General features: G+C 64.6%; 865 protein-coding genes, 17 tRNA genes, 2 other RNA genes and 14 pseudogenes (2 of these 898 running past the window's edge). 435 read left to right on the top strand and 463 right to left on the bottom strand.

Going from position 1 to position 895,015, the window contains the following annotated elements:
• The 21 genes from ACZZZM_RS11320 to ACZZZM_RS11420 all read left to right on the top strand — a co-directional run.
• A protein-coding gene (locus ACZZZM_RS11320; RefSeq protein WP_463596433.1) for a biotin--[acetyl-CoA-carboxylase] ligase crosses the window boundary here: on the top strand, positions 1-276 show its 3' portion. Its footprint begins 492 nt before the window's first position; the window shows 276 of its 768 coding nt (coding positions 493-768); its start codon lies beyond the left edge, outside the window; it ends in the stop codon at positions 274-276.
• 11 nt (positions 277-287) lie between these two features.
• Positions 288-1,064 (top strand): type III pantothenate kinase, encoded by a 777-nt coding sequence (locus tag ACZZZM_RS11325; protein ID WP_463595199.1) that lies wholly within the window; start codon positions 288-290, stop codon positions 1,062-1,064.
• A 19-nt stretch (positions 1,065-1,083) separates the two neighbouring features.
• Entirely contained in the window at positions 1,084-2,721 is a 1,638-nt protein-coding gene (locus tag ACZZZM_RS11330) for a ribonuclease J (protein ID WP_463595200.1), read from the top strand.
• A 1-nt stretch (position 2,722) separates the two neighbouring features.
• Complete coding sequence (locus tag ACZZZM_RS11335; protein WP_463595201.1) at positions 2,723-2,983, top strand: DUF1467 family protein; 261 nt, start codon at positions 2,723-2,725, stop codon at positions 2,981-2,983.
• A gap of 50 nt (positions 2,984-3,033) precedes the next feature.
• On the top strand, positions 3,034-3,762 hold the full coding sequence (locus tag ACZZZM_RS11340; protein WP_463595202.1) for a phosphatidylserine decarboxylase: 729 nt from the start codon (positions 3,034-3,036) through the stop codon (positions 3,760-3,762).
• Positions 3,759-4,580 carry a CDP-diacylglycerol--serine O-phosphatidyltransferase gene (pssA, locus tag ACZZZM_RS11345; protein ID WP_463595203.1) on the top strand — a complete coding sequence of 274 codons (822 nt, stop codon included), beginning with the start codon at positions 3,759-3,761 and terminating at the stop codon, positions 4,578-4,580. Before ACZZZM_RS11340 ends, pssA begins: the two co-directional genes overlap by 4 nt.
• 420 nt (positions 4,581-5,000) lie before the next feature.
• Positions 5,001-5,939, top strand: coding sequence for a 30S ribosomal protein S2 (gene rpsB / locus ACZZZM_RS11350; protein ID WP_463595205.1), 939 nt, complete (start codon positions 5,001-5,003; stop codon positions 5,937-5,939).
• An 86-nt stretch (positions 5,940-6,025) separates the two neighbouring features.
• Complete coding sequence (gene tsf / locus ACZZZM_RS11355) at positions 6,026-6,964, top strand: translation elongation factor Ts (protein WP_463595206.1); 939 nt, start codon at positions 6,026-6,028, stop codon at positions 6,962-6,964.
• A gap of 230 nt (positions 6,965-7,194) precedes the next feature.
• On the top strand, positions 7,195-7,512 hold the full coding sequence (locus ACZZZM_RS11360; RefSeq protein ID WP_463595207.1) for a hypothetical protein: 318 nt from the start codon (positions 7,195-7,197) through the stop codon (positions 7,510-7,512).
• 112 nt (positions 7,513-7,624) lie between these two features.
• Positions 7,625-8,344, top strand: a complete 720-nt coding sequence (gene pyrH / locus ACZZZM_RS11365; protein ID WP_463595208.1) for a UMP kinase — start codon at positions 7,625-7,627, stop codon at positions 8,342-8,344.
• Between the two features lie 11 nt (positions 8,345-8,355).
• Entirely contained in the window at positions 8,356-8,913 is a 558-nt protein-coding gene (gene frr / locus ACZZZM_RS11370; RefSeq protein WP_463595209.1) for a ribosome recycling factor, read from the top strand.
• A 114-nt stretch (positions 8,914-9,027) separates the two neighbouring features.
• Positions 9,028-9,759 carry an isoprenyl transferase gene (locus ACZZZM_RS11375; protein WP_463595210.1) on the top strand — a complete coding sequence of 244 codons (732 nt, stop codon included), beginning with the start codon at positions 9,028-9,030 and terminating at the stop codon, positions 9,757-9,759.
• Positions 9,756-10,523: a phosphatidate cytidylyltransferase gene (locus tag ACZZZM_RS11380; protein WP_463595211.1), complete on the top strand. Its 768-nt coding sequence runs from the start codon at positions 9,756-9,758 to the stop codon at positions 10,521-10,523. The genes ACZZZM_RS11375 and ACZZZM_RS11380 overlap by 4 nt, the downstream gene beginning before the upstream one ends.
• Positions 10,523-11,680, top strand: coding sequence for a 1-deoxy-D-xylulose-5-phosphate reductoisomerase (locus ACZZZM_RS11385; RefSeq protein WP_463595212.1), 1,158 nt, complete (start codon positions 10,523-10,525; stop codon positions 11,678-11,680). The genes ACZZZM_RS11380 and ACZZZM_RS11385 overlap by 1 nt, the downstream gene beginning before the upstream one ends.
• The gene (gene rseP, locus ACZZZM_RS11390; RefSeq protein WP_463595213.1) at positions 11,677-12,810 is read left to right on the top strand and encodes an RIP metalloprotease RseP; all 1,134 of its coding nucleotides are present in this window, start codon (positions 11,677-11,679) and stop codon (positions 12,808-12,810) included. The genes ACZZZM_RS11385 and rseP overlap by 4 nt, the downstream gene beginning before the upstream one ends.
• Positions 12,811-12,904: 94 nt before the next feature.
• Positions 12,905-15,694, top strand: a complete 2,790-nt coding sequence (gene bamA, locus ACZZZM_RS11395) for an outer membrane protein assembly factor BamA (protein WP_463595214.1) — start codon at positions 12,905-12,907, stop codon at positions 15,692-15,694.
• The gene (locus ACZZZM_RS11400) at positions 15,694-16,443 is read left to right on the top strand and encodes an OmpH/Skp family outer membrane protein (protein WP_463595215.1); all 750 of its coding nucleotides are present in this window, start codon (positions 15,694-15,696) and stop codon (positions 16,441-16,443) included. The genes bamA and ACZZZM_RS11400 overlap by 1 nt, the downstream gene beginning before the upstream one ends.
• Positions 16,440-16,919 (top strand): 3-hydroxyacyl-ACP dehydratase FabZ, encoded by a 480-nt coding sequence (gene fabZ / locus ACZZZM_RS11405; RefSeq protein WP_463595216.1) that lies wholly within the window; start codon positions 16,440-16,442, stop codon positions 16,917-16,919. The genes ACZZZM_RS11400 and fabZ overlap by 4 nt, the downstream gene beginning before the upstream one ends.
• A gap of 98 nt (positions 16,920-17,017) precedes the next feature.
• Entirely contained in the window at positions 17,018-17,248 is a 231-nt protein-coding gene (rpmE, locus tag ACZZZM_RS11410) for a 50S ribosomal protein L31 (RefSeq protein WP_463595217.1), read from the top strand.
• Between the two features lie 140 nt (positions 17,249-17,388).
• Positions 17,389-17,724, top strand: coding sequence for a PilZ domain-containing protein (locus tag ACZZZM_RS11415; protein WP_463595218.1), 336 nt, complete (start codon positions 17,389-17,391; stop codon positions 17,722-17,724).
• Between the two features lie 162 nt (positions 17,725-17,886).
• Positions 17,887-18,366 carry a hypothetical protein gene (locus ACZZZM_RS11420; protein WP_463595219.1) on the top strand — a complete coding sequence of 160 codons (480 nt, stop codon included), beginning with the start codon at positions 17,887-17,889 and terminating at the stop codon, positions 18,364-18,366.
• A gap of 116 nt (positions 18,367-18,482) precedes the next feature.
• Here ACZZZM_RS11420 and ACZZZM_RS11425 read toward each other — a convergent pair.
• Positions 18,483-18,569, bottom strand: a tRNA-Ser gene (locus tag ACZZZM_RS11425).
• 105 nt (positions 18,570-18,674) lie between these two features.
• Here ACZZZM_RS11425 and ACZZZM_RS11430 point away from each other — a divergent pair.
• From ACZZZM_RS11430 to mazG, 9 genes are all read left to right on the top strand, one after another.
• Positions 18,675-19,721 carry a lytic murein transglycosylase gene (locus ACZZZM_RS11430; protein WP_463595220.1) on the top strand — a complete coding sequence of 349 codons (1,047 nt, stop codon included), beginning with the start codon at positions 18,675-18,677 and terminating at the stop codon, positions 19,719-19,721.
• Between the two features lie 175 nt (positions 19,722-19,896).
• Positions 19,897-20,940, top strand: coding sequence for an SPOR domain-containing protein (locus ACZZZM_RS11435; protein WP_463595221.1), 1,044 nt, complete (start codon positions 19,897-19,899; stop codon positions 20,938-20,940).
• Positions 20,941-20,954: 14 nt separating this feature from the next.
• Entirely contained in the window at positions 20,955-22,121 is a 1,167-nt protein-coding gene (locus tag ACZZZM_RS11440) for a D-alanyl-D-alanine carboxypeptidase family protein (RefSeq protein ID WP_463595222.1), read from the top strand.
• A 143-nt stretch (positions 22,122-22,264) separates the two neighbouring features.
• Entirely contained in the window at positions 22,265-23,239 is a 975-nt protein-coding gene (locus tag ACZZZM_RS11445; protein WP_463595223.1) for an AAA family ATPase, read from the top strand.
• 23 nt (positions 23,240-23,262) lie between these two features.
• Complete coding sequence (metG, locus tag ACZZZM_RS11450; RefSeq protein WP_463595224.1) at positions 23,263-24,759, top strand: methionine--tRNA ligase; 1,497 nt, start codon at positions 23,263-23,265, stop codon at positions 24,757-24,759.
• Between the two features lie 82 nt (positions 24,760-24,841).
• Complete coding sequence (locus ACZZZM_RS11455) at positions 24,842-25,642, top strand: TatD family hydrolase (RefSeq protein WP_463595225.1); 801 nt, start codon at positions 24,842-24,844, stop codon at positions 25,640-25,642.
• A 106-nt stretch (positions 25,643-25,748) separates the two neighbouring features.
• Positions 25,749-26,516, top strand: coding sequence for an MBL fold metallo-hydrolase (locus ACZZZM_RS11460; RefSeq protein WP_463595226.1), 768 nt, complete (start codon positions 25,749-25,751; stop codon positions 26,514-26,516).
• Positions 26,513-27,202 carry a retropepsin-like aspartic protease family protein gene (locus ACZZZM_RS11465; protein WP_463595227.1) on the top strand — a complete coding sequence of 230 codons (690 nt, stop codon included), beginning with the start codon at positions 26,513-26,515 and terminating at the stop codon, positions 27,200-27,202. Before ACZZZM_RS11460 ends, ACZZZM_RS11465 begins: the two co-directional genes overlap by 4 nt.
• Positions 27,203-27,292: 90 nt before the next feature.
• Complete coding sequence (gene mazG, locus ACZZZM_RS11470) at positions 27,293-28,036, top strand: nucleoside triphosphate pyrophosphohydrolase (RefSeq protein ID WP_463596434.1); 744 nt, start codon at positions 27,293-27,295, stop codon at positions 28,034-28,036.
• A 294-nt stretch (positions 28,037-28,330) separates the two neighbouring features.
• On the opposite strand, the gene hflX is transcribed toward mazG, so the two are convergent.
• From hflX to dusB, 7 genes are all read right to left on the bottom strand, one after another.
• Positions 28,331-29,623, bottom strand: coding sequence for a GTPase HflX (gene hflX / locus ACZZZM_RS11475; RefSeq protein ID WP_463595228.1), 1,293 nt, complete (start codon positions 29,621-29,623; stop codon positions 28,331-28,333).
• A 6-nt stretch (positions 29,624-29,629) separates the two neighbouring features.
• A complete protein-coding gene (hfq, locus tag ACZZZM_RS11480; protein WP_463595229.1) occupies positions 29,630-30,121 on the bottom strand; it encodes an RNA chaperone Hfq in 492 nt (163 codons plus the stop codon).
• Positions 30,122-30,252: 131 nt separating this feature from the next.
• Entirely contained in the window at positions 30,253-31,632 is a 1,380-nt protein-coding gene (gene ntrX / locus ACZZZM_RS11485) for a nitrogen assimilation response regulator NtrX (RefSeq protein WP_463595230.1), read from the bottom strand.
• Positions 31,629-33,884, bottom strand: a complete 2,256-nt coding sequence (locus ACZZZM_RS11490) for a sensor histidine kinase NtrY-like (protein WP_463595231.1) — start codon at positions 33,882-33,884, stop codon at positions 31,629-31,631. Before ACZZZM_RS11490 ends, ntrX begins: the two co-directional genes overlap by 4 nt.
• A gap of 59 nt (positions 33,885-33,943) precedes the next feature.
• Positions 33,944-35,392: a nitrogen regulation protein NR(I) gene (gene ntrC, locus ACZZZM_RS11495; RefSeq protein ID WP_463595232.1), complete on the bottom strand. Its 1,449-nt coding sequence runs from the start codon at positions 35,390-35,392 to the stop codon at positions 33,944-33,946.
• Positions 35,389-36,492, bottom strand: a complete 1,104-nt coding sequence (locus tag ACZZZM_RS11500; RefSeq protein ID WP_463595233.1) for a two-component system sensor histidine kinase NtrB — start codon at positions 36,490-36,492, stop codon at positions 35,389-35,391. The genes ntrC and ACZZZM_RS11500 overlap by 4 nt, the downstream gene beginning before the upstream one ends.
• Positions 36,468-37,466, bottom strand: a complete 999-nt coding sequence (gene dusB, locus ACZZZM_RS11505; RefSeq protein ID WP_463595234.1) for a tRNA dihydrouridine synthase DusB — start codon at positions 37,464-37,466, stop codon at positions 36,468-36,470. The genes ACZZZM_RS11500 and dusB overlap by 25 nt, the downstream gene beginning before the upstream one ends.
• Before the next feature lie 82 nt (positions 37,467-37,548).
• Between dusB and ACZZZM_RS11510 the strand changes: the two genes are divergently transcribed.
• Together ACZZZM_RS11510 and ACZZZM_RS11515 are read left to right on the top strand one after the other, a co-directional pair.
• Positions 37,549-38,676: a bifunctional 2-C-methyl-D-erythritol 4-phosphate cytidylyltransferase/2-C-methyl-D-erythritol 2,4-cyclodiphosphate synthase gene (locus ACZZZM_RS11510; RefSeq protein WP_463595235.1), complete on the top strand. Its 1,128-nt coding sequence runs from the start codon at positions 37,549-37,551 to the stop codon at positions 38,674-38,676.
• Positions 38,677-38,716: 40 nt separating this feature from the next.
• Entirely contained in the window at positions 38,717-39,229 is a 513-nt protein-coding gene (locus ACZZZM_RS11515; RefSeq protein ID WP_463595236.1) for a CinA family protein, read from the top strand.
• Here the strand turns inward: ACZZZM_RS11515 and ACZZZM_RS11520 are convergent.
• Both ACZZZM_RS11520 and lipA read right to left on the bottom strand, forming a co-directional pair.
• Complete coding sequence (locus tag ACZZZM_RS11520; RefSeq protein WP_463595237.1) at positions 39,178-39,651, bottom strand: type II toxin-antitoxin system RatA family toxin; 474 nt, start codon at positions 39,649-39,651, stop codon at positions 39,178-39,180. The genes ACZZZM_RS11515 and ACZZZM_RS11520 overlap by 52 nt on opposite strands.
• 5 nt (positions 39,652-39,656) lie before the next feature.
• Complete coding sequence (gene lipA / locus ACZZZM_RS11525; RefSeq protein ID WP_463595238.1) at positions 39,657-40,583, bottom strand: lipoyl synthase; 927 nt, start codon at positions 40,581-40,583, stop codon at positions 39,657-39,659.
• 58 nt (positions 40,584-40,641) lie between these two features.
• Here lipA and ACZZZM_RS11530 point away from each other — a divergent pair, with 58 nt between their 5' ends.
• A complete protein-coding gene (locus tag ACZZZM_RS11530; protein ID WP_463595239.1) occupies positions 40,642-41,271 on the top strand; it encodes a carbonic anhydrase in 630 nt (209 codons plus the stop codon).
• Positions 41,272-41,324: 53 nt separating this feature from the next.
• Here ACZZZM_RS11530 and aspS read toward each other — a convergent pair.
• Positions 41,325-43,122: pseudogene (gene aspS, locus ACZZZM_RS11535) on the bottom strand (aspartate--tRNA ligase).
• A 177-nt stretch (positions 43,123-43,299) separates the two neighbouring features.
• Between aspS and rnd the strand changes: the two are divergent.
• Positions 43,300-44,472: a ribonuclease D gene (gene rnd / locus ACZZZM_RS11540; protein ID WP_463595240.1), complete on the top strand. Its 1,173-nt coding sequence runs from the start codon at positions 43,300-43,302 to the stop codon at positions 44,470-44,472.
• Positions 44,469-44,759 (top strand): I78 family peptidase inhibitor, encoded by a 291-nt coding sequence (locus tag ACZZZM_RS11545; protein WP_463595241.1) that lies wholly within the window; start codon positions 44,469-44,471, stop codon positions 44,757-44,759. The genes rnd and ACZZZM_RS11545 overlap by 4 nt, the downstream gene beginning before the upstream one ends.
• On the opposite strand, the gene ACZZZM_RS11550 is transcribed toward ACZZZM_RS11545, so the two are convergent.
• Entirely contained in the window at positions 44,756-45,355 is a 600-nt protein-coding gene (locus tag ACZZZM_RS11550; RefSeq protein ID WP_463595242.1) for a P-loop NTPase family protein, read from the bottom strand. The genes ACZZZM_RS11545 and ACZZZM_RS11550 overlap by 4 nt on opposite strands.
• The gene (locus ACZZZM_RS11555; RefSeq protein ID WP_463595243.1) at positions 45,352-46,599 is read right to left on the bottom strand and encodes a heavy-metal-associated domain-containing protein; all 1,248 of its coding nucleotides are present in this window, start codon (positions 46,597-46,599) and stop codon (positions 45,352-45,354) included. The genes ACZZZM_RS11550 and ACZZZM_RS11555 overlap by 4 nt, the downstream gene beginning before the upstream one ends.
• Before the next feature lie 64 nt (positions 46,600-46,663).
• On the opposite strand from ACZZZM_RS11555, the gene purM reads away from it, so the two are divergent.
• The 9 genes from purM to ACZZZM_RS11600 all read left to right on the top strand — a co-directional run bounded on the left by purM (position 46,664) and on the right by ACZZZM_RS11600 (position 53,661).
• Positions 46,664-47,758: a phosphoribosylformylglycinamidine cyclo-ligase gene (purM, locus tag ACZZZM_RS11560; protein WP_463595244.1), complete on the top strand. Its 1,095-nt coding sequence runs from the start codon at positions 46,664-46,666 to the stop codon at positions 47,756-47,758.
• Positions 47,759-47,833: 75 nt separating this feature from the next.
• Positions 47,834-48,400, top strand: coding sequence for a phosphoribosylglycinamide formyltransferase (gene purN, locus ACZZZM_RS11565; RefSeq protein ID WP_463595245.1), 567 nt, complete (start codon positions 47,834-47,836; stop codon positions 48,398-48,400).
• Complete coding sequence (locus ACZZZM_RS11570) at positions 48,397-48,765, top strand: MmcQ/YjbR family DNA-binding protein (RefSeq protein ID WP_463595246.1); 369 nt, start codon at positions 48,397-48,399, stop codon at positions 48,763-48,765. The genes purN and ACZZZM_RS11570 overlap by 4 nt, the downstream gene beginning before the upstream one ends.
• 93 nt (positions 48,766-48,858) lie before the next feature.
• Positions 48,859-49,053 carry a hypothetical protein gene (locus ACZZZM_RS11575; RefSeq protein WP_463595247.1) on the top strand — a complete coding sequence of 65 codons (195 nt, stop codon included), beginning with the start codon at positions 48,859-48,861 and terminating at the stop codon, positions 49,051-49,053.
• Between the two features lie 43 nt (positions 49,054-49,096).
• Positions 49,097-49,792 carry an endonuclease/exonuclease/phosphatase family protein gene (locus ACZZZM_RS11580; RefSeq protein WP_463595248.1) on the top strand — a complete coding sequence of 232 codons (696 nt, stop codon included), beginning with the start codon at positions 49,097-49,099 and terminating at the stop codon, positions 49,790-49,792.
• Positions 49,793-49,800: 8 nt separating this feature from the next.
• On the top strand, positions 49,801-52,077 hold the full coding sequence (locus ACZZZM_RS11585; protein WP_463596435.1) for a patatin-like protein: 2,277 nt from the start codon (positions 49,801-49,803) through the stop codon (positions 52,075-52,077).
• Between the two features lie 76 nt (positions 52,078-52,153).
• Complete coding sequence (locus ACZZZM_RS11590; RefSeq protein ID WP_463595249.1) at positions 52,154-52,480, top strand: lipopolysaccharide assembly protein LapA domain-containing protein; 327 nt, start codon at positions 52,154-52,156, stop codon at positions 52,478-52,480.
• On the top strand, positions 52,477-53,151 hold the full coding sequence (pyrF, locus tag ACZZZM_RS11595) for an orotidine-5'-phosphate decarboxylase (protein ID WP_463595250.1): 675 nt from the start codon (positions 52,477-52,479) through the stop codon (positions 53,149-53,151). The genes ACZZZM_RS11590 and pyrF overlap by 4 nt, the downstream gene beginning before the upstream one ends.
• A 3-nt stretch (positions 53,152-53,154) precedes the next feature.
• Positions 53,155-53,661 (top strand): GNAT family N-acetyltransferase, encoded by a 507-nt coding sequence (locus ACZZZM_RS11600; RefSeq protein ID WP_463595251.1) that lies wholly within the window; start codon positions 53,155-53,157, stop codon positions 53,659-53,661.
• Here the strand turns inward: ACZZZM_RS11600 and ACZZZM_RS11605 are convergent.
• The 3 genes from ACZZZM_RS11605 to ACZZZM_RS11615 form a co-directional block, all read right to left on the bottom strand.
• Positions 53,626-54,153, bottom strand: a complete 528-nt coding sequence (locus ACZZZM_RS11605) for an AAA family ATPase (RefSeq protein ID WP_463595252.1) — start codon at positions 54,151-54,153, stop codon at positions 53,626-53,628. The genes ACZZZM_RS11600 and ACZZZM_RS11605 overlap by 36 nt on opposite strands.
• Before the next feature lie 113 nt (positions 54,154-54,266).
• Positions 54,267-54,707 (bottom strand): hypothetical protein, encoded by a 441-nt coding sequence (locus ACZZZM_RS11610; protein WP_463595253.1) that lies wholly within the window; start codon positions 54,705-54,707, stop codon positions 54,267-54,269.
• Between the two features lie 122 nt (positions 54,708-54,829).
• Positions 54,830-55,570 carry an SDR family oxidoreductase gene (locus tag ACZZZM_RS11615; RefSeq protein ID WP_463595254.1) on the bottom strand — a complete coding sequence of 247 codons (741 nt, stop codon included), beginning with the start codon at positions 55,568-55,570 and terminating at the stop codon, positions 54,830-54,832.
• A 97-nt stretch (positions 55,571-55,667) separates the two neighbouring features.
• On the opposite strand from ACZZZM_RS11615, the gene ACZZZM_RS11620 reads away from it, so the two are divergent.
• From ACZZZM_RS11620 to ACZZZM_RS11655, 8 genes and pseudogenes are all read left to right on the top strand, one after another.
• Positions 55,668-56,054, top strand: a complete 387-nt coding sequence (locus tag ACZZZM_RS11620; protein ID WP_463595255.1) for a winged helix-turn-helix transcriptional regulator — start codon at positions 55,668-55,670, stop codon at positions 56,052-56,054.
• Positions 56,055-56,120: 66 nt separating this feature from the next.
• A pseudogene (locus ACZZZM_RS11625) lies at positions 56,121-56,757 on the top strand (phosphoribosylanthranilate isomerase).
• Entirely contained in the window at positions 56,754-57,986 is a 1,233-nt protein-coding gene (trpB, locus tag ACZZZM_RS11630) for a tryptophan synthase subunit beta (RefSeq protein ID WP_463595256.1), read from the top strand. Before ACZZZM_RS11625 ends, trpB begins: the two are co-directional and overlap by 4 nt.
• Before the next feature lie 160 nt (positions 57,987-58,146).
• Positions 58,147-58,428: a hypothetical protein gene (locus tag ACZZZM_RS11635; protein WP_463595257.1), complete on the top strand. Its 282-nt coding sequence runs from the start codon at positions 58,147-58,149 to the stop codon at positions 58,426-58,428.
• The gene (gene trpA, locus ACZZZM_RS11640) at positions 58,425-59,201 is read left to right on the top strand and encodes a tryptophan synthase subunit alpha (protein WP_463595258.1); all 777 of its coding nucleotides are present in this window, start codon (positions 58,425-58,427) and stop codon (positions 59,199-59,201) included. The genes ACZZZM_RS11635 and trpA overlap by 4 nt, the downstream gene beginning before the upstream one ends.
• Positions 59,198-60,058 (top strand): acetyl-CoA carboxylase, carboxyltransferase subunit beta, encoded by an 861-nt coding sequence (accD, locus tag ACZZZM_RS11645; protein ID WP_463595259.1) that lies wholly within the window; start codon positions 59,198-59,200, stop codon positions 60,056-60,058. Before trpA ends, accD begins: the two co-directional genes overlap by 4 nt.
• A gap of 82 nt (positions 60,059-60,140) precedes the next feature.
• On the top strand, positions 60,141-61,454 hold the full coding sequence (locus ACZZZM_RS11650; protein ID WP_463595260.1) for a bifunctional folylpolyglutamate synthase/dihydrofolate synthase: 1,314 nt from the start codon (positions 60,141-60,143) through the stop codon (positions 61,452-61,454).
• A 154-nt stretch (positions 61,455-61,608) separates the two neighbouring features.
• The gene (locus tag ACZZZM_RS11655) at positions 61,609-62,034 is read left to right on the top strand and encodes a DUF6628 family protein (protein WP_463595261.1); all 426 of its coding nucleotides are present in this window, start codon (positions 61,609-61,611) and stop codon (positions 62,032-62,034) included.
• Here ACZZZM_RS11655 and ACZZZM_RS11660 read toward each other — a convergent pair.
• The 3 genes from ACZZZM_RS11660 to ACZZZM_RS11670 are packed head-to-tail and all read right to left on the bottom strand — an operon-like array spanning position 62,031 to position 64,182.
• A complete protein-coding gene (locus ACZZZM_RS11660) occupies positions 62,031-62,528 on the bottom strand; it encodes a DUF2939 domain-containing protein (protein ID WP_463595262.1) in 498 nt (165 codons plus the stop codon). The two genes, ACZZZM_RS11655 and ACZZZM_RS11660, sit on opposite strands and share 4 nt — an antisense overlap.
• Complete coding sequence (locus ACZZZM_RS11665) at positions 62,528-63,490, bottom strand: MFS transporter (protein WP_463595263.1); 963 nt, start codon at positions 63,488-63,490, stop codon at positions 62,528-62,530. The genes ACZZZM_RS11660 and ACZZZM_RS11665 overlap by 1 nt, the downstream gene beginning before the upstream one ends.
• Positions 63,412-64,182 (bottom strand): MFS transporter, encoded by a 771-nt coding sequence (locus ACZZZM_RS11670; protein ID WP_463595264.1) that lies wholly within the window; start codon positions 64,180-64,182, stop codon positions 63,412-63,414. The genes ACZZZM_RS11665 and ACZZZM_RS11670 overlap by 79 nt, the downstream gene beginning before the upstream one ends.
• Positions 64,183-64,238: 56 nt before the next feature.
• On the opposite strand from ACZZZM_RS11670, the gene ACZZZM_RS11675 reads away from it, so the two are divergent.
• On the top strand, positions 64,239-65,378 hold the full coding sequence (locus ACZZZM_RS11675; RefSeq protein WP_463595265.1) for an aromatic ring-hydroxylating oxygenase subunit alpha: 1,140 nt from the start codon (positions 64,239-64,241) through the stop codon (positions 65,376-65,378).
• Positions 65,379-65,472: 94 nt separating this feature from the next.
• Here ACZZZM_RS11675 and ACZZZM_RS11680 read toward each other — a convergent pair whose 3' ends face one another.
• Positions 65,473-65,910 carry a response regulator gene (locus tag ACZZZM_RS11680; protein ID WP_463595266.1) on the bottom strand — a complete coding sequence of 146 codons (438 nt, stop codon included), beginning with the start codon at positions 65,908-65,910 and terminating at the stop codon, positions 65,473-65,475.
• A gap of 105 nt (positions 65,911-66,015) precedes the next feature.
• On the opposite strand from ACZZZM_RS11680, the gene ACZZZM_RS11685 reads away from it, so the two are divergent.
• Both ACZZZM_RS11685 and rsmD read left to right on the top strand, forming a co-directional pair.
• Positions 66,016-67,389 carry a pseudouridine synthase gene (locus ACZZZM_RS11685; protein ID WP_463595267.1) on the top strand — a complete coding sequence of 458 codons (1,374 nt, stop codon included), beginning with the start codon at positions 66,016-66,018 and terminating at the stop codon, positions 67,387-67,389.
• Positions 67,386-67,925, top strand: a complete 540-nt coding sequence (gene rsmD / locus ACZZZM_RS11690; RefSeq protein ID WP_463595268.1) for a 16S rRNA (guanine(966)-N(2))-methyltransferase RsmD — start codon at positions 67,386-67,388, stop codon at positions 67,923-67,925. Before ACZZZM_RS11685 ends, rsmD begins: the two co-directional genes overlap by 4 nt.
• A gap of 24 nt (positions 67,926-67,949) precedes the next feature.
• On the opposite strand, the gene ACZZZM_RS11695 is transcribed toward rsmD, so the two are convergent.
• The 5 genes from ACZZZM_RS11695 to ACZZZM_RS11715 form a co-directional block, all read right to left on the bottom strand.
• Positions 67,950-69,212 (bottom strand): MFS transporter, encoded by a 1,263-nt coding sequence (locus ACZZZM_RS11695; RefSeq protein ID WP_463595269.1) that lies wholly within the window; start codon positions 69,210-69,212, stop codon positions 67,950-67,952.
• Positions 69,213-69,223: 11 nt separating this feature from the next.
• A complete protein-coding gene (locus ACZZZM_RS11700) occupies positions 69,224-70,414 on the bottom strand; it encodes a DUF418 domain-containing protein (RefSeq protein ID WP_463595270.1) in 1,191 nt (396 codons plus the stop codon).
• Positions 70,415-70,496: 82 nt separating this feature from the next.
• Positions 70,497-72,140 (bottom strand): inorganic phosphate transporter, encoded by a 1,644-nt coding sequence (locus ACZZZM_RS11705; RefSeq protein ID WP_463595271.1) that lies wholly within the window; start codon positions 72,138-72,140, stop codon positions 70,497-70,499.
• A 98-nt stretch (positions 72,141-72,238) separates the two neighbouring features.
• Positions 72,239-72,427 (bottom strand): hypothetical protein, encoded by a 189-nt coding sequence (locus ACZZZM_RS11710; RefSeq protein WP_463595272.1) that lies wholly within the window; start codon positions 72,425-72,427, stop codon positions 72,239-72,241.
• A 66-nt stretch (positions 72,428-72,493) separates the two neighbouring features.
• Positions 72,494-72,895, bottom strand: coding sequence for a GFA family protein (locus ACZZZM_RS11715; RefSeq protein WP_463595273.1), 402 nt, complete (start codon positions 72,893-72,895; stop codon positions 72,494-72,496).
• Positions 72,896-73,000: 105 nt separating this feature from the next.
• Here ACZZZM_RS11715 and ACZZZM_RS11720 point away from each other — a divergent pair, with 105 nt between their 5' ends.
• From ACZZZM_RS11720 to ACZZZM_RS11730, 3 genes are all read left to right on the top strand, one after another.
• Positions 73,001-75,322 (top strand): ATP-dependent helicase, encoded by a 2,322-nt coding sequence (locus tag ACZZZM_RS11720; protein ID WP_463595274.1) that lies wholly within the window; start codon positions 73,001-73,003, stop codon positions 75,320-75,322.
• A 276-nt stretch (positions 75,323-75,598) separates the two neighbouring features.
• Positions 75,599-76,150, top strand: coding sequence for a glycine zipper 2TM domain-containing protein (locus ACZZZM_RS11725; RefSeq protein ID WP_463595275.1), 552 nt, complete (start codon positions 75,599-75,601; stop codon positions 76,148-76,150).
• A 99-nt stretch (positions 76,151-76,249) separates the two neighbouring features.
• Positions 76,250-76,564: an REDY-like protein HapK gene (locus ACZZZM_RS11730; protein WP_463595276.1), complete on the top strand. Its 315-nt coding sequence runs from the start codon at positions 76,250-76,252 to the stop codon at positions 76,562-76,564.
• On the opposite strand, the gene ACZZZM_RS11735 is transcribed toward ACZZZM_RS11730, so the two are convergent.
• Together ACZZZM_RS11735 and ACZZZM_RS11740 are read right to left on the bottom strand one after the other, a co-directional pair.
• Positions 76,561-76,911, bottom strand: coding sequence for a hypothetical protein (locus tag ACZZZM_RS11735; protein WP_463595277.1), 351 nt, complete (start codon positions 76,909-76,911; stop codon positions 76,561-76,563). The genes ACZZZM_RS11730 and ACZZZM_RS11735 overlap by 4 nt on opposite strands.
• Before the next feature lie 80 nt (positions 76,912-76,991).
• Positions 76,992-77,204 carry a hypothetical protein gene (locus ACZZZM_RS11740; RefSeq protein ID WP_463595278.1) on the bottom strand — a complete coding sequence of 71 codons (213 nt, stop codon included), beginning with the start codon at positions 77,202-77,204 and terminating at the stop codon, positions 76,992-76,994.
• Between ACZZZM_RS11740 and ACZZZM_RS11745 the strand changes: the two genes are divergently transcribed.
• The 5 genes from ACZZZM_RS11745 (at position 77,197) to ACZZZM_RS11765 (ending at position 82,263) form a co-directional block, all read left to right on the top strand.
• Positions 77,197-78,063, top strand: a complete 867-nt coding sequence (locus ACZZZM_RS11745) for an alpha/beta fold hydrolase (protein WP_463595279.1) — start codon at positions 77,197-77,199, stop codon at positions 78,061-78,063. The two genes, ACZZZM_RS11740 and ACZZZM_RS11745, sit on opposite strands and share 8 nt — an antisense overlap.
• Before the next feature lie 68 nt (positions 78,064-78,131).
• Positions 78,132-79,451: an MFS transporter gene (locus ACZZZM_RS11750; protein ID WP_463595280.1), complete on the top strand. Its 1,320-nt coding sequence runs from the start codon at positions 78,132-78,134 to the stop codon at positions 79,449-79,451.
• Entirely contained in the window at positions 79,448-80,368 is a 921-nt protein-coding gene (gene cysK / locus ACZZZM_RS11755) for a cysteine synthase A (RefSeq protein WP_463595281.1), read from the top strand. Before ACZZZM_RS11750 ends, cysK begins: the two co-directional genes overlap by 4 nt.
• A gap of 166 nt (positions 80,369-80,534) precedes the next feature.
• Positions 80,535-80,786 carry a hypothetical protein gene (locus tag ACZZZM_RS11760; protein WP_463595282.1) on the top strand — a complete coding sequence of 84 codons (252 nt, stop codon included), beginning with the start codon at positions 80,535-80,537 and terminating at the stop codon, positions 80,784-80,786.
• Positions 80,787-80,883: 97 nt separating this feature from the next.
• Positions 80,884-82,263, top strand: coding sequence for a cell wall hydrolase (locus ACZZZM_RS11765; protein WP_463595283.1), 1,380 nt, complete (start codon positions 80,884-80,886; stop codon positions 82,261-82,263).
• 25 nt (positions 82,264-82,288) lie between these two features.
• On the opposite strand, the gene ACZZZM_RS11770 is transcribed toward ACZZZM_RS11765, so the two are convergent.
• The 5 genes from ACZZZM_RS11770 to ACZZZM_RS11790 form a co-directional block, all read right to left on the bottom strand.
• Complete coding sequence (locus ACZZZM_RS11770; protein ID WP_463595284.1) at positions 82,289-84,091, bottom strand: acyl-CoA dehydrogenase C-terminal domain-containing protein; 1,803 nt, start codon at positions 84,089-84,091, stop codon at positions 82,289-82,291.
• Between the two features lie 12 nt (positions 84,092-84,103).
• Positions 84,104-84,523, bottom strand: coding sequence for a MerR family transcriptional regulator (locus tag ACZZZM_RS11775; protein ID WP_463595285.1), 420 nt, complete (start codon positions 84,521-84,523; stop codon positions 84,104-84,106).
• Between the two features lie 31 nt (positions 84,524-84,554).
• On the bottom strand, positions 84,555-85,022 hold the full coding sequence (locus ACZZZM_RS11780) for a hypothetical protein (RefSeq protein ID WP_463595286.1): 468 nt from the start codon (positions 85,020-85,022) through the stop codon (positions 84,555-84,557).
• A gap of 121 nt (positions 85,023-85,143) precedes the next feature.
• The gene (gene hisI, locus ACZZZM_RS11785; RefSeq protein ID WP_463595287.1) at positions 85,144-85,503 is read right to left on the bottom strand and encodes a phosphoribosyl-AMP cyclohydrolase; all 360 of its coding nucleotides are present in this window, start codon (positions 85,501-85,503) and stop codon (positions 85,144-85,146) included.
• Positions 85,504-85,618: 115 nt separating this feature from the next.
• Positions 85,619-85,858 carry a DUF7218 family protein gene (locus tag ACZZZM_RS11790; protein WP_463595288.1) on the bottom strand — a complete coding sequence of 80 codons (240 nt, stop codon included), beginning with the start codon at positions 85,856-85,858 and terminating at the stop codon, positions 85,619-85,621.
• 128 nt (positions 85,859-85,986) lie between these two features.
• Between ACZZZM_RS11790 and purF the strand changes: the two genes are divergently transcribed.
• Both purF and ACZZZM_RS11800 read left to right on the top strand, forming a co-directional pair.
• Complete coding sequence (gene purF / locus ACZZZM_RS11795; protein WP_463595289.1) at positions 85,987-87,444, top strand: amidophosphoribosyltransferase; 1,458 nt, start codon at positions 85,987-85,989, stop codon at positions 87,442-87,444.
• A gap of 17 nt (positions 87,445-87,461) precedes the next feature.
• Entirely contained in the window at positions 87,462-88,169 is a 708-nt protein-coding gene (locus tag ACZZZM_RS11800; RefSeq protein ID WP_463595290.1) for an SDR family NAD(P)-dependent oxidoreductase, read from the top strand.
• A 40-nt stretch (positions 88,170-88,209) separates the two neighbouring features.
• On the opposite strand, the gene ACZZZM_RS11805 is transcribed toward ACZZZM_RS11800, so the two are convergent.
• The 5 genes from ACZZZM_RS11805 to ACZZZM_RS11825 form a co-directional block, all read right to left on the bottom strand.
• A complete protein-coding gene (locus ACZZZM_RS11805; protein WP_463595291.1) occupies positions 88,210-89,385 on the bottom strand; it encodes a serine hydrolase domain-containing protein in 1,176 nt (391 codons plus the stop codon).
• Complete coding sequence (locus ACZZZM_RS11810) at positions 89,385-90,608, bottom strand: class I SAM-dependent methyltransferase (protein WP_463595292.1); 1,224 nt, start codon at positions 90,606-90,608, stop codon at positions 89,385-89,387. The genes ACZZZM_RS11805 and ACZZZM_RS11810 overlap by 1 nt, the downstream gene beginning before the upstream one ends.
• Positions 90,609-90,664: 56 nt before the next feature.
• Entirely contained in the window at positions 90,665-91,699 is a 1,035-nt protein-coding gene (locus ACZZZM_RS11815; protein WP_463595293.1) for a 2-oxoacid:ferredoxin oxidoreductase subunit beta, read from the bottom strand.
• Positions 91,700-91,710: 11 nt separating this feature from the next.
• The gene (locus tag ACZZZM_RS11820) at positions 91,711-93,693 is read right to left on the bottom strand and encodes a 2-oxoacid:acceptor oxidoreductase subunit alpha (protein WP_463595294.1); all 1,983 of its coding nucleotides are present in this window, start codon (positions 93,691-93,693) and stop codon (positions 91,711-91,713) included.
• A gap of 105 nt (positions 93,694-93,798) precedes the next feature.
• A complete protein-coding gene (locus ACZZZM_RS11825; protein WP_463595295.1) occupies positions 93,799-94,701 on the bottom strand; it encodes a histone deacetylase family protein in 903 nt (300 codons plus the stop codon).
• Between the two features lie 117 nt (positions 94,702-94,818).
• Between ACZZZM_RS11825 and ACZZZM_RS11830 the strand changes: the two genes are divergently transcribed.
• From ACZZZM_RS11830 to ACZZZM_RS11845, 4 genes are all read left to right on the top strand, one after another.
• Positions 94,819-95,295 carry an RNA pyrophosphohydrolase gene (locus ACZZZM_RS11830; RefSeq protein WP_463595296.1) on the top strand — a complete coding sequence of 159 codons (477 nt, stop codon included), beginning with the start codon at positions 94,819-94,821 and terminating at the stop codon, positions 95,293-95,295.
• Between the two features lie 41 nt (positions 95,296-95,336).
• A complete protein-coding gene (locus ACZZZM_RS11835; RefSeq protein WP_463595297.1) occupies positions 95,337-96,242 on the top strand; it encodes a DUF481 domain-containing protein in 906 nt (301 codons plus the stop codon).
• A 66-nt stretch (positions 96,243-96,308) separates the two neighbouring features.
• Positions 96,309-97,517: a hydrolase gene (locus ACZZZM_RS11840; protein WP_463595298.1), complete on the top strand. Its 1,209-nt coding sequence runs from the start codon at positions 96,309-96,311 to the stop codon at positions 97,515-97,517.
• A complete protein-coding gene (locus ACZZZM_RS11845; RefSeq protein ID WP_463595299.1) occupies positions 97,514-98,527 on the top strand; it encodes an arginine N-succinyltransferase in 1,014 nt (337 codons plus the stop codon). The genes ACZZZM_RS11840 and ACZZZM_RS11845 overlap by 4 nt, the downstream gene beginning before the upstream one ends.
• 80 nt (positions 98,528-98,607) lie before the next feature.
• Here the strand turns inward: ACZZZM_RS11845 and ACZZZM_RS11850 are convergent, their stop codons facing one another.
• Complete coding sequence (locus ACZZZM_RS11850; protein WP_463595300.1) at positions 98,608-98,925, bottom strand: DMT family transporter; 318 nt, start codon at positions 98,923-98,925, stop codon at positions 98,608-98,610.
• Positions 98,926-99,038: 113 nt separating this feature from the next.
• Between ACZZZM_RS11850 and ACZZZM_RS11855 the strand changes: the two genes are divergently transcribed.
• The 4 genes from ACZZZM_RS11855 to ACZZZM_RS11870 all read left to right on the top strand — a co-directional run bounded on the left by ACZZZM_RS11855 (position 99,039) and on the right by ACZZZM_RS11870 (position 103,587).
• Positions 99,039-100,286, top strand: coding sequence for an N-succinylarginine dihydrolase (locus ACZZZM_RS11855; RefSeq protein WP_463595301.1), 1,248 nt, complete (start codon positions 99,039-99,041; stop codon positions 100,284-100,286).
• A gap of 64 nt (positions 100,287-100,350) precedes the next feature.
• Positions 100,351-100,563, top strand: a complete 213-nt coding sequence (locus ACZZZM_RS11860) for a hypothetical protein (protein ID WP_463595302.1) — start codon at positions 100,351-100,353, stop codon at positions 100,561-100,563.
• A 70-nt stretch (positions 100,564-100,633) separates the two neighbouring features.
• Positions 100,634-101,935 carry a sensor histidine kinase gene (locus ACZZZM_RS11865; protein WP_463595303.1) on the top strand — a complete coding sequence of 434 codons (1,302 nt, stop codon included), beginning with the start codon at positions 100,634-100,636 and terminating at the stop codon, positions 101,933-101,935.
• Positions 101,936-102,000: 65 nt separating this feature from the next.
• On the top strand, positions 102,001-103,587 hold the full coding sequence (locus ACZZZM_RS11870) for a pectate lyase (protein ID WP_463595304.1): 1,587 nt from the start codon (positions 102,001-102,003) through the stop codon (positions 103,585-103,587).
• Here ACZZZM_RS11870 and ACZZZM_RS11875 read toward each other — a convergent pair.
• Positions 103,584-104,285 carry a DUF72 domain-containing protein gene (locus tag ACZZZM_RS11875; protein WP_463595305.1) on the bottom strand — a complete coding sequence of 234 codons (702 nt, stop codon included), beginning with the start codon at positions 104,283-104,285 and terminating at the stop codon, positions 103,584-103,586. The genes ACZZZM_RS11870 and ACZZZM_RS11875 overlap by 4 nt on opposite strands.
• Before the next feature lie 27 nt (positions 104,286-104,312).
• Positions 104,313-104,389 (bottom strand) — tRNA-Arg (locus tag ACZZZM_RS11880).
• Between the two features lie 84 nt (positions 104,390-104,473).
• Here ACZZZM_RS11880 and ACZZZM_RS11885 point away from each other — a divergent pair.
• The gene (locus ACZZZM_RS11885; RefSeq protein ID WP_463595306.1) at positions 104,474-104,980 is read left to right on the top strand and encodes a hypothetical protein; all 507 of its coding nucleotides are present in this window, start codon (positions 104,474-104,476) and stop codon (positions 104,978-104,980) included.
• Positions 104,981-105,163: 183 nt separating this feature from the next.
• Here ACZZZM_RS11885 and ACZZZM_RS11890 read toward each other — a convergent pair whose 3' ends face one another.
• From ACZZZM_RS11890 to hemB, 4 genes are all read right to left on the bottom strand, one after another.
• Positions 105,164-107,416: a fused MFS/spermidine synthase gene (locus ACZZZM_RS11890; protein ID WP_463595307.1), complete on the bottom strand. Its 2,253-nt coding sequence runs from the start codon at positions 107,414-107,416 to the stop codon at positions 105,164-105,166.
• A 58-nt stretch (positions 107,417-107,474) separates the two neighbouring features.
• The gene (locus ACZZZM_RS11895) at positions 107,475-108,002 is read right to left on the bottom strand and encodes a GNAT family N-acetyltransferase (RefSeq protein WP_463595308.1); all 528 of its coding nucleotides are present in this window, start codon (positions 108,000-108,002) and stop codon (positions 107,475-107,477) included.
• Positions 107,999-108,532 (bottom strand): GNAT family N-acetyltransferase, encoded by a 534-nt coding sequence (locus tag ACZZZM_RS11900; RefSeq protein ID WP_463595309.1) that lies wholly within the window; start codon positions 108,530-108,532, stop codon positions 107,999-108,001. Before ACZZZM_RS11900 ends, ACZZZM_RS11895 begins: the two co-directional genes overlap by 4 nt.
• 108 nt (positions 108,533-108,640) lie before the next feature.
• Complete coding sequence (gene hemB, locus ACZZZM_RS11905; RefSeq protein ID WP_463595310.1) at positions 108,641-109,627, bottom strand: porphobilinogen synthase; 987 nt, start codon at positions 109,625-109,627, stop codon at positions 108,641-108,643.
• A gap of 65 nt (positions 109,628-109,692) precedes the next feature.
• Between hemB and ACZZZM_RS11910 the strand changes: the two genes are divergently transcribed.
• Positions 109,693-110,130: a hypothetical protein gene (locus ACZZZM_RS11910; RefSeq protein ID WP_463595311.1), complete on the top strand. Its 438-nt coding sequence runs from the start codon at positions 109,693-109,695 to the stop codon at positions 110,128-110,130.
• Here ACZZZM_RS11910 and ACZZZM_RS11915 read toward each other — a convergent pair.
• The 5 genes from ACZZZM_RS11915 to ACZZZM_RS11935 form a co-directional block, all read right to left on the bottom strand.
• Positions 110,127-112,802: a valine--tRNA ligase gene (locus tag ACZZZM_RS11915; RefSeq protein WP_463595312.1), complete on the bottom strand. Its 2,676-nt coding sequence runs from the start codon at positions 112,800-112,802 to the stop codon at positions 110,127-110,129. The genes ACZZZM_RS11910 and ACZZZM_RS11915 overlap by 4 nt on opposite strands.
• A 134-nt stretch (positions 112,803-112,936) precedes the next feature.
• Positions 112,937-114,970, bottom strand: coding sequence for a S9 family peptidase (locus ACZZZM_RS11920; protein ID WP_463595313.1), 2,034 nt, complete (start codon positions 114,968-114,970; stop codon positions 112,937-112,939).
• Between the two features lie 166 nt (positions 114,971-115,136).
• Positions 115,137-115,619 carry a DUF2497 domain-containing protein gene (locus tag ACZZZM_RS11925; protein ID WP_463595314.1) on the bottom strand — a complete coding sequence of 161 codons (483 nt, stop codon included), beginning with the start codon at positions 115,617-115,619 and terminating at the stop codon, positions 115,137-115,139.
• A 37-nt stretch (positions 115,620-115,656) separates the two neighbouring features.
• Complete coding sequence (locus ACZZZM_RS11930) at positions 115,657-117,237, bottom strand: TolC family outer membrane protein (RefSeq protein WP_463595315.1); 1,581 nt, start codon at positions 117,235-117,237, stop codon at positions 115,657-115,659.
• A gap of 18 nt (positions 117,238-117,255) precedes the next feature.
• Positions 117,256-117,936: a protein-L-isoaspartate O-methyltransferase family protein gene (locus ACZZZM_RS11935; protein ID WP_463595316.1), complete on the bottom strand. Its 681-nt coding sequence runs from the start codon at positions 117,934-117,936 to the stop codon at positions 117,256-117,258.
• 165 nt (positions 117,937-118,101) lie between these two features.
• On the opposite strand from ACZZZM_RS11935, the gene ACZZZM_RS11940 reads away from it, so the two are divergent.
• Positions 118,102-118,175, top strand: a tRNA-Cys gene (locus tag ACZZZM_RS11940).
• A gap of 68 nt (positions 118,176-118,243) precedes the next feature.
• Here ACZZZM_RS11940 and ACZZZM_RS11945 read toward each other — a convergent pair.
• The gene (locus ACZZZM_RS11945; protein ID WP_463595317.1) at positions 118,244-118,657 is read right to left on the bottom strand and encodes a glycine zipper 2TM domain-containing protein; all 414 of its coding nucleotides are present in this window, start codon (positions 118,655-118,657) and stop codon (positions 118,244-118,246) included.
• A 239-nt stretch (positions 118,658-118,896) separates the two neighbouring features.
• Between ACZZZM_RS11945 and ACZZZM_RS11950 the strand changes: the two genes are divergently transcribed.
• The 7 genes from ACZZZM_RS11950 (at position 118,897) to ACZZZM_RS11980 (ending at position 124,088) form a co-directional block, all read left to right on the top strand.
• A complete protein-coding gene (locus tag ACZZZM_RS11950; protein ID WP_463595318.1) occupies positions 118,897-119,118 on the top strand; it encodes a hypothetical protein in 222 nt (73 codons plus the stop codon).
• A gap of 64 nt (positions 119,119-119,182) precedes the next feature.
• A complete protein-coding gene (locus ACZZZM_RS11955) occupies positions 119,183-119,446 on the top strand; it encodes a hypothetical protein (protein ID WP_463595319.1) in 264 nt (87 codons plus the stop codon).
• Positions 119,447-119,489: 43 nt separating this feature from the next.
• Positions 119,490-120,914 (top strand): cysteine--tRNA ligase, encoded by a 1,425-nt coding sequence (cysS, locus tag ACZZZM_RS11960; RefSeq protein WP_463595320.1) that lies wholly within the window; start codon positions 119,490-119,492, stop codon positions 120,912-120,914.
• A 199-nt stretch (positions 120,915-121,113) separates the two neighbouring features.
• A complete protein-coding gene (locus ACZZZM_RS11965) occupies positions 121,114-121,872 on the top strand; it encodes a hypothetical protein (RefSeq protein ID WP_463595321.1) in 759 nt (252 codons plus the stop codon).
• A gap of 121 nt (positions 121,873-121,993) precedes the next feature.
• Complete coding sequence (locus ACZZZM_RS11970; RefSeq protein ID WP_463595322.1) at positions 121,994-122,929, top strand: NAD(P)-dependent oxidoreductase; 936 nt, start codon at positions 121,994-121,996, stop codon at positions 122,927-122,929.
• 11 nt (positions 122,930-122,940) lie between these two features.
• Positions 122,941-123,510: a hypothetical protein gene (locus ACZZZM_RS11975; protein WP_463595323.1), complete on the top strand. Its 570-nt coding sequence runs from the start codon at positions 122,941-122,943 to the stop codon at positions 123,508-123,510.
• Positions 123,510-124,088, top strand: coding sequence for a hypothetical protein (locus ACZZZM_RS11980; protein WP_463595324.1), 579 nt, complete (start codon positions 123,510-123,512; stop codon positions 124,086-124,088). The genes ACZZZM_RS11975 and ACZZZM_RS11980 overlap by 1 nt, the downstream gene beginning before the upstream one ends.
• On the opposite strand, the gene ACZZZM_RS11985 is transcribed toward ACZZZM_RS11980, so the two are convergent.
• Together ACZZZM_RS11985 and rnk are read right to left on the bottom strand one after the other, a co-directional pair.
• Positions 124,085-124,312 carry a hypothetical protein gene (locus ACZZZM_RS11985; RefSeq protein WP_463595325.1) on the bottom strand — a complete coding sequence of 76 codons (228 nt, stop codon included), beginning with the start codon at positions 124,310-124,312 and terminating at the stop codon, positions 124,085-124,087. The genes ACZZZM_RS11980 and ACZZZM_RS11985 overlap by 4 nt on opposite strands.
• Positions 124,309-124,725 carry a nucleoside diphosphate kinase regulator gene (rnk, locus tag ACZZZM_RS11990; protein ID WP_463595326.1) on the bottom strand — a complete coding sequence of 139 codons (417 nt, stop codon included), beginning with the start codon at positions 124,723-124,725 and terminating at the stop codon, positions 124,309-124,311. The genes ACZZZM_RS11985 and rnk overlap by 4 nt, the downstream gene beginning before the upstream one ends.
• A 249-nt stretch (positions 124,726-124,974) precedes the next feature.
• Between rnk and ACZZZM_RS11995 the strand changes: the two genes are divergently transcribed.
• Positions 124,975-126,573, top strand: coding sequence for a class II 3-deoxy-7-phosphoheptulonate synthase (locus ACZZZM_RS11995; RefSeq protein WP_463595327.1), 1,599 nt, complete (start codon positions 124,975-124,977; stop codon positions 126,571-126,573).
• Positions 126,574-126,682: 109 nt separating this feature from the next.
• On the opposite strand, the gene ACZZZM_RS12000 is transcribed toward ACZZZM_RS11995, so the two are convergent.
• Entirely contained in the window at positions 126,683-127,060 is a 378-nt protein-coding gene (locus ACZZZM_RS12000; RefSeq protein ID WP_463595328.1) for an STAS/SEC14 domain-containing protein, read from the bottom strand.
• 104 nt (positions 127,061-127,164) lie between these two features.
• Between ACZZZM_RS12000 and ACZZZM_RS12005 the strand changes: the two are divergent.
• The 9 genes and pseudogenes from ACZZZM_RS12005 to ACZZZM_RS12045 all read left to right on the top strand — a co-directional run.
• A pseudogene (locus ACZZZM_RS12005) lies at positions 127,165-127,511 on the top strand (3-deoxy-7-phosphoheptulonate synthase); the annotation flags it as partial.
• A 77-nt stretch (positions 127,512-127,588) separates the two neighbouring features.
• A complete protein-coding gene (locus ACZZZM_RS12010; RefSeq protein WP_463595329.1) occupies positions 127,589-128,719 on the top strand; it encodes a DNA cytosine methyltransferase in 1,131 nt (376 codons plus the stop codon).
• Between the two features lie 7 nt (positions 128,720-128,726).
• The gene (locus ACZZZM_RS12015) at positions 128,727-129,143 is read left to right on the top strand and encodes a very short patch repair endonuclease (RefSeq protein WP_463596436.1); all 417 of its coding nucleotides are present in this window, start codon (positions 128,727-128,729) and stop codon (positions 129,141-129,143) included.
• Positions 129,144-129,209: 66 nt separating this feature from the next.
• The gene (locus ACZZZM_RS12020) at positions 129,210-130,547 is read left to right on the top strand and encodes an ATP-binding protein (protein WP_463595330.1); all 1,338 of its coding nucleotides are present in this window, start codon (positions 129,210-129,212) and stop codon (positions 130,545-130,547) included.
• Entirely contained in the window at positions 130,547-131,506 is a 960-nt protein-coding gene (locus tag ACZZZM_RS12025; RefSeq protein ID WP_463595331.1) for an O-methyltransferase, read from the top strand. The genes ACZZZM_RS12020 and ACZZZM_RS12025 overlap by 1 nt, the downstream gene beginning before the upstream one ends.
• A 212-nt stretch (positions 131,507-131,718) precedes the next feature.
• Complete coding sequence (locus ACZZZM_RS12030; protein ID WP_463595332.1) at positions 131,719-132,501, top strand: OmpA family protein; 783 nt, start codon at positions 131,719-131,721, stop codon at positions 132,499-132,501.
• Between the two features lie 141 nt (positions 132,502-132,642).
• Positions 132,643-133,434, top strand: a complete 792-nt coding sequence (locus tag ACZZZM_RS12035) for a hypothetical protein (protein WP_463595333.1) — start codon at positions 132,643-132,645, stop codon at positions 133,432-133,434.
• 108 nt (positions 133,435-133,542) lie between these two features.
• Positions 133,543-135,144 (top strand): NAD(P)/FAD-dependent oxidoreductase, encoded by a 1,602-nt coding sequence (locus tag ACZZZM_RS12040; RefSeq protein WP_463595334.1) that lies wholly within the window; start codon positions 133,543-133,545, stop codon positions 135,142-135,144.
• Complete coding sequence (locus ACZZZM_RS12045) at positions 135,138-135,674, top strand: pseudouridine synthase (protein ID WP_463595335.1); 537 nt, start codon at positions 135,138-135,140, stop codon at positions 135,672-135,674. Before ACZZZM_RS12040 ends, ACZZZM_RS12045 begins: the two co-directional genes overlap by 7 nt.
• 10 nt (positions 135,675-135,684) lie before the next feature.
• On the opposite strand, the gene ACZZZM_RS12050 is transcribed toward ACZZZM_RS12045, so the two are convergent.
• The 3 genes from ACZZZM_RS12050 to ACZZZM_RS12060 are packed head-to-tail and all read right to left on the bottom strand — an operon-like array spanning position 135,685 to position 137,132.
• Entirely contained in the window at positions 135,685-136,074 is a 390-nt protein-coding gene (locus ACZZZM_RS12050) for a VOC family protein (protein WP_463595336.1), read from the bottom strand.
• A gap of 10 nt (positions 136,075-136,084) precedes the next feature.
• On the bottom strand, positions 136,085-136,516 hold the full coding sequence (locus ACZZZM_RS12055) for a DUF488 domain-containing protein (RefSeq protein ID WP_463595337.1): 432 nt from the start codon (positions 136,514-136,516) through the stop codon (positions 136,085-136,087).
• Positions 136,491-137,132, bottom strand: coding sequence for a lysoplasmalogenase family protein (locus ACZZZM_RS12060; RefSeq protein WP_463595338.1), 642 nt, complete (start codon positions 137,130-137,132; stop codon positions 136,491-136,493). The genes ACZZZM_RS12055 and ACZZZM_RS12060 overlap by 26 nt, the downstream gene beginning before the upstream one ends.
• 46 nt (positions 137,133-137,178) lie before the next feature.
• Between ACZZZM_RS12060 and trmFO the strand changes: the two genes are divergently transcribed.
• Positions 137,179-138,504 (top strand): methylenetetrahydrofolate--tRNA-(uracil(54)-C(5))-methyltransferase (FADH(2)-oxidizing) TrmFO, encoded by a 1,326-nt coding sequence (trmFO, locus tag ACZZZM_RS12065; RefSeq protein WP_463595339.1) that lies wholly within the window; start codon positions 137,179-137,181, stop codon positions 138,502-138,504.
• A 151-nt stretch (positions 138,505-138,655) separates the two neighbouring features.
• On the opposite strand, the gene ACZZZM_RS12070 is transcribed toward trmFO, so the two are convergent.
• From ACZZZM_RS12070 to ACZZZM_RS12080, 3 genes are read right to left on the bottom strand one after another with little or no spacing between them, the layout of a single operon-like run.
• The gene (locus tag ACZZZM_RS12070; protein WP_463595340.1) at positions 138,656-138,886 is read right to left on the bottom strand and encodes an EF-hand domain-containing protein; all 231 of its coding nucleotides are present in this window, start codon (positions 138,884-138,886) and stop codon (positions 138,656-138,658) included.
• Complete coding sequence (locus ACZZZM_RS12075) at positions 138,796-139,128, bottom strand: hypothetical protein (RefSeq protein ID WP_463596482.1); 333 nt, start codon at positions 139,126-139,128, stop codon at positions 138,796-138,798. The genes ACZZZM_RS12070 and ACZZZM_RS12075 overlap by 91 nt, the downstream gene beginning before the upstream one ends.
• 46 nt (positions 139,129-139,174) lie before the next feature.
• Complete coding sequence (locus ACZZZM_RS12080) at positions 139,175-139,861, bottom strand: squalene/phytoene synthase family protein (RefSeq protein ID WP_463595341.1); 687 nt, start codon at positions 139,859-139,861, stop codon at positions 139,175-139,177.
• Positions 139,862-139,972: 111 nt separating this feature from the next.
• On the opposite strand from ACZZZM_RS12080, the gene ACZZZM_RS12085 reads away from it, so the two are divergent.
• Genes ACZZZM_RS12085 through ACZZZM_RS12095 form a run of 3 tightly spaced genes read left to right on the top strand, consistent with a single transcriptional unit; the run spans position 139,973 to position 143,063 of the window.
• Complete coding sequence (locus tag ACZZZM_RS12085) at positions 139,973-141,781, top strand: TadE/TadG family type IV pilus assembly protein (RefSeq protein WP_463595342.1); 1,809 nt, start codon at positions 139,973-139,975, stop codon at positions 141,779-141,781.
• Positions 141,778-142,404 (top strand): TadE/TadG family type IV pilus assembly protein, encoded by a 627-nt coding sequence (locus tag ACZZZM_RS12090; protein WP_463595343.1) that lies wholly within the window; start codon positions 141,778-141,780, stop codon positions 142,402-142,404. Before ACZZZM_RS12085 ends, ACZZZM_RS12090 begins: the two co-directional genes overlap by 4 nt.
• A complete protein-coding gene (locus ACZZZM_RS12095; protein WP_463595344.1) occupies positions 142,401-143,063 on the top strand; it encodes a TadE/TadG family type IV pilus assembly protein in 663 nt (220 codons plus the stop codon). The genes ACZZZM_RS12090 and ACZZZM_RS12095 overlap by 4 nt, the downstream gene beginning before the upstream one ends.
• Positions 143,064-143,103: 40 nt before the next feature.
• Here the strand turns inward: ACZZZM_RS12095 and ACZZZM_RS12100 are convergent, their stop codons facing one another.
• The 6 genes from ACZZZM_RS12100 to eno all read right to left on the bottom strand — a co-directional run bounded on the left by ACZZZM_RS12100 (position 143,104) and on the right by eno (position 148,105).
• Positions 143,104-143,289, bottom strand: coding sequence for a hypothetical protein (locus ACZZZM_RS12100; protein WP_463595345.1), 186 nt, complete (start codon positions 143,287-143,289; stop codon positions 143,104-143,106).
• 62 nt (positions 143,290-143,351) lie between these two features.
• Entirely contained in the window at positions 143,352-144,749 is a 1,398-nt protein-coding gene (locus ACZZZM_RS12105; protein WP_463595346.1) for a pyruvate dehydrogenase complex E1 component subunit beta, read from the bottom strand.
• 1 nt (position 144,750) lies between these two features.
• A complete protein-coding gene (pdhA, locus tag ACZZZM_RS12110; RefSeq protein WP_463595347.1) occupies positions 144,751-145,800 on the bottom strand; it encodes a pyruvate dehydrogenase (acetyl-transferring) E1 component subunit alpha in 1,050 nt (349 codons plus the stop codon).
• Positions 145,801-145,909: 109 nt separating this feature from the next.
• Positions 145,910-146,293, bottom strand: coding sequence for a hypothetical protein (locus ACZZZM_RS12115; protein ID WP_463595348.1), 384 nt, complete (start codon positions 146,291-146,293; stop codon positions 145,910-145,912).
• A gap of 16 nt (positions 146,294-146,309) precedes the next feature.
• On the bottom strand, positions 146,310-146,630 hold the full coding sequence (locus tag ACZZZM_RS12120) for an FtsB family cell division protein (RefSeq protein WP_463595349.1): 321 nt from the start codon (positions 146,628-146,630) through the stop codon (positions 146,310-146,312).
• Positions 146,631-146,827: 197 nt separating this feature from the next.
• Positions 146,828-148,105 (bottom strand): phosphopyruvate hydratase, encoded by a 1,278-nt coding sequence (gene eno / locus ACZZZM_RS12125; RefSeq protein ID WP_463595350.1) that lies wholly within the window; start codon positions 148,103-148,105, stop codon positions 146,828-146,830.
• A 113-nt stretch (positions 148,106-148,218) separates the two neighbouring features.
• Here eno and ACZZZM_RS12130 point away from each other — a divergent pair, with 113 nt between their 5' ends.
• From ACZZZM_RS12130 to ACZZZM_RS12150, 5 genes are all read left to right on the top strand, one after another.
• Positions 148,219-148,755: a hypothetical protein gene (locus ACZZZM_RS12130; RefSeq protein WP_463595351.1), complete on the top strand. Its 537-nt coding sequence runs from the start codon at positions 148,219-148,221 to the stop codon at positions 148,753-148,755.
• A 12-nt stretch (positions 148,756-148,767) separates the two neighbouring features.
• Positions 148,768-149,112: a phage holin family protein gene (locus ACZZZM_RS12135; RefSeq protein ID WP_463595352.1), complete on the top strand. Its 345-nt coding sequence runs from the start codon at positions 148,768-148,770 to the stop codon at positions 149,110-149,112.
• A complete protein-coding gene (locus tag ACZZZM_RS12140; RefSeq protein WP_463595353.1) occupies positions 149,109-149,429 on the top strand; it encodes a DUF3618 domain-containing protein in 321 nt (106 codons plus the stop codon). Before ACZZZM_RS12135 ends, ACZZZM_RS12140 begins: the two co-directional genes overlap by 4 nt.
• Positions 149,430-149,452: 23 nt before the next feature.
• Entirely contained in the window at positions 149,453-149,779 is a 327-nt protein-coding gene (locus tag ACZZZM_RS12145; RefSeq protein ID WP_463595354.1) for a hypothetical protein, read from the top strand.
• Positions 149,780-149,849: 70 nt separating this feature from the next.
• Positions 149,850-150,077, top strand: a complete 228-nt coding sequence (locus tag ACZZZM_RS12150; protein WP_463595355.1) for a DUF4170 domain-containing protein — start codon at positions 149,850-149,852, stop codon at positions 150,075-150,077.
• 15 nt (positions 150,078-150,092) lie between these two features.
• Here ACZZZM_RS12150 and ACZZZM_RS12155 read toward each other — a convergent pair whose 3' ends face one another.
• The 5 genes from ACZZZM_RS12155 to carA all read right to left on the bottom strand — a co-directional run bounded on the left by ACZZZM_RS12155 (position 150,093) and on the right by carA (position 156,116).
• On the bottom strand, positions 150,093-150,731 hold the full coding sequence (locus tag ACZZZM_RS12155) for a rhomboid family intramembrane serine protease (protein WP_463595356.1): 639 nt from the start codon (positions 150,729-150,731) through the stop codon (positions 150,093-150,095).
• Positions 150,731-151,207 (bottom strand): transcription elongation factor GreA, encoded by a 477-nt coding sequence (gene greA, locus ACZZZM_RS12160; protein WP_463595357.1) that lies wholly within the window; start codon positions 151,205-151,207, stop codon positions 150,731-150,733. The genes ACZZZM_RS12155 and greA overlap by 1 nt, the downstream gene beginning before the upstream one ends.
• Before the next feature lie 77 nt (positions 151,208-151,284).
• Positions 151,285-154,617, bottom strand: coding sequence for a carbamoyl-phosphate synthase large subunit (gene carB, locus ACZZZM_RS12165; RefSeq protein ID WP_463595358.1), 3,333 nt, complete (start codon positions 154,615-154,617; stop codon positions 151,285-151,287).
• Positions 154,618-154,953: a hypothetical protein gene (locus tag ACZZZM_RS12170; protein WP_463595359.1), complete on the bottom strand. Its 336-nt coding sequence runs from the start codon at positions 154,951-154,953 to the stop codon at positions 154,618-154,620.
• A complete protein-coding gene (carA, locus tag ACZZZM_RS12175) occupies positions 154,950-156,116 on the bottom strand; it encodes a glutamine-hydrolyzing carbamoyl-phosphate synthase small subunit (protein ID WP_463595360.1) in 1,167 nt (388 codons plus the stop codon). The genes ACZZZM_RS12170 and carA overlap by 4 nt, the downstream gene beginning before the upstream one ends.
• Positions 156,117-156,242: 126 nt before the next feature.
• On the opposite strand from carA, the gene ACZZZM_RS12180 reads away from it, so the two are divergent.
• The 4 genes from ACZZZM_RS12180 to rpoD are packed head-to-tail and all read left to right on the top strand — an operon-like array spanning position 156,243 to position 161,070.
• Positions 156,243-156,695, top strand: a complete 453-nt coding sequence (locus ACZZZM_RS12180) for a GatB/YqeY domain-containing protein (protein WP_463595361.1) — start codon at positions 156,243-156,245, stop codon at positions 156,693-156,695.
• Between the two features lie 32 nt (positions 156,696-156,727).
• Entirely contained in the window at positions 156,728-157,120 is a 393-nt protein-coding gene (locus tag ACZZZM_RS12185; protein ID WP_463595362.1) for an endonuclease domain-containing protein, read from the top strand.
• Positions 157,117-158,997: a DNA primase gene (gene dnaG / locus ACZZZM_RS12190; RefSeq protein WP_463595363.1), complete on the top strand. Its 1,881-nt coding sequence runs from the start codon at positions 157,117-157,119 to the stop codon at positions 158,995-158,997. Before ACZZZM_RS12185 ends, dnaG begins: the two co-directional genes overlap by 4 nt.
• Positions 158,998-159,039: 42 nt before the next feature.
• Positions 159,040-161,070, top strand: a complete 2,031-nt coding sequence (rpoD, locus tag ACZZZM_RS12195) for an RNA polymerase sigma factor RpoD (protein ID WP_463595364.1) — start codon at positions 159,040-159,042, stop codon at positions 161,068-161,070.
• 33 nt (positions 161,071-161,103) lie between these two features.
• On the opposite strand, the gene ACZZZM_RS12200 is transcribed toward rpoD, so the two are convergent.
• Positions 161,104-161,472: a hypothetical protein gene (locus tag ACZZZM_RS12200; RefSeq protein ID WP_463595365.1), complete on the bottom strand. Its 369-nt coding sequence runs from the start codon at positions 161,470-161,472 to the stop codon at positions 161,104-161,106.
• A gap of 189 nt (positions 161,473-161,661) precedes the next feature.
• Between ACZZZM_RS12200 and ACZZZM_RS12205 the strand changes: the two genes are divergently transcribed.
• The 7 genes and pseudogenes from ACZZZM_RS12205 to ACZZZM_RS12235 all read left to right on the top strand — a co-directional run bounded on the left by ACZZZM_RS12205 (position 161,662) and on the right by ACZZZM_RS12235 (position 167,225).
• Positions 161,662-162,405, top strand: a complete 744-nt coding sequence (locus ACZZZM_RS12205; RefSeq protein WP_463595366.1) for a PDZ domain-containing protein — start codon at positions 161,662-161,664, stop codon at positions 162,403-162,405.
• A gap of 218 nt (positions 162,406-162,623) precedes the next feature.
• Positions 162,624-163,238, top strand: coding sequence for a DUF6975 family protein (locus tag ACZZZM_RS12210; protein WP_463595367.1), 615 nt, complete (start codon positions 162,624-162,626; stop codon positions 163,236-163,238).
• Between the two features lie 39 nt (positions 163,239-163,277).
• Positions 163,278-164,126 carry an AAA family ATPase gene (locus tag ACZZZM_RS12215; protein WP_463595368.1) on the top strand — a complete coding sequence of 283 codons (849 nt, stop codon included), beginning with the start codon at positions 163,278-163,280 and terminating at the stop codon, positions 164,124-164,126.
• Positions 164,123-164,536, top strand: coding sequence for a GFA family protein (locus ACZZZM_RS12220; RefSeq protein ID WP_463595369.1), 414 nt, complete (start codon positions 164,123-164,125; stop codon positions 164,534-164,536). The genes ACZZZM_RS12215 and ACZZZM_RS12220 overlap by 4 nt, the downstream gene beginning before the upstream one ends.
• A pseudogene (locus ACZZZM_RS12225) lies at positions 164,533-165,399 on the top strand (DUF817 domain-containing protein). Before ACZZZM_RS12220 ends, ACZZZM_RS12225 begins: the two are co-directional and overlap by 4 nt.
• A gap of 42 nt (positions 165,400-165,441) precedes the next feature.
• The gene (locus ACZZZM_RS12230) at positions 165,442-166,005 is read left to right on the top strand and encodes a CHAP domain-containing protein (protein ID WP_463595370.1); all 564 of its coding nucleotides are present in this window, start codon (positions 165,442-165,444) and stop codon (positions 166,003-166,005) included.
• 41 nt (positions 166,006-166,046) lie between these two features.
• Positions 166,047-167,225: a vWA domain-containing protein gene (locus ACZZZM_RS12235; RefSeq protein WP_463595371.1), complete on the top strand. Its 1,179-nt coding sequence runs from the start codon at positions 166,047-166,049 to the stop codon at positions 167,223-167,225.
• Here the strand turns inward: ACZZZM_RS12235 and ACZZZM_RS12240 are convergent.
• The 3 genes from ACZZZM_RS12240 to ACZZZM_RS12250 all read right to left on the bottom strand — a co-directional run bounded on the left by ACZZZM_RS12240 (position 167,222) and on the right by ACZZZM_RS12250 (position 169,351).
• Complete coding sequence (locus tag ACZZZM_RS12240; RefSeq protein ID WP_463595372.1) at positions 167,222-168,076, bottom strand: hypothetical protein; 855 nt, start codon at positions 168,074-168,076, stop codon at positions 167,222-167,224. The two genes, ACZZZM_RS12235 and ACZZZM_RS12240, sit on opposite strands and share 4 nt — an antisense overlap.
• A 12-nt stretch (positions 168,077-168,088) precedes the next feature.
• Positions 168,089-168,985, bottom strand: coding sequence for a hypothetical protein (locus ACZZZM_RS12245; RefSeq protein WP_463595373.1), 897 nt, complete (start codon positions 168,983-168,985; stop codon positions 168,089-168,091).
• Between the two features lie 72 nt (positions 168,986-169,057).
• Positions 169,058-169,351, bottom strand: a complete 294-nt coding sequence (locus tag ACZZZM_RS12250; RefSeq protein WP_463595374.1) for an Hpt domain-containing protein — start codon at positions 169,349-169,351, stop codon at positions 169,058-169,060.
• A gap of 109 nt (positions 169,352-169,460) precedes the next feature.
• Between ACZZZM_RS12250 and ACZZZM_RS12255 the strand changes: the two genes are divergently transcribed.
• The 4 genes from ACZZZM_RS12255 to ACZZZM_RS12270 all read left to right on the top strand — a co-directional run bounded on the left by ACZZZM_RS12255 (position 169,461) and on the right by ACZZZM_RS12270 (position 175,672).
• Entirely contained in the window at positions 169,461-171,719 is a 2,259-nt protein-coding gene (locus ACZZZM_RS12255) for a coiled-coil domain-containing protein (RefSeq protein ID WP_463595375.1), read from the top strand.
• Positions 171,720-171,837: 118 nt separating this feature from the next.
• Entirely contained in the window at positions 171,838-172,452 is a 615-nt protein-coding gene (locus tag ACZZZM_RS12260) for a class I SAM-dependent methyltransferase (protein ID WP_463595376.1), read from the top strand.
• Positions 172,453-172,527: 75 nt separating this feature from the next.
• Entirely contained in the window at positions 172,528-173,745 is a 1,218-nt protein-coding gene (locus ACZZZM_RS12265) for an NADP-dependent isocitrate dehydrogenase (protein WP_463595377.1), read from the top strand.
• Between the two features lie 223 nt (positions 173,746-173,968).
• Positions 173,969-175,672, top strand: coding sequence for a M20/M25/M40 family metallo-hydrolase (locus tag ACZZZM_RS12270; RefSeq protein WP_463595378.1), 1,704 nt, complete (start codon positions 173,969-173,971; stop codon positions 175,670-175,672).
• A 148-nt stretch (positions 175,673-175,820) separates the two neighbouring features.
• On the opposite strand, the gene ACZZZM_RS12275 is transcribed toward ACZZZM_RS12270, so the two are convergent.
• Positions 175,821-177,011 (bottom strand): FAD-dependent oxidoreductase, encoded by a 1,191-nt coding sequence (locus tag ACZZZM_RS12275; RefSeq protein ID WP_463595379.1) that lies wholly within the window; start codon positions 177,009-177,011, stop codon positions 175,821-175,823.
• A gap of 43 nt (positions 177,012-177,054) precedes the next feature.
• Here ACZZZM_RS12275 and ACZZZM_RS12280 point away from each other — a divergent pair, with 43 nt between their 5' ends.
• On the top strand, positions 177,055-178,836 hold the full coding sequence (locus ACZZZM_RS12280; protein ID WP_463595380.1) for a cation:proton antiporter domain-containing protein: 1,782 nt from the start codon (positions 177,055-177,057) through the stop codon (positions 178,834-178,836).
• A 70-nt stretch (positions 178,837-178,906) separates the two neighbouring features.
• Positions 178,907-179,419, top strand: coding sequence for a hypothetical protein (locus ACZZZM_RS12285; protein WP_463595381.1), 513 nt, complete (start codon positions 178,907-178,909; stop codon positions 179,417-179,419).
• A gap of 7 nt (positions 179,420-179,426) precedes the next feature.
• Here the strand turns inward: ACZZZM_RS12285 and alaS are convergent, their stop codons facing one another.
• The 3 genes from alaS to ACZZZM_RS12300 form a co-directional block, all read right to left on the bottom strand.
• On the bottom strand, positions 179,427-182,072 hold the full coding sequence (gene alaS, locus ACZZZM_RS12290) for an alanine--tRNA ligase (protein WP_463595382.1): 2,646 nt from the start codon (positions 182,070-182,072) through the stop codon (positions 179,427-179,429).
• 221 nt (positions 182,073-182,293) lie between these two features.
• The gene (locus tag ACZZZM_RS12295) at positions 182,294-182,647 is read right to left on the bottom strand and encodes a hypothetical protein (protein WP_463595383.1); all 354 of its coding nucleotides are present in this window, start codon (positions 182,645-182,647) and stop codon (positions 182,294-182,296) included.
• Positions 182,648-182,711: 64 nt separating this feature from the next.
• The gene (locus ACZZZM_RS12300; protein ID WP_463595384.1) at positions 182,712-183,968 is read right to left on the bottom strand and encodes a M24 family metallopeptidase; all 1,257 of its coding nucleotides are present in this window, start codon (positions 183,966-183,968) and stop codon (positions 182,712-182,714) included.
• A gap of 121 nt (positions 183,969-184,089) precedes the next feature.
• Here ACZZZM_RS12300 and ACZZZM_RS12305 point away from each other — a divergent pair, with 121 nt between their 5' ends.
• The 4 genes from ACZZZM_RS12305 to ACZZZM_RS12320 all read left to right on the top strand — a co-directional run bounded on the left by ACZZZM_RS12305 (position 184,090) and on the right by ACZZZM_RS12320 (position 188,091).
• On the top strand, positions 184,090-185,715 hold the full coding sequence (locus ACZZZM_RS12305) for a hypothetical protein (RefSeq protein WP_463595385.1): 1,626 nt from the start codon (positions 184,090-184,092) through the stop codon (positions 185,713-185,715).
• Between the two features lie 52 nt (positions 185,716-185,767).
• Positions 185,768-187,096, top strand: coding sequence for a dicarboxylate/amino acid:cation symporter (locus ACZZZM_RS12310; RefSeq protein WP_463595386.1), 1,329 nt, complete (start codon positions 185,768-185,770; stop codon positions 187,094-187,096).
• Between the two features lie 98 nt (positions 187,097-187,194).
• On the top strand, positions 187,195-187,761 hold the full coding sequence (locus ACZZZM_RS12315) for a hypothetical protein (protein WP_463595387.1): 567 nt from the start codon (positions 187,195-187,197) through the stop codon (positions 187,759-187,761).
• A 9-nt stretch (positions 187,762-187,770) separates the two neighbouring features.
• Entirely contained in the window at positions 187,771-188,091 is a 321-nt protein-coding gene (locus tag ACZZZM_RS12320; protein WP_463596483.1) for a hypothetical protein, read from the top strand.
• A 137-nt stretch (positions 188,092-188,228) separates the two neighbouring features.
• Here the strand turns inward: ACZZZM_RS12320 and ACZZZM_RS12325 are convergent.
• The 5 genes and pseudogenes from ACZZZM_RS12325 to ACZZZM_RS12345 all read right to left on the bottom strand — a co-directional run.
• Positions 188,229-188,486, bottom strand: a pseudogene (locus ACZZZM_RS12325) (nuclear transport factor 2 family protein); the annotation flags it as partial.
• Complete coding sequence (locus ACZZZM_RS12330) at positions 188,473-189,096, bottom strand: glutathione S-transferase family protein (protein ID WP_463595388.1); 624 nt, start codon at positions 189,094-189,096, stop codon at positions 188,473-188,475. The gene ACZZZM_RS12330 and the pseudogene ACZZZM_RS12325, both read right to left, overlap by 14 nt.
• Positions 189,093-189,923 (bottom strand): class I SAM-dependent methyltransferase, encoded by an 831-nt coding sequence (locus tag ACZZZM_RS12335; RefSeq protein ID WP_463595389.1) that lies wholly within the window; start codon positions 189,921-189,923, stop codon positions 189,093-189,095. Before ACZZZM_RS12335 ends, ACZZZM_RS12330 begins: the two co-directional genes overlap by 4 nt.
• Before the next feature lie 213 nt (positions 189,924-190,136).
• Entirely contained in the window at positions 190,137-191,225 is a 1,089-nt protein-coding gene (gene recA, locus ACZZZM_RS12340; protein ID WP_463595390.1) for a recombinase RecA, read from the bottom strand.
• Positions 191,226-191,375: 150 nt separating this feature from the next.
• A complete protein-coding gene (locus tag ACZZZM_RS12345; protein ID WP_463595391.1) occupies positions 191,376-191,738 on the bottom strand; it encodes a hypothetical protein in 363 nt (120 codons plus the stop codon).
• Between the two features lie 107 nt (positions 191,739-191,845).
• On the opposite strand from ACZZZM_RS12345, the gene ACZZZM_RS12350 reads away from it, so the two are divergent.
• On the top strand, positions 191,846-192,568 hold the full coding sequence (locus tag ACZZZM_RS12350; RefSeq protein ID WP_463595392.1) for an MOSC domain-containing protein: 723 nt from the start codon (positions 191,846-191,848) through the stop codon (positions 192,566-192,568).
• Positions 192,569-192,697: 129 nt separating this feature from the next.
• On the opposite strand, the gene ACZZZM_RS12355 is transcribed toward ACZZZM_RS12350, so the two are convergent.
• The 10 genes from ACZZZM_RS12355 to dapA all read right to left on the bottom strand — a co-directional run bounded on the left by ACZZZM_RS12355 (position 192,698) and on the right by dapA (position 203,676).
• Complete coding sequence (locus tag ACZZZM_RS12355) at positions 192,698-192,934, bottom strand: hypothetical protein (RefSeq protein ID WP_463595393.1); 237 nt, start codon at positions 192,932-192,934, stop codon at positions 192,698-192,700.
• Entirely contained in the window at positions 192,913-193,344 is a 432-nt protein-coding gene (locus tag ACZZZM_RS12360) for a hypothetical protein (RefSeq protein ID WP_463595394.1), read from the bottom strand. Before ACZZZM_RS12360 ends, ACZZZM_RS12355 begins: the two co-directional genes overlap by 22 nt.
• Positions 193,345-193,645: 301 nt before the next feature.
• Positions 193,646-195,217: a hypothetical protein gene (locus ACZZZM_RS12365; protein WP_463595395.1), complete on the bottom strand. Its 1,572-nt coding sequence runs from the start codon at positions 195,215-195,217 to the stop codon at positions 193,646-193,648.
• Positions 195,218-195,309: 92 nt separating this feature from the next.
• Positions 195,310-195,657, bottom strand: coding sequence for a response regulator (locus ACZZZM_RS12370; RefSeq protein WP_463595396.1), 348 nt, complete (start codon positions 195,655-195,657; stop codon positions 195,310-195,312).
• Between the two features lie 39 nt (positions 195,658-195,696).
• Positions 195,697-198,087: a hybrid sensor histidine kinase/response regulator gene (locus ACZZZM_RS12375; RefSeq protein ID WP_463595397.1), complete on the bottom strand. Its 2,391-nt coding sequence runs from the start codon at positions 198,085-198,087 to the stop codon at positions 195,697-195,699.
• Positions 198,088-198,250: 163 nt separating this feature from the next.
• Positions 198,251-200,332: a M13 family metallopeptidase gene (locus ACZZZM_RS12380; protein WP_463595398.1), complete on the bottom strand. Its 2,082-nt coding sequence runs from the start codon at positions 200,330-200,332 to the stop codon at positions 198,251-198,253.
• A 155-nt stretch (positions 200,333-200,487) separates the two neighbouring features.
• Entirely contained in the window at positions 200,488-201,084 is a 597-nt protein-coding gene (locus ACZZZM_RS12385; RefSeq protein WP_463595399.1) for a DUF2062 domain-containing protein, read from the bottom strand.
• Positions 201,077-201,559, bottom strand: coding sequence for an SsrA-binding protein SmpB (gene smpB, locus ACZZZM_RS12390; protein ID WP_463595400.1), 483 nt, complete (start codon positions 201,557-201,559; stop codon positions 201,077-201,079). The genes ACZZZM_RS12385 and smpB overlap by 8 nt, the downstream gene beginning before the upstream one ends.
• A gap of 63 nt (positions 201,560-201,622) precedes the next feature.
• Positions 201,623-202,699: a hypothetical protein gene (locus ACZZZM_RS12395; RefSeq protein WP_463595401.1), complete on the bottom strand. Its 1,077-nt coding sequence runs from the start codon at positions 202,697-202,699 to the stop codon at positions 201,623-201,625.
• 95 nt (positions 202,700-202,794) lie between these two features.
• A complete protein-coding gene (gene dapA, locus ACZZZM_RS12400; RefSeq protein WP_463595402.1) occupies positions 202,795-203,676 on the bottom strand; it encodes a 4-hydroxy-tetrahydrodipicolinate synthase in 882 nt (293 codons plus the stop codon).
• Between the two features lie 71 nt (positions 203,677-203,747).
• Here dapA and ACZZZM_RS12405 point away from each other — a divergent pair, with 71 nt between their 5' ends.
• From ACZZZM_RS12405 to ACZZZM_RS12420, 4 genes are all read left to right on the top strand, one after another.
• Entirely contained in the window at positions 203,748-205,754 is a 2,007-nt protein-coding gene (locus ACZZZM_RS12405) for a lytic transglycosylase domain-containing protein (protein ID WP_463596437.1), read from the top strand.
• A 115-nt stretch (positions 205,755-205,869) separates the two neighbouring features.
• Positions 205,870-206,349 (top strand): transcription elongation factor GreB, encoded by a 480-nt coding sequence (gene greB / locus ACZZZM_RS12410; RefSeq protein WP_463596439.1) that lies wholly within the window; start codon positions 205,870-205,872, stop codon positions 206,347-206,349.
• A gap of 83 nt (positions 206,350-206,432) precedes the next feature.
• Positions 206,433-206,711: an acylphosphatase gene (locus tag ACZZZM_RS12415; RefSeq protein WP_463595403.1), complete on the top strand. Its 279-nt coding sequence runs from the start codon at positions 206,433-206,435 to the stop codon at positions 206,709-206,711.
• A gap of 49 nt (positions 206,712-206,760) precedes the next feature.
• Positions 206,761-206,931, top strand: a complete 171-nt coding sequence (locus ACZZZM_RS12420) for a hypothetical protein (protein ID WP_463595404.1) — start codon at positions 206,761-206,763, stop codon at positions 206,929-206,931.
• Positions 206,932-206,969: 38 nt separating this feature from the next.
• Here the strand turns inward: ACZZZM_RS12420 and ACZZZM_RS12425 are convergent, their stop codons facing one another.
• Positions 206,970-207,902, bottom strand: coding sequence for a DUF2268 domain-containing putative Zn-dependent protease (locus ACZZZM_RS12425; protein WP_463595405.1), 933 nt, complete (start codon positions 207,900-207,902; stop codon positions 206,970-206,972).
• On the bottom strand, positions 207,899-208,555 hold the full coding sequence (locus ACZZZM_RS12430; RefSeq protein WP_463595406.1) for a DUF3108 domain-containing protein: 657 nt from the start codon (positions 208,553-208,555) through the stop codon (positions 207,899-207,901). The genes ACZZZM_RS12425 and ACZZZM_RS12430 overlap by 4 nt, the downstream gene beginning before the upstream one ends.
• A gap of 147 nt (positions 208,556-208,702) precedes the next feature.
• On the opposite strand from ACZZZM_RS12430, the gene ACZZZM_RS12435 reads away from it, so the two are divergent.
• Positions 208,703-209,515, top strand: coding sequence for a transporter (locus ACZZZM_RS12435; RefSeq protein ID WP_463595407.1), 813 nt, complete (start codon positions 208,703-208,705; stop codon positions 209,513-209,515).
• Positions 209,516-209,569: 54 nt separating this feature from the next.
• Here ACZZZM_RS12435 and ACZZZM_RS12440 read toward each other — a convergent pair whose 3' ends face one another.
• On the bottom strand, positions 209,570-211,471 hold the full coding sequence (locus ACZZZM_RS12440; RefSeq protein WP_463595408.1) for a CASTOR/POLLUX-related putative ion channel: 1,902 nt from the start codon (positions 211,469-211,471) through the stop codon (positions 209,570-209,572).
• A 155-nt stretch (positions 211,472-211,626) separates the two neighbouring features.
• On the opposite strand from ACZZZM_RS12440, the gene ACZZZM_RS12445 reads away from it, so the two are divergent.
• Positions 211,627-211,998, top strand: coding sequence for a hypothetical protein (locus ACZZZM_RS12445; protein WP_463595409.1), 372 nt, complete (start codon positions 211,627-211,629; stop codon positions 211,996-211,998).
• Between the two features lie 32 nt (positions 211,999-212,030).
• On the top strand, positions 212,031-212,732 hold the full coding sequence (locus tag ACZZZM_RS12450) for a DUF899 family protein (protein WP_463595410.1): 702 nt from the start codon (positions 212,031-212,033) through the stop codon (positions 212,730-212,732).
• On the opposite strand, the gene ACZZZM_RS12455 is transcribed toward ACZZZM_RS12450, so the two are convergent.
• Genes ACZZZM_RS12455 through ettA form a run of 3 tightly spaced genes read right to left on the bottom strand, consistent with a single transcriptional unit; the run spans position 212,726 to position 215,317 of the window.
• The gene (locus ACZZZM_RS12455) at positions 212,726-213,178 is read right to left on the bottom strand and encodes a GNAT family N-acetyltransferase (protein ID WP_463595411.1); all 453 of its coding nucleotides are present in this window, start codon (positions 213,176-213,178) and stop codon (positions 212,726-212,728) included. The two genes, ACZZZM_RS12450 and ACZZZM_RS12455, sit on opposite strands and share 7 nt — an antisense overlap.
• A complete protein-coding gene (locus ACZZZM_RS12460; RefSeq protein WP_463595412.1) occupies positions 213,175-213,612 on the bottom strand; it encodes a ribose-phosphate pyrophosphokinase in 438 nt (145 codons plus the stop codon). The genes ACZZZM_RS12455 and ACZZZM_RS12460 overlap by 4 nt, the downstream gene beginning before the upstream one ends.
• Positions 213,613-213,637: 25 nt before the next feature.
• Positions 213,638-215,317 (bottom strand): energy-dependent translational throttle protein EttA, encoded by a 1,680-nt coding sequence (ettA, locus tag ACZZZM_RS12465; RefSeq protein WP_463595413.1) that lies wholly within the window; start codon positions 215,315-215,317, stop codon positions 213,638-213,640.
• A 151-nt stretch (positions 215,318-215,468) separates the two neighbouring features.
• On the opposite strand from ettA, the gene ACZZZM_RS12470 reads away from it, so the two are divergent.
• From ACZZZM_RS12470 to dctA, 3 genes are all read left to right on the top strand, one after another.
• Positions 215,469-216,848, top strand: a complete 1,380-nt coding sequence (locus tag ACZZZM_RS12470; protein ID WP_463595414.1) for a M28 family peptidase — start codon at positions 215,469-215,471, stop codon at positions 216,846-216,848.
• A 170-nt stretch (positions 216,849-217,018) separates the two neighbouring features.
• Positions 217,019-217,252: a hypothetical protein gene (locus tag ACZZZM_RS12475; protein ID WP_463595415.1), complete on the top strand. Its 234-nt coding sequence runs from the start codon at positions 217,019-217,021 to the stop codon at positions 217,250-217,252.
• A 136-nt stretch (positions 217,253-217,388) separates the two neighbouring features.
• A complete protein-coding gene (dctA, locus tag ACZZZM_RS12480; RefSeq protein ID WP_463596440.1) occupies positions 217,389-218,717 on the top strand; it encodes a C4-dicarboxylate transporter DctA in 1,329 nt (442 codons plus the stop codon).
• 14 nt (positions 218,718-218,731) lie between these two features.
• On the opposite strand, the gene ACZZZM_RS12485 is transcribed toward dctA, so the two are convergent.
• From ACZZZM_RS12485 to ACZZZM_RS12510, 6 genes are all read right to left on the bottom strand, one after another.
• Positions 218,732-218,808: transfer RNA gene (locus tag ACZZZM_RS12485), tRNA-Pro, on the bottom strand.
• A gap of 54 nt (positions 218,809-218,862) precedes the next feature.
• Positions 218,863-219,189 (bottom strand): PilZ domain-containing protein, encoded by a 327-nt coding sequence (locus ACZZZM_RS12490; RefSeq protein ID WP_463595416.1) that lies wholly within the window; start codon positions 219,187-219,189, stop codon positions 218,863-218,865.
• A 13-nt stretch (positions 219,190-219,202) separates the two neighbouring features.
• Positions 219,203-219,598 (bottom strand): response regulator, encoded by a 396-nt coding sequence (locus ACZZZM_RS12495; protein WP_463595417.1) that lies wholly within the window; start codon positions 219,596-219,598, stop codon positions 219,203-219,205.
• A gap of 62 nt (positions 219,599-219,660) precedes the next feature.
• The gene (locus ACZZZM_RS12500; RefSeq protein WP_463595418.1) at positions 219,661-222,114 is read right to left on the bottom strand and encodes a tetratricopeptide repeat-containing sensor histidine kinase; all 2,454 of its coding nucleotides are present in this window, start codon (positions 222,112-222,114) and stop codon (positions 219,661-219,663) included.
• 104 nt (positions 222,115-222,218) lie between these two features.
• Positions 222,219-225,143, bottom strand: coding sequence for a S8 family peptidase (locus tag ACZZZM_RS12505; protein WP_463595419.1), 2,925 nt, complete (start codon positions 225,141-225,143; stop codon positions 222,219-222,221).
• 144 nt (positions 225,144-225,287) lie between these two features.
• The gene (locus tag ACZZZM_RS12510) at positions 225,288-226,826 is read right to left on the bottom strand and encodes an EAL domain-containing protein (RefSeq protein ID WP_463595420.1); all 1,539 of its coding nucleotides are present in this window, start codon (positions 226,824-226,826) and stop codon (positions 225,288-225,290) included.
• A 159-nt stretch (positions 226,827-226,985) separates the two neighbouring features.
• Between ACZZZM_RS12510 and ACZZZM_RS12515 the strand changes: the two genes are divergently transcribed.
• Positions 226,986-227,062 (top strand) — tRNA-Ile (locus tag ACZZZM_RS12515).
• Positions 227,063-227,065: 3 nt separating this feature from the next.
• On the opposite strand, the gene ACZZZM_RS12520 is transcribed toward ACZZZM_RS12515, so the two are convergent.
• Both ACZZZM_RS12520 and ACZZZM_RS12525 read right to left on the bottom strand, forming a co-directional pair.
• A complete protein-coding gene (locus tag ACZZZM_RS12520; RefSeq protein WP_463595421.1) occupies positions 227,066-228,073 on the bottom strand; it encodes a polysaccharide deacetylase family protein in 1,008 nt (335 codons plus the stop codon).
• Positions 228,070-230,253, bottom strand: coding sequence for a sensor histidine kinase (locus tag ACZZZM_RS12525; RefSeq protein ID WP_463595422.1), 2,184 nt, complete (start codon positions 230,251-230,253; stop codon positions 228,070-228,072). Before ACZZZM_RS12525 ends, ACZZZM_RS12520 begins: the two co-directional genes overlap by 4 nt.
• Positions 230,254-230,432: 179 nt before the next feature.
• On the opposite strand from ACZZZM_RS12525, the gene ACZZZM_RS12530 reads away from it, so the two are divergent.
• On the top strand, positions 230,433-230,894 hold the full coding sequence (locus ACZZZM_RS12530) for an Lrp/AsnC family transcriptional regulator (protein WP_463595423.1): 462 nt from the start codon (positions 230,433-230,435) through the stop codon (positions 230,892-230,894).
• 56 nt (positions 230,895-230,950) lie between these two features.
• Here ACZZZM_RS12530 and ACZZZM_RS12535 read toward each other — a convergent pair whose 3' ends face one another.
• Positions 230,951-232,225, bottom strand: a complete 1,275-nt coding sequence (locus ACZZZM_RS12535) for a tetratricopeptide repeat protein (protein WP_463595424.1) — start codon at positions 232,223-232,225, stop codon at positions 230,951-230,953.
• A 163-nt stretch (positions 232,226-232,388) separates the two neighbouring features.
• Here ACZZZM_RS12535 and ACZZZM_RS12540 point away from each other — a divergent pair, with 163 nt between their 5' ends.
• From ACZZZM_RS12540 to ACZZZM_RS12550, 3 genes are all read left to right on the top strand, one after another.
• Entirely contained in the window at positions 232,389-233,006 is a 618-nt protein-coding gene (locus tag ACZZZM_RS12540; protein ID WP_463595425.1) for a hypothetical protein, read from the top strand.
• 121 nt (positions 233,007-233,127) lie between these two features.
• Complete coding sequence (gene gyrA / locus ACZZZM_RS12545) at positions 233,128-235,872, top strand: DNA gyrase subunit A (protein WP_463595426.1); 2,745 nt, start codon at positions 233,128-233,130, stop codon at positions 235,870-235,872.
• Positions 235,873-236,023: 151 nt separating this feature from the next.
• Positions 236,024-236,368, top strand: a complete 345-nt coding sequence (locus tag ACZZZM_RS12550) for a DUF952 domain-containing protein (RefSeq protein WP_463595427.1) — start codon at positions 236,024-236,026, stop codon at positions 236,366-236,368.
• Here ACZZZM_RS12550 and ACZZZM_RS12555 read toward each other — a convergent pair.
• Entirely contained in the window at positions 236,358-237,296 is a 939-nt protein-coding gene (locus ACZZZM_RS12555) for an alpha/beta hydrolase (RefSeq protein ID WP_463595428.1), read from the bottom strand. The two genes, ACZZZM_RS12550 and ACZZZM_RS12555, sit on opposite strands and share 11 nt — an antisense overlap.
• A gap of 172 nt (positions 237,297-237,468) precedes the next feature.
• Here ACZZZM_RS12555 and ACZZZM_RS12560 point away from each other — a divergent pair, with 172 nt between their 5' ends.
• The 3 genes from ACZZZM_RS12560 to ACZZZM_RS12570 are packed head-to-tail and all read left to right on the top strand — an operon-like array spanning position 237,469 to position 241,214.
• A complete protein-coding gene (locus ACZZZM_RS12560) occupies positions 237,469-237,873 on the top strand; it encodes a hypothetical protein (RefSeq protein WP_463595429.1) in 405 nt (134 codons plus the stop codon).
• A gap of 51 nt (positions 237,874-237,924) precedes the next feature.
• Complete coding sequence (locus ACZZZM_RS12565) at positions 237,925-239,895, top strand: TonB-dependent receptor family protein (protein ID WP_463595430.1); 1,971 nt, start codon at positions 237,925-237,927, stop codon at positions 239,893-239,895.
• A complete protein-coding gene (locus tag ACZZZM_RS12570) occupies positions 239,895-241,214 on the top strand; it encodes a PepSY-associated TM helix domain-containing protein (protein WP_463595431.1) in 1,320 nt (439 codons plus the stop codon). The genes ACZZZM_RS12565 and ACZZZM_RS12570 overlap by 1 nt, the downstream gene beginning before the upstream one ends.
• On the opposite strand, the gene ACZZZM_RS12575 is transcribed toward ACZZZM_RS12570, so the two are convergent.
• Positions 241,209-241,283 (bottom strand) — tRNA-Glu (locus ACZZZM_RS12575). The genes ACZZZM_RS12570 and ACZZZM_RS12575 overlap by 6 nt on opposite strands.
• A 118-nt stretch (positions 241,284-241,401) precedes the next feature.
• Here ACZZZM_RS12575 and ACZZZM_RS12580 point away from each other — a divergent pair.
• Positions 241,402-241,560 carry a hypothetical protein gene (locus ACZZZM_RS12580; protein WP_463595432.1) on the top strand — a complete coding sequence of 53 codons (159 nt, stop codon included), beginning with the start codon at positions 241,402-241,404 and terminating at the stop codon, positions 241,558-241,560.
• A gap of 3 nt (positions 241,561-241,563) precedes the next feature.
• Here ACZZZM_RS12580 and ACZZZM_RS12585 read toward each other — a convergent pair whose 3' ends face one another.
• From ACZZZM_RS12585 to ACZZZM_RS12620, 8 genes are all read right to left on the bottom strand, one after another.
• On the bottom strand, positions 241,564-243,546 hold the full coding sequence (locus tag ACZZZM_RS12585) for an acetyl-CoA carboxylase biotin carboxylase subunit (RefSeq protein WP_463595433.1): 1,983 nt from the start codon (positions 243,544-243,546) through the stop codon (positions 241,564-241,566).
• On the bottom strand, positions 243,546-244,622 hold the full coding sequence (gene bioB / locus ACZZZM_RS12590) for a biotin synthase BioB (protein ID WP_463595434.1): 1,077 nt from the start codon (positions 244,620-244,622) through the stop codon (positions 243,546-243,548). Before bioB ends, ACZZZM_RS12585 begins: the two co-directional genes overlap by 1 nt.
• Positions 244,619-244,960 (bottom strand): hypothetical protein, encoded by a 342-nt coding sequence (locus ACZZZM_RS12595; RefSeq protein ID WP_463595435.1) that lies wholly within the window; start codon positions 244,958-244,960, stop codon positions 244,619-244,621. The genes bioB and ACZZZM_RS12595 overlap by 4 nt, the downstream gene beginning before the upstream one ends.
• Entirely contained in the window at positions 244,957-247,098 is a 2,142-nt protein-coding gene (gene scpA / locus ACZZZM_RS12600; RefSeq protein ID WP_463595436.1) for a methylmalonyl-CoA mutase, read from the bottom strand. Before scpA ends, ACZZZM_RS12595 begins: the two co-directional genes overlap by 4 nt.
• Entirely contained in the window at positions 247,095-247,871 is a 777-nt protein-coding gene (locus ACZZZM_RS12605; protein ID WP_463595437.1) for an enoyl-CoA hydratase-related protein, read from the bottom strand. Before ACZZZM_RS12605 ends, scpA begins: the two co-directional genes overlap by 4 nt.
• A gap of 129 nt (positions 247,872-248,000) precedes the next feature.
• Positions 248,001-248,420: a methylmalonyl-CoA epimerase gene (gene mce / locus ACZZZM_RS12610; protein ID WP_463595438.1), complete on the bottom strand. Its 420-nt coding sequence runs from the start codon at positions 248,418-248,420 to the stop codon at positions 248,001-248,003.
• Between the two features lie 7 nt (positions 248,421-248,427).
• The gene (locus tag ACZZZM_RS12615) at positions 248,428-248,649 is read right to left on the bottom strand and encodes a hypothetical protein (protein WP_463595439.1); all 222 of its coding nucleotides are present in this window, start codon (positions 248,647-248,649) and stop codon (positions 248,428-248,430) included.
• 9 nt (positions 248,650-248,658) lie between these two features.
• Entirely contained in the window at positions 248,659-250,185 is a 1,527-nt protein-coding gene (locus ACZZZM_RS12620) for an acyl-CoA carboxylase subunit beta (protein WP_463595440.1), read from the bottom strand.
• A 103-nt stretch (positions 250,186-250,288) separates the two neighbouring features.
• Between ACZZZM_RS12620 and ACZZZM_RS12625 the strand changes: the two genes are divergently transcribed.
• From ACZZZM_RS12625 to ACZZZM_RS12635, 3 genes are all read left to right on the top strand, one after another.
• Positions 250,289-251,683 (top strand): helix-turn-helix domain-containing protein, encoded by a 1,395-nt coding sequence (locus ACZZZM_RS12625; protein ID WP_463595441.1) that lies wholly within the window; start codon positions 250,289-250,291, stop codon positions 251,681-251,683.
• 143 nt (positions 251,684-251,826) lie between these two features.
• Positions 251,827-252,585 (top strand): class II aldolase/adducin family protein, encoded by a 759-nt coding sequence (locus ACZZZM_RS12630; RefSeq protein ID WP_463595442.1) that lies wholly within the window; start codon positions 251,827-251,829, stop codon positions 252,583-252,585.
• On the top strand, positions 252,573-253,076 hold the full coding sequence (locus tag ACZZZM_RS12635) for a hypothetical protein (protein ID WP_463595443.1): 504 nt from the start codon (positions 252,573-252,575) through the stop codon (positions 253,074-253,076). The genes ACZZZM_RS12630 and ACZZZM_RS12635 overlap by 13 nt, the downstream gene beginning before the upstream one ends.
• 17 nt (positions 253,077-253,093) lie before the next feature.
• Here ACZZZM_RS12635 and ACZZZM_RS12640 read toward each other — a convergent pair whose 3' ends face one another.
• Positions 253,094-253,894, bottom strand: a complete 801-nt coding sequence (locus ACZZZM_RS12640; protein WP_463595444.1) for a DODA-type extradiol aromatic ring-opening family dioxygenase — start codon at positions 253,892-253,894, stop codon at positions 253,094-253,096.
• A 279-nt stretch (positions 253,895-254,173) separates the two neighbouring features.
• Between ACZZZM_RS12640 and ACZZZM_RS12645 the strand changes: the two genes are divergently transcribed.
• The 16 genes from ACZZZM_RS12645 to ACZZZM_RS12720 all read left to right on the top strand — a co-directional run bounded on the left by ACZZZM_RS12645 (position 254,174) and on the right by ACZZZM_RS12720 (position 270,165).
• The gene (locus ACZZZM_RS12645; RefSeq protein WP_463595445.1) at positions 254,174-254,692 is read left to right on the top strand and encodes a (2Fe-2S)-binding protein; all 519 of its coding nucleotides are present in this window, start codon (positions 254,174-254,176) and stop codon (positions 254,690-254,692) included.
• 107 nt (positions 254,693-254,799) lie between these two features.
• The gene (locus tag ACZZZM_RS12650; protein ID WP_463595446.1) at positions 254,800-255,690 is read left to right on the top strand and encodes an RcnB family protein; all 891 of its coding nucleotides are present in this window, start codon (positions 254,800-254,802) and stop codon (positions 255,688-255,690) included.
• A gap of 99 nt (positions 255,691-255,789) precedes the next feature.
• Complete coding sequence (locus ACZZZM_RS12655) at positions 255,790-256,506, top strand: 2OG-Fe(II) oxygenase (protein ID WP_463595447.1); 717 nt, start codon at positions 255,790-255,792, stop codon at positions 256,504-256,506.
• 262 nt (positions 256,507-256,768) lie between these two features.
• Positions 256,769-258,532, top strand: coding sequence for a single-stranded-DNA-specific exonuclease RecJ (recJ, locus tag ACZZZM_RS12660; RefSeq protein ID WP_463595448.1), 1,764 nt, complete (start codon positions 256,769-256,771; stop codon positions 258,530-258,532).
• Between the two features lie 47 nt (positions 258,533-258,579).
• Positions 258,580-259,653 carry an ABC transporter substrate-binding protein gene (locus ACZZZM_RS12665; protein WP_463595449.1) on the top strand — a complete coding sequence of 358 codons (1,074 nt, stop codon included), beginning with the start codon at positions 258,580-258,582 and terminating at the stop codon, positions 259,651-259,653.
• On the top strand, positions 259,650-260,288 hold the full coding sequence (locus tag ACZZZM_RS12670) for an SCO family protein (protein WP_463595450.1): 639 nt from the start codon (positions 259,650-259,652) through the stop codon (positions 260,286-260,288). Before ACZZZM_RS12665 ends, ACZZZM_RS12670 begins: the two co-directional genes overlap by 4 nt.
• Positions 260,289-260,325: 37 nt before the next feature.
• Positions 260,326-260,745, top strand: coding sequence for a cupredoxin domain-containing protein (locus ACZZZM_RS12675; RefSeq protein ID WP_463595451.1), 420 nt, complete (start codon positions 260,326-260,328; stop codon positions 260,743-260,745).
• 161 nt (positions 260,746-260,906) lie between these two features.
• On the top strand, positions 260,907-261,677 hold the full coding sequence (locus ACZZZM_RS12680) for an ABC transporter permease (protein ID WP_463595452.1): 771 nt from the start codon (positions 260,907-260,909) through the stop codon (positions 261,675-261,677).
• A complete protein-coding gene (locus ACZZZM_RS12685; protein WP_463595453.1) occupies positions 261,667-262,398 on the top strand; it encodes an ABC transporter ATP-binding protein in 732 nt (243 codons plus the stop codon). Before ACZZZM_RS12680 ends, ACZZZM_RS12685 begins: the two co-directional genes overlap by 11 nt.
• 159 nt (positions 262,399-262,557) lie before the next feature.
• Positions 262,558-262,734, top strand: coding sequence for a hypothetical protein (locus ACZZZM_RS12690; RefSeq protein ID WP_463595454.1), 177 nt, complete (start codon positions 262,558-262,560; stop codon positions 262,732-262,734).
• Positions 262,735-262,846: 112 nt separating this feature from the next.
• Positions 262,847-263,845 carry a chemotaxis protein CheB gene (locus tag ACZZZM_RS12695; protein WP_463595455.1) on the top strand — a complete coding sequence of 333 codons (999 nt, stop codon included), beginning with the start codon at positions 262,847-262,849 and terminating at the stop codon, positions 263,843-263,845.
• A gap of 69 nt (positions 263,846-263,914) precedes the next feature.
• A complete protein-coding gene (locus tag ACZZZM_RS12700; protein WP_463595456.1) occupies positions 263,915-267,856 on the top strand; it encodes a CheR family methyltransferase in 3,942 nt (1,313 codons plus the stop codon).
• A complete protein-coding gene (locus ACZZZM_RS12705; RefSeq protein ID WP_463595457.1) occupies positions 267,853-268,224 on the top strand; it encodes a response regulator in 372 nt (123 codons plus the stop codon). Before ACZZZM_RS12700 ends, ACZZZM_RS12705 begins: the two co-directional genes overlap by 4 nt.
• 95 nt (positions 268,225-268,319) lie before the next feature.
• On the top strand, positions 268,320-269,069 hold the full coding sequence (locus ACZZZM_RS12710) for a sensor histidine kinase (RefSeq protein WP_463595458.1): 750 nt from the start codon (positions 268,320-268,322) through the stop codon (positions 269,067-269,069).
• Positions 269,070-269,153: 84 nt separating this feature from the next.
• A complete protein-coding gene (locus tag ACZZZM_RS12715) occupies positions 269,154-269,819 on the top strand; it encodes a Crp/Fnr family transcriptional regulator (protein ID WP_463595459.1) in 666 nt (221 codons plus the stop codon).
• Positions 269,820-269,952: 133 nt separating this feature from the next.
• Complete coding sequence (locus ACZZZM_RS12720; RefSeq protein WP_463595460.1) at positions 269,953-270,165, top strand: hypothetical protein; 213 nt, start codon at positions 269,953-269,955, stop codon at positions 270,163-270,165.
• A gap of 37 nt (positions 270,166-270,202) precedes the next feature.
• Here the strand turns inward: ACZZZM_RS12720 and ACZZZM_RS12725 are convergent.
• From ACZZZM_RS12725 to ACZZZM_RS12745, 5 genes are all read right to left on the bottom strand, one after another.
• A tRNA-Glu gene (locus ACZZZM_RS12725) sits at positions 270,203-270,277 on the bottom strand.
• A 48-nt stretch (positions 270,278-270,325) separates the two neighbouring features.
• The gene (locus ACZZZM_RS12730) at positions 270,326-271,330 is read right to left on the bottom strand and encodes a S8 family peptidase (RefSeq protein ID WP_463595461.1); all 1,005 of its coding nucleotides are present in this window, start codon (positions 271,328-271,330) and stop codon (positions 270,326-270,328) included.
• Positions 271,331-271,410: 80 nt separating this feature from the next.
• Positions 271,411-271,878: a YbaK/EbsC family protein gene (locus tag ACZZZM_RS12735; RefSeq protein WP_463595462.1), complete on the bottom strand. Its 468-nt coding sequence runs from the start codon at positions 271,876-271,878 to the stop codon at positions 271,411-271,413.
• 5 nt (positions 271,879-271,883) lie between these two features.
• On the bottom strand, positions 271,884-272,447 hold the full coding sequence (locus ACZZZM_RS12740) for a phage tail protein (protein WP_463595463.1): 564 nt from the start codon (positions 272,445-272,447) through the stop codon (positions 271,884-271,886).
• A 6-nt stretch (positions 272,448-272,453) separates the two neighbouring features.
• Positions 272,454-274,112 (bottom strand): MFS transporter, encoded by a 1,659-nt coding sequence (locus tag ACZZZM_RS12745; RefSeq protein ID WP_463595464.1) that lies wholly within the window; start codon positions 274,110-274,112, stop codon positions 272,454-272,456.
• Positions 274,113-274,218: 106 nt separating this feature from the next.
• On the opposite strand from ACZZZM_RS12745, the gene ACZZZM_RS12750 reads away from it, so the two are divergent.
• The 3 genes from ACZZZM_RS12750 to hppD are packed head-to-tail and all read left to right on the top strand — an operon-like array spanning position 274,219 to position 276,926.
• Positions 274,219-274,485 carry a DUF6356 family protein gene (locus tag ACZZZM_RS12750; RefSeq protein ID WP_463595465.1) on the top strand — a complete coding sequence of 89 codons (267 nt, stop codon included), beginning with the start codon at positions 274,219-274,221 and terminating at the stop codon, positions 274,483-274,485.
• Positions 274,482-275,828, top strand: a complete 1,347-nt coding sequence (locus ACZZZM_RS12755) for an FAD/NAD(P)-binding protein (protein WP_463596441.1) — start codon at positions 274,482-274,484, stop codon at positions 275,826-275,828. Before ACZZZM_RS12750 ends, ACZZZM_RS12755 begins: the two co-directional genes overlap by 4 nt.
• Before the next feature lie 57 nt (positions 275,829-275,885).
• Positions 275,886-276,926: a 4-hydroxyphenylpyruvate dioxygenase gene (gene hppD / locus ACZZZM_RS12760; RefSeq protein ID WP_463595466.1), complete on the top strand. Its 1,041-nt coding sequence runs from the start codon at positions 275,886-275,888 to the stop codon at positions 276,924-276,926.
• Between the two features lie 214 nt (positions 276,927-277,140).
• Here the strand turns inward: hppD and ACZZZM_RS12765 are convergent, their stop codons facing one another.
• A complete protein-coding gene (locus tag ACZZZM_RS12765) occupies positions 277,141-278,481 on the bottom strand; it encodes a dicarboxylate/amino acid:cation symporter (RefSeq protein ID WP_463595467.1) in 1,341 nt (446 codons plus the stop codon).
• 165 nt (positions 278,482-278,646) lie between these two features.
• Here ACZZZM_RS12765 and hmgA point away from each other — a divergent pair, with 165 nt between their 5' ends.
• The 3 genes from hmgA to ACZZZM_RS12780 all read left to right on the top strand — a co-directional run bounded on the left by hmgA (position 278,647) and on the right by ACZZZM_RS12780 (position 281,565).
• Positions 278,647-279,924, top strand: coding sequence for a homogentisate 1,2-dioxygenase (hmgA, locus tag ACZZZM_RS12770; RefSeq protein WP_463595468.1), 1,278 nt, complete (start codon positions 278,647-278,649; stop codon positions 279,922-279,924).
• Positions 279,925-280,024: 100 nt separating this feature from the next.
• Positions 280,025-280,378 carry a Rieske (2Fe-2S) protein gene (locus ACZZZM_RS12775; RefSeq protein ID WP_463595469.1) on the top strand — a complete coding sequence of 118 codons (354 nt, stop codon included), beginning with the start codon at positions 280,025-280,027 and terminating at the stop codon, positions 280,376-280,378.
• Positions 280,379-280,416: 38 nt separating this feature from the next.
• A complete protein-coding gene (locus ACZZZM_RS12780; protein ID WP_463595470.1) occupies positions 280,417-281,565 on the top strand; it encodes an isovaleryl-CoA dehydrogenase in 1,149 nt (382 codons plus the stop codon).
• A 138-nt stretch (positions 281,566-281,703) separates the two neighbouring features.
• On the opposite strand, the gene ACZZZM_RS12785 is transcribed toward ACZZZM_RS12780, so the two are convergent.
• Positions 281,704-283,764, bottom strand: a complete 2,061-nt coding sequence (locus tag ACZZZM_RS12785) for a M13 family metallopeptidase (RefSeq protein ID WP_463595471.1) — start codon at positions 283,762-283,764, stop codon at positions 281,704-281,706.
• A 137-nt stretch (positions 283,765-283,901) separates the two neighbouring features.
• Here ACZZZM_RS12785 and ACZZZM_RS12790 point away from each other — a divergent pair, with 137 nt between their 5' ends.
• The 7 genes from ACZZZM_RS12790 (at position 283,902) to ACZZZM_RS12820 (ending at position 289,681) form a co-directional block, all read left to right on the top strand.
• On the top strand, positions 283,902-285,503 hold the full coding sequence (locus tag ACZZZM_RS12790; RefSeq protein ID WP_463595472.1) for a carboxyl transferase domain-containing protein: 1,602 nt from the start codon (positions 283,902-283,904) through the stop codon (positions 285,501-285,503).
• A gap of 14 nt (positions 285,504-285,517) precedes the next feature.
• Positions 285,518-286,003, top strand: a complete 486-nt coding sequence (locus ACZZZM_RS12795; protein ID WP_463595473.1) for a nuclear transport factor 2 family protein — start codon at positions 285,518-285,520, stop codon at positions 286,001-286,003.
• On the top strand, positions 286,000-286,428 hold the full coding sequence (locus ACZZZM_RS12800) for a nuclear transport factor 2 family protein (RefSeq protein WP_463595474.1): 429 nt from the start codon (positions 286,000-286,002) through the stop codon (positions 286,426-286,428). The genes ACZZZM_RS12795 and ACZZZM_RS12800 overlap by 4 nt, the downstream gene beginning before the upstream one ends.
• On the top strand, positions 286,425-286,745 hold the full coding sequence (locus ACZZZM_RS12805) for a DUF3088 family protein (protein WP_463595475.1): 321 nt from the start codon (positions 286,425-286,427) through the stop codon (positions 286,743-286,745). The genes ACZZZM_RS12800 and ACZZZM_RS12805 overlap by 4 nt, the downstream gene beginning before the upstream one ends.
• Positions 286,742-287,251 (top strand): hypothetical protein, encoded by a 510-nt coding sequence (locus ACZZZM_RS12810; RefSeq protein ID WP_463595476.1) that lies wholly within the window; start codon positions 286,742-286,744, stop codon positions 287,249-287,251. The genes ACZZZM_RS12805 and ACZZZM_RS12810 overlap by 4 nt, the downstream gene beginning before the upstream one ends.
• Position 287,252: 1 nt before the next feature.
• Positions 287,253-289,115, top strand: a complete 1,863-nt coding sequence (locus ACZZZM_RS12815; protein WP_463595477.1) for an acetyl/propionyl/methylcrotonyl-CoA carboxylase subunit alpha — start codon at positions 287,253-287,255, stop codon at positions 289,113-289,115.
• A 113-nt stretch (positions 289,116-289,228) separates the two neighbouring features.
• On the top strand, positions 289,229-289,681 hold the full coding sequence (locus ACZZZM_RS12820; RefSeq protein ID WP_463595478.1) for a MaoC family dehydratase: 453 nt from the start codon (positions 289,229-289,231) through the stop codon (positions 289,679-289,681).
• On the opposite strand, the gene ACZZZM_RS12825 is transcribed toward ACZZZM_RS12820, so the two are convergent.
• The 11 genes and pseudogenes from ACZZZM_RS12825 to ACZZZM_RS12875 all read right to left on the bottom strand — a co-directional run bounded on the left by ACZZZM_RS12825 (position 289,678) and on the right by ACZZZM_RS12875 (position 304,391).
• A complete protein-coding gene (locus tag ACZZZM_RS12825; protein ID WP_463595479.1) occupies positions 289,678-291,141 on the bottom strand; it encodes a flavin-containing monooxygenase in 1,464 nt (487 codons plus the stop codon). The genes ACZZZM_RS12820 and ACZZZM_RS12825 overlap by 4 nt on opposite strands.
• A gap of 47 nt (positions 291,142-291,188) precedes the next feature.
• Entirely contained in the window at positions 291,189-295,391 is a 4,203-nt protein-coding gene (locus ACZZZM_RS12830; RefSeq protein WP_463595480.1) for a translocation/assembly module TamB domain-containing protein, read from the bottom strand.
• Positions 295,391-297,523, bottom strand: coding sequence for an autotransporter assembly complex protein TamA (locus ACZZZM_RS12835; protein WP_463595481.1), 2,133 nt, complete (start codon positions 297,521-297,523; stop codon positions 295,391-295,393). The genes ACZZZM_RS12830 and ACZZZM_RS12835 overlap by 1 nt, the downstream gene beginning before the upstream one ends.
• Positions 297,524-297,585: 62 nt before the next feature.
• Positions 297,586-299,637, bottom strand: coding sequence for a malate synthase G (locus ACZZZM_RS12840; RefSeq protein ID WP_463595482.1), 2,052 nt, complete (start codon positions 299,635-299,637; stop codon positions 297,586-297,588).
• 76 nt (positions 299,638-299,713) lie between these two features.
• Positions 299,714-300,163, bottom strand: a complete 450-nt coding sequence (locus ACZZZM_RS12845; protein ID WP_463595483.1) for a MarR family winged helix-turn-helix transcriptional regulator — start codon at positions 300,161-300,163, stop codon at positions 299,714-299,716.
• Between the two features lie 428 nt (positions 300,164-300,591).
• On the bottom strand, positions 300,592-302,001 hold the full coding sequence (locus tag ACZZZM_RS12850; protein WP_463595484.1) for a coniferyl aldehyde dehydrogenase: 1,410 nt from the start codon (positions 301,999-302,001) through the stop codon (positions 300,592-300,594).
• Positions 302,002-302,004: 3 nt separating this feature from the next.
• Positions 302,005-302,739 carry an SIMPL domain-containing protein gene (locus ACZZZM_RS12855; protein ID WP_463595485.1) on the bottom strand — a complete coding sequence of 245 codons (735 nt, stop codon included), beginning with the start codon at positions 302,737-302,739 and terminating at the stop codon, positions 302,005-302,007.
• Position 302,740: 1 nt separating this feature from the next.
• Complete coding sequence (locus ACZZZM_RS12860) at positions 302,741-302,956, bottom strand: hypothetical protein (RefSeq protein ID WP_463595486.1); 216 nt, start codon at positions 302,954-302,956, stop codon at positions 302,741-302,743.
• Positions 302,953-303,366, bottom strand: a pseudogene (locus tag ACZZZM_RS12865) (SIMPL domain-containing protein); the annotation flags it as partial. The gene ACZZZM_RS12860 and the pseudogene ACZZZM_RS12865, both read right to left, overlap by 4 nt.
• Before the next feature lie 13 nt (positions 303,367-303,379).
• Entirely contained in the window at positions 303,380-304,144 is a 765-nt protein-coding gene (locus tag ACZZZM_RS12870; protein WP_463595487.1) for a prepilin peptidase, read from the bottom strand.
• Entirely contained in the window at positions 304,131-304,391 is a 261-nt protein-coding gene (locus tag ACZZZM_RS12875; protein ID WP_463595488.1) for a hypothetical protein, read from the bottom strand. The genes ACZZZM_RS12870 and ACZZZM_RS12875 overlap by 14 nt, the downstream gene beginning before the upstream one ends.
• 86 nt (positions 304,392-304,477) lie before the next feature.
• On the opposite strand from ACZZZM_RS12875, the gene ACZZZM_RS12880 reads away from it, so the two are divergent.
• A complete protein-coding gene (locus tag ACZZZM_RS12880; protein ID WP_463595489.1) occupies positions 304,478-305,665 on the top strand; it encodes an acetyl-CoA C-acyltransferase in 1,188 nt (395 codons plus the stop codon).
• A gap of 2 nt (positions 305,666-305,667) precedes the next feature.
• Here ACZZZM_RS12880 and ACZZZM_RS12885 read toward each other — a convergent pair whose 3' ends face one another.
• The 3 genes and pseudogenes from ACZZZM_RS12885 to ACZZZM_RS12895 all read right to left on the bottom strand — a co-directional run bounded on the left by ACZZZM_RS12885 (position 305,668) and on the right by ACZZZM_RS12895 (position 308,674).
• Positions 305,668-306,876: an alginate export family protein gene (locus tag ACZZZM_RS12885; RefSeq protein WP_463595490.1), complete on the bottom strand. Its 1,209-nt coding sequence runs from the start codon at positions 306,874-306,876 to the stop codon at positions 305,668-305,670.
• Between the two features lie 56 nt (positions 306,877-306,932).
• A pseudogene (locus ACZZZM_RS12890) lies at positions 306,933-308,300 on the bottom strand (cation:proton antiporter).
• Between the two features lie 284 nt (positions 308,301-308,584).
• Positions 308,585-308,674, bottom strand: a tRNA-Ser gene (locus ACZZZM_RS12895).
• 133 nt (positions 308,675-308,807) lie between these two features.
• On the opposite strand from ACZZZM_RS12895, the gene hspQ reads away from it, so the two are divergent.
• Positions 308,808-309,188, top strand: coding sequence for a heat shock protein HspQ (hspQ, locus tag ACZZZM_RS12900; RefSeq protein WP_463595491.1), 381 nt, complete (start codon positions 308,808-308,810; stop codon positions 309,186-309,188).
• A 16-nt stretch (positions 309,189-309,204) separates the two neighbouring features.
• Here hspQ and ACZZZM_RS12905 read toward each other — a convergent pair whose 3' ends face one another.
• A complete protein-coding gene (locus ACZZZM_RS12905; RefSeq protein ID WP_463595492.1) occupies positions 309,205-310,068 on the bottom strand; it encodes an alpha/beta fold hydrolase in 864 nt (287 codons plus the stop codon).
• Positions 310,069-310,086: 18 nt separating this feature from the next.
• Between ACZZZM_RS12905 and ACZZZM_RS12910 the strand changes: the two genes are divergently transcribed.
• The 13 genes from ACZZZM_RS12910 (at position 310,087) to ACZZZM_RS12970 (ending at position 320,572) form a co-directional block, all read left to right on the top strand.
• The gene (locus ACZZZM_RS12910; RefSeq protein ID WP_463595493.1) at positions 310,087-311,439 is read left to right on the top strand and encodes a protein adenylyltransferase SelO family protein; all 1,353 of its coding nucleotides are present in this window, start codon (positions 310,087-310,089) and stop codon (positions 311,437-311,439) included.
• Positions 311,440-311,498: 59 nt separating this feature from the next.
• Positions 311,499-312,914 carry a succinylglutamate-semialdehyde dehydrogenase gene (gene astD / locus ACZZZM_RS12915; protein ID WP_463595494.1) on the top strand — a complete coding sequence of 472 codons (1,416 nt, stop codon included), beginning with the start codon at positions 311,499-311,501 and terminating at the stop codon, positions 312,912-312,914.
• A gap of 323 nt (positions 312,915-313,237) precedes the next feature.
• Entirely contained in the window at positions 313,238-313,453 is a 216-nt protein-coding gene (locus ACZZZM_RS12920) for a YdcH family protein (protein WP_463595495.1), read from the top strand.
• Positions 313,454-313,543: 90 nt separating this feature from the next.
• Positions 313,544-314,179, top strand: a complete 636-nt coding sequence (locus ACZZZM_RS12925) for a Bax inhibitor-1/YccA family protein (RefSeq protein WP_463596442.1) — start codon at positions 313,544-313,546, stop codon at positions 314,177-314,179.
• 5 nt (positions 314,180-314,184) lie between these two features.
• On the top strand, positions 314,185-314,484 hold the full coding sequence (locus ACZZZM_RS12930) for a TFIIB-type zinc ribbon-containing protein (RefSeq protein ID WP_463595496.1): 300 nt from the start codon (positions 314,185-314,187) through the stop codon (positions 314,482-314,484).
• Positions 314,485-314,556: 72 nt separating this feature from the next.
• Complete coding sequence (locus ACZZZM_RS12935) at positions 314,557-315,852, top strand: glycoside hydrolase 5 family protein (RefSeq protein ID WP_463595497.1); 1,296 nt, start codon at positions 314,557-314,559, stop codon at positions 315,850-315,852.
• A 67-nt stretch (positions 315,853-315,919) separates the two neighbouring features.
• Positions 315,920-316,705 (top strand): uroporphyrinogen-III C-methyltransferase, encoded by a 786-nt coding sequence (gene cobA / locus ACZZZM_RS12940; RefSeq protein ID WP_463595498.1) that lies wholly within the window; start codon positions 315,920-315,922, stop codon positions 316,703-316,705.
• On the top strand, positions 316,702-316,998 hold the full coding sequence (locus ACZZZM_RS12945) for a DUF2849 domain-containing protein (RefSeq protein ID WP_463595499.1): 297 nt from the start codon (positions 316,702-316,704) through the stop codon (positions 316,996-316,998). Before cobA ends, ACZZZM_RS12945 begins: the two co-directional genes overlap by 4 nt.
• Before the next feature lies 1 nt (position 316,999).
• A complete protein-coding gene (locus tag ACZZZM_RS12950; protein ID WP_463595500.1) occupies positions 317,000-318,634 on the top strand; it encodes a nitrite/sulfite reductase in 1,635 nt (544 codons plus the stop codon).
• Positions 318,627-319,082 (top strand): DUF934 domain-containing protein, encoded by a 456-nt coding sequence (locus tag ACZZZM_RS12955; RefSeq protein ID WP_463595501.1) that lies wholly within the window; start codon positions 318,627-318,629, stop codon positions 319,080-319,082. The genes ACZZZM_RS12950 and ACZZZM_RS12955 overlap by 8 nt, the downstream gene beginning before the upstream one ends.
• A complete protein-coding gene (locus ACZZZM_RS12960; RefSeq protein ID WP_463595502.1) occupies positions 319,075-319,848 on the top strand; it encodes a phosphoadenylyl-sulfate reductase in 774 nt (257 codons plus the stop codon). Before ACZZZM_RS12955 ends, ACZZZM_RS12960 begins: the two co-directional genes overlap by 8 nt.
• 60 nt (positions 319,849-319,908) lie before the next feature.
• A complete protein-coding gene (locus ACZZZM_RS12965) occupies positions 319,909-320,124 on the top strand; it encodes a hypothetical protein (protein ID WP_463595503.1) in 216 nt (71 codons plus the stop codon).
• A gap of 121 nt (positions 320,125-320,245) precedes the next feature.
• Positions 320,246-320,572 carry a hypothetical protein gene (locus ACZZZM_RS12970; protein WP_463595504.1) on the top strand — a complete coding sequence of 109 codons (327 nt, stop codon included), beginning with the start codon at positions 320,246-320,248 and terminating at the stop codon, positions 320,570-320,572.
• Positions 320,573-320,733: 161 nt separating this feature from the next.
• On the opposite strand, the gene ACZZZM_RS12975 is transcribed toward ACZZZM_RS12970, so the two are convergent.
• Positions 320,734-322,224, bottom strand: a complete 1,491-nt coding sequence (locus ACZZZM_RS12975) for a replicative DNA helicase (protein ID WP_463595505.1) — start codon at positions 322,222-322,224, stop codon at positions 320,734-320,736.
• 82 nt (positions 322,225-322,306) lie between these two features.
• Between ACZZZM_RS12975 and ACZZZM_RS12980 the strand changes: the two genes are divergently transcribed.
• From ACZZZM_RS12980 to dcd, 5 genes are all read left to right on the top strand, one after another.
• Positions 322,307-322,789 (top strand): UPF0262 family protein, encoded by a 483-nt coding sequence (locus ACZZZM_RS12980; RefSeq protein ID WP_463595506.1) that lies wholly within the window; start codon positions 322,307-322,309, stop codon positions 322,787-322,789.
• Positions 322,790-322,791: 2 nt separating this feature from the next.
• On the top strand, positions 322,792-323,484 hold the full coding sequence (locus ACZZZM_RS12985; protein ID WP_463595507.1) for a GH25 family lysozyme: 693 nt from the start codon (positions 322,792-322,794) through the stop codon (positions 323,482-323,484).
• Positions 323,481-323,921: a cytidine deaminase gene (locus ACZZZM_RS12990; protein WP_463595508.1), complete on the top strand. Its 441-nt coding sequence runs from the start codon at positions 323,481-323,483 to the stop codon at positions 323,919-323,921. Before ACZZZM_RS12985 ends, ACZZZM_RS12990 begins: the two co-directional genes overlap by 4 nt.
• Positions 323,922-324,003: 82 nt before the next feature.
• Complete coding sequence (locus tag ACZZZM_RS12995) at positions 324,004-325,956, top strand: sialate O-acetylesterase (protein ID WP_463595509.1); 1,953 nt, start codon at positions 324,004-324,006, stop codon at positions 325,954-325,956.
• 99 nt (positions 325,957-326,055) lie between these two features.
• Positions 326,056-326,610 (top strand): dCTP deaminase, encoded by a 555-nt coding sequence (dcd, locus tag ACZZZM_RS13000; RefSeq protein WP_463595510.1) that lies wholly within the window; start codon positions 326,056-326,058, stop codon positions 326,608-326,610.
• Positions 326,611-326,619: 9 nt separating this feature from the next.
• On the opposite strand, the gene ACZZZM_RS13005 is transcribed toward dcd, so the two are convergent.
• The 5 genes from ACZZZM_RS13005 to ACZZZM_RS13025 form a co-directional block, all read right to left on the bottom strand.
• Positions 326,620-326,922 (bottom strand): tetratricopeptide repeat protein, encoded by a 303-nt coding sequence (locus ACZZZM_RS13005; RefSeq protein WP_463595511.1) that lies wholly within the window; start codon positions 326,920-326,922, stop codon positions 326,620-326,622.
• 217 nt (positions 326,923-327,139) lie between these two features.
• Positions 327,140-327,565 carry an ExbD/TolR family protein gene (locus ACZZZM_RS13010; RefSeq protein ID WP_463595512.1) on the bottom strand — a complete coding sequence of 142 codons (426 nt, stop codon included), beginning with the start codon at positions 327,563-327,565 and terminating at the stop codon, positions 327,140-327,142.
• Positions 327,566-327,587: 22 nt separating this feature from the next.
• Positions 327,588-328,067, bottom strand: a complete 480-nt coding sequence (locus tag ACZZZM_RS13015; RefSeq protein WP_463595513.1) for an ExbD/TolR family protein — start codon at positions 328,065-328,067, stop codon at positions 327,588-327,590.
• A 95-nt stretch (positions 328,068-328,162) separates the two neighbouring features.
• Positions 328,163-328,918, bottom strand: a complete 756-nt coding sequence (locus ACZZZM_RS13020) for a MotA/TolQ/ExbB proton channel family protein (RefSeq protein ID WP_463595514.1) — start codon at positions 328,916-328,918, stop codon at positions 328,163-328,165.
• 61 nt (positions 328,919-328,979) lie between these two features.
• Positions 328,980-329,645 (bottom strand): energy transducer TonB, encoded by a 666-nt coding sequence (locus ACZZZM_RS13025; RefSeq protein ID WP_463595515.1) that lies wholly within the window; start codon positions 329,643-329,645, stop codon positions 328,980-328,982.
• 219 nt (positions 329,646-329,864) lie between these two features.
• Between ACZZZM_RS13025 and ACZZZM_RS13030 the strand changes: the two genes are divergently transcribed.
• Positions 329,865-330,701 (top strand): hypothetical protein, encoded by an 837-nt coding sequence (locus ACZZZM_RS13030; RefSeq protein WP_463595516.1) that lies wholly within the window; start codon positions 329,865-329,867, stop codon positions 330,699-330,701.
• A 2-nt stretch (positions 330,702-330,703) separates the two neighbouring features.
• On the opposite strand, the gene ACZZZM_RS13035 is transcribed toward ACZZZM_RS13030, so the two are convergent.
• Positions 330,704-331,072: a dihydroneopterin aldolase gene (locus ACZZZM_RS13035; RefSeq protein ID WP_463595517.1), complete on the bottom strand. Its 369-nt coding sequence runs from the start codon at positions 331,070-331,072 to the stop codon at positions 330,704-330,706.
• Between the two features lie 154 nt (positions 331,073-331,226).
• On the opposite strand from ACZZZM_RS13035, the gene ACZZZM_RS13040 reads away from it, so the two are divergent.
• The 4 genes from ACZZZM_RS13040 to ACZZZM_RS13055 are packed head-to-tail and all read left to right on the top strand — an operon-like array spanning position 331,227 to position 334,121.
• Positions 331,227-331,748, top strand: coding sequence for a GNAT family N-acetyltransferase (locus ACZZZM_RS13040; protein WP_463596443.1), 522 nt, complete (start codon positions 331,227-331,229; stop codon positions 331,746-331,748).
• Between the two features lie 32 nt (positions 331,749-331,780).
• Entirely contained in the window at positions 331,781-332,347 is a 567-nt protein-coding gene (locus tag ACZZZM_RS13045; RefSeq protein ID WP_463595518.1) for a DUF1285 domain-containing protein, read from the top strand.
• Positions 332,344-332,934 (top strand): CoA pyrophosphatase, encoded by a 591-nt coding sequence (locus ACZZZM_RS13050; RefSeq protein ID WP_463595519.1) that lies wholly within the window; start codon positions 332,344-332,346, stop codon positions 332,932-332,934. The genes ACZZZM_RS13045 and ACZZZM_RS13050 overlap by 4 nt, the downstream gene beginning before the upstream one ends.
• A complete protein-coding gene (locus ACZZZM_RS13055) occupies positions 332,922-334,121 on the top strand; it encodes a CCA tRNA nucleotidyltransferase (protein ID WP_463595520.1) in 1,200 nt (399 codons plus the stop codon). Before ACZZZM_RS13050 ends, ACZZZM_RS13055 begins: the two co-directional genes overlap by 13 nt.
• On the opposite strand, the gene ACZZZM_RS13060 is transcribed toward ACZZZM_RS13055, so the two are convergent.
• The 3 genes from ACZZZM_RS13060 to ACZZZM_RS13070 all read right to left on the bottom strand — a co-directional run bounded on the left by ACZZZM_RS13060 (position 334,067) and on the right by ACZZZM_RS13070 (position 338,453).
• Positions 334,067-335,710 carry a putative bifunctional diguanylate cyclase/phosphodiesterase gene (locus ACZZZM_RS13060; RefSeq protein WP_463596444.1) on the bottom strand — a complete coding sequence of 548 codons (1,644 nt, stop codon included), beginning with the start codon at positions 335,708-335,710 and terminating at the stop codon, positions 334,067-334,069. The two genes, ACZZZM_RS13055 and ACZZZM_RS13060, sit on opposite strands and share 55 nt — an antisense overlap.
• A 160-nt stretch (positions 335,711-335,870) precedes the next feature.
• Complete coding sequence (gene parC / locus ACZZZM_RS13065) at positions 335,871-338,111, bottom strand: DNA topoisomerase IV subunit A (protein ID WP_463595521.1); 2,241 nt, start codon at positions 338,109-338,111, stop codon at positions 335,871-335,873.
• Positions 338,112-338,324: 213 nt separating this feature from the next.
• Entirely contained in the window at positions 338,325-338,453 is a 129-nt protein-coding gene (locus ACZZZM_RS13070; RefSeq protein WP_463595522.1) for a hypothetical protein, read from the bottom strand.
• On the opposite strand from ACZZZM_RS13070, the gene ACZZZM_RS13075 reads away from it, so the two are divergent.
• Both ACZZZM_RS13075 and ACZZZM_RS13080 read left to right on the top strand, forming a co-directional pair.
• Positions 338,452-339,282, top strand: a complete 831-nt coding sequence (locus ACZZZM_RS13075) for a hypothetical protein (RefSeq protein WP_463595523.1) — start codon at positions 338,452-338,454, stop codon at positions 339,280-339,282. The genes ACZZZM_RS13070 and ACZZZM_RS13075 overlap by 2 nt on opposite strands.
• 58 nt (positions 339,283-339,340) lie before the next feature.
• On the top strand, positions 339,341-340,090 hold the full coding sequence (locus ACZZZM_RS13080; protein WP_463595524.1) for a hypothetical protein: 750 nt from the start codon (positions 339,341-339,343) through the stop codon (positions 340,088-340,090).
• A gap of 10 nt (positions 340,091-340,100) precedes the next feature.
• Here the strand turns inward: ACZZZM_RS13080 and gcvA are convergent, their stop codons facing one another.
• On the bottom strand, positions 340,101-341,003 hold the full coding sequence (gcvA, locus tag ACZZZM_RS13085; RefSeq protein WP_463595525.1) for a transcriptional regulator GcvA: 903 nt from the start codon (positions 341,001-341,003) through the stop codon (positions 340,101-340,103).
• 103 nt (positions 341,004-341,106) lie between these two features.
• Here gcvA and ACZZZM_RS13090 point away from each other — a divergent pair, with 103 nt between their 5' ends.
• The 4 genes from ACZZZM_RS13090 to purC all read left to right on the top strand — a co-directional run bounded on the left by ACZZZM_RS13090 (position 341,107) and on the right by purC (position 344,130).
• Positions 341,107-341,256, top strand: coding sequence for a hypothetical protein (locus ACZZZM_RS13090; RefSeq protein ID WP_463595526.1), 150 nt, complete (start codon positions 341,107-341,109; stop codon positions 341,254-341,256).
• Positions 341,257-341,376: 120 nt separating this feature from the next.
• Positions 341,377-342,279, top strand: a complete 903-nt coding sequence (locus ACZZZM_RS13095) for a hypothetical protein (RefSeq protein WP_463595527.1) — start codon at positions 341,377-341,379, stop codon at positions 342,277-342,279.
• 95 nt (positions 342,280-342,374) lie between these two features.
• On the top strand, positions 342,375-343,247 hold the full coding sequence (locus ACZZZM_RS13100; protein ID WP_463595528.1) for a DUF4349 domain-containing protein: 873 nt from the start codon (positions 342,375-342,377) through the stop codon (positions 343,245-343,247).
• Between the two features lie 103 nt (positions 343,248-343,350).
• Positions 343,351-344,130: a phosphoribosylaminoimidazolesuccinocarboxamide synthase gene (gene purC, locus ACZZZM_RS13105; protein ID WP_463595529.1), complete on the top strand. Its 780-nt coding sequence runs from the start codon at positions 343,351-343,353 to the stop codon at positions 344,128-344,130.
• A gap of 7 nt (positions 344,131-344,137) precedes the next feature.
• On the opposite strand, the gene ACZZZM_RS13110 is transcribed toward purC, so the two are convergent.
• Positions 344,138-344,464 carry a hypothetical protein gene (locus ACZZZM_RS13110; protein ID WP_463595530.1) on the bottom strand — a complete coding sequence of 109 codons (327 nt, stop codon included), beginning with the start codon at positions 344,462-344,464 and terminating at the stop codon, positions 344,138-344,140.
• A gap of 262 nt (positions 344,465-344,726) precedes the next feature.
• Here ACZZZM_RS13110 and ACZZZM_RS13115 point away from each other — a divergent pair, with 262 nt between their 5' ends.
• The 4 genes from ACZZZM_RS13115 to purQ all read left to right on the top strand — a co-directional run bounded on the left by ACZZZM_RS13115 (position 344,727) and on the right by purQ (position 348,279).
• Entirely contained in the window at positions 344,727-345,950 is a 1,224-nt protein-coding gene (locus ACZZZM_RS13115) for a transferrin-binding protein-like solute binding protein (protein WP_463595531.1), read from the top strand.
• Between the two features lies 1 nt (position 345,951).
• Positions 345,952-347,310 carry a surface lipoprotein assembly modifier gene (locus ACZZZM_RS13120; RefSeq protein ID WP_463595532.1) on the top strand — a complete coding sequence of 453 codons (1,359 nt, stop codon included), beginning with the start codon at positions 345,952-345,954 and terminating at the stop codon, positions 347,308-347,310.
• A 76-nt stretch (positions 347,311-347,386) separates the two neighbouring features.
• On the top strand, positions 347,387-347,617 hold the full coding sequence (purS, locus tag ACZZZM_RS13125) for a phosphoribosylformylglycinamidine synthase subunit PurS (RefSeq protein ID WP_463595533.1): 231 nt from the start codon (positions 347,387-347,389) through the stop codon (positions 347,615-347,617).
• Positions 347,614-348,279 (top strand): phosphoribosylformylglycinamidine synthase subunit PurQ, encoded by a 666-nt coding sequence (gene purQ, locus ACZZZM_RS13130; RefSeq protein ID WP_463595534.1) that lies wholly within the window; start codon positions 347,614-347,616, stop codon positions 348,277-348,279. Before purS ends, purQ begins: the two co-directional genes overlap by 4 nt.
• A 164-nt stretch (positions 348,280-348,443) precedes the next feature.
• Here the strand turns inward: purQ and ACZZZM_RS13135 are convergent, their stop codons facing one another.
• The 3 genes from ACZZZM_RS13135 to ACZZZM_RS13145 form a co-directional block, all read right to left on the bottom strand.
• A complete protein-coding gene (locus ACZZZM_RS13135) occupies positions 348,444-349,271 on the bottom strand; it encodes an alpha/beta hydrolase (RefSeq protein WP_463595535.1) in 828 nt (275 codons plus the stop codon).
• Between the two features lie 76 nt (positions 349,272-349,347).
• Positions 349,348-349,668: a hypothetical protein gene (locus tag ACZZZM_RS13140; protein ID WP_463595536.1), complete on the bottom strand. Its 321-nt coding sequence runs from the start codon at positions 349,666-349,668 to the stop codon at positions 349,348-349,350.
• Positions 349,665-350,414, bottom strand: coding sequence for a queuosine precursor transporter (locus ACZZZM_RS13145; RefSeq protein WP_463595537.1), 750 nt, complete (start codon positions 350,412-350,414; stop codon positions 349,665-349,667). The genes ACZZZM_RS13140 and ACZZZM_RS13145 overlap by 4 nt, the downstream gene beginning before the upstream one ends.
• 57 nt (positions 350,415-350,471) lie before the next feature.
• Between ACZZZM_RS13145 and ACZZZM_RS13150 the strand changes: the two genes are divergently transcribed.
• Positions 350,472-350,548: transfer RNA gene (locus tag ACZZZM_RS13150), tRNA-Arg, on the top strand.
• A 152-nt stretch (positions 350,549-350,700) separates the two neighbouring features.
• Positions 350,701-351,231, top strand: coding sequence for a dihydrofolate reductase family protein (locus ACZZZM_RS13155; RefSeq protein ID WP_463595538.1), 531 nt, complete (start codon positions 350,701-350,703; stop codon positions 351,229-351,231).
• A 40-nt stretch (positions 351,232-351,271) separates the two neighbouring features.
• Here the strand turns inward: ACZZZM_RS13155 and ACZZZM_RS13160 are convergent, their stop codons facing one another.
• Positions 351,272-351,502 carry a hypothetical protein gene (locus ACZZZM_RS13160; RefSeq protein WP_463595539.1) on the bottom strand — a complete coding sequence of 77 codons (231 nt, stop codon included), beginning with the start codon at positions 351,500-351,502 and terminating at the stop codon, positions 351,272-351,274.
• 96 nt (positions 351,503-351,598) lie between these two features.
• On the opposite strand from ACZZZM_RS13160, the gene ACZZZM_RS13165 reads away from it, so the two are divergent.
• Positions 351,599-352,744 (top strand): aminotransferase, encoded by a 1,146-nt coding sequence (locus ACZZZM_RS13165; protein ID WP_463595540.1) that lies wholly within the window; start codon positions 351,599-351,601, stop codon positions 352,742-352,744.
• On the opposite strand, the gene ACZZZM_RS13170 is transcribed toward ACZZZM_RS13165, so the two are convergent.
• Complete coding sequence (locus ACZZZM_RS13170; protein WP_463595541.1) at positions 352,741-353,442, bottom strand: L,D-transpeptidase family protein; 702 nt, start codon at positions 353,440-353,442, stop codon at positions 352,741-352,743. The two genes, ACZZZM_RS13165 and ACZZZM_RS13170, sit on opposite strands and share 4 nt — an antisense overlap.
• Positions 353,443-353,707: 265 nt before the next feature.
• Here ACZZZM_RS13170 and ACZZZM_RS13175 point away from each other — a divergent pair, with 265 nt between their 5' ends.
• From ACZZZM_RS13175 to ACZZZM_RS13185, 3 genes are all read left to right on the top strand, one after another.
• Positions 353,708-354,412: a murein L,D-transpeptidase catalytic domain family protein gene (locus ACZZZM_RS13175; RefSeq protein WP_463595542.1), complete on the top strand. Its 705-nt coding sequence runs from the start codon at positions 353,708-353,710 to the stop codon at positions 354,410-354,412.
• Between the two features lie 88 nt (positions 354,413-354,500).
• A complete protein-coding gene (locus ACZZZM_RS13180) occupies positions 354,501-355,004 on the top strand; it encodes a CinA family protein (RefSeq protein ID WP_463595543.1) in 504 nt (167 codons plus the stop codon).
• The gene (locus ACZZZM_RS13185; RefSeq protein ID WP_463595544.1) at positions 354,962-357,055 is read left to right on the top strand and encodes an NAD(+) synthase; all 2,094 of its coding nucleotides are present in this window, start codon (positions 354,962-354,964) and stop codon (positions 357,053-357,055) included. Before ACZZZM_RS13180 ends, ACZZZM_RS13185 begins: the two co-directional genes overlap by 43 nt.
• Positions 357,056-357,082: 27 nt before the next feature.
• On the opposite strand, the gene ACZZZM_RS13190 is transcribed toward ACZZZM_RS13185, so the two are convergent.
• Positions 357,083-358,099 carry an oxidoreductase gene (locus ACZZZM_RS13190; RefSeq protein WP_463595545.1) on the bottom strand — a complete coding sequence of 339 codons (1,017 nt, stop codon included), beginning with the start codon at positions 358,097-358,099 and terminating at the stop codon, positions 357,083-357,085.
• 47 nt (positions 358,100-358,146) lie between these two features.
• Between ACZZZM_RS13190 and ACZZZM_RS13195 the strand changes: the two genes are divergently transcribed.
• Positions 358,147-359,364: a cysteine desulfurase-like protein gene (locus tag ACZZZM_RS13195; RefSeq protein WP_463595546.1), complete on the top strand. Its 1,218-nt coding sequence runs from the start codon at positions 358,147-358,149 to the stop codon at positions 359,362-359,364.
• Between the two features lie 128 nt (positions 359,365-359,492).
• Here ACZZZM_RS13195 and ACZZZM_RS13200 read toward each other — a convergent pair whose 3' ends face one another.
• The 3 genes from ACZZZM_RS13200 to ACZZZM_RS13210 are packed head-to-tail and all read right to left on the bottom strand — an operon-like array spanning position 359,493 to position 362,462.
• The gene (locus ACZZZM_RS13200; RefSeq protein ID WP_463595547.1) at positions 359,493-360,842 is read right to left on the bottom strand and encodes a Gfo/Idh/MocA family protein; all 1,350 of its coding nucleotides are present in this window, start codon (positions 360,840-360,842) and stop codon (positions 359,493-359,495) included.
• A gap of 14 nt (positions 360,843-360,856) precedes the next feature.
• Positions 360,857-362,008, bottom strand: coding sequence for a Gfo/Idh/MocA family protein (locus ACZZZM_RS13205; protein WP_463595548.1), 1,152 nt, complete (start codon positions 362,006-362,008; stop codon positions 360,857-360,859).
• Positions 362,009-362,018: 10 nt separating this feature from the next.
• The gene (locus ACZZZM_RS13210) at positions 362,019-362,462 is read right to left on the bottom strand and encodes a cupin domain-containing protein (protein WP_463595549.1); all 444 of its coding nucleotides are present in this window, start codon (positions 362,460-362,462) and stop codon (positions 362,019-362,021) included.
• 167 nt (positions 362,463-362,629) lie between these two features.
• Between ACZZZM_RS13210 and ACZZZM_RS13215 the strand changes: the two genes are divergently transcribed.
• On the top strand, positions 362,630-364,012 hold the full coding sequence (locus tag ACZZZM_RS13215; RefSeq protein ID WP_463595550.1) for a hypothetical protein: 1,383 nt from the start codon (positions 362,630-362,632) through the stop codon (positions 364,010-364,012).
• On the opposite strand, the gene ACZZZM_RS13220 is transcribed toward ACZZZM_RS13215, so the two are convergent.
• The gene (locus tag ACZZZM_RS13220) at positions 364,009-364,338 is read right to left on the bottom strand and encodes a hypothetical protein (protein WP_463595551.1); all 330 of its coding nucleotides are present in this window, start codon (positions 364,336-364,338) and stop codon (positions 364,009-364,011) included. The two genes, ACZZZM_RS13215 and ACZZZM_RS13220, sit on opposite strands and share 4 nt — an antisense overlap.
• A gap of 472 nt (positions 364,339-364,810) precedes the next feature.
• Between ACZZZM_RS13220 and ACZZZM_RS13225 the strand changes: the two genes are divergently transcribed.
• From ACZZZM_RS13225 to lexA, 4 genes are all read left to right on the top strand, one after another.
• Complete coding sequence (locus tag ACZZZM_RS13225) at positions 364,811-365,206, top strand: hypothetical protein (protein WP_463595552.1); 396 nt, start codon at positions 364,811-364,813, stop codon at positions 365,204-365,206.
• A gap of 122 nt (positions 365,207-365,328) precedes the next feature.
• Entirely contained in the window at positions 365,329-366,012 is a 684-nt protein-coding gene (locus tag ACZZZM_RS13230; protein ID WP_463595553.1) for a hypothetical protein, read from the top strand.
• 124 nt (positions 366,013-366,136) lie between these two features.
• Positions 366,137-367,321, top strand: a complete 1,185-nt coding sequence (locus ACZZZM_RS13235; RefSeq protein WP_463595554.1) for a molybdopterin molybdotransferase MoeA — start codon at positions 366,137-366,139, stop codon at positions 367,319-367,321.
• Positions 367,322-367,378: 57 nt separating this feature from the next.
• Positions 367,379-368,056: a transcriptional repressor LexA gene (gene lexA, locus ACZZZM_RS13240; protein WP_463595555.1), complete on the top strand. Its 678-nt coding sequence runs from the start codon at positions 367,379-367,381 to the stop codon at positions 368,054-368,056.
• Positions 368,057-368,089: 33 nt separating this feature from the next.
• Here the strand turns inward: lexA and ACZZZM_RS13245 are convergent, their stop codons facing one another.
• The 3 genes from ACZZZM_RS13245 to ACZZZM_RS13255 are packed head-to-tail and all read right to left on the bottom strand — an operon-like array spanning position 368,090 to position 371,724.
• Positions 368,090-368,719 (bottom strand): EF-hand domain-containing protein, encoded by a 630-nt coding sequence (locus ACZZZM_RS13245; RefSeq protein ID WP_463595556.1) that lies wholly within the window; start codon positions 368,717-368,719, stop codon positions 368,090-368,092.
• A gap of 57 nt (positions 368,720-368,776) precedes the next feature.
• Positions 368,777-369,616: a subclass B3 metallo-beta-lactamase gene (gene bla, locus ACZZZM_RS13250; protein ID WP_463595557.1), complete on the bottom strand. Its 840-nt coding sequence runs from the start codon at positions 369,614-369,616 to the stop codon at positions 368,777-368,779.
• Positions 369,616-371,724: a ComEC/Rec2 family competence protein gene (locus tag ACZZZM_RS13255; protein ID WP_463596445.1), complete on the bottom strand. Its 2,109-nt coding sequence runs from the start codon at positions 371,722-371,724 to the stop codon at positions 369,616-369,618. The genes bla and ACZZZM_RS13255 overlap by 1 nt, the downstream gene beginning before the upstream one ends.
• Before the next feature lie 43 nt (positions 371,725-371,767).
• Here ACZZZM_RS13255 and gltX point away from each other — a divergent pair, with 43 nt between their 5' ends.
• The 3 genes from gltX to ACZZZM_RS13270 are packed head-to-tail and all read left to right on the top strand — an operon-like array spanning position 371,768 to position 374,833.
• Positions 371,768-373,222, top strand: a complete 1,455-nt coding sequence (gene gltX, locus ACZZZM_RS13260) for a glutamate--tRNA ligase (RefSeq protein WP_463596446.1) — start codon at positions 371,768-371,770, stop codon at positions 373,220-373,222.
• Between the two features lie 56 nt (positions 373,223-373,278).
• Positions 373,279-374,562 (top strand): citrate synthase, encoded by a 1,284-nt coding sequence (locus ACZZZM_RS13265; protein WP_463595558.1) that lies wholly within the window; start codon positions 373,279-373,281, stop codon positions 374,560-374,562.
• A 28-nt stretch (positions 374,563-374,590) separates the two neighbouring features.
• Positions 374,591-374,833 carry a hypothetical protein gene (locus ACZZZM_RS13270; protein ID WP_463595559.1) on the top strand — a complete coding sequence of 81 codons (243 nt, stop codon included), beginning with the start codon at positions 374,591-374,593 and terminating at the stop codon, positions 374,831-374,833.
• Between the two features lie 3 nt (positions 374,834-374,836).
• Here ACZZZM_RS13270 and ACZZZM_RS13275 read toward each other — a convergent pair whose 3' ends face one another.
• The 3 genes from ACZZZM_RS13275 to ACZZZM_RS13285 all read right to left on the bottom strand — a co-directional run bounded on the left by ACZZZM_RS13275 (position 374,837) and on the right by ACZZZM_RS13285 (position 378,806).
• Positions 374,837-376,531 (bottom strand): flotillin family protein, encoded by a 1,695-nt coding sequence (locus ACZZZM_RS13275; protein WP_463595560.1) that lies wholly within the window; start codon positions 376,529-376,531, stop codon positions 374,837-374,839.
• Between the two features lie 30 nt (positions 376,532-376,561).
• Positions 376,562-377,179: an OB-fold-containig protein gene (locus ACZZZM_RS13280; RefSeq protein ID WP_463595561.1), complete on the bottom strand. Its 618-nt coding sequence runs from the start codon at positions 377,177-377,179 to the stop codon at positions 376,562-376,564.
• A 112-nt stretch (positions 377,180-377,291) separates the two neighbouring features.
• Positions 377,292-378,806 (bottom strand): serine hydrolase domain-containing protein, encoded by a 1,515-nt coding sequence (locus ACZZZM_RS13285; RefSeq protein WP_463595562.1) that lies wholly within the window; start codon positions 378,804-378,806, stop codon positions 377,292-377,294.
• Positions 378,807-378,925: 119 nt separating this feature from the next.
• Here ACZZZM_RS13285 and ACZZZM_RS13290 point away from each other — a divergent pair, with 119 nt between their 5' ends.
• Positions 378,926-379,246 (top strand): hypothetical protein, encoded by a 321-nt coding sequence (locus tag ACZZZM_RS13290; RefSeq protein WP_463595563.1) that lies wholly within the window; start codon positions 378,926-378,928, stop codon positions 379,244-379,246.
• 239 nt (positions 379,247-379,485) lie between these two features.
• Here the strand turns inward: ACZZZM_RS13290 and ACZZZM_RS13295 are convergent, their stop codons facing one another.
• The 6 genes from ACZZZM_RS13295 to ACZZZM_RS13320 all read right to left on the bottom strand — a co-directional run bounded on the left by ACZZZM_RS13295 (position 379,486) and on the right by ACZZZM_RS13320 (position 385,228).
• On the bottom strand, positions 379,486-379,863 hold the full coding sequence (locus tag ACZZZM_RS13295) for a hypothetical protein (protein ID WP_463595564.1): 378 nt from the start codon (positions 379,861-379,863) through the stop codon (positions 379,486-379,488).
• Positions 379,860-380,210, bottom strand: coding sequence for a hypothetical protein (locus tag ACZZZM_RS13300; protein ID WP_463595565.1), 351 nt, complete (start codon positions 380,208-380,210; stop codon positions 379,860-379,862). The genes ACZZZM_RS13295 and ACZZZM_RS13300 overlap by 4 nt, the downstream gene beginning before the upstream one ends.
• Before the next feature lie 88 nt (positions 380,211-380,298).
• The gene (locus tag ACZZZM_RS13305) at positions 380,299-381,690 is read right to left on the bottom strand and encodes a sensor histidine kinase (protein ID WP_463595566.1); all 1,392 of its coding nucleotides are present in this window, start codon (positions 381,688-381,690) and stop codon (positions 380,299-380,301) included.
• Complete coding sequence (locus ACZZZM_RS13310; protein ID WP_463595567.1) at positions 381,691-382,794, bottom strand: DUF2336 domain-containing protein; 1,104 nt, start codon at positions 382,792-382,794, stop codon at positions 381,691-381,693. It abuts the gene before it with no gap.
• Positions 382,795-382,819: 25 nt separating this feature from the next.
• The gene (locus tag ACZZZM_RS13315) at positions 382,820-384,007 is read right to left on the bottom strand and encodes a hypothetical protein (RefSeq protein WP_463595568.1); all 1,188 of its coding nucleotides are present in this window, start codon (positions 384,005-384,007) and stop codon (positions 382,820-382,822) included.
• Between the two features lie 24 nt (positions 384,008-384,031).
• A complete protein-coding gene (locus ACZZZM_RS13320) occupies positions 384,032-385,228 on the bottom strand; it encodes an exo-beta-N-acetylmuramidase NamZ family protein (RefSeq protein ID WP_463595569.1) in 1,197 nt (398 codons plus the stop codon).
• Between the two features lie 177 nt (positions 385,229-385,405).
• Here ACZZZM_RS13320 and ACZZZM_RS13325 point away from each other — a divergent pair, with 177 nt between their 5' ends.
• Positions 385,406-385,912: a DUF4126 family protein gene (locus tag ACZZZM_RS13325; protein ID WP_463595570.1), complete on the top strand. Its 507-nt coding sequence runs from the start codon at positions 385,406-385,408 to the stop codon at positions 385,910-385,912.
• A gap of 23 nt (positions 385,913-385,935) precedes the next feature.
• On the opposite strand, the gene ACZZZM_RS13330 is transcribed toward ACZZZM_RS13325, so the two are convergent.
• Positions 385,936-386,427 carry a DOMON-like domain-containing protein gene (locus ACZZZM_RS13330; protein WP_463595571.1) on the bottom strand — a complete coding sequence of 164 codons (492 nt, stop codon included), beginning with the start codon at positions 386,425-386,427 and terminating at the stop codon, positions 385,936-385,938.
• Between the two features lie 94 nt (positions 386,428-386,521).
• Between ACZZZM_RS13330 and map the strand changes: the two genes are divergently transcribed.
• The 4 genes from map to ACZZZM_RS13350 all read left to right on the top strand — a co-directional run bounded on the left by map (position 386,522) and on the right by ACZZZM_RS13350 (position 390,552).
• Positions 386,522-387,349, top strand: a complete 828-nt coding sequence (map, locus tag ACZZZM_RS13335; protein ID WP_463595572.1) for a type I methionyl aminopeptidase — start codon at positions 386,522-386,524, stop codon at positions 387,347-387,349.
• A gap of 280 nt (positions 387,350-387,629) precedes the next feature.
• Positions 387,630-388,847, top strand: a complete 1,218-nt coding sequence (tyrS, locus tag ACZZZM_RS13340; RefSeq protein ID WP_463595573.1) for a tyrosine--tRNA ligase — start codon at positions 387,630-387,632, stop codon at positions 388,845-388,847.
• Positions 388,844-390,127, top strand: a complete 1,284-nt coding sequence (locus ACZZZM_RS13345) for a hypothetical protein (protein WP_463595574.1) — start codon at positions 388,844-388,846, stop codon at positions 390,125-390,127. Before tyrS ends, ACZZZM_RS13345 begins: the two co-directional genes overlap by 4 nt.
• A 110-nt stretch (positions 390,128-390,237) precedes the next feature.
• Complete coding sequence (locus ACZZZM_RS13350; RefSeq protein WP_463595575.1) at positions 390,238-390,552, top strand: PilZ domain-containing protein; 315 nt, start codon at positions 390,238-390,240, stop codon at positions 390,550-390,552.
• On the opposite strand, the gene recG is transcribed toward ACZZZM_RS13350, so the two are convergent.
• Positions 390,549-392,600: an ATP-dependent DNA helicase RecG gene (gene recG, locus ACZZZM_RS13355; RefSeq protein ID WP_463595576.1), complete on the bottom strand. Its 2,052-nt coding sequence runs from the start codon at positions 392,598-392,600 to the stop codon at positions 390,549-390,551. The two genes, ACZZZM_RS13350 and recG, sit on opposite strands and share 4 nt — an antisense overlap.
• A 72-nt stretch (positions 392,601-392,672) precedes the next feature.
• Here recG and ACZZZM_RS13360 point away from each other — a divergent pair, with 72 nt between their 5' ends.
• The 3 genes from ACZZZM_RS13360 (at position 392,673) to ACZZZM_RS13370 (ending at position 397,118) form a co-directional block, all read left to right on the top strand.
• Positions 392,673-392,939: an FAD assembly factor SdhE gene (locus tag ACZZZM_RS13360; RefSeq protein WP_463595577.1), complete on the top strand. Its 267-nt coding sequence runs from the start codon at positions 392,673-392,675 to the stop codon at positions 392,937-392,939.
• 138 nt (positions 392,940-393,077) lie between these two features.
• The gene (gene mfd / locus ACZZZM_RS13365; RefSeq protein ID WP_463595578.1) at positions 393,078-396,536 is read left to right on the top strand and encodes a transcription-repair coupling factor; all 3,459 of its coding nucleotides are present in this window, start codon (positions 393,078-393,080) and stop codon (positions 396,534-396,536) included.
• Between the two features lie 117 nt (positions 396,537-396,653).
• Positions 396,654-397,118 carry a GAF domain-containing protein gene (locus tag ACZZZM_RS13370; protein WP_463595579.1) on the top strand — a complete coding sequence of 155 codons (465 nt, stop codon included), beginning with the start codon at positions 396,654-396,656 and terminating at the stop codon, positions 397,116-397,118.
• Here ACZZZM_RS13370 and ACZZZM_RS13375 read toward each other — a convergent pair.
• Genes ACZZZM_RS13375 through ACZZZM_RS13385 form a run of 3 tightly spaced genes read right to left on the bottom strand, consistent with a single transcriptional unit; the run spans position 397,105 to position 400,372 of the window.
• Positions 397,105-397,977 carry an alpha/beta hydrolase family protein gene (locus ACZZZM_RS13375; protein WP_463596447.1) on the bottom strand — a complete coding sequence of 291 codons (873 nt, stop codon included), beginning with the start codon at positions 397,975-397,977 and terminating at the stop codon, positions 397,105-397,107. The two genes, ACZZZM_RS13370 and ACZZZM_RS13375, sit on opposite strands and share 14 nt — an antisense overlap.
• A complete protein-coding gene (locus ACZZZM_RS13380; protein WP_463595580.1) occupies positions 397,977-398,381 on the bottom strand; it encodes a hypothetical protein in 405 nt (134 codons plus the stop codon). Before ACZZZM_RS13380 ends, ACZZZM_RS13375 begins: the two co-directional genes overlap by 1 nt.
• Complete coding sequence (locus ACZZZM_RS13385) at positions 398,378-400,372, bottom strand: putative bifunctional diguanylate cyclase/phosphodiesterase (protein WP_463595581.1); 1,995 nt, start codon at positions 400,370-400,372, stop codon at positions 398,378-398,380. The genes ACZZZM_RS13380 and ACZZZM_RS13385 overlap by 4 nt, the downstream gene beginning before the upstream one ends.
• Positions 400,373-400,454: 82 nt before the next feature.
• On the opposite strand from ACZZZM_RS13385, the gene moaA reads away from it, so the two are divergent.
• The 5 genes from moaA (at position 400,455) to ACZZZM_RS13410 (ending at position 404,711) form a co-directional block, all read left to right on the top strand.
• On the top strand, positions 400,455-401,453 hold the full coding sequence (gene moaA / locus ACZZZM_RS13390) for a GTP 3',8-cyclase MoaA (RefSeq protein WP_463595582.1): 999 nt from the start codon (positions 400,455-400,457) through the stop codon (positions 401,451-401,453).
• Positions 401,453-402,217 carry an NAD kinase gene (locus ACZZZM_RS13395; protein WP_463595583.1) on the top strand — a complete coding sequence of 255 codons (765 nt, stop codon included), beginning with the start codon at positions 401,453-401,455 and terminating at the stop codon, positions 402,215-402,217. Before moaA ends, ACZZZM_RS13395 begins: the two co-directional genes overlap by 1 nt.
• 103 nt (positions 402,218-402,320) lie before the next feature.
• Positions 402,321-402,395, top strand: a tRNA-Asn gene (locus ACZZZM_RS13400).
• A gap of 170 nt (positions 402,396-402,565) precedes the next feature.
• Entirely contained in the window at positions 402,566-403,813 is a 1,248-nt protein-coding gene (locus tag ACZZZM_RS13405; RefSeq protein ID WP_463595584.1) for a tyrosine-type recombinase/integrase, read from the top strand.
• Positions 403,814-403,838: 25 nt separating this feature from the next.
• Complete coding sequence (locus ACZZZM_RS13410; RefSeq protein WP_463595585.1) at positions 403,839-404,711, top strand: helix-turn-helix domain-containing protein; 873 nt, start codon at positions 403,839-403,841, stop codon at positions 404,709-404,711.
• Between the two features lie 209 nt (positions 404,712-404,920).
• Here the strand turns inward: ACZZZM_RS13410 and ACZZZM_RS13415 are convergent, their stop codons facing one another.
• Positions 404,921-406,150 carry a tyrosine-type recombinase/integrase gene (locus ACZZZM_RS13415; protein WP_463595586.1) on the bottom strand — a complete coding sequence of 410 codons (1,230 nt, stop codon included), beginning with the start codon at positions 406,148-406,150 and terminating at the stop codon, positions 404,921-404,923.
• A 229-nt stretch (positions 406,151-406,379) separates the two neighbouring features.
• Between ACZZZM_RS13415 and ACZZZM_RS13420 the strand changes: the two genes are divergently transcribed.
• On the top strand, positions 406,380-406,898 hold the full coding sequence (locus ACZZZM_RS13420; RefSeq protein WP_463595587.1) for a hypothetical protein: 519 nt from the start codon (positions 406,380-406,382) through the stop codon (positions 406,896-406,898).
• Between the two features lie 617 nt (positions 406,899-407,515).
• Entirely contained in the window at positions 407,516-407,947 is a 432-nt protein-coding gene (locus tag ACZZZM_RS13425) for a hypothetical protein (protein ID WP_463595588.1), read from the top strand.
• On the opposite strand, the gene ACZZZM_RS13430 is transcribed toward ACZZZM_RS13425, so the two are convergent.
• From ACZZZM_RS13430 to ACZZZM_RS13560, 27 genes are all read right to left on the bottom strand, one after another.
• Positions 407,934-408,245, bottom strand: coding sequence for a hypothetical protein (locus ACZZZM_RS13430; protein ID WP_463595589.1), 312 nt, complete (start codon positions 408,243-408,245; stop codon positions 407,934-407,936). The genes ACZZZM_RS13425 and ACZZZM_RS13430 overlap by 14 nt on opposite strands.
• 23 nt (positions 408,246-408,268) lie before the next feature.
• Entirely contained in the window at positions 408,269-408,751 is a 483-nt protein-coding gene (locus ACZZZM_RS13435) for a glycoside hydrolase family protein (protein WP_463595590.1), read from the bottom strand.
• Between the two features lie 126 nt (positions 408,752-408,877).
• A complete protein-coding gene (locus ACZZZM_RS13440) occupies positions 408,878-409,105 on the bottom strand; it encodes a hypothetical protein (protein WP_463595591.1) in 228 nt (75 codons plus the stop codon).
• 137 nt (positions 409,106-409,242) lie between these two features.
• Positions 409,243-411,687 carry a hypothetical protein gene (locus ACZZZM_RS13445; protein WP_463595592.1) on the bottom strand — a complete coding sequence of 815 codons (2,445 nt, stop codon included), beginning with the start codon at positions 411,685-411,687 and terminating at the stop codon, positions 409,243-409,245.
• A 17-nt stretch (positions 411,688-411,704) separates the two neighbouring features.
• Positions 411,705-413,912: a Hint domain-containing protein gene (locus tag ACZZZM_RS13450; RefSeq protein ID WP_463595593.1), complete on the bottom strand. Its 2,208-nt coding sequence runs from the start codon at positions 413,910-413,912 to the stop codon at positions 411,705-411,707.
• Positions 413,905-414,252, bottom strand: a complete 348-nt coding sequence (locus tag ACZZZM_RS13455) for a DUF6950 family protein (protein ID WP_463595594.1) — start codon at positions 414,250-414,252, stop codon at positions 413,905-413,907. Before ACZZZM_RS13455 ends, ACZZZM_RS13450 begins: the two co-directional genes overlap by 8 nt.
• Entirely contained in the window at positions 414,249-414,824 is a 576-nt protein-coding gene (locus ACZZZM_RS13460; protein ID WP_463595595.1) for a hypothetical protein, read from the bottom strand. Before ACZZZM_RS13460 ends, ACZZZM_RS13455 begins: the two co-directional genes overlap by 4 nt.
• Positions 414,821-415,528, bottom strand: a complete 708-nt coding sequence (locus ACZZZM_RS13465; protein ID WP_463595596.1) for a hypothetical protein — start codon at positions 415,526-415,528, stop codon at positions 414,821-414,823. Before ACZZZM_RS13465 ends, ACZZZM_RS13460 begins: the two co-directional genes overlap by 4 nt.
• 1 nt (position 415,529) lies before the next feature.
• The gene (locus ACZZZM_RS13470) at positions 415,530-418,625 is read right to left on the bottom strand and encodes a hypothetical protein (protein WP_463595597.1); all 3,096 of its coding nucleotides are present in this window, start codon (positions 418,623-418,625) and stop codon (positions 415,530-415,532) included.
• 161 nt (positions 418,626-418,786) lie between these two features.
• Positions 418,787-419,203 carry a hypothetical protein gene (locus ACZZZM_RS13475; RefSeq protein ID WP_463595598.1) on the bottom strand — a complete coding sequence of 139 codons (417 nt, stop codon included), beginning with the start codon at positions 419,201-419,203 and terminating at the stop codon, positions 418,787-418,789.
• A complete protein-coding gene (locus tag ACZZZM_RS13480) occupies positions 419,200-419,625 on the bottom strand; it encodes a phage tail tube protein (protein WP_463595599.1) in 426 nt (141 codons plus the stop codon). Before ACZZZM_RS13480 ends, ACZZZM_RS13475 begins: the two co-directional genes overlap by 4 nt.
• 18 nt (positions 419,626-419,643) lie before the next feature.
• Entirely contained in the window at positions 419,644-420,060 is a 417-nt protein-coding gene (gene gp17 / locus ACZZZM_RS13485) for a tail completion protein gp17 (protein ID WP_463595600.1), read from the bottom strand.
• Positions 420,057-420,584: a hypothetical protein gene (locus tag ACZZZM_RS13490; protein ID WP_463595601.1), complete on the bottom strand. Its 528-nt coding sequence runs from the start codon at positions 420,582-420,584 to the stop codon at positions 420,057-420,059. The genes gp17 and ACZZZM_RS13490 overlap by 4 nt, the downstream gene beginning before the upstream one ends.
• A complete protein-coding gene (locus tag ACZZZM_RS13495) occupies positions 420,584-420,925 on the bottom strand; it encodes a head-tail adaptor protein (protein ID WP_463595602.1) in 342 nt (113 codons plus the stop codon). Before ACZZZM_RS13495 ends, ACZZZM_RS13490 begins: the two co-directional genes overlap by 1 nt.
• Positions 420,922-421,461, bottom strand: a complete 540-nt coding sequence (locus ACZZZM_RS13500; protein ID WP_463595603.1) for a head-tail connector protein — start codon at positions 421,459-421,461, stop codon at positions 420,922-420,924. The genes ACZZZM_RS13495 and ACZZZM_RS13500 overlap by 4 nt, the downstream gene beginning before the upstream one ends.
• 2 nt (positions 421,462-421,463) lie before the next feature.
• Positions 421,464-421,865, bottom strand: coding sequence for a hypothetical protein (locus ACZZZM_RS13505; protein ID WP_463595604.1), 402 nt, complete (start codon positions 421,863-421,865; stop codon positions 421,464-421,466).
• Between the two features lie 93 nt (positions 421,866-421,958).
• The gene (locus ACZZZM_RS13510; RefSeq protein ID WP_463595605.1) at positions 421,959-423,236 is read right to left on the bottom strand and encodes a phage major capsid protein; all 1,278 of its coding nucleotides are present in this window, start codon (positions 423,234-423,236) and stop codon (positions 421,959-421,961) included.
• Positions 423,237-423,329: 93 nt separating this feature from the next.
• Entirely contained in the window at positions 423,330-423,959 is a 630-nt protein-coding gene (locus ACZZZM_RS13515; RefSeq protein ID WP_463595606.1) for an HK97 family phage prohead protease, read from the bottom strand.
• A complete protein-coding gene (locus ACZZZM_RS13520; protein WP_463595607.1) occupies positions 423,928-425,214 on the bottom strand; it encodes a phage portal protein in 1,287 nt (428 codons plus the stop codon). Before ACZZZM_RS13520 ends, ACZZZM_RS13515 begins: the two co-directional genes overlap by 32 nt.
• A complete protein-coding gene (locus ACZZZM_RS13525; RefSeq protein WP_463595608.1) occupies positions 425,211-426,971 on the bottom strand; it encodes a terminase large subunit in 1,761 nt (586 codons plus the stop codon). The genes ACZZZM_RS13520 and ACZZZM_RS13525 overlap by 4 nt, the downstream gene beginning before the upstream one ends.
• Before the next feature lie 12 nt (positions 426,972-426,983).
• On the bottom strand, positions 426,984-427,487 hold the full coding sequence (locus ACZZZM_RS13530) for a P27 family phage terminase small subunit (RefSeq protein WP_463595609.1): 504 nt from the start codon (positions 427,485-427,487) through the stop codon (positions 426,984-426,986).
• A gap of 102 nt (positions 427,488-427,589) precedes the next feature.
• Positions 427,590-427,904, bottom strand: a complete 315-nt coding sequence (locus ACZZZM_RS13535) for an HNH endonuclease (RefSeq protein ID WP_463595610.1) — start codon at positions 427,902-427,904, stop codon at positions 427,590-427,592.
• Positions 427,904-428,221 carry a hypothetical protein gene (locus ACZZZM_RS13540; protein WP_463595611.1) on the bottom strand — a complete coding sequence of 106 codons (318 nt, stop codon included), beginning with the start codon at positions 428,219-428,221 and terminating at the stop codon, positions 427,904-427,906. The genes ACZZZM_RS13535 and ACZZZM_RS13540 overlap by 1 nt, the downstream gene beginning before the upstream one ends.
• Positions 428,221-428,460 (bottom strand): hypothetical protein, encoded by a 240-nt coding sequence (locus tag ACZZZM_RS13545; RefSeq protein ID WP_463595612.1) that lies wholly within the window; start codon positions 428,458-428,460, stop codon positions 428,221-428,223. Before ACZZZM_RS13545 ends, ACZZZM_RS13540 begins: the two co-directional genes overlap by 1 nt.
• Positions 428,461-428,474: 14 nt before the next feature.
• Entirely contained in the window at positions 428,475-428,990 is a 516-nt protein-coding gene (locus tag ACZZZM_RS13550; RefSeq protein WP_463595613.1) for a host-nuclease inhibitor Gam family protein, read from the bottom strand.
• Positions 428,987-429,145, bottom strand: a complete 159-nt coding sequence (locus ACZZZM_RS13555) for a hypothetical protein (protein WP_463595614.1) — start codon at positions 429,143-429,145, stop codon at positions 428,987-428,989. Before ACZZZM_RS13555 ends, ACZZZM_RS13550 begins: the two co-directional genes overlap by 4 nt.
• 34 nt (positions 429,146-429,179) lie before the next feature.
• On the bottom strand, positions 429,180-429,410 hold the full coding sequence (locus ACZZZM_RS13560) for a hypothetical protein (RefSeq protein WP_463595615.1): 231 nt from the start codon (positions 429,408-429,410) through the stop codon (positions 429,180-429,182).
• 260 nt (positions 429,411-429,670) lie between these two features.
• Between ACZZZM_RS13560 and ACZZZM_RS13565 the strand changes: the two genes are divergently transcribed.
• Positions 429,671-429,904: a DUF6894 family protein gene (locus tag ACZZZM_RS13565; RefSeq protein WP_463595616.1), complete on the top strand. Its 234-nt coding sequence runs from the start codon at positions 429,671-429,673 to the stop codon at positions 429,902-429,904.
• Positions 429,905-429,907: 3 nt separating this feature from the next.
• On the opposite strand, the gene ACZZZM_RS13570 is transcribed toward ACZZZM_RS13565, so the two are convergent.
• From ACZZZM_RS13570 to ACZZZM_RS13615, 10 genes are all read right to left on the bottom strand, one after another.
• Positions 429,908-430,576, bottom strand: coding sequence for a hypothetical protein (locus tag ACZZZM_RS13570; protein WP_463595617.1), 669 nt, complete (start codon positions 430,574-430,576; stop codon positions 429,908-429,910).
• Positions 430,539-430,964: a LexA family protein gene (locus ACZZZM_RS13575; RefSeq protein WP_463595618.1), complete on the bottom strand. Its 426-nt coding sequence runs from the start codon at positions 430,962-430,964 to the stop codon at positions 430,539-430,541. The genes ACZZZM_RS13570 and ACZZZM_RS13575 overlap by 38 nt, the downstream gene beginning before the upstream one ends.
• Before the next feature lie 58 nt (positions 430,965-431,022).
• Positions 431,023-431,910: a hypothetical protein gene (locus tag ACZZZM_RS13580; protein ID WP_463595619.1), complete on the bottom strand. Its 888-nt coding sequence runs from the start codon at positions 431,908-431,910 to the stop codon at positions 431,023-431,025.
• The gene (locus ACZZZM_RS13585; RefSeq protein WP_463595620.1) at positions 431,910-432,605 is read right to left on the bottom strand and encodes a hypothetical protein; all 696 of its coding nucleotides are present in this window, start codon (positions 432,603-432,605) and stop codon (positions 431,910-431,912) included. The genes ACZZZM_RS13580 and ACZZZM_RS13585 overlap by 1 nt, the downstream gene beginning before the upstream one ends.
• An 87-nt stretch (positions 432,606-432,692) precedes the next feature.
• Positions 432,693-434,006, bottom strand: a complete 1,314-nt coding sequence (locus ACZZZM_RS13590) for a hypothetical protein (RefSeq protein WP_463595621.1) — start codon at positions 434,004-434,006, stop codon at positions 432,693-432,695.
• A complete protein-coding gene (locus ACZZZM_RS13595; RefSeq protein WP_463595622.1) occupies positions 434,006-434,605 on the bottom strand; it encodes a hypothetical protein in 600 nt (199 codons plus the stop codon). Before ACZZZM_RS13595 ends, ACZZZM_RS13590 begins: the two co-directional genes overlap by 1 nt.
• Before the next feature lie 97 nt (positions 434,606-434,702).
• Positions 434,703-435,122 (bottom strand): hypothetical protein, encoded by a 420-nt coding sequence (locus tag ACZZZM_RS13600; protein WP_463595623.1) that lies wholly within the window; start codon positions 435,120-435,122, stop codon positions 434,703-434,705.
• 44 nt (positions 435,123-435,166) lie between these two features.
• On the bottom strand, positions 435,167-435,499 hold the full coding sequence (locus ACZZZM_RS13605; protein ID WP_463595624.1) for a hypothetical protein: 333 nt from the start codon (positions 435,497-435,499) through the stop codon (positions 435,167-435,169).
• A gap of 102 nt (positions 435,500-435,601) precedes the next feature.
• Positions 435,602-435,868 (bottom strand): hypothetical protein, encoded by a 267-nt coding sequence (locus tag ACZZZM_RS13610; protein WP_463595625.1) that lies wholly within the window; start codon positions 435,866-435,868, stop codon positions 435,602-435,604.
• A complete protein-coding gene (locus ACZZZM_RS13615; protein WP_463595626.1) occupies positions 435,868-436,227 on the bottom strand; it encodes a helix-turn-helix domain-containing protein in 360 nt (119 codons plus the stop codon). Before ACZZZM_RS13615 ends, ACZZZM_RS13610 begins: the two co-directional genes overlap by 1 nt.
• A 113-nt stretch (positions 436,228-436,340) precedes the next feature.
• On the opposite strand from ACZZZM_RS13615, the gene ACZZZM_RS13620 reads away from it, so the two are divergent.
• Positions 436,341-436,613, top strand: a complete 273-nt coding sequence (locus ACZZZM_RS13620; protein WP_463595627.1) for a helix-turn-helix domain-containing protein — start codon at positions 436,341-436,343, stop codon at positions 436,611-436,613.
• Between the two features lie 33 nt (positions 436,614-436,646).
• The gene (locus ACZZZM_RS13625; protein WP_463595628.1) at positions 436,647-436,853 is read left to right on the top strand and encodes a hypothetical protein; all 207 of its coding nucleotides are present in this window, start codon (positions 436,647-436,649) and stop codon (positions 436,851-436,853) included.
• On the opposite strand, the gene ACZZZM_RS13630 is transcribed toward ACZZZM_RS13625, so the two are convergent.
• Positions 436,834-437,034, bottom strand: a complete 201-nt coding sequence (locus ACZZZM_RS13630) for a hypothetical protein (protein WP_463595629.1) — start codon at positions 437,032-437,034, stop codon at positions 436,834-436,836. The genes ACZZZM_RS13625 and ACZZZM_RS13630 overlap by 20 nt on opposite strands.
• Before the next feature lie 453 nt (positions 437,035-437,487).
• On the opposite strand from ACZZZM_RS13630, the gene ACZZZM_RS13635 reads away from it, so the two are divergent.
• The 15 genes from ACZZZM_RS13635 (at position 437,488) to ACZZZM_RS13705 (ending at position 443,486) form a co-directional block, all read left to right on the top strand.
• Entirely contained in the window at positions 437,488-437,706 is a 219-nt protein-coding gene (locus tag ACZZZM_RS13635; protein WP_463595630.1) for a hypothetical protein, read from the top strand.
• On the top strand, positions 437,703-438,194 hold the full coding sequence (locus tag ACZZZM_RS13640; RefSeq protein WP_463595631.1) for a hypothetical protein: 492 nt from the start codon (positions 437,703-437,705) through the stop codon (positions 438,192-438,194). Before ACZZZM_RS13635 ends, ACZZZM_RS13640 begins: the two co-directional genes overlap by 4 nt.
• A gap of 133 nt (positions 438,195-438,327) precedes the next feature.
• Positions 438,328-438,783, top strand: coding sequence for a RodZ family helix-turn-helix domain-containing protein (locus ACZZZM_RS13645; RefSeq protein WP_463595632.1), 456 nt, complete (start codon positions 438,328-438,330; stop codon positions 438,781-438,783).
• Positions 438,780-438,989, top strand: coding sequence for a hypothetical protein (locus ACZZZM_RS13650; protein ID WP_463595633.1), 210 nt, complete (start codon positions 438,780-438,782; stop codon positions 438,987-438,989). The genes ACZZZM_RS13645 and ACZZZM_RS13650 overlap by 4 nt, the downstream gene beginning before the upstream one ends.
• Complete coding sequence (locus tag ACZZZM_RS13655; protein ID WP_463595634.1) at positions 438,989-439,219, top strand: hypothetical protein; 231 nt, start codon at positions 438,989-438,991, stop codon at positions 439,217-439,219. The genes ACZZZM_RS13650 and ACZZZM_RS13655 overlap by 1 nt, the downstream gene beginning before the upstream one ends.
• Entirely contained in the window at positions 439,216-439,488 is a 273-nt protein-coding gene (locus ACZZZM_RS13660; RefSeq protein WP_463595635.1) for a hypothetical protein, read from the top strand. The genes ACZZZM_RS13655 and ACZZZM_RS13660 overlap by 4 nt, the downstream gene beginning before the upstream one ends.
• Positions 439,485-439,724 (top strand): DUF2312 domain-containing protein, encoded by a 240-nt coding sequence (locus ACZZZM_RS13665; protein WP_463595636.1) that lies wholly within the window; start codon positions 439,485-439,487, stop codon positions 439,722-439,724. The genes ACZZZM_RS13660 and ACZZZM_RS13665 overlap by 4 nt, the downstream gene beginning before the upstream one ends.
• Entirely contained in the window at positions 439,724-439,900 is a 177-nt protein-coding gene (locus tag ACZZZM_RS13670) for a hypothetical protein (protein ID WP_463595637.1), read from the top strand. Before ACZZZM_RS13665 ends, ACZZZM_RS13670 begins: the two co-directional genes overlap by 1 nt.
• Positions 439,900-440,169 carry a hypothetical protein gene (locus ACZZZM_RS13675; RefSeq protein WP_463595638.1) on the top strand — a complete coding sequence of 90 codons (270 nt, stop codon included), beginning with the start codon at positions 439,900-439,902 and terminating at the stop codon, positions 440,167-440,169. Before ACZZZM_RS13670 ends, ACZZZM_RS13675 begins: the two co-directional genes overlap by 1 nt.
• Positions 440,169-440,507 carry a hypothetical protein gene (locus ACZZZM_RS13680; RefSeq protein WP_463595639.1) on the top strand — a complete coding sequence of 113 codons (339 nt, stop codon included), beginning with the start codon at positions 440,169-440,171 and terminating at the stop codon, positions 440,505-440,507. The genes ACZZZM_RS13675 and ACZZZM_RS13680 overlap by 1 nt, the downstream gene beginning before the upstream one ends.
• Entirely contained in the window at positions 440,500-440,799 is a 300-nt protein-coding gene (locus ACZZZM_RS13685) for a hypothetical protein (RefSeq protein ID WP_463595640.1), read from the top strand. The genes ACZZZM_RS13680 and ACZZZM_RS13685 overlap by 8 nt, the downstream gene beginning before the upstream one ends.
• Positions 440,796-440,963: a hypothetical protein gene (locus ACZZZM_RS13690; protein ID WP_463595641.1), complete on the top strand. Its 168-nt coding sequence runs from the start codon at positions 440,796-440,798 to the stop codon at positions 440,961-440,963. The genes ACZZZM_RS13685 and ACZZZM_RS13690 overlap by 4 nt, the downstream gene beginning before the upstream one ends.
• Before the next feature lie 47 nt (positions 440,964-441,010).
• Positions 441,011-441,145, top strand: coding sequence for a hypothetical protein (locus ACZZZM_RS13695; protein WP_463595642.1), 135 nt, complete (start codon positions 441,011-441,013; stop codon positions 441,143-441,145).
• Positions 441,142-443,265, top strand: coding sequence for a ParB/RepB/Spo0J family partition protein (locus ACZZZM_RS13700; protein WP_463595643.1), 2,124 nt, complete (start codon positions 441,142-441,144; stop codon positions 443,263-443,265). The genes ACZZZM_RS13695 and ACZZZM_RS13700 overlap by 4 nt, the downstream gene beginning before the upstream one ends.
• Positions 443,262-443,486, top strand: coding sequence for a helix-turn-helix transcriptional regulator (locus ACZZZM_RS13705; RefSeq protein ID WP_463595644.1), 225 nt, complete (start codon positions 443,262-443,264; stop codon positions 443,484-443,486). Before ACZZZM_RS13700 ends, ACZZZM_RS13705 begins: the two co-directional genes overlap by 4 nt.
• A gap of 127 nt (positions 443,487-443,613) precedes the next feature.
• Here ACZZZM_RS13705 and ACZZZM_RS13710 read toward each other — a convergent pair whose 3' ends face one another.
• A complete protein-coding gene (locus ACZZZM_RS13710) occupies positions 443,614-445,386 on the bottom strand; it encodes a caspase family protein (protein ID WP_463595645.1) in 1,773 nt (590 codons plus the stop codon).
• A 92-nt stretch (positions 445,387-445,478) separates the two neighbouring features.
• Complete coding sequence (locus ACZZZM_RS13715) at positions 445,479-445,682, bottom strand: KTSC domain-containing protein (protein ID WP_463595646.1); 204 nt, start codon at positions 445,680-445,682, stop codon at positions 445,479-445,481.
• A 59-nt stretch (positions 445,683-445,741) separates the two neighbouring features.
• Between ACZZZM_RS13715 and ACZZZM_RS13720 the strand changes: the two genes are divergently transcribed.
• The 3 genes from ACZZZM_RS13720 to ACZZZM_RS13730 all read left to right on the top strand — a co-directional run bounded on the left by ACZZZM_RS13720 (position 445,742) and on the right by ACZZZM_RS13730 (position 447,986).
• On the top strand, positions 445,742-446,758 hold the full coding sequence (locus ACZZZM_RS13720; RefSeq protein ID WP_463595647.1) for an adenosine deaminase: 1,017 nt from the start codon (positions 445,742-445,744) through the stop codon (positions 446,756-446,758).
• Positions 446,755-447,270: a phosphoribosyltransferase gene (locus ACZZZM_RS13725; RefSeq protein ID WP_463595648.1), complete on the top strand. Its 516-nt coding sequence runs from the start codon at positions 446,755-446,757 to the stop codon at positions 447,268-447,270. Before ACZZZM_RS13720 ends, ACZZZM_RS13725 begins: the two co-directional genes overlap by 4 nt.
• Positions 447,271-447,401: 131 nt before the next feature.
• The gene (locus ACZZZM_RS13730) at positions 447,402-447,986 is read left to right on the top strand and encodes a CC0125/CC1285 family lipoprotein (protein WP_463595649.1); all 585 of its coding nucleotides are present in this window, start codon (positions 447,402-447,404) and stop codon (positions 447,984-447,986) included.
• Positions 447,987-448,029: 43 nt separating this feature from the next.
• On the opposite strand, the gene secA is transcribed toward ACZZZM_RS13730, so the two are convergent.
• The 4 genes from secA to ACZZZM_RS13750 all read right to left on the bottom strand — a co-directional run bounded on the left by secA (position 448,030) and on the right by ACZZZM_RS13750 (position 452,280).
• On the bottom strand, positions 448,030-450,768 hold the full coding sequence (secA, locus tag ACZZZM_RS13735) for a preprotein translocase subunit SecA (protein WP_463595650.1): 2,739 nt from the start codon (positions 450,766-450,768) through the stop codon (positions 448,030-448,032).
• A 111-nt stretch (positions 450,769-450,879) separates the two neighbouring features.
• Positions 450,880-451,137, bottom strand: coding sequence for a hypothetical protein (locus ACZZZM_RS13740; protein ID WP_463595651.1), 258 nt, complete (start codon positions 451,135-451,137; stop codon positions 450,880-450,882).
• A gap of 107 nt (positions 451,138-451,244) precedes the next feature.
• Complete coding sequence (locus ACZZZM_RS13745; protein ID WP_463595652.1) at positions 451,245-451,556, bottom strand: energy transducer TonB; 312 nt, start codon at positions 451,554-451,556, stop codon at positions 451,245-451,247.
• A 64-nt stretch (positions 451,557-451,620) separates the two neighbouring features.
• Complete coding sequence (locus ACZZZM_RS13750; RefSeq protein ID WP_463595653.1) at positions 451,621-452,280, bottom strand: energy transducer TonB; 660 nt, start codon at positions 452,278-452,280, stop codon at positions 451,621-451,623.
• A 54-nt stretch (positions 452,281-452,334) separates the two neighbouring features.
• Between ACZZZM_RS13750 and argJ the strand changes: the two genes are divergently transcribed.
• Positions 452,335-453,561 (top strand): bifunctional glutamate N-acetyltransferase/amino-acid acetyltransferase ArgJ, encoded by a 1,227-nt coding sequence (argJ, locus tag ACZZZM_RS13755; RefSeq protein ID WP_463595654.1) that lies wholly within the window; start codon positions 452,335-452,337, stop codon positions 453,559-453,561.
• Between the two features lie 124 nt (positions 453,562-453,685).
• Positions 453,686-454,108, top strand: a complete 423-nt coding sequence (locus ACZZZM_RS13760) for a GFA family protein (RefSeq protein ID WP_463595655.1) — start codon at positions 453,686-453,688, stop codon at positions 454,106-454,108.
• 174 nt (positions 454,109-454,282) lie between these two features.
• Here the strand turns inward: ACZZZM_RS13760 and trxA are convergent, their stop codons facing one another.
• From trxA to ahcY, 9 genes are all read right to left on the bottom strand, one after another.
• A complete protein-coding gene (trxA, locus tag ACZZZM_RS13765) occupies positions 454,283-454,603 on the bottom strand; it encodes a thioredoxin TrxA (protein ID WP_463595656.1) in 321 nt (106 codons plus the stop codon).
• 51 nt (positions 454,604-454,654) lie between these two features.
• Complete coding sequence (addA, locus tag ACZZZM_RS13770) at positions 454,655-458,065, bottom strand: double-strand break repair helicase AddA (protein ID WP_463595657.1); 3,411 nt, start codon at positions 458,063-458,065, stop codon at positions 454,655-454,657.
• Entirely contained in the window at positions 458,052-460,982 is a 2,931-nt protein-coding gene (addB, locus tag ACZZZM_RS13775) for a double-strand break repair protein AddB (protein WP_463595658.1), read from the bottom strand. The genes addA and addB overlap by 14 nt, the downstream gene beginning before the upstream one ends.
• Before the next feature lie 42 nt (positions 460,983-461,024).
• Entirely contained in the window at positions 461,025-461,777 is a 753-nt protein-coding gene (locus ACZZZM_RS13780; protein ID WP_463595659.1) for a nucleotidyltransferase family protein, read from the bottom strand.
• A complete protein-coding gene (locus tag ACZZZM_RS13785) occupies positions 461,774-462,754 on the bottom strand; it encodes an aminoglycoside phosphotransferase family protein (RefSeq protein WP_463596449.1) in 981 nt (326 codons plus the stop codon). The genes ACZZZM_RS13780 and ACZZZM_RS13785 overlap by 4 nt, the downstream gene beginning before the upstream one ends.
• The gene (tsaE, locus tag ACZZZM_RS13790) at positions 462,751-463,194 is read right to left on the bottom strand and encodes a tRNA (adenosine(37)-N6)-threonylcarbamoyltransferase complex ATPase subunit type 1 TsaE (protein WP_463595660.1); all 444 of its coding nucleotides are present in this window, start codon (positions 463,192-463,194) and stop codon (positions 462,751-462,753) included. The genes ACZZZM_RS13785 and tsaE overlap by 4 nt, the downstream gene beginning before the upstream one ends.
• Entirely contained in the window at positions 463,191-465,527 is a 2,337-nt protein-coding gene (locus ACZZZM_RS13795) for a sensor histidine kinase (protein WP_463595661.1), read from the bottom strand. The genes tsaE and ACZZZM_RS13795 overlap by 4 nt, the downstream gene beginning before the upstream one ends.
• A gap of 140 nt (positions 465,528-465,667) precedes the next feature.
• Positions 465,668-468,691, bottom strand: coding sequence for a TonB-dependent receptor plug domain-containing protein (locus tag ACZZZM_RS13800; protein ID WP_463595662.1), 3,024 nt, complete (start codon positions 468,689-468,691; stop codon positions 465,668-465,670).
• A gap of 215 nt (positions 468,692-468,906) precedes the next feature.
• Entirely contained in the window at positions 468,907-470,337 is a 1,431-nt protein-coding gene (gene ahcY, locus ACZZZM_RS13805; protein ID WP_463595663.1) for an adenosylhomocysteinase, read from the bottom strand.
• Between the two features lie 219 nt (positions 470,338-470,556).
• Between ahcY and ACZZZM_RS13810 the strand changes: the two genes are divergently transcribed.
• On the top strand, positions 470,557-471,105 hold the full coding sequence (locus ACZZZM_RS13810; RefSeq protein ID WP_463595664.1) for a hypothetical protein: 549 nt from the start codon (positions 470,557-470,559) through the stop codon (positions 471,103-471,105).
• Between the two features lie 3 nt (positions 471,106-471,108).
• On the opposite strand, the gene ACZZZM_RS13815 is transcribed toward ACZZZM_RS13810, so the two are convergent.
• Positions 471,109-472,617: a TolB family protein gene (locus tag ACZZZM_RS13815; RefSeq protein ID WP_463595665.1), complete on the bottom strand. Its 1,509-nt coding sequence runs from the start codon at positions 472,615-472,617 to the stop codon at positions 471,109-471,111.
• A 138-nt stretch (positions 472,618-472,755) separates the two neighbouring features.
• On the opposite strand from ACZZZM_RS13815, the gene ACZZZM_RS13820 reads away from it, so the two are divergent.
• Positions 472,756-473,124, top strand: a complete 369-nt coding sequence (locus tag ACZZZM_RS13820; RefSeq protein ID WP_463595666.1) for a hypothetical protein — start codon at positions 472,756-472,758, stop codon at positions 473,122-473,124.
• Positions 473,125-473,143: 19 nt separating this feature from the next.
• On the opposite strand, the gene ACZZZM_RS13825 is transcribed toward ACZZZM_RS13820, so the two are convergent.
• The gene (locus ACZZZM_RS13825) at positions 473,144-473,704 is read right to left on the bottom strand and encodes a YqgE/AlgH family protein (protein ID WP_463595667.1); all 561 of its coding nucleotides are present in this window, start codon (positions 473,702-473,704) and stop codon (positions 473,144-473,146) included.
• Between the two features lie 100 nt (positions 473,705-473,804).
• Between ACZZZM_RS13825 and ACZZZM_RS13830 the strand changes: the two genes are divergently transcribed.
• From ACZZZM_RS13830 to ACZZZM_RS13845, 4 genes are all read left to right on the top strand, one after another.
• The gene (locus ACZZZM_RS13830; protein ID WP_463595668.1) at positions 473,805-474,287 is read left to right on the top strand and encodes a redoxin family protein; all 483 of its coding nucleotides are present in this window, start codon (positions 473,805-473,807) and stop codon (positions 474,285-474,287) included.
• Between the two features lie 71 nt (positions 474,288-474,358).
• Positions 474,359-474,655: a hypothetical protein gene (locus ACZZZM_RS13835; RefSeq protein WP_463595669.1), complete on the top strand. Its 297-nt coding sequence runs from the start codon at positions 474,359-474,361 to the stop codon at positions 474,653-474,655.
• An 86-nt stretch (positions 474,656-474,741) separates the two neighbouring features.
• A complete protein-coding gene (locus ACZZZM_RS13840; RefSeq protein ID WP_463595670.1) occupies positions 474,742-476,181 on the top strand; it encodes an AMP nucleosidase in 1,440 nt (479 codons plus the stop codon).
• A gap of 48 nt (positions 476,182-476,229) precedes the next feature.
• On the top strand, positions 476,230-476,370 hold the full coding sequence (locus ACZZZM_RS13845) for a hypothetical protein (RefSeq protein WP_463595671.1): 141 nt from the start codon (positions 476,230-476,232) through the stop codon (positions 476,368-476,370).
• Here the strand turns inward: ACZZZM_RS13845 and ACZZZM_RS13850 are convergent.
• The 3 genes from ACZZZM_RS13850 to ACZZZM_RS13860 all read right to left on the bottom strand — a co-directional run bounded on the left by ACZZZM_RS13850 (position 476,367) and on the right by ACZZZM_RS13860 (position 478,569).
• On the bottom strand, positions 476,367-477,107 hold the full coding sequence (locus ACZZZM_RS13850) for an SIMPL domain-containing protein (protein WP_463595672.1): 741 nt from the start codon (positions 477,105-477,107) through the stop codon (positions 476,367-476,369). The genes ACZZZM_RS13845 and ACZZZM_RS13850 overlap by 4 nt on opposite strands.
• Positions 477,108-477,383: 276 nt before the next feature.
• Entirely contained in the window at positions 477,384-478,145 is a 762-nt protein-coding gene (locus ACZZZM_RS13855) for an alpha/beta fold hydrolase (protein ID WP_463595673.1), read from the bottom strand.
• Positions 478,126-478,569 (bottom strand): GFA family protein, encoded by a 444-nt coding sequence (locus ACZZZM_RS13860; RefSeq protein WP_463595674.1) that lies wholly within the window; start codon positions 478,567-478,569, stop codon positions 478,126-478,128. Before ACZZZM_RS13860 ends, ACZZZM_RS13855 begins: the two co-directional genes overlap by 20 nt.
• Before the next feature lie 85 nt (positions 478,570-478,654).
• Here ACZZZM_RS13860 and ACZZZM_RS13865 point away from each other — a divergent pair, with 85 nt between their 5' ends.
• From ACZZZM_RS13865 to ACZZZM_RS13875, 3 genes are all read left to right on the top strand, one after another.
• On the top strand, positions 478,655-479,101 hold the full coding sequence (locus tag ACZZZM_RS13865) for a MarR family winged helix-turn-helix transcriptional regulator (protein WP_463595675.1): 447 nt from the start codon (positions 478,655-478,657) through the stop codon (positions 479,099-479,101).
• Positions 479,094-480,185: an HlyD family secretion protein gene (locus ACZZZM_RS13870; RefSeq protein ID WP_463595676.1), complete on the top strand. Its 1,092-nt coding sequence runs from the start codon at positions 479,094-479,096 to the stop codon at positions 480,183-480,185. The genes ACZZZM_RS13865 and ACZZZM_RS13870 overlap by 8 nt, the downstream gene beginning before the upstream one ends.
• A 157-nt stretch (positions 480,186-480,342) precedes the next feature.
• A complete protein-coding gene (locus ACZZZM_RS13875) occupies positions 480,343-481,929 on the top strand; it encodes a DHA2 family efflux MFS transporter permease subunit (protein ID WP_463595677.1) in 1,587 nt (528 codons plus the stop codon).
• A 58-nt stretch (positions 481,930-481,987) separates the two neighbouring features.
• On the opposite strand, the gene ACZZZM_RS13880 is transcribed toward ACZZZM_RS13875, so the two are convergent.
• From ACZZZM_RS13880 to soxR, 3 genes are all read right to left on the bottom strand, one after another.
• Positions 481,988-483,016 (bottom strand): aspartate-semialdehyde dehydrogenase, encoded by a 1,029-nt coding sequence (locus ACZZZM_RS13880; protein WP_463595678.1) that lies wholly within the window; start codon positions 483,014-483,016, stop codon positions 481,988-481,990.
• 347 nt (positions 483,017-483,363) lie between these two features.
• Positions 483,364-485,568, bottom strand: a complete 2,205-nt coding sequence (locus ACZZZM_RS13885) for a S9 family peptidase (RefSeq protein ID WP_463595679.1) — start codon at positions 485,566-485,568, stop codon at positions 483,364-483,366.
• A gap of 178 nt (positions 485,569-485,746) precedes the next feature.
• Positions 485,747-486,217 carry a redox-sensitive transcriptional activator SoxR gene (soxR, locus tag ACZZZM_RS13890; protein WP_463595680.1) on the bottom strand — a complete coding sequence of 157 codons (471 nt, stop codon included), beginning with the start codon at positions 486,215-486,217 and terminating at the stop codon, positions 485,747-485,749.
• Positions 486,218-486,296: 79 nt separating this feature from the next.
• Here soxR and ACZZZM_RS13895 point away from each other — a divergent pair, with 79 nt between their 5' ends.
• Together ACZZZM_RS13895 and ACZZZM_RS13900 are read left to right on the top strand one after the other, a co-directional pair.
• The gene (locus tag ACZZZM_RS13895) at positions 486,297-486,677 is read left to right on the top strand and encodes a VOC family protein (RefSeq protein WP_463595681.1); all 381 of its coding nucleotides are present in this window, start codon (positions 486,297-486,299) and stop codon (positions 486,675-486,677) included.
• Between the two features lie 76 nt (positions 486,678-486,753).
• Positions 486,754-487,206, top strand: a complete 453-nt coding sequence (locus tag ACZZZM_RS13900) for a ferritin-like domain-containing protein (protein ID WP_463595682.1) — start codon at positions 486,754-486,756, stop codon at positions 487,204-487,206.
• Between the two features lie 240 nt (positions 487,207-487,446).
• Here the strand turns inward: ACZZZM_RS13900 and ACZZZM_RS13905 are convergent, their stop codons facing one another.
• The 6 genes from ACZZZM_RS13905 to ACZZZM_RS13930 all read right to left on the bottom strand — a co-directional run bounded on the left by ACZZZM_RS13905 (position 487,447) and on the right by ACZZZM_RS13930 (position 490,091).
• Positions 487,447-487,809, bottom strand: a complete 363-nt coding sequence (locus ACZZZM_RS13905) for a hypothetical protein (RefSeq protein WP_463595683.1) — start codon at positions 487,807-487,809, stop codon at positions 487,447-487,449.
• Positions 487,806-488,270 carry a DUF805 domain-containing protein gene (locus ACZZZM_RS13910; protein ID WP_463595684.1) on the bottom strand — a complete coding sequence of 155 codons (465 nt, stop codon included), beginning with the start codon at positions 488,268-488,270 and terminating at the stop codon, positions 487,806-487,808. The genes ACZZZM_RS13905 and ACZZZM_RS13910 overlap by 4 nt, the downstream gene beginning before the upstream one ends.
• Before the next feature lie 80 nt (positions 488,271-488,350).
• Complete coding sequence (gene rplS / locus ACZZZM_RS13915; protein WP_463595685.1) at positions 488,351-488,743, bottom strand: 50S ribosomal protein L19; 393 nt, start codon at positions 488,741-488,743, stop codon at positions 488,351-488,353.
• 1 nt (position 488,744) lies between these two features.
• The gene (trmD, locus tag ACZZZM_RS13920) at positions 488,745-489,473 is read right to left on the bottom strand and encodes a tRNA (guanosine(37)-N1)-methyltransferase TrmD (RefSeq protein WP_463595686.1); all 729 of its coding nucleotides are present in this window, start codon (positions 489,471-489,473) and stop codon (positions 488,745-488,747) included.
• On the bottom strand, positions 489,470-489,844 hold the full coding sequence (locus tag ACZZZM_RS13925) for a PIN domain-containing protein (protein WP_463595687.1): 375 nt from the start codon (positions 489,842-489,844) through the stop codon (positions 489,470-489,472). Before ACZZZM_RS13925 ends, trmD begins: the two co-directional genes overlap by 4 nt.
• Positions 489,837-490,091 (bottom strand): AbrB/MazE/SpoVT family DNA-binding domain-containing protein, encoded by a 255-nt coding sequence (locus tag ACZZZM_RS13930; RefSeq protein ID WP_463595688.1) that lies wholly within the window; start codon positions 490,089-490,091, stop codon positions 489,837-489,839. Before ACZZZM_RS13930 ends, ACZZZM_RS13925 begins: the two co-directional genes overlap by 8 nt.
• An 84-nt stretch (positions 490,092-490,175) precedes the next feature.
• Between ACZZZM_RS13930 and ACZZZM_RS13935 the strand changes: the two genes are divergently transcribed.
• Positions 490,176-491,081 carry an NAD(P)/FAD-dependent oxidoreductase gene (locus ACZZZM_RS13935; RefSeq protein WP_463595689.1) on the top strand — a complete coding sequence of 302 codons (906 nt, stop codon included), beginning with the start codon at positions 490,176-490,178 and terminating at the stop codon, positions 491,079-491,081.
• On the opposite strand, the gene ACZZZM_RS13940 is transcribed toward ACZZZM_RS13935, so the two are convergent.
• The 4 genes and pseudogenes from ACZZZM_RS13940 to ffh form a co-directional block, all read right to left on the bottom strand.
• The gene (locus ACZZZM_RS13940) at positions 491,078-491,800 is read right to left on the bottom strand and encodes a metallophosphoesterase family protein (protein ID WP_463595690.1); all 723 of its coding nucleotides are present in this window, start codon (positions 491,798-491,800) and stop codon (positions 491,078-491,080) included. The genes ACZZZM_RS13935 and ACZZZM_RS13940 overlap by 4 nt on opposite strands.
• A complete protein-coding gene (rimM, locus tag ACZZZM_RS13945; RefSeq protein ID WP_463596450.1) occupies positions 491,797-492,375 on the bottom strand; it encodes a ribosome maturation factor RimM in 579 nt (192 codons plus the stop codon). The genes ACZZZM_RS13940 and rimM overlap by 4 nt, the downstream gene beginning before the upstream one ends.
• A gap of 298 nt (positions 492,376-492,673) precedes the next feature.
• Positions 492,674-493,135, bottom strand: a pseudogene (gene rpsP / locus ACZZZM_RS13950) (30S ribosomal protein S16); the annotation flags it as partial.
• Positions 493,136-493,240: 105 nt separating this feature from the next.
• Positions 493,241-494,725: a signal recognition particle protein gene (ffh, locus tag ACZZZM_RS13955; RefSeq protein ID WP_463595691.1), complete on the bottom strand. Its 1,485-nt coding sequence runs from the start codon at positions 494,723-494,725 to the stop codon at positions 493,241-493,243.
• Between the two features lie 269 nt (positions 494,726-494,994).
• On the opposite strand from ffh, the gene ACZZZM_RS13960 reads away from it, so the two are divergent.
• The gene (locus tag ACZZZM_RS13960; protein ID WP_463595692.1) at positions 494,995-496,644 is read left to right on the top strand and encodes a putative bifunctional diguanylate cyclase/phosphodiesterase; all 1,650 of its coding nucleotides are present in this window, start codon (positions 494,995-494,997) and stop codon (positions 496,642-496,644) included.
• Positions 496,645-496,666: 22 nt separating this feature from the next.
• On the opposite strand, the gene ACZZZM_RS13965 is transcribed toward ACZZZM_RS13960, so the two are convergent.
• Positions 496,667-497,242, bottom strand: a complete 576-nt coding sequence (locus tag ACZZZM_RS13965; RefSeq protein ID WP_463595693.1) for a DUF924 family protein — start codon at positions 497,240-497,242, stop codon at positions 496,667-496,669.
• Here ACZZZM_RS13965 and mtaB point away from each other — a divergent pair.
• Genes mtaB through ispZ form a run of 3 tightly spaced genes read left to right on the top strand, consistent with a single transcriptional unit; the run spans position 497,242 to position 500,002 of the window.
• On the top strand, positions 497,242-498,459 hold the full coding sequence (mtaB, locus tag ACZZZM_RS13970; protein ID WP_463595694.1) for a tRNA (N(6)-L-threonylcarbamoyladenosine(37)-C(2))-methylthiotransferase MtaB: 1,218 nt from the start codon (positions 497,242-497,244) through the stop codon (positions 498,457-498,459). The genes ACZZZM_RS13965 and mtaB overlap by 1 nt on opposite strands.
• On the top strand, positions 498,456-499,385 hold the full coding sequence (gene ftsY, locus ACZZZM_RS13975) for a signal recognition particle-docking protein FtsY (RefSeq protein WP_463595695.1): 930 nt from the start codon (positions 498,456-498,458) through the stop codon (positions 499,383-499,385). The genes mtaB and ftsY overlap by 4 nt, the downstream gene beginning before the upstream one ends.
• Positions 499,382-500,002 carry a septation protein IspZ gene (gene ispZ, locus ACZZZM_RS13980; protein WP_463595696.1) on the top strand — a complete coding sequence of 207 codons (621 nt, stop codon included), beginning with the start codon at positions 499,382-499,384 and terminating at the stop codon, positions 500,000-500,002. Before ftsY ends, ispZ begins: the two co-directional genes overlap by 4 nt.
• Positions 500,003-500,143: 141 nt before the next feature.
• On the opposite strand, the gene ACZZZM_RS13985 is transcribed toward ispZ, so the two are convergent.
• On the bottom strand, positions 500,144-500,767 hold the full coding sequence (locus tag ACZZZM_RS13985) for a superoxide dismutase (protein WP_463595697.1): 624 nt from the start codon (positions 500,765-500,767) through the stop codon (positions 500,144-500,146).
• 188 nt (positions 500,768-500,955) lie between these two features.
• On the opposite strand from ACZZZM_RS13985, the gene ACZZZM_RS13990 reads away from it, so the two are divergent.
• Together ACZZZM_RS13990 and ACZZZM_RS13995 are read left to right on the top strand one after the other, a co-directional pair.
• Positions 500,956-501,522, top strand: coding sequence for a urate hydroxylase PuuD (locus tag ACZZZM_RS13990; protein ID WP_463595698.1), 567 nt, complete (start codon positions 500,956-500,958; stop codon positions 501,520-501,522).
• A gap of 59 nt (positions 501,523-501,581) precedes the next feature.
• A pseudogene (locus ACZZZM_RS13995) lies at positions 501,582-501,909 on the top strand (GIY-YIG nuclease family protein).
• 96 nt (positions 501,910-502,005) lie between these two features.
• Here the strand turns inward: ACZZZM_RS13995 and pspF are convergent.
• Positions 502,006-503,034 (bottom strand): phage shock protein operon transcriptional activator, encoded by a 1,029-nt coding sequence (pspF, locus tag ACZZZM_RS14000; protein WP_463595699.1) that lies wholly within the window; start codon positions 503,032-503,034, stop codon positions 502,006-502,008.
• 401 nt (positions 503,035-503,435) lie between these two features.
• On the opposite strand from pspF, the gene pspA reads away from it, so the two are divergent.
• The 9 genes from pspA (at position 503,436) to ACZZZM_RS14045 (ending at position 506,638) form a co-directional block, all read left to right on the top strand.
• On the top strand, positions 503,436-504,104 hold the full coding sequence (pspA, locus tag ACZZZM_RS14005) for a phage shock protein PspA (RefSeq protein ID WP_463595700.1): 669 nt from the start codon (positions 503,436-503,438) through the stop codon (positions 504,102-504,104).
• A 1-nt stretch (position 504,105) separates the two neighbouring features.
• Complete coding sequence (gene pspB / locus ACZZZM_RS14010) at positions 504,106-504,375, top strand: envelope stress response membrane protein PspB (RefSeq protein ID WP_463595701.1); 270 nt, start codon at positions 504,106-504,108, stop codon at positions 504,373-504,375.
• A gap of 1 nt (position 504,376) precedes the next feature.
• Complete coding sequence (gene pspC, locus ACZZZM_RS14015) at positions 504,377-504,751, top strand: envelope stress response membrane protein PspC (protein ID WP_463595702.1); 375 nt, start codon at positions 504,377-504,379, stop codon at positions 504,749-504,751.
• Between the two features lie 26 nt (positions 504,752-504,777).
• Positions 504,778-505,065: a hypothetical protein gene (locus ACZZZM_RS14020; RefSeq protein ID WP_463595703.1), complete on the top strand. Its 288-nt coding sequence runs from the start codon at positions 504,778-504,780 to the stop codon at positions 505,063-505,065.
• 17 nt (positions 505,066-505,082) lie between these two features.
• On the top strand, positions 505,083-505,349 hold the full coding sequence (locus ACZZZM_RS14025) for a hypothetical protein (RefSeq protein WP_463595704.1): 267 nt from the start codon (positions 505,083-505,085) through the stop codon (positions 505,347-505,349).
• Between the two features lie 39 nt (positions 505,350-505,388).
• Entirely contained in the window at positions 505,389-505,511 is a 123-nt protein-coding gene (locus ACZZZM_RS14030) for a hypothetical protein (protein WP_463595705.1), read from the top strand.
• Positions 505,512-505,545: 34 nt separating this feature from the next.
• Entirely contained in the window at positions 505,546-505,818 is a 273-nt protein-coding gene (locus tag ACZZZM_RS14035; RefSeq protein WP_463595706.1) for a hypothetical protein, read from the top strand.
• Positions 505,819-505,900: 82 nt separating this feature from the next.
• Positions 505,901-506,092 (top strand): hypothetical protein, encoded by a 192-nt coding sequence (locus ACZZZM_RS14040; RefSeq protein WP_463596451.1) that lies wholly within the window; start codon positions 505,901-505,903, stop codon positions 506,090-506,092.
• A gap of 141 nt (positions 506,093-506,233) precedes the next feature.
• A complete protein-coding gene (locus ACZZZM_RS14045; RefSeq protein ID WP_463595707.1) occupies positions 506,234-506,638 on the top strand; it encodes a SufE family protein in 405 nt (134 codons plus the stop codon).
• Here the strand turns inward: ACZZZM_RS14045 and ACZZZM_RS14050 are convergent.
• The 11 genes from ACZZZM_RS14050 to ACZZZM_RS14100 form a co-directional block, all read right to left on the bottom strand.
• A complete protein-coding gene (locus ACZZZM_RS14050) occupies positions 506,635-507,216 on the bottom strand; it encodes a J domain-containing protein (RefSeq protein WP_463595708.1) in 582 nt (193 codons plus the stop codon). The two genes, ACZZZM_RS14045 and ACZZZM_RS14050, sit on opposite strands and share 4 nt — an antisense overlap.
• A gap of 30 nt (positions 507,217-507,246) precedes the next feature.
• An RNA gene (gene rnpB, locus ACZZZM_RS14055) (RNase P RNA component class A) lies at positions 507,247-507,615 on the bottom strand.
• A gap of 39 nt (positions 507,616-507,654) precedes the next feature.
• Positions 507,655-507,912 (bottom strand): hypothetical protein, encoded by a 258-nt coding sequence (locus tag ACZZZM_RS14060; RefSeq protein WP_463595709.1) that lies wholly within the window; start codon positions 507,910-507,912, stop codon positions 507,655-507,657.
• The gene (locus tag ACZZZM_RS14065; protein ID WP_463595710.1) at positions 507,912-508,274 is read right to left on the bottom strand and encodes a hypothetical protein; all 363 of its coding nucleotides are present in this window, start codon (positions 508,272-508,274) and stop codon (positions 507,912-507,914) included. The genes ACZZZM_RS14060 and ACZZZM_RS14065 overlap by 1 nt, the downstream gene beginning before the upstream one ends.
• Positions 508,275-508,283: 9 nt before the next feature.
• The gene (locus ACZZZM_RS14070) at positions 508,284-508,982 is read right to left on the bottom strand and encodes an N-acetylmuramoyl-L-alanine amidase (RefSeq protein WP_463595711.1); all 699 of its coding nucleotides are present in this window, start codon (positions 508,980-508,982) and stop codon (positions 508,284-508,286) included.
• Between the two features lie 175 nt (positions 508,983-509,157).
• Positions 509,158-510,021, bottom strand: a complete 864-nt coding sequence (locus ACZZZM_RS14075; RefSeq protein WP_463595712.1) for a CheR family methyltransferase — start codon at positions 510,019-510,021, stop codon at positions 509,158-509,160.
• Positions 510,018-511,082: a chemotaxis-specific protein-glutamate methyltransferase CheB gene (cheB, locus tag ACZZZM_RS14080; protein WP_463595713.1), complete on the bottom strand. Its 1,065-nt coding sequence runs from the start codon at positions 511,080-511,082 to the stop codon at positions 510,018-510,020. The genes ACZZZM_RS14075 and cheB overlap by 4 nt, the downstream gene beginning before the upstream one ends.
• Before the next feature lie 23 nt (positions 511,083-511,105).
• Positions 511,106-511,471, bottom strand: a complete 366-nt coding sequence (locus ACZZZM_RS14085) for a response regulator (protein ID WP_463595714.1) — start codon at positions 511,469-511,471, stop codon at positions 511,106-511,108.
• Positions 511,472-511,551: 80 nt separating this feature from the next.
• Positions 511,552-511,977: a chemotaxis protein CheW gene (locus ACZZZM_RS14090; protein WP_463595715.1), complete on the bottom strand. Its 426-nt coding sequence runs from the start codon at positions 511,975-511,977 to the stop codon at positions 511,552-511,554.
• The gene (locus ACZZZM_RS14095) at positions 511,977-514,319 is read right to left on the bottom strand and encodes a chemotaxis protein CheA (RefSeq protein ID WP_463596452.1); all 2,343 of its coding nucleotides are present in this window, start codon (positions 514,317-514,319) and stop codon (positions 511,977-511,979) included. The genes ACZZZM_RS14090 and ACZZZM_RS14095 overlap by 1 nt, the downstream gene beginning before the upstream one ends.
• 158 nt (positions 514,320-514,477) lie before the next feature.
• Positions 514,478-515,119, bottom strand: a complete 642-nt coding sequence (locus tag ACZZZM_RS14100) for a histidine phosphotransferase family protein (RefSeq protein ID WP_463595716.1) — start codon at positions 515,117-515,119, stop codon at positions 514,478-514,480.
• A 118-nt stretch (positions 515,120-515,237) separates the two neighbouring features.
• On the opposite strand from ACZZZM_RS14100, the gene ACZZZM_RS14105 reads away from it, so the two are divergent.
• A complete protein-coding gene (locus tag ACZZZM_RS14105; protein ID WP_463595717.1) occupies positions 515,238-516,512 on the top strand; it encodes a serine hydrolase domain-containing protein in 1,275 nt (424 codons plus the stop codon).
• Between the two features lie 146 nt (positions 516,513-516,658).
• On the opposite strand, the gene ACZZZM_RS14110 is transcribed toward ACZZZM_RS14105, so the two are convergent.
• Positions 516,659-516,805 carry a lmo0937 family membrane protein gene (locus ACZZZM_RS14110; protein WP_463595718.1) on the bottom strand — a complete coding sequence of 49 codons (147 nt, stop codon included), beginning with the start codon at positions 516,803-516,805 and terminating at the stop codon, positions 516,659-516,661.
• A 257-nt stretch (positions 516,806-517,062) separates the two neighbouring features.
• Here ACZZZM_RS14110 and ACZZZM_RS14115 point away from each other — a divergent pair, with 257 nt between their 5' ends.
• Positions 517,063-517,530 carry a D-Ala-D-Ala carboxypeptidase family metallohydrolase gene (locus tag ACZZZM_RS14115; RefSeq protein WP_463595719.1) on the top strand — a complete coding sequence of 156 codons (468 nt, stop codon included), beginning with the start codon at positions 517,063-517,065 and terminating at the stop codon, positions 517,528-517,530.
• A gap of 24 nt (positions 517,531-517,554) precedes the next feature.
• Complete coding sequence (locus tag ACZZZM_RS14120; protein WP_463595720.1) at positions 517,555-518,799, top strand: hypothetical protein; 1,245 nt, start codon at positions 517,555-517,557, stop codon at positions 518,797-518,799.
• Here ACZZZM_RS14120 and ACZZZM_RS14125 read toward each other — a convergent pair.
• Positions 518,772-519,194: a M67 family metallopeptidase gene (locus ACZZZM_RS14125; RefSeq protein ID WP_463595721.1), complete on the bottom strand. Its 423-nt coding sequence runs from the start codon at positions 519,192-519,194 to the stop codon at positions 518,772-518,774. The two genes, ACZZZM_RS14120 and ACZZZM_RS14125, sit on opposite strands and share 28 nt — an antisense overlap.
• A gap of 18 nt (positions 519,195-519,212) precedes the next feature.
• Between ACZZZM_RS14125 and ACZZZM_RS14130 the strand changes: the two genes are divergently transcribed.
• From ACZZZM_RS14130 to mtgA, 3 genes are all read left to right on the top strand, one after another.
• Positions 519,213-520,163 carry an RluA family pseudouridine synthase gene (locus ACZZZM_RS14130; RefSeq protein WP_463595722.1) on the top strand — a complete coding sequence of 317 codons (951 nt, stop codon included), beginning with the start codon at positions 519,213-519,215 and terminating at the stop codon, positions 520,161-520,163.
• 53 nt (positions 520,164-520,216) lie between these two features.
• Positions 520,217-521,122, top strand: a complete 906-nt coding sequence (rpoH, locus tag ACZZZM_RS14135) for an RNA polymerase sigma factor RpoH (RefSeq protein ID WP_463595723.1) — start codon at positions 520,217-520,219, stop codon at positions 521,120-521,122.
• Positions 521,123-521,529: 407 nt separating this feature from the next.
• Complete coding sequence (mtgA, locus tag ACZZZM_RS14140; RefSeq protein ID WP_463596453.1) at positions 521,530-522,150, top strand: monofunctional biosynthetic peptidoglycan transglycosylase; 621 nt, start codon at positions 521,530-521,532, stop codon at positions 522,148-522,150.
• Here mtgA and ACZZZM_RS14145 read toward each other — a convergent pair whose 3' ends face one another.
• The 3 genes and pseudogenes from ACZZZM_RS14145 to ACZZZM_RS14155 form a co-directional block, all read right to left on the bottom strand.
• On the bottom strand, positions 522,151-522,444 hold the full coding sequence (locus tag ACZZZM_RS14145; protein WP_463595724.1) for a hypothetical protein: 294 nt from the start codon (positions 522,442-522,444) through the stop codon (positions 522,151-522,153).
• 71 nt (positions 522,445-522,515) lie between these two features.
• On the bottom strand, positions 522,516-522,836 hold the full coding sequence (locus tag ACZZZM_RS14150) for a YbaB/EbfC family nucleoid-associated protein (protein WP_463595725.1): 321 nt from the start codon (positions 522,834-522,836) through the stop codon (positions 522,516-522,518).
• Between the two features lies 1 nt (position 522,837).
• Positions 522,838-524,446: pseudogene (locus ACZZZM_RS14155) on the bottom strand (DNA polymerase III subunit gamma/tau).
• Positions 524,447-524,727: 281 nt separating this feature from the next.
• Between ACZZZM_RS14155 and ACZZZM_RS14160 the strand changes: the two are divergent.
• The gene (locus ACZZZM_RS14160; RefSeq protein ID WP_463595726.1) at positions 524,728-525,132 is read left to right on the top strand and encodes a DoxX family protein; all 405 of its coding nucleotides are present in this window, start codon (positions 524,728-524,730) and stop codon (positions 525,130-525,132) included.
• A 104-nt stretch (positions 525,133-525,236) separates the two neighbouring features.
• On the opposite strand, the gene ffs is transcribed toward ACZZZM_RS14160, so the two are convergent.
• The 6 genes from ffs to ACZZZM_RS14190 all read right to left on the bottom strand — a co-directional run bounded on the left by ffs (position 525,237) and on the right by ACZZZM_RS14190 (position 528,681).
• Positions 525,237-525,334, bottom strand: an RNA gene (gene ffs / locus ACZZZM_RS14165) — signal recognition particle sRNA small type.
• 73 nt (positions 525,335-525,407) lie between these two features.
• Entirely contained in the window at positions 525,408-525,674 is a 267-nt protein-coding gene (locus ACZZZM_RS14170) for a hypothetical protein (protein WP_463595727.1), read from the bottom strand.
• 66 nt (positions 525,675-525,740) lie between these two features.
• Positions 525,741-526,151 (bottom strand): low affinity iron permease family protein, encoded by a 411-nt coding sequence (locus ACZZZM_RS14175; RefSeq protein ID WP_463595728.1) that lies wholly within the window; start codon positions 526,149-526,151, stop codon positions 525,741-525,743.
• A 42-nt stretch (positions 526,152-526,193) separates the two neighbouring features.
• The gene (locus ACZZZM_RS14180) at positions 526,194-526,526 is read right to left on the bottom strand and encodes a 2Fe-2S iron-sulfur cluster-binding protein (protein WP_463595729.1); all 333 of its coding nucleotides are present in this window, start codon (positions 526,524-526,526) and stop codon (positions 526,194-526,196) included.
• Positions 526,523-527,614: a cysteine desulfurase family protein gene (locus tag ACZZZM_RS14185; RefSeq protein WP_463595730.1), complete on the bottom strand. Its 1,092-nt coding sequence runs from the start codon at positions 527,612-527,614 to the stop codon at positions 526,523-526,525. Before ACZZZM_RS14185 ends, ACZZZM_RS14180 begins: the two co-directional genes overlap by 4 nt.
• The gene (locus ACZZZM_RS14190; protein ID WP_463595731.1) at positions 527,611-528,681 is read right to left on the bottom strand and encodes a cysteine desulfurase family protein; all 1,071 of its coding nucleotides are present in this window, start codon (positions 528,679-528,681) and stop codon (positions 527,611-527,613) included. Before ACZZZM_RS14190 ends, ACZZZM_RS14185 begins: the two co-directional genes overlap by 4 nt.
• A 97-nt stretch (positions 528,682-528,778) precedes the next feature.
• Between ACZZZM_RS14190 and ACZZZM_RS14195 the strand changes: the two genes are divergently transcribed.
• On the top strand, positions 528,779-529,435 hold the full coding sequence (locus tag ACZZZM_RS14195; protein WP_463595732.1) for an alpha/beta hydrolase: 657 nt from the start codon (positions 528,779-528,781) through the stop codon (positions 529,433-529,435).
• A 33-nt stretch (positions 529,436-529,468) separates the two neighbouring features.
• On the opposite strand, the gene ACZZZM_RS14200 is transcribed toward ACZZZM_RS14195, so the two are convergent.
• Genes ACZZZM_RS14200 through ACZZZM_RS14215 form a run of 4 tightly spaced genes read right to left on the bottom strand, consistent with a single transcriptional unit; the run spans position 529,469 to position 530,982 of the window.
• Positions 529,469-529,684, bottom strand: a complete 216-nt coding sequence (locus ACZZZM_RS14200) for a DUF2093 domain-containing protein (protein ID WP_463595733.1) — start codon at positions 529,682-529,684, stop codon at positions 529,469-529,471.
• Positions 529,685-529,706: 22 nt separating this feature from the next.
• On the bottom strand, positions 529,707-529,874 hold the full coding sequence (locus ACZZZM_RS14205) for a hypothetical protein (RefSeq protein ID WP_463595734.1): 168 nt from the start codon (positions 529,872-529,874) through the stop codon (positions 529,707-529,709).
• On the bottom strand, positions 529,871-530,047 hold the full coding sequence (locus ACZZZM_RS14210) for a hypothetical protein (protein WP_463595735.1): 177 nt from the start codon (positions 530,045-530,047) through the stop codon (positions 529,871-529,873). Before ACZZZM_RS14210 ends, ACZZZM_RS14205 begins: the two co-directional genes overlap by 4 nt.
• Positions 530,047-530,982, bottom strand: coding sequence for a threonine ammonia-lyase (locus ACZZZM_RS14215; protein WP_463595736.1), 936 nt, complete (start codon positions 530,980-530,982; stop codon positions 530,047-530,049). Before ACZZZM_RS14215 ends, ACZZZM_RS14210 begins: the two co-directional genes overlap by 1 nt.
• A 186-nt stretch (positions 530,983-531,168) precedes the next feature.
• Here ACZZZM_RS14215 and ACZZZM_RS14220 point away from each other — a divergent pair, with 186 nt between their 5' ends.
• Together ACZZZM_RS14220 and ACZZZM_RS14225 are read left to right on the top strand one after the other, a co-directional pair.
• The gene (locus tag ACZZZM_RS14220) at positions 531,169-532,389 is read left to right on the top strand and encodes a type III PLP-dependent enzyme domain-containing protein (RefSeq protein WP_463595737.1); all 1,221 of its coding nucleotides are present in this window, start codon (positions 531,169-531,171) and stop codon (positions 532,387-532,389) included.
• 150 nt (positions 532,390-532,539) lie between these two features.
• Complete coding sequence (locus ACZZZM_RS14225) at positions 532,540-533,598, top strand: 1,9-bis(guanidino)-5-aza-nonane synthase (protein WP_463595738.1); 1,059 nt, start codon at positions 532,540-532,542, stop codon at positions 533,596-533,598.
• A gap of 53 nt (positions 533,599-533,651) precedes the next feature.
• On the opposite strand, the gene ACZZZM_RS14230 is transcribed toward ACZZZM_RS14225, so the two are convergent.
• The gene (locus ACZZZM_RS14230) at positions 533,652-533,996 is read right to left on the bottom strand and encodes a hypothetical protein (RefSeq protein WP_463595739.1); all 345 of its coding nucleotides are present in this window, start codon (positions 533,994-533,996) and stop codon (positions 533,652-533,654) included.
• Positions 533,997-534,056: 60 nt separating this feature from the next.
• Positions 534,057-534,617: a hypothetical protein gene (locus ACZZZM_RS14235; protein ID WP_463595740.1), complete on the bottom strand. Its 561-nt coding sequence runs from the start codon at positions 534,615-534,617 to the stop codon at positions 534,057-534,059.
• 160 nt (positions 534,618-534,777) lie between these two features.
• Here ACZZZM_RS14235 and ACZZZM_RS14240 point away from each other — a divergent pair, with 160 nt between their 5' ends.
• Entirely contained in the window at positions 534,778-535,206 is a 429-nt protein-coding gene (locus ACZZZM_RS14240) for an MAPEG family protein (RefSeq protein WP_463595741.1), read from the top strand.
• A gap of 3 nt (positions 535,207-535,209) precedes the next feature.
• On the opposite strand, the gene ACZZZM_RS14245 is transcribed toward ACZZZM_RS14240, so the two are convergent.
• The 12 genes from ACZZZM_RS14245 to ACZZZM_RS14300 all read right to left on the bottom strand — a co-directional run bounded on the left by ACZZZM_RS14245 (position 535,210) and on the right by ACZZZM_RS14300 (position 550,696).
• A complete protein-coding gene (locus ACZZZM_RS14245; protein ID WP_463595742.1) occupies positions 535,210-537,102 on the bottom strand; it encodes an XrtA/PEP-CTERM system amidotransferase in 1,893 nt (630 codons plus the stop codon).
• Between the two features lie 121 nt (positions 537,103-537,223).
• The gene (xrtA, locus tag ACZZZM_RS14250; protein WP_463595743.1) at positions 537,224-538,759 is read right to left on the bottom strand and encodes an exosortase A; all 1,536 of its coding nucleotides are present in this window, start codon (positions 538,757-538,759) and stop codon (positions 537,224-537,226) included.
• Positions 538,756-540,012 (bottom strand): TIGR03087 family PEP-CTERM/XrtA system glycosyltransferase, encoded by a 1,257-nt coding sequence (locus tag ACZZZM_RS14255; protein WP_463595744.1) that lies wholly within the window; start codon positions 540,010-540,012, stop codon positions 538,756-538,758. The genes xrtA and ACZZZM_RS14255 overlap by 4 nt, the downstream gene beginning before the upstream one ends.
• The gene (locus ACZZZM_RS14260; protein WP_463595745.1) at positions 540,012-541,085 is read right to left on the bottom strand and encodes a FemAB family XrtA/PEP-CTERM system-associated protein; all 1,074 of its coding nucleotides are present in this window, start codon (positions 541,083-541,085) and stop codon (positions 540,012-540,014) included. The genes ACZZZM_RS14255 and ACZZZM_RS14260 overlap by 1 nt, the downstream gene beginning before the upstream one ends.
• Positions 541,082-541,924: an XrtA system polysaccharide deacetylase gene (locus ACZZZM_RS14265; RefSeq protein ID WP_463595746.1), complete on the bottom strand. Its 843-nt coding sequence runs from the start codon at positions 541,922-541,924 to the stop codon at positions 541,082-541,084. The genes ACZZZM_RS14260 and ACZZZM_RS14265 overlap by 4 nt, the downstream gene beginning before the upstream one ends.
• A gap of 2 nt (positions 541,925-541,926) precedes the next feature.
• A complete protein-coding gene (locus ACZZZM_RS14270; protein WP_463595747.1) occupies positions 541,927-543,030 on the bottom strand; it encodes an AAA family ATPase in 1,104 nt (367 codons plus the stop codon).
• Positions 543,031-543,041: 11 nt separating this feature from the next.
• On the bottom strand, positions 543,042-544,658 hold the full coding sequence (locus tag ACZZZM_RS14275; protein WP_463595748.1) for a hypothetical protein: 1,617 nt from the start codon (positions 544,656-544,658) through the stop codon (positions 543,042-543,044).
• Positions 544,655-545,710 (bottom strand): AAA family ATPase, encoded by a 1,056-nt coding sequence (locus ACZZZM_RS14280; protein WP_463595749.1) that lies wholly within the window; start codon positions 545,708-545,710, stop codon positions 544,655-544,657. The genes ACZZZM_RS14275 and ACZZZM_RS14280 overlap by 4 nt, the downstream gene beginning before the upstream one ends.
• Positions 545,711-545,714: 4 nt before the next feature.
• Positions 545,715-547,232, bottom strand: coding sequence for an XrtA system polysaccharide chain length determinant (locus ACZZZM_RS14285; RefSeq protein WP_463595750.1), 1,518 nt, complete (start codon positions 547,230-547,232; stop codon positions 545,715-545,717).
• A gap of 14 nt (positions 547,233-547,246) precedes the next feature.
• Positions 547,247-547,885: an XrtA/PEP-CTERM system exopolysaccharide export protein gene (locus tag ACZZZM_RS14290; RefSeq protein ID WP_463595751.1), complete on the bottom strand. Its 639-nt coding sequence runs from the start codon at positions 547,883-547,885 to the stop codon at positions 547,247-547,249.
• A 139-nt stretch (positions 547,886-548,024) separates the two neighbouring features.
• Positions 548,025-549,209 (bottom strand): pyridoxal-dependent decarboxylase, exosortase A system-associated, encoded by a 1,185-nt coding sequence (locus tag ACZZZM_RS14295; protein WP_463595752.1) that lies wholly within the window; start codon positions 549,207-549,209, stop codon positions 548,025-548,027.
• The gene (locus tag ACZZZM_RS14300) at positions 549,206-550,696 is read right to left on the bottom strand and encodes an acyl-CoA ligase (AMP-forming), exosortase A system-associated (protein ID WP_463595753.1); all 1,491 of its coding nucleotides are present in this window, start codon (positions 550,694-550,696) and stop codon (positions 549,206-549,208) included. Before ACZZZM_RS14300 ends, ACZZZM_RS14295 begins: the two co-directional genes overlap by 4 nt.
• A gap of 74 nt (positions 550,697-550,770) precedes the next feature.
• Here ACZZZM_RS14300 and ACZZZM_RS14305 point away from each other — a divergent pair, with 74 nt between their 5' ends.
• The 3 genes from ACZZZM_RS14305 to ACZZZM_RS14315 are packed head-to-tail and all read left to right on the top strand — an operon-like array spanning position 550,771 to position 552,436.
• Entirely contained in the window at positions 550,771-551,043 is a 273-nt protein-coding gene (locus ACZZZM_RS14305) for an acyl carrier protein (protein ID WP_463595754.1), read from the top strand.
• Positions 551,040-551,660 (top strand): hypothetical protein, encoded by a 621-nt coding sequence (locus tag ACZZZM_RS14310; RefSeq protein ID WP_463595755.1) that lies wholly within the window; start codon positions 551,040-551,042, stop codon positions 551,658-551,660. The genes ACZZZM_RS14305 and ACZZZM_RS14310 overlap by 4 nt, the downstream gene beginning before the upstream one ends.
• On the top strand, positions 551,648-552,436 hold the full coding sequence (locus ACZZZM_RS14315; protein WP_463595756.1) for a hydrolase 1, exosortase A system-associated: 789 nt from the start codon (positions 551,648-551,650) through the stop codon (positions 552,434-552,436). Before ACZZZM_RS14310 ends, ACZZZM_RS14315 begins: the two co-directional genes overlap by 13 nt.
• Here ACZZZM_RS14315 and ACZZZM_RS14320 read toward each other — a convergent pair.
• The 5 genes from ACZZZM_RS14320 to ACZZZM_RS14340 form a co-directional block, all read right to left on the bottom strand.
• A complete protein-coding gene (locus ACZZZM_RS14320; RefSeq protein WP_463595757.1) occupies positions 552,428-553,882 on the bottom strand; it encodes a tyrosinase family protein in 1,455 nt (484 codons plus the stop codon). The genes ACZZZM_RS14315 and ACZZZM_RS14320 overlap by 9 nt on opposite strands.
• Before the next feature lie 69 nt (positions 553,883-553,951).
• Positions 553,952-554,028 (bottom strand) — tRNA-Met (locus ACZZZM_RS14325).
• Between the two features lie 52 nt (positions 554,029-554,080).
• Complete coding sequence (locus tag ACZZZM_RS14330) at positions 554,081-554,611, bottom strand: 2'-5' RNA ligase family protein (protein ID WP_463595758.1); 531 nt, start codon at positions 554,609-554,611, stop codon at positions 554,081-554,083.
• The gene (locus ACZZZM_RS14335) at positions 554,608-556,542 is read right to left on the bottom strand and encodes a potassium transporter Kup (RefSeq protein ID WP_463595759.1); all 1,935 of its coding nucleotides are present in this window, start codon (positions 556,540-556,542) and stop codon (positions 554,608-554,610) included. Before ACZZZM_RS14335 ends, ACZZZM_RS14330 begins: the two co-directional genes overlap by 4 nt.
• A gap of 188 nt (positions 556,543-556,730) precedes the next feature.
• A complete protein-coding gene (locus ACZZZM_RS14340; protein ID WP_463595760.1) occupies positions 556,731-557,198 on the bottom strand; it encodes an Lrp/AsnC family transcriptional regulator in 468 nt (155 codons plus the stop codon).
• A gap of 134 nt (positions 557,199-557,332) precedes the next feature.
• Between ACZZZM_RS14340 and ald the strand changes: the two genes are divergently transcribed.
• The gene (gene ald, locus ACZZZM_RS14345) at positions 557,333-558,436 is read left to right on the top strand and encodes an alanine dehydrogenase (RefSeq protein ID WP_463595761.1); all 1,104 of its coding nucleotides are present in this window, start codon (positions 557,333-557,335) and stop codon (positions 558,434-558,436) included.
• Here the strand turns inward: ald and ACZZZM_RS14350 are convergent.
• The 10 genes and pseudogenes from ACZZZM_RS14350 to ACZZZM_RS14395 form a co-directional block, all read right to left on the bottom strand.
• A complete protein-coding gene (locus tag ACZZZM_RS14350; RefSeq protein ID WP_463595762.1) occupies positions 558,433-559,107 on the bottom strand; it encodes a tetratricopeptide repeat protein in 675 nt (224 codons plus the stop codon). The two genes, ald and ACZZZM_RS14350, sit on opposite strands and share 4 nt — an antisense overlap.
• Positions 559,104-559,508, bottom strand: a complete 405-nt coding sequence (locus ACZZZM_RS14355; RefSeq protein ID WP_463595763.1) for a cytochrome c-type biogenesis protein — start codon at positions 559,506-559,508, stop codon at positions 559,104-559,106. Before ACZZZM_RS14355 ends, ACZZZM_RS14350 begins: the two co-directional genes overlap by 4 nt.
• Entirely contained in the window at positions 559,505-560,026 is a 522-nt protein-coding gene (locus tag ACZZZM_RS14360) for a redoxin family protein (protein ID WP_463595764.1), read from the bottom strand. Before ACZZZM_RS14360 ends, ACZZZM_RS14355 begins: the two co-directional genes overlap by 4 nt.
• A complete protein-coding gene (locus ACZZZM_RS14365; protein WP_463595765.1) occupies positions 560,023-561,945 on the bottom strand; it encodes a heme lyase CcmF/NrfE family subunit in 1,923 nt (640 codons plus the stop codon). Before ACZZZM_RS14365 ends, ACZZZM_RS14360 begins: the two co-directional genes overlap by 4 nt.
• Positions 561,942-562,376: a cytochrome c maturation protein CcmE gene (ccmE, locus tag ACZZZM_RS14370; protein WP_463596454.1), complete on the bottom strand. Its 435-nt coding sequence runs from the start codon at positions 562,374-562,376 to the stop codon at positions 561,942-561,944. Before ccmE ends, ACZZZM_RS14365 begins: the two co-directional genes overlap by 4 nt.
• Positions 562,377-562,529: 153 nt before the next feature.
• Complete coding sequence (locus ACZZZM_RS14375; protein WP_463595766.1) at positions 562,530-562,661, bottom strand: hypothetical protein; 132 nt, start codon at positions 562,659-562,661, stop codon at positions 562,530-562,532.
• The gene (gene ccmC / locus ACZZZM_RS14380; protein ID WP_463595767.1) at positions 562,658-563,383 is read right to left on the bottom strand and encodes a heme ABC transporter permease CcmC; all 726 of its coding nucleotides are present in this window, start codon (positions 563,381-563,383) and stop codon (positions 562,658-562,660) included. The genes ACZZZM_RS14375 and ccmC overlap by 4 nt, the downstream gene beginning before the upstream one ends.
• A gap of 76 nt (positions 563,384-563,459) precedes the next feature.
• Positions 563,460-565,039 (bottom strand): annotated as a pseudogene (locus ACZZZM_RS14385) (M20/M25/M40 family metallo-hydrolase).
• A gap of 242 nt (positions 565,040-565,281) precedes the next feature.
• Positions 565,282-566,331 carry a Glu/Leu/Phe/Val family dehydrogenase gene (locus ACZZZM_RS14390; protein WP_463595768.1) on the bottom strand — a complete coding sequence of 350 codons (1,050 nt, stop codon included), beginning with the start codon at positions 566,329-566,331 and terminating at the stop codon, positions 565,282-565,284.
• A gap of 24 nt (positions 566,332-566,355) precedes the next feature.
• A tRNA-His gene (locus tag ACZZZM_RS14395) sits at positions 566,356-566,432 on the bottom strand.
• 104 nt (positions 566,433-566,536) lie between these two features.
• Between ACZZZM_RS14395 and ACZZZM_RS14400 the strand changes: the two genes are divergently transcribed.
• The gene (locus tag ACZZZM_RS14400) at positions 566,537-567,202 is read left to right on the top strand and encodes a prolyl hydroxylase family protein (protein ID WP_463595769.1); all 666 of its coding nucleotides are present in this window, start codon (positions 566,537-566,539) and stop codon (positions 567,200-567,202) included.
• A gap of 55 nt (positions 567,203-567,257) precedes the next feature.
• On the opposite strand, the gene ACZZZM_RS14405 is transcribed toward ACZZZM_RS14400, so the two are convergent.
• Together ACZZZM_RS14405 and ACZZZM_RS14410 are read right to left on the bottom strand one after the other, a co-directional pair.
• Positions 567,258-569,966 (bottom strand): TonB-dependent receptor domain-containing protein, encoded by a 2,709-nt coding sequence (locus tag ACZZZM_RS14405; RefSeq protein WP_463595770.1) that lies wholly within the window; start codon positions 569,964-569,966, stop codon positions 567,258-567,260.
• 94 nt (positions 569,967-570,060) lie between these two features.
• Positions 570,061-571,686 (bottom strand): hypothetical protein, encoded by a 1,626-nt coding sequence (locus tag ACZZZM_RS14410; RefSeq protein ID WP_463595771.1) that lies wholly within the window; start codon positions 571,684-571,686, stop codon positions 570,061-570,063.
• Between the two features lie 276 nt (positions 571,687-571,962).
• Between ACZZZM_RS14410 and ACZZZM_RS14415 the strand changes: the two genes are divergently transcribed.
• Positions 571,963-572,529 (top strand): alpha/beta hydrolase, encoded by a 567-nt coding sequence (locus tag ACZZZM_RS14415; RefSeq protein ID WP_463595772.1) that lies wholly within the window; start codon positions 571,963-571,965, stop codon positions 572,527-572,529.
• A 54-nt stretch (positions 572,530-572,583) separates the two neighbouring features.
• Here ACZZZM_RS14415 and ACZZZM_RS14420 read toward each other — a convergent pair.
• From ACZZZM_RS14420 to lon, 3 genes are all read right to left on the bottom strand, one after another.
• A tRNA-Val gene (locus ACZZZM_RS14420) sits at positions 572,584-572,658 on the bottom strand.
• 153 nt (positions 572,659-572,811) lie between these two features.
• A complete protein-coding gene (locus tag ACZZZM_RS14425) occupies positions 572,812-573,084 on the bottom strand; it encodes an HU family DNA-binding protein (RefSeq protein ID WP_331015301.1) in 273 nt (90 codons plus the stop codon).
• 299 nt (positions 573,085-573,383) lie between these two features.
• Positions 573,384-575,780 carry an endopeptidase La gene (lon, locus tag ACZZZM_RS14430; RefSeq protein WP_463595773.1) on the bottom strand — a complete coding sequence of 799 codons (2,397 nt, stop codon included), beginning with the start codon at positions 575,778-575,780 and terminating at the stop codon, positions 573,384-573,386.
• Between lon and ACZZZM_RS14435 the strand changes: the two genes are divergently transcribed.
• The 3 genes from ACZZZM_RS14435 (at position 575,779) to ACZZZM_RS14445 (ending at position 578,825) form a co-directional block, all read left to right on the top strand.
• Positions 575,779-576,498 carry a hypothetical protein gene (locus ACZZZM_RS14435; protein WP_463595774.1) on the top strand — a complete coding sequence of 240 codons (720 nt, stop codon included), beginning with the start codon at positions 575,779-575,781 and terminating at the stop codon, positions 576,496-576,498. The genes lon and ACZZZM_RS14435 overlap by 2 nt on opposite strands.
• A 414-nt stretch (positions 576,499-576,912) precedes the next feature.
• Positions 576,913-578,223, top strand: coding sequence for a M1 family metallopeptidase (locus ACZZZM_RS14440; RefSeq protein ID WP_463595775.1), 1,311 nt, complete (start codon positions 576,913-576,915; stop codon positions 578,221-578,223).
• Positions 578,223-578,825 carry a methyltransferase family protein gene (locus tag ACZZZM_RS14445; RefSeq protein WP_463595776.1) on the top strand — a complete coding sequence of 201 codons (603 nt, stop codon included), beginning with the start codon at positions 578,223-578,225 and terminating at the stop codon, positions 578,823-578,825. Before ACZZZM_RS14440 ends, ACZZZM_RS14445 begins: the two co-directional genes overlap by 1 nt.
• Here the strand turns inward: ACZZZM_RS14445 and ACZZZM_RS14450 are convergent.
• Complete coding sequence (locus ACZZZM_RS14450) at positions 578,797-579,825, bottom strand: alpha/beta fold hydrolase (RefSeq protein WP_463595777.1); 1,029 nt, start codon at positions 579,823-579,825, stop codon at positions 578,797-578,799. The genes ACZZZM_RS14445 and ACZZZM_RS14450 overlap by 29 nt on opposite strands.
• Before the next feature lie 300 nt (positions 579,826-580,125).
• Between ACZZZM_RS14450 and ACZZZM_RS14455 the strand changes: the two genes are divergently transcribed.
• From ACZZZM_RS14455 to ACZZZM_RS14465, 3 genes are all read left to right on the top strand, one after another.
• Positions 580,126-580,935: an extracellular catalytic domain type 1 short-chain-length polyhydroxyalkanoate depolymerase gene (locus tag ACZZZM_RS14455; protein ID WP_463595778.1), complete on the top strand. Its 810-nt coding sequence runs from the start codon at positions 580,126-580,128 to the stop codon at positions 580,933-580,935.
• 1 nt (position 580,936) lies between these two features.
• Positions 580,937-581,254 (top strand): hypothetical protein, encoded by a 318-nt coding sequence (locus ACZZZM_RS14460; RefSeq protein WP_463595779.1) that lies wholly within the window; start codon positions 580,937-580,939, stop codon positions 581,252-581,254.
• Positions 581,255-581,318: 64 nt separating this feature from the next.
• Complete coding sequence (locus tag ACZZZM_RS14465) at positions 581,319-582,752, top strand: NCS1 family nucleobase:cation symporter-1 (protein WP_463595780.1); 1,434 nt, start codon at positions 581,319-581,321, stop codon at positions 582,750-582,752.
• On the opposite strand, the gene ACZZZM_RS14470 is transcribed toward ACZZZM_RS14465, so the two are convergent.
• The 3 genes from ACZZZM_RS14470 to ACZZZM_RS14480 all read right to left on the bottom strand — a co-directional run bounded on the left by ACZZZM_RS14470 (position 582,736) and on the right by ACZZZM_RS14480 (position 585,510).
• Positions 582,736-583,395 (bottom strand): hypothetical protein, encoded by a 660-nt coding sequence (locus ACZZZM_RS14470; protein ID WP_463595781.1) that lies wholly within the window; start codon positions 583,393-583,395, stop codon positions 582,736-582,738. The genes ACZZZM_RS14465 and ACZZZM_RS14470 overlap by 17 nt on opposite strands.
• Positions 583,396-583,513: 118 nt before the next feature.
• On the bottom strand, positions 583,514-584,770 hold the full coding sequence (clpX, locus tag ACZZZM_RS14475; protein ID WP_463595782.1) for an ATP-dependent Clp protease ATP-binding subunit ClpX: 1,257 nt from the start codon (positions 584,768-584,770) through the stop codon (positions 583,514-583,516).
• Between the two features lie 101 nt (positions 584,771-584,871).
• The gene (locus ACZZZM_RS14480) at positions 584,872-585,510 is read right to left on the bottom strand and encodes an ATP-dependent Clp protease proteolytic subunit (RefSeq protein ID WP_463595783.1); all 639 of its coding nucleotides are present in this window, start codon (positions 585,508-585,510) and stop codon (positions 584,872-584,874) included.
• Positions 585,511-585,686: 176 nt separating this feature from the next.
• On the opposite strand from ACZZZM_RS14480, the gene ACZZZM_RS14485 reads away from it, so the two are divergent.
• Complete coding sequence (locus tag ACZZZM_RS14485; protein WP_463595784.1) at positions 585,687-586,691, top strand: SDR family oxidoreductase; 1,005 nt, start codon at positions 585,687-585,689, stop codon at positions 586,689-586,691.
• Between the two features lie 129 nt (positions 586,692-586,820).
• On the opposite strand, the gene ACZZZM_RS14490 is transcribed toward ACZZZM_RS14485, so the two are convergent.
• From ACZZZM_RS14490 to ACZZZM_RS14500, 3 genes are all read right to left on the bottom strand, one after another.
• Positions 586,821-587,753 (bottom strand): glycosyltransferase family 2 protein, encoded by a 933-nt coding sequence (locus ACZZZM_RS14490; protein ID WP_463595785.1) that lies wholly within the window; start codon positions 587,751-587,753, stop codon positions 586,821-586,823.
• 114 nt (positions 587,754-587,867) lie between these two features.
• The gene (gene tig / locus ACZZZM_RS14495) at positions 587,868-589,520 is read right to left on the bottom strand and encodes a trigger factor (RefSeq protein WP_463595786.1); all 1,653 of its coding nucleotides are present in this window, start codon (positions 589,518-589,520) and stop codon (positions 587,868-587,870) included.
• A 65-nt stretch (positions 589,521-589,585) separates the two neighbouring features.
• Positions 589,586-589,670: transfer RNA gene (locus ACZZZM_RS14500), tRNA-Leu, on the bottom strand.
• 106 nt (positions 589,671-589,776) lie between these two features.
• On the opposite strand from ACZZZM_RS14500, the gene ACZZZM_RS14505 reads away from it, so the two are divergent.
• The 3 genes from ACZZZM_RS14505 to ACZZZM_RS14515 all read left to right on the top strand — a co-directional run bounded on the left by ACZZZM_RS14505 (position 589,777) and on the right by ACZZZM_RS14515 (position 590,971).
• Positions 589,777-589,956 (top strand): hypothetical protein, encoded by a 180-nt coding sequence (locus ACZZZM_RS14505; protein ID WP_463595787.1) that lies wholly within the window; start codon positions 589,777-589,779, stop codon positions 589,954-589,956.
• Between the two features lie 10 nt (positions 589,957-589,966).
• The gene (locus tag ACZZZM_RS14510; protein WP_463595788.1) at positions 589,967-590,149 is read left to right on the top strand and encodes a hypothetical protein; all 183 of its coding nucleotides are present in this window, start codon (positions 589,967-589,969) and stop codon (positions 590,147-590,149) included.
• Positions 590,150-590,251: 102 nt separating this feature from the next.
• A complete protein-coding gene (locus ACZZZM_RS14515; protein ID WP_463595789.1) occupies positions 590,252-590,971 on the top strand; it encodes a Crp/Fnr family transcriptional regulator in 720 nt (239 codons plus the stop codon).
• Here ACZZZM_RS14515 and ACZZZM_RS14520 read toward each other — a convergent pair.
• From ACZZZM_RS14520 to ACZZZM_RS14545, 6 genes are read right to left on the bottom strand one after another with little or no spacing between them, the layout of a single operon-like run.
• A complete protein-coding gene (locus ACZZZM_RS14520) occupies positions 590,968-591,573 on the bottom strand; it encodes a peptidylprolyl isomerase (protein WP_463595790.1) in 606 nt (201 codons plus the stop codon). The genes ACZZZM_RS14515 and ACZZZM_RS14520 overlap by 4 nt on opposite strands.
• Positions 591,574-591,594: 21 nt before the next feature.
• Positions 591,595-593,097, bottom strand: coding sequence for an Asp-tRNA(Asn)/Glu-tRNA(Gln) amidotransferase subunit GatB (gatB, locus tag ACZZZM_RS14525; RefSeq protein WP_463595791.1), 1,503 nt, complete (start codon positions 593,095-593,097; stop codon positions 591,595-591,597).
• Positions 593,094-593,243: a hypothetical protein gene (locus tag ACZZZM_RS14530; RefSeq protein ID WP_463595792.1), complete on the bottom strand. Its 150-nt coding sequence runs from the start codon at positions 593,241-593,243 to the stop codon at positions 593,094-593,096. Before ACZZZM_RS14530 ends, gatB begins: the two co-directional genes overlap by 4 nt.
• Position 593,244: 1 nt before the next feature.
• A complete protein-coding gene (gene gatA, locus ACZZZM_RS14535; protein ID WP_463595793.1) occupies positions 593,245-594,729 on the bottom strand; it encodes an Asp-tRNA(Asn)/Glu-tRNA(Gln) amidotransferase subunit GatA in 1,485 nt (494 codons plus the stop codon).
• Positions 594,729-595,016, bottom strand: a complete 288-nt coding sequence (gene gatC, locus ACZZZM_RS14540) for an Asp-tRNA(Asn)/Glu-tRNA(Gln) amidotransferase subunit GatC (RefSeq protein ID WP_463595794.1) — start codon at positions 595,014-595,016, stop codon at positions 594,729-594,731. Before gatC ends, gatA begins: the two co-directional genes overlap by 1 nt.
• A gap of 38 nt (positions 595,017-595,054) precedes the next feature.
• A complete protein-coding gene (locus tag ACZZZM_RS14545) occupies positions 595,055-596,836 on the bottom strand; it encodes a DUF4153 domain-containing protein (protein ID WP_463595795.1) in 1,782 nt (593 codons plus the stop codon).
• A 137-nt stretch (positions 596,837-596,973) separates the two neighbouring features.
• On the opposite strand from ACZZZM_RS14545, the gene ACZZZM_RS14550 reads away from it, so the two are divergent.
• The 6 genes from ACZZZM_RS14550 to ACZZZM_RS14575 all read left to right on the top strand — a co-directional run bounded on the left by ACZZZM_RS14550 (position 596,974) and on the right by ACZZZM_RS14575 (position 602,171).
• The gene (locus ACZZZM_RS14550) at positions 596,974-598,071 is read left to right on the top strand and encodes a DUF3089 domain-containing protein (RefSeq protein WP_463595796.1); all 1,098 of its coding nucleotides are present in this window, start codon (positions 596,974-596,976) and stop codon (positions 598,069-598,071) included.
• On the top strand, positions 598,068-598,526 hold the full coding sequence (gene ruvX, locus ACZZZM_RS14555) for a Holliday junction resolvase RuvX (RefSeq protein ID WP_463595797.1): 459 nt from the start codon (positions 598,068-598,070) through the stop codon (positions 598,524-598,526). Before ACZZZM_RS14550 ends, ruvX begins: the two co-directional genes overlap by 4 nt.
• A gap of 131 nt (positions 598,527-598,657) precedes the next feature.
• On the top strand, positions 598,658-599,086 hold the full coding sequence (locus ACZZZM_RS14560; RefSeq protein ID WP_463595798.1) for a hypothetical protein: 429 nt from the start codon (positions 598,658-598,660) through the stop codon (positions 599,084-599,086).
• 108 nt (positions 599,087-599,194) lie between these two features.
• Positions 599,195-600,184, top strand: a complete 990-nt coding sequence (locus ACZZZM_RS14565; RefSeq protein WP_463595799.1) for an aspartate carbamoyltransferase catalytic subunit — start codon at positions 599,195-599,197, stop codon at positions 600,182-600,184.
• The gene (locus ACZZZM_RS14570; protein WP_463595800.1) at positions 600,175-601,407 is read left to right on the top strand and encodes a dihydroorotase; all 1,233 of its coding nucleotides are present in this window, start codon (positions 600,175-600,177) and stop codon (positions 601,405-601,407) included. The genes ACZZZM_RS14565 and ACZZZM_RS14570 overlap by 10 nt, the downstream gene beginning before the upstream one ends.
• The gene (locus ACZZZM_RS14575; protein WP_463595801.1) at positions 601,404-602,171 is read left to right on the top strand and encodes a hypothetical protein; all 768 of its coding nucleotides are present in this window, start codon (positions 601,404-601,406) and stop codon (positions 602,169-602,171) included. Before ACZZZM_RS14570 ends, ACZZZM_RS14575 begins: the two co-directional genes overlap by 4 nt.
• 62 nt (positions 602,172-602,233) lie before the next feature.
• On the opposite strand, the gene ACZZZM_RS14580 is transcribed toward ACZZZM_RS14575, so the two are convergent.
• The 3 genes from ACZZZM_RS14580 to ACZZZM_RS14590 are packed head-to-tail and all read right to left on the bottom strand — an operon-like array spanning position 602,234 to position 604,836.
• Positions 602,234-603,562, bottom strand: a complete 1,329-nt coding sequence (locus ACZZZM_RS14580) for an SPOR domain-containing protein (protein WP_463595802.1) — start codon at positions 603,560-603,562, stop codon at positions 602,234-602,236.
• A gap of 12 nt (positions 603,563-603,574) precedes the next feature.
• A complete protein-coding gene (locus tag ACZZZM_RS14585) occupies positions 603,575-604,120 on the bottom strand; it encodes a hypothetical protein (RefSeq protein ID WP_463596455.1) in 546 nt (181 codons plus the stop codon).
• 2 nt (positions 604,121-604,122) lie between these two features.
• Positions 604,123-604,836 carry an AAA family ATPase gene (locus ACZZZM_RS14590; protein ID WP_463595803.1) on the bottom strand — a complete coding sequence of 238 codons (714 nt, stop codon included), beginning with the start codon at positions 604,834-604,836 and terminating at the stop codon, positions 604,123-604,125.
• A 186-nt stretch (positions 604,837-605,022) separates the two neighbouring features.
• Between ACZZZM_RS14590 and ACZZZM_RS14595 the strand changes: the two genes are divergently transcribed.
• Positions 605,023-605,955, top strand: a complete 933-nt coding sequence (locus ACZZZM_RS14595) for an SPOR domain-containing protein (protein WP_463595804.1) — start codon at positions 605,023-605,025, stop codon at positions 605,953-605,955.
• Positions 605,956-606,003: 48 nt separating this feature from the next.
• On the top strand, positions 606,004-606,801 hold the full coding sequence (locus tag ACZZZM_RS14600) for a MipA/OmpV family protein (RefSeq protein ID WP_463595805.1): 798 nt from the start codon (positions 606,004-606,006) through the stop codon (positions 606,799-606,801).
• A 13-nt stretch (positions 606,802-606,814) separates the two neighbouring features.
• On the opposite strand, the gene ACZZZM_RS14605 is transcribed toward ACZZZM_RS14600, so the two are convergent.
• The 4 genes from ACZZZM_RS14605 to serB all read right to left on the bottom strand — a co-directional run bounded on the left by ACZZZM_RS14605 (position 606,815) and on the right by serB (position 609,719).
• Positions 606,815-607,219 carry an ExbD/TolR family protein gene (locus ACZZZM_RS14605; RefSeq protein WP_463595806.1) on the bottom strand — a complete coding sequence of 135 codons (405 nt, stop codon included), beginning with the start codon at positions 607,217-607,219 and terminating at the stop codon, positions 606,815-606,817.
• Between the two features lie 137 nt (positions 607,220-607,356).
• Positions 607,357-608,415: a serine hydrolase domain-containing protein gene (locus ACZZZM_RS14610; RefSeq protein ID WP_463595807.1), complete on the bottom strand. Its 1,059-nt coding sequence runs from the start codon at positions 608,413-608,415 to the stop codon at positions 607,357-607,359.
• A 78-nt stretch (positions 608,416-608,493) separates the two neighbouring features.
• A complete protein-coding gene (locus tag ACZZZM_RS14615; RefSeq protein ID WP_463595808.1) occupies positions 608,494-608,856 on the bottom strand; it encodes a DUF2200 domain-containing protein in 363 nt (120 codons plus the stop codon).
• Entirely contained in the window at positions 608,841-609,719 is an 879-nt protein-coding gene (gene serB / locus ACZZZM_RS14620) for a phosphoserine phosphatase SerB (RefSeq protein ID WP_463595809.1), read from the bottom strand. The genes ACZZZM_RS14615 and serB overlap by 16 nt, the downstream gene beginning before the upstream one ends.
• Between serB and miaA the strand changes: the two genes are divergently transcribed.
• The 6 genes from miaA (at position 609,712) to ACZZZM_RS14650 (ending at position 615,404) form a co-directional block, all read left to right on the top strand.
• Positions 609,712-610,644, top strand: coding sequence for a tRNA (adenosine(37)-N6)-dimethylallyltransferase MiaA (miaA, locus tag ACZZZM_RS14625; protein ID WP_463595810.1), 933 nt, complete (start codon positions 609,712-609,714; stop codon positions 610,642-610,644). The two genes, serB and miaA, sit on opposite strands and share 8 nt — an antisense overlap.
• 79 nt (positions 610,645-610,723) lie before the next feature.
• A complete protein-coding gene (locus ACZZZM_RS14630) occupies positions 610,724-612,469 on the top strand; it encodes an acetolactate synthase 3 large subunit (RefSeq protein WP_463595811.1) in 1,746 nt (581 codons plus the stop codon).
• Between the two features lie 3 nt (positions 612,470-612,472).
• Positions 612,473-612,988, top strand: a complete 516-nt coding sequence (gene ilvN, locus ACZZZM_RS14635; protein ID WP_463595812.1) for an acetolactate synthase small subunit — start codon at positions 612,473-612,475, stop codon at positions 612,986-612,988.
• Positions 612,989-613,098: 110 nt separating this feature from the next.
• Complete coding sequence (gene ilvC, locus ACZZZM_RS14640) at positions 613,099-614,118, top strand: ketol-acid reductoisomerase (protein WP_463595813.1); 1,020 nt, start codon at positions 613,099-613,101, stop codon at positions 614,116-614,118.
• Between the two features lie 148 nt (positions 614,119-614,266).
• Entirely contained in the window at positions 614,267-614,908 is a 642-nt protein-coding gene (locus tag ACZZZM_RS14645; RefSeq protein ID WP_463595814.1) for a YceI family protein, read from the top strand.
• A 163-nt stretch (positions 614,909-615,071) separates the two neighbouring features.
• Complete coding sequence (locus tag ACZZZM_RS14650; RefSeq protein ID WP_463595815.1) at positions 615,072-615,404, top strand: PilZ domain-containing protein; 333 nt, start codon at positions 615,072-615,074, stop codon at positions 615,402-615,404.
• 85 nt (positions 615,405-615,489) lie between these two features.
• Here ACZZZM_RS14650 and ACZZZM_RS14655 read toward each other — a convergent pair whose 3' ends face one another.
• Positions 615,490-618,159 (bottom strand): TonB-dependent receptor, encoded by a 2,670-nt coding sequence (locus tag ACZZZM_RS14655; RefSeq protein WP_463595816.1) that lies wholly within the window; start codon positions 618,157-618,159, stop codon positions 615,490-615,492.
• A gap of 230 nt (positions 618,160-618,389) precedes the next feature.
• Here ACZZZM_RS14655 and folE point away from each other — a divergent pair, with 230 nt between their 5' ends.
• From folE to ACZZZM_RS14680, 5 genes are all read left to right on the top strand, one after another.
• Positions 618,390-619,010, top strand: a complete 621-nt coding sequence (folE, locus tag ACZZZM_RS14660; RefSeq protein WP_463595817.1) for a GTP cyclohydrolase I FolE — start codon at positions 618,390-618,392, stop codon at positions 619,008-619,010.
• 150 nt (positions 619,011-619,160) lie between these two features.
• Positions 619,161-619,925, top strand: a complete 765-nt coding sequence (locus ACZZZM_RS14665; protein ID WP_463595818.1) for an SDR family oxidoreductase — start codon at positions 619,161-619,163, stop codon at positions 619,923-619,925.
• Positions 619,918-620,268: a dihydroneopterin aldolase gene (locus ACZZZM_RS14670; RefSeq protein ID WP_463595819.1), complete on the top strand. Its 351-nt coding sequence runs from the start codon at positions 619,918-619,920 to the stop codon at positions 620,266-620,268. Before ACZZZM_RS14665 ends, ACZZZM_RS14670 begins: the two co-directional genes overlap by 8 nt.
• Positions 620,265-620,645: a ribosomal maturation YjgA family protein gene (locus tag ACZZZM_RS14675; protein WP_463595820.1), complete on the top strand. Its 381-nt coding sequence runs from the start codon at positions 620,265-620,267 to the stop codon at positions 620,643-620,645. The genes ACZZZM_RS14670 and ACZZZM_RS14675 overlap by 4 nt, the downstream gene beginning before the upstream one ends.
• Positions 620,642-621,766 (top strand): zinc-binding dehydrogenase, encoded by a 1,125-nt coding sequence (locus ACZZZM_RS14680; protein WP_463595821.1) that lies wholly within the window; start codon positions 620,642-620,644, stop codon positions 621,764-621,766. Before ACZZZM_RS14675 ends, ACZZZM_RS14680 begins: the two co-directional genes overlap by 4 nt.
• A 105-nt stretch (positions 621,767-621,871) precedes the next feature.
• Here the strand turns inward: ACZZZM_RS14680 and leuA are convergent, their stop codons facing one another.
• Complete coding sequence (leuA, locus tag ACZZZM_RS14685; RefSeq protein WP_463595822.1) at positions 621,872-623,530, bottom strand: 2-isopropylmalate synthase; 1,659 nt, start codon at positions 623,528-623,530, stop codon at positions 621,872-621,874.
• Positions 623,531-623,764: 234 nt separating this feature from the next.
• On the opposite strand from leuA, the gene ACZZZM_RS14690 reads away from it, so the two are divergent.
• On the top strand, positions 623,765-624,160 hold the full coding sequence (locus tag ACZZZM_RS14690; protein ID WP_463595824.1) for a BLUF domain-containing protein: 396 nt from the start codon (positions 623,765-623,767) through the stop codon (positions 624,158-624,160).
• Here the strand turns inward: ACZZZM_RS14690 and ACZZZM_RS14695 are convergent.
• Entirely contained in the window at positions 624,157-624,390 is a 234-nt protein-coding gene (locus tag ACZZZM_RS14695; protein WP_463595825.1) for a hypothetical protein, read from the bottom strand. The two genes, ACZZZM_RS14690 and ACZZZM_RS14695, sit on opposite strands and share 4 nt — an antisense overlap.
• A 103-nt stretch (positions 624,391-624,493) precedes the next feature.
• On the opposite strand from ACZZZM_RS14695, the gene ACZZZM_RS14700 reads away from it, so the two are divergent.
• The gene (locus tag ACZZZM_RS14700) at positions 624,494-624,700 is read left to right on the top strand and encodes a hypervirulence associated TUDOR domain-containing protein (protein WP_463595827.1); all 207 of its coding nucleotides are present in this window, start codon (positions 624,494-624,496) and stop codon (positions 624,698-624,700) included.
• A gap of 32 nt (positions 624,701-624,732) precedes the next feature.
• Positions 624,733-624,990 (top strand): SWIB/MDM2 domain-containing protein, encoded by a 258-nt coding sequence (locus tag ACZZZM_RS14705; RefSeq protein WP_463595828.1) that lies wholly within the window; start codon positions 624,733-624,735, stop codon positions 624,988-624,990.
• A gap of 112 nt (positions 624,991-625,102) precedes the next feature.
• On the opposite strand, the gene ACZZZM_RS14710 is transcribed toward ACZZZM_RS14705, so the two are convergent.
• The gene (locus tag ACZZZM_RS14710; RefSeq protein ID WP_463595829.1) at positions 625,103-625,501 is read right to left on the bottom strand and encodes a hypothetical protein; all 399 of its coding nucleotides are present in this window, start codon (positions 625,499-625,501) and stop codon (positions 625,103-625,105) included.
• 68 nt (positions 625,502-625,569) lie between these two features.
• On the opposite strand from ACZZZM_RS14710, the gene ACZZZM_RS14715 reads away from it, so the two are divergent.
• From ACZZZM_RS14715 to ACZZZM_RS14740, 6 genes are all read left to right on the top strand, one after another.
• Positions 625,570-625,749, top strand: a complete 180-nt coding sequence (locus ACZZZM_RS14715; protein WP_463595830.1) for a hypothetical protein — start codon at positions 625,570-625,572, stop codon at positions 625,747-625,749.
• A gap of 49 nt (positions 625,750-625,798) precedes the next feature.
• Entirely contained in the window at positions 625,799-626,968 is a 1,170-nt protein-coding gene (locus tag ACZZZM_RS14720; protein WP_463595831.1) for a BaiN/RdsA family NAD(P)/FAD-dependent oxidoreductase, read from the top strand.
• 119 nt (positions 626,969-627,087) lie between these two features.
• Complete coding sequence (locus ACZZZM_RS14725; protein ID WP_463595833.1) at positions 627,088-628,866, top strand: DEAD/DEAH box helicase; 1,779 nt, start codon at positions 627,088-627,090, stop codon at positions 628,864-628,866.
• Positions 628,863-629,336 carry a YaiI/YqxD family protein gene (locus tag ACZZZM_RS14730; protein WP_463595834.1) on the top strand — a complete coding sequence of 158 codons (474 nt, stop codon included), beginning with the start codon at positions 628,863-628,865 and terminating at the stop codon, positions 629,334-629,336. The genes ACZZZM_RS14725 and ACZZZM_RS14730 overlap by 4 nt, the downstream gene beginning before the upstream one ends.
• Before the next feature lie 48 nt (positions 629,337-629,384).
• Positions 629,385-631,847, top strand: a complete 2,463-nt coding sequence (locus tag ACZZZM_RS14735; RefSeq protein ID WP_463595835.1) for a DegT/DnrJ/EryC1/StrS family aminotransferase — start codon at positions 629,385-629,387, stop codon at positions 631,845-631,847.
• On the top strand, positions 631,844-632,899 hold the full coding sequence (locus tag ACZZZM_RS14740) for a glycosyltransferase family 2 protein (protein ID WP_463595836.1): 1,056 nt from the start codon (positions 631,844-631,846) through the stop codon (positions 632,897-632,899). The genes ACZZZM_RS14735 and ACZZZM_RS14740 overlap by 4 nt, the downstream gene beginning before the upstream one ends.
• Before the next feature lie 130 nt (positions 632,900-633,029).
• Here the strand turns inward: ACZZZM_RS14740 and ACZZZM_RS14745 are convergent, their stop codons facing one another.
• Positions 633,030-636,041: a TonB-dependent receptor domain-containing protein gene (locus tag ACZZZM_RS14745; RefSeq protein WP_463595837.1), complete on the bottom strand. Its 3,012-nt coding sequence runs from the start codon at positions 636,039-636,041 to the stop codon at positions 633,030-633,032.
• 267 nt (positions 636,042-636,308) lie between these two features.
• Between ACZZZM_RS14745 and ACZZZM_RS14750 the strand changes: the two genes are divergently transcribed.
• The 4 genes from ACZZZM_RS14750 (at position 636,309) to ACZZZM_RS14765 (ending at position 640,663) form a co-directional block, all read left to right on the top strand.
• Complete coding sequence (locus ACZZZM_RS14750) at positions 636,309-637,889, top strand: MFS transporter (protein WP_463596456.1); 1,581 nt, start codon at positions 636,309-636,311, stop codon at positions 637,887-637,889.
• Positions 637,890-637,935: 46 nt separating this feature from the next.
• Positions 637,936-638,958, top strand: coding sequence for a serine hydrolase domain-containing protein (locus ACZZZM_RS14755; RefSeq protein WP_463595838.1), 1,023 nt, complete (start codon positions 637,936-637,938; stop codon positions 638,956-638,958).
• A gap of 119 nt (positions 638,959-639,077) precedes the next feature.
• Positions 639,078-640,265 carry a dipeptidase gene (locus ACZZZM_RS14760; protein ID WP_463595839.1) on the top strand — a complete coding sequence of 396 codons (1,188 nt, stop codon included), beginning with the start codon at positions 639,078-639,080 and terminating at the stop codon, positions 640,263-640,265.
• A gap of 77 nt (positions 640,266-640,342) precedes the next feature.
• Positions 640,343-640,663: a hypothetical protein gene (locus ACZZZM_RS14765; RefSeq protein ID WP_463595840.1), complete on the top strand. Its 321-nt coding sequence runs from the start codon at positions 640,343-640,345 to the stop codon at positions 640,661-640,663.
• 24 nt (positions 640,664-640,687) lie between these two features.
• Here the strand turns inward: ACZZZM_RS14765 and dacB are convergent, their stop codons facing one another.
• From dacB to ACZZZM_RS14800, 7 genes are all read right to left on the bottom strand, one after another.
• Positions 640,688-642,118, bottom strand: coding sequence for a D-alanyl-D-alanine carboxypeptidase/D-alanyl-D-alanine endopeptidase (gene dacB, locus ACZZZM_RS14770; RefSeq protein WP_463595841.1), 1,431 nt, complete (start codon positions 642,116-642,118; stop codon positions 640,688-640,690).
• A gap of 76 nt (positions 642,119-642,194) precedes the next feature.
• A complete protein-coding gene (locus ACZZZM_RS14775) occupies positions 642,195-642,827 on the bottom strand; it encodes a peptidylprolyl isomerase (protein WP_463595842.1) in 633 nt (210 codons plus the stop codon).
• A gap of 9 nt (positions 642,828-642,836) precedes the next feature.
• Positions 642,837-644,081 carry a dicarboxylate/amino acid:cation symporter gene (locus tag ACZZZM_RS14780; RefSeq protein WP_463595843.1) on the bottom strand — a complete coding sequence of 415 codons (1,245 nt, stop codon included), beginning with the start codon at positions 644,079-644,081 and terminating at the stop codon, positions 642,837-642,839.
• The gene (locus tag ACZZZM_RS14785) at positions 644,081-645,640 is read right to left on the bottom strand and encodes an N-acyl-D-amino-acid deacylase family protein (RefSeq protein ID WP_463595844.1); all 1,560 of its coding nucleotides are present in this window, start codon (positions 645,638-645,640) and stop codon (positions 644,081-644,083) included. The genes ACZZZM_RS14780 and ACZZZM_RS14785 overlap by 1 nt, the downstream gene beginning before the upstream one ends.
• Positions 645,637-646,626 (bottom strand): N-acetyl-D-Glu racemase DgcA, encoded by a 990-nt coding sequence (dgcA, locus tag ACZZZM_RS14790; RefSeq protein WP_463595845.1) that lies wholly within the window; start codon positions 646,624-646,626, stop codon positions 645,637-645,639. Before dgcA ends, ACZZZM_RS14785 begins: the two co-directional genes overlap by 4 nt.
• Complete coding sequence (dgcN, locus tag ACZZZM_RS14795) at positions 646,584-647,618, bottom strand: N-acetyltransferase DgcN (protein WP_463596457.1); 1,035 nt, start codon at positions 647,616-647,618, stop codon at positions 646,584-646,586. Before dgcN ends, dgcA begins: the two co-directional genes overlap by 43 nt.
• Positions 647,619-647,687: 69 nt before the next feature.
• Positions 647,688-648,572: a LysR family transcriptional regulator gene (locus ACZZZM_RS14800; protein ID WP_463595846.1), complete on the bottom strand. Its 885-nt coding sequence runs from the start codon at positions 648,570-648,572 to the stop codon at positions 647,688-647,690.
• A gap of 56 nt (positions 648,573-648,628) precedes the next feature.
• On the opposite strand from ACZZZM_RS14800, the gene ACZZZM_RS14805 reads away from it, so the two are divergent.
• Entirely contained in the window at positions 648,629-649,792 is a 1,164-nt protein-coding gene (locus ACZZZM_RS14805) for a serine hydrolase domain-containing protein (protein ID WP_463595847.1), read from the top strand.
• 17 nt (positions 649,793-649,809) lie between these two features.
• Here the strand turns inward: ACZZZM_RS14805 and ACZZZM_RS14810 are convergent, their stop codons facing one another.
• The 7 genes from ACZZZM_RS14810 to ACZZZM_RS14840 all read right to left on the bottom strand — a co-directional run bounded on the left by ACZZZM_RS14810 (position 649,810) and on the right by ACZZZM_RS14840 (position 661,686).
• Positions 649,810-652,653 carry a M16 family metallopeptidase gene (locus tag ACZZZM_RS14810; protein WP_463595848.1) on the bottom strand — a complete coding sequence of 948 codons (2,844 nt, stop codon included), beginning with the start codon at positions 652,651-652,653 and terminating at the stop codon, positions 649,810-649,812.
• A 69-nt stretch (positions 652,654-652,722) separates the two neighbouring features.
• The gene (locus ACZZZM_RS14815) at positions 652,723-653,784 is read right to left on the bottom strand and encodes a LacI family DNA-binding transcriptional regulator (RefSeq protein ID WP_463595849.1); all 1,062 of its coding nucleotides are present in this window, start codon (positions 653,782-653,784) and stop codon (positions 652,723-652,725) included.
• Between the two features lie 6 nt (positions 653,785-653,790).
• Positions 653,791-655,290 carry a tryptophan halogenase family protein gene (locus tag ACZZZM_RS14820; protein WP_463595850.1) on the bottom strand — a complete coding sequence of 500 codons (1,500 nt, stop codon included), beginning with the start codon at positions 655,288-655,290 and terminating at the stop codon, positions 653,791-653,793.
• Positions 655,287-656,318, bottom strand: coding sequence for a cupin-like domain-containing protein (locus ACZZZM_RS14825; protein WP_463595851.1), 1,032 nt, complete (start codon positions 656,316-656,318; stop codon positions 655,287-655,289). Before ACZZZM_RS14825 ends, ACZZZM_RS14820 begins: the two co-directional genes overlap by 4 nt.
• Positions 656,311-657,024, bottom strand: a complete 714-nt coding sequence (locus ACZZZM_RS14830; protein WP_463595852.1) for a SapC family protein — start codon at positions 657,022-657,024, stop codon at positions 656,311-656,313. Before ACZZZM_RS14830 ends, ACZZZM_RS14825 begins: the two co-directional genes overlap by 8 nt.
• Complete coding sequence (locus ACZZZM_RS14835) at positions 657,021-658,574, bottom strand: tryptophan halogenase family protein (protein WP_463595854.1); 1,554 nt, start codon at positions 658,572-658,574, stop codon at positions 657,021-657,023. The genes ACZZZM_RS14830 and ACZZZM_RS14835 overlap by 4 nt, the downstream gene beginning before the upstream one ends.
• A 112-nt stretch (positions 658,575-658,686) precedes the next feature.
• Complete coding sequence (locus ACZZZM_RS14840; RefSeq protein ID WP_463596458.1) at positions 658,687-661,686, bottom strand: TonB-dependent receptor; 3,000 nt, start codon at positions 661,684-661,686, stop codon at positions 658,687-658,689.
• A 248-nt stretch (positions 661,687-661,934) separates the two neighbouring features.
• Here ACZZZM_RS14840 and ACZZZM_RS14845 point away from each other — a divergent pair, with 248 nt between their 5' ends.
• From ACZZZM_RS14845 to ACZZZM_RS14860, 4 genes are all read left to right on the top strand, one after another.
• Positions 661,935-664,184 carry a beta-glucosidase gene (locus tag ACZZZM_RS14845; protein ID WP_463595855.1) on the top strand — a complete coding sequence of 750 codons (2,250 nt, stop codon included), beginning with the start codon at positions 661,935-661,937 and terminating at the stop codon, positions 664,182-664,184.
• A gap of 78 nt (positions 664,185-664,262) precedes the next feature.
• A complete protein-coding gene (locus tag ACZZZM_RS14850; protein WP_463595856.1) occupies positions 664,263-665,465 on the top strand; it encodes an MFS transporter in 1,203 nt (400 codons plus the stop codon).
• Positions 665,466-665,501: 36 nt separating this feature from the next.
• Positions 665,502-666,353 carry an SMP-30/gluconolactonase/LRE family protein gene (locus tag ACZZZM_RS14855; RefSeq protein WP_463595857.1) on the top strand — a complete coding sequence of 284 codons (852 nt, stop codon included), beginning with the start codon at positions 665,502-665,504 and terminating at the stop codon, positions 666,351-666,353.
• 9 nt (positions 666,354-666,362) lie between these two features.
• Positions 666,363-667,400, top strand: coding sequence for a glycoside hydrolase family 43 protein (locus ACZZZM_RS14860; RefSeq protein ID WP_463595858.1), 1,038 nt, complete (start codon positions 666,363-666,365; stop codon positions 667,398-667,400).
• On the opposite strand, the gene ACZZZM_RS14865 is transcribed toward ACZZZM_RS14860, so the two are convergent.
• On the bottom strand, positions 667,397-668,785 hold the full coding sequence (locus ACZZZM_RS14865; RefSeq protein ID WP_463595859.1) for a family 43 glycosylhydrolase: 1,389 nt from the start codon (positions 668,783-668,785) through the stop codon (positions 667,397-667,399). The genes ACZZZM_RS14860 and ACZZZM_RS14865 overlap by 4 nt on opposite strands.
• 76 nt (positions 668,786-668,861) lie before the next feature.
• Here ACZZZM_RS14865 and ACZZZM_RS14870 point away from each other — a divergent pair, with 76 nt between their 5' ends.
• The 6 genes from ACZZZM_RS14870 (at position 668,862) to ACZZZM_RS14895 (ending at position 674,214) form a co-directional block, all read left to right on the top strand.
• Entirely contained in the window at positions 668,862-669,680 is an 819-nt protein-coding gene (locus ACZZZM_RS14870) for a phytanoyl-CoA dioxygenase family protein (protein WP_463595860.1), read from the top strand.
• 65 nt (positions 669,681-669,745) lie between these two features.
• On the top strand, positions 669,746-670,837 hold the full coding sequence (locus ACZZZM_RS14875; RefSeq protein WP_463595861.1) for an ABC transporter ATP-binding protein: 1,092 nt from the start codon (positions 669,746-669,748) through the stop codon (positions 670,835-670,837).
• Complete coding sequence (locus tag ACZZZM_RS14880) at positions 670,834-671,712, top strand: carbohydrate ABC transporter permease (protein WP_463595862.1); 879 nt, start codon at positions 670,834-670,836, stop codon at positions 671,710-671,712. The genes ACZZZM_RS14875 and ACZZZM_RS14880 overlap by 4 nt, the downstream gene beginning before the upstream one ends.
• Entirely contained in the window at positions 671,702-672,556 is an 855-nt protein-coding gene (locus ACZZZM_RS14885) for a carbohydrate ABC transporter permease (protein ID WP_463595863.1), read from the top strand. The genes ACZZZM_RS14880 and ACZZZM_RS14885 overlap by 11 nt, the downstream gene beginning before the upstream one ends.
• On the top strand, positions 672,553-673,857 hold the full coding sequence (locus ACZZZM_RS14890; protein ID WP_463595864.1) for an extracellular solute-binding protein: 1,305 nt from the start codon (positions 672,553-672,555) through the stop codon (positions 673,855-673,857). Before ACZZZM_RS14885 ends, ACZZZM_RS14890 begins: the two co-directional genes overlap by 4 nt.
• Positions 673,858-673,965: 108 nt before the next feature.
• Positions 673,966-674,214 carry a hypothetical protein gene (locus ACZZZM_RS14895; protein ID WP_463595865.1) on the top strand — a complete coding sequence of 83 codons (249 nt, stop codon included), beginning with the start codon at positions 673,966-673,968 and terminating at the stop codon, positions 674,212-674,214.
• Between the two features lies 1 nt (position 674,215).
• On the opposite strand, the gene ACZZZM_RS14900 is transcribed toward ACZZZM_RS14895, so the two are convergent.
• The 5 genes from ACZZZM_RS14900 to ACZZZM_RS14920 all read right to left on the bottom strand — a co-directional run bounded on the left by ACZZZM_RS14900 (position 674,216) and on the right by ACZZZM_RS14920 (position 678,789).
• Complete coding sequence (locus ACZZZM_RS14900; protein WP_463595866.1) at positions 674,216-675,514, bottom strand: family 1 glycosylhydrolase; 1,299 nt, start codon at positions 675,512-675,514, stop codon at positions 674,216-674,218.
• Between the two features lie 24 nt (positions 675,515-675,538).
• The gene (locus ACZZZM_RS14905; protein ID WP_463596459.1) at positions 675,539-676,261 is read right to left on the bottom strand and encodes a FadR/GntR family transcriptional regulator; all 723 of its coding nucleotides are present in this window, start codon (positions 676,259-676,261) and stop codon (positions 675,539-675,541) included.
• 98 nt (positions 676,262-676,359) lie between these two features.
• The gene (locus tag ACZZZM_RS14910) at positions 676,360-677,277 is read right to left on the bottom strand and encodes a Gfo/Idh/MocA family protein (RefSeq protein WP_463595867.1); all 918 of its coding nucleotides are present in this window, start codon (positions 677,275-677,277) and stop codon (positions 676,360-676,362) included.
• 1 nt (position 677,278) lies between these two features.
• Positions 677,279-677,914, bottom strand: coding sequence for a 2-dehydro-3-deoxy-6-phosphogalactonate aldolase (locus tag ACZZZM_RS14915; RefSeq protein ID WP_463595868.1), 636 nt, complete (start codon positions 677,912-677,914; stop codon positions 677,279-677,281).
• On the bottom strand, positions 677,911-678,789 hold the full coding sequence (locus tag ACZZZM_RS14920) for a 2-dehydro-3-deoxygalactonokinase (protein WP_463595869.1): 879 nt from the start codon (positions 678,787-678,789) through the stop codon (positions 677,911-677,913). Before ACZZZM_RS14920 ends, ACZZZM_RS14915 begins: the two co-directional genes overlap by 4 nt.
• A gap of 124 nt (positions 678,790-678,913) precedes the next feature.
• Between ACZZZM_RS14920 and dgoD the strand changes: the two genes are divergently transcribed.
• From dgoD to ACZZZM_RS14940, 4 genes are all read left to right on the top strand, one after another.
• Positions 678,914-680,050 (top strand): galactonate dehydratase, encoded by a 1,137-nt coding sequence (gene dgoD, locus ACZZZM_RS14925; RefSeq protein ID WP_463595870.1) that lies wholly within the window; start codon positions 678,914-678,916, stop codon positions 680,048-680,050.
• Positions 680,051-680,209: 159 nt separating this feature from the next.
• On the top strand, positions 680,210-683,005 hold the full coding sequence (locus ACZZZM_RS14930; RefSeq protein WP_463595871.1) for a TonB-dependent receptor: 2,796 nt from the start codon (positions 680,210-680,212) through the stop codon (positions 683,003-683,005).
• A gap of 71 nt (positions 683,006-683,076) precedes the next feature.
• On the top strand, positions 683,077-684,594 hold the full coding sequence (locus tag ACZZZM_RS14935; RefSeq protein ID WP_463595872.1) for a tryptophan halogenase family protein: 1,518 nt from the start codon (positions 683,077-683,079) through the stop codon (positions 684,592-684,594).
• Entirely contained in the window at positions 684,591-686,039 is a 1,449-nt protein-coding gene (locus ACZZZM_RS14940) for a tryptophan 7-halogenase (RefSeq protein WP_463595873.1), read from the top strand. The genes ACZZZM_RS14935 and ACZZZM_RS14940 overlap by 4 nt, the downstream gene beginning before the upstream one ends.
• A gap of 22 nt (positions 686,040-686,061) precedes the next feature.
• On the opposite strand, the gene ACZZZM_RS14945 is transcribed toward ACZZZM_RS14940, so the two are convergent.
• Positions 686,062-687,093: a glycoside hydrolase family 43 protein gene (locus tag ACZZZM_RS14945; RefSeq protein WP_463595874.1), complete on the bottom strand. Its 1,032-nt coding sequence runs from the start codon at positions 687,091-687,093 to the stop codon at positions 686,062-686,064.
• 130 nt (positions 687,094-687,223) lie between these two features.
• On the opposite strand from ACZZZM_RS14945, the gene ACZZZM_RS14950 reads away from it, so the two are divergent.
• Positions 687,224-688,300, top strand: a complete 1,077-nt coding sequence (locus tag ACZZZM_RS14950; protein WP_463595875.1) for an aldose epimerase family protein — start codon at positions 687,224-687,226, stop codon at positions 688,298-688,300.
• Positions 688,301-688,357: 57 nt separating this feature from the next.
• On the top strand, positions 688,358-689,089 hold the full coding sequence (locus tag ACZZZM_RS14955; RefSeq protein WP_463595876.1) for an SDR family oxidoreductase: 732 nt from the start codon (positions 688,358-688,360) through the stop codon (positions 689,087-689,089).
• A gap of 3 nt (positions 689,090-689,092) precedes the next feature.
• Here the strand turns inward: ACZZZM_RS14955 and ACZZZM_RS14960 are convergent, their stop codons facing one another.
• The 8 genes from ACZZZM_RS14960 to ACZZZM_RS14995 form a co-directional block, all read right to left on the bottom strand.
• Entirely contained in the window at positions 689,093-690,448 is a 1,356-nt protein-coding gene (locus ACZZZM_RS14960; protein WP_463595877.1) for a glycoside hydrolase family 28 protein, read from the bottom strand.
• Positions 690,445-691,800, bottom strand: a complete 1,356-nt coding sequence (locus ACZZZM_RS14965; protein WP_463595878.1) for a pectate lyase family protein — start codon at positions 691,798-691,800, stop codon at positions 690,445-690,447. Before ACZZZM_RS14965 ends, ACZZZM_RS14960 begins: the two co-directional genes overlap by 4 nt.
• 79 nt (positions 691,801-691,879) lie before the next feature.
• Entirely contained in the window at positions 691,880-695,221 is a 3,342-nt protein-coding gene (locus ACZZZM_RS14970) for a TonB-dependent receptor domain-containing protein (protein WP_463595879.1), read from the bottom strand.
• Positions 695,222-695,529: 308 nt separating this feature from the next.
• Positions 695,530-695,606 (bottom strand) — tRNA-Arg (locus ACZZZM_RS14975).
• A gap of 35 nt (positions 695,607-695,641) precedes the next feature.
• The gene (locus ACZZZM_RS14980; protein ID WP_463595880.1) at positions 695,642-696,070 is read right to left on the bottom strand and encodes a DUF1178 family protein; all 429 of its coding nucleotides are present in this window, start codon (positions 696,068-696,070) and stop codon (positions 695,642-695,644) included.
• The gene (locus ACZZZM_RS14985) at positions 696,067-696,891 is read right to left on the bottom strand and encodes a carbon-nitrogen hydrolase family protein (protein ID WP_463595881.1); all 825 of its coding nucleotides are present in this window, start codon (positions 696,889-696,891) and stop codon (positions 696,067-696,069) included. The genes ACZZZM_RS14980 and ACZZZM_RS14985 overlap by 4 nt, the downstream gene beginning before the upstream one ends.
• A gap of 10 nt (positions 696,892-696,901) precedes the next feature.
• Positions 696,902-697,159 (bottom strand): glutaredoxin 3, encoded by a 258-nt coding sequence (grxC, locus tag ACZZZM_RS14990; RefSeq protein WP_463595882.1) that lies wholly within the window; start codon positions 697,157-697,159, stop codon positions 696,902-696,904.
• 34 nt (positions 697,160-697,193) lie between these two features.
• Positions 697,194-697,922 carry a ComF family protein gene (locus ACZZZM_RS14995; protein WP_463595883.1) on the bottom strand — a complete coding sequence of 243 codons (729 nt, stop codon included), beginning with the start codon at positions 697,920-697,922 and terminating at the stop codon, positions 697,194-697,196.
• Between the two features lie 43 nt (positions 697,923-697,965).
• On the opposite strand from ACZZZM_RS14995, the gene ACZZZM_RS15000 reads away from it, so the two are divergent.
• Positions 697,966-698,817, top strand: coding sequence for a methyltransferase domain-containing protein (locus tag ACZZZM_RS15000; protein ID WP_463595884.1), 852 nt, complete (start codon positions 697,966-697,968; stop codon positions 698,815-698,817).
• Here ACZZZM_RS15000 and ACZZZM_RS15005 read toward each other — a convergent pair.
• A complete protein-coding gene (locus ACZZZM_RS15005; RefSeq protein WP_463595885.1) occupies positions 698,789-699,202 on the bottom strand; it encodes a (deoxy)nucleoside triphosphate pyrophosphohydrolase in 414 nt (137 codons plus the stop codon). The genes ACZZZM_RS15000 and ACZZZM_RS15005 overlap by 29 nt on opposite strands.
• A gap of 74 nt (positions 699,203-699,276) precedes the next feature.
• On the opposite strand from ACZZZM_RS15005, the gene ACZZZM_RS15010 reads away from it, so the two are divergent.
• Together ACZZZM_RS15010 and ACZZZM_RS15015 are read left to right on the top strand one after the other, a co-directional pair.
• Positions 699,277-699,441 carry a Flp family type IVb pilin gene (locus ACZZZM_RS15010; protein ID WP_463595886.1) on the top strand — a complete coding sequence of 55 codons (165 nt, stop codon included), beginning with the start codon at positions 699,277-699,279 and terminating at the stop codon, positions 699,439-699,441.
• Between the two features lie 137 nt (positions 699,442-699,578).
• Entirely contained in the window at positions 699,579-699,746 is a 168-nt protein-coding gene (locus ACZZZM_RS15015; protein ID WP_066793728.1) for a Flp family type IVb pilin, read from the top strand.
• 79 nt (positions 699,747-699,825) lie between these two features.
• On the opposite strand, the gene ACZZZM_RS15020 is transcribed toward ACZZZM_RS15015, so the two are convergent.
• The 5 genes from ACZZZM_RS15020 to ACZZZM_RS15040 form a co-directional block, all read right to left on the bottom strand.
• Entirely contained in the window at positions 699,826-700,137 is a 312-nt protein-coding gene (locus tag ACZZZM_RS15020; RefSeq protein ID WP_463595887.1) for a hypothetical protein, read from the bottom strand.
• Between the two features lie 101 nt (positions 700,138-700,238).
• A complete protein-coding gene (locus ACZZZM_RS15025; protein ID WP_463595888.1) occupies positions 700,239-701,186 on the bottom strand; it encodes an acetyl-CoA carboxylase carboxyltransferase subunit alpha in 948 nt (315 codons plus the stop codon).
• A 100-nt stretch (positions 701,187-701,286) separates the two neighbouring features.
• The gene (locus tag ACZZZM_RS15030) at positions 701,287-702,192 is read right to left on the bottom strand and encodes a tyrosine recombinase (RefSeq protein WP_463595889.1); all 906 of its coding nucleotides are present in this window, start codon (positions 702,190-702,192) and stop codon (positions 701,287-701,289) included.
• Complete coding sequence (locus ACZZZM_RS15035) at positions 702,189-703,976, bottom strand: hypothetical protein (protein ID WP_463595890.1); 1,788 nt, start codon at positions 703,974-703,976, stop codon at positions 702,189-702,191. Before ACZZZM_RS15035 ends, ACZZZM_RS15030 begins: the two co-directional genes overlap by 4 nt.
• Positions 703,957-704,094 (bottom strand): hypothetical protein, encoded by a 138-nt coding sequence (locus ACZZZM_RS15040; RefSeq protein ID WP_463595891.1) that lies wholly within the window; start codon positions 704,092-704,094, stop codon positions 703,957-703,959. Before ACZZZM_RS15040 ends, ACZZZM_RS15035 begins: the two co-directional genes overlap by 20 nt.
• A gap of 87 nt (positions 704,095-704,181) precedes the next feature.
• On the opposite strand from ACZZZM_RS15040, the gene ACZZZM_RS15045 reads away from it, so the two are divergent.
• From ACZZZM_RS15045 to ACZZZM_RS15070, 6 genes are all read left to right on the top strand, one after another.
• Positions 704,182-704,721 (top strand): shikimate kinase, encoded by a 540-nt coding sequence (locus ACZZZM_RS15045; protein WP_463595892.1) that lies wholly within the window; start codon positions 704,182-704,184, stop codon positions 704,719-704,721.
• Complete coding sequence (gene aroB, locus ACZZZM_RS15050; protein ID WP_463595893.1) at positions 704,718-705,818, top strand: 3-dehydroquinate synthase; 1,101 nt, start codon at positions 704,718-704,720, stop codon at positions 705,816-705,818. The genes ACZZZM_RS15045 and aroB overlap by 4 nt, the downstream gene beginning before the upstream one ends.
• Before the next feature lie 1,931 nt (positions 705,819-707,749).
• Positions 707,750-708,190, top strand: coding sequence for a hypothetical protein (locus tag ACZZZM_RS15055; protein WP_463595894.1), 441 nt, complete (start codon positions 707,750-707,752; stop codon positions 708,188-708,190).
• A 316-nt stretch (positions 708,191-708,506) separates the two neighbouring features.
• Complete coding sequence (locus ACZZZM_RS15060) at positions 708,507-708,881, top strand: hypothetical protein (RefSeq protein WP_463595895.1); 375 nt, start codon at positions 708,507-708,509, stop codon at positions 708,879-708,881.
• Between the two features lie 245 nt (positions 708,882-709,126).
• Positions 709,127-711,001, top strand: a complete 1,875-nt coding sequence (locus tag ACZZZM_RS15065; RefSeq protein ID WP_463595896.1) for a M1 family metallopeptidase — start codon at positions 709,127-709,129, stop codon at positions 710,999-711,001.
• A gap of 35 nt (positions 711,002-711,036) precedes the next feature.
• Positions 711,037-712,686, top strand: a complete 1,650-nt coding sequence (locus tag ACZZZM_RS15070) for an MFS transporter (RefSeq protein ID WP_463595897.1) — start codon at positions 711,037-711,039, stop codon at positions 712,684-712,686.
• Here ACZZZM_RS15070 and ACZZZM_RS15075 read toward each other — a convergent pair.
• The 6 genes from ACZZZM_RS15075 to radA form a co-directional block, all read right to left on the bottom strand.
• Entirely contained in the window at positions 712,683-713,024 is a 342-nt protein-coding gene (locus ACZZZM_RS15075; RefSeq protein ID WP_463595898.1) for a DUF423 domain-containing protein, read from the bottom strand. The two genes, ACZZZM_RS15070 and ACZZZM_RS15075, sit on opposite strands and share 4 nt — an antisense overlap.
• Positions 713,021-714,814, bottom strand: coding sequence for a cation:proton antiporter domain-containing protein (locus ACZZZM_RS15080; RefSeq protein ID WP_463595899.1), 1,794 nt, complete (start codon positions 714,812-714,814; stop codon positions 713,021-713,023). Before ACZZZM_RS15080 ends, ACZZZM_RS15075 begins: the two co-directional genes overlap by 4 nt.
• On the bottom strand, positions 714,814-715,236 hold the full coding sequence (locus ACZZZM_RS15085; RefSeq protein ID WP_463595900.1) for an iron-sulfur cluster assembly scaffold protein: 423 nt from the start codon (positions 715,234-715,236) through the stop codon (positions 714,814-714,816). Before ACZZZM_RS15085 ends, ACZZZM_RS15080 begins: the two co-directional genes overlap by 1 nt.
• Before the next feature lie 47 nt (positions 715,237-715,283).
• Positions 715,284-715,841, bottom strand: coding sequence for a CvpA family protein (locus tag ACZZZM_RS15090; protein ID WP_463595901.1), 558 nt, complete (start codon positions 715,839-715,841; stop codon positions 715,284-715,286).
• Between the two features lie 11 nt (positions 715,842-715,852).
• Positions 715,853-716,410, bottom strand: a complete 558-nt coding sequence (locus ACZZZM_RS15095; RefSeq protein WP_463595902.1) for a lipocalin family protein — start codon at positions 716,408-716,410, stop codon at positions 715,853-715,855.
• A gap of 85 nt (positions 716,411-716,495) precedes the next feature.
• Positions 716,496-717,863 (bottom strand): DNA repair protein RadA, encoded by a 1,368-nt coding sequence (gene radA, locus ACZZZM_RS15100; RefSeq protein ID WP_463595903.1) that lies wholly within the window; start codon positions 717,861-717,863, stop codon positions 716,496-716,498.
• Positions 717,864-717,947: 84 nt separating this feature from the next.
• Between radA and ACZZZM_RS15105 the strand changes: the two genes are divergently transcribed.
• Complete coding sequence (locus ACZZZM_RS15105) at positions 717,948-719,099, top strand: glycosyltransferase family 4 protein (RefSeq protein ID WP_463595904.1); 1,152 nt, start codon at positions 717,948-717,950, stop codon at positions 719,097-719,099.
• 55 nt (positions 719,100-719,154) lie between these two features.
• Here ACZZZM_RS15105 and ACZZZM_RS15110 read toward each other — a convergent pair whose 3' ends face one another.
• Positions 719,155-719,478: a DUF2218 domain-containing protein gene (locus ACZZZM_RS15110; protein ID WP_463595905.1), complete on the bottom strand. Its 324-nt coding sequence runs from the start codon at positions 719,476-719,478 to the stop codon at positions 719,155-719,157.
• Positions 719,479-719,549: 71 nt separating this feature from the next.
• Positions 719,550-720,128 carry a PadR family transcriptional regulator gene (locus ACZZZM_RS15115; RefSeq protein ID WP_463595906.1) on the bottom strand — a complete coding sequence of 193 codons (579 nt, stop codon included), beginning with the start codon at positions 720,126-720,128 and terminating at the stop codon, positions 719,550-719,552.
• Between the two features lie 195 nt (positions 720,129-720,323).
• Here ACZZZM_RS15115 and ACZZZM_RS15120 point away from each other — a divergent pair, with 195 nt between their 5' ends.
• From ACZZZM_RS15120 to ACZZZM_RS15135, 4 genes are all read left to right on the top strand, one after another.
• Positions 720,324-721,643, top strand: a complete 1,320-nt coding sequence (locus tag ACZZZM_RS15120; RefSeq protein ID WP_463595907.1) for a replication-associated recombination protein A — start codon at positions 720,324-720,326, stop codon at positions 721,641-721,643.
• Between the two features lie 99 nt (positions 721,644-721,742).
• A complete protein-coding gene (locus ACZZZM_RS15125) occupies positions 721,743-722,090 on the top strand; it encodes a hypothetical protein (protein WP_463595908.1) in 348 nt (115 codons plus the stop codon).
• 17 nt (positions 722,091-722,107) lie between these two features.
• Positions 722,108-722,968 (top strand): hypothetical protein, encoded by an 861-nt coding sequence (locus tag ACZZZM_RS15130; RefSeq protein WP_463595909.1) that lies wholly within the window; start codon positions 722,108-722,110, stop codon positions 722,966-722,968.
• 16 nt (positions 722,969-722,984) lie between these two features.
• Positions 722,985-723,060: transfer RNA gene (locus ACZZZM_RS15135), tRNA-Thr, on the top strand.
• Here the strand turns inward: ACZZZM_RS15135 and ACZZZM_RS15140 are convergent.
• Positions 723,061-724,089, bottom strand: a complete 1,029-nt coding sequence (locus tag ACZZZM_RS15140; protein ID WP_463596460.1) for a LacI family DNA-binding transcriptional regulator — start codon at positions 724,087-724,089, stop codon at positions 723,061-723,063. It abuts the tRNA gene before it with no gap.
• Positions 724,090-724,221: 132 nt separating this feature from the next.
• On the opposite strand from ACZZZM_RS15140, the gene ACZZZM_RS15145 reads away from it, so the two are divergent.
• Together ACZZZM_RS15145 and ACZZZM_RS15150 are read left to right on the top strand one after the other, a co-directional pair.
• On the top strand, positions 724,222-725,574 hold the full coding sequence (locus tag ACZZZM_RS15145; protein ID WP_463595910.1) for a pectate lyase family protein: 1,353 nt from the start codon (positions 724,222-724,224) through the stop codon (positions 725,572-725,574).
• Between the two features lie 83 nt (positions 725,575-725,657).
• Positions 725,658-725,993: a hypothetical protein gene (locus ACZZZM_RS15150; protein ID WP_463595911.1), complete on the top strand. Its 336-nt coding sequence runs from the start codon at positions 725,658-725,660 to the stop codon at positions 725,991-725,993.
• A gap of 21 nt (positions 725,994-726,014) precedes the next feature.
• Here the strand turns inward: ACZZZM_RS15150 and ACZZZM_RS15155 are convergent, their stop codons facing one another.
• From ACZZZM_RS15155 to ACZZZM_RS15190, 8 genes are all read right to left on the bottom strand, one after another.
• Positions 726,015-727,067 carry a glycoside hydrolase family 43 protein gene (locus tag ACZZZM_RS15155; RefSeq protein ID WP_463595912.1) on the bottom strand — a complete coding sequence of 351 codons (1,053 nt, stop codon included), beginning with the start codon at positions 727,065-727,067 and terminating at the stop codon, positions 726,015-726,017.
• A gap of 14 nt (positions 727,068-727,081) precedes the next feature.
• A complete protein-coding gene (locus tag ACZZZM_RS15160; RefSeq protein WP_463595913.1) occupies positions 727,082-728,620 on the bottom strand; it encodes a carboxylesterase/lipase family protein in 1,539 nt (512 codons plus the stop codon).
• Positions 728,607-729,611: a PfkB family carbohydrate kinase gene (locus ACZZZM_RS15165; RefSeq protein WP_463595914.1), complete on the bottom strand. Its 1,005-nt coding sequence runs from the start codon at positions 729,609-729,611 to the stop codon at positions 728,607-728,609. Before ACZZZM_RS15165 ends, ACZZZM_RS15160 begins: the two co-directional genes overlap by 14 nt.
• A complete protein-coding gene (gene kduD, locus ACZZZM_RS15170) occupies positions 729,608-730,363 on the bottom strand; it encodes a 2-dehydro-3-deoxy-D-gluconate 5-dehydrogenase KduD (protein ID WP_463595915.1) in 756 nt (251 codons plus the stop codon). The genes ACZZZM_RS15165 and kduD overlap by 4 nt, the downstream gene beginning before the upstream one ends.
• Positions 730,364-730,510: 147 nt before the next feature.
• Positions 730,511-731,353, bottom strand: coding sequence for a 5-dehydro-4-deoxy-D-glucuronate isomerase (kduI, locus tag ACZZZM_RS15175; RefSeq protein WP_463595916.1), 843 nt, complete (start codon positions 731,351-731,353; stop codon positions 730,511-730,513).
• A 19-nt stretch (positions 731,354-731,372) separates the two neighbouring features.
• Positions 731,373-732,821: a glucuronate isomerase gene (uxaC, locus tag ACZZZM_RS15180; RefSeq protein WP_463595917.1), complete on the bottom strand. Its 1,449-nt coding sequence runs from the start codon at positions 732,819-732,821 to the stop codon at positions 731,373-731,375.
• The gene (locus ACZZZM_RS15185; protein WP_463595918.1) at positions 732,818-734,131 is read right to left on the bottom strand and encodes an MFS transporter; all 1,314 of its coding nucleotides are present in this window, start codon (positions 734,129-734,131) and stop codon (positions 732,818-732,820) included. Before ACZZZM_RS15185 ends, uxaC begins: the two co-directional genes overlap by 4 nt.
• A gap of 33 nt (positions 734,132-734,164) precedes the next feature.
• Positions 734,165-734,965, bottom strand: a complete 801-nt coding sequence (locus ACZZZM_RS15190; protein ID WP_463596461.1) for a 2-keto-4-pentenoate hydratase — start codon at positions 734,963-734,965, stop codon at positions 734,165-734,167.
• Positions 734,966-735,379: 414 nt separating this feature from the next.
• Here ACZZZM_RS15190 and ACZZZM_RS15195 point away from each other — a divergent pair, with 414 nt between their 5' ends.
• From ACZZZM_RS15195 to ACZZZM_RS15215, 5 genes are all read left to right on the top strand, one after another.
• On the top strand, positions 735,380-738,343 hold the full coding sequence (locus ACZZZM_RS15195; RefSeq protein ID WP_463595919.1) for a TonB-dependent receptor: 2,964 nt from the start codon (positions 735,380-735,382) through the stop codon (positions 738,341-738,343).
• A gap of 168 nt (positions 738,344-738,511) precedes the next feature.
• The gene (locus ACZZZM_RS15200) at positions 738,512-741,067 is read left to right on the top strand and encodes a hypothetical protein (RefSeq protein ID WP_463595920.1); all 2,556 of its coding nucleotides are present in this window, start codon (positions 738,512-738,514) and stop codon (positions 741,065-741,067) included.
• Positions 741,068-741,354: 287 nt separating this feature from the next.
• Positions 741,355-745,080, top strand: coding sequence for a hypothetical protein (locus tag ACZZZM_RS15205; protein WP_463595921.1), 3,726 nt, complete (start codon positions 741,355-741,357; stop codon positions 745,078-745,080).
• Between the two features lie 12 nt (positions 745,081-745,092).
• Positions 745,093-746,211, top strand: a complete 1,119-nt coding sequence (locus tag ACZZZM_RS15210; RefSeq protein ID WP_463595922.1) for a ComEC/Rec2 family competence protein — start codon at positions 745,093-745,095, stop codon at positions 746,209-746,211.
• Positions 746,208-757,277: a hypothetical protein gene (locus ACZZZM_RS15215; RefSeq protein WP_463595923.1), complete on the top strand. Its 11,070-nt coding sequence runs from the start codon at positions 746,208-746,210 to the stop codon at positions 757,275-757,277. The genes ACZZZM_RS15210 and ACZZZM_RS15215 overlap by 4 nt, the downstream gene beginning before the upstream one ends.
• 13 nt (positions 757,278-757,290) lie before the next feature.
• On the opposite strand, the gene ACZZZM_RS15220 is transcribed toward ACZZZM_RS15215, so the two are convergent.
• From ACZZZM_RS15220 to ACZZZM_RS15230, 3 genes are all read right to left on the bottom strand, one after another.
• Positions 757,291-757,375 (bottom strand) — tRNA-Leu (locus ACZZZM_RS15220).
• A 44-nt stretch (positions 757,376-757,419) separates the two neighbouring features.
• Entirely contained in the window at positions 757,420-758,253 is an 834-nt protein-coding gene (locus tag ACZZZM_RS15225; protein ID WP_463595924.1) for a formate/nitrite transporter family protein, read from the bottom strand.
• A gap of 33 nt (positions 758,254-758,286) precedes the next feature.
• Positions 758,287-759,786 carry a YifB family Mg chelatase-like AAA ATPase gene (locus tag ACZZZM_RS15230; RefSeq protein ID WP_463595925.1) on the bottom strand — a complete coding sequence of 500 codons (1,500 nt, stop codon included), beginning with the start codon at positions 759,784-759,786 and terminating at the stop codon, positions 758,287-758,289.
• Positions 759,787-759,963: 177 nt separating this feature from the next.
• On the opposite strand from ACZZZM_RS15230, the gene ACZZZM_RS15235 reads away from it, so the two are divergent.
• The 7 genes from ACZZZM_RS15235 (at position 759,964) to ACZZZM_RS15265 (ending at position 764,765) form a co-directional block, all read left to right on the top strand.
• Positions 759,964-760,293, top strand: coding sequence for a hypothetical protein (locus tag ACZZZM_RS15235; protein ID WP_463595926.1), 330 nt, complete (start codon positions 759,964-759,966; stop codon positions 760,291-760,293).
• Between the two features lie 88 nt (positions 760,294-760,381).
• On the top strand, positions 760,382-760,516 hold the full coding sequence (gene rpmH / locus ACZZZM_RS15240; protein WP_463596462.1) for a large ribosomal subunit protein bL34: 135 nt from the start codon (positions 760,382-760,384) through the stop codon (positions 760,514-760,516).
• Positions 760,517-760,536: 20 nt separating this feature from the next.
• Entirely contained in the window at positions 760,537-760,854 is a 318-nt protein-coding gene (gene rnpA / locus ACZZZM_RS15245) for a ribonuclease P protein component (protein ID WP_463596463.1), read from the top strand.
• Between the two features lie 46 nt (positions 760,855-760,900).
• Complete coding sequence (gene yidD, locus ACZZZM_RS15250) at positions 760,901-761,113, top strand: membrane protein insertion efficiency factor YidD (RefSeq protein WP_463595927.1); 213 nt, start codon at positions 760,901-760,903, stop codon at positions 761,111-761,113.
• A gap of 18 nt (positions 761,114-761,131) precedes the next feature.
• Positions 761,132-762,853, top strand: coding sequence for a membrane protein insertase YidC (gene yidC, locus ACZZZM_RS15255; RefSeq protein ID WP_463595928.1), 1,722 nt, complete (start codon positions 761,132-761,134; stop codon positions 762,851-762,853).
• On the top strand, positions 762,850-763,491 hold the full coding sequence (gene yihA / locus ACZZZM_RS15260; RefSeq protein WP_463595929.1) for a ribosome biogenesis GTP-binding protein YihA/YsxC: 642 nt from the start codon (positions 762,850-762,852) through the stop codon (positions 763,489-763,491). Before yidC ends, yihA begins: the two co-directional genes overlap by 4 nt.
• Positions 763,492-763,661: 170 nt before the next feature.
• On the top strand, positions 763,662-764,765 hold the full coding sequence (locus ACZZZM_RS15265; RefSeq protein ID WP_463595930.1) for an acyltransferase family protein: 1,104 nt from the start codon (positions 763,662-763,664) through the stop codon (positions 764,763-764,765).
• Between the two features lie 152 nt (positions 764,766-764,917).
• On the opposite strand, the gene ACZZZM_RS15270 is transcribed toward ACZZZM_RS15265, so the two are convergent.
• Both ACZZZM_RS15270 and ACZZZM_RS15275 read right to left on the bottom strand, forming a co-directional pair.
• The gene (locus ACZZZM_RS15270; protein ID WP_463595931.1) at positions 764,918-766,198 is read right to left on the bottom strand and encodes an MFS transporter; all 1,281 of its coding nucleotides are present in this window, start codon (positions 766,196-766,198) and stop codon (positions 764,918-764,920) included.
• The gene (locus ACZZZM_RS15275; protein WP_463595932.1) at positions 766,198-766,629 is read right to left on the bottom strand and encodes a MarR family winged helix-turn-helix transcriptional regulator; all 432 of its coding nucleotides are present in this window, start codon (positions 766,627-766,629) and stop codon (positions 766,198-766,200) included. Before ACZZZM_RS15275 ends, ACZZZM_RS15270 begins: the two co-directional genes overlap by 1 nt.
• A 185-nt stretch (positions 766,630-766,814) precedes the next feature.
• On the opposite strand from ACZZZM_RS15275, the gene ACZZZM_RS15280 reads away from it, so the two are divergent.
• Positions 766,815-767,480 (top strand): glutathione S-transferase family protein, encoded by a 666-nt coding sequence (locus ACZZZM_RS15280; RefSeq protein WP_463595933.1) that lies wholly within the window; start codon positions 766,815-766,817, stop codon positions 767,478-767,480.
• Here the strand turns inward: ACZZZM_RS15280 and ACZZZM_RS15285 are convergent.
• Positions 767,477-767,923, bottom strand: a complete 447-nt coding sequence (locus tag ACZZZM_RS15285; RefSeq protein ID WP_463596464.1) for a cupin domain-containing protein — start codon at positions 767,921-767,923, stop codon at positions 767,477-767,479. The genes ACZZZM_RS15280 and ACZZZM_RS15285 overlap by 4 nt on opposite strands.
• Here ACZZZM_RS15285 and dapE point away from each other — a divergent pair.
• Complete coding sequence (gene dapE, locus ACZZZM_RS15290; RefSeq protein ID WP_463595934.1) at positions 767,923-769,068, top strand: succinyl-diaminopimelate desuccinylase; 1,146 nt, start codon at positions 767,923-767,925, stop codon at positions 769,066-769,068. The two genes, ACZZZM_RS15285 and dapE, sit on opposite strands and share 1 nt — an antisense overlap.
• Here dapE and ACZZZM_RS15295 read toward each other — a convergent pair.
• The 4 genes from ACZZZM_RS15295 to ACZZZM_RS15310 all read right to left on the bottom strand — a co-directional run bounded on the left by ACZZZM_RS15295 (position 769,065) and on the right by ACZZZM_RS15310 (position 773,308).
• The gene (locus tag ACZZZM_RS15295) at positions 769,065-770,741 is read right to left on the bottom strand and encodes a putative bifunctional diguanylate cyclase/phosphodiesterase (RefSeq protein WP_463595935.1); all 1,677 of its coding nucleotides are present in this window, start codon (positions 770,739-770,741) and stop codon (positions 769,065-769,067) included. The genes dapE and ACZZZM_RS15295 overlap by 4 nt on opposite strands.
• A gap of 73 nt (positions 770,742-770,814) precedes the next feature.
• Positions 770,815-771,378 (bottom strand): Smr/MutS family protein, encoded by a 564-nt coding sequence (locus ACZZZM_RS15300; protein WP_463595936.1) that lies wholly within the window; start codon positions 771,376-771,378, stop codon positions 770,815-770,817.
• Positions 771,375-772,646, bottom strand: a complete 1,272-nt coding sequence (gene mltA / locus ACZZZM_RS15305; protein WP_463595937.1) for a murein transglycosylase A — start codon at positions 772,644-772,646, stop codon at positions 771,375-771,377. The genes ACZZZM_RS15300 and mltA overlap by 4 nt, the downstream gene beginning before the upstream one ends.
• Before the next feature lie 17 nt (positions 772,647-772,663).
• On the bottom strand, positions 772,664-773,308 hold the full coding sequence (locus ACZZZM_RS15310; protein WP_463595938.1) for a Tim44/TimA family putative adaptor protein: 645 nt from the start codon (positions 773,306-773,308) through the stop codon (positions 772,664-772,666).
• A 165-nt stretch (positions 773,309-773,473) separates the two neighbouring features.
• On the opposite strand from ACZZZM_RS15310, the gene secB reads away from it, so the two are divergent.
• From secB to ACZZZM_RS15330, 4 genes are read left to right on the top strand one after another with little or no spacing between them, the layout of a single operon-like run.
• Positions 773,474-773,980 (top strand): protein-export chaperone SecB, encoded by a 507-nt coding sequence (gene secB / locus ACZZZM_RS15315; RefSeq protein WP_463595939.1) that lies wholly within the window; start codon positions 773,474-773,476, stop codon positions 773,978-773,980.
• Positions 773,981-774,006: 26 nt separating this feature from the next.
• Complete coding sequence (murJ, locus tag ACZZZM_RS15320; protein WP_463595940.1) at positions 774,007-775,584, top strand: murein biosynthesis integral membrane protein MurJ; 1,578 nt, start codon at positions 774,007-774,009, stop codon at positions 775,582-775,584.
• A 2-nt stretch (positions 775,585-775,586) separates the two neighbouring features.
• The gene (gene trpS / locus ACZZZM_RS15325) at positions 775,587-776,594 is read left to right on the top strand and encodes a tryptophan--tRNA ligase (protein WP_463595941.1); all 1,008 of its coding nucleotides are present in this window, start codon (positions 775,587-775,589) and stop codon (positions 776,592-776,594) included.
• The gene (locus tag ACZZZM_RS15330; protein ID WP_463595942.1) at positions 776,591-777,397 is read left to right on the top strand and encodes a ThuA domain-containing protein; all 807 of its coding nucleotides are present in this window, start codon (positions 776,591-776,593) and stop codon (positions 777,395-777,397) included. The genes trpS and ACZZZM_RS15330 overlap by 4 nt, the downstream gene beginning before the upstream one ends.
• 631 nt (positions 777,398-778,028) lie before the next feature.
• On the opposite strand, the gene dnaA is transcribed toward ACZZZM_RS15330, so the two are convergent.
• From dnaA to mutM, 4 genes are all read right to left on the bottom strand, one after another.
• A complete protein-coding gene (gene dnaA / locus ACZZZM_RS15335) occupies positions 778,029-779,369 on the bottom strand; it encodes a chromosomal replication initiator protein DnaA (protein ID WP_463595943.1) in 1,341 nt (446 codons plus the stop codon).
• A 454-nt stretch (positions 779,370-779,823) separates the two neighbouring features.
• Positions 779,824-780,087: a 30S ribosomal protein S20 gene (gene rpsT / locus ACZZZM_RS15340; RefSeq protein ID WP_463595944.1), complete on the bottom strand. Its 264-nt coding sequence runs from the start codon at positions 780,085-780,087 to the stop codon at positions 779,824-779,826.
• 12 nt (positions 780,088-780,099) lie between these two features.
• Complete coding sequence (locus tag ACZZZM_RS15345; protein ID WP_463595945.1) at positions 780,100-780,852, bottom strand: hypothetical protein; 753 nt, start codon at positions 780,850-780,852, stop codon at positions 780,100-780,102.
• Positions 780,853-780,860: 8 nt separating this feature from the next.
• A complete protein-coding gene (mutM, locus tag ACZZZM_RS15350; protein WP_463595946.1) occupies positions 780,861-781,670 on the bottom strand; it encodes a bifunctional DNA-formamidopyrimidine glycosylase/DNA-(apurinic or apyrimidinic site) lyase in 810 nt (269 codons plus the stop codon).
• A 45-nt stretch (positions 781,671-781,715) separates the two neighbouring features.
• On the opposite strand from mutM, the gene ACZZZM_RS15355 reads away from it, so the two are divergent.
• The 8 genes from ACZZZM_RS15355 to ACZZZM_RS15390 are packed head-to-tail and all read left to right on the top strand — an operon-like array spanning position 781,716 to position 789,354.
• Positions 781,716-782,447: a class I SAM-dependent methyltransferase gene (locus ACZZZM_RS15355; protein ID WP_463595947.1), complete on the top strand. Its 732-nt coding sequence runs from the start codon at positions 781,716-781,718 to the stop codon at positions 782,445-782,447.
• Positions 782,448-782,454: 7 nt separating this feature from the next.
• Positions 782,455-783,990 carry a 2-polyprenylphenol 6-hydroxylase gene (gene ubiB, locus ACZZZM_RS15360; protein WP_463595948.1) on the top strand — a complete coding sequence of 512 codons (1,536 nt, stop codon included), beginning with the start codon at positions 782,455-782,457 and terminating at the stop codon, positions 783,988-783,990.
• Complete coding sequence (locus ACZZZM_RS15365) at positions 783,987-785,102, top strand: hypothetical protein (RefSeq protein WP_463595949.1); 1,116 nt, start codon at positions 783,987-783,989, stop codon at positions 785,100-785,102. Before ubiB ends, ACZZZM_RS15365 begins: the two co-directional genes overlap by 4 nt.
• Complete coding sequence (locus tag ACZZZM_RS15370) at positions 785,099-786,385, top strand: bifunctional phosphopantothenoylcysteine decarboxylase/phosphopantothenate synthase (RefSeq protein ID WP_463595950.1); 1,287 nt, start codon at positions 785,099-785,101, stop codon at positions 786,383-786,385. The genes ACZZZM_RS15365 and ACZZZM_RS15370 overlap by 4 nt, the downstream gene beginning before the upstream one ends.
• Positions 786,375-787,133 (top strand): alpha/beta hydrolase family protein, encoded by a 759-nt coding sequence (locus ACZZZM_RS15375; RefSeq protein WP_463595951.1) that lies wholly within the window; start codon positions 786,375-786,377, stop codon positions 787,131-787,133. The genes ACZZZM_RS15370 and ACZZZM_RS15375 overlap by 11 nt, the downstream gene beginning before the upstream one ends.
• A complete protein-coding gene (gene dut / locus ACZZZM_RS15380; protein ID WP_463595952.1) occupies positions 787,134-787,580 on the top strand; it encodes a dUTP diphosphatase in 447 nt (148 codons plus the stop codon).
• Entirely contained in the window at positions 787,580-788,353 is a 774-nt protein-coding gene (locus ACZZZM_RS15385) for a HesA/MoeB/ThiF family protein (protein WP_463595953.1), read from the top strand. The genes dut and ACZZZM_RS15385 overlap by 1 nt, the downstream gene beginning before the upstream one ends.
• Entirely contained in the window at positions 788,350-789,354 is a 1,005-nt protein-coding gene (locus ACZZZM_RS15390) for an NAD-dependent epimerase/dehydratase family protein (RefSeq protein ID WP_463595954.1), read from the top strand. Before ACZZZM_RS15385 ends, ACZZZM_RS15390 begins: the two co-directional genes overlap by 4 nt.
• Positions 789,355-789,693: 339 nt before the next feature.
• On the opposite strand, the gene ACZZZM_RS15395 is transcribed toward ACZZZM_RS15390, so the two are convergent.
• Positions 789,694-793,236 (bottom strand): autotransporter domain-containing protein, encoded by a 3,543-nt coding sequence (locus tag ACZZZM_RS15395; RefSeq protein ID WP_463595955.1) that lies wholly within the window; start codon positions 793,234-793,236, stop codon positions 789,694-789,696.
• Positions 793,237-793,461: 225 nt separating this feature from the next.
• Between ACZZZM_RS15395 and ACZZZM_RS15400 the strand changes: the two genes are divergently transcribed.
• Positions 793,462-793,713 (top strand): hypothetical protein, encoded by a 252-nt coding sequence (locus ACZZZM_RS15400; RefSeq protein WP_463595956.1) that lies wholly within the window; start codon positions 793,462-793,464, stop codon positions 793,711-793,713.
• Positions 793,714-793,756: 43 nt separating this feature from the next.
• Here the strand turns inward: ACZZZM_RS15400 and galU are convergent, their stop codons facing one another.
• Both galU and ACZZZM_RS15410 read right to left on the bottom strand, forming a co-directional pair.
• Entirely contained in the window at positions 793,757-794,626 is an 870-nt protein-coding gene (galU, locus tag ACZZZM_RS15405; RefSeq protein WP_463595957.1) for a UTP--glucose-1-phosphate uridylyltransferase GalU, read from the bottom strand.
• A gap of 72 nt (positions 794,627-794,698) precedes the next feature.
• A complete protein-coding gene (locus ACZZZM_RS15410) occupies positions 794,699-796,822 on the bottom strand; it encodes a S8 family peptidase (protein WP_463595958.1) in 2,124 nt (707 codons plus the stop codon).
• 521 nt (positions 796,823-797,343) lie between these two features.
• Between ACZZZM_RS15410 and ACZZZM_RS15415 the strand changes: the two genes are divergently transcribed.
• Together ACZZZM_RS15415 and wecB are read left to right on the top strand one after the other, a co-directional pair.
• On the top strand, positions 797,344-798,690 hold the full coding sequence (locus tag ACZZZM_RS15415; protein WP_463595959.1) for a nucleotide sugar dehydrogenase: 1,347 nt from the start codon (positions 797,344-797,346) through the stop codon (positions 798,688-798,690).
• A gap of 14 nt (positions 798,691-798,704) precedes the next feature.
• The gene (wecB, locus tag ACZZZM_RS15420; protein WP_463595960.1) at positions 798,705-799,844 is read left to right on the top strand and encodes a non-hydrolyzing UDP-N-acetylglucosamine 2-epimerase; all 1,140 of its coding nucleotides are present in this window, start codon (positions 798,705-798,707) and stop codon (positions 799,842-799,844) included.
• A 62-nt stretch (positions 799,845-799,906) separates the two neighbouring features.
• Here wecB and ACZZZM_RS15425 read toward each other — a convergent pair whose 3' ends face one another.
• The 7 genes from ACZZZM_RS15425 to ACZZZM_RS15455 all read right to left on the bottom strand — a co-directional run bounded on the left by ACZZZM_RS15425 (position 799,907) and on the right by ACZZZM_RS15455 (position 808,821).
• Positions 799,907-800,614 carry a class I SAM-dependent methyltransferase gene (locus tag ACZZZM_RS15425; protein WP_463595961.1) on the bottom strand — a complete coding sequence of 236 codons (708 nt, stop codon included), beginning with the start codon at positions 800,612-800,614 and terminating at the stop codon, positions 799,907-799,909.
• A gap of 209 nt (positions 800,615-800,823) precedes the next feature.
• Positions 800,824-801,858: a beta-1,4-glucuronosyltransferase WelK gene (gene welK / locus ACZZZM_RS15430; protein ID WP_463595962.1), complete on the bottom strand. Its 1,035-nt coding sequence runs from the start codon at positions 801,856-801,858 to the stop codon at positions 800,824-800,826.
• 75 nt (positions 801,859-801,933) lie between these two features.
• Complete coding sequence (locus tag ACZZZM_RS15435; RefSeq protein ID WP_463595963.1) at positions 801,934-803,214, bottom strand: hypothetical protein; 1,281 nt, start codon at positions 803,212-803,214, stop codon at positions 801,934-801,936.
• Positions 803,183-805,393, bottom strand: coding sequence for a GumC family protein (locus ACZZZM_RS15440; RefSeq protein WP_463595964.1), 2,211 nt, complete (start codon positions 805,391-805,393; stop codon positions 803,183-803,185). The genes ACZZZM_RS15435 and ACZZZM_RS15440 overlap by 32 nt, the downstream gene beginning before the upstream one ends.
• 28 nt (positions 805,394-805,421) lie before the next feature.
• Complete coding sequence (locus ACZZZM_RS15445) at positions 805,422-806,135, bottom strand: polysaccharide biosynthesis/export family protein (protein ID WP_463595965.1); 714 nt, start codon at positions 806,133-806,135, stop codon at positions 805,422-805,424.
• 19 nt (positions 806,136-806,154) lie between these two features.
• Positions 806,155-807,540, bottom strand: a complete 1,386-nt coding sequence (locus ACZZZM_RS15450; protein ID WP_463595966.1) for an O-antigen ligase family protein — start codon at positions 807,538-807,540, stop codon at positions 806,155-806,157.
• Between the two features lie 153 nt (positions 807,541-807,693).
• Entirely contained in the window at positions 807,694-808,821 is a 1,128-nt protein-coding gene (locus ACZZZM_RS15455; RefSeq protein WP_463595967.1) for an NAD-dependent epimerase/dehydratase family protein, read from the bottom strand.
• Between the two features lie 54 nt (positions 808,822-808,875).
• Between ACZZZM_RS15455 and ACZZZM_RS15460 the strand changes: the two genes are divergently transcribed.
• Positions 808,876-810,087: an acyltransferase family protein gene (locus tag ACZZZM_RS15460; protein WP_463595968.1), complete on the top strand. Its 1,212-nt coding sequence runs from the start codon at positions 808,876-808,878 to the stop codon at positions 810,085-810,087.
• A gap of 13 nt (positions 810,088-810,100) precedes the next feature.
• Here ACZZZM_RS15460 and ACZZZM_RS15465 read toward each other — a convergent pair whose 3' ends face one another.
• The 24 genes and pseudogenes from ACZZZM_RS15465 to pseB form a co-directional block, all read right to left on the bottom strand.
• Complete coding sequence (locus ACZZZM_RS15465; RefSeq protein ID WP_463595969.1) at positions 810,101-811,051, bottom strand: CgeB family protein; 951 nt, start codon at positions 811,049-811,051, stop codon at positions 810,101-810,103.
• Positions 811,052-811,148: 97 nt separating this feature from the next.
• Positions 811,149-812,429, bottom strand: coding sequence for an O-antigen ligase family protein (locus tag ACZZZM_RS15470; RefSeq protein ID WP_463595970.1), 1,281 nt, complete (start codon positions 812,427-812,429; stop codon positions 811,149-811,151).
• A gap of 19 nt (positions 812,430-812,448) precedes the next feature.
• Positions 812,449-813,036, bottom strand: a complete 588-nt coding sequence (locus tag ACZZZM_RS15475) for an acyltransferase (protein WP_463595971.1) — start codon at positions 813,034-813,036, stop codon at positions 812,449-812,451.
• Complete coding sequence (locus tag ACZZZM_RS15480) at positions 813,033-814,346, bottom strand: lipopolysaccharide biosynthesis protein (RefSeq protein WP_463595972.1); 1,314 nt, start codon at positions 814,344-814,346, stop codon at positions 813,033-813,035. The genes ACZZZM_RS15475 and ACZZZM_RS15480 overlap by 4 nt, the downstream gene beginning before the upstream one ends.
• A 450-nt stretch (positions 814,347-814,796) precedes the next feature.
• Positions 814,797-815,663, bottom strand: coding sequence for a hypothetical protein (locus ACZZZM_RS15485; protein ID WP_463595973.1), 867 nt, complete (start codon positions 815,661-815,663; stop codon positions 814,797-814,799).
• 12 nt (positions 815,664-815,675) lie between these two features.
• Positions 815,676-816,233: a hypothetical protein gene (locus ACZZZM_RS15490; RefSeq protein WP_463595974.1), complete on the bottom strand. Its 558-nt coding sequence runs from the start codon at positions 816,231-816,233 to the stop codon at positions 815,676-815,678.
• 11 nt (positions 816,234-816,244) lie between these two features.
• On the bottom strand, positions 816,245-817,627 hold the full coding sequence (locus ACZZZM_RS15495) for a capsular polysaccharide export protein, LipB/KpsS family (protein ID WP_463595975.1): 1,383 nt from the start codon (positions 817,625-817,627) through the stop codon (positions 816,245-816,247).
• Complete coding sequence (locus ACZZZM_RS15500; RefSeq protein WP_463595976.1) at positions 817,624-818,850, bottom strand: N-acetyl sugar amidotransferase; 1,227 nt, start codon at positions 818,848-818,850, stop codon at positions 817,624-817,626. Before ACZZZM_RS15500 ends, ACZZZM_RS15495 begins: the two co-directional genes overlap by 4 nt.
• Positions 818,847-819,614, bottom strand: coding sequence for a HisA/HisF-related TIM barrel protein (locus tag ACZZZM_RS15505; protein ID WP_463595977.1), 768 nt, complete (start codon positions 819,612-819,614; stop codon positions 818,847-818,849). Before ACZZZM_RS15505 ends, ACZZZM_RS15500 begins: the two co-directional genes overlap by 4 nt.
• Positions 819,611-820,222 (bottom strand): imidazole glycerol phosphate synthase subunit HisH, encoded by a 612-nt coding sequence (gene hisH, locus ACZZZM_RS15510; protein WP_463595978.1) that lies wholly within the window; start codon positions 820,220-820,222, stop codon positions 819,611-819,613. Before hisH ends, ACZZZM_RS15505 begins: the two co-directional genes overlap by 4 nt.
• A complete protein-coding gene (locus ACZZZM_RS15515) occupies positions 820,219-821,349 on the bottom strand; it encodes an N-acetyl sugar amidotransferase (RefSeq protein WP_463595979.1) in 1,131 nt (376 codons plus the stop codon). Before ACZZZM_RS15515 ends, hisH begins: the two co-directional genes overlap by 4 nt.
• Positions 821,346-822,518, bottom strand: a complete 1,173-nt coding sequence (locus ACZZZM_RS15520) for a hypothetical protein (protein WP_463595980.1) — start codon at positions 822,516-822,518, stop codon at positions 821,346-821,348. Before ACZZZM_RS15520 ends, ACZZZM_RS15515 begins: the two co-directional genes overlap by 4 nt.
• On the bottom strand, positions 822,493-823,926 hold the full coding sequence (locus ACZZZM_RS15525; protein ID WP_463595981.1) for an MBOAT family O-acyltransferase: 1,434 nt from the start codon (positions 823,924-823,926) through the stop codon (positions 822,493-822,495). The genes ACZZZM_RS15520 and ACZZZM_RS15525 overlap by 26 nt, the downstream gene beginning before the upstream one ends.
• A gap of 341 nt (positions 823,927-824,267) precedes the next feature.
• A complete protein-coding gene (locus ACZZZM_RS15530; protein WP_463595982.1) occupies positions 824,268-825,035 on the bottom strand; it encodes a hypothetical protein in 768 nt (255 codons plus the stop codon).
• A gap of 104 nt (positions 825,036-825,139) precedes the next feature.
• Positions 825,140-825,664, bottom strand: a complete 525-nt coding sequence (locus tag ACZZZM_RS15535) for a GNAT family N-acetyltransferase (RefSeq protein WP_463595983.1) — start codon at positions 825,662-825,664, stop codon at positions 825,140-825,142.
• Positions 825,661-826,935, bottom strand: coding sequence for a DegT/DnrJ/EryC1/StrS family aminotransferase (locus ACZZZM_RS15540; RefSeq protein ID WP_463595984.1), 1,275 nt, complete (start codon positions 826,933-826,935; stop codon positions 825,661-825,663). Before ACZZZM_RS15540 ends, ACZZZM_RS15535 begins: the two co-directional genes overlap by 4 nt.
• Positions 826,932-827,930 carry a Gfo/Idh/MocA family protein gene (locus tag ACZZZM_RS15545; RefSeq protein WP_463595985.1) on the bottom strand — a complete coding sequence of 333 codons (999 nt, stop codon included), beginning with the start codon at positions 827,928-827,930 and terminating at the stop codon, positions 826,932-826,934. Before ACZZZM_RS15545 ends, ACZZZM_RS15540 begins: the two co-directional genes overlap by 4 nt.
• Positions 827,931-827,940: 10 nt before the next feature.
• Complete coding sequence (locus ACZZZM_RS15550; protein WP_463595986.1) at positions 827,941-828,258, bottom strand: SAF domain-containing protein; 318 nt, start codon at positions 828,256-828,258, stop codon at positions 827,941-827,943.
• Between the two features lie 43 nt (positions 828,259-828,301).
• Positions 828,302-828,988, bottom strand: a pseudogene (locus tag ACZZZM_RS15555) (N-acetylneuraminate synthase family protein); the annotation flags it as partial.
• On the bottom strand, positions 828,985-829,623 hold the full coding sequence (locus ACZZZM_RS15560; RefSeq protein ID WP_463595987.1) for a formyltransferase family protein: 639 nt from the start codon (positions 829,621-829,623) through the stop codon (positions 828,985-828,987). The pseudogene ACZZZM_RS15555 and the gene ACZZZM_RS15560, both read right to left, overlap by 4 nt.
• 5 nt (positions 829,624-829,628) lie before the next feature.
• The gene (pseG, locus tag ACZZZM_RS15565; protein ID WP_463595988.1) at positions 829,629-830,681 is read right to left on the bottom strand and encodes a UDP-2,4-diacetamido-2,4,6-trideoxy-beta-L-altropyranose hydrolase; all 1,053 of its coding nucleotides are present in this window, start codon (positions 830,679-830,681) and stop codon (positions 829,629-829,631) included.
• Positions 830,678-831,376: a pseudaminic acid cytidylyltransferase gene (pseF, locus tag ACZZZM_RS15570; protein WP_463595989.1), complete on the bottom strand. Its 699-nt coding sequence runs from the start codon at positions 831,374-831,376 to the stop codon at positions 830,678-830,680. Before pseF ends, pseG begins: the two co-directional genes overlap by 4 nt.
• A 4-nt stretch (positions 831,377-831,380) precedes the next feature.
• Positions 831,381-832,538 carry a UDP-4-amino-4,6-dideoxy-N-acetyl-beta-L-altrosamine transaminase gene (gene pseC / locus ACZZZM_RS15575; protein WP_463595990.1) on the bottom strand — a complete coding sequence of 386 codons (1,158 nt, stop codon included), beginning with the start codon at positions 832,536-832,538 and terminating at the stop codon, positions 831,381-831,383.
• 23 nt (positions 832,539-832,561) lie between these two features.
• Complete coding sequence (gene pseB / locus ACZZZM_RS15580) at positions 832,562-833,572, bottom strand: UDP-N-acetylglucosamine 4,6-dehydratase (inverting) (protein ID WP_463595991.1); 1,011 nt, start codon at positions 833,570-833,572, stop codon at positions 832,562-832,564.
• Between the two features lie 398 nt (positions 833,573-833,970).
• Here pseB and ACZZZM_RS15585 point away from each other — a divergent pair, with 398 nt between their 5' ends.
• A complete protein-coding gene (locus tag ACZZZM_RS15585) occupies positions 833,971-835,365 on the top strand; it encodes a sugar transferase (protein ID WP_463595992.1) in 1,395 nt (464 codons plus the stop codon).
• 168 nt (positions 835,366-835,533) lie between these two features.
• Here the strand turns inward: ACZZZM_RS15585 and rfbD are convergent, their stop codons facing one another.
• From rfbD to rfbA, 4 genes and pseudogenes are all read right to left on the bottom strand, one after another.
• Positions 835,534-836,433 (bottom strand): dTDP-4-dehydrorhamnose reductase, encoded by a 900-nt coding sequence (rfbD, locus tag ACZZZM_RS15590; RefSeq protein WP_463595993.1) that lies wholly within the window; start codon positions 836,431-836,433, stop codon positions 835,534-835,536.
• A complete protein-coding gene (gene rfbB, locus ACZZZM_RS15595) occupies positions 836,430-837,488 on the bottom strand; it encodes a dTDP-glucose 4,6-dehydratase (RefSeq protein ID WP_463595994.1) in 1,059 nt (352 codons plus the stop codon). Before rfbB ends, rfbD begins: the two co-directional genes overlap by 4 nt.
• A 6-nt stretch (positions 837,489-837,494) precedes the next feature.
• The gene (gene rfbC, locus ACZZZM_RS15600) at positions 837,495-838,058 is read right to left on the bottom strand and encodes a dTDP-4-dehydrorhamnose 3,5-epimerase (RefSeq protein WP_463595995.1); all 564 of its coding nucleotides are present in this window, start codon (positions 838,056-838,058) and stop codon (positions 837,495-837,497) included.
• A pseudogene (gene rfbA / locus ACZZZM_RS15605) lies at positions 838,055-838,935 on the bottom strand (glucose-1-phosphate thymidylyltransferase RfbA). The gene rfbC and the pseudogene rfbA overlap by 4 nt, the downstream one beginning before the upstream one ends.
• 217 nt (positions 838,936-839,152) lie before the next feature.
• Between rfbA and wecC the strand changes: the two are divergent.
• Positions 839,153-840,448 (top strand): UDP-N-acetyl-D-mannosamine dehydrogenase, encoded by a 1,296-nt coding sequence (wecC, locus tag ACZZZM_RS15610; RefSeq protein WP_463596465.1) that lies wholly within the window; start codon positions 839,153-839,155, stop codon positions 840,446-840,448.
• Here wecC and ACZZZM_RS15615 read toward each other — a convergent pair.
• On the bottom strand, positions 840,403-841,104 hold the full coding sequence (locus tag ACZZZM_RS15615; protein ID WP_463595996.1) for a sugar transferase: 702 nt from the start codon (positions 841,102-841,104) through the stop codon (positions 840,403-840,405). The genes wecC and ACZZZM_RS15615 overlap by 46 nt on opposite strands.
• 31 nt (positions 841,105-841,135) lie before the next feature.
• Entirely contained in the window at positions 841,136-842,206 is a 1,071-nt protein-coding gene (locus ACZZZM_RS15620; protein WP_463595997.1) for a M48 family metalloprotease, read from the bottom strand.
• A gap of 429 nt (positions 842,207-842,635) precedes the next feature.
• Here ACZZZM_RS15620 and ACZZZM_RS15625 point away from each other — a divergent pair, with 429 nt between their 5' ends.
• Both ACZZZM_RS15625 and ACZZZM_RS15630 read left to right on the top strand, forming a co-directional pair.
• The gene (locus ACZZZM_RS15625; RefSeq protein ID WP_463595998.1) at positions 842,636-842,863 is read left to right on the top strand and encodes a hypothetical protein; all 228 of its coding nucleotides are present in this window, start codon (positions 842,636-842,638) and stop codon (positions 842,861-842,863) included.
• 149 nt (positions 842,864-843,012) lie between these two features.
• Complete coding sequence (locus ACZZZM_RS15630; protein WP_463595999.1) at positions 843,013-843,813, top strand: metallophosphoesterase family protein; 801 nt, start codon at positions 843,013-843,015, stop codon at positions 843,811-843,813.
• Between the two features lie 58 nt (positions 843,814-843,871).
• Here ACZZZM_RS15630 and ACZZZM_RS15635 read toward each other — a convergent pair whose 3' ends face one another.
• The 3 genes from ACZZZM_RS15635 to ACZZZM_RS15645 form a co-directional block, all read right to left on the bottom strand.
• Positions 843,872-844,552 (bottom strand): FKBP-type peptidyl-prolyl cis-trans isomerase, encoded by a 681-nt coding sequence (locus ACZZZM_RS15635; protein WP_463596000.1) that lies wholly within the window; start codon positions 844,550-844,552, stop codon positions 843,872-843,874.
• Between the two features lie 82 nt (positions 844,553-844,634).
• Positions 844,635-844,841, bottom strand: coding sequence for a 30S ribosomal protein S21 (rpsU, locus tag ACZZZM_RS15640; RefSeq protein WP_019368605.1), 207 nt, complete (start codon positions 844,839-844,841; stop codon positions 844,635-844,637).
• A 176-nt stretch (positions 844,842-845,017) separates the two neighbouring features.
• Complete coding sequence (locus ACZZZM_RS15645) at positions 845,018-845,593, bottom strand: DUF3617 domain-containing protein (RefSeq protein ID WP_463596001.1); 576 nt, start codon at positions 845,591-845,593, stop codon at positions 845,018-845,020.
• A gap of 109 nt (positions 845,594-845,702) precedes the next feature.
• On the opposite strand from ACZZZM_RS15645, the gene ACZZZM_RS15650 reads away from it, so the two are divergent.
• Positions 845,703-846,983, top strand: a complete 1,281-nt coding sequence (locus ACZZZM_RS15650) for an MFS transporter (protein WP_463596002.1) — start codon at positions 845,703-845,705, stop codon at positions 846,981-846,983.
• A gap of 313 nt (positions 846,984-847,296) precedes the next feature.
• Here ACZZZM_RS15650 and ACZZZM_RS15655 read toward each other — a convergent pair whose 3' ends face one another.
• From ACZZZM_RS15655 to ACZZZM_RS15665, 3 genes are all read right to left on the bottom strand, one after another.
• Complete coding sequence (locus ACZZZM_RS15655) at positions 847,297-847,683, bottom strand: response regulator (RefSeq protein WP_463596003.1); 387 nt, start codon at positions 847,681-847,683, stop codon at positions 847,297-847,299.
• Positions 847,684-847,755: 72 nt separating this feature from the next.
• Positions 847,756-850,194, bottom strand: coding sequence for an ATP-binding protein (locus ACZZZM_RS15660; RefSeq protein WP_463596004.1), 2,439 nt, complete (start codon positions 850,192-850,194; stop codon positions 847,756-847,758).
• Positions 850,194-851,642, bottom strand: coding sequence for a putative bifunctional diguanylate cyclase/phosphodiesterase (locus tag ACZZZM_RS15665; RefSeq protein ID WP_463596005.1), 1,449 nt, complete (start codon positions 851,640-851,642; stop codon positions 850,194-850,196). Before ACZZZM_RS15665 ends, ACZZZM_RS15660 begins: the two co-directional genes overlap by 1 nt.
• A 442-nt stretch (positions 851,643-852,084) precedes the next feature.
• Here ACZZZM_RS15665 and ACZZZM_RS15670 point away from each other — a divergent pair, with 442 nt between their 5' ends.
• The 8 genes from ACZZZM_RS15670 (at position 852,085) to ACZZZM_RS15705 (ending at position 860,608) form a co-directional block, all read left to right on the top strand.
• A complete protein-coding gene (locus tag ACZZZM_RS15670; protein WP_463596006.1) occupies positions 852,085-853,398 on the top strand; it encodes a UDP-glucose dehydrogenase family protein in 1,314 nt (437 codons plus the stop codon).
• A 90-nt stretch (positions 853,399-853,488) separates the two neighbouring features.
• The gene (locus tag ACZZZM_RS15675; RefSeq protein ID WP_463596007.1) at positions 853,489-854,376 is read left to right on the top strand and encodes a glucosamine kinase nucleotide-binding domain-containing protein; all 888 of its coding nucleotides are present in this window, start codon (positions 853,489-853,491) and stop codon (positions 854,374-854,376) included.
• Positions 854,373-855,251: an N-acetylmuramic acid 6-phosphate etherase gene (locus ACZZZM_RS15680; RefSeq protein ID WP_463596008.1), complete on the top strand. Its 879-nt coding sequence runs from the start codon at positions 854,373-854,375 to the stop codon at positions 855,249-855,251. Before ACZZZM_RS15675 ends, ACZZZM_RS15680 begins: the two co-directional genes overlap by 4 nt.
• A 137-nt stretch (positions 855,252-855,388) precedes the next feature.
• A complete protein-coding gene (cysD, locus tag ACZZZM_RS15685) occupies positions 855,389-856,312 on the top strand; it encodes a sulfate adenylyltransferase subunit CysD (RefSeq protein ID WP_463596009.1) in 924 nt (307 codons plus the stop codon).
• A 127-nt stretch (positions 856,313-856,439) separates the two neighbouring features.
• Positions 856,440-858,353 (top strand): sulfate adenylyltransferase subunit CysN, encoded by a 1,914-nt coding sequence (gene cysN / locus ACZZZM_RS15690; RefSeq protein ID WP_463596010.1) that lies wholly within the window; start codon positions 856,440-856,442, stop codon positions 858,351-858,353.
• On the top strand, positions 858,350-859,081 hold the full coding sequence (locus ACZZZM_RS15695) for a 3'(2'),5'-bisphosphate nucleotidase CysQ (protein WP_463596011.1): 732 nt from the start codon (positions 858,350-858,352) through the stop codon (positions 859,079-859,081). Before cysN ends, ACZZZM_RS15695 begins: the two co-directional genes overlap by 4 nt.
• A gap of 148 nt (positions 859,082-859,229) precedes the next feature.
• Positions 859,230-860,315 carry an SET domain-containing protein gene (locus ACZZZM_RS15700; protein WP_463596012.1) on the top strand — a complete coding sequence of 362 codons (1,086 nt, stop codon included), beginning with the start codon at positions 859,230-859,232 and terminating at the stop codon, positions 860,313-860,315.
• A gap of 128 nt (positions 860,316-860,443) precedes the next feature.
• On the top strand, positions 860,444-860,608 hold the full coding sequence (locus tag ACZZZM_RS15705; RefSeq protein WP_463596013.1) for a hypothetical protein: 165 nt from the start codon (positions 860,444-860,446) through the stop codon (positions 860,606-860,608).
• Here the strand turns inward: ACZZZM_RS15705 and ACZZZM_RS15710 are convergent.
• Together ACZZZM_RS15710 and ACZZZM_RS15715 are read right to left on the bottom strand one after the other, a co-directional pair.
• On the bottom strand, positions 860,605-862,458 hold the full coding sequence (locus ACZZZM_RS15710) for a sensor histidine kinase (protein ID WP_463596014.1): 1,854 nt from the start codon (positions 862,456-862,458) through the stop codon (positions 860,605-860,607). The genes ACZZZM_RS15705 and ACZZZM_RS15710 overlap by 4 nt on opposite strands.
• Entirely contained in the window at positions 862,458-864,323 is a 1,866-nt protein-coding gene (locus tag ACZZZM_RS15715; protein ID WP_463596466.1) for a two-component system response regulator, read from the bottom strand. The genes ACZZZM_RS15710 and ACZZZM_RS15715 overlap by 1 nt, the downstream gene beginning before the upstream one ends.
• A 417-nt stretch (positions 864,324-864,740) precedes the next feature.
• Between ACZZZM_RS15715 and ACZZZM_RS15720 the strand changes: the two genes are divergently transcribed.
• Genes ACZZZM_RS15720 through ACZZZM_RS15730 form a run of 3 tightly spaced genes read left to right on the top strand, consistent with a single transcriptional unit; the run spans position 864,741 to position 867,753 of the window.
• On the top strand, positions 864,741-866,885 hold the full coding sequence (locus ACZZZM_RS15720; protein WP_463596015.1) for a PAS domain-containing sensor histidine kinase: 2,145 nt from the start codon (positions 864,741-864,743) through the stop codon (positions 866,883-866,885).
• The gene (locus tag ACZZZM_RS15725) at positions 866,882-867,238 is read left to right on the top strand and encodes a response regulator (RefSeq protein WP_463596016.1); all 357 of its coding nucleotides are present in this window, start codon (positions 866,882-866,884) and stop codon (positions 867,236-867,238) included. The genes ACZZZM_RS15720 and ACZZZM_RS15725 overlap by 4 nt, the downstream gene beginning before the upstream one ends.
• Positions 867,235-867,753, top strand: coding sequence for a hypothetical protein (locus ACZZZM_RS15730; protein ID WP_463596017.1), 519 nt, complete (start codon positions 867,235-867,237; stop codon positions 867,751-867,753). Before ACZZZM_RS15725 ends, ACZZZM_RS15730 begins: the two co-directional genes overlap by 4 nt.
• 289 nt (positions 867,754-868,042) lie before the next feature.
• Here the strand turns inward: ACZZZM_RS15730 and ACZZZM_RS15735 are convergent, their stop codons facing one another.
• On the bottom strand, positions 868,043-882,439 hold the full coding sequence (locus ACZZZM_RS15735; RefSeq protein ID WP_463596018.1) for a cadherin-like beta sandwich domain-containing protein: 14,397 nt from the start codon (positions 882,437-882,439) through the stop codon (positions 868,043-868,045).
• A 299-nt stretch (positions 882,440-882,738) separates the two neighbouring features.
• Here ACZZZM_RS15735 and ACZZZM_RS15740 point away from each other — a divergent pair, with 299 nt between their 5' ends.
• On the top strand, positions 882,739-883,365 hold the full coding sequence (locus tag ACZZZM_RS15740; RefSeq protein WP_463596019.1) for a phage tail protein: 627 nt from the start codon (positions 882,739-882,741) through the stop codon (positions 883,363-883,365).
• A 63-nt stretch (positions 883,366-883,428) separates the two neighbouring features.
• On the opposite strand, the gene ACZZZM_RS15745 is transcribed toward ACZZZM_RS15740, so the two are convergent.
• The gene (locus ACZZZM_RS15745) at positions 883,429-883,719 is read right to left on the bottom strand and encodes a DUF6916 family protein (protein WP_463596020.1); all 291 of its coding nucleotides are present in this window, start codon (positions 883,717-883,719) and stop codon (positions 883,429-883,431) included.
• 109 nt (positions 883,720-883,828) lie between these two features.
• On the opposite strand from ACZZZM_RS15745, the gene ACZZZM_RS15750 reads away from it, so the two are divergent.
• A complete protein-coding gene (locus ACZZZM_RS15750) occupies positions 883,829-884,386 on the top strand; it encodes a GNAT family N-acetyltransferase (RefSeq protein ID WP_463596021.1) in 558 nt (185 codons plus the stop codon).
• 3 nt (positions 884,387-884,389) lie between these two features.
• Here ACZZZM_RS15750 and glmS read toward each other — a convergent pair whose 3' ends face one another.
• The 7 genes from glmS to ACZZZM_RS15785 form a co-directional block, all read right to left on the bottom strand.
• A complete protein-coding gene (gene glmS, locus ACZZZM_RS15755) occupies positions 884,390-886,213 on the bottom strand; it encodes a glutamine--fructose-6-phosphate transaminase (isomerizing) (RefSeq protein ID WP_463596022.1) in 1,824 nt (607 codons plus the stop codon).
• Positions 886,213-887,565 (bottom strand): bifunctional UDP-N-acetylglucosamine diphosphorylase/glucosamine-1-phosphate N-acetyltransferase GlmU, encoded by a 1,353-nt coding sequence (gene glmU / locus ACZZZM_RS15760; RefSeq protein WP_463596023.1) that lies wholly within the window; start codon positions 887,563-887,565, stop codon positions 886,213-886,215. Before glmU ends, glmS begins: the two co-directional genes overlap by 1 nt.
• 101 nt (positions 887,566-887,666) lie before the next feature.
• Positions 887,667-888,143: a hypothetical protein gene (locus ACZZZM_RS15765; RefSeq protein WP_463596024.1), complete on the bottom strand. Its 477-nt coding sequence runs from the start codon at positions 888,141-888,143 to the stop codon at positions 887,667-887,669.
• Between the two features lie 60 nt (positions 888,144-888,203).
• On the bottom strand, positions 888,204-889,199 hold the full coding sequence (locus ACZZZM_RS15770; protein WP_463596025.1) for a nucleotidyltransferase domain-containing protein: 996 nt from the start codon (positions 889,197-889,199) through the stop codon (positions 888,204-888,206).
• On the bottom strand, positions 889,196-890,041 hold the full coding sequence (locus ACZZZM_RS15775) for an HprK-related kinase A (RefSeq protein ID WP_463596026.1): 846 nt from the start codon (positions 890,039-890,041) through the stop codon (positions 889,196-889,198). The genes ACZZZM_RS15770 and ACZZZM_RS15775 overlap by 4 nt, the downstream gene beginning before the upstream one ends.
• On the bottom strand, positions 890,038-890,304 hold the full coding sequence (locus ACZZZM_RS15780) for an HPr-rel-A system PqqD family peptide chaperone (RefSeq protein ID WP_463596027.1): 267 nt from the start codon (positions 890,302-890,304) through the stop codon (positions 890,038-890,040). Before ACZZZM_RS15780 ends, ACZZZM_RS15775 begins: the two co-directional genes overlap by 4 nt.
• Positions 890,305-890,308: 4 nt before the next feature.
• Positions 890,309-890,698, bottom strand: a complete 390-nt coding sequence (locus tag ACZZZM_RS15785) for a hypothetical protein (protein ID WP_463596028.1) — start codon at positions 890,696-890,698, stop codon at positions 890,309-890,311.
• A 69-nt stretch (positions 890,699-890,767) separates the two neighbouring features.
• On the opposite strand from ACZZZM_RS15785, the gene ACZZZM_RS15790 reads away from it, so the two are divergent.
• The 4 genes and pseudogenes from ACZZZM_RS15790 to pstA form a co-directional block, all read left to right on the top strand.
• Positions 890,768-891,970 carry an ATP-binding protein gene (locus ACZZZM_RS15790; RefSeq protein WP_463596029.1) on the top strand — a complete coding sequence of 401 codons (1,203 nt, stop codon included), beginning with the start codon at positions 890,768-890,770 and terminating at the stop codon, positions 891,968-891,970.
• A gap of 68 nt (positions 891,971-892,038) precedes the next feature.
• Entirely contained in the window at positions 892,039-893,046 is a 1,008-nt protein-coding gene (locus ACZZZM_RS15795) for a substrate-binding domain-containing protein (protein ID WP_463596030.1), read from the top strand.
• Positions 893,046-894,422, top strand: coding sequence for a phosphate ABC transporter permease subunit PstC (pstC, locus tag ACZZZM_RS15800; protein ID WP_463596031.1), 1,377 nt, complete (start codon positions 893,046-893,048; stop codon positions 894,420-894,422). The genes ACZZZM_RS15795 and pstC overlap by 1 nt, the downstream gene beginning before the upstream one ends.
• Positions 894,423-894,468: 46 nt before the next feature.
• A pseudogene (gene pstA, locus ACZZZM_RS15805) lies at positions 894,469-895,015 on the top strand (phosphate ABC transporter permease PstA); it runs 696 nt beyond the window's last position.

Raw genomic sequence — 895,015 nt, forward strand, 5'->3', positions numbered from 1 at the left:
GTGTACGCACCCCCGCCCGAGCCACAGATCTTCGCCGAAACCCTCGCCGAAATCTTCGCCCGCTGGCTCTCGCGCTGGCGTGACGGTATTGCCCCGGTCCGCGATCGCTGGCTCGCCCGCGCGCACCGACAAGGCACTGCGCTCACTGCACGCCTTGCCGACGGTTCCAGCGTCGATGGCCTGTTCGATGGCCTCAGCGTCGATGGCGCACTGAGGCTGCGCTTGGCCGATGGCAGTTCCCGTGTCATTCACGCCGGCGACGTGTTCCTGCTCTGAAAGGGCCCGCAATGCTGCTCGCGATCGACGCCGGCAACACCAATGTCGTCTTTGCGCTGGTCGACTCCGGCGAGATCCGCGCGCGCTGGCGCATCGCCACCGATCCGCGCCGCACTGCCGATGAATATGCCGTGTGGCTCAGCCAGTTGCTAGCCCTCGAAGGCTATGAAATGGCCACCGTCACCGGAGTGATCATCGCCACGGTGGTTCCGCGCGCGCTCCATAATCTCCAGGTGCTCAGCAGCAAATATTTCAAGACCGACGCGATGATCGCCGGGCAGGGGCAGGCGGCATGGGGTTTCCAGCTCGATGTCGAGGAGCCCCAGAATCTCGGTGCCGATCGTGCGCTCAATGCGATTGCCGGCCATGCCCGCCACACCGGCGACCTGATCATAATCGATTTCGGCACCGCCGCGACCTTCGACATGGTGGATTACACCGGCTCCTATAAGGGCGGCATCATCGCTCCCGGCATTAATCTGTCGCTCGACGCGCTGGTCACCGCCGCCGCCAAGCTGCCACGCATTGCAATCGAGGCTCCGAAGGGCAATCTCTCCGTCATCGGTCGCAATACCGTCGATCAGATGCATATCGGCATCTATTGGGGCTATATCGCGATGATCGAAGGGCTGGTCGCGCGGATGAAGGCCGAGGTTGGCCGCCCGCTCAAGGTGATCGCCACCGGCGGGCTCGCGGTGCTCTTCGAGAAACATACGAACGTGTTCGACGCGATCGAACCCGATCTCACCATTCAGGGGTTGTCGATGCTGTGGGAACGCAGCCGGTAATCCGGTTCAAGGAATTATAGTGACACCTGGTAACGAACTACTCTTCGTCGCGCTTGGCGGCTCGGGCGAGATTGGCATGAACGTCAATCTTTATGGCTGTAACGGCAAATGGCTGATCGTCGATTGCGGCATCACCTTTGGCGACGCGAACTATCCCGGCGTGGACGTGATCCTCCCCGATCTGCAATTTATCGAGGAGCGCCTCGACGAGCTGATCGGCATCGTGCTCACCCACGGTCATGAGGATCATATCGGTGCGCTGCCCTATCTCGCCGCCGATCTTGGCGTGCCGCTCTACGCGACGCCGTTCACTGCCGGCCTGATCCACGGCAAGCTCGAAGAGGAAGGCAATGCCGACCGCATCGAGCTCAACGTCGTCAAGGAAGAAGGGCCGTTCGATATCGGCCCGTTCCGCATCACCTATACACCGCTCGCGCATTCGATTCCCGAGGGCAATGCGGTGTTGATCGAAACACCGTATGGCAATGTCTTCCACACTGGCGACTGGAAGCTCGATGAAGCCCCCGCTCTGGGCGGGGCATCGACCGCCGCCGAACTGACAGCGATCGGCGATAAGGGCGTGCTGGCGCTGGTGTGCGATTCGACCAATGTGTTCAATCCCGAAGCCTCGGGTTCGGAGATCGATGTCCGCAAGGGGCTCGACGAAGTCGTCGCCGCGATCAAGGGCCGCGTGCTCGTCACCACCTTCGCCTCCAACGCTGGACGCCTCCAGACGCTGGGGGAAGTCGCGCAGGATTGCGGGCGCCAGCTCTGCGTCGCGGGGCGTTCGCTCGACCGCATCATCCGCGTCGCCAAGGCCACCGGTTATCTGCGCGATTTCCCGGATACGATCGACTTCGACACTGCCATGTCGCTTCCTGCCAACCAGGTGATGATCGTGGCGACTGGCGGGCAGGGCGAGCCTCGCGCCGCGCTCAATCGGATCGCTGAGGACACCCATGTCCTGAAGGTCCACAAGGGCGACACCGTCCTGTTCTCGTCGCGCCAGATTCCCGGCAACGAGATCGCGATCGGCCGGATCATGAACATCCTCGCGGGCAAGGGCGTCGAGATCATCACCGACCGCCAGGCCTTCATTCACGTCTCGGGCCATCCCGGCCGCCCCGAGCTGGCCGAGATGTACCGCTGGATCCGCCCCGAAATTCTGATCCCGGTGCACGGCGAGGTCCGCCACATGCACGAGCAGGCGCGGTTTGCGCTGTCCGAGGGGGTACCGCAGGCGATCAACCAGGTGAATGGCGACATTTGGAAGCTGGCACCCGGTCGCCCGAAAAAGGTCGGCAACGCGCCGGTTGGCCGGCTCGTGCTCGATGGCGACGTGATCCTGCCGGCCGATGGCTCGACGATCAACGAACGCCGCCGCGTCGCGCTCTACGGCCAGATCTCGGTCGCAGTGGCGATTCGTCAGGGCAGGTTGGTCGGTGAGCCGCAAGTCCGCCTTCAGGGCGTGCCGGTCGAGGAAGACCGCGACAATTTCATCGCCGACGCGTGCCAGGCTGCGGCGCAGGCCGTGAGCAAGGAAAGCAGCCGCGATCTCGAGAAGCTGCGCGAGGCGCTGCGCTTGTCGGTCCGCCGCGTCGCGGTGCGCTATACCGGCAAGAAGCCCGTGGTCGACGTGCTGATCGTACAGGCCTGACATGCAGTGGCAGTCGGCGCTCGCGATCTACATGCTCTTCTGGGCGCTTTCGGTGTTCTTCGTTCTGCCCTTTGGCGTGAAGACCAGCGACGAGGTCGGGGTCCCTCTCATTCCCGGCCAAGCGCCCAGCGCGCCGCATCAGTTCAACGCGAAGCTCGTCCTGATCCGCACTACGATCGTCGCCAGCGTCCTGTTCGGGATTTTCCTGCTCAACTACATCTTTGGCTGGGTAACCACCGATATGCTCGATTGGACGGTTTGAGGCGCGGCGCGGGTCTAGGAATGCCGGGGCAGGCGGGCTAGAGGCGGGGAATGGCATCGCTCGATAAGCCGCCGATCGGCACAACTACGGTCAAATGGCGTTTCCCGGAGATTCACCCCGAGGGGCGCAAATATGTGGCGATTGCCGCTGCGATTGCGCTGCTCAGCCTGTTCGTCTTCGATTTCATCACTTGGCCGCTCGTGTTCCTCACGCTCGGCGTTGCGGCGTTCTTCCGCGATCCGGTGCGCGTCACGCCGCAGGGGGAGGGGCTGATCGTCTCGCCCGCCGACGGCCTGATCACGATGATCGAGCGCGTTCCGCTGCCGCCCGAGCTCAGTGGCCCACATGCGCTGGGCGACCAGCCGATGATCCGCGTCTCGGTGTTCATGAGCGTGTTCGATGTCCATGTGAACCGCACGCCGATCACCGGTACCATCAAGCATGTGATCTACATCTCCGGCAAGTTCATGAACGCCGACTTCGACAAGGCGAGCGAAGAGAATGAGCGCCAGCATTTCGTAGTCGAGGACAAGAGCGGCACGCGCTTTGGCTTCACCCAGATCGCGGGGCTGGTCGCCCGCCGCATCGTCAGCTTCGTCAAGGCGGGCGACATGGTCGTCGCCGGGCAGCGCGTCGGCCTTATCCGCTTCGGCAGCCGCGTCGATGTGTTCCTGCCCGAAGGCTATGGCTGCCAGGTGGCGCTCGGCCAGCGCGCGATCGCGGGCGAGACGATCCTCGCCAAGCGCGGCGCACCCGACGCGGCCGGCATATCCCAGTGAGCCGCCCCCCGCGGGTCCGGCCTGCGCGCGCGGCCCGCCCTCCGCGCGTTCCTCGTGGCATTCCCCTGAGGGCAATCGCGCCGAACGCGGTCACCGCCCTTGCGCTCTGCTCGGGGCTGACGGCAATCCGCTTCGCGATCGACGCCAAGTGGGAACAGGCCGTTCTGATGGTGTTGATCGCAGGCCTACTCGACGGGATCGACGGCAAGGTCGCGCGGCTGGTGCGTGGGGAAAGCCGCTTCGGGGCTGAGCTGGACAGTTTGTCGGATGCCATCGCATTCGGCGTCGCGCCTGCGCTGATCCTCTATCTCTGGTCGCTCCAGTATCTCGGCAATTTCGGCTGGATGGTCGCGCTGGTGCACGCATTGTTCTGCGTGCTCCGGCTGGCGCGGTTCAATGCCGGCATCGACAACGAGCAGCCGCATAAGTCTGCGGGCTATCTCACCGGCGTCCCGGCACCCGCCGGTGCCATCCTGGCATTGGCTCCGCTCTATCTCTGGCTATCGACTGCCGAGCCGCATCTAAACCAGCCTTATTTCGTGGCGCCGTGGAGCCTGGTGGTTGCGTTGCTGATGATATCGAGCATCCCGACTTATGCGCCCTCGATTCGGCTGAAGCAGCGCATTCGTTTCGAAGTGCTGGTAATCCTGGCGGCGTTGGTTGCCGCTCTGGTCGCCGCGCCCTGGCCCACGCTTGCGGGGATCGCACTGCTCTATCTGGCGACGATCCCGTTCAGCATTACCAGCTATCGCCGTATCAGGCTGCTGCGCGCATCGGCGTCCGTGCGGGAGCCCGAACCGGAGCCCATCGCACCGTGACTCGCGTCGGCCGCATCGGCAATGCCGGTGCTGCGGCAGGAGCGAACAAAGCCCGATAGCGGCGAAGCTGCGGCTTGATGCTGATGTAAAGCGTCCATATCGAAGCGGCGAGCGCGGTTCCGAACAACAGTACGCTAAGCAAGATACTCATCGACCCGGTCCCCTTTTTGCCAACGTGGCAGGAATCCTAATGATTCCTTACGCTTGGCGCCGCATGACGTTCCCTGTCCGCGTTCTGGACCCTGTATGTTCCGTGGATGTTCCGATGTCAAGACATGTTCCATCACTGTTCTGGCTTGCAATATGCGGCGGCTCCGGCTAACGGCCCGCCCTCAACCCCACATGGGAAGCAACATAACCCGGTGTCCAGCTAGCTGGATCACTCGCTTCCCAGAGGATCAACCGGAAGGATATATCCCTATGGCGGCACCTGTCGTCTCCATGCAGGCATTGCTCGAATCGGGCGCGCACTTCGGGCACCAGACGCATCGCTGGAACCCTAAGATGAAGCCTTACATCTTCGGCGACCGTAACGGCGTCCACATCATCGATCTTTCGCAGACCGTTCCGCTCTTCGCGCGCGCACTCGAGTTCGTGAACTCGACCGTTGCCGCCGGCGGCAAGGTTCTGTTCGTCGGCACCAAGCGCCAGGCCCAGGAGCCGATCGCAGAGGCAGCGCGCCGTTCGGGCCAGCACTTCGTCAACCATCGCTGGCTGGGCGGCATGCTCACCAACTGGAAGACGATCTCGGGCTCGATCAAGCGTCTCAAGACGCTCGAAGAGCAGCTTTCGGGCGAAACGCACGGCCTCACCAAGAAGGAAGTGCTGAACCTTACCCGCGAGAAGGACAAGCTTGAGCTTTCGCTCGGCGGCATCCGCGACATGGGTGGCGTTCCCGACATCATGTTCGTGATCGATGCGAACAAGGAAGAGCTGGCGATCAAGGAAGCGAACACGCTGGGTATCCCGGTCGTCGCGATCCTCGATTCGAACGTTTCGCCCGATGGCATCGCATTCCCGGTTCCGGCGAATGACGACGCCAGCCGCGCGATCCGCCTCTACTGCGAAGCGATCGCGATCGCCGCCACCCGCGGTGGCCAGGATCGCCAGGCGAACTCCGGTATCGATATCGGCGCGCAGGAAGTCGCGCCCGTCGAGGAAGCCGTCCAGGCTCCCGCACCGGCCGCTGCTGCGGATGAAGCGCCTGCTGCCGACGCTCCCGTGGTGACTGCAGAGGAGTTCGAAGCTCCTGCCGCTGCTGCCGCGGAGCCGGAAGCTGCTGCAGCCGAGCCCGAGGCTCCTGCCGCATCGACCGAGCCGGAAACGGCCGCCGAAGGCGAGCGCCAGATCGACGCGTAAGCGTCGTCACGTACCTGTAAATCGGGGCGGGGCAGGGCATGAAGCGCTGCTCCGCCCGACCAGTTTGAAAACCTAAGGAATTTGAAATGGCAGAGATCACTGCAGCCGCCGTCAAGGAACTGCGCGAGCGTTCGGGCGCCGGCATGATGGATTGCAAGAAGGCTTTGACCGAAACCGCAGGCGACCTGGAAGCCGCCAGCGATTGGCTGCGCTCGAAGGGCCTTGCCGCCGCCGCCAAGAAGTCGAGCCGCACCGCCGCTGAAGGCCTGGTCGGCGTCGCCGTCGCCGGCACCAAGGGCGTTGCCGTCGAGGTCAATTCCCAGACCGATTTCGTCGCCAAGAACGAGATTTTCCAGGGCTTCGTCCGCGAAGTGACTTCGATCGCGCTCGAAAAAGGCGACGATGTCGACGCGCTCAAGACCGCTTCGATGGCTGCCGGCGGCACCGTCGACGAAGTTCTCGTCGCCAACATCGCCACCATCGGCGAGAACCAGGTTCTCCGCCGCGCCAAGGCCGTTTCGGTCATCAACGGTGCGGTGATCCCGTACGTCCATAACTCGGCTGCTCCCGGCCTCGGCAAGATCGGCGTGCTCGTCGCGCTTGAGTCGGATGCCGGCGTCGACGTCCTCGAGCCGCTCGGCAAGCAGATCGCGATGCACATCGCCGCTGCTTTCCCGCTGGCGCTGACGGTCGACGATCTCGATCCCGAAGTCGTGGAGCGTGAAGCCGCGATTCTGCGCGAAAAGAACGCGGAGAAGATCGTCGGCAAGAGCGCCGAAGTGGCCGAAAAGATTCTCAATGGCCCGATCGAGAAGTTCAAGAAGGAGAATGCGCTGATGACGCAGGCCTTCGTCATGGACGGCAAGACGCCCGTCGCCGATGTGATCGCCAAGGCCGGCAAGGATGCCGGCGCGACGATCACCCTCAAGGACTATGTCCGCTTCCAACTCGGCGAAGGCATCGAGAAGGAAGAGAGCGACTTCGCCGCCGAAGTGGCAGCGACTGCCGGTCTCAATAAGGCCTGATAACCCTCCAGGGTTGAATGCGGGCGCGGTTGCTTCGGCAACCGCGCCCGTTGTCGTTTCTGACATCCCTTGTCATTTGTTCGGCCCCGCCTCAGCCGCTAGCTTGGCCATGCTAGAGGGGAATGATCATGATACTCGTAATCGCCGGTTTGTGGAGCTTTGGCCAAGCGCAACCGCAGCCTGCCTGCTCAGCCTTGTTGAGCGAGGGAGCAGCTCTACGCACCCAGGCCATGTCCGCGCGGGAGCCGAATGGTCAGGTCTCTCTGAAGCAGCAAGCGGTGATCTGGTATTCCGCCGCGGCGCTCGCCTGCCGCGATGAAAAGCGTAATCCAGACATGGATTCCGCAATGGCAGTGGCATCGGCAATAGCTGCCGACCTTCGCGTACCGGGCTGGACTGCCGAACAATGCGGCCGCCGGGTCAAGGGGGTTACCGAGGGGCTCGACCGGAGCGACAAGACGCATGCCCAGCAACCCGTAAAGGCCGATTATATCAGGCGGACCATCAGGATCTACGCCGACACGATCAAGCACAACTGCAGATACTGACCAAGGGTCGATAGTCAGCGTTCGCGCACTCGGCTCCCCTTCGTGCTTGTTCCTGCGGCGCGGCTCCTCTAGGGTCCGCGCCGCTTGCTTATCTCCCTTGTTCAAGGCCAAAATGACCGCTCCCCGCTTCAAACGTATCCTGCTCAAGCTCTCTGGCGAAGTTTTGATGGGGGAGGGCGGCCTCTCGATCGATCCCGATGTGATCTCGCGTGTTGCCGAGGAAATCGCGGCTGTCCGCGCCGATGGTTATGAGTTGTGCGTGGTGGTTGGCGGCGGCAACATATTCCGCGGCATTTCAGGTGCCGCACGCGGCATGGACCGCGCCACCGGCGACTATATGGGGATGCTCGCGACGGTAATGAACGCGCTGGCAGTGCAGGATGCGCTCGAGAAGATCGGTGTCTCGACGCGGGTTCAGTCGGCGATCCCGATGGCCAGCGTCTGCGAGCCCTTCATCCGCCGCCGTGCCGAACGCCATCTGGAGAAGGGTCGCATCGTGATCTTCGCCGCGGGCGTCGGCTCACCTTTTTTCACCACTGACTCGGGCGCAGCGCTCCGCGCCGCCGAGATGAAGTGCGATGCCTTGTTTAAGGGCACCTCGGTGGACGGGGTCTATGATGCCGATCCCAAGAAGGTTGCGACCGCGACGCGTTACGAAACCGTGACTTACGACCGTGTCTTGTCCGACAATCTGAAGGTCATGGACGCATCGGCAGTGGCGCTTTGCCGCGATAACAATATCCCGATCGTTGTGTTCAACATCCGCGAGCGCGGCAATCTTGCCCGCGTGCTCAAGGGTGAAGCTACCGCGACGATCGTTCAGGCCGCATAGGAGAGACTTACATGCCCGCTTACGAAAAGGCCGATCTCGAGCGCCGCATGCACGGCGCGGTGGAATCGCTGAAGAGCGACTTGCAGGGGCTGCGCACCGGCCGCGCTTCGGTCAACCTGCTCGATCCGGTAACCGTTGAGGTCTATGGCGCGCAGATGCCGCTCAACCAGGTGGCCACCGTCTCGGTGCCCGAGCCGCGCATGATCTCGGTGCAGGTATGGGACAAAACCAATGTCGGCCCGGTCGACAAGGCGATCCGCTCGGCCGGCCTCGGGCTCAATCCGATCGTCGACGGCCAGACGCTGCGCCTGCCGATCCCGGACCTGACCGAGGAGCGCCGCAAGGAACTCGCCAAGCTCGCCGGCAAATATGCCGAGGCTGCGCGCATCGCGGTGCGCAACGTTCGTCGCGACGGCAATGACAGCCTCAAGACCGACGAGAAAAAGGGCGTATTCGGCGAGGACGATCGCAAGCGCCACGAGACCGAGGTGCAGAAGCTGACCGACGCGACGATCGCCGAAATCGACGCTGCGGCCACCGCTAAGGAAAAGGAAATCATGGGCCGGTGAGGAAAATGGGGACAGTCCCTATTTTTTCAGGCCATGTGGGCGCTGGTGGTTGCGGCTATGACTGGAAAATAGGGACTGTCCCCATTTTTGGGGCGCTCCCGGAATTGCTTGATGATGGCCGCTAAACCCGCTCCCGAAATGCCCGTGACCTCTCCGCCTCGCCACGTCGCCATCATCATGGACGGCAATGGGCGCTGGGCGAAGAAGCGGATGCTGCCGCGTATCGCCGGGCACAAGCAGGGCGTCGAAGCCGTGCGCCGCATTGCCCGCGCCGCGCGCAAGCTCGGTATCGAGGTCCTGACCCTGTACGCCTTTTCCTCCGAGAATTGGCGCCGTCCGGAGGACGAAGTCCGCGATCTGATGGGCCTGCTTCGCCATTTCCTGGCGAGCGAGCTCGACGAACTTGTCTCGGAAGGCGTCAAGCTTCGCGTCATCGGCGATTGGCGCAAGCTCTCCTCCGATCTCGTCGCGATGATCGACGGTGCAGTCGCGCGGACCGCGGACAATCCCGGGCCGACGCTCGTGATTGCGCTCAATTACGGCGCTCAGGCCGAACTGGCTGCGGCCGCGCGCCATCTCGCCGAGCGCGCCCGAAGCGGCGATCTCGATCCGGCCAGCATCGACGAAGCCCTGTTCGAAGCTGCGCTCGACACCGGCGATCTGCCTCCGCTCGATCTGTTGATCCGCACTTCGGGCGAGCAGCGCCTCTCCAACTTCCTGTTGTGGCAGGCGGCCTATGCCGAATTCCTGTTTGTCGACACGCTGTGGCCCGATTTTGACGAGCACTCGCTGGCCGACGCGCTCGCGCATTTCGGCAAGCGTCAGCGCCGGTTCGGTGGGCTATGAGCAAGGGATCGGATCTCGGCACGCGCTTCGGCGTGGCAATGGCGCTGATCGCCGGCGCCGCCTTCGCGCTCTATTGGGGCGGCACGGTCTTCTGGCTGGTCTTGGTCGTTGCCGGGCTGCTAATGATGAGCGAGTGGGGCGAACTGGCCGGGGCCGAGCTCAAGCAGCTTCGCCTGGCTCAGTACGCGCTTTCGGTCCCGCTTGCGGCAATGTGTCCGTGGACGGGGGCGACGCCGTTCCTCGCGCTCGGCCTGATCGGCGCGGCGCTGTTCTTCACCGGCGCCGTGACCAAGAGCTTCCGGTTGGCGCTGGGCACGATCTATGTCGGGGTGCCGGTTCTCGCACTGATCGTATTACGCGATCAGCCACAGGGATTGCTGGTGACCTTCTGGGCGATGGGCCTGGTTTGGGCCGCGGACAGCGCCGCCTATTTCGCCGGCCGCGCGATCGGCGGGCCCAAGCTCGCCCCCGCGATCAGCCCCAAAAAGACTTGGTCGGGCTTTTTTGGCGGGCTCATCGGCGCGACACTAGGTGCATTCGGGCTGGTCTGGCTGTTCGGCCTTCCGGTCCAGCTCGCTTATGTGACGCCTTTGCTCGCGGTCCTGTCCGTGCTCGGCGATCTTTATGAGAGCAATCTCAAGCGCCAGGCCGGCGTCAAGGATTCGGGCAAGGTGCTCCCCGGCCATGGCGGGCTGCTCGATCGGCTCGACGGCCTGGTTTTCGTGGCGCCGCCGGCCGCATTGCTGGTTCTGGCGCTAACCTGATGAAACGCGTGACGATATTGGGCGCGACCGGATCGGTCGGCAGTTCGACGCTCGACTTGATCGAGCGCGATCCGGAGGCGTTCGAAGTCGTCGCGCTCACCGCCAACAGCGATGTCGCCAAGCTTGCGGACGCGGCAATCCGCACGCGCGCCAAGCTGGCGGTGGTCGCCGATCCGGCCAGCCTTCAGCCGCTGCGCGATGCGCTCGGCAGCTCCGGAATCGAGGCGCGGGCAGGGGCCGATGCCGTGTGCGAAGCTGCCCGGATGCAGGCCGATTGGGTCATGGCCGCAATCGTCGGCACCGCTGGGCTCAAGCCGGTAATGGCCGCACTGGAGGCGGGAGGCATCGTCGCGCTGGCCAACAAGGAATCGCTCGTTTCCGCCGGCGACGTGATGACCGCTGCCGCGCGCGCCGCCGGCACAACGCTGCTGCCGGTCGATTCGGAGCACAATGCCGTATTCCAATGCCTCGATCGCACTGCGCCCGAGCGCGTCCGCCGCATCATCCTCACCGCAAGCGGTGGCCCGTTCCGCACCACCTCGCTCGAAGATATGCGTGCGATCACGCCGGCCCAGGCCGTTGCGCATCCCAATTGGTCGATGGGTGCCAAGATCTCGGTCGATTCCGCGACGCTGATGAACAAGGGGCTCGAGCTGATCGAGGCTTTCCACCTGTTCCCCATCCGCGCCGACCAGCTCGACGTGGTGGTCCATCCCCAATCGGTGATCCATTCGATGGTCGAATATGTCGATGGCTCGACGCTCGCACAGCTCGGCCCGCCCGATATGCGCACGCCGATCGCCTATGCGCTGGCATGGCCCGATCGGATGGAGACGCCCTGCGAGCGGCTGGACCTGGCGAAGATCGCGCGGCTCGATTTCGAGGCGCCCGATTATGTCCGCTTCCCGGCGCTCAAGCTGGCCCGCGAGGCGCTGGCGGCAGGCGGCGCGCGTCCCGCCATTCTCAATGCAGCAAATGAAGTCGCGGTTGCCGCCTTCCTTGCCGGCGCCGTCAAGTTTCTTGAAATTGCCGCAATCGTTTACGATACGCTTGACCGCTACGATCCCGCTGCCCCTGAAAGCCTCGATGCCGTGCTGGCAGTCGACGCAGAGGCGAGGGCGCGGGCGACCGAGCGTGTGAAGGACTGCGTCGTTTGATCGAAAATCCCGGCATCCTGCTAACGATCCTGGCGTTTGCGCTGGTGATCGGGCCGCTCGTGTTTTTGCACGAGCTTGGGCATTATCTCGCGGGCCGCTGGTTCGGCGTGAAGGCGGACGAGTTCGCGATCGGCTTCGGCCGCGAGGTCGCGGGCTTTACGGACCGCCGTGGCACTCGCTGGAAGTTCGGCTGGATGCCGATTGGCGGCTATGTCCGCTTCGCCGGCGACATGAACCCTGCCAGCCAGCCGTCGCCCGAATGGCTCTCACTTCCCGCGCAGGAACGCGCGCAGACCTTCCAGTCCAAGCCGCTATGGCAGCGCGCGGTCATCGTCGCTGCCGGACCGATTTCCAATTTCATCATCGCAATCCTGATTCTCGGTGCGTTTGCCTTCGCATATGGCGACAATCGCACGCCGAGCACGGTCGGGCTGGTCGTGCCTGGTAGTCCGGCTGCGGCGGCGGGGCTGCAGCCCGGCGATCGGATCACGTCGCTCGGCGGGCGTTCGGTCGATACCTATCGCGACATGGTAAAATACACCCAGCTTCGGCCAAACGAAGCGGTGCGCGTCGAGTATGAACGCGGCGGTGAGTCGCGTTCGGTCGATGCCGTGATCGGCGTCCGGACCGAGAAAGACCGGTTCGGCAATCAGTTTCGCATCGGTCAGCTTGGGATTGGTCCGTCGGATCCGGTGCTGACGTCGGTCGGCATTCTCGAAGCGCCGCTGATTGGTCTGCGCACCACCGGCGACATCGTCCAGATGACGATCGACGGGCTCGGCCAGATCATCACCGGTCGCCGTTCGCTCTCCGAGTTGGGCGGGCCGCTGAAGATCGCGCAGGTTTCGGGCGAACGTCTCGCAATGGGACCAACCGAGTTCGTCTTTCTGATCGCTCTGATCTCGATTAACTTGGGGTTCATCAACCTCTTGCCAATTCCGGTTCTGGATGGCGGTCACTTGCTGTTCTACGCAGTCGAGGCGGTCCGGCGGAAACCAACCGAACCGCAAGTAATGGAATGGGCGTTTCGTGGTGGACTCATCGCGATTGTGGCACTGATGCTGCTGGTTACGCTGAACGATCTGGGCGCTTTCGGCGTCTGGAAAAATCTGGCCGGGTTGATCGGCTGATGCGGTTGGGGCAGGGCGGTAGATGCCCGGCAAGCCAACCGGTGTATTTGAATTCCGACTGGGGTGGGATGTGACTGCGATAAAGGTGACGAAAATGGGCGCACGCGCCACGGCGACGCTCCTCGCGGGGACGATCCTTTCCGGCTTTGCACTGGGCGGAACTGCGTTCGCGCAGACCGCTCCTGCCGCTCCCGCTCCGACAGCGGCGCCGGCAGCTGCTCCGGCCGCCCAGGAAGCTGCTCCGCCTCCCGTGCAGGAAGTCCGCACGATCAAGACGCTTCGCGTCGAGGGTTCGCAGCGTATCGAGCCGGATACGGTGCTGTCCTACACCCGCCTGCGCGCGGGGGGCGAGTATACCAACGAGACGGTCGATCAGGCGATTAAGGACCTGCTGGCGTCCGAGCTTCTGGCCGACGTCCAGATCGAAGGCGTCGAGAGCGGCAATCTGGTGATCCGCATTCGCGAGAATCCGGTGATCAACCGCGTGATCTTCGAAGGCAATAAGCGGCTGAAGCAGGAAAAGATCGACAAGGAGGTCAAGCTCCGTCCGCGCCAGATCTTCACCCGCACTTCGGTTCGCGCCGATGTCGCGCGCATCGTCGAGCTCTATCGCCGCCAGGGTCGCTTCGCGGCGAATGTCGAGCCCAAGATGGTCAGCCTCGACCAGAACCGCGTCGACGTGGTGTTCGAGATCAACGAGGGCCCGAAGTCCAAGGTCCGCCAGATCAACATCATCGGCAACGAAGTGTTTTCCGACGGCAAGCTGCGCGGCGAGATGGCGACCAAGCAGGCGCGCATCCAGTCGATCTTCAGCTCGAACACGTCATACGATCAAGATCGCCTGGCCTATGACCAGCAGAAGCTGCGCCAGTTCTACCTGACCGAGGGCTATGCCGATTTCCGCGTGATCTCGGCCATCGCCGAGCTGACTCCGGACAAGAAGGACTTCATCATCACGTATGTGGTGGAGGAAGGCCCGCGCTACAAATTCGGCCCGGTCACGGTCGAGAGCGCGATCCGCGATTTCGACGACAAGAAGCTGGCGGCGGCAGTGCCGATCAAGGAAGGCCAGTGGTATAACGCCAAGGCCGTCGAAGACACGGTCGAGCAGCTGAGCGAGACTGCCGGCATCTTCGGCTACGCATTTGCCGACGTCCGTCCCGAATTCCAGCGCGACAAGGAAGCGCTGACGATGACGATGAGCTTCCGCATCGCCGAGGCGAACCGGACCTATATCGAGCGCATCGAAATCACCGGCAACCGCCAGACCCAGGACAAGGTCATCCGCCGCGAGTTCCGCGTGGCTGAGGGCGATGCCTTCAACACCTTCCTGGTCAAGCGCTCGCAGGACCGCATCAATTCGCTCGGCTATTTCCAGGACAAGTTCGAGATCGAGCGCAAGGACGGCTCCGCGCCGGACCGCATCGTGCTTGCAGCGAACGTCGAGGAGAAGGCGAATGGCGAACTGACACTGTCGGCGGGCTTCTCGAGCCTCGAGCAGTTCATTCTCCAGGCCTCGATCCGCCAGCGCAATTTCCGCGGCAAGGGCCAGACGATCTCGGCATCGGTTGATTATTCGACCTATTCCAAGTCGATCGAGCTTGGCTTCACCGAGCCCTATCTGTTCGACACCAATGTCGCGCTCGGCGGATCGGTGTTCCGCCGCGATTACAACGCGTTCAACTATATAGGCTCGGATCGCAGCACGACTTACAGCCAGGTTTCGACCGGCTTCCAGCTCGTCGCCGGCGTGCCGCTGACCGAATATTGGACGCTGTCGGGCCGTTATTCGCTGGTCCAGGACAACGTCACGCTGGACCGCACCAGCTTCTACACCGACTTCAACAGCAACGGCTCGTTTGACGCCAACGAGTGCGATCCGGTCAAGGCCGGCCGCTATTATTGCGAAGCGGTGGGCAACCGCCTGACTTCGCTGGTCGGCCTCTCGCTCATCTATGACAGCCTCAACAGCCGTCTGCGCCCGACGCGTGGCCAACGGCTGACCGTCAGCACCGACTTTGCCGGCCTTGGCGGGGAGGTTCGCTATGCGCGTGCGCGCTTCGATGCCGACAAATATTGGAACGTCGGCGGCGGCTTCATCTTCTCGGTCTCGGCCGAGGGCGGTTATATCCACAGCCTCGAGAAGAGCCGCGGCGCGGGCATCGACACCGTCCGCATCACCGATCGCTTCTATCTGGGCGAGCCGCAGTTTCGCGGCTTCGACATTCGCGGCGTCGGCCCGCGTGTCCAGCGTATTCCCTATACCGGGGATCCGACGTCGGGAACGCAGCTGCTGGTGACCGACAAGGAGCAGATCGTCGATGACGCCATCGGCGGTCGGGCGTATTACCTGACCAAGGCCGAGCTCGAGATTCCGCTCGGCGCCGGTGCTGCCGAAATGGGCCTGCGTCCGTCGATCTTCGTGATGGCGGGCAGCCTGTTCCGGATCACCCGTCCGGGCAAGACGATCGAGTTCCAACAGGCGCGCGACACTAGCGGCGGCCTGATGTTCAACAAGGACGGTTCGCCGACCCTGTTGTTCAAGGACAACTTCATCAACGACGCCAACGGCAACCCTTATTATGTCGTGAGCGGCAGCGACACGACCAATTCGGGCGCGCTGACGACCTGCACGGTCGGCTTCTCGGCCACTGCCGGTGGCCCGTGCGTCGGCACGTCGATCAACACGCGTTACAACATTCCCACCGCGCCCTTCTTCGAGCGCTATGTGGGCGATAGCGCCAAGCCGCGCCTTTCGATCGGCTTCGGCGTGAACTGGAATTCGCCATTCGGGCCGCTGCGGATCGACGTCGCAAAGGCGCTGCTCTCGGCCCCGGGTGATGACACCAAGCTCGTAACTTTCAACGTAGGGACTCAGTTCTAATGACTACCAAGAAGCGCATCATTGCCGCGATGCTCGGCGCGTCCGCTACGGTCGCCGTTGCCGCGCCCGCGCATGCCCAGGTCAACGGCATCGCCTTTGCCAATCCCACCACGGTGGTCGGCAATTCCAAGGCGTTCGCCGCCGCAAACCAGCAGATCTCGACGACGTACAAGTCGTCGTTCGACCAGATGCAGCAGCGCCGCACCGCGCTCGACACCGAGCTCAAGCCGCTCGTGGCGCAGCTCGACACCAATAAGGACGGCAATGTCAGCGATGACGAGCTGAAAGCCGCTCAGAACGCCAAGAACCCGGCGATCGATAAGATCAAGACTGCCCAGACTAATGCGCAGAACGACATGGGGCGCCTCAGCAATCCGGCCGCCCGCGCCGAGCTGTTCGCGATCGAGTCGGTGCTTCGCCAGTATGAGGCAGCGCAGATGCGCGTCGTCACCGCGCGCAAGATCTCGGTCGTGCTTCAGCCCGACGTGATCATGTACGCTCCCGATTCGGCGGATATCAGCCCGGCGATCGTCGCCGAGCTCGACAAGTCGCTTCCCACGGTCAGCATCGCTCCGCCTGCCGATTGGCAGCCGAGCCGCGAGACGCTCGCGATCCAGCAGCAGCTCGTCCAGATCGCGCAGATCCGCGCCTATCAGCAGGCCGCGCAGCAGCAACAGCAGCCCGGTGCCGCTCCGGCTCCTGCCGCTGGCGCACGTCCTGCTCCCGCAAAGCCCGCCGAACCCCGGTGAGCGAAGCCGAAACGGGAGGCGCCAATATCGGCCCGCTCGATATCGGGCGAGTGATGGCGGCGCTTCCGCATCGTTATCCGATGCTGCTGGTCGATCGAGTCGAAGAACTCGTCATCGACCAGCGCATCGTGGCGATCAAGGCGGTCAGCATGAACGAGGAGTTCTTCCAGGGGCATTTCCCCGGAAGGCCGATCATGCCGGGCGTCCTCCAGGTCGAGGCGCTCGCGCAAGCCGCGGGCGTGCTCGCCGTGGAGAGCCTCGGCCTCGCCGGCTCGGGCAAGCTGGTCTATTTCATGTCGATCGACGGCGTGAAGTTCCGCAAGCCGGTCGAGCCGGGTTGCCTGCTTCGCCTCGAAGTGGAATTCATCCAGAAGCGCAGCCGCGTTTGCAAATTTGCCGGCAAGGCGATGCTGAACGGCGAAGTCGCCACCGAATGCGAATTCACTGCCATGATCGCAGATCCGCCCAAGGCCTGATCCCGCAAAGCCGATAGTTGCGCCGCGTGCCTTGCTCTGCTAGGCGCGCGCCTCTCGCTGCTGGTCGGTAACCAGCGGCCATCTCAAGGAATTCGACCGTGAAGAAAGACACGCATCCCGATTACCACATGATCAAGGTGCAGATGACCGACGGCACCGTGTTCGAAACTCGCTCCACCTGGGGCAAGGAAGGCGACACGATGACGCTTGACATCGATCCGCTGGCGCATCCGGCCTGGACCGGCGGCCGCGGTCAGCTTCTCGATCAGGGCGGCCAGGTCGCGCGCTTCAACAAGCGCTTCGGCGGCCTCAGCCTCGCCAAGAAGTAATCGGGGGGCCGCAGACCGCGGCCCTCCATCTTTGCGAACGCCGCTTGGGAAACCGGGCGGCGTTTGTGTTTGTGCAGCACCTACGTGCTTTTCCGGTGTCGTTAACGCGCCATTAGCCACGCCCGCCTATTTTCCTTGTCATGCAAGCACAGCCGAAGCACGCGACGTTCGCCGCTGAATACGAGCCCGCCGAGAAACTCGGCCGCCGGCGCAGCCCGCGCGCGCCGGTTTCGCTGGACGCCCGTATCGGCCGCGGTGGACTCGATCGCGCGCTCTGCAAGGTCACTGACTTGTCGGTGCATGGCGCCGGCATCCAGACTTATTCCGAGCTGCGCCTGGGTACGATGATCTGGCTCGCGCTGCCGAAGATCGGGCATGTCGCCGCCAAAGTGGTCTGGTCGAGCGATTTCGAAGCCGGTGTCGAGTTTCAGGACGCGCTGACACCCGAGGCTTTCGAGACACTTACGACACAGTGAAGCTGTTTCGGGGCAGCCCGATTGCTGCCGCATTGCTTTAACCGCATTCCTGATCCACCATCCTTGGCTCACGGTTGGGGAACGGTGATGGTCAGGGGCCTGTTTATTTGCGCGATCGCATGCTGCGTCGCTACGCCAACCTTGGCGGGCGAGCGCAATGCCGTGACGCCCGCATCCCGCATTCTCCCGCCGCCGCTGGTTCCGGTTTCGGTACAATTTCCCGGCCATGAGGGCACGCTGACGCTTCGCGGCGATGTAGTCGTGCGGCTGCGCAGCCTTCCCACACCGACAGGGGCACTGGCCGAATTCGAAAGCCGCGCCGCAGCGCCATTCGACATCGCTCCCGCAGAAATCGTCGCGGTGGGGCCGATCACGCTGACCTCGCCTTATGCAGCCACCAATTTTCGTACGTTGCGGGCGTGGCGCCTGACCCCGCGGCTCGCCCCAACCACGACCAGCGCCAATGGCTTCTACGCAGTCCGAGACGGGCTGGCGGATTACCGCAAGCCGCGCGCCTTCCGCCCATCCGCACTCACGGCGATGCTAGTGCTGCGAATCGATGGTAAGGACGAAAGTCCGCCCTTCAGCGTCGGCGGGGGCGGGGTCGCTGCCGCCTTGTGGCGGGCCATGCCGCAGCAATAGCCAAGCAACGCGATTCGCAGGCACGCGGCCAGATTTCCAGAGACGCTCGAACCCGCAGGGTTCGCAAGGCCAAACGGCCGCCCGAGCTTATGCGAGGCCCTAAAAACAATAACACGCGGAGAGGGTGGGATTCGAACCCACGGTGAGCTTCCACCCACGGCGGTTTTCAAGACCGCTGCCTTAAACCACTCGGCCACCTCTCCGCGCGAAGGCCAGCTAGCGCCCCCTGCGCCAGTTCGCCACAAAATGTTGGTGAATGGCGGCAATTGGGGATTCACGCGCCCGCCACGCTGTGGCACTGTCTCCGCATGTGGGGTTGGCGTGAGATTTCGAGCTGGACTGCGGCACTGGCGTTAGCGGTGGTTGCCGCCTCGCCTGCGGCCGGGCCTGCGGTCGCGCAGGACGAGCAGGGTTTCCAGGGCTATCTGCAGACGCTGGCGCGCCAGGCCGCCGCGGAAGGGGTGAGCCGGCGAACCATCGATTCGGTGCTCCCCGGCCTCACTTACAATGCCCGCGTCGTCGAGCTGGACCGGCAGCAGCCCGAGAGCCGCCCGAACGCGCCGATTCCCAATTTCGAGCCCTATCGCACCCGGCATGTCGATGCCGCGCGCATTTCGCAGGGCCGCGCCGCCTATCAGCGCCAGCGCTGGCGGTTGGAGAAGATCGAGCGCGAGACCGGCGTGCCCGAATCGATCATGGTCGCGATCTGGGGCCACGAGACCAATTACGGCCGGGTGATGGGCGGGTTCGACCTGCCGCGCGCGCTTGCCAGCCTCGCCTATGAAGGCCGCCGCCGCGAACTGTTCTCGGGCGAATTCATTGCCACCCTCAAGATGATCGATCGTGGCGTTCCGCGCGAAAAATTGGTCGGCAGCTGGGCGGGCGCATTTGGCGGTCCGCAGTTCCTGCCCTCGGTCTATCTGCGCCTGGCGCGAGACGGTGATGGCGACGGCATGGCCGATATCTGGACCAGCGAGGCAGACACGCTGACGTCGATCGCCAATTATTTCGTCAATGCCGGCTGGCGCGCCGGCCAGCCCTGGGGCTTCGCAGTGAGCGTGCCCGCCGGGCTCAACCGCGCGGCGCTTGCTGCCCGCACCAACAGCCCGCGCTGCCCCCGCGTGCATGATCGCCATAGCCGCTGGAAGACTATGGGCGAGTGGCGCGCGCTCGGCTTGGTGCCGACCGGCCGCGCCTGGCCCGCGGACAATGTCCAGGCGACGTTGCTCGAGCCCGATGGTCCCGGAAAGACCGCCTATCTGCTCACGGGCAATTATCGCGTGATCCTCGATTATAATTGCTCGAATTTCTACGCGCTGTCGGTCGGGCTGCTCGCTGACGAGGTCGAGCGCTAGCGCCTGTGAGCTGCCACCCCGGACTTGTTCCGGGATCCATCAGGCGACTGGACGAAAAGCTTGAGCCTCTTGTCCGGTACATGGCGGCACCGTGGCCCCCCGAAACAAGTCCGGGGTGACAAAGAGGTAGTGAGTTGCCCGAATTTTTACGCTTTCCCGCTAGTCCTCCTCCTCGATGATCTGGAAAACGAGCCTCGCAGCCGCCCTCACCCTGACCCTTGCCGCATGTGGCGGGGGACGGAGCTATGCCGATTACGGCCCCGAAACCGCCGCCGGACAGGGTTCGGTCGCGGCCCAAGCCTGGGGAGGGGAGGGCCGGCGTGACGGCTCTCGCCAGCCCGAGCCGGCGCCTCAGCAAGCGGTGCAGCCCGAATATCGCAACGATGGCGCCCCCGGCGCCTCCTACAACGCGCCCGGCGCGTACCGCGAACCGCAACCACAGACCTATGCACCTCCGCCGCAGCGCGAAGCCTATCGTGCGCCAGAGCCGATGCCGCAGGACGTGGCGGATCCGGCGGCAGGGGCCGCGGGCCCCAGCGGCTCATCGCGCCAGGGCAATTCGCGCTACGACGAAGTCGGCTATGCCGGCATCCGCGCGGTTTCCGGCGGGGGAGCGGCGGACGGCGCCGTCGTCGCGGTTCACCGCTCGCTCCCGGCCAACAGCTTTGTCGAAGTGACTTCGCTCGATACCGGCCGGACGATCCTCGTGCTTATCACCGGCGCCATGGGCCCAGGCGCGGACCATCCGATCGATTTGTCCGCAGGCGCGGCGCGCCAGCTCGGCTATGATCGTCCGCAGACCATCGCGGTGCGTGTTCGCGCAGTCACGCCGACTTCCGCTGATCAGGCCGCCCTCAACCAGGGCCGGGCCGCGACTCAGCGTCCGGACACGCCGCCGGTGCTGCTCAATGCGCTGCGCAAGCACATGCCGACCGGCGGATATGCCGCGGTGCAGCCCGCGCAGCCGAGCTACGCAGCCCCCACGCGCACCGTCACTACCACCCGCGCCCCCGCGCGGGGCGGGCTGGTCGTGCAGGTCGCCGCACTTTCGAACGCAGCGAACGCGCAATCGCTTGCCCAAAGCATGGGCGGGTTCGTAAAGCCGGGTGGCGGACTCTACCGCGTCCAGCTCGGACCCTTCGCAACCCGCGGAGAGGCCGAGGCGGCGCGGAGACGGGCCGCTGGCGCGGGCTATGGAGATGCTCGCGTCATCAATTAGATGGACGGAGCCCCATGAAGAAGCTGATCGCCGCCTCGATTCTCGCACTGGCCATTGCGGCCGTTCCGACGAACGCGGCGAACCCGCCCTTCGATACGCCCGCTCCGATCGCCTATATGGAGGATCTGTCCTCCGGTGCAGTGCTCTACGCCAAGGACGCCGATCGCCGCATCCCGCCCGCATCTATGGCAAAGATGATGACGGTCTATGTTGCCTTCGACCTGATCAAGCAGGGCAAGCTCAAGCTCGACCAGCAGGTCGAAGTCATGCCCGAGACCTGGAAGAAGTGGCACAGCCAGGGCTCGACCATGTTCCTTGCCGTCGGCGAGAAGCCGACCGTCACCGATCTGCTCAATGGCATCGTCACGCTTTCGGGCAACGATGCCTGCGTCGTGCTGGCAGAGGGCATTTCGGGCAGCGAGGAAGCGTTCGTCCAGCGCATGAACGAATATGCCAAGAAGCTGGGCCTCTCGAACAGCCAGTTCGGCACTTCGAACGGCTGGCCCGATGAAGGCCGCACCTTCGTCACCGCCCGCGACTTGGCCCATCTCGCCAAGGCGACGATCCTCGACCATCCCCAGCTCTACAAGCAATTCTATTCGCTGCCGAGCTTTACCTGGGGCAAGACGCTGGGCGCGGGCGCCGCGATTAGCCAGTCGAACCGCGATCCCTTGCTCGGCAAAGTTGCGGGCGCCGACGGCCTCAAGACCGGCCACACCGACGAGGCCGGCTACGGCTTTACCGGCTCGGCCGAGCAGGGCGGGCGCCGCCTCGTGATGGTCGTCGCCGGGCTCGACAGTTTCGGCAACCGCGCTTCCGAATCGGTCCGCTTCATGAATTGGGGCTTCCGCGCTTGGTCGCCGCGTCCGATCGTCGGCAAGGGCAAGCCGGTCGGCGATGTCGAAGTCCAGGGCGGCAGCGCCGGCACCGTCTCTGCAATCGCTCCGCGCGATCTTTCCGCCACCGTGCCCGCGGGCACTTCGCCCGAAATGCAGGGCCGCATCGTCTATCAGGGGCCGGTCAAGGCGCCGATCAAAGCCGGCGACCATATCGCCGACCTGGTCATCGATTCGCCCGGCATGCCCCAGCAGACCCTGCCGCTGGTCGCGCAGGCGGATGTCGGCGAAGCCGGCTTCTTCCGCCGCGCCTGGCTGGGGCTGTGGGGTTTGTTCGGCGCCTGACCCCATCCTCCCCGGTACGGGGAGGTGGCACGCGAAGCGTGACGGAGGGGGTTCTCCGCGAGCGAATCGATAGCGGCACGCCCCTCCACCATGCTTCTCATGGTCCCCCTCCCCGTACCGGGGAGGATCGTTATAAGGATGTCATGCTCCCCATCGGCAACGATTCCGCCCGCGAGGCGCTGGCCGCGGCGATGGCGAGTGGGGCGCTGCATCACGCCTGGCTGATCGCCGGGCCGCAGGGGGTGGGGAAGGGCAGTTTCGCCCGTGCCGCGGCGCTGCGGATGCTCGCCGAAGCCGCCGAGCCCGATGCGCTGGCGCCCGGCTGGGAAGTCCCCGAATCGACGCGTACCGCGCATTACGCATCCTCCGGCGCGCATCCCGATTATCGCGAGCTGGTCCGCCTGCCCAAGGATGCCGACAAGCCCGATGAGGCGCTCGCCCGCTCGATCACCATCGCGCAGGTCCGCAATCTCCAGGCGCTGTTTGCCAACAAGCCCTCGCTGTCCTCGCGCCGCGTGATCCTGATCGATTCGATCGACGATCTCGAGCGCGGCGGCGCCAATGCGCTGCTCAAGAGCCTCGAGGAGCCGCCCCAGGGCACTATCTTCCTCCTCGTCAGCCATTCGCCGGGCCGCCTGCTCCCCACGATCCGCTCGCGCTGCCGCCTGCTCCGCTTCGAGGCGCTGCCGCCGAGCCAGGTCGCGCCGATCCTCCGCGAGCGCCTCCCCGATGCAACGCCCGCCGAACTCGATGCCTTGGTCCGCGCCGGCGAAGGCTCGCCCGGCCGCGCATTGGGCTTTGCCGGCCTCGATCTCGCCGCGCTGGAGTCCGAAATGAATGCCCTCGCCGACACCGGCGACACCAGCAATGCCATCCGCGTTCGCCTCGCCAAGCTGCTGGGCACCAAGGCCGCGCAGCCGCGCTACGAAGCCTTTCTCGACCGCGCCCCGACCTTCATCGCCGAACGCGCCCGACTGCAGAGCGGCGAAGCGCTCCGCACTGCGCTCGACGCCTATGCCGCCGCCCGCGAGCTCACCGGCAGCGCGCTAGGCTTGTCGCTGGATGCCAGCGCCACGGTTTTCGAAATGAGCGGGCTGATCGCAAGGTTGGCGCGCTAGCCGCCATGCTCTAAAGCCCGCGCATGGCCGAACCCTATTACATCTCCACCGCGATCCATTATCCGAACGGCCGCCCGCATATCGGCCATGCCTATGAAATGATCGCCGCCGACGCCATTGCACGCTTCCAGCGCCAGCAGGGCCGCGACGTCTTCTTCCAGACCGGCACCGACGAGCACGGCCTCAAGATGGTCCAGACCGCACGCGGCCGCGGCATCGAAACGCGCGCGCTAGCTGACGAAATGTCCGGCTATTTCCATGAGATGGCCGACAGGCTAAATATTTCGTGCGATCGTTTCATTCGTACGATCGAGCCCGAGCATTACAAGGCCAGCCAGGCGATCTGGCAGGCGATGGCCGATGCCGGCGACCTCTATATGGATCGCTACGAAGGCTGGTACTCGGTCCGCGACGAAGCATTCTACGAGGAAAAGGAACTGACCGGGGAGGGCGACGGCCGCCTTTCGCCGCAGGGCACCCCCGTCGAATGGACTGTCGAGGAAACCTGGTTCTTCCGCCTCTCCAAATATCAGCAGCCCTTGCTCGATCATTATGCCGCCAACCCCGATTTCATCCGCCCGGAATCGCGCCGCAACGAGATTATGCGCTTCGTCGAGGGCGGGCTGATCGACCTCTCGGTCAGCCGCACCAGCTTTGATTGGGGCGTGCCGGTGCCGGGATCGCCCGATCACGTGATGTACGTCTGGGTCGATGCGCTGACCAACTACATCACCGGCGCCGGCTATCCCGACGATCCCGAGCGGTTTGCGAAATACTGGCCGGCCGACCTCCATCTGATCGGCAAGGACATCGTCCGCTTCCACGCAGTCTATTGGCCGGCCTTTCTGATGTCGGCCAAGCTGCCCCTGCCAAAACAAGTGTTCGGCCACGGCTTCCTGCTCAATCGCGGGGAGAAAATGTCCAAGTCGGTCGGCAACGTCGTCGATCCGATGGAATTGGCCGATCTCTACGGCAAGGATGCGCTGCGCTATTTCCTGCTGCGCGACGTCAGCTTCGGCAATGACGGGACGTTCAGCGACGAAGCGATCGTCACGCGCGCTAATGCCGATCTGTCGAACAGCTTCGGCAACCTCGCGCAGCGCGTTCTGTCCTTCGTTGCGAAGAATTGCGAAGGTCGGGTGGAGCCGGGGAGGGCGGATCCCGCCGACGAGGCGCTCTTGGCCGAAGTCGGCAATGCGAGCGAAGGTTTCGAGCGCGCTTTCGCCGATCTGGCGCTCAGCCAGGGGATCGAGGCGTGGATGGTCGGCGTCTTCGCCTGCAATCAATATGTCGACACCCAAGCGCCCTGGGCGCTGCGCAAGACCGATCCCGATCGCATGCATGCGGTGCTCGGCACCTTGCTCAAGGCGATCCGCCGTCTTGGCGTCACCATCCAGCCGGTCGTGCCGACGTCCGCGGCTAAATTGCTCGAACAACTGGGTCCCGAAGACGACCCGGCCTTCCGTATCGCACCGCCGACCCCCATCTTCCCGAGGCTGGAGCTGAAGGAAGACGCGTGACCGACACGGTCATCCCCGCGAAAGCGGGGACCCAGGAGTCGCAAGCGGACCCTTGGTGGCTCTGGGTTCCCGCTTTGCGGGAATGATAAATAAGGATGGAAGCGTGAAACTGGCCGACAGCCACTGCCACCTGATCTACAAAGGCCTGGGCGAGCAGCAGCCGGAAGTGCTGGCCCGCGCCCGCGATGCCGGCGTCGTCGCAATGCTGAACATCTCGACCCGCGAGCGCGAATGGGATGAGGTCATCGCCGTCGCCGAACGCGAGGCGGACGTATGGGCGTCAATCGGCATCCACCCCCACGAAGCCGACGAGCATCCCGATGTCGATGCCGCCAAGTTGATCGAGAAAGCGCAGCACTCCCGCGTCGTCGGCATCGGCGAGTCCGGGCTCGATTATTATTACGATCATTCGGACCGCGATCGGCAGCGCGCCAGCTTCCGCGCGCATATCGCTGCGAGCCGCGAAACCCAGCTTCCGATCATCGTCCACACCCGCGACGCCGAGGAAGACACCGCTGAGATCCTGCGTGACGAGATGGGGAAGGGCGCCTTTCCCGGCGTCATCCACTGCTTCACCGCCAGCGGCGCATTCGCCGATATCGCGCTCGATCTCGGCTTCTACATCTCGATCTCGGGCATCGTCACCTTCAAGAACGCCCGCGACCTCCAGGAAACCGCAGCCCGCCTGCCGCTCGACCGGCTGCTGATCGAAACCGACGCCCCCTTCCTTGCCCCCGTGCCCCATCGCGGCAAAACCGGCGAACCCGCCTTCGTAGCAGATACCTGCCGCTTCCTGGCCAACCTGCGCGGGCAGGATGCCGAGGAGCTGGCGGACATCACGCGCGCTAATTTCCACACCCTTTTCTCGAAAACGGTAGCGTGATTCCGGTCCCTAATCGTCATCTCCGCGAAAGCGGGGACCCAGGGTTGCTCGCAATACCCTGCTTGGCTCTGGATCCCCGCTTTCGCGGGGATGACGGAGAGTCGTGTTGAAACTCCGCATCCTCGGCTCGGGCACTTCCTCCGGCGTCCCGCGCATCGGCAACGATTGGGGCGCCTGCGATCCCGCCAATCCCAAGAACCGCCGCACCCGCGCCTCGGTCCTGGTCTCGACCGAAACCACCCGCATCCTGATCGACACCAGCCCGGATATGCGCGAGCAACTCCTCGCCGCCGATATCAGCGATGTCGACGCAGTAATCTGGACGCACGATCACGCGGATCATTGTCACGGGATCGACGATCTCCGTCAGATCATGCACGCGCGCGGCGGCGAGCCCGTTCGCGGGCTAGCGCGATCGTTCACACGCCAGCAGCTCGAGCTCCGCTTCGCCTACGCCTTTTTCGGCCATCCGAATTATCGGCCGACGATCGCGATCGAGACCCTGCCCGACAGCATCCGCATCGGTGACATTGAAATTAGCGTGACCGATCAGCCGCACGGCAACATCACTTCGGCTGGCCTGCGCTTCAATAGTAACGATAAATCAATAGTTTATGCTACAGACTTCCACGCGATGACGAACGAGATGCGCGCGCATTACGCGGATCTCGATCTCTGGGTGGTCGATGCGCTGCGTCGCGCCCCGCACCCCACGCATCCGCATCTGGATTCGGTGCTGGGCTGGGCAGGGGAGTTGGTGCCCCGCCATACCGTGCTTGTTCATATGGATCACAGCATGGATTATGCCGATCTCGCCGCTACGCTGCCACAAGGTGTCGAGCCGGGCTATGATGGCATGGAGGTGCTGGTTTGAACGACGATACGCAGCAGGTGATCTTGCTGGTCGGGTTCCTCGTGCTCGCGATGAGCGCGCTGGCGACGCGGCGCGTGCCGTTCCGAAGTCTGGTCGGCAGCTTCATCGTCTGGCTGATGATCGGGGCCGTGCTGTTCCTGGGCTTCAATCACCGCGATCAGATCGATCAGTTCTTCGCATCGCTTACGGGCAATGAGGAGCAGCGCGCCGAAGGCGGTGTGGTCCGCATCCGCATGGCGCGCGACGGGCATTTCTGGGCGCGCGTGAAGCTCAACGGCTATGAGCGGCGGATGCTGATCGATAGCGGCGCGACGATCACTGCCATGTCGACCAAGACCGCGGAGGCCGCGGGCATCGATACCGACAATGGCCGGCCACCGGCCGTAATTGAGACGGCTAACGGCGAAGTCCAGGCCGCGCAGGCTAATCTGCAGAAGCTCGAGATCGGATCGCTGACGACCGAGGATCTGCACGTGGTGATATCGCCGAGCTTCGGCGAAATGGACGTGCTCGGCATGAATTTCCTGTCGCGGCTCAAATCCTGGCGCGTCCAGGGCAATGAGCTGATCCTCGAGCCCGATGGCGCCGCAAGTGTCGAAGCTGCCGCGCCGGAGCAAACGACCCGTGGCGGCGAACGCAAGCGCCCAGAGATCAAGGCTGAGAAGATCCCCGCCGAGCAGGAATAGATTTTACATAATGTATATTATCGTTCTTACAGATGCGATCTTTCAGGCCCCCCTCGCGTGAATCCCCCGTCCGAAACCCGGTCTTCGAACATTGAGCGCCTCGTGCGCATCATGCAGCGCCTGCGCGATCCCAAGACCGGCTGTGAATGGGACACCGTCCAGACCTTCGAGACGATCGCCCCCTATACGATCGAGGAAGCCTATGAGGTCGCGGACGCGATTGAGCGCGGCGATATGGCCGATCTCAAGGACGAGCTCGGCGATCTGCTCCTCCAGGTGATCTTTCACAGCCGCATCGCCGAGGAAGCCGGCGCGTTCGATTTGGCTGACGTCGTTGCGGCGATCAGCGACAAGATGGAGCGTCGTCACCCGCATATCTTCCTCGGGGCTGCCGAGGGCGGCCATCATCTATGGGAACAAATCAAGGCCGCGGAGCGGGGGGACAAGGGGCATCAGGGGGCTCTGGACGGTGTGGCGATCGGCCTCCCCGCCCTCCTCCGCGCCGAAAAACTACAGAAGCGTGCGGCTCGAACGGGCTTCGACTGGCCCGATCCCAGCGGCGCCCGCGCCAAGATCGACGAGGAACTCGCGGAGGTCGAAGCCGCGGCAAGCGACGCCGAGCGCGAAGAAGAGATTGGTGACCTGCTCTTCGCCATGGTCAATTGGTCCCGCAAGCTTGGCATAGACCCCGAAGCCGCGCTCCGCGCCGCCAATGCCAAGTTCGAAAAGCGCTTCAAGGCGATGGAGACCGAAGCTGGCGATGCATTCGTGGAGCTGGATCTTGACGCCAAGGAAGCGCTCTGGCTGAACGCCAAGATCGCCGAACGGGGTTAGCGACCGAATTCTCCCCGGCGAAAGCCGGGCCCAGCATAAGTTGAAGAGCCTTTCGCTCGGTTGCGCCGTCCCATGCAACCGAGCTCCGGCCTCCCCAGGGATGCTCCACGTCCGACCTACCGCCACACCACGCTTGCAATGTAGGATTTCAAATGCTTGGCCGAGTGGGTCGGCTCTTGGTCGCCGCTCTTTGACATGCTGAATACCATCCCTCGCCGACCCCCATGGCCAGTGCGAACATTGGGAACATTCGCGGGCTAAAGACCGCGTCTCGGGTCTAACTGTCGGCCTCGCTCAGCCGTGGCGAATCGCAAATCGCTCATAATCCCGCGGCGCCATCCGCACTTCATACGATGCACGGTCGCCTTCGACGGTCTGCTCCAGCACTTCGCCATGCTGATGCAGCCAGGCCGCCCCCGCCCCGTCGCCGGCATCGAGCGTCACCGTATAGCGGCGATGCCCTTCGGTCAGCCGCGCAGCGACGGTCTCGATCAGCAGGGCAACGCCCTCCCCGGTCCAGGCCGACAGGGCCACCACGTCCTCGCGCTTGGTCGCCTCGATCAGCGCTTGTTCGCGCCGTTCATCATCAAGCAGGTCGAGCTTGTTCCAAGCCTCGAATCGCGGCGTTTCCAGCGATACGCCAATCTCGCCCAGCACCTTCTCGACGTCGGTCCGCTGTGCTTCGCTATCGGGATGCGCAATATCGCGAACGTGGATCAGCAGGTCGGCGGAGATCACTTCCTCGAGCGTGGCCTTGAATGCCGCGACCAATTGCGTCGGAAGTTCGGAGACGAAACCGACTGTGTCCGAAAGGATCGCCTTGTCGATCCCCGGCAACTGGATTTGCCGCAGCGTCGGGTCCAGCGTCGCGAACAGCAAATTCTCCGCCATGACGTCAGCGCCCGTCAAGCGATTGAAGAGCGTGGATTTTCCGGCGTTGGTATAGCCCACCAGCGCGATTACCGGCCACGGCGTCCGCTGCCGCCGGTCGCGGTGCAGTCCACGCGTGCGGCTGACCTGGTCGAGCTCCTTGCGCAGCCGCGCCATGCGGTCGCGGATCAAGCGGCGATCTGCCTCGATCTGGGTCTCGCCCGGACCGCCAAGGAAGCCGAAGCCGCCGCGCTGACGTTCGAGGTGAGTCCAGCTGCGCACCAGCCGACCTGCCTGATAATCGAGATGCGCCAGCTCGACCTGCAGCCGGCCCTCGGCGGTCCGCGCCCGTTCGCCGAAGATCTCGAGGATCAGCCCGGTGCGATCGATCACCTTGCAGCCGAGACCAGTCTCGAGATTGCGCTGCTGCACCGGGGTCAGCGACGCATCGAACACTGCGACCTGAATCTCCTTGTCGCGCACCGCCTCGGCCAGCGCCTCGACCTGGCCCGAGCCGATCAGTGTCCCCGGCTTGGGCTGGCGCAGGCGGAACGCAGTCTTCTCGATCACGTCGAGCCCGATCGCCAGCGCTAGGCCCGCAGTCTCGTCAAGGCGTGCCTCGGCATCACGCGAAGAACCGCCGGTGTCCGGATAGACGACCGCTGCCTTCGCGCCGCGCGAAAACTCGCTGGCGTCGCGTTCAAATCCAGTGCTCATGGTTGCTTAATCGTCGTCGGACCCGTTCGTTTCCTCGGCCAGGTTCAGCGGGTGCGCCGGCTGGATGGTGGAAACCGCGTGCTTGTACACCAGTTGCGCCATGCCTTCGCGCTGGAGCAGCATGCAGAACAGGTCGAATGCGGCGATCTGGCCCTGCAGCATCACGCCGTTGACAAGGAACATCGTCACGCTTTCCTGCTGCTTGCGCACGGCGTTGAGGAAAATTTCCTGCAAGACTGGGCTCTTGGACTGATGTTCTCCAAGCTGATCGAGGAATTGCGTCAGGTCCATCGGACCCGCGGGCATGATCGTCGAGATCGCGTGCTTGTAGATCAGCTGCGATTGGCCGTCGCGGCGAAGCAGCACCGAGAAATTATCGAACCAGGTGACGATCCCCTGGAGCTTGACGCCCTTGACGAGAAACATCGTGACCGGCGTCTTGGACCGGCGGAGCGAATTGAGGAACAGGTCCTGCAGCGAAGTCTGCTTTTCGGCCATTTTTCCGCATTCCCATATATTCTTGGCGGGATTTTTCCCGCTTGGCGCCGTTTCCCGGCGTCGGAGCGCAAGCCTTTCTGGCCTGCAGGCATCAATCTAGGGATTCGTGCAGCCGTGTCCAGCGGTGGCGCCTATTCGTCGCGCGTCTCGCTGATGCCGAGAAGCTTCAATTTGCGGTGTAGCGCTGAGCGCTCCATCCCGATGAAGCTCGCGGTACGCGAGATATTGCCCGAAAAGCGGCGGATCTGGACGCGCAGATATTCGCGCTCGAAGCTTTCGCGGGCTTCCTTGAGCGGCGCGCCCATGATCGCGCTCGAACCCATGCCGCCGCCCGAATCGGCCGGCTTGCCCAGCACTTCGGCGGGCAGCAGATCCAGCTCGATCCGTCCGATGCGGTCGCCCGGAGCCAGGATCACGGTCCGCTCGACGATGTTGCGAAGCTGGCGGACATTGCCGGGCCATTCATAGCTCTGCAGCGCCACCATCGCGTCGGCCGCCACCTCGGGGGTCGGCACGCGGCGGCCGCTGGCATAATGCGCGACGAAATGCTCGATCAGCACCGGTATGTCCTCGCGCCGCTCGGTCAGCGGCGGGATCTGCACCGGCACGACGTTGAGCCGGTAATAAAGGTCCTCGCGGAAACGCCCCTCGACGATCTCGTTCTGCAAGTCGCGCGCTGTGGCCGAGACCACGCGGACATCGACCTTCACCACCCGCGTGCCCCCCACGCGGCTGAAGCTCTGGTCGGTCAGTACGCGCAAGATGCGCCCCTGTGTCGCCAGCGGCATGTCCGCAATCTCGTCGAGAAACAGCGTGCCGCCATGCGCCTGTTCGAGCAGGCCGGACCGTATCAGGTCCCCGCCCTCCTCCACGCCGAACAATTCTTCCTCGACCCTCTCTGGCTGCATACGCGCGCAGCTGACGATGATGAACGGACCCGTCGCGCGCTGGCTCCAGCCATGGAGCAGCCGCGCCGCGACTTCCTTGCCGACACCCGGTCCGCCGCTGATCAGGACGCGGCTTCCCGTCGACGCCACCCGCTTGAGCGTCGCGCGCACGCCGTTGATAGAACCCGAAGTCCCGGTCAGATCCTCCTCGCGGCCGACAGAGGCCCGCAGCGAGGCCACTTCGCGCTTGAGCCGCTCGGTTTCGGTCGCGCGCTCTACCATCAGCAGCAGCCGCTCGGCCTCGAAGGGTTTTTCGATGAAGTCCGCTGCGCCCCGCCGGATCGCGGCCACAGCGGTATCCAGATTGCCGTGTCCGGAAATCACCAGCACCGGGATCGAGGCATCGCGCCGCTTGATCTCGTCGAGCAGCTCGAGCCCGTCGAGCTTCGATCCCTGGAGCCACACGTCGAGCAGCACCAAGCTCGGCCGGCGCTCGGCAATGGCCTCCAGCGCGGCGTCGCTGTCGCCTGCGCCGCGGGTCGCATAGCCTTCGTCCTCGAGGACGCCGGCGACCAGCTCTCGGATGTCGCGCTCGTCGTCGACTACTAGGATATCGAGGCTCATGACTTGGATTTTCCACTACGCGTTAAAACTATCGGCCGATCATCGGCGCTTTCGTCGTCCGAGAAGCCGCTCATATTGGCGAGCAGCTCGGTATCGAAGCAGATCGTCACCAGCGTGCCCCCGCCCGGCCGGTCTGCGAACGAGATCGTGCCGAAATGCTCCTCGACGATCTTCTTGACGATCGCCAGACCAAGTCCGGTGCCGCCGCTGCGGGTGGTCATATAGGGCTCGACGATGCGATCGCGTTCGTTGGGCAGGCCGATGCCATTGTCCGCTAGTGTCAGCAGCACGCGCTGGTCGCTGCCATGCTCGATGGTGAGGCGGATTTCGCCCTGCGGCAGCGCTTCCCCTTCCCCACGCGCCTCGACTGCCTCGACGGCGTTCTTGACGATATTGGTGAGCGCCTGGCCGATCTGGCGGCGATCGCAGATGATCGTCGGCGCGGGATCGGGAGCGTCGAGCTGGAAGTCGATCGTCGGATGCGCGACTTCGTGGAGGAACATCGACTGCCGCGCGATATCGAGCAGCGATTCCTCACGGAATAGCGGCTTGGGCATGCGGGCGAAGGACGAGAATTCGTCGACCATCCGGCGCAAATCGCCAACCTGGCGCACGATCGTGCCGGTCAGCTTGGTGAACGTCCCGTCGTCGTTCTCGATCTTCTTGCCATACCGACGTTGGAGGCGCTCGGCGGCGAGCTGGATTGGGGTGAGCGGGTTCTTGATCTCGTGCGCGATGCGGCGGGCGACGTCGGACCAGGCTGCGCGGCGCTGGTCGTTCAATTGCTGGGTGATATCGTCGAAGGTCAGCACTTGCCCGGCTTCATCGCGGGTGATCTTGACCGCGAGCGTCAGTGCCTCGCCGCCGGTGGTGATCTGCACCACGGCCTCGCGCTCGTCGCCGTCCAGCATCGCATCGAGCTCGGGAGCGACCTGCCGCAGCGGCCGCCCGACCGGATCCTCGTCGCCTTGCCGTAAGAGAGCGCGCGCTGGCGCGTTGATCAGCCGGACGCTGCGGTCTGCGGCTATCGAGATGACTCCGGCCGACACGCCGGACATCACTGCCTCGATCAGCGCGCGGCGGCTTTCTAGCTGGGCATTGGCGGTCACCAATTCGGTGCGCTGCCCCTCCAGCCGCCCCGTCATGCTGTTGAACGCGCGTGCCAGCGTGCCGATCTCGTCCTGCGCGCGTGGCTCGGGCACGCGCACCGCGAGATCGCCGCCCGCAACCCCGCGCGCCGCGCCGACAAGCTCGCTGATCGGCCGCACCAAGCGGTCCGCCACCGCGATCGCCACCCACACCGCCGTGCCGACGATCAGCAGCGATAGCAGCAACAAGGCGCCATTGAACTGCAGCTGCAGCGAGCGCGAGCGCTGGCGGAGCGAAGCATAATCGTTCTGGATGGCGACGGCGCGCTGCATCTGCGTCGCGAGCGTCTCCTCGAACACACGGGCCGCATAGATATAGATATGATTGGTGCGATCGAGATAGGTGAACACGCCGATCCGATCCGGACTGCGCACGATCACCGCGTCGGTACCCTTGTCGACGCTGGCCACCATATCTGGCTTGATGACTTTTTCGAGATCGTCGCGCTCATAGGGGTTCACGAGCGCAAGCGACTGAATGCCGTTCTTGGGCGAAATCTGGACGATCAGCGCTTCGGAAAGCTCGCGGCGATAGAGCTGATAAGCGAGCCCTTCGGTGAATTCCTTGCCGTCGATCGGCATGGATTTGAGGTAGAAGCGCAGGTCGTCGCGCATCGTTACCGTCTCGCGATTGACCCGGTTGAGCTCCCACGAATAATTCTCGCGCGCCAGCGAACTGGCATTTTCGAGCATTCCGCGCGCCCGATCCGAGAACCAGAATTCGACGCCATATTGGAAGAGCAGCGACGAGACGAGCGTCACCACCAGCACGGGCACCGCGGCGAGGACCGAAAAGAGCGCGACCAGCTTGACGTGAAGCCCGCTGCCCCCGCCCATCCCTGCGCGCGCCGAACGCGCTCGCGCAACCCGGCGGCCGATCAGGACCAGCAACGCTCCACCCGGGAGCAAGTTCGCGACCAGCAGCAGCGCAACCAGCGGGGGCGTAAGCAGCCGCTGCGATGCATTCTCGCCGGCAATGGTGAAGTAAGTGACTGCGCCGAAAGTGATCGCCAGCACGATCACGCCCAGCTCGACCGCGGGGGTTACACCCAATCGCCGCTTTCGCGGCGCGCTTTGATCGAGCGGCTCGGGCGGGGCAGTCATCGTTGCCCTGTTACAACAAGATTGTGGCCGAAAGAACACACAATTCGAGTTAGCTGTCGCTAATTGACACCCTCTGGACGATTTCCATTGGCGTCGATGCCTAGGGTGTCGAGCCGTTTGCGCAAGGTGTTGCGGTTGATGCCAAGCGCGCGCGCGGCACGCAATTGGTTGTGCTGATGGCGTGCGAGCATCGCCTCGATCAACGGCCGCTCGACCTCTCCGATGATCCGGTCGTAGAGGCTGCCATCATCCAGCGCGCGCGGTTCCTCAATCGCAATTCGCTCAAGCCGCGCGCGCACCGCCGCCTCGATTCCAGCATCGCCGGCTCCAGGCTGTGCCTGGCTTGCTTCGCCCAGAGCGCGGCGAATTCCCTCGGCGTCGATCCATTCGTCGCGGCTGAGCGCAGCGATGCGGCGCATCAGGTTTTCGAGCTCGCGGACATTGCCGGGCCAGTCATAGCCTTCGAGCACTGCAACGGCGGCCGCATCAAGCTGCTTGCGCGGGAGCCCGTCCTCGGCTGCCCGATCGAGGAAATGATGCGCCAGCAATGCCACGTCCTGGCGGCGTTCGCGCAGCGACGGGAGTCCGATCGGCACCACGTTCAGCCGGTAGAAAAGGTCTTCGCGAAACTGCCCAGTAGCCACAAGTGCGCCAAGATCCTTGTTGGTCGCGGCGACGATGCGGACGTCCGCGCGGATCGTCCGCGCGCCGCCGACGGTGGTGAATTCGCCCGATTGCAGTACGCGGAGCAGCCGAGTCTGCGCATCCATCGGCATGTCGCCGATTTCGTCGAGGAACAGAGTGCCACCCGCGGCCTGCTCGAACTTGCCGGCGACCCGCGCGGCCGCCCCGGTAAAGGCGCCGCGCTCATGTCCGAACAGTTCTGCTTCGATCAGATCGCGCGGGATCGCCGCCATGTTCAGCGCTACGAACGGCGAACGCCGGCGCGGGCCCAGATCGTGGATCGCCTTGGCCACAAGCTCCTTGCCGGTCCCACTCTCGCCCATCACCAGTACGGTGAGGTCATTGGAGACCACGCGCGCAATGACGCGATAGACTTCCTGCATCGCCGGCGAGCGGCCGATCAGCGAGGTCCCTGCCCCCGCTTCGCCATCGGGCGCATCGAGCGGACCGCGACGCCCCTTGGCGATCGCGCCGCGCACCGCCGCCGAGAGTATGTCGAGGTCGAAGGGCTTGGGCAGGTAATCGAACGCGCCGACTTCGGTGGCGCGCACCGCGGTCGCGAGCGTGTTCTGCGCCGAAAAGACGATCACCGGGAGCGAGGGGTGCTCAGCGGTCAGGCGGGCGACCAGATCAAGGCCGTTGCCGTCGGGCAGCACGACATCGGTGACCAGCACATCGGGCAAGCCTCGCGACAGAATCTCGCGAAGATCGCCTATGCTGGACGCAGTGGTGACGCTGTGCCCTTCGCGCTTGAGCGCGGCGGCAACCACCGTCCGGATTGCGGCGTCATCATCGACGACGAGAACCGAGCCCGGCGCGGTCATGCGGCCCTCGGCAGGAGGATGCGGAATATCGTCACGTGTTCGCGCTCACGGCCTTCTTCGCGGGCATATTGGATGATCCCGCCTTGATCTCGCACGAGTTTCTCCACCAACGGGAGGCCGAGCCCCTTCCCCTCCGGTTTGCCCGAAACGAACGGCTCGAACAGATGCTCGGCAATGTCGGCCGGCGCGCCCGGGCCATTGTCGATCACCGAAATCTCGATCGGCAGCGGCTGGCGCGGGCGTCCCGGGCCAGTGCTGACCGACATGCCATGGCGATATGCCGTCGCCAGCGTTATCCGCGGCTGGGCGAGGCCGACCAGAGCCTCGGCGGCATTCTTGAGCAGGTTGAGCAGCACTTGCTGAAACGCGTCTGGATCGATCAGCACCGATGGCAACGAAGGATCGAAGCGCTCCTCGATCACCATGCCGCGCGCAAAGCCCGCCAATGCCACCTTCCGGGCGTGGTCGAGCAACGGATAGACATTGGTCGGCTGGAGCTTGAGCGGGCGGGTATCGGTAAAGTCCTCCATACGATCGATCAGCGAGACGATGCGATCGACTTCGGCAGTGATCAGGCCGGTCAGTTCCCGATCCTCGCCGCCACTGGCCAGCAACTGGGCGGCGCCGCGAATGCCTGAAAGCGGGTTCTTGATCTCATGCGCCAGCATCGCAGCAGCACCCACCGCCGCGCGCGCGCCGGCAGTGCGATCAGCGCCATGGGCCACCCGGCGCGCATGCGGTGCATGGTGGAGCGTTACGATCCGCCAACCCGGGCGATCGGCGATCAGGCTTTCAACCAGATCGACGCGAATACGCGGTCCGCGCACTGCCTCGACTTCGATGTCGAACGCCGCGAAGCCATGCCCATCGCGGCGGTCGGCATAATCCTGCGGCGGGAGCAGAACCGCTTCATAGGCCTGCCCTACCATCGTGCTTTCGCTGTGATTGAGCATCAATTCGCAGGCCGGATTGGCGTGCGCGACGCGGCCATCGGGATCGATCACCAGCACCGCGACAGGCAACGCACCGAAGAGCTCGGCGAAACCCGGCCCCTGCTCTGGTTGCGGATCGGCCCTCAGGCCGCTTCGCGCGAGCGCCACGGTGCGTAAAATTCGTCGAGCATCTCCAGCACGCGCTTGGGATCGGAGACCTTGTTGACACTGTTGCGGAATTCGGCCGAGCCGTGAATGCCCTTAGTATACCAGCCGACATGCTTGCGCATCATGTTGACGCCGATCTCGTTGCCATAATGGCTAAGCGTATCGGTATAATGCGCTAATATCACACGATATTGCTCTTCGAGCGACGGGTCTGGCCGCTCTTCCTTGCCTGCCAGAGCGTCCATCACCTGACGCAAAATCCAGGGGCGGCCATAGGCACCGCGGCCGATCATGACGCCATCGGCGCCGGATTGCGCCAACGCGGCGCGGGCGTCCTCGATCGTGCAGATGTCGCCATTGGCGATCACCGGAATCGACACCGCATCCTTCACTTTGCGGATGAAGCTCCAATCGGCACTGCCCTTGTACATCTGATTGCGCGTGCGGCCATGAACGGTGATCATCTTCGCGCCCAGATCCTCGGCGATATGCGCAAGTTCCGGGGCGTTGAGGCTCGAATGGTCCCAACCCATCCGCATCTTGACCGTGACGGGCACGCTGACTGCCTTGACGCAGGCTTCGATCAGCCCGGCAGCGAGCTTGAGATCGCGCATCAGCGCCGAGCCGGCATCGCCGCTGGTCACTTTGCGCACCGGGCAGCCCATATTGATGTCGACGATCGCCGCGCCGCGGTCCTCGCTCAGCTTTGCAGCCTCGGCCATCTCGTGCGGGGTGCAGCCGACGAGCTGCATCGAGACGGGGTCCTCTATCGGGTCCCAGGCAAATTTCTGGAGCGACTGGCGCGTCTCGCGGATCGCCGCCTGGCTTGCGACCATCTCGGTGACGTTGAGCCCGGAACCGTATTTGCGCACGACGCGGCGGAACGGCAGGTCGGTGACGCCGGTCATCGGCGCAAGCAGCACCGGCTGGTCGATCCGCACCGGACCGATCTGGATGGGGGCGAGTTCCGTCATGATCTGCCTGAAAAATAGGCACGAGCGCCTATCCGCACAAGCGATCATTGGCAAGGGCAGTGTCCCGCGCTAGCGCGGCGGCATGAAGACTGCCGCGATCATCGTCGCCGCCGGAAGCGGTACGCGCGCCGGCGGGATCCTGCCCAAGCAATATGCGATGCTGGCGGGCAAGCCGATGCTGGCGCATAGCTCTGACGCCTTGAGCGAGCATCCGGCGATCGGTGAAGTCCTGGTCGTGATCGGGGAAGGCCAGCAGGAGTTGCTCACGGCGGCGCTGGGCGATGTGCGCTTCGTCATCGGCGGTGCAACCCGGCGCGAATCCGTGGCCAATGGGCTGGCGGCGATCGAAGCTGATCGGGTCTTGGTCCACGACGCTGCCCGCCCCTTCCTGCCGGCCGCTGTGATCGACAGACTGCTGGAGGCCCTCGATACGCATCAAGGCGCCATTCCTGGGTTGCCGGTGGCGGACACGTTGATTTCGGCGTCGGGCGAGCTCGTGTCGCGCGAGGGGCTGACGCGTGCCCAGACGCCGCAAGCCTTTTGCACCGAGGCACTTCGCGCGGCGCATGCCGCGTGGCCCGTGGATCGCGAGGCGACCGACGACGCGCAGATGGTGCGCGCGCTGGGGCATGACGTCATCATCGTCGAAGGAGCAGCCGAGCTGGAAAAGGTCACCCACCCTATGGATTTCGCTGCGGCTGAGGCGCGCCATACCGCCGATATGCGCGTGCGGACGGCGCAAGGCTATGACGTCCACCGCTTCGCTCAGGGCGAGGAATTGTGGCTCGGCGGCGTGCTGGTTCCGCACAGCCATGGGCTTTCGGGACATAGCGACGCCGATGTCGCTCTTCATGCGATCACCGATGCATTGCTCGGCACGATCGGCGCGGGCGATATCGGGATGCATTTCCCACCCAGCGACCCGCAATGGCGCGGCGCACGCTCGGGGCGCTTTTTGGAGCATGCGGCGGGGCTGGTTGCCGCAGAAGGCGGGATTATCGACTTTATCGACCTGACGATCGTCTGCGAAGCGCCCAAGATCGGGCCGCACCGTGAAGCGATCCGAGCGTCGATCGCCGAGATATTGCGGCTGCCCGTTTCTCAGGTGAGCCTGAAGGCGACCACCACCGAACGGCTGGGCTTTACGGGCCGCGGCGAGGGCATGGCGGCACAGGCGGTGGCTACGGTCAGGGTGCCCAGTACGAACTGACTCGCATCGCGCCCAGGACAGTGGCAGAGGCCGCTCCCTTATGGACACGATTCTCCCGGCCAAGCTGATCGATATGGCGCGCAAGGTGCTCGAGGCGAACCGCGCGGCGGGCCGTCGCATTGCCGTTGCCGAGAGCTGCACAGGAGGGCTGGTGAGCGCCGCGCTGACTGAGGTGCCAGGATCGTCCGACGTATTCGACGCGGGCTTCGTCACTTATTCGAACGAAGCCAAGCATGAAGTGCTCAAAGTGAGCAACGATGTACTCGAAACCTTTGGGTCGGTCTCGATCGCAGTGGCCTGGAGCATGGCCCAGGGCGCACTCCGGCGCTCGAACGCGGATGTGGCGGTGGCGATCACCGGGATCGCCGGGCCCGATGGCGGCAGCGAGAAGAAGCCAGTGGGCACGGTCGTGTTTGCGCAAGCGGTGCGCGAGGCGGATCCACAGCATGTCGTGGCGGATTCGCGGCTGCTGGAGAATAACGGCCGCGGCGGTGTCCGCCTTCAGGCAGCGTTGTGCGCGCTCGAACTGCTGATGCCTGGCGCCGAAGCATAGAGCTTCGCGGCGCGCTCTTCGAATGCGCCGATCATCTTACGCAGCGCACGATCGAACACTTGGCCGGCGAGCATTTCGAACACGCGGTTCTTGAACGCGAAATCGACGCAGAAATCGACATAGCAGCCGCCCTGCCCGTCCGGCCGGAATTTCCAGTCATTGTTGAGATATTTGAGCGGCCCTTCGAGATAATCGACGCGGATATGCTGGGGACGCTGCTTCTCGACCTTCGACGCAAACGTCTCGCGCAGCCCCTTAAAGCCCACGATCAGGTCCGCGATCATCTCGGTCTCGCTGTTCGAGCGGACGCGCACAGCGGTCACCCAGGGCAGGAATTCGGCATAGCGTGGCACGTCCGCGACCAGATCGAACATCTGCTCGGGAGTATAGGGCAGATGGCGGGTTTCGTGGTGCTTCGGCATTGTAGCTAGGCGGGGATCTTCGCCAGCTTTGCCGCACGCGCGGCGCGCATCTTCTCGAAATCGTCGCCGGCATGATAGCTTGAACGCGTCAGCGGCGAGCTGGCCACCAGCAGGAAACCCTTGGCTCGGGCGATGGCGCCATAGCTGTTGAACGCCGCCGGCGTCACGAACTCGGCGACCTTGGCATGGCGCGGGGTCGGCTGGAGATATTGGCCCATCGTCAGGAAATCGATGTCGGCCGAACGCATATCGTCCATCACCTGGTGAATTTCGAGCCGCTCCTCGCCCAGCCCGAGCATCACGCCGGACTTGGTGAAGATAGAGGGGGCGAGCTTCTTGACCGTCTCCAGCAGCCGCAGCGAGGCATAGTAACGCGCGCCCGGGCGGATCGTAGGATAAAGCCTCGGCACCGTTTCGAGATTGTGATTGTAGACGTCGGGCCGCGCCGCGACGATCATTTCCACCGCGGCTTCGTGCTTGTTGCGGAAATCGGGGGTGAGGATCTCGATCGTGGTGGTCGGGTTTGACGCGCGGATCGCCTCGATCACCTTGACGAACTGCTTCGCGCCGCCGTCAGGCAGATCGTCGCGATCGACCGAGGTAATCACGATATGCGCCAGGCCCATCTGCGCGGCGGCGTCGGCAACGTTATTCGGCTCCATCGGATCGACGGCGCGGGGCATGCCGGTCTTGACGTTGCAGAAGGCACAGGCGCGAGTGCACGTGTCGCCCAGGATCATCACCGTCGCGTGCTTCTTCGACCAGCACTCGCCGATATTGGGGCAGGCGGCTTCCTCGCATACCGTGGTCAGGCTCTTCGAGCGCATCAGCGCGCGGGTGGCGGCGAAACCTTCCGATGTCGGCGCCTTGACGCGGATCCAGTCGGGCTTGCGGACGCGTTCTGGACGCGGAAGCGGGGCCATTTCGTTCATGCCCGCCAGATAGCGTTGCAAGGTTGATGACACAACCACGGGCTCCTATTGCGAGCCCATGACAGACTTTACCGACTTGCTCGACGGCTATCAGCGCTTCCGGACCAGCGAATATCGCCGCCATCGCGAGCGGTGGGACGAACTGAGCGAGGGCCAGAGCCCGCGGGTCATGGTGATCGCCTGCTCGGACAGCCGAGTCGATCCGGCGCAGATCTTCGATACCCTGCCCGGGGAGATCTTCGTCGTGCGCAACGTCGCCAATCTGGTTCCCCCCTTCGAGGACGATGCCAGCCGCCACGGGGTCAGCGCTGCGCTCGAATTTGCAGTGACCCAGCTCGAAGTGCCAGAGATCGTGGTGATGGGGCATGGCGCGTGCGGCGGTGTCGCTGCTTCGCTGTCGCAGCGCTTCAAGGGCGCGGCCAATGGAGAAGGCGGGTTCATTGCGCATTGGGTCGACATGCTCGACGAGGCACGCGATCGCGTTGTCGCCGAGCATGGCGAAGGGCCGGAGGCGATCCACGCACTCGAACATGAGACAGTGCGCGTATCGCTGGTCAATCTGATGACCTTCCCCTTCGTCGCCGAGCGCGCTGCGGCGGGCAGGCTGAAGCTGCACGGCGCCTATTTCGCGATCGCCGAAGGAGTGCTGCACGTGATGGGCGCGGACGGAGAATTCGCGCCCGCCTGATACCGACTAAGGCGTAGGGCTACGCGTTCCGGCTCCGCATGAGAGCGGGAATTTCACCCCGCCTTCGGGCCGTCGTTCGCCAGCTTGATGTGCAGTTCCTTGAGCTGCTTGGGGCTGACCTCAGAGGGCGCCTGCATCATCAGATCCTCGGCCTTCTGGTTCATCGGGAAGACGATGACTTCGCGGATGTTGGGCTCGTCGGCGAGCAGCATGACGATACGGTCGACGCCAGGGGCCGAGCCGCCATGCGGGGGCGCGCCGAACTTAAAGGCATTGATCATGCCGGCGAAGTTGGTGTCGACATCAGCCTGGGTGTAGCCGGCGATCTCGAACGCCTTATACATGATCTCCGGGCGATGGTTCCGGATCGCGCCCGACGACAGCTCCACGCCGTTGCAGACGATATCGTACTGATAGGCAAGGATATCGAGCGGGTCCTTGGTCTCCAGCGCCTCGAGCTCGCCCTGCGGCATGCTGAAGGGGTTGTGGCTGAAATCGACCTTCTTGGCGTCCTCGTCATATTCGAACATCGGGAAGTCGACGATCCAGCAGAATTCGAAGCGAGTTCTTGTCAATCAGCTCCAGTTGTTCGGCGGCGCGGGTGCGCGCGAGCCCAGCAAGCTTGGCGGCCTGGGCTTCCTTGCCCGCGGCGAAGAAGATGCCGTCGTTCGGGCCGAGGCCGAGCGCATCGGCAATCGCCTTCATGCCTTCCTGGCCGTGATTGTTGGCGATCGGACCGCCGAACACGCCGTCCTTCTGGGTGGCATAGCCGAGGCCGGGGAAGCCTTCGGACTGCGCCCAGCTGTTCATATCGTCGAAGAACTTGCGGCTCTTCTCGTGCGTGCCCGGCGCCGGGATGGCGCGGACGACGTCGCCGGCATCGACCATCGAGGCAAAGCGGCTGAAGCCAGAACCCTTGAAATGCTCGGAGACGTCGGTGATCAGGATCGGGTTTCGCAGATCCGGCTTGTCGTTTCCGTATTTCAGCATCGATTCGCGGTAGGGAATGCGCTGGAACGGCAGCGGCGAGACAGTGCGGCCCTTCCCTTCCCAATCGGCGAATTCCTCGAATACGCCGTGGAGCACCGGCTCGATTGCCGCAAAGACATCGTCTTGCGTGACATAGCTCATTTCGAAATCGAGCTGGTAGAACTCGCCAGGCGAGCGATCCGCGCGGGCATCCTCGTCACGGAAACAGGGCGCGATCTGGAAATAGCGATCGAAGCCGGCAACCATCAACAGCTGCTTGAACATCTGCGGTGCCTGCGGGAGCGCGTAGAACTTGCCAGGATGGACGCGCGACGGGACGAGATAGTCGCGGGCGCCTTCGGGGCTCGACGCAGTCAGGATCGGCGTCTGGAACTCGGTGAAGCCCTGGTCGATCATCCGGCGGCGCAGCGACGCGATGACGTTCGAGCGGAGCATGATGTTCTTGTGCAGCCGCTCGCGGCGCAGATCGAGGAAGCGGTTCCGCAGGCGGATTTCCTCCGGATATTCGGCATCGCCGAACACCGGCAGCGGCAATTCCTGGGCGTGTGACTGGACGACCACCTGATCGGCGATCACTTCGATCTCGCCGGTCGGAAGATTGGGGTTGGACGCTTCCGGGCCGCGCGCGACGACTTCGCCCGTCACCGTGATCACCGATTCTACGCGCAGGCTGTCGAGCAGCGCCAGCGCGGCGGTGTCCGCCTTGGCGACGATCTGCGTGATGCCATAATGATCGCGCAAGTCGACGAACAGTACGCCGCCATGGTCGCGCTTGCGGTGCACCCAGCCGGAGATGCGGACCTGCTGCCCGACATCGGTGGCGCGCAGGGCTGCGCAAGTGTGCGTGCGATAGGCGTGCATAGCTCAAACTCTCTGTAACTCGTCTCCCCCGCGAACGCGGGGGTCCCGCTGCCTTGCCCGAACAGAAGAAGAAGCGGGATCCCCGCGTAAGCGGGGACGACGGAAAAATATCCGATGGCGCGCGCATCTCTGTCACACACCCTTTTGTCAACCCGAAGGACCGTCTATGGGGCGCCGATGCATATCCATGGTCTGATCGAAGACAGCGCGGCTCTCGCCAATCTCTGCGCCCGTTTTGCCAACAAGCCCTATATCTGCGTGGACACCGAGTTCATGCGCGAGAACAGCTATTGGCCTGAGCTCTGCCTGATCCAGATCGCCGACGATGAGGAAGCCGCGGCGATCGATCCCATGGGCGGAATCGACATGGGTCCCCTGCTCGATCTGCTTGTCGATAACGAAGACGTTCTCAAGGTATTCCATGCCGGCGGGCAGGATATCGAGATCGTCTACAATCTCACTGGCAAGACCCCGCACCCGCTGTTCGACACTCAGGTGGCCGCCATGGCGCTGGGGCAAGGCGAGCAGATCGGCTATTCCAACCTGGTCGATACCTATCTCGGCATCAATGTCGACAAGGGCGCGCGCTTTACCGATTGGAGCCGCCGCCCGCTCGACAAGCGCCAGATCGACTATGCGATCTGCGACGTGACCTATCTCTCCGAAATCTTCCCCAAGATGCTGGAAAAACTGCGCAAGACCGGGCGCGGGGCCTGGCTCGACCAGGAGATGGAAAAGCTCGCCGATCCGGAGAATTACCGCAACGATCCCGATCTCTCCTGGCAGCGCGTGCGCATTTCCAGTCGCAAGCCCGAAGTGCTCGGGCGGCTCAAGGCGCTGGCGCGGTGGCGCGAGCTCGAGGCGCAGGGCAAGGATTTGCCACGCGGTCGGATCGTCAAGGACGAGACGCTGGCCGATCTCGCGGGCAATCCGCCGCGCAAGCAGAGCGATCTCGGCAAGGTCCGCGGGCTCTCCGCTGCCTGGGCGGGCAACGATATCGGCGGGCGGATGATGGATGCGCTCGCCAATGCCGAGCCGATGAGCACCGAGGAAATGCCCTCGCGCGACGATCGTAAGCCATCGCTCGGCAAGGATGGTGCGCTGGTGGCCGACTTGCTCAAGCTGCTGCTCAAGATCCGCGCAAAGGAAATCAATGTCGCGTCTAAGCTTTTGGCGCGGACCGACGACCTGGAGGCGCTCGCCGCGGGACAGCGCGAAGGCCTCTCGATCCTGCAGGGCTGGCGCTACGAGCAGTTCGGTCGCGACGCGGTCGAGCTGGTCGAGGGTCAGCTCGGGTTCACGGTCAAGAATGGCAAATTGAAGATGACTCGTACGGAGGGCCCCGAATGATTCGCTTCGCGCTTCCATTGATTGCCCTCGCCGCCGCCAGTTGCGGTCCGACGCCGCGCCCGCAGACGCCGGCAGCGCCCGGGGTGGAATGCAACGCTAACGGCCTCCAGCATCTGATCGGCCAGCCGCGCAGCGTAGAGCTGGTGGCCGAAGCCAAGCGGCTTTCAGGCGCCAATGCTGTGCGCGTGTTGACGCCGGGCATGATGGTGACGATGGAGTTCCGCGCTGACCGGCTCAATCTGCATCTGAGCACCGACGGCAAGGTCGCCAGCGCCCGCTGCGGCTAATCTTCGGCGGCGAGCAGTCCGGACGCACCCAGCACTTCGCGCACCACGGGAATCGACAGCCGCTGCACGCCAGCGCTTTCCAGCGCATCGGCGACTCGCAGAATCGCGATATGGCTCCGCTCGATACGGGCACCGATCCAAGCGATCACGTCGGGCTTAGCGTGGAGCAAATGCCGCGCAAAGGCGCGTTCGAGGAGCTGGGGCATCAGCGCATCGTCGGGAGCACCGATTTCGAGCAGTGGCGATGCCGCCAGGCGCGAGCGCAGGTCGGGAAGCTTGACGGCCCATTCGGGTGGCGCCGCCTCGGCAACGATCAGCAGCGGACGGCGATCGGCCTGAGCCCGGTTCCAGGCGTGAAAGACATCGGCATCCTTCACGCGATCGGCGTCGTCGAGGATCGCGCCGCCGCTCTTCGCCGCGAAGATGCGCGCGAGCAGGCTACGTCCCGATTTGCGCGGGCCGACAAGCAACGCGCTCATCACCGGCCAGGTCGCCCAGCGCTCAAGCTGTTGCACGGCGCGGATATTCGATTCGCCGACCAGGAATTCCGTCTCGCTCGCCTCGGGAAGCCCGAGCGGCAGGCGTAGCTGGCTCATCCGCCTGTCGGCGCGGCGGGCGTCGGCGAGGGTTGCGGTGCGGGGGAGACCTGGGCGCGGCGGATGCGGAGTACGCCGGCGCCTTCCTGGACCTGCCAGCCGCGTGCTTCCAATGCGGCACGCAGGCTGCTGATCACGCCGTCATAATTGACGCGCATCACCGAAATCCCGCCCAGCGCGATGCTGGTCGTGCTCGCGCCGCGCACGCCGGGCACGCCGCGAACCGCCGATTCGGAGCTGGTGAGCGCATTCGCGGTCGGAGTCTCGACCTGGACGGTGAAGCTGGCGCCAGTCTCCGCAGTCGGGGTCGGAGTCGCCACTGCGGTCGCCTCGTCGGTCGGCTTTTCTGCCTCCGTCTTGGGCACGGGCGGGCGCGTAGCGAGCATACTATCGGTCGCGAGTTCGCCAGTAGCCAACGCGCTCTGGAAGGCCTTGTCGATCCGCTGGATGCCAGCATCGAGCAGCGCATCGAGCGAATCCCCATTGGTAACCCGCAGCGCGAAATTAGTGATCGGGCGCCGATCGGGACCATGGCTGGCGTTGAACACACCCACGATCGGCCCGCCGGGATACTCACGGCGCAATTGTACTTCGGCGACAAGCACATCAGCGGCGCCATATTGGTCGAGCACCGAGCGCCACCAATTGCGCCCGCGTCGGAAGGTCTGGCCGGCATTGATCAGCAGCGCATCCGGGCCGGCTCCGCGAGCGCGGACATAATCGATCGTACTGCCGCCGCTGCGGAAACGCTTCCAGGCACGGCCCCAAGCGGTTTCGCGTTCAAAGACTATCCCCGCGCCGCCCGAAAATTCGATTGGCACCAGCAGCATCGGCGGCGAGCGCATCACTGCTGTCGAAACGCCAAGGATCGCGCCGGCCTTTGCCCGGTCGAACAGCACGCCCAGCGTCGCGATATAGCGGTTGGGACCGATCTGTTCGCGCTCGACGACGATGCTGGTCACCAGCGAATCGAGCGCCGAATCGGAAAGCGACGAGGTCTTGCCGGTCAGCTTCTGCGCGAGCATCTCCCAGCCCTTGCGCTGCGCCACGCGCCAGCCGCCCATCCGCGCCGCATCGGCATTGCCACCTCGCACATCGACCGAAATGCCCGATATCTCGAAGCCGCCCGAAGGATCGATCGCCACCGCGCTGCCGCCGCTGCCCTGCGCAAGCACGGTCCCCACGACGGCTGCTGCCAGCAAGGATGCAATGCCGATACTCAGGGAAATGCGCGAACGAGCCATGGTTGGCGCCCTTTTGGCGAAGCGGGCGTGGAAATCCAAGCGCGGAATGGCTAGGCGCGTCTCCATGAGCGACAGCGATGGCTACACATACGCCCAGGCAGGCGTTTCGATTGCGGCAGGCAATGCCCTGGTGCGCGCCATTGGGCCCCTGGCCAAGTCCACGCGGCGGGCCGGTGCGGATGCCGATCTGGGCGGCTTTGGCGGATTGTTCGACTTGAAGGCCGCTGGGTTCAGCGATCCGCTGCTCGTCGCCGCGAATGACGGCGTCGGCACCAAGCTCAAGCTGGCGATCGAGCATGATGCACATGACGGCGTCGGCGTGGATCTGGTCGCGATGTGCGTCAACGATCTGATCGTCCAGGGCGCCGAGCCGCTCTTCTTCCTCGATTATTATGCGAGCGGAAAGCTCGATCCGGCTGTGGCGGAGCGCGTGATCGCGGGCATCGCGGAGGGTTGCCGTCAGGCCGGCTGCGCGCTGATCGGCGGAGAGACCGCAGAAATGCCCGGAATGTATGCCGATGGCGATTACGATCTTGCGGGCTTCTGCGTCGGCGCAGTCGAGCGCACGCAGTTGCTCGACGGCACGGCGATCCGCCCCGGCGACGTGCTGCTCGGGCTCGGCTCGACGGGGGTACATTCCAATGGCTTCTCGCTGGTCCGCCGTCTTGCCGGGGACAAGGGCTGGAGGATGGATCGCCCTGCAATGTTCGATCAGGACGTCATTCTGATCGACGCGCTGATGGCGCCTACCCGCATCTATGTGAAAAGCTTGCTCCCCCTACTCAACCGCGGCGCGATCCGGGGGCTGGCGCATATCACTGGCGGCGGGCTGCTGGAGAATGTGCCGCGGGTGCTGCCCGAGGGCTGCCACGCCAGGATCGACGCTGGTGCGTGGGAATTGCCGCGGCTGATGGCGTTCCTGCAGGCGCAAGGGAATATCGAGCCGGAGGAAATGGCGCGGACCTTCAATTGCGGCATCGGGATGGTCGCGGTTGTGGCGCCCGAACTGGCTGATAGCATTGCCGCAGAGCTAGAAGCGGCGGGAGAAACGGTCTTCAGGATCGGCGTGGTCGAAGCCGGCGAGCGTGGTTGCACGGTATCTGGCGCGGTGGAGACCTGGAGCGCACGTAGTGACTGGGAAGCGACGCACCATGCCTAGCCTTTCCCCGGCGACGGCCCCAGTTTCAGCGTTGCAAACTTCAAGTCTGGGCCCCGGCCTTCGCCGGGAAAAGTGATGCGGAGAAAATTGGGCATCCTCATTTCGGGCCGCGGCTCGAACATGGCGGCGCTAGTGGAGGCCTCCCGCGCCGCCGATTGCCCCTACGAAGTCGCACTCGTCGCCAGCGACAAGCCCGACGCGCCGGGCCTCGAATGGGCGCGCGAGCAGGGCGTGGCCACCTTTGCCCATTCGCCCAAAGGCATCCCCAAACCCGAATACGAGTCCGCAATCGACTCCGCTCTCCGCAAAGCCGGCGTCGAAGCCATCGCTCTCGCCGGATACATGCGCCTCCTGTCGGACGAGTTCGTCACCCGCTGGCGTGGCCGGATCGTCAATATCCACCCCTCGCTGCTCCCAAAATATAAGGGCCTCGATACCCACCGCCGCGCGCTGGTGGCGGGCGACATGATCGCAGGCTGCACCGTGCATATCGTCACCGAGGAGCTAGACGCCGGCGAAGTGCTCGGCCAGGCCCAGGTCCGCATCGAAGCGCGCGATACGCCGGAGACCCTTGCCGAGCGTGTGCTTGCAGAGGAACATCGCCTCTACCCCAAGGTCATTTCGGAGTGGCTGTCCCGATGAGCGAAAGTACCGAGCCCTTCCTGGAGCGGGTCCGCGCGACCGCCCTCGCCCTCCCCGCTGCCGAGGAGCGCGTCAGCCACGGCCAGGCAACGTTCTTCGCCGCGGGCAAGATGTTCGCGCAGTTCCGGCACGATCATCACGGCGACGGCCGCACCATCGTCGCGGTCAAAACCGGCGATGCCGAGGAAGCGCGAATGCTGATCGAGGCCGCGCCGGGAGATTATTCGCGCGTCGCCTATTTCCGCGCCGAATGGGTCGGACTCGCGCTCAACGCTGGGACTGATTGGGAGCATGTCGGCGATCGCATCGCGCGCAGCTGGGAACTCGCCGCGCCGCGGCGCTTGCTCGAAGCCGGCGGGCGTTAGAGGCACATCCGCGGATTTCCGCGGGTTGCACGGATATTTTTGCCCATATCCTTGTTTTCCTTATCTGCGCCGCAGACGACTAGGGAAGCCAGAATGTCCGAACCCAAACATGTCGAGCCGGAAGCTAGCGGAGGCGTCGCCACCGCCGAGGTCGGAGTCGTGATGCTCGACGGCCCGGACGGCGTTGCGGTGACGATGACCGCGCATGCGGCGGACACCACCGGGCGTGCGCTGATCGACGCGGCCGAAGAGGCATCGGGGCAGAGCCCAGATCCGCAACCGCTTTAATCCCCTTGCCCACCCCCGCTATGCCCCGCGATAAGGGGCCGCAATGATCAAGGTCGCCAGCTACAATATGCGCAAGTCGATCGGCACCGACCGTCGGCGGCGCCCCGAACGCACGCTGGCGGTACTTGCCGAAATCGATGCCGATGTGATCGCGCTGCAGGAGGCCGACCGGCGCTTCGGCGAGCGCGCAGCGGTGCTCACGGATCACTTGCTGGGCGAACATGGCGCATGGAAGGCGATTCCCTTCGGCATCCGCCAGCGCTCGATGGGCTGGCACGGAAACGCCCTGCTCGTCCGTGCTGGCGCCGAAGTGCTGGATTGCGAGGCAATCCACTTGCCTGCGCTCGAGCCGCGCGGCGCCGTAGTCGCCGATGTGCGGCTCGGTGGCCAGATGCTGCGCGTGGTCGGCATGCACCTCGACCTTTCCGGGCTCTGGCGGCGGCGCCAGGCGGCGGCGATCATCGCGCATCTTGCCGCCAGCACGCATCAATATCCGACAGTGCTGATGGGCGACCTCAACGAGTGGAGCGCCAACAGTGGCTGCCTGCGCGATTTCGCCAGCCACTTCGATTTCGCGGAGACCGGCAAGAGCTTCCACGCCCGCAAGCCCGTCGCCCGGCTCGATCGGATCATGGCCTCGCGCGACCTGACGTTCGTCGAGGCTGGCGTGCATGACAGCGCATCTTCGCGGACCGCATCGGACCATCTCCCGGTCTGGGCGACGGTCCAGGCCAGCTGATGAGCGAAATGCGGGACAAGGAACTGCGGCTGGCGCTGGTCTGCTATGGCGGCATCAGCCTCGCTGTTTACATGCACGGCATCACCAAGGAAATCTGGCGACTGGCCCGGGCGAGCGCGGCGGCGCGCGACGGCGAGGGGCCTGACAGCATCTATCGCGAATTGCTCGCCGAAATCCGCGAGAGTGCCGGAATCAACCTCCGCGTCATCGTCGATATCGTGTCCGGCGCCAGCGCCGGCGGGATCAATTCGATTTTCCTGGCGCAAGCGATCGCAACCGGACAATCACTCGACCCGCTGACCGATCTCTGGATGGAGCACGCCGATGTCGAGGCGTTGCTCGAGCCGCGCCAGGGGACCAACCGCTTCGCCAAGATCTGGGCAGCGCCGATTGCCTGGTTCGTTGCCAATCGCAGCAAGACGATCGACGAGACGGTGGAGGCGCCCGCGCGCGATGAGGTTCGGCTCAAGCTCGAACGCTTCGTCAGCGCGCGCTGGTTCGAGCCGCCCTTCGGGGGAAAGCGGCTGCTCGGCACGCTGATTGATGCGCTGGACGCAATGGCCAAGGGCCCGCAGGACAAGCGCCTGCTGCCCCCCGGGCAACCGCTCGATCTGTTCGTCACGGTCACCGATTTCCGCGGCCATCCCGAAGCGCTCAGGCTCAACTCGCCGCCCGAAGTGATCGAGACTGAGCATCGCATCGTCGTGCCGTTCAGTGATCATGGCGCTGGCGGCAAGGAATTTGCCGATCGTATCGGCCTCGCCTTTGCCGCGCGCGCGACATCCAGCTTCCCCGGCGCCTTCCCGCCCTTCACCGTTGCCGAGATGGACGAACTGCTTGCCGAGCGCGGCGTGGAATGGGCCGGCCGCGACACCTTCCTTGAATGCGTGCTGCCTCAGCAGTGGGCCGATAACCGTGCCGAAAAGGCCGTGTTGATCGACGGATCGGTACTTGCCAACGCGCCCTTCCGCCCGGCGATGGAGGCGCTTCGCGAACGCCCCGCGCGCCGCCAGATCGATCGCCGCTTCGTTTTCATCGATCCCTTCCCCAATTCGCGCTTCGATTTCTACGGGGCCCCGGTGGAGAAGCCGGGCTTTTTCCAAACCATCATCGGTGCGCTTTCGGAATTGCCGCGTCAGCAGCCTATCCGAGACAATCTGGAAGCGATCGCCGAGCGGTCTGACACGATCGAGCGGATGCTCGCGATCGTCACCGAGATCCGCAGCGAAGTGGAAACCCAGGTCGAGGGGCTGTTCGGTTACACCTTGTGGCTGGATTACCCGACGCCGAAGCGGCTAGCGGCGTGGCGGCACCGTGCACAGGTTACCGCCGCGGCCAAGGCCGGCTACGGCCACACGGCCTATGGCCTGCTCAAGGTGGATGGCGCGATCGATCGCATATCGCGGTTGATCCATGCGATCGGCGATCGGCGCGAGCCCGAACGACTGCGTGAGCTTCGCGAGGCAGTCGCGCATATTGTCCAGTCGCGCGGCGCAGACCGGTTCGGTGCGACTCTGTCGAATGGCGCGAGCCCCGCAACGCTGGAATTCCTTCGCACCCACGATCTCGGCTTCCGCATCCGCCGGCTCCGGCTGCTCGCGCGCCGCCTCACCGAGATCGACTTGCCGAGCAATCACGCAGCGCTCCAGCCGATGCGCGAGGCGATCTACGAATCGCTCGCTTCCTATCTCGAGCTCAAGCGTGCCGACACCTTCGCGGACCTGCGTGACATGGCGCGCGAACTCATCGACGATGCCGGGCCGATCCTCGACATCCTCGGTGATCGCATGGCGCTGAAGGCGCTCGACCGCGATACCGATGCCCGGCTGTCCGAAGGGTTCAGCGCGCTATCCAAGGAATTGCGCCGCCCGATGCTGCTCGCGCATCTCGGCTTCCCCTTTTTCGACATAGCCACACTGCCCTTGCTCCAGGGCGAGGGCGTCGATGAATTCGACCCGATCCGCGTCGATCGCATCGCCCCCGATGATGCCTGCGCGATCCGCTCGGGTGGCGCCGCGGCCACGCTCAAGGGTACGCAGTTCAATGCCTTTGGCGCGTTCTTCAGCCGGGCCTATCGCGAGAACGACTATCTCTGGGGCCGGCTGCATGGCGCCGACCGGCTGATCGACATCGTTGTTTCCACCCTGCTGGTCGAATCACGGCCGAGCGAGGAGCGTGTCGCCGCCATCAAGCGCGCCGCCTTCCACGCCATCCTCGACGAGGAAGAGCCGCGGCTGAAGGCGATCCCCAAGTTGTTCGAGGAACTGCGCGCGGAGATCGGCTAACTCCCTCTCCAGACGGGAGAGGGAGCATTGGCAAGCACCCAGCTTCGCCCTAGACTTGTTTCAGAGGTGAGGGCGAATGCGGTTTCTGAAGGTGTTGTTCTGGTTGCTGCTGGGCGGGCTCGTCGCGGGCTTCGTGATCTATAATGGCGATCAGCGGGTCAGCATCCATTTGTGGAGCGGGCTGATTGCGGATTTCAGCCTGCCGCTGCTGCTCGTGCTGACTTTCCTTGCAGGCCTCCTCCCCGCAGTTCTCGCCTATCACGCATTGCGCTGGCGGATGCGGCAGCGGCTGGCCGGGCTGGAGCGCGCGCTGGCGGATCTTCGCGCTGTCAACGCACCGGCTGCCGAGCCCGTGACCATTGAGGCGAACTCCGCTCCGCCACTGATCGAGCCGCAGCAATGAGCTCGCCGATCTACGTAGCGATCGACACTCCGGACCTGGACCGCGCCAAGGCGATCGCTGCCCGTGTCCATCACCATGTCGGCGGCATCAAGCTCGGTCTCGAATTCTTCATGGCCAATGGCCGCCACGGCGTGCACGAAATGGCCGAAATCGGCCTGCCGATCTTCCTCGATCTCAAATTTCACGACATTCCCAACACCGTCGGCAAGGCGGTGCAGGCGTTGCGCCCGCTCGAGCCGGCGATCATCACTGTGCACGCCGCGGGTGGCCGGGCGATGCTAGAGGATGCCAAGGCGGCGGCCCCCACCGGCACCAAGGTCGTCGCAGTCACCATGCTGACCAGCCTCGATGCCGACGATCTCGGCTCGATCGGGCTCGCCCCCGATCCGCACGAGCAAGTCATGCGCCTGACCGAACTCGCCAAGTCGGCAGGCGTCGACGGAATTGTCTGCTCGGGTAACGAAGTCGCCGCGGCCAAGCAGGTCTGGCCGCGCGGCTTTTTCGTCGTCCCCGGCGTCCGCCCGGCGAATGGCGCGGTCGGAGACCAGAAGCGGGTGGTCACGCCGCGCGCTGCGCTGGATGCCGGCGCGTCGATCCTAGTAGTCGGGCGTCCGATCACCCAGGCGCAGGACCCGGACCTTGCCGCGCGCGAAATCGAGGCGACGCTCTAGCGTATGCCGACCATCCGCGTTGCCACGATCGACGATTTGCCGCGTCTCCATTCTATGGTCGAGCGCGCCTATCGCGGCGAATCGGCCCGGGGCGGCTGGACGCACGAGGCCGACCTAATCGTGGAAGGCGCGCGCACCGATCTCGAAATGCTGCGCGCCATCGTCGAGGATACGAACCAGCGCCTGCTGATTGCCGAGCGCGACGGTGAAGCCGTCGGCTGCGTCCAGATTAGCGACCAGAGCAAGGGCCTCGCCTACCTCGGCCTGCTCGCGGTCGACCCGACGGTGCAGGCAGCCGGTATCGGCAAGCGCCTTCTTGATGCGGCGGAGCGCGTCGCGAGCCAGGTGTTCGAAGCCAAGCGCATCGAAATGACTGTGATCGACAGGCGCGAGGAGCTGATCGCCTGGTATCGCCGCCGCGGCTATCTGCCCTCGGGCGAGACGCGCGACTTCCCGATCCCGCTCGATCCGCCCTTATTCATGAGCGTCCTCGTCAAGCCTCTGCTCTGAGGCGAGGAAGCGCGCGATCTCGCCCGGCGTGCCGAGCCAGACCAGTTCGCCGCCCCATTTCTCTAGTTGCGCAAGCGCACGCGGCAAGGTGCGGACCCGGAAGCTCAGCGTATACCAGATGAACCCGAGGCTAAATCGCTCGGGACACCCCGCGGCCATGTCGGCGCGGACCTCGCCATATTGCGTGAGCGTGCGGCGAAGGATGCGCCAGGTGCAGCGGAACGGCGAAAGATCCAGTAACACGACCCTGTCAGCCTTGGCGAGGCGGCGCTCCAGCGTGCTCGAATAATTGCCCTCGATGATCCACCGCAATTCTGCCAGTGCCGCGTCGAGCCGCTCCAGCCAAATGGCCTTGTCGACCTCCTTCCAGCCGGCACTCCAGTAAAGCTGATCGAGATGATCAAGCGGCATGTCCTCGCGCGCTGCCAGTTCGCGCGCGAGAGTCGATTTGCCGCTTCCCGGCGATCCGATGATCAGGATTCGCTCCGCCATCACCCTCCTTAGCCGTGAAGCGTTGCGAACACCTCCGGATAATCGCCCCGCGGTTTTCCCATCGCGCTCATCCACCGCTCCACGTGGTAGTGCTGGTCGAGCCCCTGCTGCGATCAGGATTTCAACAGCGCATTCAACCCAGCAATCGGTGCGGCGCCGGTGATAACGCTGCCTGGGTGTTTGATCTGGCTGCGGCAGACATAGTCCGCGACCGCTTCGAACAGCGATCCTGTTGGCGTGGCTTCCCAAGCGAGCGGTTCGAGATCCGCCGGACCCAGCTTGCCCGTTTGATCGTAAATCGCCGTCTCAGTTACGCGGTGCATCTTCCGGCCGCAGTCTATCGTCCAGAATCCGGTCAGCGCAGTCATGTCCGGATCTTTCAGCGTGACCAAGATACGCGCCTTGATCACTGCATCCGGCTTCGGCGCAACGGGTTTCGTTCCTACATCGACAGTCAGCACTCGGCTCAATTCACGATTAATGTCGATAACTTGCCAGCTTGGTGCTGTCTGCGGCGCAAGCAGTATCGTGGCAGCAAGCAGTATATTGAGCATCTCGTCCCCCCGTTAAGCCACGCGCCCGAACCTGCGGCGCGCTGACGCAGCGTAACGAAATGCTCGCTATTGCCAAGGCGGAGCCAGGTCAGGAGATACCCACATCGGGAGATCGGCATGGCTCAGCCGTTGAGCGTCGTGAAGACCTCCGCATAGTCGCCGCGCGCCTCGGCAAAGCGGAGAAACTTGACTCGATCGACCAAATTTTCGGGTGCTCCCGCCTCCAGCTGCGCCATCGTTTCGGCAATATATTCCTCGAGCGGCATGGAGTTGGGGTTCTCGGCATGCCCCGGCATCAGGTCGGTCGCGACGGCGGGCGGCGCGATTTCGATGACTTCGACGCTTGTGCCCTTCAACTGATGGCGTAGCGACTGGCTCCAGCTGTGCATCGCCGCCTTGGTCGCCGAATAAGTCGGCGTCGCGGCGAGCGGGACGAAGGCCAGGCCCGAAGTGACGGTGGCCACGGTCGCCTTAGGCTGGGCGAGCAGATGGAGGAGCAGCGCGGCGTTAAGCCGCAGTGGCCCGAGAATGTTGGTCGCTATGGTGCGCTCGGAATAGTCGAGGGCGTAATCCGGCGCGGCGAGGCTCTCTGCGCCCATGATGCCGGCATTGTGGACGACGACATTGAGCGCAGGGTGTGCGGCCAGCACTTCCTTGGCAAAGCGCACGATGTCGGCCGCGTCACTCACGTCGAACTGCGCCGTCGCCATGCCGGGATTAGCGGCAGCGACCTCTTCCAGCACTGACGCGCGGCGCCCCGCGATGATCACCTTGTTGCCGCGCGCATGCAGCGCCTCGGCCAATCCTCGCCCGATCCCCGAGCCGCCGCCGGTGATGAGGATGGTGTTGCCGGTCATGTCCATATTCGCCTCCATTCGTGTGACTGGACGGGAGATAGGAGCAGCTGGTATAGTTTGGGGAGTAGGCACCCAAAATATTCATACACACTTTTTGGAAACCATGGACCACGATCCCCACGCATATCCCGAAAACCTCGACCCGCGCGTCGAGGGGCTCGTCACCGAGATCATCGGCCGGGTCGCGGACAAATGGACGATGCTCGTGCTTGAAATCCTGACCGAGCATGGCGAACTGCGCTTCTCCAAACTGCGCTGCGAATGCGAGGGGATAAGCCAGAAGATGCTGACCCAGACGCTGCGCGCGATGGAACGCGACGGGCTGGTGGTGCGCACCGTGCACCCGGTGATCCCGCCCAAGGTCGAGTATCGCCTGACCGAACTGGGCGGCAGCCTGGCAGAGGCGTTTTGCGGCGTATGGGAATGGGCCGCGCGCAATCTGGAGCGGATCGAGGAGGCGCGGGTCGCGTTCGACGAGCGTAGCCCCTAAGGATCGTCATCCTCGCTAAAGTTAGTGTTGCTTGCCAAAGCCGCGCACTCCGCCGAAGAGCCCCGCATGCCCGTCACCGTCAAGATCTGCGGCCTTTCGACGCCTGAAACGCTCGACGCTGCAGTCGCCGGCGGGGCGAGCCATGTAGGCTTCGTCTTCTTCCCCAAAAGCCCGCGCAACGTTTCAATCGAACAGGCCGCAGCCCTTGCTGCTCGGGCAGCGGGCCGCGCCAGGATTGTCGGGCTGTTCGTCGATCCGGAGCCGGCGCTGATCGATGCAGTCCGCAGCTCGGTTAGAACTCGACGCCATCCAGCTTCACGGCGAGGAGCACCCGGCGCTCGCCGCTCGCTTGCAGGTGCAGCACGGCGTCGAAGTGTGGAAGGCCGTTCCCGTTCGCACCGCGATGGATTTGGGCGCTTCTCACCGATACAGCGGCCACCGCATCGTGTTCGACGCCAAACCGCCAAAGGGCGCCGATTTGCCCGGTGGAAATGGACTGCGTTTCGATTGGAAGCTGCTCGACGGCTTCCGGCATACGGCGCCCTGGCTCCTTTCCGGCGGGCTCAGCACGGAAAATGTGGCCGAAGCCGCCCGCACCACCGGCGCAACGATGGTCGACGTGTCCTCGGGCGTGGAATCCGCGCCCGGCGTCAAGGATGTGGACAAGATCGCCAGCTTCCTTAAGGCAGTCCGCTCCTTATGAACGCACCCAATTCCTATCGCGCCCAGCCTGACGAGCGGGGGCATTTCGGCCAGTTCGGCGGGCGTTTCGTCGCCGAGACGCTGATGCCGCTGATCCTCGATCTCGAGCGCGAATATCGCGCCGCCAAGGCGGACCCCGCCTTCCAGGCCGAGTTCGATGATCTGCTCGAGCATTTCGTCGGCCGCCCCAGCCCGCTTTATTATGCGGAGCGGCTGACCGGGCATTACCGCGCGCTGGCCGAGCCGGGCAAAGGCGCGAAAATCTATTTCAAGCGCGAGGAGCTGAACCACACCGGCGCGCACAAGATCAACAATTGCATCGGCCAGATCCTGCTCGCGATCCGCATGGGCAAGACCCGGATTATCGCAGAGACCGGCGCGGGGCAGCATGGCGTGGCCACCGCGACGGTCGCGGCGCGCTTCGGGCTGCCGTGCACAATCTTCATGGGCGCCAAGGATGTCGAGCGGCAAAAGCCCAACGTATTCCGAATGAAGCTGCTTGGCGCCGAGGTTCAGCCCGTCACCAGCGGCGCCGAGACGCTCAAGGATGCGATGAACGAGGCGATGCGTGATTGGGTCGCGAACGTCCATGACACCTTCTACATCATCGGCACTGCTGCTGGGCCGCACCCCTATCCCGAGCTAGTTCGCGACTTCCAGAGCGTGATCGGCACCGAGACGCGCGCCCAGATCTTGGATCGCGAAGGCCGCCTGCCCGATCTGCTGATCGCAGCGGTCGGTGGCGGATCGAATGCGATCGGGCTGTTCCATCCCTTCCTCGACGATCCCGACGTGGCGATGCTCGGCATCGAGGCCGCGGGGCACGGCGTCGAGACCGACAAGCACGCCGCGTCGCTCAACGGGGGCAAGGCCGGCATCCTCCACGGCAACCGCACCTATCTGCTCCAGGACGAAGACGGCCAGATCACCGAAGCGCACTCGATCTCGGCCGGGCTCGACTATCCCGGAATCGGCCCCGAACATAGCTGGCTGCATGAGAGCGGCCGCGTCGAGTATGAACCGGTCACCGACAAGCAGGCGCTCGAAGCGTTCCAGCTTTGTTGCGCGCTGGAGGGGATCATCCCGGCGCTTGAGAGTTCGCACGCGCTGGCAGCTTTGGAAACCAAGGCGCTGGAGATGGACGAGGATAAGTTGATCGTCGTCAACGTCTCGGGCCGCGGCGACAAGGACATCTTCACGGTGGCGGAGCATCTGGGGTTCGAGCTGTGATGCCCGCCGCAAAGCTTCGCCTGTTACCCCGGCCTTGTGCCGGGGTCCAGTTGGACACAGGCGATGCCGCTGGAGCCTCTTGTCCCGCCCTCGCGGGCAGATCGACCCCGGAACAAGTCCGGGGTGACGGTACGGTCGTTGCGGCGTTGAGAGTGGCTCCGTGACCAAAGATCGTAGGCTCTTAGTTCCCCTGGGACTGTTCTTGGTCTCCTTTGTCGCCTTGGCCATTCAGTCAGTGATCGTCGGGCACTACATCTGGTCGTCGATCATGGACTCCAATTGGGAGTCGTTCACCAAGATTTATGGCGTGGCTCCGCCTGGCGACCATTGCCTCGACTATTGCGCGCCCGAGCTTCCGTTCCTCGCCGGTTACCTCGTTGTAGGAACATTCCTGAGCGGTTTGATCTCACTTACCTATATCTGGCTCAAGCCCCGACCATGACCCGCCTCGCTTCCGCCTTCCCCGCCGACCGCGCCGCACTCATCACCTTCGTCACCGCGGGCGATGGCGACACCGTCGCGATCCTCGACGCGCTCGTCTCAGGCGGCGCGGACGTGATCGAACTCGGCATGCCGTTCACCGATCCGATGGCCGACGGCCCCGCGATCCAGGCCGCCAATTTGCGCAGTCTCGCCAAGGGCACGCGCACCAGCGATGTCCTCGCCATCGCCGCCGCCTTCCGCCAACGCCACGCCGACACTCCTCTGGTCCTGATGGGCTATGCCAACACCATGACCTGCCCCGGCTTCGCAGCGAAGGCCGCGGACGCGGGCGTGGACGGCATGATCTGCGTCGATATCCCCGCCGAAGAAGCCGACAGCCTCGACGAGTTCACCCATGCGGGCATCGACGTCATCCGTCTCGCCACACCGACCACCGATGCCGCCCGTCTCCCCGCGGTGCTAGAAGGGGCCAGCGGCTTCCTCTACTACGTCTCGGTCGCCGGAATCACCGGCCTCCAGCAAGCCGCGCAATCCTCGATCGCCGACGCCGTGAAGCGCCTCAAGTCCGCCACCTCCCTCCCCGTCGCGGTCGGCTTCGGCGTCCGCACCCCCGAACAGGCCGCGGACATCGCCCGCGTGGCCGATGGCGTGGTCGTCGGCTCGGCGATCGTCGAGCTGGTCGGCCAGCACGGCGATGATGCGCCCGCGTACGTCCGCGCCTATATCCAATCCCTATCGACGGCGATTCACGCCGCAAAGGAAGTCGCATGAGCTGGATCAGCCGCGTCCGCAACGCGCTCGCCTACGTCACCACCCGCACCGGCGAGACCGCCGACAATCTCTGGCACAAGTGCAAGGGCTGCGGACAGATGGTGTTCGTCAAGGAGCTCGAAGAAAATCAGGACGTCTGCCCGCATTGCGATCATCACGAGCGGATCGGCCCGGCCAAGCGCTTCGTGCAATTGTTCGACGCCGGCGCCTTCACTGTGCTCGCCAGCCCGAAAGTGGCGGAGGATCCGCTCAAGTTTCGCGACCAGAAGCCTTACCCAGCACGGTTGAAGGCTGCCCGCGCCGCCACCGGCGAGCCCGACGCGTTCCTCAACGCCAGCGGCACGATCCTGGGGCACAAGGCAGTCGTCGGCGTGCAGGATTTCGCTTTCATGGGCGGATCGATGGGCCAGGCCGTCGGCGAGGCATTCATTGCCGGGGTTGAGGCCGCGATCGGTGCGCGCGCGCCGTATATCGTCTTCACCGCGTCGGGTGGCGCACGCATGCAGGAAGGCATTCTCAGCCTGATGCAGATGCCGCGCACCACCGTGGCGATCGAGATGCTCCACGACGCCGGCCTGCCTTACATCGTCGTGCTCACCGATCCGACTTCGGGTGGCGTCATGGCCGCGTATGCGATGCTCGGCGACGTCCAGATCGCCGAGCCGCGCGCGACTTTGGCCTTCACCGGTCGTCGCGTGATCGAGAACACGATCCGCGAAAAGCTCCCCGACGATTTCCAGACCTCGGAATATTATCGCGAGCACGGGCTGGTCGACATGGTCACCCACCGCAAGGAATTGCGCAAAACGCTCGGCCAGCTGATCGGGCTGTTGTGCGAGGCAAAGGCGGCGGCGTGAGCACTTCGTCTAAGCCCCTCTCCTTCAGGGGAGGGGTTGTGGTGGGGCCTATCCGCGCGCTATCGGTGGGGGGCTAGCAGAAGTGGACCACGCCACCTCCACCGATCCGCAAGTTCAGCGCCAGCTCGACCGGCTCACCCTGCTCTCCCCGGGCGCCGACATTCTCGGCCTGGGGCGGATCATCGAACTGCTCGGGCGCGTCGGTAATCCGCACCTGCGCCTGCCCCCGGTGTTCCACGTCGCCGGCACCAACGGCAAGGGCTCGACCTGCGCCTTCCTCCGCGCTGCGATCGAAGCCGCGGGCCTCACCGCGCATGTCTACTCCAGCCCGCATCTCGTCCGCTTCAACGAGCGCATCCGCCTCGTCGGCGAGCTGATCGAGGACTCGCAACTCGCACCGCTGCTAAAAGAAGTGCTGGATGCAGGCGGCGATATCGGCGCGAGCTTCTTCGAAGTCACCACCGCCGCAGCCTTCCTCGCCTTCGCACGCACCCGTGCGGATGCCTGCATCGTCGAAGTCGGCCTGGGCGGGCGGCTCGACGCGACCAATGTCGTGCGTCCGTTGGTCACAGGCATCGCCCAGCTAGGCGTCGATCATCAGGCGTTCCTCGGCGACACCGCCGAGGCGATCGCTGCCGAGAAGGCCGGCATTGCCAAGGTCGATGTCCCACTGATGACAATGGCATATCCTGAGGAAATCGCGCTCGTCGTCGGTGCCTCGGCCGCAACGCGCGGCGCTCCGGTGCTGGCAGCGGGCGACGCGTGGCATTGGGCAGTACGCGATCGCCGCCTGCATTACCGCGATTCCCGCGGCGAAGTGGAAACACCCCTCCCCGCGCTGGCCGGCCCGCATCAGCCCGCCAATCTAGCGCTGGCGATCGCGATGCTTCGACACCAGCACGCGTTCACAATTCCGGAAGCAGCCCTGGCCCAAGCCGCGCGCAATGCCCACTGGCCCGCACGCATGCAGCGCCTCTCGCCCGGCCCGCTACTCGATCTCCTCCCCAACGGCAGCGAGATCTGGCTCGACGGCGGGCACAATCCAGCAGCGGCGGAAGCAGTCGGTGCCACGGTCGCGCAAGTGTCACAAGGGCGCCCCGTTCACCTGATCCTCGGCATGCTATCTAACAAGGATGCGCAAGGCCTGCTGGCTCCGTTTGCTTCGCTCGCGAGCAGCCTCCAGGCTGTCCCGGTCCCGGGCCACGAGCACCACGCGCCCGCAGCGCTGGCCCAAGTTGCGCAGACGCTGTGCATTCAACGCACCGCCTCCGCCCCGGATGTGCGAGCGGCACTCAGCGCTATCCCCAATGAGGGCGAGGCACCCGTAGTGCTCATCCTCGGCTCGCTCTATCTCGCCGGCACCGTGCTCGAGGCGAACGGCGAACTACCCAACTGAGCCTTCTCCCGAAGACCGCGAGCGGACCACCGCAATCAGCAAACACGAGCAGAACAGCATTCCACCCCGCCTAACAACGTCTCACCTTATTGCGATTGACTATCAATAGCGACTTAGCGACACTGTCCGCGTCAACTCAGGGAGTCGCTCGCGCATGTCCGTCAGTACCACGCTTTCGACTGCCCTCCCCGCCCTCCAGCCCGAGGACGCCGGGGCCAGGCTGTTGCTGTTCGGCGTTCGGCAAATGGGAATGCACGGGCTGCACGATGCCTGCGCCGCGCACGCTTTCGTCACTGCGTTCGGCAAGGATTTCCAGCGCCCGCTGATCCTGCTGCGCGCATTGATGCAGGAGATTTCGGCGATCTCCGCTGGCCCAGTCCAGATCGCACCCTGGTGCTGCCCGCGCATGACCGGCGCGGAAGCCGCGTTGCTCGAAGTGATCGGCCGGGTGCGGACCAACCCTCAGGCCGCGGCAGTGCTGCTCGCGGACATGCTCGGCGTGCGCGACGCGACCGGCGTGCTGGTCACCGCGCATGCACTGGCCAACGCCTTCGCCGATCTGGCGCTGCCGCTAAGCTAGTTTAGCCCTTGCGGCGGCAATTCGATGTCCGTCAGCTTCCAGCCCGCGCCCTCTAGCCGGAAGACCAGCGCCCCCGGCTGGCCGTCCTTGCGGATCATACGGAAGCGATTGAGGCCGTCGCGCTTCACGGTCATGTCGCTCGCCTTGAGCTTGACCCGGCCACGCGCCGGCTCGGCCGCCAGCGGTGCCGCGGCGAAGATCACGCGCATCCCCTCGGGCGTGATCGCGATGTCGACCAATTGCTCCGCGATCCCGCCCGCCACGAGCTTGCCGAGCACGCCGTCCGAGCGCACCCCGCTCTCCATTCGCTGGCGAAGCTGGCGCTTCACATTTTCGCGCAGCACCGGATAATCGACATGGCGCGACAGCGCATCGACATCGCGCGCCTCTGCGGCTTCCTTCATCGATTGCAGCGTCCACCACGGCGATGCCCAATACCAACCGCCTGCCGCGATCACGGCGACCAGCCCCAGCGCGATGAGCAGCCGCTTCATCAGACCGCCGCTTCCTCGACCGGACGGGGCGGCTCGGTCGCCACCCGGGGACCTCGCGCCCATTCGATCGCGACCAGCACCACGGCGATCATCCCGAGCCCGGCGGTGATGTAGAAGACATTGGCATAGCCGTACGTCTCGATCGCCTCGCCGATCGACGCACGGCCGAGCGCCCCCACCAGGAAGGTCATCGATGAGAGTAGCGCATATTGGACGGCGCTATATTCGCGCGAAACGATCGACGAGATATAGGCGATGAACGCCGTGCCGGCCAGGCCGCCGGCAATGTTCTCCCCCGAGATTCCGATCAGCAGGCGCATCATCCGCGGGTCGATGCCGATCGAATCGAGCATCGTGAAATGCATGAAGGCGTTGATGCCCGGCGATCCCATCGCGAGATCTGCAAACAACACATTCGATGCCGCCGCCACGATTCCGCCCACTAGCAAGGTCGGCATCCTTCCGATGGTGGCAAGCATCACGCCGCCGATCACCACGCCCAAAGTCGTCATGATCACCCCGAACACCTTGGAGGCAAAGGCCACTTCGTCATTCGTATAGTGGAGGAAATCCAGATAGAATGGGAAGGCGAAGGGGGCCCAGATCGAGTCCGCGATCCGGTAGAGCAGGATCAGTGCCAGCACGAGGATCGCCCCCCACCGCAGCCGCGAAACGATCTCCGCCAATGGCAGGATCAGCGCGCGATAGCTGTGGTTCGCCGCCGCCTGCGCGCCGCTCGCCTTGATCCCCGCGGGCTCGACATGCTGCGGAATCCGGCTCGTCCAGGCCGATACGATTGCGGGCAGGATCACGGTGGCGAGGATGATCCACGGCCCCCAGAACTTCGTGAACTCGGTCGCGGTCATCTTGACCACGCCGGGCGTCACGGGCTGCAGCGCCGCGGCCATGAAGCTGCCGAGCATGTAGATTGCCCAGAGCCAGCAGGCTGCGACGATCGCCAACGCGATGCTGCGCTCCCTTTTTCGGGAATTCGGTGCCCCGCGAGCGGTGATTCCTCCTGCGTTTCGCTGCGCACCACTTCGGGGGTGAATAAAGTCATCGCGATCGCGCCGAGCATGACAAAGCCGAAGCCGACATAGACCGTCGGCCAGTCCAGCCGCGCCGCGAGCACCAGAGCCAGCGCGCCCCCGGTCAGCGCCGCGAAGCGATTGCCGAGCTGATAGATTGCCGAGAGTAGATCGACCGTCGCGGTCTCGTCGGCGATCTCGATGCGCCACGCGTCGATCACCACGTCCTGCGTCGCCGAGAGGAAAGCGGCGATCACCGCGAGGATCGCGAAGCTGCCGATCGCCGTCAGCGGATCGGTTGCGGCAAGCGCCCAGAGCAGCACCGCGAGCGCGCCCTGGCACAGCACCAGCCAGGATCGCCTGCGCCCCAGCCGCCCGAGCAGTGGCAGCCGCGCGCGATCGACCAGCGGCGACCACAGGAACTTGAAGGCATAAGCCAGACCAATCCACGAAAGCACGCCGATCGTCGCCAGGCTGATCTTGAGCTCGCCCAACCACGCATTGAGCGTGCCGATCAGCAGCACAAAGGGCAGGCCGGAGGCGAAGCCGAGCACCAGCATCGCCGCGGTCTTGCGGTTGCGCAGCGCGGCCTTGATCAGCGCCCAGCCCTTGAGTTTATCAGCCACTCTTGCCCCCTCGGTCTTGTGGCGCGAAACTAGCGCAAATGAAGGAGAGGACAAGGATGAACGCGCCGACCGAAGGCCAGCTCGCGCTCGCCGCCGCACTCGCTGCGGGCGGGACCAAAGGCGACGGCGCAATCACCCATGTCGACGCAGCCGCTTATACCTGCCCGAGGCGCTACGAGGCCGAGCGCGACCGCATCTTCGCGCACGTGCCATTGGTCATCGCACCCTCGGCGCTGCTCCCGGAAAACAACATGGCGGTGCCGCATGACGGCTTTGGTAAGCCGCTGCTGATCACGCGCGACAAGCAGGGCCAGGCCCATGTCTTCCTCAACGTCTGCCGCCACCGCGGCACGCGGCTGGTCGAAGGCTGTACCGCACTGAAGGCGCCGCGGCTGGTCTGCCCCTATCACGCCTGGACCTACGCTCTAGACGGCCGCCTCACCGGCCTGCCCCGCGCCGACACCTTCCCCGGCCTCGACAAGGCCGAACACAATCTGAAGCGCTTGCCGACCTGCGAGGCGGGCGGGCTAATCTGGTTCTCGTTCGACGAGGGCGCCGATTTCACCGAGGCGCAAACGCTCGCACACGACTTCGACGCGTTCGATCTAGCCGGCCAGCACTTCTTCCGCCGCCGCACGCACGACGTGAAGGCGAATTGGAAGCTGATCATGGATGCGTTCCTGGAGGGCTATCATATCCAGCGCCTCCACGCCGGCACCATCGCCCCCTTCTTCCAGGACGGCGTCTCGACCGCCGACAGTATCGGCCCCCACCAGCGCAGCGCAGTCGGCCGCGAAGGTGCGCTGGGGTCGAACGACTGGGCGGCGCTGCGTGCGGCGATCACCTACACTTACCAGATTTTCCCCGGCGCCGTGCTGATCGTCAGCCCCGATTACATCAACCTCATGGTCCTGATGCCCCAGTCCGAAGGCCGCGTGCTGGTCGAGGATTTCATGCTGATCCCCGAGGCTTCCACTACCGAAAAGGCACTCGCGCATTGGGAGCGGAGCTGGGAATTGCTCGACAGCGGCGTCTTCGCGGCGGAGGATTTCCGGGCCTGCGAGCTGGGCCAGCAGGGCTTGGCGTCGGGAGCGATCGATCGCCTCACGCTGGGCACGCTGGAGCGCGGTATCCGGCATTTTCACGATGCTGTGGAAAATTCCCTCTCCCATCGGGAGGGGGAGGGAGGGGCGTAGCGCCGGAAGGGTGAGGGTGACGAGCCACTCACCCTCACCTTCCCACTCGGCCTTGCCTCGCGGGCCCCTTCCCTTTCCCGATGGAGGAGGGAGCCTAGGCCACCTTCGCGAACAGGCTGAACCCCGCGGGCAGCTTCCGCGGCACCTTGCCGCCTTCGATAACCGCTTCGACCACGCCGATCGCGGCGAGCAAATCGCGCTGCGCATAGGGTTTGGAAAGGCAACCTGCGGCGAATTGCTTGGCATCGCCCGGGCAATTGCCGGTCACGAACATCACTGCGATCCCGCGGGCATGCGCCGCCTGCGCCACTTCGATCCCGCTGCCGTCGGACAGGCTGACATCGACGAGCAGCAAATCGATATCCTCGCTTTCGGCGATCACGCTCAGCGCATCGGCCACCGAATCCACCGTGCCGATGATCTCGAAGCCTTCGCCGCTCAGGAAATGCTCGTTGTCGAACGCCACCAGCGGCTCGTCCTCGACGATGAGGAGCCGCTCGATCCGCCGCTTTTTCTTTCCGCCGAACAACATTCGTTACGCTCTCGCCCCTGGAGCCTTGCCTGGGCCTTAACGCGCAAAACGTTTTCCGGGCGCAATAATTTTTGCGAGACCGCGTACAATCGCTATATCGCCGCCGTGCCCCCATCAAAAACAAATGAGCCCGCTCGCGAAGCCCCCCCTGCCGGTCAGCGCATCGCCAAGTTGCTGGCCCGTGCCGGAATTGCGTCGCGCCGCGAAATCGAGCGAATGATCACCGACGGCCGCATCGCGCTGAACGGCAAGACCCTCGACACTCCCGCCACCGTCCTCCCCTCGCTGGAAGGCGTCACGGTGGACGGCAATCCAGTCGCGGCGGCCGAGCCCGCGCGGCTCTTCCGCTATCACAAATCGGCCGGACTGCTCACCGCCGAGCGCGACTTCACTGGCCGCCTGACGATCTACGATCGCATGCCTGAGGGCCTGCCGCGCGTCATGCCGGTCGGCCGCCTCGATCTGAACACCGAGGGACTGCTGCTTCTCACCACCGATGGCGAGCTCAAGCGCCAGCTCGAATTGCCGTCGGTCGGCGTCGAGCGCAGCTATCGCGCTCGGGCCTATGGCCAGGTTCATCAGGAACAGCTCGAGGATCTGATGCTCGGCGTCGAGATCGAAGGCGTCCGCTACGGGCCGATCAATGCCAATATCGAGCGGCGCACCGGCGCCAATGTCTGGATCGAGATGACGCTGACCGAGGGCAAGAACCGCGAGGTTCGCCGCGTCCTCGAATATCTCGGCCTCGAAGTCAGCCGCCTGATCCGGACGCGCTACGGCCCGTTCTGGCTCGGTGATTTGCCGATCGGCGACGTCGACGAGATTCGCCAGAACGACCTGGCGACCTTCCGCACCGTCCTCGCCAAGCCCGGCGGCGGCAAGGCTGCGTCGAACCTGCAATTTGCAGTCCGCCAGCGCGTTCCCGCCGCACCCAAGCCGCAGCCCGTGGCGACCGGCCGCGAGCCCGATGGGCAGCGCACCCGCGCCAAGCCCCCTGCCCGCGTCCGCACCGTCGAGCCACGTGTCGAACCGGCGGAACCCCGCTTCACCCCGCGCGGCGCCCCACCGCGCGCGGAGCGGCCTGCGCGCGAGGATGCAACGAACCGCCGCGGCCCGGCCCGGGGAGCTCCCTCCGGCGAAACCCGCTTCGCACCACGCGGCGCTCCCGCACGCGCTGAACGGCCCGCTCGCGAGGATGCGCCTGCGCGGCGCGCTCCCGCCGGCGAGGCCCGCTTCACCCCGCGCGTCACGCCCGCCCGGGCACCCGAGCGGCCGGCACGTCCCGAGCGTCCCTCGCGCGACGAGGCCATCGCCAACCCCGCGCGCGCCGCACGCTCGCGCGCGCACCGCGACACGCTCGAGCCCCGCGCCGGCGCCATTACCGCCAAGCCGACCAAGGGTCCCTCGGGCGGCCGTGGCAAGCCGTCGCGCCCCGGCAAGCCCGGAAAGCCAGCGCGGCCGCCGCGCACGCGCAAATGAGGATCATCGCCGGGCAATGGCGCGGGCGCCCGCTGCTCGCGCCGAAGGGCGAAATCACGCGCCCCACTGCGGATCGCACGCGCGAGGCGCTGTTCTCGATGCTCGCCAGCCGCGTCGGCAGCTTCGAGGACCTCGCCGTCGCCGATCTGTTTGCAGGCTCGGGCGCGCTCGGGCTTGAGGCTCTCTCGCGCGGCGCGGCTTCGTGCCTATTCGTCGAGCAGGACAAGGCCGCAGTCGACGCGCTTAAGACCAATATCGTCAAGCTGGGCGCCAAGGGTGCGGACGTCCGTCCAGCTTCGGTGATGACCCTCGGCCCCGCGGCCAAGCCCCTCGACCTGATCCTGATGGACCCACCTTATGGCACTAGTGCGGGCAGTGTCGCGCTAGACAAGCTGGCGCGGCTCGGATGGACTGGCCCCGCGACCTGGGTGAGCATCGAGACCGCCAAGGACGAGGAACCCGAAATTGCCGGCTTCACCGCCGACGCCTCGCGCGTCTACGGCAAAGCCCGCATCACCCTGCTCCGCGCCACCTAGTTCTCCTGCTTTCGCAGGTGAGCGCTAAGCCGCCACGCGCTTCCGCAGCGTCATCAGCGCGATCAAGCTAAGCAGCCCTGCCCCGCCCAGATACATCCCGACCAGTCCCAGCCCGCCGCGCTCGACCAAAGCCTGCGCGATCAGCGGGGTAAGCCCGCCCCCGATGATCCCGCCCAGGTTGAACGTCACCGACACGCCGGTATAGCGCACGCGCGCCGGGAACAGGCTCGGCAGCCAGCCACCAAGCGGGCCATAGACCAGCCCCATCGTGAACAACGCGAAGGCAAGCCAGCCGAACAGCATCACCGGCGCGTCAGGCGCCAGCAGCCAGGTCATCGCCAGCCCCGCAAGCATCGTGACGACGCATCCGATCGCCAGCACCCGCGCCGCACTATATTTGTCGGCATAGCTGCTCGCGATCCAGATCCCCGCCGCCATGAACAGGATGGCCCCGAGCTCGAGCCCCAGAAAAGTCTCGCGATCATAGCCCAGCGCCTTGGTGCCGTAGCCGATGATGAACACCGTCGAGACATAGAAGAGCGCGAAGCACGCCACCGTCGCTACCGTGCCGGCCAGCGTCGGACGGAGATGGTCGCGCAGCAATTCGCCCACTGGCACGCGCGGCGGCGGCGCTTTTTCCTGCGCCTCGACGAATGCTGGCGTCTCGGTCAGCGTCAGCCGCACCCACAGCCCGAGCAGCACCAGCACCGCGCTGGCCAGGAACGGAACCCGCCAGCCCCATTCGGCGAATTGCGCATCGGTCAGCAGCCCGCCCAGGATCAGGAAGAAGCCATTGGCGCAAATGAACCCCACCGGCGCGCCCATCGGCGGGAAGGCGCCATAACGGTTCGCCCAGCCCGGCGGCGCATTCTCGACCGCGAGCAGCGAGGCCCCGCCCCATTCGCCGCCAAGGCCCAGCCCCTGCCCGAACCGCAGCAGGCACAGCAGCAAGGGCGCGACCCAGCCGATCATCGCATAGGTCGGCAGGAATGCGATCAGCACCGTCGAGATGCCCATCAGCATCAGCGAGGCGACCAGCGTCGACTTCCGCCCCATCCTGTCGCCGAAATGCCCGAACACCAGCCCGCCGAGCGGCCGCGCGAAGAATGCAACGCTGAAGCTCGCATAGGATGCAAGCTGCGCCACCGTCGGGTCGCTTGCTGGGAAGAACAGCGCCGGAAACACTAGGGCCGCTGCCGTCGCATAAATATAGAAATCATAGAATTCGACCGACGTGCCGACCAGGCTCGCGAACAGGATCCGGCGGTGCGATGCGGGTGCGGTCATGCCAGAGCCTTCTATTTGCGGAGCAGCGGCTGCGCCTTGCCATAAGTCAGCGAGCGCCACGCCCACTCGGCCGGCCCAAAGCGAAATGCCTTGAGCCAGACCGCGCTAGACAGGCACAATCCCATGAAGATTGCCAGTGCCAGCAGGTTGATTGCGGCCAGATTCCATTCGCCGAGCAGGCCCAATCCCCAGCCATACCAGATAAAGGAGCCGATCGCGTTGGACGCCAGATAGCCGGTCAGCGCCATCCTCCCCATCGGCGCCAGGGGCCGTTGCAGGAAGCGCCCCGGTCCGCTCAGCAGCAGGCAGAAGATCGCGATATAGCCGATCGCCGCTACCGACAGGCCTGCATAGGCCGCGGTCACGCCGGCATGGGCCCAGCCTTCAGCCGGAATGCCCATCCGCCGCGTCGCGTGGACGACGCTGAGCGCCAGTCCGATCGGCAGGCACCACCAGGACAGGCGCACCAGCAGCGGACGCCAGCGCGAAACCTCGGCGAGCAGGCGGTTTCGCGCTGCCCAGAAGCCAAGCAGGAACAGCCCCAGCACGCTGAAATCATAGATCACGGCATAGGCGGTGTCGGTCCGGTAATGATCGAGATAATAAGCGAGATTCGCGGCGACATAGGCGGCATAGTCGGAGCCCCGATAGATCGGAGCGGTGGCCGCCACCGCTCCTTCGGCTGCCGCTGGCGACAGCCCCGCCAGATTGGGCACCGCTGCTCCGGTCAACCCTTCGATCGCGCCGGCCACCAAGGGCGGCACGAGAATGAAGGCCAGCCCCAATATCAGCAGCGTACGGTCGCTTGCGTTGCGGAACAGCAGCATCGCCATTCCCAGCACGGCATAAAGAATCAATATGTCGCCCCAGAACAGGAAGGCGAGATTGATCAGCCCGATCGCCAGCAGCACCAGCATCCGCCGCAGATAGAAAGCAGCAAAGCCCTGCCCGCGGGCAGCCGCGCGCTCCATCAATATCCCGAAGCCCAGCCCGAATAGCAGTGCGAAGCATGCCCGGGCCTTCCCCTGCACCAGCACCAGATCGAACGTCGCGAACGCCATGTCGGCCGGAGCGGCGCGCGACATCAGCTCGCCGCCGGCAAACGCCATCACCATCGCCGTGAAATTGAAGGTGATGACGCCGTACAGCGCAACTGCCCGCACCGCGTCGATCAGATGGATACGCTCGTCATTCGGCGTCATCGCGGCCCCCCGGCTACTTCGTTCCGGGGCTAGCAGCAGGCCGCGCCCAAGGCGAGGGCATTCCTGCTTGGCGCCAGACCGCTTACTGCAGCCCCATCGCCTTCACCGCCATCAGCATGAGCCAATAAAGCCCGCCCGAAAGCGCCATCGCCGCAGGCAGCGTCAGCAGCCATGCCAGAGCCAGATGCCCGATCGTCTTGGCCTGCAGCCCGCCGCCATTGCCCACCGAACCGCCCGCCACGCTCGAAGACAGGATATGCGTGGTTGAAACCGGCAGCCCGAAGCGGTCCGCGGCGAGGATCGTGCCCGCGGTGACCAGCCCGGCCGTCGCGCCCTGGCCATAGGTCATGCCGTTCTTGCCGATCTTCTCGCCCACGGTGATCACGATCCGCTTCCAGCCGATCATCGTCCCCAGGCCCAATGCGATCGCGACGACGACCTTCACCCATAGCGGAATGAACCGCGTGCCGGCCTCCAGGCGCGTCTGATATTCCTTCACTGCCCTGGTATCGGCAGCGCTGAAGTCCGCGGGCGGCTTCTTGGTGATCAGCCGCGTCGAATCGAGCACCAGATACATGTCATTGCGAACATTGTGCGTCGCCTCGGCGGGCACGGCGCTCAGCGAGCCATAGCCCGCCACGCGCACGCTCAGGTCGCGCGACAGCGCCTCGAGCGCGGCATAGGTTTGCGGCTTCTCGATCTTGTGATGCTGAAGCGCAGTGGTCAGATCCTTGCGCGCCTGCTCCACCGGCACGTCGAAGCTGCCGCCGCGCACGTTGAACACGGCGGTCGCGACATTCGCGGTCTGGACGAAAGCCGGGGTCTCGCTCGCCGGCAGCGTGCGATTGAGCGCATAGGCGGTCGGCGCGCAGCCGATCAGGATGAGCATGATAAGCCCCATCCCCTTCTGCCCGTCATTGCTGCCATGCGTGAACGAGACCGCGGTGCACGTGAAGATCATCAGCGCGCGGATGCCCTTGGGCGGCGGCGCATTGCCTTCGGGCGAGCGATACAGGCTCGGCTGGCGCACCACCATCCGCATCACCAGGATCAGCAGCAATGCCGCGCCGAAACCGATCAGCGGCGCCATCCACAGCCCCGTCAGCACCTTCTGCACCTGTGCCCAATCGACGCCGGCAGTACCGCCGCGCGAGCCCTGCAGGATCAACTGATTGGCCAGCCCGACCCCGAGCACCGAGCCGATCAGCGTATGGCTCGAAGAATTGGGCAGCCCGACAAACCAGGTCGCAAGGTTCCAGATGACCGCCGCCAGCAGCAGCGCAAAGATCATCGCGAATCCGCCCGCCGAGCCGACATTCAGGATCAAATCCACCGGCAGCAGCGTGATGATCGCATAGGCCACGGCCCCGCTGGAGAACATCACCCCCAGGAAATTCCAGATCCCCGACCAGATGACCGCGACATGCGCCGGCATCGAATTGGTGTAGATCACCGTCGCCACGGCATTGGCGGTGTCATGAAACCCGTTCACGAACTCGAATCCCAGCGCGATCAGCAGCGCCAGCCCCAGGAACGCGAACACCCCGAAGGCAAGCTCCTCGCCCACGCCGCGGGTGTCATCGAGCACGCTCCACCCGGCATAAAGCAGCCCGCCGACCAGCAATGCCGCGAACAGGAACTTGAGGATCGGGTGAGTCTTATAGTCGAATCGCGACCCCCGCGTCGGCGATGCCGGCGAGGCCTGATCGAGAGCGAGAGTGGCCATGTTGGGCCGGGCTCTGGCGGCGCTGTGTGACAATGTGATGACACATAAGTTACAAAGCTGTGGATGGTTTGTGACAGTCGACCAACCGAATTTCGAGGTCAGCCGCGATGGCACTCCACGCGCTTGATCTCGATCACCTTGCCGCTCGCATCCTTGATCTCTTCGCGCCCCGGCGTGCAGGCGCGCGGGTCCTCGCTCGTCGTGCTCGTGCGCCACACGACGAACGCGGCGAACACGGCGATCGCCAGCGCGATGGCGATGCGGGCCTTGCGGTTACGTAGGTTCATCTGCTGCTCCCTGGCGCCACGATACGGCCGCGGCGCAGGCGCCGCAATCGCCGCGGCCCGGAAGCCTCAGTCCATCCCGGGATAAGTCGCGAACTCGGGCAGTTCGTGCGCCTTTTCCATCCAGGGCAGCCGCTCCTTGACCATGATGTGGGCGCTGGGCGCATTGCCGGCGCCATCGTCCAGCGTCCCCGATTGGATATCGACTATCCCGGGCAGGAATTTGGGGTTGCGATAAAACAGCCCCGTCCCGCACTTGCCGCAGAATTCGCGAGTCGCATGTTCGGAAGAGCGATAGCCCACCGGCTCGCCTTCAACGGTGACCTGTTCTTCCTTGAAAGCGATCCACCCCACCATCGGCGCGCCCGACCAGCCGCGGCAATCCACGCAATGGCACAGCGCATGATGTTCGGCCGCGCCTTCCGCAGTATAGCGGATCGCGCCGCAATGGCATTTGCCGGTGATCGCCATGTCAATTCTCTCCCGATGGTCTGGCTTTGTTCTATGCGGATCGTTGCGTATCCGCAACTGCTATTGCCATTGCCTCGCCTCCCCCCGTTCCCTAACTGTTCGCGCATGACTCTTCCCGCGCCTGCGCCAGACGACGCCCCCTATCTCCAGGGCCTGAACGCGCCCCAGCGCGACGCGGTGCTCACCACCGAAGGCCCGGTCCTCGTCCTCGCCGGCGCCGGCACTGGCAAGACCGCGGCGCTCACCGCGCGCCTCGCCCATCTGCTCTGGACCCGCAAGGCCTATCCCTCAGAGTTGCTCGCGGTGACCTTCACCAACAAGGCCGCGCGCGAGATGAAGGAGCGTGTCGGCCGCCATGTCGGGCAAGCGGTGGAAGGCATGCCCTGGCTCGGCACCTTCCACGCCATCGGCGCCAAAATGCTCCGCCGCCATGCCGAATTGGTCGGGCTGCAGTCGAACTTCACCATCCTCGATACCGACGATCAGCTGCGCCTCCTGAAACAGCTCATCACCGTCAACGAACTCGACGAGAAACGCTGGCCCGCCCGGCAGCTCGCCGGGCTGATCGATCAGTGGAAGAATAAGGGCCTCACCCCCGCGGAGATCGGCGCGGCCGAATCCGAGCAATATGCCAATGGCCGCGGCCAGTCACTCTACCAGCAATATCAGGACCGCCTGCGCACGCTCAACGCCTGCGATTTCGGCGATCTGCTGCTCCACATGCTGGTGATCCTCAAGACCCACCGCGACGTGCTGGAGCTCTACCAGCAGCGCTTCCGCTACATCATGGTCGACGAATATCAGGACACCAACGCCGTCCAATATCTCTGGCTGCGCCTCCTCGCCCAGGAGCGCCGCAACCTGTGCTGCGTCGGCGACGACGACCAGTCTATCTACTCATGGCGCGGCGCGCTGGTCGAAAACATCCTCAAGTTCGACAAGGATTTCCCCGGCGCCAAGGTCATCAAGCTCGAACAGAATTACCGCAGCACGCCCCACATTCTCGCCGCCGCCTCGGGCGTCATCGCCAATAATGGCGGTCGCCTCGGCAAGACGCTGTGGACCGAGAAGCCCGAGGGCGAAAAGGTCAAGGTCCTCGGCATCTGGGACGGCCCCGAGGAAGCCCGCCGCGTCGGCGAGGACATTGAGGGCGCCCAGCGGGGCGGCGCCAGTCTCGACGACATCGCCATCCTCGTCCGCGCCCAGCACCAGACCCGCGAGTTCGAGGACCGCTTCATTTCGATCGGCCTCAACTATCGCATCGTCGGCGGCTTTCGCTTCTATGAGCGCGCCGAAATCCGCGATGCCCTCGCCTATCTCCGCGTCGTCGCCCAGCCTGCCGACGATCTCGCCTTCGAGCGCATCGTCAACACCCCCAAACGCGGACTCGGCGACAAGGCGCTCGCCAAGGTCCACCAATATGCCCGCGCGGAGGGCATCCCCCTCACCACCGCATGTGCGCGCATCCTCGACACCGACGAGCTCACCCCCCAGGCCCGCCGCTCGCTAGGCAACCTCGTCGGCGACATCGCCCGCTGGCGCGCCATGGGCGACACCCTCCCCCATCCCGAGCTCGCCCGGCAAATTCTCGACGAAAGTGGCTACACCGCAATGTGGCAGGCCGACAAAACCGCCGAAGCCGCCGGTCGCCTCGAAAACCTCAACGAGCTCGTCCGCGCGATGGAGGAGTATGAGTCCCTCACTGCCTTCCTCGAGCATGTCAGCCTCGTCATGGACAATGAGGCCAATGCCGACGACCCCAAGGTCACCATCATGACCATCCACGCCGCCAAGGGCTTGGAATTCGACACGGTGTTCCTGGCAGGCTGGGAAGAAGGCCTGTTCCCCTCGCAACGCGCCCTCGACGAAGGCGGCCTCGCTTCCTTGGAGGAAGAACGCCGCCTGGCCTATGTCGCGATCACCCGCGCCCGCCGCGCCGCCACCATCCTCCACGCCGCCAACCGCCGCATCTACGGCCAATGGACCTCATCGCTCCCCAGCCGCTTCATCGCCGAACTCCCCAAGGAGCACATCGCCGAAGAAACCACGATGAGCGGTGGCGCTTCCTTATGGCAGGCAAACTGGTCCGAACGCGCCGACCCCTTCGCCGACGTCGGCCGCGGCACCGGCCGAGGCCCCGGCTGGCAACGCGCTGCCGGCACCGGCTTCGATCCCAAGAACCCCGGCGGTGCCTTCCAAAGCCGAACCTTTACCCGCGAAGCCCCCCGGGTGCTCGAAGGCAGAGCCAGCGCAATCAGCGTCGGCGCCAAGCCCCGCAGCGACCTGTCCGTGGGCACGCGCGTGTTCCACCAGAAGTTCGGCTATGGCGAGATCGCCGAAATCGAGGGGAACAAGCTCGAGATCGACTTCGAGCAGGCGGGGCGGAAGCGCGTGATGGATAGTTTTGTGAGTTTGGGCGAAGGTTAGGCCAGGTTTTCCTTAACTGTCCTCCGCAAAGTAATTTATCAAAACTAGATTATTAGAATCAAACCGGCGCAGCTGATCTGGTTTTCATTGATTTTCCACGGCACGTATCGATGGGTATCTATCGCTATCGGCCCCTATCATTCTTCTGACCTACCGCACGCGAGATGCGCGACAAGGCCGCCGCGCGGCCATGGCTGTTCAGCCAGCGCGAATCGTTGCCGGAACGTTTCCACCTGCCCGCTCGTATCCCCCGAGCAGTTTCAGAGGAGAGAAACCATGAAGACCTTCACATGCCTCGCGGCAATCGCTGCAGCCACGCTCGCTGTCGCCACTCCGGCAGCCGCGCAGCGCGGGCCCGGCGGATCGGGCGGGCCAGGCTATGGCCAGCAGCAGGATGAGGAAGCGCGTTTCGATGCCGCGCAGCAGCGCTTCGAACGCGAATATCAGACCTATCAGCAAGCGCTTGAGCGCTATCGCACGTCGCGTCCGCGCGGCGATTGGCGCGGCGGCGGCGGCCCCGCCACCGGCTATGTCGATCCGCGCGACGAGGAAATCTACGATCCCGCCCGCGATTACCGCCAGGGCAATTATCAGGAACGCGTGCTGACTCAGGACGACCGCATCTATCGCGGGCAGGACGGGCGCTATTATTGCAAGCGCAATGACGGCACCACCGGCCTGATCGTCGGCGCCGCGGCCGGCGGCTTGTTCGGCAACGTCATTGCCGGCGGCCGTTCGCGCACACTGGGCACCGTGCTTGGCGCGATTGCCGGCGGTGCGCTGGGCAGCTCGGTTGACCGCAACAACCAGCAGGTCCGCTGCCGTTGATGCTTTCGGGGAGCCGGGTCAGGCGTCCGGCTCCCCGCTTGCCAGCTTGCCCCGCACCGGCCATGTTTGCGGGAATATGAAGCTATTGGGGGGAAGCACATGGCCAAGATCATCCTGACCTATCGTCTGAAGCCCGGCGTCGCGCCGGAAGCGTTCGAGGATTGGGTGCGGACGACCGATTATCCGGCGATGCGCGGGCTATCGCGCGTGGCGAGCTTCGTGAACCACCGGGTCACCGGGTTGCTGATGGGAGAAGGCGAGCCGGGGATGGATTATATCGAGATCTTCGACGTCCCCGATCTCGATGGCTTCGTGACGCAGGACATGCCTGGCGGCGTGATCCAGGGGATCATGGGCGAGTTCATGGACCAGGTGGACGATCCGAAGTTCATCCTCGCCGACGAAGTGGTTTAGGCGGCCGCGGCCTCGGGCTCGATCGCCATCACGGCGCTGGCATATTTCTCAAGCGACGGATCGAACAAGTCGCTCGCCGCGAAGGCTCGCTGGGTGAGCAGGAGCTCGGAAAGCCCGTCGATCTTGAAGGTGCCGATCTTCTCTTCGCGGGCCAGCATGTTCTCACGCGAGATGACCAGCGCGTCGACATAGAGCGCGGCACCCCGCAGATAGGCGATGTGTGGAGCCAGGATCATGCGCTTGCGATTGTAGGTGGCCGAGACGCAGAGCTGGCGGACGATTGCTTCGAGGATCGTGGCGGTCGGGCCGCTTGGCCCTTGGCTCTCCGGTTCGCTGGTCTCGCTCATGCGCATAATATGGCGTTTATGCTGCGTTGCAACAAGAGGGGGCGGCGCTAAAATTTAGCCTGCCGCCCCGCCTCGTCAGGTCAGCGCCAGAAGAGCAGCAACAGGATGATGATCGGAATCGGAATTCCAACCAGCCACAGCAGAATGCCCTTGCCCATCGATCGTCTCCTTGGATGTCCGATGGCATAACCGAGCGTGATCGGTACGGTTCCGTACTGGTAATATGGCGGAGGAACGCAACACGGTGCGGCGGGTTCGCTTGATCGACATAGAAGGAGTTCGATCATGGCCAAGGTGAAGACGCGCGACGGCACGGAGCTGTACGTCAAGGATTGGGGCGCAGGTCGCCCGGTCGTCCTGATCCATGGCTGGCCGCTCTCGGCGGACAGCTGGGATCCGATCGCGATGCAACTCGCCGACAATGGCTATCGCGCGATTTCCTACGATCGCCGCGGCTTCGGCCGTTCGGACCAGCCCTTCACCGGCTATGATTACGATACGCTGGCGGATGATCTCGCCGACGTGATGCAGGAAACCGGCGCGACATCGGACGCTACTCTGGTCGGCTTCTCGATGGGTGGCGGCGAAGTGGCGCGCTATATGTCGCGCCATGGCGGCATGGGCGTGATCTCGGCGGCCCTGCTCAGCTCGGTCGTGCCCTATATGCTCCAGACCGACGACAATCCGAACGGTGTACCGCAGGCGAAGCTGGAGACGATCGCAAAATCGGTGGAGGAAGACCGCGCCGCGTTCTTCGGTACCTTCTTCAAGCAATTCTACGGCGTCGGCCTGATCTCGCATCCGGTTAGCGAAGAGGCGCGCCAGGCGTCGTTCAACGTCGCGATGACGGCGAGCCTAAAGGCGACGCTGGCGGCAGCCCAGTCGTTCGGTTTCACCGATTTCCGGCCAGATCTGGCATCGTTCAACGTGCCGACGCTCGTGCTTCACGGCACCAGCGACACCGTCGTCCCGCCCGAAATCGGCAAGAATGCCGCGGCCGGCATTACGGGATCGCAATATGTCGAATATGACGGCGAACCCCATGGCCTGTTCCTGACCGCGACCGATCGCCTGGCTAAGGATCTGCTCACTTTCCTGAGCGGAACCCCGACTACCGCGAGCAGCCGCCAGGACGCCGACACCTTCGCCTAAAGCCCGGCTTGGCGGTTCAATTCCATTCGCGCATTGCGATGTAGGATTTGAAGCGCCAAGAGGCACCCATGCCTCGACATCCCTTCGCCGTCGCGAACTTCCGCTTTTACTGGCTGGCAAGGCTTTCGACGACGCTGGGGCAGATGGCGATGGTGATCGTCATCGGCTGGCAGGTCTACGACATCGCCCGCCAGACGATGAGCGTGAAAGAAGCCGCGTTCCAGCTTGGGCTGATTGGCGTCGCCCAGTTCCTCCCCCTCCTCGCCCTCTCGCTCTTCGCGGGCTGGGTCGCCGATCGTGTCGATCGCCGCTGGATCGCCCGCGGTGCAGTCGCGCTCGAGGCGTTCTGCGCGCTCAGCCTGTGCGCGCTCACCTATACCGGCACGATCACCCTGCCCGCTCTGTTCGGAATCGCAGCGTTGCTCGGCGTCGCGCGCGCCTTTGCCGGGCCGGCACTCGGCGCGCTCGCCCCCAATCTGGTGCCGCCTGCGATCCTGCCCACGGCGATCGCACTTAGCGCGCTATCCTGGCAAATGGGCAGCGTCGTCGGGCCGGCGATGGGCGGTTACCTTTACGCTGGCGCCGATTGGTTGCCTTATGCGGTGTCGGGCGGGCTGTTCCTGCTCGCCTTGCTGATGCTGTGCCTGATCGGCCCCGTGCCCATCCCGGCAAAGCGGGCGGGAAGCCCCTGGACCCAGATGATCGACGGCCTGCATTATGTCCGCCGCAATCGGCTGGTGCTCGGTGCGATCTCGCTCGATTTGTTCGCAGTTCTGCTCGGCGGCGCGACGGCGATGCTGCCGGTCTATGCCCGCGATATCCTCCAGGTCGGCTCGGAGGGTCTCGGCCATCTGCGTGCTGCTCCGGCGCTCGGCGCGGTAGCGATCGCGGTCTTCTTCGCCTGGCGGCCGCTCAAGACCAATGTCGGCGTCAAGATGCTCGCCGCCGTCGCTGTCTTCGGCGTCGCCACTGCGATATTCGGCCTCAGCGCCCCGCTGCTGGTGGGGATATTCGGGCCCAGCGCGATCGGCCATGATCTGGCGCCTGCAGTGCTGCTCGCGCTCGGCGCATTGTTCGTGCTCGGCGCCGCCGACATGGTCTCGGTCTATGTCCGCCAGTCCCTAATCCAGCTCTACACGCCGGATGAAATGCGGGGGCGTGTCGGCGCGGTGTCGACGCTGTTCATTTCCGGATCGAACGAACTCGGCGAGGCCGAATCCGGCTTTCTCGCCGCAGCGATAGGTCCGGTCGCCGCGGTGGTCGGCGGCGGGATCGGCGCGATCCTTGTAACTTTGCTCTGGGCGCGCATATTTCCCGAACTGAGGCGGGCGCGAACCTTCGATCCTCCGGCCAATCTTGAAATACCTCCCAAGGAGATGACGACATGAAGGCCAATTCGATCCTGGACACGATCGGCAACACGCCGCACATCCGCGTAAGCCGGCTGTTCCCGGACGCCGAAGTGTGGATCAAGTCCGAGCGCTCGAACCCCGGCGGATCGATCAAGGATCGCATCGCGCTGGCGATGGTCGAGGCGGCAGAGGCTTCGGGCGATCTCCAGCCCGGCGGCACGATCGTCGAGCCGACCAGCGGTAACACCGGCGTCGGCCTGGCGATGGTCGCTGCGGTCAAGGGCTACAAGATCGTGCTGGTGATGCCCGAGAGCATGTCGATCGAGCGCCGCCGGCTCATGCTGGCATACGGCGCGACCTTCGATCTCACTCCGCGCGAGAAAGGCATGAAGGGCTCGATCGAGCGGGCCATGGAAATCGTGGAGACAACTCCAGGGGCCTGGATGCCCCAGCAGTTTGAGAATGCCGCGAATATCGAGGTGCACGTCCGCACCACCGCCCAGGAAATCCTCAACGATTTCGGCGACACGCCGCCGGACGTGATTGTCACCGGCGTCGGCACAGGCGGCCACATCACCGGCGTCGCCGAGACGCTCAAGAAGAGCTGGCCGAGCCTCAAAGTCTATGCCGTCGAGCCCGAGCTTTCGCCGGTTATCTCCGGCGGCCAGCCGGGTCCGCACCCGATCCAGGGCATCGGTGCCGGCTTCGTGCCGCGCAATCTCCATACTGACGCGATCGATGGCGTGATCAAGGTCGATGCCGGCGATGCCAAGGATATGGCGCGCCGCTCCGCCCGCGAGGAAGGCATGCTCGTCGGCATCTCGTCGGGCGCGACTCTTGCCGCGATTCGCCAGAAGCTAGCTGAGCTTCCCGCCGGCAGCCGCGTGCTAGGGTTCAATTATGATACAGGTGAGCGCTATTTGAGCGTTCCTGACTTCCTTCCGGAGAGCTGAACCGACTCGACATTGATGTTTGATTTACATTAATGTCGATCAATCGGGGATAAACGCGGGCTTTCCGGGGGGAAACACTCACGTGCGTAACGCAATGATCTGCGTCAGCTGCATGCTGGCGATCTTTTTGGCGTGGCCATATGCTTTTGGGGGCAAGAGCGCGACCATGCCCAGCGCCACCGAGGCGCGCGCCGCGGTCACTGCGGCGGTCGCCGCCGTGCCCGAGGTTCATGTGATCCCGGAAGCGGCGGCGGCGCCCGCGCCGGTGGCCGTTGCCGCGATCAAGCCCGAAAGCTGCTACAAGCGTTTCCAACGCGAAGTGAAGTTGTGCACCAACGGCGCGGAAAGCGCCGCCTGCAAGCTCGGCGCAGCGGACCATTGGGACATGTGCGAAGCCACCGGTTTCTGGCCGGAGTAAGCGCGCAACCGGGATGAGCCGCGCTTGATCCGCGGCGTTTCGGCTGCGAAATGGTTCCTAACCGTGAAGTTGTGCGTTATGGGCCGCGTCCCTGCCCATGGAGCCGCTTCTGTCCTTGTCCGCCGCCGATGTGCCTTCGCCGCGCGTCCCATTCCCGCTTCAGCTGATCCTCGGCCTCGTCGCGCTCGTCGCGATTGCGGTGCCGATCCTGCTCGTCGCCACCACGCCGCGCATAGTAATGCACAAGCGCCCGCATGTCGTCATTTCTAACCGAGTGGTGCCCAAGGCCGAACTGCCACCCGTGGAGCCGGTCAAGCTACAGGAAGTCGCTCCGGAAGACGCCAAGTCGATTAACGCATTGATCCCGTTCTCGACGCTGCCAAATCCTGCTGCACGCGCGTTCCGGATCTCAGGCTCGACTGAGAGCGTCGTCCGCGCCGTCGATTGCCTCGCCGCCGCAGTATTCTACGAAGCCGGCGACGATGCCGTCGGCCAGCGCGCAGTGGCGCAGGTTGTCATCAACCGCGCCCGCCACCCGGCCTTTCCCAAATCGATTTGCGGTGTGGTGTTCCAGGGGCAGGAGCGCTCCACCGGCTGCCAATTTTCGTTCACCTGCGATGGCTCGATGGTGCGCTGGGCGCCCCGCCCCGCCGCCTGGCAGCGCGCCCGTGACGTGGCCCGTCTGGCGCTCAACGGCTCTGTCTATGCGCCCGTCGGCCACGCCACGCATTATCATACCGATTGGGTCGTGCCCTATTGGAGCGCCAGCCTCGAGAAGATCACCGAGGTGCATACGCATCTGTTTTTCCGCTGGACCGGTTGGTGGGGCACGCCGCCGGCATTCAACCGCGGCTATGCCGGTGCCGAGCCTAACGTCCCCAAGATGTCACGGCTTTCCGCGGCGCATTATGGCGACCCCAATGCCCCGCTGCCGACCGATGTGCCGGCCGGTTCGGACGGCCTGATCGTGGATCCCGCGACCATCCCTGCGAGCGCGGTCCCTCCCGCCATGACGGTCGAAAGCGGCGGGAGCGCCGAGGGCAATAATTTCATGCTGACCCTGCCCAAGGGCATGAGCGCCGACGCTTTCGCGGCGCTCGCGATCCGCACCTGCGGCGAGCGGCATTATTGCAAGTTCATGGCCTGGGCCGACGCTCGGCAGACGCCGTCGAAATTGCCGCTGACCAGCGCGCAAGTCTCGGCCATGTCGTTCAGCTATTTGCGCGATCAGACCCAGGGCTTTGCCAAGGCGCTGTGGAATTGCGCGCAGTTCCGCCGCCCCAGCCCCGTCCAATGCATGCGCGCCCAGCCGCCGGTCACGCCGCCGGTCGTGGCACCGGCGGTCGACGCCAAACTGCCCACGCCGCTCACCGGCGTCCGCCGCAAGGACCCCGCCCCTGCTGCGGGCAAACCGCAGGCGACGCTGACGCTACCAGTGGTGAAGCCAAGCCCGACGCCCACCGCACAAGCACGCTAAATTCCCGCTCCATCGGAAGAGGGGCCTACGCCGCCCGGAACATCTCCGGGTCGAGCGCCATCACCGTATCGCTGCCCGCCTCGATCTTGCGGCGTAGCGCGCCGGCCTCGGGGAAGAAGCGCTCGGCATAGAAGCGCGCCGTCACCAGCTTCGCCTCATAGAATTTGGCATTTTCTGCGCCCTCTGCCAGCTTGGCGGATGCCGCAGTGGCCATGCGCAGCCACATCAGGCCAAGCGCGACCGTCCCGGTTAGCTGCATATAGGGGTAAGCCCCTGCGCCGACATGGTTGGGGTTCTTGAAGCCATTGGTCGCGAGCCACATTGTCGCACCCTGAAGATGGCCGAGCGCCTTCTCGAGGCCTTCGGCGAACTCCTTGAGTTTCTCGTCGCCTTTCGCCGTCGCCAGCTCGTCGCCCACCACGCGGAACAGCGCCTGCACCGCGCGGCCGCCATTCTGCGCCAGCTTGCGCCCGACCAGGTCCATCGCCTGCACGCCGTTGGTGCCTTCATAGATCATCGAGATGCGCGCATCGCGGACATATTGCTCCATGCCCCATTCGGCGATGTACCCATGCCCGCCATAAACCTGCTGGCTATCGGTCGCGACGCGGTAGCCGATATCCGTGCCGACGCCCTTGATAACCGGTGTCAGCAGACCGACCAGATCGCCGGCAAGCTGGCGCTCCTCCTCGGTTTCGGCGGCATGTTCGAGATCGACCTGAAGCGCGGCCCACAGGCACAAGGCGCGCAGGCCCTCGGTTAGCGCCTTGCCTTCCATCAGCATGCGGCGGACGTCGGGATGGACAAACAGCGTGTCGGCCTTCTCGCCCGGCTCAGCCGGGCCGGTCAGCGCGCGGCCCTGGCGGCGGTCGCCGGCATATTGCACAGCATTTTGCAACGCGACTTCGCCGACGCCGAGCCCTTGCAGGCCCACGCCAAGCCGCGCCGCGTTCATCATGATGAACATCGCGGCGAGACCCTTCATCTCGTCGCCGACCAGCCAGCCCTTGGCACCGTCATAGTTCATCACGCAGGTCGAATTCGAATGGATGCCCATCTTGTGCTCGATCGAGCCGCAGGTGACGGGATTGCGCTCGCCCAGCGAACCGTCGTCCTCGACCAGGAACTTGGGCACCACAAACAGCGATATGCCCTTGCTGCTCTCCGGCGCGCCCGGCGTCTTGGCGAGCACCAAATGGATGATGTTGCTGGTCAGGTCGTGCTCGCCCGACGAGATGAAAATCTTGGTGCCGGTGATCGAATAGGAGCCATCGGCATTAGGCTCGGCGCGGGTGCGGATCAGACCGAGATCGGTGCCGCATTGCGGCTCGGTGAGGTTCATCGTGCCGCCCCATTCCCCCGACACCATCTTGGGAACGTATTTCGCCTGCTGCTCGGGGCTGCCCTTGACCAGCAGCGAGGCGATCGCGCCGTGCGTGAGCCCCGGATACATGGCGAAGGCCATGTTCGACGAGATCATATATTCTTGAAACGCAGTCGAGATGACGTGCGGCATCCCCTGCCCGCCGAATTCCTCGGGGGCGCTCAGCGTTCCCCAGCCGCTCTCGACGAAGGCGGCATAGGCTTCCTTGTAACCGTCGGGGGTGGTCACGCTGCCGTCCTCGTGGCGCGTGCAGCCCTGCTGATCACCCGAATGGTTGAGGGGAAACAACACTTCGGCGACGAATTGCCCGCCCTGCTCGAGCACCGCCTCGACCATGTCGGGCGTTGCATTCTGGAAGCCGGGCAGGCCTGCATAGCGATCTAGCCCGATCACCGAATCAAGGATGAAGCGCGTATCGCGCACGGGCGGCGTGTATTGGGGCATTTCAGATCCTCTTCAGTTGCCGCTTTTGAGCAGGCTTATGAATTGCTGGAGTTCGGCGATGTGCTCGTCGATGTCACGTTTCTGTTCATCGAGCAGCCGGATGCGATCCTCGCAGCGCGAAAGCGTAACCTGCTTTTGCGTGCTGCGGCCGTCGCCCACATCGTAGAGATCGATCATTTCCTTGATCTCGCCCAGGCTGAAGCCGACGCGCTTTCCGCGCAGGATCCAGGCCAGGCGGGCGCGATCGCGATGCGAATAGACGCGCTGGGTGCCGCGGCGCTCGGGCCCGATCAGCCCCTCATCCTCATAGAAGCGCAAAGCGCGCGGCGTAACGGCAAATTCCGCGCAAAGATCGGAGATCGAAAAGGAGTCGCGGTCGGTACGCGGCTCGATCGGGGCCAGGGCCTCGATGAAGGAAGCGGCGGCGGGCATGGCAGGAATATGCCTTACCTTTACGTGAACGTCAACCTCCGCAAAGCCGCTTGCCGTTCGCGTCGCGCATCGCCGCGGCCTCGGCGGCAGACTCACTCAACCGCGACACTTCCAGCCCCGCATAGGAGGCGCGACGGTTGCACAGCTTGCTGCAGCCCTCCGGCAACGCGCCCGGAAGAACTATCTTCTCACCGTTGAACTTGGCGTCGAAACCGCACTCTCCGCCCTCGCCCAGTTCGATGTGCAGAGTCTCCCCCACCCGGCTCGCCGTGCCAGTCCCGCTGCACGTGATCCCGTCGCCATAATCGACGAACGCACCGATCTTGTAGCCGATCGTCGTAGGCACGATGCAGACGCGGTCGGTATCGCGCGCGTACAGGCCGGCGATTTCGGTATCGCCGGGATTGCGTACCAATCCCCGCTCGATCGCGGCTTTCTCCAGGTCCTGCGGCGCTTCGGCTTTTTCGGAGCCCGGCCCCGAACAGGCTGCAAGGAGCAAGAAGGGCGCTACCCACCAACCGTCATCCCCACGAAAGCGGGGACCCGGATTCATAGACCGTCGCGTGGCGCTCATGGGTTCCCGCTTTCGCGGGAATGACGAAGAGGCGCAGTGGACCGGCTCATGCGTCGCGCACCAACCGTCCAGCTTCGACCACGCGGTAGAAACAGCTGCGCTCCCCCGTATGGCATGCCGGACCCCGCGGCTCGCATTTGAGCCACAAGGCATCCTGGTCGCAATCGATCCGCACCTCGCGCACCTTGAGGACATGCCCGGAGGTCTCACCCTTCTTCCATAGCCGCTCGCGGCTACGCGACCAGAACACCGCATCGCCGCTCTCCAGCGTCGCTGCCAGTGCCTCGGCATTCATATGCGCGACCATCAGCAGCGCGCCGGCCATATCGGTGGCGACCGCAGTGATCAGTCCGGCGGCATCATATTTCGGGTCGAGCGCCAGGCTCGTGTCGCGATCATCAGTCACGGCCCGACCCTACCCCCTTCGTCATCCCCGCGAAAGCGGGGACCCAGAGCCAAGCAGCCCATCATTTGCGATTCAGGGTCCCCGCTTTCGCGGGAGCGACGAAAGGGCCTGAGCGTCAATGAGCCCGAATCGCCTTCACCAGTTCGTCCTTGCTCATCCCCGAGCGGCCCTCGATACCGATCTCCTTGGCCTCGTCGTAAAGTTCGTCCTTTGAACGGTCCTCGAGCCGCGTGCCCTTGTGATCGAGCGTACCCGCTTCCTTGGCATTCGAGATTCTCGCCGCCTTCTCCTTGGAGGCGCCATCTTCGCGCAATTTGTCGTAGAGCTTCTCATTCTTGATCTGGGGACTGGGCATATTTCATCTCCTTATGCCCTGAAAAACCGGCAGAAAGCCGCGCGGTTCATTTCTTTGTGACGAACGGGCGACAAAGCCGGATTGGTCGCCTATAGGCCTCCCGACGACACCGAACCCTTTGAGGGACGATGCTGACCACACATCCATTTGAAGACGACAAGCTGCACGAAGAGTGTGGCGTGTTTGGCGTATCCGGTATGGAGGGCGCGGCCGCGCTCGTGGCCCTGGGCCTCCATGCCTTGCAGCACCGCGGTCAGGAGGCCGCGGGCATCACCAGCTTCGACGGCCACCAGTTCCACACCCATCGCGCAATGGGGCATGTCGCGGGCAATTTCGACCGCGACGACGTGATCCGTTCGTTGGGAGGCAGCGTCGCCTGCGGCCATGTGCGCTATGCCACCACCGGCGGTTCGGCGATCCGCAACGTCCAACCGCTTTATGCCGAGCTTGCTTCGGGCGGCTTCGCGGTAGCGCATAACGGCAACATCTCGAACGCGATGCGGCTACGGCGCGATCTCGTCCGCCGCGGCGCGATTTTCCAGTCGACTAGCGACACCGAAGTGATCATCCATTTGGTCGCGACCTCGCAATATCGCACGCTGATGGACCGGTTCATCGATGCGCTGAAGCAGGTCGAGGGGGCCTACTCGCTGGTCGTAATGACGCCGGAGGGCATGATCGCCTGCCGCGATCCGCTGGGCATCCGCCCGCTGGTGATGGGCAAGCTCGACGACGCCGTGATCTTCGCGTCCGAGACGGTGGCGCTCGACGTGGTCGGGGCGGAATATGTCCGCGATGTCGAACCGGGCGAGCTGGTGATCGTCCAGGGCACCGAAATCTCGTCGCACAAGCCGTTCGCGCCGCAATCGCCGCGGCCGTGCATCTTCGAATATGTCTATTTCTCGCGCCCCGATTCGATTGCCGAAGATCGCTCGGTCTATTCAGTGCGCAAGGCGATCGGCGCCCAGCTTGCGATCGAATCGCCGGTCGAGGCCGATCTCATCGTCCCCGTTCCCGATTCGGGCACGCCCGCAGCGATCGGCTATGCGCAGGAAAGCGGAATCCCGTTTGAGCTCGGCATCATCCGCTCGCATTATGTCGGCCGCACCTTCATCCAGCCGGGCGACAAGGTCCGGCATCTCGGCGTCAAGCTCAAGCACAACGCCAATCGCGAACTGATCAAGGGCAAGCGCGTCGTCCTGGTCGATGATTCGATCGTCCGCGGCACCACCAGTCTCAAGATCGTCCAGATGATGCGCGAGGCCGGCGCCGCCGAGGTGCATATGCGCATCGCATCGCCCCCCACCCGGCATAGCTGCTTCTACGGCGTCGACACGCCCGAGCGGACCAAGTTGCTCGCCGCGAAGCTCGATGTCGGTGGGATGACCGACTTCATCCACGCCGACAGTCTCGCCTTCATCACCATCGACGGGCTGTATAAGGCGTTGGGCGAGGCGCGGCGCGCAGACATCCATCCGCGCTATTGCGACGCGTGCTTCACCGGCGACTATCCGACCACCCTCACGGATCAGGACGAGCTGCAGCCGGTTGACCAGTTCGCGCTTCTGGAGGAACGGGTCGGCTGACCTTTCCGGAGATTCGCGTGACCAAGCCCCTTGCCGACAAGATTGCGCTCGTAACCGGCGCCAGCCGCGGAATCGGCGCGGCCACGGCTCTGGCACTGGGCAAGGCCGGCGCGCACGTGATCCTCACCGCGCGGACCGCAGGCGGGCTCGAGCAGATCGAGGAAGCGATCGACGCCGCGGGCGGAACTGCGACCATCGCTCCGATGGATTTGACCGAGAATGAGAGTATCGCCCAACTCGCCGGCGCAGTGAGCGAGCGCTGGGACGCGCTCGACATGCTGGTGCTCAACGCCGCGACCCTGGGCTCGCTCAGCGCGACCGGCGCCATCGATTTCAAGGAATTCGCCAAGGTCCTGACGCTTAACGTCACTGCACAGGCGGCGCTCCTCGCTGCGTTCGATCCGCTGCTGCGGAAGGCTTCGAGCGGGCGGGTGATCGGGCTGACTTCCAGCGTCGGCCGCATCCCGCGCGCATATTGGGGCAGCTATGGCGCATCCAAGGCGGCGTTCGAGAATCTGCTGCTCAGCTATGGCGAAGAAGTGCGCCACATCTCGGCGATCCGCACCGCGCTAGTCGATCCCGGTGCCACCCGCACCAAGATGCGTGCACGCGCTTTCCCGGGCGAGAATCCCGAGACCGTGAAGGCGCCCGAAGTGGTCGCCGAGCGGATTGCCGCGCTGATGACCGCCGGGTTCGAGACCGGGCACCGCGAGCGGGTGGAGTAATCCCATTCCATCGCCCCCGCGAACGCGGCGATGACGGCTTTTACTTCGCGGCAGCCGCGAACAACTTCTCCAGAAACGCTGTCCGCGCCTTGCCATAGGCCTGGTCGGTCGCCTTGGGCGCCGCCGCCGAAATCGCGATCACCACTCGCGTCTTCGGATCGATCCGGATCGTCTGCCCGAAAATCCCCTGCGCCCCAAATCGCCCCTGGGGATAGGTCCACCATTGATAGCCATAGCCGTAGCCCGAGCCAGCCGGGCCGACATCGGCATGGTTCCGCGTCGATTCGGCGAACCAGTTCGCAGGGACCACGCCCTTCCCCCCTTCGAGCGCCAGCTGCCCCAGTCGTGCATAATCCCGCAGCGAAACCGAAAGGCAGCAGCCGCTGACTTCGTTGCCGCTCGGATCGGTCATCCAGAAGGCGTCCTGCTCCATACCCTTCGACCAGATCTTTTCGCTCAGATAGGTCGCAAGCGGCTTCCTGGTCGCACGCATCACCAGCACGCCGATCAAATTGGTCTCGCCGGTCTTGTAGACCCACTTCTTGCCCGGTTCGAATTCGCGCGGCAGCTTCTTCATATAATATACCGTCGGATCCTCCCCCGCCGGCACCGGCTCGATGAACATCCGCGCCACGTCAGACTTGATGTCGGTATAATCCTCGTTCCATTTCACGCCCGAGGTCATCGTCAGCAATTGCGCGATGCTAACCCCGTCATAGCCGCTACCGGCTAGCTCCGGGATATATTTGGTCACCGGCTCGTCAACCGACTTGATGAAGCCGTCCCTGATTGCCGCGCCGACCAGCGTCGACGTGAACGACTTCGCTACCGAAAAGCTCGTCCAGCGCCCCTGCTGTCCATAGCCACGCGCATAGCGCTCAAGCACCATCTTGCCGTCCTTGAGCACGATCAGTCCGCCGATATTCTGCTCGGCTATAAACGCATCAAGGTCCGCGCTCGCGATCGCCAGTGGCTTACCCGCGGGCAGAGCACGCACCTTCCTGCCCGCTTTGGCGATATGGCCCGGAAAGATCTTCTCCATATGTGGGAAATTGGCGTCGCGCTGGGCCTGGCTCCAGAACAGCACCTCGGCGCCGACCTTTCGCAGCCCGGCATTGTCCTGCGGGTTTGCCTTCACGTCCGGCGAAACCACGGCCTGCGCATAAACAGGCCCGCTTGCCAGCAAGGCCAGCGGCACCATCCAGGTCTTCAGCATCATCCCTCCTTCAGAAGCGTGACCTGGACGACGTCGATCCCGCCGCCTCTGAATCCGCCTTCGCAATACATCAAATAATAGCGCCACAAATCCACGAAGCGCGCATCGAATTGCTTCGGCAGCGAGCCTGCAGCCGCGGCCACATCGAAATTCTCGCGCCAGCGCCGGCACGTCTCGGCATAGCTCGCGCCGAAATTGAGCTGGTCCTGCCACGCCAGGCCGTTCGCTGCGGCGAGTGTGCGAAAGGCGCTTTCCGAGATCAGCAGCCCGCCCGGAAACACGTAGGTCTGGATGAAATCGACATTCGCGGCATAGCCTTCGAACAGGGCATCGTCGAAAATGATGATCTGCAGCGCCGCGCGGCCTCCCGGCTTGAGCGCCTTGGCGATCGCCGAGATATAGGCCGGCCAATATTCGCGGCCTACGGCTTCGGCCATCTCGATGCTTACCACGGCGTCGTAGCGACCCGTAACGTCGCGATAATCGGTCAGGCTGAATTCGCCCGCTGGGTTGCGCGCGCGGGCATAAGCGAGCTGCTCGGTCGAAAGCGTGATGCCGTGAACCTGGCGCCCAACCGCCAGCGCGGCCTCCGCAAACGATCCCCACCCGCAGCCAATCTCGAGGATCGTGTCCCCCGCTGACGTCGCGGTGCGATCGAGCATCGCGTCGATCTTGGCGGCCTGGGCATCTTCGAGCGACTGATCGGGTTGGCCGAACAATGCGCTCGAATAGGTCATGCCGGCATCGAGCCACTGCGTGTAGAAGTCGTTGCCCAGATCGTAATGGAAATTGATGTTCTTGCGCGATCCGGCGCGGCTGTTGCGACGCAGCCAATGGCCAATGCGCCGAGCCACCTTCCAGGGGCCCGTCGCCCTGCCCGGCCGCGCGAGCGCCACCCGGTTGAGGCTGAACACGGCGAACACCTGCACCGGATCGGGGCTCGCCCACTCCCCCGCAGCCCACGCCTCATACCATCCGCCCGAGCCACTGAGGGCAAGCCGCACCAAGGCACGCCAGCTCCGCAGATCGACCACCGCATCCGGCCCGGGCGCCCGCCCCCCGATCCTCCGGCGCGCGCCATCGGGCAGGGTCAGATCGATGCTGCCCTCGGCGATTCCGCTATCGATCCGCTCGATCAGCCGCAGAACGAACGGCGCGAGCATCGGCAACGGCCCGCGCTCGCGGACCGCAGTGCCTCTCTCCCCCGAAAACGGCGCATGCATAGCTGTTTTACATGCACGCCGCGGCGGCTTGGGCAAGCGATTCTAGCGTCCCAAGCTCAAATCGCGTGCGGCTCCTTGTCCACCATCCAGGTCTGGCCCTTTGCAACCAGCTTCTGCAGGTCGGCGACCTTGCCCTCCGCCGCCGCCTTGTTCTGCGCAACGACGGCGCTTTCGAAGGTCGGTGCGGGATCATCATAAAGCACGCCCAGCGCCATCGGGAACGGCCCGAACGGCATCTCGACCAGCATGTGTGCCACGGCGCGATTGCGAACATTGTGAACGATCACGCCCGCCGTCTGCCAATCGCCGTCGACGACATCGACCACCTTGAGGGTCAAATTCTCGACATCGAGCGAAAGCCCCCTGGTCCCGCCCGCGAACAGCAGCGGCTCGCCATCGGTGCACCACATCTGGTTCGCCTGGGCATTGGGCTTCGCAGTGAAAGGCTCGAACACTTCGTCATTATAGACGATGCAGTTCTGGAAGATCTCGACGAACGCCGCGCCCTGATGCGCGTGCGCCGCCTTGAGCACCAACGGCAAATTCTTGTGCACGTCGATCCCCCGCGCAACGAACCGCCCCCCGCTGCCGAGCGCGAAGGCGCAAGGCTTGGCTGGATGATCGACCGACCCGAACGGCGTCGACGGCGAACGCGTGCCTTCGCGCGAGGTCGGCGAATATTGCCCCTTGGTCAGCCCGTAGATCTCGTTGTTGAACAGTAGCACCTGGCAGTTCAGATTCCGCCGCAACAGGTGCATTGTGTGGTTCCCGCCGATCGACAGCGCGTCGCCGTCGCCAGTGATGATCCACACGTCGAGATCCGGATTGGCGAGCTTGACGCCCGTCGCCACCGCCGGCGCGCGGCCATGGATGGTGTGGAAGCCATAGGTCTCCATGTAATAAGGGAAGCGCGACGAGCAGCCGATGCCGCTGACGAACACGGTGTTCTCCGGCGTCGCGCCGATCTCCGGCATCGTGCGCTGCACGGCCTTGAGGATCGCATAGTCGCCACAGCCGGGGCACCAGCGGACTTCCTGATCGGTCTCCCAATCCTTGGGCGTGCTGGGCTTGATGGTGGTGAGTTCGTTCATGTCTTCTTGCCTTATGCGGACTGCGGCGAGGTCTTGCCGTGCAGCGAGCCATCGTCATGGCCGGACGCTGACACTGGCAGCTGCGTGCTATCGGCAGGTAGCTCTTCGGCCCTGTCGCTGCTCAAATGGCGAGTGATCGCGCCTTCGATCTCGCCGATCGTGAAGGGCTGGCCCGACACCTTGTTGAGCGGCACGGCGTTCACGAGGAACTGATCGCGGAGCAGCGTCTTGAGCTGCCCAGTGTTCATTTCGGGCACGAGGATGTGCTCGTAACTCCGCAGCAGATCGCCCAAATTCCTCGGCATCGGCCAGATGTGGCGGATGTGGACATGGCTGACGTCCACGCCTTTGGCCCGCGCGCGGCGTACTGCGGTGGCGATCGGGCCATAGGTCGATCCCCAGCCGACCACGACGAGCTTGCCGCCCACCTGCCCGCACTCGACTTCCTGATCCGGAATATCGATCCCCAACACCTTGTCGCGCCGGATATCGGTCATCGCCTGGTGGTTGGCGGGCGAGTAATCGAGATTGCCGGTGTTCACCGCCTTCTCGATGCCGCCGATGCGGTGCAGCAGCCCCGGCGTGCCCGGCTTGACCCAGGGGCGCTTGAGTTTCTCGTCACGTGCATAAGGCAGGAATTTCTCGCCCTCGGCCGGCAGCTCGGTGTGATGCGTCACCGGGAAGGGCGCGTAGGTGCTCATGTCGGGCACTTTCCAGGGCTCGGCGGCATTGGCGATATAGCCGTCGGTCAGGATCATCACCGGCGTCATATACTGTACCGCAATACGCACCGCCTCGATCGCAACATCGAAGCAGTCGGCGGCCGATCTCGCCGCGATCACCGGCATCGGCGCGTCGCCGTTGCGGCCATACACCGCCTGATAGAGATCCGATTGCTCGGTCTTGGTCGGCAGGCCGGTCGAAGGGCCGCCGCGCTGCGAATTGATGATGATCAGCGGCAGCTCGGTCATGATCGCGAGGCCCATCGCCTCACCCTTGAGCGCGATACCTGGTCCCGAGGACGAAGTGACGCCCAGCGAGCCCGCGTAGCTCGCGCCCAGCGCAGACGCGATCGCGGCGATCTCGTCCTCGGCCTGGAAAGTCGTGACGCCATATTCCTTGTAGCGCGACAGAGCGTGGAGGATCGCCGAGGCAGGCGTGATCGGGTAGCCGCCGAAGAACATCGGCAGGCTAGCCAGCTGCGTGCCCGCAACCAGCCCCAGCGAAATCGCGTCGGCCCCGGTCACGGTGCGGTAAAGCCCCGGCTCGGCGGGCGCCGCAGCAACATTGCGCTGCGAAATTCCCATCGCGCCCAATTCGGCGGTCTCGCCATAAGCATGGCCGGCATTGAGCGCGGCGATATTGGCCTCGGCCAGCTGCGGCGCCTTGGCAAACTTGGTCTTGAGCCACTCGATCAGCGGCTCGCGGTCGCGATCGAACATCCACAACGCCAGCCCCAGCGTCCACATGTTCTTGCAGCGCAGCGAATCCTTGTTGCTCAGCCCAAAGGGCTTCACCGCATCCACCGTCAGCTGCGAGATGTTGAGCTTGAGCAGTTGCCACTTGCCCAGCGAATCGTCCTCGAGCGGGTTGGCCGCATATTTCGCTTTGTCCAGGTTGCGCTGGCCGAACTCGCCCTCGTCGGCGATGATCAGTCCGCCGGGCTTCAACGCGTCGACGTTGGTCTTGAGCGCTGCCGGGTTCATCGCGACGAGCACGTCCGGCTGATCGCCCGCAGTCTCGATCGAAGTCGAGCCGAAATTGATCTGGAAGGCCGAGACGCCAAACAGCGTACCCTGCGGCGCCCGGATTTCGGCGGGGAAATCGGGGAAGGTCGCTAGATCATTGCCGGCCAGCGCCGTCGACAGCGTGAACTGGCCTCCGGTCAGCTGCATGCCATCGCCGGAATCGCCGGCGAAACGCACGACGATCGCTTCTGAAGGGGGGTGCGCCGACGCTTCTTCGGGCGTCAACTGGTGCGCGGCAGTAGCCATGGCCGGATGTTCCTGCGGTTTTATGTCGTTGCCAGCGCTCTACGCCCCACATGCGCCAAGCCCAAGGTAGAAAATCCCCGCGCTCCTGCAAAGGCTGCTTTGTCGTTACGCTTGCGCACCCTGTCCCAACGCCAGGATCGAGGCGACATGACGGCGTGAGACTTCGAGCGCATCCTCGCCATATCCGCCGCCAAGTGCGCTCGCGAACGGGATGCCGCGCCCGGCGAAAGTCTCGCTGATCCAGCGGTCGCGGGCAATGAGCCCTTCATAACTCAGCCCCAACCGGCCCAACCTGTCCCCCGCAAGCGGATCGACGCCAGCCTGATAGAGCACCAGATCCGGCGAGAAGCCGTCGATCAGCGGCGTGAGCGTGCCCACCAAGGTCTCCAGATATTCAGCATCGCCCGTGCCATCGGCAAGCGGCACATCCAGCGTCGAGCGCGCCTTGCGGACCGGGAAGTTCTTCTCGGCATGGATCGAATAGGTCGCGATCTCCGGCCTTCCCGCGGTCAGCGCCGCAGTGCCGTCACCCTGATGCACGTCGCAATCGACGATCAGCACGCGGCTGGCGGTGCCGTCCTCCACCAGCCGGAGGGCAGCGATTGCAAGATCGTTGAAAACGCAGAACCCCGCTCCCGTGTCATGCAGCGCGTGGTGGCTGCCCCCCGCGGTGTTCGCCGCATAGCCATGCTCGATCGCGAGCAACGCGGCCAGATGGGTCCCACCAGGCACATATTGCGCGCGCAGGGCCACCTCTGGCGTGACGGGAAAACCGATGCGACGCTCCTTATGCGCAGGCACGCGCGCTTCCAGAACTTCGGCGACATAATCGGCATCATGCGCAGCTTCGAGCCACTCGCGCGGCGTTCGCTCCGGTTCATGCCAGTCCAACAAGTCGCCAAGATCGCGCAGCAAGTCCCGGACAAGACCGTTCTTGTTCCACTGATATTGGCTGCGCCGGGGCGCGGGCGCGACATAGGCTGGGTGATGGACGATGTGGATGGGCACTGGGGCAACTAGCCACATTCGTCACCCCCGCGAAAGCGGGGGGCCTACTTCTTTCACTTCGCGCAGAAGCGGGATCCCCGCTTTCGCGGGGAAGGCGATGAAGCTAAGCCCAGGCGAATGAACACCGCCTCCCTCCCCTATCGCCCCTGCGCCGGCGTGATGCTGATCAACCGCGACGGGCAGGTCTTTGTCGGCCAGCGCCTCGATAATATTCTCGAGGCCTGGCAGATGCCGCAAGGCGGGATTGATCCGGGCGAGGATTCGCTCGAAGCCGCTTATCGCGAACTTTGGGAGGAAACCGGCGTCAAGCGCGAGCTGGTCGAGCTCGTCGCCTCGGCGCCCGAGGAATTGCTCTACGATTTGCCCGACGATTTGATCGCTACGGTCTGGCAAGGCAAATGGCGCGGGCAACGCCAGCGCTGGTTCCTCTTCCGCTTTCTCGGTGAAGACAAAGACGTCGACATCGCCACCGCCGAACCCGAGTTCCGGGCATGGCGCTGGGCCGCACCGTCCGACCTCCCCGAGCTAATCGTGCCCTTCAAGCGCGACCTCTATCGCCAGTTGCTGACCGTCTTTGCCGCACATCTTGGCTGACTGCCCTTTTCTTGCCGTCTGACAACGCTATCGGAACCTGCATGCGCTATCTGCTGCTCGCCGCGCCGCTGTTCCTTGCCCCGCAGTCCCTATGGGCTGCCCAGGACCCGGACACGATCCCGCCCCCGATCAAGGCGATGCTCGATGCCGCGATGGATTCGGGCAGCGAAGGCGATGTCGCGACGATCGTCAAATACGCCAAGGCAGCCTCGCCCGAGAGCGCCGAGATCGTCATCAAGATGGCGTCGCGCTGGAGCCAGGACCGTCGCGAGACGGCCCAGCGCAAGCTGCGCGAAGCCGATTTCTTCGATCTGATGAAGGCGCGCGCCGAACTCGGCGGCTATGTTCAGTCGGGCAACACCGAGAATGTCGGCCTCACAGCCCAGGTCGAGATCAAGCGCGAAGGGATCGATTGGCGCCACAAGCTGATCCTCCAGGCCGATTATCAAGAGAGCCTGGGCGTGGTGACGCGCGAGCGCTATCTCGCCGCTTATGAGCCCAATTGGAAGCTCGGCGATCGCGCCTATGTCTATGGCGCGAGCCAATATGAGAGCGATCGCTTTTCGGGCTTCACCGATCGTATCTCTGTCTCGGCCGGCGCGGGGTACAGCGCAATCAAGCGGCCGGACCTCAAGCTCGATCTCGAGCTCGGCCCGGCATTCCGCTCGACGCGCCTGATCACCGATGCCACCGAAAGCAACGTCGCGGCGCGCGGCTCGATCGATTTCGATTGGAAGCTCTCGCGCGGGATTACGGTGCGGCAGAACGCCTCGGCCTATCTGCAGGACGCCAACTCGACCGTGTCGAGCAAATCGGCGTTGCTTGCGCGGCTGATCGGGCCGCTTTCGGCGCAACTCAGCTACACGCTTCAATATGAAAGCATGCCGCCCGCGAGCCGCAAGACCACCGACACCACCAGCCGCGCGGCGCTCGTTCTCGATTTCTAGCCGGCTATGGGGCGCGCAACGGCGCGGGGGTGGGATCGCACGGATTTCCGCGCTACTCCCGCACGAATGAACGAGCTTTCGTCAATCGAGCAGGCCGCGATCGCCCATGCCTCAGCCTCGCCGATGCTGGCGCGGACCGAGCAATGGGCAGCCGTCAACAGCGGCACGCGCAACCTTGCCGGGCTCGAGACGATGGCGGATCTGCTCGCCACCGCCTTTTCTCCGCTTCCCGGGCATATCGCGCTGGTCGAGCCGGCCCCTGTCGAGACCGTCAGTGCCGACGGCCGCGTCCAGGAAATCGAGCATGGTCGGCACTTGCATCTCGCGGTTCGCCCAAATGCCCCCGTCCAACTGCTCTTCACCGGGCACATGGACACCGTGTTCCCCGCCGACCATCCATTCCAGACCGGGCAATGGCTGGACAGCGGCCACCTCAATGCGCCCGGCGCGGCGGACATGAAGGGCGGGCTGGCGCTGATGCTCGCGGCGCTCGAAGCCGTCGAGGCCAGCCCGCTAGCGGCGCAACTCGGCTATGAAGTCCTGATCAATTCCGACGAGGAAACCGGCTCGCTCTCCTCCGCTGCGCTGATCGCGGGTGCGGCGCGCGGCAAGCTCGCGGCGCTGACCTATGAGCCCGCGCTCCCCGATGGCACCCTGGCGGGCGCTCGCGGCGGCACCGGAAATTTCTCACTCGTCGTGCGCGGCAAGCCCGCCCATGCCGGCCGCAATCCCGAGGATGGCCGCAATGCGCTGGTCGCCGCCGCCGATCTCGCGCTCAAGCTCGCCGCCGCGCGCGAGCCGATGCTGGCGGTAAACCCCGCCCGGATCGATGGCGGCGGCCCCAACAACGTCGTCCCCGATCTCGCCATCCTTCGTGTCAATTTCCGCCCGCGCGATGCCCAGGCCATCGCCCGCGCCCAGGCCGCGCTCGACGCCGCGGCTGCGCAGGTCTCCGCGACCCACGAAGTCCAGGTCGAAGTCCATGGCAGCTTCAATCGCCCGCCCAAGCCGCTCGATCCCGGCGCGGAAAAGCTGTTCCATCTCGTCAAACAGGCCGGCACCGACCTCGGTATCCCCGTCGCCTGGAAAGCCACGGGCGGCGTTTGCGACGGCAACAACATTGCCGCATGCGGAGTGCCCGTGGTCGATACGATGGGCGTCCGCGGCGGGCTGATCCACAGCGCGGACGAATTCCTCATCCCCGAAAGCCTGGCCGAGCGCGCGGCGCTTTCCGCCGTCACCATCCTCCGACTCGCCGAAAAGGGCTTCGCATGAGCTTCGTGATCCGCGCCGCGCGCGACAATGATCTGCAGGCGCTGTACGAGATGGCCAAGCTCACCGGCGGCGGATTCACCAATCTCCAGCCCGAGAAAGACGTGCTCCGCGCCAAGCTCGCGCGCAGCCATGAGGCGTTCGATCGCACCGATGACATGCCCGTCGACGAACTCTTCCTGCTCGTCCTCGAAAACACCGAAACCGGCGACGTTCGCGGCACCTGCCAGATTTTTACCGCGGTGGGGCAGAAATGGCCTTTCTACAGCTACCGGATCGGCATCGATTCCAAGCACAGCCAGGAGCTTGGCCGCACCTTCCAGTCCGAGCTGCTCAACCTCACCAACGATCTGGTCGGCTGCTCCGAAGTCGGCGGGCTGTTCCTGCATCCCGGCGAACGTGCCGGCGGCCTCGGCATGCTGCTCGCGCGCAGCCGCTATCTCTTCATCAAGCAGCACCGCGCGCGCTTCGCGGATCGCGTGCTGGCGGAACTGCGCGGGGTGATCGATGAGGCTGGCGGATCGCCCTTCTGGGACGGTGTGGCGGGACGCTTCTTCGGGATGAGTTTCCAGGAAGCCGACAGTTTCAACGCGATCCACGGCACGCAGTTCATCGCCGATATGATGCCCAAGCATCCGATCTACACCGCTATGCTCCAGGACAGCGCGCGCGCCGTGATCGGCATGCCTCATCCCTCGGGGCGCGCCGCGATGCGGATGCTTGAAAATGAGGGTTTCGCCTTCGAAAACTATGTCGACATCTTCGATGGCGGCCCGACGATGACCGCCCGCACCGACAATGTGAAGGCGATCCGCGACTCACTCATGTCCCCAGTGGTGACGATTGCCGGCGGCGGCGAGTCGGTGCTGGCCTCGGCGGGCCAGCTGGCAAACTTCCGCGCCGCTTATGGCCGCGTCGCCCCAAGCGAAGGCGGAGTCGCGCTGGACCCCGATTGCGCAAAGCTGCTCGGCGTGACGACCGGCGACACACTGCTCCACGTGCCTCGGCTTTAAGCAACTCCCCTCACGTCATCCCCGCGAACGCGGGGACCCAGAGACAAGCAGGGTTTCGCTGCATTACCCTGGCGTAGGCCTTACGGCGTAGCCGCCTTCATCAGCGCAAGCCCGCCGACGATCATCATCGCCGCCAATATCCGCAGCGCCCCAGCCGCTTCCCCCAGCACGACAACCCCGACCACAAACGCCCCCACCGCGCCGATCCCGGTCCAGATCATGTAGGCGGTGCCCAGCGGCAGCGTCTTCATCGAGATCGACAACAGCCCGAAACTGCCGAACATGAAGGCAAAGGTCGCAATCGTCGGCCACAGCCTGGTGAACCCGTGCGACTGCTTCATGAAATAAGCCCAGACGATCTCGAGGAGACCGGCGACGAACAACAATATCCAGGCCATGCAGCCCTCCTTTGCAAAAGGGCCGGGCCGTCCCGGACTTGATACCCATGAAGGGGGAGGACGTGGCCTCGGCTTTCAGCTAGCCATGCGCGGTCCCTGTTTCAAGCGAAGCCATGCAAACCGAAATCAACTTCGACGGCATTATCGGCCCCAGCCACAATTATGCCGGCCTCAGCCACGGCAACCTCGCCGCAACGAAAAACCGCGGACTCGTGTCCCAGCCTCGCGCCGCAGCGCTCGAGGGCGTGGCCAAGATGCGCGCCAATATCGCGCTGGGGCTGAGGCAGGGCATCCTCCTGCCCCATGCGCGGCCCGATCATCGCTGGCTGGCGAGCCTTTCCACTACCTACGACGCCGCACCCCAGCACCTTCAAGCGCAGGCACTGTCCGCTTCCCCGATGTGGGCCGCCAACGCCGCGACGGTCTCGCCCGCAGCGGATACGCAGGATGGCCGCTGCCACCTGACCGTCGCCAACCTCGTGACGATGCCGCACCGCAGCCACGAATGGCCCGAGACGCTCGCGCAGCTCCGCCTCGCCTTCGCGAACCGCACCTTCGCGGTGCACGGCCCCGTCCCCGCCCCGTTCGGCGACGAGGGCGCGGCGAATCACATGCGCCTGGCGGCATCGCACGATGCGCCGGGGGTCGAAGTCTTCGTCTATGGCCAGGCCGGCGGCCCTTTCCCCGCGCGCCAACATCCCGAAGCGAGTCAGGCCGTCGCCCGCAGCCACGGCGTCCGCCATGCGCTGTTCGTTCGCCAGTCGGAGGAAGCGATTGCGGCGGGCGCCTTTCACAATGACGTTGTCGCGGTAGCCAATGCCCGCGTTCTTTTCGCGCACGAACAGGCCTTCGCCGACAAGCACGCTTTCTACGCCGATCTTCGCGCAGCCCTGCCCGAAGTCGAGATCGTCGAAGTTCCAGCCGCACAAGTCAGCCTCGAAGACGCGATCCGCTCCTACCTGTTCAACGCTCAGCTCGTCACTTTGCCCTCGGGCGAGATGGCGCTGATCCTCCCCGCCGAGGCGCGCGAAACACCCAGCGTATGGAACTGGCTGCAGGCGCATGTCGCCGGCAACGGCCCGATCCGCCGTCTCGAAGTCGTCGATGTCCGCCAGTCCATGGCCAATGGCGGCGGCCCCGCCTGCCTGCGCCTCCGCGTCGTCGCCGATCCTGCCATGATCGATCCTCGTTTCCTCGTCGATGCCGCCAAGCTCGATCTCATTGCGGAGGTGATCGAAGCATATTGGCCCGAGACTATTGGGCAGGACCAGATCGCCGATCCTGCCCTCGTCTCGCGTATCGCAGCTGCCCGCCACGCGCTTCTCGAAGCGCTGGAAATTGTCGAATTAATTGACAGGTAACCATATCTTTTAACCCGAAGTCGCGCGTTTCCGCGATTGGCTCGGCGCTTGCTTAATATCGGTCATGCTCGCACGCCTCGGCCGCCTTTTCACCATCAAGACCAAGTTCGAGGCCTATCTCATCATCTATGGCCTCGCGACCGGCGCCACCGAGCGCGGCGTGCATTATATGAAGCTCTATCCCGGCGCACTCGGCTGGGTCTTCTTCGCGCTATGCCCGATCGCCGTGTTCATGGCGGGCGGCAAGATTCTGAACTCGTTCGATGTCCTCGATTGATATGCAATTGTGCAGGTCTGGCGCGGGCGCTAGCCACAGGGCCGGCCCAGTGGGCGTGGAAGGATAGATTTTGCGCCTATTTCCCGGAATTTTCTCGACCCTCGCTGCCCAGGCGCTGCTCGTCTCGGTAGTGCCTGGCGGCGCGCTCGTGCTGTTCCTGCACCAGACCAGCGCGTTTCAGGTCGAGGCGCGCGACCGCGACCGGCTCGAAGGCTTCGCGCTTGCCGCCGGCCAGGCCGCGGCTGCGGGCCGCCCGCTCGATGAACTCCTCAAAAGCCTCGATCCCAGCCGGCTCGGCGGCCGCGTTTCGCTCGTCACCCCCGAAGGCAAGCTCATCGCGGGTCCCGGCCTCGCGCCGATCGTCGAGCGGCCGGTTCAGGTCGGGGGTCGCACCGTCGCCCTGGCGCGCTTGGTCACGCCCGCCTCGCTGAACGCCGCCGACCGCCGCTATCTGGCGACGCAATATATCGGCATCGGCGTTATCGTGCTGGCGCTGTTCGCCGCCATGCTGGTCGCCGCCTATGTCTTCGCCCGCCGCTGGTCCAAGCCGCAGCTCGACCTGTACCGCCTCAGCCGCGAAGTCGTGCACGGCAATCATGAGATCGATTTTGAAGAGGAAGGCCCGCCCGAAACGGTGGCGACAATGCGCAATTTGCGCCGCATTGCCAGCCAGTTCAGCCGGCTCGAAACAGCGCGCCGTACCTGGCTGGTCTCGATCTCCGACGAGCTCAAACGCCCTGCGGAGAATATGGGCGAGCATTTCATTGCGCTGTGCAAGGCTGAGCCGCCGCTTGCACCCGAACTGCTTGCGGGAATCGAGGAGGACACCCACCGCCTCATCCACATGGCGGAGGATCTCAACGCGATCGCGCTCGCCGATCTCGGGCGGCTGCCCGTGACCTTCGAACAAGTCGATCCGCGCGCACTGATTCACAATGCGATCTGGACCCACAAGAAGCGCGCCGAGGGACAGAATGTGCGGCTCGAGACCAGCACGCTCCCCGAATATACGATCCTGGTGAAATGGGATGGCGCCCGCATCGAGCAATTGTTCGGCGCGCTGATCGACAATTCGCTGCGCTACACGCCGCAAAACGGCCGTATCGTCCTCGGCCTCGAAAGCTCGCGCGACGCCTGGCGGCTGATCATCGACGACAACGCGCCCGGAATCGACGTGATGCTCGCGCAGAGCCTGTTCGAGCCCTTTTATCGCAGTTCGGACCGGGCCGAGGATTCGGCCGCCTCGGGGCTCGGCCTCGCTACGGCCCGCGCCATCGTAGAGGCGCATCACGGTCGCATCGAAGCCAGCCGCTCGCCGATCGGCGGGCTGCGCGTGACGGTTATCCTGCCCGCAAGCCCACCCACGGCGTAATTACTGCTACCGGTGTCATAAACGCTGCGCTATGCTCTGCTCGATAAGAGTCGAAGGAGGCGAGGATGCGGTCCCATTTGCTGAAGGTGTTGCGCTGGGTGCTGTTTGCACTGGCCTTTGCCGCGCTCCCCGCCGCTGCGCAGAACGACAAGCGCATCGAAGACACGATGAAGCGCGCGACGCGGTTTATGGTCGAGACTGCCTCCACGAATGGCGGCTATGTCTGGTCGTACCTGCCCGATATGTCGCGCCGCTGGGGCGAGATGGAAGCCTACCCCTCGATGATCTGGGTCCAGCCCCCGGGCACCGCGACGATGGGGCATCTGTTCCTCGACGCCTATCACGCGACCGGTGACGCCTATTATTACGAGGCCGCCGAAAAGACCGCGAACGCGCTCATCGCGATCCAGCAGGATAACGGCGGCTGGCATTATTTCGGCGACTTCGGCGGCGAGGCTTCGACCAAGCGCTGGTACGAGACGATCGGCAAGAACGCCTGGCGGCTCGAGGAATTCCAGCATTATTGGGGCAATTCCACCTTTGACGATGCCGGCACCTCGGAAGCGATGCAGTTCCTGCTCCGCCTCTATGTCGAAAAGCACGATCCCAAATATCTGCCCGCGCTGAAGAAGGCGCTCGGCTTCGTGCTGGAGAGCCAATATCCGATCGGCGGCTGGCCGCAGCGTTACCCGCTCAAGAGCGACTTCAGCCATCACGGCAAGCCCGATTATACCGGCTTCATCACCTTCAATGACGATGTCGCCGGCGAGAATATCCGCTTCCTGATCATGTGCTATCAGGTGCTCGGCGGCGACGCCAAGGTGCTCGATGCGATCACCCGCGCGATGAACGTCTATCTGGTCACCCAGCAGGGCCAGCCGCAGCCGGGTTGGGGGCTCCAGCACAGCCTCGATCTTAAGCCCGTAGGCGCCCGCACCTATGAGCCGACCGCGCTTGTCACGCACACGACCGCCGCCAATATCCGGCAGCTGATGGAATTCTATCGCCTCACCGGCGAGACCAAGTTCCTCGCCCGCATTCCCGAAGCGCTCGACTGGCTGGAAAGCGTCAAGCTGCCCGAGGCGCAGGTCAAGAATGGCCGTGCCTTCCCGACCTTCATCGAGATCGGCACCAACAAGCCGCTCTACGTCCACCGCCGTGGCTCGAACGTCGTCAACGGCGAATATTATGCCGATTACAATCCCGAGCACACGATCACGCATTACAGCTCGACGCGGGCAATCAACCTCGCCGGCCTGCGCCGCGAATACGAGAAGTTGAAGGCCAGCGACCCCCAGCAGATCGCCAAGGATTCGCCGCTGCGCACCGGCGCGGCCAAGCCGCTACCCCGCTATTGGCTGGTCGAAGAAGTCGCCACGTCGGACCTCAACACCACCGGTGGCAAGCGCGATCCTCAGACGCTGATCAAGTCGCTCAACGCCCAGGGTTGGTGGCCCACCAAGCTGCACGCCACCAGCAACCTCTATGCCGGCGACGGCTCACCCACCCCCGCCCCCGGAGATTTCGGCCAGACCCGCGTCGGCGACGCCACCGATACCTCGCCCTATGAGACCGACAAGCCCGTGACCGGGATCTCCACTGGCACTTATATCGAGAATATGAAGGTCCTGATCGCCGCGCTGAAGCGCTAGGTCAGTGCCAGCAGATCGAGCGCATTGCCCATTGCCGCACCCGAAGCGGTGTTGTCGTAGATCGTCCAGCTCTCGCCAGAGATCCCTGACGCGTGCGCGGCGATCTGCGCATCCTCATAGGATGACCAATAAACCCGCGGCGATCCGTGCAGCCGCCAATAGCTGAGCCCCCGCCAGCCGCCGGGCTCAGCCCCCGCCTCCGGCTTGGGCGGATCCGCCGCCACCCTTGCAATCCGCCGCGCCACCAGCAGCGCATCGACCTCGGGCGCATACCAGCTGGCATGCCGCGGCTCCATCACCATTTGCCCGCCGATCGTCGCGTCAACATCGTCGAAAAACTGCTCCGCCACTTCCCCCGGAAAGGCAAAGCTCGGCGCCAGCTGCACCAGCAAAGGCCCGCGCTTGGCCCCAAGCCCGGCAATCTCCTCGGCAAAGCGCGCCAGCAGGTCGCCATAATCGACCAGCTTGGCCTGATGGCTGATCGTCTTGGGCAGCTTCACGGCAAAGCGGAAATCGTCCGGCACGCTCGCGGCCCAGCGCGCATAGACGCTCGCCCGGTGCGGACGATGAAAGCTGGAGTTGATCTCGGCAGCGTTGAACACCGCCCCATAGCGCTCGAGATGCGAGCCATCCCCCGGAAGCCGCTCGGCGAATGCTTTCGGAATAGACCAACCGGCAGTGCCGATTCTCGGCTTCATCGGTCGTCACCCACGGATGGGGGGAATTGGCGCGCCCGGAACGATTCGAACGTCCGACCCTCAGATTCGTAGTCTGATGCTCTATCCAGCTGAGCTACGGGCGCGCATTGGAGGGGCGTCATTAGAAGCGGTTTCGGCATAGCGCAACCCCGTTGCGCCGCCTTTTCTTACGCCATAGACGCATGGGTATGCGCAGCCTCATCCTGATCGCCCCCGTCGCCATCATAGCCGCCCTTGCCGGCTGCACCCAGAGCGCCACGCGTTACCCCTCTCTGCTGCCGCGCGCCGCGGAAACGCAGAGCCTGGCGGAGCCGGTCCGCCCCGTGCCCGCCGCCGCCGCACCCGATGCCGCGCTCGACAAGCAGGTGGGCGACCTGACCGCCCAGCTCGATGCGCTTTCCACCGCGTTCAACAAGGGCGCGCAGGATGCCGAAGCGCGGATCGCAGTCGCGCGCGGATTGCCCGAAGGCTCGGAGCGCTGGCTCGATGCCCAGGCCGCGCTCGCCAATCTCGATACGCTCCGTGCCCCGGTCTCGACCGTCCTCACCGATCTTGAGGAGCTAGCCATCCAGCGCGGCGCCGCGGGCCTGGTGCCTTATCCCGCGCTCGACGCTGCCGTCGCCCGCGCCCAAGCGCTGGCGACGGAGCAGCAGGATCGCTCGGCCGCGCTCGAAGCGGCACTCGCCGGCGCCTAGGCCGCATCGACATTCAGCAGATTGAAATTTCATTCCTCCCGCGCTTTAGCGGGGGAGGTGGCAGCCGAAGGCTGACGGAGGGGGCTATCCGCATGGGCACCGCGCGTGGTGACGCCCCCTCCACCACTTCGTGGTCCCCCTTCCACGCTGCGCGAGGGAGGATAAACTGAATGGCGATACTGCCTAATCGTCCTTCAGCGACGGGTGCAGCGCGCGCATGACGGGCAGCACCGATGCATAATCGTCGGTCCAGGCCGTGAAACCCGGATAGGGCTTGAGGGCGCGCCAGCCGCCGCCTCGCGCCGCCAGTTTCTGCAGCGTCGGATTGTCGCGCGTGAGCGCAATCCATTCGGAAGCGCTGCCGGGATCGGTTCCAGGCAGCGTCACCGCCCTTTCGTCGCCGGGAACATAGGAAAGCTGCGCGGCGTGCCAGCCCCCCTCGCGCGCCGCCGCGGCGACGATCGGCGCCAGCGCCATGAAGCGATTCGAGATATGGACCAGCAGCAGTCCCTTGGCGCTCAATGCGCGGCCATAAGTGGCAAAGGCCTCGCGCGTGAGCAGATGCATCGGCACGGCGTCTGAAGAGAAGGCATCGAGCGCGAGCAGGTCGAAGCTCCCCACCGGCGCCTGCGCGATCCGCAGCCGCGCGTCGCCGATGATGATCGGTACCTTGGGCAGGCATTGCGGGATGAAGGTGAACTTCCCCGAATCGCGCGCCAGCGACACCACTGCGGGGTCGATCTCGTAGAAGCTCCAGCTCTGCCCCGGCTGCGCATAGCAAGCCAGCGTCCCGCTCCCGAGCCCGACAACGCCTACGCGCGCGGCAGACCCGTAGAGCTCCGGCAGCGCCAGGATCGCCTGGCCGACACCCGAGCCGGCCACATAATAGGTCGTCGGCTGGCGCGAACGCGCGCCCTTAAGCTGGATGCCATGCACCGTGGTGCCATGGGCCAGCGTTCGCTCGTCGGTCAGATCGGTGACTGTATAGACTCCGAAATAGCTGCGCGTCCGCGCATCGGCGAGCGACATCGAGATCGATCGATACCCCCCGAACAGAAACAACGCCCCCGCCAGCGCGACCATATAGGCCCAGCGCTTGCCCACCGCGACCAGGCCCACCGCCGCCACCGCCAGGAACGCGATCTGCTCGTGCATTTCGCCCAGCATGCCGCCGGGATTGGTCACGCCGATCCATACGATCAGCACGACCAGCAGAGTGACCGCCAGGAACTTGATCCGCCGCTCCTGCGCCGTGCCGCGCCACAACCGTCCGATCGCGGGAAGCAGGAAGACCTGCGGCACCAGTGCCCCCGCCGCCAGGATCAGCAGCGGATATTCATAGGTCCAGTCGAAGATGATCGGCGCGAGTAGCCCCGAGAAGACGCCGCCGAGCGCGCCGCCGACCGACATTGCCAGATAGAAGCCCGTCAACCGGTCCGGCGCGGGCCGCAACTGATACATGCGCGAATGACAGGCAACCGCGACCATGAACAGCAGCAGCAGCCCGATCAGCGCGTTCATATAAGCGAGCTTCTGGTGCCCCGCGATCATCGTCGCGCCGAACATCAAAATCGTCACCGGCGCGAACTTGGCGAGCAGATCGGGGATCGTCCGGTCGTCCGAAAATGCTACCGAGAAGCTCAGCAGATAAAGTCCCAGCGGTAGCACCCACAGCATCGGCACCGCCACGATATCGGTGGTCAGGAAGGTCGTCGTCGCCAGCATCAGCCCCGAGGGGACAAAGGCCAGTGCGATCCAGTGCAGCACCCGCCGCCGCGTCGGAGCTTCGGTGACGTGCGGAATGTGCGGCGTATCGGCGGACTTGCGCGGCAGCATCGTTGCGCAGCCCGCGATCAACACGAAGACGAGGAGATAGCCCGCGCTCCAAAGCCAGCTCTGGCCCTTCAGCGCCAGCATGGGCTCGACCAGCAAGGGATACGCGATCAGCCCGCCAAAGCTGCCGACATTGGATGCGGCATACAGCGCGTAGGGGTCGCGCCCGCCTGTCGCTACGCTGTACCAGCGCTGCAACAAGGGCGCCTGCGCCGAAATCGCGAAGAATAGCGGCCCGATCGAAGCGCCGAACAGCCAGGGCACCCAGAAGGCCGGCTCAGCATCGGCGGGCAAATCCATCGCGATCAGCCCGATCGGCAGCCAGAGCGCGGCGAAGGCGAGGACGCCGAGATGGATCCACGCCTGCATCCGCGGCGGTACGCGCCCCAGCCAGTGCGCATAGGCATATCCGCCGAGCAGCAGCGCCTGATAGACCAGCATCGCTGAATTCCACACCGCCGGTGCGCCGCCGAGCTTGGGCAGCGCCATCCGCGCGACCATCGGCTGGACCAGGAACAGCAGGAAGGATCCAGTGAGGATCGCGACGACGAACAGCCAGTGCAGCCGGTTGCGCGGCGCCTCGGCTTCCAGTTCGTCGATCATGCGCACATTCTCCCCCGGCGATCTGGCTTAATCGCGCTGGCTTGCCCGGCGATTAACGTCAAGGCCTGCTGATTCGATAGGTGATGTGCGCGCGGAGCCGGTCGATCGCGTGGGGATGGTCGAAATCGTCCGCGGCCACGCGGACCATGCCCAGCCGCTCCATCAGCCCCCAGCTTCGCACATTGCCCGGCGTCGTGATCGCAGCGACCGATGGGATGCCGTTCGCCCAGGCCCAATCGAGACACGCCTGCGCCGCCTCGCGGGCATAGCCCCTGCCCCAATGCTGGTGCGCCAGCCGCCAGCCGATCTCGACTTCGCCTTCGCCTTCGATAGGCGTGCCTTCGGCGCCCGGCTTGAGCCCGCAAAAACCCAGAAACGCGCGGTCCTCGCGCCGCTCCACTGCCCAGAAGGTATAGCCGTTCTCGGCCAGGATGTGCTGCATCCGGTCGATCAGCGCGTCGCTCTCTTCGCGCCACAATAATGGCCCGAGCGTCGTCATGACCCGCTCATCCTGCCCCATCGCGTGGAACGGCGCGCGGTCGCCTTCTTCCCAGCCCCGCAGGATCAGGCGCTCAGTCTCTATCATGGCCGGTCCACCGCATAGACGATCATCGCGCCAAGCGGATCGCTGGGCGCATATTCCGGGTGATGGAAATCGAGGTCAACGCGTCTGCGCATGCCCAACCGCCCCATCAGTCCCCAGGAGCGCTTATTGCCGATCACGGTCCACGCCGCGATGCGCGCGCGATCAGTATTCGACCAACCCCAGGAGATGCTCGCCTCCGCGGCCTCGCGAGCGATCCCCTGCCCCCAATATTTCTCGCCGATCCGCCAGCCGATCTCGAGCTCCTCCGGCACCCGCGTTCCCGCATGCCCGCCGATCCGCAGCCCGCAAACTCCCGCCAGTTCGCCGCTGTCGCGCATCTCGACTGCCCACATGCAATGTCCGAAACGCGCCTGCTGATCGATCATCCGATCGAGGATCGCATCATGCTTCGCGCGCGGCACCGGCCCGCCGAAATGCTCCATCATCGCCGGCGTGTTCGCCAGAGCATGAAAGACCGGCTTGTCCGCCTCGCTCCAGGGACGCAGCAGCAGCCGCTCAGTCTGGATCACGCCCATTCCCTCTATCATCATCCCCGCGATAGCGGGGACCCAGGGCCACAGATGATGCCGCTCCTGGCTCTGGGTTCGCGCGTCCGCGCGAATGACTATAGAAACAGATCACGCGCCCAGCAGCTTGGCCGCCAGCGGCGCGTGATACGTCAGCACGCCCGAGCATCCCGCGCGCTTGAACGCCATCAGCGTCTCCATCACCAGCGCCTCGCGTTCGCCCGCCCCCGCCGCCGCGGCAGCCTCGATCATCGCATATTCGCCGCTCACCTGATACGCGAACACCGGCACCTGGAATTCGCTCTTCACCCGCAGGATGATGTCGAGATAGGCCAGCCCGGGCTTGACCATCACGCTGTCCGCGCCCTCCGCCAGATCGAGCGCGACTTCGCGCAGCGCTTCCTCACTATTGGCCGGGTCCATTTGGTAGGTCTTCTTGTCGCCCTTCAGCAGCCCGCGCGAGCCGACCGCGTCGCGGAACGGGCCATAGAATGCTGAGGCATATTTGGCGGCATAGGCCATGATCTGGACGTTCACATGCCCGCCCGCCTCTAGCGCCTCGCGGATCAGCCCTATGCGGCCGTCCATCATGTCGCTGGGCGCGACGATATCCGCCCCCGCCTCGGCCTGCACCAGTGTCTGCCGGGTCAGCACCTCCGCGGTGGCGTCGTTGAGCACATAGCCGGTGCCATCGACCAGCCCGTCATGCCCGTGCGCCGTATAGGGATCGAGCGCGACATCGGTGAGCACGCCCAAATCGGGCACCGCATCCTTGATCGCCTTGATCGCCCGGCACATTAGATTATCCGGATTGAGCGCCTCGCGCCCATCCTCAGTACGCAGGTTTGCCGGGGTGTTCGGAAACAGCGCCACGCAAGGAATTCCGAGAGCCGCCGCTTCCTTCGCCCGCTTGGCAATATCAGCCACCGACCACCGCGAGACCCGCGGAAGCGAAGCAATCGGCTCCTCCGCATCCCCCTCAGTCACGAACAACGGCCAGATCAGATCGGCCGGCGTCAGCACGGTCTCGGCATGCATCCGCCGGCTCCAAGCCGAGGCACGGGTGCGGCGGAGGCGAAGCGCGGGATATTGAGACATGCTGGGCTATTGCGGCAGAGCGCCGCGCCGCGCAAGCTGTGCGCCATCGATCGGGGAGGCGGCGAATGAAGCGTATATGGATGCTGGTGGCGATATTGGCGGCGACGCTGGCGAGCGCGGTGCCCGCCAGAGCACAGACCGTGCCCAATCCCATCATCCGGCTGATCGGCACCGAATCCTACAGCGCAGGCGGCAAGAACTGGGTCCGCTACCGCTTCGAAGTCCACAATTACGCCGACTATCCCGCCGCGATGTTCAAGCCCGCTCCCAACCTGCCACCCTGCGGCAGCAACGCCAACTCGTCACGCAGCTGGGTCGATTTCTTCGCCCAGGGCGGCAGGCGGCTCTACGGCTTCTGCGCGCTCGGGACGCCCCAGGATCTCAACAAGATCTGGTTCTCCGTCGAAGAAGGTCAGACCCCGCCGAGCTGGATCTATATCGAGATCATGGACCGCCAGACGGGAGCGAAATATCGCTCCAACCTGGCGGAGACGGCCCTCTAGCCCAAGCGCGCCAGCGCCGCGCTCAGTCGCTCGGCCTCGGCCACCTTCTCGGCATGATCCGCGCGCGCCTTGTCGACGGCCTCCGGCTTGGCCCGCTCGACGAAGCTCGGATTGTTCAGCCGGCCCGCCAGCCCGTCGCGCTCCTTCTCCGCCGCCGCGATCGCCTTGGTCAGGCGCGCGCGTTCGGCTTCGAGATCGACGACGTCGCCCAGCGGCAGTACGAAGGTCGCTTCGTCGACGACGATCTGAAGCGAACCGCCCTCGCCCGGCTCGCCTTCGGCCTGGTTGACACGCGCCAATCGAGCCAGCGCCGCGGTCTGCCGCGACAGCCGTGCCCATGTCTCTCCGGACGCATCACGCACGTGCAACGGCAAGCGCGCGCCCGGCGGCACGTTGAGCTCGGTCCGCGCTGCGCGGATCTCGCTCACCAGCCGGATCAGCCAATCGATTTCCTTCGCCGCTTCTGGGTCGAGCGCCCGCGCATCCGCCATGGGCCAGTGCGCGACGATCAGCTCATGCTCGCGCGCGCCCATCTTCGACCACAGCTCTTCGGTGATGAACGGCATGAACGGGTGGAGCATCACCAAAATCTGATCCAGCACCCAGCCGGCAACGGCCTTGCTCTCGGCATCGATCGTCGCGCGTTCCTCGCCGACCATGACTGGCTTGATCAACTCGAGATACCAGTCGCAGAAGCGGCTCCAGGTGAACTGGTAGATCGTATTCGCCGCCTCGTCGAAGCGCAAATCGGCCAGCGCCAGATCGAGCGCCTGCACCGTCGCCACCGTCTCAGCGATGATCCAGCGATTGACCGCCAGTTCGGCCGCAGGGGGCTCAAGCGTATTGCTCGCCCCGATCCCGTTCGACTGGCAGAAGCGCGCCGCATTCCACAGCTTGGTCGCGAAGTTGCGATAGCCCTCGATCCGCCGCTCATCCATCTTGATGTCGCGGCCCTGGCTCTCCATCGCCGCCATGAAGAAGCGCAAAGCATCGGCGCCATATTGGTCGATCAGCCCGAGCGGATTGACGACATTGCCCTTGGACTTGGACATCTTCTGCCCGTCCGCAGCGCGCACCAGGCCGTGGAGATACAGGGTCTTGAACGGCACTTCGCCGAGGAAATGCAGCCCCTGCATCATCATTCGAGCATCCCAGAAAAACAGGATGTCGAAGCCCGAGATCAGCACGTCATTGGGGTAGCGATTGCTCCACTCGCCCGCATCCGGCCAGCCCATCGTCGCGAACGGCCAGAGGGCGGAGGAGAACCAGGTATCGAGGACGTCGGAATCCTGTTCGAGCTTTATGCCCCCACCGGCCTGTGCCTGCGCTTCGGCCTCGCTCTCAGCGACGTAAATGGTCCCGTCCTCAGCGAACCAGGCCGGAATCCGGTGCCCCCACCAAAGCTGCCGCGAGACGCACCAGGGCTGGATGTTCTCCATCCAGTTGAAATACGTCTTTTCCCAGCTCTTCGGCACGATCTTGGTCGCGCCCGAGCGGACCGCGTCAATCGCGGGCTTGGCCAAGGTCGCCGCGTCGACATACCATTGATCGGTAAGCCACGGCTCGATCACCACCCCCGATCGGTCGCCATAGGGCGTCGCGATCACGCGCGGCTCGGCATCGTGCTCTTCGCCTTCCTTATCGACATGCGGGATCAGGAAACCCTCGGCTTTCAACCGCTCGACCACTGCCTTGCGCGCCGCGAAGCGCTCCATGCCAATAAACTCGTCCGGGATCATGCCATCCGCGGTTTGCGCGATATTCGCCTTGGCATCGAGCATGTTGAGCATCTCGCCGGCCCTGAACCCCGCGCGCTTGCCCACTTCGAAATCGTTGAAGTCATGCCCAGGTGTGATCTTGACCGCGCCCGAGCCGAGCTCGGGATCGGCATGCTCGTCCGTGATGATCGGGATCAGCCGCCCGGTAATCGGCAGCTTCACCTGCTTGCCGACGAGCGCCGTGTAGCGCTCGTCACTCGGATGCACCGCCACCGCCATATCGGCCAGCATCGTCTCGGGCCGCGTCGTAGCGACTTCGATATGGCCAGTCCCGTCGGCCAGCGGATAGCGCAGTCGCCAGAAGCTGCCCTTGGTATCGGTGGTCTCAACCTCGAGATCGCTGATCGCGGTGCCCAGGCCCGGGTCCCAGTTCACCAGGCGCTTGTCACGGTACAGCAGCCCCTGCTTGTACAACTCTACAAACACCTTGAGCACGGCCTTCGAAAAGCCCTCGTCCATGGTGAAACGCTCGTTGGCCCAATCCATCGAGCAGCCTAACCGGCGGAGCTGCTGGGTGATCTCGCCCCCGCTCTCTTCCTTCCACTCCCAGACCTTCGCCACGAATTCCTCGCGGCTGAAATCGGTGCGCTTCTGCTGGCTTGCGTTGAGTTGCCGCTCCACCACCATCTGCGTCGCGATGCCGGCATGATCGGTCCCAACCACCCAGCGCGCATCCTTGCCCTTGAGCCGCGCATGGCGAACGAGGATGTCCTGCAGCGTGTTGTCGAGCGCATGCCCAATATGCAGCGAGCCGGTGACATTGGGCGGCGGATTGACCAGCGTCCACGGCTCGGCGCCCAGCCGCTCGGGCGCGAACAGGCCCTTTTCCTCCCAATGGCGATACCAGCGGGATTCGATTTCGGCGGGGTCGAAGGTTTTGGGAAGCTCGGACATGCCGCGCTCTTAGCTGTGTGTAGGCGATACACACAACCCACCGTCATCCCCGCGAAAGCGGGGACCCAGGGTTATCGAGCGATGCGCCTGTTGGGCTCTGGGTCACCGCTTTCGCGGAGATGACGGGTATGGCCCTATTTCGCCACCTTACCCGTCCACTGATCCAGCCATGGCAGCACGGTCCCATACCATTGCATCGAGTTCTTCGGCTTGAGCACCCAATGGTTTTCGTCCGGGAACACCAGCAGCTTCGACGGGATATCGCGCCGCTGCAGCGCCGTGAAGCTTGCCAGCCCCTGCGTGTACGGAATTCGGAAATCCTTCTCGCTGGTGATCACCAGCATCGGGCTCTTCCACTTAGTCACATGGTTGACCGGGTTCCATTTCTCGAAGGCCTCGGGATCTTCGAAATAGGCCTTGCCGCCATGCTCCCACTCGTCGAACCAGAGTTCTTCGGTCTCGTAAGCCATGGCGCGGGCGTCGAAGACGCCGTCATGCTGCACGAGGCACTTGAACCGGTCGGGCCACTGCCCGGCGATCCAGTTCATCATATAGCCGCCATATGAGGCCCCGAGCGCGCAGGCATTCTGGCCGTCGAGCCAGGCGAATTTCTGCTCCGCCGCGGCCAGACCCTTCTGGAGATCCTCGAGCGGCCAGCCGCCCCAATTGTTCTGGATCGCGTCGGTGAACTTCTGACCATAGCCGGTCGAGCCGTGGAAATCGACTGACACCACGGCATAGCCCGCACCCGCGAACACCGCCGGGTTCCAGCGATACGACCAGCTATTGTTGCTTGATCCCTGCGGCCCGCCATGGACGACGAACGCCACCGGCGCCTTCTGCCCATCCTTCAGGCTCGCCGGCTTTACCGCATAGCCCCAGACCACATCGTTGTTGGCGCCGGTAAAGCTGAACCGCTCGACCTTGGGCAGATCCACGCCCGCCAGCTTCTCGGCATTGACGCTGGTCAGCCGCTCCTGCTTCTTGCCCGCCAGGCGATAGAAATCGTCGGGCCCGGTCAGGCTGTTCATCGAGAAGACGACGCCGGACTTGGTCGGCACCACCGCCGAAACCACCCCCTGCTGCGTCAACCGCGCAACCTTGCCGCTCTGGGGATCGACCGTGAAGATCGGCTCTTCCTGCGTGTCCTGCGCGGTCACATAGATCGTCTTGCCGTCAGGCGCCCAGGCAATGCTCGCGACCGAACGGTCCCAATCCTTGGTCAGCGCGCGCGTCGTGCCGCTGGTCAGGTCGCGCAACATCAACACTTGGCGATCGGCCTCATAGGTCGGCCGCTCCATAGCGAAGTAAGCCAACCACTTGCCGTCGGGCGAGACGGTCGGAAGGTTGTCCATCCCGTCATTGTCCGCAGTCAAATTCACCGGTGCCGAAGAGCCGTCGGCAGGCGCCGAGAAGATATCGAGATTGGTCGAAGTCGCCTCGATCCGTCCCGCCTCGCGCAATGCGAAATAAACTGTCTTGCTGTCCGCGCTCCACGCCAGCTCCTCGCCACCGCCATAAGGCTTCGACGGAGTATCGCCGATCAGCTGCGGCGCGATCGCGACCGACTTTTGCGGCTCGGCGATCGGCACGACGAACAATTGCGAGCGGTCGCCATTCGCCCAGGTGTCCCAATGGCGCACGAAGAGCTGGTCATAGGTCCGGCCCGAACCCGCATTGGCGTCCTTCTTGACCATCGCCGGCTCGATTCCCGGTGCGCCCGGCTTGCGCTCGGCCCAGATCAGCAGCTTGCTGCCGTCGGGCGAGAGCTTGAAGCCGCTGAACCCGCCTTGGGGTTCCGCCACCATCATAAGACCGCCGCCGGTAATCAGGACGGAGTCCACGGCGTCGCTGCCGTCCTTGTCCGATTGGAAATAGACGCGTCCGTCAGGGCCGAACATCGGGCTGGTTTCATTCGCCTCGGGATCGCCGACCAGTTTCTCGGGCATTGCGCCCTTCCGGGTCAGATCGAGCTTCCACAAATCGTAGCGCCCGCGATTAGCCGCCAGATCGGTCTCGCGCTGCTGCCACACCAGCCATTTGCCGTCGGGCGACACCGTAGGCGCGCCGACTCGCGAGAGCGTCGCAACGTCCTGGATGGTGAGATCACGCGCCGATGCCGGCGCCGCGAGAGCGAGCGCAGCGCCCGCAAGGAGGATGTGCTTCATGGCGCGCAGATAAAGCAGATGGTTGCAGGGGTTACAACCTGATCCTCCCCGGCACGGGGAGGGGGACCAGCGAAGCTGGTGGAGGGGGCGTGCGCCAAGGGTTTCGTGTGGGGAGAGCCCCCTCCGTCAGCCTTCGGCTGCCACCTCCCCTACAGGGAGGATCGGATCAATCCCGCCCGGTAATCCGCGAAATTTCCTTCGCCACCATCGATTCCACCACCTGTGGCAGATTCGCATCCAGCCAGTCGCGCAGCATAGGCTTGAGCAGTTCGCGCACGAGCCCCTCCAGCGTGTCCGATCCCGAAACTTCGGGCTTCACCACCATACGAGACAGCGCCTCGAGCGGCCCGCGCGTCGCTTCGGCGGCGCGCTCGGAAAGAATTGGCTCGGCCCGGGCGGGCTCGGGCGGTGTCGGCGAGCCCATCGGCATCGGTGTTTCCTGCAATGCGGGGGCCGGAAGGGCCGGCTCGTCGGGAACCGGCTCGCTAAGTTCGAGCACTTCATCGACGTCGGCACGCGGTACCGCAGCGCCGGTACGTCCGCCGCGCCGGGTGCGCGTCGCCACCGCCGCATCGCCTTCTTCGGCGATGATGCGTTTGATCGAGGAGAGAATCTCCTCCATCGACGGCTCGGTACTGATGTCACCCATCCGGCAGCCTGCTCCCCAATAGCCCCGCCGCGCTCAATCAGGGATTTGTACGGGTGCTGTCAACCGGTCGCTGCAGCAGCGGGTCGAGCGGCGTCGCCGTCACATCCGGATTTTGCGTCGGTGTCCCGCGCGTGCTGGTGCTGACTGCCTCGGGATCCTTGTCATCCGACCAGTCCCAGATCTTGCCGCGGACGCGATTATAATTCGCCACCGGATCGTAAAGCGGCCCGCCTTCGAGCCCCAGATCCTCGGCCTCGGCGCGGCCCATCACTGCCAGCAGCGTGAAGCCGGCGACATAGGCGTCGCGCTCGGCAGTCACGTACTGAACCTGCGAGTTGAGCAGTTCCTGCTCGGCGTTGAGTATGTCGAGGATCGTGCGCGTGCCGACGCTATTCTCGGCGCGGACGCCCTCCAGGCTCAACCGGTTGGCTTCGACTGCGATGCGCGACGATTCGATCACGCGCAGCGCCGACTGGTAGGTCGCAAAGGCCGAACGCGCCTGCGCGATCACGCCGCGTTCGGCAAAGGTCACGCCCTCGAGCGCGGCCGCACGGCGCGCCTGTGCCTGCCGAACCAGCGCCGCCGGGCGTCCGCCCTGGAAGATCGGTAGGGTCACCTGCGCGCCCAGCGTCGTCGAGAAGCCATCGCGGTCGATCGCCGATTGGCTGGGCACCGAGCCGAGATAATTATAATAATCGCCACCCACACCGACGCTGACCTGCGGCAAGCGGCTGGCCCGTGCGACATCGATGTCGAAGCGGGTTGCGTCACGCACCTTCTGTGCGGCTTCGAGGTTGGGATTGTTGGCGAGCGCGGTATCCTCCGCGACCACCACGTCGTCGGGCAGGTTCGGCAGTGCCGGGGGCTGCGCAAGCACGCCGGGAGGGGAGCCGATCACGCGGATGTAGTTCTCGCGGCTGCCGATCAGCCGGGCCTCGGCTTGGCGCAGCTGGCTCTGCGACAAAGCAAGCCGCGCTTCGGATTGCGCCACGTCGGTGCGGGTCAGATCGCCCACTTCGAAGCGGTCGCGCGTCGCCTGAAGGTTGACGCTGAGCACGCGGACGTTCTGTTGGTTGAGCCGCACGATCGATTCGTCGCGCAGCACGTCGACATAGACCGTGACTGCCTGGGTAAAGACGTCCGCTTCGGTGCCGCGCAGATTGGCGCGTCCCGCCTCGATGCGGGTTTCCGCCGCGCGCACCGAATTGCGAACCGAACCGCCGCTATATATCGGCACCGACAGATCGAGCCCGATCGAGCCACGGCGGCTTGGAGAATTGAGCAGCGGGTTGGAGCTCGTCCCCGAATCATACACGCTCTGGCTGAGAGAGCTGGTCGAACCCACGCTCGGCAGGCCCTGCGAACGCGCGATCGGCACATTCTCGTCGTTCGCGCGCTGGTTGGCGCGCTCGCCCTGAAGGTCGGGATTGGTGTTGTAGGTTGCGGCCAGCGCATCGCGCAGCGTCGTCGTCGGCTGCGGTGCGGCCTGTGCCGGCGTGGGGGCCGTTGTCACCACGACATTGGGCACGGTGCCCTGGCGCGTCGTGGTCGTCTGCGCGGCGGCAGGCGCGGCGATCGCGGTGAGGCTCGCGCCCAGGAGCAGAGAAGAAAATCGCATCGTCTGGTTCTTCTTAAATCAGAATTGGAAGGTACGTAGGCGTACGAAACCGGGAAGCACTGCGCACTCGATGTCCTGGAAATCGACCATGCCGAAGCCGCCGGCTGTGCGGCGGCCCGCGGCAAGGCGAGTAACGCCGCGATCGACCACGCCGGACACAGCGCGCCCGCCGGGCTTGATCTGCGCAACCAGCGCCCCGGGCAGGTGTTCCACTGCGCCATCGATAAGTATCAGATCGTAAGGGCCTTTGTCCGCCCAGCCGGCGTTGAGCGGCCCCTCGACCAGCTCGACATTGCTCAGCCCCGCCAGCCCTTCGCGCGCGAGTGCTGCCAGCGACGGCTCCTCCTCGAGCGCCACTACCGAACCGGCAAGCTGCGCCAGCAGCGCCGCGGCATAGCCGCCGCACGCGCCGACGAGCAGCACGCGGTCGGTCACGCGGACTTGCGACTCGGTCAGCAGGCGGCCGATCACCAGCGGCGGATTGTGGCGACGCCCGCCGGCCAGCGGCAACAGGGTGTCGCGATAGGCAAGCCCGCGATGCTCGGGCGGCAGGAAATCCTCACGCGGGACGCGCGCCATCGCATCGACCACGCGCGGATCGTTGACCGCATTGGTCCGCAGCTGGCTCGCCACCATCGCATGGCGCATCGCCTCGCGATCTGCTGCGGCGGGCGCGGGGTCGAGCGAAAGGGCCATCATTGCTCCGCTATCTCGCACAGCCGTGTTAGCTATGCAATACACTTGTTGGTTCCGGCGCTTGTATCGCTTGCGCGCCCGCTCGCCAAGCGAAGTAAGAACCAATTTTTGCAGTGCAATGTTGACAGGCGGCGAGCGCCCTGCGCATTCCCCGCGACCTGCCCGGATGGCCCGATGGCGGAGTGGTGACGTAGAGGACTGCAAATCCTCGCACCCGGGTTCGATTCCCGGTCGGGCCTCCATCCTTTCCGGACACGAAAAAGCGCCCGCGAATTGCTTCGCGGGCGCTTTCGATTCGTTCGGTCTTGGCTTAGCGACGATAGCCGCGGCGGCCATTATTGTTGCAGTCGCCACGATCGATTTCGCGGCCGATCAGCGCGCCGACGCCTGCGCCGACGATCGTGCCGGTGCCGCTGCGCTGGTTGTAATAGCCCGAGCCGCGCCCGACTTCGCCGCCGAGCAGCGCGCCCAGCACGCCGCCGACGATGGTGCCGGTAGCGCCGTTGCCGCAGCGCTGGTTGCCGCGATACTGGCGCTGGTTGCGATAGCCGCGATCGTAATTGTCATAGCCGCGGCGATTGTCGCGATAGCCGCGGTCATATCCGCCCCGGCCCTCATAGTTGGAATAGCCGTAGCGGTCCTGCGCCGCGGCGGGGGTTGCGCTCACGCCCGCGAGGGCGACGGTGGCGGTCAGTGCTGCTGCGAAAAGCGTCTTCATCGTCATTCTCCTCCGGGACGAGAGTGGTTGCCCGTTGATGCCGTTCTAGAGTTGCGCACATGCAACGATGCTGAACGCGCCCGTTAGCTTCCGTTCACCTCAACTGCCTGCAGCAACTTGATCCAGGCTGTTGTAATCCTGTCACTCATCGACAGTGAAACACGATTCATCGCCTGCGTTCCGACCCGGCTGCGGAACAAAGCACGACTCACTTCCGTTGATTCTCCGATTTAGGGAGACGACGAATGTACGATTTCGGCATCCGCCAGGCGCATTCCGGCTATCGCGTCGCTTACCGTCCGCACGAGACCAACCATTGCCCCGGCTGCGGCAACTCGCAGTGGATGATCGGTCGGATGACCGCCGAATGCGCATTCTGCGCCACTGCGCTCCCACTCATCGCCGGCGCCAGCACAGGGATCAGCGCGCTGCGCCGCCCGCCCTACGTCACGCCCCTCGCAGCCTGAGCGGAACGCGCCCGGGCCGCGGGCGTTGCGCGGGTGTAACATCCGCGAAGCTGGAGCAGCATTCATGACCGACATCTCTGTCACCTCGCCCGTCGAGCGCATCGCCCGCGTGATCGCCGCCGAGGCGCTCAGCATCAACGGCCAGGGCGATGACGCCAGCGCCGGCGGCATGGTCGATGCCGTCTGGCGCGAGGAACTCCCCCGCGCCCGCGCCGTGCTCAAGACGCTCCGCGAGCCCACGCCCGAAATGGTCGAGGCCGGCCGTGACGCAGGTGGAAGCCCCGCCGAGATCTGGAGCGCGATGATCGCGACTGCGCTGGAGGATTGAGGCTCCGGTTTGCACCACGGACGGCAAGCGCTATTGCCGCCCCATGTCCGGCCTCACCCTCTACAACTCGCTCACCCGCAGCCTCGAGCCCTTCGAACCGCTCGATCCCGCCAAGGGCGTCCGCGTCTATTCCTGCGGCCCGACGGTCTATAATTACGCGCACCTCGGCAATCTGCGCGCTTATGTCTTCACCGACACGCTCAGCCGCACGCTAACGTGGAAGGGCTATGCCCTCACCCATGTCATCAACATCACCGATGTCGGCCATCTCACCAGCGACGCCGATGCCGGCGACGACAAGATGGAAGCCGCCGCCCGCGCCCAGGCCAGGAGCATCTGGGACGTCGCCGCGCATTATACCGCCGCATTCAAGCAGAACGTCGCCGACCTAAACATCCGCCAGCCCAGCCGCTGGTCGGTCGCCACCGATCATATCGAAGAAATGATCGACTTCGCGAAGCGGATCGCGCCCGAGCATTGCTACGAGCTAGAAACCGGACTTTATTTCGACACCTCCACCGTCACCGATTATGGCCGCCTCGCTGGCTCGCAGGACGACGCCGCCGAGGGCCGGATCGATCCCGTCGCCGGCAAGCGCCACCCCCAGGATTTCGCAATCTGGCGCAAATCGCCCCCCCGCGAGCAGCGCCAGATGGAATGGGATTCGCCCTGGGGCAGAGGCGCACCCGGCTGGCATCTCGAATGCTCGGTGATGAGCCTCAAATATCTCGGCGCGCCGTTCGACATCCACACCGGAGGGATCGATCACCGCGAGATACACCATCCCAACGAGATCGCGCAGAACCAGGCGTTCTGCGGCTGCTCGGATACCGGCGCGCATTTCTGGATGCACAATAATTTCCTGGTCGATCGCCAGGGCAAGATGAGCAAGTCCAAGGGCGGCTTCACCACGCTCCAGTCGCTGATCGACGCCGGCGTGCATCCGCTCGCCTATCGCCTGCTCTGCATCCAGGCGCATTATCGCAGCGAGCTGGAGTTCTCCGCCGAAAACCTCGCCGCCGCGCTCACCCGCCTCAAGCGGCTGGTGATGACTGTCACTGCGCTCAAGGCCAAGGCCGAGGGCCAGGGCACCGCACCGGAAGCCTGGATCAAGCGCCTCGGCGAAGCCATGGCCGACGATCTCAACACCCCCAGGGCTCTCCCGGTCCTCGACGAGCTGCTCGCCGAAAAGAGCCTGTCCTTGGCCGACCGGCTGGCAGCGCTCCAAGCCTTTGACGACGTTCTCGGCCTCAATCTGCTTCACCTCTCGCGCGAAGCCCTCCGTCTCCGCCCGGCCAGCGCAGCCCTCACTGCCGACGACATCGCCGCGCAGCTCGAAGCCCGCAAGGCCGCCCGCGCCGAAAAGGATTTCGCCCGCTCCGACGCGATCCGCGACGAGCTCACGGCAGCCGGTGTCGAAGTCATGGACGGCGATCCTTTAGGCTGGGACTGGAAGCCCGCTATCTGATCCTCCCCGGTACGGGGAGGTGGCAGCGCGAAGCGCTGACGGAGGGGGCTCCCCCATTGCGACTCCTTCGGGGCACGCCCCTCCACCAGCCTGCGGCTGGTCCGCCTCCCCGTGCCGGGGAGGATCACGGAGAAAATCCAGACACTCGCGCATTGCACACTCCAACCACCGGTCCACCCGCCGCAATTCGGAGAGCATGATGAAAACCCTCCCCCTCACCGCCCTCGCCACCGCCCTCGCGCTCGCCGCGTGCAACGGCGAAACCCCGCAGACCACCGACAATGTCGCCGTCAATGTCGGTGACGCCGCCGATCTCGACAATTTCGACGATGATGCACCCCCCGTGATCGAAAACGCCGCCGACGCCGCCGCTGTCGCCGTCCCCGCGGTGCCAAAAGCCCCCGCCGGCGCCCCCGCCGCCGAAACCGCGCCGCTCGCCGACGCCACCCAGATCGAGGAAGAAATCCGCGCAGGCCGCGGCATTCAGCGCATCCGTCATGGCGAAGGCTGGGCGTGGATGCGCGATGGCCGCATCGTCCGCACCGCCGACGATGACGGGGACAATGTCGCCTATTTCCGCCGCGGCGAAGACAGGCCGTTCTTCGTCCAGCATGAAGGGCGCTCCTTTGCCTATCAGGGCGACAAGCCGGTCCGCGAGTTCGACCGCGACGGCCGCGGCCGCACTCCCGACGCAGACCGCACCCGCGAAGCCACCGAAGCCGCGCGTGAGGCGCGCGAGCAGCGGACTCGTGCTGACCGCGCTCGCGACAATGCTGGACGCCCCGATCGCCGCGACGGCAACCGTCCGCAGGCGACACCTACACCCGCGCCCAGCCCCTCGCCGACCGCACGCGGCGAGCGTGACCGCGGCGACCGCCCAGGCTGGAACCGCGGCTCGCCGACTCCCGGCGCTACCGATCGCCCGCGCCGCGAGCGCGATGGCGAACGCAATAGCTAGAACCGAACCGCACCGTCATCCTCACGAAGCGGGGACCTAGAGCCAAGCAGCACATCGCTCGCCCACCCTGGGTCCCCTCCGCGGGGATGACGAACCGGCCACGGCCCGCTAGCCTAGGACGATGAAAGCCGTCCTCCCCGCTCTCGCCCGCCCGCTGGTTGAGCCCCAGCTCCCGCCCGGCCTCCACGTCCATTGGTTCGCATCCGCCGAGGAAGCCGAGGCCATGGCGGCAGACGCCGATATCGGCTGGCTCGATCACAACGTTCCCACCCAATGGGCGCGAAACGTCGCCGCCGCAGGCAAGCTGCAATGGCTTTCCACCATCTATGCCGGGCTCGACGCGCTCGACACCGAAGCGCTCAAGGCGCGCGGCACCCGCGTCACCAACGGGTCGGGCGTCAACGCGCATACCGTGGCCGAATATGCCGTAATGGGCGCCCTGGTCGCGGCCAAGCGCTTCGATCAAGTCGTCCGCGCCGCGGATCGCCACGAATGGCCGATGGATGCGCCGGGCAAGCTTGAGCTGTTCGAAACCAATGCCCTGATCATCGGCTATGGCACCATCGGCAAGCTGATCGGCGAGCGGCTTGCCGGCTTCGGCGTCACTGTCACCGGCGTCACCCGCTCGGGTGCCGAGGGCACGATCGGACCCGATCAATGGCGCGATAAGCTGGGCGATTTCGACTGGATCTTCCTCGCCGCCCCCGCGACCGGCGAAAGCCATGCGATGATCGGCCCGGCCGAATTGCAGGCGATGAAGCCCTCAGCCTGGATCATCAATGTCGGTCGCGGCGAACTGATCGATCAGGATGCGCTGATCGAAGCATGCGCCAAGCGTCGCATTGCCGGTGCGTTTCTCGACACCGTCACGCCCGAGCCGCTGCCGCCCGAGCACCCGCTATGGACCACGCCCAACATCATCCATTCGATGCATTTGTCGGGCCGCAGCCAGACGCGAATGTTCCTACGCGGCACGGCCTTGTTCGTCGAAAACCTCCACGCATTCCTCGAAGGTCGGCCGCTCAAGAACGAAGTCGATCTCGCCGCGGGCTATTGAAGGGACCGTCCATGCGCCTGCTCGCCATTGCCGGACTTTGCCTGCTCGCCTTTCCCGCTTCGGCGCAGCGCGTCGATACACGCGTCATCGAAGTGCGCCAGATGGCCGATGGCCGCGACCGCTGCAAGTTCAACGCCGTTCCGGACCTGCATCTGACCGAGCCCCATCGCGGCGGCACGAATGGCTATGCCGAATGGGCGCACAAGGCACGCGACGGCAACGCCTGGCTCCACGCCCGCTTCACGCAGGCCGAGCCCCAGGGCCGGATCCTGATGGTGGAAGTGCCACTCGCCAAGGCGATCGCCAGGGCGGCGTCGGTACACACCCTTATCGATGGCCAGCGCAGTCCCGTCCCGCTGAAGCTGACGCGCACCTGGCGAGGCTCCAATCGCTGGACGCTGGTGCCCAAGGACGGTGCCGCGCTCGCCGCCGCGATGCGCTACACGGATGTGCTCGCCGTGCGCCTGCTAGATCGGCGCGGCAAGCGGCTGGGCAACTATGAATTCTGGATCGGCGATTTGCAGGACATCGCCGAATATCCGAGTATCACGCGGTGGAGCTGCAACCGAGGGGGTGACTGATGCGCGCATTGCTGGCCTTGGCCCTGCTGCTCCCCGCCATTCCTGCAGGTGCCCAGGAAGCCGACAAGACCCGGATCGAAGTGAAAGAGTTCAACGGCACCACATCGTGCCGCTTCAAGGCCCTGCCCGAGCTCTGGCTGGAGACCGCCACCGGCTATTGGACCGGCCGCTGGCAGGCCGAACCCGCAGGGCAGACGGGCAAGGGCGTCACGATGCTCCTCCTTTACGCACCGGTGTATGACGCGAACCGCACCAAGACCGGCGCACGGCTGGGCGGCGCCGCCTTTACCGTCGCGCGCGACAAGATCGGCGGCGTGATGGCGTCCTCCCGGCTCGAATTCGACGATGGCGGCCCTGCCGTTACCGATCTCCTTCTCACCGATCAGGACGGCAGCATGCGCTTCGGCATCCGCCGCGCCTCGCTGTCCCGCCTCGAGGCCGCGAAGCAGGCCAGGCTGACGCTGCTCGACAAGGCCGGCGGCAAGCTCGCCAGCTTCACTTGGAACATCGCTTCGGTCCGTCGCGCGGGGCCCCTGCTCCACGCGGTCGAGTGGCGGTGCCGCGAGCCCAGGCTTTAGGCCCGGCGCAGCAGCTCCCCGCTGCTCGTCACTTCGAACGTCTCCGCATCCAAATAGCGCACCGGCTCGCCGTTTAGCAGCGACAGCCACGCCGCCCCGGGATGCCGCCGCACCCCGGCCTCGCTTTCGGTCGTGAAGATATAGCGGTATTCGACCACTACCAGCGGCGTGCCATCGTCCCCGGTGCAGCGGTATCGCGCCATCTCTTCCACGGGCGCGCTCAACGTTCGGCCGCAGCGACGCTGACGATGCGCAGCAGCCGCTCATGCCCGTCGCGATCGGGCCACAGGATCGCCCTCCCCGCCGTCATCCCGATCAGCCCGATCCCCACCGGCGTCAGGATCGAGACCTTGCCCGCATCGATATCGGCCTCATGCGGATAGACCAGCTCGACAATCCGCCGCGTGCCGCTGGCCTCGTCGACGAACTCGACGCGGCTGTTCATCGTCACCACACCCGCGGGCAGCGCCGCTGCCGCATGCACTTCCGCCCGGTCGAGCTCGGCTATCAGCATCGCCGCCCGCTCGGGCTTCTTCGACTGAATCGCCAGCGCAAGCGCGTAGAGCGCGTCACATTCGGCATCGACGAGATGGATCGCAGGGCGCTGTTCGCCCCGCACGATATTTGTGCTGTTCACGGGTTCCGCTTTCAAAAGGTGTCGAGGAGTGCAGCTCGGGCCCGGCACTCCGCGGCGAGTGCCGTGCGGAGTCCGGGCTAGACCCGCGCGGCGAGCTGGCCGGAATGCGCGCGGAAGCGCTGGAAGGTCATAATCATCGACACCCCCGCTAGATGGTCGCCCCGCTAACCCCTGTCAACTTAACCCAATTCGGGACATACCCGTGAAATCGCTTGCGCCCATTTACCCAATCAAGGTAAGCGCATGTCCATGACAACCCTAGCAGGCACCAAGATCCGCCGTTTCCGCGAGGAACGCGCCCTCTCCCGCGCAGCTTTCGGCGCATGGTACGACACCCCCGGCTCCACCGTTCAGGGCTGGGAGGAAGACGGCAAGCGCGCCAACGCCCAGGTCGTCAACCAGATCGCCGCCAACGGCATCGCCCACCATGCCGACTGGTACGTCGCCGCCCGCGCGCCCGAGCCGAGCGGCACCAAATGGACGCCCGACAGCTGGACCATGCCCGAATTCCAGGCCCTCCAGCTCCCCACTTACCCCGACGCCGCGGCTCTCGACGCGGCCACCACCACCCTCACCTCCTATCCCCCGCTGGTCTTCGCCGGCGAGGCTCGCGATCTTACCGCCGAGCTCGCCAAGGTCGCCCGCGGCGAAGCCTTCCTTCTCCAGGGCGGCGACTGCGCCGAAAGCTTCGCCGAATTCCACCCCAACAACATCCGTGACACCTTCCGCGTGCTGCTCCAGATGGCGGTGGTCCTCACCTTCGCCTCCAAGCTTCCCACCGTGAAGGTCGGCCGCATGGCCGGCCAGTTCGCCAAGCCGCGCTCCGCCGATACCGAGACCATCGACGGCGTCACCCTCCCCAGCTACCGCGGCGACAATGTCAACGACATCGCCTTCACCCCCGAGGGCCGCACCCCCGATCCGCAGCGCATGCTCCAGGGCTACAGCCAGTCCGCCGCCACGCTCAACCTCCTCCGCGCCTTCGCCGGCGGCGGTTACGCAAACCTCCACCAGGTCCATCGCTGGACCCACGATTTCATGGGCCGCAGCCCCTGGGCGGACAAGTTCGCCAACGTCGCCGACCGCATCGGCGAGGCGCTCGATTTCATGGCCGCCTGCGGGATCGACGCCGACAGCGTCCCCCAACTCAAGGCCACCCAGTTCTTCACCAGCCACGAAGCCCTGCTGCTCCCCTATGAGCAGGCGATGACCCGCCAGGACAGCCTCACCGGCGATTGGTACGACACCAGCGCCCACATGCTGTGGATCGGCGACCGCACCCGGTTCGAGGGCTCCGCGCATGTCGAGTTCCTGCGCGGCATCGGCAATCCGATCGGCCTCAAATGCGGGCCGTCGCTGGAGCCCGACGCGCTCCTGCGCCTGCTCGACACGCTCAACCCCGCGCGCATCGCCGGCCGCATCACCCTCATCACCCGCTACGGCCATGACAAGATCGAGGCCGGCCTCCCCGCCCTCGTCCGCGCCGTCAAGCGCGAGGGCCATCCGGTGGTGTGGAGCTGCGATCCGATGCACGGCAACGTCGTCAAGGCCGCCAACGGCTACAAGACCCGCCCGTTCGACCGCATCCTCGCCGAAGTCCGCGGCTTCTTCGCCGTCCACCGCGCCGAGGGCACATACGCGGGCGGCATCCATGCCGAAATGACCGGCCAGAACGTCACCGAGTGCACCGGCGGCGCGATCGACATATCCGAGCTCGACCTCGCCGACCGCTACCACACCCATTGCGACCCGCGGTTGAACGCGGGCCAGTCGCTGGAACTGGCGTTCCTGCTGGCGGAGATGTTGAATGAAGAAATGCGGCTAAGGCGGCCGGCCGAGGCGGCCTGAAGCCGCGCGAGCTGATTCAGGACTCGCCGACAGCCCGGCCAGCGGTCAGCCGGCTACGCCGGCTGACCCGTCTGACGTGAAGCGTGGGCTTTGCCCGCGCCCTTCGCCCCTACCCCACGCCTTCCACAAGCCACTCCCGCGCCTCGCCAGCCTCGGTAAAGAACCGCATATTGTCCCGCAGCGGCTCGCGCTCGGCCACCCGGCGAAACTGCATGCGCGCCGTCCCCTCCCCGCCCAGGATCGCGATCTTGCGCGATTTGTGCTTGGTCGCCGCGACGAAGTTGGTGAAGATCGCGAAGATCTCCTGCGGCTGGATCCGGAAGTCGCGAATATCCACCAGCGTCGAATGCATATCATAAGGAGGGCCAAGGCTGACCACCGCCGCCTCCTTCGCCGCCGCGCACTCGCGCGCGCTGTCCACATCGAAGATGCCGAACATGCGAAGAAAGATGACACGATCAACGTGGCTGGTCTCGATTTCGTACATGAAACTGTTCGACCCAAAAGCAAAGACCGGCGCCTAAGCCGCGCGTCGTTTAAACTCCGTAAATCTAAGGGTTATTCCGGAGCCAGGGGCCTGTGGAATGGCCGGAAGGGAGCGGCGCCGTGGAGAGCTGCGATCCGATGCACGGCAACGTCGTCAAGGCGCCAACGGCTACAAGACCCGCCCGTTCGACCGCATCCTCGACGTCCGCGGCTTCTACGCCGTCCACCGCGCCGAGGGCACCTATGCCGGCGGCATCCACGCCGAGATGACCGACCAGAACGTGACGGAATGCACCGGCGGCGCGATCGATATTTCCGAGCTGGACCTGGCCGACCGCTATCACACGCATTGCGACCCACGGTTGAACGCGGGGGAGTCGCTGGAGCTGGCGTTTTTGCTGGCGGAGATGCTGAATGAGGAAATGCGGCCGAGGCGGCCGGAGGCGGCTTAGTTAGACGGCACGGCGAAGGTATTCGCTACGGGCTCTGCTATATTGTCGCCGCATCGGCGATGGGGTAAGTCGCTACGATGAAACTGATAGAGCTGTTCTGCGGAACCGGGGGCTTTTCGCGGGGCGCACACGCGGCTGGTTTTGAGGTCGCTGCTGCCTATGATCTCGACAAGATCCTTACCTCTTCGTACCCGTTGAACTTCCCAGGCACCGCTCTTCATCATCGCGACGTCGCGACGCTGACGGGCGACGAGGTCTGCGACCATGTAGGCGGCGAAGTCTTCGGCGTTTTCGGTGGTCCGCCGTGTCAGGGATTCAGCGATATCGGAAAGCGCGACCCCAATGATTCGCGCCGTAACCTGCTCGGCCATTTCTTTCGGATCGTCGCCGAGCTTAAGCCCGTCTTCTTCGTTATGGAAAATGTCCGCGGGCTTGCATACGCAGACGCGCGGCCGGTGCTAGACGCCGCGCTGGCGCTCGTCAGCGACGATTACGATCTGCTCGATCCGGAGATTTGGGACGCTTCCGAGTTCGGTGCGGCGACCAAGCGGCATCGCATGATAGTCGTCGGCGTGCGAAAAGATTGGGCACGACCGTTTCGCCGCGAAGACCTTCTGGCTCGCCGGTGCGAGCCCGCGACGGTGCGGGACGCATTATCGGATTTGATGAAGGTCGAGGCCTTACCCGACGACGAAGACCTCCCTGGTTTCGATCGCTGGCGCATTAAAAAGCGCGGGTCTGCGAACGCTTATGCCAAGCGCCTTCGCACAGCCGATCGAACTTTCACTAGTCATCGCCAGACGGCGCATTCGCCGACGGTCGTGGCTCGCTTCGCCAGGGTGCGCAACGGACAGATGGACAAGATTGGACGGCATCCCCGTCTCAAGCTAGGGGGGCAATGCCCCACGCTCCGCGCGGGTACAGGGTCTGATCTTGGTTCGTTCCAATCGGTACGTCCGATCCATCCTTACGAAAATCGCGTGATTACCGTGAGAGAGGGTGCGCGCCTCCAAGGGTTCCCCGACGCCCACCTGTTCCATCCTACGGTCTGGCACAGCTTCCGCATGATCGGGAACAGCGTGTCGCCGATTATGGCCGAGGCGATCTTCGCAGCCCTCCGAGATCGGCTTGGACTTACTCTTCTTGCTAAGGAGTTGCGCGTGGAAGCGCCGCACGTCTCCGATATCTACGCCGAAGCAGCTGAGTAGAGCGCTGATTGATCGTCTCTCCCCCGAGCGTCGCTCTTGGCTGATGTCGCGGGTTCTCAGCAAGAATACTTCGCCGGAAATTCGGGTCCGCAGAGCGGCCCATGCCTTAGGCTTGCGCTTCCGCTTGCACCGCAAGGATCTGCCCGGAAAGCCCGACCTCGTATTTCCTAAATATAAGGTTGTGATGTTCGTCCACGGGTGCTTTTGGCACCGCCACCAAGGGTGCCCCAAGGCGTCAATGCCGAAATCCCGAACAGAATTCTGGAATAACAAGTTCGAGACGAATGTCTCTCGCGACGCTAAGGTGACCGCACAACTGCTGGCGATGGGATGGCGGGTCGCCACCGTTTGGGAGTGTGAAACTCACGACGGAGTGGCACTTCACACAAATTTGCAAAATTTGGTGATTTGTAAAGCGGAATAACTTTAGCTTGCTTGAAAGTCTGCGTGCGTCATTCTGAGCGGCGCTAGAAAGATTGGGGGAGATGAAATGGCTACTCAGCCGGACGGCAACGAGATCAACGCAGAACCTACGAAGCGGTTTTTCGTGGAGATGTTTACCAAGGATATCCCCCTCGATCAGGCCGTGCTCGATTTGGTCGACAACAGCGTCGACGGCGCGCGCCGAAATCCCGGTCCTGATACGGCAGCTCCCCTAGAACCATATTACGTTCGCATAATGCTGAGTCGCACCGAGTTTCGCATTGAAGACAACTGTGGTGGTTTTGATCGCGAGACCGCGCGGCAACATGCCTTTCGATTCGGACGAGAGGATGCCGGGGCGCGGCCTGCCGGTTCGATTGGGCAGTTCGGCGTGGGAATGAAGCGGGCCCTATTCAAATTCGGGAAGCAGTTCCGGGTTTTGTCTGCAACGCCGACCGAAAGTTGGGCGATCGATGTACCAGTCGCCGAATGGCTCGAAGCCCCAGGCTGGCATTTTGACTGGTCGAGTTTTGCTCCCGAAGGAGCGATCTCTGCAAGCAACCCCGGAACGGAAATTGTTGTAGCACCATTGCAATTTTCGGTCGGGCTAACCTTTGGCTCTCAGCAGTTTGAAAACAAACTAATCGCCCTAATTAAGTCAAAACATCGCAGTTTCATCGCGCAAGGGTTAGCCATTTTCGTAAACGGCACTCGCGTCCAACCCTTGGATTTGACTCTATTTTCAGGCCCGGAGTTTGTTCCCGCGATTTGGTCGAACGTTTACGAGCCTGACGATCCTTATCCCGTCCGAGTAAAGCTGATAGCGGGTGTGGGTGCATCATCGCCAGCGGGTGCAGGGTGGTACGTAATCTGTAACGGTCGCATTGTCCTAGAAGCAGATACGAGAGACGTAACCGGGTGGGGTCAAGTTTTCGGAGAGACTCGTAACCCGAAATTTCATGGCCAGTATTCGAGGTTTCGTGGGATCGCAATGTTCGATTCGGATTCGTCCGCGCGCGTACCGTGGAACACCACGAAGACGGATATCGACGCCGACAATGCCGTTTGGCGAGATGCACGCGAGCACATGATGGAGTTGATGAGGCCGGTTATCGATTTCCTGAACATCCTAGATGCTGACATCGAAAAGCACACCCGCGAGCGCAGCCCGATGAACAAGGCTTTGGTTGAAACTCCTCTAGTGAAAGTGGAGCGGTTGCCCCAGGCTGCAGAATTTTCGGTTCCGGCGCTCGAGGATCTGGACGAGGTCGTACGTTATACGAAAATTCAATATTCGCGCGAGGTAGATGAAGTTGAGGCGCTGAAGCGTGCGCTCAAAGTATCATCGGCAAAAGCGGTCGGCGAAAAGACTTTCGACATGGCTTATCAGCGGGTGGCGGACTGATGTCCGGTAGCTTTGATCGGATCGATTATTCGATTCGCCCGGCGAAATACGCCGAACGCCGAATGTTGCGGGACGTGTTCCGAAGAGTGGCGCCGTTCGGCCCTCCCGAAGACTACCTTTACGTTGGAATGGGCTCCGTGTGGTTTGCGGATTTTACTCTCTTTCACCGCTCGCTTGGAATTAGAGATATGATCTCGATCGAGAGTGCGAAAAAGGCTCTTCAACGGGTTCAAGACAATGCCCCATTTCGCATTGAACTCGCTCCAGGCCGTTCCGAAGCGGTCTTGCCGAAGCTTGATCTCGAACGACGCTGTCTGATTTGGCTAGACTACGATGACGCGCTTTCGAGTAGCATGCTCTTGGATATGCGAACCGTCGCCCGTAGCGTTGCGTCTGGATCCATACTTGCAGTGACGGTGCGTGCTGAGAGCGCGCGCGAACTCGCGCAAGAAGAAACCGATAGTGATGAAACGGGACGAACAGCCATCGAGCGTTTCAAGAGTACATTCGCCCGCGCTCGTGTACCCGAAGGGCTGGACGGCCTAGATCTTATCGGATCGCCGTTTGCAGATCTCAGCCGATCCCTGCTTGCGTCCGAACTCGAGGACGCTTTGGTCGCTCGCAGTCGGAAGGAAGAGACCGAGATGGTTTTCCACCCGATATGTTCGTTCGATTATGCGGACGGCGTTCTGATGACTACGATAGTCGGCATCTTTTGCGCTACCTCGGATCTGAACACCTATCGAGCTTGCGATTTCGATTCCTTGCCTTTCGTTCATCAAGACAGGTCGGTCTTCAAGATCAAAGTACCAAAAATAACGACACGCGAGTTCCGGCTGCTAGAGGCTCAAATGCCTACTGACCAACCCGTCGATCTCGGGTCGATTCCTGAAAAAGAGGCCGAGAATTTCGAAAGGCTCTATCGCTATCTTCCGAATTATGCGGTTCTAGAAACCTAGGCGGTCCTCTCGATCGTTTGTGATGCCTCGACGTACCTGCCCTACACCCCCGACATCCCCCTGCCACCAGCACGCCGCAGGACGACGCCAGATCGCCCCCATCGCCGACCCCCTTCCCCCGCCCCTGAACCTACCCTGTCACCCCTCCTCACCCCCCGTTCAACGCCACGGCGCCACATCCCATCCATGGCGGGGGCCAAAGGAGAGAAAACATGAACCTTCACAAACACGCGCTCCGCGCATTGGCCGCCTCCGCGGCAATCCTCGTCACCGCCACCCCCGCCCTCGCGCAGGAGCGCAATTGGGACTGGTCCGGCGGCCGCTCCGGCGATCGCGAATATCGGCTGCAGGGCGCCGGCGTCCCCCTTCTCCACCGCGAATTACGCAACACCAATCGCGGCCGGGCCTTCGTCATGCGCAATTTCGACGACAACCGCGATGGCCGGATCAATCGCCGCGAGGCCGAGGAAGCCAACCGCGTCTTCATCCGCATCGCCCGTCCGGGCCGTGGCGCCTTCGATTGGTCGTCGCGCGACGTAGTCGTCGTCGTTCAGCCTGGCGACCGCGGTGGCTGGGATCGCAGCGCGATGCGCAACTATCGCTTCCGCCAGACCTCGCTCGGCGCGACGATGACGATGCAGGAAGACGTGCTGTTCCGCACCGACAGCGCCGATCTGCGCCCCGGCGCGATCGAAAAGCTTCGCGCGCTTGCCGGCTATCTGCGCGCCAATCCCGGCGTCCGCGTTGCGATCATCGGCCACACCGATTCGCGCGGCACCGATGCGCATAACCAGGACTTGTCCGAACGCCGCGCCGAGAGCGTGCGCACTGCGTTCGACGAGATGGGCGTGACTCGCGCGCGCTTCCGCGTCGAGGGACATGGCGAAGGCGAGCCCGTCGCCACCAACAACACGCCCGAGGGGATGCGCCTCAATCGCCGCGTCGAGGTCACCTTGCTCGGCGAGCGCGCCGATCGCTTCGATCGCGACAACTGAAAAATCGGGAGGGCGGCTCGCAAGGCCGCCCTCCCCCTCCCGCGCGGCCGCGCACCAGAGCCCGTCGCGCTAAAATACCTGTCCTACATATCCCAGCCTATGCCATGTTCCCTGTTCGTTCACAATCACGGAGCCCGGCACATGGCCAACAAACCCCGCGACGTTCTCCTCCGCTTCACCCCGCACATCCCGCGCCGCGTCCACGCCAATGGCTGGACACCGATGCGCCAGATCGCCTTCATCGCCACCCTCGCCCGCACCGGCGTCGTCAGCCATGCCGCGCGCTCGGTCGGCATGTCGCCGCGCTCGGCCTATGCGCTGCGCACCATCGTCAGGCGCCGTTATTCCAATTGGTCCGATGTACCGATGACGCCGGAGCGGGCCGCGTCGCTGGGGCCGGGCTATGTCTACAGCTTCGCCGCGGCCTGGGATGAGGCGCTGGAGTGCGGCATCAATCATCAGATCGAAGTGGCGGCACCAGCGGCGCTGGGCGGCGAGCAGGTGCCGGTTATCCGCCGCGGCGCGATCATCGGCTGGCAGCGAAAATATAATATGCGTCTCGCGATCACTGCGCTCGGCGCATTCCGGCGCTATCGCGAGGAGCGTTCGGGCGATCACCAGATCCGCGCCTGCGAGAGGACGGCGCATTTCGCCGAGCGGATCGAGGGGTGGTTGCGGCTCGGGCCGCCGCGCTGGCCCGAACCGCCCGAAACCCCCGCCGAGCGCCGCCTGCGCCACGCCGACGAGGCCGAAGCGCGCCGCGCCGGGCGCAAGCACGAGCGCGCGCTCGATCGCATCTATGGCCCGGCCCATGCCGGGCTGCGCGATCCCTTCCGCCCCGCCGGCACTCCGCCGCGTACCCTTGCCGAGCGCAACGCCCGCCCGCTGCCGCCGCCGCTCGAGCGCAATCTGCCCCGCGTGCTGCTGTTATAATGATGCGCCAGCACGCAATGGAATTTCACGATTCACGGGAAAACTGTGAATCCAAGGCGGCGAGCGCCAACAATTGGCGCGCGGCCTCCGCCCCGCTAAAGCGCCGCGATGCTCCGCGTTACCGAATTGAGCCTGCCGCTCCACCATCCTGACGAGGCGCTCCCCGCCGCTTTGTGCAAGCGGCTGCGGATCACCCCGCGCGATCTGATCAAGCATGTCGTCGCCAGGCGTGCCGCCGATGCTCGCGACAAGGCCAATATCCGGCTGGTCTATTCGGTCGACGTCAATGTGAAGAACGAGGACGCGGTCCTCGCCCGCTTCCGCGGCGACCGCAACGTCCAGCGCACGCCGAACACGCATTACAAGATCGTGCCGCGAGTGTTGCCGGCGGGCGTGAAACGGCCGGTGGTGATCGGCGCGGGCCCATGCGGGCTGATGGCGGGGCTGATCCTCGCGCAGCTGGGGCTCAAGCCGATCATCCTCGATCGCGGCAAGGTCGTGCGCGAGCGGACCAAGGATACTTGGGGGCTGTGGCGCAAGAGCGTGCTCAATCCGGAGAGCAACGTCCAGTTTGGCGAGGGCGGTGCGGGCACCTTTTCGGACGGCAAGCTCTACAGCCGGATCAAGGACCCGCGGCACCTCGACCGCAAGGTGCTGACCGAGTTCGTCAAGGCCGGCGCGCCGCCGGAGATCCTGACCGAGGCGCACCCGCATATCGGCACCTTCCGGCTGGTGACGATGGTCGAGAGCATTCGCGAGACGATCGAGGGGCTGGGCGGCGAGTATCGCTTCGAGCATCGGGTGACGGGGCTGGATATCGAGGGCGGACAGGTCCGCGGACTGCACATCCACAATGGCGAGTATCTGGAAGCTGACCATGTCGTGATGGCGATCGGCCACAGCGCCCGCGATACCTTCGCGATGCTGATGGCGGCAGGCGTCCATGTCGAGCCCAAGCCCTTCTCGATCGGCGTGCGGATCGAGCATCCGCAATCGTGGATCGACAAGGCCAGGTTCGGAGCGGATGCGGGCAATCCGATCCTCGGTGCGGCCGAGTATCACATCTCGCACCACTGCTCGAACGGGCGGACGGTCTACAGTTTCTGCATGTGTCCCGGCGGCACGGTGGTGGCGGCAACATCGGAGGAAGGCCGCGTCGCCACCAATGGCATGAGCCAATATTCGCGCAACGAGCGCAACGCCAATTCGGGCTTCGTCGTCGCCATCGATCCGGCCCGCGACTATCCCGGCGACCCACTGGCCGGCATCGCGTACCAGCGCCAGTGGGAGGAACTGGCGTTCGTAGCCGGCGGCTCGAATTACCGGGCGCCAGCGCAGAGAGTGGGGGACTTTTTGGCGGGTAGACCGTCCGAGGCTTTGGGCAGCGTAGTGCCGTCATACCGTCCGGGGGTAACGCCAACCGATCTGGCGCAGTGCCTCCCCGCCTTTGCCGTGGAGGCGATGCGAGAGGCGATCCCGGCCTTCGGCAAGCAAATCCCCGGCTACGACCACCCCGACGTGGTTATGACGGGCGTGGAGACCCGAACCTCCTCCCCCGTCCGCTTCACCCGCGGCGATGATTTCCAGAGCCTCAACGTGAAGGGCCTGTTCCCCGCCGGTGAAGGCGCCGGTTACGCTGGCGGCATCCTCTCCGCCGCGGTCGACGGCATCAAGGTCGCCGAGGCAGTCGCGGCGAGCATGGCATGCTGATCCTCCTCAACAAGCCCTATGACGTCCTCTGCCAGTTCACCGACGAGCAGAACCGCCCGAACCTCTCGCACTTCGTGGATGTGCCGAATGTCTACCCCGCCGGCCGCCTCGACCGCGATAGCGAAGGCCTGCTGCTCCTCACCGACAATGGCCGCCTCCAAGCCCGCATCGCCGATCCGAAGTTCAAGATGCCCAAGACCTATCTCGTCCAGGTGGAGGGCGATGCGCAGGAGGAGGCGCTCGACCGGCTCCGCCGCGGCGTCCAGCTGAAGGACGGCCTCACCCTCCCCGCCGAAGCCGAGCGCATCGACGATCCTCAGCTCTGGCCCCGAGATCCCCCGATCCGCGTGCGCAAGAGCATCCCCGATTGCTGGCTCCGCCTCACCATTCGCGAAGGCCGCAACCGCCAGGTCCGCCGCATGACCGCCGCGGTGGGGCTGCCCACGCTTCGGCTGATCCGCTGGCGCATAGGCGACTGGACGCTGGAGGGTATCCAGCCGGGCAAGTGGAAGGCAGCCGATCCCTCCTAAGCTGACGGCGTCACTCGGCGCGGTGACACACAGCCTCAATGTTGACCCCGTCGGGGTCGAGAACGAAAGCGCCATAATAATTGGGGTGATAGTGCGCGCGGATACCCGGCCCGCCGTGATCGGTGCCACCGGCCGCCATCGCCGCGGCATAGAAGGCATCGACTTCGGCGCGGGAGTCCGCCGCAAAGGCGATGTGAGTGCCCTGCCCCACCCGCTCATTGTCGCCGATCCAGAAAAAAGGATTGGCGTCCTTGCCGAAGCCGAGCGCCGTGCCACCTGCTTCGGTCACGTCGGGCGGAACGGTAATCAGCAGTGTCATGCCCAACGGCGCGAGCGCCGCCTCGTAGAATGTCCTGGAAGCGGCGAGATTGCTCACCGCGAAGCCGACATGATCGATCATGCATCTCTCCTCAGGGATAAAGGTCCACCACTTCCATGCCTTCGCCCTCGGCCTCGAGCAGCAGAGTGCGGTGGCAATGCTCCGGGTTCCGCTCGTAGCACAGCAAGGCGCTCGGCTTCTCCGCCGCCAGCGCGCGCATCAGCGCGGCCTCGGCCTGCGCCTCGGGCAGACCGAGCTGAGTTTCGTACACCGCCTCCAGCGTCGCGACGTCGCCTTTCTTCGCCGCATCGCGGCCGAGCTTAGGCGTGCCGAGATTCTTGAGGTGGACATATTCGATGCCCGCCTCGCCGATGCTGGCGGCAAGGATGTTCTTCGAAAAGCCCGGCCGGCGCGATAGCGGCAGCGCGCGCACGTCGATCAGGCGCTCGACGCCCGCGGCCTTCAGCGCCGCGATGAACTCGCTCATCGTCGTGGCTTCATAGCCGATCGTGTAAATCTTCACGCGCAAGGCTCCGAACTACGCCCCAGGCGATCAACGCCTGACCGGCGAAATAGGTCGGCCAAATAAGCAGTCCGGGCAATTGGGACCCGGCCAAGGGCCCGAGCCGCGCGAAAATGAAAAGGTCGGACAAGACGAACAGCATCGCGCCCAGCCCAACGGTTGCGAGCGGGAATCGGCTGATGAGCGCGGCCCCAGCCATGGCTCCCAGGCCAAGGCCGTAGAGCGCTACGCCCAGATCGCCAGAGAGAAGATATGACGCCAGGGAGACCGACAGCGCGATCCAGATCGCAATAAGCGGCGATGCTCCGCGGCTCCGCCAGTAGAAGCCGACCGCGAGGATGTGCCCCATCAGAAACGCCACAGCGCCGACAGTCAGGCTGACGGCATCGAGCAGCACGTCCCCCAGCGCTCCGAAAGCCAGCACCAGCCCGATCCATGGCCGTCCGCGCGCAAATGCCCAGAGCGAGAGCAAGCCAACACCGGAGCCCTTCCAGGCGATTGCCAGCGGCCCGTCGAGTTCCAGCCAGTGGTCGGCATAATAAGTTGAGCCCGCGATCAGCGCGAGCAGGAGAAGCAAGTCGATCGGGCGAAGGCGCATGGCCGGACCATAACGCACGCGCAACCTTTGTCATCCCGCCGCGGCCCCGCTATCTGCTTCGGCAATGACATATGACGTTCACATTATCGGTGGTGGCCTCGCTGGTTCCGAAGCCGCCTGGCAGCTCGCACAAGCCGGGTTCAAGGTCCGCCTCTCCGAAATGCGCGGCAGCGGCGACATGACTCCCGCGCATCAGAGCGACCGTCTGGCCGAGTTGGTCTGCTCGAACAGCTTTCGCTCCGATGATGCCGAGCGCAATGCAATAGGCCTGCTGCATGCCGAGATGCGGCAGCTTGGATCGCTGATCTTCGCGCAAGCCGACAAGCATCAGGTGCCCGCCGGCTCAGCGCTGGCGGTGGACCGCGACGGCTTTGCCGATGGCGTCACGGCGGCACTGGCGGAGCACCCGAACATCGAGATCGTCCGCGAGCGCGTAGATTCGCTGCCCGATGCGGGCCTGACCATCGTCGCCACCGGCCCGCTCACGGCCCCTGGCCTGGCGGAGAGCATCGGCAGCGCGACCGGCAAGGACAGCCTCGCCTTCTTCGACGCCATCGCCCCGATCGTTCATTTCGAGAGCATCGACATGAGCGTCGCCTGGTACCAGTCGCGCTGGGACAAGGTCGGGCCGGGCGGGACGGGCAAGGATTACATCAATTGCCCGCTCGACAAGGAACAGTATCTCGCCTTCATCCAGGGATTGCTCGACGGCGAAAAATCTGAATTCAAGGAATGGGAAAACGTCCCGTATTTCGAGGGCTGCATGCCAATCGAAGTGATGGCCGAGCGCGGCGTCGACACGCCGCGGTTCGGGCCGATGAAGGGGGTGGGCCTTGATGACCCACGGACCGGTCGCTGGCCCTATGCCTGCGTCCAGCTTCGCCAGGACAATGCCAGTGGCACGCTGTGGAACATCGTAGGTTTCCAGACGAAGTTGAAACATGGAGCGCAAGTCGCTCTGTTCCGTACGATTCCCGGGCTTGAGAATGCCGAGTTCGCGCGGCTTGGCGGCCTCCATCGCAACACTTTCATCAAGTCCCCCGAACTGCTCGACCCAACGCTAAGGCTCAAGGCGCGGCCAAATATCCGCTTTGCCGGCCAGATCACGGGCTGCGAAGGCTATGTCGAAAGTTCCGCGATCGGCATGCTGGCCGGCCGCTTCGCCGCGGCGGAGCTCGGCGGCAAGACACTGTCGCCGCCTCCGCGGACCACCGCGCTCGGGGCGTTGCTCGCACACATTACCGGGGAGGCAGAGGTTGAGACCTATCAGCCGATGAACGTCAATTTCGGTCTGTTCCCGCCCATCCCGGGCAAGAGCAAGAAGGCGGACCGCAAGTTGCTTTACACGTCGCGTGCGCGCGATGCATTTGCGGAGTGGCTGGCAGCCTGAATCAAAGACGCGGTCTCGTGAAGAGAATGCGAATGTTCCCAATGTTCGCACTGAGGACGCGTTTTTCCTACTTCCAAGCAGCGATTCAAAGAGCAGCGGCAATGCCGACCGGCTCAGCCAAGCAGGCCAAATCCTACATTGCAAGAACTGATTAGTCCTCGCCCTCTTCCGCGGGGGCCGCGGGTTTTGGACACGCACATTTGGGTTTGGCGGGTTTGCGCTTGGGTGCGGTGGCCAGGAATTCCTCTCGAGTAAGCGCGCCGGACTTGTCCTTGTCCGCCCCGGCGAACTTCACGACCGTTTTCCCCGCCCATTCTTCGAAGCCCAGCCTTCCGTCGCCATTCTTGTCCAGCTTGGCAAAGGCCTTGCGGCGTGACAGCAAATATCGTCCCGCGTGATCGCCTCATTCCGATCCTTGTCGTAGCGGTCGAAACGCTTCTGCTCGCGGGTCTTGGCGGACGCCGAGGGCGCTTCCTCGGGTAGCCCCTCATCCGAAGCATCGGCCGTGGCGGCAGGTGGTGGAGGTGGGACCAGCCGGATGGGCGCCGCACCGCCGCGAAACATAAACATCCCCGCCACTGCCAGTAGCAATGCCGCGCCCGCGCCCACGAAATACCGCCACATGGCCTGTTCTCCGCCGTCTTGACGTCAGGCTAGCGCGGTCTGACGGCTATCGTCCAGTCAATCGATGCCAGAGCAGCCGCCCGACCCGGCGCGGGGACCCGGTGGCGGGCGGGTTTCCCGGAGGTAGCGCCAGATCCATCCGCGCGAGATGCGCGAGCGCGCCCAATGCGCGGCCCTGACGGGTCCACCGGGCCGTGGTAGCGCTTTCCAGCATTGCCTCGGCCTGCCGCCGGGCCTCAGCAGCTTCGTTTGCCGTCCCGAGATTGCGTGAGAGATCAGCCAGTGCCCAGCCCTGCCCCGCAGCTATCGCGGGATCGGCCTCAGCACCCATGGCCTGCGCGGCGACGGCAAACAGCGCCCCCCGGCCTTCGCCGAACCGGCGAAGTGCGTCGGCATCGAGTTGGTCCTCTTCGATCAGCACTTCCCAGCCATGGACGATAGGCACCAGTGAGGCGCCTGAAATTCCACGGGGCATGACGTCGGCAGCGATTGCCCTGAGCACAGGCTCTGCGGGCGGCGGCGCCGTATCGAGCCGCTCGAGGGCCTCGCGCCACCATGCCAGCCGCATCTGACCCAAGGCAGGCTCTCGTGTGGTCCGCAGCAGTGTGGCCAATGCATCGTCGAGCGCGAGTAACGCCGCCAGGGTCCCCCGCCCCTCGCCCGCATAGCTGAGCGCTAGCGCCCGCTCCGGATCGTCTGGCGTCACGACGCCGCACCCAAAAGCAGGCGGCATAAGCCAAGCCTTAACCATGCGCCTTTAGACGCCATTAGCTGCGCGCGGTGCAGGATGGCGCGTAGTTGGGGGACCGGGGCGATTAGAATGGGCGAAACGGAGGAGCGCAGCTTGGGGAAAGGACGCTCGTTTCTGGGCTCGCTGATCCGTGACGCGCGCGCCAACACGCTCGCGATGATGGCGATGGCGCTGATCCCTCTGGCGGGCATGGTCGGCGGCGGCGTGGACATCAGCCGCATGTACATCGTCAAGACGCGCCTGCAACACGCATGCGATGCCGGCGCGCTTGCCGGCCGCAAGGCGATGGGCGGCGGCACCTGGAGCTTCAACAATTATTCCGCCCGGGCATCGGCAGAGAAATTCTTCGACGGCAATTATAACAGTGCCGCTTATGGCGCTACCGGCGTGACGCGCACCTTCACCGAGAATTCCGGCAAGGTCAGCGGGACTGCATCCGCCATCCTGCCGATGACGCTGATGCGCGTTTTCGGCCGCACCACCGAGACTCTGACCGTGGCGTGCGATGCCGACATGCGCCTGCCCAACACCGATGTGATGTTCGTCCTCGATACCACGGGATCGATGAACGACTATGACGGCGCCGGCGTTCGCAAGATTGACGGCCTCAAGGTTGCAGTGAAGTGCTTCTACGAGATCGTCGCGCGGCTCGATACGACTGCGACCTGCACGACCGGCACGCCGAGCGGCGGCACCGGCAACCAGGTGCAGATCCGCTTCGGCTTCGTGCCCTATGCCACCAACGTCAATGTCGGCCGCCTGCTCAAACCGGAGTGGATGGCGGACAATTGGTTTTATCAGACGCGCCAGCTCGTCTCCGGCGGGCCGGGCGGCACGACCAATGGTTGGGGTGCTCCGGTCAATGGCGGTATCGTCGCTTGCTCGAACGTTCCTACCAGCAACGCGATGTACAAGTATACCGTAACCGGGTCACTCTTCGGCTATTGCTCTTACAGCGTCCAGACCTGGGGCTCGACGACGACCGGCGCGACCACGGCCTTTTGGAAATATGATCGCCTTAGCCTGGACGTCAGCGGGCTGAAGGACGGGACGAACTGGAAAGACGATTTCGAACTGCCTATCGGCGATGGCGGCAATAACAAGACCCTGACTTGGGCAGGCTGCATCGAAGAGCGGCAGACCGTACAGGCGACGAACTTTGCGCCCATCCCAGCCGGCGCCAAGGATCTGGATTTCGATTCGGTTCCGACCACCGACAACACGACCAAATGGGGGCCATCTCTGCCGGACGCGCTCTATACGCGCCAGCAGACCAGCAACGGCACGGGCAATTGGAACACAGCGGCGGTCAACAACACTTCGACCAATTATCGCAACACCTCGAACGCCTATTGCCCGACTGAGGCGAAGAAGCTCCAGACCTGGCCGAGCGCGACCGGCTTCGATTCCTATGTCGACAGCCTGTCGCCATCGGGAAACACCTATCACGATATCGGCTTGCTCTGGGGTGCCCGCCTGGCATCGCCCACCGGCCTGTTCGCCAGCGAGAACGACTTCACCGATCAGGGCGGCGAGATCGAGCGCCACATCATCTTCATGACCGACGGTGACACCAACACCTCGGCGAACGACTATAATGCCTATGGTGTGCCTTGGTTCGACAAGCGGCAGACCAATTCGACGACGCAGGCCGATCTCGACACGCAAGTGGATCTCCGGTTCGCGGCGCTGTGCCAGAAGATCAAGAACACGACGTACAATGGCCGCGCGGCTTATACGTTGTGGGTGATCTCCTTCGGGGCGGTGAGCACCGACACCGAGACGCGCCTGACCAATTGCGCGACATCGGGCCGCTATTTCAGCGCGCTCAACTCGGCCGACCTCCAATCGACGTTCAAGTCGATTGCCGACCAGATCTCGCAGCTGAGGCTCACCCGGTGATCGCGCGCCATTTCCTCCGCCGCCTGCGCCGCGACGAGCGGGGCGCCACGATCGTCGAATTCGCGATCGTCGCGCCCGTGATGGGCATGGTTCTGCTGGGCGCATTCGACGTGGCGCATTCGCTTTACATGCGCGGCGTGCTCCAGGGCATCGTCCAGAAGGTGGCACGCAATTCGACCCTGGAAGACAGCACGGCCGCCAACGCTCAGACCACGCTCGACAACAAGGTCAAGGCGCAGGTCGCCGCTGTCGCGAACAATGGCGAGGTCACGATCTCGCGGCGCTATTACCGCACCTTTTCGACCGCCGCCGCCGCACGCGCCGAGACCTTTACCGATTCCGCGTCCGGCGTCTTTCGCAACGGGATTTGCGACAATGGCGAGCAATATGAGGATGCCAATCGCAATGGCGTGTGGGACCGCGACGGCGGCAATGCGGGCCAGGGCGGCGCCAAGGACGCCGTGTTCTACACGGTGACCGTAAGCTATCCGCGCTTCTTCCCGATCTACCGCTTTATCGGCGGATCGCAGACCACCAAGATCACCGGCTCCACCGTGCTGCGCAACCAGCCTTATGGCGATCAGGCGAGCTATGCCGCGATGCAGGTGCGGAATTGCACATGACGCGCATCGCGGCCGCCATTTCCCGATTGCGCATGCTTCGCCGCGACAAGAGCGGTGCGGCGCTGCTCGAATTCGCCTTCACGCTGCCGATCCTCCTGACGATGGGGCTGACCGGCGCGGAGATCACCAATTACATCATCACCAAGATGCGCATCAGCCAGATCGCGCTGCACCTGGCCGACAATGCCGCACGGATCGGATCGGGCAGCCAGCTCCAGGCCAAGACGATCACCGAGGCGGATATCAACGACCTGTTCACCGGCGCGCAGCTTCAATCGGGCGAGCTCGACCTGAAGACCAATGGCCGCGTCTTTCTCTCGAGTGTCGAGCCATCGACGGTCAATACCGCCAACTCGCGCATTCGCTGGCAGCGCTGCTTCGGCGACAGGACGACCCGGACCTCGACCTATGGAACGGTCGCGAACAAGACGAACGTCACCGGCATCGGCCCCTCGGGACGTGAAGTCGCAGCCACGGCGAACGGCACCGTCATGTTCGTGGAAGTCTATTACGAGTATAAGCCGCTGATAAAGAGCTCGCTGTCGCCGGACACGAGCATGGTCGAAATCGCTTCGATGATGGTCCGCGATCGCCGCGATACCGTTGGCGGCACCAACGGTGTCTACCCCGTCACTGGGGTGACTGCATCCAGCTGCTGACAAGCGAAGGGCGGCCCGCTTCCGGACCGCCCCCTGGTTTTTACTTGCTTGGCGTGTCGATCTTGACGTCCGCGTCGATCTTCTGCGTGCCGCCGTTCAGCAAATTGGTGCCGAACAGGACGTAGAGGATGGCCAGGATCGCTACGATCCCGACAATCACCGCTACCGCAGTGCCGCCACCGCCGCGCCCGCCGGCATCGACCACAGTTACCTTTTCGTCGGCCATGTTGATCACTCCCATGTTGTTGCCGAGGCGAAACTACCGACCGACATGGGTTGTTCCCGGGCCTAGCGGTAGGTGACCTTCTTGACTGCGGCGACAACCTTGTCCGCAGTGATCAGCGCCAGCTTCTCCAGGTTTGCGGCATAAGGCAGGGGCACGTCCTCATTAGCGACTCGGAGCACAGGGGCGTCGAGATCGTCGAAACCCTGCTCCATCACCACGGCGGTGATTTCGCTGGCGATCGAGCAGGTCGGCCAGCCTTCCTCGACCACTACCATGCGGTTGGTCTTCTTAAGGCTCTCCAGCACCGTCGCCGTGTCGAGCGGACGCAGCGTGCGCAGGTCGATGACTTCGCAGTCCACGCCCTCGCCCGCGAGCTTTTCAGCGGCTTCGAGCGCGACGCCCACGCCGATCGAATAGCTGACCAGCGTCACGTCCTTGCCTTCGCGCACGATCCGCGCCTTGCCGATCGGCAGCACATGATCGTCGAGCTTGGGCACGTCGAACGTACGGCCGTACATCAGCTCATTCTCGAGGAAGACGACGGGGTCTTCGGTGCGGATCGCGGCTTTCAGCAGCCCCTTGGCATCCGCCGCGTCGTAGGGCGCGATCACGATCAGGCCGGGGACGCTGGCATACCAAGGCGCGTAGTTCTGCGAGTGCTGCGCGCCGACGCGGCTTGCTGCGCCGTTCGGACCGCGAAACACGATCGGACAGCGCATCTGGCCGCCGGACATGTAATTGGTCTTGGCAGCGGAGTTCACGATGTGATCGATCGCCTGCATCGCGAAATTGAAGGTCATGAACTCGACGATCGGGCGGAGGCCACCCATCGCCGCGCCGGTGCCGATGCCGGCAAAGCCATATTCGGTGATCGGGGTATCAATGACGCGCTTGGCGCCGAACTCCTCGAGCAGGCCCTGGGTCACCTTGTACGCGCCCTGATATTCGGCGACTTCCTCGCCCATCACGAAGATGCGGTCGTCGGTGCGCATTTCCTCGGCCATCGCGTCGCGAAGCGCCTCGCGGACGGTCGTCTTAACCATCTCGGTGCCTTCGGGGATCGCGGGATCGGAAATCGTTGCGGCTTTGTCCGAAGCGAGCTGCTTAGTGCCGCTATCGGCCTTCTTGGGCGCTTCGGCAGTCTCCAATTCGGCGGCCTTCTGCTCCTGCGCGGGCGCTTCGGCAGCGGGTGCGGGGGCGGGCGAGGGCGTGTCCTCCCCTTCCCCGGCAATCGTCGCGATCACGGTGCCGACCTTCACATTGTCGGTACCTTCGGCGATCACGATCGACGCGATCGTGCCTTCGTCTACGGCTTCAAATTCCATCGTCGCCTTGTCGGTCTCGATCTCCGCCAGGATGTCACCCGACTTTACGACATCGCCTTCCTTGACGAGCCATTTGGCGAGCGTGCCCTCTTCCATCGTGGGCGACAGCGCCGGCATCTTCAGTTCGATCGCCATCTCAGTACAACTCCACCAGCACGTCGGTATACAATTCGGCCGGATCGGGCTCCGGCGTGGATTCCGCGAAATCGGCGAAATCGTTCACGATCTTGCGGATTTCCTGCTCGAGCGGCTTGAGGTCGGCCTCAGTGACGCCGAGCGTCTCGAGCTCGCGCTTGACCGCCTCGATCGGGTCGGACTTGTCGCGAACCGATTGGACCTCTTCGCGCGAGCGGTACTTGGCGGGATCGGACATGGAATGGCCGCGATAGCGATAGGTCTTCATCTCGAGGATGATCGGGCCCTTGCCCGCGCGGACCCACGCCAGCGCTTCCTCAGCCGCACCACGGCACGCCAGCACGTCCATGCCATCGACCTGGATGCCGGGAATGCGGAAGCTTTCGCCGCGCTTGTAGAGCTGGTCCTCGGCCGACGAGCGATTGACGCTGGTGCCCATGGCGTATTGGTTGTTTTCGATCACATAGATGATCGGCAGCTTCCACAGCTCGGCCATGTTGAACAATTCATAGACCTGACCCTGGTTCGACGCGCCGTCGCCGAAATAGGCCATCGCGACGCCGCCATCCTCGCGATACTTGTGCGCGAAGGCGAGGCCCGTACCGAGCGAGACCTGCGCGCCGACAATGCCATGGCCGCCGTAAAACTTCTTCTCGGTCGAGAACATGTGCATCGAGCCGCCCTTGCCGCGGCTGATGCCTGCGCCGCGCCCGGTCAGTTCGGCCATGATCACCTTGGGATCGATGCCGTACGCCAGCATGTGGCCGTGATCGCGATAGCCGGTGATCACCGAATCCTTGTCGCCGTCGAGACCCGACTGGAGACCGACCGCGACGGCTTCCTGGCCGATATAGAGGTGGCAGAAGCCGCCGATGAAGCCGAGGCCGTAAAGCTGGCCGGCCTTCTCCTCGAAGCGGCGGATCAGCAGCATCTGCTTGTAGAATTCGAGCAGCTCCTCCTTGGAAGCCTGGTACCGCTGCGGCTCGTTCGGGCGCTCGCGGTTGCTCTTGGGGGGTTCGATCACTTGATTCTTCGCCGGCGCTTTTGCCACGATGAGGAAATCCTATCCCGGGGAGGTCAGAGCCGGGCCTATAGGACTGTTGTTACGCCCGACGCAACGTCAACGCGCGGAGAACCAAGGCGTTCAGTGCCGGCCGGTGTCAGAAAGTATTGTACGTCCCAGGCAGGCCCTTGGGGAGCACATCGCAGCCTTCCCCCTCCTGATCGCCGGGCTTGACGGTGACGGCCCAGCCGGCATCGTTGCCATGCGCATCGGCCACGGTCTCGATCCGGATGGTGCATGGGTCGCCTTCGACAGCGATCGAGCCGTGATCGGTTCCGTCGAAGATCGCATCAAAATACTGGATATAGCCGTTCGGGCCCTTGAAGGTCACCGCAGCGCCCTTCCAGCTCGTATCAGCGTTCCGTTCGATATCGGAGAAGGAGACCGTATAGGCGCCGTTGCGGCCGCGGAAATCCGGATCGTCGGCCTGGGCCGGGATCGCCGCCATGCAGGCCGCGAGAATGGCGAGAAACACCTTCATACCGTTTCTCCGGATATTATTTCTTGAGCGGGATGATCACTTCGTCTGGACGGACGACGTTCAGCTGCTTGCGTGCCATCTCATCGACCAGATCCGGATCGGCACCGCGCTTCGGATCGAGCAGATCGACCTTGTTCTTGAGCTCTGCCCGGCGCTTCTGCAGCGCGGCGAACTCGACCTGCTTCTGCTCAAGCTCAGCCTTGAATTCCTTCGCCGCTACGACGCCGGTGGGACCCAGCGCGGCATTGTAGCCGAAAAAGCCGATGGCAATCAGCGCAGCGGCGGGAACGCCCGCACGGCGGAGCAGGGTCTGGATCGGGGAAGCGGTACGCGACATTCGGTGATTCTTGCTTAACCACGCGCGTTAGGCAAGGCCGTAGTGTTGCGGAACTCGAATTCCTCCCTCGCAAACGGGGGGAGGTGGCATGCGCAGCATGACGGAGGGGGTCGATCCGCAAGCGCATTGATCGCGGATATACCCCTCTCCACCACTTCCTCGTCCCCCTCCCCCACTTCGCGAGGGAGGAAATCAGCTCACGCCTTCAGCACGCTGCGCCCGGCGTAGCGGGCGGCATCGCCCAGCTGCTCTTCGATGCGGATCAGCTGATTGTACTTTGCCAGCCGGTCCGAGCGGGCCAGCGAGCCCGTCTTGATCTGCCCGCAATTGGTCGCGACCGCGAGGTCGGCAATGGTCGCGTCCTCGGTCTCGCCCGAGCGGTGCGACATCACCGCCGTATAGGACGAGCGCTGCGCCAGCGATACCGCTTCCAGCGTCTCGGTCAGCGTGCCGATCTGGTTGACCTTCACCAGCAGCGAATTGGCGGTGCCGCTGTCGATGCCGCGCTTGAGGCGCTTTGGATTGGTCACGAACAGATCGTCGCCGACCAGCTGGATCTTCGCGCCCAGTCTGTCGGTCAGTGCCTGCCAGCCCTCCCAATCGTCTTCGGCCATGCCGTCCTCGATCGAAAAGATCGGATATTTCGCGCACAGCCCAGCGAGGAAATCGACATTTTCGAGCGACGAGAAGGTCTGCCCCTCCCCGACCATCTTGTATGCGCCATCGCGATAATATTCGGTCGCCGCGCAATCGAGCGCGAGCATGACGTCGTCGCCGGGCTTGTAGCCCGCCGCCTCGATGCTGCTCATGATGAAATCGAGCGCATCGGTGGTCGAGCTGAGATTGGGCGCGAAGCCGCCTTCGTCGCCCACGCCGGTCGCCAAGCCCTTTTCGTGCAGCTTCTTCTTGAGCGTGTGGAAAATTTCAGAACCGCAGCGCACCGCCTCGACGATGTTCTCGGCGCCCACCGGCACGATCATGAATTCCTGGAAGTCGATCGGATTGTCGGCGTGCTCGCCGCCGTTGATGATGTTCATCATCGGCACCGGCAGCACATGCGCATTGACGCCGCCGACATAGCGATAGAGCGGCAGGCCGCTCGCCTCCGCCGCGGCCTTCGCCGCAGCCAGGCTCACGCCCAGAATCGCGTTGGCGCCCAGCCGGCCCTTATTCTCGGTGCCGTCCAGTTCGATCATCGCATGGTCGAGATCTGCCTGGTCCTCGGCGTCCAGACCGAGCACCTCCTCGGCGATCTCAGTGTTCACTGCATCGACCGCGGCCTCGACGCCTTTTCCGAGCCAGCGACTCTTGTCGCCGTCGCGCTTCTCGACTGCCTCATGCGCGCCCGTCGAAGCGCCCGAAGGCACCGCGGCGCGCCCCGAACTGCCATCTTCGAGCACCACGTCCACTTCAACCGTGGGGTTGCCCCGACTGTCAAGAATCTGGCGGGCGTGGATGTCGATGATTGCGGTCACGTAACGGTCTCCCTACGTATGTCCGAGAAGGCTTGGGCGCGCCTCTAACGGCTCTGGATGGAACTCGCAAACGCGGTCGTTGTTGTTCGCGCAAGACATGGAGGCTCAAAGCAATGGCTGATAAAAATACCCCCGACGTGACGTTCGATGCCGATCCGAAGCTCGAGAGCGAAACCGGCGCTGCCGATGTGAATTTCCAGCCCGAGGCCAATCTTGGCGGGGAAGAAGCACCCAAGCGCGGCGCTGCCGATACGATTCGCGATGCCGCAGGCAAGTTCGGCACCCAGGCCGCCGATCGCGCACGCGAGTTTGCCGGCGAAGGCAAAGATCGCGCGACCGGCGCGCTCGATGAAGTCGCCAAGCTGTTCGAAGGCGCGGCGCTCGATGTCGATGCGCGTCTCGGCGAGCAATATGGCCAATATGCACGCACGGCCGCGAACGGCATCTCCAGCTTCGCCGAGGGACTGCGCAACAAGGAAGTCGATGATTTGATCAGCGACGCCACCGAACTGGTGCGCAAGAGCCCCGTCATCGCGGTCGGCGCTGCTGCTGCGGTCGGCTTCGTCATCGCTCGCTTGCTGAAGTCCGGGCTGGATGCCGCCGGCGACGCTGCCGATGCGACTGCGGCTGATCCCGCTCCCAAGGCGTGAGGATACAGGGGGGTGGGCTTACCGGATCAACCTGACGAAGAAGGCCTGGGCGAGCTGTTCGGCCGTCTGGTCGACGACGGCAAAGGCTATGCCCGCGCCGAGATCGGCTATTATCGTACGCTCGTCCGCTCCAAGCTTGGCGATGCCACCGCCGGGCTGTGGATGGGCGCCGTTGCCCTGGTTCTAGCCAATGCCGCGGCGATAGCGCTTATCGTCGGCTTGATCCTCACCCTCTCCCCGCTGGTCGGCCCCGGCTGGGCGACGTTGATCGTCGTCGTTGCGATTCTCCTGATCGCGGGCATCATGGGCCTGCTGGCTTGGTCGCACATCAAGCGCGTGATCGGGAGCAAGTCATGACCGACGAACCGGCCGACGTCGCCACTGCAAGAAACGAAGTCGCCGCCGCCCGCGCCCGCCTGTTCGGTACGCTGGCCGAGGTGCAGGATCGGCTCAAGCCCTCGCATCTCGCGCAGGATGCAGTGGAAAGCGCCACCCAGGGCATCGCATCGGTCGCCCGCAAAGGTGCCGATGCAGCGCGCCGGCGGCCGTTTGCGGTTGCGGCGGTTGCGGGAACGGTCGGACTGATCATGGCACGGGGCTGGATCGGCGACATCGTCACCGGCCGCAATGAAACCAGCGCGGCCGATACGGGTTTGAAGAGCAAGAGCGCCTGAGCGCACAGATAAGGACTTTGCGAATGACCACTGCCAACACCGCACGCAAGCCGACCGCCAACTCCGCAGCCGATGACGGCACCAATCCGCTGGCGCTGGTCGCCGGTGGCGTTGCTGTCGGTGTGGTACTGGGCATGCTGCTCCCCCGCCTCGACAAGGAGCGCGAACTGCTCGCCCCGGTTGGCGCCAAGATCGCCGACCGCGCGACGGCGACGATCCAAGCGGCGAAGGAGGCCGGCCGCGCCGAGATCGAGGGCCTGATCCCCAATCGCGACAATGCCAAGGAAAAGGTCGGCGCGCTGTTCGGCAACGTGGTCGAGGCAGCCAAGGGCGCCGCGCGCGGAGCCTGACTGCTTTTGGGGTTGAGCATGATGCCGCAGGCGCTAAGGCCTGCGGCAAATCTCATCCCGGGAGAGTATCGTGAGCAAGCTCCACCTCGTCTTCGGCGGCCGCGTGACCGATCCGCAGACGCTCGATTTCAAGGATCCGTCGGCGCTCGACGTGGTCGGCATCTTCCCCGATTATGCCAGCGCCGAAAAGGCTTGGCGCGGCGCCGCCCAGCGCACTGTCGACGATGCCGAAATGCGCTATGTGGTGGTGCATCTCCACCGCCTGCTCGATCCGGAAACCGGCAAGATCGCAGACTGAGCCCGGAAGCCTGGCTCAGGCCCCGCGCCACCGCCACAGCAGCAGCGGCTTGGCTAAAGCGAGCCCGGCGAGAAAGCCGCCGATATGCGCTGCCGCAGCGACAGCAATGCCGGCGCCCAGGAACGCGAACATCGAGAGCAGGTTGATCGCCGTCCAGGCGAGCGCCAGCCAGATCACATGCACTACCTGCGCGGGGATTGGTCCGATCGCCCTGGCGCGCGAACGGCCGAACAGCAGCGAATAGGCGCCGACCACTGCCGACGCCGCGCCGCTGGCCCCGATCATCGGCATCTGGGACAGCGGATCGACCAGCCACTGCGACGCCGCGGCGGCATAGGCGCCCACGACATAGAGCACGCCGAGCGAAAACGAACCCAGCGCCTTTTCTGTCGGCTGCCCAGTAACCGCGAGCATCAGCATATTCATCGCGAGGTGAAAGAAGCCGGCATGGAGTAGCGCGCAGCTGAGCGGCGTCAGAAACGCGGGCACAGCGACCACACCGCTGAAATCCAGCATGCCGCTCACCCGCGCCGGGATGAAGCCGCCGAGGATGGCTGCGTCGAGTTCGTAGTTGGTGAAGCTGACGATCAGGCTCGTCAGCACGGTGACCGCAACGATCGCGCCGGTCGCCGTGATCCGGCGTCCGGCAAGCATCAGATGAACTCGATCTTGGACACCAGATAATAGCGGTCGCCCGCGGGAACCGAGACCTCGACTTCCTCGTCAACCTTGCGGCCGATCAGCGCGCGGCCGATCGGCGAATTATAGGAGATGCGGCCCTTGCTGGCATCCGCCTCGGTCTCGCCGACGATCTGATATTTGATCGGCTTTTCGTCCTCATCGAGCATCGTCACGGTCGCGCCGAACACGACTTTGTCGCCCGACAATTCCTTGGGATCGATGATCTGGGCGCGGCTCAGCTTGCCCTCGATGTCCGAGATCGTGGCTTCGTTCTGGCCCTGCTGCTCCTTGGCGGCGTGATATTCGGCATTTTCCGAAAGATCGCCATGCGCGCGGGCTTCCTCGATCGCATCGACGATCAAGGGGCGCTCAATTTTCAGGCGCCGCAGCTCGGCAGTGAGCTTCTCATAGCCCTCCTGGAGCATCGGCATCTTGTCGACCGTCGCCATCGTTCACGTCCTTCAATACCCCAGATCCAAGCGTTCCACACCGGAAACGCCCGCACACTAACATCGATTGGGGGAGATCAATTGTGCGAGTGCGAATAATAGGACTGTAAGGGACGCACTGCAAGGCTCTGCCCCGAAAGCGCCTGAATAGCCCGCGCCGCAGCAACGCTGGCCTGCGCCGTCGTGAAGTACGGAATCTTCAGCCCAAGCGCCGAACGGCGGATATCCGCGGAGTCCTTGAGCGACTGCCAGCCTTCGGTGGTGTTGAAGATGATCGCGACATCGCCGTCGACAATCCGATCGACGACGTGCGGACGCCCCTGCGCGACCTTGTTAACGTCGCCAACGACAAGTCCGTTCTCGCGCAGATAGGCCGCGGTGCCGGTGGTGGCGATGATCGTGAAGCCCATCTCGGCCATCAGCCTTACGCCCGGCAGAATCACGGCCTTGTCGCTGTCCTTGATGCTGACGAACAGGCAACCCGCTTCAGGCAACACGGTCCCCGCCCCCAGCTGAGCCTTGGCAAAGGCAGTGGCGAAGTCCTGGTCGATCCCCATCACTTCGCCGGTGCTCTTCATTTCCGGCGACAGGACCGGATCGACGCCGGGGAATTTGTTGAAGGGGAAAACGGCTTCCTTGACCGCGATATGATCGATGTGGCGGTCTATCTTGGGCAGGTTCGCGAGCTTCTCGCCGGCCATCACGCGCGCGGCGATCTTGGCGACGGGCGCACCGATCGCCTTGGCGACGAAGGGCACGGTGCGGCTGGCGCGCGGGTTTACCTCGATGAGGTAGACCAGGTCGTCCTTGACCGCGAACTGGATGTTCATCAGCCCGACGACCTTGAGCGCATGCGCCAGCGCGACGGTCTGCTTCTCGATCTCGGCGATGATCTCCGCCGAAAGGCTGTAGGGCGGGATCGAGCAGGCGCTATCGCCCGAATGGACCCCGGCTTCCTCGATGTGCTGGAGCACGCCCGCGACCACGACATCGGTCCCGTCGCAGATCGCATCGACATCGACTTCGACGGCATCGCGCAGATATTGATCAATAAGCACCGGACTATCCCCGGAAACCTGTACCGCGGTCTGGATATAATCGTCGAGCTGCTGCAGCGTATCGACGATCTCCATCGCGCGGCCGCCCAGCACATAGCTGGGACGCATCAACACCGGGAAGCCGATCCGCTCGGCAGCGGCGACGGCTTCGTCGCGGCTGCGGGCGAGACCGTTGAGCGGCTGGCGGAGGCCGAGCTTGGCGATGAGATCGGCGAAGCGCTCGCGATCTTCGGCGAGATCGATCGCGTCGGGCGAGGTGCCAAGGATCGGGATGCCGGCATCTTCGAGAGCTTGGGCCAGATTGAGCGGGGTCTGGCCGCCGAACTGGACGATGACGCCGACCAACTCTCCGTTCGACTTCTCGATCTCGAGGATCTCGAGGACGTCTTCGGCAGTCAGCGGCTCGAAATAGAGACGGTCCGACGTGTCGTAATCGGTGCTCACCGTCTCCGGATTGCAATTGACCATGATCGTCTCATAGCCCGCATCGGCCAGCGCGAAGCAGGCGTGGCAGCAGCAATAATCGAACTCGATCCCCTGCCCGATCCGGTTCGGCCCGCCGCCAAGGATTACGATCTTGCGGCGATCGGTGGGCGCGGACTCGTTCTCGGGCTCGCCGAAGCTCGCGGCTTCGTAGGTCGAGTACATATACGGCGTCTTGGCATCGAACTCGGCGGCGCAGGTGTCGATCCGCTTGAAGACCGGGCGGACGCCGAGCTTGTGGCGAAGCGCGCGGACGTCGGTTTCGGTGACGCCGCCGGTCATGGCCTTGGCGATCTCGCCGATCAGGCCGTGGCTGCGGGCCATGGTTTCCGAACCACGACGCATGTTGAGCGACTTGAGCGCGAGGAATGCCAGGCGCTTGTCGCTAAAGCCCATCGCCTTGAGCTTGCGCATGCCCTGCGCGTCCTGTGGCAGGCCATTGCGGCAGACATGCTCTTCCGCCGCGATGATCTCGGCAATGCGCTCGAGGAACCAGGGATCATAGGCGGTCAGCGCGTGGATTTCGGCGACGGTGAAGCCTTCGCGCAGCGCTTGCGCCGCGATCAGCAGGCGATCGGGGGAGCGCACCGTGAGCTCCGCCTCGATCTGGTCGCGCGGAGCGCCGGCGAGGCGATCGACATTGTTGAAGCCGCTGAGGCCCGTCTCCAGCCCGCGCAGCGCCTTCTGCATCGATTCATGGATGTTGCGGCCGATCGCCATGACCTCGCCGACCGACTTCATCGCGGTGCCGAGCGTGGCCTCCGCGCCCTTGAACTTCTCGAACGCGAAGCGCGGGATCTTGGTGACGACGTAATCGATCGTCGGCTCGAAGCTCGCGGGGGTCGCGCCGGTGATGTCGTTGGTGATCTCGTCGAGAGTGTAGCCAACCGCCAATTTGGCCGCGACCTTCGCGATCGGGAAGCCAGTGGCCTTCGAGGCCAGCGCCGAGGAACGCGATACGCGCGGGTTCATCTCGATGACGATCAGCCGCCCGTCCTTGGGATTCACCGCGAACTGGACGTTCGACCCGCCCGTCTCCACGCCGATCTCGCGCAGCACCGCGATGCTGGCGTTGCGCATGATCTGATATTCCTTGTCGGTCAGCGTTAGCGCGGGCGCGACGGTTATCGAATCGCCGGTGTGGGTGCCCATCGCATCCACATTCTCGATCGAGCAGATGATGATGCAATTGTCGTTGCGATCGCGCACGACTTCCATCTCATATTCTTTCCAGCCGAGGAGCGATTCCTCGATCAGGACTTCGGTGGTCGGCGAGAGATCGAGCCCATTGCGGACGATGCTCAGGAATTCCTCGCGATTATAGGCGATGCCGCCGCCCGAGCCGCCCATGGTGAAACTGGGGCGGATGATCGCGGGAAGGCCGACCTTGGCCAGCCCCTCCAGTGCCTCGGCCTCGCTGTGCGCGATGGCCGAACGGGCGCTTTCGAGCCCGATCCTGGTCATCGCATCCTTGAACTTCATCCGATCTTCGGCCTTGTCGATCGCCTCGGCATCGGCACCGATCATGATGCAGCCGTATTTTTCGAGAGTGCCGTCATTGGCGAGGGCCAACGCAGTGTTGAGCGCGGTCTGCCCGCCCATCGTCGGCAGCACCGCATCGGGGCGCTCCTTCTCGATGATCTTCGCTACGATCTCGGGCGTGATCGGCTCGACATAGGTGGCGTCGGCCAGCTCGGGATCGGTCATGATCGTCGCCGGGTTCGAATTGACCAGGACGATGCGATAGCCCTCTTCCTTGAGCGCCTTGATCGCCTGCGTGCCCGAATAATCGAACTCGCACGCCTGGCCAATGATGATCGGGCCAGCGCCAATGACGAGGATGGAGGAGATGTCGGTGCGTTTGGGCATCTATTTCGCTTCGAAAGTCGCAAAGGGAACGTTGTGCTTGAGGCACCGTACGCTCTCAGGATTTGCTTGGGGATCGATCTGCAGGCGCGGTTCGCCTGAAAAATCGTCGGGAAGTAGGAAGGACGTACCGCATTTCGCCGCTCGGGCTTGAAAACCGCGCATCGCTTTCGCCATGCCTTCCTTCTCAAGCGCCGCTTTATCGGCCGAAGTCGGCATCGCTTCAATTTCGATGAGCGCTGTCGTGTAGTCCGCGGCTGCTTCGTAATAATCGGCCAAAGCTTCAGCCTGCGTGCCATCCTGCATCGCGGTCACGAACAAGGCGATTGCGAGCATCACGCCTTCATCATCCCCACGAACTTCTCGAACAGATACAGGCTATCCTGCGGCCCCGGGCTCGCCTCGGGGTGGTATTGCACCGCGAACGCATCGCGGTCGGTCAGCTCGAAGCCGGCGTTGCTGCCGTCGAACAGCGACACATGCGTCTCGCGCGCGGTGGCGGGGAGCGTTTCGCTCAGCACCGCGAAGCCGTGGTTCATGCTGGTGATCTCGACCGCGCCGTCGCTGAGGCGCTTGACCGGGTGGTTGGCGCCGCGATGGCCCTGGAACATCTTGCTGGTCTTCGCGCCCACCGCGAGCGCCATCAACTGGTGGCCGAGGCAGATGCCGAACAGCGGTTTGCCGCTCTCCAGCATGCTTCGGATCACCGGCACGGCGTATTCGGCGGTCGCGGCGGGATCGCCGGGGCCGTTGGAAAGGAAGAAGCCGTCCGGGGCGAAGGACATTGCCTGCTCGAAGGTCGCGGTGGCGGGGAGGACCGTCACGCGCGCGCCGGCCTTCGCCAGATTGCGAAAGATGTTTTTCTTGGAGCCGTAATCGATGGCTACGACGTGGGGGCGGCCATCCTTCGGCTCTGCGCCTTCATAGCCAAACCCAAGCCGCCAGACGCCGCCTTCCCAGCCGTAATGCGTCTCGGTGCTGACCGTGATAGCGAGGTCCATGCCCTCCAGCCCCGGCCATTCGCGGGCCATCTGGAGGAGCATCGGAATGTCGAACTCGCCCGAAGCCGAATGCGCGATGACACCATTTGGCGCACCGGCCCCGCGGATGCGGCGGGTGAGTGCGCGGGTGTCGATGCCGGAAAGGCCGATGCGGGCGTGCGCCTTCATCCAGGCATCGAGGTGCTGGTTGCTGCGGAAATTGCTGGGCTCAGTCACGTCTTCGCGGACGATCATGCCGAGGGCGTGGGGTTCGTCGGCCTCCACATCGTCCGGATTGGCGCCGACATTGCCGATATGGGGGAAAGTGAAGTTGATGATCTGGCCCGCAAAGCTCGGGTCGGTCATGATTTCCTGATAGCCGGTCATCGCGGTGTGGAAGCAGACTTCGCCGACCGCCTGGCCTTCCGCGCCGAAGCCGCGGCCCCACACCACATCGCCACTGGCGAGGACCAGAACGCCGGTCGCTCCTGCGGGCATGGGCATGGGATTGGCGTCGGCCATGGGTGAGTGGCGCTCCATTGAAAACTGGCGATGTCGCTAAGCGGCGGGCGCTAAACCCCCTGCCCGGTGGCGTCAACCGCTTGGCCGGTCTATTCGGGGGGCAACCCCGATTCATCGAGAGATAAAATGATCAGAGACGATATCAAGGCCGCGCAGATCGTGGCGATGAAGGCCGGCGACAAGGCAGCGCGCGGCGCGATCACGCTGATCCAGAGCGCCATCAAGAACCGCGACATCGAAGCGCGGACGGGGAAGGCTCCGGAGAGCGACGACGCGCTCGTGGTCGAGGTGCTTCAGAAGATGGTCAAGCAGCGCCGCGAATCGATCGACATGTATGTGAAGGGCGGACGGCAGGAGCTTGCCGATGCCGAGGCCGCGGAAGTGGCGGTGATCGAGCGCTTCCTGCCGACGCAGATGACCGCGGACGAGACCGCCGCGGCAGTCGAGGCGATCAAGGGCGAGCTGGGCGCAAGCGGCATGAAGGACATGGGGCGCGTGATGGCGGAGCTGAAGGCGCGGCATGCGACGGAGCTGGACATGAGCAAGGCAAGTGCTGCGGTGAAGGCGGCGCTTTCGTGAGCCTCCCCTCCCGCTTGCGGGAGGGGTCGGGGGTGGGCACTGTCGAGGGTGTCCGCCGGCCGACGGTGCGCGCGCAACAACTGCGCAGGGATGCGACGCCTGCTGAGCGTTTGCTGTGGCGCGCACTGAGCGGATCGCAACTCGGCTTCAAGTTTAGTCGCCAGATGCCGGTCGGGCCCTATATCTGCGATTTCTTGTGCCGCACGGAGCAACTGGCGATCGAGTTGGACGGCGATAGCCATGCCGAATCTGCCGAGTACGACCAACGTCGCGAGCATTTCATCCGATCGCAGGGCATCCGAACGATCCGCTTCTCGAATTCGGATGTGATGGGCAATCTGGAAGGCGTCGTGCTCGCAATCAGGGCCTCACTGATTGCAAAAACCCACCCCCAACCCCTCCCGCAAGCGGGAGGGGAGTTTTGAGCCTCACGCCGCAATTCCTCGACGAGCTCCGCGCGCGGACCCACCTGTCCAGCCTCATCGCCAAATCGGTGAAGCTGCAAAAGGCGGGGCGGGAGTTCCGCGCCTGCTGCCCGTTCCACAACGAGAAAAGCCCGAGCTTCTACGTCAATGACGACAAGGGCTTTTATCACTGCTTCGGCTGCTCGGCGCATGGCGACGCCATCCGCTGGATGACCGAGCAGCGCGGGCTGCCGTTCATCGATGCGGTCAAGGAACTCGCACAGGCGGCGGGGCTGGAGATGCCCGAGCAGGACCGGCGTTCGGCCGAAAAGGCCGAGCGCGCCAAGGGGCTGCACGAGGCGATGGAAGACGCCGCGCGCTGGTTTTCCGAGCGGCTGCAGGGGATCGAGGGCGCGGAGGCGCGGGCTGTGCTCAAGAAGCGCGGGGTGAGCGAGGAGGTCGCGCGCTCGTTCGGAATGGGGTTTGCGCCCGATTCGCGGGGGAAATTGAAGGACGCGCTCAAGGCATATGGCGATCCGATGCTGGTCGAGGCCGGGCTGCTGATCGCAGTCGAGGAGAAGACACCGTACGACCGTTTCCGCGGTCGACTGATGATCCCGATCCGCGATGTGCGCGGGCGGACCATTGCATTCGGCGGGCGGATCATCGGCGATGGCGAGCCAAAATATTTGAATTCTCCCGAGACGCCGCTCTTCGACAAGGGCCGCACGCTCTACAATCTCGACCGCGCCCAGGCCGCGGCGCGCAAGTCCGGGCGGATCATCGCAGTCGAGGGCTATATGGACGTGATCGCGCTGGCGCAGGCGGGGTTCGGGGAGGCAGTCGCGCCACTTGGCACTGCGCTGACCGAACACCAGCTTGAACGACTGTGGCGCATGGTCGAAATCCCTCTGCTTTGTTTCGATGGCGACAGTGCGGGGCAGAAGGCCGCACTTCGCGCCGCGCACCGGGCGATGCCGATGCTCCAGCCGGGGCGCAGCCTGGCGTTCGTGACATTGCCGGAGGGGATGGACCCCGACGATCTGGTCCGCGCGCAGGGTTCTGCGGCGTTTGAGGCATTGCTGGGCAAGGCGCAGCCACTGGTCGATCGGCTGTGGCAGAGTGAAGTCGCCGCCGAGCCGCTCGATACGCCCGAGCAGCGCGCCGGGCTCAAGCGGCGGTTGACCGAACTGGCGGGCACTATCGGCGATCCCAATGTGAAGTCCGAATATATCGCCGAGTTCCGCGGGCGGATCGATACACATTTCGGGCGGGGTCCCCGCTCCTTCCAGCCGCAGGCGCAGCGAGGTTCGGCGCCGGCCCGGGGCAAACGCGACAAGCGTGGCAATTGGCAGCCGCCCGAAGCGCCGCCCTCGGCCAAGGTCCGCGGTGTCCAGGCGGGCGGGCTCGATCCGATTCTAGCCCGCGCCGTGCTCGCCGGATTGATCCGTCATCCGGCCGAAATCGCCCGCCACATGGAAGTGCTGGGCAGTCTCCGGACGACCAGCGGCGCGCTTGGCAAGCTGTTCGAGGCAGTAATCGATGTCGCGTTGGAGGATCGGCAACTTGATCAGGGTAAAGTCCTCACCATATTGGCCAGGTCCGGGTTCGACTCGGTGGCGAGCGACTTGCTGAGAGCCGATGCCCTGCCCTTCTCGTTCACGCGCTCCGGCGCGGCGGACGAAGCGAGGGCGCGGGAGGATTTGAACGAGGCGATCGCCGTGATGGTGGCGCAGCCGGCAGTCGACGCGGCGCTGGCACGGGCCACCGCGGCGCTGAGCGAGGACACCACGGATGAGGCGTTTGCGCGGCAACAGTCGCTTTCGCGTCAGAGGCAGGAGCTGGAAGCCCGGCTCGCCAATCTGATGCTTGCGGACGACGAGAATTTGGACGAATAGGGCGGCTAGTAAAATAGCCGCCATCTGATTTTGAGGATTTTGATGGCCAAGGCAACCATGGCGGACGTCACCGAGACTGGTGAAGCAGGTGACGCGCCCCTGATCGACCTCAACGAAGGCACGCTCAAGAAGCTTGTCGCCCGAGCCAAGAAGCGCGGATACATCACCGTCGACCAGCTCAACGAAATGCTGCCGCAGGATCAGATGACCTCGGAGCAGATCGAGGACGTCATGTCCGCGCTCAACGACATGGGCATCAACGTCGTCGAGAATGAAGAAGGCGGCGAGGACGGCGAATCCGAGGACGACAAGGCCGACGAGGCCGATGACACGCCCGAGAGCGACGATTCGGCGTTCGAGCCGGTCAAGAAGAAGGAAACCGTCGACCGGACCGACGACCCGGTGCGCATGTATCTGCGCGAGATGGGTGCGGTGGAGCTGCTCAGCCGCGAGGGCGAAATCGCCATCGCCAAGCGCATCGAGGCCGGCCGCGACACGATGATCCTTGGGCTGTGCGAAAGCCCGATCACTTTCAACGCGATCATCGGCTGGTCGAACGCGCTCAACGAAGGCACGATGCAGCTTCGCGAGATTCTCGATCTGGATGCCATGTTGTCCAAAGGCCCCTCGGCCGAGCAGGTCGAGAATGCCGAGGAAGATGATTCCGGCGAGATCAGCGAAAAGACCGCCGGCGCCAGCTTCAAGGAAGAGGAAGAGCCCGAAGAGGCCTCCGCCGACGAGGAGGACGAGGATTCGATGACCGAGCGCCGCGCCCCGCGGATCTCGGACGACGAAGAGGAAGACAACACCCTCAGCCTCGCTCAGATGGAAGAGACGCTCAAGCCGCAAGCTCTTGAGAAGTTCGCGAACATCACTTCGATCTACAAGAAGTTCAGCAAGGTCCAGCAGTCGCGCCTCGACGCGATGGCCGCGGGCGGCGAGCTGGCGACTGCGCAGGAGCGCAATTACCACAAGCTGCGCGAAGAGCTGACGGCCGAAGTCGAGAGCGTTCAGTTCCACAATGCCAAGATCGAATATCTGGTCGATCAGCTTTACAGCTTCAACCGGCGTCTGACGGCGCTGGGCGGCCAGATGTTGCGCCTCGCCGAGCGCCATAAGGTGCCGCGCAAGGACTTCCTCGACCGCTATGTCGATCACGAGCTCGACGAGAGCTTCATCGCGACGGTTCAGAAGCTCGACAAGAAATGGGCCGCGTTCGCCGAGAACGAAGGTGCCGCGGTCGATCGCATCCGTATCGAGATCAGCGAGATCAGCCAGGCGACCGGCATGGCGCTTGGCGAGTTCCGCCGCATCGTCAACATGGTCCAGAAAGGCGAGCGCGAGGCGCGCATTGCCAAGAAGGAAATGGTCGAGGCTAACCTCCGCCTCGTGATTTCGATCGCCAAGAAATACACGAACCGCGGGCTGCAGTTCCTAGATCTCATCCAGGAGGGCAATATCGGCCTGATGAAGGCCGTCGATAAGTTCGAATATCGCCGCGGCTACAAGTTCAGCACTTACGCGACGTGGTGGATCCGTCAGGCGATCACCCGCTCAATCGCCGACCAGGCCCGCACGATCCGCATCCCGGTCCATATGATCGAGACGATCAACAAGCTGGTGCGGACCAGCCGCCAGTTCCTCCACGAGCAGGGCCGCGAGCCCACGCCCGAGGAAATGGCCGAGCGCCTGAGTATGCCGCTCGAAAAGGTCCGCAAGGTGATGAAGATCGCTAAGGAGCCGATCTCTCTCGAAACGCCGATCGGCGACGAGGAGGATTCGCATCTCGGTGACTTTATCGAGGACAAGAACGCAGTGATCCCGGTCGATGCGGCGATCCAGGCGAACCTCAAGGAAACGGTCACCCGCGTCCTCGCCTCGCTCACCCCGCGCGAGGAGCGCGTGCTGCGCATGCGCTTCGGCATCGGGATGAACACCGATCACACGCTGGAAGAGGTCGGCCAGCAGTTCAGCGTCACCCGCGAGCGTATCCGCCAGATCGAGGCCAAGGCGCTGCGGAAGCTCAAGCATCCGTCGCGCAGCCGGAAAATGCGCTCGTTCCTGGATCAGTAACGGCCTTCTCCCCTCCCGCATGCGGGAGGGGGATCAAGAAGATCGCGCGCTCCGCCAGAACAGCGCCGCGGAGATCAGCCACACCGTTACGAACGCGCTGCTGAGCACGATGATCGGCTGCACGTCGCGCGCGTTGGAAGGCGCGATGGCGAGCATCAGCGCCAGGAACGCCTGCACACCCGCAACCGCGAGCATCGCCCGCGCCATCTCTCCGGCCCGACCTCGCGCGACAAACGCGCAGGCGATCGCCGTCACCACAACTCCGAAAAAGCCTTGGTTCGAGGGATTGTCTTCGTTCCCGACGATGCCGACTGCGAGATTGATCCACATCTGGAACAGTGACACGAATATGGCTGCCGCCACGGCGATCCAATATGTCCTGCGCCCTGCTTTGTCCGTCATGGTGCTTCCCCGATTAGCGTGAGGCATCATCCTGCCCCACGCTCTCACGATTGGCATGAGCACGTTGTGAGCCTTTGATAAGCAATCTCTCCAGGAAAGCAGCGCTTAACGCAGCCGCCTTTCATGCTAGCCTGCCAATCCGCGCAGATGCTCGATCAGTGGGCACGGACATGGACATGGGGCGAGCGAATGAAGTTTCTGAAGGCAGTCGCGCTGACGATTTCGCTCATCGCCGGGCTGGGTGCCACGCCCTCCCATGCCCAGTCCGCCTCCGAAATCCAGAAAGCAGTCGCCGAATGCGAAGCGGGAAAGGGCGACTTTTGCCTCGCATTGGCGAAGCTCTACCTTCGCTCCTATGACGACAGCAAGAATGGCAGAAAAGGCTATTACTATGCCGACCGGGGCTGCGAGCTGAAGAACGACGAAGCTTGCGAGGAATGGGCCAATGCAATCTATCGAGGCATAGGGACCGCTGCCAATGTGAAGGATGCCTATGCGCTTTTCCAGGGCATCTGCGCCACGACAAGCCGGGCTGTTTCCTGCAATTTCGCCGCTGCGCTTCGCGATGAGGCCGCCAAGCCACAACCTCCGCGCGGCTATATCGGCGTGAGCCTGGCACCCATGAACGCAGACATTGCGAGCGCCCTGGGCGTGCCCGAAGGCTTGGGCGATCTGATCGCTCGCGTCGCGCCGGAGGGACCCGCGGACCTGGCAGGCATCCGCGCCGGGGATGTGGTCCTCAGCGTCGACAAGTTGCCCGTCAACGACAACCAAACGCTGACGGCATTGGTCGCCCAGAAATCGCCGGGCAGCTCCGGGATTTTCGAAATTCTGCGGGAGGGGCGCCGCCTGCGCTTTACCGTCCAGATTACGCAGCGTCCCCCGGAAGAGGTGCTCGGGCAGGCTGATCCGGCTCCGACCGGTCCACGATAGTCCGCTTTGGTCCGACGCTGGAGCGCCGGCGCTGAATCCCATCCCGGCACACTGTGTTGCGGCACAGTAAACGGCAGCGAAACCACGTCTTTACGCGCTTTGCTATATTCCTTCTGGCATCATCTCTTTTCCGGCATGTCGCCGGTCCCGTAGGTTCTTGGGGGCGTATGCCGTTCGATTCAGCACAAGTTGCACGACTGCGCGGCGGATGGGGCGGCATGGGCGCGCTCGTCGCCGCCGACGGCAGCCACAATCATCCCTATTTCCTTCGGCTGCGCGCCAATGCCGAGCCGGTACGCGATCTGGCCGATGCCGCGCATTATCTGTGCATCCTACACGGGCGCCATCCGGGCGTGATCGATCATGCCGGCGCTCATGCCGTGGCGGGCGCCGAGCAGGGCTGGATCGAGGCGGCGGCCGAGGCCTTTGCGAACGAGCGCGCATTCCTGGTGCGGCTGGTGGCGGCGGCAGGACCGCTTCCGAGCACGCCGGGGCATGCCGAATCGGAGGCTGCTGCGGCGGCGCAGCGCCATGCGCTGGAAATGCTGGCTCGCTCAGACCGCACCGGATGCGCAGCGGGCGCAGCGGTGGCATTGGCAATCGATTGGATTGAAATCCGCACCGTTATCGATGCCGCAGCCAAGCGACTGGGGCTCACCCCGCCCCCGTCCGCGCTACCGGCGATGGAGGAGACGGTGACGGTGGTCGACGCGCTGGTCCGCCAGGCGCCGGTGGAGCGTGCCATGCTGTTTGGCGCGCAGCAATTGTTCGCGCAGCATCGCGGACTGTGGGACTTGCTCGAAGCGCGCGCGAGCGCCCGCGACCGGCACTAAGGGTTGCATCCAGCAACCTGACCCCTCTATCCGGGATCCATGCGTTTCCAAGGCACCCAAAGCTATGTCGCCACCGAAGACCTGAAGGTCGCGGTCAATGCGGCCGTCACTCTCCGCCGCCCCTTGCTGGTCAAGGGCGAGCCCGGCACCGGCAAGACCGTATTGGCCTATGAGATCGCCAAGGCAGTCGGTGCACCGCTGATCGAGTGGAACGTCAAATCGACGACTAAGGCGCAGCAGGGCCTATACGAATATGACGCCGTCGCCCGTTTGCGCGACGGCCAGCTTGGCGACGAGCGCGTCCACGACATCGGCAATTATATCCGCAAGGGGAAGCTTTGGGAGGCGTTCACCGCTCCCGAGGTTCCCGTGTTGCTGATCGACGAGATCGACAAGGCCGATATCGAGTTCCCGAACGATTTGCTCCAGGAGCTCGATCGCATGGAATTCCATGTCTACGAGACCCGGGAGACCGTTAAGGCCGTCGAGCGCCCGATCGTGGTGATCACGTCGAACAACGAGAAGGAGCTGCCCGACGCGTTCCTGCGCCGCTGCTTCTTCCACTATATCAAGTTCCCTGATCGCGAGACGATGCAGGCAATCGTCGATGTCCATTTCCCCGGCATCCAGAAAATCCTGGTCTCGAAGGCGATGGATATCTTCTACGACATTCGCGAAGTGCCGGGGCTCAAGAAGAAGCCTTCGACCAGCGAATTGCTCGATTGGCTCAAGCTGCTGCTCCACGAGGAAATGCCGCTCGACGTGCTCCAGAACCGCGACCCAACCAAGGCGATCCCGCCGCTGCATGGCGCATTGCTCAAGAACGAGCAGGACGTGATGCTGTTCGAGCGGCTGGCGTTCATGGCGCGGCGGCAGCAAGGCAAATGACGATCGGTGCGGGCTGCCTGTGCGGCGCCGTCCGCATCGCGATCGAAGGGGAGCCGGTACGCGCACGGACCTGCTGGTGCCGCGATTGTCAATATTGGGGCGGGGGCAGCGGCACGACCAATGCGCTCTATCGGATCGAGCAAGTCGAATTTACCGGCGAAGTCAGCTGGTACGAGAGCGTAGCCGATAGTGGCAATCTGTCCCGGCGCGGCTTTTGCCCGAACTGCGGCACTGCGTTGTTCACCGGGCCGGCGCGCGACCCGGCCTTTATTGGCGTCCGCCTAGGAGCATTCGACGATCCGAACCTGGTTCGGCCGACCGCAGTCATCTGGACCGACAGCGCGCCGGACTGGGCGTGCCTCGATCCGACCCTGCCCCACAGCGCCCGCCAGCCGGAGCCTATCAAATAAAGAGCTTCGCTGGAGCGACGCGCTTTGCCCGGGTCCGGGCGCGGCTGGAGGCTTTTGCGCCGCGTCCGGGCTGGCGCGCCTGGATTTACGAGTTCCTGCTGTTCGGATTCAAGCAAGGCTGGGCTTGCCTGTTCGGGGCGTTGATGCTGGCGCTGCTGCTCGCGACGCATTTTTTCTACCCGGCGCACGCCGCGCTTGCCCGTTACGACTTCCTCGTCCTCGGCGCAGTGGCGATCCAGGCGGCGATGCTCGCCTTCCGGCTCGAGAGCGTTGAAGAGGCGAAGGTGATCTTTGCATTCCACGTCGTCGGTACGGTGATGGAGCTGTTCAAGACAGCGCACGGATCTTGGCTGTACCCCGAGCCGAGCTTGCTTCGGATCGGCGGCGTGCCGCTGTTCACCGGCTTCATGTATGGCGCGGTCGGGAGCTAGATCGCCCGCGTCTGGCGGATCTTCGATTTCCGCTTTCCGGGTTATCCGCCGCGCTGGGCGACATGGGTGCTGGCAGCAGCGATCTACATAAATTTCTTCGCGCACCATTGGCTGCCCGACATTCGGCTGGCGCTGTTCGTGGTAACTGGGCTGCTGTTCTGGCGCACCTTCACTTGCTTCACGGTGTGGCGTGAAGAGCGGCAGATGCCGTTGTTGCTTGGCTGGTTGCTGGTGGCGATCTTCATCTGGTTTGCCGAGAATCTCGGGACCTTCTCGCGTGCCTGGATGTATCCGGGGCAGGAGCATGGGTGGAAGATGGTGTCGCCGTCCAAGCTGGGCGCCTGGTATCTGCTGATGATAATCTCGTTTGTGCTGGTCGAATGGGTGCACGGGGCACGGCGAAACGCAGTTAACCCAGTGGAAACCAGCTAGCGATACGGTTCGGTCGGGGGGGTGCCGTAAGGGTGCCCTGGTATGCGTTTTTATACCTGTGCCGTAGCCGCCGCGCTGCTTGTTGCTGCCCCGGCGGGCGCAAATTCTCTTCTCGAATATGTCGGCGAATGCGTGCCGTTCGCGCGCGCGGCTTCGGGCATCCAGATCTGGGGCGATGCCTGGACCTGGTGGGATCAGGCCAAGGGCCGCTACAAGCGCGGCCACAGGCCGCATGTCGGCGCCGTGCTGGCCTTCGCCAAGAGCCCCAAGTTGCCGCTCGGGCACGTCGCGGTGGTGAGCCGCGTCGTCGAACAGCGAGTTATCCTGGTGACGCACGCCAATTGGTCGCGGGTGGGTGGCAAGCGCGGTCATGCCGAACGCGACGTCACGTTGTTCGACGTATCGCGCAAGGGCGACTGGAGCGAAGTGAAGGTCTGGTATCGCGACCGCGAAGGGCTCGGCTCCTCGGTCTATGCGGTGGAGGGATTCATCTATGGCGCTCCAGATCCCGCCGCGAAGGCAGTGCGCCCTGCCCGCCCCTCGCCCGAACTTACCAGTCGCCAGCCGGACTATGTCGGATCGCTGATCGACGCATATGGACGCTGAACGGCTGGACGCGTAGCACTGCGCGGCCCTAATGGTCGGCAATGTTCTTCTCCTTCCTCGACGAGCTGCGCGCTGCCGGCATTCCCGCGAGCCTGAAGGAGCATCTGATCCTGCTGGAGGCGCTCGACCGCGACGTGATCGAGCGGACGCCGGAGGCATTCTACTTCCTCGCACGCGCCACCTTCGTGAAGGACGAGGGGCTGCTCGACCGCTTCGATCAGGTCTTCGCCAAGGTCTTCAAGGGGGTCGCGAGCAGTTACAGCGTCGCCCCTGCCGAAATTCCCGAAGACTGGCTGCGCGCAGTCGCCGAGAAGTTCCTGACGCCTGAGGAAATGGCGGCAATCAAGTCGCTCGGCTCGTGGGACGAAATCATGGAGACGCTCAAGCAGCGGCTCGCCGAGCAGCAGGGGCGGCATCAGGGCGGCAACAAATGGATCGGCACCGGCGGCACCTCGCCCTATGGCAATAGCGGCTACAATCCCGAAGGCGTGCGGATAGGAGGCGAAAGTCGGAACAAACGCGCGCTCAAGGTCTGGGACCAGCGCGAGTTCAAGAACCTCGACAGCACGAAGGAATTGGGCACCCGCAACATCAAGATAGCGCTCCGCCGGCTGCGCCGCTTCGCCCGCGAAGGTGCTGCCGACGAATTGGATATCGACGCGACGATAGAAGGCACAGCCAAGCAGGGCTGGCTCGATGTGCGGATGCGGCCCGAGCGGCACAATGCGGTGAAGTTGCTGCTGTTCCTCGATGTCGGCGGATCGATGGACCCGTTCGTCAAGCTTTGCGAAGAGCTGTTTTCGGCGGCGACTTCCGAATTCAAGAACCTCGAATTCTTCTACTTCCACAATTGCCCCTATGAGGGCGTCTGGAAGGACAATCGCCGCCGCTTCGCCGAGCGGACCCCGATGTGGGACGTGCTCCACAAGTTCGGCCACGACTATAAGCTGATCCTGGTCGGCGACGCTTCGATGAGCGCCTACGAGATCACCCATCCGGGTGGCTCGGTCGAGCATTTCAACGAGGAAGCCGGCGCCGTGTGGCTGCAGCGGCTGACCAACACTTATCCCGCAGCAGTGTGGCTCAACGTGCTGCCAGAGGCGCAATGGGGATATACCCAGTCGGTGCGCGTGATTCGCGAGCTGATGAACGACCGGATGTATCCGCTGACGCTCTCGGGCCTGGACGATGCGACGCGGGAACTGAGCCGCAAGCGCTAGCGCTCGGCAGCGGCCTCCTTCGCCGCGGCATAGGCTCGCTGGCGCGCGGTGGCAGTGCCTTCGCCACTGTAAAGCGCCTTGATGAAGCTGCTGTCGAGCCGAGTCAGCGACTGTGGGCGAGATGCGTCTCCGGCATCGAACAGCGACAGGATCGTATCGACCATATTCGGCGCAAGCGGCGGACGGGCGCCCGCCAGGGTGCGCATCGCGGAATAATCGGCGATCTGCGTGAGCGATTTGCCGACCGCAGCCTCATCGTCAATCACCACGATCGATTGCAGTGTGACCTGCTGCGTCGGCATCCTGATGCGAGAAGCGGTGTGAATCTCGAGCGTAGGCGGATCGTCGCCCTCCCCGCCCATCAGCGAATCGCCATCCTCGTTGCGAACCTCGACCGTGTTCCAGGCGTGCACCGGTCCTTCGCGCTTAGAGCGGCGCAACTCGCCTGGTCGAACGCCCGCGAACATTTTAGGGAAGCGTTTGCGGAGCACCTTGGTGAATATATCTGCGTCGGCAGCGATGATGACTACGATATTGGGATCGCAGCGATCCTCGGCGACCTTGGCGCCCGCTTCGGCGGCGATATCGCGGATGCGCCGCCCCACTGCCAGTCCGCTTTCCGGAGAAAGGCCCAGCACGAGCGGGCAGACCGGCTCGGCGAAGCGCGCGAGTTGCCCGTCGACGGTGGTGACTATCTGGCGAAGCTGCCGGAGCGCCTCCTGCTTGGGTGTGCCCTTCGTGCCGGTGATGACGATCGGCCGGTCCTCGACCACCTGGGCATGCGCCGGAGCGCCAGCAAGGATCGCCGGCGCCGCGATGAGCGACAGGGCTTGCCAAAGGCGAGGCAGCAAGACGCGGATGCCCTAGTTCTCTGCGCCCGAGCGCTCGAGCGAATTCTCGCGAATCCGCTTGGCAATCGAGCTGCGCTGCGAAACGCCGCGGCCGTTGGCGCGGACGCGATAGACTCCCTCCAGATAGGAGCGATCGACCAGAGTCAGCCCCGGAGGCGCGACGGCCGCGGGATCGAACAGCGCAAGGATCGTGTCCGCCCCGCCGCCTTCTGCAGGGGGGCGGGCGCCGGCAAGCACACGCATCGCGATATATTCTGCGATCTGGTTGATCGATTTGTCGATCAACGCGTCATCCTCGAGGACGACTACGGACTGGATTACCGCCTGCTGGGTCGAGGCGTTGATCATCGAAACGCTCTTCACCTGCAGCGTCGCCGATCCGGCCATGCCGCCATCAATACCGCCGGTTTTAGCGGTTTGGCCCGCTTCGTTCTGCGTCTCGATCGTGTTCCAGACATGCACCGGGCCATCGCGGAGCGCGCGACGCAGTTCCTTGCTCGGCAGCCCTGCGAACATGCCGGGCAGCTGCTTGCGCAGTTGCTTGACCAATTTGTCGGCGTCGGCAGCGACGATGATGATGATGTTGGGCTCGCACTTGCTCTTGCCCGGCACCTCTGCGCCAGCTTCGGCGGCCACCGTCTGGATGCGCTTCGCGACCATTTCGCCATATTGATCCGGCAGGCCGACAACGACGGGGCAGATCGGATCGTGATAGCGCGCGACCTGTCCATCGAAGGTGGTCGTGACGCTCGTCACAAATTTGCGCGCGACCGGGGCGGGAACTTCGCGCTGGCCGGTGACTGTGATGGTCTGGTCGTCAGGGGGCGTCTGTGCGGTCTGCGCATGGGCGCTGGCGCTCGCGAGCGCCGTCAGGCCAATGGCGATGCTGAGGAAGGACGTACGCGCCACGGGTCGAGTCTCCGACAAAAGAGTGTGCCATATACCTAGCACACTCAGACATTGCCGCAAGATGAATGAAACTTAAAGTCTTTCCACTGCCCGGTGGAGACGGCGCAGCACTGCGCCGTCGTGTGCCTGTGCTGTTGCCGCTTCGGATGCCAGAGCCATCAGCCGGACGGCGCCAAAGCTGGCGGAGAGCCCCTTGAGACGTAGCGCCGCGGCGCTCCACTCGCCGGGATCATTCGCCGCCTTCATTGCCTCGAGACAGCGGCGTACGCCGTCGAGAAACGCCTCGCGCAGTTCGACGATCAGCTGGGGCTCGTCGCCCACCGCCGCCGCCAGTGTCGCATCGATTGCACCGGGATCATACGCCATGTGCAGAAGGTATCGCGGGCAACCTTAACGGTCCGTTTCCTTACGGTGTTGGTCAACGGCGATAATGTGGTAAATGCGCCACATGATTGGGGGAAAACCAGCCGAGCCAATGCTCGTAGCCGAGGCCGACGAGCCTTATGTGCTGTCCGAAGCGGCGGCGCTGCCGACCGGCGCACACAGCGTCGATTTTGAAGAGGACGAGCCGCCGCGCGATCGGAGCTGGATCCTCGCGGCATTGGCGATCTTGGCGGCGCTGGCATCATTCGGCGCTCTAGGCTGGCTGGCGCTCCCGACGGTGCAGGCCGGGATGACGCCGGTGGCGCTGATTCAGTTGATCGCAGCGCTCTGCGTGCCGCCGATGCTGATCGGGCTGCTATATTTGCTCGCGATGCGCACGAGCCGGACCGAGGCGCGGCGCTTCGGCGCGACGGCGCACACGATGCGGACGCAGGCCGATGCGCTTGAACGGACCGTGGCGTCGCTTTCGCTCAAGATTGCCGAAAACCGCGCGGCGCTGGCCGAGCAGACCGATGTGTTGATCGCGATGGGCGATCGTGCAGCCGAGCAGATGTCCGAAGTTGCCGGCACGGTGAGCCATCAGGCGGGGACGCTCGATACCAGCACGCGCAACCTGCTACTGGCGGCCGGCGAGACCGAGCGGCGCGTGGCGATTGTGTTGGCGTCGCTTCCCAAGGCGCATGAGGAAATGCGCGGGCTTTCCGAGCGAGTCGATGCCGCGGGGTTGCTCGCAAGCCAGCGCGCAGCTTCGCTCGACACGCAGCTTACGGCGCTGGCCGAGCGCGGGCGCGAGGCGGATCAGATCGCCGGCGGCGCAGCCGAGCGGCTGGCGGCGCATATCTCGCGGATGGAAGCGACCAGCGAGACGGCTAGCGCGCGGCTCGAATCGGTTACCGGGCAGATGTCGGCCGAAGTCGATGGTGTCCTCGATCGCGCGGCCAATGCGGTGGATGAGGCGCGCAAGGGGATCGCAGCGCAGGGCGAGGCGATCCTAGCGATGCTGAGTGCGAACCAGGCCGCGCTCGACCGCGCCGGCAAGGACAGCGCCGAGGCTCTGGGCGCGCGGATTGCGACGATCGAAGATGCGATCGGGCGGATCGGGACGCGGCTCGGCGAGGAACAGGGCCGCGGGGATGCGCTGTTCGCGGGCCTCTCGACTGGCGTCGATCGGATCGACCGCGAACTGCAGGTACTCCACGCTGCCGGGATGGACCGGACGCAGGGTCTCGCCGCCTCTGTGAGCGCGCTGCATGGCTCGGTGACGGCGATGACCGAAGCGATGAACGTCGGCGACGCAACGGCGCACCGCGTTATCGCCACTTCGGAGGATCTGCTGCTGTCGCTCGATGCCTCGGCGCGCGAGATCGATGAGACATTGCCCGAGGCCTTGGCGCGGCTCGATGCGCGGATCATTTCGAGCCGGCAGGTTGTCGCGGGCGCCAAGCCTGAATTGCTGGCGCTGGTGACGGCAGCAGAGAGCACGCACGACGCGATCGAGGCGATCGCCGACGTGGTCAGCCAGCAGCGCGATACGCTGGCCAAGACCCAGGCTTCGCTGCTCGAAACGCTGGAGACCGGTGGCGAGCGGGCGCAGGCGCTTGAGCAAATCGTCGACGAGACCATCACCACCACCAAGCGCTTTGCCGAGGATGCCGCGCCGCAGCTGGTCGATGCGCTGCTGCGAGTGCGTGAAACCGCGAGCGCCGCGGCCGATCATGCACGCGAGGCGATAGCGGGGATCGTGCCCGGGGCGGCGCGCGCGCTGGAGGAAGCCAGCACCACGGCGCTACGCCGCGCGATGGACGAAACGGTGCGCCGCCAGCTCGGCGAGCTTGCCCAGACCACCGAGGCGGCAGTGGGCGCAGCGACTCGCGCTTCGGAGCGGCTGACCCAGCAGATGCTTCATCTTGCCGAGAGTACGGGTAAGGTCGAGGCGCAGATCGAGGCCGGGCGCGCTGCTCGCGAGGAAGCCAATGGCGACAATTTCGCGCGCCGCATTTCGCTGCTGATCGAAGCGCTCAATTCGAACTCGATCGACATCACCAAAGTGTTTGCCGCCGACGTGACCGACAGCGCCTGGGCGGCGTATCTGAAGGGCGACCGCGGGGTCTTTACCCGCCGCGCGGTCCGTGTGCTCGATTCGGGAGACGCCCGCGAGATTCACAAGCTGTATGATGAAGACGACGCGTTCCGCGAGAACGTCAATCGCTATATCCACGATTTCGAAGCGATGCTCCGCCAGATCCTGGCTTTGCGCGACGGCTCGCCGCTGGGCGTGACCTTGCTCTCGTCGGACATGGGCAAGCTTTACGTCGCGCTGGCGCAGGCGATCGAGCGGCTTCGTAGCTGACCAGCGCACACATGGTTCCCACCGCTTCAGGCACGAAATGAACCTCAACGCTTGAATGTTCGTTCTTTTTTGCGCAGGGCGCGTCGCCGTCCCGCAACAACCGGAAGAAGGTTTTTCCATGCCCGCATCGACCGCTGCCGAGCGCCGTAGCCGCCGCCGCGCCGCAGGGCTGCCGTCGCCTGCGATGATGTTCCTCAAGGGGTTCATCAAGCATCCGGTGATGGTGGGCGCCGTCGCTTCTTCGTCGCAGCGCCTGGTCCGCCACGTGCTCAGCCGAGTCGATTGGGGCAATTGCAAGCTGTTCGTCGAATATGGACCGGGCGTCGGCACCTTTACCCGCCCGATCCTCGATCGCCTCGCGCCCGACGGCAAGCTTATCGTGATCGACACCAACCCCGATTTCATCGCATATCTGAACGCGACGATCATCGATCCGCGACTGATCGCGATTTGTGGATCGGCGAGCGACGTGACGCAGATCGTCAAGGATCACGGCTTCGAGCATGCCGATTTCATTGCATCGGGCCTGCCCTTCTCGACCCTGCCCCCAGGCGTCGGCGACCAGATCGCCAAAGCGACGCAAGAAATTCTGCGGCCCGGCGGCGCGTTCCTAGTCTATCAATACAACCCCAAGGTGCGGAACTTCCTGACACCGCACTGGCGCAAGATCGATCATGCCGTGGAATGGTGGAACCTGCCCCCGGCGCAGCTTTGGTGGGCCTGGAAGGAATAGCGGCGGGGGCGCTTGATCCCCCTCCCCCATCCTCCTAGACGCTCGCCAAACCCTTATCAGAGGAACTAGCGAGCAATGGCGAAGATCAAGGTTGCAACGCCCGTCGTGGAAATTGACGGCGACGAAATGACGCGGATCATCTGGCAGTGGATCCGCGAGCGCCTGATCCTCCCCTATCTCGACATCGACCTCAAATATTACGACCTCTCGGTCGAGAATCGCGACGCCACCAACGACCAGATCACGGTGGATTCGGCCAAGGCGATCCAGCAATACGGCGTCGGCGTGAAGTGCGCGACGATCACTCCGGACGAGCAGCGCGTCGAGGAATTCAATCTCAAGGAAATGTGGAAGTCGCCCAACGGCACGATCCGCAACATCCTGGGCGGCGTCGTCTTCCGCGAGCCGATCGTCATCTCGAACGTACCGCGCCTGATTCCAGGCTGGACCAAGCCGATCGTCGTCGGCCGCCACGCATTCGGCGATCAGTATCGCGCGACCGACTTCAAGGTCCCCGGCGCCGGCAAGCTGCGGATGATCTGGGAAGGCGAGAATGGCGAGAAGATCGAAAAGGAAGTGTTCGATTTCCCGGCCGCGGGCGTGGCCATGGGGATGTACAATCTGGACGATTCGATCCGCGATTTCGCGCGCGCTTCGTTCAATTACGGGCTAAATCTCGGTTGGCCGGTGTACCTCTCGACGAAGAACACGATCCTCAAGGCTTATGACGGGCGCTTCAAGGATATCTTCCAGGAAATCTTTGACAGCGAGGGCTTCGCCGCGAAGTTCAAGGAAGCGGGCATCGTCTATGAGCATCGCCTGATCGACGACATGGTCGCATCGGCGCTCAAGTGGAGCGGCGAATTCGTCTGGGCCTGCAAGAATTATGACGGCGACGTCCAGTCGGACCAGGTTGCGCAGGGCTTCGGCTCGCTCGGCCTGATGACCTCGGTTCTGCTCTCGCCCGACGGAAAGACCGTCGAGGCCGAAGCCGCGCACGGCACCGTCACCCGCCACTATCGCCAGCATCAGCAGGGCAAGGCGACCTCGACCAACCCGATCGCATCCATCTTCGCATGGACCGGCGGCCTCAAGTTCCGCGGCAAGTTCGACAACACGCCCGACGTTGTGAAGTTCGCCGAGACGCTTGAGCGCGTCTGCATCGAGACCGTCGAAAGCGGCGCGATGACCAAGGATCTGGCGCTGCTGATCGGCCCCGAACAGGCATGGATGACGACCGAGCAGTTCTTCGAGCAGGTTCGCGTCAATCTTGAGACGGCGATGGCCGCCTGAAGGCTTCAGCACTGACGGAAAGGGCGGCTTCGGGCCGCCCTTTTTGTTTCTGTGCAGCGCGAATCTTCCCAATGTTCGCAGTGACCATGGGGGTCGGAGGAATGCCTGATCGGGCATGTCAAAGAGCGGGCCGGCAATGCCGACGACTCAGCCAAGCAGACGAAATCCTACATTGCAAGCATGTGATTCCGGCCGCTAGGCTGGCCCCGAAGGGGACGGCGTCATGAAGAGCTGGATACATATATCGATCGCGGGCGTGGTCGCGATCCTGCTGGCGGTGTTCGCGACGACCACCCCCTTCCCCCTGGCTGCGGACGCGCCAGGCGCCGACTTCTCCGCAGCGCGCGCCATGGTCGATGTCCGCGAAATCGCGCGGGCGCCGCATCCGACGGGCAGTCCCGAAAACGCGCGGGTGCGCGCGTATTTGACTGCGCGGCTGCAATCGCTCGGCATGACGGTGTCGACCACGACCGCGCCGGTCAGCCCCGAGGCCAAGGCCCGGTTGGACGCGTGGCGCGGCAACGCAGCAACGGCCGACGCCGTCAATTTGATCGCGACTCTGCCGGGGCGTGATCCCGCCAAGCCGGCGGTATTGCTGATGGCGCATCATGATACGGTATGGGGATCGCCCGGTGCGCCGGACGACACGGCGGGTGTCGCCGCGATCCTGGAGACGGTGCGCGCCATTCGGGCGAGCGGGCAGCCGCCAGAGCGCACGTTGATTGTGCTGTTCACGGACGGCGAGGAACTCGGCCTCGACGGCGCCGAGCAATTCTTCGCGCAGAACCCGGCGCGCAGCAACGTAGGCGTGATCGTGAATCTCGAGGCGCGTGGCGGTGGCGGGCGAGCTTCGATGTTCGAGACCGGCGACGGCAATGGCGCGATGATCGACTTGTTCGCGCGCTCGGTGCGGCGTCCGGTCGGCACATCGCTCAGCGTTTTCGTCTACAACAAGCTGCCCAATTATACCGATTATACCGTCGCCAAGAAGCTGGGCGTTCCGGGCTTCAACTTCGCGTTCATCGGGCGGCCCGGCCTGTACCACTCGCCGCTGGCGACGCCGGATGCGCTCGACCAGGGATCGCTGCAGGATATCGGTCGCCAGACGCTCGACCTGAGTCGTGGCCTGCTCGCAGCACCGGATCTCCCCGGCAAGACGTCTGACCGAGTGTTCTACGACCTGTTCGGGCTGGTTTTCTTCGCATATTCGGCCTGGGTCGGCTGGCTGATCCTCGCGGTTGCCACCGGCGCTTATGTCTATGCCGGTTGGCGCAGGATGACGCTCGCCGGAGTGGCGCGCGGCCTGGGAGCATCGCTTGCCGTGGTGGCGATCGGCGGGGTGCTGCTGCTCCTCGGCAATCTGGCATCGGGCGCCGACGGCCCAGTCAATTATTACGACCGGCTGGCGGCGACCCCGCGGCTGGAGATCCAGGCGGCATTGCTCTGCATTGCGGCAATGGCGCTGGCAGCCGGATTGGTGCTGAATCGCCGGCCGGTCCGCGAACTGGCGCCCGCATTGGCCGCGCCGTTCCTGCTGCTGGCAATCGTCGCGCAGGCGCTGGCGCCGACTGCCGCCTTCCCCCTGCAGATCCCGCTGCTGCTGGGCGGGCTGGCAGCAGCAATGTGGCGTTGGCGCAGCGAGCGAGCGGGCCTGTGGGCGATGACCGCCGCGGCGGCGCTCGGCGTCGGCTATATGCTGACGCTGGGCCATGCGCTGTTCCAGGCCGTGGGGCCGAACCTGCCCTTTGCGATGGTGCTGCCGCTCGGATTGAGCGCGGTGCTGCTGTTGCCGCTGCTTCCGCGGTTTGAGCGTCCACAGGCTGTGAAGCTGGCGGCGCTACTGGTGATGCTCGGGCTGGCGATGGCCTTATGGGTACGGTTCGACGCAGTGGCGCCGAGCGTGGCGGTTTATAGCAGCGATCATTGAGGGGGGGGCCAGCACGTCCCATTGTCACCCCGGGCTTGTTCCGGGGTCCACCGAGCGGCAGACAAAAGCTTAAACCTCTAGTCGACCCTATCGGCGCAATGGCCCCCGGAACAAGTCCGGGGTGACGAGTTTAGGTTGGGGCTGTGCATCAAGCCTTGGGCGAGCGGATATGCTCGCGGCGGACGCCCAGCCCGATAACGCGCGCCGGGATCCGCTGGAGCAGCGGTGTGCTGCCGAGAATACGGACAGGCCAAGGTGCTTTCTGCACCGTGCCGCCCAAGGCCGCGCGGATTACGGTGCGGTGGACGGTGCGCTGGATTGCCTGGATCACGCGGACGGGAAATTCGCGGCGGGCCTGAACCCGCTTCAGCAGCGGATCGGGATTTTCGCCGAGCGCCATCGGGCCGGCAAGGATGTTCGCGGCGGCGACGGCGTCCTGCACCGCGAGATTGATCCCTACGCCGCCCACCGGCGACATCGCATGCGCGGCGTCGCCGATCGCAAGCAGTCCCGCCCGCGACCATTGGATCAACCGGTCGAGCGTGACGCTCAACAATTTGACGTCTTCCAAGCCTGCTAGCCCGTGCATCAGCCCCGCGACGGGCGTGACGACCTTTTCGACTTCGGCGCGGAATGCATCAAGCCCGCGTGCAAGCATCTGCGGGGCGCTACCCTTTTCGATGACACGCGCGCACTGGAAATAATCGCCGCGATCGATCGCCACGATCATCTCGCCGCCCGCAATATAGCCCTGGGTCTGGTTATCTGCCGTGCGCGGCTTGGGGACGCTGAACCACAATACGTCGATCGGCGCGCCGAGATCGTTGAGCGGCAGGCCGGCGCGCAGCTTCGAACCACGCCCGTCGGCGGCGATGACCAGCCTGGCTGTGATTTCCTCGCCCGCTGCGGTGCGCACCCCGGTCACGCGCCCTTCGCGCTCGATCGCGGCAATCCCTTCGGTCTCCATCCGCAGCGTGAAGGCGGGATAGCGCTTCGCTTCCTGCGCGACGAAATCGAGGAATTCCCATTGCGGCATCATCGCGACGAAGCGGCCGCGCCCAGGCAGATGGGTGAAATCGGCGATTCGATAGGCTCGGCCGCCCAGCACCGCGCCGATATCTGCGACCTTGTCGTGCGGGCGTTCGAGCAGCGCATCCATCACCCCGAGCTCGTCGAACAGATTGAGCGTCGAGGGGTGGACGGTGTCGCCGCGGAAATCGCGGAGGAAATCCGCGTGCTTTTCCAGGACCATGGTTTCGACCCCGGCGCGGGCGAAGAGCAGCCCCGCGACCATCCCAGCTGGCCCGCCCCCGACGATGCAAAGTTCGGTCTTCGTCATATCGCCCCATGACATTGCCGCGCGTTGCCGTTTAGATACGCGCATGATCAGCCTTCAGAACAGCGGTTTCAGCGACGCCCTCGTCATATTGGGCGCGGCGGGGATCGTGATCCCGGCATTCGCAAGGCTGCGGATCAGCCCGGTGATCGGGTTCATCCTGGTGGGGGTGCTGGTCGGGCCGGCAGGACTGGGCACACTGGTCGGCCAATATCCGTGGCTTTATTACCTGACGATCTCCGATCCGCATTCGATCGAGCCGTTTGCCGAATTCGGCATCATCCTGCTGCTGTTCTCGATCGGGCTCGAACTTTCGTTCAAGCGATTATGGGCGATGCGCAACCTGGTCTTCGGGGTTGGCGCGGCCGAATTGATCGGCGCGGCGCTGGTGCTGGGGCTAGCGCTGTATCTGACAGGAATGAGCAGCAGCGGCGCGATCGGCATGGGGCTGGCGCTGGCGCTTTCCTCGACCGCACTGGTGATCCCGATCGCGGGAACGACCAGCGCCGTCGGGCGCGCCGCGTTCGCAATGCTGCTGTTCGAAGATCTGGCGCTAGTGCCGATCATCTTCCTGCTCGGCGCGATGGCGCCTGCAGCGGGGGAAGCGGGATGGCTGCCGCTGGTGGGCGTGCTCGGGCGCGGGGCGCTGACCGTGGCCATCCTGTTTATCGGCGGGCGTTTCCTGCTACCGCGAATGTTCGGCCAGGCGGCGCGGACCAAGAGCCCGGAGCTGTTCCTGGCGGCGAGCCTGCTGGTGGTGATCGCTGCGAGCCTTGCGACGACCGCGGCGGGGCTGTCGCCGATCGTCGGCGCCCTGATCGCGGGGCTGCTGATTGCCGAGACGGAGTATCACACCGAAGTCGAGGCGATCACGGCGCCGTTCAAGGGACTGGCGCTTGGTGTGTTCCTGATCACCGTGGGCATGCAGCTCGATCTGGCCTTCGTGCTCGACAATCTGGCGACGTTGCTCGGCGCGGTGTTCATGGTGCTGGTGGTCAAGGCCGGGGTGACGATGGGGCTGCTCAAGCTCACCGGATCGCGCGTGAGCACTGCGGCCGAGACTGGGGTGCTGATGTCGAGCCCGTCCGAGACCACGCTGATCGTGCTGGGTGTCGCGGCGACGGCGGGGCTGATCGCGCCGGCGGATGCGGCGTTCTGGACGACGGTCACGGCGATCGGCCTGACCGCGACGCCGGTGCTCGCTTATGCCGGGCGGCAGATCGCGCGGCTGATCGAGCGCAGGCAGGCGAGCGAAGACGATCCCGCCCATGTCGAGATCGACGAAGCGGGTCCGGGGACGGTGGTGATCGGGTTCGGCCGGGTCGGGCGCACGGTTGCCGACATGCTCAAGCGGCATGGCCTGCCCTATATCGGCGTCGATGCCGACGTCGATAACGTCAAGGCGGCCCGGCAAGAGGGTTATTCGGTGATGTTCGGCGACGTGACGCGCAGCGAGCTCGTCGACCGGCTCAACCTTGGCCATGCCAAGGCGCTGATCCTGACGATGGACGATACCGTGCTGACCGTGCGGCTGACGCGGCGGGTGCGCGGCTGGGTGCCTGAGCTGCCGATCATTACGCGCGCCCGCGATGCGCGGCACGCGGCGGAACTCTATGCGGCGGGGGCCAGCGAGGCTGTGCCTGAGACGCTCGAAAGCTCGCTGCAATTGTCGGAAGCCTTGCTGGTCGATCTTGGCATTGGCGTGGGCCCGGTGATCGCTTCGATCCATGAAGAGCGCGACAAGATGCGCAAGGCGATCAAGGAAGCCGTGGGCATGGAGCGCGAGCCGCGGCTGCGGCGGATGCGCAAGAGTGACGTGGCCGGCTGAGACGCTTTGCGCTTGCCGCCCCATCGGGCGCGGCGCATGAATGCGGCCAACATTTCCACGGAGTTGACCGATGTTCGAAGCCCTTCTGATCCTCGCGGCCGCATCCGCGCCGCAGTCCGCCGATCCGCTCGCCGAGGCGCGCGCGGGCAAGGTCCAGTGCGTGACCCCCAATCGCGACAACAAGACCTGCATGGCGACGGTCAGCTATGTGGTGCGTGCGGATGGTACGTATGATTCGACGACGACGATGCTGATCGTGCCGACGCCATTGGTGACAATGGAGATCCGCGCATCGGGCAAAACCGAAGGCAATAAGGTGTGCAACGTGATCCGCACCGCCGATTTCCAAGCCGCCAAGCTGGCGATGGACGGCGGACCGGTCAACGCCGCGATGGAGCAGGCGATCCGCGCGCAGGTGACTGCGTCGATCGCGCCGTTCGACGGCAAGACCGGCTGCGCCACCGAGAAAGCGGAGGGCGACATCCTGCTTTCCGAAGCGACGGTCGATGGCGTTCCCCGCCCCGAACTTACCCAGCGCTTCATCTGGGTGAAGCCCGAGGACGGCTACAAGGTCGGCCAGTAAGCCCGGACTAGGCCGCGACGCTCGTCAGTGCGTCGCGGACTGCCGCCAGGGCTTCGGCGCCCTTGCTGCCATCAGGGCCACCACCTTGCGCCATGTCGGGTCGGCCGCCGCCGCCCTGCCCGCCCAATGCTGCGACCGCGGCCTTGACCAGGTCCACGGCGTTGTGCGCGATGCCCGGGGTGACCCCGACCGCGACCGAGGCGCGGCCTTCATTGACTGCGACCAGAGCGATCACGCCCGAGCCGATGCGGTTCTTGGCTTCGTCGACTGCGCCGCGCAGTTCCTTGGGGTCGAGGCCGTCGATGACCTGGCCGATGAAATTGGTGCCGGCGATCTGCTCGGGACCAGACGGTGCAGCCGCGCCGCCGCCGCCCATGGCCAGAGCCTTGCGGGCATCCGCCAATTCGCGTTCGAGCCGGCGGCGCTCCTCGACCAGTTGCGCGACGCGGGCCGGAACTTCGTCGGGTGACGATTTGAGCGCGGCTGCCGCTTCGCGAAGGCGCTCGTCGCGGGCGCCCAGCCACAGGCGCGCGGCTTCGCCGGTCAGCGCTTCGATGCGGCGGACGCCCGACGAGACGGCGCTTTCGGAGATGATCTTGAATATGCCGATATCGCCGGTCGCATTGACATGCGTGCCGCCGCAGAGCTCTACCGAATAATGCTGCGCGTCGCCGCGGCCCATCGAGAGCACGCGGACTTCGTCGCCATATTTCTCGCCGAACAGCGCCATTGCGCCGGCAGCGATCGCGTCATCGGGCGTCATCAGGCGCGTGCCGACGGCTTCGTTGTGGCGAATCTGGGCGTTCACGTCGGCCTCGACATCGGCGATCTGCTGCGGCGTCAGCGCTGAGGGGTGCGAGAAATCGAAGCGAAAGCGGTCGGCGGCGACGAGACTGCCCTTTTGGGTCACATGCCCGCCGAGACGATTGCGCAGCGCAGCGTGGACGAGGTGAGTCGCTGAGTGGTTGGCGCGGATCTGGTCGCGGCGCTCGGCATCGACACTGAGATGGACCGTGTCGCCGACCGAAAGCTCGCCGCTTTCGATCTTCGCGTGATGCGCGTGGAGGCGGCCGAGCGGCTTGCTCGTATCCTCGACGATGGCGCTGAGCTTGTCGTTGGTGATCGTGCCGGCGTCGCCCATCTGCCCACCGGACTCGCCGTAAAAGGGCGTCTGGTTGGTGAGGATGGTGACACTGTCCCCTGCCCCGGCGGTCTCGACGCGTGCGCCGCCCTTGACGATCGCGACGACCTGCGCCTCGCCTTCGGTGCCGTTATAGCCGGTGAATTCGGTACCGCCGAGCTCGTCGGCAATGTCGTACCAGACCTCATCCGAAGCCTTGTCACCCGAGCCTTTCCAAGCTGCGCGGGCGGCCGCCTTTTGCTGGGCCATGGCGGCATCGAAGCCGGCGCGATCGACGGTCATGCCCTGGCTGCGGAGCGCGTCTTCGGTCAGATCGTAGGGGAAGCCATAGGTGTCGTAGAGCTTGAACGCAGTCTCGCCGGGCAGCGAGCCGCCTTCGCTCATGCCGGCCGTCGCTTCGTCGAGCAGACGCAGGCCGTTGGCGAGCGTCTGGCGGAAGCGGGTTTCCTCCTGAAGCAAGGTCGCTTCGATCAGCGGCTGGGCGCGGACCAGTTCGGGAAAGGCTGCGCCCATTTCGGCGACCAGCGACGGCACCATGCGGTGCATCAGCGGATCCTTGGCGCCGAGCAGCTGGGCATGACGCATGGCGCGGCGCATGATCCGGCGGAGGACATAACCGCGGCCTTCCGCGGCCGGCAGCACGCCATCGGCAATCAGGAAGCCCGATGCGCGCAAGTGATCGGCGATAACGCGGTGGCTCGCCTGATTGTCGCCAGTCGTAGCCGATCCGGTCAGCGCGCCCGATTGCTCGATCAGCGCCTTGAAAGTGTCCGTGTCGTAATTGTCATGGACACCCTGGAGGACGGCGGCGACGCGCTCGAGGCCCATGCCGGTGTCGATGCTCGGCCGCGGCAAATCGCTGACGATGACGTCGTTTTCCTGCAGATGCTGCATGAAGACGAGGTTCCAGATCTCGACGAAGCGGTCGCCATCTTCCTCGGGGCTTCCAGGAGGGCCGCCCCAGATATGATCGCCATGATCATAGAAGATTTCCGAGCACGGACCGCAGGGGCCATCGGGACCCATCGCCCAGAAATTATCCTTGGTCGGGATGCGGATGATGCGGCTCTCGGGAAGGCCGGCGATCTTCTTCCACAGATCGAACGCCTGATCATCGGTGTGATAGACGGTCGCCGTGAGCTTGTCGGGATTGAGGCCCCATTCCTTGGTCAGCAGCGTCCACGCATGCGTGATCGCCTGTTCCTTGAAATAATCGCCGAACGAGAAATTGCCGAGCATCTCGAAGAAGGTGTGATGGCGGGCGGTATACCCGACATTGTCGAGATCGTTGTGCTTGCCCCCGGCGCGGACGCACTTCTGGCTGCTGGTCGCGGTCGAATATGGCCGGGTCTCGAGCCCGGTGAACACGTTCTTGAACGGCACCATCCCCGCATTGACGAACATCAGCGTGGGATCGTTGTGGGGCACCAGCGGCGCGGAGGCGACGCGGGCATGCCCATGGCCTTCGAAATAATCGAGGAAGCTGCGGCGAATATCGTTCGTCGAGGTCATGGGTGCGACTTAGGGGGTGATGGGGCGTCGCTCAAGCGAAAGGGTGACACAACGAGCGTAGCCCGTCACCCCGGACTTGTTCCGGGGTCCACCGTGCGGCTCAGCGAAAGCTGGACCCTCTTGCTACGTGCCAAGCGGATAAGTGGACCCCGGAACGAGTCCGGGGTGACAATTGAAGTATGGATGGTGGCTATACGAAATCCGACGCTTCGGCGCGTGGTTTAGTGCCCCCACACCCCGAAGTTGCTGTAGCCGACTTCATGGCTTCGGCGGCATTCGGCGACGGCGCGCTTTACGTCTTCGTCATGCTCCCACTCCTGGGCATCATAGCTAAGCGCCTTGTCGACGGATAGGACCTCGTAACCATCTTCCACCAAAGCCGCTTCCCCAGCGTCTATCGCACTTCGGAGGTCGCAACTGGGAACGAAGCAGGTTACAAACCCGCCGGCAAAACCTTGCTCTTTCCATGGCACGCTCCCGCCACCTAACTCGAAGTAAACAAGAAACACTTCTTCGGAGCCGCCCATGGCCATTATTGTGGCCGAGCCTGCGAACGTCCGCAAATCGAATCGCATGTCCAAGCCACCATTCGTAGCCGGGGCTTGAGCCTCCGCCCCTGCCTCGTGAGGAAGGCATTAGTCACTCAAACGGCGCGTCGACCGACTTGGGCGGCACGCTGAACCATTTCGGGCCGCTCTCGGTCATGTGGAAACAATCCTCCAGGCGGATGCCGAAGCTGCCGGGGATGTAGATGCCCGGCTCGTTCGAAAAGCACATGCCGGGCGCCAGCAGCGTCTTTTCGCCGCGGACGAGATTGACGGGCTCGTGGCCGTCCATGCCGATGCCGTGGCCGGTGCGATGCGAGAGGCCGGGGAGCTTGTAGTCGGGGCCATAGCCCTGGCTGACATAGTAACGGCGGACTGCGTCGTCGACGCTGCCCGCGGGCTTGCCAAGCTGGGCGGCCTCGATCGCGACTTGCTGGCCGCGGGCGACCTGGTCCCAGACCTTGCGTTGCTGGGCACTGGCCTCGCCGAACACGAAGCTGCGCGAGATATCGGACTGATAGCCCTGCACGCTGCACCCGCAATCCATCAGCACGACTTCGCCGGGGACGACCTTTTGCGGCTTGCCGCTGCCGTGCGGATAGGCCGCGGCCTCGCCAAGCAGGATCAGGTTCCAGGCATTGGTGCCGCCCAGCTTGGCGGTGGCGGCGCTCATCAGTGCGGCCACGTCGCGGGGCGTCATGCCCGCCTGGATGCGCGAATGCGTCCATCGATAGGCGGCGAGGGTCACGTCGCTGGCGAGCTGCATCAAGGCGATCTCGGGCGCGGTCTTGATCATGCGGCAGCCGCGGACGACCGGATTGCCCGAGACGATCCTGGCCGAGGGCAGCGCCTTTTGCAGGCCATCGACGATGAAATAGCGGTTGGTTTCCTCGATGCCGACCGGGCGGTTGCCCAGCTTGCGATCCTTGAGGAAACCGGCGACGACCTTCAGCGGATCCTCATCCTCCTGCCAGACCCGGACTTCGGCGGGGATCGCAAGGCTTTCGCGCACGGACGGCTCTTCGAAGAAGGGGGTGACGATGCAAGGCTCGCCCTCGACCGGGATCACAACGCAGGTCAGCCGCTCGCTGCGGCCCCAGCGGACTCCGGTGAAATAGATCAGCGACGAGCCCGGCTCGATCAGCACCGCGCCGATGCCATTCGCTTTCATCAGCGATTGCGCGCGCGCGATCCGCGCCTTGCGCTCCTCGGGGCCGATCGGCTGCGCGCCTTTGGTCATGTCCTGAAGATCGGGATCGTCGAACGCGAAGGCAGCGCCGGCATGGAATGCGAGCGGGGCAAGCGCGGCGGCCTGGAGGATGCGGCGGCGCGCGATGGGGAAGCCCGTCATTTCAAAAGTCCTTCGCTGTAGCGATCCGGAGGCAGGGAGCAGATGGCCGGGGTTGATACGGCGCTTGACCATTGGCCCGCAATCCCTTCCCCTATGTGTCGGCGCGACGAAGGGGAATCCGATGCGACGGTTGATGCTGGCTCCGATGATCCTGCTGCTGGGAAGCGCGGCGGCGCCCGAGCCGCTTTCGGAGGCGCCGCGGCTAGGCAATTGGTGCGGTGGCGATTTGCCTGCCGCCGACGAGAAAACCGTGATCCTCGAAGGCTATGGCCAGGGCGGCTTCACGATCGCGACCAAGAGCGCGGAGGCGCAGGCATTCTTCACCAACGGGATGCAACTGGCGCATGCCTTTGCGCACAAGGCGGCGATCAAGGCTTTCCAGGAAGCACGGCGACTCGATCCCGATTGCGCGATGTGCGCCTGGGGCGAAGCGTGGTCATCGGGGCCGACGATCAATTACGGCGTCGATACCGACGAGCAATTGAAGAAACTGGCGGACATGACCGACGCCGCCGCGAAGCTGGCCGAGGGCGGCAGCGTGCGCGAGCGCAATCTGATCGGTGCCTTGCAGCAGCGCTATCGCAAAGGCGGCAATGCGGCGTTCGCCGATGCGATGGAGAAGATCGTGGCGATGGCGCCCGGCGACGACGCCATTGCCGTGCTCGCGGCGGACGCGCGAATGATCGCGGCGAATGACTGGAATGCCGAGACGATGAAACGCCCGGTCGAACTGCTCGAGGGCGTGCTCGCGCGCAATCCGGATTATGCGCCGGCGATCCACTTCTATGTCCACGCCACCGAAGGCGCCGCTTATCCCGAGCGCGCCGAGAAGTTTGCGGACCGCCTTGCGATCGTCGCGCCGGCGGCGAGCCACCTCGTCCATATGCCCTCGCACACCTATTATTGGATCGGGCGCTATGGCGACGCGGCGACTTCGAACTTCAACGCAGTGAAGATCGACAAGGCGAATGCCAAGCGGTTGAACCTGCCTGGCCCGCATGCGGTGTGGAAGCTGGCATATCATGGGCATAATGTGCATTTCGGCCTGGGCGGCGCGCTGATGTCCGGCGATGGGGAAATCGGTCTCAAACTCGCTTTGCCGATGATCGAAATGGCAGCGAATGCCAAGGAGCCCGCGGGCAATTTCATGCAGGCGGTGCTGGGCGAAGCCTATATCGCCGTGGCCCGCTTCGGCACCCCTGAGCAGATGATGGCAATCGCCGATCCGGGCGACAAGAGCGCGGTGGCACAGGCGCTGTGGCGCTATGCCCGGGGCGAGGCGCTGGCACGCAAGGGCGATTTTGCCGGCGTGCGGCGCGAGGCACGCCAGGTTCCGGGCAAGATCGCCAACGACAAATCCGGCATGGCGGCTGCGCTGCTGGCGATCAGCCGCAACGTGCTCGACGGCCGCGTGGCGATGCTCGAAGGCAAACCGGCCAAAGCTGTGACCCTTTTCACTGCCGCCGCGGCGATCGAGGAAGCCAAGCCGCTTTCGAATTATTCGGATCCGCCGCTCTGGTGGTATCCGGTGCGGCGCGACGTGGCGGCGGCGCTGCTGGCGGCGGGCGATGCCAAGGGGGCGATTGCCGCCGCTGATGCTTCGCTCAAGCGCCGCCCGCTCGATCCCGTGGCGCTCGCGATCCGGGGACAGGCGCAGGCGAAGCTGGGCGCGAAGGCGGCTGCGGCGCGCGATCTGGCGCAGGCACGGAGCGGCTGGCGCGGCAGAAAGCTGCCAAACGGCGCTTGACCCGAGCCGCGCAATCCCCTTCCTAGGCGCCAATCAAATCAGAGGATGACGCGTGGGCAAGCGACTGACATGGTGGATCATTGGCGGGCTGCTGCTCGGCGGTTTGCTCGGCTGGGCACTCAACGCGGCCTATGACGATGGCGGCGCGGGCACCGAGCAGCTGAAGACGATCGCGGGATATCTCGACATCCCGACGCAGATGTTCCTCCATTTGATCAAGATGATCATCGCGCCATTGGTGGTCTCCACCCTTGTCGTCGGCATCGCGCATATGGGCGGCGGCAGCGCGATCGGGCGCGTCGGGCTCAAGGCATTCGTCTGGTTCGTCGGCGCCAGCTTGGTCTCGCTGACGCTCGGTCTGATCCTCGTCAATCTGCTCCACCCTGGCACCGGGCTCAACCTGCCTTTGCCCGATGTCGCGGCCGGCAGCGGCGTCGACCGCTCGAACTTCGACGTCGCCAAGTTCTTCATCCACATTGTGCCGACCAGCGCGATCGATGCGATGGCGACCAACGACATCCTCCAGCTCGTGATCTTCTCGCTGTTCTTCGGCGTCGGGCTTGCCGCAGTCGGCGAAAAGGGTGCGCCGCTCGTACGCGGGCTCGAATCGCTGGTCGCAGTGATGCTGACCGTTACCGGCTATGTGATGCTGTTCGCGCCGGTCGCGGTGTTTTGCGCAGTGGCACGGACGCTGGCCACCAAGGGCCTGGGCGTAATCGGCGATTTGGCGTTCTTCATGGGCAGCTTTTACATCGGCCTCGCGGTGCTCTGGACCGTGCTGCTCGCTGCATGCTTCATGTTCGTCGGGCGGCGGACGGGCACGCTGATCCGCTATCTGCGCGATCCGATCCTGCTTGGTTTCTCGACCGCTTCCTCGGAAGCCGCCTATCCGCGGACGCTCGATGCGCTTGATCGCTTCGGCGTGCCGCCCAAGATCGCCAGCTTCGTGCTGCCACTCGGCTATTCGTTCAATCTCGACGGCTCGATGATGTACATGACCTTCGCGTCGATCTTCATCGCGCAGGCTTATGGCATCCATCTCGACTGGGCGACGATGATCCAGATGCTGCTGATCCTGATGATCACCAGCAAGGGGATCGCCGGCGTGCCTCGCGCCAGCCTGGTGGTGATCACCGGCACGCTTGCGCATTTCAACATCCCGGAGGCAGGCATCCTGCTGATCCTCGCGGTCGATCACTTCCTCGACATGGGCCGCACCGCGACCAACGTGATCGGCAATGCCGTTGCCAGCGTCGTGGTCGCCCGCTGGGAGGGGCAGCTCGATCCGCCGCAGGATCCTGCGCTAGAGGTCAGGCCGGTGGGCGCTACGCCGGGGCCCGACGCCGACAGCTTCGAGGATTACGCCGCGCCTAAGGCGTAGCGGAACCGCGGTCCGTCCGACTCGGTCGGGATCGTCCTCGACTCCGTGTGCGCGGCGTGAAACCTTCGCTCTCGCGACAGCGATCGGGGGAATGCGGGATGGTGGCGCTTGCACGGGATTGGAAACGGCTCTGGCAGCGGGCGGCGGCGCTGCTGTTGCCGATGCTGCTGCTCGGCGCCTGCACGGTCACGATGGTGCCCGCCTATGACGAGCAGATCGATACCGGGCTGACGACGCTCTATGGCGACACTTCGGCATTCGTCGATCGGATGGTTGCCGCAGCTGGCACGCCCGCGGGCAGCTACGCGGCCAATACCGGATTCTATGACGATGCCGACGGGCGCGTGGCGGCCCTAGTAGTCCGCGCCGAGGCGCACCGGGTGCTCAAGGATTGCCCGACGAGCAAGGTGGTCAACGCCGCGCTCAGCCTGGCCGCGATCCCAGCCGATGTGCGTGGGCAGATCGGTACCTTGCCCAAGGACGATTGCCAGGTCGTATTGATGCGGCTGGTCCAGAGCGGCTTCAAGCGGATGCGCACGATCCATCAGATTCAGGCCGATGCCGGCTTCCCGCCCTCGGCGCAGGGCCAGTTCATCGAAGGCGGCGTCGGCGCGCAGCTGCGAGCGGCGATCACGGTCGAGATCGCCAAGCGCGCGGCGAAATAGGAGGGCGAGATGGCAGTCGACACCAACAATCTGTTCAACCAGATGGTCGCGGCCGGCCAGGGGCTGGCGGGCGGGATCTGGCAGCAGATGCACAGCTTCGCGATCCCCGAGCTCAAGAAGATCGCCAATCAGATCGGCAGCATCGCGGGAAGCGGGTTCAAGCCCGAGGCGATGATCGAATTGTTCAAGTTGCAGGTCGATGCGGCAGTGGCGGTGATCGTCGCGATGACCGCGCTGGCGATGCAATTAGTGCAGGACGCGATAAACGCGATCCTGGGCGCGGTGAAGGATCTGATCAACGGCGCAGTGGGGATTCCACTGGTGGGGTGAGCGCTCGTTGCGTCACGAAGGCGCGGATGCGGAGCAATGTGCTGCCCTGACCTGCCATCCGGCGCCGGATGGCTCCCAATCCTCGTATAAGCGAAGGCGCCGTCAAACACTTGCCCGGCATATGCGCCAGCCAAGGTCGCTTGCAGCGTAACGATCGCCACATTGCCGAGCGGACGGACTTCGACATTGCTAGTGTCGATGCACTGGATATCCAGCAGCCCGGACTGGTGCGCGGCCAGGTCGTCCTGCTTGCCGAGGCGCATGCCATCCTGGTTGGTGAAAACCAGATCGTCGGCAAGAAGGGCTTCCAGAACGCCGATGTCGCTGGCCAGCATCGCGGTGCGGAGTAGCTCCTCGCATCGCCCGATCTCGGCAAGAATGTCAGGCATAGGCATAGGGCCCGCCGGCAGCGAGGGCAGCCTGGTAGGCGGGGCGGGCGTGGATTTTCGTGAGCCAGGCAGCGATATTCGGGCGACCCTCGGTGGCGCCGGCGCGGGCGACTGCGGCTTCTAGGGGGAAGCTCATCATGATGTCGGCCGCGGTCATCTCGGGGCCGGCGAACCAGGGGCGTGCCGCAAGCTCGGCTTCGACATAGTCGAGATGAACGTCGATCATCGGCTTGATCTTTTTCTGCGCGGCCTTGCCGAACAAAGGCACGCGGCTGAGCACGAGCTTGAGCAGCAAGGGCGGCATCAGCGAACCCTCGGCATAATGGAGGAACTGGCGGTAACGCAGCGCATCTTCGCGGTGCGCGGGCGCGCCGAGGCGGCCATCGGCCTGCTCGACGATATATTCAACGATGGCACCGGTTTCGGCGATAACCCGGCCATCATGTTCGATTACCGGCGACTTGCCGAGCGGATGAATGCGCCGGAGCTCGGGCGGGGCGAGCATGGTCGCCTTGTTCCGCTGATAGCGCTTGACCTCGTAGGGAAGGCCGAGCTCCTCGAGCAGCCAGAGAACGCGCTGTGAGCGGCTGTTTTCGAGATGGTGGACGATGATCATGCGGGGTCTCCGGCTGTTGCCGTCCATATCCATGCGCTGGCGGCAAAAGTCACGACGCCATCGCTGACGTGATCCGCGAATGCGGCGCGGAGCGATCGCTGCATCGCCGTGCGTTGATCGGGCGCGGCGGCGGCGATGGCGCGCGCGGCGGGACCGATGCGCAGAAAATAGCCAAGCGCCTCCTCGACCGGATCGGCACCTGCACCCGCGACATAATCGAAATCCACGATCTCCGCGGTCGCATTGGTCCAGCCTGCCTGGGCCAGCATGTCGCGCGTGAAATCGGCATCGGCCAGACCATAAGGGCCGGGCACATAGCCCGAGGGCGCCGGCGCGGTGGCGCCGATCGCGGCCTCGGTGACCAGGGTCCACTGGTTGAAGGCGCGCCGGCGGAAGCAGGAGAAGATCAGCTTTGCGCCGGGGCTGGCCGCATTGCGCAAGGCGGAGAAGCCGGCGACGGGATCGGCGAAGAACATCACGCCGTGGCGCGAGAAGAGGAGGTCGGCGTTCAGCGGACCTAGTGCCTGTGCGTCAGCGACGCGGAATGTCAGGTTGGAGAGGTCCGCGGCGCGCTGTTGGGCAGTCTCGACCAGAGCCATAGAGAGATCGATGCCGGTTACCGACAGAGCCGGACGCGCGGTGGCTAGCGCGATCGACGTGCCCCCTGCCCCACAGCCGATATCGATGGCAGTGCCGATCTCGGGCGCCTCGGCGAGGATCGCGGCATCGAGGCGACGGGAAAGGCCCGCGAAGCTGCGATCGGTGCGACGCCATTCATCGGCCCAGGCGTCGCCGGTGCGGCCGCTCCATTCTAATCCGACCGTCATGCGCCCTTCCCGGCCTCCGCTATTAGATTCACAGTTTTCCCGCGAATCGTGACATTAAGTTGCGCGCCCGCGACCCAAACGGAAAGACCCGGCGCAGGGCAATGCGCCGGGTCTCCAATGGGAACCAAGTCCCGTGACCGCTGGCCCGGCGCGGGCAAGCACCGTCGCGGCCTCAATCTGAATGTTCCGAATGTTCGCAGTGACCAAGGGATCTTAGAGATCGTCTTCGCTGCCCTCTGCATCAGGCTCGGGGCCGGCCATCATTTCCTCGGCGACCTTCTCGGTGCGCGTGCGGATCGCCTTTTCGAGGCGGGCGCAGACGTCCGGATTTTCCTTGAGGAAAGTCTTGGAATTCTCACGGCCCTGGCCGATGCGGATGCTGTCATACGAGAACCAGGCACCCGATTTCTCGACCAGCCCGGCCTTGACCCCGAGATCGAGGATCTCGCCGATCTTCGACACGCCTTCGCCATACATGATGTCGAACTCGACCTGCTTGAACGGCGGCGCGACCTTGTTCTTGACGACCTTCACCCGCGTGGTGTTGCCGATGATATCGTCGCGATCCTTGATCTGGCCGGTGCGGCGGATGTCGAGACGAACCGAGGCGTAGAATTTCAGCGCATTGCCGCCGGTAGTGGTCTCGGGATTGCCGTACATCACGCCGATCTTCATGCGCAGCTGATTGATGAAGATCACCATGCAACGCGAGCGGCTGATCGAGCCGGTCAGCTTGCGCAGCGACTGCGACATCAAGCGGGCCTGGAGGCCGACATGGCTATCACCCATCTCGCCTTCGATTTCAGCACGAGGAACCAGCGCGGCGACCGAATCAACCACCAGCACGTCGATCGCATTCGAGCGAACCAAAGTATCGACGATCTCGAGCGCCTGCTCGCCGGTATCGGGCTGCGAGACGATCAGCTCGTCGATATTGACGCCAAGCTTCTTGGCATAGACCGGATCGAGCGCATGCTCGGCATCGACGAACGCCGCGACGCCACCGGTCTTCTGTGCTTCGGCAATGGTGTGCAGCGCCAGCGTGGTCTTGCCCGAGCTTTCGGGGCCGTAAATCTCGATCACGCGGCCGCGTGGCAGTCCGCCGACGCCAAGTGCAATATCGAGCCCCAGCGAACCGGTCGAAATCGTCTCGACCTGCATCGCTTCCTTCGAGCCGAGGCGCATCGCGCTGCCCTTGCCGAATGCACGATCGATCTGCGCGAGGGCAGCTTCGAGCGCCTTCTGCTTCTCGGTAGTTGGAGCTGCCATGTTGCTGTCGATGACCTTCAGAGATGCCGCCATTTTCGATGCCCTCGCCACTTGAAGATGTCTACCGTAATCGTTGATGTTGACGCCTTCGTATCGTGTTTGTTCTCATAGAACAAGAGCGGAACATAATTTATTTCGCAGGCATGGACTTGGTTTGCTCAGCGCGCAGCATCTGGCGGGCGCTCAGCCGGGGCAGCGATCGACGATCTTGCCGGTGATTCGCTTGCCGCCGGCGATCAGATCGGGCCTGACGCGCATCCCCGCCGCGAACAATCGGTCTATCGAAGCCTTATATTCCGGGCCGCACATGCCGGAGATGAAATCGGCCGCCCAATCGGTGGCGGCGACTTCGGGCGGGGTTTCGAAGCCGATGATGACCAGCGGCCCCTCTGCCCGCGAATCGCGTATCCACACGCCGGGTTGAACTTCCCTGGGCGCGCCGATCCCCTGGGCGACAGCCGCCGCGGCGGCGACCGGATCGATATCCTGACTCGCAGCCGGAGCACCCAGCCCCATCGCCAGCGCAACAAGCATTTCAAAAATCATGATCGTCCCCTCCCCAAGGCTAGCCAGCTTGTCGCAGACGCCGCACGCGATCAAGGCTTCCGATGCGGCCATTGCAGGCGTGTCGCGACGGCGTTAGCCCGGTATGGATGCAGGAAATCATCGGCACTGTCGCGGCGCTCAACCGCTTTCCGGTCAAATCGATGGCCGGAGAGCCGTTGCAGGTGGCCGAGATCGATTGGCAGGGCGTGGAGGGCGACCGGCAATATGCCTTTTACTATCGCGAGAGCCGATCGCGCTTTCCCTGGCTGACCGCGCGCGACGTTTCGGCGCTGGTGCAGCATTCGGCGCGATTTGCCGATGCCGATGCGCCGCGTACCGCGAAGGTCGAAGTGGTGGCGCCCGATGGCTGGCGTGGGCATATCGACGACCCCGAACTGCTCGAGCGACTCTCGGCGGCGGCGGGTGCACCGGTGGGGCTGATGCAGTTGGCGATCGGCGCATATGATTCGATGCCGGTATCGGTGGTGACCACCGCGGCGCACCATTGGGTCGAGACCGCGCACGGCTCGGCGCTCGACATGCGGCGGTTTCGCTCGAACGTCGTGATCGAGAGCGATCATTCGCAGACCGAATGGGCGGGCAAGCGAATCGCGTTCGGCGAGGCCGATGCGGAAGGCGGCGCGGAACTGCTGATGACCGACGGCATCCCGCGCTGCGCCATGGTGACGATCGATCCGGACAATGCGGCGCGCGACGCGAGCGTGCTGCGGACGGTCGCGCAGCAGTTCGGGAATGCTTACGGGGCGTATGCGGCGCCGGCGAAGAAGGGGCTGGTGCGCGTGGGGGATGTGGTTCGGTTGGTGGATTGAGGGCGGCAGAGCGCCGGGTCTCGTATCATCCGAACGCCGATGCTGAAACCAGGCGCGGGATATTTGAAACTAATGCGTCGCGGCGGCTCCGCGTAAAGCTGCAATGCAGGACCGCCGCATTCCTAGCATTCAGTTCAGCACGCACCTGTTGAGCGAATAACCTTCGCCAAAGTTCTCATTGATGGCTTCGCAAACAAACGAAACTTTGCCACCCTTTTTAAGTGCACCGATTTTGTCGCCGTCGGAAGCCGCGAATGACGCTGAAACCAGCTTCGAAATATATTCCTCGTTCTTACCGACAATCTGGATTGCCGGGCTCGCGGCGTTGCCACTGAAATCATTGATCACTTCATCTTTGAAGGCCAAGCGGTGCCCGCCATACTTTTCCCTGCTGCGATCTTGTTGCCTTCCATATCGGCCCAAACGCCCTTGATGGTCGCTGCCAGAATAGGAGCGGCGGCGTTGTCTACCCGCTTACCGTCGTTGTTGAAGGTATCGGCGCTCATCGCTTGGCCGACTGACTGCATTCCCTTTACCCAACTAAAGCAGATGAAGAGAGCGATTGCCCCGGTGACGACGCCAGCGATTGCCAGTGAGCGTGAGGGTCGGAAAAGGGCGATTATGCCGAAAAGAACGGCAAGCGGCGCCAACAGCCACGACGCTAGGCCAATGATCGGAATAAATGACATAACTAGAGCGATCAGGCCCAGGATAAACGCGGCCTTGCCAAGCGCATTGTGATCCGGCTTCACCTTGTCTTGGAAATCATTTGCCATCGTTTCCCCCATTTCTAGCGAGCGTAATCGCGGAGAACTTGAGTAGTCAATGTTGCGAAATTGATAACCCGCCTCTGAGAGTCAGAGGGCCAACACTGCGGATTGTCAGAAAAAACGCGAGCGGCGCGAGCGGCTGCATGCAATGGGATAACTTCGGGGTAGCTCCATTGGCGTCATCTCCGCGAAAGCAGGGACCAAGGGTTCCAAGCGGTACCCTGCGCGGCTCTGGTTCCCGCTTTCGCGGGAATGACGATTCCCACAGCACCCGGGCCGTTAACCCGATGTGTTCATGGCGCTGAGCCTACCGCTTCGTCTCGGTCGAGAAGATGAAGGTGTAGTCCGAGGCATATTGCGGCGCCGTGGCCGGGCTTTGCATGCGGCGGAGGCCGTTCGGCTGGGCCTGGAGGAGCTTGGGCGACGCGATCGAGGCGTAGACGTGGCAATCCATGCAGGAATTGCTGGTCTGCTGAAAACTCTCCATCGTCGTGTTGGCGACGATCGCGCCGGGTCCGCCGCTCACGCCCTTGGGCATCGGATTGCCCTGCGTCAGCGGGACCTTCTGGCCCGGAGCGAAGGGGTTGCCCGGGCTTTGCGGCCATTGGACGTTGATCAGGCGATAGTAATTGAACACCGATTTGGCGGGCAGCAGGCTCCAATACCAGGCAGTGACTGAGTTCGCTGCGGAATCGACCGGGTTGATCCGCGTGATCTGCATCGGCGCGTTATAGGGCTGGCAGGTCTTGGGATCGGTGCCGAGCAGGCAGCGCGTGGGCGCGGCGTTATGGACGCATTTGAAGGCATTGTTCGCGGGCACGCAGGTGGGGCTGAAGAAGGTGTAGCCCGGCGAAGGCTGCTGGTTGGGATTGGCCGGCAGCGTCGGCGCCTTGAAGCCGCCGCCCGCCGCCTCGTCCGGGCTGTTGTCGATATGCTCGAAGGTCGACCAACTCCATTGGTTGCTCGGGAAGCGCTTGCGGGCGATGTGGAGCCCGGTGAGGCCGACGGTGACGGTGCGCGTCGCCTTGGTGACCGGATCGACGATCTCGGCGGTGGCAGTCTTGTAGCGATAGTTGAGCGAGCCATCGGCGGGGAGCGGGGTCCAGGATGCCTTGATCTCCATCGCGCCGACGCCGTCGCCGAATTGCGTGACGTTCCCCGCGCAATCGGTGTCGCTCCAGCCGGGCTGATTGCCTTCGGGCAGAACGAGGCCACCGCGTAAGGGGCCCTTGGGGGGAGGATTGATCGGGGGACCGTCATTGGGAATGACCTGACCCGGTTGCGTCACGCAGGCGAGCTGGCCCGCGGCGGTGGTAAGGTCAAAGCCCTTTTGGGTGGTGATGAATTCGAACTCGTCGCGGTTCATCATGACTTCGTAATAGGTGATGTCGCCGCGCTGATTGGTCAGCCAGTGATGCCCGCCGCCGGCCTGGGTGATGTCGCTGAGATCGAGCGGGCCGAATTTGGAGGTGCGGCTGAGCTGCTTCACCGCGGGGCGCTTGTCGAGCCATGTGCCCTTGAGCACGGGGCCGAAGACGTTTGCGGCCTCCATATAGGTTTCCCACACCGCCGGCGTGGTGCCGGTGCCGAAAGTGGCGGGGCCGGCGGCGGGATCGGGATAGCCGGGCTTGGCGGGATCGGCCTGCCAGTTGAGCGCGACGAAGCTGGCCCAGGCGAAGCAATCGACTGCGGTTTCGCTGGTGCCGACATTCTGGGGAATCGCCGAGGAAAGCGCCGCAGCGGACGGCCCACAGGGATTCTGCGCCGCTGTGGCCTGCTGCGCGGGCTTGGTGTTGCAGGCGCTGAGGCCAAGCAGAGCGACCAGGCTGGTGCCGATCAGCGCGAATCCACGCGTACGAAGTTGCAATACCGCTCTCATGCCGCCCTCCCCTGCCGCAAATCGATAGGGAGGAAGCTACACTAAACGCCAAGTAACCCCGCGGGGTTTTGCTGCCATTATGGCCGAATTACTTACAGGCCTTCGAGTGCCTTCTGCACCGAATCCATCGTGAAGGGCTTGGAGAGCACGGGGCGCTCGCGATGCGCATCGGCGATGGTATCGCCGCCGCCGCCGGTGGCGATGACGAAGGGAATGCCGGCCTCGGCGAGCTTGTCGGCAATCGGCCAGCTGACTTCGCCGGCGCGCAGATTGACATCGAGGATCGCGCCGTCGCAATTGCCTTCTTCGATCAGCGCCAGCGCCTGCGAAACGGAATCGGCGGTGCCGGCGACCTCATGTTCGAGTGCGTCGAGGAAATCCTCGAGCATCATGGCGATCAGGGGTTCGTCCTCTACGATGAGGATACGCTTGGCAGACATGGCCGCCCAATTGCAGATAAGATTCGTTACGCCAAGCGCTTATTTCGCAGCGAGAACGTCGCGCGCGGCCTCCGCAAGTTGCTGCACCGAAAAGGGTTTGGGGAGGAAGGCGACATTGTCGATGTCGATCGACTTGCGGAGCTGCTCCTCGGCATAGCCGGACATGAACAGGATCGGCAGATCTGGCCATTTGGCGCGGATGTGGCGGGCCATGGTCGGGCCGTCCATCAGCGGCATGACCACGTCGGAGACGAGCAGATCAGGCTTTTCGAGCCCGTCGAGCATCTCCAGCGCGACCTCGCCATTCTCGGCGGCGATGACGGTATAGCCCTGCTTCGCGAGCGCGCGTTCGGCGACGGCGCGGACCATGTCTTCGTCCTCGACCAGCAGGATCGTGCCGGTGCCCCAGGTGTCCGTCGGCTTGGCCTTGGCCGCGGGAAGCTTCGGCGCGACGGTGGCTTCGGCGGCGGCATGGACCGGCAGATAGATGGTGAATTCCGCCCCGCCGCCGGGCTGGTTGTCGGCGAAGATGAAGCCGCCGGACTGCTTGATGATGCCATAGACCGTGGACAGGCCAAGTCCGGTGCCCTTGCCGACTTCCTTGGTGGTGAAGAAGGGCTCCCAGATCTTCGGAAGGATATCATGCGGAATGCCGGTGCCAGTGTCGGAAATGCGCAGCGCCGTGTAATCGCCGACGGGGAGGACATCGTCGTCCATCTGGCGAACTTGCGCGGCACTGACGGCGAGTGTCTCAATGGTGAGGGTGCCGCCGCTGGCATTGGCCGCGAGCATCGCATCCCGGGCATTGACTGCGAGATTGACTACGACCTGCTCGAGCTGGCCGGGATCGGCGCGGACCGGCCCCAGATTGCGGCCGTGCTTGACGTTCAGCACCACGGTCTCGCCAAGCAGCCGCTTGAGGAGGTTGGAGACTTCCGAGATCACGTCGGGAAGCTGGAGGACCTGAGGGCGCAGCGTCTGCTGCCGCGAGAATGCGAGAAGCTGGCGGGTGAGCGAAGCGGCGCGGTTCGAATTGGCGCGGATTTGCTGGATATCGTCATAGTCGCCATCGCCGGGCGAGTGGCGCATCAACATCAGGTCGCAATGGCCGATGATCGCGGTGAGGATATTGTTGAAATCGTGCGCGACGCCACCGGCGAGCTGCCCGACCGCCTGCATCTTGGTGGCCTGCGCGACCTGGCGCTTGAGCTTGCCCTCCTCCCCCGAATCCTTGAGGCTGATCAGCACCGCGGCATCGCCCAGCCCGCGCGCGCCGGCGATGGTGATCGCCACCGGCTCTTCGGGAGCATCCATCAGGCGGACGGTCATCTCGGCAGATTGCGCAGCACCACTGGCGAAGCGGCGGACGGCATCGGCGAGTGCCGTCTTGTCCTCGCGGACGACAAGGTCGCCGGGGTAGAGCGGCGGGGCGGCGGCGTTGACGCGGGTAGCCTTGACGAACGCGTCGTTCATGCTGACGAAGCGCCCGTCGCGATCGACCAAAGCGAGGCCCGAGGGCAGCAATGCGATCAGCGAACGGACATGCGCGGTGGCGCTGCCGCCAATCGCAGGCGCGGCGGCGGCGCCCTGCTCCTCGTCGAGCAGGGTGACGAGGAGCGGCGCGTCTTCGCCGTCGAGGAACGGGATCTGGAGGACGCGAAGCGGGGTTCCGCCCAGCCCTTCGCGTTCGAAGCGGACGAGGCCGGCGCTGTCGGTGATCAGGAAGCGGGCGAAGTCGCGGCCCTCGGCGGGAGTATCGGCATTGCCAAGAGCGCGGAGGCGGAAAACGCGGTTGGCGGAGCGGATGCGGCCCTCGGGCGTGACCATCACGGTCATGATCCCGGAGCTGCCCAATCGGTCACCGGTGCTGCCATCGATGATCGACTCGACTTGTGCGGCGAGATCGAGCGCCTGGACGCCGATGAAGCGCCATACCAGCAATTCCTCACCAACGCGGGCGACGCGGGCCGAGACGGGGGCGCCGAAGACCTGGATATTCTCCGCCCTGCCCTCGCCGTCGCGCCAGGCAGCGCGGGCGGCGGCGCCGAGGGCGGCTACCGATGCGTCGCTGACCGGCAGGCTCGGCGGGGTCGGCCAGCCGGCGAACAGCGCTTCGTAGCGGCTGTTGGCGCAGACCAGGCGGCCGGCGCGGTCGGTGACGGCAAGTGCGTCGTCAGAGGCGGCGGCGAGCGCGTGGGCGACGGCCCAGTCGGTCGGGGCCTCGGCAGTGTCGTCGCTACGGAGCAGGCGGTGCGCGGCGAACAGCGCGCCGGCTGCGAGCAGACCGGCGGCGAGGAAGCCGACCGCCACGGCGCGGTCGTCGAGAGTGAGCAGGACGATCGCGGCCGCGAGGAAGCCGGCGCCGATCGCCGCCGCGAAGGGCAGCAGCGCGCGGGGGTTTTTTGCAGGGCTGAGGGGCAGCGAGGCCATGGGCGTACCGATGTTCGGTCGTGTGGGGTTGGTCAAGCTTCATTCCCTCTCCCGCCGGCAGATGGAGGGAGGTGCGCGGCGCCGGAAGGGTTAGGGTGAGCGGCACGTCGCCCTCACCCTTCCCACGCCTTCCCTCCCCCGATGGGAGAGGGAGTTCAGGACGTCACCAGATCCGGACGCGCTTTTCGGGGGTGAGGAACAGCTTAGAGGCCGGCGCTGGCGCGAAGGCGCCGTACCACGGGTCGAGATTGCGGACGACCCAGGCGCGTTGTTCGCTTGGCGAGTGCGGATCGGTCAGCAGGCGCTGGCGGAGGTTGGCTTCGCGGTAGCTGCGGCGCCAGACCTGCGCCCAGCCGAGATAGAAGCGCTGGTCGCCCGAAGTGCCGTTGATCACCGGCGCCGGCTGATCGCCGAGCATGTGCTTGTACGCGTCATAGGCGACGGTGAGGCCTGCGAGATCGGCGGTGTTCTCGCCCAGCGTGAGCGCGCCCTGCACGAACTTGCCCGGCAGCGCTTCATATTTGTCATATTGGGCGACGAGCTGATCGGTGCGCGTCTTGAACGCCGACACGTCCGCGGGAGTCCACCAGTCGGTAAGGCGGCCGGCCATGTCGTATTTCGCGCCCTGGTCGTCGAAATGGTGGCTCAGCTCGTGGCCGATGACTGCGCCCATGCCGCCATAATTGATCGCGGGATCGGCGTTGGGATCAAAGAAGGGCGGCTGCAGGATCGCGGCCGGGAAGGTGATCGCGACCAGACCGAAATTGGCCTGGGCGTTCACGGTCATCGGGTTCATCCCCCATTCCCAGCGGCGGATCGGCGTGCCGAGCTTGGAGACGCTGTCCTCATGCTTCCACTGGGCGACGCGCAGGCTGTTGCCAAAGGCATCATCGGGCGCGACGCGGATCGCCGAATAATCCTGCCACTGATCGGGGTAGCCGATGCGCGGGGTGAAGGCGGCGAGCTTGGCATGCGCCTTGACCTTGGTTTCGGGTGACATCCAGTCGAGCGCATCGATCCGGCGGTCCATTGCGGCGATGATGTTCTTCACCATCTCGTCGACCGCCTTCTTGGTCTCGGGCGGGAAATAGCGCGCGACATAGATTTTCGAGAGATCGTCGGTCAGCGCGGCAGTGGTGAAGTCGACTGCGCGCTTCCAGCGCAACTGCTGCTGCGGCGTACCGGCCAGCGTCGTGCCGAAAAAGGCGAAGCGCTCATTGTCGAAGGCGCTCGGCAGCACTTGGGCATAGGTATCGATGCTGCGGACCAGCAGCTGATCCCTGAGCACGCCGACCGGCGCATTGTGGATGAGCTTGGCGATGCCGGTGACTGCGCTCGGCTGGGCGACGAGGACATAGGGCGCCTTCTGCGCGCCGATGGCGGCGACATAGGCCTGGAAATCGAAGCCGGGCGCGCGCTTGGCGAGGTCGGCCAGGCTCATCTTGTTATAGGTCTTGTTGGCATCGCGGCTGTCGATCCGCGTCCAGCTGACCTTGGCGATCTCGGTCTCGAACGCCAGGATCGCCTTGGCACGTGCCAGAGCATCGGGCTCGCCGGCGAGCGTCAGCACATTGGCGAGATGCTTTTCATACGCCGCCTTGGCTTCGGCCAGCTTCGGATCGGCCGAGAGATAATAATCGCGATCGGGCATGCCGAGGCCGCTCTGCGACAGGTTCAGCGCATAAGTGTCGGGGTCCTTGTCGTCCTGGCCGACATAGCTGGCGAAGGGCGTGCCAACGCCGTTGCGCTTGGCCTGGGCGGCGAGCGCGGCATAGCCGGTCTTGGACTTCAGGCCCTTGATCTGGCCGAGCCAGGGCTGGATCGGGGCAAGGCCGCGCGCTTCGATCGCGGCGGTATCGAGATAGGCCGAATAAGCGATGCCGATCTTCGAGGCGGGATCGTTCTTGGCTTCCTCGATGATGCCGCGAGTGCGCTCCTGGGAGAGATCGGAGAGCAGGTTAAACGCGCCGTAATCCGCCTTGTCGGCGGGGATCGGAGTGTTCTTGGCCCAGGCGCCATTGGCATAGGCGTAGAAGTCATCGCCTGGCGCGACAGAGCGGTCCATGCCGGCCTCGTCAAAGCCGAAGTCACCGAAAGTGGGCTTGGCGCGCGCGGCCTCGGGGGCGGGCGCGGGATCGGTGATCGGCTGGACTTCGGTGACCGGGGGAGCCGAGTTGTTCTGCGCGCAGCTGGCGAGGAGCATGGGCGCGGCAAGGAAGGTGGTGGCGAGCAATGAGATGCGCATTTTTGTAAATTTCCCTGAGGGATTCGGATGCGCCGTCTTACGCGGATGATACAGGCGGTCAATTCGCCTTTCCCTCTCCCGATGGGAGAGCGGGCTTAGCGAAGCTTAAGAAGGGTTTGGGCAGCGATTTGCCCCGCCCTCATCCTTCCCACTCGCTACGCGAGCGGGCCACTTCCCTCTCCCGATGGGAGAGAGATTTTGGCAGCGCGTTCCCTGCTGCGGCGGCGCCATTTGCCGGCGATCCACAGGCGCCAGCACAAAGCTGCGATGACATAGCTGAGCACGCCACCGATGATGGCGCATTCCGCCATGCCGATTGCCGTAGGCAGCCCGACATCGGCGGCCAGCCAATGCAGCCAGCCGGCATCGACGACTGCGGTCTGCACTTCGGGCGCGTTCCGGCCGGTGAAAGCCAGAGTCCAGCTGCCGACCTTGTAATAGAGGATCAGCAGGAACGGGGTGGTGAGGGGATTGGTGAAGAAGGTGGTGAGCGCCGCGGCGGGCACGTTGGCGCGGAGCGGCAGCGCCAAGATCGCCGATGCAGGGATCTGGCCCATCGGGATGAGGATACCGGTGAACATGCCCAGCGCAATGCCGCGCGGGATCGAGCGCCGGGTCATCCGCCATAGCGACGAATGCAGCACCCGGTGCGCAACGGGCTTCAGCCAGCGGTTCGATTCGAAGCTTTCGGGTGTCGGCCAATTGCGCTGGACCCACGCGCGGAAACGGGGTCCGAGGCCGCGCTCAGCCACGGTCCCGGAGGATGCGACCCTGCTCGCGCTTCCAATCCTGTTCCTTGGCGGTGTCGCGCTTGTCATGCGTCTTCTTGCCCTTGGCCAGCGCGAGTTCGACTTTCGCGCGGCCCTTTCCATTGAAATAGATGGAAAGCGGAACGAGCGTCATGCCCTGGCGCGCCACCGCGCCATGGAGCTTGTTTACCTCGCGCTCATGAAGGAGCAATTTACGGGGGCGCTTGGGCTCGTGATTGAAGCGGTTTCCGTGCGAAAATTCGGGAATGTTGGCATTGACCAGCCAGACCGCGCCTTCGCTGATCTCGGCATAGGATTCCTTGATCGAGCCTTCGCCGCCGCGCAGCGACTTCACTTCGGTGCCAGTGAGCGCAAGGCCCGCCTCATAGACCGTGTCGATGAAATAATCGTACCGCGCGCGCCGGTTCTCGGCGACGACCTTGGTTTTCTCGAAAAGGACTGGACGGGGACGGGCCATGGGAAGCGGGCATGTAGGGGCTTGTGGGCGCTAGGGGAAGTCAGCTTCCGACAGGAAACGGTGTCAGCCGTCACCGATAGGAAGGGGTGTCAGCGCGTTGATGATCGCCTGGGTCGCCTCGGGATAGGTCGCGAGCGGCTTGCCGGGCAGCCTGACCGGGCGCGTGCACAAAGCGCGCGAGAAATCCGAAACCGTGTCGCTCCATTGCATGGCGGCATGCGGCAGCGGCAGCACCTGGTATTTCTGGGGATCCGGGGTGATGCGCACCATATTGTCGAAACGCTGTTGCGGGCGGGCGCCGCAGCGGACCTGGATGACTATCATCTGGAGCGGCTGCAGCTTGCCCACCTTGGTGTGGATCGTGCGGGCCGAAGTGAAATAATTATAGGAATAGATCGTGTCGGCGCCCTGCCAGACCGAACTCAGATCGACAAAGCCGCGCTCGACGACGCTCCTGTAAAGATTCTCGTGGAAGATCAGCGGCTGGGCAAGCGGAACGAAGCCGGTCTCCGCCACGCCGGGCACGCGCTTATAGGTCGGCCAGACCTTGATACCTGCCATCGCCTGACCGCCTGCATGGACCGCACGCGCGCGCGCAAACGCCTCCATCATCCCGCCTTCGCTGGTCCAGGGAAATTTCTGCACGTCGGGATTGGAGAGCGGCGTGGTGTCGGCAGCTTCGGCGAGCATAATGCCATAGGGAGCCCAGGGCCGATCGAGGCTGAGCTTGGCTTCGGGCGGATTGCACATCGCCTTCACCAGCCACGAGTCCACCGGCACCGTCAGCTTGGGCGTGGCGAGGAGCAGGCGCTCCCCTACCGGATCGCCGTCGCGCGTGAGCGGGTGATTGCCGCTTTCGCTCGTCGCGCGGTGATGCGTGCCGGTGGGGCAATGCAGCCGGATGCGCATCCATTTCTGATTGGCGGAGAGGCCGATGACCTTCCAGGGCTGCGCATATTTGATCGTGGCGAGGGCATCGGCCCAATCGCCCGCGCGGCGAACCGTGTAGCGGTTGATCACGAGGATATTATCCAGCGGCGTACCGAGCTGGTATTCCGCCATAACCTGGCCTTGCGCCGCGGCCGGAGGAATCGCGCCGAGCGACAGACCGAACCCAGCCATGAGCAATGCGCGCAACATCCGGCCTCCCCTTATTGCGGAGAAGCTATCGAAGCGTGGCGGGCGTCACAATGGCGAGAGGCTTTCTAACCGGATTTGTCATCCGGCGCCGCGCTTCAGATCAGCCCCGCGCTCGCCAGCGCCGCATCGACTGCGGCGCGGCTCGCTTCGTTGGGCTCAGTCATCGGCAGGCGCAACTCGGTCGGGAAGCCGGGGCGGACCTTGCCGAGCGTGTACTTCACCGGGCCGGGCGAGGCATCGGTGAACATCGCGATATGGACTGCGAACAGCCGGTCGTGGAGTTCGAGCGCCCTGGCATTGTCCCCGGCGGCGCAGGCGGCCTGGAATTCGGCGCAGAGGCGCGGGGCGACGTTTGCGGTGACCGAGATGCACCCCACCCCGCCCATCGCATTGAACGCCAGAGCAGTCTCGTCATTGCCCGACATCTGCGCGAAATCGGGTCCGCAGCCCAAGCGATGCTCGGTGACGCGCTGGAGCTGGCCGGTGGCGTCCTTGATCCCCACGAAACGCCCGGGCAGCTCGCGGACGATGCGCGCGACGGTGGCGGGCTGGATGTCGGTAACGGTGCGGCCGGGCACGTTGTAGAGCACGATCGGCAAGTCGGTCGCGTTGGCGACAGCTTCGAAGTGGCGGAAGATGCCTTCCTGGCTGGGGCGGTTGTAATAGGGCGGCACCATCAGCACGGCGTCTGCGCCCGAATCCCGGGCGGCATTGACGTTGCCGATCGCGACCTGGGTATCGTTCGAGCCGGTGCCCGCAAGGATCTTGACCCTGCCCTTCGCCTGATCGGCGCAGACGCGGACAACCTCGAAATGCTCGTTCTTGGTGAGCGTCGCGGCTTCGCCGGTCGTGCCGACGGGAACGAGCGCCGAGGAGCCCTCAGCAATCTGCCATTCAACCAGTGCGCGGTAATCCTCTTCCGCGAACCGGCCATTGCGGAACGGCGTAACCAGCGCCGGGATCGAGCCGGAGAACATGGTCCCAGAATCTTCCTTAATCGGGGAAATGAGGGCTGGCAGATAGGAGCGACTTGCGTATCATGTCCAGCATGCTGGCTTCGGTGTTGAAGAGTACGTTGCTGCTTGCGGGGGTTTCGGGCGTTGCCGCCTCGTCGCAGCTTACCCAATCACAGGCTGCCTGGTACGCCCAGGCTCTTGAAAGCGGGGTGCCGCGGCTTGCCCCGGCCTATATCCAGTCAGATCAGCTGAGCAACGCGCTGGTCGAGTGGAAGCGGCTCCAGCAGTCCGATAATTATCCTTTCTCGGATTACGCCAATTTCATGCTCGCGCATCCCGGCTGGCCCGGCGAGACGAGCCGGCGCGCGGCGGCTGAAACCGTGCTGGAGAGCGGCACCTTCGCGCCCGGGCTGGTCATGCGCTTCTTCGAGCGCTTCGCGCCGCTGACCGCGGCCGGGCGACTGCGCTATGCCGAGGCGCTGGCGGCATCGGGCAAGCGCGCCGAAGCCGACGAGCAGGCGCGCCGGGCATGGCGGACGGGCTCACTGCGCCCGACCGACGAGACCAGGCTGATGGGCGCATTCATGTCGGCGCTTACGCCCGCCGACCATGACGCGCGCGCCGACATGCTGATCTGGAAAGGATCGACGACTGCGGCGACGCGGCAGCTTTCCTATGTTTCCCCTTCCAGGCGCGCGTTGTTCGAAGCGCGGATCGCGTTCCGCACCAAGGCCGCGGATGCGGCCGAGCGCGGCGCTGCCCTTATGGAGCAAGGGCGCGGCGATCCAGGCTATATCGCCGACCGCGCACGCTGGCTGCGCGATACCGGGCAGAGCATGGCGATGCGCTCCTATCTGGCGCAGCCGCGGCGGCTGGCCGCCTTCCCCGGCGATGTCGAGGGATGGTATGAAGTGCTGCTGCTCGCCGCGCGCGCAGCGGCGGCGGACGGGCAGAACGGTGTCGCCTATCAGATCGCCTCGCAGGTCGATGACGCCTATCCGGCGGGGACCGATATCAGCGACCGGCCCTATGGCGAGCGTGACGATTATACGAGCCTGACTTGGCTGGCGGGCACGGTGGCGCTGGAGAAAGCAGGCCGTCCGCGCGACGCGATCGGCATGTTCGACCGCTATTCGCATGGCTCGAAGACGCCGCAGACCCAGTCCAAGGGGCTGTATTGGGCCGCACGCGCCGCCGATGCGGCGGGCGAGCAGGCGACGGCGCAGGCCTATTACCAGCGCGCGGCGGGTTTCCCCGATCTCTATTACGGCCAGCTCGCCTCCGAACGGCTAGGCAAGTCGCTGCGGCGTCCGCCCGATTTCAATGCGCGGATTGCCGACAATGCGGTGCGCGAGGCGTTCTTCCGCAAGGAGATCGTCCGCGCGGCGCAACTGCTCGGCACGATGGGCAACCGGCAGGACCAGAGCCTGTTCGTCCGCAAGATCGCCGACGACGCGACCAGCGATACCGACCATGTCCTCGCGGCCGAGCTCAGCCGCACGATCGGCCGGCCCGATCTAGGTGTAATGGTCGGGCGCAGCGCGCTCCAGAACGGTCTGTCGGACTATACCGCCGCGGGCTACCCCTCGGTGCGCGTGCCCGAGGCGCAGGCGGATTATTGGACGATCATCCATGCGATCGCGCGGCAGGAGAGCCAGTTCGATCGCGCCGCGGTGAGCCATGCCGGCGCGCGGGGGCTGATGCAGCTGATGCCGGGCACTGCGCGCGAGCAATCGGGCAAGCTGGGCCTCGCGTACAATCGTGATTCGCTGACGGTCGATACCGATTACAATATCCAGCTCGGTTCGAGCTATTTCCAGCGGATGCTCAACCTGTATGGCAGCTATCCGCTAGCGGTGGCGGCGTATAATGCCGGGCCGGGCAATGTGAACAAATGGCTGCGCGCCAATGGCGATCCGCGCTCGGGCGGGATCGACGTGGTAACCTGGGTCGAGCGGATTCCGATCTTCGAGACCAAGAATTACGTGCAGCGCGTGCTCGAGAATGCCGTGGTGTACGACTTGCTCAATCCCGAGCGGGCGCGGAGCAAGGGGCCGGCGAATTTGAGCTGGTATCTTGGGAAGAACCGGCCGGGTTGAGGTCTCTTCCTCCACCGTCACCCTGAACTTGTTTCAGGGTCCAACCCTCTACATGCTATGCCGTCGCGTGTTGCGCGTTGGATGCTGAAACAAGTTCAGCATGACGAAGGTAGAGATGGAACTTCGCCCCAATTACATAACTCCCGCCGGCTATGCCGTCCTCAAGGCCGAGTACGATGCATTGCTCAGCGATGAGCGGCCCAAGCTGGTCGAGGTCATTTCCTGGGCCGCGGGCAACGGCGATCGCAGCGAGAATGGCGACTATATCTATGGCCGCAAGCGGCTGCGCGAGATCGACCGGCGCCTGGGGTGGCTGTCGCGGCGGATGAAGGCGGCGAAGGTGGTCGATCCGTCGCAGCAGAAGGATCGGGCGCGCGTATTCTTCGGGGCGACGGTCACCATCGCCGATGAGGACGACAATCAGCGCATACTGACCTTTGTCGGCGATGACGAAGCCGATGCCAGCGCTGGGCGGGTCGGGTGGAACTCTCCCTTTGCCCGTGCGCTGCGCGGGGCAGCGGTGGGCGACCTGCGCCGGGTGATGCTGCCCGCGGGCGAGCGCGAATATGAAGTGATTGCGCTCACTTACCCTTGAGACGCGGCGAGCCGCTGGCTTGACGGATTCCAACCGGGCGCACAGGCGCTAAGGTCGGGCCAGTAAAGCGCGTAAGGAATGGAATGACGATCAAGCGTATCTTCGTGACCGGGCGGGTTCAGGCAGTCGGCTTTCGCGACTGGGTGGTGCGCACCGCCAAGGCCGAGGGCATTACCGGCTGGGTGCGCAACCGCAATGACGGCAGCGTCGAGCTGGTCGCGTCCGGCGAGAAAGATGCCATCGGCCGCTTCGCCGAGGCTTGCCGTGAAGGGCCAGCGCTGGCGCGCGTAGATAATGTCGAAGTCGTTGCCGCCGACGACGAAAAGCCGGGCAAGGGATTCACCAAACGCTTCACCGCATGACGCGGAACGCGATCTTCCCTCGCGGATTGATGACGCGAGGAGAATGATCGTGACCAACAATCGCTTCGATACGAGCCCCGAAATCGACACGCCGGCTGAGGTCGGCCGCAACGGCGGCGCCATGACCACCGATGCCACGACCCGCTCCGGCTATGATCCGACCGAAGACTCCGCGGCTGCCGAAGAGGTGACAAAGCAGACCGAAGCCGATCAGGCCTAGCCGGGAACGATCGCGTGCACTGACCGCGCGATCGTCGGTCAGCCCTTTGCGCAGGTTCCGAAGCTGTCCATTGCCTTGAGGATGAGCGGCTTGACCTGCGCAGGGCTCATCTTCGCCAATTGATCGAGGCTGTGAGCCTCGCCGACCTTTTCGGCGATGCGAAAGCCGACATAATAGCCAAAGCGGGCAGGAAACACCGAGCCGCTGCCCATGCTCTGGAAATAGTCTCTATAGACATCGCGGTCGGTCGATTCCATGCGCTCTCGCGTGTAGCAGATCGCCTCGGCGATGCGCGGCTCGACTATGGGGCGGATCGGCCTGGGGACGATCAGCAGCAGCGCGCGATCATCGGCCTCGGGGTTCATTTTCGACGCGACATAGGTCGCCAGCCCTTCTTGCCAAACCGAGCACCACAGACCCTCGCAGTCCGGGAAATATTTGGCGTGGTGGAAATGGAACAGCTCATGATCGAGGAAGGGGCCGATCGTGATGCTGTCATGGATGCGGGCGATGATGTCGGCGCCGAACACCGCAACCACCTTGCCGTTCAGCTCGCGCGTGCCGCCGTCCATCTCGCCGAGCGAATGGATCAGGTAGATCGGCATTGCCGGCGCATAATCCGGGAAGAATTTGCGGAAGCGCGTATTGCCGCTGACATAGGCCGCGGAGAAATTGCGCGCGGTCTCGAGAAACTTGTCGCGCCGGTCGGGATAGGCGGCGAGATTGCCCTCAACGCGCTTATTGAATGACTCCTCGGTCGCACCGTCGCGCGGCGCGTAGAAACCGGGGAACAGCGCATTGAAGCGCTCGCGAAACAGCCGCACGCGCTCGGGCATCGGCATCGCCGCGGTCTCGGTGACGAATGCGTCGAACTCGCTGGTCAGCGGCGTGAAGGCCGGAGCGGCCTGGGTCTGCGCCGCAGCTGGAGCGGCAATCGCGATGGCCGCGGCGGCGAGGAGCGCGCGGATCATTCGGCGATTCCGCTGCAATCGCCGCCGAGGCGCTGCGAGAAACCGCCGCCGGCATAGCCGAGTTCGGCATGGCTCTTTTTGCCAATGAAGTAACGGATCTTGCGGCCCCCTCCCCCTTCGGTCTCGACGATCCAGGCATCCTGATCGGCAACCTTGTCGCTGCCGACGACATCCAGGCTGAAGCTGCCCAGCCCCTTGTCATATTGATAGAAAGGCAGCTCGAAATGCGCGCCCTCGGCCAGCGGCAGCGCGGCAAAGGTGAGGCCCCACAGATTGCCGTCCCAGATGGGTCCCGAGAAAGTGGTTTCGGTGACGGGCTTGTCGGGACGGGTGGTGATTGCCTTGCCTGGGCCATAGGCGACGCGGACATGCTCGACGCCCGATTTGCGGCTGTCGAAGGAGATCGGCGTGAGGTCGCGGGCGCGAAGGATGAAATGATCGCGCAGGTCGAACTGGCCGCCTGCCATCCGCTGGTGCACAACAACGTCCCAGGCGGCGTCGCCCTCCTCGAACGTGGCAGCGACGGTCTGCCGCGTCACGCCAATCACCTGCTCGCCGCGCAGGATCGAATAGCATTGCGTGCCCGATTTGAGGCGGGAGCCGTCGATCGCGGGATCGGCAGCGAAGGCGAGGAGCAGAGCGAGCGTAAGCATGTTAGTCGTGTAATACAGCGGATCGTTTCGGCCAAGTGTGTTTTATCTGGATAAGGCAGCGCGGCGGGGACGAGCGCGGCGGGGACGTGCGCAGCGCGTGCGACCGTGCTAGCGGGTTGCAACGACAGGGCTAAGCGGGGGTAAAACATGCGAAAATTTGTGGTTCGGACGGCAGCGATGCTGGCGTGCGGCGTGGCGGCCATCGGGGTGGCGCAAGCGCAGGACGTGCGCGAATTCTGCGCCGACCGCCCAGGGCTCGGCACGCCCGCCTGCACAATGGACAAGGGCCGCGTCGCAGTCGAACTGGGCGGGCTCGACTGGACGCTCGAACGTGATTCGACGCAGCGCACCGATACGCTCGTCGCCGGCGACCTGCTGGTGCGCGTCGGCGTTACCGATACGCTCGAGGCGCAGATTGGCTGGACCGCGTTCGGCCATGCCCGCACGCGCGACAAGATCACCGGTGCGGTCAGCCGTAGCAGCGGCACCGGCGACGTCACGGTGGCATTGCGACAGAATTTGGCGAACCCCGACGGTTCGGGCTTTTCGATCGCGCTGATGCCCTATGCTTCGCTGCCGACCGGGGGCGCGACGATCGGTGCCGGCGATTGGGGCGCGGGGCTGGTCGTGCCGATCAGCTACGAGCTTTCGGACGGGATCGCGATCGGGCTTTCGCCCAGCATCGAGGCCGCGACCGATGGCGACGGCCGCGGACGGCATGCGGCCTATGGCACCGTGGTGGGGCTGAGCGCGCCGATCACCGACGCAGTTGGCGCCGCGCTCGAATTCCAGGCGACCCGCGACGAGGATCCGAGCGGGCATTCGACGCAGGCGCTGGCCAGCCTTTCCTTTGCCTGGGCGCCGCAGGACGGGCTGCAATTCGATGTCGGCGCGGTGGCCGGGCTCAACGATGCGAGCGCCGACCTCGAGGTTTATGTGGGCGTCGCTCGGCGGTTCTGATCCGGCATTCGCCGTCATCCCCGCGAACGCGGGGATGACGGAAAGGGCGGCCGCTCAGCCCTTGGTCAGGACGATCACGCGGTCGCCGGCCTGGTAGACGACCTTTTCGGCCTTGGACGGATTGACGACGATTCCGCCCAGATCGCGGCCGCTAGCGTCGACTGCGGCGAGGCGGTGGTGGCCGATCGCGACTTCGCCGCGGGCGCGGCAGGCTTCGGCGACGGCGTAGAAGTCGGTCGGCGCACCCAAAGCCGTGTAGTTCTCGGCCGGGCGCAGGCAGATTTCCGAACCTTCCTCATCGAGCAGATCGCGGAAGATCGCCTCAAGATGCTCGTTCTCCGAGGCTTGGGCGAGCATCAGGCTGACCAGCTTGTTGCTGACCACGAAATCGTTGATGCCGGTGACTTGCGCCAGCGCGCGATTTCGCACGTCGATCATTTCGCTGACCACGCTGAGCGCGCCGATTTCCTTTTCGCCATGTCCGCGCAGATGGAGCAACGTCACGAGCGTGCGCGTGTCCGCGGCCTGGGCGGCCATATGATCGCTATAGCCGAGCACGAGAATGCTGTCGTAGCTGAGCGGCTCCAGCGTGGCGATCGCAGCGGCGCTGCTCGTATCGATCCGCTGGAAATCGACGCGCAGCGTATCGCGCGAAAGGCGAATGCCGGCGATATCGTCTTCGATCTCGGGCGTGTCGGCTGCGATGGTCAGCACCGAGCCGGCGGCGACATAGCGCGAAAGCTCGTCGGCAATGATCGGGCCACGGCGGTTCCAGCCGAGCACCAGCGTACGCTCGGCCCGGGGCGCGGCGGAGCGCTTGAGGGCAGGCGCCTTGGCCCCCTGCCCCGCCGGACGCTCGGCCAGTTCGATCGCGTCGTCGTCCTCGGCGATGAGTATCGCCTGCATGCCCGCAGTGATCCTGGTCTCCATCGGCGGATTGAGCGCGACCACGCCGGCTTCGTCGCAGATGCCGATCAGCGTCGAGCTTTCATAGGCCAGGATCGCTTCGCCGAAGGTCTTGCCGGTGAGGCCGGGCTGCGGAAGCGCATAGATCTCGCACCCGTCGAAATCGAGCAGTTCGGTGAAGACGGCGCTCAGCCCCGGCTGGCGAGTGGATTGGACGACGATGCGGGCGATGAGATCGTCGGCGAGCACCAGCTGGACTTCGCCGCCGCCGACGACACGCGCGATCTCGGCATTGGCTTCCTCGCGGATTTCGGCGGCGATCTGGTACGGCGCCTCGCGGCGATTGGGATCGTTGACCAGCGCCAGGATCGTCTTGATCACGCGCGAATCCGCATCGTCATCCTCTTCGGGCGAGACGATGATGATCGAGCGGCAGGTCTGCGGATTGACGATGCCGATATCGTACAGGTCGGTCGGATCGCCGCTGCGGCAGATGATCCGGGTGTTCTTGAGATCGGGCACCTTGGCCGCGATCTCGTCCTCCATCTCGACCTTGTCCTTGTCGGACATGATGACGATGCGGGGGCGCTTGCGGCTTTCGTTGGCGACGACGAGCTCGGCGATGATGTCGAAGATCGAAGCCGACCAATTATAGATGATCGTATGGTCGTGCTCGATGACCAGCGAGCGGCCCTTGCGCAGCTGATCGAGCTTTCCCTCGAGCCCCGTGCTCAGCACGCCGATCAGCGCCGACACGACGAAGATGCCCGCCAGCGTGACAAGAAGCATGACGATGCGGAAGCCCCAGCCTGCATCGCCGCCCATCGTGCCCGAATCGAGCGTGCGCATCAGCGAGCCCCAGGTGCCCTCGATGAAGCTGAGCGGCTCGCTGCCCTCGGGCGCGATCTGCGTCGCGGCGAGGAACGCGCCGGCGATCATGATGATTACCAGCGAGACGAGCCCCAGCCATCCGATCAGGGCGATCGGCCCGCCGGACATGCTCTTGTCGAACTGATAGCGCAGACGCGCGCGAAAACCCGGCTTGTTCATGATGTTGAAAATCCCCCTGTTGCGGAGGACGTTAGCACGGGGCTGCGCGTGCGCAATGAGAACGGCGCGCCCGCACGCGCAAAGCTGACAATGATTGTAACTCGACACGCATGCGCGGTCCCAGCAGCCTTCGGGCTCAACGGAGGATGCCCCGCATGTCAATCTTCGCCAGCCTGCTCGCCATCACGGCAACGTGCTCGCCAGTCACGATGCCGCCGCCGCGCAACGACGGCATCGTCCGCAAGTTCTTCGCCGCGATCGCCGCCAATGACGATGACGCGATCGGCGCGCTCCTCAAGCCGGGCGCGCGCTATTTCGAGCCCGACGACAGCAAGGGCCTGCCGCTCGAAGAACTGCTCGGCATGATGACGGAGCAGAAAAAGGGCGGATTGCTCAAGCTGATCGACCTGGCGGAGACTGACAAGCCGGACGAGATCGAGGTGGTGACTCAGGCCGAGAACGCCCCCAAACGCGTGGCACTGTTCAAGCTGGAGGGCGGCTGTATTGTCGAGATGGAGGCGCGGTAGCCAGCAAAGGCAAGCCGGCCAGGGAGAGGCGGATGTCGGATAGCCTTGAGCCTGCAGCGGCAATGGCGGCGAAGCGCGAGCCGGTCTTTCCCGGCGAAAGCGCCGAATATGCCGCAGCCCGCGAGGCGTTGCTGGCAGAGGAGATCGAACTGCGGCGGCACATGACCCGCGCCGTCGCGCAGCGACGGGCGCTGCCCGATGGGCCGGTGATCGCCAAGGACTATCGTTTCATCGACCAGAATGGTGCGGAGTGCGGGTTGCTCGACCTGTTCGGCGAGCATGATGCGCTGATCACTTATTACTGGATGTACGGCCCCGAACGCGAGCGGCCCTGCCCGATGTGCACCAATTGGCTGGGCGCGGTGGAAGGCAACGCCGCCGACATCAAGCAGCGCGTGGCGCTCAAGGTTCTCCAGCGCAGCCCGGTCGCGCGGCAATATGCCTTTGCGGCGGAGCGCGGCTGGCATGATTTGGATTTCGTCCAGACCGTCGGTGCGGACTATGCCCGCGACATCGGCGCATTGCAGAACGATGGCAGCGAATGGGCAGCGATCATCGTCTACAAGCGCGACGGCGATCGGGTGCGGCTATTCTGGTCGAGCGGGATGAGCGCCGAAATGGCCGACCCCGGCCAGGACCCGCGCGACGCGCCGGATATCGCGAGCCTTTGGTCGATGCTGGATCTAACGCCGGGCGGCCGCGGGACGGATTGGTATCCGAAACTGCGTTATTGAGCCTTGCACAGTGGTTTGCGCAGCGTGACAACGGGGACTTCGTTCGCATCGAGCTCGAAACCCGCGACGTGGAAACCATGCCTTAGATTGGCGATCAGCATGGCGTTGTTGGCAGCGCGGGTGCGCGTCTCGACATGGCGATAGCCCTCGGCGGCCGCAGCCTCATGCTGGCGAACCATGAGTTCCGACGCGACCCCCTGTCCCCGTACGCGCGGATGGACGCCGCCTAGCCAACTGTAGAGCGTAGCGCCGCGGCGATAGGCGAGCTTGAACCCGACCCAGCCGCCCGCATCCTCGGCGATCCACAGCATCGGATCGACCAGATCGGGCAGGCGCGAGAGAAGATAGGTGTCGTCGGCCGGTTCGAAGATCGCGCGATAGAGTTCGACTAGCGGCTCGGCTGCGGCCTGGATCGAATTCGGCCAGCGCAGATAGGTGATGGTCATGGTCTTGCCGCCCAATAGTCATACGCTGCTGCCTGCAGCCGCGTCACCAAAGCAGCTGCCTGGGGACCGATCCACTCGCCTGCATAGCCATAGCGCTCTGCGGCGCCGGTCCACCAGCCTTGTCCCGGCAGGCGATCGGTTTCACGGACGACCAGCACGGCCAGTTCAGGCTCGCCCGCAACTTTTGCCGCAGCATCGATCGTGTCGAGCGTCTTGCACACTGCGCGCATCTTCGGGCGGGTGAAGCGGTGGCCGAGTGCGCCGAGCAATTCGGAATAGCTGACCGCGCGGCGCTCGCGGACAGCTGCGATGAGTATCGCGCGCACTCGTGCGACATCGGAGATGCCACCAGTGCCGGTGTCCTCCGGCGCCAGCCCTTCGGCGACCAGCCACTCGCCGAGCGTGTCGCCAAAGCCGGGCGCTTTGCGTCCCATCAGGAAGCGCGCGCCCGGCCGGAGATCAACGGGTCAGTTTCTTGTACGAGAGCGCCGTAGGCCGGTCCGCGGCGTCGCCCAGGCGGCGCTTCTTGTCTTCCTCGTAGCTCTCGAAGTTTCCCTCGAACCATTCGACATGGCTGTTGCCTTCGAAAGCGAGAATGTGCGTGGCGAGGCGATCGAGGAAGAAGCGATCGTGGCTGATTACCACGGCGCAACCCGCGAAATTCTCGATGGCTTCCTCCAGCGCGCCCAGCGTCTCGACGTCAAGATCGTTGGTCGGCTCGTCGAGCAGCAGCACGTTGCCACCGCGCTTGAGCATCTTGGCAATGTTGACGCGGTTACGTTCACCGCCCGAGAGCTTGCCGACATTCTTCTGCTGGTCGCTGCCCTTGAAGTTGAACGCGCCGACATAGGCCCGTGTCGAGGCGTCGTGGCCGTTGACCTTCATGTAGTCGAGCCCGTCCGAGATTTCTTCCCAGACGTTCTTCTTGGGATCGAGATGGTCGCGGCTCTGGTCGACATAGCCGAGACGGACGGTCGAGCCCATTTCGATCGTGCCGCTGTCAGGCGTCTCCTGGCCGGTGATCATCTTGAACAACGTCGATTTGCCGGCGCCGTTGGGGCCTATGACGCCGACGATGCCGCCCGCGGGGAGCGTAAAGCTCAGATCCTCGAACAGCAATTTGTCGCCATAAGCCTTGGAGATGTTCTCGACTTCGATGACCTTGCCGCCGAGGCGCTCGGGCACCTGGATGACGATCTGGCCGCCGGCTGGCTTACGATTCTTCTGCTGCTCGACCAGCTGGTCGAACTTGGCGATACGCGCCTTGGACTTGGTCTGGCGGGCCTTGGCACCCTGGCGGATCCACTCCAGCTCGTTCTTGATCGCAGTCTGGCGGCCCGATTCCTCGCGGTCTTCCTGCTCGAGGCGCTTGGCCTTCTTCTCGAGATAGGTCGAGTAATTGCCCTCGTACGGGAAATATTTGCCGCGATCGATTTCGAGGATCCAGCCGACGACATTATCGAGGAAGTAGCGATCGTGGGTGATCATCAGCACCGCGCCGGCATATTCCTTGAGATGGTTTTCTAGCCACTCGACGCTCTCGGCATCGAGATGGTTGGTAGGCTCATCGAGCAGCAGGATCGAGGGCTTCTGGATCAGCAGCCGGGTCAGCGCGATGCGGCGCTTTTCACCGCCCGAGAGATTCTCGACCGGCCAATCGCCGGGCGGGCAGCGCAACGCCTCCATCGCGACTTCAAGCTGGTTGTCGAGCGTCCAGCCATCGACGGCGTCGATCTTGGCCTGGAGATCGCCCATCTCCTCCATCAGCGCGTCGAAATCGGTGTCGTCCTTGGGATCGCCCATCTCGGCCGAGATCGCATTGAAGCGATCGACCAAGTCCGCGGTCTCGCGCGCGCCCTGCTTGACGTTTTCCAGCACCGTCTTGGTCGGATCGAGCGTCGGCTCCTGCTCGAGATAGCCGACGGTGATGTACTCGCCCGGCCACGCCTCGCCGGTGAAATCCTTGTCCACGCCGGCCATGATCTTCATCAGCGTCGATTTGCCGGCGCCATTGGGGCCGACGATGCCGATCTTGGCGCCCTGATAGAATTGCAGATTGATGTTCGACAGCACCGGCTTGGGCGCGCCGGGGAAGGTCTTGGTCATGTCCTTCATGACAAAGGCGTATTGGGCGGACATCGGGGGACTCCGTTTGCGAAAATTCGAGAGCTGGAAAGTTGGCCGGGCATGTAGCGATGCGCCCGCCGCTTGGCAATTCGCAGCACTGAAACGAAGCGGAAACTAGGCTGCGGATTGGCAAATGTTTCGGGGGTGGCTAGCACCTGCTGCCATGAACAAGCGCACCCTGCTCGCGGCCGCCGCGGCCCTCGCCCTTCCCCTTACCGCTTTTGCCCAGACTACGCCCGACGTGGCGGCGTTGCGCGATGCGGCGCTCAAGGACGATCTTGCCTGGGAAATCACCGAGGGGCTGACGACCGAGATCGGTCAGCGGCTGGCGGCGACCGAGGCGGAAGCGCGCGCGCGCGGCTGGAGCGTGAAGAAACTGACGGCATTGGGCTTCCGGAATGTCCGCATCGAGACCTTCAAGATGCCGGTCTGGGTGCGCGGCGAGGAAAAGGCCGAAGTGCTTGGGAGTTCGGCGCAGAAGCTGACGATCGCGGCGCTCGGCAATTCGGGAAGCACGGGGGCGAAGGGCGTGGAAGGCGAGATCGTCTATTTCCCCAGCCTCGCCGATCTGCAGGCGGCGCCCGACGGCAGTCTCAAGGGCAAGATCGCATTCGTCAGCCACGGCATGACCGCAACGCAGGACGGATCGCAATATGGCGCGTTCGGCGGTGCACGGCGCACGGGGCCGGGCGTGGCGGCGACCAAGGGCGCATCGGCGATCCTGATCCGCTCGATCGGCACCGATTATCACCGCAATCCGCACACCGGCGGCACCGAATGGGCGAAGGACCAGAAGCCGATTGCCGCGGCGGCGCTTTCGGTGCCCGACGCGGAGCAACTCGAGCGACTGCTCAAGCGCGGCCCGGTGCGGATGAAGCTGGTCGTCACTCCCGAATTCAAGGGTCAGGGCGAATCGGGCAATGTTATTGCCGAAGTGCCGGGCAGCGATCCGGCCGCGGGCATCGTCCTCGTCGCCTGCCATCTCGATAGCTGGGATCTCGGCACCGGCGCGATCGACGATGCTTCGGGCTGCGGGATCGTCACCGCCGCCGCCAAGCGCGTGATGGAAGCAGGCCAGCCGCGCCGCACGATCCGCATCCTCTGGGCGGGCGCTGAGGAACCGGGCGTGTTCGGCGGCGCAGCCTATTTCGAAGCCCACAAGAATGAATTCCACGCCGTGGCCGGCGAATCGGATACCGGCGCGGACCGCATCTGGAAGCTGAAGATGTCACTTCCCGAGAGCGCCAAGCCGGTTGGCGATCGCCTTGCCGCGGCACTGGCACCGCTCGGGATCGCCCGCGGCCGCGAGCCATCGACGGGCGGCGCAGACGTGGGCGCAGTTATCCGTGCGGGCAGCGGTGGCATCGATCTCAGCCAATCGGCGCTGCGCTATTTCGATTATCATCACACGCCTGACGACACGCTCGACAAGGTCGATTCCGTCCAGCTTCGCCAAAACGTCGCCGCATGGACCGCGACGATAGCAATTGTGGCAAATGCGGCAGAAGACCTCGGACCCGTAACGAAGGCAGCGCCCAAATGACATGAGGGCAGAACGCTCCCAAAGGCGTCAAATAAGGCAAGAAAGTGTTCTTCTGCCTTCATTTCGTCGAAAATGAGATTGACGACGGCCAAAACCGCGCTATTGCAACATTTCGCGTCGGCCAATCGGGCCGTGTGCGAAACGTTTAAGTTCCACTGGGAGCGACCCGCATGAAGAAGATCCTTATCGTTGCAGCAGCCGCCGGCCTTGCCTCGCTCGCCGCCTGCAACACCACCCCGACCAACACCACTGCCGAGAACGTCGCCGAGCAGCACGAAGCGAACGCCGCGATCTACGACGCAGCAGCCGACAACACCTCGAACTCGACTGCAGAAGCAGTGCTCGAGAACAAGGAAGCCGTCGCCGAGAACAAGGCTGACTCAGCTTCGGCGAACGCACACTGATCTTCGCCCCGGGTCCCAGGATCCGGGCCTGACGATTAAGGAAAGGGCGCTCCCTGCAAAGGGGGCGCCCTTTTTCGTTGGGGCTTCTCCGGGTCGTGCCTATGGTTGCGCGGCCTGAGGGAGAATGATGATGGCAGTGGCGATCGATTATGCAGCGGCGCCCCCGGCGCCCCGCCCCTTCTGGCAGCATCTCTATTTCTGGGTCCTGTTCGGGATCGCCGCAGGCGTAGCGCTCGGGGCCCTGGCACCGGAATGGGGCGCGGCGTGCGAATGGCTGGGGCTGGCGTTCGTCTCGCTGGTCAAGATGGTGATCGCGCCGGTCATCTTCCTGACCGTTGCCACCGGCATCGCCGGCTCGCGCGCGCTGGGGTCGACCGGGCGCGTAGCGCTCAAGGCGTTCGGCTATTTCCTGTTCTTCTCGACGCTGGCGCTGATCGTCGGCCTGATCATCGCGCATGTGATCCAGCCCGGCGCAGGCATGAACGTCGATCCCTCGACGCTCGATGCCAGCAAGATCCACGGCTTCGAGGAAAAGGCGCACGAGACGACGATCACCGGCTTCATCATGGCGATGATCCCGATGACCTTGTTCTCGGCGATGACCAGCGGATCGATCCTGCAGGTGCTGCTCGTCGCGATCCTGTTCGGCGTATCGCTTGCCCTGGTCGGCGAGCCGGCGCGCCCGGTTACCGACATGCTCGAACGGATCGGCGCGGTCGTGTTCCGGCTGGTCCGGATCGTGATGTACGCGGCGCCGGTGGGCGCGTTCGGGGCGATGGCGTTCACCGTCGGCGCTTATGGCATCGGCGCGCTCGCCAATCTCGCCTGGCTGGTCGGCAGCTTCTACCTCACATCGCTGCTGTTCGTGTTCGTGGTGCTCGGTGTGGTCGCGCGCGTCATGGGTTTCTCGATCCTCAAGCTGCTGCGCTACCTGAAGGGCGAATTGCTGCTGGTGCTTGGCACGTCGTCGTCCGAATCCGCCCTACCGGCTTTGGTCGAGAAAATGGAGCGCGCGGGGGTCGACAAGCAGGTCGTCGGGCTGGTGGTGCCGCTCGGCTATTCGTTTAATCTCGACGGCACCAATATCTATATGACGCTCGCGGCACTGTTCATCGCCCAGGCGTGCAATGTCGATCTGACGCTGAGCGAGCAATTGCTGCTACTCGCCGTGGCGATGTTGAGCTCGAAGGGCGCGGCCGGGGTAACCGGTTCGGGCTTCATCACCCTGGCCGCGACTCTGGCGGTGGTGCCGAGCGTGCCAATCGCCGGCATGGCCCTGATCCTCGGTGTCGACCGCTTCATGAGCGAATGCCGCAGCCTCACCAACTTTATCGGAAACGCCGTCGCCACCGTGGTGGTGGGCCGCTGGGAAGGTGCCGTGGACCGCGAAAAGCTGGCAGCGGCGCTCGACGGTCGCCTGCCGGAGGTGCCCGCGCGGATTGCGGAGGAAGCCGATCCGGACTGAGAATATTGGGGAGATGGTCGGGGAGACAGGATTCGAACCTGCGACATCCTGCTCCCAAAGCAGGCGCGCTACCGGACTGCGCCACTCCCCGACGCTGGGCGCGCTTAGAACAGATGATCCCGCGCGGCAAAGCCTTTGATGGATTTCACGACAATCGCCGCAAACCCGGGGGCCGCAGTGCTGCCTTGGCGCGGGCGGCGTCGGGATCGATCGGCACCGCGAACTTCAATCCGGCGACGCCATCCTTCACCCAGATGACCGTCGCGCCGACGGCGTCGAGCAGCCCGACCGACACGAGCACGGTCGCGCCCGAGCCCAGCATCCCAGCCTGATCGATCCGCGCACCGGTTGCGGACAAGTCGCGGATGCGGTGCTTGCTGGGCGCGCCGCCGCCGAACGTGGCGACCTCGGCGCTCAGCAACACGCTTTCGCGCGGGGCACGTGCCTGAATAGAGGGTGCACTCGCATTCATCGATCGTATTGGCTCAGCTCAGGACGATGTCGTCTGCCGACCCCTTGGCGACCATGCGGCCCATCGCGTTGAGCAACGCGCCCATGGCAACGGGCTTGAGGATCACTTCGTCGGCGCCGGCCTGCATGCATTGTTCGCGCAGGTCGATCGCGGTGTCGGCCGTGACGACGATCACCGGGAGCGTGGCCTTGGCCGCCGCAGTGTTCGAGCGGAGATGCTTGATCGCGGTGAGCCCGTCCATGCCGGGCATGCGCAGGTCCATCAGGATGATGTTGTAGGTCCCTTCCTCGATCATCTTGAGGCCGGTCTCGGCGTCCGCCGCTTCTTCCATGTTCGCGCCAACCACGCGCAGCATGTCCTTCACGACACGGCGGTTCATGGCATCGTCTTCGACGAACAGCACTTGCATCGCGATACGCTCCTAACCGGCCAGACTGTAAAAGCTGGGCGTAAACGATTGATTAGCCGCGATCATGCCGCGCTCGAATAGTCTGTAGCCGGCAGCGAATATGCGTCGCGCAGCGTCGCGACCAGCTGGGCGCCGCCAACGGGCTTGAGCACGAACTGAGTCGCTCCAAGCACCGCTACGTCGCCCAACGGCAGCTCCTCGCTAGGCGCCAGCAGCAAGGTCACCGGGATTTCGGCGGCGTGCGCAGCTTCAATCACTGCCTTGAGGCTATCCAGCGGCGACAGGCCTTCGACCGTACCCGAGGCCGCCTCGAGCAGGAGGTGATCGGTAGTGCCGGTGCCGATCGCCGCGATCGCGGCTGCGCCGTCCTCCACGCAATCGACTGCGCCGACCCGCGGCTCGAGCAAGGCGCGGAACACGCCCTGCGTCATCGCATTGCGCTCGACCAGGAGGACGCGAGCAGTCTCAAGGGTCTCGGGCCGGGCAGCCTGGACGCGGTCCTGCTGTGGCTCGGCGAGCACCTCCGCGGGAAAGCGCAGGGTGAAGGTCGATCCCTCCCCTACCCGACTCTCGAGGCGGATCGCGCCGCCCAGTGCCTCGGCGAGGCTACGGCAGATCGACAGCCCCAGCCCGGTGCCGCTGAACTGGCGCGTCGTGCCGCCATCTACCTGATGGAACGCCTCGAACACCAGCTGCTGCTGGTCCTCGGGAATGCCGATCCCGGTATCGCGCACTTCGATCACGACTTCGCCATGCTCGACCCGCGAGGCCAGCCGGACGCTGCCTTCGAGCGTGAATTTGATCGCGTTGGAGAGCAGATTGGCAACGACCTGACGAAGCCGGGCGGCGTCCGAGCGGATCAACACCGGCGCCGCATCGATATCGAGATCGAGCGCCAAGCCCTTGGCGGCGGCATGGCCGCTCCACAGCCGCGCGGCATCCTCGAGGATGCGCTTGAACTCGACTTCCTCGCAGGCGACCACGACTTCGCCGGTCTCCATCTTGGCGACGTCGAGAATATCGTCGACCAGCGCGCGCATCGATTCGCCGGCACCGTGGACGACCTGGACCTGCTCGCGCATCTCGGGATCGAGCTTGCGATTGGTGAGCAGGATCTGAGTCATGCCGAGAATGCCGTTGAGCGGGGTGCGGATCTCGTGGCTGGTCGTCGCCAGGAACTCGGTCTTGGCCTTGAGCGCCTTTTCGAGCGCTTCGTTGGTCTGGCCGAGCACGACGTTGGCCGCGCGGACCTGATTGCGGCTGCGGCGGATGCGCAGCGCGCTGACCAGCAGAAGCGCAAAGACGATGCCGCCGGCAACGATCAGCCCGGTCAGCAGGTTCGAGCGGAACTCGGCCTCCTGTTGCTTGATGCGCGCGTCGCGCTCGACGATCTTCTGCTTCTGGTTGGCGGAGTCGAATTCGGCGGCCATCAGCTGCGAACTGGCCGTCGCGACGAGGTTGCGCGCTTCGCTGTCGAGGCGCTGGAACGCCTTGAGGTGCGCCAGCGCCTGGGTCTGGTCGCCGAGCTTCTCGAACACGCCGGCGGCGAGCTCGTGATATTCGCGGAAGTCCATCGTCGTGGTCGCGACATCGGCGCCGGCAAAGGCGCGTTGGAGCAGGCTGGCGGCCAGCGAGAGATTGCCGCGCGCCGCCGCGATCTTCGCCGCCGCGCCGAGCACGAACGGCTTCCAGCCCGCAGCCTCGCCCGAGCGCGACAAGCGCTGTGCTTCGTCGATGGTGCGCTGCGCGGCTGCCGCCTTGCCGCCCTCGATTTGCGCCGAGGCGAGATTGGACAGGATGCGGGTTTCGAGAAGCGGGCTTTTCAGCTCGCGCGCACTTTTCAGCGCCACCTGGAAATCGGCCTCGGCTTCTCCGAAGCGCTTGAGCTTGCGGAGCACTTCGGCCCGATTGTTGTGGGTGGTCAGGCGGAAAGCCGGCTCCTTGTCGTAGAGCTCGGCCGCCTGGGAATAATATTCGAGCGTGCGCGTATAGTCGCCTGCCTCGGAATAGATCATCCCGATCTCTTGGAGCGCGATCGCCTGGCTGCGCGCCTCCTTGGCGTCGCGGAAGATATCGTGCGCGCGCTGATAGTCGGCCATCGCCGCCACGACATTGCCCTTGGCCGCTGCGATTGCCCCGCGTGAGCGCATCAGATCGCCGTGCAGCTTGGAACGGGGGGCGTTGCGCTCGACGCGGGCAAGCGCGGTGGTGACGAGCGGCACTGCCTTGTCGGCTTGGTTGAGGAACATGAACGACTCGCCCTTGAGCCATTCGGCGGTCGCCAGCGCGACCTCGGCCTTGCTCGACGGCGCCAGTTCCTTGGCGCGGGTGATCGCCTGTTCGGATTTGCGCAGCGCCTGTTCGGGATCCGCCATCATTGCGGTCTTGGCTTCGGCAACCGCGGCCTCGAACCGGGCATAGGCCGGGTCGGCCGCACTGCTCGCTGCCCTTGGCTGGGCAGCGGACGGTGGCGCCCCCAGCGCCGCCAAAAACATGATCAACGCGACGACGCGCATGGCGCCCCCCTCCTTGTAGCGAGCGCTACCGATAGCGGGGAAATATTAAGGCAGTATCAAAGGGTTCGCCGCCGGCCCAGGAAAGGAGCCGGCGGCGGGGAGGGTTAGAAAGCCAGGCGGAACGCCGCGCCGGCAGTGGCTCTGGGCAGGATGTCGGTCTCGCGGCCGTTGAGGGTGACGCGTCCGAACAGGCTGAACTGAGCGGTGCCATCCATTATCGACCGGCCATACATCACTTCGCTGACATATTGCCGCTCCGGAACCCCAAGGTTGAAGCGCTGGGTGACGGGGCCAAGCTCGCCGGTCTGGCGATTGATAACTTGGACCGTCGTCAGATCGACACTGCTGCGCTCCATGTGCATCGGCTGAGCCAGAGTGATGCGGGCAAGGTCCTTCTTCCCGAACAGCCCCTGCTTGGTCACGCCCATCTGGAACGATGTGCTGACCAGCCCGCCGCCCGATGTCGAGATGCTGGCAGAGCTCGGGGTCCGCGTGCGGCTCAGCGTGCCGGTGGCGGCAACGGAGAGCGTCGGCGTGATTTCAAGGTCGGCGGCCAGGCTCGCGCCTTCGGTCGTGCTGCCCTGGGCGAAGTCGTTCGGATCGAGCGACTGGATGCCCAGCAGCGCATTATCTTCGCGGAGCCGGGTATAGCTGGCCTTCACCGCCGCGCCCGAATTGCCGTAGCGGACGGTCACATATTGTGAGCCCGCCTTGTACGGATCGACTGCGCCCAGTGCGAACTGCGACATCATGTCGAGTTGGCGGACGTCGCGGCGCAGGGTGCGCTGGGTAAGACCACCCGAGACGCTCCAGTTCGCGCCGAGCCGCACTTCGGTGCCGACATAGCCGCCGCCCGATGCGAAGCCCATCAGCGGATTGGCGCCGCCGGTGGCCGGATCGAAATCGGAAGGCATGCCGAAGGTGCCGCTACCTGCCAGCTGCACAGCGCCGTCGCCCTCGCCGAAGGTGAACGAGACGCGCTCGCCGGGCGATTCGAGGCGGATCGCCGTCTGATAAGGCAGATTGCCATGACGGAAGCCGACACGCTCGGTGCGCGGGGCTACGCCCATGCTGAGGCGGAGCCCCGAATTGTTCGGGATCGGCGCCGAATACGCAAAGCCGGTGAAGCCCTTACCGGATTTCGAGCCCGCCGAAGCGCTCGCCCAGGCGAGGTAGCGGCTGTAGATATAGGTCTGCAGCAGGTTGGTGGACCCGCTAAGCGAAACCGAGGTGCCGTCAACCAGCTTCGAAGAAACCGGGATGGCAAAATCGCGGAAGGTGTTTCCGATATCCTCATAGGCATAGAAGAACATGCCCGCGGCTTCCCACTTGGCCTGCTCCTTCGGATCGCGGATCTTCTTCTCCTGGGTCTCCACGATCTTGCCCTTGGCATCATACTGATACCATTTCAGATCGGCGAAGCTCAGCGGCGAAAGCGCTGCGGTCACGTCGAGGATACCCCGGCCATAGACCGCATCGACCCCGGGAGCGCCGACGTCGCGCGCCGACTTGAGGATGATGTCGACCGATTCCTTGGGATAGTTTGCGAGCCACGGCCAGCGATCGTGCAGCAGCGCGATCGTGCCGGATACCAGCGGCGCGGCGAACGACGTCCCCGAGACGCGCGTGACGCCCCCCATGCCGTCCGAGACGAGGATCATCTCGCCCGGCGCAGTGATGAAGCGCTCCATCAGCTTCATGCCGGGATCGCATTTGCCGTCAGCCTTGGTGAGGCAGACATTGCCCGGCTGGTTCGAGAAGGGCGAGATCGTGTCGTTGGGACCGACCGAGCCGACCACGATCATGTACGGGTTCGATTTGTCCCACACGACGTTCTTGGTCTGGACGATGCCGTCATTGCCCGCGGCGAGGACGAAAATCGACTTCTTGGCGAATTCCGACACCTGGGCGTCGCCGAACACGTCGTTCCAGCCCTGCGGCAGCGTCCAGCCCGGCTCGCCGAGCGACATATTGACGATGCTGGCATTGTTCTGCGCGAGCATCAGCACGCCATTGCGAACATCGGTCCAGTTGGCGGTGCCCGAATTGTCGAACGGATTGTACGCGACGACGGACGCCATCGGCGCCAGGCCCATCACGCCCTTGCCGTCATGCGCGGCGATCATCAGGCTCGCGACGGCAGCGCCATGGCCGTTCGAGAAGGTCGAGATGCCGTCATATTTGGTGACGTTCTGCGCGCCCTCTCCGGTGACCGTGAAATCGAGCAACCCGATTACCGAGCGCCGGCCTTCGCCGATCGTCTTGGTGACCGAAGGCGACCAATTGACCGTCTTCATCCAGTGATCCACGTGATCCATCCCCGAAAACTCGGTGAGTTGGTCATACCAATCGAGGAAAAACATCTGGCGGCTATAGCTGTCGAGCTTTGCCAGCGACTTGGGATTGCCCAGGTCGATGCCGTACTTGGCGAGCATCGGCGCCACGAACGCCTCTTCGAAGCTCTTGCCGGTGCGTGCCTGAACCTGGCTGCCCCAGGCGGTCTTGGCCTGGGCGATGATGCCGGAGAGCTTGCTCGTGAGCGTGCTGTAATCGCCGGGCGCTTCGCCGAAGGTGCGGATGTTGAGCCAATAGGTCAGCGTGTCCTTGCTCGAGGCGTTGAACGTCTCCGAGAAGGTGCGGATGTTGCCGATCATCGGATCGAGCTCGCCGGCCTTGGGGGCCAGGTCGCCCCAGAAGGTCCGGATGTTGCCGATGAACGGATTGATCTCGCCGCTGAACGTGCGGATGTTGCCGATATACGGGCTCAGGTCCCCGCTGAACGTCCGGATGTTACCGATCTTGGGATCGATATCGCCCGTAAAGGTGCGGATGTTGCCGATATAGGGCGTCAGTGATCCGCTGAAGGTCTTGACTGGCTTGGGGTCAGTCGTCGCGCTGGGTGCCGGCGTCTCGGCCGGAGCCGGAGCGGCGGGCGCGGTCTGTGCGCTCGCTGCAGTGGAAAGCCCGGCCGACGCGCACATGGCGGTGGCCGATAGCAGACATGCACGAAGCAAATTGCTCGAGTTCATTACGGTTAGCCCCTCCTGAAGACGACCCTGCATCGCCTTAGAATTGAGCACTCCTTTTACGTAGTGAAGCTGAGTCGCTTCGTAATGGAGAGAGTAAAAAGCGCGTTAGGGACAAAAAAATGTGTCCCTTATCATAGGTTTGATTCAAGCAGCTCCGAAGAGCGGCCACTGCCCGCCCGCTGCCGCCGAGAAGCGCTTCAGCTCCTCCTCGTCGCCCAGAAAACCGATCAGCTTATCCAGCGGAATCGGGGGCGAGATGAAATAGCCTTGGAGCAGATCGCACCCCATCACGCGCAGCAGCGACAGCGCCATGGCGTCATCTACGCCCTCGGCCGTCACTTCCATCTCGAGTGCGTGGGCAAGATCGATCGACGAGCGCACCAACAGCGGATCGCGGTGGCTGTCGGTGAGCCCGCTGACGAACATCCGGTCGATCTTGAGTTCGTGCGCGGGCAATTGCTTCAGATAAGCCAGCGAGGACAGCCCCGAACCGTAATCGTCGATCGCAATGCGGATGCCGGCATTGGTAAACTCATGCAGATTGGCCAACGCCGCATCGGGATCGCCAATCACGGCGGTCTCTGTGATCTCGAAACCGATCTTGCCGCAGGCGCCGTCCACCAGGTCCAACGCGGCGCGCGCGAAATCTAGATCGGGCAAAAGCTGTCCTGAGATATTGACGTATATCTCTATCTCAAAGCCCTGTTCTCTCAGAGTTTTCTGATCCCGGACTGCGCGGGCAATCACCCATTCGGTGAGTTCGCGAATCGCGCCGGTCTCTTCGGCCAGCGCGATGAACCGGTCGGTCGGGACCAGGCCGCTTTCGGGCCGGTGCCAGCGCACCAGCGCCTCCACCGAATTGATCTCGTTGGAGCGCGAATCGAGCTTGGGCTGATAATGCAGGTCGATCTCCCCTGCGGCCAGCGCCAGCGGCAGCGCGCGCATCAGTTCGAGATCGACCAGACTGTTCTGATCGAGGATCGCGGCGTCGGCGAAGCAGACCTTGACGCGCTCGCTCTGCGCCGCAGTGAGCGCGGCCGCCGCCTGATCGACGAGCTCGTCGCGGATGGAGCTGTTGCCGGCATCGGCGAAACCGATCGCGACCGAAAGGTCGAACGAATAATCATCGATGACCAGGCGCCGCTCGAGCGCCTCGATTGCGCCCATCAGCCGCAGTTGCGCTTCGCCGAGCGAAGTCGCCTTGAACGCGAACTCGATGGTCGCGCGGCCGATGCGACCCAGTTCGGCAGTCTCGATCGCAGCCCGGACCCGCTGGCCCAATTGCGCGAGCACCAGATTTGCGAGCCGATAACCAATGCTCTGGCGCAGGGTCGTAAAACGATCGATTTCGACGACGGCAACATAAGTGATGGTGCCATCCGGCGCCGCCGTTTCGGTGCGCAAGTCCTTGAACATTGCGCTTTCTTCGGGCGAAGCGTGGTCCCAATCGAACGATCCCGCCTCGATCTCGGCAAGCGCTGCGTTGAAACGGCTGATCGTCCGGGCATCGCGACCCCAAGCCAGCGGCTCCAGCCGCACGCCCTTCTCGCCGCTGCGGACTCGCTCCAGCGCTTCGTCGATCACGGCCAGATGCACGGTGGAACGACGGCGCAGCGAGGCAATGGCCGCCACGACGCAAAAGGTGGCAACCAGGATCAACAGCGGGTGCGTCGTCCATTCCATAGGCTCGGGATACGCCGAAATCGTGAAGCAAGCGTAACCATCGGGCGGACAAATCCTTGTTTAACAAGCAATTGTCTTAATCCAGATTAGGGCCCGGATATGCTTTGCTAACCGCGACTTGCAGCCCTGCCCCGCCATCCGCTAGGGCGGTCCGGCTGGGGGCCTGTAGCTCAATTGGTTAGAGCCGGCCGCTCATAACGGCTTGGTTGCGGGTTCGAGTCCTGCCGGGCCCACCAGCTTCATTCGGCAGCGGCAAGGATCTCGGCAAGCGACGCTGGCGCTGCGCCGAGCCGATCGAGCAGAGCGAATATCTCATCCCACCACCGGAAGAACGCCGCGAGATCGGCGGTGTCGCGCACATAGGGCGTATGCCCGGGCTCGACCGAGGGCGAGTGAAACGCGAAATTGAGCAGGCGCAGGCCCTCGCCCAGCGCGATCCGCACCGCTTCCAGCGCTTCGCTGAGCGGCATATCCTCGGGCGTGAGTGCGATGCGCGAGAGCATGCCGAGCCGCGATGCGACGCCATGGCCCTTGGGGACCCGATCCAGCGCGCGGTGCAGTCCCACGCCACCCCGCCTGCCCCAGCCGGTATAGACGGTCGTCAGCGGCAATTCGAGGATCGGGCCCAACCGGAAGGCATGATTGGGCACGGCAGTGAAATCTGGACCGCCTTCGCGCGAATAGTCATACCCCGAGCGCATCGAAGTGTCGGCGCGATAGCCGTGGCGGGCCAGCAGTTCCCGCGTCTCGGGACCGACGCCATAGCGTCCGGCACGATAGATGACCGGGCGTTCGCCGAAGGCGGCAGTTATCGCGTCGGTCAAAACAACCAGTTTCGACTCTTGCAATGCAATAGGCAGATTGCCGGTGAAACTGTTGAAACTACTGACATCTTCGTCAAATGGCGGGTTCACCCAGGGGTGAAGCTGGGTACCGACGACCGATCGACCGTCGAGCAACGGCCCGAGTGCGTCAATCGCCAGGGGTGACGTCGCGATCGGGTGATCGACGAGATAGGTTAGCGGAACTCCGTGCGCCGCGAAGCGGGCATGCGCGGCCGGCATCGCCGCCATATGGCTCACTCCGCGTGCATTGCGGTCGAACGGCTTGGTCCAGTCGAATTCCTCTTCGGTATCGACGCACACCGTGAACCGCGTGCCGAACGCCGCGGGCCAATCGACGCGGCTCTGGGGCGCAGGCGCGGGGACGCGATAGGCGCCCTCCCGGTCGGGAGCCCCTTCCCTCACTTCAGCTCAGATGCGCCTGATCCACGATCTGCGTTGTCGGAGGCCGGGAGGCGCAAAGTCAAGCTCTCCGGCTCGATTACCAGCGCACCGCCCAGTTCGCGGGCAAGGTTGCGCGCCAGGCGCAGCGCGAAGCCGGTGCCGAGCAATGTCGCATCCTCACGCTCGTCATCGATCCCAAGCACCGAATCCCCCGGGTAATCGGCGAGCGCCCGCGGGCGATCAATCGCGATCGACACCATGGCGTCATTGGTTTCGATCAGCTGCACCCCGATCCGCTCCCCAGGGCCGCTGGCGGAGACCAGGGTGGCGAGCAGGCGCGCAAGGAGCCGTTCGACTGCGCGGCGATCGCCCATGACGCCAAAATCGTCGATCGGCAGCGCAAGCATCGAGCCGCGAAGCTCGGTCAGTTGCGCAAGATCGTCGGCAATGCCCGACAGCACGGGGCGGAGCGCGACGCGGCCGGGGATCAGCGACAGTGCGGCGCTGTCGATCCGCGCGGCTAAATCGAGATCGTCGATGGCCCCGAGCAACTCGCGAGCCTGGGCGCGGATCGTCCCGGCGCGATCGCGATACGGATCGCTGACGGGGCCAAGGATCTGGCTCTCGATCATCTCGGCGAAGCCGGCGATGGCATTGGTCGGCGTGCGCAGCTCATGGACCAATTGGCGGAGCGAATCCGCGGGGATGGCGGGCGCCGCCTGACGCACAGGCTCAGCGCGTTCGTCGGCGCGCGGGCGGCGGCCGGTGCCGCGATAGCCGGTAAAGCGACCATTGGCAGGATCGAACACTGGGATCGCCGAGATCAGCCAATCGCCCGTGGCATCCGATTCGCCTTCGATCGCCAGCCGCGCATTCGAGAAACCGGCGCGGCGGCGGAAGGCCCCCGCGGCGACACCGTCGACGCGCGAAGTCTCCGGCGCGCCCGATTGCACGTCGAGCGACAGCCCGACCAAGGGGGCGCGGCTGACGCCCTCGACCCAGCGGAACACGCCCTTGGCATCGGTTTCGAAGCGGAAATTATCTGCGGGCGGCAGCGGCACCGGCACCGTGTCTTCACGGTTGCGCCAGAATGCGTCGATACGCGCCACGACTTCGGCGATTTCGAAGGTTCCGCCATCGCTCGCCGGATCGCTCGGCGCGTTTCCGGCCAGCACTCCGAAGGCGTCCCCAGACGGCTCCACAACAGATAGATCGGCCTGCTCCATGGCCAGACCCTGTGCGCCGTCCAGCTCGGGCGCAATCGCTTCGGCGGGCGCGACTGACTCGACTGTCCCGCTTTGGATCGCGGGAGAACCAACTTCGCTCTGGCCAGCCGCCGCAACTTCAGAAACAGGCAGGGCCACGGCCGTAACGGCAAGCGCTACGAACGAGAAATCCTCGTCTTCTTGGATAGTTGAAGGGATAACCTCCGACAAAATATCCATTTCGGACGGTTCGGCTTCAACTGGCGTCAAAGCATCATCCGAAACGGTGACGATCGCCTCGGCGGGCTCCGCCTCGGCCAGCATCGGCTCGATGATCGGCGCCAGCAGTTCCGCCTCAACCGGCTCGGCCTCGTCAGCTTCTGGGGCTTCGACTTCAGCCTCGGGCACGATCTCAGGCTCTGCCGCAATCGGCACCAATTCGACGGCAATCTCCTGGTGCCGCAGTTCCACGACTGGCTCGGCCGGGACCTCGGCGACCGGTTCAGCCTGCGCCTCGGCCAACGGCTCAGCCAGTGGTTCGACCAGCGCCTCAGCCTCTTTGACGCTTTCGTCGGGCAGCACGAAATCGATCGGGCCATAGGCTTCGAGGGCGCGCTTGACGATCGGGCCGAGATCGCGGCGATTGCGAAGCACTGCGCGGCCCGCGGGGGCAAGTTCGGGAAGCAATTGGATCCACTCGGCCGAGGTCATCCGCGCATTGCGCAACACCGGCAGTGCGACGCTCAATTCGTCCATTGCGAACAGCCGCACCAGCGGCGCCGGCGGATCGGCGAATTCGAGCGCGCGGGCGCTGGCGGCGCGCACCGTGACCGGCACTTGCGCGCGAATTCCACGAAGCACGCTCATTGCCAGCGCCTCCGCGGGAACACGCCTGCGCCCGACCAGATCGACGATCTGGCGCCACGCCGATTGCGCAGCCTGAGGCGAGCCCAGATCGGCGGCCATCACGGTCTCAAGAGTATCGTCGAAGCGCAACCTGAGCCCACCATTCACCGGCGCTGTAACGCGCGCCGTAACGATTCCTTAACCGGTGAAGCCCCCCTCAGGAACAGCCGATTTCGGCACGATCCAATGTGGGACAATTGCGTTGCGGCGTAATTATATTATGCTTAAGCGCATCATTCGCACACGAATCAAACACAAGAGGGGGCCAAATGCGCTTCGACGACATCGACGTACGGATTCTTGCGCTTCTGCAGGATGAAGGGCGGATGACCAATGTCGAATTGGCCGAGCGCGTCGGGCTTACCGCCCCGCCCTGCCTGCGCCGCGTGCGTGCGCTTGAGCAATCCGGGGCGATCACCGGCTATCATGCCGCGCTCGACCCGGTTGCGCTGGGTTACAACCTCACCGTCTTCGCGATGGTCAGCCTCAAGAGCCAGGCCGAGAGCGATCTGCAGGCCTTCCAGCAACTCGTCGCCGAGATCCCCGAAGTCCGCGAATGCCATATGCTCAACGGCGAGATCGATTTCATCCTCAAGATCGTCGCCCCCGATCTGCAGAGCTTCCAGCGCATCCTGACCACCAAGCTGACGACTGCGCCGAACGTCGAGCATGTGAAGACCTCGCTGACGATCCGCACATCGAAGGCGCTGCCCGGCGTTCCCGTCCCCTGAAACAAAAAGGGGCGGCTCGCGAGCCGCCCCTTTCGTATCTCGGCGACCGCCGCGGCTCAGCTGAGCGGCGGCAGGTTGAGCGAGGTCTGGTAGAGCGTCGCAAGGTTGGCGAGCGGGCCGGCCTTGACCGCGCCGAAGGCAGTCTGGGCCTGATCCTTTTGGCCAAGCTGCTGATAGGCAATGCCGCGGTGGAGATTGATCTCGTCCGCATTCACACCACCCTTGGTCAGCGCCAGATCGTAGAGTTCCACCGCGCGTGCATAATTGCCCGAGGCGAGGAACGCGTCACCGGTGTTCGCCGCAACCTTGCCATCCTTGCCTGCTGCCGCCTGCTTGGCGAGACCGTCGAGCGAACCTTCGGCCTTCACTTGCGCCTGTGCCGCCGTGTAGGTGCGACCGACATCGGCGTCGCCGGCCGGGATCTTGCCCGATTTGCGGCCTTCGTCGATCACGGCAACCGCTTCCCAAGGCAACCCGCCCGACTGCACCGCAAAGGCATAATCGGCATAGTCGCCGCGATTGGGCAGCGCCTTGGTGGCGCGCATCAGGCGGTAAAGGTCGATCTTCTCGACCTTGGCGTTCGCGCCGGCGGGCGCCGTGCTGCGGAACACCTGGATCGCCCAATGCCAGTTCTTGAGCGTCGGATATTCAGTGATGAAGCGAGTCAGCCATGAAACCATCGCGGCGCGATCGCCGGTCGCGTTCACCTTCGGGATCGCGAACTGATACCAGGTCTCGGGCGGCTTGCGGCCCTGCGATTTGCTGAGCTGGATCGCGCGATCGACTTCGGCGAGCGATTCGGCCTGCTTGCCGGTCGCCGAATAGGCATTGGCGAGCAGCACCGGTACGTCGGTCTCGGTCGAACCGGCCTCACGCGCCTTGAGCATGTACTGGATCACTTCGGCATGCTTGCCGGCCTTGGAGGCGCGGGCACCCAGCGCATAGTTGAACGCCGCATTGTAGACCCGCGCCGCTTCCGGCGGAGTGCGCGGGTTGGGAATGAGGACGCTCATCGCCTTGAGCTGGCCGTCTTCGTTGTTACGCCCAAGCTCAAGCTGGAGGCGCAGGAAGGCGGCGTAGTATTTCTCGTCGTCATTCTTGGCGACGGCTTCGGCTGCGGCAAGGCTGGTGTCGGCGTTGGTCCAGTCCTTGGCCTTTACCAGCGGCTCGGCAGCGGCGGCAGCCTTGCGGAACTCGTCGCTGACCTTGAGCTGCGGCCCAGCGCCCTGTGCCTTGTCGTCCTTCTTCTGCGCCGCGGCGGGCGATGCGCCGAGCGCAGTGGTGCCCAGCGTCAGCACGGCTGCCATCGCGAGCTTGGAAACGAACGTCATGTGAAACTCTCCTCAACGGGAAGCGGTCGGTTTGGACTGCCCTCTAATTGGCCGCACCGCGCCATACAAGCGCCTCTCCGGTTCCGTTGCTGCACAGTGGCTTAACGCTGATTGAATGCCCGGGTGCGGCGGGGCTATGACGCGGGTTACAGGGAGACGCTTCATGTTGCTGACTGCCATTGCGCTCGTCGCCCAGACTTCGGCCCAGGCCTCGGCGCTGCCCGAAGACCCGTTCGCGGCGGCAAGGACCTGTGCGCAGGTCACTATGATCGCGGGCATCGGCAAGACATCGCCGATCCGCCTGACTTCGCAATTCATGTATTATACGATGCACGCGGTCCGCGCGAACCCGGACGGCAAGACGTTCCTGGCGCGCCTGCAGGAGCTGTCCAGCGCCGCGGCCACCGATGTGACCGATCCGGCCGCGGCAGAGGCGCTGGTCCCGGCATGCGAGAAGCGCTTCAAGCGTCCGGCCTCTGTGCAGCCGTCCAGGCTCCCGGCCGACCCCTTCGATCGCGACCTGCTGTGCTTCGGCACGCTCTCGATGCTCCAGGGCGCGGCCCAGGCGCTCAAGGAAGACAAGGGCGACGGCATGCCGCTGGAGCGGATCGAGGCGGTGCTCACACCGCTGACCGGCAAGCTCTCGGACACCGAACTCGCGAAGCGGGGCGTGAATAGCGGTGATCAGTTCACCGAATTGCTCGGCAACCAGATCTCGGCATCGATGCCGCTTGGTGAGCCGATCGCCATCGCCATCGCCTGCGGCGTCCGCGACCTCTAGAACCAGGCTCCTGCCGCTCGCGCGTATAGTGCGCACGCGTGAGCGCGCGAGGCTTGGCAGCGGGGCATGGGGCGGCTAGGGCTGTCTCAACAAACTCCAAGCCAATCGGAAACCAGATACCTTGACCGACGAGACCATCCTCGCCGACCCTTCGGACATTACCCCGATCTCGATCGTCGACGAGATGAAGACCAGCTACCTCGATTACGCGATGAGCGTGATCGTGGCGCGCGCCCTGCCCGACGTCCGCGACGGTCTCAAGCCCGTCCACCGCCGCATCCTCTATGCCGCGCAGGAAGGTGGCTATGTCGCCGGGCGTGCCTATCGCAAGTCTGCCCGCCTGGTCGGTGACGTGATGGGTAAATACCATCCGCACGGCGACAGCTCGATCTATGACGCGATGGCGCGCATGGCCCAGGATTGGGCGATGCGGGTGCCGCTGATCGATGGCCAAGGCAATTTCGGCTCGATGGATCCCGATCCGCCCGCGGCGATGCGCTACACCGAAGCGCGCCTGGCCAAGGTCGCCAGCGCCTTGCTCGATGACATCGACAAGGACACGGTCGACTTCCAAGACAATTATGACGGCTCCGAAAGCGAGCCGACGGTCCTCCCGGCGCGCTATCCGAATCTGCTGGTCAACGGCGCCGGCGGCATCGCTGTCGGCATGGCGACCAACATCCCGCCGCACAATCTTGGCGAAGTGATCAACGCCTGCCTCGCCTATATCGAGAATGGCGCGATCTCGGTCGAAGAGCTGATGGAGATCGTGCCCGGCCCCGATTTCCCGACCGGAGGCATCATCCTTGGCCGTTCGGGCTGCCGTTCGGCCTATCAGACCGGCCGCGGCTCGATCATGGTCCGCAGCCGCCACACCACCGAGCAGCGCGGCGAGCGCCGCTCAATCGTGCTCACCGAAATCCCCTACCAGCAGGGCAAGAACCGCCTGGTCGAGCTGATCGCCGAGGCCGCGAAGGAAAAGCGGATCGAGGGCATCAGCGACATTCGCGACGAATCGAACCGCGAAGGCGTCCGCATCGTCATCGACCTCAAGCGCGACGCGACTCCCGAAGTCGTGCTCAACCAGCTCTGGCGCAACACGCCGGCACAGTCGTCCTTCCCGGCAAACATCCTCGCGATCCGCGGCGGGCGCCCCGAAACGCTCAACCTGCGCGATATCATCGAAGCCTTCGTCAAGTTCCGCGAAGAAGTCATCACGCGCCGCTCGAAGTTCGAGCTCGCCAAGGCGCGCGACCGTGCGCACGTGTTGCTGGGCTTGGTCATCGCCGTCACCAATCTCGACGAAGTGGTGAAGATCATCCGCGGTTCGCCGAGCCCGGCCGTGGCGCGTGAGCGGCTGCTCGTCCGCGAATGGCCGATCGCCGAGATCGCCAGCTATATCAAGCTGGTCGAAGCCGTCGAAGTCGAAGTCACCGGCGACACCTATCGCCTGAGCGACGTACAGGTCCGCGCGATCCTCGACCTGCGCCTCCACCGCCTCACCGGCCTCGGTCGTGACGAGATCGGCGACGAGCTTGCCAAGCTTGCGCAGACGATCGCCGAACTGCTCGAAATCCTGGGCAATCGCGCGCGCCTTTACGAAGTCATCGTCGAGGAGCTCACTGCTGTCCGCGACGCCTATGCGACACCGCGCCGCACCGAGATCGCCGCCGCCGCCGACGGGATCGAGGACGAGGACTTGATCGAGCGCGAGGACATGGTCGTCACCGTGACCATGGAAGGCTATATCAAGCGCACCCCGCTCGACACCTTCCGCGCCCAGGCCAAGGGCGGCAAGGGCCGCGCCGGCATGGCGACCAAGGATGAGGATGCGGTTACGCATCTCTTCGTCACCTCGACGCATACACCGGTCCTGTTCTTCTCGACCGAGGGCAAGGTCTATCGGATGAAGGTCTGGCGCCTGCCCGAAGGCGGCCCGGCCACGCGCGGCCGGCCGATGATCAACCTGCTGCCGCTGGCGACAGGCGAGACGATCTCCACCGTCCTGCCGCTTCCTGAGGACGAGGCGACCTGGGGCGATCTCCACGTCATGTTCGCCACCGCCAAGGGTTCGGTCCGCCGCAACTCAATGGATGCGTTCGCAAACATCCGCACCAACGGCAAAATCGCCATGCGCTTCGAGGAGGGGTCCGAGGATCGCCTGATCGGCGTGTCGCTGCTAACCGAGGATAACGACGTCCTGCTCGCGACCAAGCAGGGCCGCGCGATCCGTTTCGCCGCGACCGACGTCCGCGAGTTCCAGAGCCGCGATTCGGCCGGCGTGCGCGGCGCGCGGCTGGCCGATGGCGACGAGGTCATCTCGATGTCGGTGCTGCGCGGCTTCGCAGCCACGCCACAGGAACGCGAGGATTACCTCAAGGCCGCCCCGTGGAAGGAAGGCGACCGCGAAGTCACGCTTTCACCCGAACGCATGGCCGAATTTGAGGGAGCCGAAGAGTTCGTCCTCACGGTCACCGCGAACGGCTACGGCAAGCGCACTTCGGCCTACGAATATCGCCGCACCAATCGCGGCGGCCAGGGCATCACCAACATCGTCAGTTCGGATCGCAACGGCCCCGTCGTCGCGAGCTTCCCGGCGCATAATGGCGAGCAACTGATGCTGGTGACCGATCAGGCCAAGCTGATCCGCACGACGGTCGGCTCGGTCCGCGTCACTGGCCGCAATACGCAGGGCGTCATCCTCTTCCGCGTCGCCGACGACGAGCATGTCGTCTCGGCCGCGCGGATCGAGGAGAGCGAAGATGAGGCCGAAGTCGATCTGGGCGATGGCCCGGTCGCCGCAGAACCGACGCCCGATGGCGACACCGGCGAGGATCTGGCCGCGGGCCCGGAGGACGGCGAGTAATAACACCACCCCGGCGCAGGCCGGGGCCCAGTTGCCACCGGCTGAAGGCGTGCAGATCGCCCGCTTACTGCAACCTGTGCAACTGGGCCCCGGCCTTCGCCGGGGAGCCGTTCAGGGCATCGCTCGTTACGCTTCCGACAAAGGAAACAAGATGCCCGAAAACACCGCGTACAAAGTCCTCACCTCCGAACAAATGGCCGAGCTCGAATCCGGCACCTTCAAGGGCGCCCCGGTCGACCAGCAGGACGGTTATATCCACCTCTCCACCATCGCCCAGCTCAAGGAAACGCTCGACAAGCATTTTGCCGGCCAGACCGGCCTGTGGCTCGCAGCGGTCGATCTCGACGCGCTCGGCGACGCAGTGAAATGGGAGAAATCGCGCGGCGGCCAGCTCTTCCCGCATATCTATGGCGATCTGACGCTCGACGCCGTCACTGCCTATAGCGAGCTCCATTACGAAGAAGACGGCGCACTGCGCCTCCCCGTCACGGGCTAGGGCACCCCTCCCCGCGCTGCGCGGGATCGGCGGCTGCGGCGAGCCAATCGACCGGATAGAGGTGCCGCATCCCCGTCGAGAAAGCCGCGGGGAAAATGCTGGCATGGCTTTCGTCACCGAAGATCCTGCTCTCGACCGTCAGCTTCGCGTCGCCGCGGACACCAAGCAGCTCGGCAAACCGCTTCATGTCGCTGACCATCCCGCCCGGCGCCTGCTCCTCCCACCAGCCGATCCCCAACCACACCCGCGTCGCGCGCGGCAGGGGCTTATATTCCTTGCGCTCCTCGCGCTCGAGCAGCCACTTTTCGGCATACCAGAGCGAGGGACTGACGATCAGATAGCGGTCGAACAGCTCGGGATGCTCCTGCAGCACCCAGGACGCGAACAGCCCGCCATAGCTGTGTCCGCACAGGGTGCGCTGGGCGGGATCGGTGCGAAACAGCCGCTCGATCATCGGGATCGCCTGCTCTGCGATCATCTTCAGGAATGCCGGCCCCCCGCCCGACTTCTCCTGATAGAGCGGGCCATAGCTGCCTGTCGGGAAATGCAGCGGCGTATAGTCGCGCGTCCGCTCGCCACGATAGCGGTCCATATCGGGATAGACCCTGGGATAGGCGATCGAGACGAGGATCTGCTCGGGAATATGCAGCCTGTCGGCCAGATGCTCGAGATGCGGGCCGCAGACCGGAAAGCTGTAATCCGCGTCGAGCGTCCACACCGTCGGATAGCGCGCCTTGCCCCTCGCATAATCGGGCGGCACGCGGACAAAGAGTTCGTAGGCGACGCCGTTGCGGCCCTTGAGGGGGATGACGCTGGTAAAGGGCAAGGTGAACGGCCGCATCGCGGGCGCGGCGCTTGCCGTCTGCCCGAGCGGCGCCGCAAGCGTCGATGCGCCCGCGCCAGCCAGGAAATCGCGTCTTCGCGCCATGATGCCTCCTTGCCGGGTTGGACGAGCCGCCCGAGCGGCAGGCAAGTGCCGCTGCGCCGGGCAGTGCCGCGAATGCTACCAATAGCTGGCCGCAGCAGCACCAGTTTCAAGCGCGGGGGGTGGACGAAACGTCCACTTGCCCCGCGCGTTCAACTGAGCGAGAGGCGGCGCGATGAAGGCTTCGGTAACCGGTCAGACCAGATGGCGGCGCGTCGCGCTGCTGCTGCTCGCCTGTGCCCTGCTGTTCCGGCTTCCCGTCGGCTTCATGCCCGAGGCCCGCGCTCAGGGCGTCGCGATCGGCTGGTGCAATGGCATTAATCCGGCAGCGATTGCCGAGGGTCAAGCGTTGCTCGACAAGGCACTGGCCGAGCGGCCCGCTCCCAAGCACAAGGCGCCGGGCGACCAGCCCTGCCCGTTCGCCGCCACCGCGCAGCCGATGACCGCCGCGGATCCGCTCCCCGAGCTAGGCCCCGTCGCGACGCCCATGCCGGTGTTCGCAGCAACAATGGCGGCCATTCCCGGCCGCGGCCTCGCCGCACCGCCGCCGCTTTCGACCGGACCTCCCCTCCTCGCCTGACACCCCGCCGCGCCAACCCGCGCGTTCGCACTCGTCATGCCAGGATCCATCATGTCCAAGTCCCTTCGCGCCCTGCTGGGCGCGCCTCTTGTCCTTTCCGCCCTCCCCGCTTTCGCGCAGGAGACCCCACCATCCGATGAGATCGTCATCAGCGCCCAGCGGCTGATCGCCGAGGCAATCCAGCGGGTGCGCGAGACGCCCGGTGGCTCGGATGTCGTCTCGAGCGAGGATTTCCAGAACCGCGAGGCGGTGTCGCTGCGCGACGTGCTGGCTTTCTCGCCCGGAATCTATGCCCAGCCGCGCTTCGGGCAGGAAGTGCGCATCTCGATCCGCGGCTCGGGGATCAGCCGCGGCTTTCACATGCGCGGGCTGACGCTGCTGCAGGATGGCGTGCCGATTAATCTCGCGGACGACAATGGCGACTTCCAGGAACTCGATCCAAGTTTCCTCCAGCATGTCGAAGTGTTCCGCGGCGCCAACGCGCTCCGCTTCGGTGCATCGACGCTGGGCGGCGCGATCAACGGCGTCACACCCACAGGGCGCAGCGCCAATGGCTATACGTTGCGCCTCGACGGCGGCAGCTTCGATACATTGCGGGGCTTTGCCAGCGCGGGCTTCGCCGATGCGCGCGGAGACGCATATCTGGCAGTGGCAGGCGACCGCGCGGACGGGGACCGCGAGCATGCCCGCCGCCGCGCCTTCCGCTTCGCAGGCAATATGGGTATCCGCCTGACCGACACGATCGAAACGCGCTTCTATGGCAGCGTGCAGGCGATCGATCAGGAGCTGCCTGGCGCTCTGACCTATGCCCTCGCCACCACGCGGCCGCAAACAGGGTCGTTCGGGGGCGATCAGGGGCGCGACATCGACTCGATGCGGGTGCAGAACCGCACGAGCTTCGCCTTCGGCAATGGCGGGCTCGATATGGGCGCGTTTCTCAATTCGAAGAAGCTCTATCATCCCATCTATCAGGTGATCGACCAGAATTCGCTCGATTGGGGCAGCTATGCCCGGCTCGAGCAGGATTTCGGCGCCCTAGGCTTCGTCGCCGGGATCACCGCACGCTTCGGCAGCGTCGATTCGAAGCGCTACGTCAATGCGAACGGCAAGCGCGGCGCACCCACCTTCAGCGCCGACCAACAGGCCCGCACAATCGATGCCTATGCCGAAGGCCGCATCCGTCCCGCCCCCGGCCTCACTCTGATCGCCGGCGCGATCTACACGTCGGGCGTACGGCGCCAGGATCAAGCTTTCCCGGCCATCGTTTCGGGCCGGGCGAGCTTTGATCAGCTCTCCCCCAAATTCGGGCTGCTCTACGAGCCGGCGAAGGATCTGCAATTCTACGCCAATTTCAGCCGCAGCCATGAGCTTCCTGGCTTTATCGAGCTCGCCCAAGTCGCCAGCTTCGTGCCGCTCGACGCGCAGCGCGCCTGGACCGCGGAGATCGGCGCACGTGGCAAGCTGGGCCCGGTGCGGTTCGATATCAGCGCCTATCGCGCCGGTCTCGACGGCGAGCTGCTGCAATATACCGTCTCGCCCGTCATCCCGGCATCGACCTTCAATGCGAGCCGCACGCGGCATCAGGGCGTCGAGGCAGCGCTCGACATCGACTTCGCCAAATGGGCGCGGCTGCGCCAGACCTACCAACATAACGACTTCCGCTTCCGCCAGGATGCCCAGTTCGGCAACAACCACCTGCCGGTGATCCCCCGCCATGCGTTCCGCACCGAAGTTCGGCTGGGCAGCGACGCATTGAGCGTTTCCCCCAATGTGGAATGGGTGCCCCAAGGCGCCTGGGTCGATTACGCCAACAGCTTCCGTCCGCGGGGCTATGCCCTGTTCGGGGTCGGCGCGACTGCCCGTATCGGCGAGCGGCTCCGGCTATTCGTCGATGCCCGTAATCTCGCGAATCGCAAGGCCACCGGCGATATCTCCGCGGTGGTGGCCTACACGCCCGCGAGCGCGATCTTCTACCCAGTCGAGCGCCGCAGCGTGTTCGCGGGCATGCGGGCCAGCTTCTGATGGCGCAAGCCGAAGCCGCGCGAATGTACCGCACGATCTGGCGCTGGCATTTCTATGCCGGCCTGTTCGTGCTGCCGTTCATCCTGATCCTTTCGGTCACCGGCTCGATTTACCTTTTCAAGCCGCAGATCGATCGGTGGGAGGAGCGGGCGTTCCGCGGCTTCGGCACCGAAGCTGTGTCGGCCGATCGTCAGCTCGCCGCGGCGATGGCCGCCAATCCTGGCGCGCGCTTCCATCATTATCGTCTGCCCGAGCAGCCTGGCGATGCCGCGATGATCCGGCTGGGCCTCCCCGACGGAGCCCCGCTTGAGGTCTATGTTTCGCCGCAGGGCCGGGTGCTCGGCTCGCTCGACCCGGATGCGCGGATCTCGGAAACGGTCGCGCGCATCCATGGCTCGCTGCTGCTCGGCAAATGGGGTGATTGGCTGGTCGAGCTGGCGGCGAGCTGGACGATCATGATGATCCTGAGCGGCCTCTATCTCTGGTGGCCGCGCCCCTTCGCGGCGGCGGGAACGCTATGGCCGCGGCTATCGCTGCGCGGGCGCCCGCTGCTCAAGGATCTGCACCGCGTCACCGGCTTCTGGATTGCGGGGCTGGTTCTGGTGATGCTCGCCAGTGGCCTGCCCTGGGCGGGCGCATGGGGCGGCGCATTCAACTGGGTCCGCGCTGAACTCGGGCTGGTCCAGGGGCGACAAAACTGGAAGATCGGCGCCGGGCCCAGCCATGGCCAGCACGATCATGGCGGCATGGCCGCGCCGGAGCCTGCCGCGCCCACCCCTGGCGGACTTCCCCTGTCCGCGTTCGTCGCCATGGGCGAGGGCGAGGGCCTCGCTTTCCCGGTCATCGTGCTGCCCCCGCATGCCCCGCAGCGCTTCGGCCCACCGACGGGCAATGTCTGGACGGTCAAGTCCGACGCGCAGAACCGGCCGTTGCAGCGCCAGGTGACCTACGAGCCCATGGACGGCGTTGAGACAAGCCGCACCGGCTTTGCGGACAGGCATCTCATCGATCGGATCGTGAACACCGGCATCGCCTGGCACGAAGGCCAGCTGTTCGGACTGGCAAACCAGTTGCTCGGCGTCCTGACCGCGCTCGCATTGATGGCGACCAGCATCATGGGCGTGATGATGTGGCTGCGCCGCCGCCCGCAAGGCAAGCTCGGCGCACCCGCGGCGATGGCGGGCAAGCCGATCCGCGGACTGATTGCGATGCTGGTGATAGCCGGGCTGCTGCTGCCCCTGTTCGGCGCTTCCCTGCTCTGTCTGCTGGTGCTCGACCGGATAGCGACCGCACTGCCAAATCGGCTGCGGCGCTGGTGACCCCTACGAGAATCGAACTCGTGTTTTCGCCGTGAGAGGGCGACGTCCTAACCGCTAGACGAAGGGGCCGTGCGGCGAAGCGCGGCCATTACGGTTGCGTGGCGGCAAGGTCAAGCGCGTCCGTGCACCTGCAAAAATTCGCAATTGGTTATGGACCTGTTGATACTTCTGTGGATAACTTGTGCATATGGGGCAAAAGATTATCCAGGCTCAGGCACTTGAGGCTCGCGCAAGCTGCGCGCGCACGCTAGCCGAGGCGCAGGCTCTGACGGCTCAGGCGGATCGGCTTCGCGGCCACCGCCATGGCTGGCTGAGCGGCATCACGGCGCAACTGATCCGCAACTGACGGCTATTCGAACTCGAGGATTGCCGCATCGACCGCGAGGCTGTCGCCCGCTGCGAAATTGGCTGCCTTGACCGTCCCCGCTTTCTCGGCGCGCAGGATGTTCTCCATCTTCATCGCTTCGACCACCGCCAGCGGCTGACCAGCCTCAACCTTGTCCCCCGGCGACACGTGCAGGCGCGTCAGCAGCCCCGGCATCGGCGCGAGCAGGAAGCGGCTCATGTCGGGCGGCACTTTCTCGATCATGTGATGGCGGTATTGCCCCACGTGCGGCGGCAGGACTTCGACCAGATGCGAGGCGCCGTGCGCGGTCAGCTTCCACTTACCCTGCTTGCGCTCGACTGCGACGCTGAGCGACGCCCCGTCGATCTCCGCCACGAACAACGGATCGCCGAGCTGCCAGTCGCTATCGAGCTCCATCGCCTCGCCATCGACGATCAGCTCGCCCGCCTCGTCATTGACGTGGATTTGCTCGTCCTGGATCAGCACCACGCGCTCGCGGGCGACGTCGATATTCTCGGAAAGCTGCCCCGATATGCACGCGGCCCGCTCGGCGCGCTCCAGATCGACCAAAGCAGCCACCGCCGCCAGCTTGCGCTTCAACGCGGCCGATGCCGGCGCGCCGTGAAAGCCCTCGGGATATTCCTCCGCGATGAACCCGGTGGTGATCGCGCCGCTGCGGAAGCGCGGATGCTGCATCAGCGCCGAGAGGAAGTCGATATTGTGGCCGATCCCCTCGATCCGGAAGGCGTCGAGCGCGCCGATCTGCTTATCGATCGCCTCGTCGCGCGTCGCGCCATGGGTGATCAGCTTGGCGATCATTGGATCGTAGAACATCGAGATCTCGCTGCCCTCGACCACCCCGTCATCGACGCGCACGCCCTCCTCCGCATACGGCGGCTGGTAGCGCACCAGACGACCCGTGGAGGGCAGGAAGCCGCGATACGGATCCTCGGCATAGACGCGGTTCTCGATCGACCAGCCGTTGATCTGCACCTCGTCCTGCGTCAGCGGCAATCTCTCGCCCGCCGCGACGCGGATCATCAGCTCGACCAGATCGAGGCCCGTAATCTCCTCGGTCACCGGATGCTCGACCTGCAGCCGGGTGTTCATCTCGAGGAAGTAGAAGCTCTCGCCCGTCGTATCCGCGCCCGAGACGATCAACTCCACCGTGCCCGCGCTGTAATAGCCAACCGCCTGCGCCAGCGCGACCGCCTGCTCACCCATCGCCTTGCGCATCGCCGGCGTCACGAACGGCGACGGCGCTTCCTCGACGACCTTCTGATGACGCCGCTGGATCGAGCATTCGCGCTCGTTGAGGTACAAAACATTGCCGTGCTGGTCGCCGATCACCTGGATCTCGATATGGCGCGGGCTGAGGATGAACTTTTCGATGAACACGCGGTCGTCGCCGAACGACGCCAGCCCCTCGCGCTTGGTCGCCTCGAAGCCTTCGCGAACGTCCTGCTCGCTATATGCCAGTCGCATCCCCTTGCCGCCGCCCCCGGCCGAGGCCTTCATCATCACCGGGTAGCCGATATCCCCGGCGATCTTCACCGCCTCGTCGGTATCGGCAATCTCACCCAGATAGCCCGGCACGACATTGACCCCTGCCGCTTTGGCGAGCTTCTTGGATTCGATCTTGTCGCCCATCGCCGCGATCGCGTTGGGCGGCGGCCCGACAAACGCGATCCCCGCCTCGGCGCAGGCCTTGGCGAAGCTTTCGCGCTCGGAAAGAAAGCCATATCCCGGATGGATGCAGTCCGCGCCGGTTTCCTTGGCCGCGAGCAGGATCAGCTCGGCCTTGAGGTAGCTCTCTGCGGCGGGCGCCGGCCCGAGCCGCACGGCTTCGTCCGCCATCAGCACATGCGGCGCCCGCGCGTCGGCATCCGAATAGACCGCGACGGTAGCGATCCCCATCTTCTTTGCGGTGCGCATCACGCGGCACGCGATTTCGCCGCGATTGGCGACCAGGATTTTCTTGAACATCAGACGGTCCTAAATTCTGTTTCGTCACCCTGAACTTGTTTCAGGGTCCAGCCCTCCACCGGCGAAGGCCTCGCCTGCTGCCCGGTGCATGCTGAAACAAGTTCAGCATGACGGGAGGAGGATGAGCTTCGCAGCCCCAAGCGCGCAAACAACGCCGCATCCTTGTCGTCGCCGGCATTGCCCGTGGTCAGCAGCTTGTCCCCGGTGAAGATCGAATTCGCCCCCGCCAGGAAGCACAACGCCTGCGTCGTATCGCTCATGCTCTCGCGCCCCGCACTCAGCCGCACCATGCTCATCGGCATCGTGATCCGCGCCACCGCGATGGTGCGGACGAACTCTACGTCGTCGATCTTGGCCAGCGGTGTATCCGCCAGCATATCGCCCAGCACCGTGCCCTTAACCGGCACCAGAGCATTGATCGGCACGCTCTCCGGATGCACCGGCAGCGTGGCCAGCGCGTGGATAAAGCCAACGCGATCTTCCCGCGTCTCACCCATCCCGACAATCCCGCCGCAGCACACGTTGATTCCCGCCTCGCGGACATGCTCGAGCGTGTCGAGCCGATCCGCGAACGTCCGCGTGCTGATCACCTCGCCGTAGCGCTCGGGCGAAGTATCGATATTGTGGTTGTAATAATCGAGCCCCGCCTCGCCCAGCGCCTGCGCCTGGCCCGGCGTCAGCATGCCCAGCGTCATGCACGTCTCCATCCCCATCTGCCGCACGCCGCGGATCATCTGGGCCAGCGCGGGGACGTCGCGATCCTTGGGATTGCGCCACGCCGCGCCCATGCAGAAGCGCGAGCTGCCATTGTCCTTGGCCTGCGCCGCCGCCTGGAGCACCGCGCGGACGTCCATCAGCTTGGTTGCCTTGAGCCCGGTCTCGGCATGCACCGATTGATTGCAATAGCCGCAATCCTCGGGGCAACCGCCGGTCTTGATCGACAGCAGGGTCGAGAGCTGAACCGCATTGGCGTCATGGTGCGCACGGTGGATTTCGGCGGCGCGAAAAACGAGTTCGGCAAAGGGCAGCGCAAACAGCGCGGCGATTTCCTCGCGGGTCCAGTCGCTGCGCGTCACGCCCGCAGCGTCCGCGCAAACAGATAGAGGAACATGCCGACGCCCAGCGACAACAGCACCGGCGAGGCGATCCGATAGAAATTAAGGTGTTTCGCAGGGCCACTGGTTTGCGAGCGTGCACGTACGATCTCGCCCGCGCCGCCGAACGACATGATCGCGGCGATCCCAACCACAACTACCACCATTCCCAGCTGCAGGCGCGACTTGGCCTCGACCTTGTCCACCATCGCCACGATGCCGCCCAGCGTGAACAGGCACAGCGAGGTCAAATGCTTGAAGAAATCGTAGAGCAGCAGTTCGCCGCTCTTCGCGGCCGTGGGATCCTCGTCCTCGATCATTCGGCAGCTTCCTCGGCCGGGGGCATATTGTGCCCGAGCAGGCGAAGCACTTCCTCCGCGGCGTTCACAAGGTTGGTGCCCGGCCCGAAGATCGCCTGCACGCCAGCCTCGCGCAGGAACTCATAATCGCGCGCCGGGATTACGCCGCCGGCGATCACCTTGATGTCCGCACGGCCCGCTGCCTGAAGTTCCTTGATCAGCTCGGGAATCAGCGTCTTGTGCCCCGCGGCGAGGCTCGACGCCCCCACCACGTCGACATTCTCGTCGATCGCGAGCTTCGCGCTCTCGGAAGGGGTCTGGAAGAGGGGCCCGGGCACGACTTCGAAGCCGAGATCGCCGAATGCCGAGGAAACCAAATTAGCGCCGCGGTCATGCCCGTCCTGCCCCATCTTGGCGACGAGCATGCGGGGCTTGCGGCCCAGGCGACGTTCGGTAGTAGCTACACCATCCTTCAGCCGCTCCCAGCGCTGGTCGAACGCATATGCGCCTCCGTAAATGCCCTTCACCGGCTCAGGCTGCGTCGCATAGCGGCCGAACCCCACTTCCATGGCGCTGCTGATCTCGCCCAGCGTCGCCCGGGCGCGGGCTGCGGTCACCGCAAGTTCGAGCAGATTGTCGCTGCCGTGGGCGCCGGCCTTGAGTGCTTCCAACGCCGTCTGGCACGCCGCCTCGTCCCGGCTCGCCTTCACGCGCTTGATCCGAGCGATCTGCGCATCGCGGACGGCATGATTATCGATATCGAGCGTCTCGATCGGGTCCTCATCGGCCTTGCGGTACTTGTTGACCCCGACGATCACCTGCTCGCCGCGATCGATCCGCGCGGCGGTGGCGGCCGCGGCTTCCTCGATCATTGCCTTGGGCCAGCCATGCGCCACGGCCTTCGCCATGCCGCCATCGGCCTCGACCTTCTTGATGATCGCCCAGGCTTTATCGACCAGCTCCTGGGTCAGCGCCTCGACATAATAGGAGCCGCCGAGCGGATCGACCACCTTGGTCATCCCCGTCTCTTCCTGGATGACGATCTGGGTGTTGCGCGCGATGCGTGCCGAAAAATCCGTTGGCAGAGCAATGGCTTCGTCCAAGGCGTTGGTATGCAGGCTCTGCGTTCCGCCCAGCATCGCGGCCATCGCCTCGATCGTCGTGCGCATCACATTGTTGTACGGGTCTTGCTCGGTCAGCGACACGCCCGAAGTCTGACAATGCGTGCGCAGCATCTTCGATCGCTCGTCCTGCGCGCCGAGCTGCGTCATCACCCGGTGCCACAGCACCCGCGCCGCGCGCAGCTTGGCGATTTCCATGAAGAAGTTCATGCCGATCGCGAAGAAGAAGCTAAGACGGCCTGCGAACTTGTCGATATCGAGGCCCGAGGCGACCCCGTATTTCACATATTCCATGCCGTCGGCGATGGTGAAGGCCAGCTCCTGCACCTGCGTCGCCCCGGCCTCCTGCATGTGATAGCCGGAGATAGAAATACTGTTGAATTTCAGCATGTTGGCCGACGTATATGCAAAAATATCCGAGATAATCCGCATGCTCGGCTCGGGCGGGTAAATGTAAGTGTTGCGGACCATGAACTCCTTGAGGATGTCGTTCTGGATGGTCCCGTCGAGCAGGCTCTTGTCGACGCCCTGCTCCTCGCCGGCGACGATGAAGAAGGCGAGGATCGGGATCACCGCGCCGTTCATCGTCATGCTGACCGACATCTGATCGAGCGGAATCCCGTCGAACAGGATCTTCATGTCCTCGACGCTGTCGATCGCCACGCCCGCCTTGCCGACATCGCCGGTCACGCGCGGGTGATCGCTGTCATAACCGCGGTGCGTCGCGAGATCGAAGGCGACGCTCAGCCCCTTCTGCCCCGCGGCGAGATTGCGGCGGTAAAAGGCGTTTGATTCCTCGGCCGTCGAGAAGCCGGCATATTGCCGCACGGTCCACGGACGCCCGGCATACATGGAAGCGCGCACGCCGCGCGTGAACGGCGCGAAACCGGGCAGGCCGGGATCGATATCGCCAATATCTTCCTTGGTATAGAGCGGCTTGACGTCGATACCTTCGGGCGTGTGCCAAGTGAGGTCCTTGCCCTTCACTTCCTTCGAAGCGGCGGCTTCCCAGGTTTGGAGGGTCGGCTTCTCTGTCACTTGCCCTTGAACTCCGGCTTGCGCTTCTGGAGGAACGCCGCGACGCCCTCTTGGAAATCCTGCGAACGCGCCGCGACCGACTGGTGGTCGGCCTCGAGCGCCAGCGTCTCCTCCAGCGTTCCGCTCAGCGCGGCCTTCACCTGACAGCGGATCAGCCCAAGCGCGATCGTCGGCATTGCGGCAAGCCGCCGGGCATAGTCCATCGCCGTGTCGAACAGCGCGCTTTCGTCCACGACATGCGTGACCAGCCCCGCCTCCTTGGCGTCATGCGCAGGCAATTTCTGGCCGAGCAGCGCCATTTCCAGCACCTTGGCGCGCCCCGCCGCTTTGGCGATCAGCCAGGTCGCCCCGGCATCGGGCACCAGCCCGATATTGGCGAAGGCGAGCAGCAGATAGGCCTGCGTCGAAGCGACCACGATGTCCGCGCCCAGCGCCAGCGATGCGCCCGCGCCCGCTGCCGGCCCGTTGATCGCGCTCACGATCGGGATCGGCAGATCCGCCATCGCCTGGCTGACCGGGTTGTAATGATTGCGCAGCCGATCGCCCGGATCGCCGCCGCCCGGGCTCATATCCTTGAGCGACGCGCCCGAACAGAACGCCCTGCCCTCACCCGTCAGCAACACCGCGCGCGCGCCCTCATCGGCCGCGCGGTTCAGCGTCGCCGCGAGCAGATCGAGCATGTCCATGGTGAGCGCATTGAGTTCGTCCGGCCGATTGAGCCGGATCACCGCGACATCGCCGTCGCGGACGTAGAGAATCGATTGATCGCTCATCCAAACATCACTCCGTCACCCCGGCCTTGTGCCGGGGTCCAGCGCACCGCGCATGATGCATCCGCCGCGACGCGCAACGCGTGCCGCCCGCTGGACCCCGGCACAAGGCCCGGGTGACGATGCGGGGGATCAATGCGCATTTTTGGGCGTCTCCATGATCTCGGTCAGCACGCCGCCCATATCCTTGGGATGCAGGAAGAAAATGGGCGTCCCATGCGCCCCAATCCGCGGCTCGCCGAGCACGCGGCACCCCCGCCCCTCGAACCACGCCTTGGCCTCGTGAATATCGGGCACTTCGTAGCAGAGATGATGCTGCCCCCCAGCGGGGTTCTTGGCGAGAAACCCATGGATTGGCGAAGCCTCGCCCAGCGGCTCGATCAGTTCGATCTGCGCGTTCGGCGTATCGACGAAACACACCTTCACCCCCTGCGCGGGCAAGTCGAACGGTTCGCGGATCACCTCCGCGCCCAGCGTACCGCGATACAAAGCGATCGACGCTTCGATCGAAGGCGTCGCGACGCCGACATGGTTGAGACGGCCGAGTTTCATCGATTTGTCACCCAAAAATCATCAGATTTAGTCCGTAGACAAAAGCCAGCGCACCCAGAATCGCCGCGACGTAGGTCCACCCTAAAATCCACCGGTACCCCTTCTGATCCCGAGGGGCCCAGCGGTACTTGCCGCGCGCCATGCCATCACGACGGTCTCGCCGCGCGTCGCGAAGAGACATTACGGCAATAAACGCGCCCGCCGCGGCGATCAAAAGACCCTCGCTCATCGCCGCTCCTCACAGCGGGATATTGTCATGCTTCTTCCACGGATTCTCCAGGCTCTTGTTGCGTAATTTGCGTAGCCCCAGCGCAATCCGCCGCCGGGTCGAATGCGGCATGATCACTTCGTCGATGAACCCTTTGCTCGCCGCCACGAACGGATTGGCAAACCGCGCCTCGTATTCAGCAGTCCGCTCGGCAATCTCCTCCGGCGTGCGCCCGCGAAAGATGATCTCCACCGCGCCCTTTGCGCCCATCACGGCGATCTCGGCGGTCGGCCAGGCATAATTCAGATCGCCGCGAAGATGCTTCGAGGCCATCACATCATAGGCCCCGCCATAGGCCTTTCGGGTGATCACCGTGATCTTGGGCACCGTCGCCTCGGCATAGGCGAATAGCAACTTCGCCCCATGCTTGATGATCCCCGAATGCTCCTGGCCGACGCCGGGCAGGAACCCCGGCACATCGACAAACGTCACGATCGGGATCTCGAACGCATCGCAGAAGCGCACGAACCGCGCCGCCTTCTTGCTTGAATTGATGTCGAGGCATCCCGCCAGCACCATCGGCTGGTTGGCCACCACGCCCACCGTGCGCCCCTCGATCCGGCCAAAGCCGATCAGGATATTGCCGGCATGGCTCGGCTGCAGCTCGAAGAATTCGCCCTCGTCCAGCGTCTTTCGGATCAGCTCGTGCATATCATAGGGCTGGTTGGCATTGGGCGGGATCAAAGTATCGAGGCTATCCTCGATGCGGTCCCACGGATCGTCGCACGGCCGCTCGGGGACCTCGTCGCGGTTCGAGGCGGGAAGGAAGTCCACGAAGTCGCGGGCCGCGAGCAGCGCCTCGATATCGTTATCGAAGGCCACATCGGCGACCCCCGACTTCGTGGTATGCGTCACCGCTCCACCCAGCTCCTCCTGCGTGACGATCTCGTTGGTAACGGTCTTCACTACATCCGGGCCGGTGACGAACATGTATGAGCTATCCTTCACCATGAAGATGAAGTCGGTCATCGCGGGGCTGTACACGGCGCCGCCGGCGCACGGCCCCATGATCAGCGAAATCTGCGGCACCACGCCGCTGGCGAGCACATTGCGCTGGAACACTTCGGCGTAACCCGCGAGCGATGCTACGCCCTCCTGGATCCGGGCGCCGCCCGAGTCATTGAGCCCGATCACCGGCACCCCGACCTTCATGGCGTTGTCCATGACCTTGCAGATCTTCTCGGCATGACGCTCGGACAGCGATCCGCCGAACACGGTGAAGTCCTGGCTGAACACATAGACCAGCCGGCCATTGATCGTACCGCTGCCGGTGACCACGCCGTCGCCCGGCACGGTCTGTTCGGGCATGCCGAAATCGACGCAATTATGCTCGACATACATATCGAGTTCTTCGAACGAACCCGGATCGAGCAGCACTTCGATCCGCTCGCGCGCCGTCAGCTTGCCCTTGGCATGCTGCGCATCGATGCGCTTTTGCCCGCCACCCAGGCGGGCGCCGGCGCGGCGGCGTTCGAGTTCGGCAATCGTCGACGACATGCGGGTCTCCCGGATAGCGGCGCCTTCTGCACAGAGCGCGCCGCGGCACGCAAATGCAATGTTGCGAAGTTGCGTCGTAACACTTTGCATATATAGTCGGCGCATGGCCCTACCACGCCGCCGCCTGTTCGAAGGCTTCCGCCTGAAAGATCTGCGCCGCCGTGTGGGCGCGAGCCAGGCGGCCATGGCCCAGCGCCTCGGCATCTCGGTCAGCTATCTCTCGCAAATCGAGAATAACGACCGCCCGATCACCGATATCGTCCTGTTGGCGCTCGCCCGCGAGTTCCCCCTCGAAGCATTCGGCGGCGAGGACGAGACCGCAGCACTCCTCCGCACGCTCGACGCCGCGACCGATTCCAGCGTCCCCGCCGGTCGGCTGAGCGAGGCAGACGTCCGCCGCGGGCTGGAGCAGCAGCCGCTCCTTGCCCGCCGCATGGTTGCGCTCCATGACGCCTGGCGTCGCAGCCAGGAGCAGCTCCGCGTCCTTGACGACCGCTTCGACAGCGGCTCCCCCGGCGCCGCGCCCCTGCCCTGGGAAGAAGTCCGCGACTGGTTTCAGGCCGAGGGAAATTATATCGACGCGATCGACCGATCGGCCGAGACACTGGCCGACGCGCTCGAACCCGGCTCGCATGGGCTCGAGGAAAGGCTGCGACTCTGGCACGGCATACGAACAGTCAGTGAAGACGGCGACGGCAGCCAGCTCAGCCGCTTCGACGAACCAAGCCGGACGCTCTCGCTCAACACAGCTCTGCCCCCCGAAAGCCGCGCCTTCCTGCTCGCCCACCGCCTGGTCCGCTATGAATTCGCCAACGAAATGCGGCTGGTTGTGGACCGCTCGGGGCTCGCCGCGCCCGCCTCACGTGAATTGCTGAGCGTGGGCCTCGCCAATTATGCCGCCGGCGCTTTGCTCATGCCTTATGGCGCCTTCCGCGCCGCCGCGCACGAATTCCGCCACGATATCGATCGCCTCCGCCAGCGTTTCGCAGTCAGCTTCGAGCAGGCCTGCCACCGCCTCTCCACCCTCCAGCGCCCCGGCGCGCAGGGGCTCCCCTTCTTCTTCTGCCGCGTGGACATGGCGGGCAACATCACCAAGCGCCACTCGGCCACCCGCCTGCAGTTCGCCGCGCTCGGCGGTGCCTGCCCGCTTTGGGTCGTCCACGAAGCCGTCGCGATCCCCGATCGCATCCTCGTGCAATTGGCGGAGATGCCCGATGGCACGCGTTACGTCTCGATGGCCAAGGGACTGGTAAAGCCGTCGGGCAGCTATGCCCGTCCCTCCCGCCGTTACGCAGTGGCCTTGGGCTGTGAGGAAGTCCACGCCGCCGATTTCGTCTATGCCGACGATCTCCGCCTGGGCGGGCTGGCAATGCCGATCGGCGCATCATGCCGCATCTGCCCCCGCACCGATTGCGACCAGCGGGCATTCCCCCCGGCCGGTAGCGTGATCGCGATCGATCCCGATCGGCGCTCGGTGGTGCCGTACGCTTTCTCCTAGCCTCCGTGCGAATGCCTGTTCCCCTGCGAAGGCAGGGGGCCAGCCTCAGAGTTCAAGTCTGGGCCCCTGCCTTCGCAGGGGAACATTGATGCAAGGGCCAGCCAGTGGCATATCGCAACTAAAGCAAATCCAGGAGAGACGCCATGGCCACCGCGATCGCAACCGCGCAGATGACCGAAGCCGAATGGGAAGCCCGCCAGCAGCTCGCCGCCTGCTACCGCGTCTTCGATCACATGGGCTGGTCGGAGATGATCTATAACCACATCACCCTGAAGATTCCGGGCGAGGAAGGCGCGTTCCTGATCAATCCGTTCGGGCTGCATTTCAGTGAAGTGAAGGCCTCGAACCTCGTCAAGATCGACATCGACGGCAACAAGCTCGACGACAGCCCCTATCCGGTAAACCGCGCCGGCTTCGTCCAGCATGCATTGTTCCACCGGCATTTGCCCGACGCCCACTGCATCGCCCACACCCACACGACCGCCGGCATGGCGGTCAGCAGCCTCAAGGGCGGGCTCAAGCCGGTCAATTTCTACGCGTGCAACTTCATCGGCCAGCTCTCCTATCACGACTTCGAAGGCGTGACCGTCCGCGACGAGGAAGGCGAACGCCTCCTCGCCAATCTCGGCGACAAGACCATGATGCTGCTCCGCAACCACGGCATATTGGTGATGGGCAAGACTGTTCCCGAAACCTTCGTCAAGCACTGGGCCCTGCAACGCGCCTGCGAGATTCAGCTGGCGACCTTGTCGATGGGCGAGCCACTGACCGTGCCGCCCGAAGTCATCGCCGTCCACCAGCGCGACCTGTACATGGCGCAAGTCCCCGGCGGCCCCGGCGCGGCCGACTTCGCGGCGATGGTGCGGCTGGTCGACAAGAAGGACACGAGTTGGCGGGAGTGACGGGCATTCGCGCACTGGTAGCCGCATTGACTGCACTGCTGCTCGCCGGCACCCCGGCGCTCGCCTGCGAGCCCATCCCCAGGCCGGCACCCGAGCCCGGTGAGAGCGCTGCCGCATATGACGCCCGCATGGATGCCATTTATAAAGCTGACCAGGCGAAGCGGCAGCGCACCAGCTGGTATGCCGCCACGCGGATCGCGCTGGTCAAGATCACCTATTCACGGCGCTATAAATACATCTATCGGAGCGGGAACACTGGCGCCTTTGTCAAATCCCTGCGCTGGATCCGTGGCGGACGCCGTAGAATCAGTTTCGAATTCCGGCCTGTCGGTGCCTGCTTTCCCGAAGCCGTGGTCGCGGCGGGGGAAGTTGGCAAAACCTATGTGGTGCTGTTTTCGGGATCAGCGCTGAAGCGGAACAACATTCTCGATGCCTGGAGCCCCGACCAAACGCTCGACCCGGAAATGCAACGCGCGCTCGCGGGCAGCTAAGCTTGCCTGCCAGCGCGTTACCCAAACCGAAATCCGCTCACCGCCCAGCCTAACACATGGTCGCGGTAATCGCACACCGCCGTGTCATCCCCTCCCGCGCCCAGCGCGACCATCAGCGGCAGCAAATGCTCTTCCCGCGGATGCGCGAACTTCGCATGCGGCAAGCGCTCCCAGGCAGCCACCCGCTCCGCCCGTCGCGCCGGGTCCGGATCGGTCACCGCATCCACCAACGCCGCATCCCATTCGTCCGAAGCCGCAGTCGCCGCCTCCCCGCGCACCCGCAGATTGTGGAAGCTCATGCCGCTGCCGACGATCAGGACGCCCTCATCCCGTAGCGGCGTTAGCGCCCGCCCGATCGCGATATGATCCCCCGCATCTAGATCGCGCCGCAGCGACATCTGCGCCAGCGGGATATCCGCCCCCGGCACCGCGACCTTCATCGGAATGAACACGCCGTGGTCCCAGCCGCGCTCGCGCTCGACACCCACGGGAAAGCCCACACCCTCCAACAGTGCCTTGGCCCGCAGCGCGACGTCCGGCGCACTCGGCGCATCCCAGCGTAGGCGATAGGTATGTTCCGGAAACCCGCCATAGTCATAGAGCAGCGGCTGCCCGCTCCCGACATGCACCGTCACGTCGCGCTCTTCCCAATGCCCCGAGACCAGCAGGATGGCCCGCGGTCGCTCCGGCAGCGAGGCGATCAGCCCGGCCAGATAGGCCTGCATGCGAACCCACATCGGATCGGGCGGGCCACCCGCGGGGTCCATGAAGAAGCACGGGCCGCCGCCGTGCGGAATGAAGAGCGTAGGAAGTGTCATGCAAGACATGTCGGCACGGCAGATGCACTACGCAACGCTCGTTCCTGAAACGACTCGTTTCCTACGTCGATGATGATCCGGATGTAGGAAATGGCATGCCACGCCCCGCCTCGCTCTTTCTCATCGCAGGACACGCTTTCCAAGGCAGGGCAAGATTTTGCGGGCAAACATACTCTTTCGTGCGCTTCATAGTCACTGCAACCTTTGGGAACATTCGCGCGAAACGGGGGTAATCGGCGCGGTTGGCTCGCTGCGCAGGCCACGCTACACCGCCCCCGCATGACTCGCTTCACCGTCAACAACCAGCCGGTCGAATACAGGATGGACCCGCGCACCCCCTTGCTCTGGGCGCTGCGCGACGCTTCCAATCTCACCGGGACCAAATATGGCTGCGGCACCGGCGATTGCGGGGCGTGCACCGTCGATATCGACGGCACCGCGCGACTCGCCTGCCAAGAGACGATCGGCGGGCTCGAAGGCACCTTCGTCACCACGATCGAGGGGCTGTCCAAGGACCGCAGCCATCCGGTCCAGCAGGCCTTCATTGCCGCGAACCTGCCTCAATGCGGCTATTGCATCCCCGGCATGGTGATGGCCGCATCAGTACTGTTGCGCGCCAATCACAATCCTTCCGAGGCCGACATCAAAGACGCCATCCCCAATATCTGCCGCTGCGGGGTCTATCCCCGCCTGATCGGGGCGATCGAGCAGGCCGCCCGGATCGCGCGCGGCGACGAGGCGCTCGATGCGCTGGGCGGCGCGCAACCTCCTGAAGCGCAAGCAGAACCCGCTCCCTAATTCCTTTCAATCGGCTGACACCGGAATTCAGGAACCGGACAGTCGCCGGCTCGTAGTTAAGCATCACTCACAACCCGGCGCCCTTGCCGGTCGAGCGGAGACACAAGATGAGGAAGACCTTGCTCGCGGCGATCATCGCCGCAACTGCACTGGTCCCGCCGGCAGCGCTTGCGCAGGACCGGGGCGGCCGCGGCAGCAATCGCGAACGCGTTCAGAATAACGAAAATGCCGGCGGCAGCGCCGTCCGCGAAAATCGCGGTGGCGGCAATTGGGGCGGTCAGCGCACCCAGGCGCAGCCTCAGGCACAGGCGCAACCGCAGCAGCAGCGCAGCTGGGGTGGCGGCGATCGTAACCGTGGTGGCAATCGCGGCGGTGACGGCCAGGCCCGCGGCAATTGGCGTCAGTCGCAGCCTGCCCAAGCTCAGCCTGTGCAGCCGGCCCAATCGGCTCAGGCCGTGCAGCAGCAGCGCGGCAACCGCGGTGATAATCGCGGCAACCGGGGCCAGTGGAACAACGGTCAGCAGGGTCAGCAGACCCGCCAGTCGCAGCAGAGCCAGCAGTGGCGCGGCGGCGATCGCAACAATCGCGGTTGGAACGATCGCAACCGCGGCAACGACAATCGCGGTTGGAACGGCAACAATAATAACAACAATCGCGGCTGGAACGGCAATCGCAACAATGGCGGCCGCTGGAACAATGGCTGGCGCAACGACAACCGCTACAATTGGAGCGGCTATCGTAATACCAACCGCAGCATCTTCCGCCTGCCGCGTTATTATGCGCCATCGGGCTGGGGCTATGGATATCGCCGCTTCGGGATCGGCTTCACGCTGAACTCGATCCTGTTCGGCCAGCAGTATTGGATCAATGATCCGTTCTACTATCGCCTGCCGGAGGTCGATGGGCCGTATCGCTGGGTTCGCTATTATAACGATGCGCTCCTCGTCGATATCTACACCGGCGAAGTGGTCGACACGGTTTACGACATCTTCTGGTAAGAGAGCCCGCACTCTCGCCAGAAATCCTGAGGCCCGGATGGAGACGTCCGGGCCTCTTGGCATCTTGACCCCGTCCCTTCCAAAGGCGATTTGGCGCCTGTGAAGATCGTCGCAAAGGTACAGGGATCGCCGTCCGCGCACCGGGCACGGATCGGGCGTGAAGTCGCGGCGCGGCTGGAGGCGGACCCGCATATCGCCCGCGCCAAGACCGAGACGGCGCAGCTCTATACCTATCCTAATTTCCTCAGCGATCACGAGTGCGACCTGCTGATCGAGCTGATAGATTCGGCCGCCCGCCCTTCGACGCTGCTCGCCACGCATGACGATCCCGATTTCCGCACCAGCAGCTCGACCGATCTGGATCGCTGGTCAGACGCGGTGTGGCCGATCGACGATCGCATCGCTTTGCTGCTCGGCATTCCGCCCGAAAACGCCGAGACGATGCAGGGCCAGCGTTATGCCGCCGGCCAGCAATTCCGCGCCCATTGCGACTATTTCCACGAGCACGCGCCTTATTGGCAGAAGATGCTCGAATATGGCGGGCAGCGCACCTGGACCGCGATGGTCTATCTCAACGAGGTCGAGGAAGGCGGCGCGACTTGGTTCCCGCGCGCCGGCGTCCGCTTCAAGCCCAAAAAGGGCCTGATGCTGATCTGGAACAACATGCTGGCCGATGGCAGCCCGAACTACGACACGCTCCACGAAGGCATGCGCGTGGTCGAGGGGCAGAAATATGTGATCACCAAATGGTTTCGCGAGAAAACCTGGATCCGCGGCCACATCCCGACCTACACCAGCAGCGGCGACCAGCGCTAAGGCTGAAGCGCGACGTGCAACTGCCTGCCTTCAGGGGCGGCTAGCGCATAGATCCAAACCTTCTCTCCCCGTCACCCTGAACTTGTTTCAGGGTCCATTTCTCCACGGCACGACGTCGCCTGTTGCACGATGGATGCTGAAACAGGTTCAGCATGACGGCGAGATGGGAGGAAGGATCATTGGCAATAGCCCCGCGCCCTGAGGTAGATCTTGGGGGATGCGATCTCGACAATCCGCCCCTGTCCGTTCATTGCCTGTTCCGATGTCCGCAGTGCTCAATGTCCACCAATCGATCCTCGGCCAGCCCTGGCGCTGGCGCGGCCTCGCAGCCGATGCGCGCGAAGGCTTGGTCCCTGACGATCTGGTGACTCAGTTGCTGCTGACCCGCGGCGTGGCGCGCGAGGAACTCGAGCAGCATCGCAACCCCAGCATCCGCGCCTTCATGCCCGACCCTTCAATCTTCAATGACATGGACAAGGCTGCCGCCCGCCTCGCCGACGCTGTCCAGGCCCGTGAGCAAGTGGCGATCTTCGGCGATTACGATGTCGATGGCGCCACCTCCGCGGCGCTGCTCGTCCTGCTGCTGCGCGATCTCGGCCTGGAAGCGCGGCCTTACATCCCGGATCGGCTGATGGAGGGCTATGGCCCCTCGGGCGAAGCGCTGGTACGGCTCAAGCAGGAAGGCGCGAGCCTGATCGTCACCGTCGATTGCGGCGCTCAGGCCTTCGAGGCGCTGGAAATGGCGCATGCTGCCGAGGCCGAGGTGATCGTCATCGACCACCACAAATGCTCGGCTGAACTTCCGGTCGCGCATTCACTGGTCAACCCCAACCGCCTCGACGAAACGGAAGGTGCCGCGCACGGGCATCTCGCGGCAGTCGGCATGGCCTGGCTGCTCGGCGCTGCACTGGTCCGCACGCTCCGCACCCGCGGCTATTTCGCCAACCGCGCCGAGCCCAAACTGCTCGATCTGCTCGACATCGTCGCATTGGGCACCGTCGCCGACGTCGCCTCGCTCCGCGGCCTCAACCGTGCCTTCGTGGCGCAAGGCCTCAAGGTGATGGCCCAGCGCCGCAACATCGGGCTCAACGCATTGATTACCGCTTCGCGCCTCACGCGCGCGCCGACCTGCACCGATCTTGGCTTCGCGCTCGGGCCGCGGATCAACGCGGGTGGCCGCGTCGGCCGATCCGATTTGGGCGTGCGACTTCTCACGACGCAGGACCCCGACGAAGCCCGCGCGATCGCCGAGGAACTCAATCTGCTCAACGAAGAGCGCCGCGCCATTGAAGGCGATGTCCAGCGCGCCGCGGAGGAATTGTGCCTCACTAAAGATAATCGCGCCGTGGCCGTGATCGCCTCGCGCGGCTGGCATGCCGGCGTGATCGGCATTGTCGCAGGGCGGCTGAAGGAAAAGCTCGGCCGCCCGGCAATCGTCATTGCGCTCGACGAGCAGGGCCTGGGCAAGGGATCTGGTCGCTCGATCCCCGGCGTCGATCTCGGCGCCGCAGTGATGGCCGCGCGGGACGCGGGGCTTCTCAACGCAGGCGGCGGCCATGCAATGGCCTGCGGCGTCACGATCTCGGAGGACAATCTCGAAGCCTTTGCCGATTTCCTCGAGGACCGGCTGTCCGAACGCGTCACGCAGTCGATGGGCGAACGCGCGCTGTTGCTGGATGCCGTGCTCGCCCCCGGCGGGATCTGCCCCGAGCTGGTCGGCGCGATGGACGAAGGCGGGCCTTATGGAATGGGCTGGCCGGCGCCACGCGTCGTTGCCGGACCGGTCAGCGTTATCAAGGCCGATGTGGTCGGCACCGGCGGGCATGTTCGCGTCATCGTCGCCGGCGAAGATGGCCGCAGCCTCAAGGCCGTCGCCTTTCGCCAGGCAGAGAGCGAATTGGGCCAGGCCCTCCTCTCGGCCCCGCGCCACCGCAAGCTATGGCTCGCCGGCCGTGCTCGCATCGACGATTGGGGCGCTAAGCCCGCCGCCGAATTGCACATCGAGGATGCTGCCTGGGCCGATTGAGGCCGCCCGCTTTGCGGGAGGGCAGCAATATCCTTATAGCTGCGGAAATGGGAAGCGAACCGCCTTCAAAGACTGGCCTCGGCCGCTATGTCGATCGCCGGCTGCTGGTGCGCGGCGCGCTCGCTGCCGGTGCGGCTGCCGCGGTCGCGCTTCCGGCGCGCAGGCTGCTGATCCCCGCCGCCGCGGCCGAACCGGTCACGGTCGGCGGTCTGGCGGTTACCTGCAATCTGACGCTGCCGGTCGCGTGCGCAGCCAACCAGGCTGCCAACCCCTTCAACACCAGCGACGCCGCGCAGCTCGCATTCGGGTTCAGCCGCTACAATGGCTGGCCGGAGCTCAAAGAATCGCTGATGTCCGGCGACGTCCAGGCGGCCTATATGCTGGCGCCGCTGGTGATGGATCTCGCCGACAAGAAGGTGCCGGTGAAAATCGTGTCGATCGGCCACCGATCGGGCGCGGTGATTATGGTCCGCGCCGATTCTTCCTATCGCAGCTTCCGCGACCTTGCCCGCAAGCGCATCGCGATCCCCAGCCGTTTCGCAGTCGATTTCCTGTTCCTACGCAAGATGCTCGCGAAGGAGGGCATGACACCCAAAGATATCGAGATCGTCGAGATGGCCCCGGCGGACATGCCGGCTGCGCTCTACGTCAAGGGCGTCGATGCCTATTGCACCGGCGAGCCGTTCGGCGCGGCGGCGCAGAAAGCGGGCTATGCCCGGCCACTCAGCATGACGCGCGACGAATGGCCACGCTATATGTGCTGCGTGCTGACAGTGCGCGAAGAGTTGATCGCTTCGAACCGCCCGCTGGTGCAGAACATGGTCAATTACGTACTTGCCGCCGGCAGGTGGCTCGACGGCCAGCGCAAGAACCGCGAGACGGCGGTCCAGATCGCCGCCAAGCGCGAATATTTCAATCAGGATCCCAATATCCTGCGCTTCGTGATGGATAATCCACAGGACCGCGTGACCTATGGCGACTTGCGGATGATCCCGCAGGAATTCGAGGATCTGATGCAACAGGCGGTTGCCGCCGGCGCGCTGAAGCATCCCGTCCCGTACGCCAAATATGTCGACGAGAGCTTCGCCCGGGCGGCACGGCCTGCGTCCATCGCGCTATGAAGCTGGGTTGGAATGCGCGGACCCTGGCGATTGCCGGGGCGCTGCTGCTGGCCCTGGTGGGCGTGGCCATCATGAGCCTCTCGCGCAATGCGACCCCTGCCCCCGCTCAGGCCGCGGCCAAGCCCATAGCGATGAAAGCCGGCGCTTTCGATCCGCCCCGCCAGGCGCCCGAGCTCTCGCTGCCCGGCTCGGACGGATCGGACGTGACGCAGGCGCGGTACCGCGGCAAGGTCGTGCTGCTGACGTTCGGCTTCACTTATTGCGCGACGGTGTGCCCGACTACGCTGGCGACGCTCGCCCAGGCCCGGCACAAGCTCGGCAGGGCGGCAGACGCGGTGCAGGTGATCTTCGTGACTGTGGATCCGGCACGCGACAATGCTGCGCAAATGCGGGATTATCTGGCGGCGTTCGATCGTAGCTTCGTCGGCGCCACCGGCTCCCCCGAGGCGTTGGCGGCGGTGCGCGAGGAATATGGAGTAACCGCGGAAAAACATGGTTCGGGCGACGACTATGTGATGGCGCATACCTCCTCGATTTTCCTGATCGATCGTGCGGGCAAGCTGCGGGCGATGATGCCGTTCGGGCATGATGCCGACGACTTCGTGCACGACCTCAAATTGCTGCTGGCGGAATAGCGGGCAGGTTATGCGCGCCAGGTCGTGGAAACGCTTTGTGACGCTCCGCGCGACCGCGAGCATAGTGCTGCTGAGCCTGCTTGCAGTGCTAGCCTGGGCTGCCTTCGCCCCGATCACGACTGCCATGCACGAAGCGCTGTACGAAATCCCGCGCGGCACTTCCGAACGCCGCATGGCGGGTGAGGATGTGCAGATCCTGCCCCAGACGATTCGCCTGACGCTTGGCCTCAACGACATATTGGTGCTGCGCAATGCTGATACCGTGCCGCACGTCTTCGGCCCCGCGCTGATCATGCCGGGCCAGAGCTTCCGGCTGCCATTCGAACAGGCATCGACGTACAGCTTCCTGTGCACCGCGCATGCCAATGGCCAGCTCAATATCGTCGTCGCGCCTGCTCCTGCCATCGGCTGGGAGCGCCTGCGCTGGCGCTGGCGGAGCCTGATGGGCAAGGTCTGACAGCGCCGCAGGTTGTAGGCATGTTGCTACCTTGTTGCGCCGACGCAACACTATCGGACGCGGGCGCCGAAATCTGCCTCCGTCCCCCTCGCCCGCCACGCTTTGGAGGTTGTGAAATCCAGGCGCCCTGACACAAAACCGATGGATTGCGGGGGAGCAGGGTGCAGGAAATCCATAGCAAGCTGGCGCGAGTCGTGCCCCCAGTCCTGTTGATCGGGATCCTGATTGCGATCTGGTGGGGCGCGGTCGCGGGAAGCGGCGGCGCAATCTTCCCGACGCCCGGCGAAGTTGCCAGCGGAGCCTGGGCGCTCGCCCAGGACGGGACCTTGTGGCAACATATCGAGGCATCGCTGTTCCGCGTCGAAATCGGGTTCGGACTGGCTTTCCTGGTCGCGATCCCACTCGGGCTGTGGATGGGCTGGGTCTCCGGCGCATATTACACGCTCAATCCGCTCTTCCAGATGCTGCGGCCAATCTCGCCGATCGCCTGGATACCCGTTGCCATCCTGTGGTTCGGGGTTGGCGACTTCTCGCCGATATTCCTTATCTTCATCTCGTCCGTATTCCCGATGATCGTCCAGACCACGGTTGGCGTGCGCACGATCGACCGGCGCTATCTGCGCGCGGCGGCGAATTTCGGCGTGTCGCGCTGGGTGCTGTTCCGCCGGGTGGTGTTCCCCGCCGTGCTGCCGGAAATCATCGTCGGCATGCGCATCGGCCTGGGCGTTGCCTGGCTGGTCGTCGTCGCGGCGGAGATGATCGCGCTCAACACCGGGCTCGGCTATCTGATCATGGATTCGCGCAATGCCGGCAACCGCTATGATCTGGTGATCGCGAGCATGATAATCATCGGCGTGATCGGGCTGTTGCTCGACGGCGCCACTCGCCTGCTCGAGCGGCTCGATACCGTGAAGTGGCGCTATGTCCGATAAGCAGATCATCGTCCAAGGCGTGAGCAAGGGCTTCGGCGCGCTGTCGGTCGTCGACAATGTCAGCTTCGACGTTGGCGATGGCGAGTTCGTCGCGATCGTAGGGCCATCTGGATGCGGCAAGTCGACCCTGCTCAACATCATCGCCGGGTTCGAGCGCGCCGATCGCGGCAAGGTTTCGATCGACGGCGTGACCGTCAACGGCCCCAGCCGCAACGGCATCATGATCTCGCAACACGGATCAGTGTTCCCCTGGCTGACCGTGCAGGACAATGTCATGTTCGGCCTGACCGGCGCCAGCGAAAGCGAGCGCAGGGAGCTTGCCCATCGCTATATCGAAATGGTCGGGCTCAGCGGATTCGAGAAGGCATATCCGCACGAATTGTCCGGCGGGATGCTCAAGCGCGCCGAGCTCGCTCGCGCCTTCGTGGTCAAGCCCGAGATCCTGTACATGGACGAGCCCTTCTCGGCGCTCGATGCGCTGATGAGCCTGAAGATGCAGATCGAGCTGCGGCGCATCCTGGACGAGGAGCGCCACACCGTGCTGCTGATCACCCATGATGTGGAGGAAGCGATCTATCTCGCCGACCGCATCCTGGTGCTTTCGCCGCGGCCGACGACGATCCAGACCAGTTTCGCAGTGGATCTGCCGCATCCCCGCAAGCTCTCAGACCCGAGAGCGCAGGAATTGCGCGAGGCTATCCTCAAAGAATTGGGGCTTTGAGCGCGGCCGAACTCTTCAGCCGACCTGCGGGATTACCGGCCCGTCGTTTTCATGCCGTGACCGGCCGGGCCTAGTGTATGATAAATTATTGCCGGCTCTTTTTTGAGCATGTCGGCGACTGAGGGCAATTGGAAGCCTCCGCGTTGGTCGGGAGGTTTTATGTCCGAAGATATCCGGAATTCGGCGAATCAAATTAGCGATGCGCCCGAAACGCGGCGCCCCCCGGGAAGCGGCGAGCAGGCCATTTCCTGGGCAATCCGGCAGTCGCGCCGGCTGATCGACGAGTCGCATCGCATCCTCAAGCAAAGCCGCAGGAACGATTCGCGATACCGTTAGTCCGGCCCTGCCCCTGCCAGGCTGACGCTCGGCCAATCCGGTCGGAGAACCGCTGTCGTTCCGGAACCATGCGAGCCCGCGCGCTGTTTGTCCGGGCAGAAAGGCCCTAGTCATGACAGCAGCGAAGCGAGACATCATCGTCATCGGCGGATCCGCCGGTAGCGGCGCGGTGTTGCGGCGGGTCATCGGCGAATTGCCAGCCGACTTGCCCGCCAGCGTTTTCGTCAGCACGCATGTGCCCTCCAACGCGCCGGGCTTCCTCTCCGAGATATTGGCGAGTCGTTCGGCAATCCCCGTAGCCCAAGCGATCGACGGGCAGCCGATCGAGCGCGGACGGGTCTATGTCGCGGTGCCCGACCGGCATCTGATGCTGGTCAACGGCGCGATCGCGCTGGGCGAAGGGCCGCGCGAGAATATGGTGCGCCCCGCGATCGATCCGCTGTTCCGCTCGGCGGCGCTGGCTTATGGGCCGCGCGTCGTCGGCGTGGTGCTGACCGGCATGCTCAACGACGGCGCCTCGGGCCTGCATGCGATCAAGGCATGCGGCGGGATGGCAGTGGTGCAGAACCCGATGGATGCCGAAGCCGAGCAGATGCCGGTGGCAGCGCTGGAGGCCGTCGATGCCGATCACGTCGTCCCCGCATCGGAGCTTGCCCGCCTGCTGGTGGCGATCGCCGGCACCGATGCGGGCCCGGCGATGGAACCCAACGACGAACTGAGCCTGGAAGTCCAGATCGCCGCCGGAGCCAGGCTCGGCAGCGAAAGGCTCACGCGCATTGCCAGCCCCAGCGCGCTATCCTGCCCCGAGTGCCACGGCGTGCTTTCGGAAGTGAACGTCACCCGGCCCCTTCGCTACCGGTGCCAGACCGGGCACGCTTATACTGCCGAGGTTCTCGCCAGCCATGGCGAAGAGGTGGACGAGGCAATCCGCGTGGCGATGCGCGTGATGGAGGAGCGCGTCACTCTGGTCGAGCGCATGGCCCTGGACGCCCGGCAAACGGGCCGCACGGCCGTAGCGGAGCTTTACGAAGCCCGTGCAGAGGAATATCGGCGCTACGCGTTGACGCTGCGCGACGCCGCCGTCGCGTCGTTGCGGCTGGGCCGCGGCTAGCCTCAATCCACATCTGTCTGAATCAGCTTCTTTTCCCGCGTTCAAAGCACTAGCGTGGGGAAACAGCTTATGGACCAGATCTTGGCCGACGATGAACACCCAGTTGCCGAGCCCGTGCAGAAGAAGGGCAAGCCTGTCGCGCCGATGGCCTTGGTGGGGATCGGCGTATGCGCGGCATCGCTCGAATCGCTGCGGACAATCTTTACCGGCCTGGGCCCCAAGGTCGGGGCGGCATATCTTGTCGCCGTGCGACAAAAGGAAGGGCTGAGCGTCGCGAGCGTAGTCGAGGCGCTGAACCGGCACTCGTCTTTCCCTGTCAAAATCGGGGCGGATCGCGAGCGAATCGCGCCCAATCATATCTATGTCGGCGGTCCCGAGGATATGATCACCATCGTCGACGGTCACATCCATGTTCGCGAGGCTGCCGAGCCGGTCGGGCATCGCGGCACGATCGATTCGATGCTGATTTCGATCGCCGAGCATGTCCACGATCGGGCGGTGGCGGTGATCCTTTCCGGGCTGGGTTCCGATGGCACTGCCGGCGTCACCGCCACCAAGAAGTTTGGCGGGCTATCGATCGCCGAGCTTGGGGAGGGACAGGATCCCAAGGGCGATGGCGATGGCGGCCCGTTCGGCGTAGCCGATCTGCGCCTGCCGGCTAAGGAAATCGCCGCGCAGATCGCGCTTTATGCCGGAAATCTCGCGGCCGTGGCTGCGGTTGCCGACGAAGTGCCCGACGAGATCGAGGAACAGGTGACGCAGATCACCACGATCCTGCGCAATGTCACCAGCAACGACTTCCACGGATATAAACGCGGCACCTTCATTCGCCGGGTCCAGCGCCGCATGCAGGTGATGCAGGTGGAGAGCGTGAAAGCCTATATCGATCGCCTGCGCGAAGACCGTGACGAAGTGCAAAGCCTGTTCCAGGACCTGCTGATCGGCGTCACCCAATTCTTCCGCGACCCGCTGGAATTCGAGGCGCTCGAGCGTGAGATCCCGCGGTTGTTCGAAGGCAAGGAGCCGGGCGAGCAATTGCGCGTCTGGGTGCTCGGTTGCGCCACTGGCGAAGAGGCCTATTCGATCGCCATCCTGCTGCGCGAGCATATGGCGAAGATGGATTATCCGCCCGAGGCGCAGATCTTCGCGACCGACCTTGATGCCCGGGCCCTCAACCTGGCGCGTGCCGGCCGCTATACCGATGCGATCGCCGATCATATCCGGCCCGACCGGCTCGAGCGCTGGTTCATCCGTGAGGGCGACACTTATTGCGTGAGCAAGGAGCTGCGAGAGATGTGCATCTTCTCGCCGCACAATATCGTCAAGGATGCGCCCTTCTCACGAATCGACATCCTCTCGTGCCGCAATCTGCTGATCTATCTGAACGCCGAGCTGCAGAACCGGGTCATTCCGATCTTCCATTTCTCGCTGCGCAATGGCGGCGTGCTGTTTCTGGGATCGTCGGAGAATGTGACGCGGCATTCGAAGCTGTTCGCGCCGGTCGATCGCAAGAACCGCGTGTTCCGCCGGCTCGAAACGGCGACGCGGATCATACCGGATTTCCCGCTCACGTCGCGAGTGCGCACCCCAGATCCGCAGATCCTCCACACGCTGCCGACGCCGACCGCGGGCCGGCTGACGCTGGCCATGGGCCGCCATGCCACCGCGATCGCCGAACATTATGCGCCCGCTTATGTGGTGGTCGATTCGCAATTCGACGTGTTGCACTTCTCGGGGCGCACCGGTCGCTATCTTGAGCCCAGTGCCGGGGCGGCCACGCTCAATCTGTTCAACTTGGTTCACCGCGATCTGCGCCTCGATCTGCGATCGGCGCTGCACCGCGCGAGCACCGAGAATCGCCGCGTCGAGATGCCGCGCCTGGTCGTCCACGAGAATGACCGCGCCCAGCAATTGAACTTGATCGTCGAGCCGGTCGGCGCACAGGATGTGGGATCGTTCGTGGTCCTGTTCCAGGATATCGGCTCGATTTCCGAAGAGGAATCGTCGGCCTCCGCCCGGCCGGCGACCGACGAACATGTCCAGCGTCTCGAAGCCGAGTTGCGCGTCACGCGCGACCGGCTCCAGGCGACGATCGAGGAACTGGAATCCACCAACGAGGAGCTGAAATCCTCGAACGAGGAATATCAGTCGATCAACGAGGAGCTCCAGTCTGCCAACGAGGAGATGGAAACCTCGAAGGAAGAGTTGCAGTCGGTTAACGAGGAGCTGCAGACCGTCAATGGCGAGCTCAGCCACCGCGTGCTGGAGCTCGGCCGCACCAATTCCGATCTCAAGAATCTGCTCGAATCGACGCAGATCGCGACCGTTTTCCTCGACAATGATCTGCGCGTCCGCAATTTCACGCCGGTCGCCACCGATATCTTCCACTTGCTCGAAACCGATGTCGGCCGCCCGCTCGGTCACGTCGTCTCGCGCGTCCACTATCCCGAGCTTCCCGAAGATGCGCGCCGCGTGCTGAAAACGCTGGTTCCGATCGAGCGCGAAGTGATGGATCGCGCAGGCGACCGGCAGTTCGCCGCGCGCGTGCTCCCCTATCGCAGCACCGACAATTATATCAGCGGCGCCGTGGTCACCTTTACCGATCTGACTGCGATTCACCGCGCCGAAAGCGCAATGGAGGCAAGCGAGGACCGCTACCGCGCCTTCGTCACGGCAAGCTCCGATGCAGTCTATCGGATGAACCCGGACTGGACCGAGATGTGGGAGCTGGACGGGCGAGAATTCCTGCCCGACATGACCGAGCCTTCGGGCGACTGGATGGACATCTATATCGACCCCGAAGATCAGGCCTCGGTGCGCGCGATCATCGAGGAAGCAATCGGGCGGAAGAGCGTCTTCGAGCTCCAGCACCGGGTGATTCGCGCAGATGGGACGCCGGGCTGGACGCATTCGCGCGCCGTGCCGATCATGGATCGCAATGGCGATGTGCTCGAATGGCTTGGCACCGCGAGCGACATCACTGCAACGCACGAGGCACAGGCGGCGCAACGCGAGAATGAGGAACGCCTTCGCAGCGCGACTGAAGTGGCACGCGTCGGGCTGTGGGATTGGGACTTGCGGACCGGCAAGGTCATCTGGTCCGACGAGCATTACAGAATGCTGGGCTACACGGCTTCGGGGGTCGGCCCCAGCTACGAGGCCTGGAGCGTGCGCATCCACCCCGATGATGCGGAACGGACCGAGGCGGCGTTGAATCATGCGCGCGATGCGCATCAGGAATATGTTCACGAGTTCCGCGCGATGCATCCCGATGGCTCGGTGCATTGGCTCTCGGCCCGAGGCGCCTTCTATTATGACGATCAGGGCACCGCGGTCCGTATGATCGGCGCGATGATCGAGACGACCGAGATGCGCGAGGCGCAGGAGCGCCAGCAAGTGCTCGTCGCCGAACTTCAGCATCGCACACGCAATTTGATGGGCGTGGTCCGTGCCATGGCCGACAAGACAATGCGGCACTCGGAGAGCTTCGAGCAGTTCATCGGCAAGTTTCGCGACCGCCTCGATGCCCTCGGCAGAGTCCAGGGGCTGCTGTCGCGGCTGGAGGAGCATGACCGGGTAACCTTTGGCGAACTGCTGCGGACCGAATTGTTTGCCCATGGCGCCGCGGAGGAAGGCTCGGCGCGGATCGCGCTGAGCGGGCCCGAGGATGTGCGGCTGCGCTCCAGCATGGTCCAGATGCTGGCCATGGCGCTGCACGAACTAGCCACCAACGCCACCAAATACGGTGCCTTCAAGGAGCCCGAGGGCCGACTCGAGGTGACCTGGAGCCTGGTGGACGGTGGGGATGGGCCCGATCGCCTGGAGATCGTCTGGCAGGAGCATGGCGTGCCGATGCCGGCCAAGGGCGCCGCGCCCGAGGGGACTGGCCAGGGCCGCGAGCTTATCGAGAAAGCCCTTCCTTATCAGCTTGATGCCGAGACCAGCTACACGGTGGGAACCGATGGGGTACGCTGTACGATTATCATCCCGATATCGAGGACGGTACCATGACTGAACCCAGCCTGCGCGACTGCACCATCCTGGTGGTTGAGGATGAGTATCTGCTCGCGGACGATCTTTGCGCGGCGCTCACTCAGCAGGGCGCCACCATTGTCGGGCCTGCGGCAACCATCGAACAGGGCATCGCCTTGGTGAAGGACGCCAAGCGGCTGGACGGCGCGATACTCGACGTCAATTTGCGCGGAGAGCCGGTTTTCCCGCTCGCCGACGAGCTGGTCACGCGAGACACGCCGTTCGTGTTCACTACCGGCTATGACGCCTCGGCGATTCCCGATCGCTTCCAGCACGTCACGCGATGCGAAAAGCCTGTGCATATAGGCAAGGTAATGAAGGCGATCGGACTGGCGACGCACGGCTGACGGCAGTTGATACCGGCCGCCCAAGTTATTCCGCTTTCCCGCGGCACACCAGCCGCCCCTGCGCGTTCGAACTGCTTCAGGCAGGAAAACAGCTAATGACCGAGCAGGCCCCGGGCCCCGATAGCACCGGCTCAGCGGGTAAGGGCGAAGCCGCCGAGACCGAGCTCGAGCGGCTACGCACCGAACTGGCGGCTGTGCGGCGGGAGCTGGAAAAGCGCGACGCACGCAGCGAGGCGGATCGCGACCGCGACCTCTTGCTCCGCCAGGAGCTCCAGCACCGGATGCGCAACACCATGGCTCTGGTCCGATCGGTATTCGCACGCACGGTCGAGACCGGTGATTTGCTTGAGGAAGTCGACAGCCACTTCCGCGGGCGGCTCGATGTCCTCGCGCGGCATCAGGGCACCAGCCGGATCGAAGAGAACCAGGATTTCGAAGACCTGATCCGCAACGAATTGCAGGACTTCCAGTTCGGCGATCAGCCCGGCATCACGATCGAGGGGCCGGAATGGCGGCTTTGCGCCGATCATGCGCAACCGCTGGCGCTCGCCATCCATGAGCTGGTCACGAATTCATTGAAATTCGGCGCTTTGGCCGTCGAAGGCGCAACCCTGAACGTCACTTGGACGGTGTCCGAGGACATGCTCGAACTGGTCTGGACCGAACAGGGCGTGCCGATTGTCGCCCCGGCACCGGTCCGGCGCGGCTTCTCGCGTCAATATATCGAAGAGGCCCTGCCCTATCAGACCGGTGCCGAAACGCTTTTCGAGCTCAGGCCGGGCGGCCTTTTGTGCCTGATCCATTTGCCGCTGGCACGAACCAATGGAGCCAAGCATGCGAGCTAGGGATATTTGCCCCTCCCCGAGTGTTCCCTTGTAATGGCCACGCTTTCTCCTTTGAAAAACAGCGCGTCCGCGTCCCTTCGCCGATTGAGTGCATTGGCGAGCCTGGCGCCTGAGGAGATCGCCGCGCTGCAATCGGCCGCAGCGGCGGCGTCGATGCACCGGGCGCGCAAGGAAATCGCCAGCCCTACCAGCCGGGCGCCGCAAGCCAGGCTGCTGCTGGCAGGCTGGGCCGCGCGCGTGCGTGATTTTCCCGATGGGCGGCGGCAGATCCTCCATTTGCTGCTGCCGGGAGATTTGATCGACTTGTCGCAGCGGCCCTATTCCTGGGCCGCGACGACCGTGATTGCCCTGACCGACGTGGCGGTGACCGCCGCGCCGCTTGCGCAGAGCGCGGACAGCGGCCTTGCCCAGGCCTATGCGCTCTCCGCCGAGATCGAGCAGCGTTGTCTGTTCCGCCAGATTGCCCGCCTGGGCCGGCTCGATGCCTATGAGCGCATGGCCGACCTGCTTCTCGAGCTTCGCGAGCGGCTGCAATTGGCGGGGCTGGCGCATGGCGACAGTCTGCCGCTGCCGATCACCCAGGAAATGATGGCCGATTGCCTGGGTCTTACCAGCGTCCATCTCAATCGCACGTTGCAGCTCATGCGCCGCGAGAATGTCATCGAGCTGCGCGGCAGTGCGCTGCGCCTGACCAATCCCGAGCAGTTGCGGGCGGTGGTCGATTTTCAGCCGGTGATGGCGCCGGCTTGACCGGCATCGCCGTCGAGCGGTCACAATTGTCAATCCGCGCAGTAACTTGGTCGTTACGCGTGCAAAACTGTCCGTTGAGGCGCTTTCCTGCTACACTCGCGTCGTGACTCAATATACGTCAGCAGACCTAATCATGGCAGACCGGCATCTGGCCGAAGGCGAGCAGCATATCGTGCGCCAGGAAGTCCTGCTGACTTCGCTTCGCATGAAGGGCCATCACACCGACGAAGCCGAGAAACTCCTCAAGCTCTTCAATCAGGCGCAGATCGAGCATCGCCTGCACCGAAACGCAATCGCCGCCGCACTGGACGAAGCTTCGCCGGCACCGCCCGGGGCTGAAGAATAAGAGCAATTTCCGCGCCGGACCGCCATGCTGGCAATGTTGGTGACCCCTACGGGAATCGAACCCGTGCTTCAGCCGTGAAAGGGCCGCGTCCTAACCGCTAGACGAAGGGGCCGTCCGGGTGGAAGGGCCGGTTAGGGAAAGCTGGGCGGCTGGTCAAGCGTTACCGGAAGGCAGCGGTAAGATCGACGATCCCCCGGCCGTATATTGCGTCCTGTCCGGGCGCCCCGGCATCGCGGGCGGAGGCATAGAGCGCCGCGACCAGCTGCGCGCTCGACATTGCCGGATTGGCCTGGGCGAGCAAGGCAATCGCGCCTGAGACCATTGGAGTAGCACCCGAACAGGCTCCACCATTCGCGCTCAGGAAATGATCGGCGCCGGTGCCTGCGCGATTGCTGGAGGCGAGCAGCGCGCCCGCGCTATCGACGGTGCCGACTAGGATCACCAGCCCGCGCGCGATGGCGGGATCGCCTGCCAGTCCCCCGCCCCAGGCCTGGGGCTGCGCCTGCCCTTCATTGCCCGCACAGATCGCGACGATGACTCCGGCGGCAGTGGCACGATCGACTGCGGCGCGCATCGCAGCGCTGGGCGCGGTGTCGGCGATCAGCGAAAGATTGATCACACGCGCGCCTGCGATCCGGGCGCGATCGATACCCTCGGCGACTGCGGCCAGCGACAGGAAGCACGAGCCGGTGCACGCGGGCTCGGCGCGAAAGGCAATGATCGTCGCGTCGAACGCCACGCCGTGCGTGCCGACGCCATCGCGCCGCGCGGCGAGGATTGCGGCCACCCCGGTGCCGTGGCCACTGGCGTCGTCAAGCGTCCCTGCCCCCGCCAGATCGGCCGAGGCCGGATCGATCCTGCCGGCGAAATCGGGACTTTCGAGATCGATCCCGGTGTCGATCACCGCGACCTTGATCCCCGCCGCTGTCGAGCCGCGGGCATAGGCTGCGAGCGCGTTCATCGAGACGGCGCCTGCGGTTGCGCGATATTCGGCGGTGTCGAAGGCGGTCGGCGCGGGTGTGGGGGTGGAAGAGGGGCTGGGTGCCGGTGTTGGCGTTGGCGCCGCGGGGGGTGTCTGGACGGTTCCGCCCCCTTCCCCTCCGCTGTCACAGGCAGTGGCGAGAATTGCGGCGAGCGCGAGCAAGGAGAGCTTCGAATATTGCATCGTGCCATGCCTAGCTGCCGCCCGCTTCGGGTCGGCGGCTAAGCAATGAGCGGCGCGTCAGGCGCTACGAACGGCGCGCTTCACTCGGGCAAGCGGCAGACATCCACCCATCGACGCGAGACCAGCTCCGCCAACCGCTGGGGCGCTACTTCGACCGATGCGGTGCGTGAGCCCGCCGCGGGAAAGACCGTGGCGAAGTCACGGATCGAAATGTCGCAATAGACTTGCGGCGGAGTTGCGAGCCCGAACGGGCACACGCCGCCGACGGGATGCCCGGTCAGCATTTCCGCCTCGGCGGCGTCGAGCATCCTGGGGCGTCCGCCGAATTCCGCCTTGCATTTCTGGTTGTCGAGCCGGGCATCGCCTCGCGCCACGACGAGCAGCACGGTATCGCCGACGCGTAGCGCCAATGTCTTGGCGATCCGCGCTGACTCCACGCCGAGCGCGGCCGCGGCGTCGGCCACCGTCGCAGTGCTCGCGGTGCCCTCGATCAGCTGGAGCCCGGGCGCGTGCTCGGCGAGCCAGGCACGAACCGCTTCGACACCCATGCCGATCAGCTCGCCGGCAAGGTGAAGCTCGGCTCGGTGGGCTCGGTTACGCTGGTGTCACGCTCCCAGCCTTCATTCTCGAGCTTGAGCAGTTGGATCGCGACGGCAGTGCCGTTCGCATCTATCTCGGGCATCGCAATGAATTCCGACGGCCAGCAGCGGTAGATATTATACGCAATCACCTTCTGACCGGCCTCGTTATAGACTTCGAGGATCAAATCCTTGCGGAAATCCTGAAGCGAAACGACCTGGTTTCCCGTGCCGCTCGGTTGATCGTCGATAGTGCTGTTGTGATAGTCCCACACCTTGTTCGCCCATTGCTCGAACGCCGCGTCGTGCGTCACGCCCCGCTCAAGCGTGATCGCCGCGAACTCGCTCTGGCCGGGCATACGCCGCGGCGTGCTCGGGTCGCCGCCCGCGCGGTGCGTGATCGCCTGTGTCATGCGGGTCAGCGCGCTGACCTTGGAAATCCCGGCGACATATCTGCCGTCCCATTTGAGCCGGAACTTGAAGTTCCGATAGGGATCGTAGCGATAAGTCGCCTTCGGGAATTCGGTGTTGCTCGGCATGGGCGCTCAGTCCTCGATCCGCCGCCTGAACGTCTCGGGAAGCAGAAACAGCCCGAGCACCAGCGTCACTGCCGCGGCGATCGCCGGATACCATAGCCCGTAATAGATATCCCCCGTCGCCGCGACCATCGCAAAGGCCGTCGCGGGCAGGAAGCCGCCGAACCAGCCATTGCCGATATGATAGGGCAGCGACATCGAAGTGTAGCGAATGCGGCTCGGGAAATACTCGACCAGCAGCGCCGCGATCGGGCCATAGACCATGGTCACCAGCAGCACGAGAACGAACAGGATACCGACTACCATCGGCTTGTTGATCTCCGCCGGATCCGCCTTGGCGGGATAGCCTGCCGAAGCCAGCGCGGCCTTCACCGCCGCCTGATAGTCGGTAATCGCCTTTGCACTGCTGGTTCCCTGGCGCGGATTGGGCGCGGGCAGGAGTATGTTTCCGATCTGGATCGTCGCAGTGCCGCCCGCCGATGCCTCGACGCTTTTGTAGCCCACGCCCTGCTTGGCGAGGAAGGCCTTGGCGATATCGCAGCTAGTCGAGTCGAACTTGTTCTTGCCCACCGGATCGAACTGGAACGAGCATTCTGCGGGGTCTGCCGTCACCTGGATCGGAGCATCTCGCAGCGCGTGCGCGAGCCTGGGATTGGCAGCTTCCGTAAGCATCCCGAACAGCGAGAAATAGCTCAAGGCCGCCAGCGCGCAGCCGGTGAGGATGATCGGCTTGCGCCCGATCTTGTCGCTCAGCCAGCCGAAGAAGACGAAGAATGGCGTGCCCAGCGCCAGCGCAATCGCGATGAGGATATTGGTGGTGGCGCCATCGACCTTGAGCGTCTTTTCGAGGAAGAAAAGCGCATAGAATTGCCCGGTGTACCAGATCACTGCCTGACCGACGACCGCACCGAACAGCACGATCAGCACCATCTTGAGATTGCCCCAGCGCAGGAACGCCTCCGTCAGCGGCGCCTTGGATGTGGTGCCTTCCTCCTTCATCTTGAGGAACACCGGGCTTTCGTTGAGCTGCATGCGGATCCACAGCGACACGCCGAGCAGCACGATCGAGACGAGGAACGGCACGCGCCAGCCCCAATCCGCGAACATCGCCTCGCCCATCAACGTGCGCGTTGCGATCACCACCAGCAGCGCGGCGAACAGCCCCAGCGTCGCGGTGGTCTGGATCCAACTGGTATAGAGCCCGCGCTTCCCCTCCGGCGCATGCTCGGCGACATAGGTGGCGGCGCCGCCATATTCACCGCCCAGTGCCAGCCCTTGTAGCAGCCGCAGCCCGATCAGGATTACGGGCGCGGCGATGCCGATCTGGCTGTAGCTGGGCAACAGCCCGACGCAGAAGGTCGAGAGGCCCATGATCGCCATAGTGACGAGGAAAGTATTCTTGCGCCCGACCAGGTCGCCGATCCGCCCGAACACCAGCGCCCCGAACGGCCGCACAGCGAAGCCCGCGGCAAAGACGGCTAGCGCGAAGATGAAGCCGGTGGTCTCGTTGACGCCGGAGAGAAAGTGCGAGGTGATATAGGCGACGAGCAGCCCATAGAGGTAGAAATCATACCATTCGAAGACCGTGCCCAGCGATGACGCGGCGATCACCAGTTTCTCGCTCTGCGTTGCACGATGGTGCTGCGGCAGCTCTGCCTCTCCGGCCATTCCTCTCGTCCCCTATTCTGATTGTTAGCGCTAACGAAGCACATGGCAAGCGTCGTGCAAAGCCCCTGCGCTTTGCATTCGGCGGCGCGAAGCCTAAAAGCCGGGCATGATCGACCGCTTCTTCCTCTCCCATCCCCGCAGCGTCGGCGAGAGTTATGGCGAGCATGCCGCCACTGCTTCCCGATTCGGCTTCACGATGATCGTGGGCGGTGCGGCTTGCGTCGTCCATGCGATTTTCCCGTCGCTGTTCGCGCGGACCGCGAGCGACGCCGTCAAACGGCTCTACGGCCAGATGAAAGCGCGCCAGCCCAATTTCTCAGCAGAGCGCCCGGCGTTCCAGCAGCCCGAGTGGCAGATCGAATACGAGATTTGATCGAGCATGTCGCCATCATCGGGGCGGGGTTTTCGGGGACTTTGCAGGCGATCAACCTGCTCCGCCATGAAGGCCCGCGCGCCACGCTGATCGAGCGCGCTCCCGTCGCGGGCACCGGCCTCGCTTATGGTGCCGCGCACCCCAGCCACGTCCTGAACGTTCGCGCCGCGAACATGAGCGCCTTTCCGGACGATCCCTCGCACTTCGTGCGCTGGCTGGAAGCGCGTGGCGTTGCCGATGCGCCTGGGGCGTTCATCCCGCGCGTCACTTATGGCGAATATCTGCGCGAGCTTCTGGAAGCCGCGCTCCGCGATCCCAGCGGCCGGCTCACTTTGGTGCGCGGCGAAGTCGAGGATCTGGATTTCGCCAATGACGTGAAGGTCAGGCTGGCAGACCGCGAGATCGAGGCCGATGCTGCCGTGCTCGCGGTCGGCAATCTGCCACCGCACGATCCGCCTGGGCTCGATCCCGAGAAGCTTTCGGCCACGCGCTACAAGGGCGATCCGTGGGACGCGAGCGTGCCCGAAAGTCTTTCCGATCAAGACACCGTGCTGATCATCGGCACCGGCCTGACGATGATCGACGTCGTGCTGCTGCTCGACGCCCGCGGCTTCAAAGGCAAGATCGTCGCCCTCTCGCGCCGTGGGCTCCTGCCGCGCAGCCATGCGCCGGGCAATGCCTGGGACAAGATCGGCGAGCGACCGGCGACTATGGCTTCGCAGCTCCTGCGCGGCGTCCGTGAGCGCGGCGACATGGTCGGCTGGCGCAACGCCGTAGATGAGCTCCGTCCCTTCACCCAGGCAATGTGGGGCAATGCCAGCGAGGCCGAACGCGGGCGTTTCCTGCGGCACCTGCGTCCGTGGTGGGATGTCCATCGCCACCGTCTGGCGCCCGAAGTCCATGCGCGACTGATGTCCGTCATCGAGCGCGGGCAGCTTGAAGTGACCGCGGGCAAGACTTTGGGCTTCGACGAGCGCCCCTATGGCATCGCAGTAAGCCTCCGCCGCCGCGGCTCCGATACCGTCGAAAACCTCCTCGCCCAGCGCATCGTCAATTGCACCGGGCCGCTGGGCGATCTCGCGCGCACGGAAGAGCCCTTGCTCCAGAAACTGGCGGCGCGCGGGCATATCCGTCCCGATGCGGCGCATCTCGGAATTGATGTCGATAATCAGGGCCAGACCATCGACGCGCAGGGCCAGCCCAACGGCAATCTCTACGCGCTGGGGCCGATGACGCGCGGCGCATTCTGGGAAATCGTCGCGGTGCCCGATATCCGCAATCAGACCTGGAGCGTTGCCCGGCGCCTGTCGAATGCGCATTGGGTGGGTGGCGAAGGGCTTTAGTATCATTTGACACCAAATGCGCCAATCGGTAGCGCCCGCGGTGAAATGGAGCGTGCCATGAACGACCCCACCAATCCTCTCGGCCTCAATGGCTTCGAGTTCGTCGAATTCACTTCGCCCGATCCGCAGGCGATGGCCGCGCAGTTCGAGCAGATGGGCTTCGTCGCTTCTCATCGTCACCCGACCAAGAACATCACCCGCTACAAGCAGGGCCGCATCAATCTGATGCTCAATCGCGATCAGGGCGGCCGCGTAGCCGAGTTCCGCGCGGCGCACGGTCCTTCGGCTAGCGCGATGGCTTTCCGCGTCGCCGATCCGGCCAAGGCCATGGAATGGGCGCTCGCGCATGGCGCGCAGACGACCGAGGAAGACGACACCGTCATCCAGGGCATTGGTGGCAGCTACCTCTATTTCATTCAGGACGGCGTGGACCTTTATGCCGACTGGGCCGAAGTCCCCGGCTGGCAGGAAGCGGAGGCCGCCAACAATGTTGGGCTCGACCTGCTCGACCACCTCACCCACAATGTCCGCCGCGGCCAGATGCGGGTATGGAGCGCCTTCTACAAGGAGCTGTTCGGCTTCGAGGAACAGAAGTATTTCGACATCAAGGGCCAGGCGACCGGCCTGTTCAGCCAGGCGATGATCGCGCCCGACAAGGCGATCCGCATCCCGCTCAATGAGAGCCAGGACGACACCAGCCAGATCGAGGAATTCATCCGCGAATATCAGGGCGAGGGCATCCAGCATCTCGCGCTGACCACGGCCGACATCTACGACACGGTCGAGCGTCTGCGCGCCCGCGGCGTGAAGTTGCAGGATACGATCGAAACCTATTTCGAACTGATCGACAAGCGCGTCCCCGGCCATGGCGAGGATATTGAGCGCCTCCGCAAGAACCGCATCCTGATCGACGGCAGCGTCGAGACGGGTGAGGGCCTGCTGCTCCAGATCTTCACCGAAAACATGTTCGGCCCGATCTTTTTCGAGATCATCCAGCGCAAGGGCAATGAGGGCTTCGGCAACGGCAATTTCCAGGCGCTGTTCGAAAGCATCGAGCTGGATCAAATTCGCCGGGGTGTGATCAAAGTCGACGCCTGATCGAGGAGCAAGCGCAGCTTGATCCGCGATGCAGCGCGACGGCGCCGCCGTCGACCGGCCGGCACGGTGAGCCCGCCCATAGGGCACGGCTCCGCCGGGATCGACGGCCAGCGAGTTAGAGTTGGAGAGGGGGAGCCGGGAGCAACCTGGCCCACACTGCAGGGGGATGAGGGGGATGGCGCGCCGAACGCGCCGCCTCCTCATCCAACTTTCCTCAAGCGATGGCGGGCTCGCGGGCAGCTTCCCCGCCCAGATCCGCGCCCGCATTGAACCGCGCTTCGTCGAGCAGCCCTTCGCGCTTGGCCACGATCACCGGCACGAGCATCTGGCCGGCGACATTCGTAGCGGTGCGACCCATGTCGAGGATCGGGTCGATCGCCAGCAGCAGGCCGACGCCGTCGAGCGGCAGCCCCAGCGTCGATAGCGTCAGCGTCAGCATCACCGTCGCCCCAGTCAGGCCCGCCGTGGCGGCCGAGCCCAGCACCGATACCAAGGCGATCAGCACATAATGATCGAGGCCGAGCGGGATGCCGTAGAATTGCGCGACGAAGATCGCCGATATCGCCGGATAGATAGCAGCGCAGCCATCCATCTTGGTGGTGGCGCCCAGTGGCACTGCAAAGGCAGCATAGGCCCGCGGCACCCCCAACGCGCGCTCGGTCAGATCCTCGGTAACCGGCAGTGTCCCGACCGACGAGCGCGAGACGAAGCCGAGCTGGATCGCCGGCCAGGCCGAGGCGAAAAAGCGCAGCGGGCTCAGGCCATGCACCGAGAGCAGCAGTGGATAGACGAGCAGCAGAACCAGCCCAAGCCCGAGATAGACAGCACCCGCATAGGTCCCGAGCGCAGCCAGCGACTCCCAGCCATAGCGCACGACGGCGTCGCCGATCAGCGCGGCGGTCCCGATCGGAGTCAGCCGGATCACCCAGCGCAGCAACAGCCGGAAGACCGCGAGTGCGGAGGCATTGAAGTCCAGGAAACGGTGGCCCGCCTCCCCCGCCCGTACCGCCGCCGCGCCGATCGCGATGGCCAGCACGATGATCTGCAGCACGTTGAACGACAGGCCGGTGGTCGCGCCGCCTTCGGTCACCTTCGTGGACGCGGCGATACCGAGGAAATTGGAAGGCACCAGCCCCTTGAGGAAATCGAGCCAGCCTCCGGTGCTCGAAGGCGCCGCCGCCGCAGTGAGCGCGACCGCGCTGTGGTGCCCGGGTTGGAGAATCAGCCCGAGCGCGATGCCGATTGCCACGGCTATCGCGGCGGTGATCGCGAACCACAACAGGGTCCGCACCACCAGCCTGGCGGCGTTGGTCAGGTCTCGCAACGCCGCGATGGACGCGACGATCGCCGTGAACACCAAAGGCGGCACTAGCACCTTGAGCAACTGGACGAAGATCTGGCCCAGCGTCTGCAGCCCCTGGGCAAGCGCGTTAGCGGAATCGCCATCGCTGCCGATCGAGCGCGCCACCAGACCCAGCGCGAGCCCGGCGGCCATGCCGATCGCAACCTGAATGCCGAAGGACGGCAATTTGCGGGAAACCGGCGCGGTGGCCATACAGATACTCCGGGCGTAAAACCTAGTATGAAGCTAGGAATTGCGCGGGCGATCCGAAATATAGTTTTGGTTCACCAGGTCAAAGCAGGATCGCGCGGCATATAGTATCATTTGACACTTTATCTCCCGCGAGACAGAGAGACCGCGCACTGGCAAGAGGATGCGATGACCGACTATTTCCCCGGTTTCGGCAACCACGTCTCGACCGAGGCGGTCGCCGGTGCGCTCCCCATCGGGCGCAACTCGCCGCAGCGCCCTGCCTTCGGCCTTTATGCCGAGCAACTGTCCGGCACTGCTTTCACAGCACCTCGTCACGAAAACCGCCGCTCATGGCTCTATCGCCTGCGCCCGAGCGCCGAGCATCCGCCGTTCGAGCGCTATGAGGGCGCCAAGCGCTTCGCTCCCGGGACGGTGAGCGCTCCCCTGCCCCCCAACCGCCTGCGCTGGGATCCCATCGCCGCACCCGCCCCCGGCACCGATCTGATCGACGGCATGACGACCATGCTCGCCAATCGCGATCCCGCCGATCTTGAGGGGGTCGCGGTGCATCTCTACGCCGCCAACAAGGACATGGAGACTCGCGCCCTCGTCGATGCCGATGGCGAATTGTTGTTCATCCCCCAGGCTGGGCGTCTCGAACTGCTGACCGAGCTAGGCCGCATCGAGATTGCGCCCGGGCAAATCGCTCTGATCCCCCGCGGCGTGAAATTCCGCGCGATGCTCCCGGATGGCGAGGCCCGCGGCTATGTCGCCGAAAACCACGGCGCATTGTTCCGCCTCCCCGATCTCGGCCCGATCGGCGCCAATGGCCTTGCCAATCCGCGCGATTTCGAGACCCCGGCAGCGTGGTTCGAGGATCGCGACGAGCCCTTCGAGCTGATCCAGAAATATCTGGGCTCGCTCTGGACTACGACGCTCGATCACAGCCCGCTTGATGTCGTCGCCTGGCACGGCAATTTCGCACCCTGGCGCTACGATCTGTCGCGCTTCAACACGATCAACACCGTCAGCTTCGATCATCCCGATCCCTCGATCTTCACCGTGCTGACCTCGCCCAGCGACGTCCCCGGCCGCGCCAATGCCGATTTCGTGATCTTCCCCCCGCGCTGGATGGTGGGGGAAGATACGTTCCGCCCGCCCTGGTTCCACCGCAACATCATGTCCGAGGCGATGGGCCTGATCACCGGCGCCTATGACGCCAAGGCCGAGGGCTTCGCCCCGGGCGGCCTATCGCTGCATAATTTGATGGCAGGCCACGGTCCCGATGTCGCCAGCTGGGAAGGCGCGAGCAACGCCGATCTAAAACCCCATAAGATCGCGGGCACGATGGCGTTCATGGTCGAAACCTGCTGGCCCTATAAGCCGACCCAATTCGCGCTCGAAGCCTCACAGCCCGATTACGACGCGGCCTGGGCGGGCTTTCCGAAGGCGCGCCTTCCGTGACGGAAGTAAAAATAGGGACAGTCCCTATTTTCCAATCCACCGCTCGCTTATTATCCGGCGATAGGAAGGAAAATAGGGACTGTCCCTATTTTTGGTGCCCGTGACTCACCTCACCGCCACGCCCCCCGGTGTAACCCTCGGGCCGCTCGCTTTCGTCCCCGACAACACCGCGCGCAACTTCGTCCTCGAAATGCGCGCGGGCCGCTTCCACGGCTTCGTCGTCCGCAAGGGCGAGACCGTCCACGGCTATGTCGATCGCTGCGCCCACATGGCGATCCCCCTCGCCCAGCAGCTCGATCAATATCTCACTCCCGACGCCAGCCTGATCCAGTGCAGCTGGCACGGTGCGCTGTACCGGATCGAGGACGGCGTCTGCGTGGGTGGCCCTTGCGCGGGCGCACGGCTAACAGTTTGGCCAGTAACCGTCCGCGACGGCATGATCGTTACGGCCTGAGGCCGCCAGCCGGTCAGAATCAAAAGGTAGAGGATAACATGGAAGCCACCCTCGATTTCGGCATCGGCGAAAATGCCGAGATGATCCGCGACACCACCCGCCGCTTCGCCAAGGAGCAGATCGAGCCGCTCGCCGCCCGGATCGACGCCGAGGACTGGTTCCCGCGCGAATTATGGCCGGCGATGGGCGAGCTCGGCCTCCACGGCATCACCGTCGATGAGGAATATGGCGGCCTCGGCCTTGGCTATCTCGAGCACGTCATCGCCTGCGAGGAAGTCAGCCGCGCCTCGGCCTCGATCGGCCTGTCCTACGGCGCCCACTCCAATCTCTGCGTCAACCAGATCAAGCGCTGGGCGTCGCCAGAGCAGAAGGCCAAATATCTCCCCAAGCTCATCTCGGGTGAGCATGTCGGCAGCCTCGCAATGTCCGAAGCCGGCGCCGGCTCCGACGTGGTGAGCATGAAGCTACGCGCCGAGCAGAAGGGCGACCGCTACGTCCTCAACGGCACCAAATTCTGGATCACCAACGCGGCCTATGCCGACACGCTAGTGGTCTACGCCAAGACCGGCGAAGGCTCGCGCGGGATCACGACCTTCATCATCGAGAAGGACATGCCCGGCTTCTCGATCGGCCAGAAGATCGACAAGATGGGCATGCGCGGCTCACCCACTGCCGAGCTGGTGTTCGAGGATTGCGAAGTACCCGAAGAAAACGTCATGGGCCCGCTGAACGGCGGCGTCGGCGTCTTGATGTCGGGCTTGGATTATGAGCGCACCGTGCTCGCCGGCATCCAGCTCGGCATCATGCAGGCCTGCCTCGATGTGGTCATTCCCTATCTCCGCGAGCGCAAGCAATTCGGCAAGCCGATCGGCACCTTCCAGCTGATGCAGGCCAAGGTCGCGGATATGTACGTCGCGCTGAACAGCGCCCGCGCCTATGTCTATACCGTCGCCAAGAATTGCGACGCGGGCAACACCACCCGCTTTGACGCGGCAGGCGCGATCCTGCTGGCTTCGGAGAATGCCGTGCGCGTGTCGCTGGAGGCGATCCAAGCGCTTGGCGGTGCAGGCTATACCAAGGACTGGCCGGTCGAGCGCTTCGCCCGTGATGCCAAGCTGCTCGATATCGGCGCCGGCACCAACGAGATCCGCCGCATGCTGATCGGCCGGGAATTGGTGGGGGGCTAATTCCCTCTCCCAGCGGGAGAGGAAGGGAGGCGCGAAGCGCCGGAAGGGTAAGGGCAGAAGCCACGCCCTGCCCGCACCTTCCCACTCGCTCACTTGCGGGCCCCTTCCCTCTCCCAGATGGGAGAGGGAAGTTCTACCTCACCAGATCTTCACGCGCTTGTCCGGCGCCAGGAACAGCTTCTCCCCCGCCTGCACGTTGAACGCCGGATACCAGGCGTCCAGATTGCGCACCGTCATCGCCCGCCACCGCGCCGGCGCATGCCCGTCAGTCGCGACGCGGGCGCGGAGTTGCTGCTCGCGCGCCTTCTCGCGCCAGCTCTGCGCGAAGGCGAGGAAGAAGCGCTGGTCGCCCGTCAGGCCGCCGATCACCGGCGCCTCCTTGCCGCCCAGCGACGCGTGATAGGCGTCATAGGACGCGGCCAGGCCCGCCACATCGGCGATGTTCTCGCTCAGCTCCAGCTTGCCGTTGAGGCGTAGCCCAGGCAACGCCTCATAGGCATCATATTGCGCAGCCAGCGCCGCGCCGGCTTGCTTGAAATGCGCCAGATCGTCCGGCGTCCACCAGTTGCGCAGGCGCCCGGCGCTGTCGAAAGTGGCGCCGAGATCATCGAAGCTGTGGCTGATCTCATGCCCGATGATCGCGCCGATCGAACCGTAGTTCGCCGCTGCATCCGCAGTCGGATCGTAATAGGGCGCCTGCAGGATCGCAGCCGGGAAGTTGAGCGCATTCTGCAGCGGCAGATTGACGGCGTTGACCGTCTGCGGCGTCATCCACCATTCGCCCTTGTCCGGCGCCTTGCCGAGCTTGGCCAGTTGGTGCCGCGTCTCGGCCTGCTGCGCGCGGCGGATATTGCCCACCGGATCGTCGCCCTTCACTTCGAGCGACGCATAATCGCGCCACTTCTCGGGATAGCCGACGCCGACCTGCATCGTCTCGATCTTCTTGCGCGCCTCGGCCCGCGTGCCGTCCGCCATCCAGGTCAGCCCGGCGACGCGCTTGTCGAACGCCGCCTTGATGTTAGTCACCATGTTCTGAATGTCGGTCTTCGACGAAGCCGGGAAATAGTCCTTCACATAGAGCTGGCCGACTGCGTCGCCGAGCCAGGTGTTGACGCTGGCTATGGCGCGCTTGTCCCGCGGACGCTGCTGCTGCTGGCCGTTCATCTCCTTCGAGAAGAAATCGAACCGCGCCTGATCGAACGCGGCCGGCAGCACGGCAGTCACCTGGTTGATGCTATGGAATGCAAGCCAGTCCTTCCACGCGTCGATCGGCTCGTTCGCGACGAGTTGCGCGAGCTTCACCGTCGTAGCGGGATGCCAGACGAGGAAGTCGTTCTGCGCGCCCAGGCCGGCGGCATTCCAGAACGCGTCCCAATCGATCCCCGGCGCCTTCTTGGCGAAATCGGCCTTGGTCCAGGGATTGTTCGCCTTGTGGGCATCCTGGGTGGTGAGATTGTCGGTATGCGCCTGTGCGATCTTGGTCTCGAGATCGAACACGCGCTTAGCCCGCATATCGGGATCGGTCATGTTGGCGAGAGTGAACAGCCGGCCGATATAGGCTTGATATTTGGTGCGCAGCCCCGCCATCTGCGGATCGGCGGACACATAATAATCGCGCTCGGGAAGGCCCAGCCCGCCCTGCAGCACATAGGGGACAACGGTATCGGGCTTGTCGAAGCCCTGGCTGACGAACAGGCCGAACAGATTCTCGGTATTGTAATCGGTCGCGTTGAGCGGATCGACGTCGACGCGGATATTGCTGCCAAGCATCGTCGACAGCGACTTGTTGTCGTTGACTGCGCCGATCCGGTTCATTTCCTCGCCTAGCGGCGCCAGCCCGCGGGCTTCGATCGCGGCGGTGTCGGTATAGGCATTGTACCAATCGGCGATGCGGCGCGTATCGGTGCCCGCGGCGGCATTCGCCTTGATCGCGGCCTGGATGATCGCGACGTTGTTCGCCTCGGCCTTGTTGAACACCATCAGCCCGGTGCCGACGCTCGATCGGTCGGCCGGGATCTCCGTCTTGCCGCGCCAGCCGCCATTGGCATATTCATCGAAATCGTCGCCCGGCTTCACCGATTTGTTGAGGCCGTCGAGATCGACGCCGATCGCGGTTCCCGCGCTCGCGGTGGTGGCATTGCCGCCCGGGCCCGAGGGCGTGCAGGCAGTGGTCGCGAGCAGCGCCGCGAGCAGGATCATGTGAGTCTTCAAGGGGGAACTCCGTATCGCCGTGATAGGCATGTGCTACACCCAGAAAATGGCGCGCGCCAGCACCTTCCCAACGCGGATTTCTAGGTGTAGGCAAAGCAAAAACTAGGTCAGGAAGGATGCCCTATATGAGCGCCCCGGTGCTCGACACCAAGGTCTCCGCCGATAGCGAGGTCTTCCGCGCCAATGCTGCGCACAATCGCGCGCTGGCTGAACGGCTCCGCGCCGACGTTGCCCAGGCCGCATTGGGCGGATCGCAGGCATCGCGCGAGCGCCACGAAGCCCGCGGCAAGCTCCTCCCCCGCGACCGCGTCGAGCGGTTGCTCGATCCCGGCAGCCCGTTCCTCGAAATCGGCCAGCTCGCCGCCAATGATTTGTATGACGGCGAGGTCCCCGGTGCGGGGATGATCGCCGGCATTGGCCGCGTCTCAGGCCGCACCGTGATGATCGTCTGCAACGACGCCACGGTGAAGGGCGGCACCTATTATCCGATGACGGTCAAGAAGCATCTCCGCGCGCAGGAGATTGCCCAAGCCAATCGCCTGCCCTGCATCTACCTCGTAGATTCAGGCGGCGCGAACCTGCCGCACCAGGCCGAAGTCTTTCCCGATCGCGATCACTTCGGCCGCATCTTCTTCAACCAGGCCAATATGTCGGCGCTCGGCATCCCCCAGATCGCCTGCGTGATGGGAAGCTGCACGGCGGGCGGCGCCTATGTCCCGGCGATGAGCGACGAGAGCGTGATCGTGCGCGCCCAGGGCACGATCTTCCTCGCCGGCCCGCCGCTGGTAAAGGCTGCAACCGGCGAAGTGATCAGTGCCGAGGATCTTGGCGGCGGCGACCTGCACGGCCGCAAGTCGGGCGTGGTCGATCATGTCGCCGAGAATGACGAGCATGCGCTCACCATCGTCCGCGACATCGTCAGCCACTTGCCCGCCGATGCCGAGCCCGCAATCAAGCTGCTCGATCCGCGCCCGCCTAAATATGACGCCAGCGATCTATACGGCATCGTCCCCCAGGATGTCCGCGCGCCCTATGACGTCCACGAAGTCATCGCCCGGCTGGTCGACGGCAGCGAGTTTCACGAGTTCAAGGCGCTCTATGGCACCAGCCTGGTCTGCGGCTTCGCCCACATCTGGGGCATGCCGGTCGGCATCATCGCCAATAACGGCGTGTTGTTCAGCGAGAGCGCGGTCAAGGGCGCACACTTTATCGAACTGGCCTGCCAGCGCCGCATCCCCCTGCTGTTCCTCCAGAACATTTCGGGCTTCATGGTCGGCGGCAAATATGAAGCCGAGGGCATCGCCAAGCACGGCGCCAAACTCGTCACCGCCGTCGCCACTGCCACCGTTCCCAAAATCACAATCCTGATCGGCGGCAGCTTCGGCGCCGGCAATTACGGTATGTGCGGCCGCGCCTATAATCCGCGTTTCCTGTTCAGCTGGCCCAATAGCCGGATCAGCGTGATGGGCGGAGAGCAGGCCGCGAGCGTCCTCGCCACCGTCCACCGCGACGCCGACAAATGGGACGACGAGGAAGAGGAAGCCTTCAAGCAGCCGATCCGCCAGCGCTACGAAGACGAAGGCAATCCCTGGCACGCAACTGCCCGGCTATGGGACGACGGCATCATCGACCCCGCCCAGACCCGCGACATACTCGGCCTCGCCTTCGCCGCAACGCTCAACGCACCCATCCCCGAACGCCCCGCCTTCGGCGTGTTCCGGATGTGACCGAAAGGGAATCCATGCGCTTCTTCCTCCTCTCCGCCCTCGCCTTCGTCGCACCGCTTCCCGCGCTCGCGCAAAAGGCCAGCGACAAGCTCCCGCCCGCCAACGCGCTTCCCTACGAAGCCAGCGACGAAGGCGCTGTCCTCGCGCCGATCACCGCGATCTTCGCGGCGCTCGAAGCCGGCGACAAGCAGGCGCTGCTCCGCCATGTCTATCCCGATGGCCGTGTCACCTCCGTGAGCGACACCGCCGTGCATCAATTCAGCTTCACCCAGTTCGCCGAGCGCCTCAGTCCGGAGCGTGCGTTCAAGGAGCGTATCTGGAACCCGGCGGTCGAAATCGACGGCAATATCGCGATGGTCTGGGCACCCTATGACGTCACCGTCGCTGGCAAGCTCTCCAATTGCGGCATCGACCATTTCGACCTGGTCCGCGAAGCCGGTGCATGGAAGGTGATGAACATCACTTTCTCCTCGAGAACCGTAGGCTGTGCAGCAAAGTGATCGCAGCACTCCTTCTCACGCTTGCTCCGGCGGACGATGCGCAAGACGTGCTCGCGACGATCGAAGCCGCCTTTGCCGGCATCGCCGCGCACGACCGGGCCGCGATCACCGCACAGCTCCGCGACACCGGCACCGCAACAGTGATCATGGAGAAGCCCGACGGCACGCGCACCGTGCGCAACGTGCCGCTCGCCACCTATGCCGACGTCGATCCGAGCACCGACCGCTATGAAGAGCGTATGATCGATCCCGAAGTGCGAATTGAAGGCGCGATGGCGAGCGTGTGGGGCCGGTACATTTTCTCGACCAACGGCGCCGTCCATCATTGCGGCTTCCAGAATTTCGGGCTGGTGCGCGAAGGGGGCAAATGGAAGATCCAGAACGTAACCTGGTCCGTCCGCTTCACGGGATGCGCGGCAAAATGACTCGCGACCGCCTCTATCTGCTCGAGCGTCAGTTCGACGATGCGGCGCTCCCAGGCCGCGCCTTCCATTGCAAGGATTGCATGACCGTGGAGGGTCTGCTGGCCGCCTTCCCCGCCAGCACGGCGCGCGTCGATGTGGTCCGCCTCCCCTATTCCCGCCCGCGCGCCGAAATAGTCGCGCTGATCGGCGAGAAGAACCAGAACCTCCCCTGCCTCGTGTTGGCCGAAGAGGACGGGCGCGTCGGGTTCGTCAATGAGATCGAAGCGCTGCTCGCGGCGCTTCACACCCGCCACGGTTTCCCGGAGCGTCATCCATGATCAGAATTCTCTTTGCTCCGGCCGCGATCAGCCTCGCATTGCTATCTGGGTGCAATAAGCCTGCGGCACCGGCCGAGCCTGTTCAGAACGCAGCGCCGGTCGACAACGTCGCGGCGCCCGCCCCGGCCCCGGCTCCTGCCAACACGGTTGCTGCCGCGAAACCAGTGGCGCTCGATCCGCTGAAGGATGGCGATGATTCCGGCCTGGAGCCCGGCTGCTTCTGCAGTTTTTCCGACGGCACGCATGACCTTCTGACCGTCGCCGCGACCAAGGTTGTGCTGCGGATCGATGGCGTGCTCAGAACCTGCCCGATCACACAGGAGCAATCCAGCGCGCTGACCGGCGGCGAGGCCGAATTTACCTGCGAGGGCTACAAGATCACCCTCAAGGGCGAAGGCAAGGTCGAGCAAGGGGGCGAAGAAACCTGGGGCCGCGATGGCGCGCTCACTATCTCGCGCGACGGGCAGAGCAAACCGTACAAGGGCGGAATGGGATGCGCGTGCTGAGATGATCGAATCGCTGCTCATCGCCAATCGCGGCGAGATCGCCTGCCGTATCATCCGCACTGCGCGCGCGATGGGCATCCGCACCGTCGCGGTCTATTCAGACGCCGACGCGCAGGCGCTTCACGTCCGCCAGGCTGACGAAGCGGTGCATATCGGTCCGTCGCCTGCGCGCGAATCCTATCTCGTCGGCGAGCGCATAATTGCTGCAGCAAAATCATCGGGAGCCGCAGCAATTCACCCGGGCTACGGCTTCCTTTCGGAGAATGCCGACTTTGCCCAGACAGTGTCGGACGCCGGCCTGATCTGGGTCGGACCGAAGCCGGAAAGCATCCGCGCGATGGGCCTCAAGGATGCGGCAAAGGAGCGCATGATTACGGCGGGCGTGCCGGTCACGCCAGGCTATCTGGGTGAGGATCAGTCTCCCGATCGCCTGCAGAAAGAAGCCGATGCGATCGGCTATCCAGTGCTGATCAAGGCCGTTGCGGGCGGTGGCGGAAAGGGCATGCGCAGAGTCGATGCTGCGCAGCAATTTGCCGAAATGCTGCAGTCGTGCAAGCGCGAGGCGGTCAGCTCGTTCGGCGACGATCGCGTGCTGATCGAGAAGTATATCCTCTCGCCGCGGCACATCGAAGTGCAGGTGTTCGGCGACACCCATGGCAATGTCGTCCACCTCTTCGAGCGCGATTGCTCTCTCCAGCGCCGCCACCAGAAGGTAATTGAGGAAGCCCCCGCCCCCGGCATGGACGAAGCTACCCGCGAAGCCATTTGTGCTGCGGCGGTACGCGCAGCAAAAGCCGTGGATTATGTCGGCGCGGGCACCATCGAATTCATCGCCGATGCCAGCGAGGGCCTGCGAGCCGATCGGATCTGGTTCATGGAAATGAACACGCGGCTCCAGGTCGAGCATCCCGTGACCGAGGAGATCACCGGCGTCGACCTTGTCGAGTGGCAGCTGCGTGTCGCGTCAGGCGAGCCCATCCCGCTGCAGCAGGACGAGTTGAGCATCCAAGGCTGGTCGATGGAGGCGCGGCTTTATGCCGAGAACCCCGCCACCGGGTTCCTCCCCTCGACCGGCCCGCTCGAGCACATCCATCTGCCCGAATATGCCCGCATCGAAACCGGCGTCGAGGAAGGCGGGGCCGTCTCGGCTTTCTACGATCCGATGATCGCCAAGATCGTCGTCCATGGCGAGACTCGCGAGGACGCGATCGAGGAGCTTTGGGAAGCGACCAGCGACGTAGAGGTGTGGCCCGTCCGCACCAATGCCGGCTTTCTCGCGCGGCTCTGCGAGGACGAGGATTTCCGCTCGGGAAATGTCGATACCGGACTGATTGCCCGCCGCGGCGACGATCTGACGGTCCCGCCGGCGCCCGACGAAGCGCATCTTCGCGAGGCCGCTTCTGCGCTGATTGCGCGCCCGGCAGCCAGCGTATGGGAGCACGCCGCCGGCCTGCGGCTAAACGCCGCATCGCGCAGCGAAGCGCAGATCGTCGATGATGATGGCAATGTCTATCGGCTCGCCAATCTAGTCCCCGACGATGGCGAGGCGCAGGACGAGGTCGTCGGCTTCGTCCTCGGCGAAGGCCGCAGCTATCGGCTCAACCAGCCCCGCGGCAGCGGCGCAGGCGGCGCAGCAGGCGACGGCGCAATTCTCGCTCCGATGCCCGGACGCGTCACTGCGGTCGATGTCGCGGCAGGCGACACCGTCACCAAGGGCCAGCGCCTCGTCACATTGGAAGCGATGAAGATGGAGCACGGCATGACCGCGCCGTTCGATGGCACTGTCGCCGAGCTGAATGTCGAAGCCGGCGCACAGGTGACCGAAGGCACGATCCTGGTGAAGATCGAGAAGCGCGAAACCTAGTCACCCTCACCCTTCCCACCGCCCGCGGCGGCGGGCCTCTTCGCTCTCCCATCGGAAGAGGGAGGAGGCGCGAAGCGCTGGAAGGGTGAGGGCGATCAACGAATGGAAATGCAATGCCCGGAAAATTCTACGACGAATGGCAGATCGGCGACCGGATCGAGCACGATCTCCGCCGCACCGTCACCGAGACCGACAATCTTCTCTTCTCCACCCTCACCCACAATACCCAGCCGCTCCACATCGACGCGGAGGCGGCAAAGGCGTCCGAGTTCGGCCAGATCCTCGTCAACGGCACTTTCACATTCGGCCTGATGGTCGGCATCACCGTGGGCGACACCACCGCGGGCACGCTCGTCGCCAATCTCGGCTATGACAAGCTGGTGATGCCCAAGCCCGTATTCATCGGCGACACGTTGCGAGCCTCGTCCGAAGTCACCGAGTTGCGCCCGAGCAAATCGCGCCCCGGTCAGGGCATCGTCACCTGGCGCCACCAGATGCACAACCAGCGCGGCGAGCTGGTCTGCGAATGCCTGCGCTCGGCTTTGCTGCGCAGCAAAAGTGCCTAGGCGGCCTTTTTCGCCTTCGGCTCCGGATTGGAAAATTCCATCTCCCGATCGATCCCACCGAACTTCAGCGCCATGATGTCGCGCGTATAATTCTGGTTGAGCCGCCACGGCTTGCGCGTTCCCTGGCGCGGCAATTTGTCGATCGCCCGCTGGACATAGCCCGAAGTGAAATCGAGGAACGGCATCGGCTCGACCGAGCCCTCAACCCGCGGCGTAACCTGCCGCATTCCGCGCTTCTTCATCGCATTGAGCAGCCGCGTCACATAGCCCGCGGTCAAGTCAGATTTGAGCGTCCAGCTCGCATTGGTGTAGCCGAACGACATCGCCATGTTGGGCACGTCCGAAAACATCATGCCCTTGTACATCGTCTGGTCGGACCAGACGATCTGCTTGCCATCGACCAGGAACGGCACGTCGCTCATCAACTGGATCTGAAGCCCCGTCGCTGTCACCACCAGATCCGCTGGAAGCTGCTTGCCCGAACTCAGCACGATGCCATCCAGGGTGAAATGGTCGATCGTGTCGGTCACCACATCCGCCTTGCCGCCGCGGATCGCGCCGAACAGATCGGCATCGGGCACCAGGCACAGGCGCTGGTCCCACGGATTGTATTTGGGCGTGAAATGCGTTTCCACGTCATAATCAGGCAGCTCGTCGCGGACCATCTGGACGAGCTTCTCGCCCGCCTTCTCCGGCCGCTTGCGCATGAACCAATAGAGGAATTGCTGGCGCAGCACGTTCCGCCAGCGCGTGATCGCATAAGCGGTCTTCGCCGGCAAAATCTTGCGCAGGCGGTTCGCCATCGCATCCTCCGATGGCAGCGACGCGATATAGGTCGGCGAGCGCTGAAGCATCGTCACATGGGCTGCCTGCTTGGCAAGTTCCGGCACCAAAGTCACCGCGGTCGCGCCGCTGCCGATCACAACCACGCGCTTGCCGGCATAGTCGATATCGGGCGTCCAGAATTGCGGGTGGACGATCTGCCCCGCGAAATCCCCCGCCCCCGCGAATTCGGGCGTGAAGCCCTGGGCGTAATTATAATAGCCGGTGCACATGAACAGGAAGGAGCAAGTGAAGCGCACCTCCTGGCCGCCGCGGGTCACGGTGAGCGTCCAGCAGGCGTCCTCGCTCGACCATTCGGCACGGCTCAGCCGGTGCGAATAGCGAATATGCTTGTCGATGCCGTGCTCGCGCGCAGTCTCGTCTAGATAGCTCAGGATGGAAGGACCATCGGCAATCGACTTGGCTTGGGTCCACGGCTTGAACGAGAAGCCGAGGGTATACATGTCGCTGTCCGAGCGGATGCCCGGATAGCGAAACAGGTCCCAGGTCCCGCCCAGTCGCTCCCGGCCCTCCAGGATCATGTACGACCGGTCGGGCGAATGCGCCTGCAGGTGATAGGCCGCCCCCACGCCGGAAATGCCGGCGCCCACCACGATCACGTCGAAATGCTCGGTCACTCAGGCTCTCCCGCTCTTACCCTTGCTTACACAAGGGTAAGTAGCGGTCAATAATCCTTCGAGTATCTCAGGCTGACGCTGGAGCCCCCAAACGATCCGGTCTGCGAGAGCAGGCTGAGCGCGCGGGTGAGCGAGATTTCGAGCTGCGTGGCAGTGAAGCCGCGGGCGTCAGTAATGATCTCGATGTAGATATCGTCGGTCAGGTATTTGCCTGCCGCCAGCGCGGTCCCACGTCCTGCCGCATCGTCGGCGCCCAGGATGCGCAACTGGTCGATGCCCGTCGCGGACTTCAGCTTGCCGAGCGGATTGAGCCCGCCGCCCGAACCACGCAGCGAATTGAGCGCGGCAGCAAGCTGGATCGCCTCGGTCGCCGACAGATTGGTGACGTTGGTCCCAAAGAACAATCGCGCGAGCACTTCCTCTTGCGGCAGGCTCGGCGACGAAGTGAAGGCGATGCGCGGCTGCTGCGCGGTGCCCGTGACATTGAGGATCGCCGTGACTCCCTCGGCAGTCGTGTCTGCCGAGAGGTCGATCGTCGGGTTCGAGATCTTGCCGCCTTGGAAGCGGATCGTCCCGCGATCGATTTCGAAACGCCGGCTCGCGAAACTGTACGTGCCCCGCACAATCTCCATCGTGCCGCGCACATCGGGCGCCGCCGAGGTGCCGCCGACCAGGATGTTCGCGCGCCACTCGGATTCGAGTCCCATGCCAGACACGAAAAGCTGGTTCTGCGCGCGAATGCGGAGCGAGAGATCGAATATCCCGGCGAAGCCCGGCTTGGGTGACGGCCTGCTGCCATCGGCATTGAGCTCGCTCTTGCGGCGGATGCCGGTCAGCTCGGCGACTTCGGCGGCGCCCTGGCGGATGATTTCGTAGCGCGCCTCCGGGATATCGATACGGCCTTCGATCTTCGCGACGCCCGGCGCCTTGGTCAGCTTGATCTGGCCGGTCGCGGTCGCGCCGAGCGAATCGCTGCGGGCGAGCCGGGCATTGTTGAAGTCCGCAGTGAGCGTGATCGGATAGTCCGCTGCCTGCGACAGACCCACGCGGCCCGACGCGCTGACTGTGCCGTCTCCGGCAGTCGCAGTGATCGAATTCAGGATGAATTCGTCGTTCGAGAAGCGCCCGTCGATCTTCATATTGGTCAGCCGCGTGCCGAACGTCTCGTTCTCATAGGTGAGCGCATTCGCGCGGACGACGCCGTTGAGGAATGGCTCGCGCACCCGGCCCGAGAAATCGGCGGCGATCCCGATCGCGCCATCGAGATGCTGATCGGCAAGGCCCGCGAGCGAGAACGGCACCGCCGCCGGGCCATTATATCGAATCCCACCGCCAAGCGGCGCCGCGAGCATGCGCGTAGTCCAGCTCCCGGCTTCGGGCCCGAGCGGGTTGAGCGTCGCGACGACACGCCCGATGGTAGCGCCGCCGCGGCGGATCAGCGCGCGGGCATCACCGCCATCGGGGAGCAGCTTGCCGACGAAGCTAATATCGACCGGCGTCGAGACGCTGGCGAGGCCGGTGCGCGTGAAATTTTTGAGCTCGAGCCGCGCATCGGCGCTAGGGAACGCCGCCGGATTCGCCTGCGCGAAATCCAGGCTTCCGGTCGCAGTGCCATCGATGCCGATGCCCGGCCGCAACAGGTTGAGCAGCGACAGATCAAGGCTGTCGAGCCGCGCCCGCAGGACTACGCCGTTGCCATAGCTGCCCGCCAACCGCGCGCTGCCCTTGTCGAAGTCGATCACCGTGGGGAGCAAGGTGTAGGTGTCGCCGCGCAAGGCAATGCGCGCGGGTGCGGTGGTGCGGAATTTCACGCCGCTTGCCTGGCCGTCCATCGCAATCAGCCATTGCTCGGGCGCGAACCGCGCATTGGCGGCGATGCGGAACGGTACACCCGTCGAGCCCGTGGCGAGCGCCTGGGCACTGCCACTGCCGCCGCGATAGTCGATCTTGACGCGCCCAGTCTTGATCGTCGTGGTCGGCCCATAGCGCAGGTTTGCGACCTGTGCGTCGGCCACGATCTCGGGTGTGTCCGCCAGCACCACGCTGGCCGTGACCAATGCCCGCCCGATCGTCAGCCCGGCGTCGCCCGGAATCGTTGCGTTGAGTGCCTTCGCTTCGATATCGGCGCGCTGCAAATTGCCCTGCGCAGCCAGTTGCGCCGAACCGGTCACGCCCGATCCGTTGAAGCTCAGCGCGCCGGCGAATGGCCCGGCAGCGGTCTGCTGCAACTGTCCGGCAACATCCATGCCCGCAAAGCGCGCCTTCTGGATATCGATGGCGAGCAACCTGCCGGTGCGCACCAGCACATCGGCGCTGAACGGCCCGTAATTGGTGCCCCCAGTCGCGCTCACGGCGTAAGCGTCGCCACGTCCGCGCACGCGTGCGGTCAGGTCGACCAACCCCACGCCCAGCCCGGGCCGCGCAGCGCGCAGCAAAATCTCGGGAGCATTGAGCGTGCCGGTGATCCGCGCGGTAAGCGGCCCATAGGCATTGGACACCGCATCGGCATCGAGCAGGATCGGCCCGGCCGGATCGTATCGCCCCGATCCGCGCGTGATTCGGAATTCGGGCGCGCGCATCTTTACGTCGCTAATGGTCACAATGCCGCGCGGATCGAGCGACAGTCTTGCCGAGGCGACGGCATTGCCGCCCAGGAACTCACGCGCGCCATCGCTAAAGATGCGCCGCGTTTCGCCGGCGATCTGCCCGCGGATCCCCCAGCCGCCGCCGGGGGCGGCAAACAGCTCGGCATCGGTGCGCAGATTGACCACGCCAACGCCGTCGATCTGATAATCGTTGATGCGACCCTTGAGCGCGCCGGTATAGCGCCCCGTGCTCACATCCGCGGCGATGATTGCCGTCGCGTCGATCCGGTCCGAATGCAGCTTGAGATTGTCGGACAGGATCTGGCTGCCCGAGATCGCCAGGTCGCCATTGACGGTCAGGTTGGTCACCAGTCCACCCGCTGCGGCGTTGAGCCCCGTCACCCGCGCCGCCTTGGCACGCACCGGCACGAGGATGCGATCGGCATCGACCCGCGCCCTGCCCTCGGCGAACAGTCCTTCGACGCCGGTTTCTCCGAACGCCAGCGCCGCAGCCTGAATCTTGTAATCGACCACCGGCGAAGCGAACGGGCCGTCGAGCGCCAGCCCGACGCGCACCGATCGCCCGCGCAGATCGGGAGCGATCGAGCCGGGAGTGAGCAGCATCGCATCCACATTGAGATTGCCGAAGCGGTTCTGCGCGAGATCGATCACGCCCTTCGCCTCCACCGACATCGCCTTGCTGTGCAGCTTGAGAATACCGTCCGCCTTGCGGTCCGCCCATGCGAAATCGAGATCGAGGTCGAGTCGCGGTGCCGCGAGGCGCTCGACCGGACCCTTCATGTACAATCCCGGATTGGTCGGCCCGCGCACCTGAAAGCGGCCGTTTCGCGCCGCAACGCCCAGGTCGGCGAGCGGCTGTCCGCCCAGGGTGCTCACCGCCTTGCCCTGCCAGCTTGCCCAATCGCCCTTGCCGTCGACGCGCACCGACAGCGGCGCCTCGAGCCCCGCCAGGCCGGCGATCAGCCCGTCCGCGGGACCATCGAGCTGCAATCCGATGTCCAACCGGTTCTTGTCGGGCACGGCATCGAGCCGCAGCGCAAGCCGGTCACCGCCCGCCACTCCGGGCGCCGCGACCGTACCGCCATTGGCAGTGATCTGGGCGCGTCCGTCCGCGAGATGCGCATTACCGGAAAGCCGGGCGATATGCCGCTGCCCAGTGACCGCGGGTGCGATGTCGATCCGGACAATGTCGAGCTTGGCGATGTCGATATTGATATTGGGTAGCAGCGGCGCATTGGGATCGCCCGAGGGCTTGAGCGCCGGCAGCCGGGCAAGCTTGACTTCAGGGCTGGTCAGGCTGCGGATATCGACGTGATTGCGCACATAGGCGAACGGCCGCCAATCAATGCGCATTTCCTGCGCCGTCGCGAAAGTCCCCTGCGCATCGCGCACTTCGACGCCGCGCAGCACCATCGCCCCGTAAAGCGAGCCCTCGATCCGCTGGATGCGAAAATTGAGCCCCGAGGCGAGCGTGAAGCTGTTGAGCTGACGCACGACAAAGTCGCGTCCCGGCTGGGTGTTGATCAACAAGACTGCCGCAGCCAGAAGCAGCGCGAGCGCCGCCAATGCCGCCGCCACCCAGATTACGATCCGCCGCCATAGCGGCTTGCGCACCACCACGATGTCAGGCGTCTCGTCCGCCATCAGAATGCCTGGCCGATAGAGATATACAGCGCGATCTTGGATTCGCCCTTCTGGCGCTTGAACGGCGTCGCCACATCGACGCGGAGCGGGCCGAAATTGGTATAATAACGTCCGCCGATCCCGGCGCCGAAGCGCATGTTCTGACCAGTCGGATAGACGCCCTCATAGACCTGTCCCGCATCGATGAACGGCACGATCCCGAAATTGCCGAAGCGGTAACGCGCCTCGATCGCGAATTCGTTGAAACTGCGGCCGCCCACCGGCTTTCCATCGGGCGAGCGCGGCCCCAGCTCCTGATAGCCGAATCCGCGCACCGATCCGCCTCCGCCAGCATAATAGCGCCGCGAGGGGGGCAAATCGTTGCGGTCGATGCCGGGGATCGAGCCGACCCGAGCGCGCGCCGCCACGACGATGCTGCTCGATACCGGCTGATAATAGGTGCCCTCCAGCATCAGCCGCGCATAGGGCCGCGCCCGGCCACGGACCGAGGTTTCGGGGCTGACATTGCCCTTGATCCGGTAGCCGCGCGTTGGGTTGAGCAAGTCATCCGATCGGTCATAGCCAAGAAAGGTAGGCAGCGCCGCGATCAGCCAGGTGCCGCGGTCGCGCGCGCCGGTGTCGAAGTTGAAACGGTCCTCGTTCGATCCGACGATCTCGACACCGTAGAAATAGGTCCAGCGCTTCTGCCAGATCGGCGTAGAAGCGCGCGAGATGCGCGCCATCAGCGTGCCGGTGTAGGATTCGAACGCAGCATAGTCCGAATGGTTGAGCGCGAACCTTGCCTGGAAGGTGCGGTCGCGTTGGCCGGCGTTCGAGCGGCGGAATGTCACCGAGGCACCCTGCTCTTGCGTACCGAGCACGCCGCTGGCGATCAGTGCGCCTTCGGGCGGGAACAGGTTGCGGTGCGTCCAACTGCCCTCGACGCGCAGGCCCTGCCCGGTCGAATAGCCGGCCTCGCCCGCAATCGTCCGCGGGCGGCCGGCGGTCTGGCGCACCAGGATATTGACCACTTCGGTGCCGTCCGGCCCAGGCACGCCGGTGCGCACCGGTTCGACCGAGACGGTCGAGAACAAGCTGGTCGCGATCAGCGCATCGCGCAGATCATCGGTCTGGCGCACGTCGTAGATCGTGCCCGGCGTGTAGCGCCGCAGCAGCCGAAGATGGTCGACATCGAACACCGGCCGCCGCCCCTGGGTCACCACTTCGCCGAACACCGCGCGCGGGCCGAGCGCGACCGGCAGCGTGTAATCGCCGATATGCGTTTCCTCATCGAGCAGGATGTCGCGATCGCCCAGCTTGATAAACGGATAACCCTGCTGCGGCAGCTTGAGGCTGACATTGGCCTCCGCGCCCTGCACCCGGATCGCCTCGATCGGGTCGCCGGACTTGAGGTTGAGCTCGCGTTCGAGCAGCCCCGCGGGCACCGTCGGATCGGCGGTGATCTGGACCGTCCCGAGCCGATAGAGCGCGCCGGGGCTGGCGGTGACCGTGGCGACGACGTTGCCCGAATTCTTCGGCACCTGCTCGACCGAAGAAATCGCCGTACCGTCATAATAGCCGAGCGACTGCATCAGCCGGATCGCCAGTCGCTCGTCCTCGCGCGCCCGGGCGGCGACCATGGCGGCGTTGGCGGCCTTGCCGTCGCCGTCTTCTAGCGCGGAGAGCGAGCGGAAGCGATCGTCGAGATCAACTTCGGCCAGCCCTTCGAGCACCGTCTTGTAGCGGATAGTGACGGCCTTCGGGTCGTCGGCCTTGATCTCGACGGGCGGCTCGACCTTGAATTCGGCGAGCGCCGGCAAGGGCCGGGCGAATTCGGGATCCTCGGCGGGCGCCGCGGTAAAGCTCTCCTCGACCTGCGCGCGCACCTCGGCGGCTTGCTGGCCCTGGCTGGGCGCAGGCGTGAAGCCCTCGATCGGCTCAAGCGGTGCATTGATGTCGTCGCTTAGCTTCGGGATGGCCGCTTCGAACTCGGCATCCGGAACGATCGGCTTGATATCGGTCTCGGCCGGCGGTGGGGGTTTGGGCGCGTCGACAGGAGCGCCCTGGCCGGGCTTGGGATCGGCGATCTGCGCCCATGCCACACCCGGCACGAACGCCGTTCCCGCCAATGTGGCGAGCCAAACCGCCTTCACCCCTTTACGCAACTTTTTCCTCCGGGGCGGTGTATTCCCCGTCCCTCTCGCATGCGCAACGTTCAACTATCACTTTGGCTCCGCACTTCTTTTTTCGCTTCGGCGCGAAAGCGGTGGAGCAGCGGCTCGGTATAGCCATTGGGCTGGCCACGCCCCTCGAACACCAGCGCCCGTGCCGCCTGAAACGCCAGGCTGTCGGGGCTGCCCGCCATCGGCCGATAGAGCGGATCGCCGGCGTTCTGCGCATCGACCTTCGCCGCCATGCGCTGGAGCGCGGCATCCACATCGGAGGCGCTGCACACGCCGTGAAGTAGCCAATTGGCCATGTGCTGCGATGAGATGCGCAGAGTCGCGCGGTCTTCCATCAGCCCCACATCGTGAATATCGGGCACCTTTGAGCAGCCGACCCCCTGATCGATCCAGCGCACGACATAGCCGAGGATGCCCTGCGCATTATTGTCGAGTTCCTGGGCGATCTCTTCCGAGCTCCAGTTGCGGCCGGCCGCGATCGGCACGGTGAGCAACGGCGGCAGACCAGGAACTGCCTCAGCCGCAATCTCGCGCTGGCGAGCGAAGACATCGACCTGGTGGTAATGCAGCGCATGCAGCGTCGCCGCGGTCGGCGAAGGCACCCACGCGGTGTTGGCCCCGCTTCGGGGATGCGCGATCTTCTGTTCGAGCATGTCGGCCATGCGATCGGGCGCCGCCCACATCCCCTTCCCGATCTGCGCCCTGCCCGACAGCCCCGCGGCAAGCCCGATGCGGACGTTGCGATCCTCATAGGCCTTGATCCAGGCGGCGCCCTTTATCTCGGCCTTGGGAATGAATGGCCCCGCCTGCATCGCGGTGTGAATCTCATCACCGGTGCGATCGAGAAAGCCGGTGTTGATGAAGGCGATGCGGTCCCTCACGGCATGAATGCACGCGGCGAGATTTGCCGAAGTCCGCCGCTCCTCGTCCATCACACCGACCTTGATCGTGTGGCGCGCCAGCCCGAGCATATCCTCGACCGCGTTGAACAGGCCATCGGTAAACGCGCATTCCTCGGGTCCGTGCATCTTGGGCTTGACGATGTAGACCGAGCCGGCATGGCTGTTGCGGTATTTGCCCAGCCCCCGCAGGTCATACAGCGCGATCGTACTGGTCAGGATCGCATCGAGAATACCCTCAGGCGCCTCGCTGCCGTCGGCGAGCAGCACCGCTGGATTGGTCATCAAATGCCCGACATTGCGGACGAACAGCAGCGAGCGGCCCGGCAGCCCTTGCCGGTCGGCATTAAGACGCCGCGTCAGCGTCTTGCCGCCCTTCTCGAAGCTCTCCTCGAGATCGCCGCGCATCAGCCCCAGCCAATTGGCATAGGCCGCGACCTTGTCCTCGGCATCCACTGCCGCGATCGAGTCCTCGAGATCGACGATCGTCGTCAGCGCCGATTCGAGCATCACATCGGCTATGCCTGCAGGATCGCTGCGCCCGATCGGATGCTCACGGTCGATCACTACATCAATGTGCAGCCCATTATGTCGAAACAGCATCGGTGAGACTTGCTGTGACGGATCGCGCAGCATCGGCTCACCGCTCAGGTCGGCCCAACTTCCCTCGGCCAGTGGCACGGCCTGGTCGAGGAACGCCTTGGCACAGGCGATCACCTGCGCCCCCCGCTCCGCGTCATATCCGCCCGGCTCGGCTGCTCTCGGCAGCGCGTCGGTGCCGTAAAGCGCATCGTACAGGCTGCCCCAGCGTGCATTGGCGGCGTTGAGCACGAAGCGAGCATTGAGCGCCGGCACGACCAACTGCGGCCCGGCCATCCGCGCAATCTCGTCGTCGACATTCGCCGTGCCGACTTCGAACGACGCGGGCTCGGGCACGAGGTAATCGATCTCGCGAAGCCATGCCTCGTCCACCGCCTCGCCCGCCTGATAGCGCGCGTCGATCAGCGCCTGCAGTTCGTCGCGCCGAGCGAGAAGTGCGCGATTCTTGGGCGCAAACCGCGCGAAGATCTCCGCCGCGCCCCGCCAGAATGCTTCTGCATCGATCTCCAGTCCCGGTAGCACGCACTCTTCGACGAAGCGCGCAAGCGGATCGGCGACGGTCAGGCCGGAGCGGTCGATAGGCATGAAATCCTCCTCATGGGCATTGGTCGGTTCGCCTGGGGAGGGCGCGGGAGCGATTAGGCCAAGCAAGCGGGCAGGATCAACCCCGCGCGTCGATCGCCTCGACTGCCGCCTCAATGCGATCGAGCATCGCCTGGAGCTGCATGCGCTCGGCCTGGCTGAATTCCGCGAAGATCCGCCGTTCCAACTCAAGCGCCTTGGGCGAGACCTGCTCGTAAAGCGCCCAGCCCTCCTGGCTCAGCGTCAGCAGATGCGAACGCTGGTCCTCGGGATTGCTGGCCCGCGCGATCAGCCCGCGATCAGCCAGCGCGATTGCCGCGCGACTGACCGTGACCTTGTCCATCCGCGTGCGCCCGCACAGCGCTTGCTGGCTCATATTGCCGCCCTCCGCGAGCACCGCGATCAGCCGCCACTCGGGAATTCGCAGACCGAACAGCGTACGATACGCGCTCGCCACCGCGTCCGAGACGGCGTTGGACGCAATCGAGAGGCGATAGGGCAGGAAGGCATCGAGTTTTAGATCGGACATGACGCCACCGTGCTGCCACTCGTCGCTTGTTGCAACTGACAACGATGTCCGGTTGCGTTTTCTGCAATGATATCGGTATCATTACGCACTTGCACAATTATCCGCTGCGCTGCACAAAGATCGGGCCTTTCAGGCATCCTCTCCTAAAACTTTTCATGGCCGCCCTCCGGGGCGGCCTTTTTTTTTCGCGGCGGGCCAAGCGATAGCGAAGCTGTTGCCAGCCTCAAGCCGCACGGCCGCGGCGCCACGAGCGCCGACCGACGGTGTGGCTTTGCCATGCCGAACCCCGCCTACCTTTCCACTGTCACCCCGGACTTGTTCCGGGGTCAAGCGGGCGGCAAGCGATGCGATCGAAGCTCGATGAAAGTCTATGTCCGCGCCCTGGACCCCGGAACAAGTCCGTGGTGACAAACGGGCCGGGCACCATCCTACCCCTTCATCTGCCGCGCCACACTCGCCCGCGTCTTCTTGCCATAAGGTGGCTTGAGTCCCGCCAGCCCCGCCACGTCGATCCGCGGCTGCCTGTACACGCTCTTGGCATGGCTGAACGTGCGATACCCGATTTCGCCATGGTAGGCGCCCATCCCCGATGGTCCTACCCCGCCAAAGGGCAGTTCCTCCTGGCTGATGTGGAAGATCACGTCGTCGATGGTGACTCCGCCCGAGATCGTCCGGTCGAGCACACGGCGACGCTCGTCACCATCGCTGCCAAAATAATAGAGCCCCAGAGGACGATCGCGTCGGTTCACTTCCTCGATCGCACCCTCGAGCGTCTTGTAGGTCCGCACCGGCAAGATGGGGCCGAAAATCTCCTCCTGCATCACCGTCATGTCGTCGGTGGGGTTGCGGACGATGTGGAGCGGCATCTTGCGCGAATTGGTCGCGTTGAAATCCTCCTTGGCCGGATTGACTGCGATCACCTCGGCGCCGCGTGCGCGGGCATCGTCGATCCAGGTGGTCAGCCGCTGGAAATGCCGGTCGTTGATGATCGCGGTATAGTCCGGGTTGCTGAGCAAAGTCGGGTACATGGCGGATGCCGCCGCAGTCAGCCCGGCGACGACCTCGGCCTCTTTTTCCTCGGGCACCAGCATGTAATCGGGCGCCAGGCAGATCTGCCCCGCGTTCATCATCTTGCCGAGCGCCACCCGCTCGGTCGCCCGCGCAATATCGGCCGAGCGCCCCAGGATCACCGGCGATTTGCCGCCCAGTTCGAGCGTCACCGGCGTCAGATTGTCTGCCGCGGCATGCAGGATGTGCCGGCCGATCCCGGTAGCGCCGGTGAACAGAAGGTGGTCGAAGGGCAACCCGGCAAAGGCTTTCCCCACCTCCGGCCCGCCGCTGACGAACGCCAATTCCTCGACCGCGAAATACTTCGCCCCAAGCTCTTCGAACAAAGCCGCCACCATCGGCGTAAATTCGCTCGTCTTGACCATCGCGCGGTTACCGGCGGCAAACACGCCGGCGAGCGGGCTCATCACCAGCTGGACCGGGAAGTTCCACGGCGCGATGATCCCAACCACGCCCTTGGGTTGCGTCTCGATCCATCCGCGCCCGCCGAGCAGGCCGAGTGGAAACAGCACCGGCTTCCTCTCGGGCTTCATCCAGCGTTTTACATGCTTGAGCGCATGCTTGAGCGGCGCCACCGATGCGGCGATGTCGGTGAGCATCGATTGCTCGCGGCTGCGATGCCCGAAATCCTCCGAAAGCGCGTCGCACAGCCGGTCGGCATTGTCCGAAACCATCGCGATCGCGCGCTTCAGCCGGTCGCGGCGCGCCTCCAGCGAGACGGGAAGCTCGGCCATGAAGGCCTTGCGCTGGCGTTCGAGAATATCCTGCATGGCTCAGCGCTCGATCTGGTAGGTGAGGGTCAGCACGACAGCGGTGCTGACGGGCGCGGGCGTAAGCGGCACTTCTACGCGCGGCGAAGACCCGTATGATGCACGCGCCAGCGCCGCACTGCCCTCCCCATAATATCTGCCGCCATTGGGATCGGAAACCCGGATCAACGGGCCGAGCGTCACGCCGGTGGCACGCGCCACCGCCTCGGCCTGCTTCTTTCCATCCGCGACTGCCTCAGCCATCGCGCGTTGCCGCGCCGCCTCGGGATTGCTGATCCAGAATCCGGTCAGCGAGACATTGCTTGCGCCGGCCTTGGCCGCGACGCCGCTCAGGGTGCCGGCCAATTCCGCGCCTTTGAAGCGCAGAACGACGGTCATGGTCGCGCTATAGCCCTGCAGCGCGCACGCGCCGTCCGAAGCTTGCGGCACATGGTCATAGGCCGCGGCGCAGCGCGGTCCGCGCAATTCGCCGATCTGCATGGTGCCGGTGGTGGCTTTGCCGCTGCCGCCGATCGCCTGTTCGATCGCGGCCTTCTTCACGGTCATCGCCCGCACCGCATCATCGGAGGTCGGGCCTTCGCCGCGCACGATATAGGTGATGCCGGCCATGTCGGGCGGCGTCTCCACCGATCCGGTGCCCGAAACCTGGATGGTCCGCGGCGCCTGGTCCTGCGCCGCCGCGAGGCCCGGCAACACCGCCATCAGCAATCCTGCCCCGGCTATCCAGCTTGCCCGCATGTCATTCCCTCCCCGCTTCCGCGCCGCTTGCCTCGATCAAGACGATCCGATTGCCATCGGGCACCGCCTGTCTCGGCGCGATCATCACCCACCACGTCCAGCCTGCCAAGGCCAACATCACGCCGAGCGGCAATTTGGTGCTCGCCGTGCTCCAGCGACATGGGAAGCTCGGCCTGAATGGGTTGCCCTGGGGTTCGAGGAATTCCTGCATGCTCATCGCAGGATCTCGAAGACCAGCGTGAGCTGAACACTGGTCTTCACCGGTGCAGGGTTTATTTCGACAGTGACCGGTCGCGGAGGACGGCCATTGGCCGACACTCGCTGCAGTGAATCCTCAGCCGTAAAAACATAGCCCTGGCCATCGATCCTCGATGCGGGATCGACGACGCGCAGCAACGGCCCAAGCCGGGCGCCCGATGCACTCGCAATCGCCTCCGCCTGCTCCTTGCCGTTCGCCACTGCGCGCGCCGCCGCGAGCCGGCGAGCGGCGTTCGCATCGATGGGGCCAAAGTTCTCCACTTCGACGTCGCTTGCACCCGCCCGCGCCGCAAGCCCGACCAGGGTTCCCGCAGCCGTCACCGGAGTAGCATCCAGCGCCACGTCGATCGTCGCAATATACCCGATTACTTTAGGTGCGTAGCTATATCAGCGGGCGAAGCGCCATTGCCACCCACCCGATGAACGCCGCCGCCGCGAGCAGGGTCCCGAGCGGCAATTTGTCGGTCCCAGAGACCCCAGCTCCCGAGACATGCTTCGCCGCGATGGCGCAAAGTCCGACTATGCAAGCCATCAGCAGCACGGCGGGCAGCATATTCCAGCCCAGCCAGATCGCGATGCCCGCAAATAATTTAGGATCGCCTGCCCCCAGTCCCTCGCGGCCGCGGATCGCCCGATATCCCAGCCGTACGGCCTCCAGCGAAGCAAAACCGATCAGCCCGTTGAGCAGGATCAATTCGGGGAAATCGCCGTATAGCAGCCACATCGTCGCGGCACCGGACAGTGCCAATGCCCCGGTGAGGAGATTGGGCAGCCACAGCGCCCGCCAATCCAGCGCGCCGAGCGCCAGCAGCTGCCAGCCGAAGACCGCAAAGGCCGCACCCATCCAGCCCGGCTGCAGCCATCCCGCAAGCAACCCAATCGCCAGCCCCAGCAATTCAATCGTCGGATGCAAGACGGATATTCGCTCTTCACACCCCCGGCATCGTCCGCGTTGCACCAAATAGCTCAGCACCGGCACCAGCTCGTGCGGCCCCAGCACCTTTCCGCACCCGTCACATTCGGAGCGCCCCCGCGCTACACTTCGCCCTTCCGGCCAGCGGATCGCGACGGTGACGATGAAGCTGCCGAGCAGCAGCCCGAGCAGCCCCAGCCCCGCCGGCCAAAGCCAAGCTTCAATCGGCGTCACGCGGCGCGCGCTTGCGGATCAGATAGCGATAGACGCCGAATGCGTTGATCCAGAACAGCACCAGATTCTGGGTCCATAAAGGCTCGTCGCTCGAAAGCAGCGCGCCGGTGATCCAGGCGATGCTCGAGGTGACGAACAGCGCAAACCCCCAGCCGGTCACGCGCCGGCCATTGTCCAGCGAAACCATGAAACAGGCGATGATGCCGCTGATCGAAGCGTACCATTTGCAGATGTCGACGAATGTCATGCGGGCCTTTCCTGCGGGCTGGCAGCGGCTTTTGCAAACCGCCACGCGAGTCACTAGATCGCGCCCAACACATCAGGGGATCAAAAATGTCCGCCGACCAGATCGTCATCGCATCCTATGCCCGCACGCCGATGGGCAGCTTTCAGGGCTCGCTCACCGACGCCAGCGCCACCGATCTCGGCGCGGCCGCGGTCGGCGCGGCAGTGGAGCGTGCGGGGCTGAAGGGCGATGCGGTCGAGCGCATCTATATGGGCTGCGTGCTCCCCGCCGGGCTTGGCCAGGCCCCCGCGCGCCAGGCGGCGCTAAAGGCCGGACTTCCTTCGCATATAGAGGCGACCACGCTCAACAAGATGTGCGGATCGGGCATGCAGGCGGCGATCATGGCCGCCGAAGCGCTGGCTGCGCACTCGATCGACTTGATCGTGGCGGGCGGCATGGAGAGCATGACCAACGCGCCCTATCTGTCGATGCGCCACCGCAGCGGTGCCCGGATCGGCCATGATGTGATGAAGGATCACATGTATCTCGACGGGCTTGAGGACGCATATGAGCCCGGCCGGCTGATGGGCAGCTTCGCCGAGGAGACGGCGCAGGAATATCAGTTCACTCGGGGCGCGCAGGACGATTACGCAATCGCCAGCCTGGAGCGTGCGCAGAAAGCGCAGAAATCGGGCGCATTCGATCGCGAAATCGTGCCGGTCGAAGTGAAGGGCCGCAAGGGCATGACCACGGTCAGCCAGGACGAGCAGCCCGCCAAGGGCGACGCCTCCAAGATCCCTACGCTCAAGCCCGCATTCTCGAAGGATGGCACGATCACTGCCGCCAATGCCTCGTCGATCTCGGACGGTGCGGCGGCGCTGGTGATGACGCGCATGTCGGTTGCCGAAAGGCTCGGTCTCACACCGGTGGCGCGCATCGTCTCGCATGCCGGTCATGCCCATGCCCCCTCGCGCTTCACCACTGCACCCGTCTTCGCGATGCGCAAGGCGCTGGAAAAGGCGGGCTGGCAGATCGGCGATGTCGATCTGTTCGAAGTCAACGAAGCGTTCGCCTGCGTGGCGATGATCGCGATGCACGATCTCGGCATTCCGCATGACAAAATGAACATTCACGGCGGCGCGACGGCGCTCGGCCACCCGATCGGCGCCAGCGGCGCGCGGGTGATGGCGACGTTGCTCTCGGCCCTGGAGACCACAGGCCAGAAGCGCGGCCTCGCCTCGCTGTGCATCGGCGGCGGCGAGGCGACTGCGGTGGCAGTGGAACTGCTGGACTGAGGCTAGAGGCTCCAGTCCAGCTGCAACCATCCCTTGTCGGTATCGGTCGCGAAGGCGCCTGCGCGGTAATGCGCATAGCGGGCGGATAATGTCGCCCGCCCGCGCTTGACGCTCGCCAGCAGGTCTATCTCGTCGCCATAACGCAGCCGTAACCGATCGCTGGCGAAGCGATGATAGGTCGCGGAGAGCGTGATGGCATCGAGCCCGCCGACTTTCTTCCAGCCATAGCCGGCGCTGCCATACAGGTCGCGCAGACCATTGGGCGGAGTCGTGCCGAACTTTCCGGCCCAGCCGTTCCATTTGAAATAGGAAGCGAGCGGCGTCTGGACGCTGGTCAGGGCTGCGCCCTTGTCGGCGCCGAGAACTTCATAACCGGCGGTCGCGGTGAAGCCCTTGGCGGCAAGGCTCAGCTCGCCGAGAAAATAATCGGCTGAATAGTCATTGGGGTTGCGATGATAGTCGCTCTGCCGGGCCCAGCTGGCTGCATAGCCGAGCTTCACATTCCTGCTCAGGGGTGTCGAGCCGGCAAAGCGCACGCCATAGGTCTGGCTCGACAGCCGGAACCCCTGCACCGCGGCCTGATCCTGATCGACCAGATAGGCGAAGCCAGTCAGCGTCCCTGCCTTGGTGGCGTAATTGACCAGCGCGAACACACTGTCGCCGCCGATCGCCTGGGGCCGCGCGCCAGTTCCGTTGCGGCCGTTCACTGTCAGGGCGTTTCGCGCATAAGTGAGATCCGCGCCGAACCCGAGCGACTTGCCGATCTGCATCCGCAGCGCATCGAAGGTCTGCTCGTTCTGGCGCCAACCCGCCGAGCCGACGAAGCGCTGGTCGGCAAGCTCGACGCGCTGCCGCCCGGCGGTCAGCGCCAAGCCATCCTTCCGCGCATAACGGATCTGCGCGCGGTTAAGCTCGAAATTGGCTGGATCGACGACCAGCGGATAGGCCAGCTTGCCATTGGTGCCGCTGTTATAATTCTCGATCACCGCCAGTGTCGCCTCCGCCTCGGCGAGCGCCGACCACTCGCCGCTTGCCGCCGTCACGCCGGGGCGGACGCGCAGAGTGAGCGCATCGCCGTCGCGCGCCAGCCCATCCTGGTCGATTTGCTCGTAGCGCAGGCGAACGTCGGCGCTGGGCTTTAGGGTCACGTTCTGAGCATGGGCAGTCCCGCCGATCAGCAGTCCCGCCAAAATGAGCGGCGCGGTTCGCATTCCACGTCTCCTGAAAAGATGTGCCCCGCCGATGCGCGGCGGGGCACAAGGAGGGATCAGGCGGCGGCCATGCTGCCCGGCACGGCATCGAGTTCGCCGGTTTCGCGGGCTCTCTTGCCATAGACCGCCTCGAACAGCGGGGTCGCCATCACGGTGGTGACGATCGCCATCAGCACCAGCATCGAGAACAAGGTCGGGCCGATAATGCCCTTTTGCAGCCCGATATTGATGATGATCAGCTCCATCAGCCCGCGCGAGTTCATCAGCGCGCCGATGCCCAGCGCGGTGCGATTGTCTTCGCCCGAAAGCCGCGCCGCCGCCCAGCATGCGCCGAACTTGGCGACCACCGACACCGCCAGGATACCCAGCGCGATCAGCAGCAGCGAAACCGAATTGACCATGTCCATCCGGGTGTTGAGCCCCGAATAAGTGAAGAACATCGGCAGCAGCAGCACGACTGCCAGCGGCTCGACCTTCTTCTTGAGCTCCTCGACAAACAATCCACGCGGCATGCACACGCCCATCAGGAAGCCGCCGAAGATCGCGTGGATCCCGATCGCGTCCATAATGAAGGCGGAGGTACAGAACAGCATCATCGTGACGGCGAGCATCTGCGTGGTCATCTCGCCCTTTTCCTCGACCATGCGACCGAGCGGCGCGAGCAGCTTGCGGCCGAACAGCAGCATGAAGGCGGTGTACAGGATGGCCCCGCCGATCGCGATGACGGCCACGCCGGCCCCTGCGCCGAAAGTGGCGAGTACGATCGCCAGAACGCACCACGAAACCGCATCGTCGAAAGCGCCTGCCGTCAGCGACAAGGTGCCAAGCGCGCTGTTGGCCAGGCCGCGCTCGTTGATGATCCGCGCAAGCATCGGGAAAGCGGTGAGCGCAATGCACGCGCCCATGAACAGCGTCGCATTGCCCTGGCTGATCCCGGGCGTGAACAGCCCCGGCACGGTAAGCAAAAAGGGCGTGATCACCGCGGCAAGCAGGAACGGCGCGGCGATGCCCGCCGCCGAGACCGCAGCGGCGCTCCTTGCCTTGGACTGGAAGTGATCGAGCTGCAGCGTCAGGCCGACCATGAACATGTAGAGCCCCACGCCGAGCTGAGCGCCAACATAGAGGACGTTGCGGGTCTCCTTGGGGAAGATCGCAAGCTGGAGATCGGGAAAGAGCAGACCGAACAGCTACGGCCCGAGTACGACGCCCGCAATCATCTCACCGACGACCTGGGGTTGGCCCAGAAACTTCTGCCCCAGCCATCCGACGACGCGGCAGGCGAGGATGATCACCGCGAGCTGGAGGAAGAAATGGATGCTGTAATCGCTCGGTGCGTAGCTCTTGAGCGCGTTTACCGCGGGCCCGTGCGGCGCGAGGACATCCCCCAACGCCCGCCACGCATCGTTGATCAATTCCATCAGCATCCCAGTCCCCCTCAACGCGATTATTTCGATGAGGGAGCCGCGAAGTGCGGAGGGCGGCAAGGGCAAATAGCTGCCCTACCCGCGGATTTCGCGAACCGGACATGTTTAGCAACATATAGGCGGAAATGTAGGTACTTCGCTACATGACAACGCGGACAATCTAGACATGTAGGCGCAAAAAATGCGACCGTTGGTAGCAGCTAAATCGTGTCGAGGCTGTGGGTTGGGAGGCGATTCGCGGAGCGACAAGCTGCGATCAGACCCGCGTCAGGCGGGTAGGACCATGGCGGAGAGGGTGGGATTCGAACCCACGGTGAGCGTTAACCCACGCCGCATTTCGAGTGCGGTACATTCGACCACTCTGCCACCTCTCCGCGAGGTCATAAGATGCCGTCTGAGGAATTCCCGAAGCGGCACCGGTCGATAGAGGGCGGGCCTCTAGCGCAATGAATTGCGGCCCGCAAGCGCAGTCCTTGTGCGACGCGGCGGAAACATTAGATTAGGTGCATGACGCACCCTGTCGAACCTGCGATCCCCTATGAAGCGTCGGTCCCGATGCCGCCGGTAGCCACTGCGCGCTTCGCGATCGGCGATGTCGTCAAGCACCGCCTGTTCGAGTTTCGCGGCGTGATCTTCGATGTCGATCCGGTCTTTGCGAACAGCGACGAATGGTATGAGGCGATCCCCGAGGACGTCCGTCCGCGCAAGGACCAGCCCTTTTACCATCTGCTCGCCGAAAATGCCGAATCGAGCTACATCGCTTATGTCAGCCAGCAGAATCTGGTGGTCGACGACAGCGAGGATCCGGTGGACCATCCGGCGATCGACGGGTTGTTCGATGGCTATGCCGCCGGGCGCTACAATTTGAAGCGCGAGCACCGGCACTAAACCTGCCGGTCTCGGGTCAGACGCGAGCCAGAAGCCGCTCGATCCCCGCAAACGCTTCGGGCTCGTCCAGGGTCGGCGCGTGCCCGATCCCCGGCACCGTCACCAGCTCCGCGCCTTTGACGCGCTTGACCATCTTCGCCGCCACAGCCGCGCTCAATATGTCCGATCGCTCGCCGCGCACCACCAGCAGCGGCTTGCCCTGCAGCGCGTCCACCGTCGGCCACATATCGGCCGCGGTCTCGTTGCCGGGCACGCGGAATGGCTCCGCGATCTTCATGTCGTAATCGAGCACGATCCGCCCCGAGCTGTTTACCTTGTACAGCCGCTTGGCCATGCGCAGCCAATCCTCGATGCCGAAATCGGGATAGACGTCGGCATTGCCCTCGGCGACTGCGCGCGCCGCATGCATCCAGGTCGGGTGCCACACGCCCTTGCCCACATAAGTCCGGATCCGCGCCAGCCCCGCCGCGTCGATCTCGGGCCCGACATCGTTGAGCACCACGCCCGCCAGCCGCTGCGCGCCCGTCCCTGCCAGCAGCATCGTTACGATTCCGCCCAGCGACGTGCCGATCGCCACGAACCGATCGATCTTCTGGTCCGCGAGCAGCCCCTCGACATCCTGCAGATAGGCAAGCGGCACATAGCTCATCGGATCCTTGGCATAGGCGCTTTCGCCCCGGCCGCGGAATTCGACCAGGATCACCCGCCATTCGCCCGCCAGCCGCTCGGCAAGCAGCTCGTAATCGCGGGCGTTGCGCGTCAGGCCCGGGAAGCACAGAATCGGCGGCTTGTCCGAGGGGCCGGCATAATCGCGATAATGGAGCCTCAGCTCGTCGCGCGACCACCAAAACCCATCTGTGTAGTTGCGCCGCTCACTCATCGCTCCCCATATCGCTTCATGCTCTTCACTCCGCAACACGCCATCGACCAACTTGGCGACGAATTCGCCGATCCGGTTTCCGCCGCGAGCTTTCCCAAGACGATCCTGCGCTTCCGCAACGATCGCGCCGCCGCACAGATCGGCCTGGAGGGCCTGAGCGACGCCGAATGGGTCCGCCATTTCGGGCGTTTCGAGCCGCTGCCGGGCGCCCAGCCCCGTCCGCTAGCGCTGCGCTATCACGGGCATCAGTTCCGCGTGTACAATCCCGAAATTGGCGACGGCCGCGGCTTTCTTTTCGCGCAGATGCTCGACAAAAACGGCCGCCTGATGGATCTCGGCACCAAGGGTTCGGGCCAGACGCCCTATAGCCGCTTCGGCGACGGCCGCCTGACCCTCAAGGGCGGCATCCGCGAAATCCTCGCCACCGAAATGCTCGAGGCACTGGGCGTAGAGACATCGCGAACCTTCTCGCTGATCGAGACGGGCGAGGAGCTACACCGCGGCGATGAGCCCTCCCCCACCCGCTCGGCGGTGATGGTTCGCCTCAACCACGGCCACATCCGCATCGGCGTGTTCCAGCGGCTGGCTTATTTCCAGGATACCGAGAACCTCGCCAGGCTCACCGCCTATGTCCTGGGCCATTATTATGGCGAGGAGGCCGGCGACGACGCCCCCCAGCGCCTGCTGACCCTCGTCGCCCAGCGCACCGCCCGCCTCGCCGGTCAGTTCATGGCGGCCGGCTTCGTCCACGGCGTGCTTAACAGCGACAATATCAACGTCACCGGCGAAAGCTTCGATTACGGCCCGTGGCGCTGGACCCCGACCTGGGACCCAGCCTTCACTGCCGCTTATTTCGATCATGCCGGGCTCTATTCGTTTGGCCGCCAGCCCGAGGCAATCTTCTGGGACGTGATGCAGCTCGCCAGCTCGCTGCGGCTGATCTGCGACGAAGCGCCGTTGGTCGAGGCAATGGACCTTTTTGCGCCAACCTATCAGCGCGAAGTAACCGCCGCAGTCCTCTGGCGCCTGGGCCTCAATCCGCGTACCCCCGAGCAGGACCGCGCGCTCGTCCAGTCGGTGGAGCGCGCCCTTACCGCCACCCGGGCCCCGCTCGACCTCTTCTATTACGACGCATTCGGCGGAGAGCTCCCCGAAATCTATGGCGAGCCCTTCGCCGAGCTCCGCGCGCAAGTCGCTGGCTACGAACCCCGCAAGCCGCGCGACCATGAATATTGGCGCGATACCGAGCCCTGCTCGATGCTGATCGACGAAGTCGAGGCGATCTGGGCCCCGATCGCCGAACACGACGACTGGACCGCGCTCAACGCCAAGGTCGCCTCGATCCGCAGGATGGGCGAGGCTCTGGCATAGCCACCGAATTTCGTGCAAGAGCACGCAAACTTCTCTCGGGGCGCCGACACCTAGACCAAATGGCCGGACACGAAATCATCTCGACCGAACCCGCGACGGGCGCCGTCCTGTGGCGTCAGAAGTCCGGAGACGCAGACGTGGAGGTCGCGCATGCACGCCGCTCCTGGGCGGAATGGGCCGCGCGTCCGCTGGCCTATCGAATCGAGGCGCTGCGCCGCTTCGCCAATGTCGTCCGGCAAAAGGCCGATGCATTTTCGGATCTGATCGCTCGCGAGACCGGCAAGCCACTCTGGGAAGCGCGTGGCGAAGTCGAGACGGTGATCGCCAAGGTCGATATTTCGGTCACTGCCTTTTCCGAACGCACCGGCCAGCGGCGCATCGATGCGCCGATGAACACGCGCCTTGCGCTCCGCCACAAGCCGCATGGTGTGCTCGCGGTGCTTGGCCCCTATAATTTCCCGGCGCATTTGCCCAACGGTCACATCGTCCCGGCTTTGCTTGCCGGCAATGCCGTGGTGTTCAAGCCTTCGGAAAAGACCCCCGCCTCGGGCGCATTTCTGGTCGATTGCTTCCATGCCGCGGGCATCCCGGAGGGGTGCGTCCGCCTGCTTATCGGCGGCCCGGACGAGGGCAAGGCTCTCGCCGCGCATCCCGATATCGACGGGCTGCTGTTCACTGGCTCCGCCAATACCGGCATCGCGCTCAACCGGCAGTTCTCCTCACGCCCCGAAAAGATCCTCGCGCTCGAAATGGGTGGCAACAACCCCATCGTGGTGTGGAACACGCCCGATCTCTATTCGGCCGCGGTCCTGGTGGTGCAATCGGCGTTCACCAGCGCCGGCCAGCGCTGCACTGCAGCGCGGCGGCTTATCGTCGACCAGAATCTCTACGATCCGCTGATTGCCGAGATCAACAAGCTGATCGGCCGCCTGATCATCGGCGAACCGCATGCCGACCCCGCGCCGTTCATGGGTCCCGTGATCGACAACGACACTGCCGACATGCTCACCGAGAGCTTCCTCGCGCTTTCCACCATGGGCGGCCGTCCGCTGCGCCATATGGAGCGCCCGATCGACGGACGACCCTTCATCACTCCCGGCATGATCGACATGACCAACGCCAATGAGAAGGTCGATGTCGAGCTGTTCGGCCCGATCCTCCAGGTCTTCCGGATCGATACCTTCGAGCAGGCGATCGCCGAGGCGAACGACACGCGCTATGGCCTCTCCGCCAGCCTGGTGAGCCAGGATCCCAAGCTCTACGATCAGTTCTGGGCGAACATCCGCGCCGGCATCGTCAACTGGAACCGCCCCACCAACGGCGCCTCCTCCTCCGCCCCCTTCGGCGGCATCGGCTGGTCGGGCAACCACCGCCCCAGCGCCTATTACGCCGCAGATTACTGCGCCTACCCCGTTGTGTCCTCGGAAGCCGATAGCGCGAGAGCCGCAATCGGCCTGGGGCTGAGGGACGCCTGATTTTTGATCCTCCCGGGACGGGGAGGTGGCGGCCGCAGGCTGACGGAGGGGGCTCTCCACCGGCGAATCACATGCGGCACGCCCCTCCACCAGCTTCGCGGCGCCACCTTCCCGCATCGGGCAGGCTGATCCCCCTTGAAACCCCCACGCCCCGCCCCTATCCTTGAATCTGCGGGACCGGGCCCCTCTGGCGGCGGCTGAATAGCCATCGTGATGTCGGACCGCATCGAGCGTGCTCGGTGCAGGTTTGGACGGTTTGGCCCCCTCCTTCCCCACCAGACCCACCGGGCCGCTCGATCGATGCAATATCGATGGAGCCGTGTATGTCCGAACTTATCCAGCGCCTGATCGCCGCGCACCACCTGCTCAACCATGAAATCCGCCGCGAACTCGCGCGCCGCCTCCCCGACAGCATCCGGCTCGCCCGGCTGAAGAAGGAGCGGCTGGCGATCAAGGATCGTCTGTTCCGTCATTTCCCCGATGCGGCCGAAATGCGCCGCGTCGCGCGCGGCGTCATCCGCCGTGCCCGCACCGCTTAGGAGAACTTCCCCTTGGAAAACCTGTCACAATTTAATCGCACTGCCGCCGCTGGCACGCAGGCCCGGTTCGATGCGGGCCTGCGCAGCTATATGCTGGGCATCTATCGAAACATGGGCATCGGCCTCGCGATCACCGGGCTCGTCGCCATGGGCGTGGCGAGTTCGCCCGCGCTCGTCGCCCTGATCTTCGGCACGCCGCTCAAATGGGTGGCGATGTTCGCGCCGCTCGCCTTCATCTTCTTTTTCACGTTCCGCATCGAGCGGATGAGCACTGCCGGCGCTCGTATGGCCTTCTTCGCCTTCGCGGCGGTGATGGGCGTGTCGATGGCCAGCGTCTTCCTGGTCTTCACCGGCACCAGCATCGCCATGGCATTCTTCACCGCCTCCGCGATGTTCGCCGGGCTGAGCCTGGTCGGCTACACCACCAATCGCGACCTGACCGGCATGGGCAATTTCCTGTTCATCGGCCTGATCGCCGTGATCGGTGCCAGCCTCGTCAACCTCTTCATCGGCTCGAGCATGCTCCAGATGGTGCTGTCGGTCGTCGGCGTGATCGTGTTCGCAGGCCTCACCGCCTGGGATACGCAGCGTCTGAAGAGCGAATATCTTGCCTATGGCCGCAGCGAAGCCGCGGACAAGATGGCAATCATGGGCGCGCTGTCGCTCTATCTTAACCTCATCAACATGTTCCAGCTGCTGCTGAACCTGATGGGCGAGCGGGAGTAATCGATATGAGCAGCTTCATTTGTCCCGTCGACGGCGCCACTTTGGTGCCGGTCGAACGCTCCGGCATCGAGATCGACCATTGCCCCACTTGCCGTGGAGTGTGGCTCGATCGCGGCGAGCTCGACAAGATCATCGAGCGCTCCGCGGCGCAGGCCCCGGCGCCTGCCCCCGAGCCCTATCGCGAAAGCCGCGGCGAACCCTATCGCGAGCAGCGCCCGCAATATGACAGCCGCGGCCATCAAGGCGGCTACGGCCACCACCCGCACAAGAAGCGCAAGTCGTTCTTCGAGGAATTGTTCGACTAGCCCATGTACGCCCCGCCGCTTCCCAAGCGCGGCGGGGCGGCTATGCTACCGCTAACAAGGCGGGAGAGCAGCATGGTCACACGTAGAACGATCCTCGGCGCAGGCGCAGCGCTCGCCGCTTTTCCCGCCTCTGCCGCGGCTCCAGATCCCTTCATCCGCCGCAAGGGCACCGCCCTCACCCTCGACGGCAAGCCCTATCGTTTCGCAGGCGCAAACCTCTGGTATGGCCCATGGCTCGCCGCCCGCCCTGATTTCGGCGACCGCGCCCGCCTCGCCCGCGAGCTCGACGCGCTTGTCGCGCTCGGCGTCACCAATCTCCGCATCCTCGCCTCGGCCGAGACCTCACCGCTCAAGAACGCGGTCAGCCCGGCCTTCCGCACCCCCGGCAATGCCTGGAACCCCGATCTGATCGACGGCCTCACACACCTTCTCGCCCAGATGGAAGCACGCGGCATGCGAGCCGTGCTCTACCTCACCAATTTCTGGGAATGGTCGGGCGGGATGATGACCTATCTCACCTATGTGAACGGCGGAAAGTTCATCGACATGAACGATCCCGCACACCCCTGGCCCGAATTCGCCGACATGACTGCGCAGTTCTACGCTAATTCTGAGGCCGTAAAGCTCTACCACGATTATGTCGCCTCGATCGTCAAGCGATACGCCGGCATCCCGACGATCATGGCCTGGCAGCTCGCCAACGAGCCCCGCCCCGGCGGCAGCGACAAAGTCGCGGTGCCGCTGCTGCCGGCATATTATGGCTGGATCGAATCTACCGCGAAGCTGATCAAATCGCTCGCCCCCAACCATCTCGTCTCGACCGGCAGCGAAGGCCTCAAGGGCTCGATCGAACGCGCGGAAGTCTATAGCAAGGCCCACGCCTTTTCCGAGATCGATTACGTCACTGCGCACATCTGGCCGCTCAACTGGTCCTGGGTCAGCGCCAAGGACATCCCCGGCACGCACGACAACGCCACCGCCAAAGTCGCCGAATATCTGAGCCAACACGAAGCCCTCGCCGCCGAACTCGGCAAGCCCCTCGTCGTCGAGGAATTCGGGTACCCCCGCGACGGCGGCGGCTACGATCCCGAGGCTTCGACTTTGTATAAGGATCGTTACTACCAACAGATCTACGCCGCGGTGGAGGCCAGCGTGAAGGCCGGCGGCCCGATTGTCGGTTCCAATTTCTGGGCATGGAACGGCGAAGGCCGCGCCACGCATCCGGACTATCGCTTCAAATCGGGCGACACCGCCTGGCTGGGCGACCCTCCGCACGAGCCCCAGGGATGGTACGGCGTGTTCGACACCGACACGACCACCAGGGCGATCATCAAGGAACACGCCCAAGCGCTGGCCGACGCGGGATAGTTTCGCTACCCCAGCCCCAAGCAACCTTGGATTGAAGCACACCCCTGCCGGGCGCATCTCCCGTGCCATGGCTACGCTTCTAGATCCGAGCGCCCGCGGGCGCGTAATCCTAGTCGGCGCAGGCCCGGGCGATCCCGGTCTGCTCACCGTCCGCGCAGTCGAAGCGCTCAAGCAGGCCGACGTCCTCGTCCATGACGGTCTCGTCGATCCGCGCGTGCTCGATATGGCGCCCCAGGCGCATCGCATCTCGGTCGCCAAGCAGCGCAACCGCCACACGCTCCCCCAGGATGCGATCAACGCCCTGATCGTGGCGCATGTGAAGACCGGTGCGATCGTCGTGCGGCTGAAGGGCGGCGACCCGTTCATCTTCGGCCGCGGCGGCGAGGAAGTGGAAGCCGTGCGCGCGGCCGGCTTGCCCGTCGAAGTCATCCCCGGCATCTCCGCCGCGATCGGTGCAGCCGCTGAGGTCAATATGCCGCTCACGCACCGCGACTGGTCAAGCGCCGTCAGCTTCGTCGCCGGCCAATGCAAGGGCCTCAAGGATCAGGACTGGTCGGGCCTCGCCGGCAAAGGCCGCACGCTCGTCATCTATATGGGCGTCGCCACCTGCCCCGATATCGCCGACAAGCTCATGGCCGACGGTGTCGCGCCTGACATGCCGGTAGCGGTGCTCGAGCGCGGCACCCTGGAGGGCAGCCGCGCGCTGCGTACCCTGCTCGCTGATCTCGGCCCGATGGTCGAGCGCGAGACGGTCAAGAGCCCGGCGATCATCGTCGTCGGCGAAGTTACGCTCCTCGCCGATGCCGAGGACAAGCTCATGGCCTTTGCCCGCACCGCGGAGGCGATGGCGTGAAGATCCTCACCGGCAACGATTTGCCCACCGGCGACGTAATCTGGTGGACCGGCACCGGCTGGTCGCGCCATGTCGAGGACGCAACCGATGTTGGCGAAGGCGGGGAGGCCCTAGCGGCCGAGGAAACCGGCGCCCGCCGCGTCAACGGCGCGTACGTGATCGACGCGACCGAAACCCCCGAAGGCCCCCGCCCCGCCCACATCAAGGACCGCATCCGCGCCTTGGGGCCGACGGTGCGCCCCGATCTCACGCTCAAACCAGCCGATCCCAATGCCGGCAACTGGGTGATCTGAAATGTACCGCTACGACAAATATGACCAAGCGATCGTAGACGCCCGCGTCGATGAGTTCCGCGACCAGGTCGCCCGCCGCCTTTCGGGCGCGATGAACGACGACCAGTTCAAGCCGCTCCGGCTCAAGAACGGTCTCTATCTCCAGCTCCACGCATACATGCTGCGCGTCGCCATCCCCTATGGCACGCTCGACAGCCGCCAGATGCACATGCTGGCGCACATCGCGCGGAAATACGATCGCGGCTACGGCCATTTCACTACGCGCCAGAACATCCAGTATAACTGGATAAAGCTCGAGGAAGCGCCCGACATTCTCGCCGAGCTGGCGACGGTCGAGATGCACGCGATCCAGACCAGCGGCGAGAGCATCCGCAACGTCTCCTCGGATCAATACGCCGGCGCCGCGGCCGACGAGATAGCCGATCCGCGCCCCTGGGCCGAGCTGATCCGCCAAGCGACCACTTTCCACCCCGAATTCAGCTACCTGCCGCGCAAGTTCAAGATCGCGCTGACCGCCGCCGAGGAAGACCGCGCCGCGATCCGCCTTCACGATATCGGCCTCAAGCTAGTGCTGAACGAAGCGGGCGAGCAGGGCTTCCAAGTCTATATCGGCGGCGGCATGGGCCGCACGCCCTTCGTCGCGCCGCTGATCCGCGAGTTCCTGCCCGCCCAGCATCTTTTCAGCTATTGCGAAGCCGCCCTGCGCGTCTGGAACCGCTGGGCCCGCCGAGACAATATCCACAAGCAGCGCATCAAGATTCTCGTCCACGAACTGGGTGCGGAGGAATTCACGCGTCAGGTCGAAGCCGAATGGCAGGAAATCCTGCCCAATAATTCCGACGTCCCGATGGCCGAATATGACCGCATCGCCGCCTATTTCACCGATCCCGCCTTCGAGGTCAGCCCCTCGGAGGAGATCGACCGCAGCGACCCTGACTTCGCGCTCTGGGTCGATCAGAACGTCGTCGCCCACAAGGCGCCCGGCTATGCGATCGTCAACATCAGTCTCAAGCCCACCGGCGGCATCCCCGGCGACGCGACCGCGGACCAGATCGACCTGATGGCCGATCTGGCGGAACGCTACAGCTTCGACGAGCTCCGCGTCACGCATGCCCAGAACATCGTCCTGCCTCACGTCCGCAAGGCCGATCTCTATACCCTGTGGCAAAAGCTCGACGCAGCCGGGCTCGCCCCCGCCAATCTCGACCTGATCAGCGACATCATCGCCTGCCCCGGCCTGGATTATTGCAGCCTCGCCAACGCCCGCTCGATCCCCGTCGCGCAAAAGATCGCGACGCGCTTCGCCGATCTCGGCCGCCAGCGCGAGATCGGCGAGCTCAAGCTCAAGATCAGCGGCTGCATCAATGCCTGCGGCCATCATCACGCCGGCCATATCGGCATCCTCGGCGTCGATCGCAAAGGCACCGAGAATTACCAGCTCCTGCTCGGCGGATCGGGCGCGGAAGATGCCAGCCTCGGCAAGATCACCGGCCCCGGCTTCAACGAGGACGGTATCGTCGACGCCGTCGAGAAGGCCACCGACGTGTATCTGCGCGAACGCAGCGAAGGCGAACGCTTCCTCGACACCTATCGCCGCATCGGCGTCGAGCCCTTCAAGGAGGCGATCTATGGATAATCCAGTATCTTTGTCGGCGAACGCCGACAGGCTGCTCCGCTTCCGCGACGACGCCGTCCACGAAGAACCCGCAGTCAGCCTCGATGCCTTTCTCGACCAGGACCAGGCCACCGCCGTCCGCATCGAGGCGGGTGAGGACGCACGCCACCTCATCCCCCATCTAGCCCGCGTCCAGCTGGTCGAGATCGACTTCCCGCGTTTCCGCGACGGTCGCGGCTATTCCTCCGCCAAGATCCTCCGCGAAGCGGGCTACATGGGTGAAATCCGCGCCGCAGGCGACGTGCTGGTCGATCAGATGCTGTTCATGCGCCGCGTCGGGTTCGACAGTTTCGCACCCGAAGCGCCGGTGGACGCCGAAGCGCTCGAACGCGCATTCTCGCGCTACGAATTCTTCTACCAGCCGGCTTCGGACGAAGCGGTGCCGGTGTGGAAGCTCCGCCATGGCTGAGGCTGTGCGCAAGATTACGAGAGAGATCGATCGCATCGACGTTGCGCCGCGCTTCACGGCGCAGGACGCCATCCGGCTCAACAACATGTTCCGCGGCACCGGAACGCAGGATCTGCTGCGCGCCGTGCTGGGTGATCACATGCTCGGCGATGTCGCGCTCGTCTCGTCCTTCGGCGCCGAATCCGCGGTGCTGCTCGATCTCGTCGCTTCGGTCGATCCCGGCGTCCCCGTGCTCTTCCTCGATACCGGCAAGCATTTTGCCGAAACGCTCGCGTATCGCGATCTGCTCGCACAGCGCCTCGGCCTCAACCTCCGGATCATCCGCCCCGATCTTGAGCAGATCGAGGCCCGCGACGCGACCGGCCTGCGCTGGTCCTACGATCCGGACGGCTGCTGCGAGATCCGCAAAGTGCTGCCGCTCGAAAAGGCAATGACAGGCTTCGACGCCAGCATCACCGGCCGCAAGGCGCACCAGGCGAGCACCCGCAATGCGCTGCCCCGCTTCGAGATCGATGAAGACCGCCTCAAGTTCAATCCGCTCGCCGATTGGACCCGCGAGGATATCGCCGCTTATTTCGTCGCGCACGATCTCCCGCCGCACCCGCTGGTCGAGAAAGGCTATCTCTCGATCGGCTGCGCGCCGTGCACTTCGATCGTCAAGCCGGGCGAAGACCCGCGCTCGGGCCGCTGGGCGGGTTGGGATAAGACCGAATGCGGCATCCACACGCCCGTCGAAGACGGCGCCGCGGATCAGCCTTCGTTCTGAACTCTAGACGGCGTAGCTGCGCACTGTAGGCTGGCATTCGTCTAGCTACAGGAATGATCGATGCAGAAGCCCAGCCAATGCCCCAAATGCGCGGGATCGTTCACCGAAGGCTTTATCGTCGACGAAACTCATGGCGCGCACGGCGTGGCCTCATGGGTCGAGGGGCAGCCCGCCAAGAGCTTCTGGACCGGGATCAAGATCCCCGGTGAGAAAATTGCGATCCGCACCTGGCGCTGCAATCGCTGCGGCTATCTCGAGAATTACGCGGCCGACTGACGTTCTCCGCGGCAAAAGCCGTCTCTCTCCAGTGATTTGCGTACTTGCGGACGGCGCGCATTGAGCTAGCCTGTCCCCTGCCGCCGGTCGCATCGACCGGAAGAGCGAGTGGAGGATGAGGATGGAACGCGCCGAAAAGGAGCAGGCAATCCGCCTGCACGAATGTCTCGATTTCATCGGCCTGCGCGCGCAGGCGACCTCGGTGGGCCTGCTCCAGCTGTGCGCCGAACTGGTCGCGGTCGGCGTGCTCGACAATGCCGCGGTCGAGCGGATCAAGCATGCGATCCGCAAGGACATCACCGTTTCGCGACGTGGCAAATATGGTCAGAACGAATTCGAAGAAACGCTGCGCAAGCGGCTCGATTCGGTGTTCCCTACCTGCGAAGCACCGTGCGCCGGCCCGGTCGGCACTGCCGACGACATGCGCGATGCGATGCAAGTGCAGTAAGCAGTGATTGCACTGTAGGATTTGATTTGCTCGAAGATGCGCGGCCGCACTGGCCCGCTCTTTGACGCCGTCAATTTCCTGCCATTCCGAGCGCAACTAAATTACCCGCTCGCGTAACGGAATTGCCGAAACCACGGGAAAACTGTGAAGCTAAGCTCGAATCAATAGCCCGGCGCGAGATCGCTGAACTTCGTGAACTGACGGTCGAATCGCAGATCCACAGTGCCCGTGGCACCGTGGCGCTGCTTGGCGATGATCACGCTGGCCTTGTTCGCCACCTGCAGCTGATGGTCCTGCCAAGCCTGGTATTTGGCGATCTCGTCGGCGGTTGAATTGCCGTCCACCGCCTTGGGCGCCTTGAAATCGTGATAATATTCGTCGCGATAGACGAACAGTACGATGTCCGCGTCCTGCTCGATCGATCCCGATTCGCGAAGGTCCGATAGCTGGGGGCGCTTATCTTCGCGGCTCTCCACCGCACGGCTGAGCTGCGAAAGCGCCAGCACCGGCACGTTGAGCTCCTTCGCCAGCGTCTTCAGCCCCCGCGAAATTTCCGAGATTTCCTGCACGCGTCCGTCGCCCGAGCTCTTGGCCGAGCCGGTCAGCAGTTGGAGGTAATCGACAACGACCATGCCGATCTTGTGCTGGCGCTTCAGCCGCCGCGCGCGCGTGCGCAGAGCCGCAATGGTTAGGCCCGGCGTATCGTCGATAAACAAGGGCAGCCGCTCGATATCGCCTGACGCGCGCGCGAACTTCTGGAATTCGGGCGCGGAGATATTGCCGGTGCGCAGTTTCTCGGACGAAATCTCGGACTGCTCAGACAGGATACGCAGCGCCAGCTGATCGGCCGACATTTCGAGGCTGAAGAACGCGACCGGCGCGCCGATCGATTTCTCCTCGGCAATCCCCGCTTCCATGTCGTCCATCCAGCGCTTGGCGGCGTTGAATGCCATGTTGGTCGCGAGCGAGGTCTTGCCCATGCCTGGGCGCCCCGCGAGGATCAGCAAGTCCGATCGATTGAGGCCGCCGGTCATCGCATTGAAGTCGGTCAGGCCCGAGGTCACGCCCGAGACACTGCCGCCCGAGTTCATCGCCCGCTCGGTGTTGCGCACCGCCATCGTCGCGGCGCGCAGGAAGCTCTTGGCGCCCGTGTCTTCGCCCCCGGTCTCGGCGACTTCGTAGAGCTTGAGCTCTGCCTTCTCAATCTGCTTGGCTGGGTTGATATCCTCGCTGGTGTCGAGCGCCGAATCGACCAAATCCCGGCCCACGGTCACCAGCGCGCGTAGCACCGCAAGGTCATAGACCTGATCCGCGAACGCCCGTGCGCCGATCAGGCTGGCGGGATTGCCGGTGAGCTGGGCCAGATAGGCTGGTCCACCCAATTCCTTCATCGCCGCATCGTTCACGAACAGCGGGCGCAGCGTAACCGGTGTCGCCAGCCTATTGTCGCCCACCATGGTCGCGATCATGTCGTAGATCCGGCCGTGCAGGGGCTCGAAGAAATGCTCGGGCCGCAGCTTCTGGAGAACGTCCTCCGCCACGCGGTTGTCGATCATCATCGCGCCGAGCAAAGCCGCTTCCGCCTCGATGTTCTGGGGCAGCTGCAACCCTTCGGGAGCTTCGGGAGTCGGAAAGGGTATCGGCTGGGCCATACAATTCGCTTCGCGCATGCGCGCCGATTCGGCAATCGCGCATGCTTGTGGAAAGCGTTGATTGGCCGCAAAGCACGCCGGTATGGCCGACCCGCGCATCATCGACGTGACTCTCGACGAGCGCACGATTCTGTGGCGCTCGGCCGATATCGAGCAGGAGCGCCGGATCGCGATCTTCGACTTGCTTGAGGAGAACCGCTTCGCACCCCAGCGCCAGCACGCGGACGGCTATGCTGGCCCGTACCGGCTGCACCTGAGCGTCGAGGAAGGCCGGCTCGCGCTGGAGATTCGCCGCGAGGACGGATCGCCGCTCGAGACTTTGGTCCTGGGGCTCGCGCGCTTCCGCCGGCCTATCCGCGATTATTTCGCAATCTGTGACAGCTATTATCAAGCGATTCGCAACGCCACGCCCGCGCAGATCGAAACCGTCGATATGGCGCGCCGCGGCATCCACAACGAAGCGGCCGAGCTGCTCAGGGAACGGCTGGAGGGCAAGATCGACGTGGATTTCGATACCGCCCGGCGGCTGTTCACCCTGATCTGCGTGCTGCACATCAAGGGTTGAGCGTGCGTTTGAGAATCCTGGCACGGCGCTTTCGTGTGACCGCGGCTGTTGCACTCGTGCTGGCGATCACCGGCCTGTGCGCCTGGCTGTTCGCGATCAACTGGCGCCCGCGTGAAGCCGATTTCCCGGTGCAGGGGGTCGATGTCGCCGATGCGCAGGGCCCGATCGAATGGTGGACCGTCAAGAAGTCCGGCGCGCGCTTCGCCTATATCCAGGCGACTACGGGCGCGAATCAGACCGATCTGCGCTTTCCCGAGAATTGGCGCGGCACTTTCGAAGCCGGGATCCGCCGCGGCGCGCTGCACGTCTTCTCGCTCTGCCAGCTCGCCGCCGATCAGGCCGGCAATTTCGTCAGCATCGTCCCCCGTTCGGACGATCAGCTCCCGCCCGCGATCGACCTCGACTTCCAGCCCGATTGTGCCGCCCGCCCCGAACGCGAAGTGCTGATCGGCGAACTCGGCCGCTTCATCGCGGCGATCGAGACGCATCTGGGCGAGCATGCCGTGCTCCGCATCGGCAAGCGATTCGAAGCGCAATATCGGATCAGCGAGGCTTTCCCGCGGCTGCTGTGGAGCCGTCAGGCGTTCTTCCCGCCTTATTATCTCGCACGCCCCTGGACGGTGTGGCAGGCCACCAGCTTCCGCCGTATCGAGGGGATAACCGGCCCCGTGAACTGGAATGTGATGGCACGATGACCGATTATGACCCCCAGCTGCTCGTCGCCCGTGCCCGCGAGGCCGCGAAGAACGCCTATGCGCCCTATTCGAAATTCGCGGTGGGCGCCGCGGTGCTGCTCACCGACGGCAGTGTGGTCACCGGGGCTAATTTCGAGAATGCCAGCTACGGACTTACGCTGTGCGCCGAGACCGTGGCGCTGGGTACGGTGAGCTCGCAGGGTCGCCTGCGTGACGTGGTGGCGATCGGGGTGATCGGCGGACGGATGGGCCATGAGGATACCGCCCCGGTGTCCCCATGCGGACGCTGCCGCCAGGTAATCAACGAAGCCGCACAGCTCGGCGGCCGCGACTTGCCTGTCCATTGCGGCGGCGCCACTGGCGACCAGATCGCCACTTACAAGCTCTCCGAACTCCTCCCCGCCGCCTTCGGCCCCAAGGATCTCGGGCTGGTCTGACACGCCGGACTCCGGTGTTCGAAACTGCGGCTTGCCCCTTGGTCGCCCCCATGCTTGGTAGCGCTAACCAGGGGAGAGAATCATGCGCCTGACCATCCGTGCTGCGCTGGCCGCGATGCTGAGCATGCTGCCGGTCTGCGCGTCCGCTCAGGATGCCGCGCCCCTGCTCCATCCGATGTTTCAGGATCACGCCGTCCTCCAGCGCGACCGCCCGATCACAATCTGGGGCGACGCCACCCCGGGGACCACGGTCGCAGTGTCGCTCGCCGACAAAACTGCCACAGCGCAGGCCGACGCAAAGGGCCAATGGCGCGCCTCGGTCCCGGCGATGCCGGCGGGCGGACCTTATACCCTGAGCGTCACCGCCCCCGCGGGCACGATGATGGCGCGCGATATCCTGATCGGTGACGTTTGGCTGTGTTCGGGGCAGTCGAATATGGAATTCCAGGTGCGCAACGCGCTCAACGGCGGTGCAGAGGCTGCGAATGGTGCTGATTCGCAGATGCGTCTGCTTACCGTCGGCAAGAATGTCAGTGCAGGCGCCGAGCGGCAGTTTCTGGCCCCGGTTGCATGGAAGCTAGCCGATCCCAAGAGCGTCGCCGATTTCTCCGCTGCCTGCTATTTCATGGGCCGCGACCTGCGCCGCTCCGAGAAAGTGCCGATCGGGCTGATCAATGCCTCCTGGGGCGGAACGGCGATCGACGCGTGGCGCAGCGAGCAATCCTTCGCCGGCGATCCTGCCGCGCGCGAGCGCCTGACCCTGCTCGGGCAATATCGTGCCGATCCGCCCAGGGCAGCCGCGGCCTGGGCAGGAAACTGGACCAATTGGTGGAGCAGCCACGCCGCCGGCAAACCCGCGCCATGGAATCCGGACGCTCCCGGCGACTGGAAGCCGGTGCCGAGCTTCGAATATTGGGAAGGCTGGGGCGTGGAGGCGCTGCGCGACTTCAATGGCCTAGTTTTCTACCAGACCGAAATCGAACTCAGCGCCGCCCAGGCCGCGCAGGGCACGACTTTGCTGCTGGGCCCGCCCGACGATTTGGACATGACCTGGGTCAACGGCATCGGCGTCGGCACCAACACCGCCTGGGGTGTGCCGCGCCAGTACAAGCTCGCCCCGGGCACGCTCAAGGCAGGCCGCAACCGCATCGTGGTCGCAGTCTATGACAGCTGGGGCGGCGGCGGACTGACCGGCTCGCCCGAGCAGCGCGGCATCCGCTTTGCCGACGGCAGCCTAGTCCCCCTGCCCTCAGCCCAGGCATGGCAATATTCCATCGCCACGCCATCGAGTCAGGGGGAGCCGCCCCGCGCGCCATGGGACGGGATCACTGGCCTGGCCGGGATTTACAATGGCATGATCGCTCCGATCGGCGCTTATGGCCTGCGCGGAGTCGCGTGGTATCAGGGCGAAGCCGATGCGGGTGCGAGCAAGGGCTATGCGAGCCGCGTCGCCGCGCTGATGAAAGGCTGGCGCGCGCAATTCGCCAAGCCCGATCTGCCCGTCCTTATCGTCCAACTCGCCAATTGGGGACCGCGTTACCCCAAGCCCGCCGAGAGCGGTTTCGCCGAGATCCGCGACGAACAGCGCAAGGCGGTCGCCGCCGATCCGCATGCCGTGCTCGCCGTCGCAGTCGATCTGGGTGAGCCGGGTGACATCCATCCGGCCAACAAGCAGGATGTCGGCCACCGCCTGGCCCGCCTTGCCCGCGCCCGCGTATATGACAGCAAGGAGACCACTGGCCCCTGGCCCGTCTCGGCCCGCCGAGTTGGTGCCGAGATCGAGATCCGCTTCGATCAGGTCGGCGGTCAGCTAGTGGCGTACAGCGCAATGGCGCCGATCGGCTTCGAGCTATGTGGCCTGGCACCCCGCACCTGCCGCTTCGCCTTTGCTCGCCTCGAAGGCAGCAGCGTGTTCGTCGAGGAATCGCCTGGGCCCAGCGACCGCGTACGTTTCTGCTGGGGCGATAGCCCGGTGTGCAATCTCTATGACGAAACCGGGCTGCCGGCGGTGCCTTTCGAGCTCAAGGTCGAATGAGTTGCCGGCACCGGCCGGTCATCCACAGCTTTTCGCCGTACCTCGCCTTGCCCCTCCGCCATCGGCACGACATCGTCGCCGAAAGGGAGTTGCTACCGGATGTCCATCCTTTCCGACCGCTGGATCCGCGAACAGGCGCTTGCGAACGGCATGATCGAGCCGTTCGTGGAGGCGCAGCGGCGCGAGGGATGCATCAGCTACGGCCTGTCCTCCTACGGCTATGACGCGCGCGTCGCCGACGAATTCAAGATCTTTACCAATATCGACAGCGCCGTGGTCGATCCCAAGGACTTCTCGTCGAACAGCTTTGTCGATCGACAGACCGACGTATGCATCATTCCGCCCAACAGCTTCGCGCTGGCGCGGACAGTCGAATATTTCCGCGTGCCGCGCGACGTGCTGGTGATCTGCCTCGGCAAATCGACCTATGCGCGGTGCGGGATCATCGTGAACGTGACTCCGCTGGAGCCCGAATGGGAAGGCCATGTCACGCTCGAATTCTCGAACACGACGCCCCTACCCGCCAAGATCTACGCCAATGAAGGCGCGTGCCAGTTCCTGTTCCTGCAAGGCGAGCAGCCGTGCGAGACCAGCTATGCCGATCGCGCAGGCAAATATATGGGGCAGCGCGGCGTCACCTTGCCGCGGCTCTAGCGCGAGCGCTCAGCGGGCGCTGAGCTGAATCGTCTGGATCTGCCGCAGCCCGACCGAGGCAATTGCATGCGAGCCCGCCACCTTCTCGGCGCGCAAGTCCATCAGCACGTTCCGCTGGGCAAGCACCTGCCCATAAAGCGCGCGCGCCTCTGCCGCGCGGCCGGTCTTCGTATAGACGGCGGCAAGGTTCAGCAACAGCTCGGGACGGCCTGGATAGATGCGAAGCTCGGTCTGTATGGCCTGTTCGGCCTGCTGATATGCGCCGTCCGCGATCAGCGCCGGGATGGTTCGCTCGCCCGCGCTTACGGACATCGCCGCAACAAGCAGCGGTGCCGCTGCGATGGAAAGCAAGCCAAAGCGCATCGCGTGTCTCCAAGACCGGCCACGGTTCAGGCCCGTGACTTTTCGATGACTCTTGTGTGACACTTTTGTTTCATGGGTGCAAGCCACGCCGGGAAACGAAAAAGGGCGGCCCCGAAGGACCGCCCCAATCATGTCCGATCAGAAGCCGAGGCCCCGGATGCGGAAATCAGAAGTCGCCGCGATACTGATCGTTGCCGACGAATCCGAGCTTGTTCACATTCGCCCGCTTGATGATCGCGAGCACGCGGTCGACAACCTCGTAGCGCGCGTTCGGATCGGGCTGGAAGTGCAACTCGGGCTCGGGGCTCAGTTGCAACGATGCGTCCAGATACTGGCGCAACGTCACTTCGTTGACCGCGACGCTGTTCCACTGGATCACGCCATCCGGCTGGATGTAGATCTTGTTCTTCTGCGCATCCACCGGCGGTGCCGAGTTCGGGCTGTTCTGAGGCAGATCGACCTTCACCGCGTGGCTCTGGATCGGGATGGTCATGATGATCATGATCAGCAGCACCAGCATGACGTCGATCAACGGCGTCGTGTTGATCTCCATCATCGGGCCGTCGTCGTTTTTACCTACGCTCGCTCCCATGGGAACTACTCCTTATACGGGATCAGAGACGGGTGACCGCAGTGCCGGCTTCAGGCTCGGAGATGAATCCGACCTTTGCGAACCCAGCCATCTGCATCGTGAAGATCGTCCCGCCGACGCAGCGGTAGGGCGTGTCCACATCGCCGCGAATATGCACTTCCGGAAGCTCGAGACCCGCAGCATTCATGCCGCCCTGCTTCTCGATCTCCAGCTTCAACTTGGCGACCGCACGATCGAGCAGTTCCTTGCTGTTCACCGGAGTCATGCCCCAATAGACCTTGCAGGTGCCGTTATCGGCAGTCACCGACAGCGCCACATTCTCGGGCTTGGTGATAGTCGGTTCGAACTGCACCTTCGGAAGGGTGATCTTGACCGTCTGGATCACCACGGGAACCGTGATCAGGAAGATGATCAGAAGCACCAACATGATGTCCACCAGCGGGGTGGTGTTGATGTCGGACATCGGACCGTCGTCGTCGGATTCGCCTACACTCATCGACATTGCGCGCTATCCTATTTCTACGCATTCAGGCCGCGGGCCGATTGCCCTGGCGGCAAGGATCGGGGCCACGCCGGAGCGCGGCCCCATTCCCTAGTTTAGCGGGCTGCAGTCGTCGCCGCGGCAGGTGCCTTGGCGGCAGGTGCCTTGGCAGTGACGGGGCGAACCGCACCGTTCGAAGCCAGATAGCCGAGGATGTCGTTCGAGAACGCGCTCAGATCCTCGGAGATCTTCTTGTTACGAGCCTGGAGCCAGTTGAAGGCAAGCACGGCAGGAACGGCGACGGCGAGGCCGACGGCGGTCATGATCAGTGCTTCGCCGACCGGCCCGGCGACGGCGTCGATCGATGCCTGGCCCGACGAACCGATCTTCACCAGTGCGCGGATGATGCCGATAACCGTACCGAACAGACCGATGAACGGCGCAGTCGAGCCGACGGTCGCGAGGAAGGACAGGCCCTTCTTCAGCTGCGAGATGATGTCGGCTTCCGAACGTGCGAGCGAATTGTGCAGCCAGTCATGTGCTTCGACCGGATCGGTGAGGCGGCTGTGCTGCTCCTGCGCTGCCAGGCCGTCTTCGACGAGCTGGCGATAGGCCGAGTTCTTCTCGAGCTTAGCGGCGCCTTCGCGCAGCGAAGCCGCGTTCCAGAAGCCGGCGCGAACGCGACGGGCCTGGCCCATGATCTTCTGCTGCTCGAACAGCTTCGTGAAGAGGATGTAGAGCGAGAAGAACAGCATGATAACCATGATGCCGAACACGGTCTGCGCGATGATGCCGCCTTCGCGCAGCGCTGCCTGGAGGCCGTACGGGTTTTCCGCGTGGGGCGCCGCAGCGGCAAGAATGGTGGTGAGCATTTCGGTCTTTCCCTTGTCAAAATTGTTTAATTTCAGGCCGCGCCGCTAGGCGCCATTACTGCTATTCTTGAATTCGCCAGGTGAAACGCAGGGTCTTTCGGCCACCGGGGACCGCGTTGCCCGCAGCGTCGAGCGCCGGCGAATACCGACCGCGCCGCGTGACGAGAGCGCAAGTCGCCTTGTCCAGCGCCGCATGTCCCGACGGTCCCGACACCGAGCAATTCTCGACGCGGCCCGCCGCGTTGATATTGAACGTGATGCCAACGGTGCCCTGCTCTTCCGCACGAAGCGAAGAAGCCGGATAATCGTCGTTGGTCACCCACGAAGCCGGGTTGCCCTTGGCAGCGGCCGCCTTGCTGATGGCAGGCGGAGCCGGGGGAGCCGGAGGCGCGGGAGGTGCGGGAGGCGAGATCGGCGGCGCGGGCTGCGGCACCGGCGTCGTCATCATCGGCGGCGACGGCTGCGGCACGGACACGATCGCGGGCGGGGTCACCACCAGCGTAGGCGGCGGCGGAACCGGCGAATCTGGCGGCGGCGGCGGAGGGGGAACCTCTTCCGGCGGCGGCGGATCGTTCACGTCGAAGACGTCGAGCTTTTCAGCCTGCTTCTTTACGAATTGGTAAGCGAGTCCGGTGACGAAGGCATATCCTATGCCGGCGACGATCAACGCGACCAGTACGATCGCGACGATGCGGCTGCCACCTGTATTCCGGTCAGCGTAAGCCATTCGGCAACGTCACTCCTATATCCTTGACTGCGACCCTGTGCGGCAGGGAGCCCCGCGCGCAAGTCCGCCTGCCGCGCTGTTGCGTCCTTTCGGCAGAGCCCGAGTCTCTATCGCGGGGACCGGGGGGACGCAAACCCTTTGTCAGACATTCTGCACGCACCGGCGAGCCCTTTGAATTATTTGTGTATAACGGGGGCGCGATCCGGTAACGCTGAACGAATGATCCGTATCCAGAATGTTGCTGTTTATTGCGCGCTTGTGATTTCGGGAGCTTCGGCACTTTCCGCCGCAACCCCGCAGAATCAGGCCGCAACCGCCCCCGCCGCGCCCAGTTATGCGGCACTTGCCGGCCAGATCGTGCGGGCGCCTTTGATCGTCGATGCGCGGGTCCGCGAGGCTACCCGACTGCAGCCCGATCAGGCCATCGGCGTCGCTGCCGGCTATGCGCGCTATTATATAGTCGCGGACGTGCTTGCCTTGATTCGTGGCAACGGCGCGATGCCGGCGCGAGTCTCTTATGTGGCTGACGTAGCGCTCGATTCGCGTGGCAAGGGCCCCAAGCTCAAGAAGCAGCGCATGCTTCTGTTCGCCCGCCCGGTCGCCGGGCGGCCGGACCAGATCCAGCTCACCGGGATCGAAGGCCAGCGCGGTTATCTGCCGGCGACCGACGCGTTGGTGCGCAGCATAACGCGTGAGGCAGTCGCGGCCGATGCGCCGCCTGCCATCACCGGAGTTGGAAACGCATTTCACGTGCCCGGTTCGCTGCCGGGCGAAGGCGAAACCCAGATTTTCCTGACCACCGAAAGCAACGCGCCGGTCTCGCTTCAGATCGTCCGCCGCCCCGGCGCGGCGCCGCGCTGGAGTGTCTCATTAGGGGACATTGTCGATGACTCGGCGGGCCCGCCGGCCCCGAACACATTGCTCTGGTTCCGCCTCGCCTGCGGCCTCCCGCGGCAGCTGACGCCGGAGAATTTGGAATCGGACGATCCTGAGAATGCGCGTATCGCTGCGGAGGATTATGCGATGGTCCTCCGCGCGCTGGGGCCGTGCGTCTGAGCTTAGCGCCGGTTGCGCACCAGGGTGACACCGATCGACTCGCCGCGCTCGGCGATCGCCAGCTTCACGATCCGGATCTCGACGCGGCGCACGCGCCTGTCGGAAACGAACAGCGTCTCGCAGATATAGTCGGCGACTGCCTCGATCAGCTTGAAGTGCACGCCTTCGGGCAGCGCAGTCGCCGCTTCCTTGAGATCGATATAGCTCTTGGACGCGCTAAGGGGCGTATCGGGCGCGAACCGCTCCGGCAGATCGAGATCGACCGTCATCGAAATTCGCAGCGGCTGCGGCAGATGCGTCTCCTCCGAATAAATGCCGGTGAGCACATCGACTTCGAGATCGTGCACCTGGAGCTGGAGGAGATCGGACAAGACGAGCCTTTCGCGGGAATGTTGCGCGGGGCCTTAGCAGAAGCCGCCGGGTGCGGAAGCCCGCTGCCGACATTGCAACTTGCGTCGCGCCGCGAGCAGTCTAAACGCCGCGCCCCCGGGGGCCTGCGCCCCGCCTGCCAGGGATATGCATGAAGTGATTGCGTTGCTGCCGCTCGATCAGGTCGATCCCGAAGCCGTCGAGGCATTGCTCGACCGCGCCTTCGGCACCGATCGGCACCTGCGCACCGCCTATCGCATCCGCACCGGCACCGTGCCGATCCCCGAACTGAGCTTCGCCGCGATCGGCCAGGATGGCGGGCTGGCCGGAACGATCCAGTGCTGGCCGGTCGCGCTGGCCTGCGACGAGGGCGGCAGCGTGCCGCTGGTGATGGTCGGCCCTGTCGCGGTCGAGCCGGAGCGCCAGCAGGAGGGGATCGGCCGCGCGCTGATGGAGCGGATGCTGGAGGCGGTGCCCGATTGCCGCGGCCCCGGCTGTGAGGCGCTGATGCTGGTTGGCGATCCCGAATATTACGAGCGCTTCTTCGGTTTCACTGCCGACATGACGGGCAGTTGGCGGCTTCCCGGCCCGTTCGAGCCACGTCGTTTGCTCGCGCGCGGCGCCAAGGTCCCCGATTGTGCAGGAATGCTCGGCCCGCGAATCAGCCAGACGGCTTGAGGGGGCGGGCGTGCTCGCCTAACGAGTCCGCCATGCCCACCGCTCCTCTTCCCGATTTCGCAAGCTTGTCGCTCCAAGAGATCGCGCGACTGGTCGAAGAGAATCGCCTGCCCCCCGTCGAAAGCTGGAACCCCACCCATTGCGGGAACAGCGACATGCGCATCGCCCGCGATGGCACCTGGTTCCACCAGGGCTCGCCTATCGGGCGGCCCGCGATGGTGCGGCTGTTCTCCACTATCCTGCGCCGGGAGCCTGACGGTCGATTCGTGCTGGTGACCCCGGTCGAGAAGCTCGACATCGCGGTGGAGGACGCGCCGTTCCAGGCGGTGGAGATGAAGGCCGAAGGCGCCGGCGAGTCGATGAAGCTGGCCTTCCGTCTGAACACTGGGGATCTGGTCACCGCCGGCCCCGAACGCGCGCTCCGCTTCGAAGACACTGCCGAAGGCCCCCGCCCCTATCTGCATGTTCGCGGTGGGCTCGAGGCGCTGGTTGCGCGGCCGGTCTATTACGAGCTGGCCCAGATCGCCCTCGCCAATGGCAGCAGCCCGGCCGGCGTGTGGAGCGACGGCGCATTCTTCGCGCTGGAGCCACAGGCGTGACGCTCGCCGAGCGGCTGCGCGCCGCGCTCGATTCGCCACACGATGCGATCCTGCTCGCGGGGGACCATTTCGAATTCGATCCAGAGATTGCCGGTCATCCGGCGGCGGTGCTGGTCGCAGTAACCGATCGCGCCGAACCCGGCGTTATCCTGACCCAGCGCACCGAGACGCTGCGCAGCCATGCCGGGCAAGTCGCCTTTCCCGGCGGTCGGATCGATCCTGAGGATGATGGCCCGATCGGGGCAGCGCTTCGCGAAGCCGAGGAAGAGATCGCCTTGCCTCCCGCTGCAGTCGAAGTGGTCGGCACTGCCGAGCGTTACCGCACGGTCACGGGCTATGACGTCACGCCGGTGGTCGGCGTTGTGCCCCCCGATCTCATGCTGGTGCCCGCAGAGGCGGAAGTCGCCAGCGTGTTCGAAGTGCCCCTCGCCTTCCTGCTCGACCAGGCCAACCATCGTAACCAGACGATCGAGTATCAGGGCCGCGAGCGCCGCTATTACGAGATAATGTGGGGCGAACGCCGCATCTGGGGGGCGACCGCGGCGATGATCGTCAATCTTTCGCGGCGACTGCAATGGACCGCGTGACTCTCCCCGACGCCGAGTGGCAGCACCGCGCCGGGCTGGGAGGCCTTATTCGCGTGCTCGGCGACGTGCGCTATGTCGGCGGCTGCGTGCGCGATACGCTGCTGGGCATTGCGGTTTCCGATGTGGACCTCGCGACCTCGCTCGCGCCCGAGAGGGTCGTCGAATATCTCAAGGAAGCCGGGATCACCGCTATTCCCACCGGCATTGCGCACGGCACGGTTACTGCAGTGATCGAGAGCGGCCCGGTGGAAGTCACCACGCTGCGCCGCGACGTCTCCACCGATGGCCGCCATGCAACCGTTGCCTTTACCGACGATTGGCGCGAGGACGCGGCCCGCCGCGATTTCACGATGAACGCGCTCTATGCCGATCCGAGTACGCGCGAGATCACCGATTATTTCGGCGGCCTTGCCGATCTCGATGCCGGGCTGGTCCGCTTCATCGGCGATCCCTATCAGCGCATCGCGGAGGATCATCTCCGCATCTTGCGCTACTTTCGCTTCCTCGCGCGCTTCGGCAACGAGCCCGATGCCGAGGCGTTGCATGCCTGCACCGCACGCGCGAAAGACCTGATGGCGCTCAGCCGCGAGCGCATCCGCGACGAACTACTCAAGCTACTCGTCGCCAAGGATGCAGTCTGCGTTGTCGAGTTGATGATCGACCGTGGGATTCTGGAACCGGTGCTGCCTGAGATCGTCTCCGCGGAACGGCTCGCCGAGCTGGCGCGCCGCGAGGCCGGTGCGGAGACGCAAAGCGATGGCATTCGCCGGCTGGCTGCCACGCTGCCTCGCGATCCGGCAATCGGCGAATCGGTGGCGAAACGGCTCAAGCTCTCCAATGCCGAAAAGAAGCGCATCGCGCTGGCGCTGACCGACCGCCTCGGGTCGCCCTATGAAGATGCCTATCGCGTCGGTGTCCAGGCGGCGGTCGACCGCGCGCTGCTGGTTTTCGATCCCTTCGACGCGGTGATGGCGACGCGGCATCTGCGCGAGTGGGACGTACCGCGCTTGCCCCTAACCGGCGGCGCGATCGTCGCGCGCGGGATCAAGGCGGGTCCGCAAGTCGCCAAGCTGCTGCGCCAGGTGGAAGACCGCTGGATCGCCGAGAATTTCCCCGGCGAGGAGCGCGTCAATCAGATCGCCGACGAATTCGTCGGCGCCGCATTGCGCTCGACCAGCAGCGAATAGGCTTCATCGCGGGGAAGCGCGCGCGAATAGAGGAAGCCCTGGCCATAGGTGCAGCCGAGTGCCGCCAGCGTCTGGGCCAGTTCGTTGGTCTCGATGCCTTCGGCGGTGGTTTGCATCCCAAGCGCGTGGGCCAGCGAAAGCACGGCGCGAACGATGGCGATCTTGTCGCGGTCGGCGAGCATACCCGAGACGAAGCTACGATCGATCTTGAGCAAGTCGATCGGCAGCTTCTGGAGATAGGCTAAGTTCGAATAACCGGTGCCGAAATCGTCCATCGCCAGCGTTGCGCCCATATCCTTGAGGGCATTCATCACGCGGGCGATGCGATCGGGATCCGCCACGATCGCGCTCTCGGTCAGCTCAAGCGTCAGCCGGTTGCCGGCCACGCCATGCGCATCGAGCGCGCGCTTGACCATTTCGGGAATAGTATCGCGGTGGAGCTGGATCGCCGACAAATTGACTGCGACCCGCACGCCGCAATTGCCCCCCCCGCCCCGATCCCACGCCGCGATCGTTCGCGCAGCTTCGTCCATCGCCCAGCGGCCGAGCGGGACGATAAGCCCCGATTCCTCCGCCACCGGAATGAAATCGTTGGGGGAGAGGCACACGCCATCTTCGTTGGTCCAACGCGCCAGCGCCTCGAACGACGTGATCTTGCCCGAATTCAAGTCGCAGATCGGCTGATAGTATAAGTTCATCTGACCGTTCTCGATCGCCCGGCGCAGCTCGGTCTCGATGCTGAACTGCTCGCGCGCGATATCGAAAGCGTGCGTCTGATAGACTTCGGCACGCCCGGTTTTCTTAGATCGCTTTACCGCAAACTGGGCGTTGCGGATCAGATCCTCGGGATCACCGTCATTGTCGCAGCCCAGTGCAATGCCGATCGAGCATTCGACGCGGATCTCAAAGTCCGAAAGCCTGAAAGGATTGGTCAGTGCCACTTCGACCCGCTTGGCCACATGCAGAGCATCGTCCGGCCCGTCATCGAGCGTGAGCAGCACTCCGAATTCGTCGCCACCCAGACGGGCGAGCACATCGCGCCCGCGCAACGCGCCCTTGATCCGGCGCGCGACCGAGATCAGCAATTCATCCCCGGCGAGGCCACCCATGCAGGCGTTGACTCGACCGAAGCGGGCCAGGTCGATGACCATTACCGCATGGTCCTGGCAATTCTCGGGGCGGACTGCGTCTTCGAGCTCGTCCGAAAAGCCGGTGCGATTGGGCAGGCCGGTCAAGCTGTCGGTCGCCATCTCGCGGCGCAGGCTCTGCTCGGTGCGCAGCTCGGAGGTCTGATCGACCAGCGAAATCATGCATTTGGGGGCGCCGCGGTGGATCGTCCGGCGGGCAAGCATCACGCGGAAATGCCGGCTGTCGACTTCGCTGCCGAACTGCCAGGCGAGTTCTTGATGGGTCTCGTCCGAATCCAGGAAGCGGCGGATGCGCGATCCGAGCAGGCGGACGACCGGCGATTCGGCGGCGATGGTGCCGAGGCCGGCCATGCGGAAAGGCTTGTTGACGGCGGCGAAATGGAAATTGGAGCCATCGAAAGTCACGATCGCCGCGGGGATTGGCAGCAAATCCAGGATCATACCCGCATCGCTGGGCCCCTGGGCGCGCGCATTCTCGACCGGCGGGGTGCGCGCGACAAAAGGGTTCGGCAGTGGCTTGGATCGACCTAGTGCCATCACCAACCGGGGCTAACCTGGATTGGTTAAAGCCCTCTGAAGCTTTTGCTTTTCTTACAATTGATCAGAACCGGTTGTCGCGGGGGAAACCGGTGGGCGGCATGCGCCCCGCGGCGCCGCGTGCGGCACGCCAGGGCGACAGATCCGCCTCGGTGCGCGTGCGCCCGCTCTCGCCGCCCATCGCCCAGCTCAGCCCATCGGCCATCTTGAAGGTGATGACGTCGGCAAGCCCTCCATCGCGGTAACGTTGGAGCTGGACGCCCTGGCCGCGCGCTAGCTCGGCGACTTCGGTCAGCGGGAAGACCAGCATCTTTCGGTTGTCGCCGATCACCGCAACGGCATCGTCCTCGCTTGCGATCGCGCGGACGATCTTGAGCAATGCGCCGACGCGCGGCGTGACTACCTGCTTGCCCTTGCGCGTCTCGGCCGTCACGTCCTCGGCCTTCACCACGAAGCCGCGCCCGTCGCTGGCTGCGACCAGCAGCCTGGGCGACGCCGCAGCACGCCGCAGCGCGATGATCTGGCGGTCGCCCTCCAGATCGATCATCAGCCGCACCGGCTCGCCGAACCCGCGCCCGCCGGGCAGCTTGTCCGCCGCCAATGTGTAGAAACGGCCATTGTCCGCCGCGAGAAGCAATTTGTCGGTGGTGTGGGCATGGAAAGCGAGGAACGGGCCGTCGCCTTCCTTGAACTTGAGCGCATCGCCACTGCCGGTCTCGACATGCCCCTTCATCGCCCGAATCCACCCGCGCAGCGACAGGATCACCGTGATCGGCTCGCGCTCGATCATTGCCTCGAGCGGGATTTCGCGAGCCGGCGCGGCTTCCTCGATCGTCGTGCGGCGGGCGCCCAGCGGCGTTTCGAGCCCGTACCGCACCAGCATCTTGCCAAGATCGCGCTTCATCCGCGTGCGCTGGCGGGCATCGGAGGAAAGCAGCAATTCCAGCTCGGCCTTTTCCTTCTCCAGCGTGTTCTGCTCGCGCTTCAGCTCCATTTCCTCGAGCTTGCGCAACGAGCGCAGCCGCATGTTGAGGATCGCCTCGGCCTGGCGATCGGTGAGCTGGAACTCGGCGATCATCACCGGCTTGGGCTCGTCTTCGGAACGGATGATCTCGATCACGCGATCGAGATTGAGGAAGGCAATGATATAGCCTGCGACCAGCTCAAGCCGATCGGCGATCTTGTCCAGCCGGTGCTGTGATTTGCGCTGGAGCACGATGAACTGGTGCGCCAGCCACTGAGTCAGCGCCTCGTGCAGGCTCATCACCCGCGGCGTGTGCAGCGCATCGAGCACATTGAGGTTGAGCGGGACGCGGACTTCGAGATCGGACAGGCGATAAAGGCTGTGGATCAAATCCTCGGCGCTAACCGTGCGGCTGCGCGGCTCGAGCACGATGCGAATATCTTCGGCGCTTTCGTCGCGGACGTCGCCCAGGATCGGCAGCTTCTTCTCGTTGATCAGATCGGCAATGCCCTCGATCAACTTGCCCTTCTGTACGCCGTAGGGGATTTCCGAGACGATCAGGTGCCAGCCGCCGCCCTTTTCGGTCACCTTCTCGATTCGCGCGCGCACACGGAAAGAGCCCCGGCCGGTGTTATAGGCCTCCGCGATCGCCGCCGGGCTGTCGACGACGACGCCGCCGGTCGGGAAATCTGGGCCGCTGACATATTCGAGGACATTGGCCTGCGCATTGTCGATCAAGGCGACGGCAGCATTGAGCAACTCGGCGGCATTGTGCGGCGGAATGCTGGTCGCCATGCCCACTGCGATTCCGGCAGCGCCGTTAGCAAGGAGATTGGGGAACAGACCCGGAAACAGCTCGGGCTCTTCGTCCTCGCCATTATAGGTCGCGCGGAAGTCGGTGGCGTTTTCGTCGAGCCCTTCCATCAGGTCGATCGCGACCTGAGTCAGGCGGGCTTCGGTGTAGCGATAGGCCGCGGCGTTATCGCCATCGATATTGCCGAAATTGCCTTGGCCGTCGACCAGCGGATAGCGCAGGGCGAAGGTCTGGGCGAGCCGGACCATCGCGTCATAGACCGACTGATCGCCATGCGGGTGATATTTGCCGATCACGTCACCGACGACGCGCGCGCACTTCTTGTACCCGCTCGCCGGATCGAGCCGCAGCAGCCGCATCGCCCAGAGCAAGCGGCGGTGCACCGGCTTCAGTCCATCGCGGACGTCCGGCAGCGAGCGCGCCGTTATGGTCGACATCGCATAGACGAGATACCGCTCCGAAAGCGCGCTATCGAAGGGGACATCGGTGGGGCCGGACGGATCGGTGATTTCGGTGTCGAGGGTCATTTGGAGAACCCGATAGCAGCGGGAGTCGGCAGGCGCCACGGGTGGGAAGGTTGCCGTCCACAGCTATGTCCAGGGACTGCGAAAAGGCCCGCCGGATTCCCGTTCATATGTTTAGGAAGTTTATAAACTTCGGGGGTGGATCCCGGCTTACATGAGGGGGCCAGATTAAGGACAGCTGCGATCGTCATCGGCGAAACTGGAGCAGACGAAATCCTACAATACCATCGAAATCGACCGCGTCGGCTGGCCCGGCTCGATGCGGGTGAAGAAGCGATGGAATGAGCGGGTTGTGCCGGGAACGGCATTGACGGCAAATGCGCCGCTCAGCGGGAGAGTCCTCATGCCATTTCAGCCATTTGGCTATCGCTTCGATGTCAAATCGCCGATGCAGCCGGCGCGTGCAAAGGCAGCGATCCGGGCCAAGAGCAAAGGCTGGTTCGATGTGAAAAGAGGCGCGCGCGGCTGGATCGTCGGGCCGTTCATCTGCTTGTGGCTCAGCGCATTCGATAAGTCTGGCCCCATGCTGTTCGGGCTGATTTCTGACACCGGCTCCGGCACGCGCATAAGGGGCCGGGCAGGTTCCGATCTCAATGGCATCGCAATGTGCGCGCTGCTGTTTCCCTTAATGGGCTTCGTCTTCTATATGATGATTTCCGAAGGCACGGCACCGCTTCGCTCACTTATAGTCGGCGGCATTGTGTCTATCGTCGGCGGCCCGTTGATCTTTTGGTTCGCCCATAAGGATCGCCGCCAAGCGGAGCCGTTGGTGCGCTTCCTGCAAAACACGCTCGCGCCGCCCGCCCGCGCGCCTAAAAAGCCGATCCTGAAGCCATTTTCCCGCAGGCTGATCCTGAATTTGGGTGGCGAGTCGGCCGATGGTTTTGCGACGGCCGACGCGCTCTATCAGGCGCTGGTCGATATCGAGAGCCACGATAGCGTCGGCCTCGAAGCATCACCTTTATGCTTCATCCAGTCGGGCGCTCATGAAGGAGGCTATACGATCGAGCAGCGCGCAGAAGGCCAGGGGCTCGAACGTGCGGTGCATCGCCGAAGCACGGCTTCGCGAGACGTGTTCACCTTGGACGAAGCGCTAGCAGCGTTCATGGCTTTCGAATCCGGCGCGCCGATGCCGGAAGTGATGGGTTGGGAAAGGGTGCAGACCGCAATTTGACTATCGGACATGCCGGCGGCGGATTGCCTTCGCTTCCGCCACCCGTTAGTGTATTGCAATGATAATACACATTGTACTGATGCTCGCCGATCCGATCGGCCAGACGCTCCATTTCGAGCGGACCAATCGAGACGGCAGCGAGCCCGAACAGATCTATTTCCACCGCACCGCGCCCGATCGGATTGAGGTCTACAAGATGGTTGAGCGCTGCACCCGCGCCGCCTTCGTCACCGCGACGATCGATCCGAAGAAGGGCGCCGCCACGTCGCTGGAGGCGGCCAAGCTGGTGCCGAATGCGGGCAAGGAAGCGTTCGGCATGCTGACCGATACGGGCGATTCGATCACGGCGAATCTGGAGATGGACGGGCAGACACGCAGCTTTTCGACGAGGATCGAGGGATGGCCCTGGCATCTCTACGATTATGACCTGGCGACGCTCTCTGCCGCGTTCGAGGCACGCAAGGGCAGCCGCAGCGCCGCGACATTCCATCTGGCGGTGGTCTGGCCGCAGGGAGACCGCTTCATCGAATGGATGGGCCGGGCAGAAGCCCGGTTCGTGCGCGCCGAGACCCATCTGGGCCGCGAGACCCTGCGCTTCGAAGTCAGCGGGCCTGCGTTCGGCAATTTCGGCGGCGGGCCGCTTTGGATCGATGCCAGGCGCGGGCACCTGGTCGATGTCCTATGGGGCCGGCCGAATCACGACAATTACAAGGATTTCCGTCTGCGGCTGATCGGCGAGGAGCCTGCGGGCGAGGCGGCGTGGAAGGCACTCCTCACGCGGCATTTCGAGGGGTGCCCGAGCAAATAAGCAACCGGCCTTAACCCAACACCGGCACCGGTCTTTCGCGGACCATTTCCGCCAGCAGCCATTCCCGGAAGCGCTTGATCTTGGGCACGTTACGTCGTCCCTCCGGCACCACGAACCAATAGGCATAGCCGCGGGTCGAGACATGATCGAACGGCCGCGCCAAGCGCCCCTCGGCCAAGTCGCTACGCCAGAAGAACGGCGTCAGCATCGCCACCCCCTGCCCCGCGATAGCCGCATGCCCCTCATGCGACTGGCTGTCCATGCGGACGCCCGGGCGCGGCGGGCCCTCGGGTACATCGACCCCGACTTCGCGCAGCCAATAGGCCCACCACGGATCGTGCGGGCTGATCAGCGGCAGGCTCAGCAAGTCGCTCGGCTGAAGCCGCGGATGCACCTCCAGAAAGGCAGGGCTGACCATCGGCGTGAAATCGATGTCGAGCAACTTGTCTGCGGCGAGGCCCGGCCAGCCGCCGCGCCCGGCCCGGATCGCGCAATCGAACTCGCCGGTGTCGAGATCGACCATCGCGTCGCTCGCGTCGAGCCGCACTGCCATATCCGGATGCGCCATCTGGAAGCTGCCTAAGCGCCAAGCGAGCCAGGCATTGGCAAAGGTGTTGGAGGTCGAGACGGTGAGCAGCCCCTCCTCCTCGGCGCGCACTCGGGCAAATGCCTGGTCGATCGCGTCGAAGGCGCGCGAGATTTGCGGCGCGGCGCGCAGGCCGGCATCGGTGAGCGCCACGCCCCGCCCCTCGCGGCGAAACAGCGGCGCGCCGAGCCGCTCCTCCAGCAACTTGACCTGATAGCTCACCGCCGCCTGCGTCATGCCAAGCTCGACCGCCGCGCGAGTGAAATTGCCGTGCCGTGCGGCAGCCTCGAATACGCGGACGGCAGAAAGCGGAGGCAAGCGGCGCATCCGTTACCCATAAGTTGTCCTTGTCAGTTGCGTCCATCGATTTGTTGGCGTTCCTGCAGCGAAACGATCATCTCGGTTTCATCGTCATCGAGGAGAAAACAACATGAACCGCGACTTTGAGAGCGCTGACTGGGCCCATGACCACAGCCATCTGAGCGATGCGATCACGCGGATGATCGAAAAGGTCGCTTATGCTTTCGAACGGCTGCAGGCCATCGAATACGATGCCCCGTGGGAGCGGGAGCGGCGCTGACCAACGCCTTCGGGGGCAACCGCGCGGGCGGCTTCCCGAAACGGGAACGCCGCGCGGTGCGTGCTGTTGGGCGGCCCTGCAAAACAGGTTACTCCCTGATCAACCAACAGGGAGGACTCAATGCGAGTCGTATGGGCATTGGCAGCGCTGGCGCTGCTCGCGGGTTGCGACAATGCGGGGCCTAAGCCGCCGTCCAAGGACAAATCCGAATTTGCGACCGCGGCCGATGCCGAAGCTTTTGCCGCTACCGGCACCGGCTTCGACTATCGCTACGCCTATCGCCTGCCGGGCAATCGGCTGAAGGGCGTGCTCCAATCGAATGCCGATGCCTGCGATCGGCTCGGACCGGCGCGCTGCCGGATCCTCTCGATGCGCTACCGCGTCGACGATGCGAACCACACCAAGGCGGTGCTGACGATCCGCATCGATCCCGCGATCGCGCGCAATTATGGCGATGCGGTCACCAATAACGTCACCGGATCGGATGGCGTGCTCGTCGATACGGAGATTACCGGCTCCGACGCGACCACCCAGGCGCGCAGCACCGCGGTGGTCAATCGCCTGCGCGAGCGGCTGAGCAATGCGCAGACGATGCGCACGCCCGAAGGCGTCGCTCGCGTCGCGCGTATTCAGGCGGCATTATCCGAGATCGCCGAGAGCGAAGCCAGCCAGGGGCAGAGCCTCGCTACCGCGCCGCTGTTGCTCACGTATGAATCCAGCAACGCCCTGACCGGGCTGGGCTCATCCGACGCCAATTTCCGCAATGCCGGGCAGACGCTGCAGAACACGCTCGCCCAGCTTGTCGTGGTGCTCGCCAGCGTCGGGCCGTGGCTGCTGCTAATGATCCTGGTCGTGCTGATGCTCCGCTGGATCATCCATGGCCGCCCTGTCGGAGCGAATGCGGAGCCTGAGCACGTCCATTATCACAATGATGGCAGCGGCGAATATCAGGCGCCTCCGCCCCCTCGCGACCGCCGCTCATTGATGCAGCGCTGGTTCGCCCGCGACAACGACGAAAACTAGCCTGACACAATCTCGCCTCAAATAAGGCAAGATTGTGTCTTGATTAAGGCTTAGCATTGTGGTGGATTACCTTCCGGATAACGGGAGATGATGCCATGCGTGCCTTAATTGCCCTCGCCACCGCCGCCGTAGCGCTCAGTGCGTGCTCGGCGGAAAACACTACCCAGACTCGTAAAAGCGGCGGGAGCGCCGCGGACATGGCAGCCGATTCCAGCGAGCTTCGCGCCGGCGCGAACGGCGCCAAGCCGGTAGCCGTCAGCGTGCCGCAATTGGCCTATGCCTGGTCGCTGGGCTTCCTTGTGCCCGAGGACAAGCTCGCCGATGCGCAGGACAAGCATCGCGGTCTTTGCGAGGACATGGGCGCCGCGCGCTGCCAGATCTTGTCGCTCGAGCGCGGCACCGGCACCGATCAGACCGGCTCGGGCACGCTCAAGCTGCGCGTCGTCAGCAGCGAGGCCCGGGCCTTCTCCAACCGGCTATCGGATATCGTCGCCGATGCCGGCGGCCGCCCGACCGACACCAAGGTGGAGGGCGAGGACGTCTCCAAGACGATCGTCGACACCCAGGCGCGGATCAAGCAGCGCGAACTGCTCGTCGCGCGGCTGACCGACGTGCTGCGCACGCGCAAGGGCAATGTCGGCGAACTCGTCGAAGCCGAACGCAGCGTGACCACGGCGCAGGAGGAGCTGGACCAGGCCCGCGCCTGGCTCAAGGAGCAGCAGGGCCGCGTCGCGATGTCCGAATTCGACATCCGCTATGCCGCGATCACGCCGTCGGCCAATGCAGAGAGCGTCGGCGCCCAGCTCGGCGATGCGACGCAAGCCTCAGCCGCCACCTTCCTGATCGGACTGCGCACGGTGTTCACGCTGGTAATCTATCTCCTTCCCTGGGGCTTGATCGCATTCCCGCTCATCATGCTGTTCCAGCGGCTGCGGCGGAAGCGGGACGGGGCCACACCTCAAGCCTAAGTTGCGTGGGCGCGGGCCTTTCGATATAGGCCCGGCCATTCCAGGGCCCCGGCGCGAACGCGGTCACCCGCGGCGCCGGGGCCATGTCTTTCAGGGGACCGAAATGGCACGCCGCCGGCAGATCTATGAGGGCAAGGCCAAGATCCTCTACGAGGGTCCCGAGCCCGGCACGCTGATCCAGTATTTCAAGGATGATGCGACAGCCTTCAATGCCCAGAAAAAGGGCACGATCAGCGGCAAGGGCGTGCTCAACAATCGGATTTCCGAGCATATCTTCACGCTGCTCGCGACGATCGGCATCCCGACGCACTTCATACGCCGTCTCAACATGCGCGAGCAACTCATTCGCCAGGTTGAAATCGTCCCGATCGAAGTTGTGGTGCGCAACGTCGTCGCTGGATCGCTCGCCAAGCGCCTCGGGATCGAAGAAGGCACGCCCCTGCCCCGCACGATCGTCGAATATTATTACAAGGACGATGCGCTCGGCGATCCGATGGTCACCGACGAGCATATTCTCGCATTCGGCTGGGCGCAGCAGGAAGAGCTGCACGACATGGCCGACATGGCGATCCGCGTGAACGACTTCCTTGCCGGGCTGTTTGCCGGAATCGGCATCCGCCTGGTCGATTTCAAGCTCGAATTCGGCCGGATCTGGGACAATGACTATCCCCGCATCATCCTGGCCGATGAAATCAGCCCCGATGGCTGCCGCCTGTGGGACATGACCACCAACGAGAAGCTCGACAAGGATCGCTTCCGCCGCGATCTGGGCGGTGAAGTCGAAGCCTATCAGGAAGTCGCGCGCCGGCTCGGCCTGCTCCCCGAGGGCGCGGATTCGGCGGTGCTCGACCTGGAAACGCATCGCAAGAAGCGCGGCAAGTAAGCCCGGGCTAATTCTCCGGTTTGGGCGGCGCGGACTCCAGCGTGCCGTCCAGAAAATTCATCCGCCCGTGCATCCGCCACTCGAAGCGCTCGGCGATCCATTGGGTGGCAAAGGCGAAGCGCACCACGTCGAAATCGGTCTCGACCCGCCCGCAATCGCCCCAGAACATTTCGGTATTGAGCGTGCCGAACCAGAGGCGGAATTCGTCCGCCTTGGCTTGGGTCGTGAAGGGATGGCCGTGCCGGTAGAGGATCAGCGCGGTCTGTTCGGACTCGCGAAGCTTGGCGAAGAACAAAGCTGACCACTCGGCGAACCTGATCGTACGAACGTGCACATAAGCATCTCGGCGAGGCGGGAGGGAGCTCCGACCGTAGCCCGGCCTGATGCCGAACGACGCAGGTTTCGTAACCGGAGTTCGCCATCTGCGCTATTACATTAGTTAGTAAGATATTGAGATTGCGCCGTTCCGATCGCGGGAGGCGCCCGCACAGCTCGAATTGGTTATCGCGCGCCTCACTGCGATTTTGCGCTTCCCTTAAACAGCTTCTTAACCATGGCGGATTACCCCTGCGTCAGAACTCTCAGGGGGATTTTCGATGCGTTCGTTCCGCAACTTGGCTGTACTCTCGGGCGCCGTCATGCTGGCCGCTTGCGGCGGCGAAACGCGGCCGCAGACGGTGGGCAGCGTTGCGGCCCCGGCGGGCACGCCAACGCCGACGCACAGCTTCGTCAACCCGACCGAAACCAAGACCTATGAGGGCATCGGCGCGGTCCAGCATTACGAATATTACACCGACTCGAACAAGGTCGGCCAGGGCGGCCAGCTTTATGCTGGCGATGCCAACACGGCGCGCGACAGCGGCATTTCGGTCACCTACAATCCTCGCGACGCCATTTTCGAAATGACGATCAATCGGCCCAATGGGCTGGTCAACGTCACTGCGTTCCGCTTCCAGGACCCGCAGCACCGCACCGCATTCGGCGGCCCGCTCCAGCCCCAGGCCGGCGTTCCCAATTTCGACGCCGCGCGCCAGATTCAGTATCTCGAAGCGGGCAGCCAGACGGGCAGCCGCCTGACGAACACCAGCCCCTATTACCCTGGCTCGGCCGGCTCCGATTATCCGGTAATGGACGATGCCTCGAGCTCGAGCCGCCAGACGCTTTTCTATCAAAAGCCCGGCACGACGACGAAATACGTCACCTATGCCGGCTTCGTGCGCAACAATGTCAGCGGCGCGGTGCAGGCGCCGGTAAGCGGCAGCTTCCTGCGCGAAACCTATAATCTCGATCGCGCCGCCTTCGTGTTCGGCGAGCGCAGCGCCAATGCCGCCGTGCCGACCACCGGCACCGCCAGCTATAATGGCGAGATGATCGCTTCGATGGTGGTCAATGTCGATCCGACGACCACGCTCGATGCCACTGGCTCCAGCTATCTCCAGTGGATGCAGGGCAGCCACAGCACGAATATCAATTTCGCTACCAAGGCCGTGACTTCGACCTTCTCGGGCACGCTCTTCGCGCCCACGATCGATGCCTATACCAGCGGGCTCTATCCGCTGAGCGCGGGCACGCGCTTCAGCGCCACCGGCAGCGCCACGATCGACCTGATCAATCGCGGCGGCTTCACCGGTTCGTTCAGCCAGGCCTGCTTCGCAGTTACCTGCACCGCCGGCAATTCGCTCAACATCGCTGGATCGAGCCTCGACGGCGCGTTTTTCGGCCCCGGTGCCGATGAGATCGGCGGCGGCTTCCGCATCGTCGGCGGCACCCCCGATCAGCGGATCGACATCCTCGGTGCCTACACCGGCAAGAAGCCCTGACATGAAGCATCTAGCGGCGTTGCTGGCGGCGCTGCTCGCGCCGGTGGGCGCGCTTGCCCAGACAGCGCAGCCGATCATCGACCAATGCGTCGCCGAGACGTGCAAGGTGCGGATGACGCCCGACGCGATGTTCGGCGAAGTTCAGGCGCTGATCGCGGCCAAGCGTTTCGACGAAGCCCAGCCGATGCTCCGGATGCTGACCAGCATCCCCGATTTCCGCTTCGAAGCGAGCTTCCTCAGCGCGCAGCTTGCGGCGAGCCGCGGCGATCACAAGGCGGCGGCCGAGATCTACAAGGACATGCTGGCCAGCGATCCCTCGCAGACGCGCGTGCGGCTCGAGCTCGGTCGTGAGATGCTCGCGCTCGGCCAGCCCCAGAGCGCCGATCGCCAGTTCCGCATGGCGCAGCAGACCGATGATCTTCCCGAAGACGTCGCGCGCACGATCCGCGCCGTCCGCGACGTGATCCGCGCCAAGCGCGCATGGCGTCTGGATGTGGATTTCGGCATCGCGCCCGATACCAACATCAACAACGCCACCTCGGCGGATCAAATCACGATCCAATGGGGCAGCGGGCATTTGCCGCTAACGCTCGACGATGCCGCCAAGGCGCGTTCGGGCACCGGCCAGACTGCCTCGGTCTCGGGCGGAGTGCGCCTGCCGCTCGGCGACAAGCTCTCTGCGCTGGTCGATCTGGACAGCAACGGCAACAATTATGCCGGCACCCAATATGACGACGTCCAGGCGCAGACCGCGGCCGGCCTGGAATATCGCCTCGCCCCCGCAATGAGCGTGTCGGGGCAGGCCGTGGCCGGGCAGCGCTGGTATGGTGGACGGCTGATCACACGGCAGTTGGGCATCAAGGCCGGCTTCCAGGCGCGCCTCAGCCGGCTTGAGCAGATCGGCGTGCAGGTCGACACCCGCAAGACCAACGCACTGTTCGACGGCAATTACGATGGCTGGCAGACCAGTGCCTACGCCACATACGAGCGCGCGGTCAGCCGCAGCCTCGTCGCATCGGGCGGCTTGTTCGCGCGGCGCGATGCTCTGGTCCAGCGAGCCTATTCGAGCAAGGAAGCCGGCGTGATCGCGGGCTTTGGCGGCGAATTGCCGCATGGCATCACCTTCGGGATCAGCGGCACCGCCAGCCGAGCGATCTTCGACGCGCCGATGCTCCTTTTCTCCTCCGATCCCCGCAAGGACTGGCGCCTCAGCGCCCGCGCCACGCTCGGCACCCGCGCGATCCGCCTGTGGGGATTCTCGCCCCAGATCAGCGCCTCCTATTCGCGCACCGGCTCCACCCTCCCCTATTTCGCGAACGACCGGCTGCGCTTCAGATTCGCCGTGGCGCGCTATTTCTAGCTCCTTCTCCTCCCTGCAAGGGAGTGGAGCAGATTCGGATTGCCCGACTCATCCGCGCGCGCCATAGGCCGCGGGCATGAAACTGCGCATCATCGTCACTCTCAAGAACGGCGTGCTCGATCCCCAGGGCAAGGCCATCCAGCACGCGCTGAGCGGCCTAGGCTTCGGCGGCGTCGAGGATGTCCGGGCGGGCAAGCTCTTCGAGCTCGAGGTCGCGGATTCGACCAGCGACGAGGCCATCGACGAGATGTGCCGCAAGCTCCTCGCGAACACGGTCATCGAGAATTACCGGGTCGAAAAGCAGTGAAGACCGCGGTCATTGTCTTCCCGGGCTCGAACTGCGATCGCGATATCGCCGTCGCGCTGGAAAGCGTGACCGGCAAGAAGCCCGAAATGGTCTGGCACGGCGAGAGCGAACTGCCCGCAAATCTCGGCCTGATCGCATTGCCCGGCGGTTTTTCCTATGGCGACTACCTCCGCTGCGGCGCGATCGCGGCCCGCTCACCGGTGGTACGGGCAGTGATCGAGGCAGCCGGGCGCGGTGTGCCGGTGCTCGGCATCTGCAACGGCTTCCAGATCCTCACCGAGACGGGGCTGCTCCCGGGCGCGCTGATGCGCAACGCCGAGCTCAACTTCGTCTGCCGCGATGTGCCGCTGACGGTTGAGACTTCGCAATCGATCTTCACTTCGGCCTATAATGCCGGAGAGAGCATCACAATTCCGGTGGCCCATCACGACGGTAATTACTTCGCCGACGATGCTACGCTCGACGAAATCGAAGGCGAAGGCCGCGTCGCCTTCCGCTACGCCGCCGAGTGCAACGGCTCTGCCCGCAACATCGCCGGGCTGCTCAACAAGAGCGGCAACGTGCTGGGCATGATGCCCCATCCCGAACGCCGGATCGAAGCCGCGCACGGCGGAACCGACGGGCGCCGGCTGTTCGAGGGGCTGCTCGAGGCGGTTGCCTAGGCGGATCAGCATTCATTTATTCCTCCCTCGCTTTAGAGGGGGAGTGGCGGCGGCAGGCTGACGGAGGGGGCTAGCGGCAAGCGATGCATTCGCGGAGAGCCCCTTACCACCGCTTCGCGGCAGTCCCCCTCCCCCGCTTCGCGAGGGAGGAATTGCCGATGTCGCTAAAGCCGCGCCTCAAGCCACGCCTGTATGTCTCCCATCACGCTCTCCTTGCCGTAATCGGCGAGCAGGTCGTGATAATGACCTTCGTACAGCTTGAGCGTCTTGTCCGCCGAGCCGGCGGTCTCGTAGAAGAACTTGCTCCCCGCCGGCATCGTCGCCTTGTCCTCGGTTCCGTGCATGATGAGGAGCGGGATCGTCACCGTCGGGAATTCCACGCGCATCCGGTCCGCCGCATAGAGCAACGCTGCCACGGTTGCCGCGGGTTGTTTCTCATTCTGCGTGTAGGGATCCTTATCGAGCGCCGCGACCCAGGCCGGGTCGCGCGAGAAATCCTTGTTGTGGAGCTTGAGCACACCCAGCTTCGGAACGATCCGCCCGAGCAGCTTGATGATCTTCAGCGCAAAGGCGGGCGCCCGCACCTGGAAGGCGAAGCTTTCGCAGATGAAGCCGTCAATCTCGTGCTGGTGATCGAGGACATAAAGCGAACCGGTGACTCCGCCGGCACTGTGCCCGAGCAGGAAGACCTTGAGGCCCGGATGCGCGGCCTTGGCCAGCGCGATCGTGCCAGCCACGTCGCTGGCATAGTCCCCGGCGTCCTCGACATAGAAGCGCCGCCCCTCCGAACGGCCGCGCCCACGCAGATCGAGCGCGAACACCGCATAGCCGCTCTCGACCAGCCGTTCCGCCGCCCAGAGATATTGCCCTCCATGCGAATTAACGCCGTGGCAGATCACCACGACTGCGCGCGGCGTGCCTTCGGGTATCCAATGGCGGTAGAAAATCTTCAGCCCGCCTTTGCCTTCGAACACCGCGTCGGTCGCCGCCATCGTCCCGCACTCCCTTGCTGAAGAGCAAGACTGTTACGAAGCTGCAACGATGCGCAAGTGCGGACTGTGCAACTGCTCAGCGCGTGCGTTCGAACAGGCCGGTAAACCGCGCCAGCAACAGGATCGCGCTGGGCCAGAACATCGTGTTCCACACGTCCTTCCAATTGCCCCACAAGTCGACGCGGGTGCGATATACGCCACTGTCGCGAAGGTCCCAGGCCTCTCCGATCAGCGCTACCGCCAGCACTATTGCCCAAGGCTTCCAGCTGCGCAGCGGCCATTTGAATGCCAGCGCGATGCCGAAGAACAGCAGCAGCCCGACATAGATGTGCAGCGCATCCTTCGCGAGGCTGAAATGCTGGACCAGCCAGTATTTGACCGCCTGAAGCGGGCTCATACGCGCGCAGTGAAGGGCGTGAAGTCGGTGCCTTCGTCGAACACGTCCACACCCTCGCGGCGCTTGAGGAAACCGACCACTGCATAAGTCACCGGCGTCAGCACGACTTCCCATGAGACCTTTAGCACCCATTGCGTGAACATCACGGTGATTACCAGATCGGTGGTCCAGCCCTCTGCCCACAGAAAGGCGAGCGGATAAAAGATCAGACTGTCGATCCCCTGCCCTGCGATCGTCGATCCGATCGTCCGCGCCCACAGCATCCGGCCCTGTGTCCAGATCTTCATCCGCGCGAGCACATAGCTATTGACGAATTCGCCCGCCCAAAAGGCGCAGACCGAGGCCAGCACGATGCGCGGCACCTGTCCGAAGATCGTCTCGTACGCGGCCTGGTTGGTCCAGTTCGGCGCGGGCGGCAGTGCCACCACCACCCATGACATGAACGCCATGAAGAGCACCGCGACCGTCCCCGCCCAGATCACCCGCCGCGCGCGGGCATAACCATAGACTTCGGTCAGCACGTCGCCGATTACGTACGAGATCGGGAAGAACAATATGCCCGCCCCGAACGGCCACCAGATGTCGAACCCCGGCAGCCACACCTGGGCGACCTTGCCCGCACCGAGGACATTCGACAGCAGGATGATCGCGACGAACGCGGCCATCACAAAATCGAAATAGCGGAAATGGCCCCCGGCCACGTCCCGCGTGGCGATCTGGGCCGGCCTGGCTTCCCCGTTGCTCATGGCCTGAGTTTATCGCAGTTCCACGCCCGCGCAATCCGCGCTAACGAACGGCCGCGCGCGCCCGTAGCTCAGCTGGATAGAGCACATGCCTTCTAAGCCTGTGGTCGTTGGTTCGAATCCAACCGGGCGCGCCAAGTTCTTGATTCTGTAGAGTAGTTCAGCGGCTCTGGCGGACGCGCGGTAAAGACGGAGACTTGGCGCGGGGTAACGTGGAAGCCCCCGGACGCTCAACATAGGCAGCATAACGCTGCTGCACGCGGGTGACGAAGGGTGGAGAGGGAGTGGGATGGCCAAGCTCGTATTCGGGATGAACCAGTCGCTTGACGGCTATGTGGATCATAACGGGTTTGCGCCCGACCCTATCCTCTTCCGCCACTTCATCGAGGAAGCCCGCGGGCAAGTTGGCAGCATCTACGGGCGCACGATGTATGAGATCATGCGTTATTGGGATGAGGACCAGCCCGAATGGGATGCAGACCGCCATGCCTTTGCAGCGGCCTGGCGCGCGCAACGCAAATGGGTGGTTTCGCGCACGCTCAATGCAGTCGGCGCCAACGCGGCGTTGGTCGAGGGCGACCTCGAGGCCGCCATCCGCAAGCTCAAGGCCGAAGAGCAGGGCGAGATCGAAGTCGCCGGCCCGAACCTGGCACGAACCCTCACCGAGCTGGGCCTGATCGAGGAATATCGAATCTACCTGCACCCCGTGGTGCTCGGCCAGGGCGCACCCTATTTCGCCGGGCCCCGGCCGCCCTTGCGCCTGGTGAGTTACGATCGGATCGGCGCAGATGTGCTCCGCCTCGTCTACGTTCCGGCCTGACTTCCTGCATGCGGCGAGTCAGGCCGCGATCTTCAACCTGTCAGCGCCGGCCGCCGCGCCAGTAAAGCAGGCCTGCGACGATCGCGGCGGAACCGATGCCGATCGCGGCGCCCATGCCGAGATGGCGTGCGTTGGCAGAGCGGCGCTCCTTCGCTTCGGTAAGCTCGCGGGCGGCCTTCAACGCTTCGCCGCCCTCGTCATGCGCGTGCGGCGCCTCTTCGATCGGATAAGGCGATTGATTGGCTTCGGGAACGGGCGGTGTGTGGCTCATGACGGTCCTTTGTAACGCGAGTCACTATAACGGCTCGCTAATGCGGCGGTTTCGTGTGGCCTTGCAAGCCGCCGCGCAGGAAGCGCAAAAGAGCGCATGAACCCGCTTTATGCCGGCATGGGCACCACCATCTTCGAAGCCATGTCGGCCCGCGCGCGAGAGACCGGCGCGATCAATCTCGGCCAGGGCTTTGCCGACGGCCGCGGCCCCGAGGCAGTACTCCGCGCCGCGGCCGATGCGCTGCTCGAAAAGTCGAACCAATATCCGCCCATGCCCGGCCTGCCGGAGCTGCGCCGTGCCGTCGCGGATCATTATGCCCGCCACCAGGGGCTGAACCTGTCTGCCGACGAAGTGATTGTGACTTCGGGCGCGACCGAAGCGCTCGCCGCCGCGATCTTCGCGATCGTCGCGCCGGGCGACGAAGTGATCTGCTTCCCGCCGCTCTACGACGCCTATGCCCCGCTGATCCGCCAGGCGCGCGGCGTGCCGGTGTTCGTGCGTCTCGGGCCGCCCGAATGGCGCGTCGATCCGGCGGCGCTAGAGGCCGCAGTGACCGCCCGCACCAAAGCAGTGCTGCTCAACAACCCACTCAACCCCAGCGCAACCATGTCGAGCGCCGCCGAACTCGCCGCGATCGCCGATTTCTGCGTGTCGCACGATCTGCTCGCGATCTGCGACGAAGTCTGGGAGCACGTCACCTACGACGGCGCCCGGCATCTCCCGCTGATCGGCTTCCCCGGCATGCGCGAGCGCAGCGTAAAGATCGGCAGCGCCGGCAAGATCTTCGCGCTCACTGGGTTCAAGGTCGGTTGGATGTGCGCCGCCCCGCCCCTCGCTCGCATACTCGCCAAGGCGCACCAGTTCCTGACCTTCACGACCCCGCCCAATCTGCAATGGGCAGTCGCCGAAGGTCTCACGACGCAGGACGAATGGGTCCAGGCCGCCCGCCACCGCTTCCAGGCCGGGCGTGACCGGCTGCAAGCCGGGCTGAAAGCGGCGGGCCTGGTCACCCTGCCGAGCGCCGCGACATATTTTCTATCGGTGGACCTCGCCGCCTCGGGCGTCGCGCTCGACGATGTGGCCTTCTGCGAGCGGCTGATCGAAGCCGGCGTCGCCGCGATCCCGGTCTCCGCCTTCTATCCGCAGGATCCGGTCACTAGCGTCGTCCGCTTCTGCTTCGTCAAGGAAGAGGCGACGCTCGATGCCGCGATCGAGCGCATCGCCGCGGCAAGCTTGACCTAGCGCAACCCCGGCGGGATCGGCTGCACCACTTCGCGCGCCGGCCCCGTCACCCACGATGCCGGCCGGCTCTTCGGCGGATCTCCGCTCATCGTCACCATGTTGAACGAATCCCCGCCCAGCCGGTTGGCGTCCCCGATCAGCACGGGCGCGGGCTCGGAGAAGCGATTGTCAGCCGGATCGTCGATATAGTCATCGACCACCGACACCTGCCCGCCCATCGCGGTCAGGTCATAAAGCTTGCGCGCGAATTCCTTGGGCAGCCGGATGCAGCCATGCGAGGCCGGATAGCCCGGCAGATGCCCGGCATGGAGCGCGATCCCGTCCCAGGTCAGCCGCTGCATGTAAGGCATCGGCGCGTTAGAATAGAGGTTCGAGCGGTGGAAGGTCTTCTTCTGCAGAATGGTGAACTCGCCGACCGGCGTCTCGCGCCCTTCCGAGCCGGTCGAAACCGTCGACACCGCGATCAACTCCCCCCCGCGATAGACGAAGGCACGCTGCTGCGGCAGGCTCACCACGATCGAAACCGGGCTGCCGATGCTCGCATTCTCGAAATGCGGATACCAGACGAATTGCCCCGGCTTGAGCGACTCCGACGAAGGCCGCATCGTGTCCGACGCGCTCACCTGGGCCGCGGCGGGCGTGATCGGCAGCAGGGCGGCGCCGGCAAGCAAGAAGGCCGCAATCAAGCCGGTACGCATCGAGGGAAGTCTCCAGAGCATCACCCGAAGCGCCTGCCCCGGATTTCGATACCTTAACGAAATTAACCTGATTTAGTGCCGTTGCCGAATCATCGACGACGAAAGATCGACAGGCATACGTTTGCTGGCTCGATCCGCGATCAAAAGGATGAACCGGGCAGGAGATGCGGCGAAGCGTCGGACTTGGGACAGTTGTTCAGCAAAAGGTGCGGGAACAGTCTGTTATAAGGTCGGCAGGGGATTTGGTAGCGGGCAAATCAATACGATGCACAATCTGAATTCGGCGCAGACGCGTCGCACGATGTTGAGGTCGGCCTTTGTGATGGCCAGCGGTGCTGCAGTTTCGGGTTGCGTTTCGCGCGTTCAGAGCGCGCTGGCGCCGACGGTTCCGGTGCCGGCGTATGTGCCCCCGATCCCGGCGGCGCCCGCTGCGGCCAAGGCCGCCCCGCGCACGCCGCTCGGCATCCGTCCCGAACTCTTCAAGCGCGCCATCGCCGCGCTCGATCGCCAATCGATGCGCGTTCCCTCGCACGATCGCATCGCCATCGCCGATTTCTCGAGACCCTCGCATCTCCCGCGCCTCTATCTGGTCCATCTCGGCCGCGGCGAAGTCGAGAGCTTCCTCGTCTCCCACGGCATCGGCTCGGATCCCGAGCATACCGGGCTGCTCCATCGCTTTTCGAACCAGGTGAACAGCGAAGCGACCTCTGAAGGCGCCTTCCTCACCGCCGATTATTATGTCGGCAAGCACGGCGATTCGCAGCGGCTGATCGGGCTCGATCCGACCAACAACAATGCGCTCGACCGCGCCATCGTGATCCATTCTGCCTGGTACGCGAACAGCGACATGATCGCCAAGCACGGCAAGCTCGGCCGCAGCCAGGGCTGCTTTGCCGTCGGCGAGCACGAGCTTGCCAAGGTGTTCGAGCGCCTCGGGCCGGGCCGGATGATCTACTCCGCCAAGGTCTGATTTCGGCAACCCCTGCCAGCACAACGCGTTAGCTCTCCCTCACATGCTCGGGCTGGCACCGCCGCCGCCGAGCGATTAGGGACGTTCCATGAGCGAAACGCTGTCGCCCGTATTGCCCGACCAGGTCGATGACGCGGCTCGCGCGCTGCTTGAGCGTGCCTGCGACCGCGAACTCAGCATCGCGACTGCCGAAAGCTGCACCGGCGGGCTGCTGGCATCTCTGCTCACCGATGTTGAAGGCGCGTCGCATGCCTTCGAGCGCGGCTTCGTCGTCTACACCAACGGGGCCAAGTCCGAACTGCTCGGCATACCGCTCGATCTGATCGAGGGTGCGGGCGCCGTCAGCGAAGCCGTCGCCCGCGCCATGGCTGAGGGCGCGCTCCGGGCGAGCAACGCGCAGATTGCACTCTCGGTCACTGGCTTTGCCGGCCCAGGCGCGCCCGGCGACGAGCCCGGCCTTGTTCATTTCGGCTGCGCGCGCGATGGCCGCCGGACCGCACATCGCGAAGAGCATTTCGGCGATATCGGCCGCGGGCCGGTCCGCATCGAATGCATTCGCGTAGCCCTGGAAATGCTGGACGAGGCGCTGTGACCCATCCATTTTACTCGCTTCACCGCCAGGGAATGCTGCGCACCGGCGTCTGCACCCCGATCGCTACGGCAGGCGATCCAGCCACCAATGCCGAGGGCACGATCGCGCTGGCCAGGCAGGGCGATGCGATAGGCGCCGACCTGCTGGTCTTCCCCGAACTCAACGTCACATCCTATGCGATCGACGATCTGCACTTGCAGGACACGATCCTCGACGCGACCGAGGCGGGCATCGCGGCGATCGTCGCGGCGAGCATGGATCTCAAGCCCGTGCTGCTGGTCGGCGCAGCGCTGCGGCGGAACGGCCGCGTTTATAATACGGCGGTCGCCATTGCGCGCGGGCGCATCCTTGGAGTCGTCCCCAAGCTCTATCTGCCCAATTACCGCGAATATTATGAGAAGCGCTGGTTCGCGAGCGGTGCCGGGCTTACCGGGCTCCAAATCGAAGTGGCGGGCCAGACCGCGCCCTTTGGCACCGACCTGATCTTCGCCGCCAGCGACCTGCCCGATTTCGTCTTCCACATGGAAATCTGCGAGGATTATTGGGCGCCTCTGCCGCCCTCGACGCATGGCGCGCTCGCGGGCGCACTGGTGCTGGCCAATCTCTCGGCCTCGAACATCGTCATCGGCAAGAGCCGCGAGCGGATGATGCTGTGCGCGTCGCAATCCGCCCGCGCCGTCGCCGCCTATCTCTATTCGGCCTCGGGCCCAGGCGAGAGCACGACCGACCTTGCCTGGGACGGCGAAGGGCTGATCTACGAACTCGGCGAATTGCTCGCCGCAACCGAGCGCTTCGAGCTGACCACCGAGATCGTCTGCGCCGATGTCGACCTCGAACGCCTCCGGCTCGAGCGGATGCGGATGGGCACGTTCAACGATTGCGCCGCCGCCAATGGCCATCCCGAGACCCGCTTCCGCCGCATCGCCTTCGAACATAAGCCGGATTTCGCCGATCGCGGCCTGATGCGCACGATGCGCCGCTTCCCCTTCGTGCCCAACACCCCCGCCAAGCTCGCCGAGGATTGCTACGAAGCCTTCAACATCCAGGTCGAGGGCCTGCGCAAGCGCATCGAATCCACCGGCACCAAGCACCTCGTCATCGGCGTCTCGGGTGGCTTGGATTCGACCCACGCACTGATCGTCGCGGCCAAGGCGATGGACCGGCTCGGCCGCCCGCGCTCGGACATTCTCGGCTTCACCATGCCCGGCTTCGCGACCGGCGATGCGACCAAATCGAACGCCTGGAAGCTAATGAACGCGCTCGGCGTCACCGGCGAGGAAATCGACATCACCGCCACCGCGCGCCAGATGCTGGAGGAAATGGACCATCCCTTCGCGCGCGGCGAGAAGGTTTACGACATCACCTTCGAAAACGTTCAGGCCGGGTTGCGCACCGATTATCTCTTCCGCTTGGCCAACCAGCGCGAAGGTTTCGTCGTCGGCACCGGCGACCTCTCTGAATTGGCGCTTGGCTGGTGCACCTATGGCGTCGGCGATCATATGAGCCATTACGGCGTCAATGCCGGCGTCCCCAAGACGCTGATCCAGTATCTGATCCGCTGGACGCTCGACACCGGCCAGTTCGAAGGCGAAGCCGCTGAGACCGTCCGCGCGATCCTCGATACCGAGATTTCGCCCGAGCTCGTCCCCGCGGATGCCAGCGGCAAGATGCAGAGCACGCAGGACCGCATCGGCCCTTATGAGCTGCACGATTTCTTCCTGCATTATGTGATCCGCCACGGCCTCAAGCCGTCCAAGATCGCCTTCCTCGCCTGGCATGCGTGGAAGGATGCAGAGGCGGGGCGCTGGCCGATCGGCTTCCCCGAGGACGGGCGCAATGCCTATGATCTCGCGACGATCCAGAAGTGGCTCGAGACCTTCCTCTTCCGCTTCTTCCAGACCAGCCAGTTCAAGCGCTCGGCGCTGCCCAACAGCCCCAAGGTCTCCGCCGGCGGATCGGTCAGCCCCCGCGGCGACTGGCGCGCGCCGTCGGACGGCGTGGCGCGGCCGTGGCTCGATGAGCTCAAGGCGGGTTTGCCGCCGCTCGGCTGATCGATCGCGCCCACTAATCCGAGAGCATTACAGGCTAACCCGCCGCCCTTCACGCGAGCTAAGGCGGGCCAGCTCCATGATCCGCAGCCCGAGCATCGCATCCCCCGCACTCACCGGCGGCGGTGTACCGGCAACAATCGCTTCCCCCACTCCCGAATAGAACGCACGATAATCCCCCTTATCGGTCGGCACTGTCTCAACCGTCCCGTCCCCGCCAGTCAGGACCCCATAATCGGCCGCATCCTCCACATGCGTCCCCGGCTTGCCGCCCGCCTTCATCACCGGCTCCTGCGGATCTAGCCCGTATTTTACGAAGCTCCCCGCCATCCCATGCAGCGAAAAACGCGGCCGCGACTTCGCCACCAGACGCCCCGCCGACAGGACCATACGGCGCTTCCCGTAAAATAGCGCGATCTCGAAATAGTCGTCGGTCACTGCGCCTGGCCGCTGCACCTCGACGTCCGCGATCAGCGCTTCGGGCACGCCAAACAGCACCAGCGCCTGATCGATCAGATGCGGCCCCAGATCGGCAAGGATTCCCGATCCCACCTCCGGCTTGTCGCGCCACGCACCGGTAACTTCGGGCCGAAACCGGTCCCAGCGCAGCTCGGCCAGCATCACCTCGCCCAGTCGCCCGCTTTCGATCACCCGCTGCACGGTGAGGAAGTCGCCATCCCAGCGCCGATTGTGAAACGCGCACAGCACCAGCCCCCGCGCCTTGGCGAGCGCATCAAGCTCCTCCGCCTCGGCCACCTTGTTGGTGAAAGGCTTGTCGATCACGACATGCTTCCCCGCAAGGAGCGCAGCCTTCGCCAGCGGGAAATGGCTGTCATTGGGCGTCGAGATCGCCACCAACTCGATCCTCGGATCGCCGATCAGCGCCGCCGCATCGGTCGCGGCGGCATCCGGATAGCGCGCATGCACCTCCGCCTCCCGCGAAGTCGCGACCGCCGCCAGCTCCAGCTCGGGCACCGCGTCGATCAGCGGCGCATGGAACGCCATCCCGCCGAGCCCATAGCCGATCAGTCCGGTGCGGATGGCCATCGAGCATCTCCCTTTTGCGCGGCGCGAAGCCGCTCTATGCCACCCACATGGACTTTCCAATCAGCGCCGTTCGCGGCCAGTTCGCGGCACTCTCGGACGACCGCGTCTATCTCGACGGCCCCGGCGGCACCCAGATCTGTCGCCACGCAGTCGATCGCATGGTCGCCCACCTCGCCAGCGGCACCGCCAATTCGGGCGGCCCCTTCCGCACTTCCATCGAGACCGATGCCCTGAGCACCGAAGCGCACCAGGCAATGGCCGATCTGCTCGGCGGCCAGCCGCACGAAATCGCATTCGGCCAGAACATGACGTCGCTCACCTTCGCCGTCTCGCGCGCTCTCTCCGCCAAATGGCAAAATGGAGACGAAATAGTCCTCACCCGCCTCGATCACGACGCTAACGTTTCCCCCTGGCTCCGCGCCGCCGAGGACCGCGGCGTCACCGTCCGCTGGCTCGATTTCAGCCCCGAAACCGGCCGCTGGAAGCTCGAAGAACTCGCCGGACTTCTCCGGGCCAACACCCGCCTCGTCGCCCTCGGCATGGCCAGCAATGCCCTCGGCACGATCAACCCTGTCGCCGAAGCCATCGCAATCGTCCGCGCACACTCGGAGGCCCTGGTCTATGTCGACGCAGTCCAGTCGGTCCCCCACCTGGTCACCGATGTCGCCGCGCTGGGCTGCGATTTCCTCGCCTGCTCCCCCTACAAATTCTTCGGCCCGCACCAGGGCGTACTCTGGGCCAAAGCCGATGTGGTGGAGCGAGTCCGCGCCTATCACGTCCGCCCCGCCGGCACCCACGGCGCGCACCGCTTCGAGACCGGCACGCCCTCCTTCGAAAGCCAGGCCGCAGTGCTCGGCACGATCGAATATCTCGAATGGCTGGGCGGCGAGATCGACCCGCAGGCCAATAGCCGCCGCGCCCGCCTCATCGCCGCGATGGAGGGAGCGACACGCTACGAAAATGCGCTCGGCGACCGCCTCCTCGCCGGCCTCGCCACAATCCCCGGCCTCAAGCTCTGGGGCCCGCCGACGATGCAAGGCCGCGTGCCCACCTTCTCCTTCACGATGGAAGGCCATCACCCCGACGCGATCTGCCAGCACCTCGCCGCCCGCGAAATCTACGCATGGTCGGGCCGTTTCTACGCCGTCGAAGTCACCGCCCGCCTCGGCCTCGACGAAGCCGGCGGACTGCTCCGCGTGGGCCTGTGCCACTACAACACTGAGGGCGATGTAGACCGCCTGATCGAAGCGCTCCAGCAACTCTAACCGTCATCCGGACTTGTTCACGGGATCCATCGTACCGCTAGCAATGAAGCGCGAGCTCCTAGCGCATGACCAAACCTCTCGCTGGACCCCGACACAAGGCCGGAGTGACTAATTTTGGCGACGGTCAGTTAAATCGCCCACCGCTCCCGCTGCGGCCGGCTCAGCATCGCATTCGCCGCATCATCCCCGATGAACTGCTCGGCCTTCGGATCCCAGCGCAACCGCCGCCCGGTCTTCATTGCGATCCAGTGCAACAGGCATGTCGAGCACCCGCGGTGCCCGACCTCGGCCGAGGCGCTCACCGGCACTCCAGTTCGGATCGCGTCTAGCCAGTTCCGATGCTGCTCGGGCGCCTTGTAGAGATGCACTTCGTTCGGCCCGATGACGCTGGTCAAAATCTTCGGATCGCTCGCCTGCAGCGGATCGATCTGCGGCCCGCCCGGATCGCTTGGCGTCACCGCGCCTGACCGCGTGACGAAGATCCAGCCCTTGTCGCCGATGAATTTCACGCCGTTGGGCAGCGCGCCCGAGACCTTCATCGTCACGCCATTGGCATAGCGTGCATGGGTCTCGAACGGCCCGTGCACGTTCCACAGCCCGCTCTTGGGAAACTCCGCGGTGCCCCAGATCTCGACCGGCCCCGAAAGCTCCATCCCCATGCCCCAATGGGCCACGTCGATATGGTGCGCACCCCAGCCGGTGATCATCCCGGCGCCGAACTGCTCGCAGCGCAGCCAGCCGGGCCGATCCTCGAAGCTGTTCTGCGGATGCACCCGCGTCTCGGTATAATAAACCTCTGGCGTAGTCCCCAGCCAGGCATCGTAATTGAGTGCCGAGGGGATTGGCATTGGCCGCGCCTCGGGTCCCGAAGGGTCGCCCGGCAACCCGACCTCGACATGCTTCAATTTCCCGATCCGTCCGTTACGCACCAGTTCGCAGGCGCGGTGGAATTGCGGCCATGGCGATTGCGCACGCTGCTGCGATCCGATCTGCAGCACCCGTCCGCTCGCCTTCACTGCGTCCGCCATAATGCGGCCTTCTGCGATCGTCAGCGAAGCGGGCTTCTGGAGATACACGTGCTTCCCCGCGCGCACGGCATGAACCGCCTGGGGCGCATGCTGGTGATCGGGCGTTGAGATCAGCACCGCATCGATATCTTCCGCGGCCAGCAGCTCGCGATAATCGGTATATCCCCGCGTCCCCGAATAATTCTTGCCAGTGCTCGCCGCATAGCGGTCGTCGACCATCTGCTGCCCCGCCCCCAGCCGCCGCGTATCGACATCGCACACCGCAACAATATGCGCATCGGCATGCTTGTGGACTTCCTTCATGTCATGGATCCGGCTGATCCGCCCCACCCCGATCGCGCCCACATTGATGCGGTTGCTCGGCGCGTTCTGTCCAAACACGCTGGCCGGCACGATCATCGGCGCGGCGACCGCGGCGGACTTCAGGACGTTGCGGCGGGTGAAATTCATCTGGGCGCTCCCCTTCAGGCCGTCATCGGCCGCGTGGCATTCTTCTGCGCGATCAGCACCAGTTCCGCGGCAAGCAGCGCCTGCGCCTGGTCCTGCGCCACGCTCGTCCGCTCGACCACATCGGTCACCAATTGCGGCCCGAACGGTAAATTGACCTTCGAGCAGTCGACATATTTGACACCGCTCTTGTCGGCCATCAGCAGATGATTGCCCCCCGCCCGCCCGGCGACATCGATGTATTTGCGCAGCTCGATATAGCCTTCGGTCCCGAGCAAGAAGAGCCGCCCGTCTCCCCAGGTCGGCAGCCCCGCCGGCGTGAACCAGTCGACTCGGATATAGCCCGTCCCACCATTGCCGGTTGCGACCATGTCCCCGAAATCCTCGAACTTGGGCTTGTCCTGCCACGCGAAATTGCCGGTCTGCGAAGACACCACCTTGGCGCTGGTCGAGCGCGTGTAGAACAGGAACTGGTCCGCTTGGTGGCTGCCGATATCGGTCAGGATGCCGCCATAGCGCGCCTGGTCCCAGAACCAGTCCGGCCGCCCCTGCCCCACGCGGTGCGGCGCCAGGTTGACCGTCTGGATCACCTTGCCGATCGCGCCCTGCTCCACCAGAGCGCCCGCCTGCACCGAAGCCCGCGATTCGAGCCGCTCGGAATACATGATCGCAAACTTGCGCCGCGTCTCCTTCACCGCCCGCCGCACATCCGCCAGCTGCTTCAGCGTCGTGATCGCCGGCTTGTCGCCCAGATAATCCTTCCCCGCGCGCATCACCCTGATGCCCAGCGGCGCGCGCAGATCGGGGATCGAAGCGCTCAGCACCAGCTTGACGGTCTTGTCGGCAAGGATCTCTTCCTCGTTCCGCGCCAGCTTCGCCCCCGGATAGCGCTTGCCGAACGTCTCGATCTGCGTGGGATCGGCCGAAAAATAGAGCTTGAGCGTCCCCCCGCCGCGGATCACCGCGTCGCACATCCCATAGATATGCGCATGGTCCATCCCGATCGCCGCAAAGTCGATCCGGTGCTTGGCGCTCGGATCGGGCCCCGAAGGCGCCGTCTCGGAAGAAGGCGCATTCCCCGAGGCGACGCTCTGCGCGAGCAGTTCGGCGGGCAGCCCCGCGGCAATTCCGGCAAAAGTCCCTCCGGCGAGCAACGAGCGGCGGTCCATCCTTACATCCTCATTTGGCGGGGGTCGCGGGGGTCTTCCAGTTGATCACATGATAAGTCGTTGGCGTGTCACCGACATTGCGCAGCGCATGCGGCGAATTGCTCGCATTGAAGATAACCGATCCCGGCCCCAGCCGCTTCCAGTCGCCCCCCGAAAGCACTTCCACAATCCCCTCGCGGATGATCACCAATTCCTCATTGGGATGCGTATGCGGCGGGTGCGACGACAGCCCCGGATTGAGCGTGGTGACATGCATCTCGAGCTCGTCGAGCGTTGCGGTAGGCTGGCGGATCAGGTTCCGGATCGCGCCGACATCGGTCGTCTTGACCGCCATCTTGTCCCAGTCGAACACCGCAGGGCCGAGCTTGTCATGCGATTGCGCAAGCGCTTTTATGCCCAATGCGCAAGATGCCGCCATAGCAGCCACTGCAAGGTCCCGGCGCGTAAAGGCCATCGCGTCTCTCCATCCCGCGCGGATGCTACCGCGTCGGCCCATCAAGCTTAGCCAAAAATCCGGGCGTGAAAACCCCAATTGTCTGAGAATATCGACTCCCCAGCGCTCACCTCCGCCTCAACCTTACAGCCTATTAACCAAAATGAAGCGGCTGGTCGGCTAGTCCAATGGCGATGCCCGCCAGCGACGATCCCAGGACTCCGCAGACCGCGGCCGTGGAAACCGGCGTGCTGCGCGGCCTGATCTGGGCAGCCTTAACCGCGGCAATCCTCGCCCTCGGCGTCTTTCTGGCATTCCTCGCTCTTTCCCATTCGAGCCTGCGCACCAGCCGTGCGGCGCTCGCCGCCCCCATAAATGCTGCCTTCGCGGATAAGACCCTCGATCCGCAGGCAAGCTGGCTGCACGGCAACACCGTAATCGGCACGCATCAATATAATGACTGCCTGATCCTGTTTCAGACGATGGATGACCGCGCACCTGACCGGCTTCGGGCCGTCAGCCCGTTGTCGGTGCCGGTGGATACCGACAATGCCTGCGGGGTCCTTGCCGACTTCGCTGCAGGCAAGATCGAGCCGCCGACGCGACACTATCACCAATATCTGCACGCCCACACCATAGTCGCGCGACTGTTGCTGCCGGCGCTCGGCGTGAGCGGGCTGCGTGGCTTCTACAAGCTGCTGCTATCGCTGACGCTGGTCGCAGGTATCGGATATGCGCTGCTAGGCTTGGCGCGAGGGCAGCGCATCGCGGAGCACGTCGCCTGGCTGGCGATATTTCTCGCCTTCTCCCGCTTCTTTGGGCTCGAATCCTTCGGTCAATCGCTCGGTCACGGGCCCGCCGACCTCATTCCGACCGGCTTCCTGCTCTTCCTGCTGCGGGCGTCGGCCAGCACGCCGCTGAAAGGACGCACCGCTATCGCCGCCTCGGCGATTTTCGGGGCGCTGACGATGCAATTCGAATTCCTCACCGGCGGGCTGCCGCTGGGGCTGGCCATCGTCATCGGCGCACTGCCGCTTGCGCTGCCGCGCCAGGCCGACACCGCGACGGTCGTCATCCGCTCGGTGCTGGCCTATGTCTCGGCGATTGCCGCCACCGGACTGGCTAAGCTGGCGCTGATCGCTCTCACGTTCGGTCCGGCCGCGTTGATCGAGCTAGGCCATCAATTCCTGTTTAGAACCGGCCTGAGCCGCGTCTCAAGCCGCGACACGCCCGTCGGATGGCATGAGTTCTTCGACCACATATGGGCAGGGCTAGAATCGCTCACGCCCGGCATGCAGACCTTAGCTCTCGGCACATTATTCCTGGCGATTGCGGCCGGCGGCTGGGCCTATACCCGCCTCCGCACCGAACCGGACCCCGCAACCCGCCTGCGCGCCGTGGCCCTGCTCGGCTCGATGCTCGTCCCGCCTTTATGGATGGTCATCTTCTGGCAGCACACCGCCGAACACGCTTGGTTCATGGACCGCATCCTGGTCTGGATAATCGGAGCCGGCGGCGCGCTATTCGCTCTCGCACTGGCTCCAGGGCCGGAGGAGCGATCGGCAGACTAAAGCGCCATCTGCTTTTCGCACGAAACCACATGGCTTCGCTGTTCGGCAATTACCCGATCCATTCCGGCGCTGCCGGCTACGAGCTCGAAACCCCAGCGAACATTCGCGATTGCCTCCGCGATGTCTTTGTCCGTGGCAGTCGGCAGATGGTGTTTGGCGGCGTCGATATATGGCTTTTCCGCAGCCTTGATAGCCGCAGCCGGTTTGCCGTCTGCCTCCATCGCCACTTCGATGGAAGCGGCGCAGGACAGAAGGTTGCCATAATGCTTTCGCAGCGGAATTTCCTGCCCGTGCAGCATGCCCGCAACCAATACGGTCCAAATCATCTGTCTCTCCCAAGTCGCGGCATGGCGACGGGATAAGTCACACGACGAGTCCCGCTTCGCAAATTACAAATGCAGAGATATCTCGACGATCTCCGGGCAGTGCGCCGAGACCGACAATGCCGCCTGTTCCGGGGGACTCGGTTGCAGGTATCAGTTCGATGGCCCCGAGGAGTCTCGAGATTACCGCTCACGACAATGCTCGATTATTTGATCGCTACCGGCTCTTGTGGACATTTTGCGGATCGAGGATGCTCCCTCAATGAGAGCCTTCCTGCTAGTTCCCGTGGCAATAGCATTATTTGCGTCAGTCTCCGCCGCCGGTGCGCAAAGTAGTCGAGCCAAGCAATCCGGCGGGGGCGGAGACATCACAGAGCCGGCACTGTCAGTGCCGTCCCCCTTGGAGCCTCTGCCGACCGTACGCGAGGGCGCGCGGCGTGTCATATTGCCCGCCCCCTCAGGTCCCATCCCGCACATGGCAGTTATCCCGGCTAACGAAGGCGGGGGGCAGGTCACCCTGCTTGTGCGATGGCGTGACGGTTGGCTGGTCGGCACAGATGCCGGCGAATGGGGAGGAGCGCTTTACATCGCCGGATCCGCACAGCGCACGATGCTCGCCCGGGGAAACGTCATCGGCGGCTTCAGCTGGCGAGGCTATCTATACATTCTGTCAGGACTACAGCATCTCGGACTGGACAAGGGCGAGCTCTGGGAAGTGGACCTGCGCGCACCGAGGCTCGTCCGCCGCATCCCGCTTCCAGCCAAACCCAACGATATTGTTGTCACCAAGGATGAAGTGATCGTCCGCACCGGCCGGGGAGACGTCGCGCTGCTCCGTAGCGGTGAAGCGGTGCCGACACGCACGCACTAGCCCGGCCGAGCGGCGCGTGTTTTCGCAGTGTCCCACAATTGTCGGCGCTCCGCCCTCGCACTGGCTGCGAGATTGGAAGCGCGATCGGTTGCGGACGGGGAGACCCATCGGTAGGCCACGCCATGCGCCAGGCCAGAACCTTCACCGAGACTCTCTTCGCCGAATTGGGGACGGTGCCCCTGCAAGGCATGGCACTAATCCTGGCTGTCAACTTGGTCGGCGGTTTACACGCGCTGTCGCTGTGGTGGACCGGTCGGGCCCTTTCTACTGCGGACGGACTGCTTTTCGCGGCTGAGATGACGTTCGGCGTGATTGCCATATTCGTCAGCACGCTGCGGCTTGCGGATCGCGGGCTATCGATTGCTGCCTTTTTCCGCTTTCTGGCGCCGTTTGTGATCGGGTTGCTGCCCATATTGCTTCCAGCAAGCCTGTTGCTTGCGGCCATGGCAGCTGACTATCGCGGCGGCTGGGTGATCGTCCTCGTCCTGCTTATGATGGCGGGCATTCCGCTCTCGGCGCTGCTGTCAGCATGGCCTCTTGCACAGGCCACGACCCGGACAATTGTCTCACCCCTGCAGATCCTCTCCGGCACCCGCGGACATCGCTGGATGCTCATCGGAGCGAACTACGCGATCGGCGTAGTGAACAAGGCGTCGCCTGACATCCATGGTGCACAAGAGGGGTGGGAGGCACTTCTCATAATCGCCGTGCAGATAGCCATCGGCTTCGGATCGATGATGCTGATGGTGGCGATTATCGCGAGCGCCTGGCGGGCCAGTGGCACGCTAGGAAAAGCCGAGCGCTAGCGACTCAATTGAAGGCCAGTCCAGCTCCGACGATGCTCGCGCCGCTTCGCCGCGCATCCGAGCCCGACGTCCAGCGCGCAAGCCACCCCTTTCGTCTATCGCCACCCTCCCCTAATCGAGCGTGATGCCCGCCCTCCTTCCCGTAGCCGAAGCGCAACAGCGCCTCTTCGCGCTCGCACCCGCGCTCCCGATCGAGCGCATCCCCCTCGCCGAAACCGCAGGCCGCTGGGCCGCCGAGGATATCGCCGCACTCCGCACCCAGCCCGCCGCCAATCTCTCGGCGATGGACGGCTACGCCATCCGCCACGCCGACCTGCCCGGACCATGGCGCGTGATCGGCGAAAGCGCCGCCGGCCGGGCCTTTGCGGGCCAGGTCGAGCCGGGTCAGGCCGTCCGCATCTTCACCGGCGCGGTCATGCCCGCGGGCGCCGATACGGTCATGGTCCAGGAAGAGGCGGCGCGGGACGGCGCGCAACTGTCGCTCGCTGGCGACGGCCCCGCCATATTCGGCCGCAATGTTCGCCGGCAAGGCTTGGACTTCACCACGGGCGACACGCTGATCCGCACCGGCGAGCGCCTCACCCCCGCCCGCGTCGCGCTTGCCGGCGTGGCCGGGTACGGCACCCTTGCCGTCCGCCGCAAGGTCCGCGTCGCCATTGCCGCAACGGGCGACGAGCTGGTCGCGCCCGGCACACCGCTCGCTCAGGACCAGCTTCCCGAAACCAACCGGCTGATGCTCGCATCGCAGCTCGCCGGCCTGCCCGTCGAGATCATCGATCTCGGCATCCTCCCCGATCGCCAGCACGCGCTCGAAGCCGCCTTCCGCGCCGTGCGCGCCGATCTGCTGGTCACCAGCGGCGGCGCATCGGTCGGCGATCACGATCTCGTCCGGCCCGCGCTGGAGGCGGCGGGCGGCACTATCGATTTCTGGCGGATTGCGCTGCGCCCCGGCAAACCGATGATGGCCGGGCGGCTGGGTGACGCCCTGCTGGTCGGCCTGCCCGGAAACCCCGTCTCCGCCTTCGTCACCACCCTGCTCTTCGTCCGCCCGCTAATCGCTTATCTCTCCGGCGCCGCGCATCCACAGCCCCAAACCCGCACCGTCACGCTGGGCGAGCCGCTCCCTGCAAACGATCACCGCAGCGACTATCTGCGCGCCGAATTGCGCGATGGCCAGGCGTTCGCCTCGACGATCCAGGACAGTTCGATGTTGCGAACGCTTGCGCGCGCCGCCTGTCTGATCGTCCGCGCGCCGCATGCTCCGGCGGCGAAAATCGGCGACTCGGTGGAAATCCTTGATCTCGCTTGACAGGGACGCGGAACATTGCATAAACGTTCCCAGTCTGTTCTAGACGGGAGAATTCGGATGCTCACGCGCAAGCAGCACGAGCTGATCTGCTTCATTGCCGACCGCCTCGCCGAGACCGGAGTCTCGCCTTCGTTCGAGGAAATGAAGGAGGCGCTCGACCTCAAATCCAAGTCGGGCGTGCACCGGCTGATATCGGCGCTCGAGGAACGCGAGTTTATCCGCCGCCTGCCCAATCGCGCGCGCGCACTTGAGGTTCTCAAGACTCCCGAGCGCGGTGGCGCAACCGGGAAGGCGGCCGTGGCACCGGTGCAGACATCGGCGTCCGCATCTTCCACGCCTCCCGTTCCGGCAAACGACGTGGTCGAGATTCCCCTTCACGGCCGCATCGCCGCGGGCACTCCGATCGAGGCGCTGGAAGGCGCGACGATGCTCCCCGTCCCCGCGGCTTTGCTCGGCTCGGGCGAGCATTATGCCCTTGAAGTTGCCGGCGATTCCATGGTCGAGGCCGGCATCCTCGATGGCGACTACGCGCTGATCCGCCGCGCCGAGACTGCGCGTGACGGCGAAATCGTCGTGGCGCTGATCGACGATGCCGAGGCGACGCTGAAATATTTCCGGAAGGAAGGCGCGATGATCCGTCTCGACCCCGCCAATCGCGACTATAACCCGCAGCGTTATCGCCCCGATCAGGTGCGCGTGCAGGGCAAGCTCGCTGGTCTGCTGCGGCGCTACTGATCCGCTGGCGGGCGGCGGTTCCGGCGGCCGCCCTCAGCGCAGATATTCGTTCCAGCTAACCTGCCCGTCGCGGTTGCGGTCGAGCTCTACAAACGAGGCGAGCTTCGGAGCAGGATCGAGGAAGCGGGTCTTCATCGCACTGGCATATTCGGCCGCATCCAAGCTGCCGTCGCCATCGCGGTCCAGCGCTGCATATCCCCGGCGATAAAATGCCTTCCGGTCCGCGGTATATTCCGCCCGGTTCGCCAGTCCGTCATGGTCCCGATCCAGCGCCGCGAAGTGCGGACGGTGCTGGCAGACGGCGAAGTGCCGCGCTCCGCCAGCCCAGCGCTCCCGCCGCAAGGGTAGCGCCAGCGTGCAATCGGAGGTCTCCCCGGCCAGTTCCGCCTGGACCAACACCCCATCGCGATTGCGGTCCAGCGCTTCGAACCCCGCGGAAAAGTCCGGCGCCGAAGCCACCGGAGTTACGATCGCTACCGCCACGATTGCCGCCAAAACCGCCAGCGGGACCAGCGGCGAAGGCCGCCGCGCCAACCGCGCATCGACAAACCCGCGCACCGCGGCGCTCACGGTGATGCCCTCGATCCGGCACCGTTCGGCAAAAGCCTGCTTCGTCGCGAATGGCAGCCGAACCTCGATGGTCTCGCTCTTCTTGCTCGTCATGGCCTCAATCAGCCACGCGCCGCCGGTCATGAAAAGCAAAACCTTGTCCGGACACAGTCATTTGCTCTGCTTGGCCAGTTCCGCCTCGAACGCCGCCGCGGCCGCCGCAACGCGGCGCTGCAGCTCGCCCGAATCGACGAACGCCCGCGCATCGCCCGCCACTAGCCGCTGCCGCTTCGCCTCCATGCTGAACCCCTCGGGATGGAAGTTGAGGAAGATATCGGCCTTGAGCGTCTTCAATTTGGCAAACGTCGCCCGGAAGTCGCTGGCCGCCGTATCATAGCCTTGCCCCGGCTTCAGCGGTTGCCCCGCCACGGTGATGCTGCAGGCGAAGATCAAGTCGAGCCCGCCACTGCGCATCGTCCAGCTCGTGCAGCCCTGGGTATGGCCTGGAGTGAGCCACGTCACCAGGTCGGTCCCGCCCAGCCGGATATGCTCACCATCGGCGATCACGCGATCGACCTTTACCGCCGGAAAGGGCGGCAAATCGGTGCGCCCAAGCGTCTTGCCCTGCTCGAGCCCTGGCTTGTCGCCTGCGCTGGCAAGCAGTTGCGCGCCGGTCCGCCGCTTGAGCTCCGCCAGCCCTCCGGCGTGATCGAAATGCGCGTGGTTGATCAGCAGGTAGCGCACGTCTTTGAGCCGGAAGCCGAGCGCCTCGATATTCGCCGCGATCTGCTTGGGGCTTTGCGGCACTGCGCCATCGATCAGCACATGCCCCGCGGGATCGGTGATCAGATAGGCCGATAGCCCCGCCGTCCCGACATAATAGACATTGTCCGCGATCTTGAACGGCGCCGTCGGCCGGTTCCATTCAGCGACCTGCTTCTCCCAGCCAGCCTGAGCGAATGCGCAAGGCGAGGCCAGCAGCGAGGCGGCCATCAGAATCGTTCGAAGCATCATCTCTCCCTCTGCCGCTCAAATGGCGGCTGCACGGTCGGCGGGTCAATCCACGGATGCGACGAGCCGCTCCGCACTGTCGTCACGCGCCCGCTTGCAAACTCGATCGCCACACCGCCCGTCCGCGCCAGCCCCTCGCGGTCGAGCTTCAGCCAGCGCGGCACACAGCCCGGTGGCAGCCGCCGCTCGCTCACCACCACGTCGGAGGCGGCGCAAAGCTTCACCATCTCGCGCCACGGCACCAGATAGTTGCTGCGCGTCGCCGCCACCTGCCAGCGCCGCGCACCCGATCGATGCTCGATCACGCAAAGATCCGGGCTGCATCGCGCACTAGGCTCCTCCGCCAGCAGCGCCAGCTCGTCATCCGCGCCGCTATTCTCGCCCAGCATCGATCGCGTGTAGTCCCCCGCCCGGTCGCGCAGCAGCGCCATCCCGCCATCGGCCATGCGGATCGCAAGGTGCCGCCCGTCGCCGGTGACCAGCAGATCTGGCGGCGGCGTGACTAGCGCCCAGACCGCCCCGATCGCCAGCGGCACCCCGCCGGCCCAGCGCGCGCGGGTTCGCCACAATGCCATCCACAGCCCACCCACCAGCATCAGCGCAAATGCCCCGTCAGGCATCGCGGGCAACGCCGCTACTGCGCCCGGCGCAGAGGACGCGGCATGCGCCAGCCACAGCAGGAATTCGAGCGACTTGGCGGTCAGCCACCACGCCGGCGCGCCGAGACCGGCCAGATCGAGGAACAGCGCCAGCGCCTCAAGCGGCATCGTCACGAAGGTCGTCAGCGGGATCGCGACGATATTGGCAAGCGCGCCGTAAATCCCCTGCTTGTGAAAATGATACATGCCGATCGGCATCAGCGCGAGCTCGACTGCGATGCCGGTGAGCAGCAGCGAGCCCATGAAGCGCCCCAGCCGCTTGCCCCAGCCCTCCTCGCGCCGCGAAAACCAGCGCCGCATCCGCGGACTCTCGTGCAGCGCCACGATGACCGTCACCGCGGCGAAGCTCAGCTGGAAGCTCGGTCCGGCAAGCGACTCCGGCCAGAGCAGCAGCACGATCAGCGCGCCTGCCGCCACCAGCCGGAGCGTCAGCGCCTCGCGGCCGACGCTGAGCGCAAGCAGCACCAACAGCGAGGCCACGCACGATCGCACCGTCGGCACGTCCGATCCAGTAAGCAATGTATAGCCAATCGCCGCCAGCGCCCCGGCGCCCGCGGCGATCAGCGGCAGCCGCCAGCGCAGCGCCAATGTCGGACTGAGCGACAACAGCCGCAGCACCAGAAGCATAGCCGCTGCAGTGACTGCAGTGACATGCAGCCCGCTAACCGAAAGCAGATGCGCCAGCCCCGATCGCTGCATGGCTTGCGAATCCGCCTCGGTGATCGCGCCGCGGTCGCCCGTCGCCAGCGCGCTGGCGATCCCGCCCGCGCTCCCGGCAATGTTGCTCTGGATATGCGCGGACAGGCGCGCGCGCAGGTCGGCGCCGGCCTCCTCCCCTGGCTCCACAATTTCCACCGGTGCAAAGCCCTTGCCGGTCGCGCCCAGCTTCGAGAACCAAGCGACGCGCGCGAAATTATACGCGCCGGGCACCGAAGGCGCTGGCGGCGGCATCAGCCGCGCACGCAGCCTGACCGTTGCACCCCGCGCCAGCCCCGCGGGCACATCGCCCTCCGCGAGATTGACGCGCACTCGCGGCGGCAGATCGGCCCGCGTCAGATCGAGCGTCACTCGCACCATCTCGCGCGCCGGGAGCCGCTCGACGCGCTCGACCTGCCCCTCCAGCATCACCACAGCAGGCCGCGCCAGCACCGGCGCCGCCACGCTCTCCGCCCGCCACCAGATCAGCGCGCACCCGATTGCAGCTGCCAGCGCGCCAATCGCAATCACGCGTGCCGCCCTGCTGCTTCCCGATGCCGCCAAGCCCGCCAGCGCCACTGCCCCTGCGCCCGTGATGAATCCGGCCCATCGCGTCGCATCTGGAAGTACGAACCACGCCGCTACCCCCGCGCCGAGCATCACCGGCAGCCACAGCAATAATTGCTCGCGTTCGGCTTCCAGCCAGCACTCAAGCCCTTCGCAGCACTGGCGAAACAGCCGCCGCACTCCCATTTGTAGGGAGCCAAGCCCCATGCTAGGGGCGCGCTCGGTGGCGATGTCGGCCATCGGTTTTCGAGACTGGGAGCACGCGCGGTTGAGCGCAACTAACGATACCGCCAGATCGGTCGTGACGCGCTTCGCGCCGTCGCCCACCGGCTATTTGCACATCGGCGGCGCACGCACTGCGCTGTTCAACCTGCTCTTCGCGCGCCATCACGGCGGCAAGTTCCTGCTGCGCATCGAGGATACCGATCGCGCGCGCTCCACCCAGCCGGCGATCGACGCGATCCTCGATGGCATGACCTGGCTAGGGCTCGATTGGGACGGCGAGGTCACCTATCAATTCGCCCGCGCCGATCGCCATGCCGCAGTCGCGCACGCGATGGTCGAGGCGGGCGCGGCCTATCGCTGCTACCTCACTCAGGACGAGCTCGCCGCGATGCGCGAGGAGGCGCAGGCCGCCAAGAAGCCGCTGCGCATCCGCTCGCCTTGGCGCGACAGGGCCAATGACAGCGACGCACCCTTCGTGGTCCGCCTCAAGGCGCCGACCGAAGGCGCCACCACGATCCAGGATCTCGTCCAGGGCGAAGTGACGGTCCAGAACAGCGAAATCGACGATCTCGTCCTGCTCCGCTCGGACGGCACCCCAACCTATATGCTCGCGGTGGTCGTCGACGATCATGACATGGGCGTGACGCATGTCATCCGCGGCGACGATCACTTGAACAACGCCTTCCGCCAGCTGCCGATCTACCGGGCAATGGGCTGGCCCGAGCCGCATTATGCGCACATCCCGCTGATCCACGGCTCGGATGGCGCCAAGCTCTCGAAGCGCCACGGCGCGCTTGGCGTCGATGCCTATCGCGACGAGATGGGACTGCTCCCTGAAGCGGTCTCGAATTATCTGCTCCGTCTCGGCTGGGGCCATGGCGACGACGAGATCATCAGCCGCGAACAGGCGATCGAGTGGTTCAATCTCGCAGGTGTCGGTAAATCACCAAGCCGGTTCGATCAAAAGAAGCTCGAGAACCTGAACGGTCATTATATCCGTCAGACCAATGACGCGGTGCTGGCCGATCTGGTTGCCGCCCGCCTGCCCTTCGAAACCAGCGGATCGCAGCGTGATCTTCTGCGCCGCAGCATGCCCGCATTGAAGCCGCGCGCCGCGAATCTCCTTGAGTTGACCGAGAATGCCGGCTTTCTATTTCGCACTCGCCCACTGGAAATGGACCCAGATGCGGCAGCTCTGCTAGAAGGCGATGCGCGAGACCGTCTCGCCCGGCTGCACGCGGCGCTTGACGCGGTCGAAAGCTGGGATACGGAAGCGCTCGAAGCGGCGGTACGCACCGTTGCGGAAGATGCGGGAGTGAAGCTCGGCGCGGCCGCGCAGCCATTGCGCGCGGCGCTCGTTGGGCGAAAGACCTCGCCGGGCATCTTCGACGTCCTGGCATTGCTGGGCCGCGAGGAAAGCCTGGGCCGCATCGCAGACCAGATGCCCCTGCCCGGCTAGGGCAGAACACGAATTGACGTTCCGGTCTGAGCGCCGGCCAACCAAGGACGACCAATATGAGCGACACCGCCAAGCTGCAGGTCCCGGGGAAAGAAGTAGAATATCCGATCCTCGCGGGCAGCACCGGCCCCGACGTCGTCGACATCCGCAAGCTCTACGCCAACACCGGCATGTTCACTTATGATCCGGGCTTCACCTCCACCGCGTCGTGCGAATCCGGCCTGACCTATATCGACGGTGACGAAGGCGTTCTCCTCCATCGTGGCTATCCGATCGGCCAGCTCGCCGAGGAATCGTCGTTCATGGAGGTCAGCTATCTGCTGCTCAACGGCGAATTGCCGAGCCAGGACGAGCTCAACAACTTCACCAATACGATCACCCGCCACACCATGCTGCACGAGCAGCTCGCGACCTTCTATCGCGGGTTCCGCCGCGATGCGCATCCGATGGCAGTGATGTGCGGCGTCGCCGGCGCGCTTTCGGCCTTCTATCACGATTCGACCGACATCACCGATCCCAAGCAGCGCATGATCGCGTCGCACCGGCTGATCGCCAAGATGCCGACGATTGCGGCGATGGCGTACAAGTACAGCGTCGGCCAGCCGTTCCTCTATCCCGACAACAACCTCTCCTACACCGGCAATTTCCTGCGCATGACCTTCGGCGTTCCCGCCGAGGAATATGTCGTCAACCCGGTCGTCGAAAAGGCGCTGGACCGGATCTTCATCCTCCATGCCGATCACGAGCAGAACGCCTCGACCTCGACCGTGCGCCTTGCCGGTTCGTCGGGCGCCAATCCCTTCGCGTGCATCGCGGCGGGCATCGCGTGCCTGTGGGGGCCCGCGCATGGCGGCGCCAATGAAGCCGCGCTCAACATGCTGCACGAGATCGGAACGCCCGATCGCATCCCGGAATTCATCGCCCGCGCCAAGGACAAGAACGATCCGTTCCGCCTGATGGGCTTCGGCCACCGCGTGTATAAGAACTACGATCCCCGCGCGACCGTCATGCAGAAGACCGTCCGCGAGGTGTTCAAGGAGCTCAACGTCACCGATCCGGTGTTCGAAGTCGCGCTTCAGCTTGAGGAAATGGCGCTCAAGGACCCGTATTTCGTCGAGAAGAAGCTCTTCCCGAACGTCGATTTCTATTCGGGCGTGATCCTCTCGGCGATTGGCTTCCCGACCACGATGTTCACTGCGCTCTTCGCTCTCGCCCGCACCGTCGGCTGGGTCGCGCAGTGGAACGAAATGATCTCGGATCCCGAGCAGAAGATCGGCCGCCCGCGCCAGCTTTACACCGGCCCGACGCAGCGCGATTATGTGAGCGTCGACAAGCGCTGATTATATCTGGCGCGGAGGAGAAATACCGATGCGCCAGAATATACTGATCTTCGCCGGTATGCTCGGCGTTCTGTTCGGCGTGCTGTTCATGCTCCAGGGCCTCGGCATCGTCCGCTGGCCGGCGAGCAGCAGCATGATCGATCAGCGCGTCTGGCTGTGGCGCGGCCTCGTGCTTGCAGTCGTCGGGGCGATCCTGATCGGCGGCGCCCGCCTCGTGCCCACCCGCGCTGAGCGCAAGGCACGCCGCGATGCGGAGCGCGACCGGCCTTAGGGATCAGTCCTTGGCGGGCGGCTCTCCGCCCGTGGGTTGCGCAGCCGCAGGCGCTGCAGCCCCGGCCAATATCCCGTTGAGATTGCCGCCGGACATGCCGATCTCGGCCATCAGCGCATCGATCAGCGGACCGCCGACGCGGTAACGCATCGCCGCCGCTACTGCTGAATCCGCCAAATTGCCGGTCGCGGCGGCACCGTCGGGCGCCCCGGCATCACCATGCAGCCCCCGCGCGTCGAGGATCGAGATCTTGTCGATCTGCTCCATCGGCTTGCTCGCCGCAGCGATGATCCCCGGCAGCGCCTCGAGCATCGCCTTGCGCACGAGCAACGCCGTCTGCGTGTCGTTGAGCACATTGGTCGCCTCGTTGATCGCCGACTGACCCGCGGCATCGACCTTGAACGCCGCCGCACGGCCCTCGGCGCGGGCCTTCTCGGCATCCGCCTCGGCATTGGCTTCGGTGCGCAGCGCCGCCGCGCGGGCCTCGGCGGCCTCCTTCTCAGCCGTTGCCGCAACCGTGATCTGGACCGCCTCTTCCTGCGCGCGCTGCGTAGCCGCGATGACCGCGACATTCTTGTCGCGATTGGCGATTTCGGTGGCCTTGGCGGTCTGGACGCTTTCCTCGGCGCGCACGGCGAGCGCGCGCGCTTCGTTGGCTGCGGCGGTCGCCGTCGATTCCTCTTCGGACTTCTGCGCGGTCTGCACCGCGGTGGTGATGCGCGCGATCTCGATCGTCCGGTCGCGTTCGATCGTTGCAGTCTGAACCGCACCGTCGCGGGCGATGGTCGCGGTCTGGATCACCTTGTCGGCCTCGGTCTGGGCGACGGTCTGCGCCTGCTCAGCATTGATCCGCGCGATCTCGGCAAGCCGCGTCTGCTCGGCCTCGGCCGTCGCAATCGCCGTCGCCTGCTCCGCCCGCCGTGCCGCCAGCGTCTGCTCCTGCGTCAGCCGCGCCTGCTCGGCCTCCTGCGCAATCGCCAGCGACTGGTTGTTGGCATCCAGATTGCGCTGCTCGATCTCGACGCGGTTGGTCGCAACGATGTCGTTGCGGATTTTCTTGCGCTCCTCGATCGTGCGCGTGAGCACCGTCAGCCCTTCGGCATCGAAGGCATTATTCTCGTTGAAATGCTCGAACGCAGTCTGGTCGAAATGGGTGATGCTGACCGATTCGAGCTGGAAGCCGTTCATGTCCAGATCGGTCATCAGCGCTTCCTGGACCTTCTGGATAAAGTCGGCGCGATTGGCGTGGAGATGCTCCATCGTCATCGTCGCCGCCACCGAGCGCAGGGCCGAGACCAGCTTACCGTCAAGCAGCGACTTCACTGCATCCGGGCTGTTGACCGACTCGCCCAAAGTCTGGGCGGCGGCCGCGATCGACGAGGCATCGGGCTTCACCTTGATGTGAAACAGCCCGACGACATCGACGCGGAGCTTGTCGAGCGTGATCAGCGCATCCTTGTTGAGGCGGGACACCTCAAGCTTCACCGTCGTCAGCCGCACCTGCATCAGTTCGTGCAGCACTGGGATGACCATGATCCCGCCGTTGAGCACCACCTTCTCGCCGCCGAATCCGGTGCGGATCAGTGCCACATCCTTGGTCGCGCGGCGATAGAGACGCGTCAGGATGATCCCGATGACCACCAGCGCGACCAGCACGATGCCGGCATAGATCAGGATATTCAGCAACGGTCCGGCCACGAAACCCTCCCCAGAGTTTGAAAACATTGTCTAGATTGCCCCAAGTCTTGAATTGGCATCGGGCACCGCAAAGAAAAGCTGGCCCTGCTTGCGAACCAGCAATGCGGTTTCGCCCTGTGCGACGACTTCGTCATCGTCATGCGGCTCGATCATCACATAATGCGCCTGGCCATGATCATCGACGACCTTGGCCCGCGCCGGATGCCCGCGCGACGCCGCGCCCTCGAGCACCACCCCACGCCGCATCAGCAATTCCTCAGCGTCGATCACGGTCGATTCGAACGCCGGGAAGATGCGCGAGAGACCCGCGGCGGCGAAAATATTGAGGATGATCGCCGGCACGATCGCTGCCAGGCTGGCAAGCCCCCAGTGCAGCGGGGTACCGCTCATCGCCGTCGCGATCTGCTGCACGGCGAACCCGCTCAAGGTGAACAGGCCGAGCAGCGAGGTCAGCCAGATCAGGATCGGCAGGCCCGGCCCCAGCCCGAGCCAATCGAGTAGCGATCCCCCGCCATCGGCGTCCAGATCGGCGTCGAAGTGAAGATCGCCGAAGCCCAGCCCGAATGCCTCGATCGCGCCGATTCCGAGCATCACGACAAAGGCGATGACGAAGGGCGCGTAATCGGGACTGAGAAGAAGATCGAACACGAAGCGAGCGTAACGAGATCACGGCCAAGAATATAGAGGCGCCGCAAATAGTCTTGGTTAAACAACAGTGTTGGGAAGCGGCGGAGCAGCAGCTTGCGCCCCGCCGCCATGATCAGGGCTCGGCCCGGAAGCTCAGCGCCTGCAGGCTGAGTTCCGGCGTCGGCGCGCGCTGGACGCGGCCGGCGATTTTGCCCGTGGCGCAAGTCCAGCTGAAAATGCCTTCCATCGCCGAAATGGGCGTGATCGCCTCGCCCATCGCGCATTTGCCGACCGTCGCCTTGGCCTTGGCGATATCGGCATTCCGCCGCGCGGCATCGCGGTCGAGCAGCATATTGACTGCCAGCGGCGCCTTCTCGGCGTCGCCCGCCTGCCATGCCGCCTTCGCCGCCGCATAGGCGGCCGCCAGCCCCTCGGACACCGGCAGCGCGCGCGCCGGCGCCAGCCCGGCCTTGCGGAGCGCGATCAGCGCCTGCGTCGCAGGCAGCGCCGGTCCGGCATAGGTGCGATTGGCGAAGGCGAAGATGCCGATCCCGGCCTCGGGCATCAGGATCACCGTCGAGCCATAGCCGGGATAGCCGCCGCCATGCTGGAGGATGCGGCCGAGGTCGCAATCCTCGATCACGTTCCAGCCCTTCCCGTACGCTACCGCCATCCGGCACGGCGCACCCAACGCAGCCGGCCGATCGCGCGCCACCGCAAAGTTCGCGCCCTCCACGATCTCGCGCACGGTGCCGCGCTTCACCACGCCCGCATCCGCTCCGTCCCGCGCAGGCCAGGCGGAGAGCAGGAACGAGACCCAGCGCCAATAATCGTTTGCCGTGGTCTGCAGCCCTCCCATCGCCCCGAAGGCGCCGTCGGCCATGTCGGGCTCGCGTACCCAGGCCTCGTCCTGCCAGCGATAGCCGAGCGCCCGCGTGTCCTGCGGCCCGCCGAGCACGTCATAGCCGGTCGATCCCATCCCCAGCGGGCCGATCAGATTGCGCCCGATCCAGTCCTGGTAGCGCGTGCCCGAGACGTTCGAGACGATCCTCCCGAGCGCCGCATAGCCATAATTCGAGTATTCCATTCGGATGCCCGGGGCCTGCGCGAAATTCATGCCCGCCTTGAGCATCTCGGTGAAACCGGCATCGCTCAGCGGCTGCTGGCGATCACCCCAAGGATTGTCCTCTACGAACCCGGCAGTGTGATGCAGCAGGTCGGCGACCCGAATGCGCGGCGAGTCGCTTGTCGGATAGCGCCAGCCCTTCATCTCCGGAATGTAGCGCTCGGCCGGCGCATCGAGCGACAATTTGCCCTGATCGCGCAGCTTCAGGATCGCCAGCGCCGTGAATGCCTTGGACATCGAAGCGATGCGGAAGCGGCTGTCGGCCGTCACCGGATGCTTGCCCTCGACATCCTGGACGCCCAGCCCGCGCACCAGCACCAATTTGCCGTCCTTGACCACGCCGAACACCAGCCCGGGCACGTGCGCGCTCTTCATATAGGCTTCGAAATAGCCGGTAATTTCGGGCGTCAGCGCCTCGATGCTGGCGGCCGTCGCGCTGGCCGGCGCGGCGGGCGCGGTTTGGGCAAGCGCAGGAAGGGAGACGGTCGAAAGCGCGGCAGCAAGGGCAAGGATCTTGGACAAGTCGGTTCTCCGTGGGGCGGAACCTGAACATTGCAGAACAAGTCGATTCAGCAAAGCGACCGAATCGCATGGCTAATGTCGGCAGCTTGCGGGTGAGGAAGCCAAAGAGGAGAGACGACATGCACTTCAAGAAACTGATTGCCGCCGCTGCGCTTGCAGTTCCCGGTATCGCCGGATCGGCCACGGCCGCCAATGCCGCGCCGGTTGCGGCTGCCTCCGCGAGCAGCAGCGTGCTAACCGTGTCGGTTGCCGCCAGCGCGCAGGATTGGCGCAATCGTGGCGATCGCCGCTGGGACCGCCGCAACAATCGCGGCTATGATCGCGGCCGCTACAATCGCAGCCGTCACTATAATCGCGGCCGCAACTACAATCGTGGCCGGGTCTGCTGGACCGAACATCGCCGCCATCAGGGCCGCGTAACGGTCTGCCGCCGCCGCTGATCTGAATTGGGCGCTCGCAGGAAATTGCGGGCGCCCGATTTTCGTCGTGGCCGGACTCAGCTGACCGTTACGATGGAGATCTCCAGTCTGGTCTCCTTGGGACCTGCCAGACCGCTTTCGAAGCAAGCCGCCTCGAACCTGAACATGCCCGTGAACGGGATCACATAGTCGATCGAATAAGGCGGCCCTCTCTTGAGCGAGGCCGCGACCGGCTTCAGCCGGATACGCGAATAAATCCCTTACGGATTTTCAAACGCCGGCGAACACGGGTTCGCCCCCGCGGGCTGTGCCATGGTGATGCGCACGCGCGCACCTTCCACACCCTTGAACACGAACCATCGAAGCTCGCTCGGCTTGGGCGTGACATAGGACCAGCTCTGGCCGGTGCCGATGCAGGGAAGCTGCGTCATCGCATCCGGCAGCCCATGGGTGCACTGCAATTTCGTGCCGAGATAACGGTCGCCGATCTCGCCCCCGACCTTGGCAACTTCATTGACTCCGATCACATAGCGCTCGTCGAGGATCTGCCGGCATCCCCGCGCCTTGAACACCAGGTTCGCGATCGCGTCATATATCGCGGCGTCGGCTGGAGCCGTCGGCCGGTCGTTGCCGATCACGCAGAGCCCGGCACCACCTTGAGGATGATCGGCTCGCTGCCTGCCGTTCCCGCGTCATTGGCGGCAGTCATTCGGGCGACTGCCGGCGCAAGATCGTACAATTCGGTTCCAGGGGGAGCCGCTGGCTTCGCGCGCAGCATCGCCGCACAGCCCTCGGTGATCATCGCTTTTTTCAGCCGCGCCGTCCTGGCGCGCTGTGCCTCGGCAACCTTCACCTGCGCGTTGGCACCAAATTTGGCCTCGAGCGCAAGATTGCTTGCTCCCTCGTCGAACCAGCAGAGCCGGGCGGGAGCAGTCTGTGCCGGCGCGCCGGATGGCGTGGCCGCCAGAAGCAGCAATGTCAGCATTGCACCTCCCCCGTCTCTACGGGCGGAAGGCTATGGGGCCGGATAGGATCTGTCCAGCGAAGCGGCTGCGCCTTGCTGCTGGTGACAACTACGCCCGCAGCGGCAACGAGAACACGAATCGCGCACCCTGTCCCGGCGCACTATCGACGGTCAGGTCGCCCCCCATCGCCCGGGCCAGCCGCCGGGCTATATAGAGCCCCAGTCCCGAGCCACCCGGCTCGCTTGGATCGACGCGTCCGAATTTTTCGAAAATCCGCGCCTGATCCTCCAGCGCGATTCCCTTGCCCTGATCGGCGACGATCACGTGCGCGCACGTCTCGTCCTTCTCCAACCGTATCCACACCTGCCCGCCCGCCGGCGAATAGCGCACCGCATTGCCGATCAGATTGACCAGCACCTGCAGCGCCCGCCGGAATTCCCCGGTAACCGGCAGTATCTCATAGGCCGCAGGCCGATCGATCCGCACTTCGCCTTCGGCCGCGCGCACCGCGAGGAGCCCGGCCGCACGCCGCGCGACATCGGCGAAGTCGATATTTTCAGGCTCGATCCGAAAGTCGTCGCGCTCGATCGCCTGCAGATCTACCAGATCGTCGACCAGCCCGAGCAAATGCCGCCCGGCGCTGGCGATATCTCCGGCATATTCGGCGTAATCGGGCTTGAGCGGCCCTTCGGTCTGCGCGCTGATGCTGTCGGCATTGGCGATGATCGTGCTGAGCGGCGTGCGCAACGCCCGGTCGAGCCGCTGGCTGAACGAGTCGGGAAAGCCGCCAAAGGGTGCCGCAGGCGCGGGCAGCGGCACATCCACCGTCGGCCGCGCCGGGCCGGTATCGAGCATGTGCGCCGCGCCGACGAACCCGGCAAAGCGCCCGCCCGGATCGGCACGCGGCGTCGCATCGAGCCGCACCATCCGCCCGGTCCCGCGAATCTCGGCCTTCTGCCCATCGAACCGTGCCTGCGCGGCGACTGCGCTTAGGATCGGCAGATTGCCGCTCTCATCCTGTTCGAGGCTGAACAGCCGAGTGAGCGGCTGTCCGAGCATCGAGGAGGTATCGAAGCCATAGCGTGCGCCCGCCTCGATCGAGAGGAAGGTGATGCGCAGCGAAGCATCGGTTTCCCACAGCCAGTCCGCCGCCGAGCGGAAGAAATCGCCGTCGCGATCGGGCTCGCTTGCCACCGCCCGCCAGCCCGGCCGCGGCCGCCAGCCGCTGACTTCCAGCCGTACGCCGCCATCCTGCGGCTCGGCGCGCACCCAGAGCTCCAGGTCATCCTCGCCGTCTGCCGCGATCACGTTGCGCGAAATCGCGATCCCCAGCCGCTGCGCCAGCCGTGCCAGCGTCGCGATCTGCGGCACCGCCAGCGGCGCGCCGATCGTTCCGCCCGCGCGGTCGTTCAGCTCGAACAGCCGCGATTCGGCGTCGAGCAGCCGCCCCTCCCCGTCCAGCCGGCCGATCGCCAGCGGCATCGAAGAGTTCGATCGCATTCATTCGGGCTTTGCCGAACGCTCGAGCGCAACCACGGCTGCGCGGTAATCGGGATGCAGCTTGAGCGGCGCCAGCGCCTCGCGCGCCGCCTGCGCGCCGACTGCGGTGATTGCCTCCAGCGTATCGGCAAAGGCTTCGAGATCGCGCCGCGGATCGGCTTCGCACAGCGCATAGCCGATCTGCGCCACCGACTCGCGGCCCAGATCGAGCGCGCGCAGCGCCAGCCACAGCCGATCGGCAGCCGAATCGAGCACGATGTCGCGCCCCAGGGCATAGGGCACGCCCAGCGCATGGCCGAGCAACGCGATGAACAGCACGATCCGCCGGTCGGCGAGCGATTCGACCAGCAGCCCCGGCAGTTCCTGCGGCTGCGCATCGATCGCCGCGGCAAAGCGCATCGCCGTCGCCTCCAGCCGGTCGCTCTCATCATAGGCGGCAAGGCTGCGCTGCGCCGATTCGCTCAGCGCCCGATCGAGCGCATCGCCGCTCTCGCCGACGCGTTCGCGCAAGGCGGCAGCGACCCACCACACCAGCCGGTGATGCAATTCGGCGGGCAAATCGGTCCGCGTAAGCTGTCCCGCATCGGGACTGCCCCGCCTTCGGCTCTCGGCGATCAAAACCGCCATTGCCCCCGCCGCGACCACGCGATCGGGATGCTGGACGAAGCGATTGATCAGGCTCGGCCGCTCCGGATCGTCCGGCGCATGCATCGGCAACGCCTGGCCCATCAATTCCTGGCGAACCCGCGAGACCAGTTCAGCCATCAGATCCTGATCGCGCAGCAGCCCCGATTGCCAAAGCCGCGCCAGGATCGAGCTCGGATCGTTGAGCGCCACCACAAGCGCCGATTCGCCACGCCCATGAAGCAGCCGCACGGCATGCTCGCGCACTTCGCCCTCGACCGTCTCGACCAGTCCGCGCAGCAGCGTCGACAGCCCCGAACGCGTGCGCTCGTCGAGGCGAGCATCCTCGGGCAGAAAGAAATCGTCGATGGCCACATTCAGCCCGCGATACGCGCGCACTTCGGCAGCAGCCGCGCGCGCGAGCAATTTGCCTGCGCCAATGGTGGAGCCATCGCGCGCTTCGGTGGGGGTATCCGACATCCACTCGACCCTAGCGGAAGTGTCCTTAAGAGGAGACTAAGCTTTTTTCACGCGTGGCCTCGATCGCCGCCGCCAAAGTCGCAAACGCATAGACCGCGATTCCGGCCAATCCATATCCGGTGAATCCGGCCAGTGCGAAAGGCGTGAGCAGCAGCAGATGCGCCGAAGGGCTCGCCCACCAGCGCCGGTAGCGAACCTGCACGCGCTCGATCAGTATCTGCGCGCCCAGCCCGAATGCCGCGAACACCATCGGCGTCCAGCTGAACAATATGGCACGCTCGACCCAGCCCAAGAGCAATACGACCGCGCCGAACAACGCTAGGATCGCCCATTCCAGCGCTCGCGCCCGCAGGTCCTCGCCGCGCAGTGCCGCCATCGCCGATGCCGTCGCCAGCGCCGCGGCGGCCACCAGCGAGCCGACCAGTCCGGCGCCTTCCCATTCCATGCCGATCGCCATTAGCGAGAGCAGCGAGACCGCCGCCGCCGCGATCATCAATGCCCAGCCCGGCACGTTGCGCCCGACAAGTTCGGGTAGCACGGCGCGCGCGATCCGCGTGAAGACCCAGCGGTCGGCCCAATCGACGCGCCGCTCGGTCAGCGCCGCGAGCACGCCGGTATTGCGCGCGGCCAGTCCCTCGGCACTGCGCTCGACCGAATGGCCACCGCGCAGCCAGCCCGCGGTGATCGGGATATGCTCGGCATTGGATTGCGCCGCGACGCGGAGCAGCGCCGATTGGAAATCGTAATCCTCGGGCATTTGCGCGATCTGGCCGAGCTGCGCGACCGAGATGCGCGCGATCCCCGCCCAGCTGTCGCGCATGTCGAGCCGCTCGATCGCAGCAGGCGATTCGGCGTCGTCGGTGACGAGCAATGCCTCGCCGCCCTCCGCCGCCATCCGGTCCATCACTGGATCAGTGGTCACCAGCCCGTCCGCGATCACCAGCACGCGCGAGCCATGCTCGAACTTCTCGCCCGCCTCCTCGGCCGAGCGGACGACTTCGACGATCGGATGGCGCTTGGTCGCGCGATTGACTGCCGTAAGCAAAGCCGGCGTCATCTTGCCGACTGCGATCAGCACCTTCTCCGCGCCCGCGCCGGCCAGCAGCCGCACCTGATATTCGAGCAGCGTCATGCCGCCGAACGGCAGCGTCGCGACGAGCGTGCCCGGCCGGTCGCTCGCTTCCTCGACAGCAAAGATCAGCCCCGCCAGCATCGCGTGTCAGCTAAGCGCTTTCATTCAATACAGCAAATGGCGCGCGCGCACTGCTTCCCACGCCGCCTCATCCGGCAATGTCAGCGCGTCCAGGTCCCCCGCCTCGGCCGCCGCATCGTCGACCCATTCGCGCAGCCCGGGCCCGCCATTGATCACATCGATCGCCAGCTTGCCGAACTCATATTCATACGGGAAATCGCGCCACAGGTCGTAATTCGGATAAAGCCGCCGGATCGCCTTGAAGCCAAGTGCCTGCAGCCGCCAAGGCTGGAACGTGACATCGTCATAGGCCGCGCCCTCGGCATGGATGAACACGCCCGAGCAAAGCTGGCCGACATGCTTGTGGAAGGTCGGCTGAAACCAGATGTCGCGCAGCGTGCAGCCGCTGAGCCACTTGGGCGCAAGGCGCAGCATCTCGGCAATCACCTCGCGCGCCGCAATGTCGGGGGCGCCGAACAGCTCCAGCGGTCGCGTCGTCCCGCGTCCCTCGGAGAGGTTGGTCCCCTCGAGCATCACCGTGCCGGCATAAGCCCGCGCCATGTTGACGTTGGCGGCATTGGGGCTCGGATTGATCCACACGCGATCCTGCGGCCAGCCGAAACCCGGCCCCGCCTCAGGCTCCCAGCCCTCCATCTCGACCACGCGATAGTCCACATCGAGCCCGAAATGTGCGATGAACCAATGCCCCATCTCGCCCAGCGTCATCCCGTGCCGCATCGGCATCGGACCGGCGCCGACGAAGCTCTCCCAGCCCGGCAGCAATGTCAGCCCCTCGATCGGCCGCCCCGCCGGATTGGGCCGGTCGAGCACCCACACGCTCTTCTTATGCTGCGCTGCCGCCTCCAGCACGTAGAGCAAAGTCGTCACGAAGGTGTAGATCCGGCAGCCGACGTCCTGAAGGTCGATCAGGATCGTGTCGAACGTCCCCATCGATTGCCCGGTCGGCCGCCGCACTTCGCCATACAGGCTGAACACCGGCATGCCGTAGGTCGGATCGGTAAAGTCGGGCGACTCCATCATGTTGTCCTGCAAATCGCCGCGCACGCCATGCTGCGGCCCGAACATCGCCGAGACCTTCAGCCCCGCCGAGATCAGCGCATCCACCGAATGGGTGAGATCGGCCGTCACCGAAGCGGGATGCGCGAGCAGGGCGACGCGCTGGCCCTTGAGCTGGTCGAGAAGCGCGGGGTCGGCGAGCAGCCGGTCGATACCGAATTTCATGAGGGTGAGGTGCCGGGAGTTGTGAAAGGACGCAAGCCCTCTCGCCCTCACCCTTCCCACTCGCCTTCGCCTCGCGAGCCCTTCCCTCTCCCGTCGGGAGAGGGAAGTGCGAAGCGCCGGAAGGGTGAGGGCGATGATGATTGGGCACCAAACCCCATCCCACCCGTTACCCCCAACATGATCCGATCCATCCTGATGGGCATCGCCGCCGGTGCCCGCGCCATGACGCCTCTTGCAGTCGTTGCAAACGCGGCGCGCACCGGGCAGCTGCCCGCCGATAACGGTGCTCCCAAATTCCTGGCCCATCCGCTCGTATCGCTGGGCGCAACCGCCGTCGCCGCGTATGAAATTGCCGGCGACAAGCAAAAGACCGCGCCGGACAGGATCATTACCCCCGCGGTGATCATCCGCAGCTTCAACGCCGCCTTTGCAGGCATGGCGATGGCGCCGCGCCAGCATCGCTTCGCAGCTGCCGCGATCGCCGGGGGAACGGCGATCCTCGCATCATACCTCACCTTCACTGCCAGGATGCAGGCAATGGACCAGCACGGCCAGGCGTCGACCGGCTTCGTCGAAGATGGCCTGGCCATGTCGACTGCACTTGCCGCGGCGCTGGTCCCCTTTCCGAAGGCGCTCACCGATTATACGACACCGGCCTCACCGGGTCATTCTGGCCCTGCCTGAGGCGGCTGGCGCGGAGCCTCAATTCAAATTTCGAGGGCGAACCCGGCGTCATGATGGAAATCAGGGCGCCCATCGCCATGCGCAAGCGCCCAATAGGATCGGATGCCGCCCGCCTCTTCGATCACCGCGCTGATCCCGGCATGCCATCTCCCGGCAGGCAGGCCGCTCAGATCGACTCGCACGCGCACGCCATCCTCAAGCCGCTCGATAGCCGGGACGGGGATTTCGAGATCGGCCATGCCCGCCCGGTATCCCTCAAAGCGATAAGCGGCCCATGCCGTCGATGGTGAGAAGTTGAACTCGTAATATTCCGGCCCCTCGACCGGCTTCACGAACAGCTCGAAGCAGGTGTGCCGCCACAAATCCGCCGCCCGCACCGGATCGCCAGCCGGTGCCATCAGCACATCCCCGACGACCCGATAGACCAGTTCGATTATGCCACGACGAACCTTGCCCGAAACCGTGACCGAACTGACAGCGACTGGCGGAGACGCGGGATGCGGGAAAAGCTGCATCGAACGTGCCTAGCCCTGCGCCGCCATCCTGCCAACGCCGCCTCGCGATCCGCGGGCAATGGAAAATCCCGCCCGAACAACCTATCTGGCGCCGATGGCCACCTATCAAGACGTCACAGCGAACACGCCCCGCCAGCGCACCGGCGCCATCAAGCTCTACGGCGCAGACGCTTTCGCAGGGATGCGCCACGCCGGCAGGATCGCCGCGGAGACGCTCGACGCCCTCGCCCCGCTCGTCGTTCCGGGCGTCAGCACCGGCGAACTGGACGATTTCGCGCGCGCCGCGATCGAGGCCGCAGGCGCCGTCCCGATCAACGTCGGTTACAAGGGCTATGCCCACGCCACCTGCATTTCGGTCAATCACGTCGTTTGCCACGGCATCCCCGGCAGCAAGGTTCTGGCGGAAGGTGATATCCTCAATATCGACCTGACTGCCGTGGTCGATGGCTGGCATGGCGATACCAGCCGCATGTTTCTGGTTGGCGAAGTCCCGATCAAGGCGCGGCGGCTGGTCGACGTCACTTATGAATGCATGATGCTCGGCATCGAGCAGGCGCGCCCCGGCAATCTTCTCGGCGACATCGGCCATGCGATCCAGCGCCATGCCGAGAAGCATCGTTACGGCGTCGTCCGCGATTTCGTCGGCCATGGCGTCGGCCTGGTCTATCATGACGAGCCCGACGTCTATCATTATGGCCGCCCTGGCACCGGCCCCGAGCTTCGCCCCGGCATGATCTTCACGATCGAGCCGATGATCAATATCGGCAAGCCGGGCATCAAGATCCTCGACGACGAATGGACCGCCGTGACGCGCGATCGCACGCTTTCGGCGCAGTTCGAGCACTCGATCGGCATCACCGAGGATGGGCACGAAATCTTCACGCTCAGCCCCAAAGGGCTCCACCACCCGCCCTATCGCTAAATCCTTGCAATGTAGGATTTCGGCTGCTTGGGCTGAGCTACGGGCATTGCCGGTCGCTCTTTGAAACAGTCCAGCTTCTTGCTCGCGAGGCGGATATAGGCGCCGCTCCCGCCTCTCCCGGCTGGCCCCTTGGTCAGTGCGAACATTGGGAACATTCGCGCGTCTCGGCCATGAGCGCGTCGGCGAATCGCCAGCGGCCCGGTCTCCCGATTCGGTCTATTTTCCCGCGCCGCAGCGCAGGGATGACGCAGCCAATCGCCTTCGCTACACACCCCTCACCATGACCGAATACAAATCCGATCTGCTCCGCTTGCTCTCGTCGCGCGGCTACATCCACCAGGTGACTGACGCCGCCGCACTCGATGCGCTCGCCGCAAAGCAGATCGTGCCCGCTTATATCGGCTTCGATCCCACCGCGCCGTCGCTGCATGTCGGCAGTCTCGTCCAGATCATGCTGCTCCGCCGCCTCCAGCAATCGGGCCACAAGCCGATCGTCCTGATGGGCGGCGGCACCGGCAAGGTCGGCGATCCCAGCTTCAAGGACGAAGCCCGCAAGCTGATGACCGCCGAGACGATTGCCGCCAACATCGCCTCGATCAAGACCGTGTTCGAGCCGTTCCTGACCTTCGGCGACGGTCCGACCGACGCGATCATGCTCGACAATGCTGAATGGCTCGATGCGCTCGAATATCTCCCGTTCCTGCGCGATTACGGCCAGCATTTCTCGGTCAATCGGATGCTCAGCTTCGACAGCGTCAAGCTCCGCCTCGATCGCGAGCAGTCGCTGAGCTTTCTCGAATTCAATTACATGATCCTCCAGGCATATGACTTTCTCGAGCTGTCGCGCCGCCACGCCTGCCGCCTCCAACTCGGCGGCTCGGATCAGTGGGGCAATATCGTCAACGGCATCGAGCTGTCGCGGCGCTGCGACGGCACCGAAGTCTATGGCATCACAACTCCGCTGATCACCACCGCGGACGGCGGCAAGATGGGCAAGACCATGTCGGGCGCGGTGTGGCTCAATCCCGAGCAGCTCCCGCATTACGATTACTGGCAGTTCTGGCGGAACACCGATGATCGCGACGTCGGCAAGTTTCTGCGCCTGTTCACCGATCTCCCGCTCGACGAGATCACCCGCCTCGAAAGCCTGGAAGGCGCCGAGATCAACGAGGCCAAGAAAATCCTCGCCAACGAAGCCACCGCCATGTGCCGCGGCCGCGCCGGCGCCGAGGAAGCGGCCGAAACCGCCCGCAAGCTGTTCGAGGAAGGCTCGGCCGGCGGCGCGCTGCCGAGCTTCGCCGTGCCTGCGGAGGGCGTCAGCATTATCGCCGCCAATGTCGGCTTGGGCTTCGCGGCGTCGAACAAGGAAGTGAAGCGCAAGATCGAAGAAGGCGCGATCCGGGTGAACGACGAAAAGGTCACCAGCGCCGATACCGTCGTAAAGCCGGGCGACAAGATCAGTTTCGGCGCCAAGAAACATGGAGTTCTGACCCTGTGATCCGCAAGATTCTGCTCACCACCCTCGCCCCGCTCGCGCTGATCGCCGCCGCGCCCGCGCCCAATGAGCTCGGCGCGATTGCCGAGGCCTTCGTCCACCTCACCCTGGAAGCCGGCGAGCGCGAGCCCGGCTATGTCGACGCCTATTATGGCCCTGCCGAGTGGCAGGCCGCCGCCAAGGCCAAGCCCCGCGACGTCGCTACGCTCGCCAAGGATGCCGATGCGCTCCAGGCGCGCTTAGGCGCGATCGACCCGGCCAGCCTGAGCAAGGACGAGCAGCGCCGCCGCACCTTCCTGATCGGCCAGGTCCGCGCCGCCCAGACTCGGCTGGCGATGATGCAGGGCAAGAAGCTCAAGTTCGTCGACGAGGCCGAAGGGCTGTTCGGCTTCCGCCCCGAGCTCAAGCCGCTGCCTTATTATGACGGCGTGCTCGCCAAGATCGACGCCATGCTCCCGGGCGACGGCCCGCTCGCCCAGCGCGTCGCCGCGCATCGCCCGGCCAGCCTGGTGCCCTTCGCCAAGCTCGAGCCCGTATTCCGCGCCGCCATCGCCGAATGCCGGGCGCGCACGCTCCCGCATATCTCGATGCCCGCCAACGAAAAGTTCGATCTCGAACTGGTCACCAAGCAGCCTTGGTCGGGCTATAACTGGTACAAGGGCAACGCCCACAGCCTGATCCAGCTCAACACCGATATGCCGGTCACCGTCGGCCGCGCGATCGATATCGGCTGCCATGAAGGCTATCCGGGCCATCACGCGCTCAATGCGCGCCTGGAAGAGCAACTCGCCAAGGGCAAGGGCTGGGTCGAGTTCACCGTCTATCCGCTTTACAGCCCGCAGAGCTTCCTAGCCGAAGGGTCGGCCAACGCCGGCATCAAGCTCGCCTTTCCAGGCGACGAGCAGGAGGCGTTCGAAAAAGCGACGCTCTATCCACTTGCCGGCCTGACCCCGCCGAGCATCAAGGAAAATGCGGCGCTCGATAAGGCGCTGGAGGAACTGAGCCACGCTTCGCTGACCGTGCAGCAGCAATATCTAGACGGTGAAATCGACCGCAACACTGCGATCAAGCTGCTGGCTAAATACGGCCTGAGTTCGCCCGAAGGCGCCGCCGCATCTTTGCCCTTCGTCGACAAGTATCGCAGCTATGTGATCAATTACGGCTTGGGCGAGCAGATGGTAACCGCATCGCTCAACGCCGGGAATCCCAGCCGCGATGAGCGCTGGAAGCGTATGCGCCACATCATCTCGGAGCCGACAGTTCCGGCCGATCTGGACCGATAGCGCCATCGAAACCTGAAATTAAGCATCTATCTAACAAGGATATTCACGCGGGCCTGCTCAGTATGAGTAGCCAAACCTCGAGTTAGTGGGGAACGTGTGTGAGCGTTGGAATGGGTAACCTCGCCCTGGCGGACACCCGCTGTGAAGGTCGCGACGATGTACATTACCGGGCTCGTGCTTTCGGCCCCGACGCGAGGCAGCACACCTTTCTGATCGTCAATATCTCGCCGCACGGCCTCATGGCCCGCTGCGATGCCTGTTTCGAAGTCGGCGACCGGATCCGTATCCAGCTGCCGGTAATTGGTGTCGCGGTGGCGGAAATCCGCTGGTCGCTGGGTGGGCGGCAAGGTGCGCAGTTCGAAACCGCGATCGACCTGGCCAGCTATTACGAACTCATCGCCACGCTGATGCGCGCCAAATATTAACCCGCGCGAAGCAGCCCGACCGCTGCATCCCGCTCGAACAGATATAATGCGATCCGCGCCGCTTCGCCGCGCTCGCTCTTGAGCCCGCGATCCTGATCCTCGAGCAGCCGCGCATCGGCATTGGCCGCCGAGATCAGCGCCGCCAGGCTTTCGGGCGTAGCCAACCGAAAGGTCTGCTCGCCGGATTGCCGCGTGCCGAGCAACTCCCCCGCCCCGCGCAATTCCAGGTCGCGCTCGGCGATCACAAAGCCGTCATTGGTGTCGCGCATCAGTCCCAGCCGCGCCCGCGAAGTCTCGCTCAGGCTACCACCGCGCAGCAGGATGCAGTGCGATTGCCCTCCGCCCCGCCCGACCCGACCGCGCAACTGGTGCAGCTGCGCCAGCCCGAAGCGATCGGCATGCTCGATCACGATCAGCGTGGCATTAGGCACATCGACGCCGACTTCGATCACCGTGGTCGCCACCAGCACGCCGATCTCGCCCGCCGCGAAACGCGCCATCACGGCGTCCTTCTCCGGCCCCTTCATCCGCCCATGGACCAGCCCGACCTTGGCGCCGAACCGCGCCGTCAGCTTGACTGCGCGATCCTCCGCCGCCGCCAGATCGGTCTTCTCGCTCTCCTCGACCAGAGGACAAACCCAATAGGCCTGCTTGTCCGCCGCAAGATGCCGCCCCAACCCCTCGATCACCGCGTCCAATTTGTCCTCGGAGATCACCGTCGTCTGGATTGGTTCGCGGCCCGGCGGCATCTCGTCGAGCCGGCTCACGTCCATCTCGCCGTGCGAGGCCAGCTGCAGCGTGCGCGGGATCGGCGTCGCGGTCATCACCAGCAGATGCGGCGGCACCTGCGCCTTGGCCTGGAGCATCATCCGCTCCGCCACCCCGAAGCGATGCTGCTCGTCGACTACTACCAGCCCCAGGTCGCGATATGCCACGCCCTCCTGAAAGATCGCATGCGTGCCGATCAATATGTCGATCTCGCCCGAGGCCACGCCCATCAGCGTTGCCTCGCGAACCCGGCCCTTGTCCCGCCCGGTCAGGATCGCGATCCGCACATCCAGCCCGGCGAGCAGCCGCGAGAGATTGTCGAAATGCTGCCGCGCAAGGATCTCGGTCGGCGCCAGCAGCGCGCCTTGTGCTCCCGCCTCGGCCGCGATCAACAGCGCCATCAGCGCCACCAGTGTCTTACCCGAGCCGACATCGCCCTGGAGCAGCCGCAGCATCGGCTGGGTCTGCGCCATGTCGCCTTCGATCTCGCCGATCGTCCGCGTCTGCGCGCCGGTCGGCGAATAAGGCAGCTTCAGTCCCGCACGCAACCGCCCATCCCCCTGCAGCGAGCGCCCGCGCTTGCCCCGCGCCTCGCCGCGCACCAGCAGCAGCGCAAGCTGGTTGGCGAAGACCTCGTCATAAGCCAGCCGCTCGCGCGCCTTGGCATCCGCGGGGTCGGCATGGATCCGCGCCAGCGCCTCGCGCCAATCGGGCCAGCCATGCCGCGCCTTCAGGCTCGGCTCGATCCATTCGGGCAGCACCGGCGCGCGCTCGATCGCCTGCGCGGCCATCGCCGCGATCCGCTTCGAAGTGATCCCTTCCGAACAGGGATACACCGCCTCGCGCCCGCCAGCCTCCGCCTCTTCGGCGACCTCGGGATGCACGATCTGCAGCTCCTGGCCATATTGATCGAGCCGCCCACTCACCCAGCGCTTCTCATTCAGCGGCAACAGCTTTTTCGCCCAGCCCGAATTGCCCCCGAAGAATACCAGGCTGACGAAATTGCCATGCGCGTCCGCCGCCTGCACCCGCGCCGGCGCCCGCGCACTGCCGCCGAACCGATAACTCATCGCCGTCAGCGAAATCACGATCGTCCGCCCGACATCGGCCTGCATCAGTTCGTCTCGCGCCACGCGATCGATGAACCCGGTCGGCAAGTGAAACGCCACGTCCACGACGCGGCTCAGCCCCAGCCGGTCGAGCGGCTTGGCGAGTCCTGGGCCGATGCCCTTGAGCGCGGTCACCTCCGCGAAGAGTGGATTGAGAAGTTCGGGCCGCATGACTATCTGCAGCCCTACACCCAAGCCGACGGTCGCTCAAAGCGCCGCCGGCCAATTTGCGTTGGAATGCCTGTGGATCGCGAGACTCATCTGAAGCGCCTGCGTTTCCGCGCTTGGCACCGCGGCATCAAGGAGGCCGATCTGCTGGTCGGCGGGTTCTTCGACCAGCATTCGGAAAGCTGGGACGAAACCGAGCGCCACCTGTTCGAGGAACTGCTTGAGGAGCAGGACGTGGACATCATGGCCTGGGCGATGGGAGCCGCGCCGGTTCCGCCGCGTTATGCCGGAACGCTCATGACCGCCCTTAAGACACTGAACTACGTGCCGGTTTCGGAATAACCTCCCCTCCCTGCACGGGAGGGGTCGGGGGTGGCGGAGGCTTGGCGATACGACCTCCTCCCACCGAACGACTTCGGTATCGCGCGACGCAACCCACCCCCCAGCCCCTCCCATGCAGGGAGGGGAGCAAGAGGCAGAATGCCCGACTTCAACACCATCCTCTCCGCGAAAACCCCGCTCACGCTTGCGGGGGCGCCCACCGGGTTCCTCCCCTGGATGCTGGCGGACATCGCGCGCGCGGGCGGCACCGCCGTGTTCATCGCGCCCGACGAGGCGGCGATGCGCGCCGTCGCCAGCACCGCGCCGTTCTTCGCGCCCGAGCTCGAAATACTCAGCTACCCGGCCTGGGACTGCCTGCCCTATGACCGCGCCAGCCCGACGCTGCGGGTCATGTCCGAACGGCTGGCGACGCTGCACGCGCTCCAGGCCAAGTCGGACAAGCCGCGCCTGCTCGTCACCACCGTCAACGCCGCCACCCAGCGCACGCTCACCCCCTTCCGCATCCGCCAGCTCGTCGCGCGACTCGCCCCCGGCGAGCGCATCGGCCTCGATAAGCTCGCCGCTCTGCTCCAGGCGAACGGCTATGTCCGCCTCGACACCGTCAACGATCATGGCGAGTTCGCGGTCCGCGGCGGTCTGGTCGACCTCTTCCCATCGGGCGCCGAACAGGCGCTCCGCCTCGATTTCTTTGGCGACGAAATCGAATCAGTGCGCACCTTCGATCCGCAGGACCAGCGCACCACCGGCCGCGTCGACGGCTTTACCCTCCTCCCTGCGTCCGAAGCTCTGCTCGACGAAGACAGCATCAAGCGCTTCCGCGCGCGCTATCGCGAAAAGTTCGGCGCCAACGCCACCAGCGATCCGCTCTATCAGGCAATCAGCGACGGCCGCCGCCTCGCCGGCATGGAGCATTGGCTACCGCTGTTCGAAGATCGGCTCGAAACGCTCTTCGATCACTTGCCCCCGGACGCCATCCTCGTCCGCGATGCCGGAACCACCGGCGCCGCCCAGCAACGTTTCGATGCAATCGCCGATTATCAGCAGAACCGCGTCCGCGCCGAAAGTACTGCCCCCGGCAGCTATCGCCCGCTCGACACTGCATCGCTCTATCTGAGCCCGGACGAATGGGAAAAGGCGCAGGATGACGCGTCCGTTCACACCGCGACGCCCTTTCACGAGCCCGAAAGCAAGTCGGTGCTCGATTTCAACGTCGATGGCCCCCGCGATTTCGCACCCGAGCGCGCGGGCGGCACCAATGTCTATGAAGCCGTCGTCGCCCATGTCGCCAAGCTGAGGAAAGCCGGCCAGAAGCCGATACTCGCAAGCTATTCCAATGGCGCGCGCGAGCGGCTGACCGGATTGCTCAACGATCATGGTCTCCAGGGCGCCCAGAATGCCGACGATTGGCAGCGGGCCCTCGGCATCGCCGACAAGGGCGTCGCATTGGTCGTCCTGCCGCTCGATCACGGCTTCACGGCGCCCGATGTCGCGATCCTCACCGAGCAGGACATGCTCGGCGATCGCCTCGTGCGCCGCACCAAGAAGAAGAAATCGACCGACGCGTTCCTCAACGAGCTTGCGACGCTCAGCCCCGGCGATCTGGTGGTCCATGTCGATCACGGCATCGGCCGCTATGAGGGCCTGACCCAGATCCCGGTGCAAAAGGCGCCGCATGATTGCGTCCAGCTCACTTATGCGGGCGGCGACAAATTGTTCGTGCCTGTCGAGAATCTCGAAGTCCTCAGCCGCTATGGCTCGAGCGAGGAAGGCGCGAGCCTCGATAAGCTGGGCGGAGAGGCTTGGCAGCGCCGCAAGTCGAAGATGAAGGAGCGCATCCGCGAGATTGCGGGTGAGCTGATCGCCACTGCCGCCCGCCGCGCAGTCCGTCCCGGCGAAGTCCTCGAACCCGATGCCGGCGGCTACCCCGCCTTCGTCGATCGCTTCCCCTATGAGGAAACCGACGACCAGGACCGCGCGATCGGCGACGTGCTCGGCGATCTCGCCGCCGGACGCCCGATGGACCGGCTCATCGTCGGCGATGTCGGCTTCGGCAAGACCGAGGTTGCGCTGCGCGCCGCCTTCGTTGCGGCAATGGCGGGCATGCAGGTCGCGCTCGTTTGCCCCACGACGTTGCTCGCACGCCAGCACCACCGCAATTTCGTCGAGCGATTCCAGGGCTTCCCGATCGAAGTCGGCCGCCTCTCGCGCCTCGTTCCGGCCGCCGAAGCCAAAGCAACCCGCGAAGGCTTGGCCGAGGGCAAGGTCGACATCGTCATCGGCACCCATGCGCTGCTTTCCAAGACCGTCGACTTCAAACGTCTCGGCCTGGTGATCGTGGACGAAGAACAGCGCTTCGGCGTCACCCACAAGGAGCGACTCAAGGCGCTCAAGGCGGACGTTCACGTCCTGACCCTCACTGCCACGCCGATCCCGCGCACGCTGCAAATGGCGATGTCGGGCCTGCGCGAGCTCAGCGTGATCCAGACGCCCCCGGTCGATCGCCTCGCTGTGCGCACTTATGTTATGCCGTGGGACCCGGTCGTCCTGCGCGAGGCGCTACTGCGCGAGCATTATCGCGGCGGGCAGGCCTATTTCGTCACGCCGCGCATCTCGGACCTGCCGGATATCGAGAAATTCCTCCGCGAGCAGGTGCCCGAGATCACCTATGTCGTGGCGCATGGCCAGATGGCGCCCACCGAAGTCGAAGAGCGTATGTCGGCCTTTTACGACCGCCGCTACGATTTGCTCGTCTCCACCACGATCATCGAATCGGGCCTCGATATCCCCAGCGCCAACACCATGATCATCAATCGCGCCGACAAGTTCGGCTTGGCCCAGCTCTACCAGCTGCGCGGGCGCGTCGGCCGGTCCAAGACACGTGCCTATGCCTATCTGACCACCCCGCCGGAGCGGCAGATGACCGAGACCGCCACCAAGCGGCTCAAGGTGCTGTCCGATCTCGAAACGCTAGGTGCCGGCTTCCAGCTTGCATCGCACGACCTCGACATTCGCGGCGCGGGCAACATGCTCGGCGACGAGCAATCGGGCCACATCAAGGAAGTCGGCTTCGAACTCTATCAGGCGATGCTGGAAGAGGCGATCATGGACGCCAAGGCGGGCGGCATTCGCGAGGAATTGCGCCCCAAGGATCTGTCGCCCTCGATCAACGTCGATGCGCCGATCCTCATTCCCGAGGACTATGTCCCCGATCTCGATCTGCGCATGGGCCTCTATCGTCGTCTCAACGACGTCGAGGATTCGAACGGCATCGAAGCCTTCGCGGCAGAACTGATCGATCGCTTCGGCAAGCTGCCCGATCCGACCGAGAATTTGCTGCGCCTGATCGAGACCAAGCTCAACGCGAAGAAAGCATGCATCGCCAAGCTCGATACCGGGCCAAAGGGCGCCGTGGTTACGTTCTTCCAGGACAAGTTCCCGAATATCGACGGGCTCATGGCCTATGTCGATCGCCTCGGCGGCACTGCGCGGCTGCGGCCGGACATGAAGCTCGTCGTCACCCGCGAGTGGAACAACCCGCGTGCCCGTCTCAACGCTGCGCTGCAGATCTCGCGCGGGCTAGCAAAGGCAGCAAGTTGATCCGTTTTGGCCTTAAGTAAAAGACATTGGTAAGATACTGATTCTACTGTCCTTCGCAGGGGGACAGACTTGGCCGAGCCTGCCATATTTGCGCAAAGACGCAAGCTGAATGAAACCATGTCCGCACTGGCTTCGACGGTCTCGTTCGAAGACCTGGCGGCGATACTATGCGCCGGAGGCCGAGGCATCGCCGCCAGCGACGGCGTAACGGTCATCCGCCGCGAAGGCGATCTCGTGGCCTATATCGCCGAGGATGCGATCAAGCCGCTCTGGACCGGCAAGCGCTTCGCGATCGAAGCGTGCATCTCTGGCCTCGCGATCCTCGAGAATGTGCCCGTCGTCATTCCGGACATCTATGCCGATCCCCGCGTCCCCCATGCTGCCTACCGCCCGACATTCGTACGCAGCATGGCAATGTATCCAATCGGCCTCGTCGCTCCGGTAATGGCTGTCGGCGCCTATTGGCGCGAGCCGCGCGATCTGGACCCCGGCACGTCGGCGCTCATGGCCATGCTGGCGCGGATGGCGAGCGTCGCGCTCAGCCGCATTGCGGTGACAAACATGCAGCTCAACGCCGGCTAGGAAACGCCTTTTCAAGCCAGCCGACCACTGCCGATGCCAACGCGATGCGATGATCGTTGTAACTGTGATCGGTCACGAACTTGACGCGCATGGGCGCCGGTCCGCCGGCCGCTTCGATCGCGTCACCGGCCGCCGTGTCAGACTGGGCATTGCCATCGTCGGAGCTGACGATCAGCGCCGGCCGCCCCGCCATCTTCGCCGCGCGCGTCTTCCAGTCCCATGTCTTTGCATTAGCGACGATCTCATCCGCCATCTCGGCGGCAGTCATGTTGGTGTAGCTTATCTCGTCGGCGAACGCTGGCCCTGCCTCCTGCCGCTTGGCGGGCGTGTCGAGGAAGCTGGCCCACCCACCGATATCGGCCGCGGAAATCACGACGGAGCCCGCGACCTTCGGGTCGTCACCCAGCATCACCGTGTCGAAGCCGCCCATGCTGTGTCCCAGCACGACAATCCTGCTCGCATCCACGCCATATTTGGCGATATTCTCGCCGCTCCGCAGCCAGGCAAGTGCCGCACGCGCATCTTCGATCGTGTTGCCGAAGCTGAACTTGCCGGGCGCGCCCCATACGCCCCGATAATGGATCGCCAGCACGTTCCATCCGGCGCGCTGCATCGCTCGCGCCAGATCGAGATTGAGCTCGGTGCCGGGAAAGCCGTGGAGCAGCAGCACGGTGCCATGTTTGCCCTCCCCCGCCGCCACAAACAGCCGCGCAGGAACCAGAACGCCGCCGGTGGGATAGCGCACTTGCTCCAGCTTCGCAGGGTGCGCCGCGTCCCGAGGGGGATCGGATATCACCACGGACTGGGCATAGGCCATCGGACTAGCCAGGAGCAGCCCGGCCACCAGGATCGATCGCATCACAAAACCCTCCCATTGCTGATGATCAGCGCTTCTTCCTCTTCAGCCTCGAGTTCCTCGATCCCGAATTTCTCGCGCTGCATGTCGAAACCGCCGCTCAGCCAGTCCACATTCCAATTGCCGCTGACCAGCCTGCCCTCGCCGTCGATTCGCCCCGAATAGCGGACTGCATGGTCCAATCGCCCGCTATATTGCTTGACGAAATAGAGCGCCTGCCCGGTCCGGCGCCCGGCAACCGTCGCGCGGCGGATGCCACCGGCGCCCGTATCGTCAGGCTCGGTGATGGTGCCGGTAAACGCCCCCGCCACCTCCTCGATCATCGCGATGAAGCTGTTGTCCTGGCTATCGACCCGGCTGACATAGCGCCCATACCAGACGCCGCTCAGGTCGAGGGGATCGGTCATGCGGCGCGGGCGACCAGTTGCGCCAGCGCCGGCACGTCCACCGGCTCGGAGCACAGGAAGCCCTGGAAATACTGGCAGCCTTCCTTGGCCAGCAAGTCGAGCTGCGTCTGGCTCTCTACGCCCTCGGCAATCACCGAGAGACCCAGCGAGCGGGCCATGTCGATCACCCCGCGCACTACCACGCGGTCGCGCGCGCTTCCCGCAATGTCCTGGCTCAGCCGCCGATCGATCTTGATGTAATCGAGCGGCAGCGCCTTGAGATATGCGAGGCTCGAATAGCCCGTGCCGAAATCGTCGATCGCCACGCGGCACTTAGCATTGCGCAATTCGGTCAGCAGCCGCGATGCTTCGCCGAGATCCGCCATGATCCCGCCTTCGGTGATCTCGACCGTCAGCCGTGCCCGCGGGAAGCCGCTCGCATCGATCCGCCCGAGCAGGCTATCGGCAAAGCCCGGACGCGCGACGTCAGCCGCAGTGACGTTGATCGAAAGCCGCAGCTTGGCTAGCGAAGTTGGCCAATGCGCCGCAGCCGAAAGCGCACGCCGCTGGACATGATCGCTCAGCGTCGCTTCGAGCCCCGCGCGCTCGGCCGCGGCAAACAGCGTCTCCGCGCCAACTTCGCCGAACTGCGGATGCTGCCACCGCGCCAGCGCCTCGACGCCGACGATCTGTCCCGTCGCAATCGCCACCTGGGGCTGGAACAGCACACCGATCTCGCCACGTTCGAGCGCGCGATGGATGCTCCCCACAAGATCGTCGATCGGCGGCGCTCCCGCCCCACGCGGCGCGCTGTCGCCGAGCAGCGTCTCGCTCGCCCGGCGCAGCAGCGTCGCGGCATTGTCTCCGGGGCCGCTCTCGGCACTCGCCAGCCGCGCGCCCAGCGGGGCGATCGCGCCGCCTGCGACGAACGGCCGCGACAGTGCCTCCTCCAGCTTGCCCAGCGCCGCGACTAGCGTCGCGCTGCTCGCATCGTCGCTGGCGACCAGGAATTCCGATCCACCGATCCGCGCGACGATAGATCCCTTGCCCAGCGTCTCGCGCGCCACTTCGGCAACGCGGCGCGAGACTGCGCGGAGCAATTCGTCGCCCGCCGCCCGGCCATAAGCAGTGTTGACCGTCTCGAAGCGCGAAAGCCCGATCAGGATTGCCGCGATCTTGCCGCCTTCGCCTAGCCGCCGGTCGATCCAGCGCCGCGCGCTGGGTCCGTCGCGTGCGCCGGTCAGCGCGTCGCGCACCGCTGCGCTCGCATCAGGCGCCACTCCCAGCGCCTCGACCAGTGCATGCAGCCCGCCGGTTGCTCCATCGAACTGCAGATGCTGCACGACGCGGCCTATACCAGGCAGGTCGTGCGCAAATGCAGTCGATCCGCTCGAATCGCCCAGCCGCCGCAACGCCGAGCGCGCCAGCTGGCGGTCGGCAAGGTCGAGCTTGCGATACAGCGCGCGCATTCCCGGCGCCTCGGGCAGCGAAAGAAGAGCCGCCAGCGCAGGGGTAAGCTGGAGCGATTTGAACTCCGGATCGTAGCGCCACCCCATCGGCTCGGAAGCCGGACCCGCCTCCCCGCTCCAGCCGGCGAGCCGCTCGACATGGCGTAGGGCAAAGCGAATCGCATGCGCCATCGCCGCCGAAGACATCGGGCTGGAGAGGAAATGCGTCGCCCCCGCATCGTAGAAGTGCCGCATGTGCACTGCGTCGCTCTGCGAGACCAGGATCAGCATCGCCGCGCCATGGGCGGAGATCGGCCCGCCCAGGATCTTGGCAGCCTCTAGCCCGTCGCTCATCGCACCGCGCGCGTCGATCACGGCGATCGCCGCGCCGCTTGAGATGAAGCGCTGCTCCACCCCTTCGCTCCGCCGCGCGGCGACGACGCGCCATCCGCCCCCCGCCGCTGCCGCCGCGACTTCGTCGCGCTGGCGGAAGGAAAGCACGAACACCGGCGCCTCTTGCGAGACGGCGGCGACGGTATCGAGCACGGTGAAATCGTCGGACATTCGTGCCTCGATAGCGCGAAGCCTGCGCAGTCGCGAATCCAAAGGCTTGTTTGCCCACAGCTTGTCGCTTAACTCCTGCCGCATGGCCTGCGCCCCAGCCCTGGTTGACCGACATGGGCGCGAGATCAGCTATTTGCGCATCTCGGTGACCGATCGCTGCGATCTGCGCTGCCGCTATTGCATGTCCGAAGAGATGACCTTCCTCCCGCGCGATGCATTGCTGCGGCTCGAAGAGATGGCGTTGATCGCCGAGCGCTTCATCGCCCGCGGCGTCCGCAAGATTCGCCTGACCGGCGGCGAGCCGCTGGTGCGCCGCGATGCGCTCGATCTCGCCCGCCGCCTTGGCCGGCACCTCGGCCATGGCCTGGACGAGCTTACCCTGACCACCAACGGCATGCGGCTCGCCCAGCATGCCGATTCCCTGTTCGAATCAGGCGTGCGCCGCATCAACGTGAGCCTCGACAGCCGCGACCCCGAGACCTTCCGCCACATCACCCGCCACGGTGACGTCGCACAGGTGCTGGCCGGCATCGCCGCGGCCCAGTCCGCGGGACTGCGCGTCAAGATCAACATGGTCGCGCTGAAAGGCCTCAACGAGTCCGAGATCGCGCCGATGCTCGAATGGTGCGCGGCTGAGGATCTCGATCTAACCCTGATCGAGACCATGCCGCTTGGCGCAATCGGTGAAGACCGCACCGACCGGTTCCTTCCGCTCACCGCCGTGCTCGCCGAGCTACAGCAGCGTTTCCCGCTCGTCCGCGACGATCACCGCAGCGGCGGACCCGCGCGCTATTGGCGGCTCCCGAACACCGCCACGCGCCTTGGCCTCATATCGCCGCTCACCGCCAATTTCTGCGACACCTGCAATCGCGTTCGGCTCACCACCGAGGGCAAGCTGTTCATGTGCCTCGGCCATGAAGACCAGGTCGATCTCAAGGCCGCGATTCGCTCGGGCGGGCTCACCGCGCTCGACGATGCGATCGATTCGGCGCTCGCGCTCAAGCCGGCACGCCACGATTTCCGGATCGAAGCCGGCGCGGCTCCCGCGGTCGCCCGCCACATGAGCGTCACCGGCGGATGATGCCTCGCGCGCTTGCCGTTTCGCCCACTGCCCAGGCGCTGGCCGCGGCCGACGAGTTGCGCGATGCCTATGAATGGGTCCCGCTCGATCGGGCCGAATGCGTGGTCGCGCTCGGCGGCGACGGCTTCATGCTCCAGACGCTCCATGCGATGCTGGAGACGCGGCGCATCGTGCCGGTGTTCGGGATGAACCTCGGCACCGTCGGCTTCCTGATGAACGATTGGCGGATCGAGGGGCTCGACGACCGCCTCCACCGCGCCAAGCCCTTCCGCGTCTCCCCTCTCAGCATGACCGCCACTACGGTCGACGGCGAGAAGGTCGTGCTCCCCGCGATCAACGAAGTCTCCTTGCTCCGCGAAACCCGCCAGACCGCCAAGCTAGAGATCACCATCAACGATCGCGTCGTCATGCCCGAACTGGTGGCGGATGGCATGCTGGTGGCTACGCCCGCCGGCTCCACCGCCTATAATCTCTCCGCCCAGGGCCCCATCCTTCCGCTCGGCTCGGCGATGCTGGCGATGACACCGATCAGCCCGTTTCGCCCCCGGCGCTGGCGCGGCGCGATCCTGCCGGAGAAGACGCGCATCGGCATCCGCGTGCTGGAGGCCAACAAGCGCCCGGTCAGCGCCGTCGCCGATCAGCGCGAAGTCCGCGAAGTCGCCGCGGTCCAGGTCGAGATCGACCATACCCGCGATCTGACGTTGCTGTTCGATCCCGAGCATGCGCTGGACGACCGCATTACGATGGAACAATTCGTCGCCTGAGGGCCTCCCGGCAAAAAGACCGGCAAACCGCTATTGCCAGGATCGAAAACCCGCTGCTATAGGCGCGCCTCCGCAGCGGCCCAGGCCGCTCAAGAGACGGTATTCCCCGGTAGCTCAGCGGTAGAGCGTTCGACTGTTAATCGAATGGTCGCCTGTTCGAATCAGGCCCGGGGAGCCAGTCTGCTTTTTCAAGCAGTCTCACACAGCCTCAAAAGGCTTGCTGGCTCAGAGGTTTCCCGCCATCCGTAGTTGCATGCAGTCTCATGCCGTCGCAGCCAAGCGCCCCCACTTTGGGGGCTTCGCCGGGGGCGAGCAATTCGCGATTGGGGGCCTCGGTTGCTGACCGATGTGCAGTGTCGCAAAGCGGCCCCCGGGGAGCGGCCGTACAAGCTGGCCGACGCCCAAGGACTGTACCTGCAGGTCAATCCGACCGGATCGAAGAGCTGGAAGCTCAAGTACCGGTTCCCTGCCGGCGCGACCGAACGCAAGCTATCGATCGGCCCCTATCCCGAAGTGACGCTAAGCGAGGCCCGGGAGGCGCGCGCGCGAGCACGCAAGCTGCTCCGCGACGGGATCGATCCCTCGGTGGAGAAAAAGCAGCGGCACGCGGCCGCTTTGGTCTCGTCGGGCAATACCTTCGAGACGATCGCGCGGGAGTGGCACCGCGTGAAGGCGCCGACTTGGGCGCCGCGATATGCGCAGCAGATCCTGGAGCGGCTGCAGCTGCACGCATTCGCGACGCTCGGCGGCATGGCGATCAAGGACATCACCGCTGCGCTGGTGCTGAAGACCATCCGCGCGATCGAGGCGAAGGGCACCAACGAGATGGCGCACCTGGTGCGCCAGTATATCTCGGCGGTGTTCGTGTACGCGATCGGCGCTGGCCTGGCCGAGGACGATCCGGCGCACGTCATCCGCTCGACGCTCAAGCCGGTGATCAAGAAGCGGCAGCCCGCTTTCACCAACCTCAAGGATGTTCGCTTGGTGATCACCACCATCGATCAGCGGCGCGGCGTTCCGATCGCAACGAAGCTCGCATCGCGGCTGCTCGCGCTGACGGCGGTCCGCCCCGGCGTCATCCCGGGCGCGGCTGCATCGGAGTTCGAGGATCTCGACGGCAAGCAGCCGATCTGGCGAATTCCGGCCGAACGCATGAAGCTCTCGCGCGAGCGCAAGGCGGACGAGGCTTGGGAATTCGTCGTGCCGCTGTCGAAGCAGGCCGTGGCGACCGTGAAGCTGGCGCTGGAGCTGGCCGGGCGGCGCTCGACGATCTTCCCGAGTTCGCGCGCGACGGGCAAGCCCATGTCGAACAACACGCTCGGGGTGCTCTATCGGCACGTCGGCTTCGACGGCCAGCATGTTCCCCATGGCTGGCGATCGAGCTTTTCGACGATCATGAACGAGAAGGCGTCAAAGGCGGGACGGCGCGAGGACCGGGCGATCATCGACCTGATGCTCGCGCACGTGCCCGAAGGCGTCGAAGCGGCATACAACCGCGCCGCCTATATGCCGCGCAGGCGCAAGCTCGCCCAGGAATGGGCGGATCTGCTTATGGAGGGGCTTCCGGGCCCGGCCGAGCTGCTCCGGCGCGACTGACACGCGCGATCGCGCAGGTGCGCGCATGACGGCGCGCTCCATTTCGCAGATGGTCAAGGCGGCCAGCGCCAGCCTGCAGGGCAAGACGCGCGGCCCGGATCACGATCCCGAGGGTAAGCGACGCGTCCCGCACCGCGACAGCTACGAAGTCGGCCGAGATCCGCGCGCCTCGCCTTGGCGCCGGATCGGCGACGGCAGTGTGCGCCAGGGCATCGCCTACCGCGAAGGCCTGGTCCAGACGGCGAAGGAACATTACCACGAGCTCTGGAAGGAGTATCCGCTCGCCGGCGTTCGCGATGCGCGGGCCCGCTATGCCGAACTGTCGGCGGAGCTCGAACGCTACGCCGCGGGCGAGCCATTCACGATCGGCCGACCCGCCATTGCCCGGCGCGAGCTGGGCCAAGTGACTGCCTATCTGAAGGAGGCAGACGCTAGACTCCGGCGCGTCGATATCACCGTGCTCGAGGCGCTCCTGAAGAACCTCGACTTTGCCACCGGCAAGCTCTTCCCGGCGATCGAGACAATCGCGGCTTGGGCGGGATGCCATCGCAACAGCGTCATCCGAGCACTCGATCGGCTCCGGCTCCATGGGTTCATCTCGTGGGTGCGCCGTACGATCCGGACCGGCAACGACAATCAGTTCGCGCCTCAGCGCGAGCAGACGAGCAACGCCTATTATTTCGATCATCGCGGCAAGATGAATAGGCGGGTGTTCGAAAGGTACTGGCAGATCGTCGTCAGCAAGCTGAAGAAGCTCGGGGCGATCCCAGCCGCCCTGCGCGCCGAAGGCCCCCGAGAGGCGCAGGATCCCGGCCTGAGGGCTGCCCTGGCGTCGATCGGCGAGGCAATCACCGCCCGCGACGCCGCCCCTCCCCTCTCTGAAAGCGCGAGTACATAGAATGTGCTCTGTCCGCCCTGAGAATATAAGGAAAAAGGAATTGACGCCCTAAGGGGCGCCAATGCGCCAGTCTGTTATTCCCCCATCGGCAAGGTCACGAACCTACACCCCCGGATAGCCAAGATGCGGCTGTCGGGACGGGGCGGCTTACGCCGCCCGTGGGTATGCGAGGGGGAAGAGCACGAACCGTGCCACGCTCTCGCAGCCGATCAATCCGCGGCACGGCCGCAAAGGATCTCGGCCCAGGCATCGAACAGTCGCCGGCGTCGCGCTAGCTGCTCGGATCGGTTGTACGCGCCTTCGGTCTCACCCTTCACGACGTGCGCGAGCGCTTCGTCGATCGCCTGCCGCTCGGCCGGGAGCCGCTCGTTGAGGATCGTCGAGAAGGTCGCCCGCCAGCCGTGCGGAACATGGCGGCCCTTGAAGCCCGCGCGCGCGATCAGGCCGCCGATCGCCGCCTCCCCTATTGGCCTCGATCCCCCGCGGCCGGGAAATACCATATCGTTGACGCCAACAATATGATCAGGCCTCACTGCGCGCGCTGCGCGCAGCACATCCACCGCGGCCGCCGAAAGCGGCACCAGGTGCGCGAAGCGCGCCTCGGCCTTCTTCGCCGCGGCCAGCTTCATGCGCGCCGCCGGCACGCGCCAGATCGGCGCCGGGCCGTCCAGATCCTCGATCTCTTCCCAGCGCGCGCCGCGCAGCGCCGCCGAGCGCACGGCCGTCAGCGCCAGGAATCGGTGGGCGAGTTTAATAATCGGGAGGGCATTTGAGGCGTCGGTCGCGTCGATCAGCTCGCGCGCCTCGCGCGAATCGACGATCGCCGGATGATTGCGCGCCGGCGGGCGCGGCTTCAGCTCCTCGTGCAGGTCCGTCGCCGGGATTTCGGTCACCAGCTTCTTGCGCTTCGCATAGGCGAAGATCCCGCCAAACCGCTGCGCCAGGCGGCGCGCCGTCTCGATGCAACCGCGATCCTCGACCGCGTGGAGGAGCTCGAGCAGCTGCTGCTCATCGATATCGGCGATGGCCAGCGCGCCGATCGCGGGGAACGCATCGCGCACCAGGCTCGATTCGACATCGGCCGCGTGCACCGCGGTCCACCGCGGCGCCCGCATCGCCCACCAGGCGCGCGCCACCGCCTCGAAGGTGTTGGCCTGCAACACCGTCACACCGCGCGATCGCCGACACGCGGCCGCGGGATCTACGCCGCCCCGCAGCTTCTCGCGCGCGGCATCACACCGGGCCCGGGCGTCGGCGAGCGAGATCTCGGGCCAGCTGCCCAGGACGAGCAGCTTCTCCTTGCCGCCGAAGCGATATTTGACGCGCAGCGACTTCAGGCCGGTCGGTGCAACGAAGAGGAAGAGCCCGCGCTCATCGGCCATTTTATAGGCGCGATCGCGCGGCCGCGCCGCCTTCACCGCGGCGTTCGTCAATGTCATACTCACCTCGAGGAGGGCCGCATGGGCGATTGGGCAATTAGGATCGCGATCTATTCAGCGATCGTGCTGGGCGCGGATCTGGCGATCGGAACCGCGGTGCGGCGATATCGCCGACGGCGAGATCGGGCATGACCCCAACTAGAACGCGTAGGAACTGGAGCGCACGGCCAGAAGCTTTCTCCTCGGCGTCGGAGGGCGTACAACCTCTTCGAGCTGGGGGAGCTAGAGGGTGGCCTGGAAAGAGATACTCGGTGTTGTAGGTGACCTCGGGCCGCTCTGCGTCGCGGTCGCCGTATTCGCGATGAACCGGGGTCAGAACCGTTGGATGAACACGGTGACGGCCAGGTCAGCTGCTATGGAGGATCAAAAGCTAAGGTTGGCTTTGCTCGACAGGCGCGTCGCTGCGATCGAGGCGGTCGACGCTGCCTCGTTGGCAATGAACGAGTCGACTCTCGATATCGATACTGTCTTCGACCTTGTGACCAAAGCTTTGGTGACAGCCGGGCTGGTGTTCGAGAGTGACGAAGCCGAGGCGGTCAGTGACGTCTCAATCGCCCTCCTCTATTGGGAAAGCCTGACGGATCAAATGAAGCAAGAGCGCGAGGCAGGGAAATCTTCAGAGGAAACCGCTATTGAACGCGAGAAGCTGGAGCGTGAAATCTGCGGCAGACTAGTTGGCTTGAGCTCAAGCCTGACAGCGGCATCGAGGATCAGCGTCGTTCCCCCTCTGGAGCTTAAGCGCCGCTAACGCGGCGGACATTCCCTCCGCCGTGCTCGCGACTAGAAACGGCGTAAAACCGCCGTTTCATCGCCTCTGTGCTTCGCGCGATACCCCGACCGATACCCCCAGCTGAATCAGCTGCGGGCGCGCTCTGGATGATGCCACTTCCCATCCTGCGGGTAGATCGGCGCAGCAAGGAGATTTCGTGCCCGCCTCGAAAGCTCGGTCGTCTTCGCTCTAGCTTCCGCCGCAGCCGCTTTGGCTAGCGCCGCCCGCACCTTTGCCAATTCGGCGCCATACTGATCGCTCGACATTGGCGGCGCATGCATCTGGGCGAATACGGCTTCACTTACCTAGATCGGTTGAATTAAAAAATGGGACGAGAGCTCACGCGCGGCTGGCGCCCGAAACCGGGTGCTTAGCCGCGCGTGAACCCGGAGGAAACGCGCCCTGCGTATTTCCCGAAGGTATTCTATTTCGCAGGACAGCCGGCAAATGCCGGTGCCCTCCAGGTTCGAACCGCGGCCACGGTGCTGACCCTACGGCTACGTCAGATCAGCCCCCGCCGCTATGCCACGCGGTCCCCGCTATCCACAAGCGTCCGCGCTTGCGTGCGATGTTCTGTGTGTGTTCTCACAGCGCGCATGCGCTTCAACACGATTTTCGACATCGACCGCGCCGGCTTCGACCTGCGGTTGTGGTGCTATCGCTGCTGCCGCGGTCTCACGATCGAGGGCATAATCTGGACGACCTTCAAGGAACGTGGCTGGTCGATGAAGTTCGATCAGGCGCGTGAGCGCTTCCCGTGCCGCCGCTGCGGCGCGCGGGATTGCTTGATCCTCCCGGCGAAGGCCTTGGGCACCCGGCCGAAGAGCAGCAAGGATATCGCCGTCGCGATGTTCTTTTCGTGCCGCTCGGTAGCCAAAGGGCACAGCCCGAGCAGGCAGCGCCGGGACGAGTTCGAGCTGCGCGGCGCCTATCCGCGCCCACTGATCGATTGGCGCATGGTGCGCCGGTGGAGCCTGCCGGCAGGTCGGCTGAGGCTCGTCCCGCGTCGTCGGCCTAGTCGGCGGTGACCGTCTCGAGCTTCATGAGCGCCGCGCCGATCTCCTCGATCTGCTCGATCGTGGTCACGGTCGAGCGCGCGCGTGCGAACGCCGCATCGAGCTTCGCGACGATCGCGTCGATGCGCGCGATCGCCGGCGCCGGCAGGATCGGCCGCGCGAAGTCGATAAAGGCCTTCGCCTGCGCATAGCGCTCCTCGGCCTGGTCGAGCGTCATTGTCGCCTTCACGGCGATCGCGCCGGAGGACTGGGGGGGCGTGCAGGCGGGAAGGCTCGCGGCAAGCGCGAGCGCAATGAGAATCTTCTTCATCGGCGTTCCTTCGTTGGGAGAGATCAGGCGCGGCCGCTGGTCATCATTGCCTCGAGGCGAAGGGCGCGCGCGCCAACCTGGCGGTGCCAGGCCGAGTTCTTCATGCCCGCGGCGGCATCGGCGAACCGCCCGCCCTTGATCATCGCGAGCGTGTTCTTGAATCCTAGGAGCCCCTGCAGCCCGAGATTGAAGCACATATTGAGCAGCACGCGCTGGCGAACGTCGTCCAGGCTGCGCCACCACGACAGGGTGCGATCGAGCCCGAGCTCGCATTGGAAGATATCGTGATCGAGCAGCTCGAAAGCCTGCTCGCGGGTGATGCCGCGCTTCACGCAGGAATCGACGGTGATTCCCAGCTGCTTCGCCTCGGCCAAGCGGATCCCCACATCGTCGAGATTGCGGCCGATGCCGATCGTACGCTTGCCAGCGGTGCAACGGTACACCTTCAGGCGAAGGCCTTCGTCGCGCTCGAGCTCAAGGCGCAGCTTCCCGCGGTCATAGGTCATCGCTTGCTCCTGGTGCGCTCGCGCCGCGGCCTAGGCGTGCGATCATCGTGAAAAAGAATGGCGCCGGCATCGACGCACGCCTGTTCGAGCAGGCTAGCGGCGATCCGCACTGCGAGCGCGCCGCGATTAGCGCGTGTCGCCATCGAACGGCTTCCCGGTGATCTTCATCGCAAGGGCCATCAGCGCGGCGGCGATGCCCTTGTCGACTTCGAGGCGATCCTTGTCGAACTGCATGCGCGTGGTCGCGGCGACGTTCCGATCGGCGCGATCGAGCTTGTCGCGGTACAGCAGCAGGCCGCACATGATGCCGCCAGGCCCAAGCGCTAGGAGGCTCTGGATAAGGCCAGCATCCATAGGTTTTACTCCATTGCGCCGGCGGCTCGCCGGCGGATCGCGGACGGGTCAGCCCCAGGTGAGTTTGAATTTTACGTCGGCCCCGGCGGTGCCGCTCGCCAGCACGCCGTTGGCGGTCACCGACTTCGAGATCATCGTCACGCGTCGCGCTGGTTCATGCCGAGCGTGTAAAAGAACTGCACCGACCAGTTCCAAAGCGGATAGGGCTTGCCCACCAGCGCCGCGATATTGGCCGCGGCGTACATTCCCCGGCTCGGCACATATTCATATTTGTCGGTCGCCACCCGCGGGTCACTGTCGCGGACCATGCCGTAGCCTTGGCTGGTGAGCCAACCGGCATACCAGATCCTGACATCGTCATCTTCGCCCGCCAGCTCGCGCACCAGTCCAATGCGGATCACCGTGTCGGCGACGATCTGAACCGACGCGATCGCGACTGCGCCGGCGTCATCCTCGATGCGGAAACCCTTGGCCGCGAGCGTCTCGGTCGCGCTCAGCTTGTAGGGCGCGTCGAACACCAGCGGTGGGCAGGGCACATGATAGTCGATCAGGATGCTCTGGTTGTCGCTGCCGCGGCTGATCTTGATCGGGCGGAGCGGTTGCCAGTCGTGGCCGCCGGCGACGACGTGATCCCAGACTTTGGCCAGCTGATGGCCGAAGTGGCGGCTGCCGTTGCTGTCGAGATGCGTGGCCTTGTCGGTGACCGGGTAGACCGGCCCGGCCATCCACGCCGTATCGCTAGCCAGCGAATGATCGAGCAGCGCCATTGCAACATGCTGGCCCTTGACCCCGTTTGCATCCTCGTCGTGCGCAAACGACGGCGCCGGCTGATAGGTGAGTAGCGCGGGCGGCTTGGCCTGACCGCTCGCCGCGATCGCATCGGCCTGCATGTCGTTCACGATATCGGCGAAGGCCGCCTTGTAGAGCGGATAGGTTGCGTTCTCTGAGCCCTGGTCGAGATAGGCGTCGAACTCGCCCTGCATCCAAGCCAGGCCCGCCACCGTCCAGCTCGATGCGCCCGCGGCCGCGTCAACCTTGCTGAGCACGTCGGTATATTTGCCGTAAAACTCGGTGGTCCCCTCGGTGTGCGTCTTTGTGATCGCGCCGATCGTCTGCCCGCTGGTTGAAACGTTGACCGTCACGAAGCGGCGGGTCGTGTCGTTTTCGACGAACAGTCGATCGTTGAGCAACGCCTTGGCGCCGTTGACCCAGCCATGATTGGGCGGCTCGCCATAGGCAGGGGATCCCGGCGGCAGAGCCGCCTCCGCCGCAGCATTATATTCGGTCTGGTTGATTACCGTCTTCGCGACCAGCGGCTGGAACGTCGCCGATCCGCCGAAGACCTGATAGGTGTCGTCCTGCGGCACCCCGGGCAGGACATTGCTGCCGAGCGTCAGATTGCCAAGCTGGTTGGTGATCGAAAGCGCAGGCCACGTCTCCGCACCCGCGCCGAGCGACTGACCATTGACCACGAGCAGGTTATATTGCGCCGTCGGCCTTTGAACGGTCCGCACCGGTCGCGAATGCACCCGCGCCGTATAATCCTTGTTGAGGCGATCCGCCCCGCTGAACGCACCTGCACCGGCGACGCTATACTGGTAGCTCATCGCAGCCACCGCCAGCGAGCTATGGTCCGACGTGCCGAGGGCCGACCAGGCCGCATCTGCGGCGCCGTTCCGAAAAAACCCCCGCTCGAGCTTGGGCCCATTGGCCCCGCCTACTTCCCCGCCCTGGTTGCTGCCGATCGCAACGCGGGCGTTGCTTGCGTCGAAGGCGCGGACCCGCAGGTAGAACGCGCGTCCCAGCGTGTTCGGGGCCTGCCCCTCGGGCGAGAGCCAGCGGCAGGTCCCGAATTCCTCGGCGGGGAAACCGATATCGGCGACATCGATGCTCTGCCAGCTCGACCATTCCGCAACGTCCTCGGCCTGTTCCGGCGCCGCATCGCGGTCCTCGCTGTCGGCAGCGCGGCTAAACAGGCGGGCTTCGATGCGATCGACGTCGGCGGTGTAATACAGCCACGTCTTCACGCCCGCGAGCAACACTCCCTCGGGAACCGTGCCCGGGCTGCTCAGCCCGATCGCCCACTCGAAAAAGATCGGCGAGACGTAGTACGAAGAGTCATAGCGCGGCGTGCCAACCTCGATCGGCGTCCGCGACGTGATGTCCTGCAGGATCTGATCGTGGACGGTGATCGCAGCGGCATTGCTCGTAAGCTGCTCCACCGCCGCGGCGATGCTGGCCGCGGCCGCCTCGGCGTCGGCCAGATAGCCCGATGCAAGCCCCGCGATCGCGTCGTGAAGGATCGACGTATGCGTCCAAGATCCCGATCCCGAACCGCCAACTTTGATCGAGAGGTCGTTATACGCCTCGGTTGCGTCGGCATAGGTCCACGCGATTGTCCCCGCCGCATGCGCCAGATCGGCGTTGAGGTGCGCGCGGGTGTCCTTGAAAACCGAGACCATGCCGAGCACCAGCATCGAGATCGCCGAGTCGACTCGGCCCAAATTCTCGGCGAGCCATTTGCGCAGACCAGGCATGTCGACGTTGCGGCCATCCCGAAGGATGTCGGTCAGTTCGTTCATCGCTATTCCTTTGATCTTCAGGAGCCCAGATCGGGCTCGACTTGCTTGATGTTGTGCGAAAGCAGGCCGTTCGAGACGTAGGTGTGGGCTTGATCGACGGTGAGCTTCACGACGTTCGCGGGCGCAGCCGGCGTCCCGATCTGCCGCAGCGCGCGCCAGCCCTGGTTGAGCCAGATCATGTGATCGCCGGTCGCGCGAAGCGTTCGGCCGCGCACCGTCACCTCGAACACATCTCCGCTCGGCACGGTTTCGGCCGCGCTGACCGCGAACGCCCCCCACAGCATTGTGATCTCGTGCCGCGTCCACACCAGGTCGCCGATCGCGATCTCGCCCGCGGGCTTGCTCGATCCGTCGGCCATCAGGATCGGCGTGTCTTCGGTGACGCAATAGCCCCCGCCCCCGCCGCCGCCCGTCGTCGGCGGCTCGCCGGTACCGGGCACGTCGACGAAGCCGAAAGTGTGCCGGAAGGGGTTTGCGCTGCTGTTGAGGGCTTCCGAATAGGATTTCGTCGCCAGATAGGTCGGCGTCGCGTCGGCGAGCGTGTCGTCGTCGAAATAGACGTAATAGCGGGTGCCCAGATCGACGCCGGTGATCGTGCCCCCGGCTCGATCGAGGTTGGTATCCTTGTTCGGATAGTCCCAACTGTGATCGGCGATCGTGATCGTGCCGGTCCCGTCGCCGGCATCTTCGCCGACGAGCAGGTCCGCGTCGGCCAACACATAGGCGTTGCGGATGATCGTCGAGATCTCCGAGCTCGGCGTCACTTCGTCAGCCACGGCGGGCGCCGCTACTCCAGATTTGGAGTGCTCCATCCCCGGGGCCCAATGATAGACTTCGCTATTCTCTTCGCGGAGGCCGAGCTTGATGTTGAAGTCTGATGTCAGATCCCACGAATCGACGACGAATGCGTAGTTGCTCAGCGCGTAGCGCGCCGTCGCCAACTGGACGGTCTGCATCGCCTGCAATTCGAGACCGGCGATATTCATGGGCCAGGTCACCCGCTTCTCGCATTGCGCTCGGCGCAGCATGATCTCGAGGATCCTCTGTCCGCGCGTGTGGCTGGTGACGTGGGCCAGATCGGCGTCGGCCTGGCGAATGTCGGTAGAGACGATCGACCGTGCCGGCACCGGCTGGGGCTGATACCCTGATGCGGGATCGATGAAGGTGCCGCTGATCTCCGTCGCATAGCGTTGAGGATCGTCGAGCAGGGGAACGCTGATGCCTCCCGCCAGATCCTGCTCGAGCAAAGTTGCCGAAGGCGGCACCCAATAACCCGGGCGCAGCATGAAGACCCCTCCCGGCGCCGCGAACGTCCCCGCACAGCAGGTCTGGAAGGTTTCGCGGATCTTGCTCGGCTCGGCACCGGTCTCGATCAGCGCGTCATAGGTATAGCGCTTCTCCGTCCCGCCGCCCGCCAGCGGCACGTCCTCGTCGCAGACGTTCGTCCAGGCCGAAAGCATGTCGTCGTCGGGGATCTCGTCGGCGACTGCGCCGAAACCGCCTTCCTCGCGCGGCAGCTGCATCCACCAGTAGAACGCCGGCGTCGCTAGATTGGTGTAGCCCGTCGAGCCGTCGCGCGGGTCGCGGATCTCATCGGCCCCTTCGACCTCGGCCGAGATGCTCGGCATGCCCGCTTCGACAACGGCATCGGTCAGCTTGAATTTGGCGTAGATCTTCGCGACGTCGTAACCGACATGCTCGACGGTCCACTTTCCGCCGGTCTCCGATCGCCAGCCCGCCGGCGTCTCGTCAATGTCGCCGCGGCCGCGGCCGAACCACAGCCAGGCATTGTTCGCATATTTGCCCGAGGTGACCTTCCCGGATCCATCGACCGAGACGACTTCGTCGCCCAGATACCAGCGCACCACGCCCTTGCAGCGATGCCCGGCCGAGGCAAAGATGAAGTAGCGAAAATGATCTTTCCCCGATTTGCGCGGGTGAAAGAACACCATTAGCCCGCCCACACGCCGCTTGCCGATCACAATCCAGCTATTGCTGATCGATTGGCGAAAATTGATTGGTGGGGGCTGGGCCGCTCGCGGCTTCCCGGCGATCGCCATCATCGCTAGACCCGCAACGAGCGAAAGCCCTACTGACACCAGTGCGGTCGCAACGGCCACGCTCGTGCCCAAGAATGCCGCTACCGCGGGCGCGAGATAGGGCGCCAGCAGCGAAATGCCGACCGCAACCGCAATACTCGCTATCGCGCCAACGACCTTACCCATGCGCCGTCCACCCCGTCACTCGCCAAGCGGCGTCTATCTCGGCCATCGGCAGCATCACGCCCCCGAAGAACTCGGCCAGCTCGCCGCGGCAGATGCCCATCACCCAGCCCTTCCGGACCACATCGCCGCGCCGGCACTGCCGCCTGTCGATCGCCGGGCCATGAACCGCGGAAACGACTCCATGCAGGTCGCGCACGCCCAGCCGGCGCATCATCGCGCACCAGTCGCGCGGCCGCCTCGGTGACGGCCCGACGATCGCGCAGATGTCCCTGCCCGTCGCCTCCCTCACATTTGCCCGCCACAGATCCCCGCAATGCCGGTTCCAGTCGGGATCGATCACAGCGAGGACTGGCTGGCCTTCGCCCACAGGATCGAGATCTCAGCCATGCGCGGCACGAATTCGAAGAATCGGTCGCCGGGCCGCTTCCGCTGCTGCCATGCATCGGTGAAGCGCTTGATCGCCGGCCGGCGCTGGTCGATCATTCGGCTCTCGCCGCCGGCGGCCACCGAAAGCGTATCGCCGGTATCGCTAATCACATAGGTCTGCAGAGTGCCTTTCCAGACGCGCTTGAAGCCGCGCACCGCGCGAAATGTCTCGTCCAGAGCACCGATGTGCAGCGAGTAGCCGCACCCGCGCACGGCCTGGTCGGCCAGATCGCCTTCGAATTCGCTTGGAACCCCGTTGAGCGTGGCCTTCACGCCCGCGGCCGATCCGCTGGTCGTTTCCCCGATCGTGTCGATCGAGGCGATGCCGTGCACCCCGGTCCAGGTGATGCCGTCGAAAGCGATCGAGCCCTTGCCGGTCCAGGCATAGACCGGATCGGGTGTATCGATCCGGATTGCCAGGAAGGGCCGGAGCGCCGGCGCCGCGATCTCGTCTGCGAGCTCCGGCGGCAGATCCCGGCCGCTCACGACAGATCCTCGGCAAAGTCGAGCGAATAGATCACGGCCTCGCCCACGACTTCCTCGGCTGCGCCCGCGTCTTCGTTCGTCAGCGTGAACGGCGAGGTCGGCCGCATCGTGATCGCCATGCCGGGCAGCAGGTCGATCGCAAGCGGCGGATCGAAGGTGACGGCCGCGCGGCCATCCACGTCGGCGGTGGCATCGTCGTGGATCATGTGCGTGCGCCCGTCGCCGCCGAAATAGTCGCCGATGTTGAAGACGCGTTCGCCGGGCACGAAACCGGCGAATACGATGGTCCTCGCGCCTGCGGCCGCAAATTCGTTCAAGGGCTCTGCCTCGGCCGGAATGATGAACCGCTCGCCCAGACCGAAAGTCTCGCCCCCGCCGAACGTGTAGGTCTGCCCGGCGAACTGGCGGTAATAGCGGCGCAGCCCGACCGGATAGGGGCGGCGAAAATCCCAGAGCCGGATCCGGTTGAGACCGCCGTTCATGCGAATGATCAGGCTGTCGAGCTGCGGCGGGATCAGCGCTTTAGGCCCGCCAAATTCCACCGCTACGCCGCGCACCGAGATCCGGCACATCCATTGCGGCGCCGAGAGGCCATAGCGCTTGCGGGTGCGCGTCAGCGGGCTTTCGGCTCCGCCGACATGCGGCTTCAGGTAATGCGTCATCCGAAAAGGCGAGAGGCCCACAGGCCATTCGAGATCAGCCAAGCTAAGCTCCTCGCCTGTTCGCTTCGGCCACCGCATTGAGCGTGGCGACGTGCACGGCCTCCGCCACGCGGGCGACTTCGCTGCGCGTGGCAAGATCAACGCTGCCGGCGATCGTGACGCTCTGCTTCACTTCGATCGTGTTCCCGCCCTGCGCTCTCGGATGGAGGTCGCCAACAGATGAGATGCTCGGGATCCTCGGCAGCTGCGGTGTGACCATACCGCCATCGGCCAGGCCCCGGAGCTGGCCCTTGTTCATGGCATCGATCAGCGGCCAGAACTGCCGCGTCGCCTCAGCCGTGACGATCGATTCGCCGTTCGAGACCAGGAGCGGGTCGCGCCCGTCGATCAGCGCCAATATGCCGTCCGACGTCCCGGTGCCCGGTCCGATGATCTTGCCGCCTCCGGCGCGCCGCGGAATCGCCCCCGCGCCGACGCCGGCGGCTGCAGCGCCGAGGCCGGTCTTGAGCAAGCCCGAGCCTGGCGTAACGGTGCCGATGCCCAGAAGGCTGAGGATCTGCAAAAAGCCTTGGTGCAGCGCTAGCCGCGCAAAGTCCGCGATCGCGCTTTCGACAAAGTCGCCGACGGCGCCTTCAAGCTTCAACAGGTTCGCGATCTCGCGATCGCCAGCTTCCTCCATCGCGCCAAAGCCGCGCACTGCGACATCCTCGAACGCGCCGTTGATGTCAGAAGTCGATTCGAGCAGCTGATCTCGGTAGCGCTCCAGATGCCCGCTGAACTGCCGGTCCGTTTGCTCGCGCTCAAGCCCTTCGATCTGCGGCAGGCGCTTGAGCTCGGCCGACGCGTGATCGCGCTCCGCCTTCTCCTTGGCGTTGTCCCTGATATTCTCCAGGGCCTGGCGCCGCGCTTTCTGCTCGAGCGCGAGGATTTCGAGCGCGAGGCGGTGCCGGTCCGAAGTCGTGACGGCCAGGCCTTCCTGCAGCCGCAGCACTGATATCTGCCCGCGCAATTCGTCGCCGGCCATTTCGCGGCGGTCCTGCCATATCTCGACGACGGCATCGACGGCCTGTTCGCCGGCCTCTGCCGCCTTCTTCATGCGATCCTGCCAGGCGGAATCGATCAGCGCGGCCCGCGTGGCCTCGGTGGCGTTGCGGAGCACATCCGCTTGTTCTTTCTTCAGCTTCCCCTGCTGCTCGAGCAGATTAAACCGCTCGACCCGCGACGCGGCCTCGGCATCGATCTCTTCGAGTGAGAGCCGATACTTCGCCTCTTCGGTCGAAGCGCTGCTCTCCAAAGCGTCCAGCAGGCGCTTCTTGGCCTGCCGAGCTTCGTTGACGTAGCTGATCTCTTCACCCAACTCGCGGTTGCGCGCCGCCTCCTGCGATCGCCCGACCTCGTCGGGGCTCCGCTGCGTCTTGTTAAACGCGACGTGGAAATGGTCGTTGTGATCCTTGTCGCCGGGCCCGAGCAATTGCCGGATCGAGATGCCTTGGCCTTCCAGATATGCGCGGATCTCGGCCTTGGTCGTCGAGCCCATGCCGCCCTTCGGCACGAAGTCCACGGCCTGAGCGCGATAATGGTCCGATCCCTTGACGTGCTTACCGCCCGTGGTCGACGTGATCGTACCGCCGAACTTGTCCTCGAGAAGCTTGCCGACCGAGCGAGGGGTGACGCTCCCACGCGCGACCGAGGCCTCAGCCTGCTCCCGCTTCTGGATGTTCTCGAGCTCTTTTTTCTTCAGTATCTCAAGATTAGCAATGCGACGGGCGAGCGCGGCATCATCCACCTGCTGTCCGCGGCGCGCCGCAAGCGTCGCAGCAGCATTCTCGGCATCGATTAGATCCTGGTATTTACCTTCGGTCGCTTTGCGCTCGTCGCTCAGCTCCGCCGCGCGCGTTTGTGCCAGAGCGATCTTTGAAAGTTGAACCCCTGTCTTTGCCCTTGCGAGCAACGTTTCGGCGTCGGCAACCTCCCTTTTCAGCGCTTCGACTTCGGCCCGAGCCTTCCCGACTTCGGCGAGCACGCCGGGGGCGGCGTCAGGGTTCGCCAGAGAGCCGCTGCCAGTTTGTGCCTTAGCGAGACGGGCTTCGGCCGCTGCGAGCTTCCGACGCGCGAGCTCCACCCCGCTTTCGCCGTTGATCACGCCTTGCTGGGCGGTGCGTAGGTTCTGCTGATCGGCCTGGCGCTGGCTTTTCAGCCCGCGCTCGATCTCCTCGTTCAGCTTACGCTGCGCCTCGATCTGACCCTCAAGGGTGCGTGTGAAGATCCGGCGCGCTGCGTCCGAGATGCGGGTGGCCTCGGCGTCCTTCTTGAGCTTGTCGATGCCCTCTTGGAGTGCGTCGTTCTGCTCGAAAAGCTTGGCCACGAATGGCGTAGCGGCGACCAGCAAAGCGGCGAAGGTCGGGAGCGCCAGGCTCATCGCGCCGGACATCAGCTTGGATTCGCCGGCGATCAGCTGGATCGCCTGCAGCACCTGCCCCGATTGCTGCGCGAAGATGACTGCGGCGCTCGTCCCGGCCGCGAACTGCTGCGAGACGTCGCCCAGCTGAAACCCCAGCTGCTGCATGCCGGCTTTCGCCTGCCCGCTCATTTCGGTGACGCGCTTGCCGACAGGCACGATCGCACCCATCCGGCCTTCGACGGCCGTCAGCGTGTTCGCCTGCGCGCGCAGCGCGTTGGCATAGTCTTCGGATTCACGCGCCGCGACGATCGCCGCAGCCGCGTACTGCGTCAGTTCGGCGTTGCTGCTGCTCTGGGCCACTGCCTCGGCGCGTGCGGCGTCCGCCACCACGCGCATTGCCGCGGCGCGGTTTTCGGCCGCCGCTGCCGCCTCACGAGCTGCATTGGCGTTGAGGATCTGGAGCGCACCCGCACCGCTGTCCGCCGACAGCACTTGCTCGGCATTGCGGCGGATCTCGCGAAAGGCGTTCGAATAGTTCGCAGTGAGCTGCTTCGCCGCAGCGCCGGCATTGCCGGAGCCGAGGCTGACCAGGGATTGCTCGACCGCCTGCAGTTGGCGCTCGGCATTGCCCGCGAATTCGATCAGCGCGCTGCTGCCCGCCTTCAAATTCTGCTTTAGCGGATCGACGGTGCCCGAGACGTTGAGAAACAGTCCCTTGGGCGTGCTGGCTCGTGCCATCGGGCCTCCGTCGTTCGCTCAGGGGCGCGATGCGGCCTTCACGGCCCGCTCGCGCGCTTCGATCACTGCCCACACTTCGTGCGGGGTCGAGGACCAGAATTGGTCGGCCGACCAATGGAACGCGTCCATCATCATGCCGCTCATTTGCCGGTAGGGGAGCGTCAGCTCTCCGGGTTCTCCGCTACCGGCTTGCGTTCCCCCGAAGCCAATCTCCCGCCCGCAGCGGCATCGACCAGGACGAGCGTGAGGCGCGAAGTCACGGCAGGGATGCCCTGCTCGTAGATCAGCTCGCCGATGCGGTCCGCATCGACACGCTTTCCGAGGTCGCTGGTCGCGCCGGCGCGGATAAACTCCGCGGCGATGATCCCCAGCTGCTCGGCCGAGAGCCGGCCGACGTGACCGGCCCCAACCATCTCGAGCAAAGCGAGACCCGTCTTCTTTTCCGCGGCCTTGATCGCCTCATAGGACGGGCGCAGCAGATGGGACTTCCGGCCGAGGCGCAGTTGATCCTCGCCCCGCTCCTCGTTGGCGAGGGCGTCACTGCCCTCGCCAACGAGGCCCCCGGCGACATCGCTCACGCGCTGGCGCCGAGATCGTCAGTGGTGGGCGCGGCCGCGGCAACCAGGTCGAACGACCAGCTCACCGGAGCATCCTTGGGGCCGTCGAGCTTCTGGTTGCCGATCGCCATTTTGCCGGCGTATTTCACGACCGCGCCCTTCAGCAGCTTGAAGCTCGCCTCGGGCGGGAACGCTTTGGCTTTGTCGAACGCAAGCTCGAGCCCGTCATCGGGGAGCTTGGTGACGCCGCTGACGCTGATCGCGATCTTCTGCTTCCCGAAGGTCGCGGTGTCGTACATGCCGTCGTCCTTCGAGCTCGTGTCCATTTCCTTGGACGAGCGCGAGAAGCTCCAGGTGCCTTCGCCGCCGAGCGGCGCGAACACTTCCGGCCCCGCCCCGTCGCCGATGTGGAGCCGCCATTCCTTACCGTATTCCGTGCCCATATTTTCTCCTTTCCGGCCTCATGCCGGCTCTGCGTAGATTTCGAATTCGAGGATGCCGGCATGCGTGATGCCGTCGCTGGCTGCCGCACTGGACGCGGAGCCGAGGAACGTGATCTCGCCAAACTCCACGCCCGCGATCACCGGTGTTGCGCCTTCGAGCGCCGCGACAGCCCTGTGCATCAGCGCGTGGAGCTCGGAGCGCTGCGTGCCGCGGTAAACCACCACGATCTGGACGCTCAGCAATTCCAGCTGCTCGTCTTTCCCGCCCTTATCCTCGCTGTCGATGTCGCCGAGCAGGACGAAGCGCTTGTCGCTCGTATCTCCGGGCTCGATTGGCGTCGGGTTGGTCGCAACCTCCACGTCGTCGTCCTGGATCGCGGCGTCGAGCAGCGCGAAAATGCCGTCGGAAGTCGGCGAGAGCAGATCGACCCTCATGCCCCAGCTCCCGATCGGGTGAGCACCTTGCTCCAATATTCGGAGAGGTGAAGCTCGGCGGCGTCCTGCAGCATCGGCTGCGCCACGAAGGGCCGCGCGGCCATCGCCGGCACTCGCATCTTGTAAGGCTTGCCTGCCAGAATCGTGCGGCGGGTGTTGCCGTTCTTGTTATTGCCCCGGAGCTTCCGGTTCTTGATGTGGCGCGTGACCATCACAGTCTGGGCCCGCCGCCCGCCTTCGACGAGGCGACCGACGAATACATTGCGCGAGCGCGAATTCGAGCGGCCAGTGCCACTCCGGAAGAGGCCGATCCGAACCTTCAGCCGATCGAGCAGCAGCTGCAACGACAACGCCGCCTTGAGCTCGCCCGTCGCCTCGGCCGCGTCACTCTTTTGAGCGGCCAGTACTTCCCGGCCGATAATCCCCATCTCAACCGCGAGCTCCTCGCGCGCGGCCTCCGGAAAGCCATCGAGAAGCGAAAGCGTGTCGGCGAGCCCATCGACCCGCGATTGCCGCCCTGCCATCAGCTGGTCTTCAACGCCCCACCGGTATTCGCCAGGATCACGAGCTGCTCGCGCTTGCCGTCCGGATCGATCGCCGAGGTGATATTGAGCTCGAGCGCCCCATGCTGGGCCTGGTCGCCGGTGAGGATGCCGTCCCGCCAACGAATGCGGATGCGGAAGAACGAGACGCCCTGAAGCACCCGGTCCATCACCGATTCGAGGCCGTTGATCCCGAGCACCTCCGCCCAGGGCTCGGCAATCGTCGCCCAGCTCAGGCTTCGGCCGCCTTTGGCGTCCTTCGTCGGCGTCGATCGGCGGATCTTGAGCTTGTGCTTCAGATCCTCGGTGCGGAGCGGCTTCACAGGCCGATCCGCTCGTTGACGATCAGCGGCTCGATCGAAACCGCCGTGTTGTCGTATTTGCCGCGCAGCAGCGCGTAGAGCGCCCAGACCAGGTTTCTCTTCACGTCGGCGCCCGCGGCGCCATGGCCGACCGTCATCGTGACCGCGATCGCGCCCTTCGCTGCGCGCGTCCAGGGCCAGCTCGCGCCGACCTTGAGCCGCACGCCCTGCTCCAGGCCCTCACCAAATAGCTCATAGACGTCGGCCGATAGCGTCTGCGTATCGCCGGCGGCATCCTGGTAGGTGATCCCGGTGACGGCCTGGATCGGCCCGACGTGGAAATGCTCAAGATCGCCGAAGCGATCGGCGAGCACTTTCACCGTCTGCGTGATAAGCCGTTGACCGGTTGCCCCCTCCAGATCCGCGATCGCCGCGGCCAACATCATCTGGACATCGGCATCGGAAGCATCGCCGTCGATCTTCAGGAACGCCTTGGCGGCCTCGAGCTCGATCGGCTCGGCCGCCGGCGGCATAATGACGATCGGCGAGCTCAGCATGATCAGCCGCGCGCCTGCTGTTCGAGCCAATCGAGCGGCTGATGCGCGAGCTCGGCACGAATGAGCCGCGATGCTTCCGTGGGAGTGCAACGATACGGCTGACGCGCGTTGACGTTGATCTCCGGACCGGAGAGGCTCGCGAGCATGCGGATCGTCGCCTTGCCGTCCGCGTCGATTACAAGATCGGGCAGGACCTCGTAATTCTCGGCCAATGGCGCTTCGATCACCGCCGGGGCCGGTGTGGGCTCGACCGCGGGCTCGACCGCTGCAACCGGCTCGGTCACGATCGGCTCCACCGTGGCGACTGGATCGGTCACGGCGGGCCCGCCCGCTGGGGGCGGGGCGGGCTTGGACGCGGCAGGCTTCGCGGCGCGCTTCGGTGCCGCAGTGCTCTTCTTGGACATCGGGCTTCTCCTCTGCAGGAGGCAGGCGCACCTGCCCCTTGCAGAAGAGGCGGATCCTCGCGGACCCGCCTCCCATGCTGAAATCGCTACAGCTTACGCTGCGGCGGTGATCAGGTGCTTGACTGCGGCGGTGTTGCCGAGCTCGCCATCGAAGCGGATGAGGCCCGCCATGCCGAGATCCGGCCAGAAGCGCTCGCGCAGCACGCCGATGACCGGCGAACCGACCTTGCGGACGTAATACTGGGCGAAATCGCCGAACAGCATGACCTTCTTCGCTGCCGCCAGCGAGTCCAGGCCCTGGTTGATGTGATAGCGGCGCCCGCTGATCGTAGCCGGCACGCCCTGCTGCACGTTCCCGGCCTGCCAGATGTAGCGGTTCTCACTGTCCTTCAGCTTCCGCACCGCGAGCAGCGTGGAGTCGTTGAACATGAAAGCGCACTTCGCGCTGGCGCGGTAGGCCGGATCGACCGAGTGCTCGAGATGCATGATCTCGTCGAACGTGAGCGCCGCCGTGGCAGCCGCGGTATGCCCGAGAGCGGAAGCGGTGGCGACACCGTTCGGGTCGCCGACGCCGTCGCCCGTGGTCAGCTCGCGATTGGCGATGCGCCCGAGGCGCTCGCCGAGCAGCCCACCGATCAGGCTTTCGACGTTGAACGCCGAATCCGCGAGCAGCTCCATCGAGATGCGCAGGAATTCGGTGTCGAAGATATAAGCGTCGAGCGACTTCTGCCCGAACACCACGTCTTCGCCGCCATCGTCGGTGATCGCCCCGCCTTCGTCGCGGCGGGCGCCCGACTTGCCAGTGTCATCGACGGTCGGGATCTTGAAGCCGTTGCCGCCCGAGGTGGTGATGTCGGTGACGATGTCGCCATCATACATCGGGCCGGTGAGCTTCATCGATTTGATGATGAAGGTGGCGAGCTCGGTGGGCACCGTGAAGCCGCCGGCCGTGGTCGTGCCGGCGCTCTGCATGCGCTGCTGCATATCGGCGTCGGTGTTAGCGCCGGCGCGCAGGATCGAGCGCTCTTCCTGGCTGAGCGCGCTCGGATCGCCGCCAACCGCCAGCATCTTGTAGAAAGCCGAGCGATAGGTGATCGCGCCGTCCTGCTCCTGGCGCTGTTCGCCATTGGTATCCGGGCCGATCGGGCGTCCAGCGGCAGCGCGCTGCTCGAGAGCGGCCTCGGCGGCTGCGACGCGCTCTTCGCGCTTGATCTTGGCGTCGAGCGCATCGAGCTCGGCCATGATCGCGTCGTGGCGATCCTCGAGTTCCTTGGTGCGGGCCTCGTCGGTGTTCTTGTTGATCTCACCGAGCGCGGCGCGCGCGTCCGCGACGAGCTTGTCGCGCTTTTCCTGCAATTCCTTGAGCGTCATGGTGCCTCCTGGGCATAGAAAAGCCCGCCGGAGCGGGCGACCAGGGCGGGCAGCTGCTGCTGGCCTGCCACCTCCGGCTCACGCCGGGTAAATTCAGCGGATGCCGCGCTCGGCTTGTGCCTGGCGGGCGCGGCGCTGCGAGATGCGGATGCTCGCGGCAGTCTTGTTGTGATCGCGGCGCTCGGAGCGCGCGTGCTCGAGCGATCGCATCGCCACCTCGGTGTCCGGATATTGGGGGATGGCCGTGTAGGTGATTTCGTACAGCTCGGCCTCAATCACAGTCCGGTGCGGCGGATCGACCGTTTCGTCCCACTCCTCCTTCACCGAGCGGAACCCGAAAGACATGCCCGGGATGTCCTTCCGGTCTATTTGAACGGCCAGATCGCGCCCGTCGCTCGTGTCGGGGAGCGCGTTCTCGAACGCTACGCCCTTGGTGTCCTCCCGGATTGTGAGCGTGCCGGCGCCAGTGCGTCCCACGACCCGGCCCCAGTCATGACTGTGCAGCGCAAGCACGTCGCGCTCCTGCAGCGACTTCACGAACGCCCCAGCTCGGATCGTCTCGGTGAACCAGCTCCCGATGCTCGTCTTCACATCGAAGAGCACGGCGTATCCGGCCGCAGTGCGTCCCTCGTCCGCGGTCGCAGCGGCGCGGAGCTCGAGCGGCGTCGCTACAGTGCGGAGCTCAACGCCCTCAGGCGGCTTCTTTGTTGCCGGCGTCGTCATTCGACGGTTCTCCATCTGGATTTTCGGTAGGCGCGGGCAAAGGCTTGACCTTCCCGGCCATGGTGAGGGGCACGGTCGCACCCTGGATCAGAAGCTGGTCGCCGCCGGGCATTGCGGGCCGGTTCTCCAGCCCGCGGGCCTCGTCCGGCGTGATGAGCGCGGAATTCACGCCGCGCGCGAGCGCCTCGATCCGGCTCTTGAAGTCGCCGCGCTGCAGGGCGTCGAGATTGTGCTCGACCCATTGCGTGCGGCGGCGCTGGCCGAAGAGCTTGAGGTTGAGCTCGTCCTCGAGAGCCTTTGCCCAATGCGCGATCAGGTGTTTCACCAGCTGCAGATCCTGCTGCTCGGTGTTGCTGAAGGTGCCCTTGCTCAGATCCTGGAGGAAGACAGGTGGCAGGCCATAGATCCGCGCGATCTCCTGGGTCTGGAATAGCCGGGCCTCAACCATCTGGCCCTTCGCCGGATCGATGCCGATCGGCTTGAGCGAATGGCCCGGCGGCATTCCGAAAAACGCGCGGCCGGCTTCCTTCGCAAGATCGATCGCGCGCTGAATGTCCTTCGTCGCGCGCTTGAAGCCATCGACGCCCTGCGGGAGCGGCCCCTCGAGCGCCATTGGCGGGATGCCGCCGCCGGCGAAGAAGCCCGCCGCGAAGTTGTCCATGGCCATCGCCAGGCCGATCGTGCGGCGGTTCTTGAGGATCGGGCTGTAGACGTCGATCTGGTTGCGCCGGAGCATCCACGACACGTCGATCACGTCGGCGGACGGATAATCCCTGCTTTCGAAGCGGTAGATCTTGCGGCCGCCCTGACGCCGAACCGTCGTATAGTCGGGATCCATCGGCCACAAACCGGCGATCCGCGGGCCGACCCGCTCGATCCACGCACAACCGCGGCCGCCGGTGAAAACCTGCTGCCAGAAATACTGCCAGAAGGCGAAGCTGCCCCATTCGGCATTCGGCGCCTCGTTGACGAGCATTTGCAGCGATCCGTCGGCGAGTTCGGCTTTGCCCTCCTTCTTGCGGTAGCTGTGCCGCGGGAGGGCGGCCATGGTGCGCGAGAGGAAACCGACAGCGTCGATGACCGCCGGCTGCTCCAGCGCACTCTCGATCGAGACGTGCGGCAGCTGCGCGTTGCCGCCGCCGTGCACGCCGAAGAACGACAGGATTTCGTCATAGCTCGCGCTGAGCGGGACCGCCGGGTTCTCGAGCGGATTGACGCTACGCTCCTCGGGCGCACGGCGCGGCCAAAGCCTCACGCTGCGCCGCTCATGCTGAATTCGGGGTCATCCCACGGCGATGCGGCCATAGGCTCCTCCTGTTGGTTCATGGCGACGCCCAAGGCGCTCATCAGCGCCACCGGGTTGTCGATTTTCAGATGCCCCTGGCCGGTCGGCTTGTTGGGGTAGACGTTGTCTTTCTTGTCCGGCGCCGCGACGACGTTGGAGATCTCCCACTCCATCACCGGACAGCCGCCGTGCCGGATCCCCAGCGAGCGCGTCAGCGCATCCAGCTGCTTCATCGGCTCGGAGAAGTTGAGCACCAGCGGGCGGTATTCGAGGACGGGAAAGCCCTCTTTCACCATCGTCGTGACCATCATCGTGGCCTGGTGCGGATCGTACGCGACCTGCTCGAGCTGGAAGTGAGCGCGCACCTGGCGCAGCACTTCCAGGATCTCGTCATAGTCGATGATGTTGCCGTCGGTCACGTTGAGCAGGCCGAGCGCGTCCCACGCCTGATAGGCCGGCACGTTCTCGATCGTCTCCGCCGGCAGGAAGTAGAAGCCGATCCGGATATACGGATCGTCACGCGTCGCCTTCTCGCCGATCGGCAGGATCAACAGCTCGAGCGCCGCAATATCGACCTTCGACGCGAGATCGAGCCCGGCGATGCAGCGGCGACCGCGCAGCTGCTCGAGCTCGATCGCGTCCAGGGCGCGCATCGGGATCTCGGGGTCCTGGCATTTGCGCCAGGCCTCGACGTCGAAATATGCCGCCTTCGCCGAAACCCAGAGGTTCAGGTGCTTCGTCTTGAAGACGCCCGCCTTGCGCGGCACCGCGACGGCGTCGCGCTGCCGGGCCCGGAGGAAGTCTCCGCTGACCGAAACGTCGAAGTTCGGGTTGGCCTTCCGGAGCGCGGCTTCCGATTTCCAGTCGTCACCCTCGTCGATCGAATATTCGACGAAGAAGGTCTCGTCGTCGTCCAGCGCTGGCCCGCCATTGCGGCCGATCCCCGCGAGTTTCTTCCGCTCGTCGTGGATCCGCGCGTAGCAGGGCCCCGCAAGATTATCGCCGGCAGTCGTGATCAGCACCTGCAGGGGCTGGTCGCGTGCGCCCATGCCGGTCAGCATCGTGTCGATCTGGCCGTCGTCGGCGTGCTCGTGATACTCGTCGTGGATCGAGCAGCTGGGCGATTGCCCGTCGCCGGGATCGCCGGTGATCGTCTCGAACTTGCTGTTGTCGTCGATGCGAACCAGCGATCGAGCGTTCACTTCCACGCCGAACTTGCGCAGCAGCGCCGGCGTCCGCTGCGCCATCAGCCGGGCCGGGCCGAAGACCTCCCACGCCTGCTTCTCGTTGGTCGCCCCCGAATAGACCTCGGCGCCGAACTCCTTGTCGGCACAGAGCATGTAGAGTCCGATGCCGGCCGAGAGCGCCGATTTCCCGTTCTTGCGCGGCACCACGACGAACAGCACGCGGAATCGCCGCCGGCCGTCGCGCTTCCTCAACCATCCGAACGTGCAGCAGAGGATCCAGATCTGCCACGGCTCAAGCCGCAGGGTCTCCTTCTGCCGCGCCCACTTCCCCTTGGAATGGGGCATCATCTCGATGAAGCGGCACACCCGCGCGGCGGCGTCGCCGTCGAACCGATGCGGGAAGTCCTTCGACTTTTGCCGCTTCAGCTCCTCCAGGAATTGCTGGCACTGCAGCCGGATCGATTTCCCGGCTGAGATCTTCCCCTTCGTTACGTCGCGGGCATAGCCCTCGGCGATCGCGGGATAGTCGCGTGCCAACACATGCTATGCTCCTCAGAAGTCGAAGGGGTCTTCTTCGACCTTGTGCCCTGGTGCGATCCGCATCGCGGCCGAAGGATTGAGCATGAGCTCGCCGAGCAGCGACTGTGCCTGGCGCATTGCTTCCGAAAGCATCGCCACCTCTGGCCGGGCTCGCACCATCCGCGTGATCACGACGGTTTCGCCCGCCGACTTCAGCGTTTCGCTGGTGAAGGTGTCACCCTCCACTTCGAGCACCGCTTTCAGCCTCTGGATCTGCGCCAGCCGCATGGCCAGCAGCGCGACATGCTCGGCATAATGCGGGCTCGCCCGCTTCTGCGCCTGTAGCACGCCGGCGATCGACCCGAACATCAGCTGCTCGAGATCGCCGAGATGCATCGGCGCGATCATCGGCCCCTCGTCGGGCGAGATCACCGGCACCACCGCGTCACGATCCGCGCGCGTGGTGCCGGCCAGCGCCTTCAGCGCCGGATCCTTGCGTTTCCGCCCGCTATTGGGCCGAGGGCCGCCTCTGCTCATCGGCCCTCACTTTTTACCCTTTGATTTCGACCGCATAAGAATCTTCCTCAAGGGCGGTGTCCGCCCCCTTGGCGCCCCAGAGATCGACCCTCCCCCTCCCCGTCACCGACCGGCGCGGTAGGCCGCGCCCTCGGCGCGCTCGGCCTTCGACTTCTCGTCGTGGCATGGGTGGCAGAGGCCCTGCTTGTTCGATCGGTCGTCGCTGCCGCCTTCACTCAACGGCTTGATGTGGTCGACGACGTCGGTGGCGACGTCCAGCCCGCGCTCGAGGCACTTCCTGCAGAGCGGCTCCTCGGCGATCACCTGAGCGCGATCGCGCTGCCCGGCTCGGCCGCGCTTGCGGCGATCCTTCGTTCCTGGGGTGGGCTGCCAAGCCTTCTTCGGCTTCGAGCCGAAGCGTGGCGGCTGCACCGGCATCAGGCCGGCTGAGCGACCGTGAGCGCCTCGATATGCGCCTCGGTGCGCCCGTTGGCGCACTGGCGGGCGATGACGACCATACTGGCCACCAGGTGCCCGGGCACGCCTAGATCGCACTCAGCGAGCCGCTGCAGCCAAGCATCCAGCTTGGCGCATGACGCACTGGCGATCTTCACCAGGTGCTGCGCGCCGGCGAAGGTGGCCGACGACCAGGCCGTGAAGTCATCCTCGAGGATCTCGACGGGCGTGCCTGCCTGCTCGGCCGAGCGCACCAGTGCCAGCTTCAGGCCGACGCCAGCATCGCGGATCCTCGTCATCAGGCGGTCGCTGCTACCCGCGCCTGCCGGCGAAGGTTGCGCGCGATCTCGCGCTTGTTCTCGTGCGGTTTGCCGGTGTGGCGATTGAGTTGCGCAATGCTGCCCGAGAACCGTGGGCGGTACCGTGGGGCAGTCCGGGCTCGCGGCAACCGGTCGTGCGTCGTGGCCAGCCCGGGCATCGCCGATGATGCGAGTGCTGCGCACACCAGGATAAGGCCATTGATCGGGAAAAAACGCATAGGAGCTCCTCGGCTCAGTTGCTGGTGCTGACCGCCGCGGCCTGCGCCACGCGGTTCACGAAGAAGGCATCGGTGCCCGGCTGTTCTTTGAAACCGCGCCGCTTGAGCTTCTCGGCGTCGGGCCCGGTCAGCGCACTGCGCACCGCGGCCTTGTCGATCGAGACGGTCACGCGGACATAGGGCTTGGCCCACGCCAGCTTGCGCAGCAGCGTCGCCTCCTTGTCGAAGTCGCCGCTCTTCAGCGCCAGCGAAGCCGCGCTCGCCTTCGTGCCGATCGTGCAGCCGCCTAGCTGGACGGACTTGTTCTTGCCCTTCACCAGCGTGGCGCCATTGGCAGCCCACCAGGGCTCCAGCAGCTTGCGAAGGCCGACCAGCTGCTCGAGCATGGGCGTCATCATTTTGTCGGCCGCTGCGTTGACGCGCGCGATCCCGGCATTGCGGCGCACTGCGATCGCGAGCGCCTTGCCTTCGATCTTGGCATATTGCTCGAGCGCGGCGGTGGCCTGCTCGATCGTCTCGATCGCGCTCAACTCGGCTTCCCCTGCAGCTGTAGCGCCGCACGGCCCGCTTCGAGCTCGTTGGCAACTTGCGCGAGGAAGGCCCGCGTCACGATCACACCGTCGCCCTGGATCGACGGCGGCTCCTGCGATGCAGCGCGCACGTCGGCGATATCGATCAGATCCATGCCGAGCTCCTCGAATTGGGGTGGAGGCCGCGCGTCATGCCCACACGCCGCCATTGCGGCCGCGGATGACGGTCGCCGTGGTCGGCCGCGCGGTTGAACCGCGAAAGGCGACGGCGAGGCGGTTGCGGACACCCTGAACCTGCTCTTCGAGCCGATCGTAGTGGTCCGCCCCGCGAATGCCCGCGCGCACATGCCGTTCGACGGACTCGAGCTCGCCAACGGCGCGCCCGATCTCGTCGGCGAGGTCTTTGTGCGGCTGGGCCATATCGCGGCCTCCAGAATGCCGAAGCCCGCCTGCTCCGGGGGAAGAGCGGCGGGCTTCGAACGCAATTGTGGCGGGGTCGATTTGGACGCTTTCGGGTCCGTTTGGCAGTCTCTAATTTGTCAACGCCCCTATCTGCGGCGATTATAAAGTTCGCGAACACCAACCTCGGTGAAGGTGGGGCAAGCTAACCCAAGTTCGGCAGTTTTCTCGGCTCTCTCAAGCCGCTCGAAGCGTTCTCCCTGCGCAAAGGGAGTGCGAGAATGCCAAGGTATTTCTACGACTATCACGACGGCACCCTCATGGTAGACGAGGAAGGCCGTGACCTGCCCGATCTGGCCAGTGCGCAACAGGAAGGGATCAGGGAGGCTCGCGAGATTGCGAGCAGCGAAGTGCTACTTGGGAAGCTGGAGCTGGATCATCGCGTCGAGGTCAGGGACGAGACCGGCATTGTCGCCACAATTTCGCTCAGGGACGCCATCACCATCATCGGGTGAACATCAAAGAATCCCCGCCTGCGCCGCGGCCAGCGTGGCGGGATCCATGCGCCGACGCGCCTCGGCATGGCAGCGCGGCCAAAGGTCCAGCGCCTCGATCAGCAGCCGCTTGGCGGTGCGCTTGCTGCTATGGTGGCGCACCGCGGCCTCGGCGAGGCCGACATCGCCGGCGATAATTTCCAGCACCAGCCCGGGCCGCGGCAGCATCTTGCGCCAGGCCGAATAGGCCACCTCGAGCCGAACCCTGCCGAGCGCCTCGTAGAAGCTGCCATCGCCCATCCGCGTCACATCGACGCGCGCCTCCAGGCTGGCGGTCTTCACCAGCACATCGGCGCCGATCAACCCGAACGCCGTGTCGATCTGCTGGGCATAGGCAACCTGATCGTCGTCGATCGCCCGCGATTGATGCAGCCGCGCGATCGCTCCGGCCTGGCGCCGGCTGTGCTGCTCGTGCGTCTGCGGCGTACCTTCCTTGTGAGACCAGCGCTCGCGCAGCTGCACGGCCTCCTCGATGCCGGGGGCGAGCTGCGCCGGCGGCCGCGATCGGCGCTTCCGGTTCTTGGCTGTCGCCGGCGGCGCCGGCCTTGGTCGGCCGAGCACCAGATGCTCGAAGCGCTGCTGTTCGTATCGCGCCTCAGGCGCGCTTCCGCTGATCCCCGTCACTTTGCTCATCCCCACATCCGCTTCGCGGAACATGGTCGAGCCGAGGGGCCAGCGGCAGTCTCATGTCTGGCAACGGGCCGTTGATGATCTTGTCGCCGATCGTGATCGCCCAGCCGGCCGCCTGCAGCTGCAACAGTGCATCGCTTTCGCTTACCTGTGCGGCCGCATTCACCAGCATGATGTTGCGGCTCTTGCCGCGCACCCGCTTGACCAGCTTATCGCGCTCGAGCGCGACCACCAGATTGTAGATCCGAGCCTTCGAGACGCCGAGCGACGCCGCGATCTCGCCTTGCGTCGGGCTCTTCCCATGCTTCAGATAATGGCGTTTGATTACGTCCAGCGCCTGCAATTTGCGGCTGCTGTCCTGCGGCGTCAGTCGAATGGGTGTCTCGATCACGGGCCGGCTAGCCTCCCCGCCATGGAACATAGCGGGAATGGGGGAAATCGCTAGGTGGTCACTCAGCGACCAGCTGTTTCCGGACGTTGAGGATGTAGACCGCCCGCCGAGCGCCCAAACCTATGGGCGTCATCGCATAGATCGTATTCAGAACTCCCGAGTGGATTGCGGTGCGGTCACCCGAATAGGACACTTCCTCCCCGGGCCCCGGAATTGGCCGTTTCGACCCCCAGGTCACCAGCACGGTGGTCGGTTCAATACTCCCATCTTCGTACATCTCACCGACATAAGTATCGATGGCATCCGGCACGTCTTCCAGCCCGATGTTTAGCCTGAGCTGCTCCCCCGTCAGGGTCACCGACCCTGATGATGAGGCGCTCGTGGGGCTGCCCGGCTCCGCCAATGAACCAATGAGGAAGGTGTCACGCGAATTTTGGACTTCGATCCGGCACCGAGGAGCATCGGGCACGGAAAGCCAAGTTTCGTCGGCACCGCAGGTGCCCGCGCTCTTCAACAGCCCTTCGAAGGATCGCGAGACCTCGCGGCTCCTAGCCGACTCCCCTGCCTGTCCAATCTGCGCCTGGATCTCGGCGGGAGCCACCGGCCGGGAAGGAAGCAGCGAGCCGCTCGCAATGCCGGTGTAGACATACACGGCAGCGGCCGCGACGGCGCTTAGCGCGGTGGTGATGTTCGCCGCCCCTTGCAACTCGTCCTTTCGATCCCGGAGCACTCTCGTAACAGGGCGAAACAGCAGCTTCAGCGAGCCCCGCTGCGCGCCGGTGAGCAGGAAGAATAGGTCTACTTCCTCGCCGGCAATCTCGCTGAGGATGGGAAGAATGCCCTCGCGCAGCGCGCCAGCGATTTCGGCAACGAGCACCGGCGGGATCGCGACTTCCCTGCCGTCTAGATTGACGAAGTCGATCTCGATCAGGTCGTTTGCGGCCATCAATCCTCCACCCAGCCTGCGGCCGCCACTTCGGCCTGCATCCGCTTGATCGGGCGCCCCGCCTTTTCGGCAATGTCGGCCAGAAGCTCCTCGGCCTCGTCATCCGAGACCGACGGGCGGAAGGTGACACGGACTTCGTAGGGGAAAGGATCGGGTTCCCCGTCAGCGCCCTCGCCTAGCCCGTCGTCGAAACCGGAATCGGCCTCGGCGACGAGGGGTAACTTGCGCACAAGCTGCATCACCTCGTTCTTCATCTCGTGATCGAGGTCGGGGATACGCAGCGTCACGTTCGGTATCCGCATCGAGTTCGCCAATACGATGACGGAGCACCCATCCGGCGCGAAAATGGTCAGGTCGCCGGCGCGCGCGCCGATCACAAGCCTCTGCAGGCGCTCGCAATGCACCTTGGAGCGCGGATCGGGTGGATCGGCGGTAGTCGCACTTGGGCTTGCCGCTCCAAAGCCGAAGAACGCCAGAGCGGCCACGCCCAGACTCAACGGCGCTGAATATTCTGAGATCGTCGCGCGGTTATCGTGCACCGATTGTACCACCGCTCGAAAAGAAATGCGCAGCGACCCCTGCCGCGCCTCTATTATTCTCAGCTCCAGCGGAGCGTCATCGTTTTCGGTTGCCGATGCTACGATCGAGGCAAACGCACTCGCGATCCGGCCGAGATGGGCCGCATCGATCGACACTTCGCCCGGCCCTTCGCCGGCGAATTCGAAAATTAGCGTATCATTTGCGGCCATCAGTCCACCCTCGTTGCGATTTGCCGCGCCCCGTCACCCGAATTTCCCCAGTTCCTTCGCGATCAGCTGCGCCGCCGGCCCTACCCAATCCGCGCCGACCTTGGCCGCGATCGGCGCGATCCCGCCCGCGGCTGAAATCGCCGTGACAATTAGCGCGGTGTAGACGACCTTCTTGCTCGCTCCCTTCAGCGCCTCGTTCGTGCCGGAAAACAGGCTGTCGAGCAGCGTAGCGCCCTCCCGGAAGATTGCGGCCACCAAATTCTCCATCGTGCGCACCAGCGCGAAGAAGGTCCGCTTCCCCGCCACTTTAGGCTCGCGCACTAGGGCAAGCAGGAACTCGATGGACTTCGGCACTTCGGGGTCCACCCCGTCGGCGGCCTTCAGGTTGTTGACGGCCTGCTCGGCAGCTTTGACCACTTCGGCCATCTCTGCCTCGCCCATGTCCACGCCGGCCGCGTTCTCGGCAAAGGCCCGCCAGTCAGGAAACTGCGCGACGTACATCCCGATGGCCGTGCTGAAGCTCGTCAACTCGGCAGCAAGCAGGTCGGGCAGTTCGTCCTTCGCCGCTTCGAAAACGGCGGCCGCGCCCAGATTGGCGATCGCTAGCTGGATGACGTCCTTCTCGGCGGCGACGCGCGCGGCGAGCTGCTGGACCGTCTCGATCAGCCTGGTGTCGAAATTGTTGGATTTCTGCAGCGCGTGCACGAGGCGGTCTGCGACATCGATCAGGTGTCCGCGCGCCGCGGCGCTCGCTGCAATGACATCGTCGCTCGATCGGGCCGGAACGCTTCTCGCCCGCAACATGTCATCGACGAACGCGAATTCAGTCGGTGCCAGCTTCTGTGCAGGGACGATCTCGCGCAAGCGTCTGCCGCTGGCATCTCGGGGCTCGGGAGAAGGTCGCGCGAGTAGCGCAGCTAAGTGATTCAGTTCGTCGCGCAAATGGACGACTGTTCTGTTTTTGAACGACCGCGAACCATCGCGCTTTAAGTCATTTTCGATCAATCCGCGCCAGAACACAGCATCTCTCAGGATAGCCCCCATCTCTTCCGCGAGCAGGGGAGCAGCGTCCTCCGCCGGCAAGAGCTTCCGCTCCCAATCCGCCAGGATCCTATCGATGCGAGTGCGCGTGCGCCGCACAAGACCCTGCACGGAGCCATATTCGCCGCTTAAGTCGAAAGCTGCGACCTCCACTTCGCTCCACAGCTGCTCAAGCTGCTGGAAAAGGCGCGCCGCATCCCTACCGTCCGAGGGCTGTGAACGCGTCGCAAAGGAGTCTACCCATGCGACCTTGTAGGCAATGTCGAACGACGGCTTCGCGGGGTCGGGCTCGGAATCGCTGGGCATCACCGCCGTCCTCGTTGGGTCTTGGCCGGATCGCCTCCGCTCGAAAGTTCCTCCGCCATCGCATCGTACATTGCAGCATTAGCCTCGTGACTGGCAGCCACGTTTTCCGCAGTCATGTTGATGGGCTCGTTGGCGGGCTTTGGTCGAAGGGTGCTCAGCACCATGGCCAGTACGAAAAATGCCAGCAGTCCCCCGATTAGCCAAAGCGCCAGCTTGCGTTCTTTCCGATGCAGTTCCTCCGCCTCTTCGGGCGATATTGCCGGATGGGCGGGTACCATGGGAGCATGAAAGGACGGTCCGGCCTGCGACGCTCCGGCCAAGCCGCCGGGCTCGCGTCCAATGGTCTCGCCGGGTCCGCGAACGCGAAGTTGATCCAGGATCGCACCCGCCGCGGTGAGAATGATGCCCGCCAGGAAAACTGCACCGCCGCTTGCGAACACCAGCATCTGACGCTGGAGCAGCCCAAGGTTGATGATCCGATCGACACGAGTGGAATAGAGTCCCTCGGGAATCACGCTGTCCACCGAGGTCCCGAGGAAGAAAGATATCACTGCGATCAACAGGCCTAGGCAAATCAGGCCGATCCCCGTTTCTTTCATGCTCCCCTCGCCCCCCAGCGCAAATCCTGGCTCACCGTTTCACGGCGGCCGGACCCTGTAAACAGTTAGGCTCGCTTCCGTCCGAAGCGGCTGGAAACTAACCGGCCGGCGTGCCGAGCAACCTGGTCATAATCAGCACAAGCCCCCCGACCGCGGTGATGATGACGCCGACGCACACCCAAATAAAAGTCTTTCCTGGCAGGTTTTTTACCTGCGTATCGAGCGCTGCAACGTCTGTTGCCATTTTCGGCACGCCCCTGGTACGCTCTTCCAAGGTGGCGATATCCGTTGCGATCTTCGGCACGACCTTCGTGCGGTCGTCGATCGTCGCGAGCGTCATCTGCATCGTGGAAGTGGCAGCGATGATCTGATCGAGCTTGCTCTCGACTTTCTCGGACGAGCGCTTCAAATGTTCGACGTCGCTTTCAAGCTTTGCGATGCGGGCGTCCATGCCCCCCGATGTGCCGTCTCCTGAGCCGCCTTTCAAGGAATCGATTTTCCTCTCCAGCGCCGCCATGCGCTGGTCGGAGTTGAAGATTTGCGAAGCGTCATTCGAAGGCGTCATTTCGAAGCGGCTTTCGCCTGAATCCTCGCGAATAACTCCTGAACCTCTCTGTCCATTCCCTGTATAAACTCATCCACGAGCTCGTTTTTTATGCCGACGGCTTGGCCGAGCGTTTCGTGCGCTGAGCGAATGCGAGCTACTTTGTCGTCGTCATTTGAGACAATCGAAATAAGCGCATCAACGACTCTGAGATTAAAGTCGATTTGCTTATTGGTGAATTCTGCGACGCGCATCGCGGTAACAGACCCGAAGAGACCGGTTGCCTCCACTGCGGTGATCTCCGCATCGTCAAATCCGGCGTCGCGCATCAGACCCACGACCTTGGCCAAGGTAGTCTCCCGCGACGCGCGGAATTTTCCGAATGCATCGATAGGACCATCAACTGAATCAGGCACCGGCCCGCCCTTTCTCTGTTCTAAGCCCTGCCTGCATCACAGCCCCGCCGCGCGATTGCCCGCTGCGCCGCAGGCGATATCGCCGTATCGCTTGTGTTCCAGGTATGCCTCTTCATTTCCCTGCTGCAGGGCGACTTCCTGAACATTTCGCTCTTCTCTGCAGATCGCGGCGTTCCCATCGCCATTCTTGCGCACGATCTCGAGCCGTCGCTTCGCGACTTCCAGTGGATCGCTTGCGACCCTATCGGTGCTCCCGCACCCCGCGGCGGCTAGCGCCAGTGCGACTGCGGCATAAGCACGCATCACTTCCCCTCGGGAGTGTAGCCAACCGGAGCGTCGTGCAGGCGCTGCGCGGTTTGCGGTGTTTTTTGAGCCATTGAGCGAGCGAGCTGAACGAGGATCGTCTGGTCCGCTCGGCTAAGGCGGGCAAAGCAATCTATCAGTTCCAGCTGTTCATAACTAAGTGCCGGCGCATCTGGTGCATCAGCCTCAGGATCATCCGTCTCTCCCGACAAATACGCGGGCGTGGTTCCCAGCTCTCGCGCGATGAGGTGAAGGTTGCGCGTCCCGGTCTTGTTCTTGTGAATGAGCGCGTAGATTGATGGTTGCGAAAGTCCGACGCGGCGCGCGAGCTCAGCCTGGCTGAGCCCTTTCTCGGTCATCCGATCCTGAACGCGTCGACCTAAGCTCATGACGGCAATCTATAGCTACGCCTATTAAGCGCGATAGAAATGCCTATATTGACTCTGTAATAGATACGTCTATTGATTGAGGAATGAAATCGGTACTTTCGCCCCCTGATGCGCTCCGTCGCGCAGTTGATTCGCTTGGGTCTCAAGCGGCTATGGCGCGGCTCCTCGGCATCGCCCAGCCCAGCGTGTGGGCTTGGCTGAAGGGGCGCAAACCACTTCCTGCTGAGCATGTTCTCATTGTGGAACGCGAAACCGGCGTCAGCCGCCACGATCTCCGCCCCGATCTCTATCCGCGCGACTCGGCCGCCCCCTCGCCAGCCGCGACGAATGTGACGCTCGAAGGCTTCGTCTCGTGATCGGAGCCGCCATGATGACCAGGAGCGCCCGCCTTGACTGACCTGCTGCAAACTGCGGCCCTGCTCGGCATCACGATGGACCTCCTCCTTCAGGCGCGGGCGCTTGTCTTGCTCCGCCGCCGGATCGTGACGATCGAAACCGCGACCTTCGTACCGAAGGAGCAGCTCGTTGCAGCGGCTCAGCGAATGCACGCTGCCGTCATCGAGTCCGTCAGGGATGCTACGGAGCGGCGCGGGTGAGCGTGTCCAGCAACATGAGCATTGTGGCATCCTCGTCGGGATTGGCGTTGCCAGCCTCGATCTGCGCTTCGACGGCCACGCGCATTGCACCGACAAGCGTCGGATCTCGCGCGGCCAGCACCGACATAAGCGCACTGACGAGGCGGTATCCGAGCCGCCCCCCATCCACCAACGGATCCAAAATTTCACTCCTTCGTGTGTGCGTTGCGGTTCACACGATAGCCGAAGGCCGGGGCGCGTCCATCGTTGCCCCGGCCGGAGGCACCCACTCTCCTGCGGCGAGCACCTTTGCTCTGATATTGCCCGCCGCGGCTGAGGGGAGCGCGGTCGCTTCGACTGGGGGCCGCGCTCCCTTTTTCCCCTCGTCATTCCCCCATCCCTTCGGCCGCTGGCAGGCAGGCCGAACCGCAGCCGCTGGTCCCGGAAAAGTCCGCGCGCTGCAGCCCAATTGCCTGCTCGGGCTCGATACCAGCCGGCGGATGCGTGATCGTCTGCAATCGCTGGCCGGTTCTACAGCCCGTTTTCCGGAGCTGGCGCGCGCCCTTCCCTTATCGGGTGACGCGCCAGCCCTCGGGTCGCCCCGGCGCCGGTCTTCCCTAGAGGGCCGGCGTCGGTTTGCTTGCGCGGTGGCCGCATGATCGCCGCATGGGCCTTGCTCGCGATCGGCGGGGGCGCGATGATGATAGCTGCCGCCGAAGGCACGCGTGTCTGGGCCCGCCACTATGCCGAGGAGCACGGCTTGAGCGAGCCGCTCCCGAACATCCGCCGCCTCGTCGTCGCGCTGATGATCCCCGGCACCCTGCTGTTCCTTCTCGGCACCGGGCTGGCAGTTCGCATGTGGCTGGCCCTGTGACGAAGCTGCGCCCGCCTTTGTCGGTTGAGGACGCGCTCGTCCAGATCGCCCGCCAGGTGCCCGGCGGCTACGATGCCATGGCCCTCGTGTGCGCCCCCTATCTGACGCCGGAGTGCAAGTGCAGCGCCAGCCTCGTCCGCAAATGGGGCGATCCTGACCGGCCGGAGCGCATGCCGGTCGAAACGGTCGTCCCGCTCGATCTTCTCTATGCCGAGCATGGCGGTGTCGGCTCGCCGATCTTCGAGATGCTCGAATATCGCCGCGACGAAGGCCGCGCCGGCCGCTTCGCCCACGAGCGCGAGCTCGCGCTCGCCACCGTCGATATCGCGGCCGAGGCCGGTCAGGCGGTCGCCGCCTTGATCCAGGCCGCACAGCCCGGCGCAGGCCCGGCCGAGAAGGCCAAGGCTCGCAAGGAAGTTGCAGATCTCGACGCGGCGATCGGCCGCGTCGCACCCCAGCTCACCCCCGATCGGGAGGCGCCGACCTAAGCCAGGCCCGGCGCGCCCGTTCGCCCCCTCACCAACCTGCCGGTCCCGACGCAATCGCGCTTTCGGGAGCGGCTTTCTGCTGCCCGAGCGCTGCCGCTGCTGCGGTGTTGCGCCAAGTCGAAAGGATCGCCCCATGGCCATGTCGCCCGGCACCTATCTCCAAAAGCGCCGCGAAGCCGCCGCGCTGTCGATCGACGACGTCGCGACGATGCTGCCGACCGAGCCGCACGTAAGCGTCCTCGATCGCGCGAACTGGCTGCGCCAGATCGAGGCCGACCAGGCGCCGATCGGCGACAACGTCATCAAGGCCCTGCGCTTCGCGTTCGCCTTCAAGGCGCATGTCCTGCGCCGCCTCGAGGATCTTCGCCTCGGCTCTAAGTTGCCTGCGCCGCGCCTGTGCCGGAAGTGCGCCTGCAGCGAGCTCGATCCCTGCCTGGACGATCATGGCCGCGGCTGCGCCTGGATCGCCGAGGATCTCTGCAGCACCTGCCCCGAAGACGAGCCCGCCGTCGAAGCGCAACCCGCGATCGACGACGAGGAGCCGAGCGCAGCCCCCTCCCCTGACTTGCCTGAGGAGCTCGCAGCATGATCCGCCCCCTTGTCCGCACGCGCCGCCCCGATTTGACGCACTACACGCCGCCCGCGATCGACGTCGCCGACGTCGCCCGCCGCTTCGACGGCGGCAGCGTCATCGCAATGCTTTGGATCGTTGGGCTAGTCTTCGGGCTTGGCCTGGTCGCCCTCGCCGATGCGTGGAGCGGCAAGGGCAACTTCCTGCTGACGTTTGCCTTCTGATGCGCAGGCCCCTCCTCTGGCTGCTTCGCCGCATCTTCGCGCCCACGGCCGCACCGTTTGACGTCATCATCCTGTTCGGCGCGGCATACGCCCTCGGCGCGGGCCGAACCGTCGCCGGCGGGCTCGCGCTGCTCCTCTGGCTGCTCGGCAGCATGATCCTCGGCCCGATCGTCGATCGCGCCAATCGTCGCCCGTCGACGATCCTCCCCTTCGAAAGGCCCCGCCGATGACGTCCATTTTCGATGAAGAGCGGGACGCGATCGATCGCGTCGCGAACACAATCAAGCCGGTGATCGCGACTGCGATTGCTCTGAACCTGGTTGATCTGATGCGCGATTCTCGCATCAGCCCAGAGGCATTGGCCCTCGGTGTTTGCAAAGCACATCTGCAGGGCGTCGGTTCGGCAATCGTCTCCGCGCCTGAGGGGCGCGCCCGCACCCTATCGCCGCAGGATGTCACCGACTTCCTCGCCCCGGCATTCGAGCGGAGGGGGCTATGAGCGATTCCGTATCCGCCGAACAGCTGCGCCTGTTCATCGAGCGCATCGAGCGCCTCGAGGAAGAGAAGAAGGGCATCGCTGACGACATCAAGGATGTCTACGCCGAGTCCAAGTCCACCGGCTTCGATACGAAGACGATGCGGCACATCGTCCGCCTGCGGAAGATGGAGAAGCACCACCGCGACGAAGCCGACGCGCTGATGGAGACCTATCGCAACGCGCTGGGGCTGCACTGATGACGATCAATCAGCTGCGCGAGCGACTCGAGCAAATCTGCGAGCAGGGGCTCGGTGCCAAGCAAGTCGCCTTCGGGCCTGAGGACGGCGAGCAGATGCCAGTCGCTGGCGGCATCATGCTGGCGGACGGACTGCTCCTGAGCGACATCGCGCTCGATCTGGTGGGCGGTTTCTGATGCCCGCCCTCTCGATCGACGCCAAGCTGCGCAAGCTTCAGGCCGCGTACGACTATGTCAGCGAGCAGATCCGCGCAGGCGCAAAGCCTGAAGCAATCATCGCCGCCCTGGTCGCCGATCACGGCGCGACGCATCGGCCGCGCTGGGACGTCAACCGGCTCAGCTGCTCTGGCGTTTCGTCGACCTGCACCTGCGACGCCGGCAAGACGCTGCTCGAAAATTGGCGGAAGAGCGCCTCGCTCCGCCTGATCAATGCGGCGTGGTCGTGATGGACGATATCGCAGCAACCGCGGCCGACGTCATGCGCCAGCTCGAGCAGGACCGCATGCACGTCCCCGATCATGTCTGGGGCGGCATCGTCGGCCATGTGCTCGATGGCATCCCCACCGGCAACTTCCTGACCGGCCTGTTCGAGAACAACTTGCGGAAGGCCGCGTGCGGCGCGGACGAGATCTGCCTCGCCCGCATCGCCGATCTGGCGAGGTTCATGCACAATTCCGCGCCAGAGGCGTGCTGGGGATCAGCCGAGAAGGTCAAACTATGGCGCCGCCTCGGCGGCATCCGCGGCGGCGCGCACCTCGATCAGAAGGTGCTCGCGCATGTCTGAGGCGGAGATCCTCGCGCCCATCCGCCGCGCCCCGATCGAGGGACCGCTGATCGCAAACGAGAGCGGAGCCGTGCTGCTCCTACAGCCCGATGGCACGCATGCATGGGTGCATCTGGATCAGGGGCTGACGATCGGCTGGATGGACCTTGCGGAACATGGCGGCATCCTGCTCGCTCTGCGCGACGCACACTGCAAATCCGACGGTCTCGCCGTCACCTTGAGCAGCGCGGGCTTGGATGGCTTGATTGCCGATCTGCAGTCGATCCGCGCCCAGCTGGGCGCAAGCGGATGAAACCGAACCCCGGCCATCTGCCCGCGGAGGCGATCGGCAAGCGCGTCCGCGTGCGCCTCGCCAACGGCAATCTCAACGAGTGGCCGGCTGACGGCCGTCACGGCTGCAAGTGGGAGAAGCACGGCAGCGCCTTCGACATCGCGGAATACGAGGTGATCTTGTGACACCTCCGCCTCCAGGCTTCCGCTTTGATCCGTTCGCCGACGCCCGAATGGGCCGCAGCCTTTTCGAGCTTAACCCTGAAGACTGGCTCGTTCGCGACGACCGCCGGCCCAGCGAAAGCGGCACGCCGGCGGCGGTCACCGCCGGCGCGCCTGCATCCTCCAACACCGGAGAACGCCCATGACCGTTAGAACATTCACGATCGGCGAGCTATGCGTCTCGCCGTACAATGCCCGCACCGACAAGCGCTCGATCGCCAAGATCGACGGGCTCAAGGGCTCGATCCTCAAGCACGGCCTGCTGATGCCGATCATCGTCCATCCCATGCCGGATGGGCGGAAGTTCGGCGCGATCGGCGGCGGGCGCCGCTATCGCGCGATCAAGGCGCTGATCGGCGAAGGCAAGCTTCCCGCCGCCTTCCCGATCGACGCCGTCGTCCGCGAAGGGATGACCGAAGCTGAGCTGATCGAGCTCTCCACGGCCGAGAACTTGGTCCGCGTCGATCTGTATCCGTACGAGACATACGCCGCCCTTGCCCAGGCAAAGCGCCGCGGCTCGACGTACGAGCAGATCGCCGACGGCCTCGGCCAGCCCGATGTCGATTGGGTAAAGCGCGGCGTCCGCCTTGGCATGCTGCCCCAGCCGATCTTCGCGGCCTTTGCGGAGGACCGGATCGACATCAACGCTGCCAAGGCGTTCGCCGCCGTGGAAGACGATAAGCTGCAGATGCAGGCCTTCGCCGATTTCCAGAAGCTGCCCGCGGCGCAGCGTACGCCGGCGTCCATCCGCCAGCTGCTCAAGATCGGCGATCGCGAGCTCACCCGCCTGCTGCTCTTCGTCGGCGTGGAGGCCTATCGCGACAAGGGCGGATCCTTCGAACTCGATCTCTACGCCGAGGACGATGAGTTTCGCGGCCATGTCGCCGACGAAGGCCTGCTGCGCGAGCTCGCCGCGGCCAAGCGCGAGGCAATGCTCAAGGACACGCGCGATCGTTCCGGCCGCCCCGATCTCCGCTTCGTCGTGAAGCCGCCGCAGACCGAGTTCCAGATGGCAGACAAGTCGCTCGAGATCGTGCCCCCCGCAGGCACGATCGATGCGCGGCTCGAAGTCGAGCTCGCCGATCTGCGCGCCGCCCAAGACCGGCTGGAAGAAGAAAGCGTCCAGTTCCTCGATCCGGGCAGCGGCGAAGTCCTCCCCGGCATGGAGGCCCAAGTGGCGCGGATCGATGCGGTCTATCTTCCCAACGAGCGGCGTATCGCCGAGATCGAGGCCCAGCGGCCGATACCGCTGCCTGAGGGTGACATCGTCGCCACCTTCGATCTGGACGATACCGGCGTCTCCACCATCCGCTTCTGGTGGCCGAGCCAGAAGGCCCGTGCCGATGCCGCCAAGTCGCCGCACAAGCCGGCGCCGGCCCCCAAGTCGCTGCGCGCCAAGGGTCCGGATCTGTCGCGACCGCTTGCCGACGGCGAAGCGATCTCTGCGCCGATCGGCGAGGCCTTCGTCGCGCGCACGATCGCCGAACAGCGCGCCAAGGGCGATTACGGGCTCACGCAGGAAGGGCTGCAGTCGATGCGCTCGCTTCGCCGGGAGCTGCTCCGCGAGATCCTGATCACCGATGGATTCGACGGTGGCAAGGTCGCGCGGGACTATTTCACTTGGGGCCAGCTGCGCCTGATCCTCACCAACGATCGCAGCGCGGTGATCGGGCTGCGCCCCCTGGCCCAGCCGGAGCGCGACGACGAGCCCGCGCGCGAGCTCATCAAAGGCACGACGATGGGCAGCTATGCCGAAGCGCTCGCCGATGTCGCAGCCTGGCCATGCTTTACCCTCCCCGACCAGGTGGGGGCCTTCGGCCTCTTTCGAGATCTGGGCGAAACCGCGAAGAACGACGCCGCCGCTTTGCTTGCCTGCATCGCGCTCGAGCGCTCGCTCAACGTCGACGGCTATCGCATCCCGCTGCACGATGCTGTCGCGCTGGAGACGGCGATCGCCGGCAACGACGCGCTGCGCGATCGTGACGCCTTCAGTCCCACCGCCGCGCTTTTCCGCCTGTTCTCGGCCGAGCACCGCCTCGAGCTCGCAATGCCCTTCGTCGGCCGCAACACCACCGCGGTCTGGGCGAAGAAGCGGGTGGGCGAACAATGCGATCTGGTCGCTCGCGTCTTCCTCGATCAGTCGCCCGAAGTGCTCGAAGGCATGGATGCCGGCATCATGAGCTGGGTCCATCCAATCCTGCAGTTCGCTGACGGCGCGCCCGAGACGGCGGACACAGCCCCGCTCCTCGAGCGAGCAAAGCCATGAGCGATCTGGGCAACCCGCCCCGACTCGAGGGGTGCATGCGGCTGAAGGAAGTCGCGGCCACCACCGGACTCAGCAAGGCGACGATCTACCGGCGAATCAAGGCCGGCGATTTCCCGCACGCCGAGATCGATCTTGGCGGCGGACTGGTGGCTTGGGAGCGCGAGCGCATCCGCGACTGGCTGAAGGAACGCCCGCGCCGACCACCGCCCATCGCCAACTAAATTAGGGGCCCTGCTGGGGGCCTCACCCGAACGACCGACCCAAAAACTGATGCATTACCGAGGGGAACGCCATGTTTCGTGAATCAGGCCCGGGGAGCCAGTCTTTTTCGCGACGCTTGCAAGCAGGCTATTCGTTCGACCACGGCACGGGATATTTCAGTATCTCCGTCGGCCCCAGGATCTGCGGGACCTGATCGTATTTCAGGTCGGCCAATTGATCGCGGGTCTTGTTGATCAGTTCTTCGAACGTGATTTTCTTTTCGCGCTCGAGGATGCTCGAGAGGCTGAAGGTGAAGGCGCCGTAGCTCGTCGCGCCGTGCCGATATTCGTACGAGAACTGCTCCTCGCCACAGGCCTCGATGATGATCGGCAGAAATGGGCCGAACGGCGCTTTGTCGTCCTTTTTCAGGCGTGCATATTTCGAGGACGAAAGTCCGCGCAACATCGATGCGCGCCCCAGCCGCCGCGTCGTTCCCTCCTTCCCGAAATAGTCTACCGCGACCTTCTTGCTCGCAGTGAAGTCCTCGTTGATCCGAGTGAAATCGCGCGAGACCCACATATTGGTCTTTCGATCCCACTTCAGTTCGCGGTGGCGGATATCGTCGGGCGGAATGATGCCGCGCGCCCGTGCTGCGCCGTCCCGGTGAATGCCGCCCGAATGACAGCAATCGAAGATCATTACCAAGCGCGTCTCATAGGGTAACTGACTGTAGAGCGCGAAAATCTGGTCGTCGGTAATCGAAGTCGGCGGCGACCAGTCGAAATCGTAGGGTACCAGCGTTTCGACATAATGGTCGGGCTCATATTCCTCGCCATATTCGGGGATGCGAGCGCCGTGCCCGCTATAATAGAATATCAGCTCGTCCCCCGGCCGCGGATCGTCGAGCAACCATTTCATCCGGCTCAATATCCCTTCGGCGGTCGCGCGTTCGTTGAGGCATACGCGTATCGATTCAGGCGGAAAGCCGCATTGCTGCAGCGTCTTGCTCATCGTGAAGACGTCGTTGACGCAACCTTCGAGACGATCAGCCGCATTCGGATATTCGTTGATCCCGATCAGCAGCGCGCGCTGGCGTCTGACCTGCGGCGGACGATCGAGGGGCAATGCCTTCAGCACCTGCTTGGGGGCGGCAAACGCTCGCACGCCCAGGGTCTGGCGTCCGATCGCCCGCCAGACATTCTCGATCGTGGCTGCATGCCCTAGGTACAAGGTGGCGGAATGGTCCCCAACGCCCTCTTCCTCGAACGGCGTCTCCACCTGCCGAAAATTGGTCGCGTCCCATAACTGGATCGGCGCCGTAAAGACGTCGTCGTTGCAATTATACAGGTGATGCCAGAATCCGACGTCCAGTGGCCGTACCCGGCCGTTGGTAAGGTTTCGGACCACGAACGGGTTAGCGATCTGAGACCCGAAAGTGAGGTAATGCGCCTTGTTCAGTATCTCGCTTACCGCCGCCGCGTCGGGGTGCGAGAATGCATCATAGGTCAGAAGCGAACCCAGACTGTGGGCAAGGATAATATCGGGCTGATGCGCGGCGACGGCTTCCAATATCCGCGCCCTGCTGAGCTTCTTGAATTCGTCATCCTCGACCCATGCGACCACATAGCCGGCGGTCCATTTAATCCGATCCGAAATCGACGAGAAAACACCACGGCTTCGTCGCGCGATACTCGATACGCCGCTAAAGCCTAATTTGCCCAGCGCCTCCATGCTCTCGAAGAACGAGATATCGGTATCAGCAAAAATATCGTCATAGGAAACAAAGTGAAAGTCGAGCGCGACACCCTCTACTTGCGGGAAGGCGGCCCTTACCGCCTCTGGCCATTTTACCTGCCAATCCGAGGCTCGATGATCGCCAAGTCCGTGGACGCATAATATCCTTAGTGGCTGATCCGCCATTCTTCCCTCCCGCCCCTGATAATCAAGACAATCAACAGGAACAAAAGATCTCGGGAGTCCAGCTTATCTTGGTATCAATTGTCCGCTTTGGACTATTCTCCCTCGGGTCGTGTAAAGCGAAACTGATCCCGGATATTCTGGTTGTAATAGCTTCCCTTCGAGAAGGCCGCGCGCATTTCCTCCGCAACTTGGGGTGGGACCTCGTGATAGCTGTAGCGCTTGCCGCTGACGAAGAGCACGTCGAGCCGCTGTTCGGCTTCGTCATACTTCCAGTTGCGGATCACCGTCGAAGGCATGGCTGAAGAACGCCCGCGCCCGCTTGCGGCTCCGCGCCCCGCCTGACATGCTCTCCGGCATGACCGATCTCGACACCTTCATCACCGGCCTGCCCAAGGCCGAGCTCCATTTGCATATCGAAGGCAGCCTCGAGCCCGAGCAGATGTTCGAGTTCGCCCAGCGCAATGGCGTGGAAATCCCCTTCGCCTCGGTCGAGGAGGTCCGCGCGGCCTATGAATTCAACAATCTCCAGGATTTCCTCGATATCTATTATGCCGGCGCCAACGTGCTGCGCACCGAGGACGATTTCCGCGACCTCGCGCTGGCCTATTTCGATCGCGCCGCCGCCGATGGCGTCGTCCATGCCGAAATCTTCTTCGATCCCCAAACGCACACCGATCGTGGCATCCCCTTCGGCGTCGTTGCCAATGGCCTGCTCCAGGGCATGGCCGATGCCGAGGCCAAGCATGGCCTCACCTCCAAGCTGATCCTCTGCTTCCTCCGCCACCTTGATGAGGACGCCGCGTTCAAGACGCTCAACCAGGCCCAGCCCTGGATCGAACAGATCGCCGGCGTCGGTCTGGACTCGTCAGAAGTCGGCCATCCCCCTTCCAAGTTCGAGCGCGTTTTCGCCGCCGCTGCGGCGATGGGCCTCAAGCGCGTCGCGCATGCCGGCGAGGAAGGTCCGCCCGAATATGTGCTGGAAGCGCTCGATTTGCTCCAGATTGATCGGCTCGACCATGGCAATCGCAGCCTTGAAGACCCGCGCCTCGTCGCCCGCCTGGCGCGCTCGGGCATGACCCTCACGGTCTGCCCGCTATCCAACGTCAAGCTTTGCAACGTCGCTTCGATCGATGCCCACCCGATTGACCGGATGCTGGAGTTGGGCCTGCGCGCCACCGTCAATTCCGACGATCCTGCCTATTTCGGCGGCTATGTCGCCGACAATTACCGCGCCATTGCCGGCGGGCGCGGGCTCGACAAGCGCCAGCTGGTCACATTGGCGCGCAATTCCTTCCTCGGCTCGTTCCTGCCCGACGAGGCGGTCGCGGACCATCTCGCCAAGCTCGATGCCTATGTGGAGACGCACGCATGACCGATATCGTTTTCACGCCCTTCACGCATGAGGACATGGTCGCCGGCGTTCATGCGATCGCCGAGGCGGCTGGCGAATGGGATCCCTCGCTGCTCGTCGGCGTCGGCCGCGGCGGGCTCACCCCCGCCGTGTTCCTGTCGCACCGGATGGGGCTGTCGATGGTCTCGATCGATTATTCGACCAAGATCGCCCAGTTCGGCGACGAACTGGTCGCAGTCCTCGCCCAGCGCACGCGGGACCGCGATCGGCTGCTGTTCGTCGAGGATATCAACGATAGCGGCAAGACCATCGGCGAACTGCGCGCTGCGCTTGCAGCCGAAGGTGCCGTGCAGGAGCATATCCGGTTCGCCGTGCTCATGGATAACATCCAGTCGTCACAGAAGGTCGAATATCGCTTCCGCCCCATCGATCGCGCGGTCCAGAAGGATTGGTTCGTCTTCCCTTGGGAAGCGATGGCCCCGCGCGAGGCGCTGGCGGAAGATGCAATGGAAGTACCTGAACGGATTGCCTGAATCGCTTCACGTTCAGCCTCGATCAATCGTCCGCGCGCCACGGTTCGCCGTGGAGCTAAACGGCATCCGTGCGCGTTCGCTTTGCGTAAGAACAGAACCCCTGCCCTTTCGCCTGCACCCCCGGAGGATCTATGCATATCAACAACTTAAAGCGCCCGCGCTTCGCGCTGGCTATAGCGTTGCTCAGCAGCGTTGCGCTCGGCGGTTGCATGACCGCGACGCCATACCAGCCCGCCACCAGTGCATCCGCTGGCGGCTATTCCGACCAGCAACTGGAATCGAACCGCTTCCAGGTCAGCTTCCGCGGCAACAGCCTCACTGCGCGTGAGACGGTCGAGCGTTACTTGCTCTTCCGCGCTGCCGAGCTGACCGTTCAGAGCGGCGCCGACCACTTCATCCTGGTCAATCGCGATACCGAATCCAAGACGACGACTTACCGCACTGGGCCGACCTGGGCAGATGGCCCTTACGGCTATTGGAACCCCTATTGGCGCTATTATCGCCCGCGCATGGGCTGGCGGAGCTGGAACCCTTATTTCGATGATCCCTTCTGGCGGGATCGCGACTGGGATTACCGCACTGTCACGCAATATGAAGCGATGGCCGAGATCATCACCGGCCGCGGACCCAAGCCCGGCGGCAACGTCCGCGCATTCGATGCGCGCGAAGTCATCGATCGCCTCGGTCCGACGATCGTAACCCCGCAAGCGCGCTAATGCTCATCTCCCTCCCTCGCTTCGGCGAGGGAGGGAGATCAGATCAAGCCACTTGGCCGTGGCAGTGCTTGTATTTGAGCCCCGAGCCGCATGGGCAAGTCGCATTGCGGCTGACCAGCCCGTCCCACTCCGCCGGATCGGTCGGCAGGTCCGCGCCCGAGGGCTGCGGGATCGCCATTGGCGGCAGCTGCGCGAGCACATTGCCCGTCGCCCCGCCATCATAGTCATAGGTGTCGTCCTCGCCGCTCAGCGGGTCGATATGCGTTGTCAGGAAGTCCGGCAGCTCGGGCAGGTCCTGCGGCGGCGCCATGCGGAACTGGGCCATCGCGATCGTGCGCGTCACGTCCTCGCGGATCGTCTCGAGCATGCGCTGGAACAGCGCGAACGCCTCGTGCTTATATTCGTTGATCGGCGTCTTCTGCGCATAAGCGCGCAAGTGGATTACCTGGCGCAGCGCGTCGAGCATCGCGAGATGCTCCTTCCAGTGATGATCGAGGCTCTGGAGCAGGATCGACTTCTCGACCTGGCGCCACGTCTCGGGTTCGAGCTCGGCGGCCTTGGCCTCGACCAGCTGGTCGGCCGCCTCGCGCACGCGCTCCTCGACCATCTCGGGCTCGACACTCTCTTCCTTGATCCAGTCCTCGATCGGCACTTCCACGTTAAGCACGGCCGCGAGCTTCTCCTTGAGCTCCTCCAGGTTCCACTGCTCGGGATAGCTGTTGGGCGGGCAGGCATCGCCGACAATCGCATTGACCGTCTCCGAGCGCATGTCGATCACGACATCGCCGACCGTATCGGCGTCCATGATGTCCGCGCGCTGCTCGTAGATCACCTTGCGCTGGTCGTTCATCACGTCATCATATTCGACGACCTGCTTGCGGATGTCGTAATTGCGCGCCTCGACCTTCTTCTGCGCGGTCTCGATCGCCTTGGACAGCCACTTGCTGCCGATCGCCTCGCCGTCCTCGATATTGTTGCGCATCATCTTGGCGAACAGCGTGTTCGAACCGAAGATGCGCAGCAGATCGTCGTCGAGGCTGAGGTAGAAACGGCTGAGCCCGGGATCGCCCTGGCGACCCGAACGGCCGCGCAGCTGGTTGTCGATGCGACGGCTCTCGTGGCGCTCGGTTCCGAGCACGAACAACCCGCCGGCGGCAATCACGGCGTCCTTCTCGACTTGGATCTCGGCCTTGATCCGTTCGATCGCGGCCTCCCGCGCCGGACCTTCCTCAAAGCCTTCCAGCTCGTCATGCGTGCGGAACTCGAGGTTGCCCCCGAGCTGGATGTCGGTGCCGCGGCCTGCCATGTTGGTCGCGATCGTCACCGCGCCCAGGCGGCCGGCCTGCGCCACGATATGCGCTTCCATCTCGTGATGGCGCGCATTGAGCACGGCGTGGTCCACGCCTTCCTTGTTGAGGAATTCGCTCAGCATCTCGCTCTTCTCGATGGAGACCGTGCCGACCAGCACCGGCTGACCCGTCGCGGCATGCTCCTTGATCTTCTTGGCGATCGCCCGGAATTTCTCCTCGGTCGTCTTGTAGAACTCATCTTCCTCGTCGACGCGGCTGACCGGCAGATTGGTCGGAATCGTCACGACGTTCATCTTGTAGATGTCGAAGAACTCGGCCGCCTCGGTCGCCGCGGTCCCGGTCATGCCCGAAAGCTTGGGATACATGCGGAAATAGTTCTGGAAGGTGATCGAGGCCATGGTCTGGTTCTCTGGCTCGATCTGGACGCCCTCCTTGGCCTCAACGGCCTGGTGGAGACCGTCCGACCAGCGCCGTCCGTCCATCATGCGGCCGGTGAATTCATCGATGATGACGACCTTGTCGTCCTTCACGATATAATCGATGTCGCGCTTGAACATCATGTTGGCGCGCAGCGACTGGTTGACGTGGTGGACAACCTGGGTGTTCTCGAAATCGTAGAGGTTCGCGCCGACCAGGATCCCCGCGGCTTCGAGCATGCGCTCAACCTTCTCGGTGCCGTCCTCGGTCAGGATGATCGATTTCTGCTTCTCGTCCATCTCGTAATCGATCTTGTCGAGCTGCCGCACGATCGCATCGACCTGCATGTAGAGCTCGGACTTGTCGTCGGTCGGGCCCGAGATGATCAACGGGGTCCGCGCTTCGTCGATCAGGATCGAATCGACTTCGTCGACGATCGCGAAATTGAATGCGCGCTGCACCATCGATTGACGGTCATACTTCATGTTGTCGCGCAGATAATCGAAGCCGAACTCGTTGTTCGTGCCGTAGGTGATGTCCGAATGATAGGCGTCGCGGCGCGCCTGATCGGTCAGATTGGGGACGATCACGCCCACCGTCATGCCGAGGAACTTGTAGACCCGGCCCATCCATTCCGCGTCGCGTGCGGCAAGATAGTCGTTGACGGTGACGACGTGGACGCCGTCGCCCGGCAGCGCGTTGAGATACGTCGCCAGCGTCGCCACCAGCGTCTTGCCCTCGCCGGTGCGCATCTCGGCGATCTCGCCGCGATGGAGCACGATGCCGCCGATCATCTGCACGTCGTAATGCCGCTGGCCGAGCACGCGCTTGGCCGCCTCGCGCACCGTGGCAAACGCCTCGGGAAGCAGATTGTCGAGCTTCTCGCCATTCGCCAGCCGCTCGCGGAACTTCGCCGTCTGACCGGCAAGCTCGTCATCGGTCATCGCCGAGATGGTGTTCTCGAAGCCGTTGATCTTGGCGACGATGCTGCCGAGCGACTTCACATAACGTTCGTTGGACGATCCGAAGATGGTCTTGGCCAGGCCGGAGAGCATGGGAATTCCTGTCGTAATCTAAGATGGGATGGGCCGGCGGTCACACCGATGCGCGGCGTCCGCTGGAAAAGCGCATGGAAAAGCAGCGCGATCAGGCGCGCCGCAAGAGGCTCACTCGAGCCGGCGCTCGAACGGGAAATGCAGGCTCGCCAGTGGCGCTGCCTGGCCAAGCGGCAGGATCGCACGCTCGGGGCGGACCGCTCCGGCGGTCGCAACCGCTTTGGCCGCACGCGCGGGCTGGACAGCAGCCTGCGCGGCCTGCGCTGCCTGCACTACCGCGACGCCCTGCACTGCGCGCAATTCGCGATCGCCCGAACCGGAACCGGTCAGGCTTGCGAAAAACGCAGTCAGGAGAAGCAGCAATTCCAAGCGTCAGTCCTGCAAAAAACGCCCGCGCACAGGCATCTGCGCGCGGATCGTCTGGCGACATAGTGTCTGGCCGCGCGTTCGCCAATGGAAATCGGCGCCGCGGTGTCTCAGCCCTTGGGCGCTTCCTGCAGGAAAGTGACCGTCGTGTCGCGCGACGCGGGAGTCTTCCCCCCTTCCGGCGTGACCTTGCCATTGGCCATCATCTGCGCACAGGCGACGCGATCGATCGAAGCATTGCCGCTGGCTTTGGCCAGCTTGCACGAAGCAACCGTGCCCTTTTCGGTGAAGCTCACCGAGACGACCGGATCTTCCTTGAAATCCTTGGGCAGCTTCTTGACGGTGACCGTCAGCATTGAGGGCGGCGCAGCATCGTCCGCGGCCTGGACGGAAGCGAGCGCGAGCAGGGTGACGAGCAACATTGAAAACCTCTCCGTAATTCAATCAATTTTCTAACAGCCGCCCATCAGAGCACAACCTCAAAGCTTATGGCGGCGGCGATGCTTCAGACGAAAACGGCACAAGGAAAATCCGAGTGTCGGGAGGCCTGTAGCCTACGCCCTTCGTCTCCGGCAAACGCGCGACGATCATCGCCTGGGCACATGCAGCGCTATCGATCGCCGTGCTGCCGCTGCGCAGTTCGACCACGCACTCCGCCGGCTTCGTGCCTTCGAAGCGGACGCGGATCAGTGGCGCCTCCTTATAGCTTGCAGGCAGCTTCCGTACGGTCACTTCGAGCAGCTTGGGTTCGGTGACTTCCTTGACCAGTTTCAACCAATCCCCTTGATCGGCATCTCTGTTACGGAAGGTGAAATTGCTGCGAAAAATAGCTGCGATGGGCGCACCATTCGAGTCGAGCGCCGGCACGAACGCGGCGCGCTTCATCATCAGCCAGCAAACTCGCCGGTCGAGCGCCCAGAACCCCGACGTGTTAAGGACGTGGCAGGCGGCAGGTTTGCCGGTCGCATCCACATCGAGCTGAAACTTCGTCGCGCCGAAAGCACCATTGGTGAGCGCCCGCGCCGGATAATCGTCGGACGATACCCATGTATATATCGGCGTTTTCGGCTGGAGCGGTCGTGCCGCCGTCTCCTGGCCGACCGTCGCCGCTTGCAGGGTTATTGCCAGCGTCATCGCCAAAATCATTGATCTTTATCCTGTGCTGCCCGAAGCAGCGCCACCGTATCAGCAGGTCAAAAGATGTCCACGGAACGCTCCCCCCTCGCACTTCCCTTCCCCGTCACGTCGCCGATCGCCGGCGTCACGCTGCGCGTGGCGCGTGCACGCTACAAGACCTGGGACCGGTGCGACTTGACCTTCGTCACGCTCGATCCCGGCACCAGCGTGGCCGGCGTTCTCACCCAGAGCCGCTGTCCCTCGCCCGAAGTCGAATGGTGCCGCAAGGCTCTGGTACTGGGCCGGGCACGCGCACTCGTCGTCAACGCGGGCAATTCCAACGCCTTCACCGGCAACCGCGGCCGTGCCGCGGTCGAGGCGATCGCCGCGCGCGCCGCTGCGCATCTCGATTGCGATCCATCGGACATCTTCGTTGCCTCCACCGGCGTGATCGGCGTGCCCCTGCCGATCGATAAGGCCGAAGCCGGCCTCGACGCGGCCTTCGCTGCTCAGCCCTGCGGCTGGGAAGACGCCGCTGCGACGATCATGACCACCGATACCTTTGCAAAAGGCGCAGTCACCCAGGCAGTGGTCGACGGGCGCACGGTGACACTCACCGGGATCATCAAGGGCTCGGGCATGATCATGCCCGACATGGCGACGATGCTCGGCTTCATCTTCACCGACGCCGCAGTTCAGCCTGAATTCCTGCAATCCGCGCTAAGTGACGCTAATGTCAAAACCTTCTCGTGCATCACCGTCGACAGCGACACTTCGACCAGCGACACCGTCCTCGCCTTCGCCACCGGCCAGGCCGGCAATGCTCCGCTCGCCGATGCCGATAGCAACGGCGCCGACGCCTTCCGCGCCGCGCTCACCGACCTCTGTCACCAGCTTGCTTTGCTCGTCGTCCGCGACGGCGAAGGCGCGCAGAAGCTGATCACGGTCGAAGTCGAAGGCGCCGAGAGCGACCGCAGCGCGCATGTGATCGCAATGTCGATCGCCAATTCGCCGCTGGTGAAGACCGCGATCGCCGGCGAAGACGCCAATTGGGGCCGCGTTGTGATGGCAGTCGGCAAGGCCGGCGAGCCCGCCGAACGCGATAAGCTCGCCATCCGTTTCGGCGAAACCCAGGTCGCGCGAAATGGGCTGGCGGTGGAAGGCTATGACGAAGCGCCGGTCGCCGAACACCTCAAGGGCCGCGACATCCGCGTGGGCGTCGATCTCGCGCTAGGCGAAGGCCGCGCCACGGTTTGGACCTGCGACCTCACCCACGGCTACATCTCGATCAACGCCGATTATCGGAGCTGAAGCGGGGCATCTGCGGTTCCCCGGCGAAGGCCGGGGCTATTCGAACTTCACGCGCGACGCCGCGTTTGGTGCTTCGCACCAAGTCTGGGCCCCGGCCTTCCCCGGGGAAGGAAGGGTAGGATATATGGAAAGCCTCCAAGGCGGATGCCTCTGCGGTGCAGTTCGCTACCAGCTCAAATCCGAGCCGTACGACGCAGGCTGGTGCCATTGCCGAACCTGTCAGCTCAACAGCGGCAGCCCCGCAATGGCCTTCGCCACCGTCCCCATCCAGGATTTCGAATTCACCCAGGGCGCGGATCTGGTCGGCAAGATCGCCTCGAGCGATTTCGGCCACCGCCGCTTCTGCACGCAATGCGGCACGCCCTTCCTGATGCAGGTCGATCACCAGCCCGAAACGGTCGACTTCAGCATCCCGACGCTCGACGAACCCGATGGCGTCGTCCCGGGCTTCCACATCTTCTACGCCAGCCGCATCGCCTGGGCCGAAGCCGCGGACGAGGCGCCGCGTCACGACCGGTTCAGGGCAGATACGCGCGGGCTGGAGTAATCGCTGTCCTACAGCCCAACTCAGTGCTTAAGCTACGCGGCGCTCTTTGAACTGTCGAAAATGCCGCTTTCCGTCCGCGCAACAATCTTACCTTAGAGCGCAACGAACTTTCACGATTCACGGGAAATCTGTGAAGTTAAGCCAGGCAGACGCCTGCCCGGCCCAGCGAACACTTCAAAGTTCGCGGTCGAGAAACTGCTTGATCTGGCTCTTGGGCAGCGCGCCGACCTGGGTCGCGGCGGGCTGGCCGTTCTTGAACAGAATCATCGTCGGGATACCGCGCACGCCATATTTGGTCGGCGCGTCGGGGTTCTCGTCGATGTCGATCTTCACGATGTCGAGCTGGTCGGCCATCTCGCCGGACAGTTCCTCGAGTGCCGGCGCGACCATCCGGCACGGCCCGCACCATTCCGCCCAGAAATCGACAAGCACGGGCTTGTCCGATCCAAGCACGTCGGTTGCAAAGCTGGCGTCGGTGACTGCCTTGGTGGCCATGAAAAATCTCCTGAGTGTTGGACAGCTATCTATGTGCGCGAGGCTTCGTGCTCAAGCGCGCGAGGCCAAGCTTTGCTCCGAGCCCGCGAAGCCGGGCTTGTGCGCGGCGAGCAGTTCGCTCGGCAGCAGGTGCAGCACAGGGCCTGCCGTGTAGAGCAGAGCCGCCTCGACCGCCCGGCCGGGGAAGATCACGCCCAGCGCTGCGGCGTATGCAGCCATCTGCCGCAGATGGTAAGGCGGCACCTCGTCGAGCGATCCAGGCGCACGTCGACCAGTCTTGAAGTCGACTACGCGGATCAGCTCCGGCGTCACAACTAGCCGATCCACGGTCCCAGAGACGACCACGCCGTCGCCAACCACCGCCGCGATCGGCGCCTCGCCCAGTGAGTCCGGCCCAAACAACTCGGCAAAATCCTCGGTCACCACGAGTGCCGCGCGAACCAGTTCGCGGCGCATGGCAGCATCCTCCACGCCCCCGGCGCCCTCCAGCCAGCGCTCGGCAGCCTCGGCGCGCTTCTCCGACGCAACGCTAGGAAGCCGCTCGAACAACGCATGAAGAAGCCGCCCGCGCTCTGCGGCCACGCGCATCGCTGGCGTAGGCGGAGGATCGGCAACCTGGTCTTCGCCCAGCGACGAAGGCGCCAGCGGCCGCGGCGGCCGCGCCTCCTGCGGGGCAGGCGCACGCGCCCATACCGGAAGCGCTGGCTTCTCCTGCACCGGTGCAGCCTCCAGTTTCTTCGGCGCAACCGGCGGAGGCGGCTCGATCCCGGTGAACTCGTTTTCCGCCCCCAACGCTTCGAAAGCTCGGGCACAAGCCGCATACCAGCTGGAAGGCGGCGCTTCCCCCTTCGCCATCGGCCCCAGCGCCCCGGCGATCACCAGCCGCTCCTCCGCCCTCGTCGCCGCGACGTAAAAGAGCCGCCAATGCTCCTCCAGCTCGCGCGCATCGGTCTCGCTCACCACTGCATCGAGCGCCCCGCCCCGCTCCGCTGCCCGCGGCCGGAAAATCGGAAACGCCTCGCCATCATGCCCCTCGGGTTGCCAGCGAAGAAAATCGCGCGGGCTCTTGGTGGGATCCGACGTGGCATCGGCAAGGATCACCAGCGGTGCTTGAAGCCCCTTCGCCCCGTGTGCGGTCATCACCCGCACCGCGCCGCGCGGCTGATCGGCCTCGCGCTTGATCTCGACATCGCCGCGATCGAACCAGTCGAGGAAGCGCTGCAGCGTCGGCGTCGCCACGCCTTCGAAATTGAGCGCGGCGCTCAGCAGCTCCTCGATCGGGTCGCGCGCTTCCTCGCCTAGCCGCAGCAAGAGCTTGCGCCGCCCGTCTATCTCGCCCGAGAGCATCGCTTCCAAGAAACGATAGGGGGTCGTAAAGTCCGCCCGACGCAGCAATTCCTCAAGCGGCGCCAGCCGGTCCGGCGCCTGCGTCGCCCGCAGATGCCGCCACAGGCTCCCCCGCTCGCGCACCGCGCCCGCCATCAACTCATCCTGGCTCCAGCCGATCAGCGGTGAAACCAGCAAAGACGCCAGCGAGAGATCGTCATCAGGCTGGAGCGCAAAGCGGATCGCGGCGAGGAGATCCTGCACCGCCAGCGGCGCATTGAGCCGCAGCCGGTCTACCCCCGCCACCGGCACGCCCTCGGCATAGAGCCGCGCAACGATCAACGAAGCAAGCTCGCCCCGGCGCTTGACCAGCACCATCACATCCTGGGCCGTCAACGGCGTGCCGTCACGCTTAAGCACACTCCCGTCGGTCCAGCCCTTGATCGCCCGCGCAATCTTCTTGGCATGCTCGCGGGTCGCGTCGCTTACCCATTCCTCCTCGTCAGCCTCGGTCCCGCCCTCCATGGTCAGCGGCCACAAGGTCACAGTCCCTGGCCCTGCCACTTCGCTCGCATGCGGCTCGACTTCGCTCAGCGCTCCCATGCCCGGCTCGGGCAGCTGGGCAAGCGCGGCATCGACGAATTCGAGGATCGGCCGCGTCGAGCGGAAGCTGTGGGTCAGCGACAGCGACTCCAGCTCGGTAGCCTCGGTTTCGAAGTCGACGCCCATGCGAAACATCTCGGTGAACCGTCGATGCGCCCATTGGAAGAAGATCGGGCTGGTGCCCTGAAAGCTGAAGATCGCCTGCTTGTAATCCCCCACCGTGAACAGCGTCCGGAACCCCGCCTCACGCGTGCCTTTGCCCGCGGCGAACTCCTGCACGATCGCATCGACGATCGTCCACTGCTTGAGATTGGTGTCCTGCGCCTCGTCGATCAGCACATGCTCGGTGCTCTGGTCGAGCTTGAAGCGCACCCAGTCGCCCATGCCCTCCTGCCCCAGCAGCTCGACTGCAGCGCGGATCAGATCGTCGAAGTCCACGGCCCCCACGCGCCGCTTTGCCCGCGCATAAGTCTCGGCATAAACGCGCCCGGCTTCCAGCCCGCGCGCCAGCAGATCGGCATAATCCGCCTGCACCTTCATCGCCAGCAATTCGGCGCAGCGTCCGCCGATCCGCTCCGCCAGCCCTTCATATTCCGGCTCGGCCGCGATCAGCTTGGGCGAAGTCTTGCGCGGATCGCCGGACTTGGTGCGGAAGACCAGCCCCAGCGCCTCCAGCGAAGCCACGCGATCTCTGGCAGCGTCCGCCAGCCACCGCTCGACTGCCTCGGCAGCGTTGCTTCCGGTAGCCGTGCCCCAATTGCGGTTTGCTGCGAGCACCTGGCGCAGCCCGGCGCAATCGAAGCTGTCATCGGCACAGCAGCGTTCGAGCTCTTCGCCGATGTCCCCGCTCGGCAGTCCAAGCGATCGGCGCAGGAACGGCTGGATCCCACTGGGCAGCGCCGCCAGCGCCTCCCCCGCGCTGGCGCACCGGCGAAGAAACGCCTCGGCCTGGCCTTCGCCAAGTCTCAGGCTCAGCGCGCCGACCGAATCGATCAGCCCTATTCGCCCTTCGCGCTCGGCATCGACGAGCATCTCCGCCAGCGCCTCGCGCGCCAGCACCGCTTCCTCGCGCTGATCGAGTGGGCGGAAACCCGGCACCAATCCCGCCTCGACCGGAAAGGCCGAGAGCAGCGTCTGGCAGAAGCTGTGGATCGTCTGGATGCGCAGCCCGCCGCCGGGCGCATCGAGCACTTTCGCGAACAGAGTCCGGGCATAGGCGACCTGATCTGGCCCCGCAGCCTCGCCGAGCGCTTCAAGGTCGTGGAAAACCGCGGCAGCATCGGCTCGCACCCATTCGGCGAGCTTGCTGGTAATCCGCTCCGACATTTCCGCCGCGCCGGCCTTGGTGAAGGTCAGACACAGGATCGCGCCCGGATCGGTGCCGCCGAGCAGCAGGCGCCAGACACGCGCCGCCAACACCTGCGTCTTGCCTGTGCCTGCCGAAGCGGACAGCCAGACATGCCGCGCCGGGTCGCTCGCTGCGCGCTGATTGCCCTTGAGGGGATGGAGCTTGCGAACCTCAGTCACGGCCATACCACTCGTCGCGACGCATCAATTGGTCGTACTCGGTATAGGGCGCATATTCAGGGACAAGCTTCGCGGTGAACGCGCGGCCGCCGGTCAGCCAATCCTGCACCACCTCATGGAAATTGCCGCCTGCGATCGCGACGAACTCGTCCGCCGGAATGGGCTCGCGCTTCCGCGGTGAGACCGGCGAGTCGATATAGCCGAAACTGCCGTTCTTGCGGGCAAGCGACCAATATTCGAACCCGCGCGCCTCGCCGCTGATCCCGTCGAATCCGCCCTCTTCGGCGATCAGCCCAAGCAATCCCAGCTGCAGGCTATACCCCGCGCGCACTGCCTTGGGGCTCGGCGGCTGCCCAGTCTTGTAGTCGACCACGGCCAGCGTGCCATCGGGCAGCAAATCGATCCGGTCGAACTTGCCCTTGAGCGTCACGCCCGCGAACTGGACCTGCCCCTCCTGCTCGACGCCGAGCACGCGGCGGCCATCGGCCGCCTGCGCCGCGATCTCCTGCGCGATCCAGTCCACCGCTTCCATCAGCCGCGGCTGCCAGAGCGCGCGCATCATCGGATGGGTGCGCTCGTCGGCCAGCATCGCGAGCGCCCGCGCGTGGAGCTTGTCCGGCGCGCAATCGTCATGCTTCGCCCATTGCTCGAGCACATCGTGCACCGCGGTCCCGCGCCACGCCGGGCTCGGATCGGCGTCCACCGGATCGAGCGGCGCCAGGCGAAGCATGCGCTTGGCATAAAAGGCATAGGGATCGGCCTTGAGCCGATCGACTTCGGTGACTGAGATCACCTTGGGCCGCGCGGCAATCGGCGGCGAAGGCTCGGGCCGCTCGGCGGGCTCGTGCCGCCCCGGCTCGTCGATGGCGCGCGTCCATGCGGCGAGGTCATCGGCGCGATCGAGCCCGCCCGACAGCGCCTCGAGCCGCAGCCAGAAGCGCGAAGCGATCGTCGGCGCGGACGAATCGCGCCGCGCCCGGGTGAGCAGCACTTCGCGCGCACCCAGCGCCCCGGCCAGGTCATGCGCCGAGACGCCGATCCGCCGCTCCAGCCCGGGCAGCTTCAACTCGGCGCGGATGCGCGGCGCGAGCCAGGGATCAGGCGCAGGCAGGCCCGGCCACACGCCTTCGTTGAGCCCGCCCAGGATCATCAAGTCGGCATTGTGCAGCCGCGCCTCGATCAGGCCAAGGATCGCAAGCCGCGGATGCCCACCCTGGGATGGGCGCACCGCGGTTTCATCCATCAGCGTGCGCAGCAGTGGCGCGAGGCTGGCGGGATCGGCAAGCGGCGGCCCGAGTGCCCCCTCGCGCTCCACAGCATCGAGCAAGTCCGCCGCCGCGCGGCCCTCGGCGCGGCTCCACAGCCCGTCCCCGCCCAGCGCCTGCGCAGTTTCGCGTAACGCTGCCAACATGGCAGGCAGCGGCTGCGCACCCGCGGTGAAAATCGCCTCTACGGACTCCAGCAACGGTCGCGCCTCAGCCCACCATGCCTGCGCAGCGCGGCGCAGCCCGCCATCGCGCCCGTCCTGCTCGGCGAGATGCCGGTCGACCCCCGCGAGTCCCGGTGCCGGCCGCGGCCCGCGCAATGCCCGATCGAGCAGGCGCGCGCCTTCGAGCCATTCGAGCCGCGCCTCGGGCTTCACCAGCGGATGCTTGAGCAGGCTGAGCAAAGCGAGCGGCGCGAACTCCTGCGCCGCGGCCTCGGCGAGCGCGAGTAGCAAGGTCCCCGGCGCCAGCACCGAAAGCGGCTGTCCGGCCGAATCATCGATCGCCACGTCCCAGCGCGCCAGATGCGCCACGACGCGCCGCGCCAGCGCACGGTCCGGCGTCACCAGCGCCGCGGTCTTGCCCGGAGTTTCGAGCACTTCGCGCAGCGCCAGCGCAATACCCTGCGCCTCCTCCGCCGGCGTCGCCGCCTCGAATGCGCGCACTCCATCGAGCCGCCGCGCCGAATAATGCAGCCCGCTCCATTCGCGCGTCAGCTCGGGCGGCGCCATCGCTGTCTCGATCGCTCGGCCACGCGCAAGCGCCGCGTCATGCTCGCTCGCGCGGCGCCAGACCCCGAACTCGCTGCGGTTCACCCCCATCCGTTCGAGCAACAGCTTAAGCTGAAACTGGGGATGCGCCTCATAAGCCCGCTTGCCCCGGCCAGTGGCGGGATCGGGCTCGTGCGGACCCAGCGATGACCATTCGCCCTCGCTTATCCCGAGCGACAGGCCGGGCATAACAACCATCCCTTCCGGCATCTCCGCCACAGCACGCAGCAAGCGAGCAATTGCAGGCGCACTGGCTGTAATCCCCGCCGCGCAGACGAACCCGGGCGGCGGTGAGGCACGCCAGCGCTTCGCAACTTTGGCCAGCAGTCGCGTGCGCCGTTCTGCCAGGTCGATCCGCCCGAGCCGCGCCAGCTCCCGCGGCCAACGCTCGAGCACCACTTCGAAAAGCTTGAGCGAGCGCTCCCAATGTCTTGAGAGATCGCCCAGATCGAGATCGCGCAATTTCGATGGCTTCACTTCCTCGATCAGCAGCTGATCGAGCGTCGAAGCCAGTTCGCCCGCAAGCCGCACTGCCTCCGCAGCATCGACCTGCGCGCCGCTCTCTTGGATCAGCCGCGCCAGGATCATCCGCCGCTGGAGGGGGTCGACCGCAGCGGGCACCGGCTCCGCATCCTCGACCGCTTCGAACACCGCTTCGTCAAGTTCAGGATCGCCCACCGCGACGAGCCGCGGCAACAGCAGCCCGCCGCCGCTAGCGCGCACGAACGCGTCCTGAATCGCCCGCTTGGCGCGGTTATTCGGCACCAGCACGATTCCCCGCGCTAGCCCGAGCATATCGCCACCGAAGCGCTCGATCAGCCCGTCAGCAAGTGCGTCGGCAAACGCGCGATGCGGGGGAATGGTGAAGAGATGGAGACGGTCGACCATGAGGCAGGCGAGCCTAGACAGGTTCGCGGGGGAATTGAATCGTCACATCTCGGCCAATACGGCTTCGGCCTCCCCGATCGCTGTGGGTGTCCCCACATCGAACCAAAGCCCCTGATGCACCACGCCCCACAGACGTCCTTCCTCCATCGCCCGATCCCAGAACAAATTGGTCGAGAACGGTCCCTCGGGCCAGTCGCGGATGACGCGCGGGGAGAGGATCTGGATGCCGATATAGACGAACGGGGCCAGCCGCCCGGGCTTGCGTCGCTCTATGATCCGCCCGAACGGATCGAGGCGGAAATCGCCTTGCCCGCGATGGCTGTGCGCGCGCGCCAGCGGCACAAGCAGCAGCAGCGCGTCCATCTTGTCGTCGTCCCACGCCGCGGCCAGCTGGCGCAGCGCATCCGTTGGACCGTCGACCCACAGATTGTCACTGTTGACGCAGAAAAATGGCTCGTCGCCGATCAGTTCGCGCGCCTGGACCACGCCCCCGCCGGTCTCGAGCAACTGGTTGCGCTCGTCCGAGATCAGCACCTGCATGTCGCGCTTGCGCGCCTTCAGATGCGCTTCGATCTGATCGGCAAGGTAATGAACATTGACCACTGCACGCTTGACGCCCGCCGCGAGCAGATGGTCGAAAGTATGGTCGAGCAAGGTCTTGCCCGCGACCTCCACCAGCGGCTTCGGGCGCGTCGCCGTGAGCGGGCGCATGCGCTTGCCCAGCCCCGCGGCCATAACCATCGCGGTCTGGGGAACGGGCGCGTCCGGCTGGGGACGAAGCGAGTAGGTCGTCATTCGCCGGCGATAGTCATCGGATCGCCACGCATCGCCGCAGGCACATTGGCGTCGAGCCAGTCCGCCACCGGCTTGAGCGCCGGATGCTTCAGGTCGCGCTCCAGATAGGTCCAGACGCGGGGGCACAGCCCCGGGTAACGCGGCTTGCCATCGCGCCGCCAAAGTCGCGTGAATATGCCGATGATCTTGGCGTTCCGTTGCGCACCGAGCACATGATAGGCAACATCGAATTCATCGCCCACCCCGGTCATCCGCTTGTAGCGGTCCAACATCGCGGTCTCGAGTTCGGGCGCCACGTCGCGCCGCGCATCCTGCAGTAACGAGACCAAGTCGTAAGCCGGGTGCCCGGCCAGCGCATCCTGAAAATCGAGCAAGCCCAAATTCTCGCTGCCTTCGATCAGCATGATATTCTCGGCATGGTAATCGCGCAGCACCGTGACAGACTGATGACCGTCCAGCACAGGCTCGAGCACCGCATTCCATGCGTCGTTATAACCGGCCGCGTCGGGCTCGATCCCCAGCGCCGGGCAATACCATTCGGTCAGCAGCCGTGCTTCGCGGTGATATTGCGAGGGGCTGTAGGGGCCGATGTCCTCTGCCGCGGGATGGTCGCGCAGGCGGATGAGCAAGTCGACCGCCTGCTCGTAAAGCCGCAATTCGCTCTCGGGCGCGGCGTCGACGGTCTCGCGCATCCGCGCGTCGCCAAAGTCCTGGATGAGCACCAGGCCCTGTTCCAGATCCTCGTGCAGGATTTCCGGCGCGGCGAATCCGCGCTCGGTCAGCCAGCGCGCAATCGCAATGAAGGGTTTCGGATCCTCGCCCTTGTCGGGCGGCGAATCCATCAGGATGGCGGTGCGATCATGCTCCACCACGCGAAAATAGCGGCGGAAGGAGGCGTCGCCGGCAAGCGGGCGGATCTCGGCTCCCTCCCAACCCGCCGAGACGAGAAAGGCGGGCGCGGATTCGGGCGGGTTCATGTCAGGGACCATCGGTCCCTCCATGCCGCCGGGACCTTCGCTGTCAAGGCGCGCGCGCCGTCCGGTGTAACTTCCAGGCAAAGCCACAGCGCGTCTGCCCATGCCGCCTCGCCCAGGCGCTCGGGCCATTCGACGATCAGCAGCGAATCCGCGCGGGCATCGTCAAGGCCCAGTTCCTCGGCTTCCTCCAGGTTTTCGATCCGGTAGAGATCGACGTGGAGCACCGGGAAGCGGACTTCGGGCGGCTCGTAGGGCTGGACGATTGCGAAGCTTGGGCTGGGCGCTTCACCTTCGAGGCCGAGCGCTGCGAGCAAGCCGCGGGCAATGCTGGTCTTGCCCGCGCCGAGCTCGCCGGAAAGGGCGATAACGTCGCCGGGGCGGGCTAGCATCGCAAGGTGCTCGCCCAAAGCGTGCGATGCCTGCGGATCGGCGAGGATCATCCGCGCGGCAATTCCACGGTAATCAGCGTCCCCTCGCCCGGCTCGGAGATCAGCTCGATCCGGCCGCCATGCGCCTCGACAAACTGCTTGGCGAGCGGCAACCCGAGACCCAGCGCGCGCTCGGCATTGCGATCGCCGCCATGCGCGAAGCGATCGAAGGCGTTGGTCGCCGCTTCCTTGCTCATCCCCGGCCCGTCGTCCGAGACGATGATCCGCGCCACCTTGGCGTTCCCGTCGAGATGCAGCAGCACGCGGCCCTGTGCCGGTGTGCCCGCGACCGCGTGGCGCAATAGATGTTCGATCACCTGGCGCAGCCGCCGCGCATCGCCGTTGACGCTGCCAGCGGTCCCGCCATCCTCCACCGCAAGATCGATCGACTTCTCCTTGGCAAGCGGCGCGATCGCCTCGGCAGCGCCTTGCGCGATCATTTCGATATCCACTGCGCGCTTTTCGAGCGGTGCACCTTCGCTCTGCGTCAGATCGAGCACGTCGTCGATCAGCGCACCCAGCCGCTCGACCGAAACGAGGATCGCCTCCGAATATTCGGTGCCACTCTCGCTGAGCTTCCCGGCAAACCCGCCATGCAGCATCTCCGCAAAGCCCTTGATCGAGGTGAGCGGCGTGCGAAGCTCATAGCTCATATTGGCGACGAAGGCGGTCTTCACCCGATCTGCCGCTTCCAGCGCTTCATTGCGGTCGCGCAGCGCGCGCTCGACGCGGTGCTGGTCGGTAGTGTCGAGCATCGTCACCAGTGCATTGCCGTCGGGCAAAGGCACTGCACTCAAGTCGAAATGGCGCCCGTCGGCGAAAACGATGCTCGCGCCGCGCTGCTGCCGGTCCTGTGCCGCGAGCCGCACAAGATCGCCAATCACTTCGGCCTTGGCCGGATTGGTCAGCTTGGGGCCCGCAGCCTTCACCAGCGCGAGGATTTGCGGATGCCCGTCAAGAAAGGCATCCTCGAAACCCCAGACCTGGCGGAACTTGCGGTTCCACAGCTGCAGCCGCCCCTTGCCGAACACCGCGACCGCTTCGGCGAGGCTGTCGAGCGTGGCGGTGCGGACCTGCTGCATCTCGCCATGCTCACGCTGGAGCTCGAATTGCTGGGTGCGGTCCTCGAATAGCAGCAGCAGCCCGCCCTCGGGCATCGGCTGGGCGACCACGCGCAGATGCGTCGCGCCGACATGCCAATTCTCCTCGACCGCCTCGGGCGCCGTGAACCATTCGCGACGTTCCGACTTCCAGACGGGAAAGTCCCGCATCTCGGGCAGACGCTTGGCCTCACGCATCCGCTCGATCACGCGATCGAATTCGGGACGATCGGCCAGCCATTCGTTCTTCATCGCGAACATGCGGCGGAAAGGCTGGTTACAGAAGATCAGGCTGTGATCGGCGGCGAATTGGGCGACCCCCGCCGAAGCCCGGTCGAGCATCGCGCGCTGCGCCTCCGCGAAGCGCTTGAGCCCGCCCCGCGCCTGTTCGAGCTCTTCGATATCGACGGCGAACCCCGCAACGCCGCCGGTGGGCAGCGGCACGTCGTGGAGCCGCAGCATCCGGCGCTTGCCGCCGATGGTCGCCGGCATCGCCGCCGTCTGCGGCTCGCCGGTGTCGCGCGCGATCGCCGCATTAGCCAGCGGTCCACCTAGCCCTGCGCCCTCGACCAGTTCCAGCCCGCGCGTAACGACATCCTCGCTGTCAGCGCCTTCGACTGCCCGCACATATTCCGAATTGACCATCAACAGCTTGAGGTCGGCACCGCGATACCACATCGGCATCGGTGCGGCCTCGATCAGCGCCGTCAGCGCGTCGAATGCAGCGCGCAGACGCGTGCTGCCTTTCTGGAGCCGATTGATCTCATCCTGGCTATCGGTGGCGTCGAGGAACCACAGAACCACGCCTCCGGGCGCATTGAGCGCCTGCGGGGCGCGTTCGCCGACGACGAGCAAGGCGCGCTCCGATCCCTTGGCGCGCACCGACAGGCTGAACGGCTTTCCCGCTTTCTGCGCCGCGGCCACCTGCACCGTGAGAGCCTCGGCATCCTCGGGCATCAGCCCGCCATCGCCGCCCGCAAGCGCATCCAGTTCGCGCGGGATATTTTCCAGCCCCAGCCAGTCGGCCAGGCGCCGCGGCAGCTCGATCCGCCCGTCCGCGCGCACGATCATCGCCTGTGCAGGCGAGCCCGACACCAAGGTCTGGAAGCGGCTATTGTCTTCGGCCATCGCGGCCGCGTCGGCGCGCGCGCGCAGCCCGGTCAGCAGCGCCCAGGTCGCGCCGATGACGAGCAGCGCCATCGCCGCACCGGCAATCGCTGCAGCGCTCTGTGAAATCAGGATCAAGCCGCGCCCCCGCGGCCCAGCAATTGCCTCATGGTCGAACCCTTAGGCAAAGCCTCGCACGCCGGGAAGCGGATTGCGTCGGGCGCAACGAAAAAGGGGCCGGCTTTCGCCGACCCCTCTCCCGGTCTCCTATAAGCGGATCAGAAGCGCGGCAGTTTCACCCGCGCACCGACGAACATGAAGCGCCCGACCGAATCGACCGGATAGGAGGTCGTGCCGATGTCCGGCTTCTGGCTGAACAGGTTGCGCACACCGCCATAGATCTGGAAGCGATCCGTGACGTCCACGCTGCCGTAGATGTCATGCTGCCAGCGCTGCTTCAGGTAGAGATATTCGGGTGCCACGATGTCCGGGCTGCCCGCAACGTCCTGGTTCGAATAGCGCAAGGTCTTGTCGAACCACAGAATGCCGTAGTTCAGCGTAACCGGGCCCTTCTGCCAGGTCAGGTCTGCATTGACGGTGTACTTCGGCGCAAAGGTCTCGCCGCGGCTGTTGGTCACATCGGCCCCGGGCGAGGCGATGAATTCGAGCCGGTCGAGATAATTGCCCACCACCGACACGTTGAACGTACCGAGGTTATCGGTGCGCAGCCGGTAGTTGAAGTTCACGTCGAGGCCCGCCGTGCGGAACTGCGCCACGTTCTGCGGAAGCAGCGTGAAGCTCGTGACGTTGCCCGCGCCGGTCGCGCCGCCATTCTGGCGGACGATGTTGCCGCAGAACGGATTGTTCAGCGTCGGCTGATCGACGCAGAGCTCCGCCAGCCGCTGTAGAGGTGCAGTATTGATCGCGTTCTCTAGGCGGATGTCATACCAGTCCGCGCGGAGGGACAGGCCGGGGATGAAACGGGGCTGAACGATCGCACCTGCGGTCCAAGTCGTCGCTTCTTCTTCCGACAGGTTGCGGTTGCCGCCCAGGAACCCGGGCAGCGTGGTCGAGCGGACATCGGTGTAGGTTGCCGGATTGGCACCCAGCGAGGTCAGCAAGGTGCTGCAATTCGCTTCGCGATACTGCGTCCCACGGCCGATCTCATTGGTGTTGCACGGATCGGTCAACCGCTCGAAGGTCTGCGAACGGGCCCCGAAGAGCTCGCCGATATTCGGTGCGCGCACCGCCTTCGAATAGGTGCCCGAGAAAGTGATGTCCCGCACCGGCGCGAAGCTGCCATCGACCTTCCACGACGTCGTCGAGCCGATCGTCGAATAGTCCGAATAGCGCACTGCGCCGCCGACCTCGAGCCGATGGATGAAGCTGTCGCGAAGCAGCGGCAGCCGCAGCTCGCCAAACACTTCCTTCACATCATATTGGCCACCCTCGCCCGCGAGCGAATTGGTGAAGGTGATGCCGGTCGCCGCGACCGCATCAGGCATGAACTGGCTCTTCTCCTTGCGATATTCCGCGCCGACCGAGAAGGCGACGGGGCCACCCGGAAGCGAGAAAAGACCGCCGAGATTGCCGCTCAGATAGGCCGAGGCGACGTGCTGCTCGATGCGCGAGTGATCGGTAGTGTCGGTACGCAGCCAATCGAGCGTCGCCTGGTCGTTCAGGCCTTCGCCGAACAGGTTGATCGGCCGGCACTGGCCGGGCGTGAAGCTGGTCGGAGCATATTCCTCGCGCGTCGAATTATACGGCTGGAACGGAGTCCAGCTCGGATCGAGATTGACGCGGCAGGTCGGGCCGTTCGGGCCCTGCACCACATCGATCCCCGCATAAAAGCGGTCGTCGAAGATGTTGTTCACATAGCGGCTGGCAACGTCGGTGCGGCCATAAGTGTACGACGCCTCATAGTTGAGACGGTCGCTCAGATCGCCGCGGACGCCGATCACGCCACGCCAGGTCTCACGGCGAACATCCTCGCCGCGCTGGCCGAAGTCGAAATTGTCGCGGCTGACCAGCACGCCGCCATTGCCTGCCGCAGCAACGAGCGGACGCAGCGCGGCCGGGATGAACGGATTATCCTCCGGGATCACCAGATTGTAATCATAGGTAGGCTGCGCGAGCGAGAAGCTGCGGGTGTTGGCGTACTTGCCTTCCGCAAACACGGTCAGCGCGTCCGAAACGTCGAAATGCGCGATTGCATTGACGACGTGGCGGCGCACATCGGGCAGCAAATCGTTGCCATAGTCCGCCGTCGGGGTGCCGCTGCCGCCCTGCTGGTAGTAGTTAGGCACGAAGCGGCCGGGATCGAACGCACTGACGCCACCGCCGGCACCGACGAAATAATCGGGCATGCCGTCGAAATCCAAATCGATGCCGCCCTGGCGCGCAGTATCGAAGAAGCGAATGTCGTTCAGCGGAATATAATCGGGGATGCCGTTGTTCGAAGCACCGGTATAGCCCGACTGGTTCTCGGGGTCGTCCGGGTTCAGATAGAAGGCAGTACGGTTCGTGCCGCTGAGGCGCGTGCGATTGCGCTCCTCGAGGCGGCTCTCTTCGCCATATTCATAGGCAAGCGCGAAATTGCCGCGGCCGCCGGCGAAGTTCTTGCCCGCGGTGACGGTGAACAGGCGCTGGCCAGCATCGCCATATTCCGAAATGCCGGCCTGGGCACGGGCAGTGAGGCCTTCGAAATCCTTCTTGAGGATGAAATTGACGACGCCGGTGACGCCGTCCGCGCCGTAGATTGCCGATGCGCCGCCGGTAAGCACTTCGACACGCTCGACCAAGTCGTTCGGAATGGTGTTGATATCGACCGAGGCGCTGCCGGGGACGCCCGCGACATGACGGCGGCCATCGACGAGCACGAGCGTACGCTCGGTGCCGAGGTTGCGGAGGTTGAGCAGGTTGAGGCCGGTATAGCCGATGCCGGCGCCCTGGCCCGAATTGTCCGCCGAAGTCGACGAACCCTGGAGGGCGGGATAGCCGGTGAGGAAATCCGTGAGGTTAGTCGTGCCCGAGGACTGGATAGTCTCGGCGCTCAGCGACACCACGGGGTTCGGCGTGTCGAAGCCGGGGGTCTGGCGGATGCGCGAGCCGGTGACGACGATGGCCTCGCCCTGATCCTGCGCTTCCTGGTCGGTTCCCGCTACGGTCGATTCCGGAACATTGTCATCGGGCTGTCCGGGGGCTGCGGTCTGCGCGGCGGCGGTGGGAGCGAGCCCAGCCAGAGCGAGTGCGGCCAGCGAAACGGAAAATAGTCCGCGCGAGCGGACGAGGGGGTACGCCATCATACTGTCCTTACAAGAGAATTTCTCCCGCGCGCACTTCTGGGCCTGATGTTGCCGCGGTTTGTCTGACAAACGCGCGAGCCCGAATTTGATCGCAGGAACGCAGCACCCACCGCGAAATTCGCGGCGGGTGTAACCTTCGTGCAACGCTATGAATCAAGAAGGCCGCGCCTCCCGGGGGAGACGCGGCCTTCGATGCCAAAGCCGAGGAGAGCTTAGTAGCGGTAGTGATCCGGCTTGAACGGCCCTTCGACCGGCACGCCGATGTAACCGGCCTGCTTTGAAGTGAGCTTCGAGAGCTTCACGCCCAGCTTTTCGAGGTGCAACGCCGCGACCTTCTCGTCGAGATGCTTCGGCAGCACATACACTTCGTTCTTGTAGTTCTCGCCCTTGGTCCAGAGTTCGATCTGCGCCAGCGTCTGGTTGGTGAACGACGCCGACATCACGAACGACGGGTGGCCAGTCGCGCAGCCCAGGTTCACCAGGCGGCCCTTCGCGAGGATGATGATCTGCTTGCCATCGGGGAACTTCACCAGATCGGTGCCCGGCTTCACTTCGGTCCAATCATAGTTCGACAGAGCGGCGATCTGAATCTCGCTATCGAAGTGGCCGATGTTGCAGACGATCGACATGGGCTTCATCGCCTTCATGTGATCGGCGGTGATGACGTCGGCATTGCCGGTCGCGGTGCAGAAGATATCGGCGCGCTGCACGGCCTCTTCCATCGTCACGACTTCGAAGCCCTCCATCGCCGCCTGCAATGCGCAGATCGGATCGACTTCGGTGACCATCACGCGCGCGCCGCCGTTGCGGAGCGACTGGGCCGAGCCCTTGCCGACATCGCCGAAGCCGGCGACGCAGGCGACCTTGCCGGCCAGCATTACGTCGGTGGCACGGCGGATCGCGTCAACCAGCGATTCTTTGCAGCCATAGAGGTTGTCGAACTTCGACTTGGTCACGCTGTCGTTCACGTTGATCGCGGGGAAAGGCAGCTCGCCCTTCTTCGAGATTTCATACAGGCGATGCACGCCGGTTGTGGTCTCTTCCGAAACGCCCTTGAGGTTCTTGACGGTCTCGGTGAGGTAGCCCGGCTTCTTGGCGATGAACGCCTTGAGCGCGCGCTGCATCTCGACTTCTTCCTCGTTCTCGGGCTCGGGCATCGTGTGGCCGGCCTCGAGCTTCGCACCCCAAAGTGCGAACATCGTGGCGTCACCGCCATCGTCGAGGATGATGTTCGAGGTCTGGCCCTCGACTTCATGGTCCCACGAGAAGATGTCGCCGACATAGTCCCAATATTCGGCCAGACTCTCGCCCTTGACGGCGAACACCGGCACGCCAGTCGCTGCGATCGCGGCGGCGGCATGGTCCTGGGTCGAATAGATGTTGCAGGTTGCCCAGCGGACCTTGGCGCCGAGCGCCGTCAGCGTCTCGATCAGCACTGCGGTCTGGATCGTCATGTGAAGCGAACCAGTGATGCGCGCGCCCTTGAGCGGCTGCGACGCGCCGAATTCCTCACGGAGCGACATGAGCCCCGGCATTTCGGTCTCGGCGATCTCGATTTCCTTGCGGCCGAAATCGGCGAGCGCGATGTCCGCGATCACATGGTCTTTTCTGTCGAGCACGGTAGCCACTGACTCAGTCTCCATTGGCATAGAATTGCGGATCGCGGCACATCCCCAGCGATCATCTGCGCGGCCCCTACAGGCTTCGCCGCCCCAGCGCAATCCAAATATAAAGATATCTTTATATGTGCTCGGCCGAGCCCTAGTGGCGGACCCGTACATTTGGGGTTAAGCCAGTCCTCGGCAGCCTGCATTCTGCCCCCGGCGTCGCCTACCGCAGGGTAAATAAATGGGAGGAAGGCCGTGCTGAAACGTGTCTTGGCGTCGGTGTTGCTTATGGCAGCGCCGCAGCAGAGTTTGGCGCAATGGGCAGCGGTGGACGAAAGAGCACCGGGAGACGACGCCAATAGCGGCGAACCCGGCAATCTCCATGTGCCCGGAAGCGCACGGCAGATCGCCCAATCCTTCGCCGCCGCGATGCGCATCGAGCAATATCAGCGCAACCGGTGCTGGCAGCAGGGCTGCCTGGTGATCGTCAACGAGACCTATGGCTATGACGTGGTCGGCTTCTATGTCGAGCCGCGGCGGCGCAGGCCCGGCGCATCCGAATGGGGCAGAAACCTGTTTCAGGGTTCGCTCAATCCGCGCAAGGCAACGCTCGCGCTGAAGAACCAAGACGCCGCGCCGCCCTGCGAGCAGCCGGTGCGCTTCGTCCTTCGCCATCAGCGGACGAAGGAGCATCTGACCGTCGACGGCCGCGCCAGCCTGTGCAGCACGCCGCACACCGACTCGCTGGTGCGGATCAAGGCTTTCGAGGGCGACGTGCGGCTCGAACCCGGTCCAGCGGACTAGCCGCTAGCGAACCAGCCGGTAGCTCACGAACGCTACCGACTTCCCGTCGGGCGACCAGCTCGGCACGTTGATCGTCCCCTGCCCGCCGAACAGCCGGGTGAGCACCTTGGGCGGCGCGCTGCCGTCCGCGGGCATGATCCGCAGGATCACATCACGGTTCGGGGGATGATCTGTCAGCGCGACGTCGAGCCCGAACGAAATGAAGACGATCCATTTCCCGTCCGGCGAGAAATGGGGAAACCAGTCGCGGAAATTGGGGTCGTGCGTTATCTGCTCAGGGTTCGATCCGTCGGCCCCGGCGCGCCAGATTTGCATGGCACCCGATCGCGTCGAGTTGAAATAGACATATTTGCCGTCGGGCGAATATTCCGGGCCATCGTCCACGCCCGGCCCGGCAATCAGCGTCTTCTCGCCCGTCCCGTCGATGTTGCGAGTGCGGATATCGTACGCGCCGTTGCTGACATGCACATAGACATAGGCCACCGTTTTCCCGTCGGGCGACCAGCCATGCCAATAGGACCGCGCATCGGGATAGCTCGAGACGAGCTTGGGCGTGGCCGACCCGCCGATCGGCAAAACGAAGATGCGTGAGAGATTGTCGGGCTCGATCTGGTCCGAGATGATCAGTTGCGTACCATCGGGCGAGATGCCGTGGTCGTTATTGTTCTTGACGTGCCTGCCCGTATCGATCGCCACCGGCTCGCCGCCTTCGACCGGAACGCGCCAGATGCGCCCATTGGCATTGTAGATCAGGGTCTTGCCGTCGCGGCTCCAATTGGGAGCTTCGACCTTGCCTTCGAAGGTCCGCACAACGCGCCGGCTTTGCGTCCCGCCGACTTCCATCACTTCAAGCGTGCTATCGACCTTCGCCGGATATCCGGTGTCAGGCACATAAGCGAGGCTCGGCACCTTGATCTCTATGTTCGAGAAGGCCGCAGTCTCGGTAACGGCATCGTTGTGGGCAGAGACGGCCAGCCCGACCAGGTACGGCGCCTGAAACGCGATCCGGTAATTCCCACCCGCATGGCGCAGCACGCCATCCTCGCCGGCCACCGAGAACCACACATAATCGCCTTCGCGCTCCAGGCGGACGCGCCTAGGATGCGCGGTGGTGGAGACGATCTGGAAGGTGGGGCCGTCCTGGACCTCGCGATATTGCAGCGAGGTCATCCCGTCGCCATGCACCATCACGTCGGCATAAGGCGATCCCGGGGTCGCATTCTGGCGGATCATCAGCCCGGCCTTGCGGTGCGGATCTTTGCCCTTCCCTTCCCAGGCGATATCGGCGGCGATGTGAAGGTCGCCCGATCGCTGCGTCCAGGCATAATGGAAAGCGTCCGTCGTCCCCCAGATGTTGGCCCCACTCGCAGTGATGCGATAGCTGCCATTCGCGTGGACGACGCTGCCCGCGGTGGAGACCTGGCCGATGTCGCCATGATCCTGGAACACTCCGACCGTCTGCGCGGCAGCCGGTGCGGCGACCAGCGCCAGCGCGGCAAGCAAATGCCTCATATCCCCTCCTGCAATTCTGAGACGATGTTAGCGCTAACCCCGGCAGAAGCGATGACATTTTTTCGCTTGTCTGGCAGAGTTTTCCAAGCGCGTGCACCGAACCCGCCGCAAACATCTCCTCATAACCGAGGAGGTCATATGAAAAAAACGCAGTTTATCGTCACTGCAGGCGTCGCCATGATTCTCACCAGCTGCGGTGGCGAAAATAACGGCGTGCAGGTGCCCGAACAGTTCAAGGGAAGCTGGGGGGCAGATTGCACTTCGCCCTTCGTCACCTTCGCCGACGGCACTATCACCGTTTATCCCGACACCAGGCTCTATGAACTGAAGGAAGCCGAAATACAGGGTTCGGATTTCCTAGTGAGCTACGTAAATCCGAACGTGTCCGGCACAATCACCGAGACCTATGCGATCGACGGCGCCACGCTGCGACTAACCACCACCGCGGTAGACGGCAAGGAAGTAGGCAAATGGAACAAGCAACCTATGAGAAGGTGCGGAAACTGAGCCCGGCGCTCCCTTGTCCTCAGGCCGTCCCGGCGCTGTTCGCCAGCATGCGGGGATCGATGCCGGCGCCGGCAAAGCCGACTCCCCAGCGGTCCTCGGCATCCACATCGTAGATCAGCCCAGGGGTCGATTCGGTGCTGAACCAGCCGTGCCGCGTCATTTCAGCGTCGAGCTGGCCCTCGCCCCACCCGGCATAGCCGAGCGCAACCAGCCATTTCTGCGGGCCCTTGCCCTCGGCGATCGCGCGCAGCACATCGACCGTGCCCGAAAGCGCCCAGCGCCCGCCAACGTCGATCGTGTCCTGCCCGCCCCAATCGGTCGAGTGGAGCACGAAGCCGCGCCGTGGCTCGACCGGGCCCCCGAAATGCACCGCCGCATCGGGGGCCTCGCCGGGATCGATCTCGAACTGGCGCAGCAGATCGTGGAGCCCGAGCCCCTCGATCGTATCGCCGATGCCGATGCCGAGCGCGCCATCGTCATCGTGTGCGCACATTGCGATGACGGCCCGCTCGAACCGGGGATCGCCGATCCCGGGCATGGCAAGCAGGAATTGTCCGGTGAGAAAAGGTGCCGACTCCATAAGCGAACCAACTTACCGACGCGCTTTCGGCTCCGCCATGCTTGAAAAAGGCTCGATGCACGCCGATTGAAGCCCAGAACCCCTTTGAGGAGAGACTGACATGACCATCCAGGTTGGCGACCGCGTTCCCAGCACCAATTTCATCAAGGTGACCGAGGGCGGCCCCGAGCCGGTCGGCTCCGACGAGTTCTTCGCTGGCCGCAAGGTCGCGATCTTCTCGGTTCCGGGCGCGTTCACGCCGACCTGCTCGGCGAAGCATCTGCCGGGCTTTGTCGAGAAGGCTGACGAGCTCAAGGCCAAGGGTGTCGACGAGATCGCCTGCACCGCTGTCAACGACGCGTTCGTGATGGGCGCATGGGGCAAGGCTTCGGGCGTCGAGGGCAAGGTGACGATGCTCGCCGATGGCAATGGCGAGTTTCCGAAGGCCGTGGGCCTCGAAATGGACGGATCGAAGTTCGGCATGGGCGGTCGCGGCCAGCGCTTCTCGATGCTGGTGAATGACGGCGTCGTCGAGCAGCTCAACGTCGAGGCGCCGGGCCAGTTCGAAGTCAGCTCGGCTGATTATATGCTCGGCCAGCTGTAATCACGGACGCGTAACGGAACCCGGGGGCCGTGATGGAGTTGATTTCCCGTCATTCTGGAAGGGAACTCATCATGGCCACCGACACCAATACCGCCGGCAACACCAACGAAACCAACGCCGCCGCCGAGGGCGCGCTGGATACTGCACTCGATACCGCCAAGTCGTTCCTCGAAACCGCGCAGGAAGCGATCAGCGGCGCAGTTGACGCAACCGTCGAAGCGGCGAAGGAGCACCCGGTTGCCGCAGCCGCGATCGCAGCGGGCGCTGCAGCAGCAGTGGGCGGCGCGGTCTATGCCGCTACCCAGCTTGGCGGCTCCGGCGAAACGCAGAAGCAGAACGCCGGCAAAAGCGGCGGCAAGAAGAACTGATCTTCGCGCACTGAAGCCCGGGCCCTCTCCCCTGCGGAGGGGGCCCTGGTCTTGCCAGCGTCATCTTTGCGCATTAGCCGTCCAAGATGACTCAAGCATCCGACATCGTCGCCGAGCTGGACCGCCTCTATCGCGCCTCGGTCGAGCGGCTCCAAGCCGCACTCACGCAATACCTGACCGACGGCACGCCGCCGGCCCGCGAAAGCCGCCTCGACGGCTCGTTCGCCTATCCCGAAATCCATATCCGCTATTCGGGCGGAATCGATCGCCCGGTGCCGGCGCGATCGTTCGGGCGGCTGGTCGAGCCAGGCGAATACCGCATCAGCGTCACCAAGCCGAGCATGTTCGCAAATTATCTGGTCGAGCAGCTCACGTTCCTGATCGAGGACTATGACGTCGAGGTCCAGGCGGTCCCCGGCCGCCAGGAAATCCCCTTTCCCTACGTCCTCGACCCTGGCCATGCGCTGAGCCTCGACGAGGTTTCGGCGACCGAATTGGCGCGCCACTTCCCGGCAACCGAGCTTGCGCATATCGGCGACGAGATCGCCGATGGGCTTTGGGTTGCACATGACGAGATCCGCCCGCTGGCGCTGTTCGATGGCCTCCGCACCGATTTCTCGCTCGCGCGGCTGCGGCATTATACCGGCACGCCGACCGAGCATTTCCAGCAATATATCCTGTTCACCAACTATCACCGCTATGTCGACGAGTTCATCCGCTGGGCATGCGGCCAGCTTGGCGAAGGGAGCCGCTTCACAGGTGTTTCGGGTGCGGGCGGGATTGTCGTCGAGACCGGTGACGATACCGACCGGCTGCTCAACGACAGCTCTGCATGGCGCCGCCACCAGATGCCGGCTTACCACCTCATGGCGGCCGATGGTTCGGGGATCACGCTCGTCAATATCGGCGTGGGGCCCTCCAACGCCAAGACCATCACCGATCACCTCGCCGTCCTTCGCCCAGAGGCATGGCTGATGATCGGCCATTGCGGCGGGCTTCGCCCCAGCCAGCGGATCGGCGACTACGTTCTCGCCCACGCTTACCTCCGCGACGATCACATAATGGACGACGTGCTTCCGCCCGAAATCCCGATCCCAGCCATCGCCGAAGTCCAGCTGGCCCTGGCGCGCGCTGCCGAGACGGTCTCGGGCCAGTCAGGCGAGGAGCTCAAGCGCCGCCTGCGCACCGGCACCATCGTCACCACCGACGATCGCAACTGGGAGCTGCGTTACTCGGCCAGCGCGCTGCGCTTCTCGCTGAGCCGCGCGGTTGGCGTGGACATGGAGTCCGCGACGCTTGCGGCGCAGGGCTATCGTTTCCGCGTGCCCTACGGCACCTTGCTCTGCGTTTCGGACAAGCCGCTCCACGGCGAGCTCAAGCTGCCCGGCCAGGCCAATCGCTTTTACGAGCGCGCGATCGCCGAGCATCTCAAGATCGGCATCGAGACCTGCGAGGAGCTTCGCCGCGAGGGCGACAAGCTCCACAGCCGCAAGCTCCGCGCCTTTAACGAGCCGCCGTTCCGCTAAGGATATGCGGGCGTTGTCCTGCGTTTGACGCAGTGAAGGAGAACGCCCGTGACCGATCCCGAAAAACAGCCCGCCGAAGAAACAGGCACTGCCCACCAGCCCGACGGCACCGACAGCACCGGCGAATGGCAGGCGCAGATTGCCGACGAGAACATGATCCCCGACGGCGGCGAGGATCCGGAGGACTAGCGGCTGAGCTTGAACTCAACCGTAAGCGTCTCGCGGACGGTGACGTTGTTCGAACTCGCATCGCCTTTGGGCGCGAACATGCCGATGATCTGGCTGATGAAGCCGATCGATCCGGCGACGACGTCCTGCTTCTCGCTGATGCGGACCACCGCGGCCTGGCGCAGCCCCAGCGCTTCGCCATAAGCGGCCGCCTCGGCGCGGGCCTTGACCAGGGCGTCGGCCTTGGCGCGACGCGCGACTGCAGCATAATCGTCGATCAGGCCGATGACTTCCTCGGCCATCGTTCCACCCGCCGCTTCGACTGCGGTCCGCGCGCTGGCCGCAGCGGCCCGCGTCGGTGCGTCGAGCATGATCGTCTCGCTGGCGGTCGATTGCGGCTTGCCGTCGGCATCTTCACCCAAGCTGTCGAGGCTGATCTTCTGCGCCCGCGATCCGCCCATGCTGGCGAACAGCCCCAGCAGCGACTGGCCGCCGCCCGAGGGCGCGCCCGGCTCCGCCTCGCGTACGGCGAGACCGCCAAGCGCCTGCAGCAGCTTGATGCGGTTGGCGGCAAGCGCGGCCTTCGCGGCTTCCTCGGTTTCGCCCTTGCCGGTCAATGTCGCCGAAAAGCGAAAGCGCTGCGCCGGCGCAGTCACTTCACCCGTGGCGACGATCTCGACCGAGACGGGCGCCGCGCTCTGCGCGAGCACGGCGGTGGGTGCGCAGAGCAAAGCGCAGGCAAGTGCATAACGGATCATCATCGTCCCCCTGTTCGAGCGAGCATGGCGCCCAAGCGAATGTTCCCAATGTTCGCAGTGACCAAGGGGTCTCCGCGGGTCACTCTCGGGAGCGTCCGGCACGCGCTTGCGGCCGTGCTCAGCTTCGAGCCAAGCAGGTGAAATCCTACATTGCAAGCTTAGTTTTCCTACCTCGCTTCAGCGGGCGGGTGGCGCCGAAGGCGTCGGAGGGGGGCCTGGCCACGAGCAACACGCTTGCGGAGATGGTCCCTCCCCCATCGCTTCGCGAGGGAGGAATTATTGCGTCAGGAAATCCGCGATCGCCTGCCCCAGCTCGGGCCGCGTGACGGCGCTCATGTGATTGCCGGGGACCGACTGGAAACGGCCATGTGGCAGCAGCTCCGCGACCGCCTGGCCCGGTCCGTTGTCGTCATCGTCCACGCCCGTCACCACCAGCGTCGGTACCTGGATCGCGGCGATCTCGGCCTCTTTGGTGTCGACGAAGGTTTCGAGCACGTTGAGCAGCGCTTGAGGATCGCCCTTGGTGGTCTTGAGGAAGGCCTCGGTCAGCCATTCGGAGGTGCCACGCTCGAAGCTGCCGAGATTGGTGAGAACGCGGCGGAAGTAGGTCCCCCGCCCCTGGGTATCGATCAGCCCGGCCAGCCCCATCCCGCTCAGGATCGCGCGGCGCGGCGCAGCATCGTTGACGAGCATCCGCAGCGTCGTGCGCCCGCCAAGCGAATAGCCGCCCAGATCGTAATCGGTAAGGCCGAGATGCGCGATCAGCGCCATGCCGTCGCGCATCAATATGTCGGGCGGATAGGCCGCCAAGTCGTGCGGCTTGGCGCTCTGCCCGTGCCCGCGCAGATCGGGCATGATCACGCGGAAGCCGCGCTCGGCCAGCTTGGCGGCATGGCCGTATTTGATCCAATTGACTTCGGCCGTGGAGAAATAGCCGTGGATCAGCACCACCGGCCGCCCCTCGCCCATTTCGGTCCAGGCCAGCTCGACGCCGTCGGTTGCGACAAATCGGTGCGTCTCAGTCGGGAAGTTTGCCAACTTTATCCATCCAGCGTTTGACCATGCTTTCGTTCTCGTCGGTCCGTGATGCCGGCAGGTGACTGGTGTCAAGCCAGTCGCGGTGCCAGCTCTCGCATCCCGAATGCTCGGTCGGGCGAAAGCGATGGGCATCATCGAAGCTGCCCACCGTCAGGTCCATATAGGAGTGATCGTGCGCCTCGTAGGTAAGCGGCGTGCCGCATTCGCGGCAAAACCCTCGCGCGGCGATCGGCGAACTGGCAAAGCGATCGGGCTCGCGCTCCCACGTCACGGCCTGCTTCGGCAGGTTCTTGAACGCGATCGAGACGCCGCCGGTGGCCCGCTGGCACATCCGGCAATGACAGAGATAGGCGTCGTCATCCTCGATCTCTGCGCGGTATCGCACGCGCCCGCACTGGCATCCGCCGCTCACTCCACTGTTCACGCTTGTCTCCTGCGCAATTGCTGCGATGCACAACGCAACTAAGTTGCCGATTGCAATTGATAACTGTGCTTATTATATGCATGCAATGACCGAGACCCTAGGCTTTCTGATGAGCGATGTCTCCCGCCTGATGCGGCGCCGCTTCGACGAGCGCGCACGCACCACCGGGGCGACCGGCCCGCAGTGGCGCACGCTCAAGATTCTCGAACGGCGCGAAGGGCTCAACCAGGGGCAGCTCGCCGAGTTGCTCGAAGTCGAGCCGATCACCGCCTGCCGCATGATCGACCGACTCGAGGAAGCCGGAATGGTCGAGCGCCGCCGGGACCCTGCCGACCGCCGCGCATGGCGCATCCATCTGACCGAAAAGGCGCGCCCCGTTTTGAAAGATCTCCACGGCATCGCCGGTGAAATGATCGAAGGCGCGCTTCATGGGTTGGATGCGCGCCAACGCGACGAACTCATCGGATCGCTCAATGCGATCCGCGCGAACCTGACCAACACTCAAGAAGGCAAAGAGGCCGCAAATGGCTGAAGCAGACCCCAAAATCCGGAAGCCGTCCGAGGAGACGATCGTGGCAGAGACCGTGGCTGAACCGATCGAAGACACGGTCGAGGTCGTTCGCACCAAGCGCAGCTGGCTGCGCCCACTGCTGATGTTCGGCGTGCCGATCATCCTGCTCGGGATCGTCGGCTATTTCTGGGCGACCGGCGGCCGCACGGTTTCGACCGACAATGCCTATGTCAGCCAGGACAAGGTTTCGGTTTCGGCCGATGTCGCCGGCCGCATCGTCAATGTCGCGGTCAAGGAGAACCAGATCGTAAAGAAGGGCGACCTGCTCTTCGAGATCGATCCGGAGCCCTATCGGATCGCCGTCGCATCCGCCCAGGCGCAGATTGCCGCCGCCCAGGTCAACGTCCAGACGCTGCAGACCAGCTATGCCGGCACCGGCTCGGACATCCAGGCCGCGCGCGACAGCCTCCAGGCCGCCCAGCAGGATTATAATCGCCAGGCGGAGCTGATGAAGAGCGGCTTCACCACTCGTGCCCGGCTCGAACAGTCCGAGCATTCGGTACAGCAGGCGCGTGCCCAGGTTTCCAGCGCGCAGTCCGATGCCGCCGAAGCACGCTCGAAGCTTTCGACCGGATCCGCCGGAGAGAACCCGCAGCTTGCTGCTGCGCGCGTCCAGCTCAGCAAGGCGCAGCTCGATCTCAGCCGCACCAAGGTTTATGCGCCGATCGACGGCATCATCAGCCAGGCGGACCGCCTCCAGATCGGCCAGATGATGATGACCGGACTTCCCGCCGTCACCATTGTTCGCGGCCAGGGCGCGTGGCTCGAGGCCAATTTCAAGGAAACCGACCTCAACAAGATGCGCGTCGGGCAAAAGGCCGAAGTGAGCTTCGACGCCTATCCGGGCCTGCACTTGAAGGCGCATGTCGCCTCGATCGGCGCGGGCACCGGCTCGGAATTCTCGGTGCTGCCGGCGCAGAATGCAAATGGCAATTGGGTGAAGGTTACCCAGCGCGTGCCGGTGCGCATCGCCATCGACGAGGCCAGCCCGCGGCCGCTGATCGCGGGGCTTTCGGCCGATGTCGTTGTGGATGTTGTGAACTGACGCACGGCCCCGCCTTCCGCTCCCCCTCCCTGCAACGGAGGGGGGCGGTGGGTCGGGTCCGGGCGATACGGATAAGATAGACACGATGGCGCAGTAGCGCGAGCACTCCACCCACCCCCTAACCCCTCCCTTGCAGGGAGGGGAAGAGATCTAGCCAATGGCCACCGCCGCCCAGTCCGACACTCCCGCCGCACCCGCGAAGCCCCAGCCAGGGGTCGCGGCGCTGCCGGTCGTCAATCGCGGCCTGCTGACCTTCGGCGTCATGCTGGCGACGATCATGCAGATCCTCGACACGACGATCGCCAATGTCGCGCTGCCGCACATGACGACACAGCTCGGCGCCTCGGCGGATACGATCACCTGGGTGTTGACCAGCTATATCGTTGCCGTTGCCATCGCGATCCCGATCACCGGCTGGCTCTCCGACCGGGTCGGTTCGCGCAATCTGTTCCTATGGTCGACGATCGGCTTCGTCATCGCCTCGGCGCTCTGCGGCACGGCCCAGAATCTCGAGCAGATGGTGGTGTTCCGCATCTTCCAAGGCATCTGCGCCGCGTTCATGAACCCGCTCAGCCAGACGGTGATGCTCGATATCAATCCCCCCGAGCGCCAGGCCAAGGCCATGGCGATCTGGGGTATGGGGATCATGGTCGGCCCGATCATGGGCCCGGTGATCGGCGGCTGGCTGACCGACAATTTCAACTGGCGCTGGGTGTTCTTCGTCAATCTGCCGCTGGGCGTGATCTGCGTCGCAATCCTGTGGTGGCTGCTGCCGACGCGGCCGGTCCGCCGGCGCCCATTCGACCTGTTCGGCTTCGCGCTGTTGGCGATCGGCATCTCCGCGCTTCAGCTGATGCTCGATCGCGGCCAGGGTGAGGATTGGCTGGGATCTACAGAGATCTGGATCGAGATGCTGGTCGCGATCGTGGCGCTGTGGATGTTTGTCGTCCATATGGCGATGGGCAAGCACCCGATGTTCGAGCGGGCATTGTGGCGGAACCGCAATCTGGTGACGGCAATGTTCTTCATGCTCGTCATCGGCGTGGTGATGATGGCGACGATGGCGCTGCTGCCGCCGATGCTGCAGAACCTCTACGGCCACTCGGTGTTCGATACCGGCATCCTGCTGATGCCGCGCGGCTTCGGCGTGATCCTGACGATGGCGATTTCGGCGCGGCTGATCCAAAAAGGCCTGGATCCGCGGATCGTGGTCGGGCTCGGCATGGTGCTCGCCGCTTATTCGCTGTGGCAGATGACGCATTGGTCGCTGGAGATGGGCACCTGGCCGATCATCGTTTCCGGGTTCGTTCAGGGGCTCGGCATGGGGCTGGTGTTCATGCCGCTGAACGGCCTGGCCTTCGCGACGCTGCCGCCGCACCAGCGCACCGAGGGCGCTTCACTGATCAACCTGACGCGCAATATCGGCGCATCGGTCGGCATTTCGCTGGTCACGACGATCCTGGCGCGGAGCATCCAGCAGAGCCATGCCGCTCTGGTGCCCAACATCACGCCCGAAAATCTCGATACGATGGATCCGGGCCTGCTCCAGATGCTGGGCGGCAGCGGCGAGACCGTGCTGGCGATGGCCAATGCCGAGATCAACCGCCAGGCGGCGATGATCGGCTATCTCAACGATTTCTACGCGATGGCGATCGTCACGGCGCTATCGGTGCCGCTGGTGATTTTCCTGCGCAAGCCGAAGGGGCCGGTCGAGAAGCCCGATCCGGCGGCGGCGGGGCACTGACAGAGCAAAGGGCCGAAGCGCGCGCCCCGGCCCTTAAGCTCTTCCGCTGGTTTGGAGGTCAGGCGGCCTTTTTCAGGTGCCGCCGCCCGAGCAATTCCGCGATCTGCACGGCATTGAGCGCCGCGCCCTTGCGGAGATTGTCGCTGACGCACCACAGGCTGAGGCCGCTATCCACGGTCGAATCCTCGCGAACGCGGCTGATGAAGGTCGCGAACTCGCCGACGCACTCGATCGGAGTGATGTAACCGCCATCCTCATGCTTATCGATCAGCATCACGCCCGGCGCCTCGCGCAGGATGGTCTTGGCCTGCTCGGCGCTGATCTCGTCTTCGAACTCGATGTTGATCGCCTCCGAATGCCCTACGAACACCGGCACGCGCACGCAGGTCGCGGTTACCTTGATCTTGGGATCGAGGATCTTCTTGGTCTCGACCACCATCTTCCACTCTTCCTTGGTCGATCCATCGTCGAGGAAGCTGTCGATGTGCGGGATCACGTTGAAGGCGATCTGCTTGGTGAACTTCTTGGCCTCGGCGCTGTCGCCCACGAAGATATTGCGGCTCTGCTCGAACAACTCGTCCATTCCGGCCTTGCCCGCGCCCGACACCGATTGATAGGTCGCAACCACGACGCGCTTGATTTTCGCCGCATCATGAAGCGGCTTGAGCGCGACGACCATCTGCGCGGTCGAGCAGTTCGGATTGGCGATGATGTTGCGCGCCTTGTAGCCATCGATCGCCTCGGGATTTACTTCCGGCACGATCAGCGGCACGTCCGGATCCATGCGGTAGAGCGAGGCATTGTCGATCACTACGCAGCCCGCCGCGGCGAAGCGCGGGGCGTGCAGCGCCGAGCCTTCGGAGCCGATCGCAAACAGCGCCATGTCCCATCCCGCAGGATCGAAATTGTCGATATTCTGGACTTTATATTGTTTCCCGGTCTCGCCGAAATCGACCATGTCGCCCTGGCTGCGCGACGAGGCGAGCACCGCCAGTTCGTCGATCGGGAATTCCCGCTCGGCCAGGATGTTCAGCATTTCGCGCCCGACATTGCCGGTGGCGCCTGCGACGACGACACGATAGCCCATTTTCGGTCCTTTCAGGTCCGCACGCGGATGCAGCGGCGGGATGCTATTTGGTTCGGAAGGATGCGGAATGCGAGTGCATTCCTGTGCTCGCGGCCATAAAAACGGCCTTCGCGCCGGTCAGGCGCGGGTCGTAATTCGTTTGGTAGTTCGTTTACGAAGCATGGCAGGCGCCTAGCAGACGGAAAGCTGCGTGGCGAGCGTGGGAGTTGAAAGAAATTGTTGGGAGGCGCTGACCCTCCCTCCCCGTCATGCTGGACTTGTTTCAGCATCCAACCCTCCACATGCGAGGCTCTCGACCGTGGAGGGCTGGACCCTAAAACAAGTTCAGGGTGACGAAGTGCGGGACGTCACCGCTTGTTCTTCACATTCCGGTCCATGAAGTTCAGCACCGTCGTCCACACGTGGATGTCCCGCGGGGCGCTATGGGCCTTGCCCGGATAGAGCATCATCTCGAACGGACGGTTCTCCGCCTGTAGCTTAGCGGCGAGCGCAGTGGCGTTGTCGAGGACGACATTGTCGTCGGACATGCCGTGCATCAGCAGCATCGGATCGCGGATCTTGCCGGCATCGGCGATGGTATCTGCCGCGGCATAGGCCTTGGGATCCTTGTTGGGGTCGCCCAGATAGCGCTCGGTATAATGGGTGTCGTAGAGGCCCCACTTCACCACCGGCGCGCCCGATATGCCCGCCGCGAACACGCCCGGATGCTGTTCGAGCAGCTTGAGCGTCATGAACCCACCATAGGACCAGCCATAGCCGCCGATCCGATCGGCATCGACGAAGGGCTGCGACTTGAGATAGTCGATGCCCGCGATCTGATCCTCGACTTCGACCGTGCCGAGCTTCTGGAAGATCTGGTCCTCGAAGGCCTTGCCACGGAAGTTCGAGCCGCGATTGTCGATCTGGAAATAGATGTATCCGCGATCGACGATGTGCTGGGTCAGCGGGCTCTGCCACTTGTGTGCGACCTGCTGGCCGGTGCCTGGGCCGCCATAATATTCGACGAAAACGGGGTATTTGCGGCCCGGCTCCATCTTGGGCGTGATCATCGACCAGTAAAGCGTCGAGCCGTCCGTGGCCTTGAGCGTGCCGTATTGCGCCGCGCGGTGGCTGGCGAGGAACGGGTAATAAGGATGGCCGGGCTTCAGCGCATTCTCCTCGATCCAGGCAAGGCGGTTACCGGTCTGGTCGGCGAGATAGGATTGGGTAGGCTGACCGGCGTTCGAACGCGAGACGATGAAGCGCGTCGCGCTCTTGTTCATCGCCGCCGCATTGAAGAAGCCGGCTTCGGTCAGTTGGGTCACTGCGTCCGGCCGCTTCAGGTCGATCGAATAGACCTGCATCTCCAGCGGCGTGTCCTTATTGGCGACGAAGAAGACCTTGCCGGCCTTCTCGTCGACCCCGGCCAGATCCTTGACCACCCATGCGCCCTTGGTGAGCTGGCGCCACTTGCCCTTGTTGAAGTGATAGAGGTGGCGATAGCCGTCGCGCTCGGAAGCCCAGATCAGGCTGCCGTCTTCGAGAAATTTATAGGCGTCGGTGATGTTGAGCCAGGTCTTGGCGCGCTCGGTGAAGATCACGCTGGACTTGCCGGTGGCGGGATCGACCTTGAGCATGTCGAGAATCTTCTGGTCGCGGCTCTGGCGCTGGACGTAGAGCGCCTTGCCATCGGGTGCCCAATTGACCCGCGCGACATAGATGTCGTCGTTGGTGCCGAGATCGACCTTTACCCGGGCGCTGCCATCGGGCTTCATCACATAAAGCTCGACCACGGCATTGGGGGTGCCCGCCGCCGGATAGCGCTGCGAATAGACGCGCGTGCCCTCGGCACCGATCGCCGCGCGGCTGACCACGCCGACGCGCGCCTCGTCGAAGCGCTCGACGGCGATATATTGCTCGGTCGGCGACCACCAATAGCCTTCGTAGCGGTGCATTTCCTCCTGCTCGACGAACTGCGCCTCGCCCCAATGCACGGTGCCCGCGCCATCATTGGTGAGCTGGCGCGCCTCGCCGCCTTTGAGCGGCTGGACCCAGAAGTTCTGCCCGCGCGCGAAGCTGAAATAATTGCCCTGGGGGCTGATCGCGGGATTGAGCTCGCCCTCGGGCGAATTGGTCAGGCGCTGGACCTTGCCATCGGTGCCGGCGAGATAGACGTCGCCATCCAGCGGCACGATGATGCTCTTGCCGTCGCTCGACCAGCTATAATTGACGATGCCGCGGGCGTTGGTGATGCGTGCGCGCTCGCGCTGCATCTTCTCGGCTTCCGAAAGCTCGGCGCCCGAACCGACCTTCTTCGAATCGACCAGCATCCGCCATTTGCCCGTGGCGGTGTCCATTGCCCACAGGTCGAACCGGTCCCTCTCGTCGGCGCGGTTGCGCAGCAGCGTCAGCAGCGACCCATCGGGCGACAATTTGGGCAGCCGCGGTGCCGGTCCCGATAGCTCCGGACTGGCGAAAACGCGTTCGAGCGGCAGATCCTGGGCCTGCGCCGCGACGCTACTCGCCACGACCGAAACGCCTGCCAAAGCCATTGCTGCCAACCATTTACGCATTCCCAAAGTCTCCTTGCGCGGCCTTATTGCTGGGGAATTGACCGGGGTAAAGGGCGGTGGCCTGGGCAGGTCCCGCCTCCGAAGGCTGAGGCCAGTTGCGCCATACTCCCGGCGGCGCCGCGCGTTGTCGACGACATTGCGACTGGGCCCCGGCCTTCGCCGGGGGTGGTAAATAGTTTCAACCCACCTCCCCCATCGCAACCGAGCGCCCTACCGCAATGAATCGCGGCCCGGTGCCGCCGCGCCCGGCCCGATCGTCCGGATTGTACAGCGCACACTTTTTGAGGCTGAGGCAGCCACAGCCGATGCAGCCGTCGAGATCGTCGAGCGCGCGCTGCAATTGGGCGACCCGCTGCTCGATGACGCGGCGAAACCCCTGGCCGATGCGCTTCCATTCGCTGGCATTGGGCGCGCGCTCCTGCGGCAGCCGCGCCAGCTCGGCGGCGATCTGGGGCAAGGTGAAGCCCAGTTGCTGGGCGATCAGCGCGAACGATATGCGGCGGATGTCCGATCGCAGGAAGCGGCGCTGATTGCCCTGCGTGCGGATCGGATGGACCAGGCCCTTGGCTTCGTAGAAGCGCACTGCGGATACGGCGATTCCGGTTCGCGCGGCCAGCTCACCGATCGTCAGAAGCTCGTTTCCGCGCATCGCAATTTCCCGCTTGACCTCAACTTAGGTTGAGGTTGTAGCTGCTCATGGCATGGCAATCCAGCTAGGAGGAAATCCCATGCCCGCTCCCTTTATCGAGCACGTCAATCTCACTGTCAGCGATCCCGAGCGCACGGCAACGCTGTTCCACGATCTGTTCGGCTGGCGGATCCGCTGGCAGGGCCCGGCCCGCGACAATGGCCGGGTAATCCATGTGGGCGACGATACCACTTATCTGGCGGTGTACACGCCGCCGGAAGGCCTGCAGCGCCGGTTTGAGAAGGGCGAGCCGCTTAACCATGTCGGCATCCAGGTCGATGATATCGACGAAATCGAGCGCCGCGTGGCCGCCGCCGGGCTCGTCCCCTTTGCCCATGGCGATTACGAGCCGGGGCGCCGCTTCTACTTTCTCGATCCCGACGGCACCGAGTTCGAGATCGTCAGCTATGCCCCGCATTAAGGACCGATTGACTCTCTTTGCCGGGAGCAAGCCGGGCCAGCGCAAGTTGTCCTGCGGCAACCGATAGGAGCGCCCAATGTCCGACAATACCGATATCGCCAAGCTGGACGATCTGATCGTCACCGTGATCGACAGCATCAAGGGCTATGAGCATTCGGCCGAGCATGCCGAGAGCGATCGCTACACCGAATTCTTCGTGACGATGGCGTCCGAGCGCCGCCAAGTGGTCGATGCGCTTTCCGCGCGCAGCCGCGAACTGGGCGGCACGCCTGCCGATTATGGCTCGGCCGCGGCGACGCTGCACCGCCGTGTCGAGGATCTTCGCCTGGCACTGGGCGGCGGCGACCATGCGATCCTCAGCGAGGTCGAGCGCGGTGAGGATTATCTCAAGGAAGAGTTCGAGCGCGCGATCGCTGACGAGCATATCTCATCGGGCACGAACGGCGTGATCCGCGTCTGCTTCGATTCCGTCATGCGCGGGCATGATCGGGCCAAGCAACTCAAGGATGCGCTTGCCGCCGCCGATTGAGCGGGGCCGCTGAATTAGTGCGCCGGGCGGGATCGCTCCCGTCCGGCGACTTTTTTGCGGCTATTCCGCCGTTGCGCCGATGACTGCGGCGAGCGCCGCTGCCGATCCGGCGATCCCGCCCCAGACGGCGGTTACGAACCACCAGGGCGGACGCTTTTCTGCGTTTTCCATGTGACTTCTCCGGATGCGCAGCCTTGGGGCTCGCAGGTCCAACATGCGGCGCGTGGCCGCGGCGAGAAGTCAGGCGAGCGGAGGGCCGCGCGGATACGCCGCGATACGGTGCGTAGAGGTTGTAAGGGCCGAGGCGTCGGTGCGTTGCGGCGCGCTGTCGGCGAGCAGCGGCGCGGCGATTTCGAAGCGATCGCTGGGCGCGACGATATCGGCTCCCGCCGATGCCGTGGGCGCCGGGTCGCCCTCGGCGATGCGCTTGAGCACCGCGCGGTTGGCACCGGACGAGGCATGGAGCGCGACGACGCTGTTGCCAGGGTTGAACGCCGATCCATGCGAAGCGCTGTGCGGCAGGCCGACCGGCACGACGGCGCAGAACACCGCCGTCGCCAGCGTCAGCCACAGCGAAGCGGCGAACAACCGCAATTGGGTCATCCTTCCGATCGCTGGCCCGTGGCTTCGCATATCCCGCATACTAACCCAACGGGCCGGGAGCGCCAAATATCCCTTAGTTCGTCTTGCGCCGGCGCCAGTTGATTCCTGCCGGTGGCGGATCGCGCCATTTGTTGGGGTCCTTCTCGCCGGGGATCAGGCCCAGCACGACCATCGCGGCCAGGAAAACGGAAGACAAGGACGCCGGCAGCAATCCGCATGTCCTCGAGCGGAGCGTCGCTTTTGATCAGCGCCACGAGCATCAGCAGTTCGATTCCGACCGGCACCGTCATCCACCAGCCGCTGCGTCCAATGTCATGCAGGCGCGGCGCGCCGAGGATGATGAGGATGAGCTCACCCTTTCCGGGCGGCTTCTCCATGACCATCGCCAGCACCACCATCACCGCGACCAGCAGCGTCAGCCATGCGAAATAGGTTGGCCGATTGCACCGATATTTGAACATCGTCCCCCCCGCACGAAAACGGGCGCGGAAGCCGAAGCCTCCACGCCCTGTCTTTTCACACCGGGCATCGCCCGAAAAGCTTATTCGGCTGCGGTCGCTTCCGCAGTCGGGCGCACGTCGCGGCGCTCGGCGATACGCGCCGACTTGCCGGTGCGGCCACGCAGATAATAGAGCTTCGCACGACGCACGACGCCCTTGCGGACGACTTCGATGCTGTCGATGTTCGGCGAATAAAGCGGGAAGACGCGCTCGACGCCTTCGCCGAACGAAATCTTGCGAACGGTGAAGTTGCTGCCCATGCCCTTGTTCGAACGGGCGATGCACACGCCTTCATAGTTCTGAACGCGGGTGCGCTCGCCTTCGACGACCTTGACGCCGACCTTGAGCGTGTCGCCGGGGCGGAAATCCGGAATCTTCTTGGTCTCGTAGAACTTGGCGATGTTTTCCGCCTCGAGCGTCTGGATGACGTTCATGTCATTCTTCCTTCTTTTGCCGCGCGCCAGAGGGAGAACTGACCCGAGCGCCCTCATGGCGCTCCCAAAGGTCCGGCCTCCTTAGCCGTGTGTCGGTCTCGGCGCGGCTCTTACGCCATGCCTCGATCCTCGCATGATCCCCCGATCGCAGCACTTCGGGGATCGTGCGCCCTTCCCATTCAGCAGGTCGGGTATATTGCGGATATTCGAGAAGCCCCGTTTCGAAGCTCTCGTCCATGCCGCTTGAAGGCGCGCCCATTACTCCGGGAAGCAGCCGAATGCAAGCATCCAGGAGCGTGAGAGCGGCCATCTCGCCGCCGGAGAGGATATAGTCACCGATCGAGACCTGCTCGATATCGCGAGCCTCGAATATCCGTTCGTCGAGCCCCTCGAACCGGCCGCACAGGATGGTGACCCCGGGGCCCTCCGCCAGCGCCCGAACCCGCGCCTGGCTGAGCGTCGTGCCGCGCGGCGTCATCGCCAATACCGGGCACCCTGCGGGGACGCTGTCGAGCGCTGCGGCGAGGACATCGGCGCGCATCACCATCCCTGCCCCGCCGCCCGCGGGCGTGTCGTCGACGGACTTGTGCCGGTCGGTCGCGAAGTCGCGGATCTGCACCGCCTTCAGGCTCCACTTGTCCTCCCGCAGCGCGCGGCCGGCAAGGGATATACCCAGGGGCCCGGGGAACATCTCGGGGTAGAGCGTCAGGACGGTCGCGGCAAAGGTCACAGGGTCCAGTTCTCGATCTTTAGGCCAAGGAGGTCGAAATCGCGCTCGTTGCTGGTTACCAGCACGAGCCCGAGCGAGAGCGCGTGCGACGCGGTCAGACGGTCGAAATTGGCGCGCTTGAATGGCAAGGTCGCGTAGACGTCTCCAGCCTTGATGTCGAAGGGTAAGGCGGCAACCTGCCGAAAGAAGGCTGCCGCCGCCTCGCCTTGCCCGCGCAGTTCGGCGCCGACCATGACCTCGGCATAGACGATCGACGATGTGACGAGCGTGCCATCCATGCATTCCTGCACTCGTGCTGCGCCGCGGGGGCTTCGCCCAACCAACAGATCGATGCAGAATTTGGTGTCCAGAAGATAGACCGGCTCAATCACGTTTTGCGCCGCCGTCCCAATCCCGCTCGTTCTCGTCCATCGCCATGCGCTCCAGCCCGGGGATCGATCCGTAGATGCCGGTGAGATCGATCTTCCGCCCTTCCTTGGGGGCGGGCTCGAATGTGAATTTTCCGCGATCCTCACGCAGGACCATCTCCTCGCCTTCACGAAGCCCGAGGCTCTTGGGCAAGCGCAGCGCAAGCGAATTGCCCGACTTGAAGGTCTTTGCGCGGTATTCCTTCACCATGGCTTCCTCCGTATATACATTGCGTATATACATTCGGGCATTACGTCAAGGAACGTTCTCTTCATTCGAGCGCTTCGCCGCACAATGGACGATTGCATCATCATCGGCGGCGGACCGGCGGGGCTTACGGCGGCGATCTATCTCGCGCGCTTTCATCTCTCGATCCGGCTTTTCGATGCCGGGGACAGCCGCGCGGCGCTGATCCCGTGCACGCATAACCATGCCGGCTATCCGGACGGGATTTCGGGCAAGGAACTGCTCGCGCTGATGCTCGCCCAGGCCGAGAAATACGGCGCGGTGCGCGAGCAGGCTAAAGTCACTGGGCTGCGCGTGCTCGAGGACGGCTTCGGGGTGCGCGTGGGCGAGCGCGAATATGGTGCGCGCTCGGTGCTGCTGGCTACCGGCGTGGTCAACCATCGTCCGAAGATGCCCGATACGCTGCACGACGAAGCGCTCCAGCGCGGCCTGATCCGCTACTGCCCGATCTGCGACGGCTATGAAGTCACCGACAAGCGCATCGCCGTGGTCGGGACCGGTGGGCATGGCGCGCGCGAGGCATTGTTCCTGCGCGGCTATAGCGCCCATGTCACGCTGATCGCGCCCGATGCCGAGCACCAGATCGAAGAGGAGCATGAGGGCGATCTCGATGCGGCGGGCATCGCGCGCGCCGATGGCCCGTGCGGCAATTACGCGATCGAGGGCGACAGCATTGCCCTCGACACCGCCAGGGGCAGGCTCAGCTTCGATACGCTCTACCCGGCGCTCGGATCGCGGATACGCTCGCAGCTTGCGGTGCAGGCCGGCGCCCGGGCCGCCGAGGACGGCTGCCTCGAGGTCGACGACCATCAGCGCACGTCGATCCCGGGCCTGTTCGCAGCGGGCGATGTCGCCAAGGGGCTCGACCAGATCAGCCACGCAATGGGCGAAGCCGGCGTTGCCGCGACGACGATCCGTAACATGCTCAACGCACAACGCCCGATCCGGCGCTAAAGCTTGCCTACCGCGAGGCCCCTGGCCCAGCCCACAAATCCCTCGCGCTCGGCCTTGGCTGCGGCGCTCAGGTGATCATATTCGGCGCATCGGAATACGATCTTGCCGTCTTCCACGATCGCATAGCGCGCACGCGGATCGCCATTCTCGACGCGATAGGGAAAGGGATGGTCGTCGTCGAATGCCTGTAGCCCGACGCTGCCGGGATTGGCGACCGTGCGACCGTCACCGAGCCGCATCTCCCCCGGGATGTGCGAATGCCCGCACAAGGTTAGCGGCGCCCTCGCTCCGCCCAGGCGCCCGGTGACTTCGGCTTCGCTCGCCCGGCGTGCGCCTGTTGGCTTCACCGTTTCGAGAAAATGCTCGAGATCCGACCGCGGGGTGCCATGGACCAGCAGCATGCCGGGCAGTTCCATCGTCTCGGGCAGCGACGCGAGCCAATCGCGATGGGCATCGGTCAGCACCGCCTGGGTGAAGGCATCGCTGGCGCCGCTGCGTTCGGGCGGGAGCGTGAGCAACTGGCGCTCGTGATTGCCGGCAATCGTCGGCCAGCCCCGCGCCATCAGCCAATCGGCAGTCTCGGCCGGCCAGAGCGGCCCCGAAAGAATGTCGCCAAGATTGATGAAGCTGGTGCAGCCCTGCCGCTCCGCATCGGCGACCACCGCCTTGAGGGCAGGCAGATTGCCGTGAATGTCGGAGAGGACCGCGATGCGGGTCATTCGATGAAATCGGCCGAGATCACCAGCCGCTGGTCATTCCATTCGGGCACTGCATCGGGCTTCATCGGCACCATGAAGCGCTTGCCGGGCTTGCCGTCTTCGGAAGGACGCTCGATTTCTAGCACGTCGCCCGCGCCGTAATTGTCGATCGCCACCACTTCGCCCAGCGGTTCGCCCCCGTCCGAAACCGCGGGCAGCCCGAGCAAGTCATGATGGTAATATTCGCCTTCGACAAGCGCAGGCAGCGCCGAACGCGGCACGGTCAGCGCCGTCCCGCGCAGCGCCTCTGCAGCGTTGCGGTCCGCAACTTCGGCGAAGCGCGCGATCGCCCCGTTCGAACCATGGCGCAGCGACTTGAGCGTCAGCGTGCCCTGATTGAACGAGGCATAGCTCGCAAGATCGTCGCCAAAGACCTTGAGGCGGACTTCTCCCGCCACGCCATGCGCGCCGATGACGGCGGCGAGCGTTACTGCGCGCTCAGCCGTCGGGGCTGCCGGGCTGCCTGGCGGCTGCGTCGTCTCCGCCTTCGGCTGGCTTGTCGGTGGAGACGCCGGCGGGGTTGGTCTGGGTGTCACCGGGTTCTTCACGTTCGGTATCGTCCGGGCCGGTGGGCTGACTCGCCATCATGCGCTCCTCCTGAGGCTATTGCCCCAGAGAAACGCATGATGGCGTCCAAGAGCCTCAGCCCTGCGACTTTTCTTCGTCGGTGGCTTCGGCAGCCGGTGCTTCGGCTGCTTCTGCCGCGGCAGGAGCTTCCTCGGCGGTCGCTTCTGCGGCGGGAGCCTCTTCAGCAGCCGGAGCTGCTTCCGGGGTGGCTTCCTCGACGGCTTCGGCCATCACTTCGACGGTTTCGGCCTGCTCTTCGGCAACTGCGGCAGGAGCCTCCTCAGCGGCAGGAGCTTCCTCGGCGGCAGGAGCTTCCTCGGCGACCGGAGCCTCCTCAGCGACGGGCTCGGGCGCCGGAGCGGCTGCTGCCTCTGCGGCGGCTTCCTCGGCGGCCTTGGCCTTCTCGGCACGCTCTTCAGCGCGCTCGACGGCCTTCTCGCCGGGCTTGCCCTTGTTCGGATTGCTCTTGGCGGCGCGCTCCTTCACGCCCAGCACATCCAGGAAACGAGCAACGCGGTCGGTCGGCTGCGCACCCATCTGGAGCCAATATGCGGCGCGCTCGGTGTCGAGCTTCATCCGGTCGGCCGAATCCTTGGCGAGAAGCGGGTTATAGGTGCCTATCTTCTCGAGGAACTTGCCGTCGCGCGGGCTGCGCGCATCGGCAACGACGATCCGGTAATAAGGACGCTTCTTCGAGCCACCGCGCGAAAGACGCATAGAGAGAGCCATTACAAATCTTCCTTCTTCACATTCGTCACCCCAGCGAAAGCTGGGGTCTTTTGGTTGATGTTGTGTCCTTGCCGCTTGGGACCCCAGCTTTCGCCGGGGTGACGGCTATTTCTTCTTCAGCAAATTCTCGAAACCGGGGGGCAGGTTCGGGCCACCCGGCAGGCCCGGCAGATTGCCGCCCATCTTGCCCATCATCTCGCCCATATCCTTGCCGCCAATGGCGTTGCCGATCCCGGCCATGCCGCCACCCGGGCCGCCCTTGCCGAGCATGCCCAGCATGCCCTTCAGCCCGCCCATCTTCTTGAGCCGCTTCATCGCGGTCTGCATTTCCTGGTGCATCTTGAGCAGCTTGTTGACGTCCTGGACGGTCACGCCGCTACCCTTGGCCACGCGAATCTTCCGCTTGGCATTGAGCAACTCGGGCCTGGAGCGCTCCTTGGGCGTCATCGACGTGATCATCGCGTCCATGCGCAGCAGGATGCGATCGTCCATCCCACTATTGTTCATCGCGGCCTGCGCCTTCTTCATGCCGGGGATCATCCCCGCCAGCGCGCCCAGCCCGCCCATCTTGCGCATTTGCGTCAGCTGGCTGCGCAGGTCGTTCATATCGAACTGACCCTTTTGCAGCCGCGCGGCCATACGCTCGGATTCTTCGGCGTCGATCGTCTCGGCAGCCCGTTCGACCAGGCTGACGACGTCGCCCATGCCGAGGATACGGCCGGCAACGCGCTTCGGGTGGAATTGCTCGATCGCGTCGAGCTTCTCTCCCATGCCGGCGAACTTGATCGGCTTGCCGGTAACGGCGCGCATCGACAGCGCAGCGCCGCCGCGCGCGTCGCCATCCATCCGCGTCAGGATGACCCCGGTGAGCGGAACCTGCTCGCTGAAGCTCTTGGCGACGTTAACGGCGTCCTGGCCGGTCAGCGAGTCGACGACGAGCAGGATTTCGGCAGGATTGGCGATGTCCGCCACTGCCTTCATCTCGTCCATCAGTGCCTGATCGACGTGAAGGCGGCCGGCCGTATCGAGCATCAGCACGTCGAAGCCTTGCAGCTTCGCCGAGCTCATCGCGCGCCGGGCGATCTCGACCGGATTCTGCCCCGCGACGATCGGCAGCGTCGTCACTTCAGTCTGCGTGCCGAGGACGGCCAGCTGCTCCTGCGCGGCCGGGCGATTGACGTCCAAGGACGCCATCATGATCTTCTTGCCGTCCTTCTTGAGAAGCTTGGCAAGCTTAGCGGTCGTCGTGGTCTTGCCCGAGCCCTGAAGACCGACAAGCATGATCACCGCAGGCGGCGTGACGCCCAGTTCGAGTTCGGACGTGTCCGAGCCCAGCATGTCGACCAGCGCGTCATGGACGATCTTGACGACCTGCTGCCCCGGCGTAACCGAACGCAGCACATTCTGGCCGACTGCCTGTTCGGTAACCTTCTCGACGAACTCGCGCGCTACCGGCAGCGCGACGTCGGCCTCGAGCAAGGCGACCCGCACTTCGCGCATCGCCGTGCGCACATCAGTCTCGGAGAGCGCGCCACGGCCCCGCAGGCGCTCGAATACGCCGCCTAACCGATCGCTCAGACTCTCGAACATAAGGACCAAATCACTCCAAATTTCGCGCCACTTCCGCCAAACGCAAAGCGAGCCGGCGGACGAAACCTCGTCGGCCGGCCTGCACCCGTGGGCGCTGATGCGTCTCGCGTTCCGTGGAACGGATGGGCGGGCACATAGACGGGGTTGCCGACAAACGCAACCGCCCGCGCCGGCCCCACTGGTGTCCAAATCGTTTCAGCGCTTAACCTGATCTATACCCTCGCCATGCGAAACCCCCGCACTGTCGTATGGGGGAGTGTGTCCCGGCTATGTCGCTGGATCACGAAGACGAGATCATTGCAGAGGGCCATATCCAACGGCCCAATCTGCTTTCGGGCGCGATCAGCGTTGCCGCGATCCTGCTGTTCGTGGGAACGGGCAGCTCGGTGCTGTCGAAGACCCTGCGCCATTATTTCGAAGGCGCCGAGCCAGCCGACCGAACGCTCGTCATTGCCCTGTTGCTCAACGTTGCCCTGATCCTGTTCGGCTGGCGGCGCCACGCTGCTCTCAGCCAGGAGGTGCAGATCCGTGCCGCTGCCGAAGAGCGCGCCCAGGCGCTCGCAGCCCGCGATCCGCTGACCGGTTTCCTCAATCGTCGTTCGATCTCCGAGGAAGGCGCCGCGATGTTCGTGCGCGCCCAGCGCCGCCGCAAGGCGATGGCGATGCTGATGCTCGATCTCGACAATTTCAAATCGGTCAACGACATGCACGGGCATGCGGTGGGCGATGCGCTGCTCCGCGCCGTCGCGTCCGAGATTGCCGCGGTGATGCCGCCGATCGCGCTGACCGCGCGGCTGGGCGGCGATGAATTTTCGTGCGGCTTCCTGTTCGATCCCGCCGAGCCCAGCTTTGTCGAGCGCATCGCCGAGAAGCTGGTGCACCGCATGGCCCAGCCCTTCGAGGCCGAGGGGCTTCGCCTGCATATCTCGTGCTCGCTCGGTGTCGCGCGTTCGGACTTCGACTGCGCTTCGATCGACGCACTGATGCGCTCGGCCGATATCGCGATGTATGCGGCGAAGAAATCGGGGCGGAATCGTTATGCCTGGTTCGATCATTCGATGGAGCGCGAGCTTCAGGTCCGCAACGAGCTGGAAAGCGGCCTGCGCACTGCGATCCCGCGCGGCGAGATCGTCCCCTATTTCGAGCAGCAGGTCGATCTCTCGACCGGACGTCTCCACGGCTTCGAAGTGCTCGCGCGCTGGGAGCATCCGGTCCGCGGGCTGATCAGTCCGGAACTGTTCATTCCGATCGCGGAGGAAACCGGCATGATCGCCGATCTCTCGCTTTCGATCATGCGCCAATCCTTTATCGCCGCGCGCGATTGGGATCAGTCGCTCAGCCTGTCGATCAACATCTCGCCCTGGCAGCTTCGCGACGCATGGCTGGCGCAGAAGATCATCAAGGTGCTGACCGAGACCGGCTTCCCGGCCAATCGCCTCGAAGTCGAGATCACCGAAAGCTCGCTGTTCGACAATCTGGCGCTGGCGCAATCGATCGTCGGCAGCCTCAAGAACCAGGGCGTCCGCCTTGCGCTCGACGATTTCGGCACCGGCTATTCGTCGCTCGCGCACCTTCGCGCATTGCCCTTCGATCGGATCAAGATCGACAAGAGCTTCGTGATGTCGCTGATCGACAACGCGGACTCGGCGGCAATCGTCAATGCCATCGTCGGCCTGGGCGAAAGTCTCAATCTGCCGATCACCGCCGAGGGCGTCGAGACCGCCGAGATCGAAGAGCGCCTGCGCGCACTGGGCTGCGCCAAGTCGCAGGGCTGGCTCTATGGCCGGCCGATGTCGGTCACCAACGTTCGCCGCCTGCTCGCCGAGCGCCGCCTGCTCCAGCAGGTCCAGGCGCCATTGGCTCGCGAAGTGCCGGTGGAAACGCCGAGAGTTGCAACCAGTCAGCGTCAGGCGGGCTAACCCCCAGTTCGTCGTTATTGGATTACCACCCCGCCCCCGGCTGGCTGAGATATTCCCGCTCCGCTTCCGTCGATTCTCGTGCCAGCGCAGCATTTCGTGACGGAAACCGCCCGAACCGCCTGATCACGCCCGCGTGCTGATGCGCGAAATCGAGCGAATTCTGGTTTCCCAGCGCTTCGAACTTCTCAATGCACAAATCCTGCAGCCCTTCGTCCTCGGCATGCATCAGCGGCATATAGAGGAACTGCAGCCATTCGCCGCTCATCCCGCCGTCCCAGCGCTTGTCGAGTGCCCCCAGTGTCAGTTCGCGTGCCAGCTTGTCGGCGGCAAAGGCCTCCGCGGTTCCGCGATGCATGTTCCGGCTGAACTGATCGAGCACGATGATCGCGGCGAGCAACGTCTCGGGATCGTCGCGCCAGCCCTTTGCCTCGCTGGCAAGCACCGCGTCGCGAAGCGCACCGAAGCGCTCGCCTATCTGACGATCCAGCCGCTCGGACTTGGCGAAATGCTGCTCGGGCGTCAGCGCGAACCAGAAGCCGAGCACTTCGCGGGCCCGTGCGTGGACATCCGTCGCCCCCATCCCTAGATCGTCCGCCAATGCCGTCTCCTCACATCATCAGTCTCGGCTGCCGGCTGAACATCGCCGAAAGCGAAACCATCCGCGCGCTGCTCGGCGAGCGCGACACGGTGGTGGTGAACTCTTGCGCGGTGACCAACGAAGCCGTCAAGCAGAGCCGCAAGGCGATCCGCCGCGCCCGCCGCGAGCGCCCCGATGCCGAGCTGGTCGTCACCGGATGCGCGGCGCAGATCGACCCGGCATCATTCGCGGCAATGCCCGAAGTCAGCCGAGTGATTGGCAATGCCGAGAAGCTCAGCGCCTTCGCCTGGGGCTCGACCGAACCGGTCCAGGTGCAGGACATCATGGCCGTCCGCGAAACCGCGCCGCATCTCGCCGCCAGCTTCTCGACCCACGCCCGCGCCTTTGTCGAAGTCCAGAACGGCTGCGACCATCGCTGCACCTTCTGCGCGATTCCGTATGGCCGCGGCAACAGCCGCTCGGTCCCCGCGGGCGCGCTGATCGATCGGATCGCGATGCTCGCCGAGAGCCACAAGGAAGTGGTGCTCACCGGAGTCGATCTCACCAGCTACGGAGCCGATCTGCCCGGCGCGCCCAGCCTTGGCCCATTGGTCGAGCGCATCCTGTCGCACGTCCCCGCGCTCAAGCGCCTGCGCCTTTCCTCGCTCGACGGCATCGAGATCGACGACCGCTTGTTTGCGCTGCTCACGCAGGAGCCGCGCGTTCAGCCACATGTCCATCTCTCACTACAGGCGGGCGACGACATGATCCTCAAGCGCATGAAGCGCCGCCACAGCCGCGCCGAGAGTGTCGCACTGGTCGAGCGGCTGCGCGCGGCACGTCCCGACATCGCGATTGGCGCCGATCTGATCGCCGGCTTCCCGACGGAGACCGAGGCAATGTTCGCCAACTCGCTCGCGTTGATCGCCGACGCGCAGATCGTCCACGGGCACATCTTCCCCTACAGCCCCCGTGCCGGCACGCCCGCGGCGCTTATGCCGCAAGTCGAGCCCGAAATCGTGAAGGCCCGCGCCGCCCGCCTGCGCTCCGCCGCGGCACAGTCACGGACGGATTGGCTGCAAAGCCTGATAGGCAGCACCCAGCAAGTGCTGGTAGAGCGCCCCGGAACCAGCGGCCATGCCGGCAATTTCGCCGAGGTCAGCCTGCCCCCGTCCAATGTCGGAGAAGTCGTCAGCGTGAGAATTCAGGCCGCCCGTGACGGAAAGCTGATCGCATGAGCACTTCCTGGCGCGACCGCCTGCTCGGCGGGTTCAAGAAAACCTCCGATCGCCTGATTGGCAATTTGGCGGGGCTTGGGCTCGGCCGGCTCGACAACGATCAACTCGACGAGATCGAGGAAGCGCTGATCGCCTCCGATCTCGGCCCCGCTACTGCCGCGCGGATCCGCAGCCGGCTCGAAGAGGCGCAGGTCGAGCGCAATCTCGAGGAACTCGGCATCCGGCTCATCGTGGCCGAGGAGATCGCCAAGGTCCTTGAGCCCGTCAGCAAGAAGCTGGAAATCGAAGCCTTTCCCCGCCCGCAGGTGATCCTAGTCATCGGCGTCAACGGCAGCGGCAAGACCACCACCATCGCCAAGCTCGCAAACCTGTTGCTCGAACAGGATTACGGCGTGATGCTGGCTGCCGGCGACACCTTCCGCGCCGCCGCGATCGGCCAGCTCCGCACCTGGGCCGAGAGGATCGGGGTGCCAATCGTCACCGGCCCCGAGGGCGGCGACGCGGCGGGCGTGGTCTTCGAAGCAGTCAAGCAGGCCACCGAGAAAGGCATCGACGTGCTCATCGTCGACACTGCCGGACGCCTCCAGAACAAGCGCGAGCTGATGGACGAACTCGCCAAGATCCGCCGCGTCCTCGGCCGCCTCAATCCCGCAGCGCCGCACGACGTAGTCCTCGTCCTCGACGCGACCACCGGCCAGAACGCGCTCAGCCAGATCGAAGTGTTCAAGGAAGTCGCCGGCGTCACCGGCCTGGTGATGACCAAGCTCGACGGTACTGCGCGCGGCGGTGTCCTCGTCGCGGCCGCCGAGAAATATGGCCTGCCGATCCATGCGATTGGCGTGGGCGAAAAGGTCGACGATCTCCGCCCGTTCGATGCGAACGAGGTTGCGCGGATCATCGCCGGAGTGGAAGAGCTTACCCGATGAACGCCAGTACCAAGCCCGCCGCGTCCCCAGGCCTTCGCATGCTGATCGATTTCGGTCCGCTTGCCATATTCTTCGCCGTCAACAGCTTCGCCCCCGGCGCGCAGCTCGAGCGCATCTTCGCCGCGACCGCCGCCTTCATGGTGGCGATGGGCGCGGCAATGGCGCTGAGCTGGTGGAAGACGCGCCACATCTCGCCGATGCTGTGGATCTCGGGCGCGCTCGTCCTAGTGTTCGGGGGGCTGACGCTCTATTTCCACGACCAGACCTTCATCCAGATCAAGCCGACGATCGTTTATGCGATGTTCGCGATCATCCTCGGCTATGGCCTATGGGCAGATAAACCCTTGCTCCAGACGCTGCTGCAGACAGCCTATCCCGGGCTCTCGGCGAAGGGCTGGCGCCTGCTGACGATCAACTGGACGATCTTCTTTGCGGGCATGGCGGCGCTCAACGAAGTGATGCGGCAAATGCTCACCTGGGACCAGTGGGTGACGTTCAAGACCTGGGCGGTGATCCCGATGACGCTCGTCTTCGCGATGATCAACATCCCGATGCTGATGCGCCACGGCCTGCAGCTGGATAAGCCCGAAGACGTGCCGCTGCCGCCGGAGGGTTAAAAAATCCTTCTCCCACCGGGAGAGGGAGGGAGGCGCGAAGCGCCGGAAGGGTGAGGACGATTGTCTGGCCTGCCCTCACCCTTCCCACTCGCTTCGCGAGCGGGCCCATTCCCTCTCCCAAGCGGGAGAGGGAAAGCATAATCAGCCTTCCTGGTCCGCCCGACCCACGCCCGCGCCATCCAAATTCTGCGCGACGAATTCCCAGTTGATCAAATTCGCCGTCACCGCATCGAGATAGTTCGGCCGCGAATTGCGGTAATCGACGTAATATGCGTGCTCCCACACGTCGATCGTCAGCAGCGGCTGCATGCCTTCATACACCACCGGCGTGTCGGCATCGTGCAGCGAAGTCACCTTGAGCTTGCCGCCGTCGAGCACCAGCCAGCCCCAGCCGTTCGAGAAATGCGCAGTCGATTCGGCGACGAGCTTCTTGACCAACTCGTCCGCGCTGCCGAACTCGGAAGCGATCAGGTCGGCGAGCTTGCCCGAGGGCGCGGCCTGGTTCGGCGACAGGCACTGCCAATAGAAGCTGTGGTTCCAGACCTGGGCGGAATTGTTGAACAGCCCCTTGTCGCCCGTCTCCTTGGCGTGCGCGATCACTTCGCTCAGCTTGCGGCCTTCCAGCCCCTTTTCGGTGACGAAGCCATTGGTCTTGTCGACATAGGCCTTGTGATGCTTGCCGTGATGGAATTCGAGCGTCTCGGCCGAGATATGCGGCGCGAGGGCGGACTTGTCATAGGGAAGCGGGGGAAGTTCGAAAGCCATCAAAGCTACTCCATAGAAGAGGAATCGTTTGCCCAACGCGCGGGCGAGGGCGAGCGCTCCCGCGCCTAGCCGCTATTCGCGTGGCGGGTCCCACAAATTTCATTGCGTGTGACAAACGAAATTTCCGATCATAGGATGCGCTACCAGCGGCTCGGGGGCAGACCGGCCGCGCACCAGGGGAGCATCCAATGGACAAATTCTTCGGCAATCTTCACGCGGTGCTCGCAGTCGGGTTCGTGCTCGCGCTCGGGATCATCTTCTCGCCGATCTACACCGATTATGTGACGCTTGATGCGAACCACATCTTCCAGTGGCTCCACGTCTTTTTCGGCATCATCTGGATCGGTCTGCTTTATTATTTCAACTTCGTGCAGATCCCGACCATGCCGTCGATCCCGGCCGAGCTGAAGCCCGGCGTCACCAAGCATATCGCGCCCAAGGCATTGTTCTTCTTCCGCTGGGCCGCCCTGCTTACCGTGATCACCGGCGCGATCCTCGCCTGGCTTTATGACGAGCTCCATGAGGGGCTGGCGATGAAGCCGGGCTATCAGTTGATCGGCATCGGCATGTGGCTGGCCCTGATCATGGCCGTGAACGTCTGGTTCGTGATCTGGCCAAACCAGAAGAAACTGCTCGGGCTGGTGGAAGCCGACGATGCCGCCAAGGCCAAGGCCGGCAAGACCGCAATGATTGCTTCGCGGCTCAACGTGATGCTGTCGATCCCGATGCTGCTTGCGATGACCAACATGCACTAAACCTGTCACACCGGGGCGAAAGCCGGAGCCCAGGGCCGTACGTAATATCGCTCTTGGCTCTGGGTTCCGGCTTTCACCGGAATGACGATGGAGGAAGGCATGGATCGGACGCCAGTCGTCTAAACGGCACGATTTACACTGGCGTCACTTCCGACATGCCCGGTCGGATTTATCAACACCGTGCGAAGGCATTTGGCGGCTTCACTGCAAAATATGATGTCGTTCGAACTCGTGTGGTTCGAAGTGCATGAGGAAATGGAATCCGCGATCATTCGAGAGAAGCGGATCAAGGAGTGGAAGCGGGCTTGGAAGATCGAGTTGATCGAGACGGACAATCCCATTTGGCGCGATCTGGCTGAAGACCTGGGTTTCGATCCCCTGCTCTGATCATTTTCGTCATCCCGGCGAAAGCCGGGACCCAGAGCCACGAGCGTTGCGGCCAATAACTCTGGGCCCCGGCTTTCGCCGGGGTGACGCCTATTGTCAGCCCCCCGCCCCGAGCAGCTCGTGTCGCTTGAGCGCATGCCGCAGCTGGTCGTAGCTCAGTCCAAGCGCTTCCGCAGTCGAGCGCTGGTTGAAGCGGTGCTCGGCCAGCGCGCGTGAGAGCAATTCGCGTTCGAAGCGATTCACGCGCGTCTTGAAGTCGCTGCCGCTGTCGAGCCCAGGAACCGGCGCCGGCGCCTGATCGATCGCGGGCGTGGCCGCTACGGGCGCCGCGCTAGCAGTCGCCGCGCGCGGGCGGAACGGCGATTCGAACGGATCGATCTCGATCGCGTCCACCGGACCCGACCGCTCCCAGCGATAGACCGCCCGCTCGACCACGTTGCGCAGCTCGCGGACATTGCCCGGCCAGGAGTAATTCTCCAGCGCGTCCAGCGCATTCGGACCCCAGCCGGGCCAATCCTGCATCCCTATCTCGGACGCCATGCGCCGTCCGTAAAAATCGGCCAGCACCTGCACGTCGCCCTTGCGGTGCCGCAAGGGGGGCAGCGTCACCACTTCGAAGCTCAGCCGGTCGAGCAAATCGGCGCGGAAGGTCTGCTTCTCTACCCGTTCGGGCAGATGCTCGTTGGTCGCGGCGACGATGCGGACATCGACCTGGACCGGGCGCGAAGAACCGATCCGGTGGATCTCGCCATATTCGACTGCGCGGAGCAGCCGTTCCTGCGCCCCCATCGATAACGTGCCGAGCTCGTCGAGGAACAGCGTGCCGCGATGGGCTTCCTCGAAACGCCCCGCCCGCGCCTTGGTCGCGCCGGTGAATGCCCCCGCCTCGTGCCCGAACAATTCGGCTTCGATCAGCGTCTCGGGAAGCGCCGCGCAGTTCATCACTACCAAAGGCTGATCCCAGCGCGGCGACAGGCGGTGCAGGCGCTCGGCGACCAGTTCCTTCCCCGTCCCGCGCTCCCCGATCACCAGCACTGGACGGTCCAGCGCAGCGGCGCGGCTCGCGCGTTCCAGCGCCTCCAGAAATGGGGGGGATTGGCCGATGACGTGTGTGGTGCGCTCCATGCCGAACCCTTGGCGAATTTTCCCAACAATTGGCAAGCCATAAAATACGCCTGAACGTCATATGAACGGCAAAAATGGCGGAAAACCGTGAGTTTCAGAAACTGGCACGACTTGTGCTGAGTATCAGGCAAGCCCGGCAGCGGGCCAACAAAAACAAGCCCGAACATCGGGCCAAGGTTCAGGGAATTCAATCATGGCTTATACCGCAAACAACTTCCGCAGCGCCTTCTTCGCCGTCTCGTTCGCCCTGCTCAGCAGTGTTCTGCTGGTCGCAGGCACCGTCTCGGCGCCGCTGGTCGCTTAACCCCGTCTACCGCTCGCCAATGCCCCGGCGAGCGGCACAGCCGGGAGGGTTCCCCTAGCCCCTCCCGGCAACCCCATCACCCGAAGGAGTTTTGATTATGGGTATCTTCTCACGAACCCGCGACATCATCGCCGCGAACGTCACCGATCTGCTCGACAAGGCCGAAGATCCGGCGAAGATGATCCGCATGATCATCCTCGAGATGGAGGAGACCCTGGTCGAAGTCCGCGCTTCCGCGGCCCGCACGATCGCCGACCAGAAGGAAATGCGCCGCCACATCTCGAAGCTCGAAGGGCTTCAGGCGAGCTGGACCGAAAAGGCCGAGCTGGCGCTGAGCAAGGGCCGCGAGGACCTGGCCAAGGCCGCCCTGGTCGAGAAGCAGAAGGCCGCCGACATGTGCGAGCAGCTGACTTCGGAGATTTCGGTGCTCGACGAGGCGCTCAAGGCTTCGGAAGAGGACATCACGAAGCTCCAGACCAAGCTGCGCGAGGCCCGCACCCGCCAGAACTCGGTCGTCGCCCGGCTGGAGAGCGCGAACAACCGCACTCGCCTCCGCGAGATGACCAACGGTTCGAAGATGCAGGACGCATTCTCGCGCTTCGAAGTGCTCGATCGCCGGGTGGACTTCGCCGAGGGCCGCGCCGAAGCGGCCGGCCTGGGCGCGATCCCCAAGACGCTTGAGGAGGAAATCGCCGAGCTGAAGTCGAACGACAAGGTCGATGCCGAACTCGAAGCGCTGAAGGCGCGGATGGGCAAGGGCGCCTGAGATGGATGAGGTCTTCATCCCGATCATTGCGATCGGATCGATCTTCATCGGGCTGCCGTGGCTGATCTTCCACTATGTTACCAAATGGAAGCAGATCGGCACGATCACCGGCGAAGACGAGAAGCTCCTCGATGAGCTCCACTACGTCGCCCGGCAGCTCGAAGAGCGCCTGCAAACCGTCGAACGCATCATCGCCGCCGACAACCCCGATTTCCGGCCGCTGCGCCCCGAGCGCCCCGAGACGGAATTTGATCTCTCAAGGAGGAATTGAGATGTCGAGCCGTACCAAGTTCTACCTGGACAAGCAGAACTCGAAGATCCTGGGCGTCTGCGCCGGCCTGGCCGACTATACCGGCATCGAAGCGATCTGGCTGCGCGTCGGCATGGTCGTCCTGGCCCTCTCGACCAGCGGCACGGTGATCCTGGGTTATCTGCTGGTCGCCTGGCTCGCTCCGAACAAGCCGATCGGCCTGTACGAAGGCCCGGAAGAGGAGAAGTTCTGGCAGGGCGTGCGCGCCAATCCGCGCCGCACGACCAGCGAGGTCCGCTCCAAGTTCCGCGACATCGATCGCCGCCTGGCGGATATCGAGATGTACTATACGAGCCGCAACACGCGCCTCGCCGACGAGATCGACAGCCTGCGCTAGGCGCAGGCTGCAGAGGGAGGAAGAACATGACCGGTGGACAGGTAATGGTGATCCTGATCGTCGCGATCTCGACACTGGGCTGGCTCATCTCGAGCGCAATCCGCGCTAAGCACGGCTACCCGCTCGAGAATGAATGGTCGGGAAAGACCGCCAAGGGCGATCCCGATGCCGATCGCAGGATCGGGCTCCTGTCGAGCGAGAACGAGCGCCTCACCGGCCAGATCTCGCGACTCGAAGAGCGGATCGCAGTGCTCGAGCGGATCGCCACCGATCCCGCCGAGCGCACCGCCCGCGAAATCGACGCGCTGCGCTGAACCAGAAGGAAGAAACGATGCTTTCCCCACTTCTCATACCGATCCTCGGCATTTCCGTCGGCCTGCTCGCCGTCTTTGGCGGGGTCTTCTTCAAGCCCTGGCTGGCGATGCAGCAGCGCAAGATGGAGATCGAGGCTGGGATGGTTGCCGAAAAGGCTGCCCAATATGCCGCCCAGACCGAGAGGCTCGAACAGCGCGTCCAGGTTCTGGAACGGATCATCACCGATCGCGGGGTCAGCCTTGCGGACGAAATCGAAAAGCTGCGCGACGCGCCGCTCAACTAAAGCCCGCTGCGCCCGCCGCAGCAAAGCAAAGGAAGTCAAATGATCATCGTAATGTTCGCAGTGCTTGCAGCACTGTGCGGGGGAGGTATTGCCCTCGCCGAAGTCCGGGACCGCCCTGTCCGCCGCGCCTATCGCGCCGCGCAGGCAGCCTCGCAGAACTAAGCGCCGCCCAGGCGCCAAGAGGGAGTTAGGTGCAATGAATCCGTTCGAAATGGTAGTAGCCATCGTCGTGATCGCCACCATCGGCGGCGTGCTCAAGGCGCGCTACGGCATCCACAAGGACAAATGGGGCAACGAGCAGTATCGCGGCGGCGCAGACCCCGCGGCCAGCGTCGAGAATGCCCGGCTCAAGGACGAGCTTCGCGCCCTCAAGGAGCGGATCCAGGTCCTCGAGCGTGTCATCACCGACACCAATGACAGCAGCGCCCGCCTCGATCGCGAGATCGAGTTGCTGCGCGACAAGAACTAACGTCTGACCAGGGAGGAATGACGTGACCAACGATCCCAATCTCTACATCACCGTCGCCGTCTCGGGCCTTGCCGGCCTTGGCATGGTAACCGCAGCGAGCCTTTCCGGATGGCGCGGCTGGCTGGCTCTCAAGCGCCAGGAAATGCTCGATCGCCATACGGCCGAGACCCAGCCCGGCCAGGCCGGCCCCTCGGTCGGCTCGCGCATCGAAGTCGCCGATCTCAAGGAGCGCATCCGCAAGCTCGAAGCGATTGCGGCAGGCGTGGATCTCTAAGCCTCGGCAAGGACCGTCCGTCATGCTGAACTTGTTTCAGCATCCAACGCTCCCCAAGCGATGACGCCCGTGGAGAATTGGACCCTGAAACAAGTTCAGGGTGACGGTGGAATTAGAGGCGAAGGCCGGTATAGCCCCCGCATGACCGACCTCGCCGATCTCCACGACGAATATGAATTCCTCGAAGCCGACGATCGTTATCGCCTGCTGATCGATCTGGGCCGCGCGCTGGAGCCGATGCCCGAGCCGCTCAAGACCGATGCCACGCTCGTTCGCGGCTGCTCGGCATCGGTATGGGTCTATCCCACCCGCCTGGAGGATGGCCGGCTCCATTTCCTCGCCGATTCGAACGCGGCGATCACCAAGGGCGTCATCGCCCTGGTCTTGCTCACCGTGCAGGACCGCACCCCCGCCGAGATCCTCGCCACCGATGTGGAAGGCGCTCTCGCCCCCTTCGACCTCGGCAACCAGCTCAGCTCGAACCGCACCCAGGGCATCCCAAACATGATCGCCCTGATCCGCGAGACCGCCGCGCGCTACGCCTAGCGCTCCTCCGGCTTCCAGGTCCGCGCTTCTTCGGCGGCCTTGAGCATGTCATACGCCGCCTGGATCGCCTGGAAGCGCTTCGCCGCCTCCGCATCGCCCGGGCGAACGTCAGGATGGTTGGCCTTGGCCATCCGTCGCCACGCCAGCCGCACCGCGTCGAAATCCGAATCCACTTCGAGCTCCAGCAGCTCCAGCGCGCGCATCTCGTCGCGCGAGCGGCTGCCGTCGCCCGGCCCCGCCCAGCTATTGGCCTTGCTCTCGGTATAGCCGCTGGCGTCGCGGCGCTCCGCGGCCTCGCGCTCGGCGGCTTCCTCGGCGGTCAGGCCCTCGAAGTAATTCCAGCTGCGATTGTATTCGCCGGCATGCGTCTCGCAGAAATACCAGCGATCCGGGCTATTGGGCGATTTGGGCGCGGGCCGGTCGCCAGGCTCGTTGCAGCCGTGCCGATCGCACATGCGCACGGTCACCGCCTCGCGATCGGCGCCATATTCGCGCCAGCGGGGAAAGCCCCAGTCAGAATTCCGTGTCGAACGCGCCATAAGGAAGCGCAGATAGGGTTCGATCCCGCCAAACGCCACCCACAATCCTCCCCCTCCCGGGGAGGGAAAGATGCCAGAGGGTCTATAAGCCGGGTTCTGTCCACCTCTTGCGAGGCTGTGCGGCCATTCCTCTAGGGGACGGATCGCTCCGCCCCTCAAGCAACCAACCCGGACGACGAGGCGGAACACCTCATGTGCCGTCCCTATTCGGTCTTGCTCCCGGTGGGGTTTGCCATGCCGTTCCTGTTGCCAGGTCCGCGGTGCGCTCTTGCCGCACCCTTTCACCCTTGCCCTCAATTCCGAAGAACCAGTGGGCGGTCTGCTCTCTGTGGCACTTTCCCTGGGGTCACCCCCGCCGGGCGTTACCCGGCACCGTATTTCCGTGGAGCCCGGACTTTCCTCGCGTGCTTGCGCACCCGCGGCCGCCCAACCCTCTGGCGGGGCCGGGATTAGCGGATTGGCGGGCGATTGGAAGCCCTAGCGATCCGCCGGCACCACCTCGGCAATCTCGAAATCGTAGCGCTGCCACCCGCGCACCTTCGCCGCATCCACTGCCGGCGCCTGCTTCTTCTTCGCCTCGGCCAGCGATTTGGTGTGGCCCCAGAAAACCTCGGTCTTGCCGTTCTCCAGCAGCGCCACGATCCGCCAGCAATGCGTAAACGGCGTTACGACCGGCCCGATCGTCTTCACATAGCCATCGGCAAAGGTCGCGCTCAGATACTGCTTCTTCGCCATCAGTGCGTCGCGAGCCAGTCCCGCGCTTCCTCCAGCGATTGGAATACGCGCAGCCGCGGATGCACCAGCGTACGCTCGGCCTGCAGCCGGTTGAGATGGCTGCCGACGACGACCGCAAACCACCCCGACGTCAGCGCCGCCCCGCCGATCATCACATTGGTCAGCAGGTCCGCGACATCATTGGCTTGCACCGGAAACTCCAGCGAATCGACGAGCACGTTGAAATCGTCGCGAACTGCGCGGGCCTCATGCGCCTTCGCTCCAACGGCCTTGGCAAATGCCGGGACATCCTCGGGCTTCCAAAAACCGCCGACAGTCAGATGCAAGATGTTCGCATCCGGGGCATACTCAATGCGAAACATTCGGCACTCTCAATCATCCCCTTGCGGCTTCGGCAGCAGCAGCGCCAGCAACAGGCAGCGGCACTCGCCGTCGATCTCGCCGTCGACCATCTCGGGCCGGAAGCGCCGCTGGAACGCCGTCACGGCCGCTACCGGATCCTCCACGTCATAGCCGAAGCGCTCGAGCGCCAGCATGAAACCGGCATCGGGCCAGCCCGGATCGATCAAATTCCGGGTTGGCCGCGGCAGCGCCAGCCGAAGCCGGGCGAGCGCATGCCAGTTGAACAATTCGCCCGGATCCTCCTTGCGCGCCGGTGCGACATCCGAATGCCCGACGACATTGCCGCGGGTGATCGCGTGCCGCTCCTTGATCTCCGCTACCAGCGGGATCACTGCGCTCATCTGCGCCTCGGGGAAGTTGCGATATCCGTGCTCGTGCCCGGGATTGACGATCTCGATGCCGATCGACGCCGAATTGACGTCGGTGATCCCGCGCCACTTCGCCCGACCGGCATGCCAGGCGCGCTTGTCCTCGTCGACCAGCCGGAAGATGCGGCCATCTTCCTCGACCATATAATGCGCCGATACTTCGGCCGCCGGATCGCGCAACCGCTCGAGCGCGGCCTCGCCGCTGACCATGCCGGTATAATGGAGCACGATCATGCTGACCGGGAGCCGCCGATCGTTGAAATTGGGCGACGGCGCGTCGATGATCGGAAGGTCGCTCACCGGGTCAGACTAGGGTCTGAAGCACGAGACAGCAATTCCTCCCTCGCTTCAGCGGGGGAAGTGGCGCCGAAGGCGACAGAGGGGACCTATCCCCAAACAATGCGCTCGCGGGCGATGCCCCCTCCAGCATGTCGTGGTCCCTCTCCCCCGCTGCGCGAGGGAGAAACGAAGCGTATCAACCCAGCGCAGCGGCGCGCGAAGTATGGAGCGACGGAATCGCCGCGCGGTAAAAGCCACGGAAGCGCTCGCTCGGCGTGAAATGCTCGGTCTGGCCGATCACGGTCTCGCCCGCACCCATCACCAGCAGCCCGCCGGGGCGGATCGCGCTGGAGAGAATGTCGAACACCGTGCGGCGCACCGTCGGCGAGAAATAGAGCAGCACATTGCGGCACAGAACGATATCGAACTTGCCCGGAGGCGCCGGATCGGCCGTGAGGTTGTGCTGGCGAAACTGGATACGACGGACCAGCTCGGGTTTGGCCACCCAATCGGCGCCCACGGTATCGAACCAGGTCATCATCCGCCGCACGGGAAGCCCGCGCTGGATCTCGAACTGCGAGAATTTGCCCGTCCGCGCGCGCGCCAGCGCCGCGGGCGAAATATCGGTCGCCACGATCTCGGGCGCGCGCAGCCCGTCCAGCCCGCGCTCGGCGAACAGCATCGCCAAGCTCAGCGGCTCCTGACCGGTTGAGCATCCCGCGGACCATATCCGCAGCCGGCGGTCGTTGCATTCGGCGTGCATTTCCTCGGCGGCGTCGCCGACCGCATCGAGTACCGCCGCATCGCGGAAGAAGCTCGTTTCCTGATTGAGCAGCGCATCCACCACCAGATCTCCCAGCTCCCCTGTCCGCGCCGCCACCAATTGCGCCACCAGATCGTCGAGCGTGGCCAGCCCGCGCTCGCGCAGGATCGGTTTGAGCGCCGTCTCGATCCGCCACGAGCGATTGGCGGCGATCTGTTGCCCCGCGCGCTGCTCGAGTAGCGCCGCAATCATGTTCATTGCCGCCGGCGATGGCATGGGCTGCGAGGGCGGGATCATGCCCGGCCTCCGCGCCCTGCGACCAGCCGGCCGATCTCGTCGGGCGGCAGCACTGCGCTGGCGCGCCCGGCATTGGCGACCGCGCCGGGCATGCCCCACACCACCGAACTCGCCTGATCCTGGACCAGCACGCGCGCGCCCGCCGCAAACAATTCGCCGGCGCCTTCGCATCCGTCGCGGCCCATGCCGCTCAGCACCACGCCCAGAGCGCGCTTGCCGAATACTTCGGCCACGCTTTCGAACATCGGATCGACCGAAGGCATACAGCCGCTCAGCGATTTCTCGTGCGTCAGCCGAATCGCCGCGCCTTCCGAAGTGCGCACCACGCGCATGTGCGCATCGCCGGGCGCCACGATGATGCGGCCGGGGCGGATCCGCATGCTGTCGGTCGCGACTTCGCACGGACGTCCGCCGAGCACCGCGAGCTGCGCGGCGAAATAGCCCATGAAGGAAGGCGGTAGATGCTGCGTGACGAGGATCGGCACTTGGAAACCTGCCGGGATCGCACGGAGGAACTGGCTGAGCGCGTGGATCCCCCCGGTCGAGGCGCCGATCGCGACCAAATCGAAGTCGCGCGGCGCAGGGACCGGGCCATAGCCGTTGGCATGCGGCGCAAGATCGGCCGGCGCTTCGAACAATTTGGAAAGCCTCTCTTCGAGCACTTCGGCGAAGCGGCCGCCAAACGCGCCGATGCCGGGTTTGACCAAAGTATCAGCGGCGCCCAGCGCGAGCGCCTGGACGCTCACCGCCGCGCCATCGTCCGCAGAGGAAGAAACCACGAGCACTTTCGCGCCGTGGCTGGCGAGCAGAATATCGGGGAGCGCCGTCAGCCCGTCGATGCCGGGCATCTCGATATCGAGCAGGATCACGTCGACGCGATTCTTGTCGAGCCAGCTCAGCGCCGCGCTGACGTCGCTGAACGCACCGGCGACGGCGAAGCGCCGCGTGGCCTCGACCATCCGGCCGAGCACCGATCGCGCGACGACCGAATCGTCGATGATCAGAACGCGGGTCGCCGATGCGAGCCCAACGCTTTCCTTCACCAGAGTGGAATGCGCCATCAGCGCTTCTCCTCAGCCGAAGCTCAGGCGACGCCGACGATCTGCAGCTTGCTTTCGAGCGTCTCGCGATCGAACGGCTTCATCACATATTCGTCCGCGCCCGCTTCGATCGCGGCGCGGATATAGGCCATGCCGTTCTCGGTGGTGCAGAACACCACCTTGGGACGCACGGGAAGTCCCGAATCCTTGAGTGCGCGCAGGAAATCCATTCCGCTCATCACCGGCATGTTCCAGTCGAGCAGGATCACGTCGGGCGGCGTATCGAGGCAGGAATCGAGCGCCTCGCGGCCGTCACCGGCCTCGCGGACTTCGAAGTCGAGCGTCTCCAATATGTGGCGGGCGACCTTGCGGATCACCTTCGAGTCGTCGACGACGAGACAAGTCTTCATTTTTCCCTGTTCCCCGTAAGCCAGGTGTCTGGATAATCACGATGCACTGAAAGGCGTAAGCTTCGCGTTAATCGGATAAATTAGTTCGGAGCGCCTTGCCCGGGCACCAGGCTCGCCAAGTCGATCGCGAGGATCGGCTCGCCATCGCGCTCCACGACACCGCGCCCCGCCCCGCGCCATGCCGGATCGAGCGCGACGCCGCCTGCCAACGGCAGCAATTCGAATGGCGCGACATCGTCGAGCGCATCCACGAGCATCGCATAATGATGGCCTTCGACGCGGGTGATCACGGCGCGGCGCGCGTCGCTTTCGCCGGCCAGGCCCAGCGCCGATTGGGTGTCGACCACGGTCACCACGCGGCTGCGCAGGGCGGCGAGCCCGCGAACATGTTCGCTCGCCAGCGGCACGGCAGTGACTTCGCCGATATCGACCACCGATTCGACCTGGTTGGAATCGATCGCCACGGCACGCCCGGCGATCTGCGCGATGAGATAGAGGTGGGTCATCACCGGGTCCCCGTCATCTTGGCTTCGCCAGTCATCTTCGCTTCCAGCGCCGAGAGCAGCCCTGCGCGATCGTAGCGATAGACACTGTCATCCCCCGCCGCGGCGACGCGCCGGCGGCGCAGTCGCACCACCGGCGCGGGCTCGGCATGCGCGGGCGAGGCATCGTCGGATGAGAGGACGACGGATGCGGATTCACCCGGTGCGAGCTCGAATGCGACGCGATATCCGGATGTTTCGAGCAGCGGACGCACGAACGAGGCCATCCAGCCGCCATCGTCGCCCTGGATCAGGCAGACCGGGCGGGCTTCGTCACCCATCCCGTCGCGATCCGCATGCGTGTCGAACACCCAGAGCATGTCGAGCAGTTCGACCTGCTCGCCATCGAGCAGCACCACGCCCGAAACCGGGCCGGGCTCGCGGGCCGGCGTAACCTCTTCGGGCAAAGCGATGATGTCGATCGCCTCTTCGATCACATAGCAGACTTCGTTGGCATCGTCCTTGAGGCGGAGCACGTTCAGCCGCTCGCGTCCGCCGATCTCGCCTTGCGCGGCGAGCGGCAGGATGCGCTCATCAATGGTCACGCGGAAGCGCCCGGCGGCGAAGCGCACCTGGATCGCATCGACTTGTTCGACGCGATCGACGGCGGCCAGCGGCACTGCCCGGCGGACCCCGTCGAGATCCTGGAACAGCAGCGCCGGAATTCCTTCCTTCACTGCCTCGGCCCGCGCATCGTCGAAGTCGCGGCTGGCATCGCGGTTGAAATCGAGCCCCGCGATGCTGGCCAGCCCGGCACAATCGAGCAGCAGCATCGGCAGGCCCGAGTCCGGAAGCGTCTGCCCGGCATAGACCCCGCACGACATCACTGCGGGCGACGCCGGCTTGATCACCAGCTCCTCGGTATCGAGCACGCTGTCTGCGCCCAGCGCATAGCTGCCTTCGGGCACGCTCACGATCGCAATCATCCGCGGCGCATCGGATTTGATCCGCTGCAGCCCCAATACGTCGCAGAGATTGAACATCGGCATCCGCCGCCCGCGCACGGTCAGCATCATCGCCCCGCCGACCGTATCGATGCGGATCGCATCGCCGCGATCGGTGACGATTTCCTCGATCGATTGGCGCGGTATAGCGAAGCGCTGTCCGCCCGCCCCCACCACGATCGCCGAGATGATCGACAGCGTCAGCGGCACGTGGATCGCAATGCGCAGCCCCTTGCCCGGGGTGCTGTCGAGTTCGACGCGCCCCCCGATCTGCTCGATCGCGGCGCGGACCACGTCCATGCCGACGCCGCGCCCGGAAATTTCGGTGACTTCGTCCTTGCTCGACAATCCAGGCTCGAACACCAGATCGAGCTTGGCGCGTTCGGACAGCCCGCGAAGGTGACGCTCGTCGCCGCCATTCTGCACCATCTTGGCGACCAGCTTGCCGGTATCGACGCCGCGGCCATCGTCGGAAATCTCGATGATGATCTGGTTGCCCGATTGCCGCGCCGATACGATCAGCCGGCCATTTTCGCGCTTGCCTGCCACCCGGCGGTCGCCCGGCGTCTCGATGCCATGGTCGATCGAATTGCGGACGATATGGACGAGCGGATCACGCATCATCTCGATCATCTCGCGATCGAGCTCGACGTCCGAACCCTCGATATGCAGCGAAACCGACTTGCCCAGCCCCGCCGCCGTATCGCGCACCATTCGCGGCAGTGCCGAAAACAATGCATCGATCTTCTGCATCCGCGTCCGCGTCACCGTGTCGCGCATTTCGCCGACAGTCAGCGAAAGCCGCTCGAGCGCCGCTTCCAGCGTCGGATCGATATCTCCCGCGCGCATCCGCCGCGCCAGCTCGTTGCGCGCCAGCACCATGTCCGACATGCCGGACATCATCCGATCGAGCAGGTCGACATTGAGCCGCACGCTGCGCGCCGGCGCCCGCTGGCCGACGCCGCCGCCTGCCGGCACTGCCGCCACCGTGTCGCTGCCCTCGGCCAGCGCCGCGATCAGCAGATCCTCGCCGGTATCGTCAAGGCTGTCGCCCGAATCGATCGCCTCGACGATCTCGCCGATCCGGTCGACGATCGCGAGCACGGCATTGACCAGCCCGACATCGGGCACCCGCTCGCCATCGCGCACCTGCGCCAGCACATCCTCGGCAGCATGACTCAGCCGCGCCAGCCGCGGCAGATCGAGAAACCCGCAACTGCCTTTAACAGTGTGGACGAAGCGAAAAATCGCATCGAGCCGCCCCTTGTCCCCCGGATGCGCCTCCCACGCGACGATCTCACCCGAAAGCGCCTCAAGCGTCTCACGGGTTTCGGCAATGAATTCCTGAAGCAGATCGTCCATGAGGCCCCGAAGCAAATTTGCCGGGCCTTTGTGGGGGATGGGTGGTTAAAGCGGGGTTAGCCGAATTCCTCGTCATGCCAGCGAGAGCTGGCATCTCCAGCCGCTAGCGCGACCTTCGTTGCATGACACCTCAGCTTGCGCTGAGGTGGGGAAGAACCTCAAACTCCGAAGCTCGCCCCAAACAGCAGCACTTCGGCATCCGGCGGGCTCACCTGCAGCACGCCCCCGTCCTGCGTCACCAGCGCATGCGCCAGATAGGCCGCAGCCGCGCGCGGAGTGATCGGCAGATCGTCCTTGCCGCCCGCCAATGCGCTGCGCAGTTCCGGGTCCAAAACAATCCGCGGACCATCTGCGCGCACCACGATCTCGATATGCCCCTCGACGATCTCCGCGCCGATCGCCAGATCGCCGCCCCGCACCAGCGCGTCCCCCCCGATCAGCGCCAGGTTGAGCAGCACCTTGATCGCCTGCTTGGGCAGCACCGGATCCTCGACCATCCAGCCGACCTGGACGCGGTGGTTCTCGCCGAACAGCCCTTCGATCGCCGCCTGCGCCTCGCGGGTGTCCACGGTCTCACCAAAGCCCCCCGCCGCGCCGAACGCCAGCCGGAAGAACTTCAATTTGTTGGCCGATGCCTTGGCGCTCTCGCTGAGCAGTTCCAGGCAGCGCGCGCGCATCTCGGGATCATGCTCGTCGGCAAGCAGTTCGAGCCCGTTATTGAGCGCCCCGACCGGGCTCAGCAGATCGTGGCAGAGCCGCGAGCAAAGCAGGCTGGCGAAGTCGGTCGGGCTGATGTTCAAATGAGGTGCTCCAGATAATTCGTCTCTTTGGCGCACGCACCGCCAAGCTGCAAGCACGCTACTGGTCCTCCGCCTCTGACAACGCTAACATCAGACAAAATGCGAGGGGGAGAGAGCAATGCGAGGATTCCTGCTTCCAATGGCCGCGGCCGCGATGATGCTGGCGGGAATGCCCGCCGTCGCGCAATCCCGCGCCGACGCGACCGCGAGCTTCCGCATCGACAAGGCCCGCATCGATCGCGCGCTGGCATCGATGGTCGCCGATGGCCGCGCAGTGGGCGTCTCCGCCCTGGTCTGGAAGGATGGCCGCGAAGTCTATTATGGCGAAACCGGCCTGGCCGATCGCGAGGCTCCCCGCCCGATGCGCCGTGACACGCTCGTCCAGATCTATTCAATGACCAAGCCGGTCACCGGCGTCGCGCTGATGCAGCTATGGGAGCAGGGCAAGTTCGGGCTCGACGATCCGATCGCGCGTTATCTCCCGGCCTTCGCGACGATGCTGGTGCAGGATGGCGCCGATACCGCGGGCAAGCCGCTCTGGCGCCCCGCCACGCGCCCGATCACCGTTCGCGACGTGCTGCGCCACACCGCCGGCTTCGCTTATGGCGACGGGCCTAGTGCGGCGGAAAAGGCCTTCGCCGCCGCCAATCCGCTCGCGCTCACCAACGATCTGAAGCAGTTCGGCGAGCGCATCGCGCACGTCCCGCTGATCTTCGATCCCGGCAAGGAGTGGCGATACAGCGCCGCGGTCGATGTCCAGGCGCTGCTCGTCGAGGCACTGACCGGCCAGCCTTTCGAGGACTATGTCCAGGCGCATATCCTGAAACCTCTGGGCATGAAGGATAGCGGCTGGACCCAGCCCGATGCCAATCTCGCCCGCTTCGCCGCCACCTATCTGCTGCAGGACGGCAAGCTCGTCCGCGAGGACGACAAGATCGCCCGCGCGCGCAATTTCCCCAAGCCGGCGATGACCATGGGCGGCGCCGGCCTGGTCGCCTCGATTGACGATTATATGCGCTTCGCCCGCATGCTGCTGAACGGCGGCACGCTCGAGGGCACGACCATTCTGAAGCCCTCGACCATTCGCATCATGTCGACCGATCAGCTTGATCGCCGCGTTACCGAACGCTCCTGGCTGCCGAGCAAGGGCAATGTCGGCTTCGGCTTCGACTTCGCGGTGCGGGTCGGCCAGCCGAAAAGCGCGGAGGAGAATCGCGGCGCGCTCGGCGAATTCTTCTGGGATGGCGCTGCGACGACCCTGTTCTGGGTCGATCCGGCAAACAAGCTGAGCGCGGTGTTCTTCGTCCAGACCAAGCCCTTCACCGGCACGCTCCACCGCGATATCCGCCGCGCGGTCTATGGCGATGCGTATCTCGGGCCAGCGGGGGACTAAAAATTCCCCCCCGTCGGGAGAGGGAGGGGCCCGCCGCCGAAGGCGATGGGAGGGTGAGGGTGACCTCTCCACAAATCACAATTCTCGTGGAGAAGTCACCCCACCCGCCCTCTCCCATCAAGGGGGAGGGCTTTCGCATTACTCGCCTAAACCACTCGGCGGCCAGTGAAGAGCTGGATCAGCCCGACCACGATCGCGACGACGAGCAGGATGTGGATCAGCCCGCTGCCGATCTGGAAGGCGAAGCCCAGCGCCCAGAGGATCAACAGGATGATGGCGATGGTCCAAAGCATGGCGACTCTCCCTTGTGAACACTGCCCAGCCAACGTGTTGCGCGGGCGAAACGTTCCCTGCCGGTGCTGACGAGCGCTGACCCTTCGCAATTATACCGAACATCATCATCGACTTAAGACACGATCTTGCCATATCAAGTTGATGCCAAATAATTCTAACTAATAGTCCTTTTCGGACCGATTGATCCGCGCCCATACTATTGTGCACTTGACCGATCAGTCGCATGATATCCCCTGATTTCCTGGGGGGACATCAAATGAGCGACGAACGCCTTACCGAGCATTTCTGGCTGAGCGAATTGCTGGTCTCTGCCGTGGCTGATCAACGCGGCATCGCCAATACGCCGACTGCCGCGCATCTTGCCGTCATGCGCAGCCATCTGGCACCGGGACTAGAGAAGATTCGCGAAATCTGCGGCAATCGTGCGATCGTCGTCACCTCCGCCTATCGCAATCCGAAGATCAACAAGCTCGTCGGCGGCACTGCGACCAGCGCCCATCCCCAAGGCTATGCCGCGGATATCACCGTCGCGGCGCGCTCTGCCGAGTCCACCGCCAAGCTGATCGCCGATGCCATGGCCGAGGGGAAGATCAAGCTCGACCAGCTCATCCTCGAGAGCGGCCGCGGCGTCGTCCATGTCGCCTTTGGCCCACGGCTTCGCGGCATGCGCGGCCACCAGCCGGGCGGTCCCAGCACGTATATCGACTGGAAATATTTCGACTGAGCACGAAGCGGAGGGGGTTTGACGATGCCGATCACCGGAACTGGCTGGGAATTGCATGTCCAGCGTTTGGGCCTCCACAAATCGGGAACCCGGACGCGCACCTACGGCAAATATCAGGTCTATATCGATGGCCAGGCCCAGGCGGACCTTGCCGGCTTCGTCTGCGAGGCCATCGGCCCGGGCGACAACAAGACCGCGGGCAATGGCAAGCGCGTCGAGGCCAAGAGCTATCCCCTATGGACTCAGTTCGGACGCTATCGCTCGATCGGCTATTTGGGTGAGGAAAGCCCGCCGGGCACCGATCCGATGCCCGGTCTGGCGCTTGCCGGCACCAACAAGCGCATCGGCATCCTCATCCATCCGGCGCATCCGCCCAAGGCCAAGCTCTATCTGGCAAGCATCGGCTGCCTCAATCTCACCGGGCCGGTCGGCCCCGATGCCGATATGGAATTCTGGGATTCGCGACGCCGGGTCGTGGCGTTGATCAAGAGCCTAAAGGCGCGCTATCCCGCCGCTTTCCAGCATCAGGTGATGACCAGGATCGGCGGCGCCAGCGTCGTTATCGACGGCGAGCCGATGAACGTGCTGACCCAGGCCGCGCCGGTCGCCGCCGTCGCGCCGCCGCCCCCTGCCCCGCCGCTCCCGCCCGCCAATCTGCCGATCTCCAAATCGGCGGCCGAGGCTTGCGCGCGCTGGCTGGTCACGAATTTCGGCGCGCAAATGCGGGCCGCGGTCGCTGGGAAGGCCTATGGCGCCAAGCATCTCTGCGCGATCATCTGCCAGGAGACAGCTTACAAATGGGTGCCGTGGATCAACACCATGTCGGTCCAGACGATCGTCGAGCGCGCCGTCTATGATGCCAGCGGCGATTATCCCGGCACCAGCCGCAGCGCCTTCCCCGTCAACACCGCCGCCTTCCGCGCCCGCTATGGCGATGCCTTTGCCGACATGCTGATCGAGGAAGCGAACAAGACGCGCCGCCTCCAGAATTATGGCGACAAGCCCTGGGTTTATAAGGGCTATGGCCTGCTGCAATACGACCTCCAGCACGTCACGAGCGACGAGGATTTCTTCCGCAACAAGCGCTGGTACAGCTTCGATACCTGCCTCGCCCGCGCGATCAGCGAGCTCGACGAGAAGCTGCGCATCACGCACGGCGATTTGTGGGAAGCGATCCGCGCCTATAACGGCAGCGGCCCGCGAGCGCGGCAATATGCGGCGAACGTCAAGGTCTTCACTGCCTATTGCGAGCCGATCGCCGGGGCCTGATTGCCTTCGATCGACCATGCCACCGGTTCGAACCCGGCGGCGGCTCCTGCGCGCCAGGCGCTGATCTGCCCGCCAGCGGCGATCAGCCACAGCTTGCCGTCGGGCGCGGCCATCGCTGCGTCGGTCGCAGAGGGCGTGGCGTCGCCGCTCGGATGCGAATGCCAATAGCCCGCGATCCGCGGCCCGCCGGCGCGCTCGGCCCGCAGCGCTGCGAACAGCGCCTTCGGCTCGATCTCGAAGCCGATCGCAGGCTCCGCCGCCACGTTGGCGCAATGCTCGGCGGCCGAAACCGCATGGCCCTCGCCGAACAGCAGCCCGCAGGCTTCCAGCGGCGCCGCGCCGGCGGCCGCGCGCTGGATTAGTTCGACAACACACCTTGAAATTCGGACCCGCATCGCCATCTAAGGTAAAACATGAACTCGGGGGTTTCCATCATCGAAGCACGCATCGCGGAGACAGCCGATGGCTGGCGTCTCGATCGTGCTCTCGCGGAAGCCGTGCCGACCCTGTCGCGCGAGCGGATCAAGGCCCTGATCTCGACGGGCCAGGTCACCGGCCCGCACGGGCTGGTCCGCGATCCGGCGAAGAAGTTTCCCGGCGGCGCCCTGTTCAAGCTCGAAGTCCCCGATCCCACGCCTGCGCATAACGAGGCGCAGGATATCGAACTAAACGTCGTGTTTGAAGACGAGCATCTGATCGTGATCGATAAGCCTGCGGGGCTCGTCGTTCATCCCGCCGCGGGCAATCTTGATGGAACATTGGTCAATGCGCTGCTCCATCACTGCGCCGGCCAGCTTTCGGGGATCGGCGGGGTCGCGCGCCCCGGCATCGTCCACCGGATCGACAAGGATACGTCGGGTCTGATGCTCGCCGCCAAAACCGATCCGGCGCATGTCGGCCTCGCCCGCCAGTTCAAGGCGCACACGATCGACCGGCGCTATCGCGCGATCGTCAATGGTCACGTAAAAACGCCGACGGGGACCGTGAATGCATCGCTGGCGCGGTCGCAAACCAATCGTAAGAAGATTGCCGTTGTCGCAGAGGGAAATGGAAGACACGCGATCACGCATTGGCGTCGCGTGTGTCAACTTCGCAATGCGGATCTTATCGAATGCCGCCTGGAAACAGGAAGAACCCACCAGGTCCGCGTGCACATGGCCTCGATCGGACATTCACTTTTGGGCGATCCGGTTTATGGCGGATCAAGCAAGCATCGCGCGCTTCTGGAAACCTTGAATTTCCGCCGCCAAGCCTTGCACGCCGCCCATCTGGGGTTCATTCACCCCGTGAAAAGCCACGCTTTGGCGTTCGATAGCGAAATGCCTGCCGATATGCAGGAACTGTACGCTAATCTTGTCGTATGAATTAGGGAGCGCGTTGGCCCAGCGGGCGGCGCTCAGAAAGGGAGTTTTGGATCATGGCAAATGGCAGCAATGTCCCCGCGACGATCCCCGCACTTGGCGGCGAGCAGAGCCTCAACCGCTATCTGGCCGAGATCAAGAAGTTTCCGATCCTCGCGCCGGAGCAGGAATATATGCTCGCCAAGCGTTTTGAGGAACATGGCGATGCCGATGCCGCGGCGCAGTTGGTAACCTCGCATCTGCGCTTGGTCGCCAAGATCGCCATGGGCTATCGCGGCTATGGCCTGCCGGTCAGCGAGCTGATTTCCGAAGGGAATATCGGCCTGATGCAGGGCGTGAAGAAGTTCGAAGCCGATCGCGGCTTCCGCCTGGCGACCTATGCCATGTGGTGGATCCGTGCATCGATCCAGGAATTCATCCTGCGCTCGTGGAGCCTCGTAAAGATGGGCACCACCGCGGCGCAGAAGAAGCTGTTTTTCAATCTGCGCCGGATGAAAGCCAAGCTAGATGCGTTCGAGGATGGCGATTTGTCGCCGGAGCATCTTACCAAGATCGCCACCGATCTCGGCGTCACCGAGGACGAAGTCACTTCGATGAACCGCCGCATGGCGATGGGCGGCGACACTTCGCTCAACGTGCCGATGCGCGAGGATGGCGAGAGCCAGTGGCAGGATTGGCTCCAGGACGACGCGCCGCTGCAGGACACGGTCGTCGCCGATGCCCAGGAAGCCGATGTTCGCCACGAGATGCTGACTTCGGCGATGGACGATCTCAACGAGCGCGAGAAGCATATCCTGACCGAGCGTCGCCTGACCGACGATCCCAAGACGCTTGAGGAGCTTTCGCAGGTTTACGGCGTGTCGCGCGAGCGCGTCCGCCAGATCGAGGTTCGCGCGTTCGAGAAACTGCAAAAGGCGATGATGCGCTTGGCGGGCGAAAAGCGGCTGGTGACGGCGGGCTGAGCCCCGCTTCGGCAGGCACATGACGGTTGCGATACGCCGCGCGCTTCGGCAAGCGTGCGGCCATGGCTGAAGACAAAAGCGACGAAGATGGCCGTTTGGGCCCGCCGCTGACGCCCGGCGTGCATCCGGTCGAGGATGGCGAGCCGCAAGCTCCGCCGACCCAGATCACCGCGCCCGAGCGCTGGGCCAGCTTCACGCCGCCGCCGGTTCCCCAGCCACTCGGCGACGCGCCAATGCCCGATCTCAACCGGCTGTCGGTGCCGCGGCGCAGGCCCGGCCCGGGTTTCCAGCGGCCAGCGGCACCCGTCGCTCCCGCAGCGCAGCCCAAGCCCCGGAAGCGCAAGTCCGTCTGGCGCCGCATCCTGGGCTGGATCGTCAAGCTGATCCTGGCGTTCCTGCTTCTCTCGATGGCGATGGTGGTGGTGTATCGCTTCGTCGGCCCGCCGGTGACTTGGACGATGATCTGCGACATCATCGGCGGGCATGGCGTCACCAAGCGCTGGATGCCGCTCAGCCGGATCGATCCGAGCATGGCGCGGGCGGCGATCGCTGCTGAGGACGCGCGCTTCTGCGAGCACAATGGCTTCGATTTCAAGGCGATGGCGGCGGCGGCCGCGCGGAACGCGACTGGCACCAGAGTCATTCGCGGCGGTTCGACGATCAGCCAGCAGACAGCCAAGAATGTCTTCCTCTGGCAGGGCGGCGGCTATTTCCGCAAAGGGCTCGAAGCCTATTTCACTGTGCTGATCGAGAATATCTGGGGCAAAAGGCGGATCATGGAGATCTATCTCAACGTCGCCGAGACCGGGATCGGCACTTACGGAGTCAATGCCGGCAGCCTGCGCTACTTCAAGCATGACGCTTCGCGGCTTTCGGCACGCGAGGCCGCGCAGATCGCCGCGGTTTTGCCGCTTCCCAAAAAGCGCGCCGCGATCGATCCCAAGGGCTTCACGCGGCGCTATGGCAATTCGATCTCTGCCCGGATCGGCGTCGTCCGGGGCGACGGGCTCGACGCCTGCCTGCGCTGACTATTCGATCTTCTTCGCGGCATCCTTGGCCGCGTCGCCGACATCCTTTGCCGCATCGCCGACGCTCTCCGCGGCTTCCCTGACGGCACTGGTCTTGGCATTCTCGCGGGCATTCTGGTTGAACAGATAGACCGCGCCGACCACGACGAGGATCAGGATCGCCAGGCCGATCAGCAAGCCGGCGCCGCCGCCGCCGCTGCGGGTCTGGACCACTACGGTCTCGCCGCCGCCATCGCTTTCGGTGACGCGCTCGGTGATCACGCCGTCGGTCCGCTCGGTAACTCGCTCAACCATCGAAACACTCCTCGATTTGTGCCGCAGCAACCGAGGAGTGTCCGTGATAGTTCCCTAACCTGTGTTGGGTCTTAGAAAGGCAGCTTGAAACCCGGCGGCAAAGGCAGCCCGCTGGTCATCTTGGCCATCAATTCCTGTGAGACCGTATCAGCCTTGGCGCGCGCATCGTTGAAGGCAGCGGAAAGCAGATCCTCGAGCATGCCCTTCTCGCTCGGATTGAGCAGCGAATCATCGATATCGATCCCGATGATCCGGCCCTTGGCCGAAGCGCGGACCTTGACCAGCCCGCCGCCCGACTGGCCTTCTACTTCGATCGTATCGAGGTTTGCCTGGGCCTTGGTCAGCTCGGCCTGGACGTTCTGCGCCATGGCCATCATCTTTTCGAGATCCATCTCAATTCGTTCCTGTCTTGGTCCAGCCGATCAGTTCGGCCTCGGGAAAGGCTTCCATCGCCGCCATGACGACGGGCGACCGCAGCACGGCATCGCGCTCCGCCGCCTCGTTGGCAGCCTGTTGTTCGCGCAACGTAGGCGCGCTCGCGCCCTCTACAAGCCGCAGCCGCCAATTGACTTGAGTGGTGTCGCGGAGCGCCGCGGCGAGATCGCGCATGAAATCGTGCGGCAGCGTCCGCACCGCGCCGAACTCCGCCTCGGTGCCGTTAAAGCTGACCGGGCGCAGATAATCGCGCACCTGGGTCGCCAGCTGGAGCCGGCGATGGTGCTCGAGATGATCGGCCAGTTCGGCGATGGTGCCGGGCAGCCCGGGCTCCTTCGGTGCGGCAGCAGCGGCGGGCGGCGATACGGCACCGCTGGCGATCTGCCGCGCCAGATCGCCCGGATCGGGGAGTTGCGAGGCATGGATCACCCGCAGCAGCGCCATTTCGCACGCCTCGATCGGCAGCGCCGCACGTGCGACTTCGTCATGCCCCTTGAGCAACAATTGCCACAGCCGGTGGAGGGCCGGGAAGCTCAGCCCAGCCGCCCAGCGTTCCAGCGCCTTCATTTCCTCCGCGGACTGGCCTGCAGTCGCATCGGTGCCCAATTTGGCAAGCGTCACGCCGTGGACGGTTTCGAGCAGTGTCTTGAGCACGGCCTGGGGATCGACCCCCATGTCATATTGCAGCCGCAGCGCCGCCAGCGCACCGCCCGCATCGCCCGATAGCAGCAGCCCGAACAATTCACGGATCGCGCCGCGGTCCGAAAGCCCCAGCATCTGACGGACGGCATCGGCCTTGACGCCCTCGCCTTCGATCCCGGCATGCGCGATCGCCTGGTCGAGGATCGAAAGCCCGTCGCGTGCCGATCCTTCGGCCGCCCGCGCGATCATGTTGAGCGCTTCGGGCTCGGCCTCGACGCCTTCGGCCTCCGAGAACTCGGGCGAAATGTTCGGCCAGCTTCTCGGCCGGGATACGCCGCAGATCGAAGCGCTGGCAGCGCGACAGCACCGTGACCGGCACCTTGTTGACCTCGGTGGTGGCGAACAGGAACTTCACATGCGCCGGAGGCTCTTCGAGCGTCTTGAGCAGACCGTTGAACGCGGCCTTGGAGAGCATGTGGACTTCGTCGATGATGTAGATCTTGTAGCGCGCGGAGACCGCCGAATAGCGCGACGCTTCGATAATCTCGCGGATATCGTCGATGCCGGTATGGCTCGCGGCGTCCATCTCGATCACGTCGATATGCCGCCCCTCGGCGATCGCGACGCAAGGCTCGCAAACCCCACAGGGGTCTATCGTCGGGCCACCCTGCCCGTCCGGCCCGATGCAGTTCAGCGCCTTGGCGATCAGCCGCGCGGTCGAGGTCTTGCCGACCCCGCGGACGCCGGTGAGCAGGAAAGCGTGCGCCAGCCGATCGCGCTTGATCGCATTGCCCAGCGTGGTGACCATCGCATCCTGGCCGATTAGCTCGGAAAAGGTCTGCGGACGGTATTTGCGCGCCAGCACGCGATACGCCTGATCGCGCGGCTGCGGGGGTTCGTCGAGGCCAAGGAAGGAATCGGACATCTAGCCCGTCCTAGCGCGGCGCGTGGACGAAGTCGAAGATTCAACCCGGCGCAAATGTTGATGAAGTTTATAAACTTCGGGGGTCTCAACATTCGCCGTACGGAGCGCTTGCGTGATGGACAGGCCGCACATTTTCATGGTTTGTTCCATGGCACGGATGAGTGCCTGTAGGACAGGGAAAAAACATATCCGCGTATATCGCGCGGTCAGGATCGGCGGGCGCATTGCGATTGACCTGTGCTCGGCCGCTGCGGAAACTCCGCCCGAAAAAGGGGTGACCAATGGGACGTTTAGACCGGCGCGACCTGGGGCTTGCGGGCTTGCGCATCGCCATCGCGTGCCTGCTCGCCATTCACGGCTGGTATCGCTTCACGCAGGGCGGTGTTGCGCCGTTTGGGGAGTGGTTGACCGGCCAGGGCATTCCCTTCGGGCCGTATGTGGCGGGGGGTGTGACGGGATGGGAGATATTGGCGACGCCGCTGCTCGCGATCGGGTGGCGGGCGCCGTGGCTTTGCCTCGGTTTTGCGGGGATCTACACAGCCGGACTCGTGATGGTGCATTGGCCCGAGGGATGGTTCGTGGTCGGCGGCGGGCGCAATGGGATGGAATATAGCGTGTTGCTGCTGGTGTGTTTGGGGGTGATCGGGGTTGCGCATTTGCCGGAGCGGGTGGTGGGTCCGGACTGATAGGCGCGCCGCGGCAAAGCGGCGTCGTCGGTCGGCGCTCGTAGCGCCGCCGGCCGCGCTCGCTGCCGGTGCTCGTTTTAGCTTTGCTAAAAGCTCGCGCAGCGAGCGGTGGGAGCCGGAACGACCCGTAGCGAAATCGTTGTGGCTGCTTCCTTCCGGATCTGACCAGGTTGGCGACGACCACGTCCGCCCGACTCCCGCGGCGCATATGGGCGAAGCCGTGCGACGGCGCAAGAGCGGGGGCGCCCGGTCGGCACCCCCACCCTCTCAATCGCTTAGCGGCGGCGCACCTGGCGGCAGACGCGCGTGCTGCGCCCGTGACGCCAGCGGCGGGTGCAGACCGTCCGCCATTTCGCGCGGCGATTGTGACCACGCCAACCGCGACGACCGCGATCGTCGCGCACCACGACGCGAACCTGCGCGCTCGCGGCAATCGCGGAGGCAGTGACCGCCGTGGCCGGAGCCGAAACCGGCGCCGCGCTCGCGGCCGGAACAAACAACATCGTCGCGGCAGCCGCGGCAATAAGCCCTAATGTCTTCATATCATCCTCTCCTGCAGTGCTATGCCCGCGCCGATGAAATGTTCGAGGGCGTAACGAAGTTCCGTGTTACCCGGCGCGCGTGGTGACCGCCCTGCCGCGCCGTTGATCGAGCACTTCCTCGGCGCGCTCGCCGGTGATCCGCAGTGCCTCCAGTTCGATCTCGCTCCTGCTCTCGATCCCCATCAGATCGTCACGCGCGCCCTTCATGGCATGGATCAGTTCGTCGATCTTGAGATGCAGTGCGGCCTCATGCCGCTTCTGCTGGTTGAGCACCATCTGGGTGAGCGTGATCGCCAGCACCGACAGCACCAGAGTCAGCAGTGCCGTCGCGCGATTGCCAAGCGGTAGCAGGAACCAGCCGGTACAGAAGATCAGCACGCCGATCAGCGCCATCGGATGACCGGCGATATTCGCGCCGATGTCCGAGATGCGGCAGCCGAGATGATAGCTTCGTTGACGCAGGTTAGGTCGATTCATCGCAGCCAAACGGTCCGGCGCGCGGCCTGTTCCAAACCTATGTTAACGGCCCTGCATATCGCGGTGGTGCGGCGGCATGCGAACGGTCAATCCGTCGAGCTCGACGCCGAGGATTATCTGGCACGCCAACCGGCTGGTCCTGCCCGCTCCCATTGCTAGATCGAGCATGTCTTCCTCTTCCTCGCTGGCAGGAGGGAGGCGGGCGAAATCCTCTGCAGCAACGATCACATGGCAGGTCGAGCAGGCCATTTGGCCCTCGCACGTCCCCTCGAGCGGCTGACCGTCATTCTGCGCGACTTCGAGCAGCCGCGCGCCTTCCGCTGCCTCGACTTCCCGCATGGCGCCGTCGGTGCCGATGAAGCGGATTCGGATCATGCCGATACTTTCTGCGTGCGGGCGGCGAAATTGATGCGATCGAGTGCGGCGATCAGTTCTTCCTCGCTGGTGTAGCGCCCGAAGCCGAGCCGGATCGACGATTTGGCCTGGACGTCACTGAGGCCGATCGCGCGCAGCACATGGCTGGGCCGCCCCGATCCGCTGGCGCAGGCCGAACCCGCCGAAAAGGCAATGTCGCGCAGATCCGACATCAGCCGGGCGACATCGAGCCCCTCACGGCGGAGGTTGAGGTTGCCGGGATAGCGTTCGCCCTGCGATCCGTTGAGCTGCCAATCGACCGCGACATGCGCGAGCGCGGCGCGGAAGAGTTGCTCGGCATGGGCATGATCCGCGCCAAAGCGCTGCTTGGCGAGCTGCGCGGCTGCCCCGAAGCCGGCGCAGAGCGCGGGGGAAAGCGTGCCCGATCGCCCTGCCGGCTCCTGTCCGCCGCCATGGAGCAGCGGATCGAGCGTGATCCCGTCGCGGATCCACAGAGCGCCGACTCCCTTAGGGCCGTGGATCTTGTGCGCGGAGACCGCCACCAGATCGCATTCGTGCGGGATCAATTCGCGACCATAGCCCTGGACCGCGTCGCACAGGAACAGCGCGCCAGCGGCGTGTGCCATTGCGGCAAGCTGGGCGATCGGCTGGATCACACCGATCTCGTTATTGACCAGCATTGCCGCGACGATGCCGGTGCCGGGCTTCACCGCCGCGCGAAACGCCGCGAAATCGACAAGGCCGTCGCTACCGACCGGAAGCACGCTGACTTCGCGGCCCTTGGCGCGCTCGGCCTCGACCGTGTCGAGCACGGCGGCATGTTCGGTCGCGAGGGTGACGATGGGTCCTTTGGTGCCCTTGATCGCCCAGTTGAGGGCTTCGGTGGCGCCGCTGGTGAAGCTGACCGCGCCGCCGGTCGGCATCAGATCGGCGACCTGCTCGCGCGCGACTTCGACCGCCGCCTTTGCCGCGCGGCCGGCGGCGTGCGCCGAATGCGGATTGGCGTGCTGGTTCTCAAGCCAGGGGAGCATTGCGGCCAGCGCCTCGGCCGCCAGCGGGGTGGTCGCCTGATAATCGAGATAGATCATGCCCGGCTGTACCGCGCTTCGCGGGCGATCTTCTGCCAGACCTTGGCGAACTCGTGGGTCTCGGCCTTGTTGGTCTTCCTGCCGAAGCTGACACGGACCACTTCGCGCAGATCGGGCTCCTGCCAGCCCATCGCGGTCAGCACATGGCTTGGCCGCATGCTGCCCGAGGAGCAGGCGCTGCCCGCTGACACTGCATAGCCTGCCAGGTCGAAGCGGATGAGCTGCGCCGCGGCGGACATTCCGGGCATCCGGTACGATCGGATTGCCGGCGTGCTGTTGATCCCCTCGCCGATCACTACGCCGCCATCCTGTTGCACGGCGAAGTCGAGCTTCTGGCGCAGGGTCCAGAGCGGCTGAAGCGGCTCGGGCACTTCCAGTGCCGTCGCAAAGCCGATCGCGCCGGGCAGATTTTCGGTTCCGGCGCGATAGCCCCGCTCCTGCCCGCCCATCGGCATCAAGGTGGCGAAGTCGCGCACCATCAGCGCGCCGACTCCGGGGGGGCCGCCGCGCTTGTGTGCGGAGACCGCGATGAAATCGGCATGGAGCAATACTGCATCGTCGGCGCGCGCGGGCATTTGCGCGGCGTCGACGAGCAGCAGCCCGCCGGCTTCGCGAACGATCCGCGCGATCGATTCGATCGGCTGGCGGATGCCGGTTTCGCTGTTCGCCCATTGCACGCAGACCAAAGTGCCGGGCTCCAGGGCCCCGCTCAGCGCTTCGAGATCGAGTTTGCCCGTGGATCGTACCGGCAGCACTCGCATGCCTTCCGAATGGCGCAGCACCGAATCATGATCGACTGCAGTGATCAGCTTCCGCTCGGCCATCGAGCGCTTGAGCGCGATATAGAGCGATTCGCTGGCGCCCGAAGTCAGGATCAGTTCGTGCGGCCAGCCATAGGCGGCGGCGATCCGCCGGCGGGCATCCTCCAGCGCCGCGCGGGCCGCCCGCCCCTCAGTGTGCGGCGAGCTGGGATTGGCCCAGCGCATCATCGCATCCTTCACTGCCAACACCGCCTTGGGCAGCATCGGCGTGGTCGCGGCGTGATCGAGATAGATGCGGTCGGCCAAGGGTCGGTTTCGTTCCAATTGCGCAAAAGGCTGCTCTGCCTATATAGCGCCCAGCTTCGCGCGCCACCGGGCGCGCACGAAATCAACAGGTGCGAATTTGCCCGAAGTCATTTTTCCCGGCCCCGAAGGCCGCCTCGAAGGCCGTTTCGCTCCCGCCCCGCGCCCGCGCGCGCCGGTCGCGATGATCCTCCACCCGCACCCCAATGCCGGCGGCACGATGAACAACCGCATCGTCCAGGAGCTCTACAAGACCTTCCAGCGCCGCGGCTTCGCTACGCTGCGCTTCAATTTCCGGGGCGTCGGCAAGAGCCAGGGGACGTTCGACAACGGCATCGGCGAACTGTCCGACGCGGCGTCGGCACTCGATTGGGTGCAGAGCTTCCATCCCGAGGCTTCGACCACCTGGGTTGCCGGCTTCGGCTTCGGCGCGTGGATCGGCATGCAGCTGCTGATGCGCCGCCCAGAGATTCGCGGCTTCATCTCGGTGGCACCGCCGGCCAACATGTTCGACTTCACCTTCCTCGCGCCCTGCCCCTCCTCGGGTATCATCATCCAAGGCGAGAATGACGAAGTCGTCACGCCGGGTGCGGTCCAGAAGCTCGTCGACAAGCTGCGCACCCAGCGCCACATCACGATCCACCACGACACCATCCCGGGCGCGAACCACTTCTTCGAGCACGAGATGGAGCAGCTGATGGGATCGGTGGACAAATATCTCGACATGCGGCTCGATCCGAACTCGCCGATCCGGTGACAGCCCGTCATCCCGGCGAAAGCTGGGATGAGCCTACTTCAGAATATTCCCAGCCCCGCCCGCCACGAACGCCGCGGTCGCCTCCTCGGCACTGAGATAGGCCTCCTGGAATTCGGCGCTCCAATATTTGAGGTCGTCCAAGTCGATCCGCGCGCCGGTGACCGCGCACAGCACATAACTGCCCGGCACGACCATTTCATATTCGGGTGTGCCGTAGATCAGATGTGCGGGGCCGGCGGATTTGAGCATGGCAGCTATCTGGGGACGCCGGTCACAAAGTCCAGATCAGCAGATTGCCAAGGATGACGAGCGCGCAGACCATCATCAGCACGCCCTTGGTGCGGTCGGTCTTGAGCAGCCGCGCGCCGCCCCAGACAAGCGCGAACATCGCGACGACGGCGATGCTCTGCAGGATGGGGCTGAGCGTAGGATCAGTCATGCCAGCAACCACCATACGACCAGTAGCGCGACGATCACCGCGAGCACCGCTCCGGCGATGATCTTGTCGCGGCGGCGATAGATGATGCGCAGCAGATAATACATGCCATAGCCGATCACCTTGGCGACGGCGCCCATCGAATTGGCGATCACCGCGCCGAACCGCGTGGCCATCAGTCGGACCCGCTCAGCACGGCGGCATAGGCCTCCGGATCGGCATTGCCGCCCGAGAGGATCACCAGCAGCCCGGGCTTCAATTCGACCTTGCCCGCCAGCACCGCCGCCAGCGCGACCGCGCCGCCGGGCTCGACCACCACGCGCAGCTTGGCCGCGGCCCAACGCTGCGCCGTGCGGACTTCGGCTTCGCTCACCGTCAGCCCCCGCGCCCCACGCCGCGAGAGCACATCGAAGGTCAGCGGCGAGGGTTCGAGTGTCTGCAGCGCATCGCAGGCCGTAGGCGGCGGATTGGGGCCGACCGGCTCGATCCAGCCCGCTTCCAGGCTGCGGCACATATCGTCCCAGCCCTCGGGCTCGACGATCGTCACTTCAGCATCAGGCAGCGCCAGCGCCAGCCCCGCGGCAAGCCCGCCACCGCCGCAGGGGGTGACGACATGGCTGGGATCGGGCAGCCGCGCTTCGACCATCTGGGTCATCGCCTCGATTCCGGCACTGCCCTGCCCCTCGATGATCCAGGGATCGTCGAACGGCGGCACGAGAGCCGCGCCGCGCGCGTGCGCCAGATGCGCGGCAATCTTGATGCGGTTCTCGGTCATCCGATCGTACGAGACCACTTCAGCCCCCATCGCCATCGTCGACTCGCGCTTCACCGCGGGCGCATCGGCGGGCATCACGATCACGGCAGGGATGCCGAGCCGCTTTGCTGCCCAGGCCACGCCCTGCGCATGATTGCCCGACGAAAAGGCGACCACGCCCTTGTCGCGCGATGCAGCGTCGAGCGCGGTCAGCCTATGCCATGCGCCGCGGATCTTGAAGGCGCCGATCGGCTGAAGGCACTCGGCCTTGAACGACACCGGCACGCCGCGAATTTCCGCTGTCAGCAAAGGGGTTTGCGGCAATATCGCCGCGACCTTCGCCGCAGCGTCGCGCACTCCGGCTCGGGTTGGCTGTCGTACAATCGTCACGCTTCATCCCCGCCAGAAAACATGGGTTATCGAATCGCTTTACATGGGGGTCACGCGACCCTAAATGCCCGCTTCCCGCTGCCCCATGGGACTTCCAACCGCAAGGCAGCAATTGTCAACGACTTGCCGAAAGGCATTTGGAGGTCCCTTGAATTGCACAAGCATCATAGCGCGCTGGGGCTAGCGACTGCCCGTTCCACGGCTGCTGCCGTGGACATCGCCAAGAGCGCACCGGTTCAGCCGGTAACGCTTGTTCGTCCGCATGCCGCATCGCGTGCCGCCCGCTTCTTCGTCGAGAAGTTTCCGGGTCGCTCGATGTATGCCGTGAAGGCGAATCCGTCCCCCGATCTGCTGCAGATTCTGTGGGATAGCGGCGTCACGCATTACGACGTTGCCTCGATCGCCGAAGTTCGCCTCGTCTCGCGTACTTTGCCCGAGGCGACGCTCTGCTTCATGCACCCGGTCAAGGCCGAGGAAGCGATCCACCAGGCCTATTTCGAGCATGGCGTCCGCGTCTTCTCGCTCGACAGCCTCGAGGAGCTGGAGAAGATCGTCAGCGCCACCCGTGGTGCCGAGGATCTGACGCTGTGCGTGCGCATCCGCGTCTCTTCGGACATGTCCAAGCTCAGCCTCGCATCAAAGTTCGGGGCGATCCCGGGCGAAACCAAGGATCTGCTGATGGCCGCGCGCCAGGCAGCCGATGCCCTCGGCATCTGCTTCCATGTCGGCAGCCAGGCAATGTCGCCCGATGCCTATGCCCAGGCGATGGAGCGCGTTCGCGCCGCGATCGTCGAGGCAGCGGTAACCGTCGATGTCGTCGATGTCGGCGGCGGCTTTCCCTCGACCTATCCGGGCATGGAGCCTCCGCCGCTCGAGCTCTATTTCGAGACGATCCACCGCGCGTTCGAATCGCTGCCCGTCAGCTATTCGTCGGAACTGTGGTGCGAGCCCGGCCGGGCACTGTGCGCGGAATATAGCTCGCTGATCGTCCGCGTCGAAAAGCGCCGCGGCGACGAGTTGTTCATCAACGATGGCGCTTATGGCGCGCTGTTCGATGCCGCGCATATCGGCTGGCGCTTCCCCGTCCGCCTTTTGCGCGAGCCCGAATCGAACACGCGTGACATGGACTTCAGCTTCTACGGCCCGACCTGCGACGATCTCGACCATATGACCGGCCCGTTCGCGCTTCCCGCGGACACCCGCGCCGGCGACTATATCGAGATCGGCATGCTCGGCGCCTATGGCTCGGCGATGCGGACTGCGTTCAACGGCTTCGGCTCTGACGAGACCGTCATCGTCGAAGACGAACCGATGGCCTCGCTCTACGCGCCTGCAGAGGAACGCGCGCTGCCGTCGAACGTCGTTACGCTGTAACACCTCCTCGTCATCCCGGCGAAAGCCGGGATCTCGTGCCACAGGCGCGGGAGAGAGGCCTGAGATCCCGGCTTTCGCAGGGATGACGGCTGTTTTTACGGGTTTCCGCGTCCCCTCGAATGACGGCGGTACTGTGAAGATGGACTTCAAATGACCGACACTCTCGTACCCAACGACACCCGCAAGGCGGAGCTGCTTTCGAAGCAGGTCAAGCATATCGACATCACCAGCTTCGACGCACGCCCGATCGTCGATGCGATGGCCGATATGAGCTTCACCAGCCGCGATCTGGGCCGCGCGACCAACATCTACAACCAGATGCTGGCCGATCCGGATTGCACCGTCGTGCTCGTCATCGCCGGCTCGACTTCGGCGGGCGGCTGCATGGACCTCTATGCCGAGCTGGTCCGCTCGAACATGGTCGACTGCATCGTCGCCACCGGCGCGACCATCGTCGACATGGATTTCTTCGAGGGGCTTGGCCACAAGCACTATCAGGCGCTCGAGATTCCCGACGATGACACGCTGCGCTCGCTCTATATCGATCGCATCTATGACACCTATATCGACGAGGAAGAGCTTCAGCACGTCGATCACACGATCTTCGAGATCGCCGAATCGCTCGAGCCCAAGGCCTATTCATCGCGCGCGTTCATCCGCGAGATGGGCAAGTATCTGATGGAGCATGGCAAGAAGGACAACAGCCTCGTCAAGCTCGCTTATGAGCATGACGTGCCGATTTTCTGCCCGGCATTCGTGGATTCGTCGGCGGGCTTCGGCCTCGTCAAGCACCAGGTCGACGCCGCCAAGGCGGGCAAGCCCTATCTGCTGCTCGATGCGATCGCCGATTTCCGCGAGCTCACCGAGATCAAGATCAAGGCCGGCACCACCGGGCTGCTGATGATCGGCGGCGGCGTTCCCAAGAACTTCATCCAGGACACCGTCGTCTGCGCCGAAATTCTCGGTCACGAAGACGTCGCTGTACACAAATATGCGGTCCAGATCACCGTGGCGGACGTTCGCGACGGTGCCTGCTCGTCGTCGACGCTGCAGGAGGCCGCAAGCTGGGGCAAGGTCAACACCGGCATCGAACAGATGGTGTTCGCCGAGGCAGGTTCGGTCATGCCGCTGCTCGCATCGGACGCCTATCACCGCGGCCATTGGAAGACCCGCGCCAAGCGCGCCTGGGCCAAGCTGTTCAAGGACTGATCGCGAAAGCGATCGTACGGGAAAGGCCGGGGCGCAAACCCCGGCCTTTTTTGTTACTTGGAAACGCGCGTGCCGTGCAGCTGGCGCTCACCGCGATGGACGGTGATGCTGTCGGTCTTCCCGTCTTTCGGGTGGAAGACGATGCGCATCGCAGTGCCCTCAACTCGGAACTCGGTCTCCGAGATCGCCTGCAAGGCGCGTGGTTCCTGCTCGCCGGGCGCGACGGTGAAGGCTCCGTCGAGCCCGAACCGCACGGTGAGCAGCGGGCCCTCGGTCTGATAGGCGCCGGCATAGCCCAGCAGGACGGTAGGGGCGACGGTGACCTCCGCGGTCTGGGCGATCCCCGCCGTCGGTATGGCTGCGAGCAGCACGCTCGCGAAAACCCGGCCTAGAGTCATTTTGACATTCCTTTCCTAGGGGCGAGATATCCCCGCATTTAACCGTTTGATGGGTGGCGATCAGCGCGCCGAGTGTCGGAACACCGCGCCGGAGAGCAGCCAGATCCCGGTCAGGATCACAGTCACGCCCAGCACGTCGCGGGGCCAGATCGGCCCGTCCGTGCCGAGCCCTGCCACCACTGCGATCGCGGCGATCAGCATCTGCACGCCGGCCATCGCGAACAAGGCCCGCGCCATTCCGGCTGCGCGGAACTTGGCGAGCATTGCGCCTGCGAACCCCACCACAGGCACGGCGAGGAACATCAAATTCGCGTCATTGCCTTCGTCGCCGATGATGCCGACCGCGAGATTGATCCAGACGAGCAGGAATATGCCGAGGATCGCCAGCGCCGATGCCAGGCGATAGGAAGCATTTCCGGCCGCCTTTGCCAGCAATTCATATGCCCCGAGCGCGAGCGCGAATATGCCGCCCATCGCGACGAAATCGCTCGGCGTCCAATTCACTTCCGTGGTGAACTGCATCGCGATTGCCGGCACCGTCAGCAGCGCCGCGGCCGCGCCCCAGCGCACAAGCCGCCAACGGTTCACGCCTTGCCCGCCCAATGTTTCTTCGCTCGCCATCCGTCTTGCCCTTTCGAGATTGAGATCGAGGCCTAGTGCCGGCCGGGGCTGAGCGGCATGAGCAAAGCCTGAGCAATCGCTGAAAAGCGCCGCCCGGCGGCATCCGTTGCGTTTGCACGCCGGTTGCGGCAGCTTCGCCCTCGAATTGGAGGGGAAACCGATGCACAGCCAAATTCTTGCGCCCGTGGTGGCGCTGGTCGCCTGGACGCTCGTCATGCTGGTGTGGACGATGGCGATACGCCTGCCCGCGCTCAAGAAAGCCGGGATCGACATGTCGAGGGCGCGCGGCGGCCGCCCTGGGCTGCTCGACACGATGCTCGACGAAAAGGCGCAGTGGCCCGCGCACAATTACATCCATTTGGTCGAGCAGCCGACGCTCTTCTATGCGGTCGCGCTGGCGCTGGCCTTGCTCGGCCAAGGAGATGGCGTGAACGCAACCGTCGCCTGGGTCTATGTCGGTCTGCGCGTTCTCCACAGCCTGGTGCAGGCAACCTTCAACAAGGTCGCGGTCCGCTTCAGCCTGTTCGTCCTCTCGACGCTCGCGCTGATGGTGCTGACGCTGCACGCGGGCATGGCGATCTGGCACTAGGCCTCAGGCGAACAGCCGCGACAGGCTCCGCTCGAGCATCAGCAATTGCCACAGGGTCCGGCCGTGCTCGGCGCGGCCGGACTTGTGGTCGGCGGCGAGCTTCTCGATCACCGAGAGGTCGAACCAGCCGGTCGACGCCAGCAGCTTAGACCGCGCCAGCGCCGCGGCGTCCTCCGCCAGCGCCTTGCGGAACCATGCGCTTATCGGCGTCACGAAGCCCATTTTCGGCCGATAGAGGATCTCGCGCGGTAGATAGGGCTCGAGCGCCTTCTTCATCAGCCACTTGCCCTGCCCGGCCTTGATGCGAAGCTCGGGCGGCAGCATCGCCGCGAATTGGACAAGGCGATAGTCGAGCAGCGGCTCGCGTGCCTCCAGGCTTACCGCCATGCTGGTGCGATCGACCTTGGTCAGGATATCCCCCGGCAGCCAATGCTGGATATCGGCATATTGCGCGCGGTCGAGCCCATCTCGGGCGGGCGCGCGGCGCATCGCGTCGGTGTAGCGCTGCTCGGCATTGTGCCCGCCCAGCGCTTTCTTTGCCGCGTCGGAATATAATTGCTGGCGAAGTGCGGGCGTGGTGACGCCGACGGCCTTGGGATAGGCGAATTCGCCATTTTCGGCGAGCGCTAGCAATGTAGTCTTGGCCCGAAACGGGCGCGGCGCCCAATCGGCCTTGGGGTATAGCCGCCCGAGCGTACCGAACAGCTTGTGGCGCACGTCCTCGGGGAACAGGCCGCGGATGCGCTCTTCCCCGGCGAAAAATTTGTAGCGGCGATAGCCGGCGAACGCCTCGTCCGCGCCGTCGCCCGACAGCGCCACGGTCACCTTTTCGCGGGCCAATTCGCAGACGCGGTAGGTGGGCAGCGCCGAGGCATCGGCGAAAGGCTCGTCGAACGCCGCGACCAAAGTATCGATCAGCGCATAATCGTCCGCCGCGACGGTCCGGGTGCGATGCGAGGTCGCGAAACGCTCGGCGATCAGCTTGGCGTGCGAACTCTCGTCATATCCGGCCTCATCGAAGCCGATCGTGCAGCTCTTGACCGCGGCCTTGCTCGCCTCGGCCATCAGCGCGACCACTGCCGAGCTGTCGACCCCGCCCGAGAGGAATGCGCCGAGCGGCACATCGGCGATCATCCGCGCGCGCACGGCGGTGCGCATCAGATCGACCAGTTCGGCCTCTAGGTCCTTCTGCTTGCCGGTAGTGCGCTTCGAAAAATCCACGTCGAACCAGCGCACCGGCTGCGGCACCGGCTTGCCGCGCTCGAGCAGCAGGAAATGCCCGGCGGGGAGCTTCTTCACGCCCTGCAACATCGAAGCATCGTCGGGCACATAGCCCAGACCCATATAATCCTCGACCGCGCGGAAATCGGGCGACCGCCGGAACAACGGATGCGCGAGCAGGCCCTTGAGCTCGGAGGCAAACGCCACCGCCCCGTCCGAAAGCTCCGCGTAATGGAGCGGCTTCACCCCGAACCGATCACGCACGAGGAACAGGCTGCGGCGCTCGCTGTCGTACAGCGCGAAGGCGAACATGCCGTTCAGCCGGTCAAGCATCGACGGACCCCAGGCGCGCCAGCCGTGGAGCAGCACTTCGGTGTCGCTGTCGGTGAGGAAGCGCGCGCCCAATTTCTCGAGCTCGGCGCGGACATCCTGGAAATTGTAGATCTCGCCATTGTAGGTGACGACGAGGCCCTGATCGGGGGTCGCCATCGGCTGGACGCCGCCCTCCAGGTCGATGATCGCCAACCGACGGTGTCCGAGCCCGACGCCCGCAGTGGTCCACACGCCCGAACCGTCCGGACCGCGATGCGCCAGCGCGTCGCTCATCTGGACGATGCGTGCGGGATCCACTGGCCGTGCCATGGCGGGGTAATAAAGGCCTGCGATGCCGCACATTTTGCGCGCGATTTCCCCACTCTAATCGTCATCCCCGCGAAAGCGGGGACCCAGAGCCAGGAACGATATCGCGTGTGACTCTGGGTCCCCGCTTTCGCGGGGATGACGGGAAGTTACAAGCCTAGCGCGCGCCCGTCATGCGATCGGCCAGCGCGTCCACCGGCCCCAGGGCGCGCAGGAAATCCTCAATCGCTCCATGGGCACGTCCGCCATCCTGTTCGGCCGATACCAGCACTGCCGCTGCGGCCTGGTTGCCGCCCAGCAGCTTGGTCTTGAGTGTCGCCAGCTTCACCCGGCTTGCGCTACCGGTCAGTGTCCCACCGACCCGGTACCAGGTGACAGTCTCGCGTTCGACGCGGGCAGGGCCAACCATGCGCAGCGCCTGGCCGCCATCAGGCCGCGCAAGTCCTTCGATCCGCACCCATTTGTCGTTCTCGCGGATCGCGCCGATCCCGAAGCCGACTAGCTCCTTGCCCTCATGCTGATTGGCATAGACCGCGACGACCAGGTCAACTGCCCTGCCCTGCGTATCCGCATAGCGACCGAGCAGGAAATGGTCGGCGCCGGGATAATAAGGCGACCATGCGGCGCGGGTGCTGAGTCCGGTGCGTTGCCAGCCGGGCACTTCGGGAAGCTCGACACGCGCCGGCAATGGCGCCGCGCGGGCGGCGTTGAGGCTCGACCAGCCGAGGAACAGGCTTGCGGCGGTCAGCACCAGCAGCGCGGCGATCGGCGCCTCGATCCGGCGCGCCGGCACCGCCTGGAGCTGCGTGGGATCGAACCAGGCCGCATCGGGATCGCGATCGAACCATTTCCAGCCGATCGCCAGCACCACTGCCATCACCAGCGCGAAGAAGAACCAGCCATAGACGATATGGTCCATGCCGGTGGCGCGCTCGACCGAAGTCCACCACGCGGCATAGATCGTCGCCCAGGCGCGAATGCCGTTGGCAATGATCGGCACGATCAGCGCCATCGCCAGGAAAGCTGCGCGCTTGCGCCACGAAACATAGCAGACGTTCGCCACCAGCGCGCCGTATGCGATCATCGCGATGACGAACTTCGAGCCCGAGCACGCCTCGGCGATCTCGAAAAAGCCATTGGGGGTGGTGATCAGCACGCCATCGACCACCGCCGGCACGCCGGTGATGTGGAGCAATGGGATCACCATCATCGTGGTGATTTCCTGCAGCGGCCCTTCGAGGAAATCGCCGAAGGGGATGAGGAACGCCATGTAGCAAAGCGGGAAGAGCAAGGCCCGGGCCACGTTCGGACCGAGCACCGTCACCACCGCGCCCTGGAGCATCATCACCAGCCCGACATGGCGAAACTGGGCGACGCTCGCCGCATCCCCCAGCAACCATGCGAAGCCCCCCGCGCCGACCAGCGCCAGCCCGGGCCACCAGCCCTGTGGGGGCACCAATGCCAGCTCGCTACGCCGCTGCCATACCAGCCAGGCAATGACCGGCGCGACGAACAGGCAGTGCCCAAAGGTCGTGTTGGTCCAATAGATCGTCGCCAGATCGGCGGTGTCGCGGTGGAAGATCGCCAGCAGCGCCAGCCAGGTGGCGCCGAGCAATGCCGCATGGCGCTGCCAGCGCGCATCGAACAACCGCTGCGCGGGTACGAACCCGCCGGCAGGAACCGCAACTGTCATGCTGCGCTCCGCCGCCGGGGCGGCTTGACCACGTCGGTTGCGCGGGCAGTATCGCGCTGCTTGGCGTCGCGTAGCGGCAGCCCGAGCACTTCGTCGAGCGGCGCAAGGCGCGCGGCCCAGCTATAATGATCCATCACCTGCTTGCGCCCGGCATCGCCGAGCGCCGCAGCCTGGCGCGGATCCGACAGCAATTGCGTCACATGTTCGGCGATCTCGCCTACGGTCGAGCCCACGCGAATCGTTCCCCCATGATCGATGCCCGTCGCGGCGGCTTCGGATGCGACCACCGGCCGCGCCATCGCCATGCCCTCGAGCACCTTGTTCTGAATGCCGCGCGCTAGCTTGAGCGGCGCGACGACCACTGCTGCCTGGGCCAGCCAGCCGCGGACATCGGCGACTTCGCCGACCACGGTCACGCCCGGCTGTTTGGCCAGCGCCCGGACGGCGTCGGTCGGGTTGCGGCCGACGATCATGAAGCGGGCATCGGGATGGACCAGCCGGATATGCGGCAGGATCGTCTCGACGAACCAGGTCACGCCTTCCACGTTCGGGCGATAATCCATCTGACCCGTGAACACGATCAGCGATCCGATCGCGTCGATGCGCTTGAATGTCGTCGAGGGATCGAAATAGTCAGTGTCGATGCCGTTCTCGACGACGTGCACGCGGTCGGCGCCGGTGCGGTCGCGGAACAGTTTCGCTTCGGCCTCGCTGACGAACAGGCTGGCATCGGCGCGCGCGGCGATTGCCTTTTCGTGCTGGAGCAGCAGCCGCGCCTCGCGGCTCAGCATCCAGCCCATGGGCCCCTTCGAGCTTTTGGCATAAGCTGCGAACTTCGCCGAATCCATGTCGACGAAATCCATGATCACGCGCTGGTGCGGACGGGCCGGCAGATATTGCGCCATCTGGCTCGAGAAAATGAAGATGGTGTCGATCGCATGCCGCGCGAGGATGTCTTCGACCGACTGGCGCAGCGCATCATTGTCGAACGCGGTCAGCGAAACCGGCCGATGCGAGAGCAGCGCCTGCAATCCGGCCTTGGCCTGCGATTTCGCGCGCCAGATGATCGATCGGTTGCCGGTATACGGTGCCAGCCCCGATTTGTGCTTCAAGTCCTTGGGATCGTCCGCGAATGCGATGAGGTGCACGCGCTTCTTGGACGAGAGATATTTGAGGATGTTGAAGCCACGGATCTTGTCGCCCCGATCGGGCGGATACGGCACGCGGTGCGCAAGAAAAAGGATGTCGCCCATCAGCCCAGGCCTCGCGAAATCCACGGGCCCATGCGATTGGCCACGGCAAGCGGCAGCTTGCTCCAGAGCGCGACCTGCAGGCTGTATTTCGGGTTTGCCGGACTCGCATCGCGCGCCTTAGCGCCTTCGGCCACGCGCTCGTAATAGGTCAGCGGCTGGGGCTCGAAGCCCCAATTCTTCTTGAACGCGGCAGGGCCGGTCCCGGTTTTCGATCGCCCGAAATCGAACCGCTTGCAGCCGCGCATGCGGGCGTGGCGCATCAGTTCGAAATACATGCGGTCGTTCGCGCGCAGGCCTCGCGCCTCGGGCGTTCCGCCGCCCCAATAGGGATAGACCGTCCCGTTCCAATAGAGGCTCAGCACGCTCGCGACCGCCGCGCCACCGTGACGGACGACCAGCACGTTCGCGGACTGACCGAACTCGCGCAGAACCTCGGCAAACAGACGCTTGGGAAAGACCGGCGTACCAAGATTACGGACCGATTCGGCATAGACGGCATAATGCTCGGCCTGCTCACGCTCGCCACTGCCGACCACGATCTCGAACTCGATCTCCAGCGATTTGCGAACCTCGGCGCGCTGCTTGCGCGGGATGGCGAGCAGCTCGGCATCGTCGTCCTCCGCCAGATCGCGGACGAAACCGAGATAGCGACTCGTATCTACCGTCCACTCGGTACCCGGATGCGCTCCGCCGCGCACTTCCATCACCGGGCAGCTCAATTTGTCTGCCAGCGACCAGGCTCTCCCGGCCAGGTCGGCCGCGACACGCGGATTGTCGGCCAGGATGCCCCCGCCCACTCCGAACGCCGACGAGACCAAAGCCCGCCCGAACAAAGGCGAATGCACTTCGGTAAGCGGCATCACGCCGACAAGCTGGCCGTTGCCACCCTCGGCAAGCAGATAATGGTTCTGATGCCCGCAGGCCCGCGCCACCGCCACGCTCCAGGCTGGCAAGTGAAAGGGTGTGCCCTCGGCATGATCGTGGACGAATGCCCCGATCCGGGCCCGTTCGATCGCATCGTCGAGATCGGCGACGCGCAGCCCGACGGGGCGCGAGAGCATCGGCGCGTTCACGCCAATTTCTCCGCTTCGCCCGCCGCGACCTTGTCCATGCGTCCCCATTGGTGATTGCCGATCAGCGTCTTCAGCTTGCCCGCCATGGCATTTAGCCGCGCATAATGACGAAGCCGCGACTTGAGCGGGGCCCCCGCCACGCGCGGCTGGCCGGGATCGATCTCCCAGGGGTGGAAATAGAAGACCGCCGGGCGCGCATTCTCGTTCGCGGCGCGCACGGCATTGCGAGTCACTTGGCTCGGTAGCAACCGGAAGAATCCGCCGCCGGCGGTGATCTCCTTGCCGAGAAACTGCGCGATCGTGATCGGAAGCTCGATCAGTTCGGCGCCTTCGACCGGCTTGAATGCGCCGCGGGGGGCGTCGGGCCAGCCATAGTGATCGTGAGATATCGGCGCGACGCTGGAGGAATAAGTGTAGCCGGCCTCGGCGAGCACCGAATGCGCCCAGGGCGTCCGGCGGTCGACCGAAAAGCTCGGCGCACGATAGCCGGTGACATGAATGCCCGCCGCGTCTTCGAGCGCCTTTTTCGCAGCGTCGATGTCCTCGCGGAACTCCGCTGCGCTCAGCGTGAATACGCGCTTATGGTCCCAGCCATGGCTGGCGACTTCGTGCCCCGCATCGGCGATGCGCCGGATCAGCGCCGGATAGCGCTTCGCCACCCAGCCGAGCGTGAAGAACGTCGCCTTCACGCCGCTCTCGCCGAACAGCGCCAGCACTGCGTCGGTATTCGCCTCCACGCGATGCTCGAGCCCGTCCCAGTCCGCGCGCGAGATCGTATTCTCGAACGCGCCGACCTGGAACCAGTCCTCGACATCGACGGAGAGGGCGTTAGTGACCATCGTCAGGCCGCGTTTCCACGCAGCGCGGACAGATCCGGACGGCGCCCGGTATCGCCCGATTCCACCCAATCGACCAGCAAGGCCAGCACGCGGCGCAGCGCCTCGTCCTGTTCGCGGATCTGCGCTTCGAGCTGCGCGATGCGCTGCCCGATCGCGTCCTCGCCTGCGGGCGCGGCAGTGCGGATCGGCTTTGGCTGAGCAGGCTCGGGCGGCGCGGGCGTGCCCATCGGCATCGGTGCGATGTCGTGGAGCTCCAGCGGTTCCGGCTCGGCTGCAGGCGCATAGCCCGAGAGGGGCGTGTCGCCGCGCAGATCGGCGATTACCGTCGCCAGCTCAAGCTCGCCAAAGGTCTCGATCTGCTCGACTGCGCCGAACAGCAATACGCGGCTGGCAAGCTGGTTGAGCAACCGCGGCGAACCGTTTGACCAGCGATACATCGCCGCCACCGCATCGTTGGTGAAACGCGGCTTGCCCCGCCAGCCGACGCACGACAGGCGGTGGATCAGATAGGGTTCGACTTCGTCTGCTTCCATCGGTTCGAGATGGTGCATCGCGATCACGCGCTGGCGCAACTGCTCAAGGCGCTTATCTGCCAGAGCGACGCGGAACTCGGGCTGGCCGAGCAGGAAGATCTGGAGCAGCGGATAGCCGCCCGCCTGGAAATTGGAGAGCATGCGCAGCTCCTCCAGGCTCTCGATCGGCAGCGCTTGGGCTTCATCGACCACCAGCAGCGTGCGGCGGCCCGAACGTGCGACCTGGTGCAGCCCGCGCTCGATCGCGGCGAGCATATCGGCCTTTTCCATCCCGCCCGCATGGATCTCGAGCCCCGCGCAGACCAGCCGCAGCAGATCCTCGGGCCGCAACTGCGATGAGACGATCTTGATGACGTTGAGCCGCTCTTGGTCGATTTCGCCGAGCAAATGCCCCATCAGGGTGGTCTTGCCCACGCCGGGATCGCCCGTGATCACCACAAAGCCTTCGCCCTGGCTCAGGCCATAGCCGAGATAGGCCATCGCCTTGCGGTGCGTGGCGGTGTCGAACCAGAATTTGGGATCTGGGGTCAGCTGGAACGGCCGTCCCGTCAATCCGTAATGATCGTCGTACATTCTGGCCTCTCTTAGAACCCGTACCGCAGGCCCAGCAGGGCCTGGGCGGCGGTATTGCTGCCACCCGTTGCAGCATTCTTGTTGTCGAACCCGAAGACGCCCGCCGAAACGGTTGCCCCCAAAGGTCCGAAGCGATGTGTATAAGCAGTGTTGGCGCCCCAGCCGACTACGCCGTCGGCTCCCGCGATGTCGGTCTCGTAATAGCTGCCGAACGCACTGCCCGAGAGCGATCCGTTGCGGCCCACATCGGTTGAGGCGAAGACCTGGCCGTAGAAGCTCTGGTCCGACGTGCCGTTGACATTGAAGCCGGGCGTGCCCGTGGGAGCGATGAAGGTGCGGCGCGAATAGCCGCCGCCAAAGCCCATCCGCGTGCCGCGGCGGTTCATAACCGCTACCCCGGTCACGCCGCGCGAGCGGTAAGCCGAAGTCGCCGCCGATGCGAAGACGCTGTTGAGGCAGCCGCCGGTGGCGCTTCCCACGGTCCCGTAGATGCAGCCGCCGAACTGGTTGCCGAAGGGATCGGTGGTGGTGACGAAGCTGGTCGGCAGCGTCGTCAGCGAACCGTTGGTCTGCTGGCCGAAGGTCTGGACGCTGTCATACACGCCGATCTGCACGCCGCTGCCGGGACCCATTTGATAGTTGAGCGAGCCGGTATAGCTCATCGAGCCATAACGCTTGCCGACGCGCGCCTCGAGGAAAGTGCGGCGGCTGGGCTTCCAGATGACGCCCGCATCCCAGAACATGCCGTCGATCTGATAGGCGATGCGGCGCGGCGAACCGGGCGCCGTCACGAAGCGGCCATTGGCATCGACCACCGGATTGTTGGCGACATCGCGAACCGCGTCGCGCTGGCTGATCTCAATCTGCTCGTATCCGACGCCGCCGGCGACCGCGAAGCCCTGCGCGATCGGCAGCACCGCATCGACGCGGCCGAACTTGCCCTCGTAGCGCTGGTCGAGCTGGCCGGCATCCTCGCGGGTGTACGACGCGCTGGCGGTGAGGCCGATCGGCAGCACCGTTCCCGATTTCACGCCGACGCTGGCGGTGGCGACATGGACCTTCGAATCGTCAAAGGCGTCGAGCCGCGGCTGGCCGGGCGCAACGCCCGTCGCGCCTGGTGCTTCGACCTTGGTATACCCGAAGCGATAGGCTGCGTTCGCGAAGATCGGCCCGATATGGCTGGCGAGGTTTGGCCCGATATAGCCCGAATAGATCTGGCTCGAATTGCGGCTGTTGCCCTGGTTGGTGAGCAACGCATCGCCGCGGATGTCCGAGCGCGTCTGCGTCGCGATGCCGCCGGCCTCGATGCTGAAGCCGGGCGCGATCGCGGCCTTGGCGCGAACCAGGCCCGAATGCATCTGATCCTTGTTGAGCGGCTTCTGATAATCGAAGCGCCGCTCATATTTGTAGCTCGCTTGCACTTCGATCCGGCGCGTGTGGACCGATGCATCGACGCCGACGGCGACGGTCGAGTAGGTCAGCACATCGCCCGCGCCGCCGCTCAGGTCCGCGGTGACCACTTGGCTCGCCTCGATATAAGGCGAAAGCCGCACCTTCTGGGCAGCGGCGGGCGAGGCCACGCCCACGGCGCAGGCCAGCGTAACGGTTGCAAAAATCAGCCGGGTCACTTGCCCGCCTCCCCATAATAGCTTCCGAACCGGCGTCCGCCTGGCTGGAACGAGACCGAATTGAGGACGAGCTGGATATGCTCGCACCCGTCGAGGGCACTCACGGTGTCCCGAAGGTCACCTTCACTGGTCTGGTCCGCACGGACCACGACGAGAACCTGGCCCACATGCGAAGCGAGCACCGAAGCCGGCGACGCAGCAAGCGCGGGGGGCGAATCGAAAATAACGATGCGGCGCGGATCGGCCTGCGCCAGCCCGTCGAGGATCGCGCGGGCGCGGTCGCTGGCGAGCAACTCGGTGTCGCTATGGCTCTTGGCACCGGCGGGCAGCACCGAGAGCTGCGGCACATCGGTGTCGATGATGCACTCTTCGACATCGGCGACTGCGCCCGAAAGCGCATCGAGCAGCCCGGGGCCGGCCGGGATGCCCAGCCGCTCGAGAATGTCCGGCTTGGCGAAATCGGCATCGACCAGCAGGATCTCGACATCCTTCTCGGCCGCCATCGAGAGCGCCAAATTGATCGCGCAGAAGGTCTTGCCCTCATCCGGATTGGCCGAGCAGACCAGCACCATACGGGCGCGGTCTGCGGCCTTGGCGGTGTCCTTTGCAGCGACCGCGCGCGCGGTGAGCAGCAACTGGCGCTTCACCATGCGAAATTCTTCGGCAAGCGGCGTGATCGATCCGCCGGGCACGATCATCCCGCCGGCGCGCAGCGCAGCGCGGTCGATCGATGCCGAGCGGCGGCCTTCGGTGCGCTGCGAGGGAATGGCGATGCTGGCGGGCTCGGCAAACTCCACTCCCCGGCGAAGGCCGGGGCTCGGCTCGGAAGGATCCAACTGGCTGGCGCTACGCTCCGGGGCAGCGATCTCGGCAACTGGGGCCCGGCCTTCGCCGGGGTGAGACACGGGCGCACGAGCCGGTTCAGCAACGCGAGCCGGCGCAGCCATGGGCTCCGCGGGCGCATCATCGCTTAATACCGGCGCATAGTGGAATTGCGACGCTGCCCGTTCGAGCAAGGTGCCCTTGTAGCGGCGAGGGGTATGATCGTTCACGGCCCTATGCCCCCATGCCACGCTGGATGAACTCGACTCCGACCAGCCCCAGAAAGGCCAGCCCGAGCGCGCCCATGCCGCCGGCGAACAAAGTCAGTTTCTTGCGGCGCATCGCGATCTGCGCGCTGGTCAGCACTTCGCCGATCGAACCGATCACCGGCATGCCCGAAGCCTTTTCCAGCTTCGATGCGGTCGAGAAGGTCGTCTTGAGCTTGGCGAGCGCGAAGGCCGCCGCCACGCCCGCGCCAAGCCCTGCGATCAGCACTGCGGTCAGCAGCAGCGGACGATTGGGCGAAGTCGGGCTGCGCGGCTGGGTCGGCGGATCGATGACGTTGAACTTCACCGTATCCGACACCGACTGCGCCTGACTCGTGACCTTCAATTGCTCGCGGTCGCTGAGCAATTTGTCATACTGGTCCTTGAGGACCTGATATTCGCGGTCGATCTGCCCCTGCTCGGCGGCAACGCCAGGAGCTCCGGCGATCTTCGATTCCAACGCCGCGAGATCGCCTTCGATCTGGTTCTTGCGCTGGACCAGCGCTGCGACCGATGCGCTCTTGTCGGCCTGCATCGCCCTGAGGCTCAGATAGAGCGGATTGGACGATGCACCGCCGCCCCCGCCATACATCGGCTCGCCGCGCGCTGCAGCGGTGGCCTGGGCAAGCTGGCTCTTCAGTGCGATCACGTCGGGATGATTGTCGGTCCAGCCGCGCGAGCGCGCTTCGCCGAGCTGGCCCTGCAATGCCTGCAGCCGCGCACGCGCCGGACCGGCAACGCCGCCGCCGCCCGCACCCGCGACATTGGCCGGAGTCCCCGCCATCTGCGCGTTGACGGCATTGAGCCCGCTCTGCGCAGCCGCGAGATCGGACTGGATCTGCGAAAGCTGCGTCCGTGCCGCCGAGATACGATCGTTGAGCGAACCCGTGCCCGGCAGCGAGCCGAGATAGCGCGCCTGGAAATCAGCCTTCTTGGCCTCGGCTTCCTGAAGCTGCTTCTGGCGCGCGTCGAGCTGCGCGTCGAGGAACTGCATCGATTGGCTGCTGGCGTCGCGATTGTCCGCCAGATTGCCCTCAACGAAGATGTCGATCAGCTTCTGTGCGATCTGCTTGGCAAGCTTGCCGTTGGGCGCAGTCACGGTGATTTCAAACAGATTGTCCGCCTGCGCGGTCAGCTTGATTGCCTTTTGCAGGCCGGCGATCCGATCGGCGATATCGCGATCGGTGGCGACGGTGCGGGCCAGATCGGTGCCGCGCACCACCTTTTCGAGATTGACCGCGCTGGTCAGCGTCTGGCGAACCCGATCGATGTCGCGCTGCTGCGCGGCCTGGTTAGTGCCATCCGCGCCCGGCAGGATCTGGCGCAGCTGGACGAAGATGCGCGCCCGCGATTCATAATTGTTCGGCATCTGCGACACGACCAGCCAGCCTGCGAGGCAAAGCCCCCAGGCCACGGCCAGCGCGACCCAGCGCCGCATCCAAACGGCGTGGAGCGCAGCGCGCAGTTCGTCGAAGAGACTACCCATCCTCTGGCGGCCCCTTAAAACATGCTCTGCGGGATGATGAGGACATCACCCGGCTCGAGCTTCACATTGGCGGAAATGTCGCCCTTGAGCAGATCGCCCAGGCGCACCTTATATTCGCGCTGACGTCCGCTCGCCCGATCGACGCGGACCAGCCGTGCGCGATTGCCCGAAGCGAATTCGCTCAGGCCGCCCACGGCGATCATCGCATCGAGCGCGCTCATATTGGCGCGATAAGGGATCGAAGCCGGCTTTTCGGTAGCGCCGACGACGCGGACCTGCTGGCTATAGGTGCCCGAGAAATTCTCGACGATCACCGATACGATCGGATCCTTGATATACTCGCCGAGCGCGTATTTCAGGTCGTCCGCCAGCATCGCTGGGGTCTTCCCCACCGCGGGCATGTCGTTGATCAGCGGAACGGTGATGCGGCCATCGGGGCGCACCTGAACCTTGGTCGACAACTCGGCATTGCGCCAGACGAAGATGTTGAGCTGGTCCATCGGACCGATGATATATTCTTCGCTCGGGGTCTCGCGGCTCGCCACCGCGCTAGCGGGCGGCAGCTCGGGACGACTTCCGCCGACGCAACCCGACAAGAGTACCGCGGCGAGTACGGGGGCAATCAATGCCCTGCCAACGGAGGTGAAACGCATGCTAGAGCTCCTCTCCGGCCGGGGAAAAAGCAGCTGACGTCTCGGCTGCAAACCCGGCTGGGTCAGGCTCAGCTATGCGAGGAACAGGTAAACATCGGGTTAGTAACTGACTGGTTTCGGCAGAAATCTGCCGGAAATCCTAGGACCTGCGGACCAGCATTGCCCGAACCGGGCCATGTCCCAAAAAGGCGCCTGGTGAGGCGCTGGCGCCATATGCGCCTGATGCGAAAATGGCGATGACGTCACCGACATCGGCGCGCGGAAGCGCGACCTTGTCGGCCAGCCGATCAAGCGGGGTGCAGAGCGGCCCCACCACCGTCACGGTTTCCTCAGCAGGGTCCTGCATCCGGTGTGCCACCGCGACCGGATAATTGCGCTTCACTACGGTGCCGAAATTGCCGGTCGCGGCGAGATGATGGTTGAGCCCCCCATCGACCACCAGGAAGGTCTCCCCCTGGCTTTCCTTACGATCGACCACGCGCGCCAGATACACCCCGGCCTCGCCGACGAGAAAACGGCCCAGTTCGATGGCTACGTTCAGATCGTATCGGGCCAATTCGCCACCCAGCGCATCGCCGATCGCGGCCAGCTCGACCGGCTCGTCGCCGGGGAAATAGGGGATGCCGAAGCCGCCGCCGATATTGACCAGCGGCGCCGTGACGCCGGATTCGTCCACCAATCGCGCCGCGAGCGCCAGCGTTGCCGCCTGGGTCTCGATGATCGCCGCGGTATCGAGCGACTGCGACCCGGCAAAGATATGAAAACCGCGCCAATCGGCCTCCGCCGCGAGGATTCGCTTCACCAGCGCCGGCACTCGCCCGGCATCTATTCCAAAAGGCGACGGCCGCCCGCCCATCTTCATCCCCGAGCCGCGAAGCTCGTAATCGGGGTTCACGCGCACCGCTAGACGCGGCACGCTTCCGAGACGCTCGGCGATTGCCAATGCCCGCTCGGCCTCGCCTTCCGATTCGAGATGCAGCGTCACGCCCGCGCGGATTGCCGCCTCGAGCTCGGCATCGCGCTTGCCCGGCCCGGCAAAGCTGATCGCGTCCGCAGGCTTGACGCCAAGCCCCCGCTCCATCTCGCCCGCCGAAGCCACATCCATGCCGTCAACCAGCGGCGCGATCGCCGCGAGCAACTCCGGCATCGGATTGGCCTTGATCGCGTAATGCAGGCCAAGTTGCGGCGGCATCGCCGCGCGCAGCCGAGCGATCCGCGCCTCCACGATTGCGAAATCATAGACGTAAAGCGGCGTAGCCTCGTCGAGCCAAGGCAGCGCGCTCAGCCCGGCAAACTCGGGCGGGATCGGGCCGAAGGGCCTCACGACGCCAACTCCGCCTTCAGCGCCGAGCGGTCGAGCTTGCCATTGGCGTTTCGCGGCAATTCCACTCTCCAGTCATAGCGCGCTGGTTGCATGAAGCTCGGCAGCTCGCGCCGCATCCGCTCGCGCAGATCGTGCTCGCGCTCGGCATCACCGCGCACCACGACCACGATGATCTGCCCAAGCCGTGCGTCGGGCACGCCGAACGCCGCCGCCTCCGCCGCCTCGTCCCCGGCGAGCACCGCTTCTTCGATTTCGGTGGGGCTGATGCGGTTGCCGGCCGACTTGATCATCTCGTCGTCGCGCCCAACGAAGCGCAGCAGGCCCTGCTCGTCCTCGCTCACCGTATCGCCCGACCACACCGCCATACCGCCGCTTGTGGCGAATTCGGGCGCAGGACGGAAGCGCTGGGCGGTCCGCTCGGCATCCCGCCAATAGCCCTGCGCTACCAGCGGCCCGGCATGGACCAGCTCCCCCTGGCTGGCGCGTTGCCCGTCGGGGCCGACCACCAGCACTTCGGCAAAGGGTATCGCCCGCCCAATCGAATCGGGGTGCGCATCGACTAGCTCGGGCGAAAGGTAAGTCGAGCGAAACGCCTCGGTCAGCCCATACATCGGATAGAGCCGCGCCTGCGAGAAACGCTCGCGGAGGCCCTTGACCATGCCTCGCGTCAGCGCCCCGCCCGAATTGGTCAGCCGCTGGAGCCGCGCCGCGGTTTCCGCGGGCCATTCGGCTTCGAGCAGCTGCACCCAAAGCGGCGGCACCCCGGCCAGCGAAGTCGCCCCGAAGCGCTCGACTGCCTTCACGACATCGCGCGCGGTCAGGTAATCCAGAGGCACCACGCGCCCGCCCGCGGCCCAGGTCGAGAATAGCTGGTTCTGCCCATAATCGAAGCTGAGCGGCAGCACCGCTAGTACGCGATCTTCAGAATTGATCTCAAGATAATGTGCCACGCTGATGGCGCCGAGCCATAAATTGGCATGGCTGAGCATCACGCCCTTGGGCTTGCCCGTCGATCCGGAGGTATAGAGAATCGCCGCCAGCGCATCGGTATCCGCCTGCGAGACCGGCAGCACATCGGAGGAAACCAGTTCCTCCTCGGTCGCCACGCGGCAGTCCGCCGGTACATCGCCGGCTTCCAGCGCTGCGGTTCGCGCGCTCTGCGTCACCAGCAGCCGCGCCCCGCTATCGGCGAGGATATGTGCCACCTGCGCGCGCTTGAGCACCGGATTGACGGGTACGTGCACCAGCCCGGCGCGTACCGCCGCCAGCGGCATCAGGCACGCCGTCCGCGTCTTTGGCAGCCACGTCGCCACCCGCTCGCCCGGCCCCAGCCCCAGCCGCGAAAGCCAGTGCGCCATGCCGCCGACCGCCGATTCCAGCTCGGCATAAGTCAGCGTTCCAGCCTTGTCTTCCAGCGCCAGGGCATCCCCGCGCCCACGCAAAGTGAGCGCGTCCAGCGGCTGCGGAACGGGATCGAGCGGCATCATCTTGCTACCCTTATACTTGGCAGGGCCTTCTCATACCCTTACGGCCTTCAAAAATTATCGCAGGGGGTTGTCCAGTGCAGGCCGATGGGTCGCTCGAAGTAGAAAATGCCGTCCGCGCAGTGCTGCGCGACGTCCTGGGGCTGAGCGCCGAGCGCGCCGCCGCATTTCGCGAAAGCACGCCGCTGTTCGGCGCATTGCCCGAGCTCGATTCGCTTGCGGTCGCCGGCGTGCTCACCGAACTCGAAGACCGGCTCGGCATCCTGATCGAGGATGACGAAGTCGATGGCGAGATGCTTGAGACCTTCGGCGCGCTGACTCGCTTCGCCCAGTCCAAGGCGCTCGGATGATCGATCATTACGACTGGGAAGGCGGTCGCGAAGCGATGCTTCGCTTTGGGCCCGCCACCGGCCCGGTCGTGATAGCGACGCTACCGCTGTTCGAGGAAGCCAACCGCACGCGAACGTTCGTGGTGACTCTGCTCCGCGCACTGGCGGAGCGCGGCATCGCCAGCATACTTCCCGACGTGCCCGGCCAGGGCGAGAGCCTCGTCCCCACCGAAGCCGCCACGCTTGCTGCGATGCGCGCGGCGCTTTCCGCTTTACCCGGCGATTATGCGCTGGCGATCCGCAGCGGCGCGCTGCTCGACGCGGGCGAGCGCAAGGCCCGCTGGCATTTCGCTCCGCAACAGGGCAGCGAATTGCTCCGCGAGCTCAATCGCATGCGCCAGGCCGGAGGCGGCGAGGATTTCGGCGGCAATCGCCTGAGTCCCGCTCTGCTCGCCGAACTGGAAAGCGCCACCACCCCCGAGGCGCGCATCGTCCGCCACGAAACCGATGCCAAGCCAGCCGACCTCAAGGTCCCCGGTGCCCCCCTGTGGCGCCGCGCTGAGCCCGACAATGATCCCGTCCTCGCCGATCTGCTCGCCGACGATATCGTCACATGGATCGGCGCATGCGAAAGCTGATCCCCTTCCATTGCGCCAATGAATTGCTCATGGGCACGCTCGATGAAGCGCCGGGCACCACCGGGCTGCTGATCGTCTCGGGCGGCAACGAAGTTCGCGCCGGTGCGCACCGCGGCATGGCCATGCTCGCCGCGCGCGTTGCCGAGGCCGGCTACCCCGTCTTCCGCTTCGATCGCCGCGGCATCGGCGATTCGGCGGGAGAAAATCGCGGGTTCGAAAGCGCCGGAGGTGATATCATCCTGGCGGCGGCCACCTTCCGCCGCGAAGCCGGAGTCACCCGCATTCTCGGCTACGGCAATTGCGACGCCGCTACGTCGCTTGCCTTCTTCCACCGTCAGGCGAGCGTCGACGCTTTGCTCCTGGCCAATCCCTGGACAATCGAATCGACCGACGACATGCCCCCCGCCGCGGCAATCCGCTCGCATTACGCCGAGAAGCTGCGCAACCCCCGCGAATGGCTCCGGCTGCTGAGCGGCGGGGTCAATGTCGCCAAGATATTCAAAGGTCTGGCCAAGGCATCGAAGAAACAGTCTCAAGCACCCGAGACCCTCGCCGCGCGCCTGGCGGCCGCGCTTACCGATGTGCCCCAAACCACGATCCTCCTCGCCAAGGGCGACAATACCGCGATCGCCTTCGCCGATGCCTTCAAGGGCCCAGCCTTCGAAGCCGCCCGCGCCCGCGTCCATGTCGAGACGCTCGACAGCGACAGCCACAGCTTCGCCAGCGTCTCGGACAAGGATTGGCTCTACGCGCAGGTGCTCGCCGCCTTAGCCTAGCCGCCCGCGAAACTCGACGCGGTCGATGCTGATCACCGATCCACCCGGCGCCCGCCCCGCATCCACCCGCACGAACGTCACGCCCAGTTCCTCCGGATCGCGGCCCTCGGCCAGCCCGCGGACGATATCGGCGGCAGGCAGCTCGATCCGCGCTTTGCCCCCTTCGGCATGGCTCAGCGCCGCCGCGATCTGGAACGGGCCGACAGTGCCGAGCAGCCGGTCTTCGCCGGGTAGCTGGTCATAATCCAGATCGTCGAGATCGAGGTACAATTTGTAGAAATAGCCGCCGCTCTCGCCTGCCTGGGTCAGCGTCACGGCATCGAGCACGACGCTCAGCTCGGTTCCGCCGCCATGATCGTGGCCGGGCGGCATTTCCTCCCCGCGGCGCAGCGGCATGCGGATCGATCGCGATTCGCGCCCCAGCCATATCCCGCGGAACGGGATGGGCGCGGCAGCGGCGGGCGCCGGGGCAGCAGCAGCCGGGGCCGGCGCGGCGGCAGCAACAGGGGGCGGTGGCGGCGCTCCGACGAGCGGCGGCTCGGGCACCGTCACCCGCGCACCGCGCTCGCCCAATATGCTGGTCGGCACCTTGACCTTCATTCCGCCGGAGGGCGCCGTCGCGGTGGCGCTGTCGGCATTGCTCGCCTCAAGCACCGGCATCCTGAGATTGGCATAGCGATAGCCCAGCACCTCGGGCGTCATCGTCTCGGCGCGCTTCACGCTCAACCCCGCCGCATAATCCAGCTGACCGCCCCAATATGGCGTTCCCGGCGCAGGCATTTGCCGTCCCCGTCCCGCCAGCGCCCAGGCGGTCCACAGCCGGTCTATATTCGCATGGTGCATCCAGAAGATCAGGTCCTGCGGCGATTGCATCGTCGCCATCCGCCCGCCGATCAAATTATGCACATTGTTGTGGAACGCCTCGACATTCGCCTCGAAGCAGTTCTTCACGCCGCGCTCGAATCCCGTCACGTCGCTGCCAAATGCGGCATAGACCAGCGCCTTGCCCACTTCGCTGCCCTTGCGCGTCTCGAACAGCGGATTGGTCGCCGCATTGCCGTCGGTAAGCTCGGCGGGCACCTTAGGGTCGGCGAAATAGTCCCAATAAGGCAGGCGCAGGCTGGTCGAGCCCGCCGCCTTGCGCAGCTGCTGCTCGAACAGCGACAAATATCCGCGGTGCCAGGCGAGGAAATAATCCTTGCCGTGCGGGCAATGGCTTTGATGGATGCCCGCCCAGAACAGCCAGCTGTCTGGGCTCGCGGCGCTGGCATTGGCCTTCATCGTGCGGACGGCGCTCACCAGCCTGGGATAGTCCGGCGTGACGCGAAACTTCGCCCAGGGCAGCCGCTCCTGCACAGGACCTGCCCGTGTCAGCGCGATCGCCGGCCCACCCGCGCCGATCGTCGCCAGCACGGCAAGGATCTCGCGCCTGTTCAATCCAGCCATGCCCCGCCCCCGATTCGTTTCGGGGGCATCATGACGATCCGCGCTGCAGAGGGAAGTGCCGGAAAGAAGTGGTAGCGGAGGAGGGACTTGAACCCCCGACCCCAGGATTATGATTCCCGTGCTCTAACCAACTGAGCTACTCCGCCAGGAAGGCGACCACTTCGGGAGGGCGCGGCATAGTTTGGGGTTGCGCGGCGGTCAAGCGAACATGTGCCGCGAAAGCGGCTCCCACGGCCCGCCGCGATAATGCCATGCCGCCAGCCCGGCGATCTCGACTTCGCGGGGCACGAAATCCTTCGAAAGCTGGGCCAGCACGAACTTGGCGAGGCTGGGCGTCACCTTGTTTTGAATGGTTACATGGGGCCGCCAGCGGACCGCGTCCTGCGGCGTGAGCAAGCCGGCAAAGGCTTCGCTCAGCCCGCTACGGATAGCATCCAGCGCCGGCGCTTCGATCCGATATGCGGCGCCGCGGCCGAGATGCATCAGCCCCGACACCCGCGCCATGGGTGCCCGCACCCCACGCGTCTCCTGCGTCAGCCGGTGCTTGAGCTCGTCGGTCACCGAAGGTGGCAGATGGTGGAACAGCGTCAGATGCGCATCGATGACATTGCGCTCAGGTGGGTAATGCTCGCGGCGCAGGGCATTGAACCATGCCTGGTCCTGCCGGCCGAACAGCGCGGTGACGATGATTGGGGCGGGCTTCGAACCGCTCACCGTCGCGTCGCTCAAATTTCCACCTGGCTCCCCAGCTCGACCACGCGATTGGTCGGCAGCCGGAAGAATTCCATCGCGCTTTCCGCATTCCTGAGCATCCAGGCGAACAGCTTCTCGCGCCAGATCATCATCCCCGGCTTGGCGGAGGGCAGAAGCGTCTGGCGCGCCAGGAAGAAGCTGGTGTCCATCATCTTGAACTGCGCACCGCATGCCGAGACCTGCTTGAGCGCAGACGGCACGTCGGCATCCTGCATGAAGCCGTATTTGATCACCATCCGGTGGAAGCCCTTGCCGAGATCCTCGATCTTCATCCGGTTCTCGTCTTCGATATAGGGCTCGTCCGCGATCTTCACGGTGAGCAGGATCACGCGCTCGTGCAGCACCTTGTTGTGCTTGAGATTGTGGAGCAGCGCGTGCGGCACGCCATCGGGCGTCGAGGTCATGAACACTGCGGTGCCGGGCACGCGGCTGGCCGAATTGGCCGCCGATTCGATGAAGATCTTGATCGGCATCGCGCTTTCGCGAAGCCGCGCGATCATCAGCTGGCGGCCCTTCGCCCAAGTCGTCAGCAGCGTGAAGGCGATCAGCCCGATCAGCAGCGGGAACCAGCCGCCATCGGGGATCTTGGTGACGTTCGAAGCGAAATAGGCTCCGTCGAACAGGAAGAAGACCAGAACCACCGCGACCGAGACGGTCCGCGGCCAATGCCATACGCGCCGCACCAGCACGAGCAGCATGCAGGTGGTGATGAACATCGTGCCGGTCACGGCGATGCCATAAGCCGCGGCGAGGTTCGAGGATTCGCCGAAGGTGAAGACGAGCAGCAGCACCATCACCATCAGCGCCCAATTCACCGAAGGCAGATAGATCTGCCCCAGCGCCGAAGCCGATGTGTGGTTGATCCGCAGCCGCGGCATCAGCCCAAGCTGCACCGCCTGCTGGCAGACCGAAAACGCACCCGTGATAACCGCCTGGCTGGCGATGATCGTCGCCATCGTCGCCAGGATCACCAGCGGCAGCCGCCAGCCTTCGCTCGCCAGCATGAAAAACGGATTGTTCGCCGCGCTGGGGTCACGCAGCATCAGCGCGCCCTGCCCCAGATAGTTGAGCATCAGCGCCGGCAGCACCAGCCCCACCCAGGCGAGCTGGATCGGCTTGCGCCCGAAATGCCCCATATCGGCATAAAGCGCCTCGGCACCGGTCAATGCCAGCACGACCGAGCCCAGAGCGAGAAAAGCCAGCTTGGGGTCAGCCTCGAAGAAACGCACGCCCCAGATCGGATTGAACGCCTGGAGCACGTCGGGCCGCTGGAGGATGCTGTTCAGCCCCAGCACCGCCAGGGTCAGGAAATAGACCAGCATGATCGGGCCGAAGAACTTGCCGAGAATGTCGGTGCCCCGCGCCTGGATCACGAACAATCCGATCAGGATCGCCGCGGCGATCGGCAGCACATAGGGCGCGAAGCCCTCCTGAACGACGACCAGACCTTCAACTGCCGAGAGCACCGAGATCGCCGGTGTGATCATGCAATCGCCGAAGAACAGGGCCGTCGCCAGCACGCCGAGCATCACCAGCCCGTGGCTCCATCGCCCCGGTCCCGCGCCGGTCTTGCGCTGGATCAGCGCAAGCAGCGCCAGGCTGCCGCCCTCGCCCTTATTATCCGCACGCATCGTCAGGAAGATATATTTGCCGGTGACGATGATCAGCAGCGACCAGAACATCAGGCTGACCACGCCGAAGACGTGGACGAGGTCCACTGCCAGCGGGTGATGCCCGACGAAGGTTTCTTTCATCGCATACAGCGGTGAGGTGCCGATATCGCCATAGACGACGCCCACTGCGCCCAGAGCGAGCGCATGGATCGAGCCCTTCGGATGATGGCCGTGGCCAGCATCGTCGTGGTGAACCGCGGCATCCTGCGCTGGTTCGACTGTTGCGGCTGTCACTGGGGCTGTCGCGCTGCGGAGAATATTGGGTTGGTCATGGAGACCTTGGGTTCTCGACTGGCTTTGGAACGCGCGCAGTTAGCATTTGCAGCATGCCGTAGCAACGGACCTCGTTGCGGAGACAGAATGGCCGTGGCGTGGGTTGGTTCCGCGATCCCTTCTTGCTTCGAAATGTAGAGTCGATCGCACTATCGCGCCGCGAACAATGCGTCGGCTTCGCTGCGAGTCGGCACGGCGCGCAGCACGAAGCTCGAGTTGATCGTCACGACGCCAGGCAACCGCCCCAGATGCTCGCGGTGGAGCCGTTCGTAATCGTCCAAATCGCGCGCGAGGATCTTGAGCCGGTAATCCTGCCCTCCCGATACCAGGGCGCATTCGACCACACCGTCGATCGCCGACACCGCCGCTTCGAACCGGGCGAGATCCTCCTCGATCTGGGTGCCCAGCGTGATATCGACCAGCGCGGTGATGTGAAATCCCAGCTTGCGGCGGCCGAGCCGTGCACCATAGGCCCGGATATAGCCTGATGCCTCCAGCGCCTGGATCCGCCGCGTGCATGCCGATTGCGAGAGCCCGACCTCCGCGGCGACTGCGCTCACCGGTGCCCGCGCATCGGCGGCAAGCTGCTTGAGAATAGCCGCGTCGATTCTGTCCATTTTGCATGATTAGCCGGCTTTGCCACTTGATTGCACATAATTATGCAAATCACGCCTGTCGCTGGACCCGACTTTGCAGGGATTCACGTTCTTGCTTCTGATATTTACGCCTCACAAATTCGAGGAGAGATGCAATGCGTGTCGGCGTTCCCAAGGAAATCAAGAATCATGAATATCGTGTCGGCCTGACCCCCGCGTCCGTCGCCGAACTGGTGCATGCCGGCCATGAAGTGCTGGTCGAGACCCAGGCTGGTATGGGCATCGATTTCAACGATGAGGCCTACACCGCCGTCGGCGCCAAGATCGCGCCCGATGCCGAGGCCGTGTTCGCCGGATCGGACATGATCGTGAAGGTCAAGGAGCCGCAGGCAAGCGAGATCGCGATGCTCGAGCCGCGCCATTTGCTCTTCACTTATCTCCACCTGGCTGCGGACAAGCCCCAGGCGGAAGGCCTGATGGCCTCGGGCGCCACGTGCATCGCCTATGAGACGGTCACGTCCAACTCGGGCGCGCTGCCGCTGCTCAAGCCGATGAGCGAAGTCGCCGGCCGCATGTCGATCCAGGTGGCGTCGCACTATCTCGAAAAGGAGCAAGGCGGCCGCGGCGAACTGCTCGGCGGCGTTCCCGGCGTGGCACCGTGCAAGGTCGCGATCCTCGGCGGGGGCGTCTCGGGCATCAACGCCGCGCAGATGGCCACCGGCCAGCGCGCCGATGTGACGATCTACGACATTAGCAACGAGCGTCTGGCCGAACTCGACATGCATTTCGGCAGCCAGATCAAGACCGCTTACGCCAGCAAGGCGGCGATCGCCGAGGCCGTAAAAACCTCGCAGGTCGTGATCGGCGCGGTCCTCGTCCCCGGCGCCGCGGCGCCTAAGCTGGTCACGCGCGACATGCTCAAGACGATGATGCGCGGCTCGGTGCTGGTCGATATCGCGATCGATCAGGGCGGCTGCTTCGAGACCAGCCACGCCACGACGCATGACGATCCGGTCTACGAAGTCGATGGCGTAATCCATTATTGCGTCGCCAACATGCCCGGCGCAGTCGCCCGCACTTCGGCCTTCGCGCTCAACAATGCGACGCTACCGTTCGTGCTGCGCCTGGCGAACCTCGGCGCCGAAGCCGCGATGAAGGCCGACAAGCACCTCGCCAACGGCCTTAACGTCTACAAGGGCAAGATCGCGTTCAAGGCCGTCGCCGACGACCTCGACCTACCGTTCGAAGCCTGGGCCTAATTCTCCACGGGGGCGGGCGCGGGCTGCTGCTGCGCCCCCGCCTGCCCCTGCGAAGCCAGCAACCGATCAAGCAGGAACAGCCGCACACGCAAATCGTCGCGATAGCTAATCTTCTCCGGCGCCAGCTCGACCGCCTTCGCCCAATACGGCCGTGCCTCGGCGAACTTGCCGGCGCGGACCAACGCCAGCCCGTAGAAGAAGGGCGGGCCCGGATGCCGCGAGTGCAGCGCCATCGCCTTGTCGAACGCCAGCTTGGATGCGGGCGAGACCTGATTGCCGTCATGCTCGGCAAGCGCCATGCCCAGCCCGGTCCACAGCGCCGGATCACCGGGCACCTTGCGCACCGCCCCCAGCCACACCGCCGTGGCGAGATCGGACCGCCCGCCGCGCGTCATCGAATCCGCTGCGGTCGCGTAGCTGTAGACATAGGTGCCATACTTGCCGAACATCGCCTCGCGCAGCGCCGCGAGCTCGGTATCGATCTGCCCCGCGCGGTTCTCGACCGACACCGGATGCCCCGCCAGCGTCGGGCTGCCCTGCCACGCATAGCCCGCCGCGCCGAGCATCACCCCGGTCGCCGCAACCGTCCATAGCCGCCGCGGGAAGCGCGTGACCGCCAGCAGGATCGCCGCGGCCAGCGCCACCAGCGCGAGCATCGCCCAGCCCATCATCTTTTGCCCCTCCGGAACACGCGGGCACTCAGTAGCAGCCCCAGCCCGAGCAGCAGCAGCGGCGCGATCCACAAGGGGGCGGTCACCCAGCTCAGCGGCGGATCGTAGCTCACATAATCGCCGTAACGCTGGATCAGCCACTTCTGGACCTGATCGGGCGTCTCCCCCGCTTGGATCCGCTGCCGCACCATCGCGCGCATGTCGCCCGCCATTTCGGCATCGCTATCGGCGATCGACTGCCCCTGGCAGACCAGACAGCGCAATTTCTCCATCAGCGCCTTGGCCCGGGCCTCCTTGGCCGGGTCGGCAAGCTGGGTGTAAGCGAGCCTGGCTGGCGGCAGGCTCGAGTCGGCGAGCGCCGGCGCGGCGACGATCAGCGCAAGCACTACAAGCCGCCTCACTTCGCCATCCCCAGCGCCGCGAGCAGCTTGGGCACGTCATCCTCGCGGATATCGCCGATATGCTGCATCACGATCCGCCCGCGCGCATCGATCACGAACGTCTCCGGCACCCCCGCCGAGCCAAGCGAGAATTGCACCTTGCGGTTCCGGTCGTCGCCGATCCGCGCATAGGGATCGCCATTCTGCGCCAGGAACGCCGCCATCGCCTCCGGCGTGTCGGCGGTCGCCACGCCGTCGATCTCCACGCCCGCCGCCTTGAGCCGCAGCAATTGCCTGGCCTCGGCGATGCACGGCAGGCACCAGCTGGCGAAGACATTGACCAGCCGCGGCTTGCCGCCGAATCCGCCCGCAATTCCCGGCTTGCCCTCGATCAGCGGCGGCAACTGGATTGCCGGTAGTGGCTTGTCGATCAGTGCCGAGCGTATCGCACGGTCGGCCGGACGGATCAGTCCACTCGCGACCAGTGACAGCACTGCGGCGAACAGCGCCAGCGGCAGCCAGATCAGCACCCGCCTCACGCGTAATGCTCCGCCTCGGCGGAGCGACGCTCGCGCCGCACCCGCCCAATCAGCGCCAGCAGACCGCCCAGCGCAATCATCGCCCCCCCGAACCAGATCAGCGTAATGAACGGCTTCCACCACAGCCGCAGCTGCCAACGCCCCTCACCGTCCCCCGCGCCGAGCACGGTATAGAGCTGGCCGTCCAGCATCGTCATGATCGCCGCCTCGCTGGTATTGGTCGGCGGCGCACTGAAGAAGCGCTGCTGCGGATGCAGCTCGAACGGCGCCCCGCCGCTACGGCTGACCTTGAGCACGGCCTCGACCGCCGACCAGTTCGGCCCCAGCGCCGGGCGCACTTCGGCAAGCTCAATGCGGAACGGCCCGACATGAACATTCTGTCCGACCTGCATCGCCGTCAGCCGCTCGGTCTTGAACGCAGCATCCGCGCCCATTCCGGCAATGCTCACTGCGACGCCAAGATGCGCGATCACCATCCCCCAGGTGTGCAGCGGCGTCCGCCGAAGCTTGCGGCGGACCAGCGGCAGCACGCTGGCGACGCCGAGGAACACCGCGAACCCCACGCCGACCAGCGGGATCCACGGCGCATCGGGGAACATCATCACCAGCACTGCAAAGGCCAGTCCGGCCACCCCCACCGGCACCAGCAGCTTGCTCGCCAGCGTGTTGAGCACGTCGCGCCGCCAATTCAGCAGCGGGCCGATCGCCGTAGCCAGCACGAGCACCAAGGCGACCGGCCCGATCGTCTTGTCGAAGAACGGCGCGCCGACCGAGAGCTGTACGCCCATCGCCTGCGCCACCAGCGGATAGAGGGTGCCGATAAACACCAGCCCCAGGATCACGGTCAGCAGCAGATTGTTGAGCACCAGCGCGCCCTCGCGGCTGACGATCCGGAAGGTCGAACCCTGCGTAACCGTCCCCACCCGCGCGCCGAACAGCGCCAGCGCCCCCCCGATATAGATGCCGAGCAAGGCGAGGATGAAGCTCCCCCGCGTCGGGTCCACGGCAAAGGCGTGCACGCTGACGAGGATGCCCGATCGGACCAGGAACGTGCCAATCATCGACATCGCGAACGCCACCAAAGCCAGCATCAGCGTCCAGGCGCGCAGGCCGTCGCGCGTCGCCAGCACCGTCACCGAATGGAGCAAGGCGGTCGCCGCCAGCCACGGCATCAGCGACGCGTTCTCGACCGGATCCCAGAACCACCAGCCGCCCCAGCCGAGTTCGTAATAGGCCCAGTATGAGCCCGCGGTGATCCCGATCGTCAGGAATATCCACGCCGCGAGCACCCAGGGCCGCATCGCCTTGGCAAAGGCCGGCCCGACATCGCGCATCAGCAGCGCGCCGACCGCAAAGCTGAAGGCGATCGAGAGGCCGACATAGCCGAAATAGAGCGTCGGCGGATGGAAGGCCAAGCCGGGGTCCTGGAGTAAGGGATTGAGCCCCTGCCCCTCGGGCGCCGCCGGATTGAGCCGCACGAACGGGTTCGATGCGAAAGCCAGGAAGGCATAAAAGCCCAGCCCGATAAACGCCTGCGCGCCCAAAGTAGCCGCCAGCGTCTTCGCCGCCAGCCGCCGCTCGAACAATGCCACGCCCGCGCCGGCCATCGCCAGCACGGTCACCCACAGCAGCATCGAGCCTTCGTGATTCCCCCATGAACCGGCGATCTTGTAGATCAGCGGCTTGGCCGAATGGCTGTTGGTCGCGACCAGCAGCACCGACATGTCCGACGTGACGAACAGGGCGACCAGCAGCGCGAACGCCACCATCGCCAGCAGCCCCTGCACCAGGGCGATCCGCCGCAGCGCCAGCATCAATTCCTCGGAGCCGGTGCGCGCCGCGCCCCAGCCGAGTGCCAACTGCACCAGTGCAAACGCCGCCGCGAGCCACAGCGCGGCCAATCCTGCTTCGGCGATCATTGCTCGATCGACTTCGAGACGTGCTGGTTGCCGCTCAATTGCGGCGGCATGTAGCGCTCGTCATGCTTGGCGAGCAGGTTGTCGGCGACGAAGCTGCCGTCGGGCTGGAACTGCCCCTCGGCCACCACGCCCGATTCCTCCTTGAACAGGTCCGGCGTCACCCCGCGAAACGCCACGGGCACCGTCGCCACGCCGTCACCCACCACGAAGCGGATCGAGACCCCGTCGGCCTCGCGCTTGATCGAGCCCTTCTGGACCATCCCGCCGAGCCGGACATGCTTGCCCGTCGGCACCGGCTTTCCGGACACATCGCCGGGCGCATAGAAGAACGCCGCCTGGTCCTTGAGCGCCGACAGCGCCAGCACCGCCGCACCCACCACAGCGACCAGCGCGAGCGCGGCAAGCACTAGCCGTTGATGCTTGGGCTTCATCGCCATCTTATTCCCCTCCCTCTAAGGGAGAGGTTAGGGGTGGGTGCATGACCGCGATACGGCTCCGCATGGCGCCCGGCATCGGTACGCCAGGATGCGACCCACCCCCGGCCCCTCCCTTGCAGGGAGGGAAGAAGATTTGAGCAACCCGCATCACTTCCCAGCCTTCATCGCATCCGCAGCAGCCTCGGCCTTGCGCATCGCAAGGTAGCTGGCGAGCGCCAGCCCGCTTGTCCCAAGCAGAGTCACGCCATAGGCGCCCATCACGAAAGTCCAGTGGTTCATTGGGCCGCCATCCGCCGCATCCGCGCTTCCACCTTCTGCGTCGCCAGCATCGCGCGCATCCGCATCAGCACGATCCCGCCGAACAGAAGCGTGAACCCGCCGAGTGTGAAATAAAGCGGCCAGATCATGCTTTTATCGATGGAAGAGCTGGTCAGCCCGATGCTCTGTCCCTGGTGCAGCGTGTTCCACCACACCACCGAATAGCGGATGATCGGCAGCAGTACGCTTCCCGCCACGCCGAACAATGCCGGCACCCGCCCGTCGCCGCCGCGCTCGGCATCGGCCCGCGCCAGTGCGATATAGGCGATGTAGATGAAGAACAGCAGCAGCATGCTGGTCAGCCGCCCATCCCACTCCCACCACGTGCCCCAGGTCGGCCGTCCCCAGATCGATCCGGTGATCAGGCACAAAGCGGCGAACACCGCCCCCGCCGGCGCGATCGCCCGCGCCGCCAGATTCGACAGCGGATGCCGCCAGATCAGATACATCAGGCTCGCGATCGCCAGCCCGCTCCAGCCCCCCATCCCCAGCCAGGCGGAGGGAACGTGGATGTAGAGGATGCGAACCGATTCCTTCTGCAGATAATCCGGCGGCGTCATCGCCAGCCCGGCATAGGCGCCGAACAGGGCCAGCGCCGCGCCCACCCAGAACAGGACCGGCGTGAGCGGCCGGGCGATCTTCAGGAAGCGCGCAGGATTGGCGAGGGCATGGAGTGCAGGCACGCGCCGGGGTTAGCCGGGTTTGCGGGGGGAATCTATCGCATCTTCCCCCATCGCGGCTCGGTTGAGCGCGCAGCGCTTAGGGCACCGTCGGGCTGGGCTGGGTCGGGATCGGCATGCGCGGCAGCGGCGCATCGGCATTCGCCGCATTGAGCAGGAAGGTCGCCAGGATGATCGCCCCCTGCCGCATGTCCGCCGCCTTCAGATGATCGAACGTATCGAGCTGGGTGTGGTGGAGGCGCGAATTATAGTCGAGCGGGTCCTGGATGAACTGATAGGCGGGAATGCCCACGGTCTGCATGAATTGGTGGTCGGTGCCCTCGGTCTTCTGAACGACCACCGCCGAGGCGCCCATCGGCGCAAACGGCTCCAGCCACTCGCGGAAGATCGGCACGACCGCCAGATTATTCTCAGCATAGATGCCGCGAATCTTGCCCGATCCATTGTCGATGTTGAAATAGGCGACGAGATCCTTGTGCCCCGGCAGCGGCGTGATCGGATAGCGCGTCGCCCAGCTATAATAGAGTTCGTCGGCGCCGAGCGGCCGATCGGGGGCCGGGCGCTTGGCCACATGCCGCTCGATATAGGCGATGCTGCCATACAGGCTCTGCTCCTCGCCGGACCACAAGGCGAAGCGGATCGTCCGCTTGGGCTTCACGCCCAGCGCGGCGATGATTCGCGCGGCTTCCATCACCATCGCCGATCCCGCGCCATTGTCCGCCGCGCCATCGGCCGCGGCCCAGGAATCGAGGTGCGCGCCCGCCATCACATATCCGGCCTTGGGGTCGCTGCCCTTGATATCGGCGATGATATTATAGGCCTGGGTGTCGCTATCGTCGAAATGGACGTTGCTGACGATCTCAAGAGTCGGCGCAGTTCCCCTGCGCGCCATGCGGACCAGTCGGCGAAATCCTCCGCCGCGACTTCGACGCCGGGGATAGCGGGCGTCTCTCCCACCCGATGGAGATAGCCTTCACCGTGCACCAGCTTGCCGTCGCTGCGCGAGCGCGTGACATAAGCGGCGGCGCCTTCAGTGGCGAGGAAATCGGTCAATTCCTTGTCGAACCGGGCATTCTGCATCGCCTGCGCCAGCTTCGCCGGATCCCAGCTCGGCTCCTTATAGACGTCCAGCTTGGCCAGATCGGCATCGGTCAGCCGCTGGAACGCCGGCTTGTCGGGTTCGGAGCCCGTCCCTGGCGTCGAGACGAGCACGATCTTGCCGCGAAGCTTGCCCCGCCAGCCTTCGAAATCCCCGCGGTCGGATATCGGCGCAACGATGATCGGCGCCGTCAGCGTGCCGTTCGTCGCCGGGGTCCAGGCGATCGGAATCGCGGTCAGCTCGATCGGCCGCGGCGTGATCATCCGCACGCTGGATCGCTCGATCCACCAGCCCCGCCCGAAATCGAAGCCTTCCTTATGAACCTCGCTCAGCCCCCAGGCGCGGAACTGCTCCTGCGTCCACTTCTCCGCAGCGCGCATCCCCGGCGAGTTGGTCATCCGCGGACCGATCGTGTCGGTCAGATGCTCCGCCGTCTTCATCACCTGAGAGCGGTTGGTACCCTCGTCCACCACGCGCGTGATCAGCACGCGGTTGATGCCCTGCGCGGCAGCGGGGCTGGTCGAAAGCAGCAAGGCTGCAGCTAGCGGGATAAAGCGCATCGGAAACTCCGGAAAGGAGGGGGATAAGCGATGCTATGGGCGCCCAATCACGCTGACAAGGCGCAAAAGGCACCCTGTCCTACAGCCGTGCATCTATGACAGACTCCGTCACACGCTCTTTGAAATCGTCAACGTTCGTCGAAAATCCACCGCAACAAACTTACGCAGCCACGCAACGAACTTTCACGATTCACGGGAAAACTGTGAAGCTAAGCAGATCGCGGAGCTTCAAGCCTCGCGAATCAGCGGCCGATAAGTTGCTGCGCGATCCGGTCCGCGACTTCGCTCTCGGGATCGCCGGTGCGCGCGCTTTCGTCCCACACCTGCACTAGGCGCAGCGGAATGCGGTCCACCCGCGCCTGCACTTCGGCCATATTGCCCTGGCCGAGATACTCGAGGCCGACATTGATGATGCCGCCGGCGTTGATCACGTAATCCGGGGCGTAGAGCACGCCCGCATCCTGGAGCCGCTTGCCGTCCGCGCGGGTCGCCAGCTGGTTGTTGGCGCCGCCCGCCACGACCTTGGCCTGGAGCGTCGGGATCGATTGCTCGGTCAGGATCGCGCCCAGCGCATTGGGGCTGAACAGATCGGCATCGAGGCTCAGGATCGCGTCCGCATCCACTGCCTCGGCGCCCAGCTCAGCCGCCAGCGCCTTGGCGCGCTCGGTGTTGACATCGGCCAGCGTCAGCTTGGCGCCGTCCGCCGCCAGCAGCCGCGCGACGCCGCCGCCGACCGAGCCGACGCCCTGGATCGCAACGCGCACGCCGCGCATGTCGTCCGCGCCCAGCCCGCGCTTCGCCGCTGCCTTGACGCCCAGATAGACGCCGCGCGCCGTCACCGGCCCCGGATCGCCGCCCGCGCCGCCTTCAGCGACCGGCAGGCCGGAGACGTGACGGGTCTGGGTGGCGACGACCTTCATCCGCTCTTCGGACATGCCGACATCCTCGGCAGTCACATATTTGCCGCTCAGCGATTCGACTGCGCGGCCAAATGCTTCGAGCTGGGCATTGGTCACCGTCGCGCCCGGCTCGTTGGCCAAGATCACGCCCTTGCCGCCGCCCAGCGGCAGGTCCGCCATCGCATTCTTGTAGCTCATGCCGCGCGACAGGCGCAGCGCGTCGGTGATCGCAGCGCGGTGATCGGCATAATGCCAGAAGCGCACGCCGCCTGCGGCCGGGCCGAGCTTGCTCGAATGCACCGCGATGATCGCGCTCAGCCCCGAATCGCGATCGCTGAAGAGGTGCACGCCCTCATGGTCGTCGAAATCGGGGAAGCCCCAGTCGGTGATCATGTCTGGTTCCGAGCTGCGAGAAAATGGGGCGACCGACGGGACTTGAACCCGCAACTTCCGGCATCACAAGCCGACGCTCTAACCAATTGAACTACGGTCGCCACGAAGGTTGGCCGCTTAGCGGGGGTGGAAGCGGAGCGCAAGATAGTTGCGGCACCTTGTCGCCGCGCTGGCATCGCAGCCTCGCTTTTGGCAGGAAAAGCAGATGCACAACGTTACCGTCACTTATGGCGCCAGCCCAGTCACCGGCTCCAGCCCGGTCGCCCAGCACATCATGCGCCATGCCGGGGTCCAGCGCGTGCCGAACCCGAAGGTCGAGATGTTCATCGCCAAGAACTTCCTCGAGCCCGAGCTCTGCCAGCTGCTGATGATAAAGATCGATGCCGAGCGCCGCCCTTCGACCATCGCCGATTCGAACGGCGACTATGCCTTCCGCACCAGCGAGACCTGCGATCTGGCGGGCAACGATCCGATGGTGATGGAATTGAAGCGCCGTATCATTGCGCTAACCGGGCTCGATCCGGCGCATGGCGAGCCGATGCAGGGTCAGCGCTACGAGATCGGCCAGGAATTCAAGGCGCACACCGATTATTTCGAGCCGAGCGGCGCGGATTACGACCGCTATTGCAGCGTCGCCGGCCAGCGCACTTGGACTGCGATGCTCTATTTGAACGAAGTCGAAGCCGGCGGCGCGACGCGGTTCAAGGCGATCGACAAGATCGTCTATCCCGAGACCGGCAAGCTGCTGGTTTGGAACAACATGCGGGTCAACGGCACGCCCAACCCCTCGACGCTCCACCACGCAATGAAGGTCCGCACGGGACTCAAATACGTCATTACTCAGTGGTTTCGGGAGAAGCCCTGGGGTTGAGCGATGAGGCCGTCATCCCAGCGAAGCTGAGATTTCGTCAGGATGACGCCGTACCTCAAAACTTCGCGCTCACTCCCAGCGAGAAGGTTCGCCCGATCCGGTAGCGATTGGTCTCCACCGCATTCTTCTCGAACTGCTGGTATTCGCGGTAGCGCGTGCCAGTCAGATTGCGGGCCTCGAGCTTCACTTCGAATTCGGCGCCGCCAAATTGCACCCCCTGCCGCGCGACCACGTCGAGCCGCACACCCGGCGTCTCGACGATATCGGGCAGCAAATTGGCACCGCGATTGGTCACCCGCTCGCTGGCATAGTTGAACAGCAAGGTTAGCTGCGAGAGCGAGTCGGTATCTTCGATGCCGATCTGCAGGTTGACCAGATGGTCCGATTGCCCGGTCAGCGGCGCGCCGTCACGGAAGAGCTGGCTCGACGGCACCAGCACTGCGATGCCACTGCCATTCTGGATCGGGCTAGGCACCAGTTCGGAACCCGACTGGATGCTCGACTTGGTATAAGTGTAGTTGGCGATCAGCATCAGCCGGCGGCTGGCGAAGAAGCCGCCCCAGGCCTCAAGCGGCACATATTTCTGCACCTCGACCTCTGCACCCCACAAGGTAGCGCTCGGGGCGTAAGAGAAGCCGGTCTGCAGACTAGAATCGGGCGTCGGGAAAAACGCGACCTGCTCGGTGGGGTTGTCGATTTTCTTGTAGAAGCCCGCCGCGGTGAAGCGCTGGTTGCGGCCGAAAAACCATTCGTAGCGGCCCTCGAAATTGAGCAGCTTCGAATCGATCAGCTGGGGATTGCCGAAGAACAGGCGGTCCGATTCGAAATCGCGATAGACCTGCGGCGCCAGCTCGCGGAACTGCGGGCGCGCGATCGTCTTGGAGGCGTGGGCACGCAGCTGCATGTCCGACGCGAAATTCCAGGTGATCGTCGCCGCAGGCAGCCAATAGCCATTGTCCAGCCTAGTGCCCTGGAACAGCGCGCTGTTTGTGGTGACGAACTCGACTGCTTTCTCGTAACGTACGCCCGCAGTCGCGCGAACACCCTTCACCACCTCGCCCTCGACCTGCACATAGCCGGCGTTGATCTTGAGGCTCGCGTCGTACTGCGCCGCGCCCTGCGCGTTGGAGAGGTTGAATAAGCGGATGCACCCCGCTTCCGCCGCCACCGTCGTCGGATTGGGGCAAGCGCCCATGATCGAGTCGATCGAGAGCAGGAAATCGGGCCGCAAATAGCTGGCCGGCGCGGCAATGCCGCTGCCGTTGAAAGAGCGGTAACGGAAGTCGAACCGCGTCGAGCTGCGCTGCGCATCGCTGTAGAAATAGCCTGCCGACACCGTCACCGGGCTGGCGAACATCGGCAGGCGATAGCTGATATCCGCCTGCCCGCTCCACAAATTCTCGTCGAGTTCACTGAACGCCACGGTCGCGGATTCGCCCAGCCCGTTGAGGCTGTTGACATAGGCCTGTCGCACCGGATCGAACCGATAGGAGAAGAAGCGCTCATAGGGCGCATTGCGCTTGGTATTGGCATAGCTGCCGCGGACATCGAACGAGACATCGCCGAATTTGAACTCGCCGGTCAGTTGGGTGTCGATCAGCTGCCGCTCGAACCAATTGGTGTTCTGCTCGAGCACCTGATTGCCGTTGCTGTTGGGATAGACCGTCGCCGTGCCCAGCCGCGCCTGCTTGAGCGTGTCGTGGATATAGAGGTTGGTCCAGCGGATGCGATGCTCGCCAAACTCCGCACCCAGCCCGATCAAGCCATTGGCGACGATGCGGTTGTCGGTCAGCACCGTGCGGAAATCGCTGCGCACGGCCCCGCTGGGATCGGCGGTGTCCTGTTGCAACGCGTCGCGCGTGCGAAAGCTGTTGCCAAGGCTCGCCGAGGCAATCACGCCAAGCCGGACGCCGCCGACATCGAACGAATGCCCGGCACTCAACTCGGCATTCCAGTTGGCCGGGATATTGTCGTTCTGCAGCAGCAGCGTGGTTTCGGCATTGGTCAGCTGTGCCGCCTGCGCCGAAGTGAACACGTTGGTGGTGAGTCCGCCCGTGCGGATGAAGTCAGGCACGTCGCGCTCGCCAGTGTCGTAGCCGAGCGAATCCAGCCGCCCGCCGTCATAGACATAGCCGAACTGATTGGTGGTCGCGCTGTCATAAGCCAGGCTGCCACCGAGCTGCAGGAAGCTTTCCTGCGGCACGGCGCGCGTAGTCAGGTTGATCACGCCCCCGCCGAACTCGCCCGGATAGTTGGCCGAATAGGTCTTCTGAACGAGCGCGCTGCCGACAATGCTGGTTGGGAAGATGTCGAGCGGCACCGTACGGCGCAGCGGCTCGGGGCTAGGCAGCGGCGAACCGTTGAGCAGCGAAGAGGAATAGCGGTCGCCGAGCCCGCGCACGAACACGAAGCCGTTGCCGACCACGCTCATGCCGGTCAAGCGGGTAAGTGCGCCGGCAATATCGCCCTCGCCGGTGCGGGCGATGTCTTCGGACGAGAGCACCGACACGACCTGCGGTGTCGCGCGGACCACATCAGGGATGTGCCGGCCGAGCACGACGACTTCCTCGCCCGCAGCCGCATCGAAGCCGGGCGCCGAGACTTCGACCTCCTGCGTTTCGTCCTGCGCGCCTTCCGTGCCGGCATTGGGATCGGCAGCCGGCACCAATGGCGGCGTCTGGGTCGCGACCTGCGCAAGGGCCTCGGGGCTCACCAGCGTCGTGCTGGCGATCAGAAGCGAGGCGAAAGCGAGTTTCTGGTTCATGGCTGCCATCCGGAGCGAGGGTCTGTCTGGGGCAAGCGCCGGAGCCGCGGATGTCCGCTGCTCCGGCGCCGTCGATTGGGCTGGGCGCAGGTGATCAGAAGCCGTTGCAGGCCAGGTAGTTGGAGTTGAACACCGGCGCCCCGAGGTCCTGGATGCCGGCATTGACCGGGCGGATCGTCGATTTGCCGCCGTTCGCGTCGACGCCGGCCACCATGTTGATGCAGGGGCCGACGGTCCTGATGATGCCGTTGACGAAGGTGAAGTCGGCGCCGCCGCGGAGGCGCACTGTCGCCGGAACGCTCGCCGTCGTGCCGATAAAGGTGAAGTTGGCATAGGTGCCGAAGGTTCGCGGCAGCAGGTCCTCGTTGCCGTTCGAGTCGATCTCGGTCGAGAAGCTGTCGCTGGTAGCGCCGATCGTCTTCTGCGCGACGATCAGGAACTGGACGAACCCGCGCCAGCCCACGTCCACGTCGAAGCCGTCATCATCGGCGCCGGTGATCGCCATGTATTTTAGGTTAGTGCGCCCGCCGAAAATCTCGACGCCGTCGTCCGAGCTGTTGTGGACCTGAATATGATCGAGCGTCGTCCCCGATCCGGTGCCGCCCAGCGTCAGGCCCTGCAGCTCGTTGTTCGGAGTGATCTCGGTGCCCGAATAGCGGATCTGCACATATTGCATCGTGCCGCTGCTGTCGGCCGCGACGGCGCCGCCGTAGAGGGCGTTACCGGTGCCTTCGACCACTGCTTCGCAGGTCGTGCTGCTGCCTGCCGCATCGTTGACGCCGCTGATGCAGTTCGAGATCGGCGCGCGGCCGGCAAGGATGATGCCGCCCCACTGGCCCTGCGTCGAATCGCTGGTGCCGGCCGGATTTAGGTTCTGCTGCGAAGTGAAGATGATCGGCTGGGAAACGGTGCCCACGGCGTTGATCTTCGAACCGCGATTGACGACCATGAAGTCGTTCGCCGCATCGTTCGCGTTCGCCGCGATGATCACGCCGGGGTCGACATTGAGCGTCGCCACTGCCCCGCCAGGCGCTGCGCCGGTGGTGCCGACGTCAACGCCGACATCGACGCGACCGTTGATCTGATAGACCACGCCGTCCACTCGAGTGAGGGTCAGCGTGCCGGTAACGACGGTCGGCAGGCGGCAAAGACGATAATTGTTGTTGGTGCCGGCATCGACAGTGCCGGCGATGCACGCACTAGCGGCCGGTGCCGCCGCGGTGCGCGCCAGCGAACTGACGCAGCTATTTGCCGCCGGAACGGTCGTGGCGGTCGTGAAGTTGAGCGTCGACGAGCTGCAGGTCCAGTCGCGGAACGACGTATCGCTGCCGTTGGCGACGGCGCCGACATAGCCGGTCGAGACCAGGAACGGGCTCAGCGTTGCGGCATTGAACGGCGCCAGCGAGGCAGCGGTGCCCTGCGGCGCGAAGCCGTTGAGCGGGTTCGTGCCGTTGAGCGTGTTGCCGGCGCCGGCGTTGAAGATCGCGAGCTGCTCTTCCTGCGTGACCGTCACGCCGCTCACCGTCGTCGCCGCGAAATTGGCGGTCGGCGTCGGCGTAGTGGTTGGCGTGGGCGTCGTCGTGGCGGTCGGCGCGGGCGCCGGGAAGTTGATCGTCCCCGCCCCTGGCGAGGCAACGCTGCTGGCGCCGTCGCAGGCGGCCACGGCGAAGCCGGCGCAGCTCGTCAAAAGGATCATGCTGAGACGTTTGAAGCTGGGCATAGGTTCTCCATGTCCGGCCGACGCCGGATTGCGGGTTCTGAAAACTGTGCGAGACCGACTCGGCTTGTCCCCCGTCGGCCGCAGGGGTCGGCTAGGGCGCTTGCATGACTCGTCCGTGGAAGTTCGAAGAAGGTTCGGAGACTCCCGCGTGACGGGATTGTTACGGAACCGGCCCGGCCGGCGATTCGGCGCACCGCCGCGGCTCTTTGGCGCAAGGGGTTTGCAAGCAGACGGGGCTGCAATACCCTGTCTGCGGGTGGGAATTGGAGACGCGCGATGACGTCATTGGCTGTGCCTGCGCCCGATCTTTTCTCGGTCATCACCACTGCCGGTTCGGGCTTGCGCATCCCGCCCTGGAAGGCGCTGCTCGATTGGCCGCGCTTCGGCGATACGCATATCGACTATGCCGCCGATACGCCGGGCCAGCGCAATCTGTGGGCGGCGCGGCTCGACGAGGCCGTCCTGCGCGCCGACAAGCCCGTGCTGCTCATCGCCAGCGGTGAAAGCTGCCTCGCCACTGCCTGGTGGGCGCGACTGTCGCCCGCGGGCTATGTGTCCAAAGTCGCGGGGGCGTTGCTGTTCGCACCGCGCGGCGCTGATGCAGGAGACGAGCGGTTCGCCTCGCCGGCGACCCCACTCCCCTTCCCGTCCGCAATCGTCGAGCAAAATGCCACCCGCCGCGCTGTGGCGCTCGCTCAGAGCTGGGGCAGCGGATCGCTGGACAATTGGCAGGCAGAAGACGGCAGTGCGTGGCAGCAGGCCCAGACCGCCCTGATACGGCTCACCGCGCGCGTGGTCGAACGCGACATGCGCGTCGCCCGGGCGTTCGACATCGTCGCCTAGGCTTTGGCGCAACCAAAAAGGCCCGCCGATCTTCCGATCAACGAGCCTTTGAAATGGTGGGCGCGACAGGGATTGAACCTGTGACCCCACCCGTGTGAAGGGTGTGCTCTACCGCTGAGCTACGCGCCCGAACGCCTTTCGGGCGAATTCGGAAGCGGGCCTCTAGCCTTAGCGGGGTGCGCTGTCCAGAGGTCCGTTTGAGAGGACCCATGACAGGGACTCGAACCCTGCAAATGCCAGCCTTTCGACTGCACCCCCGCCGACCGGGTCAGGGCCACAAGGTCAGTTGACCGAGTCCTTCAGGCCCTTGCCGGCCTTGAACTTGGGCTGGTTGGAGGCCTTGATCGTCATTTCCTCGCCGGTGCGCGGATTGCGGCCCGTGGAGGCCTTGCGCTTGCTGACCGAGAAGGTGCCGAAGCCCACCAGGCGGACTTCGTCGCCGCGCTTCAGCGAGGCCGAGATCGCATCGAACACGGCCTCCACGGCCTTGCTCGCATCGCCCTTCCCCAGGCCCGAATTATCGGCGACCTGACTGATCAGTTCCTGCTTGTTCATGTTGCTGATGTCCCCCTGGCAAATGCATGGCTGTAAAGAATAATGAGTCGTTTCGGCGATCCAGCCCGCAAATCAGCACGCGACCGCCACCGCTGTCAAAGCCTTTCCGGCGCAAATCCCCGCGAAAACAGGGTTTGCGAGGGGTGAACGACTTCTCAGCTCCCCTCCCTGAAAGGGAGGGGTTGGGGGTGAGTTGCGAGCGTAGCGAGCGCTCCGCGCCACCAAAAGAAAAGGCCGGGCATCGAGCCCGACCTTTTCTAACCCACCCCTAGCCTCTCCCTTTCAGGGAGGGGAAGGCTCTAGTGATGCACCGCATCCCCGGCCGGCGGGATCCCCACCGGCGGCTGCGCGGCCAGCTCGTCCGCATCGGTCCAGTCGATCGACGTCAGGCCCTCGGTCAGCGCCAGCTTGAGCACTTCATCGACATGCTTGACCGGAATGATCTCCAGGCCCTCGCGGATGTTCGCCGGGATCTCGACCAGATCCTTCTCATTCTCCTCGGGGATCAGCACCGTCTTGATGCCCCCGCGAAGCGCTGCGAGCAGCTTTTCCTTGAGGCCGCCGATCGGCAAGACCCGGCCACGGAGAGTCACTTCGCCAGTCATGGCGATGTCGCGGCGGACGGGGATGCCCGTCATCGTCGAGACGATCGCAGTCACCAGCCCGACGCCAGCCGACGGACCGTCCTTGGGAACGGCGCCTTCGGGCAGATGGACGTGAATGTCCTTGCGCTGGAACAGGCTCGGCTTGATGCCATAGGTCGGTGCACGCGCCTTGACGAAGCTGAACGCGGTCTCGACCGACTCCTTCATCACGTCGCCAAGCGTGCCGGTGGTCTTGATCGCGCCCTTGCCCTGCACGGTCACGCTCTCGATCGTCAGCAATTCGCCGCCGACTTCGGTCCAGGCGAGCCCTGTGACCGCGCCGATCTGATGCTCCTCTTCGCTCAGGCCATGGCGATATTTGGTCACCCCGGCGAACTCATGAAGGTTCTCGGGCGTGATCGTCACGCTCTCCGCCTTCTTCTCCAGGATCCGCCGCAGCGCCTTGCGTGCGAGCTTGGCGATCTCGCGCTCGAGCGTGCGGACGCCCGCCTCGCGGGTGTAATGCTGGATCAGCGAGCGCAGGCCCTCGGTGGTGAGCGTGAACTCACCTTTTTTGAGCCCATGCGCTTCGATTTGCTTCTCGATCAGATGCCGCTCGGCGATCTCGACCTTCTCATCCTCGGTATAGCCTTCGAGCCGGATGATCTCCATGCGGTCGAGCAACGGCTGGGGCAGGTTGAGGCTATTCGCCGTAGTGACGAACATAATATCCGAGAGATCGATGTCGATCTCCAGATAATGATCCTGGAATTTCGAATTCTGCTCGGGATCGAGCACCTCGAGCAAAGCCGAAGCGGGATCGCCGCGGAAATCCTGGCCGAGCTTGTCGATCTCGTCGAGCAGGAACAGGGGGTTCGACGCCCCGGCCTTTTTCAGGTTCGACACGATCTTGCCCGGCAGCGAGCCGATATAGGTGCGGCGATGCCCACGGATCTCGGCTTCGTCGCGCACACCGCCGAGCGATTGCCGGATGAACTCGCGTCCGGTCGCCTTGGCGATCGACTTGCCGAGCGAGGTCTTGCCGACGCCGGGCGGGCCGACGAGGCACAGGATCGGGCCCTTCAACTTGTTGGTCCGCGCCTGCACCGCGAGATATTCGACAATGCGGTCCTTGACCTTCTCCAACGCGTAATGATCCTCGTCGAGGATCGCCTGCGCCGCAGCGATGTCCTTCTTGACCTTGCTCTTCTTGCCCCAGGGCAGCCCGAGCAGCACGTCGAGATAGTTGCGCACCACCGTCGCCTCGGCGCTCATCGGCGCCATGGTCTTGAGCTTCTTGAGCTCGGCGGTCGCCTTGGTCCGCGCTTCCTTGCTCAGCTTGAGCGTGGCGATCTTCTGGGTCAGCTCGGCGATCTCGTCGCCATCGCCTTCCTCGCCCTCATTGCCCAGCTCGCGCTGGATCGCCTTCAATTGCTCATTGAGATAATATTCGCGCTGGGTCTTCTCCATCTGGCGCTTCACGCGGCTGCGGATCTTCTTCTCGACCTGCAGCACGCCCAGCTCGCCCTCCATGAAGGCGAACACCATCTCGAGGCGCTTCTGGGGATTCACTTCGACCAGCAGCGACTGTTTGTCGGCAACCTTGACGGCGATATTCGCCGCGACCGCGTCGGCCAGGCGCGAGGCATCGTCGAGCTCGGCGAGCTGAACTGCGGTTTCGGCCGGCAACTTGCGGTTGAGCTTGGCGTAATTCTCGAACTGGTCGATCACCGAACGCATCAGCGCCTGGACTTCGGTGCCTTCAACTTCATTCTCTTCCACCGGCGCGATCTCGCCGGTCAGATATGCGCCGCTCTCGTCGATCGACTGAAGCTGGCCGCGCACCTTGCCACCCACCAGCACGCGTACGGTGCCGTCCGGAAGCTTGAGCATCTGGAGCACTTCGGCGGTGACGCCGGTGTCGTACAGATCCTCGCGGCCGGGGTCGTCCTCGGCAGGATCGAGCTGCGCGACGAGGAAGATTTCCTTGTCGGCGGCCATCGCGGCCTCGAGCGCGGCGACGGACTTGTCGCGGCCTACGAAGAGGGGCACGATCATGTGCGGGAAGACGACGATGTCGCGAAGCGGAAGGACGGGGTAGGACTGCTTCATGGATACTCCGGGTCGGCCCGATCGGGGCCTCGTTCCTACACTATATGGGGCTGCGGCGAGCAGCATCAATCGCAGAGCTTTACTTACCGGTGGATTACTGCTGCCGCTGGCAGCGCGGGCGGGCGTCGCTCCCGACCTGCTCGACCGCGCGATCGCAGCGATGGGCGGCCGCGAAAGACTGTCGCGGGTGAAGGCCCTCAACTGGACCGGTAGCGCCACAGTGACCGCGGGCGATCGGCAGCGCAAAATCGAAGTCAAGACGCGCGTCGAGCCCTTCGTCCGCGCGCGCTCCGAGACGCGGCTCGCCGGCACCACCGACACACGTATTCTGATCATCGAACCCGAAAGCGGGTTCCTCGAGCGCGGCGGCGAGCGGAAGCCGCTTCCGGCCCGTCAGGCAGAACATGAGCGCCAGCAATATGGCCTTTACGGCTATATGCTGCTCGTCCAGGCGCCGACGCGCGTCGAGGGCGATCATCTGGTGGCGCAGCGCTCGGGCCTGCCCCCCGCTAACCTGCTGCTCGAAGGCGATGCCGTGATGGCTGCCGATTATGCCGTTTCCAGCCCGGACAGCGATGCGATGATCGCGCAGCGCTTCCTCCTGGAGGGCAACATAAGCGACGACGTGATCCGGTGGCCGCAGGCGATCACGATCCTGCAGGACGGCAAACCCTATTTCACCTTAGATATCGAGACCTTCTCGGTCGAACTCGCCTGATGGAGAGCCCTATCCTTACTCGTTTCCTCCTTACCGCCTCGGCGCTCGCCCTCGCCTCCCCTGCTTTGGCCCAGGCCGTGAAGCCCGGCGAGCCGCCGATCACTGCGACCACGCAGGAATCGGGCGGGCCGATATCGCCCGAGCGCGCGGCGCTGCATCTCGAGCATGTCGATCTCGCCGTGGAGGTGATGCCCGCCACCTATCAGCTTCAGGGCATTGCCACGCTCACGCTGCGCACCTCCGCGGCTCTCAACCGGCTGCTGATCGATCTAGACCGCAATTTCCTGGTCACTGCAGTCAGCCTCGACGGCCGCCCGCTGCGTCCCGCCGCCTGGAGCAATCCGGAAGGGCGCCTGGCGATCCAGCTTCCCCGCCGGATGCGAGCCGGTCAGCGCGCCGTGGTCCGCATCACTTATGGCGGCACACCCCATGTCGCCGTCCGCGCCCCCTGGGACGACGGCATCGTCTGGGCCAAGAACTCCCGACGGCAAGCCGTGGATCGCCACCACCTCCGAAGGCTATGGCTGCGATCTCTTCTGGCCCTGCCTCGATTTCCCGCGCGGCGAGCCCGACAAGGTCGATCTGCATGTCACTGTCCCCGTGGGCCTCAAGGCGCCCGGGCCGGGCAATTTTGTCGGCATGGACACGCTCCCCGACGGCCGCACGGTCTGGCACTGGCGCGCGCGCAGTCCCAATCCTTATTCGATCGCGCTTCAGATCGCGCCCTATAAGGAACTGACCGGCACCTATCAGAGCCGTTTCGGCAACAAGATACCGATGGCCTATTGGTACATCCCCGGCCGCGACAAGAAGGCCGCGGGACTCTTCGCCGAATTCGCCCCGACGATGGATTTCTATGAAGAAGTGATCGGCCCCTATCCCTGGTATGACGAGAAGGTTGCCGTCGCCGAGACGCCGCATCTCGGCATGGAGCACCAGACGATCAACGCCTATGGCAACAACTACAAGAAAACCCCCTCGGGCTTCGACGAGATATTCCAGCACGAGCTCGGCCATGAATGGTTCGGCAACCAGATGTCGGCCGGCAATTGGGACGATTACTGGCTCCACGAAGGCTATGCCCAATATATGCAGCCGCTCTATGGCCGCTGGCGTGAGGGCGAGGCGCGCTATGCCGTGATGATGGACGAATTCCGCATGCAGGTGCAGAACCTCGCCCCCATCGTCTCGGGCAAGATCCGCACCGAGGAAGAGGTATATGAAGAAGCCAAGGGTGGCCCGGGCCAGGACATCTACACCAAGGGCGCCTGGGTGCTCCATACGCTGCGCAATCTGATCGGCGACGCGCAATTCTTCGAGGCGACCCGCCTTCTCGTCTATGGCCGCAGCGATCCCAAACCTGGCAATTTCCAGCCCCGCTTCGCTTCGACTCCCGAATATATCGGCTTCGTCAATCAGGTGACGGGCAAGGACATGAACTGGTTCTTCGACGTGTACCTGAAGCAGGCCGCGCTTCCCGAGCTGGTCGAGAAGCGCGACGGCGACAGGCTCACGCTGCGATGGAAGACGCCTGCCGACAAGCCCTTCCCCCTTCCGGTCGAAATATCGGTCGATGGCAAGGTACAGCGCGTCGAAATGCCTGGTGGCACTGCGACGATCCGTGTGCCCGCCGGCGCCCATGTCATCGCCGATCCGGCATCGCGCATCCTCAAGCGCTCAAAGACAGTGGAGGATTATCAGAACTTCATGTTCCGGCGGAACTGATGATCGCGCTGATCCATCCCGAACCCACCAGCCAGACTGCGCTCGGCGTGATGGCCGTGGGTTTCTTCGTCTTCCTTGCGGCGCTGGCCATCGCCCGTAGCCGGATCGGAAATGCACCCAAGGTTGCGGAGAAGAAATCCTCCACTTCGATGCTCGGCGTGCTCATCCAGGGGCTCGGCTTCGTCGCGGTCGGCTTCGGTCCGATCCGCACCTCGCTCGATCCCGCCAGCACGCTCGCAATTAGCGAGGCTGGCGTGGTCCTTATCCTGATGGCGCTGACGATCCTGCTATTCTTCTCGGCCTCGCGCGCGATGGGGAAGAATTGGAGCATCGTCGCCCGCACCCGCGAGGACCACCAGCTCGTCACCTGGGGCCCCTTCGCCGCGATCCGCCACCCGATCTACACCGGGCTATTCGCCTTCATGCTCGCAATGGCGCTCGCCTTCGGCCACTGGCGTGGGCTGGTGGTGGGCGTGCCGCTCTACTGGATCGGCACCTGGATGCGGATCACCATCGAGGAGCGCATGCTGCGCGCGCAGTTCGGCGCTGCTTACGATGCTTATGCCTCGCGGGTTAAGCGGTTCGTGCCGGGCGTGATCTAGGCGCAGCGCTCCGCGAAGGTCGCCGCGGCATCGTTATACGCCCCCGCCCGCTCGACCGGCCCATATGGTTGGCGCCGTCGAGGATCAGCAGGTCCGCATCGGGCGCGCGGTCTGCAATGATCGCGCTGGCCTCGGCCTTGGTGACGATGTCCACATTTCCGCCAATCACCAGCGCGGGCACATCCAGGTTCGCGACGCCCTGCGAGCCATCCCAGCGCAGCATCGCAAGATCGCCGCGGGCATCCACCGCCGGCGAGGCTTTGGTCATCAGCAACGCGACGTGATCGAGCTGGCTCCGCGTCACGAACCGCCCAAAGCCGAACCGCACGGTCATATGCGTCGAGCCGCTGAGATAGCTCTGCCAGCGCATCACCCGCACCAGCGGTGACAGCCAGATCTCCAGCGTCAACATCGGCACGATGATCGGCTTGCGCAGCGCCTGGAGCAGTCCGCTGAGGATCATCGTCTTCAGCGGATTGGTGAAGGTCGTGTTGAACAGGGCGGCCCCGGCGACATGCTCGCGAAACCAGTGCGGATGGTCTCGCGCAAGGGTCTGAATGATCATCCCACCGATGCTGTGACCGATCAGAATCGGCCGCTGGTCCCCTACCTGTCCGGCCACGCTCTTCAGGTCGCGTGCAAATTCGCTCAGGCACACCTTGAGGTCGCTGCGCTTGGAGAGGCCGAAGCCCGGCAGATCCCACACGATCACTCGGAAACGGCCTGCTAGGTCGCGCGTCGCATAGTGCCAGATCGTGCTGTCCAGCGACCAGCCATGGGTCAGGATCAGTGGCGGCGAGAGGGCCGAGCCATGCTCTTCGATATAGAGTTCCGCGCCGGTCTCGCTGATCAAAGTGCGCCCGCCGCTACGCGCCGGTAGCATGGGATCGATGTCTCTACGCGCCAGCAACAACCGGGTCAGGAAACGCCCCAGCAAAGACCAGGCAAGCATCGCCCCGCCCGTCCAAAGCTGCCATTCGTTGCGGTGCAGCCGGATCACGCCGTCCGCGTAGCGGACCAGATCTCCTTGGTACCAATCCCAAAGAAGGTACGCGGCAACGGCAAGGATCGCGAGCGACAAAAGCGTGAAAAAAGCACGAATTAACACAAGTATAGGCATGGCAGCTCTTCTCGGGTCGCCTTAACAATCTTGGTGTTCCCGCGTTCCGTAGAGGGCAAAAGACAGGTGTGCCGCCTTGCAGTCGAGCCGCCAAGCCCCGACATTGTGCAGTGCAGCAACGATTCCTCCCCGGAGTTGTTGAGCAAGTTCAGGGGCTTTGGCCCGGCCAGGAGCAAGCCCATGCGACGCCTCAACGACACGCTTACCCGCCTCACTGCGCTCCGTGGCAGCCCTATGGCGATGACGCCAGGCGCGGAAGCTGCGCGGCTGCGCAGCCTGAGGAAATTCGGGAGCAATCCCGGAGCGCTTGCCGCTTTATATCATGTGCCCGAAAATATGCGCGAAGGCGCGCCGCTTGTAGTGGTCCTTCACGGCTGCACCCAGAACGCCGCGGGCTATGATCGCGGCGCCGGCTGGTCGCAGCTTGCCGACGAACAGGGCTTCGCAGTCCTTCTCCCCGAGCAACAGCGCGCCAATAACGCCAATCTCTGCTTCAACTGGTTCACCGCTGAACACACGCGGCGCGGCTCCGGCGAGGCGCTGTCGATCCGCCAGATGGTGGCTACGATGATCACCGAGCACGGCCTGGATCCGGCGCGGGTCTATGTGACCGGCCTTTCGGCGGGCGGCGCTATGACTTCGGTGATGCTCGCGACCTATCCGGAGGTCTTCGCGGGCGGCGCGATCATCGCCGGGCTTCCTTACGGCACTGCCCATTCCGTCCCCGAGGCATTCGATCGCATGCGGGCGCATGGCGGCCCCAACGCCGCCGCGCTCGGCGGCCTGATCTCGGCGGCATCGGATTATCAAGGTCCGTGGCCTACGTTATCGGTCTTGGCATGGGACCGGCGACACGACGGTGGTCCCCGCCAACTCGGAACTGATCATCGAGCAATGGCGCTCGCTTCACGGTGCCGGTGCAAAACCCGCGCTGGACGAAAAGGTAGCGGGCCACCGCCACCGCGTCTGGCGGAACACCGACGGCCGTGACGTGATCGAGGAATATCGTCTCGCCGGAATGGGGCACGGAACCCCGCTCAGCACCTCCGGCGACGAGGCATGCGGCGTGGCCGGACCGTATATGCTCGAAGCCGGGATTTCCTCCACGCGCCGTATCGCCGCCTCCTGGGGCCTGACCGAAAAGGCCGCACGGCCCGCGGCTCGGCCTGCTGCGCCCGCGCGCGAAGCCGTGCGGCCAAAGGCGATCGGCCGTCCCGACACCTCCGCTAGACCCGAGCGCCTGCCGGAATCCGTCGGCGTCGGCCGCATCATCGAAGACGCGCTCAGAGCCGCCGGACTGATGCGCTAGCGGCATGGCCATTCACATTTTCCCGGCTTAGTCTCAGGACGAACCGGCAAAGGGGGGCCTTGCCATGCACGACGATACGCTTTGGAATTCCGATCTCGCGCCGACCGGGTCCGAGCAGCGGAATTGGGCCTGGTATCATTATGCGGCTCTGTGGATCGGGATGATCGTCGCGGTGCCGGCATGGATGCTCGCGGCGGGGCTGGTCGAGCAGGGCATGTCGGCAGGCCAGGCGGCGGGGACGGTGTTGCTCGGCAATGCCATCGTGCTGGTGCCGATGCTGCTGGTTGGCCATGCCGGCGCCAAGCACGGCATCCCCTTCGCGGTGCTTGCCCGCGCTTCGTTCGGCACCATCGGCGCGCGGATCCCGGCCGTGGCCCGCGCGCTGGTCGCCTGCGGCTGGTATGGAATCCAGACCTGGATCGGCGGCGAGGCGCTGCTGACGCTGCTTGGCATCCTGATGGGCCAGGATCTGAGGGGCGCGCCCCTCCCCGTCCTCGATATTGGCGCCGGGCAATTGGCGGCGTTCCTGGTCTTCTGGACGATCCAGCTCTTCTTCGTCCGCAAGGGGCTGATGACGATTCGTCGGCTCGAGACCTGGACAGCGCCGTTCAAGCTCCTCGTCTGCGTGGCGCTTGTCTGGTGGGCAGTGGACGCGGCGGGCGGCCTCGGGCCGATCTTCGCCGCACCCTCCGCCTTCGTCCACGGCGGAGTGAAGGAGGGGCAGTTCTGGCTGGTCTTCTGGCCGGCGCTGACCGCGATGATCGGCTATTGGGCGACGCTGGCGCTCAACATCCCCGATTTCACTCGCTTCGCCCGCTCGCAAAGGGATCAGGCGATCGGCCAGACGATCGGCCTGCCGCCGATGATGGGGCTGATCGCGCTCGCCAGCGTCATCACCACCAGCGCCACCGTCGTCATCTACGGCGAGGCGATCTGGGACCCGGTGGCGCTCTCCGGCCGTTTTGCCGGGCCGCTGGTATTGCTCGGGTTGGTCGTGATCAGCCTCGACACCGTCTCGTGCAACATCGCCGCCAACCTCGTTTCCTCGGCCTACGACTTCTCGTCGCTCAGCCCCAGGCGGATAAGCTACCGCACCGGCGGAATGATCACCGCCGGCATCGCGATCCTGATCATGCCGTGGAAGCTGCTCGCCTCCACCGGCGGCTATATCTTCGTATGGCTGGCGGGCTATTCGGCATTGCTCGGGCCGATCGCGGGCATATTGATCGCCGATTACTGGCTGATCCGGAAAACCGAGCTCGACACCGCCGATCTCTATCGCACCGATGGCCGCTACGGCCGCTGGAACCCCGCGGCGCTGATCGCCTTTGCAGCAGGCGTGCTCCCCAACCTCCCCGGCTTCCTCGCCACCGCTGCGCCCGGTACATTCAGCGCAGGCCCGTTCTGGATGGGCGTCTACACCTGGGCATGGTTCATCGGGCTCGGGATCGCGCTGGTGGTCTACACCGCGCTGATGCGCCTCAAGCGCGCGGCCTGAGCCGCATCAGCCATGCCGTCCCGAAAGCGAAGGCGACTTGCCACGGCAGGTGCACGCAGAGGAACCAGAACACGAAGCGCGATGGCTTGAAGGGCATCTCCAGCGCCTCGGTCACCGCCAGCCCATGCGCCATTCCGAGCCCGCCCAGCACCGTGAGAACGACGATCCCCGCCAGCACGATGACCCGCGTGCCTCGGGTCAACGGCGTAAGCCGCATCCACACGAGAAAGACGAAGGCCAGCCCGCCGCCGGCAAACCCGCCGATCGCGCCGGTCGCCAGATATTGCCAATAGTCGTTGGGGGAAGGCTCAAGCGGGAAGTGCGCGACCCCATAACCCCACGCAAGATCGTTCGCGACGATATGCGCGAAGGTCAGCAGCACAGTGAAATAGAAAACCCGCCGCAGCCACCCGCGCTGGCGGGCGCTGACCAGCAGGTATGGCAGCCCGAACAAGGGCGTCAGGTACAGGCTGGGGCCGATAACGGGCGCCAGCGCATCCTTGGGATCGGGATAGAGCAGCAGCGCCAGCGCCAACGCGACCGCGTAGACGATCGCGCCGATCAGCAACCAGATAAAGGCATGCCAGAAGCGGACGTTGCGCCGCCGCGCATGCGCTTCGCCAAGGGGGTCGGGGGCGGTCATCCCCAACCTTCGTCATTCCCGCTAAAGCGGAAACCCAGGGTCACGAGCGGCTCGGCACAGACACTCTGGGTCCCCGCTTTCGCGGGGATGACGGAATTGGGGACGCGGGCGGGCTTTATCAGCCCGCCTTTTCCTTCTTGGCGTAAACGCGCACGGGCTCCTTGCGCCCGTCGACCACATCCTTGTCGACCACGACCTCGTCCACCCCATCCATGCTGGGCAGGTCAAACATCGTGTCGAGCAGGATGCCCTCCAGGATCGAGCGGAGGCCACGCGCGCCGGTCTTGCGCTCGATCGCCCGTTTGGAAATTGCGACCAGCGCATCCTCGTTGAAGCCGAGCTTGACGGTCTCCATGTCGAACAGCTTCTGATACTGCTTGACCAGCGCGTTCTTCGGCTCGGTGAGGATCTTGATCAGCGCATCGACGTCGAGATCTTCCAGCGTCGCAATGACCGGCAGACGGCCGACGAATTCCGGAATGAGCCCGAACTTGAGCAGATCCTCCGGCTCGGTCGAGCGCAGCAATTCGCCCGTGCGGCGCTCGTCCGGTCCGGCGACATGCGCGCCGAAACCGATCGACTTGCCCTGGAGACGATCGCCGATGATCTTCTCGAGGCCCGAAAACGCACCACCGCAGATGAACAGGATGTTGGTCGTATCGACCTGCAGGAATTCCTGCTGCGGATGCTTGCGGCCACCCTGCGGAGGCACCGAAGCGGTGGTGCCCTCCATCAGCTTGAGCAGCGCCTGCTGGACGCCCTCGCCCGAAACGTCGCGAGTGATCGAGGGATTCTCGGCCTTGCGGCTGATCTTGTCGATCTCGTCGATATAGACGATGCCGCGCTGCGCCCGCTCGACATTATAGTCGGAAGCCTGGAGCAGCTTGAGGATGATGTTCTCGACATCCTCGCCGACATAGCCGGCTTCGGTCAGCGTCGTCGCATCGGCCATCGTGAACGGCACGTCGAGGATGCGCGCCAGCGTCTGGGCCAGCAGCGTCTTGCCGCAGCCGGTCGGTCCGACGAGCAGGATGTTCGACTTCGCCAACTCGACATCGGCACCCTTGGCGCCGTGGTTGAGCCGCTTGTAATGGTTGTGCACCGCCACCGAGAGCACGCGCTTCGCCTGCTTCTGGCCGATCACGTAATCGTCGAGCACGTCGCAGATCTCCTGCGGCGTCGGCACGCCACCGTCCTTCTTGGAGACAAGCGCAGACTTGGTCTCCTCGCGGATGATGTCGTTGCACAGCTCGACGCATTCGTCGCAGATGAACACGGTCGGCCCGGCGATGAGCTTCCTCACTTCGTGCTGCGACTTGCCGCAGAACGAGCAGTAAAGGGTGCTCTTGGAGTCGCCGCCGCTGAGCTTCGTCATTCAATCATCTCCCGTGCGCTCTCGTGCGCACGTTACGCCACCCGCCAAAATACACGCGAGTGATTATCGGGCAATCCGAAAACGGATATAACCCAGCTTCGTTAAACAGTAGCTGACGAGCCATCCTCGGCAATTCCGGGGCGCTTGTCATATACTTCGTCGACCAGGCCGAACGCCTTGGCTTCCTCGGCTTCGAGGAAAGTATCGCGGTCCATAGCGCGCTCGATACGCTCGAGCGGCTGGCCGGTATACTTGACGTACAGGTCGTTCATCCGCGCACGGATGCGCAGGATTTCCTTGGCCTGGATCTCGATATCCGATGCCATGCCCTGCGCGCCGCCCGAGGGCTGATGGATCATGATCCGCGCATTGGTAAGCGCAACACGAAGCCCGGGCTCGCCGGCCGCGAGCAGGAAGCTGCCCATCGACGCCGCCTGGCCGATGCAGACCGTGCCGACGCGCGGACGGATATATTGCATCGTGTCGTGGATCGCCATGCCGGCGGTCACCACGCCACCCGGCGAATTGATGTACATCCAGATGTCCTTCTTCGGGTTCTCGGACTCGAGGAAGAGCAGCTGCGCGGTGATCAGCGAGGCCATATGGTCCTCGACGCCACCGGTGATGAAGATGATCCGCTCGCGCAACAGGCGCGAGAAGATGTCGAAGCTGCGCTCGCCGCGGCTCGACTGTTCGATGACGATGGGAACCAGCCCGCCGGTGACGGGATCAATGGTCATCTGACCTTCAAGCGGATGCATAAGGGGAAATCTCTTATCGTTCGTGTTTTTGCCCAAACCCAACATCGGCGCTTGGTTAGCGCCGCGCAAGGGGTCAACGCAGTGAAAGGGCGCGCTTAACGGCCGGAACGGCGTTACCCTTGTCGAAGTCTGCACTAAAGCGCACATCGTTACGCATGCAAAAAATTCTCGTTACCGGTGGTTCGGGCTTCGTCGGAAGCCATGTCATCCTCCAGCTTCTCGAAGCGGGCCATCTCGTCCGTACCACGATCCGCAACCCCGCGCGTGAGGCCGAGGTCCGCGCCACGCTCGAGCGCGCCGGCGCCGATACGACCCGGCTGGGTTTCGCGGTTGCCGATCTCGAAAACGACAAGGGCTGGGCCGAGGCCGCGGCGGATTGCGACTATGTCCAGCACGTCGCCTCCCCCTTCCCGCTGACCCAACCCAAGGACGAGCAGGAGCTAATCCGCCCCGCAGTGGAAGGAACGCTCCGCGTGCTCCGCGCCGCGCGCGACGCTGGCGTCAAGCGCGTCGTCTTGACTTCGTCCTTCGCCGCGATCGGCTACGGGCATGGCGAGCGCCCGGCAGCCTTCACCGAGGCCGACTGGACCGACGTCAACGGCCCCGCGGTCCAGCCCTATATGAAGTCCAAGACCCTCGCCGAGCGTGCCGCCTGGGACTTTATCGAGCGCGAGGGCGGTGCCCTGGAGCTGGCCGTCGTAAACCCGGTGGGCATCTTCGGCCCGGCGCTCGGCAAGGATCTGTCGACTTCGATCGAATTGGTCCGCCGGATGATGGAGGGCAAGCTGCCGGGCACTCCCGATCTGTGGTTCGGAGTCATCGACGTGCGCGATGTCGCCAGCCTGCAGCTGCTGGCGATGACGCGTCCCGAAGCCCGCAACGAGCGCTTCCTCGCCATCGCCGGCGAGCCGCTCTCGCTCCACCAGATGGCGCTGATCCTCCACGATCATCTCGGCACCAGGGTCCCGCGCCGATTGCCCAGCTGTGTCGTCCGCACGCTGGCGCTGGTCAGCCCGATCGCCCGCGAAGCGGTGCCGCGGCTCGGCATTCGCGGGCGCGCGAGCAACGACAAGGCGAAGGCGCTGGGCTGGACGCCGCGGAGCAACGAGGAAGCGGTGGTCGCGACGGCGCAATCGCTGAAGGATTTGAAGCTGGTGTGACATCCTCCCCGGCACGGGGAGGTGGCACGCGAAGCGTGACGGAGGGGGCTCTCCTCATAAGGCAGTGCACGCGGCACGCCCCCTCCACCAGCCTGCGGCTGGTCCCCCTCCCCGTGCCGGGGAGGATCGTTATTTAAGCGGCCCCTTCACCCCCAGATACGCCAGCCGCCGCATCTCGCGGCGCCCACGAACCACCGTATCCAGGATCAGCCCGGTAAACAGGTTGAGGAACGCCAAGATCATCAGCCCGGTCGCAAGGATGGCCGTCGGGAATCGCGGCACGGTGTGTGTCTCGAGGAACGTCAGCACCAGCGGCACGCTCAGCCCGATCGCCAGCAATGCGAACGCCGCGGCGACCAGTCCGAAGAACAGCATCGGCCGCTCGATGCGGTAGAGCGTCAGGATCGTCCGGGCGATACGGAAGCCGTCGCCATAGGTGCTGAGCTTAGAGACCGACCCCTCGGGCCGCGCGAAATAGCGGGTCTCGACTTCGCCGACCGGCATCTTCAATTCCAGCGCATGCACGCTGATCTCGGTCTCGATCTCGAACCCGGAAGAGAGCACCGGGAAGCTCTTCACGAAGCGGCGCGAGAAGACGCGGTAGCCCGAGAAGATATCGGTAAAGCTCCGCCCGAACAGGCGGGCGAGAATGCCGGTCATCACCCGGTTGCCGAGCACATGCCCGCGGCGATAGGCATCGACGGCCTCATGCACCCGGGTGCCGACGATCATGTCGAGGCCCTCGTCACATGCCCGCACGACCATCGCCGCGGCGGCTTGCGGATCGTAAGTCGCGTCGCCATCGGCCATCACATAGATGTCGGCATCGACATCGGCGAACATCCGCCGCACGACATTGCCCTTGCCCTGCATCCGCTCGCTGCGGACCACGGCCCCGGCCGCGCGCGCCACTTCGATCGTGCGGTCGCGGCTGTTATTGTCGTACACGTAGATCGTGGCGGTCGGCAGCGCCGCGCAAAAGCCCGCGACCGTCTGCGCGATCGCGGCTTCCTCGTTATAGCAGGGCAGCAGGACTGCGATGCGCGGTTCGGCGCTGGCCATTCATACCCCTAACGTCATCCCGGCCCTGAGCCGGGATCCCGCTTCTTCTTCGTCTACCCGCTCCCAAAAAGGAAGCGGGATCCCGGCTCAAGGCCGGGATGACAAAAAAGGAAGTTACTCCGCCGACTTCTTCTTCGCGGCAGCCTTCTTAGCCGGCTTTGCCTCGGTTTCAGCGGGAGCCGCATCCTCAGCCTTGGCCGCCGGCGCCTTCTTCGTCGCCGCCTTCTTCACCGGCTCAGCCTGGACCAGCTCGTCGCCAGGCGCCGCGGGCTCGATGTCAGCCGCTTCGACCTTTTTCGGCTTCGCAGCCTTCTTGGCAGGCTCGCCGGCACTGGCTTCAGAGGCGGCCGCCTTCTCAGCCTTGGGCTTGGCAGCCTTCTTGGCCTTCGGCTTGTGGTTGTCGTGATCGTGGTGATGCGTGCCGGTGTCGAAGCCATCTTCGCTCTCGATCGCGGCTTCCAGCTCTTCCTTGGTCACTTCGCGGTCGCTGATCTCGGCCTTGTCGAACAGATAGTCGACAACCTTGTCCTCGAACAAAGGCGCGCGGAGCTGGGCTGCGGCCATCGGCTCCTGGCGAACATACTGATAGAAACGCTCGCGGTCGGCCGGGCTGTACTGCTGTGCGGCCTGCGCGATCAGCTGGTTCATTTCGTTCTGGCTGACTTCGACGCCATTGGCGTTGCCGATCTCGGACAGCAGCAGCCCCAAGCGCACGCGGCGCTCGGCGATCGCGAGATATTCGTCGCGCTCGGCATCCAGCTCGGCCTTGGCGGCGTCGACATCGGCCTCATGCTCGGCTTCGTGCTGAAGCTGCGCCCAGATCTGCTGGAACTCGGCATCGACCATCGACGGCGGCACCGGGAAATCATGGCCCGCGGCGAGCTGATCGAGCAACTTGCGCTTCATGTGAGTGCGGGTCAGGCCGTTATTCTGCTGCTCGAGCTGTCCCTTGAGCAAGCCGGTCAGCTGCTCGAGGCTCTGGAGGCCCAGCTGCTTGGCGAAATCGTCGTCGATCTTGGCTTCGCCGGCGGTCTGCACCTTGGTGATCTTGAGATCGAAGGTCGCGGGCTTGCCGGCGAGATCCTTCGAGCCATAATCCGCAGGGAAGGTCACGGAAATCTGCTTCTCGTCGCCGGCCTTCACGCCGACCAGCTGGTCTTCGAAGCCTGGGATCAGGCGGCCCGAGCCGATCTCGACTGCCATGTCAGTGCCGGTGCCGCCCTCGAAGGCGACGCCGTCAGTCGTCTTGCCGACGAAATCCATGGTAACCTGGTCGCCCGTCGCCGCGGCATGATCGTCTGCGGCGTCGGTCCACGACTTCTGCTGGCCGGCAAGCTGCTGGAGCTGCTCGTCCACAGCCGAATCGGCAACCGGCACGGTCAGGCGCTCGAGCTTGAGCCCCTCGATCGAAGGCGTCGGCACGTCCGGGAGCACTTCGAGCTCGACCTTGACCTCGGCGTCGCCGCCGGCTGCATATTCGCCTTCAAGGCTGACCGAAGGCTGCATCGCCGGACGCAGCTTCTGGTCGGCGATCAGCTGCTGCACGCCTTCCTGGATCGAGCTGTTGAGTGCTTCCTGCGCCAGCGCCTCGCCGTGCATCTTGCGGATCAGATTCGCGGGCACCTTGCCGGGGCGGAAGCCGGGCATCTTGATCGTCGGCGCAACGCGCTTCACTTCGGCATCGACCTTCGAATCGATATCCTTGGCGGTGATCTTGAGCGTGAAGGCGCGCTTGAGGCCCTCGTTCAACGTCTCGACAGTCTGCATTTTCTTCAGGCTTCCAAACAAGAATGAGATCACGGCGCCGGAACGCTGATCAAGAGCGGCGGTGCTGGTGCGGGCGAAGGGACTCGAACCCCCACACCTTTCGATACCAGAACCTAAATCTGGCGCGTCTACCAGTTCCGCCACGCCCGCAGGGGCACCGCCGGTCGGGCGGCTCTATAGCAGTCACGCAAGCGGGGGCAAGGGTCGAGGCAACTTGAAAGCCGGCATGGCGTTGAGGGAGGCGAGGAGAGCGCCAATGCCCGTAGAACCACCGATCCAGCCGACCACGCCGCCCGACGAAGCGCCCGCCGCGCCGCAGCCCGGCCAGCCTTCCACGCCCCCCCCCGAATATACGCCCCCCGCGCCCGATATCGACGTGCCCGCACCCAATCCCGGCGGCGATCCGCCCGCGACTCCGATGCAGCCGACAGCCTGAGGAAAGAATCATGACCGACACCGATCGCACAAACTCCCGCTCCGACCTCGAACAAGTGGTCGAATCGCGCGCCGATGCCGCCGAGGCGGCCAATGGCGGCGCCAACACTTCGCCGCTCGACAAGCCCGGCGTGGACGACGGCGTCAGCGGCTCGCGCGGCGAAGTGAAGAACCAGGACGTGACCCAGCAATAGCTGCGAGCATGCCGATGGCGGACCGGCTTGGAACGCTATCGGCATGATTCCCGTTCAGCCATGCAGGGCCGGTCCGCAACCCGCCCGATTCGAGGGAAGCGCATGATCGATCGACAACTGATGAAACTGCGCGCCCGCAACACGATCAGCGAGGCTGAGGAGGCCGCGCTCCGCGACGTCATCTGCGAGACCGAGCGCCTGCCCGCCGATCGCAGCTTCATTCGCCCAGGCCAGGAATTGCACCATTCGACATTGCTGCTCGATGGGCTGATGAGCCGGTACAAGGATCTCAGCAACGGCCAGCGCCAGATCACCGAGATCCACGTCGCCGGCGATTTCGCCGATTTGCACAGCTTCACGCTCAAATATCTCGATCACAGCGTGATGACGCTCACCCCCTGCCTGATCGGCAAGGCCCCCCACGATCGGCTCAAGCGGCTTACCGAGGAGCATCCCCGGCTCACGCGCATCCTGTGGTTCTCCACCAATCTCGACGCATGCATCCACCGCGAATGGGAAGTTTCGCTGGGCAGGCGCACGGCGCTCCAGCGCACTGCGCATCTTTTCTGCGAGCTTCAGGTGCGCCTCGGGATCGTCGGCCTTTCCGACCCGACAGGATACAGCCTGCCGATCACTCAGATCGAGCTCGCCGAGTGCCTGGGCCTCACTTCGGTGCATGTGAACCGGGTGCTGCGGGACCTGCGCGAAGGCGGCATTGTCGAGTTCCGCAACGGTCGCGTGACGATTCGCGACCTGGCCGGGCTCGAGCGCATCGCCGAGTTCGACCCGATGTATCTCTATCTGGAAAAGCGCGAGCGTTAGGGCTTGAGCCGGCGCACTGTCAGGATCCGCACGGGCTTCACTGGCACCTGGCCCTTGAACGTGCCCCCGCGCAGCGTCGCGGTGGGCGAGACCGGCGCATCCATCACCTTCACCACCACATCCATCCCTTCGATCACCCGCGCAAACGCGGCATAACCGAGATTATCCTCCGGGCTACCCGATCCTGCATCGAACGACGCCTGATCGCCCACGCTGATTGTAAACTCCCCCTGCGCACTACCGGGCTTGAGCCGCGGCATCGAAAGCGTCCCGTCGAGATGCTTGATCCCTGTCGCGCTGGTCGGCTCATGCCGGATCGGCGGGAATATCCGCTTGGGATCGTTCTGCAGCCCCATCTGCACAAAGCCGAAACGGTCCTGCACTTTTACGGTGCGGTAAAAAGTGACTCCATCGAGCCGCTTGGCGTCGACATAGCGAAGGAAGTTGGCCGCGGTGACCGGCGCCTTGTCCGCATAGACCTCGACCACGAAGCGGCCGGCCTCGGTTTCGAACGCGACACGGGGATTGGCCGTTGGTACGGCGGTTTGCGCTGCAGCAGGGAGCACGATCAACGACAGCAACGCGACCAAAAACCAGCGCATGTGATTCTCCTCGGACGAGCCTCAGCCCAGCGCCTTTTTCAGCAGTTCATTAACCACTGCCGGGTTCGCCTTGCCCTGCATCGCCTTCATCGTCTGGCCGACGAAGAAGCCGAACAGGGTCTCCTTGCCGCCGCGATACTGCTCCAGCTGCCCCGGGTTCTTCGCCAGCACCTCGGCGATGACCGCTTCGATCGCGCCGGTGTCGCTGGTCTGCTTGAGCCCGCGCTCCTCGACGATCTTCTCCGCCCCGTCGCCGGTCTCGAGCATGATCTCAAACACCTGCTTGGCGAGCGGGCCCGAAATCGTCCCCGCCGCCTGCAGCGCCAGCAATTCGGCGCCCTGCACCGGGCTGACCGGACTCTCGTCCAAGCCCTTGCCGAGCTTGTTGAGCGCGCCGAACAGGTCGGAGATCAGCCAATTGGCGCTCGCCCGGGCGACTTCCTGCTCGCCCTTGCCCTGAATGCGGGCGCCTTCGGCCAGCAATGCTTCGAACCAGCGCGCAGTGTCGGCGTCTGCAGTCAGCACCGCGGCATTATAGGCAGTCAGCCCCAGATCCTGCTCATAGCGGCCGCGCTTGGCGTCGGGCAGTTCAGGCAGGCTCGCCTGGCATTCGTCCAGAAACGCATCGTCGAGCACGAGGGGCAGCAGATCGGGATCGGGGAAATAGCGGTAATCGTGCGCGTCTTCCTTCGAGCGCATCGAGCGCGTCTCGCCGCGGTCGGGATCGAATAGGCGCGTCTCCTGGACGATCCGCCCGCCCGCCTCCAGCACCTCGACCTGGCGCTTGGCCTCGATCTCGACGGTCTGCATCACGAACCGCACCGAATTGACGTTCTTGGTCTCGGTCCGCGTTCCGAGTTCCTCGCCAGGGCGTCGGACGCTGACATTGACGTCGGCGCGCATCGAACCCTGATCCATATTACCGTCGCACGAGCCAACATAGCGCAGGATCGAGCGCAGCTTGGCGAGATAAGCACCCGCTTCCACCGGCGAGCGCATATCGGGCCGCGAGACAATTTCCATCAGCGCGACGCCCGCGCGGTTGAGATCGACGTACGAGCGCGTCGGATGCTGATCGTGCATCAGCTTGCCCGCGTCCTGCTCGATATGGATCCGCTCGATGCCGATGGTCTTGACCACCGCGTTCGGATCTTTCTCGTCGAGGCTCACTTCGATCGCGCCCTCGCCCACGATCGGGTGATAGAGCTGGCTGATCTGATAGCCCTGCGGCAGATCGGCGTAGAAGTAATTCTTCCGGTCGAACCGGGACCATTTGTTGATCACTGCGCCCAGCGCCATCCCGGTGCGCACCGCCTGGCGGACGCATTCGCGGTTCGGCGTCGGCAGCATGCCGGGCATGGCGGCATCGATCAGGCTGACCTGGCTGTTCGGCTCGGCACCGAATTCGGTCGCGGCCCCCGAGAAGAGCTTGGCGTTGGACGTGACCTGGGCGTGGACTTCGAGGCCGATTACGACCTCCCATTCGCCGGTTTCGCCATGGATGCGATAGGTACTCTCGGTCACTTCTTTCGACCTCTACTTCTTTCCCAGGGCCGGCGGTGCTTTTGCGCAAGCGCCACCTTTTTCTTGCCCTTGCCAAACCGACGCTTGGCGGCTTCGACAAAGATATCGCGAACCAGATCTTGAATCAGTTCGCCAAACCAGCTCAATTTACCACCAAGCCTCCGGCCGCGCGACGAACCCGGCGCGTTCCTCGATCGCCAGACCGGCGTTCAGCACGCCTTGCTCATCGAGCGGCTTGCCGATGATCTGCAGCCCGAGCGGCAGACCGCCTGCGTCTACCCCGCCTGGCACGCTCATCGCGGGCAGGCCCGCGAGCGAGGACGGCACCGTGAACACGTCGTTCAAATACATCGCCAGCGGATCGTTCGACTTTTCGCCCAGCGCGAATGCCGCGGAGGGCGCGGTCGGCGTCAGCAGCAAGTCGCAGAACAGCCAGGCGCGCTCGAAATCGCGCGCGATCAGCGTGCGCACCTTCGATGCCTGGGTGAAATAGGCGTCGTAGAAGCCCGCCGAGAGCACATAGGTGCCGATCAGGATGCGGCGCTTCACTTCTTCGCCAAAGCCGGCCGCGCGCGTCGCGGCGTACATGTCCTGCAGGTTCGCGCCCTCGGGCAAGTCGCGCAGGCCGTAGCGGACGCCGTCATAGCGCGCGAGGTTCGACGATGCCTCGGCGGGGGCGATAATGTAATAAGCCGGCAGTGCATATTTGGTGTGTGGCAGCGAGACCTCGACGATCTCGGCCCCCGCATCCTTCACCCACTCGATCCCGGTTTCCCAGAGCTTGACGATCTCCGGCGGGGTGCCATCCATCAGATATTCGGCGGGCACGCCGATCTTCTTGCCGCGAAGATCGCCCGAGAGATTTTCTTCCCACTTCGGCACCGCCAGATCGAGCGAAGTCGAATCGCGAACGTCGAAGCCTGCCATATTCTCGAGCAGGATCGCGCAATCGCGTACGTCGCGCGCCATCGGTCCGGCCTGGTCGAGCGACGATGCGAAGGCGATCGTGCCCCAGCGCGAGCAGCGGCCATAGGTTGGCTTGATGCCCGAAATGCCGGTGAACGCCGCGGGCTGGCGGATCGAGCCACCGGTATCGGTGCCGGTCGCGCCGGGCACGAGCCGCGCAGCAACCGCCGCCGAGCTGCCGCCCGAGGAGCCGCCTGGGGTCAGCGGCGCATTGCCGCCATCCTTGCGCCGCCAGGGCGAAATGACGTTGCCGAACGCGCTGGTCTCGTTGGACGAGCCCATCGCGAACTGGTCCATATTGAGCTTGCCGAGCATGCCCGCGCCGGCATTCCACAGGTTCTGCGAGACGGCCAACTCATAGACCGGCTTGAAGCCCTCCAGGATATGGCTGGCCGCGGTGGTCTGCACATCCTTGGTGCAGAACAGATCCTTCATCCCGATCGGCACGCCCGCAAGCGGCTTGAGCGGCTCGCCGCGCGCCACCGCCTCGTCGGCCGCGCGTGCTGCTGCCAGCGCATGCTCGGGCGTTTCGACGATGAAGGCATTGAGCTCCTTGGCCTTGCTCACCTTGACGATGAACTGGTCGGCCACTTCGCGCGCCGAGAACTGGCTCGTGCGAATGCCGTCGCGTAGCGCCGCTACGCCGAGATCGGTGAGATCGCTCATTATTCGACCACTTTCGGCACGGTGAAGAAGCCATGTTCGCCCTGCGGCGCGTTCGCCAGCACGGCATCGCGCTGGCCGCCCTCGGTCACCACATCCTCGCGCAGGCGGAGCGTGTTGGGGATCACGGCGGTCATCGGCTCGACCGAGGAAGTATCGACTTCGCCCAGCTGCTCGATCCAGCCGAGGATGTTGTTGAGCTCGGGCGCGAGGCGCTCGGCATCACTATCGCTGATTGCGATGCGTGCGAGGCTCGCCACCTTCTTCACGGTTGCAGTATCTACGGACATGCGGCTGCGCCTATCAGAGCGCATTGCCGCAGTGCAACCTATTCGAAGGGTTGGCCGTCCGGCTTGTCCCCGACAAATACCTGTCGCCTGGTGACGTTGCGGATTTCCACCCGCCCGCTTTCGATCGCCGCATACTCCTTAATGATAGAGGCACGTTCCTGTTCTTGCGTCATGACAACCGGCGCCGGGGGTGGCGGGGGGTTCGAAGCTCGCCACTTGTCCCCGTCCAGAACATAAGCCTGCACCCGCGCCTGACACTTGTTCACTGGATCGCTCCGCTGCTGGGGCGGACGCGCTGCGCAGCCATCGCTTATCACTACAGCGCTTTTGCCATCCGGCTGAATGAACACGCGGCACAGATCTTTCTGCTGGCAGCCGCTTTCTGGCCATTCAACAATCTTTAGCTTTAGTGCTTCAGGCAGCGCGGTACCCGCTGGCCTGACATCAAAAGTGCCCACGAACTTCTGATCATTTGGCACATCTAGGTTTTGATGCACCTCCCAACGTGAGCCGGCCTTGGCGACTTCATCTGCCTTGGCTTTCAACGATGCATTAGCGGAGGTTTGCAGCTTCTTGAGCGCGGCCTTGCCCGGCTCACCGAACTCGAACGCCAGCGCCCGCCAGTCGAACTTTTCAGGGCTCAGCTTCCCCGATTCGAGTCGCGCCACCTGGTCCTTGGTCGCGATCGCATTGAAGCTCACCAGCGGCGTCGCCAGAAGCAGCGCCACCGCGCAGGTCCCGAACGCCAAATTGAGGTTCGCCGGCCGCACCTTCGCCGCCCAATCGAGCCACCCGCGCACCAGCGAAACCAGATAGGCCAGCCCGCAGGCGCAGGCGAGCACCACGAAGGTCAGCGCCCACAGCCGCTCGGGCGTGAAGCCATATTGCCCGATGCGCAGCCCGATCGCGACTGCGGCAATGATCCCGAGCGGCAGCATCACCAGTGAGAGGCCCATTGCGCCATATCTAAGAAGCGGGAAATGGCGCTCCTCGTCCGCCGCCCGGCCGATCACCGAATTGGCGAGCACCAGCGATCCGACGACGCAGGCGAGCAGGATGCCCGTCGCGCTCCCTGCCTCCCACAGCGGCGCGAGGCCGGTGAAGGGCAAGGCAAGCAGGAACACTATCAGCCCCGCCGCGAGCACCGGCGCGAGCACACCGAGCACCGTCAGCACGACGCGCTGGAGCAGCCGGACGATCTGGGCCTGCTCGCGCAGGATGCCGAGCACACCGCCGAAAGCGAGCCCCACCAATCCGCGCAGGAACCAGTCCTCGCGCAGCAATTCCTTCAGGAAATCGAGCTTGATGAGGTGGAACAGCTCGGAAAGCAGGAAGGCGAGCGCAAAAGTGATCCCGACGAATACCCAGCACGCGCCCCAGAGCACGATGTTGGTCCAGGCATGATCGTGCACCGAAGCGTAGGGAAACCGCGCTTTCCCCTCGTCGCGTGCCGCCTGGAACAGCGGGGCGGCGATTGCGATGGCGAGCAACAGGCTCACGCCGCGCCAGCCGTCACCCCCACTCCACTGGTCGGGGGCGCCATTCCACCAGACCACGCCCGCGGCGATCGCGCCTGTCGTAAGCCCGAACGCCACCGAAGCGTGCCAGAAGCGCCGCTCGATCGTGAAGCCGATCAGTCCTGCGCTTACGGTGACGAAGGTCAGCGAAGCGAGAAGGCCGGGCGTGAATTTGGAATCGGGCAAGTCGCCGACGAGGAGATGTACAACCAGACCGGTCGCGAGGCCCAGCAATGCCAGAAGCAAGGGCCGCAGCGGCCAGACCGGCGACGGGTCCTCGGCGACTTCGTGCAAATCGGTCATCTGGCTCTCCCCTGACGCCAGCATCCGCCCCCGCGCGCCCTTCCGTCAACTCGCGGTTGCATCCCGCGCACGCATGGCTCAGGGAATCGCGGTTGCCGGACCCCGGCTTATGCTGCATCGCACAACGGAGTGGTCGCTTGGCTCGCAAATTCCTCTATGTGATTGTTTTCTTTATCGTGCTCGCCTTTGCCGCTGCCTTTGCTTACCGATTCTGGGGCGCCCAGCTGATGCGCCAGGCGATGGTGCCGAGCGCCGAGGTCGTCGCGCTCGCACCGCCGGGAAGCTATGCCAATGCGGACATGTGGTTCGCCCGGCCAGACAAGCCCGGCAACCCGGCTGCGTGGGTGCCGGAGGGCTATGCGCCCGCAGCAGACCCCAAGGCCGCGGTCTTCTTCGTCCACCCGACTTCGTTCCTCGATCGCAGCGCGTGGAACGCCCCACTCGACAATCAGGACGCCAATGGTCGCGCCGAACTGTTCCTCCGCGGCCAGGCGAGTGCGTTCAATTCCGTCGGCGCGGTGTGGGCACCGCGCTATCGCCAGGCGACATTCGGCGCATTCCTGACGTCGCAGAAGCAAGCGCAGCAGGCGCTCGATTTCGCCTATCGCGACGTCTCCGCGGCGTTCGATCAGTTCCTCAAGGAAGCCGGTGACCGCCCGATCGTCCTCGCCGGCCACAGCCAAGGCGCGCTCCATCTTTCGCGGCTCCTCGTCGATCGCATCGCCGGCACCCCGCTCGCCAAGCGGATCGTCGCTGCATATATCGTCGGCTGGCCCGTCTCGATCACCGCCGACTTGCCGAAGATGGGCCTCCTCGCCTGCGCCGCCGCGGACCAGACCGGCTGCATCCTCTCCTGGCAGAGCTTCGGCGAACCCGCCGACCCGTCGCTGATCATGGACATTTTCGACGCCAGCAACGGCTTCACCGGCCTCCCCCGCGCCAAGACCCAGATGGTCTGCACCAATCCGATCACCGGCAAGCCCAATGACAATGCCGCCCCCGAAGCCAATCTCGGCGCGCTCATCCAGGACAAGGATTTGCAGAACGCGCATATCGAAAAGGCCCGTGTGGGCGCGCGCTGCGATGGCCGCGGCTTCCTGCTGATCGGCAGCAATCCGCCCGATCTCGGCCCCTATGTGCTGCCCGGCAACAACTACCATGTGTTCGATTACAGCCTGTTCTGGGCCAATGTCCGCGCCGATGCCGAGCGGCGGCTGGCGGCGTTCAAGCCGTGATCACGACGGCCGCCCAAGATTTCCGCGCGGCGCTGCCCGCCGGGCGCTTGCTTGGGCTCGATGTTGGCACCAAGACTATCGGAACGGCGCTTTGTGACGCCGGCTGGAGCTTCGCCTCCCCGGCCCTGCTGGTCCGTCGCTCGAAATTCACCAAGGACAAGGCCGCGCTCGCCGATCTGATCGCGCAACAGCAAGTGAAGGGCCTCGTCATCGGCCTTCCCCTTAACTTGGACGGCACCGATTCGCCGCGCACCCAGAGCACCCGCGCCTTCGCGCGCAATCTCGACGATATGGGCCTGCCAATCCTGCTCTGGGATGAGCGCTGGTCGACGGTGGCGGTGGAGCGAACGATGATCGAGCAGGATCTGAGCCGCGCCAAGCGTGCCGAGCGGATCGACAACATGGCCGCGGCGCATATCCTCCAGGCTGCGATCGATGCATTGGTCAATCAGTGACCATCGAAACGTGCAAGACGCGAATATAGCGCGCTTTATCAACATATTGACCGCTATTGAAACGAACCCGAAACAAACTTGTACTTCGCTTCCCCCGCTATATGCTGGCCCCTCCAATCAGGGGGAATATGATGAACACTCGTTTTCTGGCCGGCGCCATGCTGGTCTCGGCTTTCGCGCTCACCGCTTGCGGCAAGCCCGAAACCACCAACACCACGACGACCACCACCACCAACACCACTGTTCCCGCGCCCGCCGCGAACACGACTGCGGACAACGCGGCCGGAACGACCGCCGCTGGTCAGCAGGACTTCACGATCATCAACAAGACCGGCCACACGGTCGTGAATTTCAACGTCTCGCCCACCAACGAGAATGAATGGGGTCCCGACATCCTCGGCCAGGACGTGCTCAACAATGGCGAAAGCGCCAAGATCACCTTTGAGCGCGAAGCAACCGAATGCCTCTGGGATCTGAAGGCGACCTATGACGACGAGGACACGACCGAGATGAAGAAGGTCAACCTCTGCGAGATCGCCGAAGTCACGCTCAACCCATAAGCTACCCAATCGCGCTCCCGCGATAATGGACCCCCGCGTCGCAAGGCGCGGGGGTCTTGCTTTGTGTGCCTTGCGCACCCGCTCCTCCCCCTCTAACCCACCCCTTTAATGCAAGCATCCGATCATCGCCCCGCTGCCCAGCTCCCGGGCAGCGCCGCCTTCCCGCACCGGCACCTGACCGGCATTGCGGGGCTCCAGCCGCACGAGATCATGTTCCTTCTCGACGAGGCCGAGCAATGGGTCGAGGCAAACCGCAGCCGCGCCAAGAACGATCACCGGCTCGACGGCATTACCCAGATCAACGCATTTTTCGAGAACAGCACCCGCACTTTGCTCTCCTTCGAGATCGCCGGCAAAAGGCTCGGCGCCGACGTGGTCAACATGCATGTCGGCCAGAGCTCGGTGAAGAAAGGCGAAACGCTGATCGATACCGCGGTGACGCTCAACGCGATGCGCGCCGATGTCATCGTCATCCGCCATGGCAGCTCGGGCGCGGTCCAGCTCATCGCCGACAAGGTCGATTGCCCGGTGCTCAATGCCGGCGACGGCTGGCACGAGCACCCCACCCAGGCGCTGCTCGACGCACTCACCATCCGCCGCCGCCGCGGCTCGGTCGCGGGCCAGCGCGTGGTGATCTGCGGCGACATCCTCCACAGCCGCGTCGCGCGATCGAACATGCTGGCGCTGACTGCATTGGCCGCCGAAGTCCGCGTCGTCGCCCCCTCGACGCTGATGCCCGCCGGGATCGAGCGGATGTACGTCACGCCCTTCAGCGATTTCGATGCCGCGCTCGAGGGCGCCGATGTCGTAATGATGCTCCGCGTCCAGAACGAGCGGATGAGCGGTGGCTTCATCCCCTCCACTCGCGAATTCCACATGCGCTACGGTCTTACCCCCGAGCGCCTGGCCCTCGCCCGCCCCGACGCGCTAGTGATGCACCCAGGCCCGATGAATCGCGGCGTCGAGATCGACAGCTCGGTCGCCGACGATCCGATACGCAGCGCGATCACCGAGCAAGTGGAAATGGGCGTCGCAGTGCGCATGGCCTGCCTCGACGTGCTCACGCGCAGAGCACGCGGCGTGGAGGGTTGGGCGTGACCCTCGCCTTCACCAACACGACGCTCGTCTGCCCCATCGGCGGCGTCAGCAAGGGCGCGCTGCTCGTCGAAAACGGCGCGATCGCCGCAGTCGGCGACATCTCCATCCCCGCCGACACGCAGACGATCGACCTCGCCGGCAAGACCCTCGCCCCTGCCCTGATCGATCTCGGCGTATTCGCAGTCGATCGCGCCGCGTGCCGCTTCGGCGGGATCGCCCGCGTCGGACTGATGCCCGATCAGTCGCCCGTGCTCGACGATCCCGGCATCGTCCGCCGCGCCGCCACATCGGGCAAGCCTGACCTCTGGGTCCACCCCATCGCCGCCGCCACACGCGGGCTGGCGGGCGAGGACCTCGGCGAAATGGCGATCAACGCCTCGGCGGGCGCCCGCGCCGCCGCCACCGGCCGCAGCTGGATCGCGAGCGCCGGGACGATGCGCCGGGTGCTGGCCTATGCCAAGGGTTGCGGCCTTGCCGTGATCGCGCACGCCGAGGATGCCGGCCTGACCGCCGCCGCCGCCGCTACCGAAGGCGAAACCGCGACGCGGCTCGGCCTCCCCGCCGCCCCCGCCATTGCCGAGGCACTCGCCATCGCCCGCGACTTGATGCTGGCCGAGGAAGCCCAGGCCCGCATCCACTTCCGCCAGGTAACCACTGCCGCCGGCTTCGACCTGATCCGCGCCGCCAAGCGCCGCGGTGTAGCGGTCACTTGCGGCATCACCCCCGCGCATCTGCTGCTGTCGGACATCGCGATGAGCGACTTCCGCACCTTCGCGCACCTCTCGCCGCCCCTGCGTGGCGAAAGCGACCGCCAGGCCGCGCTCGCCGCGATCAAGGACGGCACGATCGACGTCATCGCCTCGGGCCACGATCCGCGCGGCCCCGAAGCCAAGCGGCTGCCCTTTGCCGATTCCGAGCCCGGAATGTCGGGCGCGGAGACCTTACTGGCGCTGTCGCTCGGGCTGGTGCGCGATGGCCTCCTGCCGATCGAGCGCCTGTTCGCGCTGCTCGCCGCCAATCCCGCTTCCATCCTTGGCATCCACGCCGGCACCCTCGCCCCCGGCATGCCCGCCGATCTGATCGTGCTCGATCCCGAGACGCCCTGGATCATCGACGCCGATCGCATGGCCGCTCGCGCCGGCAACACCCCGTTCGACAAGCTTCCCGTCCAGGGCAAGGCGCTGCGCCTGTTCAAGGGCGGAAACGAGGTTGGAGCGCAATGATCGTCCGCCGCGTCGCCAATGCCCTGCGCACCCAGAACTGGGTGGCGATCGCCATCGAATTGGTCATCGTGATCGTCGGTGTCTTTATCGGTACGCAGGTCTCGAACTGGAACCAGCAGCGGATCGAGAAGCATCAAGCGCAAGTCTTGCTCGCCGAACTGAAGCCCGAGTTGCGAGGCCTGATTGCCTTTTTCGAGAGCGCCAAGGTCTATTACCGAACCACGCGGGGCTATGCGGACACCGCATTTGCGGGCTGGGCACGCAATCCCAAGGTTTCAGACAAGCAGTTCGTGATCGCGGCGTATCAAGCCAGCCAGATCTACGGCATCGGCACCAACAGCCAGAACTGGACGCTGATCTTCGGCGGCGAGCAGATGCGCAACATCGAGGATCCGCAAATCAGGAGAGAGCTGTCCTCCGTCATGACCGCCAATTTCCAATCGGTGGACACTGGCGCGGTGGCGACGCCGTACCGGCGGAACGTGCGCAGCATCCTTCCCACCGAGATTCAGGAAGCCATTCGATCGGAATGCGGCGATAAAACCCGCACGGAGTTGCCGATCACCGTCGCCCTGCCGCCAAGCTGCGATCCTGCGCTTCCCGATAAAAGCTTCAAGGCCGCCGCCGCGATACTCCGCGCGGCTCCGAAGCTGCCCGATGAGCTTCGTTGGCATCAGGCCGAGGTCGCGAGTTTTCTTTCGGTCGCGGATTCTCTCGAATATCAGATGCGCGCACTGTTGAAACGGATCGAAGCGCAACGCTGAACCGCCGCTAGGCAAAAAGGCCGGACTTTCGCCCGGCCTTTTTTTATCGATCTAGGTAGCTCTCAGCGCGATGCCATCTGTGCGCTGCGGGGCTTTGCCCAGCTCGCCAGCGCGTCGCCCGCCTGGACCCGCACGAAGCAGGTCCCGCCGGTCGCGCGGACCTGCCCGCACAAGGCATCGGCATCGGTGCGCGCGAACCCGCCTACCGACAGGCGATAGAAATTGCCCGCCCGCGTCGAAACCTTGGCGCCCTGCGGCGCGCGCGAGGCAAGCCCCGGCACACGGCGCATATGCTTGTTCCACGCATCCCGCGCGACCCCGGCATTGGTATAGGCGCCGAGCTGGACGAAATATTTGCCGCTGCGTGCTGCCGAAGGGACCGGCTCCGGTGCCGAAGCCTGCGCCACGCGCACCTGCGCCGCTGCCGGCTGTGCCTCGCGCTGAAGGGCGGGAAGCGCCTGCACGATCTCTTCGCGCGGGCCGAACACCACTGTCGCGCCGGTCCCTGCGATCTGCTGCACTTCGGGAAGCGTATCGGCAGCCGCGACCAGGACATCGCTCTCCAGCGGCGCCGCGGCCGAAGCCGCAGGCATATATTGATCGATCGGGTCGGCCGCAGGCGCTGCCGCGACCATCACGTTCGGCTGCTGGACCAGCGCCAGGCGCACCGGCTGGCCGGCGTCCTGGACTGCGTTGACGCCGAGCAGGGATGCCACCTGGTCATAGGCATTGGTGGGGCGCGAGAACTTCGCCCATTCCATGATTCGCGCGTCGAGCTGATCGGGCGCGACGTCGATCGCGGCGATTTGACGCGCTTCGGACCAGCGCCCGGCCAGCGCGAGGCTGAGCGCAAGGTTCTGGCGAGTCTTGGCGGTCGCATCCGCAGCGCGAGCCGCAGGCGTCAGTAGATCGACGGCAGTCACCGGATCGCCGGCAAGTGCCAGCGCGAGCCCGCGATCGCTAGTCGGAATATGATCGGCATGCGTCTCGAGCGTCGATCGCGCACCGGCCCAGTCGCCGCCTGCGATCTTGGCGAGCGCGAGGTTGAGCGCGACGCGCCCGTCCTCGGGATTGAGCGTCAATGCGTCGTTCAGCGCCTGCGCCGCCGAAGTGAAACGGCCCGAGAGCATATAGGCCTGGCCCAGCAGCGCGCGATATTCGGCATTCTGCGGATCGTTCGCCACCGCCATCTCGGCATGCGCGACGGCCTTGGCGGCCTTGCGCTTGGCGATCGCCTTGCGCGCTTGGGCTGCTTCGGAGGCCGCCTTCTTGGCGTTGGGCGCTTCGGTGGCGAAGGCCGAGAGCGCAAAGCCCTGGGGCAGCGCGCCGCCCGCCAGCGTCCCGCCAAGTGCGAGTGCCGAAAGGCCGAACAGGAGCTTGCGATTATTCATGGTCTTGATCCCTCACCCATGATCCTTGGCCGGGCCGATCTGGCGCGCGAGCGCCTCGACCTCGGGTTGCGAATCCAGAAAGGCGTCGAGCGCCTCGGTAACCAGTTGTTGCGCCGAACGCCGGGTCACCGCCGATGCGAGGCGCAGCCGCAAATGACGGTCGGTATTGAGCCGCAGCGTGAACGCGGCCTTGTTGGTCTTGGCGATGGCAACGCGCGCGGTGCGAACCGCTGCGGCAGGCGCAGCCGGCTTGGGAGCCGGTGCGGCCTTGGGAGCAGGCGCAGGCTCGGGCTTGGGCGCCGGGGCCTGGGCAATCTGCTCTTCGATCGCTTCGATCTGGCGCAGCACCATCGGCTTGGGGGCCGGCTGGGGCTGCGGCTGCGGCTCGTAATGCTGCTGGGCGACAGGCTCTTCGCCCATGTCGTTCCAGCCAAGATCGTCCTGCGTCGTGCCGTGCGACATGCCGACGAACCCTTGCGGGCGCATCGCCGGCTTGGCCTGGCCCTTGCGCGCGAGCAGGCTCGACGAAAGCGAAGCCATCGGCTTGGAGCTGCCGATCATCAGCTCACCACCCGGCGGCCGAAGCCGCCTGCCGGGCGCGCCGCGCCGAAGTGATGGACCGCGGCGGGCGCGGCAAACACGGTGCGGCGGAAATTCTTCTCGAGCCGGTCGGAAATGTACGACCACAAGGCGATCACTTCGCCGGCCGAGCGGCTGTTCTGGTCGATCTCCATCACCGTGCGCCCGTCGATCATCGACGATGCGAAATCGGTGCGATGGTGGATGGTGACCGGCGCGACCGTGCCATGCTGCGAGAGCGCGACCGCGGCCTCTGATGTGATCCGCGCCTTAGGGGTCGCGGCATTGACCACGAAGATCAGCGGCTTGCCAGCGCGGTCGCACAGATCGACCGTGGCGCCCACGGCGCGCAGGTCATGCGGGCTCGGGCGGGTCGGGATGACGATCAGTTCGGCGACCTGGATGACGCTCTGGATCGCCATGGTGATGGCGGGCGGCGTATCGATCACGGCGAGCTTGAAGCCCTGCTGGCGTAGCACCTCGAGATCGGCGGCAAGCCGCGCCACCGTGGTCTGCGCAAAGGCCGGAAACTCGGTCTCGCGCTCGTTCCACCAGTCGGAGAGTGAGCCCTGCGGATCGATATCGATCAGCACGACCGGGCCGCAGCCCGCGCGCTCCGCCTGCACGGCAAGATGCCCGGACAAGGTCGTCTTGCCGGACCCACCTTTCTGCGATGCCATCGCCAGAACGCGCATATACCCCCTCGAATTCACTCGAAACCGGTGCCGGGGATGCCACGCTCTCTCTCAAGAAGAAGTTAACGCGTGCCGCGGCGGGACGCAGGGTGCGTGCGCCGGAAGTAAGGATTTCTTTCCCTATCGATGGTTAACTGGCACTTAGCGTTGTTTGAAACACGGCCCGGGGGCGGGAGTTTGAAGCGAATGAAATCCCTTTGGATGGCCGCGGCGGCCGGTGCCGCCCTGCTCGTGGCGCCCGCATGCGCGCAGGACAACAGCGTCAAGGCAGGCGTCGATGCTTGGGACCGGGGCGACTTCAAGACCGCCGTCGATCTCTGGCGCGCCCAGGCCAACCGCGGCAATGCCGACGCGCAATTCAATCTCGGCCAGGCCTATAAGCTGGGCCGCGGCGTCCCCGCCGATCTCAAACAGGCCGAGACCTGGTACGGCAAGGCCGCATGGCAGGGCCATGAGCAAGCCGAGGCAAGCTATGGCCTCGCGCTTTTTGCCAACGGAAAGCGCAGCGAAGCCCTCACCTGGCTCCAGCGCGCTGTCCAGCGCGCTGATCCGCGCGCGCAATACGTCCTCGGCACGATGTACTTCAACGGCGATGTCGTCGCCAAGGATTGGGTCCGCGCCTATGCGCTGGTCACGCGCTCGTCGCAGACCGGCCTCAACGAAGCCTCGACTGCCCTCGCGCAGATGGACAAATACATGTCCGTCGCCGAGCGCCAGCAGGGCCTGACCCTCGCGCGGCGCTACGAGGAAGAATTCAACCGCGCCCCCAATGTCGACTTGCCCCCGCCCGGCCGAGTGGCGGCCAACCAGCCGGCAACACAGCCCCCGACAACACGCCCCACGCCGCGCCCGACTCCCGTCGTAGTCGCCCGCCCCCCGGCCGCCCCACCTGCGGCAGCGCCGGTGCGCGACGGCGGCTGGCGCCTCCAGCTTGGCGCGTTCGGCGATCCGGGCAATGCCCGCAAGCTGTGGAGCCAGGTCGGCAGCCGCTTCCCCGGCCGCCAGGTCAGCTATGTTAAGAGCGGCAACCTCACCAAGGTGCTGGTCGGTCCCTATGCCAGCCGCGGTGAGGCAGCCGGTGCGTGCGGCGGCATCAGCCCCTGCGTGCCGACCCGATAGAGCGATACGGGCTCGCAACGAATGCAGCGCGTCTTCGTTAGGCAGGCGATGATCAAACCAGCTCTGTCCGCCGCACTGGCCAGCTTCCTGCTCGCCGGCCCCGCTTTCGCCCAGTCGGACGCTCCCGAGCCGCGCAAGGAGCCACTGCGCGTCCGCGTCGGCCTCGGCGCGCAGATCGTCCCGCGCTTTCCCGGCTCGGACGAGACCAGCGTCAAGCCGTTCTGGGATTTCGCCGTCACCCGCGGCGCTAAGCCGTTCGACTTCGAAGCCCCGGACGAAAGCTTCGGCTTCCCGCTGCTGCGCACTTCGGGCTTCGAGTTCGGCCCGGCACTGGGCGTCGAAAGCAGCCGCCGCCGCAAGCATGTCGCCGCACCGATCGACGAAGTCGGCACCACCTTCGAGGTCGGCGGCTTCGTTCAATATTGGCTCGGAAAATCCTTCCGCATCCGCACCGAGGCCCGCCAGGGGATTGGCGGACACCGCGGCCTTGTTGGCTCGGTGAGCGCCGATGTCGTGATCCGCGATGGCGACAAATATGTCATCTCGGTCGGCCCGCGCCTCTCGGTTTCGGACCGCGACTATCAGAACGCATATTTCGGCGTGAACCCCGCCGCCGCCGCGCGCACCGGCCTGCCCGTCTATCGCCCCGGCAAGGGCGTCCACGCCATCGGCCTGGCCAGCGGCGCGAGCTATGCGTTGAACGAGCGCTGGGGCCTGATCGGCTATGTCAAATATGATCGCCTCGTCGGCGATGCCGGTCGCTCGCCGCTGATCCGTGCCTATGGCAAGCGCGATCAGCTCGCCGGCGGGCTCGGGCTGACTTACACGTTCGGCCGTCAGCCCTGAGCCTCTAGCCGCATCAATCGGGCAGGCGCTGATGCCCGACAAAGCCCAGCTTGGTGATGCCGGCCCGCTTGACCACGGTCAGCACGGTGCTGAACCGCGCATATTGCAAATCGGGATCGGTTTGCATCTGCAGCACCGCCCCCGGCCGGTCGCGGATCACGGCCAGCGTCGCCGGCAAGGCCGCGTCCGAAATCGCCCGCCCGTCGAGATAGAGCGCGCCACCCTTGTCGATCGACAACCGGTGCGGCTCTTCGGGTCCGGCCTTGGGCATGCCGTTAGGCAAGTCGATCGGCACCTTATGATTCGCCAGCGGCAGGCTGAGGATGATCACCACCAGCAGCACCAGCATCACGTCGATGAACGGCGTCACGTTGATCGCGTTGAAATAAGAGGGCTCGGAAACGCGGGCAGTTGCCATGACATCTCTCCTCTAGTGATGATGCAACATATCATGACACCGCCGAGGTGCAATAGCGGAAGATACCCAGCCCCGCCGGAAGGACATGGGGTCGCCCGGCTCGATCATAAGCCGCCCGAACCGGGCGCGTTCAGCGCTTAAGCTCGGGCGATCTTTTCCACCCAGTCCGAAAGGATCGACTGGGTCATGTCGGTCGTGTTGAATATCACGATGGTCTCGCTTCGGCTCAGCCGATGCGCGATGTGCGTGCGGTAGCCGCCGACCTTTCCGGTCTCCCACGCCCAGCGCTCGCCGTCGATCGCGTGGACGCGGCCGCCCAGGGCATATTCCTCTGCCGGCCACCGGATTGTCGCCAGCTCCGTGCGCGAGGCGGGGTGGAGCAATGCGCCGTGGAAGATGCCATGGGCAGCACGGATCGCATCCTGCACTGTGCCGGCGACATTTCCGCTCGCGGCGACGAAAGGCGGGATCGGCGACATGTTGCGCTCCGGTGGAGCCACGCTGCGATAGGCGGCGGCGAGCCCCGGCATCGCCGGCTGCCTGGCCTGCGCGAACCCCGCCCCCGTCATCCGCAGCGAGCGCAGCACCAGCCGACCGACCAAGTCGGCGAACGGCTCCCCCGTCACCCGCTCCAGCAAGGCTGCGACAATCACCCAGTTGAGCGCGGCATAGTCCCAACCCTGTCCAGGCGCGAACGCGAGGTCACCGTTGGCAAATCGCGCGGCGATCGCGCCCGCGGTAGCTGTGGAGGTACGGAGCTCAGGCTCCACGCCGAGCTGGCGGCTGAGCAAATCGGGAATCCCGCTGGTATTCGACAGCAGATGCCGCAGCACAACACGCTCCCCGGTGTCGCGGCGAAAATCGGGCAGATAGGTCGCGATCGGCGCATCGAGGTCGAGCCGCTTTTGCTCGACCAGACGAAGCACTGCCACGCTGGCCAGCCATTTCGATGCCGAGCCCCATTTGAACTGCGTCGCCCTGGTCACGGGACTCGCCGCTTCGATATCGGCAAAGCCAACGCAGCGCAGATGCTCGATCCGCCCTCCCCGGCCATAAGCAAGCAACCCATTAAAACCCGCCGGCAACTCGACTGCGTCGATCGCACGCGACTTCGCGCTCGCCCGCGGCATCGCCCCGGCCGCACTCGCCGTCCCGAGCGCGATGCCCCCGGCTAGCAAAGAGCGTCTGTCCAGCATCGATATCTTCCCCTTATCAGGGGGATGCGCCTATTCTTTCAGAGCGGTGGGAGCAAGGTGCCGCCGAGCCGGCTGCGCTCAGCTCCGCAGGATTTTCGCCATTGCCTTGCCCTTGGCGAGCTCATCGATCAATTTGTCGAGGTAGCGGATCTCGCGCATCAGCGGCTCTTCGATCGCTTCCACACGAATGCCGCATATCGTGCCGGTGATCAGCGTGCGCGAGGGATTCATCCCCGGGGCCTGGTCAAAGAAATCCTCGAAGCTGGTCTTCGCCACTAGCTGCGCTTCCAGTGCGTCCTGGCTGTAGCCGGTCAGCCAGCGGATGATCTCGTCCACCTCGGCCTGGGTGCGGCCCTTTTTCTCGGCCTTGGCGACATAATGCGGGTAAACGCTGGCGACGCTCACCGAATAGATGCGATGCCCGGTCACGCGGTCACCCACTCGCCCCGCTTTATCCCCTGCGCGTAAAGCAACGTGGTCAGGTCGGTATGATCCACCCGCGCCCCCGCGGCCGCGGCGACGATCGGCTTGGCGCGGTATGCCACCCCCAGCCCCGCTTGGCGGATCATCGCCAGATCGTTGGCGCCGTCGCCCACCGCCAGCGTCTCAGCCGGCGAGAGCCCCAGCTCCTCACGGCACGCCAGCAGGGTCGTCTCCTTGGTCGCGCTGTCGACGATCGGCTTGGTCACCGCGCCTGTCAGCTTGCCCGCGCCGATCTCCAGCACATTGGCGATCACTCGCTGGAAGCCCAGCCGCCTTCCCACCGGCTCGGCGAACCGAGTAAAGCCGCCGGAAACAAGAACGGTCATCGCTCCGCGCGCAGCCATGGTCTTCACTAGAATCTCGGCGCCCACCGAATCGCGCACCCGTTCGGCAAGGCAAAGGTCGATCGCCGCCTCCTCCAGGTCCTTGAGCAGAGCCACGCGTGCATCCAGCGCCGCTCCAAAGTCCAGTTCGCCCCGCATCGCGCGCTCGGTCACCTCGGCGATCTGCGCCTTGATCCCCGCATAGTCGGCAAGCTCGTCGATGCATTCGACGGTTATCATCGTCGAATCCATGTCGGCGACGAGCAGCTTCTTCTCGCGGCCCGCCAACGGCTGGACGATCACGTCGGTCGCCGGGAAAGCCCCCTCCAGCGCGCCGCGCGCCAGATCGACATGCATGGTGAACTCCAGGTCCGCCGCCCGCCCGTCTTCGAGCCAGCGCCACGCCCCCGGCGTGCAGCCCGCTGCCGCCAGCCGGTCGCCGGCTTCGGAAAGCTGCCCGGCGCCCAAACCGTCTGCTACAAGCGTCGCGATGAACATGGCTTCCCCTAGTCTCCCGAAGGTCGGGCTCATCGCAGGGCCGACCGCGAGCGGCAAGTCCGCGCTCGCGCTGGCGCTCGCCGAAAAGCACAATGGCACGGTCATCAATGCCGATTCGATGCAGGTCTACGCCGATCTGCGCGTCCTTACCGCCCGACCCTCCTCCGAGGAGGAAGCCCGCGCGCCGCATCGCCTGTTCGGCCATATAGACGGCGCCGATGCCTATTCGGCTGCGCGCTGGGCAGCCGAGGCGCGCGCGGCGATCCACGAAGCGCATGACGACGACCGCCTGCCGATCCTGGTCGGCGGCACCGGCCTCTATATGCGCACCTTGCTCGACGGTATCGCGCCTGTCCCCGAAATCCACTCACAGATCCGCGCGCAGGTCCGCGCCACTCCCGTGGCTGACGCGCACGCCAAGCTCGCCCAACTCGACCCGCAGGGGGCGGCCAGGCTCAACGCCACCGACACCGTTCGCGTATCACGAGCCCTCGAAGTCGTCCTCTCAACCGGTCGAGCGCTGCACCAATGGCAGGCCCAGCGCCTCGGCGGCATGGGCGGCGAGATCGACCTGGCGGCGCTCATCCTCCTTCCTGATCGCAACTGGCTCGGCGAGCGGATCGACCGCCGCTTCGCGATGATGGCCGAAGTCGCGCGTGGCGAAGTGGCGGCGTTGCTCGGCCGCACCGATGTCCCCGTCGACGCCCCGATCCTCCGCGCGATCGGCGTGACCGAACTCGGCCAGGTCCTGCGCGGCGAGACCGACCCCGAACAGGCCGCGGCCGCGGGGGCACTCGCCACGCGGCAATATGCCAAGCGCCAATTCACTTGGTTTCGGCGCCAGCCGCCACCCGAATGGCACCGCAGTCATGAGACAGAAACGAACGTTTTACTTGATTATTTTGAAACTAAATGTCGCATATAGGCCTTGACGCGTAGTTTTCGTGCCTCTAGCAGCAGCTTTCCGCAACGCAGCATCGTGTGCGGCACCAAGGAGCAAGAGCGTGACCGAGAAGAGCGGAGCGGACATTCTGATCGAGGCGTTGACCGACCTCGGTGTGGAGGTCGTGTTCGGCTATCCCGGCGGCGCCGTCCTCCCGATCTACGATGCTATCTTCAAGCAGGACCGCATCAAGCACATTCTCGTCCGCCACGAGCAGGCAGCGACACATGCCGCCGAGGGCTATGCCCGCTCGACCGGCAAGCCAGGCGTCGTGCTCGTCACCTCCGGCCCCGGCGCGACCAATGCCGTCACCGGCATCACCGATGCGCTGATGGATTCGATCCCGATGGTCGTGATCACCGGCCAGGTTCCCACTGCGCTGATCGGCACCGATGCCTTCCAAGAGGCCGACACCGTCGGCATCACCCGGCACTGCACCAAGCATAATTATCTGGTGAAGGACCCTGCGAGCCTCGGCGGCGTGATCCACGAAGCATTCCACATCGCCACATCCGGCCGTCCGGGTCCGGTCGTCGTCGATATCCCCAAGGACGTCCAGGTCGCCACGGCGGCCTATTCGGCGCCGGGGGAGATCGCGCACAAGACCTACCGCCCACAGACCGAGCCAGATATGGCGCTGATCGAGCGCGCGGTCGATATGCTCGCCGCGGCCGAACGGCCGATCTTCTACACTGGCGGCGGGATCATCAATTCCGGCCCCGAAGCCTCGCGCCTGCTGCGCGAGCTGGCCGAGATCACCGGTGCGCCGGTCACTTCGACGCTGATGGGCCTCGGCGCCTTCCCTGCCTCGTCGGACCAGTGGCTCGGGATGCTCGGCATGCACGGCACCTATGAGGCCAATTGGGCGATGAACCAGGCCGATCTGATCGTCTGCCTCGGCGCGCGCTTCGACGATCGCGTCACCGGCCGGCTCGACGCCTTCGCGCCCAACAGCGCCAAGATCCATATCGATATCGACCGTTCCTCTGTGAACAAGAATGTCCGCGTCGATCTCCCCATCATTGCGGATGTCGGTTGCGCCCTGCGCGCGATGATCGACACATGGCACGCGCGGCAACATCCGCGTCCGGATGTTGCCGAGTGGTTTTCCCGCATCCGCGGTTGGCGCCAGGTTGGCTGCCTCGAATTCGACGACAAACCCGACGTCATCATGCCCCAGCAGGCGATCCGCTCGCTCTATGAGGCAACCAAGGATCGTGCGCCGATCATTACCACCGAAGTCGGCCAGCATCAGATGTGGGCCGCGCAGCATTTCCATTTCGAAGCGCCGAACAAGTGGCTAACTTCGGGCGGTCTCGGCACGATGGGCTACGGCTTGCCGGCGGCGATCGGCGCGCAGCTCGGCAACCCCGATGCCCTGGTCATCGACATTGCCGGCGAGGCCAGCATCCAGATGAACATCCAGGAGCTGGCAACGGCGACGCAATACCGCCTGCCGGTTAAGATCTTCATCCTCAACAACGAATATATGGGCATGGTCCGCCAGTGGCAGGAGCTGACCTATCAGAGCCGCTATTCAGAGAGTTACAGCGATGCGCTGCCAGACTTCGTGAAGCTGGGCGAAGCCTATGGCTGGAAGGGCATCCGCATCGACAAGCGCGGCGATCTTGAGGACGGCATCCAGGCGATGCTCGATCATGACGGCCCGGTGATCGTCGATTGCCGCGTGGCCAAGCTCGCCAATTGCCTGCCGATGATCCCGTCGGGCGCCGCCCACACCGAAATGCTCCTCCAGGCCGCCGAAGTCTCCGGCGAAATGGACGACGAAGCCAAGGCGCTGGTCTGAGCCATGCACATCAAGGAAGAAGCCGCCGCGCGGCATACGCTGGCGGTGATCGTTGACAACGAACCCGGCATCCTCGCGCGGATCGCCGGCCTGTTCACCGCGCGCGGCTATAATATCGAGAGCCTGACGGTGAGCGAGATCACCGAGGACAAATCGGTCAGCCGGATCACGATTGTGACCTCGGCCTCGGATCATGTGATGGAGCAGATCCACTCGCAGCTCGAGCGGCTGGTGCCCGTCCACAAGGTCACCGATCTCACTGTGCTCGGCCCGCACGTCGAGCGCGAGCTGGCGCTGGTCAAGGTCGCGGGCACCGGGGATCACCGCATCGAGGCGCTGCGGCTCGCCGAAGTCTACCGCGCCCGCGTCGTCGATGCGACGATCTCCAGCTTCGTGTTCGAAGTCACCGGTGGATCGGACAAGATCGACAAGTTCGTCGAATTGATGCGCGAAGTCGGCCTGGTCGAAGTGGCCCGCACCGGCATCGTCGCGATTTCGCGAGGGGCCGAGGCGGCCTGAAGGTTCACCGTCACCCCGGCGGAAGCGGGGGCCTAGGGTCACAAGCGGCACGCTGCTTGGCTCTGGGTCTCGGCTTTCGCCGGGATGACGAAAAGGAAAAGGGAAGAAACATGCGTGTCTATTACGATCGCGACGCCGAACTGAACCTGATCACCGGCAAGAAGATCGCCATCCTCGGCTATGGCTCTCAGGGCCACGCCCATGCGCAGAACCTCCGTGATTCGGGCGTTAAGGAAGTCGCGATCGCACTGCGCGAGGGCTCGGCCACTGCGCAAAAGGCCGAGGGTGCCGGCTTCAAGGTGCTGTCGAACCAGGAGGCGGCCGAATGGGCGGATATCCTGATGATCCTCGCCCCTGACGAGCATCAGGCAGCGATCTACGCCGATGATCTTCACGCCAATCTCAAGCCCGGCGCGACCATTGCCTTCGCCCATGGCCTCAACGTGCATTTCGGCCTGATCGAGCCGCGCAGCGACGTTGACGTAATCATGATCGCCCCCAAGGGCCCCGGCCACACCGTGCGCTCGGAATACACCAAGGGCGGCGGCGTCCCCTGCCTCGTCGCGATCCATCAGGACGTGTCGGGCAACGCGCATGATATCGCCCTTGCTTATGCCAGCGGCGTCGGCGGCGGCCGCTCGGGCATCATCGAGACCAATTTCCGCGAGGAATGCGAAACCGATCTGTTCGGCGAGCAGGCCGTGCTCTGCGGCGGCATCACCCACCTGATCCAGGCGGGTTTCGAAACCCTGGTCGAGGCCGGCTATGCCCCCGAAATGGCCTATTTCGAATGCCTCCACGAGACCAAGCTGATCGTCGATCTGCTCTATGAGGGCGGCATCGCCAATATGCGCTACTCGATCTCGAACACTGCCGAATATGGCGACATCAAAACCGGCCCACGGATCATCACCGATGAGACCAAGAAGGAAATGAAGCGCGTTCTGGCCGACATCCAGTCGGGCCGTTTCGTCAAGGATTTCGTCCTCGACAACCGCGCCGGCCAGCCCGAGCTCAAAGCCAGCCGCAAGGCCGCCGCCGCGCACCCGATCGAACAGGTCGGCACTGAGCTGCGCGCGATGATGCCCTGGATCGGCGCCAACAAGCTTGTCGACAAGGCGAAGAACTAGAACGTCCCTGCTCTGGGGCTTCTGGGCCGCGGGCGCATGCGCTCGCGGCCCTTTTTGATTTCCGTGAAACCAAGCGTTTCCAACCTGCTGCTCGACGGCGCGGGCAAAGCTCCCGACATGACAGGCTACCCCAACAGGAGCCCCATTGATGCGCTTTCGATACGCCGCACTCGCCGCCAGCCTTCTCGTCGCCACGCCGATCGTCGCTCAGCAGGCGATGCAGGTGCCCGGTGCAAAGGAGACCGCACGCGTCGCCGCCGGCACTTACACGGTCGATCCCGATCACACGCTGGTCGCCTGGGAAGTCGATCACTTCGGCTTCACGCCCTATATGGGCCTGTTCGGCAGCAGCACCGGTACGCTGGTGATCGATCCGAGCAACCCCAATGCCGCCAAGGTCGATATCACCATCCCCGTCGCGAAGGTCACCACCGCCAGCGCTGGGCTGACGGCGCACTTGCTCCGCGCGCCCAAGGATGCCGCGGACAAGCCCGATTTCTTCGGCCCCTCCCCTGCCGATGCCCGCTTCGTATCGATCTCGGTCGTGGCCGATGGCGACGAGGCCAAGGTGACCGGGAATCTGACGCTCAACGGCATCACCCGACCGGTCACGCTCGACGTCGAATTCTACGGCGCCGGCAAGATGCCCGCCGAGATGGGCGGCAAGCAAGGCCTCGGCTTCGAAGCCGAAACCACGATCAAGCGCAGCGATTTCGGCATCGGCTTCGCCATCCCGATGGTTTCGGACGAAGTGAAGCTCAAGATCGCCGCGGGCTTCTTCAAGAGCTAGAAGCTGCAACTGCTGCTGCCGTCCGGACCCGTCCGGACGGCGCACGCATTCCCGATCCGTCCGAAATGGACCAAATCATCCTTACCGTTTTGCTAATGGTCTTTCTCCCGGAACCTCGTGACTCGCCGCGCTTTGACCCTCGCATCGACCTTGGGGAAATACCGTGCACAATTCGAACAACGGCGCCGAGCGGCGCATAGCTGAACGCGTCAAGACGTTTCAGCTGGCCGAACTCCTGGATGCCGCGGGCGATTGCCACCGCGTCCACCTGCTGAACGTCTCGACCGGCGGCGCGATGGTCTATGGGCGCGGGCCCGGCATCGGCGCGCAGGTGCGCCTGCAGGGCCGCGTGACCTTCGGCGACGCGCGTGTGGCATGGCGCAAAGACAAATGCTTCGGCGTCGCCTTTGCCGAGCCGTTGCCCGAGACGTTCATCGCATCCGTAATCCAGGAGCAGCGCCAGTTGGTCGAGCGCGCCGCGGCGGGCATGCGCTAGCACACGAAGCGCCGTCCGCGCCCTGCCATAAACAAAACGGGCGCCCCACTCGGGGCGCCCGCTTGTTTTAGCCTGGCCTTGCCGATCAGAAGCTGAAGCGGCCCGTCACGCCATAGGTGCGCGGCATGCTCGGATAGCCCGAGATGCTGCCCGCCTGTGCCACCGACGGGAAGATCGTCGAGAGATAGCGATCGTTGGTCACGTTGCGGCCCCAGACGCTAAGCTCAAGCCCGTTCGAAACGCGGATGCCCGCCGACAGGTTGAGCAGGTTGATCTGGCGCTCCAGCCCGACTGCACCCTCGGCGATCCGCACGGCGCTGTTGTGGTTGAAATCGCCGTGCAGCAGCAGGGTGATGTCGTCGCTCAGCGGCTGGGTGAAGTTCACGCCTGCCGAGACCGAGAATTCCGGAATGCCGGCCGGGCGCGTGCCCGTCAGGTTGGTCGGAATGACGTTGAGCCCGCCACCGGCCGTGGCCGGACCGATCGCGCCGCCATTGGCGAACGAATCGTATTTCGGATCGAGATAGGTCAGTGCGAAGGTGAAGTTCAGCGCGTCCACCGGCGTGATGCTGGTGTCGAACTCGAAGCCGGTGACCGATTCCTTCTCTGCGTTGAGCAGGGAGAAGCCGGTGCCGGTGAACACGTTGCTCTGGAAGCCGAGGATGTACTGCTTGAAGGCGGCGATGTTGAACGCGAAGCGATCGAACTGCCCCTTCATGCCGACTTCATAGACGCTGGCCTTTTCCGGACCCGCGAAGCGCGAGCCTGAAGTCAGGTTAGTGACGGCCAGCCCCGCGCTGCGCAGGCGGACGAGATCGGCCGCAGTCGGGCGGCTATCGCGCGACAGATTGACCGAGCTCGCCTTGAAGCCCGTTGCATAGGTTGCGTAGAAATTGAGGTTCCGGCTCGCCTTGAACGCCGCGCGCAGCGTGTAGGAGAGGTTGCTGTCATGCGTGCGGTTGGGCTCGACGGCATTGGGCAGGTTCATGAACGGCGGCAGGAACTGCAGCGCGCGGAGGCCTGCCAGCGGGTTCGCCGCCGGATTGTTCTGATTGGCGTTGGCGAATGCCTGCACGCCCGCTGCCACGGCAGCATAGCCTGCCGGATTGGCGCCCGCGAACGCGCCGATTTCCGCCGCAGTCGCCGAACGGCCGAGGCCGAGCAGCCCGCCGACCTGCTGGGCGAGACCGCCCTGGAACAGCAGCGTGTTGCGGAACGGCGCATATTGGGCCGCATCGAGGTTGACGCCCGAGAACACGTCGGTGCTGACCACGTTGGTCGAATAGTTCTTGCGGTCGTCGGTATAGTTCAGGCCGCCGGTCAGGGTCAGGCTGTCGGTGACTTCGAAATCGACCGTGCCGAATGCCGAGAATGAGCGATCATGCAGGCGGTAATTCTCGTTCAGCCCGTCGCCGCGGCGGAAGAAGGTGTTCTGGTAGCGCGTCGGGGCACCCTCGAGCGCGCCGAAGGTGTTCTCGAGCAGGACGGCGTTGAGTGCGCCGCCGCTCGCCGCGCGGATCAGCTGATCGGCATAGGCCCGGCCGCCGGCGCCATATTGGATGCGGTTGGCCTGGCGGATACGCTCGTCGAAGAAGAACCCGCCGACCAGGAAGTTGATCGGGCCGTCAAAGTCCGACGCCAGCCGCACTTCCTGCGTGAAGGTGCCGATGTCGAGATCCGCCGAGTTGCGCTGGAGGATGTCGAGGCTGGTGAAATCCGAATCCTGATCGGTGAGCGACTTGACCTTGCGATAGGCGGTGATCGAAGTCAGGCTCAGCCCGTCGCCGAGATTATAGTTGATCTCGCCCGAGCCGCCGTAATTGTCGATCAGATTGCTCGACAGCACGTTGGTATAGACGCGATAGGAATAGGGGTTGGCGCGATCGAGATTGCCTCCCAGCGCGCCGATGATGGCGCCGGTCGGGCCGTTGATCACGTTGACCACGGCGCAGCAATTCTCGTCGATCTTGTCGTAATCGCCGATCAGGCGGATGCTGAAGTCCGAATTGGGCTCGAACAGCAGCTGGCCGCGGATGCCATAGCGATTGCGGTCGTTGACGTCGCGGTTGAGCGCCACGTCGCGAACATAGCCGTCGCGCTTGTTGTAATTGCCGCCCAGGCTGAACGCGATGGTGTCGCTGAGCGGGCCGGTCACGTTGCCCTTCACGACGATCGCATTGTAGTTGCCGTACGAGGCCTCGACATTGCCGCCGAATTCGAAGCGCGGTCGCTGCGTGACGATGCTGATGATGCCGGCCGATGCGTTCTTGCCGAACAGCGTCGACTGCGGCCCGCGCAGCACTTCGACGCGCTGAACGTTGGGAAGATCGGCGATCTGCGCCGCCGAGCGCGAGCGATAGACCCCGTCGATGAACACGCCGACCGAAGGCTCGATGCCGGCATTGTTCGCGCCGTTGCCGAAGCCGCGGATGATGAAGTTGGTGTTGGCCGAGGACTGGAGCTGCGACACGCGCAGCGACGGCACGACGGTCTGCAAGTCGATCAGGTCGCGGATCTGCGCGCGCTGGATCGTCTCGGCATTGGTGACGCTGACGGCGATCGGCGTATCGAGCAACGTGGTCTCGCGCTTGGTCGCGGTGACGACGATCTCGTCCGAACCCTGCGCGCCGGTCTCGTCCTGGGTTTCCGGCATCGGGGTTGGAGTCGGCGTCGGTGCCGGAGTGACCTGCGCCATCACCGGGGTCGCGAGGAACAGCGTGAGCGCAGTTGCGGCGAGCAATTCGAGTTTTTTCATGGGATGGATCCCCCTCCTCCGGTCCGTCCCGATCTACCCGGTGACGGCGTTGCTTTTGTTACGCGAGCAACTAACGCTGCATATTTATACCCGTCAACGGGAATGAATGGCGGAACTCCGCGGTTTCCCGCCGTTTTTCCCGAGGCGGTACAGAATGGCAACACCCCCCGGGGTCGGGAAATCGCAGTTGCCGTAGCGTAAACATGAGTTAGAGCCTGGAAGGACGAAAAATGGCGGAATATCGTGCCGAACCCGAAGACGGCGACCTCGTCGCCCCGGCGGGCAAGCTTCCGGTGCCGCCGCACGTCTCGCAGGCGATCCGCACCCTCATCGAATGGACCGGCGACGACCCCAGCCGCGAAGGCCTGCTCGACACGCCCGAGCGCGTCGCGCGTGCGTGGAAGGAATATTGCGCCGGCTATGCCGAAGACCCCGCCCACCATCTCAGCCGCGTGTTCGAGGAAGTCGGCGGCTATGACGAAATCGTCTTGCTCAAGGATATCCCCTTCCAGTCGCATTGCGAGCATCACATGGCGCCGATCATCGGCACGGCGTGCATCGCCTATCTCCCCCGCGATCACGTAGTCGGAATCTCCAAGCTCGCCCGCGTGCTCCACGCCTTCGCTCGCCGCCTTCAGGTCCAGGAGCGCCTGACCGCCGAAGTCGCCGATTGCATCTGGGAAAATCTGAAGCCCCTCGGCGTCGCCGTTGTGATCCGCGCGACGCACGCCTGCATGACTGCGCGCGGCGTCCGCACGCCCGGCGTCACCATGGCCACCAGCCGCATGATGGGCGTGTTTCGCGACGACGAGCGCAGCCGCAAGGAAGTCCTCGCACTGATGGGATTTTGACGTGAGCGCGAGCTTCTTCTGTTCCTCCCGTGGAGGAGGACGGGGACCAGCGAAGCTGGTGGAGGGGTACTCTCCGCGAGCGACGGCACGACGAGCAACTACCCCTTCACCGCCTTCGACGGTCCCCTTTGCTCTCCGCGGGAGGGTCGAGTGAGAATATTGATCACCGGCGGCGCCCGGCGCATCGGCGCGGGCATCGCCCGCCGCCTGGCGCTGCGCGGCCATGCAGTGGGAATCCACCATCACGACGCCGCCGAAGATGCCGAGGCATTGTGCCGCGCGATCGGCGATGCAGGAGGGCGCGCCGTGGCGCTTCAGGGCGAGCTGGAGGATGCCGCCACTGCCCCGGCACTGATCGCCGCTGCCCGCGAAGCGCTGGGCGGCCCGGTCGACGGACTTGTCAACAACGCCTCGCAATTCGCCTTCGACACGCTGCCGCTCAGCGATTTCGCACTGCTCGATCAGCATATGCGGATCAATCTCGGCGCCCCGATCGCCCTTGCCTCCGCGCTCGCCAGCCAGGACGATCTCGACGATGGCGCAGTGGTCAATCTGCTCGATCAGAAGGTCGCCAATCTCAACCCCGATTTCCTCACCTACACGCTGAGCAAGTCCGCCCTTACCGCCGCCACTGAATTGATGGCGCGCGGTCTGGCCCCCCGCATCCGCGTCAATGCCGTCTCGCCGGGCCTCACCCTCCCCAGCCTCGATCAGACGGCCGAGCAATTCTCCGAGCACGCCCGCCAGAATCTGCTTCAGCGCCCCGTCGCGCTCGACGATATCGCTGCCACCGTCGAGCATCTGCTCACCGCGCGCAGCATCACCGGGCAGAACGTGTTCGTCGATTGCGGCCAGCGCTTTGTCCAACGCGACGGCGACGTGATGTTCGAGGGCCGCGAGCGCCCGCATGGCTGAATACACCATTCTCCTCGAAGACCTGACGGTGACGATGGGCCTCGGCATCCACGCCGCGGAGCGCGCTGCCCCCCAGCGCGTCGTCGTCAGCGTCGCGATGACCTGCCGTTACGATTCCGCGCCCGAGGACCACATCGATGCAGTGGTCGATTACGATTTCCTCCGCGAGCAGGTTCTCGCGCTCGCCGCCTCGCGCCATTTCGAGCTGCAGGAGACGCTGTGCGATCGGGTGGCGGCGCTCGCACTGACCGATCCGCGCGTGGTGCGCGCGCAAGTCCGCTCGATGAAGCTCGACGTCTATCCCGATGCCCGCATCGGCTGCGAAGTGGTGCGCGAGCGTTGACCTTCAGGCCCGGCTATGCGGCCGCCGCATTCGCAATATTGCTCGTCGAGATCATAATCGCCCTGTTCGTCCGCGACGCATTCGTCCGCCCCTATCTGGGGGACACGCTCGCCGTTATCCTTGTCTATCTCGCGCTGCGGAGTCTCACTCCCCTCGGCGTGCTTCCCGCCACGCTCATCGCGCTGGCGATCGCCTTTGCCGTGGAATTCGGCCAATATTTCGACATGGTCGATCGGCTCGGCCTGGGCCAGATCGAAGCGGCGCGCATCGTGCTCGGCACCGGCTTCGCATTGCTCGATCTCGTCGCTTATGGTGCGGGCGCGCTCGCGATACTGGCGTTCGAGAGCTTACGCGGAAATTTGAGGAGACAATCATGACCGAGCTTACCGGACTCGAACTGCGCTCGACCATTTCGAGTGCGGGCGAACTCACGCTGAGCCTCGAACCCGTCGAGATCTCGGCGCCCGGCCCCGATGAGATCGTCGTCCGGGTCGAAGCCTCGCCGATCAATCCCTCCGATCTCGGCCTGCTGCTGGGCCCAGCCGATATGGAAACGCTGCGCGCAGGCGGCACGCCCGAACGTCCGACGCTCACGGCTGCGATCCTCGAGGGCCGGCTGCCGGCGATGAAGGCGCGGCTCGATCAGTCGCTCGCCGTCGGCAATGAAGGGGCTGGCACCGTCGTCCAGGCTGGCGCCAACGTCCAGCATCTGCTCGGCAAGCAAGTCGGCATGATCGGCGGCGCGATGTATGCCGAATATCGCAAGCTCCCGGCAATGGGCGTCATCCCGCTTCCCGAGGGTGCCAGCGCCGCGGACGGCGCCTCGATGTTCGTCAATCCGCTGACCGCACTGGCAATGGTCGAGACGATGCGCCGCGAAGGGCACAAGGCGCTGGTCCACACCGCTGCCGCCTCCAATCTCGGCCAGATGCTCAACCGCATCTGTCTCAAGGACGGCGTCCCGCTGGTGAACATCGTCCGCAATCAGGAGCAGGCCGCGATACTCCGCGAAATCGGCGCGACTTATGTCATCGACAGCAGTGCCCCCGATTTTCGCGCCACGCTCACCGACGCAATCGCCGAAACCGGCGCAACGCTGGCCTTCGACGCAGTCGGCGGCGGCAAGCTCGCCAATTCGATCCTCCACGCGATGGAAGCCGCTGCCAACCGCACCGCCGCAGAGTATAGCCGCTACGGCTCCTCGACCTGGAAGCAGATCTACATTTACGGCATGCTTGACACCGCCCCCACCGAACTCGACCGCGGCTACGGTCTCGCCTGGGGCGTCAGCGGCTTCCTGCTCACGCCCTTCCTGATGAAGATCGGGATGGAAGAAGGAATGAAGCTCCGCGCACGCGTGGCAGCCGAACTGACCACGACCTTTGCGAGCAATTATACCGCGACGATTTCACTGCGGGATGCGGTCAAGCCCGACATCGCCAAGGCCTATTTCAGGAAGGCGACGGGCGAGAAATATCTGGTCGATCCAAGCCTGTAGCCCCTGTTCCCCTGCGCAGGCACGGCCCCAGACTCGGCGCGAAGCGACGAAGTGCGCGCTGCCGCGCGGAATTGGTTGGGCCGGGCCCCTACCTTCGCAGGGGAACTAGACCCGGTTCGCCGCGCTCAACACCGCCCGGACGCTAGCCGTCGCGATGTCCGCGTCGATCCCCGCCCCGAACACGGTCCGCCCGTCCGCGGTGCGGCACTCCAGATACGCCGCCGCCTGTGCGTCCGAGCCATGCCCGATCGCGTGCTCGTTATAATCGACCACGTCGATCTCCACGCCGCATGCCTCGCGAAGCGCATCGATCACGCTCGAGATAAGCCCATTGCCGCGGCCGCTGATCGAGCGCTCCTGACCGTCGATCGCAAGCGTGCCGATAAAGGTTCGCACCCCCGCCGCGCCGCTTTCATGATAATCGACCAGCCTCATCCGGGCGTCGGCATCCGGCAGATAGGTGCGCTCGAACAACCCGCCGATATCCACCGCATTGAGCTCGCGGCTTGTCTCGTCCGCCAGCGCTTGCACATGCCGCGAGAAGTCGGCCTGCATCCGCTTGGGCAGCTTGAGCCCGCGATCCTGCTCCAGCACCCAGGCGACGCCGCCCTTGCCCGATTGCGAATTCACCCGGATCACTGCCTCGTAATCGCGGCCCAGATCCTTGGGGTCGATCGGCAGATAAGGCACGTCCCAGATCTCGTCGTTGCGCGCGTCCTGCGCCGCAAAGCCCTTCTTGATCGCGTCCTGATGACTTCCCGAAAAGGCCGTGAACACCAGTTCGCCCGCATAAGGATGCCGCGGATGCACGGGCAGCTGATTGCAATATTCGACCGTCTGGATGACCTCGTCGATGTTCGAGAAACTGAGCCCCGGATCAATTCCTTGCGTGTACATATTCAGCGCGACTGTCACGAGATCGACATTGCCCGTCCGCTCGCCATTGCCGAACAGGCACCCCTCGACCCGGTCGGCGCCCGCCAGCAAACCAAGCTCGGTCGCCGCCACGCCGGTGCCGCGATCGTTATGCGTGTGCAGGCTGATCACCACGCTCTCGCGATTCCGAATATTGCGCCCGAACCATTCGATCTGGTCGGCATATACATTGGGCGTCGCGCATTCGACCGTCGCGGGCAGGTTGAGGATCAGCGGGCACTGGGGCGTCGGCCGCAGGACTTCCATCACCGCCTCGCAGACCTCCACCGAGAAATCCAGTTCGGCGGTCGAGAAGGTCTCGGGCGAATATTCGAAATGCCATTCGGTATCGGGCTGCTTCGCCGCCTCGTCGCGCAGCACCTTGGCGCCCGCGACTGCGATCTCGCGCACTTCGTCGCGGCTCATCCCGAACACGATGCGTCGCCATGCCGGCGACACCGCATTGTACAGATGCACGATCGCCTTCTTCGCGCCCTTAAGCGACTGAAAGCTGGTCTCGATCAGATCCTGCCTTGACTGGGTCAGCACCTGGACGATCACATCATCCGGGATGCGCCCGTCACGCACCAGCCCCGAGATGAAGTCGAATTCGGTAGCGCCGGCGCTTGGAAAGCCGACTTCGATTTCCTTGACGCCCACCCGGCACAGCAATTCGAAGAAGCGCGTCTTTTTCTCGCCGTCCATCGGGTCGATCAGCGCCTGATTGCCGTCGCGCATATCGGTTGAAAGCCAGCGCGGCGCGCGAGTGATCGTGCGGCCCGGCCATTGGCGGTCCGGCAAGTCGATTTGCGGAAAGGGTCGGTATTTGACGCTGGGGTCGCGCAACATGGCTCAAACTCTCGGAAAAGCGGTCGGGTAAGGTTGAAAGGCCCTTAAGAGACGCGCGCGCAGCGACACAGCCCCTTAAGGGCGGATAAGTCGCAGTCCGAGAAGCGCTGCAGCCATCATGATGGCGTCACTCTTGCCGCGCGCGCCGCCGCTTGTCCACCGCTGCCGCGCGCAGGAAATCTTAAGCCCTGCCCTATAGCGCCTATCGGCAGCAAAAAAGGACAAGGATTGAACATGTTGCAGCTTGTATATGTAAGCAGCGCCAATCCGCGTGAAACGGTTGATCCGGCCCGCATCCTCGCCACCTCGCGCCGCAACAACCACCGCGACAGCATCACCGGTCTGCTCTATTCGGATAACGCCCGCTTCCTCCAGGTGCTCGAAGGTCCCGAGGCCAAAGTGGAAGAAAGCTTCGCGCGCATCCAGACCGACACCCGCCACCGCGCGCTGGTCGTGCTCTCGCGCCGCTCGATCGACGCACGCGAGTTCGGCAATTGGGACATGGCGCATTACACGCCGGGAAGCGATGCCGAAGCCTTTATCGAGCGGATCTCACAGCTCGCGGGCAACGCTTCGCCAGATGTCCGCGGCACTTTCGAAGGCTTTGTGCAGGCCCGCCGCGCGGCTTAGAGCGCGTTTCCGGCGGGGGCCGCCGCGTCCACCGGAGTGGTGGCTGTTTCGCCGGGCTCGGCATCGCTCTCGGGTGTCGGCTGCGGCGTCGGCGTATCGCTCGGCCGCGGCGTGGGCGTGGCGACGATCTCCGCAACCGGCGGGGCTTCCGAATAATTGGTGCCCGTAGTCCCGCCGCCGCCGCATGCGGCCAGCATCAGCAATCCGCCCAGCATCACCACCGCCCGCATGCCCGCTCTCCCTTAGCCTAACCTACGATAGCACGCCCGGCGCACCCGTCCACCCGCGCAACCCACCGCGCGCTCGTGCGCTGTCTCCCCGAAGGAGAAGACCGTGGCCGAACATCTCAAAAAGGGCGATCGCGTCAGTTGGAAATCGCATGGCGGCACCGCAGAGGGCAAAGTCCTCTCTAGACAGACGCACGATACCAAGATCAAAGGGCATCAGGTACGTGCATCGGAGGACGATCCGCAATATATCGTGCGGAGCGACAGCGGCGGGAGAGCGTCGCACAAGCCGACTGCGCTTACCAAGGTCTAGCCCGGCTACGGGCACGAACAGGAGATGATAATATGGCCGAGACCAAAGCACGCGGCGGCATCGCCAAGCCCGTCAAGCCCTCGCCCGAGCTGGCGAAGATCACCGGCCCGGATTCGCTTCCGCGCAGCGAAGTGGTGAGCAAGATGTGGGCTTACATCAAGAAGAACAACCTCCAAAACCCTGCAAACAAGCGGGAAATTATCGCTGACGACACGCTGAAGCCGATCTTCGGTGTCGACAAGTGCACCATGTTCGAGATGAACAAGCTGCTTTCGAAGCACATGAGCTAAGCCGCAGGCCGGCGCCTTGCCGGCCAGCGCTGCGACAATATGGGGCGGCCCTCTATCTGGGGGGTTGCCCCATTCTCGTTTGAAGCTCGGCGGCGTAGCCGCGGCCTTCTACTCAACGATCGACGGTGATCTGGATACGCAGGACTCGGCTCCCCTTGGATTGCTCCGATGCCGATTCCTCCAGCGCGAATTCGAGCCCCGAGCCGGTCACACGCGTCTCGGAGACGCCCTTGCGCTTGTTTTCCACAGCAATTTTCGCATCCGGAAGGCACGCGGCAATCCGCCCGGCAACAGCCTCGCGGCTGCTCTCGGGCGATGAAATGTCCTGCTGGCAGAAATAGCCGACGCCCGCGGGGAAGCAGCCCCACTGCAACAGGCTCGGCTTGAAGTCCGCATCGCGCAGCGTCTGGAACGGAATGGGCTCGCGCCCGCCCTCGACCAACTTGGCGACATCGTCGCAAAACGGATTGGCCAGCGAGGTCAGTGCAAACAGTGCGGCGGCGAAATGCATATCGGGTCCTTATCTCTATTCAATCCCTCGCACGGCTGGCATTGCCGGGCTCTGAACGGAGACAACGCATGGCCGAACGATTTGAGCGCCACCGCCAGCCCTGGCGGACCGATGAAATCCAGAAACTTCATACGCTCGCGAAAAAGGGCATGCCCCTTCGCGGCATCGCCAAGGCCCTCACCCGCAGCGAGGAATCGGTCAAGGAACGCGCCAAGCTCGACGGGCTGAGCATCGCCAAGCTGCATTGAGAAGATGGGAGCAACGCTTCTTCCTCCCCTCCCTGCCAGGGAGGGGAGAATGAACCAATACGACGCCATCATCCTCGGCGCGGGCGCCGCCGGGCTGATGTGTGCGCTCACCGCCGGCCAGCGCGGCCGCCGCGTGCTGCTGGTCGATCACGCCGATCAGGTCGGGAAGAAAATCCTGATCTCGGGCGGGGGTCGCTGCAACTTCACGAATATCGGCACCGATCCGAGCCGCTACCTTTCCGCCAATCCGCATTTCGCCAAGTCCGCGCTCCGGCGCTACACCGCGCAGGACTTCGTCGATCTCGTCGAGCGTCACGGCATCGCCTGGCATGAAAAGACCCTCGGCCAGCTCTTCTGTGACGGCTCGGCACGCCAGATCGTCGATATGCTGATAGGCGAATGCGCGATCGGGGGCGTCGAGATATGGCTGGGCCACCCGGCGACGGTCGATCATGCCGACGGACGCTACCGCATCGCCTGCGGCCATCGCACCGCCGAGGCTCCTGCGCTGGTCATCGCCACCGGCGGACCCTCCATTCCCAAGATGGGCGCGACCGGCTTCGCCTATGATCTCGCGCGCCAGTTCGGCCTCAAGATCATCGAGCCCCGCCCTGCGCTGGTGCCTCTCACGCTCATTGGCGAACAAGCCTTGTTCAAGGAGCTGTCGGGCGTCGCGACGGAAATAGTCGCGCGCCACGGCAAGACCGCGTTCCGCGAAGCTGCGCTGTTCACCCATCGCGGCCTATCCGGCCCCGCAATCCTCCAGATCTCGTCCTATTGGCGCCACGGCGATCCAGTCGCGATCGATTTCCTGCCGACACGCAAGCCCGGCTGGCTCATCGAAGCCAAGCGCACCCGCCCCCGCACGACCCTGCGCAAGCTCCTCGGCGAAGCCCTGCCCGACCGCCTTGCCGCCGAACTCGCCGAGCAACTCGCGCTCCCCGGCGAACTCCACAACCAGTCCGACCGTGCCATGACCGCAGCCGAAATCCGCCTCGCCGCCTGGAGCTTCATTCCCAACGGCACCGAAGGTTATGCCAAGGCCGAAGTAACCGTCGGCGGGATCTCCACCGCCGAACTCTCCTCGCAGACGATGGAGGCGCGGAAGGTCCCCGGTCTCTACGCTATCGGCGAGGCCGTGGACGTCACCGGCTGGCTCGGCGGCTATAATTTCCAATGGGCCTGGGCCAGCGGCTGGGCGGCTGGCCAGGCCCTATGAAGCGAGGCCGTCGAAAAGCTGGCGCCCGCACCAATTCCTGCAAAAAGCGCAACGCCCGCGACCCCAGCCTTTACATATAGCTTGCCCTTTGGCCGTCGCGCGCCCATCTGCACGCTTCCATGCCATTCTCGACTCTCCCCACGCTTCTCGCCGAAGCGCTCGCAGCGCGTGGCTATGCCGCGCCCACGCCCGTCCAGGCCCAGGTCATCCAGCCCGAAGCACAGGGCCGCGACCTTGTCGTCTCCGCACAGACCGGATCGGGCAAGACCGTCGCCTTCGGCCTCGCAATGGCCGATCAGCTGCTCGGTGAGGATGGCCGCGTCGTGCCGGCCCGCGCGCCGCTTGCCTTGATCATCGCTCCCACGCGCGAACTCGCGCTCCAGGTCAGCCGCGAGCTGATGTGGCTCTACGGCCAGTCCGGCGCGCGCATCGCCACCTGCGTCGGCGGGATGGATGCATCGAAGGAGCGCCGCCAGCTCAATCACGGCGCGCACATTGTCGTCGGCACACCGGGGCGTCTGCGCGACCATCTCGAACGCGGCGCGCTCGATCTCTCTGCCCTCAAGGCTGCGGTGCTCGACGAAGCCGACGAAATGCTCGACATGGGCTTCCGCGATGATCTTGAAGCCATTCTCGACGCTTCGCCGTCCGAACGCCGCACCTTGCTGTTTTCCGCGACGATGCCCAAGCCGATCGTTCAGCTCGCCAAGCGCTATCAGCGCGACGCGCTGCGCATCTCGACCGTCGGCGAGGATCGCGGACACGGCGATATCCAATATCAGTGCGTCACGGTCAGCCCGTCGGAAATCGAGCATGCGGTGATCAATCTGCTTCGCTTCCACGAGGCCGAGACCGCGATCCTGTTCTGCGCCACCCGCGACAATGTCCGCCATTTGCACGCAACCCTCGTCGAGCGCGGCTTCTCCGCCGTGGCGCTGTCGGGCGAGCATAGCCAGAACGAGCGCAACGCCGCACTCCAGGCCCTGCGCGATCGTCGCGCCCGTGTCTGCGTAGCCACCGATGTGGCGGCACGCGGCATCGATTTGCCCAGCGTCACCCTGGTCGTCCATGTCGAAATGCCGCGCGACGCCGAGGCGCTTCAGCATCGCTCGGGCCGCACCGGCCGTGCGGGCAAAAAGGGCACCGCAGTGCTCATCGTCCCCTTCCAGCGCCGCCGCCGCGTCGAATCCATGCTCAAGGGCGCGCGCATCGAAGCGCAGTGGATCGATCCGCCCAGCGCCGAGGCGATCCGCGCCAATGATCGCGAGCGGCTGCTCGCCACCCTGCTCGAGCCCGTCGAGATCGAGGATGATGATCGCGAGCTCGCCGCACGCCTGCTCATTGAGAAATCGCCCGAGGATATCGCAGCCCTGCTCGTCCGCGCACACCGCGCTGCCATGCCGCAGCCCGAGGAGCTCATCCAGCAGACCCCCGAAGCGCGCCGTCAGCAGCAGCAGGACAAGCACCGCGCCGGCTTCGAGGATATCGTCTGGTTCCGCATGGATATCGGCCGCCGCCAGAACGCCGATGCCCGATGGATCCTGCCGCTGATCTGCCGCCGCGGCCATGTCACCAAGAACGAGATCGGCGCGATCCGCATCGGGCCGAACGAGACTGCGTTCCAGATCCCGCGCGCCATCGCCGCCAAGTTCAAGGATGCAATCTCGCGTACTGCCGAGGGCGACGACGATGTCCGCATCGAGCCGTCCGATGGCCCGGCAGAGGCCTCGCGCCCCGCGAACCGCCCGACGCTCCAGCGCGCGCCGAGCGGTCTCGGAGCCGATGGCCCCCGCCCCCATCGCGGCAACAACAATCGCGGAAATGACGGCCGCCCCGCCCCGCGTCATCATGCCAAGCCCGCGTTCAAGGGTGGACCAAAGGGCCCACGTCCGCGGTGAGCTCTCCCGCGCGGATCCTGGTCGACGCCGACGCCTGCCCGGTGAAGGACGAGATCTACAAGGTTGCGTGGCGGCACGAAGTGCCCGTCGTCATCGTCAGCAATAGCTGGCTGCGGGTGCCCCAGCATCCGCTGATCAGTCGCGAGGTGGTGAGCGACGGATTCGATGCTGCCGATGATTGGATCGCCGAACAGGCAAATGCCCAGTCGGTAGTGATCACGGCCGATATCCTCCTCGCCGATCGCGCGCTCAAGGCCGGCGCATCGGTACTCTCCCCCACCGGCAAGCCCTTCACCACCAGTTCGATCGGCTCGGCGATTGCGACCCGCGCGATCATGGCCGATCTGCGCGCCGGCGGCGATCAGTTGGGCGGCCCCGCCCCCTTTGCGGCCACGGACCGCTCGCGTTTTCTCCAGGCGCTAGACACCGCTCTCGTGACTCTGAAGCGACGCCCCCTTACGCAATCTTAGGATTAACCCGGCAATACCTTCTCGAAGGCGAAGAAGGGCAATCCGGGGATGAAACTACCGCTTATCGCGCCGCGCCCGCCGCGGCTCAGCGAAATGGGCGATGCGCTGCGTGCGCTTGAGGCCAGCGGCTATTACAGCAATGGCGGCCCGATCGTTCGCGAATTCGAGCGTTCGGCGATTGCCGGCTTGTTCGGTGGCGACGGTCAATGCGTTGCGGTGGGCAATGCAACGCTCGGCCTGATGCTCGCGATCCGCGAAGCCCGCACCGGCCGCAGCGGACGCTATGCCCTGGTCCCCGCCTTCACTTTCGCCGCTACCGCGCATGCCGCGATCTGGGCCGGGCTGACTCCGATCCTGGTCGATAGCGATCGCGGCAATTGGGCGATGTCCGCCGCCGCCGAGGAAGCGCTGCTTGCGCATTACGGCGATGAGATCGCGGTCATCGTCCCCTATGACACCTTCGGCGTTGGCATCGATCTCGCGCATTATCAGGCGCTTTCGGAGCGCTACGGCGTCGGGGTGGTCATCGATGCCGCCGCCTCGCTCGGCAGCCTTGACGCCGCCGGCCAAGGCTTTGGGACCGGTGCGCGCTTTTCCTGCGTGTTCTCTATGCACGCGACCAAGACCTTCGCCACTGCCGAAGGCGGGCTGATCTACAGCGCCGATCCGGATCGCATGACTGCGCTGCGCCGGATGCAGAATTTCGGCTTCGGCGCACCCCGCACCGCAACGCAGGAAGGCATCAACGCCAAGCTGCCCGAAATCTTGGGCTTGCTTGCGCTTGAGAAGCTCAAGGAGATCGACAAGGTCGCCGATCACCGAGCCGCTCTTGAGCGCGCCTATCGCAAGCGCCTCGGCGAAGATTTCACGCTGCAGACCAGTCAGGCTCGCCGCCAGGTTGCCCAGTTCATGCCGCTGTTGCTGCCTGAGGGTGCCGTTCGTCCCGCGCTCATGGCCGAACTCGCCGCGAAGGGCATCGGCTCGGGCCATTATTTCAGCCCGCATATCGGCGAGCAGCCCTATTTCCGCCAGGCGTGCATCACCGGATCGACGCCGGTCGCCAACGAAATCGCCGCGCGAATGCTCTCTTTGCCGATCACCGATGCGATGACCCTCGCCGATGTCGCAACGATCTGTGACGCGCTCCACAGTGTGGTCGGAAACTCAAGGGTGCAGGTCGCAGCTTCCCCTGCTCCGCTACGGGTCCGCACTGTCCTGATCGGCGGCGGGCCGGCGGGCATCGCGCTGCTGATTTCCGCAAGCAAGCAATCCAGGCTGCGCGCCTTCGCCGAAGGTCTCGTCCTCGTCGAACGCTCCGATTGCCTCGGTTCAGGCGAGCTGCCCGGCTACGGCATCACGTCCGATAGCACTGCCGAGACCTTCCTCAGCGCAGTGAAGGACAACCCGGAGCCATCGATCGCGGCGCTGATCAATCACCCCGGCGCGCAGGATATCGCCCGCTTCATCGGCCAACTCGGCGTGCCGCTCAATCGCACCGGCCCCTTCCTCGAAGCAATGGGCGACCGCGTCGGTGCCATCGTCCGCGAGAGCGGCGGCGAAGTGTGCCTCGAACACGAAGTCAGCGAGGCCCGCCGCACGCCTGCCGGGCTCTGGCAGGTCACGATGCGCGATCGCGCTGGCGCGGAGCGCATGGTGATCGCCGACAATATTGTTCTCGCAACGGGCGGCTATCAGTCGCCAACCGGTGTCGCCGCATCGAGCGTCGCTGGCATGCCTCTGGCCGAACGCGTCGGTGACCGGTTGATGCTCGGCGACGATCTGCTCCGCAACAATGGCATGGATCGGCTCCGCGAGCGCCTCGGCGATACCCGCGCGCCGCGCGTAGCGATCGTCGGCGCATCGACCAGCGCGATTGCCTCGGCAGTGTTGCTGCTCAAGTCCGGCATCCCGTTCGGGGCCCAGGGCCTCACCCTGCTTCACCGCGAGCCGCTGCGCCCCTGGTATCCCAATGCCGACGCCGCCCGCAGCGATGGCTTCACCGATTTCGGCGAGGACGACATCTGCTCGCTGTCGGGCTTCGTCTATCGCCTCGCCGGCTTCCGGCTCGAAGCCCGCGAATTGGTGCTGCGCATGCTGGAGGTCGGCGGCCGGACGCCCGATCCGCGCGTTCGCTTCCACCGTCTTGCCCTAGACGAAGATGCGGCAGCCGCCGCGATTCTCGGTAGTGCCGACGTGGTCGTCGCCGCGCTCGGCTATCGCCCCAACGCGTTGCCCCTGTTAGACGCGACCGGCGCGCGCATCGCCCTCACTGCCCACGCTCCCGGTCGGCCGCGCCTCACCGATCAGCAATGCCGCGTCACCGATGTCCATGGCCAGCCGATCCCCGGCGCCTATGGCATCGGCCTTGCCGCCGGCTTCGTGCCCGAAGGCCGGCTCGGCGGCGAGAAGAGCTTCAAGGGCAAGGCCAATGGTCTGTGGCAATGGCAGAACGATGTCGGCCAGTTGATCGTCGGGCAATTGCTTGGCGAACGCGCAAGGGCGGCGGCATGACTCCGGCGATCTCGGTCATCATGGCCGCGTATAACGGCGCGGCTCTGGTCGGCGAGACCATCGCCAGCCTGCTTGCCCAGACGCGGACCGATTGGGAACTCATCGTCGTCGACGATTGCTCGACCGACGATACGCTGGCCGTGCTCCGCGGAATCCAGGATCCGCGCATCACCGTCATCGCCTCGGATCGCAATCAGGGGCCCGTCCACGCCCGCAATCGCGCCTTCGCCTCGGCGCGGGGCCATTATATCGCCGCGCTCGATCAGGACGATCTGTGCACGCCCCATCGCTTCGAGCGGCAGGCGGCATTCCTCGATGCCAACCCGCAGGTTGCGCTGGTCGCCTCCGCCGCGCTCCTCCTGCAGGACGGCGATGCCGATCCCTGGCCCGGCGAGCGTTCGCTGACCCCGCCAATGATCGACTGGCTCCTGCTCACCCAAAATCCGTTGGTCTGGTCCACATCGATGTTCCGCGCCGATGCCGCGCGCCGGCTCGAACCCTTCACCCGTCCCGAATTGCGCTACGCCGAGGATTTCGACCTCTACAACCGCATCCGCGCCTTCGGCACGCTCGCGCGGATCGACGAGCCGCTGCTCGAATATCGCTGCCACCCCGGCGGCGCTTCGCAGAAATATCGCGCCATGATGCAGGCCAGCGCCGCGCGCGTCCTCGCGGGCCGCTATGCCGCGCCGTTCGGCCAGGATGCGGAGGCCAACGCCGTGCTCGTCGCCCAATATCTCATGGCGCGCGAGCCCATCGCCGATCTCGAAACCTTCGGCCAGATCTCGCGAATCCTTGTCAAGCTCCACGCCTATTTCGTCGAAACCACTTCGCTGGACGCCCAGGCGCGTATCCAGGTCGATGGGGAATATGCCCGCTTGTGGTGGATGCTCGCCCGCCCCGCATTGCGCCAGGGCCATATCGGGCTGCGCGACATACTCTCCGCCCGCCCGAACATCGTCTCGCTCGATGCCGCGGGCTCCGATCTCGTCGTGTCCCCGCTAATCGGCACCGCCCGCGCCCTCGCCCGCAGCCTGAGTGGTCGGCGGTAACACCCTGCGTAGCGGGCACTCCGCCTGCGAATACGCTTTGCTGAAACGGAAAAGGCCCGCCGCGCCGGAGCGCAAGCGGGCCTGAACCTTGACCTTACGGGGCACCCCAGAGCGCCCCGCACGGCCAGTCTTAGAACTTAACTTCGACGCCTACCGTGTACGAACGGCCGCGCGGATCGGCGACGCGCGATTCCCACGAACCGCCGGCACCGCTGTTGCCGTCATAAGTGATCGCGAAGGGCGGATCGGTGTCGAACAGGTTCCGCACGCCCATCGTGAGCTTGTAGTTCGGGCCCAGACCCAGATAGCTCGCCGAGAGGTTGTACGTCGTATAGTCCTTCACGAAGGCGTTATAGTCCGGACGGGTGACCGTGCCGTTGGCGATGCCCGGAAGCGCGCCGTTCTTGTAGCCCTTGCGGAAGATCTGGCTCAGCGAAACGACCACATCGTCGTTCGAGTAGCTCAGGAACGCATTGTGCTTCCACTTGATGCCCAGATCGCCGGCGAAGGTGAACACGCCGATCTGGCTCGGGCCATAGGCCGCAGTCGGAGTCAGCTTCTCGCGCTTCTTGAGCAGCAGCGTGCCGTCGAAGCCGGCCGAGATGCGGCCGCCCCAGGTCTCCACGCCCGCACGGCCCGAGATCTCGAGACCCTGGGTGCGGCGCGAACCGGCGTTGATCCAGCGCTGATCGATCAGCGTGACGCCGGCACCGCCGGCGCGGATGAAGCGCTCGGGGAATAGCGAAGCATTGTCGATCAGCTGGCGCAGCGTGAGCAGCTGGATCGAATTGTCCACCGCGATCGACCAGAAGTCGGCCGAAAGACTGAACAACGGAGCCGGCTGGAGGACGACACCGACGCTGAATTGCTTGGCCGTCTCCGGACCGAGATTGGCGTTGCCGCCCGTCGCGATTTCCGGACGGATCTGCGCGCAAGGCAGGCCGCTGTTGAAAGCGCTGGTCGGCACGCCGCCCGGGCAGGCCACCGGATCGGCGAGGTCGCTGCCCGCATAAGGCGAAAGCGTCACGCCGTTGAAGATCTGGTTGAACGACGGAACGCGGAAGCCGGTGTTATACGATCCGCGGAACAGCAGCTGCTCGATGGGGCGATACTTGACCGAGATCTTCGGATTGGTCGTCGAACCGAAGCCCGTATAATCGTCGATGCGCACTGCGCCGGTGATCTCGAAGCCGCGGAACAGCGGGATCAGGATTTCGGCATAGGCCGCCTTCACGGTGCGGTTCTTGGGGGTCAGCGCATTGACGTTATCGAAGGCCGCCAGGAAGATCACCGGAGCAGTCGCCGCAGCAGCAGCCGATCCGTTGAACGCATAGGTTTCCTTGCGATAGTCCACGCCGACCGCCATCTGGACATTGCCGCCCCAGATCGGGAACAGCGGGCCAGAGATCGACGCGTCGACCTGCTTCACTTCATACTGACCGCCATACAGCGTGGCGCCGCGTGCCGAAACGGACTCGAGCGCGGCGAGGCCGGCTGCGCTCTGATCGACCGAGAAGGGATTGATCAGGCCCGAATTCATCACGCCGACAAGGCCGCGGCCCGTCGTGCCGGTCGCTGCCGGAGCGAGCGGATCGTATGCGCCGTTGGCGAGCGTACCGCGATAATAATAGCCGCTGCCGAGCAACGACGAGCTCTCCGACTTCGCGTACGAAGCGCCGGCGCGATAGTCCCACCCTTCCCAGAGCGGACCTTCGAAACCGAGGGCAGCGCGAACCGTCTTGGTGTTGGTGATATATTCGCGCGGACCGCATGCGCCGCAGCGCCAGCGATACGAGATCGGCTGACCATAGCGCGCTGCCAGCGCGGTGCGCTGCGCCGGATCGGTGAAGGCGTTGAAGATCGCGTTGTAGACCGCGTTATAGGTCGGCGCGGTGGTCGCGTTCAGCGGATAGGCGATCGGCAGGTTGGTGGTGTTCGCGGTCAGCTGTGCGTTCGAGAAGCTCTTGGCCGAAGTCGCGTCCGAGCCGGTCACTTCGAGCGACATCTGATGGTCGCCGCCCAGGCTGCCCACGGCGCGCGCGAAATAGGTCAGCGTCTCGATCGGCTGCTGGATCACTGCCGCGCGGCCCGTATCCCACGAGCAGGCATAGATGGCGGTCGGCGTGTTCCACAGCCTTTCGTCATAGGCCATGCCGCCGTCATAGGATTCGCAGCCCGCGCCGCCCGGAAGGTCGAGCGGGTTGATGCCGCCTGCTGCCGCATTCGCGCCGTTCGGTGCGGTCAGCGTCAGGCCGGTCAGCAGCGTGCCGCCGGGCAGCTGAAACGCGTTCGCGCCGATATTGAAAGCAGTCGCAATCGGCGTTCCGCGCGTATCGATCGAAAGGCCGCGATTGGGCTGGTTGCCATTGACGAAGTCGCGGTCCGAACCGCGCAGGATCTTGTTCCAGCTATAGGAAACCGACCCCATGATGTTGAAGCCGTTCTCGTCCAGATCGCCGAAGCCGGCGATTCCCGAGAGGCGATAGATCTCGCCGCCGCCGCCTTCCGGAATATCGACAAAGCCGTTGGCGCCGATGCCCTGGTAATCCTTGCGGGTGATGAAGTTGATCACGCCGCCGACCGCGTCGGTGCCGTAGATGGCGGAGGCGCCGTCCTTCAGCACTTCGACGCGCTCGATCGCCGCGAACGGGATCTGGTTGACGTCGACTGCACCGCCCGAAAGGCCGTGCGCCGCAACGCGGCGGCCGTTGAGCAGGACGAGCGTGGCTGCGCTGCCCTGACCGCGAAGATTGGCCGACGAAAGGCCGTTGGTGCCGCGCTGCGCGCCCGTCGTCACGTCCGCGTTCGAAGCGAGGTTGTCCGCGCCCGAGCCGTTGGTGCTCAGGAACATGATCAGCTGCTCGGGGCTCGAAATGCCATTGCGCTGGATTTCGGCGGTGGTCACGATCTGCAGCGGCAGCGCCGAATTGTTCGGATCCTGCTTGATGCGCGAACCGGTCACCAGGATTTCCTGGCCGCGATCGGTCGACTGATCGGCGCTGGTGGTCGGCAGCGCGTTGGTCGGCGTGGTCGCTTCCGGCGCGGTGTTGTCGGTGGTGACCTGGGCGGCAGCGGGCAGCGCGCACGCCAGGGCGGCAAGCGCCGTCCCCGTGGTCAAGATGAGTTTGAGCGACGAAGCCATTATATATCCCCCTGAAGCGCGCAATTCTGGCAATGCGAACCTTTACATTAGCTAACAAAAATGTGGCAGCGCGTCATAGTATCTTTTCTTGAATCCATAACCGGCGGGCATTGATCGGCACACTCTGGCCCATAAGCGTTGCGCAGGTGCAACACTTGCCCCCTTATTGACTTTGGCGCGCCCTTTCCGGACTCACCGCCGGGCAGGAAAGGGAATGTTCGATGCCGCGTGATCTGCCCCAAATCAGGATTGCCGCGTTTGGCTGAGGTGCCAACCGGCCCGCAAGCCGATCCGCACGCGGCGGTTCCGCCGCCTGCCTTGCCGCCGGGGATCGGCCGCATGGCAGTCTATGTGCTGCTCGGCTTCTCGGCCGGGCTACCCTTTTACATGTTCTCGACCGTGCTCTCGGTGCGCCTCGCCGAGCATGGAGTGGCGCTCGCGGTCATCGGCTTTTTCGCCTGGGTGCAATTGCTCCCCACCTTCAAGTTCCTCTGGGCGCCGCTGCTCGACAAATATGATGTGCCGGGCTTTGCGCGCTTCTGGGGCAAGCGCCGTGGCTGGATCATGCTCTCGCAGCTCGGCATCTTCACTTCGATGCTGGCGATGGCGCTGACCTCGTCTGACGCCAGCCTGTGGGTCACGGCACTGTTCGCCGTCCTTCTCGCCTTCTGGACGACCACGCTGGAAGTCGCTGCCGATGCTTGGCGCATCGAGCTGGCGCCCACGCCCGAAGAGCAAGGCCCCGTCGCCGCCTCGAACCTGTGGGGTTACCGGACGGCGATGGTCGCGGCGGGCAGCGGCGCCCTCCTTTTCGCCGATGCCGCTGGCAGCATCTCGGGCACGCTGCGCGGCTTCGGCGTGGAGCCGAGCTGGACCGCTTCCTACCTGCTGATCGCCGCCGGCTCCTTCCTGCCGCTCCCGATCCTCGCTTTGCTCCCGCGCCAGCCCGGTTGCACCGGCGACCGCGGCTCGTCGCTGCTGACCGGTCTTTCGGCCAGCGTCGTTATCCTGCTCGCGCTTGTGGCGGGAACCGCGGCGATCGGCTGGGTCATCCTCAGCGCCGCTTCCGGCATCGGCATCACTGCGGACACCAATGTGCTCCCTTGGGTGCTCGGGATCGCGATGGCGCCCTTCATCGTGCTCGCTTTCGCACTCCCGTGGATCCGCGATGCCAAACCGACCGACCCGATCCGCGCCTCCACTGCGATCGGGCCTTATGCCGATTTCTTCTGGCGGTATGGCTTCCTCGCGATCGGCGTCCTCGCCTTCGTCTCGATCTACCGGATGGGAGACGTGCTCGCGCTCAATCTCTCCAAGCCGATGATCCTCGGCCTCGGCTATACCAAAACCCAGATCGGCTGGGCGGACGGCGCAGTGGCGCTGATCTCGAGCATTATCGGCGTCGGCCTGGGCGGTTGGATGGTCACCAAATGGCGTTGGGGCGTGACGCTCACGATCGGCGCGATCTTCGCCGCGATCGGCAATTTCGGCTTCGTCTGGCTTGCGCACATGCCGGTCGACCAGAACACGCTCTACCTCGCCACCGCTGCGGACCAGTTCGGCAACGGCATGGCGGGCGCAGTGTTCGTGGTGTACCTCTCCATGCTCTGCAATCCGCGCTTCCCCGGCGCGCAATATGCATTCCTCTCGGGCTTCGCCTTCCTGCTGGCGCGCCTTCTCGCCGGTGCCGGCGGCTCGATCGTCACCAAGCTCGACCAGGCAGGCTATAATGGCTTCGACCTGTTCTTCTATGCGTCAGGCGTGATCAGCCTCGCCGCGCTTCTGTTCCTGCCGCTGCTGACTAAAGCCCGGCCGAGGCCGGACGATCGAGAGCCCTTAACCGCATGACCCGTCCAATTTTTTCCACCCCGGCGAACGCCGGGGTGGTACTCCAATGAACATCGAAGCCGCCTTCGCCGCCGCCGCAGCAGCAATCGCTCAAGGCCGCATCCCCGGCGCCGCGCTCGGCGTCGTGACAGCCGACGGCCAACGCTGGACCACTCATGCCGGCCTCGCCCAGAAAATCCCCGAACCCGAGCCGCTAACCGCAGATCACTGGTTCGATCTCGCCTCGGTCTCCAAGGTCATCTTCACCACCACCGCGATCCTCAAGCTCGGAGATGAGGGCAAAATCCATCTCGACCACCCGATCACCGACGCCATCCCCGATCTGCGCCAATATGACGTCGCTAATGCCGCCGAACGCAAGCTGACCTTCCGCGACCTGCTCGCCCACCGCACCTTCTTCCCCGCCGTCGAGCCGATCTACACCTATGGCGACGATCCCCAGCGCCTGCGCGCCTTCGTCCTTCAGCGCGAATGGAAGCATGGGCCCCCGGTCTATTCGGATATCAACTTCATCCTGCTCGGCATCGCCATCGAGCGGATTACCGGAAAGTCCCTGCGCAAATGGCCGCTGGGCGCGGGCCTGACCTTCGGCCCGCCCCCCGGCCCCGCCGTCGCCACCGAATTCTGCAACTGGCGCGGCCGCATCCTCAGGGGCGAAGTGCATGACGAGAATTGCGCGGCGCTCGGCGGCGACACCGGCCATGCCGGACTGTTCGGGACGATGAGCGGCGTGCTCGATTTCGCCCAAGGCCTGCTCGACGGCAGCGGCGCCGGCCCCGCAATGCTCGAAGCCATCCGCACCCCGCAATACGAGCACCGCACCTGCGGCTGGGAGCGCAAATTCCCCGGCTGGTCTGGCGGTCAGGCCTGCTCGGACGAGACCATCGGCCATACTGGTTTCACCGGCACCGGGCTTTGGATCGATTTCGCCCGCGGCCTCGCCTGGACCTTGCTCACCAACCGCGTCCACCCGACGCGCCATTTCGACAGCGGCATCTTCGACCTGCGCCCGGCGACGGGCGATGCGGTGATTGCGGCTTTTGGAATTTCAGGCGAACGGTCGCCATAAGAAACCCCCGTCACCCTGAACTTGTTTCAGGGTCCAACCCTCCACCAGCCATGCCATTGCTTGTTGCGCGATGGATGCTGAAACAAGTTCAGCATGACGGAAGAATTTAGGGAGTCCCCATGATCTCGTTGCTAGCCCTGACCCTCGCCCTCGCCGCCGCGCAGGACGACCCCGTTACTCCTGCCGATCGGCTCGCGCACGAGCAGATGCTGACCCTCGACACCCATCTCGACACGCCCGAATTGTTCGAGCATCCCGGCTGGGAGTTCGATCGCTGGCATGACCGCGACTTCGACAAGAGCCAGGTCGATGTCCCCCGCATGGAGCAAGGCGGCCTCGATGGCGGCTTCTTCGTGATCTACACCGGGCAAGGCGAGCTCACCCCCGAAGCCTATGCCAAAGCGCGCAACGCCGCCCTGGTGCGCGCCAACTGGATCCAGCGCGTCGTCGCGGCCCACCCTGACAAGCTGGAATTCGCGACCACCGCAGCCGACGCCGCGCGGATCGCGAAAAGCGGCAAGCGCATCGTCTATCAGAGCATCGAGAACAGCTATCCAATCGGCGAGGACGTCAGCCTGCTCGGCTATTTTCATCATCTCGGCGTCCGCATGGCGAGCCCGGTGCATTTCCGGAACAATCAGTTCGCTGACAGCGCCACCGACAAGATCAAGAAATGGGGCGGCTTCTCCCCCCTCGGCAAGCTGTGGATTGCCGAGATGAATCGGCTCGGCATGGTGGTCGATGTCAGCCATGCATCCGATGATGTTTTCGATCAGGCGCTGGCGCTGTCCAAGACGCCGATCATCCTCTCGCATTCCGGCCCCCGCGCGATTTACGACCATCCCCGCAACCTCGATGACGAGCGCATGCGCAAGCTCGCCAGGGCCGGCGGCGTGATGCAGATCAACAGCGTCTATCTGGTGGCGGGCGACAGCAACAAGGCGCGGAACGCCGTCCAGGACCGCCAGGACGATTGGTGGGTGCTTAGCGAGGCCCAGCAGCGCAAGCTGATCGCGGACAAGGCCGTGGCCGACGCGACCGATCCCTATATCGGCGCGGACTTCGAACTCTTCATGAAGAGCCTGCTCCACGCCATCGCGGTGATGGGCGTCGACCATGTCGGTATCGGCGCAGACTGGGATGGCGGCGGCGGCGTGCGCGGCATGGAAGACATCACCGCCCTCCCCAAGATCACCGCGCGCCTCCGCAAGGAGGGCTTCAAGGATGCCGATATCGAGAAGATCTGGAGCGGCAACATATTGCGCCTGCTCAAGGCTGCCGAGGATTACGCCGCCAGAGCCAAGTAGGCGCTGGTTATACGGCAATTTTTGACACCCTTTGCTAAAGCGGGGATATTCCCGGCATCCATCATAGGAAACGCCAGATGCTCCTGACCCTCTTGACGGCCGCAATGGCGGCAACCGGCTTCGGCATTGTCGCGCAGGACGTTCCCCAAGCCGCACCCACGGCGCAGGACGGGGTCGTCATCGTCGAGGGCCAGCAACAGGCGCGCAACAAGCGGGTCTGCAAGCGGTCGACGGCCACCGGTTCGATCATGCAGAAAGTCACCTGCAAGACCGCCGGCGAATGGGAAATCGAGCGCGACCGCCAGATCGCTCAGGCTGAGCGAGCGCGGATGAGCGGATTAATGGCCGACGAAAACCGCCGCATCAGCGTCGATGAGCCGCTACTCGCCCCGAAGTGACGAATTAGACGTACCTTCTAGCGCTCAGTTCGCCGCGGCGACGATATTCAGCGCGGCATCCATGATCTTGGTAGTCGAGGCATCCGCGGGGATATCATTGGCATAGAAGGCGAAGATCAGCCGCTTGCCGCTCGCGGCGGTCAGATAGCCCGCCAGTGCGTTGCTGGCATTGAGCGTGCCCGTCTTGGCGAAGATTTTGCCCTCCAGCGGCGTGCCCTTGAAGCGATTTCGCAGCGATCCGTCCACCCCGCCGATCGGCAACGTATCGCGCCACTGCGCGCCCCAGGGTTGCCCCGAAATCCAGCGCAGCATCAGCACCACCCCGCGCGGCGCCACCCGGTTGTAGCTCGACATCCCCGAACCGTCGGACAGATCCCAGGCCGTCCGCGCTACCCCCGCGCTCTTGAGCATCGCCTCGACCTCGATCAGCCCATCAGCGATCGAGCCACTGCCGCGCAGCAGCGACACCCGCCGCAGCGCCAGATCGGCGTGCAAATTCTGGCTGACCTTGTTGATCACCTTCAGATCCTCGGCCAGCGGGACCGGCGTCAGTCGCGCGAGCATCGGCACCTCGCGGGCCTTTTCGAACGGCCCCGCCCGCCGCGCCGGATCGTCGCCAGGCAGCAGCGGACGATGCGCGGTCCGCACCTGCCCCTTCACCTTGACCCCGCGCGCCTCGAGCATTGCCTTGAACGTCCAGGCGGCAAGATGCGCCGGATCGTCGATCCCCATGCCATAGCGGTCGCCCTTGGCATCCTTGCCGATCGTCCCCGTCACCCGCACCACCCGCTCGAACGGCAGCCGGTCATAGCCGGTCGTGCTCTCCGAGCCCTCGACAGTCACCGTCAAATTCTCGACCGTGTAATAGCCCGAGCCGGTATCGACGATCGCGGGCTTGCCGAGCTCGCCCGGCTTGATCCGCAGCTCGATCTCATTGTCGTCGAGCGACAACGCCGAGACGCCGGTGCCCGAGCGGGTCGGGATGTTGTTCCAACTCATGCCCGGGCTCCAGCGCTGGTCGGGCATCGCGGTATCGTCCCCGATCACGTCGCGCACGCGCTTGGTCTTCGCGGCCACCGCATCGGCCAGCGTGGCGAGGCAATCGACCTTGCAATCCGCCGCGCTGGACATCCGCGCGTCGCCATAGCCGACCAGCACGACGTCGCGCCCCTCGATCCGCACCGCGGTCCCGCTCGCCGCGTCGGGAGCATTGACGTCCGCCGCCGTCGCGAAGCTCACTGCGGTCGAAAACAGCTTGGTATTCGACGCCGGGATGTACCGCCCATCGGGATCGATCGCGAGGATCTCGGTCCCATCCTCGTTGGCGACCACCAGCCCGAAGCGCGTGCCCATTGCCGCCTCGCCCAACTTGGCCTGAACCTGCCCGCGAAGGTCCTGCGCGGCGGCGGGAGTTGCGGCGGTCAGCGCCAATGCGAGCAGGAAAGCATGTCTCATACCGCCGAACCTAACCGGTACGAACCCCGCGGCAAGCGCGCGATGCGTCACGCGGCCATAACCGCGGCGCATGGGATCAGCGCTGCGGCCCGAACAGCCAGGGCTTCACCCGCCCGCTGGGCTTCGCCACCCCGTCGAGCCGCTCGGCGCGGATGATCTTGATGGGTTGCAGGATCATCTGCCCCTTCATCGCATCGCGCCCGCCCCCCGTCGGCAGCGCCAGGACGCGCTTGACCACATCCATGCCCGAAACCACCCGCCCGAACGCCGCATAGCCATTATTCCCCGGCCGCGCGTCCAGCCCCGGATTGGGGCCGACCATGATCGAGAAATTGGCATTGGCGGCATTCTCGTTGATCCCGTGCGCCATCGATACCGTGCCGTCGAGATGCTTGATCCCGGTCTTGCTGGTCGGCTCGAGCGGCAGCGGCGGCAGCATCCGTCGCGCATCCTGGCCAATCCCGCCCTGGATGAAGCCGAAGCGCGGATCGGACTTGCGCCGCGTCGCGCGATAGAATTCGGTGCCGTCGAGCCGCCCGTCATCGACATAGGCCATGAAGTTGGCCACCGTCTTGGGCGCGCGCTTCGCATCGAGCGCCAGCACGATCGCTCCCGCGGCAGTGACCAGCCGGACCCGGACGGTGCCGGGCGACTGGGGCGCGGAATTGGCAAGCGTGAAGAGCGCGAGAATCAGCAAAATGGTACGCATGGGCCGCCTTTAGGCGTCGTCGGCTGAACAATATATGGCTTCGTCGAGCTCGCCTTCCCACCGCGCCACTGTCGTCGCGACAGTGAGATTGGCGCAGGCGCTGGGCACGGTCCGGGTCATGTCGAGCAACCGGTCGAACGGCAGCACGAAGCCGACGACAAGCGCTGTCTGTTCAGGGCTTACTCCTACCGCCGAAAGCACCGCGGCCAGCATGAACAGCGAAGCCGAGGGCACCGGCGCGGTCCCGAATGCGGCCAGCGCGCCGGTAAGCAGCACGACCGCGTAGACTCGCGGCGTCAGCGGCACCCCGAACGCCTGCAGCGCAAACATGCTGAGCAAGCCGACATACATTGCCGTGCCGTCCTTGCCGATGCTCGCGCCCAGCGGCAGCACCGTCGAGAAAACCGAGCGCCCGACCCCCAAGTTTTTCTCCGCCACCCGCATCGCCACGGGCAAGGTCGCCGAGCTCGAAGCGGTCGAGAACGCCACCACCAGCGCATCGATTATGCCGCGGAAGAAGGGCAGCAGCGGCAGCCGGGCAAACAGCTTCAGGATCAGGCTGTGCACCAGGACGATCTGGATCAAGGATCCCAGCACCACCGCCAGTGCCAGCCAGCCGACATTGACGAACACCGCCGCGCCATTCGCGGCGACCGCGTTGGCGATCAGCGCAAACACGCCGAACGGCGTCGCTTCCATCACGATGCCGACCACCTTGAGCAGCACCGAGGAGAGCGATTGCAGCCCCGCCGCAAATGACTTGCCCGCCTCGCCCGCAATCACGGTGCCGACGCCCACTAGAATCGCGACGAAGATCAAGGCGAGCATATCGCCCTTGGCCAGCGCATCGACGATGTTGAGCGGGATGATGCCGATCAGCTGCTGATAGGGCGTCACTGCCTCGCCCAGGGCGTGCGGCGCCGCAGTGCCCAGCGGCGCGCCAATACCCGGCTGCACCAGCGTCGCGACCAACATGCCGACCGAGACCGCGATTGCAGTGGTAAAGGCGAAAAGCCCGATCGTCCGACCGCCAAGACTGCCAAGCCGCTTGGGATCGGCCAGCGAAGTGATCCCCGCCGCGATCGTCACCAGCACGATCGGCGCGACTAGCATCCGGATCGCGCGGACGAACAGATCGCCCATGAACTGGACATATGGCGTGCCTTGCGGCCAGACCAGCGCGAAGAGCAGCCCCAACACAAGCGCGCCCAGCACGCGCTTCCACAAAGCGATCGCGAACCACGCTTTCAGCATCAGCGGCAGCTCCCCGGCGTCGGCCTATGCGGCAATGCGCGGCCCGCAGCCTTGCCGGTCATCTTGCCCTTGTCGACCGCCAGCACGCCATTGACGACGACGCTGCGAACCCCGGAAGCCAGCAGGGTCGGTGCCTCATAGGTCGCCTGCGCGGCATAGGTCTTGGGATCGAATACGACGACGTCCGCGAATGCCCCCGCCGCCAGCCGTCCGCGCCCCTTCAGACCGAAAGTATCGGCCGTCAGCGTCGAGCTGCGATAAATGAACTGGCCAAGCGTCAGCACATGCTCCGCCTTCACATATTTCGCGTATTTGCGCGCAAAGGTGCCATAGACGCGCGGATGCCCCCCCGATGCGTCGGATCCGGTCATCACCCAGGGCCGGGCCATGAACGCCTTGATATCGTCCTCGCTCTGGTTGAACGAAACCACGCCCGGATCGCCGATCTTGATCGTCTCGATCGCGGCAGTGACGGCATCCTCGCCGCGCGCCTTGGCGACTGCGACCAGCGTCTGGTTGCGATACCGCCCTTCCACGATCAGCAGCTTCTCTGCGCCGCCTCGCTTGCGCAGATTCTCGACGATTCCCTCGCGCATCTTCTTGTCGAGCGAGGCGTCGCCGAAGCGCTTTAGCAATGCCGGCCGCCCGCCATCCTGCGCCCAGAGCGGCACCAGCGACGCGACCAGGCTCGTGCCGGATGCGGACCAGGGATATTGGTTCGCGGTCACCTTCTGCCCCGCGCGCCGCGCAGCCTCGACCTTGGCGATGATCGCACCCGCCTGACCCTGCACATCGACCCCGAGTGCCTTGATGTGGCTGATATGCGCGGGCAGCCGCCCCTCGCGCCCAATCCGGATCGCTTCGTCGATCGCTGCCGCCAGGCCGACAGTATACGAGCTTTCGTCGCGGATATGGCTGTCATAGGTCCCGCCGCGCTTGCCCGCCTCGCGCGCCAGGGCGATCACTTCCTCGGTCGTCGCGAAGCTCTGGGGCGCATAGAAAAGCCCGGTCGAAAGCCCCAGCGCTCCATGGCACATCGCGTCGCCGACCATCGTCTTCATCCGCGCCATCTCGTCCGCAGTCGGCGCGCGATTGTCCTCGCCCACCACCTTCTCGCGCACCGCGCCGAAGCCGACATAGGCTGCGTAATTGATCCCCACCGGCTTGGTCTTCGCACTGCCCAGCACCTTGGCGAGATCGGGATCGCCCCCGCCATCATTGCCGATAAACGCCGTGGTCACGCCCTGCATCAGAAACGCCGGCACCAGCCGCTCGGCGGGATCCTTCGAAGCGAGGTCTCCGCCCATATGCGTGTGCGGATCGATGAACCCCGGCGCGACGATCATGCCCTTGGCCTCGATCACGCGCACGGCGCTGACATTGATGCGGCGGCCGACAGAGACGATCTTGTCATCGCGGATCGCGACATCGCCGACGAACGGCGCCGCGGCGCCCGTATAGATCGTGCCTCCCCGGATCAGCAGATCGACCTTTTGCGGCGGAGCATTCGCGGCCCCCAGCGATAGTGCGACAGTCCCGAGAAGCAGCGCGGCCTTCATTGCGATCCCCAAAAGCCTCGCTCGGGCGGCAGGAGCATCCCACCTTCGTCCCGCACGCCGCCCGCGCGATCCTCCGCGAGCCATATCGGCCCGTCAAGGTCCACAAAGTCCGACATGCGTGCAACGTGCAGTGCCGCGGCGATCGACAAGGACGAACTGACCATGCAGCCGGTCATGAGCCCCAGGCCGCGCGTGCGGGTTGCATTCGCCAGCTCCAGACCCGCCGTCAGCCCACCGGCCTTGTCCAGCTTGACATTGACGACCTGATAGCGCCGCGCAACGACCTCCAGATCGGTCGCGACATGCACCGCCTCGTCGGCACAGATCGGAATGGCGGGCGTGAAGCCTTCCAGCCATTCGTCCGCTCCCGCCGGCACCGGCTGTTCGAGCAGATCGGTGCGCAGTTCGATCAGCAGCGGCTCGATCTTCCGGAGCAGGGCTTCATCCCAGCTCTCATTGGGATCGACGATCATCCGGCAATCCGGCGCCGAGGCGCGGACTGCGCGAAGCTGCCCCTCGGGATCGATCGCGTCGACCTTGACCTTGAGCAATGGCGCCGAAGCCACAGCCCGCGCCGCCGCGGCCATCGCCTCGGGCGTGTCGATCACTACCGTCAGCGCGCTCGCCAGCCGCACCGGCTCAGGCGCACCGATCAACGCGGCGACCGGCTTGCCGGCCTGCCGTGCCTCCAGGTCCCAGAGCGCGCAATCGATTGCGTTGCGCGCAGCCCCCGGCTGGAGCAGCGATTGCAGTGCCTGCCGGTCCGCGCCACCTTCGATTGCCGCGCGAATGCCCTCGATCTCCGCCATCGCGCTTTCGATGCTCTCGCCATAGCGCGGATAGGGCACGCCCTCGCCGCGCCCGGTCAGCCCGTTTGCCTCGATTGTCACCGTCACTACATCCGCCTGGGTTTTCACCCCGCGCGAGATGCGAAACGGATGCGTCAGCGCGAAGCGGTCGTGCTGCGCGCGGAGGGTGCGATGCATAGCAATTCGTCCAGGATCGCATCGACGCCGAATGCGATCGGGTCGGTGCAGGGCAGGCCCAGGGTAGCCTCGGTGATGCGGCACAAATCCTGCGCCTGCTCGGGCGCGAGGCCGGACGTGTTCAGGCACATGCCCACGGCGCGGACGTTCGGGCTGGTCAGCCGCGCGACCTGGAGATTGGCCTCGAGGCACTCCTTCAGGCCCGGCAGCTTACGCCCCGGAATCCCGCGCATATGTTCGCGGCTGGGATCGTGGCACATCACGATTGCCTCGGGCTGTGCGCCGTGGAGCAGCCCGGTGGAAACTCCGGCAAAGCTCGGATGGTAGAGCGAGCCCTGCCCCTCGATCAGATCCCAGCCATCGTCATTGCGCGCGGGCGCAAGCATCTCGATCCCGCCCGAGATGAAGTCAGCGACGACTGCGTCGATCGGCACGCCTGCGCCTGCGATCAGGATCCCGGTTTGCCCGGTGGCCCGGAAATCGGCCGTGATCCCGCGCGCCTGAAGGCCGCGGGTCAGCGCCAGCGTCGCATACATCTTGCCGACTGAGCAGTCGGTACCGACCGTGAGCAGCCGATGCCCCGCACGCGGATAGCCGTTGCCGACCTTCAGGTCCGCGGGCGGATCGCGCACGTCGAACAGCTGCAGCCCCTTGCTCTCCGCCAGCGCGACCAGCCGCGGCTCGTCGCGCAGCCGCTGGTGCAGGCCCGAAGCGATGTTCATCCCTGCTTCCAGCCCCGCAATCGCGTCAGCGATCAGGTCTGGACCCATGCTCCCGCCCGAATTGGCGATGCCGAGCACCAGCGTCTTGGCGCCGGCGGCAGCGCCTTCGGCCATGGTCAGCCGCGGCAGGTCGAGCGTGAGTGGGCAATCGTCGTGTCGGAACTCGCCGACGCAATCCTCGCGGCGGAAGGTCGCAAGCCCGCGCGAGGTCTTGATGCCGATGAAATCGGTGCTGTGCCCGAGATAGAGGAGATACGGTGCTGGGATCATCGCTGCGAGCGTATCGCCGCGGCACGGCCGCGCACGCATATATTGTGCGCGCCCGCCCATAGCCGTTCGTTATGAGGCGGCGATCACGCGCTCGAAGGTCTTGAGGAAATCGGTGGCGAGCGCCGTCGGCGGGCGGTTGGTCAGGAACATCGCATGCACGTCGAACCGCACGGCGTTCTCCAGCGGCCGCATCGCCAGCCCCGGCCCCAGCGAAGCCTGCGCCGTGAAATTGTCCACCACCGTCAGCCCCACCCCCTGCCGCACCAAAGCCGTCGCAATGTAGAAAGTCCGCGCCGAAATCACTTCGTCCAGTTCCACTTCAGCGCGCAGAAGCTCTTGGTTGAATATCTGGCCGATCGGGCCGCTCTGGCCCACGCTGATGAAGCGCTTGCCCGCCAGCAATTCGATCCCGATCCGCTCGGGCGCATTCGGGATATCGTCCTCGCGATAGAGCACGACCAGTTCGCCGCCGCCGATCTTGCGGTGCCCCACCGGCGCAGCATGCGGCACCTCATAGGCGACCGCGATCTCGGTCTCGCGCTCGTATAGCTTGCGGAGCAGATCGTCGTGATGGACCGTCTGGAGGTCGAACTTCACGCTGTCATGCGTGCGCAGGAATTGCGACACGGCAGTGGGCAGCGCGCTCAGCGCCAGGCTGGGCAGTGCCGAGATGCGCAGCATGCCACCCGCCCCGCGCCGCAAATTCCGCCCCGCCTCGCGCAGCGCATAGACGCGGTCCTGGATCTCGGAGACTTCGCTGAACAGCGTGTGTGCGTCCTCGGTCGGCACCAGCCGGCCCGATGCGCGCTGGAAGAGCTGGAAGCCGAGCAGCGATTCCGCATGGCGCAGCATCTTGGAGACCGAGGGCTGCGACACGTTGAGCGCCCGCGCGGCGCCGCTGACCGAGCCGTTGACGTACACGGCGTGAAAGATCTCGATATGCCTTAAGTTCATAGGTTGGCAGCCTATCGCAGTTTGCGAAAAGAGGAAGCGGGAGTCATGTTGCGCGCATGTTGCTCAGCATGCTTCTCCTCGCCGCGGCGCTCCCGCAATCCACCCCGTCGCAGCCGGTTGCCCAGGTCAGGGTCGCCTTCGATGCGCGGGGAGAAACCGGGATCAAGGTCTCGGGCCTCGCCGATATCGCAGCGAAGCGACCCATCGGGATCGACGACCCGGTCCGCGTCGCGTCGATTTCCAAGATGGTGGTGGCGATCGGCGTGCTGCGGCTGGTCGAGCAGGGCAAGCTCAACTTGGATGCGGACGTATCGCGCTATCTCGGCTGGAAACTGCGCAACCCGGCTTTCCGCGACAAGCCGATCACGCTCAAGCTGCTGCTCTCGCACCAGTCGAGCCTCACCGACACTGTCGATTACGTTCTGCCGCTCGATGCAGACATGCGCGCGATCCTCGAAAAGCCCGAAGCGTGGGATGCCAAGCACGCGCCGGGCACTTGGTTTCACTACACCAATTTTAACACGCCGGTGGTGGCCGCGGTGATGGAAAAGGTCACCGGGGAGCGCTTCGACAAATTGATGGCCCGGCTGGTGCTCACGCCGCTCGGGATCGATGGCTGCTTCCAGTTCACGACCTGCTCGGAATCGGCGATCAAGCGCGCCGCGACGATCTACCGCGCCGGCCAGCCGACCAAGGACGATCACAAGGGCGCCCTGCCCGCCTGCCCCGTCACGCCCGCCACCGACGGAAGCTGCGATCTCGCAGTGTGGAAGGCGGGCCGCAACGGCGCGACCTTCGCGCCCCAAGGCGGTCTGCGCATATCGGCGCGCGGCCTCGCGCGGATCGGGCGCATGCTGCTCAACCGCGGCACGCTGGACGGCGCCCGCATCCTGTCTCCGCGCTCTGTAGCGACGCTAGAAACCCCGCTCTGGACCTACAATGGCAGCAACGCCGACGTGGACGGCGGCTTCCACTGCACCTACGGCCTGGCCACCGAGATCCTCGCCACGCCGACCGCGGAGTGCCGCGACGATCCCTTCGGCGACGGCAAGCGTCGCTTCGGCCATGCCGGCGAGGCATATGGCCTAAAGTCCGGCCTGTGGATCGATCGCGCGAGCGGAACCGGAATCGCCTATTTCTCGACCGACGTGCCGGCCACGCCCGGCAAACGCTCCGCTTTCAGCCTGACCGAAGAAGCCCAGGCGCGACCGTTCGACTAAACGGCCGCGCCTTGGTTTCAGCGCCCTCTCAGGTCGGCCGCATCCAGGTCGAGCGACGCCGCGGGAACGACTTCCACATCCGGATGCGCCGCGCGCAACTTGTCGATGAACAGCTTCGAATCGCCGACAATCACGATGGTCGCCCTGCTGCCATCGACCGAAGCGCGCGCCGCTGCCCCCGCCGCTTCGGGCGTCACCTTGCCGATCCGGTCGCGCATCTCCGCGGCCATTGCCGGCGGCAATCCCTGCTGCGTCATCGAAGCGAGCGTCGCGGCAAACCCCTGGCTCGTCTCAGATTGACGACCGATAGCCCCTTGAAGGAACGCGATGCGCTGGCCCGTCGTGGCAGCGTCGAACGGTTCGCCGGCGAGCCGCTTGAACTCGGCAAGGATGATCTCCACGACCTCGGGCGCGCTTTCGTTCTTGGTCTGAGCGCTCGCAACCATCATGCCCGGCCCCGAACGTCCGAGCAGCGAACTGCTCGCGCCATAGGAAAGCGCGCGCTTGACCCGAATTTCCTGGAACAGCCGCCCATTCGTGCCAGCTCCGAGGATCGCGTTGGCCACCATCAGATCGGGATAGTTCGGGTCGCGGCGTTCCGGGATGCGCAGTCCGGCGGTTACTGCCGATTGCCCGGCGCCGGGCATATCGACCACGATCAGCCGCGGCCTCCCAGCCGTGCCGCCCAGAGCCGCAGGCGCAACCGGAGCCGTCCCGCTCGCCTGCCAGCTTCCGAAAAGCTTGTCGGCAATGCGCTTGGCATCTGCCGATGCAATTCCGCCCGTGACGATCAAAGTCGCCGTATCCGGACGCCACCACATGTTCCGCTGGGCAAGCAGATCGTCGCGTGACAGTGCCTTCAGCGATGCAGGCGTGGTCACGCCGCCATACGGCGCCGCGCCATAGACGGCACGCTGCATCGTCATCCCTGCCAGCGAGCCCGGATCCTTGCGCGCGACCTGGAGCTGATCGACCGTGCGGCGGCGCTCATTCTCGAACTCATCTGCTGGGAAGGAAGCGTTGCGTGCGATATCGGCGAGGATGGCCCCGGCCGCATCGAGCGCCGCAACCGGCGCCGTGATGCTCAGCGTCGTGCCGTCGGGGCCGGCGGTAGCGTTGAGATCGGCACCCAGTGCCTCGACCTGCGCCGCGATCTGCTGTGCCGAGCGCGTCGTCGTGCCCTTGGTCGCGAGCTGTGCGGCCATATAGGCCAAGCCGCTGCGCCCGGCAGGGTCGGTCGCGTTGCCGCCCTTGAACACCAATGCGATCGTAGCGATCGGCACGCTGCCGGTGCGCGCGCTCACAAGCCGCATGCCATTGGCGAGTTGTGCTTCCTCGATCACCGGTGGCGTAACCGGCACTGCCGCGGACGGCTCGGGCGGAGCCTGGCGTTCACCCTCGGGCGCCAGCGTCAGCGCCACGCCCGTGGCCCGCGGAACCGAGGCCCAGACCGGCATCGGCACCGGGTTCTTCCAATCGTCCTTCGCGCCTGCCGGGCGCTTGCTCTCATCGAGATAGCGGATGTCGACCCGCGATTGCGGCGACAGATATTTCCGCGCGACACGCTGCACGTCCGCGGCAGTCACTTTCCCCATCGCCGCGAGCCGTTTGTCGAGCGCTTTCGGGTCGCCAGTGCGCACCAGCGCCTCGCCAAGCGCGAACGCCCGTCCCGAAAACGTCTCGCGCTCCTTCAGTGCAGAGGACAATATCTCATTCTTGGCTTCGGCCAGTTCTGCCGCGGTCACCGGCTGATCGCGCAGCTTTGCGATCTCCGCTGCCAGTGCCTTCTCGGCATCCTCCACCGCAGTCCCGGTGGCGAGCGTCACTACGGGCGCCAGGAAGCCGCCATCCTCGACATCGGAGAAGTTGGTATAGGCCGAAGTCGCAATCGGCTTGTCGAACACCAATGCCCGCTTGAGCCGCGAGCTGTCGCCAGTCGCCAGGATGCCGTCGAGCACAAGCAACGGCGCCATATCCGGATGCGCCGAGCCCGGGATCCGCCAGCTCGACGCCACCAGCGGCAGCGGGACGTTGGGCGCATAGGTAGTGACCATCCGCGGGCTCGTGCGCGGCTTCTCGACGGTCTTGATCGCCAGCGGGATCGCCGATTTGCGCCGCGGGATCGCGTCGAAATAGCGACCGACCAGCGCATCGAGCCGCGCGGGATCGAAATTGCCTGCGACGATCAGCGTCGCCGTATCCGGGCCGTAATAGGCTTCATGAAACGCCCGCGCATCCTCCAGCGTCGCCGCATCGAGCTGCTCCAGGCTGCCAATGCCGGATCGGCGATTGTTGAGCGTGTCATAGCTGTTCTCGTCGAGCACGAGCCGCAGGCGCCCATAAGCCGGCGCAAGCACGCGCTGGCGAAACTCCTCCTTCACGACGTTGCGCTCGGTGGTGAAGACCTCGTCGTCGACCACCGGGCGCGCCATCCGCTCGGCATGGCTCCACAGCATCGTCTCGAGATATTGCGCAGGCACCGTCTCGTAATAATTGGTGCGGTCGAACCAGGTCGATGCATTGCGCGACCCGCCGACATTCTCGGTCAGCCGGTTGATCATGTTGTAGGGCATGTTGCGCGTCTTGCGCGAGAGGATGTGCTCGAAGAGATGCGCGAAGCCAGAGCGGCCGTCGGGATCGTGCTTCGATCCGACATCGTACCAGACTTGCACCGTTATGTTGGGCGTGGTCGTGTCGCGGATGGCGATGACCTTGAGCCCGTTTGGCAGCGTCCGCTCGGTGAAGGCCAGTGGCGGGACGGCGATGCGGGCGGGTGCCGCCTGTGCATGCGCCAGGCCGGGCAGTGCCACGCCGGAGAGCAGGACGGCAGCGCCCAGCCGGCGCGCGAAACGAGTGATCATTAGACGAGAATCCTTCGCGAGTTCAGATCCTCAAATCATCACAAGTGTCCTATCAGCGCAATACGCTTCTCAACGCCTGCCGCCACGCGGCGGCGCGGTCGAGCTTCGCAGCACCAGGCTGGCGGGCACTATCGTGGGTCCATCGGGGGTCGGGCGCCCCGCCCGCTCGTCGATGATCAGCTCGACTGCGCGTGCAGTCACTTCGGCGATCGGCTGGACGATCGCGGCGAGCGGCGGATGCGTCTGGCGCACGATCGGCGCATCGTCGAAGCTGATCAGCGAGAGGTCCCCCGGAACGTCCATCCCTCGCTCATGCGCCACGTCGAGCGTGGCGAGCGCCATGCGATCGTTGCTGGCGATGATCGCCGTCGGCGGTTCGGGCCCGTCCAGCAACTGCGCGGCGGCGATTCGGCCAGAAGGCGAGCTGAAATCGCCCTCGGCGAGCAGCCCCTCGATATCGAGCCGCGCCGATTGCATGGTCGCGCGCCAGCCTTCGACGCGCCAGCCGCTCAGCACATAATCCGAAGGCCCGGCGATGAACCCGATCCGCCGGTGGCGAAGCTTGATCAGATGCTCGGTCGCGAGCCGCGCCGCGCGCTCGTCGTCCATCGTCATTGCAAAGCCCGGTCCCTCGGCGAGCGAGCCGATCCGCGCAAAGCTGATATGGTGCTCGGCGAGCATTTCGGTGATCAGCGGATTGTCCGAATGCGGGGGCGTGAGGATCACTCCGTCGGGGCGAAGCGCCGCTATCGCCGCCGAAAGCTCGCGCTCGATATGGTCGCTATGCGTGTCGACCAGTTCGACGATCAGCCGGTAGCCATATTCGGCACATTTGAGCATGCCGCCGAGCATCATCTGATCGACCCAATCGGTGCCTTGCCGCTCGCGCCAATCGGCAATGGTACGATCGCGATCGTTGAGCGTGACGATCAGATAGGAGCGCGAGCCCCCCATCTGCTGCGCCGCGATCGAGGGGACATAGCCGAGCTTGGCGATCGAGGCCTGCACCCGCGCCTTCATCTCGGGGCGGACGTTGGGCTCGCTATTGATGACGCGGCTCACCGTCTGGAGCGAGACCCCCGCATCCGCCGCAACATGCTTGATCGTGATCGATTGCTTCTTGCGCGCCATGCCGGCTCAGGCCGCCACGGCGCGGGGGCCGCCACAATATTGCGCAACATAATCGGCATGGGCGGGCAAAGTCGCGACGGTGCGTTCGACTTGCTCGCTGAGGGCGGTCATCAGCTTGGCAAGTTCGTCGTCGCGCAATTTCTCGGCGATCGGATGCCAGGCGCGTGGGGTGATCCCCTGCCCCATCATCACCTGCACCCAGCTATTCTCCGCAAACAGCTCGTCATTCTTGCGGAAGACGCGCCCGGTCTCGCGGAAAAGCTCGATCTTCTGCGCGAGCGTGTCGGGGATCTCCATCGACTGGCAATGCCGCCAAAAGGCGCTGTCGCGGCGATCGGTGACTTTGTAATGCAGCACCAGGAAATCGCGGATCTGCAGCGCGTCGGTCAATTGCTGGTCGTTGAACTCGTCCACGTCGCGCTGGCTGATTTCGCGCAGCGGCATCATCCGGATCAGCCGCAACACGGCACGCTGGATCAAATGGATGCTGGTCGATTCGAGCGGTTCGGTGAACCCCGCCGACAGGCCCACCGCGACGCAATTGCGATGCCATTGCTTGCGCCGCACGCCGGTCTGGAAGCGCAGGAAATTGGGTTCGGTGGCGGGCTTGCCCTCGATCTCGCCCATCAGCCGCTGATGCGCCGCATCGCGATCGAGATAACGGCTCGAATAAACCAGCCCATTGCCCACCCGGTGCTGGAGCGGAATCCGCCAGCGCCAGCCGGAATCGTGTGCGATCACGCGCGTATAGGGCACCGGCGGCGCCACGCTCTCGGTCTGGATCGCAATCGCCGAATTGCACGGCAGCCAATGCGTCCAATCCTCGAAGCCTGCGTGCAGCGCCTGCTCGATCAGCACTGCGCGAAAGCCGGTGCAATCGATGAACAGATCGCCCTCGATCCGCTCACCCGATTCCAGCGCCAGCGCGGCGATGTCGCCGGTCTCGCCGTCCAGCTCGACGCGGGCGATCTTGCCTTCGACGCGCTTGGCGCCGTCGCCTTCGGCCATCTTGCGGAGAAACTGCGCGTAGAGCCCGGAATCGAGCTGATAGGCATAGTTCATCCGGTCGTCCGGCAGATGCGCGAACTTGCCCTGCAATGCCGCGACCAGTTCGAGGCAATAATCGTCGTACGAGCCGGCAAAGCCCTTTTCGCGCGCGAGCAGCCAGAAATGCTGGAACCCGGCGGACCAGTGATCCTTGCCCGTCATTCCGAACGAATGGAAATAGCGGTGCCCCGGCTCCTTCCAATTATCGAACAGGATGCCGAGCTTGAAGGTCGCCTGCGTGGCGCGCATGAAATCGGCTTCGTTGATGCCGAGCAGCCGATTGTAATTCACCAGCGGCGGGATCGTGGATTCGCCGACGCCAATCGTGCCAATCGCGTCTGACTCGACCAGCGTCAGATCGACCGCGCGGCCCATCGTCCGCGCGATAGCGGCGGCCGCCATCCAGCCCGCAGTACCGCCGCCGGCAATTACGACACGGCGCAGGCGATCCTCGTTCATCGGTTCAAAGCCCTAAGCAGGAAGGCGCGGATCCGGCCCGCGCTCTCGGGAGTATGCGGCGCGAGCACGCCGCGCGCCTGCTCCGGGATATGCGCCACCACGGCCTCGTCGTTCGCGAACACATAATGATCGAACATATCCCGCCAATGCGCCTTCTCGTCCTCGGGCAAGTCGCGGATCGCCATCATCGCCAGCGTCAGCGCGTCCTGCGGCTGGCCCAGCCAGCGCGGCGTATCGCGCCACCAGTAATTGACCAGCACATTGAACGGCTCGAGCCCCTCGACATGATGCCACCAAGTCGACGGAATGTGCAGTGCATCGCCCGGCCCAAGCTCGGCGACCTGCGCATGCCGCAATGCCTCGCGGAAGCGCGGATGCGCGGCGAAGTCCGGCGCGTGGAAATCGACCATGCTGACCGCGCGGCCCGCGGGCGTATTGTCGACCGGCCCGAGGTAGAGATTGCGGAACTGGTCGGGCGGAAACAGCGTGAAGCGCCGCCGGCCGACTGCGACGCACGCCAGATTGTCGGGAAAATCGTTATGCGCGGCGATGCGCGTGGGCGTTCCCATCCAGATGCTGGCGATGCACGATCGGTCGCCCAGATCGACATGATTGGCGGGGTGCAGCCCGTCGAAATACTCGTGCACGTCGATCGAGGCGAGATAGACCGGCGGGACATCGGCCTTGCCTTCGTCGAGGTCGATCTGACCGAAGACTTCGCCCAGCGGCGCCTGAACCGTCTCGAAATTCATTCCCATCGCGGCATCGTAGAACAGCCGCCCGCCGCTGCCCCGCGCACCGACCGCAACGGTGAACGGCCGTTTCCGCGCGCGCTCCGCCAGATAGTCACGCGCCGCTTTGCCCGATTGGAGCCCGGCCTTCACCAGCGGCCAGTCCGCCACCAGTCCGCGCACCACGAATGGCGCGTCGGCCGCGCGCAGCGTGGCGTCGAGGTCCCCCGCCCCCGCTACCGTCACTTCCGGGGCCGGCGTCAGCGCGCTGAAAATGCCGGGATCGGCTTCAGCCATGCCCACGCCGGTTCTTGCGGGCAATCAAACCGGACAGATTGGCCAGCGATGCCAGTGCCATGAAGATCGGCATGAGATATCCCGCAGCATGGAGCTCGCCCAGCGCAGAAGCATCGAGCGCCTGCAACTTCTCTTCGTCGATCACATGAAACCCGACCAGTCGATTGGTCGCGCCATCGTCGAGCGTGACTTCGAGGATCAGCGGCTCGAGCAGATCGTATCGCGCGAGTGCCGCAAAGAAATCGCCCGAATCCTGAAAGCCGGCGTCCAGCGTGCCCAGCTTCTCGATGATCGTCTCGAGATAAGGCGAAGGCCGCCCGGTCTCGTCGAACACCCGCACACCCTCGTCCCCACCGATTCGCGGACTCGCCATGTCGATATGAACTTGCTTGGTCTCTTGATCGCCCGGACGGCCCCCAATCAGGAAGGGTTGAATATCCATCGACAGCGGCCGATGCCGCGCGTCCCAGCGACCGCCCTCCAGATACAGATTCTCGCCGGTCTCGAACCCGAAAATCGCCAGCGCAGTGAAGCCGGTGCGTTCGGCGTTCATGCGAAACAGGATGGGATATTCGTTTTGCACCTGGCGGAACTCGTCGGGCACCACGATCGCGGACATAACCGCATCGCCAAGCTCCGCCCCCCGCTCGCTGCGGATCCGCAAATCGCCATGGTCTTCGGAAGTGAGGATCGCGTGGTCGGTCATTCTGCCATTCTTCTGCCCGAGGTTCGTTCGGCGCGCAGCGCATCGAGATAGGCGCGGTTGCTCGGCAGGCTCGACGCGAGCGCCCGCCCGCGCTGCTCGGCCTGCCGCATCTGCGCCACGACGAAATCTGTCGCTGGGCTGCGGATAGCGCCGGCGGCGGGCGGCGGAAAGCCCATCCCGTAGAGCACATATTGGTAGCTCGCGGCGGGGAAGATCTCGTCGGCCATTGGCAGGTCTGCATGCGAGGGCGGCTGATGCCGCCAGATCTCGAGCAGTTCCACCAGGCGCGGCGGGATCGACGCCGGATCGCGATGCGCGCGCCAATAGGGCTCGTCGCGCTGGCTCGGCACATAATGCAGCTTGAGGAACTCGACGATCCGATCCCAGCGATAGCGGAACCGCTCGTTGAAGCGCCGCGCATGGCTATCCATGCTCCCGCGCGTCGCCGGGAAATTGTCGAGCAACGCGTCGAGCGAAAGCTCGGTCAGCACAATCGCGGACGCCTCCAGCGGCTCAAGAAACCCTGCCGACAGCCCGATGGCGAGGCAGTTGCGCTCCCAGAAGCGCTCGCGGTGCCCCGAGCGGAACGTCAGCCGCCGGAACGAAGGCGCACCGGCGCCGCTCCCGGTCGCGTGGATATAGCCGGCCAGCGTTTCTGCGGCCTCTTCGTCGCTGGTGAATTGCGAGGCATAGACGCAGCCGATGCCGCGCCGTTCGGGCAGTCCGATGTCCCAGATCCATCCCGCCGCGTGCGCAGTGGCAGTCGTCTGCGAGGCAATCGCGCTTCCTGGCTCGACCGGCACTTGCACCGCCAGTGCGCGGTCGTTGAACAGCACGTCGCTGCGATCGATAAACGGAACGCCGAACTGCTCCCCGATCAGCAGCGCCGCATGCCCTGTGCAATCGATGAACAAATCGCCGGCCAGCCCGCCATTCTCGCGGGTCTGCACGGCGGCCAGATCGCCATTCTCCGCACGCTCTACGCCAGTGACATGGTCACGGACATGCACCACGCCCAGCCGCTGGACCGCATGACGCGAGAGCAAGCCCGCAAGCTTCGCCGCGTCGAGATGATAGGCGTAATTGAGCGCGCCAGCATAATCGGGCATCGCCCGCTGCCGCGGCGCGAGATCGAGCGCGGCCACGCGCGGCTGAGGGCCCATCGCCTGCGCAAAGGACAGGTCGCCCGAAGCGCGCCATGCCGAGACCAGTCCCCGAGGCTCGCCATCGATCGGCGGGGTGAAGGGATGGAAATAGGAATCGCCGGCCGCGCCAGTGCGCCAGCCATCGAAGCGCGAGCCCTGTTTGAAGGAGGCATCGCAAGCGAGAAGGAAATCAGCTTCGCTGATGCCGATCCGCTCGAGCGTCCGCCGCATCGTCGGCCAGGTCCCCTCGCCTACTCCGATCGTGGGAATGTCCGGCGATTCGACCAGCGTAACGCTAAGCGGCGGCGACGCTTCGGGATTGGCGCGCGCCGCGATCAGGCAGGCCGCGAGCCATCCGGCGGTCCCCCCGCCGACGATCACGATCCTGCGCACTGCCGTTTCCAAGACTATTGCCCCGCTTGCCCGCGCGCGCAGCCTGCCGCGCGGGAAGGAAGAAGGCCACCCCCCGAAGGAGGTGGCACTTCCCGCAACTTCCGATCCGGTGCGACCCGGTGGATCAGAAGCTGAACCGAACGCCCCCGGAGTAACGCGCATAGCCCGGGGAGGCGAAGGCGGCGTTACGATCGGAGCGCAGATGGCCGCGACGGCCCTCTCCGGTTAGGTTGATGCCTTCGACAAAGGCGGTGAGACCAGGCGTGAACTCGTAGCTCGCGCTCGCGTCGATCTGCCAATACTTCTCGACATAGAATGGGTTGGCGCCGGTTCCTGCGAGGAACTTGTCGCGCCAGTTCCAGGCTACGCGCGCCTGAAGGCCATTCTTGTCATAGAAGGCGACGGCATTGGCGCTGTCGCTCAACCCGGTCAGCGCGAACTGAGTCACACTGGACGGCTTGGTATTGTCATACTTCGCGTCGCCATCCACCTTGGTGTAGTTCAGGATGACGCCGAAGCCGGTTTCCCAGAAATTATGCTGGATCGCGAATTCCCAACCGCGGAGGTTGGCCGTCTGAGCGCTGTTGATCGGCGTGTTGATCTGGAAGGTCAGCAGCGGATCTTCCGGCAGCGCGAGGATGTTGCCCGTCGTGCAGCCCGAAGGATCGGTACCGGTCTTGACCACCGATCCGGGATAATTGTTGAAGATGAACTGACGAATGCCGCAGGGGGTCGAGCCTGCTCCGGCAGCCACCGCCGCATTATAGCGCGGACCATTGGCGACCGTGCGGAGGCCAAAGGCGTTTTCGTTGGCCCTGCCCTGCGAGATGAAGTTCGACACATCCTTGTTGAAATAGCCGACCGACATATAGCTCGACGGGGCGTAATACCACTCGGCCGAAAGATCGATGTTCTTCGACTTGTAAGGCAGCAGGCCCGGATTGCCGCGGCTGCCGGTGCCGAACGCGATGCGGAACTGGTTGTCGAGCGTCAGCCCACCCTGCAGGCTGCCATAATCCGGACGGGTGATTGTGTGGCTATAGGACGCGCGCAGCTTCACATTCTTGATCGGCGTGACGTCGAAATCCACATTGGGCAGCCAGTTCTCATACTCGCCCTTAAAGCGCGAAAAGTCCTGCTGACCCGACAGGATCACGTAGAATTCGTTGGCCGCATTCCACGATGTGCCGTTGGGGATCGGAACCAGCGCCTGCGAGTCGATGATGGTATGCTCGTAGCGCACACCGCCGGTCAGATGGCTGGTATTGCCGAACAGATCGAACGCGGTGTTGACCTGGAGATACGGCGCCAACGTCTTTTCGGAGATGCGACGATCGGTAGTGAACTCGGCAAGGCAAGTGCCCGCCGCCGCCTTGCCCTGCTGCGGCTTGCTGCAGATGCCGTACTTGCTTTCGAGGATGCCGGCGAGGCGCTCGAAATCATAGCGGTAGAAGCTCTGGATCATCCCCGCACCGGCACCAGACACGCCCTTGAACTTGTCAGGCAATGTGGTCAGCGTGAAGATGTCGTCGGGGATGTCGGATGCCGGGCCGGCACCGCTCCACGTCTCGTTCTGGATGAAGCCGAACGCCGAGCGGACCTTGCTGTCCGTATAGGAGGCGCCGAAATCGATGCTGTCGAGGAAGCTGCCGTCATGATCGTAATGACCGCGCAGCTGGGCCTGGTTGATCTCGTTCTTGAAATAGGCGTTGCGGAATGCGTTGCCGGTCGGTGTGATCAGCGCGCGATTGAGCGGATCGATCCCCGGATGCATCGAGTAGGAGAGGACCGGCAGGTCGTTCTCGAAATTGACCGTCTGGCTGGCGACGCCGAACACGGCATTGCCCACCGAAACGCTCGAACCGTATTTGTTGGTCGGCTTCGATTCCGCGGTCGAGTGATGGAAGTCGAGATCGACCGTCATCCCGCCCGGCGCATCCCAGCGCAGATTGCCGCCGAGCGACTTGTTGACACTGCGGTTGGCAGTCAGCGCGCCGCTGTACGACAGATCCTTGCGCTCGCCGGCGCCGAAGCGCTCGGTGTAGAATTTGGGACCGGCAACCGGGCCGTCGGTCCAGCTGCTCGACGTGTCGTTGTGATTGAACCAGATGCCGACATTGCTGTTCCGCACTTCAACGGTGTTGCGCGAATAGGTGTAGTCGATCGTTGCTGTCAGGTCGTCGACCGGGCGGAATTGCAACACGAGCTGGCCATTGATGCGCTCGCGATTGATGTCGTTGAGGTCGTACGATGCGTTCTGCGGCACCTGATAGACGTCGGTCGGATCGGGCCGATTGGTGATGTTCGCGGCGCGCGGATCCGGCGCCATGGCGAGCGAGCCCCAATTGTTTTCGGAGCCCAGATAGCCGTCGCGCCAGCCAACATTGGCGGTGTTCACGCTGGCCTTGCGCTTCTGGTACGAGCCCGTGAGCAAGATGCCGACGCGGTCGTCCATGAAGGTGCTGCTCAGGATGCCCGAGACTTCGGGAGTGATCACGTCGCCGCTGTTGCGCGACGTATCCCAGACGCCCTTGGCGGAAATGCTGCCGCGAAGGCCGGGCCGATCGAGCGGACGCGGCGTCTTGATGTTGATCGAAGAGCCGATGCCGCCCGATGCGATCGTGGCGCGGCCGGTCTTGTAGACTTCGACCCCGGCAATTCCTTCGGACGCCAGGTTGGCGAAGTCGAACGAACGCGTCGAAGGCGCGCTCCCGCCGTCGCCGAGCGTCGAGGTCGGCATCTGGCGGCCGTTGAGCGTGACCAGATTGAATTCGGGGCCGAAGCCGCGGACGGTGACGGTCGAGCCCTCGCCGTTCGAGCGGTCAATCGAGACGCCGGTGATGCGCTGGAGGGATTCGGCGAGGTTCGTATCGGGAAACTTGCCCATGTCTTCCGAAGAGATCGCATCGACCACGCCCTGGCTGTCGCGCTTGATCTGCATCGCCTGCTCGAGGCTAGCTCGGATGCCGGTGACGACGATGTCGCCGTCCTGTTCGCTGACAGCGTTGTCTGGTGCCGGCGCAGTCTGATCTTGCGCGAATGCAACGCCCGGCGCTGCGATCAACGCCAATATCGAGGCGCCCAGCGCCAGCGACGACATCGAGTGACGATTATTGCCCCTCATCCTCATCCTCTCCCTCCCATAAGCGGCTCGGTTTCATCCGTTGCCATCGTTGAGAACGTTCACTTCACCTCTTTGTCTTGCGTTGTCAAGTGCCGTCATTCGGGCAATATCCCGGCTCGTTGCTCTGGACAGCAGGAATTGTGAACGTTCTCAATTTATGCTTCCTGCACGCCGAAACAGGTCGATCCGCGAGTCGCCCCGCCAGACGGCAGAGCTGCTACGCGAAAGGCGATGAGAGGATGAGAACCATGAAGAAACTGTGCGCGTTGCTGCTTTCGGCTTCTGCTCTGTCGGTCTTGGGCAGCGGAGTTGCGCTTGCCCAGCAGTCCGGGGCCGCTACTGCGCAGGATGTGCGCACACGGGCCGATTCGATCGTCGCCAAGATGACGCTCGATGAAAAGATCGCGCTGGTCCATGGGCTGTTTCCGCCGATGGCCGGCGGCAAGAGCGCCAATGAACTGATCCCCTCCGCCGGGCATATCGATGGTATCGCGCGACTCGGGGTGCCGATCGTGCGCGAAACCGATGCGTCGCTCGGCGTCGCCAACCAGGTCGAGCAGCGCAAGGGAGACGTCGCGACTGCCCTTCCTTCCAGCCTCGCTACCGCCGCGACCTTCGATCCCGAGATCGCCCGCGCGGGCGGCGCGATGATCGGCGCAGAGGCACGCGCCAAGCGCTTCAACGTCATGCTCGCGGGCGGCGTGAACCTCACGCGCGATCCCTGGAACGGGCGCAATTTCGAATATCTCGGGGAAGATCCGCTGCTCGCCGGCCTGCTGGCGGGAGCGCATATCGCCGGAGTCCAGTCGAACAGGATCGCTTCGACGGTCAAGCATTTCGCACTCAATGCGCAGGAAACCGGGCGGATGGTGCTCGACGCGCGGATCGGCGAGGCGGACCTGCGGATGAGCGACCTGCTCGCCTTCCAGATCGCCATCGAAAGGGGCCAGCCCGGATCGGTGATGTGCGCCTACAACAAGGTCAATGGCGATTGGGCGTGTGAGAACGACTTCCTGCTCAACAAGGTGCTCAAGCGCGACTGGGGATATCGCGGCTGGGTGATGAGCGACTGGGGCGGCGTGCATTCAACCGCCAAGGCCGCCAAGGCCGGGCTCGACCAGCAATCGGGCCAAGAGCTCGACAAGGCGATGTATTTCTCCGAGCCGCTCAAGGCCGCAGTGCAATCGGGCGACGTGCCGATGGCGCGGCTCGACGACATGGTCGCCCGTTATCTGACGGGGCTGATCGAGACCGGTGCCTATGATTCGCCGATGCCCGCTCGCGCGCAGCCGATCGACTATGCCAAGAACGCGCTCGTCGCGCAGCGCGCCGCCGAGGCGGGGATCGTCCTGCTCAAGAACGAACGCAACCTCCTGCCGGTGGCAGCCAGGGCGAAACGCATCGTACTGATCGGCGGCGCGGCCGATCTCGGCGTGCTTTCAGGCGGCGGATCGAGCCAGGTCCGCGGTGTCGGCGGGGCGCCCATCGAGATTCCGCTGAGCACCGGCGGCTCGGCATCGTTCGCGCGGATCACCTATCACGCCTCCTCGCCGCTTGCGGCGCTGCGCAAGGCGCTGCCCGGCGCCCAAATCAGCTTCATCGACGGCCGCAATCTCAACGCAACCACTGCCGCCGCCAAGGCAGCCGATCTCGCCATCGTCTTCGCGACGCAGTGGACCACCGAGGCCGATGATGTCCCCGATCTTCGCCTGCCCGACCACCAGGACGCGCTGATTGCGGCGGTGGCCGCCGCCCAGCCCAACACCCTAGCTGTGCTGGAAACCGGCGGACCGGTGCTGATGCCCTGGATCGATCAGGTCCCGGCGGTGCTCCAGGCTTGGTACCCCGGCCAGCGCGGCGGCGAAGCGATTGCCAATATCCTCACCGGCAAGGTCAATCCCTCCGGCCGCCTGCCGATCACCTTCCCCGCCACCGCGGCCCAGCCGCCGCGTCCGTTGCCGGTGGGCAAGGATACGCTTTCCTCGCTGGAGGCAGCTGCCGCCTCCAACCCCGCGGCGACCAGCGGCCAATATGCGCTCAAGAGCTTCCCGGTCGATTATAAGGAAGGGGCCGATGTCGGCTACCGATGGTATGAGAAGACCGCGCAGAAGCCCCTCTTCGCCTTCGGGCATGGGCTCAGCTATACGAGCTTTGGCTACAGCAACCTGCAGGTAAGCGGCGGCAACACGCTGACCGTCTCGTTCGACGTGACCAATATCGGCAGGCGCGCAGGCGCGGACGTGCCGCAGGTCTATGTGGCGCGCGGAAAAAGCGACGGGCCGATGCGGCTCGCGGCGTTCACGCGGGTCACGCTCAAGCCCGGCGAGACCCGGCGCATCACGCTGACCGCCGAGCCGCGTATCCTCGCCGATTACGATACGCGCCTGCCAGGCTGGCGGATCGCAGGCGGAGCCTATCGCGTCGCCCTCGCCCGGGACGCCACCGACCGCGGCCTGGTCAGCACGGTCACGCTCGACGAAGCCACCATGAAACCCTGATCTCTCAGCTCATTGGGGCGGCGGCGCTGGGCACGCGCATTGCCCGGCGCCGCCGCAACTGGCAGGATCAAGCCAGCGATGTCCGCCCGCACCCTGACCCCTTTCTCGGAAGCGCCGCGCTCAACGGGCTTCCTGCTGCTCTTCGCGCTGGCCAATGCCGGCGCCGTGATTGGCTATCTGCCGCTGCTCACGCTGCTCCTGCCGGCCCGGATCGGTGAGATCGCAGGCGAAACGCGGTTAGACCTGTTCACCGTGACGGTGATCGCAGGCGCCGCCGCCGCGAGCATTTCCAACATCCTGTTCGGGTGGCTAAGCGACCGTTCGCTCGCCCGCGGCGGCGGACGGCGCAGCTGGGTTGGCCTCGGGGTCGCAATGACCGCTGCCTCCTACGCCGCCATCACCGTGGCCTCTTCGCCCATCTCCATCATCCTCGCGATCGTCGCGTTCCAGACCGCGATCAACGCGCTCCTTGCCCCCTTCCTCGCGATCATGGCGGACGAAATCCCCGATTCGCAAAAAGGGGTGGCGGGCGGAATGCTCGCCTTTGCCGCCCCGCTCGCTTCCGCCGTCTGCGCGTTGCTCGTCGGGCTGCCGACACTGAGCGACACTGCCCGCCTCGCGATCCTGCCCGCAGCGGTCGCGCTCTGCGTCGTGCCGCTATTGTTCACACGGCCCCTGCCGGTCCCGGAGCGCACGCCTGCGCCAGCTCAAGCCAGTCAATCGCGCCGCGATCTGGCCATCGCCTGGGGCGCGCGGCTTCTGATCCAGATCTCAGGCGCGGTGCTGTCGCTATATTTGCTCTATTATTTCGAGAGCCTCTCCCCGACACCCCGGCCGGACCTCGCGGCGGGCGTCGCGCAAGTGCTGACGCTCGCTTATGTCCTTTCGCTCCCCATCGCCGTCCTCAGCGGTCGCCTTTCGGACCATATTGGCCGCCGCAAACCTTTCTTGCTCGCGGCCGCTGCCCTCGCGGCTGTTGGATTGGCCGGGATGGCCTGGACCCATGATTTCGGGCTGGCATCCTTGTGCTTCGGGTTGTTTTCGGTCAGCTCGGCGGTGTTCCTGGCACTGCATTCGGCCTTCGCAATGCAATTACTGCCCAGCCCCGACCATCGTGGGCGCGATCTTGGGCTGCTCAACCTCACCAACACCCTGCCCGGGCTTCTCGGTCCATTGCTGGCCTGGACGCTGGCGATGCCCAACGATTTCGACGCCGTGATGCTGGCGCTGGCCGTGCTGGCGATATGCGGCGGGCTGCTGATCCTCGCCATTCGGGAGTGAAGCGATTAGGGGCCTCGCCAGGACAGGAGCGTGGCAATGAGTGACTGGCGTATCGTCGAGCGCGATCGGCGCGACCGGCTTGGCGAGGGGCCGCTCTGGGCGCCCGAAGGCGTTGTCTATTGGGTCGATATCCTCGAGCAGCGCGTCAACCGGCTGACGCTGTCGAGCGACCACGTCGAGAGCTGGAAAATGCCCGAGATGGTCGGCTGGGTCATCGAGCGATCGGACGCGCCGGGGTTGGTGGCGGGATTTCGCAGCGGCGTGAAGACCGTCACGCTCGATCCGCTGTCGATCGAGCCGCTGGTCGATCTTCCCGCGGACGAGCCCGAAATCAACCGGATGAACGACGCCAAGGCGGACCGCGATGGCCGGATCTGGGCTGGCACCATGCCGCTGACCTGCGACCAGCCCACCGGCTCGCTTTACCGGATCGAAGGCCGTACGCTGACGCGCATGGACCAGGGCTATCACGTCGCCAATGGTCCCGCGATCAGTCCTGACGGTCGCTGGCTCTATCATACCAACACCGTGCTTGGCCGGATCTATCGCTTCGCGCTCGACGGCGGACAGCTCGGCCCTCGCGAGCTGTTCCTCCAATTCCAGCCTGAATGGGGAAATCCCGACGGCATGACCTTCGATGCCGAGGGCGGGCTGTGGGTCGCGCATTGGGGCGGCTCGCGCGTCAGCCGCTTCGATCCCGATGGCCAGGTGGAGCGCGAAATCCATCTCCCCGCCAGCCAGATCACCAGCATGGTCTTTGCCGGCGAAGGTCTCGACCGCATGTTCGTAACATCCGCCGCCGACGGGCTGGACGAGCCGCACGGCGGATGCCTGTTCGAAGTCGATCCAGGCATTAAGGGCCTCGCGCCTTATCGCTACGCGGGTTAGGCTAGGCGCATGCGAGCCTTGATCCTGTGCGCCTCAGCGCTGCTTTCCGCCTGCGCGCCCGCTGCCCGAGTCGACTCCGGCGCCACATATGCCAACCCCGTGCTCGATCGCGACTTTCCCGATCCCGCGGCACTCCGCGCGCCCGACGGCTTTTATTATGTTTACGCCACACAGGGCGCTGGCCTGAACATCCAGCTCTCCCGTTCGCGCGACCTGGTTCGCTGGGAGGCGCCGACCGACGCGCTGCCGGTAAAGCCGAGCTGGGCGAGCAAGACCCAGGACTTCTGGGCGCCGCATGTCGCGCAGCATGACGGCCGCTATTTCCTTTATTATTCGGCCAAGCCCGACGCCGCGCTCACTGACAATTCGCGCGGACTTTGCCTGGCCGTCGCGACCGCTGATCGCCCCGAAGGTCCGTTCACCGATATCGGCAAGCCGCTCATATGCGGCGAGGGCTTCGTCAATATCGATCCGATGTCGTTCGATGATCCCGCGACCGGCAAGAAGCTGCTTTATTGGGGCTCGGGCTTCGGGCCGATCAAGGTTCGCGAGCTAGCGCCCGACCGCATCTCGTTCGCGCCCGGCAGCGCCGAAATCCCGCTCGTCCAGGTCGACAAGACCGACGACCCGGCAAACTATCAGCGGCTGATCGAGGGGGCCTGGGTCGTCCGGCGCGAAGGCTGGTATTATCTCTTCTATTCGGGCGACAATTGCTGCGGCCCGAAGGCGCATTACGCCGTGCTGGTCGCGCGTTCGCGGAGCGCGACCGGCCCTTTCGAGACGATGCGCCACGCGACCGGCGCCCCGGCAATCCTCGCGGCCCGCAGTGATTGGGTGGCTCCGGGCCACAATGCCGTGATCAGCGATGCGGCCGGTCAGGATTGGATGCTTTATCACGCCGTCGACGCCAAGCGCCCGCGCACCAAGCCGGGCGACGACATCAACTCGCGACGCATCATGCTGCTCGACCGCATCGAGTGGCGCGACGGCTGGCCGCGGGTCGCGGGGGATGGTCCCTCCACCGGCCCGCAAAAGGCGCCGCGCTAGCCCGCGGTCACGCCCTCGGGTCCGAATGTCAGCGGCGTGGTGAGCAGCGCGCGGAATTCGTTATACCCGCCGGTGTTCGGGAAGAAGGCATGGAAGAAGAGCTGCGGCTTTCCGTCCAACCCCGGCGCAACCGAGGCGTGGCCCGGTGCCCACCAAGCCGGCGTGGACTTCAGCAATGGCTCGCCCTGCTTTACATACGGCCCGAACGGATGATCGGCGACTGCCACTCCGATCCCGTAAGCCGGCGTGCCGAAATCATTGCCGGCGTAAAACATCCAGTAGCGGCCTTGCTGGCGCGTCACCCAGGGGCCCTCGATCAGATGGCCTTCCCAGTCGAGATCGTTGGTGAGCACCAGATGCTCCTCGCCGACCAGCTCGCCTTCTTCGGACAGGCGCTGCGCATGGATGGGCGTGCTCATCGCATCGAGGATCGCTTCGGCCCCGGGCACGGCCGCGAGTACTGACTTCACATGCCGCCAATTGTCGAGCACCGCCTCGATCAGCGGCTGCATCAGGAAGAAGCGCTCCATCGGCCGCCGGCCATTCGCCCAGTTGACGATCCCGCCGGCAAAGGCGGCAGTGCGGCGGTCTGCTTCCTCCGCGAACAGCTGCTCGATCAGCTCGGGCTTGTCGCGCAGCAGTCCGGCGAGCGGGCGCGGCCACACGCCATTGGTGTCCCGCTTCCAGAACAGATAGCGCTCACCATTCTCGTCGATGAAGATATGCGAGTCGATGACCCCACCGCTCATCACCGGTTGGGTCGGATCGTCGGGAAGCCCGGTAGTGTTGGCGGCGTGTGCGGTGATCAGCGGATGGCCGAGATCGCGCCACGGACCGAAGGGAGTGTCGCTCTTGGCGAGCCCGATCGCCAGTGCGTTCGAATGCTGGCGAGCGGTGTACACCACCCAATATTCCTGGCCGACCTTGGCCATTTCCGGCGCCCAGAAATCGCCGACGAGGCGGCCGTGCGCCGTCCAGGCGGGCGCCTCGCCTTCCGCGAACACGAAGCCCTCATGCGTCCAGTTGCGCAGATCGTCCGAGCGCAGGATCGGGAAGGCATCGGGAGCATCGTTGGAGGTTGAGACCAAAACATAGCCCTGGTCGGTCTTGAGCATCGCCGGATCGCCATAGCCGGCAGTGATCGTCGGGCTGAGATTGCCGATCAGCAGCGGGCGCCAGTCGGGCTCAGGAGCGTCGCCGCCGGAGGGACCGTCATAGACATGCGGGTTGCGCGTACCGAAGTCGGCCGCGAGTTCGCGGAAAAAGGCCATGTAATCGGGATGCTTGCCGTCGCTCAGCACGTAATTGCGCTGGGCATCGCCTTGGCGGACGGTGATCCGGCTGCCCGTATCCTCGGCGGCGGCGTGAATTTCGAAAATGCTCATACTGTCCGATCCTGCTCGCAAAAGCGTCGCGGGCGGGCTAAACACATTTATAAGATAAATGCGAGGGGGTTCGACGATGCCCGAAAACTACGAGGCCGCGGCGATCCTGGGCGGCCTGTATGGCGACGGGATCATTGGGCTGAAACAGGCCTTCAGCACCGACTTCGCCAACCGTTTGCGTCAAGACATCGAGACTTTGTTTGCCGAGGCGCAGAATGTGGCTGGCGGGGCGCTGCCGCGCGGCCCTGAGCGCTTCTATGTCGAGGTCCAGCCCGAGCGCATCAGCGGCTTTGTCGAAATCGCCACTCACCCCTGGTTCGTAGCGGTGTGTGAGGCCGTGCTGGGTCCCGATTATCGCATCGTCGAAATCGGCTTCGACATCCCCTTCCCCGGCGCTGCCGACCAGCCCTGGCACCGCGACTTCGCAGTGCCCGAAGCCACCACGATCGGCCGGCGGCTCAATTCGCTAGCCTTCAACATGACTGCGGTAGACACGCTCCCCGAGCACGGCCCGTTCGAAGTGGCGCCGGGCACGCAATGGGACCAGTTCGACGGGTGTGCCAAGGGCATGTTCCCGCCGCGCGACCTCTGGCCGCGCTACGAAACGCGCGCGGTGCAGAAATTGCCCCAACGCGGTGACATCTCGGCCCGCTCGGCGCTCACTATCCATCGCGGCACCGCCAATCGCTCAAACGGGGCCCGGCCGGTGCTGGTCGTCGGCGTCGATGCCCCGGACGCCACCAACGCCGCGCATCACGACCTCCAGGTCACTCCCGCATATCTGAATACCCTGCCGCCCCGCGTCAGCCAGCACCTTACCTGCCGCGTGGTCGACAAGCTCGTGCCCGTGGTGCAGCATCATGTGATCGAGGGCCTGCTGACGCCAAGCTATTGAGCGCATTGACGGGCGGGAGCGGCTCGGCCAAAAGTGCGATAAATAAGATAAAAGAGGATGCCCGGTTGAGCCTTGAGCTTCGCAACGTCCGCAAGGCCTATGGAGAGACGCCGGTCCTCGACGACGTGTCGTTGACGATGGAGGACCGCGAATTCGTCGCGTTCCTCGGCCCTTCGGGAAGCGGCAAGTCCACCCTTCTGCGCATCATCGCGGGCCTGGAAACCGCCGACGCTGGCGAAGTCGTGCTCGACGGGCGGCGGATCGATCAGCTCCATCCGGGCGACCGCGACGTCGCAATGGTTTTCCAAGCCTATGCGCTCTACCCGCACATGACCGTGCGCGAGAACATGGCGTTCGGCCTCAGGAATGCGAAGGTACCGCAGGCTGAGATAGACGAGCGGATCGCGCAGGCAGCTGCGGTGCTCGAGATTGAAAACCAGCTCGACAAGAAGCCAGGCCAGATGTCGGGCGGCCAGCGACAGCGGGTCGCGATCGGCCGGGCGATCGTCAAGCATCCCAAGCTTTTCCTGTTCGACGAACCGCTGTCGAACCTCGACGCGGCATTGCGCACGCGCACGAGGGTCGAGCTCGCCCAGCTTCGCCGCCGGGTCGAGGCCGCGGTGATCATGGTGACGCACGATCAGGCCGAGGCGATGACTTTGGCCGACCGTATCGTCGTGATGAACGACCGCCGCATCCAGCAGGTCGGCGCACCGATGGAAATCTACACCCGCCCCGCGAACAGCTTCGTCGCGCGCTTCGTCGGCTCGCCGGCGATGACCTTGCTGCCCGCGATGCTTTTGCCCGGCGATGGCTCCGCGCGCGTCCGGCTCGGCGACGGCACCGAAGTCGAGACCAGCATCAGCCGCGAAGGATTGCCCACCGGCGGCGCTCTCCAGCTCGGCCTGCGCCCCGAGCATGTCCGTGTCGCGCCGCAAGGGCAGAGCCTGTGCGAGGCCGAAGTGCTACTGGTTGAGCGCCTCGGCGATCGCACGCTCGTCTATGCCAAGCTCAAGGACGGGCAGGATATCACCGCCGAGGATAGCGGCCACAGCCAGGTCCGCCTGGGCGACCGCGTGTGCCTGCGCATTGACGGGAGCTCGGCGCATCTGTTCGATGCCGATGGCAACGGCCATCACGCGGAGAGCGCTGCGTGAAACGCGGCGGCGCACTGGCCGGATTCGGATTCGTCGCGCCCTTTCTCGCCATCTATCTGTTCATCCTGATCTACCCGCTGATGGCCGGCATCGGCCTCAGCTTCCGCCGCGTCGACCTATTCGGCGGCGGGCAATTTGTGGGGCTGGAGAATTATGCGCGGCTGGCGGCCGATCCGGTCTTCCACGCATCGATCTGGCATACCTTGCTGCTGGCGATGATGATTGTGCCGATCCTCACCGTCCTGTCGCTGATGCTGGCGCTTGCGCTCAATCGGCCGACGCGCGGCGCGGCGGTGTTCCGCGGCATATTCTTCTCCTCCTCGGTGCTGTCGGTGACCATCGTCACGCTGATCTGGCGCTTCGTGCTGGCTCCGGATGCGGGCCTGCTCGGCGAAGTTGCCAAGGGCGCGGGGATCGAGCCCCTGCCCTTCCTCAGCGATCCGACGCTGGCGCTGTGGGCGCTAGCGATCACGACGATCTGGTGGTCGGTGGGGCTGCCGATGATGCTGTTCCTCGCCGGTCTCCAGCAGATCCCGGGCGACATTTACGAGGCGGCCGCGCTCGATCGTGCCAGCCGCTGGACCAGCTTCTGGCGGATCACCCTGCCCTCGCTCAGCCGCACCGTAGTGTTGGTGGTGATGCTCCAGACCGCGGCGCAGCTTCAGCTGTTCGGCCAGGCGCAATTGCTCACTGCCGGCGGTCCGAGCGGTGCGACGCGCACTATGGTGCTGTTTATCTTCGAAACTGCATTCGGGCGCTGGGAGCTCGGCTATGCCGCGGCCGCCGCGGAAGTGCTGTTCGTGCTGATCGTGGCGCTCACGCTCGCGCAATATTGGTTCACGATGCGCAATAAGGAGGCGGGCAATGGCCGCTGAGCGCAAGCCCGCCCCGCGCCCCGGCGACGGCCGGCTGACCCCCGCAGCGATTATCGCACTCATTCTGGCGGCGGCGATGATGCTGGCGCCGTTGATCTGGACCGTGCTCCTGTCGCTCAAGGCGAACCAGGCGCTGGTCGGCAATAGCGGCGCGGCGCTGACCTTCCCTTACACGCTCGAAAATTACATCGCGATCCTCGCCGGCGATCAGGTGTTCCGCTGGCTGCTCAACAGCCTGATCGTCTCGCTCGGCACGACGATTGGCGTGCTCGCACTATGCAGCCTTGCCGGATATGGCTTTGCCCGGCTCGAATTCCCCTTCCACCGTACGCTGTTCGTATTTGTGCTGCTCGGCCTGGCAATTCCCGAGCAGGCCGTGATCCTGCCGCAGCATCAGTTGTTCGCGGCGCTCCATCTGCACAACAGCTATCCCGGCTTGATTCTGCCCGGGCTCGCCGGCCCGTTCGGCGTGTTCTTCATGACGCAATATTTCCGCGCGATCCCCCGCGATCTCGATGAGGCGGCAATGCTCGACGGTGCCTCGCGCTTCCGGATCTTCTGGAAAGTGTTGATGCCGCTGACCATCCCGGCGCAGGCGACGCTCGGCGTGTTCACCTTCCTCGGCAGCTGGAACAGCTATTGGTGGCCGCTGATCTCGGCGACCAAGAGCGACATGTACACGCTCACCGTCGGCCTCGCCTCGGCCCAGATGAACTATGCGCAGACCAGTGGCCTCGGCTTCCTGATGGCGCAGGCGGTGTTCGCCTCGATCCCGATCTTCATCGTCTACATCCTCTTCCAGAAGCACATCGTCGCGGCGATGTCCGGGACCGCGACGCGATGAAACACCTGCTTGCACTGACTCTTGCTTTGCTCGCGACCGGCTGCGGAGGCGGCAAGCAGGACGGCGCAATTTACGTCCAGCGCTTCTTCGGCGAATGCGGCGCGGCCTATGGCGCGTCGACCGACGTGGCCGCGGCCAAGGGCGAATGCGGGATCATCACGACGATGATCAACAAGTTCAACGCCGAGCATCCGAATACGCCGGTGAGCAGCAATGTCGTCGCTTGGCCCGGCTACCCGCAGCTCAGCGCGCAGATTGCGGCGGGGGATCCGCCGGATATCGTCACCATGCATGGCGGCGTGATCGCGGACTATGCCGCGCGCGGGCTGCTCGAGCCGGTCGAGCCCTATCTCAAGGAAGCCGGCCTGGACCCCGGCCAATTCACCGATGCCAGCCGCTTGGCGGTGACGGTGAACGACCGCCTCTACGGCCTGCCCTGGGATACACATGGCGGTCTCTATCACATCAACACCAAGCTGTTCGAACAGGCCGGGTTGATGAAAAACGGCAAGCCGATCCTGCCGCGCTCCGCCGAGGAAATGCTGACCCAGGCCCGCCAGTTCAAGGCGCGTACCGGCAAGCCCTATCTCCTCCAGAGCCTCGTCGCCGATCCGGCCGGCTCGACGCGAACGCTATACACCTATCTGATGGCGCAGGGCGCTGCGATCTTCCCTGATCCGCTCCACATCCGCCTCCAGACGCCCGAAGCGCGGCGCATCGTCTCCTATTTCCGCGACCTGACCAAGGAAGGGCTCGGCACGCTCAACCAGGATACGCCGGCGGCGATCGCGGCTTTCCTGAGCGGCCAGGGCGGCATCTACCCCACCGGCACCTGGATGATCGGCCAGTTCCAGCAGGACGCCGAGACCCCCGGTCGCCCGCTTTACCAAAGCTATGCGGTGTATCCCTATCCGCGGCTCTGGGGCCAGGAAGCCGAATTCGTCAGCGGCCACGCCTGGGTCGTCCCCAAGCGCGATCGCACCCCGGCGCAGCGCGCTGCGATCGGCAGCTTCTTCAAGTTCATGGCGGCGCATAATTTCGATTGGGCGCGGACCGGTCATCTGCCCGCGGTGCGCCAGGTGATCGACGGCCCGGCATTTCGCGCCCTCCCGCACCGGCCGGACATCGCCCCGCTCGCCGATATCGGCCATCCCCTGCCCGGCTATGTCCAGCGCCAATCGGCGATCGAGGGGCTGGTTGGCGAAGAGGTCAGCGCCGCGATAACCGGGCAGAAAAGCGTCGACCAAGCGCTCGCTGATGCCGAGCGCCGCGTGAACGAATTGCTAGCTCAATTACCTTGATCTAGATTATTCACGAGACAGAAAGCTAACTTATCTTATAAATGGTTCGACGGCCCTGAAGGCGGGCCTCTCGTTCAACCACTAACAGAACCCGGGGGGGTTTTGACCATGACGCGAATGATCAAGGACTATGTCGAAGTCGCCGAGCATGAATCGCTCGACGCACTGATTGCCGAGCTCTCCGCCCTGCGGAAAAGTCTGGGCAGGGGCGCAGAGGCCCAAGTGAGCATCCGCGGCGACGCGGTGTTCGGCCGTCACATCAGCATCGGCTTCATGCGCCCGTTGACGGCGGAAGAAGCGGCGGTCGAAGGGCGGTATGGCGAAACCGACATGCCGAAAAGACTCGCCTTCGCCTGACCTAACCGCCCGCCTCGGGGCTCGCGGCCTCGGCCGGCACTGATTTCAGATGGCGCTCCGCGGTCTTACGCTGCTCCTGCGCGTATTGGCGCTCGGTTCGTGAGGGCGGCACGATTGGGACGACCAGGCAATGGCTGGAAGCGGGCAGCAATTCGCGCCAATCGGCGATCAGCTTCTTATAGGCCTTGCCGACCGCGCGGATGTTGCGGTCCAGGTCGAACAGTCCGAGCGGGTTCACATTGCCGTTCTGCTCGCGCAGCGCAGTATCCCAATCGACCTGATCGGTTAGCGAATACCAGGTGAAGCCTACCGTGGGGATGCCGACATTGCGGACGCGCAGGATGTTCGCCCATTCCTTCCACAGCCACTGCACCGCTTCCTGCCCCGTGGGGCCCTCGCGCATGTTGGTCTCGGTGTGCATCACCGGGAGGCCATAGCGCTCGAAATATTGGCGTGTGATCTCCGAATAGCCGAACACTTCCCCCGATCCGGTAGTGAGCCCGTCGGCGAACACGCGATGCTCGTTGGTGACGTAATAATCATTGCCCAGGATGCAGTGCTGCTTGAGCCGGTGCTCAAGAAACCAGTGATATTCGGCCTTGGTCATCCCGTTATCGAGCAGATATTCGTACATGCTGCTATCGACGCGGCGGCCGTAATTGAGGTCTAGGCTCAGGAAACGCCACTGGTTGAGATGCTCGGCCTGCGCGATCGCGCCGGGGCTGTCGGCGTGAAAATATTCGGACGATTCGCTCTGAATGAAGATCGCATCGGGGCGGCGCTTGAGGATCTCGATCATCGCCATGACATTGGCTTTGACGATGTGCTTGAGCGCAGTGACGAAGCTCTGGTCGGTCGTCCCCTGCTCGTTCCACCAGCCATATTTCGCCGAGAAGACCGAGCAGATGAACATCTCGTTGACCGGCGTGTAAAGCTGCACCCACGGGTAGCGCTCGGCGAAAGCCGCCGCGTAGGTCGCGAAAAGCTGCGGGAAATCCGGATTCTGGAAATTGCCGATCCAGTCAGGCACGCCGAAATGGCAGAGATCGATGATCGGCACGATGTCGCGGCGCTTGAGATCGGCGAGCGCGAGATCGGCGAATTCCCAATCGTAGCGGCCGGGGCGCTGAAACGTGGTGTGAAGGGGCGGTCCGTAGCGCAGATACTCGATTCCGATCTCTTCGACGCAGTCGAAATCGAGCTTCCAGTGCTTGTAATGCCCGCACGCCTCCATCTGATCGACGCGGGTGCGGCCGTTGTTGATCGTCGGGATGCTGTTTTCGATTCCCGTGGCGAACATGAAATTAGCGATCGTACGTCTCCGTCAGGTCTTGTGTTCGGCCTCACCGATCAAAGTCATCACGTCGGTGATCAGCCCGACCATGCCGGCATGCGCGGCGAGGGCATTGCGCTGCTCGATGGCGGTGAGCACGGCGCCATGCTGGGGCAGGCTGGCGGTGCGGCCCTTGAAGCGATTGGTGAAGCGAATCGAAGTGCGCAGCGCTGTCTCCACCACGTCGCGGAACTGCGCGTAGAAGGGATTGGCTGAAGCCGCGAGGATCGCGACATGGAAGGCGATGTCGGCCTCCAGCGGATCGTCCTCGCCCGCCTCTGCCGCTTCCATCCGAGCATAGCCAGCCTTGATCACCGCAATGCCCTGCGCATCGTGCGCACGCGCCGCCAGCGCTGCCGCAGCGGGCTCGATCGCGATCCTGAGCTCGCTGAACTGGCGCAGCAATTCGAGGGAGAATTTGCGCTCGAGCAGCCAGCGCAGCACGTCCGGGTCGAACAGATTCCACTGCCCGGAGGGCTGGACCGTCGTGCCCTTGCGCGGGCGGGCGGTCAGAAGTCCCTTGGCGGTCAGCATCTTGACCGCTTCGCGCGTCACAGAACGGCTGACACCGTGGCGCTTGGCGAGATCGGCCTCGGTCGGGAAGACGCGCTCGTCATATTGCCCGGTGACGATCGCGCGGCCGAGCGAATCGAGCAGGCCGTAAGTGAGGTTGCGCCCTCCGACTCCCGGCGAACTCAGGCTCGACTGTTCAATTTCCACGCACGCACCTCTCCATTCCCCGCGGGCCGCCGGCCGCGCTGGAGGAAAGACTAAAGGCGGGTCGCATCGTCGTCCACGCAATCTAACCTTTGTTATGAAAACGCCTTCACTTGTTCGCGGTTGCCCACCAGAAATGCGTCCGCGACGATCCGCAGCGGCTCGCGGTCCACCTCGCTGCGGCGCTCGGCGACCAATGTGGCGAAGTGATCGTAGATCGAAGGATATTCGCCGCGATGGTCGAGCGTCTGCTCGATCCCGTCGATCAGCAGGCGTGCGCCACCGTCACGCAATTCGAGGATGCGACCGTCCGCCGTATCGATGCGGAGCGTCCATTCCTCACCTTGCTCGAATCGCCAGTCGAATTCGGCGCGCATCGCCTCACCGGCAAAGGCGATGGTCGCGGCGATCGGCGCCTGCTTGTTCTCGGGCACGAGCAACCGCGCCTCGCGCACGAACAGCGGCACGGGCAGGATCCGCGTCGCGATGGAGAGGGCATTAATGCCCGGATCGAACACCCCAAACCCGCCTGCCTGCCAGATCCACTCCTGGCCGGGATGCCATTTGCGAACGTCCTCGCGCCACGAAATATGCAGCGCTGCGATGCCCGCCCCGGCCAACGCCTTCGCCGCCGGAGCGACTGCCGGCGCATGCTGCGAATGCCAGCTGGCATGGAGCACACGGCCGCATTCGGAGGCGATGCGCTGGAGGTCCTCGATCTCGCCCAGCGTCGCGGCCGGGGGCTTCTCCAACAGCACATCGAAACCCGCGCGCAGCGCCTCGCTCGCAATCGCGTGGCGGACGGAGGGCGGCGTGCAGATCGAGACTGCGTCCACCTTCCCCGCCATCGCCGAGTAAAGTTCGCCCGCCTCGCGGAACCAGGGAACGCCGAGTTCGGGATCGCCTGCTCGCGTAGCGACCGCGGCGAGTTCGAAGCGCGGATCGGCGGCGATGGCAGGAAGGTGCTGATCCGCGGCGATCTTGCCATAGCCGATGATGCCGATTCGGATCACGTCACCTCTCCGCCAGGGCGGCTGCGAACGCGAGCGCCTGCCGCGAGACTTCGTCCGCACTCTGCCCCGGGCGATACAGCGCACCGCCCAGCCCGAAGCCGTCGGCACCCGCTGCAAAATATGCCGCCATCTTGTCCGGCGTAACGCCGCCCACTGCGACGACCGGCACATCCTTGGGAAGCACAGCCCGCTGCGCCTTGACCACCGCGGGGGGTGCGGCCTCGGCAGGGAAGATCTTGAGTATGTGCGCGCCGGCTTCCAGCGCAGCGAAGGCCTCGGTCGGCGTGAAATAGCCGGGCGCCGAAACCAGCCCTGCCTGCGCCGCCGCAGCGATCACAGTCGTGTTGGCATTGGGCGAAACGATGATGCCGCCGCCCGCGTCCGCCACCTGCTGCACCTGCTCTGTCCGCAGCACCGTGCCAGCGCCGATCAGCGCGTCACCGCCGAAGCGCTTCGCCAGCCTCTCGATGCTGACGAGGGGATCGGGCGAATTGAGCGGGACTTCAATGATGCGGATTCCGGCTTCGATCAGCGCCTCCCCCACCGCTTCGGCTTCGTCGGGAGTCACGCCGCGAATGATCGCGATCAGCGGGCATGCCGCGAAATAGGTGCGGAAGGCGTCCAGCGGCTGGATCATAACAGCTCCGTGATATGTCGAATTCCGGCGAGAAAGGCAGCTTCGCCGTCGATCACCTTAGCCTCGCGCCCTGCCTGCTCGATCGCGCTCTCGTAGAGATCGCAAAGCTCGGGCGCACCGACCAGCGAGACCAGCCCCTGCTCCTGAAGCCTTAGTCCTGCGCGGACATCGCTGCCGATCAGCAGCCCGCTGGCATAGCTCGCATCCGACCTGCCTCCGCCGAGCAGCATCCGTGCGCGAATGCCGAACAGCGACGAGAGGATATCCGCCCCGTCCAGCGCCTCGCTTACTCCCGCAGCAAAGGAATCGCCGGTAGAGACCTCGCCTTTCAATTGATCGCCCAGGATCGAGTGATTGCGCAGCAGCGCGAACATCTCGCCGGTCATCATCGTGCGGAAGCGCGCGATCCGCCCGCCTTCCATCCCGATCCACTTCGCATGAGTCCCCGGATGGCAGATCAGCCCCTCGGGTGGCGTGAGCCCCGCCACGACTGCGCCCAGCGCCTGGACCTCTTCGCCGCGCATCACGTCGGCGCCGGCATCGCCTCGCTGACAAACGCCCGGGACGATCCCGACACGGCCGGGCTCGATCCAGCGGATTTCCGTTGCGAGGGCTTCGGCGTCGGCCGGGCACGGCACATAGGGAGCCTCGCGCCAGCCGCGGTTCGATCCGACCATGCCGGCAAGCAGCGTCGGCCGGTCGCCGAGCGCGGCAGTGATCTCATCGGCCGCAGCCTCGAAGCCGCCCTCCCCCACTGCCATCAGCCCGCGCGAATCCTCGAGGCGATCGGTCACCCGGCCGTCTGGATCGACGGCATAAGCCCGCCGATTGGTCGTTCCCCAATCCACTGCGATATGGCCATCTCGCCAGTTCATCGGGCCTGCTGATCCTCGTGCCGATAATGCTCGCGAAGTTCATACAGGCACTGCCCGGCCTTGCTAGAGTCATTTTATCCGATAAATGGGCTAAATGCCCTTTGTCAGGGCTCGAGGTGGACTCATGAAGATCGCGCGTATCGAAACCTTCCACGTACCCCCGCGCTGGCTTTTCGTGCGCGTTGAAGCGGATAACGGCTGCTTCGGCTGGGGCGAGGCCAGCCTTGAAGGCCATGCCGAGGCCGTGGACGGCGCGTTCGAGGCGCTGCGCGACCGCTTCCTGGGCGCCGATCCGCGGCGGATCGAGGATATCTGGCAAGTGGCGTATCGCGGCGGCTTCTATCGCGGCGGTCCGGTTCTCATGTCCGCGCTCGCCGGGCTCGACCAGGCGCTCTGGGACCTCAAAGGCCGCCATTACGGCCTGCCCGCATGGGAAATGATGGGCGGCCAGGTCCGCGAAAAGGTGCGCGCTTATGCCTGGATCGGCGGCGATCGGCCCGACGACATTGCCGAGGCTGCCAAGGCCCGCAAGGATCAGGGCTTCTCCGCGGTCAAGATGAACGCGACTGCCGAGATCGACTATCTCGTCGCGCCCAAGCTCGATGACGTCGTCCAGCGCGTCGAAGCGGCGCAGGCAGCGGGCATGGATGTCGGGCTCGATTTCCACGGCCGCGTCCACCGCGCGATGGCCAAGCAGCTTGCCAAGGCGCTGGAGCCGCTCGGGCTGCTGTTCATCGAGGAGCCGGTGCTTTCAGAGAACCCCGAAGCGCTGATCCAGATATCGAACCTGGTGGCGACGCCGATCGCGGTCGGCGAGCGGCTCTATTCGCGTTGGGACTTCAAGCCATTCCTGGCGAGCGGCGCGGTCGACATCATCCAGCCCGATCTGAGCCATGCCGGGGGCCTGAGCGAATGCCGGCGGATTGCGGCGATGGCCGAAAGCTATGACGTGGCGGTCGCGCCGCATTGTCCGCTCGGGCCGCTGGCGCTCGGCGCCTGCCTCCAGCTCGCAGGCTCCACGCCCAACGTCATTCTCCAGGAAATGTCGCTCGGCATTCATTACAATGCCGGCCATGACCTGCTGAGCTTCTGCTCGAATCCCGACGTGCTGACGCCGGTGGATGGGCATCTGCCCATCCCGACGGGCCCCGGTCTCGGCATCGAGATCGACGAGGATGCAGTGCGGCAGGCGCACGAGCAAAAGCATCGCTGGCGCAATCCGGTCTGGCGTCACGCGGACGGCAGCTTCGCCGAATGGTGACGGTGCCGGAACGGCCCGCACGGCGCCGAGTGTTGCCAAAAACCCGCACTATCTTATAAATCTGATAAATGGCTTGTCAGTCGGGGATCGCGGCCCGTATATCCGCGTAGAAGAGCCGCCGTTCGAGCGGCCGCAAAACTGCGATTAGGGGAGACTGAAATGCGCTTGAGAACTCTGGTCCGTTGCTCGGCTTCTGCCGCCGTTCTGGCCCTCTCCGCCTCACCGGCATGGGCGCAGGATGCAGGGACCCCCGCCACTCCCGCCGCCGGCGCGCAGGACGAAGCCGCCCAGGATGACGGCGAAGGCATCGTCGTTACCGGCTATCGCGAGTCGCTCCGTTCGCAGCAGAATATCCGCCGCAATTCCACGCAGATCGTCGATGCGATCGTCGCGGAGGACATCGGCAAGCTCCCCGATATCACCGTGTCCGACACCGCTGCACGTATCCCTGGCGTTCAGGTCGAGCGTAGCGGCGGCGAAGCGAGCCGCGTGCTGGTCCGCGGCCTCCCAGATTTCACCACCACTTATAATGGCCGCGAGATCTTCACGGCCGAAACCCGCTCGGTGGCGCTGCAGGACTTCCCCTCGGGCGCGATCGGCGCGATCGAAGTGTTCAAGACCTCGACCGCCAATCTCGTCGAGCCGGGCCTTGCCGGGCTGATCAACGTCCGCTCGCGCCGCCCGTTCGACTTCGATGGCTTCCATGTCGCGGGCTCGGCCTGGGGGACCTACACCTACCAGGCGCGCGACATTAACCCGAACGGCAACATCCTGGTGACCAATCGCTGGGATGTCGGCGGCGGCGAGATCGGCGCGCTGCTCGGCCTGTCTTATACCAGCTTGCATTATCGCGATTCAACTCGCTCGAACACCGATTTCGTCGCGGGCGGCGGGCCCAACGGCACCCAATTCCCGGACATCCAGCGCGTCACTTATGACGAGGGTGATCGTCAGCGCCCATCGGTCAACGGCGCGATCCAGTGGCGCCCGGCGCCCGGCATTGAGCTGTATGTCGAGGGTCTTTACCAAGGCTTCAGGAACAAGCTCTCGTCGCGCGAAATGAGCGCTGCGCTCTGGGGCGGATCGGGCTTCTCCAACGTTGTGACACGTCCCGGTCGACCCGATCTGCTCGACAGCGCGACCGTAGTTAACCCGCGCCGCGTGGAAGGATTCCAAGGCGGCACCTATAACAAGACCGACACTTATCAGTTTGCTATCGGCGGCAGCTTCGAAACCGGCGGACTCAAGATCAGCGCCGATGTCGCGCGTACCGATTCGACCTTCACTGGCTCGACCGCCAGCGTCGATTATGCCTTTGCCAATCCGCAGACGATCGCATTCGACACCGATTCAGATAGTGGCGATGGCGGCCCGATCTTCTCGATCCCCGGCTTCGACGTCGCCAATCCCGCGAACTACGTCTATCGTGGCTTCTACGAGGAAGCGCAGCAGGCCGAGGGCAAGGACTGGCAGTCGCGACTCGACGTCACTTACGAAACCGGCATGCCATGGCTGAGCTCGATCGAAGCCGGCGTGCGCTACACCGACCGCGACGCGCATCGCGAATACGGCTCTCGCTATTTCGAGCGCGAAGGCAACCGTTCGCCCTTCTCGGCAGTGCCGCTCACCTATGAGCTGTTCGACGCAGGCTTCCGCGGCGCCGATCCGCGGCCGGGCATCACGACGTGGCTGTCGCCGACCTATGACAGCATCCGCGCCAACCTTCAGCGGCTGCGCGAATTCAATCAGCCCGGCACCGCAGGCCCACCGGCCGCGGATCCGCTGCAGACCTGGGACGCCAAGGAGAAGCATTTTGCAGCCTATGGCCAGGTGCGCTACTCGATCCCGCTGGGCGGCGACGCCAGCATCGATGGCACCGTCGGCCTGCGTTACGTCAAAAGTGACCTCGATCTATCCGGCACGCAGCTGGTTTTCCCGGCCAATGGCGGTCCGGGCGTGCTCACGCCAACTGTCGTCGATCGCAAATTCGAGGCCTGGCTGCCCAATATCAACGCGCGTATCCGTATCACCCCGCAGTTCCAGGCGCGCCTTGCGTTCACTGAAACGCAGACGCGGCCCAACTTTATCGATCTGCGCGCATCGGGAACGCTTGATCGGCCCGACACCTGTCTCGCGACGACGCCACGTCCTGCCAATTGTTTCCAAACGGGCAATGGCGGCAATCCATATCTCAACCCGCTGACTTCGCAGAACTACGATGCCGCGCTCGAATATTATTTCTCAAGCAACGGCTTCGTCTCGGTAAGCCTGTTCCATCGCGACCTCAACGGCTTCATCGAGAACAATGTGTTCCAGGGCGAGCTCCCCAACGGCACGCCGCTGCGCCTGAACTCTCCGGTCAACGCCGGCAAGGGCCGGATTCGCGGCTTCGAAGTCCAGGCCTCCACCTTCCTCGATTTCGTCGGCCTGCCGCAGTTCGGCATCCAGGGTAATGTCACCAATCTCGATGCCCGCTCGGACTTCCGATATGACGAGGGCTTCGTAAACCCGAACAACGGACCTCAGGTCCGCCGCGTTGACACCGTCAACCGCGAACTGATGGGGGTTTCCGACTGGTCGTACAATCTCGCCGCATTCTATGAAGGCAACGGGCTGTCGACGCGCCTTACCTATAACTGGCGCAGCGCCTTCCCGCTGACGTACCAGCGTCGGGGCAACCATCGTTACACCGAACAGGCCGATCCGGTTAAGCGCCTTGACCTTTCGATCAACTATGACGTGATGCCGAGCCTCACTGTCTTCGGCGACTGGACCAACATTCTGGGCGATCCGTTCAGTTCGACGCTTACCCGCGCCAACACCGAGGACAATCCTCGCAACGCAGCGGTGAACCCAGGCCCGAACGGCCCGGACACCGGCTTCTACGCGACCTACCCGCGCGTTGTGCGGTATGAAGAGTTGACTCTCACGGTCGGCGTCCGCTTCCGCTTCTAACTGCTCGGACCCGAGGCGCATGGGAGCCGGAGAGCCTTGCTCTTCGGCTCCTGCCGTTTGAGGATGCCGCGATGAGCGATGGGGAAGCTCCGCAACGGACGCGTGTGGTCATTGTCGGCGGGGGAACCGCGGGCTGGATGACGGCCGCGGGGCTGGTGCGCCGGCTCTCGCACGCCTGCAGCGTCCGCCTGGTCGAATCCGAGGAGATCGGCATCGTCGGGGTCGGCGAAGCGACGCTCCCGCATCTGCGCGCCTTCGTTCAGATGCTGGGGATTGACGAGGCCGAGTTCATGCGCGTGACGCATGCGACCTACAAACTCGGCATCGATTTCCGCGATTTCGGGCGGATCGGCGATTCCTATCTCCATCCGTTCGGCAGCTTCGGCACACCGCTGAACGGCGTCCCCTTCCACCATTTTTGGCTGCGGATGCAGGCCGAGGGCCGGCAGGATTCGCTGTTCGATTATTCGATCGCCAACGTCATGGCCAAGCACCGCCGCTTTCAGCCGCCCTCCGCAGATACCAGCTCGATGCTGTCGACCTATGGCTATGCCTATCAGTTCGATGCGACGCGCTTTGCGCCCTATCTGCGGGATTATGCCGTCGCGCGCGGCGTCGAGCGCACCGAGGGCCGCGTTGTTGATGTCTCTCTGGATACCCTGAGCGGCGACGTGACCGCCCTCACGCTCGCCAGCGGCGAGCGTATCCAAGGCGATCTGTTCGTCGATTGCTCGGGATTCCGCGGGCTGCTGATCGGTGGCGCACTGGGGTCCGAATGGGAGGATTGGTCGCGCTGGCTGCCTTGCGACCGCGCAGTCGCCGCACCCTGCGCCTCCGCCGACGCGGAGATCGACCCGCTCACGCGCGTGACCGGCATGCCCTCGGGCTGGCGCTGGCGCATCCCGCTGCGCCACCGCGTCGGCAATGGCTATGTCTTCTCCTCGTCGCATATCGGCGAAGACGAAGCGACCAACGCGCTCGTCGCGGCGCTCGAAAACCCGTCGCTCGCCGATCCGCGCGTGCTTCGCTTCCGCGCCGGGCGCCGCAAGCGCAGCTGGGACCGCAACGTCGTCTCGATCGGCCTCGCTTCGGGTTTCCTCGAGCCGCTCGAATCGACCAGCATCTATCTGGCGCAGGGCGCAATCGAGCAGCTGATCGCGCTGTTCCCCGCCGGCGGCCATATCGCCGCCGCCGACCGCGACGAATTCAATCGCATGGTCGATTGGGAATATGACCGCATCCGCGACTTCCTGATCCTCCATTACCACGCGACCGCGCGCGGCGATTCGGACTTCTGGAATGACATGCGCACCATGAGCATCCCCGACAGCCTGGCATGCAAGATGGAGCTGTTCCGCACCGCAGGCCGGGTCGAGCGATACACCCAGGGACTTTTCCTCGAGCCGAGCTGGGTCGCAGTCTATCTGGGCCAGGGCCTGGTCCCGCGAAGCTGGGACCAGCGCGCGGACACGATCGATAGTGCGCGCTTGGCGCCTGCTCTCGACCAACTCCGCGAGCAGATCGCGGAAGCCGTGCGCGGCATGCCCAGCCATGATGCGTACCTCGCCAGACAGGAGGCGGGCGCATGACCGATCGGGCGATCCGCTCGGTCTGCGTGGTCGGCAGTGGCGTCGTCGCCCGGTCGGCCGCTGCGGCTTTTGTGCGGGCATTGCCGCAAGTCGAAGTGCAAATCGTGTGGGCGCCGTCGGACCCCGCAGCGCTCGCCGACGAGCCCTGCGCGACGCTGCCGAGCATCCACCGCTTCCATGCCGCGATCGGCATCGACGAGCTGAGCCTCGTCCGCGAAGGCGCTGCCACGCACCTTCTCGGCACGCGTTTCGAGAACTGGCCCGCCGGCCCGGAGCCTTGGACCCACGCCTTCGGCGAATACGGCCTCAAGGCCGGAGACATCCCGTTCCACGCCATCTGGCACGCCGCGCACCTTGCCGGCCGCGCCGCGCCCTTCGGCCATTACAGTGCCGCCGCAATGCTCGCCGAGGCTGGCAAATTCACGCATCCGAGCCAGGACCCCGCCTCGCCGCTCGGCGGCTTCCTCTATGCCCTGCGGCTAAACCATGTCGCTTACGGCAATCGTCTGTCGCAGATCACCGCCACCCTGCCCCGCCGGACCTTTCTCGCGGCCGAGCACGACGGAAAAGGGATCACGGCGCTGCGGCTGAGCGATGGCAGTGCGATACAAGCCGATCTCTATCTCGACTGCACCGGTCCCCAGGCACTGCTCCGCTCGCTTCTCGACCAGGAGTTCGAGTCCTGGGATGCCTGGCTGCCCTGCGACCGAGTCCTGTTCGATCACTACAGCGGTTCTGCAATCTGCCCGCTCGACCGCGTCGATACGCAGGCCGACGGCTGGCGCCGCGTCTCGCCCACGCCGTATCTCTCCAACGTGACACACGCCTGGAGCAGCCGCTTCGCCGAGGGGCGCAACGAACTCGGAGCAATTGCCATCAAGCCGGGCCGCCGCCCGCGCCCCTGGGCGGGTAATGTGCTGGCGCTGGGCGATGCCGCAACCGCGACCGATCCACTGTTCGGCACGCCGCTCCACCTCGCCCATGCCGGCATATTGCTGGCGCTGGAGCTCCTCCCCGGCCGGGATTTCAACGCGATCGAACTCGGCGAATATAATCGCCGGTTCGAACAGGAAGCCAAAGGCGTCCGCGATTTCCTGACGCTGCACTATCGCCGAACGGCGCGCAGCGAACCCTTCTGGACAGAGGTGGCGAAGCAGAACCCGCCCGCCAGCCTAATGCGCATCCTGGAGCAGTTCGGGCGACGGGGACGCCTGCCTCCGTCCGACGTGCAGGCCTTCGATGCCGATAGCTGGATCGCGGCTTTGCTTGGGCTTGGATTGCTGCCGCAGTACGCAGATCCCGTCGCGCAGGGCGTCGATCCAGACAAGGCAGCCGCCGCGATGGAAGCCTTAACACGCTGCCTCGCCGACGCGCCCGCCACCGTCCCGCTTTATCGCGACATCCTCGCCCGGATGGGTGCGCCGGTCGCCGGCCCCTCGACCTGAGGGGCGGCAGACCCGCTGCCGATCATTTCTTCGCGGTCGGCCGAAGGCTCACGCCCACTTGCGGCTCACCGTCCTTCCAAAGCAACGGCGCAACATAGAAGAAGCGCTTATTGTCGAGCTTGCGGCACCCCGGCGTTGCCGCCCAGGCGTGGAAGGAGATGAACTGACGCGCGCCGACATTGAACACGCTCTGATGCCCCGGCCCGCTCAGGCAGCCCGCTTCGCGGTTGTTGTAACTGTAGAGGATCGGATTCTTCACCGCGTCCTTGCAGGGGCCCATCGGCCCCTCGCACTTTGCCCAGCCCATCGCATAAGGCGAGAGCCGCTGATCGGCCTCCCAGCCATAATGATTGGCCGAATAGAACATCGCATAGCCGCTATCGGTGCGCACCATCGTCGGCGCTTCGATCACATGCGCTTCCCATTTGGTGTCGTTGCGCAGAAGAGCGACCGGCGCACCTTCCAGCCGCAGGCCATCGTCGCTGAGGCGCTGGGCATACAGGTCCGTGGGCTTGCGAAACTGCGGGTTGTTCCCATCATTCTTGTAATAGATGTAGAGCTTGCCGTCCTTGTCGCGGAACGGCGCGGCGTCGATCGTCCCGCCCAGGTCCCGCTGGCAGAGCAAAGGCTCGGCGGCCTCCGAAGTGAACGGCCCGACCGGGCTTGTGGCGAAGGCCGTGCCCACGCACTGAAGGCCGCTCGAACGCTCCTTGGCCGTGAAATAAAGGACGAAGCCATTGGCGACACGAAGCACCTCCGGCGCCCAGGTGAAGCCTTCGCGGGCCCAACCGGGCAGCTTCGGCATGGCATCGTGCAGCTTGCCGCCATCCTTGACCGGCGCCCAATCGGAGAGATTGGTGGAGGACGCCATCTGCACATTCGCCTCGTTGCGCTGGGCATTGGTGGCGTATGCATAGAAGGTGCCATTATGGAGCAGCACGAAAGGATCGGCGAAATCCTCCTGGAGCACCGGCGCGAAGGGCTCAGGATCCTTGGCCGGGGAAAACGCAGTGCAGCCGATCGCGGCGAGGGCAAGAAGAAGATACTTGGGCACGCTTCACTCCTTGTGCGCGAATATCGCGATGGCGACGGCTTCCGGCAGCCGCCTCAATCCCCTAGGGGATATTATCATATAAATCACCCCGATATAAAATAGCCCGCGCAATCGCGGCGAGGAGTTTTCAATGCCCTTCATTGTCACCCGCACCGATTTCGGCACGCTGAACGGCGGGACGGTCGAGCTGATCACGCTTTCGAACGGCAGCATGGAGGCGGGCATCCTGACCTATGGCGCCGGAATCCACGCCGTGCGCGTGCCCGATCGTGACGGCACCATGGCCGATGTCGCGCTCGGCCATGCCACGCTGCAGGAATATCTCGATCTGCCGCAATTCATGGGCTCGACCGTCGGCCGTGTGGCCAACCGCATCGCCGGCGGGCGTTTCGAGCTCGATGGCCGCGAATATCGCGTGCCGGTCAATAACGGTCCCAATTCGCTCCACGGCGGCGATCAGGGCTTCGACAAGGTCAATTGGCGCGTGCTGGCATCGAGCGAGGACGGCGCCGCTTCGGTCACGCTCGGCCATGTCAGCCCAGACGGCGATCAGGGCTATCCGGGGACGCTCACCGCCACCGCCAGCTATTCGCTGGACGGCGAGAACACGCTCTCGGTCGAGTATCGCGCCGCGACCGATGCGCCGACCTTGGTCAACCTTTCCAACCACGCTTACTGGAACCTCGCCGGCGAGGGTGCGGAACGCGGTGCGCTCGGCCAGCTCCTGACCATCCCCGCCGATCACTATCTGCCGACCGACGCGACCGCGATCCCCAGCGGCGAATTCCGCGCCGTGGAGGGCACGCCGTTCGACTTCCGCGAGCCGACCCGCATCGCCGCGCGGGTGCGCGACGCGCGCGACGAACAGCTCCGCTTCGGACGCGGCTACGATCATAATTGGGTGATCGGTCGCGACGTCGCCGCCGAGCCGCGGCTGCTCGCGCGGCTGGAGGAGTCGGTCTCGGGCCGCACGATGGAAGTCCGCTCGAACCAGCCCGGCCTGCAATTCTATTCGGGGAATTTCATGGACGGGACCTCGGTCGGCAAATCGGGCAGCATGTACCGGATGGGAGACGCCGTCGCCCTCGAACCGCAGCAATTTCCCGACACGCCCAATCGCCCAGAATTCGGCTCGCTGCGGCTCGAGCCCGGCGAGACCTATCGCAACATCATTTCCTGGCGGTTCGGCACCGCCTCGCCGCGCTGAGCCGGAACCCTGGCACCGGCAGCCGGTTAGTCGCGGATCGGCAGACCGGAGACAGTCATGGACCTGACAGGCAAGCGCATCCTCATCACCGGGGGCGCCGGCGGCGTCGGCCGCGCAGTCGCGGAGCGGATGGTGGCCGCCGGCGCCCGCGTGCTGATCGCCGATCGCGGCGAGACTGACCTGCGCGCAGCGGTCGAGGGGCTGGCCGGCAAAGGCGAGATCGAGGCGGTGACGGCCGATCTGTCGGGCCCGACCGGGCTCGATCGCATGTTCGAGCGCGTCGATAGCTGGCTCGGCGGGCTCGACATGCTCATCGCCTGTGCCGGGGTCGGCTCGGGTCCGCTGATGGAAATGGACGACGCCGATTGGCGCTATGTGATCGAAAGCAATCTGCTCAGCTATGTCGCCTGCACCAAGGGCGCGATCGACCGCATCAAGGCGGGCGGCACCCGCGAGGGCCTGATCGTGCTGGTCGGATCGATCAGCGTGCACATCAAGGCGGTCGGCGAGAGCGTCTACAATGCCGCCAAGGGCGGCGTCGCCTCCTTCGCCGAGACGTTGCGCAAGGAACTGATCCCGCACGGCATCCGCCTGACCTTGATCGAGCCTGGCGCGATCGCCTCCGCGCTGCAGCCCTTCGCGGAAGAAGAACGCGCGCGGCAGATGCAGGCGTACAAGATGCTGCCGCCCGCCGAAGTCGCCGACGCGATCATGTTCGCCGCAACCCGCGGCCCGGGCGTCGATGTCGTGACGCTGCGCATCGAGCCGCTCGACCAGAAGATCTGGTAGGCCTCAGCGCAGGACGGCGCCCGCCTCCCGCGTAATCCGAGCCTCGGGCCCCTTCAGCCGGACACCCCGGGCATCGACCGTGGCGTGGCGCACGAGCAGTCCACGCTTCGACTCGATGCGAACGTTGCGGAATACTAGCCCCTCGATCGGCCGCTCGGGCAGGCCCACCACTACCCCTGCGCGGTCCGCGCCGGTGGCGGTCAGTCCGTCGACAATGATGTTGCGGATCCAGGGCGTGCTGCCCGGCTTGTAGGGCTGCGCAGGATCGCTGTCGGGCGGGTAGATCTGATGACCAAGCACGAAGCCGCCCTTGCTGCGCAAAATGGCGGCCACCGCCTCTTCGTCATAGCCGGCGCCCTCGTAATAGCCCGAGAACACCATCGGCGTTTCGACGTCGATCATCCGGTTGTTGCGGAAGACTATGTCCTGCACCAGCCCGCCACGCCCGCGCGGGGTCTTGATGCGGATGCCATACATGCTGCCGACCAGCTCATTGTCTTCGATGAGGACATTGCGAACGCCGCCCACCGTCTCGCTGCCGATGCAGATGCCGCGCCCCGCTTTGCCGCGATTGCCGCGGATGACGATGTTCTCGACCGCGGCATCGGGCCGCAGCGGGTTCGCCTTGAGCGACTTGATCGCGACTGCGTCGTCGCCGGTGTCGAAGAAATTCTTCTCGATCAGCACGTTGCGCACGTCGATCGGATCGATCGCATCGGTGTTCGGCGAATGGGCGAGCGCAATGAACGCCATGCCGCGCACCGTAATGTCCTCGCTGTCCTTGAGCACCAGATGGAAGCTCGGCGCATTGTAGAGCCCGACGCCTTCGAACAGAAGGTTGCGGCTGCGCGTCGCGTGGATAAGCCGCGGACGATTGGTGCTACCGCCCTTCATGTTCCGCCGCGCCTGCTCGCGCCAGCGCTCCCACCACGATGCGCCCTGCCCGTCGACGCGGCCCTTGCCGGTGATCGAGACATTCTCAGCATCGGCAATGTTGATCAGCGCGATCCAGTCGGCATTGGTCGTATAGGCCTTGGTCGCAGGCGTGACCTTGTAGGGCATCTCCGCGTCCACGCCGACCAGTTCGGAATAGGGCGCGAGATGCAGATTGATGTTCGATTTGAGGAAGATCGGCCCGATCAGATACTCACCGCGCGGCACTTCCACCGTGCCGCCGCCCTTGCCCGCACAATCATCGATCGCGCGCTGGAATGCGGCCGTGTCCTCGAAAACGCGCGTGCCCTTGGCGCCATAAGCAGTGACGTCACAAATGCGCGCGGGCGTCTTCACCTGCGCTTGCGCCGCTGCCGTGCCAGGAACCGCAAGCGCCACCAGCAGCGCCAGCGCCGCGCGGATCATGCGTCCTTCACCAGATCGGCGAGCCATTTCTCCAAATTGGTATAGCCGTCGCCGTTGCGGTCCTTGCTGGCGTCAGCCGCATCCTTGGGGTTGAGCCCATGGCCGCGCTCCCATGCGTCCGGAATGCCGTCATCATCGCTATCCAGCGGAGCCGCTGCGCTCTTGAGCTCGGGCCAGCCGCCGACATCGCGCTGGCTGTCGATCTGCACGCCGCTCCGGTCGCGCACCCCCGCCACGACACGGGCATCGACTGCGTCGCGGGCCTTCGATGCGCCCGCCTTGGCCAGCACCCGTTCGTAGGCATTGGGCGCCGGATCGGACTTGACCGGAGCCACATCGACCGGCGCGGCAAGCCGGTAGCCCTCGGGCTGGATACCGGTCACCAGGCTCCACGGATCGGCGGGAATTGCGCCGTTCATGCTGTTGCCGGCGAAATAGGCCTTGGCCAGCGTGTTCGATTCCTCGAACGCGATCGGCGCCTTGGATTGCGGCCCGGCGACATAGGCATTGTCGACGAAATTGTAGCGCGAGAGCGTCGCCTTGTCAGCATTATAGCCCGAGCGGCCTTTCCCCCAATTGTAGAAGACGTTCGAACGGAAATCGAAGAACGCGCCGATCGGATCCACATCAGGCCCGCTGTAATTTCCCGGCCGCGGCATCCGCGCCGAGTGATTGGCCCAGAGATTGTGGTGAAAGCTCACCTTCGATCCGCGCCCGCCGCGCACAAGGCTGCCATAGCCATGATCGCCCTTGGCATGGAGCGAATGCGTCAGCGATTCCGAGATGATCGACCATTGCACGGTGACGTCGTCAAAGCCGTTCGCAGGATCCGTGAAATTGGCCGAGACCGACAACGTCTCGTCGACCGACCAGCTTGCCGAGACGTGATCGAGGATGATCCGCCGCCCCTTGGTGACCGTGACGGCATCGGACTCGGTCTTGGATTCATCGCCCAGCCGCGAGCGGATGTAGCGCACCACGACATCGTCTGCGGAGACCTGAAGCATGTAATCGCGCAGCGTGATGCCCTCGCCGGGCGCCGATTGCCCCGCGATCGTCACGCGGCCCTCGCGGATCACCAGTGGCTTGAGCAGCCGGATCGTACCCGCAACGCGAAACAGGATCGTGCGCGGTCCCTTGGTCTCGACCGCGGCGCGCAGGCTGCCGGGACCCGAATCCTCGAGATTGGTGACGAACAGCACCGTGCCGCCACGCCCGCCCAGCGACTGCGCGCCGGCACCCTCGGCCCCGGGGAACGCGACAACGGGCGCAGCAGACCTGTCGCCCGCATGTGCCGCGCAAGCCGCGGAAAGCAGGGCACCGGAAAGAACGAAAAGGTTACGCGAGTTCATTCCAATACTCCGCCGAGAAAAGGGGGCCGGCAGCAATGCGCACGCCGACCCCCCGGAATTTCGGTCCGCTACCGGGACCCTAGAAGAGGACGCGCAGCCCGCCGGTGAAGATACGGCCGGTGCTGCCGTAATTCTGCGTCACCGGACTGTTGCCATACATGGTGCGATACTGTGTCTCGTTGGTCAGGTTGCGGCCCTCGAGCGTCAGCTTCGCCCATTTCGTCACGTTCACGCCGATAGCGAAGTCGATGTTGAGCGTGTCTTCGTTGAAGCCGAAGTCCGCGAGCACCGGCGAGTTGCAGGGCCCGCCCGCATTGGTGGTGGTGCCCACCGAGCAGGTACCCGAAGCCAGCGGGAAGCGATTGACGTAGCGCTTGCGGTACGCACCGGAGACCCGGGCCGAGAGAACCTTGTCTTCGTAATAGAGCGTCGCGTTGAACGCATCCGGCGAAGTGTTGAGGAACGGCCCCTCCGCATAGCTATTCGCGGCAACTCCGTTGGACCCCGTCTGCGTCGCGCCCGTCACCGTGCCGGTCAGATAGTTCAGCTTGGATTCGATGTGCGTATAGTTCGCGATCACGCCGAACCGGTCGAACGGCGCGGGCAGGAAGGAGAAGTTCGACTGGACGTTGACTTCGACCCCCTTGATCTCGCCACCCGGCGCATCCGCGAACTGGCGGATGTTGAAGGTGCCGCCGCGCTCGACATAGGCGCGGAAGGTCGCGTTGGTGAACAATGGCAGGATCTGCGCGTAGATCTCCGGCGACAGCACCGACGAGAGCGGCCCCTCGCCCGCGATCTGCTGCGGGAAGCTCGCAATGTCCTTCTTGAACAGGGTGACTGCGATCAGCCCGTCGCGGCCAAAATACTTCTCGAAAGAAAGGTCGAAGTTGGTCGCGCGGAACGGGTTGAGATACGGATTGCCGATCGTCACCGAAGGCGCCGCACCTGCCGAGTTGAGCCCGCCGGTGAGGTTCGGGAACGAAGTCGTCCCCGGCGTCAGATTGGCAAGCTGCGGGCGGGCCATGACCTTCGAGACTGCGAAGCGCACCAGGAAGTTGTTTGCCGGCTCGAACACGATGTTGGTCGAGGGCAGCCAATCCCAATATTCGTTCTCGGCCGAAACCGGAATGCCCGCGGCGCCATCGGTCCCGCCGATCGCGCCGAAGCCGGTCACCTTGGTCCGCGCCACGCGCAGGCCCACGTCGCCGCGAAGCGGACGCCCGAACAGCTCGACATCGTAATCGACCTGGAAGAAGCCCGACATGTCCTCTTCGGTTACGTTGTTGGCCTGGCGGCCGTCGGCGACGCCGCGATAATCGCCCCACTGGTTCACGCAGTCGCAATCGATGCCGAACTGCGAGCGGAAGGAGTTGAGGTTCGGTGCGTAGAAGGAGGTCGGCGTTCCCGCCGAGACGTTCAGCCCCTGGCCGAAATTCACGGTCTGGCCGAGCGCGGTGATCGGAATCTTCGCTTCGAGCAGCGTCGGGTTGATCGCCTCGATGTCCTGATTGCGGCGGCGCTGATTGCTCTCGAAGCTGAACTTCTTGTAGGTCCCGCCGAAGCGCAGCGTCATGTCGTCCGGGATCGCATCGAGCGTGAAGTTGACGCGGCCGACGCGGAATTCGTTGTTCACCATCGTGTTGAAATAGCGGATCGTCGACAGACCCTTCACCAGCGTCCAGTTCTGCGGGTTGGCGACGTCGAAGCCGGGGTTGAACACCGGCATCTTGTCTCCGGCGCGATCGTCGAAGGTGTAGTTATTGCGGTCGATCGCGTTGATTTCCGCGAGCAGGCCGATTGCGCGGAATTCGGAGCGCGAATAGCCCAGGGTCGCTTCAGCACGGAACGTGTCGGTGAACTCCTGCGTGGCGTTGAGCGTGCCCTGGTAGAATTTCGTCGTGCCGAACTGCGCGTCGGCGGAGCTGCGCCAATCGACATTGTCGAGCACCAGATAGTCCGCCTGACCCGCGGCATTGACGTTCGCCTCACGGATGCGCGTGCTGGGACGGCCGATCAACTGGTCATAGAATGCAGTCTGGTTGGCGCTGGCGATATAGCCCGGCGAGGCGGCGTTGTTGTAATAGTCGAACGGGTTGAGATTGTTCGGGTTCATGCTGTTCAGATAGCCCGGCAGCACGGTCGTGCTCCCCTGCGTCCCCGAACAGTTGGTCGTCGCAGACGTCACGCAATTGGGATAGAGCGCGACGCGATCCGGGAAATAGTTGGTGTTGCCGACGGGACGCAGGCCCGCCGAGCCCGTCTGTTGCGCACGCGCATTGGTGCCGTTGCGGTTCAGGCCGATCGGCGTGATCGCATAGGTCGTCGAATCCTGATCGTAGCGCGAATAGACGCCGTCGAGGATGATCTCGGTGCGGTCGCTCGGGCGCCACTGCATCGTCGCAGTCGCGCCGAGGCGCTCATATTCGAGCTCCTGGCGGCCGATCGAAGGCAGCGCCGGAATGATCGTGGTCGGAGTAACCTTGGCGTAAGCCGTGGGGTCCGAACCAAAAGTCGCGCCGGTGCCCGCCGTGCTGGGACGGGCGAAACCGAAGACGTTGGGCGTGACGCCGTTGATCTGCGAGTTGCGATAGACATATTCGAACTGGCCGATCGAGCGCTGATAGCGATCGATCTGCTGCTTCTGCTTCTGATACGCGACCGAGGCGAGGATGCCGAAATTGTCGGTCAGCTGGAACGATGCCAGCCCGGTCAGGCGCGGATTCCAGGTCTTGCCGTTCTCGCGATATTCGCCCTCGACGCCGATTGCGAAGCGATTGCCCTTATAGGCGAGCGGGCGGCCGGTCGTCAGATCGATGATCGCGCCGAGCGAGCCCTCGTCGTTCATCGCCGCAGTCGACTTGGTGATCTTGACCCCGCCGAACAATTCCGAGGCGAAGGTGTTGAAATCGAAGCCGCGCGAGCGGTTCGCGCCGGCATCCGAGCTGTTGCCGCCGGCAGCGGACTGCGCGTCGGCGCCGTTCAGGCGGGTCTGCTGAAAGTCGCCGCCCAGGCCGCGCACGGTGATCGAGCGGCCCTCGCCATTGTCGCGGTCGATCGACACGCCTGGGAGACGCTGGATCGATTCGGCGAGATTGGCGTCGGGGAAGTCGGCAATGTCTTCGGCAGTGATCGCATCGACGATCTGGTTGGAGCTGCGCTTGATGTTAAGCGCGTTCTGAAGCGAGGCGCGGAAACCGGTGACAACGATGCCATCCTCCTGGGTCGCCGCATCCTGTGCGTCGTCCTGAGGCGCAGCGGTCTGCGCGGTCTGTGCCGCCGGTGCATCCTGTGCATATGCAGGCGCGGCCATCAGCATCGCGAGACCCAGCGCACCGAGCGCAGATCCATCGCGAAGCATCGAAACAAGAGCGTGACGGCGCCCGGCGATCGCCGCTGCACCATTGATATCGTTGGACATTATACTTCCTCCCAGCCTGTTCGGCCAAGCGATGCGCTGCACCTGGATGGGGAGGATCGGTGTTCCGCTGCCCAGTCGGCCGGCGCAGCGCGCCGACTCGTCCAGGCTTCCTCCCTATGCCATCCGCGGATCTTCGCCCGCTCGGCGCAAGCGTCGTTAACGCTTGGTTTCGCCGCCATTCTTCCGCCAACCGGCGCTTATGTCAACCGGTGTCATAAGCCGAATGCGAACGGTTACGAGCTGGGACATTCTTGCAACAGGAAGGGTTTAGCCCCTCAGCAGCGCGGGCTAGGCGGACGACGCAGCGTTGGTGGCCCCGAGAGGATTCGAACCTCCGACCTCTCGATTAGGAATCGCTTGCTCTATCCTGCTGAGCTACGGGGCCGCCGCCGCCGCTCCTAAAGAGCGGGGGCAACAGGGTCAATTGCAGCGCTCGGGCGGTACCACCGGCAGTGGCAAGGGCGCGACGGGCACGCCTTCGTCGATCAGCGCCTTGGCTTCGTCGGCAGTGGTCTGGCCGTGGATCTGCGTCACCGGCGCTTCGCCCAGATGCATCGATCGCGCCTTGTCGGCAAAGGCAGTGCCTACCCAGGTCGAGTTCTCGAGCGCCTTGGCCTGCGCGGCGGCGAGTGCGGCCATCGCTGCCTTCATCGCTTCGGGCGGGACGGCCGGGCCCTGATTGCCCTTGGCGGCAATGTTGGGCGCCATCGCTGCCTTCACGACTTCGCTGTCGCCGCACACCGGGCACGCGACCAGCCTGCCGGCCTTTTGCGCGTCGAAAGCACTGCTCGATCCGAACCATGCCTCGAAGACGTGACTCCGGCTGCATTTGAGGTCGTAGACGATCATAAAGCCTCGACCTTGGGGATCGCGCGGCGATGCTGGAGCACGGGCACCCGGGCGCGGGCATTTTCCACGCGCGCGGAATCGATCTCGGCGAAGCCCAGCCCGGCCTCCCCGCCCATATCGAGTAGCAGCTCGCCCCAGGGATCGCTCACCAGCGAATGCCCATAGGTCGCGCGGCCGTCTTCATGCACGCCTGTCTGCGCCGCCGCGATCACGAACGCCGCCGCCTCGATCGCCCGCGCCCGCATCAGCACATGCCAATGCGCTGCCCCGGTGGGCCGGGTGAATGCCGCGGGGATCGCCAGCAAGGTCGCACCGGCGTCGCTCAGCGCACGAAACAGATCGGGGAAGCGCAGATCGTAGCAGATTGCCAGACCCAGCACGCCGAGCGGCGTCTTCACGGTCACCGCGCGCTCGCCCGCCGCATAGCTGTTCGATTCGCGCCAGCTCTCCCCCGTCGGCAGATCGACATCGAACAGATGCATCTTGTCGTAGCTTGCCCGGATCGCCCCCGTCGCATCGATCACATAGCCGCGATTGGCCAGCTTGCCGTCGTCGCGCAGGATCGCGAGGCTGCCGATATGCACCCATATCCCCGCCTTCGCGGCGGCCTCGCGCACCGCGGCGAGGACACGGTCGTCCGCCTCATGCGCCAGCGATCCCGCCGCGCGATCGCGGTCGCGATCGACCAGTCCCGACATTTCGGGCGTGAACAACATCGCCGCCCCGCCCGCAGCCGCCTGCTCGACGCCCTGCACCAGCGTGCGCGCATTCGCCGCGGGATCGATCCCGCTCGTCATCTGGAGCAAGGCGGCTCGGGTCATTCAGCGCGCGTCATGCGGCGAGCAGGGGATCCAGCTCGCCCGCCCGCTCGAGCGCAGCGAGATCGTCCGATCCGCCGATATGCTTGCCGTCGATGAAGATCTGCGGGACCGTCGTGCGGCCACTGGCGCGCTCGATCATCTCCTGGCGCTTGGGGCCGCCCATGGTGATATCGAATTCCTCATATTCGGCGTGCTTGCCGTCGAGGAGACCCTTCGCGCGCGAGCAATAGGGGCAGAATGCCTTGGTGTAGATTTCGATTTTGGCCATATTGTCCTCGGCTTGTGGCGTGCGCAGCGCCTTGTCAATCCAGCGCTTCCTCTCCGAGAACGCGCGCCCAGCACAGAAGGATCACTTTTGCCGCGCCGCCGCGCTTGAGCACCCGCGTGCACGCCGCCGCAGTCGCGCCGCTGGTATGCACGTCATCGACCAGAATGACGGTCTTTCCCTTCAGTTTTTCCGCCGCGCCGGGCGCCAGTGCAAAAGCACCCGCAACCGCCTTGGCCCGCCCCCGCGCGCCCAGCCCGCGCAGCACCGGCGTTGCCTTCACCCGCCGGAGCGATTCGGCATCGGCCGGCACGCCGCTCGACTTTGACAGCGCCGCGGCGATCAGCGCCGCTTGGTTGAACCCGCGCGACCATATCCGCCAGCGGTGGAGCGGCACCGGCACCAGCAGCTCGGCATCGGCTGGCATCAGCCGCGCCATCGCCCGCGCCATTGTCGCCGCACAGGCCAGCCGCCCCGAATATTTGAGCTTGAGTGCCACTGCCCGTGCCACATCCCCATAGGCGACCGCCGCGCGCACCCCCGAATGCAGCGGCGGATCGGCCATGCATTCGGCGCAGGCAGCATCTTCGCCGCGATCATATTCGAACGGCACATGGCACAGGGCGCACCAGGGCGGCCCGAGGAAGCGCAGGCTGGTCCAACAGCGCGTGCAGAAGCGGTGGTCCTCCCCCGTTATCTCGCCGCAGCCTGGGCAGCGCGGCGGAAGCGCGAGATCGGCAAGCCTGGCGAGCGGAGTGAGCAGCACGCATGCCTTGTCCCCCGCCCCGCCCCGCTGCACAAGCGCCGCGATGCCAGCCCCCGACTCGCCCTCCGAAATCTTCGACCGCGCCCTTCGTCGCAAGCGCCGCGACCGCGCCGCGCGAAGCTATGAGGGCTTTGTCCGCGATCATATGCTCGAAGGGCTGATGGAGCGGCTGCAAGGGGTGAAACGCGAATTCCGCGACGTGCTCGATCTCGGCAGCTTTGGCGGCGGCTTCGATTTGCCCGGCGCAAGCATCACGCGGCTCGATGCCGGAAAGGCGTTCGCCGAGATGGCCGGCGGAATGCAGGGCGAAGAGGATCATCCGCACTTCCCCGATGCCAGCTTCGACCTGATCGTCTCGGCGGGCATACTCGATTCGGTCAACGACGTTCCCGGCGCACTCGCGCTCGCCCGCCGCGCCCTCCGCCCCGATGGCCTGTTCCTCGGCGCATTCCTCGGCGCGGGCACCCTCGCGACGCTACGCGCATGCATGATGGAAGCCGAAGCCGATCGCCCCGCCGCGCGCTTTCATCCCCAGATCGACGTGCGCGCGGGCGGCGATTTGCTGTCGCGCGCCGGCTTCGCGCTGCCGGTCTCGGACGTCGAGACGCTCACGGTGCGCTACGCCAGCATCTTCGGCCTGTTCCGCGATCTGCGCGGCATGGCGGCGACCAACCTGCTTCCCGGCACCCCGCCCCTCACCCGCGGCGCCCTGGCCAGCGCTGCCGCCGCCTTTGCCGGACGCGCCGATGCCGGCGGCCGCACGCCGGAACGTTTCGAGATCGTCTATCTGACCGGCTGGGCGCCCGACGCATCCCAGCCCAAACCCGCTCGCCGCGGCAGCGCGACCGCGTCGCTGGCGGACGCGCTCAAGCCAAAGCCTCCAGAACCGAAATAAACGGCAAGTCCGCCGGCGGCATCTCCAGCCCGCGCAGCTCTGCCGGCTTGACCCAGCGCAGCGCAGTCGCATGCCGCGGCTCAGGCTCCTCCGTCCAGTCGCGCAGCGTGTAGAGCAGCAACATCAAATGCCGCTCTCCCAGGGGCTCGCTGGCAAAGGTCAGCGGCACCAGCGCCGACGCATCGAACGCTATACCCAATTCCTCGGCCAGCTCGCGCACCAGCGCTGCCTCGGGCGCCTCGCCCGGCTCTATCTTGCCGCCGGGAAACTCCCACAGCCCTGCCATCGGCTTGCCCGGCGGGCGCTGCTGCACCAGCACGCGGCCCTCGCCGTTGAGCAACGCCGCGGCGACCACCAGCAACAAATCAGACGCGTCCTTCAGCACTTAGTTAACGCTCTTTCTTTATCTGGATCAGGCGTTCTGGAGGAGAAGTGTCGGCGATGCGAGCCTTGGCACACATGATTGCTGCATTGATCGGCGATCGCCGGGCGGCCACTGCGGTCGAATACGGCCTCATCCTCGCCCTCATCGTTATGGCGCTGATGGCAGGGCTCAATGCGCTCTCCAGCAGCACCGCTTCTTTGTGGGGCAATATCAGCACCAAAGTTCAGGATGCGAGATAATCGCATTCGTAACGGCTTTGTAACGTCCACCTTTAGCCGTTTATTTACTTCCTGCGCATAGCTTCGAGAGTGCCGCTCCGGATTTATCCGACGCGGTCGGGTGAATGAAGCAACACGACAAACGTTGGAGACCGGTAATGCAGAAGATTCGCAACTTCCTGAAGAATTCCAAGGGCGCCACCGCAATCGAGTACGGCCTGATCGCCGCGCTCATCGCCGTCGCCGCCATCGCAGCGATGCAGGGTCTGGGCAATCAGCTCAACAAGACCTTCGGCAACGTCTCGTCGAACATGAAGGCTTCGTAAGCCTTTACGAACGAACGATGAAAGGGCGGTGGAACCTCGGTTCCGCCGCCCTTTTTCATTGCGCCTCGGATCGGCTGGCTCAGCCCTTCGCCGCGCGGCACTTGTTGCGCTCGGCCATGAGCTCGTCGTCCAGGAACGTGTCCTGAAGCGGATTGAAGATCGCGCTGTAGCTGGCGTTGACCTGATCCTGGCTCAGCCCCTTTTTCGCGCCCTCGGCATACATGCGCTTCTCGGTCCTCTGCCGCCACGCCATATCGGCATCCTTCCGCTCGCCGGCGCCCGCGCTCATGATCATCACCCAATAGGTGTCGTCGAGCGCCAGGCAGCGTACGCTGTCCTCGAATGCGGGAACTGCCAGCGACACAGCCGCTGAAATTGCCAAACCGATCATGCCAGCCTCTCCTCCCTGGTGGCGGAAGCGGCAAGGTTGCGCAGGTGCGAGGCAGGGCGGCAAGCGCCCTGCCGAACCTGTCGGCATTTGTAATGAGAGGGTTAGATCCGGCCCATCGCCAGGAATTTGGCGCGGCGTGCCTGGCGCAGCCCCTCGGGCGAGACGCCGTCCATATCGTCCAGCGCGCGCGCGATCGCATCGCCCAATGCGCCGATCGCCGCGCCCGGCTCGCGATGTGCCCCGCCCAGCGGCTCGGGGACGATCTCGTCGATCACGCCCAGTTCCTTCTGGTGCTGCGCCGTGACCTTCATCGCCTCCGCGGCATCGGCAGCCTTGTCCGAAGTGCGCCACAGGATAGAGGCGCAGCCCTCGGGCGAAATCACCGAATAGACCGCATGCTCCATCATCAGCACGGTGTTTCCGGCCGCCAGTGCCACTGCGCCGCCCGAGCCGCCCTCGCCCAGGATCGCCGCGACCAGCGGAACGCCAAGATTGAGGCAGGCCTCGGTCGAGCGCGCGATGGCCTCCGCCTGGCCACGTTCCTCGGCCTGCACGCCCGGGAACGCGCCCGAAGTGTCGACCAGCGTAATCACCGGCAGGCCAAACCTGTCGGCAAGGTGCATCAGGCGGATCGCCTTGCGATAGCCTTCGGGCTTGCCCATCCCGAAATTATGCTTGAGCCGGCTGGCGGTATCGTCGCCCTTCTCGTGCCCGATCACCATCACGCGGCGGCCGCGGAAGCGCCCCAGCCCGCCGATGATCGCCGAATCGTCGGCAAAGGCACGATCGCCCCCCAGCGGCATGAAATCGTCGATCAGCGCCGCAACATAATGCTTGAAATGCGGGCGCTCGGGATGCCGCGCAACCTGGGTCTTCTGCCACGGCGTGAGCCTGGAATAGGTGTCCTTGAGCAGCTTGTCGGACTTTGCCTGGAGCGGGCCGATCTCCGCGTCGATATCGACCGCGCCGCCCTCCGCGGTCTGGCGGAGCTCGTCGATCCGGGTCTGAAGCTCCGCGATCGGCTTTTCGAAGTCGAGGAATGTGGTCATTGCTGCGCGGGCTAGTCCTCGCTTTGCGGTACGTCAACGTGGCGCGGAGGCGAACGCTCCCCACCCGACTCGTATTGCGGTCGGGTCAAGCGCTGCTCTCTCAACCCTTCCTGCCCAGCGCTTCGGCCAGCGGATGCCGCTCATTGACCAGATCGACCAGCCGCTTGCTGTCGACATGCGTATAGATCTCGGTCGTAGCGATATCGGCATGGCCCAGCATCGCCTGTAGCGCACGGAGATCGGCACCGCCCTCCAGCAAGTGTGTCGCAAACGCATGCCGCAGCACGTGCGGGCTCACGCGATCGGGCGGGATTCCCGCCTCCCCCGCCAGCGCCTTGATCAGCTGATACAGCCGCATACGCGAGAGATGCGCCTTGCCCGAGGGGAACAGCCACGGCCGGTCGCTCGCGACATGCTCGCGCCACGCTGACACCGCCGCCCGCGCGCGGTCGGAGATCGGCACCAGCCGCTCGCGCCCGCCCTTACCGCGCAGGATCAGATAGGGCCGATCGGGCGCAACAGCATTGCGCGGCAACGAAACCAGCTCGGTCGCGCGCAGCCCCGATCCGTAGAGCAGTTCGACCAGCGCCAGCAGCCGCAGATCGTTGGGATCGGCCGGAACCCGCGCGATCCGCGCCGCGATCGCCGCAAACAAGCGCTCGACATCTTCGGTGCTCAGCACCTTGGGCAGCGATCGCGCCGCGGCGGGCCGCGGCAATGCCCCCGCCGGATCGTCGCGGCGCAGGCCCTCATCGGCCAGGAATGCGAAGAAGCGCCGCAAAGCCGCCGATTTGCGTGCCACCGTGGCCCGCGCCAGCTTTTGCCACTCACTGCCCAGTCTCTCGAGCTCGGCGCGCCCTGCCGCGCCAAGCCCGCCCCCCAGCGTCTCGGAGGCCAGCCGCAAGTCTGTGCCGTACGCGGCGATGGTATTCCCCGCCGCGCCCGCCTCGGCCCGCATCATTTCGAGGAAGCGCTCGATCAGCGCCTGGTCGTCATGCCCGCTCAAGCGCGGCTGATCGCCTCGACGGCGATCATCCGCGCATAGCCGGCCATCCCCGCCGCCTTCATCGCCGCCACGATGTGGAACAAAGCCTCGGGGGTGACATAGTCCCAGCTGCGCGATTGCATGCCCGCTGCGGCGAGCACCGCAACCAGCGCAGAATCGCCGCGCTGCCCGGCCGCGTCGATCGCCTTGGTCCAGCTGTTGACTGCGCCGATCGGCACATCGAGCGAAGTTGCCCCGCGCCGCGCATCCGCAGCGTCGAGCCGGCCCAATCCGGCAAGCCCGGCGAGCATCAGCTGCGCCTTACGCTGGCCTGCGACATCGCCATACGTATCGAAATCGCCATAAGCGACGCGCGCATCGCTGGGCTCGGCGAGCGTCAGCAAGGCCCAGCCTTCGCTGCCGCGCTTGACGATATTGCGCCATTCCATCGCCGGCGCTTCCATGCCCGCGCTCAGCATCGATGCGATCAGCTTTTCCGGCTCGTCGACACTCGCCGCCGCCGGAATCCACGAAGCTGCGCGCGCAGTCAGGATCAGCCGCGCATAGGCCGTCCGCGGCGTCTTTGCCGCACTCCACAATGTCCGGATTACCGATACCCGGTCAGCCACGTCGCCATCGGTATAGGCCGTGCGCAGATCGCGCGCGGTGTTGGCCTCAGGCGTACCGTCCGCCTCGCCATCCTGCGCGATCTCCGAATAGAGGTCGATCAGCCCCGCGCTGGAGAATACGCCAGCGCTCGCCGCAAGCTCGGCCGCTGCCGCGCGTGAGGCCGGCGCCAGTGCCGGCGCCAGCGCCTGCCAATAGCGCACCTGCGGTCCCGCAGTCCCATAAAGCTCGGCCGGGATCTGCTCGCCCATCGCTGTCGCCAGCCCGAAGCGCCACGAAGTCAGGGTCGGTACCGCCTGCCATTCCAGGGTGACTGCGCGGCGCCCCTGCGCACCCGATCCGAGCACCTTTTCGGCTAGCAGATTGTCGATATCACTCGGGCTGGTGCCGCGCCGCGCCGCGCTCAGCAGCTGCCCCGCTTCGTTGGGCTTGCCGGCCAGCCCGGCGCACATCGCGCGCGCCAGTGCCCAGCCGCGCTGATCGATCCACTTCGCGCCTTCGTCGGCAATGCTGCAAAGCCCCGACGGGTCCCCGCTAGCCAGCGCCGATTGCATCGCCACCTGATAGAGCCAGGTCGTATAATTCTCGGCATCGACATCGTTGATCACCAGCCGCGCGGCATTGGCCTCGCCCATGCGCAGCAGCACCCAGGCGCGGTCGCCGGCGAAATCGGCACCGTTGACGTTCTTGGGCGTATCGAGCGGCGACATCAGCGCACGGCGGAGCGCGATCGAGGCCCAACGCGAGGCCACCGGCGCATCGAGCCGTCGCAGCAGCGCCTGGAGATAGCGCCCGTCGATCACGCCCAGGCTATTCGCCGGGAACGGCGTGTTTCCCCACGCAACCACGCCAACGCGGTCGAGCGAGTGCCGCGCATAATCGGGAAGTTCGTAACGCGAATAATCGATGATTGCGGCGGTCTCTTCGCCCTCGGTCGCGGCACTGGCATTGCCGAGCGGTTCGCCCGAAAGCGGGGCGCTGCCCGATGGCGCGGGCGCATCCGCCGCGCGCGTCGCCGCCGGAGCGGGCGCAGGCGCCGGAGTCGCGGGTTCGTCGAAGCCCGGCGGGAGCAGCGATTCGGGCGCATCCTGCTGCTGCCCGAGCGCAGGCACGGCCACGCTCGCTAGCAGCAGCGCCGCCAGCGCTACCCGCGAACGCTTACTTGGCGAGGTTATCAAGCGGAACCACCTTCTCCATCCGCATCGGCTCCTTCTCGGAGCTGCGCCCCGCGAGCACGAACATGCCCACCACAAGGAGCACCAGAACGACGATCAACGCTATCAGCGAACGCGACATGAAACGGACTGTCCCAAAATGAATGGCGAAAATGAATGCTCGGGCCTTTTGCCCGACTGGCCCCCGGGCTGTATAGCCCCCAGGGCAATGCTGCAAACACCGACAAAGGGACACCGTTGGAGCGGCAAGCCGATCGTGCTGATCGGCTTGATGGGGGCGGGCAAGACCACGGTCGGCCGCCGGCTGGCGCAGCGCATGCGCCTGCCCTTCGTCGATGCGGATCACGAGATCGAAGCCGCGGCGGGCATGAGCGTAGCGGACATTTTCGAGCGCTTCGGCGAGCAATATTTCCGCGACGGCGAGCGCCGCGTGATCGCCCGGCTGGTGGACGGCACGCCCAAGGTAATCGCCACCGGCGGCGGGGCCTTCATCAACGAAGCCACCCGCGCGCTGATCCTCGATCAGGCGATCACGATCTGGCTCGACGCCGGCCCGGACGTGCTCGCCGACCGCGTCCGCCGCCGCGACACGCGCCCACTGCTGCGCGGCCGCGATCCGCTCGAAGTGCTTTCCGAGCTCGCCCAGGTCCGCAATCCCTTTTACGCGCTTGCGCCGATCCGGGTGGAAAGCGTAGCCGCGCCGCACGACGCCACTGTCGATGCGATCCTGAAGGCTTTGACTCCGTGACTATCGTCCCCGTCGCGCTCGGCGACCGCAGCTACGACATTCGCATCGAAGCCGGGCTGCTCGCCCGCGCCGGCCCGGCGCTTCAGCATCTCGCCAAGGGCCGTGCGATGCCGATCGTCACCGACGAGAATTTGCGCAGCCACGTGCCGGTCCTCCAGGCGAGCCTGCGCGCAGTTGGTATCGCCAGCGAGGCGCTGGTGCTTCCGGCGGGCGAGGCGACCAAGAGCTGGGCCAATCTCGAGCGCGTGACCGATTGGCTGCTTGGGCAAGGCGTCGAGCGCAGCGACCATATCATTGCCTTTGGCGGCGGCGTCATCGGCGACCTGACCGGCTTTGCCGCCAGCATGCTCAAGCGCGGCTGCAACTTCGTCCAATTCCCCACCACCCTGCTCAGCCAGGTGGATTCCTCGGTGGGCGGCAAGACCGCGATCAACTCCGCCGCCGGCAAGAATTTGGTCGGAGCCTTCCACCAGCCTGCCTTGGTCCTGATCGATCCCGATCTGCTCGATACCCTCCCCGAGCGCGAAGTCCGCGCCGGCTATGCCGAAGTCGTCAAATACGGCCTGATTGACGATTTCGCCTTTTTCGAATGGTGCGAAGCCAACGCCGCAGCGCTGCTCCGCGGCGACGCTGCCGCCCGCGAAACCGCCATCGCCCATTCGGTCGCCGCCAAGGCCCGCATCGTCGGCGAGGACGAGCGCGAGACCGCGGGCAAGCGCGCCTTGCTCAATCTCGGCCACACCTTCGGCCATGCCCTGGAGGCCGAAACCGGCTTTTCGGACAAGCTCCTCCACGGCGAAGGCGTCGCCGCGGGCATGGCGCTCGCCTTCGCCTATTCGGTGCGCAAGGGCCTGTGCAGCGCCCAGGACGCCGAGCGCCTCGCCACCCATCTCCGCGCTGTCGGCCTGCCTGACGGGCTTAGGGCGGCGGGCATCACCGCCTCCGGCGCCACGCTGGTCGAGCACATGCTCCACGACAAGAAGATGGCCGGCGGCACCCTGCCCTTCCTCCTCGCCCGTGGCATCGGCCAGACCTTCCTCGACAAGACCGTCGACCTGGCGGACGTCGCGGCATTCCTGGACGCGCAACCGCGCTAGAGGTTGAGAAGGCTCGAGCTTGCGAAGTACGGTCAGCAAGCCGACCGGCAGGAACGACCCAATTGCGGACGCGGGCTGAGTGTCCCAATGTGCTGTGATGTTAAGCCGTTTGACCTTCGCTCGCATCGTTCAAACCAGGTTCTTCGTCTCAGGCGCTATTCTTCTCGTTACGGTTTATCTCGAACTCGGCGGTATAGTGGGAATGGCAGTCGCGCTGGCGGGCAACATGCCGTTCTCCTTCCTCATCATGTTTGGGATGAGGTGCAAAAGCTGCGGCGTAAGCTGCTTCTTTGATCCGAATTCGATTGGCCGACACCTAACGGGAGTAAATCTCTTGAAGCCAGTCGAGCGGCTATGCCCGAACTGCAGGGCTAGCAGGTAGGTCCGGCGCTGAGGCAGCTTCCCACCCATTCCCAGTTCTCCGCGTGAGACGGGACCCTGGACGCTGCCGGTCGGCTACCGACCCATTTGTAGACGTTCGTAACTGCGGCTAATCTGGGTGGATGAACGCCCCATTTGTCTTTGCGCTTGTGGCCGCCACCACGATCCTCGACGCGCTTGCCCTATTCCTAATGCTCTTCTCGGTTGGCTGGGCGGGCGCGGAGGTTACGCTAGCGCCGACCTTCTGGGCGCTGCCGGTCGCGTCCGTCGCCGCAACCACTTACTGTGTCATCAAAGTGCGGGCGTATTTGCGAGGTAAACAGCCACGTACCTGATGTCAGCTTTCCACCCAATTCCAGCCGTCAGGGGCTACACGCGCCGCGCCATAAGCTGCCTGTCGGCAATCGACCCAATTTCAGTCGTTCAGCAAATAGGCAGCTTCCCCTCATTGCGGACATACACCTAGTTGCTATGATCCGCCATGAAACACGGAATAGCCTTAGCTTTAATCCTCTTCGCGATCCCGGCGCGTGCGCAGACAGTCGCGTCTCTTCGCGTGGATGCAGAAAAGAGTACGTATTTCGCGAAGGTAGAGAGCGATCCATCGGTCGGCTACAAACTAGTTATCGAATGCGTAGAGACCTGCTCAAGCTCAGCTGCATACCGAGAAGATGTGGGCGATGTGCCTATGGGACTGTTTGTGCGAGATCAGGACCAACTGCTCTTTTCGCTTTGGGGTGGCGGCTCGGTCTATCGCGTCCGAGTTTGGAAGGTCACCGACGCGGGCGTAAATCGCGTTGTGGAGATATCTAGTCGCGCACGACCGGAATTTCTGTCTGACCCTCAAGGTCATCCGATTATCCATACGTTCGAAGGGGAAAGCGGGTTGGGGCCGTATTCTCTAGTTCGCTGGGCCTACGATGGCAGAAGGTTTGTCCGCACTCGCAGGGTGTCCGTTTACCCTCGCCGCTGATCGGGAACCGACTGACCGCTTCCCACCCAAATGTTGCCGTTCAGCGCTGAGCGTGCGGCGCCATGAGCGGTCGGGCCGCTAACGACCCAGTTGCAGACATTAGGAAGTGGTTGCCGCTCGCTTCAACCCCAACGCAGCGGCAGCCCAGACAAGGCCAGATGGTGCCAACAGGGGGAGCAACGGCCAATAGTCGTCAGTGACCGCGAACGCCTCAGAATAGGCGAGATATGCGAGCGGGACGGCAAGGAGAGCAAATAGAGCCTGCCACCACTGCCTCGCTACCAAGCCAAGGCCCAGCCCGACTGCAATGACGACCGGATTTACCAGCCCGACGAGCGTAATCATCAGAAGCCAAGCGTTATCACCCATCGCAAGTCCCTCCACTCAGCCCGTTGTCTGATCTTCATAGTGAAGAAGCAATGTCTGCTTTCCACCCATCACCGGCCATCGTCGCGCCGACGCAGTTGTACGGATAGCGGTCAGGCAGCTAACGACCCAATTGCGGACATCCTCCTATCTGGCATTGCACGAAGATTCTTGCCACACTTCCCGCTGTGGCGGTTGAGGAATGGGCAGCATGTTCGAACGGCTCACTTTAGCGATACTGGCAGCTGTAAGTGTCCCGACCACTCCACAGACCGAGTCCAACTGCCCGGTGCGTTATGCCACGCAGTTTGTCTCCCGCTTCGCAGATTTGCCGGATAAAATCCGAAAAGACATACTCAAGGATGGCAAGATCGCAGAAGTTGGTCAGCCCTTTGAACCAGACGATGACGTCACTGACCGAAATCTTCCCCGTCGACGCTTTGTTCTCGGTGGCCAAAGTGGATTAAAGTGGTTTGTGTGGATCGACCATGGAGGCTTTTCGCGCCACGCTGACGTGCTGGGATTTTCCCAGCCTTGGGGCGAATACGACGCCTCAAAATGGCATCGGGCTGCTCTGCTGCAGGGAGATCCATGCATAGCGATCAACGCATTCCTCGATGGCGTGAGCACCCCTGATCGCGGAGCGCACTAGCGTCCGCTTCCCACCCACTAGCAGACGTCGGCATACTTTACCCTACCCCCGCCGGACAGGGCCCGTGCGCGCGCAAGGAGGCCGAACGCGTTGCGCCCACCAATTGCGGGCGCCTCGCCGAGCAGATGCTCCACGACAAGAAGGGGGCCGCGGCACCCGCCTTTGTCCTCGCCACCGCATCAGCCAGAGCTTCGTCGACAGGATGTCCGGTCTCGCGGACGTCGCCGCGTTTCTGGACGCGCAACCACGCTGAAGAGTTTCTCCCCCCTTCGCGAGGGAAGACGGAGCGCATCGCCCTCTTCGACGTTCCCCACTCATGACCAAGCGAACCATCGGCTGGCTCTTAGACGACGCCGATCGCGCCGCCTTGCTCCTGCGCTTCCCGCCGGTCTGGCCCGACGTGGTGGCGCATCATGTCACGCTTGCCTCTCATACCGAGGATGCCCTGCCGACCGAGACCAGCGGCGAAGTCGTCGGCCATGTCGACGATGGCGCAGGCCTGCAGGCACTGGTTGTTGCGATCGGCGGCGAGACCGCTCGTCCCGATGGCAGCACGCATCACATCACCTGGTCGCTCGACCGCGCGGCGGGCCGAACAGCGGTGCAAAGCAACGACGTGTTACGTGAGATAGGTTGGCGATCTGTCGAGGCGGCGATCCCCATCCGCTTGATCCCCGCCAACCTGCCCTAACGCGAACCGCCGGTTGCTTTCCCTGTCCTACAGCTCCCGAATTTGTCATGCTCACGTTTATGCTCCGGACGCTTCAATTTTTGCTGCCTATCGTGCGCGCAGCAATATTGCGCCGAAGGATAACGAAGTTTCACGATTCAGGGGAAATCTGTGAAGCTAAGCCGGAATTCGCTCACCCCGCCTTCGTGCTGCAACTAGCCTCAGGTCAGTTGCCGTTCAGCCATCATCGGCATAGGCAACCCGCCATGCGCACTCTCCTCCCCGCTCTCGCCGCGATGCTGATCGCCGCTCCCGCCGCCGCCCAGACTGCCCCGGCGGTCGCTCCGATCCTGACCACGCCCGAGGCAAAGGACGTCTGGACGCATGCCCGGCCCGAGATCGCTCGCGTCGCCCATGTCGCGCTCGATCTGCACGTCGATTTCCGCAGCCAGACGCTGTCCGGCAGCGCGGTGCTCGACATTCTTGCTGCACCGGGCGCCAGGGAAATCATCCTCGATGTCGACAATATGGACGTGCAGACCGTCGCCGAGGTCAACGGCCCGAGCCTGCCCTATAAGGTTGGCCCGCGCGACGCGGAGCTTGGCTCGGCGCTCACCATCCAGCTCAACCCCGGCACCAAGCGCATCCGCATCGCCTACAACACCAAGCCCAGCGCAAGTGCGTTGCAATGGCTCCCGCCCGAACTGACCGCCGGCAAGGCGAAGCCCTATCTCTTCAGCCAAGGCCAGCCGATCGCCAATCGCAGCTGGATCCCCACCCAGGATTCGCCCGGCATCCGCCAGACCTGGTCGGCGACGCTAACCGTGCCCGATGGCTTTGTCGCAGTGATGAGCGGCGACCGGCTGAGCGGCGACAAGGGTATGGAGCGGGCCAATGGAGGCACCATCTATAAGTTCAAGATGGACCGCCCGGTCCCGCCTTATCTGATCGCGCTCGCGGTCGGCGATCTGGCGTTCAAGGCAACCGGCAAGCGCTCGGGCGTGTGGACCGAGCCTTCGATGCTCGACGCCGCGGCCTATGAAGTCGCCGATGTCGAGAAGATGATCGACGCGGCGCAGGCGCTGTACGGCCCGTATCGCTGGGGCCGCTACGACATGCTCGTCCTGCCCCCGAGCTTTCCATATGGAGGCATGGAGAACCCCACCCTCACCTTCCTGACGCCCACGATCATCACCGGCGATCGTTCGAACACCGATGTCGTCGCCCACGAGCTCGCGCATAGCTGGTCGGGCAATCTCGTTACCAACGCGACCTGGTCGGACTCCTGGCTCAACGAGGGCTTCACCACCTATTTCGAGAACCGCATCATGGAAGCGGTCTATGGCAAGACGCGCGCCGCGCTTTATGCCGATCTCGACTGGGACGGTCTTCAGAAGGATTTGAAGGAAGCCGATAACGGCCCGACCACGCGCCTCCACGGCGATCCCGGCGCGACCGCGGGGCAGCTCGATTATTTCAAGGGCTCGACGATGCTGCGCACGATCGAGCAGGCCGTCGGCCGCAAGCGCTTCGACGCCTATCTGCGCTCATACTTCGATCGCCACGCCTTTCAGCCGCAGACGAGCGGAGGCTTCCTTGCGGACATCCGCAAGCGGCTGATCAAGGGCGACAAGGCGCTCGAAGCCAGGCTCCAGCTCGATCGCTGGGTCTATCAGACCGGCCTGCCCGCAAACGCGGTGCACGTGAAATCGGCAATCCTCGCCAAGGTCGATGCCCAGCTTGCCGCGGTCAATGCCGGCGGCCCCGTCTCGGCAGTCACCACCACCGGCTGGAGCACCCAGCAATGGATGCGCTTCCTCAACGGGCTTCCCCGCCAGCAGACTCCCGCGCGGCTCAAGGAGCTTGACGAGACGCTGGGCCTGTCGGCATCGACCAACGCCTATGTCCGCTCGTCCTGGGCCGAACTCGCCATCGCCAACCGCTACGAACCCGCGCTCGCTTCGATCGAAGCGTTCGTCAACAGCGTCGGCCGCGGGCTGCTGATCCGCCCGGTCTATCAAGGCCTGATCGCCCAAGGCGAATGGGGCAAGCCGATCGCGGCGCGCTTCTTCGAAAAGGCCAAGACGACCTATCACCCCTATGTGCGCGGTCAGGTGGAGAAGATGCTGGCGGGAAAATGATGGGATCGCCTCTCCCAGTGCGGCATTGAGCCAGGATGGAGCCTTCTCCCCCCGTCTCTCCCTTCCGCATCCCGCTGTTCCGCGCGATCTGGTTCGCGAGCCTCGCCTCCAATTTCGGCGGGCTGATCCAGTCGGTCGGCGCGTCCTGGACGATGACGAGCATGGGCGCCTCGCCCCAGATGATCGCATTGGTCCAGGCATCGATCAGCCTGCCGATCGTGTTGCTGTCGCTCTGGGCGGGCGCAGTCGCCGATAATCTCGATCGGCGCCGCGTGATGCTCGCCGCGCAGCTGTTCATGCTGATCGTCTCGGCCACGCTCTCGGTCTTCGCATGGCTCGGCCTGCTGACTCCTTGGACTTTGCTCGCCTTCACCTTCCTGATCGGCTGCGGCACTGCGATCAACGGTCCGGCCTGGCAGGCCGCGGTGGGCGACATGGTGCCCCGCGCCGTCCTCCCCAGCGCCGTGGCGCTCAATAGCATGGGGTTCAACATCGCCCGGAGCACCGGCCCCGCTATCGGCGGTGCCATCGTCGCGGCGGCGGGCGCGGCAGCGGCGTTCCTCACCAATGCGCTCAGCTATATCGGGCTGATCGTGGTGCTGTTCCGCTGGAAGCCCGGCCTACCGCCCCGCAATTTGCCACGCGAGCGGCTTGGCCGCGCGATGGTCGCGGGCGTCCGCTATGTCCGGCTCTCGCCCGCAATCCGCACCGTGCTGATACGCGCCTCGCTGTTCGGCCTCGCCGCCAGCGCCGTGCCTGCGATGATGCCGCTCGTCACGCGGGACATCATCGCCGGCGGCCCGCTTACCTATGGCCTGCTGCTCGGCGGCTTCGGCGCAGGCGCGGTGGGCGGTGCGCTCGCCAGCGGACGCTTGCGCCGCCAGCTATCGACCGAGCGGCTGGTCACGCTCTCCTCGCTCGCCCTCGCCCTCGGCGCTGCGGCAACAGCAAGCCTGGGCATGCTGGTGCCGACGATCGTCGCGCTCGCCGCAGCGGGCGCCGGCTGGGTGCTGGCGCTCTCCACCTTCAACGTCAGCGTCCAGATGGCATCGCCGCGCTGGGTCGTCGCCCGCGCACTCGCGCTATACCAGATGGCGGCGTTTGGGGGCATGGCCGCCGGCAGCTGGCTGTTCGGCTTCATCGCCGATCATCACGGCGCGGCCATCGCGCTCTATGCCGCCGCCGCAATCCAATTACTGGGCATCGCCGCAGGACTGCGCTGGCCGCTCCCCAAGATCAGCGACCTCGATCTCACGCCGCGCGACACCTGGAGCGAGCCGCAGACCGCGATTCCCGTCGAGCCCCGAAGCGGGCCGATCGTGATCACGATCGAGCATCGCGTGCCTCACGCCAATGTCCCCGCCTTTCTCGCCGCAATGGGCGAGCGCCGGCGGATCCGCCGCCGTGACGGCGCGCGCGATTGGACGCTGCTGCGCGATCTCGGCGATCCGGAGCTGTGGATCGAGCGCTATCACGTCGCCACCTGGCTCGATTATATCCGCCACAACCAGCGCCGCACCCGCGCCGACGATGCCAATAGCGCAGTGCTCGCCTCGCTGCGCCCCGAAGGCTATGAGCCCGTCGTCCACCGCCGCATCGAGCGCCAAACCGGCTCGCTACCCGTGGGTCGTGCGACCGACCCGCACGAAATGGAACCGATGACCGACGCTACGCGATCGAGTTAGGCGGCCTTGCCGCGAGTGGCACTCCAGGCGAGGCACAGCCACCCGGAAATCAGTGCCACGCCACCAAAGGGCGTCACCGCCCCCAGCCACCGCGGCAGTCCCATCGCCATCAGATACAGCGTCCCGGCAAACACCGCGCCACCGCCCACGAACAGCCAGGGCGAAACCCGTTCCCCCATCCGCACCGCGACCAAGGCCGCGACCGCATGGATCAACTGATACTGCCCGCCCGTCCGCAGCCACTCCGCCGCCTGCCCATTCGCGCCGTGCGCCCCAAACGCCCCCGCCGCGACAGCAACCGCGCCCGATAGCCCGGCGAGGACAATGACCAGCCTCATTCGCTCCGCGCCGTCGCCTCGGCATCGGCCTTGGCCACTGCCGCGGCCTGCGAATCCTGGTTGAACATCCGCTCGATTCCTGCGCGCAGGTCGCCGGTTTCTTTCTGGACCTTCAGCCGCTCCAGATCGCGCTTGCGATATTCGGCCTCGGTCTTGTCGATCTCCTGCCGATCGACGCCTACGGCCTCCATCCCCTTGCGGCCCATCAGCACCGCGCTTTCCATCAATTCGCGGACCACGCCGGCGATCGGCGCGCCCTTCATCTTCATCACCGAGCGCCGGTCATAGGCGCGCACGAAGATCGAAGCGTTGGGGAAGGCGTGGTGGATGCCCTCCAGCATCTCGGTGTCGAGCCCATCGCCATCCTGGCAAAAGAGCAGCAATTCGGCATCGGCCGCGCCCGCTTGGCGGAGCAGATCGGTGCGCGTGCCATCGCCATAATAGACCTTCATGCCAAAGGTCCCTGCAGTCTCGATCATCTCGACATCGGTATCGACAATGGTGACCGGGATATCCTGGCCGATCAGCATCTGCGCCACGGTTTGCCCGAAGCGGCCATAGCCCACAACGATCGCATTCGATCCGTCATGCTGCGGGCCTTCCACGCCATCGGCGCTGCGCTCGGGCTCGGCGCGCAGATTCTGCGTGAGCATCATCAGGAATGGCGTGGTCGCCATCGAGACGGTGATGATCGCGCCGAACACACTCGCCGCCTCGCTCTCGACCAGGAACGCTGCCTGCGCCTGTGCGAACAGCACGAAGCCGAATTCGCCGCCCTGGCTGAGCAGCAGTCCCAGCGCGAAGGCCGGGCGCAATTTCATCCCGAAAAGCAGCGCCAGCCCCATGATGATCGCCATCTTGGTCGCGATCAGCGCCAGCGCCATGCCGGCCACGAAAAAGGGCCGGTCGGCGATGGCATTGAGATCGAGGCTCATGCCAACGGCGAGGAAGAACAGCCCGAGCAGGATCGTGCGGAATGGCTCGACATCCGCCTCCAACTCGTGGCGATAAGGTGAATCCGCCAGCATCACGCCGGCGATGAACGCGCCCAGCGCCGCCGACAGTCCCAGCCACTCCATCAGCGCCGCTGCGGCAATCACCGTGAACAGCCCGGCAAAGACGAACATCTCGCGCTCGCCCAGATTGCCGATCAGGCGGAACAGAGGCTGCAGCAGGAAGCGCCCGGCCAGGATCAATCCCATAATCGCGCCCAGTGTGTAGAGCCCCAGCACCCATCCCGGCGGACCGTTGAGATCTGCCGGGTTGCGCGACATGGCCGCGATGATCGTGATCAGCGGGACGATCGACAGATCCTGGAACAACAGGATCGCAAAGGCACGCTCCCCGAAGGGGGTGCGCAGGCGGCCTGCGGATTGCAGCATCGGCAGGACCTGCGCGGTCGAAGACAATGCCAGCGGCAGACCGAGTGACAGTGCCGCGGCCAGGCTCGATCCGGTTGCGAACCAGACGATGCCGGCCACCGCCAGCCCGCACAATACGACCTGCAGGAGCCCCAGCCCGAAGATATCCCTGCGCATCCGCCAGAGGCGGCTTGGACTCAGCTCAAGCCCGACGAGGAATAGCAGCAGCGCGATGCCGAGCTCGGCAATGCCCATCTTGCTCTCGGCCCCGCCGACCAGCCCGAGGACCTGCGGCCCGACCATCGCGCCGGCGACGAGGAAGCCCAGCGTCGCGCCAAGCCCGAGCTTGCGGAAGATGAGCACGAAGACCAGCGCAAAGCCGAGCAGCGGCACTGCATCCTGGACGATCGAGACTTCGCCATGCGCCATCAGCGTGCCGCCTCGGCTGCGGCATCGGCCGCCGCTTCGAATGCCAGCCGGATCGAGGCATGCCGCCCGCGATGCACCAGCGCCGGCGCGAAGATGTCGAGGCCCGGCCAGTCCGGCGCCGACCCGTCGCCCGCCAGCCACGCCGTCAGCGCATCGCGCGTAGCGGCGATTTCCTGCGGCGTGCGCCCGATCGCATGCCCGGCAAGGATCCCCGCCGACGCCTGACCCAAGGCGCAGGCGCGGACCAGCAGCCCCAGCGCCTTGACGCGCCCGTCCTCATCCACATCCACATCGACCGTCACGCGGCTCCCGCACACCGGCGATCGCTTTTCGGACGTGCCCATCGGCGAGGTCAGACGCTCCTGAAACGGCACCGTCGATGCCAGCCGCAGGATTTCCATATTGTAGAGGGGCGCATTCATTTCGCCCCCGATCTAGGGAAGGACACGGCGAAGTGCGAGGGAGGAAATTATTTGGCCGAATTCCCTGCCGCATTGGCCTCAACAGCATCCTCGAACACCGGCAGCCCCTTGCGCCGCCGATCCACGACATCGGCAATGCTCGCGCTGGTCGCGTTGAGCAGCGGATAGGTCATCGAAGAGCGGACCCATTCTGGGCGTTTTGCGGGCCCGCCGCCCACCGTGTCGAACACCAAAGCGAGCAGCAGGAATGCCATGCTGACCAAGATCAGTCCCTTGAGCGCGCCGAAGCCCAGTCCGAGCGCCCGGTCGATCGGGCCCAGAAAGCTCTCCCGCGTGCGCGAGCCGATCGAATTGGCGATCAATCGACCGCCGAAATACGTCGCGCCCCCGAGCAATGCGAAGGCGAGCACCGCCGCGCCCTGCGCCGTCCCGACCATGCCGGCGAGCATCGCGGCGAGCGGCGCGTGAAACAGCTTGATCGCGAGCACGACGAGCACCCAGGCAAGCAGGGCCAGCACTTCGGTGACGAAGCCGCGCATGAAGCCGAGCACGGCTGCCCCGCCAATCGCGAGCAGCACGATGATATCCATTCCGGTAAGCGTCATATCGATTTCCCTCAGGCGTGCCGTGTCGGCCGCAGCGCCCAGCGGTCGAAGCCGAGTTCCTCGACGCGCTTCATGAGCGCTTCTGCATTAGCGGGCCGCGGCTCGCGCGCCAGTACCCATAGGTAGCGCCCGCTGGGCTCGCCGACGATCGACCAGTCATAATCGTCGCCATGGTCGAGCACCCAATAATCGCCGGTGTAGAACGGCCCGAAAAACGAGACCTTCAGCTTGGCGTTGGTGGCCTCGTCCGCGACGATCGCCTTGCCCTCGACAAAGCTGCGCTCGCCCTTGGGCCCGCCTTGGCAGCCGCTATTGGTGATCTGGATTTTGCCGCCCGTCCCCAGCGCATATTCCGCCGTGACCGCGTCGAGGCCTTTTTCAAAGCGGTTCTCGTGTCGCGCCAGTTCGAACCATTTGCCGAGATAGCGATCGAGATCGACGGGCTTGGCGGGCTCGGGCACCTTGGCATTGATCACCGGCGGCCGCGTCGCGCGCGAATACGCAAAGGCGCCGCCCACAGCGGCGACGGCAACGCCTCCGAGAATCTTGAGAACGGTAGATTGCTTCATGCGAATTACTTTGGAGCGAAAGGTGGCCGATTGGTAGCCTCTTCGGCAACGCGACCTGTCACCGATGACGAGAGGACGTACCTCCTCACCGCCCCAGCAGATGATCCACGAAGCTTCCCAAATTCTTGAACGCCGCCATCTGCAGCCCGCCCTTCTCCGCCTGCGCCGCCGGGGCCATCGCACGCGTAAAGCCCAGCTTGCCCGCCTCGCGGCACCGCAGCGCCCCATGCGCCACCGGCCGCACTTCGCCCGACAAAGCGATCTCGCCGAATGCCACCGCATCCGCGGCCAGCGGCCGCTCGGCCAGCGCCGATACCAAAGCCGCCGCCACCGCCAAATCCGCAGCCGGATCCTGCACGCGATATCCGCCCGCGATGTTCAGATAGACTTCGCAGGTCGAGAAGCTCAGCCCGCATCGCGCTTCGAGCACCGCCAGGATCATAGACAGTCGCGCCGAATCCCAGCCTACCACCGCGCGCCGCGGCGTCGCTCCGCTCGCCAGCCGCACCACCAAGGCCTGCACTTCGACAAGTACCGGCCGCGTGCCCTCCATCGCGGGGAATACGATCGTTCCGGTCACGCTTTCGTCGCGTTGCGTGAGGAACAGCGACGAAGGGTTCGCGACTTCCGAGAGCCCCTCGGTCTCCATCGCGAACACACCGATCTCGTCCGTCCCGCCAAAGCGATTCTTCGTCGCGCGCAGGATGCGATACTGGTGGCTGCGCTCGCCCTCGAACGCGAGCACGGTATCGACCATATGCTCGAGCACGCGCGGCCCCGCGATATTGCCGTCCTTGGTGACATGCCCGACGAGCACGACCGCGGTGCCGTTTTCCTTGGCGAAGCGGATCAGCTCGCCCGCCGACGCGCGCACCTGGCTCACCGTGCCCGGCGCGCCTTCGATCAGGTCGCTGTGCATCGTCTGGATCGAATCGATCACGAGCAGGGCCGGGGCAGGCCCCTCCCCCATCGTCGTCAGGATATCGCGCACCGAAGTCGCCGCCGCGAACATCACCGGCGCCTTTCCCAGTCCCAGCCGCCGCGCCCGCAGCCGCACCTGATCGCCCGCTTCCTCGCCGGAAACATAGACCACTTTGAGCCCGCGGTCCGCAATCCTGGCGGCCGCCTGGAGCAACAGCGTCGATTTGCCGATCCCCGGATCGCCGCCGATCAACGTCGCCGATCCTTCGACGAACCCGCCGCCCAGTGCGCGGTCGAGCTCGGCGATCCCGGTCGACATCCGATCGGGCAATTCGATATCGGTGTTGAGCCCGGTCAACTGGATCGCGCGCCCGCCGCTCTGCAGATTATGCTTGGCCTGAAACGGCGTGACGACCCCGCCCGCATCCTCGACCAACGTGTTCCAGTCGCTGCAATCCCCGCATTGCCCGGCCCATTGCGAGGTCACGGACCCGCAGGCCTGACAGACATATCGTTTGCGCGGTTTCGCCATGCATCAACGCTAATACAGGAACAAGGCGGGAACAAGCGCTACTTATATGGACGCGCCTGTGCCCTCAGGTTATCGCCGCGGCCCATGAAACCCACGGACCTCCGCGTCGCCCTGTTCAGCGGCAATTACAATTATGTCCGCGACGGCGCGAACCAGGCGCTGAACATGCTGGTGGGCTATCTGCTCAAGCAGGGCGTGACCGTCCGCGTCTATTCGCCGACCACCGATACGCCAGCCTTCGAGCCGACCGGCGATCTGGTCAGCGTTCCCGCCCTTCCCATCCCCGGCGGCCGTGGCGAGTATAAGTTCGCCTGGCGCCTGGCCGCGGAGACACGCCGCGACCTCGAAGCCTTTGCGCCCAATATCGTCCATGTCTCGGCGCCGGAAGTGCTCGGCCACAGCGCCGTGCGCTGGGCGCGCGCGCGCAATCTCGCGAAGATTGCCTCGCTGCACACGCGCTTCGAAACCTATCCGGCCTATTACAAGCTCGGCTTCCTCGTCCCGGCCATGATCAAGCTGATGACGCGCTTCTACAATCGCGTCGATCAGATCGTCACCCCCGGCCAGTCGACCGCGGATATCCTGCGTGAGTGGGGCGTGAAGACCCCGATCCGCATCTGGGCCCGCGGGGTGAATCACGATCGCTTCAATCCCGGGCGCCGCGACAATGAATGGCGCCGTTCATTGGGGCTGGCCGACGATGAATTCGCGGTCGGCTTTCTCGGTCGGCTCGTGCTCGAAAAAGGTCTGGATATCTTCGCCGAAGTCTGCCGCGCGCTTACCGAACGCGGTATCGCGCACCGCGTGCTGGTGATCGGAGATGGCCCCGCGCGCGAATGGCTGGCCGAGCGCGTGCCCGAAGCGGTGTTCGCCGGCTTCCAGCGCGGCGACGATCTAGGGCGCGCCGTCGCCTCGATGGACGTGTTGTTCAATCCCTCGGTCACCGAAACCTTCGGAAACGTCACGCTCGAGGCCATGGCCGCCGGCGTGCCCGTGGTCGCCGCCCACGCCACCGGCGCGATGGACCTGATCGATGACGGCGTCACCGGCTTCCTTGTCCCGCCCCGCGACGTGGGTGCCTATGCCACCGCCATCGGCCGCCTCGCGACCGACCGCGCGCTCCACAAGGCCCAGTCGGACGCCGGCCACGTCAAGGCCCAGGCCTATGAGTGGGACGCGATCAACCAAGCCGTGCTCGATACCTATCTCGAAGTGATGGCGCGGCGGGACGCCTAGCCCCCCGCTCTTGCAGCCGAACATATCGTGGGCAGGGTTGGCTCAACTGAAAGCGCTATGCCCAATCAAACGCGAGCGGCGCCTCCCGGAATGCAAACCGGTCGAGGTGCCGCGCGACCGCGCCTTTCAGCCCTTCCAGCTGTTCCTCGCTCGACGCATCGATCCGCACGTCGAGGCCGGTTTCGGCAACGTTGAACGTCGCAACGGCATCGCCCGGATGATCGGCGCCGCGCGCGTCCTTGGGGAAGATCACCGTGCCGTTCTCGGGCGTGAACTCGAGCTGCAGATTATGGCTCCAATGCTTGCAAAGCTGCTGGAGATATTTGCTCGCGCTGTCGGTCGGCACCAGTGCGCTGGCGGATATGGTCGTCATCGTCATGGGAATTCCTTATTGCCAGCAGCGGCACGATCCCGAGCCGCCGCCTCAACACTTCTAGTCGCGGCACCCGCTCACAGCCGCTCGATCTTCCGCGCCGCCTCGTCGAGGATCGCCGCGACATCGTGCAGCGTGTCGGCATCAACGCCCTCGGCGCTCATTCGGTTCTGCAGCGCGACGCGCAAATTCCCCATTGCACGGCGGATCGGCCCACCATCGGTCCGCGCCTGGTGCGAGGCCAAATGCGCCAGCTTCTCGAATAGCGCCGCGACTTGCCCGGCATGCTCGGCGAGATGCGACGTGCCGGCGTCGGTAATGGCGAACAACTTCTTGGCGCCTTCGGCCTTCTGCTCGGCGATCATGTCCATGTCATCGAGCATGGTCAGCGTAGGATAGACGACGCCCGGGCTCGGGGCGTAGGCGCCGCCCGTTCGCTCCTCGATCTCGCGGATCAGGTCATAGCCATGACGCGACTGCTCCTCGATTAGCTTGAGCAGGATCAGTCGTAGCTCACTACCGTCGAACATCCGCCGCCCGCGGCCGCCTTCGCGCCCCGCATGGCCGAAACCCCCGCCGAACCCGCGTCCCAAGCCCCCGCGCGGGCCACACTCCCGGCCGCGCTCGCGGCCATGATGATGAAATCCAAATCGCACGTAAAATCCTTTTATAACGCGTCGTGATTGCTCTAAGATATATCTTAAGCGCATTTATACAAGGACCGTCATCTCTTTTCCCGTCATCCCTGCGAAAGCGGGGAGCCAGAGCCACGTAGGACATCGCTTGATAACCCTGGGTCCCCGCTTTCGCGGGGATGACGGAATGCGGTCAAACCCTTATCTATCGTGCCGATGGCTGATCTGTTCGGACCCCAAGACCAGGAACCGCTGACCAAGGAGCCAACCGGCGGCCCCCTCGCCGATCGCCTGCGCCCGCGGAGCCTCGACCAGGTCGTCGGCCAGGAGCACCTCACCGGACCCGAAGGCGCGATCGGTCGCATGGTCGCCGCGGGCAAGCTCAGCTCGATCATCCTCTGGGGTCCGCCCGGCACCGGCAAGACCACGATTGCCCGCCTCCTCGCCGACGCAGTGGGCTTGCGGTTCGTCGCGATCAGCGCGGTATTCTCCGGCGTCGCCGATCTCAAGAAGGTCTTCGCCGACGCCCGCGAGCATGCCCGGATAGGCCATAAGACCTTGCTGTTCGTCGACGAGATCCACCGCTTCAATCGCGCCCAGCAGGATGGCTTCCTGCCTTTCGTCGAGGACGGTACCGTCACCCTGGTTGGCGCGACTACCGAGAATCCGTCGTTTGAGCTTAACGCCGCATTGCTCAGCCGCGCCCAGGTCACGATCCTCCACCGCCTCGATCACAAAGCGCTGTGCAAGCTGCTCGACCGCGCCGAGGAACTCGAGGGCAAGCCGCTGCCCGTTACGCCCGAGGCCCGCGACGCCTTTGTCGCCAGCGCCGATGGCGACGGCCGCTTCCTGCTCAACCAGGCCGAAACCCTGTTCTCGGTCAGCTTCCCCGCCCCGCTCGATCCGGCCGCGCTAGGCGACTTCCTCCAGCGCCGCGTCGCCGTCTACGACAAGGACCGCGAGGGCCATTACAACCTCATCAGCGCGCTCCACAAATCGATCCGCGGCAGCGATCCCCAGGCCGCGCTCTACTACCTCGCCCGCATGCTTACCGCCGGCGAGGAACCGTTGTTCGTCCTCCGCCGCCTGATCCGCGCCGCAGTCGAGGATATCGGCCTCGCCGATCCAAACGCGCTGGTCCAGTGCATCGCCGCCAAGGACAGCTACGATTTCCTCGGCAGCCCCGAAGGGGAGCTCGGCATCGCCCAGGCCTGCCTCTATCTCGCCACCGCCCCTAAATCGAACGCCGCTTATGCCGCGCAAAAGGCCGCGTGGCGTTCGGCCAAGGAAACCGGCAGCCTGATGCCGCCCCAGAACATCCTCAACGCCCCTACCAAACTGATGAAGCAGATCGGCTACGGCAAGGGATACACCTACGATCACGACGCCGAGAACGGCTTCTCCGGCGACAATTACTGGCCCGACGAACTCCCGCCCCAGAATTTCTACCAACCCACCGACCGCGGCATGGAAAAGCGCATCGCCGAGCGCATGGCGTGGTGGGAGGAAATGCGGGGGAAGCTGCGGGATGCGTGAGACCCTTCCGCGTCATCCCCGCGAAAGCGGGGACCTAGAGCCAAATAGTGCACCGCCCAGGACTCTGGGTTCCCGCTTTCGCGGGGATGGCGGTTTATCATGAACAACTGGGAAGAAGCCTGCGCCTATGCGCTGTCACTCCCTGGCGTCGAAATGGCCTCCTGGTGGGGTAGCCCCTGCCCCAAGATCAACGCCAAGGGTTTCATGGCCCCCGGCCGCGAAGAAGGCAGCTTCGCCCTCTCGGTGATCAAGCCCGAGAAGGAAATCCTTTTCGAGACCAACCCCGAGACTTTCTGGCAGACCGACCACTACCGCAACTACCCGATGCTGCTCGTCCGCTACGGCACCGACGCTCACGAGCGCATCGAACTCTACATCCAGCGCGCATGGTGGGACCGGCTGAAGAAGCCACAGCGCGTGGCAGCGGGCGTGAAAGAGCGGCCGTGATCATTCCTCGATCCTGAATGGACTTCACCACCTTCATTGCGATCGACTGGTCCGGCCAGGCAGTCGAGTGTCCCAAGGGTCTCGCCATCGCCCGCTGCGAGGCCGGCACCGCCGCACCCGAGTTGATCGATCGCAACTGGTCTCGCCAGGACGTGCTCGACTGGCTGCTCGAGCTTCAGTCGAACGGAACGCGAGCCCTGATCGGCCTCGATCTCTCCCCCGCTTTCCCGCTCCACGATCAAGGCGCATATTTCCCCGGCTGGGACCGCTCCCCGCCGGATGCGCATGCGCTTTGGGCACTGGTCGACGAGCTGAGCGCGGCCGACCCCCATCTCGCCGCCACCACCTTCGTCCAGCATCCCGACGCTCGCCGGCACTTCCGCCAGCGCGGCGATTGCGGCGACCTGTTCCCGCCCGGCCGCGGCCGCTTCCGCATCTGCGAGCACGGCCAGGAGGCGATGCGCCTCTCGCCCTATAGCTGCTTCAATCTGGTCGGCGCCTCGCAGGTCGGGAAGTCGAGCCTCACCGGCATGCGCGTACTCCATCGGCTGCGCGGCAAGATCGGCATGTGGCCCTTCGACCCCGTCCCCAATACCGGACCCCTCTTGGTCGAAATCTACACCTCGCTCGCCGCCCGCCTCGCCGGCATGCGCAAGGGCATCTCCAAGATTCGCGACGCTCAGACGCTGGACACAATGCTCGCCGCGTTCGGTTCCGAGCCCCACGCCCCCATCTCCCGCTATGACGACCACGCCACCGACGCGATGCTCAGCGCCGCCTGGCTCCGCGTCGCCGCAGCGCAGCCCGAATTGTGGAAGCCCCAGATGTTGACCCCGAAACTCGCGGCAACGGAGGGCTGGACCTTCGGCGTCCCCTGACGCAAAGGGGCCGCGTGCCGGCTTAGCTCAGTTGGTAGAGCGCCAGTTTTGTAAACTGGATGTCGCGGGTTCGATTCCTGCAGCCGGCACCACTAGCCCCGCGGCGGCGCCACGCTGGCCCGGTGGATCAGCGTCGAAGTGAACATAGACGGTTCCTCGCTGGCAATATCGTCCCCGAAGAAATCGGCGAGCAGCTTGAGCGCCGCCGAGCGCGCCATCGAGATGATCGGCCAATGCACGGTCGTCATCGGCGGCCAAATGTGGCGCGAGATCGCAGTATCATCGAAGCCGATGATCGAGAGGTCGTCGGGCACAGTCATCCCCCGCCGCCGCGCTGCGTGGAGCGTCGCCGCGCCCATCTCGTCGTTCGACGAGAAAATCGCGGTCGGCCGGGGCGATAGATCGAGCAGCCGGTCGGCCGCCGCCAGCCCCGAATCGAACGTGTAATTGCCATCGGCGATCAGGCTACGCGGCAGCTTGATATCCGCCGCGGCGAGTGCCTCCTCGAACCCCTTGCGCCGCTCGCGCGCCGAGCGAAACCCGTGCGGCCCCGCAATCAGCCCGATCCTGCGATGGCCGAGCTTGATCAGATGGTTGACCGCCTCGGTCACCACTTCGCGATCGTTCGACGCGACCATATGCTCGGGCTCGTCAAGCGTCGCCGATCCCATCCGGACATAGCGGATCCCCAGATTGCCGCAGAGCTCGGCCAGCATGTCGTTCTCGGAAATCGGCGGCAGGATCATCACGCCATAGGGCCGCTGCCGCTCGAGGAAGTTGCGAACATCCTCGAGCATTGTGGACGAGCCGCGGTCGATCGGGCGGACGATCAGCTCGAATTCGGTCTCGCGCATCGCCTCCAGCATGCCGGCCTGCACGTTCATCACCATCTGCGCGTTCGGATTGTCGTGGATCAGCCCGATCAGGAAATTGCGGCGAAGCGCCAGCGCCCGCGCCTGGACATTGGGGACATAGCCCAGATCCGCAATCACGGCCTCGACCTTCGCCCGCGTCTCGCCGTTGAGCAAGGGCGAGCGGTTGATCACCCGGCTGACGGTTTTCTTGGAGACTCCCGAGATACGGGCGACATCGTTGATCGTGGGCTTGCCGGTTCGCTGCATCCAGCCGCTATAATGGCCCATGAGCCAAAGCGATACTGTCCCCATGGACAATCGCGGGAGCGCTTGCATCGCAGAAAAACCGGCGCAATACGATTTAGGTAACCGGTGACATAATCGGATGTGGAGAGAATGATGAAGCTGCTCGCTTACCCCCTTGCGCTGCTGCTCGCCACTGCGCCGGCTTTTGCCCAGACCGCCTTTCCCGGCGCGGTCGGCCCCGCGGCGCAGACCCCCGGCGGCCGCGGTGGCCAGATCATCCGCGTCACCAATCTCAATGCCGACGGCCCCGGTTCATTCAAGGCCGCGATCGAGACCAAGGGGCCGCGCATCGTCGTCTTCGAAGTCGGCGGCGTGATCGATTTGAAGCGGACCACGCTGACGATCACCGAGCCTTATCTGACGATCGCCGGCCAGACCGCGCCTTCCCCCGGGATCACGCTGATCAAGACCGGGATCGACCTCAAGACCCACGACGTCATCATCCGCCACATCCGGGTGCGCACCGGCGCTGACAACCAGCCCAAGCGCAGCGGCTGGGAGGCCGACGCCTTCTCGACCGTCGCGGCGAAGAATGTGGTGATCGATCACAACACCTTCACCTGGGCGATCGACGAGAACATGTCGGCCTCCGGCCCGCGCTTCACGGGCAACAATGTTGCCGAATGGCGCGAAGGCACCAGCCGGAACATCACCTTCTCGAACAATCTCGCTGCCGAGGGCCTGGCCGACAGCTCGCATCCCAAAGGCGAGCATTCGAAGGGTTCGCTGATCCACGACAACACCACTGGCATCGTCTTCTATCGCAACATCTGGGCGCACAATGTCGAGCGCCACCCGCTGGTAAAGGGCGGCGCGCAGGTGCTGATGGTCAACAATCTGATCTACAATCCCGGCCACCGCGCGGTGCATTACAATCTCATGGCGCTCGAATGGGGCGATCACCCCTATGTCACCGGCGAGATTACCGCGATCGGCAACGTGCTGCGCGGCGGCAACGACACCAATGAGGGCCTGCCCTTCCTGATGCTCGGCGGGGACGGCGATCTCGCTTATTATGGCAAGGACAATCTCGCAGTGGACCGCCACGGCAACAAGCTGCCGATGTTCGGCCGCTATGGCGAAACCCGCGCCAAATTGATCGAAGCGAAGAAGCCGCTCGCCAGCACCGCCGGCGTGACGATCCTCCCTTCGCTTGATGTCGAGACCAGCGTGCTCGGCTCGGCCGGCGCCCGCCCCTGGGACCGCGATGCCGAGGACATCCGCGTGCTGTTCTTCGTGGCCGAAGGCCGTGGCGAGATCATCGACGACGAGAAGGAAGTCAGCGCTTATCCAGATTATAAGCCGACCAAGGCGAAGTTCGTCGAGGAAGATTGGGATCTGGCGACGATGGAACCCAAGTCGCGCCGCTATCCGGGCCAGACCGGGCCGATTCAGGAATCGCTGAGTGCGCGCGATAAGGCGATGCGCGACGGGAAGCAGCGATAGTCGTCATGCCGGCCTTGTGCCGGGGTCCACTCCGGCGCAGGACAAGCGATCGAACTGCATAGTGGCCCCGGCACAAGGCCGGGGTGACGGACGTTCAAGCCGGGATGCCCGGACCACCTCACACCCGCGATGGCCGCTATATCGTCGTGACCGGCACCTTGTGGCGCGCAACCCGGCCCGATTTGCCGGAAGATGAACGCCAGCGCCTCGTCAACGCGCTGATGGACGCCCGCCGCGCCGTCCGCGACGCCAAGGGCGATCCCTTGAAGACGCGAACTGCGCGCGATGCGGTGCAGGGGGCCAAGGTCGCACTCGGCGAACGCGGCCCAGTCTGGTGGCACGATGGCACCCCGGACTATAACCGCCGCAAGATCGAGAACACGCCCTATGCCGAATGGTGGGCGGCTCGAGACCACTAAATCTCTCCCCGGCGAAGCCAACTAACGAAGCCGCCGCGGCCCGACCCCATCCCGCGTGATCACCACCGGCGCGATGCTGCCGTCGCCGCGGAAATACATTCGCTCGATCGCGATCTGGCGGTGATTGCCATCCGCCGTGTCGAGCGGACGGCGGTGATAGACGATATACCAGTCGTCGGTGCCCGGAATGCACACCGCCGAATGATGCCCCGCCCCCCGCGCCACTCGGGCATCCTGTTTCAGGATCACGCCGCGCCGAGTGAACGGGCCTGCCGGCGAAGGGCCGGTCGCATAGGCCACGCGATAATCCGGCCCAGTCCATTCGCCTTCGGACCACATCAGATAATAGATCCCGCGCCGCTTGAGCATGAACGGCCCCTCGACATAATCGGGAGAGGGCGTGATCGCCTTGAAGGTCTCGCCGTCCGCGAACGGCATCAGGCTGGTCAGGTCCGGCGCCAGCCGCACCAGATTGCAGCGCTTCCAGCCACCATAATAGAGGTAGAGACTGCCATCATCGTCGCGGAACGCCATCTGATCGATCGGCTGGGCGCCCTTGACGATGGTGGAGATCAGCGGCTTGCCGATCGCGTCCGTGAACGGTCCCTCGGGCCGATCGCTCACTGCAACGCCGATGCCGCCTACGCCGCCGTCGCGCTTCAAGTCGTTGGCACCGAAAAACAGATAATAGCGCCCGCGATGCTTGATCGCCGACGGCGCCCACATCGCATAGGCCGCCCAACTCACATTGCGCACGTCGAGGATGCGGGGATGCCTCGTCCAGCGGATCAGGTCGGGCGAGGAAAAGGCATCGAGAAAGGTTTGGCGCAGAAACGGTGCCCAGATCTCCGGAGATTTGCGCTGTTCGACTTGCGCGGGGCTCAGAATGCTCTGCACCGCCGCCACGCCCTCGTCGGCAGAGACAGTCGGGTAGATCCAGTAGCGATCGCCGAAGATGCGGATCTCGGGATCGGCATACCAGCCGGGGATCGCCGGGTTCTTGGCCCATGCCCGCGCCGGGACCAGGCTGCATCCCAGCCCCGCTAGCAAGGCCCGTCTATCCAACGCAGTCATTCGGGTTTGTTAGCTCAGCTTCCCGGCTGGATATAGGGCACCCGAGCGAACAGTTCGCGCTCCCATTTGCGCGGATCGTTGACCACCCGGCTCTGTACGTCGAACACCATCGTCGCACGATTGGGCAGCGTATAGGGCGCCCAGCCTGGCTTGCCGGTGCGCGCCAGCGATGCGAATGCGCCCATCATCTGCTGGCTGAGCTTCTGCGCGGCCGGGCCGGTGCCGGTTATCGATCCCTGGGCGCCGAGCGTGCCGAACACCATGGCGATGTCGCTTGCATGCGGCGCGCCACGCTCGGGGCGGACCGGCGATTGATAGTCGAACTGATAGACCCAGGTCGCCTTGGCGCCAACGCTTGCCCGGGCATCGGCCTCGATCACCTGACCCGGCCAGCTGCGTCCCGCGGTGGTCGCACGGTAGAAAATCTGCTCGGGCGTGTCGGCAGGGAAATGCGCGCGATATTCGGCGACGATCCATTCGGGAAGCAGGTCCATGCGCAATTCGGGCGCCATCCGCGCCGCGATATTGCTCCAGTCCAGCCCTTTCACCTTGTCCGGCCCGATAAACGCCCGCGTCTCATCGCGCGTGTTGCCCAGGATCATCGGGATATGATTCGATTGCGGATTGGGCTCGGGCCAGAACGGGTGCCTTATCAGCCATTTCATATCGAGCACCGGGCCGAAATACAGACCTCCGCCGATCACCGGATCGGTCGTATCGAGCGCATCGACGAGCTTGCCCACCGGCATGTCGAGCAATGGCTGCAGATTGCTTGGACGCACGCCCAGCCGCGCCAAATAGGCCTCGGCGCGCTTAGTCGCATTGAGCGGCCCGGAAGCAGTGACCTGCTGCCCGCTCATCGTCGCCGCCGAATGGAACAGCCCCTTAGCAGCCGGCATCCCCATCAATGTCGCAATCTTGGCGCCGCCGCCCGATTGGCCGAACACGAATACACGACTTGGGTCGCCGCCGAATGCGGCGATATTGGCCTTGACCCATTGCAGCGCGAGTATCTGATCCAGCTGACCGCAATTGCCGCTGTCGGCGAAGCGAGGGTCGAGCCGGGCAAGATAGAGATAGCCCAAAGCATTGAGGCGGTGGTTGACCGTGACGACCACCACATCCTGCGTCGCGGCCAGAATCGCGCCGTCGTTCTGCGGGTCGGTGACGCTGCCATTCGAATAGGCGCCGCCATGGAAATACAGCATTACCGGGCGCTTCGCCCGAGCGTTCAGTTCGGGAGCCCAGATATTGAGGAACAAGCAGTCTTCGGACTGCCGTTCGGCGGGGTTGCTCCGCTGCGGCGCGACCGGTCCGAAATCATGCGCCGGCACCCTTTGGCCAGGCGCCGCAACCGCGACTGGTGCGCGAAAGCGTTCGGCGCTGCCATAACGGATGCCACGGAAGCGATAGACGCCGCCAATCTCGTCACCCTCAAAACGTCCCGCCGGCGCGTCCACCACCGGCTCGCCCGCCGCCCATACCGGCTTTGCCATCAGCAGCGCCGCTCCCGATGCGAGCAGCGTCCGGCGATCCAGGCTAGCGGCGGACATCCAATTCTCCCTCGAGAAACGCGTCGATATCGGCCTGGCCGAACAGGCTGGCGTCCCCGGGCAGCGAGTGTTTGAGCGCAGTCAGCGCGAGCCCGGCATTGGCAGCCGTCGCAGCGTCGCCGCCTTGCGAAAGACCGTGCAGCACGCCCGCGGCAAAGGCGTCGCCCGCGCCGATCCGGTCGACGATGCCGGCGATGGTGACTTCGTCGGTCTGGTGCCCGCCGCTGCGCCTATCCACGCGCGCCGAAACGCGGTGGCTGTCCGCGTCGATGACGTGTCGGGCGGTGTTGGCGATCGTCTGAAGCTTGGAGAACGCCGCAAATGCCGCTTCAGAAGCCTCACGGCGGCGGTCCGATCCGTCGCCGGAAAAGGTCTTGCCGAGCAGCAGCGAGATATCGCGGTGATTGCCGAACAATATGTCGGCATGCCCGATCAGCTGGGTCAGCACTGCCTTGGGATCGCTGTCCCACGCCTCCCACAGCTTCGCGCGGTAATTGCCGTCGAACGACACCGGGATGCCCCGCTGGCCCGCGGCCTGGGCAGCGGCGATTGCTGCGGCAGCGGAATTCGGGCCCAGCGCCGGCGTAATGCCCGAGAGATGCAGTCGTGTCGCGCCATCGAGCGCGGCGTCCCAGTCCCAAGCATCGGCGGCGCGGGTCGCGAACACCGAATATGCGCGGTCGTAAACGACTTCCGATGCGCGAAGACCTGCCCCGGGAGTCAGGAAATAGAGCCCGAGCCGGCCGGGCTCGCTGGCGACGCTGGACACATCCACGCCGCGCCGGCGCAGTTCGCCGATCGCGGCCGCGCCAAGCGGATTGTCCGCCACCGCGCTAACCATGCGGACCTTGTGGCCGAGGCACGCCAGCCCGGTTGCGACATTGGCTTCGGCACCGCCGACATTGACTTCGAATTTCGGTGTCTGGAGCAGCAACTCGCGTCCTGGCGGCGAAAGCCGCAGCATCAGCTCACCGAAAAAAACCGTCGTCATCGTGCCAGCCACCCACCATCCACTGCTAGAATGTGGCCCTGTACGTAATCGGAGGCGGCGGAGGCAAGGAACACCGCCGCGCCGCCCATATCTTCCGAGGCACCCCAGCGCCCCGCCGGGATGCGGTCAAGGATCGACTTATTGCGCTCCTCATCGGCGCGCAGCGCCGTCGTGTTGTTGGTGGCGACATAGCCCGGCGCGATCGCGTTGACGTTGATGCCCTTGGCCGCCCATTCGCACGCCAGCAGCTTGGTCAGCCCGGCGACGCCCGATTTGGACGCCGTGTAGCTCGGCACACGGATGCCGCCCTGAAAGCTCAGCATTGAGGCGATGTTGATGATCTTGCCGCGCCCCTGCGCGGCCATCTTGCGGCCCGCGGCCTGGCAGAGGAAGAACACCGACTTCAGATTGGTATCGACGACTGCATCCCAATCTTCCTCGGTGAAATCCAGGCTGTCGTTGCGGCGGATGATCCCGGCATTGTTGACCAGGATATGGATTCCCCCCAGCTTTTCCACAGCTTCGTCCACGACTCTGCCAACAGGTTCGATGGTCGAGAGATCGGCTGAGATGATCTCGGCGCGGCGGCCGAGCGCGCGGACTTTCTCCACGGTCTCGGTAGCGGCACTGCGGCCGACGGCTGCGATATCCGCGCCGGCGGCGGCAAGCGCAAGCGCGATGCCCTGGCCGATGCCGGTATTCGCGCCGGTAACGACGGCCACCTGGCCGGTGAGGTCGAAGGGATTGGTCATATCTTCTCTCGCTCCCCTCCCTTTAAGGGAGGGGCTGGGGGTGGGTAGCGTCCGGACGGTATGGCAGCCGAAATGCTCACACCTTCCGTAGCGCGAGCACGCCACCCACCCCCCGGCCCCCTCCCTTCCAGGAGGGGGAGTAACCGGTCACGCCAGCTGGCAGATATCCAGCACGTTCATGTCGGTATAATCCTGGTTCTCGCCGGCCATCGCCCAGATGAAGGCGTAGGACTTCGTCCCCGCGCCCATGTGGATCGACCAGGGCGGGCTGATCACCGCTTCCTCGTTCTGCATCACGATGTGCCGCGTGGCCTCGCCTTCTCCCATATAATGGAAGACGCGATCCTTGTCGGTGTCGTCGAGCTCGAAGTAGAAATAGATCTCGCTGCGGCGCTCATGGATATGCGGAGGCATGGTGTTCCACACGCTGCCCGGCTTGAGCACGGTCAGGCCCATCACCAGCTGCGCGCTGTTGCACACGCCCGGGATGACGAGCTGGAAGATCGTCCGCTCGTTCGATTCCTCGAGGCTGCCGCGCTCGAGCGCATTGGCGTCGGCTATCGAAAGCTTGCGCGTCTCGAACGCCTTATGCGCCGGGCACGAGGCGAGATAGAAGCGCGCGCCATCGCCCATGAACAGCACTTCCTTGGCGCCCATGGTGACGTAGAGGCAGTCCTTGTTGCCGAGCGTATAGCGGTCGCCATCGACTTCGACGGTGCCTTCGATGCCGCTGACATTGACGATCGCCAGCTCGCGGCGCTCGAGAAACGGATGACCCGCGGCCGAGGCCGGCTCGGTCTGGTCGGGCAGCCGCACCGAACCGGTAGTCACCGCAACGCCGCCGATCACGAAACGGTCGGCATGGGTATAGTTGAGCACGCACTCGCCGTCGCGGAACAGGCCGCCGATCAGATAGCGGTCGCGCAGCTCCTCGTTCGAGACGCATTCCATCATGTCGGGATGGGTGGCGTAATAGGTCCGGTCGAACATTAAACTACTCCGTTGAAATTCAGGCCGCCTGGGCCGCAGGTTCGGTAATATTCCGGTCGAGCTTGTACGCCTTGCGCACCAGCCCGTTGGTCAGTTCGTAAGCGAGTTCGGCGGCTTCCCAGTCGAGCAGCCGCCCCTCGCCCACCAGCCGGGCGAGGAACGCGCAATCGACGCGCCGCGCGACATCGTGGCGCGCAGGGATCGAGAGAAAGGCGCGCGTATCATCGTTGAAGCCGACAGTGTTGTAGAAGCCCGCAGTCTCGGTGACCTGCTCGCGAAAGCGGCGCATCCCCTCCGGGCTGTCGTGAAACCACCAGCTCGGGCCCAGCTTGAGGCACGGATAATGACCGGCCAGCGGCGCCAGCTCACGGGCATAGACCGTCTCGTCGAGGGTGAAGAGGATGATCGACAGATCGGCGCTGGTGCCGAAGCGGTCGAGCAAAGGCTTGAGCCCATGGACGTAATCGGTCCGCATCGGAATGTCCGCGCCCTTGTCGCGGCCGTGGCTGGCGAACAGCCCGCCATTGTGATTGCGGAAGGATCCCGGATGGATCTGCATAACCATCCCGTCTTCGACCGACATCGCCGCCATTTCGGTCAGCATCTGCGCGCGAAACAGCTCGGCATCCGCTGGGGTCCAGGCGTCACCCAGGATCGTCTGGAACAGCCGCTCCGCCTCGTCCTTGGTGAGGTCGGCGGTCGCGGCGGTCGGGTGGCCATGGTCGGTCGCCGTGGCGCCGGCAGCGCGGAAATCCGCGCGGCGCTTGCGGTGCGCGGCGAGATAGCCGTCCCAGCTATACACGTCCTCGCCGGTCTTCTCGGCGAACACCCGCATCGCCCCGGCAAACTGCTCATGCTCGACGTCGATCACCGCGTCCGGGCGATAGGTAGTGACCACCCTGCCCTGCCAGCCGCTGGCATGGATCGCATGGTGCGGCGTCAGATCGTCCTGCGGGCCTTCGGTAGTCGCGAGGAATTCGATCCCAAACCGATCGAACAACGCCCGGGGCTTGAACGCGTCGCTCGCGAGCTTCTCGTTGATCGTGTCGTAATAGAAATCCGCCGTCGCGGCCTCGAACGCAACGTCGAAGCCGAACACCTCTCCGAACACGTGGCTAAGCCACATGCTCGAAGGCGTGCCGCGGAACAGGTGGAAATTCTCCGCCAGCATACGCCAGGCTGCGCGCGGGTCGGTCGCCGGCACGCCCTGCTTGTCGGGCACGCACAAATCCGCAAGCGCCACACCCTGCGAATAAAGCATCCGGTAGAGATAATGGTCTGGCGACAGCAGCAGCTCGGTGGCGTTCGACCAATTGGCGTTGGTCGAAAACCAGGTTGGATCGGTGTGCCCGTGCGGGCTGATGATCGGCAACCCCGCCACTTCCGCATAGAGCGCACGCGCAATCCCGCGCGTGCGCTCCTCAGTCGGGAGCAACCGGTCCGGATCGAGCTTCAGCGGCCGGGTCATGCGGCGCGGGCCTCGCTTTCGACAGTTACCGGCGCCAGGCGCGGGCTGAGCAAGTGGATGGCGAGCACCGCGATGAAATAGACCGTGGTGCAGGCGGCGAAGATGATCGTGTAATTGCCGCCGGTCGCGTCGAGCACAAGGCCCGTCGACTTGGCCATGATCATTCCGCCGATGCCGCCCATGAAGCCGCCCAACCCGATCACCGAACCGACTGCTCGCTTGGGGAACATGTCAGGCGGGATCGAAAGGATGGTTGACGAGAAGGCTTGGTGTCCGGCCAGCGCGATGCCGATCAGCACCACCGCCAGCCACATATTCTCGAGCCCCGAGACGAACAGCAAAGGCAGCACGCAGCAGCCCGCGCCGAGCATCGTCACCTTGCGGGCGAAGTTCACGCTGAACCCCGAATGGATCAGCCGCGACGAGACCCAGCCGCCAAGGATGCTTCCGACATCGGACAGCAAGTACATGATGATCATCGGCAGCAGCACGACCTTGAGATCGACATGGTAGGTCGTGCTGAAATATTTGGGCAGCCAGAACAGCATCAGGAACCACACCGGGTCGGTCAGGAATTTGCCGACCGCGAACGCCCAGGCCTCGCGCTTGGTGACGATCCGGCCCCAGCCGAGGCGCTCGATCTTCTCGGGCGGATCATGTTCGATCCAGGCGAGCTCGGCTTCGCTGACCTTGCCGCTCTCGCGCGGGTTGCTGTAAATCTTGAGCCACAGGACCAGCAGGACAACCCCGAAGAGCCCGGTGTAGATGAAGGTCTCGCGCCAATCCAGGCCGAGCGCGACCATGAACAGCCACAGGGCCGGTGCGGTGAGGATCACGCCGACGGTGGTTGCGCTATTCACCCAGCCGATGCCATAGGACCGCTCCTTCTGCGGAAACCATTCGCTGCTCGCGCGCACGACAGCGGGGAAATGCCCCGCCTCGCCGACGCCGAGCACGATGCGTGCCGCCATGAAGGAAACTACCGAGCCGGCAAAACCATGCGCGACGTGGCCTATCGTCCAGATCGAAATGGCAATGGCGTAACCGATCTTGGGGCCGAAGCGATCGATCAGCCAGCCCATGATGAGGAAGCCGCACGCATAAGCGGCCTGGAAGGCAGTGACGATGTTGCCATAATCATTCTCGCTCCACGACAGCTCCTTGCCGAGCACGGGAGCCAGCATGCCGAGCATGGTGCGGTCGATGTAATTGACCGTCGTGGCGACGAACAGAAGCCCGACGATCATCCAGCGATAGCGCCCGACCTTTCCAACGGTCTGAGCGACCGTCCCTTCTACTTCACTGGCCATTGCCCTCTCCCAATTATCTTTTTTCGGTCGGCCTCAGTCGCGGCGGTTGACGCCGATCCTGCACCTTACGCGCATTTCATCGCCAAAGCGCGCCTCCACTTGTGCGCCGGGGCGCACGGGGTGGACGCCCGTAACGGCACCGGTCGAGATCCACTGGCCCGGCGCCAGCGGCAGCTGACGGTCGCGCGCGAGTTCGAACAGGAAGCGCACTGCGCCGAACGGCCCGTCGAGCATCGCATCGGCAGCACCCGTGCCTGCCGTCTCGCCGTCGATTGTTAGCGCTACCGGCCACTCAATGAAACGCAAATTCCGGTCGAGCGGAGCGCCGATCACCAGACCGTTATTGTTGCCGAAATCGGATACGGTGACCGCAGGGCCATGTTCGTTGATTCCGGGAAAGGGCGAGCTGGCGACTTCGATGCCGATGCGGACCTCATCGACATATTCGGCAACCGCTTCGTTGGTCCAATCGCGGTCGAAGCTCTCGGGCAGATGCCCGATGCGCAGGAGATATTCGGCCTCCGCCGCGGCAAAGCCGTCCGCGAACACCGGCATCTCCGGCACCGCAGCATCTTCCGCTTCCACCACGCTGCCGGCAAAGATCGGCCCGGTGATGCGGTTGCTGCCGTAAGCGTCGACCAGCGCGTCGGCGATACGGCCGACCTTCCAGCCCGCTACGCCGCCGCCGAACAGGCCGATCGCCCGCTCCTGAATTCCATAAGCTTCATCAAGCGATTCGGGCAGCGCGCCCGGATAGTCGATCAGCGCATTCCCGGCCCGGCGCGCTTCGACGAACGCCTGCGCAATAGCCTCGGCTGTTTCCCGTCCCTCGATCAACGCCTTTTCCTTCATACAGCCTGCCCGGCCATTCGTCCGCGAACGGCACCGGCGCGATTCGCGCGGATGCGGGCTCGTCGGAAAATCGGCTGAGCGGCTCTCCATCTCCAATGCCTCCGCCCCCTTTTGCGACGGGCGAGCGACGTGCGGGATGCTACCGGTGTCAAACCGAGACGTCAACGCAACACAGCTACGGTTGACACTCTTTTCGCGGCTCGGTAGTTTCCCTGACACCGGTTACCAGTGATCGGGTATTAAGGCCATCGAAAGAATGGCGAAAAAGGTGAGGCTGAAAGAGCGACTCCTGCGCAGCAGGCTGCCTCCCCGAGATTCGAGCCCTTTGCGGCCGGCATAAGCTGGCGCGAAACGGCACAACAAATGCCGCCTAGAGCGGCGCAAAGGAGGCGGATGATGAAGGTTCTGGTTTCTGCGGTCGGTGGCCGCACGGCAAAGGCGCTATCGGGCGCTTCGATGGCAGCACTGGCGCTCGGCCTGCTCGCCCCCGTATCGGCATTTGCTGATGACACCGTTGCACCGGCGCGAGACGACAAGGTCCCGGCAGTTGCCGCAGCCGCACCGCAAGACGTTCCCGCCACCCAGACCGATCCCGCGCAGGACGAGGAAGGCGCGATTGTTGTCACCGGTTTCCGCCAGTCGCTGGGCGCCGCGATCAACGTCAAGCGCAACTCGGTCTCGGCAGTCGACGCGATCGTCGCCGAAGATATCGCCAAATTTCCCGATCAGAACCTCGCCGAGTCGCTCCAGCGCATTCCGGGTGTCTCGATCCAGCGTGACGCCGGCGAGGGCCGCGCGATCACGGTGCGCGGCCTTGGCGCGCAGTTCACCCGCGTCCGCCTGAACGGCCTGGAGACCGTCGCAACCTCGACCGACGGCGCCGCCGCCAATCGCGACCGCGCCTTCGACTTTAACGTGTTCGCCTCAGAGCTGTTCAACAGCCTCGTCGTCCACAAGACCGCCGAGCCTTCGCTCGACGAGGGTTCGCTCGGCGCCGTGGTCGATCTCAACACCGGCAATCCGCTGGGCGGTAAATCCGGCTTCACTGCCGTCGCCAATGTCCAGGGCAGCTACAATGATCTGAGCAAGAAGGTCGGCCCGCGCATCGCCGGGCTGCTCTCGTGGAAGAACGAGGACGGCACGTTCGGCGTCGCAGTTTCCGGTGCCTACCAGAAGACCAACAATCTCGAGCTCGGCAACAACACCGTGCGCTGGGCGCAGGCCCGCTTCGACTCGGTCAATGGCACGCCCTGCTTCTATTCGGCGCAGACCGGCGGCACTGCGCTCCAGAACGCCGGTGGCTTCTATCGCCCCAGCGCGATTTGCGACCAGGCCGCGCTCGCCTTCCACCCGCGCATCCCGCGCTACGGCGAAGTCCGCCACGATCGCGAGCGGCTGGGCCTGACCGGGAGCGTCCAGTGGGCGCCGACCGACGCGACCAAGATTTCGATCGATGCGCTCTATTCGCGCTTCAAGGAGACCCGCGAAGAGAAGTGGGGCGAAGTGCTGCTCCGTTCGAACGAGCGCTCGATCGACCTGACCAATTTCACGGTCGGCGCGAACAACACGATGACGAGCGGCACGCTCAACGATGCGTGGGTCCGCACCGAGCATTATCTGCGCAAGTCGGAGACCGAATTCTACCAGGTCGGCGGTAGCTGGGATCAGGAATTGGGTGACAGCTTCCGTTTCACCCTGATGGGCGGCGTCTCCAAGTCGAACGCCGACATTCCGGTCGAAACTACTTTCGTGTTCGACGATCGCGACGCACAGAACTTCCAGTTCGATTATACCAAGCCCTGGTCGCCGCGGATCACCTTCGGCACCAGCGTGACCGACGCGGCGAACTTCCAGCTCGCCGAAATCCGCGATCGTCCGTCGAACGTCACCAACAAGTTCCGCACCGCGCAGCTGCGCACCGAATGGGACGTTGCCGACGGTTTCACGGTCAAGGCCGGCGCGATGTACCGTCGCTTCAGCTTCGATTCGGTCGCCTTCACGCGTGACGCTGTCGTCTGCGGCAATGGCGGGCTCGATGTCGTGCTGCGCACCATCACTTGCTCGCCTTCCTCGGCTTTCGGCCCAACGGCGGTCTATGGCTTCGCGGCGACCAACCTCGCCGAGAGCTTCACGCTCGGCAATGCCGGCCAGCCTGCGGGCAACACCAACACCTGGCTGGTGCCCAATATCGAGCGCTCGGCAGCCTTTACCGGCCTGTACAACCGCACCCCTGCGCTCGACGCCGGCAACAATCGCAGCGTGATCGAGGAAGTGAAGGGCGGCTACCTTCAGTTCGACGCGAAGGGCGATGTGTTTGGGCTGAACTACGCGTTCAACGGCGGGATTCGCTACGCCCGCACCGATCAGAGCTCGAGCGGCCTCAGCAGCGGCGTGCCGGTCACGGTCAAGCGCGACTATGAGGATTGGCTGCCCTCGATGAACCTCGCGCTCTATCCGACCGAGAGCGTGATCATCCGCGGCGCGATCGCCAAGGTCATCACGCGCCCGACGCTGGGCAATCTCACGCCTGGCGGCTCGGTCGATGGCTTCAACTACCGCGTAACCTTCGGCAATCCCTTCCTCGATCCATTCCGGGCGACTGCCTATGATCTGGCGCTCGAATGGTATTTCGCGCCGCAATCGCTCGCCTCGGTCGCGGTGTTCAAGAAGGATATCGAGAGCTTCCCGATCTCGGCATCGCGCAGCGGCACTTTCGCATCGACCGGCTTGCCGCTCTCGGTGCTTCCGCCCAGCTCGCCGGCCTTCATCAATCCCGAGGGTCAGCTCTGGACGATCACCGGCAACGTGAACGGCACCGGCGCCAGCCTCAAGGGCGTCGAGCTGTCGCTCCAGGCGCCCTTCACCTTCCTGCCGGGCTTCCTGAGCCACTTCGGCGGCATCGTGAACGCGACCTTCGTCGATTCGAGCGCGAGCTACACCGTGCAGGGCCCAACGGTTAATCCCTGCGTAGCCGGCGCCACGCCGGCAGCGGCGTGCGCCTTCGGTCCGAACGTACCCGCGACGCGCAGCTCTACACTGTTCGGCCTGTCCAAGACCGCGTTCAACGGCACGCTTTATTATGAGGATTCGAAGTTCAGCGCCCGCGTCTCGGCCAGCTATCGCGGGCCGTATGTCGATGCCAACTCGGCGACCGGCAACATCTTCGAAGGCTATAACCGCGCCATCAACGTCGATGCCTCGATCCGCTACAAGGTCTTCGAGAACCTCGAGCTGTCGGTCGAGGGCGTGAACCTCACCGACGATTATCGCTCGCGCTACACCGATCTCGATGCCAACCGGAACTACGAGTATAACCACTTCGGCCGCACCATCTTGTTCGGTGCCCGCTTCAAGATGTAAGCTACCGGGATAAAAGGGGGAACGGCCGTCGCACCCATGCGGTGCGGCGGCCTTTTCTTTGTCGGACGCCCCAGTCGTGCCGCAACTCTGGACCACTCTGCCGTATTGCCCTAGCGGCACACCGGACGTGTGATACGTCCGCGCTAAGGCACGGGGAGTGGGGAAGTTATGCGGACCGAGCGTCGCCGCCGGTTGACGACGCTGGGCTGCTCGAGCGCGGCCCTCACGCTGTTATGGGGCCCTGCAGCATTCGCGCAGCAATCCGAAGTTCCCGAGCCTGACGCGCAAATCGGCGAGGCCGCATCCGATGTGGTCGTGATCGGCCGGCGGGGATCGGCAGTGACCGACATTGCCCCGATCCTCGAAATGGATGCCGACGCTGTCGCCGCCACCGGCGCCTCAACGATCCCCGAGCTGATGCAGGCGATCCGCGGCGCCACGCAATCGCCCAGCGGCGGCGAGCCGATCTTCCTGCTCAATGCCCAGCGCGTCTCCAGCTATCAGGAGATCGGCTCACTGCCCCCAGAAGCGATTGAAAAGGTCGAAGTGCTGCCTGAGCAGGCCGCGCTCCGCTTCGGCTTCCCGCCTACCCGGCGGGTCGTGAACTTCATCACCAAGGCCAGCTTCCGCCAGATCGAGGCCAAGACCACCGCGACCACCACCACGCGCTGGGGCAGCGCCACCGAAAAGACCAATCTCGGCCTCACCCGGCTGAAGGCCGGCGGGCGCTTGACGCTGGGCGTCGAGCTTCGGCGGAGCGATGCCCTGTACCAGTCAGAACGCGAGCTCCTGCCCGATCCCGACATCCCGTTCGATTCGATTGGCAACATCACCGGCGTGAGCGGCAGTGAGATCGATCCTGCGCTGTCCGCCGCGGCCGGACAGGTCGTGACCATCGCCCCCGTTCCCGAAACCGCAACCGACCGCGCGACGCTGACGGGTTTCACCGCCGGCGCCAACCGCGCGCGCCTGTTCGATCCCAGCCCCTTTCGCACGCTCGCGCCACGCAACGAGGGGATCAAGGCCGAAGCCGTAATCGCCAACCGGATCAGCGAGACGGTCGCCGGTTCGCTTACTCTCTCAGCCGAGCATAATCGTAACTATGCGCTCACCGGGCCGGCGACGATGCGTTTGCTCGTGCCCGCGACGAATTCCTATTCCCCCTTCACGCGCCCTGTGATTCTCAATCGCTACCTCACCGAAGCGGCGCTGATGCGGCAGAATGAATCCGCGACCATGCTGCATGCCGGCGTCACGCTGCGCGGTGCGATATCGGGATGGCGCTGGGACTTTACCGGCGTTCTGGACCAGAAGCTGAGCGCAAGCCGCAACGATCGCGGCATCGACTCAACCCTTGCCAACAAAGCGATCGCCGCCGGCGCCAATCCATTCGGGCCGCTCGATGCTTCGCTGCTGGCCGCGCGGCTGATCGACGATACGCGCCAGCGGTCGCGCACGATCGGCGCGAAGACTGTGATCAACAACGCGCCGATCCGGCTTCCGGCGGGCCGCGTTACGATCACCGGCACGGTGGAAGCCGATCAGGTCAGTGCCCAGGCCATTTCGCGGGGCCCCAATCCGTCGGACCTTAAGCTGAGTCGCGGTCGAATCGAGGGCGGGGTTTCGATCGACGTGCCGCTGACCTCACGCCGCGATAAGGTGCTGCCCTTGATCGGCGATTTGTCGCTCAACGCTTCGGTCAATGCCCGCCATGTCAGCGGTTTCGGCCCGCTTACCGATACGACCCTTGGGCTTGCCTGGGGACCGATCGAGGGCGTGCAATTGCTTGCTACCCTGCGGCACAGCGCGACTGCCCCGGACATGACCCAGCAGCTGGCCCCGGCGACCCGCATCGAGAATGTGCCCGTCATCGATTACGGCACGGGCCGCACCGAACTGGTAACGCTCTTCGCCGGCGGCAATCCCGATCTCGCCGCCGAGCGCCGCGTGACGCGTTCGCTGGCGTTTACCTACAAGCCCTTCGGCAAGCGCGAACTTCGCCTTGCCGCCACCTATGAAGCAACGACGATCCGCGATCAGACCGGTACGGTCTACGCCATCACCCCGCAGACGGAGGCGGTCCTGCCCGATCTTTTCGCACGTGACGCGGCGGGGCGTCTGATCTCGGTCGCCTATCGCCCGATCAACCTCGCGCTCGAGCGGCAGCGCACGCTCAACTTGACGGTGAGCATCAACGGAAAGGCCGGCAAGGCACCCCCGCCCCCAGCCCCGGGCACCAAGCCCCAGTCTCCACAACAGGGGAGTTATTATGCGGGGATCGGCCCCAGCTTCAAGATAAGCGACCGGCTGCAGCTCCGCCCCGGTACGCCCGAACTTGATCTGCTGCGCGGAGACACGGTTCGCGGCTGGGGCGTGCCGCGCATCCAGGGCTATTTCTACGGCGGGATAAACTATCAGGGACACGGCCTGACCTTCAATGGCTGGTACCAGGCCTCGAACCGGATCCGCAGCCCCAATCCCGCCGCCGACCTGCGCTTCGCGCCGATCCTCAAGCTCAATCTTGGCGGCTATTTGGCTGTGGGCAGCTTGATGAAGCGCGAGTCCTGGGCGCAGAAGCTGCGGCTCGGAATCGATATCAACAACCTGACTGACGGCCGCCAGCGCGTGCGCGACGGCAATGGCCGTGTCCCCAACCGCTTCCAGCCGGATTATCTCGATCCGGTCGGGCGGACGGCCACCCTTACCCTGCGGAAATTATTCTAGCCGACGTGCGGCCCAGTGGCGCACGCAACTGACGCCCGGAGTTCACTCACTCCTGCGCGTAGCGCCATGCTGTATAAGATATTGAATATAGAGCGAACTAAACCGCACAGTAAACTCCAGCCAAAATGGGCGTTTATTTTCCACCATAACAGGCAAAGTTTCGCGCGATTTTGTTGCTGATGGAAGAATTGCTTTTAATATGCCGCAATCGACTCGGCGTTAGGGGGCAAAGTGTCGCATGAATTCAATGGTGACCCTCGCCCGTCTCGCCAGAATTTCATAAAGCGATGCCCGCCGCCATTTTCACAAAGGCAGCTGGATCAAGCATTTATTGGTCGAGCGACGCCGCCACGCCGCGGCCCTTCGGCTTCCTTCCCGCCAGCCTGACCGCCTCCCCCCAGTCGCTCGCGCAGGTCTGGGCGGACAGCGGGGGTGTCTTCTTCGCGGCATCCGCGCCGATCCAGGCAGCAGCCATTCCCCTTGTCGAACAGGAACTTCGCGGCTGGCTGATCGCGAATGGCTGGCCGAGCGCCGGACAGCGAATGCTTTGGGTGACTATCGATGCCACCGGCGACAGGATGGTGTCGGTTCTGCCGCTGACGGTGACTCCGGGCAGCACCCCCACTCCGCTGGCGGCTTCGATCGCATTCGATTTCGCGGGCTATGTGCTCGATGTGCAGGGGGCTTCGCTCGCTCCCTCCCCCGCCGGCGATGCGCTGCTGCTCCAGGGGCCGATGATCTTCGCGGCGGAGACCGTGACGCCGTCACCCGCGACTTACCCGCTTGTCGGCCAGCGCGCCGCTATCCCGCTTGGCGGCGCAGGTGCCGGCTGCCTGAGCTTCGCGATCAATCTGCCCAATGACGGCAGCGACGGTTCGCCCACCGATTTCGACCGGCTTTCGATAGGCATCCGCTACGGCTGGGCGGAAGGAGCACAGCAGGTCTCGTTCTTCGATCGGCCGACAATCCAGCAGCCCGCCGGCACGACCACGCTATGGGCAGCGCTTCAGCCGATCGATCTTCTCGCGTCCGCCCAGCCGCCCGCCAGCCGCTTTTCGTTTCTCCCTCCTGATCCCGGAGCAGGCGGCCAGGGCACCCCGACGTTCACGTCGACTTACCTGTCTCCCGAAGGCTGGCCGGTCGCGCTGACGCCCACCACCGGGACCGACGCCACAGCACGCGCGGGCGGTCTGGCGTTCGGACAGCAACCGATCCGAACCGATGCCGCGACGGATGCGCCGTGCCGTCGCTATCTGACATTGGATGGCGACTATTCGGTCTCGCTCGCCGGCGGTGCGGCCTCGGCCAAGGCGGACCTCGCATTGGTCTGCGGCATGGGGGCGCTCGAGGTGCTGGGCCCGCCTTTCGAGACGGTCCGCTTCGCAACCGGCCCTGCCTTCTGCCCCGCGCCCGGCGCGGCGCTGACCGAGCTTGCGACCACCGCCTGGCTCGAAGTCGGGGCCTGGAGCGGCGGCACCGGCTATTGCTCGCAGCCCGACGCCGCGCCATTCTACACCGCGGGCGGCAATACGCATTACCCCGCCAACTTCCTCATTCCGGTCTCGGTCGAACTCGCGATACCGGCCGGAGTCGCAATGCCGATGCTCGGTTATGCCGGGCTGAGCGACGCCGAGCAGGCCGAGGCGATCCAGGTCGAGCAGTGGCTGAGCGCCACGCGGACCGGGATCGCCGCCGCCGCCCCGTCACACGCCGAGGCGCCGCTCCCGCCATGGGGAATGACGCCGCAGGGCCTGATCGTCGGGTTCGAGCCCGACAATCCGCGCATTTGGAAATGGATGGGGCTCGGCAATGTCGCTGGCGTCACCCAGCCCGACATCGTCTTCGATCAGGTGACGGCGCCGTTTCAGCAGGCCGTGCAGAACGCCGCCCCCTTCGTGGTGCTGGCCGATCCGTCGGTCGTGCTTGGACAGCCCCAAGCAGGCGCAGCACAGGGCCCGGCGACCATCCCCTATGTCCTGAGCGCGCAGCAACTGACCGACTTGCAGGACGAGAAGCTGCCCTGCTTCGCTTCCTTCACTGCCTGGGCCGAACTTACTCCGCTGACGCAGGGGTCTTATGCCAGCGAGCAGCTGTTTCTCGCCGCGCTTAAGGCGCTCGCAACGCCGCTCGATGACGCGCAGCAGGACGTACTGTTGCGCCTCGCCGGCAATCTCCGGGCCGTGGTCGATGGCTGGACCTTCGAGCTCGCGCCGAGAACCTGGCCTGCCGCGCCGGCAAGCGAAACCAGCGACGGCCAGCCCGAGACGCGGCAGGGCGTGTTGGTCATCAAGATGGACCGCACGACTTCGCTGCGCCAATGGATCGATCAGCTTCAGGCATCGTCCTGGCCCGAAGCGGCGGCGCTTCCGGGCGGCACGGTCGAGGATACCCGCCAGGTCTTCCTCGCCGCTATTACGCTCGCCGAGCAGCGCCGCGCCGCCGCGCCCAACCCGGCGAAGACGCCCTACGACCATTTCCTCGATACCGTGCTGATCGAGCCGACCTGGACCGGCACGCTGATGCTCAATGCCGCGGTGCCGCTCGACACGCTGCCGCCCGACCTCCAGGCGATCCGTGCCGGGATCAAGCAGGAGCTGTTCTATGCCCACCATATCGGGTTCGAGCATGGGCTGGTAAATGTCGATGGCGTTGACCTGGCGCTGTCGCCGGATCGGATGTTCGGCGTGATCGACTATGAGGATCCTGGCGATCTGGTGCTCGATCCGGCCAGTGCGCAGGATTTCCAGTTCAAGGCTCTGCAGCTGACCATCGGTTTCGAGCGCTCGCAAGTCGCTAGTTTCGTCGGGCGGGTCGAGCTGTTCGTCAATCGCCTGTTCGGCGCATCCGCGCGTAAGAATCCGACGACGGTGGGCAACAATCTGGTGCTCGACGGCGTCAAGGTGATGGAAGCGGGCGACGACGGCACGCTTCGCACTGGATATCGCTTCGGCTCGGACGCGGACAACAGCTATCAGCTGTTCGGCAGCGCGATGTTCGTCGTGGATATCCAGCATTGCGCGCTTTCGCAAAATACGGCGGCGGGCGATGCCGATCATATCGTCACCGATTTCACGCTGAGCGGCCAATTGTTGTTCCAGCCCTCGCCCGGCGCCTTCGACATGTTCAGCTACGGCCCGGTCGCTGCGCCGTCCGATCCGGCCCCTCCGCCGCATCTCGAAGACGCGGCGCTGATCGACACGCCCTTCGGTCCGGCGCGGGTCATCGGAACCGTCGATCCGGGTGACACGTCCTCCCTTCCGGCCATCCCACCTGACGCGCAGGAGGATTCGAGCGCAGGCGGCAGCGGACTTGCTTTCTCCAAGCTGATCGTACGGATGACCTTCGCGCTCGACGGTACCACGACCTTCCAACTGGTGCTCGACGACATGACGATCGACCCTGCGAGATCGAGCGCTCGACCCGACGGGCTAGCTGCGCGGCTGCCGGCCGCGGTGGGGCGCTTCGTCATTTCGTCCGGCCAGTCGCCTCAGGAGCTGGGCTATGATCCGGCAAGCTGCGGCGTTCAGCAGGCCAGGCTGGGCGATAGCTGGTACGGGCTCGAATATGATCTGCCTTTGGGCACGCTGGGCGCGCTCGGCGGGAACATCACCATCACGCTAAAGGTTCTCGCCGCGTGGAGCGTGGATGCCGATGCCGCGGAGCCACCGGTGTTTCTGGGCGTCCAATTGCCCGGCGCGGGGCTGACCAGCTTTGAACTCGCGCTGCAGGGCATATTGAAGCTCGGCTTCGGCGCGATCCAGTTCGATACCTACACAATGGACGGCGGCGGGCTCGGCTATCTGCTGCGGCTGCGCGATTTCGGGCTGCATGTCCTCGGCGTCAGCTTTCCCAAAGGCCATATCAACGTGCTGATCACGGGCGGCACCGGCAGTGACGGTGCCACGAAGCTCGGCTGGTTCGCCGGCTATGTCGAGCCGGCATCATCCCCGCCCTCGCGCAGCTCCATCCGCCGCCGCCTCGCCTCGCGCACCGCCCCGGCGCCACAGTCATGAGGAGCATCCGTCGTGGCTAGTGACGTCTATTACACAATGCTGTTCGTCGATCAGGGCATGGGCAACCTAGTCACGATCACCGACGCAGGAAGCGCGGCGACCAAATTCTCCGCGCTGATCGATTTCGGCACCGCGAGGTCCAGCGCGATCCATGACACGCTCGATTTCATGGTGAAATACGTCAACGCCAACCGGGCCGCCAATCCGCCCAAGACGCCCGATTTCGATCTGGTGGTGATCTCGCATCAGGACGGCGATCACTGGAACCTGTTTCCGACCCTGATGGCGATCTATCAGATAAAGGGCGCCCCGCTCACCGTCGGCACCTTCGCCTGGGGCGGCAATCTCGACAATTACAAGACCGACGCCGCGGCCGCGGTGGCCAAGCTCAAGGCGGTCGCCACAACCACGCTGGCCATCCCGATCACCGAGCAATCGGCCTATGCCGCCGCGGGGGCGCTCGGCCCGCTTGCCGTCTATCCCGCCACCAATCCCGAAATCGCGTTCAAGCCGGTGATGTGCAACGCGACTGTCACCGCGGCGGTCGCCAGCCCGGATTCGATGCATCTCAACACCGTGTCGATGATGGTTGGCGTGGTCGATGTGGCCGCGAGCAAATGCCTGTTCCTCCTCCCCGGTGACGCGACGACGAAGACCGTGGCATCGCTCAAGGGCAATGAGGCGCGCGCCGCCGAACTCACGGGCAGTCTCGTCCTCAGCGTCCCGCATCACGGCTCGCACAAGAGCATCGCGGACAATTATAATGCGCCTGCAGCGAGTCGCGTCTTCACCTATGCCCAATGGTTTGCCGGCTTTGTCGCCCCCCAGACGATCGGGGCAAGCGCCGGCTTTTTCACCAACTACAAGCATCCGCACATGGCCGTGCTCCAGCTGTTTACGGGCACCGTCGCCAAGAACCTGACCACGCATGGGATCGTTTCCTATCAAACGGGGGCGAACCGGTACGTGCAGACATCCACGAAATGGGGCGTCTTCACAAATTATGTCGCGATGAACGCCGACGGCAAATCGGGCACGGCGAAGCGCATCATCTACAAATATGCCGGCGGCACGCTCACCGTCGCCGAGCATGCGCCCAACGCAGTGCCCGGCCCGGGATTGGCGCTGTGAGCATCGACCAGCTCCAGCCCGACAAGAGCGGCGCGATCCGCATCGGCAATAGCGGCTTCGCGGCGCTCGACCGGCTCCCGCCCCAGCTTGGCCTGGAAGAACTGACGATCCACGATCCCGCCCCGGTCGAGGCCCCGCCCGGCGCATCGCAGGCAGTGTCGGGGCGCGTGCAGCTCGGCGGCGGATCGTGGCTGGCGACTCTGTCCCACGGTGCCGATGCGGAGGCGCCGGCGCAGCTGCACCTGCAGGCAGAGACTTCGCAGACCATCGCCCAGATATTCGGCACGACCCAGCCGCAAAGCAGCGTCGCGGGGCCGGACGGCTACGTCCAGATCATACCCAGCGTGCTCGCATCGCTGGTGATCGACAATCCGGTGCTCACGCTCGGCCAGCCCGGAACCTTCACCGGCACGATGGCAGTCGATCAAAAGCGCGACGCATACAGCCTCGCTCCCTATGCTCCGCTTCCCATCTCCGGCTCGGTCGCGCTTTGCGGCACCTGGTCGGGCCCGCAAAGCGGCGCGAGCTTCACGCTTTTCGGCGCGTCGCTATCCAACGTGACTTTGCCCAGCTTCATCTCGGATTTCGGGCTGCAGCTGAGCAATGAATATGACGTGCAGGGCGGCACGTCGGGCCCCGTGGTCTCTGCCGCCAGCTTCTATCTGAAACTCGGCCAAAGCCTTGGCGGCGCAGTACTCACCGTACCTTTGCTCTACAATGACGCGTTCTGGACCGGCACGATCACGTTCCCCGATCCGATCACGCTCGAACAGGGGTTCGACGAGCTCGCCGCACTGCTCGGGCCCGACGCGGCCGGCCTTGTCACCTTGCCTCCCGGCCTCGACCTGTTCGGCTCGTTCGGCCTCGCGGGCATGCAAATCGGCCTCGATCCCGGCGGTCCGGGCGAGGCGCCCTCGCTCGCCTGGATCGGCGTCTCGGTCGCGTCCGAAGCGACCTGGCAGCCCCCGATTCCCAAGATCGGCCAGGTGAGCAAGGTCGGCGCGGTGCTTCAATATGCCCATGCCGGCGACGACACGCCGAGCACGCTGATGGGCGCATTGCACGGCGCAGTGGCGCTCGGCGATGCCGACGGCGCCCAGCTGACCCTCACCTGCGTCGCGGAAGTGCCGGACTTCAGCCTGTCGATCAGTCAACTGCCGGGCGAGACCGTCGATTTCGGGGCCTTCCTGTCGAACATCCTGCCCGGCACCACGCTACCGGCCGGCTGGAAGGTCCAGTTGTCGAATTTCACTGCGCGTGCCGAAATGCAGGAGCGCGAATTCGCCGCCAGCATGGATCTGACCGGCGACTGCCCGATCGCCGGCGGAGTCGCGCTCACCCAGCTCGAAGCCACGATCGACGTCAGCCAGAATGGCGCGACCGGAATGGTGCTGGCGGACCTGACCTTCGGGGAAGGCAACGGCGCCCTGATCTTCGAGGTAACCGCCGAATATGCCGGGTCGGCCGACGGCTGGACCTTCGCGGGCGGGCTTCCGTCCGGGCAGGTGCTTGCGGTGGCCGACTTCGTCCAGTCGCTTACCGGGGACACGGCGCCCGGCTGGCTCACCGATATGGCCCTCCAGATCGACACGCTCTGGCTCAGCTATTCGACCGGACCTGGCAACCCCTATACCGCCAAGGGCTCGATCCAGGGCCAGGTGCCGCTGGAAAGCGTTTTCGGATTCGACATCCGGATCGACGCAAGCGCGCATATCGAGCGCGACACCGCTGACACCGTTACCAAGGGCATGGCCGGCAGCTTCGTCATTGGCGACTTGACCGTGTCGTGCGGAGTCGAGTTTGCGGACGCCGCGGTGTGGGAATTCGAGGTCCTCTGGCACGGGGTAACGTTCGACGCAGTGACCGTCGCCATGCCCGACGATACCGGCACCGGCATGCACAATGCCGTGCGCATCACGCTTTCGGGGCTGACGCTGGGCGATATCGTCACCCGCATGATCGCGATGATCGACCCCAATCTCGATATCACCCTCGATGCGCCCTGGGACGTGCTCAACCAAATCGATCTGTCGCGCGCGCGCTTCACCATCGATCCCAAATATTCGCGCCTGTCGGTGGATATCGATGTGGGGCTCGATCTTGGCTTCATCGATATCGAGCGCGTCGGGCTGATCTACGATCGGAACGCGCCGGGCGGCTCAGTGCGCTATGAAGTCCAGGGCGATTTCCTTGGCACCTCCTATGGCGAAGAAAACCCGATCAGCTGGGATGCGATCAACGATTCGCCTCCGACCGTGCCCGCCCAGGGGCCTCAACTACTCAACGTGCATTATCTCGGGCTCGGCCAGCATGTTGGCCTGGGCGGCACGCCCACCACCATCCCTATTGTGCTGAGCGATATGCAGCACATCATCCTGCCGGCGGACGGTCAGTCGAACCCGCTAGCGGGCTGCTTCGATCCGGACATGGGCTGGCTTGCCGGTGTCGATATGACCCTGATGGGGTTCATCAGCCTCCAGATGGTGTTTGCCGATCCGCAGATTTACGGGCTGCATGTCGGCCTCAACGGCGACGAGGCGAAGGCGCTCAACGGACTCGCGATCGACCTCACCTATCGCAAGGTGAGCAACGATGTCGGCGTGTTCCATGTCGAGCTTACCCTGCCCGACGCCTATCGCCAGATCCAGCTGGGCGCAGTCTCGGTCACGCTCGGGATCATCGATGTCGATGTATACACCGATGGCGGGTTCGAGATCGATTTGGGCTTTCCGCGCGGCGGGGATTATTCGCGCGCCTTCACCGTCGAGGCGGGGCCGTTCCTCGGCCGCGGCGGCATCTATTTCGGCGTGCTCGAAAGCGGCGGATCGAGCCGCGTGCCGGTTGCCACCAATGGCCGGTTCGCACCCATCATCGAGGCGGGAGTCGGCTTTGCCGGCGGCATCGGGCGCGATTTCAACAAGGGGCCGCTTTCGGCAGGTGCCTATGTCCAGATCGAGGCGATCTTCGAAGGCGCACTCGCCTGGTTCCACCCCACCGACGCCTCGCAGCCGACCGACATGTATTATTATTGCCGCGCGACGGTGGGGATCGCGGGCGCTGTCTATGGCTCGGTCGATTTTGGGATCATCTCGGCCTCGGTGATGATCTCGGCCCAGGCGACTGCGACCGTGGTGCTGGAGGCCTATCGCGCCACGCTGATCGAGCTCGATGCCGAAGTATCGGTCAGCTGCTCGGTGCATTTCCTGTTCTTCCACGTCTCGTTCGATTTCCACATGGAGCTCGATCTGTCGTTCACGATCGGCAGCGACAGCGATGCGCCGTGGATCCTGCAATCCGGATCGAGCAGCGCCGCGCCCCCGCAGGTCGATCGCATCTATGCGCGCCCGCGCCGCACTGCGCGCCAGGCCGTCGCCGCGCTGCACCGCAGCTTCCTCGCGCAGCAGCCTTTCCTGCTGGGCGCGCAGGCGCCTGCGCTGGCGCTGAACTGGAATAAGGGCAGCGTGACGGTGTTCAGCGCCTCGCGGACGATCGACATGACGATCGCCTCTGCGATCACGCTCGAATCCCCCGCTGTCGAATGGACGCCGCCCTCCCCCACCGCGCCGGCAACGCCGCCGATCATGACCTTCATCACTGCGACGCTCCCCGCCAACGCCAATGCCGAGGATCCGGTCGATACCCTGATCGAAGCGATGCTACGCTGGGCCCTCGCCGCCGCGGGCATGACGAACTCGGTAGATGTCGGCATGCTTGCCGAACTCGATGTCCAGATGCGTTCTGCAGACACCCAGGCCGCATTCACCTGGACCACCCTCAGCGAATTCTTCAGCCACAATGTGGACTTCTGCTTCCACGATTTCTCCTCGACGGTCGAGGCATCGGGAACAATGCTGCCGATGCTCCCGGTATTCGCCCGCACCGATGGCGGCGCTGCCAATCCCGCAATCACCTATTGGAACCAGACCCCCATCGGCCCCGGCTATGAGACCGCGCTCGCCAGGTGGATCGCATCGCTCAGTGTCGCGCCCGCGCCCGATGCCGCGACAGTGGGTGCACGCGTCAACGCATCGAGCGATTCCTTCCCGCGGATGACCTTCCGTTCCTATTTCCTGATGATGGCGAAATCCGCCGTGAGCGAGGCGCTCACCGCCGCGGGCGCCTGGCAGACCGCGATTCCCGCCGGCGGCTCGCTCGCCGCGGTCGCAGCGACATTCCCCGCGACCAGCCACAGCTATGTGAAGACCGCAGGCGACACGATCGACGCCGCCGCTGCCTCGTTCGGCGTCACGGTGGACGAACTGATATTCCTGAACCCCGAACTGCGCAGCCTGTTCGAGGAAACCAAGCCGGGCCAAGCGATCCAGATCTCGGTCGGCGTCACGCCGGAGTCCATCGCCTCCGGAAATGCCGGCCTGGCCCTCACCATCAATCCCGCCGATCCGCACGCGACGACCGTGCCGTGCGATCTGGCGCCATTGCCGTGGCAGATCGGCACCGGCGACACGCTGGCCGCAATCACCAGTGGCACGGTCGCGGATTGGCTGCAGGCGACTGGCGACTCCGCCATCGCCGATCGCATCGATTTGCTCCAGCCGCAGGCGCCGCTGGCACTGCCCGGCTATCTCTGGGCGGAAGGCGCTCCTCTCGACAATGACACGCGCGCCGCGATCCTGTTCGTCCGGCTGACCGACACGGCGCCGGCAGGCAGCGTGGTTCGCCCCGATCTCGTCGCCTGGTGCTCGACGCAGATCGCGGCGCTCAATCCCACCCTGCAATGGAATAGCGACGGTTCGCCCAAGCAGCCGCCGGCATCGATCCCGGTGCCGACCGACCAGAAGGGCGGCAAGGGCCAATGGACGCTGTTCCAGGGTGACACCCTGTCGCGGATCGCCCGTGCCGTCGCCCTGGTGATCGATCCTACCGCCGCTCCGGGCTTTGCCGCCTTCGCAACGGCGCTTGCCGCGCATAACCAGCCGGGAACACCGGTAGCGCTGCCGCCCGATACCGCCACGGTCACCCTGGCGAATGAAAGCCTGCGCCAGCTTTCTGCGCGGCTTCTGATCGGCTTCGATCCCGTGTTCGCGTCGATCGTAGGCCCAGCGAAGATACTCGCGCCGCTGCGGACGGTGACCCCACCCGAAAGCATCCGCAACATCCCCCTCGGCGCCATGCTGCAGACGATCGCGACCGATTACGGGCTCTCGCTCGAAGCCGTCGGCCAGCGGATCGGCGCGCTCGAGGGTGTGTTCGCGCCCAATGTACTGGTGTCGGTCGCCCATGCCGCCTCGCTCCCGGCCGACGCGCTGGTCGCGGCGACGATCGCGCAAGGCGGCGCGCGCATCCGCGGGCAGCTGTCGCGCTTCATGCTCCAGGGGCTGCGCGTCCCCGCCCCCACGACTGACGGCAGCGGCATGTCTGCCACGCTTGCGGGCTTCTCCGAGCTCAACGGGCTGCAGGCGGAGCTCTCGCAATTCGCCGTCACCGGCGATCCCAACTTTGCCTATCGCGCCAGCTTCGGTTTCTCCGAGGCCGGACAGCCCTGGGTGACCTTCGGCTCGGGCGGGGAAGCGATGACGACGGGGCTTTCCGCTGCCGACGTATCGCAGCACACCCCCGATGCGATCCTCGCCCCCAGCTTCGTGCCCGCGGGCACCCCCGCCAGCGCGATGCCGCTGACGAAGCAGACGCCGACCGCGTGGAATCTGTCGCAGCGCCTATTGTGGCTGGTTGCGAGCTGGCCCGCCGATCTGTTGGGTGCAGCGCCCACCGGTGGCGCCGTCCCCGGGCTGTGGCCGCTGCCCGATACGCTGCTGACTGCCAATAGCAGTACGCCGGGCGACAATCCGCTGTCCCTCCAGCAGATCGATCCACAGGCGGCGCCCGGCACGCCCTCCACGGCGATCGCAAGCTGGTGCTTCGCGACGCGGCTCGACGTCACCATCCGCAAGACCGGGACCCCCGAAATCTATGAATTGCTGACGGTGGACAGCAGCCAGCGCGAGCTGCTGCTCGATTTGTGGCAGCACGGCACCGGGCTCGCCATCGAACTCCTCTATCTGCCCCCCGGCAGCGGCGGCACCCCCACCGGCCTGGCCTCCCCGGCGCTAGGCGGCGACACGACGGTACTGCTCCAGTCCAATCTCTCGACTGAGAGCCGCGACGCGTCCGATCTGCTTGGCGCTCCGGTGCCGGCCGCCCCATCCGCGGCACCGATCACGAACGCCAATGATTTTCTCCAGCTGGTCTGGGAATGCAGCATGGTCGGCGGCGGCGGCTTCTGGCTGCGCATCGGCACCGCCGACAAGCAGGGCCTGCCGGATTCGATCTTCGGCAGCAACGGCCGCGCAGCGCTGACCCTGCTGGTCGCCCAACCCGGCCAATCCGCTAAGGGCCAGCAGACCCTGCAATCCTATCACAATTACGCGATTATCGGCGATCAGGTCGCCCCCGCGACGAGCCATGTCTTCGTCCAGAGCACGCTTCCCGCCTTCGATCGCGCGCTGCCGGTGATAGCCACCGGCAAGGCGGCGTTCGAGATGACCACGGCGCAGCCGGTTGGCGGCCCCACCCGCGCCGCGGACGGCACGGTGACCACTGATTCGCAATTGCTCACCCAGCAGCTTTTCCAGCTCCTCGGCTATAGGCTCGCCGCGTCGGACAATTTCGTCGCCAGCGAGATCGGCCTGCCGATCGCCCCGCAAAGCATCCAGTCCAATGGCAGCCCGCAATGGTATTATTCGGCGACGCTGCCTCTGCACCGTTACGCCGCCCAACCAACCGCCCCTGCGGTGCCCGGTCTGCCCGCTCCAGGCGACGATCCCTATGCCGCGATCGTGCTCGACAGTGCGGCGAACCCGCCCGCAGCGGCCGCCGCCTCGGTCGAATTGTGGTTCCAGGACGTCCATGGCAACGCCACCCAGGGCGCGCCTGACGATACGCTGGCATCGCTGGCCGCCCCCGCGCCACCAGCCGCCGCCTACACGATCGTCCTGCCCTCGCTTTACACCGATCCTGTCCCCGGTATCGCGCAATGGCCGTCGGCAGCCTCGACCTTCGCAGTATCCGGAACTGCGGCCGATCCGCAGCTGGACGTCCGCGTCGAGCTCCAGCTCTCCGCCTACAGCCCCGCGCGGTCGCAGATGCCGAGCACGCTTGTCCCCACGATCCAGCGCCACCGCGATCAATATGCCCAGGCCTGGTACCAGCTGCATCGCCCCGATTTCACCGCCACGCTGACCAGCAGTCTCCAGGCGCCCGACAGCCAGGGACATCCCGCGCCGCCGATCGCGCTGGACCTCGCGCAGCTCAAGACATTCGTCGGCGGCGCCTATGCCTATCTCGACGCCGCGGCGCAGATGACCGACGTGCAGGCCGCGGCGAGCTGCGCGACGATCGGCGGGATCTGCACCACTTACGGCATGGACTATGCCGATCTGGCTGCCGTCAACGGCGCGCTCACGCTCACTGCGCTGTCGCATGCGCTGCAAATTCCGGTCTTCGCGCTCGCCGCGCAAGGCAAGTCCGCGACCGATTTGTGCGGCACCTTGGCGGCCTCCGCCCTGGCGTCGCTGCTCAACGCCGATCTGCCGCTATCGCCCGCGATCGAGATTGCCCTGCCGACTCCGGCCAAACAGGCGGCGCTCCCCGCTGGCCTTCCCGACGATCAGCGCACCCTGACCGCGGCCGCAGTTCGCTTCGGCTGCAGCGTCGCCGGGCTGGCCACCGCCTCCTCCGCTTTGCCAAGCCTCGCGCCGGGGATCGTCATGACCTCGGGCACGGCGACCGTGACGACCAGCGCCGCGCTGAACACGCTCGACGCAATCGTCACCTGGTTTTCGAGCCATGGCACGCCGACCCAGTTGCTCGGCCTCGCGCGTACCAATGCCGATGTGCCCGGCCTGCTCGCCGACAAGGCGCCCCTCGCTGTCGCGACGTACATCACCCAGCCCGGCGACACCTTGGCGGCAAACCACAGCGGCGCGACTCAGGCGGAATTGGCACCGGTCAACATCGCCACAGCCAATCTTTTCCCGGCGGGGACGCCGATCTTCGTCCAGGAGCAGGCGCCAGCCGCCGACGATTTTGCCCGCCCGCTAGCCCAGCTCGCCTCGGTGCACGCAGTCAGCATCGAGCAGTTGCTCGCTTATTGGTCCGCGGCACCGGTCGATACCGCCCAGTTCGTCCTCCCCGGCGTCGCCGCCATTCCGGCGAGCACGCTTACGCCTTATATCCTCCGGACCGGCGATACGCTGACCGCACTGGCCCTGCTGTTCGACGCTGCAACTCCGCTGAGCCTGGTGACCGCGAATTGGGACATGCCGGCAACGCTGACTGCGGGAATCGACGTGACCATCGGCACCGCCCACGCCGCCACTCAGAAAGGCGACTCCTTCGCCTCCCTCGCCGCGCGCTTCACCACGCCCGCCACGCCAACCGACCTCGCCACCGCGATCGGCGGAACAACGGACATCCTGTCGGCGGGCGCGATGCTGCTGTGCCCGATGGCGACGACCGCGACCGCCATTGATCTGACCAGCCTCGCCGCCAAGTACCGGCTGGACGGCAAGTCGCTGGCGCTCGCCAATGCGGGCTTTGCCGGGTGGATCAAGCCCGACACAGTGTTCACGCTGGGCGGCAAAACCGTACCCGCCGACGGCAAGCCTGGAAACCTGGCCGGCTATTCGCTGGCGGGGATTGTCTCCGCCTTCGCGCTTCAGGGCATCGCCACCTCGATCGGCGCGTTGCTCGATACCTGCCTGACTCAGCCGATCGTCGCCGCCGGCGCCAAATTGCTGCTGCCGCCCCAGCCGATCGATCTGATCGAGCCACTCACGCCTAACGCCCAATATCCGCAACCAATCTTCGCGCTGACCGCCTCAATCAGTCTCGCCCGAGATAGCCGGCTGGTCGAGCCCAGCTTGCTCGTCAACAGCGACGCATCGCACTGCGCGACCGTCCAGATCTCACCCAAGGCGACCCCGACGGGGCCGACCGGCAACGCCCCGCCATCGCTCAATTTCAACGATTTCGCCGCCGCATTGGAAACCGCATTGCCGCAACTCCGCGTGTGCAGCGGTGCCCCCGATACAACCGGCTCGGCGCGTGCGCGGCTCTGGGCAGTGTCGTTCGGCGCAGACGAACTCAGCCAGGTTTCGGTCGCTGGGCCCGCCGCGCTTTACGGCCTGCGCCCGCTTTACCCGCAACCGGTCTCGCGCGATTCGGTCTCGCTCGCCCAGCGCGCCAAGCTCGGCGGCGGCGCGCAGACCGTCGACATCCGCAACGCCGATGTCGAAACCTGGGCGAAGGGCTTCCTCGCCGATATCGGCACCTTCCTCGAAGCGGGCCAGGCATTTGCCACCTACGACGCATCCGCGGCTTCCTATGCCGCGGTGCTCGCATCCAAGGCGCAGCTAGCCACCGCCGTCGCCGCCGGGCTGGAGAACATGTTCACTGCCGGCGCATCGCCCGCCCGCACTGCGGCGCGCGCCAAGCTCGAGCAGAAACTGCTGAGTGCGCTGCCATCGGCCTGGGACTGGAGCGCCGTGGTGCAATATCCTGTCACGGCGACGGCGCCCGCGGGGCAATCCAATATCCGCATCCCGCTCACGCCCCAGCTCAACAGTGTGGGTCCCGCGCAGACCGCAATATCGAGCCGGACGATCCTGGGCGGCGATACGATCGATTTCAGCGGCACAAAGCCCTTCGTCTCGCTTGCCGCCACGATCACGCCCGGATCGAACCCGGCGGTCGATCTGACGATCCAAGCCACTTTCCCCGAAATCGAATTCGGCATCGAGAAGATCCAGGCGACGGGATATGAGGACTCGCAGTGGCTGTCGTTCGTGCGGCCGCTGACCCAGAATCCGCCGCCCGGCTTCTCGATTGCGCTTGGCACGCCGCGGGTTCCGGTGCTGGCGCGCAGCTATCCGGCCGCCCCGCTCCCCCTGTCGCAATCGACACGCAGCGATCCCCGTGCCCCGGCCGGCTGGCAAGGCGCGCCTTATTGGGCCTTCGATCTCAGCTTCAGCTATGCCGCGGCGCCGCAGGACCAGATCGTGTTCGGCGCGGTCTTCAATCAGTCGCAGGATCCGTGGAAGCCGGTCCCGGTCGATGCCGGCCTGTTCGAGGCGCTCGCCACCTATCAATCGCAGCGCGCGTCGATCTGGGCCGATCTGGCGGGCGCGGATGTCGCGACCGGCGCCCAGGATTTCGCCCAACAGGTCAGCCTGGTCACAGCCCAATGGGCAAGCCACTGGCCCGACACCGCACGCGATTCGCGTGTCGCCCGCCTCTTCCGCATCGGCGCCGTCTCCGAAAGCGCGCCGCCCACCGTCTTCGGCCTCGGTTTCATCGCGACGCTCGAGCACGGCCCCAGCTTCTACGATCAATTGATCCTCCAGCCCGCGGTCGCCGGGCAAGTCGCCGAATGGCCGATGATCGCCGTCGATGCCGGCGGCCTGGCGCACCAACTCCTCGTCCTTGAAAGCAGCGCAACCAGCTGCACCTATGGCTTCCCGCCCAGCGTGACGATCCCGATCGGCGCCAGCATCACCTATCATGTCTCGATCGGCGGCCTGCATGTCGCCAGCCATCAAGAGGCAGTTGGCGCGATCGCCATTCTCCGCAACGCGGCGCTGCTCGGACCGGACGGCCCGGCGATCCTCGACGACTTCGTCTATCGCGCGCCGCCACTGACCTTCCCGGTCACCGTCGCCCCCTATCTCACCTTCGCCGCGCCCTTCCCCGCCGGGGATTGGGAGGGGGTCGGTGTAAGCTCCCTGGCGCAAGTCCTGGCCGCATTGCTGACCGACGGAACCATGTCGCTCGAAACGGTATCAATCGAGGCACGTGCGGGATCCGAGGCGATTTCGCCCAGCCTGCCGCTACGCTTGCCGCTCGTCTACGATCCCGATGCCAATTATCCGGGAACGCTGGCCGCGGACATCACCCGCTTCATCGACGATTGGGCGACACAATGGGCCCCGCCAACGGACGGCTTCTGGGAAATCGCAGTCACGGCCTATTCGACATTGACCGACCGGCCCAACGAACCGCTGATGGTCGCGAGCCTGGCGTTCACGCGGGCTCCGCCCGACGGGGCTTGATATGACCGGAAAATGGTGCCCCTGGCCGGACTCGAACCAGCACGCCTTGCGGCATTCGATTTTGAGTCGAACGCGTCTACCAATTTCACCACAGGGGCAGCGCCGGGTTCGCTAAAGCAAGCGGCCTTGCGGGGCAAGCCGCCTAAAGCTCGTTGTGCACCTGCGCATGCGCGAGCAATGCGAACATGACCGTGCCGCCCAGGATATTTCCGATCAGCGCAGGTGCAATCAGCCCGCCCACTGCCGTGCCGAGCGTAATCTCGCCCGCGAGCCATAGCAGCCATGCCTCGCCCGATCCCGCGATCACATGCGCGAAGCCGCCGAGCGAAATGAAATAAGTGAAGAACAATATGATCAGGAATTCCTGCCGCCGCCCCGCGGGCAGCGCCCAGGCGACTGCGGCGATCAGAAAGCCCGCAGGGATTCCGGCGCGCAATCCAGCCCAGCCCTGATGCTTGAGCGCCTCGCGCGAAGTCTCCAGCATCGCGGCGGAAACTTCCGGCGTCCCGATCCAATTGCCGTGCGCCAGCCAGGCGATCATCAACGTCCCCGCCATGTTGGCCAGGAAGACGATGGCCCACAGCCGCAGCATGCGAACCAGATTGGCGCCGCTCGGCTGGGTCGCGACCGGGATGACGGCCGAGAGCGTGCTTTCGGTGAACAATTGCAGCCGCCCCAGGATGACGATCAGGAAGCCGAGCGCATAGCCGATACTCGAAACCGCAATCCGCCACTGCGCGTCGGGCAAATGCGATTCGAACAGGCTCTTGCCGAGCAGCGAAGCGCTGATTGCCAGCCCGCCGGCCAGCCCCGACCACATCAGCGAGAGCGCGGGGCGATCGAGTTCATCGTCGCCCTGGCGGCGGATGACTTCGTGGACGACGCGAGAGGCAGTCGACCGGCGCTCCTCGACCTGATCCTCCTCCTTTTCGGAAAGATCGACCTCGGGCTCATGCTCTTCGCGCTCGTCCGCCATTGCAGCCGAACGTTCGCCAGCCCGCCAGGTTTCTCAGCTGCGCGGCGCCTGCCGCCGATAGCTCAGCGCCTCGGCCACGTGGATCCGCCCCACGCCCTCCGCGCCCGCCAGATCGGCGATCGTCTGCGCCACGCGTAGCACCCGCGTATAGCCCCGCGCGGACAGGCGCATCGCCTCCGCAGCCTGGGCGAGCAGCTTGCGGCCGGGATCGTCGGGCACGGGCAAGGCATCGCCTTCGGCTTCGGCATTGGTGCGCATCTTGGTGCCGGCATAACGCCGCTGCTGGACCGCCCGCGCTTCGGCGACGCGCGCGGCAACTTCCCGCGATCCCTCGCCAGGCGGCGGCAGCACCAGATCGGCGGCGGTGACCGGCTGCACTTCGACATGCAAATCGATCCGATCGAGCAACGGCCCCGATACCTTGGCCTGGTAATCCGCAGCGCAACGCGGCGCGCGGGCACAGGCCAGCGCCGGATCGCCGAGATGCCCGCAGCGGCACGGATTCATCGCTGCGATCAGCTGGACCCGCGCCGGGAAGGTCACATGCGCATTCGCCCGCGCCACGCTCACCACCCCCGCCTCCAGCGGCTGGCGCAGCGAATCGAGCACCGCGCGCTGGAATTCGGGAAGCTCGTCGAGAAACAGCACCCCCAGATGCGCCAGGCTGACTTCGCCCGGCTTGACCTTGAGCCCGCCCCCGGTGAGCGCCGCCATCGATGCGCTGTGGTGCGGGCTGCGGAACGGCCGGGTGCGGGTCAGCCGCCCTCCCTCCAGCATCCCAGCGACCGAGGCGACCATCGACACTTCCAGCGCCTCTGCAGCGTCCAGCGGCGGTAAGATCCCAGGCAGGCACGAAGCCAGCAGCGACTTCCCCGCCCCCGGCGGCCCGACCATGATCATATTATGCCCGCCCGCCGCCGCGATCTCGAGCGCGCGCTTGGCGGTCTCCTGCCCCTTAACCTGCGCGAGATCCGGACCGTGATTCGGTGCATCGGCCTCGCCCGGCGGCGGCGCTGCGATCAGCTGGTTGCCCTTGAAGTGATTGAGCAAGGCGATGAGATCCGGCGCGGCGATCACCTCGACCTGCCCCGCCCAGGCCGCCTCCGGCCCCTGCGCGACCGGGCAGACCAGCCCCTTGCCGGCCTCCGAAGCATGCAGCGCCGCGAGTAGTACGCCCGGCGAAGGCGCGATCCGCCCGTCCAGCGCCAGCTCGCCAACCACGACATAGCCAGCCAGTGTCTCGGCATCGACCACGCCCATCGCGCCAAGCAGCGCCAGCGCGATTGGCAAGTCGAAATGCGATCCTTCCTTGGGCAAATCGGCCGGCGAGAGATTGAGGACGATGTGCTTGGGTGGCAGTGCCAGTCCGATCGCGGCCATCGCCGCGCGCACGCGCTCGCGGCTCTCCGCCACGGCCTTGTCGGGCAGCCCGACCACGACGAACTTGGGCAGCCCGGCGACAAGGTTGCACTGCACCTCGACCGCGCGGGCTTCCAGTCCGAGATACGCAACCGTCGATACGCTCGCGACCAAGCCCGCCTCCCCCTTGGCGGCCGAGCATAATCGCTTTTATCCGATGCGGAACGGCTTCGATCCGAAATGGAGGCAATGGCGCGTTCGGCACCATGCGCGCCCAACATGCGTTATTGCGCGATGCCTGAACAAAGCACCGTCTTGCATGAGCAACACACAGTCCCCACTTCCCCCTCCATGGAGAGGAAAGGACGCCGCAGCCCCGTGATCCGGATCGCCTTGCTGGTGAGCGGTATCGTGCTGATCTGCCTCACTCCTCTGGTAGGTCCGATACCGGGACCGGGCGGCATCCTTGTCTTTGGCGGCGGGCTGATGCTCATCCTCCAGAATTCGGGCTGGGCGCGAAAGCGGTTTGCGCGCTTCAAACGGCATTGGCCGCGAGTCGGTCATTACGCCGATATGGCGCTCCGCCGGCGCAGCTTCCGCCGCCGCCAGCAGCGCGAAAAGGACGCGGCGATGGCACAGGCCGAGGCGGCAATGCTCGGTTTCCCCCAGGAGTCACGTTGACTTGGTGCGAACCTGCCTCTATGGGCACCCGACCAGCGGCCGCCATCTGTGGTGGCCCTTTTACGTTCTAGATACTCGAGGATGAGCGATGAAGCGGACTTTTCAGCCGAGCAACCTGGTGCGTGCGCGCCGGCACGGCTTCCGCTCGCGGATGGCGACTCCGGGCGGCCGCAAGGTAATTCACGCCCGTCGCGCCCGCGGCCGCAAGAAGCTGTCGGCGTAATCCCGACCGCGGTTGCGCGGCTGACGCAGCGCAAGGACTATCTCGCAGCGAATAGCGGCAAGCGGGCGCCCATGCCCGGCTTCGTCCTGCTCGTGCGCGCGCGGGGCGATAATGATTCGGTCATGCGGATCGGCATCACCGTTTCCAAGAAAGTCGGCAACGCCGTCATCCGCAATCGGATGAAGCGGCGTTTTCGCATGCTCGCCCGCGAAGTGCTGCCCGCAGAGGGCCTGCCCGGTGCCGATCATATTTTGATCGGGCGCAATTCGGGAATCGAGCGCGATTATGCCGCGCTGAAAGCCGAACTGGCCAAGGCGCTGGCGAAGGTGAAAAGGTGAGTAGCGCGCCCTTCTTGCTCCCCTCCCTTGCAGGGAGGGGAATCTAATGATCGCTCGCCTCCTCATTCTCGTCGCGCGCGGCTGGCAGCTCGGGCCTTCGCTGATCCTGCCGCCCAGCTGCCGCTACCAGCCCAGCTGTTCGGCCTATGCAATCACTGCGCTTCGCCGCTATGGGGCGCTCAAGGGCGGGTGGCTTGCGCTGAAGCGCATCCTGCGCTGCAATCCATGGGGCGGCTGCGGCCATGATCCCGTACCGTAAGCATTCCGGGGAATATCGGTGAAAGAAGACCAGAAGAATTTCCTGCTGTTCGCGGTGCTGGCCGCAGCGATCCTGTTCGGCTGGCCGACGATCGCGCATTGGGTATTCCCCGCGCAGAACCCTGCGCCGACCAAGATCGAGGGCGGCAAGACCACGCCCGTCGTCGATCCCAAGGCCGATCCGACTGCCGATACGCCCAAGGCTATCCGCGATCGCGGCCTCGTGCTCAAGGAAAGCCCGCGCGTTCTGATCGACACGCCTGCGCTCAGGGGCTCGATTAACCTCAAGGGCGCGCGGATCGACGATCTCGTCCTCGCCCGCTATCCGGAAACCATCGCCAAGGGCTCCGCCTCGATCCGCCTGCTCTCGCCGGCGGGCACGCAGGACGCCTATTTCGCCGGCTTCGGCTGGCGTGACGACGGCCTCAAGCCGCCGACACCGGATACCGTCTGGCAGACCAGCGGCCCCGTGCTCTCGCCCGGAAAGCCGGTCACGCTCTCGGCCGCCAACGGCCAGGGCCAGGTCTTCCGCATCGAGCTCGCGGTCGACGAGAAATACATGTTCACCGTCAAGCAGACGGTGGCGAATGTCGGCACCGGCGTCGTCCCGGTCGCGCCTTACGGCCTCGTCTATCGCAGCGGCGTCTTCAAGGAGCCCGACAGCTGGACGGTCCATGTCGGCCCGATGTCGGTGCATAACGATGCCGCCGATTACGACGTCAATTTCAGCCATCTCGATGGCCAGAAGGCTATCGACTTCACCTCGAGTCACACTTGGCTCGGCTTTACCGACAAATATTGGCTGACCGCCTTGGTGCCCGATCAATCTGCAGTCGTCGCCGGCAAGTTCCGCGGCGCGCCCAACGGGGCCTATCAGGCCGATTTCACGCGCAACCCGCAATTGCTCCAGCCCGGCAAGCAGATCAGCCACACCAGCCGCTTCTTCGCCGGTGCCAAGGAAACCGCGCTGATCGACACCTATGAGGCCGCCGGCGTCACCAAGTTCGGCAAGTCGATCGATTGGGGCTGGTTCGAAATCCTCGAAAAGCCGATCTTCTACTATCTCGACTGGCTGTTCCGCATGATCGGAAACTTCGGCGTCGCGATCATCTGCCTGACGATCACGATCCGCCTGTTGCTCTTCCCGATCGCCAACAAGCAGTTCCAGTCGATGGCCAATATGCGCGCCATCCAGCCCAAGATGAAGGCGCTGCAGGAGCGGCACAAGGACGACAAGCAGCGCCAGCAGCAGGAGATCATGAAGCTCTACAAGGAAGAGAAGGTCAATCCGCTCGCGGGCTGCCTTCCGCTCCTCCTCCAGATCCCGATCATGTACGCGCTGTACAAGGTGCTGCTGCTGACGATCGAAATGCGCCACCAGCCCTTTGCATTGTGGATCAGGGATCTGTCCGCGCCCGATCCGCTGACTCCGCTCAACCTGTTCGGTCTGCTCCCCTTCACGCCCCCCAGCTTCATCGCGATCGGCGTGATCCCGATCCTGCTCGGCGTGTCGATGTACTATCAGATCAAGCTCAATCCGGCGCCGATGGACGAGATGCAGAAGCAGATCTTCGCGATCATGCCGTGGATGCTGATGTTCGTGATGGCGCCCTTCGCGGTCGGCCTTCAGGTCTACTGGATCACCTCGAACGTGATCACCATCCTCCAGCAGCGCTGGCTCTATTCGAGGCATCCGGGGCTGAAGGAGCCGCTGCCCAAGAAGGAAGCGAAGGCGAAGTGACCGACGCGTTCGACGAAGACCAGATCGAGGCCGCGCGAAAGACCTTCGCCGGCCCGGTCACGTTCCTGAAGTCCGCGCCCGCGCTCGAGCATCTGCCCGATCCGGTAGTGCCCGAAGTCGCGTTCGCGGGCCGATCGAACGTCGGCAAGTCGTCGCTGCTCAATGCGCTGACCGGCCGCAATTCGCTCGCCCGCACGTCGAACACGCCAGGGCGCACGCAGGAGCTCAATTACTTCGACGTGGGGCAGCCCCTCGCTTTCCGGCTGGTCGACATGCCCGGCTATGGTTTCGCCAAGGCGCCCAAGGACATGGTCCGCAAGTGGCGCTATCTGGTCAACGATTTCCTGCGCGGCCGCCAGGCGCTCAAGCGCGCCTTGGTGCTGATCGATGCGCGCCACGGCATCAAGGAAGTCGATCGCGAGATCCTTGAAATGCTCGACACTGCCGCGGTCAGCTACCGCATCGTCCTGACCAAGGCCGACAAGATCAAGGCCAGCGTCCTCGCCGAAATCACGCGCCAGACCGCCGAGGAAGCCCGCAAGCGCCCCGCCGCGCATCCCGACATCATCCAGACGTCGAGCGAAAAGGGCATGGGCATCCCCGAACTCCGCGCCGCCGTACTCGAGGCGATCGGCTGACCCCGATCGTCTCTCTATGTGGCTCCGCGCGAAGGCCGGGGGCCCAAGTACGGGGCGCATATTGGAGATCGATCGCCCGCCCGCGCATACCGCGGCAACGGGGCTCCGGCCTTCGCCGGGAGCCGTGTTTGGCGTGACAAGCCGAACGTTCTCTGCCTAGCATCCCCCTAATGGCCACCCCGCCACCCCAGCGCCTCGAAGGCCTCGACATCTTCCGCGGCCTCGCTGCCGCCGGCATGATCCTGGTCAACACGCCCGGCTCGGGCGCGCATGTCTGGTGGCCGCTCGATCATGCCGAATGGCACGGCTTCACCCCCACCGATCTCGTCTTCCCCGCCTTTCTCTGCGCAATGGGCGTGGCACTCGGCCTGTCCTTCCCTCGCACGGTCGATGCGGCGCTGTGGAAGCGCGTCGCGTGGCGGACCTTCGCGCTGATCGCGATCGGCTGGGCCTGGCAATTGCTGGTCCGCCCCGATCTCGCCAATCTCCGCCTGTTCGGCGTCTTCCCCCGCCTCGGCCTGTGCTACGGCCTGACCGCGACCATTGCGATCCTCACCGCGCGCCGCGCCGCCGACGGTCGCGCCCATCTCCGCTTCTGGGCCATCGCCGCAACCGCCGCGGCGGCGCTAACCTTCTACTGGGCCGCGATGACGCTGGGAGGCGACCTCACACCCGGCGGCAACCTCGCCGGCTGGGTCGATCGTACGCTCGTCGGCACCCAGCACATCTGGCGCCACGGTAAGGATGCCGCCGGCAATGTCGTCTACGATCCCGAAGGCCTGTTCTCGACCATCCCCGCGCTCGCCAACGTCCTGCTCGGTATCCTCGCCGCATTGGCCTGGAAGCGCGACCCCAAGCGCGCCCTGCGCTGGATAGCCATCGGTGGCATCGCCCTCATCGCCGCAGGCTTGGCGATCCACCCCTGGTTTCCGCTCAACAAGAAGCTGTGGACCTCCAGTTTCGTCCTGCTCACTTCAGGCCTCTCTGCGCTCCTCCTAATCCTCAGCGTCCTCGTCGCGCGCATCCCGGCGATCAGGGCCGCGCTAACCCCGCTCCAGATCTTCGGAATGAATGCGATCCTCGGCTACATCCTGTCGCTGCTCATCGGCCTCGCGGGGATGCGGCTCGGCCTCCAAGCCTGGGCCTTCGCGCTGCTGCAAAGTGCAGTCGGCGATCCCTGGCTCGCCTCGTTCCTCTATGCGCTCGCGGTCACCCTGATAGTCCTCGCAATGCTGATCCCGCTACACCGCCGCGGCATCCACCTGCGACTATAACTCCTATCCTCCCTCGCAAAGCGGGGGAGGTGGCAGCCATAGGCTCACGGAGGGTGCCTGGCCGCCAGCGCACCGCCTGCGGTGACGCCCCCTCCCCCCAACTTCGCTGGTCCCCCTCCCCCGCTCCGCGAGGGAGGAAAACAGAAGAATACCTAAACCCGAACCCCAACGGGCTCCCTCGAAACCCGCGCCGCAAGAATCGCCACCGCTGCAACCAGCCCAAAGCTGCCCGCGATCAGGAATGCCGGCGTATAGGTCCCGAAGCTGGAACGGATCGCCCCCGCCCCGAATGCAGCGATCGCGGCGCCGATCTGGTGCCCCACCATGATCCAGCCGAACACGATCGGCGCGTCGCGCTCGCCGAAATGCATATTGGCGAGCTTCACCGTCGGCGGCACGGTCGCGATCCAGTCGAGCCCGTAGAAGATCGAGAACAGCAACAAGCTGCTCGCGCTGAAATCGAGGAAAGGCAGCGCCAGCAGCGAAAGTCCGCGGATGCCATAATAGACGAACAGCAATTTGCGCGGATCGTAGCGGTCGGTCAGCCAGCCCGAAGCGGTCGTCCCGATCAAGTCGAACAGGCCCATCATCGAAAGCAAACCCGCCGCCTGCACTGGGGCAATGCCATGATCGCCGCAGAAAGCGATCAGATGCGTGCCGACCAGTCCGTTGGTCGTCAGCCCGCAGACCAGGAAGGTGCCGAACAGCAACCAGAACATCGGCGTCTTGGCAGCGCGGAACAGCGCCGTGAACGCAAGCGCCGGGGTCGCTGCCTGTTTCAGCGCCAGCGGCGGCGCGCTCGCCTCGGTCTCCCCAAAACGCCGGACGCCGACATGCTCCGGGCTTTCGGGCACGAATAGATAGACCAACGGAATCACTGCCGCAGCCGCGATCGACACCGCCAGCGCCACTGGCCGCCAAGCGCCCCCTTCCGAAAGCCAGGCCAGCATCGGCAGGAACACCAATGCGCCGGTCGCAGTGCTGGCGGTCAGCATCCCCATCACCAGGCCCTGTCTGGTCGCGAACCAGCGATTGACCACCGCCGCGCCCAGCACCGAAGCGACCGCCCCGCTGCCGACCCCCGAGAACACGCCCCAGCTAAGCACATATTGCCAGGGCTCGGTCATCCACAGGCTGGCAAAGGTCGAGACCGACATCAGGACGAGGCCCGCCAGCATCGTCCGGCGGATCCCGAACGACAGCATCACCGCCGCCGCGAACGGCCCGATCAGCCCGTATAGGAAGATGCCGATCGCCGCCGCGGTCGATGTCGTCGAGCGATCCCAGCCGAAATGCATCTCCAGTGGCTGCATCATCACGCTCGGCGCCGAGCGCAGCCCCGCCGAGACCAGCAAGGCGATGAAAGTGATTCCCGCTGCCAGGCCGGCATAGCCGCGCGCGGAGACCGGCAGGCGCATCAGGAGCCCGTTCATCAACGTACCTCCTGCGCGACGCGGGTGATCGCCTTCAACGAGAATTCGAGGCCGACCCAGACATCGCCCATCGTCCCGACGATATGCTTCTGCGCACCTGCCCAATGCGGCTCCGCCTTGGCCAGCGCAGCTCTTCCCGTCTCGGTCAGCGCCGCCAATTTAGCCTTGCCCGGTCCGGCGTCGAGCGCCAGCCAGCCCTTTGCCTCTAGCGGGGCGATGGCGCGGTAGAGCGAACTGCGGTCCATCACCAAGGATTCGGCCAATCGGCTCAGCGGTACGCCCTCGCCGCGCGAAACGTGGCGCAGGATCGCGAATTGCGCGGTGGTCATCCCCGCCGGCGCAAGTGCGTCGTCATAGGCCTTGCCGACCGCACGCGCGGCCTTTCGAAGCGTGGTGCAGGCACAGGGCGAAGCAAGGAAATCATGAGGCATATACATGATGTCTATGCCTCATGTAGGAAAACGCAAATTTCGCTGTCCTACAGGCTCGAAGCTATTGTAATGTTCTCTAAATGTTCTGATGGCGATTAGATCTTGAGACCTCCTGAGAATGCTAAACTTCGACAAGCATTGCGGCTCGGTTGCCCCCTCCCCGCCCCGCCGCTATCCCGGCGCGCATGAAGCTCATTATCGGCAACAAAGCCTATTCCTCCTGGTCGCTGCGCGGCTGGCTGGCGTGCAAGCAATCGGGCGTCCCCTTCGAGGAAGTGGTGGTGCCGCTTTACGACGAGAATTGGGACAAGCGCCGCGAGGGCGACGAGTTCGCGCCGTCCTCGGGCAAGGTGCCGATCCTGTGGGATGGCGAAGCCGTGGTGTGGGACAGTCTGGCGATCGTCGAATATCTCAACGACAAGGTCGGCGGCGACAAATTCTGGCCGAAGAGCGAAGCCGGCCGCGCCATGGCCCGCTCGATGGCCGCCGAAATGCATTCGGGCTTCTCGGCGCTGCGCCGCAAGCACACCATGAACATCCGCCATGTCTATCCGCCCAAGACCCCGGATGCCGACGTTCAGCAGGAACTTGGCCGGATCATGGAGTTATGGGCGCAGGCGCGTGCCCGCTTCGGCGGCGAAGGCCAGTTCCTGTTCGGCGAGTTCGGCGCGGTAGACATCATGTTCGCGCCGGTGGTCACGCGGCTGGTCACTTATTCGCTCCCTGCCCCCCGCTTCGCCCAGGCCTATATGTTGGCGGTGCTCCAGCACCCCTTCATGCAAGATTGGATCGCCGGGGCGCAGGAAGAGGATTGGGTCATCGAGCAGTTCGAATTGCCCGCCGAGGGCTAGAAGCTGCTCCCGTCCTTCCGTCGAAACCCCTGCCCGCCGGTCAGATGCATGTCCACGTCGGGATAGTGGCAATCGGTCGTGCCGGGCTTGCCGACGGCAATGTAAACGCAGTCTGCGTCGCTGCGGTTCTGCAGGACATGGCCATTGCCGTCACCCTTCGGAAACGCCGCGACATCGCCCGACCGCATCACCGCCTCGCCGCTATCGTCGACCAGCACCGCCTCACCGCTCAGCATCACCACGAACTCGTCCTCGCCCTCATGCCAATGCCGCTGCGCGGACCAGGCACCGGGCTTGAGCGTCACATGGCTGAAGCCGAAATCGCTGACTCCGCTTGCCGGCGCCAGCCGCCGATACCAGCGGCCCTGCACGACGTCGGCATATTCGGGCGGATAGCCGGTCGCATTGGTCTGCGGGATTGTATCGAGATCGAGCTTGGGCAATGCCACCTCCAGCGGAACGGGAGGCCTGTTTGCCAGACGCCATCGAACTGACCAAGGCGCTGATCGCCGCCGAAAGCGTGACTCCGGCGCGCGGCGGCGTGTTCGACGTGCTCGAAGCAGCGTTGCTGCCACTGGGCTTCAAGGTCGAGCGCTTCGTCGAGGGCGAGGCGCCCGACGGCCCGGTCGAGAATCTGCTCGCCACCCGCGGCGAGGGAGGCACGCATTTCGCCTTCGCCGGCCATCTCGATGTCGTCCCCCCCGGCAGCGGCTGGGCGAGCGGCGCGTTCGAGCCGGAGATACGCGGCGGACTGCTCTACGGCCGCGGCGCCGTCGACATGAAGGGCGCGATCGCCGCCTTCGTCGCGGCCACGGCGCGGGTGCCATCGGGCCAGGTCACCATGATCATCACCGGCGACGAGGAAGGCCCCGCCACCTTCGGCACCCCCAGCCTGATTGAGCGCATGGCCGAACGCGGCATCCGGCCGGATATGTGCCTGGTCGGCGAGCCTACCTCTGCCCAGCGCCTCGGCGACACCATCAAGATCGGCCGCCGCGGATCGACGGTGATCGACGTGGTCGTAATCGGCCAGCAGGGCCATGTCGCCTATCCCCATCTCGCCGACAATCCCGTGCCGCGGCTGGTGCGCGCGCTGGCCGAGATTGACGCGATCTCGCTCGATGAGGGCAATGACTGGTTCCAGCCCTCGAACATCGAGATGATCGACCTGGAAGTCGGAAATCGCGCCACCAACGTGATCCCCGCCCAGGCATCGGCGCGGCTCAGCATCCGCTTCAACGATCTCCAGCGCGGCCCCGATCTGATCGCCCGGATCGAAGAAATCGTCCTGCGCCACGCACCCGATTCGACGGTCACCGGTCGGGTCTATGGCGAGGCGTTCTTGACCGAGCCGGGAAGACTTTCCTCGCTCGTAGCGGAAGCCATTGAAGCGAAGCTCGGCGTGACCGCCGAGCTCTCGACCACGGGGGGCACCTCGGACGCGCGCTTCCTTTCCAAAATCTGCCCGGTGGTAGAGTTTGGGCTGATCAACGCGACGATGCACAAGCTCGACGAGGCCGTCGCGCTGGAGGATCTGGAAGCATTGACCGGTGTCTATGAGGAGGTCCTGCGGCGCGCCTTGGCCTAGGAGGCGATCCGACGCGGCACTGCGCCGCGCACCCAGGTCACGAAGGCTTCTTCGCCCATCGGCTGGGCCACGGCATAGCCCTGGAGCACATCGCAACCGATCACGCGGAGCACCGCCGCCTGGTCGTTATTCTCGATCCCCTCGGCCACCGCCTGACAGCCAAGGCCATGGACGAGCCCGATCATCGCCTGCGCAATGGCGCGCGCCTCGGCATGATCGGCGACATGCTCGATCACGCTGCGATCGAGCTTGATCCGGTCGATCGGCAGCTCGCGCAGCCTCGCAAGATTGGAATAGCCGGTGCCGAAATCGTCGATCGCCACAGTGGCCCCGTCCGCCCGCAGCGCCGTGATCGCATCGATCACTTCACTCGAACAATGCATCGCCAGCGTCTCGGTGATCTCGAGCTCGAGCAATTTGGCCGGCGCCGCCGCCGCCAGCATCGCTTCACGCAGCCGGCGGAAGAAGCCGGCATGATCGATCTGGCGCTGACTGATATTCACTGCGAGCCGCTGCTCGATGCCCAAGCGGCCCCAGCGCGAAATCGTCTCGGCGACGTTGTTGACCACCCATTCGCCGATCTCGACGATCAGCCCGGTCTCCTCGGCGCGCTGCAGGAAGGCGCCCGGCATCTTCAGGCCATCGGGATGCCGCCAGCGCAGCAGCGCCTCTGCGCCGACGATGCTGCCATCCACGGCGGAGACCTGCGGCTGGAAGACCAATGCGAACTGATCCTTCTCCACTGCTTCGCGCAGGTCGCTTTCCAATTGCGCGCGTTCGGCGATCTCGGCGGCGAGTTGATCGGTGAAATGCTCGGCGCGGCCGCGGCCCATTGCCTTGGCGTGATACATCGCGGCGTCGGCCGCCCGCATCAGATCGTGCAGCGTCGTGCCGTGTTCGGGGCGCATCGCGATCCCGATCGAGGCGCCGATCGACACTTCCTGGTCAGCCAGATCGAAGCTTTCCGATAGCGCGAAGAGGATGCCGCGTCCGATCCGCTCGGCATCCTTTAGATTCTGAAGTCCGGGAAAGAACATCGTGAACTCGTCGCCCGCCAGCCGCCCGATCAGCGGCGGCCGTGCACCCGCCTCGGCCGCAAAGCGGTCGGCGACTGCGCGCAGGCGATTGGCGACCATGCCGAGCAATGCGTCGCCGGTCGCATGACCCAGCGTGTCGTTGACTGTCTTGAAGCGATCGAGATCGATGAAATAGAGCACCGCATTCTCGCCCGGCGGCATGTCGGCCAGCACGCGCTCGGCGGTGCGGCGGAAATTGGTGCGGTTGGCAAGCGACGTCACCGGATCGAACATTGCGAGCCGCTGGACGCTTTCCAAGTTCGAATGGAGCTGGCGGAACAGCCCCTCCATCGCATGCGCGAGCTGGGGGACGTTCTCGCCCACCTCGGGCGGGATCTCGCTTTCGAGATCGCCATTCGCTGCCTGGGACAGGCGCTCGATCGCGGCGTCGATCGATCCCGCGGTGCAGGCAATCGTGCGCTCGGCCGAAGCCCAGCACATCGCCCCGCAAACGATCGCGGCAATCAGCGCGCGACCGGCCGATTCGACGGTGATCATCTCGGGAGTCGAGGCCGCAGCCAGCGCCAGGATGAACGCCACCGCCCCGGCGCACATCGCAAAGGCGATGGCACGGCTCTTGAGCGAAAATCCTTCCACCTTTTGCCGCCGATCCCCCTTCGCGCCCGGGCCAAAAGCCCGAACCAGCAACGGGAAAAATCGCAGATAGAGGTTAAGATTGTTTTCCGCGGCCGCTCAAATTGGGTCTTCTGAGCACAATATATAAAGCCCCGGTCCCGCCATGGCGCGGATGCGCGTTGCGCACCGCCGCAATGCGGCTCGCATGCCGGGACGAAGCGAGCCAATCGCCCACCGCCGCGCGAATGGCGCCGCGTGCATGCGGCCGCTCGGATTCGGCGCGTGGCGGCTTCCCGGTGACCAGCAACAGCACGCGATCGCCCTGCGCGATTGCCTGTTCCAGCCCGCGATCGAGCCGATCATAGGCCGAGGCAAGGCTATGCCCGTGCAGATCGATCGCGCTCTCGGGCGAGACCAGCCCGCGTGAGAGCTGCCGGTCCCAACTGCCGTCGAGCGTGTTGGCAGATTGCGCACTCCGCGGCGGCGGCGGCGCGGGCGGCGGCGCTGCCTTCATCAGCTTGGCGGCGGGTTTGGCAACCGGCGCGGCAGTCGTCGGACTCTGAACTAGCTTCGGCTCGGCCTTCCGCCCCGCGATCGGCTTGACGCTCGCGATCACCAATTGCCAGAGCGCCGCTTCCTCCGACGCCAGCCGCCTCACGGCGTAGCCGTCAGCCGCGCGAGCGTTCCCACTGGCACGAGCAGCCAGCCGGTCCCACGCGAGTTCATCCCCCCGGCAATTGCGCGCGCGTCCTCGCCCGCGCCCCAGAAGGTGTCGACGCGGTTGGTGCCCTTGATTGCGCCGCCGGTATCCTGTGCCACCCACAGCCCATTGGCTTCGGCGCGGTCCATTGAGAGGAAGACGAGCCCGCCGAGCGGCACGAAGCGCGGATCGACTGCGGCGCTGGCATTTCCGGTGACCGGAAGCCCGAGCGAGCCCAGCGGCCCTGCCCCCTTCAGCTCCTGGAAAAACACGAAACTCTTGTTTTCCCACATGATTTCGCGGCCCTCTTCAGGGTGCTCACGAAGGTAGGCCATGATCCCCTGCATCGATGCGCCGCCGGGCTTGAGCAGCCCGCGGTCGCGCATCAGCGCGCCGATACCGGTATAATCGCGGCCATTCTGGCTGGCGAAACCGATCCGCACCACGCTGCCGTCAGGCTGGCGAAGGCGCCCCGAACCCTGGATCTGCAGAAAGAAGATTTCGACCGGATCGGCGGCATAGGCAATGATCGGCGCGCGATCGTGGATCGCGCCCTGTTCGATCTCGCGGCGCTCATAATAGGGCACGAAACTCTGCCCCGCCACGCGCCCGCGAATGCGTTTGCCCTTCAGATCATTGGAGAATACCCCAAGATCGACATCGACCAGGTCACTCGGGCGGCCATAGATCGGCACTTCATAGCCGCGGCGGCGCTCGCGCGATCCAGCAATCTCCGGCTCGTAATAGCCCGTCGCATGGGCCTTGCCGTCGGCGACCTGGATTGTCTCGAACCAACGCGAGAAGAACGCCCGCGCATCGCGGGGAGAAGCCGTCTTCGCAGCGGTGCAGGCAGGAGCCCAGTCGCTGCCGCGGGTCAGCCCGCTATTGTCGCTGCGCTTCTGGAGCGAATTGCAGCTGATCTTGAAAGCCTCAAGCGCACGCGCGGCATTGCCGTCCGAAATCGGCAGGGTATCGACTGGCGGCCCGGCAACCACTCCGGCTTTGGCGGCGCTGGTGATCGTGGCAGGTGCCTCGGGCGCAGTGATCGGGGCGAGCGGCGTCGCCGGGATCGGCTGGCGAACCGCCACATGTGACTGGGGCTCGGGCGCGCGATCGGGCGTATAAGCCGGTGCTGGGCCAGGGCCTCGCTCGACCGAATGCGGCACCACCGTCCCCGAACAAGCGCTCAACAGCGCCGCAACCGCGACGACCCCCCATGCCCGCATAACAATCAGCCTTATGTTCAGGCGTCGTCGGTTTCGACGAGCTTCCAATTGGGATCGTCGCTGCGCAGGTTGCGCGCAAAGGTCCAGCTATCGTGCGTCTCGACCGCGTCGCTCATCGAGCCTGCGATGAGGTTGCCCTCCGCATCGCGCGTCACCGCGGCGATATCGGCATCGAAGCGCACCGTGATCCGGGCGGTCTTGCCCTCCACCGAAGCCTCGGTGATCAGCGCGCGATCGATCACGACCAGGCGATTCTCCAGCACATGCCCGGCCTCGCGGCGCTCGGCGATCGCCTGGGTGAAGCCTTCGCGAACATCGTCCTCGACCAGCCAGGCAAGCGTTTCCTCGTCGCCCTTCCAGAAGGCCTCGAGGATCATGCGATACGCCGATTTCGATCCTTCCACGAACTGCGCGACATCGAAGCTCGAGTCCGCGGCGATCACTGCGCGAAGGCCGCTCTCGGCGCCCGTCTCGATCGCCCGCGCGCCGCCGTCGCGGACCTCGGGGGTCACGTCGATGGTGCGTGCCACGGGGGCGAGCGCGACGCGCTCTTCGGCGGGCTTGGGCAATGCCTGCTCATGTCCCGTGCGCTTGCCGAGAACGGCATAGAGCCGGAGCGCCAGAAAGGCGGCAACCATTGCGAAAAGGATTACGTAGAACATGGTCCTCCAGTCTCGTTGCCCGATACATAAGCTCAAGCGCCGCGCTATTCAAATGCTGTGCCGCATGCGCGGGACAATTGAATCGCCTTCGCCCGCCTGCTAGGCGCGCACGCGACGAAACGCGCAGCATGCGCGAAACTTTCCGAATCAAAGAGGAATCTTCGAATGGCCGAGAACGACACCATCGCCGAATTCGGCGAGCCCGCGCAGAATGGCGAAGACACCGGCCCCGCGGTCGGCGTTCTTTCCCAATATGTGAAGGACTTGTCGTTCGAGAATCCGAACGCACCGGCGATCTACCAGAACAACGTCCAGCCCGCGATCGACGTCCAGTTCAACATCGGCTCGGGCAAGGTTGCTGAGGACGTCTATGAAGTGGTGCTCAAGATCGAAGTCCGCGCTCAGGCCGAAGCCCAGGTCGCGTTCCTCGTCGATCTTTCCTATGCGGGCTTGTTCGGCCTTCGTAACATTCCCGAGGATCAGATCGATCCGTTCCTGCTTGGCGAAGCACCGCGCATCCTGTTCCCCTTCGCCCGCCGCGTGCTGGCCGATGCCATCCGCGACGGCGGCTTCCCGCCTCTACTCCTCGAGCCGATCGATTTTGGCGGCATCTACATGCAGCAGCGCGCCCAGCAGGACGAGCAGCTGAGCCAGCCTGCCGGCGAAGCCTGAGCGCTCTGGCCGCATAGGATAGCAACGTGAAGCTCGCCCGCACGCTTGGTTCGGTGGGCGGGCTCACGCTTGCCAGCCGCGTGTTGGCGCTCGTCCGCGATTCGCTCCAGGCCCGCTATGTCGGCGCCGGCTTCGCGTCCGACGCCTTCACCATTGCCTTCCGTCTACCCAACATGTTTCGCGCGCTCTTTGCCGAAGGCGCGTTCGCGGCGGCATTCGTGCCGATGTTCAATCGCAAGGTCGGCGAGACCGGCGAGCTCGGCCCTGCCTTGGTCTTTGCCGAGCGCGCGCTGGCAGTGCTATTCGCGGCGCTTTTGGTGTTCACGGCAATAATGCTTGCCGCGGCCTGGCCAGTTACCTGGGCGCTTTCGGGCGGGTTCAACGAAGCCCCGCGCGATCAATTCGCCTTCGCAGTCGAGCTGTCGCGCTACACCATCCCCTATCTGATGCTGATCAGCCTCGCTTCGTTGTTGGGCGGCATCCTCAATTCGCTCGACAAATTCTGGGTCAATGCCGCCGCGCCGATCCTGCTCAATATCGCGATGGTCACGGCATTGCTGCTGTTCAACGGCGATCCGTTCGAGACTGCGCGGGCTCAGGCGATCTCGGTTCCCGTCGGCGGTCTCCTCCAGCTCGGCTGGCTGGCCTTGGCGTGCCGGCGCTCGGGCGTCTCGCTCCGGCCGCGGCTCCCCCGCATCGATGCCGAAGTCAAAAGGCTGATGAAGCTTATCCTGCCAGCCGCCGCGGGCGCCGGCGCGACCCAGATCAACCTGCTGATCTCCAGCGCGCTGGCGGGCGGCCTGCTCGCTTCGGGCTCGCTGTCCTATATCTATTATGCCGATCGGCTGAACCAGCTGCCGCTGGGGATGATCGGCATCGGCCTTGGCACGATCCTGCTTCCCACCATCTCGCGGCTGCTCGGCGCCGGCAAGGAAGCCGAGGCGATGGAGACGCAGAATCGCGGGATCGAGCTGGCGCTGTTCCTGACGCTCCCGGCTATGGCCGCACTGATTGTCGCCGCCGAGCCGATCGTGCGCGGGCTCTTTCAGTATGGCGAGTTTGACGCCGCCGATACCCGCGCCTGCGCACTGGCGCTGGCCGGCTTCTCGATCGGCCTGCCCGCTTATGTGCTCGTGAAGGTGCTAACCCCCGGCTATTATGCGCGCCAGGATACGCGCACTCCGGTCCGGTTCGCGCTATGGTCGGTCGCGACCAACATCGTGGCCAACCTGATTTTGATCCCGTGGATCGGTCATGTCGGACCGCCGCTCGCAACAGCGCTGGCCGCAACCGTCAACGTCTGGATGCTTTATAACGGCCTCGCCAAGCGCGGGCATTTCAAAGCCGACGCCCAACTCCGCCGTCGCCTCCCGCGCCTCGCCCTCGCGGCTTTGCTGATGGGGGTGGTCCTGTTCGCATCCGAGCGCCTGCTCGATCCCTGGCTCACCGGGCCGCTCGTCCAGCGCTACCTCGCATTGGCTGTGCTGGTCTCGGCCGGCGTGCTGATCTACGGCATCGCCTGCTTCGTCACCCGCGCCTTCCGCGTCGGCGACATCAAGGCCCTCATCCGCAAGCGCCGTCCGAGCGACGGCATCCAGGAGTAATCATGCGCGTCGTCTCCGGCATCCAGACCACCGGCAATCTGCACCTCGGGAACTATCTCGGGGCGATCAAGCAGTGGGTGGCGATGCAGGACGCCTCACAAGAGAATGGCGGCGAGTGCCTGTTCTTCCTCGCCGATCTCCACGCGCTGACGAGCAACATCTCCCCCGCCGAGCTCGCCAATTCGACGATCGAAATGGCGGCGACGCTCCTTGCCGCGGGGATCGACGATCGCTCGATTCTGTTCAATCAGAGCCGGGTGCCCGCGCATTCCGAATTGTGCTGGATCCTCCAGGGCACGGCGCGGATGGGCTGGCTCAACCGCATGACTCAGTGGAAGGACAAGGCCGGCAAGAACCGCGAAGGCGCCAGCGTCGGGCTGTTCACTTATCCGGTGCTTCAAGCCGCGGACATTCTTGCGTACCAGGCGACGCATGTGCCCGTCGGCGAGGACCAGAAGCAGCATCTCGAGCTGGCGCGCGACGTTGCCGCCAAGTTCAACACCGATTTCGGAGTCGAACTGTTTCCCCTGCCCGAGCCACTGATTTCCAAGGCCGCGCCGCGGATCATGTCCCTGCGCGATGGCCAGGCCAAGATGTCCAAGTCCGATCCCTCAGACATGAGCCGGATCAACCTGATCGATGACGACGACACGATCGCCCAGAAGATCCGCAAGTCCAAGTCGGACGCCGAACTGCTGCCCGACAGCTTCGATGCGCTGGCCGAGCGGCCCGAGGCCAAGAACCTCGTCACGATCTACGCCGCGCTCGCCGAGCGCACGCCGCAATCGGTGGTCGAGGAATTTGCTGGCAAGGGCTTTGGCGCATTCAAGCCTGCGCTGGCCGATCTCGCAGTGTCGGTGCTTTCGCCGATGCGCGACCGACTGGTGAAGCTGCTTGACGACCGCACCGCCGTGGGCGCCGAGCTTGCCAAGGGCGCCAGCCGGGCAAATGCGCTCGCCGCTCCGACGCTGCTCGCGGCCCAGAAGGCTGTGGGGCTGCAGGTCGAATGATCGGGCTGGTCTTCCTGCTGGCGCTGGCAGCCCAGGATGCCCCGCAGGCCGATCCGCGCCGCCCTGCTCCGACCTTCGACAGTGTCGCACCTACGCTACCCAAGCTCCGCCGCCCTGCCGTGCTGATCTTCAGCAAGACCAATGCCTATCGCCATGACAGCATTGCCGATGCGGTGGCGGCCGTGCGCAAGCTTGCCGAAGCCCGCGGGTTCAGCGCCTATTCGACGGAGAATGCGGCGGTCTTCAATCCCGAGCAGCTGCGGCGCTTCGATGTCATCGTCTTCGCCAGCGCCACCGGCGATATGTTCACGGCCAGCCAGCGAGATGCCTTCCAGGCGTGGATCAAAAGCGGCCGCGGCTTTGTCGGTCTGCATGGCGCCGGCGATGGCAGCCATCCAGACTGGTATCAGGCGATGCTCGGCTATAGCGGCTATACCGGCCATCCCGGTGGTGCAGACCAGTTCCAGACTGGCGATCTGATCGCCACGGACAGAGCCCATCCTGCCACGCGCCATTTGCCTGACCGCTGGCGCTGGACCGAAGAATATTATGCCTATAGCGCGCCCTTGCGGCCTGACGCGCACGTCCTCGCCCGGCTCGACGAAACCGGCATGCGGCTCGAGCCCAAACATACCATGGCCGACAAGCACGCGCTGATCTGGTGGCGCTGCGAAGGCCGCGCGCGCATTTTCTACTCCGCACTCGGCCACAAGCCCGCGACATGGAGCGACCCGGTGCATCTCACGCTGGTGGACGGAGCGCTAGGCTGGGCGGCCCGGCGCGAAGGCAAGGGCTGCGGCTGAACCTGGAGCCTTTTTTGGCCGTATTCCAACGCTTCAGGATCTGGATAGACGATGTGCAGGCTGACGGGCTGTACGCGGTAAACTTCTCTACTCTGCCGGTGCGTTACCGCTGGTCCCTCTGTCGCTTTTAGCAGGTTGGTGGCTGATACTTGAAATAATCGCCGCTGGATTGTGGGTTGGCTTTCTCTTTGGCGGTTTTGGCTAATGGCGAAAACGGGCATCATCGCCAGCGACGGTCCGCAAGGGAGGGTAATCGACGAGATGCGAAAGGCGGAAGACCAAAAGGCAGCCCGGGAGGGCAGCTAACTACTTGCAGGCCGCCACATAATCCCTTGTAATGTAGGATTTCGCCTGCTTGGATGAGCCGGTCGGCACTGCCGTCCGTTCTTTGAAATCGTCAGTCCGAAGAGCCCATGGCCAGTGCGAAGATTGGGAAGATTCGCTGTGCGCGAACCTATTCTTGGAACACCCTTTAGTAACCTTTCACGGCCCGGCAAACCGCGCAATGGCGTACACTTCGTGTAAATTTCTGCGCCAGCCGGGGCAATAATCAGGGTGGAGGCGTGACAATTCGCGTTGCCCCGCTCTCATCTCCTCCACCCTGCCCCTCCGCGGGAGGGAACGCAAAAAATCAGCCTTCGAGCGTGCGCATCAGCGTGCGGACGGCGCCGTCGATCTCGCTGTCCTTGCCGCGTAGATCCTCGATGCGCTTGACGGCATGGATCACGGTCGAGTGATCGCGATTGCCGAACTTGCGGCCGATCTCGGGCAGCGAACGCGTGGTCAGGCGCTTGGCGAGGTACATCGCGATCTGGCGCGGACGGGCGATCGCGACGGCGCGGCGCTCGGAGATCAGGTCGATCTGCTTGACTTCGAAATGCGCCGAGACCGCACGCTGGATCTCGTCGATCGTGATGCGGCGCTGTGCCGTGCGGAGTACTTCGCCCAACGTAACCGTCGCAAAGTCGATGGTGATCGTCTCTTCGTTAAGCTGTGCATAGGCAACTAGGCGGTTGAGTGCGCCTTCCAGTTCGCGAACGTTGGTGGTGATCCGCGCCGCGAGCAGGTCCATGACCTCGTGCGGCATGTCGACCGCCGGCATGTCCTTGAGCTTCTGCGCAACGATCGCGCGGCGCAGTTCGAGCTCGGCGGGCTTGATGTCCGCGACGAGTCCCGAGCCCAAGCGACCCGCAAGCCGCGTTTCGAAGCCTTCGAGCGCCTGCGGCGCGCGATCGGCAGCGATCACCAGCCGCTTGCCGCTGCTCATGAACTCGTTGACCGTGTGGAAGAACTCTTCCTGCGTCGCGTCCTTGCCGCCGATGAACTGCAAATCGTCGATCATCAGCAAGTCGACCGAGCGCAGCCGCGTCTTGAAGGCATGCGTGTCCTTGGCGCGAATCGCCTGAACGAACTCGAACATGAAGCGCTCAGCAGTCACGTAGATCGCCGTCGCGTCGGGATTGGCGTCGAGGAACGCGTGCCCGATCGCATGCATCAGATGCGTCTTGCCCTGGCCGGTGCCGGCATGAAGATAGAGCGGGCTGAATTGCGGCATGCCCGGCTGGGCTACGGCGCGCGCGGCATTGAACGCGACGCGGTTGGTCGCGTCGGTCACGAAGCGCTGGAAGGTGAAGCGTGGATCGAATTGCGGACGCTCCGTGGGCACCACGGCAGCCGCTACGGGCGGTTCGGTTGCGACGGCGAGGATGCGCTTGGGCTCATCGGCCACGGTCTCAAGCGTGACGCTGATGCAATCGGGCAGCACGGCGCGGAATTCGAGCAGCAGACGCTCGGAATAGTGATTGCGCACCCACTGGGTCATAAAGGCCGAGGGCAGGCCCAGGCGCACCGCATGGCTGGTGCTGCCATCGATCAGTTCGACGGGCTTCAGCCACTGATCGAACAGACGCTGGCCGGCCGAACGGCGGAGATTGCCCCGCACATGCGCCCACGCCTTTGCAACTACTTCCATCTCGTCACGCTCCAAGGCCTGCACCTGAGTCAACGACGCACCTCTCCCCCGCGAAAAGCCAAGGCGTTCCGCGTGCTAAATCCATCCGACAAATTACTCTCCGCAGCCGGACATTGCCCCCGGGCTGGCGCGTTGAGCGTGCTTAAAACCGGACGAGAATCTCTGCCCGGAGGACCTTTCTAGTTGCCAACTTTCGAGTCGAGCAAGGCCCGCAACGTAAAGAATCTGAAATAGATTTGTTGACTCTGCGTAACTGCCTGAAATCAGGGAGCGGGCATTTAGAACTATTATTTTTCAGATACTTAACTGGTTAATGACACCTTATTGCTCGCGACTCGCGGATTTCCGGGACTTGCCGCATGTTAAGCCAGCCGACACCCCTGCGGATCGTTCGCACACGCGAAAAACCCCGCCGGAACGGGTCCGGCGGGGCGAATTCGCAAAAAATCGAGGCTCAGGAGAGCGCTTCGACGCGCTTGTTAAGACGCGAGAACTTACGGCTCGCGGTGTTCCTATGAAGCACGCCCTTTGCGACGCCGCGTGCGATCTCAGGCTGTGCTGCTGCAAGCGCTGCGGAGGCCGCTGCCTTGTCGCCCGAATCGAGCGCCGATTCGACCTTCTTCACGAAAGTCCGGATGCGGCTGACGCGCGCACCATTGATTTCCGCGCGGCGGTCGTTCCGCCGGATACGCTTCTTCGCTTGCGGCGTATTCGCCATGCCGTATCGTTCCTAGCTCAAAGATAGAGGGCGCGGGAACAAGCCCACGCCCGGGAAAGCGCGGCCCTTAACGCCTGAGGCGATTCGGGTCAACCGCCGGAGAGCATTATCCGGCACTTGGCCGACCATCCGACTGGATCGATGCCCTCCAAGCACGAGCGTACCGTCCACCCACCGGGCGGTTCCGGTCCGCTGCGCAACGAACGGCTCGCCAGTTGCACCCAACTCCAGCTTGCCGCTGTCGCCATCCCAGCGATACATGCCGCTGCCGGTCACCATCGTCTCGACCATGTGCTCGGGCAGCGTGTAGCTGTAATAGCCATCAGCGCTGAAGCCCATCTCCGCAATCTTCGGCGTACCGCAGCCGGTCTGCTCGGCGACGCTGAAATTGCCCGACAGCACCTTTTGGGTCGCGCCGATGATCTTGAAGCTGCCATAGCCGCGCTGCCCTTGCCACCCCGCGATCTGTGCGGAGAAGCGGATCTCGGTGCCGGGCACGGCCCCGGGGTCGATCCTGATTTTGCCACCGCTCAGCAACTTGACGCCTTTGCCTTCGACCTTCCAGTCGCTCACGCATCTGTCGGGCACAGGCATGGTCGGCATGCCATAGCTTTTGACGAACATGCCGGTGAGGGTGATCGTGTCGCCCTGCCGCGCCACCGACGGCTGATAGCCCGCGGCATAGCCGACACCGGTATATTCGGAGCAATCCTGCGGCGGCGGTATGCGATCCTGGGCAATCAGCACGACGAGCAAGGCCAACATAGTCCCTCCTATTTCTGGCAGCGCGGACACCAGAAGGTCGATCGCCCGCCATCGACGCGACGTTCGACCAAGCCGCCGCATTCGCACGGCTCCCCTTCGCGACCATAAACGAGGAATTGCTTGGCGAAATAGCCGAGCTCACCATCGGGGCGGGCATAATCCCTGAGCGTCGATCCTCCTGCTTTGATCGACGCTTCCAGCACTTCGCGAATCGCCGTCACCAGTTTCTCGAGCCGGGCCTTGCTGATCGTGCCCGCCGCCCGTGTTGGCGCGATCCGCGCCAGATACAGCGCCTCGCAGACATAGATATTACCGAGCCCCGCCACGATTCGCTGGTCGAGCAACAGCACCTTGATCGCGGCGCTGCGGCCCTTGAATGCTTGCGCCAGATGCTGGGCGGTAAGATCCGGACCCAGCGGCTCGGGGCCCAGCGCCTTGAACGCCGGCCATTCCGCAAGGGCCGTAGTCGGCACGAGATCGAGCGAGCCGAAGCGGCGCGGATCGTTGAGCGCCAGTCGATGCTTCGCCGTCTCGATCACGAAATGGTCGTGCTTGCCGATTTCCTCCGGGTCGATTCGCCACCGCCCGGACATGCCGAGATGGAAGACAAGCGTTTCGCCGCGATCAGTATCGATCAGCCCGTATTTGGCGCGGCGGCCTAGCCCGGTGACGCGCGCGCCGGTCAGCCGCTGGCCCAGCCCTTCCGGGAAAGGCCGGCGCAGATCGGCACGGTGGAGCGTCACGCGCTCGATCCGTTCACCGTTCAGCACGGGCTCCAACCCGCGGACGGTCGTCTCGACTTCGGGTAGTTCTGGCATGGCTACCCCCTAGCCGCGCTCCCCGCCCCCCGCTAGAGCGCACCCATGCCCGACACCGTATCCTTCGGCTATGAGGACGTAGCCCCCGACGAAAAGACTCGCCGCGTCGGCGAGGTCTTCTCGAACGTCGCCGCCCGGTACGATGTGATGAACGACGCGATGTCGGGCGGTCTCCACCGCGTCTGGAAGGACTTGTTCGTCCGCCGGGTGAAACCGCGCGCTGGCGAGCAGATTCTCGATATGGCCGGCGGCACTGGCGACATCGCATTTCGCATGGCGCCCTCGGGCGCATCGATCACGGTCGCGGACATCAATCCCGAGATGCTCGCCGTCGGCATTGATCGCGCCGCACAGCGCGGGATCGATGGGCTGGTGTGGAGCGAGGCCAACGCCGAGAGCCTGCAATGGCCCGAGCGCTTTTTCGATGCCTATACGATTGCGTTCGGCATCCGGAACGTAACCGACATTCCCAAGGCGCTCCGCGAAGCACACCGGGTGTTGAAGCGCGGCGGGCGCTTCTATGTGCTCGAATTCTCGACCACCCATTGGCCCGGTTTCGCGCAGGTCTATGACGCTTATTCGCACCACCTTGTCCCCAGACTCGGCCAGCTCCTCGCCAACGATGCAGACAGCTATCGCTATCTGGTGGAATTGATTCGCCGCTTCCCCGACATGCCGACCTTCGAGCGCATGATCGGCGAGGCAGGCTTTGCGCAGACCAAGGTCGAGCCGCTGCTCGGCGGGCTGGTCGCGATCCATTCGGGCTGGAAGATCTGAGCGCCACGTGACTGTAGCTCCCGTCCATCTCTGGCGCCTGTACAAATGGGGCCGCATCCTCGCGCGGCACGGCGCCCTGCGCGGCATCGAACGCGATCCCAACACGCCGCGGACGGTGCGTCGCTTCGTCCGAGTGCTGCGCTTCGGCACGCGCCAGCCGGCCAGGCCCCGCTATGCCGACGCGTTCCAGGCGATCGGCCCCGCCGCGATCAAGCTGGGCCAGACGCTGGCGACGCGCCCCGATCTCGTCAGCGAGGAAGCTGCGCGGGATCTGCTGCGGCTGCAGGACGCCCTGCCCCCGGTCGATTTCGCAATCATTCGCCAGCGCATCGAGGCGGATAGCGGGCGGACCATCGAATCCATGTTCGCTTCGATCGACGAACGCGCAGTGGGCGCCGCGTCGATCGCGCAGGTCCACCGCGCCGTTACCACCGATGGCAGGCATGTCGCCGTCAAGGTGCTGCGCCCCGGCATCGAGGCCGAATTCGCCCGCGCGATCGAGACCTATGAATGGGCCGCGGCCCAGGTCGAAGGCATGGGCGGCGAAGCCAGCCGCCTGCGTCCGCGCCTCGTCATCGAGACCTTCAAGCGCTGGACCGCCCGCGAACTCGATCTGCGCCGCGAAGCCGCCTCCGCATCCGAGCTTGCCGAGGGCATGCAGGCCGAGCCCGATTTCATGGTGCCCGCGATCGATTGGCAGCGCACTACCGGCAAGGTGCTGACGCTCGAATGGATCGACGGCGTCAAATTGTCGGACCGCGAGACGCTGGTCGCGGCCGGGCACGACATGACCCGGCTGGCCGGCAACTTGGTCCACGCATTCCTCCGCCAGGCGATCGCAGAAGGTTTCTTCCACGCCGACATGCATCAGGGGAACCTTTTCGCGCTCCCTGACGGTCGCATCGCCGCGATCGACTTTGGCATTATGGGCCGGATCGACCGGCGCGCGCGGGTGTGGCTTGCCGAGATCCTCTACGGGCTGATCACCGGCAATTATAAGCGCGTCGCCGAGATCCATTTCGAGGCAGGCTATGTGCCCCCTCATCACAATGTCGCCGAGTTCGCCACTGCGCTCCGCGCCGTGGGCGAGCCGATGCGCGGGCTGCCGGTCAAGGAAATGTCGATCGGCTCGATGCTCGACGGGCTTTTCTCCATCACCCGCGATTTCGACATGCAGACCCAGCCGCACCTCCTCCTTCTCCAGAAGACGATGGTGATGGTCGAAGGCGTTGCGCGCGGGCTCGATCCCGATATCAATCTGTGGGACGTCTCGGCGCCGTTCGTGCGCGAGTGGATCCGAACCGAGCTTGGCCCCGAAGCCGCGATCGCCGACCGGCTCGTCGAGGATTTCCGCACGCTGGCGCGGCTGCCCCAGCTGATCCGCAATATCGAGTTGCGCTACCCCGCCCCCGGCGGTGCGCCCCCCGCCCCGCCGCTTCGCCAGATCGAAGTGATTCGCGTGGGCGGCGGCTGGCGCTATGTCGTCGTCGCGATTGGCGCGGCGGCTATGAGCGCGGCGATGACGGTGTGGCTGCTGGCATGAAGCCCACCGCCGTGGCGCGCCTGGGTCCTCCCAGCCGCTTCGCGAGCCTGACGCGCAGCCGCGCAAGGCTGGGGCTGGGCCTGCTGCTCCTGCTGCTGGTCTTGTGCCTAACGGCGCTGGCCGTCCCCGATCCGCAGGCAATGGGCTCGGCCGCGCGCACCGATGTGGGGCAGACCGACCTTGCACTCTATGAGAAGATCGTCGCGGGCGTGCGTGGCGGCGAGAATTACTATGTCGCCGCAGCCGATGCGCTGCGCGCGGGAAGCTATCCGCTGCGCCCCTTCCTCACCTTCCGCATGCCGGCGCTGGCGACCGTCCTAGCGGCGATCCCGCAATGGTTGCCCGTGCGCTATCTGCTCTTCGCTTTGGTGCTGTGCGTTGCCGGCGCCTGGGCCAACCGCTTGCGCCGCGAACTCACCGGGCCGCTTCCGGCAGTCGCCGCGCTGATCCTGATGCTCGGATCGCTGCTCGTCTTCCTGCAATATGAGTTGGTGCCGTTCCATGAGATCTGGGCGGCGCTGCTCGTCGCTCTGTCACTGGCGATCCGCCGGCCCGGGCGCTGGATCGAAGCCGTCGCCATCGGGCTAGCGGCGATGCTGATCCGCGAAACTGCATTGCTCTACGCGCTGATCATGGCTGGCTTCGCTTGGTTCGAGGGTGAGCGCCGCGAGGCGGCCGGCTGGGCCTTGGCGATAGCGCTGTTCGCCGCGGCGCTAGGCGCGCATGCCTGGGCAGTAGCGGGCGTCACGGGGCCGCACGATCCCGCCTCACCGGGCTGGGCCGGGCTGTTGGGCTTCGGCTTCTTCGTCAAGGCAGTGACGCTGGCCACGGCGCTGCAGATGGCCCCGCTCTGGGCGAGCGCCCTGCTGGTGGGCTTGGCGCTGTTCGGCTGGGCAAGCTGGCGCGATCCGCTCGGGCTGCGCATGGTCGCGATCCTCGCCGCTTATGCCGCCGCAATCGCCGTCTTCGCGCGGCTCGACACCTTCTATTGGGCGCTGATGATCGCGCCGGTGTTTCTGCTCGGACTGCTCTTCGCACCCGCTGGCATTCGCGACCTGGTGCGGCAGGCGCTCGACAAGCCGCGCATCACCGTGACAAGGGTATCGCGATGAAGCGCATCCTCCTCATCGTCGGCGGCGGCATCGCGGCCTACAAGGCGTGCGAGCTGATCCGCCTGTGCCGCAAGGCCGGGATCGGCGTGAAATGCGTGCTGACCGCGGGGGGCCAGCATTTCGTCACGCCGATGACACTCGCGGCACTCAGCGAGAACCAGGTCTATACGACGCTCTGGGACCTCAAGGACGAGGCCGAGATGGGGCATATCCAGCTCAGCCGCGAGGCCGATCTGGTGGTGGTCGCCCCCGCGACCGCGGATATGATGGCGAAGATGGCGGCCGGCGTTGCCGACGATCTCGCCACCACCCTGCTGCTCGCTACCGACAAGCCCGTGCTCGCCGCCCCGGCAATGAACGTACGGATGTGGCAACATGCCGCGACCCGCCGCAACGTCGCGACGCTGCGCAGCGACGGCGTCACCGTGATGGAGCCTGACGAGGGGCCGATGGCGTGTGGTGAATATGGCCCCGGGCGCCTGCCCGAGCCCGAGGCGATCCTGGCGGCCCTGCAAGCTGTTCTTGATCCTGCCCGGCACGGGGAGGCGGCAGCGCATAGCGCTGACGGACGGAGCACGCGCCATAGCGAGTCGCTCGCGGTACGCTCCCTCCACCAGCCTGCGGCTGGTCCCCCTCCCCGTGCCGGGGAGGGTCGTTTGAGTGGCAAGCATGTGCTGGTCACGGCGGGCCCCACGCATGAGCCGATCGATCCGGTGCGTTACATCGCCAATCGCTCATCCGGGCGGCAGGGTTTCGCAATCGCCGGTGCGCTGGCCGAACTAGGCGCGAAAGTTACTCTGGTCAGCGGCCCCGTCGCGCTGGCTACCCCGGCGGGCGTGACTCGCATTGATGTCGAGACCGCACAGCAAATGGCGAACGCAGTGGCGCAGGCGCTGCCGGCCGATGCAGCAGTGATGGTCGCGGCAGTGGGTGACTGGCGTGCCGAGGCTGCCGAGCAGAAGATCAAGAAGGGCGATGCGCCGCCCCGGCTCGACCTGTCCGAAAACCCCGATATCCTCGCTATGCTTGCCAAAAGTCCGCACCGCCCGGGCCTGGTGGTTGGCTTCGCGGCCGAGACCGAGCGTGTGATCGAGCACGCCACCGCGAAACGCGAACGCAAGGGCGCGGACTGGATTGTCGCGAACGATGTTTCGGGCGATGTGATGGGCGGCGATGCGAATACCGTCCATCTGGTCACGACGGAAGGCGTCGAAAGCTGGGAGCGCTTGCCCAAGGGCGAAGTCGCGCGCCGGCTTGCGGAGCGGATCGGCGATGCGCTTTAGCCCCGCGCTTACCGGACTGCTTCTGGCCGGCTGCGCGACCATGCCGCAAACCACGAGCACACCGAGCCTGCAGGCCGAGACCTATGGGCCGGCGCGCGGAGGCCAGGTTCGCACGCTGATCGTCGTGATCCACGCCGACGGAACGCCCGACCATTACCGCTTTGCAAAGGCGGCTGCGCAGGCAATCCCGACGAGCGCCGCAGTCGCGATCATGCGTCCTGGCTATGCAGACGGCGCCGGCAAGGCCTCGCCGGGCGAACGCGGCACTGGCATGGGGGACAATTATACCGCGGATCGCATTGCGGCGGTGGGCGATTCCATCGCGGCGCTGGCCCGCCGCTATCCCAATGCGCGGACATTATTGGTGGGCGATGCCGGTGGTGCTGCGATCGCGGCGAACCTTGCTGGGATCCGGCCTGGCCTGATCGACGGCATGGTTCTGGTCGGCTGCCCCTGCACGCTTCCCGAATGGCGCAAGCTGATGAAATGGGACAGCCAGGTAACCAGCCTCGATCCGCTTCAGACCGCGGGCGGGATCCTGCCCGGATTGCGCGCAGCGGTCCTGGTCGGGTCGGACGATGCGGTCACGCCGGTCAAATTCTCGCGGGCCTATGCGGAAGCACTGACATTGCGCGGAATCGCGACCGATTATCGGATCGTGCCCGGCAAGGGCCATGATTTGCTCGACGATCCCGAAGTTCTCGCTGCCACGCAGCGCCTCGCCGCCTCGCTTCCCAGAAAGATCTAGATGCTGCCTCCGATCCGGATTGCCGTTCAGCGCCTGGCGCATGGCGAGGGCCTGCCCTTGCCCGCTTATGCGACCCATGGCGCTGCAGGCATGGACGTGGTCGCAGCGGAGGCCCTGGTGCTCGATCCCGGCAAGCGCCATGCGGTCGCCACCGGCTTCGCGATGGCGATCCCCGAGGGTTTCGAAGTGCAGGTGCGGCCGCGTTCGGGGCTGGCGCTCAAGCACGGCATTACCTGCCTCAATACGCCCGGCACGATCGACAGCGACTATCGCGGCGAAGTGAAAATTATCCTCGCCAACCTCGGCGATGCGCCTTTCACGATCGCGCGCGGCGACCGGATCGCGCAGCTTGTCCCGGCGCCGGTGCAACGTGCAGGGCTCGATGAAGTCGAGACGCTCGACGAGACCGTGCGAGGAAGCGGCGGGTTCGGATCGACGGGGACATAATGCGCCTGAGCGATGCCGAGCTCGAACGCTATGCGCGCCATATCGTGCTGCGCGAGCTCGGGGGCGGCGGACAGGCTCGGCTGAAGGCGGCAAGCGTGCTGGTGGTCGGCGCCGGCGGTATCGGTTCGCCTGCGATCCAGTATCTGGCAGCGGCCGGGGTGGGTCGGCTGACCATTGTTGATGACGACACGGTCGATCTGTCCAATCTTCAGCGCCAGACGCTGTTCGTGACTGCCGATCAGGGCTGCGCGAAGGTCGAGACCGCAGTCGCGCGCGTCGAGGCGCTCAATCCCCATGTCCATGTCGTCGGTGTCCGGCAGCGCGTCGATCGGCACAATGTCCATAATCTGCTCGAAGCGCACGACGTGGTGCTGGACGGATGTGACAATTTCGAAACCCGTCTGGCCGTCGCGGACGCGGCGCTGGACCTCCGCATTCCCCTGGTCTCCGCTGCCGTTGCCGAGTTCGAGGGCCAATTGGGCGTCTACCGCGGATGGGAAGCGGACAAGCCCTGCTACCGCTGCTTCGTGGGGCAGGACCCCGAGCGCGAGGGCGTCACCTGCGCCGAGCAAGGTGTGCTGGGCGCATTGGTGGGGATGATGGGCAGCCTCGCCGCTCTGGAAACCATCCGCGTCATCGTGCCTTTTGGCGGAGACACGGCGGGCAAGCTCCTGCTCGCAGATGCGCTCGCGCTCCGTTTCCGCACGCTCACACTCCCGAAAGATAGTGGCTGTACGAGTTGCCGCAAAGCAGCAACGGATACGAGCGAATGAAGGGCAAACGCGTTCTGGTGACCGGCTCGGCCGGCTTCATCGGCTTCCACACCAGCAGCCTGTTGCTCCAGCAGGGCGCGACCGTGCTCGGGATCGACAATTTCTCCGATTATTACGACGTCGCGCTCAAGGAAGCGCGCAACCACGTGCTGAGCAACCACGCAAATTTCTCGCTGGCGCGCGTTTCGATAGAGGATAGCGAGGCGTTCGGGGCCGCATGGCGCGACTTCAAGCCAGACATCGTCATCCATCTCGCCGCGCAGGCCGGGGTGCGTTATTCGATCGATGCGCCGGCGAGCTATGTCGGCACCAATCTGATCGGCACCTTCAACGTGCTCGAGCTGGCGCGGCATCATCCACCCCAGCATTTGCTCATGGCATCGACCAGCTCGGTCTACGGCGCCAATACGAGCATGCCTTTCGACGAGTTGCAGCGGACCGCGACGCCGCTCAGCCTCTATGCCGCGACCAAGGGCGCGACCGAGCTGATGGCGCACAGCTATGCGCACCTGTTCAAGACGCCGATCACGATGTTCCGCTTCTTCACGGTCTATGGCCCGTGGGGACGCCCGGACATGGCGCTGTTCAAGTTCACCAAGGCGATCCTCGCGGACGAGCCGATCGACGTCTACAATAATGGCGAGATGGCGCGCGACTTCACTTATGTCGACGATCTCGTCGAGGCGATCACGCGACTGGCCGCCGTAGTGCCGGGGGATGTGCCGGTAGAGGGGGACAGCCTGTCGCCCGTCGCGCCCTTCCGCATCGTCAATATTGGCGGCGGCAACCTGACCCCGCTGATGGACTATATCGGCGCCGCCGAACGCGCATTGGGCAAGACCGCGATCAAGAACTTCATGCCGATGCAGCAGGGCGACGTGCCCGCAACGGAGGCGTCGCCGGCTCTTCTCAAGCAGCTGACCGGCTATGTACCGATGACGACGCCGGAAGAGGGCGTAGCGAAGTTCATCCACTGGTATCGCGCGCATTATTCCGGCTGACCCGCCCAGATAAGCAGGATGCTGTCTAAGATATTGGTATTTTTGGATAATATCTCGATTTTACGCTGAGCGGGCCTGGGTCGGAAAAGGCGAATCTTCCGAATGTTCGCACTGCCCATGGGGCATTTCCGCGCGCGGTGCTCTGGCAGCACTTCGGCCTACGCCCGGCGCTTCTGCGCGGTGCAAGGTTCGCGACGATGAGAAAGAGCCTCGCGACCCTTTCAGACCAAATCCTACATTGGAAGAAAAAACTCCCGGCGCGCACGCGTCACAAAAAAGGCCGGGGAAAGCGCTTCGATTTGAAGCGCCCTCCCCGGCCTGCTTTTGGTCGGCTCCGGCTTAGAAGCGGAAGCCGATCGAGCCGCGGACGCTGCGGTTCATCACGTCCCTGCGGCCGATGGTCGTCTCGGCGGCGATCGACACGTCGACCGAACCGGTGTTGACCGTCAGACCACCGGCGACTTCGGCCCAGTCGCGATCATGCGAGCTGAGGCGGAAGAGCGCACCCGGGCCCGCTCCGCCGACGAAGTTCGCCAGGAACGCTTCCGGACGATCGCCGAAGTCATAGACATAAGTGCCGGTGAGGAACGGCTTCACGGTCGCGCTGTTGCCGGCAAGCGTCAGTCCGCCGCGCAGCTGCGAGCTGCTCACCGGCTGACGGTCATAGACCATCGCGACAGGGCCGCCCGTTTCGGCGGTGCGCGAGAAGTCGATAAAGGTCGTGCGCCATGCCACGCGCGGCTTCACCGCAAGTGCCCCGGCGTCGAACTTGTAGCCCGCACCCACTTCGCTCGAGAAGGCGAGTGCGCTGTCATTGGCATCGAGCGTGTAGTTGGTGCCGACGAACGCCACCGTGCGGCGCGTGCGCGAGTCGAGGATACCGGCGGTAACCTGCGTATCGAGCGTGAAGCCGCTGGCCGACTGGTACTTACCGTAGAGCGTGCCCTGAACGAGGGTTGCCTTGGCCGAATGGGCCGCGACTGCGCCGTCGCTGTCCATCTTGCTGTAGGTCACGGCAAAACCGATCGCGCTTTCGTCGTCGATCAGCGTCTCGATGCCGCCTGCGACATACCAGCCATCGAACTTGTCACGACCCGTCGAGATCGCGGCAGGCATGGATGCACTGTCACCTTCGACATAACCGCCGGCGATGAACCCGCTCATATTCTCGGGCAGTGCGCCTTCCTGAACGGTCGCCTGCTCATTGCCGCCCATGACCATCGGAGCGACAAGGCTCGACATGTTGTTGAAGCTGGTCGAAGCAACGCGCAGCGGCTGGCCGATGCGCGCCATGGTGCCGCCGACCGATGGGATGTCGATTGTCTGGAGACGATCGCGGATCAGCCCCGAAGTCGAGTCGACCATTGCCGTGCCGAGCCCGCGAACGGTGGTTTCGGTGGTCGGCGCGAGGTTTTCCAGCGTTGCCCGGATCGTAGCGGCGCTCTGGAGATCAAGCGGGCCATAGATGCCGTCGAGGCCGGCTGCGCCCGCCCGGTTGGTGTCGAGCAACCTGGCATAGGCCAGCTGGACATTCGAGCCTGCATTTACGACCCCCGAATAGCTGCCGGCCTGCACGGCGAGGCGAACTTGCGTCGCCGTGTAGGTCACGGTGGGGCTGAGGATCGCGCTGAACGACAATGGCGTCTGGAAGGTGCCGGTGAGGCCGCCTTCCGCAGTTAGGATCGTGTAGTTCTGGCCCGCACGCAGCGCGTCGGTGAAGCCGATGGTCAGGCGTCCGCCCAGATTGGCCACGCCGTTCGTCGGCGCCGTGCCGTTGAACGTGGTCGCCTGCACGCGGATCAAGTCCGAGCTGCCGGTGCCCGACAGATCGACCATATAGGTCCCGCCCGAAGCCAGGATGACGTTGCCGCGGAAGGTCAGCGTGCCGACCGTTCCCGCCGTCGCCGGCGCAATCGTGCCCGCGATGTTGGTGAAGAAGGCCGAGGAGACAGTGCCGGTGCCGTTGAGGCCGCCCGACAGCATCAGATAATCGCCGGGCGTGTTGAGCGCGCCGTTGACCTGCATCGTGCCCGTTGCCTGGGTGATGTCCATCAGGCTGGTCAGCGAGCCGGCCGCGGCAATGTCGAGAACCGCCGTGCCGCCCGCGAGGGTGAAGCGATCGACGGTCGCAACCGTGTTGAGCGTGGTCGTGCCCGCTGCCGACAGCGTCACGTCGAAGTAACGCGGCGCGGTGTTCGTCAGGCGATTGCCGTCATTGTTGTTGGGCGTGAAATTGGTCGCGCCCGGCAGGCCGTTGGCCAGCGTTGCCGGCGGAAGTGCCAGCGTGGTGATGCCGCCCGTCTGCGATTCGAGCTGCGCATTGTCCTTGCTCAGCACCTGCGCCTGGAGCGAAGCGATCGACACGACATCCTTGTCGTCGGTCGCAACGCCCGTGATGGACGCGCTGGCGGGCGAATCTTCAGCCTGGCCGATCGGAGTGACGCTTACCGTATCGACGCCGGTGGCGATGTTACGGCACTCGCTAACCCCAGCCTGCTGGAAGCATGCTTGGCCCCAGCCCGGCGTGTTGCTGTTGCCCGTACCGAGATCGGTCGGAACCCCGTTAACGGCGTTGCCGCCGCTGAGAATCATGTAGTTGGGATCGAGCGTCGTCACCCAACGAGTCGCATCGTTCCAATTGCCGTTGCCGGCAACATTGGTGACATAGTGATACGGGTTGTTGGCCGCGATCCAATCCCAGTAAAGGTACAGCGGCTGATAGAAGCCCGCGGTGCCATAGCCATTGGCGGGCTGGCCGGTGAAGAAGCGGGTATAGCCGCCCGAGAGCACGCCGATGACCAGCTGGCGCGCATAAGCGCGGTCGAGGATCAGCGGGCCGCCCGAATCGCCCTGCGACGTGATGCCTTCGTTGGGCAGCGCATTGTCGCGCCAGGCATTGAAGTCATAGGGGCTGGCCGCAGCCGTACCACGGCGGGGATCGTCGAAATCCATCCAATAAAGGTTCTGCGGATTGGTCGCGTCGGTGGTGCCGGTCGGGCCGAACAGGAACTGCTCGAAATCGCCGAGCGACGCGAGGCCGCCGATCATGTTTTCGGCAAGACGGCGGCGATAGTCAGAGCCTGCCGCGCCGCCCTGGCCGGTGCCGTTGTTACCATAGCCGGTGATCGCGACATGATAGCCGGTGCCGGCCGCCCCGGCAGTGGCCGGGGCGGGAAGCTGCGAGAAGAGCAATGCCCAGGTCGGGATGCCCTTGGCCGGCGTATCGAGCGACGCCATTGCGATATCGGCATAGAGGAAGCCGGCAGCGTTCGCTTCGTTCGACAGCGGGTTATAGCTGACATAGTTCGAATTGTAGAAAGCCTGCGCCGTGTTGGTCTGGTACTTGCCGGCGCCGCCGGTTCCGCCCAGCAGCCAGCGCACCAGCTCGTCGGTCTGACCCGCCGCATTGGCGCGGGTGTTGGTCTCGAAGCCGAAGCCGATCGCCGTACCGCCCGAATTGGCGCCATAGCTGTTTGCCGGGGCATCGTTCACGCAGTGCGCGGCGAAGATCACGGTGCGTGGATTGATCAGCGTGCCGGTGCACAGGCCGATAAAGCCGCCGCCCTGATCGACGATCATCTGCGCGACGCCGGTGATGTTGACCGGATCGCGCGCCGTGGTCGGCGTGCCGGGGTTGGCGATCAGGATCTCAGGGTCCGCTGCGGTGACCGAAACCGAGCCGGCGCCATTCTGGGCCTCCCGGACGATTTCGCTGATATCGACTCGCGGCGTATCGTCCTGCGCGGTGATCTCGCCCGAAGTCGGGCGATCGAGCGCCGGCGCGCTCTGCGCGAAGGCAGTGCCGGCGGTCGCCAGGCTCATGCCTGCGGCCGATGCCAGCAGTGCAGCGCGAACCATGCGCGGATTGCGTACCAATGTCATTACGTGCCCCTTTTGATTCGGGAGTTGCCAACTCTTCCAAGCTGGGCACGCTATTCCTCTATTCGTGCGCGTCAAGCGCGTTGCGCGGCAATCTGTGGTTTTTAAGCAACTTATCGCTCCTATTCTTTACACGAATTGTCGGGATCGTGCGGAACAGTTGCCTGCAGCTATCAGTTTTGACTGCATCTTGCGGATTTTGCCCGCCGTCCTTCATAGGAGCCTATTATGCCCGGTATTCTCACTTCCATCTTCGACCAAGAGTCCGATTCCACAGGACCCAGCGAAAACATGGGCCAGGCCTATGTTTCGCCGGACGACAATTTCGAGGACGATGGCGACGGTACTCAGGGCACGCAGAGCTTCAACCCCGCGGCGGACAACGCCAATGATGGCGGCGCCGGCGACGTGGGTGGCCCGGTCGGCCCGCCGACCAACATCTATCTCGAGGACCAGGGAGGCGAGGCCTCCGGGTTCTGAGCGCTTGGCGGGCGGCGGAGGCTTCTCCGCCGCCCGCCCCTGCTCAGCCGCAATGCTTCGAGACGAAGTCGCGGATCGACGGCGCGATATCCTCGCGCTCAAGCGCGACGGCGAGGTTTGCCTGGATGAAACCGGCCTTGTCGCCGCAATCATAGCGTACGCCGTCGAACGTCAACCCGTGAAAGGGTTGCTCGCCGATCATGCGCGCCATCGCGTCGGTCAGCTGGATCTCGCCGCCGGCGCCCTTGCCCTGCCCTTCTAGCACGCGCATCACTTCGGGCTGGAGAATATACCGCCCGATCACCGCGAGGTTTGAAGGAGAAGTCCCGCGGGCGGGCTTCTCGACCAGCCCTTGCACTTGAGTCAGCGCGCCGCTGCGCGTGCCGGGCGTGATGATGCCGTATTTGTCGGTGGCGTCGTCCGCGACTTCCATCGCGCAGATCATGTTGCCGCCGGTCTGATTGTAGGCATCGACCATCTGCTTGAGGCAACCGGGGCTTCCCATCATGAAATCGTCGGCGAGCAGCACTGCAAAAGGTTCGTCGCCGACGATGTCGCGCGCGCACCAGACGGCATGGCCGAGCCCCATCGGCTCCTGCTGGCGGACATAGGCGACTGCGCCGGGCTTGAGGCGAGTCGCTTCGAGCACTTCCAATGACTTACCGCGCGATGCCATGGTCGTCTCAAGCTCATAGGCGATGTCGAAATGGTCTTCGATCGCGGATTTGCCGCGGCCGGTGACGAAAATCATCTGCTCGATCCCGGCCTCCAGCGCCTCGTCGACGGCATATTGGATCAGCGGGCGATCGACGATCGGCAGCATCTCCTTCGGCAGCGCCTTGGTAGCAGGAAGGAAACGCGTGCCCAGTCCCCCGACGGGGAACACGGCCTTGCGAAGTGGCTTGATCGACATACAGTCCTTTTCATTCTCGCGCAGGCTGCGCCTTTAGCCTTGAGCGGGCAGGCGCGCAATTCGTGGGCGGTGTCAAAAACCGAAGTTGAGGCGGACCGCGGCTCCATGATCGGTCGGCATCGTCGCGAAGTTTCCGGGCTGGCGGCGGAGGAACAAATTGCTGCTGATATCGCCACCGAGGAACGGCCAGCTATAGGCCAGTTCGAGATCCATTTCGCGGCCCGTCGGCGCCAGATTGAAGCGCGTCACGTTCCAGCTATCGACGCTCTGAGTGTAATAATCCCACCCGCCGGGCAGCCGCAGGTCGATCGCGCCCGTGGCGACGCGGAGCGGCTGGGCGATGCGGATACCGAAGCGATCGTCCGCGATCAGCAAGTCCGTCTTGGCGATATCGGCGGCAAAGGCATTGGTGCGGATCAGCCCCGAACCGCCGATGCCGCCGCGCAGGCGCGCCTGGGTCCAGCCCTGGCGCATCGATCCGCCCAGGCTCCAGCCCTGGCCCATATCGTAGCGGAGGGCGAAATCCATGAAGACGCTATCGGCCCGCGTGGCCCCCAGCGCTCCCGAAAAGCGCGCGCCCAGCAGCGTGTCGGACTCGTTGAGGTGCGTCAGGTTCAGGCCGGCACGAAGCGCTCCGAAATTCCGGTCCAGCCCCAGGCTGGTCCGCATATAGCCGAATCGCTCGGCCCTGCGCCGCAGCGCTGCGAACTGCGTATCGCGCCGCGTCAGAACCTCGCCCGCCTCCTCGCCGAACGTGACGCCCCACGAGCCGAACTGACGGCGAATCGCGGCCGAGCCCTTCACGTCGACATCGAACCCCGAATTGTGCGTCGGGTCGCGCGCGATGAGGAAGGCGGGCTCGGGGCGCCCTGCCAGCCGGGCGGACAAGGTGTTCACGCCCTCCGATGCACCGATCGCGAATTGCATCTTGCTGCCCAGCCGCGCGACGACCGATCCTGCCAGCACCTTGGCGCGCGCCGCATCGCTGCTGCCGATCCCCAGCCGCTCGATCCGCACCGAATCGTGCGTCGGGACCAGCGAGACGGCGACTTTCATATCGTTGAGCCCAACCGAGAAGCTGCGCTGGCGTGAGGCCATAAGCTGCGGCAATTGCCGCGCCGGCCCTTCGCGCTGGATCGTCCGCGCGAGATCAGTGGCGAAGGCGCGGTCGAAGCCGTCGAGCACGACGACGCCGAGGGAGCCCTGCGCAGCGTCCCCCATCGGCACCGACAGCGCAGCGTTGAAATTGTCCGAAGTCGGCGCGCGCGAGCCGGCGAGCGACGTCGTGCCGACCGGCTGAAACGCACGCGTCAGATCGAGCACGCCGCGGCCATAGACCGCATCCGTTCCCGCCGCGCCTGCATCACGGGCGGTGGTCAGCAGCAACTGGACGATCTGCGCGCCGCTGAGGTTCGGAAAAGCCTGGGCCAGCAACGCGACGGCGCCGGCAATCTGCGGCGCGGAAAAGGACGTGCCCGACCATAGGAACGGCGTGTTCTCATGGTCCGGCGCGCGGACGCGTTCTCCAACGGCGGCCAGGAAGACCTGTTGGCTGGTGCCTGCGCGGTTCGAGAAGCTCGAGATATTATCATTGGCATCGACCGAGCCCGCGACGATAATCAACCCCCGCGAAACGCCGGGGTCGGTCGCGGGTGCCGCGGCGAAATCGTCCGGGTTGAGGGCATCGGGTCCATCATTGCCGGCCGAAATCACAAGGACGATTCCAGCCTGGGTTGCCCGATCGATCGCCTGGAGCAGCACCGAATTCGGCGCCGAACCGCCCAGCGAGATATTGACGACGCGCGCGCCGCCTATCCTCGCCGCGTCCAGCCCTTGTGCGATCGCGGCGTCGGAAAAACTGCAGCCGCTGTCCTTGTCGCTCGCGGTCGCGCAGCTGCCCGGTCGATCGGCGCGGGCGACGATCAACTGCGCATCGAAGGCGACGCCATGCGTGCCCGTATCGTTGCGGCGTCCCGCGATGGTGAAGGCGACGGCGGTGCCATGCCCGTCTTCATCGTCGACCGTCGCGCCGCCGCCCGTGCTCTGCGAGAAGCTGGTGATCCGGCAACTGCCCGTGCCGACACCGCCCGAGCAATCGCCGAACTCGGCGCTCTGCAAGTCGATGCCTGAATCGATCACCCCGACCTTGACGCCCGATCCGGTCCCACCGCGATTATAGGCGGCGAGAGCATTCATCGAGACCGCGCCCTCAGTCGCCCGATATTCGGCAGTGTCATAGGTTGGCGCTGGCGAAGGGGTCGGCGTTGGTGCGGCCGTCGGGGCCGGAGTGGGTGCGGGTGCGGGACTGGGCGCCGGTGCCGGCGGCGTGTTGACGCCTCCGCCCCCACTACCACCGCTGCATGCTGCCGCGAGGAACAGAACAGTGAGAGCCGCGGACCGGTTCAGCCTGGCGCGAAATTGCCCGTCCATGTTTCCGTCTCCCCGCCTTACGCATACGCGTAAGCATTTTCGCAGATTTTATCGTAGGTTAACGCCAAGTCGAGCCCTGCGAACTTCGCCACTGGCATATACCGATAGCTAATAAGGGCAAGCGAGGATTGGCGAGTTTTCAGATGTCTCGCAGTTGCCTCTTCTGCACAGGGACACCAGCCATCGAGACCTGACTGGCCTTTCCCGCCGAAATCCGCAGCTATCGTTATCGAAACTGAAACCGTCCTCGGGCGAAGGTGCTGCGCGCGCCTGACGATGGGGACCTTATGAGTATCGAACAACCAGCCCATGGGCTGAAACTGCAAACGCGGATCGAGAGCCAGGCGGCGACGATCGGCATCGTCGGCATGGGCTATGTCGGTCTTCCGCTGGCGGTCGCGTTTGCCGAGGCGGGTTGCCCTGTCCTCGCGCTCGACATCGATCAGACCAAGATCGACGCACTCGCCGCCAGCCGAAGCTATATCAAGACCATCGAGAGCCCGCGGCTTGCGCCCCTGATCGCGGACGGGACGCTGGTTCCCAGCGCGGACATGTCCCGGATTTGCGACGCGGATGTCGTGGTGATCTGTGTGCCGACGCCGCTCTCGCGCCATCTCGAACCCGATCTGAGTTATGTCGAGCAGACGACCCGCACGATCGCCGCGCATCTGCGGCGCGGCCAACTCGTCATTCTCGAATCAACGACGTACCCCGGGACCACCCGCGAAGTGATGCAGCCCATCCTGGAAGCCGGCGGCTTGCGATCCGGGCGCGACTTCTTCCTGGCTTATTCCCCCGAGCGGGAAGATCCGGGGAATGCGACATTCTCGACGACCAAAATCCCCAAGGTAGTCGGCGCGGACGACCCCGCGTCCGCGGCTTTGGCACTTGCGCTATATCGACATATCGTGCCGCAGGCGATCGGGGTATCCTCGACTGCCACTGCCGAGGCAGTGAAGATCACCGAGAATGTGTTCCGCGCGGTCAACATTGCGCTCGTCAACGAGCTCAAGCTGGTCTTCACCGCCATGGATATCGATGTCTGGGAAGTGATCGACGCGGCCAAGTCCAAGCCGTTCGGCTTCATGCCGTTCTATCCCGGCCCGGGTCTTGGCGGTCACTGTATCCCGATCGACCCCTTCTACCTCACCTGGAAGGCGCGCGAATATAATCAGCACACGCGCTTCATCGAGCTCGCCGGACAGATCAATGCCGGCATGCCCGAGCATGTAATCCGCGTGCTCGCCGATACGCTGGACGCGCGCACCGGCCGGGGATTGCGCGGCGCACGCATTCTCGTGCTAGGCGTCGCCTATAAGAAGAACGTCGAGGATATTCGCGAGAGCCCATCGCTGCGGCTGATGGAACTGCTCGAAGCGCGCGGCGCCACTGCAGACTTCCACGATCCGCATGTCGCCCAGATCGACAACACCCGCGAGCACCCGACGCTCAACTTCCGCAAGAGCATCGCCTGGGACCCAGCAGCGATCACCGAATATGACGCAGTCCTGATCGCGACCGATCATGACGGCGTCGATTATGCCGGGCTCGCCGATGCCGCGAAGCTGGTGGTGGACACGCGCAACGCTTGCGGCAAGGCCGGCGTCACCCGCGCAAATATTGTCCGGGCGTAACGTAGGATCATCGCATGCCTGACACGGCGCTCCGCAAAGTTCTCCTGGTCTTCGGCACCCGGCCGGAAGCGATCAAGCTGTTCCCGGTCGCACGCGCACTCGCCGAAACTCCAGGGCTGCAGGTCCGAACCTGCGTGACGGCACAACATCGCGGATTGCTAGACCAGGTGCTTTCGATCGCCGGGCTCACCCCCGATATCGATCTCGATCTCATGGAAGCGGGCCAGACGCTCGACCAGCTCACCGCCCGCCTGTTGACCGGGCTGGGCCGGGTCATGGATACGGAAAAGCCGGATCGCGTGATCGTTCAGGGCGACACGGCGACTGCCATGGTCGGCGCGCTGGCCGCTTATTACCGCAAGATTCCGGTCAGCCATATCGAAGCAGGCCTCCGCTCAGGCGATATCTACCAGCCCTGGCCCGAGGAAGTGAACCGCCGGATCGTGGCGCCGATCGCAGACCAGCATTTCGCACCGACCGAGACTGCGGCGGAAGCGCTGCGCCGCGAGAATGTCGATCCCGCAACCATCCATGTGACCGGCAACACTGTGATCGACGCGCTACTGGCCACGCAGCAACAAATCGCGCACGATCCGTCGCTCGCTGCCGGGCTCGACGATCTCGCGGCGCGCTTTGCTAGGAAGCGGATCGTCCTGGTCACCACACATCGTCGGGAGAATTTCGGCGGCGGGATGGAAAGCATTGCTCGCGCACTCGCGCGTATCGCAGACCGCGATGACGTGGCGATCCTGTTTCCGATGCACCCCAACCCCAATGTCGTCGCGGCGATGAACGGCGTGCTGGGCGAACGGCCCAACGTCGCACGGATCGATCCCCTCGATTACCCGCATTTCATCCGCGCGCTCGGGCTCTGCGAAATCGTGCTCAGCGATTCTGGCGGCGTCCAGGAGGAAGCCCCTGCCCTCGGCAAGCCCGTCCTCGTGATGCGCGAGACCACTGAACGCCCCGAAGGCGTCGCGGCCGGCACTGCGAAGCTGGTTGGCACGGACGAGAACCGCATAATGTCTGAACTGACTAAGCTACTCGACGAACCCGCCGCCTATTCAGCCATGGCGCGTGCACATAATCCGTTCGGCGACGGGCATGCTGCGGCGCGTATCGCGGCGATCGTCGCGGATGGTTTCGCGCGCTGACCACAGCTAGTCCGCACCGTCGATCGCCTCCGATAAAGGCGCTCGACATGCGGCAACGCCGTTCACTTATAGGCGGTTATGTACGCGTAGCTTGTGTACCACGACCATTCGTTCGAGGCCGCCAAACTCGACAGCGAATTCTCCAACTCCCGCACAAGCGGAATCTTGTCGTAATATTCGTGGCCGTAGAAGTGCCGGAACTCGACCTTCCGATACCCAAGATCTGCGAACAGTCGACGCATCTTGTCGCTGTCTCCCCGGCAAACCGAGTAATAGGCCGGGAACTTAGGAGACACCGTTTTCCGAATCGGGAAAAAGGTAGTGAGCATCTTGCGAGTCAGCCGTTCGGGCAGCAACCGGTTGACGATAAAGGGCGACGCATACAGCGTCGGAATCAAGTGAAACGCGACGCCGCCCGGCTTGAGTACTCGGTGCACATTGCGATGCATCTGACGCCCGTTGCGGACATGCTCTGCTAGAAACCGCGAGAAAACGACGTCATACCGGCCCTCGAATTGCGAGGCATCGCCGCCGACGTCGAAGCACGCCTTTTGATACTCGGGCGCAGCAAGCGCGAGTTCGTCGGGGCTGATATCGTTGACAGTGTAGCTCGCGACGCTCTTCGGCATATCCGAGAGCGGAAAAGAAGGAAAACGCCCGCCGCCAAGCTCGAGGATAGCGGCGTCGGGATATGACCCGACTATCGATTTAAGATTCTCATCGTAGCTATCAAAAGCAGTCCGCCACTGTTTACCGATTTCGATCGTCATTTAAGCCACCTGCAAGAACGCGCGCCTCTTGGAACAGAGGCCTGACCCTGTCAAGGAACCGGCTTCTCCCCATTTGGGGCGGTTCGGCCTTCGGCAGCCATCCCCCCACATTGCGGGGGGCTTCCTATATGACGGCCTTGGAGCGGTGGAGGCCGGCCATCGCCTCGAACGAGAGCACGTCAGGGGCTGCGAGACCCAAGGAAGCAGAATCAGCCTCGACTTTCGGAGAGGGCGGCTAAGATTCCCGACAGCGCTACAGTAAGCGGCCCGTGATCGGTGGTGGCAACGACCGGGCGTGCTGCGCGCCGTTCATTGATTGCTGCCAGCAGCGCATCTGCGGTCTCCACAGAGCCGACCAGTCCGCGCGCGCTGAATGCGCGGGTGATCTCCGCTTGATGATTATCATAGTGCTCGCCCCGCTCAAACTCACGCGGCATCGCTACGACGCGACATCCCTCCCTCAAGGCTGTGACCAGCGACCCTACGCCGCCATGGCAGAGCACGAGGTCCGCACGCTGCAGATAATCGCGCATCTCGGAAAAGGGCAGCGTTTCGACGGCTTCGATTGACGAAGGTTGGGCTCCCCCTACCCCCACCTGGGCAACTATTCGCTCAGGAATCTCCCCGCGTTCCTTCAACGCCGAGACTGCCAGCACCAGTCGATCGAACGGCAAGGTCGCGCCGACGGTGACAAACAGCAATGGCTCCTTGGCCGGTCGCGGCACGAGCAGCTCGCGCACCGGATCAAAGATCTCATAGCCTGGCCAGACATTCGCAAGCCCCGGTGCCTGGGCAAAGCGGCGATAAGCGATTGGCGCCACGATGCGGGCAAAAAGCGAAGGACGATCGAAACGTGCCAGCGATTCGATGAGGATTACCTTCGCGCCGAACAACCGGGCGAATAATACACTTGGATAGACGGCGCCGGCACCTGTCGTCACGACGACGTCCGGCCGTTCGCGGATCATGATTCCGAACGCTTGGATCATACTCCGCATCGCCGTAACGAGCATCCGGACAGGGGCGCCCAACCGAGCCTGACCCATCGCGAAATGACGGACGAAATAAGTTCGATTGGGGCCGGTCAGGCTCCGGCCCAGTGCAGTATCCTCGGTAATGAGAAAATGGTCGAAGCCCGACCAAGCCGGTGCCGTTTCGAACAACTCGTGCACATGTCCCCCGCCCGAGGCAGCCACGCAAACGCGGAGCCCCGTACGAGCGCGATCACGGGGCAAGCCGCCCATCAACGAGCGCCCCGGACGCGGATATATCGATCGGATTCAGGCTGGATCCAGCGAAACATCAATGCAGGCATCAGATCATCCAACTCGCGCTAAGGCGATCCCGCCGATCTGAAACTCCGCACCCTCCCGGCCTTCAGCAAGCGCCGCGTCGATCCTCATCATCAGAGCGGGACAGCCGGCCGGCACGGCGAAGGTACCCGGCGCTGCACGTGGCGCGGAAGCCGTAACGATCTTGGCCTCCCACAGGCTTTCAGATCGGCCCAGACACGCGACCCGAAAGTTCAAGGTGAGCGGGTCTCCGCCTTCGAACTGCATCGCGCGGACATCAACTCGGTAAGACCCGGGAGACACAAGTGCCATCTTGCGCGCGATCGTGCTTGCAGTCCGCGGCTGAAGTGATCCGCGGATGGCGAGCGCCTGGTCGTCGTCCTGGACGATCGACTGCGATATCATGTCGGTCTGGGCCAGGTCCCATACAGCGGGCCGCGGATCCGATGCCGTGGATTCCTGCGTCAGCGCGAACGATCGCGCGGCGGCCTGCGGGAAACCACGCACAGTACGATAAAAACTATCGACCTGGGACGGCTGCGCCTCGGCAATCAGCCGTCGCAACAATTCCGCCTCGCGGCCAAGATATTCTTCGGTAGGAGGCAAACCGCCGACCCGCATGAGCATCTCGGCGAACAGGGCCGGCTTCGTCGTGTTTCGGATCGCGTAGGTTAAGAACGCGCCCAGCCAGGGCGGCGGTGACGTAAGATAGGACCGGAATGCGCCCCATAACGCCCGATCCTCAAGGGCGGAGGTCAAGACGGGAAACAAGACCTCCCCGCTGCCCAATTGGTAACGCAGAGCGGTGTCATAATGCCGAAGCGCCGCCGGCACATCCTCTCGAGACACTGCGTGCTCGATCATGAAAAGCTGCGTGCCGAGGTCACGGCGAGTCAGCGCGTCGGCAACGCTGAAACGAGCGAGGGTCGCCGCTGAGTCGCCCTGTTGCGCGGCGATATAGCCAAGCAATCGCATTGCTGGGCCGTTCATGGCCAACTCGTTGAGCGACCGCCGGGCTAATCGGTCAATTGTCGCCAGAGTGGCTGGGTTTGCCGATCCGCCGTCGGTGGGGATCAGTGCAGCGGCGGCGCTGGACAAGGCGATGGGATCCCGCGGCGCCAGCCTGAGCGCCGCTTCCGGACTGGACCGCCGCAACGAAGTGGAAACGGAATCCGTCAGTGCCCACCAGGCGATCACACCGGCGAGTACGAGCACCGCAACCCGCACCAGAAGGCCAGGATTCAATCTCCATTTCGAATCCCCAGCCAACCTCACGTCAGGCGGCCGTACTTTCGTCGTCACGGCCATAGCCATAGCCATAGCCATAGCCATAGCCCGAGCCGCTCTGCTTCTGCTGCTTAGTCAGGACCCCGCCGAAGAGTTGGGTATGCGTGGCGCGCAGGCGATCAAGCGAAGCGATAACCGCTCGAGCTGCCGGCCCCTGAGCTTCGACCACGAATACAACCCCTTCGCACGCGGCGGCAATAAGGGGCGCGTCGGCGAGGCCGAGGACGGGCGGCGCATCGATCACGACGTGATCGAACGTTTCGCTCAGCTCGCCCAGCAATTCGCGAAGCCGCGTGCTGCTTAGCAATTCCGCCGCGCTCGGCGGAGTTTGCCCGGCCGTCATGACATACAGATTGTCCAGCGGCGTGGGCTGAACGAACTTCGCCAGTTCGGTGTCGCCAGAGAGGTAATTGCTCAGCCCATTAAGTTGGGTGATATCGAAATACTGGTGCAGCGAAGGCGAGCGCATGTCGCCATCGAGCAAGAGCACCCGCTTGCCGCCACGGGCAATGACCGAAGCTATTGCAAGACTCGTCGTCGTCTTACCCTCGCCGGGTCGAGTACTGGTGACCATGAAGGTCCGCGGGATGCCGTGATCAGTGGAGAAAGCCAAGTTCGAGCGAATGGCGAAGTACGATTCCGACATTACCGAACGTGGATCGCTCAGCATGCGGCTGGCGTTACTAGCTTCGCTGATCTCAGGAACCGCGCCCAGCAACGGAACCTTCAATATTCTTTGGACGTCGGCCGGAATGCGAAGGCTTTGATCGATGTGTTCCAGCGAGAACGTCGCACCTGCCGCAAGCGCCACGCCAAAGACCAGCGCGATCAGCAGATTCAGGCGAATATTAGGCGAGGACGGACCGCTCGGGACCTTTGCTGCATCGACGATCGAGATGTTATTTGACGACACGCCTGCGAAACCAATCTCCTTGTAACGCTGCAGCAGGCCCTCATACAGCTGGCGATTGGTATCCACCTCGCGCTGAAGCACGTTGTACTGGATGTTGTCGCGCTCCTGCCCAGTTAGCTGCACAGTAAGCCGTTCGACCTGGCGCCGGAGCTCATTTTCCCGGGCCATAGCGCTTTGATATTCAGAGGTCGTGCCTCCCGATACGCGCGCTTCCTCGCGAGAAATCGCGGAGCCAAGCGAGTCAATTTGCTGCTTAAGCGCCTGGGCCGCGGGATAGCCCGGCTCGTATTGAACCATCAATCGAGCGTATTCGCCCTGTGCTTCAGCGCGACGCTGGCGAAGCGCCGAAATGGCCTGATTGGTGAGCGCTTCCGGCGAGACGCCCGCACCGATCTTCGCCTGGGCAGCAATGCGCAACGCAACCGCATCAACCAGCGCCTTGTTGAGAGCCTCGAGATCCGCTGCAACAAGCGTGCGATCGGTGCGCGTCTTGCCGTCCTGCATCGTCGTGCTCAAGGTGATGATGTTCTTTTCCGTCGCGTAGTTTACCAGCTCACGCTCCGATTCCTGCAGGCGCGCACCCAGTTTTTCCAAGCGCTCCTCAAGAAAACGCCGGGCATCCGCCGTGGAGTCGAACTGGCGGTCGACGCTGGACATCATGAATTGCTGGACCCAGGTGTTCGCGATCAACGCGGTCAGCTCGGGATCGGCAGAAGTATAGCGGACATCGACGAGCGCCGACCGCGGTATCGGGACGATCGCGACATTCGCCAGCAACAACCCCACTGCCATCCGTTCACGCGCCTGCATGATCGAAGCGCTGGGCGGACGACCGGCGACTGCCTTCGGGTCAGTCACGGGCTCGACCCCATGGGCTGCAAAGAAACTCGGTTTCGAAGCCAGCTTCAGTGTCCGCACAATCCGTTCGGCAAGGCTGCGCGCTTCGAGCAATGAATATTGAGTCTGATAGAATTCGAGACTGCTGCTGGCGGCGGACGGATCCACGCCTTCCACATTAGTAACGCGCTTTTGCTCGCGATTGATCTCCAGCCGCGCGCCCGCCGTGTACTGCGGCGTCTGCATCAGCGTAAATACAAAGCCTGCCAGTAGCGATGCGAGAATAACGCCGACGATGACCCATCGCCAGCGCAGAACCATCTGCCAATATTCGAGCAGAACCGGCGTCGCACGCGCGCTGCTGCCAAAGCGCTGCTCGCTGTCCTCCACCGAATTAGCGCCATCGGGGAATTCAACGAGGAGTTCCTTGTTGGTCGCGGAATTTATCATTTGCTGGGTCTCGAAAACAGGTAAAAGTCTAGCGGAAGACATAGATCAGCGGCGCAAATAGTGCCGAAGCTCCGACCAAGTCCTTGAACAGGCGACGCCGCGGAGAATCGCCAACAACGACGATGTCGTTGGCGTACACTTCCGGATCAGCGTAGGTACCCCGGCGTATCGCCTTTAGATTATAGAGCGCCGCCATCTTCTGCCCTGCAACCGTGCGGAAGACGACGACATCATCTTGTCGCGCGAACTCGCCGAGCCCCTTAGCGGTAGCTACCGCGCGCATCAGCGTCATCCGGCCAATCACCGGATACAAGCCCGGCTCACGTACTTGACCATCGACGGTGATTACCTGACTTACGGTCTCCTGCAGGTTCACCGTCACCTGAGGGTCGCGAATAAACTCACCTTGCAGCCGCGATCGAATTAATTTCGCGACTTCTTCAGGTGACAGGCCCCCTACGGAAATCGTGCCGACCAGAGGAAAGGACAACCGCCCGCCAGCATCGACCTGAACCTCACGCTGGGCCAGATCGGGCACGCCGAACACATCGATCTTCAGTTTATCGAACGGCCCTACTAGATAAGTACGGTCAAGCGTGACTTGATCCTCGGCGGTCGGCGGGGGCAACTGCGCCGCGTCCACCGCCATGACGGTCGAGCCACCCGAGCTCAGGCTCTTCGGCTCTCCAGCGCATGCCGATAAAGACAAGCCCAGCACTACCAAAATCAAGCGACGCGACATCAGTTCCCCACCACACCATTCAGATCGCACGAGTCTCGCCCCCACCCGAGGCCCGGGCAGGCGCAAGAGGCGAGGCGAGCCAGACTGTACATACCGATGCGATCATCGCGAGTATCGGCACGCGGACGGGATAGTCGACTATACCCGCGACGAAAAGCAATAAAATCACGACGCCCCCCGCCACGGCGCAGCGGAAAAGCTGGGAGGCGCCAGACGAGCGGAACAAGCGAAGCATATGGCGGGCCCACCACGCAATACCAGCGAGAAGCAAGATGAAGCCAAATAATCCGCCCTCGAGCCATATCTCAAGCGGCTCATTATGCGCGTGATTAAGATAAGAAGAGTCGATCAACGATAAGGGTTCGCCTTGCTGATATATCTCTACGAACGACCCGATGCCTGATCCAAAGGGGAAATAGGAGTTTGCTACGTTCAGAATCGGCATCCATACGATGAACCGCATCTCGTCGGCGCCTGAGCTTCCCATGAAACGCTCCACGGCGACGCTTCGAGTTATCAAGTATCCGCCGATAAGCGCCACTAGTATCGCCCCCGCCACCAATGCCAGCCGCACCTTGAGTGGCAGCCGGGCTCCACCCGTTCCCGGGCGAGACGGCCTGCGATAAATCAGCAACGAAATGCCGGCGGTGAGAACGAAAATCACAGAGCCAGCACGCGAACCTGTCGCGAGGACCAGCGGCAGGAGCGCAATGGCGGCGGCAAGGCAGCCGCGCCGACGCCACCGGCTACCCGCGGGATCGCTGGCCAACGCTGCAAGGGCGGGCAACAGACAACATAACAAGACCGCCTGGTGGTTCCGATTGGCGAGCAACCCGACCGCAACGCCCTCCGACGTAAAACGGTAAAGATGGATGAGGTCACGATTGGGCGCCATCGCCTGCATCGCACCCACGGCCGCGCTCAGCGCTCCGACGGCGAGGATGACAAGGAGGAGGCGCGCACGTTGCTCCGGGGTGCACCGGATTGCCAGGAGCAGCGCCGCCAGCGGTACAAATAAGGAATAAAAGCTGTTCCAAGCGCGCCAAGGCACCATCGCAAACGGCCGCCACGGCTGAGGCATGCCGGCAGCCGATGCGGCCTGCTCCATCACCGCCCGGCCTGGCAGGGCAGTCCAGATCGCGGGCGGAAGCGGGATGAGCTGCAGGATTATCCAGCCAAACAAGACCGCTACGCCGATGAAAACGCCTCGAAAATCGCGCAGGTCTTTCCTGCTAAGTCCCAGCAAGGCAATCGCCGCGAACAGAATTGCGATTGGGCGCAACACCATCAAGCCGGGGACGTCCGCTCGGGAGCTTCCTCCGACGAAGAGCGCCAGCGCGAACAGCGCGACCAGCATCCAGAAGACATAATTATCGCGCAGGTAGGCGCGCGTTATAGTCGTCACAGAGTCATCCCTCACCCACTAACTTAGCGCGACCACACACCCTGGCCGACCTTGCTAGCCACTGCAAATGGCTATGTCGGGGCCGGCGTCCTGATTGCCGAGATCTGCACGCAGCGCCCGCACTGGATATACTATTTTAGCTGCCCTTGGCCGTTATTTCATCAGCCCGCGCGCTTTCATCTCTGCAATAGAGCGATCGTAATCGCTTTCCTGCTCACCCTGGACCCTGGCCCATTCCACAAACCGAGCAATACCGCTTTCGAAATCATAGCGCGGGCGGAAACCAAGCTCGCGGCTGATCTTGGTCATATCGGCGAAGTTGTGGCGGATGTCTCCGAGCCGGAAATTGCCCGTGATGGTGATGTCGGGAGAAACGCCGAACAGGCGCGCCAAGGTCGCCGCGACCAAATTCACGCTGACCGGCACCCCGGTGCCGACGTTGAAAACCTGGTTTCCGGCGTCGGCGTGCTCGATGCCCAGAATTGTGGCCTCGACCACATCGTCGATATACACGAAATCGCGGCTTTCCTCGCCATCCTCGAAGATGTTGAGGCCCTTGCCGGCCATGATCAGGTTCGAGAAAATCGAGAGTATCCCGGTATAGGGATTGGAGAGCGATTGGCCTGGGCCGAAGACATTCTGGTAGCGCAGCGCCACACCTTCGACCCCGATCGTCGGGCAGACCGTCATCACCATCTGCTCCTGCACCTGCTTGGTGATGCCATAGACTGAAGATGGGTGGATCCTGGCCTCCTCATCGGTTGCAACCAGCTCAAGCCCGGCGGCTCCTTTGTGCTTCACCTCGAAATCGCCGGCGAGCATATCGACCTCCGCCCGATGTCCGGGATAAACCGCGGCGCCTTCGGAAGTTAGATATTTACCCTCGCCATAGATCGACCGGGACGACGCCACCACCACGCGGCGCACCGAATGTGCGCTGTTGGCAAGGATGTCGAGCATCGTCGCAGTGGCGCCAATATTGACCGCCGTGTAGCGCTCGATCTCGTACATCGACTGACCGGTGCCAGTTTCCGCAGCGAGGTGGACGACTATTTCTTGGTCATCCAAAACTCGTTCCATCGTCGCACGATCAGCAACGTCTCCGACCACAAGATCGACATGCCCGACGATGGATCGGTACAGAGGTGACGTCTCGGGATTCGCTCCATGTATCTGCCGTGACAGCGCATCGAGTATGCGGACCTGATGCCCTCGGGCAACCAGCGCGAGGGCCAGACGCGAGCCGATGAATCCGGCACCGCCGGTGATCAGGATATTCATGTTGTTCGTTGTCCGAGTTGAACTCCTTCCGGAGCGGTGCGCCTCCCGTAATGATTGGCCCAGATAAAGGCAATTAGCAGCGCCATGGGCCCGGTCTTGCGCGCTATCCAACCCGCCGTTACTCGAATAGCGACGACGGATGATCCGAGGGAATTTGAGCTGCCTACTTCGCTTTCCGGACCCGTCTCGCCGGGCGCAGTCGCCCCCCGAGACATGGTCGTGTCGATACAATATCTGCGCGGATTTGCCGCCCTGCTAGTCGTCCTGGTCCACCTGCAGGAACAACTCAAGCGGGCTGGCCACGCGATCGGGTTGATCGATTATGGGTCAGCCGGCGTCGACATCTTCTTCGTCATCAGCGGGTTCGTGATGTGGCACACATCGCAAAACCACCACCGCACGTTAGATTTCTATTATCGCCGCATCATCCGCATCGTCCCGCTATATTGGCTGCTTACGACGGTCATAGTGGTCATGCTAATGGTCTGGCCTTCGGCCATTCGCTCGGGACAGTTGGTCTGGCCTCACGTCATCTCCTCCTATCTGTTCATTCCCATGGCGCATCCCGTGGCGACTGATTCGATGTTTCCGACGCTGATCCCGGGCTGGACGCTCAACTACGAGATGTTCTTCTACGCGATCTTCGGCCTCGCGCTGCTTCTCCCGCGCAACTGGCGATTGCCGGCACTCGTCTTCGCGTTTGCGATGCTGGCTACCGCCTCGCTGGTAATACCGCGAGGGCTCAATGCCGGCTCTTTCTACACGGACCCAATCATCCTGGAATTCCTCCTGGGGATTTTCCTGGGCTGGCTATGCGATCGCGGGGCGGCGCTCGATCGGCGCTGGGGGGCGTTGCTAATTGCGGCGGGCGCCGCATGGATCGTCGCGCAGGTCGATGCTCATCGTGTTATCCGCAACGGTCTCGGCGCCGGCCTGCTGGTCTACGGCGCGGTGCTGATCGAGATGCGACGAAGCGTCCCCCGAAGCGCGGCGCTACTGCTGCTCGGTGATGCTTCCTATTCGCTCTACCTGATACATCCGCTCACAATGTCCATCGCCGCCCAGATCATTTCCAGGCTGATCGATATGCGTTCGGTCGGAGGTGGAATCGCCTATTCGGTCGTCGCCTTGGCCATATCGCTGATAATAGCGGTCATGCTGTTTCGCTGGGTGGAGATACCAGCATTGAGGCTATTACGGCGCGCTGGGCCAAAAGCGCGGCCGCCGGGTGACACACCCACTTCCCTGCCGAGCGCCCAGCAATAAGCTCAGGCAGCGCTCAGGAAAGCAGTTGGGGAAGCCAATTGGCTAGGCTGTATTCCGTAAATCGATCCGTCGCGGCCAGTGGCTGTTCCAGGAAATCACGCGTCGACGCGAAGTCGAGATCGTTGAGCATCAACACTCGGTCAGGCGTGGCAAAGGGTTGGCCCACCATGTACGGATTTGTAGCGATGATTTTCATTCCGGCCGCCACATTTTCGAAGACACGCATCGTCATGCCGGTCTGCCGCTGACTGGCGAAATCGAACACCGCGACCGATTGCCGCATTATTTCGATTATCCCGCCGATACCGATCGAGCGGAGAGTCATGCCCGGCAGCCACATTCGCTTCAGGAGCAACTGCGCATAGCGCGGCGGGCTGCAATGCAGATGGAGCTTCAGCCGAAGCCCTTCGGCCGCGCAAAACCGATATAATTTCTGAACCGCTTCTGCCCTGGCCAGCGAGTGCATTGATCCCACAAAGTATATGTCGAACTGCAGCTCCGATCGGGTGTCGGGGACGGTATAGAATTCCGGTAACGCGAAGAGCGGCAGATATTGCATGCCGTAGGACTTGGCATCGACAGGATCGAACGTCGCAGCCTTATCGAACATCGGCAATTGCGGCCGATAATCATGGGTCTCGATGGAATCCCAATTGTAGAGGACAAAGCGGGCTTCCGCATGCTCAGCGCGAAGCTTTTGCAGATTTTCGGGCGAAATCTGATGCGCCTGAAGAAACAAGACGATGTCGAAGTGGCTATCTCGAAGCGGCGCCAGAACCTTCGCGTGATAGGCGTCGAGCAAGCGCCGGTGCTGGCGCCTCGCATATTTGCGAACGGTCTTGTTCCAAGTGCCGCGCGGCTCGATCGGCACACGAGTGACCTGATGGCCCGATCGAAGCATCTCTTCCTCAATCCGATCTGTGTAAACGTAATAATCACACGCGATAAAGAGGATTCGAGCCATAATAATGATCCTGGCCTGAAGAGCGCGGGTGCGGATCCTCAGGCATGAAAGTAACTGAAGAGCAGATTCGAAATAGATGGCGGCGACAAGGCCCCGATCATGGACGGCGAGCGGGGCCAGTCGGCAGGTTGGAAAAAGAGCGCACCGGAGGAACTTGCTTCTCGCCTTTTTTCCGGTTCGGATCTATCAACAACCCACTAAACATGAGCAACAGGAAGAATGGCGTCAGCGCTATGGACTCAGATGCCAATGATACGATCATCAGCACAAATATTATCAACTTGTGGGGGAAGAAGCGCTGCATATAAAACCCCCACAGCAGCAGAAAGGACATCGGGAAGCCCAGCATCCAGAACATCGAGACGATCCCGTTGGACGACGGGCGATCCACGATCAAATGTGCGGGCATTTCCGTTTCAGTGTATCCGTATTTCGCTGCTAGGTCGTAATAACGCTCATAATCAAATCCAATGCCGGTCAAGGGATAGCGTTCAGCCACTCGCATTCCGGTATGGAAATCATACTCACGCGCCTGTTTCGATCCGACGCCGACACCGTTGAACTTCGCATCAATATTGCTCTGACCGATAAGCATGACCGGGACGATTAGTATCGGCGCCATGAAGATACCAACGAGTTTTTCCGTCCAAGTGGCCGTCGGCAAGAGGCGAATATACCACAACCCCACCAGCGCGATGGCGATCATAATCCCCGTGGTCGATTGAATGGACATCACTGCGAAAAACGCCAGCGCCGCCTGCAATCGGCTTCGGAATACGAAAAGACAGAGGAACAGGTAGATATTCGCATAAACCTGGAACACGCCGGGTTCGAAGAAAAATCCATCCGGCCTGAAGAACCTCGTCGAGTCTTCCTGCAACACGTGGTATGTGAAGATGTATGCTATCGAATGATAAGGGACGTTCTCGCCATTCGGGATATCGCTAAACAAACCATTCGCAAACTCCGCGAGAAATACTGTTAGAATTGCCTGGCAGCTAAAAAAGAACCCGATTGGAAGCAGGTCTTTCATTAGCGTGTCGCGCGGTTCAGACACATATTGGCCCAACAACAGGATCGCCGCGAAGAAATTTGCGTAGCGGTTGGCTAAGCCCTCCACGTCAAAGCTCTGACCGCCAATCAGCGCGATGGCAAAGATGATAACCAGCAAGAGGCCAATGCCCCTCATTGCATTCCGGATTCCGAACGAGGGACCCTGATTGATAAAGCAGAGCATGAAGATGGCGCCGAGCATCGGAATGCGCGGCAGGAAGGGGGCGCCGCCACTCATCAGTATCCCGAGGAAGAGCGCAAGCACCCGTACGCTGCGGGCCATCGTCCATTCGCCAAAGAACCTCTGCGAGGTCGAAGCCGTCACGGACGCAACACTCACAGGCTTATTCACTGGCCGCAATCCACTTCTTGTCCGCTTCCGACCAACGCCGCACGATGCGTGCCGGAATTCCAGCTACCACGCATCGGGCGGGCACATCCCTGTTCACTACGCTGTTTGCGGCGACCACGCTGTTCTCGCCGATCGAGCAGCCCAATATCACAGCATTGTTGCCTACCCAGCACCCTCGGCCAATACGAGTATCCGGGAGCTGCCTCAATCCCTGATCCTTGATGGGAAGATGGGGGTCTGAAAACTCGTGCCCATTGTCTGCGATGAAAACTCGGTCTGCGATCAAAGCGCCCTCGCCAATTTCGACCGAGCGCGTGCAAACAATGTGCACATGATGCCCGACCAGACAATCGCGGGCAAAGCGCAATACCGGCGGTGCGTCATGGATTTGCACAGCCGTCAGGTAAGCGCCGTTCTGAACGGAAGCCCTCTCGTCGAAATGAATGAATTTGGCGCCGGCGATGTGCAGGGGCCGTTCGATGCGTGCCTTGCGTCCATACGAGCCGAACACGCCCATCACACGCCCTAGAAAGCGATAGAATAACGCAGACAGGAAATCGGCGATGCGGAAGTGGATCATTGGTGCGCGCCCTCTGCCGACGTTCGTAGAATGCGAAAAGCCTTATGGGATCTCACAACAACGAAATATCCGGAAACAAGGGCAAGCGCCGTCAAGGCATATGCGCCGGACCGTACCCACATCACCCCATCAAGCGAAAATGTCTGCCCCAGCGATATGACCGCGCCGAAAGCGCCCACCGTCGCAAGCGAACCTATACCATAAGCGACCAGGTAACTGCGATACCGGATCAGGACGTTGAATGTCATCGCGAACACCGAGCAAAGCGTGAACAGGAGCAGGCCCGGCAACAAGATCTCTACGTAGCGCAGATCCTCAACATACCTGGGCAGGAGGAGTTGAAGCACCGGCGCGGCTACGAACATCACAGCTATCACCGTTCCGGCGCAATAGATCGCCTGAATGCCCAGCATCTGTTTTATCGCGCGACGTACATCTGCCTCCTGCCCCGCAGAATAAGCGCGCACCATACGCGGCAAAAAAATCGCTTCTATCGACGTCGGGACCGTCTGGAACAGATTGACGAACAGCAGTGCAAGATAAAGGTGGCCGAGCGAGTCCAGCCCTAGGAAGGCCACGACGTACCACCGCTCGAGCTGCTGGTTGACCTGGAGCAAGATGCTGGTGAGAAACACCGCGAAGCCGCTGAAGAAGGCGCGCCCGATGAGCGCTCGATCGAGCGAAAACCCGCTTGGCCTCAACGACGGGTTTGCGTGCAAAACCAATATCACAAACACCAGCGGCTGTATCGCAACGGCAGCTAAAGCTGAGGCGAGCGGAGCAATGCCGACAAAGGCGAGAACCGCGACCGAGGCAAATGCCGAATAGGCCGTCGCCGAATTCAATTGCGAAAGCCTCTGCCCCGCGATCAATTGATTGGTCATCCATGTCTTTACGAGCGTGAGCATCCCTGCCCCGGCCCCAGATACCGCAACAAGCGCAACGGCCTGACCGGGAAGGATGCCAAGCACAAACGCCGTAATCGCAGCGGTCAGCAAGCCGATTATCGCCATGATCGTATACAAGAGATCGTTGATGCGCCCCGCCTCTTCGGACTGCGCTTCGCATAGGAGGCGGTACCCCCCGTTGATGAAGCCGAACTGCGTGACCGCAATCAGCATCATTATCGACTGCATCAGCGCGACCAGGCCGAGCTCTTCATAGCCCAGAACGCGCATCGTTACGTAGCTTCGGCCGAGAAAAATCAAGTTCACGGCGAGGTTGACGATCACATAGGCGCTGCGCTGGTCCGTCAAGGCGCGTCCGATCGCGAACCAGCCGCGGCCTAACCGGCCCGTGTCAGCAGACATGATTATATAGCCCGAATGGACCGCGGATCTTCCCCGTGACCGACCTGTTGCTTCGCTTAAGGGGAAGACAGCCGCGACCCGCTACGGCAAAATCGCTGGTGGGAAGGGGGAATGCCTTGAACCGGTCAGATGCGTGGCAATGGTGACGAAGCGCGGGGCATCGCCCGTATCGTCCCGGATTTATTCCCACCTGATTCAGCCCTCCGCGCCATCGTAGCGCCTATAGGGGCAGCCTCCTTCAGGCGCAACGACGCGCTCAGGCATGACGCGGTTCGCGTGTCAGGAGAATGGGCGGCAACCCACGGTCGTGGTAAGCTCGACATTGCAGTTGCCAAAAGGGGGAGTCGCCCGCTCCCGGGATCGCCCGGCCATCTGCGACCGACGCGTCGAGCTCCGCTGAAGCATATGCTTAAATCAACTGCCCGTCGCAGCCTCATCGCTACGGACGGATTACAGCGCGACCTCAGGCGAGACGTTGAAAATTCGGCGCAAATAGGCTTCCGAAAGGTCGGGACGCACCTTCCTCCCCTCCACTACTGCCTGCTTAGCATTCGCAGCCAATAGCGGCAACGCAGGTACGAAGGGGCGGCTGGTGTTAAAAGTCACGAAGATCGCAAAACGCGGCGTCTCGCAGCGACTGCCAAAATGGTAGCAAGCTGCGGGGTCTACAAAAACGGAATCCCCCGCGCGGCCGTAAAAGCGGCGGACGGTTCCGGAGCCTAGCTCCTCGGCAAAGACGTCATCCGAAATCCGCCGGATAAAGGGCGACGTACCGATGCGGCGCGTGTCCGCTTTATCAACGAAGCCGAATGGGCCGTGTTGATCGTCGAGAACATCGTTCAGATAGGCAACGCAGTGGAAAGACGTCGAATCGCCAAAATCCTTATGCCACATCTGGCTTTCGCGCAGCGGACCCTCGGTCGGGAACGAGTACAACACCTGAATGCTGTCGAACGTAAGCCGCCCGCCAAAATAGTCGTCCGCGCGATCAAGCACCTCCGGGGACAATGCGAAGCGGAAGACGGGGTTGTCGGCACTGAAATCGCCGGCCTCGAACAAATTCACAAACGGATGGCCCCGCTCGGTCGGCACGACAGCCTCCGCACGTGGCCGATAGATGTCCTGCATTCGAGCCAGTTCGGCGGCATCGATCGTCGGGCCGGGCGCATGACCCTGCGTTCCGACCTGTTCTATTATCGGAAAGCGCCATATCTGCCGCTGGTTCAGGGACCGGATGGTCTTCCCGACTTTCCCCGCATAGCGTATCGGCACAAGTCGCCAGCGCAACGAATGCAACGTGGATTTCAGAGCGTTCATAGCGCGTAACGCTTACACAAAAGCCCGCAGATGCGAAACCCACTCGTCGCCGGGAACCGCCTCGCCGATGCGCCGCGCTGGCACGCCACCATAGATGCCCGGTTCGGTAATCGACTTATTGATCAGCGACATCGAGGCGATCAGCACGTTATCGCAAATGTCGATCGGGCCGATTACCGTTGAATTAGCGCCGATCACGACGTTATCGCCGAAGGAAAACACGCGCTGGTTCGCGTGGCGAGCGAGATACTCCGGATCGAGCGGGCTGCGCCCGACCAGCTTGACTCCAGCCATGAGAGATACCCGGCCGGGAGAATATAGCCCATTGCCGCCGATCAAAACTCCGACCGGATGAGAAATCGCCAACGCTTTCACGTTCACCGTCCACGAAGTCACGTCCAAGCCGTAGATCTTCAGGATACGCCGGTCGATCCGCGCCGCGACGAGGCGTCCGATCAACGGCACATGGTTATAACAATATTTGGAAATCGCCATGCGCAGGCGGATATTGCGCTCTATCCACCATAGATCGCCCATAAATGCTCGGATGCGGCGCAAAAAGGTTTTCAAAGGCGTGCTCTTTATCCTGGAACGCAAGCTTCGACTGCAGTTTCCAGTGCTTTGACGATCAGCGCAATATTCCGATCATCGTACAATTCCGCGTGCGGGAATGGATTTCCTGCAATCGATATTTGCGCGATTCCGCCGATATAATGTTCCACATCCGCCCGCGAAGGACCCTCGCCAGGCGGATTTCGCAGGCGATCGCGCAAATCAGCCCAGCCTTCTACTTTCAGGCGAGGCAAGCTGTCGTAGAACGCTTCGCCAAGCATATAGACCGGCTTGTTGACGATCACCGCTTCGAGACCAACGGTACTGGCCAGCGTAACCACCCGTGACGCCTTTGCGATGAGCCACCGACTGGGAATTTCAGCCTGCAAGAAATAAAGGCCGGTCACTCGGCGACGAAGGTCTGCGAACTTCTTTTGGGCCAGAGATCCTATATCGACCGGATGTTCCTTGACCGCGAGAACCTGGTTCGGGCCGAGACATTTCAGGATGTTTTCAATGGACGAAACCTGGTCCGCGTAAAACTCCGCCATGTATGACAGGGTTGCCTCGGGCTCCTGGTGCAACGGATAATAAATGATCTCACGGTCTGCCGGGATATCGTCGACACTATCGTAATAGCGCCCCATCCCCCTGAAAAATACGCGCAGCCTCTTGGAATAATCCGCGAGGTAGGACTCGTATCGAAATCGGCGGTCAAACCAGCCTTTTTCGCGCACGAAATGTGCCAGCCATTGAACCAATCCGATCAGGACGGGCTTTAGCGCCCGCCGCCCTGCCAGGCTTTGAATATAAAAGGGTGTGTAATCTTTCGAGAGAATCGACCGCACGAAGTCATGAGCGCGCTCCAGCGAGGACGCGTCAGGCTCCTTACGAACAATGAACCGCCCGGAGAGCGTCATCGGATTGTCGATCCAGTAGAAATAGCCATCATAGGGGCAGTGCATTGCGGCCAGATACCTGATGCCGCGGCGGCGCGCCTCGATCAGCAAAACTTCCGAGATCTCGATCGCAACGATCTCGTTCAGTACCGCCACCGGCGAGTAGCGATCGAACAATTTTCGCCAGAAAGAAATTTCCTTGCCCAGAATCGCCAGACGATCGGAATTAGGAAACCGGCCGAGGAATCGGTCGGATACGAAAGAGGTGATGAGATAGCCAGGTTCGACATCGGCAATCTCGAGGCTGTCGAAATCCTCTTCGAAGCATGCCGCAACAATCTGGCCGCGCTGTTCGACAGCCAGCCGCTCGGCCCGGGTCAGCGTAACGAAAACCGAATGATATTGGTCGCTGATCAAGGTGGGAAAGAAATCCGCCTGGTATCCGCGCGCAAAGAACAAAAGGGTCGGCTTGTTATCCTGACCAGGACGAACACTCGCCATGGCGCCGCTCATAGCGGGTAACCTTTGCCCACGGTGATGTAGCGATCCTGCCCGGTATAATCGAGGCTGCTATCGGCACGAAAGCCGAGCCGTGCCTCAGCGGCATCCGTACTTTGCTCGGATCCCGTCTCGGCTCGCCGCAACCAACGACCTGGCGCCGTCTCGTTCCAAATTTTCGGGTTGCGGTGCTGATCCATGATGAAGTGAAGCCCGCGCTCCTGAACGCCGAGCCACTCGCAGAACTTGTCGAGATAGGCGAGAGGCCGGTCTTGATGGGCGGCAACGAGGGCGAGGCCTTCTCCGCGTGTCAGACGGCCATGGCGGATCTCGCGGCACGCATGATCGGTCACCTTGGAGTAACCGTGCTTGATCAACTTCAAATGGTCGTGAACGTCCATATAGTTCCAGCAATCAACATAGTCGTACGTGTCGAAGGTACGAGCGTAAAGGGCACCCTTGTAGCCGTGGCTGGCAACCATTGCTTCGTGCTGCGCTTTGGGATCCCAGCGAACGTAATTCCCGAGATAGATGCCGCGCACGCCGACAGCGGCGAGATCGGCATCGTCGGGATAGCGATATTGCCATACGTCCTCTTCGGTCAGCGTGTCGAAGATCGAGGTCAGATCGTCCGCCTCCCGACCCATCAGGTCGTGATCCTTGCGGTAGCGGCGGCTCATCTCGACATTATGTTCGTGACTGAACATGCCAACCTGCTCGAGACCCTGATGCGCGCCCCAGATGATGAGCGGCACATTGTAGCGCACCGCAGTCTGTACCGGGAATACGGTCTGTCCGGCCAGGCACGGCCAATACATGCTGCCGAACTGGCGCAGCGTTGCGCGAGTGATCCGCTTGACGCTGAGCGGGTTCACGTTCTGCAACAGGATGTCGCAATCGAATTTGATGCGCAGATTGGCGAGGTTACGGATGCCGAGCGGGGTATTGAAATATTTGTTGTAGCTGACGAGCAACGGATTGAGCCCCAGCCGCTCCTTCACGAGATGGACGATCCAGTGCGAATCTCCCGCTCCGCTGACGGGCACGATGCAATCGTAGGTGGCCTCACCCGTCGCGCGGTATGGGCGCACCAGCTCTTCCAACAGTCTCCAGCGCGCCGCCCAGTCCAGCGTGTCCTTTTCCTCGTGGATGCGGCAGCCCGAGCAGATGCCTTCGGCGTCGATGGTAAGACCGAGCGCGTGACCCGTGCTGTAGAGACAGCGTGCGCATTCGGTCATGCCGCGATCCTCCGCTGATAAGCGGCCGAACGTAGCGGCAAACCGGCAAGCTCAGCCTTGTAGCGCTGAATTGCATGCTCCTCGTAACTCAAGAAATTGCCGATGGCCGCAGCGGAAACATTCGTGCGGGCAAGGGCCGCGGCAAGGTCTGCCGACTCCGACAGGCCGCCAAAGCAAATCAACGGCACATGATCCGGGAGCACGCCGTCGAGGAGAGAGGAATCAAACGCGCCTGGCCTTCCTTCATGCCGCCAGTCGATGATCAACGCCTCTGAGATCAGGCACTCGTCGAGCATGTCGACGAGGGCAGGGTCCAGCGGAGACTCGGTCCGGTTGCGATGATCGCGCCACAGCACGCCGCTCTCGCCACGGCTCAGCGGCAATGCGGCGATCAACGCCTGCGAACCGAGCTGTTCGGCTATCGGGCGGACTTGCGACAGATCGTCATGCAGCAATGCATCGACGGCTATCCGGTCGGCCGCCGTCGCGACTGCCGCGGTCGCATCTTCGGCGTTGCGAATTCCTCCGGCGTAGATGAGCGGCGTCGACAGCCCAAGCGCGCTGATGCGGGCAAGCAGTGCCAGGTCGGGGCCCTGGCCGTCCCGGTCGATGCATTGGACCAAAATCTCATCGGCGCCCCAGCGATCGAGGTTTTCGACAAGGATCTCCGGCCGCCCGAGCGGCAGCCAGCGAGAATACCCAAAGGATTGCACCGCCCAGCCGTTCTTCACGGTCACGACGCCCATGAGCCGCTTCTTGATCACGCGCAAAGCCCCTCGATCACATTCTTCAGGATTTCGCGGCCCGCCCCTTGGCTCTTTTCAGGATGGAATTGTAACCCGACGATATTGCCGCGCCGTACGCCGACGACGAACGGCTCGGCCAGCCGCGATAGACACAATTGATATTCGGCCGGCGCCTCGAAGATGAAGCTGTGGTTGAAATAGACCGACTTGCCGTCGCTCGGCTGCACCATCGGGTCATCGCCGATCGCCTCGATCGTGTTCCACCCAATATGCCAGTTGCTTTCCCGAAACGGGGCCACTTCCCCAGGGATCAGGCCCAAGCCGGCAGTAACGCCATGCTCCACCGACACATCCGCCATGAGCTGCATGCCGAGACAGATCCCGATAAACGGTTTGCCAGCCCGTGCTTCACTTTGGAGAAAACCGACCAGATTGTGCGCGTGGAGCTTGGCCATCGCCGCCGGAAAGGCGCCCACGCCGGGAAGCAGTATCGCATCGGTCGCGCTCAAAACATCCGGATCGCTGCTCACGCGGCAGCGATAGCCGATAACGTGCAGCGCGCTGCGCACCGAGGCGAGGTTGCCGACACCATAATCGACAATGCCGATCGTCCGCTTCGGCATCATAGTCCGACGCCTACCGTATAACGCCGCTCGATCCGCCCATCTGGCTTTACGTCAAACAAGTCGCGGTTGACCGACGCATGCACCTGTTTCCAGAAATCACCGACCGAAATGCCAATATAATCGGCAAAGGCAGCGATATAATCGGGCGAACAGGCATCGTCATAGGCAGTCACCACTTCGATTGCTCGCTCGCGCGTCATCTGCCCCAGACGGATCATTTCATTGACATAGTCCGTGACCCTGCCGAAGCCGAACTTGTAGAATTTTATCATCTGGTTGAGCGTCACCCAATCCTCGTCAAGGCTGGTGACGCCGAGAAGGTCGCCGGTATTTTCGACCGTGTCCTCGCGGATGTGCAGGCCATAGCCGGCTGCATACATGCCGTTGTTGACCAGGCTCCAGTCCCCAAGAAACCAGCCGAGATAAACGATCTGCAACCCGTGCTCGTCGAAAGATTCGGGCGTTGGATAATGATACGGGATCATCTGCTTCGCATCGGGCCCCGCCTCGCGCATCCACTCCATTCCGCCCCCGGACAGTGTGTTCATGTAGCGCAAATTGTTGCCGTCGTAGCCGGTGTTCCCCAACGTCTTCAGATCGCCGAGCTGCAGTCCAGGATTCTCACCCCAGAGGATGAGCGGAATATCATAGCGAATTGCGAGTTGCGGTACCGAACTGAACAGCGCGAGTTCTGTCGAGCGCGCCCAGTTCGTGAATTTGTCGAAAGACGCGCGCATCAGATTTCGCCACACGCCGGGCGCGGGAGCGGAAATGACGACGTCGAAACCCTGTTCGATCAATTCCGAGATATTATCGGTGCCGCGTTGCGTGACTTGCTCCGGAGGATAGCTCAGGCAGGCCAGCAAGGGATTGAGCCCCAACTTGTCGCGCACCCACATCGCCTGTCGCGTTGAATCCTTGCCGCCGGACACGCCGATTATGCAATCGAACCCCTGACCGGCCTTTCGCCGGTACCCCGCGAGCAAGTCTTCCAGGATTTCGTACCGCTCCTGCCAGTCCACGTCCTGCAGGCGCGAGAAATAATCGCAAGCGGGGCAGATTCCGCCGGAGGTGAACTTGGTATTGGGCCGGGTGTCGGGTTGGAGGCAGCGCGAGCAATATTTCATCTAATATCCACACTCACACTACCTGATCGCAAAGGATCGTCCGATCTGAGAGCAAAAGCGTTCTGGCCGGCGGAAACGGCAGCCATAGCGTGATTTCCCGCCCCCTTGGGAAGCCGTTCCCTTATCGCCGGTGATGCCGAGAATCCAGCGAAAGCTGTCGGTCGTGAAGGATCAGACGACGCAGTTGGCGACTGGGGAGTCAACAGTGCCAAGTGTTGCCGGAAGATTTCGGTCTTCAACGCACGCCCTCTCGCGTTGAGATGGTCTGGGCCGTCGTAGAACAGCGCATCGGGGAAGCAGGCCACCGGCCGGGGCTGCCTCTTCGCGATGGCCGCATCGCTGGTAACCTTCAGGAATTCGCTCATGATAGCGCGGATCTGGGCGTCAAAACGCCGGCAGGCCGTCTCGGGCATCAACGGAGCAATGCCGACCACCTTGAAGCCCTTATCCGCAATGTGCTTCCGCACGAACCGAACGTAGCTCCGTACCGCCGAGAGACTGACTTCACCAGGAAGATCGTAACGGCTGAAATCCGGGGTCGGGTGAACCTTACCGAGATGCGAGACTACGTCGCCCTGCATGTTGAACGCCGAACGCCGATAGACGCCGGTCTCATGCGGCGGCGGCTTGAGCAGATATCGTCCTTCCTCGTACAGCCGGTAGATCACGACCGGCACGCATCGCGGGTGCCGCATGATCATGTCGGCTCGTTTGCTGAGGAACACCACGTCGCACAACGGCAGCGAGAAGCCCTCATCGACATCAAAGACGGAAATCTCGGGCGAGACCACGATCACATCGTTGGTCGGATCAAGATAGGGCTCGTACAGGGACCAAGTATTGCGAAAGCCGATCCCGGCCTGCACGCCGACGTTTAATACAGGCGTGCCGAGCTCCCTGCTGAGCGTCTCGGCCGACACCGAGAGCCCCATCCCTGATCCCCCGAGCAACACGATCCTCGGCTTGCCCTTGCTCGACGCCAGCATCTTCTGGCGATCGAACACCCCCATGAGATAGCGTTCGTCGCTCGCCTGCGAGAGCGGCGTCGATAGATGCACCGCAAGCAGCGCCGCGACAATTCCCGAGAAGATCAGGACGAACAGGGCTATGCGACGCCGCGCTGAGCGCACAGCGACCAGGCCCTCAAAACTGGAAATAGATGAAGGCATTTAGATCGGTGACCATCGCATTATTGACGAGGACGGCAAGCAACATAGCAGCGAGAAGCGATGCCTGAAGCGGCGCTCGAGCGCGACCGCGAACCCGCACGTCGGGACCATCCTCAAGCCGAACGTCACGCCGCCATATCAAATCTACGAAGATCATCAGAGCGACGTAGAAAAGTGCTGCTCGCGACCCTCCGGGAATCGCAAAGTCCGTTACCATCCGACGCAAATAAGTGGCTGCCACCTGCAAGGTCGGACTGCGGAAGATAATCATCGTCGGAACCACGACCGCCATGGTGATCGCCCAGCCGGCGAAAGTGCGCCAGATCTGGCTTCCGCGCGCAAGTTTGGCGGCGCGAATGCGGCGTTCGGCGACCAAGGCAAGGCCGTGGACCCCTCCCCACGCGATGAAGGTCCAGTTCGCACCGTGCCACAAACCACTCACCAAAAAGGTGCCGATCATCGCAAGGGTTATCCGCCCCTCGCTGCGTTTGCCCTTGCGGATCAGCGCATAGACATAGTCGCGGAACCAAGCGGTGAGCGACATATTCCAGGACTTCCAGAACCCGCTGATCGATGTGGCGAAATAGGGCGTCTGGAAATTAGTGATGAGCTGGAAGCCCAAAATCGCCGCTAAGCCGATGGCTATGGTCGAATAGCCGCAGAAATCCGTATAGATCTGCGCCGAGAAATAAATGCCTCCCAGCAAAAGCTCGCCACCGCTCAAATTATTGTAATTGGCGAATATCCGATCGACTTCGGGCGCGAGATTATCTGCGATCACAACCTTTAGGAACATGCCGAAGATTATCAGCGAGACGCCCTGATATATCCAACGCCAGTCGAAATCGGTTACGCGGCGGAATTGCGGTAACAACTGCATTGCCCGCTCGATCGGTCCGGCTACGAGCTGTGGGAAAAAAGCAACCCAGGTTGCATAACGCAAAAGGCTGCGCTCCGCGGGGTAACGACGATAATAGACGTCGATGGCATAGCTCATTGTCTGCAGCGTGTAGAATGAGATGCCCACCGGCAGCAGCACGTTGAGCGTCCAAGCATGCACGGTGAAGCCCATCGCCTCAAGGAGCTCAGCAAGCTGGGTCGAGAAGAAATTATAATATTTGAAGATAGCGAGTATCGTTAGGCTGACAGCTACCGAGAAGAGCAGCAAAGCCTTACGCGCGCGCGGGCTTTCAAGGCTCTCCAGCTTGATCGCGACGGTGTAGTCGATCAGCGTGCTGAGAGTGACCAGTCCAAGATAGCGCCAGTCCCACGACCCGTAAAAGACGTAGCTCGATACGAATATGATGAGGTTTTGGACCGATACTGAGCGGAAGGTAGCAGCATTTAACCTCAGCAGCACGAATACGAGCGCGAACAACAGCCAGAATGTGCCCTGAGTGAACAGCATTAGAGACTGGTTCCCGCTTCCAGCCGCTTCGGCGCGCGGTCAGGACATACAAAGAGACTCGCTATGTCGCGCAGGAGCACGACAAGAATCTTTGCGCCATGATACAGGCCGCGTTGAGATAGCTTGGATCGCTTAGCCGCCATCCCCCAGCTGAGTGGTGGGGCCAGCAGCGCCCACCACATCGACTTGCGCAACCGCGTCATCGGATGAGCTCCCAAACCACCAGGCCGTTATGCGCTGAACGGAAGATCGTGGCACCGGGCATACGGGAAGAAAGGTACGAGCAACGGCCAGCACTTACCTTGAGCGAATAGCATTTTGATCCGAGCCCCCTTCCCCACTTATTCGATGCCCGACGGCACCAGATCGCGCAAGCGCAAGATGAAATCGTGCGGCAACGGGCATGGTGGCGCCCAAGGGGGCAACGTCGAGATCGCAATTCGATCCGCCGCCATGGCGATTACCAATGCGAAGGACTGGAGCCCCGCAACCCAGCGTGCATCGTGCAGCGCCGCGCCCATGTCAGCAGAACTGTCGAGCGAGCTACCGGGATGTGCGGCGATCCAGGCGTCGTACTTGCCGGGAGGATCGGAAGGGTGCGGGCGAATGCGCAAGTCGGCGTCGGGTGCGATCCCCGCTGCGGCGCGGTTAAGGACGAGATGATCCAGCGCCTGGAACTCGCCGGGCACGCCCCGTCCCCAATCGCTGCGCGCGGGCTCGGACACGAAGAGCAGGTCACCTCGTGCCGGCACCGGCCCTGCCGCCGCGGCCTGCTCGGCGAGATAGAGGTTGGATTTCTCCTCGACCGGCACTTCCGGTATGGCGCGGCGCGCCTCGGCGACCGCATATCCATCCGTCACCCAAAGCAGGTCGGGCAGGACTTCAGCGGCCTCCCACTCAAACCGCATGCGGTAATTGACCCAATGATCGATCACCGCGATCGAATGGAGCCCCCTAGCTTTCGCTACAACGCGCGCATCATGCTCGAAACTGCTAGCCCAGCCGGTACCCGAAAGGAGCGTCGCGGCTCCTTCGAGCGCGACTTCGGGCGGTAACAACGCAATGTCGGGAAAGCGGGCAGCCCATAGCTTCGCTGCGGGACCAGCCATTGCAGGACGCAAATTCGAGGGTCGCTCCGCTTCGATCCAGGCAAGGATGAGGTTCGCCGCCCCGGCATCGTGGGCCACGACCGCGACCGGACCGGCGAGGCCCATCATGGCGCAAACTTGCCGTACAGAACGATGTCTTGCGGTTCGCCGTCAACCAGCTCCTGCGCAATGCGACGGCCCTCCAGCGCCATGCCGGATCGCTCCATGAGTCTGACCATTCCCGCATTGCAGCCAAGCGTGCCGGCAGTGACCTTGCGAATATTGGGACGCGACAGCAGCCATTCGAGCAGCAAATTCCACGCATCCTGACCATAGCCCCCGCCCCAGCAGTCGCGGCTACCAATCATGATGCCGACATCGACCGTGCCGTGCTGGACCGATCGATACGCAGTCATCGTACCGATCGCGCGGCCATCGCGCGTCCTGATGGACACGAAATGGTTCGCGCTCCCCTCGAACGAGCGAAGATAGGCCGCGCAGCTTTCGAGATCATGCTTGCGAAAGCGCTGGTTCGAAAAGCGGACCACCTCCGGATCGTTGAGCCAACCAACATAATCCGCCGTCAGGTCGTCCTCGGTGAAGCTGTCGAGCCTCACCTTTTCTCCGACGAGGTGGATGGCGTCGCTCACCCCTTCAGTTCGTCGAGATTGTCCCAAACCTTGCGGAAGGCCGCGACGATCAGGTCTACGTCCTCAGGATAATATTCACAAGCGCAAAGATTGAGGCCGAGGAAGGTCTTGGCGTGCAGTTCCTCCGCTATCGGGCAAACGCCCGCGCCGTAGGCGATCTCGCGATCGGCGATCGTCCAGGGGAAGCCCTTGGTGCCATAGGCGATCTTCTGCGTGAAGATCGGGAGCAGATGCAGATTCTGATAGCCCGCCAGCATGCTCGGCACGCCCTCGGCCTTCAGCGCCTCCATTAACTTCGGGCGGGAGACGCCAAGCCCATCGACGTCGACTTCCATGCCATAGACATAATAGACATGGGTGCCGTCGGGCTCGACGAGCGGCAGGGTCAGCCCCTTGAGCCCCGCCAGACCCTCATTGAGTTGCTGCGCCGCGCGCTGACGGCTCTTCACGCGGCCCTCGAGCTTGTCGAGCTGGACCGAAGCGATCGCGGCCTCGATCTCGCCCATGCGAAAATTGTAGCCGATCATGTTGGCGAGATCGGCGGGGTTGTCGCTCTTGATCACCGATTCCGCGTGGTTGCGGATCAGCTGGAGCCGTTCGGCCAGACGATCGTCATCGGTGACGAGCACGCCGCCTTCGCCGCAATGGATATGCTTGTGATAATTGAGGCTGAATCCGCCGATATCGGCGAGCGTGCCGGTGAAGCGATTGCCCGTGGTCGATCCCGGCGCCTGGGCGGTATCGGTAAGCAGCTTCAGGCCATGCTTGTCAGCGATGCCGCGCAGTGCGGTCATGTCCGCCGACTGGCCGAAGATATCGACAGCCATGATCGCCTTGGTCCGCGGACCGATAAGCTTCTCGACGCTGGCCGGATCGATGTTGAAGCTGCGCCGGTCGATATCGGCGAATACGGGAATCGCATTCCAGTGAAGGATCGCCATGGCGGTAGCCGACATCGTCCAGGGCGTCGTGATGATCTCATCGCCCGGCTCGATACCAACGGCGCCGATCGCGGCGATCAGGCCCGAAGTCCAGCTGTTGACGGTGATCGCATGCTTGACCCCGAAATACTCCGCCGCCTTCTTCTCGAAGGTGCGAACCTCGGGTCCGCCGAGAAAGAACTCGCCCGGCGCACCGATAAAGGCCGAAAGCACACCGGAGCGCACAACCTTCGCCGCGGCCTCGACCTCGTCTTCGCCCATCGAGCGGAAAAGCTCGAGTTCGCGCGGGATTGCGGGGGTGCCGCCGTTGATTGCGAGATTGGCAGTCATTGTATCGTCCTTTGCGGGTGGGCGCCGGCAGGCGCAGCGTCACGAATGGTTTCACACAAAATCTGGGCGGCCAGCGCATTGCGCGCATCGCTTGCGAGTGGAGCGCCGTTATCAATTGCATCGGCCAAATTGCCGACCGCCGCAATCATCGCGGCATCATATTCGCCTTCGCGCCACTCGGGAGCGCCAAGACTGCGATAGCCGGCGAAGGTATCGCTGGGACCCGCCTTGCGCACAGACCAGGCCCGGCCGCCGTCCAGCATGGTCACGGTTCCGGCCTCGGTTACCAGAGTGAGTTCGAACAGCGCATAATCGCGGGCATCGCCCACCGAGAGCGTGACCGGCACACCGCTGCGGCTGACGAGCAGCGCGGCAACGCTGGGATCGTCGTCCCAGAAATCATGGACCGGCGGCGCGCTCGCGAGCATTTCGATCTCGCCGAGCAGCAAGTGGAGAAGATCCGCCATGTGCCCACCATTATGGATCACGCCCTTGGTATAGATGCCCGATGCGGAGCGCACCTTGCCCCACGCTCCATCGCGCAACTCGGCCGCAAGCTGGACGACATCCGGAGCCCAGCGGCGATTGAAATTGACACCGAGCAACACGCCTTGCGCGGCGCAGAGCGCGGCAAGTTCACGCGTTTCTTCGGAGGTCTTGGCGACGGGCTTCTCGCAGAAGATCACCCGCGGGCACAGCGCCAGCGCCGCTTCGACATGCACGCGGTGATATTCGGTGGGCGAGCAGATGCTGATCACCGCAAACCGCCCAGGCGCGGCACTCAACGCCTCGACGTCCGCGGCGCCGTCCGCCACGCCCCAGCGCGCCTGGAACGCCATACGACGCTGCTCGTCGGGATCTACGCACGCCGTCACCTTGAACGCCGGGTGGCGCTCAAACGCTCCGGCATGGGTAAGCGGCAGCAGGTCCGGTGCACGCTCCGCATCGAACCCCCCTGCGATCAGCCCGCACCCGATGATCAGTACCTCGTGCACTGCATCCTGCTCAGGAGATAAGGTCCCAATCGACCGGGGTACCCGCCGTCACGGCGCGATTGACGCGCTTGCCGAGCATCTGATCGTAGAATTTGGGGGGCAAGCCATAGCCCGGCCGGATGATCCGCAGCAATTCCGCCGTGAGTTCGGCGCCCTCGGGCAGGTCCTTGGAAATGTAGAGCGAGCGGCGGAAGATACGCGAGTTCTCCTCCGCCTTGGTGCCGCCATAGGTGACCTTGCCCACCGCCTGCCAGGCGCGCTCGGTTTCCTGGCGGAGCGTGGCGAATTCCTCGGGCTCGAGGCTGAAGGTCGAAATCGACCCCACCATCGGCACGGCGCAGCGTGAAGTGCTTCTCGACCAGCACAGCCCCCATTCCGACCGCGGCGACGGCGACGCCGCAACCCATCGTATGATCCGAAAGGCCTACATCGATCGCGAAGACGTCGCGCATGTTCGCAATGGTGGAGATGTTCGTATTTTGCGGGGTCGCGGGATAGGTGCTGGTGCACTTGAGGATCACGATCTGGTCGTTGCCCGCTTCCCTGGCGGTGCGCACGGCCTCGTCGATCTCCGCAACGGTTCCCATGCCGGTGGAGATGATCATCGGCTTACCGGTTTTCGCGACCTTCCGGATCAGCGGCAGATCGGTCATTTCGAAGGATGCGATCTTGTACGCGGGGGCGCCGAGCTCTTCGAGGAAATCGACCGCGGTTTCGTCGAACGGCGAGGAAAAGCAATGGATGCCATGGCTGGCGGCACGTTCGAAGATCGGCTTGTGCCACTCCCAAGGGGTATGCGCCTCGTCATACAGCTCCCAGAGCTGACGGCCGGCCCACAGGCTATTCGGATCCTCGATCACGAAGCCCGGCGCACGGACGTTCAGCGTCATCGTGTCGGCCGTATAGGTCTGGAGCTTGACGGCATCCGCACCCGATGCCGCGGCGGCATCGACAATCTCCAGCGCCCGATCGAGCGACTGATTGTGATTACCCGACATTTCCGCAATCAGATACGGGCGCGCGCCCGGCCCCACTTCGCGATCGCCAATCCTGATCATGCTTCCATCTTCTCGATTCGGACGCGGTACTTCTGACCGCGATGTTCAAAAAACGCTGGATATCGGTTCGGATCAGCAACCCGAAGGAGATCAAACGAGTCGGCGATAGAACGGGTCGGGTCGATCCGACTATCCTCGGGGGTACGCTTCGGCAGGTAGGTCGGTTCGCCCTCCTGCTTTCGCGGCTCCACCTGATTGATATTGTCGAGCGCCCAATCAAGCAACTCGATCTCGGCAGCAAACAGCTTTTCGTTGATCTCGTCGAACAACTCGGTGCCGTCGAGGACGATTTCGCGTTGCGCCCACACATCGCCGGCATCGACCGCTTCGGCGGCTTCGAGCAGCGACACCGTCACGCTGTTTGCGCCCGACACGACCGCCCAGATCAGCGGCGACCAGCCTCGGCCGTTCGGGACGTCGCTGGCGTGCACTACAAGCACATGACGAAACAGATCGCGCTCGCGCTGGCGGATGATCTGATGGCACGAGATCAGGAAAAGCAGGTCGCCTGCTTCCAGTTCCTCCCTAGTCCGCAGGATACGGATGTCCGCACGCGCGGCATTCTCGCGCGCCCAGCTTTGCAGCCACGCGTTTACGGGATGCTCGGGATCGCTGCAGAGGACGTCAATCTTCATGGAGCTCAATCATCTTTCTCGCGACCCGTTGCGCCCCGAGCCCATCGACCAAAACCCGCGACTTCGCAGCATATTGCGCGCGCAGGTCCGAAATCATCGATCAGGGCCGCAAGTTCTCTAGCGATATCGTCGCATTCGAGCGAATCGGCGACTGCAACGACATGCTCGGCAACGAGCAGGGGCAGCACCAATTCCTGGTTATGCGCCACGACGAGAAGCAAGGTCGGCGCTCCGATGCAGCACCGTTCCCATGTTGCCCCGCCGGCCGCGCCGATTTGGATGTCGTGCCGGGCGAAAAAAGCAGCCAGATCCGGCAAGTCGAGGCTCAGCTCGGTATCGGGGCGCTGCCCCACTGCCGATCGCAGCGTGGTGAGATTGGGATTCGCCGAGGTCGAGACGATCTCGACCCGTCCGCCAAAGCCAGCCATGTCGATCGCCTGAAGCGCCAGCGCAGAGAAATTGCCCTGGTCGATCCCACCCAGAAATATGCCGATGCTCTCGACGGCACGCTTTGGCGCGTAGCGTTCAGCATTGGCAAAGGCGGGCCCGAGCAGGGCGAAGCGCGGGCCGCCCAGCAACAGCGTTTCCCCACCGATTTTGCTCGAATATTTGGCGCGGTGATCGAGATCGTAATTATGGTCGATAAGCAGATCCGCGGCGAGCGGCCGGTCTGCAACATCGTCGATCACGGCAATCTTGCAGCCAAGCTCGGCGCGCATGCCAAAATGCCAGTCAGCATCGAAAGCATAGCTGTCAACGACCAGCCAGTCCGCCCCCCAGTCATCGAGCGCGGCGGCGGTATCGCGCACATCCTGCTCAGCGCTGACCTCGGCCCATTTGGCATGCGGCACGCTCGATACCGGCATGTCGCCGACCGGCGCAGGCAATTGCCGCACCGCGAAGGGCATAATGATGCCGGGCGCGTCCACCCCCAGATCACGCGTGACGAACAGCACGTCCACGTCGCATGCCGCAAGGGCATGAGCAAGCGAGAGACAGCGGCGGACATGGCCGGTGCCGATCGCCTGCGAGGCATCGACCCGGATCGCGACCTTCACCGGTCCGGCATCTGCGCGATGACGCGGTACAGCGCCTCCGCCCGCTCCCAATCAGCTGGCGTGTCGATGTCGACGACGCGCCATTCTGGCAGCACGATCGCACGGCCATTGGCATGGAGGTTCAATCCCGCCAGCCAAGCCTCCGAGCGGCCCCAGTAGAACTGGCCGGCGTCATGAAATGCCGGCTCCAGGTCCTGCGTACGCGTGCTGACATATTGCGGATTGAATGGCTCGACCTTGCCCTCGGCATCGCGCTTGAGTGCGCGCTGGATCGGCGAAGGGAAGCCGGTGACAGGGAAGGTATAGCCAGAGCCGCCATGCGCCTCGAGCAGATCGAACCCGGCAGCAAGGTCCGCGGCGCGAATGAAGGGTACGCCCGGATAGATGCAGCATGCATGGGTGACGCCCCAGCCGAGCGCGTTACATGCTTCGATGGCATGCTGGATCACCGGCACCGTCGGCGTATGATCGTCGGCAAGCTCGGGGGGGCGGCGGAAAGGCAGTTCCGCGCCATGCGCTTTTGCCACCTCGGTGATCTCGTCATCATCGGTCGTGACGATAACGCGATCAAACTGGCCACATGCCAGTGCCGCTTCGATCGCGTATCCGATCATCGGCTTCCCGGCGAAGGGCTTGATGTTCTTTCGCGGGATGCGCTTGCTGCCGCCGCGGGCAGGGATAATCGCAACCTTCATCGCCTCAGCCGATCAGCTTGCTGACGGTTTCGACGACACGGTCCTGCTGCTCATCGGTCATTGCCGGAAAGAGCGGGATCGAGATCGCACGGTCATAATAACGCTCGGCATTGGCGAAATCGCCGCGCTTGAAGCCCAAGCGCTTATATTGCGGCTGGGTGTGGATCGGGATGTAATGAACGTTCACGCCGATCCCGGCGTCACGCATTCCGGCAAACACATCGGCGCGCGAAGCGGCGACTTCGTCACCCAATTCGATTGCGTACAGGTGCCACGCCGATTCACGATCCTGAATCCGTGCCGGCAGCTTGAGCGGCATTCCAGCGAACAGCCGGTCGTAGCGGTCTGCACGCTCGACACGGAGGCGCTGCCATTCGTCAAGCCGGCTCATCTGCGACAGGCCTAGCGCCGACTGCATGTCGGTGAGACGGTAATTATAGCCGAGCGCCACCTGCTCGTAATACCAGCCGCCTTCCGGCTCGTTTTCCATCTGATCGGTGTCACGCGTCATTCCGTGCGAGCGCAGCAGGCGCAGCGTTTGAGCGAGCGCGTCGTCATTGGTCGTGAGCATCCCGCCCTCGGCGGTGGTGACGATCTTGACCGCGTGGAAGCTGAACACGGTTACATGCGCCCAAGCGCTGCCCACCGGTTCGCCCAGATATGAGGCGCCCGTCGCGTGGCTGGCATCCTCCAAAATCTTGAAACCGTAACGATCAGCGAGCTCGCGCATCTCCTTGAGATCAACCGCGAGGCCGGCGAAATCGACCGGGATGACGACCTGCGGCAGCCGGCCTGCTTTGTCTGCCGCTTCCAGCTTTTCTGCCAGCGCCGCGACCGACATGTTGCGTGTCACAGGATCGATATCGACGAAGTCGATGTCGGCTCCGCAATAGAGTGCGCAATTGGCCGAGGCGATAAAGCTGTTGGGGCTCGTCCAGACCAGCGACCCTGGGCCCACGCCCAGCGCAAGACAGCCAATGTGCAGTGCCGCGGTGGCGTTGGACACCGCAATGGCATGGCGCACCTTGTGCCGTTCGGCAAAGGCCGCTTCGAACGCAGGGCCGGACGGCCCCTGCGTTAGAAAGTCAGAACGCAGCACGGCAGTCACAGCTGCGATGTCGTCGTCGCTGATATTCTGGCAGCTGTAGGGGATGAACGACACCGGTACCTCGCCTTGCCGCAGGATCAGTCTATCGTCTTGCCGACGACGTGCTGCTCGATCAGCTCGCGGATCTGCTCGACGGTCAGGAAGTCGGGGTTGGTCCCGCTGTCATAAGCGAAGCCGGGCTCGACCAGCTTGGCGCCACGGCGCTCGCAATAATCCTCTATCGAATACGCCGCGGAGACTGGCAGGATCGCATAATAATCGCCGAGATCGACGGTGTTGAAGCTGTCCGACGAGGTGATCATCTCCTCGTGGATTTTCTCGCCGGGGCGGATTCCGATCACTTCCTGCCTGGCATCGGGGGCGATCGCTGTCGCCACGTCGCCGATCCGGTAAGACGGGATCTTGGGAACGAGAAGTTCGCCACCCTCTGCGCTCTCGATCGACCAGAGCACCATATCGACGCCCTCCTGGAGCGAGATATTGAAGCGGGTCATGCGGGGATCGGTGATCGGCAGAACGCCCTGGTCCTTGCGCGCCAGGAAGAACGGAATGACCGAGCCGCGGCTGCCCATCACGTTGCCGTAGCGGACGACGCTGAACTTGATGCCGCGATCGCCCTGGATGTTGTTCGCGGCGATGAACAGCTTGTCCGAGCACAGCTTGGTCGCGCCATAAAGGTTGATCGGCGCAGCTGCCTTGTCGGTCGACAGCGCGACAAGACGCTCGACCTTGGAATCAAGGCACGCCTCGATCAGGTTCTGAGCACCGAGCACGTTGGTCTTGATGCATTCGAACGGATTATATTCGGCCGCGGGGACCTGCTTGAGCGCAGCGGCATGGACGACGATGTCGATCCCCTCGAGCGCGCGGCGCAGACGCGCTTCGTCGCGCACGTCGCCGATGAAATAGCGAATTGCCGGGTACTTCTCGATTGGGAACTGCTGCCCCATTTCGAACTGCTTGAGTTCGTCGCGCGAGTAGATGACGAGGCGGCGCACATCGGGATAGCGCTCCAGCACGGTCCTGACGAAAGCTTTACCGAACGAGCCGGTGCCGCCCGTGATAAGAATCGATTTGTTATTGAGCATGGAACCGCGGTCTCGTTCTAACTGGTGGGGGCTTTGGCGCACAACGAATCCCTAGCCACAAATCGGGCTCTCGTTCCGTTGGCGTTATTTCCTCCCGTTCGACCGGCCCTTACAACGGTGATGGTCCTTTCCGCAACGGCCATAAATAAAGCCGCCCAATGTGGCGCCGGCATCGGCAGCAGTTTGGGATCGGCCGACCCCCCGCACTCCCTCGCACGCTGGCGATCGAGCCCCAGCGAGCTTGTTTCGAGAGGGGCCCGCCAGCGACAAGATGCGCCGAATCCATGCCTTTTTGGTACGGTTGAAGGAAAGTTGCCGGCGCCAACCCTTGTTAATTTGCACGATTCGGCATAGTCGCACCTCTTTCCAGACCCAGATTTCGGTTCTGCGGGGGACTCATGAATTTAGAGCGCAAGGGCGCGGCGTGGCGAGCCAGCGATGGGGCGGCAGCCTGGCGGCCCCGAACCAGCTTGTTGAACGCGCGGCTGTTCGTCGCATTGATGGCGGTCGACGTCGTTGCGATGTTTGCGAGCTTCGCCGGCACCGGCGTTGTATATGATTGGCTCGCCGACGGTGGCACGGGCTGGCTGCTGGTCTGGTCGGTTCTAACTCCGCTCTATATCGGTTCCGCAATCAACGCGCACGCCTACTCGCCCGACTGCCTGCGAGATCGGCTTCAATGCGTCGCCCGCGGCGTAAAGGCGATCCTGATCGCTTTGTGTGTCGTCATCCTGATTGCATTCATGCTCAAGGCAAGCGCGAACATCTCGCGACTGACGGTGGCGATCGGGGCGGCCTTTTCATTGCTCAGTATCGCTGCCGGCCGATATGTCTTTGTCGGTCAGGTCTCGCGCATCCTGGGCGCGGATCCGTACAACGTCGTATGGATTACGGACGGCTGTCCGATGCCAAGTACGGGCGATTACTCCGTGCTGATCGCTGCGGATTGCGGGCTCGATCCCGATAATCACGATCCGATGATGTACGACCGGCTGGCCACCTCGCTCGGCGGCGCGGACCGCGTCGTGGTCTCGTGCCTGCCCGAGCGCCGCGAAGCATGGGCTGCGGCGCTCAAGGGTGCGAACATCCAGAGTGAAATCCTAATCCCGGAACTGCTCGGCCTCGCGCCGCTGGGCGTCTCGCGCCACGGCGCCGTTCCGACCATCATCGTTGCCACCGGCCCGCTGGGCTTGTTCGACCGCTTTGTGAAGCGCATCTTCGACGTCCTCGTCGCCGGCTTCTCGCTTATCCTGCTAGCGCCGGTACTGCTGGTCACCGCAATCTGCATCAAGCTCGACAGCCCAGGTCCGATCTTCTTCAAGCAGGTGCGTATCGGCCGCGCCAACCAGATGTTTCGGGTCCTCAAATTCCGCAGCATGCGCGCAGAAAATTCCGACGGTGCGGGCGATCGCTCTGCCAGCCGCGACGACGACCGTATCACCCGCGTGGGCCGTTTCATCCGCAAGACCAGCATCGATGAGCTGCCGCAGTTGATCAACGTCCTGCTCGGCGACATGAGCATTGTCGGACCCCGCCCCCATGCCCTGGGCTCGCGCGCGGCAGACAAGCTCTTCTGGGAAGTCGATGAGCGCTATTGGCAACGTCATGCCGCGAAGCCCGGTTTGACTGGCCTAGCCCAGGTCCGCGGCTATCGCGGCGCGACCTTCCATGAGGACGATCTAACCAACCGGCTCCAGGCAGATCTGGAATATCTCGATCACTGGTCGCTTTGGCGCGACATGAAGATCGTGGTGCTTACTTTCCGCGTGCTTTTCCACCGCAACGCGTTTTAGCCTAGGACCGCGCAGCCGCAGATGCGACGCCCGGGGGCGGCGAAAAGACGGGCCAAACGGTCAAGATACAACATCATCGGGAGACACCGTGACAGCGATGGGCGGTGCGTATCGACTAGCGGTGCAGCGTTCGCCACATTCACTCTCGTCGCTGCTGAACCCGTTGGGCTAATTGGCGCTAGGCCGCCCTGCAGCGTCAAGAACGAGCCGATCCATGACGACCAACAGCGAGTCCTCCCAACGCGGCGTGCGATGGCCATAGGCTTCGGCGAAGCGAGTGCAGTCCAACCGCGAGTTGGCGGGTCGCTGCGCCCTTGTTGGATAGTCGCTGCTCGGAATGCCTTTCACATCTGCCGAAGAACCGCCTCGCTTGGCGCTTTCCGTAAAGATTGCACGTGCAAAATCGGCCCAATTGGTCTCACCCGTGCCGGCGAAATGATAGGTTTCGTTGGCACCTTGGTTGGGGCTGGTTTGCCATCCGCGGACCACTGCCATTAGCGCGTCGGCGATGTCGAGTGACGAAGTTGGGCAGCCGAACTGGTCGTCCACGACCGCGAGGCTGTCGCGGCTCTCCGCGAGACGCAGCATGGTCTTGACGAAATTGGCGCCGAACGGGCTGTAGACCCAAGCAGTCCGAAGGATCGCATAGGTCGCGCCCGATGCCCGGATCGCTTCCTCCCCCGCCAGCTTGGTCGCGCCGTAGACACCGAGCGGCGCGACCGGATCGGTCTCGCGCCACGGACGATCTAGGGTGCCGTCGAAGACATAGTCTGTAGACAGATGCAGCACAGGTGCGCCGATCTTCGCCGCGGCCCGAGCAAGAATGCCCGGTCCCTCCCCGTTCACTGCCATCGCCAGTTCAGGCTCGTCCTCGGCCTTGTCCACTGCAGTATAAGCCGCTGCCGAGATCACCAGGTCCGGACGCGTCGATGCTACGGCGCGTTCGATCGAAGCCGCATCGGCGAGGTCGAACTCAGGTCGGCCTACGAAGACCAGTTCATGTCCCGCAGCACGCTCTGCGAGGCTCTGCGCAACCTGGCCATCCCGGCCCGTGACGAGGATCTTCACGCAGTCTTGCCGAGGCGCTCGCCCGCGTACGAGCCCGAGCGGATCGGCTCCCACCACCAGCGATTCTCGAGATACCAGTCGACCGTCCTGGCGAGACCGGTATCGAAATCTTCCTCGGCCTTCCAGCCCAGTTCGGTCTCGAGCTTGGTCGCGTCGATCGCATAGCGGCGGTCATGGCCGGGGCGATCGGTGACATAGGTGATCAGTTCGCGGCGCGTGCGGCCATCTTCCAGCGGCACGCGTGCATCGAGCGCATCGCAGATCGCTTCCACCACCTGCAGGTTCGTCCGCTCGTTACGACCGCCGACATTATAGCTCTCGCCAACAGCACCTGTGGTCAGGATTAGCGCCAGCGCCTTGGCGTGATCGTCGACATAGAGCCAGTCGCGGACATTCTCTCCCTTGCCATAGACCGGCAGCGGTTTGCCCTCGAGCGCGTTGAGAATAACCAGCGGAATCAGCTTCTCGGGAAAGTGATAGGGGCCGTAATTGTTCGAGCAGTTGGAGAGCACCACCGGCAGGCCATAGGTTTCGTGCCAGGCGCGGACGAAGTGATCCGAAGCAGCCTTCGACGCCGAATAAGGCGAAGACGGATTGTACGGCGTTTCCTCGGTGAAGATGCCGCTGTCGAAGGGCAGATCGCCAAAGACTTCGTCGGTCGAAATGTGGTGGAAGCGAAACCCGCTTTTCGCTTCCCCCTCAAGCTCACGCCAATATTCGAGCGCAGCCGAGAGCAGACGAAAAGTGCCGACGACGTTGGTCTCGACGAATTCGCCGGGACCGTCAATCGAGCGATCGACATGGCTCTCCGCGGCGAGGTGCATGATGCCTTCGATCTTTTCTTCACGCAGCAGCGAGAGGATTAGCGGCACGTCGGCGATGTCGCCCTCGACGAACCGATGGTTGGGCGCGTTCTCGATCGCCTTGAGCGATGCGGGATTGCCCGCATAGGTCAGCTTGTCGAGATTGATGACGCGGGTGCCCTGGCGAACGAGATGCCGCACCACCGCCGAGCCAATGAAGCCGGCTCCGCCGGTGACGAGAACGGTCTTCATGGAGCTTCAGCCTTCGTAGACGAACGGGGAATCATAGTCCGCGAGCAGCGGTGCGTCGCGATCCTTGTCGGTGATCGTCACCGGCCCGAGATCGGGCCAGTCGATGCCGAGCGCCGGATCGTCCCACCGGATGGCGCCTTCATGCTCCTTCGAATAGAGCGCGCTCACCTTGTAGAGCACCTCGGTATCCGGAACGAGCGTGATGAACACGTGCGCGAAGCCCTTGGGAACCAGCAGCTGGTTCCACTTTTCGGCCGAGAGCTCGCAGCCGACCCATTTGCCATAGGTGGGCGAACCCTTCCGGATATCGATCGCGACGTCGTAGATCGCGCCGCGCAGCACGCGGACCAGCTTGTCCTGCGCGAAGGGGGGCACCTGGAAATGGCATCCGCGGACGGTGCCCACCGGTGCCGAGAAGCTCTGATTGTCCTGCATCCAGTCGATATGGATGCCTTCGGCCTCGAACGCGGGGCGTTTGAAGACTTCGGAGAAGAAACCGCGATGATCGCCGAACTTGGGTGGAATGATTTCGACGATCTCAGGAATGGAAAGGCGGCGGAACTGGGTCATGCGAGGCTCGCTACCCGCTTCTTGAGGTAATCCGCATAGCCGGTCTTGCCGAGCTGCGCGGCACGGCGGAGCACCGTCTCGCCATCGAGCCAGCCCAGCTCCAGCGCGATCTCTTCGGGGCAGGCAATCTTGATGCCGGTGCGGTGTTCGATGGTGCGAACATACGCGCTGGCTTCGTGAAGGCTCTCATGCGTGCCCGTATCGAGCCACGCATAGCCGCGGCCCAGCCGCGTGATGTGAAGGTCGCCGCGCTCCATATAGGTGCGATTGACGTCGGTGATTTCCAGCTCGCCACGATGCGAGGGCTGGATCGACTTGGCGATCTCCACCACGTCGTTGTCGTAAAAATAAAGGCCGGTGATCGCCCAATTCGACTGCGGGTTCACAGGCTTTTCTTCGACGCTGGTTGCCTTGCCGGTGTCGGGATCGAAGGAGACGACGCCGTAGCGCTCCGGATCCTCGACATGATATGCGAAGACATTGGCACCGCCCTTGGCGGCCTCGGCTGCCGCGGCCTGACACTTCTCACCCATCTTGTCGCCGTGATAGATGTTGTCGCCCAAAATCAATGCGCTCGGGCTGTTGCCCACGAAGTCGGCGCCGATGATGAAAGCCTCCGCCAGGCCGTTCGGCTGGGGCTGGACGGCATAGCTGAAGTTGACGCCGTAGCTCGATCCGTCGCCCAGCAGCGCCTCAAACATCGGCAGGTCGCGGGGCGTCGAGATGATCAGCACATCACGGATGCCGGCCAGCATCAACACCGACAGCGGATAATAGATCATCGGCTTGTCAAAAACGGGCAACAGCTGCTTTGAGATTGACAGAGTGGCAGGATAGAGACGGGTGCCGCTCCCCCCGCGAGGATGATGCCCTTCATTTCAACTCCCATGAGACGGCGCCTGCCTAACCGCCGCCCCCCGCAACAGCAACCGTATTATAATGCCCATTGCGGCACAGCACAGCGATCAGATGATCGCATCGTTTCCGAAATATCAACGCTCCTCGACGATCATGCCGCCTATTCGGCAATGGCTCGCGCGCGCAATTCGTTCGGCGATGGCCATGCCTCGGCACGGATGCGGGGATCGTTGCGCATGGTTTCGGACACTGAGCTCAAGGTCGCGGTTCTCGGCCTGGGCTATATCGGGCTTCCCACCGCTGCGGTGATCGCGCGCACCGGCGCCAGTGTACTCGGGATCGACGTGCATCAGAATGTCGTCGACACGATCAATTCGGGGAAGGTCCATATCGAGGAGATCGACTTGGACGCGCTTGTCTCGGGTGTGGTCGCGCGCGGTAATCTGCGCGCATCGCTGCAGATCGAGCCGGCGGACGTCTTCGTCATTGCCGTGCCCACGCCTTTCCAGGAGAATCACGCGCCCGATATCGGCTATGTGCTCAAGGCCGCGACCAATGTCGCGATCGTGCTCAAGCCCGGCGACGTGGTAATCCTCGAATCCACGTCTCCCGTCGGCACCACCGAAAAGGTCGCCGAATTGCTCTCGCAGTTGCGTCCGGATCTGAAGGTGCCCGGCCACTGCGTTGGCAGTGCGGACGTGGCGATCGCTTATTGCCCTGAGCGCGTGCTGCCCGGCCGCATCCTGGTCGAGCTGATCGACAACGATCGCGTCATTGGCGGGATAACGCCGCGATGCGCCCGCAAGGCGCTGCAATTTTATCGGCGCTTCGTCCGCGGCGCCTGCGTCACCACGACGGCTAAGGCCGCGGAGATGACCAAGCTCAGCGAAAACGCGTTTCGCGATGTCAATATCGCCTTTGCCAACGAACTCAGCATCATCGCCGAAAAGATGGGCGTCGATGTGTGGGAGGTGATCCGCCTCGCCAATCGCCATCCGCGCGTCAATATCCTTTCGCCCGGCCCGGGCGTGGGCGGGCACTGCATCGCCGTCGACCCGTGGTTCCTTGTCAGCGCCGCACCCGACGCTACCCCGCTAATCCGCACCGCGCGCGAAGTGAATGACGGCAAGGTCGACTATGTCATCGAACGCGCATCGGCGATGATCGAGGCGAACCGGCACGCTCGCATCGCCTGTATGGGTCTCGCGTTCAAAGCCAATATCGACGATTTCCGCGAGAGCCCCGCACTCAAGGTGGCCGAGGCCCTCGCCCGCCGCTTCGGCGAGCGTGTCGCGATCGTCGAGCCCTATGCCGATCGCCTGCCCAGGGCCTTCGAAGGCACGGGCGCGTCGCTGATCGATGTCGATACCGCGCTTGAGAGCTGCGACCTGCTGATCGCGCTCGTCGATCACGACGTCTTCAAGTCGATCCCGCTGGACGAGCGCGCGGACAAGCAGGTCTATGACACCCGCGGCATCTGGCCCGATCAGCCCCGCGCGGTCTCCAGCGCGCCGCTCAGGCTCGCCGTTTGAGGAGCCAGCCGGGCGAGCAACGACTCCAGCCGCCGCCGCGCCCAGCGGCGTGACAGCAGGGCCATAGCGGTCAGCGCGAGAATGCGCAGATCCAGCACCGGCCCGCGATGGGCGAGATAAAGCAGCCCAAGCCTGGTTTTGACCGGACGGATCGCTGCTTTGTAATGCGCCAGCGGATCCCCCTGCGCGGCCAGCAACCGCCCTTCGTCAACGAACCACAAAGAGGCGAGGTCGGTCATTCCCGGCACTATCGCCAGCAGCCTCCGCTCCTCCGGCGAATAGAGCGCGACGCCTTCGGGCAGATCCGGCCGGGGACCGACCAGGCTCATTTCGCCGCGAAGCACGTTCCAGAGTTGCGGCAATTCATCGAGCTTCCAGCGCCGCAGCCAGGCCCCGATGGGAGTGATCCGCGGATCGCCTTCGGGCGCCAGACGGCCGCCTAGCCTGTCGGCATCCGATATCATCGTCCGCAGCTTGAACATGACGAACCCGCGCCCTCCGCGGCCGACACGGCGCGCGCGATAAATCGGCGTCACGCCATCAGCGATCCAGATCGCCAGCATGGCCATGAGCAAGAACGGCAGCGTCGCGGCCAGCACGAGCGAGGCCAGAGCAATATCGAACAAGCGGGCAGCGATGCGATCCATCGCCGTCATGGTTAACCCGTGCGCAACGATTCCGGCAAGCTCAGCGGTGCCGAATAAGCAGCTTCTGCCAGTCTCCGTCGAGCGGACGATCGCGCTCGGCCAGCACGGCGGGGATGATCGGGCTCGCAGGCGCCGCCTCGATCTTGGCGATCTCCGCCTCGAGCGTTGCAATCCGATCGCGCCAGGCCGGGTGTGAGCGGCTGCGGAATATCCCCCCCGCCTTGCTCGGCCCGAACTTCTGCCAGAAGGCGATTGCCGAGCGCACCGGATATTTGGCGTTGGCGAGGAAATAGACTCCGAGCAGGTCCGCCTGAATCTCGGTCTGCCTGAAATATTTCACGTTCGCGCCGAAGCCCGCGAGCATCCCGAAGCTCACGCCGCGTGCCTCGAGGCGATCACGGTGGCGGAGCACATTGTGTGCGAACTCATGCGCCATCACCGCCGCAACCTGCTCCTCGGGATATTCCTCCACGAAGCGCGATCCGATCTGGACCATCGTCCCGTCGGCCGATGCCCCCCAATCCGTGGCGATGCGCATTTCGAAACGCGTCCTGCACACGGGCACCGGCTGAACCATGACCGTGAGCGGCTTGCCGTCACGCAGCGCTTCGATCTCGATCGGTGCGGCGGGGGGCAATGCGGCGATCGCAAGTTGCGCGGCAACAAGGCGGTCGGTGGTCATCGGCTTGCCGGGCAGCGATGCGATCGCGACCGAGCCGACGCGCACAAGCGAATCGTCCGCCTTCAGCCCTGCCTGTTCGGCGGGAGTTCCGGGGACCACGCCTTCGATCGCGACCTCGCCGGCAAAGCCGAAATGCTTGCGCGCTGTCTCGCGCGACTGGGCGTCGAACTGGTCGAGTGTGTGAAGCTGGATGCCGGTTCCGGGCTCGAGCCGATCGCACAAGGCGGCATTGCCGGAAGCGAGACGCCAGCCGATCGCCGCCACCTTCAAGTCAGCCTGGCGCACCTCTTCGAAGCTCTGCGCATCGTCGGCAAGAAGAGGTAGCGCAGCATCCGCCGAGCCGAGCGCGAGCAGGAAAATTCCGGCACCGGCGCCCGCAAAGCGCGTTACGCGGCGCCAGCGAAGCACGGCTCTACCAATCGAAATCATGCCCTCCTTTACGTGGCCCCGGCCCCTCCCCGCAATCCATCTGCTCAGCCTTGGCGATTCCCGGGATGGCAACGCTCGGCCGCTCCCGAAACGGGACAGAAACGTGCCACGACACGCCGAAGGGCGCAGCTCGCGCATTGAAAATCACTGCGCATCATCGTCAAAAGCAGATAAATCCAAAGATCGTACTTTTCGTCTCGTTAACCACTTGGTTGTATTGTGCAGTGCAGCTAGATTGCACATCGCTTGCGGCGACATGGGTCGGCGGTCGCAGGCGGTGAAACCGGGATACATCGGGAATGTGTTGCGTTACGGCAACGGCATGAGCTCTTGTCAAAGTCAGGGCTTTTGAGGTGTTGCCGTCTGTTGGTTCCTATGTCATAGGCCCACGAGATAGAGATTATCAGACTCGAAGAGGGAGTAATTATAATGTTGGCTAAGCTTTTCACGGCCGCTGCCGTCGCCTCGCTGGCGGCGACCCCGGTTCTCGCGAGCCCCGCTTCGTCGCTTTCGCTCTCGAAGGCGCGCGTTGCGACCAAGGCTAAGAAGTCGAACGAGCTGGCTCCGGCCGTCATCATCGGCGTCCTCGCGACTGTGGCGATCATCGGCGGCGCAGTTGCGCTCGCAAACAACGATGATACGCCCGACAGCCCGTAAGCTTTTCGCTTAGGGTTACGAGTTCAAGTGGCGGCCTTAGGGCCGCCACTTTTGTTTTGGGCACCCGCGCTCGCGACTAATCGGTCTCGCAAGGTGAGCAAAGCAGGTGTCTTGGCTACGAACTGGCAGTATAGGCTCGGTCTGATCCCATGTTTCGTAAGCTTTTCTCTCTAGGCAACACTGCCTCCAGTTCGCCCAAAGGAGCCCTTCCTGCGGGTAGCCGTGTTTACGCAATAGGTGACATTCACGGCCGTCTCGATTTGCTGGAAAGGCTACTTTTACAGATCGAAGCCGATGACGCAGCGCGTCCGGAGAGCGACACAGTGCTGCTCTTCCTGGGTGACCTCATAGATCGTGGCCCCGAGTCTGCGCAGGTCGTCGAACGGTTGCGCATGCTGAAGACGGCGGGTGAGAATGTGCGGCTACTGCTCGGCAATCACGAGGAAGTTTTCCTGACTGCGCTTTCGGGTGACGAGAAGGCACTGAAGTTTTTTTGTCGAATAGGCGGCCGCGAGACCATATTGAGTTATGGCGTTAGCGAGGATGACTATAATAACCTCGCCTATCCCGACCTCCTCAAGGCGTTGATCGCCAAGGTTCCAGCTACGCATCGCGAGTTTCTGCGAGACTTTGAGGACATTATCATCCTCGGGGATTATGCCTTCGTGCATGCCGGCATACGCCCGGATACCTCTCTGACGCAGCAGAAGACTCAGGATCTACGATGGATAAGGTCGGCGTTCCTGGAGCACCGTGGACGTTTTGAAAAGATTATCGTCCATGGGCATACGATAGCAGACGAAGTTGAGCTCACGCCCTATCGTATCGGCCTGGATACCGGCGCCTACTCGTCTGGAATTCTCTCTGCGATGGGCTTTGAAGGCGATCAACGCTGGATCATAGATACCCGCGCCGCGGTCGCGGCCGCTCAGGATTCAGCCATCAGCTAAGCTTGCGCGCTACGCGACCGCCGTCCCTCGAATCACCCCGGGGATGCCGGGAGGACGGTTATTGCCCCTGAGGAACAGACGCGGGGCCCTCAGGCGCACCCTGCGGGGCGCCACCCTGTGGAGCGCCTGGAGCGCCACCCTGCGGACCGCCTTGGGGCGCACCGCCCTGAGGACCACCCTGCTGCATCATCTGCTGCATCATCATCTGCTGGACGATAGCGGCGGGGATGATGCGATCGACCGTGACCTTGAAGATCAGCATCGAATTGGGCGGGATGCGATCGGGATCGGGCGACTGCGCGCCATAAGCGAGCTCGGCCGGGATCCAGAAGCGATAGACGCCGCCGGCCTTGACCAGCTTCAGGCCCTCATAAAAGCCCTTGATCGCAGCGCCTTCCTGAAGCGGAAACGGCGCCGGACGATCCGATTTGTCGAAGATCTTGCCGTTGCGGAAGCTGCCCTCATAATTGACGAGGACATAGTCGCCTTCGGAGCCGTTCGGACCCTCGCCTTCCTTGAGCACCTGATATTGCAAGCCCGAGGCAGTGGTCTTGACGCCCGCCTGACCCCTATTCCAGCTGAGGAACTGCGCATCGGTGCCGCGCACCGCAACTGCGGCGCGGGTGCCGCACCAGGCCAGCGCCGCAGCAAGCGCTATCGCGGCGAGCACGCCGAGCCATAGCCAGACCTTGTGGCTGCGCTTGACTGGCTGGAGCGGAACGGCGGTCACGGACGACATGGATTCGGCTCCAGCAGGCAGCTCAAACGACGCAAATGTTGATGAAGTTTAGTAATCTCGGGGGTCTCCCCCGAGACTAAACTTACCGTGCGCTGTCGCGCTCGACGCGCTTGCGCTCGAGCTTGCGCGCGCGGCGGACCGCAGCGGCGCGCTCACGGGCGCGCTTCTCGCTGGGCTTCTCGTAGTGACGACGAAGCTTCATCTCGCGATACACGCCCTCGCGCTGCAGCTTCTTCTTGAGCGCGCGGAGCGCCTGATCGACATTGTTGTCACGTACGATGATTTGCATGTTGTAAAAGAGCCTCGCGCTTCAAAACAATAGAATAGGGTTCGCCGGAGCATGGGCTGCGGCGCGAATGGCGGCCACCTATCAGGGGAATTCCTATTTTTCAAGCATAGAAAGGCCGGGACACCGCCTGAAGCGGCGAAGTTCGGCCATCGGCCGAGAATGCCAGGCTCCCAGGCCTACCCCACCTTGGCGACGCAATTGCCGGTCCGCCTGCCGGTGGCGCGGAGCTTGAGGCCAAGATAGTTCGCAGCGCCCGGGGCGCCGGTCTTCTGATCGATCGTCACGTCATATGCCGCGCGAGACAGCATTCCGGATGCGACCAACACGGTCTTGCTGGCGCCCTCGCCGCAATGGATTTCGGCGTCGATCCTGCCGCCCGCCTGCGTGTAGCGTGGGAATGTACATTGGCCGGCGACCTGTTCGAGATTGTCTATATCGAAGGGCTTGAGTTCATCGGCGGTGCGGCACCCTTCCGCGTTGCGCTCCTGCTCCTTGATCGCTTCCATCTGCGAATTGCGCCTTGCGCCCTCGGGGAAGGCCGACAGATCGGCCGATATCACCGTCAGCGCGGTCTGCCACTGGCCGGGCTGCATCAGCGTCTTGGCGCGCGCGGCCTTGGTAAGGCGCGCGACATCCTTCATCGAGGCGTTGGTCAGGCGAACCTCGCCGGTCGCTGCGGCCTGCTTCTCGTCGGCGGCCTCGCAGCCCACCAGCGTCAGCCCTGCAAATGCAGCCAGTACAACCCCACGCATCGCTCTAAACCCTTATGATCCAATGCCCGATCTCAAGCGCAAAGCCGATCCGTTGGCAAGCAAATCGCGGGCACTAGGCGGCGGTTCCCGCGTCGGTATAACCACCCTCATGGAGAGCACAAAGCCGCGCAATCGCGTCCGATCGATCCTTGGCGGATCGGCGGGCAATCTGGTCGAATGGTATGACTGGTATGCCTATGCGGCGTTCACAGCATATCTCGCGCCGCATTATTTCCCCAAGGGCGACGCCGTCGCGCAAAATATGAATGCCTGGGCGATCTTCGCGGTCGGCTTCTTCATGCGGCCGATCGGCGGGTGGCTGATGGGCGTTTATGGCGACCGCAAGGGGCGCAAAGCCGGGCTTACGCTGTCGGTGACGCTGATGTGCCTCGGCTCACTGATGATCGCAGTCACGCCGAGCTATGAGCAGATCGGCGCGTGGGCGACGCTTTCGTTGCTGGTCGCGCGGCTGATCCAGGGGCTTTCGGTTGGCGGCGAATATGGTGCGAGCGCGACCTATCTCTCCGAAATGGCAGGCAAGCGCCACCGCGGCTTCTTCTCCAGCTTCCAATATGTGACCTTGATATCGGGGCAGTTGATCTCGCTGAGCGTGCTGATCCTGCTCCAGACGGTGATGGCGAAGAACGATCTCGCCGAATGGGGCTGGCGTATCCCGTTTGCAGTAGGGGCCGTGCTGGCGGTGTTCGTATTCTGGCTGCGCAGGAAGCTCCCCGAGACCGAAAGCTTCGAAAAGCGAACCACCGAGCACAAATCGTCCTTCGGCGCGCTGTTTACCAAGCACCCGCGCGAGGCCGCGGTGGTGATGCTGCTGACCGCGGGCGGGACGCTCGCTTTCTATGCCTATTCGATCTACCTGCTCACCTTCCTGACCAGCACCAGCGGCTTCTCCAAGGAAGTCTCGGCACAGATCAATGCCGGCGCGCTTCTCGTCTTCATGTGCATCCAGCCGCTGGCCGGCGCATTGTCGGACCGGATCGGGCGAAAGCCGCTGATGGTCGGGTTCGGCGTGCTTGGCGTACTGCTCACCTGGCCGATCTTCATGGCGCTCGAGCGTGTCGAGACGCCGTTCGCGGCATTCCTGCTGATGACCGGAGCACTGGTGATCGTGACGGGCTACACTTCGATCAACGCAGTCGTAAAGGCCGAGCTGTTTCCCGCACATATCCGTACGTTAGGGGTCGCTCTTCCCTATGCGCTGGCCAATGCGATCTTCGGCGGAACAGCACCTTATGTGGCGCAGTGGTTCAAAGAGACGATCAAGTGGGAGCGCGGATTTTATCTGTACGTCACTGCAATGATTGCGGTTTCGCTGATTACCTATCTGCGCATGCGTGATACGGCCAAACACTCAAAGATCTTGGAGGATTGATGCATCGCAGAAACATTCTGTCGATAGGCACTTGCCCGGACCTGCTCCCGGCTTAAAACCCTCCAAGCGAATTTGGCACATATTGTAGAGGCTTATGCACGACCCCACGATCAGGTTTGCGTTGCTTTATGGCATTACTGGCACAACCGTCCTCGCTGGATCGGTCTTCCTCATATGGCATCTGCGCCGCGCATATTGGATGAAGTTGCGCCGGGCTGGAGACGCCCGCGCAAAGAAACGCGAATTGGAGTCGCGCAAGCGACGTTGAGGCGCCGGCTTCGAAATAAGAGTGGCCGGCCGGCATGGGATAGCCCTAGAGCATCATCCCGCCGCCGCGGGTCGCCAGGACGCGGCCGATCGAATCGAACAAAGCGTCCATCGCGACAGGCTTAAAGAGAACGTCGTCGGCGCCGATCGCGAGGCAGCGCTCGCGCAGATCGACAGCGGTGTCCGCGGTCACGACGATGATCGGAAGCTCGCCCTTTGCGTCATCACGAGCGCGGATGCGGCGGATCGTCTCGAAGCCGTCGGTGCCGGGCATGCGCAGATCGACAAGGATGACATCGAACGTGTCCTCGTCGAGCATCGCCAGGCCTTCCTCGGCCCAGGCGGCCTCGGCCATGGTCGCGCCGGCAACGTCGAGCATGTCCTTCACGACACGCCGGTTCATCGGATCATCTTCGATGAAGAGGATGTTCATGCGTGTCCGATCCGGGGGATTGGGAACACGAAGCTGGCGACCGTTTTTATCATATTGGGGTGTGCTATCGCCCTACGCCGCCCGAGTGGCAAGCATGTCCGTATCGGTTGAAGTTGAATTTTGTTCCGCTTGTGGAATGATCGCCTCGATCAAGGCCGATCCGGTGACTGGTTTTTCGACTATTTGCCCGACGCCTGCCGCACGAAGCTCAGACATTGTCTCGCCGGCTGGCTTGACCCAGAGAACGGTGATCGCGGTGTCAGTTGCGGCCGCACATAGTGTCTGAATCGTTTCCACAGGGTCTGTTTTGCCGGCTTTGACGGTGGCCTCGTCAATCAAAAGGTGGGTGGGCGCGCTCTCCCCGATCATGATCAGTGCTTCTTCCGCGCTGGCGGCGAATCGCAAGCTGGCAACGCGCGGCGTGAAAAGGGTCCGAAGCATCGAGCGGGCGATGGGGTTGCGATCTAGAATAAGCATCGAGGTTCCGCTGCCTGCACCCGGGATATCGTCGACTTGCGGCGCTTCGGCGGGGACGAGCGGCACGTCGAGGATGAAGCGCGAGCCCTGCCCGGCCTCGCTCTCGACATGGATGTCGCCGCCGAGCGCCATGGCGAGGTTGCGGCAGATGGTGAGGCCAAGCCCGGTGCCGCCGAACTTGCGCGTGGTGCTGGTATCGACCTGGCGGAAACTTTCGAAGATCGCGTCGAACTTGTCGGGCGGAATGCCGATGCCGGTATCGGCGATGACCAGCTTGAGGCGCCGGGCCTCGCCCTCGCCTTCATCGATCGCGCGGACGATGACACCGCCCTTTTCGGTGAACTTGATCGCGTTCGAAAGGAGATTGAATATGATCTGGCGCATCCGCCCGGCATCGCTGACGATCCAGCACGGCGCATGGGTGAGTTCGAGGCGGAAGGTGAGGCCCTTGGCGACGGCCTGTTCTTCCCACATCCGCGTCACGTCGCGGAGCACCGCGCACATGTCCATCGGCGCGGTCTCGACGGTGAGGTTGCCGGTTTCCATCTTGGCGACATCGAGAATGTCGTCGACCAGCGCGCGCATCGTCACGCCGGCGCCGTGGACGATGCCGATGCGATCGCGGGTCTGCGCCTCGAGCTTCGGATCGGACAGCATGACTTGTGTCATGCCCAGGATGCCATTCAGCGGCGTACGGATCTCGTGGCTGGTGGTCGCGAGGAACTCGGTCTTGGCCTGCAACGCCTTTTCAAGCGCGACATTGGTCTCACCCAGCACGACGTTCGCGGCGGCAACCTTGTTGCGGCTGCGGCGGATCGTGAGCAACCCCCAGGCGAGCATGACCATCACGACCAGCGTCGCGCCGACCGTCGCGACCAGGATCTGCGACCGCCGCTCGGCATCGCGCGTCTTGAGCGTCTGGATATCGGCTTCCTGCTTGGCCGAATTGAACCGCGCAGCCATCAGCGCCGCGCCGGTGGTGGTGGCGACCTTGGCGGATTCGTCGCTCAGCCGCTTGAGCGCCTCCAGATGGATCAGCGCCTCGCGCGCAAATCCCGCCTTGTTGTAGATCTGATAGGCATAGAGATGCGGGAAGCGGAACTCGCTTGTCGTGTCCTTGAGATCGACGCCGGCAAAGGCGTCGCGGATCAGCTCCAGCGCACGCGATTGATTGCCCTGCTCTTCGGCGAGCCGCGCCGCAGTGGCGAGCATCGAGCGGCGGAGCATGTCGACATCCTCGCCGCGGATGAGCTCGAAGCCTGTCTCGAGCGAGCGCTCCGCGGCCTCATAATGCTTGAGGTCGATCTGATTGCGCGCGAGATTGACGAGGATGCGCGCTTCGAGGAGCGGCTTCTTCATCTGGCGCGCGATATCGAGCGCGGCCTGATATTCCTTCTCGGCTTCCGCATGGCGCTCGAGCGTCGCGAGGACGTTGCCGCGATTGTTGTGGAGCGTGAAGGACAGGACCGGGTCGCCATCATAGAGTTCGGCCGCCTGGCGAAGATATTCTTCGGCTCGGACACCGTCGTTGGCAGAGAAATACAGGGTGCCGATAGTCTGGAGCGCCATCGCCTGGCTCCGGGTCTCCTTGACCTCGCCGAAGATGCGGAACGCCTCCTGATAATTGTTCAGAGCCTCCACGGCGCGTTCGCTCGCCGCGTAGAGCGCGCCTTGGGCCATAAGCAAATCGCCGCGCAGCTTGGTTGGCCCGACGACCTTCTCAATCCGCTTGAGCCCATCGGTGAGCAGAGGCCCGGCCCGCTCCGGGGCGTTGCTGCGCAGATTCGCCTCTGCGCCGAGCCAACGCGCAGTCGCGAGAGCAAGCGCGCGCTGCCGCTCGTCCGGAAGATTGCGCGCAAGGGTCTCGAGCTGCGCGACGTGACGCAGCGTCAGGGCCGGATCGGCCATCATCGCATCCTTGGCCGCATCGATCTGCGCCTGGACGGGGCGCGGAAAGGAGGCGCCCGCCGCAGATGCGGGTCCGGCCAGCACCAGCCCCAGCGCCAGCATCATGCAGGCGAGCAGCGCGCGCATCAGGCGCGCTTCCAGAAGCTCTCAGGCCGGGCGAAAGTGGGGATGCCGCCCGCCGCCGCCTTGTGCGCATCCTCGTCGAGGAACTTGCGGAAGGCCTCCAGCCCGATCGGGCGCGAGATCAGATAGCCTTGGACCATGTCGCAGCCCATCACGCTGAGCAGCGCCAGCGCTGACGGGGTTTCGACGCCCTCGGCGGTGACTTCCATGTCGAGCGCATGCGCCAGGTCGATGGTCGAGCGGACGATCAGCGGATCGCGATTGCTGCTGGTCAACTGGAGCACGAACATCTTGTCGATCTTGAGCTCGGTTGCCGGGAGCTGCTTGAGATAGGCGAGCGAGGAAAGCCCTGCGCCATAATCGTCAATCGCGAGCTGGACGCCGATATCGGCGAAGGTCTGCAAATGGCGTATCGCGCTTTCGGGGTCGCGGATCACTGCGGTCTCGGTGATCTCGAAGCCCAGCTTGGCCTCGGTCGATGTCACGATCTCACAGGCCTCTGCGACGAAATTGGCGTCGGCGAGGAGCATGCCCGAAATGTTGAGGAACAGGGTTAGGTCATAGCCGGCGGCGGCGAGGTGCTTCTGGTCCGCGATCACCTGGCGCAGCGTCCACAGGGTAAGCGCGCAGATCTCGCCGGCCTGCTCGGCGACCGAGATGAAGTCGCCCGGCAGGATCAGCCCGCGGACCGGATGCTGCCAGCGCACCAGTGCCTCAGCGCTCGCGATCTGCTGGCGGCGGACATGAACCTTGGGCTGATATTGCAGGAACATCTCGCCATTGGCGATCGCACGCGGCAGCTCGCGCATCAGAGTCAATTTGTCGAACGCGAGATCGGCGCGCGACAGATCGAGCATCACTACGCGGCCTTCGGCCTGTGCCTGCTCCAGCGCGGATTCGGCGGATTCGGCGAGGCGGACTTCGTCATTCTCGCTTGCCGGCGCGGCGGCCACGCCGAAGTGCAGGTTAAGCTGGTAAGGCTCGCCGTCCAGGTCGATCTTGCGCTGGAAGGCCTTACGAAAGCGGTCGATGTCCGAGGCCGCAATCTCGGGAGATGCGCGCTCGAAGGCGATCTCGACCAGCGAGCGGCCGACCGGCGTGATGCGCGCATCGGGGCACAGGGCGGTGATCCGCTCGGCGATATCGAGAATCAGCAAATCGGCACGCGCGCGGCCGAGATGGCGGCGCAGCGAGACGAAGTTGGCGATCTCGCACAGACTCAGGATGCGCCAGTAACGCGCATCGCCCTTGCGATCGTTACTTGGCCGTTTCCAGCCCGGGCGCTTGGGCATCTGGATTCGCGAATGCATGTCGGCACGGCGCTTGCCGCCCTTGCCGCGCGGCGTGGCCGACTTGGTTTCACTAGCGATTTGAGATGGTTGCGGAGAACCCTTCGCTGCGGCGGGCGCATCGTTCGTCTTGGCCTTCGAGGGTTCGATACGCGCCGACATTGCCAAAACACCTAGCCGCTGACCGTTGAAGGAACGGTTAAGGCACACCCCAGGGAAGTCGCGGAACCGCCGCCAACTCCGCAGAATTCCTTATTGATTTTTGGTTAAGAAAAATTTAACTATGTGAGTGCGCATCGCTGCGCACCGATGGGAGAACATCAATGTTCGCGTTCAACTTGCTTTTCCGCGACGGCAGCTCGGGCGACACCATTCGCCCCTTCTAAGCCGATCGTTACTTCCGGGCCGGCAGTGAAGCTGCTTCAATCGAGGCAGTGCTGACCGGCCCGGACGGTTTCCCAGGCGGAAATACCAAGCGGCCCGATTTCGGGCCGCTTTTTTATTGTCCGCATGCTTCCTACATGACGGCGGAGCGCCCACAGCTTTGCCGCGGCGGCTGGCTGCGCTAAGGGCGCGCTTTGATCCAATCCCAAGGAATTCAGCGTTGCGCATTGCAATGATCGGCACGGGCTATGTCGGCCTCGTCTCTGGCGCCTGCTTCTCGGATTTCGGGCATGATGTGGTCTGCGTCGACAAGGACCAGCGCAAGATCGACTTGCTCCACCAGAATGTGATGCCGATCTATGAGCCCGGGCTCGACGCGCTGGTGGCATCGAACGTCAAGGCAGGGCGCTTGTCCTTCACCACCGACCTGACCGAAGCCGTGAAGGATGCGGACGCGATCTTCATCGCGGTCGGCACTCCCAGCCGCCGCGGCGACGGACATGCCGATTTGTCCTACGTCTATGCCGCCGCCGAGGAGATTGCCGGCGCGCTGACCGGCCCGGCCGTGATCGTCACCAAATCGACCGTGCCCGTCGGCACCGGCGACGAAGTCGAGCGGATCATCCGCCAGCACGCGCCCGACAGCGGCGCGATGGTCGTGTCCAACCCCGAATTCCTGCGCGAAGGCGCGGCGATCGACGATTTCAAGCATCCTGACCGCGTCGTGGTCGGAGCCGAGGACGAGGCTGCGCGCGATGTGATGCGCGCAATCTATCGCCCGCTCTCGCTCAATCAGGCAGCGCCGATCCTGTTCACCGGGCGGCGTACTTCGGAGCTGATCAAATATGCGGCCAATGCCTTTCTGGCGGTCAAGATCACTTTCATCAACGAGATCGCCGATCTGTGTGAGGAAGTCGGCGCCGACGTGCAGGAAGTGTCGCGCGGGATCGGGCTAGACAACCGCATCGGCTCCAAGTTCCTCCACGCCGGCCCCGGCTATGGCGGATCGTGCTTCCCCAAGGATACGCTGGCGCTGTTGAAGACTGCCGCCGATAACGAGACGCCGCTGCGCATCGTCGAGGCGACCGTGCAGGTGAATGACAATCGCAAGCGCGCAATGGGGCGCAAGGTGATCAAGGCGATGGGCGGCGACGTGCGCGGCAAGACCGTCGGCGTGCTCGGGCTCACCTTCAAGCCCAATACCGACGATATGCGCGACGCGCCGAGCATCTCGGTGATCGCGGCGCTGCAGGATGCCGGCGCGACAGTGAAGGCCTATGATCCCGAGGGCGTCGAGCAGGCAAGGCCGTTGCTGAAGGACGTCGAGTTTGCGAGCAGCGCCTATGCCGCCGCGGAGGGCGCAGATGCGCTGGTGATCGTCACCGAATGGGATGCCTTCCGCGCACTCGATCTTGGCCGGATCAAGTCGCTGCTCAGGACGCCGTTGCTGGTCGATCTGCGCAACATCTATCCGCCCGCCGACGCCGCGAAAGCGGGGCTGACGCTGGTTGGGGTGGGCAAGCCGCGCGGCTGATTTCCCGGGCGGGGGCCATGCCCCAAGCCTATAGGCTGCGCCGCGCTCGGGCATGGCGCGGTCCCTGCCCGCCGCGCTAGAGTAGGCGGCATGACTTATTTCCTCGGAATCGATGCAGGCGGCAGCCATTGCCGCAGCCGTCTGGCCGATGACACCGGCCGCATCCTCGGCGAGGCCGAGGGCGGACCTGCCAATACCCGCGTCGGCATCGAGCAACTCCATGCCACGCTTGACGAAGTCGTTAATGCCGCGATCGCGCAGGCCGAGCTCAATGCTGATGCGGTGGCGACTATCCGCGCGGGCATGGGAATTGCCGGCATCGGCCGCACCGGGGTGCGCGAGCAGATCGAGGCCCTGCCCTTCCCCTTCGCAACGGCAGCCTTTGCTACCGACGCAGTGATCGCCAATCTGGGTGCGCATGCAGGCCAGGACGGCGCGACCTTGATCATCGGCACCGGCAGCGTCGCCATGGTCAGCACCGGCGGGCGCAGCTTCACTATCGGCGGCTATGGCTTCCCGATTTCCGACGAGGGCAGCGGCGCGGCACTGGGCCTGAGCGCGATGCGCCACGCACTGCGTGCGCTGGACGGGCGCAGCGAGCCGACTGCTCTCAGCAAGGCCGTGACTGCCGATTTCGCGCATGACACTGCGCAGGCCGTCGCGTGGATGGATGTCGCGACGCCCAAAGATTATGCCGCCTTTGCGCCTTTGGTAATGGACTATGCCGAGAGCGGCGACACAATCGCCCGCTCGATCGTCGAGGATGCGGTTTCGCATATCGAGCGCTTCATCGAGACGATCTTCGCGCGCGGCGCTGAGCGCTGCGCGCTGGCCGGAGGGCTCTCCGCACGGATCCAGCCTTGGCTGCGCGCACGCACCGTCGAGCGGCTGAGCGCGCCGGTGACCGACCCGCTCGACGGGGCGCTGCTGCTTGCGGGGATGCCCGCGACGCTGGTGCCGACGGAGCGCCGGCCATGACCACCGAGACCATTGACCCGCGCTTCGTAGATATCGACAATTGGCCGACTGCGGATGCGATCAAGGCGATCCTCGCTTCGCAGGCCGATGCCGTGACCGCAGTCGAAAGCCAGATCGCGGCGCTGACCGCCGCAAGCGAGGCGGCGGCAGAGCGGCTGCGCGGCGGCGGGCGGATTGCTTATGCCGGCGCGGGCACATCCGGGCGGATCGGCGTGCAGGACGGGGTAGAGCTTACCCCCACCTTCGGCTGGCCCGAGACCCGGCTGGTGTTCCTGATGGCCGGCGGCCCCGCCGCGCTGATGAAGACGCAGGAGGGCGCCGAGGACAATCGCGACGCGGCGCGGGCCGATCTGGCGGCAGCAGGTATCGGCGCGCGCGATGTGTTGATCGGCGTCGCGGCTAGCGGGCGGACGCCCTATGTGCTGGCGGCGATCGAGGCGGCGCGCGAGGCGGGCGCGCTGACCATCGGCGTCTCCAACAATGCCGGCGCGCCAGTGCTCGACCTGGCCGAGCACGCGCTCCTTGCCGACACCGGCAGCGAAGTGATTGCGGGATCGACGCGGATGAAGGCCGGCACTGCGCAGAAGGTGGTGCTCAATACGCTCTCGACGGCGATCATGCTGCGCCTTGGCCTCGTCCATCGCGGGCTGATGGTGAACATGCAGGTCTCGAACGCCAAGCTGCTCGCGCGCGGCCAGGCTATGGTGCGCGATATCGCCGGCGTCGACCTGGCGAGGGCGGAGGTGGCGCTGGCAACGGCCGGGAACGACATCAAGCTGGCGGTCTTGCTGGCGCGAGGGCTTGGCTTGGCGGAGGCGAAGGCACTGCTCGAGCGCAGCCAATCCAATTTGCGCGCGGCTCTCGACAGCCTCTGACCCCACCCACGCTCCGCGTTCCTGGGCGTGCTGAAAGAGGCAGCGCCTTGGGCAGTTTCGCGGAGCTGGATCGCGGGTATCCGAGGCTAAACATTTACTAGATCGCGGCCCCGTGCGACGCTTCCTAGATAGCCGCCATGCTGCAAGGCCCGACTCCCTCCCGTGCGCGGCTGACGCACCTTCAGCGGCTCGAGGCCGAGAGCATCCATATCCTGCGCGAAGTCGTCGCCGAGGCCGAGCGCCCGGTGATGCTCTATTCGATCGGCAAGGATTCGGCAGTGATGCTGCATCTCGCGCGCAAGGCCTTTTATCCCGCGCCGCCGCCCTTCCCGCTGCTGCATGTCGATACGACGTGGAAGTTTCGCGCGATGTACGATCTGCGCGACAAGGCTGCCGCGGCGGCGGGGATGGAATTGCTGGTCCACAAGAATCCCGATGCCGAGGCACAGGGCATCAACCCATTCGATCATGGCGGGCTACACACCGACATGTGGAAGACCGAGGGATTGAAGCAGGCGCTGGACCTGCACGGCTTCGACGCGGCGTTCGGCGGCGCGCGGCGCGATGAAGAGAAATCGCGCGCCAAGGAGCGCGTCTTCTCGTTCCGCACCGCCTTACATCGTTGGGACCCCAAGAATCAGCGGCCCGAGCTTTGGCGGCTCTACAATGCCCGCAAGGCCAAGAGCGAGAGCATGCGGGTGTTCCCGATCTCGAACTGGACCGAGCTTGATATCTGGCAATATATCCTCGCCGAAGGGATCGAGATCGTGCCGCTTTATTTCGCGGCGCCGCGGCCGACAGTGGAGCGCGACGGGCTGCTGCTAATGGTCGATGACGATCGCTTCCGGCTGTCGCCCGGCGAAGTGCCGGTCGAGCGATCGGTGCGGTTTCGTACGCTCGGTTGCTATCCGCTGACCGGCGCGGTGGAGAGCGAGGCGGCCGATCTGGAGGCAGTGATCCGCGAGATGCTGTTGACCACGACGAGCGAGCGGCAGGGGCGCGCGATCGATCACGATCAGGCGGCGTCGATGGAGAAGAAGAAGCAGGAGGGATATTTCTGATGTTCACCCCTCGCCTCCCCTCCTGTCGTCATCCTGAACTCGTTTCAGGATCCATCCCTCCACGGGCCAAGCAGCCGCTTGTTGCACCATGGATGCTGAAACAAGTTCAGCATGACGGAGTGTTGGCATGACGTCCTACCGCCCCGATGCACTGATCTCCTCGGACATCTCCGCCTATCTCGCACTCCATCAGAGCAAGTCGCTGCTGCGCTTCATCACCTGCGGGTCGGTCGATGACGGCAAGTCGACGCTGATCGGACGGCTGCTCTACGATTCGAAGCAGATTTTCGAGGATCAGCTCTCAGCGCTCGAAAGCGATTCCAAGCGCGTGGGTACGCAGGGCCAGGACATCGACTTCGCTTTGCTGGTCGACGGCCTGGCGGCGGAGCGCGAGCAGGGCATCACCATCGACGTCGCCTATCGCTTCTTCGCGACCGAGAAACGCAAGTTCATCGTCGCCGATACGCCGGGGCACGAGCAATATACGCGCAACATGGTGACCGGCGCCTCGACCGCCGATCTCGCCGTGATCCTGATCGATGCGCGCAAGGGCGTGCTCACCCAGACCAAGCGGCATTCCTATCTCGCGCATTTGCTCGGCATCCGCCACGTCGTGCTCGCCGTGAACAAGATGGATTTGATCGGCTACGATCGGCAGCGCTTCGAGGAGATTGTCGCCGAATATCGTGGCTTTGCCGAGAGCATCGGGATTGGCGAGTTCACGCCGATCCCGATTTCGGGGTTCAAGGGCGACAATATCACTACGCTTTCGGACAACACGCCGTGGTTCGCGGGCCCGGCGCTGATCGATCATCTCGATCTAGTCGAGCTCGACGTGGATGCCGACCGGACCAAGCCGTTCCGGCTGCCAGTACAATGGGTCAATCGCCCCAATCTCGATTTCCGTGGCTTTGCTGGCATGATTTCGAGCGGCAGCGTCAAGCCGGGCGACAAGGTGCGGATATTGCCTTCGGGGCGCACGACCGAAGTGAAGCGGATCGTCGCAATGGGCGGAGACAGGGCAGAGGCCGTCGCGGGCGAAAGCGTGACGATCACCCTTGCCGACGAATTGGATTGCTCGCGCGGCGACGTGATCGCCTCCGCCGACGCCCCGCCCCAGGCCGCCGACCAGTTCCAGGCGACGATCGTGTGGATGGACCAGACCGAATTGCTGCCTGGCCGCGGCTATTGGCTCAAGCTCGGCACCCAGACCGTGACTGCGACGGTGCAGCCGCCCGAACATCTGGTGTGTATCAACACCATGGCCGAGCTTTCTGCCAAGACGCTGGAGCTCAACGATATCGGTTTGGCCGAAGTCTACACCGACAGGCCGATCGTGTTCGAACCCTATGCCGACAGCCAAGATCTTGGGGGCTTCATCCTGGTGGACAAGGCGACCAACGCCACGGTCGCCGCCGGCATGCTCAATTTCTCGCTGCGGCGCGCGCAGAACGTTCATTGGCAGGCGGTCGAGATCAATCGCGAGGCGCATGCGCGGCAGAAGAACCAGATGCCGCGCCTGTTGTGGTTCACCGGAATCTCGGGCTCGGGCAAATCGACGATCGCCAATCTCGTTGAAAAGCGGCTGCACGCACTCGGCAAGCACAGCTTCCTGCTCGACGGCGACAATATCCGGCACGGGCTCAATCGCGATCTGGGCTTTACCGATGCGGACCGAGTGGAGAATATCCGCCGTGTGGGCGAAGTGGCGAAACTGATGACCGATGCCGGCCTGATCGTGTTGACGGCCTTCATCTCGCCGTTCCGCGCCGAGCGCGACCTGGCGCGGGCGATGCTGCCCGAGGGCGAGTTCTTCGAGATTTTCGTCGATACCCCGCTGGAAGCGGCCGAGGCGCGTGATGTGAAGGGCCTCTACAAGAAGGCCCGCGCCGGGGAGATCGCCAATTTCACGGGCATTTCCAGCCCCTATGAGCCGCCGCTTGAGCCCGAGATCCGCGTGGACACGACGCGCGAGAGCCCCGAGGCCGCGGCGGAGCGGATCGTCGAGACGATCATGGGCACGTGGAGCCCGGTGATTTGAGCGCCGACTGGCTCTCGGACGCGGAACTCGCGCGTACGATCGCCGAGGAAGCTGGCGCGCTGCTGCTGCGCATCCAGGAGGAAGGCGCGGACGGTGCGCGGGGTGATCGCGAGGCGAATTTGCTGATCCTCGAGCGGCTGCACGCAGCGCGGCCAGACGATGCGATCCTCTCGGAGGAATCTACCGATGATCCGGTGCGGCTGTCGCGCAGCCGCGTGTGGATCGTCGATCCGCTCGACGGGACGCGAGAGTTTGCCGAAAGCCGCGCGGACTGGGCGGTGCATATCGCGCTGGCGGTCGATGGCACGGCAGTTGCGGGCGCAGTCGCATTGCCGCGGCTAGGCTGCACGCTTTCGAGCGACACCCCGCCGACGCTTCCAGGCGGCCGCGTGCCGCCGCGGATGCTGGTCAGCCGCAGCCGACCGAGCCTGCTCTGCACGGATGTCGGAACCAAGATCGGCGCCGAACAGATCGCCATGGGATCGGCAGGCGCCAAGGCCATGGCCGTGGTGCGCGGCGAGGCCGAGATCTACCTCCACACCGGCGGCCAGCACCAATGGGACAATTGCGCCCCGGTCGCGGTGGCGCTGGCGGCGGGGCTGCACTGCTCGCGGATAGACGGCAGCCCGATCGTCTACAACCAAGCCAGCACGAGCATCCCAGACCTGCTGATCTGCCGCCCCGAATGGTCAGAAATCGTCTTAGAGTCCGTCGCTAACTGCAGCTGAGCGAGTCTGCGCGACTCGCGGATTCACCACGAGTCGCGCGTAGACGGCGGAATCCGAACATGGTAAACGCGGCGTTTGGGAGGGCGCCATTTCGGGCATCGACATCTGGTTTCTGCTGGCGGTCGGATTCAGCTTTACGGGCTATGCGGTGTACCTGCTTGGCCTGCGCCGTGACCTGGTCCAGCCCAACCGTGCCTCCTGGCTGATCTGGAGTGCCGCGACCGGGCTGGAAGCGCTGACCTATGCCGCGGTCAACCCGGGCGCGCCCCAAGGCTGGGTGTTCGCGGTCTCGGCGATTGCTTGCATCGTCGTCACGATCGGCATCTGGAGCCGTTCGTCCTGGTCGCCGCCCACTGCCACCGAAACCTTCTGCATCGCCGCCAGCATGAGCGCTTTAGTGCTGTGGCTGGTCTTCCGCGAAGCATTCTGGGCGCACATGCTGGTCGTAATCGCCGTCCCGGTGAGCTTCTGGCCGACCTGGCAGAGCGTATGGACCGATCGCGCGCGCGAGCGCTCCCCGGCTTGGGGGCTGTGGACCTTCGGCGATCTCGCCACGCTGCTGATCGCAGTGCGCGGCGCCGAACTGGGCGTCGCCGAGCTCGGCTATGTGCTTGTCGAACTGCTCTGCCATGCCAGCGTCTGGTTCCTGATCGGGCTGGCGACGATCAATCCTTTGCGCTCGTTCGGCGCGCGCCGCGGCGGCCTGCGCATCTTCGACCGCTACCGGCCTTCGAACAATCTCTTCAGCGTCGGCGAGAACCATCTGGGCAAGGCGGTCTTTGCCTCGGCGCCCTTCGCCGAGGGCGATATGCTGATCGAGTTCACCGGGCGGCGCTTCCATGCCGATCGCGTGCCGAGCCTGATGCGGGGTCGCGGCGACCGCTTCGTCCAGGTGACTCCCGATCATTATATGGGCCCGAGCGGACGGATCGACGATCTCGTCAATCATAGCTGCGCGCCGAATGCCGGGCTGCGCTTCACCGATGCCGGCATCTTCCTGGTCGCGGTGCGGGCAATCGCGCCGGGCGAGGAGATCAGCTGGGACTATTCGACGACGCTTCGCGAGAGCAACTGGCACATGATCTGCCAATGCCGCGCGCCCGAATGCCGGCGCGTGATTGCCAATTTCGATGCGCTGGATCCAGACCGGCAGGAATGGTTCAGAGCGCGCAACCTGGTCGCGCCCTATCTACGGCGGCGGGATGATGTGGTGGCGCGTCGCAAGGCGGGCTGAGGCGTTTTCGAGTGGCGAGGACGGTGTGCCGATTGGACACGACTTGTCAGCGCAGCCATTCCCGCACCTACTAATATTCCTTAACCGTGAAGTGTTTCTCCGCTACAGAGATGCCCCTAGGGGGAATCATGCACGACTATGCCGGCGGGTTTCGCAGTGCGGAGAACAAGCCATCGGTTCCGATGGTGTTCGACGGCTGGGGATTCGTGCCTCTGAAGCTGGCTAGCCGGTCCACCGAGACCAGCAAATCTTCCGACACCCCATCGGAAAAGGCGTTCGCAGAAACAGCCTAAGCCGCCATTTCGGCGTCGCCTCTATCGATTTCCGCGAGCCCTAGTGTCAGCACTGCGCGCGCGCCCTGACCCTTGCCATCGCTGCGGAGTTCAAGGCTCCCGTCCATGGCGAGCATCGAATTCGCGCACCAGTGGAGCCCGAGCCCGCCCGACTTGTGTGCACGCGTGGAAAAGCCGCGCTGAAACAGCGTGGGAACGGTGGCGGGATCAAAGCCTTCGCCATCGTCGCGGATCGCGATTTCGACGCGATCGCCCTTTTCGTGGATCGAGACGGTGATGCTGCCGCTGGTGCGGCCCGTTGCTGCAATCGCCTCGGTGGCATTCGAGAAGAGATTGCCGACAACCTGCGAGAGGATCACGCGGCTCGCCATGACCCAATGCGGCTTGCCAGGGAAGGTGAAAGCGATCGACGTTTCGCCCGAATAGCGTGCGATCGTGGCGTTTTGAGCGACGATGTCGGTGATGTCGCACGCGTCGAGCGGCGGGCGCTCGTGCGCGGCCTCCTGCTGGCTGCCGATGATCTCGAGAACGTGATGCAGTGCCTCGCGGCCGATAGCGAACTGCTGCTTGCGGTCCTCGCGCTCGTCCTCGACTGCCTGGCTGGCAGCCGCGACGAAGGCGACGAGCTTCTGGCGGCGTATCGCGGGGACATCGTCCTTCATCAACTCCGAAAGCGCACGATCGAGCGTGGCGCGGTCGATCGCGGCCTCGCGGTTCGCGCCCTGGCTCAGCACGGTGCTGATCGGATTGAGAGCATTGCGAACATTGTGCATCACCGCGACTGCGCTCTCGCTGCGCCCGAGCGCGAAACTCTGGCTTTCGAGTTGCTCGCGCAGATCCTTGAGCTGGGCGAGCATCGAATTAAAGCTTGTGACGAGGCTGCCGATCTCGTCCGCGCTCTGACCATCGGTGAGCAGGCTGAGATTGCCCGACTGGCGGACCAGCCCCATATGACGCTCGACCCGATTCAAGGGCTTGAGCACGAGCCGCGCGATCATCCGGCGCAGCACCCACAGCACGATCGCCAGCAACAGCGACGATCCGATGACTGCGATCAGCAGCATCTTGAAGCCCAAGCCGGACAAGTCGCGGGGGACTGAATAGGCCGCGGTTGCGATGGCGCGGCCGTCAGGACCGGGGATCGGCACCGAAATCTGCGTCCGCGAGCGGCTGGGGGTGATCGTCACCTGGTTCGACTGATCGGTGAGCGCGATGCTGGCCTTGAGCTGGAGCATATTGCCGAGCTGCGCCGAGCCGACCGCGCGCGCCATCAACACATAACCGCGCGGATCACCGCTGCCATCGCTGCGGCGGACCTGCGCAACGCCGACCGCGGCCAACGTGTCGCCGAGCTTCAAGTAGAAACCCGCCGAACTGTTGCCCTTGAGCGCCTTGTGCGCGTCGAGCGTCCGGATCGCCTGGGCAAGCTGTGCGCGCATCGCAGGGACGTCGGCCTGCTTCTCGATATCGAGCCAACGCGCGATCACGATCCGCCCGTCATTGCCGACATAGGCCATGCCGTTGACGTCGAGATTGACCATCGCCAGCGTCGAGAAGCTTTCTTCCTCGAATGCCTTGTTGGGCGCGGCCATGTAATCGTAGCTGGAATTCCAGTCGCCATAATCCCGGACGGCATTCTCGACCTTGGCGGCGAGATCGTGGACCACGGCTTCGGTCCGCGCGACATGCGCGTTGACGGCGTCGCGCTCGAGCTGGTTGAAACCGGGCGTGATGACGGTGGCGAGAAACACAGTCAGCGCGACGGCGCCGAGCAGCCCGACGCCGGTCAATATCAATACGAGCTTGGCCCCGAGCGAGGCCGGCGCGCGGAGGCGCCCTGGCAATCGCATCAGCCGCGCGTCCCGTTACCCGGTTCCAGTTCGAGCGCGGCATCTTCCGCACCGTCCTCCAGCATCGTGCCGCGCTGCGCGAGTGCCAGAGCGTCCTCGGCGTCCATCGGCCGGGCAAGATAATAGCCCTGCAAGTGGCTGCAGCCGGCCACGCGAAGCGCCTGCAACTGGGCTTCGGTTTCGACGCCTTCCGCGACGACTTCCATACCCAGCGCACGGCCGAGATGGATGATCGAGTGGACAATCGCCGCGCTTTCGCGCTCGCGGCCCATGCCATCGACGAAGCTGCGATCGATCTTGAGGCAATCGAGCGCGAAGCGGCGGATATTGTAGAGGCTCGAATAACCGGTGCCGAAATCGTCCAGCGCGATGCGGAAGCCCATCTGGCGCAGCTTGAACAGGGTATCGGCCGCGCGCTCGACATTATCGAAGATCGCGGTTTCGGTGATTTCGATCTGGAAGCGGATCGGATCGACGCCCGCATTGGTCACGCGCTCGACGACATGGCCGACGAAATTGTGGCGGCGGAACTGGCGCGGGCTGAAATTGACCGAGACATATTGGCTGGGCCAGGTCTTGAGCGTGCGGACGGCTTCGTCGATCACCCAATCGCCGAGCTCATGGATAAGGTTCGATTCCTCGGCGATCGGAATGAACAGCGCTGGCGAGACCATCCCATATTCGGGACTGCACCAGCGGATCAGTGCCTCAAAACCAGTGATCTGAAGCGCTTCACGGGCGACGATCGGCTGGAAGACCAGCTTGAGCTCACCCTTGGCGATCGCCCCCGAGAGGCCGTTCTCGATCTGGCGGCGGAAGCGGATCGATTCGTCCATGCTCTCGTCGAACACCCGCACGCAGCCGCGCCCCTGGCGCTTGGCTTCGTTGAGCGCGAGATCGGCGCGGCGCATCACGTCGATGGGATCGCCGGTCGAGCCCGGCTCGACGATCACGAGGCCGACACTGGCACCGCCCTGCACCGAATGGCCCATCACCTTGAAGCTGACCGAGCACGCCTTGAGCATCTTCTCGCACGCCATCACGGCTTCGTCCTCGCCGCTGACGTGCATCAGCATCGCGAATTCGTCACCGCCCAGCCGCGCGACAAAGCCGCCCGCTGGCACCTGTTCGTGGAGGATTTCACAGACCATGCGGATCAGTTCGTCGCCCGCCAGGTGGCCGAGCGTGTCGTTGACCAGCTTGAAGCGATCCAGGTCCATCATTGCCATCGCGAAGCATTGATCGCCGCGCACGGCCTGGCCCAGTTCGTGGAGGAAGGACAGCCGATTGGGCGCGTCGGTGAGCGAATCATGATTCGCCATGTGGACCGCGCGCGATTCATTGGCGGCGAGCTCGAGCTTTTGTTCCTGGAGCAATGCGATTGCGCCGCGTAGTTCGCCATCGACTTGCCAGCGATGGCTGAGCGCGCTCGCCGTCTGCATCACTTCCTCGGCCTGGAAGGGCTTGGCGATGTAGAAGATCTTGTCGGCGGGGCCGGCCGCGCGGCTGATGTCGAGCGGCGAGAAATCCGAATAGCCGGTGACGATCACCAGATTGATGTCCGGATCGAGCGCGCGGATGCGCTTGGCGGTCTCCTTGCCGTCGATGCCGGGAGGCATGCGGACGTCGATGAACGCGACTGCAAAGCGCTCGCCGGTGTCGATCGAATCCTGGATCGCCGAGACGGCATCCAGACCCTGCATGTGGTAGCTGCATTCGAAATCCGTGGGCGCATCGGGCCGGATCGACGCCGACAAATGGTCGCCGTCGTCATCGCCGAACAATTCGGCTGCCATTGCCCCGAGCGCCGCATCGCTGCCGCCGGTGCGGCTACCGCCGAACACCTGGCGATACGATTGGTGCATCGCCGGTTCGTCGTCCACGATCAAAATGCGCACGGAAATCCCCCTGATGGATATCCAAAAAGGGGTAAGCGGATAGCGTTAAGGAGGCGTAAAAAAAGCTCGTGTAGCGGAGGCAGGGCGGGCTTGAGACGGGTTAAGCTAGGGGTCCGCATTTTCCCGGAATATCGGCGCGTGTCCCGCATGCCCTAGAGCCGCGCCTGTGTCGGCTTTCCCCCAGGCCGCACCTGTTGCGTATCCCGAGCGGGCATCTTCCACTCAAGGTGCCTATGGGCAAAGCCGAAGCCGCCGACCATCCCTCTGGCGGCTTCGGCTTGAACGTTGTCCTTCTCCGCCTGCCCTGCCCGCGCAATCCCCGTTGATTCGCCAGACGTTACGGCTAGTGAGGATGGCGATGCCCTTTCGAGCGCACCCCTGTCCATGACCGCCACCGAGGCAGGACACGCACCGCTTCCCGTAGGGGAGGACGAGTTTCGCCTGATCGCCGACAGCGCGCCGGTTACCGTGTGGGTGACGCGGCTCGATCGCCAGCGCAGCTTCGTCAATCGCGCTTATGTGGCGTTCCTGGGAGTTTCCTATGAAGAGGCGCTGACGTTCGACTGGCGATCGATCATTCATCCCGACGACGCGGCCAGGCTTCTGGCGGAATCCACCGCAGGCGAGGCCGGCCTGCAGACCTTCTCACTGGAGGGACGATACCGTCGCGCCGACGGCGCCTGGCGCTGGCTTAACTCGACGTCGCAACCGCGATGGAATGCCGCGGGCGAGCCGATCGGCTTTATCGGCGTTGCTCATGACGTCACCGAAGCGAAGGAGGCCGAACTCGCGCTGCGCGATCGCGAGGCGCAGCTCTCTGCCTTCATCAACCAGACCACGGCCGGCTTCGCGCAAGTCGATCTCGAGGGCCGCTTCACGCTGGTCAACGACCGCTTCTGCCAGATCGCCGGGTGGAGCCGCGAAAAGCTGCTGACGCGTACGATGCAATCGATCACCCACCCCGACGATCTTGGCCACAACGTTAAGAAGTTCGACCGGGCCGTGCGCAGGGGTACGCCTTACACGCACGAGAAAAGATATGTCCGCGAGGACGGCGGCATCGTCTGGGTCAACAATTCGGTGGCTGTGATCCGCCAGCCCGACGGCCAACCCTTCGGCGTGCTCGCAGTGACCCTCGACGTGACTCAGCGGCGCGAGTCGGAGAATGCCCTGCGCCGCAGCGAAGAGAGTCTGCGCCTCGCCACCGAAAGCGCCGGGATGGCCAGCTGGGAACTCGATCTCGAGACGATGACCGGCGAATGGTCGCCCAATCGCTTCGATCTCCTGGGTCTGGCGCCGCGCGACGATCTGCGCGGCACCGCCGAGGATTGGCTCGACCGTATCGTTCCCGAAGACCGGGAAGTGGCGCGGGCGGCGGTCTATCGCTGCATCGAGCAGGGCGAGCCCTACACGATCGAATATCGCATCCGTCGCGCGGACACCGGCGAGCAACGCTGGCTCCAGAGCCATGGCAGCCGGATCGATTATGAGGATAACAGGCCCAACCGCTTCGTCGGTATATCGTTCGACATCACTGAGCGGCGGCGCGCCGAGGACGAACTGCGCGAGAGCGAGGCGCGGTTCCGCACGATCTTCGAGGAGGCTAACGACTTCCTGATCACGGCTACGCCGGGGCAAATCATCACTTCGGTCAACCCCGCCGTGATCACTACGCTCGGCTACGAGCTCGACGAAGTGGTCGGCCGGCATTTCAGCGAATTCATGGATGCCGATCAGTTCAAGGTCAGCTTCGAAGCGCTCCAGCAAAAGCTGACGCATGGCGGGACGACGCGGGTTGCGGTCAGGGTCCGCGCAAAGGATGGCCGCGAACTGATCTGGGAAGTCAATTCGCGGCTCACCACCGATGCCCATGGCCGCCCGACCGCACTCCATGCAATCGGGCGCGACATGACCGAGGCGAAGCGATCCGAAACGCATCTGCGGCTGCTGATCGACGAGCTAAACCACCGGGTGAAGAACATGCTGGCGATCGTCCAAGGCATCGCTCAGCAAAGCTTCAAGGCTGATGGCGATCCGGCAGCGGCCCGGCGCGCGTTCGAAGGTCGGCTTGCGGCGCTTTCCGAAGCCCATAATTTGCTGACGCGCGAGCATTGGGGCCTCGTCTCGATGACCCAGATCATCGGCGACGCTGTCGCGCCGCACGCTGGCGCCGGACGCTTCACGCTCGATGGGCCGGATCTTGCGATCATGCCCAAGACCGCGATTAGCCTGGCGCTGGCAATCCACGAGCTGGCGACCAACGCAGTCAAGCACGGCGCGCTGTCGCAGCCCGGCGGCCACGTATCGATCCGCTGGCAGCGCCTTCGCGATGCGGGATCGCCGCGGCTGTCGCTGGTGTGGGAAGAGAGCGGCGGCCCCGAAGTTCGTGCGCCCGAGCGCCGCGGCTTCGGCACGCGGATGATCGAGCGCGGGCTCGCCGCCGAGCTGGCAGGGACCGTCACGATCGATTTCCGCCGCGAGGGCGTGGTCTGCATGGTTGATGCGCCGCTGCCGGAGGGTGCCGAATGAGCGTGCTGGCAGGGCTTCGCGTGCTTGTCGTGGAGGACGAGCCGGTAGTGGCGATGTGCCTGGAGGACATGCTCGACGAGCTTGGCTGCGTGACCGTGGGACCGGCGAGCCGGCTTTCCGAAGGGCTGGCGCTCGCGGAAGAAGCGATCGACGCCGCGATCCTCGACATCAATCTCGCCGGCGAGCGCAGCAATGCCATTGCCGAGCGGCTGCGCGCCCGTGGCATCCCGTTCGCCTTCGCCAGCGGTTATGGCATCGCGCCCGAAGGCTATGGCGCGCCGATGATCGAAAAGCCCTATCGCACAGACGATATTGGCACGACACTGACGGCATTGATGGGAGAGACGCGATGATTCTGACGCTCGCCTCGCTTGCCGCGGCGCCCGATCCCTTCCCTGCCCCCAGGGTGCCGACGGGCGTGCTCCAGATCACTTGCCGTCAGGGCGAATGCCATTGGCAGCAGATTCGCCGGATCGAACGAGTTCGTGCCGGGCGGGGCGAGGTGCTGCGCAAACTGACGAGCCGCTCGGGAGTGTCCACGCATCTGGGCGCGCGCGTGCCGTCTGGCTACACGCCGCGGCTGCGGGTCTCGTGGTACAAAGCGCCGAGGGTGGAATATGTGCTGTGCTCGAAGCAGCGGCCGGCGACTGTTTTCGAGAGCGGCGGCGAGTTCGTCGTGACGCGGCTCAACCTGGCGAACCTCGGCGGATACGAATATTCGGCGGCGACGCTGTATATGCAGGTCTGCCACAATATTGCGCCGGGCCGCTGGAGCGAAAAGCAAGCGCCCGGCATGGGCTATCGCGCCGCGCGGAGCTTGCAGGATCGGTATCCGACGCTGGATCAGGCGTTGGCTACGCTGCGCTAGAGTTTGATCCAGCCGGACTGAAACAGCCGTCATCGCCGCGAAGGCGGGGACCCAAGTAACAGAGCGATAAATTGCCTGGCTCTGGGTCCCGCTTTCGCGGGGATGCCGATTCCAACAGAGACGAATCCGGCTCCAGGCTCAGGCTTTTCTCGCCGTAATTCACTCACTCCCAAGCGACATCGCCCGCGGATAGGCCCCCTCCACCACTTCGTGGTCCCCCACCCCCGCTTCGCGAGGGAGGAATGGATGGGCAAGCGCGCCGGACCCATCAGGGCCCGGCGCTGATCCCTTAGAACTCCTTCGAGATCTGGATCCGCAGCGTCCCGGACTTTTCGCCGCTGCCGCCGCGCAGCCCGGCTTCGATGTCGAACACCCAGCGCCGCGGGAAGGCGAAGCGCGCGCCCGCACTGATCTGGAGCTGATCGCGCGTCCAGCCCTGGGTCTCGAGGCTGTAGAGCGCCACCCCCGGGATATCGGCATAATCGAGCAACTGTGCGTCGGTATCCGCGAACTCGTGGTTCCACTCGGCGCGGATCCGCGGCGTGATCGTCGCGAAGCCGGTCTCGCCGGTGAATTCTAGACGCGCACCCAGCGTGCCCGTCAGCGAGTTCACGTCGCGCTGGTCGAAGCGCAGATTGTAGCGGCCTGCCCCACTCTCGGTATAGGCGCCCAACCGGGCCTTCAGGAACTCGCCGCGGCCATAGACCGACCAGCGCACCGTTTCGCTTTGCTTGTCGAGCCCGGCGGCCAGCGCCCCCACCGTGAAGCGGCCGTCACGGCTGCCCACTGCGTTGACGTTGAGCGTCGCAACCGTGCGGCGCGTGCTGAAGCTCAGATCGCCGAAGCCGACCATGCCGTCAATAAAGGCCGAGTTGCCCGGGGAGACGCTGGCATAGGCTGCGAACATGCTGCTCTGGCCGCGGACCCGAGCCGCCGATCCGCCGACATGCGTCAGATCATTGCCATAGCCGCCGCCCACGCCGACCACCATGCCGTCCGAGAGTTTGACGTCGGCGCCTGCGCTGAGGCCCGAGGTCGTCGCGGTGATCTTCGAGCGGCGCGTGGTCTGATCCTGCGTGCCGATGTCGATCGCGCCTCCGCTCCAGATCGCAATCGATCCATTGGCACGTTCGCCGCTTCCTTCCAGCGAGTCCTCGCTAAGCACCGGCCGCTCGATGCCGGCCGCGCCCGCGACTGCCCCACGGCGGCGCGGCATGCTGGGCATGTCGCCGGTGCCGCTCATCGTGGAGACCGTGCCGAGCATATCGGCGCGGTTCGCCCGCGGATCGCGCATGTTGGCGACACGGCCGAGCATGGGATCCTCAGACGAGGGACGCATCCGCTCGGTGATCTCGAGCGCCGAGGCATCGAAGGCTGGAGTCGATTGGACGAAGCCACGGCCATCGCGCGAGGTGAGCCTGACGCCCATCGCCTCGGTCCGGCCGCCACCGCCATGCAGTTGCTCAGTGCGGCGCATGAAGTTGGCGACCTGGCTACGTGCGAAGCGCCGCGTGGTCTCCGCCTGAGCGTCGCTGATCGCGCGGACATTGGGGTCGTTGGCCGGGTTCGGACGGGCAGTGACCGAGACCGTGACCGTGGCCGGGGCCGAAGTGCCATAGACGTTGGTCAGCGTGTAGCTCACCGTCACCGTGCCGGCGTAGCGCGCATTCGGCGTGACTTCGAGGCGGAAGGTGCGGGCCGCGCCCGTGCCGGTATCGACGATCCGCGTGGTCGCCGAGTTGGCTGGGCTGATGCCGACGACTGCCGCGCCGGTGAATGGCCCTTCGGTCGCTCCCGCGGTCAGGTCCACGGTCACCGTCTGGCCGTCGCCGGTCGCGGCCGTCTTGGCCTGAGCTACCGGCACCGAGCCGACCACATTGATCGTGATCGCCGCCGCCGACGACCTGCCGCCAGGGCCGGTCGCGTAGAAGGTGAAGGTGTCGGTGCCGACAAAGCCGGTCGCCGGGCGATAGGTCGCGATGGTCCGGCCGACCGCGAGCGTGGTGCGCTCGCCATTGGTTGCCGCCCCGCCGACGGTGCGCAGCGTGACAGTGCCGTGCGCCGGCGGCGTCTCGATCGAGATCGTGTCGTACTGGCCGGAAACCAGCGCCGAGAGGTCGATTTCGACGCTGCTATTGGCGTTGATCGACGACGAGCCAGCAACCGTGCCCGAGCCGGGCTGGTTGGTCGGCGGCGGCGGCGTGGCGACAGTGATCGTCACCGTTGCCGCGTTCGAAGTGCCGCCAGGGCCGGTCGCCGTGTAGGTGAAGCTGTCGGCGCCGAAATAGCCGGCCGTCGGCGTGTAGGTGACGATTTCGCCACCCACAGTAACCGTGCCGTGCGTGGGCGCAGTGCCGATCGCGATGCTGGTCCGTACGCCGGTGATCGAACTGCTCAGGTCGATCGCCGTCCCCGCGCTGTTGTACGGGACCGCGGCACTACGATTGGCTGCGACCGGAGCCGCAGGCGTGGCGACGGTGAGGCTCACCGTCGCGGCGTTGGACGTCCCGCCGGGGCCGGTGGCAGTGTAGGTGAAGCTGTCAGCACCGAAGTAACCCGCGGTCGGGGTGTAGGTGACGACTTCGCCTGCGACTGTGACCGTGCCGTGTGCCGGTGCGGTGCCGATCGCCATGCTGGTGCGTACGCCGGTGATCGAGCTGCTCAGATCGATTGCCGTGCCTGCGCTATTGTATGGGACAGCCGCATTACGGTTCGCCGCGACGGGGGCTGCAGGAGTTGCGACCGTCAGGCTGACCGTCGCGACGTTGGACGTGCCGCCCGGACCTCTGGCCGTGTAGGTGAAGCTGTCGGCTCCGAAGTAGCCGCTGGTCGGCGTGTAGGTGACGACTTCGCCTGCGATGGTGACCGTGCCATGTGCCGGTGCGGTGCCGATCGCCATGCTGGTCCGTACGCCGGTGATCGAGCTGCTCAGATCAATTGCCATGCCTGCGCTGTTATATGGGACAGCCGCGCTACGGTTCGCCGCGACGGGCGCTGCGGGGGTTGCGACCGTCAGGCTGACCGTCGCGACGTTGGACGTGCCGCCCGGACCTGTGGCCGTGTAGGTGAAGCTGTCGGCACCGAAATAGCCGCTGGTCGGCGTGTAGGTGACGACTTCGCCGGCGATGGTGACCGTACCATGAGCCGGTGCAGTACCGATGGCGATGCTGGTGCGCACGCCGGTGATCGAGCTGCTCAGGTCGATCGCCGTGCCTGCGCTGTTATATGGGACGGCAGCGCCACGGCTCGCCGCGACGGGAGCTGCCGGCGTCGCGACTGTCAGGCTTACGGTCGCGAGGTTGGATGTCCCGCCGGGGCCGGTGGCCGTATAAGTGAAGCTGTCGGCGCCGAAGTAGCCGGCAGTCGGCGTATAGGTGACGACTTCACCCGCGACGGTGACGGTTCCGTGTGCCGGCGCAGTGCCGATCGCAATGCCGGTCCGCACGCCAGTGATCGAGGTGCTCAGGTCGATCGCAGTGCCCGCGCTATTATAGGCAATTGCGACGCCGCTGCGATTTGCCGCGACCGGTGCTGCAGGCGTTGCGACCGTCAGGCTCACTGTGGCCACGTTCGACATCCCGCCCGGGCCGGTTGCCGTGTAGGTGAAGCTGTCTGCACCGAAGTAGCCGCTAGTCGGCGTGTAGGTGACGACTTCACCCGCGACGGTGACCGTGCCGTGCGCCGGCGCAGTGCCGATCGCGATGCCGGTACGCACACCGGTGATCGAGCTGCTGAGATCGATCGCAGTGCCTGCGCTGTTATAGGCAATTGCGACGCCGCTGCGATTTGCGGCAACAGGCGCTGCCGGAGTTGCGACCGTCAGGCTCACTGTGGCCACGTTCGACGTCCCGCCGGGGCCAGTGGCTGTATAGGTGAAGCTATCGGCACCGAAGTAGCCCGCCGTGGGCGTATAGGTCACGACCTCGCCCGCGATGCTGACCGTGCCGTGCGTGGGCGCAGTGCCGATCGCGATGCTGGTGCGCACGCCGGTGATCGAGCTGCTCAGATCGATTGCCGTCCCTGCGCTGTTGTATGGGACAGCCACATTACGGTTCGCCGCGACGGGGGCTGCAGGAGTGGCAACCGTCAGGCTGACCGTCGCGACGTTGGACGTCCCACCTGGACCAGTGGCCGTGTAGGTGAAGCTGTCCGCACCGAAGTAACCGGCCGTCGGCGTGTAGGTCACAACCTCGGCCGCGATGCTGACCGTGCCGTGCGCCGGTGCGGTGCCGATGGCGATGCTGGTCCGTACGCCGGTGATCGAGCTGCTCAGGTCGATGGCAGTGCCTGCGCTGTTGTACGAAACCGCGATGCCGCTCCGGTTCGCGGCAACAGGCGCTGCCGGCGTTGCGATGGACAGGCTGACCATTGCGACGTTGGACGCGCCACCTGGGCCGGTCGCCGTATAGGTGAAGCTGTCAGCACCGAAGTAGCCCGCGGTCGGGATGTAGGTGACGACTTCGCCTGCGACTGTGACCGTGCCGTGTGCCGGTGCGGTGCCGATCGCGATGCTGGTCCGTACGCCGGTGATCGAGCTGCTCAGATCGATTGCCGTGCCTGCGCTGTTATATGGGACAGCCGCGCTACGGTTCGCCGCGACGGGGGCTGCAGGAGTTGCGACCGCCAGGCTGACCGTTGCCACGTTGGACGTGCCGCCTGGACCTGTGGCCGTGTAGGTGAAGCTGTCGGCTCCGAAGTAGGCGCTGGTCGGGGTGTAGGTGACGACTTCGCCGGCGATGGTGACCGTACCGTGAGCCGGTGCAGTACCGATGGCGATGCTGGTGCGCACGCCGGTGATCGAGCTGCTCAGGTCGATCGGGGTGCCTGCGCTGTTGTATGGGACTGCGACGCCGCTGCGGTTGGCCGCGACGGGCGCTGCGGGGGTTGCGACCGTCAGGCCCACCGTAGCCACGTTCGACGTCCCGCCAGGGCCAGTTGCCGTGTAGGTGAAGCTGTCAGTACCGAAGTAGCCAGCCGTCGGGGTGTAGGTGACGACCTCGCCCGCAACGCTGACGGTGCCATGAGCGGGTGCGGTGCCGATGGCGATGCTGCTGCGTACGCCGGTTACCGACGTGCTTAGATCGATTGCGGTTCCGGCGCTGTTATACGCCACCGCTACGCCGCTCCTGTCCGCGGCAACGGGCGCCGGGGGCGTGGCGACGTTGAGAGTCACGGTCGCCGGTGCCGAAGTGCCGCCAGGGCCGGTGGCCGTAAAGGTGAAGCTGTCGGCGCCATAATAGCTAGCCGTCGGCGTGTAAGTGACCACGTTGCCCGCGACACTGACCGTGCCGTGCGCCGGTGCAGTAGCCACTGCAATGCTGCTGTGGACGCCGGTGATCGACGCGCTCAGGTCGATAGCCGTACCGGCGCTGTTATACGCGACGGCGACGCCGTTCCGGTCCGCGACCGTAGGTGCGGGCGGCGTGGCGACAGTGAGCGTGACATTTGCCGGGGTCGAAGTTCCGCCGGGTCCGGTCGCGGTATAGGTGAAGCTGTCTGCACCATAGTAGCCGGTTGCCGGGGTGTAAGTGACGACATCGCCCGCGATGCTCACAGTGCCGTGCGCAGGCGCGGTGCCGATCGCGATGCTGGTGTGCAGTCCGGTGATCGAGCCGCTCAGATCGATCGCGGTGCCGGCGCTGTTATAGGCGACGCTGACGCCGCTCTTGTCGGCGGCGACCGGTGCGGGCGCCATCGTGAACGAGACCGATCCCGCGGGCGAGACATTGCCCGCCATGTCGGTCGCGACTGCCGTGGCGGTATGCCCGCCGGTCGACAGCGGAGTCACGGTCTGGAAGCTCCAGGCGCCGCCCGCGCTTGCAGTCACGGTGCCGACGATTGCGCCATCGATCCGTACGGTGACGCTCGAATTGGCCTCGGCGGTGCCCGAGATGAGCGGAGTCGTGGTGGCGATAGTGGATCCGTTCGTCGGCGCAGTGATCACGGGCGCAGGCGGAGCTGTGGTGTCGACCGTGAATGAAACGGTGGCCGAGGAGGGCGAGACATTACCCGCGCTGTCGGTCGCGGTCGCACGTGCCGTGTGTGCCCCATCGGCAAGCGCCGCGCTGGTAAAGCTCCAAGTGCCGCCCGCTGCTGTCGTCGTGCCTGCAGTGGCGCCGTCGATCACGATCGTGACGGTCGCGCCGGTCTCGGCAGTTCCGGTGATCGTCGCGACACTGGCGGCAAGGCGCGCGCCATTCGCAGGCGCAGTGATTGCCGGAGCGCCTGGCGCCTGCGTGTCGATTGAGAAGTTGCGCGTCGCGGAAGTCGGCGAGACATTGTTCGCACCATCGGTCGCCGTCGCAGTGGCGGCATAATCGCCATCGGCCAGAACGCCGGTCGCGAGGGTCCAGGTGCCGCCGCCGCTGGCGGTGGTGGTGCCTGCAGCGGCTCCGTTGAGCGTCACGCTGACGGTCGCGTTAGGCTCGGCCGTGCCGCTGAGCGTCACGGTGTTGACGGTGAGGCGTACGCCCTGAGCGGGCGACGCGATCGCCGGAGCCGCAGGCGCCAGCGAATCGATGGAGAAGTTGATCGTCGGCGACGATGGCGAAACGTTGCCCACTGCATCGGTCGCGATCGCACGCACGGTGTGCGCACCTTGCGCGAGCGCAGCAGGCGCGAAGGTCCAATTCCCTTCGGCGCTTGCCGTGGCGGTGCCCGCAGTCGCGCCGTCGATTACGATCGTGACGGTCGCGCCGGGCTCGGCTGTGCCCGAGATCGCCGGGGTCGTGGTTTTCACCGTGGCGCCGTTGGCCGGGCCGGTCAGCACCGGAGCCGCAGGAGCCGTGGCGTCGATCGTGAAGCTTACGGTGTTGGACGCGCCCGAGACGTTGCCCACGGCGTCTGTTGCGGTCGCCGAGGCAGTGTGCAGGCCATCGGCGAGCGCCGCCGAGGTGAAGGTCCAATTGCCGCCCGTCGCGGTTACGGTGCCGCGGACGGTCCCGTCGATCCGGACGGAGACCGTCGATCCCGCTTCGGCAGTGCCGCTGATGACCGGGATATTGTTGGTCGAAGTCGAACCATTGGCCGGGGCGCTCACCACCGGAGGATTGGGCGCGAGCGCATCGACCGAGAAGGTGTTGGTATTCGAGTCCGCAGACGTCGCGCCCGAGATCGTGACCGTCGCCTTGACGCTATGCGGGCCATGGCTCAGCGCGCTGCCGTTCAGCGACCAGTTACCGCCGGCGGCGATGGTCGTACCGATGCTGGCGCCGTCGACATAAACCGTGACGGTGCTGCCGCTGATCGCAGTGCCCGAATAAACCGGCGTGGGGTTGAGACCCGTCGCGCCATTTGCAGGCGTGGCGACCGTGGGCGACGCCGGGCCGCCGACGCCGACATTCTGCTGCACCTGGGGCGCGGCATTATAGGTCGTGTTGCCGGCCTGGTTGGCGTTGATGACGCAGGTGCCGGTCCCGGTGAAGCTCACCGCTCCTCCCGCGATCGTGCAGACGCCCGAGGAACCGGCGTCGATCGTGAAGGTGACGGCAAGGCCGGAGGTCGCTGTCGCGGTCGGCATGTAGGTCGCTCCACCCACCGAGGCACTGCCGGGGGCAGCCGAGGTGAAGCTAATGGTCTGATTGACCTTGGCAACCGTGAAGCTCTGCTGGACCTGGGGCGCCGCGCCATAGCTGGCATTGCCGGCCTGGTTGGCATTGATCACGCAATTGCCCGCGCCGATGAAGCTCACCACGCCGCCCGAGATCGTGCAGACGCCTGAGGAACCGGCATCGATCGTGAAGGCGACGGTGAGGCCAGAAGTGGCGGTCGCAGCCGGCGTGTAGGTCGCCCCTCCTACCGTCGCCGATGCGGGCGCAGCCGAAGTGAAGGCGACGGTCTGCGTGCCTTGCGCGATCGCCAAGGCATAGCTGCGCGAGCCCGTATACGGCCCGGTGCCAGTCGAGGAATCGGTGGCGGTTACCGTGAAATTGAACGTGCCGGTGACGGTCGGCGTGCCGGCGATCGTGCCGTTTGCGGCGAGCGTTATGCCCGCAGGCAGCGCGCCAGCGGTGACGGCGAAGCCATAGCCGGCAGTGCCGCCAGTGGCAGTGAGGGCCTGGCTGTAGCCCGTCGCGACCGTACCGCCCGGAAGCGTGGCCGGCGCGATCTGGATCGTCGGGACATCGACGGTCACGGCATAAGCGCGCGCGACCGAATAAGGAGCGCCGGCGCCCGTCGAGCTATCGGTCGCAGTGATGGTGAAATTGAACGTGCCGCCAGCGCTTGGCGTGCCGCTCAGCGTACCGCTGGCGGAGAGGCTGACACCCGCGGGCAGTGCGCCCGCCGTGATGGCGTAGCTGTAAGTGGGCGTGCCGCCGCTGGCAGTGATCGCCTGCGAATAAGCGGTAGCGATCGCAGCATTGGGCAGCGTTGCCGGGGCGAGCGTCATCACCGGCGCGGCGACCGTGAGTGCGTAGGCACGCGAGGCCGAATACGGCGCTCCCGCGCCGGTCGAGCTGTCGGTCGCGCGAATGGTGAAGTTGAAGTTGCCGCCTGCCGTCGGCGTGCCACTCAGTGTGCCGTTGGCACCCAGCGTCATGCCAGCAGGCAATGCGCCTGCAGTGACAGTGAAGCTGTAACCCGCGGTCCCACCACTGGCGGTGATCGCTTGCGAATAGGCCGTGCCGACGGTCGCGTTGTTCAGCGAAGCGGGCGAAATGGCGATGGTCGGGGCATTGACTACCAGAGCATAAGCGCGCGAGCTCGTGAAGGGAGCGCCAGCGCCGGTCGAACTGTCAGTCGCAGTAACGGTGAAGTTGAACGTGCCCCCCGACGTGGGAGTACCGCTCAGCGTGCCATCGGCCGCGAGCGTCACGCCCGCGGGGAGCGCGCCCGCCGTGACTGCGAAGCTATAGCCCGCGGTGCCACCGCTGGCGGTAATCGCCTGCGAGTAAGCCGATCCGACCGTCGCATTGTTGAGCGAGGCAGGCGCGATTGCGATAGTCGGCGCATCGACCGTGAGCGCGTAGGCCCGCGAGCCTGAATAGGGTCCGCTGCCGCCCGAACTGTCGGTCGCAGTGACGGTGAAGTTGAAGGTGCCACCAGCCGTCGGTGTTCCGCTCAGCGTGCCGTTAGCCGCGAGCGTCATGCCGGCGGGAAGCACACCCGCGCTAACTGCAAAGGTATGGCCGGCAGTGCCACCACTGGCGGTGATCGCCTGCGAATAGGCCGTCCCGATCGTAGCGTTGGTCAGCGAAGCCGGAGCAATCGTGATCGTTGGCGCATTGATCGTCAGCGCATAAACGCGCGAGCCGCTATACGGCGCACCGGTTCCGGTCGAACTGTCGGTTGCAGTGACCGTGAAGTTAAATGTGCCGCCCGCAGTGGCCGTGCCGCTCAGCGTGCCGTTGGCGGCCAAGGTGATGCCGGCAGGCAATGCACCTGCAGTTACCGCGAAGCTGTAACCTGCGGTGCCGCCGCTTGCCGTGATGGCCTGCGAATAGGGCGATGCGATCGACCCATTCGGAAGCGATGCGGGCGCAATCAGGATCGTCGGAGCGTTGACCAGCAGCGTGTAGGCACGCGAACCGGAATAAGGTCCGCCGGCCCCCGCCGAGCTGTCGGTCGCCGTGACGGTGAAAGTGAAGCTGCCGCCCGCCGCGGGCGTGCCAGTCAGCGCGCCATTCGAGGCGAGGCTCACCCCGGCAGGCAGGGCGCCCGAGGTCACTGCAAAGCTGTAGCTCGCGGTGCCGCCGCTGGCCGAAATCGCCTGGCTATAGGCAGTGGCGACCGTCGCGTTCGGCAGGCTGGCTGGGCTCACCGCAATCGTGGGTGCGGCGATGGCTATGGTCTGCTGCACCTGGGGGGCCGCGGTGTAATTGGCGTTGCCGGCCTGGTTGGCGTTGATCACGCAATTGCCGACACCGATAAAGCTGACAGTCCCGCCCGAGATCGTGCAGATCGTGCTCGACGAACCGGCGATCGTGAAGGCAACAGGCAGGCCGGAGGTGGCAGTGGCCGTCGGCGTATAGGTAGCGCCACCGACGGTGGCGCCGCTCGGCGCAGTCGAAGTGAAGCTGATCGACTGCGTCGCCTGAGTGATCGCAAAGCTCTGCTGGATTTGCGTTGCCGGATTCCAGTTGGAATTGCCCGCCTGGTTGGCGTTTATCACGCAAGTGCCGACGCCGTTGAACGACACGACACCGCCCGAGATCGAGCAGAAGGCCGTTGCCGAGGCATCGATCGTCAACGCAACTGGGAGGGAAGAGTTGGAGCTCGCGGTCACCGTATAGGTGGCGCCTACCGGACGCGAGACCGGCGGGGTCGTGCCGAAGGTGAGCGTCTGCGTGCCCTTGGCGATCGTGACGTTGATGGTGGTGCCGACGACGGGCGCGCCGTTCCCGTTATTGTCGTTCACGCGGATCGCGTAGGTGTAATTGCCCGCCACAGTTGGCGTGCCGCTGACCAGACCGGTCGTGTCGGAGAGGCCCGTGCCCGGCGGCAGCGAGCCGGACGCGACATTGTAGCTGTAAGGCAGCGTGCCGCCCGAAGCCGTGTTCGTCTGGCTGTAAGCCGCGCCGACCGCAGTGCCCGTGGGCGCCGCCGAATTGATCGTTACAGGCGGGATCGCCACGACGAGTTGCAGCGCGCCGCTCGACCCGATGAAGGGACCGGTGCCGGTCGAACTATCGGAGATCGAGGCAGTGAAATTGAAGGTGCCGGCAACGCTCGGCGTGCCGGTGATCGTGCAATTGCCGTTGAGCTGGGTGCCTGGGGGCAGCGCGCCGGCGCCAAGCGAACCGCAAGTGTAGCTCGCCCGGCCGCCCGTGATCACCACAGAGACGCCTACAAGCGCGGTGTCGCGCGTGCCGCTGCCCGTGACGCTTCCCGAGAAGGTCGGATCGCCGATCGTGAGCGTTACCGTTCCAGGCGCGGACGTGCCGCTGCCGTTGGTCGCGGTGTAAGTGAAGGTATCGTTCCCGCGATAGCCGGCGGGCGGAGTGAAGGTCACCTGCCCGCTATTGTCGATGCTGACCGAGCCGCCCTGCCCAGTCGTCGCCGAGCCTACCGCATAGCTGGTCGGCGTGCCGCCAGTGACCAGGCTCGAGAGATTGAAGCTGTAAGGCTGATTGCTGCCGTCATTGTACGGAACGATCGAGCCGTGCGTGAAGCTGGGCGTGGTCGGCGGAGCGACCGCGCGAGTGACCGTTACAGTGTAAGTGCTGATCGTCGTGCCGTCCTGGGCGGTGACGGCAGTGGTGATCGTGTTCGCGCCGACCGCAAGCGCGATCGAACCCGAGGGCGAGCCGGATGTAACCGAGACGCCGTTGACCGTGACGCTGGCGTTGGCCTGAGTCACTGTCGGCGTGACGGTGATCGAAGTCGTCGCATTGGGGACCGACGCCGTATAGCTGGTGGTGCCGCTGGCGAAGGCGGGGTTCAGCGTACCCGCAGACAGCGTAAGGTTCGACAGGGTCGAGACGTTCGACGCCGCGCGTGTGACCGTAGTCGTGTAGGTGCTGGTCGACGTGCCGTCCTGAGCGGTGACCACCGTGGTGATCGTGTTCGCGCCAACCGCGAGCGCAATCGCGCCCGAGGGCGAACCCGAAGTGACCCCGACCCCGTTGACCGTGACGGTGGCATTGGCCTGAGTAACCGTCGGCGTGACGGTGATCGATGTCGTCGCGTTGCCGACCGACGCCGTATAGCTCGTCGTGCCGCTGGCGAACGCAGGGTTCAGCGTGCCTGATGACAGCGTCAGGTTCGACAGCGTCGAAACGCTGGATGCCGCACGCGTGACCGTGGTCGTGTAGGTGGTGGTCGTGGTACCGTCCTGCGCCGTCACGATCGTAGTGATCGTGTTGGCGCCCACCGCCAGCGCAATCGAGCCCGAGGGCGAACCCGAAGTGACCGTGACCCCGTTGACGGTAACGGTGGCATTGGCCTGGGTTACCGTCGGCGTGACGGTGATCGAAGTCGTCGCGTTGGAAACCGCCGCAGTATAGCTGGTGGTGCCGCTCGCGAAGGTCGGGTTCAGCGTGCCTGAGGACAGCGTCAGGTTCGACAGCGTCGAAACGTTCGAGCCGGCCCGCGTGACTGTCACCGTATAGGTGCTGATCGTCGCGCCGTCCTGCGCAGTGACGGCAGTGGTGATCGTGTTCGCGCCGACCGCAAGCGCGATCGAACCCGAGGGCGAGCCGGATGTAACCGAGACGCCGTTGACCGTGACGGTGGCGTTGGCCTGAGACACTGTCGGCGTGACGGTGATCGAAGTCGTCGCGTTGGAAACCGACGCCGTATAGCTGGTGGTGCCGCTGGCGAAGGCGGGGTTCAGCGTACCTGCAGACAGGGTGAGGTTAGACAGGGTCGAGATGTTCGACGCCGCGCGCGTGACCGTGGTCGTGTAAGTGCTGGTCGTCGTGCCGTCCTGGGCGGTGACCACAGTAGTAATCGTATTCGCGCCCACCGCGAGCGCAATCGCGCCCGAGGGCGAACCCGAAGTGACCCCGACCCCGTTGAGCGTGACGGTGGCATTGGCCTGAGTAACCGTCGGCGTGACGGTGATCGAGGTCGTCGCGTTGGCGACCGACGCCGTATAGCTGGTGGTGCCGCTTGCAAAGGCGGGGTTCAGGGTGCCCGAAGACAGCGTCAGGTTAGACAGGGTCGAGACGTTGGACGCCGCGCGCGTAACCGTGGTCGTATAGGTGCGCGTGGTCGTGGTGTCCTGCGCCGTTACGACGGTGGTGATGATGTTGGCGCCGACAGACAGCGCGATCAGGCCCGAGGGCGTACCTGAAGGAACGGCCACGCCGTTCACCGTGACGGTAGCGCCCGAATATGCGGTGGTCGGCGTGACCCTTAGCGCGGTCACGGCATTGGCGACCGAAGCCGTATAGCTGGTCGTGCCTGCGGCGAAGGCCGGGGTCAGCGTGCCCTGCGAAGGCACCAGGTCCGACAGATCGGCGTCCGCAGAGGCAGTGACCGTCAGCGATGTGGCAGTGCCGCCGCTGCCGGCGGCCGAATTGGCCGCAGAAGGCGTTCCGGTCGGTACAGGATATGCGGCCGGCGTGTTCGAAGTAACGTTGAAGCTGTAGGTACAGGTCGCCGAGCCTGCCAGCGCGCCCCCGCTCAGGGTTACCGTTCCCGAACCTGCGGAAGCTGACAGCACGCCCCCGCACCCATTCGTGCCGGCAGTCGAACCGACCACCAGATTGGCCGGCAAGCTGATCGTGTTGCCCACGCCTGCCTGGGAGACTGCGTTCGGATTGGTCAGGGTGACCGTTGCGAGACTCTGGGTACCTGCGGCGATCGAACTCTGCCCCAGGCTGATGGACGCGCTCGGCCCCTGCGACCAGACCGTCGTCGGATCGCTGGCAGTCGCCGGACTAGGCGCCCCGCCACCCGACAGATTCACGCTTGGATTGGATGCAAGCGTATTCGGCGCGAACTGACCGACATTGACGACGAGCGAGATCGGGTTGCCATTCGAACCCGCGGTGATCGCATCGGTCGAAGTGCAGTTGGTGCTTCCGCAGGTCCAACCCGTGCCCGATGTGGTCGGGTTATACGTGAGCCCTCCCGGCAAGCTCCACGTTGCAGTCACCGTGCCCGAAGTATTGGCGACCGTCGCGCTTGGCGTGATCGTGTAGGTCAGCGTCTGGCCGCGCACGGCATTGCCGCTGTGCGTCATCGTCACGCCCAGCGTCGGATCGGCATAGGTGAACTGGTTCGCGGTGGCCGTCGGGCTGACGGCACCGCTCGAAGTCGTAACCGTAACATTGACCGTGCCCGCTACATGGGCGGGGGATGTGGCGGTCATCTGGGTGGAGCTGTTATAGACGAAGCTGAGAGCAGGAGTGCCACCAAACTGGACGGACGAGCCGCTGTCGAAGTCGGTGCCGGTGATCACGACCGGAGTGCTGCCCGCAGTACGCCCGGTATTGGGGTTTACCCCCGTCACCGCCGGCGCGACAACCCGGAGTGTAAACGTTTTGGACGAACTGCCCGTGCCCAGGTGCGTGACAGTGACCGTGAACGTTGTAGTGGGGATGCCCGTCGTGGGGGTGCCGCTCAGCTCACCGGTGCTCGTGTTGAACGACATGCCGGTCGGCAGCGTGCCGCCCGAAAGCGTGTAGGTGCGGGCGCCCTTGCCATAGACCGCGGTGACGGGAAACGCGTTCACAGCAGTCCCGGCGTTCACCGATATGCTGGGAACGGCCTGGGTGGTGACCACCTGGCAATAGAAAGTGAAGCGGACGGTGGAATTGGCATTGCCTGAGGTCGGCGCAGTCGAAGCGCCGCGTAGCCGCGCGACGTTCCCAGGGGCGGCGAACGTTCCACTGCCCGAACTCGTCTGTCCCGAAACGATAGCCGTATTGGCGCCGCTACCCGTGGCAGAATATTGAACAGCCGCGGTCGCTAGGGGGTTCACCGAATATTCGTAGACAACCTGATCGCCGCTGACGAAATTCGCCGTAGCATTGGGAATCGCAGTAACGTTGGTGGGCACAAATACAAAGGCGTTACCCGTGCCATTGGTCCAAGTCGCCGCCATGTCGGTATAGGTTGTGGGGCTGGCGGCGATAGCGTCACAGCCTGGCGATGCCATTGCGGCAGTCGGCGCCAATGCCGCGCCTGCGATCAGCGCCGCGCGAGGCACATAGCGCGCCGCGGCACCGGCAATCGCCGCCACCTTTCGCAAGGCGGCGTCAGTGGTGGCGGTTCCCGATCGGCCAATTCGGCTCAAGAAACTACCAATACGCGAATCGACGGCAACCATTAAACGCCCCCCGGCTGATTCAGCGGGCCTATCCGCTTGATCGCTAAGGATCAATAGGTCGAATTCGCACTAAACCTGCCATATGTCCCTAAATAAAGCTGCACAGCTTTATCGTTTATTTACATTGCACCTAAGACCCTCGGTCAATTCCTCTTACATTTTTACAAATCGGACCATTATGGACGCATCGGCTAACGAAATGATTTTTTTGGTTTAGCATCCCCCTGCTTTTCACAAGTGGGAGGGACTCGACCATGGAAGTTTTTATGGGGGTAATTTTGCCCGTCGGCTTCAACTACGCCCCGCGTGGCTGGATGTTTTGCAGCGGGCAGCTATTGTCCATTGCTCAAAACAGCGCTTTGTTTTCGCTGCTCGGGACCACCTATGGTGGCGATGGGGTGACGACCTTCTCGCTCCCGGATTTGCGGGGCCGCACGATCGTCGGCGCGCAGCAGGGACAGCAGGGACCGGGCCTGCCGCCCGTTCAGACGGGTGAGATAGCGGGCGTGCCCTCCACCACGATCAGCATCAACCAGATGCCGATGCACAATCACACCGCGACCTTTGTGCCTTCTGGCGGCGGCGCAGTGACCGGGACGATGCAGGCGATGACCGGTGCGATCGGATCGCAGACCGGGGCACCCACCGATGGCTGTTTCCTCGGCGTCAACTATGACCCCGGCGCGACCATCGAGCCGACGCTGTATGTGCCCGCCGGAAGCACCGGCACGACGCCGGTCAACCTCGGCGGCCTGAGCCTTTCCGGCGGCGGCGGGGGCGGCACTGTGACGGTGGGCGCGAACGGGGGGAGCCAGCCGCTCCCGATCATGCAGCCTTATTTGGGGATCAACTATATCATTGCGCTGCAGGGAATCTTCCCGTCGCGCAACTGACCCCTGATTGCGAACAACGAAGGCCGGCCACGCTATCTCGCGAGGCCGGCCTTTGCTATCACTTCACGAGAACAACGCCTGATAGTGACGATGCGTCTGCGACGGCTGAAGCTGGGTGATGAGCATTTCGTACGGCCCGCCCTTGCCGCAATCGAATTCATAGCTGGTGTCCATGAGCACCACTGCGAGCGGCGAATCGAAAAACAGCGAAAATGGCTCGCGCACGTCAAAGCCCTTGAGCGCGCCGTGCCGCTCAACTCGCTCCAGCACCACTTCCACTGGTCGGGGCAGCGTGTTGACCCGCACCTTTTTCCCCACCCAGGGATCGAAATCCTCCGGCGTCAGCAATATCATGATCGTCCTCCACTCCCGGCTTTCGCCGGCCGATTTGCGTTGGCACAGTGCCGGGGCGGGGCGGCGTTGGGAAGGGGCAGCCAGGGATGCACGGGGGTAACGGGCCGCAATGGACGCGATAGTTTTGCCGCCCTTTCCGGCAGCGAGGCGCCCCTGCCCGCCTCTACTCAAGCTCGCCCCTTTGGGAATTGGGCTGCGCCCCGCAGTACAGGCCGATCTCGGCTTTCTACGCCGGCTCTATGCCGAAATGCGCGCGCCCGAGCTTATCGCCGCGCCCTGGTCGCCGACCGAGAAAGCGGCGTTCTGCGACAGCCAGTTCGCGCTCCAGCACCGAGACTATGTCCGCCGCTTCGCGCGCGGCGACTTCTGGATCGTGACGCGGGCAGCGGACGACAAGGTGCGCGACATCGGCCGGCTAACGCTCGATCGCAAGAGCAGGAACTGGCGGGTGGTCGACATCATCGTTGGGGTAGAGGTGCGCGGACAAGGAATCGGTGCCGCCCTCATCCAATGGGTGCAGGCTAGCGCACGCGCAGCCAGCGCCGCCTCCGTCACCCTGACGGTCGCGACCACCAATCCGAGCGCGCTGGCCTTGTATCAGCGACTGGGTTTCGTCGACTGCGGTGAAGTGACGCCTTTCCACCGCGCGATGGAATGGCGCCCCTGAGCGTTATTCTACGGTCACCGACTTGGCCAGGTTGCGCGGCTGATCGACGTCCGTGCCCTTGGCGACTGCAACGTGATAGGCGAGCAACTGCACCGGCACGGCATAGACGAGCGGCGCGATCAACGGGTGGACGCTCGGCATCTCGATAGTTGCCTCGGCATCATCCCCGGCGAGCGCCAGACCCTCGGCGTCCGAAATCAGCACAACGCGGGCACCGCGGGCCTTGGCTTCCTGCATGTTCGACACGGTCTTGTCGAAAAGCGGGCCCGAGGGAGCGAGAACGATCAGCGGCACCAGATCGTCGATCAGTGCGATCGGCCCGTGCTTCATCTCACCCGAGGCATAGCCTTCGGCGTGGATATAGCTGATTTCCTTGAGCTTGAGCGCGCCTTCCAGCGCTAGCGGGTAATCGGGGCCGCGGCCGAGATAGAGCACGTCGCGGGCCTCGGCGATCATCCCCGCCATCCCCTGGATCTCTTCATCGTGCGACAGCGCGGCGTTGATCGCGGCGGGTGCCTCGATCAGGTGGCGGACGATCTCGCGCTCCTCGCTTGGCGGCATCAGCCCCTTCGCGCGCGCGAGATTGACTGCGAGCGCGGCCATGACGCTGAGTTGGCAAGTGAATGCTTTGGTCGAGGCGACGCCGATCTCAGGTCCGGCATGCGTCGAGAGCAGGAGATCGACTTCGCGCGCCATCGAGCTGGTAGGTACGTTGATGATGCCCGCGGTGGTCACGCCATTGGCCTTCATGTGGCGCAGCGCGGCGAGCGTATCGGCGGTCTCACCCGACTGGCTAACGACGACGCCGAGTGTGTGCGGCAGCAGCACCGGATCGCGGTACCGGAACTCGGACGCGACATCGACTTCGACCGGCAGGCGAGCGAAGCGCTCGATCCAATATTTGCCGATCATGCCGACATAGCTGGCCGTGCCGCATGCGACGATCGCGACGCGCTCGATCTTGGAGAGGTCGAAATCCATGTTGGGCATGGCGACCATCTGCTCGACCGGGCGGATATACGATGCCAGCGTCTGCGCGACGACGACCGGCTGCTCGTAAATTTCCTTGAGCATGAAATGGGCGTGGTTGCCCTTGTCGATCGCTTCGGCGGTGGCGCCGGATTCAACAATCGGGCGCTCGACAGGATTGTTGTCGCGGTCGAACACTTCAATGCTCTCGCGGGTGACGACCGCCCAGTCGCCTTCGTCGAGATAGGCGATGCGCTGGGTCAGCGAGGCAAGCGCGTGCGCGTCCGAGCCAAGATAATTCTCGCCCTCGCCATAGCCGACCGTGAGCGGCGCACCGAGGCGGGCGCAGATCAGCATGTCGGGCTCGTTGCGGAACAAGAAGGCGACGGCGAAGGCGCCGTGGAGCTGTGGCAGCACCGCGGCGACGGCGTCGCGTGGGGCCTTGCCGGCCTTGAGTTCGCGATCGACGAGGTGCGCGACAACTTCGGTGTCGGTCTGCGACTTGAACTCGCGGCCCTCGGCGATCAGCGCATCGCGGAGCGGCTTGAAATTCTCGATGATGCCATTGTGGACGATAGTGACGTCGCCGACGATGTGTGGGTGGGCATTATCCTCGGTCGGCGCACCATGCGTCGCCCAGCGCGTGTGCGCGATGCCGATATGGCCGGGGAGCGGGTTTTCAGCGAGGCGCGCGCCGAGATTGAACAACTTGCCCTCGGCCCGCCTCCGGTCGATCTCGCCGCCATTGAGGGTGGCGATGCCGGCGGAGTCATAACCGCGATATTCCAAGCGCGTCAGCGCTTCGAACAGCCGCGGCGTAACGTCCCCCGTCCCGACAATTCCAACGATACCACACATTACTTTGCAGCCTTCTTAGCTTTCATCGCCTCGCGGAAGCGGTGCCCCCAGCCGGGCTTTATTTCCTGTTTGGCGCGGGCGACCGCGAGCGCATTGGGCTCGACATCGCGCGTCACCACCGATCCTGCCGCAACGATCGCGCCGTCGCCGATCTTGATCGGCGCGACCAGCGCGCTGTTCGATCCGATAAAGGCGCCGTGGCCGATCTCGGTGCCGTATTTGAAGAAACCATCGTAATTGCAGGTGATCGTGCCCGCGCCGATATTGGCGCCTGCCCCCACCTTGGCGTCGCCGAGATAGGTCAAGTGATTGGCCTTGGCGCCCGGGCCGAGCACCGACTTCTTCATCTCGACGAAATTGCCGACCTTCGAGCCCTGCTCCATCACTGCGCCAGGGCGCAGGCGCGCGAAAGGCCCTATCTCGGCCTTCGACATCACCGTCGCGCCTTCGATATGGCTGTTGGCGCGGATCGTCACGCGGTCCGCAATATCGACGCCGGGGCCGAAAAAGACATTGGGCTCGATCAGCACATCGCGGCCGAGCCTGGTATCGTGCGAGAACCAGACCGTCTCGGGCGCGATCAGCGTCACGCCGTCGTCCATTGCCTGCACGCGTCGGCGGCGCTGCCAGACGAGCTCGGCGCCGGCCAGTTCGGCGCGGCTGTTGATCCCGAGCACTTCGGCCTCGCTTGCCTCGATCACCACCGAACGGTCCATATCCTGAACCGTGAGCATGACGATGTCGGGCAAATAATATTCGCCTGCCGCATTGTCGTTGCCGACGCGTTCAAGCAGCGGCCAGAGATCGGCTGTGCGCACGGCCATCACGCCCGAGTTGCACAGCCTTTCGGCGCGCTGCACAGGAGTGGCGTCCTTATACTCGACCATTGCGAGGATGCGGGTGTCGCTGTCGGCGACGATGCGGCCATAGGCTGCCGGATCCTCGGGCCGGAAGCCAAGCACGACTACCTTGGGATGGTCGGGTCCTTCGAGGCGCTCGACCATGCGAAGAATCGTCTCGGTTCTGAGGAACGGCACGTCGCCAAAAGCGATAACGGCAATGCCTTCGAAACCTGCCAGCGCCTCCTTGGCCTGGAGCGCGGCGTGCGCCGTTCCGAGTTGATCCTCCTGCACTGCGATGCGCACGCCCAGCGGCGCAACTGCGGCCTCGACCTGCTCGCGCAACGCCCCCACCACCACGACGCGTTCGGTCGCGCCGGCGGCGTCGAAACTATCGATCAGGTGCATCAGCATCGGCCGGCCAGCGATCGGATGCAGCACCTTGTGGGTATCGGATTTCATCCGCGTGCCCTTGCCTGCGGCAAGGATGATCGCGGCGATGGCATGCGTCATGGAAGCCCCTCTTGGGGATGCGGTTACGCTGATAGTCTTGCGATTTCCATAGTGCCTGCATCTAAGCTAAAAAATCCCATAGCCGACGAAGCGATTGGTGTTTAGGTCCCTTCAGCCTCGCCGTCGCCGTCTTCCCCTTCGGCTTCGTTGGCAGCGGCAGGCGTGGGCGTGATTGTCCCTTCCGCCTTATAATCATAGCCTGCGAGCACGGCCTTGCCGTCTTGCATCCGATAGATGAATTGCTCGTGCGCCTTGCCGCGCTCGAAAATGCTATCGTAATCCAGCGTAACGCGCTGGCCGGAATTAGTGTCGGTGTCATAGCTCCAGCCGGGCTCGCCCGCAGACTTGAAGGCACCTAGCGCCTGATGGAAGCCGCCGACTATCTGGACGAACTGCGCTTCGCCCACCGAATTGCGGATGTCCGGCGAAGCCCCCTTGTAGATTTCCGCGAACTGTCCTGCTGCGATTTGCTGGCGGAACTTGGCTACTTCGGTCTTCGCCGCAGCGGTGCTCTCGCCTGCCGAGCAACCTGCCAGCGCGACCACCGCAGCAACCGCGAATATCCTCAAAGCGTGCATGTCACCCCCCATTTCTGCTTATTCATGCAGGCAAGCTGACACGCGCAAAGGGGTTTGTCATCAGGGAGCATGCCCCTTGCGCCACTTGGTCCACAGATGTTGCGCCAGCATCGCCGGGGGCATGCGCAGCCAGTGCGAGCGCAGATAGAAAGCCAGGCGCGTCGGCTTGCGCGTCGGGCGGCCCCAGCCGTCACGTGCGGTCAGACGGCGCAGATAGAGCCGGTCGCCCCAGCCTCCGGCAGTGCCCGCGAGGGGGGGCAGGCCGTACAGTGCCTGGGCCAGCCGCACGGCGCGGCTCATCGCGCCTGCCAGCCCGTGATACGCGGCCCGCCCCTCCAGCCCCTCGACGCCGAACTCTTCGATCAGGCAGTGAATATCCCAGAGATTACGCATGCCACCCGCCAGGTCGCCATCGGCGAAGAGGTGCGCTGCGGCGTGGCAGAGCATATCGTTGGGGTTCAGCACGCGGAGGCCGTTTTCGAGGGCTACGCTATCCGCCAGCAGCGCCTGCGCATCGGGCGTGATGCGGGCGGTGAGCGGCAGGATCGTGTGGTGCACGTCGATCATCCGATCCCGCTCGCGGTGAATCAGCGGCGGGAGTTCATGCATCCATTTGCGGTAATAAGCGTCGTCATAAGGATCGGGCTTGACCCACTCCCACCCCGCCGCGAGCAGTCGCGCCTCGGCCTCTTCGATTCGTTCGCGCGGGACAAGAATGTCGAGATCCCCGATCGAGCGCCCCCTGCCCGCCTGCAATCCTGTTGCGACGAACGCAGTGCCCTTGAGCAGCGCCACGGGTATCCCGCCAAGCACCCGGCGCGCCATCTCGGCCTCCCACAAGGCAGCGGTGCGCCCCTGCTCGGCCGAGGCGATCGCATCGCGGACGATATGCGCCGCATCTTCGGGCAGCGCCAACCCGTCGAGCCGGGTGGCAAGCGTGCCGATCAATTGCTCGGCGCGGGCGACAGCGAAGAGCGCGGTCCATTCGCTCGGGGTGACACCCGCGGTTGAGCCAGGATCGCGCAGCGCCCGGGCCAGCAAGAGCGCGGGACTCATGCCAGGCGCTCCACCATGTCGAGCGCAGTCTGGGTATCGGGATAGTCGATCGCCCGCGCGGGGACGTCGCGGACCAGCCGAGTGAGTGCGTTGAAGCCACGCTCGGCGAGATTGACGTAATTGGTCGAGGCCTGGGTGAGGCGGACGAACGCCTCGCTGGGAAGGACCGGGCGCTCGGCCGCCTCGAAACCGAAGCGCGGGAAGAGCAGCAGTGCGGGCGTCGCAGGCTCGGCCATCGCGGCGATGGCGCGGGCATCGGGAACGATATGGCGAAGCGTGCCCTTGGGGGTGCCTTCGAGGCGGGGGCCGAAACGCGCGTTGGGCAGGAGCGCTTCGGCCACGGGAATCGCTTCGTTCTTGAGGCTGATCAGGCGGGGAAACGCATGCGCGAAGCCGGTTTCGGGATCGATCAGGATGAACTCGTCGCCCATCATCCGCCAGCCGCGCGCCATAAGCAGGGCGGCGAGCGTCGATTTTCCCGCGCCGGAAATGCCCGTCATCAGCACCGCGCGCCCGTCGCGCTCGACCCCAGATGCGTGCAGCAGCAGATAGCCGCGCTGCCCAAGCGCCATCTGCAGGTTCATCCCCATCTCGGCGGCTAGCAGTCCCAGTGCTAGCGGAAGCGGCGACGCGTCGGGGATGACGAAGTCGCCGCCGATATGCACTGCGGGACGCAGAAATCGGCGCCATGGCCGCGCTGCGAACAAGTGGACGTTGAAGTCGGGCACTTCGGGCTTGGGATAGTCGCGGTAGAGATCGTCGAGCGTGGTAATGGGCGCGCGCCAGTCACTGCCAATGCGAAAACCGACCGGCCCGATGCGAAGGCTGGTGACGTGCCTCACAGGGGCTCGACCAGTCCAGCCGCGGCAAGCTCGTCGAGCCTTGTTACGAGCGCCTCTCGGTCGGCATCGAGCAAATCATATTCGGCGGTGAGCTTCGCCAGCAGTCCATCCAGGCTCAGAGGCTCGGCCAGCGCCTCGAGGATTTCGGGCACGGGTGCGTCGACGACATGCGTAATGCCCGAGGCGCGGTGATAGATCAGCGTCAGCGCGTCGAGCGGCACAATTCTAAGAGTGACCGGCGAGGCGGCACGATAATGCAGCACGGCCTCAGCCGCGCGGCATCTGTAATGATGCGAAGCAGGTGAATCCGCTTGTTCCCGATTGCAGGCGGCGGATGTAGTTCGTGTAGGCGCGGCTCCGCTCGTAATCGGCGCCGGGCAGCGTGCCGCCGTTGAGCGCGCGCTTTACGTCCTCTGCCTTGTACGAAACGCCGGGGGGCGGAAATGCGCCCGCAGTGCCCGCCGGGACCAGCGAGCCGTCGGCGGCGATGTGGCTGCCCGCTCGGCCCGGATCGGGGACCGGAATCTCGCAATGCATCACCGACGCGCTGGTCTGCGCGAGCGCTGGACGGATCGAGACGATCGCCGAGGCGCTCGCGGCGCCAAGCATCAGCGCACGACGGCTGGCTTTGGGCGTAGTAGGTGCGTCGTCGCTCATGGCCTATTGTCCTGCGCTCGGCGGCCTTTCGCAATCGTAAATGTTTGCGCACTCGGCTAGAGCAGCAGGATGCCTACCCGCTCAGGCCTTCGCGCATTGTTCGCGCTCGGCATGGCCATGCTGGCCGCGCTCATCAGCTTGCTGCTCACCTACGATGTGCAGGTGAGCTTGGTGGTGCTCGTCTGCGCCGTCGCCGCAGTGCTGATCGCGGGGGGCGGAGAGCCCTCGCCTGCTTTGCCCGTGACCGCTGCCCCACCGCCGCGCCGCGAGCCCCGCATTGCCGACGTCATCGAAGGAATTGCAGAGCCGGTCCTCGTCGTCGAAGCCAGCCGGGTGGTGGCCGCCAACGCGCAAGCGCGGTCGCTGCTGGGCGGCCATATATTGGGCGAGGACGTCCGCGTAGCCATCCGCCATCCCGCGGCGGCGGAGCGGCTGATCAATCCTGATTCCGCCAGTCCCTCCGGTCCTATCCACCTCGTAGGCCTCGGCATGCGCGAACAGCGCTGGGAAATGCGCGTGCGCACGCTGGGCGGCGGCCAGCGCATCGTGCATCTGATCGACCGCACCGGGAGCTATGCCGCGGACCGGATGCGCGTAGATTTCGTCGCCAATGCCAGCCACGAGCTGCGCACTCCGCTCGCTTCCCTGCTCGGCTTTGTCGAAACGCTACGCGAGGAGGCGGGCGACGATCCCGAGACTCGCAAGCGCTTCCTCAAGATCATGCACGACGAGGCGCGGCGGATGCGGCGGTTGGTCGATGACCTGATTTCGCTCAGCCGGATCGAAGCGGAAAAATATCGCAGGCCCAATGATAGCGTCGATCTCGCTGATTTGGTGCGCGAAGTCTGTGAAGAATTGTCCGGATCGGGCGATGCGCGCGCCGGCGACGTCCGAACCGAAATCGAGAAAACCCTGATCGTCCAGGGCGACCGTGCCCAGCTTTCGCAATTGCTCCACAATATCGTCGGCAACGCCATGAAATATGGGCGCGAGGGGACGCCGGTCTCGATCACCCTCGCGCCCGAGGGCGATGCAATGGCTCGGCTGATGGTGACCGACCAGGGCGAAGGCATTGCACCCCAGCATATTCCGCGGCTTACCGAACGGTTCTACCGGGTGGACTCAGGACGCAGCCGCTCGATCGGCGGCACGGGGCTCGGGCTTGCGATTGCCAAGCATGTCGCGGAGCGGCATCGCGGCCGGATCGACATTGCCAGCGTGCAAGGCACCGGCACCAGCGTCACTATCCTGCTCCCTGTCATAAAGTCGTAACGTAGCGGCCCAAAGGCGATCCGGTGAGCCGGACCGATTCTCTTGCCCCACTCGGGCGCCTGGCCTTGGTGGCAGCCGCGCTCTCGCTTGGCGCATGCGATGGCAACAGCGCCCGCGAGATCCGCGTCGTCGGCTCCTCAACGGTCTATCCCTTCACCACCGCCGTGGCCGAAGCGTTCGTCAATGCCGGCGGCGACCGGCGTGCGCCGGTGATCGAATCGATCGGCACGGGCGCGGGCCTCAAGCGCTTCTGCGAAGGCGTGGGCTGGGAATTCCCCGACATCGCCAATGCATCGCGGCGGATCAAGAAAAGCGAATATGCGCTGTGCGAGAAGAATGACGTCGGCGAGATCATGGAGATTCAGATCGGCGTCGACGGCGTCGCGCTCGCCGAGAGCAATCGCGGCCCCGGCCTCTCGCTCAGCAAGAAGGACGTCTATCTCGCGTTGGCCGCCAATCCGCTGGGCAAGCCCAATGCGACGCGGACCTGGCGCGACGTGAACCCTTCACTGCCCGCAATCCCGATCCAGGTGATGGGCCCGCCCGCCACCAGCGGCACGCGCGATGCGTTGGTCGAACTCGTGGTCGAGCCCGGCTGCGCCGAGGCCGACCCGCAGGCAAAGGCGCTCAAGGCCGCCAAGGACAGCGCCCCCTATGAAATGCGGTGCAAGCGCATCCGCGACGACGGCGCCTATATCGACAAAGGCGAGAACGACAATCTGATCGTCCAGGGGCTCGCGCAAAACCCAAATGCGGTGGGCGTGTTCGGCTATTCGTATCTTGAGGAAAATCACGACCGGCTGAACGGCGTGCCGATCGACGGAGTCGAGCCGAGCTATGCCTCGATCGCCGACAAGAGCTATCCCGGCGCGCGGCCCCTGTTTCTCTACGTCAAAAAGCGGCACCTGCGGGCAGTTCCGGGGCTGGCTGATTTCGTGACTCTCTACACGCAGATGTGGGCGCCCAAGGGCAAGCTTGCGCGACGTGGGCTGATCGCCGCTCCTGACGCCGTGCGTGCCGAGGCCGCACGCGAAGTCGAGCGGCGCACGGCGATGAACCCGGCGGGGCTGCACTGATGAACGCGTTCGCGCTTCTCTTCCTGGTCGCCGGACTCGGCGTGATCGGCTGGCTCACTGCGCGCGGTCGCGCGGCGAGCTTCGATCTGGGCGGCGCCAAGCGGCTACATTCGCTTCCCGCGCAGCATGGCTGGTATGTCGCCATCTGGACGGTGCTGCCGGCCTTGCTGTTCGTCGCGGTGTGGGGCGGCGTGACGCCCGGGCTGATCAAGGAAAGCGTGCTCCAGCACCCTGCCGCGGCGCAACTCCCGACTTTCGATTTCGAGCGCGACGCGCTGCTTGCCGAGGCCAAGCGCGTCGCAAAGGACAGCAGCGCCACTGCATTCGATCCGGTCGCCGAGCAATTGGTGGCGCCCACGCGCGCCGCGCAATCGCGCTATGGCTGGATTGGTGCGGCAGTGACCGTGCTGCTCGCCTTCGCGTGCGGCGCGCTTGCCTTTACGCGCGTGCGTGCGCCGTTCCGGGCTCGCACCCAGGTCGAGCGCGGGGTGATGGCATTGCTGCTTATCGCCTCGATGATCGCGATCCTCACGACAGTGGGGATTTTCCTCTCGCTGCTATGGGAATCGCTGCGTTTCTTCAGCCAGGTGCCTATCACCGACTTCCTGTTCGGCACGCATTGGAGCCCGCAAGTTATCGATCCCGCCGATCCGGGTAAATCGCTGGGCGCGGTGCCGCTCTTCTGGGGCACTTTCTTCATCGGCGCAGTGATCGCGATGATCGTCGCGATCCCGTTCGGGCTGATGAGCGCGATCTACCTGACCCAATATGCCGCTCCCGCCGTTCGGCGCTGGATGAAGCCGATCCTCGAGATTCTCGCGGGCGTGCCCACGGTGGTCTATGGCTATTTCGCCGCGCTCACTGTGGCGCCTGCGGTGCGTGACCTGGCGGTCAAGCTCGGCATGCCATTCGCTTCGTCCGAAAGCGCGCTGGCTGCTGGGCTGGTGATGGGCGTGATGATCATTCCGTTCGTCTCGTCGATGGCCGACGATTCGATCGCGGCAGTGCCCGGCGCGATGCGCGACGGTAGCCTGGCGATGGGGGCGACCAAGAGCGAGACGATCACCAAGGTGCTGATCCCCGCGGCGCTTCCAGGCGTCGTGGCTGGCATCCTGCTGGCGGTGTCGCGCGCGATCGGCGAGACGATGATCGTGGTGATGGCCGCGAGCGGCGCCGCAAACATCACGCTCAATCCATTCGAAAGCACGACCACGGTGACCAAGCAGATCGTCGATCTGCTGACCGGCGACGCCGAGTTCGACAGCCCCAAGACGCTGGCGGCGTTCGCGCTGGGGCTTACGCTTTTCATGATCACGCTGATCCTCAACATCGTCGCCCTGCGCGTCGTGAAGAAATATCGCGAAGCATATGAATAGCGCCCCCCTCCCCGATCGCGCGCCGACCGACTGGAAGACGCAGGCGATGCGCAAGCGGATCGCCAAGCGCTACGCCTCCGAGCGGCGTTTCAAGCTGATGGGCCTGCTCGCGGTGGTGCTGTCAGCGGCGTTTCTCGCATTCCTGCTGACCACCATGGTCGCGCAGGGTTGGCGCGGTTTCCTGCGGACCGATGTGGCGCTGACGATCGACTTCAAGGCGGCGGCGCTGCCGGTGGACCGCGCAGCGCTCAAGACTTCCGGGTGCAGATCTGGCTCTGGCCGGCGCCGAGCTGGAAAATACGGTAAAGGGCGCGGCCGCCACCCAGTTCGGGCGGGGCGGCGAGGACGTGATCTCGGACTATGCCTGGCTCAAGGTGCGCGAGGCGATCAAGCGCGACCCGTCGATCCTCGACCGTGCGGTAAGCGTTCAGGTCCCCGCCTCCACTGCAATCGACCAGGCGCGCCGCGGCGAAGGCGCTGCCGAAGTTAAGGCAATGGCGTCGCGGCTCGATGAGGCCGGGCTGATCAGCACGCACTTCAATCCCGATTTCCTGCGCATGTCCGATTCCACCGATCCGGTCGCAGTCGGCATC

It is taken from the genome of Sphingomonas sp. AC522, assembly GCF_979258125.1.

Excerpts from the sequence above, each read along its gene's own strand:
- ACZZZM_RS11325 (WP_463595199.1), top strand. The coding sequence starts at position 288 with ATGCTGCTCGCGATCGACGCCGGCAACACCAATGTCGTCTTTGCGCTG.
- ACZZZM_RS11335 (WP_463595201.1), top strand. The coding sequence starts at position 2,723 with ATGCAGTGGCAGTCGGCGCTCGCGATCTACATGCTCTTCTGGGCGCTT.
- ACZZZM_RS11340 (WP_463595202.1), top strand. The coding sequence starts at position 3,034 with ATGGCATCGCTCGATAAGCCGCCGATCGGCACAACTACGGTCAAATGG.
- rpsB (WP_463595205.1), top strand. The coding sequence starts at position 5,001 with ATGGCGGCACCTGTCGTCTCCATGCAGGCATTGCTCGAATCGGGCGCG.
- tsf (WP_463595206.1), top strand. The coding sequence starts at position 6,026 with ATGGCAGAGATCACTGCAGCCGCCGTCAAGGAACTGCGCGAGCGTTCG.
- ACZZZM_RS11360 (WP_463595207.1), top strand. The coding sequence starts at position 7,195 with ATGTCCGCGCGGGAGCCGAATGGTCAGGTCTCTCTGAAGCAGCAAGCG.
- pyrH (WP_463595208.1), top strand. The coding sequence starts at position 7,625 with ATGACCGCTCCCCGCTTCAAACGTATCCTGCTCAAGCTCTCTGGCGAA.
- frr (WP_463595209.1), top strand. The coding sequence starts at position 8,356 with ATGCCCGCTTACGAAAAGGCCGATCTCGAGCGCCGCATGCACGGCGCG.
- ACZZZM_RS11375 (WP_463595210.1), top strand. The coding sequence starts at position 9,028 with ATGGCCGCTAAACCCGCTCCCGAAATGCCCGTGACCTCTCCGCCTCGC.
- ACZZZM_RS11380 (WP_463595211.1), top strand. The coding sequence starts at position 9,756 with ATGAGCAAGGGATCGGATCTCGGCACGCGCTTCGGCGTGGCAATGGCG.
- ACZZZM_RS11385 (WP_463595212.1), top strand. The coding sequence starts at position 10,523 with ATGAAACGCGTGACGATATTGGGCGCGACCGGATCGGTCGGCAGTTCG.
- bamA (WP_463595214.1), top strand. The coding sequence starts at position 12,905 with ATGGGCGCACGCGCCACGGCGACGCTCCTCGCGGGGACGATCCTTTCC.
- ACZZZM_RS11400 (WP_463595215.1), top strand. The coding sequence starts at position 15,694 with ATGACTACCAAGAAGCGCATCATTGCCGCGATGCTCGGCGCGTCCGCT.
- ACZZZM_RS11415 (WP_463595218.1), top strand. The coding sequence starts at position 17,389 with ATGCAAGCACAGCCGAAGCACGCGACGTTCGCCGCTGAATACGAGCCC.
- ACZZZM_RS11430 (WP_463595220.1), top strand. The coding sequence starts at position 18,675 with ATGTGGGGTTGGCGTGAGATTTCGAGCTGGACTGCGGCACTGGCGTTA.
- ACZZZM_RS11435 (WP_463595221.1), top strand. The coding sequence starts at position 19,897 with ATGATCTGGAAAACGAGCCTCGCAGCCGCCCTCACCCTGACCCTTGCC.
- ACZZZM_RS11440 (WP_463595222.1), top strand. The coding sequence starts at position 20,955 with ATGAAGAAGCTGATCGCCGCCTCGATTCTCGCACTGGCCATTGCGGCC.
- ACZZZM_RS11445 (WP_463595223.1), top strand. The coding sequence starts at position 22,265 with ATGCTCCCCATCGGCAACGATTCCGCCCGCGAGGCGCTGGCCGCGGCG.
- metG (WP_463595224.1), top strand. The coding sequence starts at position 23,263 with ATGGCCGAACCCTATTACATCTCCACCGCGATCCATTATCCGAACGGC.
- ACZZZM_RS11455 (WP_463595225.1), top strand. The coding sequence starts at position 24,842 with ATGATAAATAAGGATGGAAGCGTGAAACTGGCCGACAGCCACTGCCAC.
- hflX (WP_463595228.1), bottom strand. The coding sequence starts at position 29,623 with ATGAGCACTGGATTTGAACGCGACGCCAGCGAGTTTTCGCGCGGCGCG.
- hfq (WP_463595229.1), bottom strand. The coding sequence starts at position 30,121 with ATGGCCGAAAAGCAGACTTCGCTGCAGGACCTGTTCCTCAATTCGCTC.
- ntrX (WP_463595230.1), bottom strand. The coding sequence starts at position 31,632 with ATGAGCCTCGATATCCTAGTAGTCGACGACGAGCGCGACATCCGAGAG.
- ACZZZM_RS11490 (WP_463595231.1), bottom strand. The coding sequence starts at position 33,884 with ATGACTGCCCCGCCCGAGCCGCTCGATCAAAGCGCGCCGCGAAAGCGG.
- ntrC (WP_463595232.1), bottom strand. The coding sequence starts at position 35,392 with ATGACCGCGCCGGGCTCGGTTCTCGTCGTCGATGATGACGCCGCAATC.
- dusB (WP_463595234.1), bottom strand. The coding sequence starts at position 37,466 with ATGACGGAACTCGCCCCCATCCAGATCGGTCCGGTGCGGATCGACCAG.
- ACZZZM_RS11510 (WP_463595235.1), top strand. The coding sequence starts at position 37,549 with ATGAAGACTGCCGCGATCATCGTCGCCGCCGGAAGCGGTACGCGCGCC.
- ACZZZM_RS11515 (WP_463595236.1), top strand. The coding sequence starts at position 38,717 with ATGGACACGATTCTCCCGGCCAAGCTGATCGATATGGCGCGCAAGGTG.
- ACZZZM_RS11520 (WP_463595237.1), bottom strand. The coding sequence starts at position 39,651 with ATGCCGAAGCACCACGAAACCCGCCATCTGCCCTATACTCCCGAGCAG.
- lipA (WP_463595238.1), bottom strand. The coding sequence starts at position 40,583 with ATGAACGAAATGGCCCCGCTTCCGCGTCCAGAACGCGTCCGCAAGCCC.
- ACZZZM_RS11530 (WP_463595239.1), top strand. The coding sequence starts at position 40,642 with ATGACAGACTTTACCGACTTGCTCGACGGCTATCAGCGCTTCCGGACC.
- rnd (WP_463595240.1), top strand. The coding sequence starts at position 43,300 with ATGCATATCCATGGTCTGATCGAAGACAGCGCGGCTCTCGCCAATCTC.
- ACZZZM_RS11545 (WP_463595241.1), top strand. The coding sequence starts at position 44,469 with ATGATTCGCTTCGCGCTTCCATTGATTGCCCTCGCCGCCGCCAGTTGC.
- ACZZZM_RS11550 (WP_463595242.1), bottom strand. The coding sequence starts at position 45,355 with ATGAGCCAGCTACGCCTGCCGCTCGGGCTTCCCGAGGCGAGCGAGACG.
- ACZZZM_RS11555 (WP_463595243.1), bottom strand. The coding sequence starts at position 46,599 with ATGGCTCGTTCGCGCATTTCCCTGAGTATCGGCATTGCATCCTTGCTG.
- purM (WP_463595244.1), top strand. The coding sequence starts at position 46,664 with ATGAGCGACAGCGATGGCTACACATACGCCCAGGCAGGCGTTTCGATT.
- purN (WP_463595245.1), top strand. The coding sequence starts at position 47,834 with ATGCGGAGAAAATTGGGCATCCTCATTTCGGGCCGCGGCTCGAACATG.
- ACZZZM_RS11570 (WP_463595246.1), top strand. The coding sequence starts at position 48,397 with ATGAGCGAAAGTACCGAGCCCTTCCTGGAGCGGGTCCGCGCGACCGCC.
- ACZZZM_RS11575 (WP_463595247.1), top strand. The coding sequence starts at position 48,859 with ATGTCCGAACCCAAACATGTCGAGCCGGAAGCTAGCGGAGGCGTCGCC.
- ACZZZM_RS11580 (WP_463595248.1), top strand. The coding sequence starts at position 49,097 with ATGATCAAGGTCGCCAGCTACAATATGCGCAAGTCGATCGGCACCGAC.
- ACZZZM_RS11585 (WP_463596435.1), top strand. The coding sequence starts at position 49,801 with ATGCGGGACAAGGAACTGCGGCTGGCGCTGGTCTGCTATGGCGGCATC.
- ACZZZM_RS11590 (WP_463595249.1), top strand. The coding sequence starts at position 52,154 with ATGCGGTTTCTGAAGGTGTTGTTCTGGTTGCTGCTGGGCGGGCTCGTC.
- pyrF (WP_463595250.1), top strand. The coding sequence starts at position 52,477 with ATGAGCTCGCCGATCTACGTAGCGATCGACACTCCGGACCTGGACCGC.
- ACZZZM_RS11600 (WP_463595251.1), top strand. The coding sequence starts at position 53,155 with ATGCCGACCATCCGCGTTGCCACGATCGACGATTTGCCGCGTCTCCAT.
- ACZZZM_RS11605 (WP_463595252.1), bottom strand. The coding sequence starts at position 54,153 with ATGGCGGAGCGAATCCTGATCATCGGATCGCCGGGAAGCGGCAAATCG.
- ACZZZM_RS11610 (WP_463595253.1), bottom strand. The coding sequence starts at position 54,707 with ATGCTCAATATACTGCTTGCTGCCACGATACTGCTTGCGCCGCAGACA.
- ACZZZM_RS11615 (WP_463595254.1), bottom strand. The coding sequence starts at position 55,570 with ATGGACATGACCGGCAACACCATCCTCATCACCGGCGGCGGCTCGGGG.
- ACZZZM_RS11620 (WP_463595255.1), top strand. The coding sequence starts at position 55,668 with ATGGACCACGATCCCCACGCATATCCCGAAAACCTCGACCCGCGCGTC.
- trpB (WP_463595256.1), top strand. The coding sequence starts at position 56,754 with ATGAACGCACCCAATTCCTATCGCGCCCAGCCTGACGAGCGGGGGCAT.
- trpA (WP_463595258.1), top strand. The coding sequence starts at position 58,425 with ATGACCCGCCTCGCTTCCGCCTTCCCCGCCGACCGCGCCGCACTCATC.
- accD (WP_463595259.1), top strand. The coding sequence starts at position 59,198 with ATGAGCTGGATCAGCCGCGTCCGCAACGCGCTCGCCTACGTCACCACC.
- ACZZZM_RS11655 (WP_463595261.1), top strand. The coding sequence starts at position 61,609 with ATGTCCGTCAGTACCACGCTTTCGACTGCCCTCCCCGCCCTCCAGCCC.
- ACZZZM_RS11660 (WP_463595262.1), bottom strand. The coding sequence starts at position 62,528 with ATGAAGCGGCTGCTCATCGCGCTGGGGCTGGTCGCCGTGATCGCGGCA.
- ACZZZM_RS11675 (WP_463595265.1), top strand. The coding sequence starts at position 64,239 with ATGAACGCGCCGACCGAAGGCCAGCTCGCGCTCGCCGCCGCACTCGCT.
- ACZZZM_RS11680 (WP_463595266.1), bottom strand. The coding sequence starts at position 65,910 with ATGTTGTTCGGCGGAAAGAAAAAGCGGCGGATCGAGCGGCTCCTCATC.
- rsmD (WP_463595268.1), top strand. The coding sequence starts at position 67,386 with ATGAGGATCATCGCCGGGCAATGGCGCGGGCGCCCGCTGCTCGCGCCG.
- ACZZZM_RS11695 (WP_463595269.1), bottom strand. The coding sequence starts at position 69,212 with ATGACCGCACCCGCATCGCACCGCCGGATCCTGTTCGCGAGCCTGGTC.
- ACZZZM_RS11700 (WP_463595270.1), bottom strand. The coding sequence starts at position 70,414 with ATGACGCCGAATGACGAGCGTATCCATCTGATCGACGCGGTGCGGGCA.
- ACZZZM_RS11705 (WP_463595271.1), bottom strand. The coding sequence starts at position 72,140 with ATGGCCACTCTCGCTCTCGATCAGGCCTCGCCGGCATCGCCGACGCGG.
- ACZZZM_RS11710 (WP_463595272.1), bottom strand. The coding sequence starts at position 72,427 with ATGAACCTACGTAACCGCAAGGCCCGCATCGCCATCGCGCTGGCGATC.
- ACZZZM_RS11715 (WP_463595273.1), bottom strand. The coding sequence starts at position 72,895 with ATGGCGATCACCGGCAAATGCCATTGCGGCGCGATCCGCTATACTGCG.
- ACZZZM_RS11720 (WP_463595274.1), top strand. The coding sequence starts at position 73,001 with ATGACTCTTCCCGCGCCTGCGCCAGACGACGCCCCCTATCTCCAGGGC.
- ACZZZM_RS11725 (WP_463595275.1), top strand. The coding sequence starts at position 75,599 with ATGAAGACCTTCACATGCCTCGCGGCAATCGCTGCAGCCACGCTCGCT.
- ACZZZM_RS11730 (WP_463595276.1), top strand. The coding sequence starts at position 76,250 with ATGGCCAAGATCATCCTGACCTATCGTCTGAAGCCCGGCGTCGCGCCG.
- ACZZZM_RS11735 (WP_463595277.1), bottom strand. The coding sequence starts at position 76,911 with ATGAGCGAGACCAGCGAACCGGAGAGCCAAGGGCCAAGCGGCCCGACC.
- ACZZZM_RS11745 (WP_463595279.1), top strand. The coding sequence starts at position 77,197 with ATGGCCAAGGTGAAGACGCGCGACGGCACGGAGCTGTACGTCAAGGAT.
- ACZZZM_RS11750 (WP_463595280.1), top strand. The coding sequence starts at position 78,132 with ATGCCTCGACATCCCTTCGCCGTCGCGAACTTCCGCTTTTACTGGCTG.
- cysK (WP_463595281.1), top strand. The coding sequence starts at position 79,448 with ATGAAGGCCAATTCGATCCTGGACACGATCGGCAACACGCCGCACATC.
- ACZZZM_RS11760 (WP_463595282.1), top strand. The coding sequence starts at position 80,535 with ATGCCCAGCGCCACCGAGGCGCGCGCCGCGGTCACTGCGGCGGTCGCC.
- ACZZZM_RS11765 (WP_463595283.1), top strand. The coding sequence starts at position 80,884 with ATGGAGCCGCTTCTGTCCTTGTCCGCCGCCGATGTGCCTTCGCCGCGC.
- ACZZZM_RS11770 (WP_463595284.1), bottom strand. The coding sequence starts at position 84,091 with ATGCCCCAATACACGCCGCCCGTGCGCGATACGCGCTTCATCCTTGAT.
- ACZZZM_RS11775 (WP_463595285.1), bottom strand. The coding sequence starts at position 84,523 with ATGCCCGCCGCCGCTTCCTTCATCGAGGCCCTGGCCCCGATCGAGCCG.
- ACZZZM_RS11790 (WP_463595288.1), bottom strand. The coding sequence starts at position 85,858 with ATGCCCAGTCCCCAGATCAAGAATGAGAAGCTCTACGACAAATTGCGC.
- purF (WP_463595289.1), top strand. The coding sequence starts at position 85,987 with ATGCTGACCACACATCCATTTGAAGACGACAAGCTGCACGAAGAGTGT.
- ACZZZM_RS11805 (WP_463595291.1), bottom strand. The coding sequence starts at position 89,385 with ATGCTGAAGACCTGGATGGTGCCGCTGGCCTTGCTGGCAAGCGGGCCT.
- ACZZZM_RS11810 (WP_463595292.1), bottom strand. The coding sequence starts at position 90,608 with ATGCATGCGCCGTTTTCGGGGGAGAGAGGCACTGCGGTCCGCGAGCGC.
- ACZZZM_RS11815 (WP_463595293.1), bottom strand. The coding sequence starts at position 91,699 with ATGAACGAACTCACCACCATCAAGCCCAGCACGCCCAAGGATTGGGAG.
- ACZZZM_RS11820 (WP_463595294.1), bottom strand. The coding sequence starts at position 93,693 with ATGGCTACTGCCGCGCACCAGTTGACGCCCGAAGAAGCGTCGGCGCAC.
- ACZZZM_RS11830 (WP_463595296.1), top strand. The coding sequence starts at position 94,819 with ATGAACACCGCCTCCCTCCCCTATCGCCCCTGCGCCGGCGTGATGCTG.
- ACZZZM_RS11835 (WP_463595297.1), top strand. The coding sequence starts at position 95,337 with ATGCGCTATCTGCTGCTCGCCGCGCCGCTGTTCCTTGCCCCGCAGTCC.
- ACZZZM_RS11840 (WP_463595298.1), top strand. The coding sequence starts at position 96,309 with ATGAACGAGCTTTCGTCAATCGAGCAGGCCGCGATCGCCCATGCCTCA.
- ACZZZM_RS11845 (WP_463595299.1), top strand. The coding sequence starts at position 97,514 with ATGAGCTTCGTGATCCGCGCCGCGCGCGACAATGATCTGCAGGCGCTG.
- ACZZZM_RS11850 (WP_463595300.1), bottom strand. The coding sequence starts at position 98,925 with ATGGCCTGGATATTGTTGTTCGTCGCCGGTCTCCTCGAGATCGTCTGG.
- ACZZZM_RS11855 (WP_463595301.1), top strand. The coding sequence starts at position 99,039 with ATGCAAACCGAAATCAACTTCGACGGCATTATCGGCCCCAGCCACAAT.
- ACZZZM_RS11860 (WP_463595302.1), top strand. The coding sequence starts at position 100,351 with ATGCTCGCACGCCTCGGCCGCCTTTTCACCATCAAGACCAAGTTCGAG.
- ACZZZM_RS11870 (WP_463595304.1), top strand. The coding sequence starts at position 102,001 with ATGCGGTCCCATTTGCTGAAGGTGTTGCGCTGGGTGCTGTTTGCACTG.
- ACZZZM_RS11875 (WP_463595305.1), bottom strand. The coding sequence starts at position 104,285 with ATGAAGCCGAGAATCGGCACTGCCGGTTGGTCTATTCCGAAAGCATTC.
- ACZZZM_RS11885 (WP_463595306.1), top strand. The coding sequence starts at position 104,474 with ATGCGCAGCCTCATCCTGATCGCCCCCGTCGCCATCATAGCCGCCCTT.
- ACZZZM_RS11890 (WP_463595307.1), bottom strand. The coding sequence starts at position 107,416 with ATGATCGACGAACTGGAAGCCGAGGCGCCGCGCAACCGGCTGCACTGG.
- ACZZZM_RS11895 (WP_463595308.1), bottom strand. The coding sequence starts at position 108,002 with ATGATAGAGACTGAGCGCCTGATCCTGCGGGGCTGGGAAGAAGGCGAC.
- hemB (WP_463595310.1), bottom strand. The coding sequence starts at position 109,627 with ATGTCTCAATATCCCGCGCTTCGCCTCCGCCGCACCCGTGCCTCGGCT.
- ACZZZM_RS11910 (WP_463595311.1), top strand. The coding sequence starts at position 109,693 with ATGAAGCGTATATGGATGCTGGTGGCGATATTGGCGGCGACGCTGGCG.
- ACZZZM_RS11915 (WP_463595312.1), bottom strand. The coding sequence starts at position 112,802 with ATGTCCGAGCTTCCCAAAACCTTCGACCCCGCCGAAATCGAATCCCGC.
- ACZZZM_RS11920 (WP_463595313.1), bottom strand. The coding sequence starts at position 114,970 with ATGAAGCACATCCTCCTTGCGGGCGCTGCGCTCGCTCTCGCGGCGCCG.
- ACZZZM_RS11925 (WP_463595314.1), bottom strand. The coding sequence starts at position 115,619 with ATGGGTGACATCAGTACCGAGCCGTCGATGGAGGAGATTCTCTCCTCG.
- ACZZZM_RS11930 (WP_463595315.1), bottom strand. The coding sequence starts at position 117,237 with ATGCGATTTTCTTCTCTGCTCCTGGGCGCGAGCCTCACCGCGATCGCC.
- ACZZZM_RS11935 (WP_463595316.1), bottom strand. The coding sequence starts at position 117,936 with ATGATGGCCCTTTCGCTCGACCCCGCGCCCGCCGCAGCAGATCGCGAG.
- ACZZZM_RS11945 (WP_463595317.1), bottom strand. The coding sequence starts at position 118,657 with ATGACGATGAAGACGCTTTTCGCAGCAGCACTGACCGCCACCGTCGCC.
- ACZZZM_RS11950 (WP_463595318.1), top strand. The coding sequence starts at position 118,897 with ATGTACGATTTCGGCATCCGCCAGGCGCATTCCGGCTATCGCGTCGCT.
- ACZZZM_RS11955 (WP_463595319.1), top strand. The coding sequence starts at position 119,183 with ATGACCGACATCTCTGTCACCTCGCCCGTCGAGCGCATCGCCCGCGTG.
- cysS (WP_463595320.1), top strand. The coding sequence starts at position 119,490 with ATGTCCGGCCTCACCCTCTACAACTCGCTCACCCGCAGCCTCGAGCCC.
- ACZZZM_RS11965 (WP_463595321.1), top strand. The coding sequence starts at position 121,114 with ATGAAAACCCTCCCCCTCACCGCCCTCGCCACCGCCCTCGCGCTCGCC.
- ACZZZM_RS11970 (WP_463595322.1), top strand. The coding sequence starts at position 121,994 with ATGAAAGCCGTCCTCCCCGCTCTCGCCCGCCCGCTGGTTGAGCCCCAG.
- ACZZZM_RS11975 (WP_463595323.1), top strand. The coding sequence starts at position 122,941 with ATGCGCCTGCTCGCCATTGCCGGACTTTGCCTGCTCGCCTTTCCCGCT.
- ACZZZM_RS11980 (WP_463595324.1), top strand. The coding sequence starts at position 123,510 with ATGCGCGCATTGCTGGCCTTGGCCCTGCTGCTCCCCGCCATTCCTGCA.
- ACZZZM_RS11995 (WP_463595327.1), top strand. The coding sequence starts at position 124,975 with ATGACAACCCTAGCAGGCACCAAGATCCGCCGTTTCCGCGAGGAACGC.
- ACZZZM_RS12000 (WP_463595328.1), bottom strand. The coding sequence starts at position 127,060 with ATGTACGAAATCGAGACCAGCCACGTTGATCGTGTCATCTTTCTTCGC.
- ACZZZM_RS12010 (WP_463595329.1), top strand. The coding sequence starts at position 127,589 with ATGAAACTGATAGAGCTGTTCTGCGGAACCGGGGGCTTTTCGCGGGGC.
- ACZZZM_RS12020 (WP_463595330.1), top strand. The coding sequence starts at position 129,210 with ATGGCTACTCAGCCGGACGGCAACGAGATCAACGCAGAACCTACGAAG.
- ACZZZM_RS12025 (WP_463595331.1), top strand. The coding sequence starts at position 130,547 with ATGTCCGGTAGCTTTGATCGGATCGATTATTCGATTCGCCCGGCGAAA.
- ACZZZM_RS12030 (WP_463595332.1), top strand. The coding sequence starts at position 131,719 with ATGAACCTTCACAAACACGCGCTCCGCGCATTGGCCGCCTCCGCGGCA.
- ACZZZM_RS12035 (WP_463595333.1), top strand. The coding sequence starts at position 132,643 with ATGGCCAACAAACCCCGCGACGTTCTCCTCCGCTTCACCCCGCACATC.
- ACZZZM_RS12040 (WP_463595334.1), top strand. The coding sequence starts at position 133,543 with ATGCTCCGCGTTACCGAATTGAGCCTGCCGCTCCACCATCCTGACGAG.
- ACZZZM_RS12045 (WP_463595335.1), top strand. The coding sequence starts at position 135,138 with ATGCTGATCCTCCTCAACAAGCCCTATGACGTCCTCTGCCAGTTCACC.
- ACZZZM_RS12050 (WP_463595336.1), bottom strand. The coding sequence starts at position 136,074 with ATGATCGATCATGTCGGCTTCGCGGTGAGCAATCTCGCCGCTTCCAGG.
- trmFO (WP_463595339.1), top strand. The coding sequence starts at position 137,179 with ATGACATATGACGTTCACATTATCGGTGGTGGCCTCGCTGGTTCCGAA.
- ACZZZM_RS12075 (WP_463596482.1), bottom strand. The coding sequence starts at position 139,128 with ATGTGGCGGTATTTCGTGGGCGCGGGCGCGGCATTGCTACTGGCAGTG.
- ACZZZM_RS12080 (WP_463595341.1), bottom strand. The coding sequence starts at position 139,861 with ATGCCGCCTGCTTTTGGGTGCGGCGTCGTGACGCCAGACGATCCGGAG.
- ACZZZM_RS12095 (WP_463595344.1), top strand. The coding sequence starts at position 142,401 with ATGACGCGCATCGCGGCCGCCATTTCCCGATTGCGCATGCTTCGCCGC.
- ACZZZM_RS12100 (WP_463595345.1), bottom strand. The coding sequence starts at position 143,289 with ATGGCCGACGAAAAGGTAACTGTGGTCGATGCCGGCGGGCGCGGCGGT.
- ACZZZM_RS12105 (WP_463595346.1), bottom strand. The coding sequence starts at position 144,749 with ATGGCGATCGAACTGAAGATGCCGGCGCTGTCGCCCACGATGGAAGAG.
- ACZZZM_RS12115 (WP_463595348.1), bottom strand. The coding sequence starts at position 146,293 with ATGAAGGTGTTTCTCGCCATTCTCGCGGCCTGCATGGCGGCGATCCCG.
- ACZZZM_RS12120 (WP_463595349.1), bottom strand. The coding sequence starts at position 146,630 with ATGTCGCGTACCGCTTCCCCGATCCAGACCCTGCTCCGCCGTGCGGGC.
- ACZZZM_RS12130 (WP_463595351.1), top strand. The coding sequence starts at position 148,219 with ATGGCTGATAAAAATACCCCCGACGTGACGTTCGATGCCGATCCGAAG.
- ACZZZM_RS12140 (WP_463595353.1), top strand. The coding sequence starts at position 149,109 with ATGACCGACGAACCGGCCGACGTCGCCACTGCAAGAAACGAAGTCGCC.
- ACZZZM_RS12145 (WP_463595354.1), top strand. The coding sequence starts at position 149,453 with ATGACCACTGCCAACACCGCACGCAAGCCGACCGCCAACTCCGCAGCC.
- ACZZZM_RS12155 (WP_463595356.1), bottom strand. The coding sequence starts at position 150,731 with ATGCTTGCCGGACGCCGGATCACGGCGACCGGCGCGATCGTTGCGGTC.
- greA (WP_463595357.1), bottom strand. The coding sequence starts at position 151,207 with ATGGCGACGGTCGACAAGATGCCGATGCTCCAGGAGGGCTATGAGAAG.
- carB (WP_463595358.1), bottom strand. The coding sequence starts at position 154,617 with ATGCCCAAACGCACCGACATCTCCTCCATCCTCGTCATTGGCGCTGGC.
- carA (WP_463595360.1), bottom strand. The coding sequence starts at position 156,116 with ATGGCCGACGCCAATCCCATGCCCATGCCCGCAGGAGCGACCGGCGTT.
- ACZZZM_RS12180 (WP_463595361.1), top strand. The coding sequence starts at position 156,243 with ATGATCAGAGACGATATCAAGGCCGCGCAGATCGTGGCGATGAAGGCC.
- rpoD (WP_463595364.1), top strand. The coding sequence starts at position 159,040 with ATGGCCAAGGCAACCATGGCGGACGTCACCGAGACTGGTGAAGCAGGT.
- ACZZZM_RS12200 (WP_463595365.1), bottom strand. The coding sequence starts at position 161,472 with ATGACGGACAAAGCAGGGCGCAGGACATATTGGATCGCCGTGGCGGCA.
- ACZZZM_RS12205 (WP_463595366.1), top strand. The coding sequence starts at position 161,662 with ATGAAGTTTCTGAAGGCAGTCGCGCTGACGATTTCGCTCATCGCCGGG.
- ACZZZM_RS12210 (WP_463595367.1), top strand. The coding sequence starts at position 162,624 with ATGGGCGCGCTCGTCGCCGCCGACGGCAGCCACAATCATCCCTATTTC.
- ACZZZM_RS12215 (WP_463595368.1), top strand. The coding sequence starts at position 163,278 with ATGCGTTTCCAAGGCACCCAAAGCTATGTCGCCACCGAAGACCTGAAG.
- ACZZZM_RS12220 (WP_463595369.1), top strand. The coding sequence starts at position 164,123 with ATGACGATCGGTGCGGGCTGCCTGTGCGGCGCCGTCCGCATCGCGATC.
- ACZZZM_RS12230 (WP_463595370.1), top strand. The coding sequence starts at position 165,442 with ATGCGTTTTTATACCTGTGCCGTAGCCGCCGCGCTGCTTGTTGCTGCC.
- ACZZZM_RS12235 (WP_463595371.1), top strand. The coding sequence starts at position 166,047 with ATGTTCTTCTCCTTCCTCGACGAGCTGCGCGCTGCCGGCATTCCCGCG.
- ACZZZM_RS12250 (WP_463595374.1), bottom strand. The coding sequence starts at position 169,351 with ATGGCGTATGATCCCGGTGCAATCGATGCGACACTGGCGGCGGCGGTG.
- ACZZZM_RS12255 (WP_463595375.1), top strand. The coding sequence starts at position 169,461 with ATGCTCGTAGCCGAGGCCGACGAGCCTTATGTGCTGTCCGAAGCGGCG.
- ACZZZM_RS12260 (WP_463595376.1), top strand. The coding sequence starts at position 171,838 with ATGCCCGCATCGACCGCTGCCGAGCGCCGTAGCCGCCGCCGCGCCGCA.
- ACZZZM_RS12265 (WP_463595377.1), top strand. The coding sequence starts at position 172,528 with ATGGCGAAGATCAAGGTTGCAACGCCCGTCGTGGAAATTGACGGCGAC.
- ACZZZM_RS12270 (WP_463595378.1), top strand. The coding sequence starts at position 173,969 with ATGAAGAGCTGGATACATATATCGATCGCGGGCGTGGTCGCGATCCTG.
- ACZZZM_RS12275 (WP_463595379.1), bottom strand. The coding sequence starts at position 177,011 with ATGACGAAGACCGAACTTTGCATCGTCGGGGGCGGGCCAGCTGGGATG.
- ACZZZM_RS12280 (WP_463595380.1), top strand. The coding sequence starts at position 177,055 with ATGATCAGCCTTCAGAACAGCGGTTTCAGCGACGCCCTCGTCATATTG.
- ACZZZM_RS12285 (WP_463595381.1), top strand. The coding sequence starts at position 178,907 with ATGTTCGAAGCCCTTCTGATCCTCGCGGCCGCATCCGCGCCGCAGTCC.
- alaS (WP_463595382.1), bottom strand. The coding sequence starts at position 182,072 with ATGACCTCGACGAACGATATTCGCCGCAGCTTCCTCGATTATTTCGAA.
- ACZZZM_RS12295 (WP_463595383.1), bottom strand. The coding sequence starts at position 182,647 with ATGCGATTCGATTTGCGGACGTTCGCAGGCTCGGCCACAATAATGGCC.
- ACZZZM_RS12300 (WP_463595384.1), bottom strand. The coding sequence starts at position 183,968 with ATGACGGGCTTCCCCATCGCGCGCCGCCGCATCCTCCAGGCCGCCGCG.
- ACZZZM_RS12305 (WP_463595385.1), top strand. The coding sequence starts at position 184,090 with ATGCGACGGTTGATGCTGGCTCCGATGATCCTGCTGCTGGGAAGCGCG.
- ACZZZM_RS12315 (WP_463595387.1), top strand. The coding sequence starts at position 187,195 with ATGGTGGCGCTTGCACGGGATTGGAAACGGCTCTGGCAGCGGGCGGCG.
- ACZZZM_RS12320 (WP_463596483.1), top strand. The coding sequence starts at position 187,771 with ATGGCAGTCGACACCAACAATCTGTTCAACCAGATGGTCGCGGCCGGC.
- ACZZZM_RS12330 (WP_463595388.1), bottom strand. The coding sequence starts at position 189,096 with ATGATCATCGTCCACCATCTCGAAAACAGCCGCTCACAGCGCGTTCTC.
- ACZZZM_RS12335 (WP_463595389.1), bottom strand. The coding sequence starts at position 189,923 with ATGACGGTCGGATTAGAATGGAGCGGCCGCACCGGCGACGCCTGGGCC.
- recA (WP_463595390.1), bottom strand. The coding sequence starts at position 191,225 with ATGGCGGCATCTCTGAAGGTCATCGACAGCAACATGGCAGCTCCAACT.
- ACZZZM_RS12345 (WP_463595391.1), bottom strand. The coding sequence starts at position 191,738 with ATGATTTTTGAAATGCTTGTTGCGCTGGCGATGGGGCTGGGTGCTCCG.
- ACZZZM_RS12350 (WP_463595392.1), top strand. The coding sequence starts at position 191,846 with ATGCAGGAAATCATCGGCACTGTCGCGGCGCTCAACCGCTTTCCGGTC.
- ACZZZM_RS12360 (WP_463595394.1), bottom strand. The coding sequence starts at position 193,344 with ATGGCAAATGATTTCCAAGACAAGGTGAAGCCGGATCACAATGCGCTT.
- ACZZZM_RS12365 (WP_463595395.1), bottom strand. The coding sequence starts at position 195,217 with ATGAGAGCGGTATTGCAACTTCGTACGCGTGGATTCGCGCTGATCGGC.
- ACZZZM_RS12370 (WP_463595396.1), bottom strand. The coding sequence starts at position 195,657 with ATGTCTGCCAAGCGTATCCTCATCGTAGAGGACGAACCCCTGATCGCC.
- ACZZZM_RS12375 (WP_463595397.1), bottom strand. The coding sequence starts at position 198,087 with ATGGCCTCGCTGCCCCTCAGCCCTGCAAAAAACCCCCGCGCGCTGCTG.
- ACZZZM_RS12380 (WP_463595398.1), bottom strand. The coding sequence starts at position 200,332 with ATGCGCATCTCATTGCTCGCCACCACCTTCCTTGCCGCGCCCATGCTC.
- smpB (WP_463595400.1), bottom strand. The coding sequence starts at position 201,559 with ATGGCCCGTCCCCGTCCAGTCCTTTTCGAGAAAACCAAGGTCGTCGCC.
- ACZZZM_RS12395 (WP_463595401.1), bottom strand. The coding sequence starts at position 202,699 with ATGTTGCGCGCATTGCTCATGGCTGGGTTCGGTCTGTCGCTCGGCGCG.
- dapA (WP_463595402.1), bottom strand. The coding sequence starts at position 203,676 with ATGTTCTCCGGCTCGATCCCGGCGCTGGTTACGCCGTTCCGCAATGGC.
- ACZZZM_RS12405 (WP_463596437.1), top strand. The coding sequence starts at position 203,748 with ATGCTGGCTTCGGTGTTGAAGAGTACGTTGCTGCTTGCGGGGGTTTCG.
- greB (WP_463596439.1), top strand. The coding sequence starts at position 205,870 with ATGGAACTTCGCCCCAATTACATAACTCCCGCCGGCTATGCCGTCCTC.
- ACZZZM_RS12415 (WP_463595403.1), top strand. The coding sequence starts at position 206,433 with ATGACGATCAAGCGTATCTTCGTGACCGGGCGGGTTCAGGCAGTCGGC.
- ACZZZM_RS12425 (WP_463595405.1), bottom strand. The coding sequence starts at position 207,902 with ATGATCCGCGCGCTCCTCGCCGCCGCGGCCATCGCGATTGCCGCTCCA.
- ACZZZM_RS12430 (WP_463595406.1), bottom strand. The coding sequence starts at position 208,555 with ATGCTTACGCTCGCTCTGCTCCTCGCCTTCGCTGCCGATCCCGCGATC.
- ACZZZM_RS12435 (WP_463595407.1), top strand. The coding sequence starts at position 208,703 with ATGCGAAAATTTGTGGTTCGGACGGCAGCGATGCTGGCGTGCGGCGTG.
- ACZZZM_RS12440 (WP_463595408.1), bottom strand. The coding sequence starts at position 211,471 with ATGAACAAGCCGGGTTTTCGCGCGCGTCTGCGCTATCAGTTCGACAAG.
- ACZZZM_RS12445 (WP_463595409.1), top strand. The coding sequence starts at position 211,627 with ATGTCAATCTTCGCCAGCCTGCTCGCCATCACGGCAACGTGCTCGCCA.
- ACZZZM_RS12450 (WP_463595410.1), top strand. The coding sequence starts at position 212,031 with ATGTCGGATAGCCTTGAGCCTGCAGCGGCAATGGCGGCGAAGCGCGAG.
- ACZZZM_RS12455 (WP_463595411.1), bottom strand. The coding sequence starts at position 213,178 with ATGACCATCACCTATCTGCGCTGGCCGAATTCGATCCAGGCCGCAGCC.
- ACZZZM_RS12460 (WP_463595412.1), bottom strand. The coding sequence starts at position 213,612 with ATGGGACGCAAAGCGCCCGGCTTTGGCGACACGCTCGGCGAGTGGCTG.
- ettA (WP_463595413.1), bottom strand. The coding sequence starts at position 215,317 with ATGTCCGCCCAATACGCCTTTGTCATGAAGGACATGACCAAGACCTTC.
- ACZZZM_RS12470 (WP_463595414.1), top strand. The coding sequence starts at position 215,469 with ATGAACAAGCGCACCCTGCTCGCGGCCGCCGCGGCCCTCGCCCTTCCC.
- ACZZZM_RS12475 (WP_463595415.1), top strand. The coding sequence starts at position 217,019 with ATGAAGAAGATCCTTATCGTTGCAGCAGCCGCCGGCCTTGCCTCGCTC.
- ACZZZM_RS12490 (WP_463595416.1), bottom strand. The coding sequence starts at position 219,189 with ATGAATGCGAGTGCACCCTCTATTCAGGCACGTGCCCCGCGCGAAAGC.
- ACZZZM_RS12495 (WP_463595417.1), bottom strand. The coding sequence starts at position 219,598 with ATGCAAGTGCTGTTCGTCGAAGACGATGCCATGAACCGCCGTGTCGTG.
- ACZZZM_RS12500 (WP_463595418.1), bottom strand. The coding sequence starts at position 222,114 with ATGCGCGTCGTCGCGTTGATCATGTTTTTGGCGGCGCTGGGGGCGCCA.
- ACZZZM_RS12505 (WP_463595419.1), bottom strand. The coding sequence starts at position 225,143 with ATGAACTCGAGCAATTTGCTTCGTGCATGTCTGCTATCGGCCACCGCC.
- ACZZZM_RS12510 (WP_463595420.1), bottom strand. The coding sequence starts at position 226,826 with ATGGAATGGACGACGCACCCGCTGTTGATCCTGGTTGCCACCTTTTGC.
- ACZZZM_RS12530 (WP_463595423.1), top strand. The coding sequence starts at position 230,433 with ATGCGCTTCGACGACATCGACGTACGGATTCTTGCGCTTCTGCAGGAT.
- ACZZZM_RS12535 (WP_463595424.1), bottom strand. The coding sequence starts at position 232,225 with ATGACGTTCGTTTCCAAGCTCGCGATGGCAGCCGTGCTGACGCTGGGC.
- ACZZZM_RS12540 (WP_463595425.1), top strand. The coding sequence starts at position 232,389 with ATGTTGCTGACTGCCATTGCGCTCGTCGCCCAGACTTCGGCCCAGGCC.
- ACZZZM_RS12550 (WP_463595427.1), top strand. The coding sequence starts at position 236,024 with ATGCCCGAAAACACCGCGTACAAAGTCCTCACCTCCGAACAAATGGCC.
- ACZZZM_RS12555 (WP_463595428.1), bottom strand. The coding sequence starts at position 237,296 with ATGGCGCGAAGACGCGATTTCCTGGCTGGCGCGGGCGCATCGACGCTT.
- ACZZZM_RS12560 (WP_463595429.1), top strand. The coding sequence starts at position 237,469 with ATGAAGGCTTCGGTAACCGGTCAGACCAGATGGCGGCGCGTCGCGCTG.
- ACZZZM_RS12565 (WP_463595430.1), top strand. The coding sequence starts at position 237,925 with ATGTCCAAGTCCCTTCGCGCCCTGCTGGGCGCGCCTCTTGTCCTTTCC.
- ACZZZM_RS12570 (WP_463595431.1), top strand. The coding sequence starts at position 239,895 with ATGGCGCAAGCCGAAGCCGCGCGAATGTACCGCACGATCTGGCGCTGG.
- ACZZZM_RS12580 (WP_463595432.1), top strand. The coding sequence starts at position 241,402 with ATGGGGCAAAAGATTATCCAGGCTCAGGCACTTGAGGCTCGCGCAAGC.
- ACZZZM_RS12585 (WP_463595433.1), bottom strand. The coding sequence starts at position 243,546 with ATGTTCAAGAAAATCCTGGTCGCCAATCGCGGCGAAATCGCGTGCCGC.
- ACZZZM_RS12595 (WP_463595435.1), bottom strand. The coding sequence starts at position 244,960 with ATGATCGAGGACGAGGATCCCACGGCCGCGAAGAGCGGCGAACTGCTG.
- ACZZZM_RS12605 (WP_463595437.1), bottom strand. The coding sequence starts at position 247,871 with ATGAGCGATCAATCGATTCTCTACGTCCGCGACGGCGATGTCGCGGTG.
- mce (WP_463595438.1), bottom strand. The coding sequence starts at position 248,420 with ATGAAACTCGGCCGTCTCAACCATGTCGGCGTCGCGACGCCTTCGATC.
- ACZZZM_RS12615 (WP_463595439.1), bottom strand. The coding sequence starts at position 248,649 with ATGAGCGAGGGTCTTTTGATCGCCGCGGCGGGCGCGTTTATTGCCGTA.
- ACZZZM_RS12620 (WP_463595440.1), bottom strand. The coding sequence starts at position 250,185 with ATGTCGTCGACGATTGCCGAACTCGAACGCCGCCGCGCCGGCGCCCGC.
- ACZZZM_RS12625 (WP_463595441.1), top strand. The coding sequence starts at position 250,289 with ATGGCCCTACCACGCCGCCGCCTGTTCGAAGGCTTCCGCCTGAAAGAT.
- ACZZZM_RS12630 (WP_463595442.1), top strand. The coding sequence starts at position 251,827 with ATGGCCACCGCGATCGCAACCGCGCAGATGACCGAAGCCGAATGGGAA.
- ACZZZM_RS12640 (WP_463595444.1), bottom strand. The coding sequence starts at position 253,894 with ATGACACTTCCTACGCTCTTCATTCCGCACGGCGGCGGCCCGTGCTTC.
- ACZZZM_RS12645 (WP_463595445.1), top strand. The coding sequence starts at position 254,174 with ATGACTCGCTTCACCGTCAACAACCAGCCGGTCGAATACAGGATGGAC.
- ACZZZM_RS12650 (WP_463595446.1), top strand. The coding sequence starts at position 254,800 with ATGAGGAAGACCTTGCTCGCGGCGATCATCGCCGCAACTGCACTGGTC.
- recJ (WP_463595448.1), top strand. The coding sequence starts at position 256,769 with ATGTCCGCAGTGCTCAATGTCCACCAATCGATCCTCGGCCAGCCCTGG.
- ACZZZM_RS12665 (WP_463595449.1), top strand. The coding sequence starts at position 258,580 with ATGGGAAGCGAACCGCCTTCAAAGACTGGCCTCGGCCGCTATGTCGAT.
- ACZZZM_RS12670 (WP_463595450.1), top strand. The coding sequence starts at position 259,650 with ATGAAGCTGGGTTGGAATGCGCGGACCCTGGCGATTGCCGGGGCGCTG.
- ACZZZM_RS12685 (WP_463595453.1), top strand. The coding sequence starts at position 261,667 with ATGTCCGATAAGCAGATCATCGTCCAAGGCGTGAGCAAGGGCTTCGGC.
- ACZZZM_RS12690 (WP_463595454.1), top strand. The coding sequence starts at position 262,558 with ATGTCCGAAGATATCCGGAATTCGGCGAATCAAATTAGCGATGCGCCC.
- ACZZZM_RS12695 (WP_463595455.1), top strand. The coding sequence starts at position 262,847 with ATGACAGCAGCGAAGCGAGACATCATCGTCATCGGCGGATCCGCCGGT.
- ACZZZM_RS12700 (WP_463595456.1), top strand. The coding sequence starts at position 263,915 with ATGGACCAGATCTTGGCCGACGATGAACACCCAGTTGCCGAGCCCGTG.
- ACZZZM_RS12705 (WP_463595457.1), top strand. The coding sequence starts at position 267,853 with ATGACTGAACCCAGCCTGCGCGACTGCACCATCCTGGTGGTTGAGGAT.
- ACZZZM_RS12710 (WP_463595458.1), top strand. The coding sequence starts at position 268,320 with ATGACCGAGCAGGCCCCGGGCCCCGATAGCACCGGCTCAGCGGGTAAG.
- ACZZZM_RS12720 (WP_463595460.1), top strand. The coding sequence starts at position 269,953 with ATGGCAGACCGGCATCTGGCCGAAGGCGAGCAGCATATCGTGCGCCAG.
- ACZZZM_RS12730 (WP_463595461.1), bottom strand. The coding sequence starts at position 271,330 with ATGCAATATTCGAAGCTCTCCTTGCTCGCGCTCGCCGCAATTCTCGCC.
- ACZZZM_RS12735 (WP_463595462.1), bottom strand. The coding sequence starts at position 271,878 with ATGGGTGTCGAAGCGGTTCGTGCCTGGCTCGCCGAGCACGCGCCCGGG.
- ACZZZM_RS12740 (WP_463595463.1), bottom strand. The coding sequence starts at position 272,447 with ATGCCGAGCAACACCGAATTCCCGAAGGCGACTTATCGCTACGATCCC.
- ACZZZM_RS12745 (WP_463595464.1), bottom strand. The coding sequence starts at position 274,112 with ATGGCCGGAGAGGCAGAGCTGCCGCAGCACCATCGTGCAACGCAGAGC.
- ACZZZM_RS12750 (WP_463595465.1), top strand. The coding sequence starts at position 274,219 with ATGATCGACCGCTTCTTCCTCTCCCATCCCCGCAGCGTCGGCGAGAGT.
- hppD (WP_463595466.1), top strand. The coding sequence starts at position 275,886 with ATGAACGACCCCACCAATCCTCTCGGCCTCAATGGCTTCGAGTTCGTC.
- ACZZZM_RS12765 (WP_463595467.1), bottom strand. The coding sequence starts at position 278,481 with ATGGCCACCGCGCCGGTTTCCCGCAAATTGCCGTCCTTCGGCATTCAG.
- hmgA (WP_463595468.1), top strand. The coding sequence starts at position 278,647 with ATGACCGACTATTTCCCCGGTTTCGGCAACCACGTCTCGACCGAGGCG.
- ACZZZM_RS12780 (WP_463595470.1), top strand. The coding sequence starts at position 280,417 with ATGGAAGCCACCCTCGATTTCGGCATCGGCGAAAATGCCGAGATGATC.
- ACZZZM_RS12785 (WP_463595471.1), bottom strand. The coding sequence starts at position 283,764 with ATGATCCTGCTCGCGGCGCTGCTCGCGACCACTGCCTGCACGCCCTCG.
- ACZZZM_RS12790 (WP_463595472.1), top strand. The coding sequence starts at position 283,902 with ATGAGCGCCCCGGTGCTCGACACCAAGGTCTCCGCCGATAGCGAGGTC.
- ACZZZM_RS12795 (WP_463595473.1), top strand. The coding sequence starts at position 285,518 with ATGCGCTTCTTCCTCCTCTCCGCCCTCGCCTTCGTCGCACCGCTTCCC.
- ACZZZM_RS12805 (WP_463595475.1), top strand. The coding sequence starts at position 286,425 with ATGACTCGCGACCGCCTCTATCTGCTCGAGCGTCAGTTCGACGATGCG.
- ACZZZM_RS12810 (WP_463595476.1), top strand. The coding sequence starts at position 286,742 with ATGATCAGAATTCTCTTTGCTCCGGCCGCGATCAGCCTCGCATTGCTA.
- ACZZZM_RS12815 (WP_463595477.1), top strand. The coding sequence starts at position 287,253 with ATGATCGAATCGCTGCTCATCGCCAATCGCGGCGAGATCGCCTGCCGT.
- ACZZZM_RS12820 (WP_463595478.1), top strand. The coding sequence starts at position 289,229 with ATGCCCGGAAAATTCTACGACGAATGGCAGATCGGCGACCGGATCGAG.
- ACZZZM_RS12830 (WP_463595480.1), bottom strand. The coding sequence starts at position 295,391 with ATGGCGGACGAGACGCCTGACATCGTGGTGGTGCGCAAGCCGCTATGG.
- ACZZZM_RS12840 (WP_463595482.1), bottom strand. The coding sequence starts at position 299,637 with ATGCCTATCGACCGCTCCGGCCTGACCGTCGCCGATCCGCTTGCGCGC.
- ACZZZM_RS12845 (WP_463595483.1), bottom strand. The coding sequence starts at position 300,163 with ATGTCCGATCTAAAACTCGATGCCTTCCTGCCCTATCGCCTCTCGATT.
- ACZZZM_RS12850 (WP_463595484.1), bottom strand. The coding sequence starts at position 302,001 with ATGCAGGATATTCTCGAACGCCAGCGCAAGGCCTTCATGGCCGAGCTT.
- ACZZZM_RS12855 (WP_463595485.1), bottom strand. The coding sequence starts at position 302,739 with ATGCGGGCAAGCTGGATAGCCGGGGCAGGATTGCTGATGGCGGTGTTG.
- ACZZZM_RS12860 (WP_463595486.1), bottom strand. The coding sequence starts at position 302,956 with ATGAGCATGCAGGAATTCCTCGAACCCCAGGGCAACCCATTCAGGCCG.
- ACZZZM_RS12875 (WP_463595488.1), bottom strand. The coding sequence starts at position 304,391 with ATGACATTCGTCGACATCTGCAAATGGTACGCTTCGATCAGCGGCATC.
- ACZZZM_RS12880 (WP_463595489.1), top strand. The coding sequence starts at position 304,478 with ATGTCCGCCGACCAGATCGTCATCGCATCCTATGCCCGCACGCCGATG.
- ACZZZM_RS12885 (WP_463595490.1), bottom strand. The coding sequence starts at position 306,876 with ATGCGAACCGCGCCGCTCATTTTGGCGGGACTGCTGATCGGCGGGACT.
- hspQ (WP_463595491.1), top strand. The coding sequence starts at position 308,808 with ATGACGCACCCTGTCGAACCTGCGATCCCCTATGAAGCGTCGGTCCCG.
- ACZZZM_RS12905 (WP_463595492.1), bottom strand. The coding sequence starts at position 310,068 with ATGAGTGAGCGGCGCAACTACACAGATGGGTTTTGGTGGTCGCGCGAC.
- ACZZZM_RS12910 (WP_463595493.1), top strand. The coding sequence starts at position 310,087 with ATGCTCTTCACTCCGCAACACGCCATCGACCAACTTGGCGACGAATTC.
- astD (WP_463595494.1), top strand. The coding sequence starts at position 311,499 with ATGGCCGGACACGAAATCATCTCGACCGAACCCGCGACGGGCGCCGTC.
- ACZZZM_RS12920 (WP_463595495.1), top strand. The coding sequence starts at position 313,238 with ATGTCCGAACTTATCCAGCGCCTGATCGCCGCGCACCACCTGCTCAAC.
- ACZZZM_RS12925 (WP_463596442.1), top strand. The coding sequence starts at position 313,544 with ATGCTGGGCATCTATCGAAACATGGGCATCGGCCTCGCGATCACCGGG.
- ACZZZM_RS12930 (WP_463595496.1), top strand. The coding sequence starts at position 314,185 with ATGAGCAGCTTCATTTGTCCCGTCGACGGCGCCACTTTGGTGCCGGTC.
- ACZZZM_RS12935 (WP_463595497.1), top strand. The coding sequence starts at position 314,557 with ATGGTCACACGTAGAACGATCCTCGGCGCAGGCGCAGCGCTCGCCGCT.
- cobA (WP_463595498.1), top strand. The coding sequence starts at position 315,920 with ATGGCTACGCTTCTAGATCCGAGCGCCCGCGGGCGCGTAATCCTAGTC.
- ACZZZM_RS12950 (WP_463595500.1), top strand. The coding sequence starts at position 317,000 with ATGTACCGCTACGACAAATATGACCAAGCGATCGTAGACGCCCGCGTC.
- ACZZZM_RS12955 (WP_463595501.1), top strand. The coding sequence starts at position 318,627 with ATGGATAATCCAGTATCTTTGTCGGCGAACGCCGACAGGCTGCTCCGC.
- ACZZZM_RS12960 (WP_463595502.1), top strand. The coding sequence starts at position 319,075 with ATGGCTGAGGCTGTGCGCAAGATTACGAGAGAGATCGATCGCATCGAC.
- ACZZZM_RS12965 (WP_463595503.1), top strand. The coding sequence starts at position 319,909 with ATGCAGAAGCCCAGCCAATGCCCCAAATGCGCGGGATCGTTCACCGAA.
- ACZZZM_RS12970 (WP_463595504.1), top strand. The coding sequence starts at position 320,246 with ATGGAACGCGCCGAAAAGGAGCAGGCAATCCGCCTGCACGAATGTCTC.
- ACZZZM_RS12975 (WP_463595505.1), bottom strand. The coding sequence starts at position 322,224 with ATGGCCCAGCCGATACCCTTTCCGACTCCCGAAGCTCCCGAAGGGTTG.
- ACZZZM_RS12980 (WP_463595506.1), top strand. The coding sequence starts at position 322,307 with ATGGCCGACCCGCGCATCATCGACGTGACTCTCGACGAGCGCACGATT.
- ACZZZM_RS12990 (WP_463595508.1), top strand. The coding sequence starts at position 323,481 with ATGACCGATTATGACCCCCAGCTGCTCGTCGCCCGTGCCCGCGAGGCC.
- ACZZZM_RS12995 (WP_463595509.1), top strand. The coding sequence starts at position 324,004 with ATGCGCCTGACCATCCGTGCTGCGCTGGCCGCGATGCTGAGCATGCTG.
- dcd (WP_463595510.1), top strand. The coding sequence starts at position 326,056 with ATGTCCATCCTTTCCGACCGCTGGATCCGCGAACAGGCGCTTGCGAAC.
- ACZZZM_RS13005 (WP_463595511.1), bottom strand. The coding sequence starts at position 326,922 with ATGTCCGTAAGCGCGGGCGAGCGAACCATCCCGGCGCTGATCGCGGAC.
- ACZZZM_RS13010 (WP_463595512.1), bottom strand. The coding sequence starts at position 327,565 with ATGGGAGCGAGCGTAGGTAAAAACGACGACGGCCCGATGATGGAGATC.
- ACZZZM_RS13015 (WP_463595513.1), bottom strand. The coding sequence starts at position 328,067 with ATGTCGATGAGTGTAGGCGAATCCGACGACGACGGTCCGATGTCCGAC.
- ACZZZM_RS13020 (WP_463595514.1), bottom strand. The coding sequence starts at position 328,918 with ATGCTCACCACCATTCTTGCCGCTGCGGCGCCCCACGCGGAAAACCCG.
- ACZZZM_RS13025 (WP_463595515.1), bottom strand. The coding sequence starts at position 329,645 with ATGGCTTACGCTGACCGGAATACAGGTGGCAGCCGCATCGTCGCGATC.
- ACZZZM_RS13030 (WP_463595516.1), top strand. The coding sequence starts at position 329,865 with ATGATCCGTATCCAGAATGTTGCTGTTTATTGCGCGCTTGTGATTTCG.
- ACZZZM_RS13045 (WP_463595518.1), top strand. The coding sequence starts at position 331,781 with ATGCCCACCGCTCCTCTTCCCGATTTCGCAAGCTTGTCGCTCCAAGAG.
- ACZZZM_RS13055 (WP_463595520.1), top strand. The coding sequence starts at position 332,922 with ATGGACCGCGTGACTCTCCCCGACGCCGAGTGGCAGCACCGCGCCGGG.
- ACZZZM_RS13060 (WP_463596444.1), bottom strand. The coding sequence starts at position 335,710 with ATGATCCTGGATTTGCTGCCAATCCCCGCGGCGATCGTGACTTTCGAT.
- parC (WP_463595521.1), bottom strand. The coding sequence starts at position 338,111 with ATGACCCTCGACACCGAAATCACCGATCCGTCCGGCCCCACCGATGTC.
- ACZZZM_RS13075 (WP_463595523.1), top strand. The coding sequence starts at position 338,452 with ATGCCATTTCAGCCATTTGGCTATCGCTTCGATGTCAAATCGCCGATG.
- ACZZZM_RS13070 (WP_463595522.1), bottom strand. The coding sequence starts at position 338,453 with ATGAGGACTCTCCCGCTGAGCGGCGCATTTGCCGTCAATGCCGTTCCC.
- ACZZZM_RS13080 (WP_463595524.1), top strand. The coding sequence starts at position 339,341 with ATGATAATACACATTGTACTGATGCTCGCCGATCCGATCGGCCAGACG.
- gcvA (WP_463595525.1), bottom strand. The coding sequence starts at position 341,003 with ATGCGCCGCTTGCCTCCGCTTTCTGCCGTCCGCGTATTCGAGGCTGCC.
- ACZZZM_RS13090 (WP_463595526.1), top strand. The coding sequence starts at position 341,107 with ATGAACCGCGACTTTGAGAGCGCTGACTGGGCCCATGACCACAGCCAT.
- ACZZZM_RS13095 (WP_463595527.1), top strand. The coding sequence starts at position 341,377 with ATGCGAGTCGTATGGGCATTGGCAGCGCTGGCGCTGCTCGCGGGTTGC.
- ACZZZM_RS13100 (WP_463595528.1), top strand. The coding sequence starts at position 342,375 with ATGCGTGCCTTAATTGCCCTCGCCACCGCCGCCGTAGCGCTCAGTGCG.
- purC (WP_463595529.1), top strand. The coding sequence starts at position 343,351 with ATGGCACGCCGCCGGCAGATCTATGAGGGCAAGGCCAAGATCCTCTAC.
- ACZZZM_RS13115 (WP_463595531.1), top strand. The coding sequence starts at position 344,727 with ATGCGTTCGTTCCGCAACTTGGCTGTACTCTCGGGCGCCGTCATGCTG.
- ACZZZM_RS13120 (WP_463595532.1), top strand. The coding sequence starts at position 345,952 with ATGAAGCATCTAGCGGCGTTGCTGGCGGCGCTGCTCGCGCCGGTGGGC.
- purS (WP_463595533.1), top strand. The coding sequence starts at position 347,387 with ATGAAACTGCGCATCATCGTCACTCTCAAGAACGGCGTGCTCGATCCC.
- ACZZZM_RS13135 (WP_463595535.1), bottom strand. The coding sequence starts at position 349,271 with ATGGCGGCGACCGACGCGGTGTTCGAAGGCAAAGGCGGGCTGAAGATT.
- ACZZZM_RS13140 (WP_463595536.1), bottom strand. The coding sequence starts at position 349,668 with ATGAGCCCGCTTCAGGCGGTCAAATACTGGCTGGTCCAGCATTTCAGC.
- ACZZZM_RS13145 (WP_463595537.1), bottom strand. The coding sequence starts at position 350,414 with ATGAGCAACGGGGAAGCCAGGCCGGCCCAGATCGCCACGCGGGACGTG.
- ACZZZM_RS13155 (WP_463595538.1), top strand. The coding sequence starts at position 350,701 with ATGGCCAAGCTCGTATTCGGGATGAACCAGTCGCTTGACGGCTATGTG.
- ACZZZM_RS13160 (WP_463595539.1), bottom strand. The coding sequence starts at position 351,502 with ATGAGCCACACACCGCCCGTTCCCGAAGCCAATCAATCGCCTTATCCG.
- ACZZZM_RS13165 (WP_463595540.1), top strand. The coding sequence starts at position 351,599 with ATGAACCCGCTTTATGCCGGCATGGGCACCACCATCTTCGAAGCCATG.
- ACZZZM_RS13170 (WP_463595541.1), bottom strand. The coding sequence starts at position 353,442 with ATGCGTACCGGCTTGATTGCGGCCTTCTTGCTTGCCGGCGCCGCCCTG.
- ACZZZM_RS13175 (WP_463595542.1), top strand. The coding sequence starts at position 353,708 with ATGCACAATCTGAATTCGGCGCAGACGCGTCGCACGATGTTGAGGTCG.
- ACZZZM_RS13180 (WP_463595543.1), top strand. The coding sequence starts at position 354,501 with ATGAGCGAAACGCTGTCGCCCGTATTGCCCGACCAGGTCGATGACGCG.
- ACZZZM_RS13185 (WP_463595544.1), top strand. The coding sequence starts at position 354,962 with ATGCATTCGCGTAGCCCTGGAAATGCTGGACGAGGCGCTGTGACCCAT.
- ACZZZM_RS13190 (WP_463595545.1), bottom strand. The coding sequence starts at position 358,099 with ATGGCCATCCGCACCGGACTGATCGGCTATGGGCTCGGCGGGATGGCG.
- ACZZZM_RS13195 (WP_463595546.1), top strand. The coding sequence starts at position 358,147 with ATGGACTTTCCAATCAGCGCCGTTCGCGGCCAGTTCGCGGCACTCTCG.
- ACZZZM_RS13200 (WP_463595547.1), bottom strand. The coding sequence starts at position 360,842 with ATGAATTTCACCCGCCGCAACGTCCTGAAGTCCGCCGCGGTCGCCGCG.
- ACZZZM_RS13205 (WP_463595548.1), bottom strand. The coding sequence starts at position 362,008 with ATGGACCGCCGCTCGTTGCTCGCCGGAGGGACTTTTGCCGGAATTGCC.
- ACZZZM_RS13210 (WP_463595549.1), bottom strand. The coding sequence starts at position 362,462 with ATGGCCTTTACGCGCCGGGACCTTGCAGTGGCTGCTATGGCGGCATCT.
- ACZZZM_RS13215 (WP_463595550.1), top strand. The coding sequence starts at position 362,630 with ATGGCGATGCCCGCCAGCGACGATCCCAGGACTCCGCAGACCGCGGCC.
- ACZZZM_RS13220 (WP_463595551.1), bottom strand. The coding sequence starts at position 364,338 with ATGATTTGGACCGTATTGGTTGCGGGCATGCTGCACGGGCAGGAAATT.
- ACZZZM_RS13225 (WP_463595552.1), top strand. The coding sequence starts at position 364,811 with ATGGCAGTTATCCCGGCTAACGAAGGCGGGGGGCAGGTCACCCTGCTT.
- ACZZZM_RS13230 (WP_463595553.1), top strand. The coding sequence starts at position 365,329 with ATGCGCCAGGCCAGAACCTTCACCGAGACTCTCTTCGCCGAATTGGGG.
- ACZZZM_RS13235 (WP_463595554.1), top strand. The coding sequence starts at position 366,137 with ATGCCCGCCCTCCTTCCCGTAGCCGAAGCGCAACAGCGCCTCTTCGCG.
- lexA (WP_463595555.1), top strand. The coding sequence starts at position 367,379 with ATGCTCACGCGCAAGCAGCACGAGCTGATCTGCTTCATTGCCGACCGC.
- ACZZZM_RS13245 (WP_463595556.1), bottom strand. The coding sequence starts at position 368,719 with ATGACGAGCAAGAAGAGCGAGACCATCGAGGTTCGGCTGCCATTCGCG.
- bla (WP_463595557.1), bottom strand. The coding sequence starts at position 369,616 with ATGCTTCGAACGATTCTGATGGCCGCCTCGCTGCTGGCCTCGCCTTGC.
- ACZZZM_RS13255 (WP_463596445.1), bottom strand. The coding sequence starts at position 371,724 with ATGGGAGTGCGGCGGCTGTTTCGCCAGTGCTGCGAAGGGCTTGAGTGC.
- gltX (WP_463596446.1), top strand. The coding sequence starts at position 371,768 with ATGTCGGCCATCGGTTTTCGAGACTGGGAGCACGCGCGGTTGAGCGCA.
- ACZZZM_RS13265 (WP_463595558.1), top strand. The coding sequence starts at position 373,279 with ATGAGCGACACCGCCAAGCTGCAGGTCCCGGGGAAAGAAGTAGAATAT.
- ACZZZM_RS13270 (WP_463595559.1), top strand. The coding sequence starts at position 374,591 with ATGCGCCAGAATATACTGATCTTCGCCGGTATGCTCGGCGTTCTGTTC.
- ACZZZM_RS13290 (WP_463595563.1), top strand. The coding sequence starts at position 378,926 with ATGCACTTCAAGAAACTGATTGCCGCCGCTGCGCTTGCAGTTCCCGGT.
- ACZZZM_RS13300 (WP_463595565.1), bottom strand. The coding sequence starts at position 380,210 with ATGCTGACATTGCTGCTTCTGGCGGCCACGCCATCCGGCGCGCCGGCA.
- ACZZZM_RS13305 (WP_463595566.1), bottom strand. The coding sequence starts at position 381,690 with ATGCGATCGAACTCTTCGATGCCGCTGGCGATCGGCCGGCTGGACGGG.
- ACZZZM_RS13310 (WP_463595567.1), bottom strand. The coding sequence starts at position 382,794 with ATGTCGGATACCCCCACCGAAGCGCGCGATGGCTCCACCATTGGCGCA.
- ACZZZM_RS13315 (WP_463595568.1), bottom strand. The coding sequence starts at position 384,007 with ATGCTGGCGGGGCTGATCTTTGCTGTCGAGGAAGCGAGCGACCGGCCG.
- ACZZZM_RS13320 (WP_463595569.1), bottom strand. The coding sequence starts at position 385,228 with ATGAAATTCGGTATCGACCGGCTGCTCGCCGACCCCGCGCTTCTCGAC.
- ACZZZM_RS13325 (WP_463595570.1), top strand. The coding sequence starts at position 385,406 with ATGATCCGATCCATCCTGATGGGCATCGCCGCCGGTGCCCGCGCCATG.
- ACZZZM_RS13330 (WP_463595571.1), bottom strand. The coding sequence starts at position 386,427 with ATGCAGCTTTTCCCGCATCCCGCGTCTCCGCCAGTCGCTGTCAGTTCG.
- map (WP_463595572.1), top strand. The coding sequence starts at position 386,522 with ATGGCCACCTATCAAGACGTCACAGCGAACACGCCCCGCCAGCGCACC.
- tyrS (WP_463595573.1), top strand. The coding sequence starts at position 387,630 with ATGACCGAATACAAATCCGATCTGCTCCGCTTGCTCTCGTCGCGCGGC.
- ACZZZM_RS13350 (WP_463595575.1), top strand. The coding sequence starts at position 390,238 with ATGGGTAACCTCGCCCTGGCGGACACCCGCTGTGAAGGTCGCGACGAT.
- recG (WP_463595576.1), bottom strand. The coding sequence starts at position 392,600 with ATGCGGCCCGAACTTCTCAATCCACTCTTCGCGGAGGTGACCGCGCTC.
- mfd (WP_463595578.1), top strand. The coding sequence starts at position 393,078 with ATGCCCGACTTCAACACCATCCTCTCCGCGAAAACCCCGCTCACGCTT.
- ACZZZM_RS13370 (WP_463595579.1), top strand. The coding sequence starts at position 396,654 with ATGTCCGCACTGGCTTCGACGGTCTCGTTCGAAGACCTGGCGGCGATA.
- ACZZZM_RS13375 (WP_463596447.1), bottom strand. The coding sequence starts at position 397,977 with ATGCGATCGATCCTGGTGGCCGGGCTGCTCCTGGCTAGTCCGATGGCC.
- ACZZZM_RS13380 (WP_463595580.1), bottom strand. The coding sequence starts at position 398,381 with ATGACCGATCCCCTCGACCTGAGCGGCGTCTGGTATGGGCGCTATGTC.
- ACZZZM_RS13385 (WP_463595581.1), bottom strand. The coding sequence starts at position 400,372 with ATGTCCGACGATTTCACCGTGCTCGATACCGTCGCCGCCGTCTCGCAA.
- moaA (WP_463595582.1), top strand. The coding sequence starts at position 400,455 with ATGGCCTGCGCCCCAGCCCTGGTTGACCGACATGGGCGCGAGATCAGC.
- ACZZZM_RS13395 (WP_463595583.1), top strand. The coding sequence starts at position 401,453 with ATGCCTCGCGCGCTTGCCGTTTCGCCCACTGCCCAGGCGCTGGCCGCG.
- ACZZZM_RS13410 (WP_463595585.1), top strand. The coding sequence starts at position 403,839 with ATGACGGCGCGCTCCATTTCGCAGATGGTCAAGGCGGCCAGCGCCAGC.
- ACZZZM_RS13415 (WP_463595586.1), bottom strand. The coding sequence starts at position 406,150 with ATGACATTGACGAACGCCGCGGTGAAGGCGGCGCGGCCGCGCGATCGC.
- ACZZZM_RS13425 (WP_463595588.1), top strand. The coding sequence starts at position 407,516 with ATGCGCTTCAACACGATTTTCGACATCGACCGCGCCGGCTTCGACCTG.
- ACZZZM_RS13430 (WP_463595589.1), bottom strand. The coding sequence starts at position 408,245 with ATGAAGAAGATTCTCATTGCGCTCGCGCTTGCCGCGAGCCTTCCCGCC.
- ACZZZM_RS13435 (WP_463595590.1), bottom strand. The coding sequence starts at position 408,751 with ATGACCTATGACCGCGGGAAGCTGCGCCTTGAGCTCGAGCGCGACGAA.
- ACZZZM_RS13440 (WP_463595591.1), bottom strand. The coding sequence starts at position 409,105 with ATGGATGCTGGCCTTATCCAGAGCCTCCTAGCGCTTGGGCCTGGCGGC.
- ACZZZM_RS13445 (WP_463595592.1), bottom strand. The coding sequence starts at position 411,687 with ATGAACGAACTGACCGACATCCTTCGGGATGGCCGCAACGTCGACATG.
- ACZZZM_RS13450 (WP_463595593.1), bottom strand. The coding sequence starts at position 413,912 with ATGGGTAAGGTCGTTGGCGCGATAGCGAGTATTGCGGTTGCGGTCGGC.
- ACZZZM_RS13470 (WP_463595597.1), bottom strand. The coding sequence starts at position 418,625 with ATGGCACGAGCCAGCACGCCCAAGGGACTGTTTCTCAACGTCTCGGGC.
- ACZZZM_RS13480 (WP_463595599.1), bottom strand. The coding sequence starts at position 419,625 with ATGGGCACGGAATACGGTAAGGAATGGCGGCTCCACATCGGCGACGGG.
- gp17 (WP_463595600.1), bottom strand. The coding sequence starts at position 420,060 with ATGAGGGTCGATCTGCTCTCGCCGACTTCCGACGGCATTTTCGCGCTG.
- ACZZZM_RS13490 (WP_463595601.1), bottom strand. The coding sequence starts at position 420,584 with ATGGCAGGGCGGCAATCGCGGGTCGATGGGCTCGCCGACACGCTTTCG.
- ACZZZM_RS13500 (WP_463595603.1), bottom strand. The coding sequence starts at position 421,461 with ATGCTGAGCTCGCCGATCGTCATTATGCCGCCGGCGGCCGAGCCGATC.
- ACZZZM_RS13505 (WP_463595604.1), bottom strand. The coding sequence starts at position 421,865 with ATGTCCAAGAAGAGCACTGCGGCACCGAAGCGCGCCGCGAAGCCTGCC.
- ACZZZM_RS13510 (WP_463595605.1), bottom strand. The coding sequence starts at position 423,236 with ATGACGCTCAAGGAATTGCAGGAAAAGCGCGACAAGCTCGTCGCGGAC.
- ACZZZM_RS13515 (WP_463595606.1), bottom strand. The coding sequence starts at position 423,959 with ATGACGACGCCGGCAACAAAGAAGCCGCCTGAGGGCGTTGAGCTCCGC.
- ACZZZM_RS13530 (WP_463595609.1), bottom strand. The coding sequence starts at position 427,487 with ATGAGCAGAGGCGGCCCTCGGCCCAATAGCGGGCGGAAACGCAAGGAT.
- ACZZZM_RS13535 (WP_463595610.1), bottom strand. The coding sequence starts at position 427,904 with ATGCCGGTGCAGCCGCCACGCTTCGGCTCGAAGCCGAAGAAGGCTTGG.
- ACZZZM_RS13540 (WP_463595611.1), bottom strand. The coding sequence starts at position 428,221 with ATGACGAGGATCCGCGATGCTGGCGTCGGCCTGAAGCTGGCACTGGTG.
- ACZZZM_RS13545 (WP_463595612.1), bottom strand. The coding sequence starts at position 428,460 with ATGCGTTTTTTCCCGATCAATGGCCTTATCCTGGTGTGCGCAGCACTC.
- ACZZZM_RS13555 (WP_463595614.1), bottom strand. The coding sequence starts at position 429,145 with ATGGATCTGATCGATATCGCCGACGTGCGCGCTGCATCGCAGGAGCCG.
- ACZZZM_RS13560 (WP_463595615.1), bottom strand. The coding sequence starts at position 429,410 with ATGGCCCAGCCGCACAAAGACCTCGCCGACGAGATCGGGCGCGCCGTT.
- ACZZZM_RS13565 (WP_463595616.1), top strand. The coding sequence starts at position 429,671 with ATGCCAAGGTATTTCTACGACTATCACGACGGCACCCTCATGGTAGAC.
- ACZZZM_RS13570 (WP_463595617.1), bottom strand. The coding sequence starts at position 430,576 with ATGAGCAAAGTGACGGGGATCAGCGGAAGCGCGCCTGAGGCGCGATAC.
- ACZZZM_RS13580 (WP_463595619.1), bottom strand. The coding sequence starts at position 431,910 with ATGGCCGCAAACGACCTGATCGAGATCGACTTCGTCAATCTAGACGGC.
- ACZZZM_RS13590 (WP_463595621.1), bottom strand. The coding sequence starts at position 434,006 with ATGCCCAGCGATTCCGAGCCCGACCCCGCGAAGCCGTCGTTCGACATT.
- ACZZZM_RS13595 (WP_463595622.1), bottom strand. The coding sequence starts at position 434,605 with ATGAAAGAAACGGGGATCGGCCTGATTTGCCTAGGCCTGTTGATCGCA.
- ACZZZM_RS13600 (WP_463595623.1), bottom strand. The coding sequence starts at position 435,122 with ATGGCGGCGCTGGAGAGGAAAATCGATTCCTTGAAAGGCGGCTCAGGA.
- ACZZZM_RS13610 (WP_463595625.1), bottom strand. The coding sequence starts at position 435,868 with ATGCGTGCTTATGCCGCAGTCGCACTGGCGCTAGCCGCCGCGGGGTGC.
- ACZZZM_RS13615 (WP_463595626.1), bottom strand. The coding sequence starts at position 436,227 with ATGACCGAGAAAGGGCTCAGCCAGGCTGAGCTCGCGCGCCGCGTCGGA.
- ACZZZM_RS13620 (WP_463595627.1), top strand. The coding sequence starts at position 436,341 with ATGAAATCGGTACTTTCGCCCCCTGATGCGCTCCGTCGCGCAGTTGAT.
- ACZZZM_RS13635 (WP_463595630.1), top strand. The coding sequence starts at position 437,488 with ATGATCGCCGCATGGGCCTTGCTCGCGATCGGCGGGGGCGCGATGATG.
- ACZZZM_RS13645 (WP_463595632.1), top strand. The coding sequence starts at position 438,328 with ATGGCCATGTCGCCCGGCACCTATCTCCAAAAGCGCCGCGAAGCCGCC.
- ACZZZM_RS13650 (WP_463595633.1), top strand. The coding sequence starts at position 438,780 with ATGATCCGCCCCCTTGTCCGCACGCGCCGCCCCGATTTGACGCACTAC.
- ACZZZM_RS13655 (WP_463595634.1), top strand. The coding sequence starts at position 438,989 with ATGCGCAGGCCCCTCCTCTGGCTGCTTCGCCGCATCTTCGCGCCCACG.
- ACZZZM_RS13660 (WP_463595635.1), top strand. The coding sequence starts at position 439,216 with ATGACGTCCATTTTCGATGAAGAGCGGGACGCGATCGATCGCGTCGCG.
- ACZZZM_RS13665 (WP_463595636.1), top strand. The coding sequence starts at position 439,485 with ATGAGCGATTCCGTATCCGCCGAACAGCTGCGCCTGTTCATCGAGCGC.
- ACZZZM_RS13670 (WP_463595637.1), top strand. The coding sequence starts at position 439,724 with ATGACGATCAATCAGCTGCGCGAGCGACTCGAGCAAATCTGCGAGCAG.
- ACZZZM_RS13675 (WP_463595638.1), top strand. The coding sequence starts at position 439,900 with ATGCCCGCCCTCTCGATCGACGCCAAGCTGCGCAAGCTTCAGGCCGCG.
- ACZZZM_RS13680 (WP_463595639.1), top strand. The coding sequence starts at position 440,169 with ATGGACGATATCGCAGCAACCGCGGCCGACGTCATGCGCCAGCTCGAG.
- ACZZZM_RS13685 (WP_463595640.1), top strand. The coding sequence starts at position 440,500 with ATGTCTGAGGCGGAGATCCTCGCGCCCATCCGCCGCGCCCCGATCGAG.
- ACZZZM_RS13690 (WP_463595641.1), top strand. The coding sequence starts at position 440,796 with ATGAAACCGAACCCCGGCCATCTGCCCGCGGAGGCGATCGGCAAGCGC.
- ACZZZM_RS13695 (WP_463595642.1), top strand. The coding sequence starts at position 441,011 with ATGGGCCGCAGCCTTTTCGAGCTTAACCCTGAAGACTGGCTCGTTCGC.
- ACZZZM_RS13700 (WP_463595643.1), top strand. The coding sequence starts at position 441,142 with ATGACCGTTAGAACATTCACGATCGGCGAGCTATGCGTCTCGCCGTAC.
- ACZZZM_RS13705 (WP_463595644.1), top strand. The coding sequence starts at position 443,262 with ATGAGCGATCTGGGCAACCCGCCCCGACTCGAGGGGTGCATGCGGCTG.
- ACZZZM_RS13710 (WP_463595645.1), bottom strand. The coding sequence starts at position 445,386 with ATGGCGGATCAGCCACTAAGGATATTATGCGTCCACGGACTTGGCGAT.
- ACZZZM_RS13715 (WP_463595646.1), bottom strand. The coding sequence starts at position 445,682 with ATGCCTTCGACGGTGATCCGCAACTGGAAGTATGACGAAGCCGAACAG.
- ACZZZM_RS13720 (WP_463595647.1), top strand. The coding sequence starts at position 445,742 with ATGACCGATCTCGACACCTTCATCACCGGCCTGCCCAAGGCCGAGCTC.
- ACZZZM_RS13725 (WP_463595648.1), top strand. The coding sequence starts at position 446,755 with ATGACCGATATCGTTTTCACGCCCTTCACGCATGAGGACATGGTCGCC.
- ACZZZM_RS13730 (WP_463595649.1), top strand. The coding sequence starts at position 447,402 with ATGCATATCAACAACTTAAAGCGCCCGCGCTTCGCGCTGGCTATAGCG.
- secA (WP_463595650.1), bottom strand. The coding sequence starts at position 450,768 with ATGCTCTCCGGCCTGGCCAAGACCATCTTCGGATCGTCCAACGAACGT.
- ACZZZM_RS13745 (WP_463595652.1), bottom strand. The coding sequence starts at position 451,556 with ATGTTGCTCGTCACCCTGCTCGCGCTCGCTTCCGTCCAGGCCGCGGAC.
- ACZZZM_RS13750 (WP_463595653.1), bottom strand. The coding sequence starts at position 452,280 with ATGATTTTGGCGATGACGCTGGCAATAACCCTGCAAGCGGCGACGGTC.
- argJ (WP_463595654.1), top strand. The coding sequence starts at position 452,335 with ATGTCCACGGAACGCTCCCCCCTCGCACTTCCCTTCCCCGTCACGTCG.
- ACZZZM_RS13760 (WP_463595655.1), top strand. The coding sequence starts at position 453,686 with ATGGAAAGCCTCCAAGGCGGATGCCTCTGCGGTGCAGTTCGCTACCAG.
- trxA (WP_463595656.1), bottom strand. The coding sequence starts at position 454,603 with ATGGCCACCAAGGCAGTCACCGACGCCAGCTTTGCAACCGACGTGCTT.
- addA (WP_463595657.1), bottom strand. The coding sequence starts at position 458,065 with ATGGCCGTGACTGAGGTTCGCAAGCTCCATCCCCTCAAGGGCAATCAG.
- addB (WP_463595658.1), bottom strand. The coding sequence starts at position 460,982 with ATGGTCGACCGTCTCCATCTCTTCACCATTCCCCCGCATCGCGCGTTT.
- ACZZZM_RS13780 (WP_463595659.1), bottom strand. The coding sequence starts at position 461,777 with ATGACGACCTACTCGCTTCGTCCCCAGCCGGACGCGCCCGTTCCCCAG.
- ACZZZM_RS13785 (WP_463596449.1), bottom strand. The coding sequence starts at position 462,754 with ATGAACCCGCCCGAATCCGCGCCCGCCTTTCTCGTCTCGGCGGGTTGG.
- tsaE (WP_463595660.1), bottom strand. The coding sequence starts at position 463,194 with ATGATCCTCGCCGATCCGCAGGCATCGCACGCTTTGGGCGAGCACCTT.
- ACZZZM_RS13800 (WP_463595662.1), bottom strand. The coding sequence starts at position 468,691 with ATGGCGTACCCCCTCGTCCGCTCGCGCGGACTATTTTCCGTTTCGCTG.
- ahcY (WP_463595663.1), bottom strand. The coding sequence starts at position 470,337 with ATGGAGACTGAGTCAGTGGCTACCGTGCTCGACAGAAAAGACCATGTG.
- ACZZZM_RS13815 (WP_463595665.1), bottom strand. The coding sequence starts at position 472,617 with ATGAGGCATTTGCTTGCCGCGCTGGCGCTGGTCGCCGCACCGGCTGCC.
- ACZZZM_RS13820 (WP_463595666.1), top strand. The coding sequence starts at position 472,756 with ATGAAAAAAACGCAGTTTATCGTCACTGCAGGCGTCGCCATGATTCTC.
- ACZZZM_RS13825 (WP_463595667.1), bottom strand. The coding sequence starts at position 473,704 with ATGGAGTCGGCACCTTTTCTCACCGGACAATTCCTGCTTGCCATGCCC.
- ACZZZM_RS13830 (WP_463595668.1), top strand. The coding sequence starts at position 473,805 with ATGACCATCCAGGTTGGCGACCGCGTTCCCAGCACCAATTTCATCAAG.
- ACZZZM_RS13835 (WP_463595669.1), top strand. The coding sequence starts at position 474,359 with ATGGCCACCGACACCAATACCGCCGGCAACACCAACGAAACCAACGCC.
- ACZZZM_RS13840 (WP_463595670.1), top strand. The coding sequence starts at position 474,742 with ATGACTCAAGCATCCGACATCGTCGCCGAGCTGGACCGCCTCTATCGC.
- ACZZZM_RS13850 (WP_463595672.1), bottom strand. The coding sequence starts at position 477,107 with ATGATCCGTTATGCACTTGCCTGCGCTTTGCTCTGCGCACCCACCGCC.
- ACZZZM_RS13865 (WP_463595675.1), top strand. The coding sequence starts at position 478,655 with ATGACCGAGACCCTAGGCTTTCTGATGAGCGATGTCTCCCGCCTGATG.
- ACZZZM_RS13870 (WP_463595676.1), top strand. The coding sequence starts at position 479,094 with ATGGCTGAAGCAGACCCCAAAATCCGGAAGCCGTCCGAGGAGACGATC.
- ACZZZM_RS13875 (WP_463595677.1), top strand. The coding sequence starts at position 480,343 with ATGGCCACCGCCGCCCAGTCCGACACTCCCGCCGCACCCGCGAAGCCC.
- ACZZZM_RS13880 (WP_463595678.1), bottom strand. The coding sequence starts at position 483,016 with ATGGGCTATCGTGTCGTCGTCGCAGGCGCCACCGGCAATGTCGGGCGC.
- ACZZZM_RS13885 (WP_463595679.1), bottom strand. The coding sequence starts at position 485,568 with ATGCGTAAATGGTTGGCAGCAATGGCTTTGGCAGGCGTTTCGGTCGTG.
- soxR (WP_463595680.1), bottom strand. The coding sequence starts at position 486,217 with ATGCGCGGAAACGAGCTTCTGACGATCGGTGAGCTGGCCGCGCGAACC.
- ACZZZM_RS13895 (WP_463595681.1), top strand. The coding sequence starts at position 486,297 with ATGCCCGCTCCCTTTATCGAGCACGTCAATCTCACTGTCAGCGATCCC.
- ACZZZM_RS13900 (WP_463595682.1), top strand. The coding sequence starts at position 486,754 with ATGTCCGACAATACCGATATCGCCAAGCTGGACGATCTGATCGTCACC.
- ACZZZM_RS13905 (WP_463595683.1), bottom strand. The coding sequence starts at position 487,809 with ATGACCCAATTGCGGTTGTTCGCCGCTTCGCTGTGGCTGACGCTGGCG.
- ACZZZM_RS13910 (WP_463595684.1), bottom strand. The coding sequence starts at position 488,270 with ATGTTCAAATATCGGTGCAATCGGCCAACCTATTTCGCATGGCTGACG.
- rplS (WP_463595685.1), bottom strand. The coding sequence starts at position 488,743 with ATGAACGTCATCCAGACGCTCGAGGCGGAAAACATCGCCAAGTTCTAC.
- ACZZZM_RS13930 (WP_463595688.1), bottom strand. The coding sequence starts at position 490,091 with ATGGTGAAGGAATACCGCGCAAAGACCTTCAAGTCGGGCAATTCGCTT.
- ACZZZM_RS13935 (WP_463595689.1), top strand. The coding sequence starts at position 490,176 with ATGGACGATTGCATCATCATCGGCGGCGGACCGGCGGGGCTTACGGCG.
- ACZZZM_RS13940 (WP_463595690.1), bottom strand. The coding sequence starts at position 491,800 with ATGACCCGCATCGCGGTCCTCTCCGACATTCACGGCAATCTGCCTGCC.
- ffh (WP_463595691.1), bottom strand. The coding sequence starts at position 494,725 with ATGTTCGAGAGTCTGAGCGATCGGTTAGGCGGCGTATTCGAGCGCCTG.
- ACZZZM_RS13960 (WP_463595692.1), top strand. The coding sequence starts at position 494,995 with ATGTCGCTGGATCACGAAGACGAGATCATTGCAGAGGGCCATATCCAA.
- mtaB (WP_463595694.1), top strand. The coding sequence starts at position 497,242 with ATGCCGTCTCCTCACATCATCAGTCTCGGCTGCCGGCTGAACATCGCC.
- ftsY (WP_463595695.1), top strand. The coding sequence starts at position 498,456 with ATGAGCACTTCCTGGCGCGACCGCCTGCTCGGCGGGTTCAAGAAAACC.
- ispZ (WP_463595696.1), top strand. The coding sequence starts at position 499,382 with ATGAACGCCAGTACCAAGCCCGCCGCGTCCCCAGGCCTTCGCATGCTG.
- ACZZZM_RS13985 (WP_463595697.1), bottom strand. The coding sequence starts at position 500,767 with ATGGCTTTCGAACTTCCCCCGCTTCCCTATGACAAGTCCGCCCTCGCG.
- ACZZZM_RS13990 (WP_463595698.1), top strand. The coding sequence starts at position 500,956 with ATGGACAAATTCTTCGGCAATCTTCACGCGGTGCTCGCAGTCGGGTTC.
- pspF (WP_463595699.1), bottom strand. The coding sequence starts at position 503,034 with ATGGAGCGCACCACACACGTCATCGGCCAATCCCCCCCATTTCTGGAG.
- pspA (WP_463595700.1), top strand. The coding sequence starts at position 503,436 with ATGGGTATCTTCTCACGAACCCGCGACATCATCGCCGCGAACGTCACC.
- pspB (WP_463595701.1), top strand. The coding sequence starts at position 504,106 with ATGGATGAGGTCTTCATCCCGATCATTGCGATCGGATCGATCTTCATC.
- pspC (WP_463595702.1), top strand. The coding sequence starts at position 504,377 with ATGTCGAGCCGTACCAAGTTCTACCTGGACAAGCAGAACTCGAAGATC.
- ACZZZM_RS14020 (WP_463595703.1), top strand. The coding sequence starts at position 504,778 with ATGACCGGTGGACAGGTAATGGTGATCCTGATCGTCGCGATCTCGACA.
- ACZZZM_RS14025 (WP_463595704.1), top strand. The coding sequence starts at position 505,083 with ATGCTTTCCCCACTTCTCATACCGATCCTCGGCATTTCCGTCGGCCTG.
- ACZZZM_RS14030 (WP_463595705.1), top strand. The coding sequence starts at position 505,389 with ATGATCATCGTAATGTTCGCAGTGCTTGCAGCACTGTGCGGGGGAGGT.
- ACZZZM_RS14035 (WP_463595706.1), top strand. The coding sequence starts at position 505,546 with ATGAATCCGTTCGAAATGGTAGTAGCCATCGTCGTGATCGCCACCATC.
- ACZZZM_RS14040 (WP_463596451.1), top strand. The coding sequence starts at position 505,901 with ATGGTAACCGCAGCGAGCCTTTCCGGATGGCGCGGCTGGCTGGCTCTC.
- ACZZZM_RS14045 (WP_463595707.1), top strand. The coding sequence starts at position 506,234 with ATGACCGACCTCGCCGATCTCCACGACGAATATGAATTCCTCGAAGCC.
- ACZZZM_RS14060 (WP_463595709.1), bottom strand. The coding sequence starts at position 507,912 with ATGGCGAAGAAGCAGTATCTGAGCGCGACCTTTGCCGATGGCTATGTG.
- ACZZZM_RS14065 (WP_463595710.1), bottom strand. The coding sequence starts at position 508,274 with ATGTTTCGCATTGAGTATGCCCCGGATGCGAACATCTTGCATCTGACT.
- ACZZZM_RS14075 (WP_463595712.1), bottom strand. The coding sequence starts at position 510,021 with ATGATCCCGCCCTCGCAGCCCATGCCATCGCCGGCGGCAATGAACATG.
- cheB (WP_463595713.1), bottom strand. The coding sequence starts at position 511,082 with ATGGCGCATTCCACTCTGGTGAAGGAAAGCGTTGGGCTCGCATCGGCG.
- ACZZZM_RS14085 (WP_463595714.1), bottom strand. The coding sequence starts at position 511,471 with ATGAAGACTTGTCTCGTCGTCGACGACTCGAAGGTGATCCGCAAGGTC.
- ACZZZM_RS14090 (WP_463595715.1), bottom strand. The coding sequence starts at position 511,977 with ATGACCCACCTCTATCTCATCGCGCAGATCGCCGGGCGTGCCGTGGCG.
- ACZZZM_RS14095 (WP_463596452.1), bottom strand. The coding sequence starts at position 514,319 with ATGGACGATCTGCTTCAGGAATTCATTGCCGAAACCCGTGAGACGCTT.
- ACZZZM_RS14105 (WP_463595717.1), top strand. The coding sequence starts at position 515,238 with ATGCGAGGATTCCTGCTTCCAATGGCCGCGGCCGCGATGATGCTGGCG.
- ACZZZM_RS14110 (WP_463595718.1), bottom strand. The coding sequence starts at position 516,805 with ATGCTTTGGACCATCGCCATCATCCTGTTGATCCTCTGGGCGCTGGGC.
- ACZZZM_RS14115 (WP_463595719.1), top strand. The coding sequence starts at position 517,063 with ATGAGCGACGAACGCCTTACCGAGCATTTCTGGCTGAGCGAATTGCTG.
- ACZZZM_RS14120 (WP_463595720.1), top strand. The coding sequence starts at position 517,555 with ATGCCGATCACCGGAACTGGCTGGGAATTGCATGTCCAGCGTTTGGGC.
- ACZZZM_RS14125 (WP_463595721.1), bottom strand. The coding sequence starts at position 519,194 with ATGCGGGTCCGAATTTCAAGGTGTGTTGTCGAACTAATCCAGCGCGCG.
- ACZZZM_RS14130 (WP_463595722.1), top strand. The coding sequence starts at position 519,213 with ATGAACTCGGGGGTTTCCATCATCGAAGCACGCATCGCGGAGACAGCC.
- rpoH (WP_463595723.1), top strand. The coding sequence starts at position 520,217 with ATGGCAAATGGCAGCAATGTCCCCGCGACGATCCCCGCACTTGGCGGC.
- mtgA (WP_463596453.1), top strand. The coding sequence starts at position 521,530 with ATGGCGATGGTGGTGGTGTATCGCTTCGTCGGCCCGCCGGTGACTTGG.
- ACZZZM_RS14145 (WP_463595724.1), bottom strand. The coding sequence starts at position 522,444 with ATGGTTGAGCGAGTTACCGAGCGGACCGACGGCGTGATCACCGAGCGC.
- ACZZZM_RS14150 (WP_463595725.1), bottom strand. The coding sequence starts at position 522,836 with ATGGATCTCGAAAAGATGATGGCCATGGCGCAGAACGTCCAGGCCGAG.
- ACZZZM_RS14160 (WP_463595726.1), top strand. The coding sequence starts at position 524,728 with ATGGGACGTTTAGACCGGCGCGACCTGGGGCTTGCGGGCTTGCGCATC.
- ACZZZM_RS14170 (WP_463595727.1), bottom strand. The coding sequence starts at position 525,674 with ATGAAGACATTAGGGCTTATTGCCGCGGCTGCCGCGACGATGTTGTTT.
- ACZZZM_RS14175 (WP_463595728.1), bottom strand. The coding sequence starts at position 526,151 with ATGAATCGACCTAACCTGCGTCAACGAAGCTATCATCTCGGCTGCCGC.
- ACZZZM_RS14180 (WP_463595729.1), bottom strand. The coding sequence starts at position 526,526 with ATGATCCGAATCCGCTTCATCGGCACCGACGGCGCCATGCGGGAAGTC.
- ACZZZM_RS14185 (WP_463595730.1), bottom strand. The coding sequence starts at position 527,614 with ATGATCTATCTCGATTATCAGGCGACCACCCCGCTGGCGGCCGAGGCG.
- ACZZZM_RS14200 (WP_463595733.1), bottom strand. The coding sequence starts at position 529,684 with ATGCTCAAATCCGCCGGCCCCGCACATCTGATCTACGGCACACCCGAA.
- ACZZZM_RS14205 (WP_463595734.1), bottom strand. The coding sequence starts at position 529,874 with ATGACTGATCCTACGCTCAGCCCCATCCTGCAGAGCATCGCCGTCGTC.
- ACZZZM_RS14210 (WP_463595735.1), bottom strand. The coding sequence starts at position 530,047 with ATGGCCACGCGGTTCGGCGCGGTGATCGCCAATTCGATGGGCGCCGTC.
- ACZZZM_RS14225 (WP_463595738.1), top strand. The coding sequence starts at position 532,540 with ATGACCGACACTCTCGTACCCAACGACACCCGCAAGGCGGAGCTGCTT.
- ACZZZM_RS14230 (WP_463595739.1), bottom strand. The coding sequence starts at position 533,996 with ATGACTCTAGGCCGGGTTTTCGCGAGCGTGCTGCTCGCAGCCATACCG.
- ACZZZM_RS14235 (WP_463595740.1), bottom strand. The coding sequence starts at position 534,617 with ATGGCGAGCGAAGAAACATTGGGCGGGCAAGGCGTGAACCGTTGGCGG.
- ACZZZM_RS14240 (WP_463595741.1), top strand. The coding sequence starts at position 534,778 with ATGCACAGCCAAATTCTTGCGCCCGTGGTGGCGCTGGTCGCCTGGACG.
- ACZZZM_RS14245 (WP_463595742.1), bottom strand. The coding sequence starts at position 537,102 with ATGTGCGGCATCGCAGGCCTTTATTACCCCGCCATGGCACGGCCAGTG.
- xrtA (WP_463595743.1), bottom strand. The coding sequence starts at position 538,759 with ATGACAGTTGCGGTTCCTGCCGGCGGGTTCGTACCCGCGCAGCGGTTG.
- ACZZZM_RS14255 (WP_463595744.1), bottom strand. The coding sequence starts at position 540,012 with ATGGGCGACATCCTTTTTCTTGCGCACCGCGTGCCGTATCCGCCCGAT.
- ACZZZM_RS14265 (WP_463595746.1), bottom strand. The coding sequence starts at position 541,924 with ATGGTCACTAACGCCCTCTCCGTCGATGTCGAGGACTGGTTCCAGGTC.
- ACZZZM_RS14270 (WP_463595747.1), bottom strand. The coding sequence starts at position 543,030 with ATGTACGACGATCATTACGGATTGACGGGACGGCCGTTCCAGCTGACC.
- ACZZZM_RS14285 (WP_463595750.1), bottom strand. The coding sequence starts at position 547,232 with ATGGGTAGTCTCTTCGACGAACTGCGCGCTGCGCTCCACGCCGTTTGG.
- ACZZZM_RS14290 (WP_463595751.1), bottom strand. The coding sequence starts at position 547,885 with ATGCGTTTCACCTCCGTTGGCAGGGCATTGATTGCCCCCGTACTCGCC.
- ACZZZM_RS14300 (WP_463595753.1), bottom strand. The coding sequence starts at position 550,696 with ATGATGCCGCTCGATCCCGTTCCGCAGCCGCTGGACGCGCTCACTTTG.
- ACZZZM_RS14310 (WP_463595755.1), top strand. The coding sequence starts at position 551,040 with ATGATCGATCATTACGACTGGGAAGGCGGTCGCGAAGCGATGCTTCGC.
- ACZZZM_RS14315 (WP_463595756.1), top strand. The coding sequence starts at position 551,648 with ATGCGAAAGCTGATCCCCTTCCATTGCGCCAATGAATTGCTCATGGGC.
- ACZZZM_RS14320 (WP_463595757.1), bottom strand. The coding sequence starts at position 553,882 with ATGGCTGGATTGAACAGGCGCGAGATCCTTGCCGTGCTGGCGACGATC.
- ACZZZM_RS14340 (WP_463595760.1), bottom strand. The coding sequence starts at position 557,198 with ATGGACAGAATCGACGCGGCTATTCTCAAGCAGCTTGCCGCCGATGCG.
- ald (WP_463595761.1), top strand. The coding sequence starts at position 557,333 with ATGCGTGTCGGCGTTCCCAAGGAAATCAAGAATCATGAATATCGTGTC.
- ACZZZM_RS14350 (WP_463595762.1), bottom strand. The coding sequence starts at position 559,107 with ATGATGGGCTGGGCGATGCTCGCGCTGGTGGCGCTGGCCGCGGCGATC.
- ACZZZM_RS14365 (WP_463595765.1), bottom strand. The coding sequence starts at position 561,945 with ATGATCGCCGAAGCAGGATTGGCCGCGCTGTGGCTCGCGGCGGCGTTT.
- ccmE (WP_463596454.1), bottom strand. The coding sequence starts at position 562,376 with ATGAAGCCCAAGCATCAACGGCTAGTGCTTGCCGCGCTCGCGCTGGTC.
- ACZZZM_RS14375 (WP_463595766.1), bottom strand. The coding sequence starts at position 562,661 with ATGAACCACTGGACTTTCGTGATGGGCGCCTATGGCGTGACTCTGCTT.
- ACZZZM_RS14390 (WP_463595768.1), bottom strand. The coding sequence starts at position 566,331 with ATGATCACCGACTGGGGCTTCCCCGATTTCGACGACCATGAGGGCGTG.
- ACZZZM_RS14400 (WP_463595769.1), top strand. The coding sequence starts at position 566,537 with ATGCACAACGTTACCGTCACTTATGGCGCCAGCCCAGTCACCGGCTCC.
- ACZZZM_RS14405 (WP_463595770.1), bottom strand. The coding sequence starts at position 569,966 with ATGAACCAGAAACTCGCTTTCGCCTCGCTTCTGATCGCCAGCACGACG.
- ACZZZM_RS14410 (WP_463595771.1), bottom strand. The coding sequence starts at position 571,686 with ATGCCCAGCTTCAAACGTCTCAGCATGATCCTTTTGACGAGCTGCGCC.
- ACZZZM_RS14415 (WP_463595772.1), top strand. The coding sequence starts at position 571,963 with ATGACGTCATTGGCTGTGCCTGCGCCCGATCTTTTCTCGGTCATCACC.
- ACZZZM_RS14425 (WP_331015301.1), bottom strand. The coding sequence starts at position 573,084 with ATGAACAAGCAGGAACTGATCAGTCAGGTCGCCGATAATTCGGGCCTG.
- ACZZZM_RS14435 (WP_463595774.1), top strand. The coding sequence starts at position 575,779 with ATGGATACTCCGGGTCGGCCCGATCGGGGCCTCGTTCCTACACTATAT.
- lon (WP_463595773.1), bottom strand. The coding sequence starts at position 575,780 with ATGAAGCAGTCCTACCCCGTCCTTCCGCTTCGCGACATCGTCGTCTTC.
- ACZZZM_RS14440 (WP_463595775.1), top strand. The coding sequence starts at position 576,913 with ATGGCGGCACACCCCATGTCGCCGTCCGCGCCCCCTGGGACGACGGCA.
- ACZZZM_RS14445 (WP_463595776.1), top strand. The coding sequence starts at position 578,223 with ATGATCGCGCTGATCCATCCCGAACCCACCAGCCAGACTGCGCTCGGC.
- ACZZZM_RS14455 (WP_463595778.1), top strand. The coding sequence starts at position 580,126 with ATGCGACGCCTCAACGACACGCTTACCCGCCTCACTGCGCTCCGTGGC.
- ACZZZM_RS14465 (WP_463595780.1), top strand. The coding sequence starts at position 581,319 with ATGCACGACGATACGCTTTGGAATTCCGATCTCGCGCCGACCGGGTCC.
- ACZZZM_RS14470 (WP_463595781.1), bottom strand. The coding sequence starts at position 583,395 with ATGACCGCCCCCGACCCCCTTGGCGAAGCGCATGCGCGGCGGCGCAAC.
- clpX (WP_463595782.1), bottom strand. The coding sequence starts at position 584,770 with ATGACGAAGCTCAGCGGCGGCGACTCCAAGAGCACCCTTTACTGCTCG.
- ACZZZM_RS14480 (WP_463595783.1), bottom strand. The coding sequence starts at position 585,510 with ATGACCATTGATCCCGTCACCGGCGGGCTGGTTCCCATCGTCATCGAA.
- ACZZZM_RS14485 (WP_463595784.1), top strand. The coding sequence starts at position 585,687 with ATGCAAAAAATTCTCGTTACCGGTGGTTCGGGCTTCGTCGGAAGCCAT.
- ACZZZM_RS14490 (WP_463595785.1), bottom strand. The coding sequence starts at position 587,753 with ATGGCCAGCGCCGAACCGCGCATCGCAGTCCTGCTGCCCTGCTATAAC.
- tig (WP_463595786.1), bottom strand. The coding sequence starts at position 589,520 with ATGCAGACTGTCGAGACGTTGAACGAGGGCCTCAAGCGCGCCTTCACG.
- ACZZZM_RS14505 (WP_463595787.1), top strand. The coding sequence starts at position 589,777 with ATGCCCGTAGAACCACCGATCCAGCCGACCACGCCGCCCGACGAAGCG.
- ACZZZM_RS14510 (WP_463595788.1), top strand. The coding sequence starts at position 589,967 with ATGACCGACACCGATCGCACAAACTCCCGCTCCGACCTCGAACAAGTG.
- ACZZZM_RS14515 (WP_463595789.1), top strand. The coding sequence starts at position 590,252 with ATGATCGATCGACAACTGATGAAACTGCGCGCCCGCAACACGATCAGC.
- ACZZZM_RS14520 (WP_463595790.1), bottom strand. The coding sequence starts at position 591,573 with ATGCGCTGGTTTTTGGTCGCGTTGCTGTCGTTGATCGTGCTCCCTGCT.
- gatA (WP_463595793.1), bottom strand. The coding sequence starts at position 594,729 with ATGAGCGATCTCACCGATCTCGGCGTAGCGGCGCTACGCGACGGCATT.
- gatC (WP_463595794.1), bottom strand. The coding sequence starts at position 595,016 with ATGTCCGTAGATACTGCAACCGTGAAGAAGGTGGCGAGCCTCGCACGC.
- ACZZZM_RS14545 (WP_463595795.1), bottom strand. The coding sequence starts at position 596,836 with ATGACCGATTTGCACGAAGTCGCCGAGGACCCGTCGCCGGTCTGGCCG.
- ACZZZM_RS14560 (WP_463595798.1), top strand. The coding sequence starts at position 598,658 with ATGAACACTCGTTTTCTGGCCGGCGCCATGCTGGTCTCGGCTTTCGCG.
- ACZZZM_RS14565 (WP_463595799.1), top strand. The coding sequence starts at position 599,195 with ATGCAAGCATCCGATCATCGCCCCGCTGCCCAGCTCCCGGGCAGCGCC.
- ACZZZM_RS14575 (WP_463595801.1), top strand. The coding sequence starts at position 601,404 with ATGATCGTCCGCCGCGTCGCCAATGCCCTGCGCACCCAGAACTGGGTG.
- ACZZZM_RS14580 (WP_463595802.1), bottom strand. The coding sequence starts at position 603,562 with ATGAATAATCGCAAGCTCCTGTTCGGCCTTTCGGCACTCGCACTTGGC.
- ACZZZM_RS14590 (WP_463595803.1), bottom strand. The coding sequence starts at position 604,836 with ATGCGCGTTCTGGCGATGGCATCGCAGAAAGGTGGGTCCGGCAAGACG.
- ACZZZM_RS14595 (WP_463595804.1), top strand. The coding sequence starts at position 605,023 with ATGAAATCCCTTTGGATGGCCGCGGCGGCCGGTGCCGCCCTGCTCGTG.
- ACZZZM_RS14600 (WP_463595805.1), top strand. The coding sequence starts at position 606,004 with ATGATCAAACCAGCTCTGTCCGCCGCACTGGCCAGCTTCCTGCTCGCC.
- ACZZZM_RS14605 (WP_463595806.1), bottom strand. The coding sequence starts at position 607,219 with ATGGCAACTGCCCGCGTTTCCGAGCCCTCTTATTTCAACGCGATCAAC.
- ACZZZM_RS14610 (WP_463595807.1), bottom strand. The coding sequence starts at position 608,415 with ATGCTGGACAGACGCTCTTTGCTAGCCGGGGGCATCGCGCTCGGGACG.
- miaA (WP_463595810.1), top strand. The coding sequence starts at position 609,712 with ATGAACATGGCTTCCCCTAGTCTCCCGAAGGTCGGGCTCATCGCAGGG.
- serB (WP_463595809.1), bottom strand. The coding sequence starts at position 609,719 with ATGTTCATCGCGACGCTTGTAGCAGACGGTTTGGGCGCCGGGCAGCTT.
- ilvN (WP_463595812.1), top strand. The coding sequence starts at position 612,473 with ATGCACATCAAGGAAGAAGCCGCCGCGCGGCATACGCTGGCGGTGATC.
- ilvC (WP_463595813.1), top strand. The coding sequence starts at position 613,099 with ATGCGTGTCTATTACGATCGCGACGCCGAACTGAACCTGATCACCGGC.
- ACZZZM_RS14645 (WP_463595814.1), top strand. The coding sequence starts at position 614,267 with ATGCGCTTTCGATACGCCGCACTCGCCGCCAGCCTTCTCGTCGCCACG.
- ACZZZM_RS14655 (WP_463595816.1), bottom strand. The coding sequence starts at position 618,159 with ATGAAAAAACTCGAATTGCTCGCCGCAACTGCGCTCACGCTGTTCCTC.
- folE (WP_463595817.1), top strand. The coding sequence starts at position 618,390 with ATGGCGGAATATCGTGCCGAACCCGAAGACGGCGACCTCGTCGCCCCG.
- ACZZZM_RS14670 (WP_463595819.1), top strand. The coding sequence starts at position 619,918 with ATGGCTGAATACACCATTCTCCTCGAAGACCTGACGGTGACGATGGGC.
- ACZZZM_RS14680 (WP_463595821.1), top strand. The coding sequence starts at position 620,642 with ATGACCGAGCTTACCGGACTCGAACTGCGCTCGACCATTTCGAGTGCG.
- leuA (WP_463595822.1), bottom strand. The coding sequence starts at position 623,530 with ATGTTGCGCGACCCCAGCGTCAAATACCGACCCTTTCCGCAAATCGAC.
- ACZZZM_RS14690 (WP_463595824.1), top strand. The coding sequence starts at position 623,765 with ATGTTGCAGCTTGTATATGTAAGCAGCGCCAATCCGCGTGAAACGGTT.
- ACZZZM_RS14695 (WP_463595825.1), bottom strand. The coding sequence starts at position 624,390 with ATGCGGGCGGTGGTGATGCTGGGCGGATTGCTGATGCTGGCCGCATGC.
- ACZZZM_RS14705 (WP_463595828.1), top strand. The coding sequence starts at position 624,733 with ATGGCCGAGACCAAAGCACGCGGCGGCATCGCCAAGCCCGTCAAGCCC.
- ACZZZM_RS14710 (WP_463595829.1), bottom strand. The coding sequence starts at position 625,501 with ATGCATTTCGCCGCCGCACTGTTTGCACTGACCTCGCTGGCCAATCCG.
- ACZZZM_RS14715 (WP_463595830.1), top strand. The coding sequence starts at position 625,570 with ATGGCCGAACGATTTGAGCGCCACCGCCAGCCCTGGCGGACCGATGAA.
- ACZZZM_RS14720 (WP_463595831.1), top strand. The coding sequence starts at position 625,799 with ATGAACCAATACGACGCCATCATCCTCGGCGCGGGCGCCGCCGGGCTG.
- ACZZZM_RS14725 (WP_463595833.1), top strand. The coding sequence starts at position 627,088 with ATGCCATTCTCGACTCTCCCCACGCTTCTCGCCGAAGCGCTCGCAGCG.
- ACZZZM_RS14735 (WP_463595835.1), top strand. The coding sequence starts at position 629,385 with ATGAAACTACCGCTTATCGCGCCGCGCCCGCCGCGGCTCAGCGAAATG.
- ACZZZM_RS14740 (WP_463595836.1), top strand. The coding sequence starts at position 631,844 with ATGACTCCGGCGATCTCGGTCATCATGGCCGCGTATAACGGCGCGGCT.
- ACZZZM_RS14745 (WP_463595837.1), bottom strand. The coding sequence starts at position 636,041 with ATGGCTTCGTCGCTCAAACTCATCTTGACCACGGGGACGGCGCTTGCC.
- ACZZZM_RS14755 (WP_463595838.1), top strand. The coding sequence starts at position 637,936 with ATGAACATCGAAGCCGCCTTCGCCGCCGCCGCAGCAGCAATCGCTCAA.
- ACZZZM_RS14760 (WP_463595839.1), top strand. The coding sequence starts at position 639,078 with ATGATCTCGTTGCTAGCCCTGACCCTCGCCCTCGCCGCCGCGCAGGAC.
- ACZZZM_RS14765 (WP_463595840.1), top strand. The coding sequence starts at position 640,343 with ATGCTCCTGACCCTCTTGACGGCCGCAATGGCGGCAACCGGCTTCGGC.
- dacB (WP_463595841.1), bottom strand. The coding sequence starts at position 642,118 with ATGAGACATGCTTTCCTGCTCGCATTGGCGCTGACCGCCGCAACTCCC.
- ACZZZM_RS14775 (WP_463595842.1), bottom strand. The coding sequence starts at position 642,827 with ATGCGTACCATTTTGCTGATTCTCGCGCTCTTCACGCTTGCCAATTCC.
- ACZZZM_RS14780 (WP_463595843.1), bottom strand. The coding sequence starts at position 644,081 with ATGCTGAAAGCGTGGTTCGCGATCGCTTTGTGGAAGCGCGTGCTGGGC.
- ACZZZM_RS14785 (WP_463595844.1), bottom strand. The coding sequence starts at position 645,640 with ATGAAGGCCGCGCTGCTTCTCGGGACTGTCGCACTATCGCTGGGGGCC.
- dgcA (WP_463595845.1), bottom strand. The coding sequence starts at position 646,626 with ATGCATCGCACCCTCCGCGCGCAGCACGACCGCTTCGCGCTGACGCAT.
- dgcN (WP_463596457.1), bottom strand. The coding sequence starts at position 647,618 with ATGATCCCAGCACCGTATCTCCTCTATCTCGGGCACAGCACCGATTTC.
- ACZZZM_RS14800 (WP_463595846.1), bottom strand. The coding sequence starts at position 648,572 with ATGAACTTAAGGCATATCGAGATCTTTCACGCCGTGTACGTCAACGGC.
- ACZZZM_RS14805 (WP_463595847.1), top strand. The coding sequence starts at position 648,629 with ATGTTGCTCAGCATGCTTCTCCTCGCCGCGGCGCTCCCGCAATCCACC.
- ACZZZM_RS14810 (WP_463595848.1), bottom strand. The coding sequence starts at position 652,653 with ATGATCACTCGTTTCGCGCGCCGGCTGGGCGCTGCCGTCCTGCTCTCC.
- ACZZZM_RS14815 (WP_463595849.1), bottom strand. The coding sequence starts at position 653,784 with ATGGCGCGCAAGAAGCAATCGATCACGATCAAGCATGTTGCGGCGGAT.
- ACZZZM_RS14820 (WP_463595850.1), bottom strand. The coding sequence starts at position 655,290 with ATGAACGAGGATCGCCTGCGCCGTGTCGTAATTGCCGGCGGCGGTACT.
- ACZZZM_RS14825 (WP_463595851.1), bottom strand. The coding sequence starts at position 656,318 with ATGGCTGAAGCCGATCCCGGCATTTTCAGCGCGCTGACGCCGGCCCCG.
- ACZZZM_RS14830 (WP_463595852.1), bottom strand. The coding sequence starts at position 657,024 with ATGACCGACCACGCGATCCTCACTTCCGAAGACCATGGCGATTTGCGG.
- ACZZZM_RS14840 (WP_463596458.1), bottom strand. The coding sequence starts at position 661,686 with ATGAGGGGCAATAATCGTCACTCGATGTCGTCGCTGGCGCTGGGCGCC.
- ACZZZM_RS14845 (WP_463595855.1), top strand. The coding sequence starts at position 661,935 with ATGAAGAAACTGTGCGCGTTGCTGCTTTCGGCTTCTGCTCTGTCGGTC.
- ACZZZM_RS14850 (WP_463595856.1), top strand. The coding sequence starts at position 664,263 with ATGTCCGCCCGCACCCTGACCCCTTTCTCGGAAGCGCCGCGCTCAACG.
- ACZZZM_RS14855 (WP_463595857.1), top strand. The coding sequence starts at position 665,502 with ATGAGTGACTGGCGTATCGTCGAGCGCGATCGGCGCGACCGGCTTGGC.
- ACZZZM_RS14860 (WP_463595858.1), top strand. The coding sequence starts at position 666,363 with ATGCGAGCCTTGATCCTGTGCGCCTCAGCGCTGCTTTCCGCCTGCGCG.
- ACZZZM_RS14865 (WP_463595859.1), bottom strand. The coding sequence starts at position 668,785 with ATGAGCATTTTCGAAATTCACGCCGCCGCCGAGGATACGGGCAGCCGG.
- ACZZZM_RS14870 (WP_463595860.1), top strand. The coding sequence starts at position 668,862 with ATGCCCGAAAACTACGAGGCCGCGGCGATCCTGGGCGGCCTGTATGGC.
- ACZZZM_RS14885 (WP_463595863.1), top strand. The coding sequence starts at position 671,702 with ATGGCCGCTGAGCGCAAGCCCGCCCCGCGCCCCGGCGACGGCCGGCTG.
- ACZZZM_RS14890 (WP_463595864.1), top strand. The coding sequence starts at position 672,553 with ATGAAACACCTGCTTGCACTGACTCTTGCTTTGCTCGCGACCGGCTGC.
- ACZZZM_RS14895 (WP_463595865.1), top strand. The coding sequence starts at position 673,966 with ATGACGCGAATGATCAAGGACTATGTCGAAGTCGCCGAGCATGAATCG.
- ACZZZM_RS14900 (WP_463595866.1), bottom strand. The coding sequence starts at position 675,514 with ATGTTCGCCACGGGAATCGAAAACAGCATCCCGACGATCAACAACGGC.
- ACZZZM_RS14915 (WP_463595868.1), bottom strand. The coding sequence starts at position 677,914 with ATGATCCAGCCGCTGGACGCCTTCCGCACCTATTTCGCGGCATGCCCG.
- ACZZZM_RS14920 (WP_463595869.1), bottom strand. The coding sequence starts at position 678,789 with ATGAACTGGCGAGATGGCCATATCGCAGTGGATTGGGGAACGACCAAT.
- dgoD (WP_463595870.1), top strand. The coding sequence starts at position 678,914 with ATGAAGATCGCGCGTATCGAAACCTTCCACGTACCCCCGCGCTGGCTT.
- ACZZZM_RS14930 (WP_463595871.1), top strand. The coding sequence starts at position 680,210 with ATGCGCTTGAGAACTCTGGTCCGTTGCTCGGCTTCTGCCGCCGTTCTG.
- ACZZZM_RS14935 (WP_463595872.1), top strand. The coding sequence starts at position 683,077 with ATGAGCGATGGGGAAGCTCCGCAACGGACGCGTGTGGTCATTGTCGGC.
- ACZZZM_RS14940 (WP_463595873.1), top strand. The coding sequence starts at position 684,591 with ATGACCGATCGGGCGATCCGCTCGGTCTGCGTGGTCGGCAGTGGCGTC.
- ACZZZM_RS14950 (WP_463595875.1), top strand. The coding sequence starts at position 687,224 with ATGCCCTTCATTGTCACCCGCACCGATTTCGGCACGCTGAACGGCGGG.
- ACZZZM_RS14955 (WP_463595876.1), top strand. The coding sequence starts at position 688,358 with ATGGACCTGACAGGCAAGCGCATCCTCATCACCGGGGGCGCCGGCGGC.
- ACZZZM_RS14960 (WP_463595877.1), bottom strand. The coding sequence starts at position 690,448 with ATGATCCGCGCGGCGCTGGCGCTGCTGGTGGCGCTTGCGGTTCCTGGC.
- ACZZZM_RS14965 (WP_463595878.1), bottom strand. The coding sequence starts at position 691,800 with ATGAACTCGCGTAACCTTTTCGTTCTTTCCGGTGCCCTGCTTTCCGCG.
- ACZZZM_RS14970 (WP_463595879.1), bottom strand. The coding sequence starts at position 695,221 with ATGTCCAACGATATCAATGGTGCAGCGGCGATCGCCGGGCGCCGTCAC.
- ACZZZM_RS14980 (WP_463595880.1), bottom strand. The coding sequence starts at position 696,070 with ATGATCGTCTACGACCTCAAATGCAGCCGGAGTCACGTCTTCGAGGCA.
- ACZZZM_RS14985 (WP_463595881.1), bottom strand. The coding sequence starts at position 696,891 with ATGACCCGAGCCGCCTTGCTCCAGATGACGAGCGGGATCGATCCCGCG.
- grxC (WP_463595882.1), bottom strand. The coding sequence starts at position 697,159 with ATGGCCAAAATCGAAATCTACACCAAGGCATTCTGCCCCTATTGCTCG.
- ACZZZM_RS15000 (WP_463595884.1), top strand. The coding sequence starts at position 697,966 with ATGCCAGCCCCCGACTCGCCCTCCGAAATCTTCGACCGCGCCCTTCGT.
- ACZZZM_RS15010 (WP_463595886.1), top strand. The coding sequence starts at position 699,277 with ATGATTGCTGCATTGATCGGCGATCGCCGGGCGGCCACTGCGGTCGAA.
- ACZZZM_RS15015 (WP_066793728.1), top strand. The coding sequence starts at position 699,579 with ATGCAGAAGATTCGCAACTTCCTGAAGAATTCCAAGGGCGCCACCGCA.
- ACZZZM_RS15020 (WP_463595887.1), bottom strand. The coding sequence starts at position 700,137 with ATGATCGGTTTGGCAATTTCAGCGGCTGTGTCGCTGGCAGTTCCCGCA.
- ACZZZM_RS15025 (WP_463595888.1), bottom strand. The coding sequence starts at position 701,186 with ATGACCACATTCCTCGACTTCGAAAAGCCGATCGCGGAGCTTCAGACC.
- ACZZZM_RS15040 (WP_463595891.1), bottom strand. The coding sequence starts at position 704,094 with ATGTCGCGTTCGCTGATAGCGTTGATCGTCGTTCTGGTGCTCCTTGTG.
- ACZZZM_RS15045 (WP_463595892.1), top strand. The coding sequence starts at position 704,182 with ATGCTGCAAACACCGACAAAGGGACACCGTTGGAGCGGCAAGCCGATC.
- ACZZZM_RS15055 (WP_463595894.1), top strand. The coding sequence starts at position 707,750 with ATGTTCGAACGGCTCACTTTAGCGATACTGGCAGCTGTAAGTGTCCCG.
- ACZZZM_RS15060 (WP_463595895.1), top strand. The coding sequence starts at position 708,507 with ATGACCAAGCGAACCATCGGCTGGCTCTTAGACGACGCCGATCGCGCC.
- ACZZZM_RS15065 (WP_463595896.1), top strand. The coding sequence starts at position 709,127 with ATGCGCACTCTCCTCCCCGCTCTCGCCGCGATGCTGATCGCCGCTCCC.
- ACZZZM_RS15070 (WP_463595897.1), top strand. The coding sequence starts at position 711,037 with ATGGAGCCTTCTCCCCCCGTCTCTCCCTTCCGCATCCCGCTGTTCCGC.
- ACZZZM_RS15075 (WP_463595898.1), bottom strand. The coding sequence starts at position 713,024 with ATGAGGCTGGTCATTGTCCTCGCCGGGCTATCGGGCGCGGTTGCTGTC.
- ACZZZM_RS15080 (WP_463595899.1), bottom strand. The coding sequence starts at position 714,814 with ATGGCGCATGGCGAAGTCTCGATCGTCCAGGATGCAGTGCCGCTGCTC.
- ACZZZM_RS15085 (WP_463595900.1), bottom strand. The coding sequence starts at position 715,236 with ATGAATGCGCCCCTCTACAATATGGAAATCCTGCGGCTGGCATCGACG.
- ACZZZM_RS15090 (WP_463595901.1), bottom strand. The coding sequence starts at position 715,841 with ATGACGCTTACCGGAATGGATATCATCGTGCTGCTCGCGATTGGCGGG.
- ACZZZM_RS15095 (WP_463595902.1), bottom strand. The coding sequence starts at position 716,410 with ATGAAGCAATCTACCGTTCTCAAGATTCTCGGAGGCGTTGCCGTCGCC.
- radA (WP_463595903.1), bottom strand. The coding sequence starts at position 717,863 with ATGGCGAAACCGCGCAAACGATATGTCTGTCAGGCCTGCGGGTCCGTG.
- ACZZZM_RS15105 (WP_463595904.1), top strand. The coding sequence starts at position 717,948 with ATGAAACCCACGGACCTCCGCGTCGCCCTGTTCAGCGGCAATTACAAT.
- ACZZZM_RS15110 (WP_463595905.1), bottom strand. The coding sequence starts at position 719,478 with ATGACGATGACGACCATATCCGCCAGCGCACTGGTGCCGACCGACAGC.
- ACZZZM_RS15120 (WP_463595907.1), top strand. The coding sequence starts at position 720,324 with ATGGCTGATCTGTTCGGACCCCAAGACCAGGAACCGCTGACCAAGGAG.
- ACZZZM_RS15125 (WP_463595908.1), top strand. The coding sequence starts at position 721,743 with ATGAACAACTGGGAAGAAGCCTGCGCCTATGCGCTGTCACTCCCTGGC.
- ACZZZM_RS15130 (WP_463595909.1), top strand. The coding sequence starts at position 722,108 with ATGGACTTCACCACCTTCATTGCGATCGACTGGTCCGGCCAGGCAGTC.
- ACZZZM_RS15140 (WP_463596460.1), bottom strand. The coding sequence starts at position 724,089 with ATGCAGCGAACCGGCAAGCCCACGATCAACGATGTCGCCCGTATCTCG.
- ACZZZM_RS15145 (WP_463595910.1), top strand. The coding sequence starts at position 724,222 with ATGAAGCTGCTCGCTTACCCCCTTGCGCTGCTGCTCGCCACTGCGCCG.
- ACZZZM_RS15155 (WP_463595912.1), bottom strand. The coding sequence starts at position 727,067 with ATGACTGCGTTGGATAGACGGGCCTTGCTAGCGGGGCTGGGATGCAGC.
- ACZZZM_RS15160 (WP_463595913.1), bottom strand. The coding sequence starts at position 728,620 with ATGTCCGCCGCTAGCCTGGATCGCCGGACGCTGCTCGCATCGGGAGCG.
- ACZZZM_RS15165 (WP_463595914.1), bottom strand. The coding sequence starts at position 729,611 with ATGACGACGGTTTTTTTCGGTGAGCTGATGCTGCGGCTTTCGCCGCCA.
- kduD (WP_463595915.1), bottom strand. The coding sequence starts at position 730,363 with ATGACCAATCCCTTCGACCTCACCGGCCAGGTGGCCGTCGTTACCGGC.
- kduI (WP_463595916.1), bottom strand. The coding sequence starts at position 731,353 with ATGTTCGACCGGACCTATTACGCCACCCATCCCGACATGATGGAATGC.
- uxaC (WP_463595917.1), bottom strand. The coding sequence starts at position 732,821 with ATGACCCGGCCGCTGAAGCTCGATCCGGACCGGTTGCTCCCGACTGAG.
- ACZZZM_RS15185 (WP_463595918.1), bottom strand. The coding sequence starts at position 734,131 with ATGGCCAGTGAAGTAGAAGGGACGGTCGCTCAGACCGTTGGAAAGGTC.
- ACZZZM_RS15195 (WP_463595919.1), top strand. The coding sequence starts at position 735,380 with ATGAAGGTTCTGGTTTCTGCGGTCGGTGGCCGCACGGCAAAGGCGCTA.
- ACZZZM_RS15200 (WP_463595920.1), top strand. The coding sequence starts at position 738,512 with ATGCGGACCGAGCGTCGCCGCCGGTTGACGACGCTGGGCTGCTCGAGC.
- ACZZZM_RS15205 (WP_463595921.1), top strand. The coding sequence starts at position 741,355 with ATGCCCGCCGCCATTTTCACAAAGGCAGCTGGATCAAGCATTTATTGG.
- ACZZZM_RS15225 (WP_463595924.1), bottom strand. The coding sequence starts at position 758,253 with ATGGCGGACGAGCGCGAAGAGCATGAGCCCGAGGTCGATCTTTCCGAA.
- ACZZZM_RS15235 (WP_463595926.1), top strand. The coding sequence starts at position 759,964 with ATGGAGAGGAAAGGACGCCGCAGCCCCGTGATCCGGATCGCCTTGCTG.
- rpmH (WP_463596462.1), top strand. The coding sequence starts at position 760,382 with ATGAAGCGGACTTTTCAGCCGAGCAACCTGGTGCGTGCGCGCCGGCAC.
- yidD (WP_463595927.1), top strand. The coding sequence starts at position 760,901 with ATGATCGCTCGCCTCCTCATTCTCGTCGCGCGCGGCTGGCAGCTCGGG.
- ACZZZM_RS15265 (WP_463595930.1), top strand. The coding sequence starts at position 763,662 with ATGGCCACCCCGCCACCCCAGCGCCTCGAAGGCCTCGACATCTTCCGC.
- ACZZZM_RS15270 (WP_463595931.1), bottom strand. The coding sequence starts at position 766,198 with ATGAACGGGCTCCTGATGCGCCTGCCGGTCTCCGCGCGCGGCTATGCC.
- ACZZZM_RS15275 (WP_463595932.1), bottom strand. The coding sequence starts at position 766,629 with ATGCCTCATGATTTCCTTGCTTCGCCCTGTGCCTGCACCACGCTTCGA.
- ACZZZM_RS15280 (WP_463595933.1), top strand. The coding sequence starts at position 766,815 with ATGAAGCTCATTATCGGCAACAAAGCCTATTCCTCCTGGTCGCTGCGC.
- dapE (WP_463595934.1), top strand. The coding sequence starts at position 767,923 with ATGCCACCTCCAGCGGAACGGGAGGCCTGTTTGCCAGACGCCATCGAA.
- mltA (WP_463595937.1), bottom strand. The coding sequence starts at position 772,646 with ATGCGGGCATGGGGGGTCGTCGCGGTTGCGGCGCTGTTGAGCGCTTGT.
- ACZZZM_RS15310 (WP_463595938.1), bottom strand. The coding sequence starts at position 773,308 with ATGTTCTACGTAATCCTTTTCGCAATGGTTGCCGCCTTTCTGGCGCTC.
- secB (WP_463595939.1), top strand. The coding sequence starts at position 773,474 with ATGGCCGAGAACGACACCATCGCCGAATTCGGCGAGCCCGCGCAGAAT.
- trpS (WP_463595941.1), top strand. The coding sequence starts at position 775,587 with ATGCGCGTCGTCTCCGGCATCCAGACCACCGGCAATCTGCACCTCGGG.
- ACZZZM_RS15330 (WP_463595942.1), top strand. The coding sequence starts at position 776,591 with ATGATCGGGCTGGTCTTCCTGCTGGCGCTGGCAGCCCAGGATGCCCCG.
- dnaA (WP_463595943.1), bottom strand. The coding sequence starts at position 779,369 with ATGGAAGTAGTTGCAAAGGCGTGGGCGCATGTGCGGGGCAATCTCCGC.
- rpsT (WP_463595944.1), bottom strand. The coding sequence starts at position 780,087 with ATGGCGAATACGCCGCAAGCGAAGAAGCGTATCCGGCGGAACGACCGC.
- ACZZZM_RS15345 (WP_463595945.1), bottom strand. The coding sequence starts at position 780,852 with ATGTTGGCCTTGCTCGTCGTGCTGATTGCCCAGGATCGCATACCGCCG.
- mutM (WP_463595946.1), bottom strand. The coding sequence starts at position 781,670 with ATGCCAGAACTACCCGAAGTCGAGACGACCGTCCGCGGGTTGGAGCCC.
- ACZZZM_RS15355 (WP_463595947.1), top strand. The coding sequence starts at position 781,716 with ATGCCCGACACCGTATCCTTCGGCTATGAGGACGTAGCCCCCGACGAA.
- ACZZZM_RS15365 (WP_463595949.1), top strand. The coding sequence starts at position 783,987 with ATGAAGCCCACCGCCGTGGCGCGCCTGGGTCCTCCCAGCCGCTTCGCG.
- ACZZZM_RS15370 (WP_463595950.1), top strand. The coding sequence starts at position 785,099 with ATGAAGCGCATCCTCCTCATCGTCGGCGGCGGCATCGCGGCCTACAAG.
- ACZZZM_RS15375 (WP_463595951.1), top strand. The coding sequence starts at position 786,375 with ATGCGCTTTAGCCCCGCGCTTACCGGACTGCTTCTGGCCGGCTGCGCG.
- dut (WP_463595952.1), top strand. The coding sequence starts at position 787,134 with ATGCTGCCTCCGATCCGGATTGCCGTTCAGCGCCTGGCGCATGGCGAG.
- ACZZZM_RS15385 (WP_463595953.1), top strand. The coding sequence starts at position 787,580 with ATGCGCCTGAGCGATGCCGAGCTCGAACGCTATGCGCGCCATATCGTG.
- ACZZZM_RS15390 (WP_463595954.1), top strand. The coding sequence starts at position 788,350 with ATGAAGGGCAAACGCGTTCTGGTGACCGGCTCGGCCGGCTTCATCGGC.
- ACZZZM_RS15395 (WP_463595955.1), bottom strand. The coding sequence starts at position 793,236 with ATGACATTGGTACGCAATCCGCGCATGGTTCGCGCTGCACTGCTGGCA.
- ACZZZM_RS15400 (WP_463595956.1), top strand. The coding sequence starts at position 793,462 with ATGCCCGGTATTCTCACTTCCATCTTCGACCAAGAGTCCGATTCCACA.
- galU (WP_463595957.1), bottom strand. The coding sequence starts at position 794,626 with ATGTCGATCAAGCCACTTCGCAAGGCCGTGTTCCCCGTCGGGGGACTG.
- ACZZZM_RS15410 (WP_463595958.1), bottom strand. The coding sequence starts at position 796,822 with ATGAATGCTCTCGCCGCCTATAATCGCGGTGGGACCGGATCGGGCGTC.
- ACZZZM_RS15415 (WP_463595959.1), top strand. The coding sequence starts at position 797,344 with ATGAGTATCGAACAACCAGCCCATGGGCTGAAACTGCAAACGCGGATC.
- wecB (WP_463595960.1), top strand. The coding sequence starts at position 798,705 with ATGCCTGACACGGCGCTCCGCAAAGTTCTCCTGGTCTTCGGCACCCGG.
- ACZZZM_RS15425 (WP_463595961.1), bottom strand. The coding sequence starts at position 800,614 with ATGACGATCGAAATCGGTAAACAGTGGCGGACTGCTTTTGATAGCTAC.
- welK (WP_463595962.1), bottom strand. The coding sequence starts at position 801,858 with ATGGGCGGCTTGCCCCGTGATCGCGCTCGTACGGGGCTCCGCGTTTGC.
- ACZZZM_RS15435 (WP_463595963.1), bottom strand. The coding sequence starts at position 803,214 with ATGGCCGTGACGACGAAAGTACGGCCGCCTGACGTGAGGTTGGCTGGG.
- ACZZZM_RS15440 (WP_463595964.1), bottom strand. The coding sequence starts at position 805,393 with ATGATAAATTCCGCGACCAACAAGGAACTCCTCGTTGAATTCCCCGAT.
- ACZZZM_RS15445 (WP_463595965.1), bottom strand. The coding sequence starts at position 806,135 with ATGTCGCGTCGCTTGATTTTGGTAGTGCTGGGCTTGTCTTTATCGGCA.
- ACZZZM_RS15455 (WP_463595967.1), bottom strand. The coding sequence starts at position 808,821 with ATGAATATCCTGATCACCGGCGGTGCCGGATTCATCGGCTCGCGTCTG.
- ACZZZM_RS15465 (WP_463595969.1), bottom strand. The coding sequence starts at position 811,051 with ATGGCTCGAATCCTCTTTATCGCGTGTGATTATTACGTTTACACAGAT.
- ACZZZM_RS15475 (WP_463595971.1), bottom strand. The coding sequence starts at position 813,036 with ATGATCCACTTCCGCATCGCCGATTTCCTGTCTGCGTTATTCTATCGC.
- ACZZZM_RS15480 (WP_463595972.1), bottom strand. The coding sequence starts at position 814,346 with ATGTCTGCTGACACGGGCCGGTTAGGCCGCGGCTGGTTCGCGATCGGA.
- ACZZZM_RS15485 (WP_463595973.1), bottom strand. The coding sequence starts at position 815,663 with ATGAACGCTCTGAAATCCACGTTGCATTCGTTGCGCTGGCGACTTGTG.
- ACZZZM_RS15495 (WP_463595975.1), bottom strand. The coding sequence starts at position 817,627 with ATGAGCGGCGCCATGGCGAGTGTTCGTCCTGGTCAGGATAACAAGCCG.
- ACZZZM_RS15500 (WP_463595976.1), bottom strand. The coding sequence starts at position 818,850 with ATGACCGAATGCGCACGCTGTCTCTACAGCACGGGTCACGCGCTCGGT.
- hisH (WP_463595978.1), bottom strand. The coding sequence starts at position 820,222 with ATGATGCCGAAGCGGACGATCGGCATTGTCGATTATGGTGTCGGCAAC.
- ACZZZM_RS15515 (WP_463595979.1), bottom strand. The coding sequence starts at position 821,349 with ATGAAATATTGCTCGCGCTGCCTCCAACCCGACACCCGGCCCAATACC.
- ACZZZM_RS15520 (WP_463595980.1), bottom strand. The coding sequence starts at position 822,518 with ATGCCTTCATCTATTTCCAGTTTTGAGGGCCTGGTCGCTGTGCGCTCA.
- ACZZZM_RS15525 (WP_463595981.1), bottom strand. The coding sequence starts at position 823,926 with ATGCTGTTCACTCAGGGCACATTCTGGCTGTTGTTCGCGCTCGTATTC.
- ACZZZM_RS15530 (WP_463595982.1), bottom strand. The coding sequence starts at position 825,035 with ATGGCTGGTCCCGCAGCGAAGCTATGGGCTGCCCGCTTTCCCGACATT.
- ACZZZM_RS15540 (WP_463595984.1), bottom strand. The coding sequence starts at position 826,935 with ATGACTGCCAATCTCGCAATCAACGGCGGCACCCCCGCAATCCCGCGC.
- ACZZZM_RS15550 (WP_463595986.1), bottom strand. The coding sequence starts at position 828,258 with ATGGTGGGGTCGATTTCGACCTTCAGCCTCGAGCCCGAGGAATTCGCC.
- ACZZZM_RS15560 (WP_463595987.1), bottom strand. The coding sequence starts at position 829,623 with ATGAAGATTGACGTCCTCTGCAGCGATCCCGAGCATCCCGTAAACGCG.
- pseF (WP_463595989.1), bottom strand. The coding sequence starts at position 831,376 with ATGAAGGTTGCGATTATCCCTGCCCGCGGCGGCAGCAAGCGCATCCCG.
- pseB (WP_463595991.1), bottom strand. The coding sequence starts at position 833,572 with ATGCTCAATAACAAATCGATTCTTATCACGGGCGGCACCGGCTCGTTC.
- ACZZZM_RS15585 (WP_463595992.1), top strand. The coding sequence starts at position 833,971 with ATGAATTTAGAGCGCAAGGGCGCGGCGTGGCGAGCCAGCGATGGGGCG.
- rfbB (WP_463595994.1), bottom strand. The coding sequence starts at position 837,488 with ATGAAGACCGTTCTCGTCACCGGCGGAGCCGGCTTCATTGGCTCGGCG.
- rfbC (WP_463595995.1), bottom strand. The coding sequence starts at position 838,058 with ATGACCCAGTTCCGCCGCCTTTCCATTCCTGAGATCGTCGAAATCATT.
- wecC (WP_463596465.1), top strand. The coding sequence starts at position 839,153 with ATGGTTTCGGACACTGAGCTCAAGGTCGCGGTTCTCGGCCTGGGCTAT.
- ACZZZM_RS15615 (WP_463595996.1), bottom strand. The coding sequence starts at position 841,104 with ATGACGGCGATGGATCGCATCGCTGCCCGCTTGTTCGATATTGCTCTG.
- ACZZZM_RS15620 (WP_463595997.1), bottom strand. The coding sequence starts at position 842,206 with ATGATTTCGATTGGTAGAGCCGTGCTTCGCTGGCGCCGCGTAACGCGC.
- ACZZZM_RS15625 (WP_463595998.1), top strand. The coding sequence starts at position 842,636 with ATGTTGGCTAAGCTTTTCACGGCCGCTGCCGTCGCCTCGCTGGCGGCG.
- ACZZZM_RS15630 (WP_463595999.1), top strand. The coding sequence starts at position 843,013 with ATGTTTCGTAAGCTTTTCTCTCTAGGCAACACTGCCTCCAGTTCGCCC.
- ACZZZM_RS15635 (WP_463596000.1), bottom strand. The coding sequence starts at position 844,552 with ATGTCGTCCGTGACCGCCGTTCCGCTCCAGCCAGTCAAGCGCAGCCAC.
- rpsU (WP_019368605.1), bottom strand. The coding sequence starts at position 844,841 with ATGCAAATCATCGTACGTGACAACAATGTCGATCAGGCGCTCCGCGCG.
- ACZZZM_RS15645 (WP_463596001.1), bottom strand. The coding sequence starts at position 845,593 with ATGCGTGGGGTTGTACTGGCTGCATTTGCAGGGCTGACGCTGGTGGGC.
- ACZZZM_RS15650 (WP_463596002.1), top strand. The coding sequence starts at position 845,703 with ATGGAGAGCACAAAGCCGCGCAATCGCGTCCGATCGATCCTTGGCGGA.
- ACZZZM_RS15655 (WP_463596003.1), bottom strand. The coding sequence starts at position 847,683 with ATGAACATCCTCTTCATCGAAGATGATCCGATGAACCGGCGTGTCGTG.
- ACZZZM_RS15660 (WP_463596004.1), bottom strand. The coding sequence starts at position 850,194 with ATGCGCGCGCTGCTCGCCTGCATGATGCTGGCGCTGGGGCTGGTGCTG.
- ACZZZM_RS15665 (WP_463596005.1), bottom strand. The coding sequence starts at position 851,642 with ATGTCGGCGCGTATCGAACCCTCGAAGGCCAAGACGAACGATGCGCCC.
- ACZZZM_RS15675 (WP_463596007.1), top strand. The coding sequence starts at position 853,489 with ATGACTTATTTCCTCGGAATCGATGCAGGCGGCAGCCATTGCCGCAGC.
- ACZZZM_RS15680 (WP_463596008.1), top strand. The coding sequence starts at position 854,373 with ATGACCACCGAGACCATTGACCCGCGCTTCGTAGATATCGACAATTGG.
- cysD (WP_463596009.1), top strand. The coding sequence starts at position 855,389 with ATGCTGCAAGGCCCGACTCCCTCCCGTGCGCGGCTGACGCACCTTCAG.
- cysN (WP_463596010.1), top strand. The coding sequence starts at position 856,440 with ATGACGTCCTACCGCCCCGATGCACTGATCTCCTCGGACATCTCCGCC.
- ACZZZM_RS15705 (WP_463596013.1), top strand. The coding sequence starts at position 860,444 with ATGCACGACTATGCCGGCGGGTTTCGCAGTGCGGAGAACAAGCCATCG.
- ACZZZM_RS15710 (WP_463596014.1), bottom strand. The coding sequence starts at position 862,458 with ATGCGATTGCCAGGGCGCCTCCGCGCGCCGGCCTCGCTCGGGGCCAAG.
- ACZZZM_RS15715 (WP_463596466.1), bottom strand. The coding sequence starts at position 864,323 with ATGCACCAATCGTATCGCCAGGTGTTCGGCGGTAGCCGCACCGGCGGC.
- ACZZZM_RS15720 (WP_463596015.1), top strand. The coding sequence starts at position 864,741 with ATGACCGCCACCGAGGCAGGACACGCACCGCTTCCCGTAGGGGAGGAC.
- ACZZZM_RS15725 (WP_463596016.1), top strand. The coding sequence starts at position 866,882 with ATGAGCGTGCTGGCAGGGCTTCGCGTGCTTGTCGTGGAGGACGAGCCG.
- ACZZZM_RS15730 (WP_463596017.1), top strand. The coding sequence starts at position 867,235 with ATGATTCTGACGCTCGCCTCGCTTGCCGCGGCGCCCGATCCCTTCCCT.
- ACZZZM_RS15740 (WP_463596019.1), top strand. The coding sequence starts at position 882,739 with ATGGGGGTAATTTTGCCCGTCGGCTTCAACTACGCCCCGCGTGGCTGG.
- ACZZZM_RS15745 (WP_463596020.1), bottom strand. The coding sequence starts at position 883,719 with ATGATATTGCTGACGCCGGAGGATTTCGATCCCTGGGTGGGGAAAAAG.
- ACZZZM_RS15750 (WP_463596021.1), top strand. The coding sequence starts at position 883,829 with ATGGACGCGATAGTTTTGCCGCCCTTTCCGGCAGCGAGGCGCCCCTGC.
- glmS (WP_463596022.1), bottom strand. The coding sequence starts at position 886,213 with ATGTGTGGTATCGTTGGAATTGTCGGGACGGGGGACGTTACGCCGCGG.
- glmU (WP_463596023.1), bottom strand. The coding sequence starts at position 887,565 with ATGACGCATGCCATCGCCGCGATCATCCTTGCCGCAGGCAAGGGCACG.
- ACZZZM_RS15765 (WP_463596024.1), bottom strand. The coding sequence starts at position 888,143 with ATGCACGCTTTGAGGATATTCGCGGTTGCTGCGGTGGTCGCGCTGGCA.
- ACZZZM_RS15770 (WP_463596025.1), bottom strand. The coding sequence starts at position 889,199 with ATGAGTCCCGCGCTCTTGCTGGCCCGGGCGCTGCGCGATCCTGGCTCA.
- ACZZZM_RS15785 (WP_463596028.1), bottom strand. The coding sequence starts at position 890,698 with ATGAGCGACGACGCACCTACTACGCCCAAAGCCAGCCGTCGTGCGCTG.
- ACZZZM_RS15790 (WP_463596029.1), top strand. The coding sequence starts at position 890,768 with ATGCCTACCCGCTCAGGCCTTCGCGCATTGTTCGCGCTCGGCATGGCC.
- pstC (WP_463596031.1), top strand. The coding sequence starts at position 893,046 with ATGAACGCGTTCGCGCTTCTCTTCCTGGTCGCCGGACTCGGCGTGATC.